Annotated in this window: 858 protein-coding genes, 19 tRNA genes, 1 rRNA gene, 3 other RNA genes, 5 pseudogenes, 5 riboswitches and 9 other annotated features; of the genes and pseudogenes, 186 read left to right on the plus strand and 700 right to left on the minus strand. The window is 38.4% G+C overall.

Annotation, left to right across the window (positions count from 1 at the left end; translation table 11 throughout):
* Nucleotides 1–328, minus strand: a 16S ribosomal RNA gene (locus tag BN1082_RS17780); the annotation flags it as partial.
* A 408-nt stretch (nucleotides 329–736) separates the two neighbouring features.
* Here BN1082_RS17780 and BN1082_RS28595 point away from each other — a divergent pair.
* On the plus strand, nucleotides 737–868 hold the full coding sequence (locus tag BN1082_RS28595; protein WP_281177029.1) for a hypothetical protein: 132 nt from the start codon (nucleotides 737–739) through the stop codon (nucleotides 866–868).
* A 55-nt stretch (nucleotides 869–923) separates the two neighbouring features.
* On the opposite strand, the gene BN1082_RS27720 is transcribed toward BN1082_RS28595, so the two are convergent.
* The 7 genes from BN1082_RS27720 to BN1082_RS17810 all read right to left on the minus strand — a co-directional run bounded on the left by BN1082_RS27720 (nucleotide 924) and on the right by BN1082_RS17810 (nucleotide 6,104).
* A complete protein-coding gene (locus tag BN1082_RS27720) occupies nucleotides 924–1,097 on the minus strand; it encodes a hypothetical protein (RefSeq protein WP_176699861.1) in 174 nt (57 codons plus the stop codon).
* A 168-nt stretch (nucleotides 1,098–1,265) separates the two neighbouring features.
* Nucleotides 1,266–2,036 carry a class I SAM-dependent methyltransferase gene (locus BN1082_RS17785; protein WP_090636588.1) on the minus strand — a complete coding sequence of 257 codons (771 nt, stop codon included), beginning with the start codon at nucleotides 2,034–2,036 and terminating at the stop codon, nucleotides 1,266–1,268.
* Nucleotides 2,037–2,131: 95 nt separating this feature from the next.
* On the minus strand, nucleotides 2,132–2,887 hold the full coding sequence (locus BN1082_RS17790; protein ID WP_090636591.1) for an exodeoxyribonuclease III: 756 nt from the start codon (nucleotides 2,885–2,887) through the stop codon (nucleotides 2,132–2,134).
* A 166-nt stretch (nucleotides 2,888–3,053) separates the two neighbouring features.
* Nucleotides 3,054–3,812: a divergent polysaccharide deacetylase family protein gene (locus BN1082_RS17795; protein ID WP_090636592.1), complete on the minus strand. Its 759-nt coding sequence runs from the start codon at nucleotides 3,810–3,812 to the stop codon at nucleotides 3,054–3,056.
* A 96-nt stretch (nucleotides 3,813–3,908) separates the two neighbouring features.
* Nucleotides 3,909–4,349 carry a peptidylprolyl isomerase gene (locus BN1082_RS17800; protein WP_090636594.1) on the minus strand — a complete coding sequence of 147 codons (441 nt, stop codon included), beginning with the start codon at nucleotides 4,347–4,349 and terminating at the stop codon, nucleotides 3,909–3,911.
* Nucleotides 4,350–4,594: 245 nt separating this feature from the next.
* Complete coding sequence (locus BN1082_RS17805) at nucleotides 4,595–5,002, minus strand: CBO0543 family protein (protein WP_245640482.1); 408 nt, start codon at nucleotides 5,000–5,002, stop codon at nucleotides 4,595–4,597.
* The gene (locus tag BN1082_RS17810; protein WP_425412203.1) at nucleotides 4,971–6,104 is read right to left on the minus strand and encodes a DUF2515 domain-containing protein; all 1,134 of its coding nucleotides are present in this window, start codon (nucleotides 6,102–6,104) and stop codon (nucleotides 4,971–4,973) included. The genes BN1082_RS17805 and BN1082_RS17810 overlap by 32 nt, the downstream gene beginning before the upstream one ends.
* Before the next feature lie 91 nt (nucleotides 6,105–6,195).
* On the opposite strand from BN1082_RS17810, the gene BN1082_RS17815 reads away from it, so the two are divergent.
* Nucleotides 6,196–8,064, plus strand: a complete 1,869-nt coding sequence (locus BN1082_RS17815) for a terpene cyclase/mutase family protein (protein ID WP_090636598.1) — start codon at nucleotides 6,196–6,198, stop codon at nucleotides 8,062–8,064.
* A 37-nt stretch (nucleotides 8,065–8,101) separates the two neighbouring features.
* Here the strand turns inward: BN1082_RS17815 and BN1082_RS17820 are convergent, their stop codons facing one another.
* From BN1082_RS17820 to BN1082_RS17850, 7 genes are all read right to left on the minus strand, one after another.
* A complete protein-coding gene (locus BN1082_RS17820) occupies nucleotides 8,102–8,611 on the minus strand; it encodes a mismatch-specific DNA-glycosylase (RefSeq protein ID WP_090636600.1) in 510 nt (169 codons plus the stop codon).
* Between the two features lie 280 nt (nucleotides 8,612–8,891).
* Nucleotides 8,892–9,320 carry a cell wall hydrolase gene (locus BN1082_RS17825; protein ID WP_090636602.1) on the minus strand — a complete coding sequence of 143 codons (429 nt, stop codon included), beginning with the start codon at nucleotides 9,318–9,320 and terminating at the stop codon, nucleotides 8,892–8,894.
* Between the two features lie 615 nt (nucleotides 9,321–9,935).
* Nucleotides 9,936–11,396, minus strand: a complete 1,461-nt coding sequence (locus BN1082_RS17830; protein WP_342666661.1) for a S1C family serine protease — start codon at nucleotides 11,394–11,396, stop codon at nucleotides 9,936–9,938.
* A gap of 221 nt (nucleotides 11,397–11,617) precedes the next feature.
* A complete protein-coding gene (locus BN1082_RS17835; protein WP_090638369.1) occupies nucleotides 11,618–13,030 on the minus strand; it encodes a sensor histidine kinase in 1,413 nt (470 codons plus the stop codon).
* A complete protein-coding gene (locus BN1082_RS17840) occupies nucleotides 13,020–13,718 on the minus strand; it encodes a response regulator transcription factor (protein ID WP_090636607.1) in 699 nt (232 codons plus the stop codon). Before BN1082_RS17840 ends, BN1082_RS17835 begins: the two co-directional genes overlap by 11 nt.
* A gap of 261 nt (nucleotides 13,719–13,979) precedes the next feature.
* The gene (locus tag BN1082_RS17845; protein ID WP_090636610.1) at nucleotides 13,980–14,750 is read right to left on the minus strand and encodes an SDR family NAD(P)-dependent oxidoreductase; all 771 of its coding nucleotides are present in this window, start codon (nucleotides 14,748–14,750) and stop codon (nucleotides 13,980–13,982) included.
* Between the two features lie 186 nt (nucleotides 14,751–14,936).
* Complete coding sequence (locus BN1082_RS17850) at nucleotides 14,937–15,143, minus strand: hypothetical protein (RefSeq protein ID WP_090636612.1); 207 nt, start codon at nucleotides 15,141–15,143, stop codon at nucleotides 14,937–14,939.
* 306 nt (nucleotides 15,144–15,449) lie between these two features.
* Between BN1082_RS17850 and BN1082_RS17855 the strand changes: the two genes are divergently transcribed.
* Nucleotides 15,450–16,331, plus strand: coding sequence for a VanW family protein (locus BN1082_RS17855; protein ID WP_090636614.1), 882 nt, complete (start codon nucleotides 15,450–15,452; stop codon nucleotides 16,329–16,331).
* A gap of 169 nt (nucleotides 16,332–16,500) precedes the next feature.
* Here BN1082_RS17855 and BN1082_RS17860 read toward each other — a convergent pair whose 3' ends face one another.
* Both BN1082_RS17860 and pssA (BN1082_RS17865) read right to left on the minus strand, forming a co-directional pair.
* Nucleotides 16,501–16,773, minus strand: a complete 273-nt coding sequence (locus BN1082_RS17860; protein ID WP_090636617.1) for a hypothetical protein — start codon at nucleotides 16,771–16,773, stop codon at nucleotides 16,501–16,503.
* Between the two features lie 227 nt (nucleotides 16,774–17,000).
* On the minus strand, nucleotides 17,001–17,492 hold the full coding sequence (pssA, locus tag BN1082_RS17865; RefSeq protein WP_090636619.1) for a CDP-diacylglycerol--serine O-phosphatidyltransferase: 492 nt from the start codon (nucleotides 17,490–17,492) through the stop codon (nucleotides 17,001–17,003).
* A gap of 151 nt (nucleotides 17,493–17,643) precedes the next feature.
* Between pssA (BN1082_RS17865) and BN1082_RS17870 the strand changes: the two genes are divergently transcribed.
* The 3 genes from BN1082_RS17870 to BN1082_RS17880 all read left to right on the plus strand — a co-directional run bounded on the left by BN1082_RS17870 (nucleotide 17,644) and on the right by BN1082_RS17880 (nucleotide 19,116).
* A complete protein-coding gene (locus BN1082_RS17870; protein WP_090636621.1) occupies nucleotides 17,644–18,354 on the plus strand; it encodes a class I SAM-dependent methyltransferase in 711 nt (236 codons plus the stop codon).
* A 164-nt stretch (nucleotides 18,355–18,518) separates the two neighbouring features.
* Entirely contained in the window at nucleotides 18,519–18,740 is a 222-nt protein-coding gene (locus tag BN1082_RS17875; protein ID WP_090636624.1) for a hypothetical protein, read from the plus strand.
* 124 nt (nucleotides 18,741–18,864) lie between these two features.
* Nucleotides 18,865–19,116, plus strand: coding sequence for a sigma-G-dependent sporulation-specific acid-soluble spore protein CsgA (locus tag BN1082_RS17880; protein ID WP_090636627.1), 252 nt, complete (start codon nucleotides 18,865–18,867; stop codon nucleotides 19,114–19,116).
* Between the two features lie 362 nt (nucleotides 19,117–19,478).
* Here the strand turns inward: BN1082_RS17880 and BN1082_RS17890 are convergent, their stop codons facing one another.
* From BN1082_RS17890 to BN1082_RS17910, 6 genes are all read right to left on the minus strand, one after another.
* Nucleotides 19,479–20,351, minus strand: coding sequence for a YitT family protein (locus BN1082_RS17890; RefSeq protein ID WP_425412204.1), 873 nt, complete (start codon nucleotides 20,349–20,351; stop codon nucleotides 19,479–19,481).
* Nucleotides 20,352–20,768: 417 nt separating this feature from the next.
* On the minus strand, nucleotides 20,769–20,927 hold the full coding sequence (locus BN1082_RS27725) for a hypothetical protein (protein WP_176699860.1): 159 nt from the start codon (nucleotides 20,925–20,927) through the stop codon (nucleotides 20,769–20,771).
* A gap of 667 nt (nucleotides 20,928–21,594) precedes the next feature.
* Complete coding sequence (locus BN1082_RS17895) at nucleotides 21,595–23,412, minus strand: DHA2 family efflux MFS transporter permease subunit (RefSeq protein ID WP_090636632.1); 1,818 nt, start codon at nucleotides 23,410–23,412, stop codon at nucleotides 21,595–21,597.
* A gap of 8 nt (nucleotides 23,413–23,420) precedes the next feature.
* The gene (locus BN1082_RS17900) at nucleotides 23,421–24,074 is read right to left on the minus strand and encodes an HlyD family secretion protein (protein ID WP_090636635.1); all 654 of its coding nucleotides are present in this window, start codon (nucleotides 24,072–24,074) and stop codon (nucleotides 23,421–23,423) included.
* Between the two features lie 7 nt (nucleotides 24,075–24,081).
* Complete coding sequence (locus BN1082_RS17905; protein WP_090636638.1) at nucleotides 24,082–24,522, minus strand: MarR family winged helix-turn-helix transcriptional regulator; 441 nt, start codon at nucleotides 24,520–24,522, stop codon at nucleotides 24,082–24,084.
* A 278-nt stretch (nucleotides 24,523–24,800) separates the two neighbouring features.
* Nucleotides 24,801–25,406: a hypothetical protein gene (locus tag BN1082_RS17910; RefSeq protein ID WP_090636640.1), complete on the minus strand. Its 606-nt coding sequence runs from the start codon at nucleotides 25,404–25,406 to the stop codon at nucleotides 24,801–24,803.
* A gap of 248 nt (nucleotides 25,407–25,654) precedes the next feature.
* Between BN1082_RS17910 and BN1082_RS17915 the strand changes: the two genes are divergently transcribed.
* The 3 genes from BN1082_RS17915 to BN1082_RS17925 all read left to right on the plus strand — a co-directional run bounded on the left by BN1082_RS17915 (nucleotide 25,655) and on the right by BN1082_RS17925 (nucleotide 27,108).
* Nucleotides 25,655–25,858: a DUF1657 domain-containing protein gene (locus BN1082_RS17915; protein WP_090636641.1), complete on the plus strand. Its 204-nt coding sequence runs from the start codon at nucleotides 25,655–25,657 to the stop codon at nucleotides 25,856–25,858.
* 158 nt (nucleotides 25,859–26,016) lie between these two features.
* Nucleotides 26,017–26,223: a DUF1657 domain-containing protein gene (locus BN1082_RS17920; RefSeq protein ID WP_090636643.1), complete on the plus strand. Its 207-nt coding sequence runs from the start codon at nucleotides 26,017–26,019 to the stop codon at nucleotides 26,221–26,223.
* A gap of 24 nt (nucleotides 26,224–26,247) precedes the next feature.
* Nucleotides 26,248–27,108, plus strand: a complete 861-nt coding sequence (locus BN1082_RS17925; RefSeq protein WP_090636645.1) for a DUF421 domain-containing protein — start codon at nucleotides 26,248–26,250, stop codon at nucleotides 27,106–27,108.
* A gap of 361 nt (nucleotides 27,109–27,469) precedes the next feature.
* Here BN1082_RS17925 and BN1082_RS17930 read toward each other — a convergent pair whose 3' ends face one another.
* Complete coding sequence (locus BN1082_RS17930) at nucleotides 27,470–28,711, minus strand: MFS transporter (RefSeq protein WP_176699862.1); 1,242 nt, start codon at nucleotides 28,709–28,711, stop codon at nucleotides 27,470–27,472.
* A gap of 167 nt (nucleotides 28,712–28,878) precedes the next feature.
* Nucleotides 28,879–29,694 carry a YitT family protein gene (locus BN1082_RS17935; RefSeq protein ID WP_090636651.1) on the minus strand — a complete coding sequence of 272 codons (816 nt, stop codon included), beginning with the start codon at nucleotides 29,692–29,694 and terminating at the stop codon, nucleotides 28,879–28,881.
* Between the two features lie 262 nt (nucleotides 29,695–29,956).
* Nucleotides 29,957–30,144: riboswitch (Lysine riboswitch) on the plus strand.
* A gap of 139 nt (nucleotides 30,145–30,283) precedes the next feature.
* On the opposite strand from BN1082_RS17935, the gene BN1082_RS17940 reads away from it, so the two are divergent.
* Nucleotides 30,284–31,780 (plus strand): amino acid permease, encoded by a 1,497-nt coding sequence (locus BN1082_RS17940; protein WP_090636653.1) that lies wholly within the window; start codon nucleotides 30,284–30,286, stop codon nucleotides 31,778–31,780.
* A 167-nt stretch (nucleotides 31,781–31,947) separates the two neighbouring features.
* Here BN1082_RS17940 and BN1082_RS17945 read toward each other — a convergent pair whose 3' ends face one another.
* From BN1082_RS17945 to asnS, 4 genes are all read right to left on the minus strand, one after another.
* The gene (locus BN1082_RS17945; RefSeq protein WP_245640483.1) at nucleotides 31,948–32,232 is read right to left on the minus strand and encodes a hypothetical protein; all 285 of its coding nucleotides are present in this window, start codon (nucleotides 32,230–32,232) and stop codon (nucleotides 31,948–31,950) included.
* Nucleotides 32,225–32,608 (minus strand): SHOCT-like domain-containing protein, encoded by a 384-nt coding sequence (locus tag BN1082_RS17950; protein WP_090636655.1) that lies wholly within the window; start codon nucleotides 32,606–32,608, stop codon nucleotides 32,225–32,227. Before BN1082_RS17950 ends, BN1082_RS17945 begins: the two co-directional genes overlap by 8 nt.
* Entirely contained in the window at nucleotides 32,609–32,977 is a 369-nt protein-coding gene (locus tag BN1082_RS17955) for a DUF2089 domain-containing protein (RefSeq protein WP_090636657.1), read from the minus strand.
* A 520-nt stretch (nucleotides 32,978–33,497) separates the two neighbouring features.
* The gene (gene asnS / locus BN1082_RS17960) at nucleotides 33,498–34,889 is read right to left on the minus strand and encodes an asparagine--tRNA ligase (protein WP_090636659.1); all 1,392 of its coding nucleotides are present in this window, start codon (nucleotides 34,887–34,889) and stop codon (nucleotides 33,498–33,500) included.
* 271 nt (nucleotides 34,890–35,160) lie between these two features.
* Here asnS and BN1082_RS17965 point away from each other — a divergent pair, with 271 nt between their 5' ends.
* Both BN1082_RS17965 and BN1082_RS17970 read left to right on the plus strand, forming a co-directional pair.
* Nucleotides 35,161–35,391, plus strand: a complete 231-nt coding sequence (locus BN1082_RS17965) for a hypothetical protein (RefSeq protein WP_141650886.1) — start codon at nucleotides 35,161–35,163, stop codon at nucleotides 35,389–35,391.
* Nucleotides 35,392–35,569: 178 nt separating this feature from the next.
* Nucleotides 35,570–35,701 carry a BA3454 family stress response protein gene (locus tag BN1082_RS17970; protein WP_090636662.1) on the plus strand — a complete coding sequence of 44 codons (132 nt, stop codon included), beginning with the start codon at nucleotides 35,570–35,572 and terminating at the stop codon, nucleotides 35,699–35,701.
* Nucleotides 35,702–35,765: 64 nt separating this feature from the next.
* On the opposite strand, the gene helD is transcribed toward BN1082_RS17970, so the two are convergent.
* Nucleotides 35,766–38,108, minus strand: coding sequence for an RNA polymerase recycling motor HelD (gene helD / locus BN1082_RS17975; RefSeq protein ID WP_090638375.1), 2,343 nt, complete (start codon nucleotides 38,106–38,108; stop codon nucleotides 35,766–35,768).
* A gap of 393 nt (nucleotides 38,109–38,501) precedes the next feature.
* On the opposite strand from helD, the gene BN1082_RS17980 reads away from it, so the two are divergent.
* Nucleotides 38,502–39,032, plus strand: coding sequence for a YceI family protein (locus tag BN1082_RS17980; protein ID WP_090636664.1), 531 nt, complete (start codon nucleotides 38,502–38,504; stop codon nucleotides 39,030–39,032).
* A gap of 293 nt (nucleotides 39,033–39,325) precedes the next feature.
* On the opposite strand, the gene BN1082_RS17985 is transcribed toward BN1082_RS17980, so the two are convergent.
* The 6 genes from BN1082_RS17985 to BN1082_RS18010 form a co-directional block, all read right to left on the minus strand.
* The gene (locus BN1082_RS17985; RefSeq protein WP_090636666.1) at nucleotides 39,326–39,814 is read right to left on the minus strand and encodes a L,D-transpeptidase family protein; all 489 of its coding nucleotides are present in this window, start codon (nucleotides 39,812–39,814) and stop codon (nucleotides 39,326–39,328) included.
* 91 nt (nucleotides 39,815–39,905) lie between these two features.
* Nucleotides 39,906–41,408: an aminotransferase class V-fold PLP-dependent enzyme gene (locus BN1082_RS17990; RefSeq protein WP_176699863.1), complete on the minus strand. Its 1,503-nt coding sequence runs from the start codon at nucleotides 41,406–41,408 to the stop codon at nucleotides 39,906–39,908.
* 345 nt (nucleotides 41,409–41,753) lie between these two features.
* Nucleotides 41,754–42,488 (minus strand): polysaccharide deacetylase family protein, encoded by a 735-nt coding sequence (locus BN1082_RS17995; protein ID WP_090636668.1) that lies wholly within the window; start codon nucleotides 42,486–42,488, stop codon nucleotides 41,754–41,756.
* 145 nt (nucleotides 42,489–42,633) lie between these two features.
* Complete coding sequence (locus BN1082_RS18000) at nucleotides 42,634–43,125, minus strand: GNAT family N-acetyltransferase (protein ID WP_245640484.1); 492 nt, start codon at nucleotides 43,123–43,125, stop codon at nucleotides 42,634–42,636.
* Nucleotides 43,126–43,222: 97 nt separating this feature from the next.
* On the minus strand, nucleotides 43,223–43,822 hold the full coding sequence (locus BN1082_RS18005; RefSeq protein WP_090636673.1) for a TetR/AcrR family transcriptional regulator: 600 nt from the start codon (nucleotides 43,820–43,822) through the stop codon (nucleotides 43,223–43,225).
* Nucleotides 43,823–43,844: 22 nt separating this feature from the next.
* Complete coding sequence (locus tag BN1082_RS18010; RefSeq protein WP_090636675.1) at nucleotides 43,845–44,489, minus strand: VC0807 family protein; 645 nt, start codon at nucleotides 44,487–44,489, stop codon at nucleotides 43,845–43,847.
* Between the two features lie 299 nt (nucleotides 44,490–44,788).
* Between BN1082_RS18010 and BN1082_RS18015 the strand changes: the two genes are divergently transcribed.
* Both BN1082_RS18015 and BN1082_RS18020 read left to right on the plus strand, forming a co-directional pair.
* The gene (locus BN1082_RS18015; RefSeq protein ID WP_245640485.1) at nucleotides 44,789–45,661 is read left to right on the plus strand and encodes a MerR family transcriptional regulator; all 873 of its coding nucleotides are present in this window, start codon (nucleotides 44,789–44,791) and stop codon (nucleotides 45,659–45,661) included.
* Between the two features lie 19 nt (nucleotides 45,662–45,680).
* Nucleotides 45,681–46,199, plus strand: coding sequence for a MerR family transcriptional regulator (locus tag BN1082_RS18020; RefSeq protein ID WP_090636677.1), 519 nt, complete (start codon nucleotides 45,681–45,683; stop codon nucleotides 46,197–46,199).
* A gap of 398 nt (nucleotides 46,200–46,597) precedes the next feature.
* Here BN1082_RS18020 and BN1082_RS18025 read toward each other — a convergent pair whose 3' ends face one another.
* Entirely contained in the window at nucleotides 46,598–47,842 is a 1,245-nt protein-coding gene (locus BN1082_RS18025) for a DHH family phosphoesterase (protein ID WP_090636679.1), read from the minus strand.
* A 204-nt stretch (nucleotides 47,843–48,046) separates the two neighbouring features.
* Here BN1082_RS18025 and BN1082_RS28600 point away from each other — a divergent pair, with 204 nt between their 5' ends.
* Complete coding sequence (locus tag BN1082_RS28600) at nucleotides 48,047–48,172, plus strand: hypothetical protein (RefSeq protein ID WP_281177030.1); 126 nt, start codon at nucleotides 48,047–48,049, stop codon at nucleotides 48,170–48,172.
* Nucleotides 48,173–48,225: 53 nt separating this feature from the next.
* Here the strand turns inward: BN1082_RS28600 and BN1082_RS18030 are convergent, their stop codons facing one another.
* The 12 genes from BN1082_RS18030 to BN1082_RS18090 form a co-directional block, all read right to left on the minus strand.
* Entirely contained in the window at nucleotides 48,226–48,909 is a 684-nt protein-coding gene (locus BN1082_RS18030; protein WP_245640486.1) for a M50 family metallopeptidase, read from the minus strand.
* Between the two features lie 137 nt (nucleotides 48,910–49,046).
* Complete coding sequence (locus tag BN1082_RS18035; RefSeq protein ID WP_342666662.1) at nucleotides 49,047–50,435, minus strand: sensor histidine kinase; 1,389 nt, start codon at nucleotides 50,433–50,435, stop codon at nucleotides 49,047–49,049.
* A complete protein-coding gene (locus BN1082_RS18040) occupies nucleotides 50,435–51,106 on the minus strand; it encodes a response regulator transcription factor (protein ID WP_090636683.1) in 672 nt (223 codons plus the stop codon). Before BN1082_RS18040 ends, BN1082_RS18035 begins: the two co-directional genes overlap by 1 nt.
* A gap of 216 nt (nucleotides 51,107–51,322) precedes the next feature.
* Nucleotides 51,323–52,684, minus strand: coding sequence for an aspartate kinase (locus tag BN1082_RS18045; RefSeq protein WP_090636685.1), 1,362 nt, complete (start codon nucleotides 52,682–52,684; stop codon nucleotides 51,323–51,325).
* A gap of 139 nt (nucleotides 52,685–52,823) precedes the next feature.
* Nucleotides 52,824–53,438: an NUDIX hydrolase gene (locus BN1082_RS18050; RefSeq protein WP_090636688.1), complete on the minus strand. Its 615-nt coding sequence runs from the start codon at nucleotides 53,436–53,438 to the stop codon at nucleotides 52,824–52,826.
* A 1,271-nt stretch (nucleotides 53,439–54,709) separates the two neighbouring features.
* Nucleotides 54,710–55,873, minus strand: coding sequence for a homogentisate 1,2-dioxygenase (locus BN1082_RS18055; protein ID WP_090636689.1), 1,164 nt, complete (start codon nucleotides 55,871–55,873; stop codon nucleotides 54,710–54,712).
* Between the two features lie 15 nt (nucleotides 55,874–55,888).
* On the minus strand, nucleotides 55,889–56,806 hold the full coding sequence (locus tag BN1082_RS18060) for a fumarylacetoacetate hydrolase family protein (RefSeq protein ID WP_090636691.1): 918 nt from the start codon (nucleotides 56,804–56,806) through the stop codon (nucleotides 55,889–55,891).
* Nucleotides 56,807–56,929: 123 nt separating this feature from the next.
* Nucleotides 56,930–58,045: a 4-hydroxyphenylpyruvate dioxygenase gene (gene hppD / locus BN1082_RS18065; RefSeq protein ID WP_090636693.1), complete on the minus strand. Its 1,116-nt coding sequence runs from the start codon at nucleotides 58,043–58,045 to the stop codon at nucleotides 56,930–56,932.
* 231 nt (nucleotides 58,046–58,276) lie between these two features.
* Nucleotides 58,277–59,071 (minus strand): ABC transporter ATP-binding protein, encoded by a 795-nt coding sequence (locus BN1082_RS18070; RefSeq protein ID WP_090636695.1) that lies wholly within the window; start codon nucleotides 59,069–59,071, stop codon nucleotides 58,277–58,279.
* Nucleotides 59,046–60,077: an ABC transporter permease gene (locus tag BN1082_RS18075; RefSeq protein WP_090636697.1), complete on the minus strand. Its 1,032-nt coding sequence runs from the start codon at nucleotides 60,075–60,077 to the stop codon at nucleotides 59,046–59,048. Before BN1082_RS18075 ends, BN1082_RS18070 begins: the two co-directional genes overlap by 26 nt.
* Nucleotides 60,078–60,198: 121 nt before the next feature.
* Nucleotides 60,199–61,197 carry an ABC transporter substrate-binding protein gene (locus tag BN1082_RS18080; protein WP_090636699.1) on the minus strand — a complete coding sequence of 333 codons (999 nt, stop codon included), beginning with the start codon at nucleotides 61,195–61,197 and terminating at the stop codon, nucleotides 60,199–60,201.
* A 984-nt stretch (nucleotides 61,198–62,181) separates the two neighbouring features.
* A complete protein-coding gene (locus tag BN1082_RS18090) occupies nucleotides 62,182–65,406 on the minus strand; it encodes a hypothetical protein (protein ID WP_090636705.1) in 3,225 nt (1,074 codons plus the stop codon).
* A gap of 206 nt (nucleotides 65,407–65,612) precedes the next feature.
* Here BN1082_RS18090 and BN1082_RS18095 point away from each other — a divergent pair, with 206 nt between their 5' ends.
* A complete protein-coding gene (locus tag BN1082_RS18095; RefSeq protein ID WP_090636708.1) occupies nucleotides 65,613–65,711 on the plus strand; it encodes a YjcZ family sporulation protein in 99 nt (32 codons plus the stop codon).
* Nucleotides 65,712–65,817: 106 nt separating this feature from the next.
* Here BN1082_RS18095 and ltaS read toward each other — a convergent pair whose 3' ends face one another.
* The gene (gene ltaS, locus BN1082_RS18100; protein WP_090636710.1) at nucleotides 65,818–67,767 is read right to left on the minus strand and encodes a lipoteichoic acid synthase; all 1,950 of its coding nucleotides are present in this window, start codon (nucleotides 67,765–67,767) and stop codon (nucleotides 65,818–65,820) included.
* 650 nt (nucleotides 67,768–68,417) lie between these two features.
* Here ltaS and BN1082_RS18105 point away from each other — a divergent pair.
* Together BN1082_RS18105 and BN1082_RS18110 are read left to right on the plus strand one after the other, a co-directional pair.
* Nucleotides 68,418–68,606, plus strand: a complete 189-nt coding sequence (locus tag BN1082_RS18105) for a hypothetical protein (protein ID WP_090636713.1) — start codon at nucleotides 68,418–68,420, stop codon at nucleotides 68,604–68,606.
* 247 nt (nucleotides 68,607–68,853) lie between these two features.
* Nucleotides 68,854–69,033: an H-type small acid-soluble spore protein gene (locus tag BN1082_RS18110; RefSeq protein ID WP_090636716.1), complete on the plus strand. Its 180-nt coding sequence runs from the start codon at nucleotides 68,854–68,856 to the stop codon at nucleotides 69,031–69,033.
* A 46-nt stretch (nucleotides 69,034–69,079) separates the two neighbouring features.
* Here the strand turns inward: BN1082_RS18110 and BN1082_RS27730 are convergent, their stop codons facing one another.
* The 7 genes from BN1082_RS27730 to BN1082_RS18145 form a co-directional block, all read right to left on the minus strand.
* Nucleotides 69,080–69,241 (minus strand): hypothetical protein, encoded by a 162-nt coding sequence (locus BN1082_RS27730; RefSeq protein WP_176699864.1) that lies wholly within the window; start codon nucleotides 69,239–69,241, stop codon nucleotides 69,080–69,082.
* A 129-nt stretch (nucleotides 69,242–69,370) separates the two neighbouring features.
* Nucleotides 69,371–70,024, minus strand: coding sequence for a potassium channel family protein (locus tag BN1082_RS18115; RefSeq protein ID WP_090636718.1), 654 nt, complete (start codon nucleotides 70,022–70,024; stop codon nucleotides 69,371–69,373).
* A gap of 28 nt (nucleotides 70,025–70,052) precedes the next feature.
* On the minus strand, nucleotides 70,053–71,390 hold the full coding sequence (locus tag BN1082_RS18120; protein ID WP_090636721.1) for a TrkH family potassium uptake protein: 1,338 nt from the start codon (nucleotides 71,388–71,390) through the stop codon (nucleotides 70,053–70,055).
* 27 nt (nucleotides 71,391–71,417) lie between these two features.
* Nucleotides 71,418–72,698, minus strand: coding sequence for an ArsB/NhaD family transporter (locus BN1082_RS18125; RefSeq protein ID WP_090636723.1), 1,281 nt, complete (start codon nucleotides 72,696–72,698; stop codon nucleotides 71,418–71,420).
* Between the two features lie 556 nt (nucleotides 72,699–73,254).
* Nucleotides 73,255–74,064: a 3D domain-containing protein gene (locus BN1082_RS18130; protein ID WP_090636725.1), complete on the minus strand. Its 810-nt coding sequence runs from the start codon at nucleotides 74,062–74,064 to the stop codon at nucleotides 73,255–73,257.
* 293 nt (nucleotides 74,065–74,357) lie between these two features.
* Complete coding sequence (gene fdhF / locus BN1082_RS18135; protein ID WP_342666663.1) at nucleotides 74,358–76,421, minus strand: formate dehydrogenase subunit alpha; 2,064 nt, start codon at nucleotides 76,419–76,421, stop codon at nucleotides 74,358–74,360.
* A 131-nt stretch (nucleotides 76,422–76,552) separates the two neighbouring features.
* The gene (locus BN1082_RS18145; RefSeq protein WP_090636732.1) at nucleotides 76,553–79,096 is read right to left on the minus strand and encodes a PAS domain S-box protein; all 2,544 of its coding nucleotides are present in this window, start codon (nucleotides 79,094–79,096) and stop codon (nucleotides 76,553–76,555) included.
* A gap of 284 nt (nucleotides 79,097–79,380) precedes the next feature.
* On the opposite strand from BN1082_RS18145, the gene yhfH reads away from it, so the two are divergent.
* Together yhfH and BN1082_RS18155 are read left to right on the plus strand one after the other, a co-directional pair.
* The gene (yhfH, locus tag BN1082_RS18150) at nucleotides 79,381–79,515 is read left to right on the plus strand and encodes a protein YhfH (protein WP_090636734.1); all 135 of its coding nucleotides are present in this window, start codon (nucleotides 79,381–79,383) and stop codon (nucleotides 79,513–79,515) included.
* Nucleotides 79,516–79,606: 91 nt separating this feature from the next.
* A complete protein-coding gene (locus BN1082_RS18155; protein WP_425412176.1) occupies nucleotides 79,607–79,795 on the plus strand; it encodes a hypothetical protein in 189 nt (62 codons plus the stop codon).
* A gap of 170 nt (nucleotides 79,796–79,965) precedes the next feature.
* Here BN1082_RS18155 and BN1082_RS18160 read toward each other — a convergent pair whose 3' ends face one another.
* Both BN1082_RS18160 and BN1082_RS18165 read right to left on the minus strand, forming a co-directional pair.
* On the minus strand, nucleotides 79,966–80,151 hold the full coding sequence (locus BN1082_RS18160; RefSeq protein WP_090636736.1) for a cold-inducible protein YdjO-related protein: 186 nt from the start codon (nucleotides 80,149–80,151) through the stop codon (nucleotides 79,966–79,968).
* Nucleotides 80,152–80,251: 100 nt separating this feature from the next.
* The gene (locus BN1082_RS18165) at nucleotides 80,252–82,171 is read right to left on the minus strand and encodes an endonuclease MutS2 (RefSeq protein ID WP_090636738.1); all 1,920 of its coding nucleotides are present in this window, start codon (nucleotides 82,169–82,171) and stop codon (nucleotides 80,252–80,254) included.
* A gap of 728 nt (nucleotides 82,172–82,899) precedes the next feature.
* On the opposite strand from BN1082_RS18165, the gene BN1082_RS18170 reads away from it, so the two are divergent.
* Together BN1082_RS18170 and BN1082_RS18175 are read left to right on the plus strand one after the other, a co-directional pair.
* Nucleotides 82,900–83,502 carry an SCO family protein gene (locus tag BN1082_RS18170; RefSeq protein WP_090636740.1) on the plus strand — a complete coding sequence of 201 codons (603 nt, stop codon included), beginning with the start codon at nucleotides 82,900–82,902 and terminating at the stop codon, nucleotides 83,500–83,502.
* 682 nt (nucleotides 83,503–84,184) lie between these two features.
* Entirely contained in the window at nucleotides 84,185–85,801 is a 1,617-nt protein-coding gene (locus tag BN1082_RS18175) for an ABC-F family ATP-binding cassette domain-containing protein (RefSeq protein WP_090636742.1), read from the plus strand.
* A 357-nt stretch (nucleotides 85,802–86,158) separates the two neighbouring features.
* Here BN1082_RS18175 and BN1082_RS18180 read toward each other — a convergent pair whose 3' ends face one another.
* Nucleotides 86,159–86,293, minus strand: a complete 135-nt coding sequence (locus BN1082_RS18180; RefSeq protein ID WP_090636744.1) for a YuzL family protein — start codon at nucleotides 86,291–86,293, stop codon at nucleotides 86,159–86,161.
* Nucleotides 86,294–86,393: 100 nt separating this feature from the next.
* On the opposite strand from BN1082_RS18180, the gene BN1082_RS18185 reads away from it, so the two are divergent.
* Complete coding sequence (locus BN1082_RS18185) at nucleotides 86,394–86,636, plus strand: YkuS family protein (RefSeq protein ID WP_090636746.1); 243 nt, start codon at nucleotides 86,394–86,396, stop codon at nucleotides 86,634–86,636.
* Nucleotides 86,637–86,741: 105 nt separating this feature from the next.
* Here BN1082_RS18185 and BN1082_RS18190 read toward each other — a convergent pair whose 3' ends face one another.
* Both BN1082_RS18190 and BN1082_RS18195 read right to left on the minus strand, forming a co-directional pair.
* On the minus strand, nucleotides 86,742–87,170 hold the full coding sequence (locus BN1082_RS18190; RefSeq protein WP_090636748.1) for a hypothetical protein: 429 nt from the start codon (nucleotides 87,168–87,170) through the stop codon (nucleotides 86,742–86,744).
* An 81-nt stretch (nucleotides 87,171–87,251) separates the two neighbouring features.
* The gene (locus tag BN1082_RS18195; RefSeq protein ID WP_245640503.1) at nucleotides 87,252–87,737 is read right to left on the minus strand and encodes an Hsp20/alpha crystallin family protein; all 486 of its coding nucleotides are present in this window, start codon (nucleotides 87,735–87,737) and stop codon (nucleotides 87,252–87,254) included.
* 159 nt (nucleotides 87,738–87,896) lie between these two features.
* Between BN1082_RS18195 and BN1082_RS18200 the strand changes: the two genes are divergently transcribed.
* Complete coding sequence (locus BN1082_RS18200; protein ID WP_090636752.1) at nucleotides 87,897–88,160, plus strand: hypothetical protein; 264 nt, start codon at nucleotides 87,897–87,899, stop codon at nucleotides 88,158–88,160.
* A 524-nt stretch (nucleotides 88,161–88,684) separates the two neighbouring features.
* Here BN1082_RS18200 and BN1082_RS18205 read toward each other — a convergent pair.
* A complete protein-coding gene (locus BN1082_RS18205; protein WP_090636754.1) occupies nucleotides 88,685–89,806 on the minus strand; it encodes a D-alanyl-D-alanine carboxypeptidase family protein in 1,122 nt (373 codons plus the stop codon).
* A gap of 376 nt (nucleotides 89,807–90,182) precedes the next feature.
* Nucleotides 90,183–92,711: a bifunctional lysylphosphatidylglycerol flippase/synthetase MprF gene (gene mprF, locus BN1082_RS18210; protein WP_245640488.1), complete on the minus strand. Its 2,529-nt coding sequence runs from the start codon at nucleotides 92,709–92,711 to the stop codon at nucleotides 90,183–90,185.
* 258 nt (nucleotides 92,712–92,969) lie between these two features.
* Between mprF and BN1082_RS18215 the strand changes: the two genes are divergently transcribed.
* From BN1082_RS18215 to yidC, 5 genes are all read left to right on the plus strand, one after another.
* A complete protein-coding gene (locus BN1082_RS18215; protein WP_090636758.1) occupies nucleotides 92,970–93,422 on the plus strand; it encodes a cupredoxin domain-containing protein in 453 nt (150 codons plus the stop codon).
* 305 nt (nucleotides 93,423–93,727) lie between these two features.
* A complete protein-coding gene (gene pflB, locus BN1082_RS18220; protein ID WP_090638390.1) occupies nucleotides 93,728–95,953 on the plus strand; it encodes a formate C-acetyltransferase in 2,226 nt (741 codons plus the stop codon).
* 77 nt (nucleotides 95,954–96,030) lie between these two features.
* Nucleotides 96,031–96,780, plus strand: coding sequence for a pyruvate formate-lyase-activating protein (gene pflA / locus BN1082_RS18225; RefSeq protein ID WP_090636760.1), 750 nt, complete (start codon nucleotides 96,031–96,033; stop codon nucleotides 96,778–96,780).
* Between the two features lie 124 nt (nucleotides 96,781–96,904).
* Nucleotides 96,905–97,216, plus strand: a complete 312-nt coding sequence (locus BN1082_RS18230) for a hypothetical protein (RefSeq protein WP_090636762.1) — start codon at nucleotides 96,905–96,907, stop codon at nucleotides 97,214–97,216.
* A gap of 8 nt (nucleotides 97,217–97,224) precedes the next feature.
* Nucleotides 97,225–98,022, plus strand: coding sequence for a membrane protein insertase YidC (gene yidC, locus BN1082_RS18235; RefSeq protein WP_090636765.1), 798 nt, complete (start codon nucleotides 97,225–97,227; stop codon nucleotides 98,020–98,022).
* Between the two features lie 328 nt (nucleotides 98,023–98,350).
* Here yidC and crcB (BN1082_RS18240) read toward each other — a convergent pair whose 3' ends face one another.
* Nucleotides 98,351–98,710: a fluoride efflux transporter CrcB gene (gene crcB, locus BN1082_RS18240; RefSeq protein ID WP_090636767.1), complete on the minus strand. Its 360-nt coding sequence runs from the start codon at nucleotides 98,708–98,710 to the stop codon at nucleotides 98,351–98,353.
* An 11-nt stretch (nucleotides 98,711–98,721) separates the two neighbouring features.
* Nucleotides 98,722–99,102: a fluoride efflux transporter CrcB gene (gene crcB / locus BN1082_RS18245; protein ID WP_090636769.1), complete on the minus strand. Its 381-nt coding sequence runs from the start codon at nucleotides 99,100–99,102 to the stop codon at nucleotides 98,722–98,724.
* 135 nt (nucleotides 99,103–99,237) lie between these two features.
* Here crcB (BN1082_RS18245) and BN1082_RS18250 point away from each other — a divergent pair, with 135 nt between their 5' ends.
* Nucleotides 99,238–99,807: a YhcN/YlaJ family sporulation lipoprotein gene (locus BN1082_RS18250; protein WP_090636771.1), complete on the plus strand. Its 570-nt coding sequence runs from the start codon at nucleotides 99,238–99,240 to the stop codon at nucleotides 99,805–99,807.
* A gap of 80 nt (nucleotides 99,808–99,887) precedes the next feature.
* On the opposite strand, the gene BN1082_RS18255 is transcribed toward BN1082_RS18250, so the two are convergent.
* Together BN1082_RS18255 and BN1082_RS18260 are read right to left on the minus strand one after the other, a co-directional pair.
* Nucleotides 99,888–100,094 (minus strand): DUF6501 family protein, encoded by a 207-nt coding sequence (locus BN1082_RS18255; RefSeq protein WP_090638393.1) that lies wholly within the window; start codon nucleotides 100,092–100,094, stop codon nucleotides 99,888–99,890.
* A 91-nt stretch (nucleotides 100,095–100,185) separates the two neighbouring features.
* Nucleotides 100,186–101,823: an AMP-binding protein gene (locus BN1082_RS18260; protein ID WP_090636773.1), complete on the minus strand. Its 1,638-nt coding sequence runs from the start codon at nucleotides 101,821–101,823 to the stop codon at nucleotides 100,186–100,188.
* 267 nt (nucleotides 101,824–102,090) lie between these two features.
* On the opposite strand from BN1082_RS18260, the gene sda (BN1082_RS18265) reads away from it, so the two are divergent.
* Entirely contained in the window at nucleotides 102,091–102,228 is a 138-nt protein-coding gene (sda, locus tag BN1082_RS18265) for a sporulation histidine kinase inhibitor Sda (RefSeq protein ID WP_425412177.1), read from the plus strand.
* A 289-nt stretch (nucleotides 102,229–102,517) separates the two neighbouring features.
* Here the strand turns inward: sda (BN1082_RS18265) and BN1082_RS18270 are convergent, their stop codons facing one another.
* The 12 genes from BN1082_RS18270 to trpE all read right to left on the minus strand — a co-directional run bounded on the left by BN1082_RS18270 (nucleotide 102,518) and on the right by trpE (nucleotide 113,637).
* Complete coding sequence (locus BN1082_RS18270) at nucleotides 102,518–103,930, minus strand: HAMP domain-containing sensor histidine kinase (protein ID WP_176699866.1); 1,413 nt, start codon at nucleotides 103,928–103,930, stop codon at nucleotides 102,518–102,520.
* Nucleotides 103,930–104,607 (minus strand): response regulator transcription factor, encoded by a 678-nt coding sequence (locus tag BN1082_RS18275; RefSeq protein ID WP_090636776.1) that lies wholly within the window; start codon nucleotides 104,605–104,607, stop codon nucleotides 103,930–103,932. Before BN1082_RS18275 ends, BN1082_RS18270 begins: the two co-directional genes overlap by 1 nt.
* 39 nt (nucleotides 104,608–104,646) lie before the next feature.
* Entirely contained in the window at nucleotides 104,647–104,775 is a 129-nt protein-coding gene (locus tag BN1082_RS28605) for a hypothetical protein (protein WP_281177031.1), read from the minus strand.
* 378 nt (nucleotides 104,776–105,153) lie between these two features.
* Nucleotides 105,154–106,230, minus strand: a complete 1,077-nt coding sequence (gene mnmH, locus BN1082_RS18280) for a tRNA 2-selenouridine(34) synthase MnmH (RefSeq protein WP_090636778.1) — start codon at nucleotides 106,228–106,230, stop codon at nucleotides 105,154–105,156.
* A 293-nt stretch (nucleotides 106,231–106,523) separates the two neighbouring features.
* Entirely contained in the window at nucleotides 106,524–107,099 is a 576-nt protein-coding gene (locus tag BN1082_RS18285) for a hypothetical protein (protein ID WP_090636781.1), read from the minus strand.
* Nucleotides 107,100–107,245: 146 nt separating this feature from the next.
* Nucleotides 107,246–108,031: a tryptophan synthase subunit alpha gene (gene trpA / locus BN1082_RS18290; protein WP_090636783.1), complete on the minus strand. Its 786-nt coding sequence runs from the start codon at nucleotides 108,029–108,031 to the stop codon at nucleotides 107,246–107,248.
* A 1-nt stretch (nucleotide 108,032) separates the two neighbouring features.
* Nucleotides 108,033–109,232, minus strand: coding sequence for a tryptophan synthase subunit beta (gene trpB, locus BN1082_RS18295; RefSeq protein WP_090636785.1), 1,200 nt, complete (start codon nucleotides 109,230–109,232; stop codon nucleotides 108,033–108,035).
* Nucleotides 109,229–109,855: a phosphoribosylanthranilate isomerase gene (locus BN1082_RS18300; RefSeq protein ID WP_090636787.1), complete on the minus strand. Its 627-nt coding sequence runs from the start codon at nucleotides 109,853–109,855 to the stop codon at nucleotides 109,229–109,231. The genes trpB and BN1082_RS18300 overlap by 4 nt, the downstream gene beginning before the upstream one ends.
* A complete protein-coding gene (gene trpC / locus BN1082_RS18305; RefSeq protein ID WP_090636789.1) occupies nucleotides 109,852–110,643 on the minus strand; it encodes an indole-3-glycerol phosphate synthase TrpC in 792 nt (263 codons plus the stop codon). The genes BN1082_RS18300 and trpC overlap by 4 nt, the downstream gene beginning before the upstream one ends.
* Nucleotides 110,644–111,669, minus strand: coding sequence for an anthranilate phosphoribosyltransferase (gene trpD, locus BN1082_RS18310; RefSeq protein ID WP_090636791.1), 1,026 nt, complete (start codon nucleotides 111,667–111,669; stop codon nucleotides 110,644–110,646).
* On the minus strand, nucleotides 111,641–112,252 hold the full coding sequence (locus BN1082_RS18315) for an anthranilate synthase component II (RefSeq protein ID WP_090636792.1): 612 nt from the start codon (nucleotides 112,250–112,252) through the stop codon (nucleotides 111,641–111,643). Before BN1082_RS18315 ends, trpD begins: the two co-directional genes overlap by 29 nt.
* Entirely contained in the window at nucleotides 112,249–113,637 is a 1,389-nt protein-coding gene (gene trpE / locus BN1082_RS18320; protein WP_090636794.1) for an anthranilate synthase component I, read from the minus strand. Before trpE ends, BN1082_RS18315 begins: the two co-directional genes overlap by 4 nt.
* Nucleotides 113,638–113,708: 71 nt before the next feature.
* Nucleotides 113,709–113,960: a binding site (T-box leader), on the minus strand.
* Between the two features lie 201 nt (nucleotides 113,961–114,161).
* Here trpE and bcbE point away from each other — a divergent pair.
* Nucleotides 114,162–115,445 carry a bacillibactin exporter BcbE gene (gene bcbE, locus BN1082_RS18325; protein ID WP_090636796.1) on the plus strand — a complete coding sequence of 428 codons (1,284 nt, stop codon included), beginning with the start codon at nucleotides 114,162–114,164 and terminating at the stop codon, nucleotides 115,443–115,445.
* Between the two features lie 150 nt (nucleotides 115,446–115,595).
* Here bcbE and pfkB read toward each other — a convergent pair whose 3' ends face one another.
* Nucleotides 115,596–116,513 carry a 1-phosphofructokinase gene (gene pfkB / locus BN1082_RS18330; protein WP_090636798.1) on the minus strand — a complete coding sequence of 306 codons (918 nt, stop codon included), beginning with the start codon at nucleotides 116,511–116,513 and terminating at the stop codon, nucleotides 115,596–115,598.
* Between the two features lie 228 nt (nucleotides 116,514–116,741).
* Between pfkB and BN1082_RS18335 the strand changes: the two genes are divergently transcribed.
* Nucleotides 116,742–116,815: transfer RNA gene (locus BN1082_RS18335), tRNA-Gly, on the plus strand.
* A 7-nt stretch (nucleotides 116,816–116,822) separates the two neighbouring features.
* A tRNA-Ser gene (locus BN1082_RS18340) sits at nucleotides 116,823–116,911 on the plus strand.
* A gap of 288 nt (nucleotides 116,912–117,199) precedes the next feature.
* Here the strand turns inward: BN1082_RS18340 and BN1082_RS18345 are convergent.
* Genes BN1082_RS18345 through BN1082_RS18355 form a run of 3 tightly spaced genes read right to left on the minus strand, consistent with a single transcriptional unit; the run spans nucleotide 117,200 to nucleotide 120,839 of the window.
* Nucleotides 117,200–117,778, minus strand: coding sequence for a DMSO/selenate family reductase complex B subunit (locus BN1082_RS18345; RefSeq protein ID WP_090636801.1), 579 nt, complete (start codon nucleotides 117,776–117,778; stop codon nucleotides 117,200–117,202).
* A gap of 12 nt (nucleotides 117,779–117,790) precedes the next feature.
* Nucleotides 117,791–120,181 carry a DMSO/selenate family reductase complex A subunit gene (locus BN1082_RS18350; protein ID WP_218055169.1) on the minus strand — a complete coding sequence of 797 codons (2,391 nt, stop codon included), beginning with the start codon at nucleotides 120,179–120,181 and terminating at the stop codon, nucleotides 117,791–117,793.
* Nucleotides 120,174–120,839 (minus strand): TorD/DmsD family molecular chaperone, encoded by a 666-nt coding sequence (locus BN1082_RS18355; RefSeq protein WP_176699867.1) that lies wholly within the window; start codon nucleotides 120,837–120,839, stop codon nucleotides 120,174–120,176. The genes BN1082_RS18350 and BN1082_RS18355 overlap by 8 nt, the downstream gene beginning before the upstream one ends.
* Nucleotides 120,840–121,055: 216 nt before the next feature.
* Here BN1082_RS18355 and BN1082_RS18360 point away from each other — a divergent pair, with 216 nt between their 5' ends.
* The gene (locus BN1082_RS18360) at nucleotides 121,056–121,340 is read left to right on the plus strand and encodes a DUF6509 family protein (protein WP_090636805.1); all 285 of its coding nucleotides are present in this window, start codon (nucleotides 121,056–121,058) and stop codon (nucleotides 121,338–121,340) included.
* A 33-nt stretch (nucleotides 121,341–121,373) separates the two neighbouring features.
* Here the strand turns inward: BN1082_RS18360 and BN1082_RS18365 are convergent, their stop codons facing one another.
* Nucleotides 121,374–122,333 carry a nucleoside hydrolase gene (locus BN1082_RS18365; RefSeq protein WP_090636807.1) on the minus strand — a complete coding sequence of 320 codons (960 nt, stop codon included), beginning with the start codon at nucleotides 122,331–122,333 and terminating at the stop codon, nucleotides 121,374–121,376.
* A 120-nt stretch (nucleotides 122,334–122,453) separates the two neighbouring features.
* Complete coding sequence (gene ku / locus BN1082_RS18370; protein WP_090636809.1) at nucleotides 122,454–123,284, minus strand: non-homologous end joining protein Ku; 831 nt, start codon at nucleotides 123,282–123,284, stop codon at nucleotides 122,454–122,456.
* Between the two features lie 128 nt (nucleotides 123,285–123,412).
* On the opposite strand from ku, the gene BN1082_RS18375 reads away from it, so the two are divergent.
* Nucleotides 123,413–125,245 (plus strand): DNA ligase D, encoded by a 1,833-nt coding sequence (locus tag BN1082_RS18375; protein WP_090638401.1) that lies wholly within the window; start codon nucleotides 123,413–123,415, stop codon nucleotides 125,243–125,245.
* Nucleotides 125,246–125,725: 480 nt separating this feature from the next.
* On the opposite strand, the gene dapF is transcribed toward BN1082_RS18375, so the two are convergent.
* The 6 genes from dapF to BN1082_RS18405 form a co-directional block, all read right to left on the minus strand.
* Complete coding sequence (dapF, locus tag BN1082_RS18380) at nucleotides 125,726–126,709, minus strand: diaminopimelate epimerase (RefSeq protein ID WP_090636811.1); 984 nt, start codon at nucleotides 126,707–126,709, stop codon at nucleotides 125,726–125,728.
* 74 nt (nucleotides 126,710–126,783) lie between these two features.
* Nucleotides 126,784–127,563 (minus strand): hypothetical protein, encoded by a 780-nt coding sequence (locus BN1082_RS18385; RefSeq protein ID WP_090636813.1) that lies wholly within the window; start codon nucleotides 127,561–127,563, stop codon nucleotides 126,784–126,786.
* A 167-nt stretch (nucleotides 127,564–127,730) separates the two neighbouring features.
* Nucleotides 127,731–128,510: an ABC transporter permease gene (locus BN1082_RS18390; protein ID WP_090636815.1), complete on the minus strand. Its 780-nt coding sequence runs from the start codon at nucleotides 128,508–128,510 to the stop codon at nucleotides 127,731–127,733.
* Nucleotides 128,507–129,415 (minus strand): ABC transporter ATP-binding protein, encoded by a 909-nt coding sequence (locus tag BN1082_RS18395; RefSeq protein WP_090636817.1) that lies wholly within the window; start codon nucleotides 129,413–129,415, stop codon nucleotides 128,507–128,509. Before BN1082_RS18395 ends, BN1082_RS18390 begins: the two co-directional genes overlap by 4 nt.
* A complete protein-coding gene (locus tag BN1082_RS18400) occupies nucleotides 129,415–129,606 on the minus strand; it encodes a PLD nuclease N-terminal domain-containing protein (RefSeq protein ID WP_090636819.1) in 192 nt (63 codons plus the stop codon). Before BN1082_RS18400 ends, BN1082_RS18395 begins: the two co-directional genes overlap by 1 nt.
* A 100-nt stretch (nucleotides 129,607–129,706) precedes the next feature.
* A complete protein-coding gene (locus BN1082_RS18405; RefSeq protein ID WP_090636821.1) occupies nucleotides 129,707–130,030 on the minus strand; it encodes a DUF4870 domain-containing protein in 324 nt (107 codons plus the stop codon).
* Nucleotides 130,031–130,203: 173 nt separating this feature from the next.
* Here BN1082_RS18405 and BN1082_RS18410 point away from each other — a divergent pair, with 173 nt between their 5' ends.
* On the plus strand, nucleotides 130,204–131,331 hold the full coding sequence (locus tag BN1082_RS18410; protein ID WP_090636823.1) for an amidohydrolase: 1,128 nt from the start codon (nucleotides 130,204–130,206) through the stop codon (nucleotides 131,329–131,331).
* Between the two features lie 302 nt (nucleotides 131,332–131,633).
* Nucleotides 131,634–132,194: a GNAT family N-acetyltransferase gene (locus BN1082_RS18415; protein WP_090636825.1), complete on the plus strand. Its 561-nt coding sequence runs from the start codon at nucleotides 131,634–131,636 to the stop codon at nucleotides 132,192–132,194.
* Between the two features lie 371 nt (nucleotides 132,195–132,565).
* Here BN1082_RS18415 and BN1082_RS27735 read toward each other — a convergent pair whose 3' ends face one another.
* Both BN1082_RS27735 and BN1082_RS18420 read right to left on the minus strand, forming a co-directional pair.
* Nucleotides 132,566–132,724, minus strand: coding sequence for a hypothetical protein (locus BN1082_RS27735; protein WP_176699868.1), 159 nt, complete (start codon nucleotides 132,722–132,724; stop codon nucleotides 132,566–132,568).
* 177 nt (nucleotides 132,725–132,901) lie between these two features.
* The gene (locus BN1082_RS18420; RefSeq protein WP_090636827.1) at nucleotides 132,902–133,675 is read right to left on the minus strand and encodes an SDR family oxidoreductase; all 774 of its coding nucleotides are present in this window, start codon (nucleotides 133,673–133,675) and stop codon (nucleotides 132,902–132,904) included.
* 178 nt (nucleotides 133,676–133,853) lie between these two features.
* Here BN1082_RS18420 and BN1082_RS18425 point away from each other — a divergent pair, with 178 nt between their 5' ends.
* Nucleotides 133,854–134,330, plus strand: coding sequence for a spore coat protein (locus BN1082_RS18425; RefSeq protein ID WP_090636829.1), 477 nt, complete (start codon nucleotides 133,854–133,856; stop codon nucleotides 134,328–134,330).
* A 58-nt stretch (nucleotides 134,331–134,388) separates the two neighbouring features.
* Nucleotides 134,389–134,841, plus strand: a complete 453-nt coding sequence (locus BN1082_RS18430; protein ID WP_090636831.1) for an Hsp20/alpha crystallin family protein — start codon at nucleotides 134,389–134,391, stop codon at nucleotides 134,839–134,841.
* A 75-nt stretch (nucleotides 134,842–134,916) separates the two neighbouring features.
* On the opposite strand, the gene BN1082_RS18435 is transcribed toward BN1082_RS18430, so the two are convergent.
* Nucleotides 134,917–135,411 (minus strand): FixH family protein, encoded by a 495-nt coding sequence (locus BN1082_RS18435; RefSeq protein ID WP_090636833.1) that lies wholly within the window; start codon nucleotides 135,409–135,411, stop codon nucleotides 134,917–134,919.
* Nucleotides 135,408–135,701: a hypothetical protein gene (locus BN1082_RS18440; protein ID WP_090636835.1), complete on the minus strand. Its 294-nt coding sequence runs from the start codon at nucleotides 135,699–135,701 to the stop codon at nucleotides 135,408–135,410. Before BN1082_RS18440 ends, BN1082_RS18435 begins: the two co-directional genes overlap by 4 nt.
* Nucleotides 135,702–135,798: 97 nt before the next feature.
* Between BN1082_RS18440 and BN1082_RS18445 the strand changes: the two genes are divergently transcribed.
* Entirely contained in the window at nucleotides 135,799–136,044 is a 246-nt protein-coding gene (locus BN1082_RS18445) for a DNA alkylation repair protein (protein ID WP_090636837.1), read from the plus strand.
* 311 nt (nucleotides 136,045–136,355) lie between these two features.
* Here BN1082_RS18445 and BN1082_RS18450 read toward each other — a convergent pair whose 3' ends face one another.
* From BN1082_RS18450 to deoD, 4 genes are all read right to left on the minus strand, one after another.
* On the minus strand, nucleotides 136,356–137,174 hold the full coding sequence (locus tag BN1082_RS18450) for a hypothetical protein (protein ID WP_090636839.1): 819 nt from the start codon (nucleotides 137,172–137,174) through the stop codon (nucleotides 136,356–136,358).
* A gap of 58 nt (nucleotides 137,175–137,232) precedes the next feature.
* Complete coding sequence (locus BN1082_RS18455) at nucleotides 137,233–137,430, minus strand: hypothetical protein (RefSeq protein WP_090636841.1); 198 nt, start codon at nucleotides 137,428–137,430, stop codon at nucleotides 137,233–137,235.
* Nucleotides 137,431–137,562: 132 nt separating this feature from the next.
* The gene (locus BN1082_RS18460; RefSeq protein WP_281177045.1) at nucleotides 137,563–139,044 is read right to left on the minus strand and encodes a lmo1851 family serine protease; all 1,482 of its coding nucleotides are present in this window, start codon (nucleotides 139,042–139,044) and stop codon (nucleotides 137,563–137,565) included.
* Nucleotides 139,045–139,488: 444 nt separating this feature from the next.
* Nucleotides 139,489–140,196, minus strand: coding sequence for a purine-nucleoside phosphorylase (gene deoD, locus BN1082_RS18465; RefSeq protein ID WP_090636843.1), 708 nt, complete (start codon nucleotides 140,194–140,196; stop codon nucleotides 139,489–139,491).
* A gap of 155 nt (nucleotides 140,197–140,351) precedes the next feature.
* On the opposite strand from deoD, the gene BN1082_RS28610 reads away from it, so the two are divergent.
* Complete coding sequence (locus BN1082_RS28610) at nucleotides 140,352–140,480, plus strand: hypothetical protein (RefSeq protein ID WP_281177032.1); 129 nt, start codon at nucleotides 140,352–140,354, stop codon at nucleotides 140,478–140,480.
* 11 nt (nucleotides 140,481–140,491) lie between these two features.
* Entirely contained in the window at nucleotides 140,492–140,629 is a 138-nt protein-coding gene (locus tag BN1082_RS27740; RefSeq protein ID WP_176699869.1) for a hypothetical protein, read from the plus strand.
* A gap of 71 nt (nucleotides 140,630–140,700) precedes the next feature.
* Here the strand turns inward: BN1082_RS27740 and BN1082_RS18470 are convergent, their stop codons facing one another.
* The 17 genes from BN1082_RS18470 to rsgA all read right to left on the minus strand — a co-directional run bounded on the left by BN1082_RS18470 (nucleotide 140,701) and on the right by rsgA (nucleotide 155,358).
* Nucleotides 140,701–141,012, minus strand: a complete 312-nt coding sequence (locus BN1082_RS18470) for a YodL domain-containing protein (RefSeq protein WP_176699870.1) — start codon at nucleotides 141,010–141,012, stop codon at nucleotides 140,701–140,703.
* A 314-nt stretch (nucleotides 141,013–141,326) separates the two neighbouring features.
* Nucleotides 141,327–141,500, minus strand: a complete 174-nt coding sequence (locus BN1082_RS18475; protein ID WP_090636845.1) for a YozD family protein — start codon at nucleotides 141,498–141,500, stop codon at nucleotides 141,327–141,329.
* 80 nt (nucleotides 141,501–141,580) lie between these two features.
* A complete protein-coding gene (locus BN1082_RS18480) occupies nucleotides 141,581–142,276 on the minus strand; it encodes a hypothetical protein (RefSeq protein WP_090636847.1) in 696 nt (231 codons plus the stop codon).
* A gap of 142 nt (nucleotides 142,277–142,418) precedes the next feature.
* Complete coding sequence (locus BN1082_RS18485) at nucleotides 142,419–142,640, minus strand: YozE family protein (protein WP_245640505.1); 222 nt, start codon at nucleotides 142,638–142,640, stop codon at nucleotides 142,419–142,421.
* Nucleotides 142,641–142,759: 119 nt separating this feature from the next.
* Nucleotides 142,760–143,038, minus strand: coding sequence for a YokU family protein (locus BN1082_RS18490; RefSeq protein WP_090636849.1), 279 nt, complete (start codon nucleotides 143,036–143,038; stop codon nucleotides 142,760–142,762).
* Between the two features lie 14 nt (nucleotides 143,039–143,052).
* Nucleotides 143,053–144,492, minus strand: a complete 1,440-nt coding sequence (gene kamA / locus BN1082_RS18495) for a lysine 2,3-aminomutase (RefSeq protein WP_090636851.1) — start codon at nucleotides 144,490–144,492, stop codon at nucleotides 143,053–143,055.
* Nucleotides 144,493–144,624: 132 nt separating this feature from the next.
* Nucleotides 144,625–146,016: a sigma-54 interaction domain-containing protein gene (locus tag BN1082_RS18500; protein ID WP_090636853.1), complete on the minus strand. Its 1,392-nt coding sequence runs from the start codon at nucleotides 146,014–146,016 to the stop codon at nucleotides 144,625–144,627.
* 65 nt (nucleotides 146,017–146,081) lie between these two features.
* Nucleotides 146,082–146,936 carry a putative beta-lysine N-acetyltransferase gene (ablB, locus tag BN1082_RS18505; protein ID WP_090636855.1) on the minus strand — a complete coding sequence of 285 codons (855 nt, stop codon included), beginning with the start codon at nucleotides 146,934–146,936 and terminating at the stop codon, nucleotides 146,082–146,084.
* Nucleotides 146,937–147,019: 83 nt separating this feature from the next.
* Nucleotides 147,020–148,288 (minus strand): peptidase, encoded by a 1,269-nt coding sequence (locus tag BN1082_RS18510; RefSeq protein ID WP_090636857.1) that lies wholly within the window; start codon nucleotides 148,286–148,288, stop codon nucleotides 147,020–147,022.
* Between the two features lie 32 nt (nucleotides 148,289–148,320).
* Entirely contained in the window at nucleotides 148,321–148,986 is a 666-nt protein-coding gene (locus BN1082_RS18515) for a 3-oxoacid CoA-transferase subunit B (protein WP_090636859.1), read from the minus strand.
* Nucleotides 148,971–149,663 carry a CoA transferase subunit A gene (locus BN1082_RS18520; protein ID WP_090636862.1) on the minus strand — a complete coding sequence of 231 codons (693 nt, stop codon included), beginning with the start codon at nucleotides 149,661–149,663 and terminating at the stop codon, nucleotides 148,971–148,973. Before BN1082_RS18520 ends, BN1082_RS18515 begins: the two co-directional genes overlap by 16 nt.
* Nucleotides 149,664–151,010: an aspartate aminotransferase family protein gene (locus BN1082_RS18525; protein ID WP_090636864.1), complete on the minus strand. Its 1,347-nt coding sequence runs from the start codon at nucleotides 151,008–151,010 to the stop codon at nucleotides 149,664–149,666. It abuts the gene before it with no gap.
* Nucleotides 151,011–151,135: 125 nt separating this feature from the next.
* The gene (locus tag BN1082_RS18530; RefSeq protein WP_090636866.1) at nucleotides 151,136–152,602 is read right to left on the minus strand and encodes an NAD(P)/FAD-dependent oxidoreductase; all 1,467 of its coding nucleotides are present in this window, start codon (nucleotides 152,600–152,602) and stop codon (nucleotides 151,136–151,138) included.
* Between the two features lie 201 nt (nucleotides 152,603–152,803).
* Complete coding sequence (locus tag BN1082_RS28940; protein WP_090636868.1) at nucleotides 152,804–152,965, minus strand: YjcZ family sporulation protein; 162 nt, start codon at nucleotides 152,963–152,965, stop codon at nucleotides 152,804–152,806.
* Between the two features lie 124 nt (nucleotides 152,966–153,089).
* Nucleotides 153,090–153,527, minus strand: a complete 438-nt coding sequence (gene msrB / locus BN1082_RS18540; RefSeq protein WP_218055170.1) for a peptide-methionine (R)-S-oxide reductase MsrB — start codon at nucleotides 153,525–153,527, stop codon at nucleotides 153,090–153,092.
* On the minus strand, nucleotides 153,517–154,059 hold the full coding sequence (msrA, locus tag BN1082_RS18545) for a peptide-methionine (S)-S-oxide reductase MsrA (protein WP_176699871.1): 543 nt from the start codon (nucleotides 154,057–154,059) through the stop codon (nucleotides 153,517–153,519). The genes msrB and msrA overlap by 11 nt, the downstream gene beginning before the upstream one ends.
* 228 nt (nucleotides 154,060–154,287) lie before the next feature.
* Nucleotides 154,288–155,358 carry a ribosome small subunit-dependent GTPase A gene (gene rsgA, locus BN1082_RS18550; protein WP_425412178.1) on the minus strand — a complete coding sequence of 357 codons (1,071 nt, stop codon included), beginning with the start codon at nucleotides 155,356–155,358 and terminating at the stop codon, nucleotides 154,288–154,290.
* Nucleotides 155,359–155,682: 324 nt separating this feature from the next.
* Here rsgA and BN1082_RS18555 point away from each other — a divergent pair, with 324 nt between their 5' ends.
* Nucleotides 155,683–156,462 (plus strand): DUF4397 domain-containing protein, encoded by a 780-nt coding sequence (locus tag BN1082_RS18555; RefSeq protein WP_090636874.1) that lies wholly within the window; start codon nucleotides 155,683–155,685, stop codon nucleotides 156,460–156,462.
* Nucleotides 156,463–156,578: 116 nt separating this feature from the next.
* Here the strand turns inward: BN1082_RS18555 and BN1082_RS18560 are convergent, their stop codons facing one another.
* The 24 genes from BN1082_RS18560 to BN1082_RS18675 all read right to left on the minus strand — a co-directional run bounded on the left by BN1082_RS18560 (nucleotide 156,579) and on the right by BN1082_RS18675 (nucleotide 178,390).
* The gene (locus BN1082_RS18560; RefSeq protein ID WP_090636876.1) at nucleotides 156,579–157,157 is read right to left on the minus strand and encodes a YpmS family protein; all 579 of its coding nucleotides are present in this window, start codon (nucleotides 157,155–157,157) and stop codon (nucleotides 156,579–156,581) included.
* Between the two features lie 6 nt (nucleotides 157,158–157,163).
* Entirely contained in the window at nucleotides 157,164–157,988 is an 825-nt protein-coding gene (locus tag BN1082_RS18565) for an SGNH/GDSL hydrolase family protein (RefSeq protein WP_090636878.1), read from the minus strand.
* A 108-nt stretch (nucleotides 157,989–158,096) separates the two neighbouring features.
* Nucleotides 158,097–158,675: an SCO family protein gene (locus BN1082_RS18570; RefSeq protein ID WP_090636879.1), complete on the minus strand. Its 579-nt coding sequence runs from the start codon at nucleotides 158,673–158,675 to the stop codon at nucleotides 158,097–158,099.
* A gap of 123 nt (nucleotides 158,676–158,798) precedes the next feature.
* Nucleotides 158,799–160,433, minus strand: coding sequence for a sensor histidine kinase (locus BN1082_RS18575; RefSeq protein ID WP_090636881.1), 1,635 nt, complete (start codon nucleotides 160,431–160,433; stop codon nucleotides 158,799–158,801).
* 142 nt (nucleotides 160,434–160,575) lie between these two features.
* Entirely contained in the window at nucleotides 160,576–161,418 is an 843-nt protein-coding gene (locus BN1082_RS18580) for a DegV family protein (protein WP_090636884.1), read from the minus strand.
* A gap of 319 nt (nucleotides 161,419–161,737) precedes the next feature.
* Nucleotides 161,738–161,989, minus strand: coding sequence for a DUF2535 family protein (locus tag BN1082_RS18585; RefSeq protein WP_090636886.1), 252 nt, complete (start codon nucleotides 161,987–161,989; stop codon nucleotides 161,738–161,740).
* A 165-nt stretch (nucleotides 161,990–162,154) separates the two neighbouring features.
* Complete coding sequence (hypE, locus tag BN1082_RS18590) at nucleotides 162,155–163,156, minus strand: hydrogenase expression/formation protein HypE (RefSeq protein WP_090636888.1); 1,002 nt, start codon at nucleotides 163,154–163,156, stop codon at nucleotides 162,155–162,157.
* The gene (gene hypD, locus BN1082_RS18595) at nucleotides 163,156–164,268 is read right to left on the minus strand and encodes a hydrogenase formation protein HypD (protein WP_090636889.1); all 1,113 of its coding nucleotides are present in this window, start codon (nucleotides 164,266–164,268) and stop codon (nucleotides 163,156–163,158) included. The genes hypE and hypD overlap by 1 nt, the downstream gene beginning before the upstream one ends.
* Entirely contained in the window at nucleotides 164,240–164,476 is a 237-nt protein-coding gene (locus BN1082_RS18600; RefSeq protein ID WP_090636891.1) for a HypC/HybG/HupF family hydrogenase formation chaperone, read from the minus strand. The genes hypD and BN1082_RS18600 overlap by 29 nt, the downstream gene beginning before the upstream one ends.
* A complete protein-coding gene (hypF, locus tag BN1082_RS18605; RefSeq protein WP_090636894.1) occupies nucleotides 164,467–166,758 on the minus strand; it encodes a carbamoyltransferase HypF in 2,292 nt (763 codons plus the stop codon). The genes BN1082_RS18600 and hypF overlap by 10 nt, the downstream gene beginning before the upstream one ends.
* Nucleotides 166,743–167,402, minus strand: a complete 660-nt coding sequence (hypB, locus tag BN1082_RS18610; protein WP_090636896.1) for a hydrogenase nickel incorporation protein HypB — start codon at nucleotides 167,400–167,402, stop codon at nucleotides 166,743–166,745. Before hypB ends, hypF begins: the two co-directional genes overlap by 16 nt.
* Nucleotides 167,402–167,758 carry a hydrogenase maturation nickel metallochaperone HypA/HybF gene (locus tag BN1082_RS18615; RefSeq protein ID WP_090636898.1) on the minus strand — a complete coding sequence of 119 codons (357 nt, stop codon included), beginning with the start codon at nucleotides 167,756–167,758 and terminating at the stop codon, nucleotides 167,402–167,404. Before BN1082_RS18615 ends, hypB begins: the two co-directional genes overlap by 1 nt.
* A gap of 10 nt (nucleotides 167,759–167,768) precedes the next feature.
* A complete protein-coding gene (locus BN1082_RS18620) occupies nucleotides 167,769–168,194 on the minus strand; it encodes a hypothetical protein (protein ID WP_090636900.1) in 426 nt (141 codons plus the stop codon).
* Entirely contained in the window at nucleotides 168,191–168,676 is a 486-nt protein-coding gene (locus BN1082_RS18625) for a HyaD/HybD family hydrogenase maturation endopeptidase (RefSeq protein ID WP_090636902.1), read from the minus strand. Before BN1082_RS18625 ends, BN1082_RS18620 begins: the two co-directional genes overlap by 4 nt.
* Nucleotides 168,669–169,466 (minus strand): Ni/Fe-hydrogenase, b-type cytochrome subunit, encoded by a 798-nt coding sequence (gene cybH / locus BN1082_RS18630; RefSeq protein ID WP_090636904.1) that lies wholly within the window; start codon nucleotides 169,464–169,466, stop codon nucleotides 168,669–168,671. The genes BN1082_RS18625 and cybH overlap by 8 nt, the downstream gene beginning before the upstream one ends.
* Before the next feature lie 11 nt (nucleotides 169,467–169,477).
* Nucleotides 169,478–171,196, minus strand: coding sequence for a nickel-dependent hydrogenase large subunit (locus BN1082_RS18635; protein WP_090636906.1), 1,719 nt, complete (start codon nucleotides 171,194–171,196; stop codon nucleotides 169,478–169,480).
* Entirely contained in the window at nucleotides 171,196–172,272 is a 1,077-nt protein-coding gene (locus BN1082_RS18640; RefSeq protein ID WP_090636908.1) for a hydrogenase small subunit, read from the minus strand. The genes BN1082_RS18635 and BN1082_RS18640 overlap by 1 nt, the downstream gene beginning before the upstream one ends.
* A gap of 318 nt (nucleotides 172,273–172,590) precedes the next feature.
* A complete protein-coding gene (gene tatA, locus BN1082_RS18645) occupies nucleotides 172,591–172,785 on the minus strand; it encodes a twin-arginine translocase TatA/TatE family subunit (protein WP_090636910.1) in 195 nt (64 codons plus the stop codon).
* Between the two features lie 207 nt (nucleotides 172,786–172,992).
* Nucleotides 172,993–173,481, minus strand: coding sequence for a dihydrofolate reductase (locus BN1082_RS18650; protein WP_090636912.1), 489 nt, complete (start codon nucleotides 173,479–173,481; stop codon nucleotides 172,993–172,995).
* On the minus strand, nucleotides 173,478–174,272 hold the full coding sequence (locus tag BN1082_RS18655; protein WP_090636914.1) for a thymidylate synthase: 795 nt from the start codon (nucleotides 174,270–174,272) through the stop codon (nucleotides 173,478–173,480). Before BN1082_RS18655 ends, BN1082_RS18650 begins: the two co-directional genes overlap by 4 nt.
* Nucleotides 174,273–174,367: 95 nt before the next feature.
* The gene (locus BN1082_RS18660; protein ID WP_090636916.1) at nucleotides 174,368–174,946 is read right to left on the minus strand and encodes a TerD family protein; all 579 of its coding nucleotides are present in this window, start codon (nucleotides 174,944–174,946) and stop codon (nucleotides 174,368–174,370) included.
* A 28-nt stretch (nucleotides 174,947–174,974) separates the two neighbouring features.
* Complete coding sequence (locus BN1082_RS18665) at nucleotides 174,975–175,580, minus strand: TerD family protein (RefSeq protein ID WP_090636918.1); 606 nt, start codon at nucleotides 175,578–175,580, stop codon at nucleotides 174,975–174,977.
* Between the two features lie 23 nt (nucleotides 175,581–175,603).
* Nucleotides 175,604–176,707, minus strand: a complete 1,104-nt coding sequence (locus BN1082_RS18670) for a toxic anion resistance protein (RefSeq protein WP_090636920.1) — start codon at nucleotides 176,705–176,707, stop codon at nucleotides 175,604–175,606.
* Nucleotides 176,708–176,710: 3 nt separating this feature from the next.
* Nucleotides 176,711–178,390 carry a YceG family protein gene (locus tag BN1082_RS18675; protein ID WP_342666665.1) on the minus strand — a complete coding sequence of 560 codons (1,680 nt, stop codon included), beginning with the start codon at nucleotides 178,388–178,390 and terminating at the stop codon, nucleotides 176,711–176,713.
* A gap of 164 nt (nucleotides 178,391–178,554) precedes the next feature.
* On the opposite strand from BN1082_RS18675, the gene BN1082_RS18680 reads away from it, so the two are divergent.
* Nucleotides 178,555–178,809, plus strand: a complete 255-nt coding sequence (locus BN1082_RS18680; protein WP_090636924.1) for a hypothetical protein — start codon at nucleotides 178,555–178,557, stop codon at nucleotides 178,807–178,809.
* Here BN1082_RS18680 and BN1082_RS18685 read toward each other — a convergent pair.
* From BN1082_RS18685 to BN1082_RS18750, 14 genes are all read right to left on the minus strand, one after another.
* A complete protein-coding gene (locus tag BN1082_RS18685; protein ID WP_090636926.1) occupies nucleotides 178,787–179,602 on the minus strand; it encodes an HAD family hydrolase in 816 nt (271 codons plus the stop codon). The genes BN1082_RS18680 and BN1082_RS18685 overlap by 23 nt on opposite strands.
* Nucleotides 179,599–180,711 (minus strand): cysteine protease StiP family protein, encoded by a 1,113-nt coding sequence (locus BN1082_RS18690; RefSeq protein WP_090638414.1) that lies wholly within the window; start codon nucleotides 180,709–180,711, stop codon nucleotides 179,599–179,601. The genes BN1082_RS18685 and BN1082_RS18690 overlap by 4 nt, the downstream gene beginning before the upstream one ends.
* A complete protein-coding gene (locus tag BN1082_RS18695) occupies nucleotides 180,705–182,075 on the minus strand; it encodes a phosphoribosyltransferase family protein (RefSeq protein ID WP_090636929.1) in 1,371 nt (456 codons plus the stop codon). Before BN1082_RS18695 ends, BN1082_RS18690 begins: the two co-directional genes overlap by 7 nt.
* Nucleotides 182,026–183,213 carry an HpcH/HpaI aldolase/citrate lyase family protein gene (locus BN1082_RS18700; RefSeq protein ID WP_090636931.1) on the minus strand — a complete coding sequence of 396 codons (1,188 nt, stop codon included), beginning with the start codon at nucleotides 183,211–183,213 and terminating at the stop codon, nucleotides 182,026–182,028. The genes BN1082_RS18695 and BN1082_RS18700 overlap by 50 nt, the downstream gene beginning before the upstream one ends.
* Nucleotides 183,214–183,560: 347 nt before the next feature.
* The gene (locus BN1082_RS18705) at nucleotides 183,561–184,325 is read right to left on the minus strand and encodes a TerC family protein (protein WP_090636934.1); all 765 of its coding nucleotides are present in this window, start codon (nucleotides 184,323–184,325) and stop codon (nucleotides 183,561–183,563) included.
* 250 nt (nucleotides 184,326–184,575) lie between these two features.
* Nucleotides 184,576–185,157 carry a TerD family protein gene (locus BN1082_RS18710; protein ID WP_090636936.1) on the minus strand — a complete coding sequence of 194 codons (582 nt, stop codon included), beginning with the start codon at nucleotides 185,155–185,157 and terminating at the stop codon, nucleotides 184,576–184,578.
* Between the two features lie 110 nt (nucleotides 185,158–185,267).
* Nucleotides 185,268–185,858, minus strand: a complete 591-nt coding sequence (locus BN1082_RS18715) for a YpjP family protein (RefSeq protein ID WP_090636938.1) — start codon at nucleotides 185,856–185,858, stop codon at nucleotides 185,268–185,270.
* 129 nt (nucleotides 185,859–185,987) lie between these two features.
* A complete protein-coding gene (locus BN1082_RS18720) occupies nucleotides 185,988–186,767 on the minus strand; it encodes a class I SAM-dependent methyltransferase (protein ID WP_090636941.1) in 780 nt (259 codons plus the stop codon).
* 300 nt (nucleotides 186,768–187,067) lie between these two features.
* Complete coding sequence (locus BN1082_RS18725; RefSeq protein WP_090636943.1) at nucleotides 187,068–187,505, minus strand: BrxA/BrxB family bacilliredoxin; 438 nt, start codon at nucleotides 187,503–187,505, stop codon at nucleotides 187,068–187,070.
* Nucleotides 187,506–187,643: 138 nt separating this feature from the next.
* The gene (locus tag BN1082_RS18730) at nucleotides 187,644–188,780 is read right to left on the minus strand and encodes a conserved virulence factor C family protein (RefSeq protein WP_090636945.1); all 1,137 of its coding nucleotides are present in this window, start codon (nucleotides 188,778–188,780) and stop codon (nucleotides 187,644–187,646) included.
* Nucleotides 188,781–189,009: 229 nt separating this feature from the next.
* Nucleotides 189,010–190,893 carry an ABC-F family ATP-binding cassette domain-containing protein gene (locus BN1082_RS18735; RefSeq protein ID WP_090636947.1) on the minus strand — a complete coding sequence of 628 codons (1,884 nt, stop codon included), beginning with the start codon at nucleotides 190,891–190,893 and terminating at the stop codon, nucleotides 189,010–189,012.
* Entirely contained in the window at nucleotides 190,890–191,537 is a 648-nt protein-coding gene (locus BN1082_RS18740) for an HD domain-containing protein (protein ID WP_090636949.1), read from the minus strand. Before BN1082_RS18740 ends, BN1082_RS18735 begins: the two co-directional genes overlap by 4 nt.
* A gap of 483 nt (nucleotides 191,538–192,020) precedes the next feature.
* Nucleotides 192,021–192,536, minus strand: a complete 516-nt coding sequence (locus BN1082_RS18745) for a hypothetical protein (protein ID WP_090636953.1) — start codon at nucleotides 192,534–192,536, stop codon at nucleotides 192,021–192,023.
* 22 nt (nucleotides 192,537–192,558) lie between these two features.
* Nucleotides 192,559–194,247, minus strand: coding sequence for a formate--tetrahydrofolate ligase (locus BN1082_RS18750; RefSeq protein WP_090636955.1), 1,689 nt, complete (start codon nucleotides 194,245–194,247; stop codon nucleotides 192,559–192,561).
* Nucleotides 194,248–194,480: 233 nt separating this feature from the next.
* Between BN1082_RS18750 and metA the strand changes: the two genes are divergently transcribed.
* From metA to BN1082_RS18770, 3 genes and pseudogenes are all read left to right on the plus strand, one after another.
* Nucleotides 194,481–195,389, plus strand: coding sequence for a homoserine O-acetyltransferase MetA (metA, locus tag BN1082_RS18755; protein ID WP_090636957.1), 909 nt, complete (start codon nucleotides 194,481–194,483; stop codon nucleotides 195,387–195,389).
* 317 nt (nucleotides 195,390–195,706) lie between these two features.
* Nucleotides 195,707–196,204, plus strand: a pseudogene (locus BN1082_RS28285) (transposase); the annotation flags it as partial.
* A gap of 340 nt (nucleotides 196,205–196,544) precedes the next feature.
* On the plus strand, nucleotides 196,545–196,757 hold the full coding sequence (locus BN1082_RS18770; protein WP_090636964.1) for a DUF3892 domain-containing protein: 213 nt from the start codon (nucleotides 196,545–196,547) through the stop codon (nucleotides 196,755–196,757).
* A 92-nt stretch (nucleotides 196,758–196,849) separates the two neighbouring features.
* Here the strand turns inward: BN1082_RS18770 and mntR are convergent, their stop codons facing one another.
* Complete coding sequence (gene mntR, locus BN1082_RS18775; protein WP_090636966.1) at nucleotides 196,850–197,275, minus strand: transcriptional regulator MntR; 426 nt, start codon at nucleotides 197,273–197,275, stop codon at nucleotides 196,850–196,852.
* A 94-nt stretch (nucleotides 197,276–197,369) separates the two neighbouring features.
* The gene (locus tag BN1082_RS18780; protein ID WP_090636968.1) at nucleotides 197,370–199,538 is read right to left on the minus strand and encodes a DNA topoisomerase III; all 2,169 of its coding nucleotides are present in this window, start codon (nucleotides 199,536–199,538) and stop codon (nucleotides 197,370–197,372) included.
* 669 nt (nucleotides 199,539–200,207) lie between these two features.
* Between BN1082_RS18780 and cspD the strand changes: the two genes are divergently transcribed.
* Nucleotides 200,208–200,408, plus strand: coding sequence for a cold-shock protein CspD (cspD, locus tag BN1082_RS18785; RefSeq protein ID WP_090636971.1), 201 nt, complete (start codon nucleotides 200,208–200,210; stop codon nucleotides 200,406–200,408).
* 44 nt (nucleotides 200,409–200,452) lie between these two features.
* Here cspD and BN1082_RS18790 read toward each other — a convergent pair whose 3' ends face one another.
* Together BN1082_RS18790 and BN1082_RS18795 are read right to left on the minus strand one after the other, a co-directional pair.
* Nucleotides 200,453–200,629, minus strand: a complete 177-nt coding sequence (locus BN1082_RS18790; RefSeq protein WP_090638416.1) for a zinc-finger domain-containing protein — start codon at nucleotides 200,627–200,629, stop codon at nucleotides 200,453–200,455.
* 30 nt (nucleotides 200,630–200,659) lie between these two features.
* Nucleotides 200,660–201,316 (minus strand): reverse transcriptase-like protein, encoded by a 657-nt coding sequence (locus BN1082_RS18795; RefSeq protein ID WP_090636973.1) that lies wholly within the window; start codon nucleotides 201,314–201,316, stop codon nucleotides 200,660–200,662.
* A gap of 199 nt (nucleotides 201,317–201,515) precedes the next feature.
* Here BN1082_RS18795 and BN1082_RS18800 point away from each other — a divergent pair, with 199 nt between their 5' ends.
* The 5 genes from BN1082_RS18800 to BN1082_RS18820 all read left to right on the plus strand — a co-directional run bounded on the left by BN1082_RS18800 (nucleotide 201,516) and on the right by BN1082_RS18820 (nucleotide 205,029).
* Nucleotides 201,516–202,448: a DMT family transporter gene (locus BN1082_RS18800; protein ID WP_090636975.1), complete on the plus strand. Its 933-nt coding sequence runs from the start codon at nucleotides 201,516–201,518 to the stop codon at nucleotides 202,446–202,448.
* A 196-nt stretch (nucleotides 202,449–202,644) separates the two neighbouring features.
* Nucleotides 202,645–203,280, plus strand: a complete 636-nt coding sequence (locus BN1082_RS18805; RefSeq protein WP_090636977.1) for a TetR/AcrR family transcriptional regulator — start codon at nucleotides 202,645–202,647, stop codon at nucleotides 203,278–203,280.
* A gap of 87 nt (nucleotides 203,281–203,367) precedes the next feature.
* Nucleotides 203,368–204,105: an ABC transporter ATP-binding protein gene (locus BN1082_RS18810; protein ID WP_090636979.1), complete on the plus strand. Its 738-nt coding sequence runs from the start codon at nucleotides 203,368–203,370 to the stop codon at nucleotides 204,103–204,105.
* Nucleotides 204,098–204,805 (plus strand): ABC transporter permease, encoded by a 708-nt coding sequence (locus BN1082_RS18815; RefSeq protein WP_090636981.1) that lies wholly within the window; start codon nucleotides 204,098–204,100, stop codon nucleotides 204,803–204,805. The genes BN1082_RS18810 and BN1082_RS18815 overlap by 8 nt, the downstream gene beginning before the upstream one ends.
* A 5-nt stretch (nucleotides 204,806–204,810) precedes the next feature.
* Entirely contained in the window at nucleotides 204,811–205,029 is a 219-nt protein-coding gene (locus BN1082_RS18820) for a hypothetical protein (protein WP_090636983.1), read from the plus strand.
* A 428-nt stretch (nucleotides 205,030–205,457) separates the two neighbouring features.
* Here the strand turns inward: BN1082_RS18820 and BN1082_RS18825 are convergent, their stop codons facing one another.
* Complete coding sequence (locus BN1082_RS18825) at nucleotides 205,458–205,760, minus strand: DUF6123 family protein (protein WP_090636985.1); 303 nt, start codon at nucleotides 205,758–205,760, stop codon at nucleotides 205,458–205,460.
* 138 nt (nucleotides 205,761–205,898) lie between these two features.
* Here BN1082_RS18825 and sspL point away from each other — a divergent pair, with 138 nt between their 5' ends.
* Nucleotides 205,899–206,039, plus strand: coding sequence for a small, acid-soluble spore protein L (gene sspL / locus BN1082_RS18830; RefSeq protein ID WP_425412206.1), 141 nt, complete (start codon nucleotides 205,899–205,901; stop codon nucleotides 206,037–206,039).
* Nucleotides 206,040–206,122: 83 nt separating this feature from the next.
* Here sspL and BN1082_RS18835 read toward each other — a convergent pair whose 3' ends face one another.
* The 5 genes from BN1082_RS18835 to BN1082_RS18855 form a co-directional block, all read right to left on the minus strand.
* Nucleotides 206,123–207,016, minus strand: coding sequence for a 5'-3' exonuclease (locus tag BN1082_RS18835; RefSeq protein WP_090636987.1), 894 nt, complete (start codon nucleotides 207,014–207,016; stop codon nucleotides 206,123–206,125).
* A 71-nt stretch (nucleotides 207,017–207,087) separates the two neighbouring features.
* Nucleotides 207,088–207,915: a sulfurtransferase gene (locus BN1082_RS18840; protein ID WP_090636989.1), complete on the minus strand. Its 828-nt coding sequence runs from the start codon at nucleotides 207,913–207,915 to the stop codon at nucleotides 207,088–207,090.
* 27 nt (nucleotides 207,916–207,942) lie between these two features.
* Nucleotides 207,943–211,590 (minus strand): dynamin family protein, encoded by a 3,648-nt coding sequence (locus BN1082_RS18845; RefSeq protein WP_090636991.1) that lies wholly within the window; start codon nucleotides 211,588–211,590, stop codon nucleotides 207,943–207,945.
* Nucleotides 211,591–211,885: 295 nt separating this feature from the next.
* Nucleotides 211,886–212,455 (minus strand): isoprenylcysteine carboxyl methyltransferase family protein, encoded by a 570-nt coding sequence (locus BN1082_RS18850; protein ID WP_090638421.1) that lies wholly within the window; start codon nucleotides 212,453–212,455, stop codon nucleotides 211,886–211,888.
* A 12-nt stretch (nucleotides 212,456–212,467) separates the two neighbouring features.
* The gene (locus BN1082_RS18855) at nucleotides 212,468–213,556 is read right to left on the minus strand and encodes a type III polyketide synthase (RefSeq protein WP_090636993.1); all 1,089 of its coding nucleotides are present in this window, start codon (nucleotides 213,554–213,556) and stop codon (nucleotides 212,468–212,470) included.
* Nucleotides 213,557–214,470: 914 nt separating this feature from the next.
* On the opposite strand from BN1082_RS18855, the gene BN1082_RS18865 reads away from it, so the two are divergent.
* From BN1082_RS18865 to BN1082_RS18875, 3 genes are read left to right on the plus strand one after another with little or no spacing between them, the layout of a single operon-like run.
* Nucleotides 214,471–214,620: a cytochrome c oxidase subunit 2A gene (locus tag BN1082_RS18865; protein WP_090636997.1), complete on the plus strand. Its 150-nt coding sequence runs from the start codon at nucleotides 214,471–214,473 to the stop codon at nucleotides 214,618–214,620.
* A gap of 20 nt (nucleotides 214,621–214,640) precedes the next feature.
* Nucleotides 214,641–215,117 carry a cytochrome c oxidase subunit II gene (locus tag BN1082_RS18870; RefSeq protein WP_090637000.1) on the plus strand — a complete coding sequence of 159 codons (477 nt, stop codon included), beginning with the start codon at nucleotides 214,641–214,643 and terminating at the stop codon, nucleotides 215,115–215,117.
* On the plus strand, nucleotides 215,117–216,772 hold the full coding sequence (locus tag BN1082_RS18875) for a b(o/a)3-type cytochrome-c oxidase subunit 1 (RefSeq protein ID WP_090637002.1): 1,656 nt from the start codon (nucleotides 215,117–215,119) through the stop codon (nucleotides 216,770–216,772). The genes BN1082_RS18870 and BN1082_RS18875 overlap by 1 nt, the downstream gene beginning before the upstream one ends.
* A 57-nt stretch (nucleotides 216,773–216,829) precedes the next feature.
* Here the strand turns inward: BN1082_RS18875 and BN1082_RS18880 are convergent, their stop codons facing one another.
* Nucleotides 216,830–218,338 (minus strand): carboxypeptidase M32, encoded by a 1,509-nt coding sequence (locus tag BN1082_RS18880; protein WP_090637004.1) that lies wholly within the window; start codon nucleotides 218,336–218,338, stop codon nucleotides 216,830–216,832.
* 119 nt (nucleotides 218,339–218,457) lie between these two features.
* Here BN1082_RS18880 and BN1082_RS27745 point away from each other — a divergent pair, with 119 nt between their 5' ends.
* Nucleotides 218,458–218,610: a hypothetical protein gene (locus BN1082_RS27745; protein WP_176699873.1), complete on the plus strand. Its 153-nt coding sequence runs from the start codon at nucleotides 218,458–218,460 to the stop codon at nucleotides 218,608–218,610.
* A gap of 29 nt (nucleotides 218,611–218,639) precedes the next feature.
* Here the strand turns inward: BN1082_RS27745 and BN1082_RS18885 are convergent, their stop codons facing one another.
* The 8 genes from BN1082_RS18885 to BN1082_RS18920 form a co-directional block, all read right to left on the minus strand.
* Nucleotides 218,640–220,562 (minus strand): ATP-dependent DNA helicase, encoded by a 1,923-nt coding sequence (locus tag BN1082_RS18885; RefSeq protein WP_090637007.1) that lies wholly within the window; start codon nucleotides 220,560–220,562, stop codon nucleotides 218,640–218,642.
* A 50-nt stretch (nucleotides 220,563–220,612) separates the two neighbouring features.
* Nucleotides 220,613–221,755 (minus strand): THUMP domain-containing class I SAM-dependent RNA methyltransferase, encoded by a 1,143-nt coding sequence (locus BN1082_RS18890; RefSeq protein WP_090637009.1) that lies wholly within the window; start codon nucleotides 221,753–221,755, stop codon nucleotides 220,613–220,615.
* 144 nt (nucleotides 221,756–221,899) lie between these two features.
* Nucleotides 221,900–222,302, minus strand: an RNA gene (gene rnpB, locus BN1082_RS18895) — RNase P RNA component class B.
* An 81-nt stretch (nucleotides 222,303–222,383) separates the two neighbouring features.
* On the minus strand, nucleotides 222,384–222,686 hold the full coding sequence (gpsB, locus tag BN1082_RS18900; RefSeq protein WP_090637012.1) for a cell division regulator GpsB: 303 nt from the start codon (nucleotides 222,684–222,686) through the stop codon (nucleotides 222,384–222,386).
* A gap of 144 nt (nucleotides 222,687–222,830) precedes the next feature.
* Entirely contained in the window at nucleotides 222,831–223,391 is a 561-nt protein-coding gene (locus BN1082_RS18905; RefSeq protein WP_090637014.1) for an SLOG family protein, read from the minus strand.
* A 124-nt stretch (nucleotides 223,392–223,515) separates the two neighbouring features.
* Entirely contained in the window at nucleotides 223,516–223,920 is a 405-nt protein-coding gene (locus tag BN1082_RS18910; protein WP_090637016.1) for a CotD family spore coat protein, read from the minus strand.
* A 518-nt stretch (nucleotides 223,921–224,438) separates the two neighbouring features.
* Nucleotides 224,439–225,704, minus strand: a complete 1,266-nt coding sequence (locus BN1082_RS18915; protein WP_090637018.1) for a ribonuclease H-like domain-containing protein — start codon at nucleotides 225,702–225,704, stop codon at nucleotides 224,439–224,441.
* Nucleotides 225,705–225,706: 2 nt separating this feature from the next.
* Entirely contained in the window at nucleotides 225,707–227,992 is a 2,286-nt protein-coding gene (locus BN1082_RS18920; protein ID WP_090637020.1) for a DEAD/DEAH box helicase, read from the minus strand.
* A gap of 153 nt (nucleotides 227,993–228,145) precedes the next feature.
* On the opposite strand from BN1082_RS18920, the gene BN1082_RS18925 reads away from it, so the two are divergent.
* On the plus strand, nucleotides 228,146–228,844 hold the full coding sequence (locus BN1082_RS18925) for a Crp/Fnr family transcriptional regulator (RefSeq protein ID WP_090637022.1): 699 nt from the start codon (nucleotides 228,146–228,148) through the stop codon (nucleotides 228,842–228,844).
* 450 nt (nucleotides 228,845–229,294) lie between these two features.
* Here BN1082_RS18925 and hcp read toward each other — a convergent pair whose 3' ends face one another.
* Entirely contained in the window at nucleotides 229,295–230,593 is a 1,299-nt protein-coding gene (gene hcp, locus BN1082_RS18930) for a hydroxylamine reductase (protein ID WP_090637024.1), read from the minus strand.
* A 189-nt stretch (nucleotides 230,594–230,782) separates the two neighbouring features.
* Here hcp and BN1082_RS18935 point away from each other — a divergent pair, with 189 nt between their 5' ends.
* Nucleotides 230,783–231,268 (plus strand): Hsp20/alpha crystallin family protein, encoded by a 486-nt coding sequence (locus tag BN1082_RS18935; RefSeq protein WP_090637026.1) that lies wholly within the window; start codon nucleotides 230,783–230,785, stop codon nucleotides 231,266–231,268.
* Nucleotides 231,269–231,334: 66 nt separating this feature from the next.
* Here BN1082_RS18935 and BN1082_RS18940 read toward each other — a convergent pair whose 3' ends face one another.
* Nucleotides 231,335–231,862 carry a YppG family protein gene (locus BN1082_RS18940; RefSeq protein ID WP_245640490.1) on the minus strand — a complete coding sequence of 176 codons (528 nt, stop codon included), beginning with the start codon at nucleotides 231,860–231,862 and terminating at the stop codon, nucleotides 231,335–231,337.
* Between the two features lie 188 nt (nucleotides 231,863–232,050).
* On the opposite strand from BN1082_RS18940, the gene yppF reads away from it, so the two are divergent.
* Nucleotides 232,051–232,260, plus strand: coding sequence for a YppF family protein (gene yppF, locus BN1082_RS18945; RefSeq protein ID WP_090637027.1), 210 nt, complete (start codon nucleotides 232,051–232,053; stop codon nucleotides 232,258–232,260).
* Nucleotides 232,261–232,324: 64 nt separating this feature from the next.
* On the opposite strand, the gene BN1082_RS18950 is transcribed toward yppF, so the two are convergent.
* Both BN1082_RS18950 and BN1082_RS18955 read right to left on the minus strand, forming a co-directional pair.
* Nucleotides 232,325–232,576 carry a hypothetical protein gene (locus BN1082_RS18950; RefSeq protein WP_090637028.1) on the minus strand — a complete coding sequence of 84 codons (252 nt, stop codon included), beginning with the start codon at nucleotides 232,574–232,576 and terminating at the stop codon, nucleotides 232,325–232,327.
* Nucleotides 232,577–233,075: 499 nt separating this feature from the next.
* Complete coding sequence (locus BN1082_RS18955) at nucleotides 233,076–234,044, minus strand: DUF2515 domain-containing protein (RefSeq protein WP_090637030.1); 969 nt, start codon at nucleotides 234,042–234,044, stop codon at nucleotides 233,076–233,078.
* A gap of 192 nt (nucleotides 234,045–234,236) precedes the next feature.
* On the opposite strand from BN1082_RS18955, the gene recU reads away from it, so the two are divergent.
* Both recU and BN1082_RS18965 read left to right on the plus strand, forming a co-directional pair.
* Nucleotides 234,237–234,848 (plus strand): Holliday junction resolvase RecU, encoded by a 612-nt coding sequence (gene recU / locus BN1082_RS18960; RefSeq protein ID WP_090637032.1) that lies wholly within the window; start codon nucleotides 234,237–234,239, stop codon nucleotides 234,846–234,848.
* Between the two features lie 37 nt (nucleotides 234,849–234,885).
* The gene (locus BN1082_RS18965; protein ID WP_090637034.1) at nucleotides 234,886–237,522 is read left to right on the plus strand and encodes a transglycosylase domain-containing protein; all 2,637 of its coding nucleotides are present in this window, start codon (nucleotides 234,886–234,888) and stop codon (nucleotides 237,520–237,522) included.
* A 78-nt stretch (nucleotides 237,523–237,600) separates the two neighbouring features.
* On the opposite strand, the gene BN1082_RS18970 is transcribed toward BN1082_RS18965, so the two are convergent.
* The 18 genes from BN1082_RS18970 to BN1082_RS19055 all read right to left on the minus strand — a co-directional run bounded on the left by BN1082_RS18970 (nucleotide 237,601) and on the right by BN1082_RS19055 (nucleotide 254,129).
* Nucleotides 237,601–238,122 carry a YpoC family protein gene (locus BN1082_RS18970; protein ID WP_090637036.1) on the minus strand — a complete coding sequence of 174 codons (522 nt, stop codon included), beginning with the start codon at nucleotides 238,120–238,122 and terminating at the stop codon, nucleotides 237,601–237,603.
* Complete coding sequence (gene nth, locus BN1082_RS18975) at nucleotides 238,115–238,777, minus strand: endonuclease III (protein ID WP_090637038.1); 663 nt, start codon at nucleotides 238,775–238,777, stop codon at nucleotides 238,115–238,117. Before nth ends, BN1082_RS18970 begins: the two co-directional genes overlap by 8 nt.
* A 317-nt stretch (nucleotides 238,778–239,094) precedes the next feature.
* Complete coding sequence (locus BN1082_RS18980; RefSeq protein WP_090637040.1) at nucleotides 239,095–239,796, minus strand: DnaD domain-containing protein; 702 nt, start codon at nucleotides 239,794–239,796, stop codon at nucleotides 239,095–239,097.
* A gap of 223 nt (nucleotides 239,797–240,019) precedes the next feature.
* The gene (locus BN1082_RS18985; RefSeq protein ID WP_090637042.1) at nucleotides 240,020–241,213 is read right to left on the minus strand and encodes a pyridoxal phosphate-dependent aminotransferase; all 1,194 of its coding nucleotides are present in this window, start codon (nucleotides 241,211–241,213) and stop codon (nucleotides 240,020–240,022) included.
* Between the two features lie 28 nt (nucleotides 241,214–241,241).
* Entirely contained in the window at nucleotides 241,242–241,715 is a 474-nt protein-coding gene (locus BN1082_RS18990; protein ID WP_090637045.1) for a cell wall elongation regulator TseB-like domain-containing protein, read from the minus strand.
* Nucleotides 241,716–241,730: 15 nt separating this feature from the next.
* Entirely contained in the window at nucleotides 241,731–241,901 is a 171-nt protein-coding gene (locus tag BN1082_RS18995; protein WP_090637047.1) for a YpmA family protein, read from the minus strand.
* A 55-nt stretch (nucleotides 241,902–241,956) separates the two neighbouring features.
* Nucleotides 241,957–242,844, minus strand: coding sequence for a ComEC/Rec2 family competence protein (locus tag BN1082_RS19000; protein ID WP_090637050.1), 888 nt, complete (start codon nucleotides 242,842–242,844; stop codon nucleotides 241,957–241,959).
* Between the two features lie 55 nt (nucleotides 242,845–242,899).
* A complete protein-coding gene (gene dinG / locus BN1082_RS19005; RefSeq protein ID WP_090637052.1) occupies nucleotides 242,900–245,701 on the minus strand; it encodes an ATP-dependent DNA helicase DinG in 2,802 nt (933 codons plus the stop codon).
* A 515-nt stretch (nucleotides 245,702–246,216) separates the two neighbouring features.
* Complete coding sequence (gene panD / locus BN1082_RS19010; RefSeq protein ID WP_090637054.1) at nucleotides 246,217–246,600, minus strand: aspartate 1-decarboxylase; 384 nt, start codon at nucleotides 246,598–246,600, stop codon at nucleotides 246,217–246,219.
* Between the two features lie 5 nt (nucleotides 246,601–246,605).
* Nucleotides 246,606–247,463, minus strand: a complete 858-nt coding sequence (gene panC / locus BN1082_RS19015) for a pantoate--beta-alanine ligase (protein WP_090637056.1) — start codon at nucleotides 247,461–247,463, stop codon at nucleotides 246,606–246,608.
* The gene (gene panB, locus BN1082_RS19020; RefSeq protein ID WP_090637057.1) at nucleotides 247,460–248,296 is read right to left on the minus strand and encodes a 3-methyl-2-oxobutanoate hydroxymethyltransferase; all 837 of its coding nucleotides are present in this window, start codon (nucleotides 248,294–248,296) and stop codon (nucleotides 247,460–247,462) included. The genes panC and panB overlap by 4 nt, the downstream gene beginning before the upstream one ends.
* 246 nt (nucleotides 248,297–248,542) lie before the next feature.
* A complete protein-coding gene (locus BN1082_RS19025; protein WP_090637059.1) occupies nucleotides 248,543–249,520 on the minus strand; it encodes a biotin--[acetyl-CoA-carboxylase] ligase in 978 nt (325 codons plus the stop codon).
* Complete coding sequence (locus BN1082_RS19030) at nucleotides 249,505–250,704, minus strand: CCA tRNA nucleotidyltransferase (RefSeq protein WP_090637061.1); 1,200 nt, start codon at nucleotides 250,702–250,704, stop codon at nucleotides 249,505–249,507. Before BN1082_RS19030 ends, BN1082_RS19025 begins: the two co-directional genes overlap by 16 nt.
* A gap of 10 nt (nucleotides 250,705–250,714) precedes the next feature.
* On the minus strand, nucleotides 250,715–251,845 hold the full coding sequence (bshA, locus tag BN1082_RS19035; protein WP_090637063.1) for an N-acetyl-alpha-D-glucosaminyl L-malate synthase BshA: 1,131 nt from the start codon (nucleotides 251,843–251,845) through the stop codon (nucleotides 250,715–250,717).
* Nucleotides 251,845–252,555 carry a bacillithiol biosynthesis deacetylase BshB1 gene (gene bshB1, locus BN1082_RS19040; protein WP_090637065.1) on the minus strand — a complete coding sequence of 237 codons (711 nt, stop codon included), beginning with the start codon at nucleotides 252,553–252,555 and terminating at the stop codon, nucleotides 251,845–251,847. The genes bshA and bshB1 overlap by 1 nt, the downstream gene beginning before the upstream one ends.
* Nucleotides 252,545–252,964: a methylglyoxal synthase gene (gene mgsA / locus BN1082_RS19045; RefSeq protein ID WP_090637067.1), complete on the minus strand. Its 420-nt coding sequence runs from the start codon at nucleotides 252,962–252,964 to the stop codon at nucleotides 252,545–252,547. The genes bshB1 and mgsA overlap by 11 nt, the downstream gene beginning before the upstream one ends.
* Before the next feature lie 10 nt (nucleotides 252,965–252,974).
* On the minus strand, nucleotides 252,975–253,778 hold the full coding sequence (gene dapB, locus BN1082_RS19050; protein WP_090637069.1) for a 4-hydroxy-tetrahydrodipicolinate reductase: 804 nt from the start codon (nucleotides 253,776–253,778) through the stop codon (nucleotides 252,975–252,977).
* Nucleotides 253,779–253,784: 6 nt separating this feature from the next.
* Nucleotides 253,785–254,129 carry a nucleotide pyrophosphohydrolase gene (locus tag BN1082_RS19055; protein ID WP_090637071.1) on the minus strand — a complete coding sequence of 115 codons (345 nt, stop codon included), beginning with the start codon at nucleotides 254,127–254,129 and terminating at the stop codon, nucleotides 253,785–253,787.
* A 176-nt stretch (nucleotides 254,130–254,305) separates the two neighbouring features.
* Between BN1082_RS19055 and BN1082_RS19060 the strand changes: the two genes are divergently transcribed.
* Nucleotides 254,306–255,172, plus strand: a complete 867-nt coding sequence (locus BN1082_RS19060) for a YitT family protein (protein ID WP_090637073.1) — start codon at nucleotides 254,306–254,308, stop codon at nucleotides 255,170–255,172.
* Between the two features lie 208 nt (nucleotides 255,173–255,380).
* Here BN1082_RS19060 and BN1082_RS19070 read toward each other — a convergent pair whose 3' ends face one another.
* From BN1082_RS19070 to BN1082_RS19220, 30 genes are all read right to left on the minus strand, one after another.
* On the minus strand, nucleotides 255,381–256,058 hold the full coding sequence (locus BN1082_RS19070; protein ID WP_090637077.1) for a zinc metallopeptidase: 678 nt from the start codon (nucleotides 256,056–256,058) through the stop codon (nucleotides 255,381–255,383).
* Nucleotides 256,059–256,118: 60 nt separating this feature from the next.
* Nucleotides 256,119–256,916 carry a sporulation protein YpjB gene (ypjB, locus tag BN1082_RS19075; protein ID WP_090637079.1) on the minus strand — a complete coding sequence of 266 codons (798 nt, stop codon included), beginning with the start codon at nucleotides 256,914–256,916 and terminating at the stop codon, nucleotides 256,119–256,121.
* A gap of 73 nt (nucleotides 256,917–256,989) precedes the next feature.
* Nucleotides 256,990–257,580 carry a lipoprotein heptaprenylglyceryl N-acetyltransferase LhaT gene (lhaT, locus tag BN1082_RS19080; RefSeq protein WP_090637081.1) on the minus strand — a complete coding sequence of 197 codons (591 nt, stop codon included), beginning with the start codon at nucleotides 257,578–257,580 and terminating at the stop codon, nucleotides 256,990–256,992.
* 110 nt (nucleotides 257,581–257,690) lie between these two features.
* Nucleotides 257,691–258,464, minus strand: coding sequence for a menaquinol-cytochrome c reductase cytochrome b/c subunit (locus BN1082_RS19085; RefSeq protein WP_090637083.1), 774 nt, complete (start codon nucleotides 258,462–258,464; stop codon nucleotides 257,691–257,693).
* 62 nt (nucleotides 258,465–258,526) lie between these two features.
* Nucleotides 258,527–259,201: a menaquinol-cytochrome c reductase cytochrome b subunit gene (gene qcrB, locus BN1082_RS19090; RefSeq protein WP_090637085.1), complete on the minus strand. Its 675-nt coding sequence runs from the start codon at nucleotides 259,199–259,201 to the stop codon at nucleotides 258,527–258,529.
* Nucleotides 259,202–259,204: 3 nt separating this feature from the next.
* Complete coding sequence (locus tag BN1082_RS19095) at nucleotides 259,205–259,708, minus strand: QcrA and Rieske domain-containing protein (protein WP_090637087.1); 504 nt, start codon at nucleotides 259,706–259,708, stop codon at nucleotides 259,205–259,207.
* Between the two features lie 125 nt (nucleotides 259,709–259,833).
* On the minus strand, nucleotides 259,834–260,313 hold the full coding sequence (locus BN1082_RS19100) for a YpiF family protein (protein ID WP_090637089.1): 480 nt from the start codon (nucleotides 260,311–260,313) through the stop codon (nucleotides 259,834–259,836).
* Between the two features lie 118 nt (nucleotides 260,314–260,431).
* Nucleotides 260,432–260,995, minus strand: a complete 564-nt coding sequence (locus tag BN1082_RS19105; RefSeq protein ID WP_090637091.1) for a ReoY family proteolytic degradation factor — start codon at nucleotides 260,993–260,995, stop codon at nucleotides 260,432–260,434.
* A 32-nt stretch (nucleotides 260,996–261,027) separates the two neighbouring features.
* Complete coding sequence (locus BN1082_RS19110; RefSeq protein WP_090637093.1) at nucleotides 261,028–262,293, minus strand: tetratricopeptide repeat protein; 1,266 nt, start codon at nucleotides 262,291–262,293, stop codon at nucleotides 261,028–261,030.
* A gap of 23 nt (nucleotides 262,294–262,316) precedes the next feature.
* Nucleotides 262,317–263,216 carry a hypothetical protein gene (locus BN1082_RS19115; protein ID WP_090637095.1) on the minus strand — a complete coding sequence of 300 codons (900 nt, stop codon included), beginning with the start codon at nucleotides 263,214–263,216 and terminating at the stop codon, nucleotides 262,317–262,319.
* 362 nt (nucleotides 263,217–263,578) lie between these two features.
* Nucleotides 263,579–264,868, minus strand: coding sequence for a 3-phosphoshikimate 1-carboxyvinyltransferase (gene aroA / locus BN1082_RS19120; protein WP_090638426.1), 1,290 nt, complete (start codon nucleotides 264,866–264,868; stop codon nucleotides 263,579–263,581).
* Nucleotides 264,869–265,302: 434 nt separating this feature from the next.
* The gene (locus BN1082_RS19130) at nucleotides 265,303–266,412 is read right to left on the minus strand and encodes a prephenate dehydrogenase (RefSeq protein ID WP_090637099.1); all 1,110 of its coding nucleotides are present in this window, start codon (nucleotides 266,410–266,412) and stop codon (nucleotides 265,303–265,305) included.
* Nucleotides 266,413–266,423: 11 nt separating this feature from the next.
* Nucleotides 266,424–267,536: a histidinol-phosphate transaminase gene (gene hisC / locus BN1082_RS19135; protein WP_090637101.1), complete on the minus strand. Its 1,113-nt coding sequence runs from the start codon at nucleotides 267,534–267,536 to the stop codon at nucleotides 266,424–266,426.
* Between the two features lie 61 nt (nucleotides 267,537–267,597).
* A complete protein-coding gene (gene aroH, locus BN1082_RS19140; RefSeq protein WP_090637103.1) occupies nucleotides 267,598–267,966 on the minus strand; it encodes a chorismate mutase in 369 nt (122 codons plus the stop codon).
* A 257-nt stretch (nucleotides 267,967–268,223) separates the two neighbouring features.
* The gene (aroB, locus tag BN1082_RS19145; RefSeq protein ID WP_090637105.1) at nucleotides 268,224–269,303 is read right to left on the minus strand and encodes a 3-dehydroquinate synthase; all 1,080 of its coding nucleotides are present in this window, start codon (nucleotides 269,301–269,303) and stop codon (nucleotides 268,224–268,226) included.
* The gene (gene aroC / locus BN1082_RS19150; RefSeq protein ID WP_090638429.1) at nucleotides 269,303–270,475 is read right to left on the minus strand and encodes a chorismate synthase; all 1,173 of its coding nucleotides are present in this window, start codon (nucleotides 270,473–270,475) and stop codon (nucleotides 269,303–269,305) included. The genes aroB and aroC overlap by 1 nt, the downstream gene beginning before the upstream one ends.
* 173 nt (nucleotides 270,476–270,648) lie before the next feature.
* Complete coding sequence (gene ndk, locus BN1082_RS19155; RefSeq protein ID WP_090637107.1) at nucleotides 270,649–271,095, minus strand: nucleoside-diphosphate kinase; 447 nt, start codon at nucleotides 271,093–271,095, stop codon at nucleotides 270,649–270,651.
* Between the two features lie 99 nt (nucleotides 271,096–271,194).
* Nucleotides 271,195–272,157: a heptaprenyl diphosphate synthase component II gene (gene hepT / locus BN1082_RS19160; RefSeq protein WP_090637109.1), complete on the minus strand. Its 963-nt coding sequence runs from the start codon at nucleotides 272,155–272,157 to the stop codon at nucleotides 271,195–271,197.
* A gap of 41 nt (nucleotides 272,158–272,198) precedes the next feature.
* Nucleotides 272,199–272,903 carry a demethylmenaquinone methyltransferase gene (locus tag BN1082_RS19165; RefSeq protein ID WP_090637110.1) on the minus strand — a complete coding sequence of 235 codons (705 nt, stop codon included), beginning with the start codon at nucleotides 272,901–272,903 and terminating at the stop codon, nucleotides 272,199–272,201.
* Nucleotides 272,904–272,907: 4 nt separating this feature from the next.
* Complete coding sequence (locus BN1082_RS19170) at nucleotides 272,908–273,726, minus strand: heptaprenyl diphosphate synthase component 1 (RefSeq protein WP_245640491.1); 819 nt, start codon at nucleotides 273,724–273,726, stop codon at nucleotides 272,908–272,910.
* A gap of 239 nt (nucleotides 273,727–273,965) precedes the next feature.
* Nucleotides 273,966–274,202: a trp RNA-binding attenuation protein MtrB gene (mtrB, locus tag BN1082_RS19175; protein ID WP_090637112.1), complete on the minus strand. Its 237-nt coding sequence runs from the start codon at nucleotides 274,200–274,202 to the stop codon at nucleotides 273,966–273,968.
* A gap of 13 nt (nucleotides 274,203–274,215) precedes the next feature.
* On the minus strand, nucleotides 274,216–274,782 hold the full coding sequence (gene folE, locus BN1082_RS19180) for a GTP cyclohydrolase I FolE (RefSeq protein WP_090637114.1): 567 nt from the start codon (nucleotides 274,780–274,782) through the stop codon (nucleotides 274,216–274,218).
* A 472-nt stretch (nucleotides 274,783–275,254) separates the two neighbouring features.
* A complete protein-coding gene (locus tag BN1082_RS19185) occupies nucleotides 275,255–275,527 on the minus strand; it encodes an HU family DNA-binding protein (RefSeq protein ID WP_141650889.1) in 273 nt (90 codons plus the stop codon).
* A gap of 671 nt (nucleotides 275,528–276,198) precedes the next feature.
* Nucleotides 276,199–277,677, minus strand: a complete 1,479-nt coding sequence (gene spoIVA / locus BN1082_RS19190) for a stage IV sporulation protein A (RefSeq protein WP_090637117.1) — start codon at nucleotides 277,675–277,677, stop codon at nucleotides 276,199–276,201.
* Between the two features lie 309 nt (nucleotides 277,678–277,986).
* Nucleotides 277,987–278,337 (minus strand): hypothetical protein, encoded by a 351-nt coding sequence (locus BN1082_RS19195; protein ID WP_141650890.1) that lies wholly within the window; start codon nucleotides 278,335–278,337, stop codon nucleotides 277,987–277,989.
* Nucleotides 278,338–278,418: 81 nt separating this feature from the next.
* Nucleotides 278,419–279,129, minus strand: a complete 711-nt coding sequence (locus tag BN1082_RS19200; RefSeq protein WP_090637121.1) for a hypothetical protein — start codon at nucleotides 279,127–279,129, stop codon at nucleotides 278,419–278,421.
* A 31-nt stretch (nucleotides 279,130–279,160) separates the two neighbouring features.
* Nucleotides 279,161–279,346 carry a DUF2768 domain-containing protein gene (locus BN1082_RS19205; protein ID WP_090637122.1) on the minus strand — a complete coding sequence of 62 codons (186 nt, stop codon included), beginning with the start codon at nucleotides 279,344–279,346 and terminating at the stop codon, nucleotides 279,161–279,163.
* A 368-nt stretch (nucleotides 279,347–279,714) separates the two neighbouring features.
* The gene (locus BN1082_RS19210; protein WP_090637123.1) at nucleotides 279,715–280,773 is read right to left on the minus strand and encodes an NAD(P)H-dependent glycerol-3-phosphate dehydrogenase; all 1,059 of its coding nucleotides are present in this window, start codon (nucleotides 280,771–280,773) and stop codon (nucleotides 279,715–279,717) included.
* Nucleotides 280,774–280,795: 22 nt separating this feature from the next.
* Nucleotides 280,796–282,106: a ribosome biogenesis GTPase Der gene (gene der / locus BN1082_RS19215; protein ID WP_090637125.1), complete on the minus strand. Its 1,311-nt coding sequence runs from the start codon at nucleotides 282,104–282,106 to the stop codon at nucleotides 280,796–280,798.
* 182 nt (nucleotides 282,107–282,288) lie between these two features.
* Nucleotides 282,289–282,897, minus strand: coding sequence for a YphA family membrane protein (locus BN1082_RS19220; RefSeq protein WP_090637127.1), 609 nt, complete (start codon nucleotides 282,895–282,897; stop codon nucleotides 282,289–282,291).
* A 108-nt stretch (nucleotides 282,898–283,005) separates the two neighbouring features.
* Between BN1082_RS19220 and BN1082_RS19225 the strand changes: the two genes are divergently transcribed.
* Nucleotides 283,006–283,143, plus strand: coding sequence for a YpzI family protein (locus BN1082_RS19225; RefSeq protein WP_090637129.1), 138 nt, complete (start codon nucleotides 283,006–283,008; stop codon nucleotides 283,141–283,143).
* A 30-nt stretch (nucleotides 283,144–283,173) separates the two neighbouring features.
* On the opposite strand, the gene fni is transcribed toward BN1082_RS19225, so the two are convergent.
* The 13 genes from fni to BN1082_RS19290 form a co-directional block, all read right to left on the minus strand.
* Nucleotides 283,174–284,232 (minus strand): type 2 isopentenyl-diphosphate Delta-isomerase, encoded by a 1,059-nt coding sequence (gene fni, locus BN1082_RS19230; protein ID WP_090637131.1) that lies wholly within the window; start codon nucleotides 284,230–284,232, stop codon nucleotides 283,174–283,176.
* Between the two features lie 12 nt (nucleotides 284,233–284,244).
* Nucleotides 284,245–285,384, minus strand: a complete 1,140-nt coding sequence (gene rpsA / locus BN1082_RS19235) for a 30S ribosomal protein S1 (protein ID WP_090637133.1) — start codon at nucleotides 285,382–285,384, stop codon at nucleotides 284,245–284,247.
* Nucleotides 285,385–285,611: 227 nt separating this feature from the next.
* On the minus strand, nucleotides 285,612–286,193 hold the full coding sequence (locus BN1082_RS19240; protein ID WP_090637135.1) for a lysophospholipid acyltransferase family protein: 582 nt from the start codon (nucleotides 286,191–286,193) through the stop codon (nucleotides 285,612–285,614).
* Nucleotides 286,190–286,870: a (d)CMP kinase gene (gene cmk / locus BN1082_RS19245; protein WP_090637137.1), complete on the minus strand. Its 681-nt coding sequence runs from the start codon at nucleotides 286,868–286,870 to the stop codon at nucleotides 286,190–286,192. The genes BN1082_RS19240 and cmk overlap by 4 nt, the downstream gene beginning before the upstream one ends.
* Nucleotides 286,871–287,358: 488 nt before the next feature.
* On the minus strand, nucleotides 287,359–287,538 hold the full coding sequence (locus BN1082_RS19250; protein WP_090637139.1) for a YpfB family protein: 180 nt from the start codon (nucleotides 287,536–287,538) through the stop codon (nucleotides 287,359–287,361).
* A gap of 367 nt (nucleotides 287,539–287,905) precedes the next feature.
* Nucleotides 287,906–289,252, minus strand: coding sequence for a germination protein YpeB (gene ypeB / locus BN1082_RS19255; protein ID WP_090637141.1), 1,347 nt, complete (start codon nucleotides 289,250–289,252; stop codon nucleotides 287,906–287,908).
* Between the two features lie 12 nt (nucleotides 289,253–289,264).
* The gene (gene sleB / locus BN1082_RS19260) at nucleotides 289,265–290,089 is read right to left on the minus strand and encodes a spore cortex-lytic enzyme (protein WP_090637143.1); all 825 of its coding nucleotides are present in this window, start codon (nucleotides 290,087–290,089) and stop codon (nucleotides 289,265–289,267) included.
* A gap of 89 nt (nucleotides 290,090–290,178) precedes the next feature.
* Nucleotides 290,179–290,868 carry a glutamic-type intramembrane protease PrsW gene (gene prsW, locus BN1082_RS19265; protein ID WP_090637145.1) on the minus strand — a complete coding sequence of 230 codons (690 nt, stop codon included), beginning with the start codon at nucleotides 290,866–290,868 and terminating at the stop codon, nucleotides 290,179–290,181.
* A gap of 405 nt (nucleotides 290,869–291,273) precedes the next feature.
* Nucleotides 291,274–292,230 (minus strand): asparaginase, encoded by a 957-nt coding sequence (locus BN1082_RS19270; protein WP_090637147.1) that lies wholly within the window; start codon nucleotides 292,228–292,230, stop codon nucleotides 291,274–291,276.
* Nucleotides 292,231–292,233: 3 nt separating this feature from the next.
* Nucleotides 292,234–293,205 carry a YpdA family putative bacillithiol disulfide reductase gene (locus tag BN1082_RS19275; protein ID WP_090637149.1) on the minus strand — a complete coding sequence of 324 codons (972 nt, stop codon included), beginning with the start codon at nucleotides 293,203–293,205 and terminating at the stop codon, nucleotides 292,234–292,236.
* Nucleotides 293,206–293,286: 81 nt separating this feature from the next.
* Nucleotides 293,287–294,564, minus strand: coding sequence for a Glu/Leu/Phe/Val family dehydrogenase (locus BN1082_RS19280; protein ID WP_090637151.1), 1,278 nt, complete (start codon nucleotides 294,562–294,564; stop codon nucleotides 293,287–293,289).
* 222 nt (nucleotides 294,565–294,786) lie between these two features.
* Complete coding sequence (locus BN1082_RS19285; RefSeq protein ID WP_090637153.1) at nucleotides 294,787–295,365, minus strand: genetic competence negative regulator; 579 nt, start codon at nucleotides 295,363–295,365, stop codon at nucleotides 294,787–294,789.
* A gap of 163 nt (nucleotides 295,366–295,528) precedes the next feature.
* A complete protein-coding gene (locus tag BN1082_RS19290) occupies nucleotides 295,529–296,161 on the minus strand; it encodes a CBS domain-containing protein (protein ID WP_090637155.1) in 633 nt (210 codons plus the stop codon).
* A 159-nt stretch (nucleotides 296,162–296,320) separates the two neighbouring features.
* On the opposite strand from BN1082_RS19290, the gene BN1082_RS19295 reads away from it, so the two are divergent.
* The 3 genes from BN1082_RS19295 to cotJC all read left to right on the plus strand — a co-directional run bounded on the left by BN1082_RS19295 (nucleotide 296,321) and on the right by cotJC (nucleotide 297,528).
* Nucleotides 296,321–296,551 carry a spore coat associated protein CotJA gene (locus BN1082_RS19295; protein WP_090637157.1) on the plus strand — a complete coding sequence of 77 codons (231 nt, stop codon included), beginning with the start codon at nucleotides 296,321–296,323 and terminating at the stop codon, nucleotides 296,549–296,551.
* Complete coding sequence (locus BN1082_RS19300; RefSeq protein ID WP_090637158.1) at nucleotides 296,548–296,808, plus strand: spore coat protein CotJB; 261 nt, start codon at nucleotides 296,548–296,550, stop codon at nucleotides 296,806–296,808. The genes BN1082_RS19295 and BN1082_RS19300 overlap by 4 nt, the downstream gene beginning before the upstream one ends.
* A 150-nt stretch (nucleotides 296,809–296,958) precedes the next feature.
* Nucleotides 296,959–297,528: a spore coat protein CotJC gene (gene cotJC / locus BN1082_RS19305; RefSeq protein ID WP_090637159.1), complete on the plus strand. Its 570-nt coding sequence runs from the start codon at nucleotides 296,959–296,961 to the stop codon at nucleotides 297,526–297,528.
* 159 nt (nucleotides 297,529–297,687) lie between these two features.
* On the opposite strand, the gene BN1082_RS19310 is transcribed toward cotJC, so the two are convergent.
* The 5 genes from BN1082_RS19310 to BN1082_RS19330 form a co-directional block, all read right to left on the minus strand.
* Nucleotides 297,688–298,143, minus strand: coding sequence for a DUF2663 family protein (locus tag BN1082_RS19310; RefSeq protein ID WP_090637161.1), 456 nt, complete (start codon nucleotides 298,141–298,143; stop codon nucleotides 297,688–297,690).
* Nucleotides 298,144–298,474: 331 nt separating this feature from the next.
* Entirely contained in the window at nucleotides 298,475–299,206 is a 732-nt protein-coding gene (locus BN1082_RS19315; RefSeq protein WP_090637163.1) for a LysM peptidoglycan-binding domain-containing protein, read from the minus strand.
* A complete protein-coding gene (locus tag BN1082_RS19320) occupies nucleotides 299,199–299,813 on the minus strand; it encodes a CPBP family intramembrane glutamic endopeptidase (RefSeq protein WP_090637165.1) in 615 nt (204 codons plus the stop codon). Before BN1082_RS19320 ends, BN1082_RS19315 begins: the two co-directional genes overlap by 8 nt.
* A complete protein-coding gene (locus BN1082_RS19325; protein ID WP_090637168.1) occupies nucleotides 299,810–301,312 on the minus strand; it encodes a RecQ family ATP-dependent DNA helicase in 1,503 nt (500 codons plus the stop codon). The genes BN1082_RS19320 and BN1082_RS19325 overlap by 4 nt, the downstream gene beginning before the upstream one ends.
* Nucleotides 301,309–302,349: a YpbB family protein gene (locus BN1082_RS19330; protein WP_090637170.1), complete on the minus strand. Its 1,041-nt coding sequence runs from the start codon at nucleotides 302,347–302,349 to the stop codon at nucleotides 301,309–301,311. Before BN1082_RS19330 ends, BN1082_RS19325 begins: the two co-directional genes overlap by 4 nt.
* A 255-nt stretch (nucleotides 302,350–302,604) precedes the next feature.
* On the opposite strand from BN1082_RS19330, the gene BN1082_RS19335 reads away from it, so the two are divergent.
* On the plus strand, nucleotides 302,605–302,853 hold the full coding sequence (locus tag BN1082_RS19335) for a ferredoxin (protein ID WP_090637172.1): 249 nt from the start codon (nucleotides 302,605–302,607) through the stop codon (nucleotides 302,851–302,853).
* 254 nt (nucleotides 302,854–303,107) lie between these two features.
* Here BN1082_RS19335 and BN1082_RS19340 read toward each other — a convergent pair whose 3' ends face one another.
* Entirely contained in the window at nucleotides 303,108–303,584 is a 477-nt protein-coding gene (locus tag BN1082_RS19340) for a glutathione peroxidase (RefSeq protein WP_090637174.1), read from the minus strand.
* Between the two features lie 482 nt (nucleotides 303,585–304,066).
* On the opposite strand from BN1082_RS19340, the gene BN1082_RS19345 reads away from it, so the two are divergent.
* Nucleotides 304,067–305,263: an iron-containing alcohol dehydrogenase gene (locus BN1082_RS19345; RefSeq protein WP_090637176.1), complete on the plus strand. Its 1,197-nt coding sequence runs from the start codon at nucleotides 304,067–304,069 to the stop codon at nucleotides 305,261–305,263.
* 222 nt (nucleotides 305,264–305,485) lie between these two features.
* Complete coding sequence (locus tag BN1082_RS19350; RefSeq protein WP_090637178.1) at nucleotides 305,486–306,856, plus strand: aldehyde dehydrogenase; 1,371 nt, start codon at nucleotides 305,486–305,488, stop codon at nucleotides 306,854–306,856.
* A gap of 157 nt (nucleotides 306,857–307,013) precedes the next feature.
* Here BN1082_RS19350 and BN1082_RS19355 read toward each other — a convergent pair whose 3' ends face one another.
* The 18 genes from BN1082_RS19355 to BN1082_RS19435 form a co-directional block, all read right to left on the minus strand.
* Nucleotides 307,014–307,580 (minus strand): ECF transporter S component, encoded by a 567-nt coding sequence (locus BN1082_RS19355; protein ID WP_090638434.1) that lies wholly within the window; start codon nucleotides 307,578–307,580, stop codon nucleotides 307,014–307,016.
* Nucleotides 307,581–307,754: 174 nt separating this feature from the next.
* Nucleotides 307,755–307,886: riboswitch (FMN riboswitch) on the minus strand.
* Nucleotides 307,887–307,907: 21 nt separating this feature from the next.
* The gene (locus tag BN1082_RS28290) at nucleotides 307,908–308,084 is read right to left on the minus strand and encodes a hypothetical protein (RefSeq protein ID WP_245640492.1); all 177 of its coding nucleotides are present in this window, start codon (nucleotides 308,082–308,084) and stop codon (nucleotides 307,908–307,910) included.
* Between the two features lie 143 nt (nucleotides 308,085–308,227).
* Complete coding sequence (locus tag BN1082_RS19360; protein WP_090637180.1) at nucleotides 308,228–309,421, minus strand: hypothetical protein; 1,194 nt, start codon at nucleotides 309,419–309,421, stop codon at nucleotides 308,228–308,230.
* The gene (gene sigX, locus BN1082_RS19365; RefSeq protein ID WP_090637182.1) at nucleotides 309,396–309,947 is read right to left on the minus strand and encodes an RNA polymerase sigma factor SigX; all 552 of its coding nucleotides are present in this window, start codon (nucleotides 309,945–309,947) and stop codon (nucleotides 309,396–309,398) included. Before sigX ends, BN1082_RS19360 begins: the two co-directional genes overlap by 26 nt.
* A gap of 197 nt (nucleotides 309,948–310,144) precedes the next feature.
* On the minus strand, nucleotides 310,145–311,941 hold the full coding sequence (locus tag BN1082_RS19370) for an ATP-binding protein (protein ID WP_090637185.1): 1,797 nt from the start codon (nucleotides 311,939–311,941) through the stop codon (nucleotides 310,145–310,147).
* The gene (locus tag BN1082_RS19375) at nucleotides 311,938–312,654 is read right to left on the minus strand and encodes a response regulator transcription factor (RefSeq protein ID WP_090637188.1); all 717 of its coding nucleotides are present in this window, start codon (nucleotides 312,652–312,654) and stop codon (nucleotides 311,938–311,940) included. Before BN1082_RS19375 ends, BN1082_RS19370 begins: the two co-directional genes overlap by 4 nt.
* A gap of 171 nt (nucleotides 312,655–312,825) precedes the next feature.
* The gene (gene ccsB, locus BN1082_RS19380; RefSeq protein ID WP_090637190.1) at nucleotides 312,826–314,013 is read right to left on the minus strand and encodes a c-type cytochrome biogenesis protein CcsB; all 1,188 of its coding nucleotides are present in this window, start codon (nucleotides 314,011–314,013) and stop codon (nucleotides 312,826–312,828) included.
* A complete protein-coding gene (resB, locus tag BN1082_RS19385) occupies nucleotides 314,014–315,651 on the minus strand; it encodes a cytochrome c biogenesis protein ResB (RefSeq protein WP_090637193.1) in 1,638 nt (545 codons plus the stop codon).
* Nucleotides 315,652–315,672: 21 nt separating this feature from the next.
* On the minus strand, nucleotides 315,673–316,197 hold the full coding sequence (resA, locus tag BN1082_RS19390; protein WP_090637194.1) for a thiol-disulfide oxidoreductase ResA: 525 nt from the start codon (nucleotides 316,195–316,197) through the stop codon (nucleotides 315,673–315,675).
* A 96-nt stretch (nucleotides 316,198–316,293) separates the two neighbouring features.
* Complete coding sequence (rluB, locus tag BN1082_RS19395; RefSeq protein ID WP_090637196.1) at nucleotides 316,294–317,031, minus strand: 23S rRNA pseudouridine(2605) synthase RluB; 738 nt, start codon at nucleotides 317,029–317,031, stop codon at nucleotides 316,294–316,296.
* Nucleotides 317,032–317,289: 258 nt separating this feature from the next.
* Entirely contained in the window at nucleotides 317,290–317,826 is a 537-nt protein-coding gene (locus tag BN1082_RS19400) for a spore maturation protein (RefSeq protein ID WP_090637198.1), read from the minus strand.
* Nucleotides 317,827–317,832: 6 nt separating this feature from the next.
* Nucleotides 317,833–318,420 carry a nucleoside recognition domain-containing protein gene (locus tag BN1082_RS19405; protein ID WP_090637200.1) on the minus strand — a complete coding sequence of 196 codons (588 nt, stop codon included), beginning with the start codon at nucleotides 318,418–318,420 and terminating at the stop codon, nucleotides 317,833–317,835.
* The gene (locus BN1082_RS19410) at nucleotides 318,413–319,558 is read right to left on the minus strand and encodes a D-alanyl-D-alanine carboxypeptidase family protein (protein WP_090637202.1); all 1,146 of its coding nucleotides are present in this window, start codon (nucleotides 319,556–319,558) and stop codon (nucleotides 318,413–318,415) included. The genes BN1082_RS19405 and BN1082_RS19410 overlap by 8 nt, the downstream gene beginning before the upstream one ends.
* A gap of 112 nt (nucleotides 319,559–319,670) precedes the next feature.
* Complete coding sequence (locus tag BN1082_RS19415; RefSeq protein WP_090637204.1) at nucleotides 319,671–320,561, minus strand: superoxide dismutase; 891 nt, start codon at nucleotides 320,559–320,561, stop codon at nucleotides 319,671–319,673.
* A gap of 401 nt (nucleotides 320,562–320,962) precedes the next feature.
* Nucleotides 320,963–321,451 (minus strand): YpuI family protein, encoded by a 489-nt coding sequence (locus tag BN1082_RS19420; protein WP_090637206.1) that lies wholly within the window; start codon nucleotides 321,449–321,451, stop codon nucleotides 320,963–320,965.
* Nucleotides 321,452–321,480: 29 nt separating this feature from the next.
* Nucleotides 321,481–321,900, minus strand: a complete 420-nt coding sequence (locus BN1082_RS19425; protein ID WP_425412184.1) for a hypothetical protein — start codon at nucleotides 321,898–321,900, stop codon at nucleotides 321,481–321,483.
* Between the two features lie 113 nt (nucleotides 321,901–322,013).
* Nucleotides 322,014–322,601: an SMC-Scp complex subunit ScpB gene (scpB, locus tag BN1082_RS19430; protein WP_090637210.1), complete on the minus strand. Its 588-nt coding sequence runs from the start codon at nucleotides 322,599–322,601 to the stop codon at nucleotides 322,014–322,016.
* Nucleotides 322,588–323,358: a segregation/condensation protein A gene (locus BN1082_RS19435; protein ID WP_090637212.1), complete on the minus strand. Its 771-nt coding sequence runs from the start codon at nucleotides 323,356–323,358 to the stop codon at nucleotides 322,588–322,590. Before BN1082_RS19435 ends, scpB begins: the two co-directional genes overlap by 14 nt.
* A gap of 205 nt (nucleotides 323,359–323,563) precedes the next feature.
* On the opposite strand from BN1082_RS19435, the gene BN1082_RS19440 reads away from it, so the two are divergent.
* Nucleotides 323,564–323,656 (plus strand): YjcZ family sporulation protein, encoded by a 93-nt coding sequence (locus BN1082_RS19440; RefSeq protein WP_090637214.1) that lies wholly within the window; start codon nucleotides 323,564–323,566, stop codon nucleotides 323,654–323,656.
* Nucleotides 323,657–323,914: 258 nt separating this feature from the next.
* A complete protein-coding gene (locus tag BN1082_RS19445) occupies nucleotides 323,915–324,436 on the plus strand; it encodes a DUF309 domain-containing protein (RefSeq protein ID WP_090637216.1) in 522 nt (173 codons plus the stop codon).
* A 27-nt stretch (nucleotides 324,437–324,463) separates the two neighbouring features.
* Here BN1082_RS19445 and BN1082_RS19450 read toward each other — a convergent pair whose 3' ends face one another.
* The 19 genes from BN1082_RS19450 to BN1082_RS19545 all read right to left on the minus strand — a co-directional run bounded on the left by BN1082_RS19450 (nucleotide 324,464) and on the right by BN1082_RS19545 (nucleotide 342,091).
* A complete protein-coding gene (locus BN1082_RS19450) occupies nucleotides 324,464–324,814 on the minus strand; it encodes a GNAT family N-acetyltransferase (RefSeq protein WP_090637218.1) in 351 nt (116 codons plus the stop codon).
* A gap of 616 nt (nucleotides 324,815–325,430) precedes the next feature.
* Nucleotides 325,431–326,735 (minus strand): diaminopimelate decarboxylase, encoded by a 1,305-nt coding sequence (lysA, locus tag BN1082_RS19455; RefSeq protein ID WP_090637220.1) that lies wholly within the window; start codon nucleotides 326,733–326,735, stop codon nucleotides 325,431–325,433.
* A gap of 172 nt (nucleotides 326,736–326,907) precedes the next feature.
* Complete coding sequence (locus tag BN1082_RS19460; RefSeq protein ID WP_090637222.1) at nucleotides 326,908–328,389, minus strand: spore germination protein; 1,482 nt, start codon at nucleotides 328,387–328,389, stop codon at nucleotides 326,908–326,910.
* Nucleotides 328,340–328,951, minus strand: coding sequence for a stage V sporulation protein SpoVABEA (spoVAEA, locus tag BN1082_RS19465; RefSeq protein WP_090637224.1), 612 nt, complete (start codon nucleotides 328,949–328,951; stop codon nucleotides 328,340–328,342). The genes BN1082_RS19460 and spoVAEA overlap by 50 nt, the downstream gene beginning before the upstream one ends.
* 26 nt (nucleotides 328,952–328,977) lie before the next feature.
* Complete coding sequence (locus BN1082_RS19470) at nucleotides 328,978–329,403, minus strand: stage V sporulation protein AB (RefSeq protein ID WP_090637226.1); 426 nt, start codon at nucleotides 329,401–329,403, stop codon at nucleotides 328,978–328,980.
* Nucleotides 329,393–330,013, minus strand: coding sequence for a stage V sporulation protein AA (locus BN1082_RS19475; protein WP_090637228.1), 621 nt, complete (start codon nucleotides 330,011–330,013; stop codon nucleotides 329,393–329,395). Before BN1082_RS19475 ends, BN1082_RS19470 begins: the two co-directional genes overlap by 11 nt.
* A gap of 316 nt (nucleotides 330,014–330,329) precedes the next feature.
* Nucleotides 330,330–331,088: an RNA polymerase sporulation sigma factor SigF gene (gene sigF, locus BN1082_RS19480; protein WP_090637230.1), complete on the minus strand. Its 759-nt coding sequence runs from the start codon at nucleotides 331,086–331,088 to the stop codon at nucleotides 330,330–330,332.
* A 12-nt stretch (nucleotides 331,089–331,100) separates the two neighbouring features.
* On the minus strand, nucleotides 331,101–331,541 hold the full coding sequence (spoIIAB, locus tag BN1082_RS19485; RefSeq protein WP_090637232.1) for an anti-sigma F factor: 441 nt from the start codon (nucleotides 331,539–331,541) through the stop codon (nucleotides 331,101–331,103).
* Between the two features lies 1 nt (nucleotide 331,542).
* On the minus strand, nucleotides 331,543–331,893 hold the full coding sequence (gene spoIIAA / locus BN1082_RS19490; protein WP_090637234.1) for an anti-sigma F factor antagonist: 351 nt from the start codon (nucleotides 331,891–331,893) through the stop codon (nucleotides 331,543–331,545).
* A 268-nt stretch (nucleotides 331,894–332,161) separates the two neighbouring features.
* Entirely contained in the window at nucleotides 332,162–333,331 is a 1,170-nt protein-coding gene (locus tag BN1082_RS19500) for a D-alanyl-D-alanine carboxypeptidase family protein (protein ID WP_090637238.1), read from the minus strand.
* 119 nt (nucleotides 333,332–333,450) lie between these two features.
* Nucleotides 333,451–334,755, minus strand: a complete 1,305-nt coding sequence (locus BN1082_RS19505; RefSeq protein ID WP_090638437.1) for a pyrimidine-nucleoside phosphorylase — start codon at nucleotides 334,753–334,755, stop codon at nucleotides 333,451–333,453.
* 13 nt (nucleotides 334,756–334,768) lie between these two features.
* Nucleotides 334,769–335,587, minus strand: a complete 819-nt coding sequence (locus BN1082_RS19510) for a purine-nucleoside phosphorylase (protein WP_090637241.1) — start codon at nucleotides 335,585–335,587, stop codon at nucleotides 334,769–334,771.
* Nucleotides 335,588–335,604: 17 nt separating this feature from the next.
* Nucleotides 335,605–336,789 (minus strand): phosphopentomutase, encoded by a 1,185-nt coding sequence (gene deoB, locus BN1082_RS19515; protein ID WP_090637243.1) that lies wholly within the window; start codon nucleotides 336,787–336,789, stop codon nucleotides 335,605–335,607.
* A gap of 206 nt (nucleotides 336,790–336,995) precedes the next feature.
* Entirely contained in the window at nucleotides 336,996–337,889 is an 894-nt protein-coding gene (gene xerD, locus BN1082_RS19520; protein ID WP_090637245.1) for a site-specific tyrosine recombinase XerD, read from the minus strand.
* Between the two features lie 5 nt (nucleotides 337,890–337,894).
* Nucleotides 337,895–338,122 carry a YqzK family protein gene (locus BN1082_RS19525; RefSeq protein WP_090637247.1) on the minus strand — a complete coding sequence of 76 codons (228 nt, stop codon included), beginning with the start codon at nucleotides 338,120–338,122 and terminating at the stop codon, nucleotides 337,895–337,897.
* 244 nt (nucleotides 338,123–338,366) lie between these two features.
* Nucleotides 338,367–338,831, minus strand: coding sequence for a ferric iron uptake transcriptional regulator (gene fur / locus BN1082_RS19530; RefSeq protein ID WP_090637249.1), 465 nt, complete (start codon nucleotides 338,829–338,831; stop codon nucleotides 338,367–338,369).
* Nucleotides 338,832–338,931: 100 nt separating this feature from the next.
* Nucleotides 338,932–339,579 carry a stage II sporulation protein M gene (gene spoIIM, locus BN1082_RS19535; RefSeq protein WP_090637251.1) on the minus strand — a complete coding sequence of 216 codons (648 nt, stop codon included), beginning with the start codon at nucleotides 339,577–339,579 and terminating at the stop codon, nucleotides 338,932–338,934.
* Nucleotides 339,580–340,376: 797 nt separating this feature from the next.
* Complete coding sequence (locus BN1082_RS19540) at nucleotides 340,377–341,543, minus strand: endonuclease Q family protein (protein WP_090637253.1); 1,167 nt, start codon at nucleotides 341,541–341,543, stop codon at nucleotides 340,377–340,379.
* Nucleotides 341,540–342,091: an NUDIX domain-containing protein gene (locus BN1082_RS19545; RefSeq protein WP_090637255.1), complete on the minus strand. Its 552-nt coding sequence runs from the start codon at nucleotides 342,089–342,091 to the stop codon at nucleotides 341,540–341,542. Before BN1082_RS19545 ends, BN1082_RS19540 begins: the two co-directional genes overlap by 4 nt.
* A 74-nt stretch (nucleotides 342,092–342,165) precedes the next feature.
* On the opposite strand from BN1082_RS19545, the gene mciZ reads away from it, so the two are divergent.
* A complete protein-coding gene (mciZ, locus tag BN1082_RS19550; protein WP_090637257.1) occupies nucleotides 342,166–342,297 on the plus strand; it encodes a Z-ring formation inhibitor MciZ in 132 nt (43 codons plus the stop codon).
* 66 nt (nucleotides 342,298–342,363) lie between these two features.
* On the plus strand, nucleotides 342,364–343,275 hold the full coding sequence (locus tag BN1082_RS19555) for an aldo/keto reductase (RefSeq protein ID WP_090637259.1): 912 nt from the start codon (nucleotides 342,364–342,366) through the stop codon (nucleotides 343,273–343,275).
* A 73-nt stretch (nucleotides 343,276–343,348) separates the two neighbouring features.
* On the opposite strand, the gene dltD is transcribed toward BN1082_RS19555, so the two are convergent.
* The 6 genes from dltD to BN1082_RS19585 all read right to left on the minus strand — a co-directional run bounded on the left by dltD (nucleotide 343,349) and on the right by BN1082_RS19585 (nucleotide 348,037).
* The gene (gene dltD / locus BN1082_RS19560) at nucleotides 343,349–344,536 is read right to left on the minus strand and encodes a D-alanyl-lipoteichoic acid biosynthesis protein DltD (protein ID WP_090637261.1); all 1,188 of its coding nucleotides are present in this window, start codon (nucleotides 344,534–344,536) and stop codon (nucleotides 343,349–343,351) included.
* Nucleotides 344,533–344,769, minus strand: a complete 237-nt coding sequence (gene dltC / locus BN1082_RS19565; RefSeq protein WP_090637264.1) for a D-alanine--poly(phosphoribitol) ligase subunit DltC — start codon at nucleotides 344,767–344,769, stop codon at nucleotides 344,533–344,535. Before dltC ends, dltD begins: the two co-directional genes overlap by 4 nt.
* A 15-nt stretch (nucleotides 344,770–344,784) precedes the next feature.
* Nucleotides 344,785–345,945, minus strand: coding sequence for a D-alanyl-lipoteichoic acid biosynthesis protein DltB (gene dltB / locus BN1082_RS19570; protein ID WP_090637266.1), 1,161 nt, complete (start codon nucleotides 345,943–345,945; stop codon nucleotides 344,785–344,787).
* On the minus strand, nucleotides 345,942–347,456 hold the full coding sequence (gene dltA, locus BN1082_RS19575) for a D-alanine--poly(phosphoribitol) ligase subunit DltA (protein WP_090637268.1): 1,515 nt from the start codon (nucleotides 347,454–347,456) through the stop codon (nucleotides 345,942–345,944). The genes dltB and dltA overlap by 4 nt, the downstream gene beginning before the upstream one ends.
* A 19-nt stretch (nucleotides 347,457–347,475) precedes the next feature.
* Nucleotides 347,476–347,607 carry a teichoic acid D-Ala incorporation-associated protein DltX gene (gene dltX / locus BN1082_RS19580; protein WP_090637271.1) on the minus strand — a complete coding sequence of 44 codons (132 nt, stop codon included), beginning with the start codon at nucleotides 347,605–347,607 and terminating at the stop codon, nucleotides 347,476–347,478.
* Between the two features lie 172 nt (nucleotides 347,608–347,779).
* Entirely contained in the window at nucleotides 347,780–348,037 is a 258-nt protein-coding gene (locus BN1082_RS19585; RefSeq protein ID WP_090637273.1) for a YqkE family protein, read from the minus strand.
* Nucleotides 348,038–348,213: 176 nt separating this feature from the next.
* Between BN1082_RS19585 and BN1082_RS19590 the strand changes: the two genes are divergently transcribed.
* Both BN1082_RS19590 and BN1082_RS19595 read left to right on the plus strand, forming a co-directional pair.
* Entirely contained in the window at nucleotides 348,214–348,840 is a 627-nt protein-coding gene (locus BN1082_RS19590) for a TetR/AcrR family transcriptional regulator (RefSeq protein WP_090637275.1), read from the plus strand.
* A 17-nt stretch (nucleotides 348,841–348,857) separates the two neighbouring features.
* The gene (locus BN1082_RS19595) at nucleotides 348,858–350,408 is read left to right on the plus strand and encodes an MDR family MFS transporter (RefSeq protein ID WP_090637277.1); all 1,551 of its coding nucleotides are present in this window, start codon (nucleotides 348,858–348,860) and stop codon (nucleotides 350,406–350,408) included.
* A 202-nt stretch (nucleotides 350,409–350,610) separates the two neighbouring features.
* On the opposite strand, the gene BN1082_RS19600 is transcribed toward BN1082_RS19595, so the two are convergent.
* Genes BN1082_RS19600 through BN1082_RS19610 form a run of 3 tightly spaced genes read right to left on the minus strand, consistent with a single transcriptional unit; the run spans nucleotide 350,611 to nucleotide 353,187 of the window.
* On the minus strand, nucleotides 350,611–351,279 hold the full coding sequence (locus BN1082_RS19600; RefSeq protein ID WP_090637280.1) for a 3-oxoacid CoA-transferase subunit B: 669 nt from the start codon (nucleotides 351,277–351,279) through the stop codon (nucleotides 350,611–350,613).
* A 17-nt stretch (nucleotides 351,280–351,296) separates the two neighbouring features.
* A complete protein-coding gene (locus tag BN1082_RS19605; protein ID WP_090637282.1) occupies nucleotides 351,297–351,986 on the minus strand; it encodes a CoA transferase subunit A in 690 nt (229 codons plus the stop codon).
* Between the two features lie 13 nt (nucleotides 351,987–351,999).
* On the minus strand, nucleotides 352,000–353,187 hold the full coding sequence (locus tag BN1082_RS19610) for an acetyl-CoA C-acetyltransferase (protein WP_090637284.1): 1,188 nt from the start codon (nucleotides 353,185–353,187) through the stop codon (nucleotides 352,000–352,002).
* 151 nt (nucleotides 353,188–353,338) lie between these two features.
* Here BN1082_RS19610 and BN1082_RS19615 point away from each other — a divergent pair, with 151 nt between their 5' ends.
* From BN1082_RS19615 to BN1082_RS19620, 3 genes are all read left to right on the plus strand, one after another.
* A complete protein-coding gene (locus BN1082_RS19615; protein WP_425412207.1) occupies nucleotides 353,339–354,241 on the plus strand; it encodes a hydroxymethylglutaryl-CoA lyase in 903 nt (300 codons plus the stop codon).
* A 56-nt stretch (nucleotides 354,242–354,297) separates the two neighbouring features.
* Nucleotides 354,298–354,441 (plus strand): hypothetical protein, encoded by a 144-nt coding sequence (locus tag BN1082_RS27750; RefSeq protein WP_176699876.1) that lies wholly within the window; start codon nucleotides 354,298–354,300, stop codon nucleotides 354,439–354,441.
* Nucleotides 354,442–354,681: 240 nt separating this feature from the next.
* Nucleotides 354,682–355,599: an alpha/beta hydrolase gene (locus BN1082_RS19620; protein ID WP_090637288.1), complete on the plus strand. Its 918-nt coding sequence runs from the start codon at nucleotides 354,682–354,684 to the stop codon at nucleotides 355,597–355,599.
* Nucleotides 355,600–355,724: 125 nt separating this feature from the next.
* Here the strand turns inward: BN1082_RS19620 and BN1082_RS19625 are convergent, their stop codons facing one another.
* Nucleotides 355,725–356,060 (minus strand): iron-sulfur cluster biosynthesis family protein, encoded by a 336-nt coding sequence (locus BN1082_RS19625; protein ID WP_090637290.1) that lies wholly within the window; start codon nucleotides 356,058–356,060, stop codon nucleotides 355,725–355,727.
* 153 nt (nucleotides 356,061–356,213) lie between these two features.
* Here BN1082_RS19625 and BN1082_RS19630 point away from each other — a divergent pair, with 153 nt between their 5' ends.
* Nucleotides 356,214–356,420: a CDGSH iron-sulfur domain-containing protein gene (locus BN1082_RS19630; RefSeq protein WP_090637292.1), complete on the plus strand. Its 207-nt coding sequence runs from the start codon at nucleotides 356,214–356,216 to the stop codon at nucleotides 356,418–356,420.
* A gap of 40 nt (nucleotides 356,421–356,460) precedes the next feature.
* Here the strand turns inward: BN1082_RS19630 and BN1082_RS19635 are convergent, their stop codons facing one another.
* Together BN1082_RS19635 and BN1082_RS19640 are read right to left on the minus strand one after the other, a co-directional pair.
* A complete protein-coding gene (locus BN1082_RS19635) occupies nucleotides 356,461–356,796 on the minus strand; it encodes a YolD-like family protein (RefSeq protein WP_090638440.1) in 336 nt (111 codons plus the stop codon).
* Nucleotides 356,797–357,112: 316 nt separating this feature from the next.
* Nucleotides 357,113–358,372, minus strand: coding sequence for a Y-family DNA polymerase (locus tag BN1082_RS19640; RefSeq protein WP_090637294.1), 1,260 nt, complete (start codon nucleotides 358,370–358,372; stop codon nucleotides 357,113–357,115).
* 536 nt (nucleotides 358,373–358,908) lie between these two features.
* Between BN1082_RS19640 and BN1082_RS19645 the strand changes: the two genes are divergently transcribed.
* A complete protein-coding gene (locus tag BN1082_RS19645) occupies nucleotides 358,909–359,097 on the plus strand; it encodes a YqzH family protein (RefSeq protein ID WP_090637296.1) in 189 nt (62 codons plus the stop codon).
* 203 nt (nucleotides 359,098–359,300) lie between these two features.
* Here BN1082_RS19645 and dcuS read toward each other — a convergent pair whose 3' ends face one another.
* From dcuS to BN1082_RS19675, 6 genes are all read right to left on the minus strand, one after another.
* The gene (gene dcuS / locus BN1082_RS19650) at nucleotides 359,301–360,896 is read right to left on the minus strand and encodes a DcuS/MalK family sensor histidine kinase (RefSeq protein WP_090637298.1); all 1,596 of its coding nucleotides are present in this window, start codon (nucleotides 360,894–360,896) and stop codon (nucleotides 359,301–359,303) included.
* A 39-nt stretch (nucleotides 360,897–360,935) separates the two neighbouring features.
* Nucleotides 360,936–361,619 (minus strand): response regulator, encoded by a 684-nt coding sequence (locus BN1082_RS19655; RefSeq protein WP_090637300.1) that lies wholly within the window; start codon nucleotides 361,617–361,619, stop codon nucleotides 360,936–360,938.
* A 352-nt stretch (nucleotides 361,620–361,971) separates the two neighbouring features.
* Entirely contained in the window at nucleotides 361,972–363,225 is a 1,254-nt protein-coding gene (gene dctA / locus BN1082_RS19660; RefSeq protein ID WP_090637303.1) for a C4-dicarboxylate transporter DctA, read from the minus strand.
* Nucleotides 363,226–363,670: 445 nt separating this feature from the next.
* Entirely contained in the window at nucleotides 363,671–364,174 is a 504-nt protein-coding gene (locus tag BN1082_RS19665; protein WP_176699877.1) for a DUF1062 domain-containing protein, read from the minus strand.
* Between the two features lie 756 nt (nucleotides 364,175–364,930).
* Nucleotides 364,931–365,728, minus strand: coding sequence for an SDR family NAD(P)-dependent oxidoreductase (locus tag BN1082_RS19670; protein WP_090637305.1), 798 nt, complete (start codon nucleotides 365,726–365,728; stop codon nucleotides 364,931–364,933).
* Nucleotides 365,729–365,747: 19 nt separating this feature from the next.
* Entirely contained in the window at nucleotides 365,748–366,710 is a 963-nt protein-coding gene (locus tag BN1082_RS19675) for an MBL fold metallo-hydrolase (protein ID WP_090637307.1), read from the minus strand.
* 537 nt (nucleotides 366,711–367,247) lie between these two features.
* Here BN1082_RS19675 and proC point away from each other — a divergent pair.
* Nucleotides 367,248–368,087 carry a pyrroline-5-carboxylate reductase gene (proC, locus tag BN1082_RS19680; protein ID WP_090637309.1) on the plus strand — a complete coding sequence of 280 codons (840 nt, stop codon included), beginning with the start codon at nucleotides 367,248–367,250 and terminating at the stop codon, nucleotides 368,085–368,087.
* A gap of 64 nt (nucleotides 368,088–368,151) precedes the next feature.
* Nucleotides 368,152–369,291 (plus strand): glycosyltransferase family 2 protein, encoded by a 1,140-nt coding sequence (locus BN1082_RS19685; RefSeq protein WP_090637311.1) that lies wholly within the window; start codon nucleotides 368,152–368,154, stop codon nucleotides 369,289–369,291.
* Nucleotides 369,292–369,500: 209 nt separating this feature from the next.
* On the opposite strand, the gene ytaF is transcribed toward BN1082_RS19685, so the two are convergent.
* On the minus strand, nucleotides 369,501–370,136 hold the full coding sequence (ytaF, locus tag BN1082_RS19690) for a sporulation membrane protein YtaF (RefSeq protein WP_090637313.1): 636 nt from the start codon (nucleotides 370,134–370,136) through the stop codon (nucleotides 369,501–369,503).
* Between the two features lie 121 nt (nucleotides 370,137–370,257).
* Here ytaF and BN1082_RS19695 point away from each other — a divergent pair, with 121 nt between their 5' ends.
* Nucleotides 370,258–370,920, plus strand: coding sequence for a DUF1232 domain-containing protein (locus BN1082_RS19695; protein ID WP_090637315.1), 663 nt, complete (start codon nucleotides 370,258–370,260; stop codon nucleotides 370,918–370,920).
* Nucleotides 370,921–371,054: 134 nt separating this feature from the next.
* A complete protein-coding gene (gene namA, locus BN1082_RS19700) occupies nucleotides 371,055–372,074 on the plus strand; it encodes an NADPH dehydrogenase NamA (protein ID WP_090637317.1) in 1,020 nt (339 codons plus the stop codon).
* Between the two features lie 342 nt (nucleotides 372,075–372,416).
* Here namA and rnz read toward each other — a convergent pair whose 3' ends face one another.
* Complete coding sequence (gene rnz, locus BN1082_RS19705) at nucleotides 372,417–373,340, minus strand: ribonuclease Z (RefSeq protein ID WP_090637319.1); 924 nt, start codon at nucleotides 373,338–373,340, stop codon at nucleotides 372,417–372,419.
* Between the two features lie 222 nt (nucleotides 373,341–373,562).
* Here rnz and zwf point away from each other — a divergent pair, with 222 nt between their 5' ends.
* Nucleotides 373,563–375,032, plus strand: a complete 1,470-nt coding sequence (gene zwf / locus BN1082_RS19710; protein ID WP_218055174.1) for a glucose-6-phosphate dehydrogenase — start codon at nucleotides 373,563–373,565, stop codon at nucleotides 375,030–375,032.
* A gap of 805 nt (nucleotides 375,033–375,837) precedes the next feature.
* Here zwf and BN1082_RS19715 read toward each other — a convergent pair.
* The 4 genes from BN1082_RS19715 to mce all read right to left on the minus strand — a co-directional run bounded on the left by BN1082_RS19715 (nucleotide 375,838) and on the right by mce (nucleotide 380,416).
* On the minus strand, nucleotides 375,838–377,112 hold the full coding sequence (locus BN1082_RS19715) for a DNA polymerase IV (RefSeq protein WP_090637321.1): 1,275 nt from the start codon (nucleotides 377,110–377,112) through the stop codon (nucleotides 375,838–375,840).
* Nucleotides 377,113–377,244: 132 nt separating this feature from the next.
* On the minus strand, nucleotides 377,245–378,366 hold the full coding sequence (locus BN1082_RS19720) for a M20/M25/M40 family metallo-hydrolase (protein ID WP_090637324.1): 1,122 nt from the start codon (nucleotides 378,364–378,366) through the stop codon (nucleotides 377,245–377,247).
* An 84-nt stretch (nucleotides 378,367–378,450) separates the two neighbouring features.
* Nucleotides 378,451–380,001: an acyl-CoA carboxylase subunit beta gene (locus BN1082_RS19725; RefSeq protein WP_176699878.1), complete on the minus strand. Its 1,551-nt coding sequence runs from the start codon at nucleotides 379,999–380,001 to the stop codon at nucleotides 378,451–378,453.
* Between the two features lies 1 nt (nucleotide 380,002).
* Nucleotides 380,003–380,416 (minus strand): methylmalonyl-CoA epimerase, encoded by a 414-nt coding sequence (mce, locus tag BN1082_RS19730; protein ID WP_090637328.1) that lies wholly within the window; start codon nucleotides 380,414–380,416, stop codon nucleotides 380,003–380,005.
* A gap of 161 nt (nucleotides 380,417–380,577) precedes the next feature.
* On the opposite strand from mce, the gene prli42 reads away from it, so the two are divergent.
* Complete coding sequence (prli42, locus tag BN1082_RS27755) at nucleotides 380,578–380,676, plus strand: stressosome-associated protein Prli42 (protein ID WP_176699879.1); 99 nt, start codon at nucleotides 380,578–380,580, stop codon at nucleotides 380,674–380,676.
* 253 nt (nucleotides 380,677–380,929) lie between these two features.
* On the opposite strand, the gene BN1082_RS19735 is transcribed toward prli42, so the two are convergent.
* From BN1082_RS19735 to BN1082_RS19805, 15 genes are all read right to left on the minus strand, one after another.
* The gene (locus BN1082_RS19735) at nucleotides 380,930–381,652 is read right to left on the minus strand and encodes an amino acid ABC transporter ATP-binding protein (protein ID WP_090637331.1); all 723 of its coding nucleotides are present in this window, start codon (nucleotides 381,650–381,652) and stop codon (nucleotides 380,930–380,932) included.
* Nucleotides 381,645–382,304, minus strand: a complete 660-nt coding sequence (locus BN1082_RS19740) for an amino acid ABC transporter permease (protein ID WP_090637333.1) — start codon at nucleotides 382,302–382,304, stop codon at nucleotides 381,645–381,647. Before BN1082_RS19740 ends, BN1082_RS19735 begins: the two co-directional genes overlap by 8 nt.
* Nucleotides 382,305–382,385: 81 nt before the next feature.
* Nucleotides 382,386–383,162 (minus strand): transporter substrate-binding domain-containing protein, encoded by a 777-nt coding sequence (locus BN1082_RS19745; protein ID WP_090637335.1) that lies wholly within the window; start codon nucleotides 383,160–383,162, stop codon nucleotides 382,386–382,388.
* Between the two features lie 477 nt (nucleotides 383,163–383,639).
* A complete protein-coding gene (locus BN1082_RS19750; protein WP_090637337.1) occupies nucleotides 383,640–384,077 on the minus strand; it encodes a BrxA/BrxB family bacilliredoxin in 438 nt (145 codons plus the stop codon).
* A 204-nt stretch (nucleotides 384,078–384,281) separates the two neighbouring features.
* The gene (meaB, locus tag BN1082_RS19755; RefSeq protein ID WP_090637339.1) at nucleotides 384,282–385,406 is read right to left on the minus strand and encodes a methylmalonyl Co-A mutase-associated GTPase MeaB; all 1,125 of its coding nucleotides are present in this window, start codon (nucleotides 385,404–385,406) and stop codon (nucleotides 384,282–384,284) included.
* The gene (scpA, locus tag BN1082_RS19760; protein ID WP_090637341.1) at nucleotides 385,403–387,601 is read right to left on the minus strand and encodes a methylmalonyl-CoA mutase; all 2,199 of its coding nucleotides are present in this window, start codon (nucleotides 387,599–387,601) and stop codon (nucleotides 385,403–385,405) included. The genes meaB and scpA overlap by 4 nt, the downstream gene beginning before the upstream one ends.
* Complete coding sequence (locus tag BN1082_RS19765; RefSeq protein ID WP_176699880.1) at nucleotides 387,588–389,453, minus strand: methylmalonyl-CoA mutase subunit beta; 1,866 nt, start codon at nucleotides 389,451–389,453, stop codon at nucleotides 387,588–387,590. The genes scpA and BN1082_RS19765 overlap by 14 nt, the downstream gene beginning before the upstream one ends.
* 245 nt (nucleotides 389,454–389,698) lie before the next feature.
* Nucleotides 389,699–391,012 carry a dihydrolipoamide acetyltransferase family protein gene (locus BN1082_RS19770; protein WP_090637345.1) on the minus strand — a complete coding sequence of 438 codons (1,314 nt, stop codon included), beginning with the start codon at nucleotides 391,010–391,012 and terminating at the stop codon, nucleotides 389,699–389,701.
* Nucleotides 391,013–391,053: 41 nt separating this feature from the next.
* Nucleotides 391,054–392,037 carry an alpha-ketoacid dehydrogenase subunit beta gene (locus BN1082_RS19775; protein ID WP_090637350.1) on the minus strand — a complete coding sequence of 328 codons (984 nt, stop codon included), beginning with the start codon at nucleotides 392,035–392,037 and terminating at the stop codon, nucleotides 391,054–391,056.
* Nucleotides 392,037–393,038, minus strand: a complete 1,002-nt coding sequence (locus tag BN1082_RS19780; RefSeq protein WP_090637352.1) for a thiamine pyrophosphate-dependent dehydrogenase E1 component subunit alpha — start codon at nucleotides 393,036–393,038, stop codon at nucleotides 392,037–392,039. Before BN1082_RS19780 ends, BN1082_RS19775 begins: the two co-directional genes overlap by 1 nt.
* A 32-nt stretch (nucleotides 393,039–393,070) precedes the next feature.
* Nucleotides 393,071–394,492 (minus strand): dihydrolipoyl dehydrogenase, encoded by a 1,422-nt coding sequence (gene lpdA, locus BN1082_RS19785; protein WP_090637354.1) that lies wholly within the window; start codon nucleotides 394,490–394,492, stop codon nucleotides 393,071–393,073.
* Nucleotides 394,493–394,514: 22 nt separating this feature from the next.
* The gene (gene buk / locus BN1082_RS19790) at nucleotides 394,515–395,621 is read right to left on the minus strand and encodes a butyrate kinase (RefSeq protein ID WP_090637356.1); all 1,107 of its coding nucleotides are present in this window, start codon (nucleotides 395,619–395,621) and stop codon (nucleotides 394,515–394,517) included.
* A 172-nt stretch (nucleotides 395,622–395,793) separates the two neighbouring features.
* Nucleotides 395,794–396,897 (minus strand): branched-chain amino acid dehydrogenase, encoded by a 1,104-nt coding sequence (gene bcd, locus BN1082_RS19795; RefSeq protein WP_090637358.1) that lies wholly within the window; start codon nucleotides 396,895–396,897, stop codon nucleotides 395,794–395,796.
* A gap of 28 nt (nucleotides 396,898–396,925) precedes the next feature.
* Nucleotides 396,926–397,831, minus strand: a complete 906-nt coding sequence (gene yqiS, locus BN1082_RS19800; protein WP_090637360.1) for a phosphate butyryltransferase — start codon at nucleotides 397,829–397,831, stop codon at nucleotides 396,926–396,928.
* Between the two features lie 135 nt (nucleotides 397,832–397,966).
* On the minus strand, nucleotides 397,967–400,042 hold the full coding sequence (locus tag BN1082_RS19805; RefSeq protein ID WP_090637363.1) for a sigma-54 interaction domain-containing protein: 2,076 nt from the start codon (nucleotides 400,040–400,042) through the stop codon (nucleotides 397,967–397,969).
* 184 nt (nucleotides 400,043–400,226) lie between these two features.
* On the opposite strand from BN1082_RS19805, the gene BN1082_RS19810 reads away from it, so the two are divergent.
* A complete protein-coding gene (locus BN1082_RS19810; protein ID WP_090638445.1) occupies nucleotides 400,227–400,496 on the plus strand; it encodes a DUF2627 domain-containing protein in 270 nt (89 codons plus the stop codon).
* Nucleotides 400,497–400,854: 358 nt separating this feature from the next.
* Here the strand turns inward: BN1082_RS19810 and BN1082_RS19820 are convergent, their stop codons facing one another.
* The 23 genes from BN1082_RS19820 to spoIIIAA all read right to left on the minus strand — a co-directional run bounded on the left by BN1082_RS19820 (nucleotide 400,855) and on the right by spoIIIAA (nucleotide 422,176).
* Nucleotides 400,855–401,583, minus strand: coding sequence for a glycerophosphodiester phosphodiesterase (locus BN1082_RS19820; RefSeq protein WP_090637368.1), 729 nt, complete (start codon nucleotides 401,581–401,583; stop codon nucleotides 400,855–400,857).
* 173 nt (nucleotides 401,584–401,756) lie between these two features.
* Entirely contained in the window at nucleotides 401,757–402,548 is a 792-nt protein-coding gene (gene spo0A, locus BN1082_RS19825; protein WP_090637370.1) for a sporulation transcription factor Spo0A, read from the minus strand.
* Nucleotides 402,549–402,834: 286 nt separating this feature from the next.
* Nucleotides 402,835–404,124, minus strand: a complete 1,290-nt coding sequence (spoIVB, locus tag BN1082_RS19830) for a SpoIVB peptidase (RefSeq protein ID WP_090637372.1) — start codon at nucleotides 404,122–404,124, stop codon at nucleotides 402,835–402,837.
* A gap of 122 nt (nucleotides 404,125–404,246) precedes the next feature.
* Entirely contained in the window at nucleotides 404,247–405,935 is a 1,689-nt protein-coding gene (gene recN, locus BN1082_RS19835) for a DNA repair protein RecN (protein WP_090637374.1), read from the minus strand.
* Between the two features lie 15 nt (nucleotides 405,936–405,950).
* Nucleotides 405,951–406,400, minus strand: coding sequence for a transcriptional regulator AhrC/ArgR (gene ahrC / locus BN1082_RS19840; RefSeq protein WP_090637376.1), 450 nt, complete (start codon nucleotides 406,398–406,400; stop codon nucleotides 405,951–405,953).
* 195 nt (nucleotides 406,401–406,595) lie between these two features.
* On the minus strand, nucleotides 406,596–407,420 hold the full coding sequence (locus tag BN1082_RS19845; protein WP_090637379.1) for a TlyA family RNA methyltransferase: 825 nt from the start codon (nucleotides 407,418–407,420) through the stop codon (nucleotides 406,596–406,598).
* Between the two features lie 3 nt (nucleotides 407,421–407,423).
* A complete protein-coding gene (dxs, locus tag BN1082_RS19850) occupies nucleotides 407,424–409,319 on the minus strand; it encodes a 1-deoxy-D-xylulose-5-phosphate synthase (protein ID WP_090637381.1) in 1,896 nt (631 codons plus the stop codon).
* Between the two features lie 311 nt (nucleotides 409,320–409,630).
* Nucleotides 409,631–410,506, minus strand: coding sequence for a polyprenyl synthetase family protein (locus BN1082_RS19855; protein WP_090638448.1), 876 nt, complete (start codon nucleotides 410,504–410,506; stop codon nucleotides 409,631–409,633).
* 15 nt (nucleotides 410,507–410,521) lie between these two features.
* Nucleotides 410,522–410,755: an exodeoxyribonuclease VII small subunit gene (locus tag BN1082_RS19860; RefSeq protein WP_090637382.1), complete on the minus strand. Its 234-nt coding sequence runs from the start codon at nucleotides 410,753–410,755 to the stop codon at nucleotides 410,522–410,524.
* Nucleotides 410,752–412,104 (minus strand): exodeoxyribonuclease VII large subunit, encoded by a 1,353-nt coding sequence (gene xseA / locus BN1082_RS19865; protein WP_090637384.1) that lies wholly within the window; start codon nucleotides 412,102–412,104, stop codon nucleotides 410,752–410,754. Before xseA ends, BN1082_RS19860 begins: the two co-directional genes overlap by 4 nt.
* 272 nt (nucleotides 412,105–412,376) lie before the next feature.
* Nucleotides 412,377–413,231, minus strand: a complete 855-nt coding sequence (folD, locus tag BN1082_RS19870) for a bifunctional methylenetetrahydrofolate dehydrogenase/methenyltetrahydrofolate cyclohydrolase FolD (protein WP_090637386.1) — start codon at nucleotides 413,229–413,231, stop codon at nucleotides 412,377–412,379.
* A 36-nt stretch (nucleotides 413,232–413,267) separates the two neighbouring features.
* Complete coding sequence (gene nusB / locus BN1082_RS19875) at nucleotides 413,268–413,657, minus strand: transcription antitermination factor NusB (RefSeq protein WP_090637388.1); 390 nt, start codon at nucleotides 413,655–413,657, stop codon at nucleotides 413,268–413,270.
* 507 nt (nucleotides 413,658–414,164) lie between these two features.
* A complete protein-coding gene (locus BN1082_RS19880; protein ID WP_090637390.1) occupies nucleotides 414,165–414,572 on the minus strand; it encodes an Asp23/Gls24 family envelope stress response protein in 408 nt (135 codons plus the stop codon).
* 20 nt (nucleotides 414,573–414,592) lie between these two features.
* Nucleotides 414,593–415,948: an acetyl-CoA carboxylase biotin carboxylase subunit gene (gene accC, locus BN1082_RS19885; RefSeq protein ID WP_090637392.1), complete on the minus strand. Its 1,356-nt coding sequence runs from the start codon at nucleotides 415,946–415,948 to the stop codon at nucleotides 414,593–414,595.
* A 15-nt stretch (nucleotides 415,949–415,963) separates the two neighbouring features.
* Complete coding sequence (gene accB, locus BN1082_RS19890; RefSeq protein ID WP_090637394.1) at nucleotides 415,964–416,470, minus strand: acetyl-CoA carboxylase biotin carboxyl carrier protein; 507 nt, start codon at nucleotides 416,468–416,470, stop codon at nucleotides 415,964–415,966.
* 415 nt (nucleotides 416,471–416,885) lie between these two features.
* Nucleotides 416,886–417,446, minus strand: coding sequence for a SpoIIIAH-like family protein (locus BN1082_RS19895; RefSeq protein ID WP_090637395.1), 561 nt, complete (start codon nucleotides 417,444–417,446; stop codon nucleotides 416,886–416,888).
* Nucleotides 417,447–417,460: 14 nt separating this feature from the next.
* Nucleotides 417,461–418,105 (minus strand): stage III sporulation protein AG, encoded by a 645-nt coding sequence (gene spoIIIAG, locus BN1082_RS19900; RefSeq protein ID WP_090637397.1) that lies wholly within the window; start codon nucleotides 418,103–418,105, stop codon nucleotides 417,461–417,463.
* Nucleotides 418,098–418,727: a stage III sporulation protein AF gene (spoIIIAF, locus tag BN1082_RS19905; protein WP_090637399.1), complete on the minus strand. Its 630-nt coding sequence runs from the start codon at nucleotides 418,725–418,727 to the stop codon at nucleotides 418,098–418,100. The genes spoIIIAG and spoIIIAF overlap by 8 nt, the downstream gene beginning before the upstream one ends.
* Nucleotides 418,728–418,738: 11 nt before the next feature.
* The gene (gene spoIIIAE / locus BN1082_RS19910) at nucleotides 418,739–419,938 is read right to left on the minus strand and encodes a stage III sporulation protein AE (protein ID WP_090637401.1); all 1,200 of its coding nucleotides are present in this window, start codon (nucleotides 419,936–419,938) and stop codon (nucleotides 418,739–418,741) included.
* 26 nt (nucleotides 419,939–419,964) lie between these two features.
* Nucleotides 419,965–420,354 (minus strand): stage III sporulation protein AD, encoded by a 390-nt coding sequence (spoIIIAD, locus tag BN1082_RS19915; protein ID WP_090637403.1) that lies wholly within the window; start codon nucleotides 420,352–420,354, stop codon nucleotides 419,965–419,967.
* Nucleotides 420,355–420,521: 167 nt separating this feature from the next.
* A complete protein-coding gene (gene spoIIIAC, locus BN1082_RS19920) occupies nucleotides 420,522–420,725 on the minus strand; it encodes a stage III sporulation protein AC (RefSeq protein WP_007084610.1) in 204 nt (67 codons plus the stop codon).
* A gap of 11 nt (nucleotides 420,726–420,736) precedes the next feature.
* Nucleotides 420,737–421,252, minus strand: a complete 516-nt coding sequence (gene spoIIIAB, locus BN1082_RS19925) for a stage III sporulation protein SpoIIIAB (protein WP_090637405.1) — start codon at nucleotides 421,250–421,252, stop codon at nucleotides 420,737–420,739.
* Complete coding sequence (spoIIIAA, locus tag BN1082_RS19930; protein ID WP_090637408.1) at nucleotides 421,253–422,176, minus strand: stage III sporulation protein AA; 924 nt, start codon at nucleotides 422,174–422,176, stop codon at nucleotides 421,253–421,255. It lies immediately after the preceding gene.
* Between the two features lie 218 nt (nucleotides 422,177–422,394).
* Between spoIIIAA and BN1082_RS19935 the strand changes: the two genes are divergently transcribed.
* Nucleotides 422,395–423,057 carry an SIMPL domain-containing protein gene (locus BN1082_RS19935; protein ID WP_176699881.1) on the plus strand — a complete coding sequence of 221 codons (663 nt, stop codon included), beginning with the start codon at nucleotides 422,395–422,397 and terminating at the stop codon, nucleotides 423,055–423,057.
* A gap of 344 nt (nucleotides 423,058–423,401) precedes the next feature.
* Here BN1082_RS19935 and BN1082_RS19940 read toward each other — a convergent pair whose 3' ends face one another.
* The 13 genes from BN1082_RS19940 to BN1082_RS28710 form a co-directional block, all read right to left on the minus strand.
* Nucleotides 423,402–423,911 carry a TlpA family protein disulfide reductase gene (locus BN1082_RS19940; protein WP_090637412.1) on the minus strand — a complete coding sequence of 170 codons (510 nt, stop codon included), beginning with the start codon at nucleotides 423,909–423,911 and terminating at the stop codon, nucleotides 423,402–423,404.
* 165 nt (nucleotides 423,912–424,076) lie between these two features.
* Nucleotides 424,077–424,211, minus strand: a complete 135-nt coding sequence (locus BN1082_RS19945; RefSeq protein WP_090637414.1) for a CcmD family protein — start codon at nucleotides 424,209–424,211, stop codon at nucleotides 424,077–424,079.
* A gap of 9 nt (nucleotides 424,212–424,220) precedes the next feature.
* Nucleotides 424,221–424,982 (minus strand): cytochrome c biogenesis protein, encoded by a 762-nt coding sequence (locus BN1082_RS19950; RefSeq protein ID WP_090637416.1) that lies wholly within the window; start codon nucleotides 424,980–424,982, stop codon nucleotides 424,221–424,223.
* A gap of 3 nt (nucleotides 424,983–424,985) precedes the next feature.
* Entirely contained in the window at nucleotides 424,986–425,666 is a 681-nt protein-coding gene (locus BN1082_RS19955) for a heme exporter protein CcmB (protein WP_090637418.1), read from the minus strand.
* Complete coding sequence (gene ccmA, locus BN1082_RS19960) at nucleotides 425,663–426,367, minus strand: heme ABC exporter ATP-binding protein CcmA (protein ID WP_090637420.1); 705 nt, start codon at nucleotides 426,365–426,367, stop codon at nucleotides 425,663–425,665. Before ccmA ends, BN1082_RS19955 begins: the two co-directional genes overlap by 4 nt.
* Before the next feature lie 25 nt (nucleotides 426,368–426,392).
* A complete protein-coding gene (locus BN1082_RS19965; protein ID WP_090637422.1) occupies nucleotides 426,393–427,400 on the minus strand; it encodes a hypothetical protein in 1,008 nt (335 codons plus the stop codon).
* Nucleotides 427,397–427,771: a hypothetical protein gene (locus BN1082_RS19970; RefSeq protein ID WP_090637424.1), complete on the minus strand. Its 375-nt coding sequence runs from the start codon at nucleotides 427,769–427,771 to the stop codon at nucleotides 427,397–427,399. The genes BN1082_RS19965 and BN1082_RS19970 overlap by 4 nt, the downstream gene beginning before the upstream one ends.
* A gap of 12 nt (nucleotides 427,772–427,783) precedes the next feature.
* On the minus strand, nucleotides 427,784–428,287 hold the full coding sequence (locus tag BN1082_RS19975) for a cytochrome c-type biogenesis protein (protein WP_090637426.1): 504 nt from the start codon (nucleotides 428,285–428,287) through the stop codon (nucleotides 427,784–427,786).
* 1 nt (nucleotide 428,288) lies between these two features.
* Nucleotides 428,289–430,274 (minus strand): heme lyase CcmF/NrfE family subunit, encoded by a 1,986-nt coding sequence (locus BN1082_RS19980; protein ID WP_090637428.1) that lies wholly within the window; start codon nucleotides 430,272–430,274, stop codon nucleotides 428,289–428,291.
* A gap of 27 nt (nucleotides 430,275–430,301) precedes the next feature.
* On the minus strand, nucleotides 430,302–430,754 hold the full coding sequence (locus tag BN1082_RS19985) for a cytochrome c maturation protein CcmE (protein ID WP_090637430.1): 453 nt from the start codon (nucleotides 430,752–430,754) through the stop codon (nucleotides 430,302–430,304).
* A gap of 13 nt (nucleotides 430,755–430,767) precedes the next feature.
* Complete coding sequence (locus BN1082_RS19990) at nucleotides 430,768–431,805, minus strand: hypothetical protein (protein WP_090637431.1); 1,038 nt, start codon at nucleotides 431,803–431,805, stop codon at nucleotides 430,768–430,770.
* A gap of 261 nt (nucleotides 431,806–432,066) precedes the next feature.
* Nucleotides 432,067–432,720 carry a c-type cytochrome gene (locus tag BN1082_RS19995; RefSeq protein WP_090637433.1) on the minus strand — a complete coding sequence of 218 codons (654 nt, stop codon included), beginning with the start codon at nucleotides 432,718–432,720 and terminating at the stop codon, nucleotides 432,067–432,069.
* Nucleotides 432,721–432,730: 10 nt separating this feature from the next.
* Entirely contained in the window at nucleotides 432,731–433,177 is a 447-nt protein-coding gene (locus tag BN1082_RS28710; RefSeq protein WP_342666668.1) for a PCYCGC motif-containing (lipo)protein, read from the minus strand.
* A 450-nt stretch (nucleotides 433,178–433,627) separates the two neighbouring features.
* Between BN1082_RS28710 and BN1082_RS20010 the strand changes: the two genes are divergently transcribed.
* Both BN1082_RS20010 and BN1082_RS20015 read left to right on the plus strand, forming a co-directional pair.
* Nucleotides 433,628–434,305: a helix-turn-helix domain-containing protein gene (locus tag BN1082_RS20010; protein WP_176699691.1), complete on the plus strand. Its 678-nt coding sequence runs from the start codon at nucleotides 433,628–433,630 to the stop codon at nucleotides 434,303–434,305.
* A complete protein-coding gene (locus tag BN1082_RS20015; protein WP_245640357.1) occupies nucleotides 434,266–435,192 on the plus strand; it encodes an IS3 family transposase in 927 nt (308 codons plus the stop codon). The genes BN1082_RS20010 and BN1082_RS20015 overlap by 40 nt, the downstream gene beginning before the upstream one ends.
* 68 nt (nucleotides 435,193–435,260) lie before the next feature.
* On the opposite strand, the gene efp is transcribed toward BN1082_RS20015, so the two are convergent.
* The 3 genes from efp to BN1082_RS20030 all read right to left on the minus strand — a co-directional run bounded on the left by efp (nucleotide 435,261) and on the right by BN1082_RS20030 (nucleotide 437,731).
* Complete coding sequence (gene efp, locus BN1082_RS20020; RefSeq protein ID WP_090637439.1) at nucleotides 435,261–435,818, minus strand: elongation factor P; 558 nt, start codon at nucleotides 435,816–435,818, stop codon at nucleotides 435,261–435,263.
* A 21-nt stretch (nucleotides 435,819–435,839) separates the two neighbouring features.
* A complete protein-coding gene (locus BN1082_RS20025; RefSeq protein WP_090637441.1) occupies nucleotides 435,840–436,901 on the minus strand; it encodes a M24 family metallopeptidase in 1,062 nt (353 codons plus the stop codon).
* Between the two features lie 338 nt (nucleotides 436,902–437,239).
* Complete coding sequence (locus tag BN1082_RS20030) at nucleotides 437,240–437,731, minus strand: YqhR family membrane protein (RefSeq protein WP_090637443.1); 492 nt, start codon at nucleotides 437,729–437,731, stop codon at nucleotides 437,240–437,242.
* A gap of 259 nt (nucleotides 437,732–437,990) precedes the next feature.
* Between BN1082_RS20030 and BN1082_RS20035 the strand changes: the two genes are divergently transcribed.
* Both BN1082_RS20035 and BN1082_RS20040 read left to right on the plus strand, forming a co-directional pair.
* Nucleotides 437,991–438,935: a DUF1385 domain-containing protein gene (locus BN1082_RS20035; RefSeq protein WP_090637445.1), complete on the plus strand. Its 945-nt coding sequence runs from the start codon at nucleotides 437,991–437,993 to the stop codon at nucleotides 438,933–438,935.
* Nucleotides 438,936–438,993: 58 nt separating this feature from the next.
* On the plus strand, nucleotides 438,994–439,386 hold the full coding sequence (locus BN1082_RS20040) for an SA1362 family protein (RefSeq protein ID WP_281177038.1): 393 nt from the start codon (nucleotides 438,994–438,996) through the stop codon (nucleotides 439,384–439,386).
* Between the two features lie 84 nt (nucleotides 439,387–439,470).
* On the opposite strand, the gene BN1082_RS20045 is transcribed toward BN1082_RS20040, so the two are convergent.
* The 5 genes and pseudogenes from BN1082_RS20045 to BN1082_RS20065 form a co-directional block, all read right to left on the minus strand.
* Nucleotides 439,471–440,355 (minus strand): patatin-like phospholipase family protein, encoded by an 885-nt coding sequence (locus BN1082_RS20045; RefSeq protein WP_090637449.1) that lies wholly within the window; start codon nucleotides 440,353–440,355, stop codon nucleotides 439,471–439,473.
* A gap of 178 nt (nucleotides 440,356–440,533) precedes the next feature.
* Entirely contained in the window at nucleotides 440,534–440,989 is a 456-nt protein-coding gene (locus BN1082_RS20050) for a C40 family peptidase (protein WP_245640493.1), read from the minus strand.
* 674 nt (nucleotides 440,990–441,663) lie between these two features.
* A pseudogene (locus BN1082_RS20055) lies at nucleotides 441,664–442,782 on the minus strand (vitamin B12-dependent ribonucleotide reductase); the annotation flags it as partial.
* Nucleotides 442,783–443,031: 249 nt separating this feature from the next.
* Nucleotides 443,032–444,471, minus strand: a pseudogene (locus BN1082_RS20060) (vitamin B12-dependent ribonucleotide reductase); the annotation flags it as partial.
* Nucleotides 444,472–444,796: 325 nt separating this feature from the next.
* A complete protein-coding gene (locus BN1082_RS20065) occupies nucleotides 444,797–445,633 on the minus strand; it encodes a lipoate--protein ligase family protein (protein WP_090637456.1) in 837 nt (278 codons plus the stop codon).
* 231 nt (nucleotides 445,634–445,864) lie between these two features.
* On the opposite strand from BN1082_RS20065, the gene BN1082_RS20070 reads away from it, so the two are divergent.
* Entirely contained in the window at nucleotides 445,865–446,221 is a 357-nt protein-coding gene (locus tag BN1082_RS20070) for a rhodanese-like domain-containing protein (RefSeq protein ID WP_176699890.1), read from the plus strand.
* A 255-nt stretch (nucleotides 446,222–446,476) separates the two neighbouring features.
* Here BN1082_RS20070 and gcvPB read toward each other — a convergent pair whose 3' ends face one another.
* From gcvPB to gcvT, 3 genes are read right to left on the minus strand one after another with little or no spacing between them, the layout of a single operon-like run.
* Nucleotides 446,477–447,937: an aminomethyl-transferring glycine dehydrogenase subunit GcvPB gene (gcvPB, locus tag BN1082_RS20075; RefSeq protein WP_090637461.1), complete on the minus strand. Its 1,461-nt coding sequence runs from the start codon at nucleotides 447,935–447,937 to the stop codon at nucleotides 446,477–446,479.
* A complete protein-coding gene (gene gcvPA, locus BN1082_RS20080) occupies nucleotides 447,930–449,276 on the minus strand; it encodes an aminomethyl-transferring glycine dehydrogenase subunit GcvPA (protein ID WP_090637464.1) in 1,347 nt (448 codons plus the stop codon). The genes gcvPB and gcvPA overlap by 8 nt, the downstream gene beginning before the upstream one ends.
* Before the next feature lie 18 nt (nucleotides 449,277–449,294).
* Complete coding sequence (gene gcvT / locus BN1082_RS20085) at nucleotides 449,295–450,401, minus strand: glycine cleavage system aminomethyltransferase GcvT (protein ID WP_090637466.1); 1,107 nt, start codon at nucleotides 450,399–450,401, stop codon at nucleotides 449,295–449,297.
* A 393-nt stretch (nucleotides 450,402–450,794) separates the two neighbouring features.
* Nucleotides 450,795–450,885: riboswitch (glycine riboswitch) on the minus strand.
* Between the two features lie 155 nt (nucleotides 450,886–451,040).
* Between gcvT and BN1082_RS20090 the strand changes: the two genes are divergently transcribed.
* From BN1082_RS20090 to BN1082_RS20145, 12 genes are all read left to right on the plus strand, one after another.
* On the plus strand, nucleotides 451,041–452,729 hold the full coding sequence (locus tag BN1082_RS20090) for a DEAD/DEAH box helicase (RefSeq protein ID WP_090638454.1): 1,689 nt from the start codon (nucleotides 451,041–451,043) through the stop codon (nucleotides 452,727–452,729).
* Nucleotides 452,707–453,498, plus strand: coding sequence for a YqhG family protein (locus tag BN1082_RS20095; protein WP_090637468.1), 792 nt, complete (start codon nucleotides 452,707–452,709; stop codon nucleotides 453,496–453,498). Before BN1082_RS20090 ends, BN1082_RS20095 begins: the two co-directional genes overlap by 23 nt.
* Before the next feature lie 131 nt (nucleotides 453,499–453,629).
* Nucleotides 453,630–454,715 carry a competence type IV pilus ATPase ComGA gene (comGA, locus tag BN1082_RS20100; protein WP_090637470.1) on the plus strand — a complete coding sequence of 362 codons (1,086 nt, stop codon included), beginning with the start codon at nucleotides 453,630–453,632 and terminating at the stop codon, nucleotides 454,713–454,715.
* Nucleotides 454,702–455,733, plus strand: a complete 1,032-nt coding sequence (gene comGB / locus BN1082_RS20105; RefSeq protein ID WP_090637472.1) for a competence type IV pilus assembly protein ComGB — start codon at nucleotides 454,702–454,704, stop codon at nucleotides 455,731–455,733. The genes comGA and comGB overlap by 14 nt, the downstream gene beginning before the upstream one ends.
* A gap of 18 nt (nucleotides 455,734–455,751) precedes the next feature.
* Nucleotides 455,752–456,066 (plus strand): competence type IV pilus major pilin ComGC, encoded by a 315-nt coding sequence (comGC, locus tag BN1082_RS20110; protein WP_090637474.1) that lies wholly within the window; start codon nucleotides 455,752–455,754, stop codon nucleotides 456,064–456,066.
* Nucleotides 456,063–456,509 carry a competence type IV pilus minor pilin ComGD gene (gene comGD, locus BN1082_RS20115; RefSeq protein ID WP_245640494.1) on the plus strand — a complete coding sequence of 149 codons (447 nt, stop codon included), beginning with the start codon at nucleotides 456,063–456,065 and terminating at the stop codon, nucleotides 456,507–456,509. The genes comGC and comGD overlap by 4 nt, the downstream gene beginning before the upstream one ends.
* Complete coding sequence (locus BN1082_RS20120; protein WP_090637476.1) at nucleotides 456,496–456,831, plus strand: hypothetical protein; 336 nt, start codon at nucleotides 456,496–456,498, stop codon at nucleotides 456,829–456,831. The genes comGD and BN1082_RS20120 overlap by 14 nt, the downstream gene beginning before the upstream one ends.
* Nucleotides 456,779–457,255 carry a competence type IV pilus minor pilin ComGF gene (gene comGF / locus BN1082_RS20125; RefSeq protein WP_245640495.1) on the plus strand — a complete coding sequence of 159 codons (477 nt, stop codon included), beginning with the start codon at nucleotides 456,779–456,781 and terminating at the stop codon, nucleotides 457,253–457,255. The genes BN1082_RS20120 and comGF overlap by 53 nt, the downstream gene beginning before the upstream one ends.
* The gene (gene comGG, locus BN1082_RS20130) at nucleotides 457,252–457,635 is read left to right on the plus strand and encodes a competence type IV pilus minor pilin ComGG (RefSeq protein ID WP_090637479.1); all 384 of its coding nucleotides are present in this window, start codon (nucleotides 457,252–457,254) and stop codon (nucleotides 457,633–457,635) included. The genes comGF and comGG overlap by 4 nt, the downstream gene beginning before the upstream one ends.
* A 67-nt stretch (nucleotides 457,636–457,702) precedes the next feature.
* Nucleotides 457,703–457,888, plus strand: coding sequence for a YqzE family protein (locus tag BN1082_RS20135; RefSeq protein WP_090637481.1), 186 nt, complete (start codon nucleotides 457,703–457,705; stop codon nucleotides 457,886–457,888).
* A gap of 496 nt (nucleotides 457,889–458,384) precedes the next feature.
* Complete coding sequence (locus tag BN1082_RS20140) at nucleotides 458,385–459,080, plus strand: helix-turn-helix transcriptional regulator (protein WP_090637483.1); 696 nt, start codon at nucleotides 458,385–458,387, stop codon at nucleotides 459,078–459,080.
* Between the two features lie 84 nt (nucleotides 459,081–459,164).
* A complete protein-coding gene (locus BN1082_RS20145; protein WP_090637485.1) occupies nucleotides 459,165–459,407 on the plus strand; it encodes a DUF2626 domain-containing protein in 243 nt (80 codons plus the stop codon).
* Nucleotides 459,408–459,638: 231 nt separating this feature from the next.
* Here the strand turns inward: BN1082_RS20145 and BN1082_RS20155 are convergent, their stop codons facing one another.
* Complete coding sequence (locus tag BN1082_RS20155) at nucleotides 459,639–460,724, minus strand: class I SAM-dependent methyltransferase (protein ID WP_090637487.1); 1,086 nt, start codon at nucleotides 460,722–460,724, stop codon at nucleotides 459,639–459,641.
* A 159-nt stretch (nucleotides 460,725–460,883) separates the two neighbouring features.
* Nucleotides 460,884–461,519: an MBL fold metallo-hydrolase gene (locus BN1082_RS20160; protein ID WP_090637489.1), complete on the minus strand. Its 636-nt coding sequence runs from the start codon at nucleotides 461,517–461,519 to the stop codon at nucleotides 460,884–460,886.
* 210 nt (nucleotides 461,520–461,729) lie between these two features.
* Between BN1082_RS20160 and BN1082_RS20165 the strand changes: the two genes are divergently transcribed.
* Complete coding sequence (locus tag BN1082_RS20165) at nucleotides 461,730–461,906, plus strand: DUF2759 domain-containing protein (RefSeq protein ID WP_090637492.1); 177 nt, start codon at nucleotides 461,730–461,732, stop codon at nucleotides 461,904–461,906.
* 307 nt (nucleotides 461,907–462,213) lie between these two features.
* Here BN1082_RS20165 and BN1082_RS20170 read toward each other — a convergent pair whose 3' ends face one another.
* From BN1082_RS20170 to BN1082_RS20190, 4 genes are all read right to left on the minus strand, one after another.
* Nucleotides 462,214–463,353 carry a YqgU-like beta propeller domain-containing protein gene (locus tag BN1082_RS20170; RefSeq protein WP_090637494.1) on the minus strand — a complete coding sequence of 380 codons (1,140 nt, stop codon included), beginning with the start codon at nucleotides 463,351–463,353 and terminating at the stop codon, nucleotides 462,214–462,216.
* 399 nt (nucleotides 463,354–463,752) lie between these two features.
* Complete coding sequence (locus tag BN1082_RS20180; protein WP_090637498.1) at nucleotides 463,753–464,943, minus strand: M14 family metallopeptidase; 1,191 nt, start codon at nucleotides 464,941–464,943, stop codon at nucleotides 463,753–463,755.
* 338 nt (nucleotides 464,944–465,281) lie between these two features.
* Nucleotides 465,282–466,262, minus strand: a complete 981-nt coding sequence (locus BN1082_RS20185) for an ROK family glucokinase (RefSeq protein WP_425412189.1) — start codon at nucleotides 466,260–466,262, stop codon at nucleotides 465,282–465,284.
* Nucleotides 466,263–466,472, minus strand: coding sequence for a YqgQ family protein (locus BN1082_RS20190; RefSeq protein ID WP_090637500.1), 210 nt, complete (start codon nucleotides 466,470–466,472; stop codon nucleotides 466,263–466,265). It lies immediately after the preceding gene.
* Nucleotides 466,473–466,674: 202 nt separating this feature from the next.
* On the opposite strand from BN1082_RS20190, the gene BN1082_RS20195 reads away from it, so the two are divergent.
* Nucleotides 466,675–467,535, plus strand: coding sequence for a hypothetical protein (locus BN1082_RS20195; RefSeq protein ID WP_245640496.1), 861 nt, complete (start codon nucleotides 466,675–466,677; stop codon nucleotides 467,533–467,535).
* Here BN1082_RS20195 and BN1082_RS20200 read toward each other — a convergent pair.
* From BN1082_RS20200 to BN1082_RS20285, 18 genes are all read right to left on the minus strand, one after another.
* Complete coding sequence (locus BN1082_RS20200) at nucleotides 467,498–469,087, minus strand: rhomboid family intramembrane serine protease (RefSeq protein WP_245640497.1); 1,590 nt, start codon at nucleotides 469,085–469,087, stop codon at nucleotides 467,498–467,500. The two genes, BN1082_RS20195 and BN1082_RS20200, sit on opposite strands and share 38 nt — an antisense overlap.
* A gap of 386 nt (nucleotides 469,088–469,473) precedes the next feature.
* A complete protein-coding gene (locus BN1082_RS20205) occupies nucleotides 469,474–469,668 on the minus strand; it encodes a hypothetical protein (protein ID WP_090637502.1) in 195 nt (64 codons plus the stop codon).
* 75 nt (nucleotides 469,669–469,743) lie between these two features.
* Nucleotides 469,744–470,697 carry an L-lactate dehydrogenase gene (locus BN1082_RS20210; protein WP_090637504.1) on the minus strand — a complete coding sequence of 318 codons (954 nt, stop codon included), beginning with the start codon at nucleotides 470,695–470,697 and terminating at the stop codon, nucleotides 469,744–469,746.
* A 42-nt stretch (nucleotides 470,698–470,739) separates the two neighbouring features.
* Entirely contained in the window at nucleotides 470,740–471,528 is a 789-nt protein-coding gene (locus BN1082_RS20215; RefSeq protein WP_090637506.1) for a DUF92 domain-containing protein, read from the minus strand.
* Nucleotides 471,525–472,091: a 5-formyltetrahydrofolate cyclo-ligase gene (locus tag BN1082_RS20220; RefSeq protein WP_090637508.1), complete on the minus strand. Its 567-nt coding sequence runs from the start codon at nucleotides 472,089–472,091 to the stop codon at nucleotides 471,525–471,527. The genes BN1082_RS20215 and BN1082_RS20220 overlap by 4 nt, the downstream gene beginning before the upstream one ends.
* A 171-nt stretch (nucleotides 472,092–472,262) precedes the next feature.
* Nucleotides 472,263–472,412, minus strand: coding sequence for a 50S ribosomal protein L33 (gene rpmG, locus BN1082_RS20225; protein WP_081679947.1), 150 nt, complete (start codon nucleotides 472,410–472,412; stop codon nucleotides 472,263–472,265).
* A gap of 54 nt (nucleotides 472,413–472,466) precedes the next feature.
* On the minus strand, nucleotides 472,467–473,099 hold the full coding sequence (locus BN1082_RS20230) for a hypothetical protein (protein WP_141650894.1): 633 nt from the start codon (nucleotides 473,097–473,099) through the stop codon (nucleotides 472,467–472,469).
* 47 nt (nucleotides 473,100–473,146) lie between these two features.
* Nucleotides 473,147–474,382 (minus strand): glycosyltransferase family 4 protein, encoded by a 1,236-nt coding sequence (locus BN1082_RS20235; RefSeq protein WP_090637514.1) that lies wholly within the window; start codon nucleotides 474,380–474,382, stop codon nucleotides 473,147–473,149.
* Entirely contained in the window at nucleotides 474,375–474,905 is a 531-nt protein-coding gene (locus BN1082_RS20240) for a DUF4912 domain-containing protein (protein ID WP_090637515.1), read from the minus strand. Before BN1082_RS20240 ends, BN1082_RS20235 begins: the two co-directional genes overlap by 8 nt.
* A 292-nt stretch (nucleotides 474,906–475,197) precedes the next feature.
* The gene (gene phoU / locus BN1082_RS20245; RefSeq protein WP_090637517.1) at nucleotides 475,198–475,857 is read right to left on the minus strand and encodes a phosphate signaling complex protein PhoU; all 660 of its coding nucleotides are present in this window, start codon (nucleotides 475,855–475,857) and stop codon (nucleotides 475,198–475,200) included.
* A 12-nt stretch (nucleotides 475,858–475,869) separates the two neighbouring features.
* Nucleotides 475,870–476,643, minus strand: a complete 774-nt coding sequence (pstB, locus tag BN1082_RS20250) for a phosphate ABC transporter ATP-binding protein PstB (protein WP_090637519.1) — start codon at nucleotides 476,641–476,643, stop codon at nucleotides 475,870–475,872.
* 12 nt (nucleotides 476,644–476,655) lie between these two features.
* On the minus strand, nucleotides 476,656–477,462 hold the full coding sequence (pstB, locus tag BN1082_RS20255) for a phosphate ABC transporter ATP-binding protein PstB (protein ID WP_176699891.1): 807 nt from the start codon (nucleotides 477,460–477,462) through the stop codon (nucleotides 476,656–476,658).
* A gap of 31 nt (nucleotides 477,463–477,493) precedes the next feature.
* Nucleotides 477,494–478,381, minus strand: a complete 888-nt coding sequence (gene pstA / locus BN1082_RS20260; RefSeq protein ID WP_090637522.1) for a phosphate ABC transporter permease PstA — start codon at nucleotides 478,379–478,381, stop codon at nucleotides 477,494–477,496.
* Nucleotides 478,381–479,301: a phosphate ABC transporter permease subunit PstC gene (pstC, locus tag BN1082_RS20265; RefSeq protein WP_090637523.1), complete on the minus strand. Its 921-nt coding sequence runs from the start codon at nucleotides 479,299–479,301 to the stop codon at nucleotides 478,381–478,383. Before pstC ends, pstA begins: the two co-directional genes overlap by 1 nt.
* Before the next feature lie 80 nt (nucleotides 479,302–479,381).
* Nucleotides 479,382–480,311 (minus strand): phosphate ABC transporter substrate-binding protein, encoded by a 930-nt coding sequence (locus BN1082_RS20270; RefSeq protein ID WP_090637524.1) that lies wholly within the window; start codon nucleotides 480,309–480,311, stop codon nucleotides 479,382–479,384.
* A 226-nt stretch (nucleotides 480,312–480,537) separates the two neighbouring features.
* The gene (locus BN1082_RS20275) at nucleotides 480,538–482,655 is read right to left on the minus strand and encodes a peptidoglycan D,D-transpeptidase FtsI family protein (RefSeq protein WP_090637526.1); all 2,118 of its coding nucleotides are present in this window, start codon (nucleotides 482,653–482,655) and stop codon (nucleotides 480,538–480,540) included.
* An 878-nt stretch (nucleotides 482,656–483,533) separates the two neighbouring features.
* Nucleotides 483,534–484,751, minus strand: a complete 1,218-nt coding sequence (locus BN1082_RS20280) for an MFS transporter (RefSeq protein WP_090637528.1) — start codon at nucleotides 484,749–484,751, stop codon at nucleotides 483,534–483,536.
* Nucleotides 484,752–484,899: 148 nt separating this feature from the next.
* Nucleotides 484,900–485,508 (minus strand): superoxide dismutase, encoded by a 609-nt coding sequence (locus BN1082_RS20285; RefSeq protein ID WP_090637530.1) that lies wholly within the window; start codon nucleotides 485,506–485,508, stop codon nucleotides 484,900–484,902.
* Between the two features lie 353 nt (nucleotides 485,509–485,861).
* Between BN1082_RS20285 and BN1082_RS20290 the strand changes: the two genes are divergently transcribed.
* The 4 genes from BN1082_RS20290 (at nucleotide 485,862) to ispG (ending at nucleotide 489,640) form a co-directional block, all read left to right on the plus strand.
* Nucleotides 485,862–486,560 (plus strand): Crp/Fnr family transcriptional regulator, encoded by a 699-nt coding sequence (locus BN1082_RS20290; RefSeq protein WP_090637532.1) that lies wholly within the window; start codon nucleotides 485,862–485,864, stop codon nucleotides 486,558–486,560.
* 451 nt (nucleotides 486,561–487,011) lie between these two features.
* Complete coding sequence (locus BN1082_RS20300) at nucleotides 487,012–487,785, plus strand: DUF1189 domain-containing protein (RefSeq protein ID WP_090637534.1); 774 nt, start codon at nucleotides 487,012–487,014, stop codon at nucleotides 487,783–487,785.
* Between the two features lie 98 nt (nucleotides 487,786–487,883).
* The gene (locus tag BN1082_RS20305) at nucleotides 487,884–488,213 is read left to right on the plus strand and encodes a LysM peptidoglycan-binding domain-containing protein (RefSeq protein WP_090637536.1); all 330 of its coding nucleotides are present in this window, start codon (nucleotides 487,884–487,886) and stop codon (nucleotides 488,211–488,213) included.
* Between the two features lie 326 nt (nucleotides 488,214–488,539).
* A complete protein-coding gene (ispG, locus tag BN1082_RS20310; protein WP_176699892.1) occupies nucleotides 488,540–489,640 on the plus strand; it encodes a flavodoxin-dependent (E)-4-hydroxy-3-methylbut-2-enyl-diphosphate synthase in 1,101 nt (366 codons plus the stop codon).
* Nucleotides 489,641–489,820: 180 nt separating this feature from the next.
* Here the strand turns inward: ispG and BN1082_RS20315 are convergent, their stop codons facing one another.
* Nucleotides 489,821–490,192 carry a DUF4190 domain-containing protein gene (locus BN1082_RS20315; RefSeq protein WP_090637540.1) on the minus strand — a complete coding sequence of 124 codons (372 nt, stop codon included), beginning with the start codon at nucleotides 490,190–490,192 and terminating at the stop codon, nucleotides 489,821–489,823.
* Between the two features lie 179 nt (nucleotides 490,193–490,371).
* Between BN1082_RS20315 and BN1082_RS20320 the strand changes: the two genes are divergently transcribed.
* On the plus strand, nucleotides 490,372–490,935 hold the full coding sequence (locus BN1082_RS20320; RefSeq protein ID WP_090637542.1) for a 5' nucleotidase, NT5C type: 564 nt from the start codon (nucleotides 490,372–490,374) through the stop codon (nucleotides 490,933–490,935).
* 366 nt (nucleotides 490,936–491,301) lie between these two features.
* On the opposite strand, the gene zur is transcribed toward BN1082_RS20320, so the two are convergent.
* The 3 genes from zur to BN1082_RS20335 are packed head-to-tail and all read right to left on the minus strand — an operon-like array spanning nucleotide 491,302 to nucleotide 493,351.
* Entirely contained in the window at nucleotides 491,302–491,715 is a 414-nt protein-coding gene (gene zur, locus BN1082_RS20325) for a zinc uptake transcriptional repressor Zur (RefSeq protein WP_090637544.1), read from the minus strand.
* A gap of 14 nt (nucleotides 491,716–491,729) precedes the next feature.
* Nucleotides 491,730–492,572 (minus strand): metal ABC transporter permease, encoded by an 843-nt coding sequence (locus tag BN1082_RS20330; protein WP_090637546.1) that lies wholly within the window; start codon nucleotides 492,570–492,572, stop codon nucleotides 491,730–491,732.
* A gap of 17 nt (nucleotides 492,573–492,589) precedes the next feature.
* A complete protein-coding gene (locus BN1082_RS20335) occupies nucleotides 492,590–493,351 on the minus strand; it encodes a metal ABC transporter ATP-binding protein (RefSeq protein WP_090637548.1) in 762 nt (253 codons plus the stop codon).
* 173 nt (nucleotides 493,352–493,524) lie between these two features.
* On the opposite strand from BN1082_RS20335, the gene BN1082_RS20340 reads away from it, so the two are divergent.
* The gene (locus tag BN1082_RS20340; protein ID WP_090637550.1) at nucleotides 493,525–493,779 is read left to right on the plus strand and encodes a DUF2624 domain-containing protein; all 255 of its coding nucleotides are present in this window, start codon (nucleotides 493,525–493,527) and stop codon (nucleotides 493,777–493,779) included.
* A gap of 36 nt (nucleotides 493,780–493,815) precedes the next feature.
* Here BN1082_RS20340 and BN1082_RS20345 read toward each other — a convergent pair whose 3' ends face one another.
* Both BN1082_RS20345 and BN1082_RS20350 read right to left on the minus strand, forming a co-directional pair.
* Nucleotides 493,816–494,709: a deoxyribonuclease IV gene (locus BN1082_RS20345; RefSeq protein WP_090637552.1), complete on the minus strand. Its 894-nt coding sequence runs from the start codon at nucleotides 494,707–494,709 to the stop codon at nucleotides 493,816–493,818.
* Between the two features lie 22 nt (nucleotides 494,710–494,731).
* Nucleotides 494,732–496,051, minus strand: coding sequence for a DEAD/DEAH box helicase (locus BN1082_RS20350; RefSeq protein ID WP_090637554.1), 1,320 nt, complete (start codon nucleotides 496,049–496,051; stop codon nucleotides 494,732–494,734).
* A 370-nt stretch (nucleotides 496,052–496,421) separates the two neighbouring features.
* On the opposite strand from BN1082_RS20350, the gene vrrA reads away from it, so the two are divergent.
* Nucleotides 496,422–497,135 (plus strand): VrrA/YqfQ family protein, encoded by a 714-nt coding sequence (gene vrrA / locus BN1082_RS20355; protein ID WP_090637556.1) that lies wholly within the window; start codon nucleotides 496,422–496,424, stop codon nucleotides 497,133–497,135.
* A gap of 215 nt (nucleotides 497,136–497,350) precedes the next feature.
* Nucleotides 497,351–498,289 carry a 4-hydroxy-3-methylbut-2-enyl diphosphate reductase gene (locus BN1082_RS20360; RefSeq protein WP_090637558.1) on the plus strand — a complete coding sequence of 313 codons (939 nt, stop codon included), beginning with the start codon at nucleotides 497,351–497,353 and terminating at the stop codon, nucleotides 498,287–498,289.
* Between the two features lie 299 nt (nucleotides 498,290–498,588).
* On the opposite strand, the gene BN1082_RS27760 is transcribed toward BN1082_RS20360, so the two are convergent.
* The 26 genes and pseudogenes from BN1082_RS27760 to rpsU all read right to left on the minus strand — a co-directional run bounded on the left by BN1082_RS27760 (nucleotide 498,589) and on the right by rpsU (nucleotide 522,780).
* Nucleotides 498,589–498,993 (minus strand): hypothetical protein, encoded by a 405-nt coding sequence (locus tag BN1082_RS27760; RefSeq protein WP_090637560.1) that lies wholly within the window; start codon nucleotides 498,991–498,993, stop codon nucleotides 498,589–498,591.
* Nucleotides 498,994–499,682: 689 nt separating this feature from the next.
* Nucleotides 499,683–500,798: a Nif3-like dinuclear metal center hexameric protein gene (locus BN1082_RS20370; RefSeq protein WP_090637563.1), complete on the minus strand. Its 1,116-nt coding sequence runs from the start codon at nucleotides 500,796–500,798 to the stop codon at nucleotides 499,683–499,685.
* A complete protein-coding gene (locus tag BN1082_RS20375) occupies nucleotides 500,776–501,504 on the minus strand; it encodes a tRNA (adenine(22)-N(1))-methyltransferase (RefSeq protein ID WP_090637565.1) in 729 nt (242 codons plus the stop codon). The genes BN1082_RS20370 and BN1082_RS20375 overlap by 23 nt, the downstream gene beginning before the upstream one ends.
* A gap of 149 nt (nucleotides 501,505–501,653) precedes the next feature.
* Nucleotides 501,654–502,025, minus strand: coding sequence for a cytochrome c550 (gene cccA / locus BN1082_RS20380; protein ID WP_090637567.1), 372 nt, complete (start codon nucleotides 502,023–502,025; stop codon nucleotides 501,654–501,656).
* A 253-nt stretch (nucleotides 502,026–502,278) separates the two neighbouring features.
* The gene (locus tag BN1082_RS20385) at nucleotides 502,279–503,418 is read right to left on the minus strand and encodes an acyl-CoA dehydrogenase family protein (RefSeq protein WP_090637569.1); all 1,140 of its coding nucleotides are present in this window, start codon (nucleotides 503,416–503,418) and stop codon (nucleotides 502,279–502,281) included.
* A gap of 288 nt (nucleotides 503,419–503,706) precedes the next feature.
* Nucleotides 503,707–504,840, minus strand: coding sequence for an RNA polymerase sigma factor RpoD (gene rpoD / locus BN1082_RS20390; RefSeq protein ID WP_090637571.1), 1,134 nt, complete (start codon nucleotides 504,838–504,840; stop codon nucleotides 503,707–503,709).
* Between the two features lie 43 nt (nucleotides 504,841–504,883).
* Nucleotides 504,884–506,689: a DNA primase gene (dnaG, locus tag BN1082_RS20395; protein WP_090637573.1), complete on the minus strand. Its 1,806-nt coding sequence runs from the start codon at nucleotides 506,687–506,689 to the stop codon at nucleotides 504,884–504,886.
* 43 nt (nucleotides 506,690–506,732) lie between these two features.
* Nucleotides 506,733–507,148: pseudogene (locus BN1082_RS20400) on the minus strand (YaiI/YqxD family protein).
* A gap of 300 nt (nucleotides 507,149–507,448) precedes the next feature.
* Nucleotides 507,449–508,264, minus strand: a complete 816-nt coding sequence (locus BN1082_RS20405) for a pyruvate, water dikinase regulatory protein (protein WP_090637575.1) — start codon at nucleotides 508,262–508,264, stop codon at nucleotides 507,449–507,451.
* 126 nt (nucleotides 508,265–508,390) lie between these two features.
* Nucleotides 508,391–509,023 carry a transcriptional regulator CcpN gene (gene ccpN, locus BN1082_RS20410; protein ID WP_090637577.1) on the minus strand — a complete coding sequence of 211 codons (633 nt, stop codon included), beginning with the start codon at nucleotides 509,021–509,023 and terminating at the stop codon, nucleotides 508,391–508,393.
* A gap of 165 nt (nucleotides 509,024–509,188) precedes the next feature.
* A complete protein-coding gene (locus tag BN1082_RS20415) occupies nucleotides 509,189–510,571 on the minus strand; it encodes a glycine--tRNA ligase (protein WP_090637579.1) in 1,383 nt (460 codons plus the stop codon).
* Nucleotides 510,572–510,861: 290 nt separating this feature from the next.
* Nucleotides 510,862–511,033 (minus strand) — a binding site (T-box leader).
* 50 nt (nucleotides 511,034–511,083) lie between these two features.
* Nucleotides 511,084–511,836, minus strand: a complete 753-nt coding sequence (recO, locus tag BN1082_RS20420) for a DNA repair protein RecO (RefSeq protein WP_090637581.1) — start codon at nucleotides 511,834–511,836, stop codon at nucleotides 511,084–511,086.
* Nucleotides 511,837–511,868: 32 nt separating this feature from the next.
* On the minus strand, nucleotides 511,869–512,012 hold the full coding sequence (locus BN1082_RS20425; protein WP_090637583.1) for a YqzL family protein: 144 nt from the start codon (nucleotides 512,010–512,012) through the stop codon (nucleotides 511,869–511,871).
* Nucleotides 512,013–512,225: 213 nt separating this feature from the next.
* Entirely contained in the window at nucleotides 512,226–513,149 is a 924-nt protein-coding gene (gene era / locus BN1082_RS20430; RefSeq protein WP_090637585.1) for a GTPase Era, read from the minus strand.
* Nucleotides 513,139–513,540, minus strand: coding sequence for a cytidine deaminase (locus tag BN1082_RS20435; RefSeq protein ID WP_090637587.1), 402 nt, complete (start codon nucleotides 513,538–513,540; stop codon nucleotides 513,139–513,141). Before BN1082_RS20435 ends, era begins: the two co-directional genes overlap by 11 nt.
* Nucleotides 513,541–513,981: 441 nt before the next feature.
* The gene (locus BN1082_RS20440; RefSeq protein ID WP_090637589.1) at nucleotides 513,982–514,362 is read right to left on the minus strand and encodes a diacylglycerol kinase family protein; all 381 of its coding nucleotides are present in this window, start codon (nucleotides 514,360–514,362) and stop codon (nucleotides 513,982–513,984) included.
* Entirely contained in the window at nucleotides 514,340–514,810 is a 471-nt protein-coding gene (ybeY, locus tag BN1082_RS20445) for an rRNA maturation RNase YbeY (protein WP_090637591.1), read from the minus strand. The genes BN1082_RS20440 and ybeY overlap by 23 nt, the downstream gene beginning before the upstream one ends.
* Nucleotides 514,807–516,966: an HD family phosphohydrolase gene (locus BN1082_RS20450; RefSeq protein ID WP_090637593.1), complete on the minus strand. Its 2,160-nt coding sequence runs from the start codon at nucleotides 516,964–516,966 to the stop codon at nucleotides 514,807–514,809. The genes ybeY and BN1082_RS20450 overlap by 4 nt, the downstream gene beginning before the upstream one ends.
* 365 nt (nucleotides 516,967–517,331) lie before the next feature.
* On the minus strand, nucleotides 517,332–518,294 hold the full coding sequence (locus BN1082_RS20455; RefSeq protein WP_090637595.1) for a PhoH family protein: 963 nt from the start codon (nucleotides 518,292–518,294) through the stop codon (nucleotides 517,332–517,334).
* Nucleotides 518,291–519,484: a sporulation protein YqfD gene (gene yqfD / locus BN1082_RS20460; RefSeq protein ID WP_090637598.1), complete on the minus strand. Its 1,194-nt coding sequence runs from the start codon at nucleotides 519,482–519,484 to the stop codon at nucleotides 518,291–518,293. The genes BN1082_RS20455 and yqfD overlap by 4 nt, the downstream gene beginning before the upstream one ends.
* On the minus strand, nucleotides 519,481–519,783 hold the full coding sequence (yqfC, locus tag BN1082_RS20465; protein ID WP_090637600.1) for a sporulation protein YqfC: 303 nt from the start codon (nucleotides 519,781–519,783) through the stop codon (nucleotides 519,481–519,483). The genes yqfD and yqfC overlap by 4 nt, the downstream gene beginning before the upstream one ends.
* A 96-nt stretch (nucleotides 519,784–519,879) precedes the next feature.
* Entirely contained in the window at nucleotides 519,880–520,329 is a 450-nt protein-coding gene (locus BN1082_RS20470; protein ID WP_090637602.1) for a hypothetical protein, read from the minus strand.
* Between the two features lie 40 nt (nucleotides 520,330–520,369).
* The gene (gene floA / locus BN1082_RS20475) at nucleotides 520,370–521,359 is read right to left on the minus strand and encodes a flotillin-like protein FloA (protein WP_090637604.1); all 990 of its coding nucleotides are present in this window, start codon (nucleotides 521,357–521,359) and stop codon (nucleotides 520,370–520,372) included.
* Between the two features lie 19 nt (nucleotides 521,360–521,378).
* Entirely contained in the window at nucleotides 521,379–522,014 is a 636-nt protein-coding gene (locus BN1082_RS20480) for an NfeD family protein (RefSeq protein WP_090637606.1), read from the minus strand.
* 132 nt (nucleotides 522,015–522,146) lie between these two features.
* Nucleotides 522,147–522,593 carry a GatB/YqeY domain-containing protein gene (locus tag BN1082_RS20485; protein WP_090637608.1) on the minus strand — a complete coding sequence of 149 codons (447 nt, stop codon included), beginning with the start codon at nucleotides 522,591–522,593 and terminating at the stop codon, nucleotides 522,147–522,149.
* Nucleotides 522,594–522,606: 13 nt separating this feature from the next.
* On the minus strand, nucleotides 522,607–522,780 hold the full coding sequence (gene rpsU / locus BN1082_RS20490) for a 30S ribosomal protein S21 (RefSeq protein ID WP_007087607.1): 174 nt from the start codon (nucleotides 522,778–522,780) through the stop codon (nucleotides 522,607–522,609).
* 218 nt (nucleotides 522,781–522,998) lie between these two features.
* Here rpsU and BN1082_RS20495 point away from each other — a divergent pair, with 218 nt between their 5' ends.
* The gene (locus BN1082_RS20495; protein ID WP_090637610.1) at nucleotides 522,999–523,922 is read left to right on the plus strand and encodes a Na/Pi symporter; all 924 of its coding nucleotides are present in this window, start codon (nucleotides 522,999–523,001) and stop codon (nucleotides 523,920–523,922) included.
* A 114-nt stretch (nucleotides 523,923–524,036) separates the two neighbouring features.
* Here BN1082_RS20495 and deoC read toward each other — a convergent pair whose 3' ends face one another.
* The 13 genes from deoC to gpr form a co-directional block, all read right to left on the minus strand.
* A complete protein-coding gene (gene deoC, locus BN1082_RS20500; protein ID WP_218055175.1) occupies nucleotides 524,037–524,687 on the minus strand; it encodes a deoxyribose-phosphate aldolase in 651 nt (216 codons plus the stop codon).
* A gap of 126 nt (nucleotides 524,688–524,813) precedes the next feature.
* Nucleotides 524,814–526,178, minus strand: a complete 1,365-nt coding sequence (gene mtaB, locus BN1082_RS20505) for a tRNA (N(6)-L-threonylcarbamoyladenosine(37)-C(2))-methylthiotransferase MtaB (RefSeq protein WP_090637614.1) — start codon at nucleotides 526,176–526,178, stop codon at nucleotides 524,814–524,816.
* 7 nt (nucleotides 526,179–526,185) lie between these two features.
* Nucleotides 526,186–526,935, minus strand: coding sequence for a 16S rRNA (uracil(1498)-N(3))-methyltransferase (locus BN1082_RS20510; RefSeq protein ID WP_090637616.1), 750 nt, complete (start codon nucleotides 526,933–526,935; stop codon nucleotides 526,186–526,188).
* A gap of 104 nt (nucleotides 526,936–527,039) precedes the next feature.
* The gene (gene prmA / locus BN1082_RS20515; protein WP_090637618.1) at nucleotides 527,040–527,981 is read right to left on the minus strand and encodes a 50S ribosomal protein L11 methyltransferase; all 942 of its coding nucleotides are present in this window, start codon (nucleotides 527,979–527,981) and stop codon (nucleotides 527,040–527,042) included.
* A 17-nt stretch (nucleotides 527,982–527,998) separates the two neighbouring features.
* Complete coding sequence (dnaJ, locus tag BN1082_RS20520; protein ID WP_090637620.1) at nucleotides 527,999–529,132, minus strand: molecular chaperone DnaJ; 1,134 nt, start codon at nucleotides 529,130–529,132, stop codon at nucleotides 527,999–528,001.
* A 122-nt stretch (nucleotides 529,133–529,254) separates the two neighbouring features.
* On the minus strand, nucleotides 529,255–531,087 hold the full coding sequence (gene dnaK / locus BN1082_RS20525) for a molecular chaperone DnaK (protein ID WP_090637622.1): 1,833 nt from the start codon (nucleotides 531,085–531,087) through the stop codon (nucleotides 529,255–529,257).
* A 30-nt stretch (nucleotides 531,088–531,117) separates the two neighbouring features.
* Nucleotides 531,118–531,717 carry a nucleotide exchange factor GrpE gene (gene grpE, locus BN1082_RS20530; protein ID WP_090637624.1) on the minus strand — a complete coding sequence of 200 codons (600 nt, stop codon included), beginning with the start codon at nucleotides 531,715–531,717 and terminating at the stop codon, nucleotides 531,118–531,120.
* Nucleotides 531,718–532,036: 319 nt separating this feature from the next.
* Nucleotides 532,037–533,068 carry a heat-inducible transcriptional repressor HrcA gene (hrcA, locus tag BN1082_RS20535; protein ID WP_090637626.1) on the minus strand — a complete coding sequence of 344 codons (1,032 nt, stop codon included), beginning with the start codon at nucleotides 533,066–533,068 and terminating at the stop codon, nucleotides 532,037–532,039.
* A 150-nt stretch (nucleotides 533,069–533,218) separates the two neighbouring features.
* The gene (hemW, locus tag BN1082_RS20540; RefSeq protein WP_090637628.1) at nucleotides 533,219–534,355 is read right to left on the minus strand and encodes a radical SAM family heme chaperone HemW; all 1,137 of its coding nucleotides are present in this window, start codon (nucleotides 534,353–534,355) and stop codon (nucleotides 533,219–533,221) included.
* A gap of 309 nt (nucleotides 534,356–534,664) precedes the next feature.
* Entirely contained in the window at nucleotides 534,665–536,500 is a 1,836-nt protein-coding gene (gene lepA / locus BN1082_RS20545; protein WP_090637630.1) for a translation elongation factor 4, read from the minus strand.
* A 278-nt stretch (nucleotides 536,501–536,778) separates the two neighbouring features.
* Nucleotides 536,779–537,099, minus strand: a complete 321-nt coding sequence (locus tag BN1082_RS20550) for a DUF3679 domain-containing protein (protein WP_090637632.1) — start codon at nucleotides 537,097–537,099, stop codon at nucleotides 536,779–536,781.
* 12 nt (nucleotides 537,100–537,111) lie between these two features.
* Complete coding sequence (gene spoIIP, locus BN1082_RS20555; protein ID WP_090637634.1) at nucleotides 537,112–538,320, minus strand: stage II sporulation protein P; 1,209 nt, start codon at nucleotides 538,318–538,320, stop codon at nucleotides 537,112–537,114.
* A gap of 535 nt (nucleotides 538,321–538,855) precedes the next feature.
* The gene (gene gpr / locus BN1082_RS20560; RefSeq protein ID WP_090637636.1) at nucleotides 538,856–539,980 is read right to left on the minus strand and encodes a GPR endopeptidase; all 1,125 of its coding nucleotides are present in this window, start codon (nucleotides 539,978–539,980) and stop codon (nucleotides 538,856–538,858) included.
* Nucleotides 539,981–540,182: 202 nt separating this feature from the next.
* Between gpr and rpsT the strand changes: the two genes are divergently transcribed.
* Nucleotides 540,183–540,443 carry a 30S ribosomal protein S20 gene (rpsT, locus tag BN1082_RS20565; RefSeq protein ID WP_090637637.1) on the plus strand — a complete coding sequence of 87 codons (261 nt, stop codon included), beginning with the start codon at nucleotides 540,183–540,185 and terminating at the stop codon, nucleotides 540,441–540,443.
* Between the two features lie 108 nt (nucleotides 540,444–540,551).
* Here the strand turns inward: rpsT and comER are convergent, their stop codons facing one another.
* Nucleotides 540,552–541,376: a late competence protein ComER gene (gene comER, locus BN1082_RS20570; RefSeq protein WP_090637639.1), complete on the minus strand. Its 825-nt coding sequence runs from the start codon at nucleotides 541,374–541,376 to the stop codon at nucleotides 540,552–540,554.
* A gap of 87 nt (nucleotides 541,377–541,463) precedes the next feature.
* Here comER and BN1082_RS20575 point away from each other — a divergent pair, with 87 nt between their 5' ends.
* The 3 genes from BN1082_RS20575 to BN1082_RS20585 all read left to right on the plus strand — a co-directional run bounded on the left by BN1082_RS20575 (nucleotide 541,464) and on the right by BN1082_RS20585 (nucleotide 545,030).
* The gene (locus tag BN1082_RS20575; protein ID WP_090637642.1) at nucleotides 541,464–542,099 is read left to right on the plus strand and encodes a helix-hairpin-helix domain-containing protein; all 636 of its coding nucleotides are present in this window, start codon (nucleotides 541,464–541,466) and stop codon (nucleotides 542,097–542,099) included.
* A 72-nt stretch (nucleotides 542,100–542,171) separates the two neighbouring features.
* Nucleotides 542,172–542,633 (plus strand): ComE operon protein 2, encoded by a 462-nt coding sequence (locus BN1082_RS20580; protein ID WP_090637644.1) that lies wholly within the window; start codon nucleotides 542,172–542,174, stop codon nucleotides 542,631–542,633.
* Nucleotides 542,634–542,702: 69 nt separating this feature from the next.
* On the plus strand, nucleotides 542,703–545,030 hold the full coding sequence (locus BN1082_RS20585) for a DNA internalization-related competence protein ComEC/Rec2 (protein ID WP_090637646.1): 2,328 nt from the start codon (nucleotides 542,703–542,705) through the stop codon (nucleotides 545,028–545,030).
* Between the two features lie 73 nt (nucleotides 545,031–545,103).
* On the opposite strand, the gene BN1082_RS20590 is transcribed toward BN1082_RS20585, so the two are convergent.
* Nucleotides 545,104–545,238: a YqzM family protein gene (locus tag BN1082_RS20590; protein ID WP_090637648.1), complete on the minus strand. Its 135-nt coding sequence runs from the start codon at nucleotides 545,236–545,238 to the stop codon at nucleotides 545,104–545,106.
* A gap of 300 nt (nucleotides 545,239–545,538) precedes the next feature.
* Here BN1082_RS20590 and holA point away from each other — a divergent pair, with 300 nt between their 5' ends.
* A complete protein-coding gene (holA, locus tag BN1082_RS20595; RefSeq protein ID WP_090637650.1) occupies nucleotides 545,539–546,555 on the plus strand; it encodes a DNA polymerase III subunit delta in 1,017 nt (338 codons plus the stop codon).
* A gap of 80 nt (nucleotides 546,556–546,635) precedes the next feature.
* On the opposite strand, the gene BN1082_RS20600 is transcribed toward holA, so the two are convergent.
* From BN1082_RS20600 to BN1082_RS20635, 8 genes are read right to left on the minus strand one after another with little or no spacing between them, the layout of a single operon-like run.
* Nucleotides 546,636–547,382 (minus strand): class I SAM-dependent DNA methyltransferase, encoded by a 747-nt coding sequence (locus BN1082_RS20600; protein ID WP_090637652.1) that lies wholly within the window; start codon nucleotides 547,380–547,382, stop codon nucleotides 546,636–546,638.
* On the minus strand, nucleotides 547,379–547,738 hold the full coding sequence (gene rsfS / locus BN1082_RS20605) for a ribosome silencing factor (RefSeq protein WP_090637654.1): 360 nt from the start codon (nucleotides 547,736–547,738) through the stop codon (nucleotides 547,379–547,381). The genes BN1082_RS20600 and rsfS overlap by 4 nt, the downstream gene beginning before the upstream one ends.
* Nucleotides 547,738–548,307 carry a bis(5'-nucleosyl)-tetraphosphatase (symmetrical) YqeK gene (yqeK, locus tag BN1082_RS20610; protein ID WP_090637656.1) on the minus strand — a complete coding sequence of 190 codons (570 nt, stop codon included), beginning with the start codon at nucleotides 548,305–548,307 and terminating at the stop codon, nucleotides 547,738–547,740. Before yqeK ends, rsfS begins: the two co-directional genes overlap by 1 nt.
* The gene (locus tag BN1082_RS20615; protein ID WP_090637658.1) at nucleotides 548,297–548,866 is read right to left on the minus strand and encodes a nicotinate-nucleotide adenylyltransferase; all 570 of its coding nucleotides are present in this window, start codon (nucleotides 548,864–548,866) and stop codon (nucleotides 548,297–548,299) included. Before BN1082_RS20615 ends, yqeK begins: the two co-directional genes overlap by 11 nt.
* Before the next feature lie 26 nt (nucleotides 548,867–548,892).
* Complete coding sequence (gene yhbY, locus BN1082_RS20620) at nucleotides 548,893–549,183, minus strand: ribosome assembly RNA-binding protein YhbY (protein ID WP_090637661.1); 291 nt, start codon at nucleotides 549,181–549,183, stop codon at nucleotides 548,893–548,895.
* A complete protein-coding gene (aroE, locus tag BN1082_RS20625) occupies nucleotides 549,183–550,016 on the minus strand; it encodes a shikimate dehydrogenase (protein WP_090637663.1) in 834 nt (277 codons plus the stop codon). The genes yhbY and aroE overlap by 1 nt, the downstream gene beginning before the upstream one ends.
* A gap of 27 nt (nucleotides 550,017–550,043) precedes the next feature.
* Nucleotides 550,044–551,150: a ribosome biogenesis GTPase YqeH gene (yqeH, locus tag BN1082_RS20630; protein WP_090637664.1), complete on the minus strand. Its 1,107-nt coding sequence runs from the start codon at nucleotides 551,148–551,150 to the stop codon at nucleotides 550,044–550,046.
* Between the two features lie 3 nt (nucleotides 551,151–551,153).
* Entirely contained in the window at nucleotides 551,154–551,669 is a 516-nt protein-coding gene (locus tag BN1082_RS20635; protein ID WP_090637666.1) for a YqeG family HAD IIIA-type phosphatase, read from the minus strand.
* 453 nt (nucleotides 551,670–552,122) lie between these two features.
* Here BN1082_RS20635 and sda (BN1082_RS20640) point away from each other — a divergent pair, with 453 nt between their 5' ends.
* Entirely contained in the window at nucleotides 552,123–552,263 is a 141-nt protein-coding gene (gene sda, locus BN1082_RS20640; RefSeq protein ID WP_090637668.1) for a sporulation histidine kinase inhibitor Sda, read from the plus strand.
* Between the two features lie 47 nt (nucleotides 552,264–552,310).
* Here the strand turns inward: sda (BN1082_RS20640) and BN1082_RS20645 are convergent, their stop codons facing one another.
* Complete coding sequence (locus BN1082_RS20645) at nucleotides 552,311–553,096, minus strand: phosphatidylserine decarboxylase (RefSeq protein ID WP_090637671.1); 786 nt, start codon at nucleotides 553,094–553,096, stop codon at nucleotides 552,311–552,313.
* A gap of 125 nt (nucleotides 553,097–553,221) precedes the next feature.
* On the opposite strand from BN1082_RS20645, the gene pssA (BN1082_RS20650) reads away from it, so the two are divergent.
* Complete coding sequence (pssA, locus tag BN1082_RS20650) at nucleotides 553,222–553,761, plus strand: CDP-diacylglycerol--serine O-phosphatidyltransferase (RefSeq protein WP_090637673.1); 540 nt, start codon at nucleotides 553,222–553,224, stop codon at nucleotides 553,759–553,761.
* A gap of 663 nt (nucleotides 553,762–554,424) precedes the next feature.
* Nucleotides 554,425–555,138, plus strand: a complete 714-nt coding sequence (gene sigK, locus BN1082_RS20655) for an RNA polymerase sporulation sigma factor SigK (RefSeq protein WP_090637676.1) — start codon at nucleotides 554,425–554,427, stop codon at nucleotides 555,136–555,138.
* An 11-nt stretch (nucleotides 555,139–555,149) separates the two neighbouring features.
* Here sigK and BN1082_RS20660 read toward each other — a convergent pair whose 3' ends face one another.
* Nucleotides 555,150–556,109: a F510_1955 family glycosylhydrolase gene (locus BN1082_RS20660; RefSeq protein WP_141650895.1), complete on the minus strand. Its 960-nt coding sequence runs from the start codon at nucleotides 556,107–556,109 to the stop codon at nucleotides 555,150–555,152.
* A gap of 285 nt (nucleotides 556,110–556,394) precedes the next feature.
* Here BN1082_RS20660 and BN1082_RS27765 point away from each other — a divergent pair, with 285 nt between their 5' ends.
* Entirely contained in the window at nucleotides 556,395–556,559 is a 165-nt protein-coding gene (locus BN1082_RS27765) for a hypothetical protein (protein WP_176699882.1), read from the plus strand.
* A 313-nt stretch (nucleotides 556,560–556,872) separates the two neighbouring features.
* Complete coding sequence (locus BN1082_RS20665) at nucleotides 556,873–558,672, plus strand: M3 family oligoendopeptidase (RefSeq protein WP_090637680.1); 1,800 nt, start codon at nucleotides 556,873–556,875, stop codon at nucleotides 558,670–558,672.
* A 439-nt stretch (nucleotides 558,673–559,111) separates the two neighbouring features.
* Here BN1082_RS20665 and BN1082_RS20670 read toward each other — a convergent pair whose 3' ends face one another.
* The 6 genes from BN1082_RS20670 to mtnN all read right to left on the minus strand — a co-directional run bounded on the left by BN1082_RS20670 (nucleotide 559,112) and on the right by mtnN (nucleotide 563,077).
* Nucleotides 559,112–559,252 carry a YrzI family small protein gene (locus BN1082_RS20670; RefSeq protein WP_090637682.1) on the minus strand — a complete coding sequence of 47 codons (141 nt, stop codon included), beginning with the start codon at nucleotides 559,250–559,252 and terminating at the stop codon, nucleotides 559,112–559,114.
* 26 nt (nucleotides 559,253–559,278) lie between these two features.
* Complete coding sequence (locus BN1082_RS20675; RefSeq protein WP_090637684.1) at nucleotides 559,279–559,419, minus strand: YrzI family small protein; 141 nt, start codon at nucleotides 559,417–559,419, stop codon at nucleotides 559,279–559,281.
* Nucleotides 559,420–559,821: 402 nt separating this feature from the next.
* On the minus strand, nucleotides 559,822–560,082 hold the full coding sequence (locus tag BN1082_RS20680) for a YrhC family protein (RefSeq protein ID WP_090637686.1): 261 nt from the start codon (nucleotides 560,080–560,082) through the stop codon (nucleotides 559,822–559,824).
* Nucleotides 560,083–560,297: 215 nt separating this feature from the next.
* Entirely contained in the window at nucleotides 560,298–561,434 is a 1,137-nt protein-coding gene (locus BN1082_RS20685) for a bifunctional cystathionine gamma-lyase/homocysteine desulfhydrase (RefSeq protein ID WP_090637688.1), read from the minus strand.
* A 1-nt stretch (nucleotide 561,435) separates the two neighbouring features.
* The gene (locus BN1082_RS20690) at nucleotides 561,436–562,359 is read right to left on the minus strand and encodes a PLP-dependent cysteine synthase family protein (protein ID WP_090637690.1); all 924 of its coding nucleotides are present in this window, start codon (nucleotides 562,357–562,359) and stop codon (nucleotides 561,436–561,438) included.
* Between the two features lie 22 nt (nucleotides 562,360–562,381).
* Nucleotides 562,382–563,077 (minus strand): 5'-methylthioadenosine/S-adenosylhomocysteine nucleosidase, encoded by a 696-nt coding sequence (gene mtnN, locus BN1082_RS20695; protein WP_090637692.1) that lies wholly within the window; start codon nucleotides 563,075–563,077, stop codon nucleotides 562,382–562,384.
* Between the two features lie 392 nt (nucleotides 563,078–563,469).
* Between mtnN and BN1082_RS20700 the strand changes: the two genes are divergently transcribed.
* Nucleotides 563,470–563,673 carry a DUF2536 family protein gene (locus BN1082_RS20700; protein WP_090637694.1) on the plus strand — a complete coding sequence of 68 codons (204 nt, stop codon included), beginning with the start codon at nucleotides 563,470–563,472 and terminating at the stop codon, nucleotides 563,671–563,673.
* Nucleotides 563,674–563,748: 75 nt separating this feature from the next.
* On the opposite strand, the gene BN1082_RS20705 is transcribed toward BN1082_RS20700, so the two are convergent.
* The 21 genes from BN1082_RS20705 to cymR form a co-directional block, all read right to left on the minus strand.
* On the minus strand, nucleotides 563,749–564,423 hold the full coding sequence (locus BN1082_RS20705) for a YrrS family protein (protein WP_090637696.1): 675 nt from the start codon (nucleotides 564,421–564,423) through the stop codon (nucleotides 563,749–563,751).
* A 77-nt stretch (nucleotides 564,424–564,500) separates the two neighbouring features.
* Nucleotides 564,501–566,261, minus strand: a complete 1,761-nt coding sequence (locus BN1082_RS20710; RefSeq protein WP_090637698.1) for a peptidoglycan D,D-transpeptidase FtsI family protein — start codon at nucleotides 566,259–566,261, stop codon at nucleotides 564,501–564,503.
* Between the two features lie 204 nt (nucleotides 566,262–566,465).
* Nucleotides 566,466–566,942, minus strand: coding sequence for a transcription elongation factor GreA (greA, locus tag BN1082_RS20715; protein ID WP_090637700.1), 477 nt, complete (start codon nucleotides 566,940–566,942; stop codon nucleotides 566,466–566,468).
* A gap of 174 nt (nucleotides 566,943–567,116) precedes the next feature.
* On the minus strand, nucleotides 567,117–567,749 hold the full coding sequence (udk, locus tag BN1082_RS20720; RefSeq protein WP_090637703.1) for a uridine kinase: 633 nt from the start codon (nucleotides 567,747–567,749) through the stop codon (nucleotides 567,117–567,119).
* A gap of 5 nt (nucleotides 567,750–567,754) precedes the next feature.
* Nucleotides 567,755–569,026: a peptidase U32 family protein gene (locus BN1082_RS20725; protein WP_090637704.1), complete on the minus strand. Its 1,272-nt coding sequence runs from the start codon at nucleotides 569,024–569,026 to the stop codon at nucleotides 567,755–567,757.
* A gap of 23 nt (nucleotides 569,027–569,049) precedes the next feature.
* On the minus strand, nucleotides 569,050–569,979 hold the full coding sequence (locus BN1082_RS20730; protein WP_090637706.1) for a peptidase U32 family protein: 930 nt from the start codon (nucleotides 569,977–569,979) through the stop codon (nucleotides 569,050–569,052).
* Nucleotides 569,972–570,628: an O-methyltransferase gene (locus BN1082_RS20735; RefSeq protein ID WP_090637708.1), complete on the minus strand. Its 657-nt coding sequence runs from the start codon at nucleotides 570,626–570,628 to the stop codon at nucleotides 569,972–569,974. Before BN1082_RS20735 ends, BN1082_RS20730 begins: the two co-directional genes overlap by 8 nt.
* Before the next feature lie 242 nt (nucleotides 570,629–570,870).
* Nucleotides 570,871–572,007, minus strand: a complete 1,137-nt coding sequence (gene mltG, locus BN1082_RS20740; protein ID WP_090637710.1) for an endolytic transglycosylase MltG — start codon at nucleotides 572,005–572,007, stop codon at nucleotides 570,871–570,873.
* A gap of 256 nt (nucleotides 572,008–572,263) precedes the next feature.
* Entirely contained in the window at nucleotides 572,264–572,554 is a 291-nt protein-coding gene (locus tag BN1082_RS20745) for a DUF1292 domain-containing protein (RefSeq protein ID WP_090637712.1), read from the minus strand.
* Between the two features lie 13 nt (nucleotides 572,555–572,567).
* Nucleotides 572,568–572,984, minus strand: coding sequence for a Holliday junction resolvase RuvX (gene ruvX / locus BN1082_RS20750; protein ID WP_090637715.1), 417 nt, complete (start codon nucleotides 572,982–572,984; stop codon nucleotides 572,568–572,570).
* Nucleotides 572,985–572,987: 3 nt separating this feature from the next.
* A complete protein-coding gene (locus BN1082_RS20755; RefSeq protein WP_090637717.1) occupies nucleotides 572,988–573,254 on the minus strand; it encodes an IreB family regulatory phosphoprotein in 267 nt (88 codons plus the stop codon).
* Nucleotides 573,255–573,452: 198 nt separating this feature from the next.
* Entirely contained in the window at nucleotides 573,453–576,083 is a 2,631-nt protein-coding gene (gene alaS, locus BN1082_RS20760; protein ID WP_090637719.1) for an alanine--tRNA ligase, read from the minus strand.
* A gap of 333 nt (nucleotides 576,084–576,416) precedes the next feature.
* A complete protein-coding gene (locus BN1082_RS20765) occupies nucleotides 576,417–577,487 on the minus strand; it encodes an AI-2E family transporter (RefSeq protein ID WP_090637721.1) in 1,071 nt (356 codons plus the stop codon).
* A gap of 86 nt (nucleotides 577,488–577,573) precedes the next feature.
* The gene (locus BN1082_RS20770; protein ID WP_090637723.1) at nucleotides 577,574–577,708 is read right to left on the minus strand and encodes a DUF3918 family protein; all 135 of its coding nucleotides are present in this window, start codon (nucleotides 577,706–577,708) and stop codon (nucleotides 577,574–577,576) included.
* Between the two features lie 21 nt (nucleotides 577,709–577,729).
* Nucleotides 577,730–577,921: a hypothetical protein gene (locus tag BN1082_RS20775; RefSeq protein ID WP_090637725.1), complete on the minus strand. Its 192-nt coding sequence runs from the start codon at nucleotides 577,919–577,921 to the stop codon at nucleotides 577,730–577,732.
* An 11-nt stretch (nucleotides 577,922–577,932) separates the two neighbouring features.
* Nucleotides 577,933–578,409, minus strand: coding sequence for a PRC-barrel domain-containing protein (locus BN1082_RS20780; RefSeq protein ID WP_090637727.1), 477 nt, complete (start codon nucleotides 578,407–578,409; stop codon nucleotides 577,933–577,935).
* A gap of 34 nt (nucleotides 578,410–578,443) precedes the next feature.
* A complete protein-coding gene (gene recD2, locus BN1082_RS20785; RefSeq protein WP_090638471.1) occupies nucleotides 578,444–580,852 on the minus strand; it encodes an SF1B family DNA helicase RecD2 in 2,409 nt (802 codons plus the stop codon).
* A gap of 39 nt (nucleotides 580,853–580,891) precedes the next feature.
* Complete coding sequence (locus BN1082_RS20790) at nucleotides 580,892–581,545, minus strand: tetratricopeptide repeat protein (protein WP_090637730.1); 654 nt, start codon at nucleotides 581,543–581,545, stop codon at nucleotides 580,892–580,894.
* An 80-nt stretch (nucleotides 581,546–581,625) separates the two neighbouring features.
* Nucleotides 581,626–582,744, minus strand: coding sequence for a tRNA 2-thiouridine(34) synthase MnmA (gene mnmA / locus BN1082_RS20795; protein WP_090637732.1), 1,119 nt, complete (start codon nucleotides 582,742–582,744; stop codon nucleotides 581,626–581,628).
* A 40-nt stretch (nucleotides 582,745–582,784) separates the two neighbouring features.
* Nucleotides 582,785–583,927, minus strand: coding sequence for a cysteine desulfurase family protein (locus BN1082_RS20800; RefSeq protein WP_090638474.1), 1,143 nt, complete (start codon nucleotides 583,925–583,927; stop codon nucleotides 582,785–582,787).
* A gap of 44 nt (nucleotides 583,928–583,971) precedes the next feature.
* Entirely contained in the window at nucleotides 583,972–584,391 is a 420-nt protein-coding gene (gene cymR / locus BN1082_RS20805) for a cysteine metabolism transcriptional regulator CymR (RefSeq protein WP_090637734.1), read from the minus strand.
* A 205-nt stretch (nucleotides 584,392–584,596) separates the two neighbouring features.
* Here cymR and BN1082_RS20810 point away from each other — a divergent pair, with 205 nt between their 5' ends.
* Nucleotides 584,597–585,868: a replication-associated recombination protein A gene (locus BN1082_RS20810; protein WP_090637736.1), complete on the plus strand. Its 1,272-nt coding sequence runs from the start codon at nucleotides 584,597–584,599 to the stop codon at nucleotides 585,866–585,868.
* 160 nt (nucleotides 585,869–586,028) lie between these two features.
* On the opposite strand, the gene BN1082_RS20815 is transcribed toward BN1082_RS20810, so the two are convergent.
* From BN1082_RS20815 to BN1082_RS27770, 7 genes are all read right to left on the minus strand, one after another.
* On the minus strand, nucleotides 586,029–586,979 hold the full coding sequence (locus tag BN1082_RS20815) for an ABC transporter permease (protein WP_090637739.1): 951 nt from the start codon (nucleotides 586,977–586,979) through the stop codon (nucleotides 586,029–586,031).
* A complete protein-coding gene (locus tag BN1082_RS20820; RefSeq protein ID WP_090637741.1) occupies nucleotides 586,972–587,898 on the minus strand; it encodes an ABC transporter ATP-binding protein in 927 nt (308 codons plus the stop codon). The genes BN1082_RS20815 and BN1082_RS20820 overlap by 8 nt, the downstream gene beginning before the upstream one ends.
* Nucleotides 587,899–588,165: 267 nt before the next feature.
* Complete coding sequence (locus BN1082_RS20825) at nucleotides 588,166–588,957, minus strand: tRNA threonylcarbamoyladenosine dehydratase (RefSeq protein WP_090637743.1); 792 nt, start codon at nucleotides 588,955–588,957, stop codon at nucleotides 588,166–588,168.
* A gap of 191 nt (nucleotides 588,958–589,148) precedes the next feature.
* Nucleotides 589,149–589,344: non-coding RNA, 6S RNA (gene ssrS, locus BN1082_RS20830), on the minus strand.
* Nucleotides 589,345–589,406: 62 nt separating this feature from the next.
* Nucleotides 589,407–591,182, minus strand: a complete 1,776-nt coding sequence (gene aspS / locus BN1082_RS20835; protein ID WP_090637745.1) for an aspartate--tRNA ligase — start codon at nucleotides 591,180–591,182, stop codon at nucleotides 589,407–589,409.
* Between the two features lie 12 nt (nucleotides 591,183–591,194).
* Nucleotides 591,195–592,466 (minus strand): histidine--tRNA ligase, encoded by a 1,272-nt coding sequence (gene hisS / locus BN1082_RS20840; RefSeq protein WP_090637747.1) that lies wholly within the window; start codon nucleotides 592,464–592,466, stop codon nucleotides 591,195–591,197.
* A gap of 77 nt (nucleotides 592,467–592,543) precedes the next feature.
* Nucleotides 592,544–592,787: a binding site (T-box leader), on the minus strand.
* Nucleotides 592,788–592,848: 61 nt separating this feature from the next.
* The gene (locus tag BN1082_RS27770) at nucleotides 592,849–593,025 is read right to left on the minus strand and encodes a hypothetical protein (protein ID WP_176699884.1); all 177 of its coding nucleotides are present in this window, start codon (nucleotides 593,023–593,025) and stop codon (nucleotides 592,849–592,851) included.
* A 179-nt stretch (nucleotides 593,026–593,204) separates the two neighbouring features.
* Here BN1082_RS27770 and BN1082_RS20845 point away from each other — a divergent pair, with 179 nt between their 5' ends.
* Nucleotides 593,205–594,704 (plus strand): N-acetylmuramoyl-L-alanine amidase family protein, encoded by a 1,500-nt coding sequence (locus BN1082_RS20845; protein ID WP_245640498.1) that lies wholly within the window; start codon nucleotides 593,205–593,207, stop codon nucleotides 594,702–594,704.
* 291 nt (nucleotides 594,705–594,995) lie between these two features.
* Here the strand turns inward: BN1082_RS20845 and dtd are convergent, their stop codons facing one another.
* From dtd to BN1082_RS20875, 6 genes are all read right to left on the minus strand, one after another.
* Entirely contained in the window at nucleotides 594,996–595,436 is a 441-nt protein-coding gene (gene dtd / locus BN1082_RS20850) for a D-aminoacyl-tRNA deacylase (RefSeq protein ID WP_090637751.1), read from the minus strand.
* Between the two features lie 12 nt (nucleotides 595,437–595,448).
* Entirely contained in the window at nucleotides 595,449–597,644 is a 2,196-nt protein-coding gene (locus tag BN1082_RS20855) for a RelA/SpoT family protein (protein ID WP_090637753.1), read from the minus strand.
* Nucleotides 597,645–598,072: 428 nt separating this feature from the next.
* The gene (locus BN1082_RS20860) at nucleotides 598,073–598,585 is read right to left on the minus strand and encodes an adenine phosphoribosyltransferase (protein WP_090637755.1); all 513 of its coding nucleotides are present in this window, start codon (nucleotides 598,583–598,585) and stop codon (nucleotides 598,073–598,075) included.
* Nucleotides 598,576–600,939: a single-stranded-DNA-specific exonuclease RecJ gene (recJ, locus tag BN1082_RS20865; protein ID WP_090637758.1), complete on the minus strand. Its 2,364-nt coding sequence runs from the start codon at nucleotides 600,937–600,939 to the stop codon at nucleotides 598,576–598,578. The genes BN1082_RS20860 and recJ overlap by 10 nt, the downstream gene beginning before the upstream one ends.
* Before the next feature lie 277 nt (nucleotides 600,940–601,216).
* On the minus strand, nucleotides 601,217–603,484 hold the full coding sequence (gene secDF / locus BN1082_RS20870; RefSeq protein ID WP_090637761.1) for a protein translocase subunit SecDF: 2,268 nt from the start codon (nucleotides 603,482–603,484) through the stop codon (nucleotides 601,217–601,219).
* Between the two features lie 138 nt (nucleotides 603,485–603,622).
* Nucleotides 603,623–603,922 carry a post-transcriptional regulator gene (locus BN1082_RS20875; protein WP_342666669.1) on the minus strand — a complete coding sequence of 100 codons (300 nt, stop codon included), beginning with the start codon at nucleotides 603,920–603,922 and terminating at the stop codon, nucleotides 603,623–603,625.
* A 131-nt stretch (nucleotides 603,923–604,053) separates the two neighbouring features.
* On the opposite strand from BN1082_RS20875, the gene spoVB reads away from it, so the two are divergent.
* On the plus strand, nucleotides 604,054–605,598 hold the full coding sequence (spoVB, locus tag BN1082_RS20880; RefSeq protein ID WP_090637766.1) for a stage V sporulation protein B: 1,545 nt from the start codon (nucleotides 604,054–604,056) through the stop codon (nucleotides 605,596–605,598).
* A 113-nt stretch (nucleotides 605,599–605,711) separates the two neighbouring features.
* Here spoVB and BN1082_RS20885 read toward each other — a convergent pair whose 3' ends face one another.
* On the minus strand, nucleotides 605,712–606,371 hold the full coding sequence (locus tag BN1082_RS20885) for a DUF421 domain-containing protein (RefSeq protein WP_090637768.1): 660 nt from the start codon (nucleotides 606,369–606,371) through the stop codon (nucleotides 605,712–605,714).
* Between the two features lie 205 nt (nucleotides 606,372–606,576).
* On the opposite strand from BN1082_RS20885, the gene BN1082_RS20890 reads away from it, so the two are divergent.
* Nucleotides 606,577–606,939 (plus strand): TIGR04086 family membrane protein, encoded by a 363-nt coding sequence (locus BN1082_RS20890; RefSeq protein WP_342666673.1) that lies wholly within the window; start codon nucleotides 606,577–606,579, stop codon nucleotides 606,937–606,939.
* 322 nt (nucleotides 606,940–607,261) lie between these two features.
* On the opposite strand, the gene BN1082_RS27775 is transcribed toward BN1082_RS20890, so the two are convergent.
* The 14 genes from BN1082_RS27775 to nadB form a co-directional block, all read right to left on the minus strand.
* The gene (locus tag BN1082_RS27775) at nucleotides 607,262–607,417 is read right to left on the minus strand and encodes a hypothetical protein (protein WP_176699885.1); all 156 of its coding nucleotides are present in this window, start codon (nucleotides 607,415–607,417) and stop codon (nucleotides 607,262–607,264) included.
* 95 nt (nucleotides 607,418–607,512) lie between these two features.
* Entirely contained in the window at nucleotides 607,513–607,791 is a 279-nt protein-coding gene (gene yajC, locus BN1082_RS20900) for a preprotein translocase subunit YajC (protein ID WP_090637775.1), read from the minus strand.
* A gap of 31 nt (nucleotides 607,792–607,822) precedes the next feature.
* Complete coding sequence (gene tgt, locus BN1082_RS20905) at nucleotides 607,823–608,962, minus strand: tRNA guanosine(34) transglycosylase Tgt (RefSeq protein ID WP_090637778.1); 1,140 nt, start codon at nucleotides 608,960–608,962, stop codon at nucleotides 607,823–607,825.
* A gap of 26 nt (nucleotides 608,963–608,988) precedes the next feature.
* The gene (queA, locus tag BN1082_RS20910; protein WP_090637780.1) at nucleotides 608,989–610,017 is read right to left on the minus strand and encodes a tRNA preQ1(34) S-adenosylmethionine ribosyltransferase-isomerase QueA; all 1,029 of its coding nucleotides are present in this window, start codon (nucleotides 610,015–610,017) and stop codon (nucleotides 608,989–608,991) included.
* 18 nt (nucleotides 610,018–610,035) lie between these two features.
* A complete protein-coding gene (locus BN1082_RS20915) occupies nucleotides 610,036–610,242 on the minus strand; it encodes a DUF2905 domain-containing protein (protein ID WP_090637782.1) in 207 nt (68 codons plus the stop codon).
* Nucleotides 610,239–611,240 (minus strand): Holliday junction branch migration DNA helicase RuvB, encoded by a 1,002-nt coding sequence (ruvB, locus tag BN1082_RS20920; protein WP_090637784.1) that lies wholly within the window; start codon nucleotides 611,238–611,240, stop codon nucleotides 610,239–610,241. Before ruvB ends, BN1082_RS20915 begins: the two co-directional genes overlap by 4 nt.
* Nucleotides 611,241–611,251: 11 nt before the next feature.
* Complete coding sequence (gene ruvA / locus BN1082_RS20925) at nucleotides 611,252–611,860, minus strand: Holliday junction branch migration protein RuvA (protein ID WP_090637786.1); 609 nt, start codon at nucleotides 611,858–611,860, stop codon at nucleotides 611,252–611,254.
* A 137-nt stretch (nucleotides 611,861–611,997) separates the two neighbouring features.
* A complete protein-coding gene (locus BN1082_RS20930; RefSeq protein ID WP_090637788.1) occupies nucleotides 611,998–612,534 on the minus strand; it encodes an intercompartmental signaling factor BofC in 537 nt (178 codons plus the stop codon).
* 345 nt (nucleotides 612,535–612,879) lie between these two features.
* Complete coding sequence (locus tag BN1082_RS20935; protein WP_090637790.1) at nucleotides 612,880–613,554, minus strand: YhcN/YlaJ family sporulation lipoprotein; 675 nt, start codon at nucleotides 613,552–613,554, stop codon at nucleotides 612,880–612,882.
* Nucleotides 613,555–613,656: 102 nt separating this feature from the next.
* Complete coding sequence (locus BN1082_RS20940; RefSeq protein ID WP_090637792.1) at nucleotides 613,657–614,640, minus strand: phosphotransferase; 984 nt, start codon at nucleotides 614,638–614,640, stop codon at nucleotides 613,657–613,659.
* A complete protein-coding gene (gene safA / locus BN1082_RS28615; RefSeq protein WP_090637794.1) occupies nucleotides 614,624–616,201 on the minus strand; it encodes a SafA/ExsA family spore coat assembly protein in 1,578 nt (525 codons plus the stop codon). The genes BN1082_RS20940 and safA overlap by 17 nt, the downstream gene beginning before the upstream one ends.
* Nucleotides 616,202–616,383: 182 nt before the next feature.
* Nucleotides 616,384–617,487: a quinolinate synthase NadA gene (gene nadA / locus BN1082_RS20950; RefSeq protein WP_090637796.1), complete on the minus strand. Its 1,104-nt coding sequence runs from the start codon at nucleotides 617,485–617,487 to the stop codon at nucleotides 616,384–616,386.
* A complete protein-coding gene (nadC, locus tag BN1082_RS20955; protein ID WP_090637798.1) occupies nucleotides 617,484–618,338 on the minus strand; it encodes a carboxylating nicotinate-nucleotide diphosphorylase in 855 nt (284 codons plus the stop codon). The genes nadA and nadC overlap by 4 nt, the downstream gene beginning before the upstream one ends.
* On the minus strand, nucleotides 618,307–619,887 hold the full coding sequence (nadB, locus tag BN1082_RS20960) for an L-aspartate oxidase (protein ID WP_090637801.1): 1,581 nt from the start codon (nucleotides 619,885–619,887) through the stop codon (nucleotides 618,307–618,309). Before nadB ends, nadC begins: the two co-directional genes overlap by 32 nt.
* A gap of 107 nt (nucleotides 619,888–619,994) precedes the next feature.
* Between nadB and BN1082_RS20965 the strand changes: the two genes are divergently transcribed.
* Both BN1082_RS20965 and BN1082_RS20970 read left to right on the plus strand, forming a co-directional pair.
* The gene (locus tag BN1082_RS20965) at nucleotides 619,995–621,143 is read left to right on the plus strand and encodes an IscS subfamily cysteine desulfurase (RefSeq protein WP_090637803.1); all 1,149 of its coding nucleotides are present in this window, start codon (nucleotides 619,995–619,997) and stop codon (nucleotides 621,141–621,143) included.
* A gap of 40 nt (nucleotides 621,144–621,183) precedes the next feature.
* On the plus strand, nucleotides 621,184–621,723 hold the full coding sequence (locus BN1082_RS20970) for a transcription repressor NadR (protein WP_090637805.1): 540 nt from the start codon (nucleotides 621,184–621,186) through the stop codon (nucleotides 621,721–621,723).
* A 596-nt stretch (nucleotides 621,724–622,319) separates the two neighbouring features.
* Here the strand turns inward: BN1082_RS20970 and pheA are convergent.
* From pheA to BN1082_RS21070, 20 genes are all read right to left on the minus strand, one after another.
* A complete protein-coding gene (gene pheA / locus BN1082_RS20975) occupies nucleotides 622,320–623,165 on the minus strand; it encodes a prephenate dehydratase (protein ID WP_090637808.1) in 846 nt (281 codons plus the stop codon).
* Nucleotides 623,166–623,212: 47 nt separating this feature from the next.
* Nucleotides 623,213–623,668: an ACT domain-containing protein gene (locus BN1082_RS20980; protein ID WP_090637810.1), complete on the minus strand. Its 456-nt coding sequence runs from the start codon at nucleotides 623,666–623,668 to the stop codon at nucleotides 623,213–623,215.
* 27 nt (nucleotides 623,669–623,695) lie between these two features.
* Entirely contained in the window at nucleotides 623,696–624,985 is a 1,290-nt protein-coding gene (gene obgE, locus BN1082_RS20985) for a GTPase ObgE (RefSeq protein ID WP_090637812.1), read from the minus strand.
* A 37-nt stretch (nucleotides 624,986–625,022) separates the two neighbouring features.
* On the minus strand, nucleotides 625,023–625,577 hold the full coding sequence (locus tag BN1082_RS20990) for a sporulation initiation phosphotransferase B (protein ID WP_090637815.1): 555 nt from the start codon (nucleotides 625,575–625,577) through the stop codon (nucleotides 625,023–625,025).
* Nucleotides 625,578–625,758: 181 nt separating this feature from the next.
* The gene (rpmA, locus tag BN1082_RS20995; protein WP_090637817.1) at nucleotides 625,759–626,052 is read right to left on the minus strand and encodes a 50S ribosomal protein L27; all 294 of its coding nucleotides are present in this window, start codon (nucleotides 626,050–626,052) and stop codon (nucleotides 625,759–625,761) included.
* A 12-nt stretch (nucleotides 626,053–626,064) separates the two neighbouring features.
* Nucleotides 626,065–626,394 carry a ribosomal-processing cysteine protease Prp gene (locus BN1082_RS21000; RefSeq protein WP_090637819.1) on the minus strand — a complete coding sequence of 110 codons (330 nt, stop codon included), beginning with the start codon at nucleotides 626,392–626,394 and terminating at the stop codon, nucleotides 626,065–626,067.
* 15 nt (nucleotides 626,395–626,409) lie between these two features.
* On the minus strand, nucleotides 626,410–626,718 hold the full coding sequence (gene rplU / locus BN1082_RS21005) for a 50S ribosomal protein L21 (RefSeq protein ID WP_090637822.1): 309 nt from the start codon (nucleotides 626,716–626,718) through the stop codon (nucleotides 626,410–626,412).
* A 13-nt stretch (nucleotides 626,719–626,731) separates the two neighbouring features.
* Nucleotides 626,732–626,813: a sequence feature (ribosomal protein L21 leader region), on the minus strand.
* Nucleotides 626,814–626,860: 47 nt separating this feature from the next.
* Nucleotides 626,861–628,333: an Rne/Rng family ribonuclease gene (locus BN1082_RS21010; RefSeq protein ID WP_090637824.1), complete on the minus strand. Its 1,473-nt coding sequence runs from the start codon at nucleotides 628,331–628,333 to the stop codon at nucleotides 626,861–626,863.
* Nucleotides 628,334–628,379: 46 nt separating this feature from the next.
* Nucleotides 628,380–629,246, minus strand: coding sequence for a M50 family metallopeptidase (locus BN1082_RS21015; protein ID WP_090637826.1), 867 nt, complete (start codon nucleotides 629,244–629,246; stop codon nucleotides 628,380–628,382).
* The gene (locus BN1082_RS21020) at nucleotides 629,239–630,024 is read right to left on the minus strand and encodes a M23 family metallopeptidase (RefSeq protein WP_090637829.1); all 786 of its coding nucleotides are present in this window, start codon (nucleotides 630,022–630,024) and stop codon (nucleotides 629,239–629,241) included. Before BN1082_RS21020 ends, BN1082_RS21015 begins: the two co-directional genes overlap by 8 nt.
* A 163-nt stretch (nucleotides 630,025–630,187) precedes the next feature.
* Entirely contained in the window at nucleotides 630,188–630,991 is an 804-nt protein-coding gene (gene minD, locus BN1082_RS21025) for a septum site-determining protein MinD (protein WP_090637833.1), read from the minus strand.
* A gap of 1 nt (nucleotide 630,992) precedes the next feature.
* Entirely contained in the window at nucleotides 630,993–631,673 is a 681-nt protein-coding gene (minC, locus tag BN1082_RS21030; RefSeq protein ID WP_090637835.1) for a septum site-determining protein MinC, read from the minus strand.
* Between the two features lie 136 nt (nucleotides 631,674–631,809).
* Nucleotides 631,810–632,337: a rod shape-determining protein MreD gene (gene mreD, locus BN1082_RS21035; protein ID WP_090637838.1), complete on the minus strand. Its 528-nt coding sequence runs from the start codon at nucleotides 632,335–632,337 to the stop codon at nucleotides 631,810–631,812.
* Nucleotides 632,334–633,215, minus strand: a complete 882-nt coding sequence (mreC, locus tag BN1082_RS21040; RefSeq protein ID WP_090637840.1) for a rod shape-determining protein MreC — start codon at nucleotides 633,213–633,215, stop codon at nucleotides 632,334–632,336. The genes mreD and mreC overlap by 4 nt, the downstream gene beginning before the upstream one ends.
* Nucleotides 633,216–633,437: 222 nt before the next feature.
* Nucleotides 633,438–634,460: a rod shape-determining protein gene (locus BN1082_RS21045; RefSeq protein ID WP_090637844.1), complete on the minus strand. Its 1,023-nt coding sequence runs from the start codon at nucleotides 634,458–634,460 to the stop codon at nucleotides 633,438–633,440.
* 148 nt (nucleotides 634,461–634,608) lie between these two features.
* The gene (radC, locus tag BN1082_RS21050) at nucleotides 634,609–635,280 is read right to left on the minus strand and encodes a RadC family protein (RefSeq protein ID WP_176699894.1); all 672 of its coding nucleotides are present in this window, start codon (nucleotides 635,278–635,280) and stop codon (nucleotides 634,609–634,611) included.
* Between the two features lie 61 nt (nucleotides 635,281–635,341).
* Nucleotides 635,342–635,914 carry a Maf family protein gene (locus BN1082_RS21055; protein ID WP_090637849.1) on the minus strand — a complete coding sequence of 191 codons (573 nt, stop codon included), beginning with the start codon at nucleotides 635,912–635,914 and terminating at the stop codon, nucleotides 635,342–635,344.
* Nucleotides 635,915–636,237: 323 nt separating this feature from the next.
* Entirely contained in the window at nucleotides 636,238–637,293 is a 1,056-nt protein-coding gene (locus tag BN1082_RS21060) for a hypothetical protein (protein ID WP_090637850.1), read from the minus strand.
* A gap of 121 nt (nucleotides 637,294–637,414) precedes the next feature.
* A complete protein-coding gene (locus tag BN1082_RS21065) occupies nucleotides 637,415–637,699 on the minus strand; it encodes a hypothetical protein (RefSeq protein WP_141650897.1) in 285 nt (94 codons plus the stop codon).
* Between the two features lie 217 nt (nucleotides 637,700–637,916).
* Entirely contained in the window at nucleotides 637,917–638,681 is a 765-nt protein-coding gene (locus BN1082_RS21070) for a prepilin peptidase (RefSeq protein WP_176699886.1), read from the minus strand.
* A 317-nt stretch (nucleotides 638,682–638,998) separates the two neighbouring features.
* Between BN1082_RS21070 and BN1082_RS27085 the strand changes: the two genes are divergently transcribed.
* Nucleotides 638,999–639,193 (plus strand): baseplate tail-tube junction protein, encoded by a 195-nt coding sequence (locus BN1082_RS27085; protein WP_281177041.1) that lies wholly within the window; start codon nucleotides 638,999–639,001, stop codon nucleotides 639,191–639,193.
* 448 nt (nucleotides 639,194–639,641) lie between these two features.
* Here BN1082_RS27085 and BN1082_RS28305 read toward each other — a convergent pair whose 3' ends face one another.
* The 4 genes from BN1082_RS28305 to BN1082_RS21085 form a co-directional block, all read right to left on the minus strand.
* Nucleotides 639,642–640,247: a GGDEF domain-containing protein gene (locus BN1082_RS28305; protein WP_245640499.1), complete on the minus strand. Its 606-nt coding sequence runs from the start codon at nucleotides 640,245–640,247 to the stop codon at nucleotides 639,642–639,644.
* Between the two features lie 12 nt (nucleotides 640,248–640,259).
* The gene (locus BN1082_RS28310) at nucleotides 640,260–641,363 is read right to left on the minus strand and encodes a GAF domain-containing protein (RefSeq protein WP_245640500.1); all 1,104 of its coding nucleotides are present in this window, start codon (nucleotides 641,361–641,363) and stop codon (nucleotides 640,260–640,262) included.
* Nucleotides 641,364–641,432: 69 nt separating this feature from the next.
* A complete protein-coding gene (locus tag BN1082_RS21080) occupies nucleotides 641,433–642,755 on the minus strand; it encodes a bifunctional folylpolyglutamate synthase/dihydrofolate synthase (RefSeq protein WP_090637855.1) in 1,323 nt (440 codons plus the stop codon).
* 201 nt (nucleotides 642,756–642,956) lie between these two features.
* The gene (locus tag BN1082_RS21085) at nucleotides 642,957–645,602 is read right to left on the minus strand and encodes a valine--tRNA ligase (RefSeq protein ID WP_090637858.1); all 2,646 of its coding nucleotides are present in this window, start codon (nucleotides 645,600–645,602) and stop codon (nucleotides 642,957–642,959) included.
* A gap of 60 nt (nucleotides 645,603–645,662) precedes the next feature.
* Nucleotides 645,663–645,898: a binding site (T-box leader), on the minus strand.
* A 219-nt stretch (nucleotides 645,899–646,117) separates the two neighbouring features.
* Between BN1082_RS21085 and BN1082_RS21090 the strand changes: the two genes are divergently transcribed.
* Entirely contained in the window at nucleotides 646,118–646,309 is a 192-nt protein-coding gene (locus BN1082_RS21090) for a hypothetical protein (RefSeq protein ID WP_090637861.1), read from the plus strand.
* A gap of 19 nt (nucleotides 646,310–646,328) precedes the next feature.
* Here the strand turns inward: BN1082_RS21090 and ysxE are convergent, their stop codons facing one another.
* The 9 genes from ysxE to hemA form a co-directional block, all read right to left on the minus strand.
* Nucleotides 646,329–647,357, minus strand: a complete 1,029-nt coding sequence (gene ysxE / locus BN1082_RS21095) for a spore coat protein YsxE (RefSeq protein ID WP_090637863.1) — start codon at nucleotides 647,355–647,357, stop codon at nucleotides 646,329–646,331.
* 471 nt (nucleotides 647,358–647,828) lie between these two features.
* Complete coding sequence (gene spoVID / locus BN1082_RS21100; RefSeq protein WP_090637866.1) at nucleotides 647,829–648,884, minus strand: stage VI sporulation protein D; 1,056 nt, start codon at nucleotides 648,882–648,884, stop codon at nucleotides 647,829–647,831.
* Nucleotides 648,885–648,993: 109 nt separating this feature from the next.
* Nucleotides 648,994–650,184, minus strand: a complete 1,191-nt coding sequence (locus BN1082_RS21105; RefSeq protein WP_090637869.1) for a serine hydrolase domain-containing protein — start codon at nucleotides 650,182–650,184, stop codon at nucleotides 648,994–648,996.
* A 321-nt stretch (nucleotides 650,185–650,505) separates the two neighbouring features.
* Entirely contained in the window at nucleotides 650,506–651,792 is a 1,287-nt protein-coding gene (gene hemL / locus BN1082_RS21110; RefSeq protein ID WP_090637872.1) for a glutamate-1-semialdehyde 2,1-aminomutase, read from the minus strand.
* A 25-nt stretch (nucleotides 651,793–651,817) separates the two neighbouring features.
* A complete protein-coding gene (gene hemB / locus BN1082_RS21115) occupies nucleotides 651,818–652,798 on the minus strand; it encodes a porphobilinogen synthase (protein WP_090637874.1) in 981 nt (326 codons plus the stop codon).
* A 49-nt stretch (nucleotides 652,799–652,847) separates the two neighbouring features.
* Nucleotides 652,848–653,627 (minus strand): uroporphyrinogen-III synthase, encoded by a 780-nt coding sequence (locus tag BN1082_RS21120; RefSeq protein ID WP_090637877.1) that lies wholly within the window; start codon nucleotides 653,625–653,627, stop codon nucleotides 652,848–652,850.
* The gene (gene hemC / locus BN1082_RS21125) at nucleotides 653,621–654,562 is read right to left on the minus strand and encodes a hydroxymethylbilane synthase (RefSeq protein ID WP_090637880.1); all 942 of its coding nucleotides are present in this window, start codon (nucleotides 654,560–654,562) and stop codon (nucleotides 653,621–653,623) included. Before hemC ends, BN1082_RS21120 begins: the two co-directional genes overlap by 7 nt.
* 16 nt (nucleotides 654,563–654,578) lie before the next feature.
* Nucleotides 654,579–655,412, minus strand: a complete 834-nt coding sequence (locus BN1082_RS21130; RefSeq protein ID WP_090637882.1) for a cytochrome c biogenesis protein — start codon at nucleotides 655,410–655,412, stop codon at nucleotides 654,579–654,581.
* Nucleotides 655,413–655,425: 13 nt separating this feature from the next.
* Entirely contained in the window at nucleotides 655,426–656,769 is a 1,344-nt protein-coding gene (gene hemA / locus BN1082_RS21135; RefSeq protein WP_090637885.1) for a glutamyl-tRNA reductase, read from the minus strand.
* 330 nt (nucleotides 656,770–657,099) lie between these two features.
* Between hemA and BN1082_RS21140 the strand changes: the two genes are divergently transcribed.
* Entirely contained in the window at nucleotides 657,100–657,588 is a 489-nt protein-coding gene (locus BN1082_RS21140) for a LiaF transmembrane domain-containing protein (RefSeq protein WP_090637887.1), read from the plus strand.
* Between the two features lie 28 nt (nucleotides 657,589–657,616).
* On the opposite strand, the gene yihA is transcribed toward BN1082_RS21140, so the two are convergent.
* The 3 genes from yihA to lonB form a co-directional block, all read right to left on the minus strand.
* Nucleotides 657,617–658,198: a ribosome biogenesis GTP-binding protein YihA/YsxC gene (yihA, locus tag BN1082_RS21145; protein WP_090637889.1), complete on the minus strand. Its 582-nt coding sequence runs from the start codon at nucleotides 658,196–658,198 to the stop codon at nucleotides 657,617–657,619.
* A complete protein-coding gene (gene lon / locus BN1082_RS21150; protein WP_090638479.1) occupies nucleotides 658,195–660,522 on the minus strand; it encodes an endopeptidase La in 2,328 nt (775 codons plus the stop codon). Before lon ends, yihA begins: the two co-directional genes overlap by 4 nt.
* A 274-nt stretch (nucleotides 660,523–660,796) precedes the next feature.
* Complete coding sequence (gene lonB / locus BN1082_RS21155) at nucleotides 660,797–662,464, minus strand: ATP-dependent protease LonB (protein WP_090637892.1); 1,668 nt, start codon at nucleotides 662,462–662,464, stop codon at nucleotides 660,797–660,799.
* A 223-nt stretch (nucleotides 662,465–662,687) separates the two neighbouring features.
* Here lonB and BN1082_RS21160 point away from each other — a divergent pair, with 223 nt between their 5' ends.
* Nucleotides 662,688–663,596 carry a nuclease-related domain-containing protein gene (locus BN1082_RS21160; protein ID WP_090637894.1) on the plus strand — a complete coding sequence of 303 codons (909 nt, stop codon included), beginning with the start codon at nucleotides 662,688–662,690 and terminating at the stop codon, nucleotides 663,594–663,596.
* 423 nt (nucleotides 663,597–664,019) lie between these two features.
* Here BN1082_RS21160 and clpX read toward each other — a convergent pair whose 3' ends face one another.
* The 17 genes from clpX to BN1082_RS21245 all read right to left on the minus strand — a co-directional run bounded on the left by clpX (nucleotide 664,020) and on the right by BN1082_RS21245 (nucleotide 685,219).
* Nucleotides 664,020–665,285: an ATP-dependent protease ATP-binding subunit ClpX gene (gene clpX, locus BN1082_RS21165; protein ID WP_090637897.1), complete on the minus strand. Its 1,266-nt coding sequence runs from the start codon at nucleotides 665,283–665,285 to the stop codon at nucleotides 664,020–664,022.
* Between the two features lie 403 nt (nucleotides 665,286–665,688).
* Nucleotides 665,689–666,975 (minus strand): trigger factor, encoded by a 1,287-nt coding sequence (gene tig / locus BN1082_RS21170; RefSeq protein ID WP_090637899.1) that lies wholly within the window; start codon nucleotides 666,973–666,975, stop codon nucleotides 665,689–665,691.
* A gap of 164 nt (nucleotides 666,976–667,139) precedes the next feature.
* Nucleotides 667,140–668,147, minus strand: coding sequence for a tetratricopeptide repeat protein (locus BN1082_RS21175; protein WP_090637902.1), 1,008 nt, complete (start codon nucleotides 668,145–668,147; stop codon nucleotides 667,140–667,142).
* Nucleotides 668,148–668,257: 110 nt separating this feature from the next.
* Nucleotides 668,258–668,334, minus strand: a tRNA-Arg gene (locus tag BN1082_RS21180).
* Between the two features lie 107 nt (nucleotides 668,335–668,441).
* Nucleotides 668,442–668,957 (minus strand): metallophosphoesterase family protein, encoded by a 516-nt coding sequence (locus BN1082_RS21185; RefSeq protein WP_090637904.1) that lies wholly within the window; start codon nucleotides 668,955–668,957, stop codon nucleotides 668,442–668,444.
* Nucleotides 668,954–669,565 carry an XTP/dITP diphosphatase gene (locus BN1082_RS21190; protein WP_090637907.1) on the minus strand — a complete coding sequence of 204 codons (612 nt, stop codon included), beginning with the start codon at nucleotides 669,563–669,565 and terminating at the stop codon, nucleotides 668,954–668,956. The genes BN1082_RS21185 and BN1082_RS21190 overlap by 4 nt, the downstream gene beginning before the upstream one ends.
* 12 nt (nucleotides 669,566–669,577) lie before the next feature.
* Entirely contained in the window at nucleotides 669,578–670,333 is a 756-nt protein-coding gene (gene rph / locus BN1082_RS21195) for a ribonuclease PH (protein ID WP_090637910.1), read from the minus strand.
* 269 nt (nucleotides 670,334–670,602) lie between these two features.
* Nucleotides 670,603–671,649: a GerMN domain-containing protein gene (locus BN1082_RS21200; protein ID WP_090637912.1), complete on the minus strand. Its 1,047-nt coding sequence runs from the start codon at nucleotides 671,647–671,649 to the stop codon at nucleotides 670,603–670,605.
* A 127-nt stretch (nucleotides 671,650–671,776) separates the two neighbouring features.
* A complete protein-coding gene (gene racE, locus BN1082_RS21205) occupies nucleotides 671,777–672,571 on the minus strand; it encodes a glutamate racemase (RefSeq protein ID WP_090637915.1) in 795 nt (264 codons plus the stop codon).
* A 16-nt stretch (nucleotides 672,572–672,587) separates the two neighbouring features.
* Nucleotides 672,588–673,037, minus strand: coding sequence for a MarR family winged helix-turn-helix transcriptional regulator (locus BN1082_RS21210; protein ID WP_090637918.1), 450 nt, complete (start codon nucleotides 673,035–673,037; stop codon nucleotides 672,588–672,590).
* 203 nt (nucleotides 673,038–673,240) lie between these two features.
* Nucleotides 673,241–673,465, minus strand: coding sequence for a spore germination transcription factor GerE (gene gerE, locus BN1082_RS21215; RefSeq protein ID WP_026572264.1), 225 nt, complete (start codon nucleotides 673,463–673,465; stop codon nucleotides 673,241–673,243).
* Nucleotides 673,466–673,612: 147 nt separating this feature from the next.
* Nucleotides 673,613–674,077: an acyl-CoA thioesterase gene (locus BN1082_RS21220; RefSeq protein ID WP_090637921.1), complete on the minus strand. Its 465-nt coding sequence runs from the start codon at nucleotides 674,075–674,077 to the stop codon at nucleotides 673,613–673,615.
* Nucleotides 674,078–674,347: 270 nt separating this feature from the next.
* The gene (gene pulA, locus BN1082_RS28945) at nucleotides 674,348–680,674 is read right to left on the minus strand and encodes a type I pullulanase (RefSeq protein WP_141650899.1); all 6,327 of its coding nucleotides are present in this window, start codon (nucleotides 680,672–680,674) and stop codon (nucleotides 674,348–674,350) included.
* A gap of 458 nt (nucleotides 680,675–681,132) precedes the next feature.
* Complete coding sequence (locus BN1082_RS21230) at nucleotides 681,133–681,735, minus strand: class D sortase (RefSeq protein WP_281177042.1); 603 nt, start codon at nucleotides 681,733–681,735, stop codon at nucleotides 681,133–681,135.
* A 283-nt stretch (nucleotides 681,736–682,018) separates the two neighbouring features.
* The gene (gene sdhB / locus BN1082_RS21235) at nucleotides 682,019–682,780 is read right to left on the minus strand and encodes a succinate dehydrogenase iron-sulfur subunit (protein WP_090637926.1); all 762 of its coding nucleotides are present in this window, start codon (nucleotides 682,778–682,780) and stop codon (nucleotides 682,019–682,021) included.
* Between the two features lie 20 nt (nucleotides 682,781–682,800).
* Nucleotides 682,801–684,552, minus strand: coding sequence for a succinate dehydrogenase flavoprotein subunit (gene sdhA, locus BN1082_RS21240; protein ID WP_090637929.1), 1,752 nt, complete (start codon nucleotides 684,550–684,552; stop codon nucleotides 682,801–682,803).
* Nucleotides 684,553–684,610: 58 nt separating this feature from the next.
* Complete coding sequence (locus BN1082_RS21245) at nucleotides 684,611–685,219, minus strand: succinate dehydrogenase cytochrome b558 subunit (protein WP_090637931.1); 609 nt, start codon at nucleotides 685,217–685,219, stop codon at nucleotides 684,611–684,613.
* Between the two features lie 444 nt (nucleotides 685,220–685,663).
* Here BN1082_RS21245 and BN1082_RS21250 point away from each other — a divergent pair, with 444 nt between their 5' ends.
* On the plus strand, nucleotides 685,664–686,122 hold the full coding sequence (locus BN1082_RS21250) for a YslB family protein (RefSeq protein ID WP_090637934.1): 459 nt from the start codon (nucleotides 685,664–685,666) through the stop codon (nucleotides 686,120–686,122).
* 124 nt (nucleotides 686,123–686,246) lie between these two features.
* Here the strand turns inward: BN1082_RS21250 and BN1082_RS21255 are convergent, their stop codons facing one another.
* From BN1082_RS21255 to zapA, 13 genes are all read right to left on the minus strand, one after another.
* Nucleotides 686,247–687,479 carry an aspartate kinase gene (locus BN1082_RS21255; RefSeq protein WP_090637936.1) on the minus strand — a complete coding sequence of 411 codons (1,233 nt, stop codon included), beginning with the start codon at nucleotides 687,477–687,479 and terminating at the stop codon, nucleotides 686,247–686,249.
* Nucleotides 687,480–687,584: 105 nt separating this feature from the next.
* A riboswitch (Lysine riboswitch) is annotated at nucleotides 687,585–687,762 on the minus strand.
* A 68-nt stretch (nucleotides 687,763–687,830) separates the two neighbouring features.
* A complete protein-coding gene (gene uvrC, locus BN1082_RS21260) occupies nucleotides 687,831–689,606 on the minus strand; it encodes an excinuclease ABC subunit UvrC (protein ID WP_090637939.1) in 1,776 nt (591 codons plus the stop codon).
* A 324-nt stretch (nucleotides 689,607–689,930) separates the two neighbouring features.
* Nucleotides 689,931–690,245 carry a thioredoxin gene (trxA, locus tag BN1082_RS21265; protein ID WP_090637942.1) on the minus strand — a complete coding sequence of 105 codons (315 nt, stop codon included), beginning with the start codon at nucleotides 690,243–690,245 and terminating at the stop codon, nucleotides 689,931–689,933.
* A 137-nt stretch (nucleotides 690,246–690,382) separates the two neighbouring features.
* On the minus strand, nucleotides 690,383–691,360 hold the full coding sequence (locus tag BN1082_RS21270) for an electron transfer flavoprotein subunit alpha/FixB family protein (protein ID WP_090637944.1): 978 nt from the start codon (nucleotides 691,358–691,360) through the stop codon (nucleotides 690,383–690,385).
* A 36-nt stretch (nucleotides 691,361–691,396) separates the two neighbouring features.
* Nucleotides 691,397–692,170 carry an electron transfer flavoprotein subunit beta/FixA family protein gene (locus BN1082_RS21275; protein WP_090637947.1) on the minus strand — a complete coding sequence of 258 codons (774 nt, stop codon included), beginning with the start codon at nucleotides 692,168–692,170 and terminating at the stop codon, nucleotides 691,397–691,399.
* A gap of 116 nt (nucleotides 692,171–692,286) precedes the next feature.
* Entirely contained in the window at nucleotides 692,287–693,060 is a 774-nt protein-coding gene (locus tag BN1082_RS21280; RefSeq protein ID WP_090637950.1) for an enoyl-CoA hydratase, read from the minus strand.
* Nucleotides 693,061–693,082: 22 nt separating this feature from the next.
* Nucleotides 693,083–693,670, minus strand: coding sequence for a fatty acid metabolism transcriptional regulator FadR (locus tag BN1082_RS21285; protein WP_090637952.1), 588 nt, complete (start codon nucleotides 693,668–693,670; stop codon nucleotides 693,083–693,085).
* Between the two features lie 199 nt (nucleotides 693,671–693,869).
* Complete coding sequence (locus BN1082_RS21290) at nucleotides 693,870–695,573, minus strand: long-chain-fatty-acid--CoA ligase (RefSeq protein ID WP_090637955.1); 1,704 nt, start codon at nucleotides 695,571–695,573, stop codon at nucleotides 693,870–693,872.
* 508 nt (nucleotides 695,574–696,081) lie between these two features.
* A complete protein-coding gene (locus BN1082_RS21295) occupies nucleotides 696,082–696,489 on the minus strand; it encodes a DUF350 domain-containing protein (RefSeq protein ID WP_090637958.1) in 408 nt (135 codons plus the stop codon).
* A gap of 17 nt (nucleotides 696,490–696,506) precedes the next feature.
* On the minus strand, nucleotides 696,507–698,864 hold the full coding sequence (locus BN1082_RS21300; RefSeq protein ID WP_090637961.1) for an endonuclease MutS2: 2,358 nt from the start codon (nucleotides 698,862–698,864) through the stop codon (nucleotides 696,507–696,509).
* 14 nt (nucleotides 698,865–698,878) lie between these two features.
* Nucleotides 698,879–700,597: a DNA polymerase/3'-5' exonuclease PolX gene (gene polX / locus BN1082_RS21305; RefSeq protein ID WP_090638483.1), complete on the minus strand. Its 1,719-nt coding sequence runs from the start codon at nucleotides 700,595–700,597 to the stop codon at nucleotides 698,879–698,881.
* 465 nt (nucleotides 700,598–701,062) lie between these two features.
* Complete coding sequence (locus BN1082_RS21310) at nucleotides 701,063–701,605, minus strand: CvpA family protein (RefSeq protein ID WP_090637964.1); 543 nt, start codon at nucleotides 701,603–701,605, stop codon at nucleotides 701,063–701,065.
* 5 nt (nucleotides 701,606–701,610) lie between these two features.
* Nucleotides 701,611–701,886 carry a cell division protein ZapA gene (zapA, locus tag BN1082_RS21315; RefSeq protein WP_425412198.1) on the minus strand — a complete coding sequence of 92 codons (276 nt, stop codon included), beginning with the start codon at nucleotides 701,884–701,886 and terminating at the stop codon, nucleotides 701,611–701,613.
* Between the two features lie 106 nt (nucleotides 701,887–701,992).
* Here zapA and rnhC point away from each other — a divergent pair, with 106 nt between their 5' ends.
* Complete coding sequence (rnhC, locus tag BN1082_RS21320) at nucleotides 701,993–702,934, plus strand: ribonuclease HIII (RefSeq protein WP_090637969.1); 942 nt, start codon at nucleotides 701,993–701,995, stop codon at nucleotides 702,932–702,934.
* Nucleotides 702,935–703,228: 294 nt separating this feature from the next.
* On the opposite strand, the gene pheT is transcribed toward rnhC, so the two are convergent.
* The 3 genes from pheT to BN1082_RS21335 form a co-directional block, all read right to left on the minus strand.
* A complete protein-coding gene (gene pheT / locus BN1082_RS21325; RefSeq protein ID WP_090637972.1) occupies nucleotides 703,229–705,643 on the minus strand; it encodes a phenylalanine--tRNA ligase subunit beta in 2,415 nt (804 codons plus the stop codon).
* A gap of 141 nt (nucleotides 705,644–705,784) precedes the next feature.
* The gene (gene pheS / locus BN1082_RS21330) at nucleotides 705,785–706,822 is read right to left on the minus strand and encodes a phenylalanine--tRNA ligase subunit alpha (protein ID WP_090637974.1); all 1,038 of its coding nucleotides are present in this window, start codon (nucleotides 706,820–706,822) and stop codon (nucleotides 705,785–705,787) included.
* Nucleotides 706,823–707,139: 317 nt separating this feature from the next.
* Nucleotides 707,140–707,377: a binding site (T-box leader), on the minus strand.
* Between the two features lie 59 nt (nucleotides 707,378–707,436).
* Complete coding sequence (locus BN1082_RS21335; protein WP_090637977.1) at nucleotides 707,437–708,192, minus strand: TrmH family RNA methyltransferase; 756 nt, start codon at nucleotides 708,190–708,192, stop codon at nucleotides 707,437–707,439.
* Between the two features lie 114 nt (nucleotides 708,193–708,306).
* Here BN1082_RS21335 and sspI point away from each other — a divergent pair, with 114 nt between their 5' ends.
* Entirely contained in the window at nucleotides 708,307–708,513 is a 207-nt protein-coding gene (sspI, locus tag BN1082_RS21340) for a small acid-soluble spore protein SspI (RefSeq protein WP_090637979.1), read from the plus strand.
* Nucleotides 708,514–708,685: 172 nt separating this feature from the next.
* Here sspI and BN1082_RS21345 read toward each other — a convergent pair whose 3' ends face one another.
* Together BN1082_RS21345 and BN1082_RS21350 are read right to left on the minus strand one after the other, a co-directional pair.
* The gene (locus BN1082_RS21345) at nucleotides 708,686–709,771 is read right to left on the minus strand and encodes a M42 family metallopeptidase (RefSeq protein WP_090637982.1); all 1,086 of its coding nucleotides are present in this window, start codon (nucleotides 709,769–709,771) and stop codon (nucleotides 708,686–708,688) included.
* A gap of 72 nt (nucleotides 709,772–709,843) precedes the next feature.
* On the minus strand, nucleotides 709,844–710,338 hold the full coding sequence (locus BN1082_RS21350) for a dUTP diphosphatase (RefSeq protein WP_090637984.1): 495 nt from the start codon (nucleotides 710,336–710,338) through the stop codon (nucleotides 709,844–709,846).
* A gap of 94 nt (nucleotides 710,339–710,432) precedes the next feature.
* Here BN1082_RS21350 and BN1082_RS21355 point away from each other — a divergent pair, with 94 nt between their 5' ends.
* Complete coding sequence (locus BN1082_RS21355; protein WP_090637987.1) at nucleotides 710,433–710,801, plus strand: sigma-w pathway protein ysdB; 369 nt, start codon at nucleotides 710,433–710,435, stop codon at nucleotides 710,799–710,801.
* On the opposite strand, the gene BN1082_RS21360 is transcribed toward BN1082_RS21355, so the two are convergent.
* From BN1082_RS21360 to BN1082_RS21440, 17 genes are all read right to left on the minus strand, one after another.
* A complete protein-coding gene (locus BN1082_RS21360) occupies nucleotides 710,798–711,070 on the minus strand; it encodes a DUF1294 domain-containing protein (RefSeq protein ID WP_090637989.1) in 273 nt (90 codons plus the stop codon). The two genes, BN1082_RS21355 and BN1082_RS21360, sit on opposite strands and share 4 nt — an antisense overlap.
* 61 nt (nucleotides 711,071–711,131) lie before the next feature.
* Complete coding sequence (gene rplT / locus BN1082_RS21365; protein WP_090637992.1) at nucleotides 711,132–711,488, minus strand: 50S ribosomal protein L20; 357 nt, start codon at nucleotides 711,486–711,488, stop codon at nucleotides 711,132–711,134.
* Between the two features lie 35 nt (nucleotides 711,489–711,523).
* Nucleotides 711,524–711,724 (minus strand): 50S ribosomal protein L35, encoded by a 201-nt coding sequence (rpmI, locus tag BN1082_RS21370; protein WP_090637994.1) that lies wholly within the window; start codon nucleotides 711,722–711,724, stop codon nucleotides 711,524–711,526.
* Nucleotides 711,725–711,741: 17 nt separating this feature from the next.
* Nucleotides 711,742–712,245 (minus strand): translation initiation factor IF-3, encoded by a 504-nt coding sequence (infC, locus tag BN1082_RS21375; RefSeq protein WP_141650902.1) that lies wholly within the window; start codon nucleotides 712,243–712,245, stop codon nucleotides 711,742–711,744.
* Between the two features lie 113 nt (nucleotides 712,246–712,358).
* Nucleotides 712,359–712,491, minus strand: a sequence feature (ribosomal protein L20 leader region).
* Between the two features lie 178 nt (nucleotides 712,492–712,669).
* Nucleotides 712,670–714,604, minus strand: a complete 1,935-nt coding sequence (gene thrS / locus BN1082_RS21380; RefSeq protein ID WP_090638001.1) for a threonine--tRNA ligase — start codon at nucleotides 714,602–714,604, stop codon at nucleotides 712,670–712,672.
* Nucleotides 714,605–714,784: 180 nt separating this feature from the next.
* Nucleotides 714,785–715,028 (minus strand) — a binding site (T-box leader).
* A 124-nt stretch (nucleotides 715,029–715,152) separates the two neighbouring features.
* Nucleotides 715,153–716,031, minus strand: coding sequence for a putative sporulation protein YtxC (ytxC, locus tag BN1082_RS21385; protein ID WP_090638003.1), 879 nt, complete (start codon nucleotides 716,029–716,031; stop codon nucleotides 715,153–715,155).
* Between the two features lie 129 nt (nucleotides 716,032–716,160).
* Nucleotides 716,161–717,090, minus strand: coding sequence for a primosomal protein DnaI (gene dnaI, locus BN1082_RS21390; protein WP_090638006.1), 930 nt, complete (start codon nucleotides 717,088–717,090; stop codon nucleotides 716,161–716,163).
* Between the two features lie 12 nt (nucleotides 717,091–717,102).
* Nucleotides 717,103–718,503, minus strand: coding sequence for a replication initiation and membrane attachment family protein (locus BN1082_RS21395; RefSeq protein WP_090638486.1), 1,401 nt, complete (start codon nucleotides 718,501–718,503; stop codon nucleotides 717,103–717,105).
* Between the two features lie 179 nt (nucleotides 718,504–718,682).
* Nucleotides 718,683–719,144: a transcriptional regulator NrdR gene (nrdR, locus tag BN1082_RS21400; RefSeq protein WP_090638008.1), complete on the minus strand. Its 462-nt coding sequence runs from the start codon at nucleotides 719,142–719,144 to the stop codon at nucleotides 718,683–718,685.
* A 91-nt stretch (nucleotides 719,145–719,235) separates the two neighbouring features.
* Nucleotides 719,236–719,634: a hypothetical protein gene (locus BN1082_RS21405; protein WP_090638011.1), complete on the minus strand. Its 399-nt coding sequence runs from the start codon at nucleotides 719,632–719,634 to the stop codon at nucleotides 719,236–719,238.
* A 108-nt stretch (nucleotides 719,635–719,742) separates the two neighbouring features.
* Nucleotides 719,743–720,117, minus strand: coding sequence for an adenosylmethionine decarboxylase (speD, locus tag BN1082_RS21410; RefSeq protein ID WP_090638014.1), 375 nt, complete (start codon nucleotides 720,115–720,117; stop codon nucleotides 719,743–719,745).
* Between the two features lie 489 nt (nucleotides 720,118–720,606).
* Nucleotides 720,607–721,638 carry a glyceraldehyde-3-phosphate dehydrogenase gene (locus tag BN1082_RS21415; RefSeq protein ID WP_090638016.1) on the minus strand — a complete coding sequence of 344 codons (1,032 nt, stop codon included), beginning with the start codon at nucleotides 721,636–721,638 and terminating at the stop codon, nucleotides 720,607–720,609.
* Between the two features lie 412 nt (nucleotides 721,639–722,050).
* Complete coding sequence (coaE, locus tag BN1082_RS21420) at nucleotides 722,051–722,653, minus strand: dephospho-CoA kinase (protein WP_090638019.1); 603 nt, start codon at nucleotides 722,651–722,653, stop codon at nucleotides 722,051–722,053.
* Nucleotides 722,654–722,725: 72 nt separating this feature from the next.
* The gene (gene mutM / locus BN1082_RS21425) at nucleotides 722,726–723,553 is read right to left on the minus strand and encodes a DNA-formamidopyrimidine glycosylase (RefSeq protein WP_090638021.1); all 828 of its coding nucleotides are present in this window, start codon (nucleotides 723,551–723,553) and stop codon (nucleotides 722,726–722,728) included.
* Nucleotides 723,554–723,565: 12 nt separating this feature from the next.
* Nucleotides 723,566–726,202 carry a DNA polymerase I gene (gene polA, locus BN1082_RS21430; protein WP_090638024.1) on the minus strand — a complete coding sequence of 879 codons (2,637 nt, stop codon included), beginning with the start codon at nucleotides 726,200–726,202 and terminating at the stop codon, nucleotides 723,566–723,568.
* Nucleotides 726,203–726,220: 18 nt separating this feature from the next.
* A complete protein-coding gene (gene pnpS / locus BN1082_RS21435; RefSeq protein WP_090638027.1) occupies nucleotides 726,221–727,984 on the minus strand; it encodes a two-component system histidine kinase PnpS in 1,764 nt (587 codons plus the stop codon).
* Nucleotides 727,981–728,697 (minus strand): response regulator transcription factor, encoded by a 717-nt coding sequence (locus BN1082_RS21440; protein WP_090638029.1) that lies wholly within the window; start codon nucleotides 728,695–728,697, stop codon nucleotides 727,981–727,983. Before BN1082_RS21440 ends, pnpS begins: the two co-directional genes overlap by 4 nt.
* A gap of 183 nt (nucleotides 728,698–728,880) precedes the next feature.
* Here BN1082_RS21440 and BN1082_RS21445 point away from each other — a divergent pair, with 183 nt between their 5' ends.
* On the plus strand, nucleotides 728,881–729,786 hold the full coding sequence (locus BN1082_RS21445) for a nuclease-related domain-containing protein (protein WP_090638032.1): 906 nt from the start codon (nucleotides 728,881–728,883) through the stop codon (nucleotides 729,784–729,786).
* 990 nt (nucleotides 729,787–730,776) lie between these two features.
* On the opposite strand, the gene BN1082_RS21450 is transcribed toward BN1082_RS21445, so the two are convergent.
* From BN1082_RS21450 to BN1082_RS21475, 6 genes are all read right to left on the minus strand, one after another.
* Nucleotides 730,777–732,057 (minus strand): L-cysteine desulfidase family protein, encoded by a 1,281-nt coding sequence (locus BN1082_RS21450; RefSeq protein WP_090638035.1) that lies wholly within the window; start codon nucleotides 732,055–732,057, stop codon nucleotides 730,777–730,779.
* Between the two features lie 426 nt (nucleotides 732,058–732,483).
* Nucleotides 732,484–732,960, minus strand: coding sequence for a MaoC/PaaZ C-terminal domain-containing protein (locus tag BN1082_RS21455; protein ID WP_090638037.1), 477 nt, complete (start codon nucleotides 732,958–732,960; stop codon nucleotides 732,484–732,486).
* Between the two features lie 85 nt (nucleotides 732,961–733,045).
* A complete protein-coding gene (gene mdh / locus BN1082_RS21460) occupies nucleotides 733,046–733,984 on the minus strand; it encodes a malate dehydrogenase (protein ID WP_090638040.1) in 939 nt (312 codons plus the stop codon).
* A gap of 87 nt (nucleotides 733,985–734,071) precedes the next feature.
* Nucleotides 734,072–735,340: an NADP-dependent isocitrate dehydrogenase gene (gene icd / locus BN1082_RS21465; RefSeq protein WP_090638042.1), complete on the minus strand. Its 1,269-nt coding sequence runs from the start codon at nucleotides 735,338–735,340 to the stop codon at nucleotides 734,072–734,074.
* Nucleotides 735,341–735,459: 119 nt separating this feature from the next.
* The gene (citZ, locus tag BN1082_RS21470; RefSeq protein WP_090638044.1) at nucleotides 735,460–736,578 is read right to left on the minus strand and encodes a citrate synthase; all 1,119 of its coding nucleotides are present in this window, start codon (nucleotides 736,576–736,578) and stop codon (nucleotides 735,460–735,462) included.
* 346 nt (nucleotides 736,579–736,924) lie between these two features.
* On the minus strand, nucleotides 736,925–737,386 hold the full coding sequence (locus tag BN1082_RS21475; RefSeq protein ID WP_090638046.1) for a DUF441 domain-containing protein: 462 nt from the start codon (nucleotides 737,384–737,386) through the stop codon (nucleotides 736,925–736,927).
* A gap of 205 nt (nucleotides 737,387–737,591) precedes the next feature.
* Here BN1082_RS21475 and ytvI point away from each other — a divergent pair, with 205 nt between their 5' ends.
* Complete coding sequence (gene ytvI, locus BN1082_RS21480) at nucleotides 737,592–738,698, plus strand: sporulation integral membrane protein YtvI (RefSeq protein ID WP_090638049.1); 1,107 nt, start codon at nucleotides 737,592–737,594, stop codon at nucleotides 738,696–738,698.
* Nucleotides 738,699–739,041: 343 nt separating this feature from the next.
* Here ytvI and pyk read toward each other — a convergent pair whose 3' ends face one another.
* From pyk to dnaE, 7 genes are all read right to left on the minus strand, one after another.
* Complete coding sequence (gene pyk, locus BN1082_RS21485) at nucleotides 739,042–740,805, minus strand: pyruvate kinase (RefSeq protein ID WP_090638051.1); 1,764 nt, start codon at nucleotides 740,803–740,805, stop codon at nucleotides 739,042–739,044.
* A gap of 30 nt (nucleotides 740,806–740,835) precedes the next feature.
* Nucleotides 740,836–741,795: a 6-phosphofructokinase gene (pfkA, locus tag BN1082_RS21490; RefSeq protein WP_090638054.1), complete on the minus strand. Its 960-nt coding sequence runs from the start codon at nucleotides 741,793–741,795 to the stop codon at nucleotides 740,836–740,838.
* A gap of 480 nt (nucleotides 741,796–742,275) precedes the next feature.
* Nucleotides 742,276–743,253: an acetyl-CoA carboxylase carboxyl transferase subunit alpha gene (gene accA, locus BN1082_RS21495; RefSeq protein WP_090638055.1), complete on the minus strand. Its 978-nt coding sequence runs from the start codon at nucleotides 743,251–743,253 to the stop codon at nucleotides 742,276–742,278.
* Entirely contained in the window at nucleotides 743,247–744,122 is an 876-nt protein-coding gene (gene accD, locus BN1082_RS21500; RefSeq protein ID WP_090638058.1) for an acetyl-CoA carboxylase, carboxyltransferase subunit beta, read from the minus strand. The genes accA and accD overlap by 7 nt, the downstream gene beginning before the upstream one ends.
* 187 nt (nucleotides 744,123–744,309) lie before the next feature.
* Nucleotides 744,310–744,933 (minus strand): FadR/GntR family transcriptional regulator, encoded by a 624-nt coding sequence (locus BN1082_RS21505; protein WP_281177044.1) that lies wholly within the window; start codon nucleotides 744,931–744,933, stop codon nucleotides 744,310–744,312.
* Nucleotides 744,934–744,941: 8 nt separating this feature from the next.
* Nucleotides 744,942–746,180: an NADP-dependent malic enzyme gene (ystJ, locus tag BN1082_RS21510; RefSeq protein WP_090638060.1), complete on the minus strand. Its 1,239-nt coding sequence runs from the start codon at nucleotides 746,178–746,180 to the stop codon at nucleotides 744,942–744,944.
* A 124-nt stretch (nucleotides 746,181–746,304) separates the two neighbouring features.
* A complete protein-coding gene (gene dnaE / locus BN1082_RS21515) occupies nucleotides 746,305–749,667 on the minus strand; it encodes a DNA polymerase III subunit alpha (protein ID WP_090638063.1) in 3,363 nt (1,120 codons plus the stop codon).
* A gap of 155 nt (nucleotides 749,668–749,822) precedes the next feature.
* On the opposite strand from dnaE, the gene ytrH reads away from it, so the two are divergent.
* Together ytrH and ytrI are read left to right on the plus strand one after the other, a co-directional pair.
* The gene (ytrH, locus tag BN1082_RS21520; protein ID WP_090638066.1) at nucleotides 749,823–750,158 is read left to right on the plus strand and encodes a sporulation membrane protein YtrH; all 336 of its coding nucleotides are present in this window, start codon (nucleotides 749,823–749,825) and stop codon (nucleotides 750,156–750,158) included.
* A complete protein-coding gene (gene ytrI, locus BN1082_RS21525; protein WP_090638069.1) occupies nucleotides 750,155–750,658 on the plus strand; it encodes a sporulation membrane protein YtrI in 504 nt (167 codons plus the stop codon). Before ytrH ends, ytrI begins: the two co-directional genes overlap by 4 nt.
* A gap of 50 nt (nucleotides 750,659–750,708) precedes the next feature.
* Here the strand turns inward: ytrI and BN1082_RS21530 are convergent, their stop codons facing one another.
* Entirely contained in the window at nucleotides 750,709–751,644 is a 936-nt protein-coding gene (locus tag BN1082_RS21530) for a DHH family phosphoesterase (protein ID WP_090638071.1), read from the minus strand.
* Between the two features lie 78 nt (nucleotides 751,645–751,722).
* Between BN1082_RS21530 and BN1082_RS21535 the strand changes: the two genes are divergently transcribed.
* A complete protein-coding gene (locus BN1082_RS21535) occupies nucleotides 751,723–752,034 on the plus strand; it encodes a YtpI family protein (RefSeq protein ID WP_090638074.1) in 312 nt (103 codons plus the stop codon).
* A gap of 40 nt (nucleotides 752,035–752,074) precedes the next feature.
* Here the strand turns inward: BN1082_RS21535 and BN1082_RS21540 are convergent, their stop codons facing one another.
* The 3 genes from BN1082_RS21540 to BN1082_RS21550 form a co-directional block, all read right to left on the minus strand.
* Entirely contained in the window at nucleotides 752,075–753,394 is a 1,320-nt protein-coding gene (locus tag BN1082_RS21540) for a CBS domain-containing protein (protein ID WP_090638077.1), read from the minus strand.
* A 149-nt stretch (nucleotides 753,395–753,543) separates the two neighbouring features.
* Nucleotides 753,544–753,783 carry a hypothetical protein gene (locus BN1082_RS21545; RefSeq protein ID WP_090638079.1) on the minus strand — a complete coding sequence of 80 codons (240 nt, stop codon included), beginning with the start codon at nucleotides 753,781–753,783 and terminating at the stop codon, nucleotides 753,544–753,546.
* Between the two features lie 81 nt (nucleotides 753,784–753,864).
* Nucleotides 753,865–754,545 carry a metal-dependent hydrolase gene (locus BN1082_RS21550; RefSeq protein WP_090638081.1) on the minus strand — a complete coding sequence of 227 codons (681 nt, stop codon included), beginning with the start codon at nucleotides 754,543–754,545 and terminating at the stop codon, nucleotides 753,865–753,867.
* A gap of 179 nt (nucleotides 754,546–754,724) precedes the next feature.
* Here BN1082_RS21550 and BN1082_RS21555 point away from each other — a divergent pair, with 179 nt between their 5' ends.
* Together BN1082_RS21555 and ssrS (BN1082_RS21560) are read left to right on the plus strand one after the other, a co-directional pair.
* Nucleotides 754,725–755,822, plus strand: a complete 1,098-nt coding sequence (locus tag BN1082_RS21555; protein ID WP_090638083.1) for a M24 family metallopeptidase — start codon at nucleotides 754,725–754,727, stop codon at nucleotides 755,820–755,822.
* Nucleotides 755,823–755,877: 55 nt separating this feature from the next.
* Nucleotides 755,878–756,077: non-coding RNA, 6S RNA (gene ssrS, locus BN1082_RS21560), on the plus strand.
* Between the two features lie 693 nt (nucleotides 756,078–756,770).
* On the opposite strand, the gene ald is transcribed toward ssrS (BN1082_RS21560), so the two are convergent.
* Together ald and BN1082_RS27790 are read right to left on the minus strand one after the other, a co-directional pair.
* Nucleotides 756,771–757,889 carry an alanine dehydrogenase gene (gene ald, locus BN1082_RS21565; protein WP_090638085.1) on the minus strand — a complete coding sequence of 373 codons (1,119 nt, stop codon included), beginning with the start codon at nucleotides 757,887–757,889 and terminating at the stop codon, nucleotides 756,771–756,773.
* A 537-nt stretch (nucleotides 757,890–758,426) separates the two neighbouring features.
* Nucleotides 758,427–758,585 carry a hypothetical protein gene (locus BN1082_RS27790; protein WP_176699887.1) on the minus strand — a complete coding sequence of 53 codons (159 nt, stop codon included), beginning with the start codon at nucleotides 758,583–758,585 and terminating at the stop codon, nucleotides 758,427–758,429.
* A gap of 106 nt (nucleotides 758,586–758,691) precedes the next feature.
* On the opposite strand from BN1082_RS27790, the gene BN1082_RS21570 reads away from it, so the two are divergent.
* Nucleotides 758,692–759,141 carry a universal stress protein gene (locus BN1082_RS21570; protein WP_090638088.1) on the plus strand — a complete coding sequence of 150 codons (450 nt, stop codon included), beginning with the start codon at nucleotides 758,692–758,694 and terminating at the stop codon, nucleotides 759,139–759,141.
* A gap of 126 nt (nucleotides 759,142–759,267) precedes the next feature.
* Nucleotides 759,268–759,582, plus strand: coding sequence for a hypothetical protein (locus tag BN1082_RS21575; protein ID WP_090638090.1), 315 nt, complete (start codon nucleotides 759,268–759,270; stop codon nucleotides 759,580–759,582).
* Between the two features lie 192 nt (nucleotides 759,583–759,774).
* On the opposite strand, the gene BN1082_RS21580 is transcribed toward BN1082_RS21575, so the two are convergent.
* The 7 genes from BN1082_RS21580 to BN1082_RS21610 all read right to left on the minus strand — a co-directional run bounded on the left by BN1082_RS21580 (nucleotide 759,775) and on the right by BN1082_RS21610 (nucleotide 766,173).
* Nucleotides 759,775–760,287, minus strand: a complete 513-nt coding sequence (locus tag BN1082_RS21580) for a MogA/MoaB family molybdenum cofactor biosynthesis protein (RefSeq protein ID WP_090638093.1) — start codon at nucleotides 760,285–760,287, stop codon at nucleotides 759,775–759,777.
* Nucleotides 760,268–761,125 carry an EcsC family protein gene (locus tag BN1082_RS21585; RefSeq protein ID WP_090638491.1) on the minus strand — a complete coding sequence of 286 codons (858 nt, stop codon included), beginning with the start codon at nucleotides 761,123–761,125 and terminating at the stop codon, nucleotides 760,268–760,270. Before BN1082_RS21585 ends, BN1082_RS21580 begins: the two co-directional genes overlap by 20 nt.
* Nucleotides 761,126–761,257: 132 nt before the next feature.
* The gene (locus tag BN1082_RS21590; protein WP_090638096.1) at nucleotides 761,258–762,445 is read right to left on the minus strand and encodes an acetate kinase; all 1,188 of its coding nucleotides are present in this window, start codon (nucleotides 762,443–762,445) and stop codon (nucleotides 761,258–761,260) included.
* A gap of 532 nt (nucleotides 762,446–762,977) precedes the next feature.
* Nucleotides 762,978–763,958 (minus strand): class I SAM-dependent methyltransferase, encoded by a 981-nt coding sequence (locus tag BN1082_RS21595; RefSeq protein ID WP_090638098.1) that lies wholly within the window; start codon nucleotides 763,956–763,958, stop codon nucleotides 762,978–762,980.
* Nucleotides 763,959–764,263: 305 nt separating this feature from the next.
* A complete protein-coding gene (gene tpx, locus BN1082_RS21600; RefSeq protein WP_090638101.1) occupies nucleotides 764,264–764,764 on the minus strand; it encodes a thiol peroxidase in 501 nt (166 codons plus the stop codon).
* A 159-nt stretch (nucleotides 764,765–764,923) separates the two neighbouring features.
* Nucleotides 764,924–765,457 carry a GerW family sporulation protein gene (ytfJ, locus tag BN1082_RS21605; protein WP_090638104.1) on the minus strand — a complete coding sequence of 178 codons (534 nt, stop codon included), beginning with the start codon at nucleotides 765,455–765,457 and terminating at the stop codon, nucleotides 764,924–764,926.
* Between the two features lie 17 nt (nucleotides 765,458–765,474).
* Nucleotides 765,475–766,173, minus strand: coding sequence for a DUF2953 domain-containing protein (locus BN1082_RS21610; RefSeq protein ID WP_090638106.1), 699 nt, complete (start codon nucleotides 766,171–766,173; stop codon nucleotides 765,475–765,477).
* 200 nt (nucleotides 766,174–766,373) lie between these two features.
* Between BN1082_RS21610 and BN1082_RS21615 the strand changes: the two genes are divergently transcribed.
* Nucleotides 766,374–767,177 carry an NAD kinase gene (locus BN1082_RS21615; RefSeq protein ID WP_090638109.1) on the plus strand — a complete coding sequence of 268 codons (804 nt, stop codon included), beginning with the start codon at nucleotides 766,374–766,376 and terminating at the stop codon, nucleotides 767,175–767,177.
* A 40-nt stretch (nucleotides 767,178–767,217) separates the two neighbouring features.
* Here BN1082_RS21615 and rarD read toward each other — a convergent pair whose 3' ends face one another.
* From rarD to BN1082_RS21665, 8 genes are all read right to left on the minus strand, one after another.
* Nucleotides 767,218–768,147 (minus strand): EamA family transporter RarD, encoded by a 930-nt coding sequence (rarD, locus tag BN1082_RS21620; RefSeq protein ID WP_090638112.1) that lies wholly within the window; start codon nucleotides 768,145–768,147, stop codon nucleotides 767,218–767,220.
* Nucleotides 768,148–768,303: 156 nt separating this feature from the next.
* A complete protein-coding gene (gene mbcS / locus BN1082_RS21625; RefSeq protein WP_090638114.1) occupies nucleotides 768,304–769,890 on the minus strand; it encodes an acyl-CoA synthetase MbcS in 1,587 nt (528 codons plus the stop codon).
* A gap of 158 nt (nucleotides 769,891–770,048) precedes the next feature.
* Nucleotides 770,049–770,246 carry an alpha/beta-type small acid-soluble spore protein gene (locus tag BN1082_RS21630; protein ID WP_090638117.1) on the minus strand — a complete coding sequence of 66 codons (198 nt, stop codon included), beginning with the start codon at nucleotides 770,244–770,246 and terminating at the stop codon, nucleotides 770,049–770,051.
* Between the two features lie 338 nt (nucleotides 770,247–770,584).
* Nucleotides 770,585–771,790, minus strand: a complete 1,206-nt coding sequence (thiI, locus tag BN1082_RS21640) for a tRNA uracil 4-sulfurtransferase ThiI (RefSeq protein WP_090638119.1) — start codon at nucleotides 771,788–771,790, stop codon at nucleotides 770,585–770,587.
* A gap of 2 nt (nucleotides 771,791–771,792) precedes the next feature.
* The gene (locus BN1082_RS21645) at nucleotides 771,793–772,935 is read right to left on the minus strand and encodes a cysteine desulfurase family protein (RefSeq protein WP_090638123.1); all 1,143 of its coding nucleotides are present in this window, start codon (nucleotides 772,933–772,935) and stop codon (nucleotides 771,793–771,795) included.
* A gap of 163 nt (nucleotides 772,936–773,098) precedes the next feature.
* Nucleotides 773,099–774,784 (minus strand): septation ring formation regulator EzrA, encoded by a 1,686-nt coding sequence (ezrA, locus tag BN1082_RS21650; protein WP_090638126.1) that lies wholly within the window; start codon nucleotides 774,782–774,784, stop codon nucleotides 773,099–773,101.
* Between the two features lie 510 nt (nucleotides 774,785–775,294).
* Nucleotides 775,295–775,927 carry a forespore capture DNA-binding protein RefZ gene (refZ, locus tag BN1082_RS21655; RefSeq protein ID WP_090638129.1) on the minus strand — a complete coding sequence of 211 codons (633 nt, stop codon included), beginning with the start codon at nucleotides 775,925–775,927 and terminating at the stop codon, nucleotides 775,295–775,297.
* A gap of 388 nt (nucleotides 775,928–776,315) precedes the next feature.
* Entirely contained in the window at nucleotides 776,316–777,728 is a 1,413-nt protein-coding gene (locus BN1082_RS21665; protein ID WP_090638494.1) for a sensor domain-containing diguanylate cyclase, read from the minus strand.
* Between the two features lie 620 nt (nucleotides 777,729–778,348).
* Between BN1082_RS21665 and rpsD the strand changes: the two genes are divergently transcribed.
* From rpsD to BN1082_RS21680, 3 genes are all read left to right on the plus strand, one after another.
* Entirely contained in the window at nucleotides 778,349–778,951 is a 603-nt protein-coding gene (gene rpsD, locus BN1082_RS21670) for a 30S ribosomal protein S4 (RefSeq protein WP_090638134.1), read from the plus strand.
* Between the two features lie 348 nt (nucleotides 778,952–779,299).
* A complete protein-coding gene (locus BN1082_RS21675; protein WP_090638136.1) occupies nucleotides 779,300–780,874 on the plus strand; it encodes a vanadium-dependent haloperoxidase in 1,575 nt (524 codons plus the stop codon).
* A gap of 431 nt (nucleotides 780,875–781,305) precedes the next feature.
* Nucleotides 781,306–784,086 carry a transglycosylase domain-containing protein gene (locus tag BN1082_RS21680; RefSeq protein ID WP_090638139.1) on the plus strand — a complete coding sequence of 927 codons (2,781 nt, stop codon included), beginning with the start codon at nucleotides 781,306–781,308 and terminating at the stop codon, nucleotides 784,084–784,086.
* Between the two features lie 1,025 nt (nucleotides 784,087–785,111).
* Here the strand turns inward: BN1082_RS21680 and acsA are convergent.
* Nucleotides 785,112–786,830, minus strand: coding sequence for an acetate--CoA ligase (gene acsA, locus BN1082_RS21685; RefSeq protein WP_090638141.1), 1,719 nt, complete (start codon nucleotides 786,828–786,830; stop codon nucleotides 785,112–785,114).
* A 207-nt stretch (nucleotides 786,831–787,037) separates the two neighbouring features.
* Here acsA and BN1082_RS21690 point away from each other — a divergent pair, with 207 nt between their 5' ends.
* The 3 genes from BN1082_RS21690 to BN1082_RS21700 all read left to right on the plus strand — a co-directional run bounded on the left by BN1082_RS21690 (nucleotide 787,038) and on the right by BN1082_RS21700 (nucleotide 789,949).
* Complete coding sequence (locus BN1082_RS21690; RefSeq protein ID WP_090638144.1) at nucleotides 787,038–787,670, plus strand: GNAT family N-acetyltransferase; 633 nt, start codon at nucleotides 787,038–787,040, stop codon at nucleotides 787,668–787,670.
* A gap of 444 nt (nucleotides 787,671–788,114) precedes the next feature.
* Nucleotides 788,115–788,762, plus strand: a complete 648-nt coding sequence (locus BN1082_RS21695; RefSeq protein ID WP_090638146.1) for an acetoin utilization AcuB family protein — start codon at nucleotides 788,115–788,117, stop codon at nucleotides 788,760–788,762.
* A complete protein-coding gene (locus tag BN1082_RS21700) occupies nucleotides 788,759–789,949 on the plus strand; it encodes an acetoin utilization protein AcuC (RefSeq protein WP_090638149.1) in 1,191 nt (396 codons plus the stop codon). Before BN1082_RS21695 ends, BN1082_RS21700 begins: the two co-directional genes overlap by 4 nt.
* 103 nt (nucleotides 789,950–790,052) lie before the next feature.
* On the opposite strand, the gene ccpA is transcribed toward BN1082_RS21700, so the two are convergent.
* The 5 genes from ccpA to BN1082_RS21725 form a co-directional block, all read right to left on the minus strand.
* Nucleotides 790,053–791,051, minus strand: a complete 999-nt coding sequence (gene ccpA, locus BN1082_RS21705) for a catabolite control protein A (protein ID WP_090638151.1) — start codon at nucleotides 791,049–791,051, stop codon at nucleotides 790,053–790,055.
* 244 nt (nucleotides 791,052–791,295) lie between these two features.
* Nucleotides 791,296–792,372: a bifunctional 3-deoxy-7-phosphoheptulonate synthase/chorismate mutase gene (locus BN1082_RS21710; protein ID WP_090638496.1), complete on the minus strand. Its 1,077-nt coding sequence runs from the start codon at nucleotides 792,370–792,372 to the stop codon at nucleotides 791,296–791,298.
* A gap of 304 nt (nucleotides 792,373–792,676) precedes the next feature.
* Nucleotides 792,677–793,009, minus strand: coding sequence for a bacillithiol system redox-active protein YtxJ (gene ytxJ / locus BN1082_RS21715; protein ID WP_090638153.1), 333 nt, complete (start codon nucleotides 793,007–793,009; stop codon nucleotides 792,677–792,679).
* A gap of 243 nt (nucleotides 793,010–793,252) precedes the next feature.
* Nucleotides 793,253–793,729: a YtxH domain-containing protein gene (locus BN1082_RS21720; protein ID WP_176699888.1), complete on the minus strand. Its 477-nt coding sequence runs from the start codon at nucleotides 793,727–793,729 to the stop codon at nucleotides 793,253–793,255.
* Nucleotides 793,730–793,751: 22 nt separating this feature from the next.
* Nucleotides 793,752–794,210: a DUF948 domain-containing protein gene (locus tag BN1082_RS21725; protein WP_090638158.1), complete on the minus strand. Its 459-nt coding sequence runs from the start codon at nucleotides 794,208–794,210 to the stop codon at nucleotides 793,752–793,754.
* Nucleotides 794,211–794,780: 570 nt separating this feature from the next.
* Between BN1082_RS21725 and BN1082_RS21735 the strand changes: the two genes are divergently transcribed.
* On the plus strand, nucleotides 794,781–795,896 hold the full coding sequence (locus BN1082_RS21735; RefSeq protein ID WP_090638163.1) for an aminopeptidase: 1,116 nt from the start codon (nucleotides 794,781–794,783) through the stop codon (nucleotides 795,894–795,896).
* 38 nt (nucleotides 795,897–795,934) lie between these two features.
* On the opposite strand, the gene murC is transcribed toward BN1082_RS21735, so the two are convergent.
* From murC to BN1082_RS21765, 6 genes are all read right to left on the minus strand, one after another.
* Complete coding sequence (gene murC, locus BN1082_RS21740) at nucleotides 795,935–797,233, minus strand: UDP-N-acetylmuramate--L-alanine ligase (RefSeq protein ID WP_090638167.1); 1,299 nt, start codon at nucleotides 797,231–797,233, stop codon at nucleotides 795,935–795,937.
* 168 nt (nucleotides 797,234–797,401) lie between these two features.
* Nucleotides 797,402–800,005, minus strand: coding sequence for a DNA translocase FtsK (locus tag BN1082_RS21745; RefSeq protein WP_090638170.1), 2,604 nt, complete (start codon nucleotides 800,003–800,005; stop codon nucleotides 797,402–797,404).
* Nucleotides 800,006–800,156: 151 nt separating this feature from the next.
* The gene (locus BN1082_RS21750) at nucleotides 800,157–800,951 is read right to left on the minus strand and encodes a DUF1444 domain-containing protein (protein WP_090638173.1); all 795 of its coding nucleotides are present in this window, start codon (nucleotides 800,949–800,951) and stop codon (nucleotides 800,157–800,159) included.
* Nucleotides 800,952–801,024: 73 nt separating this feature from the next.
* Nucleotides 801,025–801,339, minus strand: a complete 315-nt coding sequence (locus BN1082_RS21755) for a thioredoxin family protein (RefSeq protein WP_090638175.1) — start codon at nucleotides 801,337–801,339, stop codon at nucleotides 801,025–801,027.
* Between the two features lie 177 nt (nucleotides 801,340–801,516).
* Nucleotides 801,517–802,029 (minus strand): DUF84 family protein, encoded by a 513-nt coding sequence (locus BN1082_RS21760; protein ID WP_090638499.1) that lies wholly within the window; start codon nucleotides 802,027–802,029, stop codon nucleotides 801,517–801,519.
* 67 nt (nucleotides 802,030–802,096) lie between these two features.
* On the minus strand, nucleotides 802,097–803,170 hold the full coding sequence (locus BN1082_RS21765; RefSeq protein WP_090638503.1) for a M42 family metallopeptidase: 1,074 nt from the start codon (nucleotides 803,168–803,170) through the stop codon (nucleotides 802,097–802,099).
* 296 nt (nucleotides 803,171–803,466) lie between these two features.
* Between BN1082_RS21765 and BN1082_RS21770 the strand changes: the two genes are divergently transcribed.
* Nucleotides 803,467–803,790: a PepSY domain-containing protein gene (locus tag BN1082_RS21770; protein WP_090638178.1), complete on the plus strand. Its 324-nt coding sequence runs from the start codon at nucleotides 803,467–803,469 to the stop codon at nucleotides 803,788–803,790.
* Between the two features lie 478 nt (nucleotides 803,791–804,268).
* Here the strand turns inward: BN1082_RS21770 and BN1082_RS21775 are convergent, their stop codons facing one another.
* Both BN1082_RS21775 and trmB read right to left on the minus strand, forming a co-directional pair.
* Nucleotides 804,269–805,108: a YtnP family quorum-quenching lactonase gene (locus BN1082_RS21775; protein ID WP_090638181.1), complete on the minus strand. Its 840-nt coding sequence runs from the start codon at nucleotides 805,106–805,108 to the stop codon at nucleotides 804,269–804,271.
* A 239-nt stretch (nucleotides 805,109–805,347) separates the two neighbouring features.
* Entirely contained in the window at nucleotides 805,348–805,995 is a 648-nt protein-coding gene (gene trmB, locus BN1082_RS21780; protein WP_090638185.1) for a tRNA (guanosine(46)-N7)-methyltransferase TrmB, read from the minus strand.
* Nucleotides 805,996–806,147: 152 nt separating this feature from the next.
* Between trmB and BN1082_RS21785 the strand changes: the two genes are divergently transcribed.
* Nucleotides 806,148–806,426 (plus strand): YtzH-like family protein, encoded by a 279-nt coding sequence (locus BN1082_RS21785; RefSeq protein WP_090638189.1) that lies wholly within the window; start codon nucleotides 806,148–806,150, stop codon nucleotides 806,424–806,426.
* Here the strand turns inward: BN1082_RS21785 and BN1082_RS21790 are convergent.
* The 6 genes from BN1082_RS21790 to pepV all read right to left on the minus strand — a co-directional run bounded on the left by BN1082_RS21790 (nucleotide 806,421) and on the right by pepV (nucleotide 813,653).
* Nucleotides 806,421–807,194, minus strand: coding sequence for a phosphotransferase family protein (locus BN1082_RS21790; RefSeq protein WP_090638192.1), 774 nt, complete (start codon nucleotides 807,192–807,194; stop codon nucleotides 806,421–806,423). The genes BN1082_RS21785 and BN1082_RS21790 overlap by 6 nt on opposite strands.
* Before the next feature lie 210 nt (nucleotides 807,195–807,404).
* A complete protein-coding gene (gene pulA / locus BN1082_RS21795) occupies nucleotides 807,405–809,549 on the minus strand; it encodes a type I pullulanase (protein ID WP_090638196.1) in 2,145 nt (714 codons plus the stop codon).
* Nucleotides 809,536–810,519: a diacylglycerol/lipid kinase family protein gene (locus tag BN1082_RS21800; protein WP_090638199.1), complete on the minus strand. Its 984-nt coding sequence runs from the start codon at nucleotides 810,517–810,519 to the stop codon at nucleotides 809,536–809,538. Before BN1082_RS21800 ends, pulA (BN1082_RS21795) begins: the two co-directional genes overlap by 14 nt.
* A gap of 17 nt (nucleotides 810,520–810,536) precedes the next feature.
* Complete coding sequence (gene thpR, locus BN1082_RS21805; RefSeq protein ID WP_090638201.1) at nucleotides 810,537–811,106, minus strand: RNA 2',3'-cyclic phosphodiesterase; 570 nt, start codon at nucleotides 811,104–811,106, stop codon at nucleotides 810,537–810,539.
* 192 nt (nucleotides 811,107–811,298) lie between these two features.
* Entirely contained in the window at nucleotides 811,299–812,171 is an 873-nt protein-coding gene (gene dat, locus BN1082_RS21810) for a D-amino-acid transaminase (RefSeq protein WP_090638204.1), read from the minus strand.
* A gap of 60 nt (nucleotides 812,172–812,231) precedes the next feature.
* Complete coding sequence (pepV, locus tag BN1082_RS21815; protein WP_090638207.1) at nucleotides 812,232–813,653, minus strand: dipeptidase PepV; 1,422 nt, start codon at nucleotides 813,651–813,653, stop codon at nucleotides 812,232–812,234.
* A gap of 481 nt (nucleotides 813,654–814,134) precedes the next feature.
* Between pepV and BN1082_RS21820 the strand changes: the two genes are divergently transcribed.
* Both BN1082_RS21820 and BN1082_RS21825 read left to right on the plus strand, forming a co-directional pair.
* The gene (locus BN1082_RS21820; RefSeq protein WP_090638211.1) at nucleotides 814,135–814,356 is read left to right on the plus strand and encodes a DeoR family transcriptional regulator; all 222 of its coding nucleotides are present in this window, start codon (nucleotides 814,135–814,137) and stop codon (nucleotides 814,354–814,356) included.
* A gap of 206 nt (nucleotides 814,357–814,562) precedes the next feature.
* A complete protein-coding gene (locus BN1082_RS21825; RefSeq protein WP_090638214.1) occupies nucleotides 814,563–815,912 on the plus strand; it encodes an amino acid permease in 1,350 nt (449 codons plus the stop codon).
* A 75-nt stretch (nucleotides 815,913–815,987) separates the two neighbouring features.
* Here BN1082_RS21825 and BN1082_RS21830 read toward each other — a convergent pair whose 3' ends face one another.
* The gene (locus tag BN1082_RS21830) at nucleotides 815,988–816,875 is read right to left on the minus strand and encodes a LysR family transcriptional regulator (RefSeq protein WP_090638216.1); all 888 of its coding nucleotides are present in this window, start codon (nucleotides 816,873–816,875) and stop codon (nucleotides 815,988–815,990) included.
* Nucleotides 816,876–816,994: 119 nt separating this feature from the next.
* Between BN1082_RS21830 and BN1082_RS21835 the strand changes: the two genes are divergently transcribed.
* On the plus strand, nucleotides 816,995–818,989 hold the full coding sequence (locus tag BN1082_RS21835; RefSeq protein WP_090638219.1) for a YhgE/Pip family protein: 1,995 nt from the start codon (nucleotides 816,995–816,997) through the stop codon (nucleotides 818,987–818,989).
* 50 nt (nucleotides 818,990–819,039) lie between these two features.
* On the opposite strand, the gene BN1082_RS21840 is transcribed toward BN1082_RS21835, so the two are convergent.
* From BN1082_RS21840 to BN1082_RS21850, 3 genes and pseudogenes are all read right to left on the minus strand, one after another.
* Nucleotides 819,040–819,396 (minus strand): ArsR/SmtB family transcription factor, encoded by a 357-nt coding sequence (locus BN1082_RS21840; RefSeq protein WP_090638222.1) that lies wholly within the window; start codon nucleotides 819,394–819,396, stop codon nucleotides 819,040–819,042.
* Nucleotides 819,397–819,822, minus strand: a complete 426-nt coding sequence (locus BN1082_RS21845) for an SRPBCC family protein (RefSeq protein WP_090638225.1) — start codon at nucleotides 819,820–819,822, stop codon at nucleotides 819,397–819,399.
* Between the two features lie 248 nt (nucleotides 819,823–820,070).
* Nucleotides 820,071–820,511 (minus strand): annotated as a pseudogene (locus BN1082_RS21850) (DUF2935 domain-containing protein).
* 179 nt (nucleotides 820,512–820,690) lie between these two features.
* On the opposite strand from BN1082_RS21850, the gene BN1082_RS21855 reads away from it, so the two are divergent.
* Nucleotides 820,691–821,437 (plus strand): AAA family ATPase, encoded by a 747-nt coding sequence (locus BN1082_RS21855; protein WP_090638227.1) that lies wholly within the window; start codon nucleotides 820,691–820,693, stop codon nucleotides 821,435–821,437.
* Between the two features lie 318 nt (nucleotides 821,438–821,755).
* Here BN1082_RS21855 and speD (BN1082_RS21860) read toward each other — a convergent pair whose 3' ends face one another.
* Nucleotides 821,756–822,565 (minus strand): adenosylmethionine decarboxylase, encoded by an 810-nt coding sequence (gene speD, locus BN1082_RS21860; RefSeq protein ID WP_090638230.1) that lies wholly within the window; start codon nucleotides 822,563–822,565, stop codon nucleotides 821,756–821,758.
* Between the two features lie 873 nt (nucleotides 822,566–823,438).
* Here speD (BN1082_RS21860) and BN1082_RS21865 point away from each other — a divergent pair.
* Nucleotides 823,439–824,701 (plus strand): DUF4309 domain-containing protein, encoded by a 1,263-nt coding sequence (locus BN1082_RS21865; protein ID WP_141650901.1) that lies wholly within the window; start codon nucleotides 823,439–823,441, stop codon nucleotides 824,699–824,701.
* A gap of 145 nt (nucleotides 824,702–824,846) precedes the next feature.
* Here the strand turns inward: BN1082_RS21865 and BN1082_RS21870 are convergent, their stop codons facing one another.
* Nucleotides 824,847–825,566, minus strand: coding sequence for a pseudouridine synthase (locus BN1082_RS21870; RefSeq protein WP_090638235.1), 720 nt, complete (start codon nucleotides 825,564–825,566; stop codon nucleotides 824,847–824,849).
* Between the two features lie 27 nt (nucleotides 825,567–825,593).
* Complete coding sequence (locus BN1082_RS21875) at nucleotides 825,594–827,204, minus strand: putative polysaccharide biosynthesis protein (RefSeq protein WP_090638238.1); 1,611 nt, start codon at nucleotides 827,202–827,204, stop codon at nucleotides 825,594–825,596.
* Between the two features lie 302 nt (nucleotides 827,205–827,506).
* Between BN1082_RS21875 and BN1082_RS21880 the strand changes: the two genes are divergently transcribed.
* Nucleotides 827,507–828,784: a BaiN/RdsA family NAD(P)/FAD-dependent oxidoreductase gene (locus BN1082_RS21880; RefSeq protein ID WP_090638240.1), complete on the plus strand. Its 1,278-nt coding sequence runs from the start codon at nucleotides 827,507–827,509 to the stop codon at nucleotides 828,782–828,784.
* A gap of 70 nt (nucleotides 828,785–828,854) precedes the next feature.
* Here BN1082_RS21880 and BN1082_RS21885 read toward each other — a convergent pair whose 3' ends face one another.
* Nucleotides 828,855–829,040: a sporulation protein Cse60 gene (locus BN1082_RS21885; RefSeq protein WP_090638243.1), complete on the minus strand. Its 186-nt coding sequence runs from the start codon at nucleotides 829,038–829,040 to the stop codon at nucleotides 828,855–828,857.
* A gap of 147 nt (nucleotides 829,041–829,187) precedes the next feature.
* Here BN1082_RS21885 and BN1082_RS21890 point away from each other — a divergent pair, with 147 nt between their 5' ends.
* From BN1082_RS21890 to BN1082_RS21900, 3 genes are read left to right on the plus strand one after another with little or no spacing between them, the layout of a single operon-like run.
* Complete coding sequence (locus tag BN1082_RS21890; RefSeq protein WP_090638246.1) at nucleotides 829,188–829,550, plus strand: hypothetical protein; 363 nt, start codon at nucleotides 829,188–829,190, stop codon at nucleotides 829,548–829,550.
* The gene (locus BN1082_RS21895) at nucleotides 829,550–830,425 is read left to right on the plus strand and encodes an FAD:protein FMN transferase (protein ID WP_090638249.1); all 876 of its coding nucleotides are present in this window, start codon (nucleotides 829,550–829,552) and stop codon (nucleotides 830,423–830,425) included. Before BN1082_RS21890 ends, BN1082_RS21895 begins: the two co-directional genes overlap by 1 nt.
* The gene (locus tag BN1082_RS21900) at nucleotides 830,426–830,956 is read left to right on the plus strand and encodes a ferric reductase-like transmembrane domain-containing protein (RefSeq protein ID WP_090638251.1); all 531 of its coding nucleotides are present in this window, start codon (nucleotides 830,426–830,428) and stop codon (nucleotides 830,954–830,956) included.
* Nucleotides 830,957–831,000: 44 nt separating this feature from the next.
* Here the strand turns inward: BN1082_RS21900 and BN1082_RS21905 are convergent, their stop codons facing one another.
* The 7 genes from BN1082_RS21905 to BN1082_RS21935 form a co-directional block, all read right to left on the minus strand.
* Nucleotides 831,001–831,306 (minus strand): rhodanese-like domain-containing protein, encoded by a 306-nt coding sequence (locus tag BN1082_RS21905; protein WP_090638254.1) that lies wholly within the window; start codon nucleotides 831,304–831,306, stop codon nucleotides 831,001–831,003.
* A gap of 59 nt (nucleotides 831,307–831,365) precedes the next feature.
* Nucleotides 831,366–833,783: a leucine--tRNA ligase gene (leuS, locus tag BN1082_RS21910; RefSeq protein WP_090638256.1), complete on the minus strand. Its 2,418-nt coding sequence runs from the start codon at nucleotides 833,781–833,783 to the stop codon at nucleotides 831,366–831,368.
* 193 nt (nucleotides 833,784–833,976) lie between these two features.
* Nucleotides 833,977–834,199 (minus strand) — a binding site (T-box leader).
* Between the two features lie 152 nt (nucleotides 834,200–834,351).
* Entirely contained in the window at nucleotides 834,352–835,539 is a 1,188-nt protein-coding gene (locus tag BN1082_RS21915) for an MDR family MFS transporter (RefSeq protein WP_090638259.1), read from the minus strand.
* Between the two features lie 251 nt (nucleotides 835,540–835,790).
* Nucleotides 835,791–837,236, minus strand: coding sequence for an ammonia-forming cytochrome c nitrite reductase subunit c552 (locus BN1082_RS21920; protein WP_090638260.1), 1,446 nt, complete (start codon nucleotides 837,234–837,236; stop codon nucleotides 835,791–835,793).
* A 2-nt stretch (nucleotides 837,237–837,238) separates the two neighbouring features.
* The gene (locus BN1082_RS21925) at nucleotides 837,239–837,751 is read right to left on the minus strand and encodes a NapC/NirT family cytochrome c (protein ID WP_090638263.1); all 513 of its coding nucleotides are present in this window, start codon (nucleotides 837,749–837,751) and stop codon (nucleotides 837,239–837,241) included.
* A 700-nt stretch (nucleotides 837,752–838,451) separates the two neighbouring features.
* On the minus strand, nucleotides 838,452–838,628 hold the full coding sequence (locus BN1082_RS21930) for a glycogen biosynthesis protein GlgD (protein ID WP_090638265.1): 177 nt from the start codon (nucleotides 838,626–838,628) through the stop codon (nucleotides 838,452–838,454).
* Nucleotides 838,629–838,643: 15 nt separating this feature from the next.
* Nucleotides 838,644–838,907 carry a YtzC family protein gene (locus BN1082_RS21935; protein ID WP_090638268.1) on the minus strand — a complete coding sequence of 88 codons (264 nt, stop codon included), beginning with the start codon at nucleotides 838,905–838,907 and terminating at the stop codon, nucleotides 838,644–838,646.
* A gap of 286 nt (nucleotides 838,908–839,193) precedes the next feature.
* Here BN1082_RS21935 and mnmL point away from each other — a divergent pair, with 286 nt between their 5' ends.
* Nucleotides 839,194–840,147 (plus strand): tRNA modification radical SAM protein MnmL/YtqA, encoded by a 954-nt coding sequence (gene mnmL / locus BN1082_RS21940; RefSeq protein WP_090638270.1) that lies wholly within the window; start codon nucleotides 839,194–839,196, stop codon nucleotides 840,145–840,147.
* 4 nt (nucleotides 840,148–840,151) lie between these two features.
* On the plus strand, nucleotides 840,152–840,724 hold the full coding sequence (mnmM, locus tag BN1082_RS21945) for a tRNA 5-(aminomethyl)-2-thiouridylate-methyltransferase MnmM (protein WP_090638273.1): 573 nt from the start codon (nucleotides 840,152–840,154) through the stop codon (nucleotides 840,722–840,724).
* A 34-nt stretch (nucleotides 840,725–840,758) separates the two neighbouring features.
* Here the strand turns inward: mnmM and BN1082_RS21950 are convergent, their stop codons facing one another.
* Both BN1082_RS21950 and BN1082_RS21955 read right to left on the minus strand, forming a co-directional pair.
* Nucleotides 840,759–841,856, minus strand: coding sequence for a tetraprenyl-beta-curcumene synthase family protein (locus BN1082_RS21950; protein WP_245640501.1), 1,098 nt, complete (start codon nucleotides 841,854–841,856; stop codon nucleotides 840,759–840,761).
* 14 nt (nucleotides 841,857–841,870) lie between these two features.
* Entirely contained in the window at nucleotides 841,871–842,674 is an 804-nt protein-coding gene (locus BN1082_RS21955) for an alpha/beta hydrolase (RefSeq protein ID WP_090638275.1), read from the minus strand.
* 182 nt (nucleotides 842,675–842,856) lie between these two features.
* Here BN1082_RS21955 and BN1082_RS21960 point away from each other — a divergent pair, with 182 nt between their 5' ends.
* The gene (locus BN1082_RS21960) at nucleotides 842,857–843,372 is read left to right on the plus strand and encodes a gamma carbonic anhydrase (protein WP_090638278.1); all 516 of its coding nucleotides are present in this window, start codon (nucleotides 842,857–842,859) and stop codon (nucleotides 843,370–843,372) included.
* Between the two features lie 69 nt (nucleotides 843,373–843,441).
* On the opposite strand, the gene metK is transcribed toward BN1082_RS21960, so the two are convergent.
* Complete coding sequence (gene metK / locus BN1082_RS21965) at nucleotides 843,442–844,641, minus strand: methionine adenosyltransferase (RefSeq protein WP_090638281.1); 1,200 nt, start codon at nucleotides 844,639–844,641, stop codon at nucleotides 843,442–843,444.
* Nucleotides 844,642–844,880: 239 nt separating this feature from the next.
* A riboswitch (SAM riboswitch) is annotated at nucleotides 844,881–845,016 on the minus strand.
* A 239-nt stretch (nucleotides 845,017–845,255) separates the two neighbouring features.
* Between metK and pckA the strand changes: the two genes are divergently transcribed.
* The gene (pckA, locus tag BN1082_RS21970; protein WP_090638284.1) at nucleotides 845,256–846,842 is read left to right on the plus strand and encodes a phosphoenolpyruvate carboxykinase (ATP); all 1,587 of its coding nucleotides are present in this window, start codon (nucleotides 845,256–845,258) and stop codon (nucleotides 846,840–846,842) included.
* 314 nt (nucleotides 846,843–847,156) lie between these two features.
* On the opposite strand, the gene BN1082_RS21980 is transcribed toward pckA, so the two are convergent.
* Entirely contained in the window at nucleotides 847,157–847,399 is a 243-nt protein-coding gene (locus tag BN1082_RS21980; RefSeq protein ID WP_090638289.1) for a DUF2584 domain-containing protein, read from the minus strand.
* Between the two features lie 34 nt (nucleotides 847,400–847,433).
* Nucleotides 847,434–848,228 (minus strand): alpha/beta hydrolase family protein, encoded by a 795-nt coding sequence (locus tag BN1082_RS21985; RefSeq protein ID WP_090638292.1) that lies wholly within the window; start codon nucleotides 848,226–848,228, stop codon nucleotides 847,434–847,436.
* 118 nt (nucleotides 848,229–848,346) lie between these two features.
* Between BN1082_RS21985 and BN1082_RS21990 the strand changes: the two genes are divergently transcribed.
* The 3 genes from BN1082_RS21990 to BN1082_RS22000 all read left to right on the plus strand — a co-directional run bounded on the left by BN1082_RS21990 (nucleotide 848,347) and on the right by BN1082_RS22000 (nucleotide 851,337).
* The gene (locus tag BN1082_RS21990; RefSeq protein ID WP_090638296.1) at nucleotides 848,347–849,369 is read left to right on the plus strand and encodes an ABC transporter substrate-binding protein; all 1,023 of its coding nucleotides are present in this window, start codon (nucleotides 848,347–848,349) and stop codon (nucleotides 849,367–849,369) included.
* A 404-nt stretch (nucleotides 849,370–849,773) separates the two neighbouring features.
* Nucleotides 849,774–850,550, plus strand: a complete 777-nt coding sequence (locus BN1082_RS21995; RefSeq protein WP_090638298.1) for an ABC transporter ATP-binding protein — start codon at nucleotides 849,774–849,776, stop codon at nucleotides 850,548–850,550.
* Complete coding sequence (locus BN1082_RS22000; RefSeq protein WP_090638301.1) at nucleotides 850,531–851,337, plus strand: ABC transporter permease; 807 nt, start codon at nucleotides 850,531–850,533, stop codon at nucleotides 851,335–851,337. The genes BN1082_RS21995 and BN1082_RS22000 overlap by 20 nt, the downstream gene beginning before the upstream one ends.
* 134 nt (nucleotides 851,338–851,471) lie before the next feature.
* On the opposite strand, the gene BN1082_RS22005 is transcribed toward BN1082_RS22000, so the two are convergent.
* The 3 genes from BN1082_RS22005 to BN1082_RS22015 all read right to left on the minus strand — a co-directional run bounded on the left by BN1082_RS22005 (nucleotide 851,472) and on the right by BN1082_RS22015 (nucleotide 854,559).
* Nucleotides 851,472–852,302 (minus strand): CoA-transferase subunit beta, encoded by an 831-nt coding sequence (locus tag BN1082_RS22005; protein WP_218055171.1) that lies wholly within the window; start codon nucleotides 852,300–852,302, stop codon nucleotides 851,472–851,474.
* The gene (locus tag BN1082_RS22010; RefSeq protein ID WP_218055172.1) at nucleotides 852,302–853,342 is read right to left on the minus strand and encodes a CoA transferase subunit A; all 1,041 of its coding nucleotides are present in this window, start codon (nucleotides 853,340–853,342) and stop codon (nucleotides 852,302–852,304) included. Before BN1082_RS22010 ends, BN1082_RS22005 begins: the two co-directional genes overlap by 1 nt.
* An 80-nt stretch (nucleotides 853,343–853,422) precedes the next feature.
* Complete coding sequence (locus BN1082_RS22015) at nucleotides 853,423–854,559, minus strand: acyl-CoA dehydrogenase (RefSeq protein WP_281177048.1); 1,137 nt, start codon at nucleotides 854,557–854,559, stop codon at nucleotides 853,423–853,425.
* Between the two features lie 413 nt (nucleotides 854,560–854,972).
* Here BN1082_RS22015 and BN1082_RS22020 point away from each other — a divergent pair, with 413 nt between their 5' ends.
* On the plus strand, nucleotides 854,973–855,566 hold the full coding sequence (locus tag BN1082_RS22020) for a TetR/AcrR family transcriptional regulator (protein WP_090638306.1): 594 nt from the start codon (nucleotides 854,973–854,975) through the stop codon (nucleotides 855,564–855,566).
* A 160-nt stretch (nucleotides 855,567–855,726) separates the two neighbouring features.
* On the opposite strand, the gene ytkD is transcribed toward BN1082_RS22020, so the two are convergent.
* Nucleotides 855,727–856,209, minus strand: a complete 483-nt coding sequence (gene ytkD / locus BN1082_RS22025; protein ID WP_090638309.1) for an RNA deprotection pyrophosphohydrolase — start codon at nucleotides 856,207–856,209, stop codon at nucleotides 855,727–855,729.
* Nucleotides 856,210–856,305: 96 nt separating this feature from the next.
* Nucleotides 856,306–856,632, minus strand: a complete 327-nt coding sequence (locus BN1082_RS22030) for a hydrolase (RefSeq protein ID WP_090638312.1) — start codon at nucleotides 856,630–856,632, stop codon at nucleotides 856,306–856,308.
* Nucleotides 856,633–856,850: 218 nt separating this feature from the next.
* On the opposite strand from BN1082_RS22030, the gene BN1082_RS22035 reads away from it, so the two are divergent.
* Complete coding sequence (locus BN1082_RS22035) at nucleotides 856,851–857,108, plus strand: DUF6154 family protein (protein WP_090638314.1); 258 nt, start codon at nucleotides 856,851–856,853, stop codon at nucleotides 857,106–857,108.
* A gap of 262 nt (nucleotides 857,109–857,370) precedes the next feature.
* Nucleotides 857,371–857,529 carry a YtzI protein gene (ytzI, locus tag BN1082_RS22040; protein WP_090638318.1) on the plus strand — a complete coding sequence of 53 codons (159 nt, stop codon included), beginning with the start codon at nucleotides 857,371–857,373 and terminating at the stop codon, nucleotides 857,527–857,529.
* 29 nt (nucleotides 857,530–857,558) lie between these two features.
* Here the strand turns inward: ytzI and BN1082_RS22045 are convergent, their stop codons facing one another.
* Nucleotides 857,559–858,032, minus strand: a complete 474-nt coding sequence (locus BN1082_RS22045) for an S-ribosylhomocysteine lyase (RefSeq protein ID WP_090638321.1) — start codon at nucleotides 858,030–858,032, stop codon at nucleotides 857,559–857,561.
* 175 nt (nucleotides 858,033–858,207) lie between these two features.
* Here BN1082_RS22045 and yidD point away from each other — a divergent pair, with 175 nt between their 5' ends.
* Entirely contained in the window at nucleotides 858,208–858,462 is a 255-nt protein-coding gene (gene yidD / locus BN1082_RS22050) for a membrane protein insertion efficiency factor YidD (RefSeq protein WP_218055173.1), read from the plus strand.
* Between the two features lie 85 nt (nucleotides 858,463–858,547).
* On the opposite strand, the gene BN1082_RS22055 is transcribed toward yidD, so the two are convergent.
* Nucleotides 858,548–859,120, minus strand: a complete 573-nt coding sequence (locus BN1082_RS22055) for a beta-class carbonic anhydrase (protein ID WP_245640502.1) — start codon at nucleotides 859,118–859,120, stop codon at nucleotides 858,548–858,550.
* Between the two features lie 170 nt (nucleotides 859,121–859,290).
* On the opposite strand from BN1082_RS22055, the gene BN1082_RS22060 reads away from it, so the two are divergent.
* Nucleotides 859,291–859,443 carry a DUF1540 domain-containing protein gene (locus BN1082_RS22060; protein WP_090638329.1) on the plus strand — a complete coding sequence of 51 codons (153 nt, stop codon included), beginning with the start codon at nucleotides 859,291–859,293 and terminating at the stop codon, nucleotides 859,441–859,443.
* A 333-nt stretch (nucleotides 859,444–859,776) separates the two neighbouring features.
* Here BN1082_RS22060 and menC read toward each other — a convergent pair whose 3' ends face one another.
* From menC to BN1082_RS22090, 6 genes are all read right to left on the minus strand, one after another.
* Nucleotides 859,777–860,883 (minus strand): o-succinylbenzoate synthase, encoded by a 1,107-nt coding sequence (gene menC, locus BN1082_RS22065; RefSeq protein WP_090638332.1) that lies wholly within the window; start codon nucleotides 860,881–860,883, stop codon nucleotides 859,777–859,779.
* A complete protein-coding gene (locus tag BN1082_RS22070; protein WP_090638335.1) occupies nucleotides 860,880–862,355 on the minus strand; it encodes an o-succinylbenzoate--CoA ligase in 1,476 nt (491 codons plus the stop codon). The genes menC and BN1082_RS22070 overlap by 4 nt, the downstream gene beginning before the upstream one ends.
* Nucleotides 862,356–862,755: 400 nt before the next feature.
* Entirely contained in the window at nucleotides 862,756–863,574 is an 819-nt protein-coding gene (menB, locus tag BN1082_RS22075) for a 1,4-dihydroxy-2-naphthoyl-CoA synthase (RefSeq protein WP_090638338.1), read from the minus strand.
* Nucleotides 863,575–863,768: 194 nt separating this feature from the next.
* Nucleotides 863,769–864,593: a 2-succinyl-6-hydroxy-2,4-cyclohexadiene-1-carboxylate synthase gene (menH, locus tag BN1082_RS22080; RefSeq protein WP_090638340.1), complete on the minus strand. Its 825-nt coding sequence runs from the start codon at nucleotides 864,591–864,593 to the stop codon at nucleotides 863,769–863,771.
* Entirely contained in the window at nucleotides 864,590–866,341 is a 1,752-nt protein-coding gene (gene menD, locus BN1082_RS22085) for a 2-succinyl-5-enolpyruvyl-6-hydroxy-3-cyclohexene-1-carboxylic-acid synthase (RefSeq protein WP_090638343.1), read from the minus strand. Before menD ends, menH begins: the two co-directional genes overlap by 4 nt.
* 1 nt (nucleotide 866,342) lies before the next feature.
* Nucleotides 866,343–867,743 (minus strand): isochorismate synthase, encoded by a 1,401-nt coding sequence (locus BN1082_RS22090; protein ID WP_090638346.1) that lies wholly within the window; start codon nucleotides 867,741–867,743, stop codon nucleotides 866,343–866,345.
* A gap of 315 nt (nucleotides 867,744–868,058) precedes the next feature.
* Here BN1082_RS22090 and BN1082_RS22095 point away from each other — a divergent pair, with 315 nt between their 5' ends.
* Nucleotides 868,059–868,997: a 1,4-dihydroxy-2-naphthoate polyprenyltransferase gene (locus BN1082_RS22095; RefSeq protein ID WP_090638348.1), complete on the plus strand. Its 939-nt coding sequence runs from the start codon at nucleotides 868,059–868,061 to the stop codon at nucleotides 868,995–868,997.
* A gap of 45 nt (nucleotides 868,998–869,042) precedes the next feature.
* On the opposite strand, the gene BN1082_RS22100 is transcribed toward BN1082_RS22095, so the two are convergent.
* The 21 genes from BN1082_RS22100 to BN1082_RS22200 form a co-directional block, all read right to left on the minus strand.
* A complete protein-coding gene (locus BN1082_RS22100; protein ID WP_090638351.1) occupies nucleotides 869,043–871,436 on the minus strand; it encodes a glycogen/starch/alpha-glucan phosphorylase in 2,394 nt (797 codons plus the stop codon).
* Nucleotides 871,426–872,877, minus strand: a complete 1,452-nt coding sequence (glgA, locus tag BN1082_RS22105) for a glycogen synthase GlgA (protein WP_090638355.1) — start codon at nucleotides 872,875–872,877, stop codon at nucleotides 871,426–871,428. The genes BN1082_RS22100 and glgA overlap by 11 nt, the downstream gene beginning before the upstream one ends.
* On the minus strand, nucleotides 872,874–873,905 hold the full coding sequence (locus BN1082_RS22110; RefSeq protein ID WP_090638358.1) for a GlgC family sugar phosphate nucleotidyltransferase: 1,032 nt from the start codon (nucleotides 873,903–873,905) through the stop codon (nucleotides 872,874–872,876). The genes glgA and BN1082_RS22110 overlap by 4 nt, the downstream gene beginning before the upstream one ends.
* 75 nt (nucleotides 873,906–873,980) lie before the next feature.
* A complete protein-coding gene (locus BN1082_RS22115; RefSeq protein ID WP_090638361.1) occupies nucleotides 873,981–875,138 on the minus strand; it encodes a glucose-1-phosphate adenylyltransferase in 1,158 nt (385 codons plus the stop codon).
* The gene (glgB, locus tag BN1082_RS22120; RefSeq protein ID WP_090638364.1) at nucleotides 875,080–877,026 is read right to left on the minus strand and encodes a 1,4-alpha-glucan branching protein GlgB; all 1,947 of its coding nucleotides are present in this window, start codon (nucleotides 877,024–877,026) and stop codon (nucleotides 875,080–875,082) included. Before glgB ends, BN1082_RS22115 begins: the two co-directional genes overlap by 59 nt.
* Nucleotides 877,027–878,237: 1,211 nt before the next feature.
* Nucleotides 878,238–878,309, minus strand: a tRNA-Glu gene (locus BN1082_RS22125).
* A gap of 10 nt (nucleotides 878,310–878,319) precedes the next feature.
* Nucleotides 878,320–878,410: transfer RNA gene (locus BN1082_RS22130), tRNA-Ser, on the minus strand.
* Between the two features lie 3 nt (nucleotides 878,411–878,413).
* A tRNA-Asn gene (locus BN1082_RS22135) sits at nucleotides 878,414–878,488 on the minus strand.
* A gap of 18 nt (nucleotides 878,489–878,506) precedes the next feature.
* Nucleotides 878,507–878,583, minus strand: a tRNA-Ile gene (locus tag BN1082_RS22140).
* A 4-nt stretch (nucleotides 878,584–878,587) separates the two neighbouring features.
* A tRNA-Gly gene (locus BN1082_RS22145) sits at nucleotides 878,588–878,661 on the minus strand.
* Nucleotides 878,662–878,666: 5 nt separating this feature from the next.
* Nucleotides 878,667–878,742 (minus strand) — tRNA-His (locus tag BN1082_RS22150).
* Between the two features lie 19 nt (nucleotides 878,743–878,761).
* Nucleotides 878,762–878,834, minus strand: a tRNA-Phe gene (locus BN1082_RS22155).
* Nucleotides 878,835–878,841: 7 nt separating this feature from the next.
* Nucleotides 878,842–878,918, minus strand: a tRNA-Asp gene (locus BN1082_RS22160).
* Between the two features lie 3 nt (nucleotides 878,919–878,921).
* A tRNA-Met gene (locus BN1082_RS22165) sits at nucleotides 878,922–878,995 on the minus strand.
* A gap of 30 nt (nucleotides 878,996–879,025) precedes the next feature.
* Nucleotides 879,026–879,118 (minus strand) — tRNA-Ser (locus tag BN1082_RS22170).
* A gap of 16 nt (nucleotides 879,119–879,134) precedes the next feature.
* Nucleotides 879,135–879,211 (minus strand) — tRNA-Ile (locus BN1082_RS22175).
* Between the two features lie 10 nt (nucleotides 879,212–879,221).
* Nucleotides 879,222–879,298 (minus strand) — tRNA-Met (locus BN1082_RS22180).
* Nucleotides 879,299–879,316: 18 nt separating this feature from the next.
* Nucleotides 879,317–879,392 (minus strand) — tRNA-Ala (locus BN1082_RS22185).
* Nucleotides 879,393–879,407: 15 nt separating this feature from the next.
* Nucleotides 879,408–879,484: transfer RNA gene (locus BN1082_RS22190), tRNA-Pro, on the minus strand.
* A 6-nt stretch (nucleotides 879,485–879,490) separates the two neighbouring features.
* Nucleotides 879,491–879,567, minus strand: a tRNA-Arg gene (locus BN1082_RS22195).
* 15 nt (nucleotides 879,568–879,582) lie between these two features.
* Nucleotides 879,583–879,671, minus strand: a tRNA-Leu gene (locus BN1082_RS22200).
* Between the last annotated feature and the right edge of the window lie 31 nt (nucleotides 879,672–879,702).

The raw sequence follows: 879,702 nt of genomic DNA on the forward strand, positions 1-879,702 counted from the left end.
GTCCCAGTGTGGCCGATCACCCTCTCAGGTCGGCTACGCATCGTCGCCTTGGTGAGCCGTTACCTCACCAACTAGCTAATGCGCCGCGGGCCCATCTGTAAGTGACAGCCGAAACCGTCTTTCAGCTCTCCCTCATGTGAGGAAAAGGATTATCCGGTATTAGCTCCGGTTTCCCGAAGTTATCCCAGTCTTACAGGCAGGTTGCCCACGTGTTACTCACCCGTCCGCCGCTAACCTTTAGGAGCAAGCTCCTAAAGATTCGCTCGACTTGCATGTATTAGGCACGCCGCCAGCGTTCGTCCTGAGCCAGGATCAAACTCTCCAAGAAAGTTGATTTAGCTCGAAATTTACGTTGGCTTCACTTCATTAAATGAAGTGAATAATTATTGTTTGTTGACGTTTTTGTTTGTTTAGTTTTCAAAGAACAATGTTTATTTTTGCAAAATTCACAAAAATAATAACAACATTAATTATATTACTATATTAACTTCATTATGTCAACCTCTCGAAATATCATTTATTAATCTATCATTTTAAAATGTTATTTCGCAGCAGCGACAATGACTATCATACTACCCTGTAATCATAAAGTCAACTACCAAATTTCATTTTTTTAATTAAAAAACTTGTGATTTAGATACATATTATTTTTCAAACTTTGAAACAGTATTATTTATTTTTCAAATGGAAAAAATACTTTAGTAATATGTATCTATTTTAAAGGAGATGATTTTTCATGTTGTTTTACCAATTTAAAAAGGAAGATTTCAAAGATGTATTTTTACCAAATGAGCAAGATCGCTTAAAAAATCAAGATGATCTATTACCTGAATTCGACGAAATCGGCACCCCGCTTAATGATATTTAAATACCTAGAAAAATAGTATGCTCCATGAGATCATTGAAAAATCTAATAATACTTTCTACGTGGACAGGTTTCTCTTTCCGGCCCCTATTTGTTCACGTAGAACACTTTTACCTCGATGATATCCTCCATCCGGAACCTTTTCGTTCACGTAGACCCATCCGACATCTTTTCGTTCACGTAGCCCCTTCTTACGTCGACAATATCTTCCATCCGACATCTTTTCGTTCACGTAGCACTCTTCTACGTCGACAATATCCTCCTTCCTACAACTTTTCGTTCACTTAGCACCCCCACCTATGTCATCGGTTTCCTCTCCTACGAGCCCTTTGAATGCAAAAGGCTGACAAACAAAAGAAAGTTAAAGTAAAGCCCTTTTGTTAGTCAGCCTCTTCTTATATTATTTTTTAATCGCTCTTAAAACTATTGCTTCTCCTTGAAAGGAAATAACTTCGTCTTTTTCAATTATAATTCTAAATTTATCTTTTACTTTTTGGGTGCTATTTAGAATCAATTGAGTCAATTTTCCTTTATCTATCTCAGATAAATCCATGCGGTTACACCATGATTCAAATTGAAACGTCTTTTCAAACCGATGCCACTCGGTAATTTCAAACCCGTACTGCTCTAACATTCGGATCCATTCTGTTTTTTTCCATGCCCGAAAATGACTATAATCTCTTAATTTTTCAATCGTATTATAAAATTGATCGAAATCATCATCTTCCGGTACAACATTATCATCAAGCAGAAATTGGCCATTAGGCTTAAGGACTCTATAAACTTCTGAGATAAAGCTAGCGACGTTTGGAAAATGGTGAGGAGCAATCCGGCAGGTTACGATATCAAATTCTTCAACCGAAAAAGGTAGATTTTCAGCATCAGCTTTTATAAAATCAACATTTTGAACACCATTTTGCCGAATGAATCTTTCAGCTGCTGTTAGCATTTCTTCCGTCAAATCAACGGCGGTCACTTTTTTTACGAAAGGTGCAAAGGCATTAGCAGTATGTCCCCCTCCAGTTGCAACATCCAGTAATGTTTCCTCGCCATTCGTTACAGCTATTTCTAACATTTTTTGCAAATCTTTACCTTTTTTATGAATGGTGCTACTAACATACTTCTCTGCACTTTTTCCAAATTGCTGTTGGACGTCTTTTTTAATATCCATTCTTTATCACCCCCGTAACTTATTGTAATTCCACTCTAAAACAGAATTACCTTAAAGAAAATTACAGGTTCATTATAAATATTGATAAGAAAAAATTATAAAGAGGTCTCGAGTAAAACTGGACAATGGTCACTGCCCATTACATGTGAGTGAATTTGGGCATTATTTAGCCGACTAAGCAATGTTTCTGAAACAATAAAGTAATCAATCCGCCATCCGATATTTCGTTCTCGAACCTTCATCATATAGGACCACCATGTATAGGCCCCCTCCTGATTTGGATAAAAATGACGATAACTATCCACAAACCTAGACTCTAATAATGTGGTCATTTTCCCCCGTTCTTCATCCGTAAATCCGGAATTCCCAATATTTGATTTGGCATTTTTTAAATCAATTTCTTGATGAGCGACATTCAAATCTCCGCAAAGAATGACTGGTTTTACAAGATCCAATTCTTTTAAGTGAAGGAGTATTCGATCCTCCCATTTCAAACGAAGTCCGAGTCTTGCTAAATCTCTTTGGGAATTAGGAGTATAAACATTGACAAGGAAAAAATCGTCAAATTCTAATGTGAGGATTCTGCCTTCATCTTCCGATTCGTCAGAACCTAATCCGTAACGAACAGAAAGTGGCTGTTTTTTTGTAAATACCGCAGTGCCGGAATATCCTTTCTTTATTGCATAGTTCCAATATTGGTAGTAGCCCTCTAATTCCAGATTAATTTGCCCTTCTTGCAATTTTGTTTCCTGTACACAAAATATATCGGCATTCACTTCATGAAAATATTCCATAAAACCTTTTTTGACACAAGCCCGCAGGCCATTTACATTCCAAGAGACTAGTTTCATATTAAATTGTTCCTTCTCCCTCATTCATTCATTATTTATCTAATAAATTATACACGAAAAAAAGAAGCTGACTCAAAACAAAGTGTCCAACCTCATTATTCACAATATCCATTGAAAATGATGAGGTGGCCGATCCTTTTTGAAACAGCCTCTTTGATAGATTATTTTATTTAGCGAATAATTCTGACACAGGGACAATTTTAATATTTCGTTTTTTAAATTCTTCTAAAGATTGAAAAATCCCTAAAGAACATACTCTTCCGTTAATTCCGACGTGACCGATTGCAATACCCTGGCCCTTTATTTCTGTTATCTTTGCAAGTCTTAACATATTTTTCTGAACCCCTGATAAGGAAGAGATATCATCTAAGAATACATCTCTTTTAAGAATAGGTACTTTAAGCTCCTGTGCAATTTCCGGAAATTTTGAGTTAGAGCTTGTTCCACTGTCGATTATATACAAATTTCTTTCCTTTGCGACTTCAACGATAGCTCTAACGATTTCCTCATTTTCAACTGCAAGTGATCCCATATGGTTATTAAGTCCAACTGCATATGGAACAGTGGCAATTGCTTCTTCGACACGTTCCTTCACTTCTTTTGGAGAAAGGTCCACTGTGATCGGTTTCGGACCAAGCCAAGATCTTTTTCCTCTTTTTGGCTCCATCGGTAAGTGAATCATCACTTCAAAACCATTTTTATGCGCCCAAATAGCATGCTCTTTTGATTTTTCGGTATACGGCATCACCGCAGCAGTAATAGGAATCTTCCCTTCTAAAAATTCTCTTACACCGCCGTTCCCTCCTCCGAAGTCATCAATGATGATAGCGGCTTTTAATTCTCTAGTGTCTGGATTTTCTGCAAATGCTTGAAAAGGGATGAAAAAGCAGAGAAGGAGAACCAAAGATTGAGTAAAATATTTCATAATGCCCCCCGAGATAATATGTCTATACATAACTTTCCCTATGGGGGTATTTTCATTCGAAAAAAAAAAGAGAGCAATAAATGCTCTCCCGATTCCTTATTCTACATCAAACACTTTAACTTCTGTCATTATATCGCCATTACGCATCCCTACTGCCGTCTCTAAGCCGGATGTCACTTGGCCAAAAACCGTATGAACACCGTTTAGGTGTGGCTGTGCTTCATGAACGATAAAAAATTGGCTTCCGCCAGTGTCTTTACCAGCATGTGCCATTGAAAGGGCACCTGGAATATGCCGATGAGGATTTCCAACAGTTTCACATTTAATCGTGTAACCTGGGCCACCGTTACCAATGCCGTTTGGGCATCCTCCTTGGCTTACAAATCCAGGAATGACACGATGAAAGGTTAATCCATTATAAAATCCTTCATTAGCTAATTTCTCAAAATTTGCAACCGTACCAGGTGCTTCATTTGGAAATAAATCAAATTCGATTTTTTCGCCGTTTTCCATTAACATGTATCCTTTTTTTGCCATTTAAAATCACTCCTTATGTAAAAAATCATTTTTATCATACACTTTTCAAGAAAGAAAGGAAAGCTGGAATACACAATTTCGCATTATTGTCATTCTATTATTTTCAAGAATGTGGTAAGATAACTTTACCCCTTCCGAACATTTCGCTTGTTGCGGGACACTTAACCACTGTACGGACGGAAGGGGCTGATGACACATTATGTGCACATCACTTAAGCCGAGATGGTAAAATCTCGGCATTTGTTTTATCGTCTTGGATTTGTCCAAAGATAAATTCTATAAATAATGGTTAAAAAAACTAAATAACCAAAAAAAGAATATAGGTGTTTCCAATCATTTGAATGGATAAACAGTCCGCATGCTTCCGCTAATCGTTCTAAAATAGGTGCAAGCAGGCTTAAAAATAGAATCAACCCTAGTCTCCCCCATTTATTGACTACTGACATCAATCGAAGAAAAATAAAAACAAAAATAGGTAGAACAACAAGCGAAAATCCAATATTAATGGAAAATAAATGCGGAAACGGCCGGATTGGAAAATAATATAGATCTTTACTAACGAAATAATGATCGACAATCGTCCCAAAGAAAGCTGCTAGCATCATGGCCGGCAGATAGGATCTAATCCAGAATAGAAATCGCCTTTTTGGCAAGGGCGGCAAGCTCGAGCCGTTCAAGTGTTTTGCAGTATTCATTTTTTATCTCCCCATTATAAGATTCTTGATCATCTTTCAAATAATCCGCGATCTGCCAATCCTCAAACCAATCACCTTTTTCAGCCTCCCTATGGGTAACATTTTTCCAGACATTTTCAAGGCTGGGGCTATATAGCTTTCGCGCCCCCTTTCGTAACTGACACGATTTTAACCGCAGCTGATATGAAAATCCAGGAATCCCCTCGTTTACATTGTTAAAAATATGCGGCCAATAATCTTTTCTTGAGCCTGTATGAGGATGTTGAAATGCCCATTGATAAACGTCGTTTAAAAAATCCCTTTCTTTAAATAAAATAGAATACAATCTCTTTCCTAGAAGAATTCGTTCGTTTAGTGACCCAAATTGTTGAAGTGTTTGACCAGCGAGTTTCTTATTTCCATAGGGAAAGAGGATCTGGTTAAAAGAAAACAATTCATGCAATTTAAATTCGAAGGTATCTAATACTTCTTTTTTATATTGGGGATTCTGAATCACCCTTTTTTCTAAATAGCTTTGTTCATTGATCACAAGCCCCATTGTCAGTACATAAGTGTCATGGCTCTTCCAAAAATTATTCCAGATGGTTTCCATGAAGGTTGAAATATTTAAATAGGGAAAGAGATGAAAAAAAGGTTTGTTCCATTTTAAGCTTTCCTGATACAGCAAAAATTGTGGAAAGGCATCCTGGAAAATAAGCCAATTCCCCCTTTCTAAAAAGGCAAAAAACGTATCCCTTTCTTTTTTCGAAAGCAGCCTTGTCAGAAATTCACCTTTTAAATCCGTCATATTCCAACCGCCATTCCTTGATACCATATGCCCTAAAAATGCCCAATGAATTTCAGGTTGCTGTTTATAAAAGTCAAGATATGCCTTCGTTCGCGTGACATTATTGAGATTATGCTCCGCTGTTGTACTACGAATTTGTTTTAACAACTTTCTTTCAACAATCGGTAAGCTCTCCTCATTAAGAGATGTCACGTAGGATATTTTACTTTTCTTTTTTAATTCGTCTTTTATTTTTTCAAGGGGTGATTTTTCTCGATTTCTAACGAAAAAAATGGCAATTAACCTCCCTTACGCATTCTCTTTCCATAAAAGAAATATGTATAGTTGAGAACGATTATTTTAGGGAGAGGAATGAGGTTATTACATGATCAATACAAATAAAGGCATCGACTGGCTTATTGGAAAACTTAGAAAGGATCAATCTCCCGACGGCTCATGGTCTTATCCGTTTGAAACAGGACTATCAACAGATACTTATATGATCATTTTATTGCGGACAATGGAATTACATGATGAAGAATTAATCCGTATGCTTACAGAAAGAATCCTAAGCAGACAGGAGAAAAACGGGGCCTGGAAGCTTTATTATGATGAAGGGGATGGCAATCTCACCGCCACAATCGAGTGTTATTACGCCCTGCTTTATTCGGGCTACTACCCCAAGGAGGATAAAAGATTATTGGCGGCTAAAAAATTCATTTTAGCAAAAGGTGGGATTAAAGAAGCAGGTATTTATTCGAAAGTATTTCTTGCCATAACTGGACAATATAAATGGCCTGCCTTTTCACCGCTTCCAATTGAACTGATTCTCCTGCCACTTCAATTCCCCATTAATTTCTATTCTTTCTCTGTATTCGGTAGAGCTAATATTGCACCGATTCTGATTCTTTTCGATAAAAAATTCTCCATTCAGACAAAGAAAAGTCCAGACCTTTCAGATTTGTATATTCACAGTGATCAAGATGAAGGATGGGGTTATTCGTCCCATGAACGCAATTTGTTTGATTCCATCGAAGAAGGTGTAAAAAATTTACTAGGTTTACCTGATGAGCTCCATCGTTTGGCAATTGAAAGAGCAAAAAACTATATGCTTAACCATATTGAACCAGACGGAACCTTATACAGTTATTTCAGTTCAACACATTTAATGATTTTTGCACTGCTCTCGCTGGGATATAAGAAAAATGATCCTATTATCATTAAGGCGGTAAATGGCATAAAATCGATGAAATTCGAAATTAATGGGAAGCCCCATATGCAATATACGACAGCAACTGTTTGGAATACATCACTTATTGGCTATGCCTTGCAGGCAGCTGGTGTTTCACCAAACGATCCGATGGTTCAAAGGGCGAATAGATACTTGTTTACAAGGCAGCACCAAAAATTCGGAGATTGGGTAATTCATAATCCCAATAGTTTACCAGGGGGCTGGGGATTTTCTAATGTGAATACCATTAATCCTGATGTGGATGATACAACGGCCTCACTCAGGTCTATTTCAAGAATCTCTGCACAGAATCGCCAAGCATGGGACAGCGGCATCAACTGGATAATGTCGATGCAAAATGACGACGACGGCTGGCCGGCATTTGAAAAGAATACAAATTCAAAATTAGTCGAATGGTTGCCGCTTGAAAAAAGTGAGTTCTTTCTTCTTGATCCCTCTTGTGCAGACCTAACAGGAAGGACACTTGAGTTTCTAGGAAATTATACGAATCTATCACGCAATCATGAAGTGTTTAGAAAAGGAGTCCGCTGGCTATTGAATAATCAAGAAAAAGATGGCTCGTGGTATGGAAGATGGGGCATTTGCTATATTTATGGAACTTGGGCTGCACTTACGGGATTAATGGCAGCTGGAATTTCTGCAGGACATCCATCTGTTAAAAAAGGAGTGAAATGGCTTCACAGTATCCAAAACGAAGATGGTGGCTGGGGTGAATCATGTAAGAGTGATGATAAAAAAGAGTATGTTCCCCTTGGTGCAAGTACTTTACCCCACACCTCATGGGCACTTGACGCCTTAATAACCGTTACTGATCAACCGACAAAGGAAATTCATAAAGGAATCACCTACTTGCTTGCCGCTTTAAAAAAGGAAGACTGGACCACGGACTACCCAAAAGGGCAGGGAATGGCGGGAGCCTTTTATATCCATTATCACAGCTACCGCTATATATTTCCGCTGATCGCCTTATCGCACTATCAAAAGAAATTTGCAGGTGCATAATTGGAAAACATCGACGGCCAATGCTCCGTCGATTTTTTTATTCAGCTATTAAGTCTGCAAGCTGCTTATAAATATCCACAATCTCATCCACTTTCATCCTGACTAGCCCACTTGATGATGGCGCAACAAAATCGATGGTGTCAGGCACCACTGATTTTATTTGCCGCCCCCACGGAATCGACGACTTTAGCCCGCTATATTCTTGATAGACTCCTTTCCCCACAAAACAAACTACCATAGGTTTAAAATGTTCGATTTTTCGCTTTAATCTTTCTCTTCCCTCTTTATATTCTACCTTAGTAATTTCATCAGCTGCCCTTGTTGGTCTTTCCACGATATTAGTAAAGCCAAAACCGAACTCGAGCAACTGAAAATCTTCAACCGCTTCATATTTTCGCGACGTTAGCCCCGATTCAAATAAAATTTTCCAAAACCGATTGTTGGGATTAGCATAATGGTGCCCTACTTCGGCTGAGCGAATACTTGGATTAAAGCCTACAAACAACACCTTTAAACCTTCTTTTAAATGGTCACTGATAGGTTTCATGAAATTTCTCCTTTAGATTAATATTCATTTAGTTTTTCCTTATTTAGCAAAGAGTCATCAGTTTCCCAGCCTCACATCGTCTTCAGCCGGTAAAATGTTCACTTTTTCTTACTCCTGTTTCAAGGAAAATCCGTTTTACTTGATGATAACAAGTTTTTCTGACAAGAAAATAGAGTAAATATAAATTTATACCTATCTAAAAAATATCTCAACACCACTTAATGGAGTCATCATTGCTTCATAATAAAATAGAGCCGTTAATGAAAACGGCTCTTAGGACTTAAAAAGTATTATAAATATTTTCGCATGTTTCCGCTTTTGGCTCATAGAAACAGTGTAGCTTATATCTCGCCACCAGTGGCTGATCATACCATGTGGAAGGACAATCTCCCGGCGGCCTAAAATACCAAAGACTGAACTTCCCCGGCCAATATCTCTCACCATTTACCGCCCTTCGAGCAAGACGTTTCTCTGATTCCCTCGCTGCTTGATAAAAATAACCTTTTTGAACCGCTTCAAATGCGTGCGGTTGATATACCATTTGAGGAATCGTACGAAGCCCTTTAAAATCTGAACAGTTAGCTCGAATCCGGTTAATTCCCACATTTCCCACAAGTTGCATTCCACGTGTTCCTTCGCCTTCTGCTTCCGCCCGTAGCAGTCGTGCTAAAAGATTAATATCCGATGTTCTTGCTCTCACTACTGCCATCACGTCACCTCCATGTTGTTCACCTATATCATATTCATGAACATCCAGGTGTTGACCAAATTCGGAACATAATTTACACACTTTTGGATCTTTGGTTCTTGTTTTTGTCGGCAATAAGGCAGATTTCGGGCCTCTATTCTTTTTCGTGAGCGGTTTCGAGAAAAATGCATGTGTTCGCGCAAGTACCCTTTTACATTCCTGATATCAGAAAAAATCATTTTTTCGGGAATCTAAGGGCCTTCTACTTTCCCGAAGTCATGTAAAATTTTATTTTTCGGGAATCTAGAGACCTTCTACTTTCCCGAAGTCATGCAAAATTCAATTTTTAGGGAATCTAGAGGCCTTACGTTCTCGGTTTCAGAAAAAACACATGAGTATGGGCACATAAAAATTCTAGGAGGCAACACTTTTGCTTCTTTTCTTTCTGTGTGTGTAGTCAAAGAGGCCAGTTGGCAACACTTTTGGGTCTTTTATTTCTATTTTTGTAGCAATAGGCCTATTTCATTAACAATTTTATTAAAAAAATAGTTTTCTTCTTAAAGTAAAAAATCAGCAATTATATATAACATAGCTTATCCATTAAAAAAGACTCGCGATTTGCGAGCCTTTTCTAATCTATTGGTTAGGATTTTTCGACGTTAATTTAGCTGTTAGAGTGATTGGATTACCATTTCGATAAACTCCAAATTTGACTTCATCACCAGTTTTTACTTTAGTGTATAAATATTTTCTTAACTCTGCTGAGTTAGCAATATCGGTTCCATTCATTGAAACAATAACATCCTTCGGTTGGAAACCACCACGACCAGCACCAGAGTTAGGATCGACACTCACTACTAAAGCACCTTTGTTGACGTTGTTTGGCAGGCTTTGGGAGTACGCTTGTGGAACCTGATCCAAATCTGCTAAACCAACTCCGAGATACGGACGATCGATCTTTCCATTTTTTATCAATTGATTGACAATTGGAATAACATCATTACTTGGGATTGCAAATCCTAATCCTTCCACACCGCTTTCAGAAATCTTTAAGCTGTTAATTCCGATAACTTGTCCTTGCGGATTGATTAGTGCACCACCGCTGTTTCCTGGATTAATGGCTGCATCGGTTTGAATAACATTTGTTTCCCAACTTCCTGCCGATGTAGAAACTGGAATGCTCCGGTTTGTCGCACTAATAATTCCTTGTGTAACCGTCCTTGAAAGGGTCGAGCCGAGCGGATTTCCAATCGCGTACACTGGGTCGCCAGGACGAAGTGCCGAGGAATCACCAAAATCAGCAACTGAAGTAACATATTTTGAATCAATTTTTAAGACAGCAAGGTCGGTTAAAGCATCCGTACCAACCAATTCAGCTGTAGTTTTCGAGCCATCATACAAGGAAACTTCCAACTTGTTGGCCCCTTCAACCACATGATTATTTGTTACAATGTATGCACTATCACCGTTTTTTTGAATAATAACTCCAGATCCCGATCCGGTTTCAACATTTTGAGAAGAAGAAGTATTACCAAAGAAATCCGTACTTTGCTGATTCTGAAAATTATCAATCCCGACAATGGCTTTTGAAACATTTTCAACGGTATCAGCAATCGAAGAATTAGATCCTGCTGTCGCCTTAGCAGAAACAGCTTTGATAGGGCCCGATGATTGTCCGCTGCTGCTGTTAGTATCTTGATTTTGTGCAGTAGGATAAAAGTTTTGCATGTAATTCGTATGCGGAAGAACCGTTAACGTCAATACAGAACCTACTAATCCAGCAGCAACCGAAGTAGCAATCCCTTTTAAAAATCCTTTATTTTTTTTCTTTTCAGACTTGTTAGTTACACGAGTGTTATCCTTTTCTAAAAAATCGTTATTTACCATTTTCTTTGCTGTTTCAATTGTATCCTCTTTAGTAGAAGATTGCTGATTATCAAAAGAAATGGTTGCATCTACACCATGAAACCCCTGGCCCGATTCATTAAGATTATTGGCTGGTATTGAATCCCCGTTTATATTGTTAGTTTCGTTGTTCTCGGGTGAGTTTGTTTGATTGCTTTCGAATTCATTTTTGTCATTGAATTCCATATTCATCAAATCTCCTTCATTTGATATTTTGTTTCTTAACTTATTTTTACTTTAACCTTTAAATATTAAGAAACTATGAACAAACTTTAAAGGGATTTGGAAAAATTCAAGAAAAATTAGGCATATTATTAGGAAAATCTCCTCATGATCACCAATATGGCGAAGATTAATGCTCATTCTGCTCCTAATGGCCATAATAACAGCAAATACGACGCTGTAATTTACGACTATTGCTGATCTTTAAAGCGAATTACAAATTTTGTCCCTTTTCCTTTTTCACTGAAAACATCAATTTCTCCGTTATGAAGAAGAACCAATGACTTTACAATCGAAAGACCTAATCCAAATTCACCATATGGATTACTTGTCCTAGAAATATCCGCTTTATAAAAGCGACGCCAGATTTTTTTTACCTCAGTTGGATCAATTCCAATACCAGTATCTTCTATTTCTATAATCGTTTCTTTTTCTCCTCTTCTTCCTCTGAGACAAATGGTTCCGTTTGATGTGAACTGAATACTATTTTTGGCTATATTAATTAATATTTGAATAAGTCGATCATAATCGGCGTTGACGATTAATTCAGGCGGTGCATCCACGATAATTTGGTCATTTTTCTCATCAGCCTGCAGTAACAATTGATCTTGGATAATTTCTAGCACTTCCAAAACTTGAATATCCTCCCGGAATAACTGGATTTGGTTCGAGCGGATTTTATCATAGTCCAGGTTTTCATTCACAAGACGAATTAGTCTTTTTGCCTCATGACTAACTAAATTAATCCCTCTTGCCTTATCCTCCTCCGAAATCATACCGTTTTTTAATCCTTCAATTACCCCGCTTATTGTAGTTAACGGTGTTCTCATTTCATGAGAAACATCAGACATAAACTGCCGCCTTCTACTTTCCAAGCTGTTGATTTCCTCCATTTGGGTGTTTAGCTTATCAACCATTAGATTAAAATCATTTGCTAATTCCCCAATTTCATCGAAATTTGAGGATTTGACTTTAACATGGTAATTCCCGGCTGAAACAAGAGAGGTCGCTTCACGGAGCCGTTTTATGCGTTTAACATGAATTCTTGATAAAATCCAGCTTAGTAAAATCGAAACCCCAAGAGCAATAAAAATCATATATATTAATATTTGGTTAATTTGGTGAATCATCACACTAGAACCGCTGATAGGTGACGTTAATAGAATTCCGCCCTCAAATTTCCCATTTTCAAGATAGGGCAAGACGACAAAGGTTACCCCTCCCAAACCAAACCTCGTATAATCGCTTTTAACAACAACAGTTTTACCTTTTGTAATTTGATTCCAATCAGAATCTGTTAAACCTCTTATAGTAGGGCCTGGTCTACCGACAGCATAGAGGACTCCGGAAGAATTAAAAATACTAAAACTCATATTTCTTGAAGCTAAAACATTGCTGTACTGATTGATGACTTGATTTTGCGCCTCTGGAGTTCGTTTAATGTCTTTAATCATGGCTTTTCCATAGGAAATAAGTTCATCTGCTTTATTCTGATAAACTAAATCCTCCACATAATGAGTAAACAAAATGCTTAATACTAAAAAAGCGATGATAATAATACTGATATAACTAAAAAACTGTTGATAAAAATACTTAAATTTCATCTGTTTTAATCGAATCATCAAACTTATAACCTACTCCCCATACAGTATGGAAATATTGTGTTGTCGTTTCTACTTTCTTGCGCAGACGTTTAATGTGAACATCCACCGTCCGTTCATCTCCATAAAATTGATAACCCCATACTCTTTCAAGCAGCTGTTCTCTTGAGAACACTTGACGGGGATGTTCAACCATATAGTAAAGCAAATCAAATTCTTTTGGGGTCAAATTTGGTATTGATGCTCCATCGATAAACACCTCTCTAGTGCTTTTACTGACCTTAAAGTGTTCTGATGTTAGAAAATCCTCTTCCTCATGAACTGCCTGTGATTGGAAGCGACGAGTAACGGCCTTAATCCTTGCCATCAACGTCAGTGGGCTGAACGGCTTCGTAACATAATCATCCGCCCCCATCTCAAGCCCAAGGACCTGATCTGATTCGCTATCCTTTGCAGTTAACATAATGATTGGCACGGTTAACTTTTCTTCTCTTATTTTCCTGCAAATCGTGACTCCGTCCATTCCCGGCAGCATCCAATCGACAATCAGAGCATCCCATGACCCATTTTTAATACGCTTATATCCTTCGAGCCCATCATTTATAAATTCACCATCAATTCCTTCTTTTGCAAAAAACATCTCAATCATCGAACAAACACTTTTGTTATCTTCAATCACTAATATATTCAAAACTTGTCCATCTCCTGTAAAAAAATTGGTCTTTTATCAAGTTTAATCGAATTTTAGCAGATATCAAGCGTCACAGAAATTCTTCCCGACTCATTAATATTTTGTTCATAGTTTCTTAATATTTCTCAAAAAAAAAAGGCTTGAATCCCTTCAAGACCATTTTAATATTCAAAATATTTTTACAGGAGTTATAGCCAACAGTGCTTTCAACCAACAAATGTTCCCGAGTCGTTTCCATCTACCTTTTTCACTATCTAATCATTATTTAATAAGCCAACCGCCATCAACGAGCAAATCGGAGCCAGTCATATAAGAGGCTTCGCTGGAGGCCGCAAAAGCAATAACATTGGCAATTTCCTCTGGAGTTCCAACCCGTTTTAAGGCTGTATTTCTTTGAATAGCCCTTACAAAGCCTTCATTTTGTAAGCCTAACTCTGTTAACGGTGTTTCAACAAAACCCGGGGAAACGGAATTTACTCGGATTCCATATGGCGAAAACTCTAAAGCTAGTGATCTCGTCAAATTAATCACTCCAGCTTTAGCAGCGCTATAATGGGGAATTTCTGCACCTGCTTGATGACCGGAAAGGGAAGCAACATTCACGATGGCACGGTTATGGTCCTCACGCTTTGCACCTTCAATCATTATTTTTCCAAGAGCCTTTGATACTAAAAAGACACTTTTTAAATTTACGTTCTGCGAATCATCCCATTCCTTTTCTGATAGCTGTAAAATTCTCGTGTTTTTTGACCCACCTGCATTGTTTACTAAAATGTGCAAATCACCGTAATGCTGTTTGACATATTCAGCAAGTTCACTTACATCCTCAACATCGGTAACATCAGCTGTAAAAATTTCTGCCATCGGAATCTTACTTCTTTGATTTATTTCAAATGCCGTTTCCTCCAGCTTCGCTTTTGTCCTGCCAACTAAAATAACTTTTGCCCCTTCACTTGCTAAGCGAAGCGCAGTCGCCTTTCCAATCCCGCTTCCTGCACCGGTAATTAGGACAATCGTTTGTGAGAATCTCATCATTTCCCGCCCCTTTTTTCATAATTATGGCTCTTGAACTATTTATAAACAAACTCGGTCTGTAAATACCAACCGGTTGATATGTCGATTAAAAAAGAGGGGTCTTTTGTTATCCATTGATATAAAATATTCTAATTATTTTCTAAATATTCTAACGAATAAGAGTAAGTAAAACTTCTTTCGATATTATTTTTTTGTGAGATACCTATTGTTCATTTTCTTTTGTTTGTTCATCACTTCATAAGACTTTTCAATAATGTCCGTTAATACATCACCTTTATAGACTCTGCCTAACTTTAAATTTTCCTGATAATATTCCACAATTTCATCCAGCTTTGCAGCTGTATCCTTTGGAACCCTAACATTTAATTGAATTCTTCCCTTTTCGTTCAAATTAGACACTCCCTATCATTCTGATAGCATTCTGCTAGCACTATTCAATACCCAATTTATAGCTTGATACTATAATTTTACAATCTTTTTAGTGTTTTTCAATAAATATAACCGTCATTTGGCGGATGTTTCCCATAAACAACTCGATTCAAGTTACAAATTTAAAAAAAAAATAGTTTACCCATCCATCAGGAACTTAACGTTTCTCAAATGGCCTGTTCATTATTTTTGTTTTTCAAATGAATGAAGACGTTTACATGAAAAGGCAGATTTCAACTCATATTAAAATGAGGAGGGTTGCCATTTATGAATTTATCATGGATTTTCGGGATACTACTGTTGATTCATCCAATAAACACAAAAGATAGTTTATCCATAACAAAAGATGGTCAAATTGTTTCCACTTTTAATCGGACCGAATTATCGATTGTATCCCCTGATTTAAAAATTTTAGATATAGATAAATTCAATCGTTTGTTGGATCAATTAGATAAACGCTATTCCATTCCTCCCGAGAATGCAGTCTTAGATCAATATGGAAACATTGTTCCAGAGCGGATTGGTTATCAAATATATCGACAATTATTTACTGAAAAATTTTATAGCTATTTTTTCAAAGGAAGTCCTTCTACAATGGAAATTCCAATGCTTTTCGTATATCCAAAAGTAGATAGTGAATTACTCGGGAATATTCGAACTAAACGGATTGGTCGTTATGTAACTTCTTTTAACGGACAAAATAAAGAACGAACCAATAATATTAAATTAGCTGCAAAAGCCATAAATAATTTTGTACTTTTCCCCAACGAAACCTTTTCATTCAATCGCGTCGTCGGAAAAAGGACTGCAGAAAAAGGCTATTTACGTGCCCCGGTCATTGTAAGAGGAGAATATTCTGAAGACATTGGTGGTGGAATTTGTCAGGTTTCCTCGACTCTCTTCAATGCAGTTGACAATGCTGGACTAAAGGTCTTGAAGAGATTTTCGCATTCTAGAAAAGTTTCTTATATTCCACCGGGACGAGATGCAACTGTAAGCTGGTATGGACCAGACTTTTCATTTAAAAATGTGTATAACCAGCCTGTTTTAATTCGTGCAGATATACTGGGAAATTATTTAGTCATCAAAATTTATTCATCCGATGTAGTGAATTACAAACCAAAGAAAATACCATTTCCACCATATTAAAAAGGGTGTCCCAAAGGGGTCTGACCTCTCATTTAACACTCAATTGATAGTTGCTTATTGTAAATTAGTTCAGCTATCTATTGTGGGTTGAGAGGTCTGACACTTTTGTTTTGAGACATCCTCTTTTAAAAAGGTATATTTGATCTTTGTGGCCTATGCTTCCGCTTACTTACTGACCCTTATTTTTGTTTAAAGCACTTTGTAGCAACTCTTCAGAAAACTCTGTTAAAGCAGCATTATCCATTGTATTTATATTAGTTTTAGGGGCCAAATTTTTAAACATATTGTTTATTGGTAATGCTGTAGCTCTCCTTCTTCCTGCTGTTACACCAAAAATAACAGCACCGATTCCAAGGCTAAAAAGTGACCACCACATGTTTCCCCGATTCCTGCGTCTCCTAACAAATAAATTAACAAACGGTAACCTCATTCTGTTTCCCATATTCCGCAGCACTCCTTGTTATTTGGTAGAAGGTTTAGATTTACCCCTTCCATTACCTTAATTTGTGCATTTGCATTTAGAATATGATTGGGAAACTGCTCATCCACAAGCATTAATTGGCAGAATTATGACCAATATGGCTATAAAGTTTTTCCATTGGCATGTTAGGATATAAATTTAAAATAATGTCCGAGTAAAAAAATTATGCATTAGTTTACATAATAAAATTATAATTTTTTAACTCTAATGGGGGTCACCATTAAAATTGCAAGGATAATGGTAATAAAACGATTACTATAAAGAAAAAGGCTCATTCCTGCTATAATTAGACCTGCAAAAGTAATCGGTATACCTAAAAAATAACCAACGGTCGGTCGTACACTAAACCTGGCTAGTCTTAACGCTCCCATGGTCGGAAAAAGGATGAATGCAAGTGACGATAGCCACGATGGTCCAGCTAAAGAATGAAATAGAATTGCTGGTGCCACCCCAAAGCTTACAATGTCCGCTAATGAATCGAGCTCTACACCGAGTTCGCTGTTCACCTTTAATTTTCGGGCTACTCGCCCATCAAATAGATCTAAGAATGCTGAGATAAAAATAAATAATGCAGCGATTCGAACGTAACCATTCATCGTAAAAGTTATCGAAAAAACCCCACATAATAAATTTCCAATTGTAAATAAATTCGGTATTGTTCTGATAAAAATATTTGTCAATGTTTAGCACTCCTCTTTATAGCCATATCCCCTTTTCTGTTTAGCATTGCTTTAAATGAAATCATTATTCTAATTCTCCGTCAGTGTTAAGACAATGAACCTTCTTTCTTTTTCCATCATAAGATGGCAAAAAGACGATTGGGTGGTGTTTATGGGAGGTACATCTTATCTTGATTTCTTAGCAAAATTTGGTGTAGGAGGAGCCCATCCGGGTGGAATCCTGTTAACAAAAGACATTCTTTCTCAGGAAGAAATATCGAACAATATGTTAATTTTGGATGCGGGGTGCGGAACCGGGCAAACTGCTGCACATATATATAAGGAATATGGAGCAAAAGTGGTTGGACTGGAGATTAACCCAATAATGTTAGAAAAAGCTAAAGATCGATTTCATTCACAGAAATTACCTATCGAATTAGTTGAAGGTTCTGTTGAATTGCTGCCTTTCGAAGACAATACATTTGATTTTATTTTATCCGAATCTGTTTTAGTCTTTGTTGACAAGCCGAAAGCATTAAAAGAATTTTTCCGCGTCTTGAAAAAAGGAGGTCGATTCATTGCGAATGAGATGACGATCAACACTGAGCTTAACATTCAAGATGAATTAGAAATAAAAGAATTTTATGCGATTGACTCATTATTAAGTGAAGAAGATTGGAAGGAATTACTAGAAAAAACTGGCTTTCGAATGATTCAATTAAAGGAAGAAAAACAGTCTTTGAGTACTGGAAATAATACACCGGAGTTTAATTTTTCTACTACCTTTGAGCCAGACCTATTCAATATTCTTAACCAGCATGGCAACATGATCATAAAATACCATGAAATTTTAAGCAACCGGATTATTACTTGCTCAAAGTAAAGTTATATATAGAAAAAGCCTCTATTGTTTGGAATTTGAGGCTTTTTTTCTTGTGCTAATAATATTTTCTCCTATAAGGGACAAGTCTTGGTTATTTGTACTTCCCAATATTGAATTTCCTTCATACTTTATAGCAAGTCCAAATTGGAAAGGGGGATTGTTCCGTGCAGTTAAACTATGAACGCGCTCGTCAGTTAGAAGGGGAAATGGTTCGTTTTCAAAATGAAGACGGAGAATGGTTGGTTGGAAAAGTTGTTAAGGTCAGAAAAGACGGACTAGAAATTGTCGAAACTTCTTCTGACAAAAACGACGGATACGGATTTGGTATTTGGCGGCCATGTTTCGTTCCATTTGGTAGACCTTTTTTTCCATTCTTTTGGTGGTAATTCATCTCGGAGTAAGCAGGTTTAAAGGCTTACTCTTTTTTCTTTTTTCAATCCTAGAAAATCACAAACGTATAATAATAAAATCTCATCGAAAAATAAGTACGTGAAAGGATAGGTGAATGGAATGGATCAAACTTTAGGTTATCTGCGCGAGACCTTATCCAATTATAATGATGAACATTCTGTTGGAAGGAATCTTTATCGAAAATTATCCGAAGGACACTTTAAAACAGAGGGTTCATTTGTAAGACATTTGAATCAAAAGGAAATTGATTTTTTAAATAAGATTTTACCTGTTGAAATTAATTATGCTAAAGAGGAACAGGACCAAAAAAGAGCCCATGAATTAAATGAGGTATTTGAGTTGTTGTTTTAACCATATAAAAGAGGGTATCCCAAAATATTTATGGTCTTAAACTTGTCTGTTGATTTCCGCTCAAGAAGCTCGCCTTCCGCGGGCGGTCCGGGGAGCCTCCTCGGCGCTATTGCGCCTGCAGGGTCTCCCCGGACCCGTACTCCCGCATGAGTCGAGCGCCTTCCGCCCCAATCAACATGCGGAGAAATTCATGAACTTTGTACATATAGTGGTGGCTGTCATATTTTAGGATAGCCTCTTTTATATATTCCAAATTTCTAGAAATATTTCCTAGGTAAGCGCAGAGAACGACAAAAACTGATACTACTAATTGGCAGCTAACGACATATTCTGAGTTCAATTCTACTTTAGTCGACAAACTTCTAATGAATATCTCTTTTCTTAAACCTTCCGCCACGAACCTCCGCAATATCTGCGACAGCGAGAAAGGCGCTGTCATCATATTCTGTTACAATTTCTTTTAATTTTGCTTCCTCCAAACGATTGATGACACAAAAAATAACCTTTTTATCATCGCCTGAAAATGCGCCTTCTCCATTGAAATAGGTAACCCCACGTCCAAGTCGATTTAAAATGGCATCACCGATTTGTTTAGAGTTATCACTAATTATCCATACCGATTTCGATTCATCAAGCCCAGTAATGGTAATATCAATGGTTTTGTACGCAACAAAATAAGCAATCAGTGAATACATGGCCCGATCCCATGTAAACACAAAACCTGCACTCCCGAGTATAAATAGATTAAAAAACATAATAATTTCTCCAACTGAAAAAGGGAGTTTATTATTAAAAAGAATGGCTAAAATTTCAGTCCCGTCTAGAGAACCACCGTATCTAATAACAATCCCAACACCAATTCCAAGTAATATTCCCCCAAAGACAGTAGCTAGCAGAATATCCCTTGTAAATGCTGGTACAGGATGCAGTAAGGTAGTGGCAATGGAAAGGATGATAATTCCATATAAGGTGGATAAAGCGAAGGTTTTCCCAATTTGTTTATGACCGATGAAGATAAACGGGATATTTAAAATGAAGAGGAAAATTCCCAGTTTCCAGCCTGTTAAATAGGATAACATGATGGAAATTCCCGTTATACCTCCATCAATAACATTATTAGGGACTAAGAAGATTTCAAGTCCAACAGCAGCTAAAATTGCTCCTATTGTGATTAAAATAATTCGTTGAAAAATCTTTCTTTTTGTTAATCTACGGTGATGCACCTTTTCCAGCATTGCTTCCTTCTGTTCTTTTAACATCACTTCTTGAATGCTTGACATATCTTTCCCCTTTCAATTAATCTCCTCTTATTAGTATAACGAACTAGTTACCTTTTTTAAAGGCTGTGTTAAACTTGCCTGTTGATTTGCGCTCCAAGCGCTTCGCTTTCCGCGGGCGTTCCGGGGAGCCTCCTCGGCGCTTAAGCGCCTGTGGGGTCTCCACTGCCCCGTACTCCCGCAGGACATTGAATTACATCCTTGAATCCGCCCACGCACAAAGGAAATGCGATAACATTTTCGAGGAGTCTCGCGCCTTCCGCTCCAATCAACATAGTTTCAAAGATCAACAATGACCTCTAACACTGCCTTTTTAAAATCAAATGCATCATTTAAAAATAAAAACTACCTGGCGATCACAGGCAGCAAATGATGTTAACTAGGATCTACTTCATCATAGGAAAGTGTAGTAACGCTCGTATACTCGCCTTTTTCTATTTCCTCTACGCTAGCGCTTTGTTCCAATTCTTCTTGGTCGTCCATCCCTGGTGCGATGGATGGATGTGTTTGTTTATAGTTTTTTCTCTTCATCAACGCCTTCAACTCCTTTCCAAAGATATTTTCCCAGGTATCTCATCTTTTATACCATAAAGAAAAGAAGCTACCTCCACAGAGATAACTTCTTAGGAATTTAACATCTTGGGAGACCCAACCATGACATCAGCCAATTTATTCATTCATTCTTCTTCCATTAAGACATTTCTTAAACTAATTGGAAGCATTGAATAATCAACTGATGGGTGTTTGTTCCGTAATAGGAATAAATTCACATGGATAAATGGAATTCATACTCCTGGAAAAAACATTTTATCGGTATGTCACCGATTGAGACTCTTTAATCTTACTTTAGAATAGTTTCTTAGCTAAGTGCATTTAATAGGATTAATCATACAATCAATGAAGAATTGTATATCCTAAAACTAATGAAAAGAAACCTCGCTTCCCTTTCTAAAGATTAAGAAATAACCAACTACTCGTTCAAAACAGAACGAACACATATGGCTGAGTCTCCAAAGATGTTAATAATTTTATTTATTTATTTTTACACCCTTATTATAACACGGAACATTCGGAATTAACTTATTATTTGTGACAACTTTGTGAAATCAGCAACATTCAGAATGAAATAAAAAAACCAGGATTCTACTCACTTTTGAACCCTGGTTATCTATCTTATTATTCTATAAATTTATATTTATTCTTATTGTTCTTTAACCCTTGCACGTTTAATGAAAAATGCCAGGACTAGGGCTACTGCTGCAATACCTGTTGCCCAAATAAAAGCATCATTAATACCGTCAATGGTTGCTTGCTGCATCGTTTGACCATAAATCAAATACGTCCCTAGTTGATTCCCAACCGTTGAAGGAACATGTGCCAATGATGCTATAGATTGACCAATATGTGAAAATGAACTTGAAATGTACGGGTTAGAACTTGTTATTGCATTTGAATAATCACCCATATGCACACCTTGACTATTCGACATAACTGTAACCAGAAATGCTGTTCCGATACTTCCCGCTACCTGCCTTGCCGTATTTGATGCAGCAGTCCCATGAGCTCCAAGGTGGCGCGGCAATTGATTAAGACCTTCTGTCATGACAGTCATACTCAAAAATGACATTCCAAACATCCGAAGTACATACAACAATAATACATGGCTATAAGCTGTTGTCATACTTAGATCTGTAAACTGCCAAGTAGTTATTACCGTGATGATCAATCCCGTGACAGCGAGCCATCTTGCACCAATCTTATCAAATAAAGCTCCGGCAATTGGTGACATGATCCCCATTGCGATAGCTCCTGGAAGTAATATCAGACCTGATTGCAAGGAAGTAAAGCCACGAATATTTTGTAAATAAATTGGAATCAAAATCATTGCACCAAACATCGCCATGTTTGTAATCATACTGATGATAGTGGTCAAAGCGAAAATATCGTATTTGAATACCCGTAAATCAAGCATTGGCTTTTCAGTAGTAAGCTCACGAATTGTAAACATGATTAATGCGATAACCCCAATAATGAGAGAAACGACCACTGTGGTACTCGACCACCCTTTACTTCCTGCTTCACTAAACCCATATAATAAGAAGCCAAATCCTAATGTTGAAAATAAAAAACCAGGGAAATCGAATTTTGGATTCGTTTTTTCTGTTACATCTCTTACCCATAGATAGCTTAAAATTATATCCACGATTCCAATTGGAATGACAATATCAAACAGTAGCCTCCACGAATAATGCTCAATCAGCCAGCCAGATAATGTTGGCCCAATCGCAGGTGCAAATAGCATAACAATCCCCATTAATCCCATTGCTGTTCCGCGTTTTTCCGGAGGGAAAATCGTAAAAAAGACAGTCATTAATAATGGCATAATGACTCCTGCACCGGACGCCTGCACAATTCTCCCAATCATTAATAAGGTAAAGTTTGTTGAAATGGAGCAAATAACTGAACCAATTGTAAAGAGAAAAACAGCCGTAATAAATAATTTCCTTGTTCCAAACTTTTCAATTAAATAAGCAGTTATTGGAATACAAATTCCATTTACTAGCATATAGCCGGTTGATAACCATTGAACCGTCGTTGCCGAAACACCCAAATCATTCATAATATGAGGTATTGCTACGTTAAGCAAGGTTTGGTTTAGGATAGCAACAAAGGCTCCCAGCATAAGGGCGGCGAGGATTTTTCCCTTACTTGGTTCTTTTTCCTTTGACAAGACTTCTTCTTTTTTCGGTCTTACCCCTGCTTCTACATATTCTAATGCCGGTTCAGTAATGGCAGATTCATGTAGCAATTCTTCTACTTGTATTTCTAAATCTTCACTTTTATCTATTACTGTTTGTTTTGGTGTAGTTCCGTCTTCCCTTTTATCCTGTTTAGGGGTAGTTCTTCTTTCGCTGTTCTTTAAAGAACGATCCCCTTTCCTTTTTTTAACAAACAAAAAATTTAAGGATAGTAGCAGCAAAATGCTTAAAATGATATAAACCGTGATAAAAATTGTCATCATATCACCTACTTATGAATTCTCACGGTCACGTTCATACCAGGGACAATTTGCAATCCTTTGTAATCATCAATAGAAATAGTAACAGGAATAACTTGGGTTACTTTTGTAAAGTTACCAGTAGTGTTAGTGCTTGGTAAAAGTGAAAAAGTTCCGGCAGTTGCTAATCCGATTTTTTCAACTTTTCCTTTAAGGCTGGTATTAGGAAATGCATCAACATAAATGTCCACATCTTGGTTAACTGCCACTTCATTAATGTTTGTTTCAGCAATATTAGCTGTTACCCATAGGTGGTCTAGGTCATAGGCAACGGCTAAAGGTGTTCCTGCCGCTACAAAGGAATCTTTAACTGCATTTGATTGAATGATTGTTCCATTTGTTGGAAGTGTCACTGGAATGGTTGTTGGGGTCGCACCTGTTGCTGCAGAAAGAATCGTTCCAATTTGATCATCTTTAGAAAAATGAGTTCCCACTTTTGCAGTCCAATCAGTTAATTTCCCATTGGCAGGTGCCGCAATGGTTACTTGCTGTCCGGTAATTTGGGCATTATCAGTTGTTAAATAATTTACAGTTCGATTGTAATAGGCATAGGCTCCAAATCCTCCACCTACCAAAACAATTAAAATAATAATGTTTAGTAAAAGTAAACGTTTTGTATTCATAAATAAATTATTCCTCCTCAAGTGTAAGCTTTGATAGTACTAGTTTGTGTAATCGTAATAAATGAGCGATGTCTTCTTTTGGCATTTCTAATAGACTGTTCATTTTCCTAATCAATATTGAATCTGAAGTATAAATTTTTTCTAACAATCCTTTACCTTTTTCAGTTAAGTGAATCGATATTGCTCTGCGATTCTCGGGTGGAATAATCCTTTCCACTAGCTCACTTTGGACTAATCGATCAATTACACCACTTACTGTACTATTCGTTAACCTTAATTTTTCCGCCAGCTCTCCCAAGCTTATGTCCGGATTTATTGAAATTCTATATAATGCCTTTAATTGTACAACTGTCACACCTACACGATCAGCCTCAAATTTACCAAGATGGTAAATTGCTTTGTTAATTTCTGAAAAGGACTCGAAGATTTCATTATTTAAAAAATACATTATTGCCTCCTTCCTCTCGTAATCCTAATTATTACTAACGAAACATTTCGTATACGAATTAAAATATTTCAGAATAAAATTATATATACCTAACTATTAGTATGTCAACAATAAAATATTTCACCCATTTCTTGATTTAAATGAATATCTAAAAGAGGATATCCCAAATGATCTGCCCCCTCGCTTAACACTCAAAATATAGCTGCTTATTATGTAAGGTTCAGCTATTTATTGTGTGTTGAGGGGTATGACACTTTGTAAAGGGACATCCTCTTTTGTTAATCAATAATAGGATTTTTATAGTTGTCTTTTAATTTAATGTTATATTTTCTAATCATTTCTTCCATTCGCCATTTATTTTCGGCTAGTTTATCACTATAAGGAATGGTTACTTCACTATCGTTACCCATTAGAAATTTATATTGATAATAACCAGTAGTACCATTGTGATTTCGGTATATGATATTAATAGTTGAGACATTTTCCCATTGGTATTCTTTTTCCTTTAAACTTGTCAGAGAATTATAATGTATCCCTTTTTGGTCTAAATAATAATAATTCGTAAGGCTAAATATAAAAAACGGAACTGATAAGAGAATGAATAGACCTGTTATCCATTTTAAAGATCTGGTATCCCATCTGACTTTAAGAATCAGATAGGCAGTAAATACAATTGCAATAAATAACATACCCATCATAAACGTGATATAGGCTGAAGACGGTGTAGAAAAAAGCCATTGTGATTTGGAATAATAAACCATGCTTTGATAGGAAGCTACAATCACAAATGGCACAAATAAACTGCTTATATAAAGAATAATTGTATAAGCAATTAATTTAACATGCCCTTCTTCGTTTGAACGTTTACGCAAAAATATCCCCATTTCTTCCCCCTCTTTTCTTTTGAAAAATAATAACTTTTTTCTTCCATTTTATCTCAAAAATATATATACTGAAGATTTTGACGAATAATCAATAAGAAAGTTTCAAGAGCATGCGAATTCATATTTGAAAATAATCATGCTTCAAATAACGAGTGGAATTAAATCCCATTACCTTGAAATACATATTTGGATACTTAAATCACATACTATTTTCGTAATTCAATTTTTACATGAAAGAGGGATTTGAGATGACAGTTGGAACACAAGTAAAACAAGCACTTGCAAGTCTAAAAAGTGCTCAAGCGAGTTTTGAAACCTTTGCTTTAGCAACAGATAACCAAAATGCAAAACAGCTTTATCAACAGGCTGCACAGCAAACTCAGCAAGTTCTAAGTACCATTGAACCAAGGCTACAAGAAATACAAGCGGAAGAACCACAGTATAACCAATAAATAAGAAAAGCCTGAAGATTGCTTCTGGACAGGTTGGTTGATAACCAGACCCAGAGAGTGCTTGTGCGGGACAAAAATTTTAGGTTGGCTGCCCTGCCAACCTTTCTTACATATTCCCTCATGTAAATACATAGAGCTAACAAGAAAGGAAGATTCATGTGACAGTTGCATCAAGTGTTAAGCAATGTCTTGCCACTATAAAAGATATTGAATCTCAGCTATCAACGTTTTCCCTAAATTCTCTCGATGAGGATGCTAAAAGAGTATTCCATGAAACCACATTAAGGATGGGAGATGTAAAAAAAGATCTCCAAAAGCGAGTGCTAGAACTTGAACGTCTTGAACCGCAGTATCAAGGATCATAGATTATAGGTTTGAGGTGAAAACAAATGCCAGGATGGGTTTTTATAATCGTTCGATCTGTAATTTTTTTACTGCTCTTATTTTTAACCACAAAGCTGCTTGGGAAAAAACAAATTTCCGAATTATCTTTCTTTGAGTATGTTGCTGGTATTACCATCGGAAGCATTGCCGGTGAGGTTGTAACAGGACTTGAAAGTAACATGTATCACGGCGCCTTAGCTATCATCGTTTTTGGTCTTATTACTTTTTTGGCGGACTACCTTTCCTTAAAAAGCAAAAAATTTCGCGATGTAATGGACGGGAGAGGTGCCGTTGTCATTAAAGATGGGAAGGTCCTGGAAGATCATTTAAAGAAAGAAAAATACACAATTGATGAATTATCTGCCTTACTAAGGCAAAAAGATATCTTTAATATAGCTGATGTCGAATATGCAGTTTTAGAACCGCGTGGAAATTTAAGTGCTTTACTGAAAAGGGAAAATCGTCCGCTAACTCCAAAGGATTTACAAATGAAGATGTCAAATGAAAAAGAACCGCAGACAGTGATCATGGATGGAGAAGTTTTATTAGAAGCGTTACGTTCCGCAGAAAAAAGCCCTGGATGGTTACGGACTGAATTAGAAAAACTAGATGTCACACTTGAAAATGTGTTTATAGGACAGGTTGATTCATACGGTGTCCTTACCGTCGATCTATATGATGATAAAATTAATGTACCACAACCTGTTCAACGTCCTTTGTTAATGGCAATGTTGAAAAAAACCCATGCAGATTTAGAGGTGTTTTCTTTAGCAACGGAATGTGAAAAATCAAAGAAAATGTATGAAAAGAATGCAGCGATTGTTCAAGATATCATAGATCAGCTAAAACCGTATCTAATGCTATAATCATACTCATTAAAAGAGGGTGTCCCAAAACTTTTTGGGGCACCCCTTTTTTATTAATGGTCTGTTAAACTTGTCTGTTGATTTCCGCTCAAGAAGCGAGCATCCGCGGGCGGTCCGGGGAGCCTCCTAGGCGCTACCTGCGCCTGTGGGGTCTCCCCTGCCCCGTTCTCCCGCAGGACATTGAATTACATCCTTGAATCCGCCCACGCACGAAGGAAATGCGATAGTATTTTCGAGGAGTCGAGCGCCTTCCGCTCCAATCAACATAGAGGAAAAATTAACATGAACGTTGTACATATAGTGTTGTCTGACCCCTTTTGGGACACCCTCTTATTTCCCTACCTTTGATTAGGGTTTTATTTTATTCTGGATATAAAGATTCGTTTAACTCTTCCTCTGTTGTTACCATAAATAAAGATCTTTTGTTTATTTGGGCAACTAAATAGGAAAAAAGGAAAAGAACAGCTGCAAAAATAAAGGAAACCCGTACACCAAATTGATCTGTTACCCATCCCATTATCAGTGAAGATATCCCAAAAGCTCCATAGATTAATGTTCCTCGAGCAGAATAGACTTTAGCAAGATGCTGTTTATTAACGCTTTTTTGAATGATAGTCGTTTCAGCTACATCCCGGGCCATTTGTGGGAAGCCGTATATAAAAGAAACGAATAAAGCAAACCAAGGAATCGATGTGGTCCCAAACAAGGTCGTAATGATAATTAAAGAACAGCTTGACCAAAGCATCGTTTTTCCTAAATTTTTTTCTAAAACATTTGAATATCGGTAAATGAAGATACCACTAAAAAGCATTCCCGCGAAAAAGGTTGCATTTATAAACCCCCACCAATTTTCTCCCTTGTGTAACGCCTCACTGACGTAAACAAATAGGATGGCAGCAATCCATACTCCATTTGCCATTGTTTCAAGGATATTCATAAAACTAATGGTCCTTAAGCGCGGAGTTTGCCAGATTATGCTCCAGCCTTCCTTTAAAGCATTCAAACGTGATTGCTTTTCTTGAAGATGCAAATTTGCAACATTGCCAATAAACCACATAAAAGCAGTTGAAACAACAAACAAACTAAACGTCAGCCAGAGAATGTTTTTCCCACCCCAGGCAAATAAAAGGATACTACCGATTGGCCATGCGATTAATTGGACAACCTGATCTGATATGGCGAGTAAACTGTTCGTTTTCACAAGCTTACTATCTTCAACGAGGTTCGGAATCAGCGCATTACGTGCTGGTGAAGCCCAACCATCTAAAAAAGCTATGAAGCAAATGAGAATAAAAATCAAATAAAGAATCTTCAGATGAATAAATGGAGCTATAAAACACAACACAAGCAGTAAGACTGTCTTCCCACTTTGTGTATAAAACAAAATTGATTGAAGCTTGTATTTATTAATAACTAATGGTGCTAAAAAACCGCTGATCAGTAATGAAGATGTATTCAGAAACGGTACAAGTGACATATAAGTGACCGATCCTGTTGTATCATGAATTAACTTAATTACACAGACGATATACAAAACATCCCCTAGGTTGGCAAACATTTGACCAAACCAAAGAAACCGGAAGGATGCTTGCTTTCCGAACATTTTGGACATAGAACTCCCTCACTTTTTATGAAATTTTCAATTAAAAGTTAAGGGATTTTTTACATTGGACTTCCTCCGTTTTAAAAAAAAAAAATACCTTTTTAAGTATATCAAATTTTCTAACTATTTGTTAATAATAAAAAAACCCCATTTCTGGGGTTTTACATTTATTTTGGGCTTGGCCGGTGAAACAGGCCCATGACTTCAATTGTTTCTGAAATATTGACAAAAGCGGTAGGATCGGCCTCTTTAATCAGATTTTTCACTTCATTTAGTTCATACCTAGAAATAACCGTAATTAAAATATTACGTTTTCCATTTGAATACCCACCTACACCATCGATAATAGTCAAACCTCGGTATAGATTTGACAATAAATGCTTGCGCATTTCTTCACCTTGTTCTGTAATTATCATTAAGGTCAGTTTCGCATGATCGGTGTAAATAGCATCAACAACTTTTCCGGTAACATATATTGATACCAAGGTGTTAAGTGCTGAATCCCAGTTAAATAAAAATCCGCTAATAACGATGACGACAGCATTCATTCCTGATAACAATATTCCAATGGGAAAATCTCTTTTTCTTGAGACAATCATTCCAATAATGTCAAAGCCGCCAGTTGAACCTGAACAACGAAACACAATCCCGACCCCTAAACCGGTAACTGCCCCACCAAAAATGGACGAAAGAATCCTGTCGTTTGCAATTTCATGTATAGGAACGATATAAAGTCCTAAAGAAATCACCACAACTGAAATAATAGTATTGACAATAAACCTTCTTCCGAGCATTTTATAGCCAATAATCAGTAAGGGAAGATTTAATAGGAAATTAGCTACCCCTGTGTTTAATGGTGTAATCAATCCTAATATCATAGAGATCCCACTTAACCCGCCGCTTAATACGTGATGAGGAATTAAAAATAGATTAAAGCCACAAACTACAATGAGGGATCCAATAATCAGTCCAAAAAACTGCATGGGAAGCAACCTCCTCTTCTGAAAATATTCTTGAGAAAATGATACCGATTTCATCTAACAAAGTAAATAAATTAGTTTTTTAAAATAATAAATAATTATCTGCCAATTGGACCGCCGATTTTACATATTATAGGAAACAAAGGATTAATGCTCACTTTTTCACATTAATTAATTGTATCCATCAAAAACTTATTGACATTTGTATAATAATAATATAGATTTTTAACATAATTTATTTAAATAAATTTATCCTCATCAAAACCGATGAGGTAGAGGTCGCAGTTTTTAATAGTAAAACGGAAGAGATCCAGAGAATCCCTGACGCCGGTTGAAAGGAAAAACTGCCGAAGTGTGCTTCATCTCTATTGAAGTATGCTGGGGCTGTATCCGAATAGGAACAGAACTGTCACGATCGGTCCGACAAGCCAGTCGTGTTGAGCTATCTGTCGGAAGGTTTGATGCGGGCTATTGTCAACGCCATCGATTATCTTCGTTGGCATTTTTTATTCCCAACTCCTTCCAAATCAGAATAGCTCCAGTATAATTATTCGTCATGGAGCTGATAAGTCAATTTAAAGGAGCAATGAAAATGGAAACACATACAGTAGAAGTAAGAAAAGATTATGACGACCCAACCATTTTTCCAGAAAGTATTCCCGAAGTGGAAGCAGATCAATTAAAACGCAGTCTAAAATCACGTCACCTTGCGATGATTTCTCTCGGCGGTACAATTGGTACAGGTCTTTTTCTAGCAAGCGGCGGTGCTATTCACACTGCAGGTCCAGGAGGAGCTCTTCTCTCCTATCTCCTAATAGGTGTTATGGTATACTTCTTAATGACCAGTTTAGCGGAAATGGGTGCTTATATGCCGGTTGCAGGGAGTTTTAGTACGTATGCTACTAAATTTATCGATCCTGCCTTAGGTTTTGCCCTTGGCTGGAACTATTGGTATAACTGGGCCATTACTATTGCAGCTGAGTTATCTGCTGTAACCGTGATTATGAAATTCTGGTTTCCTCATACCCCTTCCATTATTTGGAGCGCATTATTTTTAGTAATTATGTTTTTACTAAATTATCTATCTGTAAAAGGCTTTGGTGAAGCTGAATATTGGTTCTCCTTAATTAAAGTCGTAACCGTTATAATTTTTATTATTACTGGTACTTTGATGATTTTCGGAATTTTGGGCGGTCAATTTATCGGCTTTAAAAACTTCACCATTGGCGATGCTCCATTCCACGGCGGATTTATGTCCATGCTTGGTATCTTTATGGCTGCTGGATTCTCTTTCCAAGGAACAGAACTTTTAGGTGTCGCTGCTGGCGAGACCGATGATCCGGCTAAATCAATACCTCGTGCGATAAAATCAGTATTTTGGCGTATACTTTTATTCTATATATTAGCGATCCTTGTCATTGGGCTTCTAATCCCTTATACAAATCCAAATTTAGCTAGCGGTGATGTTACAGTAAGTCCTTTTACCCTTGTTTTCCAGAAAGCAGGAATTGCTTTTGCTGCTTCGGTTATGAATGCCGTTATTCTAACCGCTGTCCTTTCTGCAGGTAATTCTGGTATGTACGCATCAACAAGGATGCTTTGGGACTTAGCTAGAGATGGAAAAGCACCTAAATTTCTTGGAAAATTAAACAAGCGTGGTGTTCCTGTTAATGCTCTTATAGTAACATCATTAGTTGGAACTCTTACTTTCTTTGCTTCATTATTTGGGGAAGGTACCGTTTATAACTGGCTGCTCAACGCTTCCGGAATGTCTGGATTCATCGCTTGGCTCGGAATTGCTGTTTGTCATTATCGTTTTCGTAAAGCATATGTTGCCCAAGGAAAGGATCTAAACGATTTACCTTATAGATCAAAATTCTTTCCATTTGGTCCGATCTTCGCTTTTGTGCTTTGTACATTTGTCGTTCTAGGTCAAAACTATGCCGCATTCATGGGGCCTCATATTGATTGGTATGGTGCTTTAGTTGCCTACATTGGATTGCCATTGTTCTTTATTTTATGGTTTGGCTATAAATTCATTAAAAAAACGAAAATTGTTCCATTAGATAAATGTGATTTATCAAATTAATTTATAAGTAAAGAGGATGCCCTAAAACAAAAGTGTCAGACTGGGTCATCCTCTTTTTTTATTTTTTTCCCAAAAAGCAACTATATCTTAGTTTGACTTCGTTTTGTAATTTCCAAATAGATAGAAATAAACAAAAAAACACTACTCCAATAATTATGAGTCGTGTTTTAAAGTTTAACGATTAATTCAGTTCCGTCTTTTAGCTTGGTTTCTACTAACAGTAGTCCCTTATTTTTTGAAAGGGCACGAAGTAATGGTTTTAAATCTTTTCTTTCTATTTGCGGGACTCTAAAGCTCACTTTTCCTTCTTTTTCAATCGCTCTATTTGCGAACCTTACCATCCTCTTTGACGATAAAACAGCACTAAATATATTTACAAATACATAGGGGACTGGAATGGTTATTCTCTTATTTTTTGTTTTAATTTTTACTTTGATCATTTCATCACTCAATGACAACTAATACTTTCTCACCCTTTGCAGAAGTGGCATCCACAATCTGCCCATCTAATTCATTTTCAATCGCTTCAATCAAAAGATCGATATTGATATCCTTCACATATTTTTCAGCTTGAGGTATTTTTTCAGCAATATTCGTTCCCACTTTTAATACTGCCTTGACTAGATTTATTGGCAGATTGACGTTAACATTGTCACCTTTTTCAGAGGAAACCTGGATTTTTAGCATTTTGTTTCCATATGGGCTATCTTTCTTAAGGAGAACAGGTTTTTCTTTACCTTGCAAAACATTGATTAATTCAGTGGCCTGCTCCTTATCAATCTTTCCTTCCTCTACCATTGACAATACTCTTGAAATTTCGTCCTGCATTTACGATTCCTCCTTTAATATTGAAATAGCTTCTTCTGCGCTTATTTCACCTTTTTCAAGCATCATGACAACCTTTTTCTTGTCAATTTCTACTTTTTTATTCGTGGAATATCCTAGTGATGAAATAATGTCATCTAATTTTCCACGGACAGTGGGATAAGAGACTCCCAATTCTTTTTCAACTTCCTTGATATTTCCTCGGCTTTTTAGAAAGATTTCAATGAAATGGAGCTGCTCCTGACTAAGTGCCGAGAACTTAGAGAGTTCAAATTCATTTTCTATCGTTGTTTGACAATGAGTACACTGCAGCTTTGTAATTTTTAGCTGCTTGCTGCAAACTGGGCAATTTGTAATTAAAGGGTAAGCCATAGTTCTCTCCTTTCCTGATCTTAACCATATCATACAATAATTCACTCGAAATTTAAAGTTATAATTTATAAAATTTATTATTTTTAATAAAAAAATTAAATATATTAATTATGTAATTAAAATCAATGATTTTAAATTTAAAAAATGACTGTGTTAAACTTGCCTGTTGATTTGCGCTCAAGAAGCGAGCATCCGCGGGCGTTCCGGGGAGCCTCCTCGGCGCTAATGCGCCTGTGGGGTCTCCCCAGCCCCGTACCCCGGAGGAGTCTCGCGCCTTCCGCTCCAATCAACATAGTTTCAAAAATCAACAATGACCTTTAACACAGCCAAAAAAATAAGGATCCCTCAAAGGGATCCTATTCAGATAAGAAATAATAAAAATCGAATTCGAGAATTGTCCAGCTTCAGCGCCTAGGGGCTCGGGGTCATAAGCCAAGCCGACATGAAGGTTAAAAATCAACCTTAAAGCCGGCTCGTCTTATGCCTGTCGCCCCTGATCAAGGCGCTTCCGCTTTTCTAATTAAAATTCTGCATTTCCTGGTGTTCTTGGGAATGGGATAACATCTCTAATATTCGTCATTCCTGTTAAGTACATGATTAAGCGTTCAAAGCCAATTCCAAATCCTGAATGCTTTGTACCACCATATTTCCTTAATTCCAGATACCACCAGTAATCTTCTTCATTCATGCCAAGGTCTTTTATTTTTTGTAATAATACTTCTTCCCGTTCCTCACGCTGGCTACCGCCAATTAACTCACCGATTCCTGGAACAAGTAAATCAGTAGCAGCAACCGTTTTGCCATCTTCATTTAGACGCATATAGAAGGCTTTAATTTCTTTCGGATAATCCGTAACAAATAATGGTCGCTTGAAGACTTTTTCGCATAAATATCGTTCATGCTCCGTTTGCAAATCTAGCCCCCATTCAACTGGGTATCCAAAATTCTCACCAGAATTTTTTAAGATCTCAATGGCCTCGGAATAAGTAACACGGCCAAAGTCAGCTGTGCGAGCTTGTTCTAGCCTTTCAAGCAAGCCTTTTTCAATAAAGCTATTAAAGAAGTTCATTTCTTCGGGTGCTTCTTCAAGAACATAGTTAATAACATACTTCACCATATCCTCGCCCAGATTCATAACATCAGGAAGTTCTGCAAATGCAAGCTCTGGCTCAACCATCCAAAATTCAGCAGCATGTCTTGCCGTATTAGAGTTTTCTGCCCGAAAGGTTGGTCCAAATGTATACACATTTCGGAAGGCTAAGGCATAAGCTTCAGCATTAAGCTGTCCGCTTACCGTAAGATTGGATTCCTTCTCAAAAAAGTCTTGGGTTGTATCTATTTTTCCTTCCTCATTTTTAGGAAGATTGTCCAAATCAAGCGTGGTTACTCTGAACATTTCTCCCGCACCCTCGGTATCACTTCCTGTAATAATTGGGGTATGAACATACACAAATCCTCTCTCTTGGAAGAATTTGTGCAGCGCGTAGGAAGCAAGAGACCTAATCCGAAAAACAGCGGAAAAAGTATTTGTTCTTGGTCGTAAATGTGCGATGGTTCTTAAATACTCAAATGAGTGTTTTTTCTTTTGCAATGGGTAATCGACATTGGAGCTACCTTCCAAGATGATTGCCATGGCTTTAATTTCAAATGGTTGTTTTGCTTGAGGTGTATGGATAAAATCTCCCTCAACTTTAATGGAAGAACTAATTGGGAACTTCGTGATCTCTTTATAATTATCTAATTGTTCATCAAAAACAATTTGAACTCCCTTAAAGAAACTGCCATCATTTAACTCGATAAAACCAAAGGTTTTCGAATCACGAATAGTCCGAACCCACCCAGATAACTCAACTTTCTGACCTACAAAGCTCTCAGTATTTCTGTACAAATCCTTTATTAAGACTTGTTTCATTCCTATAGACCTCCTATGTATAACTAAAAAACCTTCCTTCCCAATAGGGACGAAAGGCAAAATCCATGTTTATCGTTGTTCTTTTATCCCTTCAATATTATACAAAATATCACACCAATTTAGCAATAACCAACCATATTTCCGGTTATTTTAAATAATATTGTGCTAAGCTGTTATTTTTTAGCCAATTTTCAGAATATTAGCAGGAATAATTCAGAAGGTTGTCGAAATGAATATAAAATATGTGTTTCTTGATGGAGGAGGATTTTTTGTGGATAAAGTTACTTGTATTGCTTATCTCCTTTACCAGTCTACAACAAGTCAAGACATCAGAGAAAAAGCCATTCAACTATTGAATGGTGACGTATCAATTCGTGAGCTAAAAAAGAATGCCTCATTCCAACCACATCTTGTAATCGCAGAATCATTAGTAAAACAAAATAAAATAGACAAATACAAAGTACAGATATTTGCCGAGGAATTTATGTTAATTGAGGTTTGAAACTTCCTTTTTAGAAGCTTTTTTATTACACATAAAGGATTAACATACTTTTTGAGTTGTAAGTATCAAACTTCTAAGGTAAAAGGAATAAAAAATAGAAAGTTAGAATATGATGAAATATTATGTAATGATTAAAAGCATTTGTCCAATTCCTCCAAATAAAGAAAGGTGATTTTATATGATCCAAGTAGATGTTACCATCACATTCAACGGTAAAAGCTATGTAACAAATGTCATTATCAATCCGAATACTTCTGAAGAGGAGATTCACCGCCTTGCTTATGAACAAGTGCAAAAACAATGGAAATAATATTAAATAGAGGATGTCCCAACACTTAGGGTTAGACCCTTTTTGGGACATCCTCTATTTCTGTTCAATTTGCCCTAATTTGACCTTCAAGCAAATAAGTATCATTCGAAACGGTTTTCATTAGAGGGCTTAATCCTTCAGTCGTATACAAATGAAGCTCATGCATCGCCCTTGTGCAAACAGTGTAAAATAATTTCCGTTCGGTTTCTCTTTTATAAAATGAACTATCGTATAAAATAACCGCATCAAATTCAATACCTTTCGCTAAATAAGAAGGAATAACGTGAACCCCTCTTTCATAAAAAAGTGTGCCTTTTTCAATCAAATGGACTGAAATCACATTTTTTAAGGCAGCATAAGCTGTTTTACTTTCCTCTGCAGTTTTACAGATTACAGCAATGGTTCGATACCCTTTTTGCAGTAGTTTTTTAATTTTGTTTGATATAAGATCTATAAGCAAAGCTGGTTCTGTTTTTATGATCGTTGGTTTAGCTCCGCTACGATTAAATGGTTCAATTTTATTTCCGTCTATTAATAATGAACTTGTGAATTCCACAATTTCTTTCGTAGAACGATAGGTTTTGGATAGTACATAGGTAGCAGATTCCTCTCCTTTAATTTCAAAATCCTTTAAAACCGTCGGTGAACCAGTTGCTCCCGAGAAAATTGCCTGATTAAAGTCACCAAGCAACGTCATTTTACTATAAGGAAATAGTCTTTGAATGAAAGCAAATTGAAAAGGTGAATAGTCTTGTGCCTCATCAATAAAAATGTGACGGATCGCGGTATTAGACTTTCGCCCTTCGATTAATTCCTGGAGATAAACATATGGTGTGGCATCCTCGTAAGCAATTACACTCCTGTTTAATCTTTCGGTTGTTTGCAAGCAGATTTGCGACCAATTTGATGGAAATTCCCCGGTTTGATTTACTTTCTCTCCGAACAGCTTCCGATATATTCCAAGTAAATCGATAAATTTTAGTTTTTTCACCTTTGCAAAAAGAGACTTAAATTTTTCTTTTACAACCATTTCTTTAAGAAACTTTTGTTCCTGTTCAAAGTCATCAAACGTATTTTCTGTGAACCGGTTTTTCTGCTGTAGCTGCTTGTAAGCCTCTAAATAATCTTCTTTTTCAAGGAATTGAATTTCTTCTTCCACCCAGTTTTTAGAAAGTTCACGTCTTACTAGTTTTTTTAATTCTCTTAGTAGCCATTCCTTGACAAGTTCTATCCGATTTGGAATGGAAAAACTTGAATCTAATTGATAAAAATAATCATGAATCGTCTCTTTAGAAATCAAGATCTCTCCTCTAAAGACTATATCTTTAAAAACAAGACCACGTTCAGACAACTTCTTAAAAAACTGATCAATAAGGTGTTTAAAATCAAGACTTGCTTTAAATCGAATTCCACCTACCCTAATTTTGTAGTCCTCATCTTCCTTTCCTTTCAAAAGAAACTCTAATTGGTCAAAAGAATCTTCTACATCGAACTCGTCACCTAGACGTTTATTTAAATACTCCATGAAGGTCGCTTGCTGCATGTTTTCCTCCCCTAACTCAGGAAGGACAGTTGCCACATAGCTATTGAATAAAGGGTTCGGAGAAAATAGCATGATGTTTTCTGATTTCATTGTATTCCGATAACGGTAAAGCAAGTAGGCAACCCTTTGCAAGGCTGCTGAAGTTTTGCCACTTCCTGCAGCTCCTTGAACTACAACATATTTGCTTATTTCATTTCGTATGATTTGATTTTGCTCACGCTGGATGGTTGCTACAATACTTTTCATTTGCGTACTCGCATTATTCCCAAGTACTTCTTGTAGCATTTCATCACCTATAGTGACACCCGTATCAAACATTCCTTTTATTTCTGCTTCTTTAATAATAAATTGCCGTTTTAATTTCATATCACCTTCGATATTACCATCGAGAGTTTGGTAATGGGCAGGGCCTGTTGAGAAATCATAGTAGAGGCTTGAGATTGGAGCACGCCAGTCATAAATCAAAAAATTCTCATCTTTTTCATCCATTAGTGAAGCAATTCCAAGATAGACTTTGTCCGTTGCCTTCTCTCCTTTTTCTAAAAAATCGATTCGGCCAAAGTATGGAGAGTATTTCAAACGAGTTAAAGTCTTAAGTTGACGATTCATCTGTCCATATGTTTGCTCTCGTTCTAAAAGCAATTCGGCTTGTTGTTTAATACCTGCTGCTGTTTCTATAATATCGTCCGGTTCATCTAAATTGACTGTTACATCCTGCCAAAATGTTTTTCGGAGCTGTATTACATCTGAGCTTACTGTGCCGGTATTTTTTTGAAGTTTATTTTCTTTTTTCTTGATTTCAGATACCACCAAATCAATTCGTTCCTGCTCCATTTGCCAGTCGAATCTTTGTAAGTCACTCATTTTACCACGCTCCAGAAAAAAATTTGGTCCTTTTGTTTGACAACCACTATTTTTTATGGTAATGTTATTATAGGTTAATATTAGTTTTACAAACAAATATAATAGGACCATTTATTATTATACCCAGTAATCTATTTACTTTCAAGTCTCCTCTAAATCATACTACGCCTCTAAGGCGTTTTTTTTATTCCATTCATAATTTCTTCAAAATTCCCATATGATAAACTATCTTTCGATTTTAAACACTTTCATAATAGTTAACTTAAAAATATTTTATACATTAAATAAAAAAAGAATTGACAATACGTGACATTCAAAATATAATTTATCTTGAATTAAGTTATTTAGAATTAGAGATAAACGATTTCGAAATAAAAATTGGAGGAGAAAAAAATGACAAAAGCAATTTGGGCTCTCGATGCTGTACACAGTAGTGTTGATTTTTCTGTTCGTCATATGATGATTGCAAATGTGAAAGGAACATTTAACAGCTTTAACGCAACGATTGAAGCAGATCCTACAGATTTAACAACGGCAAACATTGAATTTTCTGTTGAAACCTCAAGTGTTGATACTCGTAACAAGGATCGTGACGGTCATTTAGTTTCAGCAGATTTCTTTGATGCAGAAAATTACCCAACCATGACTTTCAAAGCGACCAGCTTTGAAAAAACAGATGATGGTGAATATAATGTTTCTGGTGATTTTACGCTTCATGGAATTACCAAACAAGAAACCTTCACTGTTACCTTTGAAGGACAAGGAAAAGATCCATGGGGAAATGAAAAAGTAGGTTTCAGTGCAGAAGGATCTATCAACCGTTCTGATTATGGCCTAGTTTGGAATGCAGCCCTTGAAACTGGCGGCGTTCTTGTTGGCGATAAAGTAAAAATCAGCCTGCAAATTCAAGCAGCTAAAGCATAAGATAAGCGAAAGCGCCTTGGTCAGCCCCTACAAGCATAAGACGCTCCCAAAACGAAGGCGCTTTTTGCCTTCATTTTGGGAGTGGCTTATGTCCTCGAGGGGCTAGAAACTTACGTTTTTCAACGTGCGAAGTATCCCTTTCGAAGCTTACTCTTATGGAGCTGGACAATTCTCAAAGTTAAATTTTTTACTTTCTAATCTTTTTTATGAAAACTCGCAATTAAGAAAAAGAAACTGACAAATACATTTGATACCGGATAAAAGACCGATCTCGGTCTTTTTTCTATTTCTCCTTATTGACCAATGATTACTCTAGTCCCATTTGGAATAATACTAGCAAGATCGAGAACATCTCTGTTGTACATTCTTACACACCCATGGGAAACAGCCTTTCCGATTGAAGAAGGATCATTGGTCCCGTGTATTCCATAGCCCTGTTTTGACAATGAAAGCCACAAAACTCCGTATGGACCGCCAGGATTCATTTGCCGATTTACGATCACATATTCACCAGTAGGGGTATGAGTCAGCATCTTTCCCACAGCAATCGGGTAAATTTTCATTAGTTTTCCATTTTGGTATAATGCAAGCCTTCTTTTCCTTATTGATATTTGAACGGAAAATGGTATTGTGTTCGACTCAGGTAATCCAGGAATTTGAATCCGTTGCCCTACATATAAATGACTGACTCCTGGGTTTGCAGCATAAAGCCTTTGTAAGCTAACACGGTAATCTGCAGAAATGGTGGCGAGAGTTTCTCCCTGCTTTACAATGTGAATCATGGTTTCCCACCTTTTTCTTTACATTTTCATTATGAATCAAGGCTCTTCAACTATGCTTTCAAAAGTCTCGGCCAATCATTAGATCCATAGACTAATCAAAGCGAAACAATGGTTCCATATCTTCACGAATATGGTGAATATAAAAATAATCATTGCTCTTTGGATCATAGACATAATCTTTTTTCCATTCTTCAATGTTCATAGCAATCTCTTCGACAGCCCTTACAAATAAAAGAATTTCCTCATCGGTCATGATGGGGTGTAAAGAAAAACGAACCCATCCGGGTTTTACTGACAAGTCTCCCTGATCAATTTTTTTCGTTATCTGTTTTGAGGCTTCTTTATTAAGCTTAAATAAATAATGGCCGTAAGTTCCCGCACAAGAGCAGCCACCTCGGACTTGAAACCCAAATCGATCATTTAGCAGGCGTACAATCAAGTTATAATGCACCTTATCAATAGAGAAGGATACAATTCCTAGTCTGTTCTTTACTTGACCCTCAAAAATATGAACAGTAGGAATTTTTTCAAGATGAGTTAAAAGTAATGCTAGCAGTTGTTTTTCTCTTCTTACGATCTTTTCTACCCCCATTTGATTTTTCAGATTTAAGCATAACGCGGTTCGAATGGCCTGGAGAATCCCTGGTGTTCCCCCATCTTCTCTCAGCTCAATATCGGGATAAAAATGGTGTTCTCCCCACGGATTAGTCCATAAAACGGTACCGCCACCAGGGTGGTCAGGCACTTTATTTTTATACAGCCTTGAGTCAAAGACCATTACACCGCTAGACCCAGGTCCTCCTAAAAACTTATGGGGAGAGAAAAAGATTGCATCAAGCTTTTCCATTGGGTTGCTCGGGTGCATATCAATTGTTATATAGGGAGCAGATGCAGCAAAATCAACCAAACAAATACCGCCATGTTCGTGTAAAATTTTAGCTAATTGGTGAAAAGATGTTTGAATTCCTGTAACATTAGAACATGCTGAAAAGGAACCGATTTTAAGTGGACGATCTTTATATTTTTGAAGAAGCGACTTTAATTCCTTCACATCCACTTGCCCGTTTACGTCAGGGTTTATAATGACGATATCTGCAATGGTTTCTATCCAGTTCGTTTGATTAGAATGATGTTCCATATGCGTTAAGAACACAACTGGTCGAGCTTCTTCCGGAATTTTTATATAGGGCTTAATTTTCTCTGGAATTCGAATTCCTAACATTCGCTGAAATTTATTCATGACGGATGTCATTCCAAAGCCATCAAGGATGACAACGTCATGTTCATCAGCATTTACGTGTTCCTTGATAATTTTTTTCGATTGTTTATATATGCCGGTCATCATTAAACTGGTTATATTCGATTCTGTATGGGTATTGGCCATATAGGGTCCGAAAACCTCAGATATTTTCTGTTCAATCGGACGATATAATCTTCCGCTTGCGGTCCAGTCTGCATAAATAATTTTCTTTATCCCATAGGGTGAGGCAAATTGTTGGTTCATTCCAATAACTTGGGAACGAAACGGTTGAAAATACTCTTCAAGAGAGTCGAACCTTTTATAAACCTTGCTGCCAATTTTTGCGGTAATCAATGTCTCACTCCCCCCACACAATCCTGCTAATCAATATATGCAAAGGAATTCAATGCGGGCCCAAATAATAAGAAACAAAATGATTTAATAAGCACATTCCTAGATGAAATTTTGTTATTTCCACAGAAAAAGCAACCTAAACTGGAAGTGGTTTAGATTGCTTTTGGTTCATCCGTTACTCATTTTCATAATTTGTTAATAAATTCTTCATTAGCTTTTCAAAATGATGGTTTATTATAAAAATGGAAATAAAAAGTTGTTCGAGCTTACATACTCTGGCTTTGAATTCAAGTATATTGGATTTATGGCTATGATGATAAGCTTGGGCAACGTCAAAACCACTACTTACTTTACATTTACTTTATTCGCAAACTCTTCAAGGGTAGTTGAATAATTTACATAAATCCTCGGTAAGAGATAAAGTTCATCCTTCATCCCCACATTTGAATAAGGTTTTGGAATAGTAGTTAATCCAAACAAATAGTAGTTTTTTGTCGCTTCTACTACCTTTACATTGAATTTTCCAAAAGGATAGGCAAGTGCTATAACTGGTTTTCCTGTAATTTGTTCAATTTTTTCTTTTGAATGTTTTAGTTCATATTGAATGCTTTTAAGTTTCGTTAAATCGGGGTGATTTGCAGTATGGGACTGGATCGAGATTATTCCGGATTCAGCCAGCATGATTAAATCTTCTTTGGATAATCGATCGGGGCGGACAATAAAGTCTGAAATGACAAAAAAAGTACCAGATGGTTTAAATTGCTCAGTTTGCAATTTCTTAAAGATATAAAAAGCATTTAGATTATTCTTGTATCCATCGTCAAACGTAATGAAGATTGGCTTTTTTACCTTGTTAATATCTTGCCATCTTTCAAAGGTTAATAATGTAAATCCATTGTCTCGTAAATACATCATTTGTTTTTCGAAATTTTCAGGCGTTACAAATAATTCTTTTTCACCCTGGCCTCTAAACTCATCAATGGAATGATAGAGCAAAATAGGGACCTTAAGCTGTGCGAAAGCCATTGTGGGAACCATTAAGAGTAATATGCAAAGGAATGAAGAAAATATTCTTTTCATAAAACACCTCATCAATGTCAGTTTCTCCTAATTATTCCTCTTAGCTATATTACTTATTACCAAGTCATTAGAGTCACTGAAATTTTTCTATTTAGACTGGATTTTCCCTTAACTCCTTGCCTTCTTCATTTCCAATGCACCTGACTTAATTTGGGTCAACCAATATTTTCTCATAGCAATGATAAGGGACTGACCGAAGTGGAAATTGAATCATTCCTCTAGCTTGATACCCAGCACGTTCATACATTTTTAAAGCTGCATGGTTTTCGCTATATACATCAAATCTTATGCTCGTGTATCCATTCCGCTGTGCATAGTCTTCGGCAAATTTGAGCAAATTCTTCCCATAACCTTTTCCTTGATGCTCCGGATGTACTGCTAGCCGATGAATGACTAGCGGTGTTCCCTTCACATCCTCCCACTTTAAAGCCTTGTATTTTTTACTTTGATTTGTATCTAATACAATTGCCCCTGTTAGCTGTTTGCCCTCATGCATTCCATAAAGATTTCCCTGTTTCAAATCGTTCTTAATAATAAAACGGTTAGGGTAATAACGATCCCATTGATAATTTCCTTTTTGCCGCAAATCAGCTGTAATATCCGAGTAAAATTCACGGACAGTTTTAAATTCTTCCATTCCAATAGAGAGAATTTCCACTTTCTACACCTCTACATAATTTTTTAAACCGACGGTCGGTATGTCTAATGCTGCTTTCCCCCCCCAAAGACGGGGATCAAGTTAGTGTTTTCATGATGATATTCAAGATATCTTTTTGGTCAATTTTATCCTCTTCCGTAGAGGATAAAATTTGTATCACACGCATCCCATAAGAAAAGGTCAATAACAAAGTCGACATCTTATTAGCATCAATCGAATTTGGAATGACTCCATGTTCCTGCCCCAATTTAATCCATTGTGCTCCAGTTTCCTTCGTATAATTTAAAATATCGTATAGAATTTTTTTTAATTTTTCATTATCCTGGCTCAATAAATAAATAAATATTAAATTACCACTATCATTTTTACTTTGCCGAGAAAAAAGAAATTGGCTGACCACACCAAAGGGGCCTTGGTTAGAGGTTTCTTCCTGTATTGATTTTACTATTGACTGTTGAAATTTTTCATTCATTTCTTCAATTTTTGATTTTAAAATAAACCCAAATAACTCATCCTTACTTTCAACATAATGATAAATTGCTCCTTTTGACAGCCCGGAACGTTCTATAATATCTTTTAAAGTGGTATTACGGCAGCCTTTTTCTAAGATTATTTCTTCGGTTGTCGTAAGGATGTGTTGAAAACTAGGATTGTCATAAATAGTTGAATTTTCCATAATAATACCTTCCTATTCTTCATTATCTAATAGTAGTTAAAATGTTCAAACGCTTTTTTGCATGTTTTCGATAAATGATAGTAAATAAAATGGCCACTCCCAATACACCATAAAAAATAAATTGTGAAATAGCTAAAAATCCAGTAATGGAAAGTTTATAAACCAGGACCGTTTTAATGATCGCTTCACCTAATAGGGCAATTCCCCATATCGCTGTCATCACCCGAATGACAAAGCGAAAATAAGGTAATTCCCAGTTCTTTGCGAATTTGCCTTGCATATCCTCCTTATCACTAGCACTAAATCGAATTCCAAAATAATAGATAAGTGGTTTAGCAACAAACAAAGAGCCGATAAAAATTAAACCTAATAACCCGGTAACCATTGATTCTCTTAACAAAATCAGCCTTTCGTCTCCACCAAGAAGAAATGCCAATAAACTAAAGACAAAACCAGTTAACATAAATAAACCAAAGGCATCTGCCTTTCTGTACATCAAAATATGATAAAGATTATCCCCCAATGGAATTAAAGTTGCCATTAATAATGACACAAAGCTTGAAAAATAGTTCAGGAGCAGATTGTAAACAAAAACGGGAATCACCCCATTAATTACAATACTTAAAACAATTCCTTGAATCAATTTCTTTTTTGATTTAAAATTCATTATCTCTTTCTCCCCTTTTCCATTTATTAACACTATCTTACAAACCGACCGTCGGTTTGTCAATATGGAAAATGGGATTTTCTCCAAAAAATTTTTATTTTCATGTTTGCTAATTAGGAAATGATAACAGTTCATATTTTGTTAAACTATGCTGCTCAAATTGCAAAAAATGTAGCTATTTTGTGATTTCCGTCTTGTTTTGATAGCTTTTGTCAACCGGCAGGAAAAAAGGATATGTTGTGGTGAATTACTATCAACAGATGGTTTATTTTGCAGATAGGATAGAAAGGATGAACTTCATGAAAACATATTCTATGAAAGAGGTCTCCCAAAAAATAAAAGTTCCTCCAGGAACAATCAAGCGATGGGAAAAAGAATTAGATGGTTTACTCGACATTCCCCGTTCGAAACAAGGAGCAAGGCTTTTTACAGAAACTGAGATTCAACTTTTAATAGAAATGAAAGAAATGCATGGAAAAAAAGTTAATAAAGAGGTGATTCGAAAGTCGTTTGGAAATAAACTTCACCAAGAACCTGATTCAAATACTTCTAAGCAAGAAACATCGCTACAGATCCTCTCTGAACAGATATCCCCAGTACCACCTGATGAAACAACAATAAAGAATGTAGATAACTTCTTGTCTGTATTGGATAGGTATAAACAAAATTTTTTCCATGAAATGAAAGAAGAAATAAGAAGTGTTGTTCGTACAGAAGTATTAGCGGAAGTAAAAAAGGAAATAAAAAATGGTGCATTAACAACGGTTAAAACCCTTTCAGATTCTATTTACAAATCGAATGCCAACACAAAATCAGAGTTTGAAGGGTTATCTAATAAAGTCGAACAAACAGTGGAACATACTGCCAACTCTTTAAAATTTCTTTCGAAAAGTATTAGTAAGGTTTCATTGGAAACAACAAAAGAAATCAGTAATCTTTCAAGACAGATTGCTGAAACATCAGAAGAGTTAGCGCAGTATGTTGATGTCACAAATAGCGAAATATACAATCTTACTGAAGCCTTATCTAAAGATCATGAATACTTTATCGAAGAGCGTGAACAATATCGCCACGAAATAAGGCAAAGAGAGGTTGCCTTTCAAAACATGTTATCCGGCTTTAGGGACGCAGCGGTTTCGAAAGGGAAAAAATGGTGGAAATTTTGGTATTAACAATGAGGAGGGAGTTCATATGAATTCAAGTGAAGTTGCAAATTTATTGGAAGTTTCTGTAAGTACAATCCAACGCTGGGTAAAACAGTTAAATTTGCCGATGAATCGCAATGAGCGCGGACATTATTCTTTTAATCAAGATGATATCGAGTTGTTGAAAAGGATTAAGGAACAAATTCAAAATGGAGCCCTTTTGCAGGATATCGCACCAATACAAGAGAAACAAACTCGAAAAGGGACAATTAAATCATTGGAAAACGAAAAAACGGTTGAAAAATTAGCCGAAAGGATTAGAGAGCTGGAATTAAACCTTAATACAAAAGCAGACTCAGTGGCTTCGTATCAGCTCCTCCAGCACCGTCGCGAAATAGAAGATTTGCAATGTCAAGTGAAGGAAATGACAAAACAACTTGAAACTGTTCAAAATCAATTACAAGAGTTGACTAGGCCTTCAAAAATGCAAGAGTCATTAATATTTGATCATGGAGATTTAAAAAGAAAAAAGAAAAATATCGTTCGTTCTATATTTGGGTTTTAAAACGAAAAGCGGAAGCGCCTTGGTCAGCCCCGACCAGCATAAGACGCTCCCAAACAGAAGGCGCTCTTTGCCTTCAGGTTGGGAGTGGCTTATGTCCTCGAGGGGCTAGGGGCTGGAGCTGGACAATTAAGAAAAGCAAAAGCGCCTATTAAATAGAGGGTGTCCCAAAAGTAACTTTTAGGGGCACCCTCTTTTTATTAATGGTCTGTTAAACTTGTCTGTTGATTTCCGCTCTAGTGGCGGTCCGGGGAGCCTCCTCGGCGCTACCCGCGCCTGCGGGGTCTCCCCGGACCCGTACTCCCGCAGAAGCCGAGCGCTTTCCGCTCCAATCAACTTAGCGGAAAAAATTATCATTTACTTTGTACATATAGTGGTGCCTGTCACCTTTTGGGACAGACTCATTCACTTTTCTCCAGAATATCCGTAATAATATTAATGTAGTTTTCCTTTAATTTATCCATCGTAATTGGAATTGAACCAGCCAAATCCTTAAGACAATCTTGGTCAAAGCGCAACCATGAATAATCTTTCCTTTTTAAAAAACTCTCCGCTTCTACATAGCTTTTAAACGAATAATCGAGTTTGATACCCTTATGAATAATACTATATGTACCATCATGATGTGGGCGAATATAAGAAACTTCTCCTTTGGAGTTTTGATAGCTTGTTCCATATGGAGCTTCTTTTAGATTCATTTCGTTACGGTCAGCATCTGGTTTTAACGGTGTTAAATCAAAAACACTTACAACGAATTTTTCAAATGCATCTTTTGTCATATCACATCCTGAAGCTTTTGGATGCCCTCCCCCACCAAAACTTTTAGCGTATTCAGCGACATCAACCTGGTCATGAATCGTTCGAAATCCCACTTTTTTTCCGCTTACATTTAGAAGAGCAATCAGATCTAAATGCGGATACATTTTATTTAAGGCGTTTCCCAGCTCTGATAAATGTTGTTCTGCATGAACAATACCGATACAATAATCATCGATAACGGCTTGTATAATTTGCCTGCCCTTAGAGTGGATATAGCGGTCGATTTTCTTTTCCTCTGTATCCAACAGCATATTTTCTATTTCTGTCAGAAAAAAATGATTTGGATGTTCGGAAACTCGCTTTAGCATATCTTCTTCAAATTTTTCACGGTTGAGAATATAAAATAAATCATTCAGTCGTTTCGCATCGACATTATTCAGCTCTTCCCATTCCCATGTATCATATTGGCGAACTAATTCAATAAATTCTTCAAGAGCGTTATTTTCTTTGATCAATCCTTCTTCTTTTAAATAATCATAAAATAAAGAAGTAGCGCATGTCTTTTTCCCTGTTTCATATTCCGGCTTAACTGAAGCCCATTCATAATCATTGAAATGTAAAGCTGTAACATGATGATCAATCATTCGGACATGTTTTCCCTCTAGAAATCGCTTAGCAAGTTTTTTCTCAACTAATTCATTTACCGCTAAGTCCGTAATATACACTTCTTCATCATGATGACTCGGATTTTCAATAAAGTTTTCCACCCGCTGATTTAAATTTCGATAAGAACAATACGCTATATCAGCCTTATCTCCAAAAGCAATTTTCGCAATAAGTCCGCAACCGAGTCCATCCAAGTCGATGTCAGTAAAAAGTTTAACCATAGCTTACCACCATTTCTGATAATTTCCTCATCAATTATACTTACTTTTAAGGGTTGATATTATACTAGCTTTTAAATACCGAAAATGTTCACTCTAATTTTGAGTAATCCTTCTTAAGTCTTGGTACTGAAGTCTATAAAAGGATAAAATCGTTCAGCAAGTACAGAATAACTACTGATCCTAATGGAAAGGAGGGCAATTAGAATGACCAATCGTAATGATAATCGCGAACGAAAGAGTAAATATCCTAACAATAAGAAACAAGATACAGAATTCTCAAAAGAAGCAAATATTCGCAGTGAAATAACCAAAAAGGGTTCACAAAAATAATTCTTTTCCATAAATCTCCGCTTGGATAGGTCTAACTAAGCGGAGACGTTTCTCTATATTTTATAAAATCCCTTCTTTAATCCAAGGTAACAGAACCAAAGCGCTTGGGCAAAGAAAAAGGTACCCCAAACCTGAACTGGGATTATTCCGGTTAATTGAGCTAGGTTGAAAGCATCCCCTGCAGATTTAGGCTGCATAAAACTAATATACATTATTTCATAAGCACTTTTTACAGAATCGACTAGTAAAACAGATGAAATCAATAGTAATAAATGATTCCTGAAAGATTGACTTCCTTTAATAAGTAAATATAGAAATACTAATCCAAAGGAAACTAGCCAAAATAATCCGTATAGATTCCTTACCCAAAATATGAGATTCATTGCTATAAATCCTAATAATATATCAATTAAAACTGTCTGTTTCTTTTTCCAAATAAACCAAAAGGAAAGAAACGCCATAAAAGATGAAAATACATACCCTGCCAAACAGGTGAAAAAGCTGCCAATCCAGGTTGACTGATTACTATATGTAACGCCCTCTGAATTCATAAAAAGCGAGATGGTTTTGACATTACCGCCTAATAAAGAAATGAATGCATGACCGGATTCGTGGATAAGTGTATTAATTATCGATATATAGTTTCCTATAATTGGAATTTGAATCAAAATAAATGCTAACACGAGAAAAAGGAAAAATTTTGCACTTAATTTATCTCTAACAAATTTCAAAATCATTCTCCTCTTTATTAAAATAATTTTCTAACTGTAATTAATTTAACATTTTTGTTATCGAGCATAAATTTCAATCCCTTAATAAAACAAAAAAGCTAGTTATAACGCCCTAGCTTTTTTTCATATGCTGCTAAATTATTTTAATTTTTCGGAAGGATCACGGTAATAACAGTTCCTTCCCCTTTTTCACTTTCAATATTTATTCTACCATGATGAAGGTCAACAATCGATTTTACAATCGATAAACCTAAGCCTGTACCTTCAATCGAGCGTTCTCTTGATATATCCGCTCGGTAAAAACGGTCGAATATCCTCTCAAGCTCATCTTTTCCGATACCTATCCCTGTGTCCTTAAAGATGACATTAATTTGGTTATCAGCATCTGTTAGCTCAATTTCAATCTTTCCACTCTCACGATTATATTTAATGGCATTTGTCAGAAGATTTTCCCAAACGGAATAAAGCAAGGAAGAATCTCCTTTCAAGACTACCATTTCCGGGAGAGAATAACTTACCATAATTCCTTTATCAAACATCCTCCATTGGTACTGGTGAATAACCGTTCTTAACTGTTCGACAATATTCACCTGATTCACTTCCATTAAGTCCTTTTTACTTTCAATCGAAGAAAGGAGTAATAGCTGCTTTGTCATATTGGAAAGCCGATTTACCTCAGAGTGAACAACTTGAATATACTGCTGGTTTTCCTCTTCATTTACTCGATTATTTTCAAGTAGATTCAAATAGCCCTTTATATTCGTAAGAGGTGATTGAATATCGTGAGAAATATTTGAGATTAATTCTTTCCTTAAAGCATCTACCTTTGCTAATTTTTTTGCCATGTTCGTAAAACTAATTGCTAGCTGACCCAGCTCATCTTTTCGAGTGATGTCAAGCTTAATCGAATAGTTTCCTTCCGATATTTCCTTCGTTGCAGTATTCAGTTTTCTAATAGGATGGACTAAATATTTCGTACTAATAAGAACCAATAAAATGCTGAACAAAATCGCTAATACAACTAGCCAGCCAGAAAGTATATGCATCTCATTAAACATGAGTTCAATATCTGGTCTGATAAACAACGCATATTTCTCGTTTTGGTACTGTAATGGAACACCCACTGTATTTTTTAATTCATTGGCAAAAAAGCCAGTGACGAAGGTTTTGTGGGGAAAATCCCGAATACCGTGATAAACTTTGCCATCGATTACTTCATTAACTGCTCCTACGGGTAAGCTCTTATCTCTAAAATTCGAACCAAAATATTGCTTTTTACCATCTTTATTTACCAATAAGATTTGGTAACCAATCGCACCAATGTGATTAAAATAATCAGGTAAGCTAATCAATGGGTGCTTACTTGCAAAATCAGCCATGTCCATAGCAAAGCGGGTTATTTTCGCATCATTATGCTGTTTTAACTTTACTTGATAGTAGGTATTCGACACGATAAAAGAAAAAAGCCCGCTAAAAATCATGATATTAATAGTAATAAAGGCGAATTTATAATACAGGGATTTCATTTTCATTAGTTGACCTCCAGAGAATAACCTACTCCTCGGATTGTTTTAATTGTAATATCCTCATCAATACCAGCAAACCGTTCTCTTAATCGTTTGATATGGACATCAACAGTCCGTTCATCTCCTTCAAAATCAAGCCCCCATATTTTTTCAATTAAGTGAGCACGGCTAAAAACTTGATTTGGATGAGAAGCAAGGAAGGATAGAAGTTCAAATTCTTTTAATGGTAGCAAGTAGGTTTTGTCCTTGAATTTGACTTCATAACCCTTCTTATTTATGTAAAGGGAACCTAAGTTTATGTTTGTCTCACTCGATTTTCCAAATCTTCTTAGCAATGCGTTTACCCTAAAAATTAGCTCCTTCGACTCAAATGGTTTAATTAAATAATCGTCTGTACCTGATTCAAACCCCTTCTGTTTGTCTTCAATCTGACCTTTAGCCGTTAATAAAATAATGGGAAGATCATATTGTTTGCGGATTTCTTTAGTTAACAAATAACCATCCATTACAGGCATCATGATATCAACAATTGCTAAATCGCATACTTCCTTTTCCAAAATCCCAAGGGCTTCGCGACCATTTTCAGAGGTAAAGACCATAAAACCTTCCTTCATCAACAACCCCTTTACAAGATTCCGAATATTTACATCATCATCAACGACAACGATTTTTTTCATTTTAAACACCTGCTTATGTATTCATTTTGTACTTATAACAATAAATTTTTGATAAAAGGTCTGTCACTATTTTAAGTGGTTAATACACTTACACTATAAGCTTTTAACATTTTGTTTTCCAGTAAAAAAAAGGGAAGGATTATTAAGATTCCCTTTCCATTGAAAAAGCAGCCCCCATCATTAATGACTTGAGCTGCTTTTTATAAAAAACACCAATTATACTTTTGCGGTCACAAAAAATTCCTCATAAAGCGCTTGTACCGCTCTTTTTTCTTCAATTTCTTTAACACCAAACATCATACTGACCTCAGACGAGCCTTGATTTATCATTTCGATATTAACCTTTGCCTTTGCCAATGCCTTCGCAGCCCTTGCCATTGTCCCAACATTGCGTCGCATCCCTTCACCAACGACCATGATCAATGCTAATCCATGCTCGATTTTCACTACATCAGGATGTAATTCCGTTTCAATTCGGTGAATGATTTCATCTTCCATTTCCAAATCAAACTGGTTTTCTCTTAATATGACTGACAAATCATCAATACCTGAAGGTGTGTGTTCATAAGAAAGTCCAAAATCTTCAAAAATACTTAAAAGCTTGCGCCCAAAGCCAACTTCCCGGTTCATTAAGTATTTACTTACATAAATACTGCAAAAACCTTGATCACTTGCAATTCCAATTACAGGACCATTTGTATTGTCGCGTTCAAAAACAATTCTTGTCCCCTGAGCACTCGGGTTGTTCGTATTCTTGATGTGAACAGGTATGCCAGCATGGAATGCCGGAACTAGTGCTTCATCATGCAATACTGTAAATCCCGCATAGGAAAGCTCACGCATTTCCCGATATGTTAACTCCCTAATTTCCTTTGGTTTGTTAACAATTGTTGGATTGACAGAATAAACAGCATCAACATCAGTAAAATTCTCGTATAAGTCCACTCTCAACGCATTTGCAAGGATAGACCCGGTAATATCCGATCCGCTTCTTGAGAAAGTGACAACCTCCCCTTCCTTGCTATAGCCAAAGAACCCAGGAAAAATCAGGATTCCTGAACGGTCTTTTAGTGAAAATAATCTTTCATAGGATTCGGGTAATACTTGCGCATTTCCCGGCTCATTGCTAACAAGCAATCCTGCTTCCTTTGGATCAATATAGTGCGCCTCTACTCCTTGCTGTTGAAAGTAAGCGGCTACCAATTTGGCATTGTTATCTTCTCCACTTGCTTTTAGTAAATCCATAAATCGGTCAGGCTTACTTTTATCCTTTTCTAGTCTGTTCAATAAATCGGTTTGAATTTCACGAATAATTTCGTTCGGAAGAGATAATTCATTCGCAATAGAGGAATACCTTTCCATTATCAGATCGACTTTTTCAATTGGAATATTATGTACTAAGCATTGTTCAGCACATTCAATTAATAAATCGGTTACCTTCTCATCATCCGCAAATCTTTTTCCTGGGGCAGATACAACGACAACCTTCCGCTCTGGATCAGACATTACAATCTGAAATACCTTCTCGAGTTGTTTTCCGGATGCTAAAGAGGACCCCCCAAACTTAACAACCCTCATTCTAAGATCTCCTTTGCTTTAAAATATAATTTTAATTTTAACTCTATTCAGAAATTAATCAAGAAATTTTTCTGTTAGAAATAGACATTTGTTTTTTCAAAATAAAAAAACAGTGAAGATTATAACCATTCACTGTTTGTCAACGTAGGATTTCAATAAAATGAGAAAGTATCTTTGCTGTTAATCCCCAGATTACCTTATCGTTATACAAATAAAAATATTCATCCAAATTTCTAGTCCGCCAATGATAGTTCTTCCCACCAGCGATAAGATGGAATGGAAATTTCTCTTCAGGCTCAACCTTAAAACTAATCTGATAGATTTCTGGATCCGTCGTCAAAAAATAGTCCAAGGGAACCGTAAATATTTCTTTGACCTCCATAGGATTCAACTTGATGTTTTCTGGACTTGTGATTAATCCAACAAATGGATAGACGATCATTCCGAAGGGTGTAATCATAAAATCAAGCGGGAGAACCTCTGTAATTTCTTTTTTGCTAATACCCAACTCTTCAGTTGTTTCACGTATGGCAGCAGCTTGTTCATCCGCATCCGTAGATTCAATTTTCCCACCAGGAAAACAAATTTCACCTGGCTGCCTTCTTAATGAGAGGGAACGAACTTCAAAAAGGACATGAATCCCATCCTCTTTTTGGATCAACGGCAGCACGACAGCGTATTTAGAAGAATGTCTACTCCCCATAATAGTGGGGGTATGATTTATTAATTTGGACATAACTGCATCGATTTCCAAGATCTCACCTCAAATCATTTACACTAAATATAGATTACCATCAATATAGATCATTTTCACATGTCTGTTAAACTATGATGTTGATTTTCTAAATAAAATTGATATGCCTGCTAATTCACTAAGAAATTGAAAGATAAAATATTCAATGGCATCTACCCATGAACCCAATTGGCAACAATTCCGGGGCTTTTGTTCCTTTTTTCCATCAATAAGACCGGTTTAGGGCTTATAAACATTTACATTCCTAGTTTTTGAAAAATATATGATATTGGTTACGTAATTCATTTTACGTGACCGGTTTCGGGATAATCTCATGTTATCTGGCACTTATTTCTTTTTACGTGACCTGTCATTGGGGAAAACTCATGTTTTCGGGCACGTATTTCTTTTTACGTAACCGGTCTTATGGAAAATTCATGTCATTGGGCACGTATTTCTTTTTACGTGACCTGTCATTGGGAAATCTCATGTTTTCGGGCACGTATTTCTTTTTACGTGACCTGTCATTGGGAAATCTCATGTTTTCGGGCACGTATTTCTTTTTACGTGACCGCTCTCCGGGAAAATACATGTTTTCGGGCACGTATTTCTTTTTTACGTGACCGCTCTCCGGGAAAATCTCATGTTTTCGGGCACGTATTTCTTTTTACGTGACCGCTCTCCGGGAAATCTCATGTTTTCGGGCACATATTTCTTTTTACGTGACCGCTCTCAGGGAAATCTCATGTTTTCGGGCACGTATTTCTTTTTACGTGACCGCTCTCAGGGAAAACTCATGTTTTCGGGCACGTATTTCTTTTTACGCAACTGCTCTTGGGAAAACTCATGTTTTCGGGCACGTATTTCTTTTTACGTGACCGTCCTCGGGAAAAACGCTTGTTATCGGGTACATATTTATTATTGCGTGACCTGTCATTGGGAAATCTCATGTTTTCGGGCACGTATTTTTTTTACGTGACCGCTCTCCGGGAAATCTCATGTTTTCGGGCACGTATTTCTTTTTACGTGAACGCTCTCCGGGAAAATTTATGTTTTCGGGCACGTATTTCTTTTTACGTAACCGCTCTCGGAGAAAACACCTGAAATCGAGCACGTAAAATCCTTGTTGGCAACACTTTTGGATCTTTTATATCTATTTTTATAGCAAATAGCCCTATTTCATTAACCATATTAATAAAAAATGTAGTTTTCTCCTTAAAAAACAACAATGAAATTTAACATAGCTTTTCATATAACAAAACAACCCAGCCTCTACTGGCTGGATTGAGTTACTATTCCTTTGATTCAACCCAAGAATACATATAAGCGGGATCTTCTATTTCATTTATACCTTTTACAGCTAGCAGTGGATGGAAAGTATCAATCATGACTGCAAGTTCCAATGTTTCTTTTTTACCGATGCTTGCTTCTGTTTTTCCAGGATGGGGTCCATGAGGGATCCCACTAGGATGAAGGGTAATCGATCCTTCTTGTATTCCTTTCCGGCTCATAAAATTCCCTTCTACATAATAAAGGAGCTCATCACTATTCACATTGCTGTGATAATAGGGGGCCGGAATTGCTTCTGGATGGTAATCGTATAGTCGTGGAACAAATGAACAAACAACAAAATTATTCCCTTCAAATGTTTGATGGACGGGCGGAGGTTGATGTACCCTTCCGGTAATCGGTTCAAAGTCCCCAATATTTAACACCCATGGATATAGGTATCCATCCCACCCCACCACGTCAAATGGATGGTGTCCAAGGATATGCGAATGAAGAGCGCCACGCGATTTTGTCAACACCTCAAACTCACCTAGTTGATCAATGGAGACAAGCGTTTCAGGTCCACGAAAATCTCGCTCACAAAATGGACTGTGTTCTAATAACTGTCCGTATTCGTTCCGATAACGCCTTGGTGTCGTAATTTGGCTTAAGGACTCAACAAAAAGAATTTTTGTTTTCTCTTCTTCATTTGGAATAACACGATAAATCGTTCCAATTGGTATATTGATATAATCACCCGGATGATAAGAAAGTGTTCCAAACATTGTTTCAACTTTTCCTGACCCGTAATGGATAAATAGAAGTTCATCGCCATCACTGTTCCGATAATAGCTTTGCATTGGTTCGGTTACATTCGATGTCCCAATAAGCAAATCTTGATTGCCTAATATATATTCACGCGCTTTAAGAGCATCCCCTGTTTTCGAAAGTTTTGATGTATAAAAGTGACGATGCTTAAGTGGTGACTGTTCTTCAAATTCGGGTACATTCCTTCCAACTAATTCTGCTTTAACTACTTCAGTTGGCATGTAATGATGATATAGAATCGATCCAGTTCCGGAAAAACCCTTTGTTCCCATCACCTGTTCCCGATATAAGCCTCCATTACCTTTTTTAAACATCGTATGACGTTTGTGCGGAATTTTCCCCATTTGCCGATAATACATCCATTCACCTCATTTCTATTCGATTATATTATTTAAAACTCCTAAGTGATCGACCTCTAATTCAACCACATCTCCTGGTTCGAGCCAGCGGTGGACATCCTCCCCAAGCTCAAGAATACAACCCGTGCCGACGGTCCCCGAGCCCAAGATTTCACCTGGATAGAGGGTGACTCCTCTTGAAGCTCGTTCAATCATTTCTGCAAACGAATAATAAATATCCTTCATATTTCCTTCTGAAAGCAATACCCCATTTACTCTTGCTTTCATTGAAATATCATAGCCTTTTCCAGCTCTTAATGGTTCCAAATCTTCTTTTGTAACAATCCATGGCCCAATAGAAGTCGAAAAGTCTTTCCCTTTTGCCGGGCCAAGCCCAACCTTCATTTCTTTTTGCTGAAGGTCTCTTGCACTCCAATCGTTTAAAATGGTATAGCCAAAAATAAATTCATCTGCTTCTTCAGCACGAATATCCCTGCCTTCTTTTCCAATGATACAAGCAATCTCAAGTTCGTAATCAAGCCAATGACTGTCTTTTGGTTTAGGAATTATCTCTCCAGGCCCCTTTATAGCAAGATGGTTGGAAAAATAAAAAACAGGAATATCGTACCATTCTGGTATCATTTCAAGCCCCCGCATACCCCTGGCTGTTTTAACATGCTGCTCAAAGGCATAAAAGTCCCGAAAACTTCTTGGGAGCGGCAGTGGCGCTCTAAGTTGAATGGCATTTAGTTGGTAAATGCCCTTTTGTTCTCCCGAAACGAAGAAATAGTCTTCCGCTTTTTTCATGTATTCTTCATTTTTTTCAATAAAATCCAATAGTTTTTCTGGCAGCTCACCGCTAGATGCTTCATGGAGATCCACTACATAATCATTCTCCAATAAAACCCCAGCCCTTTCTTGCCCATTTTGTTTGATAAAGGTAACAAATTTCATTTTCTCACCCTGCTTTGATTTTCAACTATTCCCATTTTTAATCTGAATTTTTTACCGTTCGAAAAAAGGGAGAATCACCATCTCCCTTTTCTTTTGTTAGCCCTTTAAACTATCTGAAATTATTTATAAATTTCCGCGTCTTTCCTGTTCCCGTTCAATCGACTCAAATAATGCTTTAAAATTTCCTTCACCAAATCCACGTGCACCTTTTCGTTGAATAATCTCTACAAATAAAGTCGGGCGGTCAACAATTGGTTTCGTAAAAATTTGTAGTAAATATCCCTCATCATCGCGATCGACTAAAATATTTAGCTCGCGAAGCTTATCGATTTCTTCATCAATTTTGCCAATCCTCTCTAACAGAGATTCATAATAAGTGCCAGGAGTATTCAAGAATTCAACACCGTTCTTTTTCAAGGTTACTACCGTTGATACAATATCTTCGGTTAAAATGGCGAGATGCTGAACACCAGGACCATTGTAAAAATCTAAATATTCTTGGATTTGTGACTTTCTTTTCCCCTCGGCCGGTTCGTTAATTGGAAATTTGATTCGACCGCCATTGTGCATCACTTTGGACATTAAAGCCGAATACTCTGTTGTAATGTCTTGGTCTGTAAAATGCTTCATTTCTTTAAAGCCCATTACTTTGGAATAGTATTCAACCCATTCTTCCATGCTTTCAACATTACCGACTACATGATCGATGCCGATTAGACCAGCATCTTCGAATGGCAAAGATGTGATGTATGGATCGAAACCAGGTAAAAAGACACCTTGGTAATTTTTTCGTTCGATCAATGTATGGATCGTATCGCCATATGTGCCGAGAACGGCTTTTTTGACACTTCCATGGTCATCTTTTAGTTCAAATGGTGCCATATAAGCGATGGCACCTCTTTCAACAGCCTCAGAAAAGGCCTTGTCGACGTCATCTACCAAAAGGGCTACATCCTTGACTCCATCACCGTGCTTTTTAACAAACTGAGCAATTCTACTATCTTCTTTGTATGCCCCTGTCAAAACAAGCCGTATATTCCGCTGCTGAAGAACATAGGAAACAGACTCGCGATTACCTGTTTCAAGTCCTGAATAGGCTACAGGTTTAAATCCAAACGCCCTACAAAAAAAGTGGCAAGCCTGCTTCGCATTGCCTGAATAAATTTCAATATAATCAACATCTCTTACAGGAAAAAAGTCATCAACTAATTGATCTGCCGTTTGTCTTTGTTCCTTCATTTGAAAACCTCCAAATCGGAAAAATAGTAATTTTCAGAATAATTTTAAATGAAGTTGACTCGTTGTCTCAAGAATAGAAGGTAAAGCGACAACGCTTTTAGGCATTAAAGACTATTCTTTTTTTTCCTAAAAAAATTGCTTAGAAAAGCAGAAGAAACAGCCTAATACTGAGGCTGCTTCAATTAATATAGGCGGCTTAAGGGACGCTCATATCAGATTTTGTCAAAAAATTTAGGTAAGAATTGCTCGATCATTGGTCATTTGAACACCACGAATTCTCTTAAACTCCTGCAAAAGGCTTTCAATGGTCAGCTGCTTCTTTTTCTCCTCATCTACTTCTAAAATAATCTGTCCATTATCCATCATAATCAGACGGTTTCCAAGGTCTATGGCTTGTTGCATATTATGGGTAACCATCATCGTAGTTAGCTTATACTGATCAACAATTTCTCTAGTTAAAGTAGTGATGAGCTCTGCTCTTGAAGGGTCAAGAGCAGCAGTGTGTTCATCCAGTAACAAAATCGAAGGCTCTGTATATGTCGCCATTAGGAGAGACAGTGCTTGCCGTTCACCTCCGGATAATAGACCCACCTTTGCATTTAAGCGGTTCTCCAGCCCAAGATGGAGAGACTCTAATACTTCACGAAAATAGTCTCGTCTCTTTTTAGTTACTCCCCTTCGAAGTGTTCTTGTTTTATTTCTAGAATAAGCCATCGCAAGATTTTCTTCGATTGTCATACTTGGTGCTGTCCCTGCCATTGGGTCTTGAAATACACGACCAATCATTTTTGAACGCTTAAATTCAGATGTATAGGTTACATTTTTCCCACCGATCTGAATTTCTCCAATATCCGGAACGAGGACGCCAGAGATGATATTCATCAAAGTTGATTTTCCGGCTCCATTGCTTCCAATAACCGTCACAAAATCACCATGATTTAAAGATAAATTCACATTGTTAAGGGCCACTTTTTCATCAGGTGTCCCTTCATTAAATATTTTATGAATCTGATTTAATTGCAGCATGGGTCTCACCCTTTCTTTCGATGGAGGCATCAAAGGTCAGTACCTTTTCTCTTATTCTCTTAGCCTTTCGCTTTTTTTCCTTTGATCTTTCTATTATTATTGGCACAGTTAAGGCGAGAACAACCATAATCGCTGTGATTAATTTCAAATCACCCGGCTTTAAAAACTCTATTCTTAAGGCTAGTGTCACAACAATACGATAGACAATCGATCCTCCGATAACTGCAAGTGTAGTCCGCCGAATTGTTTTCGTTCCAAACAATGCCTCACCGATAATGACGGAGGCAAGGCCAATAATGATCATCCCTATTCCCATTCCAATATCGGCAAAACCAGATTCTTGGGCTATTAACGCTCCGGAAAATGCAACTAAAGCGTTAGATAAGCCTAGTCCGAGAATGATAAGTAGATTTGTATTGGCCGACAAACTACGAATCATACGTTTATTATCGCCAATAGCTCTAATTGCCAGGCCAACTTCTGTGAGCAAAAACAAGTCCGTTATCCATTTAATGACAAAGGTTACAACAATCATAGAGATAAGGATTCCCCACGTATCCGGCAGGCTATCTCCCAAACCAATGCTCGTTAAAATCCGATTTAAAAAAGCGTCAGCGCCGGTTTTTTCAAATACGGCGGAAATTTTCGTAAAAGCAGTATCCGTATTTAAGAGAGGAATATTGGACTTACCCATAATTCTAAGATTAATGGAATATAAAGCAATCATCATTAATATTCCGGAAAGCAAATTATTAATTTTCCCTATCGTGTGAAGAATTCCCGTTAAACAGCCTGCTGCAAATCCAGCAAAGAGTGCTGCCAAAGTTGCAATAAATGGATTAGCACCTCCTGCGATTAAAACAGCGGAAATAGCTGCTCCGGTTACAAAGCTACCATCTACAGTTAGATCGGGAAAATCCAAAATACGAAATGAAAGATAGACACCAAGTGCCATAATCGCATAGATGATACCTGCTTCAAAAGATCCAAATATGGCTGTAAACATAGTAATCGTCCTTTCTATTGGTTTGGTGTAATAAAAGTAAGTCAATCCTTGAACACTTTATTTATGTATGAAACAAGGAGTCGGCCCAAATAAGGCCGCCTCCTAAAAGGATCATATATTGTTATTTCCCGTCATAAAATTCCCCAAGCTTTTTCCATTCATCTTTAACTTTTAAGCCTTGTGCTTCAGCTGCTTTTGTATTGATAACTAGCTTCAAGTTTTTAGGTAATTCAACTGGAATTTGATTTGGCTTCTTTTTACCAGTTAAAATATCAACAGCCATCAATCCAGATTGGTAGCCGATATCATAATAATTAAACCCGCTTGCAGCCACTGCCCCTTTTTTCATGGAATCAAGCTCCCCGACGAAAAGGGGAATTTTTTTACTGTTCGCAACTCCAATAACAGACTCCAGGGCAGAAACAACGGTATTATCTGTTGGGATATAAATGGCATCCACCCGGCCTACTAGCGATTCGGCAGCTTGCTTGACTTCTGCAGAAGTTGAAACAGATACCTCTGTTAGCTTTGCTCCTTTCGCTTCTACCAACTTTTTAACCTCTTTTATCTGGACGACGGAATTCTGTTCACCGGAATTATAAATGACCCCAATTTTAGATGCTTTCACTTCATCAGTAATAAAATTTATGGTCTTTTTCGTTGCATCTGGATGATTATCGGTCGTACCAGTAATGTTTTTTCCAGGTTGATCAAACGCTTTTACAAGCCCTGCTCCAACAGGATCTGTAACTGAGGTAAAGACAATCGGTATTTCTTTTGTGGCATTTAATGCAGAGGTAGCGCTCGGCGTGGCGTTGGCAAATATTAAATCTACCTTATCGCCTACAAAAGTTTGGGCAATAGTTTGAGCATTGTCCATCTTTGTTTGGGCATTCTTCTCATCGTATGTAACCTTGAGGCCTTTATCCTTTAATGCCTGTTTAAATCCCTGTGTCGCTGCATCCAAAGAAGGATGTTCGGCAAATTGAGAAATCCCAATTTTATACTCTTTGTCCGCTCCATCTTTTTTCGCACTTCCCGACGTATCTTTACTTCCACAGCCTGCAATTAGAAGCAAGCCAGCAAACAGAGCAAAGAACGATCGAATATGTTTCTTCATCAATTTGACCTCCTAAAAATTTAATTTTCTAAAAATTTAACATATTTTAAAAATTATTCTAGTCTTTATTTCCTTTAAAATCAATAGAAACTTAAAAATATTTTTTTGCTTTAAAGCGACACAAAGCAATTAGATTCAACGGAATGAATCACAACAACTATTATTTAAGAAAAGTATGTGTTAAAGGTCATTGTTGATTTTTGAAACTATGTTGATTGGAGCAGAAGGCGCGAGATCCTCGAAAATGCTATCGTATTTCCTTCGTGCGGTGTAGATTCATAGTTGCTGATTCAACGTCCAGCGGGAGTACGTGGCAGGGGAGACCCCACAGGCGCTAGCGCTGAGGAGGCTCCCCGGATCGATCGCCCGCGGAAAGCGAAGCGCCTGAAGCGCAAATCAACAGGCAAGTTTAACACAGCCTAAAAAAATAAGCCCTCTACAAATGCAGAAGGCTCAATGGAATAGATTGTATAGGTTGAGTTCAAAGGATGAACATTACCAATCACGTGTACGATCAAGTAGTTGGTCAATCTCAATTACTAGTAATTTATGACTGTTCTTTTCAGATGTTAGATCTAAAGTAGTTTCTAATAACTTGTCGATGTCAATCATATTGGTGATCATATCTAACCTCCAAAATAGTTTTTGAATTAATATTCTTACTAAACGATTCGAATTTCCTATCTATTTTTAGGGGTATTTTAATAAAAAACAAATTCTATTGAGTACTAGCATTATCATAACTAAAAAATCCAGTCACGGTATTGTGACTGGATTTTCATATAAATATCTAGTTAATTCCATTGCTTCATTTTGTTGATGACTTTGTTTTTTAAGCTTGTTAAGAACGTAGCTTCACCATTTAAAATTTTTTGCTTATTCCATTCATTAAAGCTTGCGACGATAATAAGTATAAATCCGACTATTAATAAGTAGCACCACCAAGGCATATTTCCCCAATAAGGTCTCGTCTGTAAAAAGACATTAAGCAAAAGTACCCCACACCCAATAAAGAAATATGATTTTGTTTGCCAATACATTCCTGACAACATTTGATATTAATGCCAGTGTGCCTAATATGATAGCATCATAAATATTTGAACTTACTAACCCATCTTGAATTAACAGCATAGAGACGACGAGAAGTACTCCCCATTCGAGTGGTTTTGTCACCTTTGTATACATTCCTTTGAATTTCAGTCGGATAAAAACGACCAAAGCAATCCAAGGAAGGACAAGTACTTCCCGCTCCCATATTGCGGGCACGTTTAATTTACCTATTACTGAATAGTAAGGTTGTAATAAATAGACACCGCTAAGGATAACGACAAAAACTGAAAATTTTGCTGGAACACGGTTTCTTTGCAGCCACACGGTGGCGGCGATAAGTAATCCCGGCAATGCGAGGGTCCAAACCTGCTGATTGTCAAAATAATACATGAGTAAGTAGAATAAGTAAGAAATAACTGTATAAGCATCCACTTTTACTTCTTGAAGTTTTTTGCTGCTTACCACAAGCTTATTATATACTATCTGTCCTATTAAAGTTGAAAGAATCCCCAAACCCCCTGACCATAGCATTTTTTCAAAGCTGTCCATTCCGCTATATACGAAAAATTCAACTGTAGCAAAAAATGTAAAGAAAAGTGGAACAATCGCCAATAAATCCCATTTCAATAGATGTAAATAAACTAGCAATGCCATCGAATAAATTATTGCAATTAAATAAGGACTCCATCCAAATGGATAAGTAATCAGAGTAATTACTATTCCAAACAAGGAAAATGGGACAAGATAATAAGCTGTCCTCTCTTTAATCTTTTGATTAGCAAAAATCCAGAAAAGAAGGATAGAAGCACTTGTAATAGGAAATTCGTAACGACTGAAATCTTGAGCGTCTAAATAATCAATCCCAGTTGTAAAAACAAATAATAGTGAAGTAAAGCTTCCATATAAAAATAGTTTTAATTTCCATTCCTTCGCTTCCTGCAATGCGCTGAATCCATAGACAAAGACAGCTAACAGAAAGCTAAAAAAGGAGTCAGTGTGAAAGGCAAACAAAGTATATAAGAGAGCAAAAGGGTATATGCCATTTCCAAGCCAAGCAAATGAGCTTAAAAGATTAGTATCTTTTATCCGAAATAGATATCCAATGAATAGCAGAAGTACTGCACTACTCGAGGGAATAAATGAATCAATAGTATGGATAAATGGATATTTATCTAAAATGGCATGGATGATTGAGAAATATGCCAAAAGAGTGGTAAAACTGATAAGATAGGCAAACCATTTTGAACCATGTGTTCTATATAAAAGAGTATACATTCCAATTCCAAATAATAAAACAAAAGGCTGTAGCCATAATTGATAAATGGGATTTACTAAAGCAAGGGCTATCCCTATCGAGTATAAGATTTGTGAAATATAAAAAGAGGTTCTCTCTAATTCATTTTTTTTAAACTGCTTCCAGCCAATTCTCGACAAAAAGACAAGAAGGGCACCTGCTACAAAATTGATGGTATTTCCATATTGTTCATCGTAGGTAGGAAAATTAGCATTCACCTCTTCTCCAAATGCTACAATCCCCAGTCCAAGAGAGATGGGAAGAATCCATTTAGCTGATTCTTGAAGGTTCCGCCTCTCTTCCTTAATATTCATGAAATAAGAAATTACTGCGACGAGCATAAGCATTGTTCCCAGCTCCCACCAGTAAAGGAGACCGAATGCTGTAATAATTGCAACTGTCATTATTGCTGCTCCTATGTCTCTGGAGCTAGTTCGAATGATTTTCAAATACTTTGTCTGAGTAACAATTCCAACCACAATATATAAGGTGAAACCCGTAATAAATAATGTAAAAGAAAAATGAATAACTTCAAAAGGTTTACCAATCAATGCTGTTCCTTCATAAATTGCAGACGCTATAAATGCAGAGCTTAAATATGAAAATAACCGTTTTGGATCGCTATAAGCTAAATAAAGAAAATTTATCGCCATAATCAGATAAGCTATCATCAGAACAATAGAGGGAGTTCCAAAGTGGAGAAAAATCCCTTCAAGACTAATATAAATAAAAGCACAACCTGATATAACAGCACTAGTATAGTGAAATGCTTTATCAAGAGAGAAATCCTGTTTCATCCATTTTGGAACAAATGCGATACCAAATCCCATGATGGCATAAACAATCGCTCCAATGGAGGTTAATGCTGAATGTTCAATCAACTGGTAGGCTCCATACACAATCATGATACTAAAAACAAAATGATACTCTTTTCTGCCAGTTACATAAATCATCGACAAATAAATTATGGCCGTTAAAAGGAGGTTAAAGCTATAGAGAACTTGGTTATCATATAAAAAAATCATGAATAATGTACTAAGCACGATATTGACTTGTATGAATGGGACAAACTCATGAGTAAACAGCTTTAAGGAGTCATTATTTTTGACTCGATGGTAAATAAAAATGAAGAGAATATTGAAAATCATAAGACCTAAATAGAAGAAATCTATTTTCAAGTAGAAGCTTGCCAAAAAGAAAGCCACTCCAGCCGAAACAGCTGTAAAGGTAAACCAAACGAATAATCTGGATGCCAAATGTTTTGATAAATGGACATAGACCGTTGCAGAAAGGAAACTTCCTATTATCCCGAGAATAAAATGGCCTTTACCAGATATGGACAAATACGGCCCTAAAAGACCATACCACCCGAGGGAAAGGATAAAAATAGGCAAAAATAAACTTCCTAAAACGTTAAAAGCAAAAGCGGTCTTTTCTATATGAAGTACTTTTTTTGTTATTAAGGCAAGTACGTAAAATAATAAAGCTACTATTGCAATAAACCCGCTTTTCATCATGCTTGTCAGCGATTCCCAATTGCTCGTTGCAACAAACAATCCACCAATTAATAAAAAAATTACCCCTATATTTAATGACCAAGTAATATTTCTTTCACGAACCTCTTCCATTGTTAACGTCTTTTTAACCTTTTTCGGTTTTGTAACAACAGAATTTAAATTGTTTACTTTTTTCTCTACTGGAAGGAGCGGGCCACAAGACTCTTTATACTTTAAATCCAAATGATATTGGTGATGTGCTTTAGCTACCTCTTCTACGACTGCTTCAGATAAGTATCCTTCCGTTTCTAGCATGAAAAGCACTTGATTAAAGATTTTTTTTCTCACTTCCCTCATGTTTTTCTCCATAAATTCACCCCTTAATTTACCATCTGTTTTAAAAAAATTACACAACCTTAATTTACCATCTTGGTGTAATTTTACACTATTTATAAAAATTTTCAATATCAAGAACAACCTTTTTTGAATTAAAAATTTACTGCTGTACTTTTGTCCATACAATAAGACATCTTTTCTCATACATTACAGTATGAAGAAAAAGGAGGTGATAGGTGATGAGTGGCGGAACAGGACATGGTTTTGCGTTAATTGTTGTGTTGTTTATTCTGTTGATCATTGTAGGGACAGCCTTTATGGGTGGTTACTACTATTAAGCTCCACCCTACTCCCTATTAGGTTTCGTAGGCCAATTTATTGGTTACGTAAAGCCAAAAAAGCTGTGCTCAAAGACTCATGAGCACAGCTTTTCTTTTTAATTTATTAAGGTGTTTTTGTTCCTTTTTTTCCTTTTGGTCCAAGATATTGATATTTATTTGGATCAATCGGTGTAAATCCTGCAGGTTTGTAGAAACGCAATAAATCTTTATTAACAACCTTATCAGACATTTGAAGTTCAGTTTTTACTTTACTATCAATTCCTTGACAAGCTGTATTATTGGCTAAAGCTTGACCTGTTTTTGTATCATAACATTTTTCATTAATTTGCGTTACAGTTGGAGATTCAAAATCACCATCTCTGAATAATGCCCAGTCGCGATTATCTTTTGATAATAAATCCGAGCCAAATTCAATGTAATCCTTCGTATCAATGCCTAATAAATGTAGAAGAGTTGGACGAACATCAACTTCTCCCCCATACTGATGCTGTACGCCGCCCTTCACCCCAGGGACGTGGATAAAGAGTGGTACACGTTGTAATCCTGCATTTATGGTTGGAGTGATTTCAGGAACGCCCAAAACTTTTGCCATTGCAGTATTATGGTTTTCAGAAAGTCCATAATGGTCGCCGTATAATACGATAACGGTATTATCATATAAACCATCTGCTTTTAAATCGTTAAAGAATTGCTCTAATGCTTGGTCCATATAATGGGCTGATTGGAAGTAATCATTAACCACTGTGTCTCCAAAATCACCTGGAGGGAAATCAGTGTCCTGTGGATCCATTTCAAATGGGAAATGGTTCGATAAGGTTATAAACTTTGTATAGAACGGCTGCTTTAAGCTTTCTAGCATTGGCATAGATTCTTTAAAATATGGCTTGTCTTTCATCCCATAATTCTTTTTATTTTGGTCTGACATGTCATAGTATTCTGCATCAAAGAACTGATCGTATCCAAGAGCTTTATACATCACATTTCGATTCCAGAATGTTTTGTAGTTTCCGTGGAATACAGCAGAGTTATAGCCGTAGCCCTTTAAAATAGCAGGTGTTGCTTGATAGGTGTTTTGCGCTTTGTTAATAAAGACGGCACCCTGATTTAATGGATATAAAGAGTTTTCCATTAAAAATTCGGCATCAGATGTCTTCCCCTGTCCTGTTTGGTGGAAGAAATTATCAAAGTAAAAGGTGTTGCCATCATGTGCTAATGAATTCAAAAATGGTGTAACTTCCTGTCCATTTGGCATCTTGTAGTCAATCATAAAGTTTTGGAATGATTCCAGTGATACATAAATCACGTTCATCCCTTTTGCTTTACCAAAATATTCAGGATTTGGTGCTGCATAATTCGCTTTTCGATAGTTTTCAACATCGGTAATTTCGCTACTATCGGCAAAGGCACGTTCGCTTGAAGATTGAATATTTTGAATGATGTCGTAAATGGTAAAGTTATATGCACCTAAGTATTTAACTAAATAATTTCGGTCAAATGAGCGTGATAATAATTCTGGACGATCTTTTTCTGCTAATCCTAGATTAAACAGAAAAACAGTTATAGAAAACAATAAAACAATTTTATAAGATTTTCTATTTTGAAGAACGACCTTTTTAAATACTGTTAAAGCAAGGATAATTATGATTATTAAATCAGAAAAGTAAAAAATATCTGTCGGATGCATTAATGATATTACACTGGTACCAAGTTGCCCAGAATTTTGCTTCGCTTCCATGATTGTAGGTAAAGTAATGAAATCAGTAAAAAAGCGATAATATACAATATTTGCATACAACAAAAAAGACAATAGGAAATTGACGATGATCAACACTAATTTAAAGTGCTTTTTAAAAAGTAATGCAATTCCCAAAAAGAATAAACCGGAGCTTAACGGGTTTATGAATAATAGAAATTTCTGTAAGTTATTGTCAATTCCAAGTTTGAATTCAATTTGATATGCTATATATGTTTTAATCCAAAATAATACTACGGCAATAGCAAAGAAAGTAATATAACTTTTATTTAACGATTTAGGTAGTCTAAGTTTATTCATTTTAATTCTCCCCTCACTTACCATTTTGCTCCGGTAAACGAACCTCAATTACTATAACATATTTTCTCTAAAAATAAAAACATATTTAATCCCATTTTATGTTGACTATAGGCACTAAATTTTTCTTCTAGTTTCGACATTTCCATCAAAATTCAACTTATTTCACAAGATAAAGTGAAACTTCCATCAGTGGGGTTTTCTTCATCCCCACTGATGGTTAGTTGAACCAATCGGGCATTTACGGGCAGTTTTCTCACCTTTCTTCTTCACTTCTATCTCAATCTTGAGGAGTGGATCTTACTGCCCGTTAATGCGGGATAATTTTAGTACTAATAATGAGACTATATGTACCATTTTATCTATATATCCATAGAAATTGGACATGACTATTTTTCAACTTCAAATATATAAGACGGATGGAAATGCTTTTTGTTTCACCAATTAATATTTTTTCTTCATATAATATAGGGCTTTTTTAATGTACTTTTCATTACCTTTAATTGATTATTATGTAATCATAAACCTGAAGCAACCAAGATGCAATATGAATTTAGTTTTATCTTGAAAAGAGTTTGTCATAGCATCGTGTCATTGAATATTTGTTACATGTAGGCGAATACTAGAAAAAAACTGAATACAAGGAGATTCATATGCCTAGAATCAGACCTGAATTTACTAAAAGTCCTTATTTCGTTGAAGAGCCTGGTAATTGGCATTTAAAGACCGGAGCCCCAAAAGAATTACAAATTGAATTTGAAAATTTCATGGACAGTTTAAAGGATCCTGAAGAAGCAGGTACAATTAACGGGATCGACATTGATTATCCTTATTCTAGATAGTGGTTTAAAACATAATAAGGAAGGAATCCTGGTGTTATTCCCTCCTTTTTTTAAATGTTTTTTTGAAGATTGGATAGGAATAAAAGTAAATATCCAATATTCGTATGATTAATGCTGCCAAAAATAATTTCATCCCTGTTTCTCCTATTATATATAGAAGAAAGCGGGAACACCCCAGTAATCAGCTTGAATAAAAAACCATGATTTTTCAAAAAATAATTTCGACAAACATATGAGGAGTGAAAAAATGGAAGCAAAACGAGTAAAACAAATTTTGTCCTCTGCTGCTGATATTGAAGTGAAATATAATGGGGTATCTGTATGGATTGACCAATTAAATGAAGACGGACGAACTGCAACTGTCCATTTACGCGGACCGTTGGAGGAAAGATCAACTGTAGAAATAAATGAACTTATTGAAGGATAAATCGAATTTTTTAAGATACTAGTAGAGGCAGGATTTTATCCTGCCTCTATACCATATCTTCATTTTCTTTTTCTACATCTCCAGGTCGTGGCTGATCTTGCTGAACAATACTTTCCAGAATCTCTCTATTTGAGTTACTGGCATCTTTCCCTGCTCCAGGTGCGATACTCGCCATTGGCAGTTGTTCAAGTTCTTTCCCTCTTGGCATATTCCTCACTCCTTTAATGTATGTCATTTATAGTCTTCTTAATCGTACTGAAAACGATTCCTTGGAAAATATTGAGAGCCAGTTTAGATATCTTCCTAATGATGTTTATCATTAATCAGCGGTTTACCATCATCCAATTTTTGAAAACCTCTCAAGATCTTTGTTTTCTCCGATTACGACTAGTACATCACCTTGGACAATTCTTTGATCCGGTGAAGGAGTAATATTGATTTCATTGTCATTCCGAATCGCAATGACACTTAAGTTGTATTTTGCTCTAAAATCAATTTCTCGCAATGTTTTATTTACCATCTTAGAAGGTATTTTTACTTCCTCAACACTGTGATCTTTAGAAATCTCTATAAAATTTAAAACATTGGGAGAAAGAAGGTGATGAGCGACGCGAATTCCCATATCCCTCTCAGGATATACGACCCAATCCGCCCCCACTTTTCTCAAAACCTGACCATGAAGTTTATTTATAGCCTTGGCAATCACATTTTTAACCCCAAGTTCTTTCACAAGTAAAACGCTAAGGATACTAGCTTGAATATCACTGCCTATGGCAACAACTACCGTATCAAAATTCCGAATACCAATCGCTTTCAATGCCTCGGCGTCAGTAGAATCTGCAATTACAGAATGGGTGACGTATGGATGGGACTCCTCTACTCTCTCCTCATTCATATCTACACCCAATACTTCTTGCCCAGATTCAAACAATTTGGCTGCAATACTTATTCCGAATCTACCTAAACCAATTACTGCATATTGATTTGCCATTTTTTAAGATCCTCCTAGATGTAAATAACTACCCAATCATAATTTTACCTTTCGGATATCGGAAAGCATCAGGGTTCCTTCTTATTGTTACCGCAAAAGCGATTGTTAATGGGCCTACCCTGCCAGCAAACATCGTAAAAATTATAAGCCCTTTACCTAAATTAGACAGATCTGGAGTTATACCCATTGACAGCCCTACAGTACCAAATGCCGAGGTCGTTTCAAATAAAAGCGAAAGAAAGTCTTTCCCAGGCTCTGTTATAGTTAATAGCATCGTCATGATTATGACAAGAAATAATCCACTTAAGGTGACGGTCAATGCCTTGTAAATAGTTTCATAGCCAATTCGTTGTCTATAAAAAACTACATCCTCTTTTCCGCGAATTTGTGACCACACCGCTCCTAAAAGGGTCGCAAAGGTTGTGGTTTTAATACCACCTCCAGTTGAACCGGGGGATGCACCGACAAACATTAAAAATACGATTAAAAATAATGAAGATTGGGTCATATCTCCGATACTTATTGTGTTTGCTCCTGCTGTTCTAGCGGTGACTGATTGAAATAATGCCCCAAGAACCTTTCCCAAAAAAGACAATGGTTTCAATGTTTTTTCATTTGAATATTCTAGTACAAAGATACCGATCGTCCCTGCTAACAACAGAATCGCACTCGTTACAAGGACAACCTTAGTATGTAATGATAGTCGTTTGGAGATTCGATATTCAAACAGTTCATTCATAACAATAAAGCCGATCCCACCTAACGTAATTAACGAACAAATTGTCAAAACAACAGTTGGGTCATCAACATAACCGGTTAAGCTTTTGAAATTGCCAATGATATCAAAACCAGCATTATTAAAATTAGAAATGGAGTGAAATATTCCATAATAAATGGCTTTTCCAATTGGCATATCAAAAGAAAAACGGATCGATAAAATGACTGCTCCAGTCAGCTCAATAACACCGGTAAAAATTAAAATCCGCTTCGCTAATCTCACAATTCCTTCCATCGATAAGTTATTTAGTGATTCTTGAAGCAGGATTCTTTCTTTTAAAGAAATCCTTTTTCCTAATAAGAAGGCAAAAAGAGTCGCAAATGTCATAAAACCAAGTCCGCCAATTTGTATGAGAGACAATATAACCAATTGTCCAAAAATCGTAAAGGTTGTTCCGGTATCCACAACCACCAACCCTGTTACACATGTTGCAGAGGTCGCCGTAAAAAGAGCATTAAGAAAGGTTAATCCTTTTCCATTGACAGTAGAAATTGGCATCGTTAATAAAAAGGCTCCAATTAGAATGATTGTGGCAAACCCTAGTACCAGAGTTTTTGGCGGATCTAAAAAAAATTTTTTTCTTTCCATTGTTTTCTCCCTTACCAATAATATTGTCTATAATAAATACCTTACGTAAATATATATGGTTGAAATAACGATTGATAAAATCATTAGCGGAAAGCCTATAAACAAGTATTTTTTGAATGATATATGATGCCCTTCCTTAGATGCAAGACCAGCGACAACTAAATTTGCACTTGCGCCAATAAGTGTACCATTGCCCCCTAAACAGGCCCCAAGAGAAAGACTCCACCAAAGCGGGTCCAAATTTGTAATCCCTAATTTCCCCAATTCCTTTATCATAGGAATCATAGTTGCGACAAATGGGATATTATCAACGAATGCAGAAATAATCGCACTCATCCATAGTACAAGGATCGTGGTTGCTTTTAATTCTCCACCTGTGATTGAAATAGCTTTCTTTGCCAGGTCCGCAATTAACCCTGTTTCCACTAAGCCGCCAACAATCACAAATAATCCCAGAAAAAAGAAAAGGGTAGTCCATTCTATTTTTTCTAGTACAGTTACTAGATATTTGTCTCCTGTTAGCAACAGCAAAATAAATGCACCAATTAAGGCGATTGTTGCCGTTTCTATATGTAAAAACTGATGAGTAAAAAAGCCCACTAATACCAGGGCAATAACAAAAATACATTTAGCAAGTAGGTCCCTATCATTTAATTCTAGTTTCGCATTTTTAGTTAACAAATGGTTTTTTAGATCCGGTGGTGAATATAATTGTTTTTTATAAATTAGGGTAAACAACAAGATAGTGATTGCTAATATGATGAAATTAATCAATGCTAGATTATTAATAAATGCCGTAAAGGTTAATTCTTTCACTGCACTTCCAATCATCAAATTTGGCGGGTCTCCGATCATAGTTGCAGTCCCTCCAATATTCGAAGCGAATATTTCTGACATTAAAAATGGGATCGGATTGACCTTTAATTGCTTTGTAATACTGATCGTAACGGGTACGACAAGTAACACGGTCGTGACATTATCCAAAAAGGCAGATGCCGTGGCAGTGAATAAACTAAGGACCATTAAGATCCTAACTGGTTCACCCTTAACCTTTTGAGCTAAACAAATGGCAATAAACTCAAAAATCCCTGTTTGCGCGGTGATACCAACGATAATCATCATGCCTACCAAGAGACCAATCGTATTAAAGTCAATGAAATGGATGGCAAGTTTTTGATCCAGTACACCAAATGCAATCATTAATAATCCGCCGAGCATCGCAATAGTGGTACGGTGAATTTTTTCCGATATGATAAGTGCATATGTAACTAAAAAGATAATCAAGGCGATTAACGCATGTGTTCCCATTTTTTCACTCTTCTCCTATGAATCATTCTTATCTATTAATCTTGTTCAAATTTGAAAAAAGAAATAGGAAATATCACCATCACCCTGGAATTTATTTTTTTGAAATTTTATTAGAAAGTTTCATTCTTAATAGTTAATTATAAAAAACAGTTTTATATTTCACAAAGAAAATTTTACCATACTTTGATTTTTTAATTAAAATTATTTTTATGGGATATTTACGAATGAGTATTTTTATTATAGGCTCTGTTAAACTGGCATGTTGATTTCCGCTTCAGGCAATCGCTTTCCGCGGGCGTTCCGGGGAGCCTCCTCGGCGCTTAAGCGCCTGTGGGGTCTCCCCTGCCCCGTACTCCCGCAGGACGTTGAATCATCATCCTTGAATCAACTCCGCACGAAGGAAATGCGATAGCATTTTCGAGGATCGAGTGCCTTCCGCCCCAATCAACATAGTGGCAAAATCAACAATGGGCTTTAACATATCCTAATCATAAAAAATCAGTATTGTTGCAAATACATAAAAAACCCGCCTGAGCACACACAGGCGGGTTTTATTTTAATTTAAGATCGTTACTTTTAATTGTTTCTTTCCAAAGTTAAGAGCTGCTTGCTCTGTAGGCATAAACACATCAATTCGGTTTCCTTTTATGGCACCGCCTGTATCTCCGGCAATGGCTTCACCATAGCCTTCAACATACACTTTGCTTCCGAGTGGTATTATGGATGGATCCACTGAGATGACCTTTGTATTTGGATTATCTTTAAGATTGATTCCCGTGGCAGTTCGTCCTGAGCAACCTTTACATCCTGCGGTATAAGCAGTTGCCATAACGGTAATTTCCTTTGTAGGAGCTTTACTTGTCGAAGTCACAGTTTGTGATTGACTTGTTTCGCTTCCTACTGATCTTGGTGCAGCTGCTTGAGGAGCGCTATTCGATTGAACTTGCGATGTGGATGTTGCTTTTTCAGCTTGTACCTGCCTTGCAGAATTTTCTTCACTCGGATTTGTAAGACCCTCATAGATTACTAGATCTAGTCCAGGATGAATCAAGGCGGATGTCAACTGATTCCATTCCATTAATTGTTCAACAGTTACATGAAATCTTTGTGCAATATTCCATAATGTATCATCTTGTTTTACTATATAATTCTGTTGCGTTGCGATTTTCAAGACTTGCCCAGGGTGAATAAGGTTTGTCGTAAGTTGATTCCAGTTTTTTACATTTTCTACAGATGTGTTATGTACCTGTGCAATGTTCCAAAGGGTGTCACCTTTTTTTACTGTTAATTCTTCTGCGTGTGCATTAGCGCCTACAGTTCCTGAGAGTACAGCAACTGCTATGAGTGTTTTCAATTTACTTAACATTTTTTTCCTCCCATGTTCTTCGTAGCTAACACGGATTATCTTATCATGGATTTTCCAAATAAAAAGAACAGGGAGATGTTAATTCATTTACATACATGGCAATTATATTACAATAACATTTCTAACGAACTGAGTATTTTCACCTATTTCACTATTATAGTAATAAAAAAGAGGAGGTTCCAAAAGAGTCTGACCCCTCGCTTAATTCTCAATATATAGTCGTTTATGTAGCAAAGTTTAACTATAATATTGCAGAAGGAGGGGTCTGCCACTTTATTTTTGCACATCCGCTTTTATACTTTAGAAATAGCAACTGCGCAAGCTTTGTATTCTGCTGTGCCCGAAATTGGGTCATATTCATTAAGTGTAAGCATATTGGTCGGGGTTTCACTCCAGTGGAAGCTCATAAATACGAGTCCTGGTACTACTTGCTCAGTAATTTTTGCTTTAACCAACAGTTCTCCCCTTCGTGAACGAACCTGAACCACTTCACCATCTGCTATTCCAAGCACGGTAGCATCATCAGGATGGATATCAACTGTTTCTTCTGTCTGCTTTATTTTTACCCCGGCAGCGTAATGACGCGTTTGCGAATGGGTATTATATGACTCGTACCGTCTGCCTGTCGTAAGGGTAAAAGGATATTCTTTATCAGGAAGCTCAAGTGGTGGTGTAAATTCCACAGGTACAAAAGGTGATTTTTTCTTTTGCTCTTCCTGCTTATGATACCTTTCATGCATAACAAACGTCCCTGGATGATTGACGTCAGGACATGGATAGTGAAGACTATACATATGTTCAAGTCTTTCATAAGAGATCCCACCATACATTTCCCATGCTATCCTTCTAACTTCATCCCAAATTTCCTGACTGTTGTTATAGTGCATAGAATAGCCCATCATATCCGCTATTTCACAAAGGATTACCCAATCCTCCTTTGTATTTGGGTCGGCTTCTACTGCTTTTCGAACCCTTTGAATCCGTCGGTCAGTATTGGTATATGTTCCTTCAACCTCACCCCAAGAGCGTGCAGGTAAAACGACATCAGCAAGTTCTGCAGTATCCGTTAAGAAAATATCTTGAACAATTAAAAGATCTAATTTTTCAAAGATTTTCTTCGTATGATTCATATGAACATCAGCAAGGAGAGGATTTTCCCCGATTACATAAAGAGCTTTTAATTCTCCGGCCTCAAGCCTATCAAAAGTCCTTGTTTGTGTGTCCCCGGCTTGCGGATTTAATTTAACCTTCCATTCCTTTTCATAGCGCTCTCTGTATTCATCATTAGCAATACTCATCGCTCCAGCCAATTGGTTAGGAAGACACCCCATATCCCCTGCACCTTGGACATTATTTTGCCCCCGAAGCGGCATAATTCCTGAGCCTTCTTTACCGATATTTCCTGTTAATAACGCTAAATTAGCAATATCGAACACATTATTTACACCACAGTGATGTTCAGTAATTCCTAGTGTATAGGCAATCATCGAACCGTTTGAACATGCGTACTCTCTTGCTGTTGCTACAATATCCTCTGGAGTCAAGCCGGTGATTTCAGCGGCATATTCTGGAGTATATGGTTCTACATTCTTTTCGAGCATCTCAAAATCGATTGTAAATTTCTCGATAAAATCAGAGTTATATAGCCTTTCTTTCAGAATAACACGGATTAGAGCATTTATAAGAGCTATATCAGTGCCGACATTAATTTGTAGGTGTCGGTGGGCTATTTTAGTCATGTCAATGCTTCTCGGATCAACAACAATTACCTTAAGCCCGGATTTCGCACACTTTTTAATACGATTGGCAATAATTGGATGAGCTTCAGTTGTGTTTGAGCCCATCAGCAATAAGACCTCTGCTTTATCGAAATCTTCAAGTGTGTTTGTAGGGAAACCGCTTCCAAAAACAGTTGCCAGACCGGCAACACTTGGAGCGTGTCAAGTTCGGTTACAGCCGTCAATATTGTTACTGCCAATAACCGTCCTCATAAATTTTTGCGTAATATAGTTTGATTCATTCGTTGTTCTCGCACAGGCAAACATCGAGATAGCATTCGGTCCCCATAATGACTTGATTGCTGATAATTTCTGTGAAATAAACTGATAGGCCTCTTCCCAAGTTGTTTCTACTAATTCTCCTGCTTTCCTAATAAGCGGAGTTGTTAAGCGATTTTTTGCATGGACATATTCATAGGCAAAAGCACCCTTCACACATGTTTGCCCTTTGTTTACAGGCGCATCCTTGTCACCGCGAATTTTCTTAATTTTGTTATCCTGGACTTCCACAATTAAACCGCAGCCAGTACCACAATAACCACAAATTGTTTTCACCAAATTGGCTCCACCCATTGCCATTCCCTCCCTCAAAAAAACATTAAAGCATTTATATTCATATTAATCTATTCAGTACTTTTATAGTGTTATTTTTTGTGAAATTTTTGACAATTTTACGAAAGAAAAAACGGAAGAAACGATTCTCCCGTTTGTTAAGCAGTTTTAGCCGGTAATAAAATATTGAAGGTTGTGCCTTTGTTTGGTTCACTTTCGACAAATACCTTACCGTTATGACTTTCAATGATTTTGAAACTAACCATTAATCCTAAGCCATTTCCATTCTTCTTTGTTGTATAAAAAGGTTCCCCTAATTTTTGTAATTTTTCTTTTGGAATTCCAACTCCGGTATCCTGAATGGAGATTTGCACTGTATGATCGTGTATAGTCGTTTCAACATACAAGTCGCCGCCATTTGGCATCGCTTCAATGCCATTTTTTATGAAATTCAAAAATACTTGTTTGAGTCTATTTTCATCACACTCAATTTGAATAATTTCCTCTTCACAAGCAAAGGACAAGCGGACATTTTTCTTTCTCGCTTCAAACTCAAGCAATGAAACAACATTTTTGATCACGGGAACAATATTTTTTTCTTCTAATTCGACAGCTTTTGGTTTGGCTAAAACCATAAAATCCTCGACGATTGTATTCACACGTTCGATCTCATCTAGAATAATATTTAAAAACTCCAAACGTTCCGGATCTTTTTCATCTAACTGCAGAAATTCTGCATATCCTTTCATAGATGTAAGCGGATTGCGGATCTCATGTGCAACACCGGCAGCCAATTGTCCAACGGCGGCAAGCTTATCCTGACGATGGAGAACCTCTTCCGTTTTCTTTTTCTCGGTAATATCATTTCGAATGGCAAGATACTGATATGGCTTTCCATGTTCATTTAAAAAGGGAACAATTGTTGTATCCACCCAATAATAAGTGCCATCCTTTGCTTTATTTTTAATTTCGCCTTTCCAGACGATTCCTTCGCCAATGGACTTCCAAAGATTTTTAAAAAATTCCTTTGAGTGATAACCAGAATTTAAAATTCGATGATCCTGCCCAATAATTTCATCTCGGCTATATTTTGAAATCTCGCAGAATTTGTCATTCACACTAGTAATATTTCCCTTTGCATCTGTAAAGGCAACGATAGAGGATTGATCAAGGGCAAATTTAATATCTGTAATCTCTTTAATTCTTTCGCTCAAATGCTCTTGAGCTCTTTTACGATCGGAGATATCTGTCCGAATCGATACATACTGATATGGTTTTCCTTTCTCATTTAAAAAGGGAACAATGGTCGTATCCACCCAATACAAAGTACCATCTTTGGCACGATTGCAAATTTCGCCCTTCCAAACCATCCCTTCTCCAATCGTTTTCCACATTTCTTTAAAAAATTGTTTCGAGTGATGACCAGAATTTAATATTCGATGATCCTGCCCAATTAATTCTTCACGACTGTATTTCGATATTTCACAGAATTTATCATTGGCAACCTCTATCCTTCCCTTTTCATCGGTTATTGCCACTATTGACGATTGATTGAGTGCAAAGGTTATATCGCGAACTTCCTTAATAGAGTCAAATAAATCCTGTTCAGCTTGCTTACGTTGTGAAATATCGGAACGGATGGCAATGTATTGAAACGGTTTTCCTTTTTGATTTAAGAACGGGACAATGGTTGTATCAACCCAATAAAATGAACCGTCCTTGGCTTTGTTACGAATTTCGCCTCTCCAAATCTGTCCTCTACTAATCGTTTCCCACAAGTCCTGGAAAAACTCTTTAGAATGGTAGCCTGAATTTAAGATGCGATGATTTTTCCCGATGATTTCTTCATTTTTATACTTTGAAATTTCTTCAAATTTATCGTTTACGTACAAAATTATCCCATGTTTGTCAGTGATTGCCACGATCGCCGATGCATCAAGCGCAGCTTTAATATCACGTAAATTTGTATCTGTTACCGCAAGCTGCTTGCTAATAAGTGCACTAGAGGCAATTAAGCCACCAATAATTAAGATTGAAACAAATAATACCATATAAATAACGAACATGTTTTCATTATTAGAAGCTTGTAGAACTTGTTGGTTTGTCATTACAGTAGTTGATCTTTGTAAAAGAAATTGGCCTTCAGCAATCGCTCCTGACATGACAAATGAACTAATTGGCTTAAGCCAACCTTGATTCCCTAGTAAATAGCTTTTTGAAGAAAAAAGAATCCACAAAGAAAATAAAAAAGATCCAAAAATTAATAAACTAGAAAATATAAACAAAGGGATATTATAATGACTCGTTAAATTCAAAGCATAAACGCTAATAATATGAATAGCGATAACTGCAAGGGTTAAAAAAAGACTGCTAATGAACAAATAAAGAAATGGGATGTTTTTTCCAGTTAAAAAAATGAATCCAATACCTGCAAATGCGATTCCAATAGATATAGATAAAATCGTAAGTGGTATTTGATAGTTTGCAAACCGGTTTATATCAGAGGAAATAAGTCCTATGAAATTCATGAACCAAATACCAATTCCCATGGATAAAGTTCCGCCCAAAAATAATAGCCGTTTATTTTTTTCTGAAGACCTTATTAGTGTTAACATATCCAATGTAGTATAGGAAGCCATGATTGTTAAACCAATGGCTATAATAATAAAATAAGGATGAAAATGTACCAGCACATCAGCCATTACTTTGCATCCCTCCTTTCCCCGTTGTTTTCTACTATGATTGTAATGGAAACCATTTAGTTAGTGAAGTACTATTTAGTTAAAAAGTATAATTCCCTTTTATTTTACCTGTAATTATTCAATTAGTAATGCGGAATATATAATTACCCATGATAAATGTATCTTTTTTTAAAAAAAAATATTTTTTTTTATTAAAAGTCTACACAAAAATCTTTTTTTTGTTTATACTGTACTACAACAGAACAAGAAATAATAAACTGTATTAAAAAAGGAGGAATGGTTTTATGTTAATGAGTCCGGTTGAATTTTATCGTAATTTGCCTAAAAAGGAATGCCCAGAATGTGGGCAGCATATGGAGGAGCAAGCAGAAAGCTATATGATGGAATGTGAGCGCTGCTTAGCAAAGAAAGAAGAATGAATCGGTACTCTCCATGCAAATGGAGAGTTTTTCCTTGTTCTAGGCATAATAAAGTTTATTATGTGAAACATTTATTACAAGGAGATGAATGATGATGACGAAAAAAGAGGATTACTTAACGACGGCACCGAAAGAAGCGCAAATAACTATTCAAAATGGAGCGATTTTCCCCAATCTAAAGAATGTTGCTGGTGATTCGGTAGATGAACATAAATTCCTTGAAGAAGCAAATACCATTATTACTGGTGATGAAATCCGTCAGCAGAATGAGAATTTATAGAATAAGAAAAGCGGAAGCGCCTTGGTCAGGGGCGACAGGCATAAGACGAGCCGGCTTGAAGGTTGGTTTTTAACCTTCATGACGGATTGGCTTATGACCCCGAGCCCCTAGGCGCTGGAGCTAGACAATAAGAAAAGACTGTCTGTTTTGAATGACAGTCTTTTCTTATTCTATATTTTTGGAAGTTCTCTTACTCCTTGAATCATTTCATTCCCACACATTGGACAAAGTAAATCAGCTGTGACAAATTCCTTTCTCATCCAACCAATACACGATTCATCGATACATGAATAGATTTCTGTATCCACCAAGATATTTTCAATTTCCTCATCTTTAGCTCTTTTACCAAAAAACATGGGAAACGCCTCCTTTGCCCTTAGTATGCACCAATACCTCCGTTTTCTTTCAGTAATGAATTAAGTAAGGAGTGAACACAGAACTACGAGTAACACAACCCTAATAATCAATAATTATATCATCGTTATGGCCCTTATTTAGAATTTTGCTTTTCTTACGATTTTCTTTTGTGTGAAAAATAATATCGAAATCATAATCATCTGGATATAATTCGCTTGCAGGAATATATAGGGTCAATCTTTTGTGATTGATCTCGATCTTTTCCCCTTTTATTTGCACAACATAGTTCCCCTGCTTGTTTGGACCACTATAAATGATTCCAAACTCATCGGTGGTTGAAATCTTGACATTATCTCCTTGACGAAACAAAGGGATCTGAACTACTTGATTAGCAGGCTTCTTACGATTTTGATATTTGTTAACAATAATCTGTTTTTCTAATTCTTTTATTTTCCCTGGATCTGATTCATTCCTGGAATATTGCTTTTCTTCCTTATAGGTAATAGCGTGTGCACGCTCGATAATTTTTGGATGGATTCCAAGCTTAAGCGCAATTGCAAATGCCTGGCTTTCCCCTCCCCTTCCTATCAATAAACGATAAGTGGGCGATAATGTCTCCAAATTAAATCCCATTGATCCATTCATGAAGCCTGGATGCTCCTCAGCAAACTCTTTAATTTCACTATAATGAGTTGTTGCAAGGATGGAAGCTCCTTTTTCATAAAGCTTTTCTAAAATCGCTGTGGCAAGACCCATTCCTTCCCCCGGATCCGTTCCTGAACCAAGCTCATCTAATAGGACTAATGTTCTGTAAGAAGTTTCCTTTAAAATATCAATGATATTCACAATTCTTGAACTAAATGTACTTAAATTTTCAGTAATACTTTGCCCATCACCAATATCGACGAGTATATTTTGGAAGATACAAAGATTACTCCCCTCCCCTGCAGGTATTAAAAGTCCATATTGAACCATAAGTGTGAGAAGCCCGACTGTCTTAATGGTAACAGTTTTCCCTCCAGTATTAGGGCCTGTTATTACTAGAGCATTCTGTTCACTTGAAAGTGTAAGTGATAATGGAACAGCTTTACTTCCAAGAAGAGGGTGCCTCGCTTTCAATAGCCTAATTTCGGCATCTTCATTAATATCAACCTTAACCGCATGTATAGCACGACAGTACTTTGCTTTTGCAAATAAGAAATCATAATGTACCATCGTTTCAATCGCTAACCGAAGTGCTTGCTCTTTCGATTCAATTAAACCCGTTAAATATTGAAGAATCTTTTGTACCTCTACTTCTTCATCAGCCTTAAACCAAGTTATTTCATCCTGAAAAAATGAGATTTCTTCAGGTTCAATAAAAAGGGTTGAACCTGATGCTGAAGTATCGAGCACCATCCCTTTTATTTTGTTTCGATATTCTTTTTTGATTGGAATCACATATCTGCCATTTCGTTGACTGATTACATTTTCCTGAATATAGGTTTTATATTTGTTTGAGCGGATAAGCTGCATCGCTTTTTCTTTCAGGCGTTCCTCGAGAATAGAAATTTGCTTTCTAATCTTCAAAAGCTCTTTACTAGCATAATCATCTACTTTGCCATTTCGTATGCAGCGGGTAATTTCACTTACCAGTTCAGGTAATGCATCAATTGCATCAACATAAGAAGAAACTCTCGGTGCAAATAAATGTTTATCTTTCATAAATCTACGCATTTTCCCACAGGAATCTAAGAAATCAAGCAGTTTGGACAACTGTTCTGGGCGGATCACAATTCCTTTATTAAATTGATTCAATAGATGTTCCATTCCATCAAGACCATGAACAGGAACACTTGAGCTTTTTTTCAAAATATCGACTGCCTCAGCAACTTCATCAAGCCATGATTCAATTTGCTTCCTATTAGTTGAAGGGACCATGGTTACTATTTTCTCCCGTCCTTCCTTCGTTAGTGCGCAGGCAGATATTTGCTCTTTTATTTGTTCAAATTCTAAAATATTAAAAGTATGTTTATTCATTTTATTTCCTCCTTTTAAAATAAAGGCTGTGTTAAAGGTCATTGTTGATTTTTGAAACTATGTTGATTGGAGCGGAAGGCGCGAGATCCTCGAAAATGCTATCGCATTTCCTTCGTGCGGTGTTGATTCAAGGATGCTGATTCAACGTCCTGCGGGAGTACGGGACAGGGGAGACCCCTCAGGCGCTAAGCGCCGAGGAGGCTCCCCGGAACGCCCGCGGAAAGCGAAGCGCCTGGAGCGCAAATCAACAGGCAAGTTTAACACTGCCAAAATAAAAAGCCGCAATGAACAATGTCATTGCGGCAAAATAACGAGAATTTGTTTCCCTCATATTCATACAAAATTCCAAATTAAAAGCTGCCTACACGGATGTACACAGCAACATTGGTAAAAAGATGTATGCTTATATATGCCCATTGTTCTTAACTTCATTCCGAATCCAGTCTTAAGAAACCTAGGTCATCTGAAAATTTACCTAAGACGAATTGGTATGAACATATCCAATTGTTTGGATTAGTTAAGAACGACACCTAACATAAAACATACTCCTTTATAAATTCGATTTATTCTTTCAAATTATACAACAAATGTAAATATTAATCAATTATGGAATTTAAAAAATTAAAATTATGATATCTATCTTCATTTGCTTATCATTTTTTTGTTCACAAATTATCTATATCTTTTTTAAAAAAACTTCTTTATCTTATAAATGGGGGGGATGCTATTTGAAAAGGATTTATCTTATTTGCAGTCTAGCAGTGTTTCTTGGTATTGCTGCTGGGATCTCTTACTTTCTTATACGGGATGCAAATGAAAAAATACCGTCAGATATTACTCTAATAAATCAAAATGGTGATCAATATAATTTTGGTAAGGATAAAACGAAACTAAAGCTTGTTGAATTTATCTATACCCATTGTCCTGATATATGTCCTACTACGACACAAAAGATGTCTGAATTAAAAAAGGATTTAGAGAAAGCGGGGGTATTTGGAAAGGATATTGAGTTTGTTACCATTACAATTGACCCCTATAATGATACTCCTGAAATTTTAAAAGGATACATGAATGGCTTTGGAATTAAAAATGATGGTCACTGGGTGTTTTTAACCGGTGACAAACAAAATATAAAAACGGACCAAGGTAAAATCGGAAAGGTAGCATCTGCCTTACAATTTCAATACAAGGACCCTGGAAATGGCCAATTTATTCATTCTACCTTCACCTACCTAGTCGATCAAAACAACAAATTTATTGCTAAATTTCCGATGGGTGAAAACTTCAACCAAAAAGATGCTTACGACAAAATCATGGATAAGTTAAAATAAGAACAAAAAGCGCAAGCGCCTTTGTCAGCCCCGATATAGGGAGACTTGGCACTGATAAGTGCCTTAGTCTCCCTTAATGCGTAGAAGCCGGTAGCCTTCTGTAGACAAGCATAAGACGAGCCGCCTTGAAGGTTGCTTTTTAACCTTCATGACGGATTGGCTTAGACCAGAGAGGGGCTAGGCGCTCTGTCGAAAAACTCACGTTTTTCGGCGTGCGAGGTATCGCTTCCGAAGCATACTCTTATGGAGCTGGATTCAGCAAACTTAATCAAAGTTATCCACTCCTAAATAAATCTATAAATTCCTAGACAATAAAAAAAGCGGTTAATCAAAAAGATTAATCGCTTTTTATTACCTGCTAATTCACCGATGAAGGCTTCCTAATTTGCTGTAACGATAAAAGGTAATTGGACTTTGGTTTAGTTAGACTCGCTTTAATACCTGCCTTTTTTAACTTGTTAACGAGTTCAGAAATCTGCTTTTTAGCCACACTTTTCACCTTCTTTAGATACTTCCTACTTAAAACCAATTCTACAACAAAATTATGAATAAAGTGTGAAAACACAAAAAAATTTTTAGGGAATTTTTCTTTCCCGAGCCCTTTTTTAAATTGAAATTCGCTCTACCCCCATTTTAATGGTATAATAAAAAGTAATATTGTTTTTTTTGGAGGATTTATAAAATGATCACTGTTAGCAACGTCAGCTTAAGATATGGAGAAAGAAAACTTTTTGAAGATGTAAACATAAAATTTACGCCTGGTAATTGCTACGGGCTAATTGGTGCCAATGGTGCAGGGAAATCAACGTTTCTGAAAATATTATCAGGCGAAATTGAGGCTCAAACAGGAAACGTACAGCTTGGACCAAATGAACGGTTGGCAGTACTAAAACAAAACCATTTTGAGTACGAGGAACTTGAAGTATTAAAAACCGTTATTATGGGTCATACAAGGCTTTATCAAGTCATGCAGGAAAAAGACGCCATTTATATGAAAGAAAATTTTACCGATGAAGATGGAATGAAAGCAGCTGAACTTGAAGGGGAATTCGCTGAGTTAAATGGATGGGAAGCTGAGTCTGAAGCGGCGATCCTGCTAAAGGGTCTTGGAATCGGCGAAGACCTTCATGATAAAAAACTTGCAGAATTAACTGGTTCAGAAAAAGTGAAGGTATTGCTTGCTCAAGCATTGTTCGGCAGGCCAGATGTTCTTCTTCTTGACGAACCAACAAACCACCTGGATATAAAAGCGATTCAATGGCTTGAAGAATTCTTAATTAATTTTGAGAATACCGTAATTGTAGTATCCCATGACCGGCACTTTCTTAATAAGGTTTGTACAAATATTGCCGACTTAGACTTTGGGAAAATTCAAATCTATGTCGGAAACTATGATTTCTGGTACGAATCCAGCCAGCTAGCTTTAAAAATGACACAGGACACCAATAAGAAAAAGGAAGAAAAAATTAAAGAATTACAAGGCTTTATTGCCCGCTTTAGTGCGAATGCATCCAAATCTAAACAAGCCACTTCGCGTAAAAAGCTGTTAGATAAAATAACGCTGGACGACATTAAGCCATCATCCCGCCGTTATCCTTATGTCGGGTTTACACCGGATCGTGAAATTGGCAATGATTTATTGCGAGTGGAAGGCTTATCTAAAACCATTGACGGTGTTAAAGTCCTTGACAATATAAGCTTTGTAATAAATAAAAATGATAAAATTGCTTTAGTTGGAACAAATGAAATGGCAAAGACCACTCTCTTCAAAATTTTAACGGGTGAGCTTGAAGCTGACAGTGGCACCTTTAAGTGGGGGATTACCACTTCTCAAGCTTATTTTCCAAAGGATAACTCGGAGTATTTTGAAGGCAGTGATTTTACTCTCGTTGATTGGCTTCGTCAGTTTTCTCCAAAAGACCAAAGTGAAAGCTTTTTACGCGGATTTTTAGGAAGAATGCTATTTTCGGGTGAAGAAGTCCTAAAAAAAGCAAGTGTCCTATCCGGTGGAGAAAAAGTTCGCTGTATGCTGGCGAAAATGATGCTAAGCGGATCAAACGTATTATTGCTTGATGAACCAACGAACCACTTAGACTTAGAATCGATTACTGCGCTCAATAATGGCTTAATCAATTTCAAAGGCTCTTGCTTATTCGCATCTCATGACCACCAGTTTATTCAAACGATTGCCAATCGAATTTTTGAATTAACTCCATCTGGCCTAGTAGATAAGCAAATGACCTATGATGAATATCTCGAAAACGAAGAGTTACAAAAACAAGTGGCAAGTATGTATTAATAGAAGGAGGGTGTCCCAAAAGAAACTTTAAGGGGCACCTCCTTTTTTTAATGGTCTGTTAAACTTGTCTGTTGATTTCCGCTCAAGAAGCTCGCTTTCCGGGGGGCGGTCCGGGGGAGCCTTCTCGGCGCTATTGCACTTGCGGGGTCTTCCCTTGCCCCGTACTCCCCGCAGGACATTAAATTACATCCTTGAATCCGCCCACGCACGAAGGAAATGCGATAGCATTCTCGAGGAGTCAAGCGCCTTCCGCTCTAATCAACATTGCGGAAAAATTATCATAAACTTTGTACAACTAGTGGTGCCTGTCACCTTTTAGGGCACCCTCTTATTCGTTCTCATCGTTCTGCTTTGTTTTTATCCTCTTTTTTGTTTCCGCCTCGATGATGGTGCTGTTTTTCCACCAGTTTCGGTTGTGGTCGTTCCTTGCCCTTCAACTTGAGGAGACTGAAGACCAATGGTTGAAGGATCTTTTTTTCGTTTATTTGCCATCTTAACACCTCCTCATATAGTTTTTGGAAAATTATTGACGATTATACCGAATATTGGCCATGATTTTTGGAAAGATAATCTACAGGAGGAGGTGTTTTTTATGGCGAAAATAGGTGTAGAACAATCTCTTACAAATATTCAGCAGGCACTAAAGGAAAAAGGACATGAGGTAGTAGAATTAAGACAGGAATCTGACGCTACGAATTGTGACTGCTGTGTTGTTAGCGGTCTGGATTCAAATATGATGGGTATGCATGATACCTATACAAAAGGTTCAGTAATCGATGCAAATGGCATGAGCGCCGATGAAGTATGCCAGCATGTCGAAAGTAAGCTAAAATAAATAAAAAATGCGGAAGGTGCCCGCATATCGGCTCGAGCTAGACAATTCTCGAAGTCGAAAATTATACTTTCTTTTATTAGTTTTCGAAAGACTAAAGGAATGGCTTTAGTCTTTTTTGTTCTCATTCTTTGTCTGAATGTTGATCTTTGGACCTTTTTGTTGATCCTTTTCCTTATTTTTTATTGTATCCTCTCGCTTATCTTCCTTCTTTTCCTCGTTATTAATCTTTGGTGTAAATTCACTTCCGTAGGTTGCCCCAATATTAAGCCTTCCTTTTAATTCTTTAATCCCAAGTTGTCCGAAATTATTGTTAAGCTCATATTTATCTAAAATAATCTTTTCAATATTTATTTTTTCAATCATAATCGGTGGTTCTTTTTGGTTGTCGGCATTTTCGTGATAGTTTTTTTCCTGCATTTCTGCTAACGATTTCTTTATCTCTTCCATACTTCTTTCAAGGGAAGCTAATTTTTTCTTTATTACATTTCCATCGTCATTTTTGCTAAATACTAGAAAAAAATCCTTTAATGCCATGTTCACAAACGCTCCCTTATTGAATCCCTTTCTACTATTTATATTGAAAACCACAGTGAACATGTCCAACAAAAAATCATTCTATTCAATTGGAATCATATCACTTTTTTCTATTATTCTCTTATAGCTGACAAATAAAATTCCGTTCCAAAATTTCGCTCTTAACTCATTGGGGGTGATGTTATCATTTAATTTTATCTGTCTTTGAAACTCCCCATAGAAGCGTTCAGAATAAACAAGTTTTAACTGCGGATGAGTAGGTAGTGCTGTTCCTTTAATAGTTAGAACGTTCCCACTAAGACCCAATTCAATATGTTCTTTTTTTACCCCAGGTAGTTCTATCATAATCATTACCTCCTCATCACCTTCTAATATATCTATGATTGGAAATGACCGATTATTCTTCCCTTCCGACCTATCGGCTTGATCTCCCGTTCCTGGAAATGGGTTTTTAAAAGGCTGATCATTGATAAATTGTTTAGCCAACTCTTGATCAAAAATACTATTCCAAAAATCCCCACCATGCATGCTTTGGGCAATTTCCATCCATTGCTTTAATTTTTCCATATCCACCTATTCCCCACACCTCCTCCCTTTCCTTAAGGGAAAACAATCCTTTATTTCATCTTACTGAATTGTTTCTATATTTAATCCAAGATTTTGTAGAAAACATAATCGCTAGGAAAATGCATATATTTAAAAACAAGAAAAAGGAGGTAGAAAAACATGCCCACTCCGATTCCATATATTAATATAAATATCTTTATGATAAAAATTAATTCCTTTGAAAATGCGTCTGCGGTAAATATTGGTCAAAATCTTCTTGCCGAATGGCATAATTCTGATAAAAAAAACCAGGGTTACGGGCAAAATATGGGAGATCATAGTGACTATGTAGGCAATAAGCATTTCGTGGATGACAGGGATCTAATTGATTCCGCATCTTCTTTTGATTCTATCCCATCTAAAAATGAACTTGGAAACTGTTAATGTAGATGTAGTTTATGTATATATCAAATGGTAAATATCCGTAACGTTAGAAAAGCGCAAGGCGCCCGTTTAGCACCGTATGGACTGGAGCGCTTCGACTGAGATAAAGGAAACACGGAGAGCGAAGCTACTACCTGCATTAACTTCATGAAAAACATCTTTGAAAAGACATCATGCAGCTTTGCGACGAGCTGAACGATACTTCCTCGAATATGCTATGGCGCAGGAGCACTTCGCGATCCGATGTTGACTTATCGTAGGGAGAAGAGCGAAGTACGCTAGGGGCTGGGTGCCTCCGCCGAAAAACTCACGTTTTTCGGAGTGCGAGGTACCGCTTCCGAAGCTTACTCTTATGGAGCTAGACAATTCTCGAAGTCAAATTTATACTTTCTAATAAAACAAAAGCCATGAGAAATTTCATGGCTTTTGTTTTATTTATATCTTTAGACTTCGGGAATTGTCCAGCTCCGAGTGCCTATTGACTATTGGCCTTTGCTTAACAGATGGCTAGCGCTTTTCTAAAATTATAGATTTCTTCTAATTTTTTTCCTTAGGCCGACAACGATTCCTGCCAGTGCGAAAATAATAATTCCATAAACAGCATCAATATGAAAATTCATTTTCCCACTGGAACGTACTGTTGGTTTATTTATTTTCTCTGGCAGCTTTTGTTCGAGCTGAATTTGCTGCACAGTCTGGTTATCTATATTTCCCACCGTTAAAATCCCTTGATTATTTACCATTTTTCTCACTTCCGTATTTGGAACAGTTATGAGGGTATCATTCTTTGGAAAAAAGTCCTTGTTCCCATTAGTAAACTTTTCTTTATGGCTGATTAAAGTGTGTCGAAAATTGCTAAAACCGTAGTCTAGAAGCTCTTTTGTGTCATTATAGTCCATTGTTTTATGCGGTGCTTTAAGCACAATCGCCGTCAATCTTAGCTTTCCGTTTTCAGCAGTTGTAGCAAGGGTTAATTTCGACTCATTAACATACCCCGTTTTCCCGCCGGTAATACCTGGATAGGGAATTTCACCTTTTAGCATTAGATGATGCGTAATAAGCGTGGTTTTCCAAGATTCACTGTTCCAATCAAGCATCTTTGTTCCAAATATTTCAGAAAATACGGGATTTTTCTTCGCATAATTCGTAATCATTGCCAAGTCCCTTGCGGTTGTATAATGATTTGGATTAAACAATCCATTAGGATTCACAAAATGAGTATTCTTTACCCCGATTTTCTCTTTTAAAAAATCATTCATATTTTCGGAAAAGTGGTCCACATTTCCATCTAAATGTTCTGCAATCGCCACAGCAGCATCGTTACCTGAATTAATGAGCATCCCTTGAATAAGAAGTTTAAGTGGCACTTTCTCACCGACATCTAAATAGACTCGAGTCCCTTCTTGACTTACTGCGTTTTTACTGACCGTTACGATGTCGTTTAAGTTGCCCTTTTCAATGGCATAAATGGCCGTTGCAATTTTCGTAAGGCTTGCCGGGTACAGCTTTTCATCGGGATTCTTTGCATACAGGACTGCTCTAGTATCCGAATCTAAAAGGACAGCTGCCTCACTTTTTATATCGATTGGTTTTTGATCATCCGCATATGTATTTAATTGAAAAGAAATGCACAGTAAGACTAGCATGAAACAACAAAATATTTTCGACAATTCTCGTCACCTTTCCGAAAAATTCGCACCTTTTTTGATTTTAACAGATAATTCACTAAAAAATAAATAGCCTTTATTAGATTGTTATGAAAAAGATGAGAAATTGGACTTCTTTAATTGGCTGTGTTAAAGGTCATTGTTGATTTTTGAAACTATGTTGATTGGAGCGGAAGGCGCGAGACTCCTGCGGGAGTACGGGGCAGGGGAGACCCCACAGGCGCTTAAGCGCCGAGGAGGCTCCCCGGAACGCCCGCGGAAAGCGAAGCGCCTGGAGCGCAAATCAACAGGCAAGTTTAACACAGCCTTTTAATTAAAAAAATCCGGCTGGTCCCCACCAAGCCGAATTCATGTTTTATAATCTTTTTTTAGAAATTAATAAAGTAATTTGAGCCATTGTAAATGGTAAAGATGATTTTCTACGGTAAGCTAAATATTTTGGTTCCCAATTATTTGTGTATTTTTCTTTAAATTTTCTTAAGCCTCTAAAATGGTAAAGAAAATGGCCATGTAAGAAAATTTGTGCAGCAATTTTTTCACTCAAAAAGGAAAATCTTGATAAACCGACGTTTGCCAATGGTGCCATCCCCATATTGAAACGCTTATAGTCCTGCTCTTTCGCCCATTCCAATAATGAAAGAAACAAGAAATCAATAGTTCCACTCGGGGCATCCGGTCTCATCCTCATTAAATCAACAGAAATTGTTTGATCATCATCATAGACATACATAATACTTAAAAAGCCGAGAATTCGATTCTCCTTATCCTTGGCAATCGCAATCGGAGCTTTATTCAAATAATCAAGATCAAAAAATCCCAATGAAAAACCTTTTTCTTTTCTGCCTTGAAGCCAATCATTCGATACCTCTCTTAGCTCATCAACGAGTTCCTTTGAAAAGGGTGGTGTTATTATTTCAAACTGATAACCATCTCGTATAAATTTATTCTGGAGGGCACTCAAACCTTTCATTCTAGAACCTGAAACGGGAAAAGATTTTAAATCAACAAAAGCTTCTTCTCCCAATTTAAAAAAGGCATAACCGCTTCCATGCAGAAAAGTCAACATCTCATCACTTACTTGATAAAACACCGGAGTATATCCATAAAGATCGGAAATCTCCAAAAATTCATTAATGGCAGATGCCATATCACTCTTCTCTCCTATGGGGTCTCCCAGAATGACCAGTTTATCCGCATATTCTTGAAAAGAGAATAAAACATTTTTCTTTTTATTCCAAAAAATATATTTATCATGTAAAAAATATAGATGGGATAATACCTTACCTTTGTATTTTAATAGATGCTCAAGTATTTCTTCATCATGACCAATTGACTTTTCCCATTTCCACTTTTTTGGCAAACTAATCAAATACCCGGTAGTTAAAATAAGAAATGCAATCACAAGACCAATAATCGCGCTAGTAAACAAGTCTCGATAATCCAAAATGACATAGGGAATTAATTGTTTAGGCATCGCCAGTTTCGCAGATGGTAAATTCAAATAGCCAATTAACAGATACATCGATGTAATAATGAGAATAACCGTAATATCAAAGATTGTCTTTCCCCATGTTAAGACATAACTTTCCCGATAAAAATGACCTTTAGACATTCTCAATACCAGCGCAACAATTATTAAGAAGATGGCTTCTTCATAATCAACCCCTTTAAAGATGGAGAATAAAGCGGCAAGAATAAGTGTTAACATCGTCAGCTCATAGGTTCTTTTTACTCGATATTCAATCCCACGGGAAAGTCCTAGAAAAAGAAAACCCGCTGCTACTGTTAACTGGTGTGATAAATTAATAATTGGAAAGGATAAAAGCTCGCGCGCTATCCTAAGCCTTGACATAATTCCCGGGACACTAGCTGATAAAAGCAGAATTAATCCTGACATAAAAACTAAACTCGTTAAAATGATGTGACTAAACCCTTGGATAATAGCGTTAGGTATATCGTTCCAGGTTTTGTTCCATTTTTCCCAGTAAAGTTTAATAAAAAGAACTACACTGACTAAAAAAGGAATAAAGTAATAACCAATTCGATAAAGCAATAGAAGAACGAGAACTTTTTCTTCATGTATATGTAATTCCCGCATCCCCAAAATAAAAACTAAATCAAATGAGCCAAGTCCTCCGGGAATCATACTAATAATACCAGCGCAGGCCGAAATAATATATACTGGGAAAAGACTCCATAAATTAAGCGAGATACCAAGAATCCTACTTAATATGAAGATAGCAATAAAAACGGAGAACCACTCAATTACAGATACCACTACCAGCTCAACTACTGCATCAACAGGAATCAGAGAATGCTTATCTTTTTTATTATTTATGTAATGAATAATAAGAAAAACAGGTAAATACAAACTAACAGCAACCACAGCAAAATAAATCCATTTCCTATCAACAAACAGCGGAAAATGGCGATATCCCAATGTAACAATCCAAGAGAGTACAGAAATTCCGGTTAGATAAAATAAAGAAACCGTTGCAATTCCGCCTAATAGTTTACGCTTATCTTGTTCGTACTTATTATAGAAATACGTACGTAACATCGCTCCAATTATGCCGCCAAACCCGATTAAATTAGAAAATGAATTAGCAATGAATGCTTGTTTTAAAATGACTTGTTTTGGAACCTTTAATTTAAGAACTCGAACTAAAATAACATCATAAAGCTGCATCGGTAAGACTGCTAGAAAGGTAATCCCAAAGATGAGAATAATTAACCAAAAATTCAGTTGGTTTAATTCATTCCTCAGCAGTTCTATATTTAAGTGCTTCGTAAATTTTCTGATTTCATTAATAGCGAAAATCAATAATAAGAGCGGAAAGACAAATTTCACTATATTTAATATCTTATCTTTTTTTATCCCCAACAAAATAACCACCTATTTTTTCTTTACTGTTTTTAATATAATCTTTTCCAATCGAAAAACAAAGTGATTTATTTATTCTGACGATGATCTACCTGCAAAGCTACTACCATTGTTGACAGTTTATCTTCCAATTATCCATTTCTTAAGACCTATTAATTCGGTATCATGCTTGTAAAATAAAGTTTTAGAAAAGAGACAAGTTTTCCAGCCCTCCCTGCATAAATATGGAATAGGACAAATAAATTAGGGGGCTAGGTTATGAGATTTTTTGTTGTAAAAAAAGAAACATTCCTATTTTTTCTTGCTGTTGGATTCGTTCTTGTCACCATATCTGCTTGGTTCATATTAAAAGCTGGAGATACAACTGTTTTTAATCAGCAATCAAGCGGAAAAACTCGTGAAATCCATATGGTAGCAGTTGAGTTTAAGACAACTATGAAAAACGGAAATGAAATGGAGGCCTACCATTGGTTTCCAGATACAATCCATATAAAAAAAGATGAAAAAGTACAGTTATTCATTGATGGAATTAACGGCGTCGAGCATCAATTTTATATTGAAGGAACCAAAATAAAAGGGACAGTAAAAAAGGGTGAGGAAACACTCGTTTCCCTTCAATTCCAAAAAAAGGGAACTTACCAGTTAATTTGTAATTCCCACAGTGATCGGGCACACAACGGTCCAATGACAGCGAATATTGTAGTAGAATAAAGCAGGAGTAACTCCTGCTATTTTCATTGAAAATGAGCATCTGTTTCATTACTTTTTACTATTAACACATTGATATTACTAATTTCATCTTATATAACAGAAGATGATTTAATCGTTTTTCTTATAATACAGATATTTAAAATGTCATATATTGTTCAACTTTATCCCTAAAAACACCCTCAAAAATCCTTATTTCACAATATCTTAACAAATCCATCATGATTTCGCTTTTTAAGCTGTTATACTAAACGTGAGCATTAAATCAACAAACTGTTATATCCTTTACTAATATGAGGTGAATGATGATGGAACAATGGCAAGGATTTATAAAAGGTACTTGGGCTAAAGAAGTAAATGTCCGCGACTTTATCTTAAAGAACTTTACTCAATACGAAGGAGACGACTCCTTTTTAGCTGGTTCTACCACTGCAACAAAGGCATTATGGGAACAAGTAATGGAATTAACAAGACAAGAGCGAGAAAATGGCGGCATACTCGATATGGATACAGAAATCGTATCAACCATTACATCTCATGGGTCCGGCTATTTAAATGAAGAACTCGAAAAAGTTGTCGGGGTTCAAACAGATAAGCCTTTTAAACGCTCCTTACAGCCATTTGGTGGAATTCGGATGGCAGTGCAAGCATGTGAAGCCTACGGCTATAAAGCAAGCTCAGAAATTGAAAGGATTTTTACTGAGTTCCGAAAAACACATAATCAGGGCGTCTTTGATGCTTATACAGATGAAATGAAGCTTGCCCGCAAAGCTGCGATCATCACTGGCCTTCCTGACGCTTACGGTCGTGGCCGTATTATTGGTGACTACCGCCGCGTAGCTTTGTATGGTGTTGATTTCCTTATAACAGAAAAACAAAAAGATCTAAAAAACACAAGCAAAGTAATGACCGAAGAGAATATTCGATTACGTGAAGAACTTGCTGAGCAAATTCGGGCATTGAAAGAATTAAAGCAAATGGCTACCAGCTATGGATTTGACATTTCTAAACCTGCTCAAAATGCTCAAGAAGCATTCCAATGGTTATACTTTGGCTATTTAGCTGCCATTAAAGAACAAAATGGTGCAGCAATGAGCCTAGGACGTGTTTCTACTTTCTTAGATATATATATTGAACGTGATATTCAGAACGGCACTTTGACAGAAACAACAGCACAAGAATTAGTTGACCATTTCATCATGAAGCTTAGACTTGTAAAATTTGCTCGAACACCTGATTATAATGAATTATTTAGCGGCGACCCTACATGGGTAACAGAATCTATTGGTGGTATGGCCTTAGACGGACGTGCCTTAGTAACGAAAAACTCTTTCCGTTTCCTTCATACATTAGACAATTTAGGACCAGCACCGGAGCCAAACTTAACAGTATTATGGTCTCCTCAGCTTCCTGAAAACTTTAAAAAATATTGTGCAAATATGTCTATTAAAACAAGCTCAATTCAATACGAAAATGATGAGATCATGCGTCCTGAATATGGCGATGATTACGGCATTGCCTGCTGTGTTTCTGCAATGGAAATTGGTAAACAAATGCAATTCTTCGGCGCACGTGCGAACCTAGCTAAAGCACTTTTATATGCCATTAATGGCGGTGTGGATGAAAAACTTAAAATCCATGTTGGACCACAATATCGTCCAATTACATCTGATGTCTTAAATTATGATGAAGTGATGGAAAAATTCGACCAAATGATGGAATGGCTAGCAGGGCTTTATATTAATACTTTGAATGTCATCCATTACATGCATGACAAATACAGCTACGAACGAATTGAAATGGCATTACATGATACGGAAATTTTAAGGACGATGGCAACAGGTATTGCTGGTTTAAGTGTAGTTGCCGACTCCCTAAGTGCCATTAAATATGGAGAAGTTAAAGTAATCCGCGATGAAAACGGAATTGCTGTTAATTTTGAAACAACAGGAGATTTCCCTAAATACGGTAACAATGACGATCGAGTAGACAGCATTGCCGTAGAAATTGTGGAAAGATTTATGAAAAAACTACGTAAGCATGTTACGTATCGTAACTCTGTTCATACATTATCAATCTTGACGATTACATCTAACGTAGTTTACGGTAAGAAAACAGGTAATACTCCTGACGGTCGCCGTGCAGGTGAACCATTTGCGCCTGGGGCAAATCCAATGCACGGACGTGACACAAAAGGAACATTGGCTTCCCTATCCTCTGTTGCAAAGCTTCCATATGCTTATGCAATGGATGGAATTTCAAATACCTTCTCAATTGTTCCGAAAGCTTTAGGAAAAGAGGAAGAGACCAGGGTTAGCAACTTAGTTTCGATCTTGGATGGTTATTCCAACAAATCAGGACATCATCTCAATGTTAACGTCTTTAATAGAGAAACATTACTTGATGCTATGGAACATCCTGAGTTGTACCCACAATTAACCATCCGTGTATCTGGTTATGCAGTAAACTTTATTAAACTTACAAAAGAGCAACAGCTTGATGTCATCAACCGGACATTCCACGAATCTTTATAATAACTTGATCATTAGGTATATTAGAGAGCTCCCCCAACAGCGGGAGCTCTTGGTTAAAATGAAAGGGGATCATCTTCATGAACGGAAATATTCATTCCATTGAATCATTAGGGACAGTTGACGGACCTGGAATACGTTATGTTCTATTTACACAAGGTTGTCTATTGCGCTGTCAATTTTGTCATAATGCCGATACTTGGGAAATTGGTACTGGCAAAGTCATGACTGTTTCCGAAATTATGAATGATCTTGAGAGTTACCTACCTTTCATTCAAGCTTCTGGCGGTGGAATCACTGTCAGCGGCGGTGAACCATTGCTGCAAATTCCTTTTCTAATTGAATTATTTAAAGAATGTAAAAAATTAGGGATTCATACAACCATAGATTCTTCCGGGGGCTGTTTTTCTCATTCACACCTATTTATTGAACAACTTGTGGAATTGCTCCAGTATACAGATTTAATTTTACTTGATCTCAAACACATTAATCGAAAGAAACATATTCAATTAACCGGTATGGCTAATGACCATATATTAGAATTTGCAAGATTCTTATCGGATCATAATGTTCCCATTTGGGTTCGGCATGTCCTCGTCCCTACAGTAACGGACAATCCCGATGACCTTAGGGAGTTAGGTGAATTCATTGGAACACTAGAAAACGTCCAAAAGATCGAAATTCTCCCTTATCATAAGCTTGGGGTCTATAAATGGGAGGCGCTTGGATACGAATATCCATTGAAAGATATTGACCCACCCACAGAGGATCAAGTGAGATTTGCACAAAAAATGCTAACTGCCCACTGGGAATCACCAAATCATACCTAAAGAAGAAAATGCTGCACAAAAGAATGCAGCATTTTCTTCTGTCATTTTTCCATAGTTTAAATTGATTATTTGCCAAATCTCCTTTATACTCAAATCATTGACTAAAAAAGTGAGGTGATAATTTTTGTTTCAGGTACTTATTGATCACACCGATATAAATGCCCTAATCGCTCTTTATGTTAGTATTAATATCGGAATTACTTTAAAATATCTTTGGACAAGAAGTGTCGAATACTCCTTTATGGGTGATATTTCGAATCCTGAAAATACAAAAATTACTCACCCTTTGTTTCTATACGAGAAAAAAAGCCATTTGAATGGAAGTTTAATATTGAATAGAATCGTAAAACATATTCGCAAAAAAGAATGTCCGAAGAATGATTCTGAAGAACCATTTCCTTCCTGGCTGTCTAATATCTCAATCAAAAATATTTAGGAGGAAATATGAAAACAAAACGTTCTTCATTTACAGTTATCACTCTATTAGCATTAACAACTCTTTTACTTTCTGCTTGCTCAGCCCAAACACAGGGAGGCACAAAAGGAAACCTTTTTACCCAGTATGTGGTTGATCCTTTTACAGTTATCCTAAAGGGCGTTGCAAATGTATTCCATGGCAACTATGGGATCGCCATTATTCTTGTGACAATATTAATCAGACTTGCCTTAATGCCTCTCATGCTCAGACAATATAAAAATCAAATGGTCATGAAGGAAAAAATGGATGTCCTTAAGCCCGAAATGGATGCAATCCAAAAGAAAATAAAAACCGAAAAAGATCCAAAAAAGAAACAAGAACTTCAAGCAGAAATGATGGGCTTATATCAGAAGCATGGTGTAAATCCACTAAACATGGGATGTTTGCCAGTACTAATCCAAATGCCTATTCTAACTGGCTTCTATTATGCTATTCGCGGCTCACAGGAGATTGCTCAACATCATTTCTTATGGTTTAGTCTAGGTAAACCTGATATTGTGATCACTATTATTGCTGGTCTTGTATATTATTTTCAATTCAAAGTTTCCCAATCTACTATGCCTACACAACAGCAAGAACAAATGAAATACATGGGGTTACTTTCCCCGCTTATGATTGTTATGTTCTCACTTAAAGCTCCCGCAGCCCTACCACTTTATTGGGTAGTTGGGGGAATATTCTTAACCGTACAATCAGTCATTAGCAGAAGACTTTATCAAAATAAAAAAGAAGCAGCAGTGCAAGTGAATGTGAAACAGAAATAGAAATAAAATATAAAAGAGGGTGTCCCAAAAGTTCATAACTTTTAGGGGCACCCCCTTTTTATTAATGGTCTGATAAACTTGTCTGTTGATTTCCACTCTAGTAGCGGTCCGGGGAGCCTTCTCGGCGCTATTGCGCCTGCGGGGTCTTCCCCTGCCCCGTACTCCCGCAGGACATTTAATTACATCCTTAAATCCGCCCACGCACGAAGGAAATGCGATAGCATTTTCGAGGAGTCGAGCGCCTTCCGCTCAAATCAACATAGCGGAAAAATTATCATGAACTTTGTACATATAGTGGTGCCTGTCACCTTTTGGAACAGCGTCTTTTTTAGACTAATTTTCCTAATAGGATGCCACAAAAAGTAAGAATGATTCCGAATAAGTAACTACATGTTACATAACTAAAAAAATGTTTGTGCTTTTTTGACGATTTTAACTGGTATGCCTCAAGCTTAAAGGTGGAAAAAGTAGTAAATGCTCCCATAAACCCAATTCCAAAAAGACTATAGAGGTGACCATTTACTTTCATCCCCATTAATAAACCTAAAAGAAACGCTCCAATTAAATTAACAATAAGGGTACCTAAAGGAAAATCAGTTTTATTCCTGTTTTGAATGTATTTACTTAAAGCATACCTGCTAATTGCCCCGAAAAATCCCCCAATTGATACAAATAAAGCTTCCATCATACTCAAAACCCTCACTTTTTTATCTGTTGTTCACCTACATTTACCCCCAGCCTAACGAAGAATAGACCACCGAAAAGACTTAATAAAAGATAAAAAAACGCTTTTAAATAATTTTCCATTTGAAATAAATGGACCGTTTCGAAACAAAAGGTTGAGAACGTAGTATAAGAACCAACAATACCTGTTGAAATAGCAGTTAATATGTAAGGATGCATTTTTTTTTGGTTCACAATTGCGCTTGTGAACCAACCAAGAAAAAAGGAGCCAGATAAATTGATGAGAAGCGTACCAAGTGGAAAATCCTTCCCCCATATTTGCACAGCTATAATCGATACTAAATAACGAAGCATGCTTCCAATAATCCCGCCAATTCCAATAAACAAATAAAGCAAGAAAAACACCTCAATACCAATGTAAAATTCTTACTAATTTTATCATACCCAACATTTTACGATTTTTTATTCGTATAGATTTTTTTTAAGTTGGAAACCTATCTTTGTACAACTAAGATAAAGGAGAGTTACAGCATGAAAAAAACAGTATTCTTAATTTCCACGCTAATTTTTAGTATTTATTTATCCGGATGTGCAAGAATGAACGTGAACGATAATGTAGCCAATCGAAATCAAAATTTGAACGATCCAACAAGGGTTAATTATACTCCAAATCCTACCGGCCCTACTATAACAGATGTTGATAATCGTAACAATGTAACGAATGTTAGAACAGATAATCGAAATCTTAATCAGATTGATAACCGTTCAAAAATGAGAGTAGCCGATGATGCTGCAAAAAATGTAGCTGATTTACCGGAAGTTGATACCGCAAATGTGATCGTAACAGAGAATAATGCATATGTTGCTGCCAAGCTGAGTCGTGGTTATGGTGACCACCTTACAAATAGTATTAAAAATAAAATATCTAACCGTGTAAAATCGGTAGATCGTGATATTGACAATGTTTATGTATCTGTGAACCCTGACTTTTATGGTCAAATGAATACATGGGCAAACGATATTCGCAAAGGCCAACCTGTTTCAGGGTTCGTTAATCAATTTAACGATGCCGTTCGTAGGGTGTTTCCGAATCAGAAGTAATATAAATGCCTGGCTTCTGCCAGGCATTTTTCTTATTCTGTTATTACAAAAAAGACTGAAGGTAAGACCCATCAGTCCTTTTACTTAGTAACTTCAAAATATTCCTTATAAAATCCGCCAACTTTACCGCTATTATCAATAATGAAGTAAAATTCATCAGTTTCATTTTTTACATCATAGATTTTTCCAGGTGTTAACACATTATTTACAATGTATTTTTTTGCATCGGTATGAATACATTTCACCTTTATAGCTGTATTCCGTTCCCGCCACGATAAATGAATCATTGCTGCTACCGTCCCTTTCGTCATTGTTTACCCTACTAGTATAATCAATGGAATCGGTATTGTAAAACGAATTTACAAACTTGATAAAGGATTACTGTTTCACTATTTCTTTTGCTTGCTCACGCAAACGATATTTTTGAATTTTTCCTGATGCGGTCATAGGATAGGAATCTGTAAAGGCAATGAAGCGAGGTATTTTATGCTTAGAAATTTTCCCACTGCAAAACTCTTTAATTTCGTCCTCAGTGGTCGTTTCTCCCTCTTTTAATATTATCCAAGCTAGTACCTCCTCCCCATACACCTCATCAGGTATCCCCACTACTTGGACATCGACAATTTTCGGATGGGAATACAGGAATTCTTCAATCTCACGAGGATATATATTTTCTCCCCCTCTTATAATCATATCCTTTAAACGTCCAGTAATTTTACAATATCCCTTTTCATCCATAACCGCTAAATCACCTGTATGAAGCCAGCCATCAGCATCAATCGCTTCTTCCGTCGCTTCTTCATTCTTATAGTATCCTTTCATAACATGATAACCCCTTGTACAGAGCTCACCTTGGACACCGTGCGGAACTTCCGTTGATGTTCCCGGTTCTACAATTTTCACTTCGACATTTGGTAGTGCTTTTCCCACACTTTCAACACGAAGCACAATCGAGTCATTCGTTCTCGTTTGGGTAATGACCGGCGATGATTCCGTTTGACCATATGCAATAGTAATTTCAGTCGCTCCCATTTTCTCGATGACTGCTCTCATAACCTCAATTGGACAGTTTGCTCCCGCCATGATTCCAGTCCGTAATGATGACAGGTCATATTTCTCAAAATCAGAATCATTCAATTCTGCAATAAACATCGTCGGTACACCATGCAATCCTGTACATTTTTCGTCTTGTACTGTTTGTAAAACCCTTTTCGGGTTAAATTCTTGAACCGGCACCATTGTTGCTCCTACAGAAACGCATGCCATTGTTCCAAGTACACAGCCGAAGCAATGGAAAAATGGAACAGGAATACAGAGACGATCCTGAACTGTGAGCTTCATACAGTTCGCAATATTATAGGCGTTATTGACAATATTGTTATGAGTTAGCATTACCCCTTTTGGAAAACCAGTTGTTCCAGAAGTATACTGCATATTAATTACATCATCAGCTTCTAGTGATTCCATCCGCTCATTTAATTCCTCATCAGACACCCATTCACCCAGCTTTATGATATCATTCCAGGAATAAGTTCCAGGGTATCTGTTGTCACCTAAGACAATGACATTTTTAAGAAAAGGAAGTCGGCTGGATCGTAACTTACCGGGTTCAGAAGTCATTAATTCTGGCACTATTTCATATATCATATCTATATAGGATGAATCCTTAAAAACATCCATTAAGATAATTGTGGTTGAATCGGATTGTTTCAATAAGTATTCAAGTTCAGTAGTCCTATAGTTTGTATTGACTGTTACGAGAACTGCCCCCATTTTCCCTGTTGCGAATTGAGTTACAAGCCATTCAGAAGTGTTGGTCGACCAAACAGCAAGCTGTTCCCCTTTCTCAATTCCAAGCTTCATAAAGCCCTTTGCTGCTTTACGACATATTTGATTAAATTCTTGATAAGTCCACCTTAAATTTCGATCTGAATAAACAACGGCTTCGTGGCCTGGGTGCAATGCTGCCTTTTCTTCTAAGAGGTTACCAATCGTAACATTTAGTATATCCGACATCCTTCCATCCCCCTCAACACTTGTACTTAAACGCTTTCAAAAGTATGGTAACATATTTATAGGAATATTCAATATTTTTTGAATATAATATCTCCGTTGAAATGTCAAAATTTTTTTGTTTTCTTCCGTTTCTGTCTCTACATGGTAGGATATGGAGTTCACATTTTTTATATAAATTAAATGAAATTGGGGGTTCTCAAAACGATTATAAAACATTACAATATTAAAAACTGAATATTCAATCCATCTTTTCCAAGGAGGCATTTAATGATGAAAATTATGAGTAACGAACAGTTGGTTGTATCGTATCGGGATGCTTTAAAGTCTGGGAAAGAAAAAGAATGGATAAAAATTCTAAAGGATGAAATTCAACGTCGTGGAATAAAGCCTTTTAAGAAACGTTAAAAGACCGGTATTACCGGTCTTTTAACGTTTCTTTTATTTATAGGCTGTTAAACTTGCCTGTTGATTTGCGCTCCAGGCGCTTCGCGTTCCGGGGAGCCTCCTCGGCGCTTAAGCGCCTGTGGGGTCTTCCCCTGCTCAGTACTCCCGCAGGACATTGAATTACATCCTTGAATCCGCCCACACACGAAGGAAATGCAATAGCATTTTCGAGGAGTCTCGCGCCTTCTGCTCCAATCAACATAATTTCAAAAATCAACGGACCTTTAACACAGCCTATTTATAAAAAGGTTTAGAATCTCCCATTTTCCGTCACTACAGGAAGAGTCATGCTTACCTTTGTTCCAATTCCTTCCTTACTGTTAATCGAAATCGATCCATTATATTTTTCAATTAATCTTTTTGCAATCGAAAGTCCCAATCCTATACCACCGTTTTCGCGGCTGCGGGCTTTATCAACTCGATAAAAACGATTAAAAACTTCATGAACTTGATCAGCTGGGATGCCAATCCCATTATCAATAACTGACAACAATATTTCTGATCCGGCTTGTTCTGCCGAAATCTGGATGTCTTTATTTTCTTTTGAATATTTGATCGCGTTGTCTATTAAAATTATTAAAATTTGTTGCAGATGTTGTTCAGAAATCATTGCAAAGGGCAATATCCGATCAATAGTCAACTTAAATTGGATATCTGGGTGAATCATTTCTAAATTTTTTATCAATTGATGCAAAATCTTATCAATATTCGCTTTTTCCACCATTAAGGATCGATTGTTTTCCGCTCTTGTTAATTCAAGCAGATCCACAATCAGCTTTTTTAATCTGGATAGTTCAAATAACGACGCTTCAAGTGACTCATCTAAGATAGCAGGGTCTTTTTTTCCCCAACGATTCAATAATGAAAGGTGACCTTCCAGTATCGAAACAGGCGTTCTTAATTCATGTGAGGCGTCCTCAACAAACTGCTTTTGCTGCTGAAAAGACTTTTCAATTTCATCCATCATCTCATTAAAGACAATAGCAAGGCCGGCAAGTTCATCTTTTTGCCGATAGATGACCATTCGTCCTTGAAAACCATTTTTCTTAATTCTAATCATCGCTTGAGTCAAATCTCTTACAGGTTTTAAGAGCTGCTTTGCAAGGATATACCCACTGACCGCACTTAGTATTATGGCACCAATACCAAAAATGGTCATTACCCAAAAGAGCTGATCCATCATTTTGTTATAGCTGTTCAGTTGTCTCACTATTTCGAGTGTTCCTGAAAATGCTCCACCCTCTAATGGATACCTTGCAATAATCTCCTCGTTTCCTTCCTCTAAAACCTTCTCTGTCTCCATTGCTTTTGCAGGAGTTGGCTCTAAAACGGAAAATTCCCCATTTTTATCAGAGACAACTATGGTCCCATGCTGATCATATACCCGAATTAATTGGTCCTTATCATTCATTTTTCTTAAAAACTCTTCACTATTTGAAATATCCTTCAGGGACAAAGAGTCCCCTTTTTCCTTGTAAAATGTAGCAATATCTGTAATGGTACGATTTACGGCACTCTCTTCTCGTTTTAACATCCAGTTTGAAACTGAATGATATTCTAAAAAACTAAATAAAAAGAAAGTAAAAAAGATCGCAGTAGATCCACCTAGTACTAATTTTGTATGCCATGGAAGATTATTCATGTAGTCCTTTATTTTGTTCATCATCTCATCACATACCCAGTCCCACGAACTGTTTGTATATAACTTCCTTCATTTTGATTATCAATTTTATTCCTTAAGTACCGCACATAAACATCGACTACATTTGTTTCAACACCGGTGCTATAACCCCATACCTTATTCAAAAGGACTTCCCTTGTTAAAACAATATTAATGTTGCTCATGAAAATAACTAAGAGGTCATATTCCCGTTTTGTAAGATTAATTATCTTTTCACCTTTTTTTACAACACATGATTCGAGTTCAACTGTTAAATCTTTATAAGTAAAGACCGTTGGTTCGACCGAAGCCATTGCCTCCACTCTTCGCAGCAATGATCTTAACCTAGCTAATAATTCCTCAATGGCAAATGGTTTTACAATATAATCATCTGCACCACTATCAAGCCCTGAAACACGATCTAAAACACTATCCCGAGCCGTAATCATAATGATGGGGATGGTTTTATTGGTCTGCCGGATTCTTCTGCAAACCTCCATTCCATTTAACTCTGGAAGCATCAAATCGAGTAGGATAGCATCCCATTTCTCGGAAAGCGCTAATTGTAAACCACTTCTGCCATCTGAACAAACCTTGACTTCATATCCTTCATAATTCAATTCTAATTCAATAAATCTGGCTAAATTTTTTTCATCTTCAATAATTAATAATCTTGGCATATACTCCACGCTTCTTTATAAATTTTAAAGAGATCACTATTATTTTAACTGATGTTTATCTTGAATGAAATTTATAACAGCATGAATGATTTCGATGGACTGATAAGAAATAAGTGAAAGAGCTGATAATGAAAAAAACCCTAGTATTAACAGGCGGCCCCAAAACATGTTTCATTCCTCCTTATCGCTTTTTTCAAAGCATCTAGTACAAGTCTAGTTGGAATGGAAATGTCCTACTTTTCAAATATTGTTTTAAATAATATCACCAATTATAGAAAACATCATGAAAAGCAAATGAGAATCCGGTTAAAAAAACTGAATATTCTTGTTATTACACAAAAAGAAAAAGCACATGGGCCAAAGCAACATGCACTTTAAGGAGAACCATCCATTTGGTTAAGCGATTTTTTTGCAGCAATAAAAATTCGCTAAAGCAAATCGGATTTTTTAATCAAACCCTTTTAAAACTGGTTCTCATTTTCATTCATACGTCAGAATCATACCAAATGTTTAATAAAAATGAATGAAAATAAAATGAGAATTGAATTAAAAATGGTCTTTAACTGTTTTATTAGGATAAAATGATAACTTTTCCATTAAAGCAACGATCTTTTCCGCTGCTTCTGAGGGATTATCTGCCACAATATCAAAGAATTTGCCTTCATACTCTAAGCGCGCATGATCGTATCGCGGATCGTAGTAATGTTCAAGTAAAATATGAATCATTTCGTGATAGTTCCTTTTTTCTAAAGCATCCATCAACTTATTCTTTATATCAACATTTTTGATCCATCTTAATACCTTATCAATCCCCTCGGAAATTTTTCCGAAATACCATTCCTCATGCTGAAACGGAATCACATATTCAGAAACCAAAAGCTTAATTCTTTCCTCTATAGGGGAATGAAGGTGAATGTTTATACCATGTAATTTCTTATCTATTAATTCTTCTGGTTGAACAGTCTTTCCTATTCGCTTGCTTTCCGCTTCAATTAAGAAATATCCTGCACCTTGAATTTCTGATAATCCCTTAAATAATAAGGAGTCAAACGTTTTTTGGTTGTGGCCATTACCAAGTCCAATTGTCCCGAATATCGATCCGCGATGACCTGCCATTGCTTCAAGATCGATTATTGGAAATCCCTTTTCTTTTAAAAGTTTAAGTATCTCTGTTTTCCCTACACCTGTCAATCCATGTAATACCATCGCTTTTTCAGGGAACATGGAGGGGATTTTCTCGAGAATGTAGTGGCGATATGCCTTATAGCCGCCAACTAACCGCCAGGAATAAATACCTGCAAATTCCAAGAAGGTTACAACAGCATTGCTTCGCATGCCTCCCCTCCAACAATGGACAACTAACTCACCTTCAGTGCTAAGTTCTTTAATTTTTTGAAGAATCTTTGGAATTTTTGGGGAAACTACTTCCATTGCCCTCCATTTTGCTACGCTAGAACCTTCATTCTTGTAAATCGTCCCAATTTCCTCGCGCTCATCATTTGAAAATAAGGGGACATTAATTGCCCCTGGTATTGCTCCATCATTAAATTCAATCGGTGAGCGTATATCAATTATGATTGGGTTTTTAATTTTGAATAATTCTTCAACAGTTATTTCCTTCACTTTCTTTACGCTCCTCAATCATCTGACAAAATAAAACAAAACTCCCATGACTGGAAGTTTCATACTATTGTCATTTTATAGAACTACTTATAGCATTTTTTTATTGGCTTTGTTAAACTTGGATGTTGATTTGAGCTCCAGGCGCTTCGCTTTCCGCTCAAATCAACATTGTTTCAAAAATCAACAATGACCTTTAACACTGCCTTTATTAAAAGTATATTCATATTATAATGAAGATAAACTTTGCTTTCAAGGAAATACAATGGATTAATTAGCATTGTAAAATTATACCTTCAACGAAATGTCATTCCAATTAGCTTTTCAATTAACCTGCAAAAGCTGCCCCAATTTTTTGGATAGCATTCTATACCTTCGCTTTGATAAATTGTTCCTTTTGTTATTAGTTTAACAGACCAGGTTTTTTCATCAAGGAGAATTCCCTCTTCATTTCGATAAGACGGATCCCAATCCCATATATTCATCGTAAAAAGTTCCCTTTTAAATTCTTCTAAGCTGCCAAGTGTTTTAGGCTGATCGTATGAAAACGGCAATCGATTATCTTTATTTCTCCATTCCAATACCGCAAAATTATTTTTTCTTAAATAAACCTTAATATAATAAGAAATACCACCACATGATTCTATGGATACTGATAAAGAAATGGGATCTTTATCAGGATTAATCGATATTCTTCCTTCATGAATATCAAAAAATCCTTTCTTTTTGGTCACAATGGATTTAATATGAGAAGGCAATATTGGCTTTTCCCGATGAATAGGAAGAACCTGGTTCACTTCCTGACATACTGTAGAAATCGGTAAAGGTCCCTTCTTGTCTAATATGGAAAGTATCGTTGTATAAACCCTCATAGTCCTCATCCTTAAACCTGTATCGTAATAAAATTCATAAACGAGCCGTATTTAATTCACATTATAATAAAAAGTATTAATTTCTTCTGTAACAAAAGACACTATAGTGATCTAACAATTTTTTTGGGACATTATCATATACGATGTTACATTATTTTCGATTCTTGCCTGAATACGGAAATGAGCGTTTCCAACTCTTTAAGGTCATTTTTCTCAAATAATTCCACAACCTTGCTTCCGATGATCACTCCATCACACAAGGCGGCTAACTCCTTCATCTGTGCTCCTTTCGATATTCCAAAGCCTGCTAAAACAGGTATTGAGCTAACTTCTTTAACCGTTTGTAAAAATTCGTTTAATGACTGGTCATAATTACTTCTCGTACCGGTAATCCCCTTTACCGTTACGGCATATAAGAAACCTTTTCCACGGCTTGAAATGGTTTTTATTCGTTCAAGGGTTGTCGTAGGGGTTACAAGCCTAATTAATTCAATTCCTGCTTTAGTAAGCTGTGGCGCTACTATTTCCTCTTCTTCGAGCGGCAGGTCTGGGATGATACACCCATCGACACCGGCATTCTGAATATCGACTGTAAATTGATCAATACCATACGAATAAATAGGATTCATATATGTCATCAAAATGAGTGGAATTGTTATGGTATCTCTCGCCTTTTCGAGTTCGTGAATAATCGCTTTTAAAGTCGTTCCATTCTCTAGTGCCCTGATACCAGCTTTCTGAATCGTTGGCCCATCTGCTACAGGGTCTGAGAACGGAACTCCTACCTCGATTGCAGTTGCCCCCCATTTTTCAAGCTTGATGAGCCGGTCTGATAAACATTCCAATCCGCCATCTCCTCCCATAATATAGGGAACAATAGCCTTCCTGCCATTTTCTTTTAAACTGGTAAATGTTCGTTCAAGTCGTTTCATATTACCTCTTCCCCCCTAGCTTCGATTTAACTGTGTCTACATCTTTATCACCGCGTCCTGATAAACAAACGACAATATTCTGTGTATTTTCCATTTCAGCAGCCAGTTTTACGGCAAAGGAAACAGCATGAGAACTTTCAAGCGCGGGTATGATTCCTTCCAGTTTTGATAAAAGCTGAAATGCTTCAAGTGCCTCGCGATCTGTAATCGAGTGATAAAAAGCTCGGCCAATATCTTTTAAATAACTATGTTCCGGTCCTACTCCAGGATAATCAAGGCCTGCTGAAATCGAATGTGCCTCTTGAATTTGTCCATGTTGATCTTGCAATAAATACATGAGTGAACCATGTAAAACACCCGGCCGTCCTTTTGTTAAGGATGCTGCGTGAAATTCCGTGTCAATCCCTTGTCCTGCCGCTTCAACTCCATAAAGACTAACCTGTTCGTCTTCAATAAAAGGATAAAACATCCCCATTGCATTACTTCCACCACCAATACAAGCAACGACTGCATCTGGGAGCTTCCCTTCACTCTTTAGGAATTGTTCTTTTGTTTCTTTACCTATCACACTTTGAAAATCGCGGACGATTGTAGGGAAGGGATGTGGTCCCATAACAGAACCTAATAGATAGTGGGTATCATCTACATTAGTAACCCAGTACCTTAAAGCTTCGTTTACTGCATCCTTTAAAGTGGCACTTCCGGAACTGACACTGATAACCTTTGCACCTAGTAGCTCCATCCGAAAAACATTTAAAGATTGTCTTTTAATATCTTCTTCTCCCATAAAAATGATACAGTCAAGATTTAATAAGGCACAAACAGTGGCAGTGGCAACCCCATGTTGACCAGCACCTGTCTCGGCAACGATTTTTCTTTTTCCCATTCTAACGGCAAGTAGTGCCTGCCCGATTGCATTGTTAATCTTATGAGCCCCAGTATGATTCAAATCCTCTCTTTTCAAATAAATCTTAGCTCCCCCAGCATGTCGAGTAAGATTTTCAGCAAAGTATAGTGGAGTTTCTCTTCCAACATATTCTTTTAGCAATCTTTCTATTTCAGCCTTAAAATCAGGATCTTTCTTTGCGATTTCATAGGCTTGATTAAGTTCCATTACTGCTTTCATTAAAGTTTCTGGGACAAATCTACCTCCAAAAATCCCGAAGTGCCCTTTTTCATCCGGTAATGTATATGCGCTCATACTAATCTCTCCTCATTTAAAATTCCTTTTGCTTTTTTAATAAATAATTGAATTTTATTAACATCCTTTTTTCCGTTTGTTTCTACTCCGCTGCTGACATCTATCATGGTAGGTCTGATGGCTTTTATTCCATCTTCCAGATTTTCGATTGTTAATCCCCCGGCGAGAATAATTTTCCTCCTATCCAATTCATTTTTATGGAAGTGGCTCCAATCAAAGCTTTTTCCATTTCCACCCCGGTATTTTCCTTTTGGACCATCCAGTAAGATGTATTCACAAGGATATTCAAGGATCTTTTTCCATGAGCTTTGCTCATCGATTCCCCATGCTTTAATAACGGGTAATGAAAGTGATTCACTGAATGATGCTGATTCATCACCGTGCAGCTGTATATGCGTTAAACCGACAAAGGATGAAATTTCTTCAATTTTCTCTCTCAATTCATTGACAAATACCCCCACTTTATAGACTTGATCCGGCAAGCTTCGGGTTATTTCTTTTGCCTCCTCTAGGGTAATCTTCCGCTTGCTTTCAGCAAATACAAATCCTACAGCATCCGCACCAGATTTTACTGCTGAAAGAGCTGTCTCTACATCGGTAATCCCACAAATTTTCACCTTCATAACTTCCCCTCCGTAGTTTGTGCCAAGCGGAAGTTTTGCATGGTTCTGCTCAGGTCCGAGCTTTTCATTAAGGCTTCCCCAACTAAAATCCCGTCTGCCCCTGCCTTTTTTACACGTTCTACATCCTTTTGCAGATGGATTCCGCTTTCACTAATTAGAAAAGCACCGGTGCTTTTAACAGCTTCAGCTAGCTTTTCAGTCACATCAAGAGAAACATGAAATGATGTTAAATCACGATTATTTACACCAACTAGTTTTGCCCCTGTTTTCCCAACTTTCTCTAATTCCTTATAGTCATGAACCTCGATGAGAACTTCCAATCCTTTGCTTTTTGCATACTGATAGAGCATGAGTAATTCGTCTTCCTCTAAAACGGCAGCTATTAATAAAATAAGGTCTGCACCACTCGATGCCGCACAATCAATCTGTATGGGATCAATAATAAAATCTTTACAAAGAACTGGGACTGTAACTGCCTGGCGAACAGCCCTTAAATCGGAAAATGATCCTTGAAAGAAGGATTGATCAGTAAGGACAGAAATAGCAGAAGCACCGTTTTTTTCATAAACAATGGCCTGCTCTACCGGCTCTAATTGATTATTGATGATTCCTTTTGACGGTGATGCCCGCTTGAATTCAGCTATAATTGCGATATCTTTAGCATTTTGAAGTTTTTGAATAAGTGATCGTTTATCTGTTTCCAGGTTTTGCAAGATTTGACTGCACTCCTTAAGGCGAATGACCTCTTTTCTTTTTTCTTCAATAATTCGATTCAAAATCGTTTCCATCTATATCGCCTCTCTTTGAGCTGACTCAGTTTTTTCTATTAGGTATCTTAATTTTTCATAAGCTGCACCTGAATCGATTACTTCCCTAGCAAGATTAACGCCATCTTTAATCGTATTTACTTTCCCTGCCGTAAAAATCCCAATCCCTGCATTAAGTAATACCGTATCCCGGTGTGCTCCTTTTTCACCCATTAATACATTCATTAATATTTGAGCATTCGTTCTAGCCTCGCCCCCTTTTATACAGCTGTTATCATATTGGGGAAGACCAATTTCTTCCGGAAAGAATGTCTGATTTTTGATGACTCCCTCTGCTAAAATCGTCAAATGATTTTCCCCCTGCAAAGAGGCTTCATCCATGTATCCTGCCCCATTAATGACGACTGCCCTTTTCCTGCCTAATTTTTCAAGGACTTCTGCAAATACATTCAATAAATCCCGGCGGTAGACTCCAAGTAACTGGTAGTCTAAATCGATTGGATTGGTTAGTGGACCAATTAAATTAAAGACTGTAGGAATTTTTAGCTGTTTACGTACCATCATGACTTTCTTTAATTTAGGATGGACATGTGGAGCGAATAAAAAGGCTATTCCGATCTCTTCAAGGATTTCTTCTGTCTTTTTAGCAGGTAGGTTCAAATGAATGCCTAAATACTCCAGAACATCGGCACTACCAGTTTTACTAGAAATACTTCTGTTGCCATGTTTAGCAACAGGAATACCCGCACCAGCAATGACAAAAGCCGAGGTTGTGCTGACATTGAAGCTTGAAGACCCATCTCCCCCAGTTCCGCAATTATCCATCACATTAGGGAATTTCTTATGAAATGTCAGGGTATTTTCTTTCAGCGCCTTCACAATACCTGCAATTTCATCGACTGTTTCACCTTTTGACTTTAATCCCATTAAAAAGGCAGCAATTTCAGACTCTGATACTTCTTCGACCAAAATATGATCAATCGCTTCCTTCATTTGGTTTTCGGATAAAGATTGACGCTCAGCTAATTGGAGTAAATAATTTTTCATTTGTCTTCTTCCTTTCTATTTCAAGTAAAAAATTCATTAGTATTCGCTTCCCAAGGGGTGTACCAATTGATTCCGGATGAAACTGTAGACCGTAGACAGGATATTGATCATGTTTGATTGCCATAACCTCGTGATCTTCCATCGAGGTGGCGATACACTCGAGTTGCGGCGGCAGGCTATTCCTCTCAATTATTAAAGAATGGTAGCGCATCACTTCCAGCGGAGATGACAAATAATTAAATATTCCTGTGCCAAGATGTGTTATAAAGGATGTTTTACCATGCTTAATTTCACTCGCTCTTTTGATTACACATCCAAAAGCTGCCCCAATTGCCTGGTGACCAAGACAAACTCCTAGAATTGGGATATTTCGGTAGAATCTTTGTATTACTTCAAGACAAATACCTGCATCCTCGGGCTTTCCCGGTCCCGGTGAAAGGATGATGGCTTTCGGTTTCAAGGAGGTGATTTTTTCACAGCTCAATTGATCATTTCGAAACACTAGCGCCTCCTCTCCTAATTCCCCTAAATATTGATAGAGATTAAACGTGAATGAGTCATAATTATCAATCAAAAGGATCATGATACACCCTCCAAAAAAGATCTTAATTTATTTAAAGTTTCCTCGAATTCCAATTCTGGATTGGAATCATATACGATTCCTGCACCTGCTTGAATATAGGCTGTTCCTTCTTTAAGAATCACAGTTCGAATCGCAAGGGCGAAATCAATATTTCCATTTGTCGAAACATACCCAATCGCCCCTGCATATAAGCCACGTTTGGATTTTTCCAATGTATTGATAATTTCCATTGCCCTTATTTTCGGTGCCCCAGAAACGGTTCCAGCCGGAAGACATGCGGCAAGGGCATCAAGTCCTGTTTTTCCAGTCTTTAGTTCGCCGCTAATTTCAGAAACAAGATGGATAACATGGCGAAATTTTTCGGGCTCTAAATATTTCTCCACCTTTACAGTTCCGAAACTGCAAACCCTTCCTAAGTCATTACGACCTAAATCTACCAGCATTCGATGTTCGGCTAATTCTTTTTCGTCGTTTAACAATTCTTTCGTATTCTTTTGATCTTCTTCTATTGTTCTTCCACGTTTTTTCGTCCCAGCAATGGGGTTAACCGTCACTTTTGATCCTCTAACCTTTATTAAGCTTTCTGGTGATGAGCCTAAAACCGTATACCCTTCAAAATCAATATAGAACATGTATGGTGTTGGGTTATGAGCTCGATGCTTTCGGTATAGTGATAACGGTGTTCCTTTGAAAAGTGATGTCATTCTTCTAGAAAGTACGACTTGAAAGATATCACCAGATTGGATATATTCCTTTGCAGTTTCAACATTTTGAATAAATACTTCCTTTTTCATATCCTCTTTAAAGCCAGTGAAATGAAACGGCTCTTCTTCAACGTAAATACCCGGCTGTTTTAACTCGTTTATTCGCGTCAGAATTTGTTTCTCCATATTCACATCATCGCTTTCCTCTAAAAGAGGGGTACCAAAAAGAATTACTTTTTCTTCCAAATGATCAAAGATAATGATGACTTCATAAAACATTAAATGGACATCCGGCATTTTTAAGTCGTCGTATGCGGATTCGCCGATATTTTCATAATGGCGGATAATATCATAACCGACATAGCCAACTGCTCCTGACATAAATGGAAATGGAGTCTCGGAAAAATCACGTGTTGGCATTAAATGATGGATCATTTCTAAAGGATTGCCTTTATGAACTTCTTTTTTGCCGTTGCGATAGAGAATCTCGTTACAATTTCCGTATGAAATTAATTCAAAAGCAGGATCTGCCCCAATAAAAGAGTATCGGCCCGAGTCATTATACTTATAGGAACTTTCTAAAAGAAATTTCTTCCTTCCACTAATTTTTTGGAGAATGGAAATAGGGGTAAACGTATCCCCTTTTATTTCTGTTACAAAATATCCTTTTTGTGTTTTCATTTGTGTGCTCCTTTCAATTAGGAAAGCATAAAAAAAAATCGTCCTCTATCTGCATAATGCTTGTTATGCAGATAGAGGACGATTTTCCAACCGTGGTGCCACCTCTGTTTGAAGCAGAAAAAAACCTGCCTCCTCTTTCAGATACGGGACACCAATGGTCCGATATCCTATCCTTTTAACGGTGGAACTCCGGGTTTCCCTACTATAGGTTCAAGAAACCTCTCGCAAGTCCATTCCACCAATCTTTTCTTATCGGGTTCACACCATCCCCGACTCTCTAGAAAGAAAACAATAGGTGTACTCCTCTTGCTCAACGATTTTTCCATTAAATTGTTTATTATCATACCTATTTCACTAAATATTGTCAAGATTTATTTTTATAATTTTCAAAAATTATTTCCTTTAATGCCTTCCCCACGACTTCCATTAAAAGGTTTGTTACTTTCCGCTTTAATTGCAAATATTAACTAAAGCGAATCAAAAAAGCGGTAGAGCTAACATTATGGAGGAAGGATAGGAGATAAATGGAAAATATCGAGCAATTAGCCTTTAGGCAACGGACCTCAAAAAAAAATTCTTCCCCAACGAAAAAGAACAAATCCGATGAAATTTCTAAACAAAAGTGGGCCATTGTTTCTCTTTCTTCCATTCCATTAGTGATGACCTTAGGAAATTCGATGTTAATCCCTGTATTACCTTCAATGGAAAAAAAATTATCAATCACTTCCTTTCAGTCAAGTATGATTATTACCGTTTACTCAGTTGTTGCCATCTTTTTAATACCGATTGCAGGATATTTATCAGATCATATCGGAAGGAAAAAGGTTATTATTCCAAGTCTCATTATTGCAGGAATAGGCGGAATTATTTCAGGTTGGGCTGCTTGGAAGTTGGATAATGCCTATTGGTTAATCCTTATAGGGCGAGCTCTCCAAGGCGTAGGAGCAGCCGGCGCAGCGCCTATTGTCCTACCATTAGTTGGAGACATGTTTAAAAATGATGGTGATGTTAGTAGTTCGCTTGGTTTAATAGAGACATCAAATACATTTGGAAAAGTTTTAAGCCCGATATTAGGAGCTTTTTTAGCAGGATATATTTGGTTTCTGCCTTTTTTCTCTTTCCCTGTATTTTGTACTATTTCCTTATTACTGGTTACATTTCTTGTGAAATGCCCTAAAAAACAAGAAAAAACCATTCCTTTCAAACAATTTTTCGTTAACATAAAGAAAACGTTTACAAATGAAGGCCAATGGTTATATGCTGTCTTTTTTATTGGCGGGACGCTGATGCTAGTTCTTTTTGGAATCCTGTTTTATCTTTCGGAAATATTTGAAAGTGAATACAATATAAAAGATATCAAAAAAGGCTTCTTTTTAGCGTTGCCATTGGGCGCTCTTTGTATATCATCATTTATTGGCGGAAAAATCATTAAAAAAAATAAAGTATTAATGAAATGGCTTACCTTTGGAGGAATCGTCGCCGCTGCTGTTTCGATCGCTGCTCTTTGGTTCTCCATTAAGCTATGGTATATGCTTAGTATGTTTCTTATCAGCGGTATTGGAATAGGTATCGGACTACCATGTCTTGACGCATTAATTACAGAAGGAATCGAAAAGAAAGAAAGAGGAACTATTACATCGATTTACAGTTCGATGAGGTTTATCGGAGTTGCTGCGGGTCCACCGATTATTGCATTGTTAATGAAACAATCTAATCACTGGATCTTTATTCTACTAAGCGGACTTAGCATAATTGCGGCACTTGTCACCTTTTTTGCAATAAAGCCGAGTACTAAGGACACAGCATGATAAGAGAAAGAACTGTCAAAAATAGAACAAAGGGCAACCCCCTCAACAATACTCAAAAGAAATCAAACCAGTTATCCATTTTTTGCAGATAGAGTTGATAGTCGAGGGGGCAAGCCGTTATGGATTCTTCGCAAGCCTATTCTGTTTTTGTTACATAGAAATCTCATTTATTTGAACTTGCATTAGGAGTTTTTCAACTTGTTCCTCAGTACACAATCCTAAGGAAAATGCTGTTGCACTTCCAGTAGCAACACTGTAGCGGAATGATTCATTCAAGTTTGAGGTCTTAATAAATTTCGCGATAAAACCAGCAACCATTGAGTCTCCAGCACCAACAGAATTTTTTACGACTCCTGTTGGAACATTTGCTACCAAAGAAACATCCTTCGTAATCAACATCGCACCCTTATTAGCAAGAGAAACAATGACGTTTTGCGCTCCCATTTCTAATAGTTTTTTACCATAGAAAATAACCTCATTACTGTTTGAAATGGTCGTTTGAAATAATTGTCCAAGCTCATGATGATTTGGTTTAATTAAAAATGGCTGAAATGGGAGCACCTTTTTTAACAATTCTCCTTCTGCATCAACCACAAATTGAGTTCTCGTTTGATTACATATTTTTACAAGTTCTTCATAGATCGTATCGGGCATTGTTGCTGGAATACTTCCTGCTAGAATTAGTAGATCTTCTGATGTTAATTTCGAAACCTTTTCTTTTAATATTTGAACGTCTTCAATTGAAATGCTCGGTCCTCTTGCATTTATTTCTGTCTCTTTATCTGTTTTTAGTTTAATATTAATGCGGGTATTTTCTTGGACTCTGACAAAATCGATTTCGATATCTTCTTTTTGAAGATTGTCTTCAATGAATTTCCCTGTATACCCCCCGATAAATCCCAGTGCCTTACTCATGACTCCTAAATTTTTTAATACTCTTGTGACATTAATCCCCTTACCCCCAGGAAACATTAATTCATCTGTAGATCGATTTAATTCCCCAATTTGAAGACTATCAAGCTTAATAATGTAATCGACAGAAGGGTTTAATGTTACTGTATATATCATGCTCTCACGACCTTTATTTCTGTTGTGTTTATGTATTGATCTTTTTTTTATAATGCCCCTCTCCCACAATACTTTATCGCAATTGATTTTAATTATCTATCATTTTCCTTCACACAAATTCAAAAAAACGTCGTTTTTGGACGTTTTCAGTCAAATTCATTTTATGATTTCTAAAATCATATATTTGTTGAAAAAACGAGAAAATGTGTTATAATGTTTAATGCTGACGCGGGTGTGGTTTAATGGTAGAATTTCAGCTTCCCAAGCTGACGGCGGGGGTTCGATTCCCCTCACCCGCTCCATTTAAATGGAGGAGTACCCAAGTGGTTATAAGGGGGCGCACTCGAAATGCGTTAGGACGGGCAACCGTTGCGTGAGTTCGAATCTCACCTTCTCCGTCATTTTTTTCTCATAGTCCATTGAAATTAAATTCTAATTATACAAAAAAACGCCATCGTTGGCGTTTTTTCTCTTATAGATTAAGAAAGTATAGAATTTGACTTCGAGAATTGTCTAGCTTCAGCGCCTAGGGGCTCGGGGTCATAAGCCAATCCGACATGAAGGTTAAAAACCAACCTTCTTGTCGGCTCGTCTTATGCCTGTCGCCCCTGAGCATTGAGGAAATCTTCCTTGAATAATCTTCGCAGGAACAAGCTATGCTTGTTCCGAAGGCGCTTCCGCTTTTCTTATAGGATCGCATCCTTATGTGGTGTAATAACGATGTTAGGATGAGTGATTGAAGCACTTGGCATTCCTTTTATTTGAGTGATGGTCCCATATTTTTTTCGTAGTTCTTCTATAGGACCAAATTCAATCGCTCTCATTGGACAGGTTGAAACACAAACTGGATCTTCACCCTTTTCTTGTAAGTCAATACAAAGATTGCATTTATTTGACTTAAAAATCTTTTTATTATACTGTGGGGCTCCATAAGGACAGGCCTTGACACATAACTGCGCCCCTGCACATACATCCTGATCAATTGTTACAACACCATTTTCTCTATCTTTTAAAATGGCTCCTGTAGGACAGCTTGAAACGCATTTCGGATTTGAACAATGATTACAAGCAATCGTGAAGTAGAAAGCTTTCATGTTCGTGACTAATCCACCATTTGGGCTCATTATATAAGACCCTTCCTCAAAGGAATACACCCTTCTGAAATTCACTCCAACCTCAAGATTATTCTTATCTTTACAAGATACACTGCAGGCCTTACAGCCAGTACATAGGCTTTGATTAATATAAAATCCCAACTGTGCCAAGTTTAGTCCTCCCTACATTTTTTTTACTTCAACAAGGTTGGTCTGTTGTGGATTAGCTTTTGCTAGCGGAGTAGGACGCTGGGAAGTCAGTACATTAAGTGAGCCCCTTTGATCCAAACCATCCTTATCGGGTGTATACCAGGCACCTTGAGGAATGCCGACAACTCCCGGGGTAATCCTTGGAGTTACCTTTACATCGATAACCAAAGAACCACGGTCATTCAATACTTGAACACGGTCACCATTTTCAATTCCACGCTGCTTCGCATCTGTTGGATTTATCCACATTTCCTGCTTTGCTGCTTCCTCGAGCCATGGTTGATTATCGTAAGTTGAATGGCATCTTCGCTTATAATGCCAGCCTATTAGCTGAAGCGGATATTTTTCTGTCAATGGATCAGAAGGTCCCTCCCACGCAGGGATATACTTGGCTATCGCTGGAATTTCATTTGGCTGTTTCATATCCCATAACTGTTTAGAGAATAGTTCAATTTTCCCTGAAGGGGTTTCAAAAGAATGTTTTTCTGGATGATCAATTTGCTCTTTAAATCCGACAAGTGGCTCATCATATTTAAAATGGTAGGCTCCTATCTTACTAAACTCATCAAAGGTTGGAAAGTTTGGATTCAACTCCTTTTTAGTCCTGTTCACACTTTCCTTAACCAAATCAAGAATCGTTCTTCCCTCTGTGTATTTTTCTTTTACTCCGAGTTTGGCGGCTACCTCAGAAAATACATCATATTCATTACGACATTCATATAACGGGTCAATGACTTTTTCTCCAAAAACGACATAATCACCAAAACACCAAGGAACACCAATATCATAGCGCTCAAAGAAGGTGGTTCCTGGAAGTAAAATGTCTGCATACTTCGCACTAGACGTCATAAATAGGTCACTGACGACAATAAATTCAACCTTTCTTTCGTCCTCAAGCAATTGCCGGGTTTTATTGATATCAGAATGCTGGTTAATTAGCATATTTCCCGCCATATTAAAAATTAACTTAATATTGCTGTTTAATTTATCTGCTCCTTGTAATCCATCGGCCCCTGACATTTCGCTTCCTTTTTCGACAGCCTTCGTCCAAAGAAAGCATGGAATGGACGCCTTGACCGGATTATCATACGAAAATGGAAAGACAATATTTGATCGGCTCCAATAGCCTGTTCCTGCTGCCCATCCCCCCAATTTTCCTACGTTTCCAGTTAGGCAGGCGAGCTGTGCTCCCCCGCGCATCACTTGTTCCCCGTAAGCATGACGCTGAGGTCCCCAACCTTGAATAAGGGCTGCTGGTTTTATCGTTGCGTAGGCTCTAGCAATTTCTCGAATTTTTTCTGCTGAAACACGGCAAATTTTTTCCGCCCATTCAGGAGTTTTAGGGGTACCGTCCTTTTCCCCAAGAAGGTAGCTCTTCAGTGATTCTTCCTTAGGAATCCCCTCAGGCATATGGTCACCGTCAAATCCTACACAGTATTTATCGAGGAATGCTTGATCATGAAGTTTTTCAGTGATCATTACATATCCCATTGCATCCATAAGTGCGTTATCGGTTGTAGGCAGGATCGGAATCCATTCATCTGCAAATGCAATCGCTGTATCTGTATACCGCGGATCGATTACGGTGATTTTTGCTCCATTCTTCTTAGCCTGCATTAAATATTCACGGTACGGTGTCGAAAAAATCATTTCTGAAGGGTTTTGCCCCCATAAAATGATGTACTTTGAATGAAGAAGTGAATCAAAGCTGCTACCTGAATTATTCGTCCCGTATGTATAAGGTGTCGCCACATTTCCTGCACCGGAGCTATAGTCGTTGTGATAGTTTAAAAATCCCCCAGTAAGAGATAATAATTTCCTAACTGCCGCCTTTCCTCCATGTATGCCCCAGGATTGTCCTGATGCATAGTTGACATATCTTGATTCTGGACCGTAGGTATCTCCAATTCGTTTTACTTCAGAAGCTATTATGTCAATGGCCTCATCCCATGGAATTCTTTTGAACTTTCCTTCTCCACGTTTGCCCACTCGTTTCATTGGATATTTAAGGCGGTCTGGATGATAAAGCAAGCTTCGATAGTTCCGTCCCCTTATACATGCCCGGAGCGGAGGTCTCGATATATCTCCACTCTCTCGGGTATCGGTACTTACCCTTACCACCAATCCATCCTTTACATGTGCCTTAATGACACAACGGCCACCACAATTATTGATACTGCAGGTTGAAATCATTTTTTCAGGAGATTCTGCTTTTGCCTTTTTTTTGTCTTCTTGGCGGTCAATGAGCATTTTGGTGCCGATTCCTCCCGCAATAACAGGAATACTGATTGCTCCCGACCATTTTAAAAATGTCCGGCGCTGCATTTTATTTGTTAAAAAATTTTTAAAACCATTTTCAGGCATGCGCTAATTCCCCTTTCAATTCACGAAGTGATTGCAAATCAAATTCTAAAAAATCATAAAGTAGCATAGCTGCACCCAAAAATAATTGACTATTTGTATTTTGAATGATCCGATTGCAAAAAGAAGGAATCCACTTTAATAGATGATTTTCAATAAAGGTGATTTGTGTTGTAATTAATTCAATCATCTTTTCATTACTGTTCTCTTCTAAAAATAAATCACTTAGATAGACCATGAATTCTAACTCTAATAATAAATGGTCATCCGGTTCATTATTTTCTTTCATTGATTGAAGGCCAAAGCGATGGTAATATTCCCTGATTTGATAAGTCCATTTTTCAAAAAGAAGCTTTTCCTTGCTTCTGTAATACGATTCCCAGAGCGGCGCACCAAGTGGTCCTGGACCAACAAAAAGTCGCTGGTACTCCTCCTGTTCTTTGGAAATTTGTTCTTTTGATAAATCTTTAAAAAAGCCACTGAGAATTTTACCTCCTTCATGTATCTCTTGTAATTCGTGCGGATTGCAAGAGTCGCGTATTTGAAACAAAATATCGCTGTTTGGTTCCAAAAATAAAAGATGCAGAACATGATAGAATTTCTTCCTCGATAATAAAAATGAATGGTATTGCTGATGTAGCAGTTCTTTAGATGCAGTCAAAATTTCCCCTCCCTTTTTGTGAAACATTTCACATAATAAGATAGATTTTTTACTTACTTCCATAAATTGATGGTATTCCCATTTCAATTTTACAGCACATTCCTATAATAGGAATGTACTTTGTTCATCATTTCACATTAAATTCAAATTAATGTTAACCACCAGAAAAATATGTGTATAATAAGAAGGATTATACATAGAAAAGGATGATTTCCCATGAACATAAAAGGACATACAGTTGAAAAACTCGAAGATCCATTTGGACTGCTTTCCGGTGACCGATATGAGTTTTTTCTTGAACTCGAAATTGATGAGGACGATGAGCTTTATTCTGATAAAGGAGTTGGATTAAGGATCTTATTCGTCAGCGATGAAAATGGACAAAAAATTAAAAACTACCATTTTTTCGAACTAGACACTGATACGGTTCTTGATTTTGCCCTTGAAGAGGACGAAGAGGATCTGGTAGTTAATTATTGTAGAGAAAATATTATCGAATAACAAAAAGCAGGAAATTTCGTTTCCTGCTTTTTGTTATGAAATATTAGATGTTTTTTGGATAAACATTTCTATAAAATTAATGGTAAATTTTTGAATATCCATTTCCCAACCGATATAATCCAATGTTTCCGGAGGCTCAATATCAGGCTTTGGCCGGAAATCGGCAAAGCTTTTACCTCTTGCAGTACCAAATTTCTCTACCCTTACCCTTCGTGGAATATATTTAACGAATCCCGGATGGGTTAATGCCATTAGAGGAACCACATCATGCATAGGTGCACCTTGAATTCCGGGAGTAACTTTTTGATAAGCGCGATAATAATAATCAAATGTAGGTTTTATTAGCGGTCTAAATGGTGTTTTGCTGTTTTCCTCCAGAAAATTTATTATTTCAGGTGTAATGATGGCCCTGTTCGTTATGTTTAATGGATGCAAATAAATATTGTGTGCTTTTTCCATAACCGAGTTAGCTGCAATAGGGTCGACATAAAAATTTGCTTCTGCCTCAGCAGTGACGTTTCCAGGGACCAGAAAAGCACCACCCATAATATAAAAAGCAGCTACATCCTTTAAAACATCATTTCCATACAAAATAAACATTAAAGCCAAATCGGTTAGTCTGCCAACAGAGACGATTACAAGATTTCCTTTATATTGATTAACAAGATCAAGGACTTTATTAAAATCAAATACCCGTACATTCTCGATGGTTTCCGGTAGTTTAATCAGTCCCATTCCTTCTTTTCCATGAAATTCAGGATAATATATCGGTTCTCCAGACAGGGGGCCTGCAGCACCTGCAATGATTGGAATATCCCCCCTGCCTGCTAAGTTCAGCAAATAGGCTGTATTTCTAATTGAATACTTTTTTGGAGTACTCCCATAACCACTAACGATGCCAATAAGATTTATTTGAGGGTTCAGTAAAGCATACATAATGGCAAAGGAATCATCAATTCCAGGATCTGTAATCATCAGCACTTGATAAGCCATAGAAATCTCCCTAGGCGAAAAATTTTTAAGACTTATTATTAATATGATGAAAACAGAACAAATATAACGAGGATCTCCCTATAGTGTCAGACCATTTAGGACATCCCCAATTATTTGTTTCTATGCTTCTTTTTTTACTTTTGCAGTTGTTTTCTTTCTTGTACCTGTAGTTTTCTTTGGTTTTGTTCGGTCAATTGATGCCTGTAATGCTGCCATTAAATCAGTGACATTAGAAACTGCCTCTTTCTCGGAAGGTGTAACAGTTTCTTTTCCTGTTCGTTTCGATTCAATTAACTCTAATAATGCGGTGCGATATTCATCAGTATACTTTTCAGGTTCAAATTCAGTAGTCAATTGGTCAATAAGCAAAATCGCTGTATCTAATTCCTTTTTTGTCACCTTATCTTCAGAAGGAACATTGGGAACATCAGTTGCATTGCGAACTTCATCTGGGTAGTGAATGGTTTCCATAACCAAGGTATTTTCATACACACGAATAACAGCGAGTTGTTCTTTTGAACGGATCACTATTTTCGCCAGTCCCACCTTTTGCGTTTCCTGTAATGCTTTACGCAACAAAGAATAGGCCTTACCTCCACCCTCATGAGGCGACATGTAATAGCTTTTGTCAAAATATATCGGGTCGATTTGTTCCATTTTCACAAAATCAATAATTTCGACAGCTTTTTCTTCATTTTCTTTTTTTAATGCTTCAAGGTCTTCATTGTCCAAAACAACGAATTTTCCTTTTGTGTATTCATATGCCTTCACAATATCCTCCGGCTTCACTTCTTCCTCGCAAACAGTACATATCTTTTCATATTTAATCGGAGCATGACATTTATTATGCAGAGTCCGAAGCTTAATATCCTTATCCTCAGTTGCGGCATGCAGCTTGATCGGAATGTTAACAAGCCCAAAGCTAATACTACCCTTCCACATCGTATGCATAGAAATTTCTCCATTCCTTTTCTTTTAGTTTTTGTATGCTTGCAAATGAAATTCGTAAAAACATCTGGAAAAGGATGAACCGATAGACAATGTTGCAAAATAAAAAAAAAGAAAGGACATTTATAGAAATGAAACCAATGCTGCCAACACTTACCTTCGCCCCACCTTTAAAAGCCGATTGGCTGTACGAGGTTAAATATGATGGCTTTCGCGCCATTTTAGGATGGGATAAAAAAGGAATTGAATTAACGAGCAGAAACGGCAAAACCCTTATGCCGCAATTCCCTGAGATTAAACAATTCTTAATAAATCACGAAAAACAGTTTAAACCTTTTTTACCTTTGCTGCTTGATGGCGAGCTCGTCTCCCTTAATAATCCATATAAGGCCGACTTTGCTGCTATTCAGGTTCGCGGCCGGTTAAAAGCGGAGAAAAAAATAAGTGAACAGGCTTCGCATTTTCCATGCCGCCTCATGGTTTTTGACGTGTTGATGCTAAAAGGGAAGTCGTTAATAGGAATGACCTTTCAAGAAAGGAAACAAGAATTGATAAAACTATTTCAACAGCTTGGTTTTATGATGGAAGCTAGTCCGTATAATCAAGATTTACTGCAGTTAGTTAAGACATATGAAAAATTTGATGAACTGTGGGAACAGATTGTTTTATCTGATGGTGAAGGTATTGTTGCCAAGCAGAAAAACAGTCTGTGGCAGGAAGGGAAAAGGTCGGAGCAATGGCTTAAATATAAGAATTGGAAATTTGTTAGCTGCTTTGTTACCTCTTATGATAAAACCAATGGGTACTTTTTTGTGGGGGTCTATAATGGAAATAAGATTCAGGGAATTGGACAGGTGCTTTTCGGGTTTAAACCTGACGAGAAACAGGCATTGCAGCAAACTTTGAAACAAAACAAGGTCAGTGAAGATGCTCAATTCATCTATGTGAATCCGGCAATTTGCCTAGAAGTAAAGTATTTAGAACTGTATGATGAGCAGCTACGTGAACCGCATTTTGACCGGTTTCGATTTGATTTAGAACCGATTGAATGTACATTTGAACGTTTTATGTTTCAGCAAAAAAATCTGCCACCAGACTTAGAAATAACGCACCCTGATAAACAGCTCTGGAAAAATCACGATATTCAAAAGGCAGATTATATCCTATATTTGAGGGAATTATCACCATATATGCTCCCATTTTTAACAAATCGCTTATTAACTGTCATCCGTTTCCCGCATGGAATGTTTGGTGAGCCCTTTTATCAAAAAAATTGTCCCGACTATGCCCCTTCATTTGTTCAAACGTTTAAGAGTGAAGAAATCGATTATATATTATGTAATAATCTTAAAACACTCATTTGGCTTGGCAATCAATTGGCCATTGAATTTCATATTCCATTCCAGACCATTAACAGCAAAGGACCTAGTGAAATTGTCTTCGACTTGGACCCCCCGTCTATAGAAAATTTCCATTTAGCCGTCAAAGCAGCCTTACTAATAAAAGAAGTGCTCGATCAATTACATTTAATCGGCTTCATTAAAACATCCGGAAACAAAGGCTTGCAGATTTATCTACCACTTCCTGAAAATGTATATACATATGATGATACAAGGCTTTTTACAAGTTTTATTGCTGAATACCTTATCACACGTGATCCTGATTCGTTTACCATAGAAAGAATGAAAAAGAATCGAGGAAACAGGCTGTATGTTGACTATATTCAGCACGGAGAAGGAAAAACCATTGTTGCCCCTTATTCATTAAGGGGAAATGATTACGCCGGAGTTGCTACACCACTGTTTTGGAAAGAAGTTGATGAAAAGCTACGACCTGAATTTTTCACAATGCAAACTGTCTTGACCAGAGTTAAAAGTCAAGGTGATCCTTTTAAGAATTACTTTCAAACAAAAGAAATCCAACCCTTTGCACCTGTCCTTGAATTTTTAAAACAAAAAAAATGACGTTGGGTGGAAAATAGTGCTCCGAATTTGTTAAAACAGCCTCTTTCGGGCACTAATTTTCAAAATAGTGCCTCTAATCTTCTAAAACTTCCTCTCTCGGGCACTAATTTTCATAATAGTGCCCCTAATCTCCTAATACTGTCTCTCCCGGGCACTGATTTTCATAATAGTGCCCCTAATCTCGTGAAACGGCCTCTCTCGGGCACTAATTATTAAAATAGTGCCCCTAATCTCCTAATACTGTCTCTCCCGGGCACTAATTTTCAAAATAGTGCCCCTAATCTTCTAATACTTCCTCTCTCGGGCACTAATTTTCATAATAGTGCCCCTAATCTCCTAAAACTGTCTCTCCCGGGCACTGATTTTCAAAATAGTGCCCCCTAATCTCCTAAAACTTCCTCTCTCGGGCACTAATATAAAAAAAGTGCTCTATACTAGAAAAAATCTTCTAATCAGAGCACTATATTTGAAATGTTTCCCTTATACTTGTAATGCATCGGTTAAATATTCTTTAGATTTTTCTTGAAGCTTTTCATAGGCAGGTTGCTCCTGGAAATCCTTTTTAGCTAGCAATGTGAACGATCCATTCTTAAGATTTACTTTTACTTGGGCTTCATAAAGGTAAGTAGCATTACCAATTAGGTCCATTGTATAAACCCCAGCAGATTCATGAACAACACATTGAACCATGCCGCCATTATTATATACTTGAATTATTTTTTCAAAATCATTGAAACCATTTAAACAAGTTACAAGCGAGGATGCAGACATTGCTGTTCCACATGCATTAGTAAAACCAACACCACGCTCAAATGTCCTTACATAAATATTCCCCCGGTTCATCACTTTGACAAAACTAACATTCACCCCGTCTGGAAACAAATCATTAGGACCATTAACTTTTTCACTTATTATCTTCTGAGTATCCGTTTGTAGGATATCCGACTCAATAAGTGAAATTAAATGCGGATTGGGAACTGCTAGTGCTGTAAACAAAAATTCAGCGGACAATTCCGGGAGTTTTTCATTAATCAATTCCGGCTTGTTTATTCTTAATGGTAATTTTTCAAGTTCAAACAATACTGGAGAAATTTCCACTTGATATGTCTCAACATTGGGAGATAGCTCAACTTTTTTCCCCACCTTCAAGTCTGCTTTCATTGTTTCAATAACAGCTGTCTCAAGCTTATATTTTTCACAAATAGTTCTAGCCACTAGACGCAGACCATTTCCACACATCGAAGCCTCAGATCCATCAGCGTTAAAAACTCGCATTCTTCCCTCTGCAAGATCACTTTTCATGACAAAGAGAATCCCATCCGCCCCTAACTCCGTTTCCCGATTACATAATAACCGGGCAAGTTCAGCTCGCTGATTTTCCGTGAACGAATAATCATGAGATATTTCATCAATGATTAGAAAATCATTTCCAGACCCATGTCCTTTGATTAAGTCAATTTGCACTTTAGCCCCTCCCATGAAAGATAACCATTTTTTCATTTATTCTAACAAATAATAATCATGAATAAAATCAATAGTTACCTTTCAATAAAAAATTCATGAATTAAAAATGAAATTCTTAACAGCTTGTCCTTTTTAGATATCCCTCCTGCAAAAGTTAGGACAGGGGTATTGGCTTCGGGAAATCGACTACTCCACTCTAGTGGCATCCAGCCTCGCCTTAGTCGTCCAATTTGAAGTTTTGATTTATCGATTACTTGTTCGTCCATAAACATTTTTGATCCCTCGACACTGCCAATAAACCTGCCAGATGCATTTAATAATTCCTTCTTATACCTTAACCAGTCAATTCTCTTTTTTTCATAGCAACCCAAATATTCCATGTTGATGCTAAATACCTCTATTTTTAAATGTCTCTTCTTCTTAATCCGATAGTAACTAATAATTCGATTATCTGAATTATATAAGGCATAGACTTTTGAAAATATCCCCAATTCTTTTTTTCGACATCTTTTTATGAAACCTGCCTGAAAGCCGTCCGGAAAAAAAAGCATTAACCTTGATGCTTGGATGTTTAAATACATAATAAGCAAGTGGCTTGCATCGAAGATTGAATGATAGCCTCGCTTTGATTTGACAATATTTCTACCAATAGAAATGGACTGACGCTTTTTAAAAAGATAGATTTGAAAACTGAAAAAACTGTAAACAAAAAATGGAATGGTGAGTAGCATGATTTCTTTATTTTGTATAAATGATAGATTTCCGCCTATAATGAAAACTGCAGGAAATAATGCTGCAATACTGCCATTTAGCCATATATTTGCGGTTTCTTGATAATATTCATTTATTTTCATGATAGAAACTCCCTTGTCCAGTCCTCTTATACTAGTTTATGGAGATATCTCAAAAAAATGATAGGAGATTATTCTCCGCCAAAGATCGGCATAAAAAAAGTGGCCAAAACAGCCACTTTTCGTTAAATATTCTTTTATTCATTTTTCGCTATTTATACTTTTTGCCTTTAAGTAGCAAGCTCTTTTTTTCTAAAGATAACGATACTAAGTACTAGTAGAATAACAAGCAACAATCCTGCTAAAAGGCTCGTTGGTAATAGGTAGTCTGAAATTCCCTTTGATAAGAGAATTTCGCTAGCATAAGTACCTAATTGAGCCGGACTCCATTCAAGCCAATGTGAAAGTGAACTAGTAACAAGACTTAATACAATAATTACGGCCAATGAAACGAAACCGGCGATTCCAGGAGACAATAAAACAGCACTAAAAAATACCGTAATCGTTAAAATGACTGTCAGCCATAAGCCGTATATGAAAAATGATTGAAAAAAATCCCCGGCGGGAACCCATTTAAATAATATTCCGGTATAATACCATGTCGCAGCATAACCGATAAAAAACGAGAACCACATTAATATAAGACTACCGAACCATTTGGCTATCAAATAGGAACGATAAGAAACCGCCTTCACTAATATCATTGCAGCTACACCGCTTTTTCTCTCAGCTGCAATAATACCCATTGTTGAAAGAACAATGATTAGTACACCAATGGTTGTATATTGCCCTAGGCTTTGAACAAGAACCTCGCCAGCTGATGGTGTCGGTATTTTTATAACAGCCCCTTTTGGCATTTCTCCTAAGGAATCAATAATTTGTGGTAAATAGTAATCCGTTATTGGCTGTTGGACACCAATTAAAATAAACGTAATCGGCACCCAGATCCATTTGAAATTCCGCCAGTTTTCTAACATTTCTTTTTGTAACAATGTCAGCCATTGGCTCATAATCCCACCACCTTCATAAACACATCCTCCAATGTCATACCACTAATCTCGAATTTTTCTAATGGCATATTTTTATCGGCAATGATTTTTAAAAAGTCCCTTCTTGCAAGATTTACGTCTTCTACAAAAACACTAAGTCTCTTCCCTTCAGTCAGTACTGACTGAGTTAATTTATTAGCAGAGAATGAAGCAGCAAACAAATCTGCCTTTTCACTGAAAAAGAAATTGATTTTTGCCTGCTGGTATTTCCCACGTAATTCCTCCATTGTACCTGATTCAACAATACTACCGTTATGAAGAAATAAAATCTCATCACAAACTTCTTCTGCATCACTTAAAATATGAGTTGAAAAAATGATGGTTGTCTCTTTTTTTAAACCTTCTAGAAGGTCAAGCACTTCCCTTCTGCCAATCGGGTCCAGTGCAGAAACTGGTTCATCGAGCATAATGAGCTGTGGTTGATGAATGAGGGCTTGAGCGATTCCTAATCTTTGCTTCATCCCACCGGAATATTTCCCAATTCTTCGATTCTTAGCATCTAAGATTCCTACTAAACGTAACAGCTCTAAAGATCGTTCCTTTGCCTCTTTAGTTTTGAAACCGGCCAGCTTTCCTACATATGTTAAAAATTCTAAGCCTGACATCCAATCGTAGAATACTGGAAACTGAGGAAGATATCCGATTAAATCGCGAATATCCTCACCTTTTTTTGCATCTGTAAAGATTATCGTACCTTCTGATGGTTCCATAAGGCCTGATAGCATCCTTAATGTCGTCGTTTTACCAGAACCATTTGGTCCTATCAAAGCAATACATTTTCCTTTCTCCAGATTAAAATCAAGTCCCTTAATCACTTCATTACCTTGGAAACTTTTTTTCAATCTACTTATCTGTATGAGGGACATCAGTTATTTCTCCTTCCCATGACAAAATAGAGAATTGGACCAATTACACTAATAAATAAAATAACTAAAGTCCAAAGCCATTTCGGACCATTGGTTTCTTCGATCCTAACTAAATCCACAAGTGCGACAACTAACAAAATCAATTCAATTACAGCAATAGGTAGAAGCAAGGCTAAATTTATATTCCCCATGTTATTTCCCCCTTGTTTTCTTTTTCATTCATATGACGTTCGAACGGTCAAAACGTTCAAAAACCCGGCAAATTTTTTGCCGGGCTAATTTGAATTAAATTTATTTAATAAATCTAAAAATCCACGGAAATCGATATTCGGCTCCTTCAAAAGCTTTAACTGCAGCGATAATGGTAAATACGAACACCATTATTCCGATTATTGCCAAGCCAATAAAGCCTATTAAGATAATACACAGGACCCAGCAAACACAAGTATAAATAAAATAAGAAATAATAAAATTAAAATATTCTTTTCCGTGATAATCGATAAATGACGATTCATCCTTTTTAATTAACCAAATGATGAGCGGCCCTAAAACTGGGAAAAATAAACTTAACACATAGATGGCAGCAGCAAGCGTTTTTTCCTCACTTTTTACCATATCTTTATACCCCCATGAAAAATATTTTAATTTACCCTACCATATACGCAGGACCGATTAATATGTTTCATATTATTAAAAAAATTTATCGACTGTATTCACATTCAATAAAAATCCTGATAAATTGATAAAATAAACAAAATAATTTTATTAATGAAAAGAAAGGTTTTATGATGTCAAAAATACTTTTAAAAAACGCAACGGTATACCCAATTACAGCAAAACCATTTAAGAATGGGGAGGTATTAATAGAAAACGGAAAAATCACAAATGTAGGAAAAAATATTGCCACTGAAACAGATGTTAAAATGATCGACTGCGGCGGACAATATCTGTTCCCAGGATTTATTGATGTCCATACACACCTTGGGCTTTATGATGAAGGCACAGGCTGGGCAGGTGATGATGCTAACGAAACGTCGGAAACATTAACGCCGCATGTAAGGGCTATTGATGGAGTTTATCCATTAGATCCAGCTTTTATGGATGCCGTAAAAAGTGGCATTACAACCGCACATATCATGCCGGGAAGTGCCAATGTGATTGGTGGAACTACAGCTGTCATCAAAACATCAGGAAAAAACATAAAAAAAATGATAGCCCAAGAAATAGCCGGGTTAAAAATGGCTTTAGGAGAAAATCCTAAAAAATTTCACAGTCATGGAAATGCCAATTCGATTACCAGAATGGGAATAATGGGAAAACTACGTGAAGCGTTTTACCAAGCCATGCATTGCGATAATCCTGATGATTTAAGAGTTGCACCGCTTGTTATGGCTTTAAAACGGGAAATTCCGGTAAGAATCCATGCCCATCGTGCTGACGATATCATTACAGCAATCCGGTTTGCCGAGGAATTTAATCTTGATGTAAGAATTGAGCACTGTACTGAAGGACATTTAATCGCTAGTGAGCTAGAAGGGCTGAATTTGAAGGTTTCCGTTGGACCCACATTGACTAGACGCTCGAAGGTTGAATTAAAAAATAAGACGTGGAAAACCTATCAGGAATTGTCGAATCATGGAGTAGAAGTGTCTATCACGACAGACCATCCTTATACACCGATTCAATATTTAAATATATGCGCAGCTATTGCCGTACGCGAAGGTCTCCCTGAACAAAAGGCATTGGAGGGAATTACGATTAACCCTGCAAGAAATTTAAGATTAGATCATCGCCTTGGAAGTATTGAAGTCGGTAAAGAGGCTGACTTAGTATTGTGGAGTCACCATCCATTTCATTATGTTGCAAAACCAAAATGGACAATGATCGGTGGCGAAATGGTCTACTCGGACTTGTAGAATGATGTTGAAATTTGGGAATAAAAATTTACAAAAAATCAACAAAAATCTATTTCTTTTTTAGCTTTTTTTTTGTATTATACTCTCAGATAAACTATTTTTGACCAGAGAGAAGCTGGAGGGTTAACGGACATATTAGTTACAAAAAAACGATATAGGGAAGGCAAATGGTGCGCCACCAGTTAACTGGTTCTAGTGGGTTCGATTCCCACCCCGAAATTTTTTAGCAATAATATAAAAAATTTCGAGGGTGGGCCGCTTCTTTTGACATGGAATCGGATTGCCCTAATGGAGGGATATTCATGCTAAAGAAACGTGATCTTCATGACAGCCACGAATTATACGAATTAATGACGCATCCAGATGTCTTCCCTTTTGTACGTCAAAAAGCCTATTCCTATGAAGAATTCTTATTTATTACTAAACAGACCCTTGAAGCAGAAGAACGCGGCGAAGTAATTTCACGTACCATTCTTGATGAATGGGGCTCGCCGATTGGAACCATCAATTTGTATGATATTGAAGATAAGGCAGGATTTTTGGGTACTTGGATTGGGAAGCCATTTCATGGTAAAGGCTACAATGTTCCAGCAAAGGACGCTTTTTTTCAAGAGCTTTTTTATGAAATTGGAATTGAGACGGTTTTTATGCGCATTAGAAAAGTGAACATTCGTTCTATAAAAGCTGCTGAGAAGCTCCCTTATGTAGTTAAGGCCAATGAAACAAGAGAATCAATCTATGAGCAATTGAATGCAGATGGTGAAGTATATGATCTATATGAAATTCCGAAAGATTTATATTCCCTTCACTATATGCGAAATGGCTCCGTGCAAGATGATTCGTCACAATTGCTTGAAGCATAAAAGAAGGCAATCGGTTTTTGACCGATTGCTTTTTTTATAGGCTGTTAAACTTGCCTGTTGATTTGCGCTCAAGAAGCGAGCATCCGCGGGCGTTCCGGGGAGCCTCCTCGGCGCTTAAGTGCCTGTGGGGTCTCCCCTGCCCCATACTCCCGCAGTACATTGAATTACATCCTTGAATCCGCCCACGCAAGAAGGAAATGCGATAGCATTTTCGAGGATCTCTCGCCTTCCGCTCCAATCAACATAGTTTCAAAAATCAACAATGGCCTTTAACACAGCCTTTTTATAAGATAGAAAAGTATAAAATTCGATTTCGAGATTTGTCCAGCAATAGGCGGTCGCCTTGCTCTTTTCTAAAAAGGATAACATTATTATTCCATTACGTTCTGTTCTATTGATTCATCCACTTCACTAAGACCCATTTGGAGCAAAAATTCTTCTAATTCCTCATTTGTTAACGTTTCAAAACGGCCATCATGAAAAAATACTTGGGTTTGATTTGGATTTATTCGATTAAGATTAAAACTCATTTCTCTTTGCTCCTTTCCACAGATGATTACTTATTACTATTAACAGAAGATTACGTTTTCATACTACAAAATCAAATTATTGTATAGGCCATATAGATTTTATGTAAATAAAGAGAAAATAATCAAAAGGATGTCCCTAAAGTGACAGTCACTTTAAGGACATCCTCTTGATTTTGTTTACAGCTTATTTATCTTCCCGAGAACATCCTTTCCCCCTGTAACTGGGATAATGCTCCCCGTAATAAAGCTTGATTTTTCATCAACAAGAAATGATATCATTCTGGCAACATCTTCTCCTGTTCCGGGTCTGATTACACAAGATTCTTCATCAACACTACCTAACGTATCCGCAATATTTTTTTCTTTCCATTCTTTAACGATATCCCCAGGGCAGACCATATTAGCCGTAATGCCATATTCCGCTTCCTCAATGGCAATTGTCCTCGTTAATGATGCTAGCCCAGTTTTAGCCGCTGCAAAAACAGAACGATAAACCCACCCCGGTGCCGTTTCCACTCTGTCGAACCCCATTGTAATAATCCTGCCCCAGTTTTGTTTTCTCATAATTGGGATTACGAGCTTTGACAAATAAAAAACAGCACTTAAATTTCCATCCATTAAATACCTCCATTCGTCAAAGGAATAATCTGTTAGCCTTTTCCGTTCATGGATATAGGGACCTGCATTATGAATTAAAATATCAATTGAAGGATACAACGAAAGAGCCTCTTCAAAGATTTGAATACATTCATCTAAATTTGAAACATCACCTTGAATTGCGATGTTTTTTGTTCCATAGGTGTTGTTTAATTCGTTCACTAAATTGACGGCTTCTATTTCACTATTTCGATAGTTAATCACAAGTTCAAAGCCTTTTTCTGCAAGCTGATAGGCAGTCATTTTTCCTAGACCAGCAGCTCCACCAGTAATCAATGCCGTTTTTTTCGTCACAGATTCTTACCTCACTATTACTTGAATTATCCTTTTTACTATATGTTAAAAAGAATTGTTTCTATATGCAAATTTTAAAGTTTGTTCCCAGTATTTTTGTTTTAACGGATGGGCAGGTGTTCGCATACGATGTGGTATTAATGAAAAAGGATTTTTATTCATGAGAGGATGGAGAAAAATGTTTCCCTTTAATATGTTCCCCTTTAATAAAGATATGAAGGAATCATTACAAAATATGAAACCTGATGAAATATCCAATTATGTTCAGGACATTATCACTAAAGTCATGCCTGGTAATATGAAAGGAATGATGAATCCACAGGACTTTCAAAACAATTTTCAATCAGGCCAAGCTAGGCAACCTGAAAATTCAAATGGTATATCTTCGACGGCTTATGAAACACATGATTTTGTTTTTGTCAGGATTTCAATCAAATCAGAAGAATGGGTAAGAAAACTGCGTCTCTACCATACTTCTAATCAACTTATTATCGAACATATCCCCCAGCATGAAGATAAACATATCATTACCCTACCTGCAATTGTAAAAAAGAAAGGGGCTGCTGCAAATTATAAGGATGGCACCCTTGAGGTAAGAATACCAAAAAACATTGATATGCAGTATTCGCAAATTGATGTAACTGAAATTATGTAGCTGTCATACTTTCACATGTTTTGTTCACTGGAAAAATAATGGTTCAAGGGAGGTTCAAATGGAAGTAAATCAGTTCAGTAAGTGGCTCGATGTTGCCCAACAATTTCAAGCAGAGCAATTTTGGAATCAATTTTTTGATAGTAAAAATGCCCAACAATTCTCAAACAGCCATTCCTTCACAGCCATAAACGAATATGTTCCAAAATGTGATCTGTATGAAAAGGATACAAAACTAATTGTTGAAGCTGAGGTGCCTGGATTAGGAAAGGAGAATCTTCAGATCTCCATCCATCAGCAGATCTTAACAATTACAGGAGAATTTAAATCATTAACTCCAAATTGTCAATATTATTTAAAAGAACGAGTGAATCGCAGATTTAAAAAAGAAATTACGCTACCATTCCCAGTAAATATTCATAAAGTCAGAACAGAAATAAATAAAGGAATTTTAGTCATCAGCATGCCAATTAATCGTGAAGAAGTTGAGGACATTCCTATTAAAGTCGATTAGCTTTATTAGAATATGAAGAGGATGTCCCTAAACAAAATGTCAGACCCGTTTGGGACACCTTCTTCCGGTTATGATTTAATGGCCATCTTTGGATGGGCTTTGGTGATCTTTGTCTTTTTGATCACCCATGTTCATTCCATTCATCGAATTATTTGCTTTTGGATCTTCTGGTTCACTCGGGGTTCCGACAATAAACTCTTTCTTAGGCATATTATGCATCCCTCTTGCGGTAACATGGGAGATAATATAATAGGTCCCTTCTTGTGAAAAAGTTTTCTTAAGCTGATAGATCCCGTTTTTTGGGTGTTTTATTGCGATTTTTTCATGTTGTTGGTCTTTTGCCCGCCAAATCTCAAATTGCACTTCATCTGCATCATTAACTCGATCATTCCCTTGAGTAACCTTTGCTTCAAATGTGATGGGCTGACCTACTTTCCCTTGTTCCGGTTTTACCGCTAATTCTACATTCAACATTTGCGGTTGACCATTGGAATTGGTTTTACTGCTGCCACATGAAGATAACATCACAAGCAACAAAATGGAAACAACCAGGTACATCACCTTTTTCATGTTTCTCTCTCCTCACTTAATTGATCCATGATTTCATTATGTAGCCCTATTAGTTGTAATTTCGCATCGAGAGATATAGAGGAATTAGTTATTCTTTTAACCGCTGAATAATACTTTTCAAATCGATTTTTACGTATTCTAGGATGTGAGTTTTCGTCTAACAATTCTCTTTTTATTGCCTCACATAATATAACCTCACTATTTCTCTCATCCATAGCTAACCGTCGATTATTCCAAATTAAACGATATTCTGCCAATAAACTATCAAAGTGATTATTTTTATTTTTCAAATTATTTCACCCCCTACTCCCCTCACAAGCAATGTTACATATTATCTAACATGATTGCAAAAAATATTTTTTAACAATCCATAGAAAGGAGAAAGGTATGCCAACACCTTATCGTTGTCCAAATTGTAAAACGAATCGAAGCAGGTTCAATATTATTGACCAAGTTGCGCATTCGGTAAAACTCGACCCGCAATCTGGCGTTGTCATTCATGAATATAGTTCAGGTGAATTAGAGCCCTTTCATATCCCTTATAGCGGCCCAGAATATCGTGTCCAGTGTGCTGTTTGCGGACTTATCGAGGACGAGCGTACTTTTATCAAATTTGGCGAACAACCTATTTAGTTTTTAACCAAAAGGCTGTGTTAAAGGTCATTGTTGATTTTTGAAACAATGTTGATTGGAGCGGAAGGCGCGAGATCCTCGAAAATGCTATCGCATTTACTTCGTGCGGTGTTGATTCAAGGATGTTTATTCAACCTCCTGCGGGAGTACGGGACAGGGGAGCCCCCACAGGCGCTTAAGCGCCGAGAAGGCTCCCCGGAACGCCCGCGGATGCTCTCTTCTTGAGCGCAAATCAACAGGCAAGTTTAACACAGCCAACCAAAAATAACACCTTTATAAATGGATAACCATTTGTAAAGGTGTTATTTTCGTTAAAAATGATTTTCTTTTAAAAAAGTTTTAGAATCCACTTTCCAAGCATCTAGTGGAGAAAAGCGAACTAAATGGATTTCACCTTTGAAAACTTGCCTTCCTTTGTTACTAATGTGCCAATCGATTTCAATTGGAATATCGAGATTAATTTCTTCAATTAAATCTTCAGCTGGTAATAAAGGCATCCGTGATATTTTCACATTTTCAATTTGAGGTAATATCGGCCTCCATCTTACCCTTTGTAAAGACGCTAAAGCCAATATTCCTTGGTCCTGCTGCTTCAGCCCTGTAACATAAGCATTTACAACCTCATATGGGTTTGCCCCTGCTAAATAATCATCTAATTTTCCTGCTGCTTTCATTACCATCAGCATATGGGAGAAGTCCATTGATTTTGTTCTATGAGTTGTACTGCCATAAAAATGGATACAAAAATGGCCGGGAAAATTATTTTTTAGCGCACCTGCACCATGCGGCATCCCATGCATGGAAGCACCAATCCACTGGTCTTTAAAAATAACTATAATCGCTCGACGTTTCCAGCTCCATTTTCCTCCATAAATCTTTTTCATAATTTTCGTATCCTTTGACGTAAGAGGCTGCACATCTGCATGGTTACTGCCGGCCCGTCTTTGAACTTTAAACCTTTTTCCTGTTTCAACATCCATTACAACAAATTTACTGTATTTTGGTAATAGCTTATTTACTTCCGTCCATGGAAGCATCTCTACCTTATAGCTGATATTAGTAGCGGCATAAGCCAATTGGGCGTTTAGGAGGATAAGAAAAATCATTAATAACACCGTTATCTTCTTCATCTAATCCCCCTCTTTTTTTCACTACATTAAAAGAGTTACCTGAAGAGAAAATAATCATTCATTTTTCCACTATCTTTTTAAAATCATTAAAAAGAACTTGAACAATCTTCCATTGTTCTCCCAACTGTTCCGTTTTATCTTTTAAATTCTGACTGATTTCCTTTTCTTTTATTTCGAAATTACTATGAAAAAATGACTGTAATGGACCATATCCAAGAAAGGAAAATACCATTACAGCAAGACACAGTTTTCTCATCAAAACAACCACCTTTTCCCATGTTATTTTTCATTTTGGAAAAGATGGATAAGAAATATACTATTTACGATATATAAAAAGCCTGAAACCTATTTATAAAGGTTTCAGGCTCAATTTTTCTAGCTTTTATTGTTACTTCATTCTTGTCTTTAAAACTTCGACCGCTTTTTGTAGTTGGGTATCATTCGTTTTAATTTTATCTCTGATTTGCTCCATTAGCTTTAAGGTTGAATCCCCTTTTAAGACACCATCTTCAGGTAGGTTTTGGGCTTTTTCAAAAGCCATAACAGCCTCCTTCGTCTTTTCGTCAAAAAATCCGTCTTCTCTGCCTGGGTCGTATCCAAGCGCTTTAAGCATCTTCTGTGCTGATATAACATCAGCTGATGAGCTTGAAAGGGAAAGCGGCTTATCGGGATTAATGATTGGCAATGACGCATAATCTGGAAGGGACACTTCTACATCCGGTTTAATCCCTTTTTTATGAATCCAGTTTCCGTCTGGAGTTAACCATTTTGCTATCGTATATTTAAGGTCGGAACCATCAGAAAAATCAGCAGTTGTTTGAACAGTTCCTTTTCCAAATGACTTTTCACCAACAAGCGGAACGCCAGCCGATTCTTTTAAAGCAGCTGCCGTTATTTCTGATGCACTCGCACTTCCTGAATCAATAAGTACAACCAAAGGAAGATCTGGACTTCCACTATTTTGTGAATAAACCTCTTTAATCTTACCATCGCGGTCCTGTTCTTTTACAATTACTTTTCCTTTAGGAACAAACATACTAGAAATAGTGATGGCTTGATCCAATAATCCACCAGGATTTTGACGCAAGTCTAAAACTAGTCCTTTCATTCCCTTCTTTTGTAAATCGTTTAAAGTCGTCACAAGCTCCTTCGAGGTATTACTAGAAAAACTAGTAATTTGAACTTTGGCAATTCCATCTCCTACCATTTCCCCATAAACAGTTTCAATCGGAATCGTATCCCGGATGATCGATGTTTTAACAGGTGTATCCGAGCCCGCGCGTTGAATGGTCAACTCCACCTTTGTCCCTTTTTTCCCGCGGATTAAGGTCACAGCTTGCGTCGAACTCATACCTTGAAGGCTCTTTCCGTCTACAGCCAAAATCATATCATTTGGTTTAAGTCCCGCCTTCTCAGCCGGAGACCCTTTAATCGGTGATACAATTAGAATATGTCCATCCTTCTCTTGGATTTCGGCACCAATTCCTTCAAAGGATGACGAGATCGTGCTTTTGAAGTTTTTAGCTTCATCACTACTCATATAATCTGAATAAGGATCATCAAGTGATGTTACCATTCCATTAATGGCCCCATTAATAAGCTTTTGTTGATCTACTTTTTTATAGTAACCATTATTTAATGTATCATAGGCATCATAAAACTTTTTAAATTCAGATCTATCTGGTCCAACTGACACCACTTTATCTTTTCCAAATGCAAGAGCAAATGTAGTTATCCCAGCAGATAGAAAGACAACAACAAACAAAAGCATAATAAAATGAAATCTCTTTAATCGAACATACCCTGTTTTGTTTTCCGAAGCTTTCTCTTGTTCAACTTTTTCTTCATCCAAAGCCTTCACCACTTTCATAACCATAAATAAGAAATACTTTAAGCACACACTTAAAAGAGCAGGTACTTTCCGAACATAATAAATCATTTTTTCTGTTTTCTAAAGTATTTGTAAAATAATTTAGCCCTTAGTGTTTAGAATAACATCTTTTCTATAAAATTAACAAAGAAAAGTTAATAAATAAAGGTGAAAACCATTATTTTTTCATTACTTTGTATAATAATAATTAGCGGCACAAATTGAAGAATACGTGCCGTTACACATAAAGAGACAGGCACATCCATCAGTGTTAGCCCCTTTTAAGACATCCTCTTTTTAAATTTTTTCTTTTCTACAGGCTGTGTTAAACTTGCCTGTTGATTTACGCTCCAATCAACATAGTTTCAAAAATCAACAATGACCTTTAACACTGCCTTTCTAAAAAAAGAAACCCCCTTCCTGAGGAAGAGGAAAAGAAAAAGTTTATTCTTTAATAGCTGCTTCTAATGCAACTTCTATCATATCATTGAATGTTAATTGTCTTTCTTCTGCTGTTGTTTCCTCACCTGTTAGGATATGGTCACTAACTGTTAAGATAGATAGTGCTTTACGGCCGTATTTAGCAGCTAACGTGTAAAGGGCACTAGTTTCCATCTCAATAGCAAGAATTTGATATTGAGCCAATTTTTCAAGATCAGAATAATCATTATAAAACATATCAGCCGTAAACACATTTCCTGCTTTTAAGTTAAGACCCTTTTCTAATCCAGCATCATATGCATTCTTTAACAAGTCAAAATTCGCTGTAGGAGCAAAATCAATTCCACCCCCAAAGATTATGCGATTTATATTGGAATCGGTTGAACTCGACATAGCCAAAATAACATCACGCACATGTACATCTTTTTGAATCGCTCCACATGTACCGACACGAATGAGGTTTTGTACATTATAGCTTTGCATTAGCTCATTCACATAAATAGAAATGGAAGGAACCCCCATTCCTGTACCTTGGACAGAAATCCGCTTTCCTTTATATGTACCGGTAAAACCAAACATGTTTCGAACTTCATTATAGCATTTGGCATCTTGCAAAAAATTGGTCGCAATGTATTTGGCACGAAGCGGGTCACCTGGAAGCAATACCGTTTCCGCAATTTCATTTTCTTTTGCAGCAATATGTATACTCATTTTAATTCCTCCAGTCAATATATGTGATAGTTAGTAGCCTATACCATAGACAATATATCATAACCATTTTACAAAATGAAACCATTCATTTAAAAGGATATGTTTTTTTAATTTGTGGGAAGCTATATATTGATGATCCTAAGGAGGGAAAACAAATGCCAGAAGGAAAAATGAGTAAGAAGCTTGAGCAGGCGGTTGAATATGCGAACAACACGAACCCCTCAGCAAAAACGAATAATAAACCAAATACATCAAAAAGTGACCGTGAACGCCGAAAAAAATAGGGGGGTTAATAATGGGTAAAAAACATCGAGCACGAATTAATTCACCAAAGAAAAACAATCATATTCCAGCTGAAACCATTGTGGCAGAACACGAGGCCCATGCTAAGGAACATCAGGCATCCAGCGGGAGAAAAAATAATCAGCAGTAAAAACCTAAGGGAGCTCCTTAGGTTTTTCTTATTGTCTAGCTTCAGCGCCCCTGACCAAGGCGCTTCCGCTACTATAATAAATTAATCCGATTAATAGGGACCCAGCCTCCTGGCTTTAGTTGATAATAATATTGGCCTCCTCTCCCTTCATCGATAAAAATGATATCCCCGGTTGAAAGGAATCTCCCTTTATAATTTTCTGGGATTCGATCAGTAACATTAAAGATACTAAAGGTTTCCTTCAAACAATTTTCACGGTTAACAGCCTTTACGGTTGTTCGATAAACCGCCATATGCCCTTTATTTTCCCGGCGCTTTGGAGTTTGAAAGATCGTGACATCATATTGAACACATGCTCTTTTTGTTAACACTTTGATCATCATAATCCCTCCAATTAATTGTTTAAATTTCTTTGTTATATTAATTAAAGAAGGAAGTAGTCGAATCCTTTGTTGAAAAGGTTCTAATTTTGTCGAAAACAAAAAAAAGAACCCATTTGGCTCCTTAGGTAAAAATCAATCAATTTTTTGGCTCTGTTAAAATTGCTTGTTGATTTCCGCTCCAGGCGAGCGCCTTCCGCTCCAATCAACATAGTGGCAAAATCAACAATGAGCTTTAACATAGGCAATTTTTTTTATATTTCTCCAAAAAGATATTCCTATCTTTGTAAAAGAATCTATTAAATAGTTCTATCTTGTTATTCGTCCTCTACTTCTTCATCAATAATACTTTTTTCAATTAAATATTCGAAGGTGATATCAGCGATTTCCTCTAATTCCACTTCAGTGGGAACGAATCCCCTTTTTACAAGCTCATGAAAGAAAAATTCCGCAATTTCTTCCGTATCAATAAATACTTCAATTTCTCTCATAATATCGCCCCCTTTATAACTGAATGTATGATGATTTAGGCTTTTTCATGCTTATTACTTAGGAAGCGACTACTGATCACTCAAACATGACTTTTTCCATCATTATTGGCGAGACTTTCTAATTTCCTAACAATAACCCTCATCACTTGGTAATATTCCTGGTCTGAAAAAAGTTCATAAAGAATTCTGTAGTCATTATAAATGTCCAAAAGGTTGTCAATTAATTGTTTTCTCTCTTTTTTTCGCTCGATTACTTCCCATTCATCCTTTCTCAATATCTTCTTCGATAACGGTTTGCTCCCTGTTTTATCCTGCTTATTTACTAAGTATAGGAGACCAAGTTTTTGAATAAACGTATCGGCACTTTCAGCATCCGCAACAAGTGTTAGCTCCTCTTCCCCTGCTTCCAGCCATTCCCCGTCACTTACCCTTGATAGCTCGTAAATTACATCTTCCCATGCATCCTCTTTGTAGCGCCAAATTTCTGTACGAAAACCTACAACTTTGAACAAATCTGCGCCATATCCGCTCACTTGAACTAGGTCACCAATAAAATATTTATATTCAATATCAATTTGCTCCTGCTCCATCACGGTTCCATCATATTCTGAAAGAATTTGCAATCCTGATTCGAGAAATAGACCATCACTTTTATTCACTTCATAAACATACTTTCCATCAAGCCATTTTACATCTGTGATTCTGCCGACAGTACCATACATCGTAATCACGACCGTATCCCCGATCTTATATTTCGGTTTTTTCCTTCTCGCCATGTCCTCCATCCCCTTAAGTGTTAGTCGTGAATTTTTAATTACAATAGTATATGCGCTGCCATAAAATATCGCTATCCATGTTTAAAAAATGAAAAAATCGCCTTTTCCGAATAAAAAGGCGATTGCGATCATATGGCTGCTATTATTTTGTCTCTGAAATAAGATATAACTGCCATGCTTCATCAAAAATAGACATGGAATTTAAATAATGGCCATTCATTTCTAAATAGGAACTAAGCTCGTGGTAGTCTTCAGAAATTTTAGGAAAGCTATGGTCTAAATAGACATCATTGGCAAATTGACTGATTTCATCCTTTGGAGCTGGATGCCTATATTTCATTAAAAAATGGTAAAATGATTTTATCATCTCAAAAACGCCCTTCCAATCAGAATTCAAGGACAACCTACTCACTACTATAATGGATGCTACTTTTGTCGTCCAGTTCTATAGAATTTGCAGTTCGATTTTTCAGGCGTTGTTCTTTATGATGTAAAATCGAAATAATTTTTCTTTAATAATCTCGGCATTTTTAATAATTCATTAAACGAAATAACTTTCCCTACTATTTTACTGTCTATTAAAAATAATTGATCCTCTATTTCTTTCACGACCCTCTCACACTGATAGGTCATCAGACAGTCATTACAAATCACTGTGGGAGTTTCTGTAATTTCAATTGCTCGCGAACCATCCGGTAATTCCCAAAAAACTGATTCTGTTTTGGATACAATTTTAGTGCTGCTGCACCACTCACATTCCATTATTTCCTCCCCCCTTATTCTTTCACCGCTTCTGACTGATCAACACTATTCTTACTTGGACTACTTTCATTTTCCTTTTGCGATAATGCCTTAAATTTCTTTTCCTTTAACTCATCTCGCTTGCCTCTTTTATCCTTTAAAGAGGCATGTGCTGGATCTTCATTATATTCCTTGCGGCGATTTAACCGCGTTAATCCTTCCGGGACAAGATTAAATTGATAATCATTCATAATTCCTGCAATTCCGTCAAGTGACTTTTTCTCATCCATATCAGGATATATTTCTTTATAATAATCCTCTGCTTTCCCTGGTATATAGTTTTCAGGCTCTGGGTATGAGGTAATGACTCCCTCGAAGTTACGTAGAACCACCTTCTCTGGGCTTTGCGAAATCAAATAATTCGGCTGCAGCGCGATTTTCCCCCCGCCTCCAGGAGCATCAATGACAAAGGTCGGCACGGCATATCCACTTGTATGTCCGCGCAGTCCTTCGATAATTTCTAACCCCTTGGATACTGGAGCACGGAAATGCCCAATGCCCTCTGAAAGGTCACATTGATAAATATAATATGGACGAACACGAATTTTCACTAAGTCATGCATCAGTCTTTTCATGATCGGTACACTGTCATTGATCCCTGCTAGAATAACAGACTGATTTCCAACAGGAACACCAGCATTTGCTAGCATTTCACATGCCTTTTTTGAATCCTCGGTTATCTCAATGGACGTATTAAAATGAGTGTTCAACCATATGGGATGATATTTTTTCAAAATATTGCAGAGGTTTTCTGTAATTCGCTGTGGAAATACAACAGGTGCCCTTGTTCCAATTCGAATAATTTCCACATGATCAATTTCTCGTAAATGTTTTAGAATATATTCTAGAATATTATCGTTGATTAATAGTCCGTCCCCGCCTGAAATTAAGACATCTCGCACTTGCGGTGTCTCACGGATATAAGAAATAGCTAAATCCAGTTGTTTTTTAGGAACACCCATCCCAATCTGCCCTGAAAAACGCCTTCTCGTGCAGTACCGGCAATACATCGAGCATTGGTTGGTTACGAGGAAGAGAACGCGGTCGGGATAGCGATGTGTTAAACCTGGTGAAGGCGAGTCCTCATCTTCATACAAAGGATCCTCTAAATCATATTTCGTCTTATATATCTCTTTAGAAACAGGGACTGATTGCATCCGGATAGGGCATCTTGGGTCAACAGGGTTCATGAGGGAAGCATAATATGGTGTGATATTTAAAGGAATCGTTTTAGTAGAAATTCTAACGCCCTCTTCTTCATCAGGTGTGAGCTTGATGACCTTTTTTAAGTCCTCTAAAGTCCGAACGGTATTGGTTAACTGCCAGAGCCAGTCGTTCCATTGTTCTTCTGTCACGTCTTTCCAAAGCTCTATATCCTTCCAATGCCTTTTTGGCTTATATAAAAAAGATTTCATCCATAATTCCTCCAATCCAGCTTTATTTTAAAATATGCAAGAATCGTGCCAATTCTATATTGCTGGAATAAGAAGGCTTCCACTCGTTTCTTGTCTGTTTAGCCAAAAAAAAAGTGCCTGAAATTTGGCACTTCATTTCCTTGATTTTTTTAGTTTATATTGCAAAGTTTGCCTTGGAATCTCTAAAAGCTTAGCAGCTTTGTTTATATTTCCACTAGCCTTTAAAAGAGCCTCATGAATAAGCTGGTTCTCAAATTCTTCGACATTTCCACGCAATGATAAAGTTTTATGAATTCCCGCTTCTTTTGTCAGTTGTGGTGTAAGTTGTTTTAACATGATGGGGAGGTCCTCTTCTTTTAACAAAGTTGTTTCGCAAATATTCATCATATATTCGATTGTGTGTTTTAATTCACGGACATTCCCAGGCCAATGATATTCAATGAAGAAAATTTCTAGGTTTTTCTCCATTCCACTGATGTCCTTATGCAACTTATGATTAAAAATTCGAATAAAATAATTTGTTAAGTAAAGAATATCATCTTTTCTCTCTCTTAATGGGAGAAGGGAAAAAGTAAAGACATTTAAACGATAAAAAAGGTCAGAGCGTAGCTTATTGTCACGGAGTGCCTCCATTGGATGCACATTCATGGCTGCAATAACCCGGACATTAACGGAAATGTTTTCTGAGCTTCCTACCCTTCTAACCATGCCATCCTCTAACACCCTTAACAGCTTTGCCTGTAGTACAATGGGCATTGTATGAAGTTCATCAAGGAAAAGTGTGCCCTCGTCAGCCAATTCAAATAACCCCTTCCGCTCAACAGCACCGGTATAACTTCCTTTCGAAGTGCCAAAAAGGATGCTTTCCAGTAATGTTTCCGGAATAGCTGCACAATTTTGCGTAATAAATGGTCCATTTGCACGATTTGATTCATGGTGAATTCCTTGGACAAATAATTCCTTTCCCGTACCACTCTCACCATAAACAAGAATGGAAGCATCGTATTTTGCTAATTTTTTCGCTTCGTTTTTTAGGCGAATAAACTCGGGATGAAGGGTCATTAAATCGTTCAATGTGTACCTGACATTGTTCAATATCTTTTTATTACCTTTATTTTGAAATTTTTGTAGATCAAGAAGCCTTTCAGCAAGAAGCTTCATTCGTGAATAATCTTTGGCAATTTCGACTGCTCCGACCATCTCACCTTCGAGAATTAAAGGTAATGTGGTATTGATTGTATCAATTCTTGTCCCATGTAAATTGACGTATTCTTGTGTCTGGTGATAAATTGGTTTCCCGGTTTTCATTACCTGTAGTAAGGTACTAGATTCCTCAGTAAGTGATGGAAAGGAAGCAAATAAATGCTTTCCAAGTACTTCCTTCACATTCATACCATCATGCCTAGCGGCCACCTCATTGTAAAATATCGTTTCGCCATTTGTATTTACTACATGAATTCCTTCATCAATACTTTTTAGAATTGCGGTTAAAACTTCTTCTGTTAATGTCGTAAAATGAACCAATCCTACACCTCCCCACCATCACTATATGAAGAGATGCCGAAAAATTGTCACCATAAGCTAAAAAGTTAGCAGTTTGCCAGATTCTTCACCCACATATTCATATTTTCCAGCTTGTCATAAATATAGCAATTATTCATTAACCTTCCTCGATAGTGATAACCAAGCTGAAAAAGAACTGCATTCATGCCAAAGGATAATGACCTTGCAATCGAATAAGCACAAAAAATCCCGTTTTGTCTCAGTTCTTCCTCGAGCTTTTGAAGAATTATTTTCATTAATCCATATTTTCGATGTTCCGGAAGTGTTGCACAATCAGTTAGTTCCGCATTTTTATAAAATGAATTGATTTCTGCCGAAGCAGCACTTACGATTTTACCCTGGTAAAAAAAGACGTAATAGATGGTTCCATCCTTCATCGTCTTTTTCACATATTCTGAATCATGAAGTGGTGTTGGATAAATTTGAAAAACCTGACGATACAGCATTGAAAGCTCTTCAGCACAATTCTGATCGGCCTTTACTATCCTATACTCCTTTGGAGGATCGATTTTTTCATTGGTAGGTTTCAATTGATAAATGCTACTGATCATCCCATCCTCGGTAATCCAATGATCATTTTTCTTCCGCTCGAGTGTGTAAAACTTTGAAAAAAAGTGGGCATTCGAGCCCAGAAAATAGCGATCTATGATGGCTTCAGGCTGAAAACCGATTTCATAGAAGGAAAGTAAATCCTCAGATCGCCCTTTTATGATCAACTTTTCCGTATGATATTGATGGGCAAGCTCATCAGCCTTTTGTAGCAGTAAATTTATATTTCCGCGATAATCGTCGATTCTGATACGTTTATTAAAAGGATCTAGATATACTTCTAAGTAGAAGCAGGGTTCATCGAAAATGATTGTTGAGGCTGATTGGTTCATGCGTTTCGCTCCTTATAATGCTATTGTTAAAAAATGCCTGACCAAGACGGCCAGACATTTCCTTTTATTCCTGAACTCCGTACTTACTCACTTATTTCACACCATCTCATCAATGTCAAGGCAATAACCTCACTTGCTACAAAAACATCCTCCAACTGAATATATTCGTTGGCATCATGAGCCATCTCCGTAATACCCGGTCCAAAAATAACGACTGGAGTGTTTCCAACTGTTGACAGAATTCCACCATCCGTTCCCCACGGGCTTGCTTCAATTATCGGTGATTTTTCTAAAACTTCTACAAAACTATTGGAAAGTTCAGTCATTAGCGCATGGTCAACTTCCAAACTTCCAGGCAGCCAGCGACCTCCAAACCATTCAATGGCTAAAGGGTGTTCGCGGAACCACTCATCCTGTTCATTCATTTCCTGTAAACAAGCTTCCATTTCCTTTTGAGCTGCTTGAATAGATTCATCCGGTGATACACCCATTCGTCCTTCAATCGTTGCAAGATCAGGTACTGAAGATGGCCATTGACCGCTTGAGACCTTCCCGATATTAATCGGAATGGGAATTGGGATTTTCGCAAACAGCGGGTCAGTAATTTTTGCATTTCTATCTTTCTCTAATTTTTGCAATCTTTCTATCACCATAACTGATTTTTCGATTGCACTGACCCCTTCGTACCGGGTACCGCCATGGGCGGCCCTACCAATTACAGTAATTCTAAACCACATCGACCCTTGCTGCTTTGGAAATACTTTCATATTGGTTGGTTCAGGAATAATAGCCCCATCTGCTCGGTATCCTCTTAATACTGCCGCAAGCGTGCCAGCACCACCGCTTTCTTCTTCGATAACGCTTTGAAAAATACAATCTCCTTTCAGCTTTATCCCGCATGCAATTAATGACTCGATGGCCATTAACATCGCTGCGATGCCACCCTTCATATCGGTTGACCCTCTGCCAAATAGCTTGCCGCATTCTATTTTCCCACTAAACGCATCATGCTCCCAACTTTTTTCGTCACCAACAGGCACAACATCAATATGTCCATTTAAAATCATGGACTTCCCGCCACCCGTTCCTTTTAAAACCGCAACAAGGTTTGGGCTACCCTCGAAGCTTTGGCGGTCACAGCAATAAGCTGGATGATTTTTCAACTCTTCCGCGTCGATTTCCCAAATATCTAAGTCTAGGCCAAGCTGCCGACATTTTTCAATAAGAATGGCTTGCGTACTGCTTTCATTTCCCCTAGTACTATTCTCACGTACAAGTATTTGCAGAAGTCTTGCCCCTCTTGCTCGATTCTCCTTTAGCCATTGTCTGATTCGAATAATGTTTTTCTCCAACAGATTCACTCCTTTAGGGCACGATGGGTGTATTAAAACGATATTTTTCGAACATATTCACTGACAGCAAATTCACCCTCAGTTTTATTCTTAACTGCCTCGATATCATAGGGTGCAAACAATTCTGTTAATAGCAGCTCGTTTTCCGTTACACGGAATACAGCTAATTCTGTAACAATAAGGTTGACACACGCTTTCGTTGTTAGCGGCAAAGTACACTCTTTTACAATTTTGGGATTTCCGAATTTATCTGTATGATTCATTAATACAATCACTTTTTTTGCCTTTTGCGCTAGCTCCATTCCCCCGCCCATACCCGGCACTTTTTTTCCCGGAACAATCCAATTTGCAAGGTCACCCTTTTGGCTGACTTGGAGTGAGCCAAGAATAGTTACATCCACTCTTCCACTACGAATCATTGCAAAACTGGTGGCACTATCGCAATAGGAACCGCAGCTGTTCAATGTGACGGGAAAACCGCCGGCATTACATAAATTTTCATCCTCATCCCCTTTATTTGGGCTTGATCCCATCCCTACAATTCCATTTTCCGCATGAAACATGACTTGGATTCCGCTTGATAGATGGTTAGGAACAAGAGATGGAATTCCGATACCGAGATTAACGACCATTCCAGTTTGAATCTCTTCCGCTGCCCTTTTTGCCATTTGATTACGAATATCTATTCCCATGCCCATTTCCAGTTCACCCCCTTAGATTGGATAATATAATCAACGAATACACCAGGGGTAATGATTTCTTCAGGATTCAGACTTCCCATGGGGACAATTTCTTCTACTTCTGCAATCGTTACATTTCCTGCCATTGCCACAAGAGGATTCGTATTGCGAGCACTTTTGTCATAAATTAAATTGCCATATGGGTCGGCTTTTTTGGCATAGACGATGGCTACTTCAGCGGTTAAAGCAGTTTCAATAAGGTAATCCTTCCCATCTAACTGATAGTGGGGTTTATTTGCGGCTACGATTTCATTGTCCACTCCAATATCAGAGAGAATAGCAGCAAGCCCGACACCTCCGGCACGAATTCTTTCTGCCAAGATTCCTTGAGGGGAAAAATCGACCTCCAGCTTTCCGCGATTCATGAGCTGTCCGGCAACTGGATTTGAACCGATATGCGAGGCTATTACTTTTTTAGCCCTTTCCTGACTAATGATTTTCCCAATTCCAATATGAGGAAATCCAGTATCATTTCCAATTAGCGTGATATTTCGAACCCCTTTCTCCAGGATGCCATCAATAACAGTTGGAGGGGAACCAACTCCACCAAAGCCGCCGAACATTAAGGTCATTTCGTCATGAAAAAATTCCAATACCCTTTCTAATGTAGTTATTTTCCCATAAGGATTTTCCATTTATTGTCCTCCATATTCGATTTGAACCTTAAGTAAATCGAGTGTTTCTTTTAATAAAAAAATCAATTCTTTAATCTCCAGTTTTGTAATGGTAAGCGGGGGAGAAATAATAATGGCATCACCATTTACACCATCAATTCCGGCACATGCCGGATACACCAATAAACCTTTTTCTTTTGCAATGGAAACAATTTTTTGCGTAATCATCGCTGTTCTTGAAAACGGGGTTTTGCTTTCCTGATCCTTGACGAATTCAATTCCAAGCAATAATCCTCTCCCACGGACATCACCGACAAACGGAAACATGCCCTTTAGTTTTTCAAGCTCGTTTTGCAAATAGACGGCTTTACATTCGACTTCATTCATAATTTTGTTTTTCTCCAAGTATTCCAGCACTGCTAAGGAAACTGCACATGATTGAGGATTGGCACTTAGTGTATGACCGCTCATCACTGATTTCGACCCAGCCAAAATGGGCTCCATCACTTTTTCACTAGCAACTGTTGCAGCAATGGGAGCATACCCTGCACCCATCCCTTTTCCTAAGGCAACAATATCAGGTATCACATCCCATTGTTCACAGGCTAGCATGGTTCCGGTACGTCCAAACCCAGTCATGACTTCATCAGCGATAAAAAGAATATCATGGTCGTCACAGATTTTTTTGATCACTTTAAAATAATCTTTTGGCGGCGTGATTGCACCACCTGCTGCACCTATGACAGGTTCGGCAATAAAGGCAGCGATTTTTTCAGCGCCAATCCGATTAACAGCCACTTTTAGATCCTGAGCACACAAATAGTTACAACCCGGAGCTTCAAGCTTATAGGGACAGCGGTAACAATAGGGGGGATGAATGACGGGAAAATCCTCTAACAGCGGAGCAAATCTTGCCCTTCTGCCCGGATGACCTGACATGGAGAGCGCACCTAATGTAATGCCATGGTAGCTTACCCATCTTGATAGGATTTTTGTTTTTGTTTGAATCCCCTTTTCCTGCCAGTACTGAATCGCCATTTTCATTGCGGTCTCCGTAGCTTCTGAGCCACTATTCACAAAAAAGCACCAATTCAGTTCACCTAGTGTCATTTTAGCAATTTTCCCAGCAAGCTTTTCTGCAGCTTCACTGGTAAATTGTGAACGGTACACAAATGAAACCTTTTTTGCTTGTTCGTGCATTGCTTCAATAATTTCCTGTACTCCATGACCAATATTGGCGGTAACAGCACCTGAAGCAGCATCGAGGTATTTTTTTCCTTTCACATCATATAAATAGACTCCCTTGCCATAATCAATGACTGGGTATTCTTCGTCTAGCATCGGCTTTATTAGAAATGACTTTTCCACTGGGCTACCACTTCCTTATCCAAATAAGTCAGGCCTTAGTAGATTGTATGAATCATTATTTTGATTCTTTCATCATATTTTAAAAGGTTGTTAGGAAAAGAAAAAAGTCCGCTACTTTAGCGGACTTAAACCATAATCTTTTCCTCTTGCCTTATCGTGGTTGTTTTTTCAATAATATCTCTTGCAATCCACACGCCACATGCACTTGCCTGTGCAAGCCCGCGTGTGATGCCGGCACCGTCTCCACCTACATAAAGTCCGCTTATTTCTGTTTCAAAGCGGTCATTTAATTTAGGCCGAGCGGAATAAAATTTTGCTTCAACACCATAGAACAACGTGTGCTCGGAGGCAAGCCCTGGCGTCACTTGATTCAAAGCTTCAGTCATCTCTATTAAACTTTTTAACGTATTATATGGAAGAACTAAACCGAGATCACCTGGTACTGCTTCTTTTAATGTCGGTTCGATAAAACCTTCTTTAATTCGCTTTTCAGTTGATCTTCTTCCTTTTAATAAATCACCGTACCTCTGAACAATTAAACCACCGTTTGAAAGGCTATTAGCAAGGCGTGAAATTTCATGTGCAAATTCATTCGGCTTATCAAACGGTTCAGAAAATGTATGGGAGACGAGCAGGGCAAAATTCGTATTCGGGCTGCCTAGTTTAGGATCCTTAAAGGCATGCCCATTTGCTAGCATAATTCCTGAATGATTCTCAACCACGACATGTCCGGACGGGTTGCTGCAAAACGTTCTTACCCTTGTTCCTACTGATGTATTAAAAATAAATTTTCCTTCATATAAATGCTCATTAATTTCTTGCATCACAATATTTGATGTTTCCACTCGTACACCGATGTCAACTTGATTGTTGATCATCCGAAGACGACGTGATTTCAATATGTCAGTAAGCCATTTAGAGCCATCCCGACCCGGTGTGATGACAATTTTGTCAGCATAGATCAATTGGTCTCCGTTTAGCTTTATTCCCTTAACGATGTGACCATCAGAAGTTTTTTCGGTTACTATATCTTCAACCTCTTTTTTAAAGGCCACTTCAATTTTTGATTTCAAGTATTCAAATATACTTTTCAAGATTTCTAGATTTTGTTCTGTTCCTAAATGCCGAACCTGTGCGCGTAAAAGCTTTAATCCAGCTGCATAGGCACGGCGCTCAATATCCTTTACTTGATCGGTTAACGGGTCGGTAATATTCCTTGTTGCCCCGTGCTGCAAATTAATTTCATCCACGTAATGAATGAGTTCTAACACTTGGGAATCTGTTAAATAATCAGTCATCCAGCCGCCGAATTCACTTGTAATGTTAAATTTCCCATCAGAATAAGCCCCGGCACCGCCGAAGCCATTGGTGATTGAGCAGGCAGGCAGACACCCTGCAAAATCCTTTCTTCCCGAGGCTGGCGGACATTTTTTAATTTTCTTTTGTAAAATTGGACAATTTCGCAGATAAATATCATGTCCTTTATCTACTAATAAAACCTTTGCGTTTGGCATTTTTAGCGTTAGCTCATAGCAGGCAAAAATCCCTGCAGGACCAGCACCTACTACTATCACATCATATTTTGTGTTCATTGCCAAAAACCCCCAAATTGTTTTTAACTTTACCATTGGTAAATATATCAGAATTAGAGGTATCCGTCAACGTTATAAACGAACTATATTGCAAACCATTAAACAATCGTTCGTGTTTTAGATTTTTTTTATGAAAATAATGATAATTTTAAAAAAGAAACAGCTGACTCCCTAACAGAGTCAGCTGTTTCTTATTCTAAATTAATAGACCCAGCTTGCGCCAATAATAATTAACAAAATAAACAATACGACAATTAACGCAAAGCCGCCGAAGCCGTAGCCAAAACCGCCGCCGAAGCCTCCGCCATAGCCATATCCTGGAAAACAGCAGCCACCATAGCCATATCCAAATCCACCATCCATGCTTCTATTCACTCCTCGATAATTTGTTTCTGTTCATTTTTACATTATGTAGTAGGTACTTGACCTGCATGTGCATTCGCCCAAATTATTAGAAATAGCCATAAAAAAAGCAGCCACCGGCTGCTTATTTTTTAAATAAATGGAGAAATTCACCATAACCCTCTTCTTTTAGCTTTTCTTTCGGGATAAACTTAAGTGAAGCGGAATTGATACAGTAACGTAATCCAGTCGGACCTGGACCATCATTGAACACATGACCTAAATGGGAATCTGCAGATTTGCTCCTCACCTCAGTTCGAATCATGAAATGACTGAGATCGGATTTTTCCACAATCTCATCCTCTTCAATCGGTTTTGTAAAGCTTGGCCAGCCACAACCAGCATCAAATTTATCAAGCGAACTGAACAATGGTTGCCTAGACACGATATCAACGTAAATTCCCTCACGCTTTTCATTCCAATATTCATTTTTAAAGGGTGGCTCCGTTGCATTGTTTTGTGTTACTTCAAATTGGGTGGGTGTCAATTCCTTTTTTAATTGGGCTAAATCTTTATTTTTCACGTTTCTGCCCCCAATGCCTTTGGATGAAATCAGCACGACCAGAACCAATATGATAGGATTCATAGTGCGCAGGATTTTTCTTATAGTATTGCTGATGGTACTCTTCTGCCGGATAGAATTCACTGGCAGGAAGGATTGGTGTGACAATTGGTTTGTTAAAACGTTTACTTTCTTCCAATATCTTTTTAGATTCTTCTGCAAGCCTTTTTTGGGTTTCATTATGGTAAAATATCGCTGTTTGATAGGATTGTCCTCGGTCATAAAATTGCCCGCTTGGGTCGGTGGGATCAATTTGCTGCCAAAATAATTCAAGTAGTTTTTCATAAGGAAAAAGGTCAGGATTGTAGGTTATTTGAACAGCTTCAAAATGTCCGGTAGTGTCCGAACAAACTTGTTGATATGTGGGGTTTTCCACTTTTCCTCCTGTATAACCGGAAATCACGCTGATGATGCCGGGTTGTTCATCGAATGGTTTCGTCATGCACCAAAAACACCCTCCGGCAAAGGTTGCTAATTGATTTGCTTTTTCCATCATATCACTCCTTCTTTACCCTTATATCCAAGTATACAGAATGATAATTCAAAAATAAAATAATGTAAGATTTTTGATAACATCATTCCTATATATATAGGCTGTGTTAATGACTGTTGATTTGCGCTCCAATCAACATTGTTTCAAAAATCAACAATGACCTTTAACACAGCCTATATAAAAAAGTCGATTGAGTAATCAGTAATACCCATTCGACTTAAAATGCATTTAATAAACGTTTCGTTTATGCTTCATTTGTTTATTAATATTTTTCCAATGTTTTTTCTCTTCAGACTGAGCCCGTTTGTCTGTTTTTCTTTCAATATAGGCAAGCTCTTTTTGTAGCTTGTTGTAGCTAATCAGCCTTTCAACATCAAGGAGCCCCTCATCAATTGCTTTAATCACCGCACAGCCAGGTTCATCCTTATGCTGACAATCACGAAATCGGCATTTCTCAGCAAGTTCCACGATCTCTGAAAAGGTTTCAGTTAATCCTTCTGAGCTTTCCCACAGCTGTAATTCCCTCATTCCGGGAGTATCAATTAATATACTTCCGTTCTGAAGCATAATAAGTTCGCGATGGGTAGTTGTATGTCTCCCTTTATCATCCGCTTCACGGATCTTTTGGACTAATTGCTTTTCTTCACCTAATAATCGATTCGTTAAAGTTGATTTACCAACACCAGAAGAACCAAGTAATGCGATTGTCTGTCCAGGCTGCAAAAAGGGCTGTAGCTTTTCGAACCCGTGCATCGTTTCTGAGCTGATGGGGATGATGGGAACACTTCCAAACGCGATTGCTTCTACTTCGGCCATTTTTTCAGACAGATCATCACAAAGATCCGCTTTACTTAAAATAATAACTGGATTGGCACCACTTTCCCAAGTGAGTAATAAGTAACGCTCAATTCTTCTTAAATTTAAATCTTCATTTAATGAATTGACAAGAAAAACGGTATCAATATTTGTAGCAACAATTTGCTCTTCTGCCGTTTGACCAGCAGCTTTTCTTGAAAATTTACTTTTTCTAGGCAATATTGAATATATCGTTCCTTTTCCTTCGTCCAATCTAGGCTTTAATACTACCCAATCTCCGACAGCAGGATAATCCTCCCTATTAATTGTCTCGAAGCTAAACTTTCCTGAGACCTCACACAATATTTCCCCATGCTCAGTCCAAACGCGGTACATTCGCTTATGCTCAAGAGCAACTCTACCAAGAATCAAATTATCTCTATTCTTTAATGCTTCAAAATCACTTTTAATGGTTTCTGTTAATCCAAAATTACTTAAATTCACTTTTTATTCCTCCAATGTATATAATAAAAAACCATAGGCATCACAGCCCATGGTTTTACATACATTGTGGAATAACAGGTATGTAGACCCTAATAACAAAATCCTTGGGCTGTGCAATTACTATTCAAATGACGGTTTAAGTTAATATAAACAATGCTCATTGCACTTCACCCACTTTCATCATTATTTGTTTTTAGTATATGCAGAAATTAACCATTTGTAAAGTAAAAATCCAAATATTCCAATTTAAGGGCTCAATATAGGCACCTACCTATTTATTGTTGAATAAATTAATTTGTAAACGAAAGAATAGGAGCGGATTGTATGTCTGAAAAGAGAACTTATTCAGATTATCTTCAAAAAGCAGCATTATATGATTTACTTGGCCAATTTAATAAATATTCAAATCCAAACCTGCACATGAAATACTATTGGAAGCATTTAAAATATATGAATAAAGCCAATCGATCGATGCGCATTTTGGCCCAATCAATGCAGGAAGAAGCGAAGGTACGTTTTCTCCATACCTCATACGATGCCCCTAATATAGATATCTATATAAATGGGAATCGAATGGTTAAAGACTTGCCATTTAAACAAGTTAGTAATGTGTTACCTTTTAAACCAGGAAAGTATCATATTGATATTTATCCAACCGGCAACATGACGGATAGTTTCCTAAATAAAAATATCTCCGTTGAACCGGGTAAATCCTATACATTCGCTGCTATTGATCATGTTAAGAAAATGCGGCTGCTCAGTTTTCAAGATCAACCCGGCGTACCAATAAATGAAGCAAAGCTACGTTTTATCCATTTATCACCAGACTCAAATGCCATCGATATCGCAGTAAAGGATCGTGATGTTTTCTTCCCTAATGTCCCCTACAAAAGAGCAACTGACTATTTAGGAGTAACCCCAATGACCGTGGACCTTGAAGTTCGTGAATCAGGAACGAAAAACGTCATTCTTCCATTACCTAAAATCCGTTTCAAAGCGAATGAGACTTACTCCATCGTACTCGTCGGCCTAAATAAAGAAAAACCAAAACTTCAAGCCATCATACTCATCAACCCCTCCACCGGTTCCTCAAATGGTGCCTGACACCCTTCGAGGACATATGTCCTTCTGCAGTGGACACTTGAAAAAAATGAGGATGTCTCCCCAAAAAGTGTCAGACCCCTCAACCAAGTGAGGGGTCTGATATTTTATGGACATCTTTATTTTATTGGAACTAACAATGTAAAATCAATGTTATCATTTTTCAAATCAAATTGATCCACTTTTATTTTTATATCACTATTAAGCTTCAATTGCTGCATATTGATATAGACCAGCTTATCATCAGGCCGAATGTCTACTCCTTGTGGAAGTTTATAGGTTTCACTAATAAATTTCAGGACGTATGAAACAGGGAGAGGTAAACTGCCGACGTTGATAGACTTTTGTTTTAAAACTAAATCGCCATTAGAAAGTGCGTCAGGCTCAAAGGTCAGCTTCATATTTATTTTTTCACTAAAAAGTGGTAATGTCCCATATAGTTCTACTTCATCACCCAATACGACTTGATAGGCAATTGGAGAATCAGCAGCCTCTTTTTTCAAATAGTGATTGATCAACATGTTTAAATCATTTTTGTTTGATTTTACATTAAAGGAGACACTGTCCCCACTCTGTACATTCTGTTTGCTTGATTGTTTACTACCTGTTGGTGTCAATAACAACGAAAATATAACAATCAAAATCAAAAGGTTTAGTCCCAATAAAATAAGGAACGCCTTTTTCCATTTATTTTTCATAAAATCCTAATTCTCCTCTTTACTAACCATATACGATTTCTTTTCCAAATCTGGAACAGTGCGTTTCTCCAAGGTCTCATTTAATCTCCCTGCAATCAGTTCATACCCTTTGTCGTTTGGATGAAAATTATCAGTAAATAAAAGGTTTTCATTCGTGTTTTGAAAAATGTCTTGAATATCAACAAAATACGCATTTGGATAGCTAGTTACGACCGTCTGACCTGCCTGATTCCAATCCGAAACAATTTGATCCATTTCCTTAATATTCGAAAACCACTTTGAAAAAGGATTATATAAACCAATCATGACAATAGACACTTGAGGATTTTCTGCAATAATCGCGTCCATAATTTGCTGCAAATGAACTATGTATGATTCCTTTTCTTTTGTAAAATCTGATAGTTGAAGGTTAGAAATATGATCCTTCACTACTTTCATAATATCATTTCCGCCAATTGTCAGAATCACTAAGTCCGCTTTACGCAGTGCTGTTTTCATCTCTTGCGATTGCAGTCTTTTTAATAATTGCGTCGTTCGATTACCCGTTACGCCATAATTATAAAAATCAACCTCATTAATTCCTTTTTCTTTTTCAAGCATCGTTTTTATATAGGGGATGTAGCCGCCATGGCCGGTACTATCACCCACCCCTTCAGTTAAAGAATCACCTGCCGTAACTACCGTTAATTTTCGTGGTAGGAAATCAGCCGGAATTGGCTTATAAACCTGAATTGCAGCTTCTTTTACAGGGAGTAATGCCGATTGGTGCGATTGACTGCATGAGGTCATTAAGAAAATAAAGAGAATTAGAAGGGTGAAAAGCTTTTTCATATCATTCACCTGCCCTCTAAACTAATGTTATTATAACACGACGGGAATATTTCAAAACATAACCTCCTATATTCTATTCGGGATAAAAAAAATAGACCTGTAATAGGCCTATTGCAACGCTTTGATATCATGAATGATTTCATCATAAGGAACATTGTTAAATCCATTATATGATTTTCTAATATGTCCCTTTTGATCGATTAAATAAAGATAGGTTTGATGAATCACTTGACTGCCTTCATCTGGTTTTTTGACGAAAGCCTTATAATTTGTCATTGCGTAGTTTTCAATAAACTGTTGAGTATATCCTGTTAAAAAGGTCCAATTTGTAAAATCCGCTTGAAACTGCTTTGCATAACGGGCAAGTCCTTCTGGAGAATCCACTGATGGATCCACACTAAACGATACAAATTCAACATTCTTTAATCCGTTATCTTTAACCATCTTTTGCAGTTTGGCAACGTGTTGGGTCATTGGAGGACATACATCCGCACAGCTTGTAAAAATGAAGTCTGAAATCCAAACCTTCCCCTTTAGATCCTTTAATCCAAATGATTTATTATCTTGGTTTGTTGCCGAAAAATCCTTTATTGGCCAATCGACAGCATTTTTAATTTCTTTCTTCCCGCATGCAGACAGTAATAAAATAGTAATAACCAACATAATGACAGTAAAACGAAATTTCATAAAATCACCTGCAACTTTCACCTATTCATCGTCAATAATATTAGCAAAGTTATGAAAAAGAAGGAAGTAAACCGCTTTCAAGTCAATCACTCTCATTCTAGAGGGTGTCAGGCACCGACCAGTTTACGGCATTTCTTCGCTCCATAAAGGAACATATATTCTAAAGGTAGTTCCTTCTCCTTTAATGCTCTTTACATCAATATGTCCTCTCATTTTATCTACAATTTGATAGCAGACCATTAGTCCGATTCCTGTTCCCTTTTCCTTAAGAGAGTAAAACGCTGTTCCTAATCGACACAATTCATCAGAAGACATGCCAATCCCAGTATCTGAAATTTCAAACAATCCAAACTCTCCACTTTTTTTCACTTTAAGGGATAGAATGCCTCCAGATTTCATGGCTTCAATTCCATTCTTTACAATATTAATCAATACCTGTTTTAATTCACCCTGGTTCCCTTTTACATATACATCTTCATCCAAAACCATTTGTAAAGTAATGTTTTTTGACATTAAAGCAAAGGTATTCATTAAGTCCATCACTTTTGAAGCTATTTCACTTGCTGTCACTTTTTCGATTTGATCAAGATCTGGCTTTGCTAATGACAGATAGTCGTTAATGATCATCTCTGCCCGGTTTAATTCTTCAATCATTAATTGAATGTAGGTTATTTCATCCTTACTCATATGTTCACTTACTAAAAAGATTTGTAAAAAGCCTCTAACCACTGTCATTGGGTTTCTAATTTCATGGGCCACTGATGCAGCGAGCTGCCCGATTGCATTCATTTTTTCCGCCCTTTGCAATTCCTTTTGAATTCTTGTTTTTGCAATTATTTTATCCATTTCATCAATTGCATCCTCAAAAAAATGGGTGTTTCCCAGATTCACAGTTATCGAGCCAAATTCTTTATATGTATCGGAAAGACGTTCAAATAGAAGAGCTAAATGATCGGTCATTTGATTAAAGTTTTCGCCCAACTTCGCCAAATCTGATTGATCAGAAATATGTAATTTCACGTTAAAGTTTCCCGCACTAACAGCATTAATACCCGAAATGATCTCATGAACAGGTTCAAAAACCTTTTTAAGACCCCATCTTAATGTAAAGTAAACGATCGTTGTAACAAAAAAAATAGAAATAAATAGGTAGAGTCCCATCTTCGATTTATAGGATGTAACACTTGATGCATTGACATTGGCTGCAAAAATGGCAATTATTTTTCCATGATGATCGTAAATGGGCTGAAAAGCAGTTATCCACATACCATTTTGGTCGCGATATATCTGACTGGTAGTTAAATTATTGGTTTCTACTGCCTTGTTATACCCAATAAGGAACTCTTTTCCCGCAGAGTAGGTGCTGAAATTGTCAAGTTCGTATGCACCATCCCTCTTTTTAGCAGTAATAAATGTGAATTTATTTAATTGTATTTTTTTAGTAACGACAACATATCCATTAAAAAATCTGGAATTTTTTTTCATTAGTCTTGCTAAAATCTCATTTAGATTTTTATTTGTATTAGAGTTTTCACTCTTTTTATCAATTACATCTTGAATTACCACTTCGGGAATAGAATCGAACCACAAGGTGGCAATTCCCTTTGCCCGTTCCGTCAATTGATTCTCCATCTGATTTAACTGATAGAAAAGAACAGTACCCGCAGTTGAGACAACGACCAAGAAGGCTATTAAAAAAGAAAATATGAACACCTTTCGATATAAAGGCAATTCCTTCTCATGTTCATTATATGTCATACAAAGATCCCTTTCGCGTTCTACATGATGTAAAAATTCTACATGATAGGTGGAAATTCCTTTTTCATAACAGAAAATTGAAATAATTAGTTTATAAAGTCAAAAACCTCTAAATCTTTTAGTTTAGAGGCTTTTCGACTTATTAATCATAATAATACATTAAAGCAATGGCTCCTGCTCCTGTATGGGTAATGATGGTTGGATTTGTATAATCAATTTCTACATCATTAAATCCTGTCAGTTCATAAATACTTTCTTGTATTCTTATGGCAAGCTCGTAAGCTCCTGCATGGGCAATGCCAACACCACGGATGGTTCTTCCAGAAATATCTTCAGCAAATTGCTTCACTAAAAATTTTACTACTTGTGAATGGCTTCGAACCTTTGTTACGGGTGTATATTCTGCACCCTCCAGTGAAGCAATTGGTTTAATGTTTAACAAAGAACCAATGAATGCTTTCCCCTTCCCAATTCGTCCACCTTTAACAAGATTTTCTAACGTGTCAACCATGACGTATAGCTTAGTATGATTGGAAATAGTTTCTAACCGCTCCAGAATTTCTTCGACACTCTTCCCCTTCATGGCGAGTGTAGAAGCTTCTTTCACTTGAAAAGAGAGTGCCTTTGAAATAAACTTTGAATCCACAACTGTTACCTTCGTATTCGTCATTTGAGCAGCACACTCGGCGGACCGAACAGTTCCACTCATTTTCCCTGACATATGGATCGATAACACTTCATACCCTTCTGCTCCAAGCTGGTCATACACTTGAAGAAAAGCACCTGTAGATGGTTGAGAACTTTTTGGTAATTCTTCAGATTTATTCATAAGTTTGATAAATTCAACAGGATTTAAATCTACACGGTCTAAATAAGTTTTGCCATTTATGGTTACTGTCAAAGGCACGACCACAATGTCAAGATTTTCAATTACTTCTGTAGACAAATCTAATGTTGAATCGGTTACAATTTTTATTTTGTTCATTAATTCACATCCCTACCAATACTCCTATGTATTATACAGGTTACTCCCTCTTAAATAAATAAAATCTCCCATTTTCTTAAGTTTTTATTAAAATGCTCTGTTAAACTTTCCTGTTGATTTCCGTTCAAGAAGCTCGCTTTCCGAGGGCGGTTCGGGAGCCTCCTCAAGCAGTAAGCCTGCGGGGTCTCCCTTGACCCGTTTTTCCCGCAAGAGTCTCGCGCCTTCCACTCCAATCAACATAGTGGCAAAATCAACAATGAACTTTTAATATAGCCTATAAAAAACAAAAGAGCACCGGTTTCCCGATGCCCAACTTCCCTTATGCATTATTTTTAAGTTCGCCAACTTTAAATAGTTGTTCGTAATCCGGCCATTTCATAACCTTTTTTAAATAATCTTTAAAGGAGTAGCATTTTTTGGGCTTATTTTCCTTATAAATGGACGTTATTAGCGTCTGTAAACGGACTTGGATCATAAAACGATAGGTGCTATCTTCCTCCAATACAGGAATATCCATGACTTTAACCTTCTGTCCAACAACATTTTTGAACTCTAGGCTTTTGAATAACAAAATAATCAATCCTCTTTTTCACCCGTTTGAATCTATTATACACCACTCATCCCTCGAAATGTGTCTATTTCTGCTTGGCATTTTAAAATATTTGTGAATTATTTACACTTGATAAGTTGAAAAAGAAAAAACAGGTGATGTTACCCAAGAGGGTATTTTACCGTCTTAGCATATTCGTGGAAACATCGTTCCTGACAGTCTATTTAATAATCTATTTGAGCCGAGTGGTGTTTCAAGTAATAATTGGCCTTTTCCTTTACCGATAATAGAACCAATGACAACGGCATCGTGGCCTTCTGGGAATCCACGTAATATTTCTATAACTCTATCTTTATCTTTATTAGCAACAATAATAATCGCTTTTCCTTCGTTTGCTAAATAAAGCGGGTCAAAGCCTAATAGATCACAAACTCCATGGACTTCTTCCTTCACAGGAAGGGAAGATTCATTAATTTTCATTGTTAGATGAAAATCCTCGGCTATTTCTACAAGAGTAGTTGCCAGCCCACCCCTTGTTGGATCACGCATGATGCGGACTCCATTAGTAGACGTTAGGACCTCACTAAGCATTTGATTTAAGGAAGCACAATCGCTTTTGGTTGGAACTGTGATGCCTAATTCTCCTCGTGCAGCTAACACGGCAATCCCGTGATCACCAATGGTGCCTGACACCACGATAGCATCACCTTCTTCAAATTCAAGGCTGCAGCCAATTCCTTGTTCATAAATTCCTATGCCGGTCGTATTAATATACACTCCGTCAGCACTGCCTCGTTCGACTACCTTTGTATCTCCTGCAACAATCGTAACACCTGTTTTTTTAGCTTCATTTGCCATGTCGGAAACAATTCTCTTCAAATCTGAAATAGAAAAGCCTTCTTCAATAACAAAGCCACATGTTAAGTAAAGAGGCATCGCTCCACTTACTGAGAGGTCATTTACCGTTCCAGCTACTGCCAATTTACCGATGGAACCACCCGGAAAGAAAATAGGCTTGATAACAAAAGAGTCCGTTGTGACCGCAATTTTGCTGCCAGTGATATTCAAGGATGCAGCATCAAACATTGCGGCATTGCCATCCCCGAAAGCTTCCACAAAGATTTCACGGATTAAACGGTGGCTTAATTCGCCGCCATCTCCGTGTGCTAGGCTGATATATTTCTCCATTAGAAACTCTCCCTCATGTAATGATAATAAGCAGCACAGCTTCCTTCAGCCGATACCATGCACGGTCCTATAGGGTTCATAGGGTTACAGGCTTTTCCAAACAATGGGCATTCTTTTGGGGAAATCAAGCCGCGGATCACTTCACCACAGCGACATTTAGTTTTTCTTGGTTCGCCAACTTTAACCGTAAATCTTTTCTTTGCATTAAACTGGTCGTATTCCGATTTAAAATCTAGCCCACTATTTGGAATAACACCAATTCCGCGCCATGCTTCTTCACATGGAGTTAAATATTTATTAAGCCACTGGTGGATAACTTGATTTCCCGTTTTACTTACAATAGATTGAAGATTGTTTTCAATTGCAACCTTGCCATTTACAGCTAAATCAATCAATTTATAAATTCCGGAGAGCAGATCGGCTGTCTCGAAGCCGGTAATCACACCGGAAATATGATAATCATCGACTAAATACTGATAAGAATCTTCGCCTATAACAATGGAAACATGACCCGGAAGCAAAAAGCCATCTAAATGGACCTCGCCTGAATCCAATAAATAACGGAGTATCGGTTCTACTAACTTGGTTGCCATCCAAATCGAAAAATTCTTAATACCGCGATTTTCTGCTTCGCCTATCATGAGTGTTAAAATCGGAATTGTCGTTTCGAAGCCAATACCGAGAAAAATGACTTCCTTATCAGGATTTTCTTCCGCCACTTTAACAGCATCTACAGGAGAATATAATACCCGGATATCTTTTCCAGAAATCTTGGAATCTAACAATGTTTTATTAGAACCGGGAACCCTCATCATATCACCAAACGTGCAGATAATCCGATTCTCACCTTCCGCCAAAGCAATCATGGCATCAATCGATTTTTGGTCAGTCACGCAAACCGGGCAACCTGGACCGGAAATCAAGTTGACATCCTCCATTATGAGTGATTTTACCCCTGTCCGTGCTAGAGACATCGTATGTGAGCCGCACACTTCCATGAATGCGGGCTTGCGTCCAAATTTATGCTGGAACTCTTTTGCTTTTTGAATGACTGCCTCGGCAAGCGGTTTGCAGATTTCCGGATTATTTGACTGCTTCAGAATTTCTAGCATGAATAAGCTTCCTCCATTCTTCCACACTTTGTCTGGCATAGTTTTCATCAACAATACTCATCGCCTGGCCGGCATGAACAATTACAAAATCCCCCAGTTTTATTTCAGGAACAAAAATGGTTCCTACGGTCGTTTGTGACCCCATCACATCAACCACTGCACTATATTCCATCATTTTGACTACTTTAGCTGGTACTCCTACACACATGATAAAGACCTCCTTTTTGCTGCGGCAACAACCAATTGCCCGTAAGATAATCCTCCGTCATTACATGGTACCTTTACAGGCAGATAGACATTAAACCCTAATCTAGTTAATTCTGTATTGAGCCTTTTTCTTAAATACCGATTATGGATACTTCCTCCTGATAAAACAACTGTTTTTTCCGTTTCAGGAGCTATACTTTGTAAATGCGACATGGCCGAAACAATTGCCTGAACGACAGTTTCATGGAATCGCCCGCTTATCTCAGAAATGTCCTTATTTTCAATAATATCCTCAGCAATTTCTAAAATTGTTTTAGAAAAATGAATAGATAAAATTTCTTCATTCCTTAAATCAAAAGGGTAAGGAAGATAAACTTTCCGATCATCCGCCAGTTCGGCTAATTTAATCGCTGCTTCCCCGTCATAGGTAGACATTTTCGCCACCCCACATAGCGCACTAACGGCATCAAACAGCCTACCGCATGTTCCTGCCATAACGGTGTTTATGTTCTTCTCAATCATTACTTTTAAAATATCAATCTCTGGTAATTTATCAGCAAAAATCTCCTTCGCCAATTCTATTCCCTTTTTTCCATGTAACGATATTAACATGGCAGTTGCATTACGCCATGGCTCACGTATACACTTTTCACTGCCTGGAAGAGGAGTATAGTGTAAATGGGACATACGCTCGAATTCAGATGCATCACCGTAGAAGATTTCAAACCCCCAAATGCTTCCATCAAATCCATATCCCGTTCCATCTAAAATAATTCCATATGCTTTTCCAGCAATCTGATGTTCCTCTAAGCAAGCTGCCATATGGGCATGATGATGCTGTACTTCTAACACTTCTGCAAATCCATATTCTTTTACTAGATTTTTTACTTGATAGCCCGGGTGGGCATCAATAACTGCTGTTGTTTTAGGTGTATCAATCCATTTTAAAAGATGTTCTAATTCACGTTGATAATGATGGATCGTTTCAATATTCTCTAAATCTCCGATATGGGGACCAATAAAAATTTGTTCATTACGACCAATCGTAAAGGTCGTTTTTTGCTGGCCACCAAAAGAGACAATCCCTGACACATCTTTATCTGTTAATATAGGGTCTGGAACAAATCCTCTTGACCTTCGCAATAAGTCAAGTTTTCCATCATTAATTTGAACAACAGAATCATCGACTGGATGGAGAATCTCACGATTATGAATGAGATAATAATCTGCAATTCCATCAAGATATTGAAAGGCTTCTTCATCTTTAAATAGAATCGGCATTCCAGAAGGATTGGCACTCGTCATGACAAGGCAAGTAAGTTCAGGGTCGGCCAAGATCAAATGGTGCAGCGGTGTATATGGGAGCATGGCTCCAATTGTTCTCATTCCGGGGGCCAATGCATCTGCCAGCCCGTAGTATCCATTTTTCTTCATTACGACGATAGGGGATTCCGGACTTTTCAAAACTTCTGCTTCAGCATTATTAAAATCTGCAAATTTCTCAATTTCAGATATGGAAGCAGCCATCACTGCTAATGGTCTTAATGGTCGTTTTTTCCTTTTTCTTAATGTTACAACCGCCTGCTCATTCCTCGCATCACAACTAAGGTGATAACCTCCCAGCCCTTTAATAGCAACAATTTTCCCCTCTTTTAAATGCTTGATGGTAGCTTTAATAGGATTCTCTAATTCTATCTCCAAACCTTGAGAATTTAACAAACGCACTTTTGGACCACAGTTTGGACATGCTATCGGCTGGGCATGATGGCGCCTATTTCTCGGATCTTCATATTCCCTACGGCAATCTTCACACATCGGAAATTCCTTCATGGACGTATAGGGACGATCATAGGGTAATTCCTCAATAATGGTATAACGCGGCCCACATTGTGTACAATTGATGAAAGGATATTGGTAACGAAAATCTGACGGATCGTTCATTTCCGTTAAACAATCATCACAAACAGCTGAATCAATTGGGATAACTAACATGGAAGTGCCGCTCCGTTCGCTTTCTATAATAGAAAAATCAACTGCATGTTGCACCTTGGTATCATGTACCAAAATCTCATTTATTTTCGAGAGTCTCGGAGCTTTCGTCTTTAAGTCTGAAAGAAACGCTTCTATTGAAGTGGGGTTTCCTTCGAGATGAATCTTGACACCATCCATATTATTTTGCACAGTACCCACTAATTTGTGGATGTCAGCAAGCTGAAATACAAATGGCCGGAAACCGACACCTTGTACTCTGCCGCGAACAGATACTTTTACTGCTGTACGCATCGATCGAATGCTCCTTCAATCCAGGAGAACCATTCATTCAGCCCTTCTTTTGTTCTTGCAGAAAGTGAAATTAATGTTGATTCAGGGTTAATTTCAATTAAGTCCCTTCTTGCTTCTTCAACACTAAAATCAAGATATGGTAATAAATCAATTTTATTTAGTAAAACGAGTTCAGTCCTCATGAACATTTGCGGGTATTTCGGAATCTTGTCATTTCCTTCTGGCACACTTAGGACAGCTACCTTATGATTTTGCCCGAGGTCATAACCCGATGGACAAACGAGATTGCCAACATTTTCAATAAACAATATATCGATTTCATCAAGGTCAAATTCTCCTAATGAAGCTGCAACCATTCTTGCATCAAGGTGACAGCCGCCATGCGTATTAATTTGAACGGCTTTTGCCCCCGTTGCCCGAATCCGATCCGCATCTCTTTCTGTGGCTAAATCGCCCTCAATAACAGCAATCCGATATTTTTCCGATAAAATCCTTACGGTTTCTTCTAATAATGTTGTTTTTCCTGCTCCAGGTGAACTCATGAGATTTATCACTAAGGTATTAGTTCGTTCAAACAGTTCACGATTAAACTCTGCAGCCTTATTGTTATTTGTTAATACATCTGTTCTTAACATAACCTTCATCATTCATGACTCCCTTCATATGATAAAACTTGAAAAGTCTCTCCTGTCAGAATTTTACCTGATGGAATTTGACAGTTAGGGCAAAGCGCTATTTTTTGAGTAGGCTGGTACTGTACGCCACAAATTACACATTCCGCCTTCGCTTCTTCAAGATGAATGATTAACTCAGCTTCCTTATGGAAAAGGTGCAAATTTTGATCACGAAAAATATCAAAAGCCATTCTTAATGCATCAGGCATCGCGTTCGATATTTCTCCGACGATCAATTCAACCTTGGAAATATTGTTAATTCTTTTCTCTAATGCATCTTCTTGAACAAGTTGAAGAATATCTCCCATTAACGACATTTCATGCATCGTATTCACCTTATTTCTTAAACCTATGGAGACCAACAAAATATATATGATCTTTGATTTTGGTTGGTAGCAAGTCAAGTTGCAAATCGCCGGACATTGTTTTAAAATTGAATTCTTTTTGACAATTCAAACATTTCCCACTTGAATATAGTGTTGACAGGATAATAATATTCGAACATACAGGACACACTCCATCAAATGCCTGCATGTTCGTTCCATTTCGTGATATAATAATTGGTTTTCTTGCGATAAATTTTATTTCAAGATCTGAGGATAACTCATCTTCGTTCATTAATGGCATCCATGTGATGCCAAGGGCTCTGTCTGCCGCTTCCCCAACCTTTTCTATATCCTCTTGAATGAATGGCTCGTAGACTGATTTTACAGTTTGAAATAGGCTGTTCCCCAATTCCTTTAAAAAATCGCCACGTTTCATGATGCATCTCTCCAGCGATTTACTTGGTTAATGACCTCCTTTGCAAGCTCTCGTAATCTTCCCCGGTTTGTTTCACTTAGTTCAACACCTAATTCCAACGATGTTGGTTGCATTCCAAACATGATGATTTGATCCGGATATCGCTCTCGCATTTTTGCGGCAAACAACACTTCCTGGAATCCAATCTGATGAATGGACATCTTGATTCCAAAGTAAGCAGGGATTTCATCCCCTTCCAGTTTAATAATGGTGCCCCCTTCCTTACCGGCATTTATGGCATCAATAATGATTAAGTTTTGAGCATCTTCAACAGGGCCAAGCAATTTCATCCCATCGGTTTGACCGTCAATAATCTCAATATTTTCATAATCCCGCATCGCTTCTTCTAAGAGAGGTAAAAGGTGAATGCCAACACCCTCATCTGAGAAGAGGGTGTTGCCAATTCCTAAAATAGTAATCTTTTTGTCGGTATCTCTATTCATTTAATTTTCCACCTACAGCTTTTTTTGGTTCTGTCTTATAGCCAGTTACCATGGATGAAATCGATCCATTCCGTTCTAGATAATCATCGCGGAATGCCATATAAACGTGAATTACGATAAATAACATAATTCCCCAAGCCATTAAGTGATGCCAAGAACGTACAGTGTAACTGTCATTACCAAATAGATACGGAACCCAAGAAAACAATTTTCCCCAGATGGACTCTGGTTGTGGCTCAAAATACATGTAATATCCGGTCAGCATCAAAATCCAAGAACCGAAGAAGATAAATATCCAATAGCTTAATTGTGCCAACGGATTATGTCCCACATAATGAGGCTTCTTATTTTTTAGGAACAAATAGAATTTAATGGTTTCCCATACTTCTTTCCAAAATATCCATCTAAACGGGTTAGATTTAGAATATTTGTTTCCGATGGCAGCCCAAAACAAACGATATAAGAGATTGATGGTAAACAGAAAGGCTGCAAAAAAGTGAATATATCTCATCCACCCCATCATGTTTGAGTAATAAGCTTCACCGGGAATCCCCGCAGAAGCAAACGGTTTTCCAATATAAATCCCCGTCACCATTAAGAGAATGATGGCCAGCATGTTCATCCAGTGAAAAATCCTTACAGGCAATTCCCAAACATAAACCTTTACTTCATCTTTCACCGGTTTGTAGTGAATTGGCAGTTGAGGATGAAAGGAATTTTCACTATTGATCCCCACATTCTGATCCGAGACAGAGCCTGGAGTTTTAGTTGGTAACTTTGGCGCACCCATTTGTCACACCCCTAACCTAAACGAATTTCCGTCGTGTTTTTGGTCTCCAAATCTGTTAAATGAACGGCACATGCAAGACATGGGTCAAAGGAATGAATAATCCTCAATATTTCAAGAGGCTGTTCTTTGTTTAACATTGGTGTACCTTTTAGAGCTGCCTCGTAGGCACCAATATTATTTTTGTGATCACGTGGTGATGCATTCCAAGTTGTCGGCACTACTGCTTGATAGTTTTTCGTTTTTCCGTTTTCAATGTCAATCCAATGGCCAAGAGCTCCACGCGGCGCTTCCATCCAGCCCACACCTTTTGCACTCTTAGGCCATGTACTTGGTTCCCATTTGGTCCGATCAAAGGTCACTTGGTCACCGTTTTTAATATTTTTAAGCAAGTCATCCATGTCATTGCGGAGCCAGCCTGAAATCAATACTGATTCAATTCCACGCGCAACCGTACGCCCAAGAGCGGATTGTAAGGCTGACATAGGTAAATTAAGCTTTTTCAATGTGTCGTTGACAATGTTAACAATTTCATCTTTACCAGAAGCATATCCAACCATCATCCTTGCAAGAGGACCAGTTTCCATCGGATGATCTTTCCATCTTGGTGCTTTCAGCCAGCTATATTCCTTGTTTGTATCCAATTGTTTAAATGGTGCTTTTGGTCCAGTGTAATGGAAGGTGGTTTCACCCTCAAAAGGATGCTTTCCGCCTCCTTGCTTTCCGTCATATGTATACCAAGAGTGATCAATAAATTCCTTCACCTGATTAGGGTCTTTAAGGTCTACATCAAGCACTTCGTTTAAATTACCATTAAGTATTATCCCGCGAGGCATTCTGTAATTTTTATAGTCATAAACAGATCCGGTTGAAAAATCACCATAACATAAATAGTTATTTAAGCCACCGCCGTATGTCCAATCCTTATAGTATGAACCGATAGCAAGTAAATCCGGAATATATACTTGATTCACAAAATCCCGTGCTTGGTCAATTAGTTGTGATACATGCATCAATCTTTCAGCATTGATAGCGTTATCGCTGTCAATATCAAGCGGTGTCGCCATACCGCCAACTACGTAATGTGGATGCGGGTTTTTGCCGCCGAAAATGGTGTGAATTTTGACGATTTCCTTTTGCCAATCTAACGCTTCCAAATAGTGCGCAACTGCGAGCAAATTCACTTCTGGTGGGAGCTTATATGCTTGATGGCCCCAATAACCATTGGCGAAGATGCCAAGCTGTCCACTTGAAATCAGTTTTTTCACTTTATTTTGTACGTCAGTGAAATAGCCAGGTGAGGACTTCGGCCAGCTTGATATGGATTGAGCAATTCTAGATGTTTCTGCTGGGTTAGCTTTTGTTGCACTGACAACATCCACCCAGTCTAATGCATGCAAATGATAAAAGTGAACCACATGGTCATGAAGAAAAATCGTTTCGTTCATAATTTCACGAATCAAATGGGCATTTCGTGGTATTGTTATATTTAAGGCATCTTCGACTGAACGAATGGATGCAAGTGCATGAACAGTTGTACAAACACCACAAATTCTTTGAATATAGGCCCAAACATCACGTGGATCACGATCTTTTACAATCAGCTCTAATCCACGAACAGCAGTTCCTGAACTAAATGCGTCTTTTATGACGCCATTTTCATCAATATCTACTTCTACTCGAAGGTGACCCTCAATTCTTGTTATTGGATCTACAACAATTCGTTCACTCATTATTCTTCACCTCGTTGTTTATCGTCTCTTTTCTTCTGAATTACTGTTCCAGTTGCATGAACAGCAATACTTGCCGTTGTTAAGCCGACTGCAGCCAAACCTATAGTGTCTGGTGAAATGGTTGTTTGTGTTCCTGGAATTTTGGCTCTCCTTGTGTAGAGCGGACCATTATCCCAGAAATCTTTCTCGGAACAGCCGATGCAAGGATTTCCAGATTGAATCGGGTAGCTTACACCGCCATTCCAGCGCATTTCTGCACAAGCGTTATAGGTGGTTGGGCCTTTACAGCCAACTTTGTATAAGCAATAACCTTGTTTTGCACCCTCATCATCAAAATTTTCGACAAACAAGCCGGCATCAAAATAGGCGCGGCGATTACATTTATCATGGATACGATGACGATAAAATGCTGTTGGACGACCGTGTTGATCCAATTCAGGCAGTTTTCCGAAGGTGATGATATGAGCAATGACACCTGTCATAACTTCAGCAATAGGCGGACAGCCTGGAACACGAATGACAGGGGTATTTTTCACAAAGCTAGTAACTGGTTTTGCTCCGGTTGGATTCGGATATGCCGCAGGGATTCCCCCCCAGGAAGAACATGATCCATAGGCAATGATCGCTTTTGCATCTGCAGCCATTTGCTGCAATGTATCTATTTGTGATTTACCACCGACAGTCAAGAAGGCACTATCGCTTGGTATACTCCCCTCAACCGCAAGAACATACTCACCTTTATAATCCTTTAATACTTGTTCCATAGAAGCCTCAACTTGGTATCCTGATGCTGCTGACAGCACTTCAGAATATTCAAGTGAAATCATTTGAAGTAAAACGTTTTCAGTTTTTGGTTGTGATGAACGGATAAATGATTCGGAACATCCAGTGCAATCCTGGAATTGCAGCCAAACCACCGGCACTCTTGAGTTCATCTCCATTGCTTTTACCACTTTATTAGATTGTGTAAACTCAAGCCCAAGTGTTGCTGCTAGAGCAGTACACATCTTTAAGAAGTCACGACGACTAAATCCATGTTCAATCGCTGCTTCATAAACTGTTTTGTTTGTCTTCATCCCTTTCCCCTCCACATAACATGAATACGAAAAAACAAGACCTCATAAAAATTTTAGTACACTCATAGGTCTTTCGTCTTGAATTTTCAAAAAAGGACACAAAGAGTTCTTAATTACATCTCTATGGTGAAAAAATTGAAAAAAAAAATCTAATTTCCAATCAAACTCTTTTAGTCGACAAGGAAAAGAAGGACATTTATAGGAAAAAAGAAAAAAGAGGGTGTCCCAAAAGAATTTACTTTTAGGATCCCTCTTTTTATTAATGGTCTGTTAAAATTTGTAAATATAGTGGTGCCTGTCCCCTTTTGGGACAGCCTCTTATTTAGTCAATTTATTCTTTTCTACTTCATTGTCACCCATTACATCTTCTGTTAGTTCACGAGTGGATTTTTTAAACTCTTTTAATGTTTGTCCAAAGGCTTTACCAATTTCAGGTAATTTTTTCGGTCCAAAGATAATAAGTGCTAATGTTAAAATTAAAATTAATCCAGGAATGCCGATATTTGATAACAAGATTTACACCCCTTTAATTGTTATATATTACTATTCTAATTATAGTATCCAATCCTCATTTTGCATTAAATATTTAGGATTATTCATAGTTTATTCACAATATTTAACAAAACAAACAGATATAGGACTTTGGTAGTAAGCATTTCCAATATATCCACTGAAGTCAATGTCCAACAACCATATGAGAGATCTTTCAACTATTAATTATTAAAATTTTCGTTCATAAATCCTAAATTCATAATCGTAAGGATTTTTGTCATCCTTTGGTCCTTTTTTGGATGACAGTAGTTGCCACTGGGAAAAATCGAATTCCGGAAAATATGTATCTCCCTCAAAATCTTCATGAATAAAAGTAATATATAATCTGTCAGCATAAGCAAACGTTTCTTTAAATATTTCTGCACCACCGATGACAAAAATTTCATCGTTTTGGTTTTGACAGTAGCTTATAAAATCCTTAATTGAGGAAAAAACTGTACATCCTTCACACTGATAATTATTTTGGCGTGTAATAACAATATTTTCTCTTCCAGGAAGGATTCGGCCAATCGATTCATGGGTTTTTCTTCCCATCGCAATTGGATGACCCATTGTGACTTTTTTAAAGAATTTCAAGTCCTCCGGTAAATGCCAAGGTAGTTGATTATCCTTACCAATTAATCTCTTTTCATCCATAGCTACTAAAAAAGAGATCATACGCTGACCACTCCTTTAATATGTGGATGCGGATCATAGCCTACTAACTCAAAATCCTCATATTTAAATGAAAAGATATTTTTCACTGCCGGATTAATAATTAATTTAGGTAATGAACGTGGTTCTCTTTCCATTTGTAGCTTTACCTGTTCAATGTGATTTTGATAAATATGAACATCACCAAAAGTATGAATAAATTCACCCGGCTTTAAGCCGCTGACTTGTGCAATCATTAATGTCAGAATTGCATATGAAGCGATATTAAACGGAACACCAAGGAATACATCAGCAGAGCGCTGATATAATTGACAGGAAAGCTTTCCGTCTACCACATAAAATTGAAACATACAGTGACATGGCGGCAAAGCCATTTTGTCTATTTCTGCTACATTCCAGGCATTGACAATAAGCCTTCTTGAATCCGGATTCGTTTTTAATTGCTCAATCAGTTCGCTGATTTGGTCGATTGTTTTTCCATCAGCTCCTGTCCAGGAACGCCATTGATGGCCATAAACAGGACCTAATTCCCCGTCTTCATCAGCCCATTCGTTCCAAATGCGCACCCCATTTTCCTGTAGATAACGAATATTTGTATCACCTGTTAAAAACCAAAGCAATTCGTAAATAATCGATTTTAAGTGAAGTTTTTTGGTTGTTAAAAGAGGAAACCCTTCTTCTAAATTAAATCTCATCTGATAACCAAAGTTGCTGATGGTTCCGGTACCTGTCCGATCACCTTTGATTTGACCGTTTTCCAAAATATGTTTACAAAGATCCAAATATTGCTTCAATGATGTCACTTCCTTACCTGCATTCTTCATATTTGTTCATTTTATCATATTGTTATAAGAAAAAGCCGCCGGAGACAGCAGCTTTTAAAAATTATTTAGACTTCTAATCCAAAGTTACGGCAAAGGGAAGCAAGTCCACCCGCAAAGCCGCTGCCAATGGCATTGAATTTCCAGTCTCCATTATGCCGGTAAAGTTCACAGATGACAACTGCAGTTTCGACAGAAAAATCTTCCCCAAGGTCAAAACGGAGAATTTCATTTTCAGTTTGTTCATCAACAACGCGAACAAAAGCGTTGGAAACTTGACCAAAGTTTTGGCTTCTGGCTTCTGCATCATGAATGGTTACCGTGATCGCAATGCGCTCAATATGGGATGGAACCTTACTAAAGTTAATTTTAATTTGCTCATCGTCACCTTCACCTTCTCCTGTACGATTATCTCCAGTATGCTCAACGGCACCAGAAGGGTGAATTAGGTTATTGTAGAAAATAAAATCAACATCTTGGACCACTCTGTTGTTAGCGTCTGTAAGAAAAGCAGATGCGTCCAAATCAAAGTCGTGTCCACCATGATAACGGTTCGTATCCCACCCAAGACCGACTATTGCCTTAGTTAGTCCTGGATTGGTTTTCGTTAAATCGATTCGTTGACCTTTTGATAAATTAATCGACATATGATCACCTCATTTTAAACTGTTTTCCTTAAGAAAATGAACGAACAACTTCACCTAAGCTTGCTGCATTTGTTCCATTTCCAATGGCGGCAAATTTCCACTCCGTTCCATTGCGGTACATTTCACTGACAATCAGGCATGTATTTCCACTATAATTATCAGTTAAATTGTAATGAACCAATTCCTGGTTGCTTGTAGGATTGACAACCCTGATATAAGCATTGCGAATCATCCCAAAATGCTGCCTTCTTTTTACACAATCATAAATAGTTACAACAAAAACAAGTTTTTGAATGTCTGAAGGCACTCTGCTTAAGTCGACGATAATTTGTTCATCATCACCGTCTCCATCACCGGTTAAATTGTCACCTGTGTGCTGCACACTTCCGTTAGTGCTTTTTAAGTTTCCAAAATAAATAACATCCCTATTGCTCTGTAATCGATCATTTGCGTCGAGCATGATTACAGATGCATCACAGTCAAAATTAGCTTGCGTGCTTCCAAATAGTGAACTGAAAAAGCCCCCTCCACCGCTTTGAATAGGGTCCCAGCCTAAACCAACCATAATTTTCGAAAGCCCGGGGTTGCTTTTTGTTAAATCTATTCTTTGTCCCTTTTGCAAATTAATCGCCATTTTTTTCACCTCATTAGTTTTTATTATGCTTGTTTCATTTTTCTAAAGTTGTCTTGGAGCTGTTCTAAACGTTTTGTACCCTCTTCGCGCATACGCTTATTTTCCTCTTCAATCGCTCTTGTTTCCTGCATTCCTTTTATGATGACATTCCATGATTCTTCAATCGTCTCGATTTTAATGCTCGGAGAGCCGGCAAGTCTGGCAATTTCTGTACTCTGCTGGGATATGTTTTGTGCATTTCGCAACAGCATTTCATTTGTTCTACGATCAAGCTCACTCATTGAATCTGCCACAAGCTTTTGTCTTTTTGCTGCTACAGCTTGAATTAATCCATTTTTAAAAATCGGAATGGTGGTGACAAAAGCAGAATTGATTTTTCCAATCAGCTTTGTATTTCCTCGTTGAAGCAAACGAATTTGCGGAGCAGTTTGCAATGAAACCATTTTTGCCATTTCCAAATCATATATTCTTTGCTCAAGTACCTCAATAGCATTTTTAAGTGAATCTAATTGCATTGTGGCAATCTGGTCCCCGGATTGAGCACGAGATTCAAGCTGAGGAAGTTGGCTATTTTTTAGTTCATCAACCTTTATTTCTCCCGCAACAACATATTTTTCAAGCGTCATATAGTATTGGTAATTTTGATCATACATATTTTCAAGCATATTGGTCGAATCGACCATCTCTTTTTGATATTTTGAAATTTCTACATATACTTTGTCAATTTCCTGGCCCATCGTTTGGTACTTGCCAAATAGCCTTTCAATCGCTTTTCCGCCTTTTTTAAACAACTTTCCAAAAAATCCTTCGGATGTTTTTTCAAAGTCCTTTGCATCAAATTTATCCATAATGTGGCCCAAGGTTTTAAGAAGCTCGCCAGAATCTTCTACTTTGGTTGTCCGCATATTCCCTAAAATTTGATCTGAGAAACGGGAGATTTGAACGGCTGGCTCTTTTCCAAACTCTAGGATTTTAATTTGATCTCGTTCATCGATTGTCCGTGCTAGGTTCTGTACTTCTGGTTCTTTCCTAAGCATCAGCTTTATGTCAGATACTTTTGTTTCGGTAAGCAAGTCATCTGGATTCGTTGTCATTAATTCTGGTGATAGATTCGATTGTTGATTCATCTGTTAATCTCCCCTTAAATTTTTTAAGATTCCTTGAAAAAGGACTTTTTTCAAAATTGAAGGCTCTTTATAATCCAAGTCAAAAACAACATCATCAAGCCAATGTTTATCAAAAAGACTTTCATCGAGGTAAGTTTCAATATCATTATGACCGGGAGGATTATAAATAATGATATCTATTCCAAATTGATTCAAAAGCAGTAACATCGCTGCATCCGATCTTGAAAGCATCCCTGTCTTTTCATTATTATAAAGGACTAATTTTGGTATTTGCTGTGAATAGTCAAACCTCTCTAATGACTGGATAATATTTTTAGGCAAATACATTGCTTGAGTAAACAAGAAAATTTTTACTTCTTCCAAGCTTTCCGCAGGCAATGGTTTTAACCCTGGCTTTTCGCAAATTCTTCTTACGGCACCTGCAATGCCTTTTTGTAAGCCGGAAGCTAAGAAAGAGTATGGCCAATAGTGAGCCGTCATCATTTTCTCAGGATTTAAAAGATCATCCTGTCCAAGCGCATTACGATAATGAAAGCGAAAATCGCTGGTGTTAGGAAACGTTAATGGAAGATTTCGAACGAGCAGGCAATTTTCCAATTCCGAAAGTGCGTGAAGTCGATCCCAATATTCCTTTCGATTTTTACTAACACCTTGTATTTTGGCAAAAAGGGACGGGATCTTGACTTGACCGTTCCCAACTTCAAAATCAGGTCGAATCATCGCCATTTCTTTACTAAGGATGAACAACTCATCATACGTTGTTTTTAACGTAATGGATGAAGGAGTATAGTCCCTTAATTGCCACGGTTTGTATAGACCTGACCCTTCTTGATTAAGGATTCCCTCAATCTCTTTGGAAGCACGGTAGGCAACTGTTGTTTTCCTGTTCACCTTTTCTTTTGGGAAGGGTTCAGCTGGTTGGGTCGCTTGAAAACGATGGATGAAGATCGTCTCTATTTGAAATCCAGCTAGAATATCCTTACCTTCAGGATGAAATATGATGACATCACAACCAAGATTGATTAGGTAGTATAAAAAATACTGATGACTTTTTTTCCCGTCACCATACCATAAAAACTTCGGCATTTCCCTTGCCGGATCTGCGTTTTCCAACGGTGGCTGTAAATGGTTGATCGACCATTTAACAATATCAACGAGAACCCTTCTAAGTTCTTGGTTCCTTAAGCCTTCCGATTCCTTTTCTGCAAACAATTCGAGGGTTGCAATCATAGCCTCTCTTAATTTGCGATGGATGGCAGGCTCGTTTGACCTAAGCAAAAGCTGTTCGCCATCTAGAAACGCAGTAAAGCGGTTGATGGAAAGCTTTTGTTCATGATGAATATTAATGACCTTTTGAATCGCTTGAAAGTGAGTATTATTGATTGATTTATCAATGGATTCCTCACTTAGAAGATTTAAATTCAATTCGGGGCTATGGACATAATCAAATAGCTGATTATAGTATTCATCTGTATCTACGGGGATTCCAAGAAACTCCCCAACGATTTGCCCAATGTGAATGATCCCCTTTTCCATTGAAAATTCCGGTCGCTCCGAAAGAGGCTTTGTCAGCAAACCGAGCCAATTTTCAAATGAAAGGGATATTTTTTTTACAATTAATTGATTATATGGCAAAACCATTTTTATCCCTTCCCTCTGATAGCGAAAGATTTTTTTATACAATATTTATAAATAAGTTACCATTTCATCATATCATAGATAATAAAATGGTTCATTTCTTAATACGAAAAGGAATCGAAAAATGTTTCATATTTAACTCCTCTTCTTTCACCTTTTACATTACTATGACATATATTTGAGTACCTATATTAAAGAAGGTGACTCAAATGAGATTTCTAAATAAGCGGCCAAAAATAGATGAAGTTCGTGATGAATTAAATACAGTAATGGAGGTCATGGAGTCAGATTATTTTGTTGTGCTGGACCTATTATTGTTTAGCATTATTTTCACTCTACTTCTCTCCCCATCAATTCAATCTTTAAAGCTATCGGTTCTTATTTTTTGCGGTAACTTTGGGATTTTTACTGGACTTTACTTCTTTATTGTTAACCGCTTTTTTAAAAATAAGATATATTTTTAGATTTCAGCAAGGTCAAAAAGCCTAAAAGTATTTCTTCTCCTGCAGCTACACCAGCGTTATTGGTCATGGTAACTTTCGTCCCCTTTATTTCATTAGCGAGTTCACCATGCCTGGGGACAAACTGATAACGGCAGTTTTGCAGAAAATCCAAGTCAAGCAGTGAATCACCCGCTCCGGCGAATGCTTCCATTCCTTCACGCCTGCAAATGAATTCAAGGGCAGCCCCTTTACTAATCGCTGTTGGGATAAAATAAAGCTTCCTGCCCTGTAACGAAATTCTCCATCCATATTCTGCAACAAAATTCTGCAATGCCGCTTTCACTTCCGGTGAAGGCGGTGTATTTAAAATATAATAGTAAAATAGATTGTCAACTTGTCTTATTTTACCATCAAATTGATATCCTTCCTTATTCAAAATTGACAATAATGTTATTTGTGTAATCGATTCATTTTGAATTTTGCTTGTCATATATATAGTCCACTCATGAAGCGTTTTGCCCTTATGCAAAATTTCAGCTCCATTTAAAGTAATGGCGTATGTTAATGGAAAATTTCCATGATTGAATAGTTCAAAGCGGTTAAATTGCTCTGTAGTTCTAGTGGTTACCGGTATAAATAAATGATATTTACAAAGATCTGATAACGCATTAAAGGCTCGCTCTGTCATAAAAGCAACCCAATTCCCATCTTTTTTTTCTACTGGAATTAAAGGAATTTGTGGTGAACATCCAAGCTCATTAAGTGCTCTTTTTGAGTAAACCAATGTACGGTCAAGGTCTGAGGCAACAATCATTTATCTATCTCCTTAACCGATTTAATTAAGCCGCAGCATAAGTATTGTAAATTGGGATATTCGACTATCTCGACCCCTTTTTCCCTCGCTAACATCAGGATATGCTGAACAAATGGACTTGAGGCATCACGTAAAAGAATTTTCCAAGGAACCCTGCGGAGGAGGACCCTCGTTGTTTCGCCCACACCCGGCTTTATATAATGGGTGTTATTGATGCCAAAATCTGCTTGTATGCTCTCAACATTCATCATCCCATAAAACCCTGTATCGATTTCCTCATTCCTTCTTTTTGTCGAAATTTCATCAGCCTTTGTAAATATAGATGCAAACTCAGCAGTAATTACATCAATATATTCATTTGAAACATCTGCTGAAATGAGCTCTCGGTAAAACTTTGCACCATGAAAATCATTTTTCCCGATATACTTTTCATTTAAGACGGTTCTACTGACAAGTCCTGAAACGGTAGAGTTTAAACAGGCACTTGGAATTAAAAAATCCTCTCTTGTCCCAAAAAAGGTTGTACAGTAACCCGGATCTGCAATTACTGCTAGAGTATCATCAAGCTTCCTTCCGTACTTATCCTCAAACTCTTTACAGGCCTTTGTTAATTCGAGGGAAATGGCCCCTTTTCCCGTCCAACCATCTACAAACTGGATTTTCCCTTCCGAATGTTCGGACATAATATAATTGAGAGCGTTTTCATCTATTCCACGATCGCGGATGATCGAGACACTGTAATGTGGAAGAGACACTTCGTAGCGCAGCTTGATATATCTCTTAATCAAAATCCCGACAGGCGTACCGGCACGTGCTAGAGAAACTAGCACTGCCTGCTTTCCCTTTAATTGATAGATTTGCTCTGCAACTACACCTATACACAATGCCACCTTTTGTTTATACTCCATTACCATTTTCCAAAATAACTCAACGTATTCCTGTGGCGGTTGATATTCGATTGGTAGCGATTCACTGTAATGGGTTCCGGATTGAATCTTTCTTTCACGATTAATCGTAGAATCCTCGAGCTTAGTATCACTTAAATCTTTTAATAGAAAAAGGACATCTTCTTCCTTATAGGTTCCTATTTTTATATGTTTTTTCACCATCTTGTGCACGGTGTCACCCCCTCAGAAAAAAAGACAAGCTTGACAGACTTTAGCTGCAGTCTGCCTATCTCCTTCAGTAATGGCTTCAATTTTTCATCATCTACTATTCTTTCAAAAAAGATAAAGCAATCATCATACAAACCAGGTGGGATATTATATACATAATTAGTAATAAATTGATTTTCTGGAGAAGGAAATTCCAAACCATATTTAGCGCCATAGTTCTCGTAATTTCGAATATAAATCGGGCTTCTTGTAGTCGATTGGTAAGAAACGCCGCTGCCCATTTCTGCTGCTAATTTCATCGGTAAGTACATAAATTCCCCTGTTCCTAGGCAGAGAGTTTTTTTGCCGATTCTTTTTTGTTTAAGAAGGTGAGCTGCACTTGAAATTTTCTGATGTAGCACTTGATTTACTTCACTGCTAAGCCCAAAACGTCCTGTCTCTTGAATATAGGGTACCTGGTTAGGTTCGATGATGGAAGTCAAAGAAGAGGGTGTAAAATGTGTAGTTAACAAAATCTGTTCTAATGAAAAATCAACTTTTTTATTTTGCTTGTCTAAAACTGTTTCTTCCTTCATATTTTCCTGCTTTTTTATATGAAGTTTCCCTGCTAGTAATGAAACCACCTGGATGGTAATCCCTAGTTCTTTTTCAAGCAGCTTAAATTCTTGTTTATTTTTCTCTGAACGCCAATCCAAAATGGAAACAACGGCATAGTGCTTTCTTGGAAATTTACGGTGAATAGACCGAATAATGTTTAGCGTTGTTTTTCCCGTCGTTATTTCGTCGTCGACAAGAATGATTTCACGGTGGTTATCTATTATTTCACATGGGATATAACATCGATGGGCAGTGGCATGGGAGTGCTCTTCCTCAAACGTTATCTCAGGAATTTTCCCTGGAATCTCTTCTCTTGTCGTATGAAAATAATTAGCCACTTCGAAGCAATCAAAAAATGCATGCCCTAGTGCAGTGGCTGTCTCTGCAAATCCGATAATAATCGGAGTTATTTCCTTTGATATAAAAGGATGGCTGCAATATGAAGGGTGCTCCTTCAAAAACAAGGATATAAGCATCTCTTTTTCAGGACGAACGTACCCCTTTACTTTTTCCATAAATCTAGCTGCTAAGAGGGCAGCTGTTAAAAGTCCTTTATTTGCATCAATAGGTATATGCTTTCCTAACACTTTACTAACAAAAAGAAACGAACGTTTTTTATTGATTCTTGCCGCCATTGTAAACAGTTCATTTATTGAAAATTGAAATGGATTTTCAGTTATTTCAATTTCACCATTGATAGAATCCAAAATATTAAACGTAAACTTCTCGTTTAATAAGGTCGATGGTCGTAAATTCTTCATTTAACACCCCGTATAGCTCTGACTTTAATACAATATTTTGCGCCCATTGATAGTGTGGTTTCATTTCGTTCATTTTGTTTGCAAATTCACTTTTTATCACACCAGCTTCATCAATAGACGACTGGATAATATTACGGGCATCGATATATTCCTCATATGAAACTACATTTAGGGCTTGAACTGCTTTGATATGTGAAGGATGGATAATTGTCTTTCCCGTTAAACCGTTCTCAATATCCAAATGGACTTCTCTTATCAACCCGTCCATACTTTGACCCAATGAATCCGCTCTCCATTTTAACCTATCTACATCAAACCGCTCACCAAAAGGCGGTTGCTTTACCTGTGGCTTTAGCCTTCTTTCTTTTGAGGAAAAGTATTCCCATACTGGTCCTGAAATAACATAAGAACTGTCGGCTCTTCGAAACATATTAACGATATCAGAAATGCAATCCCTTACAACACTTATTTCATAAACAGTTGTATCAGTGCTCCTTCTGATTCCATACAATCCACTAAAATCGGTTGCTCCAATTCGAATATTTAGGATGATATCTTTAAACCTATTCAAAAGGTTTTTTATTTTCAGTAATTCTTCTATTCTCGTCTCTTTATGGATTACTTCTGCTGTTTCTAAAATGGGCATCGCATAAAAAGGATGATGTTGTGAATGAATTCTTTGGACTTCTTTTAAAAGTTCCTCACCTGACTCTATCTTAAACTTTGGTAAAACCACACCAGTTAAAGTCTGCAGAGCATCTCCCAACTGCTCTTTGATCCGTTTCAGCTGTTCAAGGGTCCGAACACGTATAAAGAGCAATGGGAAATCCCCTACATTTAAAAATCCTTTATTAAATTCCTCATACAACTTTAATAGTTCCTTGATTACTAATGTTTCTGCTACACTCACGTCACAATCACCTACAGCATCTTCAAGGTCGATAACGAGTGACGTGAGACCTTCATGTTTTTTTAAGAGAATCTCATTATGAATATTAGGACGAGTAGCAGGCATATAGAGCGTCGCACCTAGTCCATAAGCTAAGACTTTCTGGTTCGTATACTTATCGAAATATTGCGGCTTTTTTAAAAAAAATTGTTCAATCTCATCATTATAAAAATATGTAAAGAATTTCACTTAAGCCTTCTCCTTCCTTAAGATTTTATAAAAAGGCTGTGTTAAACTTGCCTATTGATTTGCGCTCCAGGCGCTTCGCTTTCCGCGGGCGTTCCGGGGAGCCTCCTCGGCGCTTATGCGCCTGTGGGGTCTCCCCTGCCCCGTACTCCCGCAGGACATTGAATTACATCCTTGAATCCGCCCACGCACGAAGGAAATGCGATAGCATTTTCGAGGAGTCTCGCGCCTTCCGCTCCAATCAACATAGTTTCAAAAATCAACAATGACCTTTAACACAGCCTATAAAAAAAGGGGAAGGACTTCCGTCAACTCCCCCATAACTCAAATTTTAGAATAATATATTATTTTTATTTGCTAACTTCCTTTTTCGCATTTATGAAGTGGACAATGAAGGTAGCTCCAAATGTAAACAATAAAATGATAAAGAAGTAAAGTGCCGGCATTTCATAGTGAAAAAACACTTCTAGGAACATTTTTATCGAGATAATAAGAATTAAAATATAAGCAGTGGTCTCAAGCTCAGGAACACGGTCGATTAACGCCAAAAACACACCAGCTACACCACGCATCATCAACACTCCGAGCATCCCGCCTATTAGCAGCACCCAAACCTCGTTGCTAACTCCAAAGGCAGCTAGGACGCTATCAACGGAGAAGGCCATGTCCATTAGCTCAACGGTTACCACTGTACCCCAGAAAACTCCAAACATCCGGACAAGAAGCCCGCTTTGGTTCATTCCTTTTGCTTCTTCATCTTCATCACCATTGTTTCGTTTATCAATAAAATATTTGATCGACAGCCACGCTAGATAGGCTGCACCAAGGGCCTTAATCCACCATAATTTGATTAGAAATACACCAAGGCCAATAGCAATAAAACGAAAAGCATAAGCACCTAGTAAGCCATAAAAAAGGGCTTTCTTACGCTTTTCTGCAGGTAAATGTTTTACCATCACCGCTAAGACAAGGGCGTTATCAGAAGAGAGTAAACCTTCTAAAATAACTAAGGTGCCAATAAGACCCCAGCTTACTGGATCTGATAAAACCTTTACCCACATATTCCAATCAAAAAACTGTGCATATGTATCTACAATTCCGTGTAAAACTGACATTAACTAAATTCCTCCAAAAATAAAATCTAAATTTTAGGCTCTGTTAAACTTGCCTGTTGATTTCCGCTCTAGTGGCGGTCCGGGGGAGCCTCCTCGGCGCTATTGCGCCTAGGGTCTCCCCTGTCCCGTACTCCTGCAGGAGTCGAGCGCCTTCCGCTCCAATCAACATCGTGGCAAAATAAACAATAAGCTTTAACATAGCCAAATTTTAAAAAGACCCATTCAAGGATGGGTCTCAAAATCAACACCATTAACCAACCTGTAAACCAAAATCTGTTGCTAATGAAGCCAAGCCACCTTGATAACCACTTCCGATTGCGCTGAATTTCCATTCACCGCTATGGCGGTACAATTCTCCTACAACGATTGCCGTTTCAATTGAGAAATCTTCACCTAGGTCGTAGCGAATCAACTCCTCGCCAGTCGCCTCATTTATAATGCGAGCAAATGCATTCGATACTTGACCGAAGTTCTGACTTCTAGCAGCTGCATCATGAATGGTAATTGTAAAAGTGATACGATGAATGGATGCGGGTACCTTTGGCAAATTAATTTTAACTTGTTCATCATCCCCATCACCTTCACCAGTACGATTATCACCGGTATGTACAACAGCACCATTTGCACCTTGTGGGTTATTATAGAAGACAAAGTCCGTATCCGTTGTCACCTTGCCATTTTCTCCCAAAAGGAACACAGATGCATCCAAATCAAAATCATAGCCGCCATCATATTTATTGGTATCCCAGCCTAATCCAACGACCACATTAGTTAATCCAGGATTGGTTTTAGTTAAATCAACCTTTTGACCTTTTGATAAGCTAATTGCCATCTTTCATCATTCCTCCATTTTGGTAATAGTCTATTTACGAGTTTATCTTAAAAAGGTTTCACTATTATTATTAAATTATTTTCCTTCAAAACACAAATTCATACCACTTGCTAGGTCATCCATTTTGGTGGCGTATTCTTGGCCCAATAAATAGACCCAAGTTCATGATGGGTTTGAAACTCATCAAGATAAGTATGATAATGAAAATTAAACCAGTAACCGTCCTGTGGTGGGTTATCTCTTCTCACGTGAAACCTTAATACATCTTTGCCTGATAAACTATTTTTTATATGAAAGATTTTTTCAGAACGGCCTCCGCCAGGCTGTTCCGTGATAAACAGATTCCTAAGATCTTCTTCCGGAAATTGAGCGGAAGTTTGATTAATCGCCGTTTCGATATTCGGAAGGATGACTTCACGAAACTCATTCTCTATGACAGGTTTAATTTTTGTACCGAATTTTTGATAGGATTGTAATTCTGCTTCGTTGATTAAACCTTCTAGGTGCTTATCCTTATCAAAATCTGAATGATTGTTGTATACAGAAGGCTGGTTATAGCTAGTTTCCGGTGCTAACGTTTCAAAAGCTTCATGGTCAAGTGGTTTTTCTGCATTAACATTTACAAATTGTGAAGGAGTAACAAGACCAAAGGTTAAGAAAGAAATCATTACGAAAAATGATTTACGAAGCCATTTATTCATCCTAGATCACCTATATTCGATAAATAATTTATCTATGTTACTTAAAAACTATTATACTTCTTTTCGAAAAAAAATGGAAAAAACAGTTTACTATTTTTTAAATAACCAGTGAAAATCTTCTAGAATTATTTATTTTTGTTTTTCAATGAATGCAAAATGAAATTTAGCGGTTTTTCTACGGAGAACTTGAAAACCAAATTTTACGAATCGCGTGCTTTTATAATGATCCTTTAAAATGACACGCTTTTTGGCAACTCTTACTGCTTCGCTCATGACTTCATCGTCCAAATCATCTCGAAGAGCAAAATGGCCCAATGTCTTAATTCCATCTGATTCAAGAATATTTTCTTCAAACATGGGATCAAAATATACGCAATCAACGGATGAGTTGGGTAAGTGTTTTAAATACTCCAGTGCTTTTGCATATTTCACTTTAATTCTTTTCATCGCGAAATTCATGGAAGAAAGACCGGAATCCCAAGACTTCAATCCATCATTAACAATAAACTCCAAGTATTTTTGGCCTTCTATTCCCGTTACGCTTCCTTCTTTCCCAACGAGGAAGCTTGCAACAATTGAGTCTGAGGCAAGACCTAGGGTGCAATCTAGAAGAGACATTCCTTTTGATAATTGTGCGGCTTCGGCAAATGGGTCATGTTCACCATTTAATAAACGCTTGATTCTAAACATAGCCGAATTTGGATGAAAGAAAAATGGGGTAGAGCAGCCATTTTGGAATAATTCAAGCCGCTCTTTGCCGATGACAATGCAATCGCTGTTTAATTCCTCTTGCAAAAGCAGAATGGATTTCTTCCTTCGATCAATATAAGGCACTCCGAGTTGTATCGCTATTTCTTTTGCGCTCTCCATCATAAATGAATTTGTTCTGCCAGCTGTTGTTACAAACATATGATCATCCTATCTAAATAGTAAAAGAAGGCTTTGTTAAACCTGCCTTTTGATTTGCGCTCAAGAAGCGAGCATCCGCGGGCGTTCCGGGGAGCCTCCTAGGCGCTTAAGCGCCTGTGGGGTCTCCCCTGCCCCGTACTCCCGCAGGACGTTGAATAAACATCCTTGAATTAACACCGCACGAAGGAAATGTGATAGCATTTTCGAGGATCTCGCGCCTTCCGCTCCAATCAACATAGTTTCAAAAATCAACAATGACCTTTAACACAGGCTAAAAGAAAAGGATGTTTTTTAACATCCTTAAGAGCAGTGTGCTGCAAATGCCGTTTTAAGATTTTCCATAACAGCTTCCATTGTGTTTCCTTCAATATCATGGCGCGGGATAAAATGAACAACCTCTTTACCTTTTAATAAGGCCATAGATGGGCTAGATGGCTCAATGCCTTTAAAGTACTCACGCATTTTGGCCGTTGCCTCTTTATCTTGACCTGCAAAAACTGTTACAAGTGAGTCCGGTTTTTTCTCGCTATTGAGGACAACCTGAGTTACTGCTGGGCGTGCCAACCCACCGGCACATCCACAGACGGAATTGACAACAACAAGAGTTGTGCCGTTTGTGTGTTCTATGAATTGTTCTACCTCTTCATCAGTAGTTAGCTCTTTAAACCCTGCATTAGTCAATTCCTGCCGCATCGGCAAGACCATTTGTTTCATAAATTCTTCGTATGCATTTGACATTCTAACATCACTCCGTATCTATAGTTTTTATTTTGTTGGCCCTGTTAAATATGGATGTTGATCTCAGCTCCAATCAACATAGTAAAAAAATCAACAATGTTCTTTAACATATCCATTTTTTAAAAAAATTAATTTCATTTACTCGTCTGTTTTTCTCAATTCAGTCATTTGCTTCCAAACCGATCCTTTTGCCTCTTCGCCCCCTTCAATTCGTTCAACTGCCATTTTTATTTGCATGCTAACTTCAAATTCTGAGTCATCTTCTGCCGCTTTTAAAGCAGGGAGTGCTTTTTCATCGCCAACCTCGTATAAAAACATCGCTGCCCGCCAGCGCACCAATTTACTCTCATCCAATAAAGCCTCAACCATTTTGTCTTGTGCCTCTTTAAAGCCTAAATCTGATAAGCAATCTCCGGCCGTCCTGCGAACAGCTACGGTTTTGTCCTTTAATGCTTTGTACAAAAGTGGCAATACAGATGAATCTTTGATCATACCAAGGTAAACAGTTGCCAATCTACGGATTGATGGCTTTTCGTCAGTTAACGCTTTTTCGAGGACAGGTAAATCCTCCAGTTCAGGATCATCCATTTGTTCGAGAAGCATGTAACGAACATGCCAATCAGGATGATTTAAATTTTCTAAAGCTATTTTTTTTCGGGCTCGATTCGTCTTCGCTTCCTGAATGGTTTCTTTTAACTGTGCTTTCTCTACTAATTTTTCAAGTCTATCTATAGGGTAGGCTGCAATGATTTCATCCACCACATCCTGACCAATCTGATCAAACTCTCCATAACGGACTCCTTGATTTTGCCACTTCCGTAAAAGGATATAATTGTCTTCAGGGAGCTGTGCCCGCTCCCTTGCCTTCAAAAAGTATTCTGGCATACCAAATCTTTTTTCAACGGAATCATTAGACAGCTTTACTTGGAGAGGAATCTCCTTAAATACTTGCACTTCAACCTTTATTTCCCCAAAATGTTCATCAATAATTTTTGTGGAAGGTGCAGCCTCATCATTGCTTTCTCCAAAAGCTAGACGAACCTTTGGCAAAAGGCCCTTCCAATCAAACTTTGCATTTCTTTCAACAGCAAGAAAATCTGCAACATGATAAACACCTTTGATGCCCTCGATTTGAAGGATGGCCTGAATAACTGAAGGAGCATCTGTTGCGGTATCTTTTTTGTAATTATGACTTTTTCCCATTGGAAGCTCTTCATCTAAAAGAATTTTCATTGTATTCGGGCTTGGAGTTGGCTCAATCGCCTTAATTTTCAAGATATCATCACCCTTATTCTGATGTATTCATTGTAACTTTATCATATTGAATACAATTCATTCATTTTACATGCCTATAAAGCAAAGAAAAATATCATTCAATAAATAGCAATAGCTGTCCATCATCTGGCCCTTCGATACCAAAAACTAATGAATAAAGCGTGTATTTATCGAATTATTATTGCAGGAGAAATTATGCTTTTAAGGCTAACAAGGTGATTCTACATTCCTACTCAGCAAGTTCTGCTAAATACGACCAGCGTTCAATTAATTGTTCCAGCTTTGTATTTAATTCCATTTCCTGCTTCATCAATTCCTGCGCTTTCGTAAAGTCACTACCCGTTTTTTCCATTTCTAAAACAATTTCCTCAAGTCTTGCTTCTGTATTAGCAATTACCTCATCAATTTCTTCCCATTCTTTTTGCTCTAAATAGGACATTTTTTTCTTTTTTTCTTTTACCTGAGGTTTAGATGGTTGCTTAGAAACTAGTTGTGATTTTTCAGTTCCAATAGAAGTTTCCTTTTCGAGATATTCACTGTAGCATCCGTAAAAAGAATCAATTTTCCCTTTGCCTTGCAATACTAATAGCTGTTCAGCAGCTTTATCAAGAAAATATCGGTCATGCGATACTGTGATGACAACTCCAGGAAATTCCTCTAAATAATCCTCAAGAACTGTTAATGTCTGAGTATCTAGATCATTTGTCGGTTCATCAAGCAATAGGACATTTGGTGCGGACATTAAAAGCTTTAACAGGTATAATCGTCTTTTTTCTCCCCCTGACAGCTTGCGGATGAGTGTCCCATGGGTAAATGGAGGGAATAGGAAGCGCTCAAGCATTTGGGCAGCGGAAATGGTCTTTCCATCAGAGGTCTCCACGATTTGAGCAGTCTCTTTTATATATTCAATCATCCGCTTATTTTCATCCATATCTTCACTTTCTTGGGTATAATAAGCGATTTTTACTGTCTGACCAATAAGATATTCACCTTCATCGAGAGGAATTTTTCCAGTAAGTATATTTAATAGCGTGGATTTTCCAGTTCCATTTCTGCCGATGATGCCAATCCTGTCGCCCGGTTTTACCAGTAAATCAAAGTGATCTAGGATTGTTTTTTCTCCATATCGTTTCGATCCATCCTTTATTTCAAACACTTGCTTTCCAAGCCTGCTTCCATTTAATGAGATATCCAGTTTTTCAACACTTGGTTTTCCACTTGAAAGCTTTTCATCCAGTTCTTCAAATCTCCCGATCCGTGCTTTTTGCTTTGTCGATCTTGCTTGAGCACCCCGTCTAATCCACTCAAGCTCTCTTCTGTATAAGTTTTTTCTTTTTTCAAAGGTCGCTGCTTCATTCTCTTCACGAATTGCCTTTGCTTCTAAAAAGGCAGCATAATTACCTTTGTAGCTGTATATGTTTCCACCGTCTAATTCAAACATTCTGTTCGTTACTCTATCTAAGAAATAGCGGTCATGGGTTACGAGTAAGATAGAGCCCTTATACCTGCTCAAGTAATCTTCGAGCCATTTTACTGAATCAAAATCTAGATGGTTCGTCGGTTCATCAAGAATAAGTAGATCTGGTTCTGCAATGAGAACCTGTGCCAATGCGACCCGTTTTTTTTGACCGCCAGATAGCTCTCCTATTTTCTTTGAGAAATCATCAATTCCTAATTTCATTAAAATTGTCTTAGCATTTGTACTTGCATTCCATGCGTCAAGGGCATCCATTTGTTTATGTAATTGAAAAAGCGATTCCTGAAGAGATGAGTCTGTCGGGAATGAATTCAGTTTGATTAACAGACTTTCGTATTCTCTCATCAGCTTCAATATCGGTGCATCGCCATGAAAAACTTGTTCAAGCACAGTTCGACTCTTCTCTAGTTCTGGTTGCTGTTCCAAAAAGGAAATCGAATAATCTTTACTTGAGCTTATTTTTCCATCATCTGGTGTATCTTTTCCTGACACTATTTTTAATAACGATGATTTCCCAGTACCATTCACACCAATGAGGCCTACACGTTCTTTTTCTCCGATGGTAAAGGAAATATTCTTAAATAATTGTTTTTCTCCATACGTTTTCGAAACGTTTTCAACTGTTAACATTTTCATACTTTACCATTCCATTCTTGAAAAAAATGTGTCAAAAAGGATTCCATCATGTTTTGACGTATTTCAGCCATTTCTTTAGCCCTAGTTGTATTTAGTAATTCTTTTAGTTTCAGCAATTTTTCATAAAAATGATGAATAGTGGTCGATTTACCACTTCGATATTCTTCCAAACTCATTTCTTCTCGGACACTGAATTTAGGGTCGTATATAGGTTGTCCTTTTTTCCCGCCGTATGCGAACGCTCTGGCAATACCGATGGCACCGATTGCATCCAACCGGTCGGCGTCTTGAACGATTTTAGCCTCAATTGAAACAAGCTCTGTTTTTCTGCCGCCTTTATAGGAAATGGATTTAATGATTTGGTTAATATGATCTTTATCTTCATCAGTTAATGGGATAGTTTTTAAAAAGCTTGCTAGTTTTAAGTCTCCCATTTCCGCACTTGTATTTAGCTTTTCATCAGGTATATCGTGGAGAAGTGCAGCCATTTCAATAATGAAAGGGTCCCCACTCTTCTCATACTGCCAGATATGCAAAGCATTTTTTCTAACTCTGTCAATATGAAACCAATCATGTCCGGTAGCATCTTCCCCTAATTCGTTACGAACATAATTTTCTGTTTGTTCGATGATTAGTTCTTTCATTTTTGCACCTGCCTTTATCCTTGATATTTTATCAAGAAAATTAAGAATAGCGCAAGGCAGCTGGTGCTGGACAATTCTCACAGTGTAAAGATATAAATTCTGTTTTATAAAAAGGCTGTGTTAAACTTGCCTGTTGATTTGTGCTCAAGAAGCGAGCATCCGCGGGCGTTCCGGGGAGCCTCCTCGGCGCTTAAGCGCCTGTGGGGTCTCCCCTGCCCCGTACTCCCGCAGGACATTGAATTACATCCTTGAATCCGCCCACGCACGAAGGAAATGCGATAGCATTTTCGAGGAGTCTCGCGCCTTCCGCTCCAATCAACATAGTTTCAAAAATCAACTATGACCTTTAACACAGCCTATAAAAAAGAAGGATGCCCCAAACAAAGTGCTAGACCTCTCAACCTTTAATATATAGCTGAACTTTGCCTAATAAGCAGCTATTTTAAATGTTAAGCGAGAGGTCAGACCCTTTTGGAACACCCTTTATAAGCGTCTTAATGTCGTGATCATAAATTCTAACATATCGACTAGATCATCGATTTGCTCTTCTCTTATGACGCGATCAAATTCGACTGTTATGAAATCTACTTGTTTTTCATTTGGCGCTAATGGATTGTATTGAACAATTTGAGAAATTTTTCTCTTTGGTCCCCAAATATCCTGAAGCGTTTTTTCAATTGCTTTAAAATCCTCGTTAACTTCTGTATCATGAATCAAAAATTGAAGGATAATCTCGCAGCCTGCAAGATTTTTTGGCATAAAGTCTGACAGAAGCTCGGCAGCTAAATTACCAAGCTGTGATTCCATTATTATTTTGGCGGAAATTTTCCTTCTATTACCTTCTGCCAACTCAAATGTTAATTCAAAACACCGGGACATTTTGGCCATATTAATTAAATCATTTCGGTCAGTAATAACGATTTCGCCACTTATGTCCAAATCATAAAGGGCCCCTTGCATTACTACCTTCATATTTTCAAAGGCAGTTGGATCAAACATAATTCCACTTCACCTCAAATCTTTAGAACAGCCCCAAAGCATTTCCATTTTCATCAACATCCATTTTCAAGGCTGCAGGTTTTTTTGGAAGCCCCGGCATTGTCATAACATCTCCAGTTAAGGCAACAATAAAGCCGGCGCCGATAGATGGCTTAAACTCTCTTACAGTAATGGTAAAGTCCATTGGCCTGCCTAGTTTTGCTGGATCATCGGATAATGAGTATTGTGTTTTGGCCATACATACCGGTAAATTAGACCAACCAAATTGTTCAAATTCAAGTAATTGTTTTTTTGCTTTTGACGAAAATTCTACATTCTTACCGCCATATACTTGTTGAACAATCGTTATTACCTTCTTTTCAATCGAATCAGATAACTCATATAAAGGATGAAACTGGTTTTGTTCCTTTTCAATCACGGTTAACAGCTTTTCAGCAAGCTCGATTCCACCCTCTCCGCCTTTTTCCCAAACCTCTGTTAAAGCTACTGGAACATCCTCAAGTTTACACCAATCTAGCAAGGTTTTAACCTCAAGGTCCGTGTCTGTGATGAATTTATTTATTGCAACGACGACTGGTATTCCAAAACTTTTAATGGTCTCAATATGTTTTTGTAGGTTAGCAAATCCCAATGTCAACGCTGCGATATTTTCCTTTACTAATTCTGATTTTTGTACCCCACCATGCATCTTTAACGCACGAATTGTAGCGACAACAACAACTGCTTCCGGCTTTATTCCAGCACTTCTTGATTTAATATGTAAAAATTTCTCGGCTCCTAAATCCGCTCCAAAGCCACCTTCCGTGATTACATAATCAGCGAGCTTGGAAGCGGCAATCGTTGCTATGACACTGTTACATCCATGTGCAATATTAGCAAAGGGGCCTCCGTGAATAAGCGCTGGCGTATGTTCGATAGTCTGGACTAGATTGGGTTTCACTGCATCCTTCAATAAAAGGGTCAGCGCCCCTTCAACACCGAGGTCTCCGACTGTAACAGGTTCCTTTTTATCATTATAGGCAACTACCATTCGTGATAAGCGCAATTTTAAATCCTTTATGTCCTTAGCCAAACATAAAACTGCCATTATTTCTGAGGCCACTGTGATATCAAAACCATCTTCCCTTGGAACGCCTTGGAGAGGACCGCCAAGTCCAATAATCACCTTTCGTAATGCCCGGTCGTTTAAATCAACAGCGCGTTTCCAAACAATCCTGCGCTGGTCAATTCGCAGTTCATTCCCTTGCTGGAGGTGATTATCAATTAAGGCTGCAAGGGCGTTATTTGCTGTGGTTATTGCATGCAGGTCACCGGTAAAATGTAAATTGATATCTTCCATCGGTAGCACCTGTGCATATCCACCCCCAGTTGCACCGCCTTTTATCCCCATCGTCGGTCCGAGTGAAGGCTCACGCATGGCAATCATTGCTTTTTTTCCTAATTGGGTAAAGGCATCGCCAAGTCCTACAGTAACGGTTGATTTCCCTTCACCCGCAGGAGTTGGGTTAATAGAGGTAACAAGAATAATTTTCCCGCTTTCTTTTGTTTTTATTTTTGCAAGGGCTTCATTGGAAAGTTTCGCCTTGTATTTCCCATATAACTCAAGATCATTTTCTTCTAAACCAATCTTCCTAGCAATCTCAACAATTGGTTTCATAGTTGATTCTTGTGCAATTTCAATGTCTGACTTTACTTTTGTAATTGCTTCCAAAACAGATCCCTCTCTTTTCTTTATATTGAATGACAACTCTAATTTTATTGTAACAAATTAACTGTTTTTTTCCTTCATTAATTTTGAACAATTTATTATCTTTTCTGAATTAACAATAATGTATATAATAATATTGAATTTTTCAAAAATACTTTTCACTTATTGACATCATCGCTTTAAGCTTTATAATTCAGAATAATGAGATTAATTGTAACGAGAAAGGGGATGGTCACTTGCCTATTAACATTCCAAAGCTCTTACCCGCACGAGAAATTTTAGAGCAGGAAAATATTTTTATAATGGATGATGAACGTGCAACTGGTCAGGATATCAGGCCGTTAAATATCTTAATCTTGAATTTAATGCCTGAAAAAGAGAAAGCAGAAACACAACTGTTAAGATTATTGGGAAATACCCCATTACAAGTAAATGTTACTTTTCTTAAAACCCATACCTATGAATCCACTCATACAAGCAAGCAGCATCTAGAGCAATTTTACAAAACCTTTTCCGAAATGAAACATCAGCGATTTGACGGAATGATAATAACAGGGGCACCTGTTGAGCTGTTAGATTTTGAACAAGTGAAATATTGGCAGGAATTAACCAATATTATGGAATGGACAAAAACAAATGTTACCTCAACATTGCATATATGCTGGGGAGCTCAGGCAGCACTCTACTATCATTATGAGATTGGAAAGTTTGAATTGGATCGAAAATGCTCTGGAATTTATCCACATCGAATTTTCGAACAAAATGATATTCTATTACGAGGATTCGATGATCATTTTTATGCTCCCCATTCTCGCTATACTGATGTATCTATTGAAGCAATAAAGGGGCATCCGGAATTAAAATTGCTTGCAGCTTCAATGGAGGCAGGTGCATTATTAATTGCTTCTCGTGACCGAAAGCATGTTATGATCACGGGTCATTTAGAGTATGAATCTGATACTCTCGCACAGGAATATGCCAGAGACATTAATAAAGGGTTAGAAATTCATATTCCAGAAAACTATTTTCCAAATAATGATCCCAGTCTTCCACCCATAAACAGTTGGAGAGCCCATGGCCATTTATTCTTCTCTAATTGGCTTAATTATTATGTCTATCAAGAAACACCCTTTATATGGGAATAACAAGAAAGCATCGGCAACCAGCCGATCAGGCTGTCGAAAAACCCTCGGCAGCCTCTTATTTTATTCAATCACTTTAACAAATCACCGCGTTATTTCGTTGTAATATTATTAGTATATATCGGCTTTCAACATGTCTGTTGATAGGCGCTCCAGGCACTTCGCTTTCCGCGGGCGTGCCGGGGAGCCTCCTCGTCGCTTCGCTCCTGCGTGGTCTCCCCTGCCCCGTATTCCCGCAGGAGTCTTCGTGCCTTCCGCGCCAATCAACAGAGTGTTTCAATAAGACCTTCAACTCAACTAATAAATATTAAAAAGACGTGGTGAAATCAACGTTTAATCCAAAAGAGTCTAGCCAAAGTGAATATGAATTTGTGTCTATTGATGAATTAGTTCCTAACGAACATCTCTTCCGTTTGATCGATAAATATATTGATTTTTCTTTCCTTCTTGAAAAAGTTCGCCCTTTTTTTTGCGATGACAACAGTCGCCCTACTAATCCCCTTATTCTTTTTAAAATGATGTTTATTGGTTATCTTTACGGCATACGTTCTGAGATTTCAACTAGAAAGGGAAATAAAAATGAACAATACCTACCGCTAGTTCTTAGGTTTGAAATTCCATGATCCGGTTCCCCATCACTCTACAATTAATCGTCAACATCGTTTTAAGACACTGATATCTTTCAGGAAATTTTTGATGAAATATTTCTTCAGGCAATCAATCACATTATGGTCGGTGGTCGTGATTTATTTACGGATTCAACTAATTTAAAAGCAATTGCAAATAAACACAAGTTTACAAAACAAGAAGTGGAAGTGGTTGCAATACTTTAGGTTGATTTACCTCCCTGTTGATTGGAGCGGAGGGCACTCGACTCCTGCGGGATAGAGAGGTCACTGGAGACCCCACAGGCGCCAAAGCGCCGAGGAGGCTCCAGGACCTCCCCGCGGAAAGCGAGTGTCCCGGAGCGGAAATCAACAGGCCCATTTGCATGAACAATCAATAAATTTAGTATATAGATTCTGACAAAATAAAAAATTGCCGAGAAAAATACCCTTTCTCGACAATCTGATCTGCAACCAGTCCGATGCTTTTTTATTCCCGATTTGGTTATTTTTCTAAAATAAAGAAAGAATAAAGATTAAAAGGAGGTTTTATATGGAAAAAATAGTGGCTGTTCACCGTAATTATTTTGGAGATATTATTAGCTTTGTTACATCCAATGGAAGAGTTATTTCCTATCAAAAGGCATTGCTTGAAGCAGAAAATGGTTTGCTTCAAGGTGTTCAGACAAAGGCGGGAGACGTTGGTAATCTAGTCTTATATCCTGAGCTGGAGCAATCTTTTGACCATTATCCAGAGTTATTTTAAAAGCACCTAGCATTGAAACTAGGTGCTCCTTTTAAAAACAGAATTTATATTATTTGACAATTCAAGAATTGTTTAGGACATTAGGCGATGTTCTAATCTTCACTTTCATTTTGTTTTTGAATTTCTTTTAAAGCATCTATTCTTGTATGGTCTTCTTCAAAAAACTGAACAAGATCGCCAATTCTGTCGATTGAGTCCCAGCTTAAATGATGCTCAATGCCCTCAACATCGTGATAAATATTTTCATCTTTTACCCCGATTATATTTAATAGTTGTTCAAGAAGTTCATGCCTATATACAAGACGTTTCCCAATTTTTTTCCCTTTTGCTGTCAGTACGAATCCTCGATACTTTTCATAAACCAGATATTCATCTTTATCGAGCTTTTGAACCATTTTTGTTACTGAGGAGGGATGAACAGATAACGCTTCAGCAATATCAGAAACTCGAGCGTATCCTTTTTCTTCAATTAAAATATAAATTTGTTCTATATAATCTTCCATACTAGGTGTTGGCATCCCATACCCTCCAATAAAATTCATCATTAAAAGTTTACTATAGATAAAATTAAGTGACAAGGCTCTTTATCACATTCAATTCATCACAAGAACATCAATTTAAAGATGTAGTTTCAAATAAAAACCGAACTATTTTTTCATTTTCATCGATAATCAACCGGGCATTAAAGACCTTATCATTTTTTGTAAACCCTTCAATCAATTCGGTCTTTCCTTCATTTAGCAGTAACTTGATATTTTTTTGCGTGATATTTTTTCCTAATATTTTTTTTGAAATCGTAAAATTACAATGGTTTTTTTGATAATTCGTGCAGCCATAAAAATTCCCCTTGTCAACAATTGAACCGTCACATTTCTTACAAGGTCCTAGTTTAGTAAATGCTTTTTTCTTTGGACTTTGCTTTGCGGGGGTGAACTCTTGTCTTTCTTTCTCGGAAAAGTCCCAGCTTGAGGCATGATCTTTCCCAATCGCAATTAAATGGTGAACCATTTTTTCCGTTTGTTCCATAAAATTCTTTGGAGAAGCGGCACCATCCGATATTTCCTTTAGCTTCTGCTCCCATTTCGCCGTCATTTCTGGGGAGGCAAGAATTTCGTCACCAATCGCCTTTATCAATATTTTTGCTTTTGAGGTCGCATAAACTAAATTCTTGCTTACTTCAATATATTTCCGATCCTTGAGCATGGTAATAATTCCGGCCCTTGTTGCCTCTGTTCCAAGCCCCTCTGTTTTGGAAAGAATTTTTTCTAATTCTTTATCTTCAATATGTTTCCCTGCCGTTTTCATGACTGTAATGAGTTGTCCTTCTGTGTACCGCTTAGGGGGCTGGGTTTGGCTTTCTTTTACATCCACTTTTAAAGTCTGTCCTTTTTCATCTTTTGTAAGCAGAGGAAGTGCGGTTTCATCGTCATTGTCTTTTTGATGGATCACTTTCCTCCATCCATCTTCAATTTGAACTTTTCCCTTGGAAATAAAGGTTGCTCGCCCATCAACCAGAGTTGTGACAGTTGTATATTCAACAATTGCTTTTTGATAGTGCGCAGCAATTAAGCTTTTCACAATCAAATCATAGATTTTCTGTTCCTCGGCCCCCATTTTATCAAAATTCGGTATTTGTTCAGTCGGAATAATGGCATAGTGGTCCGTTACCTTTTTTTCATTCACATAGCGCTTGTTATGTGAGATCGAAGGAATTGGCAGAGGGAAAAATGATGCATAACTATTAAGTTTACTCATTTTATTAAGAATCTCAGGAAATGTATTGGCTTCTTCAATTGTCACATAACGAGAATCTGAACGTGGGTATGAGACATGTCCTTTTTGATAAAGTTTTTGCGTTACATCAAGCGTTTTTTGGGGAGAGAATTTAAAGAGTCTATTTGCATCTGCTTGAAGTGCCGACAGATTGTAAAGCAACGGAGGAAAAAATTCTTTTCTCTCAGATAGAACGTCGGAAACCTCCGCCGGCTTACCTTTGCAAAATTCGGCCACTTTTTCTGCTAAATCTTTCGTTGACACTCGCGATTCGCCATTATTCTGCCATTTTCCAGAATATTTTTTGCTGTTTATTGAGAAAGATGCCACCACTTCCCAAAACGGCTCAGCCTTAAAATTCTCAATCTCTAATTCCCTTTTCACAATAAGGGCAAGTGTAGGGGTTTGCACACGTCCTACGGAAAAGACATCCGCAAAGCCTTGCTCCTTCAATAGCAAGCTATAAAGACGTGAAGCGTTCATACCAACGACCCAGTCAGCGCATGCTCTCGTATATGCTTCAAAAAACAGGCTCCTGGTCTCACTTTCTTCTAACAGTTTTTTAAATCCTTCTCTAATGGCATTAGGAGTTAGTGAAGAAATCCAAAGCCTTTTCATTGGTTTTTTACAATGAATTAAACGGAGGATATTCCGAATAATTAATTCTCCTTCCCGACCAGCATCGCCAGCATGAATGATTTCAGATACCTCAGAATGAGAAGCTAATTTTTTAATGACTGCAAACTGTTTTAGTTTATCTTTTGTTACTTCATATTCGAAATGTGCCGGTATCATAGGAAGAGTATCAAATGACCACTTTTTCCAACTTGGCTGATACTTTTCAGGAGGGACAAGTTGACATAAATGTCCAATAGCCCATGTCACATACGCTCCCTTATTAAAAACATCATTAGGAAAAATTTCAATGAAACCATTTTGTTTTTTATGTTTAAAGATGGAGGCCAATGTAGACCCTTGGTCCGGTTTTTCGGCAATGATTAATTTCATATAAAAAAACACCCTTTTTAAAAAAACGTCCAGATTACATTTTACTCGCTATCTTCATTAAATGAAAAGTAGAATGATAAAAGTATTTAAATTGAGCATTTATTGGGATAGAAATAATAGTTACACCTTCATTTTAGCAAACATTCCTTATCTAATTTTCAGAATTTTTGTCAGATTTAGTACAAAGCTTATTGAATAATATTATTCTAAGGCTGTGTTAAAGGTTATTGTTGATTTTGTAACTATGTTGATTGGAGCGGAAGGTGCGAGATCCTCGAAAATGCTATCGCATTTCCTTCGTGCGGTGTAGATTCGAAGAAGCTGATTCAATGTCCTGCGGGAGTACGGAGCAGGGGAGACCCTTCAGGCGCTTAAGCGCCGAGGAGGCTCCCCGGACCGCCCGCGGAAAGCGAAGCGCCTGGAGCGGAAATCAACAGGCAAATTTATCACAGCCTATTCTAAAGAAAAAGGGAAAAGATTTGAAATAGAAGTTTCAGATAGTTTAAACTAAAAATCTTCACCATTCCTTGACTGTCCAATTCGGTTATTGTATATTTAATACATCATGTATGAAATCGAATTCAAAAAAAAAATCTGATTGATTCATGATAATATTTACCATTGGCATCTAATATAGGGGTGTCTTAAAGGCTTAGGAGGAAGTAGTAAATGCAAAACGGTAAAGTTAAATGGTTTAATAATGAAAAGGGTTTCGGTTTTATCGAAGTTGAAGGCGGCGACGATGTATTCGTACATTTCAGCGCAATTACAGGTGATGGCTTTAAATCACTAGAAGAAGGTCAAGAAGTTTCTTTTGAAATCGTTGAAGGAAACCGTGGACCTCAAGCTGCAAACGTTGCAAAACTTTAATCTTATAAATCAAAGGCTGACGATTTGACGTCAGCCTTTTTACTTTAGTTAAGCTTTTTCCCATATTCCTGAAGTTTTTCTCCGATAGTACATTGTGTGATGCAAAAGCGGTGTGCTACTCTTCTACCACCTTCTTTTTTTAAATGCTTATGTAAAAAGCATTCCTCACAGTACATATTCATCAACACTTCCACATGATCCAATAATTCCCTTCTAATCATGTTTTTCACAAAAAGATTGCACCCCTCTTTTCATAGGATTAATGTTTTAGCGAAAATTTCTTTTCCCTCTAATGCCTGGGTCGCCAATTTATCCGCTTCTTTATTATCTTTTCTTGGAATGACCGTAAATTTGGGCTTAATCCCAAGGGCCTTTATTTTTTCTTCAATTCTATCAAGCCACCGATTTAACACATCTTCATAGCATGGCCATTCCCCTTCGAGCTGCTTTAAAATCCCTTGTGAGTCTCCTTTAAATTCACACGGAATATGTTGGACGCCTAAGTCCTCAATTATATTTAGCGCATAATATAATGCGGCATATTCCGCTTCATTATTTGATTCGAGTTCATCAAAAGATTCGTTGGCTCGAATTCGGTATTTCTTCTTTCCTTGCTTAAAAAAAACAACGGCTCCAAGTCCTGCTTTATTTGTTTCCTTTTGAAATCCCCCATCAAAATAAACGATCATTTCATGAGGATCTTCTTCTATTTCGACTACTAACTTTTTCAATTCCTTCAGAATCCAGGAAGTGCCAATTTCATCATAAAAAAATAATTCGGTTATGTTCCCCTGTTTTTCTAGTTCTTCACCCATTTGGAGTGCCACTTCCCCAGATACCCATTCGGTTGAAACCTGAACCTTTTCGCTTCCTTTTATTTTGTACTTCCATTCCAATTTATATTTCATTATTTTCAGCCTTTCATGTTTATTCTCTTCTATATTTAGTGCCAACTTGAATATTGAAAAGTATATTTTTTTATTCCTTATTTTTATCATACCCACTTATTCATTCGTGTTAAAATAAAAAATTTTCTGCATGACAATTTTAAAATATGCTAAACTTTCAATACATCCTTATTTTGTTAGAAAGCTGGGGGCTTACAACGTGAAAAAACCAATCCTTGCAGATTTTAGTTTACTGATTGTTACGGTCATTTGGGGACTGTCATTTGTTTTAGTCCAAAATGCCATAGATTTTCTCGCACCAATATCCTTTAATGGAATCCGTTTTTCAATTGCTGCTGTTTTACTATTTCTATGCCTTATCATTTTTGACAAGAAGCAACTTAAGCAAATAAATAGGAAATTAGTTTTAGCAGGTATGTTCCTCGGAATTTGGCTATTTCTCGGTTATATAACTCAGACCATTGGACTAATCTATACAACTACTTCTAAAGCAGGGTTTATTACTGGGCTCAACGTTGTTCTAGTTCCAGTATTTTCTCTATTTATTCTTAAGCAGTATCCAAACAGAAATGCTGTAATTGGAATTATAATTGCAACCATTGGCTTATTTTTGCTTACAATGACAGATGTAACCTCACTAAATAAAGGTGACGGATGGGTATTTCTTTGCGCTATATTTTTTGCACTGCAAATTATTTTTACAGGTAAATATAGCAGCAAATACCCGACATTACTATTAACTGTTATTCAAATTGGTACTGTAGCAGTCTTGTCAGTCATTTTTTCTTTCCTGTTTGAGGATTGGGAAAAGTCGTTTAATCCAAAAATTTTGTTTTCTAATGATGTTTTATTCGCCTTGTTTATTACTAGTATTTTTGCAACAGCAATTGCCTTTTTTGTTCAAACTAATTTTCAAAAATATACATCAGCGACAAGAGTTGCTTTAATTTTCGCAATGGAGCCGGTGTTTGCAGCAATTGCAGGGTATTTTTGGGCACATGAACGCCTTTCCTCAAATGCACTATTTGGTTGTTGCCTCATCTTCTTGGGAATGGTGTTTGCAGAACTTCCGATAACTAATCTTTCATTTCTAAGAAAAAGGAAAAGCATTAAAGACATAAAAACTCCCTAAATAAAATTAACTATAATTAGAAGAGGATACTATGTCCAATGAGAGGGCGTATATCCTCTTTTTTCTTTCATTGTGTTCAGGAGTGACCTAGACCCCTGTTATTAATAAAATACCATAATTCAACTGGAATACTTTACAAATAATTAAATAAGAGATATTATACATACATATAAATGTATGTAAGGAGGATAGCATCTTGCCAAGAAATAAATATCCAGAAATTACGGAAAAACGAATTTTGGATACAGCAACAAAGTTGTTTTTAGAAAAGGGATGGGAAGAAACAACCATTCAGAATATTGTAGATGAATTAGGCGATTTAACAAGAGGTGCATTTTACCATCATTTTAAATCTAAAGAGGATATTATTGACGCTGTTCTCAATCAGCTGGCAGTAGACAACGACCCGTTCAAAAAAGCTAAAAATATCTCTGGATTAAACGGACTGGAAAAGTTGAGAATGGCATTTTTACTATCATTTGAAAATATTGGGCAGTTAGAAGCTGTCAAAACGATCCCAACGATTCTAAACAACCCAAAATTAATCGCCAAACAATTACAGGACTGTATCCATTTAGGAGCTCCTGATATTCTAGCCTTTATCGAAGAAGGTGTTTTAGATGGTTCTATTTCTGTTCAATATCCTAAGCAGACATCTGAAACATTTATGCTGCTGACCAATATTTGGTTAAGCCCTATTATCTATTCAGTGGATACGGAAGAATATTTACTAAAAGCAAAACATTTACAAGAATTATTTAATGGTATCGGGCTTCCAGTGATCGATGACCAGATACTTGCTACCCTTGAAAAATTTATAAAAATATTTTAGATTTCTGAGTGGACTGCCATTGGGCGGTTTGCTTTTACACATTTACATACATATATATGTATGTAAACATTTTAGGAGGAATTCGACATGGAAAATGAAACTTCTGTAAAAATATCTGGATTAGTCAAAACCTTCAATCAAAAAGAAGTCATAAAGAATTGTAACATGACCGTTTCAAAAGGAAGCGTTTACGGCCTGTTGGGTGTAAATGGAGCTGGAAAAACTACCATTTTTAAAATGCTAATGGGATTACTTCAGCCCACTGCCGGACACATAGAGATTTTCGGCAAGGATATTCAAGTTGATAAAAATAGTATTTTAAGGAATGTAGGAAGCATGATAGAAACTCCCATTTTTTATGAACATTTATCCGCTATTGAAAATTTAGAAATTCATCTTTCCTATATGGGTATTCAAAATACAGATATTCAAAAAACATTAGGAATAGTTGGGTTACATGATATTGGCAATCAACCTGTTTCTGAATTTTCTTTGGGTATGCGTCAGCGTTTAGGGATTGCAAGAGCAATCATCCATCAGCCAAAACTTTTGATTTTGGATGAGCCGATTAACGGGCTAGATCCAGTGGGAATCCGTGAAATGAGGAAGCTTTTTCAAGACCTTGTAAAAATACATGATATGACTGTACTTGTTTCCAGCCACATTTTAAGTGAAATCGAACATATCGCAGATGTCATCGGAATTATAGCAGATGGAAGCATTGTTGAAGAAATAGAGTTATCCACTATCGAAAAGGATTTTGCAGAAGGTTTAGAAGAATATTTTTTTAATATTGTGAATGGAGGAATGAAACAAAATGCTTAACTTATTGAAACTTGAATTGAAAAAGACCAATATTCGTACATACATCATTTCAGCCTTTATTATAGGAATCTGTATGTTGGGATTTATTTATCTTTTCGCCTATGCTCCACATATTGAGCCAAAAGACCAAGATTTAAAAATGTTTGCAGGATATGAAAATATCATACCACTATTTAGCACAATCTGTATGTTTGCTTTCAGCTTATTATCATCTGCTATGTTTTCAAAAATAGTAATTGAAGAATATGCTGGGAAACGGACCTTACTACTATTCTCATACCCTATCAGCAGAAAAAAGGTTTTTCTGGCAAAGATCGCTGTGGTTTCACTGTTTGTAGCAGCTGCAATGATCATCTCTAGCATCAGTATATTTATTATTTTTGGTATTAGTGAATCCATTTCCCCATTGGTAGATGGAAACATCACTTTTGGAATAATAAGTAGGGCTGCCAAAACCACATTTTATATGTCTATTTCTGCTATAGCTGTTGGTATTATTGCTATGGCAATCGGCTTTATAAAAAAGTCTATTCCAACTACTATTATATCCTCAGTCTTACTTTGCTCTCTTCTAAGTAACATCGTGGTAGGTACTATTTCTTCGGATAGTCCCATCATTATTTTTACAATCATTCTTGTTTTTATAAGTGTTATCGTCATCAACATAATGACAAGAAAGATTAACTACATGGAGGTATAGCAAGTATGGAACAAAAAATAGAAAATGCAATAGATTATACTCTTGAAAACCTCGCCCCGCTATTTTACCGATCTAGTATAATAATAGGCATTCTTTTAGCTTTATTAGGACTTTTATTATATTTCCGTAAATCATCCAAAAAGAAATTAAAAACTGTCAGCTTGATTACTATAGGAATAGGCATATTCGCAATACTAAGCGGTATTATGCAAATGAAATACTAATTTGAAAATCGGCTCTTTTTGAAAAGGCTGTGTTAAATCTTATCGTTGATTTTGCCACAGTTGATTGGCGTGGAAGGTGCTTCGCTTTCCGCGGGCGTGCCGGGGAGCCTCCTCAGCGCTTTAGCGCCTGCGGGGTCTCCCGCAGGACATTGAATTACATCCTTGAATCCGCCCACGCACGAAGGAAATGCGATAGCATTTTCGAGGAGTCGAGCACCTTCCGCTCCAATCAACAGGCCAACTAGCATTGACAATGAGTTAATAAAAATCGGTATTTTAGTTCGCGACAAAATAAAAAATTGCCGAGAAAAATACCATTTCTCGACAATCTGGGTATTTGCATATCTCTAATTTGTAAATACCTTTATTTTTTTAGTGTTTTTAAAAATTAGGTCTTGATAAGCGTAGACCAGGGCGTTTTCTTTTATTTAAATTGCTATAAGCTCATTTTCTTTGATGAACTTTAGTGCTTGTTGTCTAGTTATGATTTCATTTGACATAAATGTTTCAAGCAATGACATATAAAAACTGCCATCAAAGTTTTTTTGTGCTTTTAATGTTAGTTCAATGGCAGTATTAATTAATTCATTAGAGGCATTTGTATAATGCTTTCCAAAGTAGATAAAACCAATGGCATCCTCTTCAAATTGAAACCCTTTTCCTTTCAAGTAATGCAAGTATTCCTCAACTGTCCATACCAATATGAATTCCCTCCAAACAATCAAGAACATCATTTAAAATCTTAACGTAAAATGTGACCAGTTTCTATACTTTTTGTAAATATATTCATTTTCCCCCTCCGCTCTAGTATGAAAAAATTTTGATTTTTACTCATCGAAATGGAAATACTAACTGGACTGGAGGTGAAGATGTTGAGCAAAGATGCACCTAAAAACCGCGGCGTTAAAGCTCCTAGTGCCACTCCTCAAGGATATGGGCAGGATGCGGAATTTGCTGCAGAGCCAAAGAGTAAACTTGAAAATGCCGCTAAAAAGAAAAATACAAAATAAGAAAATGTCACGACCTATATATAAAAAACGGGCTATCCCTTGGGGACAGCCCTTATGTTTTACGTTTTGAATTAGGAATCGGTTTACGAAACAAACGCTTCATCAAGAGGAAGCAGACTCTGGCTGCCTCGCAGCTCTATATCCATTAATTTTGCAAGTGCTTTATCTCTTTCAATCCTTAGGCCAGCCTGTTCTAGCTCACAGCGGACTGGAACATCGCATTTAATTTCTGCTAGCTTACGTGATAAATGAAGCATTTCTAAATCCTGCTCAATTTTTGATTTATTTGATTTGGAAAGCCGATCAATATTTGCAATAATTCCCTCTACATGCTCAAATTCCTTTAATAGCTTCAGAGCAGTCTTTTCACCAATTCCCTTCACACCAGGGTAATTATCACTTGGATCCCCCATCAAAGCTTTTAGGTCGATCATTTGTCGTGGCATAATTCCTTTTTCTTCAAAGAATGTTTTTGGTGTGTGCACATGGTAATTGCCGAATCCTTTTTTCAGCAAAATAACAGATACCCTTTCATCAAGAAGCTGAAGGATATCTTGATCACCGGTCAAAATGTACACATTCACATAATCCTTCATTTGATTGGCAATGGTACCAATGCAATCATCTGCTTCGAAACCTGCCAAACCGATATTTGGAATATCGAATGAAGCGACAACCTCTTTGACTAAATCGAATTGCGGAATTAATTCAGTTGGAGCCTCACCACGATTTCCTTTATAATCGGCAAACATTTCTGTTCGAAATGTTTTACTTCCCATATCCCAACATACAGCTAAATGGGATGGCTTAAACGATTGTATTGCGGTAAATAGATGCTTTACAAAACCGTAAATTCCATTCGTTGGTATCCCTTTTGAATTTATCATAAATTGCCCTGTAACCGCCGTTGCGTAATAAGCGCGGAATAACAGAGCCATCCCGTCAACAAGCATTAACGAAGGCTTTTGGTTATCCATGTTAGACCTCCTTTTTCCGTGTTTCCTAAAACAACACGTTTGGTTATTATAACATAAATCGGGCCCTAAATTTACTCTATTTCGTTATCCTCATAGGAAATCCAGTCGCTAAAGCTGCCGACATATAGCTTAACTTTTTCAAATCCAGCCTCTTTTAGTGATAAGAAATTAGGCACAGCCGTAACCCCAGAACCACAATAAACAATCAGCTGCTTCTCCCGGTCAATATCAGCAAATCTTTCCATCTGTTCCTCAGCTGATTTAATATGGCCGTCCCTTAAACCTTCCATCCAAGGCTTATTAACAGCCCCAGGGATATGTCCAGCTTTTTTATCTATCGGCTCTTCAATTCCTAAATATCGTTTCTGTTCACGAGAATCAATTAAAATAACATGATCTTGCTGTTGCATTACAACTTCTTTCACTTCTTCCATTGTAGCCAACAAGTCCGAATCGATGCTTGCATTAAATTTTGTTTTTTCAAAGAAAGGAATTTTGGTTGTAGTCGGATAACTCGCGTTCACCCATTCCTTAATACCTCCATTAAGGACATACGCTTTTTCATGACCGAAATAACGTAGGAGCCACCAAAATCGTGCGGCATATGGTCCATCACCGTTATCGTAAGCAATAACTAATGTATTTTCATCAATACCTGCTTTTTCAAGCTTTTCGATAAATTGATCAACATCCGGCATTGGGTGCCGTCCACCATGAACACCTACAGTCCCTGAGCAATCTTTTTCAAGATCAAAATAAACTGCCCCAGGGATATGACCTTCACGATACTCTAATCCACCTTTTTCAGGATTCGCTAACGAAAACCGGCAATCCACAATTCTTACCTGTTGATCATCCAAACGCTTCAAGAGCCATTCCTTTTTAACAACATATTTCAAGCAAAACCCCTCCTATTTGCCTTACTTTTATTGATTTTGGCCTAATTTCTTTTGAATTTCTTTTAATTCCTCTACTGAGACTCCTCCATCTAATGCTGATAAATAACTAAAATAGAAATTATCCATTTCTTCGTTCATATGATGCAATAGACGGCTAAATTCACTTGTTAAGACTTGTGTGTAATGATGATTTAAGCGAGCTGACTCTTCTTGTAAATATTGGTCTGCATACCCGTCTAAAATATTCTGAAGTTCTTCACTCATTAATCGCTTTTCATTTTTCTCGAAAAAGGATTTTGGGTTTTTAAAATAAGAAATAGCTTTTACAAAAATCTGTTTCTCCATATTGCTAAAGGCAGACTGAAAATCGATATCCTTTTCGTGTTTAATATCAAATTCAGAAAACGAAAGATCTGGATTAATTTCTTGTAAATTTCTTGTGAGCATAGATTGATATTCCAATAATACTTTTTCTAAAAACCTGTCCAAACGGACGGTGGTTGCTCTCATCTCTTGGGCAAAATCAAAACCAAGTCCTTCTAAAAATTCATCCAGAGCTGTTTGTAAGGCTTTTTTCAAGTTGCGACCATCATCTCGAAGAACAGAAGGGTTGAAAGACTCTTTAAAGAAATCACTAAAGCGAAGAAATACTCTGCGTTTAATGTAATAAACCAATTCATTTGATTCATGTAGTAGCCGAGTTAATATATTATCAACTATTTGCTTTTCAACTAGCTCACGAATCACAACTTTTTGTATTTCGATATCCTTACGTTTTTGTTCCTTTATCGACTGATCCTCTTGCGAACTTTGAATAAGCCTTCCTAGCATTTCTTGGACACGCATTAATTCGCTTCCAGCAGAGGTAATAGCCATTTCAGTTAAATCGCTAGAAATAAAATGATAAAATGCCTGTTCAAATTCCGGCATTCCAGAATCGAAGGCAACATTTGATTCCGTTTTTTCTTTCATCGCCAGTAAACTTGATAAAGAATAAAGGTGAGGTTTATTGATCCCGTATTTTCCAAGCTGCTCTTTAACATATTCCGATACAGCTTCTTGTTCCTCATCATTTTCAGCAAGGTCAATCGCATTGATGATAAAGAACATTTTATCCATTTGGAAGGACTCTTTCACCCTGCCCAACTGGATCAAGAATTCCCTGTCTGCTTTGGAAAAAGCATGGTTATAGTAGGTAACAAAAAGAATTGCATCCGAATTCTTGATATATTCAAATGCTACCCCAGTATGCCTAGCATTAATGGAATCTGCTCCGGGAGTATCAACAAGGGTAATTCCCTTCCTTGTTAATTCACAGTCATAGTAAAGCTCAATCCATTCAACATAACAAGATTTTTCTTCCTTAGCGACAAACTCAGCAAATTCATTAAGGTTCGTTTCAATCGTTGTACCAAGCATTCCTATATGCGATTCATAGCCATTTTTAAATGCCATTAAAAAGGAAAAATGGGTTTTCTCTAAAACATCCTTTTGACCTTTTTGCATCACTTGGTCAATTTTACTCGAAGCATCTGTAAAATCTTGTGCCATTAAATCAAAGACCTTTAAAGATCGGTTCAAATCAGCCAGCATTGCGTCTTTTTCTTTAAATTTAACGAGAACAGTTCCGTGCGAATATTGTTCAGTAATTGGCTTAATTTTATTTATTGCTGCAGTTGTAGGGTTAGGTGATACCGGCAGTACCTTCTCGCCCATTAATGCATTTGCAAAAGAAGATTTACCCGCACTAAAAGCCCCAAATAATGCAACCGTAAAACCCTTATTCGCTAATCTTTCCGCTTTTTCATCAAGTTCCTTGGCAAGTTTCGCAAAACCGGGCACACTTATAATAGAATCTGATGCTAATTTAAGTCGGTCAACCATCTTATTTTGCTGGCCATTGTTTTGTTGAATTTCCAAGTTTTGATTTTTTAAAGTGGTGGATGTTTTTCTCGTTACAGGTTCAGGTTTATCCACAATTATTTCAAAATTCCCCTTTATAACCTCAAACTCTTCCTCCACATGATTAAAAAGCTGGTAATCATCTCTTTCCAACGGTATTTGCTGCAAAAGTCCTTCTATCTCTTGTTCCCTTCTTACCTGTTGATCTTCAAATGCTTTTAGCTCTGCAAATGCGTCGACGTATTTCCCAACTCTCGTTAATTCCTGTTTCTCTCGTTCTTCTAATTTAGATGCCTTTTCTTTCAAGGTATCAAAAAGAAAACTCTTAAAGTCCTCTACATTGTTTCTCGCCAATTTCTTCAATCCATTGGCTAATTCATCGGTGTAATGCAGAACATATTCACCGGAAAGGCGGGCACCTGATTTTACGGCATTGATTAATAACTCAACTGGAACATCTAATGTCATTGATTGTGCTTTTGCCAATAGTTCCCCTTGATCAAGCTGATGTTGTTTGATGAAAGAAATTAAATATTCTCGTATATGCCACTCAAGCTGTGACTTTGTTTTGTCAGAAATGTCTTGATAAAGCTTTTCAAGCCTTGTAGCTCTCTCTTCCTCAGTCTTTTGCTTGGAAAAAAGGAAGCCAACCTTGAATTCTCGCTGTTGGGATTCTAGAAAAGACTCTGCTAAGGATCTTGTTTGAAATGGCATTAAATAGGCATTATTAATGATTTGAACTGTTTTATCTGTAAATTCTTTTTCTGAATCCTCTAAGCTTTTCGAAATGGTTTGAAGAGACATTTCAATATGATGATAAGAATCTTTAATTGCCGTTCTTTCTGTCTCAGATAGGTCATGCAAAATTTCTATTTTAGGCTGCAACAGATCTTCATTGACCTTACGAACGTATTCAATATGGTCTTGAGCAATTTTTTTCAAAGAGTGGAAGATAGATGGTAATAATGCTTGTTCTTTTTGATTTAATTTGTCAGCTATAAACTGCTTCAGTTCATCAAATTCGTTAAAGGTATGTTCAGGATGCTTTAACGACGTATAAAAAATACGTGAAGGCTTTACCCCCCATGCTGCAAACGAATCAACAACGCTTTTTTGAAAATCTTGAAAACTCAATTCTTCACTATTGTGCTTATCAATTTGGTTAATAACTAAATAGATTTCTTTTCCGGCTTCCACCAACTCTTTTGTAAATAAAAAATTCAACTCAGCCTGGACATGATTATAGTCCATTACATAAAAGATGAGATCAGCAAGATGCATGGCTGATTCCGTAGCCACCCTATGGGCATCATCTGCAGAATCGATGCCAGGAGTGTCCATTATTACTGTATTGATCGGTAATTGAGAATCAGCATAGCTAATTTCGATTTCATTTATTTGATCACCATCTTTGCAGTAGTTTTTAACTAATTGGTAATCATATGGTGCCAAATAAAGCCGAGGTTTTGCGTGTTTAAAAAATACCTTTGCGTACTCTTCCCCTGTTTTTATTTTTACAAGATTGGCACTTGTTGGGATCGGACTTGACGGCAGCAAATTCTCGCCAATTACTTGATTAATCATTGTTGATTTCCCGGCCGAAAAATGACCACAAAATGCAATCATAAATTCTTGATTTTCAAGTTTTTTTGCTAACTGTTTTACCTTTTCAGCATTGGATAGGTCATTTTGCTGAATGAAGTATTCATATATTGCTATCATTTTACTTTTTAATGTTTGAACCGTTTCCTGTGAATAAGTTGTTTGAACCATCTTTTTACCCCTTAACTAACATAATAATGTTATTATTTTATACGATAATTCAAACTTTTCCTATCTATATGTCTAAAAAAAAAGAAAAGCCAGGGATCCCTGGCTTAATAAGAATGATATTAGACGTTTACATTTTTTAAGACGTGTCTCATAACAAATGCATAAATGATTACCGTTCCGAGGGCAAAAGCAATTGTCATATGTAGCACCTTCCTTAACAAATTCCGATTGAGAATGATTTTCATTCATTGAATTAATTTTAGCACCAGTGATAATCATTTTCAATACTAAATTGTTACTTGTCACATTTATTTAACAATATCGGTAGAAAGCGACTGCAATGTTGAAACACGCTATCATATTCTGTTAGTTTCTGAAGAGCTCTTTCCTCCTCTGGAATCCGAATAGAAAGAACGATTACATTTACTATCGTAAATATAATGGCAGTGATATAAGCGCTGAACAGAATGGGAATCACAATAAACTCAATAGAAACAACAAAATAATTTGGATGCTTTATATAACGGTAGGGTCCCCTTTTGATTACCTTCGCATTTGCCAAAACGATAATTTTTGTATTCCAATACCTCCCTAGTGATGAAATAGCCCACACTCTCACTAACTGTATAATGATGAACAAGAATAAAATCAGAGGCCAAAGGGGTGAGAGGGCACGGTTTAAAAAAATTTTTTCAAAAAAGAAGGAAATGAAAAACAAAATATGCATCAAAACTATGTAACGATAATGATTAGAACCAAATTCAATTGCCCCCTTCTTCTTCATCCAATTTTCATTATGTCTAGCGATAAAAAGCTCCACTATTCGCTGTGAAATAATGATCATATAAAAAATAAGAAATGGTATTATATCTTGCAATTAGATCCACCTCAATAATAGCAGTTCTGAACTAAATCCCGGTCCAAGGGCAGTACATAGCCCCATTTCCCCTGCTTGAATTTGCTGCTCCATAACTCGTCTTAATACATACAAAATGGTTGCAGAGGACATATTTCCATATTGTCGCAATACATCTAATGAAATATTAACCATTTCAGGGGAAATTCCCAGTGAAGAAATATAGGCATCCAGGACCTTTTTTCCGCCTGGATGGGCAACAAAATGATTTATTTTGCTTAGTGTCAGTGTATGTTCATCAAGAAATTCACTAACATTAGGCTTCAGCCATTCTTCAATGATATGGGGTATATCTTGTGAAAAAATGACAAACAGTCCACTATTCTTTATCGCCCAGCCCATTACATCCAGAGAATTCGGCATTAAAGTCGATTGAGTGGCGATAATGGAAGGAGAAGTTTCTCGTTTTCTAATTTCCTCAATTGGAACGGCATCACCACAAACTAAGCAGCAGGCTATTCCATCAGCGAATAGAGAGGTACCTATTAAATTGCTCTTTGATAAATCGTTCCGCTGAAACGTTAAACTGCAAAGCTCTACAGCTAGCACTAAAACCTTTGCTTTTGGAAAAGCACGACAATATTCATACGCCCTAGAAAGCCCAGCTGCACCGCCTGCACAGCCTAACCCAAAGATTGGGATTCGCTTCATATGAGAATGAAATGGCAGCAGATTCATAATCCTAGCATCAATGCTTGGAGTTGCAATGCCAGTTGTTGAAATAAAAAAGCATGCATCAATTTCCTCGTATGCAACGTTTTTTTTTAAAAAAGTGCTGTTGTTTAGACACTTTTCAATGGCTTCTTTACCCAAAGTTACTGCGGATTCAATGTATGCATGATTCTTCTCCTCAAACGACCTTTCCACTTTAAACCAACCGATATCTTTAACAAAATGCCGTTTTTCGATTTGACCATTTTGAAAGGCTTTTAAAAGTCGATCAATATCTTTAAAGGAATCAGCAAATAATTCTCTTGCAAAGAGAGATGCCTCAGTTTGCTGTATTTCATATGGCGGTTGTGCTTCGGCAATGGAAATAATTGTTGGCATTTTTAGAACTCCTTCAGATCATAAGTAAGGATATTTTTACCATTCACACAAAAGTTATTCCTTTCTTATTTAAATAAAAAGGCACTGTTAAACTTGTCTGTTGATTTCCGCTCTAGTGGCGGTTCGGGGAGCCTCCTCGGCGCTATTGCGCCTGCGGGGTCTCCCCTGCCCCGTACTCCCGCAGGACATTGAATTACATCCTTGAATCCGCCCACGCACGAAGGAAATGCGATAGCATTTTCGAGGAGTCGAGCGCCTTCCGCTCCAATCAACATAGTGGAAAAATCAACAATGAGCTTTAACATAGCCAATAAAAAAAAGCTTCCCTGCTGATGGGGAAGCAAACGTTTTGAAGGTTGTTGTTGTGCAATTTGATTATAACCTGAATATTAATTTCGATTCACTGCGAAATCTTTTCCAAATTACTAACTGTGCTTCTGAAAACCATACGATCCTGCTAAATATACGGCAGCTTATTGTTTTTCTGATTGCTTTTGAACCTCTATATTAATCTTATTATTCGCTAATGACCCGCAAATTTTACAGTATACTTCTTCATTATAAAGAAGTCGGCAATGCTCGCAATAATATTTCTCCAAAATGGCCCCACTCACTTTCCAATATAACTAAAGCATTTAATTTAGTTTATTTTCCATCATTACGATTGTTACAAAATATTATTGAAATTAAATCCATCATACGAATGATGTGAATATTCACAATATCTCCACATTTAGTCTCGCTTCCTTGTGATATTAATCACTGTAAAATCAAGTTATTACTATTAACATAGTGTTTATATAAGGAATGAATAATTTGTGAACTTTGAATTTACATATTTTACTTTTTCAATTGTTTTGTATTATGAAAGAGAACTTATTATTTTCTTAATATTTCAAAGGGGGTTTTAAGGGATGGCAAAAGTAGAAATGAAAACGAAACACAAAACTGAAGTAGAAGACAGTTCTTCTCTTAAAGGGACGCTTGTGTCCGTTTTCTTTGTAGGGATCTTCATCATTGTCACTTGGGTAGGGGTCTACTACTTATACAATAACCGGTTTTAAAGATAGAGGGGGGATAATATATGCACATGCATAAATTTGAAAAAATTTGGCTTATTTTCGGAATCGGTGCACTAGTCGTTTTCTTAGCAACAATTGGCATAAGCGCATTCTACCTTGGAAATAAGCCCGCCAGCTGTTTAACGACGATTGATCCAAACACGGTTGGTCAAAAAGAGCCTTTTAATGCACCTGGTCTTCATAAGGTTGAAGGAAAGGATTGGGATTATGAATTAGTCTTTGTCGCCCAAGCATTCGCTTTTAATCCAATGGAAGTGAAAGTTCCTCTTGGTGCAAAAGTAAGAGTGATCGCCACTACAAAAGACGTTGTTCATGGCTTTGAGGTAGCCGGAACAAATATTAATATGATGCTTGAACCAGGCTATATTAGCGAATACACAACAACCTTCAACAAGTCCGGTGAATATTTAGTTGTTTGTAATGAATATTGTGGTGCAGGACACCATTTAATGAGTGCGAAAATTGAGGTGGAAAAATAATGGTGAACTCGATGGCAAAAATAAAAGTCGATCCTCGTGATGCAAAGCTTTCGATGGCACATTTTTATGTTGCCTTTGCCGCTTTAGCGATTGGTGGTCTAATGGGATTATTACAAACCCTTGTCCGTTCAGGAAAATTTGAACTTCCCGCGGGCATTGGATATTACGAAGTATTAACCGTCCATGGCGTCTTGATGGGGCTTGTGTTAACAACCTTCTTTATTATGGGATTTCAGCATGCAGCAGTAAGTAGAACAGCTGGTACATACTCAAATGCCGCCCGACGCACCGGTTGGATTGGTTTTTGGGTTATGCTTGCCGGAACAGCCATGGCTGCCACTATGATCCTTCTTAATCAAGCATCCGTACTCTATACCTTCTATGCACCATTGCAAGCTCATTGGATTTTTTATTTAGGGTTAACATTTGTAGTTGTGGGCAGTTGGATTGATGGAGTCGCCCAAATTATGATGTACGCAAAATGGCGGAAAAATAACCCTGGTAAACCTAGTCCATTGTTAACCTTCATGTCGATAATTAATACTGTTCTATGGATTGTAGCTACACTTGGCGTTGCCGCAACTGTGTTATTCCAGCTGCTACCTTGGTCAATGGGATTGGTTCCTACAGTAAACGTTCTAGTCAGCCGTACATTATTTTGGTATTTTGGGCACCCGCTTGTGTATTTTTGGTTACTTCCTGCCTATATGTGCTGGTATGCCGTCATTCCAAAAGTAATTGGCGGAAAAATCTTCTCGGATTCTTTAGCTCGGTTGTCCTTTATTTTATTCTTACTCTTCTCAATTCCTGTTGGCTTTCACCATCAATTAACAGAACCAGGAATTGATCCGGCGTGGAAATTCCTTCAGGTTATCTTAACTTTCTTGGTTGTAATCCCGTCATTAATGACTGCATTTTCTTTATTTGCTACCTTTGAAAGAGCTGGTCGTGCAAAAGGAGCTACAGGGCTTTTAGGTTGGATTAAAGTTCTTCCTTGGGGTGATGCCCGTTTTACAGTTCCTTTTATCGGGATGGTTGCGTTTATCCCTGCAGGTGCCGGTGGTATTGTAAATGCTTCCAATCAAATGGATCAAGTTGTTCATAATACCATTTGGATCACAGGTCACTTCCATCTAACTTTAGCTACATCCGTAGTATTAACTTTCTTTGGAATTTCCTACTGGCTTGTTCCACATTTAACAGGCCGTAAATTAACAAAAGCAATGAATAAATTAGCCATTATCCAAGCATGGATTTGGTTTGTTGGGATGGTTTTCATGTCAGGAGCTATGCATCTTGAAGGTCTTTTAGGGGGACCAAGACGTTCTGCCTTTTCAACTTATGGTGGGGCTAAACAAGCTGCTGAATGGATTCCATATCAAATTGCCCAAGCAGTAGGTGGTTCCATTCTTTTCATCGGCATCATTTTAGTGCTCATCATTTTCATTAACTTAGCTTTCTTTGCTCCTAAAGGTGAAGAGGAATTCCCTGTTGGAGAGGCAGAAAATACTGAGGAAGCAGCACCAATGGTATTTGAAAACTGGAAATTATGGCTAGGGCTTACAGCGGCTCTTATCCTTTTTGCCTATACAATACCATTTATCGATATCATCCAGAACTCACCTCCAGGTGTGAAAGGGTATAAAACCTGGTAGAAACAATAGATTTTTATAGAGGCTAACTCACATGAGTCAGCCTCTTTCATTAACTTATTAGTTTAATTGATATATTTTCCGATACTTATCATTAAGATAATCAATGAGATACTGGGCATTTAGACCTTCACCCGTTACATCATTTAAAATTTCAAGCGGTTTTTTCAACTTACCATATTGATGAATATTATTCGTCAGCCATTCTTTAATCGGTGTCAAATCTCCATTCTCAAGAAGTTGATCAAAGTTTGGAAGCTCCTCAAGCATTTTATGCTTAAATTGAGCGGCATACATATACCCTAGTGCATAGGAAGGGAAATAACCAAAGCTACCTCCTGCCCAATGAACATCCTGAAGAACACCTTTTGCATCAAGATCAGGCCGAATTCCAAAGTATTCCTCATACATATCATTCCAAATCTGTGGAAGATCCTTTACTTCTATTTCACCATTAAATAACCCTTTTTCAATTTCATAGCGAATAATTATATGTAATGGATAGGTTAGTTCATCTGCCTCAATCCTAATAAAGGAAGGCTTAGATTCATTAATGGCGTTATAGAAATCCTCAATTGTCACTTGATCAAACTGTCCACTTGCATAAGTTTTTAACAGATCATAATGGTGCTTCCAAAACGAAAAACTTCTTCCTACTATATTTTCATAGAATAGTGATTGAGATTCATGAATTCCCATTGAGGTTCCATCGCACAATGGGGTGCCTATCAAATCTTTTGCGATATTTTGCTCATATAAAGCGTGACCACCCTCATGAATGGTGCCAAACACGGCAATTCGGAAATCTTGTTCATCGTATCTTGTCGTAACACGAACATCCCCTGGGTTTAAGCCTATGGCAAAAGGATGAACGGTTTCATCTAATCTGCCGGCATTAAAGTTGTAACCCATCTTTTTAAGAATTTCTAAACTGAACTGACGCTGATTTTCCTTAGGAAATTTATGATAAAGAAACTCGGTTTTAGGCTTGGCAGCTACTTCCGATATCTGTTTGACTAAAGGGACAATCCTTTCGCTTAATTGTGAGAACACCCTGTCTAAAATTTCGACAGTGACACCAGGCTCGTATAAGTCTAATAAAACGTTATATCTGTTTCCTTCGTGGCCCCAGTAATCGACGAATCGCTTTGTCATCGCTACTAATTTTTCCAAATAAGGGCTAAATAGGCTAAAATCAGATTTTTCCCGTGCTTCCTCCCAAACACTTTCTGCCTTAGATTGAAGAACAACATATTCTTTATATTCTTCTTCTGGAATTTTTTTATTTCTTTCATATTCCTTTTTACATTCTTTAAGAATTTTTCTAGTCGTATCGGTAATGGCTTCTTTAGTTAGATTGGCTATGTATGCTGCCATTTCCTCGGATGTGGACATTTTAAAAACCTCGGAGGATAGCATTCCGATAACTTCTGACCTTTGCTCTACCCCCTGTTTTGGTGCTCCTGTCCGTAAATCCCAATAAAGCAATCCAAGCGCCTCATTATAGGAAGTCATTTTTTTTACATAAGCTAAAAATTCTTTTTCTAATTGATCAACTTTCTGACTCATAATTATTCCCCCCTTTTCCTTCACCTTTTTAATTTTATCACAGTTTTCAGAAAAATAGATGTTGCAAAAATACAACAGAATTAAAGTTTGTTATAAAATAATGTATAGGGGGAGTTTTTATGAGAGAATTAGTTGGGACTTGCACCTGCTGCAATAAGGACATCTTTTGTTTAGATGGTTTTTTTAATGGAGTTATTACTGACGAAAAAGAGATTTATTGTTTTGATTGCTATAAAATCAAGGAAAAAAAAGGAGAAAATCTCCAAAGCTAACTCTTGGGGATTTCCTCCTTTTATTTTTCTTATTCTCTTGGTTTTGTTGGTAAAGTCTCTTTAATCTTCAATAAAACATTGCTGTCCATTTCATCTTCTATGAAAATGTGGACGACTCCTCTGTCATTCTCACTTCTAATCAGTCTCCCGACACCTTGCCTTAACCGTAGAAGCATATACGGCAAATCAACATTATTGAATGGGTTTTCCACCCCATCCCTTTTGGCAGTAAAGACAGGATCATCAGGTGGAAAGGGTAAGGAAAAAATAAGGACGTTTTCCAGTGAACGACCGGGGATATCAAGACCTTCCCAAAGATGGATTGAACAAAGTATTGCGTGCTCTTCATTTTGAAACTTGGAGACAAGCGTACTGATCTCCTCATCTCCTTCAAAATAAACAGGATATTCAAGTTTTTTTGACAGAAATTGCTTTACTTGCTCCAATTCCCTTTTATTATTTAAGAGAATAAGTGCCCGACCTTCGCTTTGATTAATTTGATCCAATAGATAGTTCATTTTTTCTTCCAGGCCATCCGTTGGAAACGATGGGAGGTAAATTTCCATCCTCTCGTCATAGTCAAAAGGTGATGTGACGGAAAAGGACAAGTATTTATCAATACCAAGTGTCCGGCTCAAATATTCAAATGACTTTTGGCTAGACAAGGTGGCAGATGAAAAAATATATGGCTTCTTTTGCGAGAAAACCTCATTTCTTAATATTTCTTCCACCAATTTTGGCATGATAACCAATGTCCGTTCTCCATTCACTTCTTCAAACCAAATGATGCCGTTCATTCCTGAAATAAATAGTGATAATGAATAAGTAATTTGCTCCAAATACTCTTCAACAATTTTTAAATCATATTCATTGATCATAAATAATTCGCTTTCAAAAACCAATTCTTCTTCAAGTTCCTGAAGTAATGCCAGCAATTTTTTGCCAGACTCAATCACCATCGGATCCTTGGTTATTACTTGTTTTTCTGAGCTGGTAGAAGCTTCAGAGAACCTTGAAAGCAAAGCAAAAAATTCTTCATTTTCTATAAGGGCTTCTTCAATCGTATACAATGTTTTCTCGCGAACATCATTTTCCATTAGCCTTGTAAGCAATGTTTCAAGAGTATAATCAGTAAAACGATAGCTTAATGCTTTTTGGGCTGCAAATTCGAGCAAATGGCCTTCATCGAAAACGACCGAACTGTGGTCAGGTAAGAGCGGCAGCTGTCCTTCACGCTTTCGAGCCTCTTTTGTCCAAATATGTTCCATATAAAAGTCATGTGAACAAATAATTAAATCCTTTGAATGGCGATAATATTCGCGATGGAGGGTAAGCCCGCAACGATGGCGCTTTTCACAGGAAAAACAATCTTGAAGGGAATCCCAGTTTATTTTCCCCCACATTTCATCCGTTAAGGATGGATATTCCTTACGATCACCATATTTCTCGAAAATCCGCATCGATCCATCATTATGAACGAAATCAGGCAGTTGCTCGTAAATAACGGCAACTTCATCGGAAAGATCTGTGGATTTCACATAATCTAATTTTTTCAAGCATAAATATTGATCTCTGGATTTAGCTAACCGGACATCAATATTCAGTCCAAGAACGTTTTCAAGCTTTGAAATATCCCCTTCTTTTTTTACTAGCTGTTCGATCAAGGTTTCATCCGCGCATGCAATAACCGCGGGTCGATTAGTATATCGTGCATACATGATCGCATATAGCAAGTAAACAATTGTTTTCCCTGTGCCAACCCCTGCTTCAGCAAACATGACTTGTTTATCCTTAAAAGCTTTTTCTAGCTGAAAAGCCATAAAGATTTGTTCGTCCCTTAGTTCAAATCCGGCCTCAGGAAAAATATCATAAAATAAGTCTCCAATCCATTCACTAAGCTTGTCATAAAAGGATTCAGTTTTAGAAACGACAAATGGTATCCGGTTTTGCATCGATTTCCTCCAAAAAAGAATAGCGCCCTAAAAGACGCTTATCCTTAAATTTATTCATTTGTTCTAGGGGGCTTTCTTCCCCAATATTGATAAAGATCAGTTCGAATAAAGCCATTAAAGAGCTTTCTTTTCTTTGTTGCTGGTTTTCCGTAAAATTGCTCAAATTCTTCATTTGATGTCAAGATATATATAGACCAAGTATCAAGTATACTAAATGCTTGCCCCATTTCCTTGTACATTTGCTCAACTTCTTTTTTCTCTCCGAGCCTTTCGCCATAAGGAGGATTACCAACAATAACTCCATATTCCTTTTTCGTTGAAATATCTTTTACTTGCATTTGCTTGAAATTGATTAAATCGCCAAAGCCCGCTTCATTTGCATTTTCCTGAGCGATCTTTACCATTCGATGATCAATATCTGAACCGGTTATATCAAGCGGCTGATCATAATTCGCAAGGTCCTCGGCTTCCGCACGAACATCCTCCCAAACTTTTGATGGGATCCAGTTCCAACTTTCTGAAACAAATTCACGGTTAAAGCCAGGGGCAATGTTCTGACCGATTAATGCTGCTTCAATTGGAATTGTTCCCGAACCACAGAATGGATCAATAAAAGGTCGGTCAGGTTTCCAATTTGTCAGCATAACGAGTGCTGCTGCAATCGTCTCTTTTAATGGTGCCCCTCCCTGATCTGCGCGATAGCCGCGTTTATGCAAACCTAAACCGCTTGTATCAATAGTGATGGTGGCAATATCTTTTAACATGGAAACTTCAATTCGAAACAAACCACCTGTTTCCTCGAACCAAGTATTCCTTTTGTAATGATTTTTCAATCTTTCAACAACTGCCTTTTTAACAATAGCCTGACAGTCAGAAATACTGAATAATTTGGATTTAATAGATTTCCCGTCGACAGGAAAAGCAGCATCCTCCGGCAGGTATTTTTCCCAAGGCAATGCCTTTGTTTTTTCAAATAATTCATCAAAAGTAAGTGCCTTGAATTCTCCAACCTTTATTTTGACCCTAGCAGCCGTTCTAAGCCATAAATTTGAGCGAGCGATGGCATACTCATCACCCTTAAAACTAACTTTCCCGTTGTCTACCTCGCACTCGTATCCAAGTGCTCGAACTTCTTTGGCGACTAAGGCTTCAAGCCCCATCGCTGCGGTTGCAATTAGTTGATATGTTCCCATGTTTTCACCCTTATTTACTTCGTTATTATGTATATTTATTAACAAAAATCCATGAATGAATACGAATATCAGTTCAATAAAAACATAAATAGCCCTCCAAATTAGGAGAGCCAAAAGTTTTAGATTACTTTCCCATTAAAAACGTTCTATAAGCCATGTTCTGTACCAAAGTACTTCAAACGACCATTCATGTCTCGTACTAAGGCGGCAATCATCTATCTACAGATTCAATTTGGAATCTGTCCTTCTCCTTGTTGATTTCCTCAGAGAAAGTGCCCCTACCATAATTTGGGTTTCTCGCTCGTGGGGTTTACCCGTTCCACCCTTTCCATTTCTAGAAAGGCATCGTCACTGTGGCACTTTTAAAGGTACTCATACCATATCCCAATAGAGACTTAGGTATTTTCCCAGCCGTCAGTTGAGATTCTCCCCAACTGCCCTAGCTTATGAATTCACTAGGCACGAACACTACGGACATCTCAGACCGTGCGAGCATGGACTTTCCTCTACAATTCGCTAATAGCTCTTGCAGCGATTACCCGAACGTAATTAATGAATACATTTTTTATTATATGTATTTCATTACATTTATTCAATGGTTTATTTTAGGAAATTCGGGTACAATTTGTTAATCGTATAGCTTATTTCCAAACACATGTTTTTCTAGATTAGATAACCGTTTTAATATATCGAAATTAGTTGTCCCTGCTGGCTGAGCCGCAGGCTGCCTTCTTGAAGATTCTTCAAGCTGTTTGCGCAAGCGAAGATTTTCTTGCTGAAGATCCTCAACTTCCTGATGAAAGGTTTCATAATCCTTAATAACCAAATCCAAAAATTTATCAACTTCTTCTTGTTTATATCCCCTAACACCAGACTTAAACTCTTTTTCTAAAATATCCTTTGCCGTTAATTTTACTTTATCAGCAAGCATTCAATTCACCTCAAAGTTCGCCAATCATTATTTATTATTTTTCCAAAAAGTTATGCGTTTGTCAATTTTCTTTTTTCAACGATCCCAATTGTTCACTTATTTTATCATTTCAATATATGAAAAAACAGCTTAAATATACCATGATTAAAAATCAGATAGCTTTAATTGCTCTTCTTCGACGATTAATTGTAAATCATAAAAGGTTATAAGCTCAATTGGATATGAGTGTCCGCTCTGATAATGCAACGCCATTTCATATAAGTATTTTGGGCTTCCTTCTTTTTCATGGTCATAAAGAAGGAGAAGTCCATTGCTTTTTTCGATTAAAAACTGATTTTTTAATCGGAATTGCCACGGTTTCTCGTAGCCCTTTTTCGTTACAGAATCAATAAAGTCCGCTTGCGATAATACAGATTCATACCATTCCTTGTTAGTTTCGTTCCATGAGGCTTCTTGATCCAAAAAAGGAGTAATGACAGCAAGTTTCAGATCTGGATATTCCAGTTGTAGCTCAAATATCACTTCAGCTGCCCACAACTCTACCCCAAGTTGACCACTGATTAACACCCATTCAAGACCTTCATCTAGCCTTGGAATTAGCGTTTTCTTTATTGCCGCTTTGATATAGGATACTGATGAATGGTCTTTTTGAAATATCCCTAATTCATATGGTTTATACCCTGATATTGTAAGTACCTTAGTCAAGAACATTCACCCTAATGGACAAAATTTTTAAAATGGACAAACATTTTCTAAACAAAAGCATATCATATTATAAACATAAATTAAAAAACAAGGGCTTAAAAAGCCCTTGTAAATAAAATTTTTCTTAATAATAGCCTGGGCCCATTGGACCTGGACCCATCGGACCCGGACCCATCGCACCCGGACCCATCGCACCTGGTCCCATCGCACCTGGTCCCATTGCTCCTGGTCCCATTGCTCCTGGTCCCATCATTGGTCCAGCACCATATCCTGGTCCCATCATTGGTCCAGCACCAAATCCCGGTCCGAAAGGCATAGGACCTGGGCAACAATCTATATGCTGATGACAAGGTTGTTCACAACATGAAGCAGTTTCTGTACAGTAATGTTTATGTTGGTACATATGATGATTGATAGTTGTTGCATGAATTGGATGAATGTGAGGGACCACCGTCGATGAGAAGGTGTTGTTCACGATGTTGGTAGTGGGATGAATGATTGGCGGTGTTACATTTGTTCCATAATACATCCTTAAGCTCTCCCTTCATTTATTCTGTTTACATTAACAGCCTATGAAGATGGGGTAACTCTTGTACTAAGGAAAATACCTATTTTTAAGAATAAAAAGCACAAGCGCCTTGATCAGCCCCGATACAGGGAGACTTGGCACTGATAAGTGCCTTAGTCTCCCTTAATGCGTACAGAAGGCGATAGCCTTCTGTAGCCAAGCATAAGACGAGCCGGCAGGATGCCTGCACCACAGCATAATCATCTTTGTAGGCATGCGACGAGGTGAACATTTACTTCTCCGATTTTGCTTTGCCGCAGGAGCAAGAATCAAGATAAAAATTAATATTATTTGGCTTATGACCTCGAGAGGCTAGGCGCTCCGCCGAAAAACTCACGTTTTTCGGCGTGCGAGGTATCGCTTCCGAAGCTTACTCTTATGGAGCTGGATTCAGCTAACTTAATCAAAGTTACTCACACCTAAATGAATCTATAAATTCCTAGAGCATAAGAAAAGCCACAGAGAATGTCCCTGATGGCTTAACCTGTATGTTTAGCGGATTTTATCAATAATCGTTTTAATCTTACTTCGAGCTGGTCTAATGAGATCTGCGACGGGAGCTTCGGAAGCTGTTGTGATTGTTCAATTAACTTAATTGCTTTTTGACAATAATCAATCGCGAACCTAACATCTTTTAACCGGTGCTCATGAATTTTAGCCAGTTCAACAAAGGCTACAAGTATCAACTTTAGGTCCTTTGAATCGACAACCCCCAAAAAACATTTTCGTGCTTTTTCCCATTGACGGTCTTTCTTATATTGAAAAGCAAGAGTTAATTTCGCTTGGTACGAAGTTAGATCATCACCTTCCACCAGATTTGATAATACCTTTTCTGCTTCTAGTTTTTCTCCCAAAACAGAATACCAGCGTCCGACTTCAAATGATTCCTTTCTTGTTTGATTGATATCAAGCCCATGCAATTGAAAGGTGAGATGTGTATATAAAGTAATGAGTGAAAGGATATCCGTTTCATTATGCTTTAAGATGCCGATCATTCCGTCCGGTTGTTTGCTTTCGACAAAATCAAAATATATCATAGGTGCTAAATAACCTGGAATATCATCTATCCTCTCCACTCCTAACACCTCTTTTTCTACAACTGCTAATTTTAACCGTTCCAACTTATGCTTCCATAACCTTTTTGCTGCATGCAATAAATCGAAATGTCCAAACGCCGGCAGCTTTGGTACATGTTCCCTAACAAGAGTATGGCGTGTTTTCACTTGAGGCCAATCAAATGATTTTCCATTATAAGTGACAAGAGTTTTATAATTAACTCTTTCTAAAAAGCTGTGATATAAAGGAACCTCTGCACCAGGATGAGGTAAAATATGCTGCCTTAAAATAAGCTCATCACCTGAAACACTGGCATATCCCAGTAGAAAAATAACATTCCCTGTTCCGCCACCCAATCCGGTGGTTTCAGTATCAAAGAAGAATAATTCCTCCGCCCTATGCCCTTCAGCCGATAAGGGATGGCTAAACGGCTTCTGATTCCAGATTTCAATAGCCGTGAGGAAATCACTAAAACGATAATGCCCGTGCTTTATAGATAATGGATATTTAACCTCTCGAATAAGACAGTATTCTTGGTCGAAATAATAAGGCATTACATTTTCTTTTTCCCACCGTTCACAAAATGGAATCTCAATCTTGGAAGGTTCAGGTTTTATTACACTCTTTTCTCTTTCTTCCCCTAATGAAAGATGCGGCTTTAAACGATTTAATTTATTTTTTAAAGACATTTTTATACATCCTTCGTTTCTTGGAAGAGGAATGATTCGATAATGGCGAGAGTGTCCTTTTTAGCCGTTTCGCTTCCCCCGTCTGTTCCTATGCACGAAGGGCAGCCAGCTTCACAACGGCAATGAGTAATCATTTTTTTTGTTTCTGTAAGGACCTCCAGCATACCGGTATATATTTTCTCACTTAAGCCAATTCCCCCTGGATAGCGATCATAAAAGAAAATAGTTGGCTTTTCATTATGGTCTGCCTTTACTTGGGGGACGACATGGATATCTTGAGGATCAGACATGACAAATAATGGGGCAATATGATTTAAAGCATGAGCTGCTCCAATAAGACCTTGGTCTATACGATCATTCCCCATTCCCTTTAAGGGTTTACTAAGAGAAATCCACGCGGCATTCGTATGAAGTTCTTCTTCAGGAAGATGGATAGGTCCTGAGCCGATATTTTCATGGGTTTCAAATTTAATTTTTTTAAAAATAGTTGCCATTGCCCTAACACTGACATCACCATAACCGATTTCCATATTGTCCCTTTGATTAAGCTGATCTACCTCAAGTACTTTTAATTGAACAGCTAAATTTGCATCAGTGAAATAATCAACATCGACTTCCCGGACAAAAGCCTTCTTTTCATCCCAATCAAGCTTTTCTACTTGAAATTGAGTACCTTGGTGTAAATAAATTGCTTCTTCATGGAGCAGGGTCATCGCTGAAAAGCGGTCCATTTCACCTATTACTCTTACATTCGCCACATCCGTTTGGTCAACAATCACGATATTTTCTTGTGAAGCAGACCTTAAACTGATATTATGGGCTGGAAAAGAATCATTCATCCAATACCATTTATCTCCATTTCGATAAAGAACTCGTTCCTCTGTCAAGTACTCAAGCAATTCGTCAGTATCTACAGTGCTGAACTTTTCACCAGCCTTAAAGGGTAGCTCATATGCGGCACATTTCATATGATCAATTAAAATAATCAGATTATCAGGATTAATTCTTGCAGTTTCCGGGCTATTATGAAAAAAGTAGTCTGGATTCTGAATCATATATTGATCGAGAGGACTTGAACTTGCAACCATAATAACAAGGGACTCTCCATGCCTTCTTCCCGCTCTGCCAGCCTGCTGCCAAGCACTAGAAATCGTTCCTGGATAGCCAGTCATAATACAAACCTGTAGCTGCCCGATATCTACACCTAGCTCAAGTGCGTTTGTACTGACTACACCCACTATTTCACCTGAACGGAGGCCTTTTTCAATCCTTCTTCTCTCTGTTGGCAGATAGCCACCGCGATAACCCATAATTGATTTCGATCCCAGTTGATTTTTTACTAATTCCTGCAAATAAGTCAAAATAATTTCGACTCTTACCCTGCTTCTAGCAAAAACAATTGTTTGAATTTTATTTTTTAATAGTTCACCAGCTATTTTCCTAACCTCAAGGGTAGCACTTTTTCTAATGTTTAAAGGTTTATTTACAATTGGCGGGTTGTAGAAAAGAAAATGCTTTATCCCGCTTGGAGCTCCATTATTATCAATCAAGTGCATCTTTTCATCGGTTAATTTTTCAGCAAGCTCAAGCGGGTTTGCAATAGTTGCTGACGTACAAATAAATATAGGGTTACTCCCATAATATTGACAAATACGCTTCAACCTTCTAATTACGTTAGCAACATGGCTGCCAAATACACCTCTATATGTATGGAGTTCGTCAATTACAACAAATTTCAAGTTTTCAAAGAGAGAAACCCATTTTGTATGATGGGGTAGGATTCCGGAATGAAGCATATCTGGATTGGTAATCACCACGTGTCCTGCTTTTCTCACCCGCTGGCGAATATTTGCTGGTGTATCCCCGTCATATGTATAACTGTTGATTTCAACACCTGCCGCTTGAATAATTTCGTTGATTTCACTTTTTTGATCCTGAGCAAGTGCTTTGGTCGGAAACATGTAAAGTGCTCGTGAATTTGGATCTGTAATGATAGTTTGCAAGACGGGAAGATTGTAGCATAATGTTTTTCCAGACGCTGTTGGAGTAACGGCTACGATACTATTTCCTGAAATTATCTTTTCATAAGCTGATTTTTGATGAGTGTATAGTTCACGAATCCCCTTGCCAGCAAGGGATTCTCTTAAAGCAAGGTGAAGGTCTTCAGGTAGTTCGCTCGTTTGGGCCGGTTTTGCTTCTAATGTACGCCATGTGACGATTTGATCTTTAAATTCACTGTTTAATTTTAATTCTGTCAAAATTTCCTGTAAGTTTTTTTTCAATTTCATGGAACTCACCTCATACATCTATTCTAACGAATAAACGTTCGCTGAAAAAGAAGAAATTCTAATTATTTTTTTCCATTTTTGCTGAATTCTTATCATGTGGTTCATAACTATAAGTGGTAAAATTAACGAAAGGATGTATAAGTAGGTGATTAAATGAAGAATGAAGATATAAAAAAGGTACTCTCTGAATTCACCATTTTTCAAGAATTAAATGATGATGAATTATCAAAAATTGTTGATATCGCCATAACAAGAGAATGGAAAAAAATGAGTCATCTTTTTCACCAGGGAGACAGGCTTGAAAATGTCTATTTTATCATTGATGGTAAAATCAAGATCTATAAAAGCGATGTAAATGGCAGAGAGCAACTTGTTGCGATTATGAAGAAAGGTGAAATGTTCCCGCATGTTGGTTTTTTTAGAAAGGGAAACTATCCCGCCTATGCGGAAGTTCTAGAAACATCCACACTAATCACGATCCCAATCTCCCAATTTGAAAGGGTGTTAATAGAACACCCTGAGCTTTGTATCAAGGTGTTCAACGTTCTAGGAGAAAAAATTGTTGACCTGCAGGACCGCCTGGAAGAACAGATTCTAAACAATACTTATGAACAAATAATAAAGCTCCTAATCCGCCTCGGGAAAAAACATGGCAGGGAGCTTGATGATGGACGGGTTCTGCTTAAAACTGAATTTACAAACAAAGACCTAGCCAATATGATTGGGACAACGAGAGAAACCATTAGCCGAACATTAACGAAAATGAAAAAAGATGAACTAATTGAAGTGGCTGATGATGGAAATATGTTATTAGATATTGAATCCCTCTTGGGGGAAATTGACTTAATCTAAATAAAAACCCGCAGAATAATTAAATCCTGCGGGTTCAGGCTGTCGAAAAACTTTCGATAGCCTTTTATTTCATTCACTTTATTTAACAATTCACCGCGTTAATTTATTATAATTTTATATAGGCTGTACGATAGGTCTGTTGATTTGCGCTCAAGAAGCTCGCTTACCGTGGGCGTGCCGGGGAGCCTCCTCGGCGCTTTGGCGCCTGCGGGGTCTCCCCCTGCCCCGTACTTCCGCAGGACATTGAATCATCATCTTTGAATCAACTCCGCACGAAGGAAACGCGATAGCATTTTCGAGGATCGAGCGCCTTCCGCTCCAATCAACAGGCTAGCATTGACAATTAGTTAATAAAAATCGGGATTTTAGTTCACGACAGAATAAAAAATTGCCGAGAAAAATATCTTTTCTCGACAATCTGACCCGCAAATCATCCTGCGGGTTTTATTATTATTTTGCAGAAAGCTGAAGCATTTCTTCCATATCCTCTTTTGCTGTGCCAATCAATTTTAAGTTAAAGGTATCTTGAAGTACCTTTAATACTCCTTCTGAAATAAATTCAGGCGGTTTTGGTCCAATGCGAATATCTTGAATACCTAAGCTAAATAGCCCTAAAAGAATGGCTACTGCTTTTTGCTCAAACCATGATAAGACGATGCTGACCGGAAGATCGTTTACTTCACATTCAAAGGCATCGGCAAGTGCTTTGGCAATTTTTACGGTAGAAACAGAGTTATTACATTGTCCTAGGTCAATATAACGCGGAATGTTAGTGCCAGGAACTACTCCGTAATCAACGTCATTAAAACGGAACTTTCCGCAGGATGTCGTCAAAATGACGGTTTCCGGAGGAAGAGATGTTGCTAGTTCTCTATAATAGTCTCCGCCATGTCCTGGTGCATCACAACCGGCGATGACGAAGAAACGTTTGATTTTGCCTTCCTTAACAGCTGCAATCACTTCAGGAGCTAAACCAAGGACTGTCTCATGATGGAATCCAGTAAGCAATGTTTCATTGGATTCAACTGAAGCTTCAGGAAGCTCTAATGCTTTTTCAATTAAAGCTGAAAAATCATCATTTACGATCTTTTGCACATTTTCAAGACCAGCCACCTCATAAGAGAACATTCTATTTGCATAGGATCCCTTAATTGGCATTACACAGTTTGTAGTTGCTAAAATCGCACCAGGAAATTGTTCGAAGAGTCGGCGCTGGTCATACCAGGCTTTTCCGATATTTCCTTTAAGATGGGCATATTTTTTTAGAGCTGGATAACCGTGTGCAGGAAGCATTTCGGAATGGGTGTAAATATTGATTCCTTTTCCTTCTGTCTGCTTCAATAATTCTTCTAAAGCGAATAGATTATGCCCTGTCACAACAATACATTTGCCCTCAATCTTGTTTTGAGTCACCCGAATCGGCTCAGGAATGCCTAAACGCTTCGTATGGGCTTCATCTAACATTTCCATTACTCGGACAGCAGATTGCCCCACTTTCATGGCCATTTCGATATGTTCATTCAGATTAAAGTTTGAATTTGTTAATGTCATGTAAAGTGCTTCATGGGTTGTCGAATCCACAAAAGGATCCGTAAACCCTAATTGATTTGCATGTGTTCGATAGGCAGCAATTCCTTTTAATCCAAAAATGATCGTATCCTGTAAGCTTGCAATTGTTTCATCTTTTCCACATACACCGATTACTTTACATCCACCAGTTGGCGTTTGTTCACATTGATAACAGAACATTTATCTACACCTCTTTCAATAATCTTCTGCTTAAGCTTACAAAGACAGAAGTGTCGAAGGTGTGATTCAAATCACTTTATAATGGTTTGTAACAAAATGTTCAAAAAGTTGTGACAAAAATTCGACCGCACATACCTAGTTCTATAAACATATAATACAATGTGAAAATTGGGAAGGAGAGGGATTATTATGTCTTCAACGCCATCAAATAATAATAAAAAGAACATAAAAAATAATGACTCGAAACCTTTCGGAGAAATAATGAAAACAATGAACGATATTTTTAATGAAAAACCGATTCGCGGACTTTTACAATCGATGGATGAATTTTTTAAAAATCCGTTCCCTAATAGTCCGACCTTTCATGTTGATACGATCGAAACTAAGAACGAATATCTAATTTCCGCTGAACTGCCCGGTGTCAAAAAGGAGCAAATCCATCTAAATGTTATTGGAAACTATATCACCATTTCTGTTGAAGATAAGGTGATTGAAGCAGAAGAAGATGAAATTAATCAAATATACAGACGCAAATTATCACGGCAGCAATCCTCAAGAACCATTTCACTCCCGCAGCCAATAAATGAAAATAAAATTAGTGCTTCCTATCGAGATGGTTTATTACAAGTTAGAATTCCTCTTGAAAAAGGTAAAACCATTCTATTGGAAGAGTAGCCCTAATCATTCAATTTATGAAGTAAAACAGACGGATTGAAAATCAGCCGTCTGTTTTTCATTCTATTAAACTTTAAACATACCGCCAAACCCTTTAACAAGTGTTGATACTTGGTTAACAGCGTTCATCATTTGCCCTGCTGTATTCATCATTTTGTTAAAGTCAACCGACCCATCTTGAGATTTAAAGGAGTTTAAAAATGAATTCATACCACCTGGTTGCTTCAACATCATATTATTTTTAGGGTATGGATTCATCATTGCCATTCCGTTCATAGGCATATACGAATTTGGAACTATTTCCTCATGAGGCTGCAGCGGATTAGAAAAAAGAAATTGTGAATCCTTTTGTTGATACGGCTGATTTGCAATTAGGGGGTTTTGTGGACCCAAGTCGAATGGCTGTTGTGGATAAAAAGGGCTCTGCTGCTGAAAAGTATTCCACTGATAATTTTGATGTAGAGGCTGATAAGGATTAGGCTGATTACGATTAATCTGCATTTGATACCAATAATCGTAAATCGGTGCACCATGCATCATTTGCCCCGAGTATCCATAATCAACGTAATTACTTTGTCTTCTATTTCTAAACATGGGCAAACATCTCCTCCGCGAATGTCATTACTACAAACTATGAAGAAAATGGGGAATGGTGATTAATTTGTTTGCTTCTTCCAATGTCAAAAATACAAGAATTTTGTCTGAAGTTTAAATTTTTTAAAAACTAAAAAATCCTTTTAATTCATGGTACGATTAAAAAAATGATGAAGGAGGAGCTATTTATGAATATTCTTGAATTAAAAAGCAGATTTATAATAAGTCGAGATTACACCACAGATGATGCTAATTCTTTATTGGATTTTGCCAAGAAAGCATATATTCACAATGAAATTGACATCAAAGAATATCGCCTTCTTGTCCGTGAGCTTGAAAACTTAGGAGCGGTTATACCCGACGACTATAAAGCAAACTCCCTCATCGAATACTCTTAAAACTTTTTGACTAGAGATGCTTAGAAAAGCGTCTCTTTTCTTTTTTTATTCACTCCATAAAGCCTTATGCTCCTTTTACTTGGACCGAGGGGTACCCCAAGTCCTTACTGTCTGGGGAATGACGATGGATAAGTTTTTCTTCTATCAATGATAGTTTATTTACAGCGATGAATATTTTCCCTAGCTCTTCATTGTTTAATCTAGTACGTTGTTTCGAGAATGATGCAACGAGGGCAAGTTCTAATTCTTCTAATTGATCATAAATTTTTGACAACGTCGAAATCAGTTCTTCTTTTTCAGTCAATGATTTATTCATCATAAAAACCTCCTCGCGTAATTAATTAGTATAATTCTCTTTCCAGTTCTTTGCATCCTTCCCTCTTGACAAAACTAGAAGCTATTCAACAAAGATAGTGTCTATGTGTCATTTCCTTATTTCCATTTCGACATTTATCCTATACTCGCATGAAAAAAGTAAAACCGTACAAGCTAAAGATTGGAGGTGTTAATGATGGTAAAAAATGATAAACAAAACAAAAAGCAAGGACGTTCTGTGACAGATAAAAAAACTGGCTACGGTGATAAAAAGACCGAAGGGCCTAATATCCCATCTACTTAAAAAAGCGGATGCGCCTTGATCAGCCCCGAGGGGCTAGGCGCAGGAGCTAGACAATAAGAAAAGCGGAAGCGCCTTGATCAGCGAGCAGGAGATAGACAATAAAGCGGAAGCGCCTTGATCAGCGCGCTGGAGCTGGACAATAAGAAAAGCGCAAGGCGCCCTTTTAGCGAAGTTCACTAGTCGCTGGGCGCCTTGTCTATTTACCTTCTACTATTTTATACAATGAGAGAATTAATTGAAGCTGATTGGATTTCGTTATATACCAATCAGTAAGATGAATCGGGTGATGATGGCAGGCAGGAAAATATATCCACAATGGTGATACACTCCTCTTTTTACTCCAATCCTCGTACACATGCCGCCCATGCTCTATAATTGGGAAGGTTGTCCTTAGCATGGGAGTTTTCCTTAATGTCTTTATTCTAAAGTATTGTTCATAATCATACCGAGAGCCCGTATGTGCCGTCTTCTCAGCAAATTCATAAAAATATGGAAATAACCTAGGATGAAACAGAATACTTGCTAGCCGTTTTCCAAGATTAATCCTTTTGGATAAAGTTCTGAAACCATTAACACTTGCACCATATACTTCTCCCCCACATGTTGGAAATAACACACTGCTAAAATGGAGCCAATCTTGAAAGGTAAAGAAAAAAGAATGAAATACTTTTTTCTTATAAATCGGATGTTCTATAACCGGTGATTGAATTACATTTTGTTCATTAATGATTAATGCAGTCATCAGCCTGTTTTGATCTGCTTCCCTCCAATACCGTTGCCACTCCCTTTGAATAAAGCCTGAAGCATGAAAATATTGAAGTAAATGAAACATTGGTTTGTTAATTTTCGTCGAATACTGATAGAGCAATAACTGTGGAAATACATCGTGAAAAATGAGCCAATTAGCCCGTTCATAGGTAAGAAAAAGCTGTTTTCTGATTTTCGAACCCATAAGTTGGGGAAAGATGGAACCCTCGAGGTCACACATATTCCAGCCCCCATTCCTTGAAACCATGCTTGCTAAAAATGCCCAAATAATATCCGGGTTCTTTTTAAAATAGTTAAAATAGGCTTCTGTTCTGGAAATATTATCAAAATTTTTTTTTTCCGTTTCGTTTCCAATTTGACGAATGAGCTCTATCTCCTGTATTGTAAGATGATTCATGGCCATCTTCCTTTAATTGAATTCAAAGTAGACTTTTAGAAAAAATTGATTTATATTTGCGAAATAAGAATCATGCTAACTTATGAAAAGTACGATATCTTATATTTATTAAAGTGCGATGGTCATTTATTTTTATTCATACAAATTCCATCTAGATTTGATATGATAAGATAAGTTTGTGAGGTGCTTATCATGTTTGTTAATTATCCGAATGGAAAACGATTTATTCCAAGAACAAAAGAAACAGAAGCGAGAGTGAAGAATATAAAAAATAATTCATTTAGTAATCGAGGAATGACCCTTGAAGAAGATTTAAATGAATCGAACGAATATTATAGAAACATTAAAATGGCCGTCATCCATAAAAAACCGACACCTGTGCAAATTGTTCAAGTCGATTATCCTAATCGGAGTGCGGCAGTCATTAAGGAGGCCTATTTTAAACTGGCTTCAACTACCGACTATAATGGTGTCTATAAAGGAAAATATATTGATTTTGAGGCAAAGGAAACGCAAAATGAAACATCCATTCCATTAAAAAATTTCCATCAACATCAGATTGACCATATGAGAGATTGTCTCGCCCAAGGTGGAATTTGTTTTGTCATTCTTCGGTTTACTAGATTTGATCAGGTGTATTTACTTGAGGCAAAGCATCTTCTTACATTTTGGGATAGAATGACCAATGGTGGAAGAAAATCGATAACCAAGGAAGAAATCGAACAGTTCGGGCACTACATTCCGCTTGGATTTCAACCAAGAATTGACTATATTAGTATAATAGATATGTTGATATTTTCTTAGGAAAATTCTTTGATGTACAGAAAGGAAGGAACTTAATATGGCAGAACAATATAAATCCAGAGAGGAGCGCCGAAAAAATCTCCAAGCCAAGGGAAATCCAAAGCAAAAGAAAAAGAAAAAGAGTAGAGGCTTATTTAAGAAAATTTTTCTATCACTTGTGGCCCTTGGAATTGTGATGATGTTGGCCGTAGCTGGTGTCTTTGCCTATTTTATAAAAGATGCTCCAAAGCTTGATCCTAAATTATTATCAGAACCTATACCTTCAAAAATATTAGATAAAGATGGAAATCAAATAGCTGAGGTTGGGGGAGTCAATCGGGAATATGTCGCCTATAAAGATATTCCTAAGCAAATGGAGGATGCTGTTTTGGCGACAGAGGACTATCGCTTTTATCAGCACCATGGAATTGACCCAATTCGCCTTGGTGGTGCAATCTTAGCCAATTTCACTCATGGCTTTGGTGCAGAGGGTGGGAGTACCATCACGCAACAGGTTGTCAAAAACTCCTTCTTGACTAATCAAAAAACAATAAAAAGAAAAGTTCAAGAAGCATGGCTTTCTTATCAGTTAGAACAAAAATATACAAAACATCAAATTTTTGAAATGTATGTAAATAAAGTATATGTGTCTGAAAACAGCTACGGCATTGCAACAGCAGCTGAGATTTATTTTGGAAAACCACTGAAGGATTTAACACTTCCAGAATATGCATTAATCGCAGGATTACCGCAAAGCCCTAATAATTATAATCCATTTACACATCCGGATTTAGCTGAAAAAAGACGTAACATCGTTTTATCATTAATGAATCAGCATGGCTATATTTCTAAACAACAAATGGAAGAAGCCCAAAAAGTTCCAGTTCAATCAGAAATAGTGAAGGAAGACCAACGCAAACGTGACGAAAAGCCGTATGATTCCTTTGTAGATGCTGTTATCGATGAAGTTAAAAATACAACGAATTTTGATATTAACACTGATGGTCTTACGATATATACAACATTGGATTCAAAAGCGCAAACATATGTCTATAATATTTTAAATTCAAAAGACATTATTAATTATCCGGATGACCAATTCCAAGCAGGGATTACCCTTCTGGATACGAAAACAGGTGAAATTCGTGCTATTGGTGGCGGAAGAAACCAACAGGTTAAACGTGGATTTAACTATGCAATTGACACTAAGAGGCAGCCTGGTTCTACAATCAAACCAATTTTAGATTATGGACCAGCAATCGAATACCTTCATTGGGGCACCTATCAACCAATTGAAGATAAGCCGGTTACCTATTCAACAGGACAAACATTTCGTAACTGGGATAACCAGTATAAGGGGTTAATGACAATCAGACAAGCGCTTGCAATGTCACGAAATTCCCCTGCGGTCCAAACCTTGCAGCAGGTCGGATTAGATCAGGCGAAAAACTTTGCTGTTAATTTAGGGATTCCGTTAAAAGACATTTATGAATCCTATGCTATTGGAGGATTAAAGGATGGTGTATCTCCGCTTGAAATGGCAGGAGCATACAGTGCTTTTGGTAATAAAGGGATTTACACAAAACCTCATACCATAACTAAAATTAAACTTCGAGATGGAACAGTTATTAGCAATACTCCTGAACCGAAAGTAGCGATGAAGGACTCAACTGCCTTTATGGTAACAGACATGTTAAAAAGTGTTCTTAAGTATCCAGGTACAGGCGTTGCTGCAAATATTCCTGGTCTCCCAGTTGCAGGTAAAACAGGAACAACGAACTATACCCAGGACGAAATTAATAAATGGAATATTCCAGATGGAGCATATCCAGATATATGGTTTGCGGGCTACACAACCAATTATACGTGCTCAATATGGACTGGGTATCCGGATAGAAAGACGGCAATTTCGCCTAAGAATCAAACAATTGCTCAGTCACTCTTTAAAAATATCATGGCATATGTTTCTCAAGATATTAATACCCCTGATTTTACAATGCCGAACAGCGTTCAACCGGTTCGAATTGAAAAGGGCTCTATGCCACCGGTATTAGCGAGTGATAATACTCCTGATAGTGAAGTGCTTACCGAATATGCCGTAAAAGGGTATGCACCTAAGACTGTATCTACTAAATATTCCAAACTCGATGCACCAACAAACCTTTCGGCTAATTATGATGCTGCAAGTAATGAAATGGTGTTAAATTGGAATTACAATAATACTGCAAATGCTAATGTTCAATTCGCCGTTACGAGTGATGATGGTACAGGAGCAAAAAATTACACAACCAATCAAAATACAATAAGAATTCCTGTTGTCCCAGGTGGAAAATATGCGATAACGGTTGTGGCGAAAACAGACAGTAATACTAGTGACCCTATCTCAACAACCTTTACTGTTCCTGCAAAGGATAACAATCAAGGAAATGGGAACGGTAATGGTAATGGTAATGGTAACGGTAACGGTAACGGTAATGGTAACGGTAATGGGAATGGGAACGGGAACGGGAACGATAGTGGGTCCAATCCTAATCAGCCGGTAACACCACCTGGTGGAGGTACTGGTGGTACTGGCGGTGGTACTGGTGGTACCGGTGGAGGTTCCGGCACTGGTGGTACTGGCGGTGGCACTGGCGGTACTGGCGGTGGCACTGGTGGTACTGGCGGTGGCACTGGTTCCGGTCCAAAGCCATAAACTCCTTCTCATTTAATTTAAATAAGAAAAGCTCCAGCGCCTTGGTCAGGCGCTGAAGCTGGACAGAAGAAAAAGCGTCTACCGATTTGGTCTAGACGCTTTTTTTAATATGCTTTTCTTAACGTAAAGTTTCTCTTGCTCCACAATCAATTCAGAAAGCTGTCGGAACGAATGAAACAAATTGGGTCTTGACATAATAAACGCCAATCTTTCGCTAAGATTGACAGGCTGATAGACTAGAGGAATAGAAGGAATTGGTTCCTTTAGTAAAACAGGCAGATCATTCGACCAAAATAATAATTGAATAAATAAGCCAATTCCTTTTTTCATCGCTAATCGGGCGTTGTTTTGATCACGATTTCGGTATAATTCCTCAAGCTGATTTTTAACCACTTCCCACTCATCCATTAGAAAGAGAAACGCTTCCTCTTGATTTTCCCAAGGCTTCCAACCATCCATTCCATGATAATAAAGCAGCTCATAGACAAAGTTATCTGTTAAATTTCTCTCCGTCATCTCCATTTTTATCCTATCGGATGAAAAAAAGAAGCCGTTTTTTAATTCAGGTGGTACAGAAAGAGTAATAAATCGATTATCCATTTAGTTCGGCACTGCCTTTCATTCTCTTTTTTCCCTCTCTGCAAAGCTCTAGCAACGGACAACTTGGGCATTGTGGATTTTGCGCCTTACAATGATAGCGGCCAAAAAAAATTAAGCGGTGATGGGTTACGGACCATTCCTCTTTTGGAACCTTCCTCATTAAGGTCTTTTCAACCTCTAGCACAGAATCCTTCCAACGGCAGATTCCAAGGCGCTTCGTCACTCTTTCGACATGGGTATCCACTGCAATTGCTGGAACGTTAAAAGCAACAGAAACTACAACATTCGCTGTTTTTCTGCCAACACCCGGAAGCTTGGTCAGTTCATCGCGATCAATTGGAAGTTCACCTTGAAATTCATTTAATAGCATTTGACAAAGGCTTTGAATATTCTTTGCTTTGTTTCGATATAGGCCAATTGAGTGAATATCGTTTTGCAATACTTCAAGTGAAACCTTTAGATAATCTTGTGGTGTTTTGTATTTTTCAAACAATCCTTTTGTCACTTTGTTTACAAGGACATCTGTGCATTGTGCTGATAATGATACAGCGATAATAAGTTCAAATGGATTCGAATGATTTAATTCACAATGAGCGTTAGGAAACATGTCCCCAATTTGATCAAGACAATATCTTATTTGAGTGTTATTTAACATCTATTTCACCTTCTATCAATTCGACTGTGTTAAACTTGCCTGTTGATTTGCGCTCCAGGCTTCGCTTTCCGCGGGCGTTCCGGGGAGCCTCCTCGGCGCTTAAGCGCCTGTGGGGTCTCCCGCCCCGTACTCCCGCAGGACGTTGAATCAGCATCCTTGAATCAACACCGCACGAAGGAAATGCGATAGCATTTTCGAGGATCTCGCGCCTTCCGCTCCAATCAACATAGTTTCAAAAATCAACAATGACTTTAACACAGCCATCAATTAAATTCGTTTATGAAAAGCAATAAAACGAGAGGCTGTTCTCTCTCGTTTTATTGCTCTAACCAATTGTAGAAAGGAACGGAAGACGGCTGATACGACTCTTCCTGTTTGGTACGATGCTGAGTTTGCTTTTGTCGGAATTTTCGTCCATGATTTTTAGCTTGGTCAATCGTTTTTATGCCATTTTTCTTCCACTCAAACAAAATGCGATCAATATAACGGAAATTCAATTTTCCTGACATCACTGCTTCCCTTAAGGCTGCTTTGATAATGATGGGATCATGGTGGTCATCATCCATCCACATGGAGAGCGATTCACATTCAAATGGTGATAAAGGGCGGCCAAATTCCTTCTCGAAGCAAGTGTATACGTCTGATTCTTCTGCCTTTTTGCTCTTTTCTTTATCATTTTGGGAGCTGATTAAAAACTGGTCAACAAGCCTTTCCCATAATGGTTTTAAGGAATACTTCTCATAACGAATTCCCTCGCTTGAAACCTCATCGATAATTTCAAGCAACCCTCTTTGAACAAGCTTTCTAAGCATATCATTACAGTCTAGAACGGAAATGGTCATGCGGGATGAAAGCTCTTCGGGTGTAGGAAATGCATTTCCCTTTTCAATAAATGAAAGAATATTTAATAAAAGAACAAGTTCATATTCATTTAAATGAACATTACGATATTGAGATAATAAAACAGCAGGAAACGTTATATTCCCTTCTTCAATCCATGATAATAGATTAGATTTCATCCTAATTACACCTCCCCCTCAGTATAACATGAACAAACAATCCGGGTAAGAGTATTAGCCCTCCAGCTTTGGCAAAGGAATGCAAAAAAAGGATGTCTCAAAAGGGTCGCTCAACAATCAATATATAGTCGCATATTAAGCAAAGTTCAACTATATATTCTAGGTTGAGGGATCTGACTCTTTGATTTGGACATCCACTTTACATTGATATTTTGTTCAAATTTTACTTTTCAAGCTTTGAATTTACAAACCGATGGATCCTACCTACTGCTTCTTCTAATTGTTCGAGTGAAGTTGCATAGGATAGGCGAATGTTGTCCGGAGTCCCAAAACCTGATCCTGGAATGACAGCTACTTTCGCTTCAACAAGTAATGCTTCAACAAATTCATCCACATTTGGATAACCGGTTTGTTGTGCTGCTTCCTTAACGTTAGGAAATAAATAAAATGCCCCTTGTGGTTTCACACAAGTAAAACCCGGTATTGAGACTAACTGATCAAAGATGATCTCTAACCTATCCTCAAAAGCTTGACGCATTTCTTCTACAGGCTCTTGTGGACCATTGTAAGCTGCAATGGCTGCAAATTGCGCCGTGGTTGTTGGGTTAGATGTGCTATGACTGGCAAGATTCGTCATTGCCTCAATAATTTGTTTATTTCCGGCTGCATAACCAATTCTCCAGCCAGTCATGGAATGTGATTTAGAAACACCGTTAATAATAATGGTTTGTTCTTTTAATTCCGGAGAAATTTGTGCAATGGAAATATGCTTGTGATGACCATAGATAAGTTTTTCATAAATTTCATCGGAAATAATTAAAATGTTTTCACGAAGGCAAATATCTCCAATTCCTTGAAGTTCTTCCTTCGTATAGATAACACCTGTTGGATTGCTAGGTGAATTTATAATGATTGCCCTAGTTTTGTTTGTAATGGCGTTTTGTAATTGATCAGGTGTTATCTTAAATTGATTTTCTTCAGAACCTTCAATATATACTGGGACCCCGCCAGCCAGTTTAACTTGTTCCGGATAGCTAACCCAATATGGCGAAGGAATGATGACCTCATCACCATCATTTAAGATAACCTGAAATAACGTATATAGAGCATGTTTAGCACCATTTGCAACGATGATTTCATTTGGCTTGTAAGTTAGCCCGTGATCACGTTGTAATTTATCAATAATGGCTTTTTTTAAGGCTGGTAGGCCTGCTGAAGGTGTATATTTTGTATGCCCTTCATTCATGGAACGAAATGCAGCATCTAATATATGCGCGGGCGTATTAAAGTCAGGCTCCCCAGCACCTAAACCAATTACATCTTCACCTTGCTCTTTTAACATCTTCGCTTTTGCAGTAATGGCCAATGTTGTTGAGGGGGTGAGTGCCATTACTCTATTTGCAAGTTTTAATTCCATGCCAATATTCCTCCTGTCTCCTATTTAACTAAAAGTTTTCAATCTTCTTCAGCCATTCACCTGTGTCAAATTGAACATAATAATAATTTATTAAATTATTGTCAGAACGGTAATAAATTTCCCAAAGAGGAATATTTTTTTCCATCCCAAGGCGAACAGAAATAATTTTTTTTGGCTTTTTTTCTTGTAAAAGCTTATCGATGGCATCATTTTGTGTAAGACCATCCTTAGCTTTTTTAACAATTACTTTTTTCGTCTTTTGAGGAATCCAAACGATAATTTTTTCACCTTTTTTATTTTTTCCTTCTATCACATCAACGGACTCTAAGCCATTATATATATGAAAATCATCAACTTGGCTTAATTGAACCTTATCCTTTGCAAGTGCAACAGCTTTTTTTTCTTCTGTCTTTAAAGGAGAAACAGCGGTAAAATAAACTTTTATTAAAACCCCAACAAAGACCAATACAAATAAAACCAGAAAAATAATCCATTTTTTCATGTCTTTCAACCTTTTCTATGTACGATAAATGGTAAAAATCGCCTTATTTTGATCTTCCATATCAAGGGCTAACCCAAACATAAGGTCTTTATCCTTTAAGGTTCGATTAAGAGTATCAACAATTTTATATAAATCCGGTCCATACTGGATTTTTACTGTTGATAAAACTTCTATCTTGCTCTCCATCATTGTTCCTCCATTATCATAAAGAATCTACTCACTCATTATAGCAGGTTAGGAGTTAAATAATCCTAAAACATTCTCGCAATCCGAAATTTTTATAATCACTGCCATCTTCAAGGATCGTGAAGACTTCATAATGTGATTTCGTGAATTTGATTGTCACCGTTCCATGCGTTTTTGTAAAATATACTTCTGACCAAGTTTTAAGTAAATCACTTATAAGTTCCGGATTCGGATGGTGATTTCCACCTGCAGTTAAAATGGAGATTTGTGAATCGACATGTTTAACTAGTTTTTCAGATAGTAAATCTTCATTCGCATTAGCGGGAACCTTAAAAACCTTGATCTCGCCGAGGTTTTTAGTTAGTAATTTTTCCTTAGCATGTTGGCTAAAAGAGGACATTAGAAAAAGATGATGCTTGAAAAACTGCAGCGTAAAATCTAATCCCTCATTTTTTTCACTTCCTACATATTGAACGACAGCTGATAGTTCAGGAAAAAGCTCCGTTTTTGTTTCTTCTTTCCAAGATTTTATCACGATTTGATTGCCAACGTCTAAATTTTCAGCAATTTGTTTTGTTATTTGTTGCGAACTCGCTATTTCCTTTATATGGTATCTATTAACAAGGTGGTTTACTTGTTCTAAATGAAGTGCATGTGCACCCGTCAAAATCAGCATGGTAACCTTTTTTACATCATATAAAGAAAGCCACCTGTCCATTTCTCTCTTAGACTGTCCGCCTCCAACATTCACCAATATATTCTGATTATTAGGACCTTGGATCAGTGTTGCTTCACCATCAGATAGTCGAAAAAAACTGATCGCCATTTCATGGCTTCTTATATTTAAATCGATTTTTTCAACATTCCCGGAAAAAGACTTTCCAGCCAGTGCAATGGAAGTACATTGAAGAAAAATAACCACTAAAATAAGGAATATTCTCATTGATTTAATCCTCCTATACTTACGTATAGGATGCGGAGAATTACCAAATTTTATTTCATAGCCATTTGTAAATGAACTCTATCAATTCGTTTATATTCCCCCTTTTAACAGGTACGGACGGAATTGATTTTAAAAAGGCTCCACCGTATTTAGTGGTGACAATTCTTTTATCAAAAACAACCATAATTCCTCGGTCTGAATTTGTGCGAATTAAGCGACCAAACCCTTGCTTAAAGCGAAGAATGGCTTCTGGCAATGAATAATCGTAAAAAGCATTACCCCCATGATTTTTTATAAACTGACATTTTGCCTCAGTTAATGGCTCAGCAGGAGGGCTAAATGGAAGTCTAACAACAACCAAGCAGGATAAATCCTCTCCCGGTATGTCTACACCTTCCCAAAAGCTACTTGTCCCAAAGAGAATGGCTTTATCAAATGCTTTGAAATTTCTTGTTAACCGCGAGCGACTTCCACTTGTAATACCTTGGGCAATCATAACGAAATCAGTTAAAAAACCACTCTCTTTAATTAAATCGTACGTTTTTCTCAGCATGTCATTGGCAGTAAACAGTATAAGCATCCTGCCCTTTGTTGCTTCAGCGATCGTAATAATATGTTCTGATATAGCTACAACATATTCATCTAACGAAACGGAATTGACCTCTGGTAAATCCTCTGGAATCAAAAGTTGGACCTGATTTTCATATTGGAACGGTGAAGGAATCGTCATTTTTATGGTGTCAACCGAATCGAGTCCTATTTCCTTTACAAAATAATCAAACGTATGATTCACCGTTAAAGTTGCTGACGTAATGACTACCCCTTTTTTCTGTTTAAAAAGCTTTTCCTTTAAGGAAGCTGCAACGGTGGCCGGCTGGGCAAAAAAAGTGGTGACATTTTGCGGTGAACGAGTATCAAATTCAATCCACTTAACAAAATTAGATTCTAATATAAAGCATTCCTTAATGGTATGTCTAAGCTCCGTGAGATCAGTGACAAAGGAAACGATTTCTTCCAACTTGCTTTTTTGTTCATTTTTATATAAGTCTTTTTGTTTTTCAAGGAGATCCAACCGGTTTCTAATTCCATTTTCCAGATCTTTCATTAAAAAAGCGAAGCGTTCTGCACTGTGTATAAGAGCAGCCATTTCTTTACTGTGTTCACGTGTCGAAAAACGCACTTTAACACGGGAAGTGCCTTTTAAATTTTGAGACATTGATTTTGCATAAATTGCGATTAACTTAAAAAAATCATCCATCTCATAGAATAAGTCAGCAACCAATTGATTCAATTCAAATGTCTGATCTATCTTTTCTCTTTGTACGGGTAACAAGTCCAATAGTTCCTCAAGATGAAAAAACAGCTGTCTTTGTTCATATTGACCAAACTGACCTAATAACAACCGAGTAGATAAATAATCTAATGAATGACCAAAAAATTGACTTGCTTGCTTTTCAAGATGGTGACCCTCATCAATTATGCAAAAATCAGATGGCGGTAAAATCGAGTTTTCTCCTGAAAGATCGCTTAATAATAATGAATGGTTGGTAATAATCAGATCTGCATCTTGCGCCGCTTTTTTGGCTTTACTATAAAAATCTTTCGTTTGCCACTCTTTATTTTGTAAAAATACAACTTGTTCATTTTTTATTTTATTCCAGTAATGAAGCCCGCCACTCGAAAGGTTCAATTCATCCTTATCACCTGTTTCAGTTTCCAACAGCCAAACAAGAATTTGCATTTTCGTTAAGGATGTATCATAATTTTCGTTTTCTTCCAATAATGTTTGCTTAAACCGTTCTAAGCTTATATAATTATTTCTTCCTTTAAGTAGAACAGTGTTAAGCTTAAAAGGAAGGATTTTCGTAAGAATGGGAATTTCGTTTTTTAATATCTGTTCCTGAAGTTGAATCGTGTGGGTACTGATCACGATCGGGAGTCCTTTTTGTTTTGCAAAATAGGCAGCTGGTAATAAATATCCGAGCGATTTACCAACGCCAGTCCCCGCTTCAATTAACGTGTGTCTTTCTTCTTGAAAGGCCTTATAAACTCCATCCATCATCTCATATTGCCCAGTTCTTTTTTCAAAGCTTGAAAAACCCTTTTTTATAAGTTCTATCTTTTCCGTATGATCAGCAGGATAGTCAACCTCACCTTTGGCCCCGTTTTCCTCCATCATTTCGGTGCGTTTATGTAGGGCCAAGCCTTTAAAGATTTCAATGGATTCAGGGAGGCTCTCAATCGTCTTATCTTTGTCTACCATTATTTCATCCAGTAATTGCTGCAAGTCACTTTTAAGACCCCCAGATAAAGTTGATAGCTGCAGAAGAAGTGTTCTTGGGAGTAAAGACAAGCTCCTTAAAAAAATAAGAAAGAGCTCTGCCGTCACTAGGGCATCACTGTCAGCCTGATGTGGACGATCATGGTTTAAATTCTCAAGCTCAGCTAAATTAGAAAGCTTATAACTGTCTGCGGTAGGATAAAGGATTCGCGCCATTTCAACAGTATCTAGAACAGGTCCAAAGAAACCGTCAAAACCAGAATGGATGAGCTCTTCCTGTAGAAAAGATAAGTCAAATAATACATTATGCGCAACAAAGTAAGCTCCATCAAGGAGATCGCCAATTACAGGAGCAATTTCAGAAAATAATGGAGCATCTTTCACCATTTCATCATTCAATCCAGTCAATTCTTCAATAAAGACTGGTATTGGTTTTTCTGGATTGACCAGAGTAGAGTACTGTTTTGTAATCATTCCATTTTCAATGACTACTGCAGCAAATTGAATGATTTTGTCACCTTTCTTTGGAATGTTCCCTGTAGTTTCCAAATCAATCACAACAAATTTATATTTCATATTATTAAAACACCCCAAACCTTTATCAATAGATAAAGTAACATAAAAAAAAACAAATTAAAAAGAAAAATAATAATGAATATGTTCATTATATAAAATAGTGATAAAAAAAGAAAAATCCCTGATTTGGGGATTCAGGCTGTCGAAAAACTTTCGATAGTCTTTTATTTCATTCACTTTCTTTAACAATTCACCGCATTAATTTATTTTAATATCATTAATTTATAGGCTGTTCAATAGGTCTTTTGATTTGCGCTCAAGAAGCGAGCATCCGCGGGCGTGCCGGGGAGCCTCCTCGGCCCCGTACTCCCGCAGGACATTGAATTACATCCTTGAATCCGCGCACGAAGGATATGCGATAGCATTTTCGAGGAGTCGAGCGCCTTCCGCTCCAATCAACAGGCTAGCTAGCATGGACAATTAGTTAATAAAAATCGGGATTTTAGTTCACGACAAAATAAAAAATTGCCGAGAAAAATACCCTTTCTCGACAATCTGAATCCCCGATTTGGGGATTAAATAATGGTAAGTGCCGGTTCAGAATGAATTAATTCTTTGATACGATTGTTCTCATCCATTATAGCAACTTTCGGTTTGTGTTTGGAGACTTCTTCTTGTGGAACAAGTACATATGAGATAATAATGACAATATCCCCTTTTTGAACAAGGCGGGCTGCTGCACCATTGAGACAAATGACGCCGCTTCCTCTTTCACCTGGAATGATATAGGTTTCAAGTCGTGCACCATTATTATTATTGACGATTTGTACTTTTTCATTGGCCATCATTCCAACCGCATCTAATAAGTCCTCGTCAATTGTAATACTGCCGACATAATTTAAATTCGCCTCTGTGACGGTTGCGCGATGGAGTTTACCATTCATCATTGTACGAAACATAAATTTTAATCCTCCCTAGTTCCTTCAAAAATCATGTTGTCTATTAAACGAATATTTGAAAACCTCACAGCTAATGCAATGATAAAGCGACCATCTAATTTTTCTAAAGGTTCTAAATGTGGATAAGTGAGAATGTTAACATAATCCACTTTTGCATTAGGAGCAGGTGAAATGAGATCATTGATAACATTTACAATATGATCTGGATTTCTTTCCCCGTCCTCTATTGCTTTTTTCGCAGCCTGTAGGCTTTTATATAGTACTATAGCTTGCTTTCGGTCATCAGAAGTAAGATGGACATTTCTCGAGCTTTTTGCCAGACCGTCCTTTTCTCTGACAATGTCAACAGGTACAATCTTAACAGGAATATTGAGATCCGTAATTAATCCTTCAATGATGGCAACCTGTTGGGCATCCTTTTTCCCAAAGTAAGCTCGTGTTGGCATGACAAGATTAAATAACTTGGTAATCACGGTTGCAACCCCGTCAAAATGCCCCGGACGAGATTTGCCGCATAAAACATTCGTTCGTCTATGAACAGCGACGGTTACTGAAGATGACTGAGGATACATTTCTTCAACTGACGGGTAAAACAGATAATCAACCTTTTCACTCTCAGCTAAAGCACGATCCCTCTCAAAATCTCTTGGATAGGTAGCGTAATCTTCATTTGGCCCAAATTGCAATGGGTTTACAAATATACTTAAAACGACGATATCATTTTCCTCTCTTGCTTCCTTTATCAGAGTTAAATGACCTTCATGCAAAAATCCCATTGTCGGGACAAAACCTATCGTTTTTGACATGCTTCTCTGTTTGCAAATTTCTGATTGTATCTCGTTAATAGATGTGATGACCTTCATACTTTACCCCCGTACAATGCTTTCAGCTCTTGTTCTTTCATTGTGAATGAGTGTTTATCTTCTGGAAAAAGATTGTTTTTAACATCCGCTGTATATGATTCGATTGATTCATTTATTAATGGATTGAGAGAAGTGTACTGTTTTACGAATTTAGGGACGCGTTCAACACCATAGCCTAAAATATCGTGGAAAACAAGCACTTGACCATCTACGTCAATTCCAGCACCAATCCCAATAACAGGTATGGAAACAGACTTTGTCACTTCATTCGCAAGCTGCTTTGGAACACATTCAAGTACTAAAGCAAAAGCTCCCGCTTCCTCAACCCTTTTGGCATCCGCGATTAATTTTCTTGCTTCTGACGATTCTTTCGCTTGAACTTTATAACCGCCTAACACGCCAACAGATTGAGGGGTTAGTCCTAAATGGCCGCAAACAGGAATCCCTGCTCGTGTAAGAGCTGAGATCTTTTCAATAACACCTTCTGCACCTTCAAGTTTAACAGCATTAGCTCCTGTTTCTTGAATAAGCCTGCCGGCATTTACTAATGCATCCTTGATTGTTAGGTGGTAGGTTAAAAACGGCATATCCACTACGATGAACGAATTCTTTGCACCACGTTTAACAGCTTTTGTATGATGAATCATGTCCTCCATCGTAACCGGAACGGTTGATTCGTACCCGAGGACGACCATTCCAAGCGAGTCACCTACTAATATCATGTCTACACCGCTTTGCTCAGCAAGTTTTGCAGAAGGATAATCATAGGCTGTAATCATAACGATCTTTTCATTACTTTCCTTCATTTTCGAAAAATCCGTCGTTTGCTTCATCATTTTCCCTCCTTTTGTGGAAGAGGAAATAAAACAAATCTGCATTAGAGCAAAAAAAAAGGATCCATCTGAAGGCAGAGGATCCCGTAACTCTTTCGCATGTTCCATCCCTCTGTCCCGGTCCGTTACACGGATCTAGGCAGAAACCATTTAGTTTTCACGTTTTAAAACCAGGTGCAGTTCCAAATGGATACTGCCCATTGCCATGAATTATAACAAAATGTATGAAAAGTGCAAGATGGAATTTTACAACTCAATATCTGCAGAGTAGATAGAATGAATCTTACCGTGTTGATCCTCCAACTGCAGGACCCCTTCATCCGTAATTCCAAGGGCTTTACCTTCTATCGTAGTCGTTAATGTCCTTGCACGAATCTGCTTACCAATACTTATAGCATAGCTTTCCCATAATAATTTTATGGGGAAGAATCCCTCATCTAAGTATAGAAAATATAGCTTCTCTATATTCGCAAAAATATGTTTAATTAAATTCGCTCGCGTAATCACTTCTCCTTTTTCAATGAAAAGCGAAGTAGCAATAGTTTGCAGTTCGTTAGGAAAATCCTCTTGTTTCTGGTTTACATTCATTCCAATACCGATTATAGTCGAGTGAATTCGGTCCGCTTCGGCATGAAGCTCTGTTAAAATGCCTGTTACCTTTTTCCCGTTAATCAGGATATCATTCGGCCACTTTATCTCAGGAATTAACCCTGTCATCTCTTCAATCGCCTGAACAACTGCTACCGCGGTTAATAACGTCAGCTGTGGCGCCTTAGTTAATGGTATCTGCGGGCGAAGAATGAGACTCATCCAAATACCGGTATATTTTGGTGAATGCCATTTGCGATCCATTCTTCCCCTGCCAGAAATCTGTTCCTCTGCTATTACAACCGTTCCTTCTGGTACATTCTCGTATGCTAGCTGATGAGCGATTTTTTGGGTGGATTCCACACTTTCTTCGTAAAAAATGTTCTTGCCGATAAACTTTGTTTTCAAGCCAAGCCTAATTTCATCAGCAGTTAGTTTTTCTGGTGTTCTTATGATTCTGTATCCTTTTCTTCTAACCGCTTCCAATTCAAAGCCTTCTCTTCTTAATTCTTCGATATGCTTCCAAACTGCTGTCCTCGAACAGCCAATTAAATCTGCAATATACTGCCCTGATAGAAAGGAATCGCCGGCATTGGTGAAGGCGTCTAGCAATTCTTTTCTTAGTTCTGATTGCACTCCATCAGCCACTCCTTAATTTTTCTTTTATCATTTACTATTTTTCTATCTAAGATGGCTTGCTCAATAGTGAAAAGTGTCTCTTTAAGCCACGGACCTCCTTTTTGATTAAACCAAGCCATTAACTCAACACCGTTAACGTCGATTTCAGATCGATTCTTTATCGGTAGATCTTCATACAAATTTAGCCATTTTTGAATTGTTTCATTCTCTTTATTTCCTTTTAATACTTGATAAAGCTTTTCAACAGATAAAATGATGGTACTTCCGGAAGTATATAAATCATAGACTGTCCATTCTTGTTCTAATCTTTTATGAAGATAAAATAATATGAGTTGAATTTCCCTTATTTCTTTAAGGGGAAGTCGCCAATTTCGTAAAAACGTCTCCATTTGCTTACCTTTGTACTTCAAACAAAAAACAAGTAATGACCACATTTCATGTATAGCTAAATCCTGTAATTCATAGGAAAGGATTTCTTCTAAACTATCCTTATTATTCTTTAGGCTAGGTAAATAAGCGTACAAGGATGTTTCCAGCATAATACGGATGGCCTTTTTCCTGTTACTACCGAGCAGTAATTTTTCAAACTCAACTCGTTTCCGTTCAATAGCGATATTTTCCAGAAGTGGAACAAGCTCTATCAATGCTTTTTTTGTATTTTCTTCCATATCAAATGAAAGCTGACTGACGAAACGAACTGCCCTCATCATCCTTAGAGCATCTTCTTGAAAACGATCAGTTGCATTTCCAACAGTTCTGATGATTTTTTCTTTTATGGCTGTTTGTCCGGCAAATGGATCGATAATTTGACCACTGTTGTCCATTGCGATTGCATTCATGGTAAAATCCCGCCGCATGAGGTCTTCATTTAAGCTGCGAATAAAGAAGACCTCTTTGGGTCTGCGAAAATCTTTATATTCTGCCTCTGTTCTGAATGTTGTAACCTCATAGGACCTATTTCGATATATAACCAGAACAGTTCCATGTTCAATTCCAATATCCACTGTTTTCGTAAAAATTTCTTTGACCTCATCCGGTGTAGCTGATGTAGCAATGTCTACATCACTTATTCGTCTCTCAAGCAAATAATCTCTAACAGAACCGCCTACGAAGTAAGCTTCGAAACCAGCGTCTTCGAGTTTTTTTAATACAGGAACTGCTGAAAGGAAGGGTTCAATCATAGCTATCACCTTAATTCATCAACTCAAAATAAATTTGTTCATATTGTTCTACTATTCGGTCGGCACTGAACTTGCTTTTTACCGTCTCAATTGACTGTTGAGAATACGATTGATGGAGTGCTTTATCACTTAATAATTGGATTGCCTTTGTTGAAATGTCCTCTATATCTCCAACTTCGCAAATAAATCCAGTCTGTTGATGTGTGACAACTTCAGGTAACCCGCCAGTATTAGTCCCTATGCATGGAACACCGCAAGCCATTGCTTCTAGTGCGACAAGTCCAAAGCTTTCTTTTTCGGATAACAGAAGCATTAAATCGCTTATTGAATATAATTCTTCCAGATTTTCTTGTTTTCCGAGAAAAAGGACTAAGTCCTCCAGATTTAGCTCTCTGACCTGTTTACAAACCCTAGTCATTTCCGGTCCATCCCCAACTAACAACAATCTAGACGGCATGGCAGAAGAAATGTTTGCGAACGCTTTTATCACATCTTGGACTCGTTTTACAGTTCTGAAATTAGATACATGAATAATAACTTTCTCATCTTCTTTTATTTCAAATTCTTCCCGGAGATGCTTCGCGTCCCTTTTATGATAGATCCTTTCATCAACAAAATTATAAACGGTTTGGATCGGTTTATTCTGGACAATAAGCTCGTTTGTTTGTTCAACCAATGCTTTCGAAACTGCTGTGACAACATCTGATTTCTCAATTCCAAATTTAATCGCATCGGTTAATGATGGGTCATACCCAAGCACTGTTATGTCTGTTCCATGTAAGGTAGTGACGATCTTTATATCGCGATTGCTCATATGCTTCGCCAAAATGGCACAAACGGCGTGTGGAATAGCATAATGAACATGCAGTATATCTAATTTCTCACGTTTTATAACTTCAGCCATTTTATTTGCAAGTGCAATATCATACGGCGGGTATTGAAAAACAGAGTATTGATTCACTTCTACTTGATGATAATAAATGTTATGATACATTCGATTTAAGCGAAAGGGAATACTTGATGAAATAAAATGTATTTCATGTCCTCTTTCGGCTAGCATTTTCCCAAGTTCTGTCGCTACGACACCTGAGCCGCCTACAGTAGGGTAGCAAGTAATGCCAATTTTTAATTTCCCCATCATTATTCTCCTATCAAGTCACGATTCAGAAGGATTGGAAACTTAGTTTTGAAACCTTCTGCATAGGAAACCCCTACTTGTTTTCCAAACATTTTCTCTCTTGCTTCGACCGTTTCAATATATCCGTTTACAAGCGGTGTCTCAATGCTTTGTTCAGTTTGTTCAAATTGACTTTTATATGCCCTCAGAGCATCAAGCTTCTTGTCGATGAAAAGGGATATATCAATCGTGAAATCCGGTTTATGGAATCCATTTATCATATAAAAATATACTCGTTCAACCCGGTGTGGAGAATGTGAGTCATCTGTTTGATAGTTTCTGATTGCCGCAGAAAAGACCGCCTCCTCCACAAGGCGAGCACAATTCCCATGATCCGGATGACGATCTTCAAAATAAGGGGCAAACACGATTTTTGGTCTATATGTCCTTATGACCGTTACTATTTTTTTTATATATTCCTCGATTAAAAATAATCCTCGGTCAGGAAATGCTAAAGATGTTCTTAATGGTACTCCTAATATTTCCGCTGCAAGCTTCGCTTCCTTCTTTCTTAGTTCAACCGTTCCGTTTGAAGAAAGATCAGCATTCGTTAAATCGCAAATTGCGATCTTTTTTCCCTCAGATGTTAATTTAGCAATCGTTCCTGCCATGCCGATTTCAACATCATCAGCATGAGCACCGAAGGCAAGAACATGGAAATGATTATTCTCCATCTAACTCTTCATCCCTTTTATTGATATTTCTCCATTCTAAAAGCCCCTCTTCCATACCTCTAATTAATAGCTCAGCAGATCCCATATTCGTTGCGAGCGGAATAGAGTATACATCACATAGACGAACAAGGGCGGTGACATCAGGTTCATGCGGCTGGGAAGTTAATGGGTCACGAAAAAAGAAGACCGCATCCATTTTATTTCTTGCAATCATCGCACCGATTTGTTGGTCCCCTCCTAAAGGTCCTGATTGAAAACGGGTAACCTCTAAGCCCGTTGCTTCACTAATCCGTAAGCCAGTAGTGCCCGTTGCAAATAAGGAGTGTTTTGAAAAAATAGGTTGATAGGCTGTGACAAATTGTACTAGATCATCCTTTTTCTTATCATGAGCAATTAATGCAATATTCATGTCTAAGCTCCTATTCTAGAATGTTTTCAAGTCCATAAACAAAATGATTGTGTTTCATGACTGTTTCAACTGCTACCTTCACGCCTGACATGAAAGAGCCTCGATTATAGGAATCGTGCCTGAGTGTTAGAGTTTGTCCATCTGAGCCAAATAAAACCTGCTGATGGGCGACCAACCCTGGTAGACGGACAGAATGAATGTGCATACCGTCAAAGTTAGCTCCTCTCGCCCCGTTCATCGTTTCTTTTTCATTTGGATGACCTTGTTGCTTCTTTATTCTACTCTCAGAAATCATTTCAGCTGTTTTAACTGCCGTTCCAGAAGGGGCATCCAGTTTCCCATCATGATGCATTTCGATAATTTCTACATCAGGAAAATATTTTGCTGCCATTTGGGAAAATTTCATCATTAATACTGCACCAATCGCAAAATTAGGAGCAATGATACATCCAAGCTCTTTTTTCTGACAAATCTCTTCAAGCTCAGCTAAATCCTCTTTTGAAAACCCGGTTGTTCCAACAACAGGACGAACGTGATAATGGAGTGCTGTTCGAGCATGGAACATCCCCACTTCCGGTGTTGTTAAGTCAATTAAAACATCTGCCTTTATGGTTTGCAGGCACTTTTCAATATCATTATAAATAGGAACATGGTGAATAGTTTGGAAGCCTTCTAAATCGCTTAACATCATACTATCGTATTTATGGTCCACTACAGCAACCAGTTCAAAATGTGTGGTGTTAGAAACAAGCTTAACTGCCTCTCTACCCATCCGGCCGCGTGGACCGGCAATAATGATTTTAATTGGATTCATTGTTCTTCACTCCATATTTTCTGGGGTTATCCTTGTCCACCGATTTTTATCCCGTGTGTTGAATTTATTTATGACATAATCATGTGCTTCTTCGAGGTCGATATTTAATGAGTTGGCAAAACAGATAATGACAAACAGAAGGTCGCCAAGTTCTTCCTCAATTGTTCTTTCCCCTTCATCTGTTTTCTTTGGTTTCTCTCCATAAAAATGGTTTACTTCCCTAGCTAATTCTCCTAGTTCTTCCGTCAGTCTGGCAAGCATTGCTAAAGGACTAAAATAGCCTTCTTTAAATTGGCTTATGTATGCATCAACTTCCATCTGTATGTCTTTCATCGACTTTCCATTGGACATTCTTTACCACCCCATTTATGATTGCTTTTACCACCATGATAGATAAATAATAAACCATTTACAATTAATTTCTCCAATATTAAGATTTTCCCTTGATCTAATTGCTCTTCACTGTTCTATCAGCTATAATAAAAACCGCTGATTCAAAGAAAAATAGGGAAGAGGTGGGATTTTTTATGATACTTGGGCTAAAGGCGAAAAACATCTTTTTCATCATTATAGGAGCAGCCATTATGTCATTCGGTCTCGTAAATTTTAACATGCAAAATAAATTGGCAGAAGGCGGATTTACAGGGATTACACTCCTCTTTTACTTTTTGTTTAAATGGGATCCCTCATACACAAACTTAATTCTAAATATTCCTATTTTCTTTATTGGATGGAAGATGCTTGGCAGAACTGCTTTTTTATATACGATAATCGGCACGTTAGGTGTCTCCTCTTTCTTATGGGTTTTTCAACGCTTCAGTATTGATATGCCACTCCAAAATGATTTAACGTTAGCAGCGCTTTTTGCTGGTGTCTTTACGGGAATCGGCCTAGGGATTATTTTTCGATTCGGTGGCACTACCGGTGGGGTAGATATTATTGCAAGACTTGTCCAAAAATCCTATGGCTGGGCTATGGGAAAAACAATGTTTTTGTTCGATGCCTGTGTTATTACTTTATCATTGACATACTTAAACTATAAACAAGCCATGTACACTCTTGTTGCTGTTTTTGTTGGTGCGAGAGTAATTGATTTCATGCAAGAAGGTGCCTATGCAGCAAGAGGTGCTATGATTATTTCCGATAAAAATAATCATATTGCTGAAAAAATTATGGATGAAATGGAACGAGGGGTTACAGTACTTAAAGGATACGGTTCATACACAAAGGCGGATCGAGAGGTTCTGTATTGTGTTGTTGCCAAAAATGAATTAATGAGATTAAAAAATATTATAACTTCTGTCGATCCCCACGCATTCATTTCCATAACGATTGTCCATGATGTTCATGGTGAAGGCTTTACCTTGGATGAAAATAAAATGCCTATTACATAGAAAAGCGGAGGGCGCCTGCTTATCGGCGACAGGCATTAGACGAGCCGGCAAGAAGGTGCTTTTTACCTTCTTGTCCGGATTGGCTTGTGACCCCGAGCCGATGGCGCCCGGAGCTAGACAAATAGAAAAGCGGAAGCGCTTTACTCAGCCCCGACAGGCATAGAATCCAAATAGAAAAGCAATGCCACTGAAGGGCATTGCTTTTCTATTAATCATTACGTCTCATTCCTGTATAGACAAGAATCAGCCTTAGTAATTCTAAAACAGCTACAGCAGCGGCTGCAACATAGGTAAGTGCTGCGGCATTTAAGACCTGTCTTGTTTCTCTCTCTTCCACATTGCGAATCAATCCAAGTGAAACTACCTGGTCCATCGCACGACTTGAAGCATTAAGCTCAACAGGAAGAGTAATAACTTGGAACAGAACAGCAGCTGCCATAAAAATGATTCCAAGTAACAGCATCCCGCTAAGATGAATCAAAATCCCGATCATTATTAACACCCAAGATAGGCTTGAACCAAAATTAGCAACTGGAACTAAAGCGTGACGAAAACGTAAGAAGGCGTAACCTTGGTCATCCTGAATGGCATGTCCGCATTCATGGGCTGCAATCGCAGCAGCGGCAATAGATTGACCATGGTAGTTTTCAGAAGACAAGCGAACTGTTTTCGTTCTTGGATCATAATGATCACTTAAATAACCACTTTGCTCTTCTACTCCGACATGGGACAACCCATTAGCATTTAATATTTCCCTTGCAACCTCCGCACCCCTTCGATACGTCGAAGAAGGTACTCGAGAGTATTTAGCATAAGCATTTTTTACTTTGGACTGTGCCCATAATGGAATCAACATGATAATGATGAAATAAAGAAGATAAAACATTCTAAGACCTCCAGTATAAGCTCTTGTTGTTATACATTTTAGTCAAATCGATGCTAGGAGTCAATTTTTTAGATCTCTTGAACGATCCTTCTTTATTTCCTTCTCACCCTTATATTTTCTCCACCCGACATATGATAATGTCATAATAATGATGCTTCCCGTTGAGATGATAACCCACCAGATAGAGGGATCTGCTTGATCTTCATTCATGCTTTCAAATATTTTTTTCAAATCCGTTTCGAGATTGTTAAGCTCCTGTTGACTTTTTGGATTATTCACGATTTGAGTACGATATTCATCAATAAAGCTAATACGTGTATCTAATTTTTGGATATTTTCAACAGGAACATCTATTTTTAAGCTTGGATAGACGACATTGTACAAAGATAAGAATTGATTATAATTCGAATAAAAGTTTGCTGAATCTCCCTTTTCTGCTGCCATTTTGGCTTGCCCGAGAGCAGAGATAATCGAGGCTTCCATTTCTGTCCATAATGGTTTATGACTTGTCGTCGCAATGGCGTCAATAACAAGGCGGAATTTGGTGACTTTATTAAGTCTTTCCTCATATTTCATGTCAGTACTAGCGGTCGCTTCGACAGCTTCATCACGGGATTGCTTGACAATTCTTAGCTCGTCCATCGATAATGGTCGTTCTTTGCTAGAAATACTAGCGAATTGATTGGAAAAATAATCAAGCAGGTTTTTTGCATCATTATATCTATGGAATTTTACCATTTGTAAAGCCTCATCAGAGATATTATCAAGCTTCTCCATTGGAGACTCTTGTTCGGCGTATACAGATATGGGACCTAGCATAAGCATAATGGCAAAAAAAAGAATCCATTTTACATTCAATCCTTGTCCCCCCCTTCATCACTAATAAAATGTATGAATGGTTGGACAAGGATAGAACATTATTAATTAAAACTTAATATAGCTTTAATTGAAAACGATCTCGTCGTATACAGAGATAATATGCAATTGCTAAAGACACAATCGATAGCCAAAAAGTAAAGTATCCAATTTGCTTCGTATACATATCGAGCATTTCGTATTTAGGCATCATAAAAAAGACATAATCGATTATATCATTATGTAAAGTCCAAATGGCTGCAACAATTAAATGCGACCATTTAATCCTGTAAAATGGAGCATAGAGTAACCCCTCAACCGCCATTGCAAAATGAGAGAAAATCAACATATATCCTTGCCAATCCAATCCTTGAACAAAATAAACAAGAATGTTCATCACCACTGCCCAAATACCATATTTAAACAGGGTCACGATGGCTAATGCTTCTAACAGCGGCCAATTTTTCTTTAATAAAAAAGCTAAAAGAACAAAAACAAAAAACAAACTTGCGGTAGGGCTATCAGGGACAAAAGGAATGAAAATAGCAGGTGTTTCTTTTAATTGATCGCCATACCAATAAAATCCGTAAATTGTTCCTGCAATATTTACAATTAGCAATAGCTTTAAAACCGATCGGTTTGCAAGCAGAGGATAAATCCGACTCACTATTACTCCACCTTTTATTATATTTTTGACTTTGAGAACTAGCTAGCTCCTGCCCGTCACTTTAATAATAAAAAAGCTGACGATCTTACGCCAGCTTTTCTTTAAATCCGTTATTTTTTACCTAGTCCAGAAATAAAATCACTAAGCTGTTTTAGCTGTTGGTCATTTCCTTTAAATATTCCCGCAGGCATTTTGCCTTTACCGTCTTTAGCAATCTTTGATACTTCATCAGCACTTAATCCAGTTCCGATTAAGCTAGGAGCCCCAGCTCCGCCTTGAAGGTTCTCACCATGACAATTAATACAACCTTGTGCTTTAAATACTTCATAGCCAGGATCAGCTTTATTAATATCAGCTTTTGGTACAATTTTCCCTTGACGTTCTGCAGCAGCCCAGTCATGGGTCGAAACGGATTGCCAAGTCAAAAATACAATAGCAGCTAAAGCCAGAAGCATAAATCCTGTTGCTAATGGACGCTTTCTTGCACGTCTTTCCGGTCCACGGTCAAGGAATGGAGCTAATAATAATCCTCCAAAAGCAAGTCCAGGGATAATCATGGCTCCAACGATAGTATAGGGTCCAGAAGCAAATGAATATTTTAATAATTGATACAAAAACAAGAAGTACCAGTCTGGAAGTGGAATGTAGCTTGTATCAGTAGGATCCGCTATCCTTTCAAGCGGAGCTGGATGTGCAACGGTTAAACATAAAAATCCAACAAGAAATACTGCACCAACCATCCATTCTTTCAACAGGAAGTTAGGCCAAAATGCCTCAGTTTTGCCTGGGTATTCTGAGTAATCTTTTGGAAGCATCGGTTTGCGTGATTCTGGTGCTAAAACACGTGAATCACCTACGAACTTCATACCTTTACCGCGATGCATTGAAGAATCCCCTCCTTTTTAAGTAAAGATAAAAGAAATTTAATTAATTCGACTATTAAAAATCAAAGTGGTCCAGAAATACCTTGTTTCCGAATCATAATAAAGTGCGCTCCCATAAGTGCGAATAACACCGCAGGCAAGAAGAATACGTGAATCGCAAAGAAGCGGGTCAATGTTTGAGCACCAACAATATGTTCATTACCAGCGAGTAAAATTTTAACATATGAACCTATTAAAGGTGTTGCTTCCGCAATTTGAAGACCTACTTTTGTAGCAAAAAGCGCTTTCATATCCCAAGGTAATAAATAACCTGTAAAACCTAAACCAAGCATGACGAAGAAAATAAGAACTCCGACAATCCAGTTTAGTTCACGAGGTTTTTTATAAGCTCCTTGGAAAAAGACGCGTAATGTATGTAAAAACATCATTACAAGTACTAAACTTGCACCCCAGTGATGCATTCCGCGAACGATCTGTCCGAATGCTACCTGGTTTTGAAGATAATAAACGGATTCCCAAGCGTTTTTAATGTCTGGTACATAGTACATAGTTAAAAACATACCGGAAAGAATTTGAATAACAGTAACAAAAAATGTCATCCCGCCAAAGCAGTAAACAAACGCTGAAAAATGGTGCGCTGGGTTTACATGCTCGGGAACTTCATGGTCTGCAATATCGCGCCATAAAGGTGTAATATCTAAACGTTCATCTACCCAATCATAAATTTTGCTTAACAATTATTACACCTCCGTCCGTGGTTGTGCTTTTCCTAAATAAAGATAACCTGATTTTACTTGAACCGGATAAATATCTAGTGGTTGCGGAGGCGGTGTTCCAGGAATGTTTTTCCCACTCTTTTCATAACGACCAAAATGACAAGGACAGAAGAATTCGTTTGGATGTGCCTTGTCTGTGTTCCAGTTAACTGTACATCCTAAATGCTTACAAATTGGTGAAAGAGCAATGATTTTATCGCCATCCTTATAAGCCCAGGCAGTATTCGTAACTTCTGACTCATACCAAGCATCTTTCTGTTTAAAGGTAAAGTCAACACGTTGGGGTTCTTTCGTTAAATCTGAGACTTTCATCGGTGTAGCAATGAATTCACCGCCAGCTTCCTTTTTTAATACAGGATCAACAGCAAATCGGACCATTGGCATTAACATCCCCGCTGCCATAAAACCACCTACACCTGTTAATGTGTAGCTCAAGAATTGACGCCTTGTAACGTTATTCTTACTCACTCATATCCCCCCTCTATTTCTTAAGTAAGTTTAGCGGACAATTATTAAACACATATAATACTAGGACATTATCATGATATATCAATCTCCCATTAAGGTCAATATCATACTATTTGAAATACACATTAATTACTATCAAATTCCGAATTTTCATTCCATTTTTGCGTGAACAGGGTTAATAGCTGATTAACCTGACTGTCAATAAGAGATAATTTTTGTGAATCACTAACTGACTCAAGAGGGATTGCTGGAAGCCAGAGAATGGTCCCATTTAGTTGTTGCTCATGAATTTTCCAATCGCTTTCTGATGTTAGGTAAAATATATGTTTAAAATTACTTTTTTCAATATTTTCTTCCCATTCTTTCAACTCATTTATTACCTTTTCAGTTGATCCACTTTTTAAATAGGTAAACGATGGAAATAATAAGATTCGTCCCGTAAATTGTCTTTCCATATGAGTCGTCAGCAATGTTATAAACTGATGCTTCGCTGCAGATTGCTTCATTTCTTCTCTAAATGATAATGAAATTAAGGGAACAACCGCTGTATCCACATATTCCATTTCCTTTAAATAAGTCTCTACTTCCTCAGGAATCCACTTCATTCTTTTACCAGCCTTTCTTAATCAATTAATACAATTTTATCATTATTTCCCAGCACTATGAACCTATTACAAAACTCTTTTTCCAATTTATTTTCTATCTATACAAAAAGGAAGCTTGTTAAAAGCTTCCTTTTTGATCTGCATTTGATAGATTAATTAATTTTTTCGTTAGCATCTGAAATGCTTCACGATCCTGTTTGTCAAGAGCCTCATCGATTAATAGCAGGAGATTATCACGTTGAAAACGATCAATGCTGTCTTGTAAGAATTGTTCAGCAATCATTCCGTCTTTTTCATTCACCTGCAAGTGTTTCGGGACAAATGGATTCTCTTCAAGAACAGCAACATATTGGTGCGCTTGATTTGATGCATGAAAATTTAATTGAATATATATATATTCGTCCCGATTTAGCCGAATATCGTGAAATGATTTTTCAGCATCAGTTGTCATCACATTTTCTTTATAGAAACGAAATGGGACCTTATCCACACAATGGGTAGACATAATAAGTCCTCGTGGACAATACTGTGCTTGCTCAACAAAATGGACTTTTTCCATTAATTGATCGTGGCTCATTAAATAGTTAAGAATCCATACACATTCTCTTCTTTTTAACTGATAATGATTTAAAAACCAGCGAATAAAATCTTTTTTCTCGTTGACAGAAACAGGGGTTGCCATGATAGATTCCCTCCTCTGCATTTTCAGCTTATTTAATCTCCATCATTTGAAAAACGTTCAAGCAATTCCAAATATTCTTCGTTCGTTGGATCATTTTTTAGCAGTTGTTTAAAAATTTCGACAGCCTGTTCGATTTTTCCTTCTTCCATTAAAAAATATCCATAATCCTGTAAAAATGTTTCATTTGTCTTAAAAAAAGTATATGCACTTACATATTTGTCTAATGCATCTGAAAATTGTTCAAGTCTTTGATAAGCAACGGCCAAATCCCATAAAAATTGCGGTTCCGACTCTTCTTCCACATCTAGCTGGCTAATTAAGTCAATAACATCCTCATATTTGTCCTGTTGAAAAAAAAGTTTGTTAAGCATAAGAGCTGCTTCAGTAAATCCGGGGTCAAGAGCAATTGCCTCCCGGAAATATTGTTCTGCCTCGTCCATTTTTCCAAGTTTAATGGCAATTTTCCCACCGAAGAAAAATAATTCTTTATTAAAGTCGTCCTGCCTAATACCTTCTTGAATCGTACGAAAGCTTTTTTCCAGCTCATCTTCACGTTCATAGCTTAGTGCCAGATGAAGATAAAGAGAATGATATTCTGGGTCCAGCTCTCGGACCTCCTCAAACTTCTCAATCGCTGTTCGAGTATAGCCAGCTTGTAATGCTGTAAAGGCATATCCAAATAGTGTGTTAATTTCCAGTTTTTCTTCTATTGCCTTATCGTAGTAAACAAGTGCATCCTCAAAAGCACCAGAGGCACTTAACAAATCAGCTATCCGTTGAAAGATATTTACTCCAGCTAATTCATTTTGCTCCTCTAAAACGGTTTCATACGCATTCATCGCTTTTGTTATTTCGCCTTGTTCACTATACAGCTCTCCAAGTGCAAAATCAATTATGACCTCATTTGGTAATAATTCCTTTGCCCTCTGAAGTTTTCTCTCGGATACCTCAAATAGTCCTTGAGCTAGATAAAGGTCAGCTAATAACAATAAGGACTGTCCAAAATTCGGATCCTCTTCAGATACTTTCTCAAGTACTAGAATTGCCTCTTCGTCATCACTTAATTCAACTAAAATTTCACCTAAAAGGACAAGGAGCTCCCCTTCTTCCGGGTAACTAAGCAAAAGGTTTTCAATCAAAACCTTCGCTTCCTCTAAGAAACCAAGCTGAAATAATTCTTCAGAAAGTTGGAATTTTTCTTCGGGCGGGCCGCTGTTTAATATCACATTATATTCATTTAAAGCTTCTTTATGTTGACCATTTTCAATCATGTTAATAATTTTATTTACTCGATCCATTTCCTGTTCCTCTCGCCTCTAATTTAAAGAGAAAAATATGATGGGGTGCGCACCTTAACATATTCTCCATTTCCAGGTTTAAATAAAACCTCTTTCCCCGACCGAACTACCTTCCCCTTGTGGACGGTAACTACAAGTTTATCTTCATGATAATGAAATAATTTCTCTTCATCAACATTTTTGACTTCATTTCCCTGTAAATATAAATTATAACTTATTTCTGTACCATGCATGAGACTTGCTACTCTTGGATATAACCCCATTTTATTTAACACATTTATTGATAAAGGCTGATTGTCTTCTAGCTCGTCAAAGATGGAAGGAATTTTTCCCTTAATCATTATATATTTCCATTTCGACAAAACCTTCTTTGTTTCCTTCTTTAACATTGAAGAGATGACAGGAATGAGTGGACTATTAAACGGAAAGAGTGCTTCTCTTATCCAAGTCCAGGGAATATCCTCAAGCCTATCCCATTCGTTTATCTCAACAAAAATAGCGGGAAGTTGTTCTTTCTTGCATTTTCTAATAAGTGTTGGGGTAAGGAGCTTTAAAGGGATAAATACTCCTATTGAAAAATCAATTGGACTATTCAATAAAGCGGTTTTCGTGGCTTTCAGTTTGTTTGTTAACTCGTTTTCATTCGAAATCTTTACATAGGTAAGGAATGTTGTACTACCCTTTAATAGAAACTGTTTTATTATATATTCTTTTACCACATGATTTGGACTGTCTATTGGAATTTTTGCGTCTAACTGGCAATAAGTAGGAGTCATAATAAAAGTTTCTGCATTCATTTTCATAAATTTCTCATGGTTAAAACTTTGTTTCAGCCCAGCAATGCGGTTTTCCTTAATTAAAATTGAACATTTCGAGAATTGGCTTTGCTTGAGAATATTAGCATTTTCGATTATATAGGACATCAACTCACCCCTTTTTACCATTATAAATTCACTTTATTCTCTTGGCTGTGTTAAACTTGCTTGCTGATTTGCGCTCAAGAAGCGAGCATCCGTGGGCGTTCCGGGGAGCCTCCTAGGCGCTTAAGCGCCTGCGGGGTCTCCACTGCACCGTACTCCCGCAGGACGTTGAATTAACATCCTTGAATCAACACCGCACGAAGGAAATACGATAGCATTTTCGAGGATCTCGCGCCTTCCGCTCCAATCCATAGTTTCAAAAACAACAATGACCTTTAACTTCTAGCCATTCTCTTAAGACAAGCTATGTCAATATAAGCAAAACTATGACTTCCAAAAATCAAAAAAGCTGCAGATGGCAGCTTTTATTGGGTTAGAATATTTAAATGGTGGAAAAAGTTTGGATAGGAAACGGCTATTGCTTCAGGCCTTTCGAGATTTACCTCATTTTCACAAAGTAAAGCTGCAATGGCTAGCATCATTCCTATTCGGTGGTCACCATGACTAGAAACGGTTCCACCGATAAGCTTTGATTTTCCATGAATGACCATACCATCATTAGTTGCTTCGATTTCAGCGCCTAATTTTTTTAATTCTCCAACAACTGTATCAATCCTGTTCGTTTCTTTTACCTTTAATTCTTCTGCATTTTTGATTATGGTTATCCCTTCAGCCTGTGTTGCCAGCAAGGCAATAATCGGAATTTCATCGATTAATTTTGGAATTAAATCCCCTTCAATAACGGTTCCTTTCAGACTGGAAGTTCTCATGATGATATCTCCAATTGGTTCAAATGAAGCATCGCTAGACTGTTTGATTGATAAATCAGCACACATATTTTTTAAAACCTCAATGATTCCGGTTCTTGTTGGATTTAAACCTACATTTTTAAGAACAATTTCACTATTTGGGACAATGGCTCCTGCAACAAGGAAAAAGGCAGCTGAAGAAATATCACCAGGTACATGAATGTTTGTACCCGTTAACTTTTGACCACCATTTACTTTCATGATGTTGTGATGTTTATTTATAATACCACCAAATTTACGAATCATTCTCTCCGTATGGTCACGAGTTATAGATGGTTCTGTAATGGTAGATTCCCCTTCTGCTTGAAGAGCAGCAAGAATCAAGGACGATTTTACTTGTGCACTAGCAACTGGAAGCTGATACTGAATGGGACTTAAAATACCGCCGCGAATCGCGATAGGAGTATAGGAGCCATTTTTTCGTCCATCGATCTCGGCACCCATTTTTGCTAATGGCACTGTCACTCTTGTCATCGGCCTTTTTCCGATAGATTCATCACCGATAAGGGAAGCAAAAAAGGGTCTTCCAGCTAAAATTCCTAATAATAACCGGATTGTCGTTCCAGAATTTCCGACATCCAAAACTTCTTTTGGCTCATTCAAGCCTTCAAAGCCTTTTCCGATGATGATTATTTCCTTATCCCGTTCCTCAATTGTAACTCCTAATTTTCGGAAGCATGAAATCGTACTTAAACAATCTTCTCCCGGCAAAAAATTGGTTATTCTCGTTTCTCCGTAGGCTATCGATCCAAACATCACAGACCGGTGGGAAATCGATTTATCTCCGGGAATTTCAATTTCACCTGACAATCCCCGTATACTAGTTTGCAGTTTTTTTAACACCATGAAATCACCTTTTTTATCCATTGTCTAGCTCCATAAGAGTTAGCTTCGTTAGCGATGCCTCGTAGAGGGTGTCCCAAAGGTATAACTTTTAGGGGCACCCCCTTTTTATTAATGGTCTATTAAACTTGTCTGTTGATTTCCGCTCTAGTGGCGGTCCGGGGAGCCTCCTCGGCGCTATTGCGCCTGCGGGGTCTCCCCTGCCCCGTACTCCCGCAGGACATTGAATTACATCCTTGAATCCGCCCACGCACGAAGGAAATGCGATAGCATTTTCGAGGAGTCGAGCGCCTTCCGCTCCAATCAACATAGCGGAAAAATTATCATGAACTTTGTAAATATAGTGGTACCTGTCACCTTTTGGGACAGTCTCGAGTGCAAAGCGGCTCTTAGGTCTACATCCCCTGACCAAGGAGCTTACACCTTACTAAAAATCATTAAAGACCAATCGAGGTGGAGTAGCTTGTATATTTTGCTATGCAATTTTCAGCTCTTTGTCGGTCTTGTTCTGTTTGTAAACTTATAACAAGGACACCATAGATTTCTTCTTCTCTTGTTTCAAGTATCCGAATGTTAGTGATGCTGATCGTTTCCTTTGCTAAAAAGCCTGTAATTTCGGAAATAACACCAGGATAATCGGGTACATCGACAAATAAATCGTAGAAGGCAGGAATGGCCCCTTTTTCCTTACTCGGAAGGCCATCACGAAATTGCTTTGCTTGATAAAAATAGTCATAAATTTCCTCGCTATTTTCTTTTACAAGCAAATCCTTCATCAAATTCATTTCTTCCTGCCATTGGTTTAAGAGTTCAATAAGGACCTCGCGGTTATGAAGCAAAATATCCTTCCACATTTCAGGGCTACTTGAAGCAATTCGTGTGATATCCCTAAAACCTCCAGCAGCAAGACGAGAAATAAGATGGTCACTTTTTGCCAATTTTTCTGTTTGACGAACAATGGAGGCTGCTACAATATGTGGAAAATGGCTTACAATTCCCGTAAGGTAATCATGGCTTTTAGGCGAAATGGTTAGAAATTTTGCTCTAGTACCAATAAGCCAATCTTTTAATTCTTCTACTTTCGATTCATCGATATTTTCACCTGGAGTAAACAAATAAAAAGCATTCTCAAATAAAATTTCTTTTGCCGCTGATACTCCGCTTTTATGCGACCCCGCCATAGGATGTCCACCGATAAAGGTATACCCTTGTTTCTGTAAACAAATTGCCTTTTCGACAATTTTTTCTTTTGTACTACCGGTATCCGTTATGATCACATTGGGGTTTAATGGCAAACTTGAAAGTTGATCAATAATAGCCTCGGTTTCCTTTACCGGAGCTGCAATAATGATTAAATCTGCATTAAGAGCACCCTCATGGACTGTTTCAGCAATGGAATCAATTACTCCAAGCATTTTTGCAAGACGAGCATGTTCACTATTAATGTCAAACCCTATAATGGATGCTTTTTTATGTTCTTTTTTAATACATAATGCTAAGGATCCGCCTATTAATCCTAGCCCCACAACAAAAACGCGGCCTTCCAATGAAACTCCCCCTATTTTTTAAAGAGCTGCTCTTCTCTTTGATTAACTAAAAATTCATCCAGAATTCTTAGCAATCCTTCATTTTGTTCGGTAGTACCCACTGTAATCCTTACTGAAGTCGGAAACCCTAGAGCTTTTCCTGAACGGACTATATATCCTCTTTCAAGCAGATATTGAAAGACGGTATCTCCATCAATCTTGAAATCAATTAAAATAAAATTAGTTTGTGAAGGAAAATATTCGAGCCCGTGCTGATGGCAGAAATCATAATATTGCTGAAGTCCGGTACGATTTTTCTTCTTGCACTCCTCTACAAACTCTTGATCTTCTATTGCAGCTAGTGCCGCTGCTTGCCCAAATGAATTGACATTAAATGGTTCCCTGCCTGGTTCAAGAGCTTTAATAATGGCTGGATTAGCAACCCCATATCCTACTCTTAAAGAAGCTAAGCCATATATTTTCGAAAAGGTTCTTAAAACTATTAAATTCGGATATTTACTTGTCAAACTAATGGCATCATAATAATCATCTGCCACTACGTATTCATAATAAGCTTCATCAAGAACAACAAGACAACTTGATGGCACTTTTTCAAGAAACGCTAGTAATGCCGTTTCTGGAATGTATGTACCTGTTGGATTGTTAGGGCTGCATAGCCAAACGACATTTGTCTTCTCATCCATCGCATCGAGCATACCATGTAAGTCATGTTCACCGTTCAATAAAGGAACCTCTTTAATAACTGCTCCTTCAATGACTGCATTATGGCGATATTGGGAAAAAGTTGGCGTAGCCATAACCGTGCTCGCACCAGGATGAAGCAATGCTCGGGAAATAATTTGAATGAGATTGTCCGATCCATTACCAAAAATCAATTTCTCTGGTTCCACTTGAAGAAAAGCGGCAAGCTCATCTCGCATAGAAGAGGCGTAACCATCCGGATAGATCGGCATGTTTAGCAAATTCGATTGAAGGGCAGATAGAACCATATTTGAACATCCAAAAGGATTTTCATTCGATGCAAGCTTGATGATCTGTTCAAGTTGAAATTGTTTTTTTACTGACTCAATCGACTTTCCTGGCTGATATGGCGTCAGCGTTAATAACTGTTCTTTCCATCTCACATTCCCCAACCTCCTGCACACTTTTAAAATTTTAGAATACACAAACTATTTTAACATTTTATCAATTCTTTTGACCAAGATCAGGTCTTAGAACTTTTGCCTCTTTTAAGTATATATGGGTAATTTCATTCTGCTCTTTTTCGGTATTGACATGCATCATGATTCGAATGCAGGACTCTAATGAACCTGGTACTGGTATCTCTCGCATACACATAACTGGAACATATGTCCATCCTTCCAATTTTCGCAATGCCTTTGCTGGGAATGTCGCATTTAAATCCTCGGTTGTAGAAATCAAAATTGATGCGACGGAATCAGAATGGATTTGATTGGTTTCAATCATTTTCGTTAATAACTCTTCCGTTGCGGAAAGGATCGCCTCTTCTGAATTTCTATCAGCCGTAATGGCTCCCCTCATCCCTCTGATCATATAAAAGCCCCCTTTTAAAAACTTGGCTGTGTTAAACTTGCCTGTTGATTTGCGCTCAAGAAGCGAGCATCCGCGGGCGTTCCGGGGAGCCTCCTCGGCGCTTAAGCGCCTGTGGGGTCTCCCCTGCCCCGTACACCCGCAGGACATTGAATTACATCCTTGAATCCGCCCACGCACGAAGGAAATGCGATAGCATTTTCGAGGAGTCTCGCGCCTTCCGCTCCAATCAACATAGTTTCAATAATCAACAATGACCTTTAACACAGGCAAAAACTTTTTAGTTTATCCACAAGGACGTCACCAGAAATCTCCTGCATTTTTGGTTTGCCCACACTTTCAAGTAATACAAACCTAATTGAACTACCAAAAGACTTTTTATCTTGGCTCATTCTGGTATGTAATCGTTCTAATGAAAGATCGGGTGGGAGATTTGTTTCAAATCCTAATCGCTCGATCCATTCAATAAATTTGTTTAAATCGAAGGAAAGCCCAAGCATACCTATACTTAACTTTAACGCAAACACCATACCAATCATGACAGCTTCCCCATGAGTAAAATTCCCATAACCCATTTCTGCTTCAATTGCATGTCCAAGTGTATGTCCAAAATTCAGGTAGGCACGTACTCCAGTCTCTCTTTCATCCTTTGCAACAAACTCTTTTTTAATCTTGATCCCTTTTATTATTGAATAAGAAAGTTGTTCCATCGTTAAAGAGTCCAAATTATCAATATTCATTTGTAGCCAATCATAGAACGCTTGATCATAAATAAGTGCATGCTTAATGACTTCCGCAAATCCGGATCGAATTTCTTGCTTTGGAAGCGATTTAAGAAACGTAAGATCATATAAAACAGCTTCCGGCTGATAGAACGCACCAATCATGTTTTTACCAAGTGGATGATTAATCGCAACTTTTCCACCAACAGCACTATCGTGTGCCAAAATGGTTGTTGGAACTTGGATAAAGGGAATTCCCCTCATAAAGCTTGCCGCTACAAAGCCAGACAAATCACCGACCGCTCCTCCACCAAAGGAGAGAACCAGCGATTTACGGTCAAGACGGTTCTCAAGGGCTCTAGAAAGTGCCTCATAATACACTTCAAACGTTTTTGCCTTCTCTCCGACCGGAGCAGTAAAAACAACAGGATTCCACCCTTTTAGTGAAACCAATAATTTTTCTAGATGCAAAGAAGCAACCGTTTCATCTGTAATGATGAATATTTTCGTTAAATCCGGAAAATGTTTCGTTAAAAATGGACCTATCTCTTTGGAGGCACCTTCACCAATCAATACATCATAACTTTTTGATTCTGTATGAATGCGAATCGTTTCCATTAAAATTCCCTCGCAAATTCACGTTGTTCATTAATTTCTTTAACAAAAGTATCAAAACGGTCGCTGTAAAATTGTTCTACCAGAGCATTGGCAAGTTCCCAAGCAACAACATTTTCTGCTACTACGGCTGCTGCAGGAACGGCACAGCTATCTGAGCGCTCAATACTTGCGGCAAACGGCTCCTTTGTTTCAATATCGACACTCATTAATGGTTTATAGAGGGTTGGGATCGGCTTCATGACACCTCGGACTATTATCGGCATTCCTGTCGTCATTCCACCTTCAAAACCGCCTAGGCGGTTGGTCTTTCGTGAATAGCCCCATTCATCGTCCCATACAATTTCATCATGAACCTCACTGCCTGGCTTACGTGCCGCTTCAAACCCAATACCGAATTCTACACCCTTAAATGCATTGATACTGACAATTGCAGCAGCCAATTTGGCATCAAGCTTTCGATCATAATGTACATAACTTCCAACACCTGTTGGCATTCCTGTTGCAATGACTTCGACAACACCACCGATAGAATCTCCATTTTTCTTTGCCTCATCAATTGCAGCTATCATTGCTTTCTCTGCATTTGAATCAATGCAACGGACGGGCGATGCTTCCGCTTGTTCTTTTATTTCCTTAAAAGATAAATGGTGAAGGGGATTAGCTTTTTTTCCTCCAATTTCCACCACATGGGCAACTACCTCGACTCCAACCAATGAAAGAAGTTTTTTCGCGACTGAACCTGCCGCTACTCGAACGGTAGTCTCACGAGCTGAAGATCGCTCTAGAACATTTCTCATATCACGGTGACCATATTTAAGGGCGCCGTTTAAATCAGCATGTCCTGGACGTGCTCGAGTCACCTTTCGTTTGATTTCTTCCTCTTCAACTTCTTGTAATGGTTCTATTCCCATTATTTTGGTCCAGTGCTTCCAATCGTTGTTTTTAACTACCAGAGCAATAGGAGACCCAAGAGTTTGTCCATGACGAACCCCGGATGTAATCTCTACCATATCCTTTTCAATCTCCATCCTTCTTCCCCGGCCATAGCCCTTTTGACGTCTCGCTAATTCAGTATTAATATCTTCAGCTACTAAAGGCATCCCCGCAGGCAAACCTTCTATGATCGTTGTTAATTGTGGGCCATGTGATTCTCCTGCTGTTAAATATCTTATCCCCATTTTCTCTTTCCCCCTTCAACTCAATAAAGGATTTATTTTTCAATATAACATATACCGCCCAAGAAACATAGTGGAACTATTCAGAAAAAGGAATAAAAAATTTGCAAACGGATTCAAAAAAAAACACCCGTATAATCATACGAGTGTTTTTCTCTTTGCTCTTTTTATTAATAAACCCATTCGTTTACTAACTTCGAATATTCAACTAAACCAGTATCTTTAAAGAATAAACCAATCTCACGCTCTGCACTAGTCGGTGCGTCAGAACCGTGAATGACATTTTTACCAACAGTTAGTCCGAAATCTCCACGAATGGTTCCAGGTGCAGCATCCTTTGGATTGGTAGAACCCATCATTTGTCTTGCTGTTGCAATGACATTTTCACCTTGCCATACCATAGCAAAAACAGGACCGGATGTGATGAAGTCGACTAATTCACCAAAAAATGGGCGTTCTTTATGTTCACCATAGTGTTCTTCAGCCAATTCTTTTGGAATACTCATTAATTTTGCTCCAACTAATTGGAAGCCTTTTTTTTCAAAACGAGCAACGATTTCACCAATTAAATTACGTTGAACACCGTCTGGTTTTACCATTAAAAATGTTTTTTCCATAAGTTCCACTCCTAAATCATTATGTATAATGACTGTTTAAAAAACAATCCACGGAAAATGTTATCATTTTTTTGAATATTGCGCAACACCAACATGGTTTTAGAACTTTCTTCTTCCAATAAATTTTGCAATATCACGAAGAGTTTTTTTCGTTTTATTGGTTGGAAGGTCTTCGAGAACCGCCAATGCCTTATCCAAATAATGGTCGCTCAAAGCTATAGACTTTTCAATTGCACCTGATTTTTTAATTAAGGAAATAATATGTTCTATTTCAGCGGCCGACATATTTTCATGCACTTTTTCAATCTGAAGGCGAATCTCTTCATTTTCCATAGCAAAAAGAGCTGGTGCTGTTATATTCCCCTGCAAAAGATCACTTCCTGCTGGTTTTCCCAATTCCTTCTCAGTCGCAGTAAAGTCTAGGATATCATCCGTAATTTGAAAGGACATTCCCACATAGTAGCCAAAACGATAAAGTTTTTTATGGATGGACTCTTCTACATCAGCAGCAATTGCACCTAATTGACAGCTTGCAGCGATTAATAAAGCTGTCTTTCTTTTGATTCTGCGGAGGTAATCCCGGAGAGTTTGATTAAAGCGGTATTTATCTTTTATTTGTTGAATTTCACCAACCGTCAATTCAACCATCGTATGAGCTAAAATTTTATGAGCTTCTGGCTTGTTAATATTTGTCATCAACTCTAGTGATAGAGCAAAAATATAATCACCTGTATACATGGCAATTCGGTTATCCCATTTTGCCTTTACCGTCGGTTGTCCTCTTCTTATATCAGCATCATCAATCACATCATCATGAACAAGTGAAGCCATATGGATTAATTCGAGAGGAACAGCCACGTTTTTCATTACTTCAATATCATAATGACCAAATTTTCCTGCAAGTAAAACAAACACAGGACGGATTCTTTTTCCTCCGGCTTTTAATGTATGCAAAGATGCTGCCTTCAAAAGTAAAGACTCAGACTGAATCGTCTCTTCTAATTTTTTTTCAATTACATTAATATCAGAATTCAAAAATGAATACATCATTTTTAATTTCATTTGAATTCACCCAGCTTTTCTTCCTGTCTACAATCACTTTATCATTGTTTATAACCAATATGGACAGCGGCTGCTCCGCCACTATAAGGCTTGTAAAACACATTTTTAAGCCCTGCCTGTTCAAATATCCCGGCAAGTTCCTTCATTCCTGGAAAATCACGAGCAGATTCCTGGAGCCAGGAGTACTCTTGGTAGCTTCTCGCAAATAACTTACCAAACAGCGGCATGATAAAGCGAAAATAAAAAAAGTAAAGCTGTCTGTAACCAATGAGAGTAGGTTGTGAAGTTTCTAGACAAACAACCATACCTCCAGGCTTCACCACTCGGTGCATTTCTTTTAAGACCTGTAAATAATCTGGAACATTTCTTAGTCCAAAACCAATGGTGACATAATCAAAACTATTATCGGAGAATGGAAGCTCCATTGCGTTACCATGCAATAATTCCACTTGATTTAACCCAAGACTTTTGACCTTCTCGATTCCTACATTGAGCATGTTTTGACTAAAATCCAGTCCAGTGGCCTTTCCGGAAGGACCTACTGCCTCAGCTAAAGCAATCGTCCAATCAGCTGTTCCACAACAAACATCGAGAGCTTTAGATCCTCTCTTAACATTCATTCTTTTCATGGTATCTTTTCGCCACTTAATATGCTGTTGGAAACTAATGACAGAGTTCATTTTATCGTAGTTATCAGATATCTTTTCAAACACATGGTGAACTCTTTCTTCTTTCGATTGCTGCATTTCTTTACCCTTCTTCCACAAATGTTTTTGCAACTGGCTGGTGTTGCTTCAATAAAGAAGAAATCCTGCTCACAAACCATTCATTCAAGTTAGGAAGCTGTCCAATTCCTTTTTCAATTATTTGTTTTGAAAAATCAAGATACCGGTCGAATATCATTATTAATTTGCTTCTTTGAACATTTGAGAGTTCAAATGTATCAGCATATTTTGGAAAAACTGCTTTTTGCAATGCCTCAAAAATCTTTGTGCTTCCACCTTGAAGGAATTTACTTTTTTCTTTAAGTAACCGCTTAAAGAGCAGGTAATGCGAAATAAATTCACTCCAATTGTCTACTTTGAAATATTCAGCCACTTTTACAAACAAGGAGCTTTCAATAATCATGATATCACTCATAAGTTTATCAGTGTCAGTTGTTTTATTTTGGTAAACAAAAACCTTATGCTCATTTATTTCTTTTACACCATAAGATAGCGCTCTTATCATTGCTATATCTTCTGAATCGGCAAGTAATTTATAATATAATCCACTAAAATAATCTCCTGTCAAAACGGTCAGTTGCCGATTTTTTTCGTTTATCGAAGATTGTGTAATATATTCATGTGTATCAAGGGCAATTTGAATAAGCATTGTTGACAAAGCAAAGTTTTGCATTTCCTTAAAAGACAATTCAAGCTGGTCCATTATTAAAATAAGGATTAGAAGCTTTTCTTCATCAATCATTGGCTTTTCAATATATTTAAGCAGGTATGAATCAAATACCTTCTTTTCGACCTGTTCCTTGATGTATGAAAATTTATGTCGAATGTCTTGCAATCTAATCACCCTTGCTTCTCCAAAAGTATGGTTTCTGTCTAGGTCAGGTATGTATTATTCATATAACGATTAATTTAATTATATCTTATATCCTATATATTTCAATTTTCTAAACAAGCAGTCACAATTATATCATAAAAGAGGTTTACTGGGCATAAATTAACGAAATAAAATCATTTTCCTCCTAAAGGGGCAAGAAAATAAAACAGGCTGATTAGACCAGTCTGTTTATCCTTGTTAGTATGCTACTATTTTTTCATTTCACTTTCAATCTCACCAAATAAAGTAAGAATTTTAGCATGCCCTCTAACTTTTATTGCTGATGTATGCTCTGTAAATTGAGCGATAATGACTTCCCCTTTATCCAGCTTTTCTGAATGATGAAATTTAGTATCAGTCCCTCTTGTTAACCCAATGACACTTACTCCATCATCAATTGCCTTAACGACAACATAATCACTATTTTGTGTTTTGCCTTTTTCCAAATTTTTCACCCCATTAATTTTTTATTAATGAAAGCACTTCTGAACGTGCGATTGAGTCTTCCGCAAGAGTACCCCTTACTGCAGTCGTTATTGTTTTTGAACCGGGCTTTTTCACCCCTCGCATTGTCATGCACATATGCTCTGCTTCCACGACTACCATAACACCATGCGCTTCTAGCTTATTCATCATACTATCTGCAATGGTAGATGTAATTCTTTCTTGCAGTTGAGGTCTTTTCGCGACAGCCTCTACTGCGCGCGCCAATTTACTTAATCCTGTCACACGTCCATTTTTTGGAATATAGGCAACATGTGCTTTTCCAAAGAAAGGGACAAGATGATGTTCACACATTGAATAAAATGGGATATCTTTTACTAATACCAATTCTTCATGATCTTCACTAAAAATCGTTTCAAAATGTTTCTCTGGATTTTCATTTAAGCCACTAAACACTTCTTCGTACATTTTTGCTACTCGTTTTGGTGTGTCAAGCAATCCTTCACGATTTGGATCCTCACCAATTGCAGTTAATATTAAACGTACCGCTTCTTCAATAAGGGGACGATTTACTTCTGACATTCCGTTTCCTCCCAAAAGTTTCTAATCTTCAATAGATTTAACACATACATATTAGCATATCACTTTTAATGCAAGCAAAAATTTAAAGCGAAAGCGCCTCGATCAGCCCCGATATTGGGAGACTTGGCACTGATAAGTGCCTTAGTCTCCCTTAATGCGCAGAGAAGGAGATAGCCTTCTGTAGCCAAGCTCAAGACAAGCCGGCAGGATGCCAGCACCACTGCATAAACATCTTTGTAGGCATGCGACGAGGTGAACATTAACTTCTCCGATTTTGCTTTGCCACAGGAGCAAGAATCAAGATATATAATTAATTTTAGTTGGCTTGTGACCTCGAGGGGCTAGGCGCTGTAGCTGGATAGTAATCAAAGTTAAAAAGTATTTCTTCTTAATTTAAGTATAAAGAAAAAAGGCCATGGTTTATCCCATGACCCTTTGCCTAAGCAATCGCCTAAAGCAATAAATTATGTAATTATTTTACTGCGTCTTTAAGCGCTTTACCTGGTTTAAAAGCAGGAACTTTGCTTGCACCAATTTCGATTTCCTCACCAGTTTGAGGGTTACGACCTTTACGAGCTGCACGCTCACGTACTTCAAAGTTTCCAAAACCGATTAATTGAACTTTGTCACCATTTTTTAAAGCATCTAAAATCGCATCAAAAACAGCATCAACTGCTTTTGTAGCATCCTTTTTAGAAAGCTCACTAGTTTCAGCTACTGCATTAATAAGTTCTGTCTTGTTCATGCCTTTCACCTCCTCCCAAAAAGATCGATTAAAACCGTAAATAAGAATACTTATCTACATTTCTAAACAATTTTTCTAAATTCTATACGTCAAAGTGGCGTTTTATTGACAAATTAGGTCAAAAAAAACAACTTGAATACCTTACACTCTTTTTTGTAAAAACCTTATAGAATAGAGGTTTCAAGCACTACAACGTAATTCTGTTAAAAGATTATCACAATCATTTCCGCATATCAAGAATATTTCATGAAATAATGGGAATCTTTTCTTTGTTTCAGCAAGATATTACTATTATCGACCTTATTTTTTATAAAATTTCCCAAACAGAACAAAAAGCGCAAGCGCCTTGGTCAGCCCCGATATAGGGAGACTTGGAACTAATAAGTGCCTTAGTCTCCCTTAATGCGCAGAGAAGGCGATAGCCTTCTGTAGCCAAGCATAAGACGAGCCGTCATGAAGGTTGCTTTTTAACCTTCATGACGGATTGGCTTATGACCTCGAGAGGCTAGGCGCTCCGCCGAAAAACTCACGTTTTTCGGCGTGCGAGGTATCGCTTCCGAAGCATACTCTTATGGAGCTGGATTCAGCTAACTTATTCATAGTTATTCACACCTAAATGAATCTATAAATTACTACCACAAAAAAAAGACCCCGATTTGGGGTCCGATATCTTAGAGAATGATGGCAATTAGACCACCAGACCCTTCATTAATAATTCTTTCTAACGTTTCCTTTAATTTATATCTTGCGTTTTCCGGCATTAAAGATAGTTTTGCTTGGATCCCCTCACGCACTATAGAACTTAAACTGCGGCCAAAGATATCAGAATTCCAAATGGATAGAGGATCATCCTCGAAGTCCTGCATTAAGTAGCGGACTAGCTCCTCACTTTGCTTTTCCGTCCCAATAATTGGTGCAAATTCTGATTCAACATCTACCTTAATCATATGGATGGATGGGGCAACCGCTCTTAATCTTACACCAAACCTGGCACCTTGACGAATAATTTCAGGCTCCTCTAGACTCATATCTGAAAGTGACGGACTAGCAATTCCATAGCCTGTTTGTTTCACCATTTTTAAGGCATCTGCAATATGATCATACTCAGCTTTTGCATGAGCAAAATCCTGCATTAATTCTAAGAGATGATCTTTCCCCCTGATTTCAACACCAACAATTTCTTTTAAAATATCATCGTATAGCTCATCAGGTGCATGTAAGTCAATTTCTGCTACTCCCTGCCCCATTTCAATACCTGCTAATCCTGCACGCTCGATAAATTCATATTCGCTGAATTGTTGAACCACTCGGTCTACATCTCTTAATCTCTTGATATCCTTAACTGTATCTTTTACAGCTTCCTGATAGGACTGACGCAGCCAATGGTTTTCTCTTAGAACCATTACCCAGCTTGGGAGATTGACGTTAACCTCAAGAACAGGAAATTCATAGAGGGCTTCACGAAGAACATTAAGAACATCACTTTCGCGCATACTTTCAACACTCATCGCAATAACGGGTATATCGTATTTGTCAACTAAGTTGTTTCTTAGTGTCTCCGTACTAGGGTGGTATGGCTGTGCACTGTTCACTACCATAATAAATGGTTTGCCTACCTCTTTCAGTTCTTCAATGACTCTTTCTTCTGCTTCAATATAGTTACTTCTTGGAATTTCTCCGATTGTGCCATCTGTTGTAACCACTACCCCAATGGTTGAATGTTCTTGTATTACTTTTCTTGTACCAATTTCAGCTGCTTCATGAAAAGGGATTGGCTCCTCGTACCATGGAGTAGTTATCATTCTTGGGCCATTTTCATCCTCATATCCTTTAGCGCCTGGTACCGTATATCCCACACAATCGACAAGTCTGATATTAACATTTAGTCCCTCATCAACATAAACGGTGGCAGCTTGATTCGGAACGAATTTCGGTTCCGTTGTCATAATCGTCTTTCCTGCCGCACTTTGAGGAAGCTCATCCTGCGCCCGACTTCTTTCTGCCTCATTGTTTATATTCGGTAAAACGACTAGCTCCATAAATTTTTTAATAAATGTGGATTTTCCAGTTCGAACTGCACCTACAACTCCTAAATAAATATCACCGCCTGTTCTTTCGGCAATATCTTTAAAAATATCAAACTTTTCCAAGTGATCCCCTCCCGATCATTGAGTAAAGTGGGATAATTTAATCCTCTAGGTATTTTTGGACAATATATATTTATGACGTTGTCCCATGTTGTTATGACACTTTTCTAATTTTTTTTACCCCCTTATCAAAAATTCTAGTTTATTTTCTTATCTGAATATTTCGGTTGGATAAGGGTTTTATGAATAAAGGATCACAATTAAGGCAGATTCTTAGTTGTCCATTTGGTTAAAAAAAACAAGAAAAAAACCCTTCTCCTACAATATATTTCACAGGAAAAAGGGTTATGCCTTTAATATGAATAATACATTTTATTGCTTTAGTTCTGTTAAACAATGATGTTGATTTTCTAAAAAAAAAGATATACCTGTTAATTCGATAAAAAATAGAAAGATAATACTGTCAGTGCCATTACCAATAAACCCTATTGGCAGCACTTTATGAGCATTGTTTTTTGTTTTTGTCGCACAAATAAGTCCGGTTTCGGCAAAATGCATGATAGCGGGCACGTAAATTTTTTTACGTGCCCGGTTTCGGGGAAAATGCATGATATAGGCATGTAAATCTTTATACGTGACCGGTTTAGGGAAAAATGTATGATAACGGGCACGTAAAATCCTCGTTGGATTATTTTGCTGCTTTTCATCATGTTTTAAAGCCAATAAGCATATTTCAGTAATAATTTTATTAAAAAATGTAGTTTTTTTCTTAAAGTAAAAAATTAACAATTAAATTTAACATTGCTATTGCTTTAAGAATACTGGTTCTTTCGTAGTAGAGTCGACTGTATATGGTAAAGAATATGCCGGTACAAACATAGAATCATTGACAAGAAGATCCCGAATATCTTCCCCTGGTTTTACAGCATTGTTTGTCTTTTTAAGCTCTTGGTATAAATCTGCTCGGTAGTCAACATATATTTGGGCATCCCCTGTTATAACGAAGGGAAGATTTTGTTGGGTAAAAGGGCTCACTACAAAGGGGGGCTTATCATAGCCTAATTGCTTAAAATCAATGGAGTACACATTATCAGCAATTTTTTCTTTATAGGGAGGATAACCGTTAGTTTTAATTCTTAGATTAATATCCCTAAGGGTTTCTGCTACTCTTAAATCTAGGAGCTTAACAGTAGGATTCGTTTCAACATTAACTAAAACATATTGAAAAACCCCCCCGCTCTCAAAAGCATTACCAGGCGGTTCTGCAATATATTTTGGGGCAAGCTTTTTAAAATCAATCGGATATTTTTGGTAAATAGGAGTATCTGCTTCTTTCGTTTTAATTGGCAGGATCCCACCGTTATCCTTTCTAAAAGAATCTACCGCTGTCTGAACTGTCTGTAGTTGATCTTTGTAAGGTATTTGATTTTGAGCAAGATTTTCACTGGGATACATACATCCCGATAATAAAATCGAAATAAATATAAGAAAACAGCCGAGAACTTTCCATTTCATACAATCACCTATATTTTTATGTAATGTTCAATCACGTAAAAAAAACAATGAATAGAGTTATTCCTGCAACAATCATAAAGAAATAAGCCATTACAGCTGTAATATGCTTTAGGATACCTTTTAACTTGTACCTGCTCAAATAAATGGTCATGATGGCTAAAAACATAAGCGCCATACCTGCAACCGATATCCACATCTTCAACATCGCTGGCGACAATCATTATTCCCCCCTTAATATTCAGAATTGATTATATCATAAGAACATAAAAAAAACTGAAGTAAAGAGGGGCGTATTCTTCACTTCAGTATTATGAGACTAAATTACCCTTACTCCCGCTTCATATTACCAGGTATGCTTCGATGCATTTTATGCAAGTAGGATACATTACGCATCCTCAGAATGCCTATTTTTCACAATGAACTAGACATTTTTTTAAAAGACTAAGAAAAAAATCTTGACTTCGATAATGTACAGCTTCATATGAGTTACTTCGAATGCGGTTACCTCGTAAGCCGAAAAATGTGAGTTTTTCGATGAAGGCGCCAAGCGACTAGTGGACTTTTCTAAACGGGAATCTTACGCTTCTAATTTTCGTGATTTCTTTCACCTAAAATATTCACTAAATCTTCCATTTCATTCGTTTTCCCTCGAGACATTAATACGTCTACCGCATCCTTAGCATTCTTACCATTAAATAAAACATCATATAAAGCAAAGGTAATCGGCATTTTTACATCATATTTTCTCGCCAATTGATAGGCCGCCTTCGTTGTTCTTACCCCTTCAACAACCATTCCCATGCTGTCAAGAACCTCTTCAAGCGATTTCCCTTTTCCAAGCATGTTACCAGCTCGCCAGTTCCTTGAATGGACGCTTGTACAAGTTACAATTAGATCACCGATTCCTGTTAAACCGGAAAATGTTAACGGATTGGCACCCATTTTTGTTCCAAGCCGTGATATTTCGGCTAAACCTCTTGTCATTAAAGCTGCTTTTGCATTATCTCCATACCCTAAACCGTCAGTTATTCCAGCTGCAAGGGCAATAATATTTTTTAAAGCACCGCCGATTTCAACTCCGATTACATCAGGATTTGTATATACCCTAAAATAATTTTGGTTGATAAATAAGTCCTGGATTTCCTCGGCGGCAGCCATATTTTCTGATGAAACAGTAACGGTTGTTGGATAACGTAAGCTGACTTCTTCAGCGTGGCTTGGTCCAGAAAGAACAACAATAGCCTTTATAAACTCTTTGGGCATTTCCTCTTCAATTAATTCCGAAATCCTCATTAGAGTATCAGGTTCAATACCTTTACTTACGTGAGCAATCGTTAAAGGCTTGGTAGCAACAGCTTTCATTTTTCCGACTACCTCACGAATCGCCTTCGTCGGAACGGCCAAAATCACCGTCTCAATCCCAGTTAAAGCATCGTTTAAGGAGGCATGTCCGACAATTAATTCAGGCAGGATAATCTCTGGTAAGTATTTTTTGTTTGTATGTTCATGATTAATTTCCTGGACTTGCTCATTGTTATGGCTCCACAAACGTACTTTATGGCCATTATCAGCAAGAACCATTGCAAGAGCTGTTCCCCAACTACCTGCTCCTAAAACAGCTATTTCAGCTTTTTGCTGATTCACCCTCTACACCCCCATATATCATTTATTGTCTTGCCCTAGCATATATTCTAATCGGTGTGCCTTCAAACCCAAATGCATCCCTAATTCGATTTTCAAGGAAACGCTCATATGAAAAATGCAATAATTCAGGCTCGTTAACAAAAATAACAAAAGTTGGTGGTTTGACTGATACTTGAGTAGCGTAATAAATTTTCAAACGCTTGCCTTTATCAGTTGGAGTTGGATTCATCGCCACCGCGTCCATAATAATGTCATTTAACACACTTGTTTCGACACGTCGTGAATGATTTTCACTTGCCATATCAATCATCGGCATTACAGTATTAATACGTTTTTTTGTTTTGGCAGATAAATACACGATTGGTGCATAAGTAAGGAACAAGAAATGGTCGCGAATCTTTTGTTCAAATACATTCATTGTTTTCTCATCTTTTTCGATTGCATCCCACTTGTTGACAACAATAACAACCGCCTTACCGGCTTCATGAGCATATCCCGCTATTTTCTTGTCTTGTTCAATGATTCCTTCCTCGGCATTAATCACAACAAGAACAACATCCGAGCGTTCAATCGCCCTTAAAGCTCTAAGAACACTATATTTTTCCGTGGTCTCATATACTTTCCCTTTTTTCCGAATACCAGCAGTATCGATAATGACATATTTTTGCTCATTATACGTGTAAGGCGAATCGACCGCATCGCGTGTTGTCCCTGCAATGTTGCTGACAATTACACGTTCTTCTCCTAGTATAGCATTGACCAAAGAGGATTTTCCTACATTTGGACGACCAATTAAAGAGAATTTAATTACGTCCTCTTCATAATCCTGCCCGTCTGTTTTCGGGAAGAATTTAGCAGCTTCGTCCAGTAAATCGCCAAGTCCCAGTCCATGAGATCCGGAAATCGGAATGGGCTCTCCAAACCCGAGTGAATAAAAATCATAGACTTGTTCGCGCATTTCTGGATTATCAATTTTATTAACACCCAAAACAACCGGTTTTTTGGATTTATATAATATTTTTGCTACTTCCTCATCAGCTGCCGTAACCCCTTCTCTGCCATTTGTTAAGAAAATGATGACATCTGCTTCATCAATTGCTATTTCAGCCTGCTGACGTATTTGCTCTAAAAACGGTTCATCACCAATATCAATTCCACCTGTGTCAATTACATTAAAATCATAGGTTAACCATTCTCCGGAACTATAAATCCGGTCACGTGTTACCCCAGGAACATCCTCCACAATTGACACTCGCTCACCAACAATTCTATTAAAAATGGTGGATTTCCCGACATTCGGTCTTCCTACAATGGCAATAACAGGTTTTACCATTCTAATCGCCATCCTTTCTATCCATAAAATTAACATACTTCTTTTCATTATTCCAAATACAGATAAAAATGAAAATCAGCTATTTCAGTAAAGAAACCCTTCTATTTTAAAGAAGGGTCTAACTTTATTATTTTATCAATGTAAGTCCCTTACCGCAATGGAAAACTAGGAAACAATATTGTCTATGATGATTTTTGTTTTGTTTTTCCTAAATAATTGAAATGATTTCCGAAGAGGCTCCCAGCATTTTCAAGAGCACTCCACCCCGTGATCATCATGAAAGTTAACAAACAAACATCAAGAAATGCAAGAGATCCAATTGAATAAGGAATATCATACCTGCTTAAAAAATAAGCATATAAGATTTCCCCTTGCATCGTACCACTGGCAATGATGAGCAATCTTCCCTTTACATGTTTCTGCAACAAAAGCGACAATATACAAAAACAAATACCCATCATCCATTCTTTCTTAAAAACAATCCAAACGGGGTCAAAAAGTTCGAATAAATGAAAAGTCACATAGGCTATTGTTACGATAAATGAACATATAAAGTAGTAAATGATGGCTCTACGTTTTTCCCTGCTAATGAGAACGTAAGAGATAACTAACAAAAGTATTCCACTGGCATACAATTCAATGCCAGCAACCATGAAATGGATATTTGAAATTGCTATGATTACCAAAACGGCGACTGATAATTTTAGGCGATAAGGATTTTGCTTATTAAAGATAAATGCAAATAATACCCAATAGAACCAACAAATCCAATAAAACATGGCACCCTCCAATCTACACACCTCCTATTATTTTCATTATTGGTAATTTATATGTACTTTCATACTTCCTTGAATAAACTTTCCAATGTGTATCATCTTATAAAAAGGAGGTGTGAATCAATGGGAAAAGATCGTCAAGAAAAAAAACTAAAAGCAAGCAGGCGTGTGGAATCTGACCGCGACCAGGCACTACACTATCCCGGCTCATCAAAGCTTTCAGGTCCCGAGGAAGCAAGAGGATTAAACGACTCCAAATAATGAAAAAAGCTCTCGACTATTGCGAGAGCTTTACTTTATTGAACGTTGACTGAATTTTCTTGTATCGATTCCTCTTTGTTGTAACCAATGGTACGTTTCACCGGATATGATTAATGGTACCTTTTGTAAATCCGCTATCGTTCTAGCTCCTAAAGCTGTCATGATAAAGGATAATTCCTCATGGATTGTTTTAATCTCTTCCAATAGAGCGTCAACTCCATTTTCGATAAGAATCCTTAAGAAATAACCGGCAATACCAATGGCATTTGCGCCCAGAGCTAATCCTTTCGCAATATCCAAAGCTGTGGTAATTCCACCTGAACCGATAATAAACATTTCTGTTAAAGCAGCTTTTGCTTCAATTAATGAGATGGCAGTTGGAATACCCCATTGATTAAAAAAAGAAAGAGATTCTCTCCTGCGCTTATTCTCTATCTCAGCAAAATTAGTGCCACCAAATCCACCGATATCAACAAACGAAACCCCAACCTTTGACAAGGCGTCTACGGATTCTTTAGACATTCCAAAGCCTACTTCTTTAACAATAACAGGAATATTTACCGTTTTGGTAATAGCCTCTATCCTTTTTAGGGTGTTGGAAAAGTCCCGATCTCCTTCAGGCATCGTCAATTCCTGAATGACATTTAAATGGATCTGAAGGGCGTTTGCACCTATCATTTCAATTGCAACTTTGGCTTGATCAGCCGTTGCTTCACTCCCTAAATTAGCAATAATGACTCCGTTTGGATTCTCATGGCGAACAACTTCAAAGGTGAATTGTTCACTTCTATCCTTCACTGCAGCCATTTGCGAGCCAACAGCCATGGCTAATCCAGCTTCTCTTGCAACAATCGCAAGCTGTTTGTTGATTTGATAAGTTTTTTCACCGCCGCCGCCTGTCATCGCATTGATAAAAATTGGCGAACTTAAAGAAAGTTCGCCAAAAGAATGGTCCAATCGAACATCGGACACACTTATATTCGGTAAGCTTTGATGAATAAATTTTATGTCATCGAAAGCAATTGTATGTTTTTCTCCATTTTCTAAAGCAAAACGAATGTGGTCCCATTTACGTTCGGATCTAGACACTTTAAATCACCATTATTTTTTCAGATTCTTTAATTTATCTCCAATAACTTCACCTAGTTGAAAGCCCTTTGATTCTTCCGGAAGTACAAAATCAAGATTTTCTTCAACATCTTTTTCAAGGAGCTCTTTAATGCTTAAGGATAATCGTTGATCCTGTTCATTCACATCAAGAACCTTCACTTTGACTTCTTGGCCTTCTTTTAAGACCTCATGCGGTGTACCAATATGTTTATGGGCAATTTGAGAGATATGAACAAGTCCTTCAACACCTGGCAGTACTTCAACAAAAGCACCATATGAAACCAACCGCTTTACTGTACCAGTTAACTCGCTACCTTTTGGTGCTCTCTCAGAAATATTTGACCATGGACCAGGCAAGGTTTCTTTAATCGATAAGGAAATTCTTTCATTATCACGGTCAACGTTTAATACTTTCACCTTTACATTTTGCCCTTCTTGAACAACATCGGTTGGTTTATCAACGTGATCATATGATAATTGAGAAATGTGAACAAGTCCATCAATACCGCCAATATCAACAAAAGCACCAAAATCAGTAATTCTTTGTACTACTCCATCAATGACTTGCCCTACTTGCAAGCTTTCTAGACGATTTTGTTTTTGTTTTCCTTTCTCTGCCTCCACTACAGCACGATGAGAAAGAATTAAGCGATTTTTCTCTTTATCAAGTTCAACAATTTTAAAGGTAAGCTTGCGACCCTTATAGTCTGAGAAATCCTCCACAAAAAACGGTTCAACTAAAGATGCAGGAACAAAGCCACGGACGCCAAGATCAACTACAAGACCACCTTTTACGACGTCTTTTACTTCTGTTTCAAAAATATCACCATCATGAAATTTTTTTTCTAGATGATCCCACGCTTTTTCAGCATCCACTTTCCTTTTTGAAAGAATTAAGGCATCTTCCTCCACTTTTAAAACCTCTAACTCAAGACTATCGCCTTCTGAAACAACATCAGATGCTTTTTCAATGTGCAGGCTGGATAACTCACTGATTGGTATAATTCCATCAAGTTTGCTATCCTGAAGATTAACAAGCACTTGTTTTTCTTCCACTTTCGTAACTTGGCCAGTAACCTTGTCTCCAATTTCAAAGCTTTTTACTTCTACTTGATTTAAATCTTCCGACATATGTAATTCCTCCTTAATCCAAATACTACTAATAAACTTATATATGATTCATTGCATGCCAATCCGCAAACACTACATATAAAAACAAAAGATTGAATTGAAAATTCATCGATTGGCGAGCAAAAAGGTTTATCATATACATTCAGAATTTAGAATAAATTCTGATTAGCCAAAATAAATCTCTTTTTATTAACTTCTTACAAATACTTTATTTTGTCAAGTACAACCTATCGGTGTTCTTTAATAAGTTTATGGATTTCCTCCATAATTAATTCAGTTACTTCTTCGGCTGAAGCTTTCTCTTGTTTCATTTTTTCCATCGGAATTGGTTTTCCATATATCACCTTTAATTTTTTAAAGCTTTTATATGGTCCGATGACAGCACACGGTACTACCGATGCATTTGAACGTAATGCAAAGAAACCAGCACCTGCTAACCCTTTCCCGAGTTCACCTGTCTTGCTTCTATGCCCTTCTGGAAAAAGTCCAAAAACATGTCCTTCTTTTAAGACTTTTAATCCAGTTCGAAGCGCCTCACGGTCCCCAAATCCCCTTTTTACTGGGAAGGCATTGCATTTTCTAACAATATTACCCAAAATGGGAACGTTGAAAAGTTCTTCCTTTGCCATATAATGAACAGGTCTAGGTGCCATAATCCCTACTACCATAGGATCAAAATTGTGGATATGATTGGCGCAAAGCAGTACTGGACCTTCCATAGGGAAATGCTCCAATCCTAAAGCTTCGATCCTGTACCACGGTTTAAAAATAGCATAAATCACTGATTTTGCAAATGAATAAAACGTCATACTGATCCAGCCCTTTCCTCTACTAAAGCCATTATTTTTTCCACAACTTCAGGAATGGTCAAAGATGTCGCATCAATTTCAACTGCATCATCGGCTTTTTTCAATGGGGCAATCTCTCTTTCCGAATCAATTTTATCCCGACGTGCAATTTCTTCTTGTAACTTTTCAAGATTGGACGGAAATCCTTTTTGCAAATTCTCAGTATGACGTCTGAAAGCTCTCTCTTCAACGCTAGCTAATAAAAACACTTTCACCTTGGCATCTGGAAGAACATGAGTGCCAATATCACGCCCATCCATGACGACACCGCCATTATCTGCAAAAGCTTGTTGCCTTTTAACCATTTCCTCTCTTACCTTCTGATGTTTTGAAACAATTGATACAGAATTTGTCACTTCAGATGAACGGATCTCATGTGTAACATCCTGTTGATTTATATAAACTAATTGTCCCTTTTCAGAAGGGATTAATTTAATATCAATGGATAGTAATGTCTCTAATAAGGAACTTTCTGATTCTAAGTTTAAATGGTTAACAATTGCCTTATAAGTTAATGCGCGATACATCGCCCCAGTATCAATATATATATAGGATAATTTTTCCGCAACAATTTTGGCTACTGTACTTTTCCCAGCTGCAGCAGGACCATCTATTGCGATTGATAGTTTCGTTTCCATATTTCCTCCTAAGGTATTCTAGTTAGTCTACTTTTATTTATTTTATCATAAGAAATTGTTTTGCCTCTTCTTTTTTAACATTTTAAATTATATCTTCCTTTTCATAAAGGCTGTGTTAAACTTGCCAGTTGATTTGCGCTCAAGAAGCGAGCATCCGCGGGCGTGCCGGGGAGCCTCCTCGACGCTTAAGCGCCTGTGGGGTCTCCCCTGCCCCGTACTCCCGCAGGACGTTGAATCAGCATCCTTGAATCAACACCGCACGAAGGAAATGCGATAGCATTTTCGAGGATCTCGCGCCTTCCGCTCCAATCAACAAGTTTCAAAAATCAACAATGACCCTTAACACAGCCTTCATAAAAGAAAAGCGCAAGGCGCCCGCCTTTCAGCTTGTGACCTCGAGCCGATGGCGCCTGAAGCTGAACAATTCTCAAAGTCAAATTTTACACTTTCTTATCCCTAATAAAAACAAAGCAGGATGGCCTGCTTTGTTATTTTCCCTGAAAGGTTTGAAGGAATTCTGTAAAGCTATTTTCATTTACCCCTTCATATTTGGTTAGTTGCTTTATTTGTGGAAAAAAATCAAATTGATGAAATAATAATTGCGTAATAAAAAGAAGGATGAATTGAAAAATAATCATTTTTATTAAAACACTTTCGACTTTCTTCATAAAACACCCCATGATTTTTATTATTTAAATAAACTAACTTCATTCATTTGATGGTATGTAACAAGAGGATGTCCCAAAAGTAGTTTTAGGAGCACCCCCTTTTTTATTAATGGTCTGTTAAACTTTGTCTGTTGATTTCCGCTCTAGTGGCGGTCCGGGGAGCCTCCTCGGCGCTATGCACCTGCGGGGTCTCCCCTGCCCCGTACTCCCGCAGGACATTAAATTACATCCTTGAATCCGCCCACGCACGAAGGAAATGCGATAGCATTTTCGAGGAGTCGAGCGCCTTCCACTCCAATCAACATTGCGGCAAAATTATTATGACTTTTTACATATAGTGGTGCCTGACACCTTTTGGGACAACCTCTCAGGCATTTCCATAAATTTCTTCAGTGTTTTTTAACTTTTCCACTTCTTCTTCCGTACCATTTTGGGCATTAATAAAAATCCTATATGTCTCATCCCCCATGGTCCCGAGAAATTCGTAGCATAAAACTTCTTCGTTTAAGTCGTTGATTATAATAGCCTGTCTCTCTTCGTTTACTTTAAAGCCTGGATTCACCTTTGCTCGTGCCTGCTCGGCTGAAATTGATGGTGAAGGGATCGTTCTTTTATGATAATTTTTCAAGTATTCTTCAGCAGAGAGGCCGATGATATCTCCATTATCAAGCGCTACTTTCACCTTAATGGACTCTGGATAAATCCAAACATTGTTATTCTTCGTAACAAAATCGTATACACCAATACTGTCATACTGTGAGCTTTCCAATAATTCAAGATTCTCATAGCCAACTTTCTTTAAATAGGTAGCAGCGCGATTGCCGGCATCATTTAAACTAATGGATTGTTTTTTTACATCACGATTGTTAATAAACCAAATCGGATACCCTCCTATTTTTGTAATATCCATGTTTACCTCTTGTCCAGTTTGAGGACTTTTTAGGGCGACAGTATAGAAGCCATAATTTGAACCTTTTCCATTCTCAGTTACCTTAACTTGTGCATTTCTGTCTAAACCGGAATATTTTTGAGCTTCATAGACTGCTTCTTGACGAGTAATCGTTTTCCCTGATAGTTTTTTTAGGGATTCATCTTTTACTTGCAAATTAGCTTGCGTTGGTCCAAAATCAGTTTCTTTATATCCCGAAACAGTATTTTCAACCGTCTTAAATCCATTGATAATAGTGTTATCTGTCTGTTCCTTACCTGATGCAAGCGCCAATTCAACATCCATCCAGCGGAGATTGTTTTTTAAAGCCATATGCTGAACGTTTCTTAGTTCATTTTGAATGTCTCCTGATTGCTTATAAAGGCCTTGTAAGGTTTTATATTCCTTGTCGGTTAATGGATTCTTATCTAAATCTCTTACGGCCGTTCGGTAACTAAAATTGCCGATCTTAGCTAAAAACTCTTGGGTTTTATTAAATGGTAGCAACGTTAGCGGAAGTTGAGTTACATTACTATGCGCTTCTGAAGTAAGCTTCCACACTTCAGCTAAAGAAGGAGATAAGGAGTACCTTGAGTTCATCGCAAGCGTAGTCCCAATTTTATCGTGCAATAAATCCATTCGATAAGTTAAATCGTGGAAAGCCCGTTGATAGTTATTTTCTGCATTTAACAGAACAGCATTTTTTTCTTGATGTTCTTGATATCCCCAATAAGCAGTTCCTGCAATTCCTAACACGAGAACACCTATTAATATTCCTCTGATCAATACAAACACCCCCTAATGGCAAAATATATGTTTACCGATTCGCTTTATTTGTGGTCTTGACCAAATCCATGGGCTTGTAGCGGTTGCCGGATTGAAATAGTAAAGTGCATTATCGGTAGGATCCCATCCATTAATAGCATCAATAACCGCTTTCCTGGCAGTGTCATTTGGTGTTAGATAAATCTGTCCGTCCGCCACTGCAGTAAAGGCACCTGGCTGAAAAATAACTCCAGAAACCGTGTTCGGGAATGCTGAACTCTGGACACGGTTTAAGATCACGGCAGCTACTGCAACTTGACCTTCGAACGGCTCTCCTCTTGATTCTCCATAAACAGCATTGGCCATTAAGCGGATGTCATTTTGTGAAAAGCCTTTTGGAATATTAACTGATGTAGGTTGATTGGGCGGTGTGGCTACCTTATTATTAGCCGTGTTTCCATTCGCCCCTTTTTGATTGTTCCCACCCTTGCTACCAGAGGTGTTACTGTTATTTCCTTTATTGATTTGGCTTTTGACCAATTGTTCATTATAGTTACTTACTTTTGTCAGTTTTGCTTTTGTTGATTGTCCTGCTAATCCATCAACAGGTAAACCGTATTCATATTGAAAGTTCCTTAAAGCCCAGTATGTACTCCAGCCAAAAACCCCATCAATTTTACCATGAAAGTAGCCTATGTTTTGGAGCCTTGATTGAAGCTCAATTACATCATCACCTACAGCCCCCTTTTGAATAACCTGGCCCGTGAACCCATTAGCACGAATTGGTTCGAATAGCAAAAAGGGTAAGAAACAAAGGATGATGATTTGAAATTTCCAAAGAAATATTTTCATTTTCATGGATTGCTAACCCCCAGATGTAAATCTATTTCACAGTAACACTATTTTTTGTCATAAAAGAATTTTTATGCCAATAAAAAAAACCTTCACTACGAATGAAGGTTTTTTTGAACCGAATATTTTTTTTTCAAATGGTTGGCACTTAGACCTCTTGCAATTTTTACTTGTCGTAAACCAAACCACCAAAGGAAAATCATAAATGGAAATATAATGTAAACCCAATATTCCTGTGAAAGCAAGATATAATCATAGGATCCATGAAGAAGGAAAGGTAATAGTAATGATAAAATTACCCACTTTACCTTACTACCTTCGGTAAACTTCGCTTTGCCCATATAAAAGCCCATAATAACTCCGAATAATGCATGGCTTGATACGGGCAATAATGCACGTACCATCGCATTGCCAACTCCATTGGCAATTAAATAAAAAATATTTTCGATTGTAGCAAAACCAAGTGACACGGCTACACCGTACACAATACCATCAAATGGCTCATCAAAATCAACGTATGGATAGATAATAAAAAAGAGAATAAACCACTTAAAAAACTCTTCGAGCAGGCTAGAGCTCAAAAAGGCATCGGCAAAATTCGATTTTACCAAGTGTTCCGTTTCAATCACATGCTGGATAAACATGATTGGAAATACAAGAAGAGCTCCATATAAAAATGTTTTCAGGACAACGGAAATTGGCTCGGAATCGTATTCATCTTTTAAATAGAAATAACTTAATAAGGCCAGCCCAGGGGCTATTCCTGCTGTTAATATTCCCAGCATGTATGCTCCTCTTTTCCTTTCATTTTCTTAAGTCTAACATGGAAATTAGAAAAGCGGAAGCGCCTTGGTCAGGGGTGACAGGCATAAGACGAGCCGGCTTGAAGGTTGGTTTTTAACCTTCAGGTCGGATTGGCTTATGACCCCGAGCCCCTAGGCGCTGGAGCTGGACAAAAAGAAAAGCGGAAGCGCCTTGGTCAGCCCCGACAAGCATAAGACGCGCCCAAAAAGAAGGCGCTTTTTGCCTTCATTTTGGGCGCGTCTGTAGACCATCAAGGGACTAGTCGCTCCGCCGAAAAACTTACGTTTTTCAGCGTGCGATGTATCCCTTTCCGAAGCTTACTCTAATAGAGCTGGACAATTCTCGAAGTCAAAACATTCTTATTATCACATTCGATGATAGCTTTATTAAAATTTTATATTATCGAAACCACTTGCCAGAGCAACCGCCAACTTGATTCTTGCCTTTTTAGAATCATTATCACTTCCAAGAATAACTCCTTTTTGATACAGATCAAAGGCACTACCCATGTAATCGTAGGTTGTATAAACAGAGCCCTCTTCAGCACTGGTCGTGATCACAAGCTTAATTCCTTCACTAATCGACTTTTCAATTTCCTCCATCATTTGCGGTGCTACTTGGCCGCGTCCTACCCCTTCAAGAATGATTCCTTTTACTCCAGCCTCTCGAGCGGCTTTGATAAACTTGCCATCTGCACCAATATAGCATTTAATAATGTCGACTTGTGGTATTGATCCTTTTATATCAAAATGTTCCCTTTTAATTGGTTTTTGGAATACGTGGACCTCATCGTTGTCGATAATCCCAAGATAGCCGAATCCAAATGCATTGAATCCTTGAATATTTGAAGCATGTTCTTTTTTTACATACCTTGCAGCAAAAATCCGTTCATTAAATACTACAACAGTGCCTGATCCCATTAAATCTTCAGAGCAGGCAGAATAAATGGCATGTCGTAAGTTTGTATAAACATCACTGCCTAAATCCTCTATAGAACGTTGTGACCCCGTAACGACAACTGTTCTCTCATCTTTAATGGTTAGATCAAGAAAATAGGCTGTCTCTTCCATTGTGTCAGTACCGTGGGTGACTACTACTCCTGAAACTTCATCATCTTTAAAATAGTTCTCAATCTTTTCCTTTAAAACGACTAAATCCTCAAATGTAATATGAATACTGGCTTTTTGAAAAGCGGATTCAACAATGACTTCAATATCGTTAGGCAATTGACACATGGCAGCTAGCTCTTCACCTGTCATAGCTCCCGATGCTAATTTACCTGAAGTCTTATTCGGTTTACTGGCAATGGTTCCACCTGTTGTTAATAATACGACCTTCTTCATGCATCATTCACCTTTTTCTTTAGATAAGATTGATGTGGCAATTTGTCCGCCATGAAACTTGCCATTTTCAATAAAGATTTCATTTGCGTTATTTCCGGCAGCAATGACACCCGCAATATATAAACCTTCAATATTAGTTTCCATTGAATCAGGATTAAAATGTGGTCTACCTGTTTCCTTGTCAATTGTAATGCCCATTGTTTTAAGAAAATGGTGGTCCGGATGATAACCAATCATCGCAAAAACAAAATCATTTTGGAAGGACATTATTTCACTATCCTTCTCATAAATTACTTTTGTTTCCGTTATTTCTTTAATATTTGCATTAAATTCCATCTTAATTGTCCCATTTCGAACTAATGCCTCGAATTCAGGAAGGATCCATGGCTTTATACTTGGAGAATACACACTCCCACGATATAAAACAGTTACTCTTGCACCTGCCTTAACAAGTTCAATGGATGCATCAACACTAGAATTTTTCCCACCAATCACACAAACATCTTTATCGAAATACGGATGAGCTTCCTTAAAATAATGAAAAACCTTTGGTAAATTTTCTCCAGGTACATTCAATAGATTCGGGTGGTCATAATAGCCTGTGGCAATGACTACATAAGGAGCTGCATATGCTGCTTTATCTGTCGTAACAGAAAAAAGATTCCCTTCTTTGTTCACTTTTAATACCTTTTCAAATGCATTAACACGAAGCTTCTTCCTCTTAACAACTTCTCGGTAATAGACAAGAGCTTGATTTCGTTTTGGTTTATAATTTTCCGTCAAAAACGGAACATCACTAATTTCTAATTTTTCACTTGTACTGAAAAATGTTTGATGTGTTGGATAATGATATATGGCATTAACGATATTGCCCTTTTCAATTATGAGTGGGTTCATCCCAATTTCTTTTAAAGAAATGGCTGCCGCTAAACCGCAAGGCCCGCCCCCGACAATAATTACATCTTCTTTTTGCATCGTATTTACACCTCTTTTACATAGAAAAACTCCTACCTTTCTAATGATAGGAGTTTTTCATTTATGTTTCAATGTTTATACTTAAATCCAACCTCTGAATCGACTTGCTTCCGCCATTTTTCTAACCCCGACCATATAAGCAGCAAGGCGCATATCAACTCGGCGGGTTTGAGCTGTATCATAAATATTTTTAAAGGATTTTACCATCACTTTTTCAAGTTTTTCTTCTACTTCTTCCTCAGTCCAATAATAGCCTTGATTATTTTGAACCCACTCAAAATAAGAGACTGTAACACCACCTGAAGATGCTAACACATCCGGTACGAGGAGAATTCCACGCTCTGTTAAAATTTGGGTTGCTTCTAAAGTTGTTGGGCCATTGGCAGCCTCAACCACAATTTTTGCACGAATATTATGAGCATTTTCTTCTGTAATCTGGTTTTCAATAGCAGCAGGAACAAGAATATCGCAATCAAGCTCAAGCAATTCTTTATTAGTAATAGTATGATTAAATAATTTCGTAACTGTTCCAAAGCTGTCTCGTCTATCTAATAGATAATCGATATCAAGTCCATTCGGATCATAAAGTGCACCGTATGCATCGGAAATTCCGATTACTTTTGCACCAGCATCATGCATAAATTTAGATAAATAGCTTCCTGCGTTACCAAAACCTTGTATAACAACGCGTGCACCTTCAATGGAAATACCTTTCTTTTTAGCTGCTTCACGGATACAGATGGTTACGCCTTTTGCAGTCGCAGATTCACGTCCATGCGAGCCTCCAAGAACAAGTGGTTTGCCTGTAATAAATCCCGGAGAATTAAACTCATCTATTCTGCTATACTCATCCATCATCCAGGCCATGATTTGTGAATTTGTAAACACATCTGGCGCAGGAATATCCTTTGTTGGTCCAACAATTTGGCTGATAGCTCTTACATATCCACGGCTTAACCTTTCAAGCTCTCTAAATGACATGTCTCGAGGATCACAAACAATTCCTCCTTTACCACCGCCATAAGGAAGATCGACGATTCCACATTTTAAACTCATCCATATTGAAAGGGCTTTCACTTCTGTCTCTGACACATTTGGGTGAAAACGAATACCGCCCTTTGTCGGTCCTACGGAATCATTGTGCTGAGCACGGTAGCCAGTAAAAATTTTAACAGATCCGTCATCCATTCTAACTGGTATTTTAACTGTCATCAAACGTAACGGCTCTTTTAAGAGCTCATATACTTCTTCAGGATAACCTAACTTTTCAAGGGCCTTATGAATGACGGTTTGTGTTGATTTCAACACATCGTGCTTTTCCTCTTGATTAGTATTTTCAGTACCTTTCTCGGCTACCATTTGTAAACCTCCTAAGAATCACTTTTACGTATGTTGTCCGCTTTCAGTCATTAAGTATACACGTTTAAATGATTTATGCAAGAATAAAAAACCAAATTTCAACGTTTTTACGACATTTAATGTAAACGTTATCATTATCATCATCATTCAATCCAAAAGTACGACAAAAATAAAAAGAGGAGCTAGGCCTCTTTTGAAATTTCTCCTATTCGGAAGAGTCTATTAAAAAAACTGAAGAATGGTTTCCACCGCTTTATTGTCGATAATAAGTTTTCCATATTCCGCAAGAACATATGGGCTTAGAATGGAGGCATTACCATATTCGGATAATAAAGATGCTGCTTTTTCATTATTTTGTGTATCCAAATTATTTATTAGGAGGTAATATCGGTTGTTTAAGGAATATAAACTTCCCCCACCAATATTTAAAAAGGATAACCTTTTGGAAAGCCCAATGATATCTTCGATGCTTTCAAACTCATATAACAGGTCCTCACAACCTTCAACCCTTACTTGCATTTCAATTAATCCATCAAAAAGAAGATCCTCATCACCTGTATCTTCATCTACAGTAATAATCATAATCATTCCTTGAGCCTGTATAGAAAAAATTTCTACTGCAACTGAACCCTGAATATCAACATCGAATTCCTCACTTGCCTCAACAAGCATATCATGAAAAAGTTGATTCCACTTTGTGGAATCTCTCCATATATCCTCCTTAGAAAGTCCTCGTTCAAATAAATCATCAGAGGTTAAAAAAATTTTTATTTTATTAGCTGTTAAGCGTTCTAAGCGCATGCTTTAAGCCCCCTGCTGTGACGTAACTCTTATTTTCAGTGTATGTCGAGACCCCTTAATGGTGAATTGTCTATTCTTTTCCAGCCGTTTGAGGAAGCCATTTTTCCATGACATTCAATGAGAAAATCCCTCCCATACCATGGTATGGGAGGGACGGACCTTTCTAATCTTCATCAATGCTTAAAATACGGAAACCATATTCTTCAAGCTTTTTCGTAAACTTATCAATATTATCTTTCTTTTCAACTTTCATAACAATTCTACGGACGAGTTTATCAGTTTCATCAAATGTTACAAGTGAAATAATATGCTCGTGGAAATGATGGGCGATTTCAGAAAGGCGAGCAATTCTTCCTTCAGTCTCAACAGAGGTAAAGGCAATTCTAACCCCCGAACGTTTGAAACCAAATGCACTTTCAAATGTACCTAATACATCTGAGCGTGTTACTGCACCAAGGAACTGATGTTGAGCATCAACGACGGCAAGCAAAGGAAAATCTTTTAAATCAAGAAGGGTTTTTTCGAAAATTTCCCCTCCTTGTAAAAATACTTCTTGATGTGTTGCAATATCCTTTACAAGTGTTGATGTTAAATATTCATCCTTCGGTTGATTAGCTAAAAAGTAGTTTTCATAAATACTATATCTTGTTACCACACCAACATATTGATCTCCTTTTAACACAGGTAAGCCATCAATCTGATGTTGTTCTAATTTTTTCAAAGCATCTTGAAGAGTTTCATCTTCTTGTGCAATAAAGCATTCATGTTTTGGAATCATAATATTTTTTACGAACAATTCCCATCACCTCAGAAATAATAATCAAACAAAAAAATTTCTTCCACCACTATTATAATTCTACTTAGACGGTAAAAACCCTTTCATATATTAAAGATTTATGTCATGAAAGAAGAAAATTTTCATATTTATTAATGATGTTAGTAAAGGAGGGCTACGATGCATACACATTATAAAACCTATTATCCTTATTCAAGTCCGTTTGACCCCTGCGAGCCGATACATGAAAAAACTTTTTCTACCCCGCCACATTTATATATTGATTATCAGCCGCCTAATCTTCCTCAATTTTCCCCTATGGAAGCACTTAAAGCAGGCACGCTATGGAAACCCTTATATGATCCTTATTTCAACTCGTATGAGAAAGCAAAGGGAGGACTGGCAAGATGAAACAAATGCCGCCAGAATATTATCAATTAATGGAGCAAATTCAAGCAGTGGATTTTGTCCTAGTTGAACTCACCCTATTCCTTGATACCCATAATGACGATCTTGAAGTAATCAAACAATTTAACCATTATGTAAAGGAAAGAAAGCATTTAAAAAAGGTGTTTGAAAGTCAATTCGGCCCGTTGTTACAATTTGGACACAGCTACTCAGGTTATCCATGGAACTGGGATGATACCCCTTGGCCATGGCAAGTATGAAAGCGGAAGTACCTTGACCAGAAGCGACTAGCATAAGACGAGCCGTCGAGAAGCCGGCAATTTAACCTTCTTAAGGCTAAGCTGTAAACCATTGAGCAAATTACGGTGTAGCTAGTCAGTTATCTATTTTCAAAGGGAGGGTTAACTGAAATGTGGATTTATGAAAAGAAGCTGCAATATCCAGTTCGCGTCAGTACATGTAACCCAACATTGGCAAAATATTTAATTGAACAATATGGAGGGGCAGATGGAGAGCTTGCAGCAGCCCTAAGATATTTAAACCAGCGATATACCATTCCAGATAGAGTAATCGGACTTCTTACAGACATCGGTACCGAAGAGTTTGCCCACCTTGAAATGATTGCAACCATGGTTTACAAATTGACGAAGGACGCAACACCTGAACAGTTAAAGGCAGCTGGTCTCGGCGAACACTATGCCAACCATGATGGTGCGCTTTTCTACCAAAACGCTGCCGGGGATCCGTGGACTGCTACTTATATTCAAGCAAAAGGCGACCCCATTGCAGACCTTTATGAAGACATTGCAGCAGAAGAAAAAGCAAGGGCCACCTATCAATGGCTTATTAACCTAAGTGATGATCCGGATATAAATGATAGCCTACGCTTTTTACGAGAGCGGGAAATCATTCATTCCCTTCGCTTCCGTGAAGCGGTTGAAATATTAAAAGAGGAAAGAGATAAAAAGAAGGTTTTTTAATTATTGATGTTGTTTTTTGTAAAAATTCAGGAATAAGATCAATCTAACTGATACTGGTCACCAAAAAGATCTTTGGTGACTTAAATTATGTTTATTTTAAGTGACGTTTTATACTTTTATGTGCCATTTCTCCCAAGTTACCTTTTGTTTAGGACATCCTTATTTTTTTTCGTGATAGAGGTTAATATCATAGGTTTTTTTCATCATCTCATAAACAAGATGGCGGTTTTTCCATTGTTCTTCTCTTTTCCATAAGTCTTTACTTCGATCCACGATTTCACATCTTAATTCATGATATTCCTTTTCTTTTTTTTCTTTTTGCTGTCGTAATATATTCATAGAACCAAACAATAAAATGGTCCAACAAAACAACAAAATATTTAGTGAATCATTGACTGAAGCAGAATACATGGCATAAAAAGAATAAGAATAATGCTTCGCTATCGAAAAATAAAAATAATTCAAGTAAATAAAAGCAGAAATAACTGTGGCCATTATTAAATAATTATGCAGCTTCTTAGCGTCATCAAATTTTTTCTTTCTTTTCCTAACGTTTTCAAGCATTTGCTTGGTCGCTTCATCAGTATGTTCTAATAATCGGATTGGAGAATCCATTTTATCACCCTCCATTTCCATATATTCATATGAACTTGTCCCTTGGAATATGTTTAGAAAATAAAAAGAGGGTGTCCCAAAAGTATAACTTTTAGGGGTACTCCCTTTTTAATTAATGGTCTGTTAAACTTGTCTGTTGATTTCCGCTCTAGGCTCTCGCTTTCCGCGGGCGGTCCGGGGAGCCTCCTCGGCGCTATTGCGCCTGCGGGGTCTCCCCGGACCCGTACTCCCGCAGGAGTCGAGCGCCTTCCGCTCCAATCAACATTGCGGAAAAATTATCATGAACTTTGTACATATAGTGGTGCCTGTCACATTTTGGGATAGCCTCTTCTTAATTTAAAGGTATATTTAAAACCTGACCTGTAACAATATGCTCAGATTGCAAGTGATTCGCTTTCTTTATCAAGTCAATCCCGGATTGTGAATTGTAATACTTCATCGCAATACTGTAAAGCGTTTCTTTTGGCTGCACTTTATGATAAATGATTTTAGTTTGACTTTTTGTGGGTGCTGGTTGGGATATATTAGATGTGGAAGCAGGAACAGTTGTCGGGGCAGGAGGCTCGACCCCATTAGCAGCTTGGCTTCCATCATTCGTTTCGTTAGTTTGTTTATTCGGATCCCCAGTCTCGTTCTGCACCGCCTGTGGGGTGGTGTTACTACTTTGATCTGTCGAAGCCTCCGTTTCCGTTCCCTTATTTTCCTGTTGTGATTCACTCTGTTTCTCTGGTGGCTTTGACGATTGATCATTGTTTTTTTTTGTTTTTTCTATAGTAATGGATTCACTTCCATTTGTATCAACAGTGGTTTTTACCGATCCATTAGTTTTTTTCCCATTAAGATAGGAAAACGTACAAATAATAATAATCGGGAGAAGAATAAAGATTAGGATAAGCGAACGCATTAGAGGATACTTTATCTTCCACTTTATTTTCTTTTTCTTCTGACGGTGTACTTGTTCTCTTGGAGGCAGCTTGTCATTCCCATCAACATTTTCGTTTATTTTTTCAATTCGACGCCTTAGCCTCTCAGCCTGATCTCTGTATGGCTCCTCTTTATTCATGTGGCAGCTCCTTTCTCCTCATTAACGAATCGGATTGATTTTCTCTACATTTTATATAAACACCTAAAAGAAAATCGATAACAAAATGCATCACGATGGTAACCGCTAAATTCCCCGTCCACTCATAAATAAATCCGATGATAAAGCTTAGTAATACGATATTCATAAATAAAAACCAATTAAAAAGGTAACGATAATGGATAATAGCAAAAATAATACTGGCGAAAATAAGACCAACTTTTGTTTGAATGATTCCGCGGAAAAGTAATTCCTCGCTTATCGCTACAATAGCTGCAATCCATAATATATGAAATATATTCTTATTTCTAAATATCCTTTTATTCAAACCACCATCATCATAATAAGAGTCAGGAAGCCACTTCATCAGAACAATATCCAAAGCCACAACTGCCACTCCACAAGGAAAACCTACAGTGAGAATTTTATAATCTTTCCAATCCATATGTTTTAAAAAAGAAAAATGATCAAATAAAAGAATACCTAAGATAAAGGAAATGGTTAAGAGTATTATTTGTGTCAAATATAGGTGAAACAGTAATTCTCTATCCGTCAGCTCAGTGATTACTTCATTATATTTCCTTTTCATTCGCTCATCTCACTATTAATTAAAATTTCGGATAGATATTCCTTCCACTCCCATTTTCCTATTTCAACGACTGTGTTTCCATCCTCAGTAGAATAATATTCATCCAATTGTAATCCGCAATAATCACAGCAGGGATCCTCATTTTTTTTGTTTGCTTCTTCAAAATATCGTAAAATAAACTCTCTTCTGCAACAATCATCGTCTATCCATTTTTTCATTCTATAAATATTGCTTTTCTTAACCATTAATCTTCCGTTAACAAATTCTTTTATCGTTTCCTTTAGTGTTTCAAGACTCGTTGTTTCGTTTAAAAGCTCGAAAAACCCCTGAACAATCCGCCATTGAATTTCTGTGAATCCTCCTCTAGACTGGAGATCTTCTTTTATATTCAAATGACTGGTTAATGATTCATGATTTATTTGTGAGAACAACCAATCAATCTGTTGTTCCGAAGGCAGCTCTCCTTCAGCAAGTTGCAATTGAATCTGCTCGTCACCCGGTGAATACAATAAAATCGCGATGCTTGGCTTACCATCCCTACCTGCCCGACCAACCTCTTGCAGGAAGGACTCTAATTGCATTGGCATATGGTAATGAATGATAAAACGAATATTATCTTTATTTACTCCCATACCAAAAGCACTCGTAGCACAGATGACATCAAGTTGATTATGAATAAACTGTTGTTGAATCAAAACCCTTGAATCTGGATCAAGTCCACTGTGATAAACATTTGCCCGGCAAATTCCTTTTTCCATTAGTGTCAAAGCCATCTCTTCAGCTGCCTTTTTACTTGAAAAATATATAATCCCCGGTTTTTTTAGTCTTGAAACAAGCTCTAATACAAGGCGTTGTTTAGAAAAGTAATCGGTTACTTTTTCAAGATAAAAAGCAATATTGGGGCGATCAACTGATGACTCTACTCTAGTAATATTCTTTATGCCAAGTGAAGTGATAATATCATCACGGACCTTTGCAGTAGCAGTAGCAGTGAGAGCAAGCGTAAGCGGATTTCCAAGCTTTTGACGAATTTCGCCCAACTTTGAATAATCTGGACGAAAGTCATAGCCCCATTGTGAAATACAATGAGCCTCATCCACCACAAATAATGAAATCGAAAGTGCTTGGAGCTTGCGAATAATAAAGGAAACTCCTAACATTTCAGGTGAAATAAAAATAAATTTATATCTTTTTAGGTTTTGAAAAGCTTCTTTTCTTTCGTCCTCATGAAGGAAAGAATTTAAGGCAATTACCCGCTTTTCACCAATTTTCATTAACTGTTCTACTTGATCCTGCATTAAGGATATAAGTGGAGAGATGATCAAGACTTGTCCTTTTAGTAAGTATCCTGGAAGCTGGTAACACAAAGATTTCCCCGTTCCGGTTGGCAGCATCGCAATCGTATCTGAACCGGCTAAAATGGAGGAAATGACCTCTTTTTGCCCAGTTTTAAAGGAAGAGTACCCAAAATACTTATGTAATGCTGTTTCTAGTTTCATCTTCTTTCTCCCATCTTTGCCAATACCAATCGGATTTGAAAATATGAAGCTGTTTCCAGTTTAGTTCTTATTTGCTTTAATTTTCTTGTCGCTAATTGACTTGATATTTCCACAACTTTTCTTTGCAATTCTTTATCAACATAAGCATCAATCAAAAAATCTTCATGGTTTAATGCCAATTCCACGATATGGTCCTCAATCGTACTTATTTTTAAATCACGAATTTGGGCAATTTGAGCAATAGAATAGTCAAGGCGAAGAAGCTCTAATGTTTTACGAGCTGAAATGGTTAATGAGTCGGATTGGCTAAGGTCTTGAAAGAGTAAGGATAACAATGAAAAACGTTTTCCTTCCTTTTCCACCGTCGCAATCAAATAATGTAATACATTTAAAAATTCGAGTTGATAGTCCAGAATATTTCTATTTAATTTTTTTGCAGCTTGCATGCTCGTTAGGCCAATTCTTTTACATCCTGTTAGGCGATAGACAAGAACAGCAGGATCAATGTCTTTCGCTTCATCAAGACAGGAAAATAACTCCTCAAAAAGCATTTTGCCAATTTCATCTTTAGAAACTTGTATTTGTTTTAAAACGGATTTCAACCATAGATGGACTTTTTTGTCTTTTTGAATCGGAATATAGTGGGTTTCCTGGAATGCTACATTTGAAATGACTTGAATAAACAATGATAATCTTTCCCAAATCATGGTGGATATATGATGATACTCCCATCCATTTATATATTGAGGCAATCGGATTTCTTCTATTATCATTTCTCCCCGTTCCGTGAGAACATTTATCTGACTGCCACAAGAACGAATCCATTTCTTTTCTTGTAAACAATCAATGATATCTTCGAAGTCCTCTCGAGGTAATAATTCAAAAATCCGAAAGAATTTCTTAATTGTGAATAAATGTGCATCTTGGATCGTTTGCGCAGACTTTTTGCCATTCAAAAGATGATAGATGGAATAAATGGTTCGTTCCCCATTTAATTTTTTTAAACAATATAGAATAATATTTTCCGTATATTGCAATCCACATCACCACTTTTCAAATATCGACAAATAATCCAATTCTTCTATTTTTATTTTATCATGAAACTGGATATCTTGTTGCCGAAAATGTAGATATAATAGAAATACGATAATGAATCAAATGATTTTACAAGCATTTTGCTATTGAAAAGTTACTCATACAGTTTTACAATAGAAATGTGAAATCGTTTCCTCTATTTTGTATTGGAAATATGTAAGCATAATTTTTGCTATTTTATTGGGAGGTTTTTTTTCATGGCTAAGTATACCATTGTTGACAAAGAAACTTGTATCGCATGCGGTGCTTGTGGAGCAGCTGCACCTGATATTTATGATTATGATGATGAAGGTATCGCATATGTAACTCTTGATGATAACGAGGGTATTGTAGAAATTCCAGATGTATTAATTGATGATATGATGGATGCATTCGAAGGCTGTCCTACAGATTCAATCAAAGTTGCTGAAGAACCATTCGAAGGCAACCCAACTAAATTTGAATAATCTTTAGCCTTAAAGATATTCTTAAGCTACTCCCCCTCATTAGAGGGGTTTTTTGTTTTTCTAATATATAAAACTCCAATAGACAGCAAGAATCAACAATACTTGTTGAAATTGAATTTTGTTACGGACTTGGCGGTTTAAAGAAAAAAGCAAAAAAACACGATGGTCTCGTGTTTTTTTTATAGATTCTCGTGTCTAGTCACTCCAGCTTTTTATGTTTCATCATTACTGGAGGAACAAGTTTGGAAAAAAACTTATACCAGGGCCACAAAATCGTCTACAATATCTTTAGGTTTGGTAGTTGGACTATATCGTTTTACAACATTTCCTTTTGGATCAACCAGAAATTTAGTGAAATTCCATTTCACCGTATTTAAACCTAATATTCCAGGTGTTTGCTTCCTTAAATAGACAAATAAAGGATGGGCATAGACGCCATTCACATCCACTTTGGCAAACATAGGAAATGTTACTCCATAATTCAATTCGCAAAAGGATTTAATTTCATTCTCATTTCCAGATTCTTGGTTCATGAATTGATTGCAAGGAAATCCTAGGACAACTAAACCTTGATCTTTATATTGCTCATAAATTTGTTGAAGCTCCTTATATTGAGGAGTAAAACCACACTTGCTTGCTGTATTAACAATAAGCAAAACCTTCCCCTCATATTGTTTTAGGGAAATTTCCTCTCCATCAATTGTTTTTACTTTAAACTGATAAATTGACATAACTCGAATCTCCCCTCTTTTTTAAAATAATGAATTTAATTTTGACTTTGAGAATTGTCCAGCTCCAGGCGCCAAGCGACTAGTGTACTTCGCGCATCTCCCTACGATAAGTCAACATCGAATCGCTAACGCTCTTCGTGTTTCCTTTATCTCAGTCGAAGCGCTCCAGTCCATACGTCGCTAAACGGGCGCCTTGCGCTTTTCTGACTCCATTATCCCAAATTTACAACAAATAAACTATCTTTATATTCCCTAAATTTGATCTAAATGGTCTTTCGTGATTATTTTCAGAATTTTGCATTTATTCAAAATATTATTCTTGACATTATTAAATTATTGACGATATATAAAATATAGAGAAATTTGGGAAAACGAGCAGTCCTTTTGTGTCTATGGAATAATAATGATCGGTTATTTTCTCCGTTCAGAAGCTTACAAAATATGAATTTATCTTAACTAATTCCTAAAAGCGAGGTATTGTTATGTATAAGTTGTATTGTAGAACGTATCAAGGCACTATGAAAATTGCCTCATATCTTATGCCATGGCGTAAACCAGATTTATTAGAAGGAGAAAATAGCCTAAGTAAGCTACCAAAGCTAATAAAAAGTAAAAATATTGATGCCGTACTAATTGTAACTGACAAGGGAATTACCTCTATAGGATTGATGGATGAATTTTTGAAAGGACTAAAGGAAGAGGCAGTAATCTTTTTTGTGTATGACAAAACGGTTCCAAATCCAACCATCGATAACATTGAGGAAGCTTTACAAATTTACAAAGCAAACAATTGCAAGGGTATTGTTGCATTTGGTGGCGGTTCGCCAATGGATTGTGCAAAAGGTGTGGGTGCACGTGTGGCGAGACCAAATAAGAGCATACCACAGATGAAAGGTGTACTAAAGATTGGGAAAAAGTTGCCGCCTCTTTTTGCCATACCAACAACCGCTGGCACAGGGAGTGAAGCAACACTTGCTGCAGTTGTATCCAACAGCAAGACCCATGAAAAATATGCAATTATGGATACACCACTTATTCCACATTATGCTGTACTTGACCCTTTGCTAACTGTTAAACTACCGCCGCATATTACAGCAGCAACCGGAATAGACGCTTTAACACATGCAATCGAGGCATACATTGGCAGAAGTAATACAAAGGAAACAACACAGTACAGTAAAAAGGCTGTAAAATTGATTTTTGAAAATCTTTATGAGGCATATTCAAACGGGACAAATATCACGGCTCGGACCAATATGCAAAAGGCAGCTTATTTGGCCGGTATTGCCTTCACTCGGGGCTATGTTGGCTATGTCCATGCCATTGCCCATACACTTGGTGGTTTTTACTCCGTACCACATGGTCTGGCTAATGCGATCATCCTTCCATATGTCCTGGATTATTATGGAGAGTCTATTCGCAAACCTCTGGCCGAATTGGCTGAAATTGTTGGCATTGGTGAACCAGCTGATACTCATGAACAAAAAGCAAGAAAATTTATTGAAGCAATTAAAGAGCTTAACAGAAGAATGGATATTCCCGAAAAAGTAAGCGGTATTGTTGACAGCGATATCCCTTTGATGGTACAACGTGCCATAAAGGAAGCCAATCCACTTTACCCAGTGCCAAAAATTCTGTTTAAGGAAGATTTATTTCATCTCTATCAACTTATTAAATAATGGCTGTGTTAAACTTGCCTGTTGATTTGCGCTCCAGGCGCTTCGCTTTCCGCGGGCGTTCCGGGGAGCCTCCTCGGCGCTTAAGCGCCTGTGGGGTCTCCCCTGCCCCTTACTCCCGCAGGAGTCTCGCGCCTTCCGCTCCAATCAACATAGTTTCATTAATCAACATTGACCTTCAACACAGCCAAGTAATAAGAACAAACCGTTAAGAGAGGATATATAATGGAAAACTATAAAATATTAGTGCAAAATCAAAAATCTTTTTTCCGCACGAACAAAACAAAAGATATCGGTTTTCGATTAGATGCACTTCAAAAGCTCAGGAACGCTATTAAAAAATGTGAGAAAGAGTTGATGGATGCATTAAAAGCTGATTTAAATAAATCCGAATTTGATGCCTATTCAACTGAAATCGGTTTTGTCCTTGAGGAAATCCGTTTCACCATTAGAAACATAATGAAATGGGTCAAACCTGAAAAAGTGAAAACCCCCCTTACTCATATTGGCTCAAAAAGCTTTCTTTATTCTGAACCATATGGCGTGGTGCTGATCGTTGCACCTTGGAATTATCCTTTTCAATTGGCGATTGCACCGTTAATTGGTGCGATCGCTGCGGGAAACTGTGCGATTATCAAACCTTCAGAACTTACACCAAGGACATCTGAAATATTAGAAAGACTTGTGGAGGAAATTTTCCCGAAAGAGTATATATCAGTTGTCCTTGGAGGAGTCGAGGAAAGTCAATCACTTCTAAATGAAGAAGTTGATTATATTTTTTTTACTGGAAGTGTCGTCGTTGGGAAAATCATTATGGAAGCCGCAGCAAAGAATTTGACCCCTGTCACATTAGAGTTAGGTGGAAAAAGCCCTTGTATTATCCATAAAGATGCTAATTTAAAGGTAGCAGCAAAACGAATTGCCTGGGGGAAATTTACCAACTCAGGGCAAACCTGCATTGCACCCGATTATTTATATGTGCATCAAAACATTAAGGCTGAATTTTTACATCACTTAAAAGATGCAATTAGGGAGTTATACGGGGAGAATCCGCTCGACAATCCGAATTATACGCGTATCGTAAGTGAAAAACATTTTAACCGGCTACAATCTTTTCTAAACAATGGAGAAATTTTATTAGGCGGAAAATCCAATCCAAAAACATTAGTCATTGAACCAACCGTTCTAGGCAATATTTCTTGGGAAGATTCCGTTATGAAGGACGAGATTTTCGGTCCAATTCTTCCAGTGCTGGAATATGATGTTCTTGCACATGTTATCGATGGAATTCATCGTCATCCAAATCCGCTCGCGCTTTATCTTTTTTCAGAAAATAACAACGTTCAACAGGAAGTAGTAAACAGCATTCCTTTTGGTGGCGGCTGCATAAATGACACGGTTTATCATTTTGTCTCTCCCTATTTGCCGTTTGGCGGTGTCGGGTCCAGCGGTATGGGTGCCTATCACGGAAAGGGAAGCTTTGACACTTTTTCACACAAAAAGAGCATCCTAAAACAAACAACATTATTTGATATCCCATTTAGATACCCAAATACGAAGAATGGACTTAAGAAAATAAAGTATTTCCTAAAATAGTAATAAAAAAAAACAGAAAGAACTCAATCTCTTTCTGTTTTTTTATTTTTGGCTGTGTTAAACTTGCCTGTTGATTTGCGCTCCAGGCGCTTCGCTTTCCGCTCCAATCAACATAGTTTCAAAAATCGACAAATGACCTTTAACACAGCCTTTATTTTTAAGCATTTTTTACAATGGTAAATTTATTAATCCAAGCTTGCATCCGGATGAACAATAACATAAAGAGGGATGACATAATGACACCTTTTACAATGTTGAATGGCAGGATAGCCGGTACCACTAAATTCCGCATATCAGGGAATTTCAATAGTGCTGTATAGGCTGGCATAATGAAAAAGTAATTAAAGATACTCATCATGACTGCCATTGTAATGGTTCCAACAACGAGGGCCAGCGTCATACCCTTTCTCGTTTTCATTTTGGCATATAAATAATAAGTAGGCAGGATGAACAGGATTCCTGCTAAAAAGTTAGCAATATGTCCTACAGGAATTCCTGTTTGACTTCCTGTCGCTATATAATTAAGTACATTTTTGAAAAATTCAACCAATATCCCTGCGAACGGACCAAATATTAATGCTGCAATCAATGCCGGGATGTCACTAAAATCGACAAATAAGAAATTCGGGAATAGCGGCAACGGAAAGTTTAATAGCATTAATAAATAAGCAATACTACTCAACATTCCGATGGAAACCATAGCCTTTACCTTTGTTCTCTTCATTTTCTTCATCTTCCTCTCTCCTTTTTTGATCCATCACGTTAGGAAGAGAGGTCCAGCCATATTAGATGCCCATCGAAATAAAAAACTCCCTCAAAAATACTAATTTGAGAGAGTTAACAAAGGCACGCTAAATAAACATTCAATTAACTTTTATTTTTTGAACGTTTGCAGAACCTCCATCTTCTCCCATCCAGACTATACTGTCGGCTTTGGAATCACACCAAATCCTGCCCTTACAGGCTCGCGGGCTTAGAGTATGAACTCAATACCGCCGATCGGGAATTTCACCCTGCCCCGAAGATAGATCGATATGAAATTATAAATTTATTATACTGAAAAGGTTAGAGTTTGTGAAGTACTAGGCACACTATTCACCAAATAATAATGATTATTCCCCTTCATATCAGACATGCTTGTTTCAGAATGCTTTCCACCTAAAAATAACAAACTGACACAAAGTCCCATTATTATGGCAATCAAAAACCTTTTAAAATAGTCCAACATATTTTTCCTCCTGGTAAAAGTTTTCACCTCCTCACCATATGTGTTGCCACTTTAATTTAGAACAGTTTTGAAATGGATCAAATGGATTTGTAAAAAAAGGATGTCCCTTAAGTTTTGACACTTTAGGGACATCCTCTGCAACATTATTGGGTCAAACGTAAATTAGGAGCAATTGGAACCTTTATTTCTTTTGATAAATCGAATGGACCGATAGATGCGATTTGGGCATTTTCAAACATCACTTTTTCAGCCCCAAATTCCTTTGCAGTTAGCAATATTGCTTCAAGTGAATGCATTGTACTATTGTCGTTTTGCAAAGTCGAAGAATCATTTAAGGTTAAGTTTAATATATGATTATTTATTATAGCTTCTTTAAAATGTAGTGTAGAAGGAAGTGATGGTTTTAATCCCCCATCCGGATGATCAGTTCCCATTGCTTCTAATGCAGCTTGGATATTTTTATACTTTGTGGTTGAAGGAACTAAAAAAGGTAATTTCTTTCTATTTGGATAATAAAAGAAATAGGCATGGTTTGTTTCCGAATCAATATTTATTTCACTCATTTCACCATAATTCCCAAAGGCAATACCCGGCTGACCATTCGTTGTTAGCTTAATTTTCTTGATATGGCTATCTGCAGCAACATCTTTTTTTATAATATTTATAAAATTAGTTTCATTAGCTGAACCTTGCCCATATGGATGATTCGTTGGAACATCCACGACGATACTGTTGTCTTGGTCCAGTTTAATGGTAGCATTCATGGGATAATAATCACTTAAACCCCATTCTTCCTCCTTTAATGAGGCCATGTTTTCATTAAATAATGTCAGCCATGTTTTATCTTTAGTACCATGGACAATTGTTGAAATGGGTACTAGAATCTGGGCCTCATTGTCAGGAATCCAATATGTCAAAACAGTTCCATCCCCTAATTCATCCTCATAAACAGCCGTTTTAAGGCTAGCATCCTGGGATTGACTTTGTTTTGCATTACCTAAAAGAGGCTTTTCCTTCGAAGCGGATTCCTCATTCTTCGGTGTAATAGAAGAATCTCTCTTAACGCTTAAGGTTGAAGCCTTCTGATCCGACGCCATATGATTTTGTGCTGATCGGTCTGATGAGGATAGATGGGTATCCATTAATTTAGGCATTAAAATAATAAATAGGAGCAGTGCAGTAGCTGCAGCAAGACCCGAAATTAGCCAAAGTGTTTTTTTTCTTTTTTTAAAAGAAAGGTTTTGGTAAATGTCATGAGGATTGCGATGATCTTGTATTTTTGGCATTTGCCTAAGTAAATCTTCGAGCTGTTTATCGCTCCACTCTGACCTTTTCACTATCCATTCCCTCCTTAATGGATATAATTTCCATTTGTTTCTTTAAAAACTTTAAAGAGCGATGCTGAGTTGTTTTTACTTTACTCTCAGTCCATCCTAATACATGAGCAGTTTCTGCAATTGATAAATCATTCAAATAACGGAGGATAATGACCGCTCTTTGGTCCACAGTGCAATATGCTAGACATTTATATACCCATTTTATCTCTTCTTTTTGCACTGCAATTTCTTCAGGTATAGGATAGTCATCCTTCACTTGATTGAGTGACCAATCGAATTTATCGAGCAGCTTCTTCTTCCAACCCTTTTGCTTTCGAAAAAAATCGATGGCAACATTTTTGGCAATGGAAAATAACCATGTTTTCTCACTACTTTTCCCTTCAAAACGATCATAGGATTTAAATACCCTTATATAAACTTCTTGAACAAGGTCTTCAGCATGTTCCTTGTTTCGAACCAAATAAAAAAGAAATTGAAATATGTCATGATGATATTTGTGGTAAAGCTCATCGAAAACGGAGTCCATCAATTTCCCTCCCCGTTCATTGAATTAGTCGATGGGTAAGAAAAAAAGTTTCACCTTTTTTAAATATAGACGTTATCTTGAAAAAAAGGAAGAAATTTTTGGAAGGGTTCTTCATTCTTCCATAAGAAAAACCCATCTGAATTTAGATGAGTTTTAAAATGTTTCCCGTGTATCAAGAACATTCGGCATAATCATTTTTATTTTTCTGTTTTTCGAGGGATCATAAAGGTAAATGTCGTTCCTTGGCCAATTTTACTTTGAACAGAAAGATACCCTCGATGTGCTTCGATAATATTCTTCGCAATGGCAAGACCTAATCCTGTTCCGGCTCTACTTCTTGTGCGAGCTTTATCTGCTTTATAAAAACGTTCAAAGACGAACGGTAAATCCTCTTCTGAAATTCCTGAACCAGAATCTGTTACTTCCACAATAATTCCTTTTTCTTCGCTTGCTACATTTAATTGAACAGTTCCACCAATTGGAGTATGTCGAATCGCATTATCAATTAAGTTAGTCAAAACCTGTTCAATTCGATCAGGATCAAAGGAAACAGGTGTCATTTCGGCCTCAATTCCTAAATTTAACTGGATTCCATTGTCACGTGCAAGCCCTTGAAATTTACGGATAATTCGATTCATAAAGGATGAAAGCTCAACTTTTTCAAGCGTCAAATGGATATGCCCTGATTCCATTCTTGCTAAATCAAGAAGTTCATTTACAAGCCGGCCCATTCTTAGAGACTCATCATATATAACCTTAGCCATTTCTTTTTTATCTTCCTGTGTTTCTGCAATATCATCAACAATTGCTTCACTATAACCTTGCAGCATGGATATAGGCGTTCTCAGTTCATGGGATACATTGGCAATAAAATCCTTCCTCATCTTCTCCAGTTGTCTATCCTCCGTCATATCCCTTAAGACTGCTACAGCACCACGAATAAAACGATTACTGTATAGAGGACTTACTAATATCACCCAATGACGCCCCTGTAAGGAAATCTCACCCATTCGTTCTTTTTCCGTGTCGACTACCTGTTGAAATAAGTCCATAACTTTTGATGGAATGGCCTCCGAAGTGGAACCTTGTTCACCTTGTTCATAGTACCAATACTGAAGAAACCGATCAGCTGGAGGATTGGTAATTAGGATCGTTCCATCACGATTAAAGGTGATGACACCATCAGCCATACTGCTAAGGATACTAGAAAGCAGTTCCTTTTCCTGATTTAGGGCATTCATGTTAAATTTCAATTGTCTTCCCATTTGATTAAAGGCGGTAGCCAGTTCACCTATTTCATCATGAGTAAGCATTGGAACTTTTGTATCAAACTTTCCCCTTGCAACTTCAAAGGCTGCCTCTCTCATTTTTCTTAACGGTGCTGTGATTCTTGTTGATAAAAAGAAAGCAAAAATGGTTGTTAGAATGATGGCAACACCGGCTACAAGTAGAATGAACATCGTTGTTGAATGGGTGGTTTCTTGTGTGACTTTTAATGATTGATAAATAAATACGGCACCGTTTACTCCCGAAGAAAAATGTATAGGGACACCACTTATGGAATAGGTGCTGGTATCCTTTATTTTTCCGGTCTTGTGAGTAGGCAGGATCAATAATTTTTCCACGGTCTTATTTTTTGCTAAAACCTTTGATAAATCAGGATCATTTTTAATATCAGAAATCGTTAATCCCTTTTCTTTATCTGTGTTTGGAGAGTAATAAACTTCATTATTATTTTTTATGATCACCACTTTGGTAACATCATCGACCATGTGCCATGATATTTCTAAACTAAGTGGAAACTGTTCATCAGAGTGATTTTCCATAACATACGCAATTTTTTTTGCTGAATTTGTTAAATCCTTTTTCGTTTCATCAATACTGTAGTTTTGGAAATATTCTAGAAGCATGACTGTTAATATGAACAGTACAAATGATACTAGCAATAAAATGGTAAACCATAGCTTACCAACTACACTTCTCAGGAAGGTCATTCATTTATAACCTCAAATTTGTAACCCACTCCCCATACTGTTACAATCATTCTTGCAGCTTCTTCCGATACCTTGTTTAATTTCTCACGGAGCCGCTTTACATGAGTGTCAACTGTACGCAGGTCTCCAAAGAACTCATAATGCCAAACTTCTTTTAATAATTGCTCACGATCAAATACCTTATCTGGTGCTTTTGCAAGAAAATAAAGCAATTCATATTCTTTTGGCGTTAAGCTGACCTCTTTCCCATCAGCTGTTACACGATGGGCATCATTATCAATGGTTAGATGCGGAAAAACAATAACATCTTTCGTTGTTGTTTCCGTTTGTAAGTAACTCGTTTGCGAGGATCTTCTTAGTAACGCTTTTACACGGAGGACAACTTCCCTTGGACTGAAAGGCTTGACAATATAATCGTCTGTTCCTACTTCAAAGCCTTGAACGCGATTCACTTCTTCCCCTTTAGCCGTTAACATAATGACAGGAGTCGCTTTTTTGTCACGCAATTCCCGACAAACTTCAATGCCATCCTTACCAGGCATCATAAGGTCTAGAAGAATCACGTCATAATCATTGGCAAGTGCCTTTGATAAAGCTTCATTTCCATCTTCTGCCTCATCAATATAATAATCTTCCCGCTCCAAATACATTTTCAATAAGCGGCGAATTCTTTCTTCATCATCAACTACTAAAATTTTCACGTCTTTTTCCATTTAATAATCCCTCCATGTGGTTATTGTACAAAATGGTATCGCTTTTTGCTATATTTTCAGAGAATTAGCCCTGCAAAATGTGTCGAAAATTTGACAAAAAACGATATCCCCCAGATATTAACTTGATCTTTTAAAAAGCCTTCACTCCTTAAATAGTGAAGGCAAGATTGATTAAGAACCAGCATATGAATGAAGACCTGCGATTACTAGGTTTACGGCAACTAGGTTAAACATGATAATGACAAAACCGATGACGGCAAGCCATGCTGATTTTTCACCATGCCATCCTTTTGACATTCTAAGATGTAAAAAGGCTGCATAGAATAAAAATGTAATTAATGCCCAGTCCTCCTTGGGATCCCAGCTCCAAAATTTTGTCCAAGCCAACTGGGCCCAAATCATCGCAAAAATCAAAGCACCCAATGTAAAAACAGGGAAACCAATTAACACCGAGCGATAGCTTATTTCGTCAACAAAATCAAGTTTAATATTTTTAACAAAAGGTTGGAGTGCTGCAGCAATCCGCTTTCTGATGATCAATCTTATGATCCCGTATAATAAGATTCCACCCACTAATGACCATATGACCGTATTCAATTTCTTAGCGTTTATAACTGTAGGTACTGAGACAAGTGGTTTAAAGGCACCTTTTGTTGTTAACTCTCCAGCATGCGGGCCAACAAGAGCCGGCATCGTATATTCAACAACTGCTTCATTATTATTTTTGTCGATCCATTTAAATTTCTCATGATAGCCAGCTGCTGAAAATCCGACAGAAACGGCAACAAATCCAAGAACCGTGACCATGGAAAACATCACCATTTCAAGCCAAAAGGTACGCTTATTTGTTTTGGTTTGGTCAATTACCTTCACAAGATAAATGAGTCCCGCTGCAAAGCTTACAGACAAGATCCCTTCCCCAATTGCTGCAGTCGTAACATGGATACTTAACCAATAGCTTTGTAATGCCGGAATTAATGGAGTTATATCTGACGGAAACATACTTGCATATGCAATGACTAATATTGCCACAGGCATAGTGAATAATCCTAGCAAAGTTGTCTTATAAATAAAATATATCACAATAAATGCACCCACAAGAGCCATGGAGAAAAAAGTGGTATATTCAAACATATTACTAACTGGTGTGTGTCCTGCTGCAATCCATCTTGTAAAAAAATAACCTAGCTGTGAAATAAAACCTACAACCGTTAAAAAAACTGCTATTTTCCCCCATTTGTTTGCGCCTTTCTGTTCCTTGGATTCCTTTTTCGATTTAATGGATCCGCCGTAAAAGAGGATAGATGCTAGATAGAGAATAAAAGCGATAAACAGTAAATTACTACTAATTGATACCAACTAAATTTCCTCCTTCTCCGTGTTTTCTCTTTGGAGCTTATCAACAGGCATGTGAATGTTTGTACCTGAAAAAACAGCTTCCATTTCACGTTTCAGACCATACCAATTTTTGTTCGTATGGGCAGCTACCCAAATCTCCCCTTGTTTATGTTGAATCCAAATTCGACGATGATTCCAATATGCACCTTGTACGACACCAATCATAAAAACAATTCCACCTAATATTATTAACCACAGCGTAGAATCCTTACGAAGTGTTAATCCGGAGACATTTTTTGTTTCAATTCCTTTAAATGCCATTTTATATTCATTATTTCCAAAAGGTTCAATCGTCTGCTTGATGGCTACAAAACTAGTATCTCCTTTAGGCTTATCCGGGGCTATCATCCGAAAGACAAAAGCTGGATTGTTCGGAATACGTGATTTTGTCGATGGTTCCCCGCTTTTGGAAAACTCAAAATCTGGAAAATAGCTCAAGAGTTCTACAGAATATCCATTTCCTAAATCATATTTTGACTTCGGATCAAAGAGATTGATTGTGAGATCTCCGTAGGATTGCCCTGTATTTTTGTTCGTTAAGGAAAATGACATCGCATTTAGTTCGTTTGGCTTGTAATCTACCTGATATACAGAATAACCATTAAAGGTTAGAGGATCGTTTACACGGATTTTATAGTCTTTCACCTTCGTTAATTTTGGTGTTTCCCCTGGAATTCTATGTTCATCCTGCTTATAAAGGACCACATTAGATTGGTAGTTTTTGACGACATTCCCAACCCGGTTAATGGCATGCTCAAAGTTTTTATCTTTATTTTTATCATAGTTTTGCAGAATAAATTCATTATTTTTCAGATAATATTGGCCATTAGTTTCCGGTATCTCTACGGTTTCCCCTTCACGAACCCACATGACTTTATTAATGTACATTCCCGGGATAAAACGAAGCATGCATCCGATTAGAAAGATGATTAAGCCAATGTGGTTTACATACGGACCCCAGCGTGAGAAACGCCCCTTTTCTGCTAATAAATCCCCATTTTCTTCACGAACATGGTAGCGCTTTCTCTCTAAATGCTGTTTAATCACTTTAAGTTCATCATTATGAACATTCTGATTTACTCCAAATAAACGCTGCCGTTGTAAAAATCCTTCATGCCTTGTTACTCGCTGTGCTTTTAATGCTTTATACAATGGGACAACCCGGTCAAGGCTGCAGATCACAAGTGAAATCCCAATCATGGCAATCAATAATAAATACCACCAGGAGTTATATAAATCACTTAAGCCTAGTTGATAATATATCTTGCCTAACCAGCCATATTGTTGCTGATAAAACTGATCTGCTGGCATAGAAGGTGGAATAGAAATAGAGTTTTCTTGAGGAAATATGGTCCCGATTGCTGAAGCGATGAGGGTTAGAACAATAAGCCAAACCCCGACCTTAACAGATGAAAAGAAATTCCAAATTTTATCAACAATCGTTTTTTGATAGGTTTGAGAGCGGCGCGCACTGCCTTCATAGCGCATATCGAGAAGCTCTTTGTCATTCTCCTTTTCATCAAGCACTTTTCCACAGGCTTCGCACAAAATAGTGCCATGTGGATTCACATGCCCACATTCACATTTAACATCATTCATTGCCAAAACTCCCTAATAACCTTAAGGTTTAATTTTCTCCATAAATTCCCTTATTGTATTTTCATCCATCTGGCCAGTATGATATTGAACCACTTTTCCATTTTTATCAATTAAAAACGTAGCAGGCAGCGGGTCAATCCCATATGCATACATGACTTGTTTATCTTTATCAATCATAATGGGAAAATCAAGCTTGTATCTTTCAGCAAATTGGTTTACAGCGATATTCGATTCATTGATATCCACTGCAAGTACCTGTACCCCTTTATCTTTAAATTGGTGATATTGGTTATTTATGTATGGCATTTCCTTCTGACAGGGCTGGCACCATGTCCCCCAAAAGTTAAGAAATACTCCTTGACCTTTGTAATCCGAAAGATGATGTTTATGACCTTGCATATCGGTCAAAATAAAATCAGGAGCCGTTGAACCAACGGCAACCTTTTGGGTATGATCCTTTGTAAAATTAGCATATAGCGTATAAGCAACGGCTGCGCCTAGAACAAGCAAAATCATTGTTCTCATTACTCCTCGCCGTTTTTTCATATGGAACCCTCCCGAAATCTTCCATCACAATTGTTTAAATTATAGCACTTCCAACCATTGCCATAGTGTTTATACACAAAATAAATTGTGACAGTTTTATGAATTTTTTGAGGAAGATTCTAATGCCAGCACCCTCATCTGTTTTACTTCATGAGGTGTTAGCTCTCTTGCCTCCCCAGCTTTTAATCCACCCAGTGTTAACATGCCATATCGCTCACGCTTTAATTTCACCACTTCATGTCCAATCGCCTCAAACATTCTTCTAACCTGACGATTGCGGCCCTCGTGAATAGTCAACTCAACAATGGTCGTTTGTTTTTTCTTATCGAATGAGAGCATTTTCACTTTTGCTGGTGCTGTTTTCCCATCTTCTAAGCGAATCCCCTTTTCTAGCTTCTTTAGATTCTCTTTTGTTGGAATGCCCTTAATTTTTGCAACGTACACTTTTTCAATTTCACGGCTTGGATGCATTAATAGGTTGGCAAATTCTCCATCGTTTGTTAAGAGGATGAGTCCGGACGTGTCATAATCAAGCCGTCCAACAGGGTATACTCTTTCTTTATATGCCTGAAAAAAATCAGTCACTACTTTTCTCCCTTTATCATCATTAACACTTGAAATAACTCCCCGTGGTTTATATAAAAGGAAATACACAGGTTCTTCTCTTTCGATTTGAATTTCATTTACTTCAATCTTATCGGAAGAAGACACCTTTACTCCAAGCTCCTTCACTACTTTTCCGTTTACCTTTACTTTACCTGCTTGAATTAATTCTTCAGATTTTCTTCTTGAAGCAACGCCCGCTTGGGCCATTATTTTTTGTAATCTCTCCATAAAATTCTCCACCTCATGATTCCTTTTATAAGGAAACGAATACATTATTCTATCCTAATGAATTATGACACAAAACCTTCACTTTTCAAAGTCATGGATTCACATGTTAACAGAAAAAAATAAGAGGTTGACCTAAAATAATGTGTTAACCCCCTCGGCCTACAATTTATAGCTAAACATTGCTTAAAAACCGACTATAAATTGTATGATATGCGAGAGGTCAGACCCTTTAGGACATCCTCTTATCTTTATGCTATTCTATTTGGCACCGAAAAAAAAGGCGACTACCACTATGGCTGCGATAATTCCAACTACGTCTGCAAGGAGACCAACCTTAAGGGCATCTCCCATTTTCTTAATTCCAACCGCACCGAAATAAACGGTTAATACATAAAAGGTCGTATCAGTACTCCCTTGTAATACTGAAGCAAGTCTGCCAATAAATGAATCAGGACCGTACACTGAGATTAAATCACTTGTCATACCCAGTGCTGCGGTTCCTGAGATAGGTCTAATAATAATTAACGGGATAATTTCTGCCGGAATTCCGATTGATTTCAATGCCGGTCGGATCCAGTTCACCATGGCTTCTAATGCACCAGAAGCCCGAAACACAGAGATAGCCACAAGCATTCCAACTAAAAAGGGAATAATAGAAACAGCGATTTTAATCCCTTCTTTTCCACCTTCTACAAAGCTTTCATAAGTTTGAACTTGTTTAAATGTCCCATATAGCAGGATAAAACCTATTAATACTGGAATAAATAAAAGTGATATTGCTGAGAGGATCTCCATATTTATTCATCCTTTTCTGCTTCTTCGATAATAAAAATAGCGATCAATCATGACAGCACCAATTGCGGAAATAAGGGTGGCGATTAATGTCGGAACAACAATATCGGTTGGGGAAACAGATTTATAATTCATTCGAATAGCAATTACCGTTGTCGGGATAATCGTAATGCTTGCCGTGTTAATTGCTAAAAAAGTAACCATTGATCGGCTGGCCGAATTCTTTCCTCCATTTAATTTTTTTAACTCTTCCATTGCTTTAATTCCAAGGGGGGTCGCTGCATTACCTAATCCAAACATATTTGCAATCATATTTGACAGCATATACCCCATAGCAGGATGGCTAGCAGGTACTTCAGGAAATAACCGTTTTACCAATGGACGAAATAATTTTGACAACCGATCAAGAAGCCCCGATTCTTGCGCAATCCGCATCATCCCCAACCAAAAAACAAGGATACTAATAAGGCCTATACATAACGTTACAGCTTCCTTCGCCCCCACAAAGATAGCTTTGTTTACATCCTCCATTGTCCCGTTAAACATCCCAAATACAATTCCGACTACAAACAAGAACACCCAGATATAATTAACCATTTGATCTCACACCTAAAACCGTTAAAAATATTTCCTTTATAAAATCAAATAAACCCTTCTTCTTCTCCGGAATTCTATAGTAATAAATAGGCTCTTCCTCTACGACTTTTCCATCTAAGTACACGGAGGCTTTTCCTACGATTCTCTCCGTCTTATTTGAATCATCTCCCTGGGGGTCAGGCCGATCCAGTTTATATTTAACTGAAAATAAGTTCATTTCCTCACTTGTGGCTGGGTATACGATTGAATTTTTTAAAAACAAATGGTTCTTGTAATATTTATTATTCACGATATCAACTTCCCCCTTTGGCACCACCTCAGCCATATCAAACCCCTTAAATCCACTTTCATACATGGCTATATGATCATTCCAATCATCTGAATCATTCAACGTAACAGCAATTAGTGACATATCACCTTTTTGGGCGGTGGTAACAAGCGTTCTTTTTGCCAATTTCGTGAACCCCGTTTTCCCACCAGTGCAATATTTATATTTGGAAAGTAACCGATTTTTGTTTTTCCAGACACGATCCCAATTTTCTGTTGGATTTGGTGCTTTATAAACTTTCGTCCCTGAAATTTCTTGAAAGGTTTTATTTTGCATGGCATAACGCATTAAAAGGGCCATATCATATGCAGTTGAATAATGATTATTACTGTCATCCAAGCCGTGAGGGTTCGTAAAATGAGAATTAAGCATTCCAATTTCTCTTGCCTTTTGATTCATTAAATAAGCAAAACCATCCACACTTCCTCCAATATATTCGGCTATCGCTACCGCTGCATCATTACCCGACCTTAACATAAGTCCATAAACTAATTCTTTGAGTTTGATTTTTTCACCAGGTTTTAGGTAAACCGATGAACCTTCTGCTCGTGTTGCTCGTTCACTTACTGTCACATATTGATTCATTTTTCCCGATTCAACGGCAAGAATCGCAGTCATGATTTTCGTTATGCTCGCAATTCTTCTTTTTGTATAAGCATCTTTCTCATAAAGGACACGGCCTGTCTTCTGCTCTATTAGCACAGCACTTTGTGCACTAACTGAAACGGAAGCACCCGCCTTTTGAGGAATGGCTGCAACGGTTAGTGTAACTAGGCAAATAAATATGACTAGCTTCCAAATCATTCTCATTTGATCTATACCTCGTCCCATACTTTAATAATAAAATTTTATGCAGGACAAGGATTGTTATGACTCAAAGAGATATAAAAAGGCAATCAACAATTTGTCGATTGCCTTTCAACTAAACAGCGGGCCACCTTATTTCTGCTGCTTTCTCATAACGAATTTCCACATCACGCCAATTCACGATATTCCACCAATTATCCACGTAATCAGCGCGCTTATTCTTGTACTGAAGATAGTAGGCATGCTCCCAAACATCCAGAACCATAAGCGGAATGGTATCCCATTGCGTTAACAGCATATGCCTTTCTGATTGTAATATTTCTAAATGTTTCGCTTTTGGCGACCAAACCAACAAAGCCCAGCCAACTCCTTCTACTTGTTTTGCAGCCTCAGAGAAGTGTCTTTTGAATGCTTCAAAGCTTCCAAAATAGCTATCTATTTCATTTTTTAGAAGCCCTTGAGGTTTGCCTCCACCGTGGGGACTCATGTTTTTCCAAAATATCATGTGAAGATAATGCCCTGATCCATGGAAAGCTAGCTCTCGAGACCAATGCTTAACAAGGGAAAAATCATTTTTCTCCCTAGCCATTTTCAGATTTTGCTCCGCCTTATTTAACCCATCGACATAGGTTTGGTGGTGCTTTTGGTGGTGTAGCCTCATGATTTCTTCTGAAATATAGGGTTCTAAAGCATTATAGGGATAGGGAAGCTTAGGAAGGGTGTGTCCACCAGGGGAAACCACTCTCTCCACTACCCAAATTTCCCCAACCTCTTGTTTTCTATTAAAATAGTATTCCATTTGTTCATGAATATTTTCTGCTTTCGCTTGAAGACTGAGAAGCTCTTCATTAGATAATTCTCGATTCGTTCCTTCAATTAATTCGGTAAAATCGTCCAACTTTTCCCAAAGCTCTGAGTCTTCTCCAACCTTTTCTGATTGTAAAAATTGTTTCATTTGTTCATTCCATTTAAACAAATCATTTACATATTGACTAAAGCGGTCCATTATATCCCTCATTCCCGGACTGTTTTTATGAGATAGGCTGTGTTAAACTCGCCTGTTGATTTGCGCTCAAGAAGCGAGCATCCGCGTGCGTTCCGGGGAGCCTCCTCGGCGCTTAAGCGCCTGTGGGGTCTCCCCTGCCCCGTACTCCCGCAGGACGTTGAATCTGCTTCCATGAATCATCACCGCACGAAGGAAATGCGTTAGCATTCTCGAGGATCTCGCGCCTTCCGCTCCAATCAACATAGATTCAAAAATCAACAATGACCTTTAACACAGCCATTAGATAAAAAGCACTCAAGTAAATGGTATGAGGGACTCATCATAATAAGAACAAACAGTGAAAAAGAAAAGGCCGCTCAAAAGGTTAAAGTCTCTAACCATAGAGCAGCCAAAAGGATGAATTATTTTGATTGAATCATTTTTGTTCGATAATCTGTTTCATAAAACTCAAGTTCTTCTCTCATTCTCTGAAAATCCCCTTCTAAACCCTTAACGAGTTGAAGAAGGCTTTCAGGGACATTTTTATAAAATTTAATCGAATTCTTTCCTGTATAGGCAGACCTGCTATCCTCATACCAGGCATCGTTCTTCGGAGCAAAAAACTCTTCAATGCATTGATGATAAATCCGGTAAAGGGTTTTTTCAGCCGCCGCTTTTTGGAAGGAGTCATTCTGTAAAATTACCATACAAGCCTCTAACCCTTCTTCACTAAAAACGATCAGCCTTCTTAAATTAGAGAAAATAATCTTATAATAAGGAAGGTCGTCTTCATTTACCAAAGTTAAATTTGAAACAGTCGTGTCATTTAAAAATGATTCAAGTGAACTGATCGTTTTCCTTAAAAAGTCCTTCACATCACGAAGCTGTGACTCCACTAATGTATTCCCCATTACCCCATCCCCTTTACAAACTATTGGAATTAATTTGGCTGCAAAATAAAATCTTGAGGTGAACTCACTACATAACCTTTTCTTTGCTTTATAGACATAAAGACTTCAGGTAATTTAGAAAAGTCAACATTTTGGAAATAAGCGGCAAATTCTTGCTTTGAATTAATATATAAGCGCTTCCGATGTTGCAGATCAGGATTTTTTAACAAACAAATAAGGGCGACAACATCTTTAAAATTTACATCCCTACCTTCGTGCACAAAAATAGGATCTTGGTCTGAAGTCATAAATTCACTGCGAATTTCTTCAAAATACCTTAGATACAAAACATGAAGCGTTCTTTCTTCAGCTTCTTCAGTAAAAGTAACCTCACTTCTATTAAAGAAATCTTCCGAGGTATTCGATTTTTCTTTTTCCAATTCATATCCAACGCATTCTCTAATAATCAATCTCATTCAGCTCCTTAGCCTGTCAAATAACCTAACAAAAGAATGTTATAAAGAACAAATTTCTTAAAAACGTACTTTTATTCTAGCATATATATGAATGAAGAGGTGTATGATTAGGAGTTAATCGTTTCCTGAAATTTTTCAAAAAATAAATCTGCTTCCTCTTGAACAAATTCTTCATTCACTTTTTCAGGGAGCTGTGGTAATTCTTCAATATTTTTTAGACCAAAATAATCAAGAAACTCTTTGGTTGTACCATATAAATATGCTCTTCCTGTTCCTTCTGCACGACCAACCTCTTTAATAAGGGCTTTTGCCATTAGCGTTTGCAGCGGCCGCTCAGTCTTAACACCACGAATTTCCTCTATTTCCGTACGAGTAATCGGCTGTTTGTAAGCAATAATTGCTAGTGTTTCAAGAGCAGCCTGTGAGAGGGTAGAGGTATTGGGGGAATCAACAAGTTTCTTTAAATAGATGGCATTTTCTTTCTTTGTAGCCAACTGATAAGTATTTGCCATTAGTACAATCTTTATTCCTCTTTTTTTGTCCTGGTCATACCCTTGTCTTAGTTCCTCGACAATTTCATTTGCCTTGTGTTCCTCAACTTCTAGAACCTCTGCAATTTGTTTTAATGAAAGTCCTTCATCACCTGCAGCAAACAAAAGACTTTCTAATATACTACTCCAATTAATAAGATTCAACCACCTGGACTCCTTTCTCTGCAGCAGCAACAAAAATCTCCCCGAAGTTTTCTTGTTGGTCCACATTAATCTCTTTTCTTTTAATCAGTTCTAAAATAGCCAAGAATGTCACAACAATATGTTCCTTTGCAGGTAAAGGGAATAAATCATGAAAGTTCACTCGTAAATGTTGCTGTTTTAAGCATTCCATAATCTCAGACATTCTTTTCTCAATGGATACCTCTTGTCGGGTAATTTTCGTCGCCATTGGCCGCTGCAGTTTTTTTCTTCTCATTAATTTTTGAAATGCTGCTAGCATGTCATAGAGAGAAACATTCAGTTCTGTTCTTTCCGACTGTCTTTCTTTAGCAAAATCCGAGAGATCGCTGGGCGGCTTGGTATATAATAAGCCCCTTTCCTCCTCAAGCGTCTTCAGATCAAGTGCTGCTTCCTTATACTTTCGATATTCAATTAAGCGCTCAACAAGCTCATCGCGCGGGTCTTCCTCAAATGTAAAGTCAGTTTCCTGTTCATCTACTATCTCTTCATGCTTAGGTAACAGCATCTTACTCTTAATTGCAAGCAGGGTTGCAGCCATTACCAAAAATTCACTAGCTACATCGAGCTTTAGTTCATTCATTGTTTTTATATACATTAAGTATTGCTCTGTAATCTGAGCTACAGGAATATCATATATATCAATTTCAAGCCGATTAATTAAATGGAGAAGTAAGTCTAAAGGTCCTTCAAATGCATCAATTTTTACCTGATATGGCATTAAATTTCACCAAATTCCTAAAAGTTTCACCTATTCTTTAACATGAATATTAATATTATAGAGGATTCTAAAGACTTATCCAATAGAAAAGTCAACCTGTTTGCGACCATGATGGTGAAAATCATGACGATGGCCCATAACAATGGACAACTACACCACATATGATGACATAGAAAAACCAATTATTTTATAGGAGGTATTCAATATGTCTGATGGTGTAGGCTTTGGTGGCGGATTTGCGTTAATCGTAGTTTTATTCATTTTGTTGATTATTGTTGGTGCCGCTTGGATTTGGTAAAATAAGTTTATTTACCAATTAAAAAGCGTACTAGTTCTTCATGAACTGGACATAAATGAAAAAGGATGTCCCAAACAAAGTGTCAGACCCCTCAATGTACAATTCATAGCTGAACTTTTTTTATGATGCGACTATATATTGTTAAGCGAGGGGTCAAACCATTGAGGGACATCCTCTTTTATATAAAAGAGTTTTTTTTTCAAGCAATCATCCTATTATGTTAAACTATACATAAAAATTATGACATGGAGGGATTCCTTGTACCCGCATGAGTATATTCAGTATTTAGTTCATTTTCATGGTGACCGAGATTATTTTGAGTGCCATGAAATACTTGAGGAGTATTGGAAAAAAAACGATCCCGGTAATAAAGATTCAATATGGGTTGGTCTTATTCTACTGTCGGTATCAAATTATCATCACCGAAGAGCGAATTTTAATGGTGCCAAGAGAACATTAAAAAAAGCAATAAAAATCTTTCTCTTACAGGAGAAATCCTTGAAATCATTAAGATTAAATCAAGAACAGTTGATGTCCTTGTTACAACAACGATTAGATATGATGGAAAAGGAAATAGCCTATAATAACTTTGATTTACCCATTTACGATTCAAGTCTTATTGATGCTTGTAAAAAGACAGCCAGTAAAATGGGAATAAAGCGGGGAAGTGAAAGTGACCTTATGAACATGGACATCATTCACAAGCATCTTGTAAGAGATAGAACGAGCGTGATTGAGGAACGAAATCGGGCAGTAAAATTCAGAAAAGGCAACAAATAACTCATTCGTTGCCTTTTCAATCACAGCTTAAGAAAAATCACATTTCTCGATAAATGAAGCTGTATGATCATTTGCAATAATTTTTTTACCGGGATACATTTCTTGCAAAGCCTTTACCATCCTTTTACCAACACCTTGAAAACGATGGGAAGGATTTACAGAAACATGCTGAATTTCTAATGTATTCTGATCATCATGATTAAGAACGCCGAGAAGTCCGATAATATCTTCTTCCTTCCATAGAAAAAGCTGCCACTTCTCATCATTTTCATATTCCCGCATGGTTACCTGCAGTTTCTTTAAGTCCTTCTCATTTGGCATAAAGGATAATAAACCCATTGCGATTTTTTCAAATGTTTTCTTATAACGAATTAACATAATAGACCCCTCATTATATTAAATAACCCCATAAAATTAACGGTTTAATAATCGTCTATTTTTTAAAGCAATCCTTCTATTTATGTTATGTAGTAAAATGAATTATGTTTCACTTACACCATCATACATAAATAACATTTATTCAGCAATGATAAATATTACGAATGTCTAGTGGCAAAAAAAAAGCAATAAATAATCCCCCAGATAATGGACAATCCCACAAGTATACCAAATAAGGCCCCATTTCTCTTTTTCATCAAAATCTTCCTCCAAAAGCAGGTAATGATTGTCCTTATCTATATTTTACACTAAATAACAAAATTAAGCCATTTTCCTTCTGATCAGTATAATTTAGAAAAGCGCAAGCGCCTTTGTCAGCCTGCCAGCATCGTTGAATAATCTTCCTTGCAGGCATGCGACTAGCTGAACATTAACTTCCTCGAATAAGCTGTGGCGCAAGAGCAGCGACAGTGGCTAGGCGCTCCGCCGAAAAACTCACGTTTTTCGGCGCGCGAGGTATCGCTTTCGAAGCTTACTCTTTTGGAGCTGGACAATTCTCAAGGTCAAATTTAATACTTTCTTATCCTATAAATAAAGCTGCCACAAAAATGGCAGCTTAATAAAGCGGCAGATCTAGCTTTATCAAATCCTCATACGATTCCCTTTTAACTACAAGAGTTGATTTCCCATTTTCCACAAAAACTACTGCTGGTCTGGGGAGACGGTTATAGTTATTAGCCATAGAATAGCCGTAAGCCCCTGTACAAAATACAGCAAGTATATCTTCATCATCAATTTCCGGTAATGGCAAATCCCAAATCAACATATCGCCTGATTCACAGCATTTCCCTGCGATTGAGACTACTTCTTTTACTTTCTCAAGCGGCTTATTTGCTAAGACAGCTTCATATTTTGCTTGATAGAGAGCGGGCCTAATATTATCACTCATACCACCATCTACCGCTAAATATTTTCTTACTCTAGGTACTTCTTTGGACGACCCAACTTGATATAAGGTGATTCCGGCATCCCCAACAAGAGATCGTCCCGGTTCTATCCAAATTTCTGGAAGTTTTAAGGAATGCTGTTCCGTCAATTTTTTAACCTCTTTAAGCATCTCACTTACATACTGGTATGGGGAGATGGGTTCATCTTCTTTTGTATATCTGATTCCAAAGCCCCCACCAAGGTTTAAAACTGTTGCTTCAAAAGAATATTTATTTTTCCAATGCAGCATTTGCTCTATTATTTTTTTAGCGGCTAATAGAACGCCCGTCGTTTCAAAAATTTGTGAACCAATATGGCAGTGAAGTCCCAATACCACAAAATTTTTAACATCAAGAACAGTTCTTAATGCTTCTTCCGCTTGGCCATTCTGTAAATCGAAACCAAATTTTGAATCCTCTTGACCTGTTAAAATATAATCATGTGTATGGGCTTCAACCCCAGGTGTAACCCTTAATAATATATTGATCGTTGCATTTTTTTCGCTGCAAATCGCTTTTAAAAGTTCAATTTCATAAAAATTATCGATGACAATGCAACCTATCCCAGACTCTACTGCCATCTCCAATTCTTGTTTGCTTTTATTATTTCCGTGAAAATGAATTCGTTCAACGGGGAAGCCTGCTTTAATAGCTGTATACAATTCACCGCCTGAGACGACGTCAAGGGATAATCCTTCTTCTTCTGCTAATTGAATCATAGCAATTGCCGAAAAAGCTTTGCTAGCATAAGCAACTTGAGATTTTACCTTTTGATCTTCAAAAGCCAACTTAAATCCTCTAGCCCGCTCTCTGATAAAAGCAACATCGTAGACATATAGCGGGGTTCCAAATTGCTTCGCTAAATCAATCGTATCTACATCGCCTATCGCCAGATTCCCTTTATTATTTATACTAGTCGATCCATAGGTATACATTCCCTTCCATCTCCCCGTACAGTACTTTACTAAAAAACAAATAGACAGAATTCATTAAAGAAACTGCCTATTTATATCTTTATAAAAATTAAATTTACTTTAGCATAACTACAAGAAAAGCGCAAGACGCCCGTATAGCGCCGTATGGACTGGAGCGCTTCGACTTCTTTTTTTATTCTTTAGGATTCTGACGGTAACGATTACGAGGATGAACAATGCTCGGTCTAAGTACCGAGCCAGGAATAGCTCTTCGAAAGATAATATGCAGGATCGCTTTTGGTTCAAAAGGAAGAAATGGCCAAAAATAGGGCGTATTTAATGCTCGCATACTTACAAGGAATATGAAAAATAAGGTGGATCCAATAACAAAACCGGCTGTGTGAAAGAAAGAAACCAAAAGCATTAATGATAATCTCGCAATTTTGTTGGCTATGCTTAATTCATAACTAGGCGTGGTAAACGTTCCAATCCCCGCAACTGCCGTATATAGGATAACCTCAGGCACGAATAGACCGACACTGATCGCAATTTGCCCAATCAATACAGCAGCGATTAAGCCCATGGCGGTTGATAATGGGCTTGGGGTATGTATGGCCGCAATCCTTAAAAATTCAATTCCAAAATCCGCTAAAAATAGTTGGACTATGATTGGTATATTGGTTTGTGCATTTGGCCCTATAAAGGAAAGCTTTTCAGGTAACAAAGACGGTTCTAATACAAACAAAAGCCACAAAGGAGTTAAGAAAATAGACGTAAAGACACCTAAAAAACGAGTCCAACGGACAAATGTCCCCATCGCTGGTGATTCCCGAAATTCTTCAGCGTGCTGCAAATGATGAAAAAAAGTAGCAGGCGTTATGATTACACTTGGCGATGTATCACAAACGATTATTACGTGACCTTCTAAAATATGAGCAGCAGCCACATCTGCTCTTTCAGTATACCTTATACGCGGATAGGGGTTAAAACCTTGTTTAATAATAAACTCTTCAATCGTTTTATCAGCCATTGGAATACCATCAATATTTATTTCATTTATTTCTTTTCTGATAATATTTAATAAATCCGGGTCTGCCACATCTTCCAAATAGGTTATTGCAACATCTGTTTTCGAACGTTTTCCAACCCTGATCAATTCAAATCGAAGTCTTTCGTCTCTTATTCTCCTTCTAATTAAAGCTGTATTCATTATGATATTTTCGACAAAGCCGTCACGTGCACCGCGGACTACCTTTTCAGTATCTGGCTCTTGCGGCGTGCGTCCAGGATAGTTTCTTACATCAACGATAAATGCTCTATCTGCACCATCAATTACCACTGCAGTTTGTCCAGAAAATAAGAAAGTGACCAGATCAGATAATGTGTAAATAGGTAAAACAGATTGATTGACAAGCCGATTTTCAATGATTTTAAATACATCTGCTGACCTTTTTTCATGGTCATTAATCTCCACTAACTCTTCAATCAGTTCAATAAGAAATCGAGTATCACATAAGCCACTGACAGAATAGATATGGACATCTGTATTTAATATCTTTAACTTTCGTAGATTTAAATCAAAGCTAATTCCAAGCCCTACCCTTTGCTTCATATAATGTTCAATTTCAGTTACCGATTGGGGGATTGGCCATTTTTGATCCTCTGATATTACCATGGAAACCACTCCTTTCGAGGATAAGTTCTACTGCTTTTTTCGTAACAGGCGATCCGATTTTATAGTCGTCTCGTCTAGCCATTTTGCCAATATCACCAATTCCAACGATTAATGGGACATCTAATTCATCGAGGCAGTAAACCGTATCTCCATTTATTCTCCCAATTTCCATCTCAGGTATACCTAATTTATCTACACCATATGAAGTTAACTCCCCTTCACAGTCGATGCTAACATCCACCCTTGCCCATTCCTCATGTCTTGATTTTGCTGCAACTGCAATAATACCCAAGACCTCTATATCCTGATGGTTGGCTACATATTTCAAAGCACTTTCTCCCGCACCTTCTCCAACAATCCCACTGTCATCAAACATCACAAGTACAGGATCATGACGGGCTTTTTTAATCAATTGAACCAACTCAGGTCCTGTTACTTTTGTTGGATTCCCTTTGGAAGCAGAAATACACCTTCCGCCAATTTCCTTTGCTACCTGTTGGACTGCCTTATTCGCGTACTCATCACCATCCGTGATTAAGATAACGCTTCTCCTTGTACTCATACTGTGATGTCCTTTCATTTATGGGTTTAACTATGATGAATAAAATAAACCCATTGAAAAATCGATCCGCATATTTTTCCTAAGACAATTGCCATGATTAAGATAATGATTTTACCATCCAAATGAATCCTTTTTGCTAAAATGGGAATGACATTCAAAACCTCAGTCAGAGCGGCAGCCAGCATCCCTACAAAGACACCATCTGTTAATCCAAGCGGTATGAGAAAGTAAGCTGAAATTCCTATAATTGGATCCCACAAACTTGCCCAGACCCCCGTAAGTGCACCTATGATGACTGTCCACTCGTAATGATGAATTAATTTCATTGTTTTAGTGAGTTGCGTTAGTCTTGGAATGATCCCAAGAACGGTTAGGAATGCGACAAATCCTGAGCCTACGGCCAATCCGCTTGCAAAACCTAGAAACATGACAGCGATAATTTTAATCGTCAACAAGATTTTTCATACTTTCTTTATTTTCATGGATAATCACATAATTATCTAAATCCATTTGATAATTAAACATTTCTACTTCTAGCGGACTAGGTTCTTCATTGAAACGTTTTTGAAAAAAATGATTAAAAAATAAAATCATTCCAAGCCCTAATCCTAGTGAATAAGGAATTTGAAATAGCAGTGGCTTTGGATCTACCTTACCAGTAATAATCGTGTAAATTTTTTCATGAACATTTTTCATACTAACATCGTCATGAAAATTCATAATCGCCATCATCGAACCAAAAAATAGTAAAAACCATATTAAAAGAAAAAAAACTGTAGAAACTTTTTTTTTCTTTTCCATCACTTCGATGATCGTTTGTGCCGGGCCTATGGTTTGAATGTCCATTTCAGCAAATAGCTCTGTAATGTGATGGATAACTTTCATGACATCAATAATGGCAATATTTCGATCCATTTGTGAAAGATGATAAATTTTTAAATTTTGCAATGTTGGCAAGCAGATTTCAGGAGCAATGATTTGGGCAACATCTTTTAATAAAATTATTTGATTAGGACGGGCTTGAACACGATTCCGCATTCGGATGTAAATTGATTTTTCCAAAACATTCTCCCCCATACTTAGATTTCATGTGTAATTAGTATGAGTAAAACTCATTCTTTTCATGAATTCGTGCAATAAATTTATCGTTTTCAAATGTTTAGAAATAAGGCTGTGTTAAACTTGCTTGTTGATTTGCGCTCCAGGCGCTTCGCTTTCCGCGGGCGTTCCGGGGAGCCTCCTCGGCGCTTAAGCGCCTGTGGGGTCTCCCCTGCCCCGTACTCCCGCAGGAGTCTCGCTCCTTCCGCTCCAATCAACATAGTTTCAAAAATCAACAATGACCTTTAACATAGCCAAAAATTAAAAAGACCGAATGGATTTATAAATCCATTCGGTCTTTCATTTGCTGTAAAATCTTTTTTTCCAGTCTTGACACCTGAACTTGGGAAATACCAAGCCGAAGTGCTACTTCAGATTGGGTTTGGTCTTTATAATATCTTAAATAGACAATGAGTCTTTCGCGCTCATCCAATTCACGGATTGCTTCTTTTAAAGCGATTTTATCAAACCATTTTCCTTCATTACCGTCATCAATCTGATCTAATAACGTAATCGGATCGCCATCGTTTTCATAAACGGTTTCATGAATAGATGAGGGTGTCCGGCTTGCTTCCTGGGCGAGAACAACATCCTCTGAAGAGACTCCAAGATGCTCAGCTATTTCTCCCACAGTTGGAACCCTTCCAAAGGTCTTCGATAATTCATCCTTTGCTTTTCGGATTCGGTTCCCCATCTCTTTCAATGATCGGCTTACCTTTACCGTTCCATCATCACGGATAAATCTTTGAATTTCACCTATTATCATCGGAACAGCATAAGTAGAAAACTTTACATCGTAGGAAAGGTCGAACTTATCTACAGATTTTAACAGTCCGATACAGCCAATTTGAAAGAGATCATCGGGATCATAGCCCCGATTAAGAAAACGTTGGACAACTGACCATACGAGGCGCATATTTTTTTCAACGATTAAATCCCTCGATTCTTGGCTTCCTTCTTGACTCTTTTTAATAAGCTCCTTTACCTCATGATCCTTTAAAAACGGTTGGTTTTTTTCGTTCTTGACCTCCACATCCATCGGCAAGTCTCCTTAATTGCAAAGCATTTTGTGCATTTTTAAATGCTTTCGTAGTCTCACTTCGGTGCCTCTACCTGGCTGCGTAAGAACCTCTACCTCATCCATGAAATTCTCCATGATGGTAAAACCCATTCCGGATCTCTCCAAATCCGGTTTTGTTGTAAATAATGGCTGACGAGCTTCCTCTACATCTACAATTCCCAAGCCCTCATCTTTAATTAACATTTCAATTAAATGATCTTCAATAGACACCTCAATATAGACAATTCCACTAGGATCATTTTCATAACCATGTATGATTGCATTGGTTACAGCTTCTGATACTACGGTTTTAATTTCTGTCAGCTCATCCAATGTCGGATCAAGCTGGGCAATAAATGCGGCTACTGTAACACGAGCAAAGGATTCATTTCGGCTTAAAGCGCTGAACTGAAGCTTCATTACATTCTTCATCTCAAGCTACCCCCAATCTTTGCAATGCATATTCTTCTGTCGGCTCTATTTTAATAATTTTAAACAAACCTGACATGTCGAATAATCTATCAATTGCTGGGGATATTGCACAAACAACCATTTCACCATGGACTTGCTTGATTTGTTTATATCTACCTAAAATCACTCCTAGTCCAGAGCTATCCATAAAGTGCAGATGTTCAAGATTTAAGACAATATGCAGAACATTATTCTTCTCCATCATGTTTGTGACCTGGTCACGGAGTTGATCGGCTGTATGATGATCCAATTCACCACTCAAGCGAATACATAAAACGTCTTGTATCATTTCCAACTCAATGTGTAGACTCACTATCACTAGCCTCCTTAAACTGGTATAGTGAGTCTATTCGCTTCTTAAACGATAATTTCCTTCTGGAGGGACAAAACTAGTCGTGATTCGCTAAAAGAAGTGTTTATTTTTGGCATTCGACATCATGGTGCCTTCCGCTTTTCTTTTGTCCAGCATCAGCGCCTAGGGGCTCGGGGTCATAAGCCGTTCCGTCATGAAGGTTAAAAACCAACCTTCAAGCCGGCTCGTCTTATGCCAGTCGCCCCTGACCAAGGCGCTTCCGCTTTTCTTATTCACCTGCTTTTGTAAACATGCCAAATGCACGTTTATAAAGGGTCCACCATCCTGCCTCTTTAACTTCCTTATTTGCAACTAATGGACTTTCAAGGATTACTTTTCCATTCTTAATTAGCTTAATCGTACCAACGCGGTCTCCCTTGTTTACAGGAGCATTTATATTCTTATTCAGTATGACCTTTTGTTTTACATCCTCAGTCTTTTCACCTTTTTTGGTAAGCAATGAGAGATGCTCACTCGTGACAACTTGAACGGTCTTTTCTTTGCCTTTGCTTACTTTAGCACTGCCAATCACTTGATTTCGCTTAAGTATTGGATGTGTTTGGTATTGGCTAAATGCATAGTTTAGCATTTTCGTGACCTGTGCATTTCTCTCTTTTGATGTTGGAGCGCCAAATACTACTGCAATCACACGCATTCCGTTCTTCTGGGCCGTTGCAGTCAAGCAGTATTTTGCTTCAGCGGTAAATCCCGTTTTTAATCCATCTACTCCAGGATAAAATCGCACTAATTTATTTGTGTTAACAAGCCAGAATTTTTTGTCAGTATTTTCGCGTAAATACGATTCATACATTCCGGTGAATTTTGTAATTTCATCATATTTTAAAAGTTCCTTTGCCATGATAGCCATATCGTATGCACAGCTATAGTGACCTTTTTCCGGCAATCCTGTTGTGTTCTTAAAATGGGTATGCTTTAAGCCTAGTTCTTTTGCTTTTTCATTCATTTTGTCGACAAACGCTTCCTCTGATCCGGCAATTCTCTCAGCCATTGCTACAGAAGCATCATTTCCGGAACCTATCGCAATTCCTTTTAACATTTCTCTTGTTGTCATTTCTTCCCCTGGTTCAAGAAATATTTGTGACCCCCCCATTGAAGCAGCATATTCACTTGTGCGGACTTTTTCATTCCAAGTAAGCTTCCCTTGATCAATGGCTTCCATGATTAATAGCATTGTCATAATTTTGGTCATACTTGCAGGTGGAAGCTCTTCCTTACTATTTTTATCGTAGAGAATTGTACCCGTATCACGTTCAATTAAGATTGCTGAACTAACGTTATCTACAAGATCAGTAGTCGTTTTTTCCTCAGCAAATGCGGAAGGAAGACTAATGCTTGTTACCATAAAGAGTAATATCATTAAAGAGACAAATCGTTTCATTCACATAACCCTCCATTCTTTATAATCTCCATTTTTTCCAAATTAAACAACTTTATACAGCTTTTTCCGCCTGAAGACATAAAAAAAGCCTGGGACAGTTCCCAGGCTTTCTTAAATTATTATTCAGTTATTTCGCCATGAATAAGGATTGGTGCATCCACTTTGGCGGATGAAATTTTTATATTTTCATAAAGCTTTTCTTTTACTTCAGCAACATCCTCAAAATTACTGTAAATTGTCACTAAAGACTCACCTTTTTTCACATGGTCACCAATTTTCTTTCTTAAAACAAGACCGACTGCTAAATCAATAACAGATTCCTTTGTCGCCCGGCCTGCTCCTAAGATCATCGCTGCAGTTCCAACTTCATCCGCAACGATTTCGGCTACATAGCCGTCTTCCTTCGCTTCAAGTTCGAACGTGAATTTCGCTTGTGGTAATTTAGAAGGATCATCAACAATAGAAGCATCCCCACCTTGAGAGCTTAAGAATACCTTTAATTTATCCAAAGCTGAACCATCATTGATTGCTTTTTCAAGCATAGCTCGAGCCTCTTTAAGAGAAGAAGCCTTATTAGCCAAATATACCATATGGCTTCCAAGTGTTAAACAGAGTTCTGTTAAATCCTCTGGACCTTCCCCTTTTAATGTGTCGATCGCTTCTTTCACTTCAAGTGCATTACCAATCGCATATCCAAGCGGTTGACCCATATCCGATATGACAGCCATCGTTCTTCTGCCAACATTATTACCAATTCGAACCATTGCCTTTGCCAATTCCTTGGAATCTTCGAGTGTCTTCATGAACGCACCAGCACCCGTTTTTACATCAAGAACAATCGCATCTGCACCAGCAGCAATCTTCTTGCTCATAATTGAGCTTGCAATTAAAGGAATGCTGTCTACTGTTGCCGTAACATCTCTTAAGGCATATAGTTTCTTATCTGCAGGAGTTAAGTTTCCGCTCTGTCCAATGACAGCGATTTTATTTTTATTAACTAATTCTATAAATTCATTATTTTCAATTTCAACATGGAAGCCCTTGACTGATTCAAGTTTATCAATGGTGCCACCGGTATGGCCCAAGCCACGTCCAGACATTTTTGCAACAGGTACACCTACTGCAGCTACTAACGGACCAAGGACAAGAGTCGTCGTGTCACCTACTCCACCAGTCGAGTGTTTGTCTACTTTGATCCCTTCGATTTGTGATAAATCAATTTGATCGCCTGATTTCACCATTGCCATTGTTAAATCTGCGCGCTCTTTTTCCGTCATCCCTTTAAAAAAGATCGCCATTGTAAGGGCGCTAATTTGGTAATCTGGAATGGTGCCATCCGTATAGCCATTGATAATAAAATTAATTTCTTCCGTTGATAATTCGTGCCCATCTCTTTTCTTCTCAATTAAATCAACCATTCTCATCATATATCACCACTTATCCAATTGATTTAACAATTTCCTTAATATAGCGTAGGAAATTGGCTTTTACTTTTTCAGTTGTTTCAATGACTTCTACATGTGACAACGGCTGATCGAGAATGCCTGCTGCCATATTGGTGATACAAGAAATTCCAAGAACCTTTAAACCACCATGTTGGGCTACGATAACCTCTGCAACAGTTGACATCCCAACTGCATCACCACCCAAGGTCCTCACCATCCGAATTTCAGCCGGTGTTTCATAAGTTGGGCCAGAAAATCCAACATAAACGCCTTCTTTAACATCGATATTTAGGCGGCTGGCAATTTCTTTTGCAGTAGAACGTAAATCTTTTGAATACGCTTCGGACATATCTGGGAAACGAGCTCCGAGACGAGAATCATTTGGTCCAATTAACGGGTTATTACCGGTAAAATTAATATGATCAGTAATAATCATTAAATCTCCAGGTACATAGCTTTCATTTACCCCTCCGGCTGCATTGGTAACAATTAACGTATCAACGCCTAATTCCTTCATAACACGAACTGGAAAAGTAACTTTATCGAAGCTATAGCCTTCATAGTAGTGAAAGCGACCTTGCATTGCAACAACTTCAACTCCATTAAGTAGACCAAAGACAAGCTGTCCTGCATGTCCTTCAACCGTTGAAACAGGAAAATCAGGGATTTGATTGTAAGGAATCTTTACCGGATTCTCAATTTCATCCGCTAAAACACCTAGTCCAGAGCCTAAGATGAGGCCTAGTTTAGGGGTTTTAGAATATTTTTCTTTTAAAAACGAAGCAGCATTTTGTATTTTTTCAAAATCCATTGTAAATTCTCCTCTCATTATAACAAATCCTTCAAGAAACTTTTTCCATATTTAGGCATATTCACATTGAAATTTTCAGCAACTGTTGCACCAAGGTCTGCAAAGGTTTCTCTTAAAGGTAGTTCCTTACCTTCTTGCATTTGCTTTGAGTAAACGAGCAATGGTACATATTCACGTGTATGGTCAGTACCAGGTGCAATTGGGTCATTACCGTGGTCGGCTGTAATCATTAATAAATCGTCATCTTTCATTTTTGCAAAGAATTCAGGCAGACGAGCATCATATTCTTCAAGGGCCTTTCCGTATCCAATCGGATCACGACGGTGTCCGTAAAGAGCATCGAAATCAACTAAGTTTACGAAGCTGATTCCTGTGAAGTCCATGTCTTGGGTTTGAATAAGCTTATCCATACCATCCATATTAGAGACGGTTCTTAATGCTTTCGTTACACCTTCTCCGTCATAAATGTCGGATATTTTCCCAATAGCTATAACATCAAAGCCAGAATCCTTTAATTCACTCATGACTGTACGATCAAATGGCTTTAACGCATAGTCATGGCGATTGGAAGTCCGCTTAAAGTTTCCTGGTTCGCCTAAGAATGGACGGGCAATAACGCGTCCTACCATATATTTTTCATCAAGAGTTACCTCTCGGGCAATTTTACAAATTTTATATAACTCATCTAGTGGAACAATCTCTTCATGTGCGGCAATTTGCAAAACGGAATCTGCAGATGTATAAACAATGAGAGCACCTGTTTTCATATGCTCTTCTCCTAGTTCAACGAGAATTTCCGTTCCACTAGCAGGTTTATTTCCGATAATCTTTCTTCCACTTCGTTTTTCTAATTCAGAAATAAGCTCTTCCGGAAAACCTTCAGGGAAGACACGGAAAGGAGTTTGAATGTTTAAACCCATAATCTCCCAATGTCCAGTCATCGTATCTTTTCCGTTTGATGCTTCCTGCATTTTAGTATAAAAAGCTAATGGTTTTCCAGCTTTTGGAACCCCTTTTATTTCACGAATATTACTTAATCCTAGTTTTGCCATATTCGGCATATTAAGTCCATTCATTTTCTCAGCAATATGACCGTAAGTATCGGCACCCTTGTCGCCAAACTTTTCTGCATCAGGCGCTTCTCCGATACCGACCGAGTCCATTACGATAATAAATACGCGTTTATATGTAGTTACAGTCATTCAGTTTTCCTCCCAATCTAATGGTAACGATTACAAAAAATAGACATAAATAGGTTGCCCTGTTCCTAATGAATTAATCTAAAAAAATATAAATATTCGTCAGAAGTCTGACATCTATATTTTACTATTTGTTTTCAAAAATACAAGAAAAAAGCCCCCAAATTTTTTGGCAGCTTTTTGAACTTTTTCTTTATACTATTATTCTATTAAGCTCGAGGATGAAATTTACTATAGACATCCTTTAACCTTGTTTTCGATAGATTTGTATACATTTGCGTTGTTGAAATATCCGCATGACCAAGCATTTCCTGAACCGCCCGAAGATCAGCACCATTTTCTACTAGATGGGTAGCGAAAGAATGGCGAAGTGTATGTGGTGTCAGTTCTTTTTTAATTCCAGCTTCCTTCACCAGCTTTTTTAAAATCTTCCAAAACCCTTGACGAGTTAAGCGTTTACCCTGATGGTTTAAGAACAGAGCATCATCACGATACTTTTTAGATACAAAATGGGGTCTCCCTTGCTCTAAATAGTTTTTTATCGATTCTGCAGCTTTTTTTCCTAGTGGAATAATTCGCTCTTTATTCCCTTTTCCAATGACCCGAATCAATCCCATTTCTAAATGTAGGTTATCTAAATCAAGGCTAACTAACTCACTGACACGAATCCCTGTTGCATAAAGGAGCTCGAGCATAGCCTTGTCCCTTAAACCATAATGATCATGGGATTTGGGCGAATCCAAAAGTATTTCTACTTCCTGTAGGCTTAAAACCTTTGGTATCGACCTCTCAAGCCTCGGTGATTCAATGTGAACCGATGGATCATGGTCAGTTGCTTTAGCCCTTAATAAAAATTGATGAAAAGCACGAACAGAAGCCACATGCCTTGCCAAGGTTTTTGACGATTTCCCCTGTTCTTTTAATGACGCAAGAAAATGGACAATATGAATACGCTGTACTTCATTTAAGGAGTGAATAGACTCGACATTTTTCAAATAATGCAGATAGCTTTTTAAATCGCGTTCATATGACAATATGGTATTATTGGAAAGTCCTTTTTCAACGATTAAAAAGCGCATAAAATCCTTTAATTGATCTTCCATACTCTCTACTCCCCATTTAAATAAAACAGTTTCAGCCGGTCCAGCATGGAAGAGGCCTCTTCTTCCACTGCATTGGAAACCTTTACTGCATCCCCTCGCGGCTTATCATATTGATGATAGTTTTGATATTCTTCATTTACCCACATGATACCATAATAAAAGAGGATCGTGCACCCAGTGAATATAATAAAAACCTTTATGGTTTGAAACACAACTTGAAAAAAAGAAAACATCCTTCTTCCCCCAAACTAGAGATCATTCTAGTAAAGGGTATGCCAGATTGTCCATGTTTTATACCTGAACTGTCGGACTATTTTAAAAAAAGGCTATATTAGACTTGCCTGTTGATTTGCGCTCAGGAAGCGAGCATCCGCGGCCGTTCCGCTCCAATCAACATAGTTTCAAAAATCAACAATGACCTTTAACACAGACTAAAAAAAAGAAAAAGCCCTTTTCAGCCAAAAGGACCTTTGTTTACTATGCGTTTTTTTCTACGACCTCCGCTTTATCCTTGCAGCGATGACAAATGCCATGAAAGGTTAGACGATGATCTTTTATTATAAAATTCCATCTAGCTTCTACGACTGCCTCAACATCCTCAAGTAGGTCTTCTTGAATTTCATCAACTGCACCACATTCAATACAGACAAGATGATGGTGAAAATGGGCGGCACCTTCCTGACGAAGATCGTATCTTGATACACCATCACCAAAATTAATTTTATCGACGATTTTTAATTCAGTTAACAACTCCAATGTACGATAAACAGTTGCTAAACCGATTTCAGGCGACGTTTCCTTTACGAGGAGGTATACATCTTCTGCGCTTAAATGATCCTCTTCATTCTCCAGCAAAACACGAACTGTTGCTTCACGCTGTGGTGTCAGCTTATAGCTCGATGAATGCAACTGTTTCTTAATTCTCTCAATCCTAGTTTCCATTCCGAAGTTCCTCCCTCGCCACTGTTAATTCTCATTATAACAGATGGCAATAAGGTGTCAAAATAAAATCATTATAAATTAATTTCCTATTAAATAAGAATTATTTTAGATTGGCAGAAGTAATCAACATTTTCATCAGCCAAGGTGATAAAAACGCCTCAATCCCAGAAGCTGCTGAGATAAAGACTATGGAGATCAGAAGTACAAAAATGTATTTTTTAAAATATGGGAGGACCGGCTGGGCATATTTTTTCATAAATTGCTTTTTAATCATTCTCATTGAGAAAATGACTGAAAAGGCAGCCATCATGATAAATACAGGGATGGTAATCAAATTTTGCGGCAGGATGGATACAAAAGCTAGCAAAAATCCTTTCATCCCCATTTGATTTACCAGAAAGCCAACGGTAAACCCAACAACCATTCCTTTTATAAATAAGAGAATAAGAATCACGGGCAGGCCGATGATTGAAATCCCTAGGATCCACATTAAACCAATAAATTTACTGTTGTGAAGGAAGCTTTGCGTAAATAAATCATTATTGTCAGCTACTTTCCCATTAGAAATTTGGCCAAAAAATTGTGATAAATAATAGAATAAATCCTCCTTTTGGGTAATGCTCATGCTGTTGACGACAATGGCCCCAAAAATCACACCCATTAGGAACAGAACAACAATAAATAAAAAAATTGAGGAATGCTCACGGAAATAACTAGCGGCATTGGACTGGTACAATCGTTTCTTCATTTGCGTTTCCTCCTATTTCCTTCAATCAGTTACTACATCATATGCCAGTCTAGTTATTCTATGACCAAAATTTAATAGATTATAGAGAAATGATTTCGGGGGCAAACAGACATGTAGAAATGATCTTTGGAAAAGGTAGTGAGGAAAAGAAATATAAAAGATGGCTAATTATTCTTTATTTTGAAAAAGGCTGTGTTAAACTTGCCTGTTGATTTGCGCTCAAGAAGCGAGCATCCGCGGGCGTTCCGGGGAGCATCCGCGGCGCTTAAGCGCCTGTGGGGTCTCCCCTGCCCCGAACTCCCGCAGGACATTGAATCAGCATCTTTGAATCTACACCGCACGAAGGAAATGCGATAGCATTTTCGAGGATCTCGCGCCTTCCGCTCCCAATCAATTTAGTTTCAAAAATCAACAATGAACTTTAATACAGCCTTGAAAAAAAGAATGTGTTTAACTCTGCTTATAGGCGGGATACGTGGACAGTTTCCAGGATAGAGTGTGTTTTCGTTCATTTGAAGGGTGTACGTGGCCGGTTTCGGGAATAATGTTTTGCTTTGGGCTCGTATACTTTTTCTACTTGCACACGTTTAGAAAAATAGTATATTTCCGTCCACGTAGATGCAGTCTACGTGCACGTTTTAAGTGAAATAGTATGATTTCGTGCACGTAAGGTTGTCAATGTTCACGATTTTCCGAAAACAGACGGCATACGTCCACGCAGAAGCCCTCTACATGGACTGTTTAGGAATAATGAGTAAATTCGTTCACGTAGAGGGCTTATAAAATATACATTTTCACTATTGATCCGCAATTTTTCCGTATTTGCCCCCGCCGCCAGCTGCTAGATTCACTTTACCTTCTCTAGCTTTCATAATTAGGTCGGCGATTTTCTCTGGGACTACTTCTTTTAATGCTTCAAAATGAACCACATGTAAAATTGCCATTTCACTTCCGAAGTGATTGACTAATTTCTCAAGCATCCGTGCACCTAAGCCAGGAATGAATTCTAGCGGCACTTGATGAACATATGGAGGACGTCCTGCAGCACCATGTTCAGCTGTTTTCAGTTCCAGAATCCTGTCGGCAACACCTTTTATGATTTTGCTGCTTCCACATAAATCGCATAATTGGTCATCGTTTGCTACCTGATGTAAACACTCCGCACAAACGGTTTTGTGATACTTGCCAAGTAATGGATCAAGACCGTAGTTCGCTATGATCTTTCGTCCAGCTTCCCCTTTTAATGCTTTTTGTAATTCTTTAAACGTTGGTGCCTCCATGGCCATCACTTGATACTCACGAGCAATTTTTGCTAGGGAGTGAGCATCTGAGTTCGTGACAAAAGGATAGGAATGTAATTCTTTCAATTGATCGGCCATATCAGTGTCTGAGCTAAGCCCCAGTTCAATGCCATCAATTAAGCTAGGATCAAGTACTTCCGCTAAAGATTGATTGACTCCTTTTCCATACAAGCTTTTAAATGGGGTAAAAACATGGGCGGGAATGAATATTCCGCCTAGGTCTTTTACTTTTTTTTGCAAAACCCGGCCTGTTACGTACACCCGCTGCGAGCTTAATTGGATATTTTTTAGATTTCCGGAAAGCCATTCAGAGAATTCTTTCATGATGGCGAGGGTTGGAAAATAACAAAGTAGATGAATAGGCCCGTTGCACTGTTCATCATAGATTTCCAGCTCAGACCCAAGTATGACGGTTAAATCACCAAATACTAGGCCGCCGTCTGGGTGCTCATAGATGGCACCGCTCTTAATCAGGCTCTCCATTTCGTGAATGACTTCCGGCGAATGGCTGTCAATAATACCTACCATATTCAGCCCTTTTTCATGGCGTGCATGCTCGATGATATTCGTAAACGTTAATGATTTCGCACCGGTAATCTTAACCGGTTTGCCTGTCCACGTACTACCGATATGGATATGCAAATCGACATAATAGCGGTTCACTTATGTAACGCCTCTTGTAATTGCAAGTATTGAACAGCGTAAATTGTTTTAGCATCATAAATTTTTTGTTCCTTAACATATTGAAGAGCTTCCTCAAGTGTCAATTCCTCAAGATTCACAAATTCATCTTCATCAAGGGCAGCTGGATTTTCTTTTTTTGTCAGTCCTTTAGCCAAAAATACATGAATAATTTCGTCGGCAAATCCAGGTGACGTGTAGAAAGAGGTTAACAGCTCCAAGCTTTCACACTCATAACTTGTTTCCTCTTCTAATTCTCTTCGGGCACAAAGAGCAGGCTCTTCCCCTTTTTCCAGTTTTCCTGCAGGGATTTCTACAATAGTGCGTTCCAATGCCTTCCTATATTGCTCGACCAATACGATTTTATTGTCATCAGTAAGGGCAATAATCGCAACTGCACCTGGATGTTTTATAATTTCTCGTTTCGATTGCTTGCCATTTGGAAGTTCAACATCCTGCAAATGTAAACTGATTACTTTTCCTGAAAAAATCTCTTCACTTTTGAGTGTTTTTTCTTCAAGACCTGTCATTTTTGTCAACTCCTGTTCTAATCCGCTATCTCATGCTCATACATTTTATCATACTTTATTTGGAGGGATATGGGATGAAGTTATTCGTACATGAGAAAGGAATCGTTCTAGTCGGAAAAGGCTGGGAAGTGCTGCAAAAATTAAAAGAATATAATAAGGATTATCTCAATGTTTCCGATTGGGTTCAAAATGTTAAGCAAAAATAAGTTCTTCCGATTGTAGTCTTCCCCGAATTTTTTGTAAAATGATAGAAAAAGAACGGGGGGATTTTTTTGAAAAAAAGAAGACTCGGAAATTCAGATTTGCTTGTGACCGAGTTAGGGCTCGGCTGTATGTCAATTGGAACAGAGGAAAAAACGGCTCGGAATATCATCGAGGCTGCTCTTGAGGAAGGCATCAATTATTTTGATACAGCCGATTTATACGATTTTGGTGAGAATGAAAAAATAGTAGGACAGGCCCTAAAAGGGGTCCGTGAAAATGTGATTATTGCTACAAAAGTAGGTAATCGTTGGAATCACGATCGGACAGGCTGGTCATGGGACCCTTCGAAGGAGTACATAAAAGAAGCGGTAAAAAACAGCCTGAAACGACTTGGTACTGATTATATTGATCTCTATCAGCTCCACGGCGGCACCATCGAGGACCCAATTGAAGACACAATTGAAGCTTTTGAAGAATTAAAAGCGGAAGGATTAATTCGCTATTATGGCATCTCTTCAATTCGCCCGAATGTCATTCATGAATTTGTGGGCAAGTCTTCGATTGTTTCGGTCATGATGCAATACAGTATTTTAGATCGCAGACCTGAGGAAGAGGCATTGCCGCTGCTTCACAAACATGGTATTGGTGTTGTAACCCGTGGACCTGTGGCGAAGGGGTTATTAAGTGATAAAATGCTGGAAAAGATTTCGGAAAAAGGGTATTTAGATTATAGTGCCAATGAATTACGTACAATTTTGCCGTCATTAAAGGAAAGGGTTGCCTCTTTGCGCCCATTTACCGAAATAGCACTTCAGTATAATTTAGCAAACCCGGCTGTTGCTTCAGTTGTGTCCGGGGTCAGCAGCCCGGAACAGGTAAAGAGTAACGCCGCAGCAGTCAGAAGCAATCCGCTGACTAATGATGAGATTGCCATGATTAAAAAGCTGACAAATGCAAATGTTTATATCGAGCATCGTTGATAGAGATGGACAGAAAAATAGGAACAGCACCCAGCGTATTTGGGTGCTGTACTTTTTAGGTTTCGTTTCTTATTCATGTGCCTTTGTCTGCTTTATAAAAATCATTAATTGCCTTATCAACATATACCCATCCTTTCCAGCCAATATGAAGTGTATCCTTCATGAAATAAGGATCATATTCATGGCCGGAGAAATCAGCAACCGGATACCCTGCTGCTTCGATTTGCTGTTTGATCCGCTTGTAATAAGTTGTTCGTCCGCTCTTAGGAAAGCCAATATAATCATACCATCTTCCATTGACGGGAATCGAAACGAATAATGGTTTTGCATCCGCCTGCTTTAAAACATCAAGCATGAGCTGAAAGTCATAGTATTCTACAGATTTCCCATAAGAACGGCCCTTGTTGGTGCCTCTATATGAACGCACTCGATTTTTAAATTTATTGTATTTAGAATCAATAATTAAAAATGGATTATTCGTCGACTGCCGTCGCCCCATTCGATCTGCTTCACTCTTTAATTCCGACCATGATTTATTGCGCACCTCTGGATTGATTTGCCGAGGATAATGAGGTTTACCTCCATACCATGCGTAATATAAATCCTTTTTCCCCAATACGCCTTTGTACATATAGGCAAATGGACGAACCAATGCTGCTTTTCTCTTTTCCCAAGGATTATTAGAAATTTCCCCGTTATAAAGTGTTGAGAGCATAAGATCGTCTCTAACCGGCCTCATATGTAACAATCGCTTCATCGCCATCTTTTTCACGTTTGGGTCAAGCTCCTTGTTAAAAGCAAGATCATACGCTTGGAGAGAAGAATAATTCGGAACAAAGTGGGACGGATCAGCCCCTTGCAGCTGAAACCATTGCGGTGACACGATAAAAACAAGCTTCTTCTCTTTAAGCCCGTCGATATGCTCAGCAAAGTTAAGAAAATGAATCAAAGAAATCGAGCCGCCCTGACCAATTAGAAAAGGTGTAAAGCCAATATTATTTTCTTTAAAGTAATTGGATGGATGGAATTCATCAAGCCTGTTTAACTCAGATGAACCGTATATGGGCAAATAGCGCGGATCTTGAAGCATATTTGTCTGGATATACTTTCCTTGAAACATTAATGGATTCAACTGGGTCGCAGCCTGGCTTACTCTTTGTTTCGTCGGGATCAAACCCTCTATCCAACCATTCGGAACAATAACCAGTAGTAATAAAGTAAGAAATGCAGCGATTATCGGTGAAAATAAAGCTTTTTTCATTTTAGATTAGCCAGCTGCTGAGCGATTTTTCTGGGAGTATTCCAAGTTTCTCGGTCGAATTCTGTGATTGGAACGGTAATCCCGAAACGTTCTTCTATTTGGACCAGCAGTTCTACCGTTCCAAAGGAATCAAGAAGTCCGGTTTCAAATAAATCAATATTGGGATCTTCCTTTACAACATCATCCTGGCATATTTCCGTCACAAGCTCAATCACCTGTTGTTCAAATTCCATTTGTGTCATCCCCCTTTATGAATGAATGAAATGTCCTGAAAAAATATAAAATCCAAAACAAACAAAGTGGAACGTGATAATGACAGCGGCGACATGTGTCCATTTGTTTTGCGGCCACCATTTATGCTTTTTATTAAAATTCTCAAATGAATTATAACCAACCATTAAAAGGGCGTGGTAAATTCCGTAAAGAATATATTGAACCGCTAATCCATGCCAAAAGCCCATCAGCAAAAATAACAAAATATAACCTAGGTTGGAAATAACAATTCGGTTTTTAATCCATTTTTTCTTATGAATCCAAAAGACAAAGCGCATAAATACATAATCTCTAAACCAAAAAGAAAGTGTCATATGCCAGCGATTCCAGAAGTCCTTCATATTACGGCTGATAAATGGTTTATTAAAGTTTTCCGGTGTCTTAATGCCCATAATATAGCTGACACCAATTGCAAACGCACTATAGCCCGCAAAATCAAAAAACAAATAGAAGCTGTAGGTATACATATAAAAAAGATGCTGCTGGAAAGCGCTGTGAGCGATAGAGCCGAGATTAGCAATAATATAATGATTAATTGAATAACCAATGATGAATTTATAGAGAAAACCAAGAAATATTTTGTTTATTCCTTCATATAGAAAAAGTTTATATTGTTCCTTTGTAATATCTGTGTGTAAATCCTTCTCAAAGCGACGATAGCGGTCAATTGGCCCGGAAGATATCGTTGGAAAGAAAAGGAGAAAATAGAGCAGGCGAACAAGAGGAATATTGGTTTTAATAAGGCCATCCCTTGTTTCCATAATCATTTGCACGCCTTTAAAGGTTAAATACGAAATTCCAAGAAAACCCCACCAATTCTGTATTAACAAGAAAGGTGACAGCTTGGATAACAACAAGGGAACTATTGACAGGATGACGGCTAAGCAAAAAATAATCCCGTTGTTTGCCCTTTTTCGGTAGGCAAGATAGCCCTTTATTAATAACACCTGCCAAACCGTAAATAAGAGAAGTGCATAGGTTTCCCTGACATGCGATGAAAAGATAAACGCCAGCACAATAATCGTTATGATGATGTTATAGGTTTGAAACCTTTTCCCATATAAACCAAGAATAACAGTGGGCGCTAACAGAATTGCTAATATAAAAAAGAATAGAAAGCTGCCATATGGTGTCATAGGATTACCTTTTCTCGTATTTGTTTTCGATCAATTTTCCCATTAGGGGTCATCGGCAGTTCTTGATAAAACGTAAACCTCTTTGGAATCATATAAGCTGGAAGTTTTTCAGCAAGTTCTTTTTTTATCACCCCGGTAAGCTGATATTCTTTTTCAAAATCGTGTTTAGCCGGTACAATCGCAGCGGTTAACGATTCAATCTTATCCCCTTTATAAACGGGAATAACCACTACCGCTTTCACTAATGATGATTTGGCAATATGTTGTTCAATTTCTTCTAATTCCATTCGGTAACCGTGTAATTTAATTTGAAAATCCCTTCTGCCCTTATAGAAAAGAAGTTCTTTTTCCAAGTAACCTTCATCGCCGGTCCTGTAGGCCCTTTCGCCGTTAATGGTAGTAAAGGCCTTCTCCGTTAACTCTGGCTGGCCCAAATACCCTTTGCTGACACTTGGACCGATAATAATGATTTCCCCTTTTTCCCCTTCCGGCACTTCCCTCCCGTCTTCATTTAGCAGCAGCAATTTGATATCCTTTTTGGCTTTACCGACTGGAAGAGCTTCATACTGAGTTAGCATTTCTTTAGTTACTTCTACAAAGGTGATTGCCACTGTCGCCTCAGTCGGACCATACGTATTATAAACTTTCGCCTTCGGGAACCTTTCCATGAGCTGGTGTGCAATTCGTACCGGCAAAACCTCGCCGCAAAATAAGAAAACCGTTAAATTTGGCAATAATTCATCCTTAAAGGATGGGTCCATTAAGCACATTTGCACAAATGACGGGGTGGAAGTCCACACTTGAGTGTCCGATTTTTTTAAGGCTTCAAACAAAATTTTCGGTCTTGCAATCATCTCCTTTGTAATCGCAAACAGACTGCCACCAGTCGCGAGACTTGGAAAGAGATCCATCACCGAAAGATCGAAGGAGAACGGTGCTTGATTTAAAAAGCGAAGTCCCCCCGTAATCGGAAAATCCTCTGTCATCCAATCGACGAAGCTTTGAAGATTATTGACCGAAATTTGCACACCCTTTGGATTGCCAGTGCTGCCAGAAGTATAAATTATATAAAAATTTTCATCCTCTTTTACCCATTTCTCTGCGTCTGTGTCTTCCGAATCAACAGCCATTGCTTCCACATCTTCAAATGTAATCATTCGAATTGACGAATTTTCTAGCGGCATTGGCTGACCGGAAACATTGATAAGTAATTCCGCTTCAGAGCTTTTGCAGATTCGGTCGATTCTCTCGAAAGGAATGGAGATATCTATCGGTATATAAGCATGCCCTGACTTAACACTTCCCAAAAAACAGACAAGTATTTCCGGTTCCATATGCCCGTAAACTATTATAGGCGAACCTGAGCCAATGTTTTGCTTCAGTATATACCTGGCCACTTGTTCAGATTGCCGCCAAAGGTCGCCATATGTGATTTCCTTGTTTGGGGAAATAAAAGCATTTGCTTCTGGGTGTGTGAAGGCAAAGTCTTTTATTTTAGATAACATTCTCATTTAAAAGCTACCTCCACAATTAAAATTCAGTGTAAATATAGGCTCCGGCATTTGCATTATTGAATCCATACATGAAGAATAGGAAAAGCAAAATCAACAGGTAATATAAATAAAGTACAATCCAATTTACTCGTGTATTGCGGTTAATCATGGCTACCACCTTATTTTAAAAATTTTTGAGAACAAGTTGGTGTAATTTTATTATCAAGCTAAAACAAGGGCAGGATTCAAAAGATTCGTTGAAAAAATGTGGAAAAAAGAAAATTTATTACTTAACATAAAAAAGCTGCCTTTGCTTATGAAAGCAAAGGCAGCTTTATAATTTATTTAAACTCCTGCCAATTCATCCCACTCTCATTTAAGAGCTCTTCGAATGATTTGTTTTTTTCCTTTAATCTTCTCTCTTCCCGTTTTCTTCGCTCCTCTTCTTCCTTCCGCTTTTCTTCTGCTGCTTTAAGCTGATCCTGCTGTTCTTTTAATTGTTTCATTAACTCGGGATTGATCATATCTTTAAGCGTAACCGCCGATTCGTCTTTTTTCGGTTTAGTTGGTTGATGTTTTTGCTTTGAATGTTTTTTCATTCTCGCCACTCCTTATTACAATTTCTCATCCTATTATATCATGGACCGCTCTCCACTCAGCAAATAGTAGGCAAACGCACAATTTGGAAAAATTTATATTTTTTATATTGACGTACGCGTCAAAATAACATATATTTTAAATTGACAAGAACGTCAATTTAAAAGGAGTGATAAAAGTGTCACCGAGAACACCTGAACAAAATGAGGAAATTAGGCAGCAACGAATACAGCAAATTCTCGATGCAGCCCGTGAAGTGTATATAGAAAAAGGATTTTTAGCAACCGAAATTGGCGAAATAGCGAAAAAGGCAGGGATTGCCCGTGGGCTCGTCTATTACTACTACAAAGATAAACATGAGTTATTTCAAACATTGTTTGAAGGTGCGCTAGCGGCAGCGATCCAATTTGTCAGTGCTAGATTAAAAACGAACCAGCCACCACTTGAAAAATTACAATTGTACGCCCTTCACTATTTGAACACAGCTGTACGCAACCCGAAAATGGTTTTTTTCTTCCGCGATCTGTATCAGGACATACCCGCAGTTTTTGGAGAGAGAGCCGATAAAATTTCTAAAAACTTTGTCCTTAATATCTTTCAGCCTCTAGCCGACACGTTTGGAGAGGCCATGGACCAAGGAATGATTCGAACTGGAGATTCTTTTTTATTTTCACAAATTTTTTGGGGTGGAATCTCAGGAGCCATGTTCACTATTACTGAAAAAGGAATCGGACCTGAGGATCCGGCAACGGAAGAATACATTCAACAAACAATGGATGTTTTGTTTAAAGGCCTTTTAATTTAATGAAGGGGAGATGAGCGATGGAGAAATCAGTTCAAAAAAATCGCGTTAACTGGATCATGGGGGCTTTGCTGCTCAGTATGTTTTTATCTTCACTTGATCAAACAATTGTCACAACAGCACTACCAACGATTGTGGAAAAATTAGGGGGGCTTGATCTGATCTCCTGGGTATTTACTATCTACATGCTTGCTTCAACGGCGGTCATGCCGATTGTTGGGAAGCTCTCTGATATGTACGGGAGAAAACGATTTTATCTGACAGGTCTTTTATTGTTCCTCGGAGGTTCCGCTTTGTGTGGAGCGGCTTCCACGATGGAGCAGCTTATCATTTTTCGAGGTATTCAAGGAATTGGTGCAGGCTTTCTGATGCCGATTACGTTTACGTTAATTTTTGGTTTAATGCCGCAGGATAAAGCTGGAAGATTCCAAGCATTGTTTATGAGTGTCTTTGCCTTAAGTTCGGTTATTGGACCGACATTAGGATCATTCATTACGACACATCTAAACTGGCGCTGGAATTTTTATATCAATCTGCCGCTCGGAATTGTCTCATTCATCATTCTTTCAATGGCATTATTTGAACAGAAAAATGAGGAAAAGAAACATATTGATTATCTAGGTTCGATTCTTTTAGTTGTTTCAACGATTTCGATTTTACTTGCGCTAAAAATGGGTGGCGTAGACTATGGCTGGTTGTCTTGGCAGATTCTTGGCTTGTTCACAATCGGGGTAATCAGTATCATTTCATTCTTCGTGACAGAAATGAAAGTAAAAGAACCGATTTTACCGCTGGGCTTGTTTAAAAATCGTGTCATCGCTTCCTCAAGTTTGGTGACTTTTATTCAAGGTGTCGTGATGTTTGGCTCCCTTTTATATATCCCCATTTTTGTCCAAGGGGGCTTGGGTGGCAATGTTAGTGATGCAGGAAATGCCGTTACACCGATGATGTTCTCCGTTATGATCGGAGCATCGATCAGCAGTTTTACAATGACAAAATTAAGCTGGCGCATCAATATGCTTGCTTCGATGCTGATAACTGGAGTTGGATTGTTTTTCATGACAAATATGCCTTTAGACGCGAATAAATGGATTGTCCGTTTGGATATGGTAGTCATTGGGGCCGGGATCGGTATATTGATGCCTATTGCCCAAACCGCAGTGACAGTATCGGCTGCAGAGCGATATCAAGGAATTGCCACTTCGACGGTTACTTTCTTCCGGGCCATTGGCGGCGTTTTTGGTACGGCTATCATGGCAGCTTTAGTAAATAGGCACATGGAAACAGCCATTCAAAGCGGAGCTCCAAAGCTGGGCGTTCCAGCGGAAAAATTAGAGATGTTCACGAATCCGCAAGTCCTGCTGCGTGCTGGCGGACAGATCCCAGAGCAAGTTTTGACCATGTTAAAAAATGCTCTGGGTGATTCGATTCATCTTGGCTTCTGGTTCTTAGTCGGTGCTGCCGTGATTGGTTTTCTTTCAGCATGCTTTGCAGGTTCATCACGATTTGACCCAGTTGCCTACAAGAAAAAACAGGCTGCAAAGCAACAGACCGTTGAGATGCCTAATTAATTTGATTGGAAAACAGGCTATTGCTGGTCACCAAGTACCCTCTTGGTGACTGTTTTTGTTTTTTTTTCTAAATTTCGGTCACTAAAACACTTTATTGGTGACCGCTTTTCCTCTTAAATGGAATCTTTATAACATAAATAACAGACCAACACGAGTCATATTGGTCTGTTACTAAATTCCTTTTTAAAAATACAAATCCTATTTAATAAGCCTCTATTAACACATTCTCATCAACAGTCAATGCCGCTTCAGTTGAATTTACAACCTCTTCAACCGTAAATCCTTTTGCTACCTCAACGAGCTTTAACCCGGAATCGGTTACATCCATTACGGCTCGTTCGGTGATGATGCGGTTGACGACGCCCTTTCCTGTTAGCGGAAGCGTACAATTTTTCAATATTTTCGACTCACCGCTTTTATTCACATGCTCCATGATGACAATAATTTTCCGAGCTCCGTGAACAAGGTCCATGGCACCGCCCATTCCTTTAATCATTTTTCCTGGGATCATCCAGTTAGCAAGGTCGCCCGTTTCGGATACTTCCATTCCGCCGAGGATTGCGAGATCAATATGTCCACCCCGGATCATCGCAAAAGATTCAGCGCTATCAAAGTAGGCCGCACCGCTGATCGCTGTTACCGTTTCTTTTCCAGCATTGATTAAATCCGGGTCCACCTCTCCTTCATGAGGATAGGGTCCGATACCGAGCAGGCCGTTTTCCGATTGCAAGACAACCTGTTTATTTCCCGAAATATAATTGGCTACAAGGGTTGGCATACCAATCCCTAAGTTTACATAAAAACCGTCTTCGATTTCCTTCTCTGCCCTTATCGCAATTCTTTCTCTGACCGTAGCTTTGTCAATCACCATCACTTCTTCTCCTTTCTCTATTTTCTAACTGTCAACCGTTCAATCCGCTTTTCCTGTTTTCCTTCCACGATTGCTTGAACATATACACTAGGCGTGTGAATGAAATTCGGGTCCAATTCGCCGATTTCATATAGAGCTTCCACTTCTGCAATCGTTACTCTCCCGGCGGCGGCAATCATCGGATTAAAATTTCTTGCCGTTTTGTGATAGACAAGATTCCCCATCCTGTCGCCTTTCCAGGCCCTGACGAGACTAAAATCTGCTGTCAGCGCTTCTTCGAGCAGATATTCTTTCCCGTTAAACATCTTTGTTTCTTTGCCTTCAGCTATCGGTGTGCCAACCCCGGCCGGAGTATAAAATGCAGGAATACCCGCTCCGCCAGCTCGAATTTTTTCAGACAATGTTCCTTGTGGTGTCAGTTCGACTTCGAGTTCACCTGATAAAACTTGTCTTTCAAACTCTTTATTTTCACCGACATAGGAGCCGATCATTTTTTTTATTTGTTTATTGTTTAATAGTAATCCTAACCCCCACTCGTCAATCCCGCAGTTATTAGAGATGACCGTTAGATCCTTTACCCCTTTTTCTGCTAAAGCTAAAATAAGATTTTCCGGAATTCCACACAACCCGAAGCCCCCCACCATTAAGGTTGCTCCGTCATGAATATCGGCAACTGCTTCCTGAAAAGAAGTACAAATTTTTTTCATGCTCATATCTCCCTTACATTAATTCAACAACCGTTGCTACTCCTTGGCCCCCGCCAATACAGAGGGCAGCTAAGCCTAGTTTCGCCTGTCTGCGCTTCATTTCGTGAATTAAGGTGACAAGAATTCTTGCCCCGCTTGCACCAATTGGATGACCAAGCGCGATGGCGCCGCCATTTACGTTTAAAATTTCTTTATTAAAATGAAGTTCACGATCAACTGCTAAAGATTGTGCTGCAAATGCTTCGTTTGCTTCAATTAATTCGATGTCTTCCATTGAAAGTGAAGCTTTCTCAAGAACTTTTCGTATGGCAGGCACTGGACCGATTCCCATGATGCTTGGGTCTACACCGGCACTAGCATTCGCTTTGATGGTCACCAATGGTTTAATACCTAGTTGATCCGCCTTTTTCTTACTCATCACTACGACAGCAGCCGCCCCGTCATTGATCCCCGAAGCATTTCCTGCTGTTACCGTACCGTCCTTTTTAAACGCTGGACGCATTCCCGCCAATTTTTCAGCCGTCATCCCTTTTTTCGGATATTCATCCGTTTCAAACACGATTGGTTCACCTTTTCGCTGCGGAATAATAACCGGGACAATTTCCTCATTTAATTTTCCTGCTTCGATTGCAGTCACGGCCTTGTCCTGGCTCCATGCTGAAAATTCATCCTGTTCCTCTCTAGTGATTGAATATTTTTCTACTAGATTTTCTGCAGTAATTCCCATATGATAGCCATTAAACACACAGGTTAGGCCATCTGATATTAAGGTATCTATTAACTTTTGGTCGCCCATTTTAAAGCCTTCTCGGGCATTTTTTAATATATAAGGGGCCTGGCTCATATTTTCCATCCCACCGGCTACGACGATTTCTGCCTCCCCTGCTAAAATCGCCTGCATGGCAAGATGAACGGCCTTTAATCCTGAACCACATACTTTATTAATTGTCATTGAGGAAACGCTTTCAGGAATACCCGCGTTTATTGCCGCCTGCCGTGCCGGATTTTGACCTATGCCTGCCTGCAAAACATTACCCATGATGACTTCATCCACTTGTTCTGATTTTACTCCCGCTTGCTCAAGTGCCCCCTTTATGACAATTGCTCCTAAATCAGGTGTAGATACGTTTTTCAAGCTGCCATTAAAGTTTCCAATTGCAGTACGAACAGCGCTGACAATGACTACTTCTGTTTGGCTCATTGAATTTCTCCCCTTCCACCTTTTTCACCTTAATTACTTCTATTAGAAGTATTAAAAATCCTTTAATTTTGTCAAAATTCTATTTATTCTTGATTTTTTAAAATTAATACCTCTACAATGAAGGTATGAATAGTGGGAGGGGAACATGATGATGAATTTACCTCAACAAGTAACAATAATCGAAGTTGGCCCGCGCGATGGACTGCAAAATGAAAAACTTTTTGTACCTACTGCTGTAAAAAAACAATTTATCTCCGGGTTAAAGAATGCGGGGCTTAAGGAAATGGAATTAACATCATTTGTGTCGCCGAAATGGGTGCCGCAAATGGGGGATGCTGCGGAAATCGTGGCAGAATGTCTCAATCCAAATGAAAGAAACATTGTGCTTGCACCTAACCGAAAAGGAATTGACCGTGTTTACATGACCGATTGCAAGGCTGTTGCCGTATTTGTTGGTGTAAGCAACACCTTTAATCAAAAAAATATTAATAAAACGACGAAGGACAGCATGGAGGAACTGAGGCCGATCATAAGAGAGTTAAAAGAAAAAGAATACTTCGTTCGTGCCTGTATTTCTACTTCTTTCTACTGCCCTTATGAAGGAAAAATCAGTGAAACGGACACGATTCAGCTTTGTCGTGAATTTGTCGCGGCAGGTGTGGATGAATTAAGCGTTGCCGATACGATCGGGATGGCCGCACCAACTGAAGCCTATCCCTTGTTTTCACAATTAAAAGCGCTCTTCCCTGAAACATTATTAACAGCCCATTTTCACGATACCCGCAAGCTTGCCCTTGCAAATATACTCGCTTCTCTTCAGGCAGGTATTGATCGCTTTGATACGTCTGCCGGTGGTCTTGGAGGCTGCCCGTTTGCACCGGGGGCAGCGGGAAATGCTGCCACAGAGGATGTCGTTTATATGCTTGATCGAATGGGAATTCAAACGGGTGTTGATTTACAAAAATTAGTTGCTGCGATTGAAATTGTTCGTCCTCATCTATCTCGGACGATTGACAGTGGCTATTATAGGCTTTCTGCTCAATCTAATGTATAAAACTCTCCCATTAATACATCTTATTAGGTGATACTACCTTGAAGGGAGATTTTTTCATGAGTCAGAAACGAGATAAAGGAAACAGCCAAATGGGAAAGAATTATGCCGAATCAGCAGGTACCGGTAGCCGGATGATGGCGGTTGAAGAGGTAAAAAAAGCTATTCACCCGACGAAACGACAAAACTCTGAACAATCATAAGAAAAGCGGAAGCGCCTTGGTCATGGGTTAGAGCTAGACAATTCTCGAAGTCAATTTTTTGTTCTTTCTTATCCAGTGAAAAAAAGCCGCAATGATTCTAGCGGCTTTTTTTCATATGATATATTGCAAAAGACTTGGAAATATAACATCTTGTACTTTTCTTACCTACTAATTTATAATCTTAATCCGCCAATCTACGAGTTGCATTTATATTAACTTTATCGTTCGGAGGTACCACTTATGAAGAAGACATTTCGAACCTTATTTATCATTTTATTTTTCTGGCTGGCTCTCGCTTTATACTTAACAAACCGAATCATGTATATGAAAAAGAAGGATGAGAAGTTTATTTTACAACGGGAAACAGAAGCAGGCAGGTACCATCCTGAAGAATTTATGCAGCTTCCGAAACGAGAAGTAATCATTCCTTCTTCCTTTGGTTATAACATTAAAGCGGTAATTGCAGAGCCGCACCAAACTAACCGTTATATTATTATTGCTCATGGCGTCACGGAAACAAAATTCAATTCAATTAAATATATGAATCTTTTCTTAGAGCGCGGTTTTAATGCTCTCATTTATGACCATCGCCGCCATGGGGAATCCGGCGGAAAAACAACAAGCTATGGCTACTATGAAAAATTCGACTTAAAGTCGGTTGTTGACTGGCTAAAAGAAGAAAAAGGACCGGATCTTGAACTCGGGATTCATGGTGAATCGATGGGAGCTGCTACCATGCTGTTGTATGCGGGGATGCTCGAGGATGGTGCCGATTTTTACATCGCTGATTGCCCATTTTCTGATTTTCAAGAACAGCTTGCCTATCTCCTAAAAAAAGATTTCAAACTTCCGCCTAAGCTGTTGATTCCCATTGCTGATCTTATTTTGCGCTTGCGCGACAATTATTCACTTCAGTATGTCTCACCCATATCGGTGATTAAAAATATTAAAAAACCCATTTTGTTTATCCATAGTAAAGACGATGATTTTATTCCGCCTGCAATGACGCAAGCCTTATTTAAGCAAAAAAAGGGCCCGAAAATGCTTTTTCTTGCTACTCATGGCCGTCACGCTGAGTCCATTAATGAAAATCGCGCCGACTATGAACGAATAATTGATGAATTTTTGCAAAAATACGTTGTCCATGCCCCTGCTTAAATCTTTATCTGCGGAAAATTACAGGAAATCTGCGAATTTTTCAATTTATCTGTGATTCTACCTAATATATCTGCGAATATTGAATTTTATCTGCGTATCCTTAAAAACAGACGATCCGAGTTGGATTAGTCTGTTTTTTCTGTCGTTATGACTAAACTCATGTGTCCGTTTAAGATTTGCCCCGGACTTTTTAATTGGAAACAATTAGTTGCTTTTGAAAAGTCAATTTTCATTTGTTCGTCGAAAAAAACGACCTTTGATTTTTCGAGATAAATCGTCCGATCATTCGTTTCAATTGCGATGTCATCATCATTCAATTTCGATACAAACCACATTGCAATAACACCATTTACCGCACAGCCGCAGCCGTCTGTATCGTATTTTAGCTTTAGGTAACCTTCTTGGCCTGCTACTTTCTCGGTTATTTTCTTAGCTGCTATCTCCGTTATTGTGATTTCCATGTTTAAAGCCCCCTCTTATTGGCATATGATGATTGTATCACATGTTTTTTTAGCTTCTTGTTTTTTTGCTTACTGAAAGCTTTTTAATTGCATTTTCCTTTTATTCCATTTAGTCTCAAATGGAGGATTCACTTTTTGAAGGGGGTGTTAGTTATGTCAAAGGTTCAAATTAAAGTAAACGACAATGGTTCGCTTAGAATTACTGGCGATGTGGAGCTTCTTGACGGAGAAGGCAATGTTTATGAAACAAAGCCATCCTTTTCCCTCTGCCGCTGTGGGCTCTCTAAAAACAAACCTTTTTGCGACGGCTCGCATAAAGGAAATTTTGACTCTCAAGTTCGGGTTCCTAAAGCAGAATAAGTTAAAAGGAGCGGTTTCCCTTATGGAGACCGCTTAAATTTTATCTATCTGTTATCCGGATATCAACGATATCACCCATCGAAATGCCATGCACCTCTTCAAATCGGTCGACTATATGAAGCTTTTGCGACAATTCATCCCAGTAATGGATTTTGCCAATAACAATTTCGTAATTCCGATTGTGATAATGCGTAATTGTGACAAGCTGATCAAATTCCATTGCTTCAGACAGGGTGTCGTTCATAAGTTCCAGCTGCTGTTCGTCCATTTCACTTTTCTCTTTGTACTGGTCTTCTTTGACCCAGTCCCTGAGTAATTTCACATGCTCAGGAAGCATCATCGACGTCCATTTGATTCCTCCACGGTCGCGGATCATATGCTTTTCCTTCTTTCTATGATAACTGTCTAGCTTCAGCACCACGGCGCTTCCACTTTTCTTATTGTCTAGCTCCAGCGCCTAGCCCCTCGAGGTCATAAGCCACCTCCAAAATGAAGGCAAAAAACGCCTTCTTTTTGGAAGCGTCTTATGCTTGTCGGGGCTGATCAAGGCGCTTCCACTTTTCTTATTGTCTAGCTCCAGCGCCTAGGGGCTCGGGGTCATAAGCCAATCCGTCCTGAAGGTTAAAGAACAACCTTCATGCCGGCTCGTCTTATGCCTGTCGCCCCTGACCAAGGCGCTTCCGCTTTTCGTATTACATTTTATGCCCGCCAACTAGTGTTGCTCGGTGCTTGGCTGTTCCCGCAGCGGTATAAGAAACGGCTCGCAATAAGGAGCCTGAACCAAAACGTCTGCGAATAGAGTCGACCACATATCCGAGGTCCCTCCTTTTATAGGCACCCCTGTCAAAAAGGTCGAGCTGAAGCTCACGGTCATCGACAATGTTTCCAAGGGAAAGCGAGATTTGCCTTACGGTCTTTCCGCTATAATGCTCGTGAAAAAGTTCTAAGCAAACTCGGTAAAGCTCCATCGTCACATTGGTCGGCTGCTGGATGGTTCTCGAGCGATGAAAGCCGCCGCCAAATTCATCCTGGCTGTAGCCGATGCCAAGACTAATCGTCCTTCCTGCTTTTCGATGTGTTCGTGCTCTTCGTGCTACCTCCTCACATATTTCTAAAATGACATGTTTGATTTCCTCCTCCTCTTTATAATCACGAAGAAGAATTTGACTTTTTCCAAAGCTGATTTGCCCTTGAATGATGGGTGCTCCCAAATCCGAAAGATCCACCCCCCAAGCATGGTAATAAAGCTGGTTTCCCATAATCCCAAATTTTTTCTCCAATTTGTCCAAATCGTATCGAGCCAGCTGACCAACAGTAAAAATGCCCATGCCATTTAAGGTTTTTTCAACACGGCGACCGATTCCCCACATTTCCCTGAGCGGTGAAACACTCCAAAGCTTGTGTGGAACATCTTCATACGTCCACTCAGCAACCCCGTATTTTTTTGCTTCAAGGTCAAGGCATAGCTTTGCCATCAACATGTTAGGGCCAATCCCAACGGCAGACGGAAGCTGGATTTCACGCTCAATATCATTTCTTATTTTCCGAGCGATAGTTTGTGCATCGCCCCATAAATGCATGGCACCATCAACTTTAATAAAGCTTTCGTCGACACTATACACATGGATTGCTTCTTTTGGAACATAACGATTGAACACACGCGTTATTTCTGTTGAAATGCGTAAATAGGTAGCCATCTTCGGTTCAGCAATGATAATTCTGGAGTCTTTTGGAATCTCAAACAACCGGGACCCGGTTTTGATGCCAAATTCTTTTTTCAAACGCGGCGAAGCAGCAAGTACGATGCTTCCCTGCCGCTCCTTGTCGCCAACCACCGCTAAGTAGCAGTTCAACGGATCGAGGCCCTCCATAACAGCCGAACAACTGGCATAGAAGCTCTTCATGTCGACACATAAAATTTTGTTTTGCGGCACTGTGCTGTAATCGACCATATCCTTTCCTCCAGTTTTACACAAACATTTGTTCCCTAATAGTATATTCTTATCTTAAGCGAATATGCGTTCGTATTCAATGGGAATTTTATGGATTTTTCTAAATGCGGATAAAGTGAAACTTCCATCAGTGGGGGTTTTCTTCATCCCCCACTGATGGTTAGTCCCGTTCTACTATCTCTAATATCAAGGCTAACGCCTTGATAAAGAGATAGTACGAACTCGATTGGTTCAACTAGGCCGCTGAAGGACGCAGCGGCAAGTTTCACTGTATCTCACCAATCGGGCTTTTACTACAAAAAGCGAAAGGCGTTTGCTCAGGGGCGACTAGCATAAGGCGAAGTCATGGTGAGGCGCTCCTTGCCTCAACATGACTTTGACTTATGACTCGAGCCCCTAACGCCTGCAGCTAGATTAGGCAGTTATCACCCACCTATCTTCCTCGCTTCTCTCTTAATCTTGAGGTGGGGGTCTTACTGCCCGTTAATGCGGGATAAAAGATAAAAATGCGGTATAATCGGTGAGAGGTGCTTTAAATGGAGAAAAAACTGATTGTCAAAATGATTAAAAAGTGTTTTAAGCAATATTGTGAAGCAGATTCTTTGCCGATAAGTGAAGTAGAACTAGAGGAACTGGCCCAACGAATTCTTTTGGCGAAGGAAAAAGAACAGACGGCGGATTTATATGAGTTAATAAACGATGCAGTTTACGAATTTTTAACTTAGAGACAATAGGAAAAGCGGAAGCGCCTTGATCAGGGGCGACAGGCATAAGACGAGCCGGCATGAAGGTTGCTTTTTAACCTTCAGGACGGATTGGCTTATGACCCCGAGCCCCTAGGCGCTAGAGCTAGACAATAAGAAAAGCGGAAGGCGATTCTGGCAGTGTACCTGTTCCAATTGCCATGTCGTCTTCCTTCTTTTGTCTTTTAAATTTTTTGATATGGAATCGAAACAATAAACCTTGTCCCCTTGTTGCGCTCAGAATAAAGTTCAATCTCACCATGTATTTTTTCCAAGCTCTGTTTGACTAGAAAAAGTCCTATCCCACGATTCTTTCCTTTGGTAGAGAAGCCTTTCGTAAATATTTCAGCAGCAATTGCTTCTTTCATTCCAGAACCATTATCAGCTACTTCCAATAAAAGTTTTTCATCATAAATTTCAAAATGAACTGATAGCTTTTTGTTAGCCTGTTCTGTTAACGCTTCTAAGGCGTTATCAATTAAATTTCCTAAAATCGTAATTAATTCATGAGTCATTTCCGGATTTCTTGGTTCAGGTAAAATTCCTTCCCCTGTAAAGGATAGTTCCGCACCTAGTTCCCTTGCATAACTCATTTTTCCAAGAATAAATCCCGCTAAGGCTGGATCCTTTATTTTATTAACGATATAGCCGACCTCATTTTGAAGATGGGCTGAAATTTGGTTTATGTAATCAGCAAGTTTATCATAATGCCGCAAATGAACAAGACCCAAAATAACGTGCAGCTTATTCATAAACTCATGAGACTGCGCCCTTAAAGCTTCTGCATAGAGCTTTACGCCGGTAAGCTCTTCTGCTAACTGGTTAATTTCTGTCTTATTGCGAAACGTCGTAATGGTACCAACGATTTCGTTCTTTACAATGATTGGCACATGGTTCGATAACAGGGTAACACCTGATAAATTAACTTCTTCATTAATTCTTGGGCTTCTAGTTTCAAGCACATCCTTTAAATGCAACAGTGGAATGAATTCTTCGACAAGATGCCCGACAGGATCATCCTTAATCCCTGCTTCTTCAAATAGCCTGATTGCTTCATTATTAATCAGCGTAATCCGGCCATCCTGGTCAACCGCCAGAATCCCTTCTTTCGTACACTGCAGCATGGCACTGCGTTCTTCAAGTAATTTTCCAATCTCAAAAGGTTCAAGTCCAAACATACTGCGTTTAATTTTTCGCGCTAACGTAATTGCACCTGCCACTCCCACCAGTACCCCGAAGATAACGGCTAAATAAATCACGTTTTTGCTGTTATTTACATCCTGCTTCACCTGATCAAGGGAGATCCCTACAGCAACAGCCCCAATTTGTTTTCCATCCTTAGAAAATACTGGGGTAAAGGCACGTAATGAATACCCTAACGTCCCTTTGGCAGTTGAAATATGTTCATGACCATGGAGAACAGGGCCTTCATCTCCCCCAACAAAATGTAAACCAACCTGCTGCGGATTAGGGTGAGATTTCCTTATCCCCTGCATATCCATAACGACGATGAATTCTACCTTCGTTATTTTTGTCATTTCTTTTGAAAAGTCTTGAATATCATTCTCTGGCCTCTGCCCGCTAAGCGCTTCTACAATAATAGGGGAATGAGCCGTCATTCTGGCAATATTAAGAGCCTTATCCTCCTGCTGTTTTTGCGTAGAGCTGCCGACTTTCTCACTAACTAGAAAGTCTGTTACAAATAAAGCCAAGGCAACAACGCCACAGACAAGTAAGGTAATGGTTGTTTGCAGACTAAATCGCGGCTTTTTTTTCGGCACAGCCTTCCCCACTTTCCTAATGTTTTATCCGAGCAGTTCTCAGCGCCTGTACTTATTTATCGGACGGCCAACAGAGCCGTATTGAATTTCCAGAGCAATGTCGCCCTTTTTTTCGAGGTACTCCAAATAGCGACGGACGGTTACCCTTGCAAGTCCTGTACCGGATGCAACCTCTTCAGATGAAAGAGGTAAGGCTTGTCCTTCTAAAAATTGCAGGATTTGCTGCATCGTCCGATCGTTTAACCCCTTTGGAAGAAATTCTTCAAAAAATGACTCTGGCTTATTTAACTGAATTCCAGTTATTGCATCGATATCGGCCTGATCAAACTGCTTGTTTTCGTTATATTTTTTTACAGCTAGGCGATACTGCTCTAAGGTCGCTTGAAAACGATCAAAGTGAAAAGGCTTCACAATATAGTCAACAACCCCTGCCCGAAGCACTTCCTGGATATGGTGCGGCTCTCGATTCGCTGTAAGTAGAATCACGTCTATTGGTTGGTGCTCGGCCCGAATGGTATGTAAAAGGGAAAGCCCATTTGTGTCTGGTAAAAAATAATCTAATAGAACAAGATCTGGATGGAATTTGTTTATTAACGAGATTGCTTCCTTTCCATTGTAAGCTTTCCCGACTAACAAAAAGCCCGAAAGTTTGGAAACAAATTCAGTATTAATCTCCATGACCATGGGATCGTCTTCAACGATCATTACACGGATTGGTTGCATTTGCTATCTCCTTCATTGTTTTCTTTCATTATAACATTAGGCTGTGTTAAACTTGCCTGTTGATTTGCACTTCAGGCGCTTCGCTTTCCGCGGGCGTTCCGGGGGGCATCCTCGGCGCTTTAGCGCCTGTGGGGTCTCCCCCTGCCCCGTACTCCCGCAGGACGTTGAATCAGCATCCTTGAATCAACACCGCACGAAGGAAATGCGATGGCATTTTCGAGGATCTCGCGCTTCCGCTCCAATCAACATAGTTTCAGAAATCAACAATGACCTTTAACACAACCTAACATTAAAGAAATAGCCACAGAATCCGTGGCTATTTCTAATATTACTCTATTCACTTAAACGGTGGTTAAGCCGATACTTTATTAAATTGCTTGATATTAACCTCCTCATCAAACTCATTTTCCATTTTAGAAACAACAACGGTTGCAACACCATTTCCTATAAGGTTTGTTAGCGCCCGAGCAGTAGACATAAACCGGTCAACACCTAGAAGTAACGCAATCCCTTCAACAGGCACACTTGGGAAAGCTGCTAATGTTGCTGCTAAGGTAACAAATCCTGAACCAGTTACACCAGCAGCTCCTTTGGAGGTAAGCATCAAGACACCGAGAAGAGTGGCTTCTTGCCCAATGCTTAAATCGACTCCAAAGGCCTGAGCGATAAATAGGGCAGCCATGGAAAGATAAATGGAGGTTCCGTCAAGGTTAAAGGAGTAACCAGTTGGAATAACCAGCCCCACAACTGACTTGGAACAGCCATAGTTTTCAAGCTTCTCAACCATTTTAGGAAGAGCCGATTCGGAAGAGGATGTACCAAGAACTAGGAAAATCTCATCTTTAATATAAGAGATAAATTTAAAGATGTTAAAACGACAATATTTTGCAATCGAACCAAGGACGACAACGATGAATACAACCATTGCCAATACCGTTAAGCCGAACAATTTGCCCAAAGAAAGAAGGGAACCAATCCCAAATTGACCGATCGTATAAGCCATTGCACCAAAAGCAGCAATAGGCGAGTAGTACATAATAATATTTACAATGCGGAAGAACGTATCAGAAAATTTCTCAAATAACTCAAGAATTGGCTTTCCTTTCTCGCCAAGACCCGATAGGGCGATTCCAAACAGTACTGCTAAGAAAAGAACCGGAAGCAGCTGTCCACTAGCTAAAGCACCAAAAAAGTTATCAGGAATAATTCCTAAAATAAAATTCATCACACCGTGGTTTCCTTCTGCCGCTTGCTTGGTGAATTGTGTAATATTGCCAGTTGCACTATGAGCATTCACCCCTGCTCCTGGTTTAAAAATGGTCGCAAACAGAATACCAATTGCCAAAGAAATAGTGGAAACGATTTCAAAATAAAGGATCGCTTTACCGCCAATCCGGCCAACCTTCTTCATATCTCCCATACCCGCGATTCCTACGACAATCGTTAAAAAGATGATTGGTGAAATGACCATTTTGATCATTTTTACGAATATATCCGAAAGAACTTTTAAGTCTGCGCCTGTTTTTGGGAACACCGCACCAAAGATAATACCTACAATAATCCCAATGATTACTTGTGTTGTCATACTCTTAAATCTGATCTTCATTCAACTCTCCCCTTTTATTTGCTTCGCAAATTTGTAAGACCTTCAAAAGAAAACGCTTACTTCCATCCCGAACTCAGTATAAAATTTTTAAAATTATCTGACAATGTTTTGGTTATATCGTTCTTTTTGGTGATTTTGGTCTTTATCCTTATATTTCCTCCTCAAAAAAAATAGAGCAACAATGAAGGCATGTCGCTCTAAATATTCACTAATATATTGGTCCTATAATTAGCGATGGTATGAATATTCGATACCTACTCCCAAATTGAAACTGACCAGGATTTGTTTCTGCAATATGTGCTAGAAATATAAAAATTGGATTCGTAAATATAGACTAGTTTTTCGCAAATCAAGATTGAGGATAAGCCAAAGACATCTAAGTTAGGAAAAAAACATAAATATTTTCGAGCCTGTAAAGTACAAACTACCTAACCTAAATCATTCATTATTTTACCTTTATTAAGATAATGTCATGAATATACAGCTTTTGGCTTGGTTTCGATAAACAATTGTTTAATAAAATTGACCCGTTATTAATTTTTTGAGCAATTTCCGTCCGGCTTAAGCCATGTAAATGACTTGCAAGTGCCTGATCAAGACGAAAGCTGCCATCAACAACTGTTACCTTAAATTCAATGACTTGTTGTTCTTCTATTCCATGTAGAGTGATTTTCTCCGTCTCAGTTATGGTTTCAAATTCTGTTGGAATAAGTGTTTTTGGATTAACATGTTCAGAAAAAGACTTATATATATCTAATTTATTGTTCCAGGAATGGTTTTTGGGACACTTATAAATTGCAAACTGATAAATGTTTTTACCATTGGCATTATGTCTCCGGATAGTTGTATCTGTAAAAACGGTTACCTTTCCGCACATTTTACAGTGCTTTACTAAATTATCAGCTTCACGTTTTTGACGTAAAACTAATGAATATGTTTGCTTTTTCATCGTTTTCCACCTCGAAATGTTTATTCGAGGAATACAACATCTATTTGAAAATCTTGCAGTGCGCATAACAAAAAAAGTTCCCCTAATCAGGAGAACTTTGAACGCAATGTTAAACAACTAACAGGCTGCAGTTCGCTGTATTCCTTCTGTAATGGGTTGTAGACAGACTTCTCCCGTGATCAAAAACTAATAAGTTTTTTAACATGAGAAGCGATCCAATTGTTTTCCATTACAGAGTAGATGTTGGCATACAGGTCACAAGTTCCTTTCTTTCAAACAGATTATTAGTAGTTTACCATATTCAGAAAATTTTTACTACAATAATTCATATTTAACAAAAATAAAAGCCTCTAAATGAGGCTTAGTTATAAAGTGAAACTTCCATCAGTGGAGGTGTCTTTCATCCCCCACTGATGGTTAGTCCCGTTCTACTATCTCTAATATCAAGGCTAACGCCTTTATAAAGAGATAGTACGAACCCGATTGGTTCAACTAGGCCGCTGAAGAACGCAGCGGCAAGTTTCACTGTATCTCACCAATCGGGCTTTTACTACAAAAAGCGAAAGGCGTTTGCTCAGGGGTGACCAGCATAAAGTGAAGTCATGGTGAGGCGCATTTTGCCTCAACATGACCTCACCTTATGACTCGAGCCCCTAACACCTGCAGCTAGATTAGGCAGTTATCCCCCATCTATCTTCTTCGCTTCTCTCTCAATCTTGAGGTGGGGATTTTACTGCCCGTTAATGCGGGATAAATTTATTTTTTATTTAAAACTCGTTTACCAATCCGCTCAAACAGCCGTGGAAAAAGAACATAAACAACGCTCCCCATATTCATCCAACGCGGCAAATTGATTTCACGCGTTTTGGTAAGCATGCTGTCAACAACCTTCTCAGCAACATATTCGGGCTTAAGCATAAATTTTTGAACGCTTTTTACGTAGGTGCCTTTTTCGTCGGCAATGTTAAAGAAATTGGTTGCAATCGGACCGGGATTTACCGACGTAACTTGTATATGATAGTCGACTGCTTCCATTCTTAACGCATTGGTGTAGCCAAGAACAGCGTGTTTGCTGGCAGAATAGACACTGGATTTTGGCGTGGCAATCTTTCCTGCCTGTGAAGCAATATTGATAATATGCCCAAAGCGTCTTTCGCGCATTTTCGGCAGCACCATGCTCGTACAGGCCATTAACCCGACCACATTCACATTAAACATCCCTTTGATTTCATCAATGGTTGCCGCATGGGCTTCACGGAAAACGCCAAACCCGGCATTATTGACCAGAATATCAATTTGACCAATTGCCGCGAAAATCTGCTTGAACACTTCCTGTACTTGATCTGTATTAGAAACGTCCAGTTGAAAAACGGACACATTCACTTGGTACTTTTGCTGTAAATCTTTTTGCAGGAGTTCAAGCTTATCGATGCTTCTTGCTAGTAATACAAGATTCGCACCGCTCTCGGCACAAAGCTTAGCAATTTCCGCACCGATTCCCCCGGATGCACCGGTTATCACAATATTTTTATCTTTTAGTCGCTCTCTCCCCATATCATCACCTCATAAGAGCTTAGTTCACTGCTTTAAAAAGAGCAGGCTGAACATCGTTACTAATAATCTCTCCTATTGAGGCTAAATAGTCAAGTTGTCCGACAGTCTCAGAAATAGTCAGCATCAATTCGCGCTTATAAACAGACGGAAATAGACGCTTGCATATTTCAAAAACGGTCAGCTGCTCTTCTTTTAACCAATTACAAACTGTCATCGCCCGCTCGTGCTGGCGTGTAAGTCTCTTTTCAACCAGCTTCTCTAACTCATAAACCTCTTCACCATGACCTGTGTATACAAATGATATGGGGTAAGATAAAAGTTTCTTCATTGATTCATTATGCTGTAGCAATGGCTTTGGTCTTTCCTTTTCCCCTGGTACTGGGGGCTCAAGTAATGGATTTGGGGAAATATGAGCTAAAACGACATCCCCGCCAATTAAAACTCCGTCTTTTTCTCGAAAAAGAGCGATTTGACTTTGAGCATGACCGGGTGTTTCAATGACCTGCCATTCGTTAAGCCCCGGCGGTCTCATTCCTTCGACTAAATGCCCTGTCAGTGGGCGGTTGCATAAATACTTCTGGGATTTTCGATATTTAGAAAGGATCGGCAAATATTCCTCTGGTAGCCCAAACTCACGAAACAACGCACCAAAGAATTGCTCTTGTTCCTGAAAGAATGTTTCCGTAGGATAAATCCAGCGTTGATTCAGTGGATGTCCATATACTTCTATTGTTTCCGGAAAAAAGTCGAGCATAGCGGAATGATCTGGATGATGATGGGTCAGAATGACTTGCTCAATATCTGCAGGTGTCAAATGTAAATCGGCCATTTGGGCATTTAATGCGTTCCACGATTCTTCCGTTTTCATCCCCGTATCTACAAGTGTTAATCGTTCTCCTCTGAGCAAATAAACATTTACATTACCAACTGCATAAGAAGTCGGCAGTATGATCTTCGCAACTCCGTCTTGCCAGTTTGTCATTTTCACAGCCCCTAACATTATTGTTATATATTTAATAAATATAATAAAGCTGATTAAATTAGTATACAGAAATTAGTGTAGCTATTTTATAGGAAAATGTCATTATTTTTGCATAATTTTTAGAAAAAATGAAAAATTACGTGAATTTACCTCTTGACAGCAACCGGTTTATCTTGCATAATCACTATTAAAAATTTGTATCGAAACGCTATGACTAAGGCCAGTAAATGAAAAATGGCGAAAGAGAGTGAAGCTCGAACCGGCTGAAAGGCTTCACCGCCCTCTTAATCATTGAACCTACCTTATGAGCATTTAGGAAAACCTAACGTATTTCCGGCGATAACGGAGTCGAGTGAACCCAGGCCATTTTTTTAGCCGGGGTAAATGAAGGTGGTACCGCGGAAGCTAAGACCTTTCGTCCTTTATGGATGAAGGGTCTTTTTGTTTTTTATGATTCGCGCATAAATTTGTAAATTCGCGCATATCCCCTGACTTGTGGCCAAAAAAATGTTTAAAAACCAAAAAGGAGGAATTAAGATGAACAAAATAGCTATTATTGGTGCAGGTTCAATGGCAGAAGCATTCATTTCCGGAATTCTTGAAAATGGTTTAATGGATCGAAAAAATATATGGGTGACAAACCACTCAAATGAAGAAAGACTGTCCTATCTAAGAGGAACCTATGGAGTCGAGACAACCTATGACTTGAAAGCCCTTTTCGCAGGAGCAGATCTTGTCATGCTGGCAATGAAGCCAAAGGATGCTGCGTCTGCTATTCAATATATCCGTGAATATTTGACAGAACAAATGCTGATCATTTCTGTTCTTGCAGGAGTTTCAATGGGTACAATTGAGGCGATTGCAGAAAAACCCCTTGCCATCGTCAGATCTATGCCAAACACATCAGCAACTGTGGGAAAGTCAGCAACCGCCATTGCCGCTAACGCCCGCGTTTCACAAGAGCAAATTGAGAAAACCAAAAGGATTTTTGAAACCGTTGGATTAGCAAAATTTGTGAAGGAAGAGCATCTTGACGCCGTGACAGGACTGTCTGGAAGCGGCCCTGCCTATATCTATTATCTCATCGAAGCGATGGAAAAAAGCGCGGAGGAGATTGGACTGGAAAAACAAACAGCAAAAGAATTAATTGTGCAAACGTTAATCGGTGCTGCAGAGATGGTTAAAAAATCAACCAAAACATCTACCCAGTTGCGAAAAGATGTTACGAGCCCTGGCGGAACCACTGAAGCAGGAATTCGAGTTCTTGAAGAGAGTGGTGTTCAAGAAGCCTTTATTTCCTGCATTAAAGCGGCTACTGCCCAATCCGAAAAAATGGGCAAAGCATTATGTAAACAGCTTGAAGTAAAAAGAAGCTAATAAAATTGGTTTTTTTCCATCGTTCCTTTAAACTGGTGAAAAAGACTGGGAAGTGCAGCAGCATATGTTAACGATTTTATTTTCATTAGGTATACTTGTTTGGATTGTTTTTCTTGTTGATGCCTTAATGGGATTACGCCACTTAGATTCACTTGAAATAGAAGAAAATCTACAGAACGGGCCATTACTATCAGTAATTGTAGCTGCCAGAAATGAAGAAAAACAAATCAAAGAAAGTATCCTAAGTCAGCTAAAACAAACTTACAAACAGGTTGAATGGATTCTTGTCAATGATCGCTCAACCGATGATACCGGAAAAATTATGGATGAACTCTCTAAAGAAGACTCACGCATAAAAGTGATCAACATACATGACCTGCCTGAGGGCTGGCTCGGGAAAAACCACGCCTTATATACAGGAGCAAAGACCGCTACGGGCAAATGGCTGCTGTTTACAGATGCAGATATTCACTATGAAAATGAAGCTTTCGCCAAAGCTCTGCATTATTTTGAAAGAAATCAGCTCGACCATTTAACCGCAGCTCCTAACCTGAATGCTGAAGGATTTTGGTTAAAAACTTTTGTCGCCTTTTTCCTGTTTGGATTTTCCTATTTTAAGCGACCATGGATGGCGAATAATCCGAAGTCAAAAATTGGGACCGGGGTTGGTGCCTTTAACCTTGTCTCCAAAGAGGCTTATGAGAGATTTGGGACACATGAAAGAATAAAAATGCGGCCGGATGATGATCTGCAGCTAGGAATGAAATTGAAAAAAGAAGGCTACAATCAAAGGATTGTTACCGCACTAAAACTGATTAAGGTGGAATGGTACAAAAGCTTAAAAGAAGCTTTTGTCGGCCTCGAAAAAAATACATTTGCGGGATTAAATTACCGAATCAGTATGGTGTTTTTCGCGATTTTTGGAGTCTTTAGCACTCATGTTCTTCCCTTTATTACTGTTTTTTCAACAAACAAAACGATTGCCCTGCTCAGCTTTGGAAATATTTTAGCAAGTGGAATTCTTTATGTGCTGATCATCAAAAGAATGACTCTATTTTCTCCTGCTTTGTTTCTTGTTTTTCCAATTACCGCGTTATTGTTTATCTACTCGATTATCCGGGCCAGCCTTCTCACCTTTAAGCGGGGAGGAATTGTCTGGAGAGGCACGACATACCGATTAAATGAACTCAGAGAAAAAGAATAGGATATCCCAAAATAAAGTGAAAAAGGTTATTTGTTCATTATCCCAGTTAATGAACAAATAACCTTTATATAATTTCCCCGACAGCAACAGACTAATTATACTCAGATTGATTTTCTTAAAAAGTCGAAAAGAAAAATGATTATTATCTCCTTTTAACATACTGCTCTACTTTTTGTCGTAATATATAGAAACATTAATTTACTTCTACACTAAAAAAATGCTGCAAAAGCGATCACTAAAATAATTACTCCACTCAATATCGTTCCAAATTGACCAACAGTAAATGAACCAATCCGAACATCGGCTAATCTACTTCCCAACTTCACACCTGCCCATACACTGATGAAACTACCAAGGGCAGCCGTTAAAGAAATGGCAACTGGTGATAAACCAAGTAAACCTGCACCAAGTCCATTAGTAAGTGCATTCGCTGACAATGCAATTCCAAGAATCACTGCTTCCCCCCAACCAATTTCCCCAGATTTATCGACATCAGCTACCTCAGGATTACTCAAAATACCTTTAATACTTTTGGACTGCTTACCTTGTTCCTTATTCACTACGGTTGAAGTCCCTTTTTTACGAGGAGTGGCCAATAAAATAATTCGAAGCCCGATAACAAATAGTAAGACCGCTCCGAAGATCATAGGAAGCATACCGGGAAGAATCTTTGATAGCCAAAGTCCAAAAGTAATACCTCCAAAACTCATAAGAAAACAAATAACCGAAATCAAAATATTGGGACCTAATCGAATTTGTATCTTTCGAATACCATAAGAAATTCCTACTCCTAAATTATCTATACTTGATGAAAAGGCAAAAGCCAAAATAATTAGCCAATTCAATGTAAACACTCCTTTATTTTTTTACATTGTATTGACAAAATCAACCGACAGTGCACGTCTATTTGTAAACTGTTGAGAAAAAATCAATATGTTATGAATATCCCTAAAGGAGAGAAAAGTGATGCCCAATAAAAAAAGCGGAGAGCAAAACCTTGGTATAATGATAAAAACATTGTTAAAAAATCGTTCGCTATCAATGCGAAAACTTAGTACGATAACAGGTATTGATACAGCAACGATTTCCCGAATAGTGAACAATAAACAACAGGCAAAACCCTCTCATTTGCAGTTGTTTGCCGATCATTTGGGTGTTCCAGTAGCAATACTATTTCAGGCTGCAGGGTACGATCTTGAACTAAACGAAAAAAACACTCCATCTGATATTCTTGATTCAATCGATACGATTCAAGAAATTCTTGTGTCTTCCAATTTTTTGGATCATCAATTTAATTTGGAAAAAATTCATCAGGAATTAGCTAAATATGAACAATTTGCTCTCACAAAAGAAGGGGAACAGAAGATACTTGAGGAGTTTGAAACGAAGGTGGAGCAAGTCAGAGGAGCAGGACCTTTTATTAATGAATTAAATGAAATGTACAAAAGCTTTTGTGAAGAAAATAATCCAATAGAAAAGCGCGCAATCCTAGGAAGTGTACTTTTATATTTTATTTTATCAACGGATATAATTCCTGATTACGTTTTTCCGTTCGGTTATTTAGATGATTGCTTAGCAGTCCAAATTGGATTGGACCGACTTTCAAAAATTAACAAAATGGAGGACTAATCTCCAGCCTTAACTTGCAGAAAGTCAGTCCAGAATACTAAATGTGAAGTAAGACAAATACTGAATTTTTCAAAAAAACGCTGGTATTTGCTATACTATAGATTGATTAGATAATTGAAATGGAGGAATTCTCAATGCCAGCAAAATTGTTTTCTCCCTATACAATTAAAGGGATCACGTTTAAAAATCGGATTGTCATGTCACCGATGTGCATGTATTCCAGTTATAATGAGGACGGTCATGTCCAGAACTGGCACAGGACACATTATACAAGTCGAGCAGTAGGACAAGTTGGTCTTATTATTGTTGAAGCAACGGCTGTCACCCCGCAAGGAAGAATTTCTCCGCAAGACTTAGGAATATGGAGCGATGAACACATTGAAGGCTTTGGAGAGCTCGCCGGACTTGTAAAGGAGCATGGAGCAAAAATAGGTATTCAACTTGCTCATGCTGGTAGAAAAGCGGTATTAGAAGGGGAAATACTCGCGCCATCTGCCATTGCCTTCAATGAACAAATGAAAACGCCAAAGGAAATGACGAAAACGGAAATAGCAGAAACGGTGGAAGCCTTTAAAAAAGGAGCTGAACGGGCAGTAAAAGCCGGCTTTGATGTAATTGAAATTCACGGTGCACATGGGTATCTCATCAATGAATTTCTTTCACCGTTAACCAATAAGAGAACAGATGAATATGGTGGAACGGCAGAAAATCGCTACCGTATCTTACGAGAAGTGATTGATGCTGTCAAAACAGTTTGGGATGGCCCGCTATTTGTAAGAGTTTCTGCCAATGATTATAATGAACATGGATTAACACCAGAAGATTACATACCATTCGCTAATTGGATGAAGGAGCAAGGCGTAGACTTAATCGATGTAAGTTCAGGTGCGGTTGTGCCTGCAAACATTCATACCTATCCAGGTTACCAGGTGAAATTTTCAGAAGCCATTAAGAATACAACTGGAATTGCAACAGGTGCTGTCGGTCTGATCACTTCTCCTATTCAAGCTGAAGAAATCATCCAAAACGAGCGAGCTGATTTAGTATTTTTAGCCCGTGAATTACTGCGTGACCCATACTGGCCACGCACCGCTTCTAAGGAGCTCGGAGTTAACATTGAAGCCCCAAAACAGTATGAGCGCGGCTGGAATTAACCAAGAAAAGCGTAAGCGCCTTGCTCAGCCCCGACAAGCATAAGACAAGCCGGCAGGATGCCGACATCACTGAATAGTCATCTTTGCAGGCATGCGACGAGGTGAACAATAAACTTCTCCGATTATGCTTTGCCACAGGAGCAAGACTTAATTAATATGAAAAAATTAATTGTATTAGACCAGAGAGGGGCTAGGCGTTCCGTCGAAAAACTCTCGTTTATCGGCGTGCGATGTATCGCTTTCGAAGCTTACTCTTATGGAGCTGGACAATTCTCGAAGTCAATTTTACTTTCTTATCCAACAAGAAAAGCACTCCCTCTTTATTAAGAGGAAGTGCTTTTTTCATTTGGCTGGAAGGTGTATTTCTTTAAAGTCCTCAGCAATATCGGAATTAGGAAAAAGCTCCTTCGCTTCTGCTACTAATTCCAACCACGTATTTCGGTCGTATCTAGAGCTTATATGGGTCAGCCAAAGTTGCTGACAACCAGCTAGATTAGCAATTTCAGCGGCCTGCTGTGTAGTCGAATGAAAATAGTCATAGGCAAGCCTTTCCTCTCCTTTTGAAAAGGTTGCTTCATGAATCAATAAATCCGCATTTTTTGCAAGTGAAATCGCGTTATTACAATAACGCGTATCACCTAAGATGGTGACAATCCTCCCCTTTTGGGCCGGACCAAGAAATTCGGACGGTTCAATTGTTCTTCCGTCCTCAAGGGTAACGGCTTCACCATTTTTTATTTTTTTATAAAGCGGTCCTGGCTGAATACCTAAATTCATTAATTTATCTGCCAACAATGTCCCCGGTTTGTCCTTTTCGACAATCCGATATCCATAAGAAACAACACCATGCTCTAAAAGCCTTGCTTCGACAATAAACTGGTCATCCTCAAAAACAACACCCTCTTCAATTTCCACGATTTTCAGAGGATATTTTAAATAGGTTTGGCTAACCGATAAACTAATATGAATATACTCTTTCAATCCTTTCGGCCCGTAAACCGTTACCTCGGATTCCCCTCCTTGAAATGAGCGGCTCGATAACAAACCCGGCAGTCCATAGATATGATCCCCATGAAGATGGGTAATAAAAATTTTTTCGATCCGCCGTGGCTTGATTGACGTATATAAAATTTGATGCTGGGTGGCCTCTCCTGCATCAAATAGCCAAATAGCCCCTCGTTCCTCCAACAATTTTAGCGCAATTGAGGTGACATTCCTTTGTTTCGCAGGTATGCCTGCTCCTGTTCCTAAGAAAACAATATCCATAAAAAACTCCCCGTTCCATACATAGATATTCATACTATAGCACAAACACATCGTATGTGCTCATTGCCATCTTTCCTCTTTTTGCATACATGTGTTGCATTATATTTGCGAAATCTAAAGAAAACCAATACAGTTATTAATTGTGAGTAATCTTAATAAAAATCAAACAAGCTACTAGAAAAGAGGACTTTAAAAGTGGAACAAAATATGAATTCCTTAATCATGATTTTTGGGGCAACTGGTGATTTAGCAAAACGGAAGTTGTTTCCCTCCCTTTATCGATTATTCGAACGAGGCAGACTAACAAACAAGTTCGCCGTTATTGGGGTAGCAAGAAGACCATTGTCAAACGATGAATTTCAGCAGTCTGTAAAAGACTCCGTTGTAGCTGCTTTAGGAAGAGATAAGAATATAGAAGAATTTATCTCGCATTTTTACTATCAATCACATGATGTAACCGATTCAAACTCTTATATTTCATTGAAAAAATTCGCTGAGCAAATTGACTATCATTATAGCTTGGATGGCAACCGTATCTTTTATCTTGCGATGGCCCCAGAATTTTTCGGTACCATTGCCCTTCATTTGAAATCCGACGGGTTAACGGATGTCAGTGGATATAAACGTCTAGTCATTGAAAAACCATTCGGACATGACTTGGAGTCTGCTAAAGAATTAAATAAACAAATTAGAACGGCGTTTTCCGAAGAAGAAATTTATCGGATTGATCATTATTTAGGAAAAGAAATGGTACGGAACATTGAAGTCATCCGTTTTGCCAATGCCATTTTTGAACCGCTTTGGAATAATCGTTATATCTCCAATATTCAAATTACATCTAGTGAAATCCTTGGTGTTGAGGAACGAGGACGTTATTACGAAACAAGTGGTGCCTTACGGGACATGGTCCAAAACCACATGATGCAAATGGTGGCATTGCTGGCAATGGAACCACCGATAAAGTTATCAACCAACGAAATTCGCTCTGAAAAAGTAAGAGTATTTCGCTCACTAAGAGCGGTTGAAGGAGAAGAAGTAAAGGATTATTTTGTTCGTGGTCAATATGGCGAAGGAACGATTGAGGATGAACAAGTCCAAGCTTATCGAAATGAACCAATGGTTGATAAACAATCAACTACCGAAACATTCGTTGCCGGAAAGGTAATGATTGACAATTTCCGTTGGGCAGGAGTACCTTTTTACATTCGTACCGGAAAAAGAATGACAGAGAAATCAACAAAAATTGTCATTCAATTTAAAGATATTCCAATGAATTTATATTATCAAACTGAAAAGATGCTCAATCCAAACCTGCTTGTCATTCATATTCAACCAGAGGAAGGAATCACGCTGCATCTCAATGCCAAGAAAGCTGGCGGACATCTTGATGCACAAGAGGTTAAATTAAGCTTTGCAAATACAGGTGTTCATGCTATGAACACACCGGAAGGATATGAAAAACTTTTATTCGATTGTATGAATGGTGATGCAACGAATTTTACCCACTGGGATGAAGTAGCATATTCATGGAGCTTTGTAGATAAAATCTCTAAGTTTTGGCAAAAGGAGCAAGCAAGCTTCCCAAATTATCAATCAGGTACAATGGGACCAAATGCGGCTGATGAACTATTAGAAAAAGACGGCTTTTTCTGGTGGCCTGTAACGGATTTAGAGGTTGATATCTGTAAGTAAGTACAAAGGCTAGCATGTAACAGTAGTGACTCCAGCCTGATGGTAGGTATTACGTGATTTCCCTAGATTTTGCGGGAAATGAATCAGATTCATTTAATCGTATAGTGGTTGGAGGCTCTACACCTGCGGAAGTTAATATGCTTATTCAAACCCCAAGATGATAGTATTTCTCAATCTTGGGGTTTTCAGGCTTTGTGATCGTATATCAACGACCGGTTTCTTGGGGAATGTGTGTTTTTGAGCTTTGAGTTCGTTCATCAACGACCGGTTTCTTATGAAAAGTATGTTTTCGGGCTTTGAGAGCGCTCATCAACGACCGTTTTCTTGGGAAAAGTGGGATTTCGGGCTTTGAGAGCGTTCATCAACGACCGTTTTCTTATGAAAAGTATGTTTTCGGGCTTTGAGAGCGCTCATCAACGACCGTTTCCTTGGGAAAAGTGGGTTTTCGGGCTTTGAGAGCGCTCATCAACGACCGTTTTCTTATGAAAAGTGGGCTTTCGGTCTTTGAGAGTGCTTATCAACGACCGTTTTCTTGAATAATGAGGGGATTCGGGCTTTGAGAATTGGGTTTTTGTTCACGTAAAAGACTTCTACGTAAACGAAATGGTATAAGCATCTGGGTTTTGTTCACGTATAACGCTCCTACGTGCACGGTTCGCTATAATTATCTGTGTTTCGTGCGCTTATAACGCTCCTACGTGCACAGATTCGCTATAAGCATCAAGGTTTCATACACGTATAAGCCTCCTACGTGCACGAATTGCTTTAAAAAAGCTCCGCTTTGTTCACTAACAAAGTGGAGCTTTTAATCTTCTTCTTCGTTTTTTGGAAAGGAACGGAGGAAATCTTTGTTAAAGCTTGTTTCCGTCCCGATTCTGTGATTGGGATCAATATTATGCGTTCCTGCACTTTCGATAATGGTTTTTCCGAACTTTTCACGCAAGTTTGAAAGGGTTTGGAACAATGGTTCTTTTTTTGCATCTTTTTGATACGAAAATAAATCAAGCTGTCTATACGCTTCGTTATGATCGACTAAATCTTGGCCTGTAATACCTAACAAGCGTACCGCATCACCATTCCAATTTTTGAGAAAAAGCTGCTTAGATAGCTCTGCCAGATCGTCTTTATGATTAATAGGATTTGCGAGTTTTCTACTCCTTGTAATCGTCCTACGGTCCTTGTAGCGAATCGTGATGCCTAATGTTGTGGCAAGGACGTTTTTTCTCTTAAGTCGAACAGATACTTTTTCGGCCAATGATTCTAAGATATGAAAAAGTTCTTGTTGATTACTTATGTCTCGCGGCAGGGTTGTGGAATTACCTATACTTTTAAATTCAGCAACCGATTCCGGGTCTACAGGTCTTGCATCAATGCCATTTGCTCGTTCTTTCATGCGAATACCATTAATTCCAAGAAGAGTTTTTAATTGAATCTCATTCGCTTTTGCCAAGTCACCAATAGTCTCTATCCCTAGTGTCTTCAATTTTTCAGCGGTCTTTTTACCAATTCCATGCATTTCACCTGTATTTAAAGGCCAAAGCACTTTGGGAATATCCCGCTTTCTGAGAATCGTAATACCCATTGGTTTTTTCATATCCGAAGCCATTTTAGCTAAAAATTTGTTTGGGGCAACGCCAATGCTGCATGGCAAATCAAGCTGTTTATGAATTCTTTTTTGGATACGTTCCGCAATTTCAATCGGACTGCCAAGCTCAAAGCTTTCCGTAATATCCATATAGCCCTCATCAATTGACACCGGTTCAACAAGCTCTGTATACTGCCTGAGGATGTCAAACATGCCGATCGATGCATTCCGGTAGCGCTCGAAATTAGGTGGTTTTACAATTAACTGCGGACAAAGCTTTTTCGCTTCCCAAAGCGGCATCGTCGTTTTTACACCAAACTTTCGCGCTTCATAGCTGCAGGTGACAATAATCCCTCTTCTCTCCTCCACATTTCCAGCAATCGCAAGAGGCTTCCCTTTAAGTGAGGGATCATAAGCCATTTCAACTGAGGCATAAAAACTATTCATATCAACATGTAAAATGACTCTTCCGTTTTTCGGGTACATTTCCTTCATGTCGGCACATCCCTAAGAACATTTCTAACTAAATTTTAACAAAAAATCACTTTGATACAAATTAAATTTCGCTATGATAAATAAGAAAAAAGAAGAGAACCTTTAATACTCGGTTCTCCCTTTTGAACGACCTTATTGATTTGTTACTTCTTCAATAATGGCAAGTGTCATTTCCGCCAGCTTGTATAATTCTTCAATTGACATGCGCTCGTTTGTGGTATGGATTTCTTCATATCCAACTGCTAGGTTTACAGTTGGAATACCAAATCCCGCAATGACATTGGCATCACTACCGCCACCACTATGCTGGAGTTCACAGCTACGGCCAATTTTAGCAGCCGCTTTACGGGCAACTTCGACCACCTGGTCACCTTCGCCAAACTTAAAGCCAGGATACATCACTTCTACTTCAACTTCTGCTCTGCCGCCCATTTCTGCAGCTACTGATTCAAATGCTTCTTTCATTTTTTGAGTCTGGGCTTGCATTTTTTCTGGAATGAGTGAACGTGCTTCAGCCAAAATATTAACAAGATCGCAAACGATATTAGTTGCTGAACCACCTTCAAAACGGCCGATATTCGCAGTCGTTTCGTGGTCAATTCTTCCTAATGGCATTTTGGCAATTGCTTTTGCGGCAATCGTAATGGCAGATACGCCTTTTTCAGGGGCAACACCTGCATGAGCTGTTTTTCCGTAAATCACTGTTCTTACTTTTGCTTGTGTTGGAGCAGCAACCACAATATTTCCAACTAAGCCATCACTATCAAGTGCATATCCATATTTCGCTTTCATTAAAGATGGATCAAGTGCTTTTGCACCGACAAGGCCGGATTCCTCGCCAACAGTGATAACAAATTGAATCATTCCATGCTCTATGTTTTGTTCTTTTAATACACGAATCGTTTCAAGCATAACAGATAAGCCTGTTTTATCATCTGCACCTAAAATCGTAGTTCCATCCGTTACAACATAGCCATCTTTAATGGACGGTTTAACTCCTTTTGCAGGGACCACTGTGTCCATATGGGAAGTAAAATAAATTGGGTCTACTCCTTCTTTAGTTGCAGGAAGCGTACAAACTAAATTCCCTGCACCATGGCCAGTTTTGGCAGTTGTATCATCTTCATAAACGTCCAAACCTAAATCAGTAAACTTTTTCTTTAATACTTTTGCAATTTCTGTCTCAAATTTTGTTTCAGAGTCAATTTGGACTAACTCTAAAAACTCCTTCAAAAGACGTTCTTGATTGATCATCTGTCAAACCCTCCGTTTTATGTAATCACTTTTTTAGTATACTCTTTCCCCTTCTTGTCATCAAATGAAAGAGTACTACTTGCATTAAAGTGGTATATTCCCATGTTTTTTAAAGGGCCGTGACTCTTTTTTATTTCTTAGCATTTCCAAAGATTGAATAATTTTGATTCTTGTTTCCCTCGGGTCAATCACATCATCGACCATTCCTCTGCTCGCGGCCACATACGGGTTGGCAAATTTTTCACGGTATTCTTCAATTTTCTGCTGCCTCACCGCTTCAGGATTTTCGCTGTTTTGAATCTCCTTGGCAAAAATAATATTGGCCGCTCCCTGTGGCCCCATTACAGCGATTTCCGCATTAGGCCAGGCAAAGACAAGATCAGCCCCAATCGATTTACTGTTAAGAGCAACATAGGCGCCTCCATAGGCTTTTCGTAAAATAATCGTCAGCTTAGGGACGGTCGCTTCTGAATATGCGTATAAAATCTTGGCCCCATGACGAATAATTCCCCCCAGCTCCTGCTTCACACCTGGAAAGAAGCCAGTAACATCTTCAAACGTAATGATCGGGATATTGAAGGAATCACATAAGCGAATAAAACGGGCCGCTTTATCCGAGGAATCAATATCCAAGCCCCCAGCCATGACCTTAGGCTGGTTGCAAACAAGGCCTACGGATTCGCCTTTCATTCGTGCAAATCCAACCACGATATTTTTCGCAAAATCTTTATGGATTTCCATAAAGGATTCTTTATCAACCACCTGATCTATCACTAAGCGGACATCATATGGTCTTACCGCATCAAACGGTATCGCTTCAGTTAATTCTGGGCGATAATCATCTTCTTCTGTAACCATTGCTTTCTGGGGCTTTTCTTCATTATTTTGCGGGAGATAGCCTAATAGCTTTCGGACTTGTATTAATGCTTCTTCCTCTGTCTCTGCTTGAAAATGAGCATTGCCGCTGATCGTATTATGCACTTTTGCTCCACCTAGGTCTTCTGCGGAAATTTTTTCACCTGTTACCGTTTCGATAACTTTTGGTCCGGTAATAAACATCTGGCTCGTTTTTTCAACCATGAAAACAAAATCTGTAATGGCAGGTGAATAAACTGCTCCGCCGGCACAAGGACCCATTATAACTGAGATTTGCGGAATCACCCCAGAATAGATGGCATTGCGATAAAAAATGTGGCCGTAACCATCAAGTGAAACGACTCCTTCTTGAATTCGCGCACCACCAGAGTCATTAAGACCAACAAAAGGAGCCCCGTTTTTTGCGGCTAAATCCATGACATTGGCAATTTTTTTCGCATGCATTTCCCCGAGGGCACCACCAAAAACCGTGAAGTCCTGAGAAAACAAGTAAATTGGGCGGCCATTCACTTTTCCATAACCAGTAACGACCCCATCCCCTGGTCCTTTTTGTTCATCTAGCCCAAAATCATTGGTGCGGTGCTCAATGAATGGATTTAATTCAATGAACGTCCCTTTATCTACTAATAGCTCAATCCGCTCTCGTGCAGTTAATTTTCCTTTTTCATGCTGCTTGTCGATTCGTGCGTCACCACCACCAAGCTCCACTTCTCTTCGTTTATCATATAACTCGTTTATTTTTTCATAAATGTCCATCATGTTACCCCTTCATCCCTTTCTTTTCACATAGCTCGTATAATACTCCAGAGGCTGATTTCGGATGCATAAAGGCAACAAGTGCTCCGCCAGCGCCAATTTTTGGCACGTCTTGAATCATCCTTATTCCTTTTTCTTTCATTTCCTTTATTCTTTCCTCAATGGAATCCACACCTAGTGCGACATGGTGAAGACCTTCGCCTCTTTTTTCTATGAATTTGGCAATCGTTGATTCTACCGATGTAGGTTCCAGTAGTTCGATTTTCGTTTCGCCTGCCTGCAAAAAAGCTACTTTCAACTTTTCGCTCTCCACTTCTTCAATTCCTAATAACGGAAGATTTAAAACTTCTACATAAAAAGGAAGTGCGGCTTCAAGCGAACGAACTGCAATACCAATGTGGTCGACTTTTTTAATCATTTTTTTCCCCTCTGTTCTAATTATTAAAATCATTCGACAATATTCTTATTCGTGAAAAAGTTCATAATTCCTTCCCATATTGAGGAGTACTTCCATTGTTCATTTGGGCTTTTCCATGTAAAATATGAATAAAGCGATTGAAAATAAGGGAGGTATCCATTATGTCTAAAAAGAAAAATCAAAAAATCATCGTCTTTTTAATGTTGTTGGCTATGCTTACCTCAACCCTCCTAATTGGTATTGGACAATTTCTTCGATAAAAAAGAAATGCGGAAGGTGCCCGTTTTGCGACTTTCGCTGTGCGCCTGAAGCTGGACAATTCTCAAAGTCCAATGAAATAAATTCTAATATATAAAGGGAATGTTCAAATCAGAACATTCCCTTTACATTATTTAATCGCTGGCAAAAGCTCAAAAGACTTTTATGAAGAGATCAAAAAAATTTTATCGTCATTGGAAAAGGCGCTTCGTTTTTTTTCTTAATATGCTAGCCATTTCTATTTTCATTCGGCTTTTACAGCATTTTTTCCAAAAACTCCTGTGCCCTCTTACTTTTTGGGTTGGTGAAAAATTCGTTTGGCTTAGCGTCCTCTACGAGAACTCCTCCATCTAAGAATAGAACCCGATCCGCTACTTCACGTGCAAAGCCCATTTCATGGGTAACTATAGCCATAGTCATCCCGGTGTGGGCAAGTGTCTTCATTACCTCTAAAACCTCTTTAACCATTTCAGGATCTAGTGCAGAGGTTGGTTCATCAAAGAGCATAACGTCTGGCTCCATTGCTAATGCCCTAGCAATCGCAACCCGTTGTTTTTGTCCACCGGAAAGTCTTGCAGGGTACTCCTCTGCTTTTTCCGATAAGCCGACTTTTTCCAAAAGTTCAAAGGCTTTTTTCTCGGCTTCATCTTTTGATAGTCCTTTAACTTTAATTGGAGAGTAAGTGAGATTTTGTAAAACCGTTTTATGCGGAAACAAGTGAAAATGCTGAAACACCATTCCAACGTTTTGACGAACCTTCATGATATTGGTCTTCTTATCGGTAACATCCTGGCCCCCAATAAAAATCCCTCCACTTGTAGGTGTTTCAAGAAGATTCATGCAGCGCAGAAAGGTAGATTTTCCAGAACCTGATGGTCCTATGATTGCGACCACTTCCCCTTCCTTGATGGTAGTGGAAATTCCCTTTAACACTTCAAGCTTGCCAAAATTCTTATATAGATTTTCTACCTTAATCACCCTGTCTCATCCTCCTTTCAAGTGCTTTTCCAAGTAGGGTTAAAATCATCACCATTAAATAATAAATGAGACCGGCAACGAGTAACGGTTCAAAAAAGGAATAATACTTGGCCCCGACCTGATAAGAGCGGCGCATAATGTCCATTACCCCGATGGTTGTGACGATTGCGGATTCTTTTGTAAGCGAAATAAATTCATTCATTAATGCTGGTAAAATATTTTTAAGTGCTTGTGGGAGAATAATATCCCACATCATTTTCCTGTAAGGAACACCTAATGCCATTGCGGCTTCCCTCTGCCCTTTATCAACGGCAAGAATACCCGCCCGAATAATTTCCGATACATATGCTCCAGAATTTAAAGCAAATGATAAAACAGCGGCGGTATATGGTTGAATCTGATATCCGGTTATCTGCGGAGAACCGTAATAAATAAGCATCAACTGCAAAACTAAGGGAGTTCCTCGAAAAATCGAAGTATATGCATCAGCTAACCAATTAAGAATGTTAATGGAACTGATTTTTAGTAAGGATAATATAATACCTAAAATAAATCCTAATAATCCTGCGAGCAGGACAATTTCTAAGGTTACAGAAATTCCTTGTAAAATATACGGTATGGAGGGAATGATTTGCTTAAAGTCTAAATTCATCATTTAACCTTCCTTTCTATTAAAATTTGAAAGACGTTCAGTTTAAACAACTGTCTGAACGTCTTTCATTTCTTTCGTGTTTTATTGCTTTCCGCCAAACCATTTCACAACCAACTTTTCCATTTCTCCATCTTTCTTCATTTCCTCTAACGCTTTGTTAAATTTCGCTGTTAACGGACTATTTTTCGGGAAGGCAATCGCTGAACCGGCTTCTTCCGGGTTATCACTGATCGTAAAGCCTTTTAAATCTTTCTCTTTATCGAAGTAGCCTTTCGCTACGGTGTTTTCGATGATAATGGCATCAAAGCGGCCTGTTTTTAGCTCTTCAATTAAATCTGGAATTCGATTCCGGTCTTCAATGTTAATAGGAATCGTTTTATTTATTTCCTTGGCTTTGTCCTCTTGAATCGAACCAAGCTGAACACCGACGGTCTTCCCTTTTAAATCCTCAAGTTTATTAATGTTGCTATCCTTTTTAGTTATAATCATGTGCTGGGCAGTATAGTAAACATCACTAAAATCAACGTTTTTCTTACGGTCAGAAGTCGGAGTCATTCCTGCTAACACAAGGTCAGCTTGTCCAGTTTTAAGCGATTGAATTAAACCGCTAAAATCCATATCTTTCACATTAATCTTGTATCCGAGTTTTTCACCTAATGCATTGGCTAAATCCACATCAAATCCAATAATTTTATCGCTTTTAGCAGTATCTACATATTCAAACGGCGGGTAATCAGCAGAAGTTGCCATCACTAAAACTTTTTTATTGGCAGCATTTTTTGCATTACTTGTTCCGCAGGCAGAAAGAAGTCCAGTGATCAAGATCATCGTCAAAAATAATAATATTCCCTTTTTCATTATATTTTCCCCCTATAATTTTCTGAAAATTAATATTACTTATTACAAACAATAATTTTCAAGAATATGAGATTAATTATTAATAATTATTCACTTTTATGTATTTTAACACATACTTATAATTATGCAAATATATTTTTAAAAATTCATTATCGTTCTTCAATGTAATAAATTCCATAGGCTGTGTTAAACTTGCCTGTCGATTTGCGCTCAAGAAGCGAGCATCCGCGGGCGTTCCGGGGAGCCTCCTCGGCGCTTAAGCGCCTGTGGGGTCTCCCCTGCCCCGTAATCCCGCAGGACACTGAATTACATCCTTGAATCCGCCCACGCACGAAGGAAATGCGATAGCATTTTCGAGGAGTCGAGCGCCTTCCGCTCCAATCAACATAGTTTCAAAAATCAACTTTGACCTTTAACACAGGCATTCCATAATAAAAAGGTCCACCTCCTCATTCTGGGAGATGGACCTTTTTAAAATTATATTTCCTCACAAAATTTATCAAATTCTTGTTGCAGCTTCGCTACGACCGTCGCTGGATCGTAACCTTCAATTTGATGTCTTTCAACCATCGAACAAATCTTTCCGTCTTTTAATAGAGCAAAGGAAGGGGAGGAAGGCGGAAAGCCTGTGAAATAGCTTCTTGCTTTTTCGGTCGCTTCTTTATCCTGCCCGGCAAAAACAGTAACAAGATGATCCGGACGCTTATCATAATGGACTGCATATGCAGCTGCAGGACGAGCGATTCCGCCTGCACAGCCGCAAACAGAATTAATCATCACTAAAGTGGTACCTTTTTGAGTAAGAGCCTCTCCTACTTCGTCAGATGATTTAAGCTCTTTATATCCAGCTGAAACGATTTCTTGACGCGCTTGCTTCACAATATCATTCATGAATAAATTAAAATCCATGCTCATAAAATCACTCCTTCATATCTATAACCCTATCATAACAGTAGAAATATGGTTATTTCAAATGTATTACGCCAAAAAAAAAAAGAGGATGTCCTAAAAGGGTCTGACCAATCGTAAAGCACTCAAAATATAGTCGTATATTTTATGCATAGTTTAACTATAAATTGTAAGTTGAAAGGTCTGACACTTTGTTTGGGACTTCCTCCATTATTCATGGCTTGATAAAAATGTCTGAAAAAGAGATTCAACCGCAGTAGCTACCGTAGATTCCCCGGCGATAACTTTATTTTCCATCATTGGTAATAAGTCTTTCACCCCATGATGGTGGTAAAAATGATATTGGAGTTGATCAGTAATCATAGAATAAAGCCATTCTCTTAATTGAATTTTCCTTCTTTCATTAAACACCCCAGAGTTTTTTCCAGTTTGTTCGAAGGATTTAATCACCTTCCAAATATCATTAACCCCTTCCATTGTTAACGATGAGCAGGTAAAGGCTTTTGTTGCCCAGCCCTTTGTTGCTGGCTGGAGAAAATGCAGGATGCGATTATATTCTTCTTTGGTCTGCTCTGCTTTTTGTTTATTCGGACCATCTGCTTTGTGAACGATAATGGCGTCAGCTAATTCCATAATTCCCTTTTTCATTCCCTGCAGTTCATCCCCTGCACCTGTCAGCACAAGGAGCATGAAAAAGTCGACCATATCACGTATGATTACTTCACTTTGTCCAACGCCAACCGTTTCAATTAAAATAACATCAAAGCCAGCCGCTTCACAAATCAACATCGCTTCCCTTGTTTTGCGGTGGACCCCACCAAGCTTTCCGGCAGTGGGAGATGGACGGATAAAAGCTCTTTGATTTCTAGACAATTGCTCCATTCTCGTTTTGTCCCCAAGAATACTCCCTCCGCTTAGCTTCGAGCTTGGGTCAATTGCAAGCACAGCAACCCGTAAGCCAAGTCCGCATAAATACATTCCAAAAGCCTCTATAAAGGTACTCTTGCCTGCACCTGGGACACCGGTTATTCCAATCCGGATGGCATTTCCGGAATGAACTAATAATTTTTGCAAAAGGGTCTGTGCTTTCTGAAAATGCTGCTCGGCATTGCTTTCCACCAAGGTAATCGCTCTTGCAAGGAGGCTTCTATCTCCCTTTAGCACTCCTTCGTACAATTCCTGAACGGAAGGCTCTTGATCCTTCCGTTTTTGAAATCGAATATTTTTTTGAATGGATATAGCTTGACCTTCCTGCTCGTGTCCTTTTCTTACTACACTGTTGCATTTGCCCGGCTCTTTTGGGTCGCTCCATTCCGGTATTAATTCGTTGGTCATTGAGACACTTCCTCATAACCAAGCTGATTATAAATCTCCTTGATTACCCTTTGCGCAGAAACAGGAATAATTGTTCCAGGTCCAAAGATAGCCGCTGCACCATGATCATATAAAAATTGATAGTCCTGCGCAGGAATTACGCCACCAACCACAACTAAGATGTCTTCTCGACCAAGGTTTTTCAGCTCTTCAACGAGCTGTGGCAATAAAGTTTTATGCCCCGCAGCAAGTGAACTCATACCGATTACGTGAACATCATTTTCAACTGCTTGGATGGCAGTTTCTTTTGGTGTTTGGAACAAAGGACCGATATCTACATCAAAACCAAGGTCCGCAAAGGCGGTAGCAATGACCTTCGCCCCGCGATCATGACCATCCTGTCCCATCTTGGCAATGAGAATTCTCGGACGTCTGCCTTCATATTCCAGAAACTCATCTGTCATCTTCTGTACAACCACAATTTCTTCTTCATTATTAAAGGCTGTGCTATAAACACCGCTAATCGAGCGAATGATCGCTTTATGCCTTCCTGCTACCTGTTCAATTGCATCGGAAATTTCACCTAAGGTCGCTCTTGAACGTGCCGCCTGAACAGCTAGCTCCAATAAATTTTGCTCTCCTGTTTCTGCAGCTATTGTCAAAGCAGCCAAGGCATCTTTAACCTTTTGATCGTCACGACTTTCTTTTAAATGGTTTAATTTTTCAATTTGTTTCAAACGGACAGCAGTATTATCAATATCCAAAATATCAATCGGCTCTTCCTTCTCAAGGCGGTAGCGATTTACACCAATAATGGTTTCCTTCCCTGAGTCAATTTGGGCCTGCCTTCTCGCTGCAGCCTCTTCAATTCTCATTTTCGGAAGACCTGTTTCAATTGCTTTTGCCATTCCACCAAGGCTTTCAATTTCCTCAATATGTACCCAAGCCCGGTGGATTAATTCATCCGTTAATTTTTCTACATAATAGGAACCTGCCCATGGGTCGATCACTTTTGTGATTTCTGTTTCCTCCTGAAGGAATAACTGTGTATTACGGGCTATCCGTGCAGAAAAGTCTGTTGGCAGGGCAATTGCTTCGTCCAATGCATTTGTATGAAGTGATTGAGTATGCCCCATTGCTGCAGCGTGTGCTTCTATCAAAGTTCTTGTAACATTATTAAATGGATCCTGCTCAGTAAGGCTCCAGCCCGATGTCTGCGAATGGGTTCGTAAGGCCATTGATTTTTCGTTTTTAGGGTTAAAGGATTTCATCATTTTAGCCCAGATGAATCTCGCCGCCCGCATTTTGGCCACTTCCATAAAATAATTCATGCCGATTGCCCAGAAAAAGGACAGCCTTGGTGCAAATGAATCAACCTCAATCCCAGCTTTGATACCTGTTCTTACGTATTCCAAGCCATCTGCAAGGGTGTAGGCCAATTCTAAATCGGCAGGTGCACCCGCCTCTTGCATATGATAGCCCGATATACTTATGCTGTTAAACTTTGGCATATACTTGGAAGTATATTCAAAAATATCAGCGATGATTTTCATCGACATTTCAGGTGGATAAATATACGTGTTTCGAACCATATATTCTTTCAAAATATCATTTTGAATCGTACCAGCAAGCTTGTCCTGACTTACACCCTGTTCCTCGGCCGTAACGATGTAAAAGGCCAAAATCGGTAAAACTGCTCCATTCATTGTCATGGAAACAGACATTTGATCTAACGGGATTCCGTCAAACAGGGTTTTCATGTCAAGAACGGAATCAATTGCGACACCAGCTTTGCCAACATCCCCAACAACGCGTGGATGATCGGAATCATAGCCTCTATGGGTGGCTAAATCAAAGGCAACAGAAAGTCCCTTTTGCCCCATCGCCAAATTGCGGCGGTAAAAGGCGTTACTTTCTTCAGCAGTTGAAAAGCCTGCATATTGCCTCACCGTCCATGGACGGTTCACATACATGGTTGGGTAAGGCCCCCTTGTGTATGGGGGAAGACCTGGCAGGTTATCAAGGTGCTCTAAGCCTTCTCGGTCCTCTTTTGTATAGAGTGGCTTTAACTTTATTTGTTCATTTGTTTCGAACAGCAAATCGTCGATAGAGGTGTTTAGATCATTTTCGACCTTTTCCATCCATTCTTCTTTTGTAATATAGTGCGGTTCATCGAATAGTTTAATGTTTTGAAAATCAGGCTTATTGCTCCGCATTTACGGTCACCTCCAATTCCCCAAGAATGGAAGAAAGGGTTTCATAGCAATTGCTTTTCACATGAATAAACTGCTTGATTCCTTCTTCCATCCATTGGGATTGCCTTTCGTTTTCCGGTAATCCTGCCAAGAAAAAGGTTCGTTCTGGAAATTCAGCTTTAAGGGCTGTAAGTATTTGATGCCCTTCTAATTCATACTGCTCATTCGCACCGCAAAAGCAGACAAAATTTGTATTAATAGCTGTCATAAACTGAAGAGCATCATCTAGCTTGCTTATTGGTTTGCTTTCAATAGATTTAATTCCGCCTGCAGCTAGAAATCCCTTCATAAAATCGAGTCTTGCTTTGTGTTGTTTTAACTCTCCAAGACAAAGCATGGCAACCGATGGAACGGAACCTGTTTTTTCTTCAAATTGTTTTGCCATGATTCGTAATTCCTCAAATGGCTCAGCTAATCTTCTTTGAGGAATTGCAGCCATTTTTATCGATGAATATTTAACAAAAGATGATTCAGCCTTTTTCATCAGCTGCTTATAGGGAACAATTTCATCGAGTTTAGCATAGACATTCGTTCCTACAATACTCCGTTTCCTCGTTTGAATGTCAAGGTTTCTTTTTCCATATACTTCGCTAATTTGCTTTTGAGGCCAACCTGCTTTTAATCCTTCAAGAATTCCGCCTTCACAGTCAATTTGCTTGAAGAACTCCCAAGCTTTCTCTGCTAGCTGGTTCGTCAACGATTCTATATACCAAGAACCTCCCGCCGGGTCGATTACCTTCTGTAAATGGGATTCCTCTTTTAAAATCAGTTGGATATTTCTTGCGAGTCGTTCAGAAAAATCGTTGGAACCGGTCATTTCATCAAACGCACCGACATGCAGAAATTGAACGCCTCCTAAAACAGCTGAAAATGCTTCATTCGCTGTACGGAGAAGATTGACATGCTGGTCAAAAACGGTCTTTGTAAAGGAAGAAGTCGAGGCTGTGATTTGCATCCCATGCTTTGCAGTATTTGCCCCATATACTTCGGTTACCCTATTCCATAAAATACGTGCTGCTCTTAATTTAGCCACTTCCATAAAAAAGTTGCTGCCGATTGAAAATTGAAAAACCATTTTTGAAAGGGCCGTATCCAAATCGAGGCCACTATCTTGTAATTGCTGCAAATAAAATACGCCAGTTGCTATTGCGATGCCAAGTTCTTGAACAGCATGAGCCCCACCATTATGATATGGAACAGTGTTAATAAGGACCGTTCGTAATTGAGGAAAGCGTTCATTAAACAGTCTAATATCCTTAAACCATTCTTGCAGGTATTCCTCAGATAACAATCCTTCTTCAACAAAAAGGGAAATGGGATCACTGGCGATATATCCTGTTACTTTTTCTCCCTCTATGTACTCGCTTCCAAGCTTAGTTAGCAAATCAGTTTGTAGCGAATTTGCATTTAACGCAATGGGATATTTATCATAGAATTCTGAAAAAACATTAGCTTTGATAAGCTCTTTAGACACTTCAAATGAGAGCACAGTTTGTCCTTTCTCAACTGCTTGGCGGAGCTTGAGCATAAGTTCATCTGCCGTTTGATAGGAAATCTGCTGGGCAACCTTCCATTCATTTGTCAAATATCCAAGTGGGTTAATACCTCTTCTATAGTCGGACCCGCCTGGGTAATCCGAAACTGGTAGTTCATCCTCTCTAGTATAAAGCGGTTTCAAAATAATTTTTTCAAAGGTGGTCGTATGTAATGATTCTACGGTTTTCCCTTTTAACGATTGCTCCGCTTTTTCTTTCCATTCATTTGTTGATTTTTTTGAAAAAGACTGATTACGTATTTTTTCCAAACTTCTCATCCCCCTTTCGCAAAATTAAAAAAAATCCAATTACTTATATTTTAGGATACAATCTTCATTCAAGCAATGAAAACCGTTCCAAGTGAGAGGATTTAGTCTTTAGTAAAGAAAGTAGGCCAGTATTCGCCAACATATAGATTGAATTCGCAGATAAAATGTTATAGGGGAATAGATTCGTAGCCCTATTTCGAAAATCTCGCCAAAATGAAACAACCGCTGCTCGATTTGGCAGCGGTTTGTCTGTTTTAATAAATAGAAGTGTTTGATTTTGAGATAGTTTCGATGATTTCTTTGACTCTTTGTAAGAAACGTCCGGCAATCAGCCCATCTAGCACTCTGTGGTCCAGGGATAGACAGAGATTGACCATGTCACGAACGGCAATCATACCATTGTTCATAACAACAGGACGTTTAACGATGGATTCAACCTGCAGGATGGCTGCCTGTGGGTAATTGATAATGCCCATCGATTGAACAGAGCCAAATGAACCGGTATTGTTCACGGTAAAGGTTCCGCCCTGCATGTCTTCAGACTTAAGTTTGCCGCTTCTTACTTTGGCAGCTACCTCGGAGATTTCACGAGCAATTCCCTTAATGGTTTTTTCGTCTGCATTTTTTATAACAGGAACAAATAAAGCATCATCCGTTGCAACAGCAATTGAAATATTGATGTCTTTCTTTTGGACGATTTTTTCGCCTGCCCACATTGAATTAATTTGTGGGAATTCCTTTAAGGCTTGCGCAACAGCTTTAACAAAGAAGGCAAAGAAGGTTAAATTGAAGCCTTCTTTTTTCTTGAACTCGTCTTTAATGGAAGTACGGTATTCCACTAAATTAGTAGCATCCACCTCAACCATTGTCCAGGCATGCGGTGCTTCGTGCTTGCTGCGTAGCATATTAGCTGCAATTGCTTTGCGGACACCAGTAACTGGAATTTCAATGTCTCCTGGAGTAACAGGTACATTTACTGCTGGAGCTGCTTGCTTGGCTCCTGCTGTCACTTGAGTTGTAACAGTTTGGGCCACCTCTTGAACCTGCTGTAGTTTAGCTTCTTGTTTAGGAGCCTCTACTTTTTGCTGGGCAACTGGGATATTTCCTGATTCAATTATCTTCTGCAAATCTTTTCTAGTAATCCGACCACCCGCACCGGTGCCTGACACCAAAGTTAAATCGATACCATGTTCTTGAGAGAGCTTTAATACTGCTGGAGAGTAACGGACCTTGTTTTCTTGGTCTGCTTGGGAAACGTCAGCGTCTGCTCCTTCATTTTTTTCCATTGCTTTGTTTTCTACAGGAGAAGCTTCCGCAGTATTGCCACCTTCAATTTCAATCGTACAAATTATTTCTCCAACGGATAAAGTATCGCCTTCCCCGGCAATCAGTTCCTTAATCACACCTGTGAATGATGATGGGACCTCTGCATTCACTTTATCTGTCATAACCTCTGCAAGAGGATCGTATTTATTTACTTTATCGCCAACAGAAACAAGCCATTTACTGATCGTGCCTTCTGTAACACTTTCACCTAGTTGAGGCATTTTAATTTGTTCAACAGCCAATGATTAAACCTCCTTTTGTGCAAATAACTTCGTGTAAAATATTAAAATTCAGCCAGTTCCCTCATTGCTTTCTCCACTTTATCAGGATTAACCATAAAGAATTTTTCCATTGTCGGTGAATAAGGCATAGCAGGTATATCCGGTCCTGCTAAACGTTTAATCGGTGCGTCTAATTCGAATAAACAATGTTCAGCAATAATCGCCGCAACTTCACCCATAATGCTGCCTTCTTTATTGTCCTCAGTGACAAGTAAGACCTTTCCTGTTTTAGAAGCAGCCTCAATGATAGCTTCTTTATCAAGTGGATAAATCGTCCTTAAATCAAGTATGTGAGCTGAAATTCCATCCTTGGCTAATTTTTCGGCAGCTTGAAGGGCAAAATGTACACAAAGACCATATGTAATGACCGTAATATCTTCCCCTTCACGTTTTACATCCGCCTTGCCAATTGGCAGTGTATAATCATCTGTTGGTACTTCGCCTTTTATTAAACGGTAAGCCCGCTTATGCTCAAAGAATAGAACGGGGTCATCGTCACGGATTGCTGCTTTTAATAAACCTTTTACATCATAAGGTGTAGATGGCATCACAATTTTCAAGCCCGGCTGATTAGCAAAAACGGCTTCCACCGATTGAGAATGATAAAGTGCTCCATGAACACCACCACCATACGGTGCACGAATAACAATAGGACAACTCCAGTCGTTATTAGAACGATAGCGAATTCGAGCCGCTTCCGAAATGATTTGGTTAACTGCAGGCATAATAAAGTCGGCAAATTGCATCTCGGCAATCGGACGCATTCCGTACATCGCTGCACCTATCCCAACACCGGCAATCGCTGATTCTGCTAGAGGTGTATCGATAACGCGCTGTTCTCCGAATTGCTCGTACAAACCTTGAGTGGCCTTAAAAACGCCGCCTTTTTTCCCTACGTCTTCACCGAGGACAAAAACTTTCGGATTTCGTTCCATTTCTTCACGAATGGCCATGGTTACGGCATCAATATAAGAAATTACTGCCATTATTCATTCCCCTCCGCATAAACATATTTCATTGCATCTTCTGGTGCTGCATACGGAGCATTTTCTGCATAATCTGTAGCTTCATTCACCAATTTCATGACGCGATCGTTAATTTCTTTCTCAAGCTCATCATTCATGACACCTGTTTCTTTTAAATAGGCACCAAAAGTTATGATCGGATCCTGTGTTTTTGCCTTAGCAACCTCATCCGGAGCCCTATATGAGCGATCATCATCATCAGAAGAGTGCGGTGTTAAGCGGTAGGAAACTGTTTCAATCAGCGTCGGACCTTCGCCGCGACGGCCACGTTCAGCAGCTTCCTTTACTGCTTGATATACCTCTAAAGGATCATTTCCATCAACCGTAATCCCTGGCATTCCATAGCCAATTGCACGGTCAGATACCTTTTCGCACGCTAACTGCTTTTCAATTGGAACAGAGATGGCATATTTATTATTTTCACACATGAAAATAACTGGAAGCTTATGAACACCTGCAAAGTTCGCACCTTCATGAAAGTCACCTTGGTTAGAAGATCCTTCTCCAAAGGTTACAAAGGAAACGAAATCTTTTCCTTCCATTTTCCCGGCAAGAGCTACTCCAACCGCATGTGGTACTTGTGTTGTTACAGGAGAAGATCCGGTGACAATTCGATTTTTCTTTTGGCCAAAATGGCCTGGCATTTGTCGACCGCCTGAATTCGGATCTTCCGCTTTTGCAAAGCCAGAAAGCATCAGTTCTTTCGGAGTCATTCCAAATGTTAACACCACTCCCATATCACGATAATATGGAAGTACATAGTCCTTTTCACGGTCAAGTGCAAAAGAAGCACCAACTTGAGCGGCCTCCTGGCCTTGGCATGAGATGACAAATGGTATTTTACCTGCACGGTTCAACAACCACATCCGTTCATCAATTCTCCGGGCCAAAAGCATAGTTTCATACATTTCCAAAACGTTTTCATCGTTTAAACCTAAAGCAGTGTGACGCTTTTCTGCCATTAAATTCTTACCTCCCATTAATTCGTTCAAACTTAAGAATGAATTGCTTTTCCTTCTACTGCAAGGGCAGCTTCACCAATTGCCTCCGATAGAGTCGGATGAGGATGAATAGTATGAGCTATTTCCCATGGTGTAGCATCCAAAACCATCGCCAAGCCAGCTTCAGAAATCATGTCTGTTACATGTGGACCAATCATATGCACCCCTAGAATATCATTGGTTTTTTCATCGGCGATTATTTTAACAAAACCATCAGATTCTCCAAATACAAGTGCTTTACCAATTGCTTTAAATGAAAATTTACCTGTTTTTACTTGATATCCTTTTTCGATTGCTTGGTCCTCTGTAATCCCAACACTGGAAACTTCCGGACTACTGTAAATACACCTAGAAACAAGCTTGTAATCAAGTGGCGATGGATTATCTCCAGCGATATGCTCCACAGCAATAATCCCTTCGTGCGAAGCAACATGTGCAAGCTGCAGTCCACCAATCACATCACCGATTGCGTATATATGGGACTCCTTCGTTTGGAAAAATTCGTTCGTGACAATAAAACCTTTTTCTACCTGTATTTCAGTATTTTCAAGTCCGATTCCTTCGGTATTTGCCTGACGGCCGACTGAAACAAGCAGTTTGTCAGCTTTAAATTCCTTTTGTTCGCCTTTCACTTCTGCTGAAATGGTCACACCATTGTCTCTGATAAGAGTTTCAGGGAGAACTTTTGCACTTGTAACAAATTTAATTCCTTTTTTCTTCATTACACGCTGCATTTCTTTTGATATTTCTTTATCTTCGGTTGGGATGATTCGGTCTGCATATTCAATTACTGTAACCTCAACACCGAAATCTGAAAGCATCGAAGCCCATTCAATTCCGATCACTCCGCCGCCGACTATAATAATCGAACTTGGTAGTGCATCAAGCTGCAGTGCTTCATCAGAGGACATGACCAAGCCTCCATCTATCTCAAGCCCGGGTAATGACCTTGGTCTTGAGCCGGTCGCAACAATAACATTTTTCGGAATCAACATTTCATTTTCTTGGCCATTGTTCATTTCGACTGAAATGGTTCCTGGCATTGGCGAAAAAATTGATGGCCCTAGAATTCGGCCAAGTCCTTCGTATACATCAATTTTACCTTGCTTCATTAGATGCTGAACGCCTCGATGCAGTTGATCGATAATTTTATTTTTTCTTTCCTGAACTTTACCAAAATTAACCTCTACATTTCCTGTAATAACGCCAAAATCCTCGCTTCGTTTTGCGGTTGCAAAAACTTCAGCACTACGGAGTAGAGCCTTACTTGGGATACAGCCTTTATGCAGGCAAGTACCGCCTAGTTTACCTTTTTCAACAATCGCTGTTTTCAGGCCTAGCTGCGAGGCACGAATGGCTGCCACATAGCCGCCGGTACCTCCGCCTAGTATGACTAAATCGTATTCCCTTGCCACAATCATTTCCTCCCCAAAATTCTTAAATTATTACCGTTTCAACACTTCCGGGGTATACTTTTACTTTTTCTTCGCCACGTAAGACACGAAGAGCCCCTTCAGCTAATGCTTGAAGCTCATTTTCACCCGGATGAACAAACACATCGGCAATCCAATTAATCCTATCCGTGATAGTTTTGACGAAGCTTTTTCCATAGGCTAGACCGCCCGTTAAAATAATAGCATCCACCTTCCCTGAAAGAACAGTACTAGCGGACCCAATTTCCTTTGCGACCTGGTAAGCCATGGCATCATAGACCATTTTTGCCTTCTTATCGCCTGCTTCAATCCTTTTTTCAACTTCTACGGCATCATTCGTTCCCAGATAACCGACAAGTCCCCCTTTACCAACAAGCATCTTCATAATTTCTTCCCTGTAGTATTCACCTGAGAAGCAGATGGAGATTAAATCTCCTGCTGGGACTGTCCCTGCACGTTCTGGACTAAATGGACCATCACCGTGAAGACCATTGTTAACATCGATTACTCTTCCTTGTTTATGTACTCCGACAGTTATACCTCCGCCCATATGGGACACAATAAGGTTGAGTTCATTGTAATTCTTGCCTAGTTCCTTTGCAACTTTTCGGGCAACTGCTTTTTGATTTAGAGCATGAAAGATACTTTTTCTTTCAATCAATGAAAACCCTGATATTTTTGCAATCAAATCAAGCTCATCAACGACTACGGGGTCGACAATATAGGAAGGAATATTTAATCCCGAAGCAATTTCATAGGCAATAATCCCACCTAGATTTGAAGCATGCTGCCCGGAAAAGCCTGACCGTAAATCAGCTAACATGGCGTCGTTTACTTCATATGTTCCACCTTCAATGGGGCGTAACAATCCACCACGTCCGCAGACTGCAGATAATTTGGAAATATTAATTCCTGCTTTATCCAATGTGTCCAAAATAGTCTTTTTTCTAAAGTCATACTGATCAATAACATTAGGAAAAGAATTAATAATTTTAGCTTCATGGCGAATCGTTTTTTCAAAAACAGAGATTTCATTATCGAAGATTCCAATTTTTGTGGAAGTCGAACCCGGGTTGATGATAAGAATTCGATTATTTGTTGCTTGCAACATTTTATCCTCCAATATGAAAGGTAAAGGAGGATGTCCCAAAAGGGCTGACCTCTCTCTTAACACTCAATTTATAGTCGCTTAATTAAAAAGTTCAACTATAAATTGTAGGTTGAGGGGTATGACACTTTGGTTGGGACATCCTCTTTACCATTACTCATACACAAAAATAGATTTACCTTGTTCTTCTACGGCTTAAAATATTATGTCCATTCTGTAGAAACTGGCTACGAGAATTACGTAATTTTTCAATCCGTTCTTCAGCCATACGATCTGCAGCAACATATGTTGGAATTCCATCACGCTTAGAAATTTCTATTACTTTTTCAATACTGTTATAGATTTGTTCAACTTTTTTCATTGCCCGTTCATGGTTATATCCATAAAGTTCATCGGCCACATTGATAACCCCGCCGGCATTAATAACATAATCTGGGGCATAGACAATCCCTAATTCATGGATGATATCTCCGTGACGTGTATCCTTTAATTGATTGTTAGCTGAACCAGCAATCACTTTTGCTTTAAGCTGAGGAATGGTGTCATCATTAACTGTTGCTCCTAAAGCACATGGAGCATAAATATCACATTCCACGCTATAAATTTCGTTCGGATCTACTGCACGGGCACCAAACGCTTCCACAGCCCTTTGAACTGCTTCTTTGTTAATATCCGTTACGATTAACTGTGCACCTTCTTTATGCAAGTATTCACATAGAGTATAAGCTACATTTCCTACTCCTTGAATCGCAACCACTTTTCCTTCGAGTGAATCTGATCCGAAAGCCTCTTTAGCCGCTGCCTTCATACCGCGATAGACGCCATAAGCAGTTACAGGAGAAGGATTTCCTGAAGAACCGAAGGCAGGTGAAATCCCTGTAACATAATCAGTTTCTTCATGGATTAAATCCATATCGGCAACAGTTGTACCAACATCTTCTGCCGTAATATATCTTCCATTAAGACCTTGAACGTATCGTCCAAAGGCACGGAACAATTCTTCATTCTTATCTTTTCTTGGATCACCAATGATAACTGTTTTACCGCCGCCAAGATTTAATCCCGCTGCTGCATTCTTATAGGTCATGCCTTTTGCTAAGCGCAAGGCATCTTCAATGGCTGCTTCTTCCGATTCATAAGTCCACATCCGTGTTCCACCTAATGCAGGTCCTATAGTAGTATCATGGATCGCAATAATGGCTTTTAATCCAGATTGTTTATCTTGACAAAATACTACTTGTTCATAATCATATTTTTCTAAGTACTTAAAAATTTCCATGTTTCATTTCCTCCTCAGATTTACAATTCTATTTGTTTACAGAGCATATGGCGAGTGCGAGAGAATACAGTTTACTTTCAGCAGAATCAGCTCTAGATGTTAATACAATTGGCGCTGCAGCCCCAGCAATCACTGCTCCGACTTTCGCATTTGCAAAATAAATCAACGATTTATACAATACATTTCCTACCTCTATGGCTGGAACTAATAAAATATCAGCTTTTCCAGCCACTTCACTGCGGATTCCTTTATGTTCGGCCGCTAATGAAGATACGGCATTATCTAATCCAAGCGGGCCATCCACAATGCAACCAGAAATTTGTCCTCTTCTATTCATCATCGTTAAGGCGGCTGCATCAATCGTGGCCTGCATTGCAGGGTTTACAACCTCGACAGCTGCAAGAGGTGCTACTTTTGGATTTTCAATTCCGATTGAATGGGCGATTGAAACAGCATTTTTTATGATCTGCGCTTTTTGTTCCAAATTCGGATCAATATTCATCGCCGCGTCTGTTACAATGGTATAGCGGTTAATCCCAGGAATTTCAAAGACAGCTACATGGGATAAAACATTTCCTGTCCTTAAACCATATTCCTTATTCAAAACCGCTTTTAGAATGATATTGGTTTGAATATTACCTTTCATCAATACGGTTGCTTCTTTGCTAGAAACCGCTTGAACAGCTAATTCAGCCGCAGAAGTTTTTGAGTCTGCATGAACAATCTTTAGCTGTTTATTACTTGCCATTTCACGGTTCTTTTCGTCAATAATCGCTTGAATTTTTTCTTTATCACCAAATAAAAGAAAATTAGCGAGATTGCGGTCTATTGCATCTAATACTGCTTCAATTACATCCGTGTCCTCTGCTGCAGCAACGGCAACCGTGACTGAGTTCAATTGGGTTGCTTTGTCAATCAGTGAATCCAGCAACAAGTAATCATCAACCCCCTTCTCACATCAACTGCAATTCCCGTATAAGTAATGTGCAAGAAACATGCCAAAACAATATTATTGAAAGCGTTTTATTTTTCTTAATATAACTATGAAAAAAAATTCATACTAAGAAAATTATTGCACGCTATTTTTTTCAAGATTGTATTTCTCAAGCTTGTAATATAAATTTCTTACAGATAGTCCCAGCTCTTTAGCCGTTACTGTTTTGTTTCCATTAAAACGATTAAGTGCTTGTTTTATTATTTTCGACTCAAATTCTTCCACCATGTCTGCTAAGGAACGGTTTTGAGTATTAGGCACTTGGATCTGCAGAGAAGAGTGTCCATCACCAGCCTTTTTATTTTTTAATTCAGGAACGTGCTGGACATTTATAAAGCTCTCATAATAATTCATGAAAATTATCGCTCTTCCAAGAATATTTTCTAATTCCCTAACATTTCCAGGCCAATCATATTCCATTAACTTAAGCATAGCATCTTGAGTAATCCCTTCCACATTACGGCCATAATCACGGTTTATTTTTTGGATCAGCCTTTCACATAGTTCAGGAATTTCTTCTTTTCGATTTCTTAGCGGAGGTATATGTATTGGCATGCGATTTAATCGATAGTACAAGTCTTCCCTAAAAGAGCCAGCAGCAATCCCCTTTTCAAGATTGACATTGGTTGCCGCAATAACTCTTACATTTATATTGATGGGCTTTGTCCCTCCAACACGAATGATTTCATTTTCCTGCAAGACACGAAGCAGTTTTGCCTGAGTATTTGCTGAAAGCTCACCAATTTCATCTAAGAAAATGCTTCCGTTATTGGCCTCTTCAAATAATCCCCTTTTCCCGCCTCTTAAAGCACCTGAAAAGGCTCCTTCTTCATAGCCAAATAACTCGCTTTCCAACAATGTTTCAGAAATAGCCGCACAATTAACACGAATAAATTTGTTAAATTTACGGTCACTTGCATTATGGATCGCATGGGCGAACAATTCTTTACCTGTCCCTGATTCGCCTCTTAACAGGACGGTTGCTGGTGTTTTCGCTCCAAGCTTTGCTTGTTCAATCGCAAGCATCATTTCTTCAGATTTACCAATGATATCTTCAAAAGTGTATTTTGCTTCTAATGTGCGAATGATTTGCCTGGCTCGGCTCAATTCTCTGCTTAGTGACTTTAGTTCTGACATATCATGTATAACGCCAACACTACCTTTTAATTTCCCTTCTACTATTATTGGCGCAACATTGACAATCACTTCCCTTTTGCTTGGTCCAACCCGCATTGCAACCCCACGAACAGCTCTCCTCGTTTTTAATACCTTCATATGCATGCTTTCACCTTCAGAAATATCTGCAGTGGCTGGTTGTCCAATGACCTGCTCTTGGGTAAGTCCTGTAATGCGTGAATATGCCGGATTAATGAGGATTCCTCTTCCATTTTCATCCACCACAGAAATGGCATCATCGCTTGAGTGAATAATCGCTTGAAGCATGGTTTGAATTTCTTTTAAATCAGTTATTTCTTCTGCAAGGTTAACCACTTCTGTTATATCTTTAAAAACAGCAATCGCCCCAACCAGATTTCCATTTTCTTCAATGACAGGAATCCTCGTTGTAATAATTTTTTTGCCATTATCCAAGATCATTTCTTGATTCGTTTCAATTCGCCTTGTTTTTAAGATAACAGGTAAGCGAGTTTGTGGAATCACTTTATCCACAGGTTTACCAATCACTTGTTCTTTTTTTATGCCCATCATTTCTTCAGCGCGCCGGTTAAACAAAATCACTATTCCATTTGAATTGATTACCATCATACCATCATTGGTAGAGTTAAAAATAAGCTCTTGTTGATAAGAAACATGCTGTTGTTTATGTATGAGCTCTTCTTTTTCTTCCAAAAGCTTCGAAAGAAGAAAAGCAACACTTCCTGGAATGAGGATCGTTTTCTGATTTTTGGCATCCCTTAAGGCGTGAAATACCTCTTCATTCCCGGTCACTTCTATGATAATATCGATTTGATCTGTTAAAAACGGCTTCCAATTAGTCCCTGTTGTAATACCTTCTTGTTGAGCTAATAGGACACCAGGTGCATCTAAGTTTCGATCAATAACAACTTGAACATTCAATACCTCTGACTCTTTTAAAAATTTTAGAATCGCAGTACCACCTTTTCCAGCTCCCACGATCATAATATTTTGCATCTTTTTGCTCCTTTCCTTAAGTTAAGAAGGCTTTTTCATGTTGTCAACGGAATTTATGCAATTTTTTTCAATTCCTATTGTATCGTTAGGAACCTACCTTGACAAATTTTTTCTGTATACTATTATTTTGGATAAAGGAATAACGTCATTCGTGTATCCCAATTTCTTTTGGAAGGAAAATAGTATGAAGCGAATCATAGCTCTAATGATATTATTGATTCCAGGTTTTCTAGCTGCGTTTGGGATCAAATTAATGCGTGATATGACATTTGGAATTCTTCAAGCACCATTCCCTTATTTATGGCTTCAGTTTCTTACTGGACTCATCTTTTTTATTGGGGGTCTTAGTTTCGTGGCAGGATTTATTTTTCACCGCGACCGTAAACGTAATAAGGTGCAGATGCGGTTTCAAGGGAAAGAAAATTCTTCACCTGTAGAACAACATAAAAAATAAAAAGAGGCCATTACGGTCTCTCAGGCTGTTGAAAAATTTTCGATAGCCTTTTATTTCATTTACTTTCTTTAATAATTCACCGCGTTAATTTATTATAATATAATTATATATAGGCTGTTCAATAGGTCTGTTGATTGGAGCGGAAGGTGCGAAGACTCCTGCGGGAGTACGGGGCAGGGGAGACCCCACAGGCGCTAAAGCGCCGAGGAGGCTCCCCGGCACGCCCGCGGAAAGCGAAGCACCTTCCGCTCCAATCAACAGGCCAGCTAGCAATGAGTTAATAAAAATCGGTATTTTAGTTCGCGACAAAATAAAAAATTGCCGAGAAAAATACCCTTTCTCGACACTGGAGAGGCCATTACGGTCTCTTTTCATATTGTTTTCTTATTCTTAAGGCCTTAACAGGGTCGTCAGTAATAAATGCCGTACAATCGAGTTTAAACAGCCTATGCATGTGAAGTTCTTTATTAACGGTGTAAGGTCTGACTGCTACTCCATTATCGATAGAAGTTTTAATAATTTCATCTGACACGGTTGAATGCTTTGGATGAATTCCTTTTGCTCTAATGGATTTGCAATAAATCCATGGCATATAAATTCCTTCAATGAAAAGCGGGGCAGTTTCAATTTCCGGTGCTAAGCGATAACAATAGACAATACTATAGTGATTAAATGAAGAAATTATGATCCTATCACTCAGTCCATAGGAACTGACGAGCTCAATGACCTTTTCCTCCATTCCTTCATATGGAATTAGTCCATTTTTCAATTCAATATTACAAACTAATCGATTAGTTTGCATCCATTCCAATACTTCAATTAAGGAAGGAATGGGTTCTTTTTTAAACCCTTTTGTATTGGCATTAAGTTTTCTAATTTCTTTAAACAAAAAACCTTTTACAAATCCTTTTCCGCTTGTTGTTCGGTCAACCTTTTCATCGTGGATGACAACAATTTCACCGTCTTTTGTTAATTGGACATCCAATTCTATTCCATCCGCTCCTGCTTTCTCGGCTTCTATGAAGGAATTCATCGTATTTTCAGCAAATTGAGCGGAGTAACCACGGTGAGCAATAATTTGAGTCATTTATTCACACCCTTACAAAATAGTAGAGAATCCCGTGCAACTCCCCGAATCAGATCCAAGACCCTCTATTAAATGAAATGCGTCTCTAAAATAGCTTATGCATTATGCACAACATATTCTTATTCGAAAAGAAAAAGCCTTCATCAAAATGGAGGCCTTCACTGTTTATTTTTTCAAGAGGCTTTATGTTCTAAACGTAATTTATCGGCAACCATGGCAATAAATTCGCTATTCGTTGGTTTCGCTTTTGACATACTTACTGTATAACCAAATAGCGAGGAAATGGAATCAATATTTCCACGGCTCCACGCTACTTCAATTGCATGTCTGATGGCTCTTTCTACTCTGCTCGCAGTTGTATTATATTTCTTTGCAATATCAGGATACAGTACTTTTGTAATTGATCCTAATAATTCGATATCATTATAAACCATCGAAATTGCTTCACGGAGGTAAAGATAACCTTTAATGTGGGCGGGAACTCCAATCTCATGAATAATGCTTGTAATACTTGCATCAAGATTTTTCGGCTTTTGTTCCATTTGTTGACGATAATTTGCTGCAGGCAGCTTTCTTGTTATCGGATTGCCTTTACCGCTTACTTGACGAATGTGATTCCCTAGATTTTCCATATCGAACGGTTTTAAAATAAAATAGGAAGCACCTAGTTCCACTGCTTTTTTTGTAACATCTTCTTGTCCGAAGGCTGTCAGCATAATGACATTAGGTAATGTCCCTTTTTTCAGCTCTCTTAAACGCTCAAGTACGGCGAGTCCATCTAAATGCGGCATGATAATATCTAAAACAAGGACATCTGGATCGACCTCGCTTAAAAGGTCCAAGCATTCTTGACCATTATGAGCAATGCCGGCAACTTCCATATCTGATTGGGAAGAAATATAGTCCTCTAATAAGCCAACTAATTCCCTATTATCATCAACAACACAAACTTTTATTTTTTTCAAGCCCGCTTCCTCCTCAAATCAATTAGGTTATCCATACCATCAATAATCTCTATTTACTATTGTAAATTACAAATTCGACAATGCAACAAAAATTCCTTTCATTTTTTTAATATTTCTTAAAATAGTTAAAATATCTTAAAAATTCTTTCATTTTCTTCTATATTCGACGAATTTCGAACATTTTCCAATAAATCTCAAGTTTTTATTCAAAAAAAGGCAGAAAAAAGGCGGATTTCGCCTTTTTCTGCCTTTTATGTCTAGCTCCAAAGTTTCCTTCAAACTAATCTTAACTTGCTTTTTCCTTTGGAGTATCATATATATTTATACCTGCCTCGTGTAGCATCCATTCGATATGCACTCCGTATCCGGATGTTGGGTCATTAACAAAGACATGAGTTACTGCACCGACTAGTTTCCCATCCTGAATGATGGGGCTTCCACTCATTCCCTGAACAATCCCTCCCGTTTTTTCAAGAAGTTTAGGATCTGTTATTTTGATTACCATGCCTTTTGTTGCTGGGAATTTTTGTGGTATCGTACTGACAATTTCAATGTCAAATTCTTCTACACGATCATCGTTAACGACTGTTAAAATCTTAGCAGGTCCTTCTTTCACTTGATTGGATAACGCAATAGGAATTGGCTTATCCAAAATTCCATTTTTAATTTGTTTATTGATTTCGCCAAAAATTCCAAACGGACTATTCTTCTGTATGTTTCCTACTATTTCACGATCAGAGGAAAACCTCGCCAGTTTTTCACCTGGGTCACCGTTACTTCCTTTTTCAATCGATGTAACAGTCGAACGAACAATTTCACCATCTTCGACTACGATTGGTTTCTTTGTATCCATATCTGAAATCACATGCCCAAGGGCACCATATTTTTTAGATTGTGGGTGAATGAATGTCATTGTCCCAATACCTGCAGCTGAATCCCGAATATATAAACCAAGCTTGTACGTGTTTTCTCCTTTATCCTTTAATGGAGTAAGCTTTGTCGTAAATTTTCCGCTTTCACGGCTAATCATCATATTTAATGCTTGCCCATTTTGACCTGCCTCCTGAACATAAGGAGCTACATCCGTCATTTTTTCAATTTTGTTACCATTTATTTCGGTAATGATATCGCCAACTCTAATTCCAGCCATTTCCCCTGGAGACTTTTTTCCAGCTAAGGTATTAACCAAATGGTGACCAACGACTAATACGCCAACAGTATTCAATTTTACACCAATTGATTGTCCACCTGGGATAACTCGAAAATCTTTTAAGACCTGTACATCGACCATCTTAATAGGAATTCCAGCATATTCTAAAAGCAATTCATTTTTCCCATTTTCTACTGCCTTTAAAGAAACCGAATTCTTTTTTTGTTCAAGTGAGATATTTGTTTTGTGAGATACTAAAGCTGCTGATACCGGGGCAGCCTTTTGAAATGTAAATTTCTGTCCTTCAAAAATTGTGATGGATTTAGGTATATTTAGGTATTGTTGAAAGGGTTGAAGGAAAATAATACTTACTAATGAAACAAGGAGAATTCCACCAATTATTTTTCTGATTATTTCTGACTTCAAAATTTTCACTCTCCTCGCTTCTAGTAACTGAATCCTAAATGGCTACATCTATAAGATTGCCTCGTTCACAAGCATTTATAACTGGCTGCAATATAAAAAAGCTACCCAGAATGGATAGCTTTTCAATTTTTTTTATTTTCTGCAGCTAAAAGCAATAATTCTTCTGCATGTTTTTTCGTTAAATCGGTAATTTCAACACCAGAAATCATTCGGCCAATTTCTTTTATCTTTTCCTCGATTTGTAACGGTGTGACAGAAGTCCTCGTTCTTCCGCCTTTAATTATTTTTGAAATAAAGAGGTGTGTATCAGCCATGGCTGCTACCTGAGGTAAATGGGTAATACACAATACTTGTGAAGAGTGAGCAACCTTGTAAATTTTTTCAGCAATTGCCTGTGCAACTCGTCCACTTACTCCTGTGTCAACCTCATCGAAAATAATTGAAGTAACACCTTGATGTTTGGAGAAAATACTCTTTAAAGCCAGCATGATTCTTGATAACTCACCGCCCGAGGCGACTTTTGACAAAGGCTTCAGCGGCTCGCCCGGATTGGTAGAGATAAAGAACTCAACATGATCTACCCCATCTTTTGAAAAATGCTCTAAGTCTGTTTCAAAGCGAATTTCAAATACTGTTTTTGACATATACAGTTCTTTAAGCTCTTTATGGATAAACCTTGTCAGTTTATCAGCCCATCTATGTCGAAGGTCTGTTACTTGCTTTGCCTCTAAGATTAAGTCTTTCCTAATGGAAGTAAGTTCTTTTTCCAATTGACCTATGTGAGATTCTTTATTCTGAATGATTTCAATTTCTTCCTCAATTTTGGCCGAATACTCCAAAATTTCTTCGATTGTTTTGCCGTACTTTCTTTTTAATTGGTTAATTTCATTAAGCCGATCTTCAATTTCATTCAATCTTTCCGGATCAAATTCTAAGATGTCTAATTCATTTCTTAGAGATCGTGCCAGATCCTCTAATTGATAAAAACTATTCGCAACCGATTCGAAAATTTCTTTATACTCAGCATCAACCGCGGCAGCATCTTCTAAATGCCCCATTACCATACTAATCCAGTCCAAACCTTTTTGGTCTCCATTTAAGGCATTATAACCGGCTTGAATCGCCTCAAAAATTCTTTCAAAATTCCCAAGCCTTTTCTTTTCCTCGAAAAGTTCTTCATCTTCATGAAGTTTTAAGTCAGCTTTTTGAATTTCATCTAATTGAAACTGTATAAGGTCAAGACGATGGGCAGTTTGCTGTTCATTTTTGCTTAAAGATTTTAGCTTATGTAATGTTTGTTCATAGCGATGGAATACTCGCTGATATTCTGAAAGCGCAAGGGAAATTTCATCAGAGCCAAATTGATCCAGCAAGCTTAAATGCCTTGTTTCATCCATTAATTCTTGATGCTCATGTTGACCATGGATATCTACAAGGGTCGAACCCATTTCCCGAAGGGTCGAAATGGTTACAAGCTTCCCGTTGATTCGGCATATACTTTTTCCTGTTCGCGAAATATCGCGTCTTAACACAATCATTCCGTCTTCTATATCAATACCTAATTCTAAAGCCTTCTGGTAACATGGATGATGTTCATCGTCTATTTGATAAAGCCCTTCAATTTCGGCTTTTTCTTCACCATGACGAACAAATTCACTAGATCCTCGCCCACCAACTAACAAATGAATCGCATCAATAATAATCGATTTTCCTGCGCCTGTTTCCCCGGATAAAACAGTTAGTCCCTTTGCAAATGAAATAGACAAGGCTTCAATAATGGCGAAGTTTTTAATCGATAGTTCTGATAACAATATACATTCCCCCAGTTAAAGCATTTCAAGGAACCGATTTTGTATAATCTCTGTATCCTCATGTGTTCGGCAAATGATTAGAAGGGTATCGTCACCACAGATGGTACCCAATATTTCGTCCCAATCGAGGTTATCAATTAACGCCCCAATTGCCATTGCATTTCCTGGCAGACACTTCATAACAAGCAAATGTCCGGCAGAATCAATTCGAACAAAGGCATCCATTAACATTCTCTTAAGCTTTTGTAATGGATTAAATCTTTGGTCAGCCGGCAAACTGTATTTATACCGTCCATCAATTAATGGCACTTTAACAAGATGTAGTTCTTTAATGTCACGAGAAACAGTTGCCTGCGTTACATTGACCCCGGCATTTTTTAGTTCATCGACTAACTCATCCTGTGTTTCAATATCATTATTCGTAATGATTTCGCGTATTTTAATATGGCGCTGTCCTTTATTCATTTTCTCACTCCAAGCCTAAAAACAATTTATGTTTTTGCAGTAATTTGTCGCTTCACCCCCTATGTTAGCCGATTTCGGTATACTTGTACATAAAGGCTGTAAAAATGTAAGAGGATGTCCCAAAAGGGTCTACCTCTCGCTCAACACTCAATATTGTAGGTTGATGGGTCTGACACTTTTTTGGGGGACATCCTCTTACTGTTCTTTGAATTCCTGATGTGATTGATTGACAATCTCCAATGGAGTGACAGGTAAAATGTTTCTACCGCCTTCATTAAGGCCTCTCCATTTTAGATGTAAAAGAAACTCGATATTTCCATCCCCTCCGGTAATAGGCGAATAAGATAAATTGATTGCCTCATACCCTTGGAGTATGGCAAAATCCACAATTTTCGTAATGACCTGTAAATGAACTTTGCCATCACGGACAATGCCTTTTTTTCCGACCTGATCACGTCCAGCCTCGAACTGGGGCTTTACAAGTGCGATGATATCACTATCCGGAACGAGAAGAGTTTTTAATACAGGTAGAATTAATGTCAAGGAAATAAAAGACACATCAATAGTAGCAAAATTGGGCATTTCACGATCTAAGTCAGCAGGTGTCACATAACGGAAATTAGTTCTTTCCATTACAACAACTCGATTATCCTGACGAAGCTTCCAGGCAAGCTGATTATAACCAACATCTAAGGCATAGGACATTTTCGCACCATTTTGTAAGGCACAATCCGTAAATCCACCTGTTGAAGCCCCGATATCTAGCAATACTTTATCCTTAATGCTGACATCAAAAACCTTTAATGCTTTTTCAAGCTTCCATCCGCCCCGGCTGACATATGGGAGCACATTTCCTTTTATCGTTAAGGGAATATCTATCTTTACCTTTTCTCCTGGTTTATCCAAGCGCTCTTCATTCGTGTAAACAAGTCCGGCCATGATCGCCCTTTTTGCTTTTTCACGTGTTTCAGATAAACCTCTTTCCACTAATAAAACGTCTAATCTCTCTTTATTCTTCATATATTATGCCCTTTGTTGTTTTTTCCCTGCAAGAAGGGTAAGTCTTTTAACTACTTCTTCCGTCGTTAAACCAATTTCCGCAAGCAGTGACCCTACATCCCCATGTTCAATGAATTGATCAGGAATGCCCATTCTGCTAATGACTGAATGGTAATAGCCGTGATCATTTGCAAACTCCAAGACTGCACTTCCAAACCCACCATGTAAAACGGCCTCTTCAATGGTCAGAATTGGGATATTGAGTCCTAATAAAGAAATCAGCATCTTTTTATCAAGTGGTTTTATAAAACGGGCATTCACAACTTTAATTGAGGTTCCTTGTTTTTCAAAAATAGCAGCTGCTTCCATCGCCATTGGGATGGTTGTACCAAATGTTAAAATTACTGCATCAACGCCATCTTTAAGAATCTCCCATGTTCCAATCGGTATTTTTCGGAAATGTCCATCCATTGGAACACCAATCCCGTTACCGCGCGGAAATCTCATAGCAATCGGTCCATCGTCATAATTTAGCGCAGTGTAGACCATATGCTGCCCTTCATTTTCATCCTTTGGCATCATTAAAACAAGATTAGGTAAATGGCGTAAAAAAGCAATATCAAACACACCTTGATGGGTTTCTCCATCTGCACCTACCAATCCGGCACGGTCAATACCGATAAAAACATTAAGGTTTTGGCGGCAAATATCATGAACCACCTGATCGTAGGCACGTTGTAAGAAGGTAGAGTAAATGGCTAAAAACGGCTTCATATTTTGGGTAGCTAACCCTGCTGCAACAGTTGCTGCATGCTGTTCTGCAATTCCTACATCGAACATTCGATCGGGAAATTCACTAGCAAACCCTTCTAATTTTGAACCAACTGGCATTGCCGGGGTAATAGCCACAATCCGTTCATCCCCGCGAGCAAGCTTCCGGACCGTTTCACTTACCAAACTGCTCCATGCAGGAGGTGGTGTTTTTGATGGTTTGATAAAGGCACCAGTCTCCGTTTTATAAGGACCTGTACCGTGCCAAGTCCCTGTTTTATCACTTTCTGCAGGATAGTACCCTTTTCCCTTCTTCGTAATAACATGAAGAAGGACAGGTCCCTCAGTTTTTTTCGCATAGCTCAAGTTATCAAATAAATTTTCAAAGTTGTGTCCGTCAACAGGACCTAAATAGGTAAAGCCTAGTTCTTCAAAAAACATACCGGAAACAAGCAAATATTTAAGACTGTCTTTAATCCTTTCAGCAGTTGCAGCCAATTTACCGCCAACCGCAGGAACTTTCTTTAACAATACTTCAAGCTCATCTTTTACCCATTGATATTTGCCTGCTGTTCGTAACTGACCTAATATATTGTGAAGGGCACCCACATTTGGAGCAATTGACATTTCATTATCATTTAAAATCACAATCATATTTTTCTTTTCATGTCCGATATGATTTAGGGCTTCTAATGCCATTCCGCCTGTTAAAGCCCCATCACCAATAACCGGGACAACATAGGATTTTTCCTTTTTTAAATCCCGTGCAATAGCCATTCCCATCGCTGCTGATAGCGATGTGGAACTGTGCCCTGTTTCCCAAACATCATGCTCGCTTTCCACACGCTTCGGAAACCCACATAGTCCTTTAAATTGTCTTAAAGTATTAAATTCACTAGCTCTTCCTGTTAAAATTTTATGGACATATGACTGATGTCCGACATCCCAAAGGATTTTATCCTTTGGGCTATCAAAGCATTTGTGTAAAGCAATGGTTAATTCAACCACTCCTAGATTGGGTCCAATATGGCCACCAGTTATAGACAGCTTGTCAATCAAGAATTGGCGAACTTCTTGACTTAGAGCCTCCAACTCTTTATTTGACATTCCTTTTAAAAAGGATGGGTCTTTTATTGATAACAAATCCATTTTGGGACAACTCTCTTTCCTACTTTTTCTAATATGTCACATCCCAATAAGATAAGCGTGAGGCGCCCGCTTATCGGCGACAAGCACAAGACGAGCCGGCCGTAAGGTTGCTTTTTTAACCTTTTGGACGGATTGGCTTGTGACCTCGAGCCGATGGCGCCTGAAGCTGGTCAATTCTCGAAATCACAATGATATACTTTCTAAACTTCTAAAAAATAGCCGCTAACACGCATGTGTAACGGCACCGTCAACGTTTTATCCAATGGAATCCATTATATCACAGTTGCTTAGCTGCCTCAAATATCTGTTTGTTAATGGTCTCTGGCAGCTACTAAATCTGTTAGTTCCATTAGCAAGTCCGTATTTAAGCCTACCTTTTGAAGGTTTTCCTTAGCAAGATTGATTTGCGTTTTTAATGCTTCTTTTGCACCTTCTAATGATAACAAACCTGGATATGTACTTTTATGATTTGTTGTATCGCTTCCAACAGGCTTGCCAATTAGGTCTTGATTACCAATTACATCAAGAATATCATCCTGTATTTGAAAGGCAAGTCCTAAATGATGAGCAAATGCTGACAAACTTTCAATTTGACTAGGAGTGGCCTTTGCGATTATCGCTCCAGCTAAAACACTAAATCCTAAAAGTTTTCCTGTTTTATGAATATGAATATATTCAAGCTCTTCAAGTGTTAGTGCCTTATGTTCACCCTCCATATCGGCAACCTGGCCACCTACCATTCCTTCTGTTCCTGCAGCCTTTGCCAACTCAATCACTAATTTTTTTGTGGTTGATGGATCTTCCTCTGGAATCTTCCCCATTACCTCAAAGCTATAAGTAAGAAGTGCATCTCCTGCTAAAATGGCAACAGCTTCTCCAAACACTTTATGATTGGTAGGCTTGCCTCTTCGAAGATCATCATTATCCATACTTGGTAAGTCATCGTGAATTAATGAGTACGTATGAACCATTTCAATAGCAGCGGCAGCAAGGAGCCCCTTTTGGGGATCTACTCCAAACGCGTCCAATGTAGCGAACACCAATAAAGGACGGATACGTTTACCACCTGCTTCAAGAGAATAATGCATCGCATCTTTAATAACAGAAGGAGCCTCAAGTTGATCGACCAGGGTTCTTAGTTCTGCTTCTAGTAGTTGTTTATACTTACGTGCAAATGCATCTAGCATCCTGGTTTCCAATTTCTATTCCTCCTCATCGATTGAAAAGCTCTCCGTCCGCCCGTCTTCGGTTATCATTTGCGTTAATTGTTCTTCCACGCTTTTTAATTTATCATGGCAAAGCTTTGAAAGTTCCATCCCCTCTTTGTAAAAAGCAATCGCTTCTTCCAATGGAACGTCTCCTTCTTCAAGTTTATCCACAATTTGCTCTAATTTAATCATTGCATCCTCAAACGATAGTTTTTTTTCCGTTGTCACTCGATTCGCTCTCCTTTTATATTGTGCACTTTACAATAAAGACTGCCATCTGATAATTGAATTTGAATGGATTCATCTTCTTTCACCTGTTTGATACTTTTCACAAGCTGATCATTTTCTCTATATACAAGACTAAATCCTCTTTCCATGATTCGTAACGGGCTGAGAGCCTGTAGTGTTGAAAGTACCCTATCAAATTCCGTTTGGTTTTTAGAGAGAATTTGCAGCATTGCTCTTTTTAAGTCCTTTTCGGAGCGGGCCAAACGATTTTCTGCTTCTTGAATTGCTTCGTTTGGATGGTTCCGCAATAACTGTTTATGGAGCTTTTCAAGCTGTCCTTTTTTAAGTTCAGACAGTCTGGATGCTCCCCGAACAAGCATTTCCGTCAACTTATCAATTTGTTCAAGCTTTTGCTCATATAGACGATGTGGGTAACGGAACGCGTACGATTTCCGCACACGACTTAGCCTATTTTTTTCCAAACGAAATTTTTCATTCATGGCTCGGATCAAACGGGTTTGCCTCTGCAAAATTCTTTCCATTAGCTCCTCAATATGTGGTACTGCCATTTCTGCTGCAGCTGTCGGAGTCGGAGCCCTTAAGTCAGCAACAAAATCAGCAATGGTAAAATCCGTCTCATGACCAACAGCGGAGATAATGGGAACGTTTGAAGCATAAATAGCCCTGGCTACTAGCTCCTCGTTAAAACCCCATAGCTCCTCAATCGAGCCACCTCCGCGACCTACAATTAATACGTCGATTTCAGCCATTTTATTTGCCTTTTCAATCGCCTTTACAATCGAGGGAGCAGCGTTTTCTCCCTGAACGAGTGCAGGAAATACAAGAATCTTCGTAATTGGAAAGCGTCTTTTGATGGTTGTAATAATATCGCGAATTGCAGCACCGGTTGGCGAGGTGATGACACCAACGGTTTTAGGGTATAAAGGGATTGGCTTTTTCCTTTCACGTGCGAATAAGCCTTCTTGTTCTAGTCTTTTTTTCAGCTGTTCATAGGCTAAGAATAACTCCCCAATCCCGTCAGGCTGCATTTCTTTAATATAAATCTGATATTGCCCGCTGGGTTCATAAACGGTGATATCACCTTTGACAATCACCTTCATCCCGTTTTTTGGAGAAAACTTCATGAAGCGTGATTGACTAGAGAACATAACGGCAAGAATGCGAGCTTTTTCATCCTTTAAAGTGAAGTACATATGTCCACTTGAATGCTGTTTAAAGTTCGAAATTTCACCTCTAACGTGAATATCGACTAAATGAGGGTCTGCATCAAATTTTCTTTTTATGTATTTCGTTAGCGCGGTTACTGATAAATACTTGTGTTCCTGCATATGATCTCCTCTTTGAACAATATAAGAAAAGCGGAAGGCGCCTTTAAATGGACAATTCTCGAAGTCCAATGATATCTAAATTCTGATTTTATAAAAAAACTGTCCTTATCTATATTTATTTAGTCCCTGTTCTTATCTTCTAGGATGGAATAGGCACATAAATTGAAATAAAAGATAAGGACAAATTCTTATTTTCACTATTATAATCAGCCCATGTATAAGAGCATGAAAAATTTTTCACATAGTTTTACGCGTAATCAAACAGGTTTAAACTAAATAGAACCAGCATTCTTTGCAGATTTAACTGTATTAAACATCAGCATTGTGATAGTCATCGGTCCAACTCCCTTTGGAACAGGGGTTATAAACCCGGCTTTTTCACTCACATCTGCAAAGGACACATCTCCACAAAGCTTTCCGGTTTCATCGCGATTTATTCCAACATCAATGACAACTGCGCCTTCTTTTATATGGTCAGCCTTAATAAAATTCGGAATTCCCACTGCAGCGACGAGAATATCTGCTTGAGTTGTATGTAACAGTAAATCTTTTGTTTTGGAGTGACAATAGGTTACGGTTGCATTTTGATTCAGTAATAATTGTCCTACCGGTTTACCAACAATATTACTTCTCCCCACCACTACCACATTTTTCCCAGAAACTGAAACACCCGTTTCCTCTAATAGGACCATAATTCCATATGGAGTACAAGGTAAGAATGAATCTTGTCCTGTCATCATCCTGCCAATATTGATTGGATGAAAACCGTCAACATCCTTAACAGGATTGATTGATTCAATTACCTTTTTTTCGTTGATATGCTTTGGAATAGGCAGTTGTACTAGGATACCATGAATGCTCTGGTCGTTATTTAATTCATTAATTTTTGAAAGTAATTCCCCTTCAGAAACAGTTTCCGGGAATTCAATTAATAAGGAGTGCATTCCAAGATCTTGGCATGCTTTTTGTTTGTTATTTACATATGTTCTTGATGCATGATTATTTCCGACAAGGATTACGGCCAAACCTGGTGTTATTCCCGTCTCTTTTAATTTTAGAACTTCTTTTGCTATCTCTACTCTTTTTTTCGCTGCAATTTCTTTTCCATCAATGATTTTCGCTGTCATAATTTTCCCCTTTTTCAAGAGAACCCAATCAGACACTTAAAGCTTTTGTTTCACTTTTGATAAAACACCATTAATAAACCGGCTCGATTGGTCATCTCCGAATATTTTGGCAATTTCAATAGCTTCATCCAAAACGACATTTTCAGGTACTTCATTTTTGGCATATTTCAATTCGTATGCAGCAATTCTTAACAGGTTTCGGTCGACTGTTGCTAAACGATCCATCGTCCATTTTTCAAGGTTTTCAATAATTAACTGATCAATTTCTTCTTTATGCTCAATAACGCCAAATACGATTCGATTTAAATATTCGTCACCTTCCTTCCCCTCTAAAACATGATCGATTGCGAAAGCGGGATCTGTATTGCTGACATCGATTTGAAAAAGAGCCTGTAAAGCTTTTTCCCTAGCTGTTCTTCTTTTCATTATACCTTTAACTCCTTTATAGAAATGAACTTATTTTTGTCAAATTATTATACAGTTAATCGTAAAAAACTTTATTAACGCTTATATAGGATGTGTTAAACTTGTCTGTTAATTTGCGCTCAAGAAGCGAGCATCCGCGGGCGTTCCGGGGAGCCTCCTCGGCCCTTGAGCGCCTGTGGGGTCTCACCTGCCCCGTACTCCCACAGGACGTTGAATCAGCATCTTTGAATCTACACCGCACGAAGGAAATGCGATAGCATTTTCGAGGATCTCGCGCCTTCCGCTCCAATCAACAGAGTTTTAAAAATCAACAATGACCTTTAACACAGCAAACATATAAAAAGATAATAGCATAACTAAAAGAGATTCGCACATAGAAATGCGGAAGACGCCCATTTAGCGATGTATGTCCTTGATTGCTCCTTCGAAGATAATAATGGAAACATGAGAAAATAATTATTAAGAAAAAGCGAAAACCAAAGGAGTGATTCCTTTGGTTTTCTCATTCTACATTTCCTGATCAGTTTCTGGTTCGATCATTTTCGCCTCAAACTGAACGCCAACTACATGAATGTTTACTTCCTCTGCATCGAGTGCCGTCATATTCAGCAATGCCTGACGAATATTGTCCTGTATCTTCTGGGCTACAGATGGAATGGAAACTCCGAACTTCATTAAGCAATATACATCCACAGTAATTCCCGACTCAGTCAGCTCTACTTTGACGCCTTTACCATGATTTTTCTTTCCTAATCGCTCGACAACGCCAGTGGCAAAATTGCCGCGCATCCCAGCTACTCCCTCGACTTCAGAAGCAGCAATTCCGGCAATTACTTCAATTACTTCTGGAGCAATTTCAACCTTACCATGTCCGCTATTTTCTTGCTCCATTTCCAAGATATTAAATTCACTCATCCTAGCTCACCTCCAGATTTTTAGTTAGACTTCATCACATCGTGCAGTTCGAGAAACTTCGTATTGAACCTACCTTCAACAAACTTTTCGTGCTCGAGCAACTTTAGATGAAACGGAATCGTCGTGTGAATGCCTTCAACAATAAATTCGCTTAATGCACGTTTCATCCTTGAAATGGCTTCATCTCTGCTGCTACCGTACGTAATCACCTTTGCAATCATCGAATCGTAGTATGGTGGAATTGTATACCCTGGATAAGCAGCAGAATCAACACGTACACCTAATCCTCCAGGAGGAAGATACATTTTGATTTTCCCAGCAGAAGGCATAAAATTCTTTTCAGGATTTTCCGCATTGATTCGGCATTCGATTGCCCAGCCAGTAAAAGTAACATCCTGCTGTTTTAACGTCAATTTCTCACCTGAAGCAACTCGAATTTGCTCTTTAATAAGATCCATTCCCGTTACCAGTTCGGTGACAGGATGCTCCACCTGAATTCTAGTGTTCATTTCCATAAAATAAAATTTACGATTGCGGTAGTCATAAATAAATTCTACCGTGCCGGCACCTGAATAAGCAACAGCCTTTGCCGCTTTTACCGCTGCATTTCCCATCTCTTCACGTATTTCACCATCTAATGCTGGAGATGGCGTTTCTTCTAAAAGCTTCTGAAGCCTGCGCTGAATGGAACAATCCCTCTCACCTAAATGAATGGTATTTCCATATGAATCTGCAAGGACTTGAATTTCGACATGTCTAAAGTCCTCAATATACTTTTCTATGTAAACACCAGGATTTCCGAATGCAGTTAATGCTTCCTGCTGGGTTATATTGATTCCTTTAATTAATTCTTGTTCATTCTTGGCGATGCGAATCCCTTTACCACCACCGCCTGCAGTCGCTTTAATGATGACTGGATATTTTATTTTTTTTACTAAATCCAAAGCCTCGTCAATATCATTAATAATTCCGGTAGAGCCAGGAACAATTGGAACACCGGCTTCACGCATTGTTTCTCTAGCAATGTCCTTTGTCCCCATTTTTGTAATCGCCTCTGGACTAGGACCTACGAAGGTAATATTACATTCACGGCACAATTCAGCAAAATCTGCATTTTCCGCTAAAAAACCGTAACCAGGGTGAATAGCTTCACATCCTGTTAGTTTTGCTACACTAATAATATTTGTAACATTTAAATAACTGTCTTTTGATAGAGTCGGACCTATGCAATAGGCTTCATCTGCCATTTGAACATGTAAAGCTTCGCGGTCTGCTTCAGAATAAACAGCAACCGACTCTATGCCCATTTCTCGGCATGCGCGAATAATCCTAACTGCAATTTCTCCTCTGTTTGCAATTAACAGTTTCTTAATCATCCTGTTTATCGCTCCTTATTCGGGCTTTACTAAAAATAATGGCTGCCCGTATTCAACTAATTGTCCATTTTTAACAAGTACTTCGACAATTTCTCCATTAACTTCTGCTTCAATTTCATTAAAGAGTTTCATCGCTTCCACAATACAAACGATCGAATCTTTAGAAACCTTGGACCCTGCTTTAACATATGCATCTGTATCAGGTGTTGGCGAAGCATAGAAGGTTCCAACCATTGGAGAAGTAATTTTGTGTAAATCTGTCTCTGTTTGGTTATTAACCACAGGCTGCGTTGTTTCCACTGCAACACTCGGTGCAACAGGTTGTGCCTGAACGACAGGTGCTTCGTGAATTGCAGGAATTGCTTCAACAGCTGTTTGCATAGCTGGTTGGACTGCCGTCACAAGTTGGGCTCCATACTTTTTCATTTTAATTTTCGAGCCTTCATTTTCGTATACAAATTCATCAATACTTGACTGGTCGACCAATTTTATCAATTCGCGAATCTCTTGAACTTTTAACATTGAGTAACACTCCTTGAACTACTAAATTTGCTAAATCATTGAACGTTTCTAACAATCTGGCTTCAATACATTAGGTTCGAGAGGCTTCCGTTTTCTTTAAACGATTAGAAAGTATAACTTTTTCTTCGATATCTGTCCAGCTTATTGTCTCAGAAATTAGTGGACTTGTTTAAACGGGAGCTTGTTCTTTATTATGACTAGCTATTAATACTATACGATAATACCTTGTTAAAATTCAATAATCTAAATTGGAAACGCTTCTACACTTTAGTATTAACGTCTACCTTCATCATAATATTTTTCGCAGTAAAAGTGAAATATATATTGGTTAATGACTTGAAATCGTATTTAAAACAACAAAGGGCCTAAAAAAAGAAGGAAAGTGTAACCTTCCCTCCTTTTAACCAGATATTTTTTATTTTGATGGTGAGAACTCTACCGCAACATAATTGGTTTCACCAATTTCACTTTTTACCTTTTGGATGATTTGGTTAGCCTCTGAACGAGATGGCGTTTTCTTAGATTTCACCGTAACCAATACCTTGCTGCCATCTGCTCTTACTAAGGCATCCTCATATCCCATGGAGCGAATTAAGGTTTCAAGAATTTCTTCTTTTTGTGCTGTTTCTGTTAATTTTTGCATTTGATCTCTTGCTTTACTGCGTTCTTCTGGAGAAAGGTCAGTAGATGCCACGACGGTAGTTAAATCCGCTTTCAATTCACTTCTTTGTTCCTCCAACTTTAGACGGAGTGCTTCAAACTCATCATCACCTGATACTTGGGATACAACTGTTTTTCCATTTTTTGCGTCAGTTTTATTATTTCCTTGTTTCTGATTCACTTGATTATTAGTTTTTTGTTCGACCGATGCGATTGTATTGCTTTTTTTCTCTGGAGAAGTAATGTAATAAATGGATAAGACAACTACTAAACTTAACATGGTTAATAACCAAACTGTTTGTTTCTTCAAAAGCATAATATAGATCCCCCTTACTTATTTTTTGGCAATACAGCCACTCGATAACTAGGAACTCCCAGGCCCTTTGTAACTGCTTCAACAATTAATTTTTTAATTTGGATATTATCTGCACCACGTGCGACCACGAGTACACTGCGGATCTCAGGCTTCTTCGTTTCAACTACAATAGGAAGTTCTTTATCACCATTTCGGGTAATGACTAGCTGTTCATTTGTTTCTGAGTCTTGTACCTTTCTTTGCCCACCTTGAGTATCGGTTTCTTCTGTTGTTTGTGTTTTTGTTGACTTATTTTTTTCAAGAATCTGCTTATCAGTTGAATCAATGGTTACTACCACTGTTACGTCACTAACTCCCAGCATTTCCTCTAACGCTTTCTTCAACTGACTCTCATATGACTTTTCATAATCGGTAATCTCTTTATTACCAGAACCCTTTGACGATCCAAATGCCGGAACATCACTTGTCGGCTGACTATTGGTTTTTGCTGTCGGAAGAGCCGAAGGACTCTTAAATAGGAAATTGCTAATAAGCATGAAGGCTGCACCGAGACAAAGAATCAGAATCAAATATTTGTTCTTCCCCATTTTCTTTTCGGGTTGTTCATCATTTTTAAGCCATTTTTTCAGCCATGAAAATGGACCTTGATTGTTATCCATTATCTTTGTTGATCCCCCCTTCAATCGTGACGTCTACTGTTTTAATTGATACATTCCATTTCTCCGAAAGATATGCCGCGATTTTTTCAGTTTCTCCTGATGAGTTTTTTGATGGAAGAGGCTTATCTTTATTAATTTCAATTGGCTTAATCGCTTCGATTGTCGCTGCTTGTTTTTTTGGACTCTTCAAAAGAACGGTCACTTTTTGGAGGTTGTCGGGAAATGCTTGGTCACTTTTATCGTTTGTTGCAATCTCTATTTTGTCTATCTCCAGTCCGTATTGATCCATCAACTCCTTCGCAACATCCTTTTTCAGCTGGACAGCCATTGTTTCTAAAATATATGCATGTTGGGAGGCTTGTATTTCTTTTTTCTTTAAATCTATTAAATTTTTTATATTTTTTTCACCTGGTGCTTGAAATAAGGGCAAATTCGCAAGATTTGTTTCAAAATCCTTCGAAAGTAGTTTAAAGACAGGGGTAAGGATAATGGCAATTAATAGCAATCCGGTAACCATTTTCGTATACTTTCGCATACTAGTATTCGGCAGAAGCATATCAATTACGGTAGCTAAAAGGATAAATAGGATGATATTTGTAACCCATTCTTTCAAAAAATCCATTTTCCCCACCCCTATCGCATCATCATCGTTAAATTTCCTGCTGCAACAATAACCGTAATACTTAGAAAAAACATGAGGGACACGATACCAAGTGCCGCAAAAACGTAAATAACACTCTTACTGATAATATCCAGGCAGGTAATCACTGGGCCCCCTCCTATTGGTTGGAGAATCGCAGCTGCAAATTTATAGATAAAAGCAATCATTAAAATTTTAATTGCTGGAAAGGCAACTATAATGAGGAGTATGGCCACTCCGGCTATCCCAACTGTATTTTTTAAAAGTGACGATGCGCTGACTACCGTATCAGTCGCATCTGTAAAGACCCTTCCGATAACCGGAATGAAATTACCGGTAATAAATTTTGCAGTCCTGATCGTCACACCATCCGTAACGGCAGTAGAAGCTCCTTGGACAGATACAACGCCAAGGAAGACTGTTAAAAATAGTCCCATCAAACCGATGCTCCAATTCCTTAAAAGCTGGGCTAATTGAGTTACTTTATACTGATCTGACATCGTACTCACAATGCTCAGAAGGGTAGCTAAAAAGAGGAGGGGAAGAATGATGTACTGCATCAATAAACCGCTGGTATTCATTAAAAACAAGATTACGGGATGGAAGAACGCTGCTGAAATAAGTCCACCGGAAGCTGCCATCAAGGCAAGCAGGATTGGGATTAGTGCCATCACAAAGGAAATCATGGTTCCTATCGCTTCATTTGTATAGCTAATAGCAATATGAAAACTATTTAATGCGATGATAATCAAAACCATATAAACAATTGAATAAGCAACCTTACTGATTGCGCTTGATTCAAATGCATTTTGCATCGATTGGAGAAACATGCTAAAAATTGTTAACATAATTAACGAACCAAGCAATTTTCCATTTGCAACAAACTCTTGAAAGACAAATTTTAAAATTCCCTTCCCCCATTCTTGAAAAGAAAATTTTTTCTCTCCCTTAACAAAATCAACTAAGCTCCCTTTCTGACTTTCTGGCAGGAAGCCCCCATATTTATTTGTGATATCCTCCCAAAATTGCGTTAGCTCAGACAAATCTAAAGATTTTATTTGAGTATCGACTAATTCTTGAGGAGAAAGAGGCTGAGCGGAATCGTTCGTTTTTTCGGAAGCTTGGACACTTGGAACGGATAAAAAAAAGATTAAGAGAATGATAAAAGATATAAACTGCAGCCTTTGCTTCAATGATCACACCTCTTTTTGATATAGAATTAACCGGGAATTAGTTTGATAATGGTCTCGATCATAACGGTCAAAATAGGAATGGCCATGGCGAGAATGAGAATTTTACCTGCTAGCTCTATTTTCGAAGCAATTGCTCCTTGGCCCGCATCTTTTGTAATTTGCGCTGCAAACTCTGCTATATAGGCAATTCCGATGATTTTTAAGATTGTTTCAATATACACCGAATTTACTTTTGCATTTACAGCCAGCTTTTCCAGCATATTTATAATTTCGTATATTTTATCAACCAAAAATAGGAAAATTGAACATCCAACAAAAACAATTAATAGGAAGGCAAAATTAGGTTTTTGCTCTTTAATAATTAATGAAAGAAATGTCGCAACGAGTGCGATACCTACTATTTTCACGATTTCAATGGTGCATCCCCCCTTTATCCCGCATTAACGGGCAGTAGTAATACCCTCACCTCAAGATTGAGTGAAAAGCGAAGAAGATCGGTGTGGGACAACTGCCCGTAAAAACCCGATTGGTTCAACTAACCATCAGTGGGGGATGAAGCACCCCACTGATGGTTAGTTGAACTTTATTGAAACAAAAATACGGATTTAATTTTTTGAAAAAGATCATCCACAATTGAAGCCACTTGAAATAAAATATAGATAAAACCAAACAGTGTAACCCACTGCGCATATTCTTTTTTTCCAACCTGGTCAAGTACTGTATGCAAAAAAGCAACGACAATTCCCACTCCTGCTATTTTAAAAATAATATCCACTTCTAAGCCCATTGCTTTTCCCCCTAAAATAATAAAATTATCAGTAAAAGCCCGGCTAAGAATCCAAGACTCTTTACCATTTTTTCGTATTTTGCTTGGCTTTGAATGGCATCTGCCTCTTCTCTTTCAAGATGAGTGAGTGTTAAGATAATTTGTTTTTGTTGGGAATAGCGATCATAACGTCCAAGAGTTTCCCCAAATTGCCTCATAATTTCAAACTCTCCCTGCTTTAAGGCCGTTTTGCTCCAAACTTCTTTTAAACTTGTTTCCCAGGCCTCTTTTACCGTTGTTTCTGTATTCGTTAGCCTTCCAGAAAAGGCGTCAAAAAATAATGAAAGGGGCTTTGGAAGCTGAGCGGATAATCTTCTCGCGGCTTCATGCAATGGAGTATGTCCATACATGATTTCTGCCTCAAGTGCTTGCAGGGCAGACCTTAATGCTCTCAATTGCCTTGGGCGGTCGCTTAAGTGCTTTGCAGCCTCAAAACCTGTCCATGTGGTTGCGATAATAATGAATATGGCCCCAATAATTTTTATCATTTACTTCACGCTCACTCTTTGTTTCATTTCATTTCCATTTTCATCCAAAATATGGGTGATCGTACCAGGACCCTCTTTCCGGCTAAGTAAGATATATCGTTTAAAAATTCTTTGATTCACTATTTCCTTTAAAGATGGTCTGTTCCTTATTTCTTCGATGCTTACCCCATGTGTTGTCATCATTAGTTTAATTCCAGCATGCACCGCCTCTTGAATCGCTTCTGCATCTTCCTTCCGTCCAATTTCATCGACAATGAGGACATCCGGACTCATTGAACGAATCATCATCATCATTCCTTCGGCTTTCGGACAGGCATCTAAAACATCTAGTCGATGTCCAAATGTCAATTGCGGAATCCCATTTACACAGCCTGCAATTTCACTGCGTTCATCAACAATTCCTACTTTTTTTGCCTCTATCCCTTTTGTCGGGATTCCGGAAGAAATGACTCTAGCTATATCACGTAATAATGTCGTTTTTCCTGTTTGCGGTGGTCCGATTACCATCGTGTGCATCCAGCTACCTTGAAAAAGATAAGGGATAAGAGGGTCTGAAATCCCAATTTTCTCCTTTGCAATTCGTATGTTAAAGGAAGAAACATCTCGAATGGCTTTCACCTTACCTTCCTCTAAGATCACCTTTCCCGCAAGGCCAATTCTATGCCCCCCCGATACCGTTATATACCCGCGTTTTAGCTCTTCTTCAAGCGTATAAATGGAAAAATGGCTTATTTTGTTCATTAAGTGAAAGGCATCTTCAGTCTGAATCGAATACGAAATAAATCTAGGTGCTCCTTTCATAACGATTTCAATCGGACGATTGATTCGTAAGCGAATTTCTTCCAAGTCTTCTTTTTGATTAGGAGGGATTTGGCTGATTAAGTCTGCAATGTTTTTCGGTAAAAATTTCAGGATAGTTTCCACAATGATTCCTCCTTATGTCTCTTCATCTCATTATTTAAAATGTATGCCTGCTCGGACACATTATGACATTTAAGACTGTCAATTCTTTTAAAATAGTAGGCAATCTATTACTAGAAACCGAAAGAGTGTTGGATGGAAAATAGATTTTACAGAGTGGAACATTTCTTAAAATACAACCGTATTTTATTAGAGGGATAAGTATGAAAGGGGACAAAATAGTGTTTAATTACCCGCCTCCAAACCGTAATGGCCATCCACCTAAAGGTCATTTAATTAAAGTGACAGGGGAAGGTGAAATCGCTGCCTTGCCTGACACGGCTTCCATAAACCTTGGTGTTATAACAGAAAATAAAGAACTAGTTGCATCACAACAACAAAATTCCAAGGAAATTTCAAAGGTAATTCAATCATTATTATTATTAGGGATCCCTAAAAATCATCTGCAAACCTTCGATTACAGAATCGAGTCAGTTTATGATTATGTACAAGGAAAACAAATTTTTCGAGGCTATAAAATCACTAACCTATTAAAAGTGAAAATAGAAGATTTATCGATGATTGGAAAGATTGTCGATACTGCAGTCCATAACGGTGCTAATTATGTTTCCAATGTTCAGTTCACATTGAAAGACAAAGAATCTTTTTATCAGCAAGCACTTATTCTAGCCATAAACAATGCAACCGAAAAAGCTAAAACGATTGCAAAAACAATTAACGTAACTCTAATTCCAACACCCATACTTGTTCAAGAAGCTGATACTGCCATTAAACCCTTTTACAGCCACCATGAAACATTCGTAAAAGGGGTTACCTCCACCCAAATTGAACCAGGAGAACTTCTTATCAAAGCAAATATTGCTGCGGAATTTCAGTACTTTTAAAGGGCCGGCGCTGGACAATCCTCGAAGTCAAAATTCTAATAAAAAGGATGTGTTAAAGGTCATTATTGATTTTTGAAACTATGTTGATTGGAGCGGAAGGCGCGAGATCCTCGAAAATGCTATCGCATTTCCTTCGTGCGGTGTAGATTCAAAGATGCTGATTCAACGTCCTGCGGGAGTACGGGGCAGGGGAGACCCCGCAGGCGCTTAAGCGCCGAGGAGGCTCCCCGGAACGTCCGCGGATGCTCGCTTCTTGAGCGCAAATCAACAGGCAAGTTTAACACAGCCAATAAAAAAAGGATTGAACACCGTTTTTTTGGTGTGTTCAATCCTTTAAAAAAGTATTAATTATCATATTGCTTAACCCAATTGTATAATTGCCCTTCTGTAATAGGACCATTGTAGTGAACTTTTATGATGCCTTTTTTATCAATGACAAACGTTTCAGGCTGTCCCGTAACATTATAAATTTTGGCATTATCGGCATTATAGTCGAATAAATAGTTCATACCTGCTTTATTGTTATTTGTTGCATTTTTAACATTATCCTTTGTTTCGCCTTTATTAACCATGAGCAATTTATATTTGTCACCATAATCTTTTTGGAATGCCTCTAATTCCGGAGCCTCATCCTTGCATGGTGCACACCATGTTGCAAAATAATTTAAAATAACAATTTGCCCCTTATAATCTGTAAGCTTTGTTTTCCCACCGTTATAGTTTGGCAGTTCGAAATTGTATGCCTTATCGCCAACATCCGTATGTTTCGCTTTACCTATTAAGCTATAAGCAAAAAAGCTAAACATTCCAACCAATAGAATCAATACGAGTGATTTGATGACTCGTTGGTTCATCACACTTCCTCCTGACACCGCTAAGGTTTTACCTCAAAAAGAGGGTGTCTCAAAAGAGTCTGACTCTTTGTTTTAAGACATCCTCATTCTCTTCCTTACTTTCCTTTCGCGCATAAGAGCAACTACGCCTCTGTCTTCGCCCTTAGGGCTCGCGTATCGGCTAGTTTATTTATCTAATTGCTTTAAAAACTCAATTTCTTTTTTAAGCTTATTTTGTTTTCGATCAATAACAAATAAATAAGCAAAAATGATCACCCAAGCAACTGAATATGCAGCATACATAAATTGGTAGTTCATCATCAATTCCTCCTAATCTTCCAATCTTTCTCTTAATTTTTCTTTATATTGTTCTACTTTAATTCTCATATTCTCAAGAGTGACTCCCTTGTTAAGCAAATAGGAATAAAGAATCGTGAACGTAGCAATTGTAACTAATAATGCTACAAGCATCGTCGATGATATCCCCCCGCCTGTTTGATTCACTCCATTCCCAAATACAATTGGATGCAGTTTTGTCTGCCACCAACGGATGGCAAAGAATACAATTGGTACATCTACAAAGCCAATAATCCCAAATACTGCCGCTAATCTTGCTTTCTTATCCCAAACACCATCCATATGACGAATCATAATGTAGGCGATATAGATAAAAAATAAAATTAACGTTGTGATTAAGCGCGGTTCCCATACCCACCAAGTATTCCATGCGGATTTTGCCCAAATGGGACCGGTTGTTAAAACAATCAATGTAAAAACAACTCCGATTTCTGCCGAAACATATGCATAAGTATCAAATACTCTTTTTCGTTTAATTAAAAACAACACACTGAAAACAAAAGTTACAAAAAAGGCAAAAAAGGCAACCCACGCAGAACTGACATGGAAATAAAAGATTTTTTGCGCTGCTCCCATCGTTTTCTCTTCTTCCGCATAGAGGAAGATTAAATAAATGGAAGCTAACATGGAAACGACAGAGCCGCCGAATAATATTTTTGGCAATATTGAAGCTTTAGTATTCTCTAGTTGCGATACGGGAAGCGCGGTTTTCTCTCGTTCGAGATTCATACTCATAATTTAAACCTCCAGCACATAATCAATTAATAAAAGACAAACTACAAAGAAAATGACATCATATGATGTGACCATTTGCGTCCAGGCAAGTGCACTTGATAACTTGCTCATATCCGATAAAATGATCCTAGTTGCCTGGGTAACGCCGATTAAAATGGGACTTGTAATCGGAAAAAGTAACAAAGGTAATAACATTTCACTACTTTTTGAATTAGCTGCTAAGGCTGCTAAAAAAGTACCTATTGAAACAAATCCGAAGCTCCCCACGAAAATAACAAGAATAAAGTATGGAATGCTGCCTAGCATTTTGAAATCAAATAATAAGAATAAAAAGGGAATAGAGACAATTTCAACAATTAAAATCATAATTAAATTTGCAATAAACTTTCCTAAAAAAATACTTGCAGCTTCCATCGGAGCTACCAATAAACCTTGTATGGTGTCATTTCGCTGTTCCGAAATAAACGATCGATTAAGACCTAATATGCCGGCAAATACGATAATAACCCAAATAATCCCCGGAATGACAGCCTTCGTCATATTACTGGATGGGTCAAAGGCAAAGCTGAAAACAACAATCACAAGTCCTGCAAAAATAATTTGAGTTACCAGAATCTGTTTTGTTTTCAATTCAGAGAGTATATCTTTTTTGGCAAGCAAGAGGGCTGTTCTTAAAACGTTCATGATACTCCCTCCACTTGAAGTTCATATTTTTCGGAAACAATACCTAGTGATTGATTCTCTATTTTGAAATCATCGACAATCTTCCCATTTTTCACGATAATAATCCTGTCACATATTTCAGCAGCCTGCTTAAAATCATGCGTTACCATTAAGGTAGTGGTACCTTTTTTCTTCATTGAAAGAATCACAGTATTAAGAATTGAAATCGCTCCTTGATCCAATCCCGTGTGAGGTTCATCCAAGAGAAGAATTTCCGGTTCATGGACAATGGCGCGGGCAATAGCAATTCGCTGGATCATCCCTCTCGAAAAATTCTTCACAGGCTCATTTAAGAAAAATGACAACCCTACTTCTTTTACTAGCTCTTTGGCTCTTTTTTCAACATCCTTAACTCCGTATATATTCCCAAAGAAAACGAGATTCTCTAAAGGGGAATAATGGTCATAAAGCAAGCTGGAATGGGGTAAATAGCCCAAGATTTTTTTTATCGCAATATGGTTCTTTTTCAATTCTAAACCATTGATTTTGATATCCCCTGATGTAGGTTTTATGAGCGTCGCCAGTACTTTTAATAACGTACTTTTCCCCGCTCCATTTGGTCCAAGGATGGCAACTGTTTCTCCTTTATTTATTGAGAGGTCTACACCACGCAAAATCAACTTATTGTCAGCTTGCTTCGTAAGCTTCTTTACTTCAATCATTTTGCCGTACCTCCCATTCCAGCCTTTAATCAATAAATTCCCTTAAACTCACTTTTACCTGGACAAGATGCTGCTTATAAGCAGCAAGTTTGGCATGATATTCATCCTCGGTTAATTCGCCATTGCCAAATGTCTCTTCAAGTTCAATGATTTTTTCCATAATGGCTTTTTGTTTCGCCATTAAATGTTTAAATGCCTTTTCTTCCTTGTCTGCACCTAATCTTTCTTCTTCCAATCTCGCTTTTCTTCTGAAATAGATATAATAAGAAATTCCAGCAATGATTACGGCAATAAGTACAATTAAAAAGACGTGTGGATTAAAGTTATGCAATGGTGACTCCCCCCACATCCGAATATGGCCAGGGTTATGAAATGCCGGGGCTGTTCTTGTAACCGAATTGCTGGTAGAGCTGGATTTTCCATTGCCACTTTGTGTATTTGCTTGCACCGCACTGTCCGCAGATGGCTGTTTGTCTTTGTTATAGGTCATGGTAAACGTCTGGTTTAATTGAATTCCTTCTACACTATATACCCAGTAATTTTTATTTTCGAAATTGTAGAGTCCTTGATTGGAAGATTCAACTCCTTTAAACTCGACACTGCCCATTCCTTCAGGGACAAGAACCTGCATAATTTGTACGGGATATTCAATTTTAATCTGGATGTCTTTTCCTTTTGCAATGCGATAAGTGTATTGCAAGCCAACACTCTGATTAGCCGGGATTGGATTGGTTGTCACAAAACCTGTATCGGTCTTTTTATAGGAAATTTTGCTATCTAAAATATTTAGGTTTGTAGCCCCTTCCGGAAGTGTTACCTTTATTACCTCTTCAGCGTTTCCATCGCCCTTATAATCTTGTCCTGTAGTATTCGTATAATTCACCATATTTGAGACAACTGTTGAGCCATCTTCAGCTGGACTAACGACAAGATAATTTAAATCGATGGAAACAGGAGAATTAGTTGCGGCTAATCCATTCATTGGAATCAGCAACAACAGTCCAAGAAAGAAGACCGTGATTTTCTTGATCACTTTCCTTCCCCCTTTTTCTTTTTAAGCTCTTTTAATTGCGCCTCAATTTCTTTTTCAACTTCGGCCATTATATCTTGGTCGACTTGTTTATCAGCTGTCTGTGCTTCTTCCTTCATCAAAATTGCCACTTGTTCCTCATACTGCTTCTTTAATGACTTATAGTCTGAAGGGGAGATTTTATCCATTTTATAGTCAAACTCTAATTCATTTAATGTTGTCAGCAATGATTCTTTCGTGACAGATAAATCTTGATCTTTTGGGGTGAATGTTAAGTATGCTTCCCACTTAAAAAGTGGTGATAAGATTAGAAAAAAACAAACAAGTGCTAATACGGCTGTAAAAACAATCGATAAGATTGAAATATCATGCATTATGTTCACATCCTAAAGATACTTTTTGCGTTCTTCATCGATAATGGAAGAAAGGATTTCTTCTTCTATTTCGTCCTCATTGCTTTTATGTTCCGTGACTAGTTCATCTGTATCCTTTTTCTTCACCCATTTTCGAGTGACAAATAACAAGGCAACAGCACCAGCACCTAATGCTACAAATGGAAGAACCCATGCCGTTAAGCTAAATCCGCTTTTTTTAGGAGCTGTTAAAATGGATTCTCCATAAATTTTGACATAGTAGTCGCGGATTTTATCCTTATCCCAGCCTTTGTTCATCATCGCAACAAGGTCCTGTTTAAACTGTTTCGTCAGGCTGCATGTGCTAGGGTCACACTCATAATGATCTTGACCACAGCCACACGTACAATTAAATTGAGAAGCAACTGCTTTAAATTCTGGAGATTTATAATCAATTTCCTTCGCTGCTGCCGTAAGAAAGGATGCTTGGAAAATAAATGCAATCACTAGAAGCATCAAATAAATCTTGTTTTTCACTTTAAGACACCTCTTTGCGTACTCCAGTATACCGCGGAGTAATATTTTGATATTTTCCGTTCCAAACGGCAAAAAGGGCACCGATAACGATCATGAAGGAACCGATCCATAACCAAGCCATCATTGGATTCACTTTTACTACAAAGGTTGCCTTGCCATCATTTTCCCAAGCACTCAATACAATATATAAATCTTCTTTGATTGATGAGATAATCGCTACTTGGGTTGAAGGCTCTGATTCTTGGTTACTATAAAATATTTTTTGGGGTTCAAAAGAGCCAAGTCGTTTTCCATTTTTAAAAACAGTTACATCAGCATAAACAACATCATTGCTTCCTTCTTTTTTCTGATCAAGGCGATCGTAATTGATTCGATACGCCCCAAGATCAATGGACTGCCCTAAACTGACCGTTTTCATTGTTTGCAGATCATAGTTTTGAGAACCAATAATCCCCATTGTAATAAGGGCAATTCCAATGTGAACCATGTAGCCACCATAACGTCGGCGGTTTCTAATCATTAAACGGTATAAGGCAACAAATGGAGCTTCTTTGGTCATTTTTCTTCTTGCCTTAACACCTCTATAAAACTCTAAGAAATGAGTGATGAATAATAGAACAATCACACCGTATCCGATAACTGCCCATGCTTTTTGGATACCAAGAACAACCATTAACACCATACCTAAAACAGCAAGGATGGAAGGAATCAAGAAGTTTTTCTTAAGATTTTTTAAGCTAGAATGTTGCCAAGCTAGCATTGGACAAACTGCCATGACAAACATCATTGACAAAAGAATGGGGCTTTCGACTGTATTAAAGAATGGGATTCCGACCGTTACTTTTGTACCGCGAACTGCTTCTGAAACAAGTGGAAAAATCGTTCCCCAAAACACTGCAAAAGCTGCTCCAACTAATAAAAGATTGTTAACTAAAAAGCTGCTTTCTTTTGAAACAAAGGACTGGAATTCTCCCGCACTTCGTTTAAGAAGGTTATAACGGCTCATTAAAACATAAAGCGATCCAATGACGGCCAATCCCATAAAAACTAAGAAGTATAGCCCTAGATTGGAATTAGCAAATGCATGAACAGACGTAAGAACACCACTTCGCACAAGGAATGTGCCAAAAAGAGTAAGGGCATAAGAAATGATAATTAAACTAATATTCCAAACCTTTAACATGTTTTTCCGTTCTTGAATCATCACGGAGTGCAAGAACGCTGTGGTGGTTAACCATGGCATAAAGGAAGCATTTTCGACTGGATCCCATGCCCAGTATCCCCCCCAACCTAGTTCTACATATGCCCATGCGGCCCCAAAGATATTTCCGAGACTTAAGAACAACCAAGCAATGATTGTCCAGCGTCTTGTCATTTTAATCCAGAAGTCATCAACGTTTTTCAAAATAAGTGCTGCCATTGCAAATGCAAATGGAACAGCTAAACCAACGTATCCTAGATATAAGGTGACTGGGTGTATAATCATCCCAGGGTTTTGCAGCATTGGATTTAAGCCTCTTCCTTCAGTTGGAATGCTGGCTGCTAAGGCAAATGGCTTTGCAACAAAACCAAGAATGAAAAAGAAGAAAACCGCATTGGCAAGAAGGATGGATGCGATATACGGAACCATCGGGTTACCTTTCATTTTCCTAGAAAACGCTATCATACAGGTGTATAAAGTTAAGAAAAATGTCCATAGTAACAATGAACCGGCATTTCCAGCCCACAAAGCAGTCAGTTTATAGATAATTGGTAAATCGCTGCTTGTATATTCTGCCACATATTGATATTGAAATTGGGAAGTTGCTAAAAGGTAAAACAATGAAATCATTGCCATGGCTGCGCATACAAACAATGCTACTAATCCGCCCTTTGCACTATTTATGAATTTTTGCTTCTTGATGCTGATTCCTAATGTCATCATTAGTAGGGAATAAAGGGCCACAGCTAAGCCAATATAAATTGTTGCATTAGCAAATAAATACATTTCGTCACCTTCTTATTGTTTGCCTGTTTAGTTTTTCTTTTCTGGTACGTTCGTTATGTCTTTATGTGTTTTAGGATCGTACTCCTTTGAATTCATCCCTTCATATTTGGATGGACATCTTGTTTTTACAGTATCAGCTTTAAAATGATCCTTTGTTGTTGGCGCCCCTTGCACGATAGCAATGATTCCTTCTGTAAAGTTATCTGGTTTTGGACCATTATAAAGGACGTGCATGATATTGCCCTTGTCGTCTTTAATATCGAATTTTAATTCAATTTTGTCAGCGTTCCATTGAATCGATTTTTCAATAATATTCCCCTGTGTTGTAACATAATCATGCTTATGTTGATCTTGGGTGGCTAGTAATTTATCTAGCGATAATTCAACTCCACTTGAACCTGGTGTTGCGGCCATAAGGAGGAAAACAATTGCCCCAGCAATAATAAAACCGCCAAGTAAAACGAGCGTATTCTTCTTCATTCCTTTCACCCCATCAAATTAATTTTTTCATTTCTTCTTCGTAGGTTTCCTGATCAATCTTTCCTGTTAACAGCTTTTTACGAAGTTCCTTTTTTTCTTCATCATTAGCTGATTTACTTTCATTTTTTCTAGTTCCCTTCTTTGGCTGCGGTTTCGTTGTTTTTCTACCTTTAGCAGGAATCGACTTCTTCCCTTTCAATCCAAAGTAAACAAATACCCCAGCTATGATAATGGCTAATCCAATAATTAAGGCGCCTCCAATTCCAATAATTGGCTGCTTCGCATTCGTGCTTGTAGCTTTTTGGGTATCGGCATTCTTTACTCCAGCATGGTTACTATCATTAGGCGGCTGCATTTTATTAATGACTGATAGTGTTGATTCCGTTCCATCTTTCTTATAGGTGAATGTGTATTTTAGGTTTTGTCCTTTTTTAGTAGATTGGTATTGATAGTAATAGAGGTCTTCACTATAATCACTTTTCGTTGTGTTTTGCGGCTTGGGGTCTAGTGATACTTCCTTTGCATTCATTGGTGAGTAAAAAATTACATTAAGTTGGTCTATATCTGCTGGGTTTGTAAATGAATATGTAAAGTTCTTTTTATCGCTAACGTTAATGGAGTTCACGTAGTACTCGATAACAAATTTATATGTCTCATTATTTTTGATTGGTTTTTCCGGCTTCCAGGATACAACGCCTTTTTGATTATCTAGGTTATATGGACGTTGTACTTCCGGCTTAGTTGGATCTGGAAATTCTGCAACTAAATTCGTTTGAAAATCTTTTTCGCTTGAAGGAACGGGGATTTCAATGTCTCCAGCATAGTCCTGCCCGCTTTTATTGGTAATGGTTCCATACATTCCCACCAGCAATGATGGTGTGTTTTGCGGCCACTTATCTGGATAATCAAATTCAGGCATGACCTGGATTTGCATTTCCTTGAAAGGGAATTTTTCTGGCTGAAATCCCGATTCAGCATGGGCATTTGGAATGATAAGATTGGATAAAAATGTTAAAATGACAAAAAATGCAATCCACTTTTTCTTTAGCATATGAATCCTCCTGACTCAAAAACTAATCGTTAGAATATTACTATTTTTCACTATACTCCTCTTAGAAATAAATATAATCCATTCTAGAACTTATGGATGATTCACTCTTGAACATTTTGTTAATAGCTGTAAATTGTTACAATTTCGACAAAAAGAAACAACAAAATGTTCACATTTACTAGACGAGGTAATCATTACCTGCTTTATTGTCATAAAAAAAACCTGCATTCACTAAATAAAATGAATCCAGGCTTTTTTAGATTATTTACTGTTTATTGAACGAATATATGTAACTATATCTGTTATATCTTCCTTTTTAAGCTGGCGAACTCCTTCAAGACCTTTTAATGACGGGCCCATTCGGGTATCCTCACGTCCGTATGCCGTGCTAATCCAAATTTGTTTATCAGTTGTATAATGCAAATACTGTTGGTTAGCTAATGCAGTCCCCATTTTAAATTTACCGGAACCCGCTTCACCATGGCAGCTAAGACAATACAAATTGTACATTTTCTTACCATTTTCAAGATTTCCAGAAATCGTCTGTGGCGCTTCTAACTTCATTTCTTTTGTTTGCCAATTCCGTATGAAAGCAACCAGATCTTGTAGATCTTTTTCTGTTAATCTCGGCCCATAATTAGGCATACCAGTTCCTTCTCTGCCGTATTTTATAGCATTATAAATGTCTTTATTAGATACAGTATTTAAAAAGTGTTGATTGTTAATTGCTGTCCCAGACTTTGTTCCCTCGCCCTTTCCAGTATCACCATGACAAACAATACAATTTTTTTTGTAAACTTGTTCCCCCGCTACTACGGCCTTGGAATCCTTGGTATTGAAGATGTTACTATTGAAGATTACAACAATTATACCGATCATAATCACAATATAGCTTCCAACTAAAAATTTTTTCATAGGTTACTCCCTACTTTGGTTCAGGCGTTGGAGTTGGTTCACCAAATTGTTTATATTTTTCAGTGATATGCTGATAAATTTCCTTAGGACTTTTGCCGTCAAGATGCATTTGGATCGCCTCCCGGGCGATATCAATACAGATATCTCAAGATATACTCATCGAATCCCATTGCTCGACAGCCTTGTTTTCTCCTAGTTTATCAATATAACAATTCATGTTGCTATTATGACCGTCTTGGGTACCACAGCCGCAATAGCAAGGAACTTGTGCAAGTACGTCTGGATATTTTGATGCCATAATATAAGTTTCTTGAATTTTCTCTGAAGAATTCATAACATAATCAGGTAATGGTTTATGCTTTTTGTCTAGTGTCCAAGTGACCTTTTTAGAGCTACATCCTGCTGCTACCACTAAGATTAATAAGCAGAGAAGCATGAATGAAGTAATTCGTTTCATGTTTGTATCCCCCTTCCCTTATAGTGTTAGTTCATGTTCATTTTATCAAATTCCAAATAACCCAAAAGCAACTAATTTTTACTATTTAGTGAAGTTTTAACATAGAAAGTGTGTTCAAAGTCAATTTTCTTATCCTAGAATAAGAAAAGCGGAAGCGACTTCGGAACAAGCACAGCTTGTTCCTGCGAAGGTTATTCAAGGAAGATTTCCTTTATGCTCAGCCCCGACAAGCATAAGACGCTTCCAAAAAGAAGGCGTTCTTTGCCTTCATTTTGGAAGTGGCTAATGACCTCGAGGGGCTAGGCGCTGGAGCTGGACAATTCTCGAAGTCAAAATTTATACTTTCTTATCGAATAAAAAAAGCCTTAGATCCGTCAAAAACTGATATGCTCCCCTTAAAGTAGACAGATGAAAAAACAAAAATCTGTTGTTACTTTAGGGGGATTTTTTATGTCTAAAAGAAGTAAATATTCTTCTGAGGAAAAGTACCAAATTCTAATGAAATATTTAGAAGGGGAAATAAGCCCCAGCAGATTAATAAAGGAATACAAAATTTCTAATTCCACACTTCTCAGTTGGAAAGACAAATATGAATTATATGGTATTGATGGTTTAGAGGAATCACATGGATGGAAAGAGTATTCAGATGAATTAAGATTAAGTGCCATTCAAGATTATTTATCGGGGGCTTATTCGATATTGGAAATATGTAGAAAGCGTAAAGTAAGCCGTGGCGCTCTCAGAGTCTGGATAAAGAATTATAATAATCATAAGGAAACGAAGAATACTCATCGGAGGAAATCCCTTATGATTCAATCAAAAAAATTATCATTTGAAGAGAAAGTTGAAGCAGTTCATCTCTGTATAAAAAATGGACATAATTATTCAGCTGTAATAGAAAAATATCATATTAGCTACCAGCAAATATACAGCTGGACAAAAAGGTATGAAGCAGAGGGACCAGAATCCCTACGGGATCACCGGGGAAGAAAGAAACCTGTAGAAGAAATGACAGAACAAGAGAAATTAAGGATAAAGGTTAAGGAATTAGAAGCGAAAAATTATCGATTAGAAGTAGAAAATGCTTTATTAAAAAAGTTGGAGGAAATCGAAAGAAGGCGGTACTAAGCAGGGTTCGGAATGAAGTAGTTTATTGTGCTATACGCGAATTAAATGAGGAGAAGAATTGCCCTATTCATCTTCTTTGTTCATTATGCAAGACCAATCGATCTTCATACTATAAATGGCTTAATCGAAAAGAAACGGATCAAGAACGTGAAAATCGTGGTTTATTTAAAGAAATCAAAGCAATTTATCAAAAAGTGGAAGGAATTTATGGTTATCGAAGAATGACAATGAATCTTAACCGCAAAATGAATAAACATTATAATGCGAAAAGGATTCATCGTTTAATGAAATTAGTTGGATTACAAGCGAAGATACGACGGAAAAAGAAATGGGATCATCGTCCTTCAGATAATAATGTAGCAGATAATATCTTGAATCGGGAATTTACAGCAGCACATCCCAATGAAAAATGGGTAACCGATATAACAGAATTGAAATACGGAGAAGGCCAAAAAGCCTATTTAAGCGCTGTTTTAGACCTGTATGACAATTCTATTGTTTCCTATGAAATTGGACATCGAAATGATAATGAGCTAGTCTTTAAGACCATTAAGCGTGCTTTAGCTACGGCTACTTTAGAAGATGAAAAATTATTAATACATAGCGACCGTGGGTTTCAATATACATCAAATGGATTTAAAAAAATAGTCAAAAAAAAACATCTTACTCACAGTATGTCTAGAGTAGGAAAATGTATTGATAATGGATGTATGGAATCATTCTGGGGGACTTTGAAAGTAGAAAGATATTATCTTCATCATTATCAATCCTTTAAGGAACTTCAAAAGGATATAAAAAACTACATTCAATTTTATAACCAAGACCGTTTACAAGCTAAATTTAATGGCCTTAGCCCGATAGAATATCGAACTAAGGCCATTGCCTAGTTTTAGTTTTTGATACTGTCTACTTGACAGGGTGCAGTTCAAACGGAACTAAGGCTTTTTATTATAATTTATCCTCTTGAAACATAAGTGCCATCTGTAGTATTAACAATCAATTTGTCACCTTGATTGACAAAAAACGGAACTTGCACAACAAGACCTGTTTCAACAGTTGCAGGTTTTGAACCTCCTGAAGCTGTATCACCTTTAATGCCAGGCTCGGTTTCCGTTACTTCAAGCACAACGGTGTTAGGAAGCTCTACACCAAGAGTTTCACCTTGGTACATCATAATGGAAACTTCCATATTTTCCTTCAAAAACTTTAATTCGTATTCAATGCTTGTTGCCGGAAGCTCCACTTGCTCGTAAGATTCCATATCCATAAACACATGCTGGTCGCCGCTTGCATATAAATATTGCATTTTACGGTTGTCAATCTGTGCTTTCCCAACTTTCTCACCTGCACGGAATGTTTTTTCATTAACAGCTCCTGTCCGCAGGTTGCGAAGCTTTGAACGAACAAAGGCAGCACCTTTACCTGGTTTAACGTGTTGGAAATCCATAACGCGCCAAATGCCGCCATCCACTTCAATTGTTAATCCTGTACGAAAGTCGTTAACAGAAATCATGTAAAAATCCTCCTAAATCAATTACAAAATAATAAGTTCTTTTGTAGAGTGAGTTAATGCTTCATTTCCAGCCATGGTAATAAGAGTATCGTCTTCAATCCGAACACCACCAAGGCCTGGGATATAAATACCCGGTTCACAAGTTACGACCATTCCTGGTTCTAAAATAAAATCAGACTTAACAGAAAGAGCCGGACCTTCATGAACTTCAAGCCCAATACCATGACCAGCTGAATGTCCATAATACTCACCGTAGCCTTTTTCTGCGATGTAATCTCTTGTCAGTGCATCTGCTTCTTTACCTGTCATGCCTGGTTTAAATCCATTCATACCCCGTAGTTGCGACTCAAGTACAATTTCATATATTTCTTTAAGTTTTTCATCAGGCTTTCCGACTGCAACTGTCCGAGTAATGTCGGAAACATACCCATTATAGTATGCACCGTAATCAAGGGTTACAAAATCTCCAGCTTCAATTACTTTATCACTTGCTACACCATGCGGAAGGGCAGAACGGTGTCCGGAAGCAACAATTGTGTCAAAGGAAGATGAAGTTGCCCCTGCCTTCCTCATAAAGAATTCTAATTCATTTGATACTTCAAGTTCAGTTAACCCAGGACGCAGAAAATCTAAAATATGCTTAAACGCGGCATCAGCAATATCCGCTGCTACCTTTAATATCTTAATCTCTGAATCAGTCTTTATCAAGCGTAACTTTTCAATTGCACCTGAAACCGGAATAAGTTCTGCATCTATTTCACTTTTAAAATTTTTATGAGAAGAAAAGGTGACAAAATCCTCTTCAAAGCCCAATTTATTAATACCTAATTTTTTTACTTGCTGAGCTATCTCTTGTGGGATGGAACCTGAAAATTTAATAATTTCGAAGCCTTGGCATTGTTTTGTAGCTTGTTCTACATAGCGGAAATCAGTAATAAACTGAGCATGGTCAGCGCTAATCAAAACAACACCCGACGTGCCTGTAAAATTCGCCATATATCTACGGTTATAAGGGCTAGTAATAAGCATTCCTTCAATTCCAAGCTTTGAAAAACTCGATCTTAATCTTTCTATTTTTTCCATTTTTCCCACTCTCCTTTAAATCTTTAGTGAATATTTAAAATTTGTACATATTTAAACGACAAAGCTATTTTATCACACGTTCACGATTACGACTAATTAAAATTAGGTTCTGCTAAACATGTCTGTTGATTTCCGCTCTAGTGGCGGTCCGGGGAGGCTCCTCGGCGCTTTAGCGCCTGCGGGGTCTCCCCTGCCCCGTACTCCCGCAGGACATTGAATTACATCCTTGAATCCGCCCACGCACGAAGGAAATGCGATAGCATTTTCGAGGAGTCGAGCGCCTTCCGCTCCATCAACATAGTGGCAAAATCAATAATGAGCTTTAACATAGCTTAAAATTAAGAAGCAGCTTCTTTCTTTTGTACATATTGATTTTGATATTCATAGCTGATTGAATAGCCTACAAACAGTCCATACAGAATATAAATACAAATAGAGGTAATAATGGTATCACTGCTTAAATCAAAAACAGGCTTCATTCCAGGAAAAAGTGGATTTAGTATAAAAAATACCAGTAAGAACAAAAGGAGACCATAGCCAATTCCGAACCAAATCCTGGTGAAGTTTTTCATTAATCCATAATAAACAAATGCAGCGGCAATTGAAAAAATGCCAAATAGGATTATAGAGATAAACGTTCCAACCCATTGATTTTTCAAACTTCCAAGAGACAGTGGATCAAGAATGACATAGGGAGGAATTTCGGTAAAATTAAACAAGTAGGACAAAAAACCAATAATCGCCCAAAATATCCCTCCAAATAATCCTGTCCAGAAAACCATTACCGGGAGGGACATTGGTTTACCACTATGATTTTCTTCATTTGACATTTTATCGGCCTCCACTCTTTACCATTAAAATCGAGCGTGAATGATCATCCACAGTTAAAGCTAATTCAATCATAATTACTTTTTTATTATGTCCTTAGGCTTTCATTTCCTTGCATAGAAAAAATTTTTTGTTTTTTATGGAAATATTATGACATTTCCTAGAGGTTTTTTCTTTTTTCTAGTAGAATAAATTTAGGTACATACAGATTTTTATCATTTCTGCTTATGTACAACTATTATTAGGTTGGTGTTCATCTACATGTCTAAATCACAAAAACCAATTTATGGCGGTCAGGCCGTTGTCGAAGGAGTAATGTTTGGCGGAAAACATCACTATGTTACCGCAATTCGCAGAAAGGATGATTCCGTTGATTACTTCCACGTACCGCGTAAAGCGAACCCTTATTTAACTACATTAAAAAAAATCCCTTTCATCCGCGGGATAATTGCTATTATTGAAGCAAGTGCTAACGGATCGAAGCATTTAAATTTTTCATCCGAACGGTATGATGTTGATCCAAAAGATGATGATACGCTGAAAGATAAAGAAGTATCAAAATTAACGATGTATCTCGGTGTTGCCGTTATAGGAGTCATTTCGTTTTTATTTGGGAAGTTCGCCTTTACGCTAATTCCCGTTTTCTTAGCAGAATTAACAAAACCTATCTTCCCCTCTGATTTTGCTCAAGTTTTAGTTGAAGGCTTCTTTAAGCTTTTATTGCTCCTATCTTATATTTATTTGGTTTCACTTACACCTCTAATAAAAAGAGTGTTTCAGTACCATGGGGCTGAGCATAAAGTGATCAATACCTTTGAGGATGGCGTCGAGCTGACAGTTGAAAATGTGCAAGCACATTCACGACTGCATTACCGCTGCGGCAGCAGTTTCATCTTATTTACAGTTATTGTTGGTGTTTTTATTTATTTTCTCGTTCCTACCTCCCCATTTTGGTTACGGGTGGTCGACCGTCTTCTGTTAATACCAGTTGTCTTAGGGATTGCATTTGAAGTCCTGCAAATAACAAACAAACTTAGAGATATCCCAATATTAAAATATTTAGGTCTTCCTGGATTGTGGCTTCAATTATTAACAACTAAGGAACCAGATAATAAACAAGTAGAAGTAGCGATACTATCCTTTAAAGAATTGTTAAGAATGGAGTCCAAAGTAAAAAATGAAATAGAAAATGAGGAAATTGTCTAAATCTTTGTCATTTACGTGTTTAAAAGTAAAGAAAAATGCTTAAGATGCTCATAGGGAGGTGGCTTTCTTGAAAAATCGGACATCATCTATTATTGTTGGTGGACTCATCATTCTTGCTATACTAGGTATTTTTAACTCCATTTCCTCTAATCCTATAAATTTTCTAAAAGGGGTAGCCGTTTTTGTCTTAATGAGTGTTGTCATTTACTTTGTTGTTCGAAAACTTTCAAACTCAGGCCCACAAAGCAAAGAGCAGCGGGCATTTCTTAAAGCAGCTAAAAAATCAAAAAAACGATTACAGCAAAAAAATGGAGTCTCTCAGGCGAAGAATTCTTCCCATGGAACCTTAACAACCTTAAAGAAAAACATCAAGACTAATAAGAAGCCCTCTGCTCATTTAACCGTAATTGAAGGAAAAAAGAGTAAAAAGAAAAATCGAGCGTCATTATGACGCTCGATTTTTTTGAAAATTAGGTAAAATGGGATGAATATTAATTTTCATCTTGGGCAATGAGTAGGAAAAAGATGGATTTATTTAATAACTCCAATCATTTAAAAACTTAATTGCTTTTTCTTTCCCAATAGCATACAACTCGCGTTTTTTTTCGTCCTTTATATTAAATTCTGTTGATAGTACTCCTTCTATTGGGATAAATATAATATTTTTAGCATGCTTCTTAGAAATATATCGTGAATCATGGGCATCCTTCATCGTTTCAAACAAAGCCCCAAACAATTGGATAGCGTTTTTTATGGAATGTTTTTCATGCTCATACTCATCTGTGTTTAATTGAATTCCAAGCACAGGCCGCACTTTTTTGACATTTTCTTTATCAAAAAGCCACATTGGAAAATTACTTAGGACCCCTCCATCCACGATGATGTTCGTGCCATCAATGGATCGCAATCGAACCGGTTCAAAAAAATAGGGAATACTGCAGCTCATTCTAATAGCCTTCGCAATCGAAAAAGAGCCCGGGGAAATACCGTATTTTTCTAAATCATCAGGCAGTACGATCATCCTACCATTAGAAAGATCAGAAGCAATTACCCGCAATGTTTTAGGAGGCAAATCGGAAAATGTTCTAATTCCTTTTAGGGCTAACTTTTCCTTAATCCATTTTTCAAGTTCATAGCCCTTATATAGCCCCAGCTTCCAATAGAGTAACAACCATTTGGTTATGTGAAAAGGGATAATGGATTTCCTAGGATCGAGCATCTTTGAAATGTCCAGCTCATCGAGCAATTGATAAATCTCATTACTCGAATAACCCGCGGCAATCAATGCAGCTAAAATGGACCCGGCACTTGTACCGGCAACTCTTACAAATTGAAAACCCCTGTTTTCAATTTCTTCATAGGCTCCTGCTAAAGCTAACCCTTTAATACCCCCTCCGGAAAAAACGCCGTCAATTCTCATGGCAGCCACTCCCAAGATTTAATCATTGTTACATCTTTAAGCAGCCAAATGTAAAAATAGTACGGCAGACAAGGATAAAATTTTGGGGGTAAACAAAAACTCGCCAATTTGGCGAGTTCAGAAGTTGAATAGTTTATTAACTACATTGAGATCATCGATGATCTTTCAGTAGTTGTTTTTATATGCGTTTAGCACCAATATATTTAGGCTTCCAATAAACATTATTCGTTTGTGTAATCATAACGCCTTTTGAAGATGAAGCCATTATCATTTTGCCAGCTCCGATATACATCGCGACATGTGTTGGTTGGCTTGCCTTATTCGGCGCGAAGAACATTAAGTCTCCAGGTTGTAAAGAGTTTACACGATAACCATTTGAATAATACATCTGAGCAGCAGAATGTGGTAATACCTTTCCAGCCTTACCATAGGAATATTTCACAAGTCCCGAACAATCGAAACCCTGTGGTGACATTCCACCCCATTTGTATGGAACCCCAATATTTGCTTCTGCAACAGAAATTGCTTTTTCATGATAATTATATGCTGCTTCAGCTTTAACACCCATAGTGGTAAACAAAGAAATTGTCAGGGTAGCTGCCATTGCGATAGCTGCGATGAATTTCTTAATCATTATGTTAATCCCCCTGGTGTGATTTGATACTTATACTATACAAGAGAAGGATAACATGGACATCACAGTGAGATTACAGTTTTTTTACAGATACTATTTCGAAATAATAATAAAATGAAGGTTGTAACTGATTTGTACATATCATTAAAAAATAGGCTGTGTTAAACTTGCCTGTTGATTTGCGCTCCAGGCGCTTCGCTTTCCGCGGGCGTTCCGGGGAGCCTCCTCGGCGCTTATGCGCCTGTGGGGTCTCCCCTGCCCCGTACTCCCGCAGGAGTCTCGCGCCTTCCGCTCCAATCAACATAGTTTCAAAAATCAACAATGACCTTTAACACAGCCAAAAAATAAAAAGAATGGGAAATTTCCCATTCTTTTTTTAACGAAAGTATTTAATTTTGACTTCGAGAATTGTCCAGCTTCATAAGAGTAAGCTTCGGAAGCGATGCCTCGCACGCCAAAAAACGTGAGTTTTTCGGTGTAGGAGTCATCGGCCCGAGGTCACAAGCCAATTAATTTTAATTATATAAATTGATTCTTGCTCCTGCGGCAAAGCAAAATCGGAGAAGTTAATGTTCACCTCGTCGCATGCCTACAAAGATGATTATGCAGTGGTGCTGGCATCCTGCCGGCTCGTCTTGTGCTTGTCGCCGATAGGCAGGCGCCTTACTTTTTTCTTACAAACCGCATTTTAATTGTGTACCACAGTTTGTGCATGTATTACAGCCGCCAATTTCTTTTACTTTTCCTTTGCGGCAAATTGGGCAAGTGTTGCCAACCTCAGATCCAATTGTTACATCCGTAGAATGTAGGTCACTAATGGTCCCGACAAGGACTACGTGTTGTTTTGGTTTTTCTTTAACAAAAGATGTTTCTTTTGTAGTATTTTCTTCTGCTTTTAATGTCAATACTTGCGAATCGCGTGATCCGTCAACGTATACAGTTCCACCTTTTGCACCACCGCGGTAGAGACGCTCATACACTTTTTCAACCTGCTCGACACTGTAGCCTTTTGGTGCATTGACAGTTTTACTAATAGAGCTGTCAATCCAGCGCTGAATGACACACTGAACATCAGCATGGGCTTCAGGTGCTAGCTCCATCGCTGTAACAAACCAGTTTGGCAGATTTTCTTGATCTGCTTCAGGATGCTGATCAAGATATTCCTGAACGATATCCGCTTTTACCTCAATAAATTTACCGAGACGTCCGCTGCGAAAATATGAGAAAGAGAAATAAGGCTCTAATCCAGTTGAAACTCCGACCATGGTACCAGTTGACCCCGTTGGAGCAACAGTTAGCAAATGGGAGTTTCTTATACCGTTTTCTAAGATCGACTGGCGGATCACTTCAGGCATCTTTTTCATAAAGCCAGTATTGATAAACGCTTGTCTTAAACGATTGGTTTCTTCTGGTGTTTCTGCTGTTAAAAACGGGAAGCTTCCCTTTTCATTCGCCAATTCAATTGATGTTCTATATGCAGTTGTAGCAATCGTTTCAAATACTTTATCAACAAGTAGGTTCCCTTCAGGTGAACCGTATTCTGTTTCGCAGTAGATAAGCAAGTCATGTAAGCCCATTACTCCTAGTCCGACACGACGCTCACCAAGCGCTTGCTTTTTGTTTTCTTCCAGGAAGTATGGAGTAGCATTTATGACGTTATCCTGCATACGAACTCCGACAGCTACGGTTTGCTTTAATTTTTCAAAATCCACCGATTTTGTTTTCTTATCTGCCATTTCTGCAAGGTTAACAGCAGCAAGGTTACAAACAGAAAATGGTGCAAGTGGTTGTTCCAGTTTGTTAACCTAAAGGCTTTTTATCCTTTAGTTCTAACGGTTGAGTTCCCGCTAGTTCAGCATATCTTTTCATTACAAAAATTGTAATGTTGCGGCCTCGTGGGCAGATTATATTCTCTTTCGAGTTTCACTGCCTATGCGTTGCCCCTGACTAGATTTTTACCTCTAGCCTTCGGTTCGGATTCCCAATCTCAGGGTTCCCGCTTCATTCCGCAATTTTTAACGTGAGGCAAACTAAGCCACTTTACCACACGGATTTGTTGCTACGACTTTTTGACCATATGCTTTAGCATTTGTCATGTCATTAGCGTTGTCAATGAAAAAGATTCCTGGTTCAGCAGAGTAGGTTGCGCAAATGTTGATTAAATTCCAAAGTTCTTTTGCCTGAATTTTTTTGTAGACACGAACTTTATGACCAAGTTTTTCCCATTCGCGTACATCACCAACTTTATGCCAATCCTCATTGTAAATTCGCATTTCCTCTTTATCATAGCTTTCCACATAAGGGAAACGCAGTTCGTATTCGCTATCCGATTCTACAGCTTCCATAAATTCTTTTGTTAAACATACGGAGATGTTCGCTCCAGTAAGGAATTCTGGATTATGAACAGTGTAGGTACCGCCAGTTGAAAGCTTTTCTTCTGCATCTGCAATTATGGCTTCACTGAACCCACCTAATCCAGGAATGTGTTTATAATTAACAATCCCTTGATACATCGCCATCTCCTGCATGGTTAGCGGAGTGAGATTTAATTTGTCTTTCGCATGTTTTTTAATCGTTTCATCGTTTGTATTTTCAATTAAGAATCGTAGAATTCTTGGATTTTGCATCTTTGAAATAATAAATTCGATAATATCTGGATGCCAGTCCGCCAGCATAATCATCTGCGCCCCCCTGCGGGACCCACCTTGCTCAACCAAATGCGTCAATTTCGCTATATCATCGAGCCATGAAACCGATCCAGATGATTTTCCGTTTACGCCTCTAGCCAATGTATTTCGCGGTCTTAATGTCGAACCATTCGTACCGACTCCACCACCGCGGCTCATGATTTCCATTACCTGCTTACGATGATCGGAAATTCCTTCCCTTGAATCGGGAACAAAAGGCATCACGTAACAATTAAAATAAGTAACATCTGTTCCAGCCCCTGCCCCGTAAAGAACGCGACCTGCAGGAATAAAGTTCAAATTAACAAGTTCCTGATAAAACTTTTCTGTCCATTCCACGCGCTTCTCTTGTGTTTTTTCAACGGCGGCAAGACCAGTGGCATTTCGCTTTGCAATTTGCTCATAGAAAAGCTCCAAAGGCTTTTCTATTACATCAAGTGATCGCCAAATAACTCCCGTACTGGATTCTTCCTCATCATCAAGTACTCCTCTGAATTCCTCTTCCACTAAAATCTTAGCCTTTTTACTTTCTCTATCAATATCCATAATGTAACCAAGGCCTCTTGCCGGAAACTTTGGATCTTCTTTTATTGTCAGAACAACGAAGTCACCATTCGTTAGGGTAATTTTTTCAGTGTCTTTAAAGGTGTAGCGATCCAACATAACAAGTCGTGAAACACCCTTGTGAGTTATTTTCATATCCGGGGTAACTGGGTGTACCTGGGGGAATAAGCGGATATCCTCGTTCAACCTTTCAAAGTCAATATTCAATTTTTGTCTAAATACTACAGACATGAGAACAACTCCTTAAAAATTAAAATCTTTATTCTATGTTAAATCTAAGTGGTTAATGCTGTTACAAGCTAACCTCATATAATTAAGGTATCACACTTAACAAAAAAATCAATATATAGTGCCTAAAATATTTAAGATGCCACTACATATTGTAAATGACGCAGAAAATAAAAATATTGTCAAACATAAAAGAAACTAGATTTTAGAGAAAATAAGAGCTTTTAAATGATTTTCATTATAAAACAAGAAATTTTAACAGATTTCGAGGTTTGCTTTTTTTATTCAAAAAAAAGTAAAAAAGCGGCATTTCACCGCTCATAATAATTTATCTTTTATAATTCCATTCATCATTTTCATACCGTTCTTTTGCGATTTTTTGAACATATTCAAGCTCTTCCAACGATAATTCATATGGTTCAAGTTCAATATTTAGTCCTTCTACAAAGCCTTTGTAAAATGCCTCTTTCGCTTCTTCCAGCGAGATTCTTCTTGGACTAATCGCATTGATAGCAACTGCCTTACTATTAAACGCTTTTTTCATTCGTTCCTTAACGCGCTCATTTGGATACTTGAATAAACTAAACAGCTTATCTTCATCTATATCTAATAAAATTGACCCATGCTGTAGGATCACTCCCTTTTGCCGCGTTTGTGCGCTGCCTGCTACCTTCCTGCCTTCAACGACAAGTTCATACCAGCTTGGGGCATCAAAGCAAACGGCCGAGCGTGGATTTTTTAAGGCATCGCGTTCTTCTACTGTCTTAGGAACCGCAAAATAGGCTTCAAGGCCTAGCTGTTGAAAACCTTTTAATAAGCCTTCAGAAATAACCCTATAGGCTTCGGTTACGGTTTTAGGCATTTCTGGATGGTCTTCGGAAACAATAACACTGTAGGTGAGTTCATGTTCATGAAGCACACCTCGTCCACCAGTAGGTCTTCTTACAAAACCTAATTTATTTGTTTTAACCGCTTCTAAATCAATTTCTTTTTCAACCTTTTGAAAATATCCGATTGATAATGTTGGAGGATCCCACCCATAAAAACGGATTACTGGGGGAATTTTACCATCACTATGCCAATCAAGCAATGCCTCATCCAATGCCATATTAAAGGAAGGAGAACAATTACCAGAATCAATAAATCGCCAAACTTCTTTTTTCATATAAATAACCTCATTTTAATGTTGTTTATACTGATAGTTCGAAATTAGTCTACCAAAAACTAACCCGAATTCAAAATAAGATGTTTTTGCTATAATATTTATATAGGTATAATTAAGATTTTTTGTCATTTTCTCTTTACTCTTTAAACTATTGACTTATATAATAAAAGTTAGCGCATCAAGCTTGAAAGGAGCAAAAAGAAGTTGAATTCACTTTACACCCTATTAATTATGATTGCATTAATTGCTATCTATTTCGGTTTCACTTATTTCTATCAAAAAAGAATCGTCAAAACGTTAACTGAAGAGGAGTTTCGTGCTGGCTATCGGAAGGCGCAGTTAATCGATGTTCGCGAACCAAACGAGTTCGACGCCGGTCATATTTTAGGCGCACGTAATATACCATTGTCGCAAATGAGAATGCGAATGAAAGAAATTCGATCTGATCTCCCAGTTTATTTATACTGCCAAAGTGGAGTGCGCAGCGCCCGGGCCGCCCAATTTTTATACCGCAAAGGTTATAAAGACCTGTCCCAGCTTCAAGGCGGGTTCAAAAAATGGACAGGGAAAATAAAAGCAAAGAAATAAATAAATTTTACGGCAAGATCCCGAATTGTTTCGGGATCTTTTTTGATAGACGAAATCCCTCGGATATTTCTTTTTTTCGTGAAACTAGACGCCTTCTACATTCCCGGTTTTGAGAAAAATGCATGAAATCGAGCAAGTAAAATCCTTGTTGGCAACACTTTGGGAGCTTTTATTTCTATTTTTGAATCCAATAAGCCTATTTCATAAGTAAAAAAAAGATCAGATCCAATTAATTGAATCTGACCCCTTTTAACATTAAATCTTTTGATATCTTAAAACAGGCTTACGAGCAGCAGTTGTTTCGTCCAAACGACCGACAACTGTTGTGTGAGGGGCTTCCTGGACGATTTCCGGATTTTCTTCCGCTTCCTTAGCAATTTGAATCATGATATCGCAGAAAGCATCAAGCGTTTCCTTCGATTCTGTTTCGGTTGGTTCAATCATAATGCACTCTTCCACATTTAACGGGAAGTAAATGGTAGGCGGATGGTAGCCAAAATCAAGCAGTCGTTTGGCTATATCCAACGTACGAACACCTAATTTCTTTTGGCGTCTGCCGCTTAACACGAATTCGTGCTTACAATGCTTATCGAAAGGTAGATCGTAATAGGCAGCAAGCCTTCTCATCATATAGTTTGCGTTTAATACAGCATATTCTGTTACGGCTTTTAATCCATCCGGACCCATGGAACGAATGTATGTGTATGCACGGACATTGATACCAAAGTTTCCGTAATACGGTTTAACACGGCCGATTGATTGCGGCCGGTCATATTCTAACACATATTCCTCGCCGCGTTTTGAAATAATTGGCTTCGGCAAAAATGGAATAAGATCTGCTTTAACACCCACTGGGCCGGAGCCAGGGCCGCCGCCACCATGAGGACCGGTAAAGGTTTTGTGCAAGTTTAAATGTACTACATCAAATCCCATATCTCCAGGTCTTGCTTTTGAAAGCACAGCATTGAGGTTAGCCCCATCATAATAAACCTTTCCGCCTGCTTCATGAATAATATCTCCAATTTCAAGAATATGCTCTTCGAAAAGGCCAAGTGTATTTGGATTGGTTAACATTAATGCAGCTGTATCTTCCCCAACAACCTTTCTTAAGTCGTCAAGGTCGACAAGACCATCTTCAGTTGATTTAACCGTGATGGTTTCAAACCCGGCAATTGTCGCAGAAGCAGGATTAGTACCATGAGCAGAATCCGGTACAATCACTTTTGTTCGTTTAAAGTCCCCATTTGCCTCGTGATAAGCACGGATCAACATTAATCCAGTCCATTCTCCATGAGCACCAGCCGCTGGCTGAAGGGTCACTTCATCCATTCCGGTTATTTCAATTAAATGTTGCTGCAAATCATACAAAAGCTCTAATGCCCCTTGAACAGAGCTTTCATCTTGGAGTGGATGCACATGAGCAAATCCATTAAAACGGGCAACATTTTCATTGATTTTCGGATTGTACTTCATCGTACAGGAGCCAAGCGGGTAAAATCCAGAATCAACACCATGATTTCTTCTTGAAAGAGCTGTATAATGGCGCATGATATCGAGCTCAGATACCTCTGGAAGCTCTGGCTCTTCTAAACGTAAATATCCTTCTGGAAGAAGTCCATCAAGGGCAATTTCTGGTACATCCATTTCCGGAAGGCTATAACCGATTCGTCCGGTAGTGCTAAGTTCGAAAATGAGCTTCTGATCTTGATTATGCATGCAAATCCCCCAATTCCTTCACAAAAGTATCAATTTCATCCTTTGTTCGTTGTTCTGTAACAGCAATCAACATATGGTTAGTTAACTCCGGATAGTCCCTTCCTAAGTCATAGCCACCAATAATACCCTTTTGAAGCAGTTGTTGATTGACTTCTTTTACCGGTTTATTTAATTTAATCACAAATTCATTGAAGGAATGTCCATCATAAACAACTTCTAATCCTTGTGACTTACATGCGCATTTTGCGTAATGTGCTTTTTGTAAATTAGCTGCTGCCATTTCGCGTGCACCTTTTTTTCCAAGCGCCGTCATCGCAACGGATGCTGCCAATGCATTCAAGGCTTGGTTTGAACAAATATTGGAAGTGGCCTTTTCACGGCGGATATGTTGCTCACGAGCTTGCAAAGTTAGGACAAAACCTCTACGTCCATTTTCATCAGTAGTCTGCCCGACAAGTCGGCCCGGAAGCTTACGCATTAACTTGTTCGTGACTGCAAAATAGCCGCAATGTGGGCCTCCAAAAGCAGTTGGAATACCGAAAACTTGAGCATCGCCTACGACAATGTCTGCTCCAAATTTACCTGGAGGGGTTAGTACGCCAAGTGATAATGGATTGCTCGAAACAACAAACATGGATTTTCCTGCATGAACGATTTCTTCAAGCTCCTTCATTGGCTCAATTCTGCCAAAAAAGTTTGGATATTGAACAATCACTGCCGCGGTATCCTCATTAACCAACCCTTTTAATGCAGTAATATCTGTTAATCCCTCGCTGACAGGGACTTCAATTACTTCAAGGTTCTGTCCCTTAGCATATGTCTTTAGAACGTCACGATACTCTGGATGTACAGCATGGGATACGAGGATCGTTTTCCGTTTTGTATGACCTGCACTTAGCATTGCTGCCTCAGCAAGAGCCGTACCACCGTCATACATCGAAGAGTTGGCAACATCCATTCCTGTCAATTCGCAAATCATTGTTTGGAATTCAAAAATAGCTTGCAGCTCCCCTTGAGATATTTCCGGTTGATATGGTGTATAAGCCGTATAGAATTCTGATCGGGAAATTACATGGTCCACGATCACTGGGATATAATGGTCATAAACTCCAGCACCTAAAAAAGATACATTTCTTTTTAGGTCAGCATTGCGGTTGGACATTTGAAAAAGTTCTTTCATAAGGGATGTTTCTGATTTAGCGGATTTTATGTTAAGTTCCCCTTTAAATCTAACTTTCTCCGGGATGTCGCCAAACAGCTCATCAATAGTGGTAACACCGATTGTTTCAAGCATGGCTCTCTTATCTTCTTCAGTCATTGGTAAATAACGATGGTTCATTAACCTAACTCCCTTCTGTTATTTCTTTTCTCTTTTATAAAAAGGTGTTGGAACAACTTTAGCTTTTAATTTCTTTCCGCGAATTTCTACTTCAACATCAGTATCAAGTGCTGTGAATTCAGATTTAATCAAGACGAGTCCAATATTTTTCTTTAAAGTAGGTGACTGTGTACCTGTCGTAACCTCACCAATTAGTTCCTCCCCTTTATACACAGGGTAACCATGACGAGGAATCCCGCGGTCAATCATTTCAATACCAGTCAATTTCCGTGGCAGACCTTTTTCTTTTTGCTGTTTTAAGACGTCTTTTCCAATGAAATCGGCTTCTTTATTTAACTTAACAGCAAAACCAATACCTGCTTCAAGCGGTGATATTTCAGATGATAATTCTTGACCGTAAAGGGCTAAATTTGCTTCAAAACGAAGGGTGTCACGGGCACCTAGGCCACATGGCAGAACACCTTCCTCTGATCCAGCCTCCAAAATCGCCTTCCAAAGCTCAACGGCATCGGAAGCATCACAATAAATTTCAAAGCCGTCTTCTCCTGTATATCCAGTTCTCGAGACAAGTGCTTTTTTACCGTTTACATTTACTTCTTGCTGGAATTTAAAAAAGCCAATTTCACTTAAATCTGTTCCGCTGACCAGCTTTTGCAAAACCCCTTCAGCAAGCGGACCTTGAATGGCTAATTGAGCTGTTTTTTCAGACAGGTTTTCAAGCTTTACTTCACCGTCTAAATGGGTCTCAAGCCAGTTGTAATCCTTATCAATATTCGAGGCGTTTACAACAAGAAGGTAGTGATGGTCCTCGATCTTATAGACGAGCAAATCATCGACTGTACCTCCGTTTTCATAGCACATTGCTGTATATTGCGCACCGCCATTTTGCAGTTTTGCAATATCATTCGTCATCATTTTTTGTAAATAATTCAAACTATCTAAGCCCTTAACCTCAATTTCCCCCATATGCGATACATCAAACAAACCTGCTCTAGTACGGACTGCTTCATGCTCTTCCTTAATACTAGAAAATTGAACAGGAAGCTCCCAGCCACCAAAATCAATCGTTTTTCCGCCATATTCCTTATACACATCTAATAGTGGAGTTCGTTTTAAATCCGCCATCATAATCCTCCTTTGAACTGATTTATTAAATAGAACTCTTAAAAAGAGTTTTTAACCGATAAGAAAAGCGTAAGCGCCTCGGTCAGCTCCGACAAGGATAAGACGCTTCCAAAAAGAAGGCGCTTTTTGCCTTCATTTTGGAAGTGGCTTAGACCAAAGAGGGGCTAGGCGCTCCGCCGAAAAACTCACGTTTTTCGGCGTGCGAGGTATCGCTTCCGAAGATTACTCTTATGGTGCTGGACAATTCTCGAAGTCAGAATTACTAAAATCGCACGAAAAAAGGACAGAGCCCTCCCTTTAAATGAAAGAAGGTCTCTGTCCTTGCACCTGAAAGTTTACCAAATCTGGCTTTCCCCTTTGGTGGCTATACGAAATTAGCACTCTCCAGAGCTGCGTCAAACAAGTGTTCTTTTGCCTGAGAGATTCACATTGCACTGCTTGCTCCTTCGGCGCTACTCTAAGTAGTCTCTCCCCTTGTTGTCATTCGCATTTATATAATTTTTAAAGTTAGGTAATACTAACAAATACTCTTACTAATTTTATCTTATTAAAATATTTTAAACTTTCAAAGCTATTATAATCCTACCATTAAAACAATAATTTGGGCAATAATATTTATTAGAAAGAGAGTGGAAAATGATGACGGTTTCAATCGAGTTTGATATCTCCTGGCAGGATGATCTATTTCACAGAATTGATACAGATGGGCCGTGGGGAAATTGGGAGCTGTTTAAACTAGCAATCGATATTGAAAAACATCTCGTCATCTCTGAATTCGAGGGCTTACAGGCCCCAAAACATTTGCCAAACCTAACACCCCTGCCCCATCAGCTTGAAACAGCCCAGCAGGTCATTGAAAACATGAATGGAAAAGCGATATTGGCCGATGAAGTCGGACTTGGAAAAACGATTGAGGCTGGCTTAATCCTAAAAGAATATATGATTCGTGGACTTGTAAAAAAAGTATTAATACTAGTGCCAGCCTCCTTAGTAACACAATGGGCATTTGAACTAAACAGCAAGTTTTTTATCCCTGCCGTTACCCAAAGAAAAAGTTACGTTTGGGACCAGTGCGATGTGGTGGTATCCTCGATTGATACAGCAAAACGAAGCCCGCATCGGGAAATTATTTATGAGCAAGATTACGATCTCATTATTATTGACGAAGCCCATAAACTCAAAAATAACAAAACGAAAAACTATGAATTTGTTCAAAGCTTGAAAAAGAAATTCTGCCTATTACTTACGGCAACACCTATTCAAAACAGGATAGAGGAAATTTTTAACCTTGTCTCATTGCTAAAACCCGGACATCTCGGAAATGAAACTACTTTTTATGAAAAATACAAACGCGATTCCCGCTCGCTACATGATGATGAGCACTTAAAGGAAATAGTAAACAAGGTTATGATTCGGAACCGCCGAGCAGATACCGGAATTGAGTGGACGAAAAGGCATGTAGAAACGATTCCAATTGAATTTACAACACCCGAAAGAGAGCTTTACGATGCAATTACAAATTTAAGAAGCGAAGGAGATTGGGTTCAGGCAAGCGCTTTTTCAGTCATGACCTTGCAGCGGGAAGCGTGTAGCAGCAGAGAAGCTGTTTTTTATACGTTGAAAAATATGCTTCAAAAAAGAGAAAATCCGTCCCAGGCCTTCGAAGAACAAATTCAGTATTTTATCACGAAAGTGGAAGCAATCCAGCAAAATTCAAAAGCCAATAAAGCACTTGAGTTAATTCAAAAAGTGAATGATAAAGTGATCATTTTCACAGAATATCGAGCTACTCAACTCTATCTACAATGGTTTTTAAAACAACATGGGATTTCCTCCGTCCCTTTCCGTGGTGGATTTAAACGTGGCAAGAAAGACTGGATGAGAGAACTGTTTCAAAAAAATATGCAGGTCTTAATTGCAACAGAAGCTGGTGGGGAAGGGATTAATCTCCAGTTTTGCAACCACATTATCAATTTTGACCTACCTTGGAATCCCATGCGGCTTGAACAACGAATCGGAAGAATTCATCGCCTCGGTCAAGAAAAGGATGTGATGATTTATAATTTTGCGATTAAAAATACGGTGGAAGAACATATTCTAAAGCTTTTATATGAAAAAATTGATTTATTTGAGAATGTCATTGGAGAACTAGACGATATATTAACAAAATTAGAATTTGGCAATATCGAGGACCATTTAATAGATATTTTCGGAAAGTCGGTAACGGAAGGTGAAATGCGCATTAAAATGGAAAATTTAACATCAATGATAGAATTCGCCCAAAATATAAAAGAAGGTGATTCTTGTGCAGCAGCAGGAAATTCATGATTTTCTGATTAAATACTTTCTAGCAAATGAATGTGAAGTCCTTGAAAATACACCCGGACATTTAACTGTGCAGTTAACGATTGAGCTTGATAAAGCCTTGATGAATCGTCCATTCTACTGGCATTATTTAGAGAAAACAGGCGGGATTCCTAATCCAATGCGGCTAACATTTATAACTGACAAAGAAAATGCTCCTGAAAACATTAAAGGAGAAAACATCCATTTTGGATCTCCAAGACTGCATCAAATTTTTGAATCCACGAAAAATTTGGCCAGCTATATTCGTCTATATGAGCAGCACGCTCATTCGAACCGAAGGACACCATTATTGCCCTGGCTTTGTTTAAATGTAAAAATTTCTTACCAATGTGATCGCAAGCGGGATATTTTTAAATCGATCGGTTTACAGCTTATAAATGGCCAAATGGTTGAAGAGTTTCAAGACAGGCTGCAGCGAATGCAATTGACACCAAAAATCCCGGATTACTCGTTTACATTATCACCATTAGTGATGCCTAAAAGTGGAATACGCAGAATTGAGGGCTATCTTAAATCTATGATCGAAAGCGATAATCACACCTGGGCAGATGAAGCGAGAAAAAGATGGGAAAAGGATTTACAGCTTTTAAACCATTTCTATGAAGATATTGCAGATGGAAATGAAAGCTATGAAACAGAAAAAATGGCGTTAAAGGAGCAATATGAACCTAAAATCAACATTTCGTTTATTAACGGCGGCTTGTTCTATTTGACAGAAAAAGCAATATAAAACTTTTTGATTATCCTTTTTATTCAGTAAATGTATTCCTGATAAAAAGGATAATTTTTTTAATAAAATTTTAAAAATATTGGAGGAAAATATAAAACCTTGTCGAATTAAATAAAGGACAAAATATAAAGGTGGTGTTTGCCATTGCAAGTTCGATTGAAATTTTAGCAAATCGAATTGTTACCGATGCAGCAAGAAATCAAGCGACAGATATACACATTGTTCCTCAGAAGAACGACACCCTTGTTCAGATCCGTTTAACGAACAAATTAATTCCGCGAATATCTCTCCCAAAAGAAGAATGTGACCGACTCATTTCCCATTTTAAATTTACAGCAAACATGGATATCGGGGAACGAAGACGCCCTCAAAGCGGTGCTATTTTTTGTGAAGTAGACGGAAAATTAATGGGACTCAGGCTTTCCACCCTGCCATCCAACAACCGAGAGAGCCTCGTCATTCGCCTTTTACCACAGCAAGAACAGATTCCCTTTCATCAACTATCGTTATTTCCATCAATGACTCGAAAACTACTTGCCCTTCTAAAGCATGCTCATGGATTGATTATTTTTACCGGTCCAACGGGCAGTGGAAAAACCACTACGTTATACTCCCTATTAAATGAAACTGCTCACCTCTTTCACCGCAATGTTATTACACTAGAAGATCCCATTGAAAAAAATTATGACTCCGTCCTGCAAGTACAGGTGAACGAAAAAGCAGGTGTAACGTATGCTGCTGGTTTAAAGGCCATTCTTCGCCATGATCCGGACATCATTATGGTCGGAGAAATTAGGGACGCCGAGACAGCAAAGATTGCTGTTCGAGCAGCCTTGACGGGGCATCTGGTGCTTTCCACAATGCATACAAGGGATGCGAAGGGAGCAGTCTATCGGCTTCAAGAATTTGGCGTGAACTGGCTAGAGGTGGAACAAACACTTATTGCAGTAACAGGCCAAAGATTGGTAGAGCTGACATGTCCATTTTGTGCGGACGATTGCTCACCCTATTGTTATTCCTACGGTCGATGGAAAAGAGCGAGTGTTTTTGAATTACTATCCGGAAGGAACCTACATTCCGCCATGAGAGCAGCTCGGGGTGAAAAGGCAGTTACCTCTTATCGAACGATGAAAGATGTCATTCGAAAGGGAATTGCACTCGGCTATATTAAAGAATCTGAATATGAACGACTGGTGTATAATCATGAAGCGACATAAATGGTCTGTGAAAGAACAAGCCAGCTTCTTGAAAAGAACAGGTGAATTACTTGCGAGAGGATACCCCATTTCAGAAGCAATCGAATCCATCTCGATTCACTTACCTGCATATCGTAAGGAAGAATTAAATGGCTGCTTACTTGATTTAAAAAATGGTTTATTGTTTCATGAGGTTTTAGACAATCTTGGCTTTCACCATGACTTGATCGGCTATGTATATTTTGCTGAGCAGCATGGAAGTTTTGCGGATGCCCTGCTAGAAGGCAGTAATCTTGCTTTGTTAAAGGATCGGGATTTACGAAAATTGGTAAAATTACTTCAGTACCCGATGCTGCTGATTTTAATTACCGGTATTCTGTTTATGTTTGTAAAAAATACTTTGCTTCCAAGGTTCACCATTCTATTCCACTCCATGGGTCTTAAAGAAAATTTTTTCACTAAAGTCATCTATACTTTCGACCGTTATTTTCCAATAGCGACATTTTGCGCACTTTCCCTCGTTATTTTAGGAGCAATCTACTATCTTCTTATTTTCCGGAAGATCTCCATTCTACAGCAAAGGTCTTTGCTTGTGCGTATACCCATTGCCGGGAGAATCCTCAAATTATTATTTACCCATTACTTTTCGATTCAACTTAGTTTTCTATTGTCTGGAGGAATCTCCGTGTTAGAAGCCCTGCTTTTATTTGAAAAAAACGAAAAGCAGCCCTTTTACAGTTCATTGGGGAAAGAGATCAAACAAAAACTTGTCTCTGGTGAAAAATTGGAGGACATTTTATCGGCATTTTCCTTTTTTGAAAAGGAATTTCCCATGATGGTCAAGCATGGGCAGGAAAACGGAAAATTGGAGCAGGAATTATTATTTTTTGGTCAGCACTGCGTTGCTAATATGGAAGAACTGTTGGAAAAAAGCTTAAAAACAATCCAGCCTATATTGTACCTTTGTATCGGATTTCTCGTCGTTTCCATGTATTTAGCCATTTTATTACCAATGTTCCATCTAATGGATGGGATTTAAAAACTGGAGGGTATGAAAATGAATAATGAAAAGGGGTTTACACTGTTAGAAATGATGGTTGTCATGCTAATAATATCAGTAATACTTATCATTACCATTCCAAACATCACAAAGCACAATTCTAATATCAACACTAAAGGCTGTGAAGCGTACGTAAAAATGGTTCAAGCACAGGTTCAAGCCTACCAAATGGAAAAGAAAAAGCTGCCAACTAGTTTAAAGGATCTTATTGATGAAGGTTATTTAAAGGAAGATTCAAAAGGATGTCCAAATGGAAAAACAATCATAATCGATTCTGAAGGAAACGTTGTAGTAGAAGCTGGCAATACATGATGAAAAAGAAGCAACATGGTTTTACATTAATAGAATCTTTACTGGTTCTATCTATCTTCATGATTATTACCTCAGTCACAGCTTTCTCCCTTAAACCGCATTCGTTTATAGTTGACGACAACGGCTTCCTAACCAAGCTGCAAGCGGATTTATTGTATGCCCAGCAATATGCCATTTCACATCAATGCGAGGTATCTGTGATGTTTTCGGAAGAACAATTTACCTATTCAATTTATTCTCGTTATGACCTCCTGCCATTAGTCGAGAGAAAGTATTCACCAAATATCAATGTATATGGAGGATCCCTTCCCTTGTATTTTAAATTTTTGACAGATGGAAATGTAAGTAAGTTCGGATCTTTTTATATCAAAACAAGTGCCAAGAATTATCGTGTAACATTTTTAATTGGAAAAGGAAGGTTTTATATTATTGAGGAAAAATAAAGGTTTTTTACTGCTTGAATTACTTTTGTCATTGTCTGCATGGTTTATGCTCTGCCTATTTTTCATTCCATTGCTGATTGATTTAAAGATTCAATCACAACAATTAGAGGTTCATAAAAAGGCAGAACAGCTTTTGTATGAGGAGCTTCAGGCAAGCATCGTTGACGGGCAGAAATATCTAAATTACTCCGTTTCCCATCAAGGGATTGAATATAGAATTGAATGGAGAGATCTCTCCTTATCTGGGCAAAAGGAGGTATGTGTGAAAGTTGAAAAACACTCTTTTATTTCAAAAACAGAAATGTGCGCTACACCTGAATGAAAAAGCTTTTACACTCATTGAATCATTGCTTGCCTTATCAATATTTACAATAATCGCTTTTTTCATGACCCCAATCTTTCAAGTTATGCTTAAAAACATTGATCCACCTTCGCGTATACAGGAATTGGAATGGGAAGTCTTTTGCAGCCAAATAAAAAAAGAAATTCGGTTGAGCAGCCACGCTGAGGTTGTGGCAGGCAGATTATATTTAACTGAGGACAACGACACCATTATATTTGAAAAGTATGGGAGTAATATAAGACGGCGTGTGAATTCCACAGGTCATGAAATTACTTTACAAAATGTTGCTGACTTAACGTTTATTCTTGTAAACAATGCTGTAAAAATTTATGTTAAAGACATTTGGGGTAAAGAATACGTCCTCACAGCCTTATCTCTTTTCAATTGGAATATAGACCAATGAGAAAAAATAAAAATGGCTTTACCTATCCTTTGACATTGATGGTATTACTGCTCTTTCTAACTTTTTTCACTGTTAAGGCTGAAAAGCTATTGGGCGAAAGAAGGTTAACTCGCGAAACCACCATTATTTTACAAGAGGAATATTATATACATACATCTGTAACTAAAATAGTGAAGATGTATCAATTAGGTACTCCCATTCCAGCAAAGGGAATCATGATGTATGCAAAAGGAACCATGGAATACCAATCTGAAAAGCCAAATGAAACTGTTCAAAAAATAAATTTCACTCTCCGCTTATTTTCAGGAGAAACGTTTTTGGGAATAGGGTATTTTGATGTCAGTTCAAAAAGAATAGTTAAGTGGGTTGAAAAGAAATGATTCCAACGGTTTGAAAAGAATCATTTTGGCTATACTTTTAGTGCAGGTTTAAAAGGCAGGTGTGTCCATGAAAACGAATGACTATGTAAAATATATGACTCAAACCATCGTTCAATATGTTGACCAACCAAAAGAGGAAAGAAAAAGACTTCGAACGGAGCGAAAGCAAGCACAGGGTTCCCTTTGGTATCGATGGTTCGGAATCCTACCATATGTCGTTTATACTGAAATAAAAAAAAGGAAGAAAATGTAACGAAGCAGATTATACTGCTTCTTTTTTTCTTTGAAATGGCTGTGTTAAAGGTCATTGTTGGTTTTTGTAACTATGTTGATTGGAGCGGAAGGCGCGAGATCCTCGAAAATGCTATCGCATTTCCTTCGTGCGGTGTTAATTCAAGGATGCTGATTCAACGTCCTGCGAGAATACGGGGCAGTGGAGAGACCCCACAGGCGCTTAAGCGCCTAGAGCGCAAATCAACAGGCAAGTTTAACACAGCCTTTGAAATAAAACCTTAAACACCATAAAAACTAATTAAAAGCTGTAAAATAGAAACAACCTATCCAAAAAATAGCGGTTGACATTTTAATTATGAAGCATTTTTAAGTAAAATTTATACGATACAACTAAAACACAGCAGCAAAATGTGAACATTTTCTAAACATATAGTGTTAATATTGTTAACCTCATTCCCAGCGTAATACACCTGTATTATAATGGAATAAATTATGGGGGTTCGAGGTGAACATAGATGGAACAAACATTAAAAATTACAAACGTTTTGTCAGATCCAACACGATATTATATTTATCAATATATAACAAAACGTCATCAAGAGGTTACGGTTCAAGAGGTTGCAGAAAATTTCAACATTCATCCAAATGTTGCCAGACTGCATTTATCCAAGCTTGAGGATGTTAACATGTTGATATCAGAAACAAAAAAAACCGGTAAAGGTGGAAGACCAAGCAGATTGTATCGCTTATCTGACGATGTTATTCAGCTTCATTTTCCATTCCGTGACTACATGCTTCTATCAAAGGTTGCCATTCAAACAATGCTTACCCTTGGTGAAGCAGGGAAACAGGCATTATTTTTAACTGGCAAACGGTTTGGTACAGAAATTATTGAACAAGAAATGGCGAAAAACTCACTTGCTAATGAATTATCATTTGATCAAAAGCTAAATATTTTAAAAAGCGCTGCAACACTTGCCGGGTTTTATCCGGAATTTGAAGCAAATGGTGATCAAACTAAAATTTATTTCAAAATTTTTAATTGTCCATTTAAAGAAGTTGCGGAGGAACATGACACAGTTTGCAGTATGCATCATGAATTTCTTAAAGGGATGTTTGAGGCATTATTTGATTCTGTTGAGCTAGTTGAAAAGGAAAATATGTTTTCCGGCTGTGCTACGTGTTCGTATCAAGCACTTGTTACAAACTAATACAAAAACCATTATTTACAATTCCCTCCCTTTTACTTTATAATTATGTAATGATGGTATCGTTTGGTAAAAGGAGGGGTACATATGGATCGTATGTTCAGAGTTTTGGGTTTCTGGACAGGTATTTTTACCGTTATGTTCTATCTTGGTGATATGAATAAAACGGCAATGCTTTTCTTAGCCCAAACTGGATTCTTTGTTCTACTTAGTTATCTTAAACTATCCGAGCGTATGTATATGTATGTTTTCGGGGCCTATTTAACCGTTTTTTTCGCAGGTTTTACTTATTGGACTACTTTTATGATGCCTCTTGGCGGAGGACAATAAGAAAAGCGCCGGTATTTGATACCGGCGTTTTCTTATTATTAGGCTGTGTTAAACTTGCCTGTTGATTTGCGCTCCAGGCGCTTCGCTTTCCGCGGGCGTTCCGGGGAGCCTCCTCGGCGCTTATGCGCCTGTGGGGTCTCCCCTGCCCCGTACTCCCGCAGGAGTCTCGCGCCTTCCGCTCCAATCAACATAGTTTCAAAAATCAACATTCACCTTTAACACAGCCTATTATTAAAACAAATCACTCCAATTTAATGGAAGACCTTTTTGCTGGATAATGACATGAAAATAGGAGCTAATTCCAGAAGGCATGATTAAACTTCTTATGGCCCTATTTCTTTTACTTACCTCAGAAAAAGGGTTGGGGTCATTATGACTTGTTAACTCCTGCAGGATTCCAGCGTTTAATAAAAATTCGTCTTGTCTTAATTTAGATAAATACTTTAATTCTACTTGTTCTCCTTTTTCAATAAAATCATCAAGATGGATATGTGAAGTAATGTCCATTTCCCCAGGGAACTGCAGAACGTCATCCATCAGTTTATGTTGATAATATCCCCTTAAGCTCCCCCTCGCCCTTGAAGGCTCCATCCATTCCTCATTTGTATAACCATAATCAACGGTTACAACAATTCCTTTTTTCAGCACGCTAGAAATGTTCAGAATCAACTTTGACATTGCTAGAGGAACCTCAATTCGCTGTTGATCTTGTAAATGGAGTTTATTTTCCTGTAAAAATGAAAGCAACTCCGGATTTGTTAAGGGAACCCTATCCTCATACAAATGGTCATTTTCAATTCCAACCATCATTTCATACATTTCGCCGTTTTTCTTCTCAACGACATGGACAGGGAGCGCGTCAAAAAGTTCGTTTGAAAAAATCATCCCTTCAAAACTGCTTAATTCATCGAGCCGTTCCAGTTGAATAAATGAAAAATCCGGCTTAAGTAAATCATTTTGTAATTTTCGATGAAAAGGGCTACTTTCTACAATCCAATATTGCAAAGGAGTTTGAATCGTATTATGCCATTCCTCCAAAAAAGCCCTTGCAAATCGGCCATTACCAGCCCCCATTTCACAAAAGGCTGCAGGTAAGTTGGTTTTAATACAAACCTGTGAAAACCATTTCGCCATCAACCTGCCAAAAATATCTGATATATTACTCGTGGTGATAAAATCCCCCTGACGACCAATTTTGTTTTTTTCATTCATGTAATAGCCAAGTTCAGGGTGGTAAAGGGCTGCCTCCATAAATTCTGCATACGTTATTAACTTTGTTGGTGAGCTGTTTATCAAACTTTTTAAATAGGTGATCATTGTAACTCCTTTTATTTACACTGTTGATATCGTGAAACTCAAATTATCATGTTATTATTGCAGTTTAACCTATATCCACTTCCATTAAATGAGTTGGTATCCCCTAGAAAAAGCCCTTCTCTTCGGTGAGAAGGGCTTTATTAAAGCCAAAGAACTGGCTTAAAATCCGTTTAAATAGGGATTATGATCCATTTCTTCACCAATCGTTGTAACTGGACCATGCCCAGACAAAACTAAAGTTTCTTCAGGTAAAAATAAAAGCTTTTCGTGAATGCTTTTTAGCAATTGTGATTGGTTCCCTCCTGGGAGATCTGTACGCCCGATACTGCTTTTAAATAATGCATCACCAGATACCACGAATCCTTCTTTTTCAAAATAGAAAGATACACTTCCTGGAGAATGCCCAGGTGTCTCATAGACAAAAAACTCAAAATCACCTAGTTTGAAGGCTTCTTCCCTCTTTAAAATATAATCAGCAGGCTTTACTCTTAACGGTTCTTGCATCTTAAAAAATTTTGAACCATTTAATTGTGGGTTACCTAGCCACTCTTCTTCCTCTTCGTGAAGATAAACAGGGATTTGATAAAAATCTCTAACCTCATCGACTGCACCAATATGATCAAAATGGGCATGAGTCAACAAAATGGCAGTCGGCTTTAAATTTCTTTTGGTCAGCCAATTAATCAGCTTCTTCCCTTCGCTTCCTGGATCAAATATTAAACAATCTCCATTTTCCTTTTCTATAATATAACAATTTGTTTGAAAAACCCCTAACGGGACTTGCGACCACTTCATCCGTTTAACCTCCAATGAAACAGAATACAATAGTTTTATTTTATACTATATAGTAGGGATATTGCTAATTGTTAGAACATTGATCACTTTTACCCTCGACAAAAAGGGAAAAAAATTATAAAATAGGAAACGAATGTATATAATATTGTTACATAATTTTTTGAATGTTAAGCTTTGCCTGTTTTTTATTTTAAAAAGGGGGATTCGCTCATGGGATTAGTAATCATTTTTACTTTAGTTACCATTCTTGCTGCTATTGGTGGATTTAATGCGCTAAAAAATAAAAATTTCTTAGGTGCATTTTGGGGTGTTGCTTCTTTCTTAGTATTTGGCTGGTTTACCCTTATGACAGTACTACACAACGGAATTCCTACTGGAACACATTAAAAATAAATAATTTAAAAGACTGCCTGATGGCAGTCTTTTTTTTAATTGGCTGTGTTAAACTTGCCTGTTGATTTGGGCTCAAGAAGCGAGCATCCGCGGGCGGTCCGGGGAGCCTCCTCGGCGCTTAAGCGCCTGTGGGGTCTCCCCTGCCCCGTACTCCCGCAGGACGTTGAATCAGCATCTTTGAATCTACACCGCACGAAGGAAATGCGATAGCATTTTCGAGGATCTCGCGCCTTCCACTCCAATCAACATAGTTTCAAAAATCAACAATGACCTTTAACACAGCTTTTAATTAATTTAATTATCATCCTTTTATTAGCTGGTAAACTTTTTTTGTTTTTAAATCAATCATTTTTTCTAAATTGTTTCCATATAAACAGGCTTCGCCTGAAGGTGAAAGGCTGATCGGCTCATTTTTCATTCCTTCCATAATAAGTTTTTCATTTTTGTTTTGCAGGTCGTAAACCACGAGTTCAAAGCCTTTGGAATAAGAATCAGCTTCACCACTTGCTAAAGGTCTAAAGGTGTAAAATTGCTTCTTACTTTCACTATAATCGTAAAAAGGAACTAACCAATCTGAATAATTGGTTAACTGGGGTATAGAAAAGGTGTAAATACGCTTTTGGTCATTGTCATAAAAAGAATAAGCTGCCTTCGAGGAGTCATGCTCATTAACAGTAATGGACAAAAGGAAATCCTGAAAAGCTGAAAAATAAATGGCTAAAGGAATAATTGTTTTTTCCTTTTCATCTCTCAAATTTTTTTCAATAACCGGGGCAAATAATTCAGGATTATTTTTATTCCAATTTAAATAGGCGATTTTCTCTTTTCCTATCCACTTAATAAACGGTTGAGGCAGGGAAACCTCCGCTTCATGTGCATTGTTCAGGTCAAATAAAACCATTTTATAAGTCCAGTCTTGATTGAAAATTGAAACAAGAAGCTTTGTTTCGTCGAATACATTCCATTCACAAGCTAATTCATATGATGGAAAGGATTTTTTTAAAATTTCTGTTCCCTTCAAATCAATGATCGTAACATTTGCTTGGTAGGTTGAAGGTGATGACTGAATCAATAGATATTTTCTTGATGGACTAATTTGTACGGTAGCAATCGGGTTTTCACTTTTATAAAGTAAATCACTTTTCCCAGTGGAAATATTATACACATAAACAGTTGAAGTTTGGTCAAGATTCGTAATATAGACAAGTTGACGATCGGAAAACCATCCACCAATTTTAAAAAAATTACCTTGTGGAACGGTAATAGGTAACTTCCAGTCATCCGAGCTTTTTGCAACAGTATTTGTTTTCGTCCTGTCTTTAGTCGCTGGCTTAGAATGGGCCTGATCGTTTGAACATGCACCTAAAAGGAGGTCAATTACCATAATCATTATCAAAATAAATAATACTCTACTCTGTTTCAATTTAACTTGAAGATCCATGCTTCCCCCTCCTATTTAGCCAACCATATATTAGTACGAATTTTATTAGAGAAATGTTTCAATAAATTCTTCCATTAAAAAAATAGGAGGGTGTCCCAAAAGTATAACTTTAAGGGGCACCCCTTTTTATTAATAGTCTGTTAAACTTGTCTGTTGATTTACGCTCTAGTGGCGGTCCGGGGAGCCTCCTCGGCGCTACCTGCGCCTGCGGGGTCTCCCCTGTCCCGTACTCCCGCAGGACATTGAATTACATCCTTGAATCCGCCCACGCACGAAGGAAATGCGATAGCATTTTCGAGGAGTCGAGCGCCTTCCGCTCCAATCAACATTGTTGTACATATAGAGGTGCCTGTCACCATTTGGGACAGCCTCTCATTATATCTAATTGAAAATAGGCTATTAATAGGTAAGAGCTACTATAAATATTTTCTCAGCTATTTTAAGGATTTCGGCAAATTGTGAAAGAGGCAATGGATTAATCCCCCATCCAAATTCCAAAGTAAATCCTGGTCGTTTAAATTCTTGAATATACCAATCCTTATATCCCGCATGACTATCTACATAGCGAATTGCTTGATATCCACTTACTCTTTCAATTTCCTTTGCTATTTCTTCAGCTTCATTTGGTTCATGTCCTTCATAGCCCCAATAAAATTCTTTCCCTTGAGTATGAAAAGCTAAAAGACGGTCAAAAAAGTTGTTTTTCGCCAGTTCAGCCATTGCGATCGCTTCTGGTTCACTCAATGAAAAGCTTCCAGGAAAATCCCTTGGTGCTGGAGAGTTTGTATGTTTATTGCTGTTTTTTACTTTTTCCCAGTTAGCAGGAAATTGCCTATTCAAATCCACCCCCCTTATATTTGCTTTCCAATGGACAAAATCATTACTGCCTTCATTCATGTTTATGACCTCATCATGATGCAAAGATGGTGGGCCATTTAAAACTAGATCCACTCCATCAGGATTCACCATCGGAACGATAGATAATTGAACGTCTTGATACTGCTGGATCGACTTTTCTCCTCTAATAGGGCTGCCATTCGTTAATGAAAGTAAGTAGTTATTTACTAAGCTCATTAAGACCATCGTTGTGATCCATTCATTTGCGTGGAAAGAGGCATTCATATGGACTATTTTCTTGCCTTTTCCGATTCTTATTTCCTGTATGGGACTTCCTAAAACACTTGTACCGACTGTGAAAACGTTTATAAATGGATAAACTTTTTTTAATCGGGTAATATATTCCCCCAGTTTTTTAGAATCACATGGACTTTTTGTTTGAAAATAAGGCTTTGTAATTCTCATGGGGAGTAAAATGGTGTCTCCCACCTTTATCTCTTCAGCCCTATAGTCTTGATTCAATAATAAAATCGCATCAGTAGACAGCTTTCTGGAAGTGGCAATTTTCGAAATGGTTTCTCCTTCTTTTATAATGTAAGGCTTAACCAAAAAGCCTGGAATGTTAATCATTTCTGATGCGTTCAAGCTGGTTTGAATTTGAGAAGGATTGGAATCCAATATCAGCTCGAATGGTATTGTAAATAAATGACTATAATACTCTATTGTATCTCCTGAGCGTACACAAATCTCCATTTACAAACCCCCCATCATAAAAAATCATATGAAAAAGATTTTAGAAAATTCTTTCCAAATAAAAAAACCTGCTACTCACAGGTTTCTTTGTCATTATTAAATCTTGGCTGTGTAAAAACTTGCATGTTGATTTCGCTTCAGGCGCTTCGCTTTCCGCGGGCTTTCCGGAGAGCCTCCTCGGCGCTTAAGCGCCTGTGCGGTCTCCCGCAGGACGTTGAATCAGCTTCCTTGAATCAACAACCGCACGAAGGAAATGCGATAGCATTTTCGAGGATCTCGCGCCTTCCGCTCCAATCAACATAGTTTCAAAAATCAACAACAATGACCTTTAAAACAGCCTAAATCTTTTTGTGGTTTTTTATTAACCATGCCGCGCCAATAACACCAGCATCATTTCCTAAAGTAGCTAATGCAATATCTGTTGATTCCTTCACAGGAGAAAAAGCAAACTTCGTAAACTTTTCTTTTACCTGATTTAAAAGGATTGTCCCTGCTCTTGAAACACCACCACCTAGGACTATTAATTCCGGATTAAGGGTGTTAGCAATGTTAGCCAATACAAAGCCTAAATGGAATGCTACTTCATCAACGACCTTACTTGCCAAGGTATCGTTATTTCGAGCAGCATCAAATACATCTTTAGCAGATATGGTGCCATTTTCAGCAAGCTTTTCAGCTAAGAATCCGTTTGTTCCGTTTTTTACAAGCTCTTCCTTCGCTATTCGAACAATCCCCGTTGCAGAGGTAATCGTTTCAAGACAGCCCGTTTTTCCACAATTGCACTGAGCTCCCCCTGAAGGAATGGCTGTTATATGACCAATTTCTCCGGCTGCACCATTAATGCCTCGAACAATGTCACCGTTTGCAATGACCCCACCGCCAACACCGGTTCCAAGAGTAACACAAACCAGGTTCTTTGCACCCTTACCTGCACCATTCCACATTTCTCCAAGTGCAGCACAATTGGCATCGTTTTCAATCATAACGAGGAGAGCAGTTTCTGTTTCAAGGCGTTCTTTTAAAGGATAATGATCCTTCCAGCCCAAGTTCACAGCATTGATGATAACGCCCTTTTCATAATTTACAGGGCCAGGTGCACCCATACCAATCCCTAGTAGATCTTTCTTAGAAATCCCTAGCTCAACTAGCTTTTCATCAATGGCCTTCGCTATATTTGTAGTAATATTCAATCCTTCATCTGAATTATCTGTATGTATTTCCCATTTATGTGCGATTTCCCCGTTTGTATTTACAAAAGCTAGTTTCGTTGTAGTACCACCAAGGTCTACGCCAACAATCCATTGGTTTTCCAATTTCATTCACCTCTCGTTGACTTTTTCTTTTTCTATTTGAATCTCATGCCTCAAAATGAGTAACGCAGTTTGGTATTCACGAACTTCAATAAGCTGGGATTTGTACAGCTCTTTTAATTCTGATTCCATCAGTTCAAGGTCCGCAACTCGATCTCCTATATAAATAATTGTTCCAAATTTTTTTAAATACTGCTGAATTTCATAAATTGTTTTCATTTAAATCCACCTAAACAATAGTTTACCTTACAAAAGAAGTATACCCGATGACTGCCCTTGTCTCAATAAGTCATACACTAAAAAAGCAACCATATTATGAAATTTAGTCTATTGAAAAATAGTATGCATTTCCATGAAAATACAGCCATATAACATATAAGGACAACCACCAAAACAGGATGGATGAAAGGATGGAACGAGAGTGAAAAAATTTTTTAGTATACTGGGGATATCCCTGTTTGCTTTCATACTTGCCGTCTTCTCTCTGTCAAATCAGCCTAATGTTCAAGAAAGTATTACTTTTTTTCCAATCGATCCAAACGTCAAATTCAAAGCAATAGATACATCTCTTAATCTCAACCATGGAAGTACAGTTGTATGGAGAATTAAATCCACGCTTGACCGAAAAGCATATTTACGTCAAGATGCTGGATTTTTATATGCAAATGGGAAACTAATGGGAGAACTTCATGGCTGGAAACAAAATACGGAAAGTTTATTGCAAGAAAAACAAATCAAAACAGAGAATAGCACCCACTTTGAAGCGATTACGTTTCATCATGCCGAGCTCCATCAAAATGGCCAAATTTTTAGCTCACAAGCGATGTCCCCTGCGCAATTGTACGTCATAATTTCTTCCAATCAGGCTCCTTTTTCCTTTCGTTTTCCCAAAACGAAAGAACAAAGCGATTGGAAACAAAAATTGGATGAACAAACGGAACGAATGCTCAATTTCAGTTGGAATAAAGGGCTTCGACATTTTTCCATCGACTTAAGCAAATACCAGAAATACCCTTTATATCTTTTTGATAGTCAAACGAAGATTGGTTTTCCAGGCTTCACAAAAGGTGAAACAGATAGGATTGTCGGAAATCTTTGGGAAGGCCTATATAAAAATTATTTACTCGGAATAAAAAAAGCGGACGGCACGACCGTAAGCCCAATCGGAAGTACCATGCCGCTCATCTTGCTAGCAAATGATAAAACTCATTTATTAGTCTTAACTGAAACTGCAAATGGAGAACCTATCCTCCTCCGCCAGATGATTGAAGGTATTGATTAATTTGTTGTTGTAATTTCAAATAATCCTTGTCATCTGGTTTTATTTTAACTGCCTTATCTGCGTTTATTTTCGCTTGTTTTGCATCTTTTTCATTTAAGTTTACTATTGCAAGATAATAGTAGGCTTCAGACATTTTTGGGTTCAGCTTAACCGCCATATTTAAATGATTTTTTGCTTCTTGAAACATATTTTTCTTCAATTCAACAAAAGCAAACATTAAGTATGTTCTTTCAGATGGATGGTTAGACTTTTTTACATATGCCTGTATTGTTTCATACGCTTGATCATAGTCGTTTTGGTCAATATAATTTTGGACCAATATGATCATAGATTTTTCATTCACTGAACTCGCTGAGCCTTTGAACCCGTAAAGTAGTGCCCCCAAAACAATCACAATTGAACCCATCAGAAAAAGAAGCTGTAGTCCCAGCTTTTTCTTTTTTGGAAAACACACGATTCCTGCAGCTAGGAAGCCGCCCAGCAGCCCGCCAATATGGCCGGCGTTATCAGTTCCTGATGAAGAAAAGCCAACCACTAAATTTAACCCAAGGATGATGAAGAGATTTTTACCCATTGTCCGAAAAAACAATTTCGGGTAGATGGCACCAAAATACAGAAGAGCACCAAAGCAGCCAAAAATAGCCCCGCTAGCTCCTGCTGAAATATTAGCGCTAAATAGAAAGCTGGCAATAAAGCCGCATGCTCCTGCAAACAGATATATGAATAGAAAACGAACATTGCCGTACATTCTTTCAACAGTAGTCCCCAGAAAATACAAAGCAAAAGTGTTCATTGCTAAATGCAAAAAGCCAATATGGATAAAAATAGGTGTAAAAAAGCGCCACCACTGTCCTTCCAAGATTAACTGATTTACCTTTGCCCCGTATTTTATAAGCGTAGACGTATTCGTACTTCCCCCATGTAATTCCATCCAGAAAAAGATAACTATTTGGAGAAGAATGAAAAAATAGGTAAGATAAGGTTTTCCGTAAGTAAAGATCGCGGTTTCTTCTCTTGCCATTTTTATCGCATGATGCAGGGCTGATTTTTTTAATATCTCAACTTCTTCCTCTGTGTATTCTTCTTGGATTGGGAAGGAGACCTCCAGATTTAGTATTTCTGAAATACGTCCAATGCTTTTTTCATATGTACTGTTAACAAAAAGAATCGTGTTAACCGTTGTTTTATTTCCTTTAGGGAAAACAAACGGTTTTGCGAGGCGAAATTCATAATCGTCGACAGGAGGATATTGACTTACCAAAATGTTCAAAACGTTTATCTCACTTCGTCCAACTTGCGTCCGTATTCTTTCTCCATTTGTTGCGGCAAATTCGATATCTCTTTGCACCACATTTCCCCAATCAAAATGATGAAGCAGCAAGCGGATAACCGGTGCATTCTTATTTTCTAACTTTTCCAGCCATAACTCTTTTTGATTCTCAAATAATTGAATGATACGATAACCGTGATCAGAAATGAAAGAATAGGCAAGCCTCCAAAAAATAAACTCCTCTTTTATATCTCTTCCCCCCTTTCTATCATAAAAAACCAAGATTTGATGCCTCTTGCTCCTTTCATTATAAACGATAATTACCAAATGAAAGAACAAAAAGCGCAAGCGCCTTGGTCACCCTCGATATAGGGAGACTTGGCACTGGTAAGTGCCTTAGTCTCCCTTAATGCGCACAGAAGGAATTAGCCTTCTGTAGCCAAGCATAAGACGAGCCGCCATGAAGGTTGCTTTTTAACCTTCATGAAGGATTGGCTTAGACCAGAGAGGGGCTAGGCGCTCCGCCGAAAAACTCACGTTTTTCGGCGTGCGAGATATCGCTTCCGAAGCTTACTCTTATGGAGCTGGATTCAGCAAACTTAATCCAAGTTGACCGCTCCTAAATGAACCTATAAATTCCTAGACAATAAAAAAACCATCTGTGGTTTTCACCATTCAGATGGTCCTCCAAATACTGATTGAAACAATCTACCTTTTACACCTGGAATTCTCATTATCGTTCCTACCGCAAAGCGGCGAAGGAATCTGGATGCAAGCAGTACATTAATAATCCGATATCTGTAACGGAATGCAAAATAAACAATAGACCCAATCATCAAAATAGAAGTTAACATACGCGACATTCTTTATCCCTCCTGCAGTTATTTTACGAGGAGGTAAAGATTTTTATCCAGAAAATCGAATGAAATAGGATTATTTTATAGATTTTTAAAAACTGGCTCCATCGTGCTCTTTAATACTTGGACGGATTTCTTAAATTTCATTAATTCGTCCTCGTTTAAATCAAGCTCGACTACTTCTTTTATTCCATTTCGGTTTACGACCGCAGGCACACCAATAAAAATATCCTCTTGTCCATATTCTCCATTCAGATAAGTAGAAACGGTTAGAACAGAGTTTTCATTTTGTAAAATGGCCTTTGTTAATCTTATAAGACCCATGGCAATCCCATAAAAGGTTGCACCTTTCCGTTCTATAATATGGTAAGCAGCATCACGTACATTTAAAAATAGTTGATCAAGATCAAGTGGGCTAAAGCTATCCATGTTTTTTGTCCATTTATCAATAGATGTACCTGCAATATTGGCATGGCTCCAAACTGGTAGTTCCGTATCTCCGTGTTCTCCGATGATGTAGGCATGAACATTACGGGTGTCAACATCAAAATACTCCCCAAGAAGATAGCGAAAACGAGCAGTATCTAAAATGGTCCCAGAGCCAATCACACGTTCTTTAGGTAGTCCGGAAAACTTCCATACTGCATAGGTTAAAATATCAACAGGGTTGGTAGCGACAATAAAAATACCATCAAACCCATTTTCCATAATTTCTTTCACGATACCCTTAAATATTTTTGTATTCTTCTCAACAAGATCCAGTCGAGTTTCTCCAGGCTTTTGGTTAGCCCCCGCTGTAATAACGACGATATCTGCTTCCCTGCAATCCTCATAGCTTCCAAACCATATTTTTGTCCGTGATGGAGCAAAAGGAAGACCGTGATTTAAATCCATCGCGTCTCCTTCTGCTTTCTCTTTATTGAGATCAATTAAAACGAGCTCTTCCGTTATCCCTTGATTTAACAGTGCAAACGAATAACTCGACCCTACAAATCCTGTACCTATTACAGCAACTCTATTCACACGATTTAACATAACAATTCCACCTTTACCATGATTTTCTACTTCATATTATATTTATTTTGTCAGCATAAATACAACAATCGCTAGTATTGCGGCCAAAAATCCAGATAGAAAATTGACCATGTCATTGTCTACAAAAGCAATTCCTTTTATTCTCTTTGTTGGACTATGACAATGAAATTTTTTTTCTGTTTCTATGCCGCATTCATTACACCTATAAAGTTGTTGGTAATATGCTCCAATCAAAGTATCCAAAACATTTCCTATATATCCGAAAAGAAAGACCATTACACCATAAATTATACTTAACTGAAATAGAAGCAAACTACTAATGGAAATAATTAAAGAACCAAAAAGGGCGGCAGTACTACCTAAAAGACTAATTGCTCCGGACGTCCCTTTCTCTACTCTAACAAAGCTTCGAATATCGATCGGATTTTTCTTACTAAGTGAACCAATTTCGGATGCCCACGTATCAGAATTAGCACTTGCTAAACAAACGATAAACCCTATTAGCCAGGCCTTGTCATAGTGAATAAAACTGAGCATACTAAAAAGTGCTGCACCGCCGCCATTTGCAATTACCTGTCGCCAATCTCTTCTCGCCCCTTTGGCCAATTTTTCTTCTAAACGACTTTTAGAAGCAGCTTTATATTTAGACCAAAAGCTAGAAGTGGCAAAGAACACTCCAAGCAAGATTAAACCTTTTACACCATAGCCGGCATAAATAGCCATTCCAACGAAAATAGCTGCTATTGTCCCTGAAAATGATAACGACCGAAGTAAATAACCCATATAACTAATTAAAATAATTATAATGAGAATAAATAGGTTTTCAATCATTTGGTAGTAATAACCCCAGTATTGGTAATGATTTTGGAAACAGGAAGATCATGTTCTTCAAGATCAATCTGGGGGATTATTTGGCAATTAAACGCCAATGAGATTGTTTTTCCATCGTAATCCCTTAAAAAACGATCATAATAACCGCCTCCGAAGCCAAGACGATACCCAGCTTGCGTGTAAGCCAAGCCTGGGACAATGAGAAGGTCAATTTGACTTGGCACTACTTCCTCAGTTTTTGCTTCAATTGGCTCAAGTAAACCATAAAATACAGACTCGAGCTGAGAAAATTCAGTTAATGCTCTAAATAATAACTTTTTCTCCTTTGGAATACATTTTGGAACTACCACTCGTTTTCCTAATTCCCACGCTTTACGGATGATTTGGTATGTATCAACTTCAGGCTGCTTCGAAATCGTTATCCCAATGACAGCAGCGTCCTTCCAATCCTGTTCATCGTAAAGTCTCTTTGCTATTTTATAGGAGTAATCCTCGTAAAGGGGTGTTGTTAAATGGGAAAGAGTTTCCTTCATCTGTTTTCGGACGGAGTTTTTATCATTCATTTTAAATTAACCTCCATTTTTAAAAATAAATGAAAACTCGCCAATTGGCGAGTTTGATTGGTCAAATGCATAGTCCTTGTGGTATTCATGCGACATAGGAAAGAAAAAAAAATAGGAAAAATGTATTCTTTCCTAAAAATCAAAAAAAAGCAGCAGGAAGCCTCCTACTGCTTATTTTGTTTCGCGATGTGTTGTACTACGCTTTTCTCTTGGGCAGTACTTCTTTAGCTCAAGACGATCCGGATTATTACGTTTATTTTTAGTTGAAATATAGTTACGGTCTCCACACTCAGTGCACGCTAACGTAATATTTACACGCATGTCAATTTCCCTCCAAACGATTAAGCTGTTCGTTCATACGACTTTTCTATAATATCATTTTTCAAAAGGAAATGCTAGTGTGTTTTTTAAAAGTGCCTTCTCTATGGACTGGACCTCATTTTTATTCATTCCCCAAATCGTCCATGTATTCATTTTCTTTGTTTCATGTGATTCAATCGTCAAATATTCCATAAAAATACTTGCTGCCAGCCCTTTCACCATTGGCTGGTACTTTAGGGTTCCTCTCTTAAGAGAACTCCATATTTGGTCTGTAAATGCATTCCATTGAGGCATTACTGTACTATCCCTCATACCGATGCCATTATATTGACCATTTACCATATACACGGCTTTGTTGGCTAGATGAAAAATTCTATTATCTGTAGGAGAAACAAACGTTAACTGCTCCCCTAGAGGATTGGGATATTGATGCATGGCCAATATTCTTACTTCTTTCTTTTGATTACTATAATTACTCACATAAACAGTAGAAAAACGAATTCTCGAGTGAAGCTGCTCCTGCTTAACTTTCATGACCAATCCTTCTTCGTAGATAACCTTTTCAGCTTGATTTTGCATCCAAAAACAATGGCCATTAACCCATATTCCCGGAATCAATTGCAATTGTTCCATTGAAGCATTTTGAACAAATGAGTTTTTGTTATTCTTTTGTTCTGCTAGATTCATTTCCGTCACCACCTTTTTAATAATATTGGGTCCTTCTTTTCCCATTCCTAATTTCCTTTTTTCTTTATGCGATGCTGTAAAATTGTATCTTCCATAATGTTGCTTGTCTCAGAAGCAATTCGCTTCCAACCGTACAAGCTCGTTGTAATTTGCTTTCCTTTATTTCCTATCTCATCTGCTTTTTTCGGGTGCTGCATCAGAAAGTCGATCTGTTCCAACAAGCTTTTTGCATCACCTGGAATCATTAACAGTCCTGTTTGAAGATGTTTTACAATCCCTTTAAGGCCCCCAGTATTTGAAACAATAGTCGGTTTTCCTAATACCATTGTTTCAAGTGCAACGATTCCAAACGGTTCATAAAGGCTCGGGAACACAGCCATTTCACTGCCTGAGATCAGGGCATTCCTTTGATCATCGTTAATATAGCCAATAAAGGTAATTTGCTCCTCCAATCTCCGCTCAACGATATTACGCCGATAGGTATCGAGCATCGGCCCTTTACCTGCGATGACAAAGAAAAGATTAAGTCCTTTTTCTTTGGCAATGGCAGCGGCTTCAATAATCGTTTCAAACCCCTTCTCTTTTACAATTCTTCCAATTGAAAAGATATATTTTTTATGTTCAAGCTCAGGAAATAATTCGTTAAAATTACCTGAAAACTCTACAGGGTCAATCCCATTGGGAACAACCGCAATTTTTTCAACATTTACTTGAAATATAGAAATAAGATTTTCTATCATATATTGACTACATACGATGATCATATCGGATTCTTCCATTAATTGTATCTCTTTTTCATGGATAAATTGCTGCATCTCTGTATGAATTCCATTATTTCGGCCATATTCTGTTGCATGGATGGTAGATAACAATGGGATTGATAAGGTTTCCTTTAAAGCAATTGCAGCAGCGCCGACCAGCCAATCATGAGCGTGAATCAAGTCAAACTCGATTTCCTCTGCCAATTTTTCCGCTTTATAGCCAATAGCTACATTAAGACCACCAATCCAGGTGATAAAACTATGGTCATATTTGTTTAGGGGCTTAACCCGATGAACATGAACGCCATTTAGACTTTCAAACGAAAGTAATTCGTCATTTCCCGCTGTAACCACATGTACTTCGTGACCCATTTTTGCCAAATGGGCTGATAAGCCGTAAACATGCCTAGAGAGGCCACCAACTACATTCGGAGGGTATTCCCAACACAACATAAGAATCTTTAATTTACAAGAAAAAGAAGCCAATTGTTCGATCCCTTGTAACGAAGATGTTTTATCCATTTTCCCCCTCCGGAGCAGAGCATTCCTGGTAATAACTATACGTACTGACATGCTCGATCCACTTTGGATGCTTGTCCTCATATGTCTGAAATTGCAGCAAATCATGATAGATCCCATTGTCAAAAGGAATATCTATAGTCGGTGTATGGATAATATTTGATTGAAGAAGTGGAAAAAATTCTCTTTCTGTAAATTTAACCCCTAAATGAGCAAGATAGCTGCGATTTGCTATTAACCCTTTTATCATCCAATAACCATTGTCATAAGACAAGGGAATTTCATAATAATGATGGGCATTTCTCCCATTAAACTGAATCTCTGTTACATCGTAGATTCGGGCAGCATGGATAAGATCTTCAAATTGAAGGTTAAAAAAACAATTCAGTATTTTTGCAGGTAAACTTGAAGCCTCCCAAAACAAGATTATTTTTCGAGGTGTCAAAAGTTTTAGTTGCAGTTCCCCTTTGATAGGGACAAAATCTATTGGTTTTTGGCTTGTCGAAGATACAGTTTCCTGAAACATTGTGTTCCCCCATTTCACAAACTAATTATTATATGCAGAAAAACAATAATTATCAATTAAATTTGATAATTTAATCATATCACTGGAATGAAATGTGGACAATAAACGCATTTTGTCGGATTTTGCCTATCATTATTTGATACAATTAAATTCGGAGATTTTTTTAATAGCCAGAAAAAAAAAGAAATGATAGACGAATCGAAAACCATTCATTTTTTCTTGTTTTTTTCAAAAAATGACAACAAAAAAAGATGAAGCTAAGTGCCAGCTTCATCTTTTGTAATCTATATGGTTACTTATTTAAGTTGTAACGTTTTCCTGTCTCTAAGTAAATAACATTTTCTACTATATTTGTTGCATGGTCTGCAATTCTTTCAATAAATCGGCAAACAAACGATAATTGAATAATCTGGTTAGTAGATTCCGGATTATGCGGAATAAGCGTTAGAAGCTCTTGAATTAATTTTCCAAACATATTATCAACATTATCATCTTTTTCCGCACATTTATAAGCTAGATCAATATCTTCTGCATAAAATGCAGTAATGGAATCCGACACCATTTCTAACGCCATCTCCATCATTTTCGGAATATCGACAAATGTTTTAATATGCTTTTCATTCCCAATATGCAAAACAGATTTGGCAATATTGACAGCCATATCTCCCATTCGCTCGACTTCAGATGAAACTCTCAATGCTACATTGATTCTTCTAAGATCTTTTGCTACAGGAGATTCTCTTGCAATTAGCAATAATGCTTTATCATTGATCTCGTGGTCTAAATCATCAATTTCATAATCCGCATCGATTACAGATTTAGCTTTCTCAAGATCCTGATTTAGGAGGGCCAACATGGACTCCTTAATGGCATGATCCGCTTTTCCAGCCATTTCAATTAGAAGTTCCTTTAATTCCTTTAAATTATGGTCAAAATTTGATCTCGTCGTCATTTCGTCACCTCATTATCCAAATCTACCAGAAATATAGTCCTCAGTACGTGAATCTTTTGGCAATGAGAAAATTGTTGAAGTTAAGTCCAATTCAATCAATTCTCCCATTAAAAAGAAGGCAGTTTTATCCGATACCCGGGAAGCCTGCTGCATATTATGGGTAACGATTACGATCGTATACTTTTCTTTTAGTTCAAGAATTAGTTCTTCAATTTTTAATGTAGAAATCGGGTCAAGAGCAGATGTAGGCTCATCCATTAATAATACTTCCGGTTTTGTGGCAAGTGCTCTTGCAATACATAATCTTTGCTGCTGTCCACCAGATAAACCTAAAGCAGGGGCATGCAAACGATCCTTTACTTCATCCCATAGAGCAACATCCATTAAAGCTTTTGTTACCACTTCGTCTAAATGAACCTTTCTTTTCATCCCATGAATTCTCGGACCGTAAGCAACATTATCATAAATCGACTGTGGAAAAGGATTCCCCTTCTGAAAAACCATACCCACATGTTTACGCAGCTCAACCAAATCCGTTTTTTCACTTAGGATATTTTGACCATTAAAATTTATTTCCCCTGTCATTTTTACGTTCGGAACCATATTAATCATAAGGTTTAACGTTTTGATAAAAGTAGACTTTCCGCAACCGGATGGACCGATAATGGCCGTTACCTCTTTTTTGTTAATAGGAAAGTCAATGTCCTTAAGGGCATGATGATCGCCATACCACAAATTTAATTTATTAATATCAAATACTTCTCTAGTTAATGTTGAAATAGCCACAAGATTTCCTCCCTACCCAAACCTTCCAGAAATATATTCTTCCGTCTTTTTTACGGCAGGATTGGTAAAAATTTTCTCTGTATCATCGTATTCAATCAAATCACCACTTAAAAAGAAGGCAGTTTTATCTGATATCCGTGACGCCTGTTGCATATTATGAGTTACGATAATAATGGAATAATCCTTTTTCAGGTCAATGATCAATTCTTCTACTTTTGCATTGGATATTGGATCCAAAGCCGAAGACGGTTCATCAAGCAACATGACGGTCGGTTTCATAGCAATCGTCCTTGCAATACATAGACGCTGCTGTTGTCCACCTGATAAAGAAAGAGCTGATTTGTGAAGCCTGTCTTTCACTTCATCCCATAATGCCGCTTTCCTTAGGCTTTCTTCAACGATTTTGTCCAGCTCATTTTTCTTTCTAATTCCCGAAAATTTAAGAGCATGGGTAATATTTGCATAAATTGATTTTGGAAAAGGATTAGGCTTTTGGAAAACCATTCCTATTTCTTTCCTTAATGCAACAACATTGATTTGTTCTGATAAAATATTAAGACCCTCATAAAGGATTTCGCCTTCTGCCCTTGCACCAGGGATTAAATCATTCATTCTGTTGATGCTACGCAAAAAGGTTGATTTGCCACATCCTGAAGGTCCGATAAGAGCAGTAATAGAATTCTTATTAATATCCATTGAAATTCCATTTACTGCGCGTTTTTCTCCGTAGAAAATCTCTAAATTATTTACTTTTAAGATATCCTCTTTATTTAACTGAGCATGATTAGGAACAGCATTTTCAACTGTTTTTTTCTCCATCAATGCAGGAACCATTTTTGCTCACCCACCTTTATTTTGTTGCTGTTACTTTTTTGTAAATAAGACTGCCAATGAAGCGTGCCAATAAATTAAACAGCAATACAGAAATAACTAAAACTGCCGCCGATCCATTTGAAACGTCCTTAACATCGGGAATTAAACCTTGCGTATTAACCGACCAAATATGCACTGCCAATGTTTCAGCTGGTCGCATAATATTTAGGGGCGATGTTGCTGAAAAGGGATTCCAATTGCTATAATCCATTCTCGGTGTAGAAAGACCCGCCGTGAACAATAATGCCGCCGCCTCACCAAACACACGCCCGGCTGCAAGGATGGCACCCGTTAAAATAGTTGGAAAAGCACTTGGAAGTATAACGGTTTTGATTGTATGCCAATGAGTTATTCCGAGAGCTAGACTGGCTTCCTTTTGATCACGTGGAACGGAACGAATAGCATCCTCAGTCACTCTTACCATGACTGGAAGATTAAATACTGTTAGGGCAAGAGCACCGCCAAGAATGGTATATCCCCATCCTGTTAACGTAACAAACATTAAGAGACCGAACATCCCTATAACAATCGAAGGTAGTGAAGCTAATACCTCTATACATGAGCGAATGATATTTGTCACTTTTCCTGGTCTAGCGTATTCAGCCATATAAATGCCGCCGCCAACACCAAGAGGAACAGTAATCAGCATCGTGATAAAAAGAACATAAAACGAATTAAATAGTTGATCGCGAATGCCTCCACCCGCCATCAAATTACTTGAAGGTGTTGTTAAAAATTTGAGAGAAACATGCGGCAAGCCGTTTATTAAAATAAAAGAAAAAAGACCAACTAAAATAGAAACAATAATAACGGCAATGGCTATAAAAACCCCTGTCGCGATTCGATCAGCAGTTTTGCTATTCATTATATTTTCCTCCTATTTGAAAGATATCGAATCAATAGGATGAAGGCGAAAGACATGATTAATAGGAATAAACCCATTGACCACAAAATATTGTTTTCAACACTTCCAAAGGTGGTGTAACCCATATTCATAGTAATAATTGTTGTTAAGGTAGCAGAAGCATCCAAAATACTATGTGGTAATGTTTTTACATTACCGATTACCATTTGAACAGCTAAAGCTTCCCCGAATGCTCTTGCCATACCTAGAACAACAGCAGTCAATAATGATGGCATCGCAGCAGGAATTAATACTTTTCTAATCGTTTGCCAGCGTGTAGCACCTAAAGCATATGAACCTTCTCTAAGACTTTTAGGAAGTGTGCTCATAGCATCTGTAGCAATTGTCGTTATCGTTGGCAAGATCATGATAGAAAGAACAATTGTCCCAGAAAGCAAACTAAATCCAAGTCCTCCCAAATGGTTCCGAACAAATGGAACCAATACTGTAAGCCCGATGAATCCATAAACAACGGATGGAATACCTACTAATAGTTCTATGACTGGCTGTAATATTTTTCTTCCCCATGATGGAGCAATTTCTGTCATAAAAATAGCACCGCCAATACCTAGAGGTGCAGCAATGATGGCGGAAAGAAAAGTAACAGCAAAAGAACCGACTATGAATGGTAGTGCACCGAATTGTGGTTTCACTGGATCGGTAGGATTCCAGACCTTGCTGGTTAAGAATTCAATAAGACTAACACCATTTTTAACAAAAGATTGTAACCCTTTTGTTCCAAGGAAAATCGTAATTGCAAGCGTTGCGGTAATCATGATAGCAGCACATAAAAAAACAATAACTTTTCCTCTTACTTCTCCATCCATCCAATTTTTCTTTGATTTCAACAATCTTTCTTGCGCAGAAATCGTTTTTTCCATATTAATTTACACTCCTAAAATGCGTATATGGGTAAATGCAACAAGTGCATTTACCCTGTTAAATTAAGATGTTTTATTTTTTACTTTTTCTTTACATTTCCTTGTGGGTCGCGTTCAACCTTCATATCTGTTACAGGAAGGTAACCTTGTTTTTTCACTATATTGTTTTGAACATCGCTGCTCATTAAGAAATCAAGGAATGCTTTTTCAAGGTCAGTTGGTTGACCCTTTGTATAAGAGTGCTCATAAGCCCATACTGGGAATTTACCTGTTTGAACATTTTCAGCAGTTGGTGCAACACCATCGATTGCAAGTGGTGTTACTGTATTATCATTTAAGTAAGAGAATGCAAGGTAACCAATTGCTCCTGGAGTTTCGTTGATAATCTTCTTAACTGTATTGGAAGCATCTTCAGTGACTCCTTCAGCTGGTTTTGCGCCATCTAGAGCAAATTTATTGAATACTGCACGTGTACCTGATGAATCAGGACGGTTTACAAGAACGATTTTTTGGTCAGGACCGCCAAGATCTTTCCAGTTTGTGATTTGTCCAGTGAAAACTTTGATAAGATCAGCTTTTTTGATATCTTTAATGCCTACTTTAGGGTTAACAGCAGCTGTCATTCCTACTACTGCCACTTTATGGTCAACAAGCTGATCAGCTGGAATACCTTGTTTTTCTTCCGCGAAAACATCAGAGTTTCCGATTTGAACTGCACCTTGTGCAACCTGTGAAAGACCAGTACCAGAACCACCGGCATTTACTTGAATATCAACTTTTGGATTTTTTCCCATGAATTCTTCGGCAGCAGCTGCGACTAATGGTTGCATGGCAGTTGAACCAGAAATGACTAATGAACCAGAAAGTTCTTTTTGAGCAGGCTTACTTGTATCTGCTCCTTTAGAAGAATCTTTCGACTTATCTGTAGATGCTCCACCACCGCATGCGGCCATAACTACCATCATTGCTGCGAGTAAAGCAAATAAGCTTAACTTTTTCATGCTTTTCATTTCCTTAATTCCCCCTAAATTTTTAGCAATTTGAACGTGTGTCTGCCTTACATGTATAAGAATACGCTAAAATTGTTTAGCTAGTTTTAATCAAATGTAAAGCTTATGTAAATTTATATTGCGTTTTTGTAAAGACGGACATACTAGAAGTTATTGGTAGTACTTTTATTCGACAAAATAACACCTGCCAAAGTGACAGGTGCTAAACTTTTGATTATTAAATAATTTACTGGCCAGTTGGAGTCTGTTGCGTATTAGCAGCTCCACTTGCTTGCTGTTGACGCTGTTTCTTTAAGTTAAAATAGGCATCCATTACTCTTCGGCCAATTTCCTCATTTACACTTGGACCGGTATCACCCTGATATGCCCAAGGAACTAAGACAGCCATCGCAATTTCAGGATTATCAGATGGTGCATAGCCAACGAGACTTAAATTCATTACCTCAGGAGGCTCTTTAAAATTTTTGCGCTCAGGGCCATCATAGAAGGCTTGCGCCGTTCCAGTTTTGCCGGCTGGGCTATAATCTACGCCTTGGAAGAAACTATATGCTGTTCCTCCAGGAGCCTGGTAGACCAATTTAAAACCTTCCTGTACCCTTTTAATCCAGTCATCCTGAAAATCAATTTTATTTAAAATATTTGGTTGGACTTCCTGGATAATTGGACCCATTTCAGTATTATCCATTGACGGCTGGCGAATTTCCTTTACAATATGCGGTTGAACACGGTATCCCCCGTTGGCAATGGTTGAAATATATTGAACCAACTGCATCGGTGTATACGTGTCATATTGTCCAATTGCAAGGTCGAGAAGTAACCCTGGCTTGCGGTCAGGCCCTTGAAACCCGGCTGTTTCATTTGGAAGGTCAATTCCTGTTCGTACACCAAGACCAAATTGGGCAAACGATTGACGCATTGTATCAAAAGTTTTTGGATTTAATGGCAATGGCTGATTAGGTACATAATGTCCTCCTCCCATTGCAATGACCGTTTTCCACATATAAACGTTTGATGAAACTTGAAGGGCTTTTAAGTCATCAAGCGGACCAAAAGTTTTCCAAGATTTCTTTACCGGTGTATTGGCAATTTTCAACGGTTCGTCAACCTGAACTTGACCTGGTTGAATCGCTCCTGTTTTATAGCCTGTTAATACAGTTGCTCCCTTGACTGCCGAACCTACGTTATAAGAGGTTGTTATGTTTCCAAGAGAAAAGTCATGCATTTCGTACTGACCGGTTTGGGGATTTTTAACAAGCTGCTTGCCGGCCATCGTTAATAAATCACCAGTATGAGGGTCCATTAGGACAACAAATGCCCGGTCTAAAAGGGATGTATTTGGATATGCCTTTGCCTTCATAAGCTCATCCTCGATAATTTGCTCTACCTGCTGCTGAAGATCCATATCAATCGTTAAAACGAGATCGTCTCCCCTCTGACCATTGGCAACAGTATCAGTAGAGACAATATTACCTGATTTATCCATTACATTTTTTACCTTTGCTTTTTGACCATGAAGAACATTCTCGTATTCCGATTCAATATAACTTTTTCCTACCCGATCATTTCTGCTGTAATCTTGCGCAAGGTATTGGTTAAGCTGCTCCTTAGGTAAACCTTCTTCCGATGAAGATACGTTACCTAATACTGTCTGAAGGGTATTTCCAAATGGATAGGAACGATCCCAATCTGTTGTAGTATCAACACCTGGAAGATTGTCAAGATCTTGACTGACAGAAGCAAATTCTTCCGGAGTAACATTTTTATTTTTTACAATTTGCGGAGTTAAGGAATAACCGCTATTAAATTGTTTTAATATTGCAAGTGTTTTTAAATCATCATTTGTTAAACTGTTCAACTCTGCATCGGTTATCCTTTTTAATTCCAAATCATAGATCTGTTTGTCGTCTAATTTTTTTTGATTGAATAATGCCCATTCTTGTTTCGTGATTTTTGCCTTTGCTTTTTCAGGGTTAATTTGAATCCAAAAATCCCGTTTATCACGGTCACGAACTTTTGATAAGTCAACATCAATCAATTTTGACAAATCTCTTGCTGTTTTTAACATATCCTTTTGGCTTGTATTTGGGTTTTTCGTGTAAGTAATCGCATCTAATGGGGTATTATCAACAACTACCTTACCACTTCGATCATACATTTTTCCACGAGGCACCGGGGTATTTACAGTAATATTATCTGTCCGCTGCAGTTCACGCTGATAATCCTCGCCATACACGATCTGTAATTGGCCCAGACGAAGGATAAGAATCGAAAACAAGGTAAATACAACAAAGAATAACATGTTAAATCGAAACGGTACATGTGTCTTCTTTTTCTTTTTATTCAAAGTCCAGCTTCACTTCCTTTATTCAAAGCTCAAGGATAACATTCTCTATTCTATAAGAAAAAGCTCCTTTTTTCTATGAATAACCCTTACCAATTTCGACAAATATTTTATGAAAAAAGCTTTGTTAATTGTTGATGTTGTTTTTTCTGTAAAAAATTAGGATTAATATCAAACAATCTGGTAATGGTCACCAAAAAATCTTTAGTGCCTGATTTTTTGGTGCTGTTTTAAACTTTTATGTGCCGTTTGATCCCTAGTCCCCATTTTCACCATTGAAAAGAGCTCCGTTTATTATTTTCGAAGCTCTTTTTTGTGATTTTCACTTAGATAAAAACGGATATGTGCCATTTTTGATTTTTATGTGCCGTTTTTCAAATATATGTGCCGTTTCTCGACTTTATGTGCCGTTTTTAACTTTTATATGCCATTTGATCCCAAGTACCTATTTTCACCATTAAAAAGAGCTCCGTTTATTATTTCCGAAGCTCTTTTTTGTGATTTTCACTTAGATAAAAACGGATATGTGCCATTTTTGATTTTTATGTGCCGTTTTTCAAATATATGTTCCGTTTCTCGACTTTATGTGCCGTTTTTAACTTTTATGTGCCATTTGATCCCAAGTACCTATTTTCACCATTGAAAAGAGCTCCGTTTATTATTTCCGAAGCTCTTATTTTGGGTTTTCACTTAGAAAAAACGGATATGTGCCGTTTTTTGATTTTATGTTCCGTTCTGGAATTTCTTCCAATATTACTCACCTATAATCCTAGTTACCCGATCCACTCTTTATTTTCAATTTTTATTCTTTTAGTAAAAAATCCTTTGAAAAAAAGATATCCCTAACAAAGTTTCAGAACCTTTTAAGCCAGCCATCCTCTTTACATAGCAGGTAAGCGGACTCTTTTAATAAACCAATAAATACAAGTGTGGCCTGCTCCCAAAAACAATAATAATATGGGAATGCTTTGTTTTTCATTAAACCAAGTTACAGCACCTAAAAAGCATAAAATCGAAACAATCCTGCCCAAATTTAAAAATATTTCACGAACCACAATATATTCAATTCTCATTTCCGCTGCTTTCCAGCCTGTTCCAATGACATCAAACGTGGTGGATGTATAAGGAATAAGTATAAGCGGATATGCAATGGCGATGGTTGCCCCATATATTAAAAGCTTAACAAAATTAACATCCCATACAATCAGGAGGATGGCCAAATATAATAAAATTCCTCCTATTAATATAGATGATTTGCGCTGTGATTTTTTTATCAATCGAGATACCGCATAATAAGCAATAAATGAGATTCCTGAATTAAGCAGGCCAAACGTTCCGATTGCCATTTCACTTCCTGTTGTAATATAGACGAACACGGAAATGACAAACAAAAACGTCCCTTCTCTTAGGCCCTGAAAAAAATGGGCGTTTGTTATGAGACGCCAATTATCATTTTTCTTCCTCTCAGCTAAAATTCTTGTAAAGCAGTACGTCCCGTGAGAAGGTCGAGGTTTTAATGAAAAACTAAAAAAGACAGCAAGTGCAAATAATGATAAAGAAAGACCAAAGACTATCGAATACCCAGTGAACTTCTCAAATCTTGTAATGATAATTCCAGCTGCTATTGGTCCAATCATCCCTCCAAATGAAGATAGTACCCCTAAAAAGCCATTAAAAAAGTCTCTGGTTTCCGGTTCCGTTATTTCAAATGTTAAAACATTATAAGCGAGCCAATAAAACCCATAGCCTATTCCAAGGAGGCTGCCTAATAACAGTAAAAAAGTTGATGCTTTTGAACCGCACACTAAAACCGTTAAGTAAAAAAGCGCTAAAAAGATGACACCGATTCTTAACACAATGACGCGATCTATTTTCTTTGCCCATCGCCCGGCCAAAATAAATGTCAACGGCTGTAGGATCACAATTGAGAGGTTATAAAGCGCAATATCAGAAAATTCCCCCGTTTGTTTCCATAAATAAATATTTACGAATGTGTTAGAAAGGGCTACGCTTAAAGAATATAAACCACCAATTATCAGCAATAATGTTAAATCCTTCGTTAACTCTACATCACCCAGAAATCTAAACTTTTTTGCCATAAAAACTCCCCTTTTTCTTAAGAGGTAGTCTTTAACAATGGAGTTTTTCTTATTCATTTTTCATAAAACATATGTAAATGGATTGATTTAATACGTAAAAAAGGCAGCTTTGATTAGCTGCCTTTTTTCGCGTTTTTATTAAAAAATTTTATTTTGCTTGGCTGTAACGCTTTGTAACTTCGTCCCAGTTTACAACATTCCAGAAAGCAGTAATGTAATCTGGACGCTTGTTTTGATATTTTAAATAGTATGCATGCTCCCAAACGTCAAGGCCTAAGATAGGAGTTTTACCTTCCATCAATGGGCTGTCTTGGTTTGGTGTGCTAGATACTTCAAGTTCGCCGTTATTGACTGATAACCATGCCCAGCCGGAACCAAAACGAGTAGTTGCTGCTTTTGCAAACTCTTCTTTTAAGCCTTCAAAGCTTCCAAATTTGCTGTTGATTGCGTCAGCTAATTCACCAGTAGGTGCGCCACCGCCATTTGGAGAAAGGATTTGCCAGAATAAAGAATGGTTGGCATGACCTCCACCATTGTTGCGCACTGCAGTACGAGCAGATTCAGGAACTGCATCTAAGTTAGAAATGACTTCTTCAACTGACTTTGATAACAATTCTTCATTCCCTGCTAACGCATTGTTTAAATTTGTAACATATGTGTTGTGATGTCTAGTGTGATGAATGTTCATTGTTTCTTTGTCAAAGTGTGGCTCTAGCGCATTTTCTGCGTATGGTAATGCTGGTAATTCAAATGCCATGGTTAATTCCTCCTATGTATACATTTTTTTAGCTTTAGTTAATATCTAAAACGATTTTTAGAATATTTCTAAAGCTTTGTAGCTTAAGAATACCAAACTTGATTATGCGTTTCAAATTTAATGCTTAGTTCAACATAAATACATTACCCTTATAAAGTAGTTTTATACCTTTCATTTTAAAATGAAAATAGGCTCTTTTTTTTCGATAAATTGTCATAAATCAGCAAGACTGCATTCTGTCAACGATTTATGTCATATTTGCCTAACAAATCTACTAATAATGTTAAAAGCTTCATTGACATGTTGTTAATAAATTATTTTAATCAAGATGAAGAGTTAAAGGAGTGTTGGATATGCAGACATCAACAAGCTTTAATATATATAGTATTTTGTTACATTTTTTTCAGGAAAAAGAGTCTGTCCAAAAAATTAAAGCGGGGAGTGTTCTTTTTCAAGAAAAAGAGCCTGTAGAATATATTTTTTTATTGCTTAAAGGAAGTGTTGCCCTTGGGAGGGTCCATATAACAGGCAAGGATTTCACATTGAAAGTTTTAAATAATCGTGAATTAATTGTTGAATATCAGCTGTTTAAGCCAAATCCTCATTATATATTCTACGCCAAAGCCGTTACAGACTGTGAAATTGTGTTTATTAAAAAAGATGAATTTGAAAAATTTATTCAAATAGACCCTGATGCAATGAATGCATTTGTAACTTGGCTTAGTACAGGTTATTTAAAGGCACAAATGAAGTGTCAGGATTTAATTATGAACGGTAAAAAAGGCGGACTGTATTCGGTCCTTATCCGCCTCTGTAATTCATACGGGGTGATAACGGAAGATGGAATTCTCATTGACCTGCCATTAACCCATCAGGAATTAGCCAACTTGACATACGGCACAAGAGAGGTTATTCAACGCGCCTTAAAAGAACTTCGTGAAAAAGGAATTATTTCATATGATCAACAAAAATTCACGGTCAAAAAACTAAGCTATTTAAAAGAAGAAGTCGACTGTCAAAATTGCTCCAAAGAAATTTGCGGGATAAATTAAATGGATGTTTTCCCTTGTCAATGTTGATAAGGGCTTTTTTTTGGCTGTGTTAAACTTGCCTGTTGATTTGCGCTCCAGCCGCTTCGCTTTCCGCGGGCGTTCCGGGGAGCCTCCTCGGCGCTTAAGCGCCTGTGGGGTCTCCTCTGCCCCGTACTCCCGCAGGACGTTGAATCAGCTTCTTCGAATCTACACCGCACGAAGGAAATGCGATAGCATTTTCGAGGATCTCGCGCCTTCCGCTCCAATCAACATAGTTTTAAAAATCAAATATGACCTTTAACACAGCTTTTTTTAAATAAAAAAGATACTTTGGACTTCGAGAATTGTCCAGGATAGTTAAAAGCTTCGGAAGTGAACCCTTGCTTCTGCTTTTTTTATTTACAGGTCTTTCTTGTCTACATCGATGGCAAAGGCTACAATATAATGGTGAATCTGTTTAAGGGTGGTAATAATGAATATTTTCAAACAATTTTTTAAAAGTATTTATTCTCCAAAAGATATGGCCTTATTTCGTTTCCAAGGTATTGGAAAAACAATTCTTTATGTGTTTTTCTTAACACTCGTTTCCATTTTGCCATCAATTATTTACTTAACTACCTCTATCTCAACTGGTATTAATACGGCAAAAGAGGTTATGAAAAATGAAATTCCTTCCTTTTCTATTGAAAACGGCGTACTAAATTCAGAATCAAAAGTACCTGTAACCGTAAAAAAGGATCAATTTACTATTTTTCTTGATTCCACTGGTGCGGTATCGGAAAAAGAAGTTCAAAAAGAAGGAAATGCCTTTGCATTATTGAAGAATGAATTTGTTTTTGCTGCGGGAGGTAACATTCAAACATATCCTTATTCCATGTTAAAAGGGAATCAGCTTACAAACAAAGAGATTCTACAATACATTGATAATATAGATAGTATGAAAGTCATCATTCTCCCAGTGTTATCGATTCTAATTTTTTTATTTTCCAGTGCCGCAAGCTTTATCAAAGTAACCTTATTAGCAGTGGTGGGTCTCCTACTAAGAAACCTATTGGGCAGAAAACTTCATTACGGTCATCTCTGGAGATTGTCTGCCTACAGCATAACATTGCCAACCGTGTTTTTTACGATCATGGCTGCTCTCAAAACCGCTGTTCCAAACAGCTTCCTTATCAACTGGTCTGTAACAATCATCGTACTGTGCCTGTGTATAAACGAAATACCGAAGCCGAAAAAAGCTTTGTAAAGACGCACTTTTGTGCGTTTTTTTTATTTATAAGTTCTATAAAAAGGTGGACAAGCATACGAATATACAAACTTTCCGATGATGGAGGTCTGGTCCGAATGAAAGGATTGTTTGGTGTTCTGCTCGTCATTCTAATTGTTTATGCGATATATATTGATTTAACTGTTGGCACATTGCCAAATACTAATAAAACAAATTTGGAAGCTGAACCTACGTCAGCCGTTGTTAAGCAAGTGAACAAAAATATGCCAGTGTTTGAAGAAAAGGTAAAACCTGGCGATACTGTCATTTCAATTGTAGAACATCATATCAATAAACCCCTTCCTGTTTCTATTACCGATTTAATCGACGATTTTCGAAAATTAAACCCTGGAGAGAACCCTGAAAAAATCCAAATTGGGGTAACTTATCAGTTTCCTGATTACTAAGAAAAGCGGAAGCGCCTCGCTCAGCCCCGATATAGGGAGACTTGGCACTGGTAAGTGCCTTAGTCTCCCTTAATACGCACAGAAGGCGTTAGCCTTCTGTAGCCAAGCATAAGACGAGCCGTCATGAAGGTTGCTTTTTAACCTTCATGACGGATTGGCTTATGACCTCGAGGGGCTAGGCGCTGGAGCTGGACAGTATCCGAATTAATATACTTTCTTCCTTATCCTTGTCAAAATTAGTAATGGACTGATAAAATAATCATGTTGAAATGATTTGATCAATTATTCGAATTCCATTTTAAAGGAGCGAATTCCACGTGAGTGAAATAATACATCGTACAAAAACCCGACCGGTTAAAGTTGGGAATTTAACGATTGGCGGAAGCAATGAGTTATTTATCCAAAGTATGACAACAACAAAAACCCATGATGTTGAGGCAACTGTTGCAGAAATAAAACGTCTCGAAGAGGCTGGGTGTCAAATTGTTCGTGTGGCGTGTCCAGACGAACGTGCAGCCAATGCGATTGCAGAAATTAAAAAGAGAATCAGTATTCCTCTTGTTGTTGATATTCACTTTGATTATAAATTGGCACTTAAAGCGATTGAAGGCGGTGCAGATAAAATCCGCATCAATCCGGGTAATATTGGGAAACGCGAAAAGGTGGAAGCTGTTGTAAAAGCAGCGAAAGAGCGCGGTATTCCGATTCGAATCGGTGTAAACGCAGGATCCCTTGAAAAGAAGATTTTAGATAAATATGGGTATCCAACTGCAGACGGTATGGTTGAAAGTGCACTTTATCATATAAAAATTCTCGAAGAATTAGATTTTCACGATATTATTGTTTCCATGAAGGCTTCTGATGTAAATTTAGCAATTGAAGCTTACGAAAAAGCTGCAAGAGCTTTTGATTATCCTCTTCATTTAGGGATTACCGAATCTGGAACGCTTTTTTCTGGCACAATCAAAAGTTCAGCCGGTTTAGGAACCATCCTTAGCAAAGGAATTGGCAATACTCTTCGGGTTTCGTTAAGTGCAGACCCTGTCGAAGAAGTAAAGGTTGCGAGAGAGCTTTTAAAAGTTTTCGGTTTATCTTCAAATGCCGCTACATTAATTTCTTGTCCAACATGTGGCAGAATCGAAATCGACCTAATCAGCATTGCTAATGAAATTGAAGAATACTTACAAAACGTAAAAGCACCTATCAAGGTTTCAGTGCTAGGCTGTGCTGTAAATGGACCTGGAGAGGCAAGAGAAGCTGATATTGGCATTGCTGGGGCACGTGGAGAAGGCTTATTATTCCGCAAGGGTGAGATTGTTCGAAAAGTACCGGAAGCGCAAATGGTGGAAGAATTGAAGAAAGAAATTGACCAAATTGCAGAGGAGTACTATCAGAAAAAAGCTGCTGAAGAAGTCAAAAATTCATAAAAATGTTTAAGTTCACTAATCGATAAAAAACTTTGAAGAAGAGGATGTCCAAAAGTGTCTGACCTCCCGCTTTACACCCAATATATAGCTGCTTTTCAAGCAAAGTTCAGTTATATATTGTAGGTTAAGGGGTATGGCACTTTGTTTTCGGATATCCTCTTCGTTTTTGCCCCTATTTATTTAAAAGAATGGCAGGATAAAGATGCCAATAATGAGTGAAACGACTCCAATGCCAATTGCCCAAGCTCCGAGCCCTGTTGCTCCTCGGCCACGAGCAATAAATCCAAGGACAATCCCTACTATACCAAATATTACTGGCCATACAAACAGAGATAATATGGAGATCGCTAAAGCAACATAGCCAATTCCCGTCCCACCAGTTGCTGCTAAGTCATCATGTTCTCGAGCAGGTTCTCTTTCTCGAACGGGTGAAACTGGCGCTGCAATTTCAGCAGACGTTTCTTCCCTATAGTCAGAAGGGTCATTTGGGATGTCATCGTCAAAATATGCACTTTGGCGATCATCACGTAACTCTTTGTCTTTTTCTTCCATCTCGATCCCTCTCTTTCAGTTTATAGGAGCATTTATTATTGTTTACCTTTAACTTCTTTTTACTATGTTAATGTTTGTCTAAAATACCGATAAGTTTTCCAATAAAATATTTCTTTAGAGAATTCCTTCCCTTTGGTAAAATAAAAAAGTACATTATTTGCAGTATGAAGGTGACATCAATGGGAAAGAGATTTGGAATTGATATTGATGGGACGGTAACAAGCCCAGCAGCATTATTACCCTTTATTAACAAAGCCTTTAAGATGAATATCACGTTAGAGGATGTAAAAGAATATGATTTGAATGCTGTTGTAAATGTTCCGGAACAAGAATTTTCGAAATGGTTTATAGAAAATGAACCCATTATTTATGAAAAATCCCCTCTTGCAGATGGGGTTGAGAATGCACTGAATATTTGGAAAAATGAGCATGAATTATTTTTTATCAGCGCCAGACCATCCTATTTACTTGAGAACACTAAAAAATGGTTCACTCAAAAAGGGTTGAGCTTTCATCATATTGATTTAATTGGATCACACTACAAGATAGATGCAGCAAAAAAATATAAGCTAGACATCTTTTTTGAAGATAAACATGATAATGCTGTTATGATTCATGAAGAATGCAAGATCCCTGTTATTTTATTCAATACCCCATATAATCAAGAACCCATTCCTAATGGAGTCATCCGTGTTGACACTTGGAAGCAGGCATACGATTGGGTGGACAGATGGCTAAAATAATAATAACAAGCAATGCAGAAACTGGATAAATCAAGAGCACTCACAGAGTAAAGTGAATAAATATAAAAAAGCTTGGAAATCCAAGCTTTTTTGAGCTCCAGCGCCTAGCCCCTCGAAATCATAAGACAATAAATATTTTACATATTAATTAATTCTTGCTCCTGTGGCAAAGCATAATCGGAGAAGTTTATGTTCACCTCGTCGCATGCCTGCAAAGATGACTATTCAATTATGTTGGCATCCTGCCAGATTGTCTTATGCTTGGTACAGAAGGCTAACGCCTTCTGTGCGCATTAAGGGAGACTAAGGCACTTACAAGTGCCAAGTCTCCCTATATCGGGGCTAACCAAGGCGCTTGCGCTTTTCTTAATGCGAACATTCAGGACATCGGCCGTAAATTTCAAATTTATGCCCCGATATATCATATCCTTTTAAATCCTCATTCAAAACATTCATTGGACATGTCTCAATTTCTTTGGTTTTGCCGCAGTCCAGACAAATAAAATGATGATGATGCTGGTGGCGTGAGCACGTAAATCGAAAATGCTTTTCCCCGGATAACTCTGTCATTTCAAAAATTCCCATTTTAACAAAAAGTGAAAGATTACGATAAATGGTATCAAAACTCAAACCTGGGTAATCATCTTTTAGCTGATCTAAGACATCCTTCGCTGTTAAATATTTATTACTATCAGCAAACAACTGGAGCATATCTTCTCTTTTGCCTGTTTGCTTAAAACCATTTTCCTTTAAATATTGAATGGCTTCATTAACATTCACAAGAATCCCCCCTCCTAGTTCCGATCACTGACCATTATTTTTTTACAAAAAATAACAAGCCCTAAGATTACAACTGCGATCATTACAATCGTTCCACCCGGAGCCAGGTTCAAATAATAAGCGGCGATAAGTCCACCTAAAACGGATATCTCGCCAAATAATATCGACAAAAAGATTGTCTGCTTAAAGCCTTTTGCAATCCGAATGCTAGCAGCGACAGGAAGTGTCATTAATGACGACACTAAAAGAATTCCCACGATTCTCATCGACGCAGCAATGACAAGAGCCACCATGATAATAAAAATAAAATGGATAGTTTTAGCTGGGATTCCGGATGCTTTTGCGTGCTCTTCGTCAAACGACAGTAAAAATAATTCTTTATATAACATAATAATAGCAAAAATAACCACAATACTAATAATAAAAATGACCAATAAATCAGTGCGGCTAACAGCTGAAACACTTCCAAATAAGTAGCTGAATAAATCGGTATTGAAACCATTAGCAAGGGAAATAAAAATAACCCCAAGGCCGATTCCACTCGACATAATAATCGGAATAGCTAATTCTTGATAATGTTTGTATACCCCTCTTAGCTTTTCAATAAATAATGAGCCCCCTACGGAGAATACCATCCCTAAATAGAGAGGATTTAACCCGCTTAATATGGGAAAGGATTTTTCTAAAAGCAGACTTGCTGCAATACCAGCGAGCGTAACATGACTTAACGCATCAGCGATTAATGACAATCTTCTTACAACAATAAAAACTCCTAATAATGGTGCAAGAATTCCAATCAAAATTCCTGTTAAGAAGGCATTTTGCAAAAATTCATAATGAAATAAACCGTGAATCATTTTATCGTGTCTCCCTGTTAATGGTGGTGATGGGAAAGTAAGTGAATCCCATGTCCATAAAAATCTTGTATACCTTCGGATGTAAGCTTTTCAAATTCTTGTGCTTCACCATGAAAAAACAAATGTTTATTTAAACATGCTACATGAGTCACCTTATCAGAAACCGTGCCGATATCATGTGTGACCAAAAGTAGAGTAATCCCACGTTTTTTATTTAAATCCTCAAGCATTTGATAGAAGGTACCGACATTCTCAGCATCCACCCCGACCGTAGGTTCATCGAGGATTAGCAGCTTTGAGTCGCTGACAAGGGCTCGGGCAATAAAGACTCTTTGCTGCTGTCCTCCTGAAAGTTCACCAATATTTCGGTTGCTGAATTTCTCCATTCCTACAGCGGTAAGAGCATCCATCACTTTTTGTGAATGTTCTTTTTTAAAGAATTTAAACATCCCCACTTTTTTTGTTAAACCACTTAAAACTACTTCAAATACAGAAGCTGGAAAGCCTGTGTTAAAGGAATTGGCTTTCTGGGAAACGTAGCCGATTTTTTGCCAATCCTTAAATTTGCTTAATTCCTCGCCAAATAAATAAATTTCCCCTTTTTGAATCTTTAATAGTCCCAAAATAAGCTTTAAAAGTGTTGACTTACCTGAACCGTTTGGACCGACAATGGCTAAAAAAGAACCTTCGGGGATCGCAAGGTTGATTTGTTCAAGAACTGTATCCTTTTCATAACGATAGGAAAGCTGATTTATATCAATAATCGATTTTGCTGTCATTTTATTTCACCTTTAATTTTAAGAATCATTACGATTTAACTTCAAGTAGTATACAATAGGACAGTATGATTGTAAAGTTTCACTTACGAGCGCTGTCAAATATTTCTTTGAACAGAATCAATGAGTCACAATCCTTATTTTTTTTCATACCTTATCATGGAGGAGTGATGAGGGTGAAGATTTTTGAAAGCATCATTAATCATAAGATGAACACCATTACAGCAGAAGAATTGTTAAAGTATGCAGACCAATTTAATATCGTGATAAATCGTTCGCAGGCTCGGAAAATTGCCGAATACTTAAGAGGTAAAAATATTAATATTTTTGACGATGCCCAGAGGGCTTCCTTAATTAAAGAAATCGCCAAAGCAGCAGGCCCGGAAACGGCACGTGAAGTGAATAAACTATTCAAGGAACTAACAACATAACAACAAAAAGCTATGCGAGTGCATAGCTTTTTGTTGTTATGATTGCATGATTTTATCTAAGAGATCTGCATCAAATATTTGATTGCGCAGCATTTCAATCTCATGCTTATATGGGGGCTTTTTATTGTTCTTGTCTTCACCAACAAATGGAGTTTCTAATATTTTCGGTACATCTGTCAGCTGTGGATGATGGACAATATAATTTAGTGCTTTAAAGCCAATATGACCAAATCCAATATTTTCATGGCGGTCTTTTCTCATTCCCACAGCATTTTTACTGTCATTAATGTGTAGGACTTTAAGACGGTCTAAGCCAATGATCTTATCAAAATCATTTAAAACGACATCGAAATCGTCAATTATATTATATCCGGCATCGTGAGTATGACAGGTATCAAAACAAACAGACAATTTATCATTATAATTTACCCCATCTATAATCATCGCAAGCTCTTCAAATGATTTGCCACACTCCGAGCCCTTGCCCGCCATCGTTTCCAAAGCGATTTGCACTTTCTCTTTTCCTGTTAAAACTTCATTTAAGCCTTCGACAATTTTCTTGATCCCTGCTTCTGTACCAGCATTCACATGTGCACCTGGATGAAGAACAATTTGTCTTGCCCCGATTGCTTCTGTCCGTTCAATCTCAGAGCGCAGGAATCTTACACCTAAATCAAACGTATCGGGATTAATTGTATTTCCAATATTAATAATATACGGGGCATGAACGACAATTTCAGTAATACCATTCTCCTCCATATGCCTTCTTCCCGCTTCAATATTTAACTCTTCTATTTTTTTCCTTCTTGTGTTTTGCGGTGCCCCAGTATAAATCATAAAGGTATTGGCACCGTAGGAAACAGCTTCTTCGCTCGCAGCAAGCAACATATTCTTCCCGCTCATCGAAACGTGTGAGCCAATTTTTAACATACCTTCTCTCCCCTTTTTCCTATTATTTCTTTTTGTTATTTAATCTTCTTTCTCGTTTTTTTATTTTGTCCATTTCCCACTGCATTTTCTTTTTATAGCCCGGTTTTACCTTCGTTGGCCTTTTTACCATTGATTTCGCTTTTTTTACTGAAACTTCGTCTTCAGGTTTAACCCGAGTCTTTCTACGATTTCGTTCATCAATTACAATAAATTCACCATTTTTTATATCGACATTTTTAAATTGTATACCCATTTTTTCAATACGATTTAATGCATCTTCATCCGAAATGTCATAAATGGTAAGTGCGATTCCAAAATTTCCTGCTCTAGCCGTTCTGCCAACACGATGAATATAGAAGTCTAAATCAGTGGGAAGCTCATAATTAATGACATGGCTTACCCCTTCGATATCAATTCCTCTTGAAGCAAGGTCTGTTGCAACAATGTATTGATAATCCAAGTCTTGAATTTGCTTCATCATTTTTTTTCGTTCACGTGGGTTTAGATCACCATGAACTCTTCCTACTTTTAAGCCCTTTTCGGTTAAATAATATGCAAGGTCTTCCGCCATTTTTTTTGTATTTGTAAACACAATAGCTAAATAGGGATTGTAGGTTAGCAGGGCATCGTAAACAAGTTCCTTTTTATTGCGATGTCTCGATGGTAAGAGATAATGCTGCAAGTTTTCCGGAGCAACACGTTTAGATTCAATCTGCACAACTTTAGGGTTTTCCATATATTTTTTTAGGAAAGGTTTTAATTTTTCAGGGATAGTTGCGGAAAAAACGAATATTTTTAGGTTTTCAGGCATTTTCCCTGCCACTTTATCGACATCCTCAATAAAACCCATATCGAGCATCATATCGGCCTCATCGACGACAAGAATTTGGGCTGTATGAACAAATAATGCCTGTTCATTCACAAGATCCTTGATTCTGCCAGGAGTACCGACAACAATTTGCGGCTGTACCTTTAATTTTTCGATCGTGCGCTGCTTGTCCGTTCCACCAATATAGCACTTGGCTAGAATAGATTTCTCTACATCGGAATGTTCAATTACCTTTAAAATTTGATGGTAAATTTGAGAAGCAAGCTCACGTGTTGGTGCGGTGATAACTGCCTGTACTTGTTTTAGATTCGGGTCGATCCTTTCCAGGATTGGCAAAACAAAGGCAAGCGTTTTTCCCGATCCCGTCTGGGACTGACCAATCGCACTTTCTCCTCTTAGTACTAATGGAATCATTCGTTCTTGAATTTCTGTCGGTTCAGTAAATCCGAATCCTTCAATAGCTTCTATTATAAAAGGCTGAAAATTAAAGCGGTTAAAGCGATTTTCTTTCATATATAAACTCCTTGTATTCATAATCTGGTATTAGTTTAAATGTCTTTAAATTTCCCCATCATGTAATTATAGTAAAGATTCACCTAAATCTCTAGCATTTATCCATATATTATCATCATTTACGTAAAACTACTCTTAACATAAGAAAAAAAGACAATCTTCTTGGTCAGGCCCGCGAGTCTAGACATGCCGGATTGAAGATATCTTTTTACCTCCATGTCAAATTGGTAAGTCAGATAGTACCGTTCAAGAAGTATAACTTGATTGGTTCCTTTCAAATTAAAACTTTGTCCTGTGCATTAGACCTAAACCAAAACGGGATAGATGCATACTTTAAATCATAAAGGAAAATAGAAAGGAGGCTAGGAGCATGCAACCAAGACCAAGATTCCCCATGCAGGGGGGAATGGGGCAGGGAATGATGGGTCCTGGGCAGGGGCTATTCGGTGGAGGAAATCAAATGATGGGAGGGTCATCCGGTCCTTTTGGTGGTAGGAGTCCGATGATGGGAGGGTCATCCGGCCCTTTTGGTGGTAGAAGTCCGATGATGGGTGGCCAGCAAATGGGTAGAGGTGGCGGTGGATTACTTTCTAGACTTTTAGGAGGAAGGGGAAATCCCGCAGGAGGTGCAGCAGGCGGACTTAGAGGGATGCAGGGTATGCAGGGTATGCAGGGACTAGGAGCAGGTCGTGCGGCAACCGGCGGCGGGGGCGGAATTCTTCAGTCTATGAGTAACCCAAGTGGAATTATGGGCTTTCTTAATAACACCCAACAGGTTTTAAAAACAGCACAATCCTTTGGACCCATAATCCAACAATATGGTCCACTGGTAAAAAATCTCCCTGCCATGTGGAAATTATATCGTGGTTTAAAAAATGCACCGGATAGTTCGGAAGAGAAAACAGATGGAAAGGACGAAAAAAAGGAAGAAATTAAAGAGGAATCATCATCCAGTATCGAATTGAACGATAGCAGAACAAATACTAAAAGAAAAACAACTAGGAAAATAAGCAATAAAAAGTCCATTCCAAGAACTCAGAATCAAAAAAAGAGAGGTTCTTCCGTTCCAAAATTATACATTTAAAAAAGGATGTCCCAAAACTTAGTGTCACCCCCTTAACCTACAATATATAGTTGTATATATTGATGATTAAGCGAGAGGTCTGATCATTTTGGGACACCCTTTTTCATTTTTTTAGCAGGGGTAGGAATCATGAATCCTTTGTAATCTACCTTTTAGTCTTATATAATAAGAACATAGATTTTCAATATCGTGTTCTTTTTAGGAGGACTTACTATATGCAACTTATTAAAATTTCCCCTCGAGGGTATTGCTATGGCGTGGTCGACGCAATGGTCATTGCCAGAAATGCGGCATTAGATAAAACCTTACCTCGTCCCATCTACATCTTGGGGATGATTGTTCATAATAAGCATGTTACGGATGCATTCGCCGAGGAAGGAATCATAACCCTTGACGGAAAAAACCGGAAAGATATTCTTGAAAAAGTTGAAAAAGGTACAGTTATATTTACCGCACATGGTATTTCCCCGGAAGTACGAGAGCTTGCTAAAAAGAAAGGACTCGTTACCCTTGACGCTACATGTCCGGATGTAACACGGACCCATGATTTAATTTTTGAAAAGTCAAAAGAGGGATATCACACTATTTATATCGGTAAAAAAGGCCATCCCGAGCCGGAAGGAGCACTCGGTGTTGCACCAGGGATGGTCCATCTTGTTGAAACACCAGCAGATGTAGAGGCTTTAGTGCTGGATGGTGAAAAATTGATAGTGACGAACCAAACGACGATGAGTCAATGGGATGTGGCGGATACAATGAAAAAGGTTCGCGAGAAATACCCTCATGTGGAAGTTTATAATGAAATTTGTCATGCGACTCAAATTCGTCAAGAGGCAGTTGCTAGCCAAGCCACCGATGCAGATGTTACCATTGTCGTCGGCGATCCAAAAAGTAATAACTCTAATCGACTAGCACAAGTATCAGAAGAAATTGCCGGAACAAAGGCCTATCGGATCGCAGATATTACTGAACTAGAGATTGATTGGATTAAAGATGCTAAAATGGTTGCTGTTACGGCTGGGGCTTCGACACCAACGCCAATAACAAAAGAAGTCATCACCTTCCTTGAGCAATTTGATCCAAATAACCCCTCAACATGGGAGCGAAGAAGAAATGTTCCTTTAAACAAGATATTGCCTAGGGTAAAAAGCTAACAGGAAATCTCAAAGGTTAGCCCTGTTGGTAAAGAAAAATACTAGAGATAATTCAGACCGTGCGCTTTTTGTACGGTTTTTTCTATTTGGTAACATTGTTGAATCAAAGTCTTAAGGAATCGTGACTTTATATTAAAAATTATAATAACAGTCTGGGTGAATGGCTTCCTGTGACTAAAATTAAGGAAAATGAAAGACTCGTAACATATAGACTTCTTTACGTGACAGGGTTACCTCTTTTTAATGGGCTTGGGGCACGTATATCTTCTTACGTTACCCAGTCCCCTCTTATTCATCGGTTAAGGGCACGTATATCTTTTTACGTGACCCTGTCTCCTCTTTTTCATAGGTTTAGGGTACGTATATCTTTTTACGTGACCTAGTTCCCTCTTTTTCATCGGTTTAGGGCACGTATATCTTTTTACGTGACCCTGTCCCCTCTTTTTCATCGGTTTAGGGCACGTATATCTTTTTACGTGACCCAGTCTCCCCTTATTCATTGGTTTAGGGCACGTATATCTTTTTACGTGACCCTGTCTCCTCTTTTTCATAGGTTTAGGGTACGTATATCTTTTTACGTGACCCTGTCCCCTCTTTTTCATCGGTTTAGGGTACGTATATCTTTTTACGTGACCTCGTTCCCTCTTTTTCATCGGTTTAGGGCACGTATATCTTTTTACGTGACCCTGTCCCCTCTTTTTCATCGGTTTAGGGTAGGTATATCTTTTTACTTTCCCGAAATCAAGCCAAATTCATTTTTTTGGGAAACTAGAGGCCTTCTACTTTCCCGAAATCAGACAAAATTCATTTTTTTAGGAATCTAGAGGCTCTCTACTTTCCCGAAATAGGCAAAGTTCATTTTTTCGGGAAACTAGAAACTCTCTACATTCCTCAAATCAGGCAAAATTCATTTTTTCGGGAAACTAGAAGCTCTCTACATTCCTCAAATCAGGAAAAATTCATTTTTTCGGGAAACTAGAAGCTCTCTACATTCCTCAAATCAGGCAAAATTCATTTTTTCGGGAAACTAGAAACTCTCTACATTCCTCAAATCAGGCAAAATTCATTTTTTCGGGAAACTAGAAGCTCTCTACATTCCTCAAATCAGGAAAAATTCATTTTTTCAGGAAACTAAAGGCCTTCCACATGCCCGAAAAAGAAAAAAGCAGGATTCAGGTCACGTAAATCTTTTTTCGTGACTTTATTGCCTCATTTTCAAGTCCTATATTTAACGAGTAATTGAAAAAATACCCGATGGCTAGGGTATTTTTCACAATTACAAATATTATAATCTCGGTCTTAACATTTGATTGAATATTTCCATGAAGCATCTGACATTTTTTACATTCTACTCAGTAAAATTGAATAATTGTCTTACATCATTACACATTTTTTAAATCGTTTTAAAAGGATTTGTATTCATTTCGGACGGGAAAATCTCAACTTCGTATTTGGCTTCCTGACACATTTTCTGCAGAACCTGTGCCAGTCCTTTTTTCATGATTTTTTCCACATTATGACCAGGGTCGATCATGTTTAATCCTTCCATCATTGCATCATGCGCAGTATGGTAATAAATATCACCCGTTACGTAAACATCTGCGCCCTTATATTTGGCATGAGTGAAATACTTATTTCCGTCTCCACCTAAAACAGCAACTTTTTTGACTTTTGATTGTAAATCTCCAACAACTCGAACACTTTCGACCTCAAGAGCAGTTTTAACCACTTCCGCAAATTCAAGTAAAGTCATTTCTTTAATAGTGCCTATTCTACCAAGTCCAAGGACTTCACCCTTGTTCTCCAATGAATACACATCATAGGCTGCTTCCTCATAAGGATGCACCTTCAGCATGGCACTGACAACTTTATTGAGGCTGGTTTCGGGAACAATGGTTTCAATTCGAACCTCATCGACCTCCTCCAGCTGTCCTGTTTTGCCTATATATGGATTAGTATGTTCCCTAGGCAAAAATCTCCCTGTCCCTGTTGTAGAAAAAGAGCAATCACTATAGTTACCAATAAATCCTGCCCCGGTGCTTCCAAGCACTTCACGAATATCCTCTGCATGACTTGCAGGGACGAAAACAACTAGCTTCACTAGCTTTTCATTAAAGGTAGGTACCAATACCTCTGCATTTTCAATACCTAGTACTGCCGCAAGTAGATCATTTACCCCGCCTTTGGTGACATCAAGATTTGTATGGGCAGCATAAACGGTAATGTCATGCTTGATTAATTTCTCAATCACTCGCCCTTGGACGGTATCCATATTGATCGATTTTAGAGGACGAAAGATGGGGGGATGGTGGGCAATAATCAGCTCAACATTTTTCTCAATTGCTTCATCAATAACATTTTCTAAAACATCTAGGGCAATCATGATTCGCTTGATCTTCTTGTTTAAACGTCCAATTTGTAAGCCGATTTTATCGCCTTCCATCGCCAATCTCTTAGGAGAAAACTGTTCAAAAAGCTGAATGATTTCATGACCGTTCGGAGTCTTCATTTCTTAATACCTCCTCTACCATTTTGATCTTTTCTTTTAGTTCCTGCCTTTTATCGATGGTTTCCTGTGAGGGAGGGGCACCTTCCAATTGTTCGTAAATCCGCTGCCAATTACGCATTTCCCTGCTCCATTTTTTTATAAAGGCTTCTTCTTTCCTTTGATGTAGGAATGGTCCAAATAACAGTCCCATTTCCAAATTGGTGCTATAAGGTTTCTTCGGATCACCTTTTTCTCCTACTAAAACTTCGTATATTTTTTCATCTTCCTCGATAATTTCCTCCGTAATAAGTTCCCAGTTATTTTCTAAAAACCACTTACGAATCGAAATCGCACTGATATTTGGCTGCAGGATGAGGCGGCTTACGGATCCGAGCTTTTCTTTTCCGGCTTCCAAAATTGTAGTAATGAGAGATCCGCCCATTCCTGCAATTGTAATACACTCAGCCTCGTCTGGCTCCACAACGGCTAGACCATCTCCTAAACGAACGGATATAATATCGGTTAATCCTTCCGATTGAACATTGTTTTGTGCAGACTGGTAGGGCCCAACAGCTACCTCACCAGCAATGGCAAATCGAATCACTTTATTTTTTGCAAGATGACAAGGTAAATAAGCATGATCCGAACCAATATCCGCTAATTTCGCTCCTTGTGGAACATATTTAGCTACCGTTGCCAAACGGTCCGATAATTTTTCTGTATTCAAAAAACACACCACTCTTTTCATTAACTTGTGAAAATATGATCATTATAAGAAAAGCCCAATGCACAAGGAGTTGGACAATTCTCGAAGACAAAATTATATCGTATCTTTTAAAAAAAGTCCTCCACAAAAGGAAAGGACTTTTTGTCATATTACTGAATTTTAGATACCCACTCAGCCATCGCTTCCGCTTGATCAGGTTTTACAAGACCTGCAGGCATATTACCCTTTCCTTGGGTAATATATTGCTTAATTTGATCCTTTGAAACCTTTTTCCCAACACCCTTTAATGAAGGACCCATACCGCCTTGATATTGATCGCCGTGGCAGCCAATACAGGTAGACTTATAAATATCTTCTGGTTTTTGCGAAACTGTTTGTGCCTGATCACTACCGCTTGTCCCCTTTTCATTACCCTTTGCAAGCTGTTTACTATCCCCAAGGCCTTTGAAAGACAGAAAGAACACAAGTACAATTCCCAAAACCATGATGAGGACAAAAGGAATAACTGGATTTCGTTTCATACCATTACCTCCCTATGTAAAAACATTCCTTGTCTACAAACAATTACTATTTTACTTGAAAACGAACAGAAGGAAAAGACCTAAACTTACTTTATCACTGCAATCTTTTGAAAAAAGAGAAAAGAGGCTAAATTATGATAAAACATTAGTGTAACCACTTATTACTTTACCCAATTTTCTTTAATATAATTTTTACTAACTTTGAACCTGGATAACTGCCTAGCTCCATAAAAGTGTCGCTTCCGCTTTTCTTTTAGCAACCAATTAATCTTGAAATAACCATCCTCTGAACTTCTGAAGTACCTTCGCCAATTTCAAGAAGCTTCGCATCCCGCATCATCCGTTCTACATGATAGTCCTTCATATAGCCATATCCACCATGGATTTGAACTGCTTGACTCGTTACTTCTGAACATATTTCCGAGGCATAAAGCTTGCACATGGCAGCTTCTTTTGAGAAAGGGCGTCCTTGATCCTTTAACCAGGCTGCTTTATAGACCATATTGCGGGCCAGTTCAATTTTCATTGCCATATCAGCAAGCTTGAATTGGGTTACTTGAAAAGAAGAGATTGATTTGCCAAATTGTTTTCTTTCTTTAGCATAGTTAAGCGCCTTTTCAAAAGCCCCTTGGGCAATTCCTACGGCCATTGCCCCAATCCCGATACGTCCACCATCAAGTGTTATTAAAAACTGTTTAAAGCCCTCTCCACGCTTCCCTAACAGATTCTCAACCGGCACTCTTACATCCTCTAGCACAAGCTCTGTCGTATTGGAGGAATTCAGCCCCATTTTTTCGTAGTTATCAATCACAGTAAAACCATCTGCATTGGTCGGAACGATGATCGCGCTAATTTCCTTTTTACCGTCTTTTTCACTTGTTATCGCTGTTAAAGCTAAATGCTGTGCGTAGCTTACATTAGTGATAAAACATTTATTTCCATTAATGACAAACTCACCGTTCTCCTCTTTCGCAGTAGTACGAGTACCGCCCGCATCAGAACCGGCATTAGGTTCAGTTAATCCAAATGCTCCAAAAGATTCTCCAGTACAAATCGGTGTTAAATAGTTTTGCTTTTGCTCTTCTGTCCCGAACAAATTAAGCGGTGCCCCACCTAAGGAAATATGTGCCGAATAAGTAATTCCTGTTGAACCACAAGCCTTGCTTAATTCTTCAGTGACGATGGCAAAACTAATTGTATCTGCTCCACCGCCGCCATATTTTTCAGGAAAGGGTAGTCCCATCATCCCCATTTCCGCAAGCTTTTTAAAAATATCTAATGGAAATTGCTTATTCCGATCCCTTTCGATTGCGCTTGGAGCAACCTCTTCTTCTGCAAACTGGCGAATCGTTTTTTTAATCATGACCTGTTCTGAAGTTAAATCAAAGTTCATTTCCATCCCCCTATTCTTTAACTGTATACGTTTTCATTATTATTATAAGAGGATAATGGTAATTTTCTCAACATTTTAAAACTTTAAAATATAGTTTATTATAAAAATTTAACAAAAATGAAATAAAAATTTCTTCATGACTATTTGCAAAATGAAAGGGATTTCAGTAGAATAAATGAAAACCCGTCGATTGGCGAGTCCGTTAGGAAGAAGTCAGAGGAGTAGTTGAATAGCAAAACAAAAAAATAGTTTACTCCAATTAAGAAGTAAACTATTTTAAAGGTATTTCTACTCTAAAAAGTCTTTAAGGCGCTTGCTTCGGCTAGGATGGCGCAATTTTCTCAACGCTTTTGCTTCTATTTGGCGAATACGTTCACGCGTTACACCAAAAACCTTTCCAACCTCTTCTAGCGTTCGAGTACGTCCATCATCCAAACCAAAGCGCAATCGAAGAACATTTTCTTCGCGATCTGTAAGTGTATCAAGAACGTCCTCAAGCTGCTCTTTTAATAATTCATAAGCAGCATGTTCAGAAGGTGATGTTGCATCCTGATCTTCAATAAAATCTCCAAGATGAGAATCATCCTCTTCTCCTATTGGAGTTTCCAATGAAACGGGCTCTTGGGCAATTTTTAAAATTTCTCGAACCTTATCCGGTGTTAAGTCCATATCTTCAGCAATTTCCTCCGGTGATGGTTCGCGGCCTAAATCTTGTAATAATTGACGCTGCACTCTAATTAATTTATTAATGGTTTCAACCATATGAACTGGAATACGAATGGTTCTTGCTTGGTCCGCGATGGCGCGGGTAATAGCTTGACGAATCCACCAAGTGGCATACGTACTGAACTTAAAACCTTTCCGATAATCGAATTTTTCTACAGCTTTAATTAGGCCCATATTTCCTTCTTGAATGAGATCAAGAAATAACATACCGCGCCCTACATATCGTTTAGCAATGCTGACAACGAGACGAAGATTGGCTTCAGCGAGGCGTCTTTTTGCTTCTTCGTCGCCGGCCTCAATCCGATTTGCAAGTGCAATTTCTTCCTCTGCAGAGAGAAGATCAACCCGACCGATTTCTTTTAGATACATACGAACCGGGTCATTAATCTTAACACCTGGAGGAACACTTAAATCGTTTAAATCAAACTCCTCATCATCTTTAGCTAATTGTTTACTATTTGGAGCATCTTCTTCGTCGTCACTTTCACCGACCAATTCAATGCCTTGCTCACTAAGGAATTCATAGAATTCGTCCATTTGGTCAGATTCTAAATCAAAATTAGCCATTTTTTCAGCTATATCATCGTAGGCAAGGACGCCGGTTTTTTTCCCCAGTTCCGTTAACTGGTCTTTCACTTGTTCAAAAGTTAATTCATTTTCAACCTCTTTTGAACGTGCTGATTTTTCAGCAGCCATAGGTCCCCCTCCTTCCAAAAATCAAAAACACTTTTCATGGGAATTATAACGATTTTCTCAATTGAATGATTTCCATTGCAATTGTCGCGGCTTTCAAGTAATCCTTTTGCCGCTCTGCTTCCTTTTCTTCCACTTCTTTTTCTTTTATCTTTAACATTTTTTGATAATTCAACACCTGTTTGATATAATCAGACAATTCTTTATCACTTAAATCATCATTTATCGACATCATTTCGATGTTGGCAACTACTCGTCTAAGATGATCATCTTGAATATAGGTTAAAAATGCGCTTGTATCAGGAGCCAAATGCTCTTCATAAAATCCAAATAAATAGGTTATGATTGCCTGATGTTCATCAATATGAAACGAATTTCCTTGCAATAGCTCCTGTACTTTATAAGCAACATCCCTATTTTGAAGCATGTGTGCGATTAGACGTCTTTCGGCCGTATAATGTGCTGGCTTCAATTCATTTATGGGTTTGGCTATAACTAAAGGTGTTTGAATAGGTTTTGTTCGATTGGATGTTCCCTTTTTAGCAAAGAAAATCTGTTTTTGTTGCAGCTTCAATGCATCCAAAGAAAGGGAAAACTCAGTAGCTAGCTGCCTTAAGTAATGATCCCTTTCAACAGCTTTGTCCAGTTTGCTTATTTCTGTGATTATTTCTTCGATATAGGCTAGTCTATCTCCTTCATTTTGCAAATTTTTCTCTCTGCGAAAATAAAGAAATTTAAAGGCCATCCATGTTAAGCTTCCGCCAATAACCTCATTTTGAAACTTTTCATAACCAAACTGTTTAATATACTCGTCAGGGTCAAGTCCATCGGGCATCATTGCTACCTTAATTTGAAAGCTTGCATCCGATAATAAATTTCCGGCACGATAGGCAGCTTCGATTCCGGCATTATCAGAATCATAACATATCGTGATAGAATGAACATTTTGCCGTAGTATGGCGATGTGCTCATCTGTTAGAGCGGTTCCCATTGTAGCAATACCATTCTCTACTCCGGACCGATCGGCGGAAATGACATCAGCAAATCCCTCAAATAAAACAGCATGCTGCATTTTTCTAATAGCAGGTTTAGCCAAATGATAATTATATAAGATTTTGCTTTTATTAAAGATTGCCGTTTCAGGGCTATTTAAATATTTGGGCTGATCTGCCCCAAGTGATCTTCCTGAAAAAGCAATCGTACTTCCATTTCGATCAAAAATGGGAAACATAATTCGATCTCTAAAGCGGTCGAAATAGGTTCCATCCCTCTCTCTTCGAATCAGCAACCCCGCTTTTTCCATTGATTCTGGTGAAAAATTTCTTTTTAAAAGAAATTTATAGACAAAATCCCATGAATTTAAGGAATAGCCAATTTGAAATTTATCAATAGACTCTCGGGTAAAACCCCTTTCCAAAAGATACTCTAATGCATGTTGTCCCTCTTTTGTATTTACCAGCAAATGGTGGTAAAATTTACATAGAAGTTCATGAGCATCGAATAGTGGCTGAAGCTCTTTTGAAACTTTTTTCTCCTTGCCAAGGGCTGTGAAATTTACTTGAAGATCAATATTTGCCTTCTCAGCAAGCCTAACAGCAGCCTCCTGAAAGGAGATTCCTTCAAGGTCCATTAAAAAAGAAAAAACATTACCACCAGCGCTACAGCCAAAGCAATGATAAATTTGCTTATCGGCTGAAACTGAAAATGATGGGGTATTTTCTCCATGAAAGGGACATAATCCGAAATAATTTCGCCCCTGCTTTTTCAATGGAACATAATCACTGATAACCTCTACGATATCAACATTCTGACGAATTTGATCAATTTTTTCTTCGGGAATACGGTCTGCCATGAAAACAACTCCATTATACTAACACATATTCTGTATTGAATCGTTAAATTCCTGCAAATTTCGACAAAATTTTTGTTAAACTTAGCGAAAATCTTGCACGATCCTCAGAATGAAAAGGCTTTGGTCCCTTCCCGTATTCACCCCTTTTTCTTGCTTTTGCATGTAGATAGCGCAAGTCAAGGGCCGTTTGGATTTCATTTTCGTCAAATACCATTCCTTTAGGAGATAACACTTGAACACCTTTTGGCAATAAAGTGGATGCAAGACCAATGTCATGTGTAATGGCAATATCGCCTTTTTGGGCATGGTTCATAATGAACAAATCTGCAGCTTCCTTTCGTGAATCAACAAATTTCCAGACTGCATCAACAGTTCCGATGGTCCATGATGATCATAAGAAGCTACAAAAAGAACTTTGACAGAAAATTTCGAGGCAATTTCGACAATTTCCTCTTTCACGGGGCAAGAATCCGCATCAACAAAATTGTCGGAAAGCCTTTGTTATTAATATTAATTCTACATCACTCCACATATTCCTTCTTAACTAAGTAACTTTTATAAAAAGGTTTTATGTCGAATTTTTTTTAGGACGTTTCCTTGACATCTAACAATAAATAGTTTATTCGTTCAGATGCAAGTCTAAACCTAAAAAATGTATTTTTATCACAATTTTTTATTATAGTATATTCATTATCATTTTTCCATCATTTTTTCCTTAAAAACACCTATGATTTAAGAAAAAAACACATAATCGAGTGATTATGTGCGAAATATTCTTTTTTGCAGGGTATTTAAAATGACATTGGCTGTTTCTTCGACTGCTTTATTCGTTACATCAATAACAGGGCAGTTAATCCTATTTACAACCTTTTCAAAAAAGGTTAGTTCATCTTTAATTCGATCAATATTTGCATAGCTTGCCTTGTCATTCAGCCCCAAAGAAATCAGTCGTTCTCTTCGAATTTCATTTAATTTTTCCGGACTTATTTTTAGCGCAAAGCATTTTTCTGCTGAAACGTTAAAAAGCTCCTCAGGCGGATCAACTTCCGGAACAAGCGGAACATTTGCTACTTTTAAACGTTTATGCGCTAAATACTGAGATAAAGGCGTTTTTGATGTTCTTGAAACACCTATTAACACAATATCTGCTTTTAAAATCCCTCTTGGATCACGCCCATCATCGTATTTTACAGCAAACTCAATAGCTTCTACTTTTTTAAAATAATCTTCATCCAATTTTCTCACGAGGCCTGGCTCAAATAGTGGAGTGTTTCCACTAAACACTTGAATTTTGTCTATTAGCGGTCCAATAAGGTCAACTGCAATGATTCCTTCTTCTGCAGCCTTTTCGATAATATATTGCCGCATATCTGGTTTTACAAGAGTGAAGGCAATCATCCCTCTGTCCATCAAAGCGAGGGTCATTACTTCGTCAATATGTTCCTTATCCTCAACATATGGAAACCGCTTTAAGGTCATATTCCATCCATTAAACTGACTAATAGCAGCTTTTGTTACTAATTCAGCTGTTTCACCTACTGAATCAGACACTACATATATGATAGGAGAACTCATTCTCCAAACCAACTCCTTTTCTAATGCTTGACTAGACAATCCTTAAGAACAGCGTTTATGTATTGACCAAATTAAATCAGTTCACGCCCTATCATTTGGATGATAGCCATTCTTTCAAATTTTCGTTCATTCATTTCCTAATGCCACAAAAGCTTTTGTAATATTGGATTTCGTAATTCTTCCAATCACTTCAAAACCTTTATCTGTATTTTTAACGACCGGCAAGGCATCAATTTGCTTTTCAATTAATTTCTTAGCAATATCGATTAATAAATCTTCCCGTTCACACATCGTAATATTTGGCATCCTTGTCATAATGATATTTACAGGAATGGTAGTAAGTTCTTGTTTCCCAATACTTGCTCTTAATAAATCCTTTCGAGACAAAACCCCAACTAAGATAGAGTTTTGATCGACAACAAACAATGTTCCAACATCTTCAAGGAACATTGTACAAATAGCATCATAAACTGAAATATTTTCCTTTACCACAACAGGGATTGACTGGTAATCTTTCACATATATTTTTTGCAGGTTTTCAGTTAGCAACTGTGTACCTGACTTCCCTGAGTAAAAATAGCCGACACGGGGTCTTGCATCCAAATATCCAGCCATTGTTAAGATGGCGAGATCTGGTCGTAATGTCGCTCGTGTTAAATTTAATCGTTCAGCAATATGTTCCCCTGTAATCGGTCCGTTTTCCTTTACTATTTGTAAAATATGCTCCTGGCGTTTTGTCAGTTCGATTGTTCTCACCACCTTGATCAAAACATAATGTATGGGTTTCTAGGATGATTGTGATACTTTATTATAGAAATATTATATACTAATTATTTTTTATTTGAAATGAACTTTGTTTACACCTAAATAAAAGGGGATGTCCCAAACTAAGGGTCAGACCCCTTTTCAAGGACATCCACTTTTTTAAAACTTGATCTTTTCCTGAATAAAGCTTACTAACTCTGAAATTGGAATTCTTGACTGCTCCATTGTATCTCGGTCTCGAACCGTTACCATATTGTCATCTTTTGAATCAAAATCATAGGTGATACAATATGGTGTACCAATTTCATCATGACGGCGGTATCGCTTACCAATCGAACCAGCTTCATCATAGTCCACTAAAAAATGCTTCGAAAGCTCAGCGAAAACTTCACGTGCTTCCTCAGAAAGCTTTTTAGATAATGGCAGTATTGCAGCCTTGAATGGCGCTAAAGCAGGATGGAAACGCATGACGGTTCTTGAAGTACCATCTTCAAGTTGTTCTTCAGCATAGGCATCTATTAAGAAAGCTAAGGTTACACGGTCAGCCCCTAATGAAGGTTCGATACAATATGGGATATATCTCTCATTTGTTTCAGGGTCAATGTAATTGAAATCTTCTCCAGAAAATTGCATATGCTGCTTTAGGTCATAATCTGTTCTTGAGGCAACACCCCATAATTCGCCCCAGCCAAATGGAAATTTATATTCAAAATCGGTTGTAGCATTACTATAATGGGAAAGCTCATCTTCAGAGTGGTCACGAAGTCGTAAGTTTTCACTGTTCATACCCAAAGAATACAGCCAAGATTCAGCATATTGCTTCCAATAATCAAACCATTTAAGCTCTTCACCAGGTTTACAGAAAAATTCAAGTTCCATTTGTTCAAACTCGCGAGTTCGGAAGGTAAAATTACCTGGGGTAATTTCATTACGGAAGCTTTTACCGATTTGCGCAATACCAAAAGGAAGCTTCTTTCTCATTGTCCGTTGAACATTTTTGAAATTCACAAAAATACCTTGTGCTGTTTCAGGGCGAAGAAATATTTCATTCGTACTCGTTTCCGTTACGCCTTGGAACGTTTTAAACATTAAATTAAATTGGCGAATGCCTGTAAATTCATGGCTACCACAATCGGGGCAAGCAATGTTATGCTCTTTAATCAGTTCTTCCATTTTTTCAAATGGAAGTCCATCTACAACTAATTCAATCCCTTTTTCGTCTAGGGCATTTTCAATGAGCTTATCAGCACGGTGGCGTGCTTTACACTTTTTACAGTCAATCATTGGGTCATTGAAGTTTCCGATATGTCCAGATGCTTCCCATGTTCTTGGATTCATAAGAATGCTTGCATCTAATCCAACATTATGGAGAGACTCATGAACAAATTTTTTCCACCAGGCTTGTTTAATATTATTTTTAAACTCAACCCCTAACGGACCATAGTCCCATGTGTTGGCCAGGCCTCCGTAAATTTCCGATCCTGGAAATATAAAGCCACGATGTTTGGCATGTGAAACGATTTGTTCCATTGTTACACTCATTTTTCATTCTCCTTTTGATAGGCTGAGTTAAATTGGGCTGTTGATTTCCGCTCTAGTGGCGGTTCGGGGAGCCTCCTCTGCGCTTTAGCGCTTGCGGGGTTCCCCCTGTCCCGTACTCCCGCAGGACATTGAATTACATCCTTGAATCAGCCCACGCACGAAGGAAATGCGATAGCATTTTCGAGGAGTCGAGCGCCTTCCGCTCCAATCAACATAGTGGCAAAATCAACAATGTACTTTAACAAGCCTTTTAATAAAATAAAAAAACTCCCATCCCTATGCTTTAGTAGCATAGGGACGAGAGTTTACCCGCGGTTCCACCCTATTTGCTGTCAAAAAACAGCCTCTTTCAAATACGTTTGCTCTGGAACGCCTTCCTTAATGCCCTATACCCTAGCTTCCACCATCCTAGGTTCGCTTTTATAGAGAATGTTAAGTACTACTTTCCTTCACAGCAATTATTAATTTAAAGAAAATAATACCGAAAACACGAAAAAATGTCAACAAGGCAATTACATTAGATTTCGAAATTTCTCCATTGATTGAAGAAATTTTTTTGTCTTTAGATGAAGACCGGAATACTCGTCGTAATATGCTGTGATTATTTTTTTCAACTCAGCTTTTGTCTCATCTTTAAGGGAGATGTTCCCAAGTCTTGAGAGGTCGAAATAATAAAAGATCCGTAATAATTTCACTGTTGCCTGTGATATTTTTAAATGATATGGATCTTTTTCAAGACAGCGGTGACAAATAAAACCGCCCTCGCGAATCGAAAAAGAAAAATGTCCGTCTGTACTGCCGCAAACAGAACATTGATTTAAAATTGGATATAATCCAATGACATTAACCATTTTCATCTCGTAGATATTCATGAGTACATCGGGGTCATAGCCATCGTTCATATAATGTAGGGTTTGAAATAATAATTCAAACTGATATGGGTTTGGTTTTTTTTCTTCTGTAACTTTATCGGTTAATTCCACGATATAACTGGCATATGCCGTTAAAAATATATCTTCAGTTATGGAACGCATGGAAGAAACCATTTCCCCTTGTTGAAGGCTACCCAAACCTGATCCTCGTTGGAGAAGAAAATATCCGTGTGTAAAAAGTTGGGTAATAGCAGAAAGACGGCTGTTTGGTTTTTTAGAGCCTCTAGCCATGACGCCAATCTTTCCCCATTCCCTCGTATATAAGGTAACAATTTTATTGGTTTCACCATAATCTGTCGTTCTAATGACGATGCCTTCACATTTCTGAAGCATGTTTGTCACCATCCCGTAGATAAAAGACAATCTTATGAAACGGGAAAGTCGATTTGAGCTAGCTCTTCATTCTGATTTCCGGGTAGTTCTTGGTTTTCCTTCTCAAGCTCTTTAAAGAGAAGATATGTGTCAATACAACCTGTTTGGGTAAATATTTTCCACGTAAAATCTATCATCGAAAACCCCACCTTTCATTATTTCAACTAGCCTAAATAAAATCCTCAACCTTATCATTATCATAGCCTGTCTTTTAAAAATCATAAGACGAAAAATTTGTAAATATTGTCCATACATAATTTACTAAATCGATAAATATTTTAGATAGGGTAAAAAGAAAAGCTGAAGCTAGACAATTAGAAAAGCTAAAGCGCTTTGGTGCCCCAATTTAATCAGTATTCATCTTCGTTGAAGCCAAAATCACGAAGCTGGGATACTTTATTACGCCAATCTTTTTGGACCTTCACCCAAAGCTCTAAATATACTTTTGATCCTAAAAGATTTTCGATATCTACCCTGGCACGCTTTCCAATTTCCTTTAGCATGCTGCCTTGTTTCCCGATAATAATACCTTTTTGTGAATCTCTTTCTACAATAACCGTTGCCATGACATGAATAATATCTTTTCCCTTTTCGCGCTCGATTTTATCGAGAACAACAGCCAAAGAATGTGGAATCTCTTCTCTTGTCAAGTGCAGCGCTTTTTCACGAATGAACTCTGTAATAATAAATCTTTCGGGATGATCAGTTACTTGGTCAGCAGGATAATATTGTGGTCCCTCTGGTAAATAGCTTTTGATTTGTTCGAGGAGGCGTTCAATATTATTTCCTTCAAGAGCTGATATAGGAACAACTTCTTTGAAGGGATATTTTTCTTTATACGATTCAATAATCGGTAATAATTCATCTGGATGAACTTGATCAATTTTATTAATGACAAGAAAAACAGGTGTTTGAATGGAATGAAATTTCTCAAGAATGAACTCTTCACCCCGGCCAAATCCTTCCGCAGCATTTACCATAAATAAAACTAAATCAACTTCTTTAAGTGTATTTTGAGCAACCTTCATCATAAAGTCGCCTAACTTATGCTTTGGTTTATGGATTCCTGGTGTATCGATAAAAATCATTTGGGTGTCATTCATGGTAAGCACACCCTGAACTTTATTTCGAGTCGTTTGCGGCTTGTCGCTCATAATAGCAATTTTTTGACCAATAACCCGATTAAGGAATGTGGATTTCCCTACATTTGGGCGGCCAATAATCGAAATAAATCCTGATTTGTAACGTTTGCTCTCAGTTGAATTATTTTGCATGTAAGTCCTCCGGAGTAAATGCACCTGGAAGTAGGTCTTCTACTGTTGTTTCTAAAATATCTCCTTTGAGGTTTGTTAGAACAACTTTCATATCACCTGGGCATAGTTCAGAAATCACTTGACGGCAAGCACCGCATGGTGGACAAGGTCTTTCTGTATCCGCTACCACAGCGAGCATTTTGAAGTTTCGATTTCCTTCTGCATAAGCACTAAACAACGCAGTGCGCTCAGCGCAATTACACATACTATAGGCGGCATTTTCAATATTACAGCCGTGATATACTTTTCCATCAGTTGTTAATAATGCTGCTCCTACATGGAACTTTGAATAAGGAACATATGCCTTTTCTCTTGCTTTTTTTGCTTCTACTAATAATTGATCGATATTCACAAAAATACTTCCTTTCAGGCAAATATCTGCCGCTATTTTTATTTTAACTTATTTGGCTTTAAAAATCGATATGTGCACCAAAAATATCATTAGAAAATTTCAAAAAATTTGAATTTTTCCACAATATACAAATTAAAGAAATTACACCAATAATATTTTAGCGAAATTAATATTTCTTTTCAAATTGGCCTCGTTAAACTTGCCTGTTGATTTGCGCTCAAGAAGCGAGCATCCGGCGGGCGTTCCGGGGAGCCTCCTCGGCGCTTAAGCGCCTGTGGGATCCCTTGCCCCGTACTCCCACAGAACGTTGAATCTCATCCTTGATTCAACACCGCACGAAGGGGATGCGATAGCATTTTCGAGGATCTCGCGCCTTCCGCTACAATCAACATAGTTTCAAAAATCAACAATGACCTTTAACACAGCCTTCAAATTAGCCTTTTAGAACAACTTTAGAACATAAGGAAAGAAGATCATACTCCCGATGATCACTGACAAAATAGCGTATATCATGACGGCTCCTGCTGCGATATCCTTCGCCTGTTTCGCTAGCGGATGACGTTCACTTGTGACTAAGTCAACGACACGCTCAATTGCCGTATTGACTAATTCTAGGGCGAACATTCCGCCAATGGCAAAAAGGATAAAGAGCCACTCTATTTTTGTAATTGAAAAGTAAAAGGAAGCGCCGATGGCAAGAAAAGAACTGATGAAATGAATTCTCATGTTCCTTTCTGATTTGAGCGCTGTCTTGATTCCATCAAACGCGTTGGAAAGGGCTTTAAGCAACGGCTGCCGTTTATCGCGTGAGTCCATACTCATCAAAAATTTCCCTTTGCCTTGTAAACATTACTTCTTCCTCTTCCTTTGTCATATGATCATACCCGAGCAGGTGTAAAAAGCCATGAACCGCCAAAAAACCCAGCTCTCTTATAAAAGAATGTCCATACTCATTTGCCTGCTCTTTTGCTTTTGGCACTGAGATGATAATATCTCCTAAGATTCGGGGCATTTCCTCACCAATTAATTCTACTTCCCCTTCTCCGAGCTCTTCCATAGCAAAAGATATCACATCCGTTGGGGTATCTTTATCCCGGTATTCCCGATTAATCTCTTGAATTCTTTCGTTTGATACAAAAGTAATCGACACTTCGCTTTGCTCCATGATATTTTCTTTCTCTGCAGCAAATTTTATTATTCTCTCAATTTCAATCATTAGTTCGCTTGATAATTCATTCGTTTCATCTAGAGAATCAATTAATAATGTCATGCATGCTTCACCTTTTTCGTAAGTTCTGGATATTCTATTCGGGAATGAAAAATTCCTGTTAAGGTCTCACATAGACTGTGAGTGACCATATCAATTTCTTTTAATGTTAAGTCACATTCATTTAACTGGCCATCCTGAAGACGGTCTGCGACAATTTTTTTCACAAGTGATTCAATCAGCACTGGTGTAGGCTGCGAGAGAGAACGAACCGCTGCCTCGACACTATCGGCAATCCCAACAACCGCCGACTCCTTTGATTGGGCCTTCGGACCGGGATAACGATAATCTTCTTCTTTCGTATTCTCATCCGATTGCAGGGCCTTATGGTAAAAAAACTTTAGCAGGGTAGTCCCGTGATGCTGTTCAGCAATGTCGATTATTTCCTTTGGCATTTGATATTTCTTTAAAATGGCAGAACCTTCTGTTACATGTGCAATAATAATACACGCGCTTTTATCTGGGGGCAGACGATCATGTGGATTATCAAGATGCATTTGATTTTCGATAAAAAATTTAGGACGCTTTGTTTTTCCAATATCATGATAATAGCTGCCGACCCTTGCTAAAAGACCATTTGCACCAATCGCTTCACAGGCAGATTCCGCTAAATTTGCAACCATCACACTATGATGATACGTGCCCGGTGCTTCCATTAATATTTTTCTTAAAAGCGGGTGATTCGGGTTCGATAATTCAATCAGCCTAATAGTTGATAGTATTCCAAAACTTGCTTCAAAAAACGGTAATAATCCAATGGTTAAAACGGCAGAAGCAATCCCTGAAACGAGTCCCGTTAAGAAATAATATCCGTATTCTACACCAGAAAATTGACCATTTGGTAAAAACATCAATGCCCAGATCGTAAAAAGATTGACGACAGCAGTGAAAGAGCCCGCCTGCAAGATCTTGGATCTTTGATTATTATGGCTTAGGAATAAAATTCCCGCTAAAGCACTAAAGAGGATATAGATACCTTCTGAAAAATTAAGGGTTCCTGAAACCCCTTCATTGAAAACAATACTACCGCAGACCGCCAGAATAATCGACATAAGGATCGCTAACTTTTCATCAATTAATATCTTAATTAGCATCCCAGCCATAGCTGCAGGGAAGAGATAAATAATCCCCGAATAATTAAAGATTTGCAGCAAACTAATAAGCTTTAAGATAAAAATAGACAAAATAAAGATGATCCCAAATAAAAGTAAATACGTTTGTCTTTTTTCCGGCTGTTCCTTCATTTGATTAAAGTAATAATAGATGGCTGAAAGGATAATGATAACAAGAAAAGTTAAACCAATAAACGGCTTATAGAATAGTTGATTGTTTATTAAACCAACAAGCTTTAGTTGGCGGTAAATTTCCTTGCTAATCAATTTTCCTTCTTCGACAATAATTTGACCTTGAAGAATTTTTACAGGTTCAACACTTCCTGCCGCCTGCTGACGTAGTTCCTCAGTGGCTACAGGATCATAAAATTCATTCTGAACAACCGCGTATCTCCCCAGATTAATTGCAGCATCTTTCAAACCATCATTCAAGTTGGAATATTTTAATTCCTCCTCTACTTTTTTCTTTGCGTTTTCAACATCATCTGCGGAAATTTTTTTGGTCATCACATTATTGATTGCCGTTACGGTTAAATCCTTTGCAGTTGACAATTCTTCTTTATTAGCTTGAACTAGGGCGACAAAAACTTGATCCGTTAAATCCTTTGTAACCGTTGTCGTCAATTTTGCTTTTAGTTTAGCCACTTTTTCCGGAACAGTTGGTTCTGTGATAGAGGCAGTAGACGATGCCTGTTTTTTCATCTCATTTTTAATTTCATCATTTACTTCTGCCGCGGAATCAAAAATAGATGTAATCAAATCCACTCGATTTTGAGTATACTCTTTTTTTAAAGTATAGACATCTTGGACCTGATCAGCAGCATCCTTTCGTTTCTGTTCGGTACTTTGTTTATCCTCTACAGTTATCGGTGACCGAATAGTTTTTTGTGCAATCGAAAACAAACTTAAATCCAATTTTTCAGGTTTCACATTACTAAACATTGCTGCAAATAAACAAATCCCCAAAACAAGAAAAAATAGTATACGAAAAATGGTAACATCAAGTAAATTCCGAATTCGAATAAAATATTGCTGTAGTCTTTCCACCTTAATCCTCCTATAACGGCCCATTGATTAACCAAGACTATAGAAACATGTTACTTGAGATGTATTTATGGGTATGCCTTCTCTTATTCGTCACACAATATAAGTAAAATGATAACAGTTTTCTCGAATAGTTTCACCTGAATCATTTGATATAAGAAAAGCGGAAGCGCCATGGACAGCCCTTACAGGCATAAAACACTACCAAAAAGAAGGCGCTTTTTGCCTTCATTTTGGTAGTGGCTTATGACCCGAAGGACTTGGCGCTGAAGCTGGACAATTCTCGAAGTCAATTTTTATACTTTCTGGTCCTATGAAAAAGGGATAAACCACGATTTAGTTTACCCCGTTCATTTCTACATTCATTTTTAATTTGTTATTTTCTCATAGGCTTCAATAATTTTGCCTACAAGCGGGTGTCGAACAACATCACTTTGCTCTAAGAACACAAATGAAATCCCGTTGACATTTTGTAGGATCATTTCAGCCTCGACCAACCCAGACTTTGACCCTTTTGGGAGGTCAATTTGCGTTCGGTCACCAGTAATAACCATTTTCGAACCGAAGCCAAGTCTGGTTAAAAACATCTTCATTTGAGCATGAGTTGTATTTTGCGCTTCGTCCAAAATGACAAAGGCATCATCCAAAGTACGTCCTCGCATATATGCAAGTGGAGCGATTTCAATGGTTCCGCGCTCAAGTAATCGCTGCGTATGTTCAACACCTAGGACATCATGAAGGGCATCATACAAAGGCCTTAAATACGGGTCAACCTTTTCTTTTAAATCTCCCGGAAGAAATCCTAAGCTCTCTCCTGCTTCAACAGCTGGCCTTGTTAAAATAATTCTCTTTACCTGTCCATTTCTAAGAGCGTTGACCCCCATTACAACGGCAAGATAGGTTTTTCCAGTTCCTGCAGGGCCAATTCCAAAAACAAGGTCATTATTCTTAATGGACATAACATAATGTCTTTGACCTAGTGTTTTTATTCGAATTGTTTTTCCTTTAGCAGTTTTGCCTATTTCCTCATCGTATAAATGAACAAAATAATCGAGCGTACCTTTTTGCGCCATTTGGATGGCATAAAGAACATCCCTTTGGCTAACTCCAATACCTTTTCGGATTAAAACCATCAGTTTCTCAAGAATTTGGCCGACAAGCTCAACTTTAGCCTCTTCACCTGATAAACTAACCGATTCACCTCTTGTAACAATTGAAACCGCCAGTTCTTGTTCAATTATTTTTAAATTTGAATCCGAGTTCCCAAAAAGGGCAATAGCCTCAGCTGGATTTTCTAGCTGCAATTTTATGGTTATTAGCTTATCTGTCATTCATGAGTCTCCTTGGATATCGGTTGTCCGACAGCAATATTTTCGTATATCTTAAAGTGAATATCTAGTATAACTTTACCATTTTCAATTGCTTTGTGTAAAATTTTTTCATCTTTAATGATAGCATCTTCATCTAATTTGCTTTTTATTTCTTTTCTCGCTAGTTCAAGGGCTTGTTCTTCTGCCTCTTTATTTGTATAAGTCCTTTGGATATCTTCCCGTTCACGAATGGTTGTTTCTACATAAGAAATCGGTAGATTCCATTTTAAGAAATGAATCTTATGTTCGTTTCGTTCCGTTTCAAATTTCTTAAATTTTGGCTTTCCAAATCCCCAAATGGGTATATCAAGTTGTCCAATCAGTAACGATTGTTTCCGTTTTTCCTCACCACTAAACACCTTAAAGTCTGTCTGTAAAGGCAGATTAACGCGGCTTGTGTACCACGTTTCTCCCCAAACCTCCCCTTTAGCTGCAACATATTCTATATGATCTCCACTTCCAATTTGGCCTGATACAAGCGTTTGTCCCTGTTCTACATAATCAAGACGATTGACAAGCGGCTGCCCCTTTTCAACATACATATCCACAATATGAGCCTTCTTTTTGGCGATGAGATTCCTTGGTGTAAGTACCTCCGGCTTTTTCGGTTCGTTTTTTTCAACTACTTGAAAGTGATAGGTTGTCCCGTTTAAATCCACACCCACCCAGGTGAGATTTTGAATATTATTTGTTAACTTTCGTTGAATGGACTCGACATTATCGACGAAAAACTGCAGCTTTCCAATTTTCACACCCATCTTGTCCAATTCTTTGCGAATCTGATACTCTGTTTGCGGCTTTGCCCCACTAATTTCAATTCCCCAAATCACATTAGATAAAAGAAGTATGATCATAAAAAAAACGAAAGCTCCAATTAAAAAACCGCTGTTTTTTAATAGCCTTTTTTGTAAAAAGGGTACTCCCTTCCGTTGCAAAAATGAAATCTTACATTCACTTTTCCTGGAAAAATGCCTAATCCTTTTGGCATCCTGTAGTCTCATTTTAAACGTGATCGTTTCAGTCCCGTGGCGTTTGACATTCCAAATATAAAGGCCATTTCTTGTCAGGGTATTTAAAAAACGTTCAATCCCTCTCCCTGAAACTTTGACTGTTACCCTACCAAATAAAAATTCAATCCATTGGTTTTTCATTTTGTGCCTCCTGGGTTTTCATTTAAATAAATTACCTGATCAATTTTTCCTTCGAGCAAAATTTCTTCAGGTAAAATCGTTTTAATGACAAAGGCTTGCCCTTTTATGAGCAATTGACCTTGCTTTAGCAGTAAACGTAGCTCTTTATCGGTGAAGGCAAGCAGGCCCCGGTGATTTTCGATATAAATATGAATTTGTCCAATCATGGTAATGCGGGGTAAATCCATCATGACATCTTGAGGAAGATTCATTTTTTGTGCCATCCAGCTTCGGACTCTTAATCCCCATTTTTTTGCCATAAAAAAAGAACCCCCTTTTATCTCATATTTATGAGATAAAAGGGGGTTCTAGCACATTTTTTTCCACCAGAAAGAACTTATAAAACGAAAGAATGCTTAGCCTTTTCTTGCAAAATGCGGCTTTCTTGAACGCGGTTGACCAAGAATTTCCGACCAAATAATTCCATTAATTAGGGCTTTTTTCTCTACATTCTCAGAAATAAAGTCTTTAACAGACTCAGTCGTTACTTTTACTGGCTCTACAGTACTGATTTGATGTTGATCTATATATTCAGTAGGAATCATCGCTTCCGTTTCTTTTTTTATGTCATAATATTTTCTTTCCATGCTATCTTGCTCTACGGGGCGTAAATCTTCAATCTCCGCTTTATTTGCTGCTGTATTACCCGATGGAATCTTCTCTACTGACGGGTTGAAAAGCTTTTTAATATCCTCAAATTGATTGGGGATCATTGGTTTTCTTTCTGGCCCGCCTTTTGTTTGTTTTGCTTTACCAATAATAGACCAAATGAACCCAACAATAATCAAGATAATTAATTTTTCCAATTATCCACCCTCCCTTAATAATATGTTCGAATGGAGTTTTCTATTTATCGTCTTTTTTGTCATTTGATAATTTTCCGATTGAATCCCTCATATCCGTATCAGCTGAAATATTCTTGAAATTCATATAATCCATTACACCGATATTCCCGGATTTTAGCGCTTCAGCCATTGCAAGAGGAACCTCTGCTTCTGCCTCTACAACTTTCGCTCTCATTTCTTGTACTTTTGCTTTCATCTCTTGTTCTGTTGCAACCGCCATCGCCCGGCGTTCTTCCGCCTTTGCTTGGGCAATTTTTTTATCAGCCTCAGCTTGCTCTGTTTGAAGCTCAGCTCCAATGTTTTTACCGACATCCACATCAGCTATATCGATCGAAAGAATTTCGAAGGCCGTACCCGCATCGAGACCCTTTGATAATACCGTTTGTGAGATTAAGTCCGGTTTTTCAAGCACCTTGAAATGGCTGTCCGCTGAACCAATGGTAGATACAACCCCTTCACCAACACGAGCAATAACAGTTTCTTCACCAGCACCACCGACAAGACGATCAATATTTGCCCTAACGGTAATTCTTGCTTTGACCTTTACTTCAATACCATTCATAGCAACACCTGGAATAAATGGCGTCTCAATTACTTTTGGATTGACACTCATTTGCACCGCCTGCAAGACATCACGCCCCGCTAAATCAATGGCAGCACCTCGTTCAAATGAAAGTTCAATATTTGCGCGATGAGCAGCAATCAACGCATTTACCACCCGATCTACATTCCCTCCAGCTAAATAATGGCTTTCCAGTTGGTTGGTTGTCACATTTAAGCCTGCTTTGTGTGCTTTAATAAGCGGGTTAATAACTCTGCTTGGCGTTACCCTTCTTAACCTCATCCCAATCAATGTAAAAATACTTACACGTACACCAGCTGCTAACGCTGAAATCCAAAGCATGACCGGTACAAAAGACAGTAATACACCTAAAAAAATTAATGCAACAATGACAATCGCAATAATAAATATTGTTCCATCTGTTAACATTTTTTACCCCCTCAAGAATTTACTTTACTTCTCTAACTACAATCCTAGCTCCTTCAACCTTAATGACCTTAACTTTTGCGTTTTGGCCAATAAATCCTCCTTCACTCACCACATCGATCCGTTCCCCATTTATCATGATGGTACCGGCTGGTCGTAAAATGCTTAAAGCTGTCCCCTCCAATCCTAAGAGGTCGGTTCGATTGATATTAGATACATACCCATCTTCTTTTCTGGCAGAATCAAACAAAACCATTTTACTAAATAAAACAAGCTTTTTATCAAAAATTCTTACCATGATAAAGAAGGCGAGAATGGATAAAAACAGGGCAATGAAAATCGAAATACCAATCTGCACGGCATTTCCGCCTGCTAAAAACAGACTTAAAATGAGAGCGGTAACCCCCAGAGTTCCAGCAATCGCTCCCGGTAAAAAAAACTCCAAAAAGATTAAAACAATTCCAACTACAAATAAAACAAGAGTTTCTACACCGGCATAGCCTGCTTTAAAGTGTCCATAAAAAAATAAAAGCAATGCGAGTGTTCCAATCGAACCAGGAACCCCAAATTTGGGTGAAAAAAGCTCTAGTACCATACAAATTCCGGCAATCGATAAAAGGACAGTGACGACAATCGGGTCGGTAAGAAATTCAATCATTCGGCTTCCCCCTTCTTTCACTAAATCCGACAATAATTATTACGTTGAAAGGCAAATTAAGTTTCACAATTTAAAAAAAATTATATAAAAAGACTACTGGCAAAATCGCCAGTAGCCCTGATGTAAGAATATTTATGAAAGGTGTTGTTGTACAAATTTATTTACAAGTGATCCATCAGCTTTACCTTTTACTTTAGGCATAATTGCAGCCATCACTTTTCCCATTTCCGCTTTTGATTTTGCACCGACTTCAGAAATTGTTTGTTTAACAATTTCTAACAACTCTTCTTCAGAAAGCTGTTTCGGTAAATACAGTTCGAGAATCGAAATTTCTGTATGCAATTTATCAACCAAGTCTTGACGACCTGCTTTATCAAATTCATGGAGGGAGTCTTTGCGTTGTTTTACTTCGCGAGATAGGATTGTTAGCTCTTCATCTTCGGAAAGTTCCTTTTTGCCAAGCTTAATCGCTTCATTCTGCAAAGAGGCTTTTACCATCCGAATAACAGAGAGCTTGTCTTTTTCCTTGTTTTTCATCGCTTGTTTCATGTCATTATTTAAACGCTCGAGAAGACTCATGTAATACACCCTCTTAAAACTTACGTTTTCTTGCTGCTTCAGACTTTTTCTTACGTTTTACACTTGGCTTTTCATAGAATTCGCGCTTTCTTGCCTCTTGCAAAGTACCAGTTTTTGATACTGTACGTTTGAAGCGACGAAGAGCATCTTCAAGCGATTCGTTTTTACGAACAACGGTTTTAGACATTCTCTTTCCCTCCCTCCGAAACACAACACACTTACATACAATCCATGTACCTTGCAATTATAATATAACCTCGATATAAGGTCAACTATAATTGTCAATACAGAAACGACTTTCCAATTTTTTATGCAGAAAAATAGTGTTAATTTTTAAAATCAGGTATTTCATGTGGCATGTGCCCTCATGCAGAACCATAGAATGGAAATAAGGGGGCGTAAGACATGCTATACCTATTATTATTTGTTCTTTGTATTTTATTATTTATCTTTGGAATGACGATTATTAGATTCGGACTATTTAATATATCTGCTGAAAAATTAAGGGATTGGCTGATTACGTTAACAAGTTCACCTTTAAAAGGGATGGTAACAGGGACGTTAATTACAGCTCTCTTGCAAAGCAGTACGGCAGTGATGGTCATTACGATTGGATTAATTTCAGCACGAATCATGACCTTTCCTCAATCCATTGGAATTATCTTAGGAACCAATATCGGAACTACCTTTAAAACAGAATTAATCACGTTTAATATTGATGCCATTATAGTTCCATTGGCCGTATGTGGAGCATGCCTCATTCTTTTTAAAAATAGAAAAACACGAAGTATTGGAATGCTTCTGTTTGGAATCGCCTCTGTATTTACGGCAATGAAAGGATTTGAATTATTAGCACATCCTTTAACATCTATGAGCTTGATTCATCAATTTATTCTCTCCCTTAATAACAATATATTCTTAAGTCTTTTAACTGGTACTGTCATAACTTCGATTATTCAATCAAGTACAGCAATGACCGGAATCGCCATGGGGTTTTTAACAGCTGGGCTCCTGAAGCTCGACGCCGGAATTGCTATTATGCTTGGTGCGAATATTGGAACTTGTATTACGGCCATTATTGCCTCTATTGGCGGGGGTAAGGAATCAAGGATGGCTGCATTTGCTCACGTTTGGCTAAATGTGTTTGGCGTTTTGGTATTTATCCCACTCATCCCATTCCTAAGTGAAAACGCTAATCTCTTGGCTAAGTATAAGGATGTTCAGTTGGCTCATATTAGTGTCATTTTTAATGTTGCCACTTCCGTTATGGTATTGCCGTTTGCTACAAAATTTGGGGAAATGATTGTATATTTACACGGAAAAAAATAGCGAGGATGCCCCAAAAAAAAGTGTCAAGCCTTCAACCTACAATTAATAACACTTAATAAGCGGCTACATAGTAAGTGTTTAGTGAGAGGTCAGACCCTTTGGGGACATCCACGTCTAATAAGAGGATGTAACGGTTTCCCCTTTTATAATAGCAACACTAGAGCTTGCACCAATCCTTGTGGCGCCGGATTCAATCATTTTTTTGGTATCTTCCGCGTTTCTAACACCACCAGAAGCTTTTACTCCGACATTAGGTCCAACCGTTTCCCTCATTAGCGCAATGTCGCTCACAGTCGCGCCACCACTTGAAAAACCGGTAGAAGTCTTCACAAAGTCAGCACCAGCCTTTACAGCAAGCTGGCAGGCTCGAATTTTTTCTTCCTTTGTTAACAGGCTTGTCTCAATAATGACTTTTGTTAGCGCTTTGCCTTTGGCAGCAGCAACGACCAAACGAATATCATTTTCCACCCATTCATCATTTTGGTCCTTAAGGGCCCCAATATTAATGACCATATCCACTTCTTCAGCGCCATTCTCAATAGCATTTTTCGTTTCAAATGCTTTTGTTTCAGAGGTTGCCGCACCCAATGGGAACCCAATAACCGTACAAACTTTTACACCGCTATCCTTTAAAAGCTCCTTAGCCATACTTACCCAAACAGGGTTAACACAGACAGAGAAAAATTTATGTTCGCGTGCTTCTTGGCACAAAGTTTCAATTTGTTGTTTTGTAGCATCAGGCTTTAATAAAGTATGGTCAATCATGGCCGCAATATTTGTATTTTTCAATTTAAACGCTCCTTTCTACCTACGTAGTTGCAAGAAAAAAAGTTGCTGCTAAAGGATAGCATACCCACAAAAAATAAAAAAAGGACCTTTATTTTTAGGTCCTTAAATAACAGCTTCTTCCTTCGTAAATAGGTCTTTTTTTGTATCATCCATTACCCTGACAAATTGCCCCTCGTTGTAAGGGTAGCCGGCTTTGCAAATTTTGACTTTTACTATTTTGCCCAATAGATCTTCAGTACCAGGAAAAACGACTCTTAAATAGTTATCGGTGTAGCCGGCAAGTAAACCGCTTTTCCCTTCTTCTGTAAATTCCTCTTCGGGAATAATTTCTAACACTTCATTTTCAAATTGTGCTGCGTATTCCTTCGCTAATTGATCTGATAGAGAAATCAAGCGATGGACACGCTCGTTTTTAACTTCTTCATCAATTTGATCTTCCATTCTGGCAGCAGGTGTACCTGTCCGTTTTGAATATGGGAATACATGAAGTTCTGAGAATTTATGTTCCTTTATAAAATTATAGGTCTCCATAAATTCTTCTTCTGTTTCACCAGGAAAACCAACGATCACATCCGAAGTAACTGCGAGTCCTGGCAGCACTTCTTTAAGGCGTTCAAGTCTTTCTCCAAAGAATTCCATTGTATACTTTCGGCGCATCCTTTTCAAAACAGAGTTGGAACCAGATTGAATAGGAATATGCAAATGGCGAACAACAATATTGGAATGTTTAATGACTTCAATAACTTCATCAGTAATTTGGCTTGCTTCAATAGAAGAAATTCGAAGCCGTTCCAGACCTTTTACCTCCGCCTCTAAATCACGGAGCAGCATGGCAAGATTATAATCCTTCATGTCTTCTCCATATCCGCCGGTGTGAATTCCGGTTAGGACAATTTCTTTATACCCTGCATCCACTAATTGCTGCGCTTGGTGAATAACTTCCTTCGGATCACGCGATCTCATTAGTCCTCGAGCCCACGGGATTATACAAAATGTACAGAAATTATTACAACCCTCTTGAATTTTTAAAGATGCGCGTGTTCTGTCAGTAAACGCTGGAACATCTAGCTCTTCGTAAACGCGGTTTTTCATAATATTCCGTACACCATTAATCGGCTGGCGTTCTTTTTTATATTGCTCGATATAGTCTAGCATTTTAACGCGGTCCTGTGTGCCGACAACAATATCAACACCGGGAATCGCCATAATTTCCGCCGGAGATGTTTGTGCATAACAGCCAGTTACACAAATAACAGCGTCGGGATTTTTCCGGACTGCTCGCCTAATGACCTGACGACTTTTTTTATCCCCAGTATTTGTTACTGTGCAGGTATTAATAACATATACATCTGAAATCGATTCATATTCAACACGTTCATAGCCTTCTTGCTTAAACAGCTGCCAGATTGCTTCAGTTTCATAATGATTTACTTTACATCCGAGTGTATGAAATGCGACTGTTGGCATTATAATTTCACCTCAATAATTCAAAATGATAAGAAATCGCCGCCAAAGTATACAATGGAGCGGTTTCTGTTCTTAATATCCTCGGGCCTAAGCCGCAGAGAACAAAGTCATGCTTTTTTAATTGCTGAACCTCTTCTTCGGTTAATCCTCCTTCAGGTCCAAAGACCACAAGTAGGGACTCACCTTTTTGGATTTGTTTCAAAGTCGAGGCAAAACGGGAGGTTTCTCCATTTTTACTCTCCTCTTCGAATGCTACCAATTTATACGAATAGTTCTGGCTTTTTTCCAGAAGATTTTTAAAGCTAACAGGGCTGACCACTTCAGGTAAAAAGGAACGATGGGATTGTTCAGCAGCTTCTTTAGCAATCTTTTGCCATCTCTCTATCTTCTTCCCTGCTTTTTTTTCGTCCCACTTCACAACCGAACGATGGGCGGTAAAAGGAATAAACTCATGTGCCCCAAGTTCAGTTCCTTTTTGAATGATCCATTCAAGCTTGTCTCCCTTGGGCAGTCCGCTTGCAACCGTGACGGTAATCGGCAGTTCGGAAACAACTTCTTTCCATTGTACAACGTCTGCAACGACTTGTTCATCGGTAAATTCTGCAATCCTACAGACAGCAGATTTCCCTTCAGGGTCCACACATATTATCTGATCACCAATTTGCATACGCAAGACCTTAACGATGTGGTGACGATCTTCAGTATCAATATAGAAACGTTCGTCTTTTGCCGGTTTGTTAACAAAGTAGCGTTGCACACGATGCACCCTCTTTAAAACATTTTACTCTTTATTTTACTAAAATATTTGCTAAAAGAAAATCAATGTAAAAAAGGGGTTTCAATCCCCCCCTTTTTTATCAATTATAATCTTTTTGCAATAATTGCAACCCAATCTTCCATAACAATTGTTTCGGCGATTTCAAAGCCAACATCAATCAATGCGTCTTTTACTAAGTCCTTTTTCTGGTGGATAATACCCGATGCTATAAAAGAACCTCCTCGTTTAACGACGCGAGCAACATCAGTTGTAAATCTTAAAATCACTTCAGCTAAAATATTCGCAACAACGACATCAGCGGAATTTTCCTCCACACCATCTAGAAGGTTATTTTGAGAAACCGTCACGACATCGTTTACTTTGTTTAGCTTAATATTTAATTTGGCCGTTGTCACCGCGACTTCATCAAGGTCGTATGCATGAATATCCTGTGCTCCAAGCATCGCCGCAGCAATGCTCAAAACTCCTGAGCCTGTGCCAACATCAATAACATGATCGCCGCGGTGGATGGTTCTTTCAAGGGCTTGAATACACATAACCGTGGTGGGGTGTGTTCCTGTCCCAAATGCCATCCCTGGATCTAACTCGATGATTAATTCATCACTGCTAACAGGGGTATAAATCTCCCATGTAGGTACAATCGTAAATTTCTCGGAGATTTTCACCGGATTATAATACTTTTTCCAAGCAGTTGCCCATTCTTCTTCATGGACTTCACTAATGGAAACCTTGTTTTTACCGAGATCAATATCATAAATAATTAAATTATTAATAGAATCTTTAATGGCTTCTACCGTTTCACCTAAGAAGCTGTTAACCGGAAGATACGCTTTAACAATTACGCCTTCCTCCGGATAATCACCCGGATTGAGTTGGTAGATTTCCCCAAATTGATCTTCTCTTTCTTTTGTGAGTTCAAAGGGATCTTCAATAACTACTCCGCTTGCCCCAGCTTCATGTAAGATATTCGAAATGGGTTCAATTGCCTCGTTCGTTGTGTGGATACTGATTTCAGACCATTTCATTCTACCAACTCCAATCCTTACTCGCCTTTAAAGGCCCGTTTTACTTTTGAAAAAAAGCTTTCCTCATGATCTCCAAGCGGTGCATTACCACTAATTTCAGCAAATTCACGTAAGAGATTTTTTTGTTTATCCGTAAGCTTTGTAGGGGTTAACACTCTAACTTGAATATGCTGGTCACCAACACCATAGCCGCGTACATTAGGTATTCCTTTCCCTTTCAAACGGAATTTTGTACCCGTTTGTGTGCCGACAGGAATCTTCAGTTTCACTTTACCATGCAATGTTGGAACCTCGATTTCATCACCCAATGTTGCCTGGACAAACGTTATTGGCATTTCGCAATAGACATCATCGCCATCTCTTTCAAAAAATTCGTGTGGACGGACATGAAAGACAACATATAGGTCACCAGCAGGGCCGCCGTTTGTTCCCGCTTCACCTTGGCCAGCCATTCTAAGCTGTTGGCCATCATCAATACCAGCAGGGATTTTTACATGAATTTTTTTACGATTCTTTACCTTTCCGAAACCGCCACAGGTTGAACATTTATTTTTAATCTCTTTTCCTGTTCCGTTACAGTGATGACATGTTTTGCGATTAACAATTCTACCAAATGGAGTATTTTGTTCAACGTTTAATTGACCTGTTCCATGACAGTGTTTACAGGTCTCGGGATTTGTCCCAGGCTTTGCACCAGAACCGTTACATGTACCGCAGGTTTCTTCGCGTGGGATTTCAATATCTGTTTCTTTTCCAAAGGCTGCTTCTTCAAATGAAACAGTCATAGTATATTGGAGGTCAGCTCCTTGTCGTGGGGCATTTGGGTCTCTTCTTCTTCCTCCACCGCCGCCAAAGAACGTATTGAAAATATCCTCAAAGCCGCCAAAGCCGCCAAAATCTCCGCCACCGCCAAAACCACCAAAGCCTTGGTTTGGATCTGTATGACCAAACTGATCATAATGCGCCTTTTTCTGGTCGTCACTTAACACTTCATTTGCTTCTGCTATTTCTTTGAACTTTTCCGCCGCATCCGGCTCTTTATTAATATCAGGATGATATTGTTTAGAGAGCTTACGATAGGCTTTTTTTATCTCATCCTTAGAAGCGCTTTTGCTTAAACCAAGCACTTCATAGTAATCCCGTTTACTCATGATTACCACTCCCGAATCATTCACATAAAGATTATTGTAACACCTACTAGAAGACTCTTGCAAGAAGAAAAGCCAAAGTCTTGGAATTGACTTTGGCTTTTTTTATGTTGTTTCAGCCCAAATTATTTATCGTCTTTAACTTCTTCAAATTCTGCATCAACAACATTATCATCTTTGCCAGTTGTACCTGCACCCGGTTGACCTTGCTGGCCTTGTGCCTGCTTCGCCGCTTCCTCATATAACTTAACCGTTAAATTCTGAACAATTTCTTGCAATGCATCCTTTTTCGCACGGATTTCGGCAAGATCATTTTTCTCGATCGCTTGTTTTAGAGCATCTTTAGCTTCATTTGCTTTTGCAACCTCAGCAGCATCTACTTTTCCTTCAAGATCTTTTAATGTTTTTTCTGTTGTAAAGACAAGCTGATCAGCTTCATTACGAAGTTCTACTTCTTCCTTACGCTGTTTATCTGCATCAGCATTATCCTCAGCTTCTCTCACCATTTTTTGAATTTCTTCATCTGAAAGACCTGTTGAGGATTTAATTGTAATTTGCTGTTCTTTATTTGTGCCTAAATCTTTAGCACGAACATTTACAATACCGTTTTTATCGATATCAAAAGTAACTTCAATTTGCGGAATTCCACGTGGTGCAGGTGGAATATCGGATAATTGGAATCTTCCTAATGTTTTATTATTTGCTGCCATTGGCCGTTCCCCTTGAAGGACATGGATGTCAACAGCCGTTTGGCTGTCCGCAGCAGTTGAGAACACTTGTGATTTAGATGTTGGAATAGTTGTGTTACGGTCAATTAGTTTTGTAAAGACGCCGCCCATTGTTTCAATTCCAAGTGAAAGTGGTGTAACGTCAAGTAATACGACATCCTTAACATCACCAGTAATGACACCGCCTTGAATGGCAGCTCCCATTGCGACTACTTCATCAGGGTTAACACCGCGATGAGGCTCTTGGGCAGTTGCTTTTTTAATGGCTTCCTGAACAGCAGGAATCCGAGTTGAACCACCAACAAGGATAACTTTATCAATTTCTGATGGAGATAAGCCTGCATCACTAAGTGCTTGACGAGTTGGTCCCATGGTCCGTTCAACAAGATGTGCTGAGATTTCGTCAAATTTAGCTCTTGATAACGTTACTTCAAGGTGAAGCGGACCTGCTGCACCTGCAGTGATAAATGGCAATGAAATTTGCGTTGACATGACACCTGATAGATCTTTTTTCGCTTTTTCTGCCGCATCCTTTAGACGCTGCAATGCCATTTTATCTTGAGAAAGGTCAATACCGTTTTCCTTTTTGAATTGATCCACTAAATAATCAATAATCACTTGGTCAAAGTCATCTCCGCCAAGGCGATTATCACCGGCAGTTGCTTTTACTTCAAATACACCATCCCCAAGCTCAAGGATCGATACGTCAAAAGTACCGCCGCCAAGATCGTAAACAAGAATCGTTTGATCTTGATCTGTTTTATCCAAACCATAAGCAAGAGCAGCTGCTGTTGGCTCGTTAATAATCCGTTCCACTTCAAGTCCGGCAATTTTACCTGCATCCTTTGTCGCTTGACGCTCAGCATCATTAAAGTAGGCAGGAACAGTAATAACCGCCTTCGTTACCGGCTCTCCTAAATAATCTTCGGCATAAGATTTTAAATGTTGAAGGATAATAGCCGAAATCTCTTGTGGAGTATATTTTTTTCCTTCAATTTCTACCTTATAATCTGTTCCCATATGTCGTTTAATTGAGATAATGGTGTTTGGGTTAGTTATGGCCTGGCGTTTTGCCACTTCCCCTACTTGGCGTTCGCCATTTTTAAAGGCAACAACGGAAGGAGTTGTACGATTCCCTTCTGGATTTGGAATTACTTTTGGTTCTCCGCCTTCTAGTACAGAAACACATGAGTTAGTTGTACCAAGGTCAATACCAATAATTTTACTCATTGACTTTTCCTCCTAAAAAATTATGTAGACTTATTGATTTACTTTTACCATAGATGGTCGAATGACTCGGTCTTTTAAAATATAACCCTTTTGAAATTCTTCCACCACAATATTGGAACCGAAGTTTTCATCTTCAGCTTGCATGACAGCTTGATGATGATGTGGGTTAAACTCATGTCCAACTGCCTCAATAGGTTCAACACCTTCATTTTTCATAGCGTCTAGCAAACTTCGATAAACCATATCCATACCTTGGAGCAGAGACTTTGTTTGCTCATTTTCTGCGTCCATTTTCAATGCTCTTTCAAAATTGTCGATGGCTGGCAATAATTCAGAAATTAATTTTTGTGCTCTATATTTTTCGTTCGCCTCGATATCCAATCTCGTACGGCGACGGAAATTATCAAAGTCAGCCTGTAAACGGAGATAACGGTTTTCTGACTCTTCAATTTTATTTTTAAGCGATTCAATTTCCTGAAAAAGTTCCTCGCTTAATTTTACATTTCCAGAAGATGTTTCTTCTTCAGCAAATACTGTATCTGCCATCTCTTCCTCAGTAAGTTCAACGGCAGCTTCTTCATTTTGCAAATCAACTTCCTCATTCACGGCATTATTTTTTTCATCTGTCAACTTACTCACCTCCCTTAAGGAATTAATCTACATTTATCACAAGAAAAGCGCAAGGCGCCCTCCTATCGGCTACAAGTGCAAGACGAGCCGGCCGAAAGGGTGCTTTTTAACCTTTTGGACGGATTGGCTTGTGACCTCGAGCCGATGGCGCCTCCGCTGAAAACCTCACGTTTTTCGGCGTGCGAAGTATCGCTTTCGAAGCTTACTCTTATGGAGCTAGACAATTCTCGAAGTCAATTTTTAAACATTCTTATCTATTTAAAAAATTCTTAGAAAGGGTGAATACAGAAATGTTCCACCCTTTTCAATATTTCCAGCACTAATTATTTTGATACAGCTTAGTTAATACCGCAGTCAAATCATTGCTTATAAATTGGAGTAAACTTATCACTCGCGAATATTCCATTCTTGTAGGACCAAGGATGGCAATCGTCCCTAATTTTTCAGCGCCAACCGAATAAGTAGCCGAGATTAAGCTACAATTTTCCATGGCACTATTTTCGTTTTCTCTGCCAATTTTCACATTAATCCCTGCGGAATCCATCCTGATCAAATGATAGAGCCATTCTTCATGGTCAATCATGGTCATTAACTCGCGGATTTTAGAAACGTCATGAAATTCCGGTTGGCTGAGCATATTTGTTTTTCCGCCAAAGAATAACTTTTCGTTCGCTGAAAGCTTGAAGGAGTCGGCAATCGAGTGAAGGATAAAGTCATAGTTATGAATATGCTGCTTTAACAGCATGGCGACTTCCTTATAGATTTTATCGTGTAAAATCTGAAGCGGAACACCCGTTAGACGCTCGTTTAAAATATTGACTGTTTTCTCCAAATCACTGGCATTAATGGCAGCAGGCAAGTATATGGTTCTATTTTCGACATGTCCAGTATCCGTAACAAAAATGGCTACTGCTGTCTCTTTATTCAATGGAATGATCTGAATCTTTTTTAATTTATTTACACTTGCAGCCGGTCCAAGGACGATCGAGGTATAATTCGTTAATTCAGACAAAATCCTGGCCGATTTTTGGATTATTTTTTCAAACTCAAATATTTTTTCAGCAAAAATCGATTGAAGAATTGAAATATCTTGCTGATTTAATGTTTGAGGCGCGAGTAAATGATCAACATAGTAACGATATCCTTTTTCCGACGGAACACGCCCTGAGGAGGTATGAGTCTTTTCAATATATCCCAACTCTTCAAGGTCGGCCATTTCATTACGAATGGTTGCCGAACTAAACGATATTTCCTCTTTTTTCGACAAGCTCCTTGATCCAACAGGCTGTGCAGATCGAATAAAATCATCAACAATTACTTGAAGAATCAACAATTGACGATCTGTTAACACATTTATCACCTCTGTTAGCACTCATTGTTATCGAGTGCTAATTCTATTAATAAATTATCAAAAAAGGAGGGATGGTGTCAACAAGAAAAGCTCCAGACGTTCAGATGTCTCTGTGCGTCTGGAGCTGGATCATTTTGGGGTATAAATATTTTAATGAACTAAAAAGGCTTGAAATACTTCATTTCCTAAAAGCCGGCCTGCTTTTGTTAAATAAATCCTTTCTTGATTTACTTCCAGCCATTTTTTATTTATCAATTCGACCATTTCGTTTTTAAATAACAGCAAAGGGTCCTTCCCAAACTTTTCAATAAATCTTGCAATAGAAACCCCATCCGTTTTCCTCAGTCCTAAAAACATTTCTTCTTCCATCTGTTCTACTTTTGTTACTTGATGCTCATGGAAGATAGGAAGCTCTCCTTTTTGAATTTGCCCAATATATTTATTCAATGGCCCGGTATTGGATCTTCTCCAGCCATTCACATAGCTGTGTGCCCCTGCACCGAAGCCATAATAATAATCATTGTTCCAATACGTAAGGTTGTGCTTGCTTTCAAAGCCGGGCTTAGCAAAATTGCTTATTTCATACTGTTCGAAGCCATGTTTGTCCATTTCCTCCATTAACAATTCATACATGGCCGCTTCTGTATCTTCACCGGGAGTCGGAAGCTTGCCCTTTTGTAACAAGTTATAAAACACAGTCTTTGGTTCAATGATGAGTGAATAAGCGGAATAGTGCTGGATATCCAGTGAAAATGCCTCGATTAACGACTCTTTAAAATCGTCAATTGTCTGTGTCGGCAAACTAAAGATTAAGTCAATACTGATGTTTTTAAAGCCCACCTTTTTGGCATTATCTACTGATTGAAAAACGTCTTCGGCACGATGAACACGGCCAATTTTTTTTAATAATTCTTCATTAAAGGTTTGGACGCCAAGGCTAATGCGGTTCACACCAGCTTCCCTTAATATTTGTAATTTTCCCATCGTTAAATCTCCCGGGTTCGCTTCAAATGTAAATTCCACATTTTCACTCATGGGTAAATGCTTATGAATGCTCTGACAAAAGTTGTAAAGCTGCTGTTCACTTAAGGAAGTGGGAGTACCACCACCGACAAAGATGGTTTCAAATTGGGAGGCTGGATATTGATTCAGGGTCATCTGAATCTCCTTCTCTAGAGCTTGTATATATTCATCGACGGGCTGTCCCTTTAAAAACACTTTGTTAAAATCACAGTAATGGCAAATATGTTCACAAAATGGTATGTGAAGATAGGCAGCTTTTATCATATGTTCACTTCCCTTTTTTATAGGCTGTTAAACTTGTCTGTTGATTTTCCACTCCAGGCGGTTCGTGGAGCCTCCTCGGCGCTTAAGCGCCTGTGGGGTCTCCACTGCCCCGTACTCCCGCAGGACGTTGAATCAGCTCCTTCGAATCTACACCGCACGAAGGAAATGCGATAGCATTTTCGAGGATCTCGCGCCTTCCGCTCCAATCAACCTAGTGGCAAAAACAACATTAGCTTTAACATAATCTTTTTATAAGAAAAAGAGGCAGGATTTCCCTAACTGGGGTTTCTCCTAACCTCCTGCTCGTCATTATTTTTTTGGAGTATTATCGTCCATTTTTAGGACAGCCATAAACGCTTCCTGCGGTACCTCAACCGAACCGACCTGTTTCATCCGTTTTTTACCTTCTTTTTGTTTCTCCAACAATTTACGTTTACGTGAGATATCGCCGCCATAACATTTAGCTAACACGTTTTTACGCATTGCTTTGATGGAGGAACGAGCCACAATTTTCGTACCAATCGCAGCCTGGACAGGCACTTCAAATTGCTGCCTTGGAATGAGTTCCTTCAGCTTTTCAACGATGATTTTTCCACGTTCATAGGCAAAATCCTTATGAACAATAAAGCTTAAAGCATCGACTTTTTCGGCATTTAACAAGATATCCATTTTCACCAATTTCGATGGTTTATAGCCTATAAGTTCGTAGTCAAAGGAAGCATAGCCCCTTGTGCTTGACTTCAATTGGTCGAAAAAGTCATAGACGATTTCCGCCAGCGGAACTTCATAAACAATGCTGACGCGGTTTTCATCTAAGTATTGCATATCAATAAATATCCCGCGTTTTAGCTGACAGAGCTCCATAATGGCCCCTACATAATCATTTGGAGCCATCATTGTAGCCTTTACATACGGTTCTTCGACACGGTCAATCTTTTGCGGGTCCGGCATGTCTGATGGGTTATCGACATTTATTTGTGTCCCGTCCGTCATATGAACCTGATAAATAACGCTCGGTGCTGTTGTAATTAAATCAATTTTGAACTCCCGCTCAATACGTTCTTGAATGATTTCCATATGAAGAAGTCCTAAAAAGCCACAGCGGAAACCAAAACCAAGAGCTTGGGAAGTTTCCGGTTCGAATTGTAGCGCAGAGTCATTTAATTGAAGTTTTTCTAGCGCTTCACGCAAATCATTAAATCTATTTGTATCGATAGGATAAAGTCCACAATAAACCATTGGATTTAGCTTTCGATAGCCAGGAAGCGGCTCTTCAGCACCATTCTTAGCATTGGTGATGGTATCACCCACACGAGTGTCGCCGACATTTTTAATCGATGCAGTTAAAAATCCAACGTCACCAACTGAAAGCTCATCACGCTTTACTTCTTTTGGAGTAAACACTCCTACTTCATTTACTTCAAATTCTGCACCTGTTGCCATCATTTTGATTTTGTCCCCGACTTTAACGGTTCCCTCAACAACGCGGATATAGGCAACAACTCCGCGGTAAGCATCATATAACGAGTCGAAAATCAACGCTTTTAAAGGCGCTTCTGGGTCTCCGGTTGGAGCCGGTACTTTTTCAACCACTTGTTCAAGTATTTCTTCAATTCCGATTCCCGCTTTAGCCGAAGCTAATACAGCTTCTGAGGCATCTAAACCGATAATCTCTTCAATTTCATTTCGAACTCTTTCCGGGTCCGCACTTGGCAGGTCGATTTTGTTGATCACTGGTAATATTTCGAGATTGTTATCAAGGGCGAGATAAACGTTCGCCAGTGTCTGTGCTTCAATTCCCTGCGCAGCATCAACGACTAAAATCGCTCCTTCGCAAGCAGCAAGGCTTCTTGATACCTCATACGTAAAATCGACGTGTCCTGGTGTATCGATTAAATGAAAAGTATATTCTTCCCCATCTTTTGCATTATATTTTAATTGGACAGCATTTAACTTTATCGTAATCCCGCGTTCCCGTTCAAGATCCATGGAATCCAACAGCTGATCCTTCATTTCCCGTGAAGATAATGCCTGGGTCTTCTCCAATATACGGTCAGCCAAAGTTGATTTCCCGTGGTCAATATGAGCAATAATGGAAAAATTTCTTATTTTTGATTGTCGTTTGCGTCTTTCTTCTTTGTTCATGTCGTTCACTCCTACTATACTCGCACATGTACACTATTTTTGATTATATCAGCAGGAGAATCAAGATTCAATTTTATTTTAAGGCTGTGTTAAACTTGCCTGTTGATTTGCGCTTCAGGCGCTTCGCTTTCCGCGGGCGTTCCGGGGAGACCCCACAGGAGTCTCGCGCCTTCCGCTCCAATCAACATAGTTTCAAAAATCAACAATGACCTTTAACACAACCTATTTTAAAAGGAGGATGACACAAAGAGTCTGACTCTCGGAGCATCCTCCCCCTCTTATGGTATGATTTTTTTAATCAACACTTCAGATGATTTCGTAATTCCATCAGACATTGTCTTTCCCATCATGGAAAAAAAATTAAATGCATTAATCTCCTCAAGCTGCTTTTTCTTTGATTCTAGGTTATGGCTCGTGGTGTCATTCCCTTTGCTTATTACCTGTTGGTCTTTTTTATTGATCGTGACAGCATTTTGAAAGTCGACAGCGGTATTGTCATTCATTTTATGAATTCCGTCATTTGCCATCTGCATTCCTACTAAAACCGATATGAACATAATCGAAACTAATCCTAAACATTTTAGCAAAAATATTTTCATATATTATGCTCCCTATTGTTTATTCGTTCCTTGTTCAGCATCTTTATTTACTTTCTCTGCCTGCCAATAATATTCGCTAAAAACATTGGCGAGAGCTTCTGCGGAGCGATTTAACTCTTCAAAGGTATTATCAACACCGCCGAATTCAATTAAAATTGCCTTATCTGATAGATTTTGATTATAAACACTATTCGAAGTAGCAAAATTCTTTACCAATACCCCCCTGCTTAAACCCTTATACTTTTTCTCAAAAAGATTATGGAGTTCAATCGCCAATTTTTGATTCTTTTCATAGTTTGGATTTTTACCTCCGATAACAAAGTCAAGCCTTGCATAGGGTTGCCCGTTGATGGTAATGGTTGTTGTATCTTTGCGTTGTGAATCACGATGGATATCAAATAAATATTGCAAATCACGGTTGGAAGTCATTGCTGTTTGCACAACGGAGCGTGATTCTTTATAAGAATCATCATAACTTAAACCTTTTTTATTTAAGTTCGCTTGGATATCCGTTTTATCAATATATGTCCCGATGCCTCTCTCTTCAAGACTAGTTTTTAATTGGTCACCGATCTTGGTCACATTGATTTGGGAATGGTAGGCGGAGTCAGGGTCGGTGACACCTTGTAGATACGGTAAATAGGATTCCCGATTATGAGTAAAATAAACATAAACAACTTGACGTCCACCGGTTGTTTGCCCAGATGGCGCTGTAGGTGATTTGGTTCCAGTTTGTTGATCGATTCCTGCAAGATTCTGCAAAGACGCTTCCTTTTCTGCCTTCATAATTTCTAATGGAGGGGCAGATTCAATTGGCATGTTCGTATATTTTGTCCCTTCACCAGCAACGACAATTTTCCCATCAAATTGATAAAATCCCGGCAGTTCTCTTCCTAAAAGGGTTCTAGGGTCATTTAAATTAATATTACTTGCCAGCTTAAACATCACTTCGCCCAAATTCTGGGTGTCAGTCAAGGTTTTATCGACCGTTAAAAAGTGATGATTTTCCCATCCCATTAACTGATAAAGCAGTTTTCCATTTATATTTGTAGCAGCTTCATTAACAGAAGTAGACATGAGTCTATATTGGGGATTTAAAGAGGTTAATAGCCCACTAATAGAAAAAACAAGCACTAAAAACAAGGTTAACATCCCGCTCATTTTCAGTACTGTCGTCCCTTGGACAACCATAAACATCCCTGGTATTCTAGTGTTTTTCATGGTCCCACCTCGCAAATTCGATTCTAGTAAATCTTATGATTATGCTAGAATTGATAGAACCAATATTTATAATTGTTTATGGCATAAGTTTTATGTTTTTGATTTCGGTTGGGTTGAAGCTTTTTAATGCGCCTGTTTCTGCTTTTCTTTATCGATTTTGGAAAAATTAAACCAGTTAATTTGACTAATGTTCGTTTTCTCTTTCGATTTCGGGCAAATTAAACCGGTTAATCTGACCGGTTTCCGCTTTCTATTTCGATTTCGGTCAAATTAAACCCGTTAATTTGACCGGTTTCCGTTTTCTCTCTCGATTTCGGGCAAATTAAACCGGTTAATTTGACCGGTTTCCGTTTTCTCTCTCGATTACGGTCAAATTAAACCCGTTAATTTGACCATTTTCGTTTTCTCTTTCGATTTAGGGCAAATAAAACCAAAAATGATTTCACCTCTCTATTATTTTTGATTTTGATATGCCCATTTTCTCTAATTTCTCAATCTGATGCGCTTTTAATTAAACTCAACTCACAACTCCACCCTATTTCGTATAATACCCGGTATTCCCTTGATCAACCGCACCGTGAAGCGATGCATTTAAACCATTCGCTAGCAAGTTTGCCATATCTTCGATAAAGACATCTACTTCTTTTGGAGTAACCATTAAATTATGTCCAAGCGGAGATAATACTTCGTAAATGAGCTTTCTTTTTTCATCTTCTGATAATGTACCAATTATACCCAAAAATGTCTTGCGTTGCTTTTCCCCTGGCAAATCCTCATCCATCAGTTTTCGTCGCTCTCCAAAGTTCATTCCTGCAGGAGCGAGCGCTCTTGACGGCCGATCGCCTTCTCTTAGCTCTTTCCCAAAATGCTTTAAAATGAAGTCGATCGTATCGCTTGTGATCGAAACAGCATCGACCACTGTCGGAACTCCGATGGCGATGACCGGTATTCCTAATGTCTCTCGACTTAACTCCTTTCTTTTATTGCCGACACCTGACCCCGGATGAATCCCCGTATCCGAAATTTGAATCGTTGAATTCACTCGCTCAATCGATCGTGAAGCCAAAGCATCGATGGCAATGACAAAATCAGGTTTTGATTTTTCAACAACCCCAAAAATAATATCGCTTGTCTCAATCCCCGTCAGTCCCATTACCCCTGGAGAAAGAGCACTGACAGAACGGTAGCCTTCTTCGACATTTTCCGGTTGAAGCTGGAATAAATGGCGAGTTATTAATAAATTCTCGCAAACCATTGGACCAAGTGAGTCAGGGGTAACATTCCAGTTTCCCAGTCCCACAACGAGACAGGAGTGTGTTTTCTTAATGCCGGATTCCTCTAAAAAATGAAAGAATTCATGAGCAAAAATTTGCTCTACTTTATGCTGCATCTCCGTGTCTTGACCACGAATCCCCTGCACTTCAACCGTTAAATAACGCCCCGCTTTTTTTCCCAGCTGTTTTTCTCCCTCTTTCGTTACCTCTACTAAAGAAATTTTTATATCATCAACATCTTTTTCTTTGATCACAACGCCCTCAATTTGCGATAGGTTTTCCTCCTGCCCAACTGTTCCTGTACGATCTCCTAATACCATTTCCCTAGCTTCAATCGCTAAATCTGTTCGAACAGAATATTTACTCAAATCAATAGACTCCGTCATAAACTTCACTCCAATTGAAATAGAATTTATTTCCTATTTTCCCCTACCATCATGAAAACATGCAGCTCATTCTTCTTATGCTTTGCAATTCTGTATTGCAAATAAGCTTTCGGTTTGATAAAATATCTCTTGTTCTGAATTATTTATGATGAATGTTAAGTCGAGTTCATATAGTCTCGATTCTTTGTAGGAGGTGAACGTAATGCCTAACATTAAATCTTCAATTAAGCGTGTAAAGACAAGCGAAGTTCGTACTGCTCAAAATACAACTGCTAAATCTTCAATGCGTACTGCTGTGAAAAAAGTTGAAGCTGCGGTTACAACTAATGATGCTGTTGCTACGAAAGAAGCAATGGTTGTTGCTTCAAGTAAATTAGACAAGGCTGCTGCAAAAGGATTAATCCACAAGAACGCTGCTGCCCGTAAAAAATCACGTCTAATGAAAAAAGCAAATTCGCTATAATAAAAAAGCGCACGAAAAAACGATTCCTTTAACTGGAATCGTTTTTTTACGTGCTTTTTTTAGACGTTTTTTAAAATATATAGAAGGAATTTCGGTATTTTTGTCGAATTAATGATTAGAAAATTGCCCTTCTACTTTTTCTAAGTCTTCATTGAACTTTGCGTGGGTTGCTTGAAAAAGGTGCTCAAAAACGCCTCCTACCTCTTTTTCCAAAACCTTTATCCCTTCACCCGTTATACCGCCTTTTACACAAACCTTTTCCTGCAATGACGGCAAGGTATAATGTCCTTGCTTTAGCAGCTCGCCTAGACCTACTATCATTTCGCTGGCTAATATGGTGGCCGTTTTTTGATCGATAGATGTTTCCTTTACGGCTGCTGATATAAAGCTTTGCAGTAAATAACTAAAAAAGGCAGGCCCGCAGCTCACGATATCGGATGCAACTCTTGTTACATTCTCCTCAATATGGACAGGTACTGAGATTTCCGCCATTAGTTTACCTACCTTTTTCCTCCAAACATCAAGACAACGATCTCCAAACGTTATTAATGAAACACCGGCAAAGGCGCGATTGGTGATGCTTGGGATGACACGGACGACTGAACAGGATACTTTGTCTTCAATCTTGCTTGTACTGATTGGACTTGTAATAGAAATAAGACATTTTTCCTTATTTAAATGAGGTTCTATTTGGTCAAGTACCTTTATCACTTCCAACGGTTTAACACAAATAACCACCAAATCAGATTGAGCTGCAACCGTTCTTGCACTTTCCCCAACCTTAATTTCCTTATATTTATCTTTAAGCAGCATGGCTTTCGCTATCGTTCGGTTAGTAATCATCATTGAAGAAGGGGAAATGGCCTTACTGTCAATTAAAGCTTCCACTAAAATTGTCCCCATATTTCCGGTCCCGATGACCCCTATTTTCATTGTTTCGACCCTCCTCCATCTGCAAGATTCTCTTATAACAATATGAAAATCATTAGTAAAATATACCTTTAGAAAGGATGGATCTTTATGAAAGACTGGATGATTGCACATAAAATGCATCTCGTTGCAGCAGGATTGATTGCTTTAGCAGGTATTTATTATGTTTACTTTTATAACCCTGTCACCATAGCCAGCCCCAAAATAGATGGAGTTGAAAATCAGCTTTCTTCGGAAGCTGGAAAAAAAGAAAAAGACACGAAACAACCGTCGGAAAAGATCATTGTGGATGTAAAGGGGCAGGTAAAACACCCCGGTGTTTATGAATCGAGTAAGGGGGAGAGAGTAGGAGATCTAATCACAAGAGCGGGCGGGCCAACTGAAACAGCAGATGAAAACAAGGTGAACTTCGCTGAGCATGTTCAGGATGAAATGGTCATTTACATCCCTGCCAAGGGTGAGGAGAGCTCAGCTGTTGAAGCAGGAACGAGTAATGCCTCTGCAACACCCGGGAGTACGAGTTCGAATCAGGAAAAAATCAATATTAATAAAGCTGACGCAAGCCAGCTGCAAACTCTACCCGGTATTGGGTCAGCGAAGGCCGCAGCGATTATTGCCTATAGGGACAAAAGCGGTCCCTTTAATACGGTTGAGGATTTGAAAAATATTAGCGGAATTGGCGAAAAAACATTTGAAAAGTTAAAAGACTTAATTGCTGTTCATTAAATCTTTATTTGACCTTTTAGTCTTATCCCCTTTACACTTGAAATGGAATCATTTTTGAGGGAGTGGGAGAGAATGGAACGATTATCGTGGGATCAATATTATATGGCACAAAGCCATTTGCTCGCCCTAAGAAGTACGTGTACTAGGCTTTCGGTCGGAGCAACGATTGTTCGAGACAAACGGATTATTGCCGGTGGTTACAATGGCTCCATTGCCGGTGGGGATCATTGTATTGATGAGGGCTGTTACGTTATCGACAATCATTGTGTGAGAACGATTCATGCAGAAATAAATGCACTCTTGCAATGCGCCAAGTTTGGTGTTCCAACTGATGGAGCAGAAATTTATGTCACCCATTTCCCTTGTCTGCAATGCTGCAAAGCCATTATCCAAGCAGGCATTAAAACGGTGTACTTTGCTCAAGACTATAAAAATCATCCCTATGCGATTGAACTTTTTGAGCAAGCCAACGTGAAGGTGGAAAAGGTGGAATTAATCGATAAAACGATTGATTTTCGGCAAATCAGTCAATAATGTAACTTTCAAAACGTCGGTTAGGTCCGGCGTTTTGAAACAAAATATTCAAAACTGGAGTAGAAAATAATGAATGGAAAAATGTTTTACCTCGCTATTGCCGCCTTTTTGGGTATTCTTTGTTCCTTATCCTCTTGGATTCTCTTTTCCTTTTTATCCCTACTTTATCTCTTCTTTTTATTTACATTCAAGCAATTTAAAAAATTTCATTTGCTATTGGTTATTGGTGCCATCTTCCTATTTTTCCTTACTGGCCACAAAGCTGTTAGCAAAAATCACACGATCATTCCCGAGTCAGCCACTCATTTTTCTTTAGAATATAGTCAAGACGCAAAAATCGATGGTGACCTCCTACAAGTCATGGCGACCGATACCCGTTACAAAGAAAAGTTACTAGTCCGGTATAAACTAAAATCAGAGTCAGAAAAAAATGTATTAAAAAATAAAGACTTTTACGGGTGTGTATGTAAAGTGGCCGGTACACTTGCAAAACCAGCGATCGCCAAAAATCCAAATGGATTTAATTACCGAAACTATTTAGTGACGAAACAAATCTTTTGGATGGTAGAATCTCAAGAAAGTCCACTTCAAGCTTGTTCTCCTAACAAACCTTCTTTTTTAACCATGTTAAAACAAGTCCGTTTTTCAGGAATTCAATACCTCGAACATCATTTCCCGCCTGAAATTGCTTCCCTGTCTGCCGCCTTGATATTTGGTGATAGAAGCTTACTTTCTCCAGATTTACTTAACGATTACCAAAAGTCAGGTATCGTCCACCTTCTAGCGATATCAGGACTTCATGTTTCCCTACTAGTGGGAATGGTTTTTTATATCGGCATTCGAATCGGATTGACGAGACAGTTTATGACCAATTTTCTTCTTATGATTTTGCCGATTTACGTCATTCTAACAGGGGCCTCGTCATCAGTGATTCGCGCTTCATTGATGATTTTCCTCATTTTAATAACTGTTAAATGGAAAAAGAACATAAAACTTTTTCCGATTGATGCAATTAGCTTGGCGTTTATGCTTTATTTGCTCTTTGCACCATTTGTTTTATATGATGTAGGTTTTCAGCTTTCCTTCTCCGTCAGTTTGGGAATTATCTTGTCTGCCCCCTCTATTTTGAAGCAATATCAAAAAAATAGTAGCCGAATGATCGTTACATCCATCATTGCCCAATTAGCAGCATTCCCCATATTACTGTATCATTACTTTGAAATTTCCTTGATCAGTACCGTAGCAAATCTACTTTATATTCCGCTTTTTTCTTTTTTATATCTTCCAGGTTTATATATATTATTTTTGGCTCAGCTTATCTTTGGAAAAACACCAGAAATTATTCTTGATGTTTTTACAAAAATCATTTATCTTTCTAACCATTTAATTGAACAACTTGCCAACCTTCCCTTCGCCCATTTTATTCCCGGTAGACCAAATGGCTTGTTCCTCATCCTCTATGTCCTGGTTATCATGGCCATTTTTCTAATTTGGGAAGCTGGCCACTATTCAAAAAAGGTAGAGCATCTTCTTCTTTTATCTTTCTTTTTATTTAGCTTTCAAGCAGGCTGGAACTTTTTCAATCCATTTGGAGAAGTGACAATGATTGATGTAGGGCAAGGGGATTGTATTCTTATTCATCTTCCAAATGGTAAGGGGAATTATTTAATCGATACAGGGGGTGTGATGAATTTTAACGAAGAGCAGTGGAGAAAGCGGACTAAACCATTTGAAGTCGGAAGGGATGTGGTTGTTCCGTATTTAAAAGGTAAAGGGATAACAACAATCGATAAATTAATTCTCACTCATGGAGATATGGACCATATTGGCGGCGCTATTTCCATAATAAAGGAATTAAAGGTGAAACAAATCCTCTTCCCAGACGTTCTTGAAATATCCCCAACTGAGCGTCTCATTATGGAGGAAGCGAAAACAAAGGGGATTTCCGTTTCCAAAGTATCAGAAGGAGACCAATGGAAAAGCGACAATGCCTATTTTTACATCCTATCGCCGGAAAAGACTTTTAAGGGGGAGCGGAACAGGGGGTCTATCTCATTGTTGGCAAAAGTAGGAGGACTCACCTGGTTTTCTGCAGGAGACCTTGATCAAATAGGAGAAGAAAACGTCATCAAAAAATATCCCCATTTGACGGTTGATGTCCTAAAAGCCGGCCATCATGGCAGTAAAACATCAAGCGCTGAGAGCTTTATTCAACAGATCATGCCAAAGGTTGCCCTAATCTCAGTTGGAGAAAAAAATCACTTCGGTCATCCACATCAAGAAGTGCTAGAAAGAATGAAGAAAACCAATACATTAATTTTTCGAACTGATCAGCAGGGGGCTATTACCTATCGATTTTATCAAGAAAAAGGAACCTTTTTTCCTTATTTACCATAGGATAAGGTAATTCCAAATAGCAAAAGGCTGCATCATAGCAGCCTCCATTCATTCTTTATGTAACACTTGTGTTTTAGGATCCGATTAGCTTAATAACTGTTGCAATAATAAACATGACAGCAAAGAAAAGAAATGAAACTCCAAACCCTACTCCAGAATCAACCGCATCGTTCCGTTTACTTTGCACATTTTGTTCAAATTCGTTCACAGTTTATCCCCCCTATTTTCATCTATAGTATAGGCTATATGTTAAAAAAAATCCAGATTGACTTTCCTTCTCTGACAAGAGTTGTCAAAATAGTTTGTCACGAATGGGCTACACTAAGATTACAACATGGAACTCCGCCTGACAATAGAACTTCCTAGGGCTCCTATTGCAGGCGTTCAAATAGATCGGGAATTGGGGGTCCTAAGTTTAAAAGGGATTCCAATTCCCTTTAAGTACTTGTCAAATCGTCCAAGCTTCATTACGATAGAGATTAGTGATGGTTAGAGGAGCGCTGGACAAATGGTATTAGATATATGGAAACAAATCAAACAAAAGGACATAGCTCCTATTTATTTATTTTATGGAACCGAGGCATTTTTAATCAATGAGACAAAGCAATTACTTCTTCGACAAATTCTAAATGAAGAAGAACTGGATTTTAATTTCTCAGTCTACGATTTAGAGGAGACTCCAATCGAGGTGGCGATCGAAGATGCAGAAACTTTCCCCTTTCTCGGGGAGAGGAAAGTAATATTTTTACATAATCCTTCTTTTTTAACAGCAGAAAAATCCAAGGAAAAGGTTGATCATAATCTATCTCGTTTTGAAGACTATTTAAAGGAGCCAGCACCGTATACGGTCCTAGTCGTATCGGCCCCATATGAAAAGCTTGATGAACGGAAAAAAATCACCAAAGAAATAAAGAGAAATGCTGTAACCGTTGAAGCAAAGAAATTAAACGAGCCTGAATTAAAAGGATGGATTAAGGAAAAGGCAAAAGGCAACGGAATTGAATTTGAATCAAATGCTTTAGAACAATTTATGACCCTTGTGGGAACAAATTTGTTCTTGATATCAAGTGAACTTGATAAGCTCGCTCTGTATACGGCCGGTGAAAAGAAAATCGATACCGACTTGGTGGAAAAACTAGTTTCAAAATCATTGGAACAAAATATTTTTACATTGATTGAAAAGGTAGTGCAGCGTAAGCTTGATGAAGCATTGCGAATTTATTTCGATTTGTTAAAACAAAATGAAGAGCCTATTAAAATTTTGGCGCTACTGGCTGGACAATTCAGATTAATCTATCAAGTGAAAGAACTGTCAAGAAGAGGTTATGGGCAACAGCAAATTGCTGCATATTTAAAAACCCACCCTTTTCGAGTGAAGCTTGCAGCCGGACAAGCGAGTAAATTTACGGATGAAGAGTTATCCCACTTAATGGGCCTAATAGCCGAAGCAGATTACCAAATGAAAACCGGCGGTATGAATAAGTCCCTTCTTGTAGAAATGCTGTTATTCCGGCTTAAACGCTAGAAGTTTAATAAAATAATGATGATATAAATACGGCTCCCTAAAAAGTCATGAGACAGTGACTTTTTAGGGAGCCTTTTCATTTATTTCTTCCGCGCTACAAAAAAGATTCGCTCCGAGTCCGCTTGAGGGGCTGTCGTAGCAAAATCTGCACTAACCTCAAGCACTTCGAAGCCTGCAGACTTTAACCAATTGGTATACTGCTCAACCGGATAAGTTCTTTGAACATGCAGTTCATCAATGCGGTCATATTGCTCGGTCCCTTCATCCAACAGAAAAAAGCTAAGCTCATGCTCGACACTGTTTGGAAACTCTCCAGGGAAACTATTCCATATATAACATATACGCTCATCATTCAGGGCAAAAGTTTGATTCGTGAAAACCTGAGTTATTTTAAAAATAGAATGGACATCAAAAATAAAAAGTCCGCCTATTTTCAAATGCTGAAAAACAGCCGCAAACGTTTGCTCGACCTCTTCCTCTGATTGTAGATAATTCAACGAATCACAAAAAATACCGATGAGATCAAATTGTCCCTGACCTTCTAAATCAGCCATATTTTGCTCATAAAACGGAATCCGAAATCCTGCGCCTTCCGACTTAGATTGGGCAACCGAGAGCATATCCGAAGACAAATCCACTCCAGTAACAGCAAAACCTTCTTTGGCAAATCGAACCGAAAGTTCTCCTGTCCCACATGCAAGGTCAAGTAACCGAACACCATCAATATGGTGGGTTTTCAGTCTGTTTTTGACAAACTCAACCCATTCATCATATGGGGCATCCTTCATGAGTTCATCATAGAAGTATGCAAAGTGTTCGTAACTCATGAAAGTAACTCACTTACCACATCTACTTCCGGAGCATCGCCCCATAAGCGTTCTAAATTGTAGTAGCTTCGTTCTTCACGATGGAAGACATGGGCGACCACATCCCCAAAATCTAATAATACCCATCGTGCTTCTTCATAGCCTTCGACTCTTTTTACTTGATAACCATTCTCTAACACTTTTTCCTTCATTTCACTAGCAATTGCCTGTACTTGTTTATCTGAGTTTCCGTGGCAAATAATAAAGTAGTCCGCAACTAAGGAAATCCCGGTCATATTCAGTGCCAGTATGTTTTCTGCGCGTTTATCATCCGCTGCTTTTACGGTAATTTTAAGTAATTCTTGATTGTTATCCATTAATCAATCCCCCTATTTTTCACTAAGTCATTATACGTATAAAACGAATCAGGATATACTGTCTGATTTTTTTTCATTAAAAACAGAATGGTATTTTGTACGGCTTTTAATAAGGCACGATCTAAATTTTCCTTCGCCATGTCTCTGACTTCATCTACACCTGGGAAGTGCCTTCCTGGTTCGATATAATCAGCTAAATAGATGATTTTTTCAAGCAAGGTCATACCTGGTCTGCCTGAAGTGTGAAAGCGGATCGCATCCAAAACGTCAGAATCGGTGATGCCTGCTTCCTTTTCAACCAGATAAGCCCCAACTGGAGCATGCCAGAGCTCAGAATTGTAGTCAAGCAAATCTGTTGGAAAACCTTGTGAAACAATGATTTCCTTCATTTCTTCTTTTGGCCGAAATTTCGCATAATCATGGAAAATAGCTGCCAATTCCGCTTTCTTTACATCGGCTCCATATTGATTCGCCAAGGAAATGGCTGTTTCCATGACCCCTAACGTATGCTGATAACGGTGTTCAGTTAATTGTTCTTTTACAAGCTTTAAAGCTGCTTCACGTTCCATATAACTGCTTCTCCTCAATATATTGAATAACGTTTTCCGGCAATAAATAGCGAACTGTTTTTCCAACTTTAAGTCTTTCACGGATCATACTAGAGGAAACTTCCATTGCCGGTACATCTACAGACAGAATAGGATAGTTTGTTTTCTGGCTGTAGGACGGTCGTTCTACACCGACAAATTGGGCCAGCTTAACAAGTTCGTCAATTTTATGCCATTTCGGTAAATATTCAATCATGTCTGCACCGATGATAAAGAAAAATTGATGTTCAGGATATTGCTCATGTAGTATTTTTATCGTATCGAATGTATAGGATGGTCCTTCCCGCTGCAATTCTATTGGTTCCACCCTAAAGGAATCATTTCCTGTAATCGCATATTCGATCATCTGCAATCGATCTTCATTTTTGATAGCTTCTGATTTCTTCTTATGAGGAGGCTCTCTGTTTGGCATAAACCAAATTTCATCAAGGTTAAGCGCAGAAAGGACTTCATTTGCAATGATGAGATGTCCAACATGCGGCGGATCAAATGTCCCTCCTAGAATTCCGACTTTTTTCATGATGAAGGCCTCCATTTTAAAAGTTTTTACGGAAGATTAATTTGTTTCTTCTCGACTGATTCCTTATAAAGGACAATTGTGTTACCGATGATTTGGACAATTTCTGCACCTGTTCCTTCGGCAAGCTCTTCAGCAACAACCGTTTTATCCTCTTCACAGTTTTGCAGCACACTCACTTTGAATAACTCTCTTGCCTCAAGTGCTTCGGCAATTTGCTTAATCATGTTTTCATTTACGCCACCCTTCCCTACTTGAAAAATAGGATCAAGATGGTGTGCTTTTGATCGTAAAAATCTTTTTTGTTTACCTGTTAACATTATTTCCCTCCAAGTTGTTGTAAGACATTCTTTTTCATTCTCTCAATATCCGGGAAAATCCCTGTCCATTTTTCAAAAGCCAGTGCTCCCTGGTAGACAAACATATCGAGACCATTTTGAATTTTGGCACCTATTTGTTTTGCTACATGTAAAAATTGTGTTTCTAATGGATTGTAGATAATATCACAAACCATTGCTTGTTTATTTAAATTGGTTAGGCCAAGCGGCTTTTCGGAAACCTTTGGTGCCATCCCTATCATCGTCGTTTGAATAATTAGGCTATACTCATTTAATATAAGTTCCGCCTCTTCTAACGAAATAGCTCTTGAAGAAACTTGAAACGGACAATCTTCCACGAGTTTAATGGCCCTATCTACTGTACGATTCGCAATATCTACCTTTAATGGTTTATTTTTTGCAATAGTAAAATAAATCGCCCGGGCTGCCCCGCCAGCCCCAATTATCAATACTTTTTCTTCCGATAACGAAGGGATATCGTGCTGCAGTCCTTGTAAAAACCCTGGACCATCTGTATTGTAGCCCTTTAGTTTTTTTCCTTCCCTTACGACGGTATTAACAGCTCCAATCCTTAAGGCTAAATCATCGACTTCATCCAAAAAGGGAATGATAGAGCTTTTGTGTGGCACTGTTACATTAAACCCTGCTACACCGAGGGCTTTTAACCCCTTCACGGCATCTTCTAAATCGTCAGATTTCACTTGAAACGGAAAATAATATGCATCCATCTGATAAAAGGAAAATAAATCGTTGTGCATCATTGGTGACATGGAGTGACCAATTGGATCTCCCAAAACTGCATATAATTTTTTCACGTGATTCTCCCCATCCCCGAAAAGATCTTATATTAACGATTTTCGAATCATTGTCTGAACACCCTTTGGCACGTAAGCAATGACTTTTGCACCCGGTTCGTTTACGGTAATCCAGCCTAGTCCGGAAAAGACGATATCTGTTTTTGCTTCTCTTACGGTAAATTCTTGTTTCACAAGTGCCGGAAATGTTTCTAACTGTTCCTGCCTTGGTGGTGTCAGCATTTCCCCAACATGATTTTCATAAAGCTCCGAGGCATTTTCCGTCTTGGTCCGATGAATGTTTACTTCATTTGAAACATAACATACAAATGACCTTCTACCACCACTTACATAATCGAAGCGGGCTAATCCTCCGAAAAATAGGGTTTGCCCTTCATTCAATTGAAAAACTTTTGGCTTTATTTCCTTTTTTGGCGTAATCACCTTTAAGTCTCTTTTATCAACAAAGTGGGCCATTTGATGATGATTAATGATACCAGGAGAATCAATTAATGATTTGCCATCATCAAGCGGTATTTTGATAATATCCAAGGTCGTTCCCGGAAAATGAGAGGTCGTAATGACATCCCCTTCACCAGTCACTTCCTTTATAATTCGGTTTATAAAAGTAGATTTCCCAACATTAGTACAGCCAACAACATAAACATCCTTCCCATTGCGATACTCATCAATGGCAGCGGCTGTTTCTTTGATATACATCCCTTTAGCAGCACTAACTAGGAACACTTCTTCTGGCAATAATCCAAGTTTCTTTGACTCCTGCTTCATCCAGAGAATCAATTTATTCGGTTTAACAGACTTAGGTAATAAATCGACCTTATTTCCAACAAGCAGCACTTTATTTTGACCGACAAAGCGGTGAATTCCTGGTAACCAGCTTCCGTTAAAATCAAATATGTCCACAATCATAACAATTAGTGCATCTGTCTTACCGATTTCGTTTAAGATTCTTAAAAAGTCATCATCAGTTAAACTGACATCTTGAACCTCGTTATAATGCTTTAACCGGAAGCATCTTTGACAAATAATTGTTTCTTTCTCTAAGGCGGAATGAGGTGCATATCCCAATTCATTTGGGTGTTCGGTTTGAACTTTCACTCCACAGCCTATACAAATATGTTGATGTTCACTCACAAATTAATCCTCCCATTGAAGCATACCCTTTTTGCGAAACCAATTTAAAATTCTTCGTTCAATAAAGCGATTGAATTTAGTTGCAGCCCCATCTGTTTGCGCAACAGGTGTAACTAAAATCGTATGAAAACCACTGCGGTTTCCTCCTAAAACATCCGTTAATAATTGATCGCCAATTACAACCGATTCATCCTTAAGAATTCCCATTTGTGCAACCGCCTTGTTAAACGCAACCGTCATCGGTTTCCGAGCCCGGAAAATAAACGGGATTTTTAATGGCTCTGAAAACGCCTTAACACGATCTTCATTATTATTAGAAACGATTGTCACTAGAATTTGATGCTTTCTTATTTCATCAAACCACTTGATGAGCTGAGGTGTGGCATTTGGGCGATCCCATTCCACAAGGGTATTATCCAGATCCGTGATAATTCCCTTAATGCCTTTTACCTTCAACTCTTCAGGATTTATATCCAAAACACTCTTTACATGTTCGTTTGGAAGAAAATGCTTTAACACTACGTTACACCTCATCAATTTGTTCGAATTGCCCTTTAGCATGAGCTTATCATCCTGTATCATCATAACCAATTTTAGCCTTTGTTTAAAGAAATAAAAAATATTTGCTATTTCTTATTATTTATCAAAATACGACAAAATCTGATTAAAATCGATTCGTTTATTAAAAACGCAAGGGTTTTTTTCCGTTTTTAAAAATATTTTTCGACATAATTCCAGTTTTTTGACACTTGTGGATAAAGTTATTAACATTGTACCCATTGAATCTTTTACCATTAGTGAATTTATAAACAAGTTAATCACAAGTTATCCACTGCTAATTGTGGATAGTTCAAGTGATTGTCCTAATGGATAAATTTTGGTAGATTTAGGGTACACCACTTGAACTTACCATTTTATGTTACAAAATAAAATTTAGAACCACTTTATTAATATTTGGAGGTGGATTCTGACATGCGCAAACTGTCAGATGAATTATTAATTGAATCTTATTTTAAAGCAAGGGAGTTAAACTTAAGTCCGGATTTTATTCTCCTCATTGAAAATGAAATTCACCGACGTTCTCTCTCCAAACAATTAAAACTCTCATCATAAAAATTCTTTTGCCCATCTTGGGCTATTTTTTTTGTAAGATAGATCGTTTACCCCTTGTTCAACACACCAATCTTTTGTCCAACCTTAATATCATAAGGAGGTTGAATCAAGGAGTCAATACGAAAGATCCCCTTTTCAAATAACAAAACGACTGTCGAACCAAAGCTGAAATAGGCCATTTCTTCACCTTTCTCCAGCTCTGTTCCCTGGTGAGTCGTTTCAATCGAATTAACAAACATGGCTCCTACCTTCACAACCGCAACATGGCCAAATTCCGTCATAAGTTCGGATATCACCCTGTAATTTTTGGCAAGTGTTCTTACTCCATATTTTAATCCCCATTTGTTAACGGGATAGGATTTGGTACCAAGTGTCCATTGCTTTGTGACTTTCCCTGAAACAGGACTATGAATTCGATGGTAGTGGCTCGGACTCAAATACAAAATCATATACGTCCCATTTAAATATTTTTTTAAAACCTCTTGATCTCCTAGCATTTCTTCGATCGAGTAAACCTTTCCTTTTACTTCGATTTGACTAGTCTCTTTAATGGTGCCAATATCCTCAATAACGGCATCAACGGGACTGACAACAGCATCAATGCTCGGGTCAATTTCCCTCGCTTCATTTTTCAATGTTCGAATAAATAAATCATGGAGGGTTGGGTAATCTTTAAGTTCCTTTTCCATTTCCTCCTGATTCAAGTGATAAATTCTAGCAAAGGATGGCACAATAAGTCGACTGACTCGTGAACGGGCAAATCGCTTTAAAAGAAAGGACGTCCATCTCCCATTGGTTAATTCAATCAAAATACGGTAGAGTGGCTGAATCATTGAAATACCCCCAAATAGTGTAAAAATACTCTTTACGAACAGACATAAAACCCTTAGAATTAAATAATATAATATAAGCTAAGGAAAAAATTCCCTTCTAATTTAAAAAGGAGTGATGTGGAGCAATGTTTTTACTGGATGTCTTCGATCAAACATTAAAAAAACTTAAAACCCAAACAGCAAACGTCATCACCTTAACTAATTTAGCATTAGGCGGTTTTGCCATTGTTTTTGGAATTCAAGGCAGCCTAAGAACGAGCTTGCTATTAATTTTTATTGCTGCTTTAGCAGATCGGTTTGACGGAATCATCGCCCGGAAATTTAATATTGAATCCGAGTTAGGGAAACAATTGGATTCCATGGGTGATATTATATCATTTGGAGTGGCACCTGCACTATTACTGTATCAAGGAATTTTACACGAATTTGGAGCACCTGGTACATTTTTTACGGTATTTTTCATTGGATGCGGTGCTTTTCGGTTAGCAAGGTTTAACATTACTGAAAGCAACGGCTACTTCACCGGTTTACCAATAACAGCAGCTGGCTGTTTAGCTACACTTAGCTTTTTATTGATTCCCTATCTGCCATCCCAAGCATTCATATTTGTTATCATCATTCTATCATTCCTAATGGTTAGTACGTTTAAACTAAAAAAGGTATAAAATCCATTTTTTCAAAAATGGCCCGCTTTAGCAATAGGAATTGCCAAGCAGGTCATTTTTTATTTGTTAGGCTGTGTTAAACTTGCCTGTGAATTTGCATCCGCGGGCGTTCCGGGGAGCCTCCTCGGCGCTTAAGCGCATGTGGGGGGTCTCCCCTGCCCCGTACTCCCGCAGGACGTTGAATCAGCATCCTTGGATCAACACCGCACGAAGGAAAAGCGATAGCATTTTCGAGGATCTCGCACCTTCCGCCCCAATCAACATTGTTTCAATAATCAACATTGTTTCAATAATCAACAATGACCTTTAACACAGCCATTTGTTAAAAAACGTTAAAAGGATAAATTATATTTTCATGTACAGGCACAATTTCCTGTTTTTTTCATAGGAATTAGTTATAGGCAGAAATGCGGAAGCGCATTGCTCAGCCCCGATATAGGGAGACTTGGCACTGATAAGTGCCTTAGTCTCCCTTAATGCGCACAGAAGGCGTTAGCCTTCTGTAGCCAAGCTCAAGCATAAGACACTCCCAAAATGAAGGCACTTTTTGCCCTCCTTTTGGGAGGGGCTGTAGACCATAGAGGGGCTAGGCGCTGGAGCTGGACAGTAATCGAAGTCAAAAGTTATATTTCTTTTCTTCCAAAAACGCGGGGGTGGGTGTGAATGTCTGGAATTTTTACAGCTCTAGGTTACTTAGTGAAGGAATTTTTATTTCTTGTTTCCTATGTGAAAAACAATGCTTTTCCGCAGCCACTCTCAGCGGCCGAAGAAAGGCAATACTTACGCTTGATGGCAGAAGGGGATTCTTATGCACGAAATATGTTAATCGAGCACAATTTGCGTTTAGTCGCGCATATCGTTAAAAAATTTGAGAATACAGGTGAAGATTCAGAGGATTTAATCTCGATTGGAACGATTGGCTTAATTAAAGCGATTGAAAGCTATTCTGAAGGTAAAGGAACAAAGCTCGCAACATATGCGGCTCGGTGTATTGAAAATGAAATCCTAATGCATTTGCGAGCTCTTAAGAAAACAAAAAAGGACGTTTCCTTGCATGATCCCATTGGTCAGGATAAGGAAGGCAATGAAATTTCGCTTATCGATGTACTGAAATCAGAATCAGAGGATGTAATCGATACTATTCAACTTAATATGGAACTTGAAAAAATAAAGAAATATATTGAAGTGCTTGATGATCGAGAAAAAGAGGTTATCATCGGTCGATTTGGCCTTGACCTTCAAAAGGAAAAAACCCAGCGGGAAATTGCAAAGGAATTAGGAATTTCCCGGAGCTATGTTTCAAGAATTGAGAAACGTGCACTAATGAAAATGTTCCACGAATTTTATCGTGCTGAAAAAGAGAAGAAAAAGAAATAGAGCAGCAATTATTAATTCTGCTCTATTTTTCCATCTTTAATAAGGTTGGACCAATTTTTCCCGCCATCCATAGATTCATATACATCATTTTTATATGTTGAAAAAGCCATTTGGTTTTCATTCTTTGGGTTTACAGCCAAATAGGTTATGGGATTTTCATAATCTAGAAATGGGAATTTTACATCGGTTAGTTCACCAGTTGTCGGTTGAATCATCTTCAATAAAATTTGATTGTTTTCAACACTTGAATATAAAATGGAATCGCCACTAAACGTTAGGGCTGTAATCATTACAGGATCTGTAATCCGTTTCATCGTATTTCCATTATCTTCAGAATAGAAAATACCACTCCGGGTCGCCATGGCCATCTTCGCTCCATCTTTATTATGGACTGCTATCATTCCAAACGAGTCTGCATTAAACCCCTTATACGCACTCTTTTTCCATGTTTTCCCGTTATCCTCTGAATAGTTAACACCAAGGCTTAAATCATCACTCGGCTGTTCCCCGATGACGTAAATATCATTTCCAGTGAAACTTGCAGCAGTGAAATGGAAATTCTTTTGGCCATAAAAGGCTAATTTTGAAATCGATTTCCCTTTATCCGTGCTCTGTACTAAGCCAAGGGGATCCTTCAAACCAGTTCCTTTTTGCGGGTGACCACTCGCTATAAAGCCGTTATCGACTGCTTGAAAACCAATATAGTCATGATGATAAGTTGTTGTTTCGTACCACTTATTGTCCTTATACATGTTTAAACCGCCATTAGCAGCTACGTAAAGTGCTTGATCATTACCTGGGAAACCGATCCCATAGATTTGGTTCATTTTTAGAGACTGTGCTTGGACAATCTCATATTTCATTTCAGTTTTACTTTCCTCCGTTTGCTCATTCTGTTTTGAACTCTCATGCGCACATCCAGAAATGATCAAGACCGACATGACGATAGAAAGAATGAGTTTCTTTTTCATTATCACATTTTCTCCCCCCGAACATCCTATTCCATCCACTTATACCCCAGTCCAGATTAGGTTGTCAAATTTTTCATCCATCAGTCCTATAAGGATCGAACGTCGGGGCATCAACCAACTGGATTTTTTTCTTTAAACAACTCTCCCAGCTCATCATCTTGAAATATCGCATTTGAGTAAAATTTGTTGTGAACGTTCATCGATATTCTGATGGGCATACACATTTGCCTATACACACACCTAAACGGTACATAATCTATCATAAATGGAACAGGGGGTATTCTAATGCCTAATGGTTACCCATATCCGTCTTTACCTTCACCATGCTGTTACCCAGCTTATTCCCAGGGTTATGCAGGCTTTGGTGGATTTTGGATTGCATTAGCTGTTGTTGTCTTTGTTCTTTTAATCGTTTTTGGCTTCTGGTGGTGGTTTTCCTGTTTTTACTAATGACTGTGTTAAACTTGCCTGTTGATTTGCGCTCCAAGCGCTTCGCTTTCCGCGGGCGTTCCGGGGAGCCTCCTCGGCGCTTTAGCGCCTGTGGGGTCTCCCCTGCCCCGTACTCCCACAGGAGTCTCGCGCCTTCCGCTCCAATCAACATAGTTTTAAAAATCAACAATGACCTTTAACACAGCCTTACTAATAAATAGTTAGAGGGTGTCCTAAAAGAGGTCATCCTCTTTTTGTGTAGGAATCCAACATGATAGAATTTTTCAAAAAATAAATTTATAATAGAAGAGTTCATAATAAGGAGGTACAAAACATGACATCTCGTACATATTCAGAGGTTTGGGATCTTGATGTAATTTTTAAAGGCGGCAGTCACTCAACCGAATTTGCTGACCACCTAAACCTTACTGCCGAATTGATTCAGGAATTTCATACAAAAGTAAACCAGTGGACCCCGTCAAATACAATGGAGGACGGAATTATTTTAAAAAGTCTCATTACAGATTTTGAACGGGCTGGTAAAAAGCTTCGTCAAGCAGGCGCATTTGTTGGCTGCTTGCAGGCACAAAATACTGATGATAAATACGCCTATAACCTTGATGCAAAGGTCACCAGCATTAGTGCTGTCTTTCAAATGGCTTTAGGTACTTTTGACAATCAATTAACTTCTATCTCTGATAATGTTTGGGAACTTATTTTGGAAGATGACACATTAAAAGAAGTTTCATTTGTGTTAACAGAACGCCGTGAACGGGCAAAAGAAAAGCTTTCAAAGGAAGAGGAAGCATTAATTAGTGCCCTTGGTGTCGATGGCTACCATAGCTGGGGCCAGCTTTACGATTTAATTGTCAGCAAAATAAAAGTACCTTTCATGGAGAACGGTGATGAAAAACAGCTTTCTGTCGGTCAAGCTTTTAATAAATTTTCAAATCCTAATCGTGAAGTCCGAAAAGTCGTTTTTGAAAATTGGGAGAAGGCCTGGGGTGAACAAGCTGATTATTTAGCAAAAACCTTAAATCATCTTGCTGGTTTCCGATTAAGTGTTTACAAACAAAGAGGCTGGGAGGATGTACTAAAAGAGCCATTAAGCATCAACCGAATGAAAAAAGAAACGCTAGATGTTATGTGGAGAGTCATCAGTGAAAATAAGCAAGCACTTGTAAAATACTTAGAGCGGAAGGCGAAGCTGCTTGGGGTTAATAAACTAAGCTGGTATGATTTAGACGCTCCTTTAGGTAAAACGGAATCCAAGGTATCTTATCAAGAAGGGGCAAAGTTTATCGAACAACAATTTTTCCTTTTCGGCGGGAAAATGGCGGCATTTGCGAAAAAAGCCTTTGAAGAGAGCTGGATTGAAGGGGAAGATCGCCCCGGCAAGGCACCGGGTGGTTTTTGTACGTTCTTTCCGGAAAGCAACCAATCGCGAATTTTCATGACATATTCTGGTACACCATCCAATGTTTCCACACTTGCCCATGAACTTGGACATGGCTTCCACACCTATTCTATGAAAGGTGTTCACTTTCTGAACCGTAATTATGCCATGAATGTAGCTGAAACAGCCTCCACATTTGCTGAAATGATTGTTGCAGATGCCGCTGTTAAAAATGCGAAGAACGAGGAGGAAAAGGTGGTTCTTTTAGAAGATAAGGTTCAGAGAACCGTTGCCCTGCTCATGAATATTCATGCCCGTTTCTTATTTGAGACTCATTTTTATGAGGAAAGAAAACACGGAATGGTTACCGCAGAAAAATTAAATGAACTAATGCTAGCTGCTCAAAAAGAAGCCTATTGTGATGGTCTTGATGAATACCATCCATTATTTTGGGCATCAAAACTGCATTTCTTTATCACAGGTGTTCCATTCTATAACTTCCCGTATACGTTTGGATACCTCTTCTCTCTTGGGATTTACGCACAGGCGCTTGAGGAAGGAAAGGGCTACGAGGAAAAATATATCGCCCTATTAAAGGATACTGCCTCCATGACAGTTGAGGAATTAGCCAAAAAACATTTAGGAGTAGACTTGACTCAAAAAGAATTCTGGGAAAAAGGGGTTCGACTCTGTATCGACGATATTGAGGAGTTTTTACGGTTAACTGAAAAGAATTAATATAAAAAGCATCGATCCTAACAAAGATCGATGCTTTTCATTATATTATTGCTCAGCACTCACTTCTGCAGAAATGACACAGCCAATGACTCCAGTAATGACAAATGCCATCACAACCAAAAACAACATCTTCTCCACCCCTTTGATTCAATCTATTAATATGAATTTATCATATTTTCACAGTTTTTACCTCAAAAGGATGTGAATAATTCGTGAAATTCGAACTATTAGCAAAACCATGTATTTATGAGATCATTATGAACTTCTCTTTTTAGTTCGCAAAAAGAGCGATAACAAAACAATATGCAACGGCATTTTATTACCTCCTAGATGAAAAATTAAGCTAGGTGGTATCTTTCATACCCCATAAGCTAGCTCCTCTTCCCTGCATTAGAAAAATCATCAATAAAACCACCTTTCTGTTCATTTTTTTTACCTTTTACATTAAATGATACATTGAAATTTGCCGATCTTTATTTTGCTCATAAAGCTTTTCAATCATTTCTTGATGAACTGCTTCTTCCAAGTTCCATTCGCGTTTCTTAATCGTAATCGTAAAAAATATAATATTGAGGGTCATGTTTACCACCTCCTTAACAAAAGCTTTTACATTAGATGATACATAGAGATTTGACGGTCTTTGTGTTGTTCATAAAGCTTCTCAACCATTTCTTGATGGGAAGCTTCTTGAAGATCTATCTTGTTTTTCTTGATGGTAATTGAAAAGAATAAAATATTAAGGGTCATGTTTATCACCTCCAACAACATTTTTAATTTATGCAAAACATATCCAATTTGCGAGTAAAAAGGGCACAAAAAGGCCGCAAGAAGTCAAACCCTTGCGGCCATGTTTTTTAGGCACAAAAATACCGCAAGGCATCATTCTTCCTGCGGCATGGATATGTATTGTAACAAGTGTTAATGCATCCATTCCTTTTCGGTCGAATGTGTGATATTGAAATATACAGTTTTCGTAGAAACAGTGATAAAAGTCATGTTATTCGACCTCCTTCGGAATTTTTTACTAACTACGGTAATTATATCCACATGAATACGAATTGTAAACCTTTTTGTGGGAATTTTAAAAAAATAGTTAAATAGCCTTGTTAATGGGTAAAAAAATAGACATTCCCCTATAAAGAGAAATGCCTATTTTCTGTTGATTTCCTTCTCTTCATCTTCTAATTGCGTGAGCTTGATTTGACTTTTCTTTGATTGAATAAAAAAGAAAATAGATGCCGCTAAAAAAGAGGTAGAGGATAAAATCATAATATTTAAATCCATTGTGCTTCTTGTAACATTCGGGAGGATGACTCCTAAATAGAAAAAAGCACCGATGGCTAATAAGACAATACCAAAACGTTTAAAATCAACCATTTTTCCATATAGATTTTTTGATTGCTGCTTCACTTCACATCACCTGCTTTTCATAAAATCTACTACTCTACATTAACACATTAAGTGAAAGAAAATTGAATGTAAATTTTAGAAAAGGAGGGATAAAAAAAGAGGATGTCCCAAAAGGTCCTGACCTCTCGCTCAACCTACAATATATAGCCAAAAGTTCAGCTATTTATTGTAGGCTGCGGTGCCTAACACTTGGTTTTGGGAAATCCTCGAAAACATTATGATTCTAATGCCTGTTCCAGATCTTCAATTAAATCCTCGACATCTTCGATTCCAACCGATATCCGGACTAATCCTTCGGTGATTCCTAGTTCTGCTCTTCTTTCTGCCGGAATGGAAGCATGCGTCATTTTGGCCGGTACAGAAATTAGGCTTTCAATGGCTCCAAGACTTTCTGCCAATGTAAAATATTTAATTTTACTTAACAGCTTATTAGCATTTTCTTCACTGCCTACGTCGAAAGAGATCATGCCGCCGAAGCCTCGTGCCTGTTTCTTGGCAATATCATGGTTAGGATGGGTTTCAAGACCAGGGTAAAATACTTTATCTACCTTTGGATGTGCCTGTAAAAATTCAACGATGGCTTCGGTGTTTCTTTCAATCTCTTCCATCCTAACACCTAAAGTGCGAATTCCGCGAATTAAGTAAAACGAATCCTGTGGCCCTAAAATTCCCCCAGTTGAATTTTGGACAAAGTGAAAGTCTTCAGCGAGTTTATCACTATTGACGACAACTAATCCGGCAACGACATCACTATGGCCGCCTAGATATTTAGTGGCGCTATGCAGAACAATATCGGCTCCTAATTCTAGTGGATTTTGCCAATATGGAGTTGAAAAGGTGTTATCAACAATCGTTAATAAGCCATTCTCTTTCCCAAGTGCTGCCACCACTTCAATATCCGTCACTTTTAATAGGGGATTAGTCGGTGTTTCAATATAAATTGCCTTTGTATTTGGTCTAATAACACTTTTTAGTGTTTCTAAATCGCTTGTATCAACAAAGGTCGATTCAATTCCAAGTCGATTTAACACTTTTGTCATAACACGAAAGGTTCCGCCGTAAACATCATCCGTTAAAACAACATGGTCACCACTGTTAAACAGCATCATAACGGCCGTAATGGCTGCCATCCCTGAACCGAAGGCAAACCCAGCTGTGCCACCCTCAATGTCTTTGATAAGCTCTTCAAGCGCATGTCGCGTTGGATTGCCTGTTCTTGAGTATTCAAAGCCTTTGTGACCGCCAATCCCTTCCTGCTTATACGTACTTACTTGATAGATGGGAAAGGTTACAGCACCCGTTGCTGGATCATTGCTAATTCCACCATGAATTAATTTCGTTTTTCTTTTCATCCTAAATCCCCCCTTCAAAAATCTTTTTACTTAAATATCGCTCACTGCCATCCGGAAAAATGACGACAATATTTGTGCCCTTCTTTGCCTTTTCAGCCTCCATTATAGCTGCTTTAAAAGCTGCACCTGAGGAACTGCCGACAAGAAGGCCTTCTTTTGCTGCTAATTCTTTAACGAGATTAAATGCATCTTCATCTGAAATAGTATGAATCGCATCAAAGTAGCTTGGATCCATAAAATTAGGCAGAAATTCCATCCCGATGCCTTCCGTTTTATGGGGACCAGACTCGCCGCCATTTAAGATCGAGCCTTCCGGTTCAACAATGACGGTCTTTATATCTTGTTTTTGATCTTTTAAAAAACGTGAAGTGCCCATGAATGTTCCACCTGAGCCTGCACCGGCGACAAAAATATCAATTTGTCCATCCATTTGCTCCCAAATTTCAGGCCCTAGTGTTTTATAATACGTATCGGGATTAGCTTGATTGGCAAATTGCTGGGGGCAAAAAGAACCTGGAATTTCCTGCAAAAGTTCTTCAGCCTTATGGATTGCTCCTTTTATTCCCATTTCTGTGGGGGTATGAATGATTTTTGCACCAAGCGCTTTCATTAACTCTTGTTTTTCAATGCTAAATTTTTCTGGAACACATAATAGAACCTTTACACCTTTATTAAGGGCTGCAAGAGCGAGACCAATGCCCGTGTTCCCTGCTGTCGGCTCGATGAGCGTTCCACCGGGGAGTAATTCTCCACTAGCAAACGCATCACGCAGTAGCTCTAACCCAAGGCGATCTTTAACACTGCCGCCTGGGTTCATAAATTCCAGCTTTGCAAACAGTCGAACCCCTTCTCGCAAAGAAAACTGTGTTATTTCCACAATCGGTGTATGTCCAATCAAATCATGAACATTTTTGTATACCTTCATTCTTTCACCACTTTCTAGCGGATTACCCCAAAGATGCGACCATTTTCATGACAAGAGTAGCAGAATTATGCGCGGCTTTATCAATAAATTGATCAAAGGAAACCTCTGATTCTTTTCCTGCAATGTCAGATAGAGAACGAATAATTACAAAAGGAATACCAAATTGGTGTGCCACTTGGGCAATTGCAGCTGCTTCCATTTCCACTGCCTGTAGATTTTCAAATTTCGTCCTTACGAATTCAACTCGTTTCGGGTCTTGCATAAAGGAGTCACCAGTCGCGATTAATCCTTTTTCTACTTGGATTTCAGCCATTTCTAGAGCCGCTGATTCAGCAACGGAACATAATTTTTCATCTGCTAAAAAAGCAGCTGGAAGCTGTGGAACTTGACCATATTCATAGCCGAATGCCGTAACATCCACATCGTGATGGCGAACCTCTGTTGAAATTACAACATCCCCTACGTTAAGTGACGGATTAAATCCACCAGCAGAACCAGTATTGATAATAAAATCTGGCTTGTATTTTTCAAGTAAAATAGTTGTAGACATAGCTGCATTCACTTTACCTATTCCTGAACGGAGTAAAATGACATCCGTTCCATGCATTTTTCCAAAGGTGAATTCACAGCCAGCAACCGTTTCTTGTGTTCTTTCTTCAATATTTTCCCTTAGCAGGGCTACTTCTTCTTCCATTGCTCCAATGATTGCGATTTTCATGTCTAGACCTCTTTCTCATTATTTTCCTGATTTTAGTAACCAGACAAAATCGTTGCACCTTATAAAAAAATGGTTTTCTCCATTATATTTTCAAGGTAGGAAATGTTGTATAACATTCCGTTTCCAAATCCTTTGCCAAGTTGTAAAACCGATTTCTTTTTGCATCGACACTTTTATCTTCCAAAGAATCATCCGTCGATTTGCAAACACTATTTTACCATCTTTTGAAAGAGGCTTTCCATAGTGATTAAAAGATGTTTAATATTACAATTCATATAAGGATACTATGAATTATTGTATTTAATTTACCATAATCGCTTTGTTTATTCAAATTAAACGTTGTGAGGGAATGAAAAATTGACTAAAATATTTTTAGAAGAAAGGATGGTTTGATGAATTTTCAATTTGAATTGATTGAAGACAAAGTAGAATTTTTTGAGGACAATGATTTGAAAAGCTTGCAAAAGAAAATTGAATCACAAATTGAAATGAACAAGGCTATTTTGCTGGGAGTTCATTCAGTCTCCCATCAAATGCATGTGAACGAAAAAGGTCAGACCTACTTTACAGCAGTTGTTCATTTTAAAAAGAAATAGGATGGTGTCAATATATTTGACCCATCCCTTTTTTGTCCAGCTCCAGCGCTGATCAAGGCGCTTCCGCTTTTCTATTTATTGAAGTGAGGAAAGTTCTTCAACCTTTGTTGGCTGCCAGCCTTGTCCATCAACCCACTTGATATACACCTTGTATTTTTGTTGCTTATCTTTAGAGTACACTGTTCCAACAGAAGCGTTAGCTGTTGATTTATCTCGTCCTAAAAAGTACACAATCATATTACTTTGGTCAAGACCTGTTGCATAAGAGATAGCATTCAGCATTTCTTGCCAATCGGTTGAGCTTTGGTCATAGACAGGCGTATGCGAACCGGACTGAGTCGTCCCTACTGGTTTCCATGCCGGATTTTCAATAGTTTTTACGACATTTGGGGAACTTCCACCGTTAGAAACGACAGCTTGACTGGTATCAGCTTGGCTGGAACCGTCTTGGCCAGTTGTAGTAGAATCTCCATTTTGCTGTGCTGTAGCACTAGATTGATCAGCTTGTTTAACTTCTTTAGAAGCCTTTTTATTATCTTTGCCCTTTTTCTGGGGCGATTTTTCTGCTGAAATCGGATTATCATTTTTCTTAGATGATGCTTTATCACTGCCAGGTGATGCAAAAATAGAATATCCAACAATAATAATCAATATTAAAACCAATCCAATTAACCCATTTAAGACGATGTTGGTTTTCTTTCTTTTTGCACGAGAACCGGCACGCGAACGAGGATTGACATCATTATTCAAGGTAAACCCCTCCCAAAATATTTCGCTCTCAACATTCTAACATGATTTGGCTCGAACTTGAAGGGAAATCCCTCATCCTACTCATTACCCCTAGTTTGTTCATAAAGCAGCTTGACGATATCAGCAAACAAAGAATGGACTGCACCTTCATTTTCAAATACATCTAATTGAACGGCAACAAGCGCATATTTTGGATTTTGGAAAGGAAAATAACCTGCAAACCATTTGTTATACAATTGCTTTCCTTTCTCATATTTACCAGTTTCCGCAGTACCTGATTTTCCCGCCACATCGAATGGAAGATTTTGAAACCATTTACCTGTTCCGTCCGGATTTAAGACAACTCGCCTTAACAATTTTTGCAGCCGCATGGCGGTATATGGTGAAATGCTATCACCAGCTAAGCTTTTTTCAGGGAAATCCATCATCGTTGTACCATTTTTATACTCAATTTTTGACACAGCCCTGACCATTTCTTTCTTTCCCCCTCTTGCAATTGTTGCCATCATATTGGCAACCGCTAAAGGAGTAGCCCGGACCTCGTGTTGGCCAATTCCGGACATCATCACATAATTTGCATCCTTCCTTGCTTGATCAGACATAAATACTCTTCCCTTGTCTTCATCTGCAAATTGTTTAAAGTTACTTGTATGATAGATATTACCTTGCCAACCTACAGAACCAATTAAAGATAATTTAGCTGCATAATCTTCTAAAACATGTGGGTCATTTTGTTGTAATTCTTTTGCCAACTCGCCAAAAGTCCGATTGCAGCTTCTCGCAAAGCTATCAGTAAAATTTAACATTCCGTAATTAAATTGAACTTCCGGTTTCCCATTCAACTTTTTACTACAATCAAACAGACGAGTTGGGTCATCTAACTGATGATCGATGGCAGCAGCAGCGACAACCGTTTTAAAAACAGAGCCGATGATTTGCTGTTTCAACATTCGATTGGTAATTCCATAATTATTGTAAGGGTCTGTTTTTATAATCGCTGGGCGCGATACAAGCGTTAATACACTATTGTCCTCAATATTAAGCAGAACGAGCCCGCCATTTTTTATATGATACTTGTCGACTAATTCCTCCGCTTTTTGCTGTAAGTTTTTATTGAGGGTTGTCCTAACGTTCACCGGATAGAATGGATTAGCTGGATCGACATACTTGACGTTCATTCCAAATAGAGGCGCTCCGTCCCCGTCCACATGATAGACTAGTTTTGACTTTCCATCTGGAAGCAGAAATTCATCAAAGCTTTCTTCGAGCCCCGATACACCGATTAAGGTATTATCCGAAAGTTTCTTATTTGGGTAGCGCTTATTCACTTCCTTCGCATTTTCTCCGGTCAAGCCAATTAATTGCTCTGCCGGAATCTGTGACCGTTCGAATTTTCGTTCAATCGCAAATACTCCTGGGATTTTTAAGGCATTGATTCTTTCCATTTGCGATGCAGTCATCTCAAATGGTTCAGGCTCTCCGTAGGCAAAAGGTTTTTCCGCATGGTCAACGGATTCTTTTAACTTATTTTCTGGTATTCCCGTGATGGTGGAAACCTTGTTAACATCCCAATCAATCTTTTTTAAAAATGGAAAAAGGACTAAGACATTGACTTTTTTATAGGTAAGCATTGCCCCATTTCTGTCGAGAAAATTTCCCCGGCCATTATCAATCACTAATTCCTGTGTTCGCTGTTTGACACTTTCTTCAAGTAAATTAATATGGTGCTTCGAAAATGCCTTTGGATCAAATAGTTGAATTTGCGATAAGCGGTAGATAAGTAGGAGAAAACAGATGTTAAAAATGACGAGTAAGCCCATCACTCTTTTTGGCAACATAAAAACACCTCATCAAAAGTTTTGACGAGGTGTAATATTTATAAACACTAACTTTATTAAAAGACAATTTTGACTTCGAGAATTGTCCAGCTTCAGCGCCTAGGGGCTCGGGGTCATAAGCCAATCCGTCATGAAGGTTAAAAACCAACCTTCAAGCCGGCTCGTCTTATGCCTGTCGCCCCTGAGCAAGGCGCTTCCGCTTTTCTATTTAATAGAAACGATCCGGACGCTCATTTCACCGCCTGGAGTTTGTACAGAGACTTGGTCTCCTACTTTTTTGCCGATTAAGCTTTTAGCAATCGGAGAGTCATTCGAGATTTTCCCTTCAAATGGATCTGCTTCGGCACTACCGACAATCGTATACGTTTCTTCATCACCATCAGGCAGTTCAATAAATGTTACAGATCTACCTAATGATACTGAGTCGCTTGCCATTTCACCCTCTTCAATAATCTTGGCATTACGAATCATATTTTCTAACGTTGTAATACGTCCTTCGACAAAAGCTTGTTCTTCTTTTGCTGAATCGTACTCAGAGTTTTCAGATAAATCGCCGAAGCTTCTTGCGATTTTAATCCTTTCAACTACCTCTTTACGTTTGACGGTTTTTAGATAATCAAGTTCCTGTTCAAGTTTTTCTTTTCCTGCTAATGTCATCGGAAATTCTTTTTCTACAGCCAAAACTTCTCACTCCTTCTTATCTTCACAATCCACCATTAGATTGTATATAAAATGTATGTAGGTTTTTGCCAATTAGAATAAATAGATAGGAGCGCGTCCTTTATTTAAGGGCGCGCAAGAAAAAATATTTATCCATCATGGAATTTTATATATTGCATTTCTTTTGCTATTGTTTCATAAAATTGACTTTTGTTCAAGAATTGTTTGAATTTTTGTGACCATTAAATCGATGGCTACATGATTATGGCCACCTTCCGGGATAATGACATCCGCGTAACGTTTTGTCGGTTCAATAAATTGATTATGCATCGGACGAACAACATTTACATATTGATCAATAACAGAATCAAGGGTACGCCCCCGTTCCTTAATATCCCGTTGCATGCGACGGATGATTCGTAAATCCGCGTCTGTATCGACAAAAAGTTTAATATCCATTATATTTCTTAACCGTTCATCCTCAAGAATAAGGATCCCTTCAAGAATAATAACATCTTTTGGTTCGACTGCTATGATTTTATCGGAACGAGTATGAATCGAATAATCATATACTGGCTTATTAATTGGCTCAAATCGTAACAATTTCTCGATATGCTCCATAAGTAAATCATTATCAAATGCCAGTGGATGATCATAATTGGTTTTCAGACGCTCTTCAAACGGCAAATGACTTTGATCCTTATAATAATAATCCTGTTCAAGTACTAAAATTGAATGACCTTTAAAGCTATCATCAATGGCTTTTGTAACACTGGTTTTTCCGGAGCCTGAGCCGCCGGCTACACCAATAACAACTGGTTTGCGCATTCTTTCTAGTTCTCCTTTCGCATCATGTTGTTAGGGTAAACCGGTTTGTCCAATTTAAATTGTACAATCTGAAGTGGATGTCTTGCAGCATCCAGTTCATTCCCTTTTTCGTCCCAAATTTTATCAATCACATGCGTAAAATTTTCAATTTCCGGACCGAAGAATTCTACTTCATCGCCAGGTCTAAAATGGTTCCGCTGCTGAAGAGTTACCATTTGAGTGTTTTCATTATAATCCAACACAAGACCGACAAATTCAAAACTTGTCTTCTTGCTATGATTGCCAAACATTTGCTCTTTATACCCAGGTACCCCTTCAAAAAATGCAGGTGCTGTTTCACGATTTGCACATTTATCAAGTTCTTTGAGCCACTCTTTTTTGATGACAAAATTCTCTGGGTCAGCACAGTACGTATCGATCACTTTACGGTACACACTTACGACTGTTGCAATATAATGGATAGATTTCATCCGACCCTCAATTTTTAAGCTATCAATTCCTAGTTCAATCATTTGCGGGATCGCCTTAATTAAATTTAGATCTTTTGGACTCATGGCAAATGGAGAATCATTTTCAGCAAACTGAGCTGTTTCTTGATCATCCGCTTCTAATTTATAAAGATCATAATCCCAGCGGCATGATTGACAGCAACCGCCGCGGTTTGAATCTCTTGCTGTCATATGGTTACTCAATGTACAGCGGCCAGAATATGCAATACACATTGCACCATGAATAAAGGTTTCAATTTCAATATCAACCTTTTCTTTCATTTCTCTGATCTCTTCTGCACCGGTTTCCCGGGCTAAAACGACACGGTCCAAGCCTTCTTCCTTCCAAAATTGGACTGCTTTCCAGTTTGAAAGGGATTGTTGAGTACTCAAATGAATTTCAATTTCCGGTGCCACTTTTCGGCAGGTTTCAATAATAAGCGGGTCTGCGACAATAATACCTGCCACACCAGCTTCTTTTAAACCAAGCAGATAATCCTCTAAACCAGAAATATTTTCGTTATGGGCGTAAATATTCGTGGTGATATAAATTTTTGCGCCATACTTTTTCGCAAACTCAACGCCTTCTTTCATTTCCTCTAATGAAAAGTTATCAGCGTTAGAACGAAGACCATATTCCTGACCACCAATAAATACCGCGTCTGCCCCGTACTGAACAGCAATCTTTAACTTTTCAAGGTTGCCAGCAGGAGCAAGGAGTTCCGGTTTCTTGACAATGACACGCTTTCCATCAATGATTTCAGAAATATTATCCTTAACTTCAGTCATGATCCATATCCCTCCTTTATGTTTTAATAAACGGTTTCTTTAAAAAAGAAGCCTGTATCAAGCGAACGGTTTGTAGGCTGGATTTCCTCGATTCTAGCCAACAATTCATTCTTCTTATCCTCGTAAAGGTCCGGGTCCTCCATAAATAAATCAATCGCCTCACGATAGGCTTTTGTTACCTCTAAGAGATATTCGGCGCTCTTTAAAATTCCGTCAATTTTAAAAGAATCAACACCTGCGTCTAACATGTCTTGGAGTTCATCAATCATACACATATCGCTTGGGCTCATAATGTGGGTCCCATTTTCATCTTCAAAAATCGGATATTTATTGCCGCGCTCCTTATCATGCAAAAACATTTGGTCTTGCAATTTACGATTTTCGATTTCTAACACTTTTCCTTGGTACTCATAATAATTACCAAGGAGTGAACGCTTCGATTGGAACATACAGCTCATGCCATGAACCTGTACCTCGATTTCAACTTCCGCGTTCTCTTTGATTTCTATAATGGCATCCATATTAATTTCACGGGCAAGAACGGCCCGCTTAGCGCCTTTTCTGCCCCAATAATTACATGTATACCAGTTCGTACCGGTCGTTTCCGTACTCCAATGGAGCTTCATTTCCGGCGCGGCCTCCCTCGCTGCCATTAAGACAGCAGGGTCTCCAAAAATGATGGCATCAGCATTTGCGTCTGCGGCAAATCGAATATACTCGCTCAACTCGTTGGCCTTTTCATTATGAAAAATTGCATTCATGGCAACGTAGACTTTTTTCCCTTGGGAGTGGCCCAGTTCAATTGCCTTTTTGACCTGCTCACGGTTAAATTCACCTGCAAGACGCAATCCATACCTCATTTCTCCTACAACAAAGGCGTCTGCACCCGCTTCAGCTAAAGGAAGAATATCTTCAAATGTATGCGGCGTGACTAGTAGTTCAAGTTTAGCCATTTTTTTCACCTCTTTTTCGTTTACTAATCGCAACCCCATCTCCGACAGGGAGGATGACAGAATCATAATCTAGGTGGTTCATAAGCCAACGATTAAATTCATCAATCTTTTTAACAATGCTTCTTGTTCTCTTTGATTCAATCTCAGTTTCGGTTACAAGTCCCTTAAATAAAACATTATCAGTAATAATGATTCCGTCCTCATGAAGATAGGTAGAATAAAGCTCAAAGAATTTTCTATATTGACCTTTAGCAGCATCGATAAAAATCGCATCAAATGGAGCATGTTCCTGAACGATCTCTTCTACTTCAAGTGCATCCCCTTTTATTAGGATAATTTGTTCCTGATTAGGAGACCGATGTATAAATTCCTCCGCTAACTGAAAGCGCTCCTCATCCCTCTCAATGGTCACAATACTGGCATCTGGCAAAGCTTCTGCCATGCGTAATGCTGAATATCCAATTGCTGTTCCAACCTCAAGAATTTTTTTTGCTTGATGAATTCGCAACAGCTGAAGCATCGTTTCAATACCTGCAAGCTCCATAATAGGGACATTCTGTTCCTTCGCATATCCTTCCATTTCTGATAGCAATAGATTGCGCTCCGGAACAAGACTTTCAATATAAGAATGCAGCTTTTCATTTTCCAAGCTGCCCTCACCTCGCATATAAAAGCATTTTAGACAATTTAATGCTCTTTAGACATGAAAAAATAGCGTTCACAGTTAACTAACAACTCATCGAAAAAACTTACAATAATCGATTGAGTAAGGCAAAAACTGCCAGAAAGCTACATGACTGTGAGTAACGCTATAGATCCTTTATAAAAACACTTGAATTATTTTATCATAAAAAAGGGAGAAATGCTAACCATTCTCCCTTAAAATCATTTTTATTTACTGGAAATATATTTGGCTTTTTCCCGATTGTGTTCATCAAGCGTCTTCGAGAAAATAATACTTCCATCAGGTTTTGCTAGGAAATAATAATAATCTGTTTTATCAGGGTTTAAGGCGGCATCGATCGAGATTTCGCCAGAATTGGAAATAGGCCCTGGAGGAAGACCGGTGTGTTGATAAGTATTATAAGGTGAACTTACCTCTAAATCCGAATATAAGACTTTATCTTTGTGTTTTCCTTGTGCATATAAAATCGTAGGATCGGTTTGCAATGGCATTCCTTTATCAATGCGGTTATAAAACACACTTGCAATTAATTTACGGTCAGCTTTTGCTGTTGCTTCTTGTTCGATTAGTGACGACATTGTCAATAATTGATGAACCGTCAGATTTTTTTTCTTTCTTACTTCATCGTAATTTCCCAAGACATTTTGCGTTTTTTGAAGCATTACTTCAACCATTTCTTGAACAGAAGGATTAGGCGTGTAAAACGAGTAGGTTGCCGGGTACAAATACCCTTCAAGCGGATACTTCACACTCGGATTTAGAATATCTTTTGTCAGTAAGTTAGGGTATTTTGCCATCATGGAATGGATAAACGCTGGGTCATTTAATGTCGTCAACACTTCATTATCTGATTTATGGATTGCTTTTGCCATGACATGCGCGATTTCCGTTAACTGCTGTCCTTCTGGAAAGGTTACCTTAAAGCTAGCCTGCTTCAGCACTTTCCCCGTTTTTAAACGGCTGACGATTTCGGCAACGTCCATGGACGGACTTAGTTCATAATCCCCTGCCATAAACCCGCCTTCATTTTTTAATTTAACATAATATTTAAATACCTTTGCATTTTTGATAATCCCATCTTCTACCAATTTATCAGCAATGCTAGTTACTGATGATCCGATCGGAATATTGACTTTTTTAGTAATCTTGCTGTTTGCGTTCAATGGTTTCAGCGCTGATTTTATGTATAGATATCCACCGCCGCCAATTAAAAGAATTAATGAAAGCACAGCTATTGTAATACCCATTACTATTTTTCTGACAAGCTTTGCTTCATGATAATGTTCAAGTAAATTTTGCTGAGCTTTTTTATTTGGATTTTGATTTTTATCGTCTGCTGCCATATTACTCCCCTTCCCCAATAACCTTGAGGTATAACTTTTGTAAAAAAATGAATAAAAGTTATCGTAACTATTTCAGCATAATGTGCGAAAAATGTCAATTTTGATAGAAAAGCGGAAGCGCCTTGATCAGGCGCTGGAGCTGGACAATTAGAAAAACGGAAGCACCTGCTTACTCTTATACAGCCGTACAATTCTCAAAGTGGAATTTTTTTATTTCATAAGAAAAACCGGTCATCAATTGACCGGTTCTTACAAATTATTCGTTTTCGTCTTCTTGTTCATCGAAAAAGGTGTTTAACATTTCTTCAACCATGTCCCATTCTTCATCCGTTTCGATTGGGATTAGTTCGCCTTCTTCACCGTCTTCAGTCGGAGTAAAGGCATATGCATGAATTTCTGGGCCTTCCTCTTCATCATATTCGCCAACTTGCTGGAATAAGACATATGACTTGCCGAATTCCTCTGATTCAAATGTAAATAATACTTCACATAATTGTTCGTTACCTTCTTCATCTACAATCGTAATTTGATTTTCTCCGTGTTCCATTTCTTCACCTCATTTATTTTATGCTATCAAGATAGCCTTGCAGAATCATCATCGCTGCCATTTTGTCAATGACCTTCTTACGTTTTTTCCGGCTAACATCAGCTTCAAGTAATATTCTTTCTGCAGCCATTGTCGTAAGACGCTCGTCCCATAAAACGGTCTCAACAGCAAATTTTGTTTCTATTTCCTTTGCATATTGCTGACTCGCTTCACCGCGGGGACCAATCGAACCATTCATATTTTTCGGCAGACCGATGACAACCTTACTAACTTCATACTCTTTTATTAATTGACCAATTTCATCAAAACCAAACTCATTTTTTTCTTCATTGATTTTGAGAGTTTTGAGGCCCTGTGCCGTCCACCCAAGCTCATCACTTAAGGCAATTCCGACTGTTTTAGAACCTACATCCAATCCCATCATGCGCATTCATTAAACCTCACGTTGTTTTTTTAAATAGGATTTAACCAGTTCTTCAATTATTTCATCACGTTCAAGCTTACGGATAATATTACGAGCATCGCGATGACGAGGGATATAGGCTGGGTCTCCAGATAAAAGATAACCGACAATTTGGTTGATTGGATTATATCCTTTTTCCTGCAGTGCTTCATAAACTTGAAAAAGCACATCTTTTACATCATGTTCAAAAGGCTCTTCAGAAAAATTAAACCGCATCGTTTTGTCAAATGAGCTCATTTCATACACCCCGCTTCATATTAGAGGAGAGAATTGCTATTGGTCTAGCTACAGCGCCTAGGGGCTCGGGGTCATAAGTTAATCCGTCAAGAAGGTTAAAAAACAACCTTCTCGCCGGCTCGTCTTATGCCTGTCGCCCCTGAGCAAGGCGCTTCCGCTTTTCTGGTTACCTTCATTTTACACTACTTTGTTTCATTATCAAATTGATTTTACCCATTCTTCAGCGATTTGAAGTGCGGAATCCAGTTTATCAGGATCTTTTCCGCCGGCTTGTGCCATATCAGGACGGCCGCCTCCGCCTCCGCCACAGCGAGCAGCAGCTTCTTTTACAAGTTTGCCGGCATGATAGCCCTTATCTATTAAATCCTTCGTAACAGCCGCAATCAAATTGACTTTCCCCTCATGAGCACTGCCTAATAAAATTACTGCAGAACCAAGCTTTTGCTTCAAGTCATCAGCCATCGTTCTCAGGTTGTTCATATCCGCTTGAACCTTCGCAGCTAACACTGTAACACCATTTATTTCTTTAGCTTGTGCCACGAGATTGCCGGCCTCTATATTTCCTAACTTAGCGGAGAGCGATTCGTTCTCACGCTGCAGCTGTTTGATTTCACCGATTAAGCCATCAATACGATTAACAATCTCTTTCGGACTTGTTTTTAGTTTGTCAGCCGCATCCTTCAGTAATCCTGCTTGCTCATGTAACAAAAGGTAAGCAGATTCTCCCGTCACAGCTTCGATTCTTCTCGTTCCGGCGCCAATTCCGCCCTCAGAAACAATTTTAAACAGTCCGATAACGGATGTATTTGGTACATGGCAACCACCGCAAAGCTCTAGACTGTAATCGCCAACCCTTACTACTCGGACAATGTCTCCATATTTTTCACCGAAGAGTGCCATTGCGCCCATTGATTTTGCTTCAGATATTGGTTTTTGACTAATGTCAACTTCAATATTCCGCCATATTTTTTCATTCACAATTCTCTCAATTTGCTCTAATTCATCAGGCGTGATTTGACCAAAATGAGAGAAGTCAAACCTTAGTCGATCAGGTTCTACAAGAGAACCTGCCTGATTGACATGCTCTCCAAGCACATCCTTTAATGCACGGTGCAGCAAGTGGGTAGCCGTGTGATTTTTGATTATTTTAACACGGTTTGTTTGGTCAATAGTTGCTGTTACCTTTTGGTTCGCTTTTAGGGTGCCTGACACCACAACAGCTTTATGAAGGTTTTGTCCGTTTGGTGCTTTTTGGACATCCTTTACGGATACTGTTACGCCTTCACCTTCTATTGTGCCCCGATCGGCAATTTGTCCGCCGCTTTCAGCATAGAACGGTGTCACATCAAGAATTAGCTGTATTTCCTCACCGCTTATTGCTTCCTGGGCGAGTTCACCATTTTTGACAATGGCAAGCACATTTGAATTGGTATGTAACTGATCGTAGCCAACAAACTTACTATCTACCTTTAACTCACCAAGTACGCCGCCTTGAACTTGCATGGAATCGACATCTTGACGAGCGGCACGAGCTCGTTCCCGCTGCTGTTCCATTTCTGTTTCAAATCCGGCATGGTCAACCTTCATGCCTTCTTCTTCCGCATACTCTTCTGTTAACTCAACCGGGAATCCGTAAGTATCATAAAGGCGGAATACATCCGCTCCAGAAATCGTATCACTGCCTTTTTCTTTCTCCTTCTTGATTACACTAGCAAGAATGGCTAACCCTTCATGAAGGGTTTCATGAAAACGCTCTTCCTCATTTTTAATGACCTTTTGGATAAATTCAGCCTTATCCCTTACCTCTGGATAAAAATCATGCATGATTTCTCCGACTACAGGTACAAGCTCATACATAAATGGACGGTTAATATTGATTTGCTTCGCATAGCGAACAGCTCGGCGCAGCAAGCGACGTAGAACATAACCACGCCCTTCATTTGAAGGAAGTGCCCCATCGCCAACAGCGAAGGCAACAGTACGTATATGGTCGGCAATGACTTTAAACGCCACATCTTTTTCCTTGTCTCCACCATATGTAGCCCCTGACATTTCTTCTGTTACACGGATGATTGGCATAAATAAGTCGGTATCAAAATTTGTAGGTACGTTTTGAACAACAGATGCCATCCGTTCTAAACCCATTCCGGTATCAATATTTTTCTTTGGAAGAGGTGTATAAGTGCCATCTGGATTATGGTTAAATTGTGAAAAAACAAGATTCCAGACTTCAAGATAGCGATCATTCTCACCGCCCGGATACAATTCCGGATCTGTAGGATCATCTCCGTACTCAGGGCCACGGTCATAAAAAATCTCGGTATTAGGACCACTTGGGCCTTCGCCAATATCCCAGAAGTTTCCTTCAAGGCGAATAATTCGTTCCTCTGGTATACCAATCTTTTTATTCCAAATTTCAAATGCTTCTGTGTCCTCAGGATGAATGGTAACGGAAAGTAATTCCTTGTCAAAACCCATCCATTTTTCATCCGTTAAAAACTCCCATGCCGACTCAATTGCTTCCACTTTGAAGTAATCGCCGATAGAAAAATTGCCGAGCATTTCAAAGAAAGTATGATGTCTTGCTGTTTTTCCAACGTTTTCAATATCATTGGTACGAATTGATTTTTGGGCATTCGTAATTCGCGGGTTATCAGGAATGACCCGGCCATCGAAGTATTTTTTTAGTGTTGCTACACCACTGTTTATCCATAACAGGGAAGGATCATCATGCGGAACGAGTGAAGCACTTGGTTCAATGGCATGATTCTTCTCTTTAAAAAATTCTAAAAACAATTTGCGAATTTGCGAACCAGTTAAATTTTTCATGATTTAGACCTCCTTTTTATTAAAAAAGCATACAAAAAAGCCCTCATCCCCAAAACAGGGACGAGGGCTTAGCTCGCGGTACCACCCTGATTATGAATACAATCATCTGTACTCATCTCTCAAACATGCCTTAACGCGGCAAAAACGGCAGTGATTAGCTGCACTCCGGATAAGCGTTCTGTCATCCTTCACCTAGAGCTTCTTTCAGCCGTGGAAGCTCCTCTCTTAAACGCACACTGCGTTACAGATGGACTATAACATACTGGATCCTTCGACATTTTTACACAAGTATACTATATGACGAATTATAGCCATCGCTCTAGCTTTTGTCAATCAATCCTGGTTTCTTGTGTGGATAAAATGATTTTTGGCATGGACAATCCCGACTCTTAGGACAACCAGGACAGGCACAGCCAAAATCAGACCGATCACTCCTCCAATTTCCCCACCTGCTGTGATAGCAAACATAATGAGGATTGGGTGTAAATTTAGACTTTTACTAAAAATAATGGGAGATAAGATATTTCCCTCAAGAAATTGGAGCACTAAAATAATCACTATTGTGATGATTACCAATTTAACTGAAACCGTCGCAGCAATCACCACTGCTGGAATCGCCCCGATAATTGGTCCAAAATAAGGGATGACATCGGTAATTCCGACCATAAATCCTAAAAGCAATGGATATCTTAGATGAAAAATCCAAAAGAGAAGAGCAGCGGCACCGCCGATAACGAAACAAACAAGCAGCTGCCCTCTTATATAGCTTCCAAGTGATTCATCCACATCCTTTAAAAATAGTGAACCCTTCTGTCTCCACTGCTTTGGTGTTAAATACCATACCCCTCTTTTTATCAAATGGAAATCCTTCAACATATAAAAGGCGATAAATGGAATCATCATAATGACTAATGCCGAATTTAAAAAGTTTAATAAAATTGTTACGATAAGCGCCAAAAAGGAGTCTATTTTTTTTTCAAAGGCATCAATGCCATCATTCATTCTCCCTTGAAGCCCCTCTGGCCATGTTCTGGTATGCTTTTGAAGCTGGTCAATCCAGCCGCGATATTGCTCCGTAAAAATGGGAGCACTCTCAGACAAGTCTTTTAATTGGTTGATAAAAGCAGGAATCCCTCTATACAAGCCGAAGCCAATTCCGCCAAAAAAAAGAACGTAGATCAAAAAGATAGCAAATCCCCGGTGCATCCCTTTTTCATGGAGCTTTTCAACGACCGGACGAAGCAAATAGGTAATAAATCCGGCAATGAGGAAGGGCAGAATAATAAAGACTACTACCTTTATGATTGGGAGCCAAACAAAGCGGATTTTTATAAATACATAAATCGCGATTAAGATAAGGAGTATAAATCCAATTCGGTAAAACCATTTCATTCGGATATCCACGTCCATGCCTCCTTAGCATTATTGTTAGAGGCACTACTTAGAATTATGCATCAAAAAATCCCCCTCTATTTTGAGGGGGATTCATTTTAACGAAAAGCTCTCATCATTCTTCTTTGGACTCTTCTCATATTCCGGCCTGTTATCATATTGGTCCTTTGAGCCAAATTGTAGGCTGCTATTCCTGCACCAATTGCAATCATCGATGTCATCACTCTATTCATACGTTTCACCTCTTAAAAAAATTATAGGGTGTAACGACGATCTTCTTCTTCAAACAAATCATCTAAGGAGCTAAGTGACCCGTCTTCCTCAACTTGGTGGGTATTGATGAGTCCTTTGGAAACTGTTAACTCAATAAAACAATTCCAGCAATAGTATTGGTTAATGCCGATTTTCCCAATATCCTTGCTACGACAATTTGGACACTTAAGCATGAAAAGACACCTCACGTATGATCAACGTCTACAATGATGGCATCCTTTCCGATTGCTGGGGGCATGTCGGATTGAATGACTTGTTTCCCTTCCGTAATATCCGAAAAGAAGCCATCCGTAATTTCGTACCCTACGATTGTGCCCACTTCTTCCTGAAAGTATACATCTTTTAACAATCCTAGCGTTTCCCCGCTTTTAGAGAGCATCATCGCTCCATCTAAGGAATGCTGATGGGCGAATGTATACTCAGGGTTGTTTTTCAGCTTTTCTAAGTGATTGCTGTCCTCAATCATGACCCCATCCCAACCAAAAGAAGCCACTTTTTTAATGTCCAAAAAGGCTGATTGTTTGAAGAATACGCCTTTTTTAACTAGCAGACCGGTTACGATCCCATTGCTGGTAATGCATAAATCACTAATCACACCGATTTTTGTTCCACTTTTTGTTTCAAAAACAGGCTGACCCTTTAATAAAGAAAATGTTCGCAAAGAGTGCTCCACCTCCTCTCGAACATTTATAGTGTCAGTCATTTATTAAAAAATCATAAGGTGAAACGTTTTCCATTCCGATCATTGGATTAACCTGCATGAGTTCTTCTTCGAGGGTCAATCCATTGCTGGCTATTTCTTCTTCTTTTGATGAACTTGGTTTTAAGGAAATGACCGCTTGCAGCTTTTCACAAAGGCTTGTTTGTCTGCTTAATTCGTCGGCTCTTTCGACACCCATCCTCAGTGCATCTTCTTCACCGCAAAGAATCAAGGATTGTTTACTTCTTGTAATTGCCGTGTAAATTAAATTTCTCCTGAGCATCCGGTAATAACTCCGGGTAACCGGAAGGATAACAATTGGAAATTCACTACCCTGTGATTTATGTACGGAGCAACAGTATGCATGCGTAATTTGGTTTAAATCCTGCTTTGTATAGGTTACTTCATTTCCCTCAAAGGAAATATAAATCATATCCTGTTTTTCGGTATTTTCTTTTGCATAAATGATAGAGATAATTTCCCCAATATCTCCGTTAAACACATTATTTTCCGGCTGATTCACCAACTGAAGTACTTTATCTCCAATTCGATACTTCACATCAGCAAACGCGATTTCTTTTCGTTTGCCATCCGGATTTGGATTAAAAATTTCTTGTAGCAAAACATTTAAACGGTCAATTCCCGCTGGGCCACGATACATAGGTGCCAACACTTGAATATCCTTAGCAGAATAGCCTTTGCTTTTGGCATTTAACGCCACTTTTTCAACGACTTGGGGGACTTGCGCTGTTGAACATTTGATAAACGAACGGTCTGCCTGTCTAGCTGTTACATTAGCTGGCAGATAGCCCTTTTTAATATCATGGGCTAGTTCAATGATCGAGGACCCCTCTGCTTGTCGGTAAATGTCTGTTAACCTAACCGTCGGTATGCGCTGCGATCTTAGCAAATCCTTTAATACTTGCCCTGGTCCAACCGATGGGAGCTGGTCTTCATCGCCAACAAGAATAACTTGAATATGTTCAGGAAGGGCTTTAAATAATTGGTTTGCAAGCCAGATATCAAGCATAGATGTTTCGTCTACAATTATGATTTTCCCTTCAAGTGGACTTGATTCATCACTGTCAAAGCCATCAGTACCGTTAAATCCAAGCAGTCGGTGAATGGTTACCGCAGGCAGCCCTGTTGATTCACTCATTCTTTTGGCGGCTCTTCCTGTCGGTGCCGCCAGTAAAAACGGAAACGGTTCATCCTTTTTATAATAGTCCTTCAATTCTAATGAACAGCCATGCAGCTCGGCGTAAAGCTCCACAATCCCTTTAATGACAGTTGTTTTACCTGTGCCCGGTCCTCCAGTTAATATAAGCATTGGCGACATTAATGCCGTTTGAATGGCTTCCCGCTGGGTCGGTGCATACTGGACACCTAGCCGTTCCTCAAGGTCTCCTAATGCAAGCAAGAATTCCGATTCGGGAAATTGTTCCTCATACTCTGTTTGCTCAAGTATTCGCTTAATTTGGGTAACAAGACCTTTTTCTGCAAAATACAAAGAGGGCAAGTAGACGCGTTTTTCTTCGCCAACTATTTTCCCTTCTTCTTCAAGCTTAATGAGCTCCGATGATATATCTAAATAATCAATTTGATCACGTTTGTTCTCTTCCAATAAAACCTTTACTTGTTCAAGCAGGTCCTCGGCATATACAAATACATGCCCTGTTTGATTACATTCATTTTCGAGGGTATAAAGACAGCCAGCCTTAATCCTGTCAGGATGATTGCCTGAAATTCCAAGCTGGTAACCAAGCTCATCTGCACGACCAAAACCAATGCCCTCTATATCTTCTACCAATTGATAAGGATTGTTTTGAATCATATCAAGCGTTTTCTCTTTATATGCTTGATAAATCCGCATCGAAATTTGCGGGCCAAACCCATACTGATTTAAGGCAATCATAACTTGCTCGAGCCCTTGATGCTCCATCAAAGTATCGTAGAGCATTTTTGCTTTGTCAGGAGGAAGCTTTGGAATCGAATCGAGTAGGGAAGGCTGGTTAAGAATCTTAGAAATCGCATTTTCACCTAAGGTTTTCACAATGCTTTCAGCTGTTTTTTTCCCAATCCCTTTAAACATTTCTCCAGATAAATAAGCAATAACCCCTTGTTCCGATTGTGGCATATCCTTACGAAAATGGCTGGCATGATATTGCAGACCAAACTTGGGATGATCTTTAAATTCTCCGAAAAATATATACGTTTCTTGCTCATGAATCCTTGGAAAATAGCCTGTAACAACGGCTTCTTTGTCTTCGTACTGATGATTGGTCTCATCCACGCGAATTCTTAACACCGTATATAGGTTCTGCTCATTGTGAAAAATGGTCACAATCGGTCGCCCTTTTACAAATTTCCCCTGATCAGTGAACAAATCAAGTGACTCCTGCATTCCCAAATAACTCCCTCCTTCCTCCAAAAATCATATCTATTATTGACCCATTTCCACAATTTTTTTGGCATGACTTGCCAGTAAATGATCCGGTTGAATTTCTAATGCATGATTAAACATTTCCAATGCATCTTCTGCCTTTTCCTTAAAAGCATAAGCAACTCCTAAGTTATAATAAGCATCAGAATGTTTGGGATCCAGCTCAATACATTTTTCAAATTGAGCGATCGCCCCATCAATTATCTCACACTGCGCCAGACATAAACCATACTGAAAACGTGCTTCAGCATCATTTTCATTTAATTCAATGCTTCTTTGTAAAAAGGGGAGTGCAAATTTATTATTGTCTAAATGGACAAGCGAAAGCCCAAGCATGAAGTAATTATCGCTTGTTTCCAATCCCTTTTTCATCGCCTGTTCAAACATTTTTTTCGCTTCATTGAAACGTTCAAGTTCGAAAAATAGATTTCCGGCACTATAATATGCTGCAGCAGCATTTTCATCTAATTCGATTGCTTTTTGAAAAAATTTTAAGGCCTTTTCATATTCGCCAAGTGTGGAAAGAACGTTACCAAAATTAATATAAGCAATTGGGTCAGCAGGGTTTTCATTAATGGCCTCATTAAACGTTTTGACTGCTTCCTCCATATTGCCTTCATTCATGTATTTTAAACCTAATTGGTTTTTGTCCATCTAATTCAACTCCATTCTATTGAAAGTATAGCATATTTCGCTAAAAACCCCGATTCCGAAATGGGAATCAGGGTTTTAGGTTAGCCAACATATGTCAGGCGTTCGCCATTTTTATAAACTTCGTCAATGGTTCCTCCGCCAAGACATTCATCGCCGTTGTAAAAAACAGCTGCTTGTCCGGGCGTAACAGCGCGGATTGGTTCATGGAATAGTACCTCGCACCTTTGGTCATCCAAGAGACGGACCTTTACTTTATGGTCTTCTTGGCGATATCGGAATTTGGCGGTACATTCAAATTCATCTACCTTTTTTCGATCAGACATCCAGCTTACGTTTGTGGCAATAATTGAATCTGAATAAAGTTTTTCGTTATGAAAACCTTGGCCAACATAGAGGACATTCCTTTTCAAGTCTTTACCAATCGCAAACCAAGGTTCGCCTGAGCCGCCAATCCCTAATCCGTGACGCTGTCCAATTGTATGGTACATAAGGCCTTCATGCCGACCTTTAACCTCTCCATCGAACGTTTCCATCGGACCTGGTTGTGCAGGAAGATATTGTCCTAAAAACTCTTTAAAATTTCGTTCCCCGATAAAGCAAATCCCGGTACTATCCTTTTTCGCAGCCGTCGCAAGATTCGCTTCTCTAGCGATTTCCCTGACCTTTGCTTTTTCAAGATTTCCAATTGGGAACATGACCTTGCTAATTTGTTCCTGCGTTAACTGGTTTAAAAAATAGGTTTGGTCTTTATTTTCGTCCACCCCGCGCAGCATTTTATATTCACCATCACGGAATTCAACTCGGGCATAATGACCAGTGGCAAGATAATCCGCACCTAAATTCATGGCATGCTCTAAAAAGGCCTTAAACTTAATTTCTTTGTTGCACATCACATCAGGATTAGGGGTCCTGCCCGCACGATATTCATTTAAAAAGTAAGTAAATACTTTGTCCCAATATTGCTTTTCAAAATTTACTGCATAATAAGGAATACCGATTTGATTGCAAACACGGATGACATCATTGTAATCTTCTGTAGCAGTACAAACTCCGTTATCGTCGGTATCATCCCAGTTTTTCATAAAAATACCGATCACGTCATATCCTTGCTGCTTTAACAGCAATGCAGCAACAGAGGAATCGACCCCACCGGACATACCTACAACCACTCTTGTGTGTTTAGGATCTTTTTTTTCCATTGTTTCTCACCTCTCTTCACTCTTGAAACTAGTCGTGAATTTATTTTTTCAGACGGAAAACGATCTGGGCTGTTTCTTCAGCAGCCTTGATGATCTGTTCTTCAGTCGTAGTAAACCCAAAGCTAAAACGGATTGAATTAAGTATCCGTTCAGATTTTTTTCCAAACATAGCAACGAGAACATGGGATGGTTCAATAGAGCCCGCTGTGCATGCCGAGCCGCTCGAAACAGCGATGCCCGCTAAATCGAGATTCACGAGCATGGCTTCCACGTTTGTCCCTGGAAAACTTAAGTTTAATACATGTGGCATCGAGTTTTCAAGCGAACCGTTCAAGTGAAATTCTACCTGTTGTTCTTTTAACATTTTCATAAAGATTTCTTTAAAGCTTTTAAACTTCTCTCTTTTAGCTGTCCGCTCTTCACCCGAAATGAAAACAGCTTCTCTAAACGCCGCAATCGAGGCCACATTTTCTGTACCAGCTCGCCTTTTTCGTTCTTGATCACCGCCAAAGGAACGCGGTAACAGTTTGATACCTTCTCGTGCAAAGAGAAAGCCCGTACCTTTTGGGCCATTAATTTTATGGGCCGATACTGATAATAAATCAATGTTGCTTTCTTGAACATCAATTCTTTCGATTCCATATGCCTGAACTGCATCGGTATGAAATATTGCTTGGTGGTCTTTTAAAAGTTCCCCGATTTCATTGATTGGCTGGATGGTTCCAACTTCATTGTTGCCGTACATGATTGTGACTAAAATCGTATCATCTCGTAAGGCATTACGCAGTTCAACAAGCGATATTCTTCCTGTTTCATCCACAGGCAAATACGTAACCTCGTAGCCCATTTTTTCAAGCTTTTGGCAGGCGTGAAGAACAGCATGATGTTCAACTTGTGTGGTGATAATATGCTTGCCTTGATGTTGATAGCTTTCTGCAATACCAAATATACCCATATTATCCGCTTCAGTTCCACCGCTCGTAAAAATTATTTCCTGCTCCTTGGCACCGATACTTTTCGCTAACGTTTCACGGGCTAAGTCAAGTAGATGCCGTGCTTCCCTGCCAAAAGTGTGAATGCTGGAAGGATTCCCGAACGTAGAATTCATTACTTCCATCATTTTTTCCATCACTTTTGGATGCATCGGTGTGGTCGCGGCATGGTCTAGGTAAATTCTTTCCATTGGTACACCTTCAATCAATTAATTCTTACCCTTCATTTATTACATTAAATATAAAACATATAAGCGTCTGCTTCTCCGTCTTCACTATGACTTGCTAAATCTTCAAGAGTGGTATTATCCAAAACCTCTTTAATGGCATCGCGAATTCGAATCCATAGCTCCCTTTTAGCAGGCTCTTCATCTTCAATTCCTTCCACAGGAGTAATTGGCCCCTCGAGGACACGAATCACATCTCCTGCTGTAATTTTTGATGGAACGTCAGATAAAATATAACCTCCATATGCTCCCCTAATACTTTTTACTAAGCCAGTATTTCTAAGCGGGGCAATTAATTGTTCAAGATAGTGCTCAGATAAATCGTTGGCCTGGGCAATTGTTTTTAAAGAAACCGGACCTTCCCCATGCTTTTTGGCCAATTCAATCATAATGGTAAGACCGTAACGTCCTTTCGTAGAAATCTTCATCTTGTATACTCCTCAATTTATTATTTAAATAATCATAACAAAATCCATACTAATTTGATAGGCATTAGATATTATATCACATTCGTCTTTTATATGCTTAGTGTGCCCGGAGCTGAACAATTCTCGAAGTCAAAATATATACTTTTGTTTCTAATATAAAACATGTTATCGTAAAGATAATGATGATTTATTGGAGAGATGAATGATGCAGCAAAAGCCTCTAGCCTTTCGAATGCGTCCTAGAACAATCGAAGAGGTTGTCGGTCAGCAGCATCTTGTTGCTGACGGTAAAATAATTGCCAGAATGGTAAAAGCAAAGCAGTTAACTTCCATGATTTTATATGGTCCGCCCGGTATCGGCAAAACTTCGATTGCCAGTGCGATTGCCGGAAGTACAAAATACGCTTTCCGTACTCTCAATGCGGTAACAAACAATAAAAAAGATATGGAAATAGTCGCTGCAGAAGCAAAAATGTCCGGCAAAGTGATTCTCCTCTTGGATGAAGTCCATCGTTTGGATAAAGGAAAACAAGATTTCCTGCTGCCCTATTTAGAAAACGGGATGATTACTTTAATCGGTGCCACAACGAGTAACCCTTATCATGCCATTAATCCTGCAATCCGTAGTCGCTGCCAAATTTTTGAGCTTAAGCCGTTAACACCAGAAGAAGTGAAGCTGGCCTTAACAAGAGCGTTAGCGGAAAAAGAGCGAGGGTTTGGCGAGCTTAGAATAGAGATTGCCGAGGAAGCACTTATGCATTTTGCCTACGCTTCGAACGGAGATGTACGCAGCTCCCTTAATGCCCTTGAATTAGCTGTTTTGTCATCAGACAAGGAAGAGGAAGGAATCATCCATATTGATTTGCAAACAGCCGAAGAATGCTTGCAAAAGAAAAGTTTGATTGCAGATAAGGATGGCGATGAACATTATGATGTTCTTTCCGCTTTTCAAAAATCAATTCGTGGCAGTGACGTCAACGCCGCTCTCCATTACCTTGGAAGATTAATTGAAGCGGGTGACCTTCCAAGTATCAGCAGGAGATTAATTGTAATCGCCTACGAGGATGTTGGTCTTGCTAATCCTCAAGCAGGAGCGCGGACTTTGGCAGCCATTGAAACAGCCGAACGAATCGGTTTTCCTGAAGCAAGGATTCCACTTGCAAATGCTGTAATTGAATTATGTTTATCGCCAAAATCCAATTCCGCAGTCTTGGCAATTGAAGCAGCCCTTGCTGATATCCAAAAAGGAATCGTCGGCGAAGTACCAGACCATCTTCGTGATGCCCATTATAAAGGAGCAAAAGAGCTGGGAAGGGGAATCGGCTACTTGTACCCGCATAATTATGAAACAGGCTGGGTTCCGCAGCAGTACCTGCCAAACCGGTTAAAAGACAAACAATACTATCAGCCAAAAAGGACCGGAAAATTCGAACAAGCCCTTGCTAGTGTATATGAAAATCTTAATCGAAAAAAATAACCTCCGGAAAGTCCGAAGGTTATTTTTTTCGCTATTTTCTGTTCCATAAGAGTAAGTTTCGGAAGCGATACTTCGCACGCCGAAAAACGTGAGTTTTTCGTCGGAGGCGCCATCCGCTCGAGGTCACAAGCCGATAGACGGGCGCCTTTCGCATTTCTTATTAAGCAGCAACGTCCCTTTTCTTAAAGATAGTAAAAGCTAGGGCCTGGAAAATCAAGAAATAAATGATAATCATCACAACAGAAAACGTCATCGTCATTCCTTCAACGGTTGGTGTTCCATCATAATAATTCATTAAATTCGTATTCGCAAACAAAATATATTTAGCCCAATCAAATTTCATGGCAACTAAGTTCGTTAGTGTTGAACCTGTAAATAATAAAAATATCGATAACCCGATGGCTAAAGAACTGTTCCGGAAAACAGAGGAGATCATAAATGCCATAGTCGCAAGCATGAACATATCAATGGAGTTTAAGCCATAATAAATTATTAAATGAACCATCATATTTTGCTCGGTAATATGACCATTATAATAATTTAAATAATTTGCAGCTTTTTCTGGCATACCAAAGAGGATCGCACCAAGCGCAGTTGAATAAACAAAAAGGATGGCCATCATCAAGAAAGCAAATAAGATTACCGTTAAATATTTAGAAGCTAATATTTTGCTGCGATTAATCGGTCGAATTAGTAAAAGCTTGATCGTCCCCCAGTTAAACTCACTAGCGACGATTCCTGCCGATATGATAATCGTAAATAAGCCTGCTAGCGAAATGAGCCCTGAAACTTCTTTCACAAAATTCCAAACATTATACCCAGACTCAGGCTGAATATGGTGGTTTAACCGATACTCATTGATTGCTATTTCCTTTTTAAAACTCTGTTTCACCATTTTGTTGGGGGCTGCATCATATTGCTTTTTCAATGCAGCATTTTCTTCTTTTAAGTTTTGCTCCCATTTTGGATCGACTTTAGCATCCAGCCCTCTCTGTTCGTACTTAGTAAACGCACCGGCAATGGAAGTAATCACGATTAGAATCGCAATCATAACGTATGTTCCAGGTCGTTTAAAAATTTTCATCAGTTCATTTTGGATTAGTTTAAACACGGCCTAATGTCTCCTTTGCTGAAGTGACTTCGAGGAAGCGATCTTCAAGTGTTTTCGCTTGTTCCTTTATTCCAAATACTTGAATTTCAGCTTCGACAAATAATTTTACTAATACCGGGATTTCTTCTTTCGATACTCCTAAGGATATCCCATTACTAGAACGTGTCACATGGAGATCAGGGAAATTTAACTGGATGATGGAAAGGGCTCTTTCACTAGGAACAACCTCAAATTCGTATGTACCCTCACTTCCATGAACAAATTCTTGAACTAACTGAACATCAATCAACTTACCATTTTGAATAATCCCAATCCGGTCACACATCATTTCCATTTCCGAAAGCAAATGGCTTGATACAATGACGGCCATATTTTTTTTCCGAGCAAGTAGGCGTAAATAATCACGGATTTCCCTTATCCCTGCAGGGTCCAGGCCATTTGTTGGTTCATCTAAAATTAAGACCTCAGGATCGTGTAAAAGACATTGTGCCAGTCCTAACCTTTGTCTCATTCCTAGAGAATATGTTTTAACCTTGTCATGAATACGGTCAGTTAACCCAACCAATTTAACCGTTTCATCAATTTTTTCTTTCGTAATACCCTTTGACATTCTTGCATAATGTATTAGGTTTTGATAGCCGCTTAAAAATTTATACATTTCTGGATTTTCAACAATAGCACCAATATGACTTACAGCATCCTCAAAGTGATTTTTTATACTAGAGCCTTTAATCAGGATGTCACCTGATGTCATTCCCATCAAACCGACAATCATCCTTATCGTGGTCGTTTTTCCAGCCCCATTCGGTCCTAAAAAGCCAAATACCTCGCCTTTATTTACTTGAAAACTGATATTATCGATAATCGTTCTTCCTTTAATTACTTTGGTGACATTTTTCAATTCAACAACTGTTTCCAAATTCTCTCTCCTCTCTTAATCCCCTATTCATTTTAACGGATTGTAGGGAAATTTTCTTCATTTTTAGGAAATTCTTCAAAATGATTATATCGATTTTGAAGGATGCTTCTAAAAGGCTGTAGATGGAAATATTTCTAGGTCTTCAGACTGATATAAGTAGGAAAGACATGGTTAATTGTTCGATTCGCGGATAGAAACTTGTGATTCGCTGATAGACATAATATCTCCCACAAAAAAGGAGGCATTATCATAAAAAAAACCCTAAACTTAAGAAAGTTTAGAGCTCTTTGATGTATTTTCATCCGAAACTCGGTGAATTTTAATATCTTTTAGTAATTCTCTTACCACATAACTGGCCATGATTAAGCCACAGACAGACGGGACAAAAGCATTGGATGAAGGTGGCATTTTTGCCTTGCGAATGGCCGCTTGCTCGTTCCCGACTTCCTTACGAACATCCTCGCGAATAACAATCGGGCTCTCATCAGAAAAAACAACTGGAATGCCTTTTTGAATGCCTTCCTTCCTTAATTTCGTCCTGATAACCTTGGCAATTGGATCTGTATGGGTTTTAGAAATATCGACAATTTTGAAGCGGGTTGGGTCGAGTTTATTAGCTGCTCCCATGCTCGAGATCATCGGAATATTTCTTTTTAAACATTCTTTCATTAAGTGAATTTTATAAACAATAGTATCAGATGCGTCCACAACAAAGTCTAGACCATAGCTGAAGAACTCTTCGAACGTTTCGTCTGTATAAAACATTTTTAAAGCAATGACTTCACAATCAGGATTGATATCCTTAATCCGTTCTTTCATTACATCAGCTTTAGGCTGGCCAACTGTAGATAAAAGAGCAATAAGCTGACGATTCACATTGGTAATATCGACATCGTCCTTATCCACCAAGACAATTCGGCCTACTCCAGAGCGGGCCAGAGCCTCAGCAGCAAAAGATCCAACACCACCGATTCCTAGAACAGCAACGGTGCTGTTTTTCATCAGTTCGAGGCCTTCTTTCCCAATGGCCAGCTCATTACGAGAAAATTGATGCAGCATTTATGTTCACTCCATTATTTAATATCGTTACTTATCTTTTTCCCGATTTAATATATACCATACCCAGCCTTAAAAGCAACTATTTCTATAGGAATTGTGTAAAAGGAAATAAAAATAGATACCAATGAGAGTTCTTAATCGTATTAAAAAAACTTCTGCGAATGGCAGAAGTTGATGGCTATGAAAGAGAAAAGAGTCCCAATGATGCCGTCGCTTATGATCCCTTGTTTTGATCCCGCACTCAGCAGGGGGGTGTCCTGTTTCTGATTTTGTAAGTCCCCTTTCCCGTAATGGTTGAGGCATTTACGCAACTAGAAAACTCCAGACTCCCGAAGAAATAATGTTCGGTCAAAACTTCAGGTAGTGCAACGTACATTTCAGGACTCTTCTTTACTTGTTATTATGATAGCATAAAATGGAGTTTCTATTCAAGATACCGAGAGATTGTATTACTCATTTTTGTTAACATTTAATGACAAATGCAGCTCATCTAACTGGTCTTCTGTAACATCACTAGGTGCGTTTGTTAACAGACAGCTCGCGCTTGCTGTCTTTGGAAACGCAATAGTATCCCTTAAATTTGAACTTCCAGCGAGCAGCATAACTAAACGATCAAGCCCTAGAGCAATACCTCCGTGAGGCGGTGTTCCGTACTCAAATGCATTTAATAAGAAACCAAACTGAGCTTTTGCTTCTTCAGGTGTAAAACCAAGTACTTTAAACATTTTCTCTTGGATTTGACGTTCAAAAATTCTGAGAGAACCTCCGCCAAGCTCATATCCGTTTAAGACAATGTCATATGCCTGTGCCCGTACCTTTGATGGGTCCGTATCTAAGAAATCAAGATCTTCCCTAAATGGCATGGTAAAAGGATGATGAGCAGCATAGTAGCGGCCTTCCTCTTCATCGTATTCTAATAGCGGCCAATCGGTTACCCAGAGAAAATTGAACTTGCTTTGGTCGATTATATTTAATTCTTTCCCGAGCTTAAGTCGTAAAGCACCGAGTGCATCAGCAACAACAGACTTCTTATCGGCGACAAATAAAAGCAGGTCCCCTTCTGTAGCATCAAGAGTTGCCTTGATTGCTGCAGTATCATCATCAGAGAAGAATTTTGCAATTGGACCTTTTAATCCGTCAGTCTCCACCTTCACCCAAGCAAGACCTTTTGCACCATAGCGGCCAACAAATTCTGTTAAAGCATCGATATCTTTACGTGAATATTTTTCAGCAGCACCTTTTACGTTAATGGCTTTTACTTGGCCACCATTAGCAACTGCTGCAGCAAATACTTTAAACCCTGAATCCTTCACAATTTCGGATAAATCAACCAGTTCCATCTCAAAACGGGTGTCTGGCTTATCAGAACCATAACGGCTCATGGCATCATCATATGTCATCCGCGGGAATGGCAATGCAACATCTATTCCCTTTACGTTTTTCATAAGACTGGACATCATTTTTTCTAATAAGCTCATGATGTCCTCTTGGCTCAAAAAGCTTGTTTCAATATCAACCTGTGTAAACTCCGGCTGGCGGTCCGCCCTTAGATCCTCATCACGGAAGCAGCGAGCAATTTGATAATAACGTTCAATGCCGCCGACCATTAATAGCTGTTTAAATAGCTGTGGAGATTGGGGCAGTGCATAAAACTCGCCAGGATGCACACGGCTTGGAACAAGATAATCCCGCGCTCCCTCTGGTGTGCTTTTTGTCAAAATCGGTGTTTCAATATCGAGAAATCCTTCGCTATCGAGAAAATCCCTAATTTGCTTCGTCACTTGATGGCGCATTTTTAACGTCTCAAAAATAACTGGGCGGCGGAAGTCTAAATAACGGTATTTTAACCGTATGTCTTCTGATGCATCCGTATTATCTGAGATGATAAAAGGAGGGGTTTTTGCCTCATTAATGATCGTCACATTTTCAGCAGAAATCTCAATTTTTCCTGTTTTTAAGTTCTCATTTACCGTTCCAGGCTCACGTTTAACAACTGTCCCAACGATATCCAATACATATTCGTTACGAATTTTTTCAGCTGTTTCAAGTGCTTCTTTGGAAACATCCGGATTAAAAACAACTTGAACGATTCCTGTGCGATCGCGCAGGTCAATAAAGATTAACCCACCCAGATCCCGTCTTTTCTGAACCCATCCCTTAAGAGTTATCTTTTCCCCAACTGAAGCTTCTGGAACTTCTCCGCAAAAATACGATCTGCCAAACATATAGATCCCCCTTTATAATTTCAATCCCTGAAAATATTGAACAAAGGAACCAAGCTCAACTTCAACTTGTTCACCAGTGGACATATTTTTCACATTGATTTTATTGTTTTTTAGCTCTTCTTTACCAAGTACAGCCACATACCTTGCTTTAAGGCGGTCGGCTGCTTTAAATTGCGCCTTAATTTTCCGATCTAAGTAATCTCTTTCAGCTGAAAAACCGGCCATTCGCAGATTCTGTAATAAGCCGACTGTATAATCCTTTGCTTCTTCGCCAAGATATGCAAGGTAACAATCGATTCCTTCCTTAAGATCCAGTTGAATAGATTCTGCATCAAGTGCTGCAAGTAAACGCTCAATGCTTAAGGCAAAGCCGATTCCCGGCGTATCCGGGCCACCAATATCTTCAGCGAGCCCATTATAGCGTCCTCCGCCGCACAACGTAGTAATCGCCCCAAATCCTTCAGCATTACTCATAATTTCAAAGGCCGTATGATTATAATAATCTAAACCACGAACAAGATTCGGATCGACCTCAAATGAGATATTTAATTGTGTTAAGTACTGCTGTAATTTTTCAAAATAGGCTTTTGATTCATCATTCAAATAATCGATAATCGATGGTGCTGACTTCATTAGCTCATGGTCATGGTCTTGCTTACAATCGAGAATTCGTAATGGGTTTTTTTCAAGACGGTTTTGGCAATCCCTGCAAAACTCGCCAATCCGTGGTTGAAAGTGGTTGATAAGGGCCTCACGATGGGCGTTTCGGCTCGCTTTATCTCCTAGACTATTTACCACCAGCTTAAGCTTTTTTAAGCCCAATTCTTTGTAGAGATTCATTGCCAGTGAAATCACTTCAGCGTCAATAGCAGGGTCATTACTTCCCAATGCTTCAGCCCCGAACTGAACAAATTGGCGGAATCGGCCTGCCTGCGGGCGTTCATATCGAAACATTGGGCCCAAATAATAGAGCTTTACTGGCTGATTAGGATAACCAAACATTTTCTTTTCCACAAAGGACCTCACTACTGGAGCTGTTCCTTCTGGTCTAAGGGTGATGCTTCGACCGCCTCGATCTTCAAAGGTGTACATTTCTTTTTGGACGATATCTGTTGTATCGCCCACACCTCTTATAAAGAGATCGGTATGTTCAAAAATGGGAGTGCGCAATTCATGATATTGATATTTCTCGCAGAGCTCTCTTGCTTTTCTTTCAATAAGATGCCATTTTTCTACCTCTCCGGGCAAAATATCTTGTGTCCCCCTGGGAATATTAATAGACATGGTAGAAAACCTCCTAACCCTTTTTTACTAGGAATTTTTTAAAAAAAAATAAAAAAACTCCCGTCCCTTGTAACAATACAAGGGACGAGAGTTTGTAGTTTCCCGCGGTGCCACCCTAGTTGAAATGCAAAAAATCATATGCATTTCCTCTTTGACAGTTAACGCCTGCATACGTTCTCCTCCTACTAAGACGATGCCTTTTCAGAGAGAAGCCTACGGAGTGTTCTTTCATTAAGATTCATGTAGAAATGCTTTCAGCCGGGGGCATTTCCTCTCTTTTCACGAAGGTCCTTAATTACTATGCTCCATCATTGGTTGTTTTTGAATATATCAGTTTATTTATATAATAATACGGAGCATCTAATCTAATGTCAAGAGTGTTCTATGATCTTTCCATGTGCTTTTTTAACTTTTTGACATCCCTCATTGTTAGACCAAACTCAGATGCAAGTTCTATAGATGTCGCATGCTGCTCCATTTGAATAAAATCATGAAAATCTACACCAAAAAGCCGTCCATCCATTGACTGTATGTTCATACTTTTATCACTCGCCCGCATCTTTGATCACTCCTATGGTTTCTTTATCGCTTTTAGTATTTCCATCATTTCTAAAAAAATTTCATTTTCATATATAAAATTAGCCAAATCTAGCAATTAAGGAATGATTTTCATTGGTAATTACGTTAGAATAGTAGTAAAAGGAAATGCGGAGGATTACGGTTGCGATGTTCAAAAAAATGAGTCTACTTTTAATTTGCATCATCTTTATTTTCGGAACCTTCCTGCCCCAAAGTAAAGGAATGGCAACAAGCAGATCCATTACTATTTATGCTGACACGGTAAATATTCGTGAGGGCCCAAGCTTAAGCTACCCATTAGTTAAGCAAGCAAAAAAAGGGGAAAAGTATACGATTTTACAGGAAAAAGGCGATTGGACCCAAATTAAGGTGGCACTCGGACAAACAGGATGGGTTGCCAATTGGCTTGTGACAAAGGAAAGTTCACAAACATCTACATCAGGGAATGCAAATGCAACAGCCGTTGCAAATACGGATCAATTAAGGGTTCGATCTGGACCGGGGACAAGCTTTCGAATCATTGGAGTTTTAAATAAGGGACAAGCTGTTACCATTCTTGATCAAAATGAAAATTGGTATGAAATTAGCTTTTCAAATCAACGAGGATGGGTTAGTACTGATTATATCAATACCCAAACGGCTCCAAAGGAAACCCAAAATGGAAATAATGGGGTTGTAACGGTCACAGCCGATACTTTGAGTGTCCGCAAAAGTGCGGATTTGAACGCTGCTGTCATTGGAACAGTTGAAAAGGGGCAACAATTCACTGTTTTACAGGAAGAAAATAACTGGGTGAAAATTGAGTATAAGCCTGGAAGCTACGGATGGGCAGCAGGATGGTATATGGACCAAGCTGCCGCGAATCCCTCTCCGGAAAAAACAAACAATGAAAATACCGTAACGATTTTGCAGGATGGCTCAAACATTCGAAAATCTCCAAATGGCCAAGCAGATGTGATTAGCCATGCAAAAGAAGGCGATACCTTTGCTATCAGTAATATTGTAAATGACTGGTATGAAATCAAGTTATCAAACGGAGCAAAGGGTTACGTAGCAGGCTGGATTGTTTCCGTTAACGGCACTGCACCAAACATCGAGAAACAAGGTCCACAAAATTCCTTGAAAAATAAGACAATCGTCATTGACCCCGGTCATGGTGGAGTGGATAACGGGACTACGGGTTCTAGTGGAACACTGGAAAAAAACCTTACCATAAAAACGGCAAAGCTTTTGTATGATAAATTACGAGCTGCAGGGGCAAATGTTTATCTGACAAGAACAGACGATACATATATATCTTTGCCAGCACGTGTAAGTGTATCTCGCTCCTTACAGGCTGATGCCTTTGTAAGTTTGCATTATGATAGCAATACAGACCCAAATGTTCAGGGGTCGACAGGATATTATTATCATCCATCTCAAAAAAGTCTTGCTGAAACAGTTTATACATCCACTATTAACGAAACAGGTCTGAAAAATCGCGGCGTACGATTTGGTGATTTCCATGTAATTCGGGAAAATAGTCAAAAAGCGACTTTAATCGAGCTTGGTTATTTAAGCAACCCTAGTGAAGAAATGACGCTAAATTCAGGATCATTTCAAGAAAATGCTGCAACCGGTGTATTTAACGGCTTAGCAAGGTTTTTTAGTAGTAAATAAAAAAAGCGGAAGCACCTCGTCCAAGGCGCTTCCGTTTTTCTTATTGTCTAGCTTCAGCGCCTAGGGGCTCGGGGTCATAAGCCAATCCGTCCTGAAGGTTAAAGAGCAACCTTTACGCCGGCTCGTCTTATGCATGTCGCCCCTGACCAAGGCGCTTCCGCTTTTCTTATTGTCTAGCTTCAGCGCCTAGGGGCTCGGGGTCATAAGCCAATCCGTCCTGAAGGTTAAAAAACAACCTTCACGCCGGCTCGTCTTATGCCTGTCGCCCCTGACTAAGGCGCTTCCGCTTTTCTATTTACTTTCAAGGATGAATGTTACCGGACCATCATTAATCAAACTGACATCCATCATGGCACCGAACTGGCCGGTTTCGACGCGAATGCCTTTGTCGCGCAGGAAGCTGTTAAAAGCTTCATAAATAGTAGTAGCATAATCAGGTTTTGCTGCATCCATAAAATTCGGCCTTCTCCCTTTACGGCAATCCCCATATAATGTGAATTGTGAAACAGAAAGAATTTCGCCACCAACATCCATTAACGATAAATTCATTTTTTCATTTTCGTCCTCAAAAATACGAAGATTCGCGATTTTGTCTGCCAAAAAGGCGGCATCCTCTTCCGTATCGTTATGGGTGACACCAACAAGCAGGACAAGCCCTTTTGTTATTTGACCGGTAATTTCTCCTTCTACCGTTACACTGGCCTTCTTACTGCGCTGAACAACAACTCGCATACAAAACTCTCCTTAATTCATGATTCGGCGAACAGAATAAATATCCGGAATCTGTTTGATACGGTCGACTACTTTTTGCAGATGACTCACATTGTGAATTGCGATGGACATGATAATGGTCGCCATTTTATTACGGTCGGATTTTCCCGATACCGCTGATATATTCGTTTTTGTTTCATTAACAGCTTGGAGAACCTCATTAAGTAATCCTCGTCGGTCATATCCGCTAATTTCAATGTCAACATTATATTCCTTCCGGTCATTTAAGGAAGTATCCCATTCGACAGGAATTAATCTTGACTTTGCATCACCAGAATCAATATTCGTACAGTCCGAGCGATGAACAGATACACCCCGTCCCTTAGTAATAAAACCAACGATTTCATCACCTGGAATCGGATTACAGCACTTGGACAGGCGGATCAGTAAATTATCAATACCGGCGACGCGAACCCCAGATTCCCGCTTTTTCGTGGATGGGAATGTTTTTAAATCGGTAACAGCATTCGTTATATTGGCAGACTGCTCCTGATCTCTTTTTTTGCGCCATTTCTCCGTTAAGCGGTTTGCCACTTGTAGTGCCGTAATGCCATTGTAGCCTACAGAGGCAAACAATTCCTCTTCATTGGAAAAATTAAACTTTTCGGCAACCTTTTTCATATTATCCAAGGTCAAAATTTCTTTCGGTTCAAACTCCATATTGCGAATTTCTTTTTCAACAAGCTCTTTGCCTTTAATGATATTTTCATCACGGCGTTGCTTTTTAAAGAATGCACGTATTTTGTTTTTCGCCTGGGATGTTTGGGCAAGTTTCAGCCAATCCTGACTTGGGCCATAAGAATGTTTCGATGTTAAAATTTCGATAATATCCCCTGTCTTAAGCCTATAGTCAAGCGTGACCATCTTCCCGTTTACTTTAGCACCAATCGTCTTATTGCCAATTTCCGAGTGAATTCGATAAGCAAAATCAATCGGGACAGAACCGGACGGCAGTTCAATGACATCCCCTTTTGGTGTAAATATAAATACCATATCGGAGAATAGGTCAATCTTTAAAGATTCCATAAACTCCTCTGCATTTGCAGTATCATTTTGAAACTCAAGAATTTCCCTAAACCAAGTTAGTTTTTGTTCATAGGAAGTGCTGTCGCTTAGCAATTTCCCTTCTTTATAGGCCCAGTGGGCGGCAATCCCGAATTCGGCAATCTCGTGCATTTCAGAGGTTCTTATTTGGACCTCTAGTGGATCCCCTTTAGGGCCAATCACTGTTGTATGCAGAGATTGATACATATTGGGCTTTGGCATCGCGATATAATCTTTGAATCGTCCAGGCATTGGCTTCCAGCAAGTATGAATAATCCCTAAAACGGCGTAGCAATCTTTAATGCTGTTGACCACAATCCTTACTGCTAGCAGATCATATATTTCACTAAACTGTTTATTTTGCAGGGCCATTTTGCGATAGATGCTATAGATGTGCTTTGGACGGCCAGAGATCTCCGCTTTAATTGAAACATCGTTCAACCGATCTTTAACTTCATCGATGACATCGTCTAAATATTGCTCCCTCTCAGCACGCTTCTTTTTCATTAAGTTGACAATCCGGTAATATTGCTGCGGATTTAAATACCTTAATGCTGTATCTTCTAATTCCCACTTAATTTTGGAAATACCAAGACGATGAGCCAATGGAGCAAAAATTTCAAGGGTTTCATTTGAAATTCGACGTTGTTTTTCGAAAGGTAAATGTTTGAGCGTCCGCATATTATGAAGGCGGTCGGCGAGTTTAATCAAAATAACGCGAATATCCTGAGCCATAGCCACAAACATCTTGCGGTGATTTTCGGCCTGTTGTTCCTCGTGTGATTTATATTTAATTTTTCCTAATTTCGTTACACCATCGACAAGCATAGCCACTTCGGCATTGAAAGATACTTCAATATCCTTTAAGGATACTGAAGTATCTTCAACGACGTCGTGCAGAAAACCAGCGGCAACTGTTGCCGGATCCATTTCCAGGTCAGCCAGGATACCAGCTACCTGAATCGGATGAATGATATAAGGCTCGCCTGATTTTCTATATTGTTCACGATGAGCATGTTTAGCGAACTCGTAAGCCTTTTTAACCAGTTCAACATTTTCATCATTTAAATAAACTCTAGTCTTGTCGATGACTTGTTCGGCGGTTAGCACTTGATCGTTCGCCATAAAATCACCTTTAATCCCATATCTATTTTTTGTATAATTTAGGTAAATGTCATTCATTCAAAAAGTTACTAAATTAGAATGATTGTTACTATTATCGAAAAAAAAAGCCAAGATGTAAAGAGATTGAGAACCTTTTCATGAAAAAAATGTCGAGAAAAGGGAATTTTTTTTGAAAGCTTGTTAAACTTGCCTGTTGATTTGCGCTCTAGGCGCTTCGCTTTCCGCGGGCGTTCCGGGGAGCCTCCTCGGCGCTTAAGCGCCTGTGGGGTCTCCCCTGCCGCGTACTCCCGCAGGAGTCTCGCGCCTTCCGCTCCAATCAACAACGTTTCAAAAATCAACAATGACTTTTAACACAGCCTTTTTGAAAAGAGCTAGATAATCATTATAAGAAGAGAGCACTCAGCTCGAATGAGTGCTCTCTTTCATGATTAATAAGTCATTACTGTTAAGACATCATACCCGTCTAGTTTCTTACGCCCATCGAGGTAACTCAAGTCAATTAGAAAGGCAATTCCTGCTACGACACCGCCAAGCTGCTCCACTAATTGAATAGTTGCTTCAATCGTGCCGCCTGTAGCCAATAAATCGTCGGTAATCAATACACGTTGTCCTGGTTTAATAGCATCTTTATGAATAGTTAAAACATCTTTTCCGTATTCTAACCCATAGCTGACTTTAACGGTTTCACGTGGTAGCTTTCCTTCTTTACGGACTGGTGCAAATCCAACGCCAAGTGAATAGGCAACAGGACAACCAATAATAAAGCCACGTGCCTCAGGTCCCACTACTAAATCAATTTGTTTATCCTTAGCATATGCAACAATCTGATCTGTGGCATACTTATATGCTTCACCATTATTCATTAATGGGGTAATGTCTTTAAATTTTATCCCTGGTTTCGGATAATCTTCTACAATAGAAACAAATTTTTTTAAATCCATTCTGTTATTGCCTCCTCAATGTTAACCGACTCTTGAATCACTTGATCGAACCAGCTCTTTAATTCTTGATAGGAAGAAAACAATAAATCTCTTTCAAGATCGTATTGCTTCTGTTTTGCTTGGTACGTGCTTGAGTCAGTTAAATCACGCTTCTGAACTCCGGTTTTCAAAGTAATAAATCCATTGTTAATTGTAACAAATTCCAGCTCGGAAAACACCTTTGACATGAAGTTAAGTGTTTCTACTGTCCAGCCGCGGTGTTTGGCTATTTCTCCCCCGTATCTATTAAGGTCAATCGGTCCTTTTTTTAACAAGAAAGCGTAAAACCATTTAAAATGCTCTCTTGTTGGAACAGTACTAAAAAAATCACTCGATTCTTTATAAAAATAGGCATAAATCCTTGCTGGCACTTGCCCCTTTACTAACTGGACAAGTATTTCTTCAGACGGCGGAAGGTCAACCAAAACCAAATTAGTCTGTTCGCAATTGAACGCTTTCGCCTGTTCCATATCCTCTATAAGAATGGTCTCCTCATTAAGCTGAGGGTTTATTTTTTCAAAATGGTTTTTATTGAAGAATATCCATTTCCGGTTTTCCTCTGGCACCATGTCCTTCATTTTGCTATACTGCTTTACACCACGAAAATCAAATAATTGCCATGCCTCCACAGCAAGATCGTGAATAAAAATTTGGGGTTTACGTATATTGTTCCATTCATTAATGGATAATTCGCCGATTAAAGAAATTTTGGATGCTGGCGAAATATGATCACAAAGCGTGCCTAATCCAAAACCTACACCATCAAGATTCGCTCCATTTTCTTTGAGCAATACTTTTAAATGGTTTTGGTCGCTGCCGATCTTTTTCATATTCGCTATATCCACATTATTAATTAAAACCTTTGGCTTAGGGTTGTCCATCCCAAAGGGGGCAAGTAAATTCATTTCGTCCAAAGCAGTTAAATTGATATCTTCCAGACGGAATTCACCGTCAAGCATGGTAACAGGAATAAAATCCTCATCTGATATCTCCTCACCGGCTAAATCATTTAACCTCGTCCGAAGCTCTGAGACATCCTCTAGCTTTAATGTCATCCCGGCAGCCATTGGATGACCGCCAAAATGCGGCAAAATATCCCTACAAGTTGATAAGTTTTTAAAGAGGTCAAATCCGGCAATGCTTCGCGCCGAGCCCTTAGCTAATCCTTTAGCTTGATCAAAGCTTAATACAATTGTAGGGCGAAAATATTTTTCAACAAGTCTTGAAGCGACAATTCCAATAACGCCGGCATTCCAACCTTCCTTGCCGATGACGAGAACTTTATTCGTTTCAATGGGATAATTTGTTTCCACTTCCTCGATTGCTTCAGCAGTAATCGAGTTAACGATCGCTTGTCTTTCTTTATTTAAGGATTCCATTTCTTCTGCAAGAATCTGTGCTTCTTCATGGTCTTCCGTTAGAATGAGCTGCACGGCCAGGTCTGCGTCCTCTAAGCGACCAACAGCATTTATTCTTGGAGCAAGAGAAAAACCAATCGTCTCTTCACTAATGGACATAAGATCGACGTCTGCTAATTTAAAAATAGCACGGAGACCTTTATTAGTTGTGATTTTTAGTTTTTCAAGACCCTTTTTTACGATTAAGCGATTTTCGCCTTTTAACGACACCAAATCTGCAATCGTCCCAATCACAGCAATTTCAAATAAATGCTCTGGAAGCTCTCCATATAGGGCATGAGCCAATTTAAACGCCACGCCTACACCCGCAAGGTCACGAAACGGATACTTGCTCTCCGGGAGCTTAGGATGAATAATGGCCAGTGCCTCCGGTAACACAGGACCTGGTTCATGATGATCTGTAATGATTAAATCCATCCCCAGTTCCTTTGCAATGGCTGCCTCATGTAAGGCAGCAATGCCTGTGTCTACAGTAATAATTAATTTGATTCCATTTTCAGCTGCATGACGAAAGGCGTCCTCATTTGGTCCGTATCCTTCAGTAAATCGGTTAGGGATATAAAAGCCAACATTTGCTCCTAAATCACGAAGGGTAATCATTAACGTAGAGGTACTACTAACACCATCCGCATCATAATCCCCAAATATAAGAATAGGTTCATTTTTTTCAATGGCTTCACGTATTCGCTCTACTGCTACATCCATGCCATTAAGCAGGAATGGATCGTGAAATTGTTCCTTTCCAAATAAAAAATACCGTGCAGAATCAACGGTATTTAAGCCACGGTTGACGAGCAACGATGCAACGAGAGGAGTTATGTTCAATTCATTTACGAGAGTTTTAACGATTTCTTGATTGGATTCACGAACAATCCATCTTGTTTTCGACTTTAACATGCGTTCACCCCTCAGACTTTCTTATTATACAGGAGTGGCAGGCCTGTTTCAATTAGAAAAGCGGAAGCGCCTTGGTCAGGCCCGACAAGTATAAGACGCTCCCAAAAAGAAGGCGCTTTTTGCCTTCGTTTTGGGAGTGGCTTATGACCTCGAGGGGCTAGGCGCTCCGCCGAAAAATTTACGTTTTTCGGCGTGCGATGTATCGCTTCCGAAGCTTACTCTTATGGTGCTGGACATAGAAAAGCGGAAGCGCCCATTAATGGCACTTCCGCTTTTTTTATACTTGTGGTTGATCAGAATATTTTTTCTTTTCCTTAACGGTTTTAATGACACCTTTTTTCTTTAACTCTTTTGCTTTTAACACAACCCATATCGAAGAAGCGACAAAGATCGATGAATAAACACCGACAATCAGTCCAACTAGCAATGCGATGGAGAAGTTCCGAATCGCAGAACTTCCGAATATTAACAGGGCAACAACAGTAACTAATACCATTAAAACAGTGTTTAAAGAGCGTGTTAAAGTTTGGTGGATACTCGTATTTACAATATCTGCGATATCCTTAAATGTTTTAATCCGTTTTTTCTTCTGCATGTTTTCACGCATTCGGTCGAAGGTAACAATCGTATCATGGATTGAATAACCAACAATGGTTAACACAGCAGCAATAAAGTTTATATCTACTTCTAATCTTGTAATACTGAAAAACGCAATCATAAAGAATGCATCATGCAGCATGGAAGCAATTGCAGCAATTGCCATATGCATTTCAAAGCGGATTGATAAGTAAAGAATGATAAAAGCGGAAGCAATCAATAGCGAAATGACTGCATTTCTCGCCAGCTCTCTTCCGACCGTTGGAGAAACTGTACTTACGTTCGGTTCCGCTCCATATTCCTTCTTAAATTCTGTCTTTAAATGGGCAATTTCATCTTTCGATAAAACACCTTTCAAGCGTGCTGCACCTATATCGTTATTCTTTCCTTCAAGGGTAATATCATCTGTTTTCAGATGAAGCTTATCAAACGAATTCTGTAGCTGTGCTGTAGTAATCGGATTTTTAGACAAAACTTCAACCCGCGTACCGCTTGTAAAATCGATTGAAAGATTCAATCGGAAAACAAGTAAAACAACTAAACCAACTGCAAGTAAGACACCAGAAATAACAAAAAATTTATTTCTTAGCTTAACGAAATCAATTTTATCAAATTTTGTTGGCAAATCTAATGTATCGTAATTTTCTGAAAGATCTTTAATTTCGGACGATTTAACTCCAAACCAGCTTGCTTTTTTATTTAAGAAGCGACTGTGAACCCATAACCCGAGTAAAAACCTTGATCCATAAACAGCGGTTAAAAAGCTCATCACAACACTCAAAATAAGCATCGTTGCAAACCCTTTAACAGAGCTTGTCCCGAAATAGAATAAAACTCCAGCAGTTAAAATGGTATTTAAATTGGAGTCAAGAATAGCTGTAAACGCATGTTTTTCTCCAGCCTGGAATGCGGATTTAATGGACTTACCAACCTTAATCTCTTCTTTAATTCGTTCGTAAGTAATAATGTTCGCATCTACCGCCATACCGACCCCCAGTATCAATGCCGCAATTCCCGGCAGTGTCAGGACGCCATTCATCCAGTGGAAAATTAACAAAATTAAATAAATATAGATGCTTAATGAAACAACCGCAATAAATCCTGGGAAGCGGTAATAGACAAGCATGAACAGGTAAATAATGGCGATTCCAATGATCCCTGCCAAGATGGTTTCTTGTAATGCCTGCTGTCCAAATTTTGCACCAACAGAAGTAGAGTAGACTTCTTTAAGCTTAACCGGAAGCGACCCAGCATTTAAAAGAGATGCCAGTGATTGCGCTTCTTGTACAGTGAAATTTCCGACGATGGAAACTGTATTTTGGTTAAATACTTGTTTTACGGTAGGTGCCGATAAAAATGCCGGATTTGGTTTGCCAGCTTCACTTAAATAAGAGTCTTTTCCCTGTTGAAAATCAAGCCAGATAACAAGAACATTGCTTGGATATGGCATGCTAGAGATTTCTTTTGTTACATTGGCAAACTTACTGGCACTGTTCAATGTTAGAGTTACACTAGGCTTTCCATTCTCATCAAAGGTTTGCTTCGCTCCACCTTGTTTTAAATCCGTACCATCCATCATTAATTTGTCATTAACATCACGGAAGGAAAGATTTGCCTGTGTAGACAACATTTGGCGTGCTTTGTTTTGATCTGTAACTCCTGCAAGCTGTACGCGAATTCGGTTATTTCCTTCAATTTGGATGCTCGGTTCGCTTACGCCAAGAGCATTGACCCGTTTGTCAAGTGCTTTCGCAGTATCCGCCAATACATTCTTATCAATTTTCTGTCCTGGTTTCGCTGGTTGAACCTCGTAAAGAACCTCAAATCCACCTTGCAGATCCAAACCAAGCTTAATATGTTTTAAGATATTTTGGGTAGTAACTCCCATTGTACTTCCTAATAACAAAATAATTAAAAAGAAAGCAACAATTCTACTGCGCTTTACCATTATGTATTGATCCTCCTAGTCATAAGCCAAAGCACTTTTACGTACAAGCCTTATAAAAAAATAATAATAAAGTTCCTATAACCATTATGAAATAAGTTAGAAGTGCTGTCAATTTACTTAAAATAGGCCCCTGAAACCTTATTTTAAAAGCTCTTTCAGTTCATTTTCATCAGCAAATGAGAATTCAATTGTTTTATATGACTCAATCGTTGTGAAGCTCATAAAATCACTAGCCTTAACAGAAAGAATATCTTGAACGATTTCAAACAAGTTGACATCATCCTTCGCTTTTTTCCACTTTTTTTTCATTAGAAATTCCCAAAGACTATCTTCAGAAACGGAATGAAGCCCAAGCAAACGGAATTCTTCTAGTTTACTTTGTAATGCAGGTTGTACCTTTGTTCGAAAATTTGAGTAATCGTAGCCATCTTCCATCATGATTGCCTCCTTTAAGATATCCTATCCCCTAAATCGTTTAAATCCTACCTCTCTTTGTCATGCTTTGTCCACCCTCTTGCATATAGTTAATTGTATATGAATTCTGCTTTTTTGAGAAGGTGGGAAGACGAATGTCTAAGTTTTTAAAGGGTACTTTTATCCTTTTAGTCGCAGGACTTATTACAAGAGTCCTTGGATTTATAAATCGAATTGTAATTGCAAGGAGTATTGGTGAAGAAGGCGTTGGCTTATACATGATGGCTTTTCCTACATTCATACTCGTTGTAACGATTACCCAGCTAGGGCTGCCAGTGGCTATATCGAAAAATATAGCGGAAGCAGAAGCGAAAGGAAACTTTGCAGAAATAAAAAAAATTCTAGTCGTTTCACTGGCAACAACCATTTCGCTCTCAATTATTTTTACTCCAGCACTCATTTTCCTAGCACCATACCTATCCAAAACCCTTTTTACCGACCCGAGAACATATTATCCTTTAGTGGCCATTGCTCCGGTTATTCCCGTTATTGCTATTTCATCCGTGTTAAGAGGGTACTTTCAAGGGAGGCAAAATATGCGCCCGGCTGCCAACTCGCAAATACTTGAGCAGTTGGTTCGAATCACCTTAATCGCGGTTATGACAAGGACGTTCATCCCTTATGGTGTTGAATATGCCGCAGCTGCTGCAATGGTGGCGTCAATTTTAGGTGAACTTATTTCCCTCTTTTACCTCATGACGTCATTTAAATTAAAAAAACGCTTTAAGTTGCGAAAGAATTTTTTTCAATTTGTCAAAAGCGGGAAAAATACCTTTATTAGTTTGATGGATATTGCGATACCAACATTGGGAAGCAGACTTATTGGTTCCGTTGCCTGGTTCTTTGAACCGATCGTAGTTGCACATAGCTTAGCTATTGCAGGTGTTGCTGCAGTCACAGCGACCAAACTATATGGTTCATTAACAGGCTATGCCCTGCCGCTGTTAATGCTGCCATCATTTGTAACATATAGTTTAGCAACATCTCTTGTCCCCGCTATCAGTGAAGCCAATTCGCGGAATAACCATAAATTAATTGAATACCGGCTCCAGCAAGCACTCAGATTTGCCTTTTTAACCGGAGGACTTTCAGTCATTGTCCTTTATGTATTAGCTGACCCACTTATGCAGCTTATGTATGGCTCTACAAACGGAGCCTACTTTATCCGCTTAATGGCGCCTTTTTTTCTCTTTTATTACTATCAAGGTCCATTGCAGGCCGTTTTGCAGGCGTTAAACCTTGCAAGAGCAGCAATGATCAACAGTTTGATTGGTGCCGTTGTCAAAACGGTCGTGATTTTTTTACTCGCCTCACAACCCTCCTTTGGGATTACCGGAGCAGCGTTAGGAATAATGGTCGGATTTGTCCTTGTGACGATCCTCCATTTTGCAACAGTATTAAAGAAAATCTCTTTTTCTTTTATCATTCGCGATTACGTGAAGACATTTATAGTAATGGGAGCATCTGGCTGGCTCGGTTACTGGTTAATGGAAAACATTCTTCTCAATGAACATTTAACTGTGAGAGTATTAAGCTCTTTAGCTGGAATGTCCATTTCTTATATCGTTTTACTGATCTTATTCGGTCTGCTTAATCAAGATGATCTAAAAAGAATTCCTTTTATCCGCAATCTTACATAATCACGCGGGTCTTTTGATGTCTATGTTGAACAGTTTATCGAAATAATAGTTATGTTTTTGAAAAAGAGGATGTCCTAAAGCAAAGTGTCAAACCCTTTTGGGCACCCTCCCCATTATTCATCCTGCATGTCAATAAAGAATTCGCCATTTTCATAGCTGCAAAAAGAAATCTTTTTAAGATCTCGATAACCTCTCTTTTTAAGCTCCTGCCGCAGCCACAGGTTTGTTTTATTGATACTTTGCAAATTCCCCTCTTCAATCGTTCCGTCTAAGATTAATGGAATCGTAATATCACCCTGTTGGGGTTCATTGTTGTTATTTTTTACCTTTTCGATGACGGACAAGCTTCCAGATGATTCTAATATGGCAAACTCAACGTCTGCTATGCTGCGAATATCTTTTTCCCGTAGCTGGGTCATTAAATCATCAAAATTATAACGCTGATTCCGCATGGCCTTCTCATCAATTTTTCCTCTGTTAATAATAATACTAGGCTTTCCATCCACAAAATTGCGAAATTTTTTACTCTTTAAAGATATGAAAGCCATCATAATTTGGATAACCATTAACAAAACCATTGGCAATATCGCATGTAAAATCCGTACATTTGGCCTCTCAATAGCAACTACCGCCAATTCACCAATCATGATAAAAACAACAAGATCAAGGATGCTTAATTCCCCAATTTCACGCTTTCCCATCATTCGAAAAATGCCGAGAATCAGGATATAAAACATAATCGTTCGAAGCACGATCGTTAGATATTCTGTCACTTACTGTCGCTCCTTTTCCTCCATTCATACTTTATTATTTTCCAATTAGGTTTGAAAATGAGAGGAACATTATCCCAACTTTCAGTAGGTAATAATTTTTAATTCTATTTTCTACCTTTCATGAATACGCTTGTACTAAGCAGAAACTGCAAATTTTTTCCTAAAGGGGGAGAGGAAGATCGAATCGAAAAGCTTTGGTACATCCATTCTTTACGGATTAATTTTTATTTTCTTTTTTGCAGCAGTAAGTAGCCTTATTTTTTCCTTAATTCTTAAGTTTACATCTGTCCGGGAAATGTCACTTCAATACGTTGTGACAGCAGCATCCTTTATTGGGCTGTTCGGGGGCGGATTCTTATCAGGGGGAAAAAAGAAAGAAAAAGGGTGGCTGATCGGGGGGGCAACGGGATTACTTTACAGCCTCATTGTCTTTATATTTCAGTATTTAGGCTATGACAAACTTTTTAATACAGAGCAGATGATCTATCATTTATGTTATATCTTAATAGCCATGATGGGCGGAATCCTCGGGGTAAATATCGCAACAAATAGTTCCCGCCATGCATAAGAAAAGCGCAAGTGCCCTATGAGGTACTTGCGCTTTTCTATGAAAAATTTGCGAGGGATAAGATTTCTATACAAAACAGAAAAAACGAGACAAAACGGGCTTTGATCCGCCTTCTCAACGACCATCCACTCTCTTTTTTCTGCAAAACGGGCATTGACCACCTCTCTCATCGACCATTCCACCTCTTTTTTATTCAAAATAGGCGATGATCCGCCTTCTCAACGACCATCCACTCTCTTTTTTCTGCAAAACGGGCATTGACCACCTCTCTCATCGACCATTCCACCTCTTTTTTATTCAAAATAGGCGATGATCCGCCTTCTCAACGACCGTCCGCTCTCTTTTTTCTCCAAAACGGGCGTTGACCACTTCTCTCAACGACCGTCCGCTCTCTTTTTTCTCCAAAACGGGCTTTGACCACTTCTCTCAACGACCGTTCCACCTCTTTTTTATCCAAAACAGACGTTGATCCGCTCACTTGATGACCTTTTATCAATTTCCTCGGTATTGGATGGGCGTACAAGAAAAACCCCTGATAAATATTTTTTATCAGGGGTTTGGAGCAGTTTCTTATTAAACCTGCGCTTCTTTTGAAACTTCTGTTACTTCACGAATGGCATTACGGTCATATGTAAGACGGCTGCCGTCACCACATTTAATGACAACTTTTGTTTCATCAATCGAGTCGACAAAACCATGTAGTCCGCCAATCGTAACGACTTTATCACCCTTTTTTAAATCGCTCTGCATTCGCTGAACTGCTTTTTGACGCTTTTGCTGCGGACGAATTAATAGGAAATAAAACAACACAAACATTAATATTAATGGAATGATTGTACTAATACCTTGCATCTTGTTTCCCTCCTTTCAAAATAAAGCTCTATTAGAAATTTTTCGCGTTCGGCTTATTGAAGCCATAACGTTCAAAAAATTCTTCTTTGAAGTCACCAAGCCTGTCTTCCCTAATAGCTTGTCTAACTTGCTCCATTAATCTTAACAGAAAATAAAGATTATGGTAAGACGTTAATCGAAGTCCAAATGTTTCGTCACATCGAATTAAGTGGCGAACGTAAGCTCTTGAATAGTTCCGGCATGTATAGCAATCACAATGTTCATCAATCGGACCAAAGTCACGGGAATATTGTGCATTTTTAATGACAAGTCTGCCGGTACTCGTCATCAATGTGCCGTTTCTCGCGATTCGTGTTGGCAGCACACAATCAAACATATCAATCCCACGGATAGATCCGTCTATTAAGGAATCTGGGGATCCCACTCCCATTAAATACCTTGGTTTATTTGTTGGTAAGAGCGGGGTCGTAAATTCTAGCATCCGGTTCATGACATCCTTTGGTTCCCCAACAGATAAGCCTCCGACTGCATAACCCGGAAAATCAAGTGAGACAAGATCTTTCGCGCTTTGCTTGCGAAGCTCCTCAAACTCTCCACCTTGAACAATCCCAAAAAGACCTTGGTCCTCTGGACGCTGATGAGCTTTTAAGCAGCGTTCCGCCCACCTTGAAGTCCTTTCCACAGACTTCTTCATATACTCAAAGGTGGCTGGATATGGCGGGCACTCATCAAAGGCCATCATAATATCAGAGCCAAGGGCATTTTGAATTTCCATCGCTTTTTCCGGAGATAAAAATAATTTTTCTCCGCTTAAATGGTTGCGGAAATGAACGCCCTCTTCTTCAATTTTACGAAATTCACTTAAACTGAAAACCTGAAAACCACCGGAGTCTGTTAAGATGGCTCTGTCCCAATTCATAAACTTGTGAAGGCCACCAGCCTCTTTAATGATTTCATGTCCTGGACGAAGCCATAGGTGATACGTATTACTTAAAATAATACCGGCACCCATTTCCTTTAAATCTTCAGGGGACATTGTTTTCACAGTTGCAAGCGTTCCAACAGGCATAAAAGCAGGGGTATCAAAAGACCCGTGCGGGGTATGAACCCTTCCTAGCCTTGCACCCGTTTGTTTACATGTTTTAATTAATTCATATCGAATTGCACTCAATTGTAATTCTCCTTCCTCCGCTTATTCTAGATGATCAGCATAGCATCACCAAAGCTGAAAAAGCGGTAACGCTCTTTTACTGCTGTTTGATAGGCATGCAATACATGTTCTCTTCCAGCCAAGGCACTAACAAGCATAATCAAGGTTGACTTCGGCAAATGAAAATTGGTAATCATTCCGTCAATCGCCTTAAACTCATACCCCGGATAAATAAATATATTCGTCCAGCCACTGCCCGCCATGAATTGGCCATCATTTTGAGAGGCAAGCGTCTCCAATGTTCTTGTTGAGGTTGTCCCGACAGTAATAATGCGCCCGCCGCTCTTTTTTACCTCATTAAGGAGTTTTGCAGTCCCTTCTGTTACCATATAAAACTCTGAATGCATCTCATGCCCCTCTATATCATCCACACTAACTGGCCTAAACGTACCCAGACCTACATGAAGCGTGATAAACGCAACATGGACACCTTTTGCTCTTACCTCATTCAGTAGCTCTTCCGTAAAATGAAGACCAGCTGTTGGGGCAGCTGCGGAACCTGGTTCGCGGGCATATACCGTCTGGTACCTGTCACGATCATCCAACTGTTCTTTAATGTATGGTGGGAGCGGCATTTCACCTAATTGGTCAAGAACCTCGTAAAAAATACCATCATATGTAAAATTAAATATTCGCCCTCCATGGTCAGAAGTTCCTGTGCACACAGCTGTTAAAAGACCGTTACCGAAGTCAATTTCCGTTCCTTCTTTTACCCTTTTGGCAGGTTTAACAAGGGTTTCCCACTGATCGCCTTCAAGCTGCTTTAACAGCAGCACTTCTATTTTTGCCCCGGTATCTGTTTTGACGCCAAAAAGGCGTGCCGGAAGCACTTTTGAATCATTTAGTACAAGGCAATCCCCTTCAAGCAAATACTCAGTAATATTTTTAAAAACTTCATGCTTGATGTCGCCTGTTTCTTTATTCAACACCATTAATCTACTGTCTGTCCGATTTTTCAATGGGACTTGAGCAATTAGTTCCTCAGGCAAATGAAAATCAAATATATCTACTTTCATATTTATTACATCCTTACTTTATCGAAATCGACCAATCAAATGAAAAATTATAGATAATACAATGCTTATGACGATACAAGTGACGACTGGAAAATAAAAGGTGGCATTCCCCTTTTTAATGATAATATCCCCAGGCAGTTTGCCAAGATGCAAATACGGCATTACAAACCCTATTACAAAAAGAATTGCTCCGACAATCATCAATGTTTTAGATAATCCACTCACTTGGCTGGCACCTCTATACCAAAATGATGGTAAACCTCGGGAGTTACCACTCGCCCCCGTGGAGTTCGCTGAAGAAAGCCAATTTGCAATAAATAGGGTTCATATACATCTTCTATTGTTTCAGCCTCTTCCCCGATGGATGCGGCAATCGTATCAAGACCAACCGGGCCGCCGCGGAATTTTTCAATAATTCCTTTTAGGAGCTTGTGGTCAATATGGTCAAGGCCGAGCCGGTCAACCTGCAAAAGCTCTAATGCTTCTCTTGCTAATGAGAGATGAATGGAACCGTCTCCCTTAACTTGCGCAAAGTCTCTTACCCTGCGGAGGAGCCGATTGGCAATCCTAGGGGTTCCCCTTGCTCTTCTGGCAATCTCTGCTGCTGAGAGGTCGTCAATTGTCGTTTCAAACAAGTCGGCCGTTCTCATGACAATACTTGTTAATTGTTCCTCTTTATAATACTCAAGACGGCTCAAAACTCCAAATCGGTCGCGTAATGGGGCGGATAACGAACCAGCCCTAGTGGTTGCTCCGACAAGGGTAAACGGGGGCAAGTCAAGGCGGACTGAACGGGCACTTGGGCCTTTTCCAATCACAATATCAAGGCAAAAATCCTCCATCGCCGGATACAAAACCTCTTCGATTGTTCTATGCAAGCGGTGAATTTCATCAATAAATAAGACATCGCCAGGCTCCAGAGCCGTCAGAATAGCCGCTAAATCGCCGGGCCGTTCGATGGCTGGACCAGATGTCGTACGGACGTTGACACCCATTTCATTTGCAATAATGATGGCAAGAGTGGTCTTACCTAATCCCGGTGGTCCATATAGCAAGACATGATCTAGTGTTTCCTTGCGGAGCTTTGCTGCCTTGATAAAAATCTCAAGGTTTTCCTTCACCTGATTTTGACCAATGTATTGTTTTAAATTTTGAGGCCTTAGGCTTTGTTCAATCGACATTTCGCTTTCGTTTACTTCACTGGAAATAATCCGCTCGTCCATATATCATCACCTTATTTTAAAAGCCGTTGCAGCGCTTTTTTAATATACTGGTCAGTTGACAGGTTTTCCTTTTGTAAGTCAGAAGAAATCTTTTTAATTTCTTTTTCAGAATAGCCTAGTGCTTTCAGTGCAAGAATTGCCTCTTCAAATGCAGAAGTATTTTCTTGATTGGCTGCCAATCTGTCTGCATTAAACAAATTTGGAAAATAGTCTGGCACTATATCCTGTAATTTTCCTTTTAAATCAAGAATCATTTGTCTTGCCGTTTTTTTACCGACACCTGGGAATTTCACGAGGAAGTTTTCATCTTCATTTTCTATTGCGGTGACTACCTGCTGAACTTCACCAGATGCCAGGATTGCCAACGCCCCTTTAGGACCAATTCCAGAAACATTTAATAATTTGGTAAACAGCTTTTTCTCTTCTCTAGTCTCAAAACCATATAGGGCATTAATGTCTTCACGAACATAATGATATGTATAGACAGTAACCATCTTATCCAATTTACTTGAATATATAAACGGGTTTGGTGCACCGATTTGATAGCCAATTCCATTATTTTCAATTACAACATATTCAGGCCCGACAAACTCCACGGTCCCTTTAATAAATTCGTACAATGCTTCTCTCTCCTCTAACGTCACTGTACTCCATTCTATCATAAAATGAAATGCTAGTTGAATAAAAAAACATAAGGCGCCCTAAGCTGGCCTAATAAAAAAAATCAGGCTGAACATTCAGTCTGATTTCTCTTCGATTATTCTTCTATTGAATATTGTTTAAAGGTTTCTAAAACTTTCACATAGCGATCTTTTGTTTTTATCGGGATGCCTTGGATTAATTCTTCCTGTTTTTTGCTTTCAAGTTTTTTGATATCTATTTGAAAAAAAGGACGGATGATTCTTAATTTATCCGGCCTCCCATTAAAAATGGTTAGGATGCCATCTTCGGTAATTCCAAAATAACCGTTAGCTTTAAGCAAAGGAGATATATCATCAATTTGTTTTCTAAATACCATCGTGGAATCATTTATATCAATCAACCGCCATTGATCATACTTTGCCCAAAAATTCTCCATTGACCAGCAAGTTTCCTTGATCACTTCTTCGCTTATTTCGCCATCTAGGAAAACCCTTTCAAGAATCACTGTCAAATGCAGAGGTTCTGACTTTTGGCTAATATGCTTTGTCTTGGCGGCAGCATTAACCATTCCCGGAGCCCATTCACTAAACATGATGAAAGAAAGCAAGAATCCGGCCAAACAAACCCGAGACCATCCAAATATGAACCTCATACATATCACCTCTTTTTTTATAAAAGATTGTGGAAGTTTTACAGTACTAGTTTAGCCCTTTTTTCCGTTTTTATCCTTGTTGCATTTAATTGAAAGGCTGTCTTAAACTTGCCTGTTGATTTGCGCTCAAGAAGCGAGCATCCGCGGGCGTTTCGGGGAGACCCCGTATTCCCGCAGGACGTTGAATCATCATCCTTGAATCAACACCGCACGAAGGAAATGCGATAGCATTTTCGAGGATCTCGGCCTTCCGCTCCAATCAACATAGTTTCAAAAATCAACAATGACCTTTAAAACAGCAAATTGAAAAGGCAAAGCCGTTGAGCTTTGCCTTTTATTCGGTTTTTAGCGAGGTCCACCTCGTTGTATATCATTGTTAAAATTTCGATCACGACCCAAAGCCCCTTCATCCGTTAGGACTGTGATCGATTTCCCGTCCGCATACGGCATTACAGCACTTTGAATGGCCTTTTTTGTTTCAGTTGCCTTCCTTTTATCATTTAAATTCACTGACACGATAATGGTATTACCATAGGCAACAGACCTTACACTTTTAACGTTTTCCACAGTGCGAACTTTTTTTCTGATCTTATCTGACACATTGTCCTGAAACTTAGGGTCTGTTACAATCCCGGCATTTCCAATTTGTCTATTCAAATGGCCATGATAATTCATATCGCTCGTACTAAATCGATTATCGCGCTCAAACATATTCCGATCGGTGGTTGCGAGTGGTTTCGTTGGATTTGGTGGATTCCCATTTTCATCCCTTGTTTGAAGCTGCATTCTTCTTTGGTCATTTTGAATTTTTCCTTCTGCTCCAAGGGTATGGTCCGCCCATTCCGTAATCGGACCGTCATTGTCTGATCCTAACCCATTACGATGGTTTTCATTGGAGTAATAACCAACCGGATTTTGATTCATATTATTTACATTTATCCGATTTGGATTGCCTGCACAGCCTGAAAGACCAACCATCATTATGGCACAAAGAGGAATCATCCACTGTTTCTTGTTCAAGCGAAAAACCCCCTCACTAGCATCATGAGCATGTATAACATGCCCATTATTAGGTTGTTAATTTTCGGGGGATTTCATTCTTCCATTAACAGCCATAATTAGTCATAAAAATGCTCTGATGATTTGATCAATAAAATTTTTTCTTTCATAAAATTGTCCAATCGTTAAATCCATAACCTGCTTTAGCTTATCTTTATCTGGATATAATTTTTCTCGAATTAGTCTGTTCCATTCCCGAAAAATGTCAGCAGGATAAACTAAAGCATATAAAAAACCATCTTCCTGAAAAAACTGTTGAATTTGTTTATATCCTGTTAATTGGTCATAAGACCAATTTAGAAACGGAAGAATTCGATTGGCATATTGTAAAATATCTAACGCCCGATTACCAATTGTAATCAAATCAAAATCAATTAAGTTTAAATTTCCTGCTGAATCCCGCAAAAAATTATGATGCGCCACGTCACCATGGAGAATCACATAAGGTTCATTCTGAAAAAATTGACGATTCTTTTTCATACCATCCAATGACCAATTGGCCCAAGACATGATTTCTGAAAAATATGGCTTATTTATAAAACAACTTAGTAAGGGGCTTTTGCTTGAAAAAGCATGCATTCTTTTACTCCATTTTTCAATGAGATCGCTCTTTGCCAGTAATGTTCGATAGCGTGTTTCAAAGGAAGCCGTTACTTGATGAAACTGTTCTAATAGCCCTAATCCTTCTTGACGATTTTGTTCGGTATGAAACGTAAATTCTTTTTTATGGGGAACAATATATTTTGTACAACCGAAATACGTTCCTTCAAAAAAAAGCGGCTCTTTTACCTCCGGTGAAACAAACATGTATGTTTTACTAAATCCTTCTTTTCTAAGCGTCTCCGTAAACGCTTCTTGTAAGCGTAACCTACTGTAAGACTGGTATCCTTTTAAAATATAAGTATGTTTTTCTGTTTTTACCAAAAAAACGTGGTTGCGTATTGGAACCATTCGAATTATTTTTTCATAAAACTGTGACTGAAAATAAGAGAGGAGACGATTAAGATAAGGATCGTCTCCATAAATGTTATTAGTCATTGCTTTCATCGATATATCGAGGCATCCCATACGCCCCTTCCGGCCCCATTCCATATGGATTCATAAACGGCGGCTGTGCAGCATTGACTGGACCGGTATATGGTGCACTATAAATGGGAGGAGTTGGTGGCACAAAGGTTTGTTGGACTTGGTTTGGAACTGGATTTGGTACGATATTTGGTATTGCAGGTGGGATTGTGCTTGGCATTAGTTCTGCAGCCGGCATTAAAATCGGCGCCGGTCCACAGCCGCAATCGACTAAACCACCTGTGCCAACCGGAAGTCCATCTAGTGAGTATGGCATCTGCATGTAATGAACTGGCCCTCCGTAAGTAGGCATAGCAGTTGCTGCAGGGTCAAATGTCCCCATTGGGGCCGGCCCCCCCATTTGCGGATAACCATATGGTGCTCCCATTCCATAAGGATCTTCAACTCTCGGATACCCCGTTGGCGCTGCTGGTCCTGTCAACATTGCTTCTGGATAGCCAGGATAGCCAGCAGGTGCAGATGGATAGCCAGTTGGCATCGGTTGACCAGGAGCCATACCTGCTCCCCCCATATAAGGAGCGCCAGGAGTATATGCAGGATTAATTACAGGCATTTGCGGCATAAACGATGATGATTCATCATCTAAATACGGCGGCATATAAGCTGCTCCTCCCACTGCAGGTGGGTACCCAGTAGTAGGTGCATAACCAGGTGTAGGTGCATAACCAGGTGTAGGCATATGACCAGGTGTAGGCATATAACCAGGTGTAGGCATATAACTAGGTGTAGGCATATACTCAGGCCCAACTGGTGCACTAGGAACATATTCTGCAGGGGTAGGCATATACATTGGGTTCATAGGATATGCCGCTCCATGGACATGTGGATACGGCATAAACGGTTCAAATGGAGGGCAAAAGCCTGATCCCGGCAGAACAGGAGTAACCGGTACACAATAGTCAGCTGGTGGCGGTGGACACGGTGGCATTTCTATCGGTACTTCTTTCACTTCTGGGAGGATGTTTGCTGGTTTCGGTGGCAGCACTGGCTGATTTACAATATTCGCCATATTCGCCATATTCGCCATGTTTGTCATATAATAATTGTTAACATCGATTTCAGGGACTACAGGCATTTTAGGCATATATGGTGTTTTTGGGGCTTCTTTCATAATTGGTTTTTCTTTCATAATCGGTACTTCTTTTAAAATTGGTTTTTCTTTCATAATTGGTGCTTCTTTCATAATCGGCGCTTCTTTCATAATCGGCGCTTTCACAATCGGTGCTTCCTTCATAATCGGCGCTTTCACAATCGGTGCTTCCTTCATAATCGGTGCTTCTTTCTTAATCGGTGCTTCTTTAACAATCGGCATTTCTTTCTTAACAGCTCCCGGTTTATGTCCGATAGGTGCTTCCTTCTTTACCAATCCACTGTGGGTGGGTACCTTTACTTTCATACCGGGCATTATCATATCAGGGTTGCTTAACTGTGAATTCATCTTTTTAAGTTCTTCAAAATTCACGCCGTACTTTTTGGCGATTTTCCAAAGAGTATCCCCTTTTTGTACGATATGGATCTTCACACTCTATCCCTCCTATGGCATAAGTCCATATAGTGTATGTGATAATGGGCAAAGTGCTAACATTCTTCATAAAAACTTATGCTATTTTTCAAAGAAATATGAATCGTACAATTTTGAATAATTTTACATCTGTGTTGTTAAAAAATAGATGCAACAGTATCATTGCATCTATTACTAACGTTTTATAAATTTTCCAACATACGCTCCAATGCCAGCTTAGCATTTCGAGCAATTGTTTCATCTACTTTGATAAGATTATGCCCGTTATTATCTTCGAGTGCATCCAAACTCCAAACTAAATGCGGCAAATCAATTCGATTCATGGTCAGACATGGACACATATGTGGGTTTAATGAAATGATATGCTTCTCAGGATGATTTTTTATCAAACGATTAACCAGATTCATCTCCGTACCAATTGCCCACTCTGAACCTGGTTTGGCATTTTCAATCGCTTTAATGATATAACTAGTTGACCCTGCTTCATCAGCTAATTCTACAACCTCACGCCTGCATTCCGGATGAACAATGATCTTCATGCTTGGATAGTTATTTCGAATTTCGATAATATTTTGTACTGTAAAATTTTCGTGTACGGAGCAATGCCCCTTCCACAAAATCACTTTTATTTTTGCAAAGTCACCTTCATATTCCAACTTTTCATCGATCGGATTCCAGACAGCCATTTCATCTAAACCTACACCTAAATCTGCTGCCGTATTTCTTCCAAGATGCTGGTCCGGTAAGAAAAGAATACGCTCTTTTTGTTCAAATGCCCATTTTACCATTGTCTCAGCATTTGATGAAGTTACCGTTGCCCCCCCTTTTGAGCCTACAAATGCTTTAATGGCAGCCGTTGAATTCACATAGGTTAACGGAAGAATAGTATCAGCAAAAGTTGTCTGAAGTTTCTCCCATGCTCTTTCTGTTTGCCGAATATCTGCCATATCTGCCATTGAACAGCCTGCACGCATATCCGGTAAAAAAACCTTTTGATTTACATTTGTAAGTATATCTGCTGTTTCTGCCATAAAATGAACACCACAGAAAACAATAAATTCAGCTTCCGTATTTTCAGCCGATAATTGTGCCAATTTTAAAGAATCCCCTGTCGCATCAGCAAACTGAATAACTTCATCTTTTTGATAATGATGGCCAGGTATAAACAGTCGCCTGCCAAATTTCTCTTTAATTTCGATGACTCGGGCTTCTAGCTCTTCTTTCGACATCAGCCGATACATTTCAGGGATTATACAATTGGTTGTTAGTGTTTCTAAAATGCTCATAGTATTCCTTCTCCTTTGTCCCAAAGCACTTTTACGCTAATGTCTAACGCTTGATAGGAATGAGTTAAAAAGCCTAATGAAATATAATGAACTCCCGTATCCTGATATTCAGCCAGATTACATAATTGGATTCCCCCGGAAGCTTCGGTAATGATATGTTCCGGTACCAATTGAATAAATTCCTTAATCTCTTTCGGCGTACGATTATCGAACATAATAACATCAGCACCTGCATTTACTGCCTCCATTACCTGTTCTTCCGTCTCGACCTCTACTTCAATTTTCACCATATGACCTGCACTTTTACGAACTGCTTCAACCGCTCCTTTAATAGAACCTGCAAAAGCAATATGATTATCCTTAATCATGACACCATCATACAAACCAAAACGGTGATTATATCCCCCACCACATCGGACCGCATATTTTTCAAGCATCCGCAGTCCCGGTGTGGTTTTCCGGGTATCACAAATTTTTGTATAATTGCTGTTAAGTGTAGAAATAGCTTTTTGCGTTAGTGTAGCAATTCCGCTCATCCTTTGAATCAAATTCAGTACAACTCTTTCTCCCTTTAACAGGTCAGAGATTCTCCCCGATGCTTGCCCCAGCTGCTGACCAATTTTGAATGGCTCTCCGTCTTTCACAAAAACACTTGTGCTAATTTGATTGTTTAGCAGTTGAAAACCAGTTTTAATAATCTCTTCTCCACAAAAAATTCCGTCTTGTTTAGCGAGGAAAACAATTTCCCCAAACGCATCTTCTGGAAAAATTAAATCTGTTGTAATATCTTGTTCCCCAATATCCTCAAGAAAAAAATTCTCAAGTAACGAGCGCAGTTTCAATATATTCACTTTTCTTCTCCATTTCTCGTTTATATTTTTGAATGATGGTTTTCCTTAACCAATAACTATTATCTTCAAATGGATAATCACTTCTAAAATGTCCTCCGCGGCTTTCAGTTCGTAATAAGGCAGATTCTGTAATCTGTTGTGCGATTATTAACATAAATAGTTTAGTTAATTCAGAGACTGAAAATGAATCCCATTCTATGATTTCCATTACCTTAAACTGCTCTAACCAGTTTAATTGATTTTTAAGGGTTCCTTCATTCCTGATAATTCCGACTCTTTCCATCATCAAGTCCTTTATTTCTTGGATATCTGGTAAATTTACCTTATTTTTGCCGACAGAATGGGATATAGGAAATGGTTTCGATGCGATTGGCTCTACTTTATTAGAATTGATCCACTCCGCAAGCTTTCTCCCTTGATATAATCCTTCTAGTAATGAATTACTGGCTAATCGATTTGCACCATGAAATCCTGTGCAAGCAGCTTCTCCAATGGCAAAAAGCCCATCAATAGATGTTCTTCCGATTAGGTCTGTTTTAATTCCACCCATTAAAAAATGACATCCGGGAGCAACCGGCAGTAAGCCTTTTGCGATGTCCACCCCATTTTCCTCACAAAGTGAGGTAATAGAAGGAAATCGTTTTCCAAAGTTTTTAATTTCCGTAATATCTAAAAAGACTTGATTTCCTTTTTTTAAATATTCATAGATAGTTTGCGAAACAACATGTCGTGGAGCTAAGTCCTTATAAGGATGAATCCCTTCCATAATCTGTGTACCATCCTCTGACACAAGAATAGCCCCTTCACCACGTACGGCTTCAGAAATTAACCCCTTCGTTTCACCTTGCAAATACAAAAGAGTAGGATGAAATTGGATGAATTCCATGTCAGCAATTTCAGCCCCTGCTAAATACGCCATTGCAATACCATCGCCACTTACCGTGCTTGCATTTGATGTAAACTTGTATAATTGGCCGCAACCGCCTGTTGCAATGATGATATGTGTAGCGTAATGAAGATGAGTCGTTCCGTTAGGCTTTTTTGACTTTACCCCTATACAGCGATTCTTCTCAGCATTTATTATCAATTCGTAAGCAAATGAATGTTCCTCAATCTGAACATGATCATTCAATTGAAGAATCAAAGACTCCATTAAGTTCATTCCCGTGGCATCTCCGCCGCTATGAACAATTCTCTTTTCACTATGGGCACCTTCCATCCCCAGGAGCCATTCACCTTTTTGATTCTTATCAAAAACATCTCCGTTTCTTGACATTTTGCGTATGAGTTCCGGAGCTTCTTCAACGATTTGCTTCGCAACTTCCCGATCATTATGAAATCTCCCTGCCTCGAGGGTATCGGCATAATGTTTTGAAGGGTCGTCATGTTTGCCAACGGCCGCTGCAATTCCCCCTTGAGCCAAATAGGAATTTGCCGTTCTTAAACTCGACTTTGTGATAATCCTCACATTCAAATTCTTATTTAAAAGGACAGCAAGTTGTAAGGCAGCAACCCCGCTTCCAATAATTACAACATCATTATTTGTCATGTATTAAACCTCCTGGATCAACAGGTGTCTTGACATATATCTTTACACAGAATTAAACTATTTACAAGCATTTTTGTTACTTAAAAATTATGTATGGGAGAAAGAAAATGATTAATTTTGATTATGCTGCAACCACTCCACTAGATTATGAAGCAGCTGAAATTTATGTTAAAGCCGCAACTGAATACTATGGAAATTCCAGCAGTCTACATGACATTGGAGGACAATCAAATGCACTGCTTGAAAATTGCCGTAAAGAATTAGCCAGCCTATTAGGGGTGGATAAAAAAGGTCTATACTTTACTAGTGGTGGGTCTGAAGGGAATTTTTTAGCGATTGAAGCGTTGTTATCATCTCCTAACAAAACGGGAAAACATATTTTAATAGCAATGGCTGAACACTCCTCCGTACATGGTGTGGTGAAACGATTAGAAAAAGCAGGCTATCAAATTACACTTCTTCCTTTTAATTCTTCAGGGGTAATCGATTTATTTCAACTTGAAAAAAGGATTACCCCTGAAACGGTTCTGATTTCAATTCAACATGTTAATTCTGAAATTGGAACAATTCAACCAATAGAGATTATAGCTAAAATATGTAAAGATAAACACATTCATTTCCACAGCGATTTTGTTCAGTCATTTGGAAAAATTGATCTGAAAAATACAGCCAGTCTTGTCAGCAGCTTTTCTTTTTCCGGTCATAAAATTTATGGTCCAAAAGGGATTGGGGGAGTTTTTATCAGCCCCAGCATTTCTTGGAGCCCTTTTTTCCCTGGTGGAACACACGAAAAAGGATTTAGGCCAGGAACGATTAATGTACCGGCTATTGCAGCAATGACCGTGGCTGCACAAAAAATAGATAAACAATTGCAAGAAGATCACCGTCGATTTCTGAGCTTGCGGAAAGCTTTTATTGAGGAAATTTCCCCCATTAAAGATTCCGTCCAAATATTTCAAGCAGGAGAAGATTCCCAGCTCCCACAAATCATTGGGATGCGAATTTCGGGAATTGAAGGGCAATGGATGATGTTAGAATGCAACCGGTTAGGATATGCTATTTCAACAGGGAGCGCCTGCCAAATTGGTATGCAAACCCCTTCGAAAACGATGCAAGCACTAGGCTTAGACATGCGGGAAGCAAAGGAATTTATTCGAATTTCCTTCGGCAAGTCAACCACGTTAGATAATGTACAGAAGCTCGCTCAAACGTTAGTGAATATTGTTAAAGCGTTTAATACAAATTCTGACCGTTAATTATGCTAGAATAAACAAAGATACTTATAGGAGGAATTATATGTCTGAACAGAAAAAAATTCTCGGAGAAGAAAGAAGAAATTTTATTCTTCATCAGCTGAAAGAAAGTCCTTCTCCGATCACTGGGAGCGAACTTGCTGCGAAAACAAATGTTAGCAGACAAGTCATTGTCGGGGATATTACACTTTTAAAGGCTAAAAATGAGCCGATTATTGCAACAAGCCAGGGCTATATTTACGTAAAATATCATTCCGGTGATTCTTATGTTCAAAGGACCATTGCCTCTTACCACACACCTGAAGAAACAGAGCAGGAACTAAATATCATTGTCGACCATGGAGTAACTGTAAGAGATGTAAAAGTTGAACATGCTGTTTACGGAGATATAACAGCATCCATTATGGTCTCGAATCGCCAGGAGGTCAAACAATTCATGAAAAAAATCAGCGATTCGAATGCTTCATTTTTATCAGCATTAACAGATGGTATTCATCTCCATACCCTATCAGCAAAAAGCGAAATGGCATTGGATAAGGCAGTAAAGGCTCTTGCAGAAGCGGGCTTTTTAATAGAAATGTAAAAATGACTTGGGTTTTAGAAACCCAAGTCATTTTGATTTGTAAATTGTTGATGTTGTTTTTCCTAAATTAGGATTAAGATCAATCTATCTGGCACTGGGCACTAAATTCGAAGGTCATTTTCTGGATTTTCACCTAAAAAAAAATGGATATGTGCCATTTTTGATTTTTATGTGCCGTTTTTCAATTATATGTGCCATTTTTCGATTTTATGTGCCATTTTTTTAATATATGTGCCGTTTTAAACTTTTATGTGCCATTTGATCCGGGCACCCATTTTCACCATTAAAAAAAGCTCCGTTTTTAAATTTCGAAGCTCATTTTATGGATTTTCACCTTAAAAAAACGGATATGTGCCATTTTTTTAATATATGTGCCGTTTTAAACTTTTATCTGCCATTTGATCCCGAACACCCATTTTCACCATGAAAAAGAGCTCCGTTTATAATTTCCAAAGCTCATTTTACCTTAAAAAAATGGATATGTGCCGTTTTTCGATTTTATGTGCCATTTTTTTAATATATGTGCTGTTTTAAACTTTTATGTGCCGATTTAGAATCTCCACCAAAATTGGTCGAGAGCATAATCTTCCCGCATTTTATTCAACCATAAAGGAAGGATAGCTTCCGAGCAATTTCACACCACAGCCCAATGCTTCTAGCTCAGCAATCGCTCCTGGAATTAAGACATCATCGAGCTTCATTTCAATATCGATAATGAAAAAATAATTGCCAATCCCTGTTTTCATTGGTCTTGATTCAATTTTGGAAAGGTTGAGCCTTCTCCAGGCAAATGCTGATAATACCTGATGAAGTGCACCTGCTTGATCGGATGGCAACGTGACCATCAAAGTGGTTTTATAATGGAATGTATCCATGGAAGGATAGGGTATTTCATTTTCTGAAAGAATGACAAAAGAAGTATGATTATAATCAAAATCATGAATATCCTTTTGAACAATGGCTGCCCCGTATTCTTTTGCGGCTAAGTCATTTGCAATCGCAGCTACATTCCATTCAGGATTCGCCATGATCATTTCTACTGCTGCGGCTGTAGAAGATATGCTTTCTACCGCCACATTTGTAAAGTTTTTATGAAGAAATTTGTGGCATTGGGCAATCGCATGGGAATGACTATAGATTTTCGTCACGTCCTGCCATTTATCTTGATTTGAAGGATGAACCATCAAATGCTGTTTAATGGGAATGATGATTTCTCCGACAATCGGAATTTGGACCTCATGGGTTAAATAATCAAGCGTAATATTTACTGAACCCTCAATTGTATTTTCCATTGGAACCACGGCGAGATTTACGTTGTGATTAATAACAGCGTCCATGCATTCCGGAATTGTCCGATATGGCTCATGATCAAATTTTGGAAACACCTCATTAACTGCAATTCCAGAAAAGGTTGCCTTTGGACCTAAATATCCAACTTTCATCTTCTTTCTCCATCTCCCTTTAAAAAAAAGAGGCTAAAAACAGGTCGTTACGCCCCTGTTCCCAGCACTTCTACTTTTTCAACAAATTCCAGCTTTCTTAATTCGGAAAGCATATCATCCATTTCTATTTCCATATTACCTGTATTTAGAGAAAGGGTCACGTTCGCCCTGCCTTGAAGCGGAATCGTTTGGTGAATGGTTAAGACATTGCAGCCTGACATGGCAACAACGCTCAGCAGTTTTGAAAGTGTCCCTGAACGGTCCTCAAGATGAAAAAATAGGGTAATTAGTTTTTCCTTCTTGATGGTGGAGAATGGAAAAACAGTATCTTTATACTTATAGTAAGCACTTCTGCTTAAATCTACTTGTTTGACTGCATCCCAGATTGATTCGGCATTTCCCCGGTTTAGCATTTCTTTTGCTTCAACCGCCTTTTTCATCGCCTCCGGTAAAACATCCTCACGCACCAAGTAAAATTTCTTATCAAAATGATCCATTTTCATCTCTCTACCCTACTCCTTCTAAGAAGGCTACTCGATGAACTCAAATTCAAATTCTAATAATTTCACGATATCGCCATCTGTTGCCCCTCTTTTTCTTAAGGCTTCATCTACACCAAGGCCGCGAAGCTGGCGGGAGAAGCGACGGACAGATTCCTCTCGTGAAAAATCAGTCATCTTAAAGAGCTTTTCAATTTTTTCACCTGAAACTACAAACGATCCATCCGACTCTCTCGTGATCGTAAACGCATCAGGTTCTTTTTCATGTTTATAGAGAACGCGATGAACGCCTGTTTCCTCTTCTTCATGTTCGAGTGGGAATTCCGGTGTTTCCGCTAATTTATCTGCGATCGCAAATAATAGCTCTCGAAGTCCTTTTCTTGTAACGGCTGAAATAGGGAAAATCGGATAATCATCTTGCAGCTGTTGTTTAAAGGATTCGAGATTTTCCTCAGCTCCAGGCATCTCCATTTTATTAGCGACAATGATTTGAGGCCGCTCTGTCAATCTTAAATTGTACTCTTTCAACTCTTTATTAATTGTAAGATAATCCTCAAATGGGTCTCGGCCTTCCATGGAAGCCATATCAATCACATGGACGATTACCCGAGTCCGCTCAATATGACGTAAAAATTGATGACCCAAACCAACTCCGGAATGAGCTCCCTCAATTAATCCAGGTAGGTCTGCCATCACAAAGCTTCTGCCATCCTCTGTTTCAACCATACCAAGATTCGGAACAATCGTTGTAAAATGATATTCAGCGATTTTCGGTTTTGCCGATGATACGACGGAAAGTAAAGTAGATTTCCCAACACTCGGAAACCCAACGAGGCCCACATCAGCCAGTAGCTTTAATTCCAGTATCACATCGCGCTCTTGACCAGGCTCTCCATTTTCCGAAAGTTCTGGTGCCGGATTGGCAGGTGTAGCAAATCTTGAATTTCCTCTGCCACCGCGGCCTCCCCTAGCAATAACCGCACGCTGTTCATGCTCGACTAAATCGGCAATCACTTCGTTTGTTTCAGCATCCATCACCACAGTCCCTGGTGGTACCTTAACAATCAGCTCCTTGGCATTTCTACCATGCTGATTTTTCGACATGCCATGTTCACCTCGTGGTGCTTTAAAATGCCTTTGGTAACGGAAATCCATTAACGTTCTTAGTCCTTCGTTTACTTCGAAAACAACATCGGCCCCATTGCCGCCGTCACCGCCGGCAGGACCACCCTTTGGAACATATTTTTCACGGCGGAAAGCAACCATTCCGTTGCCTCCATCGCCGCCTTTAACATAAATTTTTACCTGATCGACAAACATTTTATACCTCCAAACTGCCCAATAAAAGATCCAAATTTCAATACGAATCGCATTCCTGCAAAAACGGCATAAATACTTCGATTGCTAATTCATCGTTTGAAAACTCCTTCACCTCTATACTCATAGTGGTTACTTGTTCTGCCAAGAAGTTTTTCATTCGTTCACTATTTGTTATTATCCCGCTAAAATCGAAAAAGAAACGAACACCATCTGGATTAGGTTCAATCGTAATCGATAAATGGTTTTCATGAAAGGTCTCAACTGACTTATTTAAACATGAAAAAAAAGAATTTGTCCAATCAGTCATAAGATTCTCATTGATTTCTAGGGATGTCGTGTCTTCAAGTACCTCATATTCGAGCTTAAAGAACCGATTCTCCCAATTGGATTTTAATAATAGCGAGGCAAATCGAGGCATATGTAAATTCGAAAGTCTTGTTTCATGCTGTGCTTCAATGATAATTTCGTCAATAATTTCCTTAACCCGATCTATTCTGTTTAAATCCAAGTTTCCTTTTATTAACTGTAGCCGATTTAACCAATCGTGTCGTGAGTGCCGTAGCACTTCAACAATATCCCATTCTTTGTACATACGTACACTCCTACTAATAAGTGTCGATAACCGTTTTCTGTTAGTATATCAAAAAAGTAACAATGCGTAAGCTTTTTTATGCGATTGATCATCATTTGTGGTTAGAAAAGACTTATTTTCTTCGTTTATGATGTAAAAAAAGAAAACTCTAACCGAATAGGTTAGAGTTTTCGAATGTCTCTTATGCTTCTTGAGCTACTGGATATACACTCACTTGTTTGCGGTCACGACCAAGACGTTCAAATTTCACAACGCCGTCGATTTTTGCAAAAAGAGTGTCATCTCCGCCACGGCCCACGTTTTCACCTGGATAAATCTTTGTACCACGTTGACGGTAAAGGATTGAACCACCAGAAACGAATTGACCATCTGCACGCTTAGCACCAAGGCGCTTAGAAATAGAGTCACGTCCGTTCTTTGTAGAACCTACTCCCTTTTTAGATGCGAACAACTGAAGATCTAATTTTAATAACATGTATTCCACCTCCTATTTTTTGAAGGTAATTTTTATGTGACTGCCATATTCCTCTTCAATCGTTTGTAATGAAACAACCATTCCTTCAAGGAGAAGTTGAATTTTCTCAAATGTGACTTTCGGAAGATCTTCCGGGATGACACAGCGGAGAAAACCGTCTCCCTGTTCAATCTCGGGGGTAACACCTGTTAAGGCATAAACCGAGTTGATTGCACCAACAGATACAGCGGATGCGCCTGCACAGACGATATCCTTGCCCCGTTCGGCGAAAAAGGCATGACCGCTTATTTCAAATGATTGAATGTAATCGGAGTCAGAACGAGTAATCGTAATTTCAATCATCTATTTCTCAACACCTTATGCGTTGATTTTTTCGATGACTACTTTAGTGTAAGGTTGACGATGACCTTGTTTCTTACGGTTGTTTTTCTTCGCTTTGTACTTGAAAACAGTGATTTTCTTCGCACGGCCTTGTTTTTCAACTTTAGCTGTAACTGTAGCACCTGCAACAACAGGGCTTCCTACTTTTACATCTTCACCGCCAACGAAAAGAACCTTGTCAAAAGTAACTGTTTCACCAGCTTCTGCATTAAGCTTTTCAATGTAGATTGCTTGGCCTTCTTCAACTTTAACTTGCTTACCGCCAGTTTCGATAATTGCGTACATGAACTGCACCTCCTTATAAACTCAGACTCGCCATCCCCAGGCGCTTTGCTATAGAGCAAAATCTTACTACCTGTTCTGTGCGGTTGTAGCACAGGTGCTACAAACATAACATTAGAATCCTACCATAACAATTGCCATAATGTCAATATAATTCTGCGGCTTTTCGGGAAATCTCACTCATCTCTCCGAACTGCTTCAATATATAATAATGCTCATGAGAGGTCTTTACAGAAAAATATATTTTCAACTGGAGTGACTCCTCAAATGCTGCTTGAAAGGTTTCGTTAGGACCCGCGAATGCCTCTTTCACCTCTTTCGTGGTTTCAACCAGAACAGCTTCATGATCGGTTGTGCGGTGCTCAAGCAGTTCCCGTTCAAGCCGGAAAGCAATGGTCTCAGCACTCAGGATTCGTCCTGTACCGTCACACAGAGGACATTTTACCTGTAAGGCTTCAGATAAAGGTACCTTCGTTTTTTTTCTTGTTAACTGCATAATCCCTAGAGCGGTAAATCCGATGATTTTCGTTCTTTTTTCATCCTTCTTTAATTCCCGTTCCATTAATTCCATAATAGAAAGCCTGTCTTGATCACGTTTCATATCGATGAAATCAATTAATACGATCCCACTACTATCACGAAGCCGGAGCTGATGGGCAATTTCTATCGCCGCAAGCTGATTCGTTTTTAATACTGTTTCTTGATAATCCCCTTTACCGGAAAACTTTCCGGTATTTACATCTATAATCGTTAAGGCTTCGGTCTCATCAAAAACAAGATATGCTCCTTTATCAAGCCAGACGACACGCTTTAAGGCTTTGTCGATCGATTGCTCTACTCGGTTGGCGGAAAAAATATTATCTTTTCCATTGTAAAAGGTAAATGTAATCTGACTCTTTTTCATCTCTTTTTCAAATACTTGTTTTAATGGCAAATCGTCGAGGATTACTTCGCCGACTGTCATTCTCCCAATCGTTACGTGAAGCATTTCCATAAAACTATCTTTTTGAAAAAGCAACCCAGGCTTTTTAAGAGAAGCCGTTCTCATCACCAATTCCTCGTATTGAAGACGGAGTTTGCTCCATTCAACAGCCATTTCTTCCTTACTGCTAGTTAAACTTGAGGTCCGAATAATAATGCCTTCCTCAGCTGTTTTAAGATGCTGACCAATACGGCGGAGTTTTGTTTTTTGCTGTTCGTCTGCGATTTTTTTCGAAACCGCCACATAGCGGCCCTTCGGCATATAAATAAGATTATCTCCTTGAAATTCAATGATCCCTGTTACTCTTGGTCCTTTTGTACCTGTTGCATCCTTATCCACTTGTACCAGCAATTTTTCGCCCTGATGGACAAGTGATGATAGGTGTTGGTGATTTTTATCCTCTGAAAGAACATATGAAGGAAGAGTATCACGATGCATGTACGCATTTTTATCCGTTCCGATATCGATAAATACAGCATTCATCCCAGGTAATACTTTCGTTACTGTCCCATAATAAATATTACCGACCTGTGAGCGTTGCTCAGGTCGGTCAAATATGATTTTTTCAACTTGGTCATCTTTTAAAAGCGCAAAGCGCTTTTCCCTTCCAGTGTAATTAACAATCAATCTATCCAAACCAGCGTCCCCACTTTATGTTTACTTTTGCTTATATTATACCCCTTTAAAATAAAATGAGAAGGTCACTGATTTTATCACTCAATCGCTTTTCACTAAAAAAGGCATGCAATAGTTCATTTTCATCCAGTCTACCTTGTTCTTTTCCTCCGGATTCAATAATGATCGGATGCTTACAGCCACGCTGAAATTTTTCTAATACCTCGATGAGCAAATCCTTTTCATTCGCTTGAATCGGTTTAAGCTGATTGAGGTCTGATTTTTTCCCATAATAACGCTCTAATAAAAAGCGCATAAATATAAACCGGCGCTGCTTCCACTCGTGATAAAGCGAGAAAAATAAAAAGGCAATCACAACCCAAACATTTATGTGCATAGGTGCAGCGATTAATATGAAGATGGCAAAGCAACCTAGACTCAAAAATGAAATCATAAGGGTCAAGCGGTGAGCTTCCGGAAAGGCTTTTTTTAATGAGAAAAATAAAAAAACCAACTTCCCCCCATCAAGAGGCCAAATCGGGAAAAGATTAAAAATGAAAATCATCAGATTGTAATAAAGAAAGGTTTGAAATAGCTCGTTTGGCAACCATGAGAGGGACAACAAGAGATAGGCTGCAGCTACCATCCAAACATGTTGAAAGGGTCCAGCCAGAACGACGATGGCTTCTTCTTTTAACGGACGATTCCCATGCTCATCCATTTCTGCTACTCCGCCAAATGGGTGAAGCGTGATTTTTTTGATTCTCCAGGAAAAAAAAGAAGCAGCAGAAGCATGCCCCATTTCATGGATAAAAATAATGCCAAGCAAAAGACAAAGCTCAAGGAAATGGGCTGTAGCGATGGAAAGGGCTATGATAATCCACAACAACGGATGGATCTCAACATGTCGAAGTAAATTTATCGTCTTATTCAAATCGAATCACCTGTATAGGGTTGATAAATTGATCCCCTTTTTTGATCGCAAAGTAATATTTTCCTTTCGATTTATCTGTACCGGTTGAATCGGAAACGGTGCCGACAACTTGTTCTTTTTTGACGTTGTCATACAAGCTGACCTTAATATCTGCCAGGTTTCCATACCAAGATTCTGATTTGTCAGAGTGCTGAATAACTATCGTTTTTCCAAGCCCATCTTTAACACCTACGAAGGTGACAACTCCCTCTTTCATTGCTTTCACAGGGGCTCCTTTCCCTGTTTCAATCATGATTCCTTGGCCATTTTTCTCAAAATTTTCGAGGATTCTCCCTGACGCTGGTACGGCATACTCCTTTTGCACAACTGTTTTTGTCCCTGGTTTATCTTGTTCTGTAAAAGGGAGGAGGGTCAGTGGTTTCCCGAATTGATCCTCATACCATTTTGATACTGCCGCAAATTTGAAGTCATTTTCCATCTGATTGGTGACGAAGCTCCGTGCAGGATTAAATGTTGCGGAATGATTCCGAAACAAAATGGCAACAGCTAAAAAAAGGAGGATTGAAGCTAATATTTTAAAGAAAAAAACCTCTTTTTTAAATAACGGATGCCCGTCAGGACCATCTTCTTTATCCGATGGAAAATGATGAAAGCCATATTGTTCATCATCTCCAGGCCATTCAATATAATGTTCCGGTTTTGTTTGAGACGACGCTCCCTTATCTCTTTTTCTTTTTGCGATTCGCCGCCGTATTTCATCTGCTGTAGACCGCGCCATACCTATCAACCCTTTTCCCACTTTTTAGTACAAGTTTATGAATGGGGGAGGACGAGTATGACTACAAAAATAAGCCTGTCCAACAGGACAGACTCTTTTTTATTGATGAAAGTATATAATTTTTTCTTCGAGAATTGTCCATTTCTATAAGTGTAAGTTCTATTTATCTCACACCAAAAAACTTTTTGATTTTTGAAAAAACACCTTGGTGTTCTTCTGCCAATGGTTGCAGTGGAATTGACTCACCGAGTATTCTTCTGGCAATATTACGGTAAGCTAAGGATGCCTTACTGTTTGGATTGAGTGCTATTGGTTCGCCATGGTTTGATGCTCGAATCACTTCTTCATCATCAGCGACAATCCCAAACAACTCTATCGATAAATGCTGGGTGATTTCGTCAACATCGAGCATATCGCCATTTTTCATCATGTGATTGCGAATCCGATTGATAACGAGCTTTGGCGGCTCCAAATGCTTTTCTTTTTCCAAGAGACCTATAATTCGATCAGCATCGCGTACGGCGGAAACTTCAGGAGTAGTAACTACAATAGCACAGTCAGCACCGGCAATGGCATTCTGAAATCCCTGCTCTATACCAGCCGGACAGTCAATGATGATATAATCATAGTCTTGTTTTAAATCACTAATAAGCGATTTGATCTGCTCAGGCTTCACAGCTGACTTATCGACCGTTTGTGCAGCAGGGAGCAAGTACAGTAAATCCTCGAACCGCTTGTCTTTTACTAATGCTTGATGGAGTTTACATCTTCCCTCCACTACATCGACAAGATCATAAATAATTCTGTTTTCAAGCCCCATGATAACATCCAAGTTTCGAAGACCAATGTCCGTATCCACTAAGCAAACTTTTTTACCTTGAAGGGCCAGTGCTGTTCCAATATTAGCAGAAGTCGTTGTTTTTCCGACGCCGCCCTTACCAGATGTAACTACTATTGCTTCTCCCACTTTATAGTCCCCCTTCTAATCTACTTAAACTAGGCCTTAAATGGATTAATACTTGCAATCTATCTACGATGATCTGACGGTTTTCGTCTATGTATGCACATTCCATTTCCTTTTGTTCATTTTCACTTTCCGTATCAGGTGCACGAAATAAACAATCACTGATGCGAAGCTGGGAAGGCTTCATGCTAGATGCAACGATGACTGATTGATCATTTCCGGAGTATCCTGCGTGTGCAATTCCCTTTAAAGCTCCCATAACAAAAATATTTCCGCCTGCAATAACGGTACCACCAGGGTTAACATCGCCAACGAGCAAGAGATCGCCAGAAACTTTCAATATCTGCCCGGAGCGGACTATTTTTGTTACAGGCACGACTTCATCCTTAGATTTTATTTCCTCTGCTTCCTGCTTCGTGATGACATTTGATTCAATTTCATCCACCACTAAATTCTTTTTTTGCCGAATTAGGGCTTTCAATTCCTCAGCCTGCGTGTTACTTAAATATCTATTTCCAATATCCACTTTAACAGGGATTAAATGGCGATCAACTTGTAATTTGGAGTTTGCTGTAAGCTTTTCATCCAATTCTTTCATTAATTCATTATAGGAACAGCTATCACTAAGGTGGAGAACTAAACCATCCTTCGTGCCTTTTATTGTCACGTTTTGCCGATTTTTCATGGAGAAAATTTCACCTCATAAGAAAAGCGTAGACGCACACGGAACAAGCATTAGCTTGTTCCGAAGCAAAATGGAATCTACCATTCTCGATTATAATTCGACACGGTGCGTCTAATCTCCTTTTTTTTCATAAAAATCATTCATCCCGAAGTGCACCCGAGTATTTTTCGATTATGCGCTGAAGCGGATAACATGCAAGCAATAAAAATGCGGCATTAAACAAAAGGGTTGGATAAAAACGCAAATGAAGAAAGCTAGAAAAATCCAGGTTTGTAATGTGTATAATAAAATTCAATTCATAAACGCCAAGCTCTAATAATGCGATTCCTACAAGGGAAATAAGGGAAGTGGAGAACAAATTCAATTGTAAGACATGCATTATTTTCGAAACTATATAGGCAACAAGCGGATACAAAAATAAGTAAATACCTAAAATTTCCGTATACACAATATCAAATAGCAATCCAAAAATAAAGGCATAAAGAATCCCTTTTTTTCTCCCTCCATAAATCGTAAGAAACAGGATTCCTACAATAAGAAAATGGGGAACAACAATCGAGTTCCGCCCAAAAAGCCCAAAAAGGCCTGGCGGTATATACTGAACAAATATACTTTCTAACATAAAAAGAAACACAAACAAAAGAGGGAGAATGAGTTTTCTCACAAATTTCCCCCCTGACTATCCCCCATTGCACTTGCGCTAGGTTCAGGCGCGGTTCTTTTAATAACAATAACACTATTGATATCATAGAAATCTGCACCCGGCTTTACTAATGCAGTTTGATTTAATCCATATTGATCTGGGGTTACATCGACCACTGTCCCAACCATGAGGCCCCTTGGAAACATGCCTCCTAGACCAGAAGTAATGACAGTTTGTCCTTTTTCAATTTTTGTTCCAGTAGGAATGCTTTTAACTAACAATAAATTTTTTTGCTCATCAAAGCCCTGGACAAAGCCATAAATATTAGAGCTACCTTGGATCGTAACGGAAATCCGATTTTTTGGATCCATAGAGCTTAATAATTGAACTGTTGAACTGAATTGGTCCACACTTTTTACTTTTCCAATAAGTCCGCCCGCTGTCACAACAGCCATGTTTTGTTTAACACCATTTAAATTGCCCTTGTCGATGATAATCATTTCGTGCCAACGATCAGGATTTCTGCCAATAACAGTTGCTGGTAATGGCTCACTATCGCTCAGGGTCTGTTTTTCACCGAGAGAATCACGCAAATCTTTATTTTCTTTCTTTAGCTCTTGAACTTGTGATTCAAGGCTTACCGTTTTATCAACCCGCGCTTTTAACTGTTTATTCTCCTCGTAAGTGTTCTGCAGATCCTGAAGATTTCCAAAAAAGCCTGCAACAAGATGGGCAGGCTTTGAAACTAGGGATTGAACCCAGCCGGTCGTATCTTTAACGAACTGCTCCGGCCAAGTTAATCTTGTCCTCTCCCTTAAAGAAAACCCAATCAATGCCACGAGCAGAATGATGCTGACGAGCAAAATAATCAGACGTTTATTCAAGAAGAACTGTGGCATGAATATACACCTCTATTTTTTCTAATAGATAAGAATATTACTTCAACTATTTTTTAGCGCCTAGTGGCTCGGGTCATAGGCCAATCCGCCCTGAAGGTTAAAAAGCAACCTTCATGCCGGCCCGTCTTATGCCGGTCGCCCCTGAGCATAAAGGAAATCTCCCTTGAATAATCTTCGCAGGAACAAGCTGTGCTTGTTCCAAAGGCGTTTCCCTATTTCTTTTTACCTAGATTCTTTTGATTTGTTTTTAAATAAATTAATATGATCGAGCGCTTTTCCTGTTCCAATTGCCACACAATCAAGTGGATTTTCAGCGATTAGAACCGGCATTTTTGTTTCTTCACTGATGACCTTGTCCAAATTCCGCAGCAGGGCCCCTCCGCCAGTTAACACGATACCACGGTCCATAATATCTGCAGCAAGTTCTGGTGGAGTTTTTTCCAAAGTATTTTTAACAGCTTCTACAATTGCATAAACGGTATCCTTTAAGGCAACAGCAATTTCTTTTGGAGTAATTTCAATCGTTTTTGGTAGACCTGTTAATAAATCACGGCCGCGAATCTCCATATTGTCGATACCTTCAGGATCACTAGCGGAACCAACTTCCATTTTAATCGTTTCAGAGGTACGTTCACCGATCATTAAGTTATAATTCTTTCGAATATAAGTGACAATCGCATCATCCATTTCATCCCCGGCAATACGAATAGATTGGCTCGTAACAATCCCGCCTAATGAGATGATAGCTACTTCGGTCGTACCTCCGCCAATATCCACGACCATACTTCCGGTTGGCTCCCAGACAGGAAGATTGGCACCAATCGCTGCAGCAAAAGGTTCTTCAATCGTGTATGCATCCTTAGCACCAGCCTGCCTAGTAGCATCGATTACCGCACGTTCCTCAACGGCTGTAATCCCGGATGGGACACATACCATTACATAAGGCTTACCTGCAAACAGCCCGTTCGCTTTCGTTGCATGGCGAATGTGATACTTCATCATCGCAGCAGTTGTTTCAAAATCCGCAATTACTCCATCCTTCATAGGTCGAAGTGCTACTACGTTTCCCGGGGTACGGCCAATCATGTTCTTCGCATCGTTCCCGACTGCAACGATATTTTTTGTATCAGTTTGTAGCGCCACAACGGATGGCTCTCTCAAGACAATTCCTTTTCCTTTTGCGTAAACAAGGGTATTTGCTGTACCCAAATCAATTCCTAAATCTCTTGAACCAATTCCAAACATTGTTGTAACTCCCTTTCTAATTTACGAAATGCAAAATCGTATCAGGCTTCTACCTTTTATATCATGTACAATTTTGATAATTAATTTGAATTCAATCCTAAAAAATCATACCCAAAATTATAGCGCAACGTCAAATAAAAACATACTGTTATAAATAACCTTTTTCTTTCAAACTAACAAATTTATTTTCTCCGATAATCAAGTGATCAAGAAGGTCTATCCCAATTATCTTTCCACATTCCACTAGCCTTTTCGTAACTTCAATGTCCTCACGGCTTGGAGTGGGGTCTCCACTGGGATGATTATGTAGCGCGATAATAGATGCGGCGGACCTTTTTAATGCTTCGCGGTATACCTCACGCGGATGGACGATGGAAGCATTTAAACTGCCAATAAAAATGGTTTGTTTGTGAATCACTTGATTTTTCGTATTTAAATACAAACAGACAAAATGCTCCTGTGACAAAAATCGCATGTCATTCATCACATAGTTAGCCCCGTCTTCGGGTGAGCGAATGACATATCGATCATTATAGGAGAGGTTAGATATTCTTCTGCCAATTTCGACTGCAGCAAGAATTTGAATGGCTTTGGCACTGCCAATTCCATTAATAGACGTGATCTCCTCTAGAGTAGCTGATTTCAAGAGCCTTAAGCCTTCAAAGTGAGTTAATAGTCGATTTGATAATTGCAAAACTGATTCTTGCCTCGTTCCAGTTCTAAGCAAAATGGCAATCAGTTCGTGATTAGATAAACTTTGTGGGCCGTGCTGAATAAAACGTTCCCTCGGTCTTTCATCCTGAGGAAAATCCTTTATCATTAATGAATTAGTCGACACCTTTCTTCCTCCCTTTTGGCGGGAGCTAATGAACAAAAAAAGGTTAATACGGCAACTGATATCCTGCCTTTCTTAATTCCCGAATAGTCCTTGCAACAGGCAAGCCGACAACCGCGAAATAATCTCCATGGATTTTTTTAACAAGTAAACTTCCCAACTGCTGAATCCCATATGCACCAGCTTTATCAAGCGGTTCACCAGTCCTAACGTATGAACGGATCTCATCGTCCGTTAACTCCCAAAACCATACTTCAGTTTTTTCAAAAAACCTTGTCGAACATGTTGGTGATATAATCGTGACGCCAGTGTAAACATCATGCTGTGCACCTGATAGCAATTTTAACATTGTAATGGCTTCTTCTTCATTGGTTGGTTTTCCCATGATTTCGTTATTGGCTACAACAATGGTGTCAGCCCCAATTACAAAAGCGTCTGGATTGTCATTAAAAACCGCTTGTGCTTTACGAGCCGCAAGCTCCATAACCACTTCATCAGGGGAAAGTCCTGGACTAAAGTTTTCATCAACTTCACTGCTTAAAATCGTGAAAGAAATTTGGAGATTTTCTAGAAGTTCTTTTCGCCGTGGAGAAGAAGAGGCTAAAATGAGGTTCTGCATTTCATCACCTTACCTTTTTGCTTTTCGTATAGGGAGATACAAGTTAATCGTAACAGAAATAGTGAAAGCAAACAATTTTTATATCCATAAAGTTTGAATAATATTGTCAAATTATACCGAAATAAAATGTAAAGAAAAACCATAAAACAAAGAAAGGATGTCCCAAACAAAGAGTCAGACCCCTCAACCTACAATTTATAGCTGAACATGGCTTAGTAAGCGACTATAAATTGAGGGAAAGCAAGCGGTCAGACCATTTTGGGACATCCTCGTTTTATTTCCCGGAAAATAGGGATTTTTGTAGAACTATGACGATAGCTTTATTACAAGGAGTAATAAACTGACAAAAAGTTTAATAAGTGCTGCTGGGCATCAATTAAACTCTTCGAATCCTTTGATTTTTGAAAGGCATTTAACTTTTCCTTAGCAGATGTTAACTCTGCTTGAAGCTGTTTTATTTTTTCGGCCTTTATCCCATTTGTCGAGAGTTGTTGATCCATTTCTTTCGTTGATGTTTCTGAAATGGTTTTGGTAAGAATACCGCTCGCTGTCATTTTTACAAGGGATTGATAGATTTGCGGTACTGCTTCAAGAAAGCTTTTTTCAGTATCATTGAGGTCAGACACTTTCTTTTCTCCAACATCCAAGGGTTTTGCAAACGCGTCATTGAATCCTTTTGTTTTAACTAGACTGCCAAGAGATTTGGCTGAATCCTGCGAATCTGCAATACCGAGAAATAAATATTCTTTGCCGTCTATTTCAATGGATTTTGCTGGAACCCCTATAGCTGTTGATTGATTCACTGCATCCTTTGCAGCGTCTTTAGAGGAGTATAATCCCCCCTGAACCACATAGGTAGTGAGAGACTTTATAGCTGTAGTAGAAGTATTTGTTTTCGCTTGATTCGTCCCTGAATTCTCAGTCACTCTCGGTTGTGAACCTGCTTTTTTTGCAGGGGGTGACATGACCTTCAGCATCATAAAACCAAACGCCGTTCCAATGAGGATGGCGAAGATCCCTGATATTAAAAACGGACCAAAAGCACGGCTGTTTTTCCCTTGTGCATTTTTGGAAATAGATGCAAGTTTTTTGTTGGAACTTTTTTTAGAGGTTGACTTCTGAACATTCGTATATTCCTCGATATCGTCTTCAGAAGATTCAGGGATGATCCAGTCAAAGCTTTCTTCGACAGGCTCCTGTGCTGCTGCTGTTTCCAAAACCACATTTTCTTCGTAGACGTCTGGGTCACCATTTATTACTGTCGAAACGGTAGACTTGCTCATTTCACTGTCATGATTCTGGGATTCATCGCTAAAGTTTTGATACTCTCCATTAACCTTAATCGTAATTGTATTGCCTTGATTAGGCTTGTCCACCATTCAAACTCCCTTCTATACCGGTACTATTTTTTTCCATCCTATCATAGGAGAAAAAAAAAATAACAAGACTTTTGTCGTCTTGTTATCGTAGACTTTCGCCAAATTTTTCATTTTTCACCCATTAATTAGATTTTGACGTATCAGGAAACTGGCTTAATGGATTTTGTTTGTTCGCTGGTGCCGGAGCATCGATTTTAGGCAGCTGTGCCGTAAGGTCAGCTAGTATCGGCATGTAGAATGCCGAAACGGTAAGATTGTAGCTTAATGGTTGAGTGCTTTGCGCAAGAGAGGTAATTTCTTGACCTCCTGTATAACTAATCGACTCTACTACAACGATACGCTTTAATGACTCCAGAGTTCCAATGAATTTTTCAAATTTGGCGTAATTAGGTGATTCTATGCTCAAGTTAACCGTTAGCTTTTTCAATCCAGATGGAGCCGCTGAGGCTGGCTTATTAGCTTGATTTGCGGAACCTTGATTTGTTTGGTTTTGATTGGCATTGTTTTGGGGAGCAAAAGATTTTCTACTTTAATACAAGAATGCGAACAGAATGATCATATATGACTAAGTTGAAGATTCGATTATTTGATGTAAAGAGGGTTAATGCCAATATAAAAACTCCTTAAAATGACCCATAATTAAGAAAATCTATGTAAAAGTTGATAATCTCCGATCCCCAATAATAAACAGACAATGTCCCTGCAGCAATAAATGGTCCGAAGGGAATAGGTTGACGCCTTTTAACGATTTTAAAAAGAAGCGCTATACTGCCAATAACCGCACCATAAAAAGTTGAAAGGAAGAAGGAAAGCAATACTAATTTAGAGCCAAGGACAAAGCCAAGCAATGCATACAGCTTTACATCGCCAAAGCCCATTCCACCTTTACTGACAATCGCGATGACAAGGAGAAGGAAAAAGCCGATTCCTGCGCCCAAAAGGCTATCCCACCATGGAGTTAAAGGCCAAAGAATTCGTTCCAATAAAAAAGCCACTGCAAACCAAATTAAAATTTTATCAGGGATGATCATGTAATGAATATCGGAAACTATGATAATCATAAACAGCGAAACTAGTGTTAAGCCAACGATTAGTTCTCCAGACCATCCAACTAAAAGAGGTGTTACGGCAAATAGAATTCCTGTTAACAATTCCATTATGGGATAAATAGGAGAAATCCGACACTGACAGCTGCGGCATTTCCCCTCTTGTATTATGTAAGAAACCACTGGGATGAGTTCAAAAGCTTTTAATTGATGTCCGCATGTTGGACAGGTGGAACGCGGAGTCACGATAGATTTATTTAAAGGTATCCTTAATCCAATGACATTAAAAAATGAACCAATAATAACTCCATAGGTAAATATCAAAAAAAACAAGGTTACCATGTTTTTTTTACACTTTCTCTACTTAAGGAATTTTCTTTAACTGTTTCATCTGTCCCTATTGTCTTTTTTTCTCCTTTTTGTTTTTTCCATTTTTTCTTTAAGCTTTGTACCATTCTTCCTCTCCCCCTTCATAGATCTATTAACCTATGATATTCCACCCTATAATTATACATTATTTTACAATAAGAAAATATAATATTTGTAACTATAATTTCCTGAACAATCGATCCAAACCTAATAGATGTGCCATTAACAGTGACTGCTAGCATAAACAAAATTCTAATAATAAAATATCTATAGATTCAACTCTTTACCTAGTGAATAGGGTTCATTTATTAATGTATCAACTTAACCATAAAAAAGGTAATGCTCTAATAACCGTATTACTAATCATAACCATTTTTATGATTTTATTTCTCTCCTCCACTGGACAGGCCTCTACTAACGTAAAACTGAAACGTGTTGTAGAGAAATCAAATCAGTCTACCGCAATTGCCGAAATGGGACTATAGTATTATCTGGTTTCCATGCAAAATATTTTTGAATCAAATCACCAGAAGGTTACATGTATATATATTAATTAACGGAAGATCAACAGAAGACTATATAACACTTGCCACCAAATTGATAAAGAACATATTAAAATAGGAGTTTCTAATGGAACCATCACAAATAACTATAGATGGTCATCCTGCAGCTTATTTTTCGATAACAAATATTGATACAAATATCATTCCTGGTAAAAATAAACATCAGTTTTTCAGTAAATGGGACTAAAGATAATAAAATGACTTCACTAGATGCAAATATGACAATTGACCTAGGAACCATTATTTAAGGTGATGATTCAACAATTAATTATGTCTTACCTGCCTTTAATGAATTAAATTATTTTTAAAATAAAAAGCTAAAGGATGATCAATTTTGCCATTCTTTAGCTTCTTTTATTATTCAAATTGTTTAACACGACGAATACTCCGCAACTCGATTCCTTCCAGCCCTCTTCGCTCCAACATAAAGTGCCCTGTCAGCATGTCGAACCAAAGCAAGTGCATCCTCAGCATCTTCAGGTGCTGTTGCCACTCCGATAGATGCGGTTATTCTTACCTGCATTTGTTTATTTTCTTGATTTAAAGCTTGATAGAGGGAAAATGGCCAGTTTGCAATCGATTGTCGAATAAGTTCAGCGGTTTCATAAGCATCGGTTTTATTCATATTAGGAAGAAGTACGACAAATTCTTCACCACCAAAGCGAGCAACCGTACCACGACCAGCAACCATTTTCTTAAGACGATCAGCGAGCTCGCATAAAATTTCATTGCCGCTCTGATGTCCATACGTATCATTAACTGCTTTAAAATGGTCAATATCAAGGAGAATTAATGACAACATTTCTCTCTCAAAATGGTGCACTTTTTCGAATTCATCATTTAGCATACTCTCAAAATATCGATAATTATATAAATTCGTCAACGAACAGCGCTCACTTTGTATTTTTGTCACTTCATAATTCTTGGCATTTTCAAGGGCAACGGCAAAGGAAGAACAAAGAATATCTGTAATCATGAGCTGAGACTTTTAATAGGCTCGTTTCTGTTTCGAGGCGAGCAGTAACACAGCTATTACCTTTTTATTTCTTGCAATGGGCACACATAAAATGCTCTCAGCAAGTTCATGGATATAACCAATATTGATATCGTTCCATTCTTTTTTAGAGGAAAATAAAAAAGCTTTTTGCTTTACCCAGGCATTGCCAATGATTCCTTCATTTTTTTTCAAACCTGGTAAATCATTAGAGAGAACTTCTCCGTCTTCAATCCGGCGGATTAATTTAAGTTCTTGATCATCAATCGTCTCAAGAATATAAGCATAATCAACAGGAAGCATCTCACTTAGCTTCTGAATAAAGAGATCAATGACACCATTAACCTCATGGCGCTCTGCCATCTGATGACCGATTTCAGCAGCTTTTTGAAAAAAACCATTTATTTTTTCACTTGAATAATAGCGATTAAAAATGATTGATACGCTTACAAACGGGATCCCAACAAACAAAAGGGCTTGTAATCCTATTTGATAATAAAGCATGTACAAGACAAACCCAAGAGGGAAAGTGATAAGAGTGGTAATGGTCTCCACAATGAAATCTTTTCCAAAAAAGGATACTTTCCTTCCATTAAATAAAAAAAGATAAAAAGAGAGAACGATTTGATTTAGAACATAATAGAGGACAACATACAAAACTGCCAGCCCAAGTCTGTGAGGATGTTGAACAAGGCTGACCCCTGTTTGACCACCGAGCATATAAAAGACTGCTCCACTTCCCAAAGAAACAATAAAAAACATCAACCCATTGAGAGGAAAACGAAAATATTGGTCCTTTTGCACCCTTAGCTTGAGCAATAATGCAATGACAGCGATTTGCGAAAAGACCATTTCGACAAATAGTCCAAAGCTTAAGAAAGTGCTCAGTGTGATCCATTGTATTAAAAAAATTGGCACATTATTGATATCGATCGGCATAGTAGCAACTATTACAGTTAATAGTAAAAATGCCGATAATTCTACCCAATTGTCGGCATCATGAGGAGGATAGGTTTGATAGGTATACCACATTCCTACCGGAACGATTAATATCCAAAGAAGAAAAATCACTTTTTTTGCTTTTGGATTTACACCCATCTAAATCCTCCTCTCTAAAAATAGCATTAATTCAAGATATTACTAATTTTATCAAAATTAAAGAAAATGTCACAGCGAAATCTTCATATTTTTTAATATTCTACATAAATGCGGCTTTACTTCTGAAATAAAGTAAAGGGATCCTGTAACAACAAGGATACTGTTGGTATTCAAACAATGAATTTCATCAATTAAATACGTTTTCCAGTCATCTACTGCCAGTTTGTTTTGAGAATGGCTTATTTTCAAGAGATCCTCTGCTGCGGCTGCCCTTGGAAAATCAAAGGAGACAAAAGTGATTTGGTCTGCCACTTTGTCTAATTGGGCAATCATTTGATCAAGCTTTTTGTCCTTCAATGCAGCAAAGACAACATGAATGTACCGATCAGCAAACCTGGTGGACAGTTCATGTACTAATGTCGCAATTCCTTCGTCATTATGGGCACCATCAATGATCACAAGCGGATGCTCTGAAAGAATTTCAAATCTTCCTGGCCAATAAGCCTGTAGTAAACCATTCCGGATAGCTCTTTCCGTTATTACTAAAGAGCCTATTTGTGTTAAATATTGGGCAGCCATTACTGCAAGTGCAGCATTTTCTGTTTGATGCTTTCCTATCATACTAATTTCCAACTGTTCAACTGAAAGAGGTCCCATTTCTACTGTAAACATTTCACCTTTTTCGAGTGAATTGTGCTTTTGAATAGAAAACTCATGATTTATTCGATAAATCGGTGCATGTTGTTTTTCTGCTTGTTCTTCGATCACCTTAAGCGCACCGGGATGCTGAACCGCTGTAAAAATCGGAGTATTCGCTTTTATAATTCCAGCCTTTTCAAAGGCAATTTCTTCATAAGAATTTCCAAGTATATTGGTATGATCAAGTCCGATATTTGTAATGATGGAGGCTAATGGATGTAGGATATTGGTCGAATCAAATCTCCCTCCTAGACCTACTTCATAAATGACTATATCAAGTTGTGGGTGATGAGCAAAATAATAAAAGGACATAGCGGTAATGACCTCAAATTCCGTTGGTCCGCCAAGTTCAGTTTCTTCTAATTCGTCTGCCAAAGGAAGAATCATCTTCACCAATTCAAGTATTTCCTGATCACTAATAGGCTTGCCATTTACACTAATTCGCTCATTAAACTGTTCGATATATGGTGAAGTAAACGTTCCAACCGTATATCCTTCAGCTTGAAGAATCGAACGAAGAAAAGTAACTGTTGACCCTTTCCCATTCGTTCCGCCAATATGAACAGCTTTTATTTTCGCCTCAGGGTTCCCTAGTCTGTCCATCATCCATTCCATGCGTTTTAAACCTGGTTTGATCCCAAGTCTTAACCTCGAATGGATCCAGTCAACGGCTTCTTGATAGGTAGTAAGCATTTTGACACCCCTTTTTTGTCTTAGATTATGTTTTATTCAAAATATTTTTGTAATATTGGTAACCAAATAGGGTTTTTGACTTCATAAATTCAGAAATAAATTAAATTTCATAGCCTTGATATTGGGAAAATTAAATAATTCAACAAAGCCCTTTCTTAAATAAGAGGAAGACGAACCCCCTAAAGAATTCGCCTTCATATATTATATCCCTTTTAACTCATTTAAACGAGATTCTACAACCGCTCTTTTTTCAAGATAATCGTTTTCTTTGGCACGCTCTTCGGCAATGACACTCTCAGGAGCCTTTTTCATAAAGCCTTCATTGCTCAATTTCTTTTGAACTCTTTCTACTTCTTTGTTTAATTTGTCAAATTCCTTTTCAAGGCGGGCAATCTCTTCCTCAATGTTGATGAGTCCTTCAAGTGGGAGAATGATTTCCAAACCAGTAACCACTGCCGTCATCGCTTTTTCAGGAACATCCACCATTGTGCCCATTTGTAATTCCTCAGGATTACAGAATCGTTCGATATAGCTGCGATTTTTCTCGACTGCTTTCAAAACTTCTTCATCCTTCGTTTTTACAAGCATTTTAATTTTTTTGCTCATTGGTGTATTTACTTCGGCACGGATATTACGAACAGAGCGAATCATTTCCATTAACATTTTCATTTCCGCTGCCGCTTGCTCATCGCTGAATTCTGGTTTTACTTCAGGCCATCTTGCTGTTGTGATCGACTCCCCAGCATGAGGAAGATTTTGCCAAATTTCCTCGGTGATAAATGGCATGAACGGATGTAATAGACGCATCGTTTGATCTAATACATAAGCAAGAATGGAACGGGTAGTTTTCTTCGCAGCCTCATCTTCTCCATATAACGGAAGCTTTGCCATTTCGATATACCAATCGCAGAAATCATCCCAAATGAAATTGTATAATGTCCGTCCAACTTCCCCAAATTCATAACGATCGGAAAGTCTGGTTACATTTTCAATCGTTTCATTTAATCTTGTTAAAATCCACTTATCAGCTACTGATTTTTCACCGCTTAAATCAATTTCTTCGTAGGTCATTCCGTCCATATTCATTAAAGCAAAGCGGGAAGCATTCCAAATTTTATTGGCAAAGTTCCAGGTCGCTTCAACTTTTTCAGTACTATAGCGTAAATCTTGGCCTGGAGAAGATCCTGTTGAAAGGAAGTAGCGAAGTGCGTCCGCACCGTATTGATCGATTACTTCCATTGGATCGACACCGTTACCAAGTGATTTACTCATCTTACGTCCTTGGGCATCCCGTACAAGTCCATGGATTAAAACATCCTTAAATGGGCGCTCTCCAGTAAATTCAAGGCTTTGGAAAATCATTCTTGATACCCAGAAGAAGATGATATCATAGCCAGTTACAAGAACATCTGTTGAGAAGTAACGTTTGTAATCAGAGGCTTCCGTATTAGGCCAGCCCATGGTTGAGAATGGCCATAGTGCTGAGCTAAACCATGTATCTAATACGTCTTTGTCCTGCTCCCAGTTTTCAATATCTTCAGGTGCTTCATGTCCAACAAATACTTCACCTGTTTCTTTATGATACCAAGCTGGTATACGATGACCCCACCATAATTGTCTTGAAATACACCAGTCACGAATGTTTTCCATCCAATGTAGATATGTTTTTTCAAACCGGTCTGGAACAAAATTTACTTTGTTATCTTTGCTTTGCAGTGCAATTGCTTCATCCGCAAGTGGCTGCATTTTAACAAACCATTGAGTAGAAAGATATGGTTCAACTACTGCACCACTGCGCTCTGAGTGACCAACTGAGTGAAGATGTTCTTCAATTTTAAATAGAACCCCTTGTTCCTGAAGATCTTTGACAATTTGCTTGCGGCATTCGAAACGGTCAAGACCTTGATACTTGCCAGCCTTATCATTCATGGAGCCGTCTTCATTCATCACAAGGATTCGTTCTAGAGTGTGACGGTTTCCAAGCTCAAAGTCGTTTGGATCGTGGGCAGGAGTAATTTTGACAGCCCCTGAACCAAATTCCATGTCCACATAGTCATCAGCGACAATCGGAATTTCACGGCCAACGATTGGCAGGATTACGGTCTTCCCAATTAAGTGTTTGTAGCGCTCATCTTCTGGATGAACAGCAACAGCTGTATCACCGAGCATTGTTTCCGGACGAGTAGTAGCAACCTCGATATGGCCTGAACCATCTGCAAGTGGATATTTAAGATGATAAAAAGCACCTTGAACATCCTTATAAATAACTTCAATATCTGATAATGCTGTCTTTGTGGACGGATCCCAGTTGATGATATATTCACCGCGGTAAATGAGGCCTTTGTTATATAGGGTAACGAAAACTTCACGAACCGCTGCGGATAAGCCTTCATCAAGGGTGAAGCGCTCGCGGCTGTAGTCAAGTCCTAAACCTAATTTCCCCCACTGTTGGCGGATATGGGAGGCATATTCTTCCTTCCACTTCCAAGTTTCCTCAACAAATTTTTCTCTCCCTAAGTCGTAACGGTTCTTTCCTTCATTGCGAAGCTTTTCTTCTACTTTCGCTTGAGTCGCGATTCCGGCATGGTCCATACCAGGAAGCCAAAGTACGTCATAGCCCTGCATCCGTTTCATACGGGTAAGAATATCCTGAAGAGTGGTGTCCCACGCATGACCCAAATGAAGCTTTCCGGTTACATTTGGCGGTGGAATTACAATCGTATATGGCTGTTTCCCCTCGTCATCCTTTGCTTCAAAAAACTTTCCCTTTAACCACCAGTCATAACGCCCTTTCTCGATTGATAGCGGATCATATTTGGTGGGCATTGTTATTTCTTTTGTTTCCATCGTTATTCCTCCTTTGTTAATGTAAAGGTACCTGAAAAAATAAAAAACCCCATTCATCCATAAAAGGACGAATGGAGTTTGCTTCGCGGTACCACCTTTTTTCCAATCAAAAAACATGATTGGCGCTTAATTGGATAACGGATTTCATCCGTCTTCAACTAATTGGATGTAACAATCCTTTCGCTGAAGAAGCTCATGGGCGACCTTCCGACGTTCTGCTTAGGAAATCTCCCAGCTTGTGATTTCCCTCTCTTAAAGTCAGTTCACATCGTACTCTTCCCTGTCAATGCTTTGTTTATTTAGTATATTGTTATACTACCCAAAATAGGGTGGTATCGTCAATCATGATCGCCAATTTTTTTATATTTTATACATTATGCATGTTTCTTCAAATTGAGTAGGATATATTGTGAAAAAAAGATTAATTTTTTCTTAGATTCATTTTTTTGGAGAATTGTTGGACTTTAAGGAATATACATAGAATATATCTCTTACTTTAGGAGGAGGGGCTTTCATTGAAAAGAAGCTTCCACAGGTTTAAATATCAGCCCTGGTTTATCGGTTTTCGAAGAATTTGTGGGCAATTTATTGTGCCCATTATCATTTTTCAAGGGATTCGGACCATTTTGATTCCTACTGTCTTTGATATCTTCTTATTAGCCTTTTTACTGATGATTGGCATGATGATTTTTCTGAAAATTATTTAAGGAGCCCATTAAAGCATACTTACTGCTGCTGGGCTCCTTCTTTTGCTTGATTTTCAATTTCTACCATTCTCATCACAACATACTCAGAGTTTTTTAAATGCCAATAGCTGCGCTGAAGCTGCCGTACCCATTTCAACTCAATTTTAGACTGCCGCTTGCGAAAATAGCTTTCTGCGACTTGGATTACGGGGATAGGGTAGGCCAAATAGCTTAAAAACAACAACTTCTCATCCGCCTTATAAGGAAAGTACTTAAAGTAATGAAAAACCCAATTAATAGTATCATCATTTCGTTTTGGCATCGTATTGAGCGATCGTGATAAAAAGGGGAGCATATCATGAATCGGTGATCCGTATCGGGCATTTTCAAAATTAATGAAATATCCATACCCTCGGTCATCATAAAGAAAATGCTCGGATGATAATTTCCCGTGGGTTATCACCATGCGGGCTTTCTCCGCTTCCTTCGAGTTCTCATACCATTCTTCAAATTTTGATTTTGAAAATCGTAATGCCTGGCTTATTTCATTGTAATATAAGCAATAGAGCAATTCGAACGGAGACATATACGTCTTTTTTTCACATTCATCGATAAAACCATCAAGGAATTCCTGATTTTTTTCGAGCTGCTGAACCGTCTTTTCATAATGCTCGGTTCGTTCTTCTTTGCTTACCGGGATTTCTTTTACAGAAAGGGTATGAAATCTCGCTAATTCACGAAATAACTGAAGATTTTTTTGTTCGGGATTTTCCTTTAGGTCATTCGACATCCATGGCATAAGATAATAAAGATCTTGTTCGTATAGAACTCCGTAGCGGCCGTCCATCGTCGGATAGATCGGAACAATCCGGTTATAACCCTTTTGATACAAAGTATGGACATGGTGGATAAAATCTGTCCCGATCGAGGGGACGATCTTTTTAAGGGCAAACGTTCCTTTGTTCGAGTAAATTTTTTGGACAGGTCCGAAATCCTCAACAAAATAGGGCTCAATATGATAGTTATTTAAAATAGGTGCAAGTGCTTCCAGCCGATTCGAGTCAATCATGACTACTCAACTCTCTTTCATAAGAAAAGCGTATGCGCCTGGTCAGCCCCGACAGGCATAAGACGGTTCCAAAAAGAAGGCGCTCTTTGCCTTCATTTTGGAAGTGGCTTATGACCCGAGGGGCTAGGCGCAGGAGCTAGACAATAAGAAAAGCGGATGCGCCTGGTTAGCCCTGACAGGCATAAGACGGTTCCAAAAAGAAGGCGCTCTTTGCCTTCATTTTGGAAGTGGCTTATGACCCGAGGGGCTAGGCGCAGGAGCTAGACAATAAGAAAAGCAGGCGCCTGAAGATGGACAATTCTCAAAGTTAAATTTATCCTTTCTTATTGCACAGAAAAGCGCAGGGCGCCCGTTTAGCGAACTACACGAGTCGCAGAGCGCTGGGGGCGATCCATATAAATTAAAAAAGTACTTAAAAGAAGGTGAGCATGGCTTTTTGAAAAGGTCTGCTCATCTTCTTTTTACAAACTGTTATTTTTTTGCATATGCAACCGGAATATATAATACCTGACCTTCAAATACATCATGATTGATTTCAAGATTGTTTACCTTGAGCAGATTTTGCACCGTTATATGATAGCGGTCTGCAATACTATCCACCGTATCTCCTCTTTGAACAATACATACCTTTAATTTAGCCTGTTCTGAGTTCTCATCCTTGCGGGCAAAAAACTCTGTCAGCGTCATGCTTTTCTTTTTGAACAATTTATTCTTTATTTTCTCTTTCAAATCATGTTCAGGGGATGATGAACTTTCTTCTTCAAAATGCTCCTTATGTTCAGGCACTGATTCAACGAAGAATTCCTCTTCCACTTCTACTTCCACTTTCACTTCAACATGCTTTTCATCACTTCTTGGCTGTTGATAGTACCATGGATATTCCTGTTGGTAGTTATGATGTTGCTGTGGTTGAAATGAAAAGTTAGGGAACTTCGGTAATTCTGCGACACTTTCCTCCTCTTGTTGCTTTCTCGCTTCTGCTTCAAACAGCAAGGGTTCCTCGTTATAACTTTCTTGATCGGCGTATGGTTCTTCTTCAGAATACTCATCTTCACTGCGGTGAAGTACCTCAAGCTCAAGAATTTCTTCTTGCTGCTCGGCCCCATACAAACCACTGATCGTCAGCTCAGCTGATAACTTTAAACAGCTTCGCTCTGGCAGGGAATAATCAAACGATTCCACCAGAACATCAATATCATAAATACTTTGTATTCGATTATTTGGAATGGTAATATCTACTGGAAAGCGATGTGAAAAATCACAATTTCCTTCTTCACGTTCTTCCACACTTTCAACAAACTTTTGCGATTTTTCCCCTTCCTCCTCGCTTGTATGCTCGGCATCATGGCTTTTATATTCTCCCGTTAGTACAAGCGAACCGCGTATCGTAACATATTGATCATTCTCCTGGATAGTAATGTCTGGATCCAAGGATATCGAAACAAGCTCTTCGACTTCCTGTCCTTTTCTAAACCACAAAGCTTCTTCCAAGGAAAATCGTAAGGACGATTGGTTCTCCTGAGACAAAGCGACTCCTCCTTTCGTTTCATATCACGCAAAAAATCACTATGTCACTTACACTCTATGAGGCGTTATGATTAATTATGATAAGTAAAAAAAGAAAAACACTCGCTAGCTAGTCGAGTGTTAAATGACCTCTAACTTGATGACTATCAAGATTAGGAGATTCTTTTACAATTTGATAAATGTCATTAACATAGTAATCAATAACCATGCCTTGCCGTTTTTCATTTAGTAATAAAACAACGGACGTATTGTCATTATAATAATAAGAATGCATTGAATACCATCCACCTAAAACCCCTATACTATACACTGAAGTTCCATTATTATACATCCCTAACCCATATTTAGATACCGGTGATGGTGTCATCATTTGTGCAAGACTTTCTTTTGAGACAAGCTCACCGTCCATTAAAGCTTGATCAAACAAAGATAAATTATATGGTGTTGAGTAAATATCACCGCAGCTAAATAACGGATATGGACTTATAGATTGGAACGTTTCGACATTATTCTCCTTTTTCAGATGGCTTTCAGACGTATATGGAACAGGATGATCATGTGTAATAAACCCCGTATCGTTTAGATGGACCTTATCAATGATATTTTTTTGAATAAATTCATGTAGCGGGGTACCGGATACTTTTTCTACCAAATAGCCAAGAACAATATAATTGGCATCAAGATAATCCCATTTAGCTCCTGGCTGAAATTTGACGGGTGATTTTTGAATTGTCTGGACTAATTTTAACGGTGTCGTATCTCCATTATGCCAATGGTAGGCTGGGATTCCCGATGTATGGGTTAAGAAATTATATATTTTAATTTGATTTCCATTCGGAAAATTCGGAATATACTTCGAAATTGGATCTTGAATATCTAATTTATGCTGATCCTGCAGCATCATAATACTTGTTGCCACAAACATTTTCGTGATGGAACCGATTGGGTAAGTAGTTGAAGGTTGATTTAACAGTTTCTTCTCCTCATTTGCGTAGCCAACACCTTCTTGAAAAAGAACGTGTTTGTTTTTGACCACTGAAACACTGCCACTTAAGTTTTTAGCTAGTAAATATTCGCGGATTTTTTTCTTTAAATCTTCTTCGTTGCGGCGTTCCATTTCCATTTTAATTTCCTTTTCCATTTCCACTTGATCCGTAGATATTTTTATTTTATTCTCACTTTTTGTTGCCTGGACTGGTTTTTCTACCCTTTTGCTACTATATAAAGGGTTCTCACAAGCACTCAAATTAACTGCAACGATGACAATTAAAAGGAGTAAACCTATATTTTTTAATTTCATTCAACCTACACAACTTTCCCTATTATTTTACAAAAATCAAAATTTCTAGCATATTATAGCATACCGATTTATTCTTAATAAGTACTTTAAAAAGATTTTTTTTATGTAAACTGTGTTAAAAATTGATGTACTTGCACTCCTCTTTAATCGATAAGAATTCAAAAAAAAGCATGACTGTGTTTGACCAAAAAATAAGAGGGTGCCTCACAACAAAGAGTCAGACCCCTCAACCTACAATTTATAGCTAATCTTTGCATAATCAACTATATATTGAGTGTTTAGCGAGGGATCTGACCCTTTTGAGACATCCTCAATGTTCTATTATTTTAATTTGGAAAAAGCAATTTCTGCTGCATGAATCGTTTTTTCAATATCCGCATCAGAATGTTCAGTGGATAAGAACAAACCTTCGAATTGTGATGGAGGCAAGAAGACGCCCTGTTCAGCCATTTCACGATAATAAGAAGCAAAAAATTCCAAGTTCGATGTCTTTGCTTTTTCATAATTGATGACAGGTTCATTAGTAAAGAAGAAGCCAATCATCGAGCCTGCACGGTTAAAGGTAATCGGAATGTCATATTTCGCTGCCGCAGCCTTAAAGCCAGCCTCCAGCATGTCCCCTTTGCGAATAAACTCCTGATAATGCTCTGGAGTTACCTGGCTTAATGTTTCAAAACCAGCCGTCATCGCCAGCGGGTTGCCAGACAGTGTGCCTGCCTGATAGATGGGACCGCTTGGCGCGATCTGTTCCATAATTTCCGCTTTTCCACCGTAAGCTCCAACCGGAAGTCCTCCACCGATTACTTTTCCTAAACAGGTTATATCAGGTGTGATACCGAAATAGCCTTGTCCACAGTTGTAGCCGACACGGAAGCCAGTCATGACTTCATCGAAAATTAGCAGTGCCCCGTATTGGGTAGTAACTTCACGAAGTCCTTCTAAAAATCCCGGAAGCGGTGGTACAACCCCCATATTGCCGGCAACGGGTTCAACGATGATGGCAGCTATGTCTTCACCATATTGTTCAAAGGCATATTTAACACCTTCAAGGTCATTATATTGTACTGTAATCGTATTTTTGGCAATTCCCTCTGGTACCCCTGGGCTGTCTGGGAGCCCAAGGGTTGCTACACCGGAGCCTGCTTTGATTAATAATGAATCACCATGACCATGATAGCAGCCTTCGAATTTCAAAATTAAGTTGCGACCAGTATACCCTCTCGCTAAACGGAGGGCACTCATCGTAGCCTCTGTTCCGGAATTGACCATCCTGATGACTTCAATTGATGGAACCCGTTCTATAACAAGCTTCGCTAATTCATTTTCCATTAAGGTTGGTGCACCAAAGCTTGTACCCATTTCCGTCACTTTTTTCAGTGCTTCGACAACACGATCATTCGTATGGCCGAGAATTAATGGTCCCCATGAAAGCACATAGTCAATATATTCATTTCCATCTAAATCATATATTTTCGATCCTTTTCCTCTTTCCATGAAAATCGGATTCATTTTCACAGACTTAAAAGCACGAACCGGGCTGTTGACACCACCGGGCATAAGGGGTTTAGCTACTTTAAAGGCTTCAATCGATTTTGAATACGAACGCATCCTATTCCCTCTTTTCCAATAATGTTTATTCGTCTTCTTTTAACCAGCTGATCGCATCTTTTGCATGGTAGGTAATAATGAGATCAGCACCGGCGCGCTTCATGCCGATTAACATTTCAAGAACGGTCTTTTTCTCGTCAATCCAGCCGTTTTGAGCAGCCGCTTTAATCATGGCATACTCACCGCTAACATTGTAAACAACTACTGGAAGGTTAAAATTATTTTTGACATCCCGAACGATATCAAGGTAAGGCATTCCAGGCTTCACAATTAAGAAGTCTGCACCTTCTGCAACATCCGATTCTGCTTCTCTAAATGCTTCCATCCGGTTTGCAGGGTCCATTTGATAAGTTTTCCGGTCGCCAAACTGCGGTGCACCCTCTGCTGCTTCCCGGAAAGGTCCATAAAATGCGGATGCATATTTCACTGCATAAGACATAACCGGTACTTCCGTAAATCCAGCTTCATCCAATCCAGCACGGATGGCGGTAACGAACCCGTCCATCATATTGGAAGGAGCAATAATATCTGCTCCAGCTTTTGCCTGACTTACTGCTGTTTTAACAAGCAATTCAAGAGATGGGTCGTTGAGGATTTTTTCACCTTCTACTACCCCGCAATGGCCGTGGCTTGTATATTCACACAAGCATGTATCGGCAACAATGATGATATCCGGAAATTTTTCTTTAATAAAACGGGTTGCAACTTGGACGATGCCATGATCATGGTATGCTTGTCCGCCACACTCATCTTTCGTTGCTGGGATTCCGAATAATAAAACAGACTTAATCCCGTGAGCAACGATGTCTTCCATTTCTGCTTGAAGATGGTCCATTGAAACCTGGAACACTCCTGGCATGGAAGATACTTCTTTGCGAACATTTTCTCCTTCAATAATAAATAATGGATAAATAAAGTCCTCAGCCCGTAAATGATTTTCCCTGACAAGTGCACGCATATTGGCACTTGAGCGAAGGCGGCGATGACGTGAAAATTGAAGTTCCATTTGTGAATACCCCCAAAATAATTTTCATGATGTTACTAGTTTATCACTTTTATTCACCATGTTCTAAATAAGTAATTGTACTTTTAATCATTTCTTTAACGGTATATTCTTTCGGTGAGGCATGAACAGGTAATCCGTATTCGTGAAGTTTTTTTTCGGTACTTGGACCAATGCAGCTAATAATACATTCTTTTAGCTGTTCTTCTAGTGCATAATCCTGTACAACCCCCATAAGGTGGTCAACCGTTGACGGACTGGTAAACATCAGAATATCGAGCTGTTTTTCCGCTAGCATCCTTGCTAATTTCTGACGGCTTTCCTCCGGCATGTAAGTTTCATAAATAATAACCTCATCGACATGGGCACCAAGTTCAGTAAGAGAGCCCGCAATATATTCTCTGGCAAGATTCCCTTTTGGGATCAGTACCCTCGAACTGCTTTTTATCAAGGGTGTAAACTCCTCCACGAAGCTTTCCGCCACAAAGGCTGTCGGGACAAACCCGACCTCCAATCCTTTTGCTGCAACAATTTCTGCCGTTTTCTTCCCAATTACGGCGATTTTCGGATCGTTTTTAACCGCAGCGATGGGAACCAAGGAAAAAAAAGTTTCAACCGCTACATTACTTGTGAAAATAATCCAATCATATGTATCCAATGCTTTGAGCACTGCTTCAAGGCACTGATTTTTCACGATGGGGCGAAAAGCAAGAAGAGGGATTTCAATTGGAATCCCTCCGTACTGCTTAACAAGCTGCGAAAAGGATTTCGCCTGCTTTTCTCCTCTTGGAACAAGCACTTTTTTTTCAAGAAGAGGTGAAGGTTTTAGCATGATCCCTCAAGCTCCCGTTTCACTTTTTCAATAAGGTCTTTTGCCCCTTTTTCGATTAACTGGTCGGCGGCGTGAATCCCTAGCTCTTCCGGATTAAAGCCTCTAAGTTCCTCTTTGAACACAACTTGCCCTTCTGGGGAAGCTACGAGAACATCTAGGATAATTTCATCGTTTTCCTCAACACGGGCAAAACCAGCAATTGGTACTTGGCAGCCGCCCTCCATTTTTTGTAAGAAAGCCCGCTCTGCCCTTACGGCTCTTTCCGTTTTTTTGCACGTAAATTTTTCAAATAGCGCTAATAGCTCGCGGTCATCTTCACGGCATTCGATCGATAAAGCCCCTTGACCAACAGCTGGAATGCAAATATCTGTATCTAAAAATTCAGTTACCGTCTCGGATGCCCAGCCAAGGCGTTTCAGTCCCGCAGCGGCTAATAGAATGGCATCGTACTCTTCTTCCTCTAATTTATTTAATCTTGTATCGACATTTCCACGAATCCACTTGATTTCTAAATCCGGTCGTTTCATCAGCAATTGGGCACTACGGCGCAAACTGCTCGTACCAATAATCGATCCTGGTTTTAAATCGGCTAATTTAATATGCCCCCTTGAAATGAGAGCGTCGCGATGATCTTCACGAAACGGAATACAGCCAATTGTCAGACCCTCCGGTAAGAAAGCAGGCATATCCTTCATACTATGTACTGCCATGTCAATCTCTTTATTTAGCATTTCCTGCTCAATTTCTTTTACAAATAGGCCCTTACCGCCTACTTTAGAAAGGGTTACGTCTAACACTTTATCCCCTTTTGTGACGATTTCTTTTACTTCGAATTCAAACTGGTCTCCCCCAAGCTTTTTTAGCTGATCGATAACCCAATTGGTTTGTGTTAAGGCAAGCTTGCTTCGTCTAGAACCTACTATTATTTTTCTCATGAGAGCCTCCTAAGGTTTACCCGTACCAAAAATGAAAAGAAGATAATTTACCAAATAAGAAGAAGTTAATTAACACAATTAAAAAAGAAGCGACATTCCATAACGCTAATGACTTTCCAGCTTGCTCTTTCCCAATTCGTAAATACAAATAAATGCTATACGCGATTAATAACAGAAATGAGCCAATGATTTTTATATCATACCAAGGCATCCCAGGTAGCTTTAGAAAAGCCCACTGCAAGCCTAAAATTAGGCTTAACATCAGCATTGGAACACCGACAACTGCAAAAATATAAGACAATCGTTCTAATTGTTCTAAATCGGCAATTCTAATTAATCTTTTTCCCCATTTCTTTCTTTTCAATAGGTCGTATTGAATGAGATACAACAGCGAAAAGACAAATGATAAAGAAAATGCTCCATAGGAAAGAATCGCCATTGTAATATGGATCAAAAGCAGTTCAGAAATCAACTGCTTGCCCATTATATGTGAACCGTATTCTACCGGAGCAAATGTGTGAATCACCATAACGATAAAACCAAGGATATTGGTAAAAAAAACGATAAAATCAACTTTTAATAAGTGGTTGATGATGACAGATAGGGTGATTAAGACCCACGTATAAAAATAAAGACCTTCCATGATCGTCAGAACGGGAAATCTCCCTGTCTTATACATATAAAAAATGAAAGATATTGTTTGTACAACCCATACAAACGCAAGTAACCAGAAGGCAATCCGATTTGCCTTCCGGTTATGGTTTAGAAAATCGAAAAAATATAACAGCACACTGAAGGCATATAGAATGACTGTAAATTCATGCAGCCTTGTCATAAAGATGTTGGTCATACCCCTTTACCCCTTATGACTGAAAGGAAGCCTGCGGGACATTTACCATCGGAATATTGGGTTCGGCTGCTTTCGATTGTTGTTCCTGAACAGTATCTTCAATATTAAATATTTTCTTAAATAATTCCAAAGCCTCGTTGGCATTTGGTTGGGCAGCCAATTCCTTCACCTGTGAAATGGGATCCTTTAAAAGCTGGTTAATAATACTCTTTGTATGTTTATTTAATACTTTCCTGTCATGTTCAGATAAAGGAGCTAGCTTTCGCTCGAGGCTAACCATTGTTTCTGCTTGAATGGCTAATGCCTTTTCCCTTAGAGCTGAAATAACAGGAACCACACCAAGTAAACCAAGCCATTGCTTGAATTCAACGATTTCCTTTTCAATCATCAGCATGATTTTTTCAGCTGCTTTCTTACGCTCTTGCAGATTAGCTTCGACAATCCCCTCTAAATCGTCGATATCGTATAAAAACACATTTTCCAGCTCAGCAATCTTGGGATCCAAGTCGCGGGGAACTGCAATATCGACCATAAACAATGGCTTGCCCTTCCGCATTTTTTCCACCTTCGCCATCATCTCTTTTGAAATGACAATCTCGTTGGCGCCAGTAGAGCTAATGAGGATATCGGCATCCACTAAGGATGATTGTAGCTCTTCTAGCGTTTTGGCCTCTCCACCGAAACGATTCGCAAGATCCTTCGCCTTTTCAAAGGTCCGGTTAATAACCGTAACCTTTCGTACACCGTTTCCGTGCAGGTTCTGTGCCGCAAGCTCTCCCATTTTCCCTGCACCCAAAATTAACACATGCTTGCTTTGTAATGTTCCAAAAATTTTCTTAGCCAGTTCAACGGCAGCGTAGCTAATAGATACGGCATTAGCTCCGATTTCGGTCTCCGAATGTCCGCGTTTCCCTACGGTAATTGCCTGTTTAAACAGGTGATTAAAAATAGAACCGGTTGCCGCTTCCTGCTGCGCCAATAAAAAGCTTTCACGTACTTGGCCTAAAATTTGAGTTTCACCTAAAACCATCGATTGAAGTCCGCACGTTACTCTGAATAAATGATCAACTGCTCCATCCTCTTCATACACATAAAAATAAGGAGAAAACTCTGCTTGATCAAGTCCAAACCATTCCGACAGAAATTCTTTAATATAGTATCGGCCTGTATGTAGTTGATCAACTACAGCATAAATTTCCGTACGATTACACGTAGACAATATTATATTTTCAAAGATGCTTTTCTTGGTGTTTAATTTTTTAATGGCATCTACAAGGTCAGATTCACTAAATGTTAACCGCTCACGGATTTCAACAGGGGCAGTTTTATAGTTAAGACCCATCACTAATATATGCATTTGGAAAAGGACACCCCCCTTAAAAAGAACAATACAAACTATTCTGATTATATCATGAGTATATTATACTATTTGCTCACAATTGTGAACAGAAAAGGAAACTATTGTGGTAAAATGAAAAGCAAAAGCGCCTTGGACATGGACTTAGTGCTAGACAAGCACTTCTCAAGGCTTTGCCTTCAAAAGCGATTGGCTGTAAAATTTAGAGCCCTTAGCCGCTGGAGCTAAACAATTTTCAAATTTTTTATAATCGACAAAATCCTTCCTTATGTACCGTACCAAAAAAACTAACTAGATTCAAGTGAACCTTACTGGAAGTGGTGTTTTTAAATGAAAAATCAACGAATTTTTACTGGAGTCATTTTAATTGGATTCGGCGCTTACTTTTTCCTACAACAATTAGGAATTACTATTTTTCAACAATTTTTTACGTGGCCCACATTAATCATGATTGTTGGAATTGCCTTTTTAGGTCAAGGCTATGGCTCCAAAGAGGCAGAATCCATTCTTCCAGGCGTGATCATGACAGGTTTTGGCCTTCATTTTCATCTTGTCGGTCATGCTGCATTTTGGCCGCAAAATACAGTCGGTATGTTAATACTTATCATTTCAATTGGATTTTTTCTCCGCTTTCAAAAAACGGGCACTGGATTATCTCAAGCCTTCCTATTTTTCATCCTAGCGATCCTACTGCTATTTTATAATAAGCTTGCCGGACATTTGGGGATACTCCAACATGGCGTATCATTTATCGGGAAATTCTGGCCAGCACTTTTAATTGTTATTGGTTTCTATTTTTTACTAAAAAAGAAAAAATAAACGCCCTGAAAATCGGGGCGTTTATTTTTTACATATAACTTTCAATGATAGACCATGCTTTATCTTTTCCTTCGCCTGTTTCTGATGAGAAAAGGATAATCTGGTCATTTTTATCAAGGTCTAAGGTTTCACGTGTCACTTTTAAATGCTTTTGCCATTTTCCTTTTGGAATTTTATCCGCCTTTGTTGCAACGATCAAGCAAGGAATTTCATAATGCTTTAAAAAATCATACATCATCACATCATCTTGGGTTGGCGGATGACGCAAATCAACAATAAGTACGCAAGCTTTTAATTGCTCGCGGGAAGTAATATATGTTTCAATCATTTTCCCCCAAGCGGCCCGCTCCGTTTTTGATACTTTGGCATATCCATAGCCCGGAACATCTACAAAATGGAGAACTTCATTGATTAAAAAGAAATTTAATGTTTGCGTTTTACCAGGTTTTGACGAGGTCCTGGCCAAGCTTTTTCGATTCAGCATCTTATTGATAAACGAAGATTTCCCTACATTTGAACGGCCGGCAAGGGCAAATTCAGGAATTTCCGTTTCCGGATACTGCTCTGGTTTAACCGCACTAATGACTATATCTGCACTTGTTACTTTCACTTTACCACACCTTCTAATAGTGCATGCTTTAACACTTCATCGACGTGGGAAACAAGCACAAATTCTAATTCATTTCTAACACTTTCCGGTATGTCATCAATATCCATTTCGTTATCTTTTGGAAGAATTACTTTTGTTAAGCCCGCACGGTGGGCACTGAGCGTTTTTTCTTTTAACCCGCCAATCGGAAGTACCCGGCCCCTCAATGTAATTTCTCCTGTCATTCCTACTTCACGGCGAATCGGTCTACCTGACAATGCCGAAACCAGCGCCGTTGCAATTGTAATCCCTGCTGATGGCCCATCTTTCGGAACAGCACCTTCGGGAACATGGATATGGATATCATATTTTTCATGGAAATCTTCTTCAATTCCAAGCTCTTTGGCTTTTGAACGAACATAGCTGAAGGCAGCTTGAGCCGATTCCTTCATGACATCACCAAGTTTTCCGGTTAACACAAGCTTCCCTTTACCAGGTGCTAACGAAACCTCGATTTGCAGCGTGTCGCCGCCAACAGTTGTGTATGCCAGACCTGTTGCCACACCAACCTGATTTTCCGTTTCTGCCTGACCATATCGGAATCTTGGTTTCCCAAGAAATTCTTCAATGTTCTTTTCCGTGATCACCACACGCTTTTTCTTACCGGAAACAACAATCTTGGCTGTTTTTCGGCAAATTGTTGCCATTTGTCGTTCGAGGCTTCTGACCCCTGCTTCCCTTGTGTAATAGCGAACTACCTTTAGAATCACATCATCACGAACCTGAAGGATTCCTTTTGAAAGGCCATTTTCTTTAATCTGCTTTGGCAGCAAATGATCCCTCGTAATATGAACCTTTTCAAGCTCCGTATAACCAGCAATGGTGATGATCTCCATTCTATCTAAAAGCGGTCCCGGAATGGTGGATAAATTATTGGCCGTCGCAATAAACATCACCTTTGATAAATTATATGGTTCTTCAATATAATGATCGCTAAAATTGCTATTTTGCTCGGGGTCCAACACTTCAAGCAAAGCGGACGATGGGTCCCCGCGGAAATCGCTCGACATTTTATCAATCTCATCCAATAAAAAGACTGGGTTAATGGTTCCAGCTTTTTTCATTCCTTGGATAATTCGACCAGGCATTGCGCCAACATAAGTCCTGCGATGCCCGCGAATTTCAGACTCATCACGTACACCACCAAGTGATACACGGACAAAATTACGATTTAAAGATGTAGCGATTGAGCGAGCAAGACTTGTTTTTCCAACCCCCGGAGGTCCTGCAAGACAAAGAATCGGCCCTTTTAAAGAATTGGTCAGCTTCTGAACTGCTAAATACTCCAGCACGCGTTCCTTTACTTTCTCCAATCCATAATGTTCCTTGTTTAAAATTTTCTCGGCCCGAAGGATGTCAATGTCATCCTCTGTCTTTTTTGACCACGGCAATGAAATAAGCCAATCAATATAGTTCCTGATGACGGAGCTTTCTGCAGAGCTAGCTGGAACCTTTTCATAGCGATCAAGCTCCTTAAGGGCTATTTGATGAACATTTTCAGGCATACCGGCTTGATTGATTTTTTCAGTCAGTTCCGCAATTTCACCCGTTTTCCCTTCCTTGTCACCTAATTCCTTTTGGATTGCTTTCATTTGTTCACGCAAATAATACTCTTTTTGCGTCCTTTCCATGGAACGCTTCACACGTTGTCCAATCTTCTTTTCAAGATTTAGGACTTCTTTTTCGTTATGAATGATACCAATGACTCGATTAATCCGTTGTTTCACTTCAATGGTTTCCAGAATATCCTGTTTTTCTTTCAACTTGATTGGCAAATGGGAGGAAATGATATCCGCCATTCTGCCAGGTTCCTCGATATCTGCGACAGACGCATACGTTTCTGCAGAGATTTTCTTAGATAATTTTATGTATTGCTCAAAATATTCAAGCATCGTCCTCATCAAAGCCTGGTCTTCCACATCTCTCGTATCGGGATCCTCATGGGTTACAATACTGACGGAGTAATACTCTTCTTCATCTTGAAAGGACACAATTTCCGCCCTGACTAACCCTTCTACCAATACTCGGATTGTTCCATTTGGCAGCTTTAACATTTGTTTAACTTTTGTTAATGTCCCCATCCTGTATAGGTCTTCTTCCAATGGTTCATCTATAGAAACATCCTTTTGAGTAGTTAAAAAAATGAGATGGTCATCTACCATCGCTTTTTCCAGCGCCTGTACCGATCGTTCACGACCAACGTCTAAATGAAGAACCATCGTCGGATAGACTAAGAGCCCCCGAAGCGGTAGGAGGGGAACGTTTAATTCGTTATTTTTCGCCAAAATCTGCACCTCCAAATGCAAAAAATCAATAAAAGCTAAAATCTCTTTTTTCAATTCTATCTTATTTGTAATAATGTGTCTAATAATAGGAGAAAAGACACTTTCATACGATTTATTTTCCCCAAATAATTGATTTATAAATGGAAAATTGCTTATTGATTGTTGGCAAAAATTTTTTACAAAATGCATGCGTCTGTTTCACTTAGTGCTATGATTTATATTTATACAAAAAAACTTCGGTTTGCCAATTCTAGGTACAAACCGAAGCTTTTACTTATATCGATTCTTTTTTGGAGAGTTCGATTGCTGCAGGAATAGTATTATTATTTGCAAATTCATTGACTAGCGCCATTTCGAAAACCTCATGAAGATGATTGACCGGAACAATGTTAATACCCTCAATTTCATTCAAAATGGATTGCATGTTTTCTTTTGGTATGATGACTGTTTTTGCCCCAGCCTTTTTAGCAGCCTTTACCTTAGGAAACACTCCTCCAATCGGCTTAACATTCCCATGAATGCTGATTTCTCCTGTCATCGCTACCGTATTGTCAATTGGCATTTGATAAATGGCCGAATAAATTCCCGTCGCCATGGCAATCCCAGCCGACGGGCCATCAACCGGAATCCCGCCAGGAAAATTCACATGAATATCGTAATCATTTGCGGGCACCCCCATCGATCTTAACACGGTAATGACATTTTCAATCGAGCCACGCGCCATGCTTTTTCTACGAATCGATTTACCTTGACCGCCAATGCTTTCTTCTTCCACAATTCCCGTAATATTAATGGTACCTTTTTCTTTTGCCGGAATGACTGTCACTTCGATTTCGAGCAAAGCGCCAGAATTGGGGCCGTAGACTGCCAATCCATTCACAAGCCCAATCCGTGAGCTGTCATTGATCTTTCGTTCCATCCGAGGAGTCATTTGACTCGAATGGACAACCCATTCAATATCTTCATCTTTAATAAAGTTTCTGTCTTCCGTAATCGCAAGACCCGCAGCAATTTGAATCATGTTGACTGCTTCGCGTCCATTTCTTGCATACTGGGAGAGTGTCTCCACACCAGTTTCGTTAATAGCGAGATTAACTTTTTTAGCCGCCTTTTTCGCTACAGTGATGATTTCTTCTTGATTTAAATCCCTAAAAAAAACCTCCATACAACGGGATCGGATCGCAGGTGGGATTTCGTTCGGTGTTCTTGTAGTAGCCCCAATTAAGCGAAAATCTGCTGGAAGGCCATTTTTAAAAATATCATGAATATGTGTAGGAATCTGCGTATTTTCCTCATTATAATAAGCACTTTCCAAATATACTTTTCTGTCTTCCAATACTTTTAAAAGCTTATTCATTTGGATAGGATGCAATTCTCCAATTTCATCAATAAATAGTACACCGCCATGCGCATTGGTCACCGCACCTTGTTTTGGCTGGGGAATTCCCGCCTGCCCCATCGCACCTGCTCCTTGGTAGATAGGGTCATGAACCGAACCGATTAACGGGTCTGCAATTCCCCGTTCGTCAAAACGAGCGGTTGTCGCATCCAATTCAACAAAAACGGACGATGGTTTAAATGGAGATTTGTGGTTCTTTTTCGCTTCTTCTAAAACTAAACGGGCAGCCGCCGTTTTTCCCACTCCAGGCGGTCCATAAATAATGACATGCTGCGGATTTGGACCACATAATGCTGCTTTTAATGATTTGATCCCGTCCTCTTGTCCAACTATATCCTGAAAGCTCGTAGGTCTCACTTTTTCTGCTAATGGTTCCGTAAGTGAAATCGAGCGCATTTTACGAAGCTGCTCCATCTCCTTCCTAGATTCCCTATCAATGGAGACTTTTTGTGTGCGCTGATTCTTAAGCAAATTCCAAAAATACAGCCCGATGATGATTCCAAAAAAAAGCTGTATAAATAAGGCAATCCCCGTCCAACTCATATATTTCCCTCCTGCACTCCTTAGGATATTAATAAGTATTTCCTGCTTAGAGATGGAATAAACATGGAACCAGATATTGGAGAAACGAGGAATGTAACAAAATATTCATTCATTAAGTGTGACTGCATTGTTTTTTTCTTTAAAATTAATAGTGAGTCCCTGTGGATTCGAGGAAAATTTATTACGATTGATAACCTTCGTACCGTAAGAAAGGATGTGGAGTATGGCATTTAAAGATCGAATTGTATCCGATGAATTAAAAAAATGGAGAAGTTTACATGCTCGAATGGTTTTAACAGAAGAAGAAAGAAAGTACTATTTAAACAAAGAGAAAGGCTTCGAAGGTGAATTGAGGTTTGATGAATTAACTGAAAAGCTTACTGGAGATCAGATTATTCTAAACGATTTGCTGCTTGAGGTGAATGGAGTTACATTTCAAATTGACACAACTATCATTTTTCAGGATACAATTGACCTATTTGAAGTTAAAAATTATGAAGGAGATTATCTTTTTAAACAGAACAGATTTTACATTAACTCCGAATTAGAAATTCTGAATCCGCTCGATCAATTAAAACGATGTCAAACCTTATTCCGACAGTTACTTCAAAATCTTAGCTTTAAAATTCCCGTTGAAGGAAGGCTTATCTTTATCAACCCCGAGTTTACTTTATACAACGCCCCCGAAAACAAGTCCATTATATTTCCAACACAGATTAACCGTTTTATGAAAAAATTAAATTCAAAACCATCAAAAGTAAATGGAACTCATAAAAAGCTTGCGGAGCAGTTGGTTTCCTTGCACCAAACAAATTCAAAGATAAACATGTTGCCTAATTATGAGTATCATCAGCCTCAGATGGGGATTTCTTGTGCGTCTTGTCATTCTTTAATGACGTCTGTCAAGGGGACTAAGTTAATTTGTAATGTATGCGAAGTCGAAGAAAAGCTGGAGTCTGCTGTAATGCGAAGTGTATGGGAATTCAAGTTACTATTTCCAGATAAGGAAATTACTACAAATAGTATTTTTGATTGGTGCAAGGTTGTTCCGTCAAAACCGATAATTAGAAGAATTTTGCAAAAAAACATGAAGTCGATAGGTATTGGTCAATGGTCCTATTATGAATTCTGAACAAATCTTTATTTGTAACCTAGATTGGTTTTTACTTTTTTCATTTAATTTCTCAATTTTGAAGCTAATATTCTTTATTAGCTTCATTTTTTCCTTTTATGGCCTCTAATTTGACACTAATAGCCTTTATTAGCTTCATTTTTTCCTTTCGAAGCATCTATTTTGACGCTAATAGCCTTTATTAGCTTCATTGTTTCCATTCGTGGCCTCTATTTTGACGCTAATTGCCTTTATTGGCTTCATTTTTTCCATTCGTGGCCTCTATTTTGACGCTAATAGCCTTTATTAGCTTCATTTTTTTCTTTCGTAGCATCTATTTTGACGCTAATAGCCTCTTCAGTTTCATTTTTCCTTTGAATCTGTAATTAAACAATTGTTTTCGAAAAAATGAAAAGCCCCGGAATCGTTCCGGGGCAAAAATCGTTATGCTGAAGTTTTTCTTTCTTCGTCAATTACTGTTCCATCTTCTAATATAAGCTTCGGTTCTTTGTTGTCCACAACTGTTTCTTTGGTAATAATGCACTTTGAAATATCATCGCGTGATGGAAGATCAAACATGACATCTAGCATGATACCTTCAATGATTGAACGTAAACCACGGGCACCCGTTTTTCGTTCAATTGCTTTTTTCGCGATTTCCTTCAAAGCATCCTCTTCAAATTCCAATTCAACATCGTCGATTTCGAGCATTTTTTGATATTGTTTCACCAAAGCATTTTTCGGCTTTGTTAAAATCTCAATCAACGCTGATTCGTCCAGTTGTTCTAGGCTTGCAATGACTGGTAGACGACCAATAAATTCTGGAATTAGTCCGAATCGAAGTAAATCTTCAGGAAGAACTTTTGAAAGAAGCTCTTTTTGTCCAATTTCTTGCACCTTCACATCAGATCCGAAACCAATCACTTTTTGGCCTAAACGGCGTTTAATAATAGGTTCGATTCCATCAAAGGCACCGCCGCAAATAAATAAAATATTCGTTGTATCGATTTGAATAAACTCTTGATGTGGGTGCTTTCTGCCACCTTGTGGTGGGACGCTGGCAACCGTACCTTCAAGAATTTTTAACAATGCCTGCTGAACCCCTTCACCGGAAACATCTCGTGTAATAGATGGATTTTCGGATTTGCGGGCGATTTTATCAATTTCATCAATATAAATGATTCCTTTTTCTGCCTTTTCAACATCATAATCAGCAGCTTGAATCAATTTTAATAAAATATTTTCGACGTCTTCACCAACATATCCAGCTTCAGTAAGTGAGGTAGCATCTGCAATTGCAAATGGTACATTCAGGATACGTGCCAATGTTTGTGCCAAAAGCGTTTTACCGCTTCCTGTTGGTCCAATCATACAAATATTACTCTTGGAGAGTTCAACATCATCAATTTTACTATTGGAATTGATGCGTTTATAGTGGTTGTAAACAGCTACAGATAGTGATTTTTTTGCCTGGTCCTGACCGATAACATATTCATCGAGAATTTCACAGATTTCTTTCGGCTTTGGAACATCTTTAAACTCAACCTCTTCTTCTGTTCCTAGCTCTTCCTCTACGATTTCTGTGCAAAGCTCGATACACTCGTCACATATATAAACTCCCGGTCCGGCAACTAACTTACGGACTTGATCCTGTGTCTTGCCACAAAAGGAACACTTTAATTGCCCTTTTTCATCATTAAATTTAAACAATATTTTCACCCCTTGAAACTTGATAATCCCATTTTTAACTAGAACGTCCAAACAAAAATCCGAGCCTTTTTCAAAATATTTCGAGCGTTATGTATTGGATTGTAACATATTTACTCAATGGACTGAAATAAAAAGCTTTACTCGGTTATGTCTGATTTTTCCACTCTTTTTTTCAGTTTGGAAACGCCCTCAAAAGAAACTTATGTACTTATTAAGCTTAACCATTATGATAAAAAATAAATCTTAAACCTGGTTAGAATTTAATTAATTTAATTCTATATGTGTCTTCAATATTCCTGCCAGTCCATTGATAAAAAGGTTTCCCTGTCTTTATTATAATATGTAAATTAAAAATTGTATAAAACGAGGCACGATTGAAATCGTGCCCCGCATTATTTATTCATTATTTCTTGTTTTCAACAAGAAAGTCAACGGCTTTTTTAAGTTTAAGGTCTGCTTTTATGCCTTCAACACCACCAAGTGCTTTCTTAATGCTATCAACAGACATGTTATACATGGTTGCCATGTTCTCAAGTTCTTTATTTACATCTTCATCTGTAGCTTCAAGTTTTTCCGCATTAGCAATTGCTTCTAATGTTAAGTTAACACGGACACGATTAACCGCTTCTTCTTTCATTTGTTCACGAAGAGCGTTTTCGTCTTGACCAGAGAATTGGAAATAAAGCTCAAGATTCATTCCTTGCATTTGTAGGCGTTGTTCAAATTCTTGAAGCATGCGGTTTACTTCATTGTTAACCATAACTTCCGGAACTTCAACTTCTACATTTGCAGCGGCTTTTTCAACGACGGTATCACGAACATGGTGCTCACCTTCGTGCTTTTTGCTGTCTTCTAAGCGAGTTCTGATTTTTTGTTTTAATGCATCTAATGATTCAACTTCATCATCTACATCTTTAGCAAATTCGTCATCTAATGCTGGAAGCTCTTTTCCTTTGATTTCATGAACAGTAACCTTGAAGGTTGCTGGTTTACCAGCAAGCTCTGCTGCATGGTATTCTTCAGGGAATGAAACTTCCACATCTTTGGATTCACCAGCGGCTAGTCCGACTAGTTGTTCTTCAAAGCCAGGAATGAAAGAGCCAGAACCTAATTCAAGTGAATAGTTTTCTGCTTTTCCACCTTCAAAAGCTTCTCCATCGACAAATCCTTCAAAGTCGATAACAACTGTATCACCAATTACAGCAGCGCCTTCTTCTTTTACAACTAACTCAGCATGGCGATTTTGTAAGGTTTCAATTTCCTTTTGAACATCTTCATCCGTAACAGTTGTGTCAAACTCTCCTACTTCAAGACCTTTGTATTCGCCTAATTTTACTTCTGGCTTTACTTGAACAGTTGCTTTAAAAGTAAACTCTTTATTTTTACCCATTTGATCTAGGTCAAAATCTACATTTTCAGGTTGATCGATTGGATCGATTCCAATTTCGTTAATGGCATTAAAATAAGCCTCTGGAAAAATGAAATCTAATGCGTCTTGATATAAAGATTCAACGCCAAAGCGCTTTTCAAACATTGGACGAGGCATTTTTCCTTTACGGAAGCCTGGTACGTTGATTTTTTGTACTACTTTTTTAAATGCAGAGTCTAAACCTTCATTTACTTTCTCTGCACTTACTTCAAATGTAAGGACACCGCGGTTCCCTTCTAACTTTTCCCAGTTTGCAGTCATTTTGCTTTTCCCTCCAACTATCTATTCACATTTTCATACGTGACGAATTAGGATGAATATGCCTTGTTTTATCAAGTCTATTCACAATTTAATGTAAAATATTAATTTTTACACACGCAACCCCTACATTATAACATAGGTTTGTTTTCTTTCAACAGCCTTACCTATATATTAGGAATTGAAATTTCTTCTACTTCCCTTATTTTAGTCATTGCTAACTCGATTTTTTCCCTTGAAACCTGATAATCATTTGAAATTTCGTCGATTTCCGGTTCAATCCCAAAATAATCTTGCCCAAGTAAATGAAAGGCTGCAGCCCATGCATTCACGCTTTCCGGTTGAAGTTCGAACGGAAAACTAATAAAGAAGATGCGTTCTACCAATCCTATGATGTTATCAAAAAGGACAGGATTATTATTTTCTAATATATCTGCTAATCGTTTTTCGATCTCTTTCATTTTCGGTTGTAATTGAATTTCCGGGAGCTGGGCTGGAACAACTTTTAATTCCAAATTAAATTTCCTAACCTTTACTTCCTTGTCAAATTCTTGATCTTTCAAAAGGGTTAACAGTATAGTTTTAAGAAAAGGATGCCCTTCATCTGAGCACAAATAGTCTTGAATTTCCGGGATGTAAGGACGAATATTTCTATCAGCTAGATTTGATATCACTGCCATTTGTTCATTAAGATTATGTAAAGAAAGCAGGTTTAGAGTACTATGAGGTAAATCCTCGTCAGGTTTGTTATTCTCCGCCATCCTTTTGCTAAATTGTAGGAGAGTTAAAAAGTGGCTATGTTTATCGGGTGGAAACTCTTTTTCTTCTAGTAACACTTCCAAGGTGGTTACAATCTCTTCATATTCGTGAAGTTGAATAAGGATTGAAAGATGAAGGTCAACGATTTGAAAATAGTCTCCAATACCTTTTAAGAGCATTTCATTTGTGAGTGTTTTTGCTTTTTTGAAAGAAGAAGCTTCAAAATAAGCCAGTACAAGTCCGATTAAAATTTCCCCGTCTTCCGGATTAAGTTCCTTGGCCTCCTCTAAAAGGATTATCGCTTCGTTATATTTCTTCATTTGCAGACTTTCAAGGCCCTTATCCTTCAATCGTTGTTCAAGTCCGGGAATGAAGATGACATTACCTATTTTTTTGGCTCGTTCCCGTTTTTTCATAAAATGACCGCCTCATACTTTTTCTACTGAAAAATACTATAGCATGGAAAAATAGAAAAAACAAAAAAACTCACCAATGATGGTGAGTAAATTTTAGTATGTAGTTTAGATGGCGTCCCAGGAGGGATTCGAACCCCCGACACACGGCTTAGAAGGCCGTTGCTCTATCCTGCTGAGCTACTGGGACATATATGTTTTTCAAAGACAAGATTTATTATAGTAGGCAAATAATTAAAAGTCAACAGCTATTTGCCCATTTTTTAAAGAGAAAATGGGGAAGCAAAAAACTCCCCATCATTTCGGCAAGACGAATTCACGTGCTAGCTCCTTAACTTCACGTCCATTTAATTCGAAAACTGACAAATTGATGATGTCGTCATTCAAGTCAAGAATCATATACGTTTTCTCGATGCGCTCTCGGGGAAGGCGGATGCTTCCCGGATTTAAAAAGAGCGTGCCGCCTACTACCTCAGCACCTAATACATGCGAGTGCCCAAAACATACGATATCGGCATTTTCCTGCAGAGCCTTATATTTTAAGCTCATTAACGAAGTCTTTACCGAATACTTATGGCCATGGGTAATAAAAAACCTACGCCCTGAAAAATCAAGCGACGTTTCTAACGGATACCCGCCAAAATCACAATTTCCCATGACGGTTAAAAACCTTTCGATAGATGGATCGTCAGGCATCAATTGTGAATCACCGCAATGAATCATTATATCGACCTCACCAATATGCCTCTCCCTTACCCATTGAAGCTCTTTGGTCAGGCCGTGACTATCGCTTACGATCAATGCCTTGCTCATGATTGTTCCGCACTTTCTAAAATAGAATCAAGAATCACCTCAAGTTTCTTAAGCGCGTTCGCACGATGGCTTATATTATTTTTTTCATCCGATGATAATTCCGCCATTGCGAGTCCTTTTTCCGGCACATAAAAAACCGGATCGTATCCAAATCCATTTGAACCTCTCTGTTCTTCAAGGATTCTTCCTTCGCAGGTGCCTGACACCGTAATCGGTTTTTGATTTGGAACGGCAACTGCCAGTGCACAGTAAAAACGAGCGGATCTTCTAGCATCCGGAATACCTGTTAACTCGTTAAGCAGCTTATTTGTATTCGCTTGGTCATTTTTAGGTTCCCCGGCGTAACGTGCGGAATAAATACCTGGTCTCCTTTCGAGGGCATCGACCATTAATCCCGAATCATCGCCAATTACCATTTTATTAAGGGCACGCGATACGGCTTCAGCTTTTAGAATGGCGTTTTCCTCAAAAGTTGTGCCTGTTTCCTCGACATCAGGGATTTCCGGAAAGTCCAGCAACGTTTTAACTACAATCCCTCTCGGAGTAAAAATTTGCTCAAATTCTCTTGCTTTACCTGGGTTTTTTGTCGCAATAATAACTTCCTTCATCGTAATCTCCTCTTATTTCGCCCTTCTTGCATCTATTTTTCTTGTGATTTCTTCACCTAAAGCATTCTTTTGCTGTTCAAAAAGCTCCGTCAATCCCTCTTGTGCTGCATTCAGTAAATCCTGTAGCTGTGCATAGGAAAAGGTAGATTCTTCACCCGTTCCTTGAAGTTCGACAAATTCTCCATTTCCTGTCATCACGACATTCATATCAACATGGGCCTTAGAATCTTCAGCATAGTTTAGATCTAGAACGGTAAGGTCATTTTTTAAAATACCAACGCTAGTTGCTGCTAGATAATCCGTAATCGGAAACCTTGGAAAGGACTTTTTTTCCGCCAAAGCATTCAATGCCATTGTCATCGCTACAAATGCTCCGGTGATAGAGGCAGTCCGGGTGCCGCCGTCTGCTTGAATGACATCACAATCAATCCAAACCGTTTTTTCGCCGATTGCACTTAGGTCGACAACTGCTCTTAGAGCACGCCCGATTAGCCTTTGAATTTCCATTGTTCTTCCTGATACTTTCCCTTTGGAAGACTCTCTAATATTTCTCGTCTCAGTTGCCCTTGGTAGCATTGAGTATTCGGCAGTAATCCAACCCTTGCCTTCTCCTCTCATAAAAGGAGGTACTCGATCTTCAATGCTTGCAGTACAAATCACCTTTGTATCCCCAACCGTTATTAGAACGGAACCTTCAGGATGTTTTAAATAATTAGTTTCAATATGTATTGGTCTTAGCTGCAGTGGTTCTCTGCCATCAACACGCACAATACTTCCTCCATTTCGCTACAGACTATAAAGCAATGTATTAAATAAGAAAAGCGTAAGCGCCTTGTTCAGCCCCGACAAGCATAAGACGCGCCCAAAAAGAAGGCGTTTTTTGCCTTCATTTTGGGAGTGGCTTATGACCTCGAGGGGCTAGGCGCTGGAGCTAGACAATTCTCGAAGTTGAATTTTCTTCCTTATCTAATAAAGAAGAGGCGGGCCAAGAGCCAACCTCTTTCGTTGTCACTATATAGTATAACAAAAAACATTTTTTAAAAACTACCCGTATTTACTTTTTCCGGCCTGGTTACTGCCTCTATTGATTTCTTACCTTTATCATCTACTAAACTCGGTTTTCCTTTAACCGTCAAGGTTACCTTGTCAATTCCATTTTGTTCAGTAAGCGAAAGGACAAGCTCATCTAATAAGGCTTTAGAAATGATTTTATCTTTAAAGCCGCCGTAAATGTTCTCATTGAAGTCTAACGTCACCTTCCCCCCCTCAAGCTTTGGTGCACTAAGGAGTTTGACATCAGACATAAACTCAGAAACAAGGTTAGACTTTTCGTTTGGTCCTGTAGCCAACGCATTTACCACGGCAGCAACATTATCTTTTACTTCATTGTTGATCCTAAGAGTGACGGGAACATAATAGTACGAGCCCTCATCACCACCGATATAGTAGACGGTTAACGGCTTCGTGTTTGTAATATCGACAATGTCTTTAGTGTCTATATTGATTCCATTGGCCCTTGAGAGTTTATCACTAATCGGAGTTCCATTAACAGGCATTTCCGTAAGATCATGACCATTCATTTGCAGTTTTACTTGCTTAATGGTATTAAACTGCGTGAGGGTCCATGTGATCGATTGCAGAATCTTTAATTCATCTCCAGCCTGGTAGTTTTTAAATTCCTTTGAAAAATTGACCGTTGCCACGCCATCTTTTACATTGACAGAGGTTTGTGTACCTTCAGGCAGGACAGCTCTAAATCCGTTCGGCAGCATGTCGGTACCCGGTCCATTTTGCACTAAATAATCAAGAGCCTGTTTAGCTACTGTTACATTTTTCGGGAGATCAATCGTTTTGGGGACAACATAACCATTTTTATCAATTAAATAAAGCTCCGTTTTGACGGTTTCTTGTGAATTATCCTTTTTTGCAGTTTTATCCTTATTGGCATTTTTATCGACCATCGTTACTTTTTGTGGCGGATCTATTTTCTTATTCGTTTCAGACCCATACATGCCGCAGCCTGATAATAGAACGGTTGAAGCGAATATAGCCGAAACAATGGTACCAGCTTTATTTTTAGACATATCTATTCCCCCCAAGATAGTTTGTACTAACATGTATACGAGCCTTGTGAAAAAATAGACCGTCTATAAGACATTTTTTTTAAAGTATTAGAAAAAAAAGAGCCCTCGTAATAACGAGGGCCCATCATTAAAGTTTTATTTGTTTCACATGATCAACAGGTCTTTCTAACCATTGGGAAGCAATTTTTGAAAAAATAGTTGTAGAACCCGTGGTGAAAAATTCGTGCTCAGGCTCGTTCTCATTCAAACTGAGGAGCCCGTTATATTGGAGAATGGCGCTGATTTCTCGTGCTGTCTCATCACCTGAACTGATTACATTTACACTTTCCCCCATAATTTTTTTTATGAGAGGCTCTAATAGTGGATAGTGAGTGCAGCCCAAGATTAGTGTGTCCAAATTTTGATTAAGTAGTGGTGTTAGTGCTTCATCCACAATTTTTTCGGCTATGGCCCCAGAGTATTCACCACTCTCGACAAGAGGGACAAATTTAGGACAAGCAAGACTTTGGACATAAAGCCTGCTATTTAAAGATTTCAAAGCCTTTTCGTATGCACCGCTCTTAACTGTTCCCACCGTTCCAATTATCCCTACTCGGTAATTTCTTGTAGTCTTAATAGCAGCACGTGCACCGGGATTAATTACTCCAAGAACAGGTATGGTTAATTCCTGCCGAATCTCATCGAGAACGGCAGCTGTTGCTGTATTGCAAGCAATTACTAGCATTTTGATCTCTTTTTTTAATAAAAAAGAGGTTAATTCCCAAGTGAATTTCTTCACTTCCTTAGTGGGTCTAGGTCCATAAGGGCATCTGGCGGTATCGCCCAAATATATAATTTCTTCATTCGGAAGCTGCCTCATTATCTCTTTGGCAACCGTTAACCCGCCAACGCCGGAATCAATCACTCCAATTGGATGTTTCAAACTTCTCGCCTCTTTTTTAACGCATTTCTTGATGCAATTTCATCAAGTTGTTTTGAAAAAGCTGGATTTCTTCTAACGAGAAATTCACTAAGACTTCTTTTAAATATAGTTGTCTTTTATTAATCACTTCTTCGATGATTCTTTCACCCTCAGCAAGCAAGTGGATGCGAACAACACGGCGGTCGTTTGAATCCTTAACTCTCTCGACAAGCAGATTTTTTTCCATCCGATCGACGAGATCTGTGGTTGTGCTGCATGCCAAAAACATTTTATTGGAAAGCTCCCCGATGGTCATATCCCCATCTTCAAAGAGCCATTGAAGGGCTATGAATTGAGGTGGAGTAATTTTATAATTACTTAGCATTTCTCTACCTTTTTGTTTAATAATTCCTGATATGTAGCGTAAATCTTTTTCAATACTAGCTACTATTTCTGCATTTACTCTATGTGAATCTTCGAGTTTCATTTTTTCACCCCTAAAATATAGGCTTTCTCCTAAAGACCCTATCATTCCTTCATGTATTTCATGCTAGGTGAAAGTCTTAAACCTTGCTCTTATTTTCTACTTTTTTCAGTGAAATTTCAAGTTGAATCTTTCGGTTGATAGGCACCCGCAAAAAGGGTTAATAAAATATGAACCGGCCTCCAAAATATGGATGCCGGTCATGATTAAAGTTCTAGCTCCCCCATTCGAAGGAGCTCTACAACCGCTTGGGAACGCCCCTTTACGCCAAGCTTTTGCATGGCATTTGAAATATGATTTCGAACCGTTTTTTCGCTTATAAATAATTCACCAGCGATTTCTTTTGTTGTTTTGTCTTGTACTAACAGTTCGAATACTTCTCTTTCACGTTTGGTGAGTAATGGCTTGTGAGTATAATCATTCTCCTTCAAGTATTGAAACCCTCCTTGCCTTCGCCAGTTATGAACCGTGGGGTGGGTATATTTTTAGTCACCATATCATATGTGAACTCGACCTGCGAAGTGACTGTATTTCCAATAAGGAGAATGATTTTGTAAAAAAATGTACGAATCAGATATTTAAAGTTGAGTAAGTTGATGCTTACAAAGTAGATTTCTCATTTCCTCTGTCCAAGGTACACCTTTTCCTGTCTTTTTTGAAATTTGCACTATTGTTCCCCTACCGACGAAACCGATCGATCCATCCTCTTTTTTGCCCATGTAGTGAATATCCACTGATGAGTTCCCAATAGATTGTATTTTGACATACACCTTTAGCTTTTCGTCAAAATAGATTTGCTTGAGGTAATCACATTGCAAGTCGGCCACAACAGGAATGGTTTCGCTCTCCGGCTGGAGCCATTCTTGCATAAAGCCTATTGACTTTAAATATTCCGTTCTCGCTTCTTCAAAGTAGACAAATGGAACCGTATTATTTAGATGGCCAAACAAATCAGTCTCAGAAAATCGCACTTTAACATCTAGGAAAAATTCAAATTCTTGTTCCCATTGATGAAAATCATCTATGTAGTTAGCTCGCCCCATTATATTCTCTCCTTAATCACTGAATATTCATTCATTTTATTATAAGTTTATTTTTACCATTTGGAAACAACAAATAATATTATTTATTAGTGTTTAAAGATTGAATCATTTTTGAAATTATTTTTATACCTATAAAAACAGTATGTCTTCGATCGATTAATTTGTTGAATTCACCAAATTAGTTTCAATTAAAAACAAAGCTTTAAATAAAATCGTTAAAACGGAAAAGACTGACCAAGTACATATAATGCTTGATCAGCCTAATTTTAGTTATTCTGTTTTTCGTCTTCTAGTCAAAATCATGCCTATTCCAATAAATAAAACGGTTACGCCTACAAAAAGGATATTAAACATGTTTGATGCAGTGCTAGGAAGACCATACCCTGTTTTCGGTGTTGTGTTTGCCTCTGCCACCGGGGTATCCTTCCCTGTTTCAAATACAGTAAAGGTGCTAAAGTGTGGGGTTTGAACAGTTACCTTTCCATCCTTATAGACAGCGCCAGGAACCAACTCCCATTTTTCAGTTGAGTCATTATAATAGAACACCTTGAGGTTTGCAGTATTCTTTATTTTTGAACGATCAACTGTGAAAGTTAAGGAAACTAGCTCTGAAAACTGATGAACAGCTTTTCCATCAATATAGATCGTGAAACTGTAAACCGGGCTCACGGTATTACTGATGTCTTGCATTCTCTTAATATCAAGGGAAAACGACTTTCCGTCTTGAACAACTGCTAATGGAACTGCGACTTCCACTAGGTCATTCTTAACAGTTAGCGGAACCCCCTTTTCTTTAAGAAGTTTTACTTGTTCTTTCGTAAGCTCTAGTGTCGCAGAATGATTAGTTCCAATGTCTAAAATGAGATTACCTTGGTTGTTGGCAGCATTATTAATCGCCTTTTCAAAATCCTGCTGTCCTACTTCAATTTTCCCATTTTTTACAGAAGTCTTAATTACCACTGGCTTATGATTAGGCTTTTCACCAGAGTTGTTACCTTGGTTATTACCATTTTCGTCGCCATTATCCTCTTTCTCTCCCAGCGTTAACACGTATGTGCTTAGTGCAGGAACGGTAATTTCATTGCCTTTAATAATATCGAGTGCTGATGAACCCGCTTTAACACCATTTACTACTAGCTTCCAACTACCTGTAACAGGTAATTTAATCGTAACAGGAGTTCGATTAGCATTGTAGGCAACAGCAATTTTTTCAGCTGAATCGCCATTAGCATGACCATCAATGTAGAAAGCCACTGAATTTGCAGGAGCATCTAAAAATTTCAGATGTTCTTTAATATCAGCTTGAGTGGTCATTCGGAAGGCCGGGTGATCTTTTCTAACCTTTACTAGGCCTTTAAAATATTCTACTTCAGCATCCATTTCACTGCGGCGTTTCCAGTCTAATTCGTTTACTGCATCTGGTGCATTATAGCTGTTATCATTTCCGCCCTTTGTTCTCATAAACTCTTGACCGGCATGGATAAATGAAATACCTTGTGAAGTTAACACAATGGATGATGCAAGCTTATGCATTTGTTTTAGTACATCATCACTATCATTTGGATTAGTCTTTTTCAACTTATCCCATAGCGTTAAATTATCATGCGCTTCTACATAAGTAATGGTTTTGCCCGGGTCATCAGCAAAGGTTTTAATCGTATCACTGTAATTAATACCGCCTACTACACCCTTTTTAATACGAGTTTCCATTCCTGCTTTGCCGTTAACAAAACCTTTATCTAAATCATCAAAGACACTGCCCTTTAAGCCATCACGGATATCATCATTAAATTGAGCAATACCCTTCATCTTTGTTGCATTCTTTTGATTTGCCTTTTGTTCCGGATCAAGTGGAGTATTTAAATCCCAGCCTTCTCCAAGCACAATGATAGATGGATCAATTTTATTCAAGGCAGAACGAACTTCGTTCATGGTTTCAACATCATGAATTCCCATCAAATCAAACCGGAATCCATCTATGTGGTATTCCTTTGCCCAATAAGAAACAGAATCAACAATAAATTTACGCATCATTTTGTGTTCAGATGCTGTATCATTTCCTACTCCTGTACCGTTAGCAAGTGTTCCATCTGCGTTATAACGGAAATAGTAGCCTGGAACCAGCTTTTGCAGGTTAGACTCTGCTGCATTAAACATGTGATTATAAACAACATCCATAATGACACGAAGGTTGTTATCATGCAGAGCTTGAACCATTTTCTTCATTTCATTGATACGAACAGTAGGTGTATATGGATCAGTTGAATAGGATCCATCAGGAGCATTATAGTTTTTCGGATCATATCCCCAATTAAATTGCGGCTGATCGAGTTTTGTTTCGTCTACGGAATTATAATCGAACATTGGCAATAACTGTACATGGGTGACACCTAAATCTTTAATATGACTTAAACCTGTTTTTACACCATTTGGTCCTTTAGTGCCTGTTTGTGCAACACCAAGGAACTTTCCTTTATATTGGTCACTTACACCACTATCTGGTGCGATGGTTAAATCACGGATATGCGCTTCATAAATTATCGCATCCTCTGGATTTTTAAACGCAGGTTTAGCTGTACTCCAGTTTTCAGGATTCGTTGATTTTAAATCAACAACAGCACCCTTATCACCGTTAGCAGAAACTGCATGTGCATATGGATCAACTGCTTCATTCCAAGTATCGCCAACTTTAACTTTATAGGTATACAGCAAGCCTTTTTGGTCACCTGTCAATTTAGCAGTCCAAGTCCCCTTATCTGAACGAGTCATTGGAATTTCTGTTCCGGTGGTTGAATTCCATTTATCATAGGTTACTAGCTTAGCTTCACTAGCTGTCGGTGCCCATAAACGGAAACTAGTTTGGGCTGCAGAATAGCTATTCCCAAGATCATTACCATCATAATAAAAATGATCTTCGAATGATTTGCTTCTAACCACTTTGCCCATTGTAACAGTTGCTTCTCCAAAGCCTTCTTTACTAATCTTGTAAGTCTTAGATAAATCTAAATCTTGTTTAGTTGTAATCTTTACCTTATTTGTTAAGCCGTTTAACAAATCCCCGATTGGTTCGACTTTTTCAATAGCGGCATCTTGTAAGTTAATACCTGCGTTTGCTGCATCAGTTAATGAGAACGGGAAATTAGTTTCGAACGTGATTTGATTTAACTCATCGATGTCAGCCTTTACAATTCTTGGATTGCGGTCAACCTTCGCAGGATTATCGAAAATCCGCGCTTGTCCCTGCGCAAGCCATACTTCTGCTTTTCCATCAGCTGTGAATTTGGTAATAAATCGATTATCTCCAATGTCTTTTGCAGACCAATCCTTTTTACGAACAATAAAGCCTACCTTTGTTGCTCCATTTAAGTTGGTTAGTTTAACCGTACCTTGTTTACCATATGAAGTTTCTTGGGAAAGTGGTACCGCTACACCGTCACTCTTGTCGGTCCATACCCATATATCCCAATCATTATAATTTAAGTCATAACGGTAATAGTTAAAGGATACTTCTAAATCGTTGTATGTTGGTAGTTGACGATATTCACCATCGGGAGGACTAGTGTATACTTTATCATCGCCGGCTTTTATCCATACCTCATCCTTACCATACCAAATATTATCTATAGTACGGTCGCCGCCGTCTTTTTCCCAGCTGTCTGTTCGGACAATGAAACCAACTTTGTTAAAGTCACCATCTAATTCAACATCGGCTACTTTTCCAAACTTGTCTTCACCAGTGAACGGATAAACTTTACCTTCATTGCCGTCTCCCCAAACCCAAAGATTCCAATTCTTCGTATCACCAGCTTTAGGCTGATAATGGATTTTCACCTTCGTTGTTACTTTTTGCTGAGCAACTTTGACATCAATGCTACGTTCATCTAAGGCGTGAAAAACAAATACATACTTATCTGATGCAGAAGGTGTAAACGATAGATTATCACCATCCATCCACTGGCCATCTTTAACAAACTTGTATTCTACTTTAACACCTTTCGTCAAAGCAACCGGTTGACTCTTCCATACTTTTTCCACAGTGTCATAAGTTAACTTTTGATCTGCTCCATCCCATTTCAGAGGGTCAGAACCTCTTAGGACAACGTCACTATATACCTTATTGCGGTCAAGCGGCACATCACTGTAGGTCAAAGAGCCATTTACCTTGTAAATACTGAAAGTTTTCCCTTTGCTTATAAAAGAAAGATTACCAGCATTGTCACTTTTAAAATTATCAGTTCCGAACACATCAGTTAAGGAAACATCGTCAATTTTTAATTGATTGTAAAGCTTATTCACGTCAATTTGTTGATTGGATGCTCCTTTGTTTACAACAACTAAATATTGACCGTCTTTATCAGCTCTTTCATAAGCAAAAACATTTTGATCAGCAAATAATGATTTAAATGTACCTGTACGCAATGCTGAAATATCATTACGAAGTTTTGCTAGTTTTTTATAATAGCTTTGGATATCAAGATTTTGCTTGGCTGGATCCCAGGGCATCATTTCTCGATAGTAGCGATCCTTCCAATCTGTAACAGTATTAGGATCTTTGCTCATGGAAAGTCCGACTTCATCACCATAATAAATGATCGGCGGTCCAGGTAAGGTAAATTGAGTTGCTGCTGCAAGCTCCAATTTTGTAACATCGCCTCCCGCTTCGTAAATAAAGCGCGGCTTATCGTGGCTGTCTAGGAATGATGAAAGCACGTATTCAGATGGATAGGTAGCAAGATTGTCATTGACTGTTTTGCTTAAATCGACCATAGATTGGTCTTTTGCAAATGTATTAACTAGTGAATCATTTAGGCCAAAGTCAAGTGCACCGTCAAGCTTACCAGCATATGAGTTAATCTTTTCACGAGTGTCCCAAACTTCCCCGAAAATATAAGCGTTTGGTTTCAATTGTTTCACTTTATGACGGAAATCAACCCAATAGCTGTAGCTAGGACCTTTGGCATAATCTAAACGGAAACCGTCAAAGTCTAAATCAGTTAACCAATACGGAACAACATCATTAATCATGTAGTTTCTTACTTCTGGGTTATCATTGTTCAGTTCCGGAAGCTCTTGTACACCATAGAACGTTTTGTACTGGTTAGGCCATTCTGTGAATGTATACCAATTGTAATAAGGGCTTCCTTCCCCTTTTGCCTTAGCATCCTGGAAAAACGGATGCTGAACAGATGAATGGTTGGCAACAAAGTCGTACACTACCTTCATGCCTTTAGCATGTGCCTGATCGACTAATTGCTTCATCGTATTCTTATCACCGAAACGAGAATCAATTTCCTTGTAGTCAGCAGGGTGATATCCATGTGAATATGGACCTTTATATACAGGTGAAATCCAAATCGTATTAACACCTAAGCCCTTAATATAATCAAGTTTATCTAAAACCCCTTTTAAATCTCCACCCATCCAGCCTTTTAGTTTTTCGTCATAAGGCAGATTTGCTGAAGCAGGGTCGTCATTATTTGGATCTCCATTGTTAAAACGGTCAACAAATACTTGATAAATCACAGCATCCTTTGCCCATTGCGGTGATTTGAATTGATCTACATAATAGCCAAAAGGCGTAGCTTCTTCTGGTGTAAAGCCATTAGAGTCTGCATACTGTGAACCCGAACTAGCTGTATTCCAAACATCTGTTATATACTTGACAGCGGTTCCATTCTCTTGTTTAGGAATAACACCTTTAAATATAGTTGTTGTCAGTCCATTTGCGATTGTTTCCGAGTCCTTCTGCAGCGATACCACTTTACCAACTGTTGCAGCTCCTCTGCTTCCGCTTGGGAAGGTACCGTCAGTCGTATAATAAATTGCTCCAGCATCTACTGAATCGTAATGCTGTACTGTTACTTTAACCGTTACATCATCATTACTAGTTGGAATGACCGGTGAATAAGAGTAATTGTTATTCACATCTTTCGCGATTGGTACAGCTTTCCACGCCGCTACTGTATCTTCATATACCTTACCATCCGCTGTAAAAACTGCTTTACGTTTAGTATCTGCTTTTTCTAGCAGCTTTTGGTCACCTAAGGAGTATAGATATTGAATTTCATCACCAGCATTACCAGCTAGTGTTACCGTCCATTTGCCATCTGCCCCTTTAGTTAGTGGGGTAATAGCATAATTAAATCCATTTAAGGTTGAACCAATTGTTGGTATAGCTCGATCAGATGTACCTGGAGGTAGGGAAACCTTTAGCGTTAACGTTCCAGTAAATTTCGAGAAGTCTAACTTGACATCAACTGTTCTTTCTTGATCCTGGTGGAAAACAAAAATATAGTCTCCCGTTTGCGGTGGAGTAAATTTAAGATTCTCTCCAGCCATCCATTGATCATTCATTACAAACTTGTATTCTACTTCTTTACCACCCTGAAGTGAGATAGGCTGGCTTTTCCAATTTCCCTGTGTAGGATCATAGATGAGAGGATGGTTATCCGAGCTCCAATCAAGTGAGTTTGCATTACCACGTAATACAACTTTGTCATACATTTTATCTGCGGCCTTAGCATGTTGTGCAAACGGTAGCACAAAAGTACTAAATAAAAGCACAAATGCCAGCAGTGATGAAAATATACGCCTCATTTAAATCCCCCTATTATTTTTTTATAAGCGCTAACGATTTTCGCAACTAAATGTTATATTTTGTGCAACCGTTTGCACAAATGTGCGAATGCAACCGTTTCCACTTTAGTAGATTCTACCATTTAATATTTAAAAAATCACTATGTATTTCGAACTATAAAATTTATCCATTTTTTGTCCAAAATACAAAAAAAGACACTTATCGTCAATTCAGTGATTTTATAATGAGAGGAATTCTCTTTTTCTTAAAAGTGATGAAATGGAAAAAAGCTCCCCATTTACGAGGAGCTAAAAAGTTGGTCCTATTTGAACACAAAGAGATTTTTAATTGCTTATTTGTCCATAAGGAATTATATGTAGTCAACAATAATTGATAAATTCTGTAAAGGGAATCCTAAATAGACTTTCCTTTACATAGATTTTTTTAATGCTTCGAATATCATTCAATAAAATTATTTTCAAGATTTTGGTTTCGCATAAATAATATAGCGATCGGGAGCATCCCCTATATAGCTAAAAGGATAGCAAGTGGTTAACATTAATTCTTCTTCATTATGCTGCAAGGTAATAATGCTTGTATCATTCGAATCTACGATTTTTGTATGAGTAATTTCATAGGTGAAAGTTCCATTAGGCATTTTTACATTTAAGGAATCTCCGATTTTTAATTCTCCAAGATGGCGAAACACCGTATCACGATGACCTGATAAAACAATTTGTCCTTTTTCGCCAGGAAGATAAGAGCCGTTATAGTGCCCTACCCCCTTTTTCAAATCATTAGGATTGGTGCCTTCTACAATGCCAAGCTCTGCATTAATTTTAGGAATAATCAAAAGGCCAATCGTGTCACCGACACTAGGTGATGAATTCTTTTCCCCTGTGTCATTTGTTGTGTTTCCAACTGTTTTCTTGGGGGTTTTCTTTGGGGCAATGACTTCCTTTGCTTTCTTAATTGTAGCTTGGGTTTCCATCTTTGTATCAACAAATTGCCATATTCCTATTCCCATAATAACTAATCCAGCTAAAATGATGATCAACGGAACTTTCGCTTTCACCTTCATTACCATCCTTTATCATATGTATATCTAATAAACAAATTCACTTCCGATAAGAAAAGCGCAAGGCGCCCGTTAAGCGACGTATGGACTGGAGCGCTTCGACTGAGATAAAGGAAACACGGAGAGCGCTAGCGATCCGATGTTGACTTATCGTAGGGAGAAGAGCGAAGTCCACTAGTCGCTGGGCGCCTGAAGCTGGACAATTCTCGAAGTCACAATTTATACTTTCTTTTCTTTTAAACAAAAACCCTTCTTTTCATTATAAAAAAGAAGGGCTTTATGAATATTATTCGTGGTCGCTACCAAAGAAATTTTTAAAGGATTGGAGTGTTGCATCCCGGTTAATAGCCGCAATTGAAGTTGTAAGTGGAATGCCCTTTGGACATGCTTGAACACAGTTTTGTGAATTACCACATCCCTGCAATCCTCCATCCTCCATAAAGGCATTTAACCGTTCTGCTTTATTCATCGCGCCAGTTGGATGGGTGTTGAATAAGCGAACCTGACCAAATACAAATGGTCCCATGAAATTTGATTTGTCGTTAACGTTCGGACAGGCCTCTAAACACACGCCACATGTCATACATTTTGACAGTTCATATGCCCATTGACGTTTTCTCTCCGCCATACGAGGACCAGGTCCCAAATCATACGTTCCATCGATTGGGATCCATGCTTTTACTTTCTTTAATGAATCAAACATTCTACTTCTGTCCACCTGAAGATCGCGGACAATAGGGAATGTTTTCATCGGTGCTAAACGGATCGGTTGCTCAAGCTGATCAACAAGCGCTGAACAGGATTGGCGCGGTTTACCGTTAATCACCATGGAACATGCACCACAAACCTCTTCAAGGCAGTTCATTTCCCAAGTAATTGGAGTTGTAGCTTGTCCCTTTGTATTGACAGGATTTCTGCGAATTTCCATCAATGCCGAAATCACGTTCATATTCGGACGATAAGGTACTTCAAATTCCTCCTCGTAAGGAGCAGAATCTGCGGAATCCTGACGAGTTATTATAAATTTAACTGTTTTTGTTTCAGCCATTCTTTCCTACTCCCCTTTCATTAATGCTTAGTAGTGTAATCGCGCTTACGTGGTTTAAGCAACGAGATATCAACATCCTCATAATGGAAGGCTGGAGCAGATTTAGAATCAACAAATTTTGCCATTGTTGTTTTTAAGAATTCCTCATCATTACGCTCTGGGAAATCAGGCTTATAATGGGCACCGCGGCTTTCATTACGATTATATGCACCGATCGTAATAACACGGGCCAATTGCAGCATGTTTTGTAATTGACGTGTAAAGGCTGCACCTTGATTGCTCCATTTTGAAGTGTCATTAATATTAATATTTTGGTATCTCTCTAACAGTTCTTGAATCTTTTCATCTGTTTTTAACAGCCTGTCATTGTAACGAACAACAGTAACATTATCTGTCATCCATTCACCAAGCTCTTTGTGGAGAACATAAGCATTTTCATTTCCATCCATTGACATAATGCCATTCCACTTTTCTTGTTGTTCTTTCACATGTCGGTCAAACACAGTAGAAGAGATCGAATCGGAACTCTTTTCAAGTCCATCGATATATTTAACAGCATTCGGTCCGGTAACCATTCCCCCATAAATTGCCGAAAGCAAGGAGTTCGCACCTAAACGGTTGGCACCATGCTGTGAATAATCACATTCACCTGCAGCAAAGAGACCAGGAATATTGGTCATTTGATCATAGTTAACCCAAAGTCCACCCATTGAATAGTGAACAGCAGGGAAAATTTTCATTGGCACTTTTCGTGGGTCATCCCCTACGAATTTTTCATAAATCTCGATAATTCCGCCCAATTTTACATCCAACTCATGTGGATCCTTGTGGGATAAGTCGAGGTAAACCATGTTTTCACCATTAATACCAAGCTTATCATCTACACAGACATGGAAAATTTCACGTGTTGCAATATCGCGCGGCACAAGGTTTCCATATGCAGGATATTTTTCTTCTAAGAAATACCAAGGTTTTCCGTCTTTATATGTCCAAATCCGTCCGCCTTCACCACGTGCTGACTCACTCATTAATCTCAGTTTATCATCACCAGGAATGGCAGTAGGATGGATTTGAATCATTTCGCCGTTTGCATAATAGGCACCTTGTTGGTAAACGATAGAAGCTGCAGATCCAGTATTAATAACTGAGTTTGTTGATTTTCCAAAAATAATTCCAGGTCCGCCAGTTGCCATGATCACGGCATCCGCAACAAACGACTTAATTTCCATCGTTTTTAAGTTTTGTGCAATAATCCCGCGACATACTCCATCATCATCAACTACCGCACCTAAGAATTCCCAGTTTTCATATTTCGTAACTAAACCAGCAACTTCTTCGCGGCGAACTTGCTCATCAAGTGCATAAAGTAATTGCTGCCCAGTTGTTGCACCGGCAAATGCCGTACGGTGATGCTGTGTCCCTCCAAAACGACGGAAATCCAGCAATCCTTCTGGCGTGCGGTTAAACATAACTCCCATACGGTCAAATAAGTGAATAATACCAGGTGCTGCATCGCACATTGCTTTAACTGGTGGCTGATTTGCTAAAAAATCGCCGCCATAAATCGTATCGTCAAAGTGAATGAAAGGGGAATCCCCTTCACCTTTTGTATTTACTGCTCCATTAATACCACCTTGGGCACAAACAGAGTGAGAGCGTTTAACCGGAACAAGCGAAAATAATTCTACAGGTGTTCCAGTTTCTGCAACTTTTACTGTTGCCATCAAGCCGGCTAAGCCGCCGCCGACTACGATCACCTTACCTTTACTCATCGTGACTCACTCCCTTAATCCAAAATCCAATCATTTTTCAAGAAAAATTAAGTTTTTTTTAAACAAATGCCAAAAGACTTTGTACTCCAATAATGGAAAGAATCACAAAAATGGCCAATGTGACATATGTAGATATTTTTTGAGAACGTGGCGTTACAGTAATTCCCCAGCTAACCATAAACGACCATAAACCGTTTGAAAAATGGAAAATAGCTGCAATTATACCAACTACATAAAAACCAAACATGAATGGTGACGACAAAATGTCATGCATCATTTGGAAGTTTAACGGTGTGCCAAATGCCATCGCAATACGTGTTTCCCAAACATGCCAAGCGATGAAGATTAACGTGATTACACCAGTTATCCTTTGAATGACATACATCCAGTTTCTAAAAAAACCAAGTCTTCCTACATTGCTAGAAGAAGTAAAAGCAATATAAAGTCCATAGATAGCATGATATAATATTGGTAAAAAGATCATTATCCATTCTAAGACACGAAGGAATGGTAGACTCTCCATGAAATTTGCCGCTTTGTTAAATGAATCGGCTCCCCCAGTTGCATAATGATTGACTGTAAGATGCACCACAAGAAACAACCCTATTGGAACAACTCCCAGCAATGAATGCAATCTTCGATAAACAAACTCCCGATTGCTCGCCATATTTTACCCCCCTTAAGTTTTGAAATGATGGTAAGTTTCACCCTTTCGTTCTATATCACAAAAGAAAAAACACTTAGCATCACTGTGACAATTGTGTGACATGTTCATTTTACTCCCAACATCTTAGAGCGTCAAGAAACCGGATTCATAAAAGTTGCCTAATTAAAAAATTTTTATAATATATTGATATTGTTAAATTATACTTTTCCAACAAGATTCTACACCTTATTATTTGAAGAATGGACCTACTTTTTTTATAATTATTTACCAATGGATTTTTCTTTGATTTTTTATCATTACAGGACAAGATAATAGTAATGCTTTCATTTAATAATATCCTAAAATAGCAATATTTACCTTGCGAATCATGATCTATTCTAGAAAAACCATGCTGAAATAATCAACAAATTGTATATAATAGAATGGTAGAAAGAGGGGAAACTTGTGAAAGAAAGTACAGTAGTCGAGCAAGACATAAATTCTGAAGAAGAACCGCGAACCATCTCACTTTTCGGATATGAATTAATCAGGGAGGTTTTATTGCCTGAGATTTTAGGCAAGGACACTCCGGAAGTCTTATACTGGGCCGGAAAACGATTGGCACGAAAATACCCATTAAAAAGCTTTGATGAAATAGTTGATTTTTTCACAGCCGCTTCTTGGGGTGAGCTTTACATCATAAAACAAACCCATGAAGAAATCGAATTTGAACTTATGAGCTCACTGATCGTATCTCGTGTCAAATCAAAGGCTGAACACTTCTTCCAGCTTGAAGCCGGATTCTTAGCTCAGCAAATCGAGTTACAAAAAGAAGTCATTGCTGAAACATTCGAACACCCAGTCAAAAAATCCAACAAAGTCCAATTCACCGTCAAATGGGACCGCAAAGACAGTGTTAAATAGGTGCCATACTGTAGGTGCCTCCCTTTGGGTGCCTGACACCCTTCGTGGACATTTGTCCATTTGGGGTGGACACTGAATAAAAAGCTTGAAGCGGAGGGGGTTCTCCACTCCGCTTCAAGCTTTTTTAGTTTACTTCCGCTTCAATATTGGCGAGTTCAAAGGCAGCGTGAAGGACTTCGACGGCTCTAATCATATTACGCTCTTCGACTACGGCAGATACTTTTATTTCAGAGGTACTGACCATTTTGATTGGAATTTTGTTTGTAGCAAGTACCTCAAACATTTTTGCGGCTACACCAGGATTGGAAATCATTCCGGACCCAACAATAGATACCTTTGCTAATTTATTTTCTGCACTGAGTTGTCCATAGCCGAGTAGTTCTTTATGATCCTCTAGTACGCTAATGGTCTCTTGTAAATCGTCCGACTTGATTGAAAAAGCCAAATTAGCATTTCCCATTTCTGTGGTGCTTTGAATAATAATGTCAACATTTATCTGATTTTGAGCAAGAGTTGTAAAAATCGTTGATAGACTGGTTAATGAATCAGTAAGCCCTAATACACTAATCTTTGTAATCTCGTCTTCAAATGCAACGCCGCGGACGACTAAATTTTGTTCCATCGTTGCTTCCTCCTCAATCACTGTACCTTCTATTCTCTCCATACTGGAACGGACCTGCAGCGAGACGTTATAGTTTTTAGCGAACTCGACTGCCCTAGGGTGTAAAACACCGGCCCCTAAATTGGCAAGCTCAAGCATTTCATCATACGAAACCGATAATAGTTTACGTGCATTTTTAATAAACCTTGGATCTGATGTAAAAACTCCGGTAACATCTGTGTAAATATCACATGTATCTGCCTTTAAAGCAGCGGCCAATGCCACAGCCGTTGTATCTGAACCTCCTCGGCCTAATGTTGTAATTTCTCCATTTTCGGTGATGCCCTGAAAACCAGCAACAATCACAACCTTTCCGGCTGAAAGCTGTGCATCAATACTTTCTGTTTGAATCTCTATGATTCTCGCATTTCCGTGAACAGGCTCCGTCACAATTCCCGCTTGCCAACCTGTAAAGGATACGGCTTCTAAACCTTTTTGATTTAACGCCATCGACAATAGGGCTATTGTTACTTGCTCGCCTGTTGTAAGCAGCATGTCCATTTCCCGTTTACTCGGCTGTGAGGAAATTTCCTTTGCCAGGTTAACAAGCTGATCTGTGGACTTTCCCATTGCGGAAACAACGACCACGACATCATTCCCTTTCTCCTTCTCTTCATAAACACATTGAGCCACATGCTGAATTCTTTCTACACTGCCTACAGACGTTCCCCCAAATTTTTGAACAATTAATCCCATCCTCTTCCCTACCTTTTCCCCTTTGGCTGATTTTTCCAAAAATTAAAAAAGCAATGAGAGGGCATCTCATTGCTTAAGAACACAAAAAATTATGTGTTCACCCCAATGTTAGATAGCTCTCCAAGACATTTGTCCTGACAATCCAGCATTTATTCAATACAGGACCAGCAAAGAAAGAAATGAGGCTTTCTTTACTTCGGCGAACATCCCCTTTTAAGGCTCCTCGTTGAAGCTCATCCTTCTCTGAACCTTTACTCTTGAAGCTCGCACCTCTACCTTCACTTTAATACGTTAAAGTGATAGTATTGTTAAAATTTAAATCATTATAGCACATTGACATTTTTCTGACAATCACTCTGTGTGAAGTTTATTTATTAATTCTTTTGCCACGTCTATTGGCAGACCGATCGATCGAAAATCCTCCAAACTGGCCTCTCTCATTTTCTTCACAGAGCCAAATTGTTTTAACAAAAGTTTTTTTCGTTTTTCACCAATTCCCGGAATATCGTCAAGTAAGGATTGAAAAACATTTTTCCCGCGTATTTGGCGATGAAAGGTAATGGCAAAGCGATGAACTTCGTCTTGTATTCTTTGCAATAAATAAAATTCCTGGCTGTTCCTAGCCAATGGGACAATTTCTAATGGATTCCCGTACAATAATTGCGACGTTCGGTGTTTTTCATCCTTGACAAGTCCAGAAAGTGGGATGTCCAAGCCCAGCTCATTTTCTAATACATCTCTTACCGCCTCAACATGCCCTTTCCCACCGTCAATGATGATCAAATCAGGTAAAGGAAGGTTTTCCTTCAATGCACGGGAATATCTTCTTCGTGTCACTTCCCGCATTGATTCATAATCATCAGGCCCCTTAACCGATTTAATTTTATACTTTCTGTACTCCCGTTTATTTGCCTTCCCATCAATAAAAACAACCATGGCCGAAACAGGGTCGGTTCCTTGAATATTGGAGTTATCAAAGGATTCGATACGGTGCGGTGTATAAATCCCAAGCAGGCTCCCAAGATTCTCAATCGCTTTGATCGTCCTTTCTTCATCCTTTTCGATTAGCAAAAACTTCTCATTCAAGGATAGTTTCGCATTTTTAATGGCCATTTTGACAAGGTCCTTCTTCTGTCCTCGCTGTGGCTGTATCACTTTCACTTCAAGCAGCTGTTCTGCAAGATTCAAATCCACTTCATCTTGTACAAGAATTTCCTTCGGCTTAAAATGATTGGCCTTAGCATAAAATTGTCCCAGAAAAGTTAATATTTCTTCTTCCGGTTCATTGTAGATTGGGAATGTGGAAACATCACGTTCAATTAGCTTTCCTTGGCGCACAAAAAAGACTTGAACACACATCCAGCCTTTATCAACGGCAAAGCCAAATACATCTCTGTCGGTAAAATCGGTCATCGTAATTTTTTGCTTTTCCATAATCGTTTCAATATGGATGATATTATCACGTAATTCTTTTGCCCGTTCAAAATCCAGTTCTTCAGCGGCACTGTTCATTTTTTCTGTTAGATCTTTCTTAATTTCGTTATAACCGCCATTTAGAAAACGGGTAATTTCATCGGTCATTTGTTTGTACTCTTCTTCCGAAACCTCGTTCACACATGGTGCCAGGCACTGACCTATATGATAGTACAAACAAACCCGATCAGGCAGGGTCGAGCATTTGCGCAATGGGTAAATCCGGTCGAGAAGTTTTTTCGTTTCATTTGCTGCCCCTACATTTGGGTAGGGACCAAAGTATTTGCCCTTGTCTTTTTTCACTTTTCTCGTAATGATGAGTTTAGGATGTCTTTCTGCCGTCAGTTTAATAAACGGATAGCTTTTGTCATCCTTCAGCATGATATTATATTTTGGATCATATTTTTTAATTAAATTTAATTCGAGAAGAAGCGCCTCAATATTTGAGGAGGTGACGATATATTCAAAGTCTTCAATCTCATTGACCAGCCTCAACGTCTTTCCGTCGTGTGAACCGGTGAAATAAGAACGGACTCGATTTTTTAATACCTTTGCTTTTCCTACATAAATGATCGTCCCCTGCCGGTCCTTCATTAAATAGCAGCCAGGCTGATCAGGCAGCAAGGTTAATTTTTGTTTAATTGTTTCATTCATACCCGCCACTCCTCTTTAGTAAATCCCTTTTTATTAATCTCTGTTAAACTTGCCTGTTGATTTCCGCTCCAGGCGTTCGCTTTCCGCGGGCGGTCCGGGGAGCCTCCTCGGCGCTACCTGCGCCTGCGGGGTCTCCCCGGACCCGTAATCCCGCAGGAGTCGAGTGCCTTCCGCTCCAATCAACATAGTGGCAAAATCAACAATGAGCTTTAACATAGCCTTTTATTTATCTATAAATTTTAAAACAAACGGAACCTAAAGAAAAGAACAAAAAAGCCTTAGCCAGAAAGTTTCCGGCTAAGGCTTATAATGGAAAATAGACGTTTATACGTGTTTTTGCACTACGCTTGCTAATGCATCTTTTGGCTGAAAGCCGACTACTTTATCAACAATTTCGCCGTCTTTAAAAAATAATAATGTCGGGATGCTCATAACCCCGAATTTTGCAGCTGTTTCTGGATTTTCATCCACATCTAATTTAACGATTTTTACTTTATCGCCCATTTCTGCGTCAAGTTCTTCAAGAACGGGAGCAATCATTTTACAAGGTCCGCACCATGGTGCCCAGAAATCTGCAAGAACAAGACCTGAACCTGTTTCTGCAGTAAAATTTTGATCAGTTACATGTGAAATAGCCATTTGTATGACCTCCTAAGTTAATACTGAAATACTACCCACAGTATAGCATCGGTTGAAAAATCATGCTAATTATTTGCTTGACAAGTAATTTTTCCCTAATAAAAGCGAGCGGTTCAACCCGCTCGCCCGCTTTCTTATTATGAGTGAACTTTAAGCTTTTTAAACTCTTCTGTTAACATCGGTACAACTTCAAACAGGTCACCGACGATTCCATAGTCAGCCACTTTAAAGATGTTCGCTTCTGGGTCCTTGTTGATGGCCACAATCACTTTTGAGTTGGACATGCCGGCTAAGTGCTGAATCGCTCCGGAAATACCACAAGCAATATAAAGGTCCGGTGTTACAACCTTTCCGGTTTGACCGATTTGCACTGAATAATCACAGTAGTCAGCATCACAGGCACCGCGCGAAGCTCCAACTGCCCCGCCCAATACATCAGCTAATTCCTTTAGAGGCTTAAAGCCTTCAACGCTTTTCACACCGCGTCCGCCGGAAACAACTACTTTTGCTTCACTTAAGTCGACACCTTCTGTGGCTTTTCGTACTACTTCTTTGATGATGGTGCGAAGGTCTTTAATTTCGACTGAAAGCGATGCGACCTCACCCGTTCTGCTTGCATCCTTTTCTAAAGGAGCAATATTGTTCGGACGAACGGTTGCAAAAATCAAACCGTCTGTGACAATTTTTCTTTCAAATGCTTTACCGGAATAAATAGGTCTTGTAAAGACGACATTGCCGCCTGCTACTTCAACAGCAGTTGCATCAGAAATCAAGCCTGAAGAAAGTTTGGCAGCAATTCTTGGTGAAATATCTTTTCCAAGTGCTGTATGTCCCAAAACCAAACCTTCTGGCTGCTCTTTTTCAATCACTGCTAATAATGCTTGGGCATAGCCATCCGATGTATATTGTTTTAATTTTTCATCTTCAACTACAACAACGCGGTCAGCGCCATATTGAATTAACATTGATCCTAAAGCGCTTACAGATTCACCAAGCAATACTCCAATAACTTCTCCACCTTCTGCAACTGTTTTTGCTGCAGCGACTGCTTCAAAAGAAACATTACGCAATGCTCCGTCACGAGCTTCTCCTAATACTAATACTTTTCTAGTCATTCCCCTTTACCTCCTGCACATTTTTGAAAAATAAGATTAGACTACTTTTGCTTCAGAATGAAGAAGTTGAACAAGTTCTTTTACTTGATCGCTCAATTCACCGGATAAAACCTTTCCAGCTTCTTTTTGAGCAGGCAAATATATTTCAATGGTTTTCGTTTTCGCTTCTACATCATCTTCTTCAAGGTCAAGATCATCCAACTCTAATTCATCAAGTGGTTTCTTCTTCGCTTTCATGATGCCTGGTAAAGAAGGGTAACGCGGTTCATTTAAGCCTTGTTGGGCAGTTACTAGTAACGGAAGGCTCGTTTCAATTACTTCGGAATCCCCTTCCACGTCACGAGTGACTGTTACCTTATTTCCGTCAATTTCAAGCTTTGTAATGGTTGTAACATAAGGGATGTTCAGCAATTCTGCCACGCGTGGACCAACCTGTCCAGAACCTCCATCAATCGCAACATTTCCACCTAAAATTAAATCCGCATCTTTATCCTTTAAATATTCAGCAAGGATTTTTGCTGTTGTAAATTGATCCCCAAATTCCAAATCATCTTCCGTATTCACAAGGACAGCTTTATCGGCACCCATCGCAAGGGCTGTACGCAATTGTTTTTCTGCCTCCTCGTTTCCAACAGAAATAACGGTTACTTCTCCGCCATTTGCGTCACGAACTTGAATAGCCTCTTCAATCGCATATTCATCATAAGGGTTGATGATGAATTCAGCACCATCCTCATTGATTTTTCCACCGGAAATTGAAATCTTTTCTTCAGTATCAAAGGTTCTTTTCATTAACACGTAAATGTTCATGGTTAGGGTTCCCTCCTAAGAGAATTCAAACATTTTTTCAGTTCGAAAGATTGAGAAAATATTTTACAAAAAAATATAAAATAATGCTGTCAAAGCCGATCTCAGCTATGACATGCTTATTCACCTTTAAAATGAGGCTCTCTTTTTTCCATAAATGCTTGGATGCCTTCCTTGGCATCACTAGATCCAAAGACTTCTCCAAACAAAACAGCTTCCTTATTTTGTCCTTCGTAAAATTCTTTTGTTTTGGCATAATTCAGTAATTCGATAGCTGCCTTTATTGAAACGGGGCTTTTCTTGGTGATTTTTCCAGCCATCTCATACGCTTTTTCCAACACTTCATTTTCAGGATAAGCTTGATTTGCTAAGCCATATTGGACTGCCTCAACACCAGTGATAGGCAGAGAAGTGAAGAGCATTTCTGCAGCTTTTGCAACTCCAACATATTTCGGCAGGCGCTGCGTTCCAGCAAATCCTGGGATTAATCCAAGCTGGAGTTCAGGTAGACCTAGCTTCGCTGTTTCACTAACAAGGCGAATGTGGCAAGCCATCGCAAGCTCAAGTCCGCCACCTAGGGCAGCACCATGAATAGCCGCGATAATCGGTTTTGGAAATTTTTCCATTCGATCAAATAGCTCTTGACCATACTTACCAAGCTTTGAAAAATCGTCTGATGAAGTTACGGTCGTAAATTCTTTAATATCCGCCCCAGCTGAGAAAAAGCGTCCTTCCCCATGAATAATAACTACTCTTATTTCACGGTTTGGTTCAATTTCATCAAGCGCTGCTGCAAGCTCTTTTAAAAGCCCTGATGAGAGAGCATTAGCAGGTTGACGTTGCAAAGTAATGGTGGCAATATTGTCTTGATAAGACCATTTTAAATACTCCATTTAGATACCTCCTATCCTATATTCACTCCACGTTTCCACATCCATTAATTAGTAGACGCTGAACTGGAAGCGCAAGTGTGACTAAATCATACTTCTCCTCATTCATCACCCAAGTCGTTACGGTTTCATCAATCGTTCCAAAAATCATTTGTCTTGCAAGACGTACATCAAGGCTACTTGGGAATTCTCCCGTTCCGATGCCTTCAATAAGAATTTTATCTATCACCTGAAGATATCCTTTTAGAATATCATTGATTTTTAAACGTAATTCTTTATTGGATTGTCGTAATTCAAGCTGGGTGACGATTGCAAGGTGATGGTCCTCGGACAGCAATCTGAAATGAGATTCTATCACTCTTAATAATTTCTCTACCGCCGTCCCATTTCCTGCAATTAATTCATTTAATTTTTCAATAAAGTTTCCCATTTTTTCTTCAAAGACCGAGATAAGGATATCTTCTTTGTTTTTAAAATAAAGATAAATGGTTCCATCGGCAACACCAGCCTGCTTGGCAATTTTCGATACCTGAGCTTGGTGATAACCATTTTCAGCAATGGCAATAACCGCTGCATCAATAATTTGCATATATTTTGGTTTATTTTTTTTCAATTTCTATCCTTCCTTTTGAAGAAAACTGGTTAACTAAGTAATAGATCCTAAAAAACATAAAATATGAATGAATAATCATTCATATTTTATAATAGTATATTCACATAATTCTGTCAAGAAACTGAATTTCATTTTATTATACTTCAAAACCTTTATTTAGGACATGCCTTTTCTTGCAAAAAAAAATGATCATCTTCTGCTAAGCTTGCTTCTGATGGTCTTCCTCTAATTTTTTCATTTCCTCTTCCACTAGGTTCCTTCTTAAAATTTTTCCAACCGCTGTTTTTGGAAGCTCCTTTCGAAATTCATATAGTCTTGGCGCTTTGTAGGCGGCTAAGTATTTTCTGGCAAACTGATTCAATTCCTCCTTTGTGACAGTAGAACCTTCTTTTAGGACAATATATGCCTTTACGGTTTCGCCCCGATATTGGTCTGGAACTCCTGCAACAACCACTTCCTTTACTTCAGGATGCTCATACAAAACCTCTTCAATTTCTCGCGGATAAATATTATAGCCCCCCGCAATGATCATATCTTTCTTACGATCTACCACATAAAAATATCCGCGTTCATCCATATATCCAAGATCGCCTGTATAAAGCCACCCATCTTTCAAGGTTTCAGCCGTATCTTCAGGACGATTCCAATAGCCTTTCATGATTTGCGGTCCTTTTATAACAATCTCGCCTATTTCCCCTGCTGGCATTGATTCACCTGTTTCAATAGAAATGATTTTTGCATCTGTATCGGGGTATGGAACACCAATGCTGCCCTTCACTCTTTCAATGTCCCAAACAAAATTGGCATGGGTAACCGGTGATGCTTCTGATAAACCGTAGCCCTCGACAAGTTTGCCACCTGTGACCTCTTCGAATTTTTGCTGCACTTCAACTGGCAGAGCAGCAGAACCGCTAATACAGGCCTTAATCGAAGATAAATTATACTTTTTCAAATCAGGATGGTTAAGCAGACCGATATAAATGGTTGGAGCACCGGGAAAAAGAGTAGGACGTTGTTTCTGAATCGTTTTTAATGTATTCAATGCATCGAATTTAGGCATTAAAATCATTTTACAAGCCATCTTAATGGATAAAATCATCACGCTAGTCATCCCATATACATGGAAAAAAGGTAAAATCCCAAGAATAGATTCTTCCCCAGGCTTGCATTTATATAGCCACGTCTGACTCATGGTCGTATTGGCTATTAAATTTTTATGGGTTAACATAACGCCTTTCGGGGATCCCGTCGTTCCGCCTGTATATTGAAGTAAGGCAAGGTCTTCCTCAGGATTAATATCAAAGTTTATCAGTTTTTTCGGTTTCATTTTTATTATCTCCGAAAACAAATGGGTGTTTCCCTCATGCTGTACTTTGACGACAATCCCATATTGTTTTTTCTGGATGAATGGATAGGCTAAGTTTTTTGGAAATGGAAGGTAATCTTTGATAGCGGTTACAATAATATGCTGTAATTCTGTATGCGGCATTACATTAGAAACTCGTGGATATAGAATGTCAAGGGTGATAATGGCTTTTGCTCCGGAATCTTTCATTTGGTACTCTAATTCTCGTTCCGTATACAATGGATTGGTTTGGACTACAATTCCTCCGGCCATCAAAATCCCAAAATAACTGATGACCCCTTGAGGAGTATTTGGTAGCATAATGGCGATTCGATCACCTTTAGTAATACCAATCCCCTGCAAATAGCCTGCAAAACTTAAGGCTTCTTCATAAAGCTTTTTAAAGGTGATTTCTTTGCCCATAAAGTGAACCGCAATCTTTTCCGGATACTTTTCTTTTGCATCCACTAAATATTGCTGGACAAGCTCTCGAGAGTACTCAAGGGCTGCAGGGATTTCCTTTGGGTACACCTCAAGCCACTGTTTATGTTCAGACATTTTTCAACCTCCTTTTTGAATTGTTTAAAAATTCAAATTCCAATTTCATTATATTATAGTCTTGTTTTTTAAACAATGGAAAACCCGAAGGTGTAAGCATTGGTTTAATTCTTATACTTATAGGCTGTGTTAAACTTGCCTGTTGATTTCCACTCCAGGCGCTTCGCTTTCCGCTGGCGGTCCGGGGAGCCTCCTCGGCGCATAGCGCCTTCGGGGTCTCCCCTGCTCCGTACTCCCGCAGGACGTTGAGTCATCATCTTTGAATCAACACCGCACGAAGGAAATGCGTAAGCATTTTCGAGGATCGAGCGCCTTCCGCTCCAATCAACATAGTTACAAAATCAACAATGACCTTTAACACAGCCTACTTATAAAAAAAATCATCGCTGATCATTCAGCGATGATTTTTCATTTAGCAAAAAACAACATATATCCTATACCAGTTAGTAAAAACAAAACGCATAATCCAATCAGCACTTTTGCTAATGTCTGCAAATCGACTCTCCCCTTAAGAAATTCCTGCACCAATGACATAAGATAATCCAATCGAGATAACCATCGAAATAAAACCGACAGCGCGATTATCATTTTGGATTTCATCGTCAATTTTGAACCTTGGTGTTAGAAATTCATAAATAAAATATCCGGCCAATAACAGGACAAAACCAAAAATCCCCGACCAAATCAAGGAAAGTAAAGAATTGTGGTGTTCAATGGAAAAACGAAAAATATTTGAAATCCCAAATATCTTTCCGCCAGTTGCCATTGCCACGGCAATATTCCCTTTTTTGATTTCCTCCCAATTCTTATATTTTGTTACTGCCTCAAAGATAGCTAAAAACACGACCATGCATAAAATCACGACGCTGTAATAGGCAGCAATTATAACATACTCATTCTCCCAAAAATGTCGCATTCCGATATCCCCCGACTTTATTTAAATTCTACCACCGTTACACCCGATCCACCTTCTCCTGCTTCGCCAAAACGAATCTTCTTTACAGAGCGATGATTCCGTAAATATTCCTGAACTCCCTGTCTCAGGGCGCCAGTACCTTTTCCGTGGATTATCGATACTTGATGATAGCCTGATAACAGGGCATCATCAATGTATTTTTCCACCCTAAGAAGGGCATCTTCATACCTTTCTCCACGTAGGTCAAGCTCTAGCTTAACATTGGATTCCCTTCCTCTGACAATTGTCATCGGTTTGGTCTCCACTTGTTTTGGAGTACTAATATATTCCATATCTTTTTCTTTCACTTTCATTTTCAAAATGCCAATTTGAACTTGCCATTCTCCCGCTGATACTTTTTCAAGCAGGCTGCCATTTTGATTAAAGGTAAGAACCTTGACTTCGTCTCCTGGCTTAAAGGCATGCTTCTTATTCTTCTTATCCATCAGTCTTCCTGATTTCTTAACCTCCGGTACTGCCCCCTCAAGCCGTCTCTTCGCCTCAATTAATTCATGCTCCTTCACTTCAGCATGCTTTTCGATTCTCATCTTACGAAGGTCGCGAATCACTTTTTCTGCTTCGTCTTTTGCCTCGTCAATAAGGTCCTTTGCTTTTTCAGCAGCATTCTCATACATTTTGTCTTTTTGCTCGTAAAAAGCAATCATTTCCTTCTGCAAGTCTTGTTGGAGCTTTTCCGCCTGCTTTAAATATTCCCTTGCTTCCTGGTGTTCTATTTCTGCATGTCGTTTGCTTTCCTCTAGAGAGGCAATCATCTTGTCGATTTGGTTTGCATCCTCGCTTACATGCGATCTTGCTGTTTGAATTACTCGTTCGTTTAACCCTAACCGTTTGGAAATTTCAAAGGCGTTACTACGTCCCGGCACCCCTAATAAAAGCTTATAAGTAGGGCTTAGTGTCTCTACATCAAACTCGACGCTCGCATTCAAAACCCCTTCACGGTTATAGCCATAAGCCTTTAATTCAGGATAATGGGTCGTGGCAATGACTCTTGCCCCCCGTTTGTGGACTTCGTCTAAAATAGATATCGCCAGTGCTGCCCCTTCTTGAGGGTCCGTTCCTGCTCCCAGCTCATCAAACAGTACGAGGCTGTTAAAATCCACATTATTTAAAATATCCACAATGTTGACCATATGGGAAGAAAAGGTACTTAGGCTTTGTTCAATTGATTGTTCATCACCAATATCAGCATAAACTGAGTCAAAAACAGCCAGCTCAGAACCATCGAGAGCCGGAACTTGTAACCCTGCTTGCGCCATTAAGGAGCACAATCCGACCGTTTTTAAGGTAACCGTTTTCCCACCAGTATTGGGGCCGGTAATCACAATGGTTGTATAATCATTACCAAGTTTAATGTCATTGGCAACGACTTCCTCAATCGGAATCAACGGGTGTCTTGCTTTGAAAAGAGAGATTCTCCCCTCATGATTCATGGTTGGCATGGATGCTTTAATTTTTCGTCCATATCTTGCTTTTGCAAAAATAAAGTCTAAATTGGCTAATATAGAAACAATTATTTTTAATTCTGACTCATGCTCAGCAGTCTTAGCAGAAAGTTCTATTAAAATTCGCTCTATTTCAAGCTGCTCTTTAACACGGATATCTTGCAGCTGATTGTTTAATTGGACAATGGCCTGCGGTTCAATGAATAATGTCTGGCCCGAGGAGCTTTGATCATGAATAATCCCGCCGTAATGCCCTCTGTATTCCTGTTTCACCGGAATTACAAACCGTTCATTCCGAATCGTGACGATGGGATCGGAAAGCATTTTTTGCGCGCTGGATGAGCGAATCATGCTCTCTAATTTTTCCCGGACCCTTGCTTCATTAGAACGGAGCTGACTCCTTAATGAGCGCAAGAGGTCACTTGCACCGTCTAGAACCTCTCCGCTTTCATCTATCGCATATTTAATCGCTTGCTCCAGATTTGTTAACGGAATGATTTGCTCCACTTGTTCCAATAGGATAGGAAGTTCTGTTCTCTCTGCTGCTAAGTCCTCAATAAAATGCTTAATTTGCCTGCTTGCACGGATGGTGCTCGAAATTTGTACTAATTCATGCGGACTCAAGATCCCGCCAATCACTGACCGTTTTATATGGGCGCGAATATCATGTATTCCTGAGAGCGGAACATTTCCTTTTATTCGTAGAATTGTCGCGGCTTCATCTGTCTCTGCCTGCAGTCGTACAACTTCTTCAAAATCTGTGGAGGGGACTAGCTGACTTATTTTTTCTTTACCAAGTGATGAAGAGGCATGTTCTTGCAGCTGTTCCCTCACTTTAGTAAATTCTAAAACCTTTAAGGCTCTTTCTTGCATGGAGTTATTCCTCCTTAATTTCGATTATATAAAAACTCAAGTAAGTCATTTTTATCAAGGGCATTGAGGACAGTTGACTTCTTAATCCAACCCTTTTTAGCTGTGGAAACACCAATTTTCATGTGCTGTAATGTATCGATTTTATGAGCGTCTGTATTGATGAGAATTTTTACACCTTTATCCTGTGCTTTTCGCAAATATTCAGCCGCAAGGTCAAGCCGGTTTGGATTCGCATTTAATTCTAATGCCGTATTCGTCTCTTTCGCGAGATCGATTAACAAATCAATATCCACATCGTAGCCCTCGCGGCGGCTAATTTTTCTACCGGTAGGATGGGCGATTAAATCGACATGCGCATTTTCGAGAGCTGTTTTTAACCGTGACATAATTTTTTCCCGTGGTTGTGAAAAAGCTGAGTGAATGGAAGCTATTACAAAGTCCATTTCGGCAAGCACTTCGTCCTCATAATCTAATGTACCATCAGGAAGAATATCCATTTCAACGCCAGAAAGAATCAAAATGTCATCGTATTTTTCATTTAATTTCTTAATTTCTTCTTTTTGCTTTAAAAGCCTTTCGCGTGTCAGACCATGCGCCACCTTTAAAAATTGCGAATGGTCCGTTATAGCCATATATTGATAACCCCGAGCACGGCAGGCCTCGACCATTTCCTCAATGGTATGAGCTCCGTCGCTCCAAGTGGTATGCATATGAAGGTCGCCTTTTATGTCCTCGAGCTCAATTAATGGTTCATAGCCTGGAAAGACATCGACTTCTTTTCCATCTTCCCTAATTTCAGGAGGAATATAAGGAAGACCAAAATGCTGGAAAAATTCTTCTTCAGCTGAGAAAGTAAGGATTTCCCCAGATTCAATATTTTCAACACCATACTCACTTATTTTTTCACCGCGCTCTTTGGCTAACTGTCGCATCCGAACATTGTGATCCTTTGAACCGGTAAAATGGTGCAGGGTCGTCGTAAATTCCTCAGGCTTTACAAGGCGAAAATCGGCAGATATATCATAATCCAACCCAAAGATTACCGAAACCTTTGTATCGCCCGCACCAATAACTTCTTTAATTTTAGGCATTTCTAACAGCTGTTGTCTTACGATCTCTGGCTCGTTTGTTGCAATGATAAAATCAAGGTCTTTGATTGTTTCCCTCATTCTTCTTAAACTTCCAGCCCTTGAATAACGATGGACTCCAGTAAAGCCTGCGAGAACTGACTCTATTTGTTCGGCAATCGGCAGCATGTATGCAAGTGGCAAACGTTCAGGTCTTGTACCAATAGTCTGAATTGCACTTAAAATTTTTTCTTCTGATTTTTTCCCAAAACCAGGCAATGCTTGAACCAACCCGGCTTTACATGCCTCTTCTAAACTTTCAACATCTTCAATCCCTAATTCTTGATAGAGCTTGGCAATTTTTTTACCACCAAGTCCCGGGATTTGCAGCATTGGAATTAAACCAGGAGGAACCTCTTCTTTTAATTCTTTTAAGACTGATGATGAACCTACTTTTAAGTATTCTTCTATTACGGCAGCTGTTCCTTTGCCAATTCCTGATAGGGCCGTAAAGTCCTCAATTTCTGTTATGCTCCGCTCATCCGTTTCCAGTGCTGTAGCCGCTTTACGGAAAGCAGAAATTTTAAAAGAGTTTTCCCCTTTTAGTTCCATATAGACTGCAATCATCTCTAATATACGAACAACTTCCTTTTTGGTTTCATTCATGGTAAGCCACCACCCTTTTAGAATAGCTTTTTCATTTTTTTGTTTTTTAAGGCATTCATCATGCCGAAGAATTTCTTGAAAAAAGAAAAGCGCAAGGCGCCCGTTTAGCGACGTATAGACTGGAGCGCTTCGACTGAGATAAAGGAAACACGGAGAGCGAAGCAGCTGCATTGAAAAACTTCAAGAATTACATCTGTGATTAAACATCATGAAGCTTTGCGACGAGCTGAACAGCAGCTTCCTCGAATGGGCTATGGCGCAGGAGCACTTCACGATCCGATGTTGACTTATCGTAGGGAGAAGAGCGAAGTCCACTAGTCGCTGGGCGCCTCCGCCGAAAAACTCACGTTTTTCGGCGTGCGAGGTATCGCTTCCGAAGCTTACTCTTTTGAAGTTGGACAATTCTCAATGTCGAATTTTATATTTTCTTATCTTAAAACAAAAACTTCTCTGCTACAGAGAAGTTCAGAGGGGCGTATTATCAATCCACCAACGCGATAATTGCTGGGAAAAGATAGGAGTGTGTTTCACAATTGCCTTTGCTAAAATAGAATGGTCCAAAGGATTTTGGAAAGTACTTAATGGAATTAAGGCAGCAATATATAATAAAATAAAGATGATAAAATAGGTTTCAAGAAAGCCTAGTATTCCGCCTGCCCAGAAATTTAAGAAATTCAAAATCGGCAAATGGGCTATAAAGTCAAGCATAGATGCGATAATCTGCACCAAGATCTTCACTGCGAAAAAAATAATCGTAAACGCAATCGCACGATAAAAAGCAGTTTCCATATTACCGCTGTGCGTCAAAACCTTTAATGCTGATTGGTCGCTTAAATTTGGGTATGGAATCCAAAGGACTAACTTCTTTGCTAATTCAACATAGTATAAATTTGCTACGATATATGCAATAATAAAACCTATTAAATGAAAAAGCTGCAGGATAAAGCCTCTTTTAAGGCCAACAAAGAAACCAATTACTAATAAAAATAAAATGGCTAAATCTAACACACTTTTCAGTCCTTTTCCTTTTGAAGTTCTGCTAGGAGCCGTTCCAACTGATCCTTTATTTTAAGATAATCATTGACAGCATTTACTGCTGTTAAAACGGCTAGCTTATTTACATCTAACGCTGGATTCTTGGAGCTGATTTCTTCCATTTTATCGTTAACTAATGCCGCTACGAGCCGAATATGTCTTGGGCTTTCCGTGCCTACAATAATATATTGCTGCTCGTATATATCAACTGTCGTTCTGTTTTTTTGACTATTTGACAAAATAAATGCCTCCATTCAAGAATCCTCACTATATAATAACATGAACTTATAAAAGTCGAAAAGTTAAAGTATCGTAGTCTTTGATGATTATAGTTAATTTTTAGAAAAGTGGTGCTTCCATTTGGGTAATGTTGTATTAAAAAAAAGCTTAAACGAAATGATGGAAATGAAAAACTATTACAGTAGATCTTTAATTGAAAAATTGCCACAAGGCAGTTTGTTTGCGGCGAAAACCCCAACCTGCATGATTACCGCCTATAAATCAGGAAAAGTATTATTCCAAGGGACTGATAGTGAGAAAGAGGCAAGCAGATGGGGGAATGCCAATGCTCCTGCAAAAAAAACGACTACACCGAAAACAGGCAGTGGTAAGGGCCTACCTGCAGGTTTTAGTCAAATGTCTGTTATTGGTTCTGACGAAGTGGGTACAGGAGACTTTTTCGGTCCGATCACGGTCGTTGCCGCTTATGTAAGTAAAGATCATATTCCATTGTTAAAAGAATTAGGTGTAAGGGACTCTAAGGATTTAACAGATGAAAAAATCATTGAAATTGCTAAGGTCATAAAAGATGTGGTCCCCTTTAGCTTGATGACTTTGAAAAATGAAAAATATAATCAGGTTCAAAAAACAGGGATGTCGCAAGGAAAAATGAAAGCCATCCTCCATAATAAGGCGATTTTAAATGTGTTGGATAAAATCGCACCAGAAAAACCCGAAGCTATTTTGATTGACCAATTTGTCCAAGAAAGTACATATTTTCAACATATAAAAGGGCAAAAGGCAATTGCCAAAGAGAATGTTTATTTTAGTACAAAAGCGGAAGGAATTCATATCGCAGTTGCTGCAGCCTCGATCCTTGCCCGCTATGCCTTTGTTCATTATATGGATAAATTAAGTGAAGCGGCAGGTTTTAAGATTCCAAAAGGGGCCGGAGCCCAGGTAGACGTTGCAGCTGCCAAGCTTATATTAAATAAAGGCAGGGAAACATTACCAAGCTTTGTTAAACTTCATTTTGCCAACACTGAAAAAGCATTGGCGATTGTTCATAAAAAGAGGAATTGAGACCAGATCCTTTGGGAGACTGGTTCTTTTTTTATGGAAAAATAGAGGTTGGCGAGTAAAGTGCGAAAAGTGGCGAGTAAAACGGAAAAAGTCGCGAGTAAAATGAAAAATCCCGCGAGTAAATTACAAAAACCGGCGAGTAAACAAAAAAGGAACAATTTATATACACCAACCCCCATGAAAAAATGACAAAAAAAGTTAGGATTAATGGGGTTAATCGTACTAAATCGTTCAATATCGCCAACTATTAATTAAAAAAACGCTTGGATTTTTTCAATCCAAGCGTTTTTTGATTTATCCTCGTAAAACAGCGCCGGCCTTTTCTTTTAAGGCATCCAGTACGCGAGTATGAACCTTCGTCACTTCTTCATCTGTTAAAGTTCGTTCAGGATCAACATATTTCAACGAGAACGCAATCGATTTCTTTCCTTCTTCCATCTTATCCCCTTCGTATAAGTCAAATACATGAGCTTCCTTAAGAAGAGGTGCACCCTCAGATAAAATAATCTCTTTCAAGGTGCCTGACACCGTTTCTTTGTTTGCAACTAAAGCAATGTCCCTTGTGATAGATGGGAAGCGCGGAATCGATTCATATTGTAATGGGGCCGATTCTGCTCCAAGGACATCTTTCAGAGAAAGTTCAAATACATAGGTGTCTTTTAGGTCTAATTCTTTTTGTATGTTTGGATGAACCTGGCCAACAAAGCCAATTTTCTCACCATTTAAGCGGATTTCTGCTGTCCTGCCAGGATGCATGTCTTCAACCTTCGTCTGGACGTATTCCACTTGATCAGCAAGACCGAGTTTGTCAAACAAGCCTTCCAAAATTCCTTTTATCACGTAGAAGTCAACAGCCTTTTTCTCTCCCTGCCAAGAATGGCTATGCCATAATCCAGTAATAGCTCCAGCTAAATGTTCATTTTCAACAGGTAATTCATCCGTTCCGTTTGCTAAAAAGACTGCTCCTGTTTCATAGACTCCTAATTGATCGTTTTGACGGGCATTGTTGTACTTTAATACTTCCAAAAGCTGTGGAAGAATACTTAAGCGAAGTACGCTGCGGTCTTCACTCATTGGCATTGAAAGACGAACCGCGTTTCGCTTTTCTAGAGCAAATTGTGCCGCTTTTTCTTCACTAGTTAAGGAGTACGTAACAGCTTGATATAGGCCGGCACCTTCTAAATAGTGGCGGACTACCCGACGCTTCTTCTGGTATTCTGTTAGTTTTCCAGGTGTTGTAGAGCCAATCGGTAAAGTTTTGGGAATCAAGTCATAGCCGTACAACCGTGCCACTTCTTCAATCAAATCTTCTTCGATTTTGATATCGCCACGGCGAGTTGGCGCCGTTACAGTAATCGTTTCATCCTCAACCGTCACAGGAAATTGTAATCGTTCAAAAATCGCTTCTACATCCGAAGCGCTCAATTCCGTTCCAAGAACGCGATTGATTTTTTCCAAGGTGATCGAAACAACGGCCGGCTCAATCGTCATTACATCTACTTCTGCTGTTCCTTCCAACACTTCGCCGCCAGCGTATTTTGCCATTAGGTAGGCTGCACGCTCACCAGCAACGCGAACACGATTTGGATCAACACCCTTTTCAAAACGAGCACTTGCCTCGCTTCTTAAGCCATGATCTTTAGATGCTTTTCTGACCGTTGCTCCGTTAAAATAAGCTGATTCCAACAGGACGGTGGTTGTGTCTGATGTGACTTCTGAATTAGCCCCGCCCATAACACCTGCAAGCGCTACAGGTTCGGTTCCGTTTGTAATAACAAGATGATCGGCTGTTAATGTTCGTTCCGTATCGTCAAGTGTCACAAACTTTTCTCCATCTTTTGCCCTGCGGACAAGGATTTCCTTTGATCCTAAACGGTCATAATCAAAGGCATGCAGTGGCTGTCCATATTCTAATAAAATGTAGTTAGTTATATCGACCACATTGTTATGCGGGCGGATTCCTGCTGACATCAAACGTGTCTGCATCCAAAGTGGAGAAGGTCCGATTTTGACATTTTTAATAACCTTTGCAACGTACAAAGGATTATCCTCTTTCGCATCTACCACAATTGTCATATAATCTGAAGCTTTTTCAGGTGCAGCTTGAAGCTCGATTTCCGGAAGCTTGACTTCCCTGCCTAAAATAGCCGCAACTTCATAGGCAACACCAAGGATACTTAAACAGTCAGAGCGGTTTGGGGTTAAACTTAGCTCAAGGACTTGATCATCTCGATTTAATAATGCAAGGGCATCTGACCCAACCTCAGCATCCGCCGGAAAAACAAAAATTCCCTCTGAATATTCTTTCGGAGCTAATTTTCCTTCTATTCCAAGCTCTTGCAAGGAACAAATCATCCCATTTGATTCCTCACCGCGAAGTTTGGAACGTTTGATTTTAAAATTCCCTGGTAATACTGCACCGGCTTTTGCGACCGGAACCTTTTGACCTTTTGCGACATTCTTTGCACCGCAAATGATTTGGACAGGATCTCCTTCCCCAAGGTCAACAAGACATTTGCTAAGTTTATCAGCATTTGGGTGCTGCTCACGTTCAAGGACATGGCCAACGACCACACCTTTAATCCCTTCGTTAAGCACCTCTACTCCTTCTACTTCAATACCACTTTTGGTAATTTTATCAGCTAATTCTTCAGCCGATACGCCAGTTAAATCTATATAGTCTTGAAGCCATTTATATGAAACGAACATGTCGAAAACCTCCTATTTTAATCCATTTCTAGCACCCTGTGATTAGTGACCTTCCCCCACCTCTTTCGATAAGTTAACATCGCTTTTATCTCAATTGGGGGTATTCGGTTCCTACGTCGCTAAACAATGCTTTTGCTTTACTTACTCATGTTTTGAAAATTGTTTTAAGAAACGAACGTCATTCGTATAGAAATGACGAATATCATCAATACCGTATTTCAGCATTGCAATCCGCTCTGGACCCATACCGAAAGCAAAACCGGTATATTTTTTCGAATCATAGCCAGCCATTTCAAGCACGTTAGGATGAACCATACCAGCACCGAGAATTTCAATCCAGCCTGTTTGCTTACAAACGCTGCAGCCATGTCCATGGCAAATTTTACAAGAGATATCCATCTCGACAGATGGTTCTGTGAACGGGAAGAAGCTTGGTCTTAGCCTGATATCGCGATCTTCACCAAACATTTTTTTCGCAAAAACCTCCAATGTTCCTTTCAGGTCACTCATGCGAATATTCTCGCCAACCACTAAACCTTCTATTTGCATAAACTGGTGGGAGTGGGTAGCATCATCGTTATCGCGGCGGTACACTTTACCAGGGCAAATAATTTTGATTGGACCTTTGCCATCATGCTTTTCCATCGTCCGTGCCTGCACAGGGGATGTATGGGTACGCATCAGAATTTCTTCTGTGATATAGAAAGAATCCTGCATATCGCGAGCCGGGTGTCCTTTCGGTAAATTGAGAGCTTCGAAGTTATAATAATCCTGTTCGACCTCAGGACCTTCTACCACCCGATAACCCATTCCAATAAATAAATCTTCAATTTCTTCAATAATTCTTGTTAATGGATGGTGATTTCCAACCCTAACAGGGCGGCCAGGTAATGTCACATCTATCGTTTCGGAAGCAAGTTTTTCATTGACGGCTGCTTCCTCTAATTCATTTTGCTTGGCTTCAATTTTGTTCGAAATGGCTTCACGAACCTCATTTGCCAAAGCCCCCATGATTGGGCGCTCTTCTGCTGAAAGTTTGCCCATACCGCGGAGTACTTCGGTAATCGGGCCTTTTTTGCCTAAATAAGCAACACGAATGTCATTTAATTCTTTTAAGCTGTCAGTCTGCTCTACTTTTTGAATTGCTTCTTCCTGCAATTCCTTTAATCGTTCTTGCATTGGATTTCCTCCTTAAATGTTGATCACGAATGGGTTTTAAAAAAAATGGCTTTGTTAAACTTGCCTGTTGATTTGCGCTTCAGGCGCTTCGCTTTCCGCGGGCGTTCCGGGAAGCCTCCTCGGCGCTTAAGCGCCTGTGGGGTCTCCCCTGCCCCGTAATCCCGCAGGACGTTGAATCAGCTTCTTCGAATCTACACCGCACGAAGAAAATGCGATAGCATTTTCGAGGATCTCGCGCCTTCCGCTCTAATCAAAATAATTCCAAAAATTAACAATTACCTTTAACACAGCCAAAAAAATAAAAAAACCCCATCCCAAAAAGGGACGAGGTTATAGTCGCGGTACCACCCTTGTAAACACTGTATGTAAAATCAGTGTTCGCTTCATTCGAATAACGGCATATGCCGAGACATCTTTACATTTCTTTTTGAAATGGTCCCGATGCTGACTCGGGAGGTGAACTTCTCCAGTCTTTTCCATAAAAGTGCTTTCAGTCGAGGCACTTTCTCCCTAAATGGTGTTAAACTAGATACTTTTCTCCGTCATCATCTTTTATTATCAATATATTTCATTATTATATAGTAATTCTTCTTGCGTTTCAAATAGGTTAACACCTATTTTTTTAAATAATATAAAAGAATTCCTGTAGCAACAGCAACATTTAACGATTCGCTCTTTCCGTAAATCGGAATATAAAGATTAGCAGTGGTGTGAGCGAGAAGATCTTTATCAACACCATTCCCCTCGTTTCCGACTATCAGCGCAAAAGAATCTCCAACGGAAAGATCGGTATAGAGTGATGCACCTTCCAGCGCTGTTCCGTAAACTGGAATCATTCTTTCTTTCAGTTTGCCGATGCATTCATGAAGGTCTCCCCTTACGATTGGCAGGTGAAAATGGCTTCCTTGCGCAGACCGGAGAACCTTTGAATTAAAAATATCAACACTACCTGGGCCGACAATAACAGCATCGATTCCTGCTGCATCAGCTGTTCGGATCATTGTTCCGAGATTTCCCGGATCTTGGGCAGCATCAATTAGCAGGAAGCTTTTAGCATCTTGAAGGACGTCCTCCCTAGTGATTTGACGGCAAACTGCATAGATGCCCTGTGGTGCCTCTGTATCTGATAGGGAATTGGATATCTCTTCCGTGACGAGGGTAACGGGAATGGAACCGACATCAAGACGGGGTGGTACCCCAACTTTTTCTGAGGCAATGATTTCTAAAACTTCCTCCCCATGCTTGAGTGCTTCCTCAACTAAATGGTATCCTTCGACGAGAAATGTCCCCGACCGATCCCGTTCTTTTTTTGTTAAAAGCTTTTTCCATTGCTTTACTTGTGGATTTTGCAAAGATTGTATGTATTTCAAATCCTTATCCCCTTTAAAAATGCTTTGATTTTTACATTATAGCCTATCTAAAATACATATTAAAACCAAAATAAGGCATTCTATTAAAGAAAAATCAAGAAAAGGAGTAGAATGATGAACCTTAATTTACGAAATGCGATTATCCATAATGTTTCCGGCAATTCTCAAACACAATTAGAAGATACAATTGTTGATGCCATCCAAAGCGGTGAGGAAAAAATGCTACCTGGTTTGGGGGTCTTATTTGAAGTCATTTGGCAAAATTCATCTGAAGATGAGAAAAAAGAGATGCTTACCACTCTTGAAAACGGGTTAAAGTAATAATTTTTTATCAAAGCTGCCGTGCTTAGTCGACCGGCAGCTTTATATTTGTATCTTTCGTTAAGATATCTGCGGAAATTTTCATTATATCTGCGAAAAAAATTGATTTATCTGCGATCCAATAAAAAGTCCAAAAAAAATCCCCGACAAAAGTACCGAGGATTTACAGTTATTATTCAAATGTTATCTTATCGACAGTCTCACGATCAAGCCGCTTAATGACTTCGACAATCAGTTTAACAGTGTTTTCGAAATCGTCACGGTGTAGCATTGCTGCATGGGTATGGATATAACGAGTAGCAATCGTAATCGCAAGCGCCGGTACACCGTTGTGAGTCATATGAATGGAGCCGGCATCCGTACCGCCGCCAGGAATAGCATCGAATTGATAAGGAATGTTTAACTCGTCAGCCAAATCAGTGACAAAATCGCGCAAACCTTTATGAGAAACGAGCGATGCATCATATAGGATAATTTGTGGGCCTTTGCCCATTTTGCTCATCGCTTCTTTTTCAGAAATTCCAGGAGTATCGCCAGCAATTCCAACATCAAGAGCAAAGCCGATATCAGGCTCAATTTTGGAAGCAGCTGTACGGGCACCGCGCAAACCAACCTCTTCTTGAATCGTTCCAACACCATAAACAACGTTTGGATGGTCAACACCCTTTAGCTGCTTCAAAACATCAATCGCAATCGCACAGCCGATGCGATTGTCCCAGGCTTTCGCTAAGAGCATCTTCTCATTGTTCATAACCGTAAACTCAAAATATGGCACTGCCATATCTCCAGGGCGGACGCCCCATTCAAGAACTTCATCTCGGCTTGTTGCACCGATATCAATGAACATATCCTTAATTTCAACTGGTTTTTTACGGGCTTCAGGCGATAAAATATGCGGAGGTTTAGACCCGATAATACCAGTGACATCACCTTTTTTCGTAACGATGGTAACGCGCTGTGCGAGCATGACTTGTCCCCACCAGCCGCCAACTGTTTGAAACCGAAGGAAGCCCTTATCATCAATTTGCGTGATCATAAAGCCGACTTCATCTAAGTGGCCGGCCACCATGATTTTCGGACCGCCCTCTTTCCCCACCTTCTTGGCAATTAAACTGCCAAGTCCATCGGTTGTCATTTCATCCGCAAATGGTTCTATGTATTTTTTCATGACTTCGCGAACTTCACGTTCATTGCCGGGAATCCCTTTGGCATCCGTTAAATCCTTTAACATGGTCAGTGTTTCATCTAGTTTTGCCATTTTTGTGCCCCCTTTTTATGTATGTACGGCTTTAATTATACAAAAGTAATCGATAAAGTTACAAATATTCTGCTAATAATTATTTTCTTGTCTCTGATAATTTACTTTATTTTTTGTAAAATATGCATCTACAATTTCTTCATTAGTTATACCAAGCAGCGCAGCCAATTGTAGGTAAGCTTCAAATAAAAGGAGATAATCTTTAAGACTTTTACTTTTATGAAAAATATGAACCCTTTCAAAAATAACATGGAACTGATCCGTTACATTTAAAGCTGGAGCATCTTCTATGACCTCTTTGAGTGTCTGATGAAAACCGCACTCAATTCCAAGTGATAGGATAAAATGAATGCCGTCGACAAACTCCTCAAGGATTACTTCCTTCTCGGAAGATGGTTTCACACTCCAAAACTTAAAACAGCGGGTTTCATTTGCTAGTTCACCTATTTCCACAAGCAAGGCCAGAGACTTCCGCGAAAATAAATCTTCCTGCTGCAATTGGTGCTTTTCTTCAATATGGTTGTCCAATGCTTGCTGCATTTGAAATAATGTTTCAAGCTGTAGCATATTAAAAATCACTCCTTAAAAAAATTATTACAAAATAAGTGAAACTTTTTCCTCGTTATATCGTATGAATAGAAAAAAGTCAGGAGGCTTTACCATGGTCTGGCTGTTACGCTTACTCCTATTACTAATTATTATATTCTTTTTCTATATGGCTCTTAAGTACCTTTTTACCCCCAAAAGAAGGCTTGAAACGGCACGTAAACAGAAACGATTTTTACTTATTGATAATGAAGATGTTAGAAAGAATTTCTTTCTCACCTATAAAGGAACCGTGTTTACAGGGGAAAAATACAAGGGGACTACAGATACAACCTATGATGTTATTTCCATTTCCATTCGGTCTGATGATCCAGAATCGCTTAAGGGTTTTAGTAACGATGATTTTTATTTTATTGATAAAAAGATCCTGGAAAAATACCCGAAAGCGGAAATTCATTGGAAAAGTCCTGTTAAAGAGTTTTAACGTGAAAGGATAGCACAAGAAAGAACTATTTCCAGGATCGCAAGTAGTGGAAAACCAATTTTAAATGAAAGATGCTTCGTTTTATGCCGATATACCTGCATACCAATGGTGGTTCCTATTGCCCCTCCGAAAATTGCCACAAGCCATAGCGTTCTTTCCCGTATGCGATATTTATGCTTAATGGCCCTGTTTTTATCAATCCCCATGATCATTAGCCCAATAATATTCATGATCAAAAGGACTGCGAATACATAAGTCCTGCCAGCCATGCTCTCAACTCCCTAATAGAAAAAGCCATTCTCGTTCGAGAGAATGGCTATAAAATAATTATTAATTAAATTGTTTCTTAGCAGCGTTTGCTAATTCAGCAAATGCGTTCGCATCACTTATTGCTAATTCAGCAAGCATTTTGCGGTTTACTTCGATCTCTGCAAGCTTCAAGCCATGCATTAAACGGCTGTAAGAAAGACCGTTGATACGAGCTGCTGCATTGATACGAGTAATCCAAAGTTTGCGGAAGTCGCGTTTTTTCTGGCGACGGTCACGAAATGCATACATTAATGATTTCATAACCTGTTGGTTAGCAACTTTGTATAATGTATGTTTGGAACCGTAATAACCTTTAGCTAATTTAAGAACTTTTTTACGACGTTTGCGAGTAACTGTACCGCCTTTTACACGTGGCATATAATTTCCCTCCTAAATAAATCGATCTAATATGATTACTTAACGTATGTTAATAATTGACGAATGCGTTTGAAATCGCCTTTAGAAACAAGAGATCCTTTGCGAAGTTTACGCTTAGCTTTTGTTGATTTGTTAGCGAATAAGTGGCTTGTATAAGCATGGTCACGCTTTAATTGACCAGTCCCAGTTTTCTTAAAACGCTTTGCAGCGCCGCGGTGAGTTTTCATTTTTGGCATTGTGATAATCCTCCTTATTACTTGTCGTTTTTAGGTGCTAAAACAAGAAACATGCTTCGACCATCCATTTTTGGATGTGATTCAATCGTCGATATTTCCTTGCACTCATTAGCAAAACGGTCTAGCACACGCTGACCAATTTCTTTATGGGTAATCGCCCGGCCCTTGAAGCGGATTGAAGCTTTTACCTTGTCGCCTTTTTCCAAAAACTTAATAGCATTACGAAGCTTTGTATTAAAATCGTGTTCATCAATTGTTGGGCTTAAGCGAACCTCTTTAATGTTGATGATCTTTTGATTCTTACGAGCTTCTTTGTCTTTCTTCTGCTGCTCGAATTTAAATTTGCCATAATCCATAATCCGGGCCACCGGAGGCTTAGCGTTTGGTGCTACAAGTACCAAATCAAGATTCACTCGTCCGGCAATCTCCAACGCATCGTTTTTAGATTTAATTCCCAATTGCTCACCATTTTGATCAATAAGGCGAACTTCGCGAGCGCGGATACCCTCATTTAACAACATGTCTTTGCTAATAATTAGCCACCTCCAAGGTTTATTCGAATACAACAATCGGGTCAAGAAGCATTACCATGCTAATCACACCATGTTGAATCGACAAGTATCATTGCTTTTAACATACAAAAAAAGTGCAGATGAATTCACCCACACTTTACGAACATAATTAATAAATTAAAAGTTCATGTAATACCTGTCAACTGCTCGAAACAGCGTCAATCAGGTGAGAAGCGGGTGCTTCTTCTTTTCCCAAAAAGTATTCAATTTTTACCTTAGTAACTATAACATATGCAAAGACGTCGTGTCAAATAAACATTTCCACAACAACGAAAATTATTGTAACAAAAATAAAGGAATTATTCAATAGGGCATAAATAAAAAAGAGGGTGTCCCAAAAGTATAACTTTTAGGAGCACTCCTTTTTTACAGTTTATCCTTTATTTACTTCAGCCTTTAATGCTGCTAAGAACTCTGCAAATGGCTTTGTTTCTGACTTTTGCTCACCATATTTACGGACATTTACGGCATTGTCCTCTACTTCCTTGTCCCCAACGACAAGCATATATGGGATTTTTTGCATTTGTGCTTCGCGAATTTTGTATCCGATTTTTTCATCCCGGCCATCTAGTTCTACGCGGAAGCCTTCACTTTTGAGCTGTTCTTTTACTTTTCTTGCATAATCATAATGTGCTCCAGGGGAAACAGGAATAACTTGAACCTGAACCGGTGCCAACCAAGTTGGGAAAGCTCCTTTGTATTCTTCGATTAAGTAGGCTACAAAGCGTTCCATTGTTGACACGACCCCGCGGTGGATAACGACTGGGCGATGCTGCTTACCGTCTTCACCAACATATGTTAAATCGAATCTCTCAGGAAGTAAGAAATCCAATTGGACAGTTGAGAGCGTCTCGTCTTTACCTAAAGCAGTTCTTACTTGAACATCAAGCTTAGGGCCGTAGAAAGCAGCTTCTCCTTCCGCTTCAAAATAATCAAGACCAAGGTCATCCATCGCTTGCTTTAACATGCTTTGTGCTTTTTCCCACATAGCATCATCATCAAAGTACTTTTCCTTATCCTGCGGGTCTCTGTAAGATAATCGGAATGAATAATCCTCTATATTAAAGTCCTTATAAACCTCTAAAACCAGTTGGACAACGCGCTTAAATTCATCTTTAATTTGATCCGGACGGACAAAGATATGGGCATCATTCAACGTCATCCCGCGAACACGCTGTAAGCCCGATAGTGCACCGGACATTTCATAACGGTGCATCGTGCCAAGCTCAGCGATACGAAGCGGCAGTTCACGATAACTATGAATACCATTTTTATACACCATCATATGATGTGGACAGTTCATTGGCCGAAGTACCAATTGCTCATTATCCATTTCCATTACTGGGAACATGTCTTCCTGGTAGTGATCCCAGTGACCGGAGGTTTTATATAAATCTACGCTTCCCATGATAGGCGTATAAACATGGTCATACCCTAGGCTGATTTCTTTATCGACAATATAACGCTCGACAATACGACGGATGGTTGCGCCTTTCGGCAGCCACAGTGGAAGCCCTTGCCCAACCTTTTGGGAATTCGTAAACAGGTCCAATTCTTTTCCAAGCTTACGATGATCACGTTCCTTTGCCTCTTCTAGCAGGCGAAGATGCTCAGCCAAATCTTCTTTCTTGAAAAAGGCTGTACCATACACACGCTGCAGCATTTTATTTTTGCTGTCACCGCGCCAATAAGCACCAGCAATGCTCAATAGCTTGAATTCTTTAATTTTTCCTGTTGATGGAACATGGATACCACGGCAAAGGTCAAAAAATTCGCCCTGCTCATAAATCGTCACCGTTTCCTCATCAGGAATGGCTTCAATTAGTTCAAGCTTGTAAGGGTCACCAAGTTCTTTAAAAAGCTGGACAGCTTCGGAGCGGCTTACTTCCTTGCGAACAACCTCTATGTTTTCATTGACGATTCTCGCCATTTCCTTTTCAATTGCCGGCAGGTCTTCAGGAGTTAATGACTCTTCAAGGTCCATATCATAATAAAATCCGCCTTCAATAACTGGACCTACACCAAGATTTACATGTGGGTAAAGTCTTTTCACCGCTTGAGCCATTAAGTGTGCCGTACTGTGCCTTAGCACTTCTAACGCTTCAGCCGATTCTGGCGTAACGATTTCTATTGAACCATCTTCTAAAATTGGACGGCGAAGATCGACCATTTGTCCGTTCCATTTACCCGCGATCGCTTTTTTCTTAAGGCCTGGGCTAATAGATGCGGCAACATCTTCCGTTGTTGTTCCGATTGCGAACTCCTTTATTGCACCATCAGGAAACGATAATTTAACAACGTCTGACATAACAATTCCTCCTATTAGAAAAGCGGAAGCGCTTTGCCCAGGGGCGACAGGCATAAGACAAGCCGGCATGAAGGTTGCTTTTTTAACCTTCAGGACGGATTGGCTTATGAACCGAGCCCCTAGGCGCTGGAGCTAGACACTTCTCAAAGTTTTTTTAAAAATAAAAAACCCGTCCCTAGGAAAAGGGACGAGTTTGGTATACACGTGGTTCCACCCAATTTTTCACTTATCATAAACCTATGATGAAAAGTGACTTTAGGACAGGTAACGGCTGTTTTCCGTCAACAGTTACATACCTTTACAAGGTGTTCACTGCTGAAGTTTAAAGGTGGTAAGTATTTAATCCGAAATAGGAGCTTTTCAGCCATGGGCTCCCTCTCTGAAATCCGTAAAAAAATACTATTGTCCTTATCATTACTTTTGCTGTAATTATGATGACTAGCTTTAGCACCAAGGCACTTTAGCTTTTCGTATTATGTACGTTATTATAATGATTCTTTTTTGAAAAATCAACTTCATAAGTCCTGTTTTTCCAATATTTTTGTATTTTATGCATGACCGAAAGCAGAATCATCACTAAAAAGCCATTTTTTGGTTTCACGGAGGGTAGAATACGACTTTATCGTAACTCTTTCTTCAAAAATATTTTTAATTGTTCTAACCAACGGTTCATCTGGATTGGTCGTATAAAGAAAAATATTTGTCGGGGCCAATGACAATAGTGGAGCAATTGAAGCTGAATCCACATATACCGGATGATTCACCAATAATTTTCGATCAATCATTTTAGTTAATTCTGCACGTTTAATTTCCTCAAAATCATCATTATAAAAAGTCACTTCTTCATCAAATAATAAGTGCAGGATGTCCATTTTAGGTTCCCTATTTGCTAAAAATTCCCTAAGCATTTGAACAAACATTTGGTACTCTTGCTCCATTTTATATTCATCAATAGCTATCTCGACATAGTTTTCTAACAATTGAAAGTATGAGCGCAAGCGAAATTTGAAAAAAGAAGCGAATGAAAAGGAGATATTTCCTTGAAAAATTTGATTAATGGATTCGATTACGTTTTTTTCCTCATTTGTATCTTTAAAAAATACGGACAGATCTTTCCTTTGGCCTTCAAGAACAGAATAAATAATCTCAATAATTTGCTGCTGTTCTTCCCAGTCAACATAAAAAAACTGCTCTGCTAAGATGACTCTAAACCAATCTTCACGCTTTATCTTTACAACAAACTCGTAAAAAGCCTCTTTTACATGTTTCATAAAACCAGCAGTGTAGCTTCCTTCCATCAATTTTACTATATGTCGATCTTCAAAAAGAAGAATATTTTGTTTCATTGATTGATCCTTTACAAACATCTGCAAGTGGTTATAAAACTTATTTGCATCCAGCTTGTTTTGGAAGATGATTTCTGCCAACCAAATCCCCCCTACAACCGTATCTCTGTTAAACATATATATGGGGAACTTGACCAAAATAGAAGCTTTAAAATGGATAAATAAAAAGGGACTGCCGCTTATTGGCAATCCACATCTATTAAGCAAATATTATATCCGCCGATTTGGTCCATCCACTAAAACAGGGATGCTTAAACTGCGAATTCGTTCCATAATTCTCCGCGCTTTCATTTTTTCTTCTTCGCCGCGCTGACTGTAGGTTAAATGATGCTCTAGCTCTTGAAAGTTAAAATTAGACGTGAAAAACGTTGGTAGGTTTTCAAGCATCCTAAATTGGAGAATCGGTCCCAAAACCTCATCTCTTGTCCAGCTTGATACGGCCTCAGCACCAATATCATCGAGCATAAGAATAGGTTCATTTTTTAATGCTTCAATTTTTTCATTTAATGTGGAATCAGCAATGGAACTTTTCATTTCCCTTAATAACTCTGGTACATACACAATCATCGAGGAAATTTGTTTTTCGGCAAGTTCGTTTGCAATTGCACCTAATAAATAGGATTTACCTACCCCAAATTTTCCGTGAAAATAGATACCTTTTTGTTTTTTATTTGTTTCATAATTCATCAGAAAATCAGTGGCCTTGTCGACAGCATCCAGTCTTCTGGAGTAGCTTTGAAAATTATCAAAGGTAGCCTCCAATATATCCCTTGGTACATAAAGGCTCTTAATTAGCTTTTCGTTTTTCCTCTTTTCATCATCCATCACTTTTCGTGGACAGCGTTCATAAATTAGATCGATAGAATTTCGGGTTAAAACCAATTCCGGGTGGTAGCCTTTCATCATGTTTATACACCCTTCAAGGCTTGGGCAACGGTCGCAATTTTTGCTTTGATCCTTGAATTCATATAATTTGCTCAAGCTTTTATCAACCATTTCTTGAGTGATTACATCACGATGTTCCGTTATAAAATCTCTTATTTCCGGATCCCTTAATGTATCGTTGCGCATTTTTTCATAACGCTTTTGAAAGTTTTCACTTGAGGCCAGCCGTTTCAATGTTTCATTGATTCTTTCCAAGTTTCCTCCCCCCTATTTCCTAAACGCCTTTAATTTTTCTTCGATTGCCCGTTTTTTCGCTTCAAGCTCAGTATTATCTTCATGTGTTGAATGATCCGGTACAGCCTCTTTTGCATCTTCATTAAACCAATCTGGAAGGGCCTCTGTTCGAATAGGTTTTTGTTTAGATGTTCTTGTAGTCTTTTTCCCTTCTGTCCAGCCAAGGTAAGTACGGTGTTCTTTTTTCGCCAGATCCATTGCGTCTTTAACGGTTGTTATCTGCTTTCTTGCCCAATGTCCAGCAATTTTTTCCGCATATCCCTTTGTTAGCTTCATATCCGTTTTTAACATTACGAACTGTATCAACACATTGATGACACCTGGCAATAGCTTTTGTTTAAACATCACTTCTTCAATAATTTGTATATCGGATTTAGTAGGTTCCCCCCCACCGGAAAGATCCTTTAACACCTGAAGAGGAGATGTCGTTTCTAAATAATGAACTAATTTTTCTTCTTGAGTTTTCGGCTCTGTTAATTGAACCTGAAGGGCGGCAGGCTGCGTTCGCTCCATTAGGCTCGGAAGTGAACCCTGATTTTCATACTGGTACCAATCCCTTGCCCCTTTGCGCAACTCTTCTATATCGATTTCATTGTCCTCATTTAGTGCGCCTAAAATGATATTCTTCATTTTAACCGCATCAATATTATAAAGAAATGCAAGATTGCTTATGATCTCTTTAACCTTTAGAGTTAAAGCCTTTTTAGGGACGAGGGATTCATTTAGGCCTGCCAATAATAGGTCAAAGTCAAATGTATTCAGGCTGACTTGAATCGGCTTTTGTTCCTGCCTTCCTATAAACTGTTGATTCGCTTCTGACTCTAACTCTTCGGAAAGGCCCTGTAGATATTGAATGCTTCCTGGAGCTGCCGATTGAAACACTTCTTGAAAGGCTCTCGTTACTTCAACATATTCCTTTTCTTTTTGCATTTGCTGAACACTAAAAAAGCGTTTAAGGCGGTTATAATGATTTTTCCCTATCTTTCGATACAAATAAATATTTAACATCCCGTCCAAAAAAAATTGTTCGGGAGTTAATGGGGGATGCAGTTCATAAATAAATGAGCGCTCCCCCTCTTCAGTTTTTACAAACGTCTTTAATAGTCCAATTGCCTCCAGCTTCAACCTTGCTTCGTAAATATCCTTTAAATTCATATCTAATAAATTCATCAATAAATGGTGAGTCGAGGATTCAGACCATAACCTATTTTCCTCAAGCTCCACCCAAAGGGTCATATATAAACTAAAGCAGGTAGAACCCACCAAAGGCTGATACAAAAACGTCAGCACCTTTCGGTCGTACTCATGCAGCAACCCATTAGCCGCAACAATATAACGATCAATAGGAATTAACTCCTGCCAATGCTGCGCCATATTCTTCAAACCTTTCCCTATAACTAAATTAACTATCTTGCTCCAACGTTTTTCTAACAAAAAAGAGGATGTCCCAAAAAAAGTGTCAGACCCCTCATCCTACAATATATAGCTGAATTTTACTTAATAAATATATTAAGAGTTAAGCTCGAGGTCAAACCCTTTTTGGGACATCTTCCTTAGGATTTCTCTTTGTTAATCAGTTCCTTTAATTCATCAATAAAAACAGTAATATCCTTAAATTGCCGGTAAACAGAGGCGAAGCGAACATAGGCAACCTCATCCACAGAGGAAAGCCTGTCCATCACCATTTCCCCAATTGCTTCACTTTTGATCTCAGATATTCCTTGACTGCGAAGATCTTTTTCGACACCTTGAGTGATATCCTCTAACTCCTTTAAAGCAACAGGACGCTTTTCGCAGGCCTTTATTAAGCCGCGTAGGATTTTATCCCGACTGAATTCTTCCCTTGTTCCTCCCTTTTTGACGACAATTAAGGGGATTTCTTCAATCTTCTCAAAAGTAGTAAAGCGATAACCACACTCTTCGCATTCCCGTCTTCTTCGTGTCGCTCTGCCCTCATCAACTGGTCGAGAATCAAGCACACGAGTACCATAATTTTGACATGAAGGGCACTTCATTAATTGATCAGCTCCAAATCTTTCCGTTAAATTACAGACTATCTCTTACTTTTATCTTATAAAAAAGAGATAGGTAAAACAAGAAGAAGTATTATACGTTTTTACTGATTCCAAGTAAGGTATGTAATTGATTTAATTTTTCATAATATGAAATAACACGTTTTCTTAAAACAGGATAGGTTCCAGTAAATGAAAATTGTTCAGATGATATGTTAAAATCAACTGCTGTTTCTAATGGCTTCACTGAAACAACAGTAGCAATCAAGAAACAAGGAATGGGTTTATTAACCTCTACAGCTATTTCACCATGCTCCTTTGATACAGTTGTAATCCGGCAATCAGCATCTTCCCTAAATAATTTTTCAACCGATTGAAACAACTGATTTAAATTTGCTTTATAATAATGCGTTTTTAATTGATCATCCGAGTGTCCGTCTTTTGTTTCAAGCTGTTTATTAAATCGCAAGAATAAATCATTAAAAATAGCCATCGTTTTCCTCCAAAAAATTTTTCAGCTACTTCTTATTCTATACTATTTTCATTAGAAAATTAAAAGAGGTGTATAAAATTTATACACCTCTTAAAGACAATTTTTAGATTACAGAACATTTGCCTGTTTAACTTGTACAGGTCCCATACCTCGAGGAATTTCAATGTTTTCCCGAGTTTCTGCATTTAGTGCTTCTGCAATATAATCAGCAGCAATATTTGGATTTAAGTCACCACAAGTATACACATCAATACTTGCATATCCATGTTCCGGGAAACTGTGAATCGTTAAATGTGATTCAGAAATGATGACAACTCCGCTCACACCTTGTGGTGCAAATTTATGAAAAGCAACCTCGCGGATCTCTGCACCAGATTTCAGAGCAGCTTCGACAAAAGTTTGTTCGATAAAGTCCATATTATTCAATTTTTCAAAATCGCAACCCCATAATTCAGAGATTACATGACGTCCCATTGTTTCCATATTCTATTCCCCCTCTTACCTGATATGATTGATTCTTGAAACCTGGTATTGACGGTATCTTCTAATTACCACGGGGGAAAGTTAGTCCAAAGAGGTCCTAACCCTTTAAGCAATTAAACGCTACCTAATTTCAAGAAGTTCACGATGACTAGTATACTTGGTTTATATTTTTTTTGCAATATATCATTAAAAAATTTTTAAAAATCTAAAATATTTTGCACGGTAAACTGGACAAAATCCTATTTTGTCCATAAAAATACGCTCATTACAACTCCATTTTATGCCGTTTATATTAAAACGAAACAAAAAAAGCTGTCGCTAGACAGCCTTTTTAATTGAAATATAAAATTTCAACTTCGAGAATTGTCTAGCTCCAGCGCCTAGCCCCTCGGGTCATAAGCCGCCCCGCTGTGGTGGCTGAGGAGCTGCCTCCTCGCGGTTCGTCTTATGCCTGTCGGGGCTGACCAAGGCGCTTCCGCTTTTCGTATATCAGCCTACTTTTACTTCATTGGTTTTTGCCAATTCTTGAGCAACGTAATGTACCAAGTCGACAACCCGTGAGGAATAACCCCATTCATTATCGTACCATGCCAGCACTTTGACCTTTCTTGAGCCCATAACCATTGTGGAAAGGCCATCAATAATAGCAGAATGAGAGTTCGTATTAAAATCAACAGATACAAGTGGCTCCATCGTGATATCGAGAATTCCCTTTAATGCTCCGTTTGCTTCTTCCCTAAACACACGATTAATATCATCAACCGTAACATCTTCTTTTAAGTCAACAACCAAATCCACGAGCGATACGTTCGGAGTAGGTACACGAAGTGACATGCCATGCAATTTCCCTTTTAATTGTGGTAAAACGAGAGATAATGCTTTGGCAGCTCCTGTTGATGTTGGAATGATAGATTGTCCACATGAACGTGCTCTACGCAAATCTTTATGTGGGTTATCAATATTCTTTTGATCATTCGTATAGGCATGGATGGTGGTCATTAAACCGGATTCAATTCCAAATTTTTCGTCCAGCACCTTGGCAACAGGGGCAAGACAATTGGTGGTGCATGATGCGTTTGAAATAATATCATGTTGGTTAATATCGAACATATCATCATTTACACCCATGACGATGGTTACATCTTCATTTTTACCTGGAGCAGTTAAAATCACTTTTTTTGCTCCTGCTTCTAAATGAAGTGCTGCTTTTTCACGAGAATTAAATTTACCAGTAGCCTCAATTACAACATCTATTCTTAGCTCTCTCCATGGAAGCTGCTCAGGATTTCGATTATCTAACAGTTTAATCCGTTTTCCATTGATAATTAACTCATTATCTAATGGGATTACTTCCCCTTCAAAAGTTCCATGATTGGTATCATATTTGAGCAAATGTGCTAATGTTTCAGCAGGATAGCTCGCATTAATCGCTACAACATCTAGATTTTTTTCAAGGATAGCTTTTCGAAATACCATCCTTCCAATTCTCCCAAAACCGTTAATTGCAACTCTTGCGTTCATTTTACGGCCCCTTCCGCATTAATGTTATACTTTTTGTTTCGTATTAATGTAATTAGTATAACATATTTAATTACGAACGTGACATATAAACTGCGTTATTTTTTAATGTTTTACAATTCAGACAACTTGTTAACTTCCATTCAAAATGTCTGTTAAACTTGCCTGTTGAATTCCAATCAAGAAGCGAGCCTCCTAAAGCAATAAGCCTGCGGGGTCTCCCTTGACCCGTTTTTCCCGCAGGACGTTGAATTAGCATCCTTGAATCAACACCGCACGAAGGAAATGCGATAGCATTTTCGAGGATCTCGAGTCTTCTGCTCCAATCAACATAGCGACAATATCAACATTAAGCTTTAACAAAGCCATGCAAAAAAAAGAGAAAGGGAATTCCCTCTCTCAAAAGTGAACCTATTTACTTTTTGATGCCCCAGTTCGCTAATATTGTGATGAGCTGTTTTTTTGTATCCGTTATTGCCCCATTATTATGGATGACTTCATCTGCCAAACCTACTTTTTCAGCAAGGGGCATTTGTGATTGGATTCTTGCTTCGGCTTCTTGCTTTGACAGATGATTTCTCGCCATTAACCGTTGCAATTGAATCGCATTATCTACATAAACAAGCAAGGTTTTATCAACCATATACATTAACTTGCTTTCGAATAATAACGGGATATCAAGGACAACGATTTCTTCACCTTGTTCTTTTGCTTCTTCAATCTGTCTCTTCATCCTTTTTCTAACTTCAGGGTGAACGATTCCGTTTAAGAGCTGTCTTTTTTCAGACCGATGAAAAATAATCGAACCAAGCTTTTGGCGATCGATTTCTTCATTCGGCAATAAAATGTTATCACCAAATTCCGCCAAAATTTTTTCATATGCCGGTTGACCTTTTTCTACCGCCAAGCGAGCTTCCACATCAGCGTCGATAACTAAAATATTCATTTCCTTGAACATGTTTGAGACTGTACTTTTTCCACTGGCAATTCCGCCTGTTAAACCAATCACTAGCGACATACTCTTTTCCTTTCTCGTTCAAAACAACTTCTATAATCCAATCAGCAAACTCTCAAAGAAAAATTTTTTCCTTTAGAGTTTTTGACAATTCGGGCAATAATGTGTTCCTCTACCGCCAACTGTTGTTTTTTCAATTGGTGTACCGCACCTTTTGCATGATTCTCCCTTCCGGCCATATGCAAATAATTCAAGCTGAAACATTCCGATTTCGCCTTGGGAGTTCACATACGAACGGATGGTACTGCCCCCTTTTTTAACAGCTTCACTTAAGGTTGCCACAATCTCGTGATGAAGTTTTTCTATCTCCTCTTCAGTCAATGTATTAGCGACACGCTCCGGATGAATAGAGGCACGAAAAAGGGCTTCATCCACATAAATATTGCCAAGTCCAACAAAAGCTTTTTGATCTAGAAGGGCTGTTTTTATTTTACGATTTGTTTTTTTCAGCCTATTTCCGAGATACTCCTTCGTGAATTCCTCTGAAAAAGGCTCCGGACCTAGTTCAATTAGAGGGGGTTGTAAAAATTCATCCCCTTTTTTAAATAGATGCATCGTTCCAAATTTGCGAACATCCCTGTATCTTAATTCAGTACCATCCGTGAAAAGAAAAATGACGTGTGTATGCTTGTCAAATGGCTCTTCTTTTGGATAAAGGCCATATTTTCCTTCCATTCGCAAATGGGAAACCAACGCGTAATTCGTTGTGTAAATGATTAAAAACTTACCTCTCCGGCCGACATCAATAATGGTTTCACCTTTTAAGGCATCCATAAATTGTTCAATCTCCAAAGGGTTTTTAATGATTTTAGGCCAATATACGGTTACATTTTCAATTTGTTTATTCGTAACAAGGTTTTTTAATGTTTTTCTGACTGTTTCTACTTCTGGAAGCTCAGGCATTTCTATTCCCCTTTATTTGGCATCATACCATGTTGGACCGAATGCATAATCAACCTTTAGCGGCACCTTCAATTCAAGAGCATGTTCCATAACATCCGGAACTAATGCTTTTAGAATTTCAATTTCTTCCGGGGGTGCCTCAAAAATCAATTCATCATGAACCTGTAATAGCATACGAGTTTTTAATTTATTTTCCTTTAAGGCCACCGCCATATCAATCATCGCTTTTTTAATAATATCAGCAGCACTTCCTTGGATTGGTGTATTCATTGCCGTTCTTTCAGCAAAGCTTCTTAGGTTAAAGTTTCGGCTTGTAATTTCAGGAATATATCTTCTTCGCTGAAGCAATGTCGATACGTAGCCTTTTTGTTTTGCGATCTGAACAATATCGTCCATGTATTCCTTCACACCTGGATAACTATTTAGATAGCGATCAATGAATTGGCCAGCTTCCTTCCGAGTAATTCCGAGACTTTGTGACAGACCGTAATCACTAATCCCATAAACAATGCCAAAGTTAACTGCCTTTGCCTGCCGCCGCATATTAGAGGTGACCTCTTCTTTAGCTACGTGAAAGACCTCCATTGCCGTTTTTGTATGAATATCAAGGTCTTCTTTAAATGCCTCAATTAGCTTAGCATCACCAGCAATATCCGCTAAAACGCGGAGTTCAATTTGGGAATAATCGGCTGCAAAAATGACCCAATCCTTTTCGGATGGAACAAAGGACTGACGGATTTTCCTGCCTTCCTCAAGGCGAATGGGGATATTCTGTAAATTCGGGTCGATGGAGCTTAATCTCCCTGTTGCGGTTAAGGCTTGTTGAAATCTTGTATGTACCTTCCCAGTTTCCGGATTGATTACCTTGAGCAAGCCCTCAATATAAGTGGATTGCAGCTTTCCCAATTGTCGGTAATTAAGAATATGCTCAATGATTTCATGGTCGTGTACCAGTTTTTCCAAGACGTCTGCAGAAGTGGAAAAACCAGTTTTTGTTTTCTTAAAGGCATGAAGGTTTAGTTTTTCAAATAAAATAACACCTAATTGTTTTGGCGAATTAATATTAAAAGTCTCGCCTGCTAATGTATAGATTGTTTTTTCAATTTCTGCTAGCCGTTCAGTGATTTCCTTCCCCATCATCTGAAGACGTCCGCTGTCAACCTTTACACCGCAAGCTTCCATGTCAGCTAATATTAGCGATAAAGGCATTTCCAGTTCCGTAAATAATTCATCCTGCTCATTTTTCGTTAATTCATCTTCAAGCAATCCTCTTAACTCAAGCATGGCCAAGCTCTTTCGCACAAGATGCTCCGCAAGTTTAAGTGTTTCCGGAATCTGACGCTTTGCCCCTTTTCCATAAAACGATTCATCCGATTGAATGTTCGTGATGTCGTACCTTTTGGCAATGGATGATAGATCATCAATTGTTTCAGACGGATTGATGATGTAGGAAGCAATAAGGGTGTCAAAATCAACCCCTTTTAAATGGATGCCGTACCTTCGTAGAGCAACCTCAGATCGTTTCGCATCGAAGACCGTTTTCTTCTTGTCCTCATCTTCAGCCCAATTTTTAAAGGTTTCTGATTGCAATGCCATATCTGTCGGCAAAAAGTAATGCCCTTTTTCATTTACAATAGAAAAGCCAATGATATCAGCATAATGATAATTTTCATCGAGAATTTCTATATAAAAATAATTATCTTCTGAAAAAACATCTTCTATTATGACTTCAGGAATATGAAATTCTATCTCTTCAAGTTCATGCTGCTGTTCAACCGTTGCACTATCACCAAGTTTATCTAATAACGAGTTAAAACCTAATTCTTTATATAATGACATGACTTTTTCACTTGAAAAACCTTCGTAAAAAATATCTTCTACCTTTACTTCAATAGGTGCATTTCTTTCAATTGTCGCGAGCTGTTTACTCATTAACGCTTGATTTTTATATTCTTCAAGCTTTTCTTTTAATTTATTCCCGCTAACTTGATTTATTGAGCTTAGTAAGTTTTCAAGAGTAGAAAACTCTTTTAAGAGCTTTATTGCCGTCTTCTCACCGACGCCTGGGACACCTGGAATATTGTCAGATGTATCGCCCATTAATCCTTTCATATCAATGATTTGCTCTGCGGTGAGACCATATTTTTCTTGAATATGTTTTGGTGTATATTCTTCAATATCGGTGATGCCTTTTCTGGTGATTCCAACAGTGGTTTTGTCTGATGAAAGCTGCGTTAAATCCTTATCACCGGATATGACTTTTACTTCATATCCATCATTTTCTGCTTTTAGCGACAATGTTCCGATGATGTCATCCGCCTCGTAATTTTCAAGCTCATATCTTGCTATACCGTATGCGTCTAGGAGTTCACGAATAAAAGGAAATTGTTCTGATAATTCTGGAGGAGTTTTTTGCCTTCCCCCTTTATATTCTTGGAACGTTTTATGTCTAAAAGTCGTCTTTCCGGCATCAAATGCGACAAGAATATGGGTTGGCTGCTCATCCTCCAAAATTTTCATCAGCATCATCGTAAAGCCATACACAGCATTTGTGTGGATTCCTCTATCGTTATTAAGGAGTGGCAGGGCAAAAAAGGCACGATAAGCAATACTATTTCCATCAATCAAAACAAGCTTTTTCTTTTCCATATTTCTCTCCTTCTCAAATCAGTTCAAGTGCTCAGGAAGCTCAATAATAAATTCACTACCTTTACCTATTTCACTTCTGACACTAATAAAACCGTGATGAGCTTCTACTAAATGTTTGACGATAGCGAGTCCGAGTCCTGTCCCTCCGGAGTTACGACTTCTTGCGCGATCTACACGATAAAATCGTTCAAAAATCCGTGGAATTTCTTTCTTTTCAATTCCTACACCAGTGTCCTTCACGTGAATTCGAACATGCTCTCCATGCGCTAGGAGAATGACGGTTACTTCACCATTATTGGGAGTATATGCAAGCGCATTGGCAATTAAATTGATAAATACTTGTTTTAAGCGATCAGTATCTCCTTCGATCATCATCTGATCCTGCTTACAAACAAGTTCCATTCGAATATTCTTTTCCGCCGCCTTCACATTTAGCATCGTAATCACTTCTTCAAGCAAATGATGCAAATCTAATTTTTGGATATTCAATATAAATCCTTGTTGTTCAATTTTTGAAAGCTCCAGCAAATCTAAAATAAGCGATTGTAGCCTTTCGCTTTCTTTTAAAATAATCGTCAGAAATGCTTCCAATGTGTCTTTTTGATTCATTGCCCCATCTAAAAGAGTTTCGGTAAATCCTTTAATCGAAGTGACAGGTGTTTTCAATTCATGCGAAACATTTGCAACAAAATCTTTCCGCATCTGCTCAAGGTTCTTTAGTTCGGTAATATCATGAAAAACAAGGACGACACCTTTCCAAACATTATCCCTTCCAATTATAGGAATACCGTAGACAACAAAGTATCGCCGCTCAATATATAAGGGCACGAGCAATTGCTTACTAACTTTTTGTTCCGTACGAAAAACTTCTGCGACGATCTGACAGACTTCTTCATTTTCAATGACTTCATAATAAAGCTTTGACAAATAATCAGTAGCATTTACATGAAAAAAATCAATATAGCCTTTATTAATTAAATTTATATATCCGCGGCTGTCAATTAAAATAAGTCCCGCTCCGATATTTTCAATTAAAGCGCTTAGACGGTCCTTCTGGATTTCCTGTGTTTTCACCATTTCTTGAAGATTCTTAGCAAGCCTATTAATCGATGTTCCAAGCATTCCTGTTTCATCCAAATAATTAACAGTTGTTCTAGCACGATAGTTACCTTTTGCCAGCTCACTTACCACATCAGCTGCCGATTCAATAGGTTTCGTATACCTTGTTGTAATTCTGACAACTAGAAAAATGATGATGATAAAAGCAATGCCAAGACTAATGGATAGTATCCACCAAATTTGCCTATATGCCTTGTTAAGGTCACTTGATTTTGTACTTAGAAAAAGATAACCTTCGGTTTGTCCATTCTTGATGATGGGTTTCCAAGTATAATGTCGATCATAGCCATCGCCTTGCTCAAGCCTATCTTGTTGATCAGGATTTTGTTTGATTACCTCTTTAATGATATCTTTAAGTCCGCTAAAATTGGTATTATTCTCACTTCCACTGTCAATCAATATTTTTCCGGTATTATCTGTAATCGTTGCTCTTACATTTAGCATTTGGCTTATTTTCGTGATGTCTTTTTTCTGTACGGAGTTTATTCCACCGCCTTCTTCAATATTAATGCTAAGAAGGTTAATTTCTTTTTTTAAACTCTCATTGAATGATTGAAAATAATAGCCTTTAAACAATTGCCCCAGTAATATACCTAATCCAACTAAAACGGTAATGATCAATGTAAGTAACCCAATTAGAAGATTTGTACGGAACTTGGTCATTCTCCTTTTGGCTCCTCAAGTTTATAACCAAGTCCTCGAATAGTTTTAATATAAACAGGTTTCTTTGTATCTTCTTCAATTTTTTCTCTTAAATGTGAGATGTGGACGTCAACGATTCTCGTATCGCCTGCAAAATCATAATTCCAAACAGCGCTTAACAGCTGGTCTCGAGTCATCACGCGACTTTTATTTTGCGCAAGATAAAGGAGCAACTCAAATTCCTTAAGAGTTAATTCCAAATGCTGTCCCTTACTGTATGCTTCATATTTTTCAGGAATAACAATTAAATCGCCTATCTCTATTTTTTCATCATTTTTTATTGTTTCCTCTATGTTTCCCGTTTGAATTTGAGTCCTTCTAAGGATTGCTTTTACACGTGCAATGACTTCTCTTGGACTAAACGGTTTAATCATGTAGTCATCTGCCCCAAGTTCTAAACCTAAAATTTTATCAAATTCATCATCTTTTGCCGTTAACATTAAAATAGGGGTCATGATTTTTTCCTGACGAAGCTGCTTGCATACTTCCATTCCATCTAGTTTTGGTAGCATCAAATCTAAAACGATAATATCAGGCGACTCCAGCTCCGCCATTTGTTTTCCTTCTTCTCCATCCATTGCTGTAATAACTTCAAAACCAGCTTGTTCTAAATTATATTGAAGCAGAGTGACAATCGATTGTTCATCATCTACAACGAGTATTTTATTTTTCATAAATTCCTCCAGAATAATTTATCATGCTATTTTCATTATAATACAAATTCAGGTACTTTACTTAATAGGTAACGTTAAAAGCTACCAATTAAGCGGTGGAAAATGTTAACAAAACATTCATACCTAAGTGCCATTTACTTCTATACAATAAAACTAGAGTATTGATTTTGAAAGGAGAGGAACATGAACAGAAAACCTCGTACAGAACCCTATTTACTATTACTTTTCAATTACTTACATTGCAGAATGAATTTATCGAAAATAGACAATCTGAACTATACTAACCTGAAAAAGGGCTACGAAGGGGAATTACAATTAGATCGATTGGCGGATAAACTTCAAAGTGAATTGTTTACTTTAAATGATTTATTACTCGAAACAAATAACACAGAGTTTCAAATTGATTCAGCCATCATAACGCAGACAGCCGTTTTTCTATTAGAAATAAAAAATTATGAAGGTGAGCATTATTACGAATCCGGTAGATTTTATACTATTAACAAACAAGAAATTTCTAATCCAATCCATCAGTTGAACCGAAAAGAAACCTTGCTTCGGCAATTCTTAAAGAACCATGGATTCCATTTACCTATTGAACCCTATCTCATCTTTATCAACCCCGAATTCACCTTGTTTCAGGCACCCATTAATAAAACAATCATTCTCCCTACACAACTGAATCGCTTTATAGAAAAATTAGACAAACACCCTTCAAAGTTAAATGGAATGCACAACAAGCTTGTAGATCAACTCATTTCTGCACATAAAAAGAAATCTTCTTTTTTAAAGCAACCAAATTATGAGTATAAACACCTGCAAAAGGGAATTCCTTGTTTGAGGTGTAATTCACTTTTGCAATCCGTTAGGGGAAATAAGGTTGTTTGTAATGATTGTGGGTTTGAAGAAAAGATTGAGTCAGCGGTAATGCGGTGCGTGGAGGAATTCATGTTTCTGTTTCCAGATTGGAAAGTAACCACAAATGGAATTCAGGAGTGGTGTGGGGTGGTTGAGTCTAAAAAGACAATCCAAAGAATTCTAAATAAATACTTAAGAGCTACTGTTCAGGGCAGATGGACTTTTTACGTGTGAGTAGTTGAAACATTTTGTTTACAAACGTCTTAAGAGAATTGCACAAAGATGGGTTACTTTTCGTTATCAACAGTTTCAACTTCGGTAGCCTAGGTCGGTTAAGGTACTGTTTTTTGGTCTTCTCTTCTTTTTTTGGTCGCTTAGAACCTCCATAAGCTACCGTTTTTTGGCCTTTTTTCATTTTCGGTAGCTTAGAACATCTATAAGCTACCGTTTTTCCTTCTTCTCTTCTTTTTCGGTCGCTTAGAACCTCTATAAGCTACCGTTTTTTGGTCTTCTCTTCTTTTTCGGTCGCTTAGAGCCCCTATAAGCTACCGTTTTTTGGTCTTCTCTTCTTTTTCGGTCGCTTAGAACCCCTGTAAGCGACCGTTTTTCCTTCTTCTCTTCTTTTTCGGTCGCTTACAACCTCTATAAGCTACTGTTTTTTAGTCTTCTCTTCATTTTCGGTCGCTTACAACCTTTATTAGCTACCGTTTTTTGGTCTTCTCTTCTTTTTCGGTCGCTTAGAACCTCTATAAGCTACCGTTTTTTGGTCTTCTCTTCTTTTTCGGTCGCTTAGAACCTTTGTAAGCGACCGTTTTTTGGCCTTCTCTTTATTTTCGGTCGCTTAGAACCTTTATAAGCTACCGTTTTTCCTTCTTCTCTTCTTTTTCGGTCGCTTAGAACCTCTGTAAGCTACCGTTTTTTGGCCTACTCTTCTTTTTCGGTCGCTTATAACATCTGTAAGCTACCGTTTTTTGGCCTTCTCTTCTTTTTCGGTCGCTTAGAACCCCTATAAGCTACCGTTTTTTGGTCTTCTCTTCTTTTTCGGGCGCTTAGAACCTCTATAAGCTACCGTTTTTTGGCCTTCTCTTCTTTTTCGGTCGCTTAGAACCTCTATAAGCTACCGTTTTTCCTTCTTCTCTTCTTTTTCGGTCGCTTAGAATCTTGATAAGCGACCATTTCCACTTCACTTCGAATTTTTATCCCCAAACGGTGCCTGACACCAAATTAAACCTTCTCCTCTAACATTAGTTCCAGTATCAATTGATCAGTTTGCAGCGTGCCCTGATTGCCTAGCTTGCAGAAGCTTTCGATGCTTTTTTCAACATCATTATGAATAAATCCATCCGTGGATTGGATTTTTTTATTATTCATTGCTAAAAGCGCTGATTGGACGGCAACATTTGAACATGTAGACACCTTCATAGCACAGCCTGCCTTTGCACCATCACAGATCATGCCGGTCACATTTCCAATCGTATTTTGCACCGCGGCTTCCACTTCAGTTAGTCCCCCACCTAATAGATAAGCAATTGCTCCGCTTGCTCCCATGCCTGCAGCAGTTACTCCACAAAGAGCCGAAAGCCTGCCAAATTTCGATTTAATGTGAATCGTAAGTAAGTGACTAAGCGCTACGGCACGAATCATAACATCCTGCTTAATATTTAATTTTTCTGCAACCGCCACTACTGGTAACGTGACCGCTATTCCTTGATTCCCGCTTCCGGTGTTGGCCATTACGGGAAGTGTGGAACCAGCCATTCTTGCATCAGAACCTGCTGCAGCAAGGGACATTGCCCTTGTAGCCAAGTCATCTGATAAAAATCCTTTTTCAACATTTTCTTTAATCGTTTTCCCTACACTTAATCCGTAGGAATTGGCTAATCCCTCTAAGCCAATTACTTTGTTTAATTCAATGCTTTTTTTGATCAGATGAAGTGCTTCAGGGTCAACAGTCGTGATGAATTCGAAAATTTCTGCAATAGTAAGGCCAGATAGAGAGTCAGGATCAGATAAAATCCCGATATTCTCGCATCCACCATGATAAATGGCCTTTTCATTTACTTCAATCAGCGTAATATTACTATGATTATCGGCGATGACTACCTTTACCGTGTCCTTCTCCGCTTTTACGATGATTTCAATATAAAGCTTTTTCACGGTTTCAGCGATTGATACTGTTATCATTCCTGTTTGAATCAATTGATTTGCTAGGATTTCATCATCAGACGTTAAATCCTTAAGGACTTCTAGTTTTTTATCTGGATTTCCAGCAACAAATCCAATCGCTGCTGCAAAATCGATTCCCGTTGAATTCATCCCAGGAATCCCAACAGCCTTAGCATTTTTTAAAATATTCCCACTTACTTTAACTTGAATTTCAACAACAGAGCTTTTAAGATATTTTTTTGCAGTTGCCGAAGCTAATGCGATCGCAACTGGCTCCGTACACCCCAAAGCAACAACCAATTCTTGTTCTAATATATTAATAATTTTTTGTTGGTTCATTCGGCATCCACCTTTAATTCGTGATGAAATAACTTTATTAATCTATTTTGTAACTCTTTAAAGTAATATTGAAAAACATCATCTACGATATTATTATATTGCCCAATTAAACTACAAAGCTACCCTTTTATTATTGGAATTTACAAACTTCGGCCAGTTTTCCACCTATGTCCACGATCGGTGCCTGACACCGTATCCCCGCTACAAACAAATACCCAAACCCTTTTTTGATGGGTTTGGGCTATTTTTGAAGATAAAGGCCTGAAACTTGTATCAAACAACTTTTAAGGGAATGTCCACTCTAGTTACGCTTTTCTCTGCTTCCGGTCACCAAGAGCTCTTATTGGTGAACTGTTTTAACCTTATTCTCTGCTTTCAGGTTACCTATGACCCTCATTTAAGAGAGATTTCCTTACTCCATACATATTAAAAATTCTCCAATACTTTCCCATGTATCTCTTCCAAACGATTCGGTGGGCTTACTTTTATTTTTCCATTTATCACAAGATCTTCACTTTCGTTTTTACCTGTAACCTGTAATGTCACTTTGTTTTCATTATGGTTTACTTCGGTCACCTCAAATAAAAACTGAACGGTGCCGTAATGATATACTGGCTTTGGAAACTCAAGCTCTTGCCCTAAAATATGGCTCCCTGGTCCAGGCAAATATTTAGATACTGCCGAAGATATGATCCCTATTAGCATGATGCTCGGAACAATTGGTTTTTCAAATGGAGTTTGTGACGCGTAGTCGTGTTGGATATAGAGTGGGTTTGCATCATCAGTTAATCCTAAATAAAGCAGAAGATCTTTATCTTCAATTTTTTCAGTCAAAGATAATTTTTCGCCAACGGTTATTTCCTCAATCTTTCTTCCAAGCTTTCTTTTTTTTCCTAAAAGCATTCATTCGCCACCACCTTATATTGTAAGCGATTACATAGAAATATAGAGAAAATTCGGGGCAGTAACGCCCCGAATCCCTTATTTATTAAGCTAAAACCTGCATGACGATGCGAACAGATTCAGCTGATTTATCTAAAGCAGCTTTTTCATCAGCAGTTAAGTCAAGCTCAATTATTTTTTCAATTCCGTTTGCGCCAAGGATGGTTGGAACGCCTAGGTAAATGCCTTCATATCCATATTCACCTTCAAGATATGCAATGGATGGAAGTACGCGGCGTTGATCTTTAAGGATAGCTTCGCACATTTCCACTAAAGACGCTGCTGGTGCATAGTAAGCACTGCCGTTGCCTAGAAGGTTAACGATTTCGCCGCCACCTTTTCTAGTACGTTCAACGATGGCTTCTAAGCGATCTTTTGGTATTAGCGTTTCAAGAGGGATACCACCTGCGTAGGAATAACGAACAAGTGGTACCATATCGTCTCCGTGTCCTCCTAAAACAAATCCTGTGATGTCTTTTACAGATAGGTTTAATTCTTGAGCAACAAATGTACGGAAACGAGCAGTATCCAGTACACCTGATTGACCAATTACACGGTTTTTAGGGAAACCTGATTCTTTGTAAACGGTATAAGTCATTGCGTCAACTGGGTTTGTTAAAACAATAATTGAACAGTTTGGCGAATATTTTACGATTTCTTGCGTTACTGCTTTCATAACTTTTTGGTTTGTTTGCACGAGGTCATCACGGCTCATTCCCGGCTTGCGTGCAATACCTGCAGTAATCACGACGATATCTGAATCGCGAGTATCTTCATAGTTGGAAGTACCAATAATATTAGCATCAAAACCTTGAACAGGACTAGCTTCAAGCATGTCTAATGCTTTCCCTTTTGTGGGATTTTCCATTTGCGGAATATCAACTAAAACAACATCCCCTAGCTCTTTTTGTGCAAGCAAAAATGCAGTTGTTGCTCCAGTAAATCCTCCGCCGATAACAGAAATTTTTTTACGTTGTAACGACATCCTTGTTCCTCCCCTTTTTAAGTATTATGATGAACAAATATTTAAACGAAGATTGTTCGTTTTAACCCCTGTTTGACCGAAACTTATTTATTCCATGTTTTTAATTAACTCATCAGCAAATTCTGATGTTTTTACTTCCGTTGCACCGTCCATTAGGCGAGCAAAGTCATAAGTTACGACCTTAGATGCAATGGATTTTTCCACTGATTTGACAATCATTTTTGCAGCTTCATTCCAGCCTAAATGCTCGAGCATTAACACACCTGAAAGAATGACAGATGAAGGATTAACCTTATCTAAGCCGGCATATTTAGGTGCTGTACCATGTGTTGCTTCAAAGATCGCATGTCCAGTTTCATAGTTGATGTTAGCACCTGGTGCGATACCAATGCCGCCTACTTGAGCTGCAAGAGCATCAGAAATATAATCACCGTTTAGGTTCATAGTTGCCACAACATCAAATTCACGTGGACGAGTAAGAATTTGCTGTAAGAAGATGTCAGCAATCGCATCTTTGACAAGAATTTTTCCAGCTGCTTCAGCTTCAGCTTGTGCTTTATTAGCAGCATCTGTACCTTGTTCTGCTTTAATGCGGTCGTATTGTGCCCATGTAAAGACCTTATCGCCGAATTCTTGTTCAGCTAGCTCATAACCCCAGTTTTTAAATGCACCTTCAGTAAATTTCATGATGTTACCTTTGTGCACGATAGTAAGAGATTTACGGCCTTCTTTAATTGCATAATTAATAGCTGAACGTACTAAACGTTTTGTGCCTTCCTCAGAAACTGGTTTAATACCAATACCAGAAGTTTCAGGGAATCTGATTTTCTTAACTCCCATTTCATTTTGTAGGAAGTCGATTACTTTTTTAACAGCATCTGAACCCTTTTCATATTCGATACCAGCATAGATATCTTCTGTATTTTCACGGAAGATAACCATATCGGTGTCTTGCGGACGTTTAACTGGTGATGGAACCCCTTCAAACCATCTTACCGGACGTAAGCAAACAAACAAGTCTAATTCCTGACGAAGAGCTACGTTTAGAGAACGAATACCGCCGCCAACTGGTGTAGTTAATGGGCCTTTAATGGCAATCAAATATTCATTGATGACATCAAGAGTTTCGGAAGGAAGCCATTCACCTGTTTGGTTAAAAGCTTTTTCTCCTGCTAATACTTCTTTCCAAACGATCTTGCGCTCACCTTTATAAGCTTTTTCAACTGCTGCATCTAAAACTCTGTAGGAAGCTGCCCAAATATCTGGACCTGTACCGTCTCCCTCAATAAATGGGATAATTGGATTGTTTGGAACATTTAAAACTCCATCTTTTACTGTAATTTTTTGACCTTGCATAAGATGTTCTCCCTCCTAATATGTAAAAAAACAAATGACTGAATCAAAGGTTAGAGTGTAAACCCTAACCTTTTCATTCCATCCTATTACATCAATTTTTCTTGAAAAAGTAAAATATATTAACCCCTTTGTCCAATTGGAACATATTTCTGCATGCCAGGACCTGTATACTCCGCACGTGGACGGATTAGACGGTTGTTTTCATATTGCTCAAGAATGTGTGCAAGCCATCCGGATACACGGCTGACGGCAAAAATAGGGGTAAATAAATCATGGTCAATGCCAAGGCTGTGATAAACCGATGCTGAATAAAAATCAACGTTAGGTGGAAGTTTCTTTTCACCTGTTACAATTGATTCTATTTTCACTGACATTTCATACCATTGCGGTTCGCCAGTCAGCTCTGTTAATTTCTTTGACATTTCTTTTAAGTGCTTGGCACGAGGGTCACCTTGGCGGTATACACGATGGCCAAAGCCCATAATTTTTTCTTTGTTTTCAAGCTTACCACGAACATAAGGCTCCACATTTTCAGGGGTGCCGATTTCTGAAAGCATCTTCATTACAGCTTCATTTGCTCCGCCATGAAGCGGTCCTTTTAAGGCACCAATCGCAGCTGTAACACCTGAATAAACATCAGATAATGTTGCTACACATACACGTGCCGTAAAAGTAGATGCATTCAATTCATGGTCTGCATGTAGGACAAGTGCCTTATTAAATGCTTCTACGGCAATGTCAGCAGGTTCCTTGCCAGTTAGCATATAAAGGAAATTGGCAGCAAAACTCAAATCTTGTCTTGGAGCAATAGGTTCAAGCCCTTTTCTTACACGTGCAAATGTTGTAACAAGGGTAGGCATTTTTGCTTGAAGACGGACTGCTTTCCGATAATTTGCTTCCGTATCCATAACATCGGCTTCATCATCATACAATCCTAATAGTGAAACAGCTGTACGAAGTGCTGCCATTGGATGCACCTTTTGGATTGGATACATTTTAAAGTGTTCGATCACTTCTTGTGGTAAAGCTGCATTTTCAGCAAGCTGCTTTTTCAATTCTTCTAATTGTGTTTTTGTTGGAAGCTTAAGGTGCCATAATAAATAAATAACTTCCTCAAAGCTGGCATTCACTGCTAAATCATCAATGTCATAGCCAACATATGTCAGCGTGTCATCAATGATAGAGCTAATAGAGGAAGATGTTGCTACTACCCCTTCAAGACCGCGTGTTACTGTCATAATCATCTCTCCTTACTTTCTAATATTCCCCATTACTCATAATATAAATATTGTTTAAAGCCGAAGATAAAGCCCTTCTTCAGCCGGTTGAAAGAAACGGCATGTTACTTTTCAATGAAAATAGCATTGGTCATTCATTAATCAATTCTATTATTTAGAATGAGCGGATGCTCGGAATGCAGTTAAAAATGCCTTTCCTTCACTAAGGTTTTACCAGTAATACTGCTTATAAAAGTGTGTAATATGTAAATAAGGATACGCTTACAAATCCTATTATAAACAATTTTAAAATTTTTGTGAACGAAAAGGAGTCAAAACGCAAAAAAATTATTATTTCACAAAAAATCTATGTAAAAAAACTAAAAAACTTCATTGCTGCATATGCAATCCCTGCACCGATAAGCGGACCGACTGCAACCCCCTTAAAGATTGAAACAGATAGAATCGTCCCTAAAACAAGGGCAGTGGTAATCTGAGGGTCATCAGCTAGTAATTTAACTCCTCCTTTAGCCAGTAGAGCAACAATCATTCCAGAAACGAGGGCAATCCATGCATATGGTGATTTAAATGAGGCCCCTAAATCCTTAAAGCCAATTTGGCCGCTTGCAATCGGGGCTAAAACGGCGATGGTAATGATGGTAACTCCCCAGTTTATGCCCTTAGTTTGTAAAAAAGCGAACCATTTTGAATCCAATCCACATATTTTTAATAGGAGTAATGCACCGATTGCAATTATTAAAGAGCTGTTTTTGGCAATAAATCCAATGACTAGTAATAATAATAGAAATAATAATGACTCACTGAACATCTTTTCTCCATCCTTTCACGAAATTATCGCACCATAATTAATCAAAGCATAAGAGAGATCGATATGTTAATTGGCTAAAATTGAAAATGTTTTATCGAATCTCGTAAAAATTATTATCAATGAATTCTTGTGGTAAATTATGCAGATTTATTTATTTTCTGTTAAACTTAATCTATTCCTATCAATTATGAAAGGAGATTTATTTTTGAATTCTACTTACTTAAATCGGACATTGAGATTCCTTTTGGTCATTGCCATCATCGTATTATCGTTGGTGTCTATATACTACTTAACTAAAGTTACATATCCATTTTTAATCGCTATTGTGATCGCCTTTTTCATCAACCCGATCGTAAACTTTTTTGAAAAGAAAGCAAAAATGCCTAGAGGGTTAGCCGTTTTTGTGGCACTTGTTCTTATTGGTGGTATTTTTGCCGGACTCATAACGATACTAGTTGCTGAACTTGTTTCAGGTGCAAATTATTTAGCAAAGGTCGTACCTGATCACCTCGATACATTAATTAATTATATTGAAAAGATATTTACTGCTCAAATTCTGCCGCTTTACAATCACTTAAATAATGTATTCAACAAACTCGATGCTGGTCAGCAAAATACCATAATTGGAAATGTTCAAGACGTTGGAAATGAATTTGCAAAAACGGCTGGGTCATTTATTAAAAACTTGTTTGGCAACATACCTAATATTTTATCGTGGTTTCCGAATGCTGCAACGGTCACTATTTTTTCATTATTGGCCACCTTTTTTATTAGCAAGGACTGGTACAAATTTTCTTACCATGGGGGAAGGATACTACCAGAAAAAGCTAAGTCAAGTGGTAGAACAGTTTTTCTTGATTTAAAAAAGGCTTTATTTGGGTTTATTAAGGCACAAGTAACTCTTATTTCCATTACTGCTGTCATTATTTTAGTCGGTTTGCTGATCCTAAGGGTAGACTATGCAATCACTATAGCACTGATTACAGGATTCGTAGAACTTTTACCTTATCTTGGTACGGGGATAGTCTTTGTACCTTGGATTATCTATCAAGCCATTAGCGGGAATATGGGTCTCGCCATTGGATTAGGCGTTCTTTATATTGTTGTTATCGTTCAAAGACAATTGATCGAGCCGAAGCTTCTTTCCTCCAATATCGGTCTTGATCCATTGCCTACTTTAATTGCCTTATTTGTAGGTTTTAAATTAATCGGTTTTCTCGGGTTGATTGTCGGACCAGTCATTCTTGTGATTATTAGAACCTTATACCGAGCAAATGTTTTCCATGATATATGGAGATATATTAAAGGATAGGCTGTGTAAATGGTCATTGTTGATTTTGTAACAATGTTGATTGGAGCGGAAGGCGCGAGATCCTCGAAAATGCTATCGCATTTCCTTCGTGCTGTGTTGATTCAAGGATGCTAATTCAACGTCCTGCGGGAGTACGCGGCAGGGGGTGACCCCCGCAGGCGCTTAAGCGCTGAGGAGGCTCGCCGGAACGCCCTCGGAAAGCGAAGTGCCTGGAGCGCAAATCAACAGCCAAGTTTTAACACAACCAAAGGATAAGAAGCATAAAAAAATGTCAACTTCCCTTTCAGAAGTTGACATTTTTTTGTTATAAGACAAGAAAATTTCCCTGTCCTAGATCCTTTACTTATAAAACACTTGCATGTCCGTTATAGATGATTCCCCGGGTTGCATCAACTGTTACTTCTTGGCCTTCTTTGAAAATCTGTAGAGCATTTTCCACACCAACAATTACTGGTATGCTTAAGTTTAACCCTACTACAGCTGCATGGCTTGTTAAACCGCCTTCTTCTGTGATAAGCGCTGCGCATTTTTCAATCGCAGGGATCATATCACGATCCGATCCAATTGTTACAAGGATAGACCCTGGCACTACTTTTTCCATTGCTTCCTTTGCATCATGGGCAAGAACCACTTTTCCAAACGCAGACTTACGCCCGATTCCCTGAGCCTTTGCAAGTACATCACCGACAACATAAATCTTCATTAAATTCGTTGTACCAGCTTCCCCAACAGGAACACCTGCTGTAATGACTACTAAATTACCATGCTTCACAATTCCGCTATTTAAGCTTTCCTCTACGGCAATTTCGAGCATTTCATCGGTCGTTGTTGCTTTTTTGCCAAGCTGAGGGTAAACGCCCCAAGCAAGTGATAATATACGACAGGTTGACGCATTTGAGGTAATTGCGACAATTGGTGCCATTGGACGATATTTTGAAATCATCCTAGCAGTATGACCGCTTTCTGTTGGTGTAATGATGGCATTTACATCTAAATTTAAAGCAGTATGTGCAACTGACTGACCAATTGCATCTGTAAGATTGTGCTCGGTATCTTTACTGCGGCTTGATAGGATCTCTTTATGATTTAATGCTTGTTCTGTTCTTAAAGCAATATTGTGCATCGTTTGAACAGCTTCAACAGGGTATGTACCCGCAGCAGTTTCGCCTGACAGCATAATGGCATCAGTTCCATCAAAAATAGCGTTAGCGACATCACTTGCTTCCGCACGAGTTGGTCTTGGATTCCTCTGCATTGAATCAAGCATCTGCGTAGCTGTTATAACAGGTTTCGCAAGAGCATTACACTTCTTAATTAACATCTTCTGAACAAGTGGCACCTCTTCAGCAGGAATTTCTACTCCAAGGTCACCACGTGCAACCATAAGACCCTGAGCTATTTCAAGGATTTCATCAATGTTATCTACGCCCTCTTGATTTTCAATTTTAGGGATGATATGAATATGTGTTGCATTGTTTTCCTCTAAAAGCTGACGGATCTCCAAGACGTCTTTAGCACGGCGTACAAAGGATGCAGCAATAAAGTCAATGCCTTGTTCAATCCCAAAAAGAATATCTTGGCGATCCTTTTCGGTAATGCCCGGTAAATTGACTGATACACCTGGGACATTGACACCTTTTTTATTTTTTAACGTTCCACTATTAAGGATTTTCGTGTGAAGTTCCTTTGCAGAATGATCAATTTCTGTTACTTCCAGCCCAATTAGGCCATCATCCAATAAGATTTTTGACCCGACATGAACATCTTCCATCAATCCAGAATACGTAATTGAGAATTTTTCGGTTGTTCCTTCGACTTCTGTCATGGATACAATGATATTTTCTCCTGATTTAAGTTCAATCGCACCGTTTTGCATGTTGTGAGTGCGGATTTCAGGGCCTTTCGTATCCAGAAGGATCGCGATGGTTTTTCCAGTCAATTTGGCAGCCTCGCGAATATTTTTTATTCTCTGACCATGCTCTTCAAAATTACCATGAGAAAAATTTAAACGAGCAACATTCATACCAGCTTGGATTAACTGGGTTAATTTTTCAACACTCTCACTGGCAGGACCAATTGTACATACGATTTTTGTCTTTCGTAACATGCTAGTTCCTCCTATAGTTCAATTGCAACCTTAAATTGATAATTCCTTTGAAAGTTTATAAAGGTTGAGGTCTAATTTATGTTTTCTACCTAACACTTCAATAATGTCATAATCAACTAGTTGATTGTTTTCAACTCCGACAGCCCTACCGCCTTTTCCTTCTATCAGCAGTTCAACTGCTCTTGCACCTAGTTTACTAGCAAGTACCCTGTCTGCAGCGGAAGGTGAGCCACCTCGTTGAATATGACCTAATACAGAAACTCTTGTATCAAATTTAGTGATTTCCTCCAGCCGTTTTGCAAACTCGACACCACTGCAAACTCCTTCAGCCACAATAATAATTGTATGTTTTTTGCCACGTTCGTGTCCTTTTTTCAAGCGGTTAACGATTTCATCCATATCGAAGTTTTCTTCTGGAATCAAAATGGTTTCCGCTCCACCGGCAAGCCCTGCCCAAAGCGCAATATCTCCGGCATTTCGTCCCATTACTTCAATAACAAACGTTCTTTCATGTGAGGTAGCTGTATCACGGATTTTATCTACTGCATCAATGACCGTATTTAAGGCCGTGTCAAAACCGATAGTAAGTTCCGTTCCGGGAATATCATTATCAATCGTTCCTGGTACACCAACGCATGGATATCCTTGCTCTGTCAAAGCCTTTGCGCCACGATAAGAACCGTCACCGCCAATAACAACAAGACCTTCAATACCATGTGCCTTTAATTGTTCGATCCCCTTTTGTTGCCCCTCAATTGTTTTAAATTCAGGGCATCTGGCAGAGTGAAGCATGGTTCCACCGCGATGAATAATATCACCAACAGAACCAAGCTCAAGCTTTTGGATATTTCCTGCAATTAATCCAGTATATCCTCCATAAACACCGTATACTTCCAAATTGTGATAAATTGCTTTTCGTACTACAGCCCGAATGGCTGGATTCATACCTGGTGAGTCGCCACCACTAGTAAGTACACCAATTTTTTTCAAAATAATCACCTCAATAAAAGATTAAGATATGTAAATTTTAGAAAAAAAAAACGAATAAAAGCACAAACAAATTCTAGTGGTTTCTTTTATTATTAACATAAAACCTTCGAATATTAATAAAATAACATGAAGAAATTCCTATAACAACTGAATACTTCTATCAAAAACAATATCCGGAATAGTTAGTGAACTGCAAGCGTTTGCTATTTAATTTGAAAGCGAAATCATTGAAAAATTTGTGAAAACTCGAAAAGCGGAAGCGCTTTGCTCAGCCCCGAAAGGCATAAGACGCTCCCAAAAAGAGGGCGCTCTTTGCCTTCGTTTTGGGAGTGGCTTATGACCCCGAGGGGCTAGGCGCTGGAGCTGGACAATAGGAAAAGCGGAAGCGCCTTGTTCAGAGGCGAGGCACAAGATGCCAACTGAACAGTTCTCAAAACACTTTCTTATATTAGAAAAACAACGTGCCCAAACAGAGCACGTTTATTTTACGCCAATATATTCTTGTGCAGTTGTAAACTCGCCAATTGTCCTAAATCGATGGTACCGATCCTCAACCAATTCTTCCTCTGACAATTTTAAAAGCTGCTGTAAGGAGCTTTTTAAAATTTGTTCAATTTCATCGGCTTGGCCCTTCACATCTCTATGGGCACCACCCTTAATTTCAGGAATAATCTCATCAATAATGCCCAGTTTCTTCAAATCTGGAGCAGTAATTTTCATTGTTTCTGCTGCTTGTTTAGCAAGGGAAGAATCTTTCCACAGGATCGCTGCAGCACCTTCAGGTGTAATTACGGAGTACGTAGAATTCTCAAGCATAAAGATACGGTTACCAACACCTAGAGCAAGCGCTCCCCCACTTCCTCCTTCACCAATGACAATACAAATTACTGGTACTCTAAGTCCTGCCATTTCAAATAGGTTGCGAGCAATAGCCTCGCTTTGCCCACGTTCCTCAGCCTCTTTACCTGGGTATGCCCCTTTTGTATCAATAAAGCAAATAATGGGACGTTTAAATTTGTCCGCCTGCTTCATTAATCTTAATGCCTTTCGATAGCCTTCAGGGTGCGGCATTCCAAAGTTTCGGCGGATGTTTTCTTTCGTGTCCTTGCCTCTTTGGTGACCGATAATAGTAATGGGTAACCCTTTAAATTTTGCAATCCCACCAACAATGGCTTCATCATCTGCAAACGTTCGATCGCCATGAACTTCAAAGAAATCTTCAAAAAGGTAAGGAATATAATCAAGGGTTGTTGGTCTGTTAGGAAGACGAGCGATTTGAACCCGATCCCATGGCTTTATATTTTCATAAATATCTCTCTCAAGTTTCTCGAGACGACTTTCTAATTTACTAATTTCCGAACTCAAATCTACATCCGTTGTTTTCGTATATTCCTTTAATTCAGTTATTTTTTTTCTTAGCTCGATAATAGGGCGTTCAAATTCTAATGTCATTACCATGTGAGTTCACCCCCTGGTTGATGAATTTCAAGAACGGTTGTTATTTTATCAACTAAATCGAGACGGGAAATGATCGCATCTAGCTGTCCATGCTTTAATAAAAACTCAGACGTTTGAAAATCTTCAGGCAATTTTTCCCCAATCGATTGCTCGATAACCCTGCGTCCCGCAAAGCCGATCAGCGCACCTGGTTCAGCAAAGTTGTAATCTCCTAATGAAGCGAAGCTTGCTGACACTCCACCTGTGGTAGGATAGGTCATGATCGAAATATATAAGCCTCCGTGTTCGCTAAATTTCTTCAGAGCGACACTTGTTTTCGCCATTTGCATTAGGCTAAGAGCACCTTCCTGCATTCTTGCTCCACCTGATGCAGTAAAGATAATAAATGGTACAGATAATTCATCTGCCTTTTCAATCGCTAGGGTAATTTTTTCTCCTACAACAGATCCCATGCTCCCCATTCGAAATGATGAATCCATAATGGCCAAAACGATTTTATTCCCATTTATGGTTCCAATCCCGGTTACAACAGCTTCGTTCAGCTTACTTTTTTGCCGATCCTTTTCAAGTTTTTCAAGATAACCAGGAAAATTTAACGGATTTTGCGACAACATATTTTCATTCAGTTCTTCAAAACTACCTTCATCTAAAAAGCTGTCGATACGCTCCCTAGAATTCATTGGGAAATGATAACTGCAATGCAGACATACTTTTAAATTTTTGTTTAATTCTTTTGTATACATGATTTTTTTACAAGAAGGACACTTTGTCATGATTCCTTCCGGTACGTCATATTTAGCGGCTTCAGGTGGAATCGTCGCGTATTTTTTCTTTTTAGTAGGATTTTTCGTAAAAAGATCTTTAAGCAAAATTAAACCTCCCTTGATGGTACAACTTACCCCAACCGGCAAGTTTGTTAACTACTATTCAGAAGTCTTTCTATACTACTTAACCTTCATACCTCAGCAAAAGTGGCCAGGCCACCTTTAAATCAAAAAATGCCCTTGCATGGGCTTGTCTAACTTCCATTATAACGGAGTCAGACTTCAAAATTTGTTAGTTTATGTCAGTCAAAACAGGCAAATTTCGTAATTGATTATAAGCCAAAAATATTTTTTCTTCGTCCTTTTCCTTTAAGCCTTCAAGCAATAAGAGATAATCTTCTCTCTTACCCCCAGTAACCTTCTCATGAAAGGAATAGTAATAATCCTTTAGAATGAACCAGATTCTCAAGAATAAATGATTATCAGCAATATCTATAATTCGGTAAAAAAATTCATCATCATCAAGATTATCTGAATTAACCCACTCCTGCAACCTTTTTAATTCTTGATCATCAACTCTCTGTAGTGCGAGTTTTATACAAACCTTTTCAATAAGGACTTTTGTTTCGAGAACATCCCGCTTTGCTTTTTCATCTTGTAAGATAAAAGTACTTAGCAATTGCACAAGCTGGTTGCTACGAAAGTCTCTGATAAAAGTCCCTTCCCCTCTTCTCGTTTCAATTAAGCCAAGCAGTTCTAGTGCTCTAAGAGCTTCTCTAACGGAAGAGCGCCCAACATTCAGGCGCTCGGACAATTCCCGTTCAGAGGGTATTTTATCTCCTGACTTTAAACCGTCAACAGAGATCATCTCTCTTAACTGTTTAACAATCTCAATGTAAACTTTCGTATTTGTCACTTACATGATCACTCACTTTTATCGATGATCGCGAGCCTCTTTGTTTTTTCTTTTATTTCTTCAGGATCCACTTTTAGACGCGCCACACCCGTTTCCATAGCTGCTTTTGCAACCGCTGCAGCAACTGCAGGAGCGACTCTTGGGTCAAATGGTCCCGGTATAACATAATCAGCATTAAGCTCCTCTTCACTAATTAAATTAGCGATGGCTTCAACTGCAGCTACCTTCATTTTTTCGTTAATGTGGGTAGCTCGAACATCAAGTGCTCCACGGAAAATTCCAGGAAAAGCAAGGACATTGTTTACCTGATTTGGAAAATCAGATCGGCCCGTTCCAATTACCATGGCACCAGCTTCTTTTGCCTCATCCGGCATAATTTCTGGAACTGGATTTGCCATCGCAAATATGATGGAGTTCGGGTTCATTGATGCCACCATTTCCTTTGTTAGGGCACCCGCAACAGATACGCCAATAAATACATCGGCACCTTTAATAACGTCCTCGAGGCTTCCTGTCTGGTTGTCACGATTGGTAAATTTCGCTACTTCTGCTTTCACTGCATTCATACCAACCGGACGGCCTTCATAAATGGCCCCTTTTGTATCGCACATAATAATATCCCTTACTCCATAACTATACAGGAGTTTAATAATGGCAATCCCTGCCGCACCTGCGCCATTAGCAACAACCTTAATTTCAGTCATTTTTTTACCAATAAGCTTTAGTGCATTGACAAGACCCGCAGCTGTTACAATCGCCGTTCCATGCTGGTCATCATGAAAAATAGGGATATTCGCTTCTTTCTTTAATCTTTCCTCGATAACAAAACAATTAGGTGCAGCAATATCTTCGAGATTTACGCCGCCAAAAGTTGGCTCCAACAGCTTTACGGTCTCAACAATTTTATCGACATCTGTCGTATTTAAACAAATCGGGAATGCATCAACACCTGCAAAACTTTTAAAGAGGACTGCCTTCCCTTCCATAACCGGAAGTGCTGCTTCAGGTCCAATATTCCCAAGGCCCAAAACGGCAGTACCGTCAGTTACAACCGCTACCATATTGCCTTTCATCGTATAATCGTAGACTGTGTCCGGTTTTTCATAAATATCTTTACAAGGCTCGGCTACTCCAGGAGAATAGGCTAAACTCAAATCCTTGGCATTTCGTACTTGAACCTTTGATTTTGACTCCAATTTTCCTTTATGAATTCGATGCATATGTAGTGCTTCTTCACGTAAAGTCAAACCATGTCACCCCTCAATTTTTTGCAAATGAATCATTTATACCATGCAAAATGACGTGTTAATAAGTGGTCAGACCACACTTTTCTCTTTATCAATATAACATATCCTCATGAGTTGTAAAGAACTATTCTTTTAGAACTACATTTTGCTGTCCTAAGAAATCACTCAATAGTTTCAAAAGTGTTGGACTTGGATCAATATTATTTTCAGGCGATAACCTCACCGTTTTTCGATTTGTTTCATAATACAAAACGACACTAGCGTCTCCTTTATGACCCTTTAGCAGCGCTTTTAATTGCATTAGTGAATTTTCGTCCGTTTTTTCTTTGATAATTTTTAAATATAGGACTGATTGTTTATCCGGTTGTGCTTGTATCCATTTCTCTATTTCAAAAACTTGTTGAATAATGATTTGATGCTTTCCTTCCCGTTCCTCTACTTTTCCTTCTAGCACTACAATATTCCCCTGTACCAAATTGGCGGAATATTTTTTATAATCATTGGGAAAAACAACTGCTTCCATTTCCCCTGTAGAGTCGCTGACAGTAAGAAAAGCCATAGCATCCCCTTTTTTTGTCCGAATTTTTTTCATTGCTGAAATATAAACACCTACACATACCCTTTTCCGATCAGCGCTTAAATCAAATAATAGATTTGTTCCTTTTTGTTTAAGGAATTTTTCATAAATTGAGATGGGATGGTCGGAAAGGTAAAATCCAAGAGCACCTTTTTCAAAAGATAATTTGTTCTCCTGATCAATAGGGTCGACTTGAACGTATTTAGGCTTTGGCACGATTTCTTCTTCAAACAAATCAACTTGATTGGAATCATCAAATTTAAAAAGCTGTGCATGCTCTAATGCTACGTCTAAACTCGCAAGCAATACCGCTCGATCTTGCCCGAATTCATCGAAGCTGCCTGAATGAATCAGTGACTCAAGGGTCTTGCGATTGATTGCTTTTGAAGATGTCCGGATGCAAAAATCAAAAAGATCTTCAAATGGTTTCTTTTTCCGGGCTTGAAAAATTTCCTTTAGCGCTGCTGCACCGACACTTTTAATGGCAGCAAGACTATAGCGAATTCCCTGCCCCTCTACCAAAAAAGAATATCCGCTTTTGTTGATGGAAGGTGAAAGTATATCAAGCTCTTTTTGCTTTGCTTCTATAATATATTGAGATAATTTCGTTTCATTTCCGATTGCCGATGTAAGCAGGCCTGCCATAAAGTAATGAGGATAATGTGCCTTTAAGAACGCCAATTGGTAGGCAATCATGCTGTAAGCAACAGCATGGCTTCGGTTAAAGCCATAATTCGCAAAACGAACGATTAAATCATAGATATCATGGGCAATTGCTAAATCATATCCTTTTTTTAGAGCCCCCTGAACAAAGTGGTTTCGTTCGCGATCCAACACCTCTTTCTGTTTTTTACTGACGGCCCTTCTTAATAGATCTGCCTCACCAAGAGTAAAACCTGCCATTTTTGATGCAATTTGCATGATTTGCTCCTGATAAACGATAACGCCATAGGTATTTTCAAGGATAGGTTTTAAATCTGGGTGTGGATAGTCAACATTCTGTCGACCGCGCTTTCGGTCAATAAAAATCGGAATATTTTCCATCGGACCTGGTCGATATAAAGCATTCACTGCCACAATATCTTCAAAACATGAAGGCTTTAGTCGCATCAATACTTTTCGCATTCCTTCTGATTCGAGTTGAAATATTCCTGTTGTTTCCCCTTTTGCTAACAAAGTAAATGTGTCTTGATCATCTAAAGGAATAGTTTTAATGTCCACTTTTTTACCGGTTTTACGATAAATGGACGACAAAACTGAATCTAACAGCGTTAGATTTCTCAGGCCCAAAAAGTCCATTTTCAAGAGGCCGATTTCTTCGAGATATTCCATGGAATACTGGGTTAAATAAACATGATTAGAGCCTTGTTGGATTGGAATTAATTCAATCAGCTGCTTTTCGCTTAACACAACGCCTGCAGCATGAGTTGAAGTATGCCTTGGGAGTCCTTCAAGCTTTAGGGCAGTATCAAAAAGCCTTCGATTCATTTGGTTCTCATTGATATATTGACGAAGTGCCTCTGACTCTTCGTAAGCTTCTTTAAGACTAATTCCTAAGCGAGATGGGATGAGCTTTGACAAATAATCTAGTTCTTTAGAATTTAGCCCAAATGCTCTCCCCACATCCCGGATTGCCGCTTTCGCAGCCAGCGTTCCAAAGGTGACAATCTGGGCAACATGGAGTTGTCCATATTTTTGTCCTACATATTCAATAACTTCATCGCGGCGATTGTCCGGAAAATCAATATCAATATCCGGCATCGATATTCGCTCAGGATTTAAAAACCTTTCAAATAACAAATGATATTTGATTGGGTCGACATCCGTAATATACAAAACATATGCAACCAAAGACCCTGCTGCTGATCCTCTTCCAGGTCCTGTTAAAATATTATTTTCGCGGGCATATCTCATAAAATCCCAAACAATTAAAAAGTAGTTGCTGAATTCCATCCGCTTAATGACGGCTAATTCATAGTCGAGCCGCTCAATATAATCATTTGTAAGTGTGGAAAATCGTTCCTTCAATCCTTTTTTGCATAACATTTCTAAATATTCCTCTGCAGATATCCCGTTTTCTGTCGGATAAGTCGGCAGGTAGGTTTTATTTAATTCAATGTTCACCTTACATCTTTCAGCAATCCGAATCGTATTTTCTAAAGCTTCTGGGACTTCATTGAAACAATCCGCCATTTCCTGTTTGGTTTTTAAATAAAATTGGTCACTCCCCAATATTTCACGTTGATCATCTTGTAATTTAGTACCGTTTTTAATGGCTGTCAGACATTCTTGAGCAAATGTATCTTCATTTTCAAGGTAATGAACTCGGTTTGTTGCTACAAGCGGTACAATCATTTCTTTTGAGAGTAACTGAAACTGTTGGTTAATTGGGGTTTCCTGTTCAAGCTGATGATTTTGCAATGATAGAAAGAAGTTATCGCTGCCAAAGATGGTATGAAATCTTTTAATGATGTCCTTGGCAATATCCTTTTTATCGTTTAACAGGCATTGCTCAATTTCTCCTTCTAACCCAGGAGTTATGGCAATCAGGCCCTTGGAATAGGATGTAAGCCATTTGATAGGAATTCCATTTTCAGCTTTTGTTTGCACGGCACTGGAAATTTTGAGAAGATTTTTAAAACCTTGCTCATTTTCCGCAAGTAATACTAGTGGAAATGCTTCATTTTCAGTGACTTCGCTTTCAACATCCACCGTTAATCCGATAATCGGGTTAATATTGTTTTTCTTACATAGTTTATAAAATTCAATCGTTCCGTACATAACGTTTCGGTCTGTCAAAGCTAGAGAGGAAAAGCCCTTTTTTTTCGCATTTGTGACTAATTCAGGGACGGACGCGGTACTCGTTAATAAACTGTACGCACTATATACGTGTAGGTGAATAAAAGACATTTTGTCACCCCTTTATCGTTATTCTCTTAATACTTATTATAGATATTAATTTCAAAAAAGAAAATATGTTCCCTTTTTTACAATCATGAATTTACTAGTTGACCCATATATATAGTAAGGAAGACTTTTGATCTTGTATAAGGGCGGTTGAAAATATGAGTGAAATAGGATTTTTCCCAGCATTTATTCAAAGTTACTTTATTGCTTTAGGAGTTTTGCTCGGAGGAGCATTAATAGGGGGAATAGCATCCTTTTTAACTGGACAACCTCCACTTACGGCAATATCACGGTTGTCTTCCGATCTAAGAATATGGGCAATTGTTGCTGCGATTGGCGGTACCTTTGATGCTGTTTATAAGTTTGAAAGAGGAATATTTCATGCCGAAACAAAGGATATTGTCAAACAAATATTATTCATTCTCTCAGCATTAGGTGGAGCCCAGACAGGCGCCCTTATCATTAATTGGTTAACACAGGAGTTTTCTTCATGAGAATCTCACCATTATACCGTAGACCATCATGGCAGCGATTTTTTTCAGGAATGGCTGTAGGGGGAGCAATTAGCTGGGTCATCTTTTTATATATTTACGGGGTTTGGCAGGATCGGCATATTTATACGATTAAAAAACAAGCAGATGATATCCGTGAATTAAATAACGATATTTTGATATGGCAGCAAGAATATAAGGAGATAAATAAGCGAAACATTGAACAGCTTACCGTACAAAAAATCAATATAAAAATAACAAATTCAGGAAAACTTAATCTTGATACGTTAAGTGTCTTTGAAACGGAAGAATCGGTAAAAGATGATATTAGCATGATGCTTGCAAAGGACATCGAAACAGTCTATAAAAGTAAGGAGCTAATCAAAAAAATTATAGAAAACAAGGTGGTTAAAATAAATAATAAACGCTATAAGCTTCATGTGCAGGAAATCGTTTTTTACACTACCTTATCCATCCAGCTTGAAATAGACTATGATAGTTAAAGGAGGCTGTCCTAATGGGTATGACCCTTTATTTGGGACAGCCTCTTTATTTAGGCTTCAGAAGCTTTTCTTAGTTCACTTAAAACATTTTCCACTTCATCCCAAGAATAAATTGACGCTCCGGCAGCAAGCGGATGACCGCCACCCTTAAATTTCCTGGCAATTCCATTGATTACTGGCCCTTTTGAACGAAGTCTGACCCTTATCTGGTCATCTTCCTCAATAAAAAACACCCATGCCTTAATCCCTTTTACATCACCTAATATTCCAACAAGCTGGGATGCTTCAGGAGGTCTGACATCGAATTCTTCCAAAATCTTTTTGGATAAAATGACTGAAGCAACACCGTTAGATTCAAACTTAAAGTTTTGTAAAATATAACCATTTAATTTAATGAGATTTGGACTCATCTCATACATCTTATCATACAACTCGGTACGCGAGAAATGGTAGTGGATCAGTTCACCCGCATACCCAAAAGTTTTCTCCGTCGTGCTTGGAAATAGGAACCTGCCTGTATCCCCGACAATTCCGGCATATAACAGTCTAGCCCCTGCATCATTCAATTTCAGACCCTTATTCTTACCATATAAATAAAACTCATAAATCATTTCACTGCACGAGCTCGCACTTGTATCCACCCACAACAGATCACCATATGGGTCTTCATTTGGATGATGGTCGATTTTTATCAGCTTATCACCAAGGGAATAGCGATCATCACAAATTCTCTCAGCATTTGCGGTATCGCAAACAATGACTAAAGCTCCTTTATAGACACTATCCTCAATGAAATCAAGTCTTCGCATATAATAGAGTGATGGTTCTTCCCGACCAACGGCATAAATCTTTTTTTCCGGGTATGATTCTTTTAAAATTTCAACCAAGCCGCATTGTGACCCGTAGGCATCAGGATCAGGGCGAACATGGCGGTGCACAATTATCGTTTCATATTGTTGGATGGCTTCTAATATTTTCTCTTTCATAGTTTCACCTTTTCTCTTTTTGAACGGTATTTTGTCTTCTGTTATAATGAAAATAATTACAAATCACGGAGGGTATGTATGTCTGTACTTGTCAGCTTGATTGTTGTAGCTTTTGCCTTTTATTTATTTTATAAAACAAAATACATAAGAAGCAACCGAACTGTGGAAAAAAAGTGGCTTTCGGCAAAATCCAGTATCGCTCTCGGCTTATTTGTCTTGCTTTTTGGCATAAATCACATATTATTTATTTCTCAAACAACCATCTCTTACTTTATTGCAGCCATTTTCATTATTTATGGCGGAATTTTCAGTTGGATAGGGTTTAAGAAATATAAACATTATCTTCCTTTTGCGATAGAAGAAGCAGAAATGTATCAATCTCAAAAATAGAACTCGAGCCGCTTCCCTTGGAGGGAAGCGGCTTTCTTATTTAAGTCCGATCAATTAACTGACACATCATCATCGCTTTTCCAACCAACAGTCCGTCGTTAAAAACTTCCACGTCCACTTTCCCAAATTTCCGTCCCACTTCGAGAACCTTTGGGTAAATTTCTAATTTACTCTCCATTTGAACCGGTTTTAAAAAGTAAATCGTCATATTTTCGACAACTAGATCGCCTTTTTTATAGCTTCGTAAGATCCGATTGGCAGCTTCAGATACGATTGTTGTAAATACACCGTATGAAATGGTTCCAAGATGGTTGGTCATTTGTGGTGATACTTCGCAAGTGTATACCTCTTCACCTTTATCCACTCCCTGCATTAAAACCATTTGATTGGTCACAATGTCATCAATCGTTTCTCCCACTTGGGGTTGGCGCTGGTTCATTTGCAGTGCTTTTAAGACATCCTGCCTGCTAATAATTCCTTCTAATCGATTGGCGTCATCGACAACAGGAAGAACTTCGATTCCCTCCCAAACCATCATATGTGCTGTCGAAGCAACACTTGTCTTTCCGTGCACTGTCATCGGATTCTTAGTCATAATTTTTTCAATGGAAGTTTCAAAGTCCTGACCGAGAATGTCCTTTGACGTCACAATCCCTTGGACTTTCATGTTTTGATCCGCTACAGGATAACGGCTATGCGTTGTTTTTTGATTGTATTCATGCCATTTTGCCACTTGATCAGTTGTTTTTAGATAAATTGTCTCCGGAAGCGGCGTTAAAATATCTTCAACTAAAATAATTTCTTTTTTTATTAATTGATCGTATATGGCCCGGTTAATCATCGTGGCAACCGTAAATGTATCATAGCTGGTCGAAATAATCGGTAGTTCCAGTTTATCGGCAAGCCTTTTCACATGATCGTCCGTATCGAATCCTCCGGTTATGAGCACTGCAGCACCTGCTTTTAATGCAAGCTCATGTGCTTGTGTCCGGTTTCCGACTATTAGTAGGTTATCTGCCTCGGTATAGCGCATCATTGCCTCTAATTTCATTGCACCAATGACAAATTTATTTAGAGTTTTATGTAAGCCTGTTCTGCCGCCTAAAACCTGACCGTCTACAATATTAACCACTTCAGCAAAAGTAAGTTTTTCAATATTTTCTTTTTTCTTTCGCTCTATTCTAATTGTACCGACTCTTTCAATCGTACTGACATATCCTTTATTTTCTGCTTCTTTGATGGCTCGATAGGCTGTACCTTCACTCACGTTCATCGCTTTGGCGATTTGGCGCACGGATATTTTTTCACCTATTGTGAGTTCATCAATATATTGTAAGATTTGTTCATGCTTTGTAGCCAAGTGCTTCACCCTTCATATTAAAATTCCTATACTTTATTATAAAGAGTTAAAAGCCTTGATACAATGCGGATTCGTACTTAGAGGTGAATAATTTAAAAGCGGAAGCGCCTTGGGTCGCTTCCGGTTTACTTTTATGGAGCTGGACAACCTCAATGAAATGAACGCAATTTCTTCCTTGAGCGCTCCGGGGTCTGCATTTTTTGTTTTTGCCTTTTTGGACTATATAGAAGCCCGGTCAAATTTCCTGCTATGACAATTAGCGCAAAGAAAAGCCACGAAATAGAAAATATCCCTTGTGCCCCGCTTGCTGTTATTGATAATTTTGGAACCGCATAATACAGCATAAATCCACAAAGCAATAGGCAAAGTAAATATCTGTTCTTTTTCAATCCCGATTCCCCCTTTTTAAAACTGCTTGTTTTATTTTTATGCAAAAGAGAGGAAAAAAAGTAGGTGAACACCTAGAACATTTAAATTTCGATTACATCGCCAGGCAGCATGACCTTTCCATTTTGACTGTCCAACATTTTGATAAACTTATGCGGATCCTGTTTAATTGGCGGGAAGGTGTTGTAGTGCATCGGCACAACCATTTTAGCATTTAATAGTTTAGCCGCATACGCCGCATCCTCTGGCCCCATAGTGAAGTTATCGCCAATCGGTAAAAAAGCGATATCAATCGGGTGCCGTTCACCAATTAATTTCATGTCGGAAAACAAGCCTGTATCTCCGGCATGATAAATCGTTTTTCCTTCATTCATAAACAAAATCCCCGCAGGCATACCGCAATATATCATTTCGTTATTTTTGGTAACAAATCCTGAACCGTGAAAGGCTTGCGTCAATTTTACCTTACCAAAGGCAAATTGATAGGAACCACCAATATGCATCTCATGGGTATTTACCCCCTGCCAGCTTAAAAATGTTCCTAAGTCAGCATTTGCCACTACAAGCGCATGATCTCTTTTTGCAAGCTCTACAGTATCTCCTACATGGTCGTTATGGCCATGTGATAGGATAATGACATCCACTTTTACATCTTCTGCCTTTAAATCAGTTAAAGGATTGCCCGTTATAAATGGGTCAATCATAATTGTTTTTCCATTTGTTTGAATCTGAACAACAGAATGACCATGATAAGAAATTCTCATTTAAAAATGCTCCCTTCAATCTTTTATATTTTATAATTCCATAGTTAAATCAAATTTCCTTCAACCTTCTCTAGCTATTCCACGGAATGTTTATTTTAAATCGAAAAAGGTCAGTTAGTTTACTTTTTTATTTTAAATTGGTACTCTCGAATTAGATTTTTATTTTAGGGGGAGAGAATATGAAAAAACGTTTGGAAAAACTTCAGACTTGGATGAAGGAAAATGATATTGAAGTAAGCTTCGTTACCTCTTCTGAAAATGTATTTTATTTAAGCGGCTATTATACCGATCCGCATGAACGATTACTTGCTTTAGTTGTTTTTAAAGAAGAAGAACCATTGCTTGTTTGCCCGGAAATGGAGGTTCTTAATGCCAGAGGTTCTGGATGGGAACATGAAATAATGGGCTTTAGCGACATCGACAACCCTTGGGAAATGGTAAAACAGGCCATCAGTAAAAGAGTAAAAGAAGTGTCCAAGGCAGCCATTGAAAAAGAACACTTAAATGTGGAACGCTATGAACTGCTTTCCTCATTACTTCCTAAAGCTGCATTTATTTCAGCCGAAGAAAAGCTAAGAACATTGCGTATGATTAAAGATGCCAAGGAATTAAAAATAATTGAAGAGGCCTGTGCCCTTGCTGATTATGCAGTGGAATTCGGCGTTAGTGAAATAAAGGAAGGCAAAACAGAATTAGACGTTCTTAATGCCGTTGAATATGCACTTAAGAAAAAAGGTGTAACGGAAATGTCTTTTGCCACCATGGTCCTTACGGGAGCAAATGCGGCTTCACCTCATGGAAACCCTGGTGAGACAAAAATTAAAAAAGGCGATCTCGTTCTATTCGATTTAGGTGTTGTCGTCGATCGTTATTGTTCAGATATCACGAGGACAGTCGCTTATGGAGACATTCATGATAAGCAAAAAGAAATCTATGATACGGTTTTAAAAGCTCAACTAGCTGCTGTTGAAGCTAGCAAGCCAGGAGTCACTGCTGCAGATGTTGATCTTACCGCACGTAGAATCATTGCTGAAGCAGGTTATGGCGAATATTTCCCACACCGTCTCGGTCACGGTCTTGGGATCAGCGTTCATGAATACCCATCCTTAACTGAAACCAATCAATTGGTGCTTGAAGAAGGGATGGTCTATACGATCGAACCGGGTATTTATGTACCTAATGTAGCTGGAGTGCGGATTGAAGATGATGTATATGTTACCAATGATGGAGTAAAAGTGTTAACAAAATTCCCGAAAGAACTTCAAATTATTAAATAGTATTTTTGGATTTTTTTAACATTGAATAAGATACCATTTTGATGTAATATAAAAATACAAGCTGCGTTGTACGTAATGTTAATAAAGTTTTAACCGATATGCTGTAATAGGGAGTTTTATCATCGAAACCGGAATGACATGCCTCTGTCTATAGGACTTGGAGGACAGGCAGAAAGGTTTTGCGCGAACACCCACTTTGAGGAGTGGTGGTTAAAAAACTTTCTTAAATTGAATTACGGCAAATGCGGCTCGTATACATACACTTAAACCAGTTCCTTTTGGAGCTGGTTTTTTGTTTGTCTTCTCTCGGATCATCTTCCTCTTGTTTTTTAAACGGTCGGGCACCATCTAAAAAAAATAGTGACCGAATTAGCAAAATTACCACTCAGGCGGGCACTATCTTAAACAATAGTGACCGAAATCGTGAAAATATCATTCGGTCGGGCACTATTTAAAACAATAGTGATCGAAATTGCAAAAATACCACTCGGTCGGGCACTATTTTAAACAATAGTTACCGAAATTGCGAAAATATCACTCAGTCGGAAACTATCTTAAACAATAGTGACCGAAATTGCGAAAATATCACTCAGTCGGGCACTATTTTAAACAATAGTGACCGAATTTTTATTTATATCTGCGAATTTTAATGGTATAGCCCCTGTTTTTCACAAATAACTTAGCTTAGTTAAACGAAGCAACATCTTATGCGCGAATTGAACGGATATATGAGCGAAAAATTAAATATATGCGCGAATCTGAAGCATTTATGCGCGAAAATTTAATTATATGCGCGAATCACATCTCCGGAGGCAGAGCTGGGAGTTGGGCAGTAATCGAAGTAGATCTGTAACCATATTTAAAAAAATTCAATAGTATTGCCTTCTACCCCACATTTTTTTCAAGATCAGCCCTTTTTGGGATATCCTCTTCTTACTAAAATTTCTATCATTGTTCAAGTAATTCCCTTGTATTTTTAAATTCAAGCCCCTGGGCTTCTGCCACAGCTTGATAAGTTACATAACCACGGAATGTATTGATTCCTTTTAACAACGCTTCATTTTCAAGACAGGCTTTTTTATATCCTTTATTTGCAATTTCAATTGCATATGGGACCGTAACATTCGTCAAGGCAAAGGTAGAGGTTCTTGGGACTGCACCAGGCATATTTGCTACGGCATAATGGACAACACCATGCTTCATATAGGTTGGATTGTCATGGGTTGTAATTCGGTCTGTCGTTTCGAAAATACCGCCTTGGTCAATGGCAATATCTACAACGACACTTCCTGGCTTCATTGCTTGAATCATTTCCTCTGTCACTAACTTCGGTGCTTTTGCTCCAGGGATAAGAACAGCACCGATCACTAAGTCAGATTCCTTAACAGCTTCAGTGATGTTATAAGGGTTAGACATTAACGTCGTAATTTCAGCACCAAAAATATCATCCAATTGCCGCAGACGATCCGGATTCAAGTCGATAATCGTTACCTTTGCACCTAAACCAATGGCCATTTTTGCTGCATTCGTACCTGCTACCCCTCCACCAATAATGGTGACAGAACCTCTTTGCACACCCGGTACACCCGAGAGGAGAATTCCTTTCCCCCCATTTACTTTTTCTAAAAATTGTGCCCCAACCTGCGGTGCCATTCTTCCCGCAACTTCACTCATAGGAGTCAATAATGGCAAACTTCTGTTAGGCAGTTGTACGGTTTCATACGCAATTCCAACCACTTTTTGATCGATTAATGCCTTTGTCAACTCCGGTTCTGGTGCCAGGTGTAGGTATGTAAATAGGATTAAACCTTCGCGAAAATATTGATATTCACTAGGTAGCGGTTCTTTTACTTTCATCACCATTTCCATCGACCAAGCATCTTTTGCTGATTGGACCAGCTTCGCCCCCGCAGATTGGTAATCATCGTCAGTAAAGCCTGAACCGTCGCCAGCTCCTCGCTCGATCCATACCTCATGACCAAATTTTAATAGGTTTACTACTCCTGCTGGTGTCATCGCCACACGGTTTTCATTGTTTTTGATTTCTTTAGGTATCCCGATCCGCATGCTTATACCTCCACTATTTTTTAAAATAATCAGTTTCATTTTTCAACAAATATTGGTTTCCAAATTTTGAACAAACAATCAAAATAATATATTAGTAAAGCTTTGCAGGAAGTCGGCAAAGCTTTATTCTTTTTACAGCCTAGTATGGATATCCGTAGCCATATCCAGGGATTAATAATGCCCCAGCTGTTAACCCAGCCAAGAATGGGAATCCAAATCAAAAGCCTATTCTGCCAAATCCTCCAAACCAAAAGCCAAACGGTCTAAAACCCCATCCCCAGCCTCCCCAAATACGGGTATCATTTGGATCAATATTAGAGTCATGCGTGTAATAACCATTCCCTGGCCTATATACAAATGGTTATTAATCGTTATCCTCCTCATATTTATTACATTACACACTAAAGAATATGCAATGAGGAAAATAAATTCTTGGGTTAATGTCCTGCTTGCCTTAAATCTTTAAGACAAATACACATAAATAAAAAGGCCGCCTGTTAAGAAGGCCAGCCTTTCCGATATTATTTAGATACATGCCTAGCCTTCCATTCCAGTGTATTCATCGCGAAGATGTTCAACATCGTCTTGTCCAATAAAGCCGCTATTATAAGAATTCATTATTTGTTCACTTACCTCGTTTGTTCCTTGTTCATCAAAATCAAATGTAAATTTCCCCTTCTGGTCGCGTTTTGTCATGAATCAAATCTCCTTTTCTATATCATTTACCTCATTATTGTTCGAAATATTGCAATACATATACACCGTTTTATCTTGTATAATGAAAGAAAGGAGATGGTTAATTATGGGACACACCTATCAAAATATTTTAGTAGCAGTTGATGGGTCCAAAGAAGCAGAATGGGCATTTAAGAAGGGGATTGAAATTGCCAAAAGAAATGGCGCCAACTTACTGTTAGTTCATATCATTGACACAAGAACGTTTGCGATGGTTGAAGCATATGATCGAACAATTGCAGAAAAAGCAGACAATTTGGCAACAGAATTGCTTCAAAACTATCAAAATATCGCACAGGAAGCGGGAGTCAAAAAGGTTTCATATGAAATTGACTTCGGCAATCCAAAAATAAAAATACCTAAAGACATGGCTATTAAACACCAAATTGATTTAATCATTTGTGGTGCGACAGGCATGAATGCTGTCGAACGATTCTTTATCGGCAGCGTCTCTGAACATATTATTCGGTATGCAAAATGTGATGTTATTGTCGTACGCACAGAAAAAGACTCATAACATATAGTATTAAAAGTGCGTAACTTTCATAAAGTTGCGTGCTTTTTATTTTTATTAAACAATAAATCGTGAAAGCACTATGGTTGTATAGTAAAATAAAACTAACAACATGTTTTGGAGGCTTTTATGGAAGGACATTTTATTTTCGATGAGCGACTAAAGATATTCCTACCTGATTTATCCGAGGATTGGGATGATTATAACGAAGAAACACAGCAACAAATTCTTTTTCATTGGGAACAAATTCGCGGAGCCATTCCAGACCGAATCTTAGAGTTAGAGGAGATTATTAACAAGAAACAAGCACAGCTTTCCGATGAAAGCGATTTTCCCCGTTCTTGTTTACTTAACAGCGAAATCGCAGAGCTAGCCTCTATTATCAATGATTTATGGATTTGGTACAGGGCAAACCAGACTCTATCAACGAAAATTCATCACTAGAAAAGCGGAAGCGCCTTGGTCAGCCCCGACAAGCATAAGACGAGCCGGCATGAAGGTTGCTTTTTAACCTTCTTGACGGATTGGCTTATGACCTCGAGGGGCTAGGCGCTTGAGCTGGACATTTCACGAAGTCCAATGATATTAATTCTGATAATATTAGAAAAGCGGAAGGTCCTCGCCTTCCGCTTTTACTTATAGATCTTTATTGATTTCTCTTACAGTATGACCGATTTCAGGTAAAATTAGTTTTTTCATTGCTAGATTAACCGCACCGGTTGAGCCTGGTGTGGAAAAGATCACTTTATTCTTGACAACCCCAGCAATTGCCCTTGAAAGTATAGCAGCTGACCCGATATCCTCTTGATAGCTTAACATTCTGAACAGCTCACCGAAGCCAACGATTTCTTTATCAAGAAGGCCACGGACCGTTTCAATGGTTACATCGCGCATGGCGATTCCTGTCCCTCCATTAGTAAGGATGACATCAATGTCCTCTCTTGCGCATGCTTTAATAATTTCATTTCTTATTGGATTCATCTCATCCTTAACAATCACGTAGTCAACAATTTTATGCCCCTCTTGTTCGAGCAGGTCTATCATTAGCCTTCCGCTTTTGTCAGTCTCCTTATCTCTCGTATCGCTAACAGTAATGACTTTACAATTTACCGTTCTCGGTGCCTCATTCTTATGTTCTTGAGTGCTCACCACTAATCACCTCTTTTTCATGAAGATAGCGAAGCTGATAGTATTTTTGGGCCAAGTCTGTTACTTTTCGCGTAAGCTGATAATTTGCCCCCGCTCCAATTGCCATACTCACAAGGGGAATCCCCTGTACCAACTTTTTTCGGAACAAGGCAATTACCATTGCCTTAAATAATTGTTGAGCAGGCTGTTCCAGCCAAGTAATATTTATTATTTCCTCGCTTCCTTCATAGAAATAATGCTGGTCGCTTCCATCTAACTCGCCCATTAATAACATCCAGTTCTCTTTTTTAAATCTAGCTGGCAGTGTTGCTGTATGAAAAACTTTTATTGAGGTCATCATTTCATATGGAGTATTAACCTCAAACCCATAACTCATGGCAATTAATTGAACTACTCTTAAATTAATAACTGCCATCGCAGGAATATCAGCCCCAAGTAAGACCGTGCCACCGGTACCTGCCAACCCTCCTTGGACAAATGAATAAAGGCGGTGTCTGGCAATTTGCTGTTCTGCTATGTATTGTAACTGGTCGATCTCCAGACTTTTTAAGTCTTCAATTTTATTAAGGTCTTTTCGAAAAATCCTGCAGGAGGATAGGATTCTTTCCTTCGCATCCATTTGAAGCTGAGAACCTTGAATCATCCCATGCAGGTGAAACAACCAATTATCAATGAGAGAAAAAAATGACTTTTGCACCTTTTCGGGGAGCAAATTGAACGAACGTTCCAAATACTTTTCATATGTTAGTTGAAAATCATTTGATTCATAACTAAATAAATTATTTTCCCAAGCCTTTATTTCGTTCAAGACAGTTTGCTCACGGTCAGATAATGGCATCATGATTTCCCTCCAAATCGTCTGCTTCTTTTAGTATAGCACAGAGAAAGAAGAAGCTTAAAAATGGAAAAATAGAATAATCAAAAAAAGACAAAGAATTCACAAAGAATCCTTCGTCTTCTAATATTAATGCTAGTTCGCCAAACGTACAACGTCGCGGGCAATCATGACTTCTTCATTCGTTGGGATGACGATGACTTTAACAGGTGAGTGCGGATAATTGATAAACGCTTCCTCGCCTCTTACTTTATTCAGTGCTGGATCCCAATATACCCCCATAAATTCAAGACCCTTTAACACATTTTCACGAATAACATCACTATTTTCACCAATACCGGCTGTAAAAATAATAGCATCTACCCCATACATCCGGGCAGCATACGATCCGATATATTTATGAATGCCGTTTGAAAATACATCAAGCGCCAGCTTTGCTCTTTCATTTCCTTGATTCGCTTGTATTTCGATATCACGCAGGTCACTTGAGAACCCGGAAATAGCTAACATTCCGCTCTTTTTGTTTAGAATCTCAATTACCTCATCTGCCGTTTTATTGGTTTTTTCCATGATAAACGGAATGATTGCAGGGTCAATATTTCCTGAACGTGTACCCATCGTAACTCCTGCAAGTGGTGTAAAGCCCATTGAGGTATCAATTGATTTTCCACCTTGGATCGCAGCAATACTTACTCCATTTCCTAAGTGACAGGAAATTAGTCGAAGCTGCTCGATAGGACGGCCTAATAGCTTTGCAGCTCGCTGTGACACATATTTATGGGAAGTCCCATGGAAGCCATATTTACGAATCCCGTATTTTTGATAGTATTCGAATGGAAGACTGTATAAGAATGAACTCTCCGGCATAGTTTGATGAAAGGAAGTATCAAATACAGCAATTGCTTGAACATTTGGAAGAACATGCATAAATGCTTTGATTCCCAAAACGTGTGCCGGGTTATGCAATGGAGCTAATTCTGATAGCTCTTCAATTTTAGATAATACTTCGTCTGTAATCACGACAGAATCGTTAAAGGCTTCACCACCATGAACGATCCGATGGCCGATTCCTTCTATTTCATCTAATGAATGAATAATTCTTAAGGATGTAAGCTTATCTAAAAGCATTTTAACAGCCACTTCATGGTCTGGAATATCGGTGACTTCCTGAATTTTTTCACCGTTAACGGTTATATTAAACACTGAATCTTTTAATCCAATTCGTTCAATTAACCCTTTTGTAATAACATCTTCACTCGGCATTTCAAATAACTGAAACTTTAACGAAGAACTGCCGGCATTAATTGCAATTATTTTTGCCATTTTACAAACACTCCTTTTATATAACAACAAAGATTTACTAAGGATCTGTATAATACTACATTATTATGCACAAACTGACTTTGAAAATTTCCCCCATTTTCTCATTAAATCATTGTCATGCAAACATTTCAATGACTAATATTATCCTCTACGGTCTTAAAAAATGAAATTTTATTCACAAATTATTTTTATTAAATGGCTGTGTTAAATTGCCTGTTGATTTGCGCTCAAGAAGCGAGCATCTACGGGCGTTCCGGGGAGCCTCCTCGGGGCTTAAGCGCCTGTGGGGTCTTCCCCTGTCCCGTACTCCCGCAGGACATTGAATTACATCCTTGAATCCACCCACGCACGAAGGAAATGCGATAGCATTTTCGAGGAGTCTCGTTCCTCCGCTCCTCAAAAATCAACAATGACTTTTAACACAACCTTATAAATTATAAAAGCACAAGGCCTCCCAGAAGTTCACTAGTCGCTGGGCGCCTTGCGCTTGACAATTCTCAAATTCAAAATTTCTTTTTTATTACCGGCTCTGCTACTTATTTTCTTGGAACCACTTATCAATTTTCGTTAAGATTTTATCCACTTCAGCTACCTTCGACAAACTTGGCAAGTCGACAAGCAATGCTTGCTTCGGCGGCTTTACTCCGTCTCCCTTTTTTTGTAAAACTAAAATACTCTTTGCTGCTTGTTTATTTTTAAACATGCTCATAGGCAATTGAAGAAGTCCTTGAATTATCACATTTTCCTTAAAAAACTCATGCAGCTTTGGTGCTTGATCACTTTCAAAAAGTCCATTAGGAATAATAAAGAATAAAAATCCTCCTGGTTTTGTATGGCGAACACTTTGCTCTATAAATAAGTGATGCGAATAGGAGTGACCTGTTTCCGCCTTTAATTGATAGTCCGCTGCCCTGATATCATTTGGATAATAGCCGACAGGTATATCAGCTACTACCGTATCAACGGGATCAATAAATAACTGCTCAAGACTATCTTGATTAAACAGCTGAATCGAATGTTCTTGTAAATTTGCGTTTACATAGGCTAATTTTATTAATATATCATCAATGTCGACCCCAATAGCCTCTACTTTTTTATGAAGATGGTTCAAGACTGTTGTTAATAAATTTCCTGTACCCACTGCCGGATCAAGTAAGCGAGAGTCTGGTAATTTCACAAATTTATCTACCAAATAAGCCACAAGCATCCCCACTGTATCCGGGGTCATTTGATGATTGGGCTGGACATTTTCCTTCATCCCTTTCAAAATGACGAGCTGAAACGCCTTGCGGATTTCCTCATTCGTGAACCTTTCATGATGAATCTCTTCATATTGTTTTTTAAGTCTTTTAACCGTTAATTCACTTAACTCCTCCTGAAGGATGGAGCTGTGAAAAATATTTTCGCCTGTTTCTGCTAAAGCCTCTAGGTATGTACAATTCAACTCTTCTTGTAGAACGAGAGTTGTTTCATTAAATAATGTAAAAAGCTTTTCTACTGGAGAAATGTTCATTTTGGTTCCCCCTTTATAATCCTTTCAGATTTATAGAGTATACCTTATTTTTGGGCATAAAAAAACCCCGCTAATTGCGAGGTTTCTTAGAAAAAAGCTTAAAGTACTGAATCTCGAGAATTGTCCAGCTGCATAAGAGTAAGCTTCGGAAGCGATACCTCGCACGCCGAAAAACGTGAGTTTTTCGGCGGAGCGCCTAGGGGCTCGGGGTCATAAGCCAATCCGTCATGAAGGTTAAAAACCAACCTTCACGCCGGCTCGTCTTATGCCTGTCGCCCCTGGGCAAGGCGCTTCCGCATTTCTTTTTACTTTGCAGCCTTCGCTGCTTCTAATGCTGCTTCATAATTTGGATGATGAGTTCCTTCACTTACATATTCTACATACGTTACAGTGTCATTGGAATCAACCACAAATACGGCACGAGCTAATAATCTATGCTCCTGCATAGCAACACCGTATGCTTCACCAAAGGAAAGATCACGATGATCTGATAAGGTTTGAACGTTTTCAATACCATTTGCTCCACACCAGCGCTTTTGAGCAAAAGGAAGGTCACAGCTGATTGTAAGGATTTTAACAGCACCTAATTTGTTTGCTTCTTCGTTAAAACGACGAGTTTCAGCATCACAAACACCAGTATCTAATGAAGGGACTGAAGTGATCAACCGTACTTGACCCTTTGTATCATTTAAAGTAACTTCTGAACGATCATTTGCAAGCACAGTAAAATTCGGCGCTTTGTCGCCTACCTTTACTTCATTTCCTAGTAAAGTAACTGGTTTTCCTCCAAATGTAACATTTTCCATTGTATTAATCCTCCTTTTTCGTATCGAGTATCAGCTTTAGCTTTTACTCATATGTACAGTGTAAATATATCTTTTCAGAATCTTTTTTGCAATGAATTAATCTTAGCATGCATGAAAAAAGTTAACCTTCCTAATAATTGGGAAGATTAACCTCTATTTTTATAAATTAAGGTCTAATTTAGGACCTTGCTGCTGGCTTCTTGTATGGGAAGTATTCGTTTTACCTGTTTGCGAATCATTTTGTTTGTTAGAGAACATTTGTTGAATTTTGTCAACTGCTTGCGGGGCAAGCTCTAAAATTTTCTCATACAAATGGGTGCTCTCATCTAAATGCAGCATTCTTACTCCTTGTGAATTGACAATTAAAAAAGCAATTGGGGTTATGGAAACTCCACCCCCGCTACCGCCGCCAAATGGTAGCTTTGGCTGCCCTTGACTCTGACCCTGATTTTGCCCTTGACCCTGGCCTTGGCCTTGATTTTGGCCCTGACTTCCTCCGGATTGTGACTTAGATTGATCAAGATTAAACTCGCTTCCTCCTGCAGCAAAGCCGAATCCAACCTTGGATACTGTTAAAATAACACTACCATCCGGAGTTTCAACAGGGTCTCCAATAATCGTATTGACATCAATCATTTCTTTCAAGCTTTCCATTGCAGTTGTCATTAATCCTTGGATTGGATGATCTGACATAGCTGTTTCCTCCTCTTTCAAACGGATTTAGTTTTTTCCTTTGAAAAATTGGTGTTCGTCTTAATTTGCTGACGTTCGCCTTTCCAGAATTTAATCAGTTTTAATCCTGCTAAAATAGCATGCCCGATTCGGAACTGAAAAATACATGATAAACGAGTTTGGATGAGGGCTAATTGAAATTGGGGTGTCACCGATAAATTTGGTATTTGCTTCAATTTTAAATAATGGCTTAAAAGACCTACAATACTCCCTTTGATAGTCCAAATAGCTCCAGCAATAATCCCGGTTTGAGCTGCGTCTCCAACTCCAATCATTGTATGCCATTCGAACTGTTTGACGGAAACCTTTTCGAAAAACTTTCGGACAATGATATTTAATTGGAAGACACGCTCAATAAATTCTTTTGTATTTTTCAAGGTCTTCATTAGATCATCTTTGCCGATCTGATGTACTTTATGTTCCGGTTTTTTTCCTTCATTAGAAGAATTTCCTGTTTGTGAATTGCTTTTTGCAACCAAGCTTGGTGAATTGTCATCAATTTTTATTAATGGAAAATTTTTTTTATATTTAATTAATCCAAACCAAATCCTAAATTCAATCGTTAGATTATCGTTGTCATTATGATGAAAATAATTTAAGAAAATAGTAAGTTTAGTAAAAATGATCAGGATGAATAGAAACAAAAGACAACCAAAGGTAATCAGTAGCCAAATCACATTTGTTCACAACCTTTCAGCTTACTATTATCGCCTTTTAGAAAAAAAATAAACCTTTCCCACAGATAAAAGGTTTATTCTTATAAAAATTTGTGACCCTTGAGAACTGAATATGGAAAATGTTACACTTTATTTAAAGTAATACTTTTTTTAGGAATAATTATGTTTACCAATTTCCATTTGAACTGGGGGTATATACGATGGAAGAAAGGCGATATATTTATTTTTACCACAAAAAAGACCCTGACATGCTTGAGAAGGTTGCTCCTATTTTTGAAATGGCGGAGCGCTATGATTTTACAATTGTAAATGATTATCGGAAGGCCAATATTATTGTGAGTGTTGGTGACGATGGTGCCTTTCTTCAGGCAGTTCGAAAAACAGGGTTCCGGGATGATTGTCTTTACGCAGGTATTTCCACACATCATAATTTAAGTATGTATTGCGATTTTAAATTGAATGATACGTCCAGGATGATAGAAGGAATTGCATCGAATGAAAATATAGAAGTCCGCCGTTATCCAACTATTGAGGTCACAGTGGATAAGCAAGGTACCTTCCAGTGTTTAAATGAATTTAGTATCCGCTCCTCCATCATTAGGACGCTTGTCCTTGATGTGTTTGTGGACCAAATTCATTTTGAAACCTTCCGTGGAGATGGCTTAATTGTTTCAACACCAACAGGTAGTACCGCTTATAATAAATCAGTTAACGGTTCTGTAGTTGATCCCCTGATTCCATGTATGCAGGTGAGTGAGGTAGCATCTGTTAATTCAAACCGATACCGTACTCTCGGTTCTTCCTTTATTTTAGGAAAGGGACGAACTCTTTCGCTTAAAGTCATCTCCGAAGGCAATGATCACCCGACAATGGGGATGGATAATGAGGCATTGAGCATCCGTCATGTCGACAGAATTCATATCAAAATTAGTGATAAGCAAATCAAAACATTAAAACTTAAAGACAACTCTTTTTGGGACAAAGTGAAAAGAACATTCTTATAAAATGAAAGGCTGCTCGAGAAAGATACGGGCAGCCTTTTCTTTATCCATTAATATTTTCTCTTTGCCTTTTCATACCTATACTAGAAAATAGTTTTGTTTTGGAAAGGGAAAATACAGTTAAAGCACTCCAAATGAATAAAAAGGAGATCAATTGGAGCTTTGAAAATTGTTCATGATACATAAAAACCCCTAAAATTAAAGTGATTGTTGGTGAGATATACTGAATGAATCCAAGTAAGGATAACGGAATTTTTTGTGCCCCTTTAGCAAAATAAAGAAGCGGAACGGCTGTTACAGCACCTGCACCAATTAAGAGCAAATCAGTTCTAAAGGGAGCCGATAAAAAAGTATTGGATCCGTTATAAAATAAGAATCCCATATACATAACTGCAATTGGTGTGACAACAAGTGTTTCTAATGTTAGTCCAACGGCAGAATCAACATTAATTAACTTTTTAGCTAGCCCGTATAAACCGAATGATAGTGCTAAGACAATCGCTATCCATGGGAATTGTCCGTGTGCCATGGAAATAATCAATACACCAATCGCTGCTAATAGAAAGGATACGTATTGGGGTGCTGTTAATTTCTCCTTTAAGACAATCATACCTAATATAATACTGATTAGTGGATTGATATAGTAGCCGAGGCTCGCTTCAACCATATGACCGCTATTAACCGCCCATATATAAGTAAACCAATTTAGGCTGATTAAAAACGATGCCATAATCAGGGCATACATTTGTTTTTTATTGTGAGCAAACCCTTTAAACGTAAGGATAAACAATCCCCACTTTTTAGTTATTAAAAGCACTACCACCATAAAAACAAATGACCAAAAAATACGGTTTGCAAGTATTTCCTGTGGATTAACATGAGAGAGAAACTTCCAATATATCGGCAGTAGTCCCCATAATATATAGGAAATTCCTGCATGCACAGCGCCTGTCTGTACTTCACTTTTTTTCATCTGCTCGCGATCCTCTATTCTTTCTAGTTTCGAAATAATTCTTATTATATCGTGAAAACTTTGAAAAAGGGTAATTATTTAACTTCCGTGTTTTTCCTTTTCTCTGTAAGAATGTGAAAAGGCAGACGGTAAACCGTCTGCCCATACAATAAAAAATTATTTGTTTCTTGTCGCTTCTAATTCTTGTTGACGAAGCTCAACCCGGCGAATCTTTCCAGAAGTGGTTTTCGGAAGCTCTGTCAAATACTCAATTTTTCTTGGATATTTATACGGAGCTGTAAGTGCTTTTACGTGCTCCTGCAATGTTTTCGTTAATTCAGAATCATTTGGATTGACATCCTCTTTTAGAACAACAAATGCCTTTACGATAAAGCCTCGGATTTCATCAGGGCTGGCGACTACTGCACATTCCCTAACATATGGATGTTTAACAAGAGCATCCTCCACTTCGAATGGTCCAATCGTATAGCCTGAACTGATAATAATGTCATCATTACGGCCCTCAAACCAGAAGTAGCCTTCCTCATCCCGTTTTGCTTTATCCCCCGTTACATAATAATCACCGCGGAATTGCATCGCAGTCCTCTCAGGGTCTTTATAATAATTTTTAAAAAGGGCAGGAGTCTCCACATGAACGGCAATATCACCAACTTCTCCTATAGGGCAAACTTCGCCATCTTCATTAATGATTTCCACTCTATTACCAGGAGTTGGTTTACCCATTGAACCAGGTTTTAGTTCCATACCCTTCGTAACACCGATAAGAAGGGTATTTTCGGTTTGACCATAACCGTCACGGACATCGACATTGAAATATTTTCTAAACGTATCGATGACCTCTCTGTTTAACGGCTCGCCTGCTGAAACAGCACTATGAAGGTTAGGCAATTGGTATTCACTTAGGTTATCGACTTTAGCCATTATCCTATATTCAGTTGGTGTACAGCATAGGACATTCACCTCGTATTTTTGGAGAAGACTCAGGTACTTTTTTGCTTCAAATTTACCATTATATACTAAACCGGTCGCACCCGACCCAAGCACTGATAAAAATGGGCTCCAAATCCACTTTTGCCACCCTGGTCCAGCCGTTGCCCAAACCGTATCACCTTCTTCAATGCAAAGCCATTTAGGAGCTGCTGTTTTTAAGTGAGCAAAGGCCCAGCCATGTGTGTGGACAACCCCTTTTGGATTTCCGGTTGTTCCAGAGGTATATGATAAAAATGCCATATCATCACGAAGCGTTTCGGCAATCGGAAACTCTTCTGATACTCCCTGCATTAGTTCATCTAAACAAAGCCAGCCTTCTTCCTTTGCTCCTATGGTAAATTTAACGAGCGGATGAACTGCCTTACAATTTTCAAATTGATCCACATAAGGATAGTAACTGACTACTGCCTTTACTTCACCATGTGAAATCCTGTATTGTAAATCCTTTTCCTTTAACATTTCTGAGCTTGGAATAACGACCATTCCCGCTTTAAGGGAAGCTAAATAAACAATGTATGCTTCAATAAGGCGTGGTACGATAACGAGAACAACATCGCCTTGTTTTAATCCATTTTGAATAAATACATTACCAACTTGATTCACTTTTTTCATTAGATCTTGGTATGTAACCTGCTTTGTTTCGCCAAATTCATTTTCCCATTTTAAAGCTAGTTTGTTTGGATCCTTAGCAAAACGCTCCACTTCAGAAACAAGATTATACTTTTCAGGCGCTATTAAATCTTCCCTTTTCATCCTTCTCCCCCTTATTTGTGTTATGTATCCTCAAATATAATTATACAAAATTATTTAAAAATTTTAAAATATTATTCTTTAAGAATTTTTAAAAAATATTTTTTTAAAAAAAGAGGACGGGAATAAATCCCATCCTCTGTAGCCATATTATTTATTTGTTAACGAGACATTCCACCGCCAAGTTGTGACTCAGCCATTGAAACCAAACGCTTAGTGATCTCACCACCAACTGAACCGTTAGCGCGTGAAGTTGTGTCTGCTCCAAGTTGTACGCCAAATTCAGTAGCAATTTCATATTTCATTTGGTCAAGAGCTTGCTGAACACCTGGTACAATTAATTGATTGTTGTTTGCCATTTGATATCACCTCCTTGTGTGTATAGAATGTGTAAAACACACAAGGTTCATTCTAGATATCGTTTGGTAATTGTTCACAACATTTTCACAAATTACTTTTTAATAATCCTGTGTTAAAGGTCATTGTTGATTTTTGAAACTATGTTGATTGGAGCGGAAGGCGCGAGACTCCTGCGGGAGTACGGGGCAGGGGAGACCCCACAGGCGCTTAAGCGCCGAGGAGGCTCCCCGGAACGCCCGCGGAAAGCGAAGCGCCTGGAGCGCAAATCAACAGGCAAGTTTAACACAGCCTTTAATAAAAATCTCACTTTTTAAGGCGAGATGAGCAATTCCTTTACCTAAAATAATTCACTAAATTCCGATAATTGTTTGCTATTCGGTTTAATAATTATTGATTCTGTCTCTTGAATCGCTTCCTGCAACAATGGCTCAAAATCATAAAAGCTTTCGTAATAATTGACCTTTTCTCTACGTGGTTTTGTCTTAGGAGAAGACGGCACAAAAATCGTACAGCAATCTTCAAACGGGCGAATGGAAATATCATGAGTATCAATTTCCTTCGCAATTTTTATGATTTCCGTTTTATCCATCGTAATTAATGGACGTATAATGGGCGTATTGGTTACCTCATTAATCGTAAACATACTTTCAAGTGTCTGACTAGCCACTTGCCCAAGGCTTTCCCCTGTTATAATCGCAAGTGCCTCCTGTTTTTCCCTGAGCTCATCAGTAATCCGCAGCATAAAGCGACGCATAACAGTCATCGAATAGTTTTCCGGAATTTGTTCATGGATGGCCTGCTGAACCTCTGTAAATGGAACAATGTGTAAAGTTATTTTTCCAGTGATTTCTGCCAGTTTCTTTGATAAGTCGATTACTTTTTCCTTTGCTCTTTCACTCGTAAAAGGCGGGCTAAAGAAATGCACCGCTTCAATCTCCAATCCCCGCTTCATTGCTAAATACCCTGCCACAGGACTATCAAAACCACCTGAGAGCATAAGCATTGCTTTTCCACTCGATCCGGCAGGTAGCCCTCCGGTACCAAAAATCGTTTCACAGGAAAGGTAGACCGCTTCTTTTCTGACTTCTATTTGTAAATTGATATCAGGATTTTTTACATTTACCTTAATTCCTGGAATGTGTTTTAAAATATGAGCTCCAAATTCCTGATTGATCTCATTTGTATCTAGCTCAAACGTTTTATCACTTCTTTTAGCAGTTACTTTAAAGGTATTCCCTTCTTTGTAAAAGCTGGATACTAATTCTAGAGCAGCATCCTTCATTTCATTTATGTTTCGTTCCACTTTAATAGCAGGACTAAAGGAATGTAATCCAAATATTTTCTTTAAAATTGGGATAATTTCTTGCTCGTTTTCACCATTTAATACAACATACATCCGGTCACGGCTGACCTCTAATTTTATTTTTGGAAAAGCTGAAAGAGCATTCTTAACGCTTTTTCTCAATTTATCAATAAATTTATTTCTGTTTCTGCCTTTGGTTGTAATTTCCCCATAGCGTACTAATATTCGATCAAAATTCATTTTTAGTTCAAAACCTTTCGTAAGTGTTTTACAGTTGCTTCAACTGTTGCGATGAATGCTTTAGCTTCATCTATTGTATTATTAAATGACAAACTAATTCGGATAGCACTGTCCGCTAAGCTTTCTGAAACCCCCATCGCTAGAAGGGTTTTACTTGGTGATTTCCGTTTTGATGAACAAGCACTCGTCGTCGATACAAAAATCCCCTTATCTTCAAGTGCATGAATTAATACTTCGGATTTTACCCCTTGTAAGGAGAAATTCATGATATGTGGTGCCGAATTTTCAACAGGAGTGTGAATTTGGAGACCTTCAATCCTATTCAAACCCTCTCTTAGAATTTGCTGAATTTCCCTCATTCTTCCCATACCTTGTTCACTTTTTGACAGTGTCATTCGGAGTGCTTTAGCCATAGCAACGAAACCAGCGACATTTTCAGTGCCGCTGCGGATTTTCCGTTCTTGATTACCACCAGAAAAAAGCGGCAGAAGTCTAACACCATCCCGAATAAAAAGCACTCCTGTTCCTTTTAACCCATGAAATTTATGGGCTGAAAAAGAGCATAAATCCACCCGATTCTCATTTAAAGACTGAGGAACTTTCCCGATTGCTTGGACTGCATCCACGTGAAATAATATGTTAGGATATTTTTTTAACATGTTTCCAATTTCTTCAATTGGTTGAACCGCCCCAACCTCATTATTCACATGCATGATAGAAATAACGGTGGTATCCTTTCTTATCGCTTTTTCAACATCAGCTACTTGAACTCTTCCATTTTTATCGACCGGTAAGAAGGTAATCTCGAATCCCTCTTGTTTAAGTTGTTCCATGGCGGATCGAACAGATGCATGTTCGACATTTGTTGTAATCAAGTGCCGCCCTTTGCTTTTATGCATCAAAGCTGCCCCTTTGATTGCAATATTATTGCCCTCCGTCCCACCAGATGTGAAATAAATTTCTGATGATTTAACTTCTAACAACATCGCAATCTGTTCCCTTGCTTGCGTAAGCAGCTTTTCTGCCTGAACTCCGAAACGATGTAAAGAAGATGGATTTCCAAAAAATTCATTAGAAACTGTTACAAAAGAATCTAAAACCTCTTTATATGGTTTTGTCGTCGCACTATTATCAAAATAAATCATTTTTATTAGCTCCTTTAAAACCTCAACCATTATCCAACAATAAATTTTATCATACATCAATAGAAGTGATAATGCATTACTCTTAGTAACTTCTGCTAAGAAAACTTTGAACAGTAAAAAACCGATCTAGCTTATGGCTACAATCGGTTTTTTTAAGTTAATTCTATTCAGCTACCGTTGCTTTTATTTTCTTCAAGGCTTCCGGGTCAATTCGCTCGATTGATGTCGCAGCTTGCTCTATTGCTTCTTGATAATCAAATTGTCTAAATGCCCTTTCTGCTTCCAGCAAGCCTTTCGCTACAGAAGGGTATTGGCTTCGATAACGATTTCCATATTGAATTGCTTTTTCAGCTAGCATGACATTTTCAACAAGTTCAATAGTTGTATTCGTTAATTTTTCCACCGTTAATACAGCTATTTCCAAATATTGATTTAGTGCAGAAATAGTAAGCGGGTTTTCTTCAAGCTGGTATTTCACATTTTGTATACTGTCTTTCGCATCCTCAACTAAATATTTATAGTCATTAGGTAGTCCCGGGATATTACTTTTAGTGACAAGTCGAAGAGCTTGGCCAACTTTTTTGGTTAATTCCTTAACTTTTTCTCTCGCTTCCAATTCATCTTTTCTGAGTGCTTGAAGTTTTAAGGCAAAGCTTTGCTGCTCATCTCGAATCGCATCTAGCTGATCTTTTAAATCTCGTACTTCCTCACTAATAGCCGATTGGGCCGTTTCATTCATCTTTAATTTTTCTACTAAGATCGAATAATGTTTATAAACAGTTGAGAGCTCTCTTTCAAGATTCCTCTGGATTTCAAAATCAGAATCGGTTAATTGATAGCTTTGCTGCACATGAGTAACTTCATTAGACAGATTCTCATTCTCTTTGGTGGCTTCAGTGAGAAGATCACTCGTAATTTTTTCGTTTTTTAACACAAAATGCTTGGCAAGAACCTCTTTTTCTAATAAATCAAAAAGAATGTCAATTCTTTCCTTCACTTCTTTTATTCCTTCTCCTGCCTGATCAACATCATTTTCTTCAATTAGAGCATGATAGTTCTTCAAATTCTCTTCTAATTGTGTTATTTCTTTTTCAAGTTCTAAATGGTCTAAATAATAGCCTTGCCCTTCCATTTCACGATATCCTTCTTGAACTTCCGAAAGCTGGCTTGGAATAATGGACTGGCATTCAATTAATAATTGCGGGATTAAATCCATTTTATTCTTAATGGACGTTAATTGGGCATGAATAGTCAAAACGACTTCACGTGCTTCCAAATAGTCCCCCTGTTCCGTTTTTTCAGCAAATTCACGAAATTTATTTGTGACATCATCCAATTGAGCTTCCAATTGTTTCTCGGCATTTCCAAAGGTGAGTCGGTGCGCTAGAAGCATTTTTTTTGTTTCTCGATAAATCTCCTTTAGCTGCTCCATTTCAATCCTATTTTTTTCCTCACTGCCTACAAGCTCATGTAACTCTTCTAAAATATTCTTAATCTGATTTTCCGTTTCCAGAAGTTTTTTCTCTATTTCCTGTTGCGTTGCCTTTGCTTTCCTAAATTTATAACGATCTATGTATTCTTCAGCATCAAACAACATATCTTCCAAGCTTGGGAGCTTTACGGTTACCACATCATCCCATTGATTTCGCCAGTCTTCGAATAACTTCTCTGTTTGGCCAATCATATTTAACTGCTTCACTTTTGCCATTTCATCCAATATGGGGCGATTGAATAAATCAATTTTCCATGCTTCCAAGCGATCCATTTCTTTAAAATACTTTTTCTTAATTACATATCCAACCAAAAAAACGGCAAATAGTAGGATGAATATTCCAATAATATATATCAACTATAAGTCCCCCGATCCGAACCAAATTGTTTCCATTACCGCATCTATTTAAAAAATATAAAATACTCTCATCAATGCTATTATGATACCATGTAAACGACATTTTTTGACTATTAATTTCAATTTTATTGTAAAAAGATATCAAAATATAGCGTTTTCCCTTTAAAACAGCATAATGGATGATTTATAAGAAAAATGACCGATTGCAAGTCCATTAAGACGGTCCATAAGACGTAGTTGAATACATGCGAAAAAGGAAAGTATTAATTGGGGAAATTTTATACTGCCTCTTAGCAAAAGGCTTTGTTAAAGCTCATTGTTAATTTTGCCACTATGTTGATTGGAGCGGAAGGCGCTCGACTCCTGCGGGAGTACGGAGCAGGGGAGACCCCGCAGGCGCAATAGCGCCGAGGAGGCTCCCCGGACCGCCACTAGAGCGGAAATCAACAGACAAGTTTAACAAAGCCTATCAAAAAAAGAAAACTCGCCGATTTGACGAGCTCCTTTCTTTTAATTTATCATAACCTCCTTGGTTTTAATGCTCGCCACTGAAAGATTATGCTCAATCCAACTATTGATTGCACGTAAATACTTTTGCTCAAAAAACGGTTCATTAGGAAAAATGAATAACACTTCTCGGATATAATGGGCATTCATGAAGGGCATTGTTAAATACCCTTTTAGCTGAATCATTAAATATGGAATAGAATGGGGACGGAATTCATTCCATTCGAATCCTCTTTCAAATATTTTTTGGAAATAAAATTTTTCTTTTAAAGAATAGGTCGTCAATATTTCCCGTACAATTTGCGAATTCATTGACATTTCTCGATACACCACACTAGCCAGAAGAATATTTTCACATTGAAAATGAAGCAAATTGGCAACAATACGCTTCAAACATGCCTTTGCCCCCTGATCAATTTGAACATATGCCTCCTCAATTAAATGTGTATATTGTTCAAAAAAGCTCGTAAAGCAATATTCCAGCAGGCCTTTTTTATTCTCAAAATGATATGCTATAGTAGCCGGATTTACTTTAGCCAGTTCCGCTATATCTCGAATGGATGTTCCCGAGTACCCGTTTGAATTAAATAATTCTATCGCAGCCTTAACAATTTCACTCTTCGAATCTTTCTTCATCCATTTTCCCCCTTAAGGTACTACGTACGTTTCCCCTTTCCCTTAAAATTCTTTGAAGTTATCTTGATTCCTTTAAGAAAATGTCGACTAAGTCTGCTAAAGTTCTGCAAATTTCACAAAAATAGAAAATGAATTTTAAGAAGAAAAGGTGAAAAAACATGGTAAATGTCGAAAGTATACAGGTAACCGCGAAAAAAAATTATGAGATTTTCGATCAGATCCAAAAATTGATTAAAAGTGCCTCTATTCTCTTTGTCCAGCTTCAGCGCCTAGGAGCTCGGGTCATAAACCAATCCGTCCTGAAGGTTAAAAAGCGACCTTCACGCCGGCTCGTCTTATGCCTGTCGCTCCTGACCAAGACACTTCCGCTTTTCTTATGGGGAGTACCTCAACTTGCTCGGATGCTATCTATTTGAGTAACGACTCTATTTTTTCCAGTACCCTTTGCGATATATAGTGCATCATCTGCTCGTTTAAATAAATAATTATAGGTATCAAGACGGTCTTTATTCCAATAGGAAACACCACAGGAAACGGTTATGGTCGGATTAGAGCAATCCGCAATCTTTTCAACTAATCTTTTAGCAATGCTTACCCCAGCCTCCATCGAAACCTTAGGCAAATAAATTGCTAATTCTTCGCCCCCCCATCTTGCTCCTACATCATTTCCACGAATATTGGCTTTTATCAAATTTGCCACTTGAATAAGAACATTATCTCCTACTTGATGACCATATGTATCATTCAAATCCTTGAAGTTATCGAGATCAATCAAGATAAAAGTCCCTTCCTCATCCTCTTTCATCGACCGTTGAATTTTTTCGTCCAAATAATTACGAGAATGTAATTTTGTTAAATGATCGGTGATAATCATTCTTTCCAGTTCTTCTCTTAGCATAGAATTAGTCAAAGCAAGTGAAGAATGGTGAATGAGTGACTGCATAAGTTTAAAGTTGTCAAAGGAAAAGAAAAAAGCCTTTTGATGCATAACAATCGAGAAGCCTTTCAAAATCTGGCTTTGAATCATTGGTATAGCCATGATTGAGTGAAAATTCACCATATCCTCTATCGTAGGAAGATTTAAATCGCCAATAAAAAGGGATTTGTTATCTGTTTGGATTTTCCCAATAATATAATCGACATAGAGTTTAGCTTGTTTTGAAAAAAAGAAAGCAGTAGAACCAGGTAATACCTTTGGTCTACCTTGATTCTCAGTTAGAAGAAAAAAACCAACCTCCTGTGCGGCAAAGCATTGTTTCATTTGTTTTGACATATAGGTCATCGTTTCTGCCAGCCGTAGATTTGAATTTAATCTATGCGAGGTTTCGTTGATTATTTGCAAATTATTAATTTCCTGTAATGACTTTTGGTATCGATGAGCATTCTCTAGTGCATTACCAGCAGAGTTAGCTAATAAAGCGATTAGCTCAATATCACTTTCTGGAAAGTTAAGCGTATCGGAGGCAATTATTTGCATTACTCCATAGACTCCTTGCTTCCCTTTCAATGGTACGTAAAGAATGGATCGATTTTCAGCAAATGATTCCTCCATTTGAATGTTACCTGAGACGAATGCATTGATAGCCGTAATATTCTCATTTTCATACTCAGGGTCTATGATGGGAAGTTCACTTTTGCTGTAATGGTCATGAGTAAGAAGTAAAAAATTAGAATAGAGTGGAAGAATCTCTTGAAAGGCTATTAAGACTTCATCCAACACCACATCCTTGTCCAATGTTGTATGAAATTTCTCCGTTACTTTAATTAATTCCTGGTATCGATTTGCTTCAAACAATTTCATCACCAATTCTTTATAATTCCAAATATATACATCATAGCCTAATTATAGATAAATTTAGTCAATTTTTGAAACAAAATTGAGAAATTTTTAAATTTTATTCAAAATTTTTATTTATCCATCCATTATGGTTTTACAATAGGTTCTTTTAAACATGTTTGTTGATTTCCGCTCTAGTGGCGGTCCGGGGAGCCTCCTCGGCGTTTTAGCGCCTGCGGGGTCTCCCCTGCCCCGTACTCCCGCAGGACGTTGAATCATCATCCTTGAATTAACACCGCACGAAGGAAATGCGATAGCATTTTAGAGGATCGAGCGTCTTCCGCTCCAATCAACATAGTGGCAAAATCAACAATGAGCTTTAACATAGCTTTACACTAACATAAAATCTTCTTGACTTTTATGTATAAAAAATAATATAATATCTTTTGTGTAAAATATTGCAGCCTATGTAAGCAACCTTAATTGTCACATTTTGTTCCTCATTGGTTTGAATCCTTTATTGATGGTGCATCTTGTAACCCTCTGCTGCTAGGGCGAAGGTGCATGAAAACAAAATGGCTATTATTGCTGTTTCATAACGGTTTTTATTTTACCAAAATAAAAACACGAAGGAGGAGTCATTCATGGCTCGCTATACCGGCCCAAGCTGGAAACTATCCCGTCGTCTTGGAATCTCTCTAAGCGGCACAGGTAAAGAATTAGATAAACGTCCTTACGCACCAGGACAACATGGTCCAAACCAACGCAAAAAGCTTTCTGAATACGGATTGCAATTACAAGAAAAGCAAAAACTTCGCCACATGTATGGTGTAAATGAGCGTCAATTCCGTACTCTATTCGTTAAAGCAGGCAAATTTTCTGGTAAACATGGTGAAAACTTCATGATTCTTCTAGAATCACGTTTAGACAACGTTGTTTACCGTTTAGGTTTAGCTCGCACTCGCCGTGCAGCTCGTCAGTTAGTTAACCACGGTCACATTTTAGTTGATGGTTCTCGTGTAGATATCCCATCATACCGTTTAGCTGCTGGCCAAACTATCAGCCTACGTGAAAAATCACGTAATCTTGATGTTATTAAAGAAGCTATCGAAGTAAACAACTTCGTACCTGATTTCTTAACATTTGATGCTGACAAGCTAGAAGGAACATTCACTCGCTTACCAGAGCGTTCTGAACTTCCAGCTGAAATTAACGAAGCTCTTATCGTTGAGTTCTACTCTCGTTAATAAAAATCGCTATTTAAATAGTGACATAAAAAACCCTAGAAACCTTGTTAAATCAATGGTTCTAGGTTTTTTTGTTTTTTCTCTGCTTTGTAGAAAAGAATTTTCTCCGCCAACAAATTGGGGGACATTTTTCAAATAATTAAGTAGACAGGCGCTTGTGTTACGAATCTGACAATAAGTGACTTTTGACATAGACTGTCTTCAGACATTTAGAGTGGTCATATAAGCAAGAAAAGAGTTAAGAATTAAGAACCTAGTACAAGAATCTAAGCCTTGAAAAGGAAACTGAATACCTTATATCGAGTCTATAATTTTTTTGAACGACGATATGATATAAGGAGTGATGAAATGGAAAATAATGAAATATCTAAGGAGACCCTTGAGCAAGACACCCCATGTGTAATTGGACCGAACAATGCCGAAGAGCGTCTGAAAGAAGCATATCATCTCCGTAAAGAAGCTGCACATTTCCAAAAAAAACTTCCTCTCCCAGAACAGCCTTGCAATCGTGATGAACACTTGTTTATTAATAAAATTGCTAACTATTCGAAAGGGCTGCCACACAATTCGCTCGGAGAGGTGGATCTTAAGGCTTATAAATCATTTGTTCACGCATTAAGGACGGGCAAATCAAAAGATTTTGAAAAGATCCTATTAGGTGGTGTTGTCAAACTATCCAATCCGCAAGGCGCGTATACATTTGACCTAGCTGGACCTGATAGTCACCATTTGGGAATCAAAGCGCCCCCGTCCTTCAGCAGTGCATGTGAGGCGAGTGAGGCCGCGGAAGTTTATTGGCAGGCCTTAACCCGCGATGTCCCTTTCGAATACTTTCACACTAATCCATTGACCACAATGGCCGCTTTAGATTTATCCGAGTTTTCAGATTTTCGCGGACCAAAAGTAAATGAACTAGTCACTACCCAGACCTTGTTTAGAGGTGATACCCCAGGTGACCTGATTGGGCCTTATATTTCCCAATTTTTATGGAAGGATATTCCTTATGGAGCGACAACTTTCATCCAGCGGTACAGTACAACAGCCGCAGGAGACGACCACATGACATCATATGGAGAATGGTTAAATATTCAAAACGGATTATTCCCAACAACGAAGAATGTATTGGATCCAACACCTCACTATATCCGTAATAACCGCGATTTAGCCTCATATGTTCACAAAGATTTTACCTATCAATCGATCCTTAGTGCTTGTTTAATTCTATCTGGTTTTGGGGAGGCTGCACTTGATCCGTTTAACCCTTATCTGAAATCCAAGACCCAGGTTGGTTTCATTACATTTGGGACTCCACATATTCTTGATTGGGTGGCCAAGGCTGCGAGGACAGCTCTCGAGGCTGGTTGGTTCCAGAAGTTTTTGGTGCATCGCCGGCTTAGGCCAGAAGAGTTTGGTGGACGCGTCCATAATCAAATAACAGGAGCTGCATGTTACCCCATTAATTCTGAACTACTTAATTCACAGGTAATTTCCCAGGTCCACAGTAAGTTTGGCACCTACCTTTTGCCCCAGGCCTATCCGGAAGGATGTCCTACTCATCCATCCTTTCCTGCTGGCCACGCTTGTATAGTTGGGGCCGGAGTCACGATGTTAAAAGCATTTTTTAACGAATCATTTGTTATCCCTAATCCCGTAGTATCCTCTTCTGATGGTCTCTCCTTAAATCATTACTCAGGTCCTTCATTGACAATAGGTGGAGAGTTGAACAAACTAGCATCTAACATCGCCCTTGGACGGGATGCTGCCGGCGTCCATTGGCGTTCTGATGGCATCGAAGGGCTAAAATTGGGTGAAGCAGTCGCCATCGGTATCATTCAGGATTACAGGAAGACTTACAATGAGCATTTTAACGGTTTCACTCTGACTAAATTTAACGGTACTACCATCAAAATTGGAGACTATTGAGTTCTACTCTCATTTAAAAATCGATATTTAAATAGTGACATAAAAAACCCTAGAAACCTTTTCATTGGTTCTAGGGTTTTTTATTTATTAATTGGTTGGTCTAATCGGTGTCTCCCAATTGAAAAAACTTCGTAGCTACTCAGTTATTGATCCTATTCTTTTCAATCCTGTAATAATTCCATACTAAAACCTCCCAAACATAACTTTTTCAAAATAATGCATTCTAAAAATAAAAAACATCCCTGCAAACATGCAGGAACGAGAGACTCGCGGTGCCACCGAGCTTGAGGAAATGCCTTCAATGCTTTTATTATTTTAACTTACAGCTTTTGTCAAATATCGAAGGGAAATTTCAGAAAAATGTAGAAAATTGTCATTTTCCTAAGCATTGATATGCTATAATGTACTTGATTTTAAAGAGAGGTGAGTCTATGAAGGAAAAACTACAACCTTGGATTAAAAAACTCCAACCTTTGCTGGAAAAATTAAAATCCACTCTCCATTTTTTCACAAATGAAAAAACAGTAAAAAATGCACGAATCACTTACAAAGTAACCTGGAACCTCCTCCTTTTATTTTTAACTGTCGTAATTCTTGGAGGAGCTTTTGCTACTGGGGTTGGTGCAGGTTATTTTGCCTCGCTCGTTAAGGATGAACCAGTTCTTTCCTACAACAGCATGAAAAAAGACATTTATGATTATACGGAATCATCTGATTTATTTTTTTCCAATAATGTTTATTTAGGAAAAATGCGTTCAGACCTCGACCGCGAAGAAGTCAAACTAGACCAGGTATCTAACAATTTAACTAATGCCATTATTTCAACGGAAGACGAATACTTTTACCAGCATCATGGCGTAGTTCCTAAAGCTGTGCTCCGTGCACTTTATCAAGAAGTCACAAACTCTTCTGTGCAATCAGGCGGCAGTACCTTAACACAGCAGTTAATTAAAAACCAAATCTTAACGGATGAAGTATCCTTTCAAAGAAAGGCAAATGAAATATTGCTGGCACTGCGTCTTGAAAAGTTTTTTTCAAAAAAAGAAATTCTTGAAGCCTATATAAACGTTTCTACCTTTGGAAGAAATTCATCAGGGCGAAACATTGCTGGGGTTCAGGCAGCGGCAAAGGGGATTTTTGGTAAAAACGCAAAGGACTTAACGCTACCAGAAGCAGCTTTTATCGCCGGTTTACCGCAAAGCCCATTCGGGTATACACCTTTTACAAAGGAAGGTAAATTAAAAGATAATCTAGGGCCTGGAATATCGCGAATGAAAACCGTCCTTAAAAGAATGTATGATAACGGATACATAAACAAGACGGAATATGCCCAAGCATCCTCCTATGATATCAAGAAAGATTTTATAACAGCTGGTGAAAGTGACAATCCGATTGAAAAATATCCATGGCTTACAATTGAAATTGAAAAACGCGCCATCGATGTCCTTACAACGGTATTAGCCCAAAATGACGGTATCAGTGAAAATGATTTAAAAAAGGATGATAATCTTAATAACAAGTACAAAACTTTAGCGAATCATGCTTTGCATCAAAATGGCTATGAAATTCATACAACTATTGATAAAGGTATTTTTGATGCGATGCAGCAAACAAAGGATAATTATCCATACTACGGACCTGATCAAAGCCAAGAAAAAATAGATCCTGAAACAGGTGAAAAGAAAACAGTTATGGAGCCTGTCGAGGTTGGTGCCATATTAATTGAAAATAAGACAGGAAAAATTATTAGCTTTGTTGGCGGTAGAGATTATAACAAACAACAGCTCAACCATGCTACGAGTGCAACACGCCAGAATGGCTCAACCATGAAACCATTGCTTGTCTACGGGCCGGCGATCGAAATGGGGAAAGTCGCACCAGGGACACCATTGCCGGATGTGGAACTACATCTTGATCCGGCAAATCCAAGTAAAGCATGGCCGAACAACTATGACAAAACTTACAATGGTTTAGTAGCTGCTAGATATGCACTGGCGATATCGTATAACGTTCCTGCTGTAAAATTATATACTGACATCCTGAGTTATCGTCCAGCTAAGTATCTTGAAAAAATGGGATTTACTTCATTAACAAAATCTGACTACACAAGCCCAGCAACAGCCATCGGTTCATTGACAAAGGGTGTTACGGTAGAGGAAAATACCAATGCCTTTACTACCTTTGCTAATGAAGGAAAATTCATTGATGCCTACATGATTGACAAGATTGTAGATAAGCACGGCAAGGTCATCTATCAGCATGAAGTACAGCCTGTTGATGTTTTTACGCCGCAAACGGCCTATTTAACGCTTGATATGATGAGAGACGTAATAAAATATGGTACCGCATCAGGGATTAATAACAGATTGAAATTCACAGCAGATTGGGCCGGAAAAACCGGGACCGGGTTTGAATACTGGGATTCCTGGTTAGTTGCATCTAACCCTAATGTTACCTTTGGAATTTGGACTGGTTATGATACTCCAAAATCGTTAAACACACCAGGGATGGCCTATTATAATCGAACTTATTATCTTTGGGCGGATTTAATGAATTCTGCTTATGATATTAATCCGGATTTAATTGATCCAAAGGATTCATTTACGATGCCAGATGGTATTATCAAACAATCCTACTGTGCCGTTTCAGGACTGCTGCCATCGGCTGCCTGCACAAAGGCAGGGATGGTAGTAAGCGATTATTTTAACCAAAAATATGTCCCAACCCAAGTAGACGATAGTTTAATCGAAGGGAATTATGTCCAAATCGGCTATAAAAAATATTTGGCATTAGATTCCACACCAAGTGATTTTGCCCAAAAAGGGTTCATTTTAAACCCTGATTTTATCGCACGGATAGCAGGACCTAATTTTAAAAATTATAGCCAGCTAATCCCGAAACGAATGCAATGGGGAAATATTATTGTTCCTGACGCCAAAATGGTCGACAACGGGAAGCGCCCAGATAAGGTCAACCTTACTGTTTCAGGAAACACTCTATCCTGGTCTCCCTCTGCAGAAAATGATGTCATCGGTTATCGTGTTTATAAGAGTGGTGGAGGGCCAGTTACTAAGGAAGCAAGCATCAGCAGCGGTTCAAGCATCGCCTATCCGGCTTCAAATGGTACCTATTACGTGACAGTCGTAGATATTGCCGGGAATGAATCAGAACCGTCTAACCTTGTCGAGGTTGGAGGAACTACACCTCCATAAGAGATGACCTAGAGCCCTAGATGAAACGATATTCATCTAGGGCTTTTTTATAATTTCCACAACTGACTCAACAAACGAGGATTGTTGATGCTATTCAACGACCTTTTTTGATAATAATTGCTATATTCGGTCGTTGACCACGCCAGTCAATGACCTTTTTTAATTAAAACTACTGCTTTCGGGCTTTGAGTAAGCTTATCAATGACCTTTTTCTTTGAAAATGAGGGCGTTCGGGCGTTGATCGGGCTTATCAACGACCTTTTCCGATATTAAAGGCTTTTTTCGGGTGTTGACCATACCAGTCAATGACCTTTTTCAATTAAATCCACTGCTTTCGGGCTTTGAGCAAGCTTATCAATGACCTTTTTCTTTGAAAATGAGGGCGTTCGGGCGTTGATTGGGCTTATCAACGTCCTTTTATGTTAATAAAGGCTTTTTTCGATCGTTGACCACACCAGTCAATGACCTTTTTTATTTAAAAAAATGCTTTCGGGCTTTGAGAGGGGCTAGCAACGACCTTTTTCTTAAAAAAAGAGATTCTTTCTTTGAAATTATGGGTTTCTTTCACGTAACAAGGCTCTACGTGCACGGTTCGGTATAAAAATCGGGGTTTCTTTCACGTAACAGAACTCTACGTGCACGGTTCGGTATATGAATTATGGGTTTCTTTCACGTAACAAGGCTCTACGCGCACGGTTCGGTATAAAAATCGGGGTTTCTTTCACGTAACAGGGCTCTACGTGCACGGTTTGCTATATAAATCAGGTTTTCTTTCACGTAACAAGGCTCTACGTGCACGGTTCGGTATAAAAATCGGGGTTTCTTTCACGTATCAGGGCTCTACGTGCACGGTTTGCTATATAAATCAGGTTTTCTTTCACGTAACAAGGCTCTACGAGCACGGTTCGGTATAAAAATCGGGGTTTCTTTCACGTATCAGGGCTCATTTAAGTTTGACGGTACAACTCTTTTTTCTTTATCAAAATAAAAATAACCGCATCGGAATTTTCCAATGCGGTTATTCATTAATCCTCCATTGTAGAAAGATCTCCTGTCGGCAGATCAAGTTCCCATGCTTTTAAAACACGTCTCATGATTTTACCGCTTCTTGTCTTTGGCAGCTTTTCACGGAATTCGATTTCCCTTGGGGCTGCATGGGCAGCGAGACCTAGTTTAACAAATTGTCTGATTTCTTCTTTCAGTTCATCAGACTGTTTATAACCATCTCTTAATGCAATAAAAGCTTTAATAATTTCCCCGCGCACAGGGTCTGGCTTTCCAATTACACCTGCTTCGGCTACTGCAGGATGTTCGACAAGCTTACTTTCAACCTCAAACGGACCAACTCGTTCCCCTGATGTCATAATGACATCATCTACACGGCCCTGGAACCAGAAATAGCCATCCTCGTCCTTATACGCTGAATCCCCTGAAACATACCAGTCACCCGGCATAAAATATGATTCATATTTTTGCGGATTATTCCATATGGTATGCATCATGGATGGCCAGCCTTTTTTAATGGCGAGATTTCCCATTCGATATGGAGGTAACTCATTTCCTTGATCATCCACAATTGCGGCAACAACGCCGGGAATTGGTTTTCCCATTGAACCCGGTTTAATCGGCATGCAAGGGTAGTTACTAATAAGCTGTGCACCTGTTTCCGTCATCCACCAGTTATCATGAATTCGTTTATTAAATACCTTGGATCCCCATTTCACGACTTCCGGATTCAAAGGCTCACCCACACTTAAAACGTGACGGAGACTGCTTAAATCATATTGCTTGACGAGTTCATCACCAGCACCCATTAACATCCTAAACGATGTAGGAGCACTATACCAAACGGTCACGCCAAAATCCTCAATCATTTTATACCAATTTTGAGGGCTGAAGCGTCCCCCCATAATAACATTGGATGTTCCGGTTAGCCATGGTCCAAAAATACCGTACGAGGTCCCTGTAACCCACCCCGGGTCCGCCGTGCACCAATATACATCGTCCTCTTTTAAATTCAACACCCATTTTGCGGTTTGATAATGTTGAAGCATTGCATTATGTACATGCAAGACTCCTTTTGGTTTCCCGGTAGAACCTGATGTATAATGAAGAATCAGCCCTTCCGTTTTCTCAACCCATTCAATTCTAAGCTCTTTGCTTGCTTCATCAAGTCTTTTTAAAAAATCAAAATAAGTCCCATTCTCGTCAATATTTTTACCTACAAGGAAAATATGCTTTAAAGCTGGCAATTCGTTCACTGGAACTCGTTCCAGTAATTCTGGTGTCGTAACCAAAACTTTTGCCTCGCTGTCCTGCATACGGTCCCTTACTGCCCCTTCCATAAATGCTTCAAATAATGGACCCACGATGGCACCTAACTTAATGGCTCCCAGTACTGCAAAATAAAGCTCAGGCGAGCGCGGCATAAAGATAAAAACACGGTCCCCTTTTTCAACATCGCCATATGTTTTTAAGACATTACCCGCTTTATTGGATAACTCCTTCATTTCCTTAAAGGTGTATTTTTCATTTCGTGAAGCATCGCGATAATAAAGGGCAACCTTGTTTTTACGGAAGGTTGCTGCATGGCGATCAATGGCTTCATACGCCATATTAACAAGACCCGTTTCACTCCAAGTGAATTCTTTTTCAGTTTCCTTCCAGCTAAAGTGCTTATAGGTTTCCTCATAATCTCTTAAATTATGATTCCCTTGCACTACTGGCAGCGCTTCCACTCTCATTCAAATTCCCCCTTTATGACTAATTGAGTTAATTATAGTATAAATAATAACTATTCACAATTTTAAAAATTGTTATAACAAAAACAATTCTTGTATTTCGATATATTATTTAATACTTATGAAAATTTCGTTAAAACACTTATAAAGAGGAAAATTTATGTATAATAGAATTGAAAACCTTTATAGATTTTTCCAGGTGGTGACCAGATGGAACACAAAAAAACCTATAATGCAAAGGAATTGAAAACTCCTCATGGGACCTTATTTATCGAAGGCCCGATTTCTTCTAATAAACTGGCAGGCTTTGAATTTCATGAAGACTTAGTTGCTTTTCGACCACATAACCAGCAGCATAAAGCTTTAATTGGAATTGCGGACCTTGATGAAGGAAGAATTATTATTGCAAGACATCGAAATACGATCGTAGGGTATGCTACCTTTCTCTATCCCGACCCGCTAGAAAGATGGTCTGAAGGCAAAATGGATAACTTAATAGAATTAGGGGCCATTGAAGTAATCCCTTTGTTTAGAGGGTGCTCCGTCGGGAAAAATCTTCTAATTGTCTCGATGATGGATGATGCAATGGAAGATTATATTATCATTACAACTGAGTACTATTGGCACTGGGATTTAAAAGGAACAAAATTAAATGTTTGGGAGTATCGCAAAGTCATGGAGAAAATGATGAATGCAGGGGGACTTGAGTGGTATGCCACCGATGATCCGGAAATTTGCTCACACCCTGCTAATTGTTTAATGGCTAAAATTGGGGAACGCATCGATACTGAATCTATCCAAAGATTTGATCGTCTCCGTTTTATGAATCGTTTCATGTACTAAATACGAAAAGCTTAATGCTTCCGTTTAGCGCCGTATGGACTGGAGCGCTTCGACTGAGATAAAGGAAACACGGAGAGCGAAGCAACTGCATTGAAAAATCCTCAAGAATTACATCTATGAATAAACATCATGAAGCTTTGCGACGAGCTGAACAGCTGCTTCCTCGAATAGGCTATGGCGCAGGAGCACTTCGCGATCCGATGTTGACTTATCGTAGGGAGAAGAGCGAAGTACACTAGGCGCTGGGTGCCTCCGCCGAAAAACTACGTTTTTCGGCGCGCGAGGTATCGCTTCCGAAGCTTACTCTTATGGAGCTAGACAATTCTCGAAGTCGAATTTTATATTTTCTTATCTAACGAAAAGAAAAAGCGCCTTGCACTAGTTGTTGGAGCAAGACACTATGATTTTTTCGGCAAAAATCTTTGTTGTTTGGGGGATTTTCTAATGATCATTGAAGAGATTATGAAAACAGAAATTGCTACCCTATTTCCAACCAATACAATTGCAGATGCCATGGAATTAATGGAAGTAAAGCGTATCCGCCATATTCCTATTGTGAATGCAGAAAATCATCTAGTTGGGCTTGTAACCGTTGCAAAAATTAGGGAGGCCACTCCTTCCATTTTTCATGCAAATGAACATCTTGAAGATATGAAAAAAACAATTGATACCATTATGGAACATGATGTCATCACAGGCCATCCTCTTGATTTTGTTGAGGAAGTTGCCGGTCTATTCTATGAGCATAAAATTAGCTGTATGCCGATTATCAATAATCAAAAATTAGTAGGGATTATCACTGAAACAGATTTGCTACGAACAATGGTGGAATTAACAGGAGTCAATCAACCAGGCTCACAAATCGAAATTAAAGTGCCTAATATAACAGGTGTTCTTAGTGATATTGCCGGGGTTATCAGTAAGCGGAAAGCTAATATTTTAAGTGTAATGGTTTATCCCGATAAAGAGGATAATCATAATAAAATCATTATTGTCAGGGTGCAATTAATGAATCCAACAGGTCTCATTGAGGATTTAAAAAAAGCCGGATATCATGTACTCTGGCCTAATTTACCGGGGATTACATTATGAAAAATGGCTGTTCGTTTGTTTTCTCAGAACAATTACTAAACTATAAATTTAGTAGCCAACATCCTTTCAATCAATTCCGGCTAAAACTGACAGTCGATCTTCTTAATCGAATCAATGCCTTAGATTCGAATCAAATCATCCCGCCAAGAATGGCATCAGTGGAAGAACTATCCCTTATCCATGACCCAAGCTACATAGAGGCAGTTACAAAAGCAGGGCATGGTCAGTTATCTAGTGAAATAGCAGAAAACTATGGCTTAGGAACTGAGGATACACCTATATTTCCTAACATGCATGAAGCCAGTTCTCTTCTTGTGGGTGGCACCTTAACCGCTGTCGATCAGGTCATGACGGGCAAAGCGCTCCATGCGCTTAATCTTGGCGGCGGGCTGCATCACGGCTTCCGCGGAAAAGCCTCTGGATTTTGTATTTATAATGACAGTTCTGTTGCCATTAAGTATATTCAGGAAAAGTATAATGCGCGTGTGTTATATGTTGACACCGATGCCCATCATGGAGATGGGGTTCAGTGGTCCTTTTATGACGATCCTAACGTTTGTACCCTCTCTATACATGAAACAGGGAGATACTTATTTCCAGGAACAGGGAATATCAACGAAAGAGGGCAAGGCAAAGGCTACGGCTACTCCTTTAATATTCCTGTTGATGCTTTTACCGAGGATGAATCATGGCTTTATGCTTATACTCATGCCTTAAGAGAAGTTGCCGCTTTCTTTAAACCTGATGTCATCTTGACGCAAAATGGAGCGGATGCCCACTATTACGATCCCTTGACACATTTATCCTCCACGATGAGGATATATCGCGAAATTCCAAAGCTTGCCCATGAAATTGCCCATCAATATTGTAACGGCAGATGGATTGCAGTGGGCGGCGGCGGATATGACATATGGAGAGTAGTTCCTCGAGCTTGGGCTCTTATCTGGCTCGAGATGACTGAAAACTCAAACTGTTATGGAAGTTTACCTGCATCCTGGGTTGATTATTGGCAGAAAATATCGCCCGTTGAATTACCGAAGGAGTGGGACGATCCGGATGATTTATATCGGCCGATTCCAAGAAAAGCTGAAATCACAGAAAAAAACTTATTAACACTTGATAAAGCACTTTATCCGATTCGAAGCCAGCAAAAAAGTCCGAAAATGAACGAAAACGAGCCAGCTTAATAAACTGACTCGTTTTTTAATGAGTAATTTTGTTCAATTATTCACTTTCAATCGGACCTTAATGAGACATAATCCAGATTAATCTGTTAGATACGTGATTTTTTTATTTCGTTGATTGCCGATGTTCAATTCGATGCGGAAGTATAATGATTTGCTCACTCACTTCTTCTTTGTTCATCAATTTTGTCAGCAAACGCATGGCAACCGCACCAATATCATATAATGGCTGGACAATCGTTGTAAGCTGAGGCCGTACCATTAAAGAGAGCCTTGTATTGTCAGAAGTAATAACCTCAAAATCCTCTGGAATTTTAAAGCCCTTATCCTCAGCACCGTGAACAATTCCAAGAGCCATTTCATCTGCGCCGACAAAGATGGCTGTTGGTCTTGCTTGTATCTCTAATAATTTATCGAAAGCTTCTAAACCGGAATCGTACGTATAGTCCCCTTCAACAATTAATTCTTCATTAAATGGTATTCCAGCTTCCTGAAGCGCCCTCTGATACCCTTTAAGCTTTTTCATGGAATTCTTTGGTTCGTGTAATGGTCCGACAATAAAAGCAATATTTCTATGACCCTTTTCAATAAATTCCTTTACCGAATCGAAAGCAGCTTGTTCATAATCAATATTAACAGAAGCGATTTTTCCAGATTCTTCAAAAGAACCAGCTAGAACAATGGGAACTGGTGATTTTTCAAATTCTTCAACATGTTCTTCCGTAATATGACCGCTCATAAAGACCAATCCATCCACTTGTTTACCCAACATCGTATTCAACAAATGCAATTCCTTTTCCTTATTTTGGTCAGAATTACTTAGGATAATGTTGTATTTATACATCGTAGCAATATCTTCAATCCCACGAGCTAATTCTGCAAAAAAGATATTAGAGATATCGGGAATAATCACACCAACTGTTGTTGTCTTTTTACTTGCTAGACCCCTGGCTACAGCATTTGGGCGATACCCCAATCTTTCAATTACTTCTAATACTTTTTTTCTAGTCACTGGTTTTACGTTTGGATTTCCATTTACAACACGTGAAACAGTTGCCATTGAAACATTTGCTTCTCTAGCAACATCATAGATCGTAATATTCATGCACAACACGCTCCTTAAACGTTACATCGTTTTCATTATTTTACAGCAGGATTAAAAAACTTAGTCATTCTTTCTGTTTTGCTCCCCTGTATCTGCTTTTATTGTTTGTGATAATGTAAACATAATCATGTAACTAATGATACGACATTAAAAGAAATGCCGCAATTGCATTTGAAGCTATTTTCTTTAAATAATAATAACCTTCTGCATTTTACTGCAGAAGGTTTTTCATTACAGGATATGTCTATAATCTAACAAAATTAGATGCAAGCAATTCATTATAGAATTTATCGAATTGGTTAAGGTCCATTTGCTGTTGGGAATCCGAAAGGGCTACAGCTGGATCCGGATGTACTTCGGCCATTATTCCGTCTGCACCTATCGCAAGAGCTGCCTTCGCACAAGGTAGGAGTAAGTCTCTTCTACCGGTCGAATGGGTCACATCCACCATTACCGGTAAATGTGTTTCTTGCTTCAAAATCGGAACCGCAGAAATGTCCAGTGTATTTCTTGTTGCCTTTTCATACGTTCTAATACCACGCTCGCAAAGAATAATTTGCCCATTTCCTTGAGACATAATATATTCCGCCGCATTAATAAATTCTTCTATTGTTGCCGCTAACCCTCTTTTTAACAAGACAGGTTTATTGACTGCACCGGCTGCTTTTAATAATTCAAAATTTTGCATGTTACGGGCGCCAATTTGAATGACATCGATGTAATCGCAAGCCATTTCAATGTCAGCTGGATTCACAATTTCACTGATTACAGCCATATCATATTCTACAGCAACTCGTTTTAAAATTTTCAATCCCTCTACGCCCAATCCTTGGAAATCATAAGGGGATGTCCGTGGCTTATAGGCGCCGCCTCGAAGCAACTTTAAACCTTTCTCTTTCATCAATTTAGCAACAGTTGCCACCTGCTCATAGGACTCAACAGAACATGGACCAAAAACAAAATGTGGCTTCCCATCGCCAATATTTTCACTTTTTAAAGTAACAATCGTATCTTCAGGCTTCTTCTTTCTTGAGACAAGTAAGGCTTTCTTGTGATCATCCTTCTGCAAGTCTAATCCCGCCTTGAAAATTTCCTTAAAAATATGGTCAATGGTGGAATTATCAAATGGCCCATCGTTTTGGTCTTTAATTTTATCAAGCATCATTCTTTCGCGGACTGGATCAAAACGGTAAACCCCCTGACTTCCTTTTACCCGTCCAATCTCTTGGACGAGTAGAGCTCTTTCATTGATCAGCCTTAACAGTTCCATGTTTACTTCGTCAATACGTATCCTTAATTCATCCAATTCATTATTGCCCATCGTTCGTCCCAGCCCTTTCTGTTCAAACATTAACATAATCGTTTAGTTTGCTTTATCCTATGGTAACCTAGATTGTGAATTTTTTAAACATTTTTATAATTAGGCTTTATTATAACGAAAAAAAATTTCTTTGTCACGCCTTTTTTCTTTAATAATTAAACGCTTTTAAGCACTAAAGCAATTTTGATATATAATAAAATAATATATGGCATGTTAGATAAGAATGTGCAAGCCATTCATATGTTTTTTCTAATTCCATTTAAGTCAAAGGCACCCAAGATACTCCAGGATGCCTTCGTACTATCTACTTACTTACAGAATTTGCACTTGTCAAAGAACGATTTGTAATTTTCCAATGAGAGGTATTCCAATGAGCCTGCCCATGTAAAAAAAGGATCGCTTGTGGTGATTCATGCTTAATTTGAAATCTCACTGCAATATCATTGGACAGCGGTCGTGCATCTTGAATGGCTAAATAGTAGGCAGGAGTATCCTGGTTTTCATCAGAAAATTTTTGATATTCTACATAGGCAGCATGACTGATTGGACATGTTAAACTATGTTTTAACAGAAAAAATTTCTCTTCCTTTGCCAATAATTCATTTAATTGTTCAAGTGAATCTATTTTTTTTAGCATCCCTAAATACCTCCATATTAAGAAAAGTGCAAGCTCCTTGCTCAACCCCGACAAGCATAAGACGAGCCGGCAGGAAGGGTGCTTTTTAACCTTCATGACGGATTGGCTGTAGACCATCGAGGGGCTAGGCGCTGGAGCTAGACAATTCTCAAAGTCGAATTTTATAATCCCTTATAAAATAAACGGTGAAGTCATTTTATCACTTCACCGCTCGTATAACAAATATTCAGTACTATCTTCTTCTTATTGCTTTACCTTGTTTTCTTCCTCATCTAACGCCTTTTTGGCTTCTTCAATCTTCTTTTGAATATCAGAGCGCCCCAGTGAAGTTCCTTCAGAATTCATTCTTTCAGCAGTCCCGCCAATTGGAATAAAATTTATTTCTGATTCATCTTTATTGCCGGTATTTGTTCTTTTCTTTGCCTTATTGATTATGTCAGTGGACTGTTGAACTAAGCCTTGAGAAAAGGATGACGTCTTCGAAATGATTAATCCACTTTTGTTAGTAGCATTTTCACGTAATTGAGCAGTTTTGCCCAATAAAGAGCCAGCTTGCGTACAAATGGTGCCCCTAAACTCTTTCCCCGTTTTAGGTGATAAAAGTAAAGCCGCTGCGGCCCCAACTACTCCTCCAATGAATACACCAAATAAAAAATGATTCGATGATTTCTCGTTTTTATTTTGTATCGTTTCTCTTGATTCATACTCTCGAGCAGGCATCAAAAAACCTCCTTTAGAAAAATTATCTTGATCGAACCCTTTGAACATCTTGGGAAATCTCTTTTTTTGCTTGTTTTCTTTCTTTCCATTTATCTTTTATTTCTAATAAAATATCACTCCACTGCATGATTTGCGAGATTTTTTCTTTATTTTTTTCAACTTGGCGGTCGAATGTATGGGTAATGTTTTGCAGTGTCCCGTTAAATTTCGTAACAGTCTCACCTACATCCTTAACCGCATCCACTACACTATTTAAACTTTCTGATTTCTGCTGTATATCGTCAGCAAGAGCGTTTGTCTTTTGTAATAAGGTTGTAGTTTCCGATGTAACCCCTTCAAGCTGTTTTTCTAAACCACTTAGAGTTTTTGAGACATTTGTCATCGTCTCCTGAAGGTATGTAAGAGTCTTGGAAATATAAATCACAAGTACCAAAAACGCAATGGCAATCAAGGCCACGCTTAAGTATAAAATCATTTGCATCCTAAAACCTCCGCACTATCTTATGATTATGTATTGCCTATTCATTTTAAATATAAACCCCCGAACACTATCTTATAATACTTCCTTATTTTTGTCTCGTTTTCCTTCTATATGTTTGAAATTTTCTGTAGATAAGAAAAGCGGAAGCGCCTTGTTCAGCCCTGACAGGCATATGACGCTCCCAAAAAGAAGGCGCTTTTTGCCTTCATTTTGGGAGTGGCTTATGACCCGAGGGGCTAGGCGCTGAAGTGGACATTAAGAAAAGCGGAAGCGCCTTGGTCAGGGGCTTATGACCCCGAGCCCCTAGGCGCTGAAGCTGGACATTAAGAAAAGCGGAAGCGCCTTGGTCAGGGGCGATAGGCATAAGACAAGCCGACGTGAAGGTTGGTTTTTTAACCTTCATGGCGGATTGGCTTATGACCCCGAGCCCCTAGGCGCTGAAGCTGGACAATTCTCGAGGTCAATTTTTATACTTTCTTATCCAAAAAAAGAGTAGATCATTTTAACTTTTCAGCCAATTTCGAGTACAATAAAAATGAATCATAATTATTTTGTTGGAGGAGTCCTGAAATGAAAGACCCAAGAATTGAAAAACTAGCAAAAAATCTGATTAATTATTCTGTTCAGCTCCAAAAGGGTGAAAAGGTCCTAATTGAAAATTTCGGTTTGCAACGTGAGCTAGTGACTGCTTTGGTAAAAGAGGCTTATGCTGCAGGTGGATACCCTTTTGTCTTATTAAAGGATCATCAAGTAGACCGTGTCCTATTGGTAGGAGCACAAGAAGAGCAATTTAATATGATGGCTGACTTTGAAGCAAATGTTATGGCCAAAATGGATGCATACATAGGTCTTCGTTCCGGTGATAACATAAACGAACAAGCTGATGTACCGGATGATAAAATGAAAATTCACGGTAATTCAATTGGTAAAAAGGTTCACCGTGATATCCGTGTACCGAAAACAAAATGGGTTGTGCTCCGCTACCCAACCTCTTCTATGGCCCAGCTTGCAAAAATGAGCACTGAAGGGTTCGAAAACTTTTATTTTGATGTCTGTAATTTGGATTACGGAAAAATGGACCAAGCGATGGACAGCTTAGTTGATTTAATGAATCGGACAGATAAAGTCCACATTGTTGGCCCTGGAACAGATTTAACCTTCTCAATTAAAGATATTCCCGCAATTAAATGTGCAGGAAGACTTAATATACCGGATGGTGAAGTATACACAGCACCTGTCCGTGATTCGGTCAATGGTATATTAACCTACAATACACCGTCGCCATACCAAGGCTTTACGTTTGAAAATGTTAAATTAACATTTAAAGATGGAAAAATTGTTGAAGCAGAATCGAATGATACAGAGCGAATCAATAAAATCTTTGATACGGATGAGGGTGCAAGATATATTGGAGAATTTGCCATTGGGGTAAATCCATTTATTTTAAATCCAATGCAGGATATCCTGTTTGACGAAAAAATTGCCGGAAGCTTTCACTTTACACCAGGCCAGTGCTATGATGAAGCTTTTAATGGTAACCATTCCAATATTCATTGGGATATGGTTAATATTCAACGCCCGGAATATGGCGGAGGAGAAATTTATTTTGACGATGTTTTAATTCGTAAAGATGGACTATTCGTTGTTCCAGAGCTTGAAGGATTAAACCCTGATAATTTGAAATAATAAAGTAAGGATGCCAACAAGTGCTGGCATCCTTTTTATTATATTAATTCTTTTTCATAGGATTCCTGGAATTTCTGAATATCTCCGGCTCCCATAAAAATGATAACACTATTTTTATGCTGCTTTAATATTGCGGTGTTTTGCTCAGTAAGAATTTCAGAACCTTCGATTTTATTCTGTAAATCCTTAATGGATAGCTTTCCATGGTGTTCACGTGCCGAGCCAAAAATTTCACATAAATATGCCTTGTCTGCCTTTTTCAAACTATCAGCAAAATCCTCAAGAAATGCCTGTGTTCGTGTAAAGGTATGCGGCTGAAATACAGCAACAATCTCTCTGTCAGGATATTTTTGTTTTGCAGCATCGAGTGTCGCCTTAATCTCAGTTGGGTGATGAGCGTAATCATCAATCAATATTTGTGAATCAATGCTTTTTTCTGAAAATCTTCTTTTTACACCTTGGAATGTTTTTAACTGCTCCTTCACAATGTCCACATTAATCTCCTCATAATGGCACACTGCGATGACGGCAAGCGCATTTAACACACTATGGTCGCCAAAGGTGGGAATGGAAAAGGTATCAAAGAATGTGTTGCGTATGAATACATCAAAGCTTGTTCCGTTTGTTGTTTTCACCATGTTTTTGGCCTGATAATCATTCTCCTCGTCAAAGCCGTAAAACAAAACAGGAACCTTAGCTTGAATTTTTTGAAGCATTTCGTCATCGCCATAGGCGAAAATGCCTTTTTTCACTTGCAAAGCCATCTCTTGAAAGGCAGAAAACACATCGTTAACATTGGCAAAATAATCTGGGTGGTCAAAGTCAATATTTGTCATGATGGCATAATCCGGAAAGTACGAAAGAAAATGTCTTCTATACTCACATGCCTCGAAAACAAAATATTCGGCGTCCTTTTCGCCTTTTCCAGTACCATCACCAATTAAAAAAGAGGTTGCCTTTGCACCTTCCATAACATGTGCTAAAAGACCAGTTGTTGAAGTCTTCCCATGAGCACCTGTAATTGCAACGCTGATAAAATTTTGCATAAAGTCGCCCAAAAAGCGATGGTAACGTACAATCGGAAGTCCCAGCTTCATCGCCTCTTGAATTTCCTCATGGGTATCAGGAAAAGCATTTCCTGCAATAATAGTCATGCCCGGCTTGATATTTTCCTTTTGAAAGGGAAGAATCTTTATCCCTGATTTTTCAAGGGCTATTTGTGTAAAAAAGTGCTTTTCGACATCTGATCCTTGTACAGTAAAATTCATATCATGAAGAACCTGTGCCAAAGCACTCATTCCGGACCCCTTTATACCTACAAAATGGTAAATTGTCATCTAAAGAACCTCCAACCAACGTCTAACTGTAAAACAGTATATGACATCTTGCTGTATTTGCTAATTCGTGAAAAGATGGATACATTATCTTAAAATCATATTTGATAATTATAGCACTATTTGATGATAAAGACTATTTGTGTTCCACCTATAAAAAATATTCTTTATTCATTGTGCAGATTCTTGGATGGACTCCAAGTCAGATTCTGTAATCAATACTTCACGCGGCTTGCTTCCATTTGCCCCAGTTATAAATCCTTGGTTCTCAAGCATATCCATCAACCTGGCAGCTCGATTATATCCAATCTTAAAGCGTCGCTGCAAACTTGATGTAGATGCACCGCCTTGGTCAATAATATACTCACATACCTCAAAAAACAGTTCATCTTCCTCTTCAGACACCTGGGCCTTTTTTAACAATTCATCTTGTTGGAACAAGTATTCAGGTTCTCGTTCATCTCTAACATGTGCGACAACAAGATCAATTTCTTCATCTGAAACAAAAGTTCCCTGGAGACGAACCGGCTTGGAAGAACCATTTTCTAAAAATAGCATATCACCACGACCAAGCAGTTTCTCAGCACCGCCTATATCGATAATCGTTCTAGAATCAATTTGCGATGATACCGAGAAAGCAATTCTCGTTGGTATATTTGCTTTTATTAACCCAGTTATCACATCAACAGAAGGCCTTTGTGTTGCAATAATGAGATGAATTCCACAAGCTCTTGCTTTCTGAGCTATTCTACAGATGGCTTCTTCCACATCTGCTGGGGACATCATCATTAAATCTGCAAGCTCATCAATGATTATCACAATAAATGGTAGCTTATCTGCATATCTCTTATGCTGAATGGCTAACTCATTAAAACGTGATATATCACGGACACCGGTATGGGCAAATAGCTCATAGCGCCTTTCCATCTCGTCAACCGCCCACTTTAACGCAGCAGTAGCTGCTTTCACATCTGTAATGACCGGACTAACTAAATGCGGAATATGGTTATACGGTGCTAATTCCACCATTTTCGGGTCAATCAGCAATAGCTTTAATTCGTCTGGAGTTGCTTTGTACAATAAACTGACTAAAATGCTATTAATACAGACGCTTTTCCCTGATCCTGTTGCACCGGCAATTAATCCATGCGGCATTTTCTTTAAATCAGTCACAATCGGCATACCAGAGATATCAAGACCTAATACAGCCGTTAATGGTGAAGCGGATTCCTGAAATACTTGACTATTTATGATTTCATTTATTTGAACAGGCCTTGATTTTTGATTCGGTACTTCAATTCCAATCGTATGTTTACCAGGAATTGGAGCTTCAATACGAATATCCTTTGCTGCAAGGCTAAGTTTAATATCATCACTTAAATTCGTAATTTTATTGACCTTGACTCCAGGCTCTGGCTGTACCTCAAAACGGGTAACAGATGGACCTTGTGTAACATTCACCACCCGGGCTCCCACATTGAAATCTTGTAATGCTTGATTTAAAAGCTTTTCCTGCAATTGTAACCATTCCGAATCATTTGACGCGGTCACGGGAGGATTTAACAAGCTTAATGCCGGGAACTTATATAAGCTTGCTTCTGTAAGTATTTGAATTTCCTCTTTTTGATCATTTTTTTGCTTAATTTCACTTGATTGTTCTACGCGGTGGATATCCGGCTGCGTGCTTTTCTTCTGCTCTTCGAATCTTCCTCTTTTTCTTTCCTGCCAATTCAGCTTATCCTGTTTTAACATCACGACATTAAATGGTAGACGGGATCTCCTTGATTCGTTCTTCACAGGTTCAGCTTCTATTGGAGCATTACTTTCTTCCAATACTTCAGCAGCCATTGTGCTGACCACCTTACGAGGATCTTCCGTACTATTACTATCGCCTGGAGTATAACTTTCTTCCAAAACTTCAGTAACCATTGTGCTGACCACCTCTGGTGGATCTTCCGTGCTATTACTATCGGCTGGAGTATAACTTTCTTCCAATCCTTCAGAAACCATTGTGCTGACCACCTCTGGTGGATCCTCCGTGCTATTACTATCGCCTGGAGTATAACTTTCTTCCAATCCTTCAGAAACCATTGTGCTGACCACCTCTGATGGATCCTCCGTGCTATTACTATCGCCTGGAGCCCTCTCACAATCCAGTCCTATTGGTTCTTCCAAATCGATACTCTCGATTTTCACGTTATTCTCGATACTCTCGTTATTCTGGTCTTCTGGTTGAACACTTTTCGAATAAGTTGGAGCGGAAGACGACATCCACTCAACGTCACTGTTAGTATCAACAATCGGACTGATTTTATGGGAGTCAATCTTATTCGAAAAATGACTCAGTTCATGTTCTACTAAAGGATTCGAGCGTTTCGGCCGGTTAAATCCATACACAGGTGAAGGAATTTCAGTTGGATGAAATGGTCTATTCTGTCTAACGACAGATTCGCTCTTGGGTTTGGCTACAGCCTTCTCAGTAGGTTGAACTTCAGCTAAATCCAGATTTTCCCTTTGGCGACGATGTTCGATTTTATTATAGCTTTTTGGTTGTTTTTTTGGTTGTTCCTCTTGCAGTTTCGTTTTATCAGAATTATTCGTCGAGATAATACCAGTTTTAGGATACTGAAATGAAATCCTTGTCTCCAATTCCTTCCCACTTTCAGCATCTCTTTGCGGCGGTTGTTTTGGGATATCATTATGTAATTCATATTCAACAGCTTTTTTTTCTTCATCTTTCTTGAGCCTTTGTAAAAGGTTTTGAACCCAATTCAAATCAAATCACTCTTTCTTCTTTCATGTACTATTCTATTTTAGCAGTATTTGAAATGAATTCGACATAAAATCTCAGAATAAGTCGAAATACAGTTCCTTTGGTAACTATTTCTAAAAAACAATGAAAAAAGACCACTTCTGTGATCTCATCTCACTTATTTTTACCAAGGATAAAAATGGGCTCCAATTCACCATTCTCATATAAAAACGATAATGCCGTGATCGGGACACGTCCGTTAGCAAAGAAGCTCATTGCCATTTGGGCTAACACATCATAACCGGTATTATTGCGAATATCGGCAATGATTAACACATCTTGATGGGGAATCGCAACAGCCATGGTGCCTGACACCCTTATTTGCATTTCGTTTAAAAAGCCCTTATTTAAGATTCGACTGGCGTCGTATCCATCGTTCGTATTTAAAAAATAAAAGACATTTTCTCTAACCAGGTCATTCTTTAATGTAGTCGAAAGTGACCTTACATTAAATAGGGCAATCTCCTTAATTCTGCCGGCTTCCCATCCTTCTTTTTCCAAAATACGTGAGTCAATTAACCTATAGGTCTTTCCCATATCCACCGCATAATAAATCCTCGTTTCAGCAGTATGGTCTTCGGTTAAAAATGGAACACCTTCTTCAGCTTCAATCGGGAAGGAGGTGGAGCGGATAACAGGATAGATTTTCTTCTCATGCTCAGCCAGCTTTACGGTTTCCACCATTGCCTTTAAGCCTTCCTCTACATAATACACAACTTCATCAATCGCTTTGTCTTTTTCATTATGCCATTTTGCGACAATCCCAGATAATGAAATCGTGATTCCTTTCCCGTTTAATTTACTTTCGATCCGTAGCTGATCCTTCTCGTTGTCATATATAAATAACCGGTCGTTAGAGGCTAAAAGGGCTTCTAGCTCTTTTCTCATTCTTTTACTGTCCATTTTCATTAAAAAATCCCTCCATTTTAAGGAGTATATTACATTAAAAAGCCCCTATCTCAAAGAAGATAGGGAGAGATAATTATTTTAATCCAGTTATAAAGGATTCGATTTCTTCTTGTGTTTTCCGATCTTTGCTGACAAAGCGTCCAAGTTCATTTCCATTTTCAAATGCAATAAAGCTTGGAATACCAAATACATCTAGCTGTTGGCATACATCAATAAATTGATCACGGTCGACATAGACAAATGTATACTCTTTAAATTTCGCTTCGATTTCCGGTAAAACAGGATCAATGAATCGGCAATCTGGACACCAGGTTGCAGAGAACATAAAAATAGTTTTCCCTTTTTCTCTCAGTTGTTCAAATTCCTCGATTGACTGCAATTTTTTCAATTTCAATGCCCCCCTTTAACTGAATTCTTTTCTTCTCAAATCATAGCAGTCCCGACACATACAGTCCAACAAAATGCAATCTTGAAAAGCGGAAGTGCCTTGATCGCTTCCGGAGCTTACTCTTATGGTGCGAGACAATTCTCAAAGTCAATTTTCATACTATCTTTTGCTTTTTACTTATTTATTACTCTTATAAACGTATTGTCCTACTAATAGCTTCACAACATGTGTAAACATATCGATCCGATTGACGAAACCATTTGTAAAGATTCCGACAGCTCCTTCATGTTTGCGGACATTTTTTTTCTTCGCATAGTCATCCATGACCGGGCCAAGCTCTTCCCCAGCTCTTAATCTAATTGCGATTTCATCAGGAAGCAAAAACCGCGCTCCGCCTGCAATAATGGGTGCCTTTCCTTCTGTGGCCAGTGCTCCCCAGTTGCAAATAAGTAAGCCATGACTCGTTTCCTGTACTCCGCCTTCAAGCCCAATTCCTATATCACCATTACCTAGATTTAAAGCTCCTACTGCCCGATTGATGGCACCTTTGATTGTTTCCTCATCAGAAAACGGTTGATCACTTACCTCTGAAGGAATATCGAGGGAAATAAACTCGGCCTCCTCGTTTTGAATGGCTTGTTTTACTGCCGTTACTTTAGCCGGATTTTTTGATCCAATCAAGATTTTCATGGTGCTGATAACTCCTTCATCAATATGTAAAGGAGGCAAAATAACTGCCTCCAAAAGGAACAAATAATTAACTATTCGCTCTAATTGATTGTACGGTAGACTGGTCACATGCCTTAACAAGCTTCACAAGTAGTTCTTTGGCAGCAGCATAATCATCAACATGGATAATAGAAGCATGTGTATGTATATAACGAGAACATACCCCAATAACAGCACTTGGAACTCCTTCATTTGATTGATGTACGCGTCCGGCATCCGTTCCACCCTGCGAAACGAAATATTGATATGGAATATGGTGTGTTTCTGCCATATCAAGCACAAATTCTCTCATGCCTCGATGGGTAACCATGGCTCTATCAAGAATACGCAATAAAGTGCCTTTCCCCAGTTGTCCAAATTGGTTTTTATCACCTGACATATCATTTGCCGGACTTGCATCAAGGGCAAAAAAGATGTCCGGATTAATCATATTGGCAGCAGTTTGAGCACCGCGAAGCCCTACTTCTTCTTGAACAGTTGCCCCAGAATAAAGAATATTAGGCAAGGTTTCATCCTTTACTTCCTGAAGTAATTCAATCGCTAAACCGCAGCCATAACGATTATCCCATGCTTTAGCTAAAATTTTCTTTTCGTTTGCCATTGGAGTGAATGGGCAAATTGGTAAAATTGGCTGCCCTGGCTTAATTCCGATTCGTTCTGCGTCTTCCCTGTCATCGGCTCCAATATCGATCAGCATATTTTTAATGTCCATTGGCTTGTTTCGTTTTGCATCATCTAATAAATGTGGTGGGATGCTTCCAATCACACCGATAATCGGTCCATTTTTCGTTAAAATTTGCACACGCTGGGCTAGAAGAACCTGGCTCCACCATCCGCCAAGCGTTTGAAAGCGAATCATCCCATTATCGGTAATAGCCGTTACCATAAAGCCAACCTCATCCATGTGTCCAGCAACCATGACGGTTGGTCCATTTTCATTTCCTCTTTTTACTCCGAAAATACTTCCAAGTTTATCTTGGACTATTTCTTCAGTATAAAGGGATAATTGCTCCCTCATAAATTTTCGTACTAAATGTTCATTTCCAGGTGCTCCCGGAAGCTCTGTTAAGGTTTGAAAAAGCTTCAATGTCTGTTCATTCATCATTTTGCCCCTCCTATTTATTAGTTGGCTAATTGACTTCGAAAATTGTCTAGCTTCAGCGCCTAAGGGCTCAGGGTCGTCCTGAAGGTTAAAAATCAACCTTCAAGCCGGCTCGTCTTATACCTGTCGCCCTTGGGCAAGGCGCTTCCGCTTTTCTCTGTTAATTATGTATGTTTTCATTTTACAGAAATATTAAATCCTTTACCAACATTTCCGCCCTGTAAAATTATCTTCTTTTTTCTAAATACGATATACTAAGAAGAGAGATTCGTTTTAAGAAATTAAGGGGGTCCAACATGAAATGGAAATCTTTTATCCTTGGTGCAGCTGTTGGTTTTATCGGTGGCTATGCAGTAAAGGAAATTCTTTCACAAAAAACGAACGTATCACCGGAAAAAGTTTTAGAAACTGTCAAAAAGCAATTTAAAGAACATGGTCCAATAAGCGGCTCATGGATACATATGAAAGCGGAGAGCTACGAAAAGCATCCGATGCAATACCATGTCTATAAAGGCGGTATCTCTAGAACCAATCATGGTGAAAACGAACAATTTGAATTCATCGCCGATGCTTCGAGTGGAACCATTTTGGATATTCGAAAATTTTCAAACGAATTGTAAATGTAAAAACAAAGGGTTAGAATTTCACCACAATGGATGAAAAATATTATTTTTTAGCTTCATACATCTGACAAATGGAAAAGTCCTTAGTTTTTGGGGACTTTTTTTCAATTATTCATTTAAAAGATGTAATTTTATTAGAAAATCAAGTAGGTGTAAAATTCTTCTTACTAAAACTGGACAAATTTAAGGCATTTTTTCTAAAAAATAAATTATATCTGCGATTTTGAACAATATATCTGCGATTTTTTAATTATATCTGCGAATCGTTACTATATATCTGCGAATTTTCAATAATAGTCCTTGCATGTCCCCGAAAAGCTTAGTATCGCTGTACGAAGAAACCTCTTATGCGCGAATCAGCTGGGAAACTCGTTCCTGGTGGCTACACAATTATCGAGTAAAATTATGAACAAGGCCTGAACCTTTTTTAAAAAAGATTTCAGACCTCTTCTTTCCGAAGGATAGACCCTCTCCATTATGATTGCTTTTTTATGCTTTCAACTATTTGGTTATCTTCGCCCCATTTTACTGCACGATAGTAAGCATCATGGTAGAATGTAAACCAAGCATTTTTTTCCAATGCAAACGGAAGCCATTTTTGTTTAGCGGTGATTGAGTCCATTGGATAGTCGTCATAGGCCATGACCCACAAGACATTTTGATGTGCATGTGTAGCCATCAAATCTGCCATATGAATCACCGTTTCTCCCCCATCCTCAATGACTAAGATAGAATGTCCATCACTGTGCCCACCCGTATGATACATACTGATCGGTCCTAAGCTCCATTTTTCAGTAAACGGAAGTACTTGCTGTTCAATGGCTTCCCAATTTTCTTTCCAGTATGTATTTTTCGATCGGATGTTTGGGTTTCTCATTTCATCCCATTCTACTTGTGATGTAATGATTTTTGCATTTGGGAATGTTGAAACGTAATTCCCATCTTCAAGCTTTGTCAGTCCACAGGCATGATCGAAATGCAAATGAGTCATCAGTACATAGTCAATCTTATCGGGGGTTAAACCTAATTTTTCTAAAGATCCTTCCACTTCCGATTCTTTAGTAACCCCATAATTTCTTAATTGTTTTTCCGTTAATTTTCCTTTGCCGATACCGGATTCAATTAATAAATTTTTACCATTCATTTGAATTAAGATCGGATCTGTAGATAATTCAATTTGATTCTTTTCATTACATGGATATTTTCTCGACCATAACCCCTTTGGAACAACGCCAAACATTGCGCCTCCGTCCAAGTTCGTTACCCCACCAGATAGCCATGTCAGTGAAACATTACCAATTTTTAGTGTTTCCATCAAATCAACCTCCTATTTTTAATTTTATCATTGTTAGATTATTATGAAAATGAGAAAAGCGGAAGCGCCTTGCCCAGGGGCGACAGACATAAGACGAGCCGGCTTGAAGGTTGGTTTTTAACCTTCATGACGGATTGGCTTATGACCCCGAGCCCCTAGGCGCTGAAGCTGGACAATTCTCAAAGTATGATAATGTAAATTCTGTTAGTATAAAAAAGACAGCTCATAAACTGAACTGTCTACTTTTCGTTTTGATATTTTACTTCACTACGATATATGCGATTGCCTTTTTCGGAAAATTTTTGTTCATATTCTGTCATAATATTTCCTTCAAAATCACTTTTATGGAGATCAAGACTAATGAATGTTAATAATAAACCATATTGTGAAAAGCTCTTTAGTGAATATTCAAACAAACCTTGATTGTCTGTTTTAAAGTGGATTTCTCCACCATCAACCAAAATATCCTCATAGAGCTTCAAGAAATCTTTATAAGTTAACCTTCTTTTTTCATGTCGGGTTTTCGGCCATGGATCGGAAAAATTTAAATAAACCCTGTCTACATCATTTTTTGCAAAATATTTCCCTAAGTCGCTAGCATTCACGTTTAACAGCTTTAGATTTGGTAATTCCGCTTCAATTAAACGGTCCAAGGCAGCAACAATTACACTTTGAAATAATTCAATCCCGATATAATTAATATCTGGGTTTGCTTTTGCCATTTCAGTAATAAACCGACCTTTTCCGGTCCCCACTTCAATATGAAGCGGCTGCACTCTTTCAAATGCTTCCTTCCATTTTCCCCTGCACTGCTCGGGATTTGGAACAATGTACTGTGGATACTGCTCTATTTTATCCTTTGCCCAAGGCTTATTCCTAAATCTCAATTTTGACACTCCTAAAAATTAATTTCGTTCAAACCATAACATGTGAATCTTTTACACGCAAGTCCCATTCTAAAATGAATGCATAAACAAAAAAAGAATTCACAACCTAAACCATGAATTCTTTTTTATTTCACTTGAAAGGGTGGACATTTATGCCATTAAGTCATCAGGATCAAGTTACATTACTTAAAGATATATTAAACAATCATCAAATGGATTGCTGTGGGTCTGTTGCTGAATGTGAGCAATTAGAACGTCTAATAAAATCGCTTTTGGTCAATAACCAAATCAATCAAAACGTAAAAAATATTTTGCAGGATGTTTATCTATACAGCCAGCAAGGTGCACAAACGGCTGATTTAGACCAACATATTCTTACAAACCAAGGAAATTTATCTGAATGGGTTAGCCATATCGATCAGTTTTCATAGGATGTCATTAATAAATCTTATCCATTTTTCCTTTTCTTTGGTGCGATTTTTATCTTTATACCATTGAATAGAGGATAAAGTTTGGAGTGCAACATACCATTTCATCCGAAGACGTAAGTGATCAGTTAGCTTTTCTCCATACATGGTAAGCCATTCTTTCCAATTCCCCTCAGGAATGTACCAATAAAGGAGCATTCCTAAATCAATGGCAGGGTCTGCAATCATCGCTCCATCCCAGTCAATTAAATACAACTGGTTGTCTTCCGCAAGCAGCCAGTTGTTATGGTTTACATCACCATGGCAAACCACTTTCTCATCACAACGAACATTTTCTACTTCCTCTTTAAGGAATGTGATTGTTTTTTCCACTTCTGGTAACGAAAGAACTTCATGATCCAATTCATTAATCACCATTTGAAAAAGAGTAGCAGGCAACAATGGTGAGTTTTCTAAACGACTTAACATTGTAAGCATCGGCTCTGAGCGGTGAATTTTCTTCAGCAACCGAGCGACTAGTTCATGGTTCATCTCGGACGGCTTTAGCTCCCTGCCTGGAAGCCATTGCTGTGCTGTGATGACATCTCCATTTTCTAGACGCTTCGTCCAAACAAGCTTGGGGACGATTCCTTCTGCCGACAGTACAGCCAGAAAAGGAGAAGAATTCCGCTTTAAAAAAAGCCTTTGATCCTCAAATTCCGCATAAAATGCTTCCCCGGTCGCACCACCAGCAGGGGTAATTTCCCACTCTTGTCCTAATAAATGTTCCAAAATTGTTCACCTTCAATTTTATACCGTTCTAACGGGTACATTTTCCCATTTAAATACCGAGGTAAATTCTATGCTGTCAAGAAGGGTATCGATCTTAACAACAGCTTATTTTTATAAAATAAAAAAAGCTATTGAAACCATTACACACAATAGCCATCTTAATAAATTTTATCTCCATTTGCCTTTTTTCGTCAAGTACATGTATAGAAACTAATTTTTTCCCAACACCATAAGACAAATGGGTTCAATACTGATTTCTCCGCCTTTAAGGAGTCTGTTGGACGAAATTCCCACATTCTCATGATCGGCAAAAACGTACCAATCCCCTTCTGGAATCGACAATAGTACTCTTTTATTAAGCGGATTACAAAGTAAAATCACTTCATGAAAATCACTATTTTTATTCTGATACAAATATCCTATGATAGGTGGAGGCAGTTGTAAAGAACTAGTATGAGAAAGAATTTCATCAGTTGTCCGCATTCGGAAACAGGAAAGTATTTTTCGAATCTGAATCAATTCTTTTATATAATTGACATTTTCTTTATACTGACTCTTTCGATCCCAATCAAGCTGGTTAATCGAATCAGGAGAACGGTAACTGTTGCCTTCACCGTATTTGGTTCGAAAAAACTCTTGGCCGCTATGAAGAAAAGGAATCCCTTGTGAAAGAATGACGATTCCTGTTGCAAGGCGATGGTATTTCATCCGAATTGCGTCATCGGTATCCGGCAAGCACGAGGTAATTTTATCCCACATGGTGTGATTGTCATGACATTCAATGTAGTTAACTGATTGAAAAGGTTCTTTAAATATTTCGGTATCCTTCTTGTTGAAACCAATACTTCCAGTTATGGCTTCACCCGCAGCTTCAAAATAATGATCATTTCCTAAACAGTAGCCTTTATCAAATAAGTTAAATGTACTGCCTTTAATGTTGTCACGAAAGTGATCGTTAAACTGAGCAATTTGCGGTATTTTCGCTTGATTGCGGATGATTGCTTTTTGTTCAAGCGCAAGCGGCGTATTAAGATTCCAGCCTTCACCAAGAAGAAGGACGCCATCTCTAGTATTTTCGCACTTACTTTTAACTTCATTCATCGTGTCGATGTCTAATATTCCCATTAAATCAAAGCGAAAGCCATCTACTTGATATTCCTCCAGCCAATATTGTACGGAATCAAGGATAAATTTCCGAACCATTTTCCTTTCTGAAGCAATATCATTCCCAACTCCTGTTCCATTTGATGGTTGGCCAAACTCATTGTGACGGAAATAGTAGCCTGGAACAATTTTTTCAAAAGAAGAATTTTCTCGAATATATACATGATTGTAAACAACATCCATAATCACCTTAAGTCCAGCTTGATGAATGTTTTCAATCATTTGCTTTAATTCGATAATTCTTGAATAAGGATTTGAGGGATCGGTTGAATAGCTGCCTTCCGGAACATTAAAATGAATGGGATTGTAGCCCCAATTATAAGCAGTATGTCGTTCGAGCTCATTCACACCTGCAAAGTCGTTAAAAGGCAAGAGTTCAAGATGGGTAATGCCTAAATCTTTAAGGTAAGATAGGCCTGTCAGCTCCCCATCTTTCCCTTTCGTATTGTGCTCCCCAGCTCCCAGATAGAGTCCTTTATGTTTTACACCGCTGTTAGGGTGAATCGTAAAGTCACGTACATGGGTTTCGTAAATAATCGCATCAACAGCGCTTTCAAGTGGAGGATTTGTGGTATTGGCTAGACACGTTTGATCCAGCTTTACGACGACCCCAACCTCTCCGTTTGCTGTAACGGCTTTTACATATGGATCGACAGCCTCACTCCATTCCTGATTGACCAAGATAAGGAAAGTATATTGATATAGTTCTAAATCCTTGTTAACCGTATAAGACCAAACTCCCCTATCTTCACGGATCATTTTTATCATTTCCGAATAGGTGCTATTTGGCGGTCGCAATTTTATCTTCACTTGCGTAGCAGTTGGAGCCCAAAGCTTAAAACGGGTTTGATTGGACTGACAGACAACGCCAAGATCCTGACCATCGTAGTAAAATTTTTCATCAAAGATTTCAGTTCTGATGACGGCGCCTATTTGGAGATCTGTTTTGCCGCCATGTTCGTCAATAATCCAGTAGGTTTTTCCAAAGGTAATTTCCTCAGTTAACTGACAAACATATTTCATCATGGTATCAATTTGGTTTTTCTTTATGACTTTCAAGGGTATATATTGAAATCCATTAAAAACCGAAAATGCTGAAGATATTCCTTGATGATAGGTAAGCGGAAGAAGAATCGTAATAATATTCATTTCATCCAAATAGGCAAGAAACGTCCGTTCAGTGGATGTCATTCGCATCCCTCCCTTTCAGATCAGCTTCTTCCTTCATTATCCTTCTTGTTAACACCCGTAAGGTTTTTGATTGAAGGTGGATTTTTAGTGGGGTATAGCCAATATGTTCACCATCTGCGTGAACATATATAGGAAATTGGGATTGAATCACGATGTCCACGCCTGTAAACGTCTTTACTTCTTTAAAGTAAATATGATTTCCCCAAAACACACTAATAAAAACGAGTAACAACTTCAGTCTAGACAATTGATGAACAACTGTTATATCTAAAAGACCATCATCAGGCTCGGCTCGCGGTGCGATTTTCATACCTCCACCGTAAAATGGCTGATTGGAAACGGTAACAAACCATGTATTTTCAAATATATGCGTTTTTCCATCAATTGATAAGTGGAATGTAGAAGTCTTATATGTAAATAACATTTTCAATAGAAAATAGACATAAATCAATCTGCCCATTGAAAGCTTATTTAACAGTGCTTTTATTTTGGATCGATTGACTTCATAGGAAATTACTGCATCAAAACCAGCGCCCATATTGTTGATAAAAAAATGATCTGGCTGATCATTTCTTATCATTCTTCCAATATCAATGAAATCGGGTTCTTTATTCCAAAGACGGCGAATTACTGTGAGGGCTTCCACAGGATCCGTAGGAATGTGAAATCCTCTGGAAAAATCATTTCCTGACCCACCCGGTATAAACGCTAGAGTAACATTTGGATGACTAATCACACCGTTCAAGACTTCATGAAGCGTACCATCACCACCAACAGCTACGATGATAATGTCCTCACGATTCTTCGAGGCAATTCGTCCGGCGAGTGTTTGGGCATGCCCTGGGTACTCCGTAAAAAACGCCAGAAAATGTATATGATCCTTCTTTAATTGCTCCACAATTTTTTGCCAAATTTTAAGGCATTGACCGTTTTTTGCTTTCGGGTTAACAATAAAATAAATATCCTTCATGAAATCAAACCCTATCTCTACTTTTCTAATAAAAATTCTGCCTTTACTTCATATTTAGGTGTCTTTTGCAAATGTGTTTGGTATAAAACGACCTTATTTACCTCAAAAACAAGCGGTTCCCGCTGAATATTATTCCATATATCAAGCATTTCCTTTTGGAAAGCCCCATTTCCGCTCCACTTTCTTGCAAGAGTAATATGAGGACGGAACGGTCTTGTTTCGAGTGTAAAGCCTACCTGTTCACAAGCAGTAAATACTTTTTTTCTTAAAAGCTGCAGTTCTTCGCTTTCCTGAGTACCTGCCCAGAATACCCGAGGGGATTCGACATTTCCAAAATAGCCAAGTCTGTTTATTGCTAATGGAAAAGGTTTGATCCCTTTTGTCCCTTCCTTAACATAACTTGTACTCCGCTTGAGCTGTTCTGGCGGTGCAAAACCTAGAAAAGCAAGCGTAATATGTAAATCTTCATGGTGCACCCAACGGCTAAAAGGAAGGTTCCTGTTTAATTCTTCAATATGCTTTTTCAAGATTAATTTCGTTTCGTCAGGAATTCTCAAGGCAAAAAAGAAATGAGTTTGCTGCTCCACTTATGATTCACTCCTTTTATTAATTTTAATATATTTTAACCTTATTTTGTCTATTGTCTAAATAGCGATAAACCATTATTTATCACTTCAAAGTATTTGAAAGATGAGCAGAGGTTTCAAAAATCGTACTGCCTTTACCATAATGAGCCTTTTTAAAAAGACGTGGAGCACTTGCTCTCACGTCTTCTTTTGCTAAAAAGTAATTTTTTCATTTAATGACCCGCACTGTTTTTCAATTTCTTGACCAAACCATTCCTGCAGCTTTCTCGTAATAGGACCAGGAATTCCATTTGAAATCTTATTTCCATCTATTTCAACAATTGGCATTACCTCTGAAGTTGAGCTTGTGAGAAAACATTCATCCGCCTGTTTTAATTCCTCAATCGTAAACATACGTTCTTCTACACGAAGATTGTTTTTAGCACACACGACGAGAAGAACATCCTTAGTAATGCCCTTTAAAATGAGATGATCAGATGCATGGGTTATGACAATATCATTTTTCACTATAAAAATATTCGACGTGCTTCCTTCTGTAACCTCTTGCCCACGGTGCTGAATCACTTCAAAGCACCCAGCTTCTGCCGCTTTTTGCTTAGCTAAGACATTTCCAAGCAAATTAAGACTTTTTATATCACAACGCAGCCAGCGAATGTCTTCGGTTAAAATCGTTTTCACACCTGACCTCATACTGTCTACTGGCCGTTCAATTTTCTTTGTATAAGTTGTTAGACAAGGAGTAACATACTCTGTTGGAAAGGCATGATTACGCAAGGCCACACCTCTAGTGACTTGCATATAAATGATGCCATTTTGAAGCTTGTTTTTTTCAATCAGCTCTACAAGCAATCCTTTTAAGTTTTCATTCGTAAATGGGAGAGAAATTCCAATACTATCTGTACTTTTCGCCAAACGATTTAAATGCTCATGTTCCGTAAACATTTTTCCGTTGTAAACGCGGATGACCTCATATACGCCATCACCAAATTGATATCCGCGATCTTCCACATCAACCTTCGCTTCTGATCGCTTAACGATTTCTCCATGTAAAATGGCAAATTCCATTTCTCCCATTTCTCCTCTATCTCGTTATGGTCTAAGTCCAACAAGGCGCTTCCGCTTTTCCTATTCTGCTTGAGCCAATTCGTAGATGGCTTGTGCGTATATGGCGGTTGCCTTTAATAAATCTTCGATATACATATATTCATCTTTTTGATGGGCAATATCAGGTCTCCCTGGAAACAATGGCCCAAATGCAACACCAGATTTAAGTGAACGAGCATAGGTACCGCCACCAATGGCAATCAAAGAAGCTTTATCCCCTGTTTGTTCCTCATAAACTTTCTTTAACGTTTGAATCAAAAATTCCTTTTCATCGACATAATGCGGTTTTGAATCAGAAAAGTTTTCCATCGTAAACCCTTCTGATTCTAACAAAGCATCAAGCGTTTCCTTTGTACGTTCCATCTTGTTTGTTACAGAGTAGCGGCAAGTCATGCCAATTCGGCCACCAGTTTCCTTTGAATAGGAAAGCTTACCCGGATTGATGGTCAAGTCTCCAGACACATCATCCGTATAGGCCACTCCAAGATTGACACCTCGAGAATCCTCAAAGAAATAATGTGACACAAATTTGAAGTAATGATCTGCATTTGCATCAAGATTTAACTTTGAAAGGAACTCAGCTAAATACAAACCTGCATTGACCCCATTTTTCGGTTCCATTCCATGAGCGGAAACTCCTTTTACTGATAAAACCAGTTCGTCATTTTCAACAAAGTGGTTTCCTTCTAACTTATGCTGATTTATAAAATCAGTAAAGGAGTGAATGATTCCTTCCTTGTTTTCGTTCACAAGGATTTTTGCTTCAGCATAGTCAGGTACCATATTGTATCTTCTTCCAGAAATAAACTGCTGCACTTCCACCTGCCCAACAGTTGTGTCCTGCTCTACCTTCTTCTGTACCATATCAAAATCAGCAATCCCTTTTTCGGCATTAATAATGGGAAAATCCGCATCAGGAGCAATGCCTAGTGTAGGCATTTCTTCATGTTTAAAATAATGGTCAACACAGCGCCAGTTGCTTTCTTCATCCGTACCAATAATCATTCGAACTCGTTTTTGTAATGGAAGATTAAGTTCCTTTACGATCTTCATGGCATAATAGGCTGCCATCGTTGGCCCCTTATCATCTAATGCTCCACGAGCAAATATTTTTCCATCACGAATTTCTGCGGCAAACGGGTCACTAGACCATCCATCCCCTTCAGGGACCACATCGACATGACAGAGAATTCCTAACAATTCTTTGCCTTCACCAAATTCAAGATGGCCAGCAAGGTTCCCAACATTTTTAGGAATGAAGCCGTCTTTTTCACCAAGCTTTAGCATAAAATCGAGCGCTTCCTTTACGCCCTTACCAAGTGGTGCATCCTCCAAAGCATTTTCTTCATCTAAAAGACTTCTAATATGTAATAAATTCTGGGTATCTTTAATGAGTGACTCTTTTCTTTTTTCGACTTCACTCATCCAATCAATTTTAGTCAATATTCTTCCTGATCAACAAATATTGCTGTGACCAGGATTCACCTCCTTTTATTTTTACAAACTGTTTGACAATTGACTTCTTATTTTTTAACAATATCACTTTTACAATTATCTTATCAATGATCTTTAAAAAATGCTGCGATTCATATTTTTCGGGAAAATTTACGGAAAATTCAATAATTTATCATAAATATTGCTTTATTGCCCATATATAATAACTACACGTTAAGCAAGTCGTAATAACTAACTTTTTATTAAAATTTATTTAAGTAATTGTAAATTTTTCTTTAAAGGTGGAAATTTTCTGATACAGTGGGTAAAATAAGGTTAGATGTATGACATCTTAGTTTCCACTTTAACGATCCTTAAAAAGGAGATGTTTAGGGAAAAGAAAATTACATATTTCTGAAGATGATTCTTCAATAAACTGTCGGTAGCAGGGATTTGCCATTGGTTTAGAAAAGGAATAGGGAGTGGTTCTTTGAAACCTTCAACTAACCGGATGTTAAACCGCATCAAATGTATCTACATGTTTATTCGCAATAACGGCACTGTCACTACGCAGGAACTTGTAGAGGAATTTGGTATCACTCCTCGCACCATACAACGAGATTTAAATGTCTTGTCCTACAATGACTTGGTAATCAGTCCAAGCCGAGGAAAATGGACGACAACAGAAAAAAAAGTAAAGATGACATCTTAAGGCTTAAAAATATAAAATCAAAAAAGCACGCAGCTAATTGCGTGCTTTTTTGATTTTCCTTTTTGCTGAAATGTCCTAAGTAAAATCATAGTTTTACTTTTTAATAGAATATGTTATATTAATAAAATACTTTAGCACTTAAAAGCGTTTAAGTACAAAAGAATATTGTTCAATTACAAAAATTTAGATAATAGGGTTGGGGAAAAATGGAAAAAAATCATCATGATTTAAAAAAGGGACTGTTACCAAGACATGTCCAGTTTATTGCATTAGCAGGCATGATTGGTACGGGGATATTTAAAGGGAGCTCAGATACATTATCGATTGCAGGACCAAGTGTAGTGTTGACATATTTAATTGGTGGCCTTTTGCTATTTATTGTGATGGCTGCATTAGGGGAGATGGCAATTGCTTTTCCAAATCTAAACGTCCAACATCTTATAAATAAAGCATTTGGATTCAGAGTATCCTTTATAACAGGGTGGCTTTATTGGATTAATTGGATCATCGTCACTATTGTCGAATTATTGGCATCAGGCAGTTTTTTACAGTATTGGTTCCCCTCTGTACCTTTATGGATTTTAAGTTTCATCTGTGCATCTCTCATTGTAGGAATTAATATGTTTCAAGTTAAATACTACGGGGAGCTTGAGTTTTGGTTTGCCGGAATTAAAATTTTCGCATTGTTGGCATTCATCTTTTTAGGAATTTTTATTTTATTAGGGATTATTCCTAGTTCTGTTCATAACCCAATTACTAACTATACCTCCCATGGAGGCATTTTCCCCCATGGGCTCGGGGGCACCTTAAGTGCATTTTTGGTCGTGATGTTTTCATATGGAGGTGCTGAATTAATAGGGGTTGCCGTTACAGAGACAAAAGATACCGAAAGGGTTTTACCAAAAATTATTAAAGGTACTATATGGCGGGTTATTATTTTTTACATTTTTCCCATCCTTATTATTTGCGGAATGATCCCTTGGAACAAGGTCACTTCAGAGAACAGCCCTTTTGTACAGGTTTTCAGCACAATAGGCCTTCCCGGTGCTGCACATATTATGAACTTTGTTCTATTGACTGCGGTTTTATCTGCAGCAAATTCAGGCATCTACGCTACTTCTAGAACTCTTTATTCGATGGCTGAAAGCGGGGCGGCTCCTAAAGGACTGCAAACAATCTCCAAAAGAGGGATTCCTCTAACAGGAATTATTGTAACCAGTGTTTGTATCTTGTTTGGCATTTTTTTATCTTATTTAACTCCTAATCAAGTAATTAGCTACTTAATGACCATTCCTGGTTTTACTGTCATCTTTTTATGGATTTGCATTTGTTGCGCTCAACTAAAGCTGCGTCCACAATATAAGGGAAAACCAGCTTTTCAGGTAAAATGGTATCCTTTCACAACGATTTTTGCTATTGTGTCTTTAACCTTAATCTTTTTTGGTTTTATGTTTAGCAAAAATAATTTAATTGGCACTTCAGTCTGTCTTGTAACATTAGGTATCCTTTGCATACTTTCATTTTTTAAAAATAACAACTTCAGCAAAGAAATTTAGCTGATTAAATAAAAATAGCACGTGAATTTTTCACGCGCTATTTTGTAATTTTAAATAGACTGTCAACTAGTACAATTAATCCTTTGAAATCTGCGAAAAATATTCTAAAATAAACGCTCGAAACTGCTTGGCGGTCTCTGACAAATGACGCCTTTTTGACCAGCCTAAACCAATCGTTCTCTCACATCTTGGCCTCTCTATTTGCAGCCGTTTCAGAGAAGGATTCGAATTGTACATCCAAGAAATCGCTGGTACAAAAGCAACTCCTAATCCTTGTTTGACCAGTTCCCCAATTACTCCTGGCTCGTCCCCTTCGAAAGCAATATTGGGTACAAACCCTGCTTCTAGACAAAATTCATCTGTTACATTTCGAAATCCATAACCTGTATTCATACTGATAAACGGCTCATCCTTGACCTCATATAGCTTGATCTTTTTCCTTCCTGCAAGGCGATGATTAGGTGGAACAAGTAAGAAAATCTCTTCCGTTTTGAGGGGCTCCCAAACAAGATTAGTCCCTTCAATTGGAACGGAAGTAATACAAAAATCAATCTCCGCCTTTTCAAGATGACGGACCATGGAAGAAGTTGTTTCCATTACTTGCTGAAAGCGGACATCAGGATATTTCCTTAAAAAAGAACTTAACAATTCTGGCAAAACTCTTGGAATCGTTACCGCCATGGTAATTTGGTTTAGATTTCGGTCTGCCAATTCCAATAACTCCCTTTTCCCTTCGTTTAATTCCATAAAAATGCGATCTACACGCTTTAAAAAAAGCTCTCCGAAAGCGTTCAATTTGATTTGTCGATGTGCCCTTTCAAATAATGGCACCCCAATATCTTCTTCTAAACGAGAGATGGTCTTGCTTAATGACGGCTGAGCAATCTTAAGCTCCTCAGCTGCATTTGTCATATGCTCTAACCTTGCAACAGTTTGAAAATATTTTAATTGTAAAAGCTCCATTTTTCTTAACCTTCTTTTTTTATATACTGTAGGCTATTAATCGATAATCAATTATATATTATACATTATATAAAAAACTATTTATTATAGTGTTTATGAAAAAACAAGGAGGGTAATTTTTGAAAGGGATTAATTTGATCTTCAAAGATTTAAGATTGATGTGGCAACATAAGCATGGAAGAGTTGCGTTAGTGTTTCTTCTGATTGTCCCGCTCATTTATGCTGGATTTTTTATCGCAGGGTATTGGAATCCATATGGACGATTAGACAAGCTCCCTGTAGCTGTCGTGAATACTGATCAAGGTTCAATCATGGATAACAAGCCCATCGATGCAGGGAAAGACTTTGTAAAAAGTTTAAAAAAGAACAAGGATTTAAACTTCCAATTTGTCTCCGAAAAAGAAGCCGATACAGGCCTAAAGGAAGGTAATTACTACATGGTCATTACCATCCCAAAAGATTTTTCAAAAAAAGTAAGTTCATTGATGGATGATCATCCACAACCTGCAAAGCTTTTGTATAAAATAAACCCTGGTAAAAACTTTGTGGCTTCCCAAATCAGTACGACAGCCACGGAGGAAATGAAAACCAAAATCTCGAATAGCATTACAAAATCATATGCAGATGGTGTGTTTTCAAAGTTTCAAGATATAGCCAGAGGATTTAAGGATGCCGGCGATGGGGCGGCCAAAATTAATCAAGGCACTTCTGATGCCCAAAATGGAATGGTCCAACTTTCTGACGGTGTTCATCGCTTAAATGATGGTTCGCAAAAACTCTTTAATGGAAGCAGCCAGCTTGTAAGCAGTGAACAAAGCTTAAATCAAGGAATGGACAGTCTAAAAAGTGGCTCTCTCTCTCTTTCGAATGGTTTATCACAGCTTGCGAATGGACAAGTTGCACTGCAATCTGGAGCAGATCAATTAAGTGCTGGAACACAGTCTTTAACTGCAGGAATTGAAAAATTGACTCAAGGACAAACGGCTGCTGATCAAACTGCAAATGCCTTAAAAGCAACCGTTGAGGAGTATATCCAAAGTCATCCTGATGCGAAAAACGATCCATCTTTCCAACAAATCGCAGCGATGGCTGAAGGATTAGCAGCTGCAGCCGATTCATTAAACAACGGAGGTCAGCAGTTGGCGAAAAATGCGGATCAACTCGCTCAAGGTCAAACCAATCTGCAAGCAGGATTAAAACAGTTTGGCGCAAAACTAAATGCTGCCTCAAGCGGTGCAAATCAATTATCTAATGGCAGCGTGCAATTTGCTGAAGGCCTGAACAAATGGGAACAAGGTTTTTCATCCCTTCATAGCGGGATTTATAATCTAGCTAATGGCGGAAAGCAACTAGATACTGGTGCTAATAAATTGGTCGATGGCTTAGAAGGATTAACGGTAGGTTCGAAGGAATTATCAACGAAACTCGATGATGCTGCAAAGCAAACATCATCCATTCATAACAATAATGCATTAACCACGATGTTTTCTGAACCAGTTCAATTAGAAGAGTCTAAAATTTCCACTGTGCCGAATTACGGCATTGGCATTACTCCATATTTCCTTTCATTAGCGTTCTATGTCGGCGGAATTATGGCTGCGAATATTCTTCCATTAGGCAGAAGACAGGACCAAAAGGTCACAGGTACCGTTCACTTTATTAATAAACTTGGTCTAAAATACTCGATTGGTTTTATTCAGGCACTTATTGTTGATCTAGTGGTCCTGTTTGTCTTTAAGGTGCATGTGGCAAGTGTACCATTATTTATATTATCAAGTTTGATCATATCTTTTACATTTATGACCTTTATCTTGATGCTTGTAACCGTATTTGGCGTTACCGGGAAGTTTATTGCCGTCACGTTGTTAGTCCTTCAATTAGCGACCTGTGGCGGAACATTCCCTGGTGAACTAGGCAACCCTGTTTTAAGTGAAATTGGTAAGATTTTGCCTATGTCCCATTCACTCCGCAGCTTCCAGGATGTCATTACTCTGGGTGATTGGAATCAGCTTGGACAGCAAATCATGATTCTAATCTATTATTTGGTCTTTGCAGGAGGAATTACTTGGATTACTAGTCACATACAGCATTCCAAAACTGAGGTAAATGCCTAAAACTAAAAAAGTGATACCCGAATTGAATCGGGTATCACTTTTTTACGTATTTATTTAGGCTCATTCTTTTCATTTTGAGTTGAATCATCATCCGTTTCAACGAAGAGCTTAAGGGCTGCCAGTTTATTTTCCCAAAATAGTTCGAAATATTGAAGCCAATCTTTTAATTCATATAATGGCTCTGGATTTAATTTATACCTAGTTTCTCGCCCGACTTTGCTCTCCTTGACCAGACCTGCATCTGCAAGAACACGAAGATGTTTGGAGACAGCAGTTCGACTGATGGGAAAGTGCCCGGTAATCACCATAACAGGCATCTCTTGATGGCTTAAGAGTTTCAACATTTTTCGGCGGGTTGGGTCAGCGACCGCTTGAAAGACATCATGCTTTGCTGAAGATGCAGACATTTATGCTTCAACAAATCCCTGCAATTTTTTAACCATACCTGCCCAGCCCTGATCCATATTGTTTCGGATCATAGTGTGAGGTGCTCCAAACTCAGTAACTTTGTCAGCATCCCAACCGGAATGGATGAGCGTAAATTCTGTTTTTCCATCAAGCTCTTTTAATTCAAATGTAAGTGTCCAATCCTTTCCCCATCTGAAAGAAAGACTGTGAGGCGGATCTACCTTCGTGACTTTGCACGGAGACATTCCAAACTGCCCTGCATTTAAATGAAATTCATGTCCTTCTACAGGCTCCATATCATTTGGCATGAACCATGCAGCTAGGCCATCCGAAGTAGCAACTGCGTTCCATACTTTATCAATTGGCGCGTTGTATACAAGTGTATGCTTTATATCCTGTAATGTTTCTTGTGCTTCATTTGTCATTGAAATACCACCTCTAAAGTTAATATGAAACCAATTGGTTTCGTATCAAGAGTATATAACACCTTTTGGTTTCATGTCAAACCATAATTAATGGGTAACCTTTTATTAAATAAAGTCACCCAAATAAAATATTATCATTCAGCCTTTTCAAGTGATCCAATATTAAATTGTTTTACCATTTTGAGCATTGTTTTTCTTTTTAGTGACCGGGCTGGGGCTTTTTTCTTCTTCCAGGACACTATTTCTTTTTATTGTGGACTTCCTGTGTCACTGTATAGTAGTGCTTGGGCAATCCCGATAAAATATTCAGATTCACGAATAATATGGTTTAGTACTACCACTGCAGTTGGATTACTGCTAACTGAACGGCTCTGGGTTTTAATTTGCTCACAAAGCTGAATGAAAGAATTAATTTGTTGCAAACAAAAAGAAACAAGCCGCATAATTTGTTACATTAATAGGTCCGACACTTGAAAACCAGACCGGTTCACAGTTTCAATATAACGGATCACCTGATGGTGCGTCTCCGTAAGAGTATTTTCCCACTGTTTTAATGCATCAACAAATTCTGGTTCAAGTCCGGAAACTAGCTCTCGAATTACTACCGTATGTTCCTCTTCCTGATGCTTCCAAAACTCCTCTTCATCTAAAATCCTTAATGGCATTTGCTGACCATAATAAAATTGCATAGGCATCCCCCTATTTCACTATCAAAATGTATGGGGGAACATACTAGAATATTCACGATTTTTACTAGCACTAAAAGAACGGCTAATTTCTAAATTTCACACCATAGGGTTTCAAAAAGTAAGGCCCACCGAAAGGAAAAATGTTACAATTAACGTAATAATTTTATGAGGTAAAATACATGTTAATTAACCAATTTTTAAGAGGGATCAAATTTAATAGGAATGACGTTCCTACGTTTAAAAAATATCCATTTAACCTTCCAATCTTAAAGACCTTGGATGAACTATCTTTTCATCCTAATGTTACGTTTCTTGTTGGTGAGAACGGGATGGGGAAATCAACTTTATTAGAGGCGATCGCCATCGCTTTAGGCTTTAATCCAGAAGGTGGCTCTCTTAACTTTCAATTTTCCACTTATGATTCTCATTCAGCACTTGAAAATTATCTACAGGTGATCAAGGGCATTGAAAAACCTAAAGATGGTTTTTTTCTTCGGGCGGAAAGCTTTTATAATGTTGCTTCAAACATTGAAGAATTAGATAGAGAAGACTTCGGGCCACCTATCATTAATTCTTTTGGAGGAGTTTCCCTTCATGAACAATCACATGGTGAGGCGTTCTTTTCCACTTTTATTCATCGCTTTTTCGGAAATGGTATTTATATTTTAGACGAACCTGAAGCAGCGCTGTCCCCGTTGCGGCAAATGTCGATGCTAACGCGAATTCATGAATTAGTAAAGGAAAAATCGCAATTTATCATTGCGACCCATTCCCCTATTATCATGGCTTACCCAAATGCTAAGATTTTGGAATTCACGGAGGCCGGGATTAAAGAAAGCAAATTAGAGGAAACAAATCATTATCGGATTATGAAGCAGTTTTTTGATGATAAAAACAGAATGATTCATCATTTGTTAAATGATTAATTCGACCAACAAATTTCAGACAAGCTCCGAAATATTTTTGATATCACTAAAACCTCTCTATGGTCATTGATACGCTCTATCAATGACCTTTTTCTCGATTTCTTGTCTGTTTCGGTCGTTGATACGCTTCATCAACGACCTTTTTCTTGATTTCCTGCCGGTTTTGGTCGTTGATACGGTCTATCAATGACCTTTTTCTCGATTTCCTGCCAGTTTCGGTCATTGATACGCTTTATCAACGACCTTTTTCTCGATTTTACTCCGGTTTCGGTCGTTGATACGATTCAGGTATATATTCGAATCTCAATTACGCCTTTATTACAAGGTAATATTCTTCCCGTAAAAGATTTCATCCATTTCTAATTTGATTCTCTCTGTCATTTCGATGTGTTCATCAGCTGACAGCTTTTCTTTTGTATAGCCAAATAAATAGTTGTTTAAATCAAATTCTCTAAGTTTACATTTTGTATGAAAAATATGCTCTTGATACACATTGACATCAATCATATCGAAAAAATCGCCTACATCTTCAGGGATATAATTTTGAATCGAGCTAATTTCATGATCAATAAACAACTTGTGCCCATTTTTATCTCTAGTAAAACCACGCACCCGATAATCAATGATCATCACATCTGTCTCAAAAGATCGAATTAGATAATGCAGCGCTTTTAAAGGCGATATTTCTCCGCAAGTAGATACATCAATATCTGCTCTAAATGTGCTGATCCCTTCTTCAGGATGATATTCAGGGTATGTATGCACCGTAATATGGCTCTTGTCTAACTGCATGACAACCGATTCTGGTAGTGGACCTGGCGATTCCTCGAATGATTCAGATGGAGCATTTTCTACAGGAGCTTCTGACACCAACAGAGTCACACTCGCCCCCTGCGGTTCGAAATCCTGGCTTGCAATATTTAAAACATGGGCACCAATAATATCTGCTACTTGGTTCAAAATTTTGGTTAATCTTTCGGCGCTATATTGCTCATCAATATATTCTAAATAAGCTTCTCGCTCTTCCTTTGTTCTTGTAAAACAAATATCGTACATATTAAAACTTAATGATTTCGTAAGGTTATTAAAGCCATGTAATTCGATATGCTGTTCATGTGTGAGTTTCATGACGGCTTCCCCCTAATTTTTTTCTACATAAGTGTTATTTATTTTGTCCATTTGGAATTTTATATATATAACTCTTTCTTGAGGAAAATAATTGAAAGAGGTGCTGAAATGATGAATACAGTTTTTCTCGTTTTGATTTTTTTTTACGGTAACTCCAAGTTTCGCTAATACAGCATACTTTGATGATCAAGTAAAAGTTGCGTTTTTAGGGGCACGTTGCAATAGGTGTTATCTTTTTCACCTTTTTTGTTCACGTAGATCCCTTCTACGTTCACGAATCCCCTCTTTTTTCACCTTTTCTTTCACGTATGGACCTTCTACGTTCACATATTCCCTCTTTTTTCACCTTTTCTTTCACGTACAGTCCTTCTACGTGCACGAATCCCCTCTTTTTTCACCTTTTCGTTCACGTAGAGACCTCCTACGTGCACGAATCCCCTCTTTTTTCACCTTTTCGTTCACGTATAGACCTTCTACGTTCACGAATCCCCTCTTTTTTCACCTTTTCTTTCACGTACAGTCCTTCTACGTGCACGAATCCCCTCTTTTTTCACCTTTTCTTTCACGTATAGACCTTCTACGTTCACGAATTCCCTCTTTTTTCACCTTTTCGTTCACGTATAGACCTTCTACGTTCACGAATTCCCTCTTTTTTCACCTTTTCGTTCACGTACAGTCCTTCTACGCGCACGACAACTTCCTTTCTTTACCTTTTCGTTCACGTAGAACCCTTATACCATTAGATAAATTTTTTAACTTAAACACAAACCATTAGTTGACCATTTGCTATTATAAAATTATGAATAAAATGAGAAATTTGACGTTAAAGCCAAGGGGGGACCTCACCTGACAAAATTCAATAAGTCCGTGATTATGTTAATTGCCTCATTTTTCATCATCATAACTGCTTGTGATCCGCAAAAAACAATACCAAGTGAAAACGTAAAACCAAAACAAAATGAATTACACCCCAAAGAAAATGTAAATCAATCCTCGTTGCAGTTAGATGAAATGATGAAATCAGCTCAAAATGGAATGGTAAAGGATTGTTCCTTTACTGTGATGGATAGCACCATAAAACAGGTTAAAGCAGAGTGGGGGGAACCGGACCATGTCGATCAAGCCGGTATGGGATCGTATGCCACTTTTTCGAAAAAAAATATCGTTTTCGGTTATAACAAGGCGGGAGAAATCTTTGACGTTCGCTCATATGCCAATGATCTAAAGGAGATCACCTATGAAATGGTTGTAAAATCACTAGGACAGCCGACCCAAGTAAGAGATAACAATAATGACCAGATTTATGTTTATGAAGCAGCAAATGGCATTCAGCTTAAAATCATCATCCCCAAAAACAAACAGTTCATTGACCATATCTCTGTTTTTAATACGAAAAGAGCGGAGGTACCCAACTCTAAATATGATTATATTCTCGATGTTAAAGGGTACTCAAATCAGCTGACTGCAAGCGCATGGGAAAAGATGTTAAATTGGCGTAAGCAAATTGTTTTATTCGCTAAAGGGCAGGAAAATGTCTATATTAACGGCCCAAATAGACAACAAGTTGCGCTGACATTTGATGATGGACCGGATGGAGTAATTACACCAGCGATAATTGATATATTAACTAAATATCATGTAAAGGGGAATTTCTTCTTTATTGGCAGCAAAGTATTGGATCATCCAGATGTAGTAAAGAAAGCATTTAACAACGGAGACCTTGTCCTCAACCATAGCTATCACCATGTGGAATTAACGAAATTAGGAAAAGAGGACATTCGAACAGAGATCGATAAAGCTGGAAAAACGATAAAGTCCGTTATTGGGAAAGAGCCTGCTATCATCAGAACACCTTACGGGGATACAGATGCCCAAGTAGCGTCAGTCTCAAAGCAAGAGGGTTATTCGATTGTCCTTTGGTCGATTGATACCCTTGATTGGTCACAAAAAGATTCAACAAATATTGTAAAAAATGTAGTCGATAATATTCGAAACGGCGACATCATCCTTATGCACTCCGATTCCGACAAAAGTGAGACAAAAAAAGCATTACCACTGTTAATAGAGGAACTGCAAAAAAGAAACTTTGAAATAGTCGATTTAGAAACAATGTTAAATGTAAAAGCATACAAATAATTTTTAATTAATAGACCTAGTTTTTATAGAGGCAATTTTCGATTCGCGGATAGGGATTTTTTTCGATAACAAAATTTCAAACCATGTCCAATATGAAACAAAAAATCATAAAAAGTAAAAAAGCAGCCATATTTCGGCTGCTTTTCTACTTCACCTGATAATTTTTCAATAACTCTACTTCTTCATCGCTTAATTCACGGTATTCGCCAAGTTCCAGCGTTTCATCCAGCTGCAACGGCCCCATCGATAGCCGCTGCAAGTAAACAACCCGCTTACCAACTGCCTGAAACATCCGTTTAACCTGGTGGAACTTTCCCTCGGTGATGGTAAGCTCAATGTCTGAGCGAATCCCGGACTTCATTATTTTCAGCTCGCCGGGTTTTGTTAGATAACCATCATCAAGGGTTACTCCGGCAGCAAATGCCTTAATGTCCTCTTCCGTCACTTCACCATCAATGACAGCAAAGTAGGTCTTGGGCACATGCTTTTTCGGCGACAGTAATTGATGGGTCAATTGGCCATCATTTGTAATCAACAACAGGCCCTCTGTATCCTTATCCAGCCTTCCGACCGGAAATGGTTCATAAACCTGATCCTCAATCTCTAAGAGATCAATGACAGTTTCCCCAACATTATCTTCCGTTGCCGATAAAACCCCAGGCGGCTTATTCATCATCAAATAAATAAATTCCTTGTATTCAATTACTTCGCCGTTTAAGGTTACCGTTTGGTTCTCAGGATCCACGTGCTGCTTGGCATCTTTCAACACAACTCCATCAACCTTTACCGCACCGCTTTTTAAAAGCTGTTTGACTTCCTTTCGGCTTCCATACCCTAAATTGGCAAGCATCTTATCAATTCTCATCATTCTTTCCTCCTTCTCGGAAGAATATTAAAAGCGTAATCTTAGTTTTTGCTTTAAGCGATCTACTCTATCACCAAATAATTTATTGATTAAACCTGATTTCATCCCTAGATAAAAATAAATGACGGCGCCCACACCTGCAGATATAAAGATAATAATAAGTCCTTGGAGCTTCGAAGCAGGTGATAAAAATAGCAACAAGAATTTGTATACAATTTCTGTTCCTAACCACATAAGTCCACTAAAGATAACGATTAGCGCGCTTCTTCGAAAAACAAATCGGAAGTTATAATCTGCAAATTTTCGAATAACAAATAAATTAATGGAAATGGCAGCCATATAACCAAGTGCAGTTGCCAAAACCGCACCTTGGGTTCCGAGCATTTTGATCAGCGGGATATTCAAGGCTAATTTTATTAACAATCCTACTAGCAAGGTTAAAACCGTAAAACGCTGCTCATTGATTCCCTGTAAAATAGCAGCTGTAACTAAGTAGAGGGCAAATAATATACCAACTGGTGCATAAACCCGTAGGACATCAATTCCAAGCGTGCTATGTTCGTAGAATACGGTGTAAATAGGTTCTGCTAACAAAGAAATGCCCAATGATGCTGGTAATGTTAAATATAATAGTATTTGAAATGCTTGGTCTAACTGCCGATCCAAGGCTTTGCGATTAAACTCGACAAAGGCCTTTGTAATACTTGGTACGAGTGCCAATGAAAAGCCTGTTGCAAGTGAAACCGGAATAATAACAATTTTTTGTGACTCAAAGTTTAAAATAGAAAAGGCGTTTCTAGCAAAGGAAGTGTCTCCCATCGCCCGAAAAAAGGTAAATTGGTCGATCGCCTGAAACAACGGATTGTTAATCCCTACAAATACAAATGGGGCGGCATATAGAATAATCTCTTTATAGATTTCCTTAAGAGAGATATCCATAGTCCCTTTATCCTGTTTGAGCAGCTCGTCCATATACGGTTTTCTTTTATACTGATACCAGAATAACGTAATTAAGCCTCCAATCGCCCCAATAAAAGCAGCAAAGGTCGCAACACTGACGGCTGATACAATACTGCCTTTTAAAAATTTTACGACAACGTAGGCTCCGACAAGGGTGAAAATAATTCGAACAATTTGTTCAACCAACTGGGATGCAGCAGATGGCCCCATCGACTCATGTCCTTGAAAATAGCCGCGATTTAAGCTCATAAACGGAACTACAATCAATGCAAAGCTAACGGATCGAATAACGGTCGTAATATCATTCACATTTGTTTTGACTTGATCTTTACTACTAAACATCATGTCAGCAAAAAAAGGAGCCGAAAAATAAAGAATTAAAAAAGAAACAAACCCAGTCAGCAGCATAATCAATGCGCCGGATTTAAATAACTTTCGCCCAACTGCATATTCCCCAATCGAATTATATTTCGAAACAAATTTGGAAACGGCAAGCGGTACACCTGCTGTAGCGATACTGATAAAAATCGTATAAGGAACATAGGAATATTGATAAAGTGCTGTCCCTGAAGCACCTACTATGTGATAAAAAGGTATAACATAAAATAACCCAAGGATCTTGGATATAATCATTCCGACTGTTAAAATGAACGTTCCTCGTAAAAGCTTCGATTGCATAAAATCCCTTCCTGACTAAAAATAAAAAATAATAAAAAAGCGTAAGGCGCTTCCGTAGCTTACTCTTATTGAACTTGATAATTCACGAAGTCCAATGTTCCTATACTAACAACAAAAACAATTCGACTTTTTTTGCGCACTATTAGTAGTTTACAACTCTTTTTCCTACGATGCTACTAACAATCTTATTAATTTTGTTAAAAATCATTTACCTAATTGTTTTCTTTCAGGTAATATTGGTAAGGTTTATAGTATATGGATACAACTAGTTTGCTTTTAAATTGTATAAAGATGGTGAAGAGATGAAATACGATGTTATTGTTATTGGCGGAGGACCATCAGGCCTAATGGCTGCGATTGCTGCTGGTGAAAGAGGTGCTAAGGTCCTTTTGATTGATAAAGGAGACAAGCTAGGCAAAAAGCTTGCTATCTCCGGAGGGGGCCGCTGTAATGTCACAAACCGGCGTCCGGTTGAGGAAATCATCAAACATATACCCGGAAACGGTAAGTTTTTATACAGCGCATTTTCGATTTTTAACAATGAAGATATTATTGCCTTTTTTGAAAAGTTAGGAATTGCTTTAAAGGAAGAAGATCACGGCCGGATGTTTCCAGTATCAAATAAAGCTCAGTCGGTGGTTGACGCCCTTTTGGGGCAGCTTGAGAAGTTTCATGTAACAGTTTACAAAAATTGCCCTGTTAAAGAAGTGTTATATGAAAATGGCCAAGCAGCTTCTGTTTTATTAAAGGATGGATCAAAAATAAACGCAAAGTCGGTTGTGATTGCAGTCGGTGGCAAATCGGTTCCCCATACGGGATCAACTGGAGATGGCTATGCTTGGGCGGAAAAAGCGGGACACACGATTACCGAGCTCTTTCCAACCGAAGTGCCTGTCACCTCAAGTGAAGCATTTATTCAAAAAAAAGCGCTCCAAGGCTTGTCTTTACGAGATATTGAATTAAGTGTTCTCAATCCAAAAGGTAAACCCATTATTACTCATAGAATGGATATGATTTTTACCCATTTCGGTATCAGTGGTCCGGCCGTGCTTCGCTGTAGTCAATTTGTTGTCAAAGCGCTGAAAAAATGGAACTTAAAAGAAGTCAGCATGAAGATCGATGCCTTGCCTGATAAAAAAGAAGAACAGATTTTCCAGGACATCATGAAACTTATAAAAAATGAACCGAAAAAAAGTATCAAGAATCTATTAAAGGGGATGCTTCCAGAAAGATATCTTCTATTTCTGTTAGAGGAAAACGAAATAGATCACTCTGAGCAAGGTGGAACAATCTCCAATGAAAAGCTAAGGGATTTTTCCAAAAGCTGCAAGCAGTTTCAATTGAAAGTAAATGGGACCCTTCCAATAGATAAGGCATTTGTAACCGGAGGCGGGGTTTCGGTAAAAGAAATTGAACCGCAGACAATGGCTTCAAAATTGATGAACGGTCTTTACTTTTGCGGTGAAATTCTCGATATTCATGGCTACACCGGCGGTTATAATATTACCTCTGCTCTTATTACAGGCAGGCTGGCCGGAACCAATGCCGCCCTGTTTGTAAAGGAAAACTCGCGAGTCTGATAGGAAAAAGACAGAGGCGTAGTTGAATTAATACTTTCCTATTAGCCAAAAAATCAGGCCTGACGAAATGTCAGGCCCGATAAATAATCATCGCCGAAAAACAATAGATCTGCTCTACCTCATCTTCTTCCGTCATCGCTGCTACATTATATTTAATATCGAGTAATTTCTTTTCATCTAATCCTTTCAAAAAATAATTCATTTCCTTTTCCAGATCCTTCTCGTGCTCCCGATCAAACAATTTGACCTGTATCAAATGAATCTCCCTTTCTTTTTTCTACCATTATTAACAAATTATCTGAAATTTAAAATAAAACCATTTTCTAATTTAAGGTTATTTTAAGATTCGGCTTGTAAGCTCCTATTCATACAGAATGGATGGATAATGAAAGGAGAAAATAAATTGGATAAAAAACAACGAATCTCCTGGGGAGTCAGCTTTGGCAGTCTCGCCTTAGTTGCCGGGATGGTATCCTATCTTGGGTTATCAAATGGAGATAAAACCAACAATCAATCGACAGGTAATCAAAATAATAATGTTTTAAATCAGCAGTCACAAGATAACGGTTTTTCCCAAGGCCAGATTGATCAAGGTCAAAGCTCTAATGGAGACCAATCATCACAATTAAACGGCGGGTCCTCCAACAATAATTTCGACAACAATACTCAATTCTTTGGCAATAGCAGCGGTCAAAATCAATTCTCAAATAACGGCAGTGGGTCCGGCCATCATCATGGATTTGATACAACTACAGGTGGAACCTGATGTTTAACTATCCATTTCACTCAATGAGCACCATGGTTCGGATTTCTATTGATCATGAACTATATGCCAATGACCTAATGTCGGTATTTAAGCTGTTCCAATTAATCGAAAATACGTGCAGCCGCTTCCGTAAAGATAGTGAACTATCCGTGTTGAATAAGCAAATCGGGGAAGAACAACCGGTTTCTAAGGAATTGTTTTCAATATTAAAAAAGGCTTTACAGTTCTATCACGAAACAGATGGGCTTTTTAATCCAGGAATTTTAAAAGCGATTGAAACGAATGGTTATTCAAAATCGATTGAACATATTAGAGAACACAGGATTAATATTTCTGTTCTTGCTCCTACCGCAGTGAAGGTACAACCATTAGTTTTACATGAAAACAAGCAATCTATCACTCTATTTACCAAAATTGACTTAGGCGGAATTGCCAAAGGCTGGGTGATTGACCGTGCTGCTGAGCTGTTAGAAAAGAATGGCTATGGCTTTATTAATGTTGGTGGAGATATCCGTATTTTCGGGACATTACCGCACCCTTTAAATATCGGGATTGAAGACCCATTCGACCAAACAAAGATGATTTCTTCTATTCAAGCAGAAAACGGTGCAGTGGCGACTTCTACCACAATGAAAAGAAGATGGCTTGTAAAGGGGGAATGGAAGCATCATTTGATTGACCCGCGAACCGGCTTACCTTCTGAAAGCCCAATTGTCTCTGCGACGGTTACGGCTCCCACTGCCTTAGAAGCTGATGTTTTGGCAAAAACGATTCTTTTATCCGGTAAAGAGCATGGTCTATCAATCGCTGCCAAAAAAGGGTGCCAAGTTGTTTTAATCGATCAGGATGGAGAAGTATTGAAAGGAGGCATTTAAATGGAACTATTCGAATGGTATATCATCCGTGCCACTGGTACTGTTGCCTATGTTTTATTGTACCTTGCTGTTTTGACAGGTCTTTTTTCACAGGTTCAAAAAAGACGAAAGAAAAAAGTAACCTCGACTTTGTATTTACACGAGTCCCTTTCCAATTGGGCTCTAATTCTAACCTGTGGTCATGTTCTATTTTTACTGATTGATTCCTATATTTCATTCCAATGGTTTGAGGTCCTCATCCCATTTAAGAGCCACTATAAAATGCTACCAATGGCACTAGGAAGTCTAGCATTTTATTTTTTAATAATGACCGTCATTACTTCAAAAGCACGAAAAAAAATCGGCTATCAAAAATGGCGCAGGCTGCATGGTCTGAACCCGATTCTGTATATTTTAGTGACCATCCACGGTTTATTCATTGGTTCTGACTTCCAGGGCATCGTAATTGCTGCAGCAAATATTGTACCGTTATTAATTTTGGGTGTACTGCTGCTGTTTGACCGAAAAAAAACACAAGCAATACAACACTAGAAAAAAAGATATCTCGAAGGGGTCAGACCCTTTCGAGATATCCTCTATTTCGTTTCCCCTGTCCAATTAAGCATGCCGCCAATCATATTGCGGGCTTTATAGCCTTGTTCTTGAAGGTAATAGCATACATTCGCACTTCGACCACCAGAACGGCAGATAAAAATGTATTCTTTATTCTTGTCGAAATAATCTAGGTTTGCCGGAATGTCCCCCATCCGGATGTGTTTAGCCGCCGGAATCATCCCTGCTGCTACTTCTTCGTCTTCCCTAACATCTACAAGTTCAAGTTCTTCCCCAGCTTCTAGCTTTTTTTGTAATTCTTCTGGTGTAATGATTTGAATTTCTTCCATTTTATCCATCCCCTTCGGATAAACATCCTCCAGAGCTACTCCAGAGGATGTTTTAGTTTTTAATTAGCAACGATATTGACAAGTTTTCCCGGAACAGTGATTACCTTGCGAATGGTTTTGCCTTCGATTTGTTCTTTCACTTTTTCATCGTCCATCGCAATTTGTTCTAACGTTTCTTTGCTTGCATCGGTTGGTACCATTAGCTTCGCTTTTACTTTACCGTTTACTTGAATAACAATTTCAACCTCATTATCCACAAGCTTAGCTTCATCAAATGTAGGCCATGCTTCATAGGAAATCGTACCATGATAGCCCAATTTTCCCCAAAGCTCCTCTGCAATATGTGGACATATAGGTGAAAGCAGTTTGACGAAGCCTTCCATGAAGTGTTTAGGAAGAACGGTTGCTTTATAGGCTTCATTAATAAATACCATCATTTGCGAAATAGCCGTATTAAATCTTAAGCCTTCATTATCCTCAGTCACTTTTTTCACTGTTTGATGATAAACCTTTTCCATATTGGAAGCTTCTTCATTCGATTGAATTTTTGGATTTACCTCTCCATTTTCCTCTACATATAAGCGCCAAATACGGTCTAGGAAGCGACGGGAGCCATCAAGGCCATTAGTCGACCAAGCAATTGAGGCATCCAGAGGTCCCATAAACATTTCATATAAGCGAAGAGTATCGGCACCATGGCTGTCTACGATATCGTCAGGATTGACCACATTACCTTTTGATTTACTCATTTTTTCATTGTTTTCTCCTAAAATCATTCCTTGATTAAAGAGCTTTTGGAATGGCTCCTTTGTTGGTACTACTCCAAGATCATATAAGAATTTATGCCAGAAGCGTGCATAAAGTAAGTGAAGAACAGCATGCTCTGCACCGCCAATATATATATCGACTGGGAGCCAATAGTTCAATTTTTCTTGAGAAGCTAAAGCTTCGCTATTAGTTGGATCAATATAGCGTAAATAATACCAGCAGCTGCCTGCCCATTGCGGCATGGTATTTGTTTCACGGCGCCCTTTTTTGCCTGTTACCGGGTCAACAACATTCACCCAGTCCTCGATTACGGCAAGTGGAGATTCGCCCGTTCCCGATGGTCTGATTTCAGTTGTTTTAGGTAATGTTAATGGAAGCTCTTCTTCCGGAACAGCTGTCATCGTCCCATCTTCCCAATGGATAACTGGAATCGGTTCACCCCAGTAACGCTGGCGACTAAATAACCAATCACGTAAACGATAGCTAACTTTTTTGGTTCCGATGCCTTTTTCTTCAAGCCAAACAATCATTTGTTGAATGGCTTCAGTTTTGTTTAAGCCGTTTAGGAAGCCAGAATTGATGTGTTCACCGTCGCCAGTGTAAGGTTCTTTTTCAACATCACCGCCTGCTACAACTTCTTTAATTGGCAGATCAAATTTTTTCGCAAATTCATAGTCTCGTTCATCATGAGCAGGTACTGCCATAATTGAGCCAGTTCCGTAGCTTACTAAAACATAATCCGCAATCCAGATTGGCATTTTTTCGCCATTAGCAGGATTAATGGCATAGGCACCTGTGAATACGCCAGTCTTATCTTTTGCAAGGTCTGTACGCTCAAGGTCGCTTTTGCTTTTTACTTTTTCTAAATAAGCTTCCACTGCATCACGCTGTTCAGGGGTAGTAATAATATCAACAAGTTCATGTTCAGGAGCAATTACAGCGTAAGTCGCACCGAATAAAGTATCAGGTCTGGTTGTGAAAACCGTAAAAGTCTCGTCATGTCCAGCGATGTTAAAGGTTACCTCCGCACCTTCAGAGCGACCGATCCAATTGCGCTGCATTTCTTTCAAGCTTTCCGGCCAATCAAGCTCTTCAAGATCTTCAAGTAAGCGGTCAGCATAGGCAGTAATTTTTAAGATCCATTGCTTCATTGGGCGGCGTTCAACAGGATGGCCGCCACGTTCACTTTTCCCATCAATAACCTCTTCATTTGCCAAAACAGTTCCAAGTGCCGGGCACCAATTCACTGCTACCTCATCCACATAAGCAAGTCCTTTTTCAAATAGCTTTAGGAAAATCCATTGTGTCCATTTATAGTATTCAGGGTTAGTTGTGTTTACTTCCCGGTCCCAATCATAAGAGAACCCGAGAGATTTTATTTGGTTACGGAACGTATTAATATTTTTGGCTGTAAATTCTGCCGGATCGTTACCGGTATCTAAGGCATATTGCTCTGCCGGCAGGCCGAATGCGTCCCATCCCATTGGGTGAAGCACATTATATCCCTGCATCCGTTTGAAACGGGATAAAATATCCGTTGCTGTATAGCCTTCTGGGTGCCCAACATGGAGGCCAGCACCAGATGGATACGGGAACATATCTAAAGCGTAGAATTTTTTCTTTCCAGCTTCTTCGCTTGTTTTAAATGTTTTTTCTGCTTCCCATTTTTTTTGCCACTTCTTTTCGATTTGTTGATGATCGAAACTCATAGTCAGTTCCTCCTAAATAGAAAAGCGGAAGCGCCTTGCTCAGCCCTGACAAGCATAAGACAAGCACTGGAGGAAAGTGCGCTTTTTGCTTTCCTTCAGTGATTGGCTGTAGACCATAGAGGGGCTAGGCGCTGGAGCTAGACAGCTTTCGCAGTTCAGTGAATTTTTTAAAATAAAAAACCTCTCATCCCAAAAAAGGGACGAGAGGATTGTATGTATCTTCCCGCGGTACCACCCACATTAGTGTTGTAAACACTCGCTTAATTCATCCATAACGCGGAAAACGGTAAGCATTACTGTACAATTCGTGCTTACAACTCATAGGCGAGTTCATGCTGTACCCGGTTGACTTCCACCAGCCGTCAACTCTCTTAATGCGGGTCATTATCACTACTACTCCTACTCAATGTTTTTCAAATATAAAAAGTATAAAGTTATTGTATTAAATTTTCTAACAAGTTGCAACCACAACTGCCTAATTTCAGCATAACCAGACAAACATCGATGTAAACGTGAAAGGTAAAAAAGATGAAACAACCCCAACTGTCCACTTGGGGTGGACAAATCGTTACATTTGTCCACGAATGGAGTCAGGCACCTTAGTGAGGTGACGGTCGTATAGGAGTGTAGTTATGATTGAGATAAGAAATAATGCAATTAATATCATGAATAGGGTTGACATGCTGTAGAAGTCGACGAGTATGCCTCCGAGCAATGGCCCGATCATTCTGCCACCTGTGGCGGTGCTGTTGACGATTCCCTGATAGATGCCTTCTCGGCCTTTTGGTGCCATGTTGAATGCAACTGTTGGCACGGCTGGCCAGACAAACATTTCGCCAATTGTTAGAATAATCATTCCAACCATGAATCCGGCAAAGGCATGGGCGAATCCGGCAACCAAAAACGAAATTATAAAAATGCCGATTCCAATTAGAATTTGAACCTTTAGTGAGGTATTAATCCAGGTCAACACTTTATTTAAAACTGGCTGTCCCAGGACAATTAACGCACCATTCACAGTCCATAATAAACTATATTGTGTTAATGAAATATGGATTTCCTGTGTATAGGAAGCAATGGTGGTAGTCCATTGAACATAGGCTACCCAGCATAATAGATAGCCGGAGCATAGGATTAATAAAGCCTTCAAATTTTTTCTATTCTTATTAGAGGTTTGCTCCTTAGTAGTTACGGATTTTGTTTGTACCTCTGTAGAAATCCCTTTATAACCAAAAATGGCTATAAGCAAAAAGATGATATACGCAATGGTATTCGCAATGAAGATGAGTTGAAAGGAATAATCCGCTACTACTCCGCTAAGTGCAGTCCCGATTGCAACTCCAAGATTTTGGGCAACATAGATGGCGTTAAATGCCTTTCGCCCACCCTCCTTCCATACGGTTCCCGCCATAGCGTACATAGAAGGGAAAACAATCCCTGAGCCAAATCCAACGATTGTTAAAAAGACCACATACTCCGGCCAGTCATGCCAAATGGAGAGACCAACAAGGGCAAGCAGGGTAATAAAGATTCCTAGAAGAATAGATTTGTAGCCACCTATTTTATCAAATAAATAGCCGCCAAAAAGATTTCCGATGACACTCGCTCCAGAGTTTAACATTAAAACAATCCCGGCAACAGATAATGATTTTCCTAAATGATCATGGATATAAATTGTATTTAAAGGCCATAAAAAAGAATTACCAGTAACATTTACTGCCATCCCAATAATTAATAGCCATAAGGCACGAGGCATGCAAAAAACGCTCCTTTGAATTAAACTATTTCGAGTCCCTTGGTAATTTTAGACCATTTCTTGGAAGTGCGCAATGGTATTTATGTACCAGTTATATAGCAAAATAATTTACAACCATGGATATTCATCAATTTTCGCAGACAATAAGAAAACACTGTTTCCATAAAGAAAGCAGTGTTTTCCAAAATTCTTTTATGACCAATCTTTCCTTAAAATATTCCTTCATTGAAAAATTAATATTGAAATTTGACCTATTTTTTTGCTGGCGGCACGGTTGGTGTCTGTGCAGGGAAATAGTCGTTAACCGCATGATCTTTTTTCTTTTCATTTACTTTTTCATCGGCAACGGCTTTTTTCACTTGGTCAATTTGTTGATTTAGCTCTTCCAAATTTACGCCTTTTTTAACAAGTTCTTCAGTAGCAAGGCGAATGGCATTGTTAGACTGTTCCATTGACATCCTTAAAGAATCCATTGACCCTTGCGGATTATGGAAACCAGCTGAGTTTTCCGCAGCAACGATATCCCAGTACCATTGTCCTTGTCGTATAAACTCTTGTGCCTGTTTAATTTTATCCTGGCTGACACCGGAAGTAATCATCTTGTTGACATAGTAGTGAGATGAAACCGAAATATTCTCAGCATCCAGCAATGCTTTTACATTGGCATCTTGGATTTCAGTGACTGTATTCTTTAATTTGTCTAAATTACGGTCGGAATGACATTGACCGCAAGATGTTTGCATGGTTTTAAGTGGTGATGTCCACCAATGTGAGGTAATTTTCTTTTTACCATCCACACGTTCATATGGCATATGGCAATCGGCACAAGAAACATTTGCTTTGCCGTGCGGGCCTGACTGATTGGTTTCAAAATCCGGATGCTGTGCTTTTAACAACGGAGTTCCGGAGATATTGCTAATCCAGTCTTTTTCAAAACCGTTTTGCTTCGCAATCGTGTCATAGTATTCATACATTTGCTCTGGTTTGAAGCCTTTGTCCCAAGGGAAAGTCACCTTACTATTTTTTGCTGCAAAATAATATTCAACATGGCACTGCCCGCAAACATAGCTGCGCATTTCATTTTTTGTCGGATTAGAGACATCGACTCCCTTTGCTTTTAATGCTTCAAAAAAGCTAGGTCGTGTAACTCGTAAATCCATTGTTTTCGGGTCATGGCAATCGGAGCATCCAATTGGGGAATGTCCCATCGCAACACCCTTTGGCCATATATCTTTGTTAAAATTAGCACTATAGTAACCGTCGCCCATTTCTTTAATCATTTGTGGCACGGCTGTTGATTTACATGTATAACAGGAGCCAACTGATTTATCCGTAATCCGCTTAATACTGCGAATATCCTCTAATGCATAAATATGGCCGCGGTCTTCATTATATTCAGTTGCAAATCCATATCCGTTAAAGAGAATCGGCAATAGAGGCTCTTTATCAGGGTCAAACTTGCTGCGCTTGATCGAACCTCCGTATTTTGTGTCCTCCATTTTTAAGTTTTTTTGATAACTATCATATTGAAGTGGAAATAGATTTTTAAACGCTTCATTGCTGATTTCATTTTCAGAGAGGCCTGTCGTCTTCTTTCCTGCTGCTGATGCCGTCTTATCACTTGTATTACTGCATCCAGTGATGATAAGAACAAATGCCAGCAAAAGAAAGTATGCCCCGTATCGGAACCTTCCCATTCCTAATACCCTCCTTTATTATCTAATAACTCTCCTGATTTAGGCGGTTTATTAAAATGTTCATCCTTAAATCCTTTCCCATGCGGTACACTTTGGTGACATGAAACACAGTTGTCCTTTGCGTTATGTGATACGTTGGTTAGCGTACTCTTGTGGCAGGAAATACAATTTTCGTTCACGGTTTCTTTCGTACGGTTGGTCGCATGGATCACATTCGGTATCTTATCTGTTCCGAGGGAATTGTAATAAACATGCGTCATCCCAGCCCTTCCTTTGAAAAACAACTTTTGCGCTATATTATTGTGCGGTAAATGGCAATCATTACAGGACAATCCCGAATGAGTCGAGTCCATGAATGACGTGTACTCTGATTTCATCGTATGGCAATTTCGACAAAAGCCAGGTGAATCAGTGTATGCCATTGTTTTTACGGTTGCCAGGGATAGAAACACTCCGCCTAGTAGAGCAATTACTAATAAAATCTTCTTGTTTATTCCACGCAGTTTTTTAACCATTTCTTCACCTCCCATTTAAATAACTTCTTCTCTCTTTTTTATGTATTAAAGTACATTTGTACTTTAATCCCTTCATCAAAAGCCAACAGGCAGAAGCTCTATGAAGTATTTGCTAGACGTAGTTGGAATGTGAACATTTTCACATTTTTATTTTTAAAAAAGTACTAGAAATTCCTATTCTTTATTTGGAAATACTACTTTATTTACAGAAATATCTGGAATTGTTACCTTATTTTAACCAGATCAAAAAACCCCATTCCGTGATGTACATCACACTTTAATACAGGAGTTATTACCAAATTGTTAACATCTTTTCTAATATTTTTAAGTTGGTTTTTTTGGAAAATTGATATAATGGGAATTTACCCACTCATAAAAAAAATCCCTCAACAAAATGTTGAGAGATTTTTTTCAAAAGATAAGAAAGTATAAAATTCGACTTCGAGAATTGTCTAGCTCCTGCGCCTAGGGGCTCGGGGTCATAAGCCAATCCGTCCTGAAGGTTAAAAACCAACCTTCACGCCGGCTCGTCTTATGCCTGTCGCCCCTGAACAAGGCGCTTCCGCTTTTCTTTTTGTCTAGCTCCTGCGCCTAGGGGCTCGGGGTCATAAGCCAATCCGTCCTGAAGGTTAATAACCAACCTTCACGCCGGCTCGTCTTATGCCTGTCGCCCCTGATCAAGGCGCCTCTGCTTTTCTTTTTAAGACTGCTCCGGTTCTGGGTGAAATTTCGATTTCACCGGCTGGCCACCTGTTTTTTCGTATTTCTTTTTCGATTGCTTCACAAGATTGACATCTTGACCAAATTCGATGTCCTGATTATTCAAACCGTTTCGTGTCTTTTGCTCGGGATTTTGTTGTTTTGATCTTTTTTTCAATTTGCTCTCCTCCTCTTAACGATCCTGTATGATCAAGTTGTTTTGTAGCTCCTGAAGCTGGAGCCTCATCCGGTGAAGCTGATCACGCTGCTGGGAGTTAGCAAATTGTGCCATTTTGGCAATGTCCTGATAAGTTTCTTCAAGCTCGAACAAAGCTTTTGTGTAATCATCGTTATTGTAATGCTCTTGAAGGCTGCTTTGTTTATACTGTTCCTGGGCATAACGAATAGCATCCTCACATTGCTGCATAAGATTTTCCATTGATTCACGAGTTGCCATCGATGGGGACCCCCTTTTTGTTCTAAGAAAGATAATATTGACATGTTAAGCTCAGATGCCATCGGCTTGAGGTCACATGCCGATACGCGGGCGCCTTCTGCTTTTCTTTTTCCAAAAGGAACCTGAAGCACACTGCTTCATTTCTTATTGTGTTCACCATTTTTCTTCCTATTACACAGCTGGTTGGATAGTTTCTGCCAATTTGTACAATTGGCTATGATAGCCGCTTCATGTTAGAATTTATTTTATGCACTAAATTTATTGTTAAAAAAAGGAGGTTTTCTGAATGCTTCAGACAAACCCTTTTCCATATGCTACGGATGATAAACGATATCATACATGGAATTACCACCTGCGTCAGCAGTTTGGTCATAAAGTTTTCAAGATTGCTTTAGATGGAGGCTTTGATTGTCCAAACCGCGACGGCACAGTCGCCCATGGTGGCTGCACCTTTTGTAGTGCTGCCGGATCCGGGGATTATGCAGGCAACCGTGCGGACGAACTTGAAAAACAGTTTCTTGATATAAAAGAGAAAATGCACACCAAATGGAAGGATGGCAAATATATGGCATACTTCCAAGCCTTTACGAATACCCATGCCCCGGTTGACGTTTTAAGGGAAAAATACGAGAAAGTTCTTCAGCAGGAAGGGGTAGTCGGTCTTTCCATTGCTACACGTCCAGATTGCCTTCCTGACGATGTGGTTGAATATTTAGCTGAGTTAAATGAAAGAACGTATTTGTGGGTAGAGCTCGGCTTACAAACCGTTCATGAAAGAACAGCACTTCTTATTAACCGTGCCCATGATTTTCAATGCTATAAAGACGGGGTTGAAAAACTAAGAAAGCATAACATTCGAATCTGCTCCCATATTATTAATGGGCTCCCGCTTGAAAATTATGACATGATGATGGAAACAGCTCGTGAAGTGGCAAAATTAGATGTCCAAGGGATAAAAATCCATCTCCTTCATCTCTTAAAAGGGACACCAATGGTGAAGCAATATGAAAAAGGCATGCTGGAATTTCTGTCACAAGAGGACTATGTAAACTTAGTATGCGACCAATTGGAAATCATACCACCGGAAATGATTGTCCATCGAATCACGGGTGATGGACCGATTGATTTGATGGTTGGGCCGATGTGGAGCGTGAATAAATGGGAAGTTTTAAACGCAATTGATCGTGAGTTAAAAAGTCGAGACAGCTGGCAAGGTAAATTATATCAAGAAGGGATATAATATCATGAAACTAGACCGAATTCTTCCCTTTGCAAAAAGCTTGCTCGAAAAAGCGATATCAAATGGAGATATGGTAGTGGATGCCACGCTCGGAAATGGTCATGATACCATCTTCTTAGCTGAGCTTGTTGGGGAAAATGGCAGAGTTTATGGCTTTGATGTTCAGGAGGAAGCCATTTTGTCAAGCCGGGAACGATTAATGGAAAACGGTTTGTTAGAACGAGTTACTCTAATTCACAGTGGCCACGAAAACATATATAACCAAATTCCTTCTATTCATCATGGAAAAATAACAGGAGCCATTTTCAATTTAGGCTATTTGCCTGGCAGCAACAAAACCATCGTCACTAAGCCTGAAACCACAATTGCCGCTATAACCCAATTACTTGAGATAATGGCACCTGAGGGAATCATCGTCGTGGTCATTTACCACGGACACCCAGACGGTACGCTGGAACGGGATTCTGTTGTCCATTACTGCCAACAACTCGACCAAAAATCAGCACATGTGCTGCAGTACCAATTTATAAACCAACAGAACCATCCTCCATTTATTGTTGCCATTGAAAAACGATAAAACCAGGCGCGCGGCCTGGTTTTTTCTTTTGACATTATGATTTTAAAATCAGCCTTGTCACAGACGAAAGTACCCATTTTTGAAAGGAGCGATAGGCTAGTCCATTAAAATAAAAAAAGTAACTGATTAAGCCGCCTGTTTTAATAATTCCCTTTGCAAGCTTGCGGACTTTCTTTTGTTTGCGAACCTTTTCATCCGATAAGTAAATTCCAAGCAAACCACGATTAATCAGCTGATGAAATTTTTTATGCGGGAGAAATTCCGTATGGCGGTCAGCTTCACGAACAAAATAACTTAAACGGTTAAACAGTTTTTCTTGATTTTCATAGTAGAAACAAAAATTCAAATCTCCACCAGCAAGGTCTTCTTCTTGATCAATGAAATAATCTAACAGAATATGCAGACCCTGAATATAGGGGAAATAGCCGTTGCGAATGTTTTGGGCATCTTCCGCTTGGAAATCTTCCCTCATCGCATAGGATATTAAACAAAAAATTCCTAATGTTGAACCCGAGCAGGCGGAAAATTCATACCATTCCATTTCAGGCAACTGATTTTTATATTCATCAAACCACTTTTCCAAGCGAGGTACCCGTTCCTCTTTGGCAACATGTTTGTGAATTTGCAAGTTAGAGTAATACTCACACAGTTCTAACAAATAATCTTTGATTACATCATAATGCTTTAGTTCTTGCAAAACCGAACGGCATGTTTCTGCCAAATCATTCAAATAATTTCCATCATCTTGGTCCTCTCGAAAACGGTAGTAATTTTGATTTGTCCCATGTAATCTTAAAGAATCTGCCATCGATTCATGGAGAGCGGCAAAATCCTCCGGATCTAAGGAGGTACTGCGATCACAAAGATTGTCTAAATAGTCGCTAATTGTTTGATAGGCAACAATAAATTTTACGGCCTGTCGATATTGATCCATGGCCATTAAGGCTAAAATGGATCCTCCTTCACAGTGAAACGTTTTATGCTCAATACTTGCAAGAGCTTGATTTCTTAATTCCGGATTAGGAATTTTTTCAGCCCGGCTTTTCCAATATGCCAGTTCTTGATGAACAACAGGTATTATTTTACTATACACCTTCATCATAAGGCTGATTGGCGTCATGGAAAAAGACATTGGGTCCACTCCTTCTATACGATATAACCAATAGCTTTCAATTGGCTATTCACAAAATCCTTTGCGTATTCAAATACTTCTTCGCGTTCCGGTTCATTGAAAATCTCATGATAGCATTTTGGCCATTCCTTGAATCTTTTTTCTGATAATGGTGCCTTATTAAACCATTCTTTCACCGTCAGCTTATTCACAATCTTGTCATCGCCACCTTGCATGACAAGCATCGGTACATCTTGAATTCTACCGAGTAGAAGGAATGCTTGTTTGATGGCCCATACTAATTCACGATACCATCTTATCGACACTTTTGTCACATAAAGAGTATCATTCAAATCTGCGTCACGTACATCTTGGTTTCTTGTTGCCATTTCAACTGTTAAACCTGATTTCATTCTTAAAGAAGGAAATACTCTATTTAATATATAGGAAATGATTTCTAAAAATTTTGATGGATTGTGAACCAAGCCGAGACAAGGGGAGGAGAGAATCAACCCTGCTATATTCAGTCTTTCCTCCTGCAGAAGCCGGATGGAAATTAATCCTCCCATACTATGCCCAAGAAGAAAAACAGGTAAATTATATTGATAGGCCGCTTGGACCCAATCTTTTACTTCAAATATGTATTCGTCGAAGGATTCAATATGTCCGCGGCGGGACCTTGATGTCATACCTTGTCCAGGGAGATCAGCCATGATGACGTGAAAACCCGATGTGCGCCACATCTCAATCAGCCAGCCATAACGGCGGTGGTGTTCCATCGCACCGTGAACCATTACTATGACAGCTTTAGCATCCCCTTCAGCTTCCCACTTCCACATTTTTCGTTTCCCCCTACATCACTTTTTTTCATTTTAACATAAATCGAACAAAAGACGCGCTCCAATGGTACGGCCTATTTATTTTATGATACAATTTCAAGAAAAATTAAAATATATTTCTTTTCATTTGCTTGGATGTTTGGCTAAAATATTATCATGACAACAAATAAGGAGCTAAAAAAATGATTTATCCCTTTAAAGATTACTATCCTAAAATCGCCGATTCCGCTTTTATTGCTGACTATACCACCATTACCGGCGATGTTCAAATTGGCGAGGAATCAAGTGTCTGGTTTAACACCGTCATCCGCGGTGACGTCGCCCCAACAATCATTGGCAACAAAGTAAATATACAGGACAATTCCGTATTACATCAAAGCCCAAATAACCCGCTTATAATAGAAGATGAAGTTACGGTTGGCCATCAGGTTATCCTGCATAGCTGCATTATTAGAAAGAGAGCACTAATTGGGATGGGTTCCATTATCCTCGATCAAGCCGAAATCGGAGAAGGTGCTTTTATTGGGGCAGGAAGCCTTGTTTCACAAGGAAAAAAGATTCCCCCTAATACTTTAGCATTCGGCAGACCGGCAAAAGTTATTAGAGAATTAACACCTGAAGATATTAAGGAAATGGATAGAATCTATACCGAATATGCAGAAAAAGCACAATATTATAAGTCCCTGCAGTCAAAATAAAGTGATTAAGTCTATCCCATAACCGAAAAAAAGGGAGTCACCCGTAATAAAGTGTACTCCCCTTTTTTCTTATTGATTTGCTTGCTGGCGCAATGCATCTGCTTTATCCGTACGCTCCCATGGCAGATCAACATCTGTACGTCCGAAGTGGCCGTAAGCTGCTGTTTGCTTGTAAATTGGACGACGAAGGTCTAGCATTTTAATAATTCCTGCTGGGCGAAGATCAAAGTTTTTACTTACTAAGTCCACTAATACATCTTCGCTAACCTTTCCAGTTCCAAACGTATCAACAGAAATGGATACTGGTCTGGCAACACCAATTGCATAAGCAAGTTGTACTTCAACTTTATCAGCAAGGCCTGCAGCAACAATATTTTTTGCAACATATCGTGCAGCATAGGCTGCAGAACGGTCAACTTTTGTAGGATCCTTACCGGAAAATGCACCGCCGCCATGTCGAGCATAACCGCCATACGTATCAACAATAATTTTACGTCCTGTTAAGCCGGCATCCCCTTGTGGTCCACCGATTACAAAACGGCCAGTTGGATTGATAAAATATTTCGTATTTTCATCGATTAGTTCCTGTGGAACAACCGGATTAATGACATATTCTTTAAGATTGCGTTGGATTTGCTCCAATGTTGCTTCAGGATGGTGTTGAGTTGAAATAACAATCGTATCGATACGAACTGGTTTGTTATTTTCATCATATTCAACGGTTACTTGCGTTTTTCCATCAGGACGAAGGTATGGAAGAATTTCTTCTTTTCGAACCTCGGTTAATCTACGGGCAAGCTTGTGCGCAAGTGAGATTGGAAGAGGCATAAGCTCTTTTGTCTCGTTACATGCAAAGCCGAACATTAACCCTTGGTCACCAGCGCCAATGGCTTCAATTTGTTCATCAGACATTTGACCTTCACGAGCTTCAAGCGCCTGATCTACCCCCATTGCAATATCCGGAGATTGTTCATCAATCGACGTTAAAACGGCACAAGTTTCAGAGTCAAAGCCATACTTAGCCCGATTGTAGCCGATATTTTTGATCGTCTCACGTACTATTTTTGGAATATCTACATAAGTAGAGGTTGTAATTTCACCGGCAACAAGGACTAAGCCAGTGGTTACTGATGTTTCAGCCGCAACACGGGCATTAGCATCCTTTGCTAAAATAGCATCTAAAATGGAATCAGAGATTTGGTCACAGATTTTATCAGGATGACCCTCAGTTACTGATTCAGAAGTAAACAAACGACGTTTTGTTGACAATCTTAAATTCCTCCCATATTAATGAAATAAAGTGAGGTTATCTGTATTGGTTTTTCTTGGACCTTGCCGTTTAACCTCGGGTTGAAACGGAACTCATTCCCTTTGTAGTATGAGGAAAAAATGGGTGATTTATTTAGTAATCAACCCATTAAAAATCTTAAAATGAATTCTGCACTAAAAACAAAAAAACCTTTCCTTAGTGAGGAAAGGTTGAAATCATACTGTTTCCGTGCCTTTCACTCTTATCGTTCAAGGTCAAGCCTTGCATCAGGTTTAGCACCTTTGCTCGGAAAATGGTCCAAGTGGATCCAAGTTCTTCGTTTGCAGGTTGCTGGGTTTCATTGGGCCTGTCCCTCCACCAGCTCGGGATAAGAGAGTATCCGTTCAAGGTAAAATCATAACGTACGATATCAATCTATGTCAATGAATTTTTTTGTTTATTAGCGAATATTTTTTCCTTTTTTCATATATAATCCTTTCTATTTTCATATATAGTGAATACTGTATTAAAAATACACAAACCGATCAAATAGCGTAGACTATTCATTTTAATGTGTTATACTATTCAACAGGTATTAAAATGATTAATAAAATGAAAAGGAAGGTTTCATTAAATGAATTCTGTTCATATCACGACTGAGTTAGATCAATTGTTAAAAGAAAACAATGTTCATATGCAATTATCTGTTCCACAGTTAGTTGAAAAAATATTAACCAGAAACGAAGGAACTTTAACATCAACTGGTGCAGTTCGAGCTACAACCGGAAAATACACTGGGCGCTCTCCTAAAGATAAATTTATCGTTGCTGAAGAATCAACAAAGGACAAAATTGATTGGGGACCAACCAACCAGTCCATTTCAGAAGAAACCTTCACCAAACTTTATCATAAAGTACTTGATTATTTAAAACAAAAAGAAGAAATTTTTGTGTTTAAAGGATTTGCCGGTGCTGATAAAAAATCACAACTTTCCCTGCAAGTTGTAAATGAATTTGCATGGCATAATTTATTTGTTCACCAATTATTTATTCGTCCAACAGAAGAGGAGCTTCTTAAACACGAAGCAGAATTTACGATTATTTCTGCTCCAACCTTTAAGGCAGACCCAGCAATTGACGGAACAAATTCCGAAGCTTTCGTCATCATCTCTTTTGAACGTCGGATAGTATTGATTGGCGGAACGGAATATGCTGGTGAAATGAAAAAGTCGATTTTTTCCATCATGAACTTCCTGCTTCCTGAAAATAATATTTTTTCAATGCACTGTTCTGCTAATGTTGGGCAAGAGGGAGATGTTGCCCTATTTTTCGGTCTCTCTGGAACAGGAAAAACAACCCTTTCCGCAGATCCAAATCGCCGCTTAATTGGGGACGATGAGCATGGCTGGTCATCAAATGGGGTGTTCAATATTGAAGGCGGCTGCTATGCAAAATGTATTAATCTTTCTCGTGAGAAAGAACCGCAAATTTTTGATGCCATCCGCTTCGGTACCGTTTTAGAAAATGTAATCGTTAACCCAGATTCTAGAATCGCAGATTATGATGACGGAAGTCTGACAGAAAATACACGTGCTGCTTATCCTATAGACGCAATTGAGAATATTGTCGTGCCAAGTGTAGCTGGTCATCCAAACACAATTGTCTTCTTAACAGCAGATGCCTTTGGCGTGTTGCCTCCAATTTCAAAATTAACAAAGGAACAAGCCATGTATCACTTCTTAAGCGGATATACATCAAAGCTTGCGGGGACAGAGCGTGGGGTGACATCGCCTGAAGCGACCTTCTCTACCTGTTTTGGATCACCATTCTTGCCATTACCAGCGACTCGTTACGCAGAAATGCTCGGTGAGAAAATTCTTGAGCACAATGCAAATGTATTTTTAGTAAATACAGGCTGGACAGGCGGAGAATATGGCGTTGGCAATAGAATGAAGCTTTCATACACACGCGCAATGATACAGGCCGCACTTGAAGGTGAACTAAATCATGTCGAAACAGTCAAAGACGATATTTTCGGCTTAAATATCCCGCTACACATTGCCGGTGTTCCTGATGAAGTGTTACAGCCTAAGAAAACCTGGTTAGATCCAGCGGCTTATGATAAGAAAGCGAAAGAACTAGCTGAAAGGTTCCGTGAAAACTTTAAAAAGTTCCAGGGAGTACCTGCTGAAATTGAAGAAAATGGCGGACCGATCGCGTAAATGCTTTAAGAATTAATTGAAAAAGCAGTGGATTCATTGGAATCACACTGCTTTTTTATGTTCTTTTTTTTTGAAATAGTCTATGGTTCTTTATCTTTCTTTACGTGACCGGTTTCAATCATGGTATCGGCAAGTAATTAAATTTGACTGTTTTCCTAGTTTCCTTTTTGTAATTTAAACCAGTTAATTTGACCGGTTTCACGGCTTCTATGGCTTTTCGGGCAAGTAAACCGGTTAATACAAGCTTTCGAGCACATAACTTTTGTTCGTGACCGATTTCCGATAAAAGAAAAAGCAGGAGCACACTGCCCCTGCTAATTAGTAGAATTCAATGATATTAATTGATAGGTAAGTGTGGTGCGGCTGTTCTGCCATTCCACTTTTTTAATCAAAGCGATTCCGTTTGCATCACTGTCCATCGTTTTTCGGACCTCAATTGGAATCTCAATAGGATAAAGTCTGTATCCATCTTTTTCTAAAAGGAAAAGATTTTCTTCTACTCGCTTTTCTCTACCCTTCGTAACAATCATCGTATTTAATTCAAGGGGCATTCCCATCCAAATCGCTCCTCTATTCTTATTAAATTTTATTTTACCATTCTTTTGATTGAATTTTCATCCACTTTGTTAAATCTTGAACGACTCTACGATTTACATTCGGTGGAAAATAATGTGTATAATCTTCAAAGTACCATGACTCCACCGGCATATCCAACTCCCTAAGTCTTCTTTCAAGGCGCCGTGCATGCTCGACTGACACATTCTGATCTTTTACTCCATGAATAATAAGAACCGGTGCAGCTAATTGCTCCAGTTCATATAATGGTGTACGTTCTTCATATCTATCTGGATATTTAACAGGGGTACCACCAATTACTCTTTTCATCATTCTGCGTAAATCGTTACGCTCCAAATAGGTAAGACTCATGTCACTTACCCCTCCCCATGTCACCACTGAGGTAGCTTCAGGAAATTTAATTCCAGTCATTAACGCCATTACACCACCTCGTGAAAATCCAAAAATATGTATGTTTCTTACCTTAGAAATAGTTTTTAATAACTGAAAAGCAGAAAAAGCATCTTCCCGGTCCTCCCCCGCAAAATCTTCGTTTCCCTCTCCGCCCTGATTTCCGCGGTAATAAGGAGCAAATACTACAAAGCCTTCTGCTGCAAATTGTGCGATCCGGGCAGGTCTGACCATACCGACGCTTTTAATACCACCACGCAAATAAAGAAAACCATCACGAACATCTGCAAATTTCGGCTCTGCTAACATTCCTTTTACTCTTAATCCATCCGATAAATAGGTAATGACCTTCAATTCCACCTTTGGATTTGGAGATGGAAATCGATATATATCAACAATTTGACCATTTTGATTATTCAACTGCACACCTCCATCTGCCTATTTTTTCTAATTAGGCATTCACACATTTTTTTTCCTTTTCATACGATATCTTAGGCAAACAGCCCAGATTTTATCGTTTTTAAAGGAGGGTTTTTATATGAGAAAAAAGATTAAATATAGTTTTTCCGTAATACTTATTGCTACATTTCTACTTACTCTTGCAGCTTGTAATAAAGATTCCCAAACCAAGCCTTCGACAAAGAAGTTGGAAAAAATCCGGGTGGCTGAAGTTACCCGCTCCATTTTCTATGCCCCTGAATATGTAGCCTTAGAAAAAGGATTTTTCAAAGATGAGGGCTTGGATGTACAACTGATGACGACAGCAGGCGGAGACAAAACGATGACAACTCTTCTCTCTGGTGGTGCCGACATTGCGCTAGTTGGTTCGGAAACATCGATTTATGTTTACGCGCAAGGGTCCAGTGACCCGGTTATCAATTTTGCCCAATTAACACAAACCGATGGGACCTTCCTCGTTTCTCGTAAACAAATCGACAATTTTTCTTGGGACCAATTAAAAGGTAGCACCTTCCTCGGCCAGCGTAAAGGCGGGATGCCGCAAATGGTTGGAGAATTTGTGTTAAAGAAACACGGTATTGACCCTCATAAGGATTTAAATTTGATTCAAAATATTGACTTTGCGAACATTGCAAATGCTTTTGCTGCCGGAACAGGAGAATTCGTCCAATTATTTGAACCAACAGCCAGTATTTTTGAAAAAGAAGGGAAAGGCCATATCGTTGCTTCCTTCGGGAAAGAATCAGGGCATGTCCCCTATACAAGCTTTATGACCAAACAAAGCTATATGAAAGACCATAAAGCGATCGTTGAAAGTTTTACCCGAGCAATTTATAAAGCACAGCAATGGGTAAAAAATCATACCTCTGAAGAAATTGCGAAAGCCGTTCAGCCGTATTTTCCTGATACAGACCCTGGAATTATCAAAACGGTTGTGGAGCGTTATAAAAGTCAAGGATCCTATGCAACTGACCCCATTCTAGATGAAGAAGAATGGAGCAATCTCCAAAACATCATGAAAGAAGCAGGTGAGCTTCCAAAAGAGGTTGACTATAAAACGCTTGTAAATACAGAGATTGCGAAAAAAGTGATGATAAAGTGAAACTTCCATCAGTGGGGGGCTCTTTCATCCCCCACTGATGGTTAGTCCCGTTCTACTATCTCTAATATCAAGGCTAACACCTTGATAAAGAGATAGTACGAACCCGATTGGTTCAACTAGGCCGCTAAAGGACGCAGCGGCAAGTTTCACTGTATCTCACCAATCGGGCTTTTACTACAAAAAGCGAAAGGCGTTTGCTCAGGGGCGACCAGCATAAGGCGAAGTCATGGTGAGGCGCTCTTTGCCTCAACATAACTTTGACTTATGACTCGAGCCCCTAACGCCTGCAGCTAGATTAGGCAGTTGTCCCCCACCTATCTTCTTCGTTTCTCCCTCAATTTTGAGGTGGGGGTCTTACTGCCCGTTAATGCGGGAAAAATTAATTTGGATTGGGAGGCCGTCCAATGAGTTTTTTAAAGCTTCAAGATATTCATCATATCTATTTCACTAAAGCCTCTGCCACCACGGCTCTCTCCGATATTTCGCTCCAGGTTGAGGAAGGGGAATTTGTCTCCTTCCTCGGCCCAAGCGGCTGTGGAAAAACGACCTTGCTTTCGATTATTTCAAGCCTGCTCAAACCAACAGAAGGTTCTGTTTTGCTGGAGGATAAGACTTTTTCAACTTCAAATCACATGATTGGCTACATGCTCCAGCAGGATTATTTGTTTCCATGGAAAACGATTGAGGAAAATATCCTCATTGGCTTAAAGCTGTCAAAAAAACTAAATGATCAAACAAAATCTACTGCCTTACTTCTTTTAAACCAAATGGGCTTGAATGGCGTTGAAAAACAGCTACCGAAACAATTATCAGGTGGAATGAGGCAACGGGTTGCTTTAGTACGTACCCTTGTCACGGACCCAAAACTGTTGTTACTTGATGAACCTTTTTCCGCCCTCGATTACCAAACAAAGTTAAAGCTTGAGGATTTAGTAGCCCAAACATTAAAGGAATTTGGAAAAACTGCCATCCTTGTAACCCACGATATTGGTGAAGCGATTGCGATGAGCGACCGGATCTATTTATTCTCTTCACGTCCAGGAAGAATCCATCAAATATTTCATATACCAGAGGAGCTTAGAAAACTTTCTCCATTCGAAGCAAGAAACCACGAAGCTTTCTCGAATATCTTCCAAACAATCTGGAAGGAGCTGGATTCCATTGAGTCAGGAACAAAATAAGGTTTTCCATCTTCATAAGCAATTTATTCGTGAATTGAAAGTGGAAAAAAGGTGGGTTCGTTTTTATCAGGCCGTTATTTTCCTTGTCTTTTTTTCAATTTGGGAGATAGCAAGCCGGCTGCATTGGATTGATCCGCTTATTTTCAGTTCGCCATCAAGAATTTGGAACTTATGTTTGGAAAAGATTCAAGATGGCTCATTACTAACGAATTTAGAGGCCACTGTAATGGAAACAGTAGTAAGCTTTATAGTAAGTACCTTGCTAGGAGTAATCATTGCAGCCGTCCTCTGGTGGTCACCTATGGTGTCAAAAATACTCGATCCTTATCTCACGATTTTTAATGCGATGCCAAAAGTTGCTTTAGGCCCGGTAATCATCGTTGCCTTAAGCCCTGGCTACACCTCAATCATTGCCAACGGGGTGATTATCTCCGTTATTATAACCGCCATCGTTGTCTATACATCGTTTAAGGAAGTGGATACAAACTATTTAAAGGTGCTGCAAACATTTGGAGCGACACGCTTTCAATGCTTTAAGGAAGCGATTATGCCCGCAAGTTTTCCAACGGTTATTTCTACCTTAAAAGTCAATGTCGGCCTTTCATGGGTTGGGGTCATTGTCGGCGAGTTCCTTGTTTCAACTAAAGGATTGGGTTATATGATTATTTATGGTTTCCAAGTCTTCAACTTTACGTTGGTGTTCTTATCGCTGCTGTTGATTGCCGTATTTGCAACCATCATGTACCAGCTGATTGATATATTGGAGAAAAAATTAATCAAGGAATAGTGGATTGAGCGAGGCTTTCTGCTATTCTTTTTTATTTTGCTTATTTGATTATTTTTTAGATGAAAACTGAATTCTCTTTTTCCTGCCCCGCCGGCTTCCCGTTGAAAGCAGCGGGACAGGAAGATTACTTTCGCTTATTTTTTAGAAAGGAAGATGCCCTCTGAGTCGACCACTCGGTAAAGGATATCCAACTCTTCATAGGTTGGAGGTTGGGTTTCTCCTTTGCAGCGGGAGAAATCAAGGGTAAAACCGGTATTTTCCTGAAGGATTTCTTTAGTAATACCTGGATGCATTGTATCGACGTACATACGTCCGGTTTCCTCATCAAAACGGTATACGGCCATGTTCGAAATAACAGCAGAAGGACCGCCAATAAACTTTTTGCCATAGGCTTGACGGCGGTGCACCCATTCGCCGGATGGCCATTGACGAACGCGCCATCCTGGGGAGGTTAGATAGTCGATTTGTTCTTTAAACCTGCGTTTTTCTTGAACCATCATAAAAACAGTTCGCTTAGCCAAGGAGTTGATATCGGAATTTCCGCCACTGCCAGGGAAGCGCAAGTCCGGATTTAAGTAATCGCCGACAACGGTCGTATTCACGTTTCCATATTGATCGATTTCTGCACCGCCTAAAAAGGCTAAGTCAACGACTCCTCTTTGTAACTGATTAAAAACATCTAGTAACCCCGAAGCAATCGAACATCCCGTCACGCAGCGAGGGTCACCAACGGAAGAAGGAAGAGACGTTCCTTGAGATTCAATCGTTCCGGCCTCGTAAATGACCTTACAATTGGGAGCAATTGTCTTTCCGGCAAGCATAATTGCCAGCATTGGAAGTCCAGTTCCAGCAAAAACAACCTCATTGTCACACACTTCACGGGCTGCAGCAACGGCAAGCAAATCTGCAGACGTGTACTCATCAGGAGCTGCAAAGGTGCTGCTTTGGATCATTACCTTTTCCATTATCTACTCCCCCTTACCACTCGAGTACTATATTTATAGTAGCTGTTAGCTTTTAAGGATAATAAACGTGAGACATCCAGTTTATCTAAATATTCCTCGTGGCTGCCTACCCCATATACCCATTCATCTAGCCATGCTTCCAGCTTGGCCTCTGTTTTGGAGGCGTTAGCAAATTCGTTGATAAAGGCGCCATCCACATCATAATAGCCGTAAATGCCGGTAGGGTGTGCACCCCAAGGAACTTCAACAACAGCATCTACTAAATAGCTAGGGAGCAAGTTACGTTCCGGCTCCTCTCGCAGATAGGATTCCGGTACAATTTCTTCAGCTATGACAATGACCTTTTCTGCTGCCTTGACAACTTGTTCATCTGAAAAGCTCTGTCCCATCACACGAACGGTGCCTTCCTCCCCTACCAGCTGCGCATGAATAATACATACATCTGGCTTTGCAGCGGGAACAAGAATAATTTCGCCTTCATCGTAAAATGGGTCTGGTGCAAACGCAAACTTTTGACGTGGAATATGCGGGTTGTGTCCGTCCCGAAGGCCAGCTTTTCCGAGCATGTCATATTCAGGATTCAAAATATCCGTTCCCCGAGAGGCCCAGGTTGGAAGATAAGGGACTCCTGTTGCTCCGGCCTGCATCCGATAAAGAATATGTTGATGGCTGTAATCTTCTGCAATAATTTCTCGCGACTTAATTTTCCTGTCTAAACAATAAGGAACCTTTCCGTACAGTTCATGACCGATCCAGCATGATTCCCAGATCGACACGGCACCAGCCCCGATCAGCATTTCAGAATGCGTTCCGGAATTAACCTCGATTAAATGAAGATTTTTTTTACCTTGGCGAATTATTTCATAAATGGCAGCCATCGGGCGCCGCCAAATGGTAAATCCGCTGAAGGTGATCATACTTCCATCTGGAATCATCTGCACAGCTTCCTTTAAAGTACATCGTTTGTCCTGCATACTTCCTTCGCCCTTTCTGTCAGTGAATTTATCAAGACCCACTTTCTGTTTGTGCAAACCTTCCATTTGCGCAAATATTTAAAGTGTGTATTTATCGGCTCGATTTATCGAATCTCATTTTTTGTTTCACTATTTCGTTTTCTCTATTAAATTCCTAAAAGATATTTAGAAATAACTAGTCTTTGAATCTCATTGGTTCCTTCATAGATTTGGGTAATTTTTGCATCACGGAATAGCCTTTCAACAGGATAATCCTTCGTATAGCCATAGCCTCCGTAAATTTGGATCGCTTCTGTCGTTGTCTTCATAGCTGTATCCGTGGCAAATCGTTTTGCCATTGAAGCTTCCTTTCCGCATTTAATACCGCGGTTGCGAAGCTCAGCAGCACGATAGACAAGCAGTTTAGCAGCGTCTACTTCTGTTGCCATATCGGCGATTTTAAAAGAAATTCCTTGATTTGCCGCAATTGGCTTCCCAAACTGAATCCGTTCCTTTGCGTATTGAATGGAGTATTCCAGAGCCGCTTCGGCGATTCCCAGACCTTGTGCAGCGATACCAATCCTGCCGACATCAAGGTTAGCCATGGCAATTTTAAATCCTTCTCCCTCTTGACCTAAAAGGTTTTCCGCCGGAACCTCAGCATTATCAAAAATTAATTCAGTTGTATTCGACCCGTGTAATCCCATTTTTCTTTCTTTCTTTCCTACAGAGAAACCTGGGGTATCTTTTTCTACAATAAACGCGGAAATGCCCTTGGAGCCTAATTCAGGATTGGTTACGGCAAAAGTGATATATGTATCTGCCACCCCTCCGTTTGTAATAAAAATCTTCGATCCGTTTAGAATATATTTATCGCCTTTTTTTTCCGCTCTTGTACGAATTTTTCCCGCATCAGATCCCGCACTTGGCTCAGTTAGCGCAAAAGCTCCAATGTACTGGCCAGTTGCTAGTTTTGGTATATATTTTTTCTTCTGCTCTTCGGTCCCAAAATAGAGAATCGGATTTGTTCCAACAGAGGTATGAACGGATAAAATAACTCCGACTGTCGCGCTGACCTTGGCAATCTCATTGATCGTCAGGATATAGGATATGAAGTCTGCTCCTACACCTCCATATTCTGTGGGGATGGGGATACCCATCAGACCGTATTCTCCCATTTTGCGGATGATATGCAAAGGATATTCATCCGTTTCTTCCATCGTTTCAATAAACGGAGCAATTTCATTTTGAGCAAAGTCCCGTACCATTTTTCGCATCATTTCTTGCTCTTCTGTAAACTCCAAAAGCATGTTTTTTTCGGCTTTTTCTTGTACCATCGTTTGCATGGTTTTTCCTCCTGCCTTTTCTGGATTTTTATTTTTTGCCTAAATTTATTCTCCCAGCGTTCATAGCCTTAATGGCTCGCTGTTGACAATTAAACAGTTGTAATTTAAGTAGCGTGCTAACTCTTTTAAAGAAGAAAACTCACTTCAGAGACCACAGTCGCAGACTACGGTCTGTAATTTTTATTTTAATTAAAGCGTTTTCACTCGTCAATATTTTTTGATAATTTTTTTAATTTGAACTTTTGAGAAGGTTTCCCCCTCAAAAAATGAAAAATTATTTCCTTAATTCCAAAACTTAATTCATTTATGTTAAAATAACCTATCAAAGGAACAAACAAAAAATGTTAAGGTTTTTTAAGGAGATTTATAGGATGGCTGATTTAACTCCCCGAAAAATAAAAGCAAGACAAACAAGAAAAAAGATTTTAGAAACAGCTTTATTTCTTTTTAGTAAAAAGTCATTTGATGATATCACTGTCGATGAAATCGTTAAGCTAAGTGGTACTTCAAAGGGCGCATTTTACACACACTTTAAATCAAAATACGAAATCTTCCTTGAAAAATTTAAGGAGATTGATGATTTTTATATCGAATTCTCTCAATCTCTCCAGGAAGACAGAGGTGCTTGTGAAAAATTAATGCATTTTTCTGAATCTCAAATGGTTTTTTTAAGGGATAATTGGGGAAGGGAGCTGTTCCGAACCCTATATACAAACGCTTCGCCGGATCATAATTATTTTTTGGATACAAATAGATCACTTTTTAAGAACATCAACCGGTTTGTAACGGAAGGACAAAAAACAGGAGAATTCAAAGAGGATCTTTCATCCGATGAGATTACCATGATAATTACCAGGTGTATGCGCGGAACACTTTTCGATTGGTGTATTAGTCCCAATGATTTTGATCTTATCATGGAAACTCGAAAAATGATGCGTACTATACTGGATGGCTTAAAAGCATAAATTTATTTTTCTATTGTACGTAAGATTCGAATAACAAATCTAGCTCGAAAGTAAAAAAGGAAATAAATAAAAAGCAGCATATTTGCTGCCCTCCATTTTCTTTTATTCACGTTGTTTTCGTCTCATACGGTATTGTTGTACCTTCATCGATTTTTTATTTTCAAATTTTGTTCACTAAATCCTCAATTAATATAAATTGGATACATTCTGCTACTACTTGATCCTTCATAATAAAACTATACTCCTCACCAAATCGCTTTTCCAAAAGATCCCCATAAACAAGCACAGGTCCATTCGTTTCAAAATATGTATCAGTAGCATGCAGCTCCATTACCTTACCGAAAAAAACCGCCTTCACAAAGGCTCCATTTGGGTCAGCCACTTTATATTCCCCTATTGAATATAAAGCATCTAACTTTGCCCCTGTTTCTTCATAGACCTCGCGTCGAGCTGCTTCCTCTACCGTCTCTCCTGGTTCTATTTTCCCTCCAGGAAATTCTAACCCACGTTTCTTATGATTTGTTAAGAGCCAGCCACCCTCATATTGACATATGACTAACACATGCTTTGCTTCTTCTTCAAAAGCATGTTGAACAAAAGATAACTCTACTTTATTTCCGTTTTGATCCAAAAATTTGATCATATGAAAACCTTCCCCCATCGAACTATGTGTTATCATTATAATAAAAAAAAGACGGAAAATCCTTTTTTCTCTTTTAATAAGGACTTCCGTCTTGTCTCATTCGTTTTCTTTCGGTAAAATATTCATACTCTCAATATGATTTTTGGCCTCTTCATCACCAAGCTTATAAAGAATGCCATACACTTGTTGAATCGTATTGTCATAGGCATCATTTTCGCGGTCATAATGATATTGGACATATGGAACATGGGATCTGAAAAAATTTTTCCACTCGCTAGCGTAATTCCGGTCAAACAGGTCCCGCAGCTCGATGATTTCTTTGTCAGTTGCTTGAATTTTATAGCTCCATGTTGAACTGGTGGCACTTCTTGAAATTTCACCGGTCCCAACATCTATATAATAGGTTTTCTTTTGCTCATTCATTATGTCAACCCCTTTATGATACTGTTTTTCGTTTTCCACAAATCAATATCATTTATTCTTTTTTTTAAAATTGATTTATCTTTTCGATCTGTTTCGTGTATAATAATCATACAAACAAAATAACAGATTTTTCAGAAATTAACAAAAATGAATATTTTTTCTAGTAATGGGCATTTATAGGTAAGAAATAGGTCTTTTTAAACCAGGAGGTGTTTCAAATGAAATTAGTGGATGAACTTTATGAAATGTATCGAAACAAGCTAACGGGCGATGAAGAGGATATTGATATGCTAGCATTTGCTTTTCTTGAAGAAATGACGCATGAAGACCTTCTAGGTTTATTGCAAGACATGGATAAGCAAGAGCTTTATGATTTAATGGGCCTTTATTTAATCGAGAGCTTAAAAGGAAAATTTGCACAAGAACAGTATGGTCAGCAACGTACACATACCTATTATCCAAGAAATATACATTGATTTTTACATACTAAAGTTTGGGAAGCTGCCTTTTTAGCGGTTTCCTTTTTATTTACAACGGAAGTTTGAAAAATGCTACAATATAAGAAAAGCGGAAGCGCCTTGCTCAGCCCCGACAGGCATAAGACGCGCCCAAAAAGAAGACGCTCTTTGCCTTCATTTTTGGAGTGGCTTATGACCCCGAGGGGCTAGGCGATGGAGCTGGACAATTCTCGAAGTCAAAATTTATACGCTTATCAAATAACAAAAAGGGGGAAAATTTTTGAATACAATCCTAGTTGTATCGATTGTAATTGTCTTTGTGGTTTTATTACTTGCAGTTCTCACCACTTCAAAAGCTTATTCTTACAAGCATACAGTGGACCCAGTTGATAATAATCCAAATATCAAAAATGAGAATAGTGAAGAAACGAATAAATAAACTCGCCAGAATTGTGGCGAGTTTTATTTTTAGGCAAATACCTGTATTAAATCTTCCTTGCTTTGTTCCAGCCAGAAACGCATTAACTTTTTCGCACCATCTAAATCATGGAGCTTCGCTTGGCCGCACTGTCTTTCATTGGCAGCTGGGATTTCGGTAATTTCAACAGCTTCCTTCATTGTATCCTCTAGGAGATCAATAATTTCTTCCACTGTAGGTTCACCGCTGACAACAAGGTAATAACCAGTTTGACAGCCCATTGGTGAAATGTCGATAATATCAAAGTGGTCATATTTGGAAACATGCTTTCTAATATTAAAGGCAAGCAAATGCTCAAGTGTATGAATAGCATCAGGCTTCATTGCCTGCTTATTTGGTTGGCAAAAACGGATATCATATTTATTAACTACACCGTCGCTCCCTACTTTATGGACACCGCAATGTCTCACATACGGGGCTTTAACGGCATTATGATCTAAATCAAAGCTTTCTACAGAAGGCATAATCATCACTCCTCTATCTAATTTACAGCTATCATACTAAACATCCCGACTTTTTTCATGTTATAAAAATTTATCTCATTAGCCTTCGGAAATTGTCCAGGCTTCGACTACTATTTAGACTAACAAAATGATTTATGATATGTTGTATTTAATGATAAGAAGGAGTCATAAACCAATGTTGAAAAAAGCTTTTATTTTACTAATTCGCTTTTACCAAATCGTAATTTCACCTTTGAAGCCTCCATCATGCCGGTTTCATCCAACCTGTTCCCAATATGGGCTCGAAGCCATTCAACGCTTCGGTGCCATTAAGGGTGGGTGGCTTACCATAAAAAGAATCTTAAAATGCCATCCCTTTCACCCAGGAGGATTTGATCCAGTCCCCGAAAGGAAAAGCAGAAGCGCCTTGCCCAAGGGTGGCAAGCACTGAAGGGCCAGACGGTGAAGTCCGTTCTTTGACTTCATCATCTTGACCGAAATAACTCGAGCTCCTCTCACAATAATAAGAAGAAGGATTAATTTTTATATCCATCCACGACAAGATCAAGCTTTCCTGTCTTAGGATCAATCACCAGTCCATGTACAGGTACTTCCTTCGGCATTAACGGATGATTTCTAACAATGTCAACGCTTTGCTCTACACTTTCCGTCACATGATCAAAGCCATGAAGCCACTTATGAATATCGATGCCAGAGTAAGTCAGGATATCAAAGGTTTCTTCGGGTATTCCTCGCTTTTTCATACTCTCCATTACTGGTTCTGCTTTTAAGCCGCACATCCCACAATCATGGTGAGCAATTACAAAAACCTCCTCGGCCTGTAGCTGATGCACTGCAATTAAAATACTGCGCATAATACTTCCAAACGGATGGGAAACAAGTGCTCCTGCATTTTTAATCAGCTTTATATCTCCATTTCCCAAGTTTAGTGCTTTTGGTAATAACTCAAGAAGCCTTGTATCCATACAAGTAAGAATAACCATACGCTTATTAGGGAATTTGGTGGTCTCATATTTCTCATATTCCCGATTTTCCACAAATTTTTCATTAAATGTTAGGATCTCATTAAGTAATGTTGGATTGTTCACTTTAATTCCCCCTTTTTTATTCTCCTTTTTAGGATATAGAATTTTTTTAAATTGAACAAATAATTTACCTGACCTAAAGGATAAAAATCTCTTCCGATTAATGGCAGACATTTTTTTTATTCCATTTTCAAAAGCTATCTTTGTATTACGAAATAGAAGGAGTGATACAAGTGGCAAAAGATGTTTTATGCGAAGTTAATAATTGCTCGTTTTGGGCAAATGGCAATAAATGCAGTGCTGATCAAATTTATGTTGTCAGCCATACTGGAAAAAAAGCAGATACAAGCAAGGAAACTGATTGTAAAACCTTTGACCCCGCCTAATATCTAGGTAAGTAAAGAACTGGGCTAGTGTGCCTAGTTCTTTTTATTAGAAAAGCTTAAAGCGGCCACTTTTCATCTTATTAAAAAGGCTGTGTTAAACTTGCCTGTTGATTTGCGCTCAAGAAGCGAGCATCCGAGGGCGTTCCGGGGAGCCTCCTCGGCGCATAAGCGCATGTGAGGTCTCCCCTGCCCCGTAATCCCGCAGGACGTTGAATCAGCATCCTTGAATCAACACACCGCACGAAGGAAATGCGATAGTATTTTCGAGGATCTCGCGCCTTCCGCTCCAATCAACATAGTTTTAAAAATCAACAATAATCTTTAACACAGCTATTAAAACACAAATGACCTTTTTGCCTGTAATTTTTCCTGAAGCCTTTTTTCATTTATCTTAAACCCAATACCAGGTTCTCCCGGTACATGAATAAACCCATTTTCTACTCCCACTTCTGGAAAAATAATATCTTCTTCCCAAAATCGATTGGAAGCAGAAATATCACCAGGTATGGTAAAGCCAGGGAGCGAAGCGAGAGCAATATTATGGGCGCGCGAAATCCCAAATTCAATCATGCCGCCGCACCAGACCTCAATCCCTCTATCATAGCAATAATCGTGAATTCTCTTTGCTTCATAAAGCCCACCAACACGTCCAACTTTGATGTTGATGATTTTACAACTGCCTAATTCAATCGCCTTCCTTGCATCAGCAAAAGTAACAATGCTTTCGTCTAGACAAATAGGAGTTTTTAGCTCCTTTTGTAAAATGGCGTGTTCTACAATATCATCATAGGCTAGCGGTTGTTCAATCATTAGCAGATTTAATTCGTCAAGGGCTTTTAATCGGTCAAGATCTTTTAAAGAATAGGCTGAATTAGCATCCGCCATAATAGGTAGGTTGGGATAATAGCGACGGATTTCTGATAAGAAAGAATAATCCTGGTGCGGATTAATCTTCACTTTAACACGCTGATAGCCGTCTTCTAGGTATTTTTCAATGTCTTTTAATGCCCTTGTGACCGAATCTGCAGCAACCACGACTCCGGAGGCTACCTTCTCGCGAGTACCACCTAATATTTTTGCAAGGGGTTTTGATTGTTGCTTGGCATATAAATCCCATAGAGCTGTTTCTAAAGCTGCTTTCGCCATATGGTTTCTTCGAATTGATTGAAATAGGTGCGAGACCTCTTCAGGCTGCTTGATTGTCTGCTTTTGCAACAATGGGATTAAAAAATCTGACAGCATATGCAAACATGTCTCTACCGTTTCTTCCGTATACCATGGGGAAGAAAAGGCCACCCCTTCCCCATACCCTTTATTGCCATCTGCGTCCGTAACTTCCACAATTATTCCCTGCCGTTCTCTGACAGTATCTAAATGTGTAATGAATGGCGTTTTCAGAGGGATTTGAATGACGTAAATCTGAACAGATCTAATTTTCATTCTTTGTCACTTCCCTCTTTAATCCATTCCCAAAGTTTCCTTCGCAGTAGTTTTTTAGCCGCATTTCTTGGTAGACTTTTCGTAAAATAAAATCCTTTAGGAACCTTATATTTTGCTAACCGATCAAGGCAAAATTGGACTAGCTCCTCTTCCGACAATGTGCTACCTTCTTTTTTAACAATAAAGGCTGCAGGGACATGGCCCCATTTGGCATCTTCCATTCCCGTTACTCCTGCATCTACAATATCCGGATGTGCTAAAAGAACAGCTTCTAATTCAGCGGGATATATATTTTCTCCACCTGAAATGATTAAATCAGAACGCCGGTCAAGTACGAATAAAAAGCCTTCATCATCCAGGTAACCTATATCACCCGTATACAGCCAGCCATCATGAATCTTTTCTCTTGTTACCTCAGGCCGAAATAAATACCCTTTAGTTACGTTTGGTCCTTTAACTACAATTTCACCGGGCTTCCCCTTTGATGCAGCCTGACCATCCTCCAGTTCAATCTTTATTTGTGCAGGAAACAATGGTTTCCCAGCAGAGCCAAGCTTGGATAGACTATATTCAGGAGAAAGTGTGACAATTTGTGAGGCTGTTTCTGTCATTCCATATGACTGAAACACGGGAATATTTTTCTCTACACATTTCTCTAATAATGGCAAAGGTGCAGGGCCGCCTCCAAGGAGCATGCAGCGGAAATGGTTAGGGAGACTCTCCTCTTTTAGATGGTCGACAATTCTTGTAAGTGTCGTTGTAACAACTGACATTATGGTAACTTTTTTTTCGGTTAGATCTTTCAGTGTTTTTTCAACATGAAAGCTTTCATGTAGAACAATTGGCATTCCATAAATGACACTGCGCATGAGAATGGAATACCCACTTATATGAAAGAGCGGAACTGCACAAAGCCAGCAGTCATGGTCATTAATTCCTAAATTTAACGCAGAGCCAACAGCACTCCACCAGTGATTGCCATACGTTTGCATGACACCTTTTGGGTTTCCTGTTGTCCCTGACGTATACATAATCGTACAAACTTCTGATAAACTGATTTCCTCTTGAATGACAGGTATTTCTTTTTCCACAGCAAACAATTCTTCTTTTATTATTTGCTTTGGTAGTCCCATATTTGAAAAAGCAGTTTCCGTGATTAGAAATGCAGCCTTTGAATCAGTTAATTGCCAGGTGAGTTCTGTGGGAGTTAGGCGGTTGTTCAGGATTACAGCCTTGACCCCTAACAATTGGAGGGCGAATAAAATGATTACGGTGTCCAAATGAGTTTTCAACAAAACTCCTACATATTGATCTTTTCGTAAACTCAGCTTTTGGAGCTTTCCTGCTGTATCGTAAGCACGGTCATAAAGCTCTTGAAATGTTAGAGTCTCGTCGTGAAAATAAATTGCGGTCCTTTTTGGTGTTAAAAATGCCCTTTTCAGTAGAAAATTCGGCATAAATTCATTGTTCATGCCAGTCACCTTTCTAAGACAATGCCTTCATTTTTATTTTTGGCTGTGTTAAACTTGCCTGTTGATTTGCGCTCCGGGCGCTTCTCTTTCCGCGGGCGTTCCGGGGAGCCTCCTCGGCGCTTAAGCGCCTGTGGGGTCTCCCGCAGGACGTTGAATCAGCATCTTTGAATCAATACCGCACGAAGGAAATGCGATAGCATTTTCGAGGATCTCGCGCCTTCCGCTCCAATCAACATAGTTTCAAAAATCAACATTGACCTTTAACACAGCATTATTTTTTTAATACTTTTAAATCAGTTTCTATTGGATATCGAGAATTTTCGGTTGATATGCGCGAATCTTATTTTTCATTATAAAAACAGCCTGATGGAGACCATCAAGCTGCTAAGAAAACTACAAATTAAGGAAAACGCGGGAACTGACCGAAGTCTGGCTTACGTTTTTCTTTAAAGGCATCGCGGCCTTCCTTCGCTTCATCCGTTGTATAGTAAAGCAATGTTGCATCGCCTGCAAATTGTTGAAGTCCCGCTAATCCATCCGTATCCGCATTCATGGCCGCTTTTATGAAACGAAGTGCAGTTGGGCTCTTTTCAAGCATTTCTTCACACCATTTTATCGTTTCTTCTTCAACCTGCTCAAGTGGGACAACGGTATTTACTAAGCCCATATCAAGTGCTTCCTGAGCATTATATTGACGGCATAAATACCAAATTTCGCGCGCTTTCTTATGACCAATGATTCTAGCAAGATAGCCTGAACCATAACCGGCATCAAAGCTTCCTACATTTGGCCCAGTTTGACCAAAGACCGCATTATCTGCGGCAATCGTTAAATCACAAACTACATGGAGTACGTGTCCGCCGCCAATAGCATATCCCTTAACCATTGCGATAACAGGTTTAGGAATAACACGGATTAAACGTTGTAAATCAAGAACATTTAAACGTGGAATTTGATCTTCTCCAACGTATCCTCCATGTCCACGTACTTTTTGGTCTCCCCCAGAACAGAATGCCTTATCCCCAGCGCCTGTTAATACAATAACGCCAACTCTTTCATCGTCACGTGCATAGGCAAAGGCATCGATTAATTCCATTACCGTCTTCGGTGTAAAAGCATTATGTACGTGCGGGCGATTAATCGTGATTTTGGCTATACCGTTATAGGTTTCATATATAATTTCATCATATTTTCGTCCTGCGACCCATTCTACTGTCAAAACGAAACCCTCCTTATGATTTATTTAATAAAAGGCTGTGTTAAACTTGTCTGTTGATTTGCGCTCCAGGTGCTTCGCTTTCCGCGGGCGGTCCGGGGAGCCTCCTCGGCGCTTATGCGCCTGTGGGGTCTCCCCTGCCCCGTACTCCCGCAGGAGTCTTCGCACCTTCCGCTCCAATCAACATAGTTACAAAATCAACAATGTCCTTTAACACAGCCTAATAAAAAGTCACTTACTATTGTACCAAACTTTTCACGTTCTTCCACATGAATTGCATGTCCACTGTTTTTCACAACGTCCCATTTGGCGTTTTTAATAACCTTACTCATTTTTTCTGCAATCATACAGAACTTTTGATCAAGTTCACCGGTTAAAAGCAACACTTCACATGAAAGCTGATCCAAACTCTCCCACCAAGAAGGCTGCGATCCGGTTCCCATTCCAATCAGACTACCTGCAAGCCCATTCGGTAAATGACTCAATCTTTGCTTTCTTATCGCAACCTTTGCCGCTGGAGATAAGCGTTTCATTGTCTCAAAAAGCGGTATACCCTCCCAATAATCAACAAAAGATTCCATTCTATTTTCCATAATAAAATTTGCAAGTTCTGTATCTTTCATACGCCGTATTTCTCTTTCAGACTCAGTAGCAAGCCCAGGAGATGCACTTTCTAAGATTAATTTCCGAACTTTGTCAGGGAAAAGGATTGCAAAGGTTAGGGCAAGCCGTCCTCCCATCGAATAACCAAGTACATCGACTTGTTGGACCCCCATTTTATCAAGGATTCCATTTACATCATGCGCAGCTGATTCTATCTGATAACGGCTTAGTTCACCTGGAGATTCCGTCTTTCCGTGTCCTATAATATCAGGCATGATGAGCTTCGATTGACTCCCCCATTCAGAACAAAACGGGAACCATGTTGAAGCATCCCCGGTAAATCCATGTAACAGAAGAAGTGGAAACCCTTCTCCACATAATTCGACATGATAGCGAATTTCATCGATTAAGACATTCATCTTCTGGTCCCTTTTACAAAATTTGATATTTCCAGGGAAACCATACTCCAAAATTCGCGATGTTCCTCCAGATTTCTGTCCCTTCTTGTCACAATTTCATAGACATTTAAGCCATTTAAATCTGCTGAACGATTCATTAAATCAGCAATATGCGCCCAGTTTGTAATTCTGGTAAACCGGCCATTATACATTCGAACAACATGCTCAAAATCCAAATCTAATGGGGTTCCAAACAGAAGTTCGTAATTTTTCTGGTACTCTGATTGTGGTAAAAATGAAAAAATTCCCCCGCCGTTATTGTTTATAAGAATGATGTGAATATCAATGTCATAAAGCTTAGCGGCAAGTAGCCCATTTAAATCGTGGAAGAAGGTTAAATCCCCTAGCACAAGGTACATTTGCTTTGAGTAGATTGCTGCACCTAAAGCGGTAGAAATCGTTCCATCAATACCATTTGCTCCCCTATTAGCCATCACTTTAATGGATTTATTATTGTTAATAAAAAAGCTATCCAAATCTCTTATTGGCATACTATTTCCGACAAAAAGAGTAGCGCCTTCAGGAAGCATTTCGGATATTTGAGAAAAAAGCTTACTTTCACTTAAATCCGTGGAATTCTTTATTAGCAGCATCTTTTCTTTTGTAAGTTTGTTGATGTTTTTCCAATCATCCATAAATCCTGAAGAGGATTGTTTTTCTATGAAGTTTAAAAGGTTTTCACAAAAAAGAGTTTCGTCGCAGAAAATCATGTTTGTTGTTAAGGCTGAAGGATCCCTCCAACCACCGCCACTGTCAATCACATACTGATCAGCTTCATGATTTTCCTTTAAGAAAACTGTTAACGCTTTCGAAACAGGCATAGCTCCAAAACGGAGAACAACATCTGGTTTTAAGATCGATTTAGCGTCTTCATTCCGTAGAAAAGTATCGTAAGTTTCAATAATATATTCATTGCTATGTTTCCCACTTCTAAGCTGTGATAAAGGATCCGCTAAAATAGGGAAGTTTAAGACAGCAGCCAAGTTGGTCACGGCATTAGCAAATCCAGAGTCCTCGATATTACCGCAAACAATGATTCCTTTTTTGCAGTCTTTAAGGATTTTGGCAATTTCTTTGATTGTATCATCATTGATGGTTAAATCTCCATTATGTACCTGTACATAACCAGTCGGTCGCTCTGTTAGTTCAAACAACGAATCATCCAATAAAGGAATCAGCGGCTCCCGAAACGGAAAGTTTAAATGAACCGGACCAGCAGGAGCTTGGATAGCAATAGCTGCAGCCCGAGCACAAACCGTCCGGGCATAACGAATAGTATCATGATTTTTTTCCGGCAAGGCCATTTCTGAAAACCATTTTACATGCTGCCCGTATAAATGAATTTGATCGATTGCCTGAGGTGCACCTACATCCCTTAATTCATGTGGCCGGTCAGCCGTCAGAACGATTAAAGGAACCCTGGAATAACGTGCCTCCACAATCGCAGGAAAATAGTTTGCAGCTGCAGTACCTGAAGTACAAAGGATTGCTGTTGGCCGATTCGTGGCCTTTGCCATTCCCAATGCAAAAAAAGCAGCGGAGCGTTCATCTACATGGATATGCAGGTTTAAGTTAGGATGCTCTGCCATAACCATTGCCATTGGCGTTGACCGCGAACCTGGACTTACAACGACATCTGTTATTCCAGAAAAAACAAGTTCTTGCACAAAGGCCGCAATATAAGCGGTTAAAGCTTCTTGATGATGCATTTTATTCCCCTCCGATGGCTCGTAACATAGGTCTAAACTTCAAACCTGTTTCCAAATATTCACTTTCAGCATCTGAATCTGCAACGACTCCACATCCGGCAAACAATGAGGCTTCCTTGCCCTGAATAAGACCTGAACGAATCGAAACAGCAAATTCTCCGTCCCCATTGTAATCAACCCAGCCAAGTGGAGCAGCATAAAAGCCACGGTCAAGATCTTCTACCTGTCTAATTTTCTCTACTGCTCCTATTTTAGGAAGACCGCCAAGTGCAGGCGTAGGATGTAGCCTTTCTACTAATAGCAGCAATGATGTGTCCTGATGGCATTTTCCAATGACCGGTGTATATAGGTGCTGAATATCGCGTATTTTCATTAATTGTGGTTTTGCAGGAAGAATGACCTCTTGGCATGATTCCTCCAATGCTTCTTTAATCATTTCCACAACAAAACCATGCTCAATCAGATTCTTTTGATCGTTTAGTAATTGCTCACCAAGAATTTTATCTTCCCGCTCTGTTTCCCCGCGCGGAATCGAACCAGCTAGACAAGTCGAAAAAACATTTTCCCCTCGTTTTTTTACAAGCCTCTCTGGCGAAGCTCCAATAAAACAATCTCCATTCGATTCAAAAGCAAAAATAAAACTGTCATGCTGTTGCTTGAACAAATGTGAAAGAACAGCATCAGTTTCGATGATATCATCAAATAATAAGCGAAGTTCACGGGCAAGGACTACTTTTTTTAACGGACCGGCCTTTAAATCCTTAACGACTTCCTCTACTGTTTTTACCCAATTTTCCGGTAAAATTTCAAGGGTTTCAACAAGATTGGCCCGTTTTGAATCATTCCTATTATGTAGAGAGGTGAAAATCTCATTTCTCTCCTCCATGATTTTATTAAATAATGAATCATCATCATTAGGGGTGCAAACAATATTTGTTGTTAAAAAGGTTTGACCTTTCATGATGCTTAACATATATTTAGGTAAATGAAACAAAGAATCCGCAAACTTTGACCAAAGATTTGTTTTTTCTTTACTTGGGTCAAATGAAAAGCCACCAAACATAACAGGACCTATTCCCATTTCCTTATAGGGATTAAAAATCAGGCTATCTGTTAAAAAATTTTTCCATTCTTTTTCAACATGAAAAAAGCGGTCAGTAACCTGATCCGACTGAATTTGTTTGGAAATGCCAAGTCCAACTAGGACATTCTCATCTGATGGATCTTTCCAGAAAAATCGTTCACCCAAAAAGCGATTTTTTCCACAATTGAAAAAGGATATAGGGTTAATCATATCGATCTTATGAACTTCACAAAATAAAACTGGTCTGCCCAGCTCTTTCGCACGTTTAACAGCCAAAAAAACTCTTTCTTTTAATTCCGTTTCCTGAATGGTAACCAAAAAAATCCCTCCAAAACAGTCAAAATGACTGTTATCCATTCACTTTAAGCCTATTTTAAGATACTACTCCAATGGTTAAGAAGTCAATATCACTTGATACTGTCTACCCTTAATTCATACCTTATTATATATTAAAATCTCATTTATTTCATTTTCCCTCTATCGGATAAATTATAAAGCAGGGATTATCTTCTAGTTAGACCTGCAAAAAGTCATTGACACTCTCCTTTAGATTCCATACACTAATGTTTTGAAGGACCTTAATCCTACAAGAGATTTAATATAGATTCTTTTTTAAAAGGGGAGGGAACAAATATGCAGCCAAATGTCCAGCATGGTTCTAAGCCTCCTGTTGAAGCAAACCAAGGCTTTCAAGTATGGTGGCAAATGATCCGGCCTCATACATTAACAGCATCGTTCGTTCCAGTATTGCTCGGTACAGCTCTTGCTCTAAGGACCGGCCATATTCATTTTGGCCTTTTTGTTGCTATGCTTATTGCAAGTATTTTGATTCAAGCGGCTACCAATATGTTTAATGAGTACTTTGATTTTAAACGCGGCCTTGATAACGAGCATTCTGTCGGAATTGGCGGAACGATTGTGCGTGATGGAATTGAGCCAAAGACCGTCATCAATTTGGCGTTTGGATTTTACGGGATTGCACTATTATTAGGGGTATATATTTGTGCAAATAGCAGCTGGTGGCTAGCCGTAGTGGGGCTTCTTTGCATGACAGTTGGTTATTTTTATACCGGAGGGCCTCTGCCAATCGCCTATACGCCATTTGGAGAAATATTTGCTGGTTTCTTTATGGGAATGATGATTATTTTAATCTCATTTTTTATTCAAACGAGAACCGTTGATAGTACCAGCATTCTCGTTTCTGTTCCAAGCCTGGTTCTTGTTGGTCTTATCTTGTTATCCAATAACATACGTGACCTAGATGGCGATAAAGAGAATGGTAGGAAAACATTGGCTATTTTGTTAGGCAAGAAGCGGGCCATTTATTTATTAGCAGGGATGTTTACTTTCGCATACCTTTGGATTATTGCTCTCATTATTTTTGGTGTTGCACCAATTTGGGTAGCACTTGTCATTCTGAGTGTACCAAAGGCCATCAAAGCGACATTAGGATTTGTAAAAAATTCCTTGCCGATTCAAATGGCGCCGGCCATGAAAGCAACTGCACAAACGAACACAATTTTCGGATTTTTATTAGCAGTAGGAATTTTTATTGGACATTTCTTCTCATAAGAAAAAAGGCTTCTGCCGAATTAATAATTCAGCAGGAGCCTTTTTTTATACGGGCTTTATCCCCCAGATTTCATCAGCATATTCTTTGATCGTGCGGTCACTTGAAAAATAACCAGCGTGAGCAATATTGTTTAGGCTCATTTTTTGCCATTGTTGCTGCTTTTTATAGGACTCCCCGATGATTTCTTGTATACCCGCATAGGAAGCAAAGTCCTTTAAGACATAATATTGATCATTTTCTCCAAGAAGAGAATCAAAAATAGGTTCAAATTCATTTTGAACACCTGGAAAAAATCCATTTACGAGCTGATCAACAGCCTGACGGATCCTACTGTCATGATGATAATACTCAATTGATTGGTAACCCCCGTGTTGCTGATAATGGAGTACCTCGGAAGCACTTAGACCAAATGTAAAAATATTAGCATCACCTACTAACTCGCGAATCTCAATGTTAGCTCCATCTAATGTTCCTACCGTTAATGCTCCGTTGATCATAAATTTCATATTCCCCGTACCTGATGCTTCTTTACTGGCAGTTGAAATTTGTTCGCTAACATCTGACGCAGGAAAGATTTTTTCTGCCAACGACACTCGATAATTTTCTAGGAAAATCACTTTGATTCGATCAGCTATTTGTAGGTCTTGATTTACTTTATCAGCTACGGTGTTTATTAATTTAATAATTTTTTTTGCATAATAATACCCTGGAGAGGCTTTTGCACCAAAAATGAATACCCTTGGGGCGCACTCAAAACTCGAATCTTCTTTTATACGATTGTAGAGGTACATAATATGTAAAACATTTAAAAGCTGACGCTTATATGCATGAAGCCGTTTTACCTGTACATCAAAGATGGAGTTTGAATCAACTGCTATACTGGTTTTCTCATAAATAAAATCGGCAAGTATTTGCTTATTTTCTGTTTTTATTTTTGCCATTTGCTCTAAAAAAGAGGAATCATTTTGATACCTTAACAAACCGGACAGCTCACTTGCGGAATGGATCCATGATGTCCCAATCGAATCCGTTATTAGTGCTGATAATTTCGGATTTGCCTTTAAAAGCCAGCGCCGATGAGCGATTCCATTTGTTTTATTGTTGAATTTATTCGGAAACAACTGATAAAACAAATTCATTTCCCGGCTTTTAAGAATTTCAGTATGAAGCTTGGCTACTCCATTTACACTATAACTCCCAACAATCGCCAAATGCGCCATCTTAACATATTCATCTGCAATGATGGCCTGTTTTGCAATCCGTTCCCAATCTCCTGGAAACCTATTCCATAACTCCTCGCAAAAGCGGCGATTGATTTCTTCAACAATCATATAAATCCTTGGCAGCAATGGACGAAATATTCGAAGAGGCCATTTCTCTAGTGCCTCAGAAAGGGTAGTATGATTCGTATAGGAAATAGTATTGGTGGTAATAAACCACGCCTCATCCCAATCAAATCCATCCTCGTCAATTAATATTCTCATCATTTCTGGAATAGCTAGAACAGGATGTGTATCGTTGATATGAATACACACATGCTCATGCAGAGAATGTAAGCTACCATACAGTTTTCGGTAGTTTTTTAAAATAGTTTGAATGCTTGCTGATACTAAAAAATATTGCTGCTTTAACCTTAAAATTTTCCCTTCGTCATGGCTGTCATCCGGATAGAGAATTTCTGAAATGGATTCCGTTTCTCTTTTATATTTTAATATATCCTTATGAGGAGAAAATTGGGATGGCTCAGCATTCCACAACCTTAACGTATTGACTGTTTTTGACATATAGCCAATTACCGGCAAATCGTAGGGTACAGCGTTTACTGTTTCAGCATTTAAATGGTGAAACACAAGGCGGCCATTTTCCATCCTTGTTTCCACCTTCCCCCAAAAGGAAATACTCACGGCTAAATCTGACTTGTTTACCTCCCAAACATTGCCGTTCCGAAGCCATTGTTCTGGTAATTCAACTTGGTAACCATCCACAATTTTTTGTTCAAATAAACCATGCTTATATCTAATTCCATATCCATGACCAGGAAGATGAAGGGAAGCCAGTGAATCTAAAAAACAAGCGGCTAGTCTACCTAAGCCGCCATTGCCTAAACCTGCATCTGCTTCCATTTCTTCCATATCACTCAAACAAATTCCCAGATCCATTAAACCGGATTCAACAATATCCTCAATGCCTAAATTAATTAAATTTTGCCGGAGAAGTTTCCCTAATAAATATTCAATTGATAAATAGTACACTTGCTTTTGCTTGCCCTTCATGTACCTCTCATTAGTCATAATCCAATCATTGCTTACAAATTCTCGAACCATAGACCCTAGCGCCTGATAATTGTCCTGTAGGGAACATTCCGAAAAGCTCTTGCCGCTAGACATCTCAAGTCTTTTTAAAAAGATTTGCTTGAATTCATCTTTGTTAGAAAACATGTGTTTCACTCCTTGAGATTACCTCTGCATACAACTGATTATACTTGAATGCAGATTGTGCCCAGCTGTGATCTACTTCCATAGCATGCTTAATAATAGTATTCCACACTTTTTTATCATGATAAATACTGATTGCCCTTTGGATTGTATAAAGCATGTCATGAGCATTGAAATGACTGAAAGAAAAACCATTCCCTTCTCCAGTGAACTCATTCCATGCTTTTACTGTATCATTTAGACCACCCGTCTCTCGTACAATTGGAACCGTCCCGTATCTCATCGCAATCAGCTGTCCAAGCCCACAAGGTTCAAACAAAGATGGCATTAAGAATAGGTCACCTGCTGCATATAGCTTGTGAGCAAGTTCCTCATTAAATCCGATATTTACTTTTAATTTATCCGGATAAATGCGCGCTGCCTGCCTAAAGTGTTCCTCATATTCATTATCACCGGTTCCAAGAATAATAAATTGTACATCTTCTTGCAAAATGTCGGGTAGGACACATTTGACAAGGTCTAGTCCCTTTTGCTTTGTTAACCTTGTAATCATCACTATTAAGGGAGTTTTAGATGTTTCCGGTAACCCGAAAAGCTTTTGAATCTCTTTTTTATTAACAGATTTTTTATCAATATTAGTAAGAGAATAAGTTTGATAGAGAAAAGAGTCAGTTTCCGGATTATAGAAATCCTCATCAATTCCATTTAATATACCTATAAGATCCTCTTTTCTTAACTTTAGTAGACCATCGAGCTTCTCACCATAATTAATCGTTTGAATTTCCTCTTTATAAGTTGGACTAACCGTTGTTATTTTGTCCGCCGCCACAAGGGCAGCTTTCATAAAATTCATATTTCCAAAAAACTCCAATTGACCAGAGTGAAAGGAGCGGTAATCTAAGCCCAATAAATCCCCTAACACTTCTTTTGGAAAAATCCCTTGGAATTGAAGATTGTGAATCGTGAAAACGGTTCGGATTAGACTATAACCCTTTCGCTTGTAATACTCTTTTCTTAACAGAAAAGGAATCATCGCCGTATGCCAATCATGGCAATGCAAAACATTTGGGAAAAAATCAAGCTGTTTTAATGCCTCCAATACGGCACGATTAAAATATGCGAACCTTTCTCCGTCATCGTAAAAGCCGTAAAGCTTCTCTCTTTTAAAATAATATTCATTATCGACAAAATAATAGGTAACATCCTGATAAGAAAGTTCTTCAATCCCGCAATACTGGTTTCTCCACCCTACTGATATCGAAAATTCTGTTACTTTTTTCATTTTCTTCTTAAAATCATCGGAGATAGATCCGTATTTTGGCAGAATAACTCTCACATCTGTCCCAAGACTTTTGAGTTCTTTAGGAAGAGACCCGGCAACATCGGCAAGTCCTCCAGATTTCACAAACGGACCACATTCGGCAACAGCAAATAATACTTTCACGAATTCATCAACGCTCCTTGTTTCGTCCCTTTCCGAATGACAAATGGGGAATGAGGAGTACCCTTTAAATGAGTTCCAGCCTCAACTTTCACATCTTTATCTAAAATAACGGAATCCAAGATACAATCTTCTTCAATTTGACACTTCTGCATAATGATACTATTCTTTATGACTGCACCTTTTCCAATGGTAACTCCTCTAGCGATAATACTATTTTCAACCATACCATTGATGATACAGCCATTGGCAATCATCGCATGCTTCACGGATGAGCCTTTTATATATTTTGTTGGAGGTTCATCCTTAACTTTTGTTAGAATTGGCTGCTCCTTTAAAAATACTTGTCTCCAAATATCTGGTTTGAGCAATTCCATGCTAGTAGAAAAATAGCTTTGAATCGAGTCAATCATCGTAGCATACCCGCTATAATTGTAATGACAAATCGAATAATCATGGTGAATATTACTGACAACATCCTTCATACATGTATATCCGGTTTCATTCCTCGTTTCAATCAATTTAATCAGTAAAGAAGTTTTTATTAAATACATTTCCATTGAACTTCCATCCTGATGGCGAATTTCGGTAATGTCGCACCCTGAGTGCATATGCCACTCTAACAGTGGTCGAAAATTGAAATTAAAAACCGTATAGCAGTTTGCTATGATGGAATACTCTTGTGTACTACGGTAAAAGTAATCAAGATTTGCTGCAAAGTGGTCAAAGGATCCGACTCGATTAGGCGTACGATCATTTATTGGGGAAGGAAAAAAGAAGAGACCATCCCTTTTTCGATTCAGGTCCCAATTCTTCCCCGACCCGAGATGATCCATTAGTGAGCGACACTGTAATTTAGGAAATATCGCTACACTTCGAATACCTGAATTCACCATATTTGAAAGAACAAAGTCAATCATGCGGTATCGTCCTCCAAATGGCAATGCCGCTAAAGAACGGTGCATTAATAATTCCTCTAAATCATCATGAAAAGTAGTTGCATCAATTACCCCTAATAGCTTTCTTTTCAAATCCTTTCCCTCCATTTAGAAATACGTAAGCGCCTCTTTTGATTGAAACTAGACAAATCTCAACTTATAGTACAATTAATTTTTAATAGCAGGATCAGGATAAATCCCACTTAACATTTCCTCTGTTACAAGAATAATTTCTCCGTCTAAAGAGCGAATAACAGTTCCATCCGGTATAGTTACATCGCAAGGAACGATGGCTTTTTCAATAAAGCAATTTTTCCCAACAGATGCATCAGGCATGATGACGGATTCTATAATTTTCGACCCCTTTTCGATCGTAACACTTTGGAATAAAACCGATTTCTCTATTTCACCTTCAATCGTACAGCCTTCATTGATTAAAGACTCTTTAATGTTTGCATCAGGTGAAATATATTGTGGAGGCTGGTTTGGATTGACAGTATATATCTTCCATCCCTGATCAAATAAATCAAGATCACAATTCTCATTTAAAAGGTCCATATTGGCTTCCCACAGACTCTGAACAGTTCCAACATCCTTCCAATACCCTTTAAAAGGAAAGGCATACAGCTTCTTATTTTCTTCAAGCAGGAGCGGAATGACGTCTTTGCCAAAATCATGGCTAGAATCTGGATTCCTGTCATCCATTTCCAGATATTCCTTCAGTACATTCCAGCTAAAAATATATATGCCCATCGATGCGAGATTATTTTTAGGGTTGGACGGTTTTTCCTCGAATTCTACTATTCTCATATCCTCATTTGTGTTCATAATCCCAAAGCGGTTTGCCTCTGCCCATGGAACTTCAATAAGGGAAATCGTGACGTCAGCCCTTTTTTCTATATGGTATTCAAGCATGCTCTCATAATTCATTTTGTATATGTGATCTCCGGACAGGATTAAAACATATTCAGGTTGATATTGCTTTAAATAGTTTAGATTTTGAAAAATCGCACTTGCCGTCCCTGTGTACCATTTTACTTCCGATGACTCAGCGTATGGGGGTAAGACGGTTACCCCGCCATCCTTGCGGTCAAGATCCCATGCACTCCCAATTCCAATATAGGAATTTAAGACAAGCGGTTGATACTGCGTTAAAACTCCAACTGTATCAATTCCGGAGTTGGAGCAATTACTTAATGTAAAATCAATGATGCGATACTTCCCCCCAAAAGGAACAGCTGGTTTCGCAAGATTCTTTGTCAGAGAATTAAGTCTGCTTCCCTTCCCTCCTGCTAACAGCATAGCTACGACCTTTTTCTTTGCCATTACCTTTTCGCTCCTTTCGTTTTTTTACCGGTCTTATAATTGAAAATCCAAATGGTGGAATGGATATATGGACGGAATATGGTTTACCATGAAATGGTTCCGTTGCTGCCACTATTTTCTTTTTATTCACCAAACCCCCACCACCATATTTTTCATCATCACTATTGAAAACTTCTCGAAATTCTCCGTCTTTTGGAACCCCAATCTGATAATTTTGATAACTAACACCAGTGAAGTTGCAAATAATGAAAAGGAAATCCTCTTCCTTTTTTCCTTTTCTAATAAAGGAAAAAATAGACTGGGTATTGTTATTTACGTCAATCCATTCAAAACCATCCTGCATATGATCAAGTTCATAGAGCGCTTTAGAACGTTTATAAAATTTAATTAATTCTTTAACATATGAATTTAATTTTTGATGCTTGTCATATTCCAGCAAGTTCCAATCCAATTGCTCTTTATCTTTCCATTCCGAAAATTGACCGAATTCAAACCCCATAAATAACAATTTTTTCCCCGGATGTGCAAACATATAGCCTAATAACAATTTGAGCTGTGCGAATTTTTCCCAATATTTTCCCGGCATTTTATCAAGCAATGACTTTTTCCCATGAACCACTTCATCATGTGAAAATGGAAGCATAAAGTTTTCCTGAAATGTATACAACAGCGAAAAAGTCACTTTTGAATGGACACTTGAACGATGATAAGGCGGTGTCTCCATATATTCAAGCATGTCGTTCATCCAGCCCATATTCCATTTGTAATCAAAGCCTAAGCCGCCATAGCAGACTGGTGCCGTCACTTGTGGAAAGTCTGTTGAATCCTCTCCAATCATTAAAAAATATGGATCATATTCATAAACTTCCTTGTTTAATTTTTTCAAAAATTGAATACCAAAAGGATTTTCAATTCTTCCTTCAGAATTTGGCCAATAAATCATATTCGCAACAGCGTCCATTCTGAATCCATCGATATGGAAATTATCGATCCAGAAAAATGCGTTAGAAATAAGAAAGCTTTGTACTTCTCCTTTTCCTAAATCAAAGTTAGCAGTCCCCCAAATGTAATTTTCTCTATCAATATGGTTGGAATAAGAAAAAAGGTGTGTTCCATCAAAACGATAGAGACCATGAGCGTCCTTACAAAAATGGCCAGGAACCCAATCAAGAATGACCCCAATTCTATGCTGATGACATTGATCAATAAAGTATCGAAAATCATCCGGTGTGCCATACCTCGATGTAACTGAATAATAGCCTGTTCCTTGATAGCCCCAGGACGCATCGAGGGGGTGCTCTACGAGTGGCAGCAATTCAATATGAGTAAACCCGTGTTCAATTACATAAGGAATAAGCTCAGAAGCTAACTCCCTATACGTTAAAAATTCTTCATTATCCTTCTTTCTCCATGATCCTAAATGGACTTCATAAATAATCGAAGGTTCTGATAAAGTATTTTCCTTTTCCCTACGTTTAAGCCACTCACTATCTTGCCACTCATAATTTTGTAATGAATAAACAATTGATGCTGTATTCGGTCTTATTTCCGAAAAAAAACCATAAGGGTCTGCCTTTAGAAACCTTTCACCTGATCGAGAAAGTATTTCATACTTATATAAACTTCCCTCTAAGTTTTCTGGAATAGCAATCATCCATACCCCTTCATTGTTTACTCTTTGCAATTCATATCCAAACCCATCCCAATTGTTAAAATCTCCAACCACGCTTACTTGTTCAGCATTTGGAGCCCATACGCAAAATCGGGTTACGACTTGTTCGGAATTATTTAAGATATGAGCGCCAAAAAGCTGATGACTTTGGAAAAGGCTTCCTTCATGAAATAAATGCAGCTGATAATCAGTAGGAACTAGCGTTTTTACTGTCATGGATCCCCTCATCCTCATTGAAAATATGTATTACAATGACCAATTATAAATGCAAATGGGTAATATTCCCCGAAAAATTTTTTTATCTTTTCTGACAATAAAAGATATGGAATGCTATAATTCGCTAATTTTCGTCAAGATGCAACATGAATTGACAAATTATTCATCAATATTCGACAATAATCTATTAAACTTTTTATAATTTTTTGGTGAATTGGGATAAAAAATATTATTTTATCTATTAAAAAAGCTACGATTTAATTTGCCCTATTTAGCAGAATGTAAGCGATACCAAAGGATTAAATAAAATATCGTTGTCGGGATTTATTATTCTGAAATAATATTTTTGAATAAAATAGTGGAATTATACTATGCTTAGATCCAGTGATAAAGATAGATGATTTGGAAGGTATGAAACATAGGTGACGTAAAAAAGATTCGTGAACTATATCTTATTTTTCACGAATCTGGGTACTTATTACAGTTTAGACGCTATGAAAGGAAAAAATGAAGCTAATAATGGCTATTAGCTTCAAAATAGCACCCACGTAAGAGAATAATGAAGCTAATAAAGGCTATTAGCTTCAAAATAGAGGCTACGTAAGGAAATAATGAAGCTAATAAAGGCTATTAGCTTCAAAATAGCGCCCACGTAAGAGAATAATGAAGCTAATAAAGGCTATTAGCTTCAAAATAGAGGCGAAGTAAGAAAATAATGAAGCTAATAAAGGCTATTAGCTTCAAAATAAAGGCTACGTAAGGAAATAATGAAGCTAATAAAGGCTATTAGCTTCAAAATAGCGCCCACGTAAGAGAATAATGAAGCTAATAAAGGCTATTAGCTTCAAAATAGAGACCACGTAAGGAAATAATGAAGCTAATAAAGAATATTAGCTTCATTATTAAGAAATTAAATGAAAAAAGTAAAAACCAATCTAGTTTACAAATAAAGTTTTGTTCAGGATTCATAACAGGACCATTGAGCAAAGCCTATCGACTTCATTTGCAAAATTATCCATTTTATAGCTTCTGATGGAACAAGCTTGTACCAATCAAAGATATCATTTGTAGTAATTCCGTCATCTAAAAATAGTAACATGATTAAAGGAATGTAAATATAAATATTAATAGTAAAAGCAACATCCTAGTTTAACAAAGTTTTCTTAAAAAAACAAAAAAACTAATGACCATTTGTCATTAGTTTTTTCGTATGACCCCTACGGGATTCGAACCCGTGTTACCGCCGTGAAAGGGCGGTGTCTTAACCGCTTGACCAAGGGGCCTTGAAATTTCTGGCAGAGAAGAAGGGATTCGAACCCTCGCGCCGGTTACCCGACCTACTCCCTTAGCAGGGGAGCCCCTTGAGCCACTTGGGTACTTCTCTAAATGGCTCCGCAGGTAGGACTCGAACCTACGACCGATCGGTTAACAGCCGATAGCTCTACCACTGAGCTACTGCGGAACAAAAAATATTTTATTATGGTGGGCCTAAATGGACTCGAACCATCGACCTCACGCTTATCAGGCGTGCGCTCTAACCAGCTGAGCTATAGGCCCATATTGGAGCGGGTGATGAGAATCGAACTCACAACAACAGCTTGGAAGGCTGTGGTTTTACCACTAAACTACACCCGCATACATGGGGCGGCTGATGGGAATCGAACCCACGAATGTCGGAACCACAATCCGATGCGTTAACCACTTCGCCACAACCGCCACTATTATATTTTAAAGGTGGCTCAGGACGGAATCGAACCGCCGACACAAGGATTTTCAGTCCTTTGCTCTACCGACTGAGCTACTGAGCCATAAAGATGGCGGTCTGGACGGGACTCGAACCCGCGACCTCCTGCGTGACAGGCAGGCATTCTAACCAGCTGAACTACCAGACCAAATTGCGGAGGCAGGATTTGAACCTGCGACCTTCGGGTTATGAGCCCGACGAGCTACCAGACTGCTCCACCCCGCGACGGTAAAAATAATTTGTTCAAAAATAATATGGCGGAGGAAGAGGGATTCGAACCCCCGCGCGGTTTAACCCGCCTGTCGGTTTTCAAGACCGATCCCTTCAGCCGGACTTGGGTATTCCTCCGTATTATAAAACTAAATGGTGGACCTTGTAGGACTCGAACCTACGACCGGACGGTTATGAGCCGTCTGCTCTAACCAGCTGAGCTAAAGGTCCAAGTTATATTTGGTAGCGGCGGAGGGGATCGAACCCCCGACCTTACGGGTATGAACCGTACGCTCTAGCCAGCTGAGCTACACCGCCAAATATAAAATTGAAATATGGTGGAGCCTAGCGGGATCGAACCGCTGACCTCCTGCGTGCAAAGCAGGCGCTCTCCCAGCTGAGCTAAGGCCCCAAAAGATAATAAGAATGGTCGGGAAGACAGGATTCGAACCTGCGACCCCTTGGTCCCAAACCAAGTGCTCTACCAAGCTGAGCTACTTCCCGCAAATATGGCGCGCCCGAAAGGAGTCGAACCCATAACCTTCTGATCCGTAGTCAGACGCTCTATCCAATTGAGCTACGGGCGCAATATTTGATTAAAATGGTGCCGAGGACCGGAATCGAACCGGTACGGTAGTCACCTACCGCAGGATTTTAAGTCCTGTGCGTCTGCCAGTTCCGCCACCCCGGCAAAATTGGAGCGGAAGACGGGATTCGAACCA

This window comes from Neobacillus massiliamazoniensis (genome assembly GCF_001048695.1).
Classification (GTDB): domain Bacteria; phylum Bacillota; class Bacilli; order Bacillales; family Cytobacillaceae; genus Neobacillus; species Neobacillus massiliamazoniensis.

Bases quoted from the DNA above. Each gene is read 5' to 3' on its own strand.
- BN1082_RS28595 (WP_281177029.1), top strand. From the start codon at position 737: ATGTTGTTTTACCAATTTAAAAAGGAAGATTTCAAAGATGTATTTTTA.
- BN1082_RS17785 (WP_090636588.1), bottom strand. From the start codon at position 2,036: ATGGATATTAAAAAAGACGTCCAACAGCAATTTGGAAAAAGTGCAGAG.
- BN1082_RS17790 (WP_090636591.1), bottom strand. From the start codon at position 2,887: ATGAAACTAGTCTCTTGGAATGTAAATGGCCTGCGGGCTTGTGTCAAA.
- BN1082_RS17795 (WP_090636592.1), bottom strand. From the start codon at position 3,812: ATGAAATATTTTACTCAATCTTTGGTTCTCCTTCTCTGCTTTTTCATC.
- BN1082_RS17800 (WP_090636594.1), bottom strand. From the start codon at position 4,349: ATGGCAAAAAAAGGATACATGTTAATGGAAAACGGCGAAAAAATCGAA.
- BN1082_RS17815 (WP_090636598.1), top strand. From the start codon at position 6,196: ATGATCAATACAAATAAAGGCATCGACTGGCTTATTGGAAAACTTAGA.
- BN1082_RS17820 (WP_090636600.1), bottom strand. From the start codon at position 8,611: ATGAAACCTATCAGTGACCATTTAAAAGAAGGTTTAAAGGTGTTGTTT.
- BN1082_RS17825 (WP_090636602.1), bottom strand. From the start codon at position 9,320: ATGGCAGTAGTGAGAGCAAGAACATCGGATATTAATCTTTTAGCACGA.
- BN1082_RS17830 (WP_342666661.1), bottom strand. From the start codon at position 11,396: ATGAATATGGAATTCAATGACAAAAATGAATTCGAAAGCAATCAAACA.
- BN1082_RS17835 (WP_090638369.1), bottom strand. From the start codon at position 13,030: ATGAAATTTAAGTATTTTTATCAACAGTTTTTTAGTTATATCAGTATT.
- BN1082_RS17845 (WP_090636610.1), bottom strand. From the start codon at position 14,750: ATGAGATTCTCACAAACGATTGTCCTAATTACCGGTGCAGGAAGCGGG.
- BN1082_RS17855 (WP_090636614.1), top strand. From the start codon at position 15,450: ATGAATTTATCATGGATTTTCGGGATACTACTGTTGATTCATCCAATA.
- BN1082_RS17860 (WP_090636617.1), bottom strand. From the start codon at position 16,773: ATGGGAAACAGAATGAGGTTACCGTTTGTTAATTTATTTGTTAGGAGA.
- BN1082_RS17870 (WP_090636621.1), top strand. From the start codon at position 17,644: ATGGGAGGTACATCTTATCTTGATTTCTTAGCAAAATTTGGTGTAGGA.
- BN1082_RS17880 (WP_090636627.1), top strand. From the start codon at position 18,865: ATGGATCAAACTTTAGGTTATCTGCGCGAGACCTTATCCAATTATAAT.
- BN1082_RS17890 (WP_425412204.1), bottom strand. From the start codon at position 20,351: ATGCTGGAAAAGGTGCATCACCGTAGATTAACAAAAAGAAAGATTTTT.
- BN1082_RS17895 (WP_090636632.1), bottom strand. From the start codon at position 23,412: ATGACAATTTTTATCACGGTTTATATCATTTTAAGCATTTTGCTGCTA.
- BN1082_RS17900 (WP_090636635.1), bottom strand. From the start codon at position 24,074: ATGAATACAAAACGTTTACTTTTACTAAACATTATTATTTTAATTGTT.
- BN1082_RS17905 (WP_090636638.1), bottom strand. From the start codon at position 24,522: ATGTATTTTTTAAATAATGAAATCTTCGAGTCCTTTTCAGAAATTAAC.
- BN1082_RS17910 (WP_090636640.1), bottom strand. From the start codon at position 25,406: ATGGGGATATTTTTGCGTAAACGTTCAAACGAAGAAGGGCATGTTAAA.
- BN1082_RS17915 (WP_090636641.1), top strand. From the start codon at position 25,655: ATGACAGTTGGAACACAAGTAAAACAAGCACTTGCAAGTCTAAAAAGT.
- BN1082_RS17925 (WP_090636645.1), top strand. From the start codon at position 26,248: ATGCCAGGATGGGTTTTTATAATCGTTCGATCTGTAATTTTTTTACTG.
- BN1082_RS17930 (WP_176699862.1), bottom strand. From the start codon at position 28,711: ATGTTCGGAAAGCAAGCATCCTTCCGGTTTCTTTGGTTTGGTCAAATG.
- BN1082_RS17935 (WP_090636651.1), bottom strand. From the start codon at position 29,694: ATGCAGTTTTTTGGACTGATTATTGGATCCCTCATTGTAGTTTGTGGC.
- BN1082_RS17940 (WP_090636653.1), top strand. From the start codon at position 30,284: ATGGAAACACATACAGTAGAAGTAAGAAAAGATTATGACGACCCAACC.
- BN1082_RS17950 (WP_090636655.1), bottom strand. From the start codon at position 32,608: ATGCAGGACGAAATTTCAAGAGTATTGTCAATGGTAGAGGAAGGAAAG.
- BN1082_RS17955 (WP_090636657.1), bottom strand. From the start codon at position 32,977: ATGGCTTACCCTTTAATTACAAATTGCCCAGTTTGCAGCAAGCAGCTA.
- asnS (WP_090636659.1), bottom strand. From the start codon at position 34,889: ATGAAACAAGTCTTAATAAAGGATTTGTACAGAAATACTGAGAGCTTT.
- BN1082_RS17970 (WP_090636662.1), top strand. From the start codon at position 35,570: ATGATCCAAGTAGATGTTACCATCACATTCAACGGTAAAAGCTATGTA.
- helD (WP_090638375.1), bottom strand. From the start codon at position 38,108: ATGAGTGACTTACAAAGATTCGACTGGCAAATGGAGCAGGAACGAATT.
- BN1082_RS17980 (WP_090636664.1), top strand. From the start codon at position 38,502: ATGACAAAAGCAATTTGGGCTCTCGATGCTGTACACAGTAGTGTTGAT.
- BN1082_RS17985 (WP_090636666.1), bottom strand. From the start codon at position 39,814: ATGATTCACATTGTAAAGCAGGGAGAAACTCTCGCCACCATTTCTGCA.
- BN1082_RS17995 (WP_090636668.1), bottom strand. From the start codon at position 42,488: ATGAAAAGAATATTTTCTTCATTCCTTTGCATATTACTCTTAATGGTT.
- BN1082_RS18000 (WP_245640484.1), bottom strand. From the start codon at position 43,125: ATGGAAGAATTTAAAACTGTCCGTGAATTTTACTCGGATATTACAGCT.
- BN1082_RS18005 (WP_090636673.1), bottom strand. From the start codon at position 43,822: ATGGAAAATTCAACTATTTATGACAATCCTAGTTTTCAACACATCCTT.
- BN1082_RS18010 (WP_090636675.1), bottom strand. From the start codon at position 44,489: ATGAATTTTAAATCAAAAAAGAAATTGATTCAAGGAATTGTTTTAAGT.
- BN1082_RS18015 (WP_245640485.1), top strand. From the start codon at position 44,789: ATGAAAACATATTCTATGAAAGAGGTCTCCCAAAAAATAAAAGTTCCT.
- BN1082_RS18020 (WP_090636677.1), top strand. From the start codon at position 45,681: ATGAATTCAAGTGAAGTTGCAAATTTATTGGAAGTTTCTGTAAGTACA.
- BN1082_RS18025 (WP_090636679.1), bottom strand. From the start codon at position 47,842: ATGGTTAAACTTTTTACTGACATCGACTTGGATGGACTCGGTTGCGGA.
- BN1082_RS28600 (WP_281177030.1), top strand. From the start codon at position 48,047: ATGACCAATCGTAATGATAATCGCGAACGAAAGAGTAAATATCCTAAC.
- BN1082_RS18030 (WP_245640486.1), bottom strand. From the start codon at position 48,909: ATGATTTTGAAATTTGTTAGAGATAAATTAAGTGCAAAATTTTTCCTT.
- BN1082_RS18035 (WP_342666662.1), bottom strand. From the start codon at position 50,435: ATGAAAATGAAATCCCTGTATTATAAATTCGCCTTTATTACTATTAAT.
- BN1082_RS18040 (WP_090636683.1), bottom strand. From the start codon at position 51,106: ATGAAAAAAATCGTTGTCGTTGATGATGATGTAAATATTCGGAATCTT.
- BN1082_RS18045 (WP_090636685.1), bottom strand. From the start codon at position 52,684: ATGAGGGTTGTTAAGTTTGGGGGGTCCTCTTTAGCATCCGGAAAACAA.
- BN1082_RS18055 (WP_090636689.1), bottom strand. From the start codon at position 55,873: ATGTATTATCGGCAAATGGGGAAAATTCCGCACAAACGTCATACGATG.
- BN1082_RS18060 (WP_090636691.1), bottom strand. From the start codon at position 56,806: ATGAAATTTGTTACCTTTATCAAACAAAATGGGCAAGAAAGGGCTGGG.
- hppD (WP_090636693.1), bottom strand. From the start codon at position 58,045: ATGAAGGAACAAAGACAAACGGCAGATCAATTAGTTGATGACTTTTTT.
- BN1082_RS18070 (WP_090636695.1), bottom strand. From the start codon at position 59,071: ATGCTGCAATTAAATCAGATTCATAAAATATTTAATGAAGGGACACCT.
- BN1082_RS18075 (WP_090636697.1), bottom strand. From the start codon at position 60,077: ATGTTTACAGCCATATTTGGATCTTTTGAAGCAGGTATCATCTATGCG.
- BN1082_RS18080 (WP_090636699.1), bottom strand. From the start codon at position 61,197: ATGAAGAAACATATTCGATCGTTCTTTGCTCTGTTTGCTGGCTTGCTT.
- BN1082_RS18090 (WP_090636705.1), bottom strand. From the start codon at position 65,406: ATGGAGAAAAACATGAGGGAAGTGAGAAAAAAAATCTTTAATCAAGTG.
- BN1082_RS18095 (WP_090636708.1), top strand. From the start codon at position 65,613: ATGAGTGGCGGAACAGGACATGGTTTTGCGTTAATTGTTGTGTTGTTT.
- ltaS (WP_090636710.1), bottom strand. From the start codon at position 67,767: ATGAATAAACTTAGACTACCTAAATCGTTAAATAAAAGTTATATTACT.
- BN1082_RS18105 (WP_090636713.1), top strand. From the start codon at position 68,418: ATGCCTAGAATCAGACCTGAATTTACTAAAAGTCCTTATTTCGTTGAA.
- BN1082_RS18110 (WP_090636716.1), top strand. From the start codon at position 68,854: ATGGAAGCAAAACGAGTAAAACAAATTTTGTCCTCTGCTGCTGATATT.
- BN1082_RS27730 (WP_176699864.1), bottom strand. From the start codon at position 69,241: ATGCCAAGAGGGAAAGAACTTGAACAACTGCCAATGGCGAGTATCGCA.
- BN1082_RS18115 (WP_090636718.1), bottom strand. From the start codon at position 70,024: ATGGCAAATCAATATGCAGTAATTGGTTTAGGTAGATTCGGAATAAGT.
- BN1082_RS18120 (WP_090636721.1), bottom strand. From the start codon at position 71,390: ATGGAAAGAAAAAAATTTTTTTTAGATCCGCCAAAAACTCTGGTACTA.
- BN1082_RS18125 (WP_090636723.1), bottom strand. From the start codon at position 72,698: ATGGGAACACATGCGTTAATCGCCTTGATTATCTTTTTAGTTACATAT.
- BN1082_RS18130 (WP_090636725.1), bottom strand. From the start codon at position 74,064: ATGTTAAGTAAATTGAAAACACTCATAGCAGTTGCTGTACTCTCAGGA.
- BN1082_RS18145 (WP_090636732.1), bottom strand. From the start codon at position 79,096: ATGGCTGATGTGCTGGTACATTTTCATCCTTATTTTATTATTATAGCC.
- yhfH (WP_090636734.1), top strand. From the start codon at position 79,381: ATGTTAATGAGTCCGGTTGAATTTTATCGTAATTTGCCTAAAAAGGAA.
- BN1082_RS18155 (WP_425412176.1), top strand. From the start codon at position 79,607: ATGATGACGAAAAAAGAGGATTACTTAACGACGGCACCGAAAGAAGCG.
- BN1082_RS18160 (WP_090636736.1), bottom strand. From the start codon at position 80,151: ATGTTTTTTGGTAAAAGAGCTAAAGATGAGGAAATTGAAAATATCTTG.
- BN1082_RS18165 (WP_090636738.1), bottom strand. From the start codon at position 82,171: ATGAATAAACATACTTTTAATATTTTAGAATTTGAACAAATAAAAGAG.
- BN1082_RS18175 (WP_090636742.1), top strand. From the start codon at position 84,185: ATGATCACTGTTAGCAACGTCAGCTTAAGATATGGAGAAAGAAAACTT.
- BN1082_RS18180 (WP_090636744.1), bottom strand. From the start codon at position 86,293: ATGGCAAATAAACGAAAAAAAGATCCTTCAACCATTGGTCTTCAGTCT.
- BN1082_RS18185 (WP_090636746.1), top strand. From the start codon at position 86,394: ATGGCGAAAATAGGTGTAGAACAATCTCTTACAAATATTCAGCAGGCA.
- BN1082_RS18190 (WP_090636748.1), bottom strand. From the start codon at position 87,170: ATGGCATTAAAGGATTTTTTTCTAGTATTTAGCAAAAATGACGATGGA.
- BN1082_RS18195 (WP_245640503.1), bottom strand. From the start codon at position 87,737: ATGGAAAAATTAAAGCAATGGATGGAAATTGCCCAAAGCATGCATGGT.
- BN1082_RS18200 (WP_090636752.1), top strand. From the start codon at position 87,897: ATGCCCACTCCGATTCCATATATTAATATAAATATCTTTATGATAAAA.
- BN1082_RS18205 (WP_090636754.1), bottom strand. From the start codon at position 89,806: ATGCTAGTCTTACTGTGCATTTCTTTTCAATTAAATACATATGCGGAT.
- BN1082_RS18215 (WP_090636758.1), top strand. From the start codon at position 92,970: ATGAGATTTTTTGTTGTAAAAAAAGAAACATTCCTATTTTTTCTTGCT.
- pflB (WP_090638390.1), top strand. From the start codon at position 93,728: ATGGAACAATGGCAAGGATTTATAAAAGGTACTTGGGCTAAAGAAGTA.
- pflA (WP_090636760.1), top strand. From the start codon at position 96,031: ATGAACGGAAATATTCATTCCATTGAATCATTAGGGACAGTTGACGGA.
- yidC (WP_090636765.1), top strand. From the start codon at position 97,225: ATGAAAACAAAACGTTCTTCATTTACAGTTATCACTCTATTAGCATTA.
- crcB (WP_090636767.1), bottom strand. From the start codon at position 98,710: ATGATGGAAGCTTTATTTGTATCAATTGGGGGATTTTTCGGGGCAATT.
- BN1082_RS18250 (WP_090636771.1), top strand. From the start codon at position 99,238: ATGAAAAAAACAGTATTCTTAATTTCCACGCTAATTTTTAGTATTTAT.
- BN1082_RS18255 (WP_090638393.1), bottom strand. From the start codon at position 100,094: ATGATTCATTTATCGTGGCGGGAACGGAATACAGCTATAAAGGTGAAA.
- BN1082_RS18260 (WP_090636773.1), bottom strand. From the start codon at position 101,823: ATGTCGGATATACTAAATGTTACGATTGGTAACCTCTTAGAAGAAAAG.
- sda (WP_425412177.1), top strand. From the start codon at position 102,091: ATGATGAAAATTATGAGTAACGAACAGTTGGTTGTATCGTATCGGGAT.
- BN1082_RS18270 (WP_176699866.1), bottom strand. From the start codon at position 103,930: ATGAACAAAATAAAGGACTACATGAATAATCTTCCATGGCATACAAAA.
- BN1082_RS18275 (WP_090636776.1), bottom strand. From the start codon at position 104,607: ATGCCAAGATTATTAATTATTGAAGATGAAAAAAATTTAGCCAGATTT.
- BN1082_RS28605 (WP_281177031.1), bottom strand. From the start codon at position 104,775: ATGTTTTGGGGCCGCCTGTTAATACTAGGGTTTTTTTCATTATCAGCT.
- BN1082_RS18285 (WP_090636781.1), bottom strand. From the start codon at position 107,099: ATGAGGGTTTATACAACGATACTTTCCATATTAGACAAGAAGGGACCT.
- trpA (WP_090636783.1), bottom strand. From the start codon at position 108,031: ATGAAACGACTTGAACGAACATTTACCAGTTTAAAAGAAAATGGCAGG.
- trpB (WP_090636785.1), bottom strand. From the start codon at position 109,232: ATGAGCGCATATACATTACCGGATGAAAAAGGGCACTTCGGGATTTTT.
- BN1082_RS18300 (WP_090636787.1), bottom strand. From the start codon at position 109,855: ATGAAGGTGAAAATTTGTGGGATTACCGATGTAGAGACAGCTCTTTCA.
- trpC (WP_090636789.1), bottom strand. From the start codon at position 110,643: ATGGAAACGATTTTGAATCGAATTATTGAAGAAAAAAGAAAAGAGGTC.
- trpD (WP_090636791.1), bottom strand. From the start codon at position 111,669: ATGAAAAATTATTTACTCCAATTAGCTGAGCGTCAATCTTTATCCGAA.
- BN1082_RS18315 (WP_090636792.1), bottom strand. From the start codon at position 112,252: ATGATCCTTTTGATTGATAATTATGACTCATTCACGTTTAATCTCTAT.
- trpE (WP_090636794.1), bottom strand. From the start codon at position 113,637: ATGAAAACACAAAAAGGATATTTTGTAACAGAAATAAAAGGGGATACG.
- bcbE (WP_090636796.1), top strand. From the start codon at position 114,162: ATGGAAAATATCGAGCAATTAGCCTTTAGGCAACGGACCTCAAAAAAA.
- pfkB (WP_090636798.1), bottom strand. From the start codon at position 116,513: ATGATATATACAGTAACATTAAACCCTTCTGTCGATTACATTATTAAG.
- BN1082_RS18350 (WP_218055169.1), bottom strand. From the start codon at position 120,181: ATGCCTGAAAATGGTTTTAAAAATTTTTTAACAAATAAAATGCAGCGC.
- BN1082_RS18360 (WP_090636805.1), top strand. From the start codon at position 121,056: ATGAACATAAAAGGACATACAGTTGAAAAACTCGAAGATCCATTTGGA.
- BN1082_RS18365 (WP_090636807.1), bottom strand. From the start codon at position 122,333: ATGGCTTATCAAGTGCTGATGATTACAGATCCTGGAATTGATGATTCC.
- ku (WP_090636809.1), bottom strand. From the start codon at position 123,284: ATGCATACGATGTGGAAGGGTAGTATTAGCTTTGGGCTTGTTAACATT.
- BN1082_RS18375 (WP_090638401.1), top strand. From the start codon at position 123,413: ATGAAACCAATGCTGCCAACACTTACCTTCGCCCCACCTTTAAAAGCC.
- BN1082_RS18385 (WP_090636813.1), bottom strand. From the start codon at position 127,563: ATGAAAATAAATGAATATTATCAAGAAACCGCAAATATATGGCTAAAT.
- BN1082_RS18390 (WP_090636815.1), bottom strand. From the start codon at position 128,510: ATGAGCCAATGGCTGACATTGTTACAAAAAGAAATGTTAGAAAACTGG.
- BN1082_RS18395 (WP_090636817.1), bottom strand. From the start codon at position 129,415: ATGTCCCTCATACAGATAAGTAGATTGAAAAAAAGTTTCCAAGGTAAT.
- BN1082_RS18400 (WP_090636819.1), bottom strand. From the start codon at position 129,606: ATGGGGAATATAAATTTAGCCTTGCTTCTACCTATTGCTGTAATTGAA.
- BN1082_RS18405 (WP_090636821.1), bottom strand. From the start codon at position 130,030: ATGGTAAAAAGTGAGGAAAAAACGCTTGCTGCTGCCATCTATGTGTTA.
- BN1082_RS18410 (WP_090636823.1), top strand. From the start codon at position 130,204: ATGTCAAAAATACTTTTAAAAAACGCAACGGTATACCCAATTACAGCA.
- BN1082_RS18415 (WP_090636825.1), top strand. From the start codon at position 131,634: ATGCTAAAGAAACGTGATCTTCATGACAGCCACGAATTATACGAATTA.
- BN1082_RS27735 (WP_176699868.1), bottom strand. From the start codon at position 132,724: ATGAGTTTTAATCTTAATCGAATAAATCCAAATCAAACCCAAGTATTT.
- BN1082_RS18425 (WP_090636829.1), top strand. From the start codon at position 133,854: ATGTTTCCCTTTAATATGTTCCCCTTTAATAAAGATATGAAGGAATCA.
- BN1082_RS18430 (WP_090636831.1), top strand. From the start codon at position 134,389: ATGGAAGTAAATCAGTTCAGTAAGTGGCTCGATGTTGCCCAACAATTT.
- BN1082_RS18435 (WP_090636833.1), bottom strand. From the start codon at position 135,411: ATGAAAAAGGTGATGTACCTGGTTGTTTCCATTTTGTTGCTTGTGATG.
- BN1082_RS18445 (WP_090636837.1), top strand. From the start codon at position 135,799: ATGCCAACACCTTATCGTTGTCCAAATTGTAAAACGAATCGAAGCAGG.
- BN1082_RS18450 (WP_090636839.1), bottom strand. From the start codon at position 137,174: ATGAAGAAGATAACGGTGTTATTAATGATTTTTCTTATCCTCCTAAAC.
- BN1082_RS18455 (WP_090636841.1), bottom strand. From the start codon at position 137,430: ATGAGAAAACTGTGTCTTGCTGTAATGGTATTTTCCTTTCTTGGATAT.
- BN1082_RS18460 (WP_281177045.1), bottom strand. From the start codon at position 139,044: ATGAAAGTGGTGAAGGCTTTGGATGAAGAAAAAGTTGAACAAGAGAAA.
- deoD (WP_090636843.1), bottom strand. From the start codon at position 140,196: ATGAGTATACATATTGCTGCAAAAGAAAATGAAATTGCGGAAACGGTA.
- BN1082_RS28610 (WP_281177032.1), top strand. From the start codon at position 140,352: ATGCCAGAAGGAAAAATGAGTAAGAAGCTTGAGCAGGCGGTTGAATAT.
- BN1082_RS27740 (WP_176699869.1), top strand. From the start codon at position 140,492: ATGGGTAAAAAACATCGAGCACGAATTAATTCACCAAAGAAAAACAAT.
- BN1082_RS18470 (WP_176699870.1), bottom strand. From the start codon at position 141,012: ATGATGATCAAAGTGTTAACAAAAAGAGCATGTGTTCAATATGATGTC.
- BN1082_RS18475 (WP_090636845.1), bottom strand. From the start codon at position 141,500: ATGAGAGAAATTGAAGTATTTATTGATACGGAAGAAATTGCGGAATTT.
- BN1082_RS18480 (WP_090636847.1), bottom strand. From the start codon at position 142,276: ATGGCGAGAAGGAAAAAACCGAAATATAAGATCGGGGATACGGTCGTG.
- BN1082_RS18490 (WP_090636849.1), bottom strand. From the start codon at position 143,038: ATGGAATGTGAGTGGTGCAGCAGCACTAAAATTGTATCCAAAACAGAA.
- kamA (WP_090636851.1), bottom strand. From the start codon at position 144,492: ATGAAATCTTTTTTATATAAGCCAAAAAGGCATTGGAAGGATATAGAG.
- ablB (WP_090636855.1), bottom strand. From the start codon at position 146,936: ATGAACCAATCAGCCTCAACAATCATTTTCGATGAACCCTGCTTCTAC.
- BN1082_RS18515 (WP_090636859.1), bottom strand. From the start codon at position 148,986: ATGGGCATGGGAATAGATATTCGTAATCAAATGGCAAAAAGGGCAGCG.
- BN1082_RS18520 (WP_090636862.1), bottom strand. From the start codon at position 149,663: ATGGAAAATCCTTATGGGAAAATAACTACATTAGAAAGGGTATTGGAA.
- BN1082_RS18530 (WP_090636866.1), bottom strand. From the start codon at position 152,602: ATGAACACAAAATATGATGTGATAGTAGTAGGTGCTGGTCCTGCAGGG.
- BN1082_RS28940 (WP_090636868.1), bottom strand. From the start codon at position 152,965: ATGGATGGTGGATTTGGATATGGCTATGGTGGCTGCTGTTTTCCAGGA.
- msrA (WP_176699871.1), bottom strand. From the start codon at position 154,059: ATGGAAAAAGCAAATCAATTAGCAACCTTTGCCGGAGGGTGTTTTTGG.
- BN1082_RS18555 (WP_090636874.1), top strand. From the start codon at position 155,683: ATGTCTGAAAAGAGAACTTATTCAGATTATCTTCAAAAAGCAGCATTA.
- BN1082_RS18560 (WP_090636876.1), bottom strand. From the start codon at position 157,157: ATGAAAAATAAATGGAAAAAGGCGTTCCTTATTTTATTGGGACTAAAC.
- BN1082_RS18565 (WP_090636878.1), bottom strand. From the start codon at position 157,988: ATGAAAAAGCTTTTCACCCTTCTAATTCTCTTTATTTTCTTAATGACC.
- BN1082_RS18570 (WP_090636879.1), bottom strand. From the start codon at position 158,675: ATGAAATTTCGTTTTACTGTCATTATGTTGGTTATTACTATTTTATTA.
- BN1082_RS18575 (WP_090636881.1), bottom strand. From the start codon at position 160,433: ATGACATATAATGAACATGAGAAGGAATTGCCTTTATATCGAAAGGTG.
- BN1082_RS18580 (WP_090636884.1), bottom strand. From the start codon at position 161,418: ATGAACAAAATAAAAATTGTAACCGATTCAACATTAGATTTGTCTACA.
- hypE (WP_090636888.1), bottom strand. From the start codon at position 163,156: ATGGAGAAATATATCAGCCTAGCACACGGAGATGGCGGCGAATTAAGC.
- hypD (WP_090636889.1), bottom strand. From the start codon at position 164,268: ATGCTAGAAATTCTGAAGCAGTCAAATAATCCGGAAATCTGCAAACCG.
- BN1082_RS18600 (WP_090636891.1), bottom strand. From the start codon at position 164,476: ATGTGTGTAGGAGTACCAGCTAAAGTAGTCAAAATGATGGAATATAGT.
- hypF (WP_090636894.1), bottom strand. From the start codon at position 166,758: ATGCGTACAGCAGTAAAAGTATCTGTTCGCGGCAGAGTACAAGGTGTC.
- hypB (WP_090636896.1), bottom strand. From the start codon at position 167,402: ATGAAGGTTATGTTAAGAACAGATGTATTAACAAATAACAATAAGGCT.
- BN1082_RS18615 (WP_090636898.1), bottom strand. From the start codon at position 167,758: ATGCATGAAATGTCGTTAATGGGAGATATTCTTCAACTTGTTCAAGAA.
- BN1082_RS18620 (WP_090636900.1), bottom strand. From the start codon at position 168,194: ATGAAACGTGGCGATTTTTTAAAGGAATTGGGGAACAGCCTATTTCAA.
- BN1082_RS18625 (WP_090636902.1), bottom strand. From the start codon at position 168,676: ATGAATAGAGATACCGACAAAAAGATTACTATTTTAGGAATTGGCAAC.
- cybH (WP_090636904.1), bottom strand. From the start codon at position 169,466: ATGGGTGCGCCAAAGTTACCAACTAAAACTCCAGGCTCTGTCTCGGAT.
- BN1082_RS18635 (WP_090636906.1), bottom strand. From the start codon at position 171,196: ATGAGTGAACGAATTGTTGTAGATCCAATAACAAGAATTGAGGGTCAC.
- BN1082_RS18640 (WP_090636908.1), bottom strand. From the start codon at position 172,272: ATGAAGACAAACAAAACAGTTTATGAAGCAGCGATTGAACATGGATTT.
- BN1082_RS18650 (WP_090636912.1), bottom strand. From the start codon at position 173,481: ATGATCTCTTTTTTAGTAGCTATGGATGAAAAGAGATTAATTGGTAAG.
- BN1082_RS18660 (WP_090636916.1), bottom strand. From the start codon at position 174,946: ATGTCGATTAATTTATCAAAAGGTCAACGAATCGATTTAACGAAAACC.
- BN1082_RS18665 (WP_090636918.1), bottom strand. From the start codon at position 175,580: ATGGCGATTAATTTGCAAAAGGGACAAAGAATAGATTTAACAAAAAGC.
- BN1082_RS18670 (WP_090636920.1), bottom strand. From the start codon at position 176,707: ATGAATCAACAATCGAATCTATCACCAGAATTAATGACAACGAATCCA.
- BN1082_RS18680 (WP_090636924.1), top strand. From the start codon at position 178,555: ATGAGATTTCTAAATAAGCGGCCAAAAATAGATGAAGTTCGTGATGAA.
- BN1082_RS18685 (WP_090636926.1), bottom strand. From the start codon at position 179,602: ATGATTGTTGCCTCAGACCTTGACCGTACATTGGTTTACTCAAAAAGA.
- BN1082_RS18690 (WP_090638414.1), bottom strand. From the start codon at position 180,711: ATGGTGAAAAAACATATAAAAATAGGAACCTATAAGGAAGAAGATGTC.
- BN1082_RS18695 (WP_090636929.1), bottom strand. From the start codon at position 182,075: ATGAAGAATTTACGACCATCGACCTTATTAAACGAGAAGTTTACGTTT.
- BN1082_RS18705 (WP_090636934.1), bottom strand. From the start codon at position 184,325: ATGTCAGTTTTACACGGAATTGTAGATACATATGCACAGTTTTTTGAT.
- BN1082_RS18710 (WP_090636936.1), bottom strand. From the start codon at position 185,157: ATGGCAATTAGCTTATCAAAAGGTCAAAAGGTTGATTTAACTAAAACC.
- BN1082_RS18715 (WP_090636938.1), bottom strand. From the start codon at position 185,858: ATGAATAAATGGCTTCGTAAATCATTTTTCGTAATGATTTCTTTCTTA.
- BN1082_RS18720 (WP_090636941.1), bottom strand. From the start codon at position 186,767: ATGTTTGTAACAACAGCTGGCAGAACAAATTCATTTATGATGGAGAGC.
- BN1082_RS18725 (WP_090636943.1), bottom strand. From the start codon at position 187,505: ATGTCAAATGCATACGAAGAATTTATGAAACAAATGGTCTTGCCGATG.
- BN1082_RS18735 (WP_090636947.1), bottom strand. From the start codon at position 190,893: ATGAAAATGTTAACAGTTGAAAACGTTTCGAAAACGTATGGAGAAAAA.
- BN1082_RS18740 (WP_090636949.1), bottom strand. From the start codon at position 191,537: ATGAAAGAACTAATCATCGAACAAACAGAAAATTATGTTCGTAACGAA.
- BN1082_RS18745 (WP_090636953.1), bottom strand. From the start codon at position 192,536: ATGTTTGATCCAACTGCCTTTGAAAATATGAAGGTAGTAATGCAAGGG.
- BN1082_RS18770 (WP_090636964.1), top strand. From the start codon at position 196,545: ATGGAAAAAATAGTGGCTGTTCACCGTAATTATTTTGGAGATATTATT.
- mntR (WP_090636966.1), bottom strand. From the start codon at position 197,275: ATGCCAACACCTAGTATGGAAGATTATATAGAACAAATTTATATTTTA.
- BN1082_RS18780 (WP_090636968.1), bottom strand. From the start codon at position 199,538: ATGAAATTAATCATTGCCGAAAAACCGGACCAAGGGTCTACATTGGCC.
- cspD (WP_090636971.1), top strand. From the start codon at position 200,208: ATGCAAAACGGTAAAGTTAAATGGTTTAATAATGAAAAGGGTTTCGGT.
- BN1082_RS18790 (WP_090638416.1), bottom strand. From the start codon at position 200,629: ATGATTAGAAGGGAATTATTGGATCATGTGGAAGTGTTGATGAATATG.
- BN1082_RS18795 (WP_090636973.1), bottom strand. From the start codon at position 201,316: ATGAAATATAAATTGGAATGGAAGTACAAAATAAAAGGAAGCGAAAAG.
- BN1082_RS18810 (WP_090636979.1), top strand. From the start codon at position 203,368: ATGGAAAATGAAACTTCTGTAAAAATATCTGGATTAGTCAAAACCTTC.
- BN1082_RS18815 (WP_090636981.1), top strand. From the start codon at position 204,098: ATGCTTAACTTATTGAAACTTGAATTGAAAAAGACCAATATTCGTACA.
- BN1082_RS18820 (WP_090636983.1), top strand. From the start codon at position 204,811: ATGGAACAAAAAATAGAAAATGCAATAGATTATACTCTTGAAAACCTC.
- BN1082_RS18825 (WP_090636985.1), bottom strand. From the start codon at position 205,760: ATGTTCTTGATTGTTTGGAGGGAATTCATATTGGTATGGACAGTTGAG.
- sspL (WP_425412206.1), top strand. From the start codon at position 205,899: ATGTTGAGCAAAGATGCACCTAAAAACCGCGGCGTTAAAGCTCCTAGT.
- BN1082_RS18835 (WP_090636987.1), bottom strand. From the start codon at position 207,016: ATGGATAACCAAAAGCCTTCGTTAATGCTTGTTGACGGGATGGCTCTG.
- BN1082_RS18845 (WP_090636991.1), bottom strand. From the start codon at position 211,590: ATGGTTCAAACAACTTATTCACAGGAAACGGTTCAAACATTAAAAAGT.
- BN1082_RS18855 (WP_090636993.1), bottom strand. From the start codon at position 213,556: ATGCCAACAATTATTTCCATTGCCGAAGCACAACCGCCATATGAAATA.
- BN1082_RS18865 (WP_090636997.1), top strand. From the start codon at position 214,471: ATGGCAAAAGTAGAAATGAAAACGAAACACAAAACTGAAGTAGAAGAC.
- BN1082_RS18870 (WP_090637000.1), top strand. From the start codon at position 214,641: ATGCACATGCATAAATTTGAAAAAATTTGGCTTATTTTCGGAATCGGT.
- BN1082_RS18875 (WP_090637002.1), top strand. From the start codon at position 215,117: ATGGTGAACTCGATGGCAAAAATAAAAGTCGATCCTCGTGATGCAAAG.
- BN1082_RS18880 (WP_090637004.1), bottom strand. From the start codon at position 218,338: ATGAGTCAGAAAGTTGATCAATTAGAAAAAGAATTTTTAGCTTATGTA.
- BN1082_RS27745 (WP_176699873.1), top strand. From the start codon at position 218,458: ATGAGAGAATTAGTTGGGACTTGCACCTGCTGCAATAAGGACATCTTT.
- BN1082_RS18885 (WP_090637007.1), bottom strand. From the start codon at position 220,562: ATGCAAAACCGGATACCATTTGTCGTTTCTAAAACTGAATCCTTTTAT.
- BN1082_RS18890 (WP_090637009.1), bottom strand. From the start codon at position 221,755: ATGGGAACATATCAACTAATTGCAACCGCAGCGATGGGGCTTGAAGCC.
- gpsB (WP_090637012.1), bottom strand. From the start codon at position 222,686: ATGCTTGCTGATAAAGTAAAATTAACGGCAAAGGATATTTTAGAAAAA.
- BN1082_RS18910 (WP_090637016.1), bottom strand. From the start codon at position 223,920: ATGTATTATGGAACAAATGTAACACCGCCAATCATTCATCCCACTACC.
- BN1082_RS18915 (WP_090637018.1), bottom strand. From the start codon at position 225,704: ATGTCTTTAAAAAATAAATTAAATCGTTTAAAGCCGCATCTTTCATTA.
- BN1082_RS18920 (WP_090637020.1), bottom strand. From the start codon at position 227,992: ATGAAATTGAAAAAAAACTTACAGGAAATTTTGACAGAATTAAAATTA.
- BN1082_RS18925 (WP_090637022.1), top strand. From the start codon at position 228,146: ATGAAGAATGAAGATATAAAAAAGGTACTCTCTGAATTCACCATTTTT.
- hcp (WP_090637024.1), bottom strand. From the start codon at position 230,593: ATGTTCTGTTATCAATGTGAACAAACGCCAACTGGTGGATGTAAAGTA.
- BN1082_RS18935 (WP_090637026.1), top strand. From the start codon at position 230,783: ATGTCTTCAACGCCATCAAATAATAATAAAAAGAACATAAAAAATAAT.
- BN1082_RS18940 (WP_245640490.1), bottom strand. From the start codon at position 231,862: ATGTTTAGAAATAGAAGACAAAGTAATTACGTTGATTATGGATACTCG.
- yppF (WP_090637027.1), top strand. From the start codon at position 232,051: ATGAATATTCTTGAATTAAAAAGCAGATTTATAATAAGTCGAGATTAC.
- BN1082_RS18950 (WP_090637028.1), bottom strand. From the start codon at position 232,576: ATGAATAAATCATTGACTGAAAAAGAAGAACTGATTTCGACGTTGTCA.
- BN1082_RS18955 (WP_090637030.1), bottom strand. From the start codon at position 234,044: ATGAATCATCTTACAATACAGGAGATAGAGCTCATTCGTCAAATTGGA.
- recU (WP_090637032.1), top strand. From the start codon at position 234,237: ATGTTTGTTAATTATCCGAATGGAAAACGATTTATTCCAAGAACAAAA.
- BN1082_RS18965 (WP_090637034.1), top strand. From the start codon at position 234,886: ATGGCAGAACAATATAAATCCAGAGAGGAGCGCCGAAAAAATCTCCAA.
- BN1082_RS18970 (WP_090637036.1), bottom strand. From the start codon at position 238,122: ATGGATAATCGATTTATTACTCTTTCTGTACCACCTGAATTAAAAAAC.
- nth (WP_090637038.1), bottom strand. From the start codon at position 238,777: ATGTTAAATAACACTCAAATAAGATATTGTCTTGATCAAATTGGGGAC.
- BN1082_RS18980 (WP_090637040.1), bottom strand. From the start codon at position 239,796: ATGAAATCTAATCTATTATCATGGATTGAAGAAGGGAATATAACGTTT.
- BN1082_RS18985 (WP_090637042.1), bottom strand. From the start codon at position 241,213: ATGGAATTAAAACTTGCAAATAGAGTAATGGCACTCACCCCCTCAACA.
- BN1082_RS18990 (WP_090637045.1), bottom strand. From the start codon at position 241,715: ATGAAAAAATGGATTATTTTTCTGGTTTTATTTGTATTGGTCTTTGTT.
- BN1082_RS18995 (WP_090637047.1), bottom strand. From the start codon at position 241,901: ATGGAGAGCAAGATAGAAGTTTTATCAACAGTAAAAATCCAGTATGGA.
- BN1082_RS19000 (WP_090637050.1), bottom strand. From the start codon at position 242,844: ATGAGAATATTCCTTATTTTAGTGGTTATTTTTCTTCAATGTACTTCC.
- dinG (WP_090637052.1), bottom strand. From the start codon at position 245,701: ATGAAATATAAATTTGTTGTGATTGATTTGGAAACTACAGGGAACATT.
- panD (WP_090637054.1), bottom strand. From the start codon at position 246,600: ATGTTTCGTACAATGATGAATGGTAAACTCCATCGCGCAACCGTCACA.
- panC (WP_090637056.1), bottom strand. From the start codon at position 247,463: ATGAAGGTCATCACATCTATTAACGAGATACAATCAGAAATTTGCAAA.
- panB (WP_090637057.1), bottom strand. From the start codon at position 248,296: ATGAAGCAAACGACGGATTTTTCGAAAATGAAGGAAAGTAATGAAAAG.
- BN1082_RS19030 (WP_090637061.1), bottom strand. From the start codon at position 250,704: ATGATTGAACCCTTCCTTTCAGCAGTTCCTGTATTAAAAAAACTCGAA.
- bshA (WP_090637063.1), bottom strand. From the start codon at position 251,845: ATGATGGGGAAATTAAAAATTGGCATTACTTGCTACCCTACTGTAGGC.
- bshB1 (WP_090637065.1), bottom strand. From the start codon at position 252,555: ATGGAGAATAATCATTTCCATGTTCTTGCCTTCGGTGCTCATGCTGAT.
- mgsA (WP_090637067.1), bottom strand. From the start codon at position 252,964: ATGAATATTGCATTAATTGCTCATGATAAGAAAAAGGATGATCTAGTA.
- dapB (WP_090637069.1), bottom strand. From the start codon at position 253,778: ATGAATCCAATTAAAATCATTATTGCCGGTCCACGCGGCCGGATGGGT.
- BN1082_RS19055 (WP_090637071.1), bottom strand. From the start codon at position 254,129: ATGTCCAATGGAAAGTCGATGAAAGACATACAGATGGAAGTTGATGCA.
- BN1082_RS19060 (WP_090637073.1), top strand. From the start codon at position 254,306: ATGATACTTGGGCTAAAGGCGAAAAACATCTTTTTCATCATTATAGGA.
- BN1082_RS19070 (WP_090637077.1), bottom strand. From the start codon at position 256,058: ATGTTTTATCTTCTTTATTTCATCATTATCATGTTGATTCCATTATGG.
- BN1082_RS19085 (WP_090637083.1), bottom strand. From the start codon at position 258,464: ATGCATCGCGGTAAAGGTATGAAGTTCGTAGGTGATTCACGTGTTTTA.
- BN1082_RS19100 (WP_090637089.1), bottom strand. From the start codon at position 260,313: ATGAAGTGGATTCCTGAGGAAGTAGAGACTTATTTAAAGGAAATGGAA.
- BN1082_RS19105 (WP_090637091.1), bottom strand. From the start codon at position 260,995: ATGGCAACCCCTGTTTCTGTCAACGAGAAAAAAGATTTTATTCGCTGG.
- BN1082_RS19110 (WP_090637093.1), bottom strand. From the start codon at position 262,293: ATGGATCGAGTAAATAAAATTATTAACATGATTGAAAATGGTCAACAT.
- BN1082_RS19115 (WP_090637095.1), bottom strand. From the start codon at position 263,216: ATGTCCTATATAATCGAAAATGCTAATATTCTCAAGCAAAGCCAATTC.
- aroA (WP_090638426.1), bottom strand. From the start codon at position 264,868: ATGGTGTTAAAAAAACTGCAAACTAGTATACGGGGATTGTCAGGTGAA.
- aroH (WP_090637103.1), bottom strand. From the start codon at position 267,966: ATGATCAGAGGGATGAGGGGAGCCATTACGGCTGATAGAAATTCAGAA.
- aroB (WP_090637105.1), bottom strand. From the start codon at position 269,303: ATGGAAACGATTCGCATTCATACAGAATCAAAAAGTTATGATGTATTG.
- ndk (WP_090637107.1), bottom strand. From the start codon at position 271,095: ATGGAAAAAACATTTTTAATGGTAAAACCAGACGGTGTTCAACGTAAT.
- hepT (WP_090637109.1), bottom strand. From the start codon at position 272,157: ATGAAATTAAAAATGATGTATTCATTTTTGAATTCTGATATTAATGTA.
- BN1082_RS19165 (WP_090637110.1), bottom strand. From the start codon at position 272,903: ATGCAGCAATCGAAAGAAGAAAGAGTTCACCATGTGTTTGAAAAGATA.
- folE (WP_090637114.1), bottom strand. From the start codon at position 274,782: ATGTCAGAAGTAAATCGTCCCCTTATTGAAGAAGCGGTACGTTTAATA.
- BN1082_RS19185 (WP_141650889.1), bottom strand. From the start codon at position 275,527: ATGAACAAGACAGAACTTATTAATGCAGTAGCTGAAACTAGTGAGCTT.
- BN1082_RS19200 (WP_090637121.1), bottom strand. From the start codon at position 279,129: ATGAAATGGAAAGTTCTCGGCTGTTTTCTTATATTTATTTCGATTTTA.
- der (WP_090637125.1), bottom strand. From the start codon at position 282,106: ATGGTAAAACCTGTTATTGCCATTGTAGGAAGACCGAATGTCGGGAAA.
- BN1082_RS19225 (WP_090637129.1), top strand. From the start codon at position 283,006: ATGGGAAAAGATCGTCAAGAAAAAAAACTAAAAGCAAGCAGGCGTGTG.
- rpsA (WP_090637133.1), bottom strand. From the start codon at position 285,384: ATGTCGGAAGATTTAAATCAAGTAGAAGTAAAAAGCTTTGAAATTGGA.
- BN1082_RS19240 (WP_090637135.1), bottom strand. From the start codon at position 286,193: ATGACGTTTTATTCATTTGCAAAATCAGTGATTTATGCTATTTTTAAA.
- cmk (WP_090637137.1), bottom strand. From the start codon at position 286,870: ATGGAAACGAAACTATCAATCGCAATAGATGGTCCTGCTGCAGCTGGG.
- BN1082_RS19250 (WP_090637139.1), bottom strand. From the start codon at position 287,538: ATGAAGAAAGTCGAAAGTGTTTTAATAAAAATGATTATTTTTCAATTC.
- sleB (WP_090637143.1), bottom strand. From the start codon at position 290,089: ATGAAAATGAAAATATTTCTTTGGAAATTTCAAATCATCATCCTTTGT.
- prsW (WP_090637145.1), bottom strand. From the start codon at position 290,868: ATGCTGGGAATATTAACAGCAGGAATAGCCCCTGGGCTGGCCTTATTA.
- BN1082_RS19270 (WP_090637147.1), bottom strand. From the start codon at position 292,230: ATGAAGAAGGTCGTATTATTAACAACAGGTGGAACCATTGCCAGTAAA.
- BN1082_RS19275 (WP_090637149.1), bottom strand. From the start codon at position 293,205: ATGCAAAAAGAAGATGTAATTATTGTCGGGGGCGGGCCTTGCGGTTTA.
- BN1082_RS19280 (WP_090637151.1), bottom strand. From the start codon at position 294,564: ATGGTAGCCGAGAAAGGTACTGAAAATACTAATCAAGAGGAAAAGCAC.
- BN1082_RS19285 (WP_090637153.1), bottom strand. From the start codon at position 295,365: ATGCGCTTAGAACGCTTAACAGCTAATAAAATAAAAATTTTTTTAACC.
- BN1082_RS19295 (WP_090637157.1), top strand. From the start codon at position 296,321: ATGCATACACATTATAAAACCTATTATCCTTATTCAAGTCCGTTTGAC.
- BN1082_RS19300 (WP_090637158.1), top strand. From the start codon at position 296,548: ATGAAACAAATGCCGCCAGAATATTATCAATTAATGGAGCAAATTCAA.
- cotJC (WP_090637159.1), top strand. From the start codon at position 296,959: ATGTGGATTTATGAAAAGAAGCTGCAATATCCAGTTCGCGTCAGTACA.
- BN1082_RS19310 (WP_090637161.1), bottom strand. From the start codon at position 298,143: ATGGATTCTCCAATCCGATTATTAGAACATACTGATGAAGCGACCAAG.
- BN1082_RS19315 (WP_090637163.1), bottom strand. From the start codon at position 299,206: ATGAATAAAGAGGAGCCATACAGAGATCAGGCTGAGAGGCTAAGGCGT.
- BN1082_RS19320 (WP_090637165.1), bottom strand. From the start codon at position 299,813: ATGAAAAGGAAATATAATGAAGTAATCACTGAGCTGACGGATAGAGAA.
- BN1082_RS19325 (WP_090637168.1), bottom strand. From the start codon at position 301,312: ATGAAACTAGAAACAGCATTACATAAGTATTTTGGGTACTCTTCCTTT.
- BN1082_RS19335 (WP_090637172.1), top strand. From the start codon at position 302,605: ATGGCTAAGTATACCATTGTTGACAAAGAAACTTGTATCGCATGCGGT.
- BN1082_RS19340 (WP_090637174.1), bottom strand. From the start codon at position 303,584: ATGTCAATTTATCAGTTTAAAGTAAAAACAATTGATGGAGAGGAAATT.
- BN1082_RS19345 (WP_090637176.1), top strand. From the start codon at position 304,067: ATGTATAAGTTGTATTGTAGAACGTATCAAGGCACTATGAAAATTGCC.
- BN1082_RS19350 (WP_090637178.1), top strand. From the start codon at position 305,486: ATGGAAAACTATAAAATATTAGTGCAAAATCAAAAATCTTTTTTCCGC.
- BN1082_RS19355 (WP_090638434.1), bottom strand. From the start codon at position 307,580: ATGAAGAGAACAAAGGTAAAGGCTATGGTTTCCATCGGAATGTTGAGT.
- BN1082_RS28290 (WP_245640492.1), bottom strand. From the start codon at position 308,084: ATGTTGGACTATTTTAAAAGGTTTTTGATTGCCATAATAATGGGACTT.
- sigX (WP_090637182.1), bottom strand. From the start codon at position 309,947: ATGGACTCCGTTTTCGATGAGCTTTACCACAAATATCATCATGACATA.
- BN1082_RS19370 (WP_090637185.1), bottom strand. From the start codon at position 311,941: ATGACCTTCCTGAGAAGTGTAGTTGGTAAGCTATGGTTTACCATTTTA.
- BN1082_RS19375 (WP_090637188.1), bottom strand. From the start codon at position 312,654: ATGGAAAAAGACGTGAAAATTTTAGTAGTTGATGATGAAGAAAGAATT.
- resB (WP_090637193.1), bottom strand. From the start codon at position 315,651: ATGAATGATGTTAAATGTGAATGTGGGCATGTGAATCCACATGGCACT.
- resA (WP_090637194.1), bottom strand. From the start codon at position 316,197: ATGAAAAAACGGCGAGGAGTAATGAGAACAATGATTTTGCTTGTTCTA.
- rluB (WP_090637196.1), bottom strand. From the start codon at position 317,031: ATGGAGAGATTACAAAAAATAATGGCCCAAGCGGGCGTTGCTTCAAGA.
- BN1082_RS19400 (WP_090637198.1), bottom strand. From the start codon at position 317,826: ATGGAGATCCTCTCAGCAATATCACTTTTATTTATTCCAGTATTAATA.
- BN1082_RS19405 (WP_090637200.1), bottom strand. From the start codon at position 318,420: ATGGTTAATTATATCTGGGTGTTCTTGTTTGTAGTCGGAATTGTATTT.
- BN1082_RS19410 (WP_090637202.1), bottom strand. From the start codon at position 319,558: ATGAGAATGATTTGGAAGCTAGTCATATTTATTTGCCTAGTTACACTA.
- BN1082_RS19415 (WP_090637204.1), bottom strand. From the start codon at position 320,561: ATGGACCGCTTTAGTCAATATGTAAATGATTTGTTTAAATGGAATGAA.
- BN1082_RS19420 (WP_090637206.1), bottom strand. From the start codon at position 321,451: ATGGGGAATACATTAGTGGAGTCACAGCTTCGTGATGTGAAGGACTTT.
- BN1082_RS19435 (WP_090637212.1), bottom strand. From the start codon at position 323,358: ATGCCATATCAGGTAAAAATTGATGCATTTGAAGGACCTTTAGACTTA.
- BN1082_RS19440 (WP_090637214.1), top strand. From the start codon at position 323,564: ATGTCTGATGGTGTAGGCTTTGGTGGCGGATTTGCGTTAATCGTAGTT.
- BN1082_RS19450 (WP_090637218.1), bottom strand. From the start codon at position 324,814: ATGTTAATTCGTTATAAGAAAACATTTGAAAAAATCGCAATGGGTTTA.
- lysA (WP_090637220.1), bottom strand. From the start codon at position 326,735: ATGTATACCTATGGATCGACTAGTATAAATAATAAAGGGAATCTGGCG.
- BN1082_RS19460 (WP_090637222.1), bottom strand. From the start codon at position 328,389: ATGGTAATATCAGAGGATCAAAAATGGCCAATCCCCCAATCGGTAACT.
- spoVAEA (WP_090637224.1), bottom strand. From the start codon at position 328,951: ATGAGTACAAGGAGAAGCGTTATCTTAATCACGGATGGTGATGAGTAC.
- sigF (WP_090637230.1), bottom strand. From the start codon at position 331,088: ATGGATGTGGAGGTCAAGAACGAAAAAAACCAACCGTTTTTAAAGGAT.
- spoIIAB (WP_090637232.1), bottom strand. From the start codon at position 331,541: ATGAAGAATGTAATGAAGCTTCAGTTCAGCGCTTTAAGCCGAAATGAA.
- BN1082_RS19500 (WP_090637238.1), bottom strand. From the start codon at position 333,331: ATGAAACGATTTGTCTCTTTAATGATATTACTCTTTATGGTAACAAGC.
- BN1082_RS19505 (WP_090638437.1), bottom strand. From the start codon at position 334,755: ATGAGAATGGTTGATTTAATTGAGAAGAAAAGAGATGGGCACGAATTA.
- BN1082_RS19510 (WP_090637241.1), bottom strand. From the start codon at position 335,587: ATGGATTTTGAAAAAATACAAAATGCTGCTTCGTTTTTAAAAGAAAAA.
- deoB (WP_090637243.1), bottom strand. From the start codon at position 336,789: ATGACTGTAACTACATATAAACGCGTATTTATTATCGTAATGGACTCG.
- xerD (WP_090637245.1), bottom strand. From the start codon at position 337,889: ATGGAAGATCAATTAAAGGATTTTATGCGCTTTTTAATCGTTGAAAAA.
- BN1082_RS19525 (WP_090637247.1), bottom strand. From the start codon at position 338,122: ATGTTTTCTTTTTTTCAAGTTGTGTTTCAAACCATAAAGGTTTTTATT.
- fur (WP_090637249.1), bottom strand. From the start codon at position 338,831: ATGGAAACTAGGATTGAGAGAATTAAGAAACAGTTGCATTCATCGAGC.
- spoIIM (WP_090637251.1), bottom strand. From the start codon at position 339,579: ATGAAGAAACGATTGTACCAGTCCAATGCCGCTAGTTATTTCCGTGAG.
- BN1082_RS19545 (WP_090637255.1), bottom strand. From the start codon at position 342,091: ATGACAGGTCTTGAAGAAAAAACACTCAAAAGTGAAGAGATTTTTTCA.
- mciZ (WP_090637257.1), top strand. From the start codon at position 342,166: ATGAAGTTATTCGTACATGAGAAAGGAATCGTTCTAGTCGGAAAAGGC.
- dltD (WP_090637261.1), bottom strand. From the start codon at position 344,536: ATGAAAAAAGCTTTATTTTCACCGATAATCGCTGCATTTCTTACTTTA.
- dltC (WP_090637264.1), bottom strand. From the start codon at position 344,769: ATGGAATTTGAACAACAGGTGATTGAGCTTGTGACGGAAATATGCCAG.
- dltB (WP_090637266.1), bottom strand. From the start codon at position 345,945: ATGACACCATATGGCAGCTTTCTATTCTTTTTTATATTAGCAATTCTG.
- dltA (WP_090637268.1), bottom strand. From the start codon at position 347,456: ATGAGAATGTTATCTAAAATAAAAGACTTTGCCTTCACACACCCAGAA.
- dltX (WP_090637271.1), bottom strand. From the start codon at position 347,607: ATGATTAACCGCAATACACGAGTAAATTGGATTGTACTTTATTTATAT.
- BN1082_RS19585 (WP_090637273.1), bottom strand. From the start codon at position 348,037: ATGAAAAAACATTCAAAGCAAAAACATCAACCAACTAAACCGAAAAAA.
- BN1082_RS19595 (WP_090637277.1), top strand. From the start codon at position 348,858: ATGGAGAAATCAGTTCAAAAAAATCGCGTTAACTGGATCATGGGGGCT.
- BN1082_RS19600 (WP_090637280.1), bottom strand. From the start codon at position 351,279: ATGGTGATTGACAAAGCTACGGTCAGAGAAAGAATTGCGATAAGGGCA.
- BN1082_RS19605 (WP_090637282.1), bottom strand. From the start codon at position 351,986: ATGAAAAAAATTTGTACTTCTTTTCAGGAAGCAGTTGCCGATATTCAT.
- BN1082_RS19610 (WP_090637284.1), bottom strand. From the start codon at position 353,187: ATGAGCCAAACAGAAGTAGTCATTGTCAGCGCTGTTCGTACTGCAATT.
- BN1082_RS19615 (WP_425412207.1), top strand. From the start codon at position 353,339: ATGAATTTACCTCAACAAGTAACAATAATCGAAGTTGGCCCGCGCGAT.
- BN1082_RS27750 (WP_176699876.1), top strand. From the start codon at position 354,298: ATGAGTCAGAAACGAGATAAAGGAAACAGCCAAATGGGAAAGAATTAT.
- BN1082_RS19620 (WP_090637288.1), top strand. From the start codon at position 354,682: ATGAAGAAGACATTTCGAACCTTATTTATCATTTTATTTTTCTGGCTG.
- BN1082_RS19625 (WP_090637290.1), bottom strand. From the start codon at position 356,060: ATGGAAATCACAATAACGGAGATAGCAGCTAAGAAAATAACCGAGAAA.
- BN1082_RS19630 (WP_090637292.1), top strand. From the start codon at position 356,214: ATGTCAAAGGTTCAAATTAAAGTAAACGACAATGGTTCGCTTAGAATT.
- BN1082_RS19635 (WP_090638440.1), bottom strand. From the start codon at position 356,796: ATGATCCGCGACCGTGGAGGAATCAAATGGACGTCGATGATGCTTCCT.
- BN1082_RS19640 (WP_090637294.1), bottom strand. From the start codon at position 358,372: ATGGTCGATTACAGCACAGTGCCGCAAAACAAAATTTTATGTGTCGAC.
- BN1082_RS19645 (WP_090637296.1), top strand. From the start codon at position 358,909: ATGGAGAAAAAACTGATTGTCAAAATGATTAAAAAGTGTTTTAAGCAA.
- BN1082_RS19655 (WP_090637300.1), bottom strand. From the start codon at position 361,619: ATGCAACCAATCCGTGTAATGATCGTTGAAGACGATCCCATGGTCATG.
- dctA (WP_090637303.1), bottom strand. From the start codon at position 363,225: ATGAAGATCAGATTTAAGAGTATGACAACACAAGTAATCATTGGGATT.
- BN1082_RS19665 (WP_176699877.1), bottom strand. From the start codon at position 364,174: ATGAAAAAGCAAACATATTCATTAGTTTTACGTCAAAAACGTGAAGCT.
- BN1082_RS19670 (WP_090637305.1), bottom strand. From the start codon at position 365,728: ATGGGGAGAGAGCGACTAAAAGATAAAAATATTGTGATAACCGGTGCA.
- BN1082_RS19675 (WP_090637307.1), bottom strand. From the start codon at position 366,710: ATGACAAACTGGCAAGACGGAGTTGCGAAGATCATACTGCCGACTTCT.
- proC (WP_090637309.1), top strand. From the start codon at position 367,248: ATGAACAAAATAGCTATTATTGGTGCAGGTTCAATGGCAGAAGCATTC.
- BN1082_RS19685 (WP_090637311.1), top strand. From the start codon at position 368,152: ATGTTAACGATTTTATTTTCATTAGGTATACTTGTTTGGATTGTTTTT.
- BN1082_RS19695 (WP_090637315.1), top strand. From the start codon at position 370,258: ATGCCCAATAAAAAAAGCGGAGAGCAAAACCTTGGTATAATGATAAAA.
- namA (WP_090637317.1), top strand. From the start codon at position 371,055: ATGCCAGCAAAATTGTTTTCTCCCTATACAATTAAAGGGATCACGTTT.
- rnz (WP_090637319.1), bottom strand. From the start codon at position 373,340: ATGGATATTGTTTTCTTAGGAACAGGAGCAGGCATACCTGCGAAACAA.
- zwf (WP_218055174.1), top strand. From the start codon at position 373,563: ATGATTTTTGGGGCAACTGGTGATTTAGCAAAACGGAAGTTGTTTCCC.
- BN1082_RS19715 (WP_090637321.1), bottom strand. From the start codon at position 377,112: ATGAAGGAAATGTACCCGAAAAACGGAAGAGTCATTTTACATGTTGAT.
- BN1082_RS19720 (WP_090637324.1), bottom strand. From the start codon at position 378,366: ATGATCAATCAAGAACGTCTTTTGAAGGAGTTTTTAGAGTTAGTCCAA.
- BN1082_RS19725 (WP_176699878.1), bottom strand. From the start codon at position 380,001: ATGATGGACATTTATGAAAAAATAAACGAGTTATATGATAAACGAAGA.
- mce (WP_090637328.1), bottom strand. From the start codon at position 380,416: ATGATTAAAAAAGTCGACCACATTGGTATTGCAGTTCGTTCGCTTGAA.
- prli42 (WP_176699879.1), top strand. From the start codon at position 380,578: ATGTCTAAAAAGAAAAATCAAAAAATCATCGTCTTTTTAATGTTGTTG.
- BN1082_RS19740 (WP_090637333.1), bottom strand. From the start codon at position 382,304: ATGAATTTAGACTTTAAGCAAATCATTCCCTCCATACCGTATATTTTA.
- BN1082_RS19745 (WP_090637335.1), bottom strand. From the start codon at position 383,162: ATGAAAAAGGGAATATTATTATTTTTGACGATGATCTTGATCACTGGA.
- BN1082_RS19750 (WP_090637337.1), bottom strand. From the start codon at position 384,077: ATGAGCATGGATTTTAATTTATTCATGAATGATATTGTGAAGCAAGCG.
- meaB (WP_090637339.1), bottom strand. From the start codon at position 385,406: ATGACCAACGAATTAATACCGGAATGGAGCGACCCAAAAGAGCCGGGC.
- scpA (WP_090637341.1), bottom strand. From the start codon at position 387,601: ATGCGGAGCAATAAGCCTGATTTTCAAAACATTAAACTATTCGATGAA.
- BN1082_RS19765 (WP_176699880.1), bottom strand. From the start codon at position 389,453: ATGAGAAGTTTGGAAAAAATACGTAATCAGTCTTTTTCAAAAAAATCA.
- BN1082_RS19775 (WP_090637350.1), bottom strand. From the start codon at position 392,037: ATGGCAGTAATTTCTTATATTGATGCCGTAACCATGGCCATTCGTGAA.
- BN1082_RS19780 (WP_090637352.1), bottom strand. From the start codon at position 393,038: ATGGCAGAAAAGCGTCACACTGCTTTAGGTTTAAACGATGAAAACGTT.
- buk (WP_090637356.1), bottom strand. From the start codon at position 395,621: ATGTTGCAAGCAACAAATAATCGAATTCTTATCATCAACCCGGGTTCG.
- bcd (WP_090637358.1), bottom strand. From the start codon at position 396,897: ATGGAAATTTTTAAGTACTTAGAAAAATATGATTATGAACAAGTAGTA.
- BN1082_RS19805 (WP_090637363.1), bottom strand. From the start codon at position 400,042: ATGCAAAATATTATGATCGTGGGAGCTGGAAAAGGTGGTACTGCGATT.
- BN1082_RS19810 (WP_090638445.1), top strand. From the start codon at position 400,227: ATGAAGCGAATCATAGCTCTAATGATATTATTGATTCCAGGTTTTCTA.
- BN1082_RS19820 (WP_090637368.1), bottom strand. From the start codon at position 401,583: ATGACTCAAATTATTGCTCACCGTGGTTACTCCGCTCAATTTGCTGAA.
- ahrC (WP_090637376.1), bottom strand. From the start codon at position 406,400: ATGAATAAAGGACAGCGCCATATTAAAATACGCGAAATCATTACGAAT.
- BN1082_RS19845 (WP_090637379.1), bottom strand. From the start codon at position 407,420: ATGAAGAATAAAGAGAGATTAGACGTTTTATTAGTGGAAAGAGGTTTA.
- dxs (WP_090637381.1), bottom strand. From the start codon at position 409,319: ATGGATTTGTTATCAATAAAAGACCCATCCTTTTTAAAAGGAATGTCA.
- BN1082_RS19855 (WP_090638448.1), bottom strand. From the start codon at position 410,506: ATGCTAGATGCATTTGCACGTAAGTATAAACAACTACTAGAAGCAGAA.
- xseA (WP_090637384.1), bottom strand. From the start codon at position 412,104: ATGCAGGAACACAAGTATTTATCAGTAACCGCGCTAACGAAATACATA.
- folD (WP_090637386.1), bottom strand. From the start codon at position 413,231: ATGACAGCGAAAATCATTGATGGAAAAGAAATTGCAGCGAAAAAAAGA.
- nusB (WP_090637388.1), bottom strand. From the start codon at position 413,657: ATGAAAAGAAGAACAGCTAGGGAAAAAGCTTTACAGGCTCTTTTTCAA.
- BN1082_RS19880 (WP_090637390.1), bottom strand. From the start codon at position 414,572: ATGAGTGAATTTAATATCTTGGAAATGGAGCAAGAAAATAGCGGACAT.
- accC (WP_090637392.1), bottom strand. From the start codon at position 415,948: ATGATTAAGAAACTGTTAATTGCAAACAGAGGAGAAATTGCAGTTAGG.
- accB (WP_090637394.1), bottom strand. From the start codon at position 416,470: ATGTTAAAAGTTCAAGAGATTCGCGAATTGATAAAATTGGTCGACCAG.
- BN1082_RS19895 (WP_090637395.1), bottom strand. From the start codon at position 417,446: ATGCTTTTGAAGAAACAAACAGTTTGGTTATTAACCATGTTAAGTTTA.
- spoIIIAG (WP_090637397.1), bottom strand. From the start codon at position 418,105: ATGGATAACAATCAAGGTCCATTTTCATGGCTGAAAAAATGGCTTAAA.
- spoIIIAF (WP_090637399.1), bottom strand. From the start codon at position 418,727: ATGGATTTTTTGAAAGAATGGGTTACAAATATCATCCTATTTATCCTT.
- spoIIIAC (WP_007084610.1), bottom strand. From the start codon at position 420,725: ATGGGCTTAGAAGTGGATATTATTTTTAAAATAGCAGGAGTGGGAATT.
- spoIIIAB (WP_090637405.1), bottom strand. From the start codon at position 421,252: ATGATAAAAATTATTGGGGCCATATTCATTATTATCGCAACCACATGG.
- BN1082_RS19940 (WP_090637412.1), bottom strand. From the start codon at position 423,911: ATGAACCAACGAGTCATCAAATCACTCGTATTGATTCTATTGGTTGGA.
- BN1082_RS19945 (WP_090637414.1), bottom strand. From the start codon at position 424,211: ATGATGAACTACCAATTTATGTATGCTGCATATTCAGTTGCTTGGGTG.
- BN1082_RS19950 (WP_090637416.1), bottom strand. From the start codon at position 424,982: ATGAGTATGAATCTCGAACGAGAGAAAACCGCGCTTCCCGTATCGCAA.
- BN1082_RS19955 (WP_090637418.1), bottom strand. From the start codon at position 425,666: ATGAACGTTTTAAGAACAGCCCTCTTGCTTGCCAAAAAAGATATACTC.
- ccmA (WP_090637420.1), bottom strand. From the start codon at position 426,367: ATGATTGAAGTAAAGAAGCTTACGAAGCAAGCTGACAATAAGTTGATT.
- BN1082_RS19970 (WP_090637424.1), bottom strand. From the start codon at position 427,771: ATGCATGATATTTCAATCTTATCGATTGTTTTTACAGCCGTATTAGCA.
- BN1082_RS19980 (WP_090637428.1), bottom strand. From the start codon at position 430,274: ATGTATTTATTTGCTAATGCAACAATTTATATTGGCTTAGCTGTGGCC.
- BN1082_RS19985 (WP_090637430.1), bottom strand. From the start codon at position 430,754: ATGAAGAAGAATACGCTCGTTTTACTTGGCGGTTTTATTATTGCTGGG.
- BN1082_RS19990 (WP_090637431.1), bottom strand. From the start codon at position 431,805: ATGCTAAAGAAAAAGTGGATTGCATTTTTTGTCATTTTAACATTTTTA.
- BN1082_RS19995 (WP_090637433.1), bottom strand. From the start codon at position 432,720: ATGAAAAAATTTTTAGTTGGAAGCTATATTGTGATTATGATCGGTATA.
- BN1082_RS20010 (WP_176699691.1), top strand. From the start codon at position 433,628: ATGTCTAAAAGAAGTAAATATTCTTCTGAGGAAAAGTACCAAATTCTA.
- efp (WP_090637439.1), bottom strand. From the start codon at position 435,818: ATGATTTCTGTTAACGACTTTCGTACAGGATTAACAATTGAAGTGGAT.
- BN1082_RS20025 (WP_090637441.1), bottom strand. From the start codon at position 436,901: ATGGAAAAAATAGAAAGATTAAGATCGAGTTTTTCAAAGCTTGGAATT.
- BN1082_RS20030 (WP_090637443.1), bottom strand. From the start codon at position 437,731: ATGTCAAATGAAGAAAATCATAGTGGTAAACCAATGTCCCTCCCGGTA.
- BN1082_RS20035 (WP_090637445.1), top strand. From the start codon at position 437,991: ATGTCTAAATCACAAAAACCAATTTATGGCGGTCAGGCCGTTGTCGAA.
- BN1082_RS20045 (WP_090637449.1), bottom strand. From the start codon at position 440,355: ATGAGAATTGACGGCGTTTTTTCCGGAGGGGGTATTAAAGGGTTAGCT.
- BN1082_RS20050 (WP_245640493.1), bottom strand. From the start codon at position 440,989: ATGATTAAGAAATTCATCGCAGCTATCGCAATGGCAGCTACCCTGACA.
- BN1082_RS20065 (WP_090637456.1), bottom strand. From the start codon at position 445,633: ATGAAAAAAGAAGTTTGGCGATTTATTGATTCTGGTAATTGTTCTCCT.
- BN1082_RS20070 (WP_176699890.1), top strand. From the start codon at position 445,865: ATGATTGCATTAATTGCTATCTATTTCGGTTTCACTTATTTCTATCAA.
- gcvPB (WP_090637461.1), bottom strand. From the start codon at position 447,937: ATGCATAATCAAGATCAGAAGCTCATTTTCGAACTTAGCACTACCGGA.
- gcvPA (WP_090637464.1), bottom strand. From the start codon at position 449,276: ATGAACCATCGTTATTTACCAATGACTGAAGAAGATAAGAGAGCCATG.
- gcvT (WP_090637466.1), bottom strand. From the start codon at position 450,401: ATGGCGGATTTAAAACGAACTCCACTATTAGATGTGTATAAGGAATAT.
- BN1082_RS20090 (WP_090638454.1), top strand. From the start codon at position 451,041: ATGACGGTTTCAATCGAGTTTGATATCTCCTGGCAGGATGATCTATTT.
- comGB (WP_090637472.1), top strand. From the start codon at position 454,702: ATGAAGCGACATAAATGGTCTGTGAAAGAACAAGCCAGCTTCTTGAAA.
- comGC (WP_090637474.1), top strand. From the start codon at position 455,752: ATGAATAATGAAAAGGGGTTTACACTGTTAGAAATGATGGTTGTCATG.
- comGD (WP_245640494.1), top strand. From the start codon at position 456,063: ATGATGAAAAAGAAGCAACATGGTTTTACATTAATAGAATCTTTACTG.
- comGG (WP_090637479.1), top strand. From the start codon at position 457,252: ATGAGAAAAAATAAAAATGGCTTTACCTATCCTTTGACATTGATGGTA.
- BN1082_RS20135 (WP_090637481.1), top strand. From the start codon at position 457,703: ATGAAAACGAATGACTATGTAAAATATATGACTCAAACCATCGTTCAA.
- BN1082_RS20140 (WP_090637483.1), top strand. From the start codon at position 458,385: ATGGAACAAACATTAAAAATTACAAACGTTTTGTCAGATCCAACACGA.
- BN1082_RS20145 (WP_090637485.1), top strand. From the start codon at position 459,165: ATGGATCGTATGTTCAGAGTTTTGGGTTTCTGGACAGGTATTTTTACC.
- BN1082_RS20155 (WP_090637487.1), bottom strand. From the start codon at position 460,724: ATGATCACCTATTTAAAAAGTTTGATAAACAGCTCACCAACAAAGTTA.
- BN1082_RS20160 (WP_090637489.1), bottom strand. From the start codon at position 461,519: ATGAAGTGGTCGCAAGTCCCGTTAGGGGTTTTTCAAACAAATTGTTAT.
- BN1082_RS20165 (WP_090637492.1), top strand. From the start codon at position 461,730: ATGGGATTAGTAATCATTTTTACTTTAGTTACCATTCTTGCTGCTATT.
- BN1082_RS20170 (WP_090637494.1), bottom strand. From the start codon at position 463,353: ATGGATCTTCAAGTTAAATTGAAACAGAGTAGAGTATTATTTATTTTG.
- BN1082_RS20180 (WP_090637498.1), bottom strand. From the start codon at position 464,943: ATGGAGATTTGTGTACGCTCAGGAGATACAATAGAGTATTATAGTCAT.
- BN1082_RS20185 (WP_425412189.1), bottom strand. From the start codon at position 466,262: ATGAAATTGGAAAACCAATGGATTGTTGGCGTAGACCTTGGTGGTACT.
- BN1082_RS20190 (WP_090637500.1), bottom strand. From the start codon at position 466,472: ATGAAAACAATTTATGAAATTCAGCAGTATTTAAAAAAATTTGGAACA.
- BN1082_RS20205 (WP_090637502.1), bottom strand. From the start codon at position 469,668: ATGTCGCGTATGTTAACTTCTATTTTGATGATTGGGTCTATTGTTTAT.
- BN1082_RS20210 (WP_090637504.1), bottom strand. From the start codon at position 470,697: ATGTTAAATCGTGTGAATAGAGTTGCTGTAATAGGTACAGGATTTGTA.
- BN1082_RS20215 (WP_090637506.1), bottom strand. From the start codon at position 471,528: ATGATTGAAAACCTATTTATTCTCATTATAATTATTTTAATTAGTTAT.
- BN1082_RS20220 (WP_090637508.1), bottom strand. From the start codon at position 472,091: ATGAATGATAAAAACTCCGTCCGAAAACAGATGAAGGAAACTCTTTCC.
- rpmG (WP_081679947.1), bottom strand. From the start codon at position 472,412: ATGCGTGTAAATATTACGTTAGCGTGCACTGAGTGTGGAGACCGTAAC.
- BN1082_RS20230 (WP_141650894.1), bottom strand. From the start codon at position 473,099: ATGAATCTAGCAGAACAAAAGAATAACAAAAACTCATTTGTTCAAAAT.
- BN1082_RS20235 (WP_090637514.1), bottom strand. From the start codon at position 474,382: ATGGATAAAACATCTTCGTTACAAGGGATCGAACAATTGGCTTCTTTT.
- BN1082_RS20240 (WP_090637515.1), bottom strand. From the start codon at position 474,905: ATGTTTCAGGAAACTGTATCTTCGACAAGCCAAAAACCAATAGATTTT.
- phoU (WP_090637517.1), bottom strand. From the start codon at position 475,857: ATGACGACGAGATCAAATTTTGACCATAATTTAAAGGAATTAAAGGAA.
- pstB (WP_176699891.1), bottom strand. From the start codon at position 477,462: ATGGAGAAAAAAACAGTTGAAAATGCTGTTCCTAATCATGCTCAGTTA.
- pstA (WP_090637522.1), bottom strand. From the start codon at position 478,381: ATGAATAGCAAAACTGCTGATCGAATCGCGACAGGGGTTTTTATAGCC.
- pstC (WP_090637523.1), bottom strand. From the start codon at position 479,301: ATGGAAAAAACGATTTCTGCGCAAGAAAGATTGTTGAAATCAAAGAAA.
- BN1082_RS20270 (WP_090637524.1), bottom strand. From the start codon at position 480,311: ATGAAAAGCATGAAAAAGTTAAGCTTATTTGCTTTACTCGCAGCAATG.
- BN1082_RS20280 (WP_090637528.1), bottom strand. From the start codon at position 484,751: ATGGCAAAAAAGTTTAGATTTCTGGGTGATGTAGAGTTAACGAAGGAT.
- BN1082_RS20285 (WP_090637530.1), bottom strand. From the start codon at position 485,508: ATGGCATTTGAATTACCAGCATTACCATACGCAGAAAATGCGCTAGAG.
- BN1082_RS20290 (WP_090637532.1), top strand. From the start codon at position 485,862: ATGCAGACATCAACAAGCTTTAATATATATAGTATTTTGTTACATTTT.
- BN1082_RS20300 (WP_090637534.1), top strand. From the start codon at position 487,012: ATGAATATTTTCAAACAATTTTTTAAAAGTATTTATTCTCCAAAAGAT.
- BN1082_RS20305 (WP_090637536.1), top strand. From the start codon at position 487,884: ATGAAAGGATTGTTTGGTGTTCTGCTCGTCATTCTAATTGTTTATGCG.
- BN1082_RS20315 (WP_090637540.1), bottom strand. From the start codon at position 490,192: ATGGAAGAAAAAGACAAAGAGTTACGTGATGATCGCCAAAGTGCATAT.
- BN1082_RS20320 (WP_090637542.1), top strand. From the start codon at position 490,372: ATGGGAAAGAGATTTGGAATTGATATTGATGGGACGGTAACAAGCCCA.
- BN1082_RS20330 (WP_090637546.1), bottom strand. From the start codon at position 492,572: ATGATTCACGGTTTATTTCATTATGAATTTTTGCAAAATGCCTTCTTA.
- BN1082_RS20335 (WP_090637548.1), bottom strand. From the start codon at position 493,351: ATGACAGCAAAATCGATTATTGATATAAATCAGCTTTCCTATCGTTAT.
- BN1082_RS20345 (WP_090637552.1), bottom strand. From the start codon at position 494,709: ATGTTAAAAATTGGCTCACACGTTTCGATGAGCGGGAAGAATATGTTG.
- BN1082_RS20350 (WP_090637554.1), bottom strand. From the start codon at position 496,051: ATGAAAGAAAATCGCTTTAACCGCTTTAATTTTCAGCCTTTTATAATA.
- vrrA (WP_090637556.1), top strand. From the start codon at position 496,422: ATGCAACCAAGACCAAGATTCCCCATGCAGGGGGGAATGGGGCAGGGA.
- BN1082_RS20360 (WP_090637558.1), top strand. From the start codon at position 497,351: ATGCAACTTATTAAAATTTCCCCTCGAGGGTATTGCTATGGCGTGGTC.
- BN1082_RS27760 (WP_090637560.1), bottom strand. From the start codon at position 498,993: ATGAAAAAGAGGGGACAGGGTCACGTAAAAAGATATACGTGCCCTAAA.
- BN1082_RS20370 (WP_090637563.1), bottom strand. From the start codon at position 500,798: ATGAAGACTCCGAACGGTCATGAAATCATTCAGCTTTTTGAACAGTTT.
- cccA (WP_090637567.1), bottom strand. From the start codon at position 502,025: ATGAAACGAAATCCAGTTATTCCTTTTGTCCTCATCATGGTTTTGGGA.
- BN1082_RS20385 (WP_090637569.1), bottom strand. From the start codon at position 503,418: ATGAACTTTGATTTAACTTCAGAACAGGTCATGATTAAAAAAACGATT.
- rpoD (WP_090637571.1), bottom strand. From the start codon at position 504,840: ATGGCTGCTGAAAAATCAGCACGTTCAAAAGAGGTTGAAAATGAATTA.
- dnaG (WP_090637573.1), bottom strand. From the start codon at position 506,689: ATGGCAGACCGTATTCCCGAAGAAAAAATTGATCAAATTCGTCAGAAT.
- BN1082_RS20405 (WP_090637575.1), bottom strand. From the start codon at position 508,264: ATGAGTTCTCCTATCATATATGTAGTGTCTGATTCAGTAGGTGAAACA.
- BN1082_RS20415 (WP_090637579.1), bottom strand. From the start codon at position 510,571: ATGAGTGTAACAATGGAACAAATCGTTTCACATGCCAAACATCGTGGC.
- recO (WP_090637581.1), bottom strand. From the start codon at position 511,836: ATGCTTCAGAAATGTGAAGGCATCGTCATTAGAACGACAGATTATGGT.
- BN1082_RS20425 (WP_090637583.1), bottom strand. From the start codon at position 512,012: ATGATAGATTTTACGTGGAAAATATTTACCCAAACAGGTTGTATTGAC.
- era (WP_090637585.1), bottom strand. From the start codon at position 513,149: ATGCAAAATAATTCAACTGAGAGCAAACGTTACAAATCAGGATTTATT.
- BN1082_RS20440 (WP_090637589.1), bottom strand. From the start codon at position 514,362: ATGAGTATGGACTCACGCGATAAACGGCAGCCGTTGCTTAAAGCCCTT.
- ybeY (WP_090637591.1), bottom strand. From the start codon at position 514,810: ATGACATTATTAATTGATTCTCTAGATGAAACGAATGAATTATCAAGC.
- BN1082_RS20455 (WP_090637595.1), bottom strand. From the start codon at position 518,294: ATGACAGATAAGCTAATAACCATAAAATTGCAGCTAGAAAATCCAGCT.
- yqfD (WP_090637598.1), bottom strand. From the start codon at position 519,484: ATGAAAAACCAATGGATTGAATTTTTATTTGGTAGGGTAACAGTCAAA.
- yqfC (WP_090637600.1), bottom strand. From the start codon at position 519,783: ATGGCAAAAAAATGGGGATTAAGAGTCCGAAGCTGGATGGCACAAAAA.
- floA (WP_090637604.1), bottom strand. From the start codon at position 521,359: ATGTTAACAGATGGAACAATATTTATTATTGCGATTGTCATTGTTGCA.
- BN1082_RS20480 (WP_090637606.1), bottom strand. From the start codon at position 522,014: ATGATTGAATTTCTTACCGACCCGATTGTCGTCACTGTCCTTTTATCG.
- BN1082_RS20485 (WP_090637608.1), bottom strand. From the start codon at position 522,593: ATGAGTCTTCTCGAGCGTTTAAATAATGACATGAAACAAGCGATGAAA.
- rpsU (WP_007087607.1), bottom strand. From the start codon at position 522,780: ATGTCTAAAACCGTTGTTCGTAAAAACGAATCGCTTGAAGATGCTCTT.
- BN1082_RS20495 (WP_090637610.1), top strand. From the start codon at position 522,999: ATGCTATACCTATTATTATTTGTTCTTTGTATTTTATTATTTATCTTT.
- deoC (WP_218055175.1), bottom strand. From the start codon at position 524,687: ATGATTGACCATACTTTATTAAAGCCTGATGCTACAAAACAACAAATT.
- mtaB (WP_090637614.1), bottom strand. From the start codon at position 526,178: ATGCCAACAGTCGCATTTCATACACTCGGATGTAAAGTAAATCATTAT.
- prmA (WP_090637618.1), bottom strand. From the start codon at position 527,981: ATGAAATGGTCTGAAATCAGTATCCACACAACGAACGAGGCAATTGAA.
- dnaJ (WP_090637620.1), bottom strand. From the start codon at position 529,132: ATGAGTAAACGGGATTACTATGAAGTGCTTGGTTTAAGCAAAAGCGCT.
- dnaK (WP_090637622.1), bottom strand. From the start codon at position 531,087: ATGAGTAAAATTATTGGTATTGACCTTGGTACAACTAACTCATGTGTT.
- hemW (WP_090637628.1), bottom strand. From the start codon at position 534,355: ATGATAAAAGCTGCCTATCTTCACATACCATTTTGTGAACATATTTGC.
- lepA (WP_090637630.1), bottom strand. From the start codon at position 536,500: ATGAACAAAGAAGAAAGACGCAAACGACAATCAAAAATAAGAAATTTT.
- BN1082_RS20550 (WP_090637632.1), bottom strand. From the start codon at position 537,099: ATGAAAATATTTTTGCTAAAATGTTTAGGATTAGTTTCGATTATGTTC.
- spoIIP (WP_090637634.1), bottom strand. From the start codon at position 538,320: ATGAAAAACACTAGAATACCAGGGATGTTTATGGTTGTCCAAGGGACG.
- gpr (WP_090637636.1), bottom strand. From the start codon at position 539,980: ATGACGGAGTCTATTGATTTGAGTAAATATTCTGTTCGAACAGATTTA.
- rpsT (WP_090637637.1), top strand. From the start codon at position 540,183: ATGCCTAACATTAAATCTTCAATTAAGCGTGTAAAGACAAGCGAAGTT.
- comER (WP_090637639.1), bottom strand. From the start codon at position 541,376: ATGAAAATAGGGGTCATCGGGACCGGAAATATGGGGACAATTTTAGTG.
- BN1082_RS20575 (WP_090637642.1), top strand. From the start codon at position 541,464: ATGAAAGACTGGATGATTGCACATAAAATGCATCTCGTTGCAGCAGGA.
- BN1082_RS20580 (WP_090637644.1), top strand. From the start codon at position 542,172: ATGGAACGATTATCGTGGGATCAATATTATATGGCACAAAGCCATTTG.
- BN1082_RS20585 (WP_090637646.1), top strand. From the start codon at position 542,703: ATGAATGGAAAAATGTTTTACCTCGCTATTGCCGCCTTTTTGGGTATT.
- holA (WP_090637650.1), top strand. From the start codon at position 545,539: ATGGTATTAGATATATGGAAACAAATCAAACAAAAGGACATAGCTCCT.
- BN1082_RS20600 (WP_090637652.1), bottom strand. From the start codon at position 547,382: ATGAGTTACGAACACTTTGCATACTTCTATGATGAACTCATGAAGGAT.
- rsfS (WP_090637654.1), bottom strand. From the start codon at position 547,738: ATGGATAACAATCAAGAATTACTTAAAATTACCGTAAAAGCAGCGGAT.
- yqeK (WP_090637656.1), bottom strand. From the start codon at position 548,307: ATGGAACGTGAAGCAGCTTTAAAGCTTGTAAAAGAACAATTAACTGAA.
- BN1082_RS20615 (WP_090637658.1), bottom strand. From the start codon at position 548,866: ATGAAAAAAGTCGGAATTCTAGGAGGGACATTTGATCCGCCGCATGTT.
- yhbY (WP_090637661.1), bottom strand. From the start codon at position 549,183: ATGTTAACAGGTAAACAAAAAAGATTTTTACGATCAAAAGCACACCAT.
- sda (WP_090637668.1), top strand. From the start codon at position 552,123: ATGCGCAAACTGTCAGATGAATTATTAATTGAATCTTATTTTAAAGCA.
- BN1082_RS20645 (WP_090637671.1), bottom strand. From the start codon at position 553,096: ATGATTCAGCCACTCTACCGTATTTTGATTGAATTAACCAATGGGAGA.
- pssA (WP_090637673.1), top strand. From the start codon at position 553,222: ATGTTTTTACTGGATGTCTTCGATCAAACATTAAAAAAACTTAAAACC.
- sigK (WP_090637676.1), top strand. From the start codon at position 554,425: ATGTCTGGAATTTTTACAGCTCTAGGTTACTTAGTGAAGGAATTTTTA.
- BN1082_RS20660 (WP_141650895.1), bottom strand. From the start codon at position 556,109: ATGAAAAAGAAACTCATTCTTTCTATCGTCATGTCGGTCTTGATCATT.
- BN1082_RS27765 (WP_176699882.1), top strand. From the start codon at position 556,395: ATGCCTAATGGTTACCCATATCCGTCTTTACCTTCACCATGCTGTTAC.
- BN1082_RS20665 (WP_090637680.1), top strand. From the start codon at position 556,873: ATGACATCTCGTACATATTCAGAGGTTTGGGATCTTGATGTAATTTTT.
- BN1082_RS20670 (WP_090637682.1), bottom strand. From the start codon at position 559,252: ATGACCCTCAATATTATATTTTTTACGATTACGATTAAGAAACGCGAA.
- BN1082_RS20675 (WP_090637684.1), bottom strand. From the start codon at position 559,419: ATGACCCTTAATATTTTATTCTTTTCAATTACCATCAAGAAAAACAAG.
- BN1082_RS20685 (WP_090637688.1), bottom strand. From the start codon at position 561,434: ATGAAAAGAAAAACGAAATTAATTCATGGTGGAATTAGCAATGATCCA.
- BN1082_RS20690 (WP_090637690.1), bottom strand. From the start codon at position 562,359: ATGAAGGTATACAAAAATGTTCATGATTTGATTGGACATACACCGATT.
- mtnN (WP_090637692.1), bottom strand. From the start codon at position 563,077: ATGAAAATCGCAATCATTGGAGCAATGGAAGAAGAAGTAGCCCTGCTA.
- BN1082_RS20700 (WP_090637694.1), top strand. From the start codon at position 563,470: ATGAATTTTCAATTTGAATTGATTGAAGACAAAGTAGAATTTTTTGAG.
- BN1082_RS20710 (WP_090637698.1), bottom strand. From the start codon at position 566,261: ATGTTGCCAAAAAGAGTGATGGGCTTACTCGTCATTTTTAACATCTGT.
- udk (WP_090637703.1), bottom strand. From the start codon at position 567,749: ATGCGCAAACCAGTTGTTATTGGTGTAGCCGGCGGCTCAGGCTCCGGA.
- BN1082_RS20725 (WP_090637704.1), bottom strand. From the start codon at position 569,026: ATGACTGAAGTTAAGGATAATATTTCTGAAATCATTGATGGAAAGCGT.
- BN1082_RS20730 (WP_090637706.1), bottom strand. From the start codon at position 569,979: ATGGCTAAACTTGAACTACTAGTCACGCCGCATACATTTGAAGATATT.
- mltG (WP_090637710.1), bottom strand. From the start codon at position 572,007: ATGGCAGCAGACGATAAAAATCAAAATCCAAATAAAAAAGCTCAGCAA.
- BN1082_RS20745 (WP_090637712.1), bottom strand. From the start codon at position 572,554: ATGGAACACGGAGAAAATCAAATTACGATTGTAGATGAAGAAGGTAAC.
- ruvX (WP_090637715.1), bottom strand. From the start codon at position 572,984: ATGCGCATGATGGGATTGGATGTAGGTTCTAAAACAGTCGGAATTGCC.
- BN1082_RS20755 (WP_090637717.1), bottom strand. From the start codon at position 573,254: ATGAGCTCATTTGACAAAACGATGCGGTTTAATTTTTCTGAAGAGCCT.
- alaS (WP_090637719.1), bottom strand. From the start codon at position 576,083: ATGAAAAATTTAACTGGTTCGCAAATTCGCAAATTGTTTTTAGAATTT.
- BN1082_RS20770 (WP_090637723.1), bottom strand. From the start codon at position 577,708: ATGAATAGAGTGATGACATCGATGATTGCAATTGGTGCAGGAATAGCA.
- BN1082_RS20775 (WP_090637725.1), bottom strand. From the start codon at position 577,921: ATGCTTAAGTGTCCAAATTGTCGTAGCAAGGATATTGGGAAAATCGGC.
- recD2 (WP_090638471.1), bottom strand. From the start codon at position 580,852: ATGCAGGAGTCACTTGATTTGTTCACTGATCAGGGGAAATTTGTAAAA.
- BN1082_RS20790 (WP_090637730.1), bottom strand. From the start codon at position 581,545: ATGGACAAAAACCAATTAGGTTTAAAATACATGAATGAAGGCAATATG.
- mnmA (WP_090637732.1), bottom strand. From the start codon at position 582,744: ATGGAAAAAAAAGATCCTAAACACACAAGAGTGGTTGTAGGTATGTCC.
- BN1082_RS20800 (WP_090638474.1), bottom strand. From the start codon at position 583,927: ATGGAAAGAATTTACCTAGACCATGCCGCGACCACACCGATGCATCCA.
- cymR (WP_090637734.1), bottom strand. From the start codon at position 584,391: ATGAAGATTTCTACGAAAGGACGTTACGGTCTTACCATTATGATTGAA.
- BN1082_RS20810 (WP_090637736.1), top strand. From the start codon at position 584,597: ATGCAGCAAAAGCCTCTAGCCTTTCGAATGCGTCCTAGAACAATCGAA.
- BN1082_RS20825 (WP_090637743.1), bottom strand. From the start codon at position 588,957: ATGCTGCATCAATTTTCTCGTAATGAGCTGGCCATTGGGAAAGAAGGC.
- aspS (WP_090637745.1), bottom strand. From the start codon at position 591,182: ATGTTTGGCAGATCGTATTTTTGCGGAGAAGTTCCAGAAGCTTCAGTT.
- hisS (WP_090637747.1), bottom strand. From the start codon at position 592,466: ATGTCTATTAATATTCCCAGGGGGACACAAGATATTTTGCCCGGAGAG.
- BN1082_RS27770 (WP_176699884.1), bottom strand. From the start codon at position 593,025: ATGCGGGCGAGTGATAAAAGTATGAACATACAGTCAATGGATGGACGG.
- BN1082_RS20845 (WP_245640498.1), top strand. From the start codon at position 593,205: ATGAGTCTACTTTTAATTTGCATCATCTTTATTTTCGGAACCTTCCTG.
- dtd (WP_090637751.1), bottom strand. From the start codon at position 595,436: ATGCGAGTTGTTGTTCAGCGCAGTAAGAAGGCCAGTGTAACGGTAGAA.
- BN1082_RS20855 (WP_090637753.1), bottom strand. From the start codon at position 597,644: ATGGCGAACGATCAAGTGCTAACCGCCGAACAAGTCATCGACAAGACT.
- BN1082_RS20860 (WP_090637755.1), bottom strand. From the start codon at position 598,585: ATGGATTTAAAAAAATTTGTTTCTATTGTAGAAGATTATCCGAAACCA.
- recJ (WP_090637758.1), bottom strand. From the start codon at position 600,939: ATGTTAAAGTCGAAAACAAGATGGATTGTTCGTGAATCCAATCAAGAA.
- secDF (WP_090637761.1), bottom strand. From the start codon at position 603,484: ATGGTAAAGCGCAGTAGAATTGTTGCTTTCTTTTTAATTATTTTGTTA.
- BN1082_RS20875 (WP_342666669.1), bottom strand. From the start codon at position 603,922: ATGATGGAAGATGGCTACGATTACTCAAATTTTCGAACAAAGGTACAA.
- spoVB (WP_090637766.1), top strand. From the start codon at position 604,054: ATGTCTAAGTTTTTAAAGGGTACTTTTATCCTTTTAGTCGCAGGACTT.
- yajC (WP_090637775.1), bottom strand. From the start codon at position 607,791: ATGCAAGGTATTAGTACAATCATTCCATTAATATTAATGTTTGTGTTG.
- queA (WP_090637780.1), bottom strand. From the start codon at position 610,017: ATGAAAGTAGATATATTTGATTTTCATTTGCCTGAGGAACTAATTGCT.
- ruvB (WP_090637784.1), bottom strand. From the start codon at position 611,240: ATGGACGAGCGGATTATTTCCAGTGAAGTAAACGAAAGCGAAATGTCG.
- BN1082_RS20930 (WP_090637788.1), bottom strand. From the start codon at position 612,534: ATGAGGTTCATATTTGGATGGTCTCGGGTTTGTTTGGCCGGATTCTTG.
- BN1082_RS20940 (WP_090637792.1), bottom strand. From the start codon at position 614,640: ATGAAAGCAATGACTAATAACATTTATGGAGACGATCCTTATCTTAAT.
- nadA (WP_090637796.1), bottom strand. From the start codon at position 617,487: ATGAGCATTTTAGAAACACTAACAACCAATTGTATAATCCCTGAAATG.
- nadB (WP_090637801.1), bottom strand. From the start codon at position 619,887: ATGACAAATAATGATGTTGTAATTATTGGAAGCGGGGTTGCTGCCTTA.
- BN1082_RS20965 (WP_090637803.1), top strand. From the start codon at position 619,995: ATGATTAATTTTGATTATGCTGCAACCACTCCACTAGATTATGAAGCA.
- BN1082_RS20970 (WP_090637805.1), top strand. From the start codon at position 621,184: ATGTCTGAACAGAAAAAAATTCTCGGAGAAGAAAGAAGAAATTTTATT.
- pheA (WP_090637808.1), bottom strand. From the start codon at position 623,165: ATGAAAGTTGGATATTTAGGTCCAAAGGCAACCTTTTCTGGAATTGCA.
- BN1082_RS20980 (WP_090637810.1), bottom strand. From the start codon at position 623,668: ATGAAAATGGATCATTTTGATAAGAAATTTTACTTGGTGCGTGAGGAT.
- obgE (WP_090637812.1), bottom strand. From the start codon at position 624,985: ATGTTTGTCGATCAGGTAAAAATTTATGTTAAAGGCGGCGATGGAGGC.
- BN1082_RS20990 (WP_090637815.1), bottom strand. From the start codon at position 625,577: ATGTACAAAGAATGGGATATTGTTGAAGTGCTACGGCACTCACGACAC.
- rpmA (WP_090637817.1), bottom strand. From the start codon at position 626,052: ATGTTATTAAAATTAGATCTTCAGTTGTTCGCATCTAAAAAGGGAGTA.
- BN1082_RS21000 (WP_090637819.1), bottom strand. From the start codon at position 626,394: ATGATTGAAATTACGATTACTCGTTCTGACTCCGATTACATTCAATCA.
- rplU (WP_090637822.1), bottom strand. From the start codon at position 626,718: ATGTACGCAATTATCGAAACTGGCGGTAAGCAAGTTAAAGTTGAAGAA.
- BN1082_RS21020 (WP_090637829.1), bottom strand. From the start codon at position 630,024: ATGGCGCGGTCTACAGCAGATGAAATACGGCGGCGAATCGCAAAAAGA.
- minC (WP_090637835.1), bottom strand. From the start codon at position 631,673: ATGAAAAATCGGCAAAACGTGACAATAAAAGGCACGAAGGATGGTTTA.
- mreC (WP_090637840.1), bottom strand. From the start codon at position 633,215: ATGCCACAGTTCTTCTTGAATAAACGTCTGATTATTTTGCTCGTCAGC.
- BN1082_RS21045 (WP_090637844.1), bottom strand. From the start codon at position 634,460: ATGTTTGGAATTGGTTCAAGAGATTTAGGAATTGATTTGGGTACAGCA.
- radC (WP_176699894.1), bottom strand. From the start codon at position 635,280: ATGATAAAGGATTTTCCTCAGGATGAAAGACCGAGGGAACGTTTTATT.
- BN1082_RS21055 (WP_090637849.1), bottom strand. From the start codon at position 635,914: ATGCAGAACCTCATTTTAGCCTCTTCTTCTCCACGGCGAAAAGAACTT.
- BN1082_RS21060 (WP_090637850.1), bottom strand. From the start codon at position 637,293: ATGGTGGACAAGCCTAATCAAGGCAATACAATTACGATTAAGGTTAAT.
- BN1082_RS21070 (WP_176699886.1), bottom strand. From the start codon at position 638,681: ATGGTAACCTTGTTTTTTTTGATATTTACCTATGGAGTTATTATTGGT.
- BN1082_RS28305 (WP_245640499.1), bottom strand. From the start codon at position 640,247: ATGATTACAGATATTCTTTGTTCTTCCTTTGCCGTTGCCCTTGAAAAT.
- BN1082_RS28310 (WP_245640500.1), bottom strand. From the start codon at position 641,363: ATGGGTGTAAATCCAAAAGCAAAAAAAGTGATTTTTCTTCTTTGGATA.
- BN1082_RS21080 (WP_090637855.1), bottom strand. From the start codon at position 642,755: ATGCTTACTACCTATCAAGAAGCCGTTGACTGGATCCATTCGAGGTTA.
- BN1082_RS21085 (WP_090637858.1), bottom strand. From the start codon at position 645,602: ATGGAAACAAAAGAAATAACAATGCCCACCAAATATGATCCGCTATCA.
- ysxE (WP_090637863.1), bottom strand. From the start codon at position 647,357: ATGATTGACTCGAATCGGCTGGAAGCACTTGCACCTATTTTAAATAAC.
- BN1082_RS21105 (WP_090637869.1), bottom strand. From the start codon at position 650,184: ATGAAATTAAAAAATATAGGTTTACTCCTTTTAATTGTCATCGTTGCA.
- hemL (WP_090637872.1), bottom strand. From the start codon at position 651,792: ATGCGTTCGTATTCAAAATCGATTGAAGCCTTTAAAGTAGCTAAACCC.
- hemB (WP_090637874.1), bottom strand. From the start codon at position 652,798: ATGGAACTTCAATTTTCACGTCATCGCCGCCTTCGCTCAAGTGCCAAT.
- BN1082_RS21120 (WP_090637877.1), bottom strand. From the start codon at position 653,627: ATGCTAAAACCTTCACCTCTTCTTGAAAAAAAAGTGCTTGTTCCAAGA.
- hemC (WP_090637880.1), bottom strand. From the start codon at position 654,562: ATGAGAAAAATAATAGTAGGTTCTAGACGAAGCAAGCTTGCCTTAACA.
- BN1082_RS21130 (WP_090637882.1), bottom strand. From the start codon at position 655,412: ATGACCAACATCTTTATGACAAGGCTGCATGAATTTACAGTCATTCTA.
- hemA (WP_090637885.1), bottom strand. From the start codon at position 656,769: ATGCATATATTAGTGATGGGTCTTAACTATAAAACTGCCCCTGTTGAA.
- BN1082_RS21140 (WP_090637887.1), top strand. From the start codon at position 657,100: ATGAAAAATCAACGAATTTTTACTGGAGTCATTTTAATTGGATTCGGC.
- lonB (WP_090637892.1), bottom strand. From the start codon at position 662,464: ATGAGTTGGACGGGGATTGCCTTATTTATACAGCTTTTTTTTGGAATC.
- BN1082_RS21160 (WP_090637894.1), top strand. From the start codon at position 662,688: ATGGCATTTAAAGATCGAATTGTATCCGATGAATTAAAAAAATGGAGA.
- tig (WP_090637899.1), bottom strand. From the start codon at position 666,975: ATGACTGCAAACTGGGAAAAGTTAGAAGGGAACCGCGGTGTCCTTACA.
- BN1082_RS21175 (WP_090637902.1), bottom strand. From the start codon at position 668,147: ATGAAAAAACGGGAACGAGCCAAAAAAATAGGTAATGTCATCTTCATT.
- BN1082_RS21185 (WP_090637904.1), bottom strand. From the start codon at position 668,957: ATGAGCAAGGCATTGATCGTAAGCGATAGTCACGGCCTGACCAAAGAG.
- BN1082_RS21190 (WP_090637907.1), bottom strand. From the start codon at position 669,565: ATGAAGGAAGTTATTATTGCGACAAAAAACCCAGGTAAAGCAAGAGAA.
- BN1082_RS21200 (WP_090637912.1), bottom strand. From the start codon at position 671,649: ATGTCTAAAAATAAAGCTGGTACCATTGTTTCGGCTATATTCGCTTCA.
- BN1082_RS21210 (WP_090637918.1), bottom strand. From the start codon at position 673,037: ATGAAACTCGAAGATTCACATAGAGTAAATGCAGAAATAGTAGCTAGT.
- BN1082_RS21220 (WP_090637921.1), bottom strand. From the start codon at position 674,077: ATGGGGCGAGCTAACTACATAGATGATTTTCATCAATGGGAACAAGAA.
- pulA (WP_141650899.1), bottom strand. From the start codon at position 680,674: ATGAGGCGTATATTTTCATCACTGCTGGCATTTGTGCTTTTATTTAGT.
- BN1082_RS21230 (WP_281177042.1), bottom strand. From the start codon at position 681,735: ATGAAGGTGAAAGCGAAAGTTCCGTTGATCATCATTTTAGCTGGATTA.
- sdhB (WP_090637926.1), bottom strand. From the start codon at position 682,780: ATGGCTGAAACAAAAACAGTTAAATTTATAATAACTCGTCAGGATTCC.
- sdhA (WP_090637929.1), bottom strand. From the start codon at position 684,552: ATGAGTAAAGGTAAGGTGATCGTAGTCGGCGGCGGCTTAGCCGGCTTG.
- BN1082_RS21245 (WP_090637931.1), bottom strand. From the start codon at position 685,219: ATGGCGAGCAATCGGGAGTTTGTTTATCGAAGATTGCATTCATTGCTG.
- BN1082_RS21255 (WP_090637936.1), bottom strand. From the start codon at position 687,479: ATGGGATTAATTGTTCAAAAATTTGGGGGAACGTCTGTAGGCAGTGTA.
- uvrC (WP_090637939.1), bottom strand. From the start codon at position 689,606: ATGAATGAAACAATTAAACAAAAATTAACCTTGCTGCCTGATCAGCCT.
- trxA (WP_090637942.1), bottom strand. From the start codon at position 690,245: ATGGCTATTTCACATGTAACTGATCAAAATTTTACTGCAGAAACAGGT.
- BN1082_RS21270 (WP_090637944.1), bottom strand. From the start codon at position 691,360: ATGACTAGAAAAGTATTAGTATTAGGAGAAGCTCGTGACGGAGCATTG.
- BN1082_RS21275 (WP_090637947.1), bottom strand. From the start codon at position 692,170: ATGAACATTTACGTGTTAATGAAAAGAACCTTTGATACTGAAGAAAAG.
- BN1082_RS21280 (WP_090637950.1), bottom strand. From the start codon at position 693,060: ATGGAGTATTTAAAATGGTCTTATCAAGACAATATTGCCACCATTACT.
- BN1082_RS21290 (WP_090637955.1), bottom strand. From the start codon at position 695,573: ATGTCTGAACATAAACAGTGGCTTGAGGTGTACCCAAAGGAAATCCCT.
- BN1082_RS21295 (WP_090637958.1), bottom strand. From the start codon at position 696,489: ATGCGACATTTTTGGGAGAATGAGTATGTTATAATTGCTGCCTATTAC.
- BN1082_RS21300 (WP_090637961.1), bottom strand. From the start codon at position 698,864: ATGCAAGAAAGAGCCTTAAAGGTTTTAGAATTTACTAAAGTGAGGGAA.
- polX (WP_090638483.1), bottom strand. From the start codon at position 700,597: ATGAATGAAACCAAAAAGGAAGTTGTTCGTATATTAGAGATGATTGCA.
- zapA (WP_425412198.1), bottom strand. From the start codon at position 701,886: ATGGAGGCATTTATTTTGTCAAATAGTCAAAAAAACAGAACGACAGTT.
- pheT (WP_090637972.1), bottom strand. From the start codon at position 705,643: ATGTTCGTTTCATATAAATGGCTTCAAGACTATATAGATTTAACTGGC.
- pheS (WP_090637974.1), bottom strand. From the start codon at position 706,822: ATGCAAGAACGATTAAAGGAATTGCAGGAAGAAGCAATTCAAAAAGTA.
- sspI (WP_090637979.1), top strand. From the start codon at position 708,307: ATGAACCTTAATTTACGAAATGCGATTATCCATAATGTTTCCGGCAAT.
- BN1082_RS21345 (WP_090637982.1), bottom strand. From the start codon at position 709,771: ATGGCAAAACTAGATGAAACACTGACCATGTTAAAGGATTTAACGGAT.
- BN1082_RS21350 (WP_090637984.1), bottom strand. From the start codon at position 710,338: ATGCTACAGCTTGAAACATTATTTCAAATGCAGCAAGCATTGGACAAC.
- BN1082_RS21355 (WP_090637987.1), top strand. From the start codon at position 710,433: ATGGTCTGGCTGTTACGCTTACTCCTATTACTAATTATTATATTCTTT.
- BN1082_RS21360 (WP_090637989.1), bottom strand. From the start codon at position 711,070: ATGGCTGGCAGGACTTATGTATTCGCAGTCCTTTTGATCATGAATATT.
- rplT (WP_090637992.1), bottom strand. From the start codon at position 711,488: ATGCCACGTGTAAAAGGCGGTACAGTTACTCGCAAACGTCGTAAAAAA.
- rpmI (WP_090637994.1), bottom strand. From the start codon at position 711,724: ATGCCAAAAATGAAAACTCACCGCGGCGCTGCAAAGCGTTTTAAGAAA.
- infC (WP_141650902.1), bottom strand. From the start codon at position 712,245: ATGTTGTTAAATGAGGGTATCCGCGCTCGCGAAGTTCGCCTTATTGAT.
- thrS (WP_090638001.1), bottom strand. From the start codon at position 714,604: ATGTCAGACGTTGTTAAATTATCGTTTCCTGATGGTGCAATAAAGGAG.
- BN1082_RS21395 (WP_090638486.1), bottom strand. From the start codon at position 718,503: ATGGCGCAGCATTGGCAGGAGTTAATTCCTATTGATCGTTATATTGTT.
- nrdR (WP_090638008.1), bottom strand. From the start codon at position 719,144: ATGAAGTGCCCTTCATGTCAAAATTATGGTACTCGTGTGCTTGATTCT.
- BN1082_RS21405 (WP_090638011.1), bottom strand. From the start codon at position 719,634: ATGGCTATTTTTAATGATTTATTCTTGCGATTTAATAAACAGCTTGAA.
- speD (WP_090638014.1), bottom strand. From the start codon at position 720,117: ATGGAAACAATGGGACGTCATGTAATCTCTGAATTATGGGGTTGCGAT.
- BN1082_RS21415 (WP_090638016.1), bottom strand. From the start codon at position 721,638: ATGAACGCAAGAGTTGCAATTAACGGTTTTGGGAGAATTGGAAGGATG.
- coaE (WP_090638019.1), bottom strand. From the start codon at position 722,653: ATGTCGCTAGTGATTGGTTTAACAGGCGGAATTGCCAGTGGAAAAAGT.
- mutM (WP_090638021.1), bottom strand. From the start codon at position 723,553: ATGCCTGAGCTTCCAGAAGTAGAAACAGTCAGAAAAACATTAAAAAAC.
- polA (WP_090638024.1), bottom strand. From the start codon at position 726,202: ATGGAAAAGAAAAAGCTTGTTTTGATTGATGGAAATAGTATTGCTTAT.
- pnpS (WP_090638027.1), bottom strand. From the start codon at position 727,984: ATGACCAAGTTCCGTACAAATCTTCTAATTGGGTTACTTACATTGATC.
- BN1082_RS21440 (WP_090638029.1), bottom strand. From the start codon at position 728,697: ATGAAAAATAAAATACTCGTTGTAGATGATGAACAATCGATTGTCACT.
- BN1082_RS21445 (WP_090638032.1), top strand. From the start codon at position 728,881: ATGAACAGAAAACCTCGTACAGAACCCTATTTACTATTACTTTTCAAT.
- BN1082_RS21450 (WP_090638035.1), bottom strand. From the start codon at position 732,057: ATGAACCAACAAAAAATTATTAATATATTAGAACAAGAATTGGTTGTT.
- BN1082_RS21455 (WP_090638037.1), bottom strand. From the start codon at position 732,960: ATGCTTTTAGGAAAAAAAAGAAAGCTTGGAAGAAAGATTGAGGAAATA.
- mdh (WP_090638040.1), bottom strand. From the start codon at position 733,984: ATGTCGTTACAACGTAAAAAAATTTCTGTTATCGGCGGAGGATTTACT.
- icd (WP_090638042.1), bottom strand. From the start codon at position 735,340: ATGCAAGGTCAAAAAATTACAGTAAAAGATGGAGTTTTAAATGTTCCA.
- citZ (WP_090638044.1), bottom strand. From the start codon at position 736,578: ATGACAGTAACACGCGGTCTTGAAGGGGTAGTAGCAACATCTTCCTCT.
- BN1082_RS21475 (WP_090638046.1), bottom strand. From the start codon at position 737,386: ATGTTCAGTGAGTCATTATTATTTCTATTATTATTACTAGTCATTGGA.
- pyk (WP_090638051.1), bottom strand. From the start codon at position 740,805: ATGTTACGAAAGACAAAAATCGTATGTACAATTGGTCCTGCCAGTGAG.
- accA (WP_090638055.1), bottom strand. From the start codon at position 743,253: ATGGTAATGACATTAGAATTTGAACGCCCTATTATCGAGCTAAGAAAA.
- dnaE (WP_090638063.1), bottom strand. From the start codon at position 749,667: ATGTCTTTTATTCACCTACACGTATATAGTGCGTACAGTTTATTAACG.
- ytrH (WP_090638066.1), top strand. From the start codon at position 749,823: ATGAGTGAAATAGGATTTTTCCCAGCATTTATTCAAAGTTACTTTATT.
- ytrI (WP_090638069.1), top strand. From the start codon at position 750,155: ATGAGAATCTCACCATTATACCGTAGACCATCATGGCAGCGATTTTTT.
- BN1082_RS21530 (WP_090638071.1), bottom strand. From the start codon at position 751,644: ATGAAAGAGAAAATATTAGAAGCCATCCAACAATATGAAACGATAATT.
- BN1082_RS21535 (WP_090638074.1), top strand. From the start codon at position 751,723: ATGTCTGTACTTGTCAGCTTGATTGTTGTAGCTTTTGCCTTTTATTTA.
- BN1082_RS21550 (WP_090638081.1), bottom strand. From the start codon at position 754,545: ATGAGAATTTCTTATCATGGTCATTCTGTTGTTCAGATTCAAACAAAT.
- BN1082_RS21555 (WP_090638083.1), top strand. From the start codon at position 754,725: ATGAAAAAACGTTTGGAAAAACTTCAGACTTGGATGAAGGAAAATGAT.
- ald (WP_090638085.1), bottom strand. From the start codon at position 757,889: ATGCGGATCGGGATACCTAAAGAAATCAAAAACAATGAAAACCGTGTG.
- BN1082_RS27790 (WP_176699887.1), bottom strand. From the start codon at position 758,585: ATGACAAAACGCGACCAGAAGGGGAAATTTACATTTGATTTTGATGAA.
- BN1082_RS21570 (WP_090638088.1), top strand. From the start codon at position 758,692: ATGGGACACACCTATCAAAATATTTTAGTAGCAGTTGATGGGTCCAAA.
- BN1082_RS21575 (WP_090638090.1), top strand. From the start codon at position 759,268: ATGGAAGGACATTTTATTTTCGATGAGCGACTAAAGATATTCCTACCT.
- BN1082_RS21585 (WP_090638491.1), bottom strand. From the start codon at position 761,125: ATGCCATTATCTGACCGTGAGCAAACTGTCTTGAACGAAATAAAGGCT.
- BN1082_RS21590 (WP_090638096.1), bottom strand. From the start codon at position 762,445: ATGGCAAAAATAATTGCAATTAATGCCGGCAGTTCTTCGTTAAAGTTT.
- BN1082_RS21595 (WP_090638098.1), bottom strand. From the start codon at position 763,958: ATGAACATTTCTCCAGTAGAAAAGCTTTTTACATTATTTAATGAAACA.
- tpx (WP_090638101.1), bottom strand. From the start codon at position 764,764: ATGGAAAATGTTACATTTGGAGGAAAACCAGTTACTTTACTAGGAAAT.
- ytfJ (WP_090638104.1), bottom strand. From the start codon at position 765,457: ATGTCAGATCATCCAATCCAAGGATTAATGACAACTGCAATGGAAAGC.
- BN1082_RS21615 (WP_090638109.1), top strand. From the start codon at position 766,374: ATGGAAGAAAGGCGATATATTTATTTTTACCACAAAAAAGACCCTGAC.
- rarD (WP_090638112.1), bottom strand. From the start codon at position 768,147: ATGAAAAAAAGTGAAGTACAGACAGGCGCTGTGCATGCAGGAATTTCC.
- mbcS (WP_090638114.1), bottom strand. From the start codon at position 769,890: ATGAAAAGGGAAGATTTAATAGCGCCTGAAAAGTATAATCTTGTTTCT.
- BN1082_RS21630 (WP_090638117.1), bottom strand. From the start codon at position 770,246: ATGGCAAACAACAATCAATTAATTGTACCAGGTGTTCAGCAAGCTCTT.
- thiI (WP_090638119.1), bottom strand. From the start codon at position 771,790: ATGAATTTTGATCGAATATTAGTACGCTATGGGGAAATTACAACCAAA.
- BN1082_RS21645 (WP_090638123.1), bottom strand. From the start codon at position 772,935: ATGATTTATTTTGATAATAGTGCGACGACAAAACCATATAAAGAGGTT.
- refZ (WP_090638129.1), bottom strand. From the start codon at position 775,927: ATGAAGAAAGATTCGAAGAGTGAAATTGTTAAGGCTGCGATAGAATTA.
- BN1082_RS21665 (WP_090638494.1), bottom strand. From the start codon at position 777,728: ATGAAATTGTTTGAAGCAAATCGATACCAGGAATTAATTAAAGTAACG.
- rpsD (WP_090638134.1), top strand. From the start codon at position 778,349: ATGGCTCGCTATACCGGCCCAAGCTGGAAACTATCCCGTCGTCTTGGA.
- BN1082_RS21675 (WP_090638136.1), top strand. From the start codon at position 779,300: ATGGAAAATAATGAAATATCTAAGGAGACCCTTGAGCAAGACACCCCA.
- BN1082_RS21680 (WP_090638139.1), top strand. From the start codon at position 781,306: ATGAAGGAAAAACTACAACCTTGGATTAAAAAACTCCAACCTTTGCTG.
- acsA (WP_090638141.1), bottom strand. From the start codon at position 786,830: ATGAGAGTGGAAGCGCTGCCAGTAGTGCAAGGGAATCATAATTTAAGA.
- BN1082_RS21690 (WP_090638144.1), top strand. From the start codon at position 787,038: ATGGAACACAAAAAAACCTATAATGCAAAGGAATTGAAAACTCCTCAT.
- BN1082_RS21695 (WP_090638146.1), top strand. From the start codon at position 788,115: ATGATCATTGAAGAGATTATGAAAACAGAAATTGCTACCCTATTTCCA.
- BN1082_RS21700 (WP_090638149.1), top strand. From the start codon at position 788,759: ATGAAAAATGGCTGTTCGTTTGTTTTCTCAGAACAATTACTAAACTAT.
- ccpA (WP_090638151.1), bottom strand. From the start codon at position 791,051: ATGAATATTACGATCTATGATGTTGCTAGAGAAGCAAATGTTTCAATG.
- BN1082_RS21710 (WP_090638496.1), bottom strand. From the start codon at position 792,372: ATGGGCAATAATGAATTGGATGAATTAAGGATACGTATTGACGAAGTA.
- ytxJ (WP_090638153.1), bottom strand. From the start codon at position 793,009: ATGCTAAAAAAAATAGATTCACTTGAACAATTAAATGAATTATTGGCA.
- BN1082_RS21720 (WP_176699888.1), bottom strand. From the start codon at position 793,729: ATGCCTGCTCGAGAGTATGAATCAAGAGAAACGATACAAAATAAAAAC.
- BN1082_RS21725 (WP_090638158.1), bottom strand. From the start codon at position 794,210: ATGCAAATGATTTTATACTTAAGCGTGGCCTTGATTGCCATTGCGTTT.
- BN1082_RS21735 (WP_090638163.1), top strand. From the start codon at position 794,781: ATGAAAGACCCAAGAATTGAAAAACTAGCAAAAAATCTGATTAATTAT.
- murC (WP_090638167.1), bottom strand. From the start codon at position 797,233: ATGACAATTTACCATTTTGTAGGTATAAAGGGGTCCGGAATGAGTGCT.
- BN1082_RS21750 (WP_090638173.1), bottom strand. From the start codon at position 800,951: ATGAAAATGGACAGTAAAAGAATGAGAAAAGAGCTAGAAGCCCTTTTA.
- BN1082_RS21760 (WP_090638499.1), bottom strand. From the start codon at position 802,029: ATGAAAATCTTGATTGGATCAAAAAATCCGGCTAAAGTAACGGCAGTA.
- BN1082_RS21765 (WP_090638503.1), bottom strand. From the start codon at position 803,170: ATGAATGAACAGACATTGAAGCTTTTTCAAACCTTAACAGAGCTTCCG.
- BN1082_RS21770 (WP_090638178.1), top strand. From the start codon at position 803,467: ATGAAATGGAAATCTTTTATCCTTGGTGCAGCTGTTGGTTTTATCGGT.
- BN1082_RS21775 (WP_090638181.1), bottom strand. From the start codon at position 805,108: ATGGAAACACTAAAAATTGGTAATGTTTCACTGACATGGCTATCTGGT.
- BN1082_RS21785 (WP_090638189.1), top strand. From the start codon at position 806,148: ATGCCATTAAGTCATCAGGATCAAGTTACATTACTTAAAGATATATTA.
- pulA (WP_090638196.1), bottom strand. From the start codon at position 809,549: ATGACATCCACTGAACGGACGTTTCTTGCCTATTTGGATGAAATGAAT.
- BN1082_RS21800 (WP_090638199.1), bottom strand. From the start codon at position 810,519: ATGAAGGATATTTATTTTATTGTTAACCCGAAAGCAAAAAACGGTCAA.
- dat (WP_090638204.1), bottom strand. From the start codon at position 812,171: ATGGAATTTGCCATTTTACATGGAGAAATCGTTAAGCGATCAGAAGCG.
- BN1082_RS21825 (WP_090638214.1), top strand. From the start codon at position 814,563: ATGGAAAAAAATCATCATGATTTAAAAAAGGGACTGTTACCAAGACAT.
- BN1082_RS21830 (WP_090638216.1), bottom strand. From the start codon at position 816,875: ATGGAGCTTTTACAATTAAAATATTTTCAAACTGTTGCAAGGTTAGAG.
- BN1082_RS21840 (WP_090638222.1), bottom strand. From the start codon at position 819,396: ATGTCTGCATCTTCAGCAAAGCATGATGTCTTTCAAGCGGTCGCTGAC.
- BN1082_RS21845 (WP_090638225.1), bottom strand. From the start codon at position 819,822: ATGACAAATGAAGCACAAGAAACATTACAGGATATAAAGCATACACTT.
- BN1082_RS21855 (WP_090638227.1), top strand. From the start codon at position 820,691: ATGTTAATTAACCAATTTTTAAGAGGGATCAAATTTAATAGGAATGAC.
- speD (WP_090638230.1), bottom strand. From the start codon at position 822,565: ATGAAACTCACACATGAACAGCATATCGAATTACATGGCTTTAATAAC.
- BN1082_RS21865 (WP_141650901.1), top strand. From the start codon at position 823,439: ATGTTAATTGCCTCATTTTTCATCATCATAACTGCTTGTGATCCGCAA.
- BN1082_RS21870 (WP_090638235.1), bottom strand. From the start codon at position 825,566: ATGAGAATTGATAAGATGCTTGCCAATTTAGGGTATGGAAGCCGAAAG.
- BN1082_RS21875 (WP_090638238.1), bottom strand. From the start codon at position 827,204: ATGCAATCGAAGCTTTTACGAGGAACGTTCATTTTAACAGTCGGAATG.
- BN1082_RS21880 (WP_090638240.1), top strand. From the start codon at position 827,507: ATGAAATACGATGTTATTGTTATTGGCGGAGGACCATCAGGCCTAATG.
- BN1082_RS21895 (WP_090638249.1), top strand. From the start codon at position 829,550: ATGTTTAACTATCCATTTCACTCAATGAGCACCATGGTTCGGATTTCT.
- BN1082_RS21900 (WP_090638251.1), top strand. From the start codon at position 830,426: ATGGAACTATTCGAATGGTATATCATCCGTGCCACTGGTACTGTTGCC.
- BN1082_RS21905 (WP_090638254.1), bottom strand. From the start codon at position 831,306: ATGGAAGAAATTCAAATCATTACACCAGAAGAATTACAAAAAAAGCTA.
- leuS (WP_090638256.1), bottom strand. From the start codon at position 833,783: ATGAGTTTCGATCATCAACAAATCGAAAAGAAGTGGCAAAAAAAATGG.
- BN1082_RS21915 (WP_090638259.1), bottom strand. From the start codon at position 835,539: ATGCCTCGTGCCTTATGGCTATTAATTATTGGGATGGCAGTAAATGTT.
- BN1082_RS21920 (WP_090638260.1), bottom strand. From the start codon at position 837,236: ATGGGAAGGTTCCGATACGGGGCATACTTTCTTTTGCTGGCATTTGTT.
- BN1082_RS21925 (WP_090638263.1), bottom strand. From the start codon at position 837,751: ATGGTTAAAAAACTGCGTGGAATAAACAAGAAGATTTTATTAGTAATT.
- BN1082_RS21935 (WP_090638268.1), bottom strand. From the start codon at position 838,907: ATGGCAACTCGTGAATCAATGGAAAATCTTATGCAGCAATGTGAGGAT.
- mnmL (WP_090638270.1), top strand. From the start codon at position 839,194: ATGCTTCAGACAAACCCTTTTCCATATGCTACGGATGATAAACGATAT.
- mnmM (WP_090638273.1), top strand. From the start codon at position 840,152: ATGAAACTAGACCGAATTCTTCCCTTTGCAAAAAGCTTGCTCGAAAAA.
- BN1082_RS21950 (WP_245640501.1), bottom strand. From the start codon at position 841,856: ATGTCTTTTTCCATGACGCCAATCAGCCTTATGATGAAGGTGTATAGT.
- BN1082_RS21955 (WP_090638275.1), bottom strand. From the start codon at position 842,674: ATGTGGAAGTGGGAAGCTGAAGGGGATGCTAAAGCTGTCATAGTAATG.
- BN1082_RS21960 (WP_090638278.1), top strand. From the start codon at position 842,857: ATGATTTATCCCTTTAAAGATTACTATCCTAAAATCGCCGATTCCGCT.
- pckA (WP_090638284.1), top strand. From the start codon at position 845,256: ATGAATTCTGTTCATATCACGACTGAGTTAGATCAATTGTTAAAAGAA.
- BN1082_RS21980 (WP_090638289.1), bottom strand. From the start codon at position 847,399: ATGGGAATGCCCCTTGAATTAAATACGATGATTGTTACGAAGGGTAGA.
- BN1082_RS21990 (WP_090638296.1), top strand. From the start codon at position 848,347: ATGAGAAAAAAGATTAAATATAGTTTTTCCGTAATACTTATTGCTACA.
- BN1082_RS21995 (WP_090638298.1), top strand. From the start codon at position 849,774: ATGAGTTTTTTAAAGCTTCAAGATATTCATCATATCTATTTCACTAAA.
- BN1082_RS22005 (WP_218055171.1), bottom strand. From the start codon at position 852,302: ATGGAAAAGGTAATGATCCAAAGCAGCACCTTTGCAGCTCCTGATGAG.
- BN1082_RS22010 (WP_218055172.1), bottom strand. From the start codon at position 853,342: ATGGAAGGTTTGCACAAACAGAAAGTGGGTCTTGATAAATTCACTGAC.
- BN1082_RS22020 (WP_090638306.1), top strand. From the start codon at position 854,973: ATGGCTGATTTAACTCCCCGAAAAATAAAAGCAAGACAAACAAGAAAA.
- ytkD (WP_090638309.1), bottom strand. From the start codon at position 856,209: ATGATCAAATTTTTGGATCAAAACGGAAATAAAGTAGAGTTATCTTTT.
- BN1082_RS22030 (WP_090638312.1), bottom strand. From the start codon at position 856,632: ATGAATGAGCAAAAGAAAACCTATTATATAGATGTTGGGACCGGTGAA.
- BN1082_RS22035 (WP_090638314.1), top strand. From the start codon at position 856,851: ATGAAATTAGTGGATGAACTTTATGAAATGTATCGAAACAAGCTAACG.
- BN1082_RS22045 (WP_090638321.1), bottom strand. From the start codon at position 858,032: ATGCCTTCTGTAGAAAGCTTTGATTTAGATCATAATGCCGTTAAAGCC.
- yidD (WP_218055173.1), top strand. From the start codon at position 858,208: ATGTTGAAAAAAGCTTTTATTTTACTAATTCGCTTTTACCAAATCGTA.
- menC (WP_090638332.1), bottom strand. From the start codon at position 860,883: ATGAAAATTAGATCTGTTCAGATTTACGTCATTCAAATCCCTCTGAAA.
- BN1082_RS22070 (WP_090638335.1), bottom strand. From the start codon at position 862,355: ATGAACAATGAATTTATGCCGAATTTTCTACTGAAAAGGGCATTTTTA.
- menH (WP_090638340.1), bottom strand. From the start codon at position 864,593: ATGAATGTCTTAATCGATGAAATTCGCTATCATGTCGAATTATGTGGA.
- menD (WP_090638343.1), bottom strand. From the start codon at position 866,341: ATGCATCATCAAGAAGCTTTAACCGCTTATATTGCGGCCTTTGTGCAA.
- BN1082_RS22095 (WP_090638348.1), top strand. From the start codon at position 868,059: ATGCAGCCAAATGTCCAGCATGGTTCTAAGCCTCCTGTTGAAGCAAAC.
- BN1082_RS22100 (WP_090638351.1), bottom strand. From the start codon at position 871,436: ATGTTTTCTAACAAAGATGAATTCAAGCAAATCTTTTTAAAAAGACTT.
- BN1082_RS22115 (WP_090638361.1), bottom strand. From the start codon at position 875,138: ATGGCAAAGAAAAAGGTCGTAGCTATGCTGTTAGCAGGAGGGAAGGGA.
- glgB (WP_090638364.1), bottom strand. From the start codon at position 877,026: ATGACAGTAAAAACGCTAGTTCCTACTGATTATCAGCTGCATTTATTT.